This is a genomic window from Clavibacter michiganensis subsp. tessellarius, assembly GCF_021922985.1.
GTDB lineage: Bacteria > Actinomycetota > Actinomycetes > Actinomycetales > Microbacteriaceae > Clavibacter > Clavibacter tessellarius.
Genome location: NZ_CP040788.1, coordinates 1,586,800 through 2,482,480 on the forward strand (window position 1 = coordinate 1,586,800; position 895,681 = coordinate 2,482,480).

The following is an 895,681-nucleotide window of genomic DNA, read 5'->3' on the forward strand; positions in this document are numbered from 1 at the left end:
TGCTGCGCGGGAGCTACCACCTGTACCAGGGCTACGGGCCGTTCCTCGGGAACGTGGTGATGGGCGTCGTGTTCGGCTGGTGCTACGTGCGCTTCGGCCGGACGGCGCCGCTCGTGGTGGCCCACCTGATCCTCGACGTGGTCAGCTTCGTGGGCTACCCGGTCGCGCTGCAGCTGCTGCCGGGACTGTTCGGCTGACGGGTTTCCGGGCACGACCGGGGGCGCGACCCTGGCGCATCCGCCCGACCTGTGCCTAACCTGGGAACGCCGCACGACGAGGTGCGGCCTCATCTCGAGGAGATCCCATGGGCGACGCCGCTCATCCGACCGGGGACCCCCGGCCGGCCGTCGACTACCTGGAGGTCGAGGACTCGGCCCGGTTCCGGGAGCTGAAGCGGGCGCACCGCGGCTTCGTCTTCCCGCTCGCCGTCGCGTTCCTCGTCTGGTACTTCGCGTTCGTGCTGCTGTCGGACTACGCGCACGAGTTCATGTCCACGCCCGTCATCGGCAACGTGAACCTCGGGATCCTGCTGGGGCTCGCGCAGTTCGTGACGACCTTCGCGATCACCACCTGGTACGTGAGCCGGGCGAACGCGCGCTTCGACCCCGCGGCCGCGGAGATCCGGGCCGACCTGGAGGAGCGCGAGCGCGTCGCGCTGGAGGGGCCGCGTGGGTCCACTCCGCCCGAGCATCGGAAGGGCGGCCGGAGATGAGCGCCGCGACCTCGGCCGTCATGGCGACGACGCCCACGACCGACACGGGCGACCCCGTCCTCAACATCTCGATCTTCGGCGCCTTCGTGGTGATCACCCTCGTGATCGTGTTCCGGGCGAGCCGGAACAACTCGACCGCGGCGGACTACTACGCGGCCGGCCGCTCCTTCACCGGGCCGCAGAACGGCACCGCCATCGCGGGCGACTACCTCTCGGCGGCGTCGTTCCTCGGGATCGTCGGCGCCATCGCGATCAACGGGTACGACGGCTTCCTCTACTCGATCGGGTTCCTCGTCGCGTGGCTCGTGGCGCTGCTGCTCGTGGCCGAGCTGATGCGCAACACCGGCAAGTTCACGATGGCCGACGTGCTGAGCTTCCGGCTCAAGCAGCGGCCCGTGCGGCTGGCCGCGGCGACCACGACGCTCGCCGTCTGCTTCTTCTACCTGCTCGCGCAGATGGCGGGCGCGGGCGGGCTCGTCTCGCTGCTGCTCGGGATCGACGACCGGCTCGGGCAGTCGCTCGTGATCGCGGTGGTCGGCGCGCTCATGATCGTCTACGTGCTCGTCGGCGGGATGAAGGGCACGACCTGGGTGCAGATCATCAAGGCCTGCCTGCTCATCGCGGGCGCGGCCGTGATGACCGTGTGGGTGCTCGCGATCCACGGCTTCAACGTGTCGGACCTGCTGGGCGCGGCGGCCGCCGCGGCGGACAAGCCCGTGCTCGAGCCCGGCAACCAGTACGGGGCCACGGGGATCACGAAGCTCGACTTCCTGTCGCTCGCGCTCGCGCTGGTGCTCGGCACGGCGGGCCTCCCGCACGTGCTCATGCGCTTCTACACCGTGCCGACCGCGAAGGAGGCGCGTCGCAGCGTGGTCTGGGCGATCTGGCTCATCGGCATCTTCTACCTCTTCACCCTGGTGCTCGGGTACGGCGCGGGCGCGCTGCTCGGGAGCGAGCGGATCCTCGCGGCGCCCGGCGGCGTCAACTCGGCCGCTCCCCTACTGGCGCTCGAGCTCGGCGGGCCGATCCTGCTGGGGATCATCGCGGCGGTGGCGTTCGCCACGATCCTGGCGGTGGTCGCCGGACTCACCATCACGGCGGCGGCGTCCTTCGCGCACGACGTGTACGGCAGCGTCATCAAGAAGGGGCAGGTCTCGGCGAACGGCGAGGTGCGGGTCGCGCGGATCACGGTCGTCGTGATCGGCATCGTGTCGATCCTCGCGGGCATCGGCGCGAACGGGCAGAACGTGGCGTTCCTCGTGGCGCTGGCCTTCGCGGTGGCGGCGAGCGCGAACCTGCCGACGATCCTCTACTCCCTCTACTGGCGGCGCTTCTCCACGCGCGGCGCGGTGCTCAGCATGTACGGCGGGCTCGGGACGGCGCTCGTGCTGATCGCGTTCTCGCCCGTGGTGTCGGGCGCGGAGACGTCGATGATCCCGGGGGCCGACTTCTCGTGGTTCCCGCTGAGCAACCCGGGGATCGTGTCGATCCCCGTCGGGTTCCTGCTCGGCTGGATCGGGACCGTGACCTCCACGCGCAAGGAGGACCCGCTGGTGGCGGCCGAGATGGACGTGCGGTCGCTCACCGGGCACGGCGCCGAGAAGGCGACCGAGCACTAGGGGCGGATGCCCGGGCGCCGGGCGCCGGGCGCCGGCGCCCGGGCGGAGGCCGGGCGCCGGCCGGGCCGGCCTCAGTCGCTGAGGTTCTCGCTGAGGATGGTGAGGACGCCGGCGCGCGCGTCGGCGGCGGTCGTGCCCAGCCGGTCGGCCACGATCTCGACGAGCGACTCCAGCACGATGACGTGCGGGATGCGCGACGTGCGCTCGACCTCGTGCCGGAACCCGGCCTTGGCGGGCGCCACCACGAGGGCGACGTCGGCGAGCGCCCCGAGCGGGGACGTCGCGAACGAGGTGACGGCCACCACGGCGGCGCCGGCCGCGCGCGCCGACCGGGCGCCGCGGAGGCTCAGCTCGTTGGCGCCGCTGCCGCTGATGACGACCACGACGTCCTCGGGCGAGAGCCGGCTGACCGCGATCTGCTGGCCCACCGGATCCGCGACGAACTCGGCGGGACGGCCGACCGCGGTGAGGCGCATGGAGAGGTCGAGGGCGAGCGGGGACGACAGGCCGCTGGCGACGACCACCAGGCGGCGGGCGGCGACGACGCGCGCGACCGCGTCCTCCACCTCCGCCTCCCCGAGCACGCTAGCGACCCGCGGGAGGGCGGCGGCGAGCGCGTCGAGGTCGGAGCGGATCCGGCCGAGCGCGCTGGGGCCGTGCGCGCCCTCCCCCGCGGTCGCGGCCGCGCGGGCCGAGCTCCGCGCGAGCTCCCGGGTGAGGGCGACGCGCAGCTGCGGGTAGCCGCGGTAGCCGAGGCTCTGGCACGAGCGGACGACGGTGGAGCGGGCGACGCCCGCGCGGTCGGCGAGCTCCTGCGCGGTGATCTCCACCACGCCCTCGGTGTCGTCGAGGATCAGCTCGACCACGCGGCGCTCGCTCGGCTGCAGGGCGTTGACCACGGTCGCGATGCGCGTGGTGGGCCCCACGTCGTCACTCCACTGCACGGACCCTCGCCCCCTCGGTGATCCGGCGGCGGATCCGGCCGGAGACGGCGTCGATCGACATGGTGACCGCGACGACGACGATGAGGAGGACGCCCACCGTGGGCCACTCCCGGTACTGAGTGTAGGAGGTGAGCATGTCGCCGATCCCGCCGACGCCGATGAGGCCGAGCACCGCCGACGCGCGCACGTTGATCTCGAACCGGTACAGCCAGAAGGAGAGGAAGTCGGCGCTCGCCTGCGGCCAGACGCCCCAGCGGATCAGCGACCAGGCGCCGCCGCCGGCCGCCCGCACGGCCTCGAGCGGACCGCGGTCGACGCCCTCCACGGACTCGTAGCCCCACTTGCCGAGCGTGCCGACGCTCGAGACGCCGAGCGCCAGCGCGCCCGTGAGGGGCGTGAGGCCGGTGACCGAGAGGATCACGATGGCGGTGATGATCTCGGGCACGGCGCGGATGGCGGAGAAGAGGATCCGCAGCGGCCAGCGCACGGCCGCCGGCGCGAAGCCGCGCGCCGCGAGGAAGGCGAGCGGCACCGAGACGACGACGCCGATGACCGTGCCGACCCAGGCCATGAGCACCGAGGTCCACGTCTGGCGGAGCGCCTCGGGGAGCTTCGACCAGTCGGGGCTCGAGAACATCAGCCAGAGGTAGCGGACGAGCTCGGCGGGCAGGTCGGCGAGGCGGTCCCACGCGATGTCGGCCGACCAGCAGGCGACGACCACGACCGCGGTGACGGCCGCCACGGCGACGACCCGGGCCGGGCGGCGGGGGCGGGCGGGCACGGCGAGGCTCATGCGATCCTCTTCCTGATCTCGTTCGAGACGAGGTCGATCACGATGACGATCACGAGGATCTCCAGCACGATCAGCGCGAGCTGGTCGTAGCGGTAGAAGGTGCGCACGGCGTCGATGAGGAGGCCGATGCCGCCGGCGCCCACGAGGCCGAGGACGGTGGACGCGCGCACGTTGAGCTCGAGCACGTAGAGCGTCTGGCCGACGAAGCCGGGAAGCACGTCGGGCAGGGCGACCGCCCGGTCGACCTGCATCCGCGTGCCGCCCGCCGCGCGCCCCGCCTCGAGCGGGCCGGGGTCGTTCGACTCGATGGCCTCCGACACGAGCTTCACGATGATGCCCACGTTGAAGAGGACGAGCGCGAGGATGCCGGGCAGCGCCCCGACGCCCACCATCGCCACGAGCAGCGCGGCGTAGAGCAGCTCCGGCACCGCGCGCACCACGTTGAGGACCGCGCGGATGGCACCGCGGCTCACCGGGTGCGGATTGGTGAGGCGCGCGGCCCACAGGCTGAGCGGCAGCGCGACCGCGGCCCCGGCGACGGTCGCGATGACGGCCATGGCGAGGGTCTCGAGCATCGGCGCGACGGTGCGGGGGAAGAACGCCCAGTCGGGCTCGAACAGGCGCGCGAGCTTGTCGGCGCCGTTCCGCCAGTTGCGCGCGATGGCGTCGAACCCGAACGCCACACCCACCTGCGGGCTCATCGCGACGGCCGTGATGACGAGCACGACGGCGAGCGCGGCCCACGGCCGCCAGCGGCCCGCGGGGCGCGGCGGCAGCTCCCGGATGCTCATCCGAGGGTGTCCTCGGGGCGGATCGAGCGGCCGTAGATGGCCTCGAAGACGTCGTCGCCCGCGGTCGCGGCCGGGCCGTCGTAGACGACCTCGCCGGCGCGGAGGCCGATCATCCGGTCGCCGTAGCCGCGCGCGAGGTCGAGGAGGTGCAGGTTGGTGAGCACCGTGATCCCGAGCTCGCGGTTGATGCGGCGGAGGTCGCCCATGACGCCGTGCGCGGTCGGCGGGTCGAGGCTCGCGACCGGCTCGTCGGCGAGGACGAGGCGGGGGCGCTGCGCGAGCGCGCGGGCGATCGCGACGCGCTGCTGCTGGCCGCCGGACAGCGTGGACGCGCGGTCCCACACCTTGCCGAGGATCCCGACGCTCTCGAGCGCCTGGAACGCGATCTCGCGGTCGACCGCGCGCGGCAGCCCGAGGAACGTGCGCCACCCGGGCGTGTGCGCGAGCCGGCCGACGAGCACGTTGTCGAGGACGCTCGCGCGCTTCGCGAGGTTGAAGCCCTGGAAGACCATCCCGATGTCGCCGCGGAGGGCGCGGAGGCGGCGGTCGGCGAGGCCGTCGACGCGCGTGCCGCCGACCTCCACCTCGCCGGAGGTCACGGGGACGAGGCCGTTGATCGTGCGGATGAGGCTCGACTTGCCGGATCCGGACAGCCCGACGACCGAGACCATCTCGCCGCCGGCGATGTCGAGGGAGACGTCCTTCAGCGCGACGACGCCGTTGGGGTAGCGGACCGTGACGCCGGCGAGGCGGACGGCCCACGGCGTGGAGGCCGGCGCGAGCGCGGCGGCCTCCGACAGGGAGGTGGCGGCGGCCATGCGCTAGCGCAGACCGAGCGACTCGGCGGCGCGCGCCACGACGTCGAGCGACGACGGGTCGGCGGGCGCGAGCTTCGTGATGGAGTACACGGCGGTGAGGGCCGCGGAGCCCTCGGGCGTGGCCGAGTAGTCGAGCAGCGCCTTCGTGATCCGGTCCTGCAGCTCCGGCGACAGCGAGCCGGAGACCGCGACGCCGTCGTTGGGGATCTCGTCGGTCATCGCGAAGACGACGACCTTCTTCCCGACGTCCGGCTTGTCCTTGGCGACGATCGTGCGGGCGTCCCAGAAGCTGAAGCCGACCTCGGCGTCCCCGTCGTAGACCGCGAGCACGGAGGCGTCGTTGGCCGTGACGGGGATCCGCTGGATGTCGGAGTCGATGTCGAGCCCGGCGTCCTTCAGCGCGAGCATCGGGTAGATGTAGCCGGCGGGCGACCCCGGGCCGAGGACGGCGACCTTCGCGCCCTTCACCCGCGTGATGGAGTCGAGGCCCTGGGGACCGGTCAGCGCGTCCGCGCCGTTGCAGAACAGCATGCCGTCGCGCTCGACGGGGGCGTCGTCGCAGTACTTGTCGGGGTCGTTCGTCATGAACTGGGCGGGGTAGGTGATGTTGCCGTTCCGCTCCGTCTGCAGCACGACCTTCGCCTGGTACATGTCGCTCGCCTGCCAGAGCTGCAGGGAGGGGAGGAAGCCGATCTGCGCCTGGTCGGCGCCCATCGCCTCGACGGCGGCCTGGTAGTCCTTCGCCACCACGCCGGTGACGGGGATCCCGAGGGCCTTCGTGAGCATGTCGGTGAGGGGCGCGGCGGTCTGCACGAGGCCGTCCTGGTCCTGGGACGGGACGAGCGCGAGCGTGAGGGACGTCGGATCCGCGGAGCCGGACGCGGCCGCGCCGGACGCGTCGCCGGCCGACGAGCATCCGGTGAGCGCGAGGGCGGCGACGGCCCCGATGACGAGGAGCGGGAGGGCGGGCTTCTTCATGCGTGCATCTGCTTTCCGTGGGGAGCGGCGAGGGAGGAGGTGGCGGGCGAGGGGGCGCCGTCGAGCCAGGCGCGGATGTCCGCGTACAGCCCGGCGACGGTGGCGGCGCGGTACGTGGCCCGGTCGTCGGCCGACGCGGCAGGTCCCACGAGCGCGGTGCGGAAGCCGCGGGCGTGCGCCGGCTCCAGGTCGTTGACCCAGAGGTCGCCGACGCTCAGGAGCCGGGCGGCGGGCGGACCCGCGGCGGGGCCGGGATCGAGGCGGTCGAGGACGGCGCCCATCCCCGCGGGCTTGCCGGCGCCCGTCACGACCTCGTCGAACCCGCCGGCGATCCCGAGCGCGGCGAGGGCCTCCGGGATCCGGACGGCGGGCGAGTTCGTGACGAGCACGCGGATCGCCCGGCCCTCGAGCCCGCGGAGGAAGCAGCCGAGCCCGGCGGGCGCGACGACGGGCGCGTGCGGGCCGCCGAGCTCCGCGCGGCTCGCCAGGAAGGCCGCGGAGAGGAGCCGCTCGGGCACCTCGTGCCGGGCGGCGAGCCCCTGGACGAGCGCGTACCCGTCGATGGCGCCGTGGGGCCGGCCGATGTCGCGGAGGCCGGCGGCGACGGCGGCGGCGAACCGCGTGCGCGCGTCGTCGCCGGGCAGCGTCTCGGCCACGTGGTGCGCGTAGCGGAGCACCGGGCCGTCGCCGAGGGAGACGGTGCCGTCGAAGTCGAACACGAGGGTCCGGCCGGGGGTGGTCACGGGGGCGCTCGTCTCCGCGCCCGGGTCGTGGATCCCGTCGGGATCCTGTGGACGCATCGTCCACGATAGGTAGCCATCATCGACGCTTCGACCATCTCCGGTGGACGGGAGGTGAACGCGGACGGGCGAGCAGGGGCGGGACGCCGCGAGGGCGGCGGGACCGGGTGGTCCCGCCGCCCTCGGCGGTGGTGCGGTGCGGCGCGCGGGGCGCCGCGGATCAGGCGCGGATCAGGCGAACGCCTCCGGCGGCGGGCAGGCGCAGAACAGGTTGCGGTCGCCGTAGGCCTGGTCGATGCGGCGCACCGGCGGCCAGTACTTGTCGCGCACGAGCGTCGACACCGGGTAGACGGCGCGCTCGCGCGTGTACGCGTGCGTCCACTCCCCCGCGATGACCGACTCGGCCGTGTGCGGCGCGTTCCGGAGCGGGTTGTCGTCGGCCGGCCACTCGCCCGCGGCGACCGAGTCGGCCTCCTGCTTGATGCCGATCATCGCCGCGATGAAGCGCTCGACCTCGGCGAGGTCCTCGCTCTCCGTGGGCTCGACCATGAGCGTGCCCGGGACCGGGAAGCTCATGGTGGGCGCGTGGAAGCCGTAGTCGACGAGGCGCTTGGCCACGTCGTCCACCGTCACGCCGGTCGCGGCCGTGAGCGGGCGCAGGTCGAGGATGCACTCGTGCGCGACGAGGCCGTCCTCCCCCGCGTAGAGCACCGGGTAGTGGTCGCGGAGGCGCGCGGCGATGTAGTTCGCCGACAGCACCGCGGCGCCCGTCGCCTGCTTCAGGCCCTCGGCGCCCATCATGCGGACGTAGGCCCAGCTGATGGGGAGGATGCTCGGCGACCCGTACGGCGCGGCCGACACCGGGGCGCCGCCGTGCTCGATCGTGGAGACGACCCCGTCCTGCACGAGCGCGTGGACGTTGCGCTGCGCCTGCGGGTGGCCGGGCAGGAAGGGCGCGAGGTGCGCCTTCGCCGCGACCGGGCCGACGCCGGGTCCGCCGCCGCCGTGCGGGATGCAGAACGTCTTGTGCAGGTTGAGGTGCGAGACGTCGCCGCCGAAGTCGCCGAAGCGGGCGAAGCCGAGGAGCGCGTTGAGGTTCGCGCCGTCGACGTAGACCTGGCCGCCGGCCTCGTGCACGGCCGCGCAGATCGCGCCGACCTCGTGCTCGTAGACGCCGTGGGTGGAGGGGTACGTGATCATCAGCCCGGCGAGCTCGTCGCGGTGCGCGGCGATCTTCGCGCGCAGGTCGTCGAGGTCGACGTTGCCGAGCTCGTCGCACGCGACGACCACGACGCGCATGCCGGCGAGCACGGCGCTGGCCGCGTTCGTGCCGTGGGCGCTCTGCGGGATGAGGCAGACCGTGCGCGCGTCGTCGCCGTTCGCGAGGTGGTAGCCGCGGATCGCGAGGAGGCCCGCGAGCTCGCCCTGGCTGCCGGCGTTCGGCTGGAGGCTCACGGTGTCGTAGCCCGTGACGTCGGCGAGCCAGGTCTCCAGCTGGAGGACCAGCTCCAGGTAGCCCTCGACGTCGTCCGTGGGCGCGAAGGGGTGGATGGCCTGGAACTCGGGCCAGGTCACCGCCTCCATCTCGGTGGCCGCGTTGAGCTTCATGGTGCAGGAGCCGAGCGGGATCATGCCGCGGTCGAGCGCGTAGTCCTTGTCGGAGAGGCGCTTGAGGTACCGCATCATGCCGGTCTCGGAGCGGTGCGTGGAGAAGACGGCGTGCGTGAGGTACTCGCTCGTGCGGATCGACAGCTCGGGGATCGACGAGAGGTCGCCGGTCGCGCCCTCGTCCTCCGCGAGCTCGGCGCCGAACGCGCGCGCGACGACCGCGAGGTCCTCGGGGCGCGTGGCCTCGTCGACGCTGAAGCCGAGGGTGTCGGCGTCCACGCGGAGCAGGTTGACCCCGCCCTCGGCCGCGGCCGCGAGGATCGCGTCCGCACGGCCGGGCACGGAGACGCGCACGGTGTCGAAGAACGCGGCGTGCAGCGGCTCGACGCCGACGGTCGCCAGCGAGCGGACGAGGCGGCGGGCGCCCCGGTTGGCCTGGCGCGCGATGACGCGGAGGCCCTTCGGCCCGTGGTAGACCGCGTACATCGAGGCCATCACGGCGAGGAGCACCTGCGCGGTGCAGATGTTGCTGGTGGCCTTCTCGCGGCGGATGTGCTGCTCGCGCGTCTGGAGCGACAGGCGGTAGGCGGGATGGCCGGCCGCGTCCTGGCTGACGCCCACGAGGCGGCCGGGCATCTGGCGCTCGAGGCCGGCGCGCACGGCGAGGTAGCCCGCGTGCGGACCGCCGAAGCCCATGGGCACGCCGAAGCGCTGCGAGGTGCCGACCGCGATGTCCGCGCCCAGCTCGCCGGGCGACGTGATCACCGTGAGGGCGAGCAGGTCGGCCGCGACGACCGCGAGGCCGCCCGCCTCGTGCACGCGCGCGATGACGGCGCTGGGGTCCCAGATGCGGCCGGAGGCGCCGGGGTACTGGATGAAGGCGCCGAACGCGTCGGGCAGCTCGGCGGGATCCACCGTGGCGAGGTCGTGCGCGACCAGCTCGATGCCGAGCGCGGCGGCGCGGCTGTCGAGGAGCGCGCGCGTCTGCGGCAGGGCGTCGGCGTCGATGAGGAAGACGGGCGTCTTCGCCTTGGAGGCGCGGCGCGCGAGCAGCATGCCCTCCACCACGGCGGTGGACTCGTCGAGCATGGACGCGTTCGCGGTCGCGAGCCCGGAGAGCTCGGCGACCATCGTCTGGAAGTTGATGAGCGCCTCGAGGCGGCCCTGCGAGATCTCGGGCTGGTACGGCGTGTAGGCCGTGTACCAGCTCGGGTTCTCGAGCACGTTGCGGGTGATGACCGCGGGCGTGATCGTGTCGTGGTAGCCGAGGCCGATCATCGAGGTGCGCACGCGGTTGCGGCCCGCGATGCGGCGGAGCTCGGCGAGGGCGTCGCGCTCGGTGGCCGCCTCGGGCAGCACGGAGTCGCCCTCGGTGCGGAAGCGGTCGACCTGGATGGTCTCGGGCACGGCCTTCGCGAGGAGCGACGGGATGGAGTCGTGGCCGAGAAGCCTAAGCATGGTGGCGCGGGCCTCGGAGTCGATGCCGATGTGGCGGGCGCCGAACGCGCCGGGCGCGAAGGCCGAGGACTCCTCGGCCACGTCGGGCGCGGAGACGGGGGCGGGCGTGGCCGGGCGCGTGCCGGCGTCGACGGCGGTCACTCGCCCACCAGCGCGACGTACTCGTCGTGGCTGAGGAGCGTCGGGAGCGCCTCGAAGCGCACCTTGACGAGCCAGCCGGATCCGAACGGGTCGCTGTTCACGAGGTCGGGCGAGGCGACGACCTCCTCGTTGACCTCGGTGACCGTGCCGTCGATGGGCGCGAAGAGCTCGCCGACCGACTTGGTCGACTCGATCTCGCCCACGACCTCGCCGCCGGCGAGCTCGTCGCCCACCGCGGGCAGCTCGACGAAGACGACGTCGCCGAGCTTGTCGGCGGCGTAGGCCGTGATGCCGACGGTCGCGACGTCGCCGTCGACCTGCACCCACTCGTGCTCGGCGGTGTACTGGAGGCTGGTCTGGTCGGTCATGCGAGGGCCTTTCGCGAGTAGAAGGGGAGGGTCACGACGGTGGCGGGAACGCGCGTGCCGCGGACGTCGACGGTGAGGCGCGTGCCGGGGGCGGCGAGCGCGGGATCCACGTACGCCATGGCGACGGGGTGGCCGAGCGTGGGCGACAGGGCCCCGCTCGTGATGATTCCAACGGGCGCGACGGCGCCCTCGGTGGCCTCCATCACGGCCTCGAGGGCCTCGGCGGAGTCGCCCGCGACCTCCTCGGCGTAGACGGGGTAGTCGGCGCGAGGCGCGCGGCGGCCCTCGGTGACGAGGCCGACGAGCACGCGGGCGGCGGGATCCGGGCCCTTCTCCACGGCGGCGCGACCGCGGAAGTCGCCCTCCTTCGCGAGCGCGACCACCTTGCCGACGCCGGCCTGCACGGGCAGCGTGTGCAGGCCGAGCTCGTGGCCGTAGAGCGGCATGCCCGCCTCGAGGCGGAGCGTGTCGCGGCAGGCGAGGCCCGTGTTCAGCAGGCCGAGCGGCGTGCCGGCGGCGACGAGCGCCTCCCACAGGGCGACCGCGTCCTCGGTGGCGACGTACAGCTCGTAGCCGTCCTCGCCCGTGTAGCCGGTGCGGGCGACGAGCACGTCCTGGCCGGCGAAGCGGGCGGCCGTGGCGCGGTAGTAGCGGAGCGCCTCGAGCGGCGTCGCGGTCTCGAGCCCGGCGGTGGCCTCGAGGATCGCGCGGGACACGGGACCCTGCACGGCGATGAGGGCGACGTCGTCGCTCGCGTCGTCGACCTCCACGTCGTCGAGGCCCTCGGCCGCCTCGGCGAGCACGGCGAGGACGGGGTCGTGGTTGCCCGCGTTGGCGACGACGAGGAAGGACTCCTCGCCGGTGCGGTAGACGATGAGGTCGTCGACGATGCCGCCCGAGGGATCCAGCAGCAGCGTGTACTTCGCCTGCCACTCGGCGATGGCCGAGAGCTTGCCGGCGAGCACGGAGTCGAGGAAGCGGGCGGCGCCCTCGCCCTCCACGGCGATCTCGGCCATGTGCGAGATGTCGAAGATGCCGGCGGCCTCGCGCACGGCGCGGTGCTCGGCGAGGTCGCTCGTGTAGCGGACGGGCATGAGCCAGCCGGCGAAGTCGGTGAAGGAGGCGCCGGCGGCCTCGTGCACGGCGTGCAGCGGGGATCGGCGGGGCGGGGCCGGGGCCGCCGCGGCAGGCGCGGTGTCGGCGGGTGCGTCGGTCATGGAGTCCTCCGGTCGTGACCGGCGCGGGCGCCGGATGCGGGACTCCCCCTCTGTCATGTGCCTGAGAGCTTCGCGCCGTCCGAGGAGGGTGCTTTCACCGTGGGCGAGCCGTGCGGGACGACTGCTTTTCAGAGTGGCCAGTGCGTCGCGGTACGTGGACCTGAGAGATTGGCGGGGAGGCTTGCTCCTTCGGTGCTCCCGGAGGAGCTCTCCCGCGATGCGTGCGCGGCCGTGTTACGGGTCCCAGCATATCGAGCGGGACGTTTCGGGCGTGTGACGATCCCGCCCGCGCCCGGCGCGTCCGCCCGGACGCGACGACGCCGCCGCATCCTCGGGATGCGGCGGCGTCGGGCGGTCGGGTCGAGCGGTCGTCAGATCGCGTCGGGCGACGGCGCGGCGGGGGCCGTCGTGCCGGGCTGGACGTCGTCGTCCTGGTCGATGACGCGGCGCACGTCGTCGGCGAGCTGCGCGACGCCCTCGGGCATCATCTCGAAGCCGTCCGTGGTGCCGACGTTGATGACGAGGCCGGTGCCCTCGGGGATGGCCTGCACGAGCTCGGCGGCGGGGATCGTGGCGACGTGGTCGGCGACGCTCGTGACCTTCTCGTCGATGCGGTCCTCGTGCGTGAAGGCGGCGAGCATGGGCACGCCGTCGCGGTCGAAGAGGACCGGCTGGAGCTGGTCGGTCTCGGGGGTCAGGGGCGTGGCGGTGGGCACCACGACGACGGTGTTGATGAACTCCGTGAGGACGGCGGTCATGTCGGACTCGCCGGCCTGGCCGCGCGCGATGGCCTGCTCGAGGGGGGTGGGCTCTCGGTCCTGTGAATCGGTCATGCTCCCATCGTGCCCGATCGAGCGGCACGGCGCCTGACCGGGGCGGCACGGCGCCGAGCGGGGCGGCACCGAGCGGGGCGGCGTCCCGGGCGCGCGGCGGAGCTAGGATCGACACTTCCCGCCCACCACCCGACCCGAGGGGAGCCGCCGTGCCGATCGGACGCCAGCGCCCCCGCGGCGAGCTCGAGGCCGCCATCATGGACGCGCTCTGGGACGCCGACGAGCCGCTCACGGCCAAGGACGTCGTGGCCCGGATCCCGGATCCGCGCCCCGCCCTCACGACGGTGCTCACGGTGCTGGAGCGGCTCGGCCAGAAGGGCCTCGTCACGCGATCCGACGAGGCGCGCGCCCTCACGTTCGCGCCCGCGCGCTCCCGCACGGACCACGCGGCGTCCCTCATGTCGGGCGCGCTCGCAGCCACGAAGGACCGCGAGGCGGCGCTGCTGCGCTTCGCCGGCACGCTCGACGGCGACGACCTCACGGCGCTGCGCCGCGCGCTCGGCGCGGACGACCCGGCGTAGCGCGCCAGCGCTCGCGCGCTCCGGCGCCCCGGCTAGCGCGGGTCGTCGGCCCCGTCGGTCGGCCCGCCGACGCTCCGGCCGTCCTCGCCCGGGAAGCGTCGCGACGAGCGGCGCACGACGCCGAGGACCACGAGCACGGCCGCCCCGAGGATCAGGAGGCCGATGAGGAGGAACACCCACACGGGCGTCGTCTCCGCGGCGTCGGCGATCGGCACGGACTCGCCCGACTGCGCGTCGGCCGTGGGAGCGGGCGCCGCGGATCCGCCGCCCTGCGTGGTCATGGTGCCCTCGGGCTCGGGCGTCGCGGTGGGCGCGCTGCCCGCCCAGGCGTCGCCGCAGGCCGGGGCCTGGAGGATCGCCGGGCCGCCGACCGTGTCGCCCGCGGGCGCGTAGGTGAAGGAGTAGGTGCCGTCGATGGGGTGGCTGTCGCTCGAGACCGCGCGCCAGGTGACCTGGTAGGTGCCGGCGGTGCCGAGCGCGATGCGGCTCGTGGCGGTGGATCCGTCGATCGTGACGCAGCCGTCCTCGTGGAACGAGCCGTCGGAGGCGTTCACGACCTGGATCGCGAAGCCCGAGGCCTGCGCGTCGAGCGCGAGGAGGTCCTCGCTGAAGTCGAGCGCGATGCTGCCGGGCTCGGCCGTGACGGTGGCGTCGGCCGCGGGCGTGGATCCGACGAGCCGGTCGTGCGCCGACGCCGGGCCCGCCGGGATCAGCGCTCCCCCGACGACGAGCGCGGCGGCGGCCGCGGCGAGCGCGGCGCGTCGGAGGGCGGACGGGGTGCGGGGGTGGAGCGGAGACGCCATGGGTCCATCATCCCCCGCGGCGGGCGCGGGGAGGGCGTGCGGCGGGCACGGGGCGGGCACGGGGAGGGCCCGCGGCGGGCGAGGTCGGTCCGCGGAAGGCCCCTGCGCGCCCGATCCTCCTTCGCCGTCGATTCCTTCGCCCACGATGGGTAGCCTGGCGAGGACGATCGCTGCTGCCGGGGGGTGCTGCGGTGGCTCCGGCCTCGATGCTCCCGGGTGGACGCCCCGCTCGCGTGACCGGCCGGACGTGGTCCGGCCGCGCGCCCGGCCGACCGAAGGACCACGGACCGCACCTTGCTCGACTCGCTCACGCTCCGCGTCGCCTTCGGCGTCACCTCCCTGGTGCTGCTGCTGCTCTTCGCGCTCGTCACCTACCGCGGCACGCGCTCGTCCTTCAGCTTCTGGTGGTGCGCGGCGCTGGCGCTGTTCATGACGGGATCGCTCGCCTACCTCCTCGACGGCACCGCGAACCAGGTCTGGGGCAACCCGCTCGGGAACGCGCTCATCGTGGCGGGCGCCGCGTCCGTGTGGATGGGCAGCCGCTCCCTCCGCGACCGGCCGACGCCGTGGTGGCTCGTCGTGGGTCCGGCCGCGCTGATCACCGCGGTGTCGAGCGCCGACTCGCCCGCGACGAACGACTGGTCGGGCGGACCCCTCTTCCTCACGCTGATGACGACGCTGATCGGGCTGTCCTGCCGCGAGTTCGTGCTGCTCGACGCGCGGCGCTCGCGCACCCGGTGGCCGCTGCTGCTCGCGTCCGGCGCGCTCGCGCTGTACTACGGCGGCCGCCTCGTCGCCTTCCTCGCATCCGGACCCCGGAGCGACCTCTTCACGGGCTGGTTCGGCACGCCGTCGACTGCCCTGATCACGCTCGTGCTCCTCGTGGTGGTGTCGTTCAGCATGGCGTCGTTGAGCGGCGAGCAGGCCGCGAAGGCGCACGCGGCGCGCGCCGCCCGATCCCGGCAGGAGCTCGACGAGGGCGGCGGCGTGCAGCGCCGGCTCCTCCCCCGGTCGGTGCCGGACCTCCCGGGCTACGAGGTCGCGGGCGCGTGCGTGCCGAGCGGCGCCGTGAGCGGCGACTTCTTCGACTGGCAGCGGACGCCCGACGGCCTCGTCGTCACCCTGGCCGACGTGATGGGCAAGGGCGTGGGCGCCGCGGTGATCGCCGCGACCGTGCGGGCCTCGCTCCGGATCGCGCTGCCGAACGAGGATCCGGGACGCACGATGTCCGTCGTCGACCGGGCCGTCGAGCCCGACCTCGAGGCGAACGACGCCTTCGTCACGCTGCTGCACCTGCGGCTCGACGCCGCGACGGGCGACGTCACGGCCGTCGACGCCGGGCACGGCCTCGGGGTGGTCTGCCGCGCGGACGGCACCCGGGAGCCGATCCCCTCGCGCAACCTGCCGCTCGGGGCGCTGGGCACGCAGGAGTGGGCGACGAGCGCGGTGCGCCTCGATCCCGGCGACCTGCTGCTCGTCTGCAGCGACGGCGTCCTCGACCTCTTCGACGGCTCGGTCGAGTCGCTCGACCTCGCCGTCGACGCCGCGTCGTCCGCCGGGGGCTCCGCGGAGGACGCGGTCGCGGGCATCACGGGGCTCGCGGAAGGGCGGTCGCTGCCGGACGACGTGACGGTGGTGGCGGTCCGGCGCGTCGGCACCGAGGCACGGGAGGCCGCGCTCCGCTGACGCGGGCGCCGGCCCGTCCGGTGGGCCAGGGTGGAGGGACCGCGGGCGCGCGAGGACGCCCGCCCGAGCACCAGGAGGATCCGTGGCACCGGACGACGACATGCCGAGCACCATCCGCCGCTCCCCCGAGCACGCGCAGGCGACCTGGTCGGCGGCGCACGCCGCGGCCGAGGAGCGGTACGGATCCGGCGAGCGCGCCGAGCGCACCGCCTACGCCGCGCTCAAGCACGGCTTCGAGAAGGTCGGCGACCATTGGGAGCCGAAGGACGAAGCGGGCCCGTCGGACGACGGCGCCGAGCGGCGCGGCGCGGGCACGGCCGGCGGCGTCGACGCGAACGCCTCGAAGGCGCATCTGATGGAGGTCGCGCGTCGCCTCGACGTGGGCGGCCGCAGCCGCATGACGAAGGACGAGCTGGTCGAGGGGATCCGGAAGGCGAACGACCGGGAGACCCGGAGGGCGCGCGAGCGCGACAGCTGAGGTGGGCGCCTAGGGCAGGTCGATCCGGAACAGCTCGCACTCCGTGCCGTAGTAGGCGCGCGTGCGGCCGAGGTCGCGCATGCCGATGCGGCGGGCCACCGCCTGCGAGGCCGCGTTCGCCGGGTCCGTCACCGCGAGGACGCGCGCGAGGCCGCCGTCGGCCGCGTGGGCGAGCACCCGGCGGGCCGCCTCGGTCGCGATGCCGCGGCCCCAGGCGTCCGGGTGCAGGTGCCAGCCGATCTCGGTCTCGCCCTCCTCGGGGACGTCGCGCGGGGCGGGGTCGTCGGCGGCGACCGGATCGGGGGACGCCGGCAGGTCCTTGAGCAGCAGCGTGCCGAGGAGGGCGCCGCCGTCGCGGTCGGCGATCGCCCAGATGCCGCGCACGGGGTGGTCGAGCGCGGCGTAGCGGGCGGCGCGCGCGGCGGCCTGCGCGGGATCCGTCTGCACCTGGCCCGAGCCGAGCCAGCGCTGCACGTCGGGGCGCGAGTGCAGGTCGAGCAGGAAGGACGCGTCGGCCTCCGTGTAGGCGCGCAGGAGCAGGCGGTCGGTGGCGAGGTCGGGCATCGGACCAGGGTAGGGGCGGGACGCGGGCCGGCGCGCGCGGCGCCGGGCATCCGGCCGCCGAGGGCCGAGGTCGGTGGCTCCCCCTACCGTGACCGCATGCCCGAACCGGTGGATGCGTGGTGGGCGCGGCGCCGCTGGTCGCGCGGCCTCGACGTGCCGTACCCGGTGGGCACCTACCGGGAGGCGTGGGCGTCGTTCCCCGTGCTCATCCGGCAGTACCACCCCGAGTTCAACCGCGGCATCACGCTCACCCAGGTGCCGCCCGCGGCCGACGTCCTCCTCACCTGGCAGTGCGACGTCGGCCACGTCTTCGTCGCGACCCCCGAGGAGCAGCGGATGCGGCCGGGCCGCGAGCGCCGCCGCTCGTCCTGGTGCCCGGACTGCGCGGAGGCCGCCGCCCCGCGCACGCCCGTGCTGCCGATGGCCGACCGGGTGCGCTGGCCGGGGGCGTCGCCGCTCGTCGCGGGGCCCGTGGCGGGCGGATCCGCCGCGCCGACCGGCAGCGCGTCCGCGGGGTCGCGCCCCTCGCCCGCCGACTCCCCGCGGGTCCGGCGCGGATCGCGCGACGGCATGCCGTCCGCGCGCGGCACCGGACGCGACCGGCGGGGGAAGGACGGCACGCCGGGCGGCGCCGCGCGAGCCGGGGCGTCAGCTACCGCGCCGGCCGCCGCGCCCGCCCGCACAGCGTCAGCCGCTGCCGCTGCCGCTGCCGCACCCGGCCCCGCGGTCCGCCGGTCGGCTCCCGGATCCGCCGCGACCCCCGCCCGCGCGCGCCGCTCCCCCGGCGTCTGCGCGAAGACGCCCGACCTCCCCGTCGGCGAGCCGTTCGCGAGCGCGTGCGCGCCGCCGCCCGCGTCCGCCGTGGAGGAGCGCCTCCGCCAGGACCTCGCCGCGCGCCTGGAGCACACGCCGGGCCTCAACGCCGTGCGCCTCGCGCGGCCGTTCTTCGAGCACCTCGAGGCGTGGCCCGACATCCTGCTGCCGGAGCTGCGGGTCGCGATCGAGTACGACTCCACGGGTCGCCACGGCCTCGAGCACGTCGGCCGCCGCGAGGAGGCCGACCGGCGCAAGGACCGCGCGCTCCGGGCAGCCGGCTGGGAGGTGATCCGCATCCGCACGGGCAAGCTGCCACCCCTCGGCCCCTACGACCTGTGCGTCTCGGGCCTCACGCGCGGCACGGTGGACGCGCTCCTCGACCGCCTGCGCGAGATCCGCGGGCCGCTGTTCGTGGACGCCTACCTGCGCGAGGCGCCGCCGTCCGCCGCCGCCGGCTGATCCGCGCGCGCCCGGCCGTCGGCTCCCGCCCCCGGCTCCCGCCCGCCGACTCCGCGCACGTCAGCTGATCCGCAGCGCCAGCGCCTCGCTGCGCCAACGCGCGAGCAGCTCCCACGGATCCGGCTGCCCGGCCGCGAGCGCCGCCACGTGCGCGCGCAGCTCGGCGTCGAGCGCGAACCACTCGGTGCGGGCGTACCGCTGCCGCGCGAACCGCTCGTGTCGCGCCCGCTCCACCGCCCGGCCGCCGCGCTCGAAGGCCAGCAGCTCGTCGTGCCGGAGCGCGCCGAGCCGCTGCCTCGGGTTCGCGCTCGTGCCGATCTTCATCCGGTCGCCGAAGCGGATGTAGTACACGACGTCCACGCGAGGCGGCGCCAGCTCCCCGTCCGGGTGCTCGCCGTGCCGCCACTCGCACACCGCGCACAGCCACGCGGAGGGGAAGCGGACGCCGAGGCGGGATCCGCACGCCGGGCACGGCGACGGCAGCGCGTCCTCCACGCCCCGCTCGCGCTCCGCCCACTCGGCCGCGGCGACGAGGTGCGCCGCGCACAGCGGGACGGGGGCGCCGGACTCGGCCGGATCCCCGCAGTCGTCCGCCCGGCAGGCGACCGCGACGGCCCGGGATCCGATCTCGGCACCGCCGCGGGCGACCGCGCGCCGCCCCGGGGATCGTCTCGACGTCATGCCCCGACGCTAGGCGCGGGGTCCGACACCGGCGGCGCGCGGAGGGGCATCGGCCCGCCGCGGCCCCACCCTCACCGCCGCGCCCGCACCACCACCGGCGCCGCGTCGTCGAAGCCGCGGCGGAGCTCCACGGAGGTCCAGGCGACGGGCGCGTCCTGGAAGATCGGCTCGAGGACCTCCCACATGAGGCGGCTGTCGGATCCCGCGTAGTGCACGTCGTAGGAGTCGTCGCCGAACGCGTTGCCGTCGATCGCGCCCGCCTCGAGCAGCTGCAGCGCGTCGTCGCCCGCGGCCTCGGTCGCCGCCAGCGACGCGAACGCCTCGTACGCGGAGCCGTCCGCCCCCGCGGCGAAGCGCAGGACGACCCAGTCGTCGGGCTCGGGCAGGCGGGTCCAGGGACGCGCGGCGGCGACGATCGCGGCCGTCAGCCCCGTGATGATCCCTGTGAGGATCAGCGCGCGGATCCTCGGCGTCATGCCCGCACCCGGTCGTGCCCGGCAGCGGCATCCGGAGCAGCGCGCATGGGACCTCCTCGACCGTCCGGGCCCCGTGGCGGGCGTGGGCAGCCTTCTCATCGTCCCAGAAAGACACGCCGCCGGTGCATGTCGGCGTGATCGCGACGGGGTACGTTCCCGGAGCGTACGTTCCGGAGTACGAGCAGTCGTCCCATCCCGGGTCCCCGTGACACGCTCCACCAGAGGAGCAGCATGACGGACGACCACACGCACCGACGCCTCATCGTCTCGATGTCCGCGGTCTTCGACCGCATGGACGCCGCGACCCTCGACGCGTGGTCGGGGCTGACGGGCCTGCAGATCCAGCTGGTGCGGGTGGTCGCGACGGACACGCGCCTCGACCGCACCTCGCTCGCGTACTGGACCCGCACGTCGCGCGCGGCGCTCGTCCCGAGCCTGAGCGGCCTGCTGCAGCGGAGGATCCTCGCGGAGGAGTCGGACGACGACGGCTCCCGCCTGCTGGTCGCGCCCGCCGGCCGCCGCCTGCTCGAGGACGTGCTCGACGCGCGCGTGGCGTGGATCCGCGATGCGGCCAGCGCCGCCCGGCCGCCCATCGACGAGGACGACGTGCGCCGAGCGATCGAGTTCATGGAACGGCTCAGCGTCCCGGGCTGAGGCCGCGTGGCCGTCGCCGCCGCACTGACTGACACCTCTTCGTCCGCGCGCGCGATACCCGGATCCGAGCGCGGACGCACGCCCCTTCACCGCGGGACACCCCGCCCCTAGGGTGGGGAAATGGCGAATCCCATCGAGGCCGAGGCACCCCCGCGCAGCGAGCTGAAGCGCTCCATCACGGTCAAGCAGCTGTACTTCTACGTGGTCGGCGACGTGCTCGGCTCCGGCATCTACGTGCTCGTGGGCCTCGTGGCCGCGGCCGTGGGCGGCGCGTTCTGGATGGCGTTCCTCGTGGGCGTGTCCATCGCGACCATCACGGGCCTCGCCTACGCGGAGCTCGTCACGAAGTACCCGCAGGCCGCGGGCGCCTCGCTCTACATCAACAAGGCGTTCCGCAGCCCGGTGCTCACCTTCTTCATCACCATCTGCATGCTGAGCGCCAACATGGCCGCGGTCGGCTCCCTCGCCGCCGGCTTCGTCCGCTACCTCAGCGACCTCATCGGCCTGCCCGAGTCGGCGATCTGGGCGACCACCGGCATCGCCGTGGCGTTCGTGGCGGTCATCACGCTCATCAACCTCATCGGGATCACCGAGTCCGTCATCGCGAACGTGGTGATGACGTTCGTGGAGATCACCGGCCTCATCGTCGTCGTCGCCATCGGGGTCATCGCGCTCGTCGAGGGCGTCGGCGACCCGGGCGTGCTGCTCCAGTTCCAGGTCGAGGGCGGCGCCGGATCCGCGGTGCTGGCCGTGCTCGCCGGCGTCTCGCTCGCCTTCTTCGCCATGACCGGCTTCGAGAACGCGGCCAACGTCGCCGAGGAGACGGTGGACCCGTCGCGCGCGTTCCCCCGCGCCCTCATCGGCGGCATGATGACCGCCGGCGTCGTCTACGTGCTCGTCTCCATGGCCGCGGCCCTCGCCGTGCCCATCGGCGACCTCGCCGGCAACACGCTCCTCGAGGTGATCCGCGCCGACCTCTTCTTCATCCCCGCCGCGGTGATGCTCGTGATCTTCGCCGTGATCGCGATGGTCGCCATCAGCAACACGGCGCTCGTGACCGTGGTGGCCCAGTCGCGGATCCTGTTCGGCATGGCCCGCGAGAACGTCGTGCCCGCGGTCTTCGCCAAGGTGCACCCCGCCCGCCGCAGCCCCTACGTGGCCCTGATCTTCGGCGGCGCCGTGGTGGCGTCGCTGCTCATCATCGGCGCGGCGATCCGCTCCAGCCAGGCCGGCATCCCCGAGGACGAGCGGCTCGACATCGTCGACCGCCTCGCGACCATCACCGTGGTGTTCCTCCTCTTCATCTACGCGCTCGTGATCGTGGCGTGCCTGAAGCTCCGCGGCCACGACGAGACGGCGGACACGTACCGCGCGAACACCCCGCTGCTCATCGTCGGGATCCTCGGGAACGTCGCCGTCCTCATCTACACGCTCGTCGACGACCCGGCGGCCCTGTTCTGGGTCGGCGGGCTGCTCGCGCTCGGCCTCGTGCTGTACCTCGCGCAGCGCACCTTCGGGAAGACCCCGCCGGACCTCGAGGCGGCCGCCGACGTCGCCGCGGCCGGCCCGACCGACCGGGAGGTCTGAGCCGTGCACGTCATCGTCGCCACCGACGGATCCCGCGCCTCCCTCGAGGCCGCCCGCCAGTTCCAGGTGATCGCGGACTCCCGCGAGATCACCGAGGTCACCGTGCTCGCCGTCGTGAGCCCCTACGCGGCCGCGCCCTTCGCCAACGAGCTCGGCCCGCGGCGGGCGACCGGCCAGACCGAGCTCAGCTACCGCCGCGACGCCGAGGCCGCCGTCGACGCGGTCGCGTCGGTCTTCGACGGCTGGGGGCCCACGATCCACCGCGACGTCCGCAGCGGATCCCCCGCCACTGAGATCATCCGCGCCGCCGAGGAGCTCTCCGCGGGCCTGATCTCCATGGCCGCGGGCAGCCGCGGCCTCACCGCGACGATCCTTCTCGGCAGCACGGCGTCGCGCGTCCAGCACTCGGCGCCCTGCCCGGTGCTGATCTGCCGGCCGACGGTGCGCGGGCCGATCGCGGACTGAGGCGACGGACCCGGGGCCCGTCGCGGACGAGACCGTCGGCCTGGACCCGTCGCGGGCTAGGCCGACGGCGTCGCTGCGGCGGTCGCGATCAGCGTCGTGAGCGTGCTCGGATCCACCGGCCCGAGGATCCGCGAGCTGACGCGGCCCTCCGGATCCAGCACGAGCGTCGACGGCGTCGTGTTGGGGGCGGTGCGGGCCGCGAAGGCGAGCTGCACCGCGTTGTCCTCCACGTCGAGCACGTTGGCGTAGGGGATGTCGTAGGCGTCCACGAACGCGCGGACGCTGTCGGCCGAGTCGCGGGTGTCGACGCCGAGGAACGTCGCCGTGTCCGTCGTGGCCGCGCTGACCTCGCGGAGGTCCTTCGCCTCGAGCCGGCACGGGCCGCAGGCGGCGTACCAGAAGTTGACGACGAGGACCTTCCCGCGGAACTGCTCCGCGTTCACGTCGGCGCCGGACGTGTCCCGCGCGTGGAAGGAGACCGGGTCGCCGCGCTCGCCCGCCGGGAACTCGGTGACGCGGGCGTCGCCGGTCCCCGCGCCGTCGCCCGAGCGGAAGTCGCTCGCGAGCTGGTCCGTCCCGGTGCACCCGCCGAGCGCCAGCGCGATCGAGACCGCGAGGGCGGCTGCGGCGGCGGGACGGCGGCGGCGGATCACCCCGTCATGCTACGGCCCGCCGCCGGCCGCCCCGCCCGAACACCGGCGGATTGTAAAGCCCTTGTGAACACTTCCCGGCCGGGCCCCTCCCCTGCGTATCGTGCTCAGGACCTCCCGGCCCGACGCGTCGCCGGTGGAGCGGGAGGATCCCCCACCCGAGAACGCCGACACGCACGGAGGCTTTCATGGCACCCGCACCGCAGCTGCACAAGGGACTGACGCAGAGACAGCTCAGCATGATCGCGATCGGCGGGGTGATCGGCGCCGGGCTCTTCGTCGGCTCCGGCGTCGTGATCAACGGCGCCGGCCCCGGCGCGTTCCTCACCTACGCGATCTCGGGCGTCCTCATCATCCTGGTGATGCGGATGCTCGGCGAGATGGCCACCGCGAACCCCAGCACCGGCTCCTTCGCCGACTACGCCCGGCACGCCCTCGGCGGCTGGGCCGGCTTCTCGATGGGCTGGCTCTACTGGTACTTCTGGGTCATCGTCGTCGGCTTCGAGGCGGTCGCCGGCGCGAAGGCGCTCACCTACTGGTTCGACGCGCCGCTCTGGCTGCTGTCCCTCGGGCTCATGGCGCTGATGACCGCCACGAACCTCGTCTCCGTCGGCGCGTTCGGCGCCTTCGAGTACTGGTTCGCGGGGATCAAGGTGGCCGCCATCATCCTTTTCCTCGGCCTCGGCGGGCTCTACGTGCTCGGAATCTGGCCCGGCCGCTCCGCCGACTTCTCGAACCTCGTGGCGCACGGCGGCTTCTTCCCGAACGGCGTCGGCGCGATCTTCTCCTCGGTCGTCGTCGTGATCTTCTCCATGGTCGGCGCGGAGATCGCCACCATCGCCGCGGCCGAGTCGAAGGACCCGGCCACCGCGATCCGCAAGTCCACCAACTCGGTGATCCTCCGCATCTCGCTCTTCTTCGTCGGCTCCCTGTTCCTCCTCGCCGTGATCCTCCCGTGGGACTCCACGGAGCTCGGCGCCTCGCCCTTCGTGAGCGCGTTCGACCGGATGGGCATCCCGTTCGCCGGCGACGTGATGAACGCGGTCGTCCTCACGGCCGTGCTCTCCTGCCTGAACTCCGGCCTCTACACGGCGTCGCGCATGCTCTTCGTGCTGGCCGGGCGACGCGAGGCGCCGGCGCGACTGGTGCAGGTGACGTCCCGAGGCGTGCCGCGCGCGGCGATCCTGCTCTCGTCGGTGGTCGGCTTCCTCTGCGTGATCGCGGCGGCCGTCTCCCCCGACACCGTCTTCCTGTTCCTGCTCAACTCCTCCGGCGCGATCATCCTGTTCGTCTACCTGCTCATCGCGATCTCGCAGATCGTCCTCCGCCGCCGGAACGGATCGTCGGGTCTTGTAGTGCGGATGTGGCTGTTCCCCGGCCTCTCGATCCTCACGGTCGTCGGCATCGTCGCGGTGCTCGTGCAGATGGCGCTGGATCCCGAGATCCGCCCCCAGCTCGTGCTGAGCCTCGTCGCCTGGGCGGTCGTGCTCGGCCTGTACGCGGTGACGAAGGCGCGGGGCGGGTCAGTGGATCCGGTGGCGGCGCCGGAGACCGACGAGGCGGAGGCCGCCGTCCCCGTCGCGCGCGAGGCCTGATCCGCCCGCCGGGGCCCGCGTGCCCGCTGGTTAGGCTGGCCGCATGGCGACAGTGATCCTCGTGCGGCACGGACGCACCACAGCGAACGCGACCGGGATCCTGGCGGGGCGCACCCCCGGCGTCGACCTCGACGACACCGGGCGCGAGCAGGCGGACCGCACAGCCGAGCGGCTCGCCGCGCTGCCGCTGGCGGCCGTCGTGTCCAGCCCGCTGCAGCGCTGCTGGGAGACGGCGCAGCGGATCCTCGACCGGCAGACGGGTAAGCCCGCCCAGCCCGTCGACCCCGACCTCACCGAGTGCGACTACGGCGACTGGCAGGGCCGCTCCCTCGCCGACCTCGCGAAGGAGGACCTCTGGTCGCGCGTGCAGTCGCACCCGTCGTCGGTCGTCTTCCCGGGCGGCGAGTCGATGGCGGGGATGCAGACGCGCGCGGTCGCCGCGATCCGCCGTCACGACGCCGCGATCGAGGCCGAGCACGGGCCGGGCGCCGTGTGGGTCGCGGTCAGCCACGGCGACGTGATCAAGTCGATCCTCGCCGACGCGCTCGGCACGCACCTCGACCTCTTCCAGCGCATCGACGTGGGCCCGGCGTCCGTCTCGATCGTGCGCTACGGCGCGAGCCGGCCCACCGTCCACGCCACCAACAGCGACGCGGGCGACCTCTCCTGGCTGGCCGCGGCCGTCGGATCCGGTGACGCTCCCGTGGGCGGCGGCGCCGGGCACGCGACGCGGTGATCCACCGCGCCTAGAGTGGAGGCATGCCCACACGAGCCCTCGAATTCGACTGGCCCGACCGGGCCGTGGTCGGCACCATCGGCCTCCCGGGCGCCCGCACCTTCTACTTCCAGGTGCGCTCCGGTCCCCAGCTGGTGACCATCGCCCTCGAGAAGCAGCAGTCCTCCCTCCTCGCGGAGAAGATCGACGAGATCCTCGACCAGCTCGTCACCGTCGAGGGCAACCCCTTCAGCGTCCCCACGAGCACGCCCCCGGAGCTCGTCGACAACGACCCGCTCGAGGAGGTCGACGAGCGCTGGCGCACCGGCGCCATGGGCCTCGGCTGGGATCCGACGACGGCGCAGATCGTCATGGAGGCCTACCCCCTCGCGGAGGACGACGACAGCGACGACTTCGATCTGCCCACCGACGACGACTCGGACGCCACCGAGATGCTCGTGGTGCGGATGCCCGTGGGCGCGGCCCGCGCGTTCGCGAGGCGCACCCACGAGATCGTCGGCGCCGGCCGCCCCATCTGCGCTCTCTGCGGCTACCCCATCGACCCCGACGGGCACATCCACACCTTCCCCGACGAGTGATGTCCGAGACGGACCTCGCGAACGCCGAGCTCACGCTCACCGGCCGCATCCGCACCGCGTCGAACGCGACGTTCCTCGGCACCATCGGCGACGTCGAGGTCGTCTACAAGCCCATCCGCGGCGAGAACCCCCTGTGGGACTTCCCCAACGCGGTGCTCGCGCATCGCGAGGTCGCCGCCTACCTCGTCTCCGAGGCGCTCGGCTGGGGCATCGTCCCGCGCACGTGGCTCCGCGACGGCCCGGCGGGCGAGGGCATGGTGCAGCTCTGGCAGGACGAGGATCCGGACCAGGACGCCGTGGACCTGATCCCCGCGGCCGAGATCCCGGAGACCGGCTACCGGACGGTCCTCGGCGGCGAGGACGAGGAGGGCAACACGGTCGCCCTCATCCACGAGGACACCCCGGCGCTGCGCCGCATGGCCGTCTTCGACGTGATCGTCAACAACGCCGACCGCAAGGGCTTCCACGTGCTCGCCATGCCCGACGGCCACCGCTACGGCGTCGACCACGGCCTCACCTTCCACGAGGACCACAAGCTGCGCACCGTGCTGTGGGGGTGGGTCGGGGATCCGCTGACGGCCGAGGAGCTCTCCGGGATCGATCGGGTGCTCGCGGGGTTGGATGGGGAGCTCGGGCGGGAGCTGAAGGAGCTGCTGACGGCCGAGGAGATCGCAGCGTTTAGGGCTCGTTGCGCGCGCCTGCGTGTGGCGGCGAGGTTCCCGGCCCCGGCGGGTCAAGCGCCTGCCGCTCCCTGGCCCCTTTTTTGACGCAGTTCCAGGCGTCCATCGAGGCAGACGACGCGCCGCCACTCTCAATGCCCCCACGTCGACGAATTTAGTGACCTAAGACTTAGCGGAACGCGCCTAAAGGGGAGTGTCTTTCTAGTGCCCAATACTTTACCAGTGAGTCTTCATTGCGCGACGCCGAGCCTCGAATCGATGGCTTCAAGCCCTTCCCGTTAAGAGCGCGTCTGTTTCCATGGGGCAGCACTCAATGGCGTTTTTTTCTGCTCTCGCAGTTGCACGGCGTCGTCCGCTCTGACGATACCCACCATTGCCCTCAGAAGCCACAAAAGCCGAACTGACGCATGAAGCGCCAGCAATACTGCTGCCTCCAAGAGCCACGGAGCGACGTACAGCACTGGAGTGTAAGCGAAGATAGATGCCACTAAAGACAACCCGGCAGCATAAAGCCCGGACGACGTCGTGGAAGTCCAATTTCGAGCCAAGCTTTTTCCACCGCCAATACGGAATCGCCGAAATTTGTCGCCAGTCGCCGTGAGGCCGAATATCACAACCACGCCAGCCAAGCCAGAAACGATGGCTGCAGTACCCAGGAACCCAAGGTATACGCCCGCTTGATCCGAGGGATCCGCCGCCAGGAAGTCACCCCATACGTTCGGGACCCAAGTGGCCAGCGTCGCCAAGCCGTGGAGCGCGACGACCGTAAGCCCCAGAGCGTTGACGAGCCATGGGTGGTCCGCAACGTTCGGTCGCTTGCTCATCTCACCTGCCTTATTCCAGACGATCCCTGAATCGTCTTATAGCCTCCGCCACCGCATGCAGCACGGCCGTGGGAGTCGGCTCCTCGTCCTCAGAGTCGCCCACCTCCTCTTCAAGGGTCACTCTGTCAATATCGAAATCAACGTGATCCTTCACGACTCGTCCCTGCCCGTCAGGCACGAGCAATGTAGCAACAGCTTTCTGAAAGCCCCCCGCCCCGACGATGTCGCGCACTCCTGCCACGAGAGCCTCGGCGCCATCATCATCGGGCCTCGCGTTGCCAAAGCTGACGATGAGTTCGACAGACACGCCACCACTACCGATCTGCTGCACATCCTGTATGGCACGACCGACATCCGAAGAGGCATCCATGGAGCTGACAGTCGCGCTGTCAACTTTCAAGTGAATTCGGGACGCCCCCATCGCTTCCTGTAGGCGCTCTAGCTGGTCCCGCCGAGCATACGGCCGAAGGATGAGTCTATTTTCTGATAATTCGTACCCTGCCACTGAGGACAACCAAGCCTGTAATGCCTCTTTAGAGGGGCCGTTTGAGGACTTAAGCACCGCGACGTAGTTCTCGCCCTCCATATGAATGGGAACCACATAAGCAGGCTCAATGACTGCACCTACCGCGCCCGTCGAAGCTAGCGAGCCGTGCTGCCCAGTGAGGTTCCGAATGTCAGGCCAATCGGCTCCCGGGCGTAGCTTGCCGAGGTAGAGGTAGCGTACCGCCGGCGAGCGGTGGTCACGAATCTCACCCTCGTACTTTCGGCGCCGGAACTCGTTGCGCAAGTCCTCCGGTTCGCGCTCGGCAAGGAAGTCGAACAGGTCAAACCACCAACCCGCTGCCAGTTCCGTGATCTGGTTGTCTTGGTCCGCCGTCACGACGTCATAGAAATACACCGTGCGCGCCTTGCCGGCCACGTTGCCTCCCGCTGTGGTTACTGTTGTTAACAGTCATCGTGGCACAGCACGTGCTCGGGCGGTGCACTTGCGGCAAAATCTTGTTGCCCATTTGCGCGTGATAGTTGGTACCTACGGTCGATGCCCGCAGCTTTTCGGGGCGTTGGCAGTGCGACTTCCCCGCCCCGGACGCCCCCGATGGAACCCGCCTCGAGGCCAGAGACGCTTCAGCCGCTTCTAACGACAAGTGGGCAAACTTAGTTACAACCTATGCAGGGACAACACGAACGTACTGCCACCGCACGCACTGAAGCATGAGCGGTTGCCCAGATGTCACCGTTTTTGCGAAGCAACGTCAAGACACCAGACGAGGGGCTACCGACCAACAGGCCGGGCCAGTACGGCCCAAACAGCTTCGGCGTCCTGCGATCCCCTGACTTGGCGGGCCCCTCGCGGACAGTCGGTGTCGACTTTTTGACGGTTTGGGGCCAAGACGTCAGTTGTTGAACCGGAACTCCACCACGTCGCCGTCCTGCATGACGTACTCCTTGCCCTCGATGCGGGCCTTGCCCTTGGAGCGCGCCTCGGCGATGGAGCCGGTCTCGACCAGGTCGTCGTAGGAGATGACCTCGGCCTTGATGAAGCCCTTCTCGAAGTCGGTGTGGATCACGCCGGCCGCCTGCGGGGCCTTCCAGCCACGGCCGATGGTCCAGGCCCGCGTCTCCTTGGGGCCCGCCGTCAGGTAGGTCTGGAGGCCGAGGGTCTCGAAGCCGATGCGGGCGAGCTGGTCGAGGCCCGACTCCTCCTGGCCGGTGCTCGCGAGCATCTCGGCAGCGTCCTCGGGGTCGAGCTCGATGAGCTCCGACTCGATCTTCGCGTCGAGGAACACGGCCTGCGCGGGCGCCACGAGTGCGGCCAGCTCATCCAGACGACCCTTGTCGCCGAGCACCTGCTCGTCGACGTTGAACACGTAGATGAAGGGCTTGGCCGTCAGCAGGCCGAGCTCGCGCACCGGCTCAAGGTCGATGGACGACGCCGACAGCGGCTTGCCCGAGTCGAGCCACTCGCGCGCGGCCTTCGCGGTCTCGAGCACGATCGACTCGATGCGCTTCGTCTTCAGCTCCTTCTCGTAGCGCGGCTCGGCGCGCTCGAGGGTCTGCAGGTCGGCGAGGATCAGCTCGGTGTTGATGGTCTCCATGTCGCTCGCGGCGTCGACGCGACCGTCGACGTGCACGACGTCCTCGTCCTCGAAGCCGCGGACGACCTGCGCGATCGCGTCGGCCTCGCGGATGTTCGCGAGGAACTGGTTGCCGAGGCCCTCGCCCTCGCTCGCACCGCGGACGATGCCCGCGATGTCGACGAAGGAGACGGGAGCCGGGAGGATCCGCTCGGAGCCGAAGAGGCCGGCGAGCACCTCGAGGCGCGGGTCCGGCAGGTTCACCACGCCCACGTTCGGCTCGATCGTCGCGAACGGGTAGTTCGCGGCGAGCACCTGGTTCTTGGTCAGGGCGTTGAAGAGCGTCGACTTGCCGACGTTGGGGAGACCGACGATCGCGATAGTGAGTGCCACGGGAGTCCATCGTACGGGGCCCTCCGGCTCCTCCCCCGCCCGCGCCGGGCTGGGCTGTCCCGGGATCCGGCGTCGGTCGTGCGTGGAACACTCGAACCCATGCCGTTGGACTTCACCGCGATCGACTTCGAGACCGCCAACAACTCGTCGGCGAGCGCCTGCTCGGTGGGTCTCGTCAAGGTGCGCGACGGCGTCGTCGTCGAGACCGCGTCGTGGCTCATCCAGCCACCCGCGGGGCACGACTCCTTCTCGGTCTGGAACACGCGGATCCACGGCATCGTCGAAGACGACGTGGTTGGTGCCGACGGCTGGGCCGACCAGCTGCCGCGCCTCATGGCCTTCGCGGGCGACGACCACCTGGTGGCGCACAACGCGCGCTTCGACATGGGCGTCATCCAGGGCGCGTGCAAGGCGACGGCGCTCATCCCGCCGCCGTACTCCTACCTCTGCAGCCTCCAGGTCGCGCGCCGCACCTACGAGCTGGACTCCTACCGGCTGCCGGTCGCCGCGCGGGCCGCCGGGTTCGAGGACTTCTCGCACCACGAGGCGCTGGCGGATGCGCGGGCATGCGCCGCCATCGTCGTGCACGCCGCCGGCCGGCACGGAGCGGCGTCGCTGACGGGGCTCGCGGAAGCGGCCGGCGTCGGCATGGGCCGCATCGGCGCGCCGCGCACGCAGACCGTCACGCGCGCGTCGGCCGCCGCGACGCCGCCCATCGACTGGGCCTGATCCTCCCCAGGCGACCCCGGCCGGATCCGTCCCTCGGGCGCGCGTCCTGCGTCCCGGCCGTGTCGGGGGCCGCTGGCACACTGCACGCATGGATCCCGTCATCGCCCTCCTCGTCGGCCTCGTCATCGGCCTGGCCGTGGGTGCGGTGGTCGGGCTCGCCGTGTCCCGCGCCCGCTCGGGGGTGGATGCGCCGGGCTCCGCGGGCGAGGCCGCGCGCCTCGCCGCCGCGGAGGCCACGGTCCAGGCGCTGCGCGAGCAGCTGGATCGCACCGAACGGCTCGCCGAGGAGCAGGTCGCCCAGACCACGGCGCAGTACGCGGAGCGCGCGCAGGCGCAGGACGCGCTGCACCGCGAGCGGCTGGATGCGCAGGAGTCCCACCTCCGCGAGCAGATCGGCCAGCAGGAGGACCGCATCGCGGAGCTGCAGACCCGGCTGCGCGAGATCCAGCGCGCCGAGGTCGCCCGCACCGAGGAGGACGGCCGCGTGCTCACCGCGCTCAGCCCCGTCGCCGAGAGCCTCAAGCAGGTGCAGGCGAAGGTGCACGAGCTGGAGGAGCAGCGCCGGCAGCAGCACGGCGAGCTGAGCGAGCAGCTGCGGAGCGCCACCGAGGCGGAGGAGCGGCTGCGCGCCACGGCGGAGACGCTCGCCTCCGCGCTCCGCTCCAACAGCACGCGCGGCGTGTGGGGCGAGACGCAGCTGCGGAGCGTCGTGGAGGCGGCCGGCCTCATCCACCGGGTCGACTTCGACGTGCAGACCTCCGTGTCCACCGCCCAGGGCGTCGGCCGACCCGACATGGTGGTGCACCTGCCCGGCGGCAAGCACATCGCGGTGGATGCGAAGGCGCCCTTCACCGCGTACCTCGAGGCGAGCGCCATCCCCGCCTCCGCCACCGGGTCCGAGGGCGCCCGCCGCGACGCGCTCATGAAGCAGCACGTGCAGGCGGTGCGCGACCACATCACGGCGCTCGGCAGCCGCGCCTACTGGGAGGGGCTCGACGCGAGCCCGGAGATGGTCATCGCGTTCATCCCGAGCGAGTCGCTGGTCTCGTCGGCGCTGGAGGCGGATCCGAGCATCATGGAGTTCGCGTTCTCCCGCCGGGTCGCTCTCTCCTCGCCCGTCACGCTGTGGTCGGTGCTCAAGACCGTCGCGTTCAGCTGGCAGCAGGAGGTGCTCACGGAGGACGCGAAGCAGCTCTTCGACCTCAGCCGCGAGCTGCACGCGCGCCTCGCCACGAGCGGCGAGCACATCGCGAAGCTCGGCCGCTCGCTCACCGGCGCGGTGGGCGACTACAACCGCGTCGTCGGATCCCTGGAGCGCCAGGTGCTCCCCACCGCCCGCCGCCTCACCCGGCTCGACGAGTCCAAGGTCATCGGCACGCTCGAGCCGCTCGAGGCCACCGCACGCGAGCTCACGGCCGACGAGTTCACCCGTCCCGCGTCCCCGGTCGCGGACACCCCCGCTGGGTAGAGTGGCGACCACGCGGGGCCCGGCCGCGGGATGCGCTCCCACCGGCCCACGGGTCACCGCGACAGCCGCACGGCGCCGCCGTGGATCCGCCGAAGGAGATGCACCATGCCCGTAGCAACCCCCGAGCAGTACGCCGAGATGCTGGATCGCGCCAAGTCCGGTGCCTTCGCCTACCCGGCCGTCAACGTCTCGTCGTCGCAGACCATCAACGCGGTCCTCCAGGGGCTCACCGAGGCCGGCTCCGACGGCATCATCCAGGTCACCACGGGCGGCGCCGACTACTTCTCCGGCCACACCGTGAAGAACCGCGCGGCCGGCGCGCTCGCGTTCGCGCGCTTCGCCACCGAGGTCGCCAAGAACTACCCCATCACGGTGGCGCTGCACACCGACCACTGCCCGAAGGACGCCCTCGACGGCTTCGTCATCCCCATGATCGAGGCCAGCGAGGAGGAGGTCCGCGCGGGCCGCAACCCCATCTTCCAGTCGCACATGTGGGACGGCTCGGCCATCCCGCTGAACGAGAACCTCGACATCGCGACGGACCTGCTCCCCCGCATGAAGGCCATCAACGCGATCCTCGAGGTCGAGATCGGCGTCGTCGGCGGCGAGGAGGACGGGGTCAGCCACGACACCGGCTCGCACCTCTACACGACCCTCGAGGACGCCATCTCCACGGTCGAGGCGCTCGGCCTCGGCGACAAGGGCCGCTACATGGCCGCGCTCACCTTCGGCAACGTGCACGGCGTGTACAAGCCCGGCGGCGTGCAGCTGCGCCCGTCGCTGCTCAAGGAGATCCAGGACGGCATCCAGTCGAAGTACGGCACGGGCGAGAAGCCGTTCGACCTCGTCTTCCACGGCGGATCCGGCTCCTCCGACGACGAGATCTCCGAGGCCGTGCGCAACGGCGTCGTGAAGATGAACATCGACACCGACACGCAGTACGCGTTCAGCCGCTCCATCGCCGACTCGGTGCTCCGCAAGTACGACGGCTTCCTCAAGGTCGACGGCGAGGTCGGCGACAAGAAGACGTACGACCCCCGCGCCTGGGGCAAGACCGCGGAGTCGGCCATGGCCGCCCGCGTCGTCGAGGCCACGCGCCAGCTCGGCTCGCACGGCAAGTCGCAGAGCTAGCGCTCGCGGCGCGCGCCGCCGCGAGATGCGTCGCGTCGCGCACGACGGAGGGGCCGGTCCACCAGGACCGGCCCCTCCGTCGTTCGCGCTGGTGCGGCGGTCAGGGACCGCGGCTCGACATGATCTGCTGGAAGGCCGGGTCGGCCACGATCAGCGACAGCACCAGGAGGCTCGTGATCACGGTCGCGAGCACTGCACCCGCGATGGGCACCCAGAACGCGATGCGCTTGCGCTTCACGAGCTCGAGCGCGATCCACGCGGTGAGCACGAACACGACGATGTTCACCACGTTGACCGCGATGCCGATGACCGAGGTCTGCTCGGTCGCCGTGTACATGCCGCCGCCGAACAGCGCGTAGGACTGATTGATGGCCCGCGCCGGATCCGCGTTCGCGCCGATGCTGCCGACCACGTTCACGAGGCCCGCGGCGAGCAGGCCGATCGTGATGGCCGCGTCGAAGCGCCACGGCGCGCGGCGCGGCGCCTGTCCGGGGAGGTACCCGGGGCGGCCGGGCGCCTCACGGGGAGCGTCCGACGTCGGGGTGCCGTCCCGCTCGTCGCGGGCGGGTGCCGGTGCCTTCGCGGACGGCGTGCGCCGCGCCACGCGTCGTGCGGCCTCCGCGGCCTTCTCCGCCTCGCGGCGCTCGGCGAGCATCCGCTCGCGGGCGGCCTTGCGCTCCTCCGCCATCTGCTCGGCGAGGGTCTGCGGCGCGGACGCCTTGGCGCCCTTCTTCGCGCCGCGGCCGGCGGGGGCGGCGGGCGCGTCGCGCTCGGCCTGGGCACGCCGGTACTCCGCGGCCTCGGCGACGATGCGCGCATCCGCCTCCGACAGGCCCGAGGCGTCCGGGGACGACGACGACGGCGCCGCGTACTCGCCGAAGCGCGGAGCGGGTCGGCCGGGACGGCGCGTGCCGTCGTCGTCGCTCACGCGCGGGTGCGCCCGCCGATGGCGCGGGAGTCCGTGTTGCCGGACTGGTCCTTGCGCAGCTCCTTGGGGAGCGAGAAGACGAGGTCCTCCTCGGCCGTCACGACCGCGGTGACGTCGCCGTAGCCGGCGTCGGCCAGGTCGTCGAGCAGCTCCTGCACGAGGACCTCGGGCACGGACGCACCGCTCGTGACGCCGACCGTCTGCACGCCGTCGAGCCACTCCTGCTTGACCTCGGACGCGTAGTCGACGCGGTACGACGCCTTGGCGCCGTACTCGAGCGCGACCTCGACGAGTCGGACGGAGTTGGAGCTGTTCGCGGATCCGATGACGATCACCAGGTCGGCGTCGACCGCGACCTTCTTGATGGCGACCTGGCGGTTCTGCGTGGCGTAGCAGATGTCGTCGCTCGGCGGGTCCTGCAGGTTGGGGAAGCGGGCGCGGAGGCGGCGGACCGTCTCCATCGTCTCGTCGACCGAGAGCGTGGTCTGCGAGAGCCACACCAGGTTGTCGGGGTCCTTGACCTCGATGACGTCGGCGTGCTCCGGGGAGTTGACGACGATGGTCTGCTCGGGCGCCTCGCCCGCGGTGCCCTCGACCTCCTCGTGGCCCTCGTGGCCGATGAGGAGGATCTGCATGTCGGCCTTGGCGAAGCGCACGGCCTCGCGGTGCACCTTGGTGACGAGGGGGCAGGTCGCGTCGATGGCCTGGAGGCCGCGGTCCGCCGCGCCCTGCACGACGGCCGGCGAGACGCCGTGCGCGCTGAAGACGACGTGGGCGCCCTCGGGGACCTCGTCGACCTCCTCCACGAAGACCGCGCCCATGCGCTCGAGCGTCGAGACGACGTGCACGTTGTGGACGATCTGCTTCCGCACGTAGACGGGGGCGCCGTAGCGCTCCAGGGCCTTCTCGACGGCGACGACCGCGCGGTCGACGCCCGCGCAGTACCCGCGGGGAGCGGCGAGCAGGACCTTCTTGGGTCCTGCCACCGGGTTATCCTTGAGCCTGTTGCGGACGCCGGGCATCCGCGGCATCGACAGGCTGACGACGGGTGCTCCCACGAGTCGCTGGTCAGTGGTCGCTGTAGTCACGTGTCAATTGTATGCGCCCGATCTGGGCGTCGAGCGGGGTGGACGGATGAGCGAGACGCGCACGGTGTCGATGCCCGCGGCCGGTGCCCCCACGGTGGACGCGCCCTGGCCCGTCTCGGTGCTCTCCGGCAAGGTCAAGGGCTGGATCGACCGGCTCGGCACGGCCTGGGTCGAGGGCGAGATCACCCAGTGGGGCGGATCCGGCGGCAACGTCTACGGCAAGCTCAAGGACCTCGACGTCGACGCCACCATCAGCTTCACCGTCTGGTCGTCGGTGCGCGCGAAGATCCCCGCCGACCTCGGCCAGGGCGCCCGCGTCGTCGCGCTCGTGAAGCCCAACTACTGGGTCAAGGGCGGCACGCTCACGATGCAGGTGCTGGAGATGCGCCACGTCGGCCTCGGCGACCTGCTCGAGCGGCTCGAGCGCCTCCGCCAGACGCTGCGCGCGGAGGGCCTGTTCGACGCCGACCGCAAGCGCCGCCTCCCGTTCCTCCCCGGCTGCATCGGCCTCATCACCGGCAAGGACTCCGACGCGGAGAAGGACGTGCTCCGCAATGCGCAGCTGCGCTGGCCGAGCGTGCGCTTCCGCGTGGTCCACACCGCCGTGCAGGGCGACCGGGCCGCGGGCGAGGTCACGCGCGCCATCGGGGTGCTCGACGAGGATCCCGAGGTCGACGTCATCGTCGTCGCGCGCGGCGGCGGCGACTTCCAGAACCTCCTCGTCTTCAGCGACGAGCAGCTCGTGCGCACGGCGGCCGCGTGCCGCACGCCGCTCGTCAGCGCGATCGGGCACGAGGCCGACCGGCCGCTGCTCGACGACGTGTCGGACCTCCGCGCCTCCACCCCGACCGACGCCGCGAAGCGCGTCGTGCCCGACGTCTCCGAGGAGCTGTCGCGCGTGCAGCAGGCCCGGGCCCGCATCGGCATGCGGCTCACCAGCCAGGTGCGCGGCGAAATCGACCGGATCGAGCAGCTGCGGTCGCGCCCGGTGCTCACGAGCACGGCGTGGATCGTCGACTCGCGCGCCGAGGAGCTCGGCCGCTACATCGCCCGGTCCGCGGAGCTCGCCGGCCGCGTCGTCGAGCGCGGGATGCAGCAGACGAGCGAGCTGTCCCGGCAGCTCCGCACGCTCTCGCCGCAGCACGTGCTCGACCGCGGCTACGCCATCGTGCAGACGGCCGACGGATCCGCCCTTCGCGCCCCCGCCGACGCCCCCGACGGCACCGGCCTCGTGCTGCGCCTCGCGGCCGGCGCGCTCGGCGCCACCTCCACCGGCCCCACCGACGACATCCCGTCGTCGGCCGCGCGGCTGCCCGCCTCCCCCGCCGCGGGCGCCCGGCCGGCGTCCGGCGCCGAAAGCTAGGATCACCCCCATGCCCACCAGCCCCGCCGACACCGGCGCACGCCTGCCCGACGTCTCCGAGCTCAGCTACGAGGAGGCGCGCGACGCCCTGGTGCGCGTCGTCAACGACCTCGAGCAGGGCGCGTCCACGCTCGAGGAGTCGATCGCCCTGTGGGAGCGCGGCGAGGCCCTCGCGGCCCGCTGCGAGGAGTGGCTGCTCGGCGCCAAGGCGCGCCTCGACGCCGCCCGCACCACCGCGTCCGACGCCGGCTGACCGTGGCGAAGCCCCGCACGCCGAACGTCGTCGCCGAGCTCGGCCGCCCGGAGACGCCCGAGGAGACCGCCGCCCGCAAGGCCGCCGACTCCCGCCGCCACCGCGCGAAGCAGACGTTCCGCAACCTGCTCTACTCGCTCATCGTCACGGTCGCGACCGTCGCGGTCATCATCGCGCTGGTGCCGCGCTCGAACACCACGATCCTGCCCGACGTCGACTACGGCGCGGCGGCCGCCGAGGCGCAGGGCGGCTTCCCGACGCCGCTCGTCGTGCCCGACCTGCCGACCGCGTGGAAGAGCAACGACGCGGAGATCCGCCCGGCCGGCCGCGACGGCGTCGCCGTCTGGTACATCGGCCTCATCACGCCGAGCAACCGCTACATCGGGATCTCGCAGGGCATCGACGCGAACCCCACCTGGCTCGACGAGACGCTGCAGTCCGCGCCCGAGGTGAGCTCCGAGGAGATCGGCGGCCTCGAGTGGACGCTCTACGACAACGCGCAGGCGGAGGACCCGGGCAACGTCGTCCTGGCCGCGAGCGCGGTCGAGGGCGACAGCACCTACGCGATCTACGGCACGGCCGACGCCAACGAGCTGCGCACGGCGATCGAGGCGGTCGCCGCCGCGCGCGCCACCCCGGCCGGGTCGACGCCCGCGCCCACGGGCAGCGGCGGCACGAGCACCGACGAGACCACCACCAGCACCACCGCACCCGGGGAGGGGATCGAGGGATGACCGATCAGGACGAGACCGTGCAGGCGCCCGCCGAGGTGTGGGCCGAGATGGTCGAGGGCAACGCGCGCTTCGTCGCCGGCACGCCCGAGCACCCGCGGCAGGACGTCGAGCGCCGGGCCGCGCTCGCCCACGTGCAGCGCCCCGTCGCCGCGCTCTTCGGCTGCAGCGACTCGCGCCTCGCGGCCGAGATCATCTTCGACAAGGGGCTCGGCGACCTCTTCGTGATCCGCAACGCCGGCCAGATCATCTCGGACTCGGTGCTCGGCAGCCTCGAGTACGCCGTCGGCGTGCTGGGCGTGCCGCTCATCGTGGTGCTCGGCCACGACGAGTGCGGCGCCGTGCGCGCCGCCATCGAGAGCGCGGCGCCGGATGCGGAGGCGCTGCCGCCGCACATCGCGAACCTCATCTCCGCCATCGGGCCCGCCGTGCGCCGCGTGGCGGGCGACCCCGTCGTGCCCTCCGAGGTCGACGCCGGCGAGGTCGGCCGCGAGCACCTGCGCGGCACCGTGACCCGCATGCTGGAGGCGTCCGAGATGATCTCCGACCGGGTGGCGGCCGGTAGCCTGGCCATCGTCGGCGCCAACTACAAGCTCCTCGAGGGCACCGCGGTGCCCGACGTCATCGTGGGCGACATCCCTCGCTAGAGGGGCCGTCCGCACCGACCCCCTCACTCCGGGCCCCCGCGGTCCGGTGCATCACCCGTCCCGAAGGAGAGAGAAACAGCGTGGTCGACACTTCCCCCGGAACCGAGACGAACGGCGCGGACGCGTTCCGCGTCGAGCACGACACGATGGGCGAGGTGCGGGTCCCGAAGGACGCGCTGTACGCCGCCCAGACGCAGCGCGCCGTCGAGAACTTCCCCATCTCCGGCCGCGGGCTCGAGCCCGCGCAGATCCAGGCGCTCGCCCGCATCAAGCGCGCCGCCGCGATCGTGAACGGGGAGCTCGGCATCCTCGACGCCGACGTGGCCGAGGCGATCGTCGCGGCCGCCGACGAGGTGGCGGGCGGATCCCACCACGAGCACTTCCCCATCGACGTGTACCAGACGGGCTCCGGCACGAGCTCGAACATGAACATGAACGAGGTCCTCGCGGCCCTCGCCACCGCGTCGCTCGGGAAGCCCGTGCACCCGAACGACCACGTCAACGCGTCGCAGTCGTCGAACGACGTCTTCCCCACCTCGGTGCACGTCGCCGTCACGGGCGCGCTCCTCGCCGAGCTGATCCCCGCGCTCGAGCACCTCGCGGAGTCGCTGGAGACCAAGGCCGAGGCGTGGAAGGGGCTCGTCAAGGCCGGCCGCACGCACCTCATGGACGCGACCCCGGTCACGTTCGGCCAGGAGTTCGCCGGCTACGCGCGCCAGATCCGCCTCGGCATCGAGCGCGTCCGCACGGCCCTCCCCCGCGTCGCGGAGGTCCCGCTCGGCGGCACGGCCACCGGCACGGGCATCAACACGCCGCTCGGGTTCCCGCAGAAGGTCATCCAGGTGCTCGCGGACGACACGGGCCTGCCGGTCACCGAGGCGCTCGACCACTTCGAGGCGCAGGGCGCGCGCGACGGCCTCGTCGACGCGTCCGGCGCGCTGCGCACCCTCGCGGTGAGCCTCACCAAGATCTGCAACGACATCCGCTGGATGGGCTCGGGCCCGAACACCGGCCTCGGCGAGCTGCACATCCCCGACCTGCAGCCCGGGTCGTCCATCATGCCCGGCAAGGTCAACCCGGTCATCCCCGAGGCCGTGCTCATGGTGTGCGCGCGCGTCATCGGCAACGACGCCACCGTCGCGTGGGCGGGCGCCTCGGGCCTGTTCGAGCTCAACGTCGCGATCCCGGTCATGGGCTCGTCGCTGCTGGAGTCGATCCGCATCCTCGCCTCCTCCACGCGCCTGCTCGCCGACAAGACCGTCGACGGCCTGCGCGTCAACGAGGAGCACGCGCGGGCGCTCGCGGAGTCGTCGCCGTCGATCGTCACGCCGCTGAACCGCATCATCGGCTACGAGGCGGCGGCGAAGATCGCGAAGCACTCGGTCGCGCAGAAGATGACGGTGCGCGAGGCGGTCGTCGACCTCGGCTACGTCGAGCGCGGCGAGATCACCGAGGAGCAGCTCGACCAGGGCCTCGACGTGCTGCGGATGACGGCGCCCGGCCTGTAGCCACAGCCCCGCACGGACGCCGACGGGCGCCGATCCCCGCGGGGACCGGCGCCCGTCGTCATGCGCGGGGCGGGCGGATCACATCGGGTCGCCGTCGAGCAGCCCGGTGACGAGCGCCGCGATCGCGCTCCGCTCCGAGCGCGTGAGCGTGATGTGCCCGAACAGCTCGTGGCCCTTCAGCGTCTCGATCACGCTGGCGACGCCGTCGTGCCGGCCGACCCGCAGGTTGTCGCGCTGCGCCACGTCGTGCGTGAGCACCACGCGCGAGTTCTGGCCGATGCGGCTGAGCACCGTGAGCAGCACGTTCCGCTCCAGCGACTGCGCCTCGTCGACGATCACGAACGCGTCGTGCAGCGAGCGCCCGCGGATGTGGGTGAGCGGCAGCACCTCGAGGATCCCGCGCTCCACGACCTCGTCCATGACGTTCTGCGAGACGACCGAGCCGAGGGTGTCGAACACGGCCTGCGCCCACGGGTTCATCTTCTCGGTCGCGTCGCCCGGCAGGTAGCCGAGCTCCTGGCCGCCCACCGCGTACAGCGGCCGGAACACCATGATCTTGCGGTGCTGCTGCTTCTCCAGCACCGCCTCGAGCGCGGCGCAGAGGGCGAGCGCCGACTTGCCCGTGCCGGCGCTGCCGCCGAGGGATACGATCCCCACCTCGCGGTCGAGGAGCAGGTCGATCGCGAGCCGCTGCTCGGCCGAGCGGCCCTTCAGGCCGAAGACCTCGCGGTCGCCGCGGACGAGGTGCACGGTGCCGCGGCGCACGACGCGGCCGAGCGCGGGTCCGCGGTCGGAGCGGAGCACGACGCCCGTGTTGACGGGCAGGTCGCCGACGGCGCGGGTCTGCACCGTGCCGCTGTCGTAGAGGTCGGCCATCTGCTCCGCGGAGAGGGTGACGTCGGCCATGCCGGTCCAGCCGCTGTCCACGGCGAGCTCGGCGCGGTACTCCTCGGCCATGAGTCCGATGGAGGCGGCCTTCACGCGCAGCGGCATGTCCTTCGAGACGACCGTGACCGCGAGGCCCTCGGTCGAGAGGTTGAGGGCGACCGCGAGGATCCGGGAGTCGTTGTCGCCGAGCTGGAGGCCGTTGGGCAGGCCCGCCATGCTCGAGTGGTTGAGCTCGACCCGCAGCGTGCCGCCGGCGTCGCCCACCTCGATGGGGAAGTCGAGCCGCTCGTGCTCCTCGCGGAGCTGGTCGAGGTGGCGGAGGGCCTGGCGGGCGAAGTAGCCGATCTCCGGGTCGTTCCGCTTCGACTCCAGCTCGGTGATGACGATCACCGGGATGACGACCGCGTGCTCCGCGAAGCGGAAGAACGCGCGCGGGTCGGACAGGAGGACGGAGGTGTCGAGCACGTACGTGCGCTCGGCCTGCGGCGTCCCCTCCCCGGTCCTGTCACGTCGAGCGGTGCTGCTCTGGCTGTCCATCGGGGCCACGGGCCACTCCATCCCCGAGCGTTCGCGCTCGGATCCTGACGGCGATCGGGCCACGGTGGCGAGAAGAGATCCTGCGGCCCTCTCGATCGGGCGCCATGCCCGATGAGTGGAACCTACGTCGCGCACCGCTGCGGTGACCAGAGCGACGCGGGTCCGGATGTGTCGTGGACATTAACTCTTGCTCCGCGCGGGCCGTCGAGGCGGCGCCGGCGGCGCCGGCACAGCAGGGCGCCCGCCTCAGGAGCCGAAGCGGCGCTGGCGCGAGGAGTAGTCGCGGAGGGCGCGGAGGAAGTCGACCTCGCGGAGGTCCGGCCCCAGCGCCTCCATGAAGTAGAGCTCGCTGTGCGCCGACTGCCACAGCATGAAGTCGCTGATGCGCTGCTCGCCCGAGGTGCGGATCACGAGGTCCGGGTCCGGCTGGCCGCCCGTGTAGAGGTGCTCGCCGATGAGGTCGGGCGTGAGGAGCGCCGCGAGGTCCTCGAGCGTGCCGCCCGCGAGGTGGTGCGACTGCACGATGCTCCGCATGGCGTCCGCGATCTCGGTGCGCCCGCCGTAGCCGACCGCGAGGTTGATGTGCAAACCGGCGTTCCCCTTCGACCGCTCCTCGGAGGCGTCGAGCCGGGCGATGAGCTCCGGCGGCAGGCCCTCGTCGGATCCCACGTGCTTGACGCGCCAGTCGCGGTGCTCCGAGAGGTCCTCCGCGAGCTGGCCGATGATGTCGATCAGCGCCGTGAGCTCGTCGCTCCCGCGGCCCGTGAGGTTGTCGGTGGAGAGCAGGTAGAGCGTCGTGACCTTGATGTCGAGGTCGTCGCACCACTCCAGGAACTCGAGGAACTTGGCCGCGCCGGCGCGGTGCCCGTGGGCGGCGGACTCGAGGCCCAGCTGGCGGGCCCAGCGGCGGTTGCCGTCGAGGATCATCGCGATGTGGTGCGGCAGCGAGCTGCGGTCGAGGCCGCGACGGATGCGCTTCTGGTACGCCCGGTAGAGCAGACCGCGCCACGGTCGGATCGGCTTCTCTCGCACGGAGGCAACGCTATCCCACGCGCCCGGGAGCCCGGATCGCCCGCCCGGGTGACGTCCCCCGGGCTGTCCTACACTCGCAGGATGACGCGCGACGCCTCCTCCCCCTCGCCGCTCGGCGACACCCCGGAGGAGGACGCGTCGGTCGCCCACCTCCCGCTCGTGGAGGACGCGCAGGACGTCGGCCCGGAGCCGAAGCCCACCTGGCGCGGCTGGCTGCACGCGGGCATGACCCCGGTGGCGCTCGTGCTCGGGATCGTGCTCATCGCGGTGGCCGACGGCGCCGCGGCGCGCATCGCGTGCGCCGTGTTCGTCGCCTCGTCGCTGCTGCTGTTCGGCGTCTCCGCGGTCTACCACCGGTTCGACTGGTCGCCGCGGGCGAAGATCCTCCTCAAGCGGATGGACCACGCCAACATCTTCCTGCTCATCGCGGGCTCCTACACGCCCATCACGGTGCTGGCGCTGCCGCACGAGAAGTCGGTGCTGCTGCTCTGGCTGGTGTGGTCGGGCGCCGCGCTCGGCGTGCTCTTCCGCGTGTTCTGGATCCACGCCCCGCGCTGGCTCTACGTGCTGCTCTACCTGGTGCTCGGCTACGCGTCGCTGGTGTTCATCGTCGACTTCTTCCGCGCCGACGCGGCGATGATGACGCTGATCCTCGCGGGCGGCCTCGCCTACACGGTCGGCGCCGTCGCGTACGCGCTGAAGCGGCCGAACCCCTGGCCCGGCCGCTTCGGCTTCCACGAGATCTTCCACGCGTTCACCCTCATGGCGTTCCTCTGCCACTGGACGGGCATCCTGCTCGTGGCGACGCACCCGCCCGTCGTCTGACCGGGCGGGTGCGTCGGGCACCCGCTACAGGTACGGCTGCACGTTCTCCGTGTAGGCGCTCGTCAGCTGCGTGGCGGCGGCCGGGAACACGGCGGCGGGATCCGCGCCCTGCGTGAGGATCTGCGCCCACGGCTGCTGCAGGTACGTGTCGCCGTTGGGGATCAGCGTCCGCGCCCAGTCCTGCGAGCGGACGTGCTCGAGGCTGTCGTAGACCGTGCGGAACGCCGGGTTCGACGCCCAGAACCCCGTGAGGTCGGACGACTGGCCGGCCGAGGTGCGCACGGGGGCGTAGCCCGTCTTCTTGGCGAAGGCGACCTGCTGGTCGACCTCGGTGACGTGCTTGATGAACATGCCGGCGGCGAGCTGCTGCTCCTTGGTCTTGCTGCCGACCACCGCGAGGCCCGTGCCGCCCGTGGGGACGAACTGGCCCTGCGGTCCGCCGGGGAGCACGCCCGTGCCGATGGGGAACTTGGCGCTCGCGGTGACGATGCCGACGGCGCCCGCCGACGCGATGGTGCACGGCGCCAGGCCGCCCGCGAAGTCGACCGCGGTGTCGCCGCTGGCCGCCGCGACGTTCGCGATCTTGGAGTCGAAGACGAGGCCGCGGGCGTAGCCGGCCGCCTCGAGCGTCTCGGGCTGGTCGAGCTTGAGGTCCCAGCCGTCGGAGTACTGGCCGCCGCGGCCCCAGAGCACGTTGCTCATCGCCCAGGTGCCGATGGATCCCTGCGGCAGGCGGACGGCGGGCGCGCCGCCCGTCACCTTCATGATGGCCGGCGCCCACTCCTCGAGCTCCGCCCAGGTGTCGGGCGCGCGGTCGGGCAGGCCGGCCTTCGACCAGATCGACTTGTCGTAGTAGAAGATCGGCGTCGAACGCGCGTACGGCACGGCGAAGCGGCTGCCGTCGTACAGGTAGTCGTCCAGGAACACCTTGTTGTAGTCGTCGAGCTGGAAGTCGAGGTGCGCCATGAGGCCGTCCATCGCGATCGACTGCTTGTTCACCATGTAGCGGAACCACCAGGTGTCGCTGGCGTTCACCATGTCGGGCATGCTGTCGGTGCCCGCGGCGGCCTGCAGCTTCTGCGCGATCTCGTCGTAGCTCGCGCCGCCCGTCACGACGTTGACCGTGATGCCCGTCTTGGCGAGGAAGTCGGCGGCGAACTGCGCCTCGAGCTCGGAGGTCTGGCCGGGGTGCGTGGTCCACCAGGTGATGTCGGTCGCGGGCTGGACGCCCTCCCAGTCGGTGTCGGGCGCCGCGGTCGCGGCCGGGCCGCCGACCGAGGGGCCGGAGCAGGCGGCGAGGAACGCGGTGCCGCCGAGCACGGCGCCCATCTTCAGGACGTCGCGGCGGTCGAACGGGCGGGAGGCGGCGGCGCGGAAGGCCGAGCGCGGGTCGATGGGCATGCTTCTCCTGGGGATCGGGTCGGTGCGGGGGAAGAGGGAGAGGGAGGTAAGGGCGGGGCGGCGCGCGGGCTCAGCCCGTGACGGCGCCGGCGGTGAGGCCGCCGACGATGCGCCGCTGGAAGACCAGGAAGACGGCGAGCACGGGCAGCGTGACGATGACCGTCCCGGCCATGAGCACGCCCCAGTTCGTGATGCCCGTCGTGTCCTGCAGGAGGGTGAGGCCCACGGGGAGCGTCATCATGCGCGGGTCGGTCGTGACGAGCAGCGGCCAGAGGTAGTCGTTCCACTCGCCGACCACGGACACGAGCGCGACGGCGGCGATCGTGGGGCCCGACATGGGGATCACGAACGAGCGGAGGCGGCGCAGGTGCCCGGCGCCGTCCATCGCGGCGGCCTCGAGCACGGAGCCCGGCAGCGTGAGGAAGTGCTGGCGGAAGAGGAAGGTGCCGTAGGCGCTCGCGACGCCCGGGAGGATGAGGCCCGGGTAGGTGTTGATCCAGCCGAGGCCCGCGATGACCTGGTAGTTCGGGATCATCACGATCTGCTGCGGCACGAGGAGCGCGAGGATCACGACGCCGAACCACACGTTCTTGAACGGCACGCGGATGAACACGAGCGCGTACGCCGTCAGCAGCCCGAGCAGCACCTTGAGTCCGGAGCCCACCACCGTCTTGATGACGCTGTTGGTCGCGAGCGTAGAGAAGGAGACCGTGTCCGACGCCGTCTGGTAGTTCGTGGGCGCGAAGGACGACGGGAGGATCGTGAGCGGCAGCGAGTAGATCTCGCTGAACCCCTTGAAGCTCGTGAGCACCATCCAGATGAGCGGCAGCAGCATGACGACGACGGCGAGGGCCAGCGCGAGGTAGGTGCCGGCCAGGGGCGGGCGGGCGGATCCGGCGGGTCGGCGGACGCTGCGGCGGCGCGGGGCGTCGGGTGCGGCCGCGGGCTCCGGCCGGGTGAGGGTCGCGGTCACGAGTAGTGCACCTTCCGCTGGACGATGACGAGCTGGACGAGCGTGACGACGAGCAGGACGAGGAAGAGGATCGTGGCGACCGCCGACGAGTAGCCGGCCCGTCCGGCCACGAAGCCCTCGTGGTAGATCTGGTACATCATCGTGGTGGTGCCCTGCAGCGGGCCGCCCTTGGTCATGGCGCTGATGAGGTCGAAGGTCTGCAGCGAGCTGAGCAGGGTCGTCACGCTGAGGAAGAACGTGGTCGGGCTGAGCATCGGCAGCACGATGCGGACGAAGGTGCGCATCCGGCCGGCGCCGTCGAGGGACGCCGCGTCGAGCAGGTCCTTCGGCACGGCCTGGAGGCCCGCGAGGTAGATGAGCGCGCAGTAGCCGAGGTCGCGCCAGACCTGCACGGTCGTGACCATCGCGAGGGCGGCGCCCGGGTCGCTGTACCAGCCGGGCGACGGCAGGCCGAGGGCGGTGAGGCCCGCGGACACGAGGCCGAAGTTCGGGTCGAAGACGTACAGCCAGAGGAAGCCGACGGCCACGCCCGAGAGCACGTAGGGCGCGACGATGATGGTGCGGACGGGGCCGCGCAGGCGGATCCTCCGGTTCAGCAGGACGGCGACCCCGAGCCCCAGCACCATCGAGCCCACGACCGTGACGCCCGTGAACACCAGCGTGACGCCGACGACCGTGGGCGTCTGGGGATCCTGGAACCAGGCGACGTAGTTGGCGAGCCCGACCTCGCGCGCCACCTGCGAGCCGATGTTCCACTGCAGCGTGGAGTAGTAGAAGGACTCGAGCAGCGGCTTGTACGTGAAGACCGCGAGCAGCAGCACGTTGGGGCCGACGAAGGCGAGGAACAGGAGCCCGTCGCGGATCCGGCCCGGTCGGCGGCGACGCGGACCGGAGCCGGGGCGCGTGCCGGCCGGGCGGACGGTCGTCGGGCTCGGTGCCGTCACCGCCTCCGGCGTCGGCGCGACCCGGGTGGGCGCGGGGGCGTGCGTCACGTCGGACCTCCTCGTTCGGGATGAGGAGGGAACGTTCCCTCCGTGCCTGGCCAAGGTACGGAGGGCGGGTTAATGGCGGGAGTCGCGCAGGTGGCGAACGGGCGGACGAGCGACGGCCGGCGCCCCCTGGACGGGGGACGCTGGCCGGCGCGCCGATCAGCCGCGTGGAGTCGGCTGGTCGTCCGAGCTGACCATCCAGTTGCGGTAGTCCGTGTACATCAACCCGACGCCGCGCTTCGTCTTGAAGGCCTCGCCGCACCACGGGCCGGTGTAGCTGGTGATCTTGTACGGACCCTGGGGCACGTCGACCTTGATGTAGGGCCAGGCATCGATCCCGGGGACGTAGGCGCCCATCGAGTAGCACTGGTTGAAGGTCGAGTCGGGGAAGCCGGGGAGGCCATGGATCCTGATCGACCTGACGTTGGCGCCGCGCGGGGTCCAGTGCGTCTGGAGCTGGACTCGGACATACGGGACCGTCGCCGCCGATTGCTCGAGCGTCTGGGCGGATGCCGGCGCAGCACCGATACCGGCCGCGAGGGCGATCGCGAGCGAGGCGGCGAGGGCACCCGCCATGCGGAACCGTCGAGGCGAGGTGGTCGAGGGGGATTCGAGGGTCATGTGGGTGTGTCTCCTATGTCGTGCGGACGATGGGATGTGGGAACCAGGGGAGGTGACGGCCGGGGCGCCCGGGTGGCGAGCCAGCGCGCGAGCGACGGCCGGCGCCCCTCGGATGGGGACGCCGGCCGTGGGCGGGCGGCTCAGCCGCTGATCACCCGTGCCCGTGGTGGTTGCGGATCCAGCCCCCGACCGAGGGCAGTCCCGAGCCGTCGAAACCCGGGTCAGCCGGGCTGTGGTTGTGTCCCATGGCGATGACGCTGGCTCCGTCCGAGGCGGCGGTCGCGGAGGCGGTCGCGGAGGCGGACGCGGATGCGTGCGCGATGCCCAGGCCGACCGTTGCGGAGAACGCGATCGCGGCGAGGGCCGTGATGGATGCGGCGCGGACGGGACGCAGCGGGGATCGGCCCAGGGTCGTGGTGGATGACGTGTTCATGGAACTCCGTTCTCGTGGGGACCAGGAGACTACGGACCCGACGGGCCGCGGGTCGTCGAGCGTGCACAGCACGCGGACGGGTCTGTGCGCGAGGCGGGCGGACGAGCGACGGCCGGCGCCCCGCATGGGGACGCCGGCCGTCGGACGGGTGATCAGCCGGTCGCCATCAGCCGTGGAGGTCGCGGTGGCCCCAGGTGCTCCTCGGGGGCGCCCATTCGTACTCGGGATGCGGCTCGGGCTGGCTGTGGTTGTGGCCCATGGCGCTGACGTTGACCCCATCCGGAGCCGCGGACGCGGTCGCTGCGGCGGATGCGTGGGCGATGCCGAGGCCGACCGTGGCGGAGAGCGCGATCGCGGCGAGGGCCGTGACGGATGCGGCCCGGACGGGGCGAAGCGGGGATCGGCCCGAGGGCGTGGAGGATGTCGTGTCCATGGGACTCCGTTCTCGTGGGGGTCACGAGAATACGGGTCCGAGGCCCAGGCGGGCCGACGGGCGTCCACAGCGCGGGGGCGGACCCGCCACCCGGCAGGGGCGTCGTTCAGCCGCGCGGCGGACCCGCGGGAGCATCCGGATCCGCGGGGTCGTCGCCGTCGGGGTCCGTCGTCCGGAGGTCCCGCTCGGGCGCGGAGTCGCGGGCGAGGTCGGCCTCGAGCTTCTCCGCCTCGAGCCGACCGCGGATCTCCTCGCGGTAGCGCGTGCGGCGGATCCGACGGGTCATGTCGACCATGAGCAGCAGCACCATGACGGCCACGAAGAAGATCGCGATGAAGCCGACGGGGCCGGGCGAGACCGTGTCCGGGTTGAACTCGGCGGTTGGCGTGGGGCTCGGGGTCGTGGCGGCGACGGCCACGCGGAGGAGCAGGTCCCCGCCCATCAGGCGCGCGCCGTCCGGTCGGCGACGGCGGCCGCGTCGTCGTCCGCGATGCCGGCGAACAGGTCGTCCTCGGGCTCCGGCACCGGCACGCGCGACTCGACGAGCTGGAAGTCCTCGAAGGGCCAGGCGCGCTGCTGGAGGTCGCGCGGCCAGCGGAAGAACGTGCTGTCGGGGGCGACCTGGCTCGCGTGCGACAGGAGCGCGCGGTCGCGGGCCTCGAAGTGGTCGGCGACGTGCACGCGCGTGGTGGAGAGGTCGGGGCGGTCGCCCATCCAGCCGAGCATCTCGTCGACGGCCTCGAGCATCTCGGGGCCGGCGTCGGAGGCGACCAGGTGCTCGCGCACGGCGCGGATCTTGGTGCCGTTGAAGATCCGGTCGAAGTAGAGCTTCCGGACCTCCCACGGCTCGCCCGCGTCGGGGTACGAGCCCGCGACGCCCGACTCGCGCCAGGCCTCCATGGCCACGACGTGCGCCTGGATGTGGTCGGGGTGCGGGTAGCCGCCGTTCTCGTCGTACGCCACCAGCACGTGCGGGCGGAAGGCGCGGACCAGGCGGATGAGCGGCTCGGCGGAGACCTCCACCGGGATGCTCGCGAAGGACGCGGGCGGCAGGGAGCCGTCCTCGCGCGCCATGCCCGAGTCGACGTAGCCGAGCCAGCGGTGCTGCACGCCCATGACGGCCTGCGCGCGCGCCATCTCGATGCGGCGGAGGCCCGGCAGGTCGCGCTCGGCCATCGCGCGCTCCGCGAGCCCCTCGTTGAGGATGTCGCCCGCCTCGCCGCCCGTGCAGCTGACGACCATGACCTCGGCGCCCTCCTGCGTGTAGCGGGTGTAGGTGGCGGCGCCCTTGCTCGACTCGTCGTCGGGGTGGGCATGCACGGCCATGAGGCGCAGGGTCACGGGGCTCCAAGGGTGGGGAATGTAGTCTTGACCCCCAGAGTACAAGGTGCGTGTGGAGGAGATCGCCGTGACGACCGAGTCCCGCTCCCCCGCATCCACGGGCCCCCTGGCGGACGACGACGAGACCGTCGAGCACCGCGTGCCCGCCCCCGTCTCGACCGCCGCGCTCGACGAGCGGTACGGCCGCACGCGGCCCGCGCGCATCCGCCAGCGCTGGCTCTACGGCACGGCCGGCGGGCTCGTCGCGCTCGTGTTCGGCGCGTGGGTGCTGTGGGCCGGGCTCGACCAGGCGTCCGGATCCATCGACGCCACCGACCGCGCCTTCGACGTCGTCGACGCGCGCACCATCGACGTCACCTTCTCCGTCGTCATGCCCGCCGGCCAGGAGGCCTGGTGCGCGGTCCAGGCGCAGGACGAGCAGCGCTCCATCGTCGGCTGGAAGGTCGTCGAGCTGCCCGCGCAGGACGGCGTCGAGCGCACCGAGACGGTGCGACTGCGCACCACCGGCCAGGCCGTCACCGGGTTGATCCACAGCTGCTGGCCCGCCTAGAGTGGGGGATTCGCCTCGACGGATCCGTCGGGGCGTCCGTGCGAGTGCAAGGAGTCCATCGTGGCGCAGGAGCAGGCAGTCACCTGGCTGACCCAGGAGGCGTTCGACCGCCTCAGCAGGGAGCTCGACACCCTCAGCGTGCAGGGCCGCGAGGAGATCGCGAAGAAGATCGAGATCGCCCGCGAGGAGGGCGACCTCAAGGAGAACGGCGGCTACCACGCGGCCAAGGAGGAGCAGGGCAAGATCGAGGCCCGCATCCGCCAGCTCACGCAGCTGCTCCGCACGGCCGAGGTGGGCGACGCCCCGGAGAGCCACGGCGTCGTGGAGCCCGGCACGGTCGTCACCGCGCTCATCGCCGGCGATGAGACCAAGTTCCTGCTCGGCAACCGCGAGATCGCGGGCGACAGCGACCTCGACGTCTACAGCGAGCAGTCGCCGCTGGGCGCCGCCATCATCGGCTGGGAGGTCGGGCGGAAGGGCACGTACGTCGCGCCGAACGGCCGCGAGATCCCCGTCGAGATCCAGGCCGTGGAGAACTACACGCCGTAGCCCGGCGCGCACGACGACGAGAGGGGACGCGGACCGCACGGTCCGCGTCCCCTCTCCTCGTGCCGGGCTCCTCCGCCGGGCGCGCGCCCGGCGTCAGTCGCGCTGGAGGCGCGGGTCGTAGCCCGCGTCGCGGAGGCGCTGGACGACCTCGGCCGTGTGCTCGCGGCCGCGGGTCTCCACGCTCACCTCGAGCTCGACCTCGCTGATCTGCAGGCCCCGGCCGTGCCGCGTGTGCAGCACCTCGACGACGTTCGCGTTGGCCTCGGAGATGATCTGGGACGTGCGGGCGAGCTGACCCGGGCGGTCGGGCAGCATGATCCGCAGCTTCACGTAGCGGTCGGAGGCGGCGAGGCCGCGGCTGATGACGCGCTCCATCATGAGCGGGTCGATGTTGCCGCCGGAGAGGATGACGACGGTGCGGCCGGCGTCCTGCACGAGGCCCGCGAGGATCGCGGCGACGCCCACCGCGCCGGCGGGCTCGACCACGAGCTTCGCGCGCTCGAGCAGCAGCAGCAGGGCGCGGGCCGTGTCGTCGTCCTCGACCGTGACGACCTCGTCGACGCTCTCCCGGATGATGTCGAAGTTGAGCAGCCCCGGCTTCGCGACCGCGATGCCGTCGGCGATCGTGGGCGTGATCTCGATCTCGGTCGCGCGCCCGGCGGCGAGGGACGGCGGGTAGGCGGCGGCGTTGCGCGCCTGGACGCCGACCACGCGGATCGTGCGGCCCTCCTCGACGGCGCGCAGCTTGAGCGCGGTCGCGACGCCGGAGATGAGCCCGCCGCCGCCGATGGGCACGACGACCGTCTCGACGTCGGGGGTCTGGTCGAGGATCTCGAGGCCGAGCGTGGCCTGCCCGGTGATGACGTCTTCGTGGTCGAACGGCGGGATGAGCACCGCGCCCGTCTGCGCGGCGAACTCGGCGGCCGCGCGCAGGGGCTCGGCGACGCTGTGGCCGCGGAGCACCACCTCGGCCCCGTACTGCCGGGTCGCCTGGAGCTTCGGCAGCGCGACGCCGACGGGCATGAAGATCGTGGCCCGGATGCCGAGCTCGCGGGCCGCGAAGGCGACGCCCTGCGCGTGGTTGCCGGCCGACGCCGCCACGACGCCGCGCGCCTTCTCCTCGTCGGTGAGGCGCGAGATGCGGTTGTAGGCGCCGCGGATCTTGTACGACCCGGTGCGCTGGAGGTTCTCGCACTTGAGGTGCACGGGGCTGCCGAGGATCTCGGCGAGGAACCGCGACGACTCCATGGGCGTCACGTCCGCGACGCGGCTGACCACCTCGCGGGCCGCCTCGATGCGGGCGAGCGTGGGCGCGGATCCGCGGGGCAGCTCCCCGGCGAGCGCCGCCGTCTCCTCCCCCAGCTGCGACGGGTCGACCTCGTCGCCGACGGCGCGGAGCACCGGGCCGTCGGCGGGCACGGCGGCGGGACGGGCGTCGGATGCGGCGGTGGCGGCGTCGGTCATGAGGTGCGCTCCCTGGGGTTCGGACGGCGGGTGGCGTGCGAGGCGTCGGCGGGGACCGTGGGCGGCGGCGGCTCGGGGGTGCCGCGCCAGGCCCCGCTCGCGACGTGCTTGACCATCGAGTTGAGCGTGGCGACCAGCGGCACGGCGAAGAAGGTGCCGGCGATGCCGCCGACCATGCCGCCCGCGGCGACGGAGAGGACGACGGCGAGCGGGTGGACCTTGACGACCGAGCCCATGATGAGCGGCTGGAGGACGTGCCCCTCGACCTGCTGCACGATGAGCACGATGGCGATCATGATGAGCGCCTGCGTCAGCCCGTTGTAGACGAGCGCGACGAACACGGCGAGCGTGCCCGTGACGACCGCGCCGACGATGGGGATGAACGAGCCGAGGAACACCAGCACGCCGATGGGGATCGCGAGCGGCACCCCGATGATGGCGGCCCCGCCCGCGATGCCGACCGCGTCGATGAGCGCCACGAGCACCTGCACCTTCACGAAGTTCTGCAGCGTGGTCCAGCCCGCGCGACCGGCGCCGTCGACCGCGGGGCGCGCGAGCCGCGGGAACAGCCGCACGACCCAGCGCCACATGCCCGCGCCGTCGATGAGGATGAAGAGGGTGGAGAACAGCACGAGCAGCACGCCCGTGAGCACGTGCCCGAGCGACGACGTGACCGACAGCGCGCCGCTCACGAGCACGCCCGCGTCGCGCTGGATCGCGTCGACCGCCTGCTGGTAGGCGTCGGTGAGCTGCGCCTCGGAGAGCTGGAGCGGGCCGTCGGTGAGGAAGCCGCGCACGTCCGCGTAGCGCGTCAGCGTCTGGGCGCGGATGGAGTCGTACTGGCCGATGATCTGCGTGGTCACGAGGTACACGAGCGCCGCCACCGCGACGATGACCCCGATCTCGGAGATGGCGACGGCGAGCCACTTCGGGACGCGGTGGCGCTGCATCCAGTTCGAGATGGGCACGAGGAGGGCCGCGAGCACGATGGCGAGGAACAGCGGGATGACCACGTACTCGAGCTGGATCACGAGCCAGGCGACGACCCCGAGGACGCCGAGGATGAGCAGCAGGCGCCACGCCCACGCGCCGGCGATGACCATGCCGGGCGGGACGGTCTCGGCGACGGTGCGCGCGACGGGCTGGACGGTGTCGATGTCGGGCTCGACGCGGGGCTCGGCCGCGCGGGCGGCAGCCGCGGCGCGCGCGCGGGATCGCTGGCCGAAGATCATGCTGGGAGTCTAGGACGGGGCTCCGGTGCGGCCGTGCGGGGCGCGGCGCGCGGCCAGCCGCGCGGGTGCGGACGGCCTCCGTCGGGGGCCGCCGGTAGCGTCGGCGCATGCCCGACACCGTCTCCCCCGCGCTCGCCCGCCGCGTGGCCCTGGCCGCGCAGGGGCTCGGCCGGCCGCATCCGTCCGCCCCGGGCACGCGCCGCCTCGCCGCCGAGGTGCGGCGCCTGGAGCTGCTGCAGATCGACTCGGTCAACGTCTTCGAGCGCAGCCACCACCTGCCGATGCTCGCGCGCGTCGGCCCGTACGACCGGGCCGTGCTCGACCGGATGCTGTTCGGCGGCGGCGGGGCCTTGACGGAGTACTGGGCGCACCAGGCCGCTGTCCTCCCGGTGGGCGACCTGCCGCTGTACGGCTGGCGGATGGCGGCGGAGCGCGAGCGGCGGATGCGGCCAGGATCCTGGGCGCGCGAGCACGCGCCGCTGCTGGCCGAGGTGCGCGCCGAGCTCGGCCGCACCGGCCCGGTCCCCGCGAGCGCGATCGAGCACGAGGCCAACGTGCGGACCGGGCCCTGGTGGGGGTGGTCCGACGTGAAGCGCGCGCTGGAGGCCATGTTCGCGTGGGGCGAGATCGCGAGCGCCGGCCGACGCGGCTTCGAGCGCGTCTACGGCCTCGCGGAGGACGTGCTCCCCGCCGCCGTCCGCGAGCGGCACGTGCCGGAGGAGGACGCCGTGCGCGAGCTCGTCCGCCGGGCCGCCGTCGCGCACGGCATCGGCACGGCGGCCGACCTCGGCGACTACTTCCGGCTCTCGCGCGCGGCCACCGACCGCGCGCTCGTCGACCTCGCCGACGCGGGCGACGTGCTGCCCGTCACGGTGCCCGGCTGGGAGGGCCGCGGGAAGCCGCTGCCCGTGTGGCTGCACCGCGACGCGCGGCTGCCGCGGCGGATCCGCGCCGAGGCGCTGCTCTCGCCCTTCGACCCCGTCGTGTGGTTCCGCGAGCGGGCGCTCCGCCTCTTCGACCTGCACTACCGGATCGAGATCTACACGCCCCAGGCGCAGCGGGTGCACGGCTACTACGTGCTGCCGGTGCTGGTCGACGACGAGATCGTGGCCCGGGTCGACCTCAAGAGCGACCGGCAGGCGGGCGTGCTGCGCGTGCAGGCGTCGTGGATCGAGGGACGCCACGATCCCGGGGTCGTCGCCGAGCGGATCGCGCCCCTCCTGGAGCGCGCCGCCGCATGGCAGGGGCTCGGGGAGGTGGGCGTGGTCGACCGGGGCACGCTGGCGCCGGCTCTGCGGGCGCACCTGCCGGGCATCGCCGCGACGCCCGTCGGCTGAGACGGCGACGGACCCGACGGCCGGTCCGGCGCCGGGCGTCCGGCGTCGGTCGAGGTGAGGGTGCGGGCGCGGCCCGCTAGAACTGCACGCGCGGCGGCTCGGCGATGGACGCGAGGCTCGAGACCTCGTAGAAGTCCCGCTCGCCGAAGCCCAGCCCGCGCACGAAGAGCGTGTTGGGGAACTGCGTGATCTTGGTGTTGAGCTCCCGGACACCGCCGTTGTAGAAGCGGCGCGAGGCCTGGATCCGGTCCTCGGTGTCGACGAGCTCGCCCTGCAGCTGGAGGAACGTCTGGCTCGTCTGCAGCTGCGGGTACGCCTCGGCCACCGCGAAGAGCGACTTCATCGCGCCCTGCAGGTGCTCCTCCGCGAGGCTGGCCTCGCTCGGGTTGCCGGCGCTGATGGTCTCGGTGCGCGCGGACGCGACGGACTCGAACACCTGCCGCTCGTGCGTCGCGTAGCCCTTGACGGAGTCGATGATGGTGGGCAGCAGGTCGGCGCGCCTCTTGAGCTGGACGGTGATGTCGCTCCACGCCTCGTCGACCCGCACGTTCAGGGTCACGAGGGCGTTGTAGGTGGCCCAGAGGTAGATGCCGACGAGCACTGCCAGGAGCACGACGACTCCGAGCGCGATCCACAATTCCATGCTCGGGAGTCTACGCGCGGGGCTGTGCGCGACCTCCGTGGGAGCCGCCTGCGCACCCGTATTGGGGGCGTCGGCGGACCGGCCGTCAGCCGCGGGCGCGCAGGGTGTCCCGGAGGAAGAGGTACGAGGTGCGGGGCGTGCGGTCGGAGGTGCGCGGATCCACGCGCACGAGGCCGCGCGGCGCGGTGTGCCCGGCCTCCCACTCGAAGCCGTCGAGCAGGCTGCCGGCGATGACCGCCTCGAGCCGCACGCCCGCCGCGGGGCCGCCGGCGGCGACGGCGGCGAGCGCCTGCACGAGGTGGTCGGAGATCGCGTGCGCGCGCCGCGGGTCGCGCCGGGTGCCGTCGCGGTCGTCGACCTGCTCGGGGTGCGCGGCGTCGAGGCCGGACAGCACGACGGGCGGCAGGGCGTCGCCGTAGCGCGCGCGGAGGTCGGCGAGCACGACGGGGACGAGGTCGGGCGCGACCGGGTGCCCGTCGAGGGAGGCGGGGTGATCCGTCCACGGCAGCTCGACGAAGGGCAGGGCGGCGGATCCGGCGACGAGGCGCGGGACGGCGGCCACGCGGATCGGGTCGGCCAGCTCCACGCCGTAGAGGTCGAGCGGCTGCGCGATGGTACGGAGGTCGCCCGGGTCGACGCGCGTCAGGCGCGCGAAGGCCTCGGCGTGCGGGCCGTCGAGGTCGGGGTACCGGCCGAGGAGCACGGCGTCGGCGAAGAGGTCCTGGTGCAGGGCCCGGGCGGCGACCGCGGCCGCCTGGTCGTCGTCGTCCGCGGAGGCGGCCTCGACGACGCGGTGGGCGTCCACGATGCCGATGCGGGCCGAGGAGCGCGAGCCGCGGATCGCCTCCGCGGCGAGGCCGTGCGCGAGCAGCTGGTGGTGCACGGTCGGGAGGGCGTCGAGGCCGAGGCGGGATCCGGGCGCGTGCGTGCCCGTGACGTGGCCGCCCATCGTGGTGAGCGCGGGCGTGCGCAGGGTGGTCCAGTCGGGCACGCGGTCCGCGAGCGCCTCCGCCACCAGGTACGCGAGGTCGCCGAAGCGGAGGGCGGTGTCGCGGTGCAGCCAGCCGCCGCGGTCCTGCAGCTCGACGGGCAGGTCGTGGTCGTGCAGCGCGGCCTGGGGTCGGATCCCCGCGGCGAGCAGCGCGTCGACGAGCTCGTCGTAGAACGCGATGCCCTCGCGCCGGAGGCCGCCGCGCGCCTCGGGCTGGATGCGCGACCACGAGATCGAGAAGGAGAGCACGTCCACGCCGAGCTCGGCCGCGAGCGCCACGTCCTCGGGCATCCGGGCGACGTGGTCGGCGCCGCGCTCGGGATCGCCGCCGCCCGCGACGGCTCCGCTGCGCCGGGCGAACGCGTCCCAGACCGACTCGGTGCGGCCGCCCTCGTGCGCGCGGCCCTCGACCTTGGGCGCGCTCGTGGCGACGCCGATGCGCGGACCGCCCGCGAGGAGGCCGGCCAGCTCGTCGGGCGTGGGGCGGTCGGGGACGGCGTCGGGTCGGGGCACCCCGTCAGTATCGGGCACGCGGTCGGCCGCGCCCGACGGAGCCCGCGTCCACCCGGGGTCCGAGGCGCACGGACCGCGCGTCCAGCTTCGCGTACCACTTGCGTCACGGTCGGTGCGGGCGGTTGACACGGTCCCGCGATCCCGCGTGAATGGGTGCACGGTGCGGTATCGGGCGAGGATCGAGGGACGCCCCTCCACGGGAATGGACGGGGGCGGTGTCCGGCGATCCCGCGAGACCCCCGCAGCGACGCGTCCGGCCCTCGAGCCGCTGGCCCGCGTCGCCGCCCTGCTGGTCCTCGTCGCCGCGCTGGCCGCGGGCGGCGCGACCGCCGCCGCCGCCGTCACCGACGACACGACGCCGACCCCGAGCCCGGTCCCCTCCGGCGCGCCGCTCCCTGCGCCGACGGTCCAGACCCCCGCGTTCTCGACCGACGGCTCCATCGCGGTGACGGGCACGCGACCGTCCGGCCAGGACGTGCAGGTCACCATCGCGAGCGTGCCCGCCGCGGTCACGCTCCCCACCGCCACGACCTGGCGCGCCACCTCGACCGGCGTCCCCGACGGGCAGAGCCCCGTGCGCGTCACCTCGGGCGGGCAGGAGGCGACCACCACCGCGTCCGTGCTGCGCGCCCCCGGCGTGAACAGCTTCTCCGTGGTCACCACCGGGCTGGTCAGCGGCACCGGCTTCCCGGGCGCGACCGTCGACGCGCGCTCCGGATCCGCCGCCTGCCGCGCCACCGTCGGCTCCTCGAGCACGTGGGCCTGCCTCCTCGCGCCGCCCCCGCCCTCGGGCACCGGCATCCCCGTCACCGCCACCCAGAGCACGCCGTGGAGCACCGGCACCCCCGCGGTCGGCCGCGGCTCGGGCAGCTTCGACACGACCGCCCCCGGCGCCGCGGTGATCACGGCGCCCGCGGCCGGCGCGACCGTGGACGCCACGGGCATCACCATCTCCGGCACGGCCGACGAGGACGGCGCCACGGTGCGCGCCTACCTCAGCGGGTACGGAGACTCGGCGTGCGCGGCCCAGGTGGTCGGCGGCGCCTGGTCGTGCGCGACGGGGACGCTGCCGCCCGGGCCGCTCGGGATCACGGCGACCGTCACGGATCCGCTCGGCAACATCAGCACGCTGGCGTCCGAGGTGCGCGTCACCGTCGTCGCGCCGGCCGGCACGCCCTCCCCCAGCGCCTCGCCGACGCCCGGCGCCTCGCCGACCCCGCGTGCCACCGCATCGCCCGACGGCGCGGCCGCCTCCCCGACGCCCGGGACCGGCGGCGGCGCGGGCGGCGGATCCGCTCCCGGCGCCGACCCCTCCCCCGACGCCCAGCCCGGATCCGGCGGCCCGCCCGCCGCCGCGGCGCCCGGCACCTGGAACGCCCCCACGCGCTTCGGCACCTCCCTGCAGCCGCTCCCCTCCGCGTTCACCGACGGGCGCGGCCTCCTACCGCTCCTGCTCGCGCTCGGCGCCGTCCTGCTCGTCGCGCTGCCGGCGCTGCTGGTCCGCGGCGCGCTCATCTCGCGCTTCGGCGGGCGGCACCGCTCGGCCGAGGACGTGACGCCGCTGCGCATCGTGCCGCGGGGCGACGCCGGCACGCTCACGACGCGCGCGGCCGCCGCGGCCTTCACCGACTCCACCGCCACCACGGGTCAGCTGCTCGTGGTGGGCGGCCGACTCGACTCCGCGCCCATCCCGATCCCGGCCCGGCGCCTGCCCGAGCCCACGCTGCTCGGCGCCCGCCCGCCGCGCGAGCCCGGTCGCGCCGGACGCTGGGGCGCCGCGGCCGCCGCGCTCGTGCTCGCCGCCGCGCTGGCGTCGCTGTCGCTGCCCGTCGGATCCGACCCCAACGCGGTGCGCCTCTTCCTCGCCGCCCTGGTGGGCCTCGCCGTCGTCAACGGCGTGGGGGTGGTAGCGGTCGCGTCCGTCGCCGGTCGCGTCGGCGCCGCCCCCGCGCGGGTCCGCGCCGTGCCCGCGCTGCTCGTGCTCTCCGTCACGGCCGTGCTCCTCTCCCGCGTGCTCGGCCTCGCCCCGCCCGTCGTCCTCGGCCAGGTGCTCGGGCTCGTGGCCGACGACCGCGACGACCGGTCGCGCGCCCGCCTCGCGCTCGTGCAGTCGGGCTCGCTCGCGACCCTGGGGCTCGTGTCGTGGATCCTGTACGGGCTCGTGCCCGCCGGCGGCGGGATGTGGCCGCAGACCGCGAACGAGCTCCTCAGCGTCATGACGCTCGCCTCCCTCAGCTCGGCCGCCCTCGCCCTCGCGCCGGTGTCGCTGGTGCTCGGCCGGTCGCTGCTCCTGCGCTCCCTCCCCCTCTGGGCCGTCGTGAGCGTCGCCGTCCTCACGCTCGGGTTCGCGGCCGTCGCCACCACCGCGCGCGGTGTCGACGCCGGCCTCTGGATCACCGCCCTCGTCATCGCCGCCGCCTTCGCCGCGGTCAGCGTGGCGGTCTGGCTCTGGATCCGCGTGGTCGAGCCCTCCGTCCGCTCCTAGCAGCGCGCCGCCCCTCCCGTCCCGCTGCCACGCCGCGCCTGGTGCGGGCGCGGAGCCGGGTCCACACTGGGATGCGCCGTCACCGCCGACGGCGCGATCCCCCGGTGGGCGACCCGACAGGAGTGGAGCATGAGCGCAGCCAGCACGTCGTTCTGGACGGCCCTGACGAGACGGAAGCCGGTGGAGGCCATCGAGGCCGAGCCGGGCGCCGCCGAGGAGGGCGGCCTCACCCGCTCGCTCGGCCTGTGGCAGCTCACCGCCATCGGCGTGGGCGGCATCATCGGCACGGGCATCTTCACGCTCGCGGGCACGGTCGCCAACCAGACCGCGGGCCCCGCGGTCCTCATCTCGTTCCTCATCGCCGGCATCGCGAGCGCGGCCGCCGCGCTCTCGTACGCCGAGTTCGCCGGCATGATCCCCCGGGCCGGATCCGCGTACACCTACGGCTACGCGGCCCTCGGCGAGATCGTCGGCTGGTTCATCGGCTGGGACCTGCTGCTCGAGTACACCGCCATCGTGGGGGTGGTCGCCATCGGCGTCTCGGGGTACGCGGGCTTCCTGCTCGACCACGTGGGGGTCGACCTGCCCGCCTGGATGCTCGGCGCCGCCGGCACGGGCGAGGGCCACGTCGTCGACCTGTTCGCCGTGATCCTCTGCCTCGGCACCGCCTTCGTCCTCACGCGCGGCATGAAGAGCGTCGGCCGCTTCGAGCTGTACCTCGTGGGGCTCAAGGTGGCGCTCGTGCTGGTGATCGTGGTCATCGGCTTCACGCAGATCACCGGCGCGAACTACCAGCCGTACTTCCCGTTCGGCGCGGCCGGCGTCTTCACGGGCGCCGCGACCGTGTTCTTCGCGGTGTTCGGGTACGACGCCATGAGCACCGCGGCCGAGGAGTCGAAGGACGCGACCAAGCACATGCCGAAGGCGATCCTGCTGTCGCTCGGCATCGCGATGGTGCTCTACGTGCTCGCCACGATCGTGCTGACCGGCATGCAGCGCTACCGCGAGATCGACCCGAAGAGCGGCTTCGCGACGGCGTTCGAGTCGGTCGGCCTCCCCGCGGTGGCGAACGTGGTGGCGGTGGGCGCGATCGTCAGCGTCGTCACCGTGATGCTCACCTTCATGCTCGGCGCCAGCCGCGTGTGGTTCTCCATGAGCCGCGACGGGCTGCTGCCCAAGTGGTTCGCGGTCACCGACCGGAAGCGGAACGTGCCCACGCGCGTGACGTGGATCATCGGCATCGGCTCGGCCCTGTTCGCGGGCTTCCTGCCGATCACGGTGGTGGCGGAGCTCACGAACATCGGCATCCTGCTCGCGTTCGTGGTGGTGTGCGCGGCCGTGATCGTGCTCCGCTACAGGCGGCCGGAGATCCCGCGGACGTTCCGGCTGCCGCTGATGCCGGTGGTGCCGATCATCGGGATCGGCTTCTCGCTGTGGCTCGTCTCGTCGCTGCCGTGGGAGACGTGGGTGCGCTTCGCGGTGTGGCTCGTCATCGGGCTCGTGATCTACCTCACCTACTCGCGCCGCAACTCGGTGCTCGCGCCGGACAGCCCGCGCAACCGGCGCTGACGGCCGGCGCCCGCGGCGGCGCATCCGCCCGGACGACGACAGGGGCGCCGCCCACCTCGAGAGGTGGGCGGCGCCCCTGCTGTGTCTCGCCTGCGGGCTAGTTCGCGCCGCTGGTGTTGATCCCGCCGTTGACGCCGTTGGGGTAGAACCCGCCCTTCGTCACGGCCTTGTTGTTCAGGTACACGATGTTCAGGACCTGGCCGGTCGTGCGGCTGAACGCGATCGCGTTCGCGTCCGTCGGGACCAGGTTCGCGCCGCCGTTGATCGTGATGCCCTGGTCCAGGTCCGAGGACCCGTCCAGGGAGTCGCGGGCGTTGGAGATCGCGTTGGTCGGCGCGGCCAGGCCCCGCGCGTACAGCGAGGTGCGGATGATCCCGGCGTGGTACGCCTCGACCGCGAGGATGCCGGCGGCCGCCTCGAGGTACGTCTTGTTCGTGATCAGCGGGGCTGCGCCCTTGTAGGCGGTGACTCCGACGTCCTCGAACACGAACGACGCGAGCAGGAAGTTCTCGTCCGACGCGAACGCGTCGAACTTCTGCCCCGGCTGGATCAGGCCCGCCGCGGTCGCGGCGGCGGAGAACGCGGCGTCGAGGTCGATCGCGGGACGCGCGACCTTCGCCGACCCGAGCGCTGCGCGCAGGAACTTCACGTGCGCCTTCTCGTCCTGCGCGATCTCGCGCGCGTACTCGCGGATCGCCCGGTCCTTGAACTGCACCTGACGACCACCGGTCACGCCACCCGCCGTGCCGACGCCGGAGATGTCGTTCGGGACCAGCCCGTTGCCGGTCGACGCGCGGAGGTAGAACTCCGCCTCGAGGTACTCGAGGTTCAGCGCGAAGTTGAGGACTGCGGCGTCGGTGACGGCACCGGCGTCGGCCTCGGCCTGCGCGTCGGCCGCCTGGGCGCCGGTCGCGGGGATCAGGGCCGCGGCACCGACGCCGAGTCCCGCGACGCCCGCGGCGGTGAAGAAGCGGCGACGGTCCAGCGGCGACTGCGCGCTCTTGTCGATGGCCTGGGTGATGAACTTCTTGTCGAACATGGATGGAGCTCCCTTGATCGTCGCGTCCGTATCCCAGATACCGGCGCGTGGTGGTTCGAACGCTAAACGGGTGGTCGGCATCCGGGAAGGGGCGCGAGGCGTTGTTTCGCCGAATGTCACCCAACCTTCGGAACCGGGCTCGATGCGGTTTGGGTCGGATCCATGCGGATCCGACCCGCGCCGATCAGGTGGGGATGACCTTGAAGAGCACCTTCCGCGTGACCATGAACCAGATCGCCGCCAGCACGAGCGTGTGGACCACTGCCCCCTGCCAGGGATTCGACCTGTCGAGGAACGGCAGGCTGCCGACGATCAGCACGAAGAACACGTGGACGATGAACACGTAGAGGCTCGCGGATCCGAGCGGCGTGTAGAACCAGCCGAACGCGCGGTCGACGGGCTTCCACACCCGGGTGAGGAACGTGTACGCCACCACGAGCATCAGCCCGAGGTCGAGGAGCCGGCCCGGCTGGAGGAACGTGCGCTGGTACATGGACTCGTACAGCGACGAGTAGAGGCCGTCGGGGACGCCCGGGATGGTGACGCCGTACGTGTGCCCGGCCCACAGCACGGCGAGGGCGCCCACGTACGCCACCACGAGGATCGACACGAGGACGCGCCCCAGCCGTCCCGTGAGGGCGCGCGTGATCTGCCGGCGGTAGTAGCCGATCACCATGCCGTTGAGGAACGCCACCTGCCACGTGAGCAGGGGGAAGACGTCCTCGAACATCGACGGCAGCACGCGGATGTCGAACTGGGCGTTGAGCACGTACGCGGTCCAGCTGACGATGAGCACGACCCACCACATGCGGCGGCGGAGCAGCCACACGATCGCGGGGACGAGCAGGGTCAGCACCACGAACAGGCCCATGATGTTGAACACCCACGGGCCCATGCGCAGGAGCAGCAGGTCGCGGATCGCGTACCAGGGCGGCGGGTAGTCGAGCAGGCGCGCGCCGTTGGGGTAGAGGTCGTAGACCTGGCCCGTGGTGACCTTGCCGTCGGCGCCCGTGCCGCGGTCGGTGAAGGTCGTGATCACGTCGGTGTCGAGGAACGGCACGAACGTGAGCGCGAACACGATGACGACCACGGCGATCGCCACGATGTACTGCTTGAAGGCGCGCCGCAGGATCGAGACGAGCGCCTTCAGCTCGCCGAACCTCTTCACGGCCATCGGGTAGACCATGCCGAGCACGAGGCCGGAGAGCAGCACGAACATCTCGGCGCCCGTGATGGCGCCGATCGCGTTGATCGTCACGTACGAGTACGGGCTCGCGACCTCGATGTGGGTGATGACCACGGCCACGATGGTCCAGCCGCGGAAGAGGTCGAGGCGGCGGTCGCGGGGCGAGTTCTCGTCCGGGTAGCGCCAGCCGGGCTTGAGGCGGCCGATGGGACCCGAGATCACGAAGAGGAGGAGGAGCACGACCGCGCACAGCACGATCCAGCCCATCTGCTCGTCCTCGGGCGATCCCGGATCGCGGTACTGCGCGGTCGCGACGTTCGCGCGCTCCTGGTCGAAGACCTGCGTGACGGGGCCGAGCGTCGCGGTGGCGGGATCCAGGTGGGCGAGCAGGGCGGACGCGACCGTCGCGTCGCCGGTGGCCCGCCAGTCGATGACGACGCCCTGGGCCTCGGCCTCGGTGCGCTGCACCTCGCGCCAGACCACCATGCCGATGCCCGGGTGCGCGGCGCGGATGTCGGCGGAGAGCACCTGGTCCCACCAGGCGCTCTTGATGTCGATCTCGGAGGCCCCATCGGTGCGGGCCGGGTCGTAGAGGGCGCCCGTCTCGATGACGGCCGGCTTGCCGGTGCCCTCGATCCACTCGGCCGCGAAGTCGCGCCCGGCGCCGCTGTCGTCGGCGTACCCGTACCGCCCCGCGAGCTCGCGCGCGAACTTGCCCTCCTCGGGCACGACGTTCTTGCCGAACTCCTGCTGCGGGATCACCTGGCTGCCCAGGTAGTCCTCGGTGGGCTGCCCGACCGTGAAGTCCTGCTCCGATCCGAAGTGGGACGCGGAGAGGCCCACCCAGTCGACGGCCTCGTCGCCCGGGTAGTACGGGCGGTAGGCGTCGTCGTCCACGTCGACGCGGCCGTTCCCGTCGGTGTCGAGCTCGGCGATGGACCGGGTGCCGGAGGCGTCGGTGAGCCCGTCGGCGGATCCGAACGGGTAGCCGGCCGCGTACGCGGGCGACCACACGGTGACCGCGCCCGCGTCGGAGGCGTGGACGGCGTCGGCGACCTGGCGGAAGGCGGCGACGTACGCAGACGGCTGCTGGCCCCAGGGGGTCCACGAGCCGTTCATCTCGGGGGCGAACCGCACGAGCGCGCGGGAGTCGTACCGCTCGCGGAGCGCGTCGAGCCGGTCGGTGAGGGCGGTGGCGTCCGCCGCCGTGAGCTCGGCGAGCGGCACGGTCGGCTCGAGCGTGAGGAAGAGGAGCGAGCCCTGCTGGGCGGCCTGCTGGGCGAACTGGTCGAGGTAGGTGACGTCGTCGGATCCGAGCGGGTAGCGCACCGACTGGCCGAGCACCGCCGGGGTGGCGCCGAGGCGGTCGGCGTAGCTCTGCGCGTCGTCCGCCGTCCAGTCGATGATGCCGCCGAACCACGGCGCGGCCGGGCCGCGCGTGAGGTCGACGTCGTCGACCGGTGCGGCGGGCGCCGTCGCGGTAGGCTGCGGCGCGGCGAGCGCCGCCGTCGCGGGCACGACGGCGATCGCGAGCGCGACCATCGCCGCGGCCCAGCCGCGGATCCTGCCCCGGGCGGGCGCGCCCCCGCGCGCCCGGTCCCGTCCCCCGACGCCGCGCATCAGCCGCGGAGCCTGACCAGCCGCCAGCGGTTGCTGCCGTCCGTGCGCTCGTACGTGAGGTCGTCGAGGACCGCCTGCGCGAGCGCGAGGCCACGGCCGCTCTCGCTGAGGTCGTCGGGCATGGACACCTGCGTGAGGTCGACGACGGCGGGCTGGCCGTCGTCCTCGAAGAGCGCGACGATGCGGTCGTGCTGGCAGATCACCGTCATGGTGAAGGTCACGGGGTACCCCGCGCGCTCCCCCACCGCGACGCCGTGCTCCACCACGTTGCCCGCGATCTCGACCACGGCCGTCTCGAAGAGCATCCGCTCCATCTCGCTGACGTCGTACGCCTGGTCCCAGACCGCGGAGATCACGGCGTGCACCGCGGCGAGGCTCTCGTCCACCGCGGGGAGCGTGACGTTGGCGCGCACCGGCGGCGCGTGGTGGGTCATGTCGTCACCGGTCACCGAACACGCCCTCGGGGGCGTCGTGCACCGTCAGGACGCGGTTCAGGTTGGTCAGCTCGAGCACCGCCCTGACCTGCGCGTTCGGGCGCGCCAGCCGGAGGTCGCCGCCCGCCTGCCGGGCGCGCTTGAGGCCCGAGACGAGGGCGCCGAGCCCGGAGGAGTCCATGAACTCGGTGCTGCCGAGGTCGACCACGACGAAGGGGCGCCCGCCGTCGATGACCTCGGTCACGACGGTGGTGAGCTGACGGGCCGACACCATGTTGAGGCGCCCGGTGGGCGTCACGACGCTGACCTCCGTGCCCTGCTCTGCCACTGCGATGTCGATCATGCGTCCTCCTTGGCCGGCGTGAAGCCCCGGTAGCGGGCCGCACGGATGATGATGCTGAAGATCGCCAGGTCGAAGACGACCCAGGCGAGGTTGGTGAACGTGCCGAGCGGCGTCGCCTGCCCGATCGCGAGGCGCAGGATGCCGATCGCCGACGCGACGATGAGCGCGCCGATCACGTAGAGCTGCGGCTTCACGAGGTCCCACCGCGGCTTGCCGCTCTCGGCGCGCACCTTGGGCGTCACGGCGAAGTCGAGGGGCTTGCGGAAGAACACGTTGGCGACCGCGGTGGTGACCGAGGAGATCCACACCGGGAAGAGCGCGAGCGAGTACTGCTGCCCGCGCCAGGTGCGCTTGCCGCGGCCGACCACCGCGAACAGCAGCTGGTTCACGAGGAGGAACGGGATCAGCCGGCTGAAGAAGTCGGTCGACAGCGCCTGCACGGGGAGCACGCCGAAGACGAGGTAGATGATGGGCGCCGCCACGTAGACGAGCGCCGTGAATCCGGAGAAGTAGCTCCACATGGTGGCGAAGTACATGAGCCGCTGCGGGATGGAGAGCGCCTTCTGCAGCAGCGGGTTCTCGCGGAAGAACACCTGGATCGTGCCCTGCGCCCAGCGGAGCCGCTGCGTGAGCATGGTCGGCAGGTCCTCCGGCGCGAGTCCGTAGGCGAGGACCTCGTCGTGGTACGCCGACTTCCAGCCGAGGCCGTGCAGGCGCATGCAGGTGGCCATGTCCTCGGTGACGGAGATGGTGGCGAGCGGCATGATCGACTGCGCGTCGTCGTCGCGGTGCACGTCGATGTCGCGGATGATCGCGCGCACCGCGTCGAGCGCCCCGAGCGGCGACCAGTCGCGCTGCGCCAGGCGGGTCATCGCGCTGTCGTCGACGAGCGAGACGGCATCGCGGTCGGCCGAGTGCCGGCCGGCGAGCGCGGCGATCTCCGCCAGGTCGGCCTTGAGCGCTGACATGTCGTCCTGCACCATGCGCGCCGCGATCGAGTCGACGCGCTTCTGGAACCGGTACGTCACGTCGGCGAGGCGCTGGCCGCGGCGGAGCTCGGCACGCGCGCGGCGCACGTCGTAGGCCACGTCGTCGAGCGCCTTGCGGAGGTCGACCTGGTCGGGCTCGAGCTCGAGGCGCGCCTTGTCGAGCACGTCGCCCGCGGTGCGGAGCGCGCGGAACACGCTGATCTCGGTGTCGGTCACGTAGCGCGAGACGCCGAGGAGCATCAGGGCCTCGCGGCGGAGGATCGCGTTGGAGCCGCAGAAGAACGCGGCGTTCCAGCCGTCCTTGCCCTGCTGGATCGGGCCGTAGAACAGGGGCGCCTGGCTGCCGAGCGGATCCGAGTCCGGCACGTTCACGAACACCTGCGGCGTCTGCACGAGCGCCATCCGCCGGTCGTCGAAGTAGCCGAGCGTGCGGTCGAGGATCTCGGGCTCCGGCACCTGGTCGGCGTCGAGGATGAGCATGAACTCGCCCTCGGTGGTCAGCAGCGCGTTGTTGAGGTTGCCGGCCTTCGCGTGCCGGGCGCGACCCGACCAGTCGGCCGAGCGCGTGATCCAGCCGATGCCCTCGGCCTCCGCCAGGTCGCGCAGCTCCGTGCGGTTGCCGTCGTCGAGCACCCACGTCTTGTGCGGGTAGCGGATGCGCTGGGCGGCGCGCGCGGTCTCCATCACGAGGTCGAGCGGCTCGTTGTACGTCGCGATGAACACGTCGACGGTGAGGCCGGGCCCCGGCACGGGCGGCTTGGGGCGGTCGCGGGCGCGCCACATGGTGAGGCCGAACAGCAGCGAGTCGATGAGGCTGTAGGTCTCGGCCATCACGAGCGGGATGGCGATCCAGAGCGCCTCCGGGTTCACGGAGAACAGGAGCCGCCAGACGATGTAGTTGAGGCCGAGGATCGCGGTGACGACGGCGAGGATCCGGATGATGGCGAAGCGCACCGTCATGCGCTGCGTGCGCGGGCGACGCGTCGCCGTCGTGGTGCTCACGCCCGCCTCACCGCGAGGACGGTCACGTCGTCGAGCGGTGTGCCGGCCGAGGCGAGGATCCGCACCCGCTCGATGAGCGCGTCCACGCCGCCCGACTCGCGCACGAGCGCCCCGATCAGCTCGAAGGCGGGCGTGCTGCCGCCGAACATGTCGAACAGGCCGTCGCTGAAGGTCACGAACGTGTCGCCGTGGCCGAGCACCGCATGGCGCTCCTCCCACTGGTGCTCGGGCACGATCCCGACCGGCATGTCGGTCGTGCCGAGGTGCGTCACCGAGCCGTCCGGGTGCACGACGATCGTCAGGCCGTGCCCCGCGTCCGCGTAGCGGAGGAGGCCCGACGCCTGGTCGAGGTGCCCGTGCTGCAGGGTGACGAACGAGCTCGTGCGCTCGAGGTCGGCCTCGAGGGAGCGTGCCGCGTCGGTCACTATGAGGCCCGTGTCCTCCAGCACGCCGGCGCCGAAGCGGTCGGCGGTGGCGGCGATGCCGCGGAGGACGGCGCGCACGGTGGCGGTGAGGATGGCCGCGCCCGTGCCCTTGCCCATCACGTCGGCGATGGAGAAGCGCAGGCCCGACGGGGTGCGCTCGTAGTCGTAGAAGTCGCCGCCGACCACCTGGGCGGGCACGCACACCGCGGCGATCTCGTATCCGGGCAGCTGCACCTCGGCCTCGGGCAGCAGCGCGGACTGCACCGCGTGGGCGCGCTCCATCTCGGCGCTCGCGACCACCTCGCGCTGCGCCCACTCCGCGAGCTCGGCGAAGAGCACGAGCTGCGCGGCGTCGAACGGCCGCGGACGGACGTCGTAGATGCAGAACGTGCCGATGACGACGCCCTCGGAGTCCCGCAGCGGGTGCCCGGCGTAGAAGCGGATGTGCGGCTCCCCCGCGACGGTCGGCAGGTGGCGGAACACGGGGTGCTCCTGCGCGTCCTCGACCACGAGCACGCGCTCCTCGCGCACGGTCGTGTCGCAGAAGACGGTGCTGATGGGCGTCTCGGAGAGCTCGGCGCCCGCGCAGGACGCGAACCACATCCGGTCGTGGTCGGCGAGGCCGATGGTCGACAGCGGCACGTCGAACGCCGTGCGCGCGAGCCGCGTGACGCGGTCGAAGCGCTCCTCGGGCGGCCCGTCGAGCAGTCCGAGCGCCTCGACGGCACGCTGCGCGGCGAGTGCCCGCGCGTCCTCGATCAGAGTCATCCCCGCCCCTTCGCCGACATGGACCCCCGTCCACGGCACCCGACTCAGCGGGTTCCTCAACAATACGTGCACGGACGTATCGCGTACGACCTCAGTGGCCGCTCGGCGTCGAGATAGGTGGTCGTCCCAGTGGCGGGTCGACGTGCGAGGGGCCGACGCCGGCGGGTCGGATCGACCGCGCCCCCTCGGACGGAGGCCGACCGTGTGCGAGGCTGCACGGATGACGAGCACCGCGGGCATCGGATCGCGCCGCCAGGAGCTGACCGGGCTGACGGGGATCCGCGCCCTCGCGGCCGGGTGGGTGGTCGTGGAGCACTTCCGGCTCGTGCTCTACGGGCTCTTCCCCGCGACGGAGGACGCCATCGGCCCGTAGGTGCGCTCCGGGTTCCTCGGGGTCGAGGTCTTCTTCGTCCTGAGCGGCTTCATCATCGCCTACAACTACGCCGACCGGTTCGCGACGCCGTCCTGGTCCGGCTACCGCGCCTTCCTCGAGCTGCGCTTCGCCCGCATCTACCCCGTCCACCTCGTCACGCTGCTCGCCATGCTCGTGCTGGTCCTCGGAGCGCGCACGCTCGGCGTCGCGCTCTCCGCCGACGGGACGTACACGCCGCTCTCGTTCGCGGCCAACCTCCTGAACGCGCAGGCCGTGTTCGACCTGCCGGCGTGGAACGGCCCCGCGTGGTCGATCTCCGCGGAGTTCGCGGCCTACCTCGCGTTCCCGCTCGTCGCCGTGGGCCTCGTGCGGCTCCGCACGGCCACGGCGGGCTTCGTGGCGGCCGGGCTCCTGGTCGTGGTGGGCGCCGCGGCCATGCTCGCCGCGGGTGCGCTCGTCATCGACTCGCCGACGGGCTTCCTCCTCATCTGGCTCCGGATCGCGTTCGAGTTCACCGCGGGCTGCTGCCTCTACGCGGGCTGGCGCTGGCTCGGCGAGCGCCGGTCGGGGCGGGGCTGGGATGCGGTCGCCGTCGTCAGCGTCGTCGTGCTCGGCGTCGCGCTCGCCTTCGTCGGCGTCGAGGGCACGCAGCCCCTGGTGACGCTGCCCGTCATCGCCCTGTTCGTCCTCGCCTGCGCCGGCGCCACGGGCCCAGTCGGCCGTATCCTCGGCTCCCGCCTGCTCCTCTGGGGAGGCCGCGTCTCCTACTCCGTGTACATGACGCACTTCATCGTCCTGATGGTGCTCGGCGTGCTGCTGCCCGTCGGGCGGTTCGCGGACGCCGGGACCGGCGTCAAGCTGGCCGTCCTGGTCGGTCACTACGCGATCGTGGTGGTCGTCGGGGCGGCCTGCTACCACCTCGTCGAGGAGCCGGCGCGGAAGGCGGTGCGGTCGCTGATCGCGCGTCGTGCCCGGAGCGTGACGGCACGGCCGTAGCCCGCACGCGACGATAGCGTCGGGCTGGCCGGGTGCCGGGCTGCCGGGCTGCCGGCTGCCGGGTGCCGGCTCTGGAGTGCCCCCGCAGGGACTCGAACTCCACTCCCGCCCCCGCGAGTGCGTGCGTCGAGCCCTTCACCCGCGTCATCACAGCGAAGCACGGTCATCCCGATCGGGTCGAATCAGGGGCCGCTGCGGAGAAGTGTGGGCAAATCGTGGGCACGGGCGGATGCGATAACCAGAGCTCGCGCGGGGGTATTGCCCACTGGTTCAGAGCCCGGCTGCGCTGTGCGGGGTCTCCTCGAGGGGAACCGACACGTGCCGCCGAAACCAGACATCTGGCCTGTCACCCTGCAGCCACTCGATCATCACAATCGTGAATCGCGAGGAGCGATCGTTGATCTGCTGCGCATGTCGCGGCTGGTGGCCTACCCGGTCTCGAACCCCGCCAAGGACAGTGTTGATCTCCTCGGTGACATAGCCCCAAACGGCGGCGTGCTCCGCTTGCAGGCTGAGCGTGAGGGACGTAATCAGAGGACGACCGAGGATCAAGATCTCGTCTCTGCGACGATCATCGACCTCGAAGGCCGCACGGACGAGACCGTCCATGACCTGCATGGAGGACAGCGCGCCTGTCTCCCGTCGCCGCTCCGCCTCCTCCTGCTCGTCGCCGACCTTCTCGGCCAGGCGCGCCGATGCAGCCGCCTCTCGCTCCTCCCGCGCGATTCGGACAGCCAGACGCGTCGGAATCAAGATCGCGGCCACCGGGATCGCGACCTCCTTGATGAGGTCCCAGGCCAGAGGGATCCAGTCAGCGTTCATGGGTCGACGGTACTGGTGCCGCGACGGGCGCCTTCTACCGAGTGGCGGAGGGCGCCCTTCCTCGACTGGGGTTCGCGAGGAGGTTGCGCCGATAGTGCAGCAGGAGGTCGTCGAGGCGGATCATCTTCCGGCCGCCCTTCCAGATGAAGCGCATCCCGTCCTCGTTGATCCACCGCTGGATCGTCCGCTCGGTGCGATGCAGCCGCTGCGCCGCCTTCTTCATCGACAGCAGCTCCGACTTCTCCATACGCAGATTCTATGCGCCACTTGGCCTATTCACGCAACGATCGTGCGTCAGCACGTCGGTCGTCGTGGACGGAGCGGAGAGACGTTCTGCTTGTGGATGCAGGGGTCGCCATCCATCCACGCAAGGAGGCACTGTCGCTGGATCCTCCACGTGCCGCCCTTGGCCCGCTGCGTCCCATGGAGCTCCGCCCCTTCGAGCGCTCGGTGCAGGGTGATCCGAGATCGCTTCGCCTGTACTGCAGCTTCGGCAACGGTTAAACGCTCCTGGATCGAGTCACCGGTGGGCTGTCGATGAGCGCGCCGGTCCTCGTCGAGGGCCCGCGCGATGATGCCGGGCATCTGCTCCTGCAGCTCCTGGCGGACGAGCTTCTGGATGATGGTCTCGAGGTCGGACATCCCGCCAGAGTGCCCGAAACGGGGCGCACCATGTTGGTGCACATCTGCAGCACCCGTGGCGGTGTCGGCGCTCCTTCGTAGCCTCCTGGGATGACGAACAAGGTGCGCCGGGACTCCCCCGCCCCGATGCCTCCCGCGGCTCCTCAGGGGCCGGCGCTGTACCTGACCTCCCCGGGCGTCGCGGGCATCGAAGACCGGTCCACCGACTGGCCATCCCGCCGCTACCTCGCGACCCTCGTCCTCGACTGGGACGGGTGGATCCTCACCCCGCGCCTTGGTGACGGCTCGCACGGGCCCTTCAGCAGTGCCGAGGCCGCGTTCGGGTGGTGGCTGCAGCACCGCGACTCCCTGCCGCCTCCACGGCGCGTGTGGCGCAACGGAGACCCGTGGGAGCCGAGGGACAGCGGGGACTAGCAGTGCGCGCAGCGCCGGGTAGCAGCAACGTCGGCGGCCAGTCGTAGGGTCCCCAACATGAGCCGATCCATCAGCGCCCTACGCGCCATGACAGACGAACAGCTGATCAAGGAGCACGACGAGCACACGACGCACACGGTCGTGGGGACCGGGTACTACGTCGAGGAGCTCGATCGACGATCGCGAGAGAGAGCCACGGAGGCAAGCCAGCGCCTCGCTGACGAGGGCGTGAAGCTGTCACGGCGCACCCACGCCCTCACCTTGGTCAGCGCGGGGATGTCAGCGCTCGCCCTTGTGGCGGCTGTCCTGGCCCTCTTCCTGAGCTGAACCCCGATCTGGGGCGGTCTGCAGCCTCTCCGCCCACCTACGCTCCGAGCATGGGACTGTGGGCATGGCTAACGAAGCCGAGGACGACGAAGCTGATGGCGGATGCGCCTGCACCGCGCGTCGTGGTCAAGACCGTCGGCGTCCCCCGAGAGGCCACAGCCCGACGCCGCGCCGACCTGCACGTGAACAAGCTGCACATCGTGGACCTGCGTAGCCTCGAGGCCCGTCGCTTCCGCATCGTCGGCAGCACGTACGTCTGCTCCGAACGGGACCGGAAGGTCTACGGCGGCACCCAGTACCTCCTCGTCCGCGAGCCCGACAACCGCGTCGACGGCAATGCGGTCGCGGTCTACGGGAAGGGCCGGCACCTCGGCTACACCTCCACCACCAAGGCAGCCGGGCTGGCCCCCCTGCTCGATCGTCTAGGCGCCGACGCCTATCTCGTCAACGGGGCCGCGGCCACAGACGCGTCGATCAAGCTCTGGGCCGATCTCCCCACCCTGCCGGGACTGCGCGCGCACGTCGCCGCCACCAGCTGACAGGGACCCGAACAGGGGCCTGGGCGCCCTCCTCCCGACTCCGTACGCTCGACGGGACTCAGGAGGACCTATGACTCGAACAGCCCTCGCCCTGCCCGTCCTCGCGCTCCTGCTGGCCGCCGGCCTCAGCGGTTGCTCCACCGAGGCCACACAAGAACCCGCCGCCTCAGCCCCTGCCACGTCCGCGCCTGCAGCCGACTCCGAGATCGCCACCGCCGCCCAGGCACTCGTCGGCGGATCCGTCACCGCCGCCACCGAGACCGAGCCCGGCCGACTCCAGCTCGACACCACGATCGTCGACCCCCGCGGTGAGGACGGCAGCCCCGAAGCCCTCGAGGCGCTCGACCTGTGCGAGCAGGCGAAGGCCATCCCGGGCGTGACGCACGTGTCCGTCATGGAGGCGGACGGCACCAGCTTCGTGCTCGCCGGCCACCCGTCCTACGGCGAGAACTGCACCGAGGTCTGAGCAGATGGGTACAAGTGGCGCTCTCCACCTCCGAACTCCTGACGCATCCGGCCGCTGGTATTAAGCCGAGGGCGGACAACACACCTCCCCCTCCACGAGGAATGGAGAACCACATGCGCGACACCGAATGGGATGACTGAGTCATCGAAGCGAACAAAGACCTGTACGACCCCGAGGACACCGAAGTCGAGGACGCCGACGAGTAGGCGCCCAGAAACAGCAGAAGCCCCCGACGTCCCTCCTGAGAGGTGGCGCCGAGGGCGTCGCTCCTGGTGACTCGCCCTTGGCCCGCGGACGTACTAGTGGGGTCACGTGGATTTTGTGCGCGTAGGGCGACGCAAGGATCTAAGCGTCGACACAAGACCGCCGCATGGTCCACTTCCCCGTGTCCGTTGCTGCCGCTCATGAAGAGTGCCGGTCGCGAGCGCCAGGTGCACAGTGTCGGGATGATTACGCCCGAGGGCCACGACTTCGATCACAGTCAAGACGGCGGGAGCTCGTACGGAGACTGCCGATGGATCCCGCTCCGCGGCTGCCGCCCGATCAGCGGCCAGCGCTTCCGCGACGAGCGAGAGCAGCTGCTCACGCAGCTCCTATCGGATCATGCGCCGCATGAGTCATTCGTAGTCCGATACCTGCCCAGCACGGCCGAGTGCCGCCAGATCGAGTGTCGCCTAATCCCGGTCCTCCGGAGATCCAAGAGGTCGTGCGTTACGAGTCGCAGCCGCCCGAGATCGATGAGGGCTGGGCTACAGGTTTAAGAGCTGCTCGATCCATGGCAACACGTTCTCGTGCGCCCACTCCGCAGTACGAGCGAGGCCACGAAGGCTGTTGACGTAGTCAATGATCTTCCTCACTAGTGCGAGCTTTTCGACGCGAGGCTTGCCCTGGATCTTCTCCGCGATCGCTCCCGCCAGAGGGTCGTCTTGTGCGAGGAGCTTGCCCTCTGTCTCCAGCCCGAATTCCTCGGCGACCTCGTCGCGGATTCCGGGGTTGGCGAGCACCTTCTGTAGGTGGGCGAGGGTGGTCTGAACGGAGTCGAGAGCATCTCTGCTCCACTGGGGAGCGGTGATGGCTGTCGCTACGCCGTCGGCGTCGAACGAATAGGTGCCGTCCATCATCCGTCCAGTGCGGCCACAACCAGGGACAGGGCAGTCCTCTAGATTCTGCGACAGCTCGAGCGTGTGGGGCCCGTTAATTTGGAACGCGCGGGAGATGAATGGACCATGCACGGGGCAGACGGAGGCGACGGGGCTCATAACCCGAGACTAGGCTCCAAACGCCGATTGCCCCCCCGGCCGCCCCTGAGGTGGGGCCGCCCAGGGGGCATCAGTGTCGTGCGAAGCGCTCACTGTGTAAGACATGGGGAATCGCAAACGGCGGGTAGCCGCAGGGCATTGGACATCGGCGGGGTCGCCGTGGTCGGAGTGTTCGTGATGACGCTGCGCAGGGTTTCCCTGTCCGGACCCGCCACGAGGTCAACGACGACCTCGACGCCGTTTGAGCAGCCTTCGATCACGCCCGCACAGCGTCAGGAGTCCGCAAAGTGTGGACACGCGCCGACTCGGGCGTCTCCCCGATGCCCCTACTCCCCGGCATTTCGGGTCTGCAAGCGCCTCGCAGATGGTGCCCCCGCAGGGACTCGAACCCTGACCTGTAGCGATTTTAAGTCGCCCGTCTCTGCCAATTGGACTACGGGGGCATGGCGCCGAGGCGCTCCCGACAGCCTACGGTCGGCTGGCATCCGCGGTGCGCCCGGGCATGACGACGGCCCGCAGGCTGGTGCCTGCGGGCCGTAGTCGGTGGAGCTAAGGCGTCACGCGGATCAGGCCGTGCGGTCCTCGTCCTTGGTCTCCGCGCTGGGCGCGGAGCTGTAGCTGCCGGCGAGAGCCGGGGACTTCTCGCCCTCGCTGGGCGCATCGGCCTTGTCGTCGGCGGCCTTCTTGGCAGGCGCCTCCTCCTTCTTCGCGGGCGCGGCCGGAGCGGCGTCCGCGGCGGGGCGCGGGCGCGACGCGAACGTCTCGAACGCGGTGCGCGGGGTCTCGCGCGCCTCGAGGGAGACGATGTCGCGGCCCCAGACGAGGTTGTTCAGCCAGCCCGTGACGACGCGCGCCTTGCGCTCGAAGGACGGGATCGCGAGGCCGTGGTATCCGCGGTGCATGACCCACGCCGGGAAGCCGGTGATGCCGAGCTTGCCGGACTGGAACGCTCCCTGGTACAGACCGAGGCCCGCGACGGCGCCGAGGTTCTTGTGGAAGTAGTCGGTGATGCCCTCGCCGCGGAGGCTCGCGGTGAGGTTCCTCGCCATGAGCTTGCCCTGGCGGACGGCGTGCTGCGCGTTGGGCACGCAGAAGCCGCCGACGCCGCCGCCCGTGAGGTCGGGGGTGGCCGCCACGTCGCCGGCGCCCCAGGCGTCCGCGACGATGCCGTCGTCGCCCTCGACGCGACCGTCGGCGCGCACGCGCAGGCGCCCGCGCTCCTCGATCGGGAGGTCGGTGTTCTTGAGCATGGGGCTGGCCATGACGCCCGCGGTCCAGACGATGACGTCGGACTCGAAGGACTCGCCGGTCGACAGCTCGACGACGCCGCCGACGGCGGACTTGAGCTGCGTGTCGAGGTGCACGAGCGCGCCGCGCTCGGCGAGGTTCTTCAGCACCCAGTGGCTGGTCTCGAGCGACACCTCGGGCATGATGCGGCCCATCGCCTCGATGAGGTGGAAGTGCGTGTCCTCGAAGTCGATCTCCGGGTACTTCTTCACGAGGTCGGTCGCGATGCTGCGCATCTCGGCGAACACCTCGATGCCCGCGAAGCCGCCACCGACCACCACGAAGGTGAGGAGGCGGTCGCGCTCGGGGCCGGCCGGCAGCGTGGCCGCGCGGTCGAAGTTGGCGAAGATGCGGTCGCGGATGGCGACGGCCTCCTCGATGGTCTTGAGGCCGATGGCCTCGTCCGCGACGCCCGGGATCGGGAACGTGCGCGAGACGCTGCCCGCGGTGACGACGATGATGTCGTAGGAGAACTCGTACGGCTCGCCCACGGGCGGCGTGATGGTCGCCGTCTTCGACGCGTGGTCGATGCCCGTCACCTTGGCGGTGACGACGTTCGTGGTGCGCAGGTGGCGTCGCTGGGACACCACGGCGTGACGCGGCTCGATGGAGCCGGAGACGACCTCGGGCAGGAACGGCTGGTACGTCATGTACGGCAGCGGGTCGACCATGGTGACCTCGGCCTCGCCGGATCGGAGGTGCGACTCGAGCTTCCATGCCGTGTAGAAACCGGCGTAGCCGCCGCCGACGATCAGGATTTTGGGCACGATGGATGACTCCCTGCAGATTGTGGTCGGATTCAGGCTACTCCCTCCGGAGCAGCCGTCTGAAATGCCGGACCGCCAGCACGGACAGCGCCGCCGCCGCGCCCGCGAAGAGGGAGAGGACGAGGGCCGGGATACCCACCTGGCGGAGCGCGCCGACGGTCGGCAGCGCGTCGGCCGCGGGGTCGGCTGGCGCGGCGTCCGCGGGCACCGTGGGGGCGGGATCCGCCGTCGCGCCGGCCTCGGGCGTCGGCGTCGCGACGGGCGCGCGGCGGTACAGGCGCACCCACTCCTCGAGGTCGCCGAGCGGCTTCCCGCTGGCCGGCGCGACCTCGGCGGTCACGGCGGCGGCCGCGTCGACGAGCCCGCGGCCGTAGATCTCCGGCTGCCCCTTCTGCTGTGCGGTGGCGAGCACGCGCTCGACCACGTCGTCGGCCTTCAGCTCCGGATGCGCGGCCCGCACGAGCGCGACCACGCCGGAGACGAGCGGCGCCGCCCCGCTGGTGCCGCTCCACTGCACGTACCCGCCGCCGGGCGCGACGCCCACGAGCTGCTCGCTCGGCGCCGCGACCGCGATGGTGATGCCCTGCGACGACGCGTCGAAGCTGGCTGCGCCCGACCGGTCGACGCCCGCGACCGCGAGCACCCCGGGGATCGTCGCGGGCGCGCCGACCTCGGTCGTGCCGCTCCCCCGGTTGCCGGCCGCGGCGACCACCACGACGTCGTGCTCGTAGGCGTAGAGGAAGGCGCGGTCCCAGCTCTCCGGCCAGTCGAGCGAGTTGCGCGTGAGCGACATGTTGATGACGCTCGCGCCGTTGTCGACGGCCCAGCGCACGGCGTCGGCGATCTGCGCGTCCTCGTCGCGCGCGCCCGGGGTCGGGCCGCCGAGCGCGACCGAGACGCTGAGGATGCTCGCGGCCGGGGCCACGCCGATCACGCCGGAGCCGGTGCCCGTGCCGCGGCCGGCGAGGAGTGACGCGACCATGGTGCCGTGCTCGCTGGAGGCGCCGACCGGGCGTGTGCCGTCCGCGGATCCGACGCCCGAGACGTCCGTGCCGCCCACGACCGCGCCGCGCAGGTCCGCGACCGAGGCGTCGACGCCCGTGTCGATGACGGCGACCTTCACGCCCTCGCCGCGCGTCGTGCTCCAGGCGCGCTGGACGCCGTAGTCGGCGAGCCAGTACTCCCGCTCACGTACCGGATCCGCGACGGCGGGCGAGGCGGCGGCGAGCACGGAGGCCAGCGCGAGGGCGGCGACGACGACCCCGCGGGCGGCGCCGCGGATCATGCGGCGTCGTGGTCGGCGCACTCGCAGACGTCCGGCGACCAGGAGGCGCGGGCCAGCGCGATGTCGCCGATGGGGTTCACGCCCGGCCCGGCCGCCAGCGCGTGGCCGGCGAGCGCGTGCAGGCACTTGACGCGCACGGGCATGCCGCCGGCGGAGACGCCGGCGAGCTCGGGCACCACGAGGATCGACTCGCGGTCGGCGAGGTACGAGGCGTGGGCCGCGGCGTACGCGTCGCGCATCGCCTCGTCCTCGGCGAGGTCGTCCTGCAGCTCGGCCATGACGTGCTCGGCCTCGAGGTGCGAGATGGCCGCGGTGGCCGCGGGGTGGCACAGGTAGTAGAGCGTGGGGAACGGCGTGCCGTCGCTGAGGCGCGGGGCCGTGCTCACCACGGTGGGGTTGCCGCAGACGCAGCGCGCGGCGATGCCGACCACGTCGCGCGCGGGCCGCCCGAGCTGGGCGGAGACGACGCGCACGTCGCGCTCGGAGGGCGGGTCGAAGGGGGGTCGGGTCACTGGTCGCCTCCCTGGACGGATCCCTGGAGCTGGTCGGGCGGGGTGTCGCTGAGCCCGCTGGTGAGGGCGGAGCCGAGGAGGGCCTGGACCCAGTCCTGCTTCGTCTCCTGCAGGTCGTCGCTGATGGGGGCGCCGTCCGGCGTGGTGGCCGCCGCCTGGCCGCCCGTCGCGGGCAGGCCGCGCACGAGGTAGCTGGTCTCGCCGGGCATCACGTAGAAGAGGCGGTCGCGCACCTGCGCCTTGAGGAAGGCGGGGTCGTCGTAGCGGGCGCGCTGGTCTTGGAGCTGCGCGATGGTCTGCTTCTGCGCGTCGACCGCGCTCTGCAGGCTGCTCAGCTGCTGCCGCTGCTCGAGGTAGATGCGGAGGCCGGGCGCGAGGACCACGACGGTGAGGACGAGGAGCACGAGCACCATCGCGGAGAACCCGGAGAAGCGCATGCTGCGGAGCCAGTTGCCGGCGGGGGCGTCGCCGTCCGGCAGGGCGACGGGGACGCGCTCGGTGCGCGGGCGCTCGGACCGGCGGGACCGGAGGGCGTCGAGGCCGGGGAAGCGGGCCATCGGTCCTCCTTCGTTCATCGGTGGTGCGGTGTCGGTGGTGCGGGTGGTGCGGGACGGCGGCGGCGGGGCGTCGGGCCTCGTGGCCCGCCGCCCCGCCGCGTCGTCGGTGGTGCGCCGCCGGTCCGCCCGCCCCGGTGGGCGCGGGCGGACCAGGCGGATCAGCCCTGGAAGCGCGGGAAGGCGCCGCGACCGGCGTAGACCGCGGCGGCGCCGAGGTCCTGCTCGATGCGGAGGAGCTGGTTGTACTTCGCGACGCGCTCGCTGCGGGCGGGGGCGCCGGTCTTGATCTGGCCCGCCTCCACCGCGACCGCGAGGTCGGCGATGGTGGTGTCCTCGGTCTCGCCCGAACGGTGCGACAGCACGGTGGTGTAGCCGCTGCGCTGCGCGAGGGCGACCGCGTCGAGCGTCTCGGTGAGCGTGCCGATCTGGTTGACCTTGACGAGGATCGAGTTGGCGACGCCGCGCGTGATGCCGTCGGCGAGGCGCTTCGGGTTCGTGACGAAGAGGTCGTCTCCGACGATCTGCACCTTGGAGCCGAGCTCGGCGGTGAAGTGGTCGTAGCCGGCCCAGTCGTCCTCGTCCAGCGGGTCCTCGATGGTGATGAGGGGGTAGGACGCGACGAGGTCGGCGAAGTACGAGGTCATGTGCGCCGCGTCCACCTTCTGGCCCTCGAACGTGTACGCGCCGTCGGAGTAGAACTCGCTGGACGCGACGTCGAGGCCGAGCGCGATCTGCTTGCCGGGCGTGAAGCCGGCGGACTCGATGGCCTCCATGAGCAGGTCGAGCGCGGCGCGGTTGCTGTCGAGGTTCGGGGCGAAGCCGCCCTCGTCGCCGAGGCCGGTGGACAGGCCCTTCTTCTTCAGCAGGCTCTTGAGCGCGTGGTACGTCTCGACGCCCCAGCGCAGGCCCTCGGAGAAGGTGGACGCGCCGACGGGCAGGATCATGAACTCCTGGATGTCGACGTTGGTGTCGGCGTGCGAGCCGCCGTTGATGACGTTCAGCATGGGGACGGGCAGCGTGTGCGCGTTCGGGCCGCCGAGGTAGCGGTAGAGGGGCAGCTCGGCCGAGTCGGCCGCGGCCTTCGCCACCGCGAGGGAGACGCCGAGGAGCGCGTTCGCGCCGAGGCGGGACTTGTTCTCGGTGCCGTCGAGCTCGATCATCGTGGCGTCGATGATGCGCTGGTCGGCCGCGTCGAGGTCCTGGATGGCGGGGGCGATCTCGTCGCGCACCGCGGCCACGGCCTTCTGGACGCCCTTGCCCAGGTAGCGACCCGCGTCGCCGTCGCGCAGCTCGTACGCCTCGAACGCGCCGGTGGAGGCGCCGGACGGGACGGCGGCACGCGTGAACGTGCCGTCCTCGAGGAGCACCTCGACCTCGACGGTCGGGTTGCCCCGGGAGTCGAGGATCTCGCGTGCGTTGACTGCTTCGATGGCTGCCACGGAATGGTCTCCTTGCGTTGCGGTGGGGGGTGGGAAGTCGGGTCCATCCTAGCCGCGGGCCCCTCGCGGGCCGCGGGCGGCGGCGCCCCCGCGCAGGTGTCGCGCAGGTGACGGATCAGCCGCGCGGGCCGCCGTCGAGCGGGCGCTCCTGGAGGCTCGCGGCGTCGGCCGTGTCGGCGTCGACGGCCGCGAACGTGCGGAAGCCCTGCTGCTTGAGCGCCTCGAGGAGCGGCGCGACGTTCTTCGGCCGCGGCTCCAGCCGCACGCGTCGGCCGGAGGCGACGAGCTCGGCCTTGAGGCGCGCGAGCACGGCGACGGGGGTCCGCCGGTCGTGCACGAGCGCGATGGCGTCGGCCTCCTCCGCGGCGGGCAGGACGGCCAGGTCGACGATCCGCTCGAAGCCGATGGAGAAGCCGGCCGCCGGCACGTCCTGGCCGAGGAAGCGGCCGATCATCCCGTCGTAGCGGCCGCCGCCGCCCACCGAGCTGCCGGACGCGGGGTGCGCGATCTCGAAGATCGTGCCCGTGTAGTAGCCCATGCCGCGCACGAGCGTCGGGTCGAAGCGGAGGGTGACGCCCTCGGGCAGGCCGACGAGCGCCTCCGCGAGCGTCTCGAGGTCGGCGACCGCGTCGGGGTCGACGCCGGCGGGGAGGATCCCGGTGATCGCCGCGGTCGTGAGCGGCACGCCGCCGTCGGCGAGCGCGGGCTCGATGCGCTCGAGGATCCCGCCCAGCACCGCCGCCGCATCCGCCCCGCCCTCGGCGAGCTCCGCCACGACGCCGGCCGCGCCGATCTTGTCGAGCTTGTCGATGCTGATGAGCGCCTGCGCCTGGCGCTCCGCCGCGAACCCGCAGGAGTCGAGGATGCCCGCGAGGAGGCGCCGGTCGTTCACGCGGATCGTGCAGCCCGTGAGCCCGAGGGCCGCGAGCGTGGCCGCGGTGGCGGAGATCAGCTCGACCTCGGCCAGCTGCCCGGCCTCGCCGATGACGTCGATGTCGCACTGCATGAACTGGCGGTAGCGCCCCTTCTGCGGGCGCTCGGCGCGCCAGACGGGCGCGGCCTGGATCGACCGGAAGACGCCCGGCAGCTCCGCGCGGTGGGAGGCGTAGAACCGCGCGAGCGGCACGGTGAGGTCGAAGCGGAGCCCGAGGTCGGAGAGGGCGAGCACGTCGCCGGCGTCGGCGGCCGCGTGCAGGTCGTCGCCCGAGAGGCCGCGCTTCAGCACCGAGTAGGCGAGCTTCTCGTTGTCGCCGCCGAGGCCCGCGTGCAGCCGGCCCGACTCCTCGACCACGGGCGTCTCGATCTCGTCGAAGCCGTGCGCGCGGTAGGTGCGGCGGATGATGGCGAGCGCCTGCTCGCGGCGGGCCTTCTCGGCGGGCAGGAAGTCGCGCATGCCGCGGGGCGGCGTGATCTGCTGGGGCATCCCCCGATTCTGTCAGGCGGCGCGGTGCCGGTCAGTCGTCACGGTGCCGGTCTGGCGAGCCGGGCGCGCGCGGGCGGTCCGGCAGGTCGAGCCAGGGGCGGATCCGCGGGACGAACGCGTCGACGAGCGCCTCGAAGCCGCGCATGGCCCGGACGCGGTCGCCCGAGATCACGAAGTCGAACTGGAGGCCGTACGACCCGGCCTGCAGGAGGTCGGCCGTGTCGACCGCGACGTCCTCGGGCACGTCGTGCGCGACCATCCACTCGAGGCCGAACCGCCGCCACGCTGCGACGCTCGCGATGGCGTGCGGGCGCACCATGCCGTCCCGCGTGCGGAGGAGCGCGGCCTCGAACTCGAGCCGTTGGAAGTCGCGGTTGACGTCGGTGAGGCGCCACCGCCACGCCTGCGTCGCCCACGCGCGGAGCTCGGTCGCCGGGATCGTGCGGGGGTCGCCCTCCACCATCTCCGCCTGACGCGCGTCGATCGCCTCCATCGCCGCGTCCAGCAGCCGCTCCTTCGTGCCGAAGTGGTAGACGAGCACGAACGTGCTCTCGCCCAGCGCGTCCGCGAGGCCGCGGAAGGTCACCGACTGGAGCGGATGCGCGCGGAGGTGGTCGAGGATGTGGGCCAGCAGGTCCTGGCGGCGATGCGGATCCGGGGCTGCCACCGCCTCACCATAACGCTTGTGATGGACGCTCGGCGAAGACCCGTACGGTGTGGGTGCCTGGACTGTCCGCCGTCTCCTTCGGGTGGATGCGGTGGACGAGGCGCCCCGGGATCGGGTAAATCCCGGACGGCGCCCCCGCGGGCCGGACGACGCCTACGCGCTCCGGCCCGCGTCGGGGTCCGGATCGCCGACGGCCGCTGCGCCGTCCGCCGTCCCGTGCTCCCCCGCGTCGCCCGGGCGCTCCGGCTCGGCCGCGCGGATCTCGTCCGTCAGCGAGCGCAGCGTCGTCCGCAGCGCGCGCTCCGCGTCGAGCCCGCGCGACCGCGCCGACACGACGACGGCGAGCAGCAGCCGCCCGAGGTCGTCCTCGTCGTCCACCGGGATCGCGGCGGGCGCGCCCGCGTCGAGCAGGCCGATGCGCTCCGCCCGGCCGAGCAGCTTGTCGGCGAGCGCGAGCGACGGCAGCGCCCGCGGGATCCCGTCGAGCACGCTCGTGCGCGCCGACTTCTCGCGGTCCTTGGCGGCGCCCCAGACCCGCAGGACCTCCTCCACGGTGTCGGCGCGCTCGTCGCCGAACACGTGCGGGTGGCGGCGCACCATCTTCTCCGTCGCGATGCGGGCGACGTCAGCGAGGTCGAAGCCCTCCCCCTCGGTGCGGGCGATGTCGGCGTGGAAGACCACCTGCAGCAGCACGTCCGCGAGCTCCTCGCGCATGCCCGGCACGTCGTCGGTCTCGATCGCCTCGACCAGCTCGTGGCTCTCCTCGAGCAGGTACGGCACGAGGCTCCGGTGCGTCTGCTCCCGGTTCCAGACGCAGCCGTCGGGCGCGCGGAGCACGGCCATCGCGTCGGCGAGCGCGGCGACGGCGTCGGCGTCGGCCGGAGCGGAGGAGGCGGATGCATCGGAGGCGGATGCGGACGGGATCGCGGGCTCGCTCATCCCGCCAGTCTCGCACCGGCTGTTCGGCCTCCTCCCGGTCCGATCGCCGTGAGCTCCGCCGGCTGCTCGAGACCCTCGCCTCCGGACGTGTGCCTCCTGGCCCTGGTGGCACTCGACGGCCTGTCCCGACGAGACTCGTCGCGAGCCTCGTCGCGACCTGCCTCGACGCCGGGCACCAGACCCGCCCGTGGAGCCCGGAGCGGCCGGGATCACACCACGACTTCCGATCCGCATCAAGGTCCGAGGCTCACGCCGACGCGCCTCTCAGCAGTGGGTAGCCTTCCTCCTTACGAGCGACGGGACCACCGGGACAGATGGCTGAACGAAATGCACCGATACCGATACCGCGACTGCTGCTGCACCTGACGGCCGGAGCCTTCATCGCCGGGGTGTTCTGGGTCGGTAGCTCGATAGCGTCGTTTCCGACGAATCCAGGCAGCGATGGATCACCACGATTCGACTGGGTCGCGAACGGCGGGACAGCGCTCGGCGAAACGACCGTCACCGGGATCCTGGCCTACACGGCAGTGGCTCTCGTGTTGTACGGGATCTCATTGGGTGGGCAGTCGTCGTTCGACAATGCGGACCACCGGGCACGGGTCCGTCGCAGCATGGGTGTGGTCGGGCTGCTTGTAGCAATGGCCGCGATGGTGCTCGCTGTGTTCGCGATAGGCGCGGCCTGCGTGGATGCGATGGCCCGACCGTCGTTGGTGGTCGTGCTACCCATGACCGTGATCTGCTGGGCGTTGGGCATCGAGGTCGGTCGCTTCAACGTCGCCGACCGAGACACTCAGCTCCTGCGTGCGCGGTCCGACTTGGCGCGCATCCAGATCCAGCTGCGGGGACTTCTCCACCGGTCGAGACGGAGGGCCTTCGTGTACCTCGCGATAGCCGCTCACGTCGCACCTCTCGCGATCGCCTCCGCGGCGGTATTCGATGCCGCGCCATCGGTGAGGATGTTCAACTTCGCCTTCTCCTTTCTGGCGGCGTTCTTGAATCTCAGCTTCCTGGCGCACGCCAGCGCAGCCTCGCTCGTGGCGAGCCCCCGGATCCGGAGGGTGGGAGCGAGGGCGGGGTTCTACGGGATGTACGCCGTGCTGGCCGCGCTGTTCAGCCTGTGCCTGTTCGTGGCGCAGCCCGAGGCTCCGCCTGTCTGGACGTTGGCTTTCACCTCGGCTCTGGCACTCCTCCTGCCAACGCTGTTCCACAAGATCTTCATGCCGGAGTCGCGCCTGCGGGAGCTCTCCCTATCGACCGCCCTTGCCAGGATCTGCTTCAACGACCTGATGCAAGCTGAACGGAGAGCGGCGGAGCGCATCAGGGAGATCGAGGTGCGAGAGCGGGAGGAGCGGAGCACCATGCGCACGCTGCGGTTCAGAAGGTAGGACAAGGTCCACGCTCGGATGTCCGGGCGCGATTGACCCTGCCGGGACTCCGGCACGCCGGCTCCTCCGACGGCCAAGACCTCGTGATCGGCACGGGATGCGCAGCGGAGCGCACCGTCACCAGTGGCAGCCCCTGAGGCGATGCCCCGACCGACGCGTCGGCGGTCGGCGCGCGGCGGCCGCCGATCACGCCTTCGGCGCCGACTCCTTCGCGGCCGGCGCCGGCTCCACCGTGAAGACGGCGTCGAGCAGCTGCCGCACCCAGTCCACGAGCTCGGCGTCGGGCAGCGGCTCGCCGTCGCGCTTGGGCAGCGGGACCGTCACGGCGTTGGTCTGCGCGAACAGCCTGCTGCCCGGGTACATGCGCTGGAGGCGCACCTGCTTGCTGTCGGCGAGGTCCGCGGGCGCGATGCGGAGGTTCGGCCCCATCGCGACGACCTCGCTGAGGCCGGCCCGCTGCGCCACGCGACGCAGGCGCGAGACCCGCACCAGGTTGTCGACCTCGACGGGGGGCTCGCCGTAGCGGTCGGACAGCTCCTCGATGACCCGGTCGATCTGGTCGTCGGTCGCCGTGGGCGAGGCCGCCGTCGAGAGCTTCTGGTACGCCTCCAGGCGCAGCCGCTCGCTGTCCACGTACTCCTCGGGGATGTGCGCGTCGACCGGCAGCTCGAGCCGGAGCTCGGTCTGCCCCTCCGCGACGTCGCCGCGGAACGTGGAGACGGCCTCCCCGATCATCCGCAGGTAGAGGTCGAAGCCGACGCCCTGGATGTGGCCGGACTGCTCGCCGCCCAGCAGGTTGCCGGCGCCGCGGATCTCGAGGTCCTTGAGCGCGACCTGCATGCCCGAGCCCAGCTCGTTGTTCGCCGCGATGGTGGACAGCCGGTCGTGCGCCGTCTCGGACAGCGGCTTGTCGGCGTCGTAGAGGAAGTACGCGTACGCGCGCTCCCGCCCGCGGCCGACGCGCCCGCGCAGCTGGTGCAGCTGGCTGAGGCCGTACTTGTCGGCCCGGTCGATGATGAGCGTGTTCGCGTTCGCGATGTCGAGGCCGGTCTCGATGATGGTCGTCGACACGAGCACGTCGAACTTGCGCTCCCAGAAGTCGACGATGACCTGCTCCAGCATCGCCTCGCTCATCTTGCCGTGGGCCACGGCGACGCGCGCCTCGGGCACGAGCTCCGCGAGCTCGGACGCGACCCGGTTGATGCTCGACACGCGGTTGTGCACGAAGAACACCTGGCCCTCGCGCAGCAGCTCGCGGCGGATCGCGGCGGCGATCTGCTTCTCGCTGTTCGGGCCCACGAACGTGAGGATCGGGTGCCGGTCCTCCGGCGGCGTGGCGAGCGTCGACATCTCGCGGATGCCCGTGACCGCCATCTCGAGCGTGCGCGGGATCGGCGTGGCCGACATCGCGAGGATGTCGACGTTGGCCTTGAGCTTCTTCAGCGCGTCCTTGTGCTCCACGCCGAACCGCTGCTCCTCGTCGATGATGACGAGCCCCACGTCCTTGAACGCGATGCTGCCCGTGAGCAGGCGGTGCGTGCCGATGACCACGTCGACGGAGCCGTCCTCGAGCCCCTTGACGGTCTCGCGCGACTCCTTGTCGGTCTGGAAGCGGCTGAGCTGGCGCAGGTGGACGGGGAACCCGGCGAAGCGCTCGGAGAACGTCTCGAAGTGCTGCTTCACGAGGAGCGTCGTCGGCACGAGCATCACGACCTGCTTGCCGTCCTGCACGGCCTTGAACGCGGCCCGCACGGCGATCTCGGTCTTGCCGAAGCCGACGTCGCCCGAGACGAGGCGGTCCATGGGGATGGGGCTCTCCATGTCGCGCTTGACCTCGTCGATGACGGTGAGCTGGTCGGGCGTCTCCATGAAGGGGAACGCCTCCTCGAGCTCGCGCTGCCACGGGGTGTCCGGGGGGAAGGAGTGCCCGCGCGACGCCATGCGCGCGGAGTACAGCTTCACGAGCTCGACCGCGATGTCGCGGACGGCCCGGCGCGCCTTGCCCTTGGCCGCGGCCCAGTCGCTGCCGCCCATCTTGCTGAGGGCCGGCTCCTCGCCGCCGACGTAGCGGCTGAGGAGGTCGAGCTGGTCGGTGGGCACGAAGAGCTTGTCGCCCGGGTAGCCGCGCTTGGAGGGCGCGTACTCGATCACGAGGTACTCGCGCCGGGTCTTCACCGCGTTGCGGCCGCCCGAGGAGACCTCGCGCTGCGTCAGCTCCACGAACTTCCCGATGCCGTGGGTGGTGTGCACGACGTGGTCGCCGGTCTTGAGCTGCAGCGGATCCACCACGTTCTTGCGCCGGGTGGCGAGCTTCTTGACCTGGCGGCTGTCGTAGCCGGCGGCGCGCCCGTAGAACTCGCTCTCGGTGAGGAGCGCGAGCTTCACCTCGGGCATCTCGAAGCCCGCGTCGATGGCCGAGCGCAGCAGGTAGGCGATGCCGGGCTCGGGCGCGGCGGGGAACTCCTCGACCACGCGGGCCGGCACGCCCGCCTCGCGGAGCACGGTGTCGGCGCGCTCGACGAGGCCGGATCCCTGGGCCACGACGCCCACGCTCCACCCGGCCGCGAGGCGCTCGCGCACGTGCTCGATGGCGCCGTCGGCGTTGCCCGCGAAGCTCGGCACCGGATCCGCGTCGATGCGGACGGTCATGACCTCGTCGATGCCGAGGTCCTCCGGCAGAACGTCGGTGGCCTGGAACCCGGACAGGGTCCACCAGCGGCGCGGGCCGCGGGCATCGCGCAGGCGGCCGAGCGAGAGGAAGTCGCCGGACGCGAGGTCGATGGGCGCCTGCGCGCCCGCGGTGGCGGCGTTCCACGCGGCGTCGAGGAACTCGCGGTTCGTGTCGGCGAGGCTCTGCGCGCGCGTGGAGACGCGCTCGGGCGAGACCACGGCGATGGCCGCGTCCACCGGCAGGTAGTGCGTGACGGGGACGAGCCTGTCGACGAGCGCGGGCGCCAGCGACTCCATGCCCTCCACCGGGATGCCCTCGGCGATCTTGGCGAGCATCTGCTGCAGGTTGGGGAACTCGTGCTGCATCTCGCGGGCGCGCTGGCGCACGGGCGCGCTCAGCAGCAGCTCGCGGCTCGGCGGCAGCTCGACCGAGTCGACCGTCTCCTCGAGCGAGCGCTGGTCGGCGACCGCGAAGGGCCGCATCTGGTCGACCTCGTCGCCGAAGAACTCGACGCGGACGGGGTGGTCGGAGACGGGCGGGAAGACGTCGAGGATGCCGCCGCGCACCGCGAACTCGCCGCGGCGCGTGACCATGTCGACGCGCGAGTACGCGAGGTCGACGAGGCGCACGGCGAGCTCGGACAGGTCGTGGCCGCGGCTTCCGGTGGCGAGCTGCACGGGCGGCAGCTCGGTGAGGTTGTCGGCGACGGGCTGCAGGGCCGCCCGCACCGAGGCGACGATGACGAGCGGGCGCACCTGGTCGGCCGGCACCTCGCGGGCCCCCTGGCCGAGCGCGGCGTGCCACTGCTCCATGCGGCGGAGGGCGTGGATGCGCTTGCCGACGATCTCGGCGCTCGGGCTGAGGCGCTCGTGCGGCAGGGTCTCCCAGGCCGGGAACTCGAGGATCTCGGCGTCCGGCAGCACGGCGTCGAGGCTGCGGCGCATGCCCTCCGACTCCCGGCCGGTGGCGGTGACGACGAGCAGGCACCCCGGGATGCCACGCTGGATGCGCTGGCGCAGGAGCCCCGCGAGCAGCGGCCCCTGGAGCCCCTCTGTGAGGGAGAAGTCGGCGTCGCGGGAGGCCGATGCGAGGGCGTCGTCGAACGTGGAGGCGCGCGAGAGCGCCGGGATCAAGCCCTGGAGGATCACCCGACGATCGTACGCGCCGCCGCCGACACGACCGGCGTCGTCCGCCGAGGGCGGACGGACCCACATCGGGCGGACGCCGGCGCGCGGATCAGGACGCGGCGGTGTGGAAGCGCAGCTGCGCGGCGATGAGGCCGTCGGATGCGATCATCTCGATGGCGTCGGCCGCGTCCTCGAGCACGTTCGGCAGCACCTGCCGCTCGGTGGAGGAGAAGGGCTTGAGCACGAAGTCGGCGGCGTCCTGGCGGCCGGGCGGGCGGCCGATGCCGATGCGCACGCGCATGAAGTCCCCCGTCCCGGCGGAGGAGATGATGTCGCGGATCCCGTTGTGGCCGCCGTGCCCGCCACCCTGCTTGAGCTTCATCGCGTCGAACGGGATGTCGAGCTCGTCGTGCGCGACCACGAGCTGGGACGCCTCGAGAGAGAAGTACTTGAGGAGGTTCGCGACCGGGCCGCCGGACAGGTTCATGAAGGAGCTGGGCTTCGCGAGGATGAGCTTCGGCCCGCCGGGCACGGCACGTCCCTCCGCGACCTGCGCGTTGGCGCGGTGCGAGCGGAAGGTGGCGCGCATCCGGTCGGCGAGCACGTCGAGCGCCATCTGCCCGACGTTGTGCCGGGTGCCCGCGTACTCCGGCCCGGGGTTGCCGAGGCCGACCACGAGCAGGGTCCGGTCGTCCACGTGCGCTCTCCTCGGTTCGTCGTGCGCATCCCTCGGACGCGCTCTTCTCGGTTCGTCGTGCGCATCCCTCGGACGCGCTCTTCTCGGTTCGTCGTGCGCATCCCTCGGACGCGCACTCCTCGGTAGGTCGGTGCATCCGGGCGGATGCGCGGAGCCCGCCGGCCGCTGCCGGTGTCCCGGACGGCGGCCGACGGGCTCCGTGGTGCTGTCGTGCTGTCGTGCTGGTGATGCGTGCGCGGCCGGGGCCGCGGCGGGTGCTACTTGTCGTCGCCCGACTGGTCGCCCGTGGCGCCCTCGTCGGTGACGCCGACCTCGGCGTCGCCCTCGGCCACGACGTCCTCGTCGACCGCGTCGGTCGTGAGGTCGAGCTGGGGCACGGAGACCGCGAGGACGAGCGTCTCGGGGTCGGTGACGAGCTTCGCGCCGGCGGGCAGGGTGACCTGGCCGGCCAGGACCTGCGTGCCCTCCTCGAAGCCCTCGATGGAGACGACGAAGCTCTCGGGGATGTGCGTGGCCTCGACGTCGACCGTGATGGACGTGTACTCGAGGCTGTGGATCGTGCCGGGGTAGGACTCGCCCTCGACGTGGATCGGGACCTCGACCTCGACGCGCTCGCCCTGGCGGACGACGATGAGGTCGACGTGCTCGATGATCTGGCGCACGGGGTCCTTCTGGACGTCCTTCACGAGCGCGAGCTGCGGCGTGCCCTCGATGTCGAGCGTGATGATCTGGTTGGCCTTGCGGATGATGAGCATGAGCTCGTGGCCCGGCAGCGTGACGTGCTGCGGGTCGGTGCCGTGGCCGTAGATGACCGCGGGGATCTTGCCGATCGCGCGGATCTTGCGGGCCGCGCCCTTGCCGAACTGCGTGCGCAGCTCCGCGGTGAGGTTGTTGTCAACCATGGTGTCGCTCCTAGTGCGGCCCGTGAGGGCTCGCGTCGTGTGTGTGTCGTCTGCTCGAACGCTTGCGCGTGAGGAATGAGGTGCGAGCCCCGTCCACCGCGTCGATAACGGACCGCCGCCGTGCTCGCGCACGGCTCCCGCGATCCCTCGCCGAAGTTCAACCCCCGATGCTACCGGACGGACGCGTCCCCGGTCGACGGGTCGACGGCGGCGGCCGGCGCCGGGGATCCCGGCGCGGGCGGCGTGGACTGCCCCACGCGGAGGCGCAGCCCGTCGTGCACGCCGTCGACGACGTCCTCGAACGCGACCGGGCTGCCGAGCGTGGCCGAGACGTAGACGCTGACGACCGTCGCGAGCGACAGGAACGCGTCGTCGACCGTGACGCCCGCGGGCCGGCCGGTGCGCAGCGCGTCCGCGATGTCGTCGTACTGGCGGTAGTGGCCCTCGAGGTAGGTGTTGTCGAGGCGCGGCGAGCGCGGCAGGTCGGCGTCGTGCATCTCGAGCTCGGCGTCGTTGCGCACGTCCGCCTGCGCGGGCACGCCCGACTCGGGCGCCGCGTGGAAGTAGGTGAGGGATCCGGCCTCGATGACCGCGGATCCGCGGGTGCCCTGCACCTGCACGCGCGTGTCGAGCCCGGGGTAGCCGGCCGTCGTCGCCTGCAGCGTCGCGAGGGCGCCGGAGGCGAAGCGGATCACGGCGACCGCGACGTCCTCCACCTCGATGCCGTCGTGCGCGAGCAGCGCGGTCTGCGCGTACACCTCGACCGGCCGGCCGAGGTAGGAGACGAGCAGGTCGAGCGTGTGGACGCCCTGGTTCATGAGCGCGCCGCCGCCGTCGAGGTCCCACGTGCCGCGCCAGTGGCCGGAGTCGTAGAAGCCTTGGCTGCGCCACCACGGCGCGCTCGCGACCGCGGAGGTGAGGCGGCCGAGGCGGCCCGAGCGCACGGCCCGGTCGACCACGACGCTCGAGGGGTTGAAGCGGTGCTGGCTGATGACCGTGGAGAGGATCCCCCGCCCGGCGGCCTCGCGCGCCAGCTCGGCGATGCGGCGGCCGCGCGCCAGGTCGACGTCGAGCGGCTTCTCGATGACGACGTGCAGGCCCGCGGCGAGCGCCTCCTCGGCGAGGCCGATGTGCAGGCCGCTCGGCGTGCAGATCACGACGAGCTCGGCGGCGTCCTCGCGGATGAGGTCGCCGAGGCGCGCGAAGACCCGCGGACGCTCGGCGCGCAGCTCGTCGACGACCACGTCGGCGAGCTCCTGCGCGGTGGCGTCCGTGACGTCGACGAGGGCCGCGACCCGGAAGTCGGGGTGCTCGGCGAGGACGCGCGCGTGGTGCGTGCCGATCACGCCGCAGCCGACGATGGCGACGCGGATGGGCTCGTGCACGGCGGCGGCGGGCGCGCCGTCCCCGGTGGCCGCGCGTGCGACGTCGGCGCGCGGCACGTCCTCGTCGGAGCGCGCCTCCCGCACGAGGGCCGGGACGTCGGCCTCGGGCACCGCGGCGGCGGGCTCCGTCGAGGCGGCGGGCTCGTCGTCGAGGCGACCGGGCGACGCCGTGCGCCCGCCCGGGAGCAGCTCCCGCACGGCCGCGTCGGCCAGGGCGACGGGGTCGTCGGTGATGTCGAGGGTGATGCCCTGCTCGTCGTCGCCGAGCGGCTCGAGCGTGCGCAGCTGCGACGCGAGGAGGCTCGACGGCATGAAGTGGCCCTCGCGGCCACCGAGGCGCTCGGCGAGCAGGTCGTGGTCGCCGGCGAGGTGCACGAAGACGGCGTCGGGCGCGGCCGCGCGGAGGATGTCGCGGTAGTCCCGCTTGAGCGCGCTGCACGCGACGACGGGCCCGCCCTCGGGACGTCCGGCGAGCGCCCGGCCCACCTCCTCGAGCCAGGGGCGGCGGTCGTCGTCGTCGAGGGCGTGGCCCTCGGCCATCTTGCGGCGGTTCGACTCGGGGTGCAGGTCGTCGCCGTCGAGGAAGGGCACGCCGGCGTCCTGCGCGAGGATCTCGCCCACGGTCGACTTCCCGGAGCCGGAGACCCCCATCACGATCACGGGCGGGAACGGGCGGACGGCGTCGATGCGGATCACTCCCTGCGGTTCGGTGAGGAACTCGTGCGGCGCTCCGTGCGGGTGCGCTCATCCATCCTACGAGACGCTCCCCGACGCCCCGCTGACGGTCGGGGGCCCGGGCGTAGCCTGAGGACGACTGTCGACAAGGAGGCATCAGATGTCAGATGACCAGCAGGGCACGGCCAACATCGGCGTGGTGGGGCTCGCGGTGATGGGGTCGAACCTCGCCCGCAACCTCGCGAGCCGCGAGGGCAACACGGTCGCCGTGTACAACCGCACCACCCAGAAGACCACCGACCTCGTCGAGGAGCACCCCGAGGCGGGCTTCGTCGCCGCCACCTCGATCGAGGAGTTCGCGGCGTCGCTCCAGCGGCCCCGCACCGCGATCATCATGGTCAAGGCCGGGCGCGGCACCGACGCCGTCATCGAGCAGCTCACCGAGGCGTTCGAGGAGGGCGACATCATCGTCGACGGCGGCAACGCGCTGTTCACCGACACGATCCGCCGCGAGAAGGAGGTCCGCGCGAAGGGCCTCCACTTCGTCGGCGCCGGCATCTCCGGCGGCGAGGAGGGCGCGCTCAAGGGGCCGAGCATCATGCCCGGCGGCACCGCCGAGGCGTACGAGACTCTCGGCCCGATCCTCGAGTCGATCGCCGCGGTCGCGGAGGGCAAGCCCTGCGTCACCCACATCGGCACCGACGGCGCCGGCCACTTCGTGAAGATGATCCACAACGGCATCGAGTACGCCGACATGCAGCTCATCGCCGAGTCGTTCGACCTCCTCCGCCGCGTCGGCGGCCACGAGCCGGACGCCATCGCGGACGTGTTCGAGGAGTGGAACGGGGGCGACCTCGAGTCGTACCTCATCGAGATCACGGCCGAGGTGCTCCGGCAGAAGGACGCGTCGACCGGGAAGCCGCTCGTCGACGTCATCGTCGACCAGGCCGGATCCAAGGGCACGGGCGTCTGGACGGTGCAGAACTCGGTGGGCCTCGGCGTGCCGGTGGGCGGGATCGCGGAGGCCGTGTTCGCGCGCGCCGTGTCCTCGAAGCCCGAGCAGCGGAAGGCCGTGCAGGCCACCATCACGAGCCGTCCCGAGATCCAGTCGGGCGGCGACACCTTCGAGGACGACGTCCGCGCCGCGCTCTACGCGAGCAAGGTCGTCGCGTACGCGCAGGGCTTCGACGCGATCATCGCCGGCGCGAAGGAGTACGGCTGGGACATCGACAAGGGCAAGGTCGCGGAGATCTGGCGCGGCGGCTGCATCATCCGGGCCCAGTTCCTCAACCGCATCGTCGAGGCGTACGAGAAGGACTCCGGCCTCGCGACGCTGCTCGAGGACCCGTACTTCGCCAAGGCCGTCGCCGACGGCGAGCAGGCCTGGCGCCGGGTCGTCTCGGTCGCCGCGCTGTCCGGCATCCCGGTGCCCGGCTTCGCGTCGGCGCTGAGCTACTACGACTCGCTCGCCTCCGAGCGCCTGCCCGCCGCCCTGGTGCAGGGCCAGCGCGACTTCTTCGGCGCGCACACGTACCACCGCACCGACAAGGAGGGCACCTTCCACACGCTGTGGTCCGGCGACCGCTCCGAGGTCGAGGCGGAGGACACGCACTAGGCGCGTCTCCCCCGCACGACACGAGCCCGCCGGTCGAGGACCGGCGGGCTCGCGCACGTCAGGGGACGGTCACCTGTGCCAGAAGGAGATGCCGGCGTCGCCCGGGTACTTGGCGTCGTACTTCGACGTGTACTTGTAGATCAGGTTGACGTCCATGTCCCGGCAGAGGTCCGATCCCCCCTCCGCCCCGACCCGGGTGTCGAAGAGCTCGCACGTGACCATGACGAAGGAGAGGCGGCCGCTCGACGTGGGGTAGGCCTGGTCGTAGTACGCGCGCATGAAGTCAAGCTTCTGGGAGCACGTCTCGTTGTTCTCGTCGTCCTTGTAGATCTTCGCCACCAGACCGGTGCCGTAGTTACCGCCCGTCGCGGAGTTGTAGACCCCGCACACGCGGTAGTTGGGCTGTGCGTGCGCGGCGGTCGCCGGGCCCATCACCGCACCCGTCACCCCCAGCCCGATCGTGAGCAGCGCGGCCGGCATCATCGCCGCCGCGCGCGTGGCATTCCTCATCGCTCTCGTCCTTCCGTCGTCTTCCAGGGAGGCCGCGGACCGTGCGCCGCGGTCGCCGGCAGGGTAGGCGCGCCTCCGCCCTCCACGCGCGGATGCCTCACACGTGTGCACACGACGCGGCATCCGCTCGGCTGCGCTCCTCTGTCAGACTGGGGCGGATGGACGACGACGAGCACCCGGAGCTGGCCGGCTACGAGCCGCACCGCCCGCGGAGCCTGCGCAGCAGGCGCACGCTGCTCGTGATGCGGGTCGTCGTCGTGGTCGGGATCGTGAGCCTGCTGCTCCCCGGCGTCGTCACCATGGTGCGCGTCGGCGCGAACACGGCCGACATGGCGTGCGCCGACTTCGTCGCCTTCGAGCGCCCCGACTCCCCCTCCTACGAGGTGCGGTTCCAGCTGTTCGGGCCCGGCGTCGTGGGCTACGAGTGCTACACGAGGTACGCCTTCGGCGGCGACGAGCACATCACGTCGCTCGGGCTCATCCCCTCGGGCCGCGTCGCGCGCGAGGTCGTCGAGCGGAACTCGCGGGACTGATCCCGGGGCCGCCGGCCGCGCGGGACGCGGCGGCGGCGTGGGCGTGGGCGCTCGGGCCTAGGCCGCGCCGTCGAACATGCTCGTGACGGATCCGTCGTCGAAGACCTCGTGGATCGCGCGGGCGAGCAGCGGCGCGATGGGCAGCACCGTGAGCTTGTCCCAGCGCTTCTCCTCGGGGATCGGGAGCGAGTCCGTGACCACCACCGAGTCGATGTGCGGGCTGTTCAGGATCTGCGTCGCGGGGTCCGAGAAGACGGCGTGCGTCGCCGCGACCACGACGCCCGTCGCGCCGTTCTTCTTCAGCGCCTCGGCGGCCGAGACGATGGTGCGGCCGGTGTCGATGAGGTCGTCGACCAGCAGGCAGACGCGGCCCGAGACGTCGCCGACGATCTCGTGCACGGTGACCTGGTTGTGCACCTTCGGGTCGCGGCGCTTGTGGATGATGGCGAGCGGGGCGCCGAGCTTGTCGCTCCAGATGTCGGCGACGCGGACGCGGCCCATGTCGGGCGAGACGACCGTGAGGGTCTTGGAGTCGAGCACGGAGCGCATGTGCTCGAGGAGCACGGGCATCGCGAACAGGTGGTCGACGGGGCCGTCGAAGAAGCCCTGGATCTGCGCGGCGTGCAGGTCGACCGACATGATGCGGTCGGCGCCGGCGGCCTTGAAGAGGTCGGCGACGAGGCGGGCGGAGATCGGCTCGCGGCCGCGGCCCTTCTTGTCCTGGCGCGCGTAGGGGTAGAACGGCGCGACGACCGTGATGCGCTTGGCGGAGGCCCGCTTCATCGCGTCGACCATGATGAGCTGCTCCATGAGCCACTCGTTGATGGGCGCCGTGTGCGACTGGATGACGAAGGCGTCGCTGCCGCGCACGCTCTCGTCGTACCGGATGTAGAGCTCGCCGTTGGCGAAGGTCCGCGCGTCCGTGTGCACGAGGGTGGTCTCGAGCTCCTCCGCGATCTGCTCGGCGAGCTCGGGGTGGGCTCGACCGGAGACGATCACGAGCCGCTTCTCACCAGCAGTCTTGATTGCGGACACGGGACTCCGTTTCGTCAGTGCTGCTCGGTGTTGTCAGGCGTCGGACGCGTCGTCCGCCCGCCCGTCGGCGGCCTCGACGGCGGCCCGGGCCTCGGGGGTGCCCGGTCGCTTGGCCTCGGTCCAGCCGACCATGTTGCGTTGCGGCGCCACCGAGATGCCGAGTGCGCCGGGCGGGACGTCCTTGCGGATGACGGCACCGGCACCCGTGTAGGAGCCCGTACCGATCCTAACCGGTGCGACGAGGACGTTCCGCGAGCCGAGGTGCACGTGGTCGCCCACCTCCGTGTGGTGCTTGGCGTGCCCGTCGTAGTTGGCGAAGACGGCCCCCGCGCCGATGTTCGTGTGCGCGCCGATGGTCGCGTCGCCCACGTAGCTGAGGTGCGGGACCTTGCTGTGCTCGCCGATCTCGACGTTCTTCGTCTCGACGTACGCGCCGATCTTGCCGTCGTCGCCGAGGCGCGTGCCGGGGCGCAGGAAGGAGAAGGGGCCGACCGTGGCGCGGGCGCCGATGACGGCGAGCTGCGCGTCCGTGCGGCGGACCACCGCGTCCTCCCCCACCTCGGTGTCGCGGAGCGTGGTGTCGGGTCCGACGATCGCGCCCGCGGCGACCGTCGAGGCGCCGAGGATCTGCGTGCCGGGGAGGATCGTGACGTCGGCGGCGAGCGCGGCCTTCACGTCGATCCACGTGGTGCGGGGGTCCTCGATGGTCGCGCCCGCGAGCTGCCAGCGGCGGATGATGCGCGCGTTCAGCTCGGTGGCCGCGGCCGTGAGCTGCACGCGGTCGTTGATGCCGGCGACGAGCCAGCTGTCGCGCACGGGCAGGGCCTCGATGGCGCCGCCCGCGCGGCGGATCACGTCGGCCGCGTCGGTGAGGTACTTCTCGCGCTGCGCGTTCTCGGTGCCGATGGCGCCGAGGGTCTGTCGGAGCGCCTCGGCGTCGAACACGTAGACGCCCGCGTTGACCTCGTCGATGCGCAGCTGCTCGCCGGTGGCGTCCTTCTGCTCGACGATGGCCTCGAACGCGCCGTGCTCGCCGCGGATGATGCGGCCGTTGCCGGTGGGGTCCTGCAGGCGGGCGGTGAGGAGCGTGAGGTCGTTGCGCGCCTGGCGGTGCGCGGAGACGAGGGAGCGCAGCGTCGCGGCGTCGAGCAGGGGCACGTCGCCGGAGAGCACGACGACCTGGCCGGTGAAGCCGTCGGGCAGGGCGGTGATGCCCACCTCGACCGCGCGGCCCGTGCCGGGGATGTCGTCCTGGTCGACGACGAGCGCCTGCGGCGAGAGCTCGCGGACGACCTCGACCACCTGGTCGCGCTCGTGGCGGACCACCGTGACGATGTGGCGCGCGCCCAGCTCCTCGGCCGTCGCGAGCACGTGGCCGACGAGCGGCAGGCCGGCGAGGCGGTGCAGGACCTTCGGGAGGCGCGAGCGCATGCGGGTCCCCTGGCCGGCCGCGAGGATCACGACGGCGATGGAGGGGCTGCGCGGCTCGCCGTCGACGTCGAGCTCGCCGGTCACGATGGGGATCTCGCGGGTCCTCGGCGTGCTGTCTGAGTCGGTCATGCGATCTCCCTGATCTGCGTAGCGTCTGTCCGGCGCGGCCGGATGGCGTCGCTCCGCCCCCAGGATTCGAACCTGGACCTCACAGCTCCAAAGGCTGAAGTGCTGCCGTTACACCAAGGCGGACCGCTCACGGCCCGGCCGTGCGCAGGTCGAGTCTGCCAGAGGTGCCCGGGGCGGCCCGCACCGGCGACCGGGCCGGGGCCGCCGGACCGGCATGATGGGGGGATGCCCAGCCGCGACGAGGTCGACCGCATCGTCGACGCGTGGCGGCGCGAGCGGCCCGACCTCGACTTCTCCCCGCTCGAGGTGCTCTCGCGGGTCGGCCGGCTGTCGCGGCTGCTCGAGCGCGCGCGGCGCTCCGCGTTCCAGGAGTCGGAGCTCGAGTCGTGGGAGTTCGACGTGCTGTCGGCGCTCCGGCGGGCGGGCGATCCCTACCAGCTGAGCCCCAAGGCGCTCCTGCAGCAGACGCTCGTCTCCTCCGGCACCATGACGAACCGCATCGACCGGCTGGTGGCGCGCGGGCTCGTGGAGCGGCGGACGGATCCGCACGACGGGCGCGGGATCCTCGTCGTCATGTCGGCCGCGGGGCGCTCGCGGGTCGACACGGCGATCACGCGGCTCGTCGCCGAGGAGGCCGAGCTGCTGGAGACGATGGCGGCGGGCGACCGCGACGTGCTGGCGGGGCTGCTCAAGCAGCTCATCCTCGACTTCGACGACGACGGGGCCTGACCCGCGGGTCCCGTGGAAGGCCGCGCGCTCAGGCGTGCGCGACGCAGCGGCGCGCGGCCGGGCGGATCTCGAGCCGGCCCGCGGGGATCGGCTCGCCGCAGACCTCGCAGCGGCCGTAGGTCCCCGCGTCGAGGCGCGCGACCGCGGCGTCGACGTCCGCGAGGCGCACGCGGGCCTCGCGGATCATCGCGTCGGACTGCGAGCGCTCGAACGCGAGGGTCGCGCCCTCGGGGTCGTGCTCGTCGTCGGAGTTCGCGTCCTGGCGCGCCTCGACGATGGCCGCCACGTCCCGGTCGAGGCCGCGGATGAGCGCGAGCGTGTCGGCCCGGAGCGCGGCGAGGGCCGCGCGCGGGTCCGCCGGAGCGGACGCGGCGTCGTCGGCCACGGGCCGGCTACGCGGCGACGAGGGCGTGCGCGTCCGCGAGCAGCTCGACCGAGCGGAGCCGCTCGGGCGTGCGCTGCGACGCGTGCCCGACGATGACCTCGTCGACGCCCGCCTGCTCCGCGAACCGGTTCGCGTAGTCGGAGACCTCGGCGCCCGTGCCGATGCCCGTGTAGGTCATCATGCTGGCGACGTGGGCGCCGACCGGGGCCTCGAGGAGCCGGTCGAGCTCGTCGTCGGTGAAGGTCTGCGTGGCCGGGATCTGGCCGCTCTGGCGGAGCAGCATCATCAGGCGCGCACGGCGGACGGCGGCGAACTGGCGCTCGGCGTCGGCGCGGTCGTCGGCCGCGATGGCGTTGATGCCCGCGATCGCGTACGGCTCCTGCAGCTGCTCCGAGGGGCGGAAGTCGCGGCGGTAGATGCGGATCGCCTCGAGGAGCGCGTCGGGCGCGAAGTGCGAGGCGAAGGCGTACGGCAGCCCGAGGGCGGCGGCCAGCTGCGCGCCGAAGAGCGAGGAGCCGAGGATGTAGAGGGGCACGCGCGTGCCCGCGCCGGGCGTCGCGGAGACGCCGGGCACCTGGCTCTCGCCGGAGAGGAAGCCCTGCAGCTCGACGACGTCCTCGGGGAAGCGGTCGGACGATCCCGGGTCGCGGCGGAGCGCCCGGAACGTGGCCTGGTCGCTGCCCGGGGCGCGGCCCAGGCCGAGGTCGATGCGGCCCGGGTGCAGCGTCTCGAGCGTGCCGAACTGCTCCGCGATGGCGAGCGGCGAGTGGTTCGGCAGCATGACGCCGCCGGAGCCGAGCCGGATGGTCGACGTCTGGCTCGCGACGTGGGCGATGAGCACGCTCGTCGCGCTCGACGCGATGCTGGCCATGTTGTGGTGCTCCGCGTACCAGACGCGGCGGTACCCGCTCCGCTCGGCCTGCTGGGCGAGGGCGACGGAGGCGGCGAAGCTGTCGCGCGCCGTCTCCCCGGGGGCGATGGGGGCGAGGTCGAGGATGGAGAGCGGGACGGTCATGCAGGGGTCAACAGCGGGACGGCCGCGAGTGTTCCTGGCCGCGTGGGTCGCGCGGATCCGGGCGCGTCGCGGGCGGGCCGCGGTGTCGTCAGGCGGTGGGCGCGGGGGTGCGGAACGGCGCCGCGGCATCCGGAGCGGGGTCCGCGGCGGCGGCTCCGGCGGCACCGGCGTGCGCTTCGGCAGGACCGGCGGCACCGACGCCCGCATCCGTCCCGCCGGCGGACGCGCCCGCCGCCGTCCGCTTCCGCCGCGCGACCGACCACGCCGCGACGAGCCCCGCGAGCACCGCGCAGACGCCGGTCGCGAGCAGGATCCGCACGGCCTCCCCCGGCCCGGCGGGCACGAGCGGCAGCAGGATCTGCACGGCGAGCACGAGCATCACCCCGGCGATCACGGTGTCGAGCACGCGCCACGCGGCCGGCCGCGCGAGCACGGGCGCGAAGACGCGCGCGGCGGCCGCGAGGAGCGTGAACCAGACGCAGCTGGCGACCATCGCGCCCGCGCCGAAGGCCCAGCGCCCGTCGCCGTGGCCCGCGGCGACGGATCCGACGAGGAGCACCGTGTCGAGGTAGACGTGCGGGTTCAGCCAGGTGAGCGCGAGGCAGGCGGCGACGACCGCGCCGAGCGACCGGGGCGCGGAGGCGGCGACCGCGAGTCCCTGCGGAGCCGCGGCGCAGAGGAGCGAGAGCGCCGCGTAGCCGGCGAGGAAGCAGGCGCCGAGGATCCGGATCACGACGATCGCCACGGGCGCCGCCTCGATGACCGCGCCGATGCCGCTCACGCCGAGCGCGATGAGGACCACGTCGGAGACCGCGCAGATGAGCACCACCACGACCACGTGCTCGCGCCGCGTGCCCTGCCGGAGGAGGAAGGCGTTCTGCGCGCCGATGGCGGCGATGAGCGAGAAGCCGAGCCCGAAGCCGGACAGCGCATGCGCGAGGGGGTGCATGACGACCACGCTAGGCGCGCGCCGCGCATCAGACCAGCTCATGTTCCTGCGGCACCGTTAGCATCGCTGATGATGGACATCCGCACCGAGCACCTGCGCACACTGGCCGCCGTCATCGACACCGGCACGCTCGACGCGGCCGCCCGCGCGCTCCGGCTGACGCCCTCCGCGGTGAGCCAGCGGATCACGGCGCTGGAGCGCAGCGCCGGCCGCGTCCTCCTCCGCCGCACCCGCCCGGCGACCACCACGGAGGCGGGCGACGCCGTGCTCCGGCACGCGCGCCAGGTGCTCCTGCTCGAGCGCGACCTCGACGGGCTGCTCGGCGTGGGCGATGCCGACGCGCCGCGCGCCGGCACCGCGGCCGTGCCCGTGGTCGTTAACGGCGACTCGCTCGCGTCGTGGCTGCTGCCCGCCTTCGCGGCGCTCGCGGCCGAGACCGGCCAGGCCGTCGAGGTGCTGCGCGAGGACGAGCACCACTCCCTCGACCTCCTGCGCGACGGATCCGCGATGGCCGCCGTCACGAGCGTGCGCGAGGCGGTGCAGGGCTGCACCTCGGAGCGCCTCGGCCGGATGCGGTACCGCGCGCTCGCGACCCCCGCCTACGTCGCCGCGCACCTCCCCGACGGGCCCACGCCGAGCGCGCTGGCCGTGGCTCCGCTCGTCATGTTCGACCGCAAGGACGCGATGCAGGACCGCTGGCTCCGCGGCCGCCGCGCGCCCGCCGGCCAGCCGCGCCACTACGTGCCGTCGTCCGCGGAGTTCGTCACGGCCGTCACGCTCGGCATGGGCTGGGGCATGCTGCCGGACCTGCAGAGCGAGGACCTCGTCGCGTCGGGCGCGCTGGTGCCGCTCGACGCCGGATCGCACGTGGACGTGGCGCTGCACTGGCAGCGCTGGAGCGTCGACTCCCCCGTGCTCGCCGACCTCACGCGCCACGTGCGCGCCGCGGCCGCCTCGCTCCGGTAGGGAGCGGGCGGCCGCGGGTCGTGCCGTCGCGGCGCACGCGGCGGGCGCGGCGCCGGATCAGCGCCGGAGCGCCGCCCGGGCCAGCGTGTTGCCGAGGAGCTGCACCACCTGCACGAGCACGATGATGATCAGCACGGCCGCCCAGGTCACCACCGGCTCGAACTGCCGGTAGCCGTAGACGATGGCGAAGTCGCCGAGGCCGCCGCCGCCGACCGCGCCCGCCACCGCCGTCATGTCGACGATGCCGACGAAGACGAACGTGTAGCCGAGGATCAGCGGCCCGAGCGCCTCGGGGAGCAGCAGCGTGAAGATGATCCGCAGCGGGCTCGCGCCCACGGAGCGGGCCGCCTCGATCACGCCCGGCTGCACCGTCAGCAGGTTCTGCTCCACGATGCGGCTGATCGCGAAGGACGCCCCGAGCGACAGCGTGAAGATGACCGCCGGCTGCCCGATGCCGCTGCCGGTGACGGCGCGGGCGAGGGGCTGGGCGGCGACCAGGAAGATCACGAACGGGATGGGCCGGAACGTGTTCACCACGACGTTGAGCACCGCGAACACGGGCCGGTTCGCGAGCAGGCTGCCGGCGCGCGTGAGGTAGAGCCCGAGGCCCATGATCAGGCCGCCGAGCCCGCCGAACAGGAGCGTGAGCAGCACCATGGTGAGCGTCTCGACCGTGGAGCGGCCGAGGAGCGGCAGGAGCGGGGTCAGCGCGTCCATCTCAGACCACCTCCGTGACGGTGACGCCGGCGCGGTCGGCGGCGAGCACCTGGTCGATGCGCGGGGCGTCGCCCGTGAGCGCGAGGGTCAGGTTGCCGAACGTGCGGCCCTGGACGTCGGTGATGCCGCCGTGCACGACCTCGAACGCGACGCCCGCCTCGGCGAGCGCGCGGAACACCTCGGTCTGGGTGGCGCCGCCGTCGGCGAAGGACAGCGTGACGAGCCGGCCGGGGTGCCGCTCGCGGAGCCGGGCGACCTCGTCGGCCTCCGGCACGCCCGCGACGACCGTCGAGACGAAGCGGCGGGCCGCGTCGCTCGTGGGCCGCGAGAAGACGTCGAAGACCTCGCCCTGCTCGATGACGCGGCCGGAGTCCATGACGGCCACGCGGTCGGCGATGGACTTGATGACCTCCATCTCGTGCGTGATCACCACGATGGTGACGCCGAGCTCCTCGTTCACCCGGCGGAGCAGCGCGAGCACCTCGCCCGTGGTCTCCGGGTCCAGGGCGCTCGTGGCCTCGTCGGCGAGCAGGATCGCGGGGCTCGTCGCGAGCGCGCGGGCGATGCCCACGCGCTGCTTCTGGCCGCCGGAGAGCTCGTCGGTCCGCGCGTGCGCCTTGTCGGCGAGGCCGACGAAGTGCAGGAGGTCGCTGATCCGCCGCTGCTGCGCGTCGCGCGGCATGCCCGCGACCTGCAGCGGGTACGCCACGTTGCCCCACACCGTCTTCGACGTGAAGAGGTTGAACTGCTGGAAGACCATGCCGATGCCGAGGCGCAGCTTCCGCAGCTCGCGCTCGGGCAGGTCCTGGATCTCGCGACCGTCGACCGCGACCGTGCCGGACGTCGGCCGCTCGAGCGCGTTCACCAGCCGCACCAGCGTGCTCTTGCCCGCGCCGGAGTAGCCGATGATGCCGAACACCTCGCCGCGGCGGATGTCGAGGTCGACGTCCGCGAGGGCGGCGAGGCCCGGCTCGCCCTTCGCGCGCGGCGGGTAGGTCTTGCCGACGCCCCGCAGGGAGACGTGCGGGGCGTCCGTCATCGAACCGCCTTCTGATCGGCGACGGCCTTCTCGGTGGTGGTGAGGAGGTCCTGCAGCTCGGCCTGCGGCGTCTTCAGCGGCACGGCCGTGCCGCCCGAGTTCTCGACCAGCGCGTCGATGACCGCGGGGGTGTCCTCGAAGATCCGCGCCAGCTTCGCGTAGGTCTCGTTCGTGGCGTCGTCGGCGCGGCTGGCGAAGACGTTGACGTAGGCGAGGGCCTTGGGGTCGCTGGGGTCGTCCTGCGCGAGGGCGCTGTCGGCGGTGAGGCCGGCGTCGGTGATGAAGTCGTTGTTGATGATGACGGCGTCGGCGTCCGGCAGCGAGGTCGCGGTGAGCGCGGCGTCCACCGTCGTGACGGTGACCTTCGACGCGGCCTGGTCGACGTCGTCGAGGGTGGAGACGCTGGATCCGCCGCCCTTCAGCGTGAGCAGGCCCTCGCGCTGGAGCAGGAGGAGGCCGCGGGCGAGGTTCGACTCGTCGTTCGGCAGGATGACGGTGCCGCCCCGGGGGATCTCGTCGACCGAGCCGTGCTTCTGCGAGTAGAGCCCGAGCGGGTAGATCGCGGTGGCGCCGACGGGCGTGAGGTCGTCGCCCGCGCCCTCGTTGTACTGCGCGAGGTAGACGAGGTGCTGGAACTGGTTGAGGTCGATCTCGCCCTCGGACAGCGCGGGGTTCAGCTGCGGGTACTCGGAGAAGTTCACGATCTCCACGTCGATGCCCTGCTCCTTCGCCGCCTCGACGAAGACGGGCCACTGCGGGTCGCTCGCGCCGACGACGCCGATGCGGACGGCCTTGCCGCCGCCCGAGAAGGCGCCGGTCGCGAAGAGGACGGCGCCGACGACCGCCAGGACCACGACGATGCCCACGATCGCGATGACGAGCCGGTTGCGCCGCTTCGGGGCGTCGATCAGGGGGGCCGGGGTGGGCGATGCCGGGGTGGTCATGGGGGTCCTCTCGATGGTGCGCGGTGCGGGGCTGCGGTGCCGGTGCTGTCCGGCGGTGGTGCGGGTGGTGGTCGGTGTCGGTGCTGCTGGGGTGCCTGTCGTGCGGGTCGTGCCGGGGTGCGGGTGGTGCCGGGTGAGCGGCGGGCATGCGGACGCGCGGACGCGGACGCGGCCGGTCGAGGGCGTGCGGGAGCGGGACCCGCGCGGACGCGGGCCTCGACGACGCCGTGGCGGAGCGCGGCGGACGCGCGCCTCGCGGGAGCGGGGACGCCGCCCGTGGCCTGTGGCCGCGTCCCTGCAGCACCTCGACGGTAGGCCGCGCCGCCGCGGCCTGTCGAACCGAGCCGTAACACGGGGACACCGCGGGGGCCCGCCCGATGTGGCAGGGTCGGCCACGGAGGTGCCCATGCACGACGACGACGACGCCGTCACCGCGCTCCCCCTCGAGGAGCTGCGGCGCCGCGTGTACGCGCAGGGGGCCGACGAGCGCGACGAGCGGTGGATCCGCGCGGCCGCCGAGCTGGCCCGCCGCGAGCGCGCGTCCCGGCCCGCGGGGTCCGGGGACGAGGACGCGGACGCCGCGGACGCCTCCGACGCCTCCGACGGCTACGGCGACGCCGGCTCTCGCGCGGACGGCGACGGGTCCGGGTCCGACCCCGACTCCCCCGCCGGCCCCGCCGCGCCCGCCCCGCGCCGCGCGTCCCGCCGCGCCCTCGCCGGGGCGGCCGCCGCCGTGCTCGCGGTCGGGCTCCTCGCGGGCGGGGCCGTCGGCCGGGCCATGGGCGGCGGATCCTCCGACCCGGCCCCGGACGCGGCCGCCGGCGCGGCTCCCGTCCCCGGGGCCGACGCGCCCCCGTCCGCCACCGGATCCGCCGGCACCGGATCCGCCGCCGCGAGCCCCGGCGCGCCCGCCCTCCTCGGCCCCGACTCCACCTCCGACCAGCGCAGCCGCCCGGTCGGCGCGGTCTTCGACGGCCCGCAGGAGGACGCGGACCGTCCGCCGAAGGCCGTGCGCGCCGACGTCGACGCCACCTCCATCCGCGCGGTGCAGACGAGCGTCGGGCTCTACGCGGGGCTGTCGACCACGGGCGACCTCTGCCTCATCGTCTTCCCGAGCGGCGGCGCGGGCGTCGTCACGTGCGCGTCGCCCGACCGCGTCGCGTCCGACGGCCTGCGCGTCGCGTGGACCACGGAGTTCCCGTCGCGCAACCGGGACGGCTCGACGGGCATGATCACGGGCGACGTGGAGGCGACCTGGTCGGGCGACGACCTCATCACCCTGACGACGCCGGACCGCATCCTCGCGTACTGAGCGGACTCGCGCGGCCGCCTCGGGCGATGTGGGAGGGTCGGCGCGGGAAGGGGATCGCGCATGCACCCACGCACGTCCGGCCACGACGACGGGCTCCGCTCGCTGACGACCGACGAGCTCCGCCGGGCCGTCTACGCGCAGGGCGCCGACGCGGCCGACGAGCGGTGGATCCGCGCCGCCGCCGAGCTCACGCGCCGCGAGCGCGCGTCGCAGCCCGACGACCACGCCGACGCGGCGGACGACGCGGCCGACCCGGCGGCTCCGCCCGCCCGATCCCGCCGCGCGCTCGCGTGGGCCGGCGCCGCGCTGGTAGTCGGGCTGCTCGCGGGTGCGGGCGTCGCCGCGGCCGTGGGCGGATCCCCGGCGCCGTCCGCCGACGCCACCGCGACCCCGTCCTCGGACGCGACCGCCGACGCGGAGGACGCCCCGGACCCGGCGCGCATGCGCTCGCTCCTCGGCACCGACATCACCCGCACCTCGGGCGGCGTCGCGGTCGACGGGATCCTCGCCGCCCCGCAGGAGCAGGCCGACCGGCCGCTCCGGTCCCCCGGCGGCGACGTCGACCTCACCACCATCCGCGGCGTGCAGACGAGCGTCGGCCTCTACGTGGCGCGCACGATCTCCGGCGACGCGTGCCTGCTCGTGTACCCGTGGAGCGGATCCCGTCCCGACGCGGACGGCACGCCGGGCTCCGGCGTCGCCGCGTGCGCCCCGCCCGCGCAGCTCGCGGTCTCGGGCCTCGAGGTCACCTGGATCGCGGACATGCCGGTGCGCCAGTTCGACGGCGGCGTGCGGATGCGCGGCGGCGGCCTCACCGCCGTCTGGGCGCCCGACGGCAAGCTCACCCTGAGCTCGCCCGACGTGCCGCTGGCCTACTGACCGCCCGCGCGATCAGCCCTCGAGCAGCTCGCTGAGCTCCATCCAGCGCGACTCGAGCGCCTCGACGTCGGCCTCGATGGCGCGCACGCCCTCGTTGAGCTTCCCGAGGCCGTCGTAGTCGTCCGGATCGTGCTCGGCCATGGCGTCGAGCGCCTGGCGGCGGCGCAGGTCGGCCTTCTCGAGCTTGCGCGTGATGCTCGCGAGCTCCTTCTGCGCGTTCCGCAGCTCCGCGCCCTGCAGCTGCGAGCCGCCGGATCCGCCGAGCGTGGCCGTGGCCTGCCCGCCGACCTCGTCGGGGCGCGCGACCGTCGAGCGCTCGGCGTTCCCGGGCTGCGACCGCAGCTTCAGGTACTGCTCCACGCCGCCGGGGAGGTGGCGGAGGTTGCCGCCCATGACCGCGTACTGCTGGTCGGTGACGCGCTCGAGCAGGTACCGGTCGTGGCTCACGACGAGGAGCGTGCCCGGGAACGAGTCGAGCAGGTCCTCCATGGCCGCGAGCATGTCGGTGTCGAGGTCGTTGGTGGGCTCGTCGAGGATGAGCACGTTCGGCTCGTCGAGCACGATGAGGAGGAGCTGGAGGCGGCGCTTCTGGCCGCCCGACAGGTCCTTCACGGGCGTGGACAGCTGCGCGCTCGTGAAGCCGAGGCGCTCGAGCAGCTGGCCGGGCGTCATCTCCTTGCCGCCCGCGACGTACGTGGTGCGCTGGCGGCCGATGACGGTGGACACGCGGTCCTCCAGCACGTCCTTCAGCTCGTCGAGCTGCTGCGTGAGCACGGCGACCTTGATGGTCTTGCCGCGCTTCACCCTGCCGGTCGTGGGCTGGAGCGTGCCGGCGACGAGCGACAGGAGCGTCGACTTGCCGGCGCCGTTCACGCCGAGGATGCCCGTGCGCTCGCCGGGCGCGATGCGCCACTCGACGTCCTTCAGGATCTGCTTGTCGCCGTAGCTGACGGACACGTCGAGGAGGTCGACGACGTCCTTGCCGAGCCGCTGCATCGCCATCGACGCGAGCGAGACGGTGTCGCGCGCGGGCGGCTCGTCGGCGATGAGGGCGTTGGCCGCCTCGATCCGGAACTTCGGCTTGGCCGTGCGCGCGGGCGCCCCGCGGCGCAGCCACGCGAGCTCCTTCTTCATGAGGTTCTGGCGCTTGGCCTCGGAGACGGCGGCGCTCCGGTCGCGCTCGACGCGCTGCAGGATGTACGCCGCGTAGCCGCCCTCGAACGGCTCGATGAGGCGGTCGTGGACCTCCCACGTGGCGTTCGCGACCTCGTCGAGGAACCACCGGTCGTGGGTCACGACGATGAGGCCGCCCGAGCTCGGCGCCCAGCGGCGGCGGAGGTGGCCGGCGAGCCAGGCGATGCCCTCCACGTCGAGGTGGTTGGTGGGCTCGTCGAGGAAGAGGAGGTCGTGGTCGCCGATGAGGAGCTTCGCGAGCGCGACGCGGCGGCGCTGGCCGCCCGAGAGCTGGGCGACGTCGGCGTCCCACGGCACGTCGGAGGCGAGGCCGTCGATCACGTCGCGGACGAGCGGGTTGCCCGCCCACTCGTGCTCGTCGATGCCGCCCACGATCGTTTCGCCGACGGTCTGGCCGTCGGGCAGGGTGTCGCTCTGGTCGAGCACGCCGACCGTGACGCCGCGGCGGCGGGTGACGCGGCCGCGGTCGGGCTCGAGGCGCCCGGCGAGGAGGGAGAGGAGGGTCGACTTGCCGTCGCCGTTGCGTCCGACGATGCCGATGCGATCGCCCTCGTTCACCCCGATGGTCACGTCGTCGAAGATCACGCGCGTCGGGAACTCGAGGTGGAGCGCTTCGGCTCCCAGCAGATGGGCCACCGCACGAGCCTAGGTGACCCTCGCCCGGGGAATTCCCGCGAGCGGTCCGCCGTTGGCTCCCCTCGTGGCCCGCGAGGGCCGCGCGCTCGACGGGGAGCGGCCCGCCCGGCGGCTCGTCCCCGGGATCCGCCGACCGCGAGGAGCGCGCATGACCACCGACACCCGAGCCGTCCCCGCCCGCCGCGAGTCGGCCGCCGGCCTCCTCGTCTACGCGCTCACGCTGCTCGTCCTCGTCGCCTCGGGCGCCGCGCCCTCGCCCCTCTACCCCGTGTACCAGGCGGAGTGGGCGCTGCCGCCCGTCGTGCTCACGGCCGTGTTCGCCGTGTACGTCGCCGGCCTCCTCGCGACGCTGCTCACGGCCGGCCGGCTCTCCGACCACATCGGCCGGCGGCCCGTGATCCTCGGCGCCCTCGTCGTCTCCACGGTCGCGATGCTCGTGTTCGCCTTCGCGCACGACGGGCTCGCGCTCGTCGTCGCCCGCATCCTGCAGGGCCTCGCGATCGGCCTGGCCACGGGCGCGCTCGGCGCCGGCATGATCGACCACCAGCCGCGCCGCCGCTCCGGCCTCGCGGCGTTCCTCAACGGCGTCGTCCCGCCGGCGGCGCTCACGGTCGGCGCGCTCGGCAGCGGCTTCCTCGTGGCCTACGGCCCCGCGCCCGAGGAGACCGTGTTCGTCGTGCTGGCGGCGCTCATGGTCGCCGCCGGGATCGCCGTCGCGTTCGTGCCCGAGCGGCAGCCCCGCCGGGCCGGGGCGCTCCGGTCGCTGATCCCGTCCGTCGCCGTGCCGCGCGACGCCCGCGCCGTGTTCACCGCGGTCGTCGGCGGCATGATCGCGAGCTGGGCGCTCGGCGGCATGTTCCTGGCCTTCATCGGATCCGTGCTCGGCGAGACCTTCGGCCTGCACAGCGCGGCGCTCACGGGCGCGGCCATCGCGCTCTTCACCGGCACCGGCGCGATCACCGGCGTCGTGATCCGCACCCGCGACGCCCGCCGCAGCCTCGTCGTCGGCGTAGTCGCCCTGGTGCTCGGCCCGGTCGGCCTCGTCGCCGCCATCTGGACCGCGTCGCTCCCCCTCTTCGCGGTCGCCGCGGTGGTCGGCGGCGTCGGCTTCGGCGCCGGCTTCCAGGCGGGCCTCCGGCTCGTGCTCGCGGAGGCGCCCGTCGACCAGCGCGCGAGCCTGCTCTCCTCCGTCTACGTCGCGAGCTACCTCGCGTTCGGCGTCCCGAGCGTGGTCGCCGGGGTGTTCGTGCAGGCGGACGGACTGCCGATCGTCCTCAGCGTCTACGGCGCGTTCGTCGCGGCGAGCGCCCTGGTGGCGCTCGTCCTGCAGCTCACCGGCCGCCGCACGCGCCGGGCCGAGCGGATCGCCGACGCGCTGGACGCCGCCGCCGTCTCCTGATCACGCCGCGTCCGGAGGCCGGGGCCGACATGCGCCCCCCTCGAGCCGGTGCCGCGAGCGGGACGCTCCGGGGTACCATCGGGGCGCCGCGCGGCCCGCTGCACCTCCTGCGCCGCCCGTCCCCCGGCCGGCATCCCGTCCGGCCGCGCCCGAACCGAAGGAAGACCCCCGTGGCATTCATCGTCGTCCTGCTCGTCCTCTGGCTGATCCTCACGGTCGTCGGCTTCGCCATCAAGGGCCTCGTCTGGCTCGGGATCATCGGCATCATCCTGGTCATCGGCACCATCGTGCTCGGCGCCCTCCGCCGCCGCTACAACGCGGCGAAGACGCCCAAGGCCTAGGCGCCGCCTGTGGTGGCGCGGTGACCTCGCTCGAGCGACACCACCCGGCTGCAGGCCGCGGCCACCTCGGGATCGTGGGTGACGATCACGACGGCGGTCCCCCGGCGCCGCATGCCGTCGAGGAGGTCGAGCACGCGCGCGCGGTTCGCCGGATCCAGCGAACCGGTCGGCTCGTCGGCCAGCACGAGCGCCCGCGGCCGGAGCGCCAGCCGCGCCAGGGCCAGGCGCTGCTGCTCGCCGCCGGACAGCTCGTAGACGCGATCGCGGGCGTGATCGGCCAGCCCGACCGACGCCAGCGCCTCCTCCCGCATCTCGGCACGTGATCGGCGGGTGCCTCCCGTCCACGCCTGGGCGACGCGGAGGTTGCCCTCCGCGGTCTCCTCGTCCAGGAGCGCGAAGCTCTGGAAGAGGTACCCGATCCGTTCCGCGAGCAGACGACGCGCGCCCCGGGATCCGGGACGTGGGGCGGACCGGTCGAAGAGCCGCAGGTCCCCGGAGGTCGGGCGGTCGAGGAGGCCGATCATGTTCAGCACCGTGGACTTCCCGCACCCGCTCCGACCGGTCAGGGCCACCATCTCGCCCGCCTCGACGCGCAGCGAGAGCCCGCGCACCACCTCCCGTCCGCGGAACGAGCGGGTGACGTCGGTGAGCTCGCAGACCGCGGTCCCGGGAGCCGCGGAGGTGACGTGCGTGGATCCGGTCTCGTGCATCAGAAGGCTCCCTTGAGGATGTCGACGGTGCGCCGTCGCTCGAGGCGCACCGCCCAGGCCGCGGAGACGACCAGCTCGATGGCGAGCACGGCCGCCGTGGCGATCAGGACCCCGCCCACTCCCGAATCCGCGCTGCTCCCGTCCGCCGCCGTCGCGGTGCCGAGGCCCGCGTAGCCCGCGGCGTGCGCGGCGAGCGCGGCGCCGACTTGGACCGCCCAGACCGCGCCGAGCACGCCGAGGGACTCCGCGTAGCGCCGCACGAGCCCGTGGCCGAACATCTTGCGGATCACGATCCGGCGGGAGAACCGCTCGAACATCAGGCCGACGCTCTGCAGGGTCAGCACGAGGACGCCCACGAGCAGGAGCGCACCCACGAGGGCGAGGAGCCGCAGCTCGTCGTCGAGGCGCTGCACCTCCGCCGCCTGGTGGTCGTCGAGGGTGGTCAGGTGGGTGAGGTTGTCATCCAGGTGGAGCCGCCGGAGCGTCGGGGCGAGCTCGGCCAGCGTGGCCTCTGTCGAGCCGCCGTCGAGACGGACCTTGAGGGCATCGCCGATCCCGCCGCTCATCATGTTCGCGCGGTCGAACCCGACGCTGCCCGCCCGGGTCATGACCTGCACGACGGGGTCCGTCACGTTCCCGCCGTCATCCGCCCCCACCGACGGGTCGAAGGCGAAGAGGCGCTGGCCGGGTCGGGTCCAGATGATCCGCACCTGCTGCCTCGACGTGTCGAGCCCCCCGTCGCGATGGAAGAGGGATCGGTCCGCCTGCCCCATGCCGCGCCGCGCATCCTGGAAGGTGCGCCGCAGATCGTCCTCCCGTCCGTGCATCGTCGCCGGGACGAGCACGGTCCAGTCCGCGTCCCCCTCGTCGACGACCACGGGCTCCCCGCCCTCGTCGAGGATCGGGAACGCCGTCAGGTAGGCGGGGTTGACGACGAGGGAGGCGAGATGCGTCGATCCGCCGCGCGACCCGCCATCCGGACTCGGGAGATCAGGGATCCGCAGCCCCGACGCGTCGACGTACAGCGCGCCACGCGCATCGAGCTCGTCGTAGAGGTCGTACGCCTCGTTCGCGAGGCGGCCCAGGTCCGACCCGCCCCCGACCTCGCCGTCGTCGCCGATCGCCTGCGGATGGAACACCGCATAGCCCGAGGCCCGGCTCCAGCTGCCGACCAGCTCCTGCTGGTGCCGGATGACCTGGACCTGCGATGCCGTGGTCGCGCCCGTGATCACGAGCGCGACGGTCGCGGCGGCCTTCAGCGTCGTGCTGGTCCAGAAGAGCGCTCGCGTGTCCTTCCGGTCCTTCAGGGCATCCGCGATGCGCAGCCGTCGGATCGTGACGCAGGTGAGGGACGAGGCGACGAGGAGCGCGCCGAGGAGCCGGGCGATCGCGCCGCCCACGATGACCGCCAGCGCGACGGTGCTCCCGGGCACGAGCGGAGTGGCCGCCACCGCGAGCGCTCCGGTGGTCCCCACGGTGAGGAGCAGGAGCCGGCCCGTGGTGAGGAACCACACCTCGAACGTGCCGCGGCCGTGCAGCCGGAGCACGCCCGTGCGCCGTGCCTGCGCGAGCTGGCGGTAGAGGATGAGGATGACGACGAACAGGAACAGGATGACGACGACGGCGGTCACCGGCTCGACCCCGCCCGTGCTCGATCCTCCGCCGCTGTGCGGCGTCGCCAGGAGGTCGGCCGTGAGGTCCGCCTCGGGAGCGCGCTCGTCGACGAGCGCGGCGACTCGCTCCAGGAATGCGCGGCAGTCCTCCTGGGACCGGCACTCCATGCGGTACGCGCCGTCGGGCAGCAGGGTGTCGAACGCGGTGCGCAGGGGCCGGATGAGGAACCGGTCGTCCTCGCCGAGGTCCGCGATGGTGCCGACGGCCGAGGGGTCGCCGACCGCCGCCGTGGCGACGGAGCCGGTGCTGCCCCGGGACTCCTCCGGCGTGAGGAACCGCCCCGTCGACAGCGGGAAGGCGCCCGGCAGCTGCGATCCGTCAGTGAGGAGGACGTAGAGCGTCGTCCTCTCCTGCGCGCCCTCGACGCCCTCCGCCCGGCGGACGACCGAGACGCCGGTCTCCTGGGAAGCGGTGGCGAAGGCGTCCGCGACGATGTCCGGATCCGTCGTCTCGGGCAGGACCGGGACGACGAACGGCGAGCCCCACCCCGCGGCGACCGCGTCGCGTGCCGCGCGGTCCCGCATGTCGGCGTCGACGGCGGCGGCTCCCGCGACGACGAAGGTGAGCACCACGCAGAGGAGGACGAGGAGCCTCGAGATCATCGGCTCGTCGGCGAGGTCGAGTTCAGCACCGCGCGTCTCCCCTGCGGAGCGAGCGCGTCCGGCCGTTCGATTCGCGGGGGCTGATCACGATCAGTAGTTGTCCCAGTACGCGTATCCGTGCTGGAAGGGAGAGCAATGGACCTGGGCGTCGGCCCAGCTGCCCGCCTCCGCGTACTCCTTGTCGGCGTTGCTGTCATCCGGGCATCGGACGGTGGCCGAGTGCAGGTGGAGCGCGGTCCGATAATTGGAGTACACGCTCTTGTCGAACACGGAATGGACGTGCGTGCTGTAGTCCCAGTAGCACTGGCAGTTCACGGGCTTGTAGCTGTTCTCCGCGAGGGCCGGAGCCGCGGATGCTCCGATGATCCCCACGGAGATCAAAGCGGTCGCGAGAAGAGCGCGTCTATGCACGGGGTGTCCTTTGTCCGGGGGCGGCGAGCGCCGATGACCGGAACCTAGGACACGCGCTCCGCTCCGCGCGCGACTGTCCACATGCTCGGGCGGCGCTCGGCGACGCGGCCGAAGGGGCTACCCGAGCGACGCCACCCACTCGCTCGTGCCGTCGTCGAAGGCCTGCTGCTTCCAGATGGGGACGCGCTGCTTGACCTCGTCCACGAGCAGGCCGCACGCGGCGAACGCGTCCGCCCGATGCGCGGAGGAGACGGCGCACGTGAGCGCCACGTCGCCGATGCCGAGGCGGCCGATGCGGTGCTCGACGGCGATCCGCACGTCGGGGTAGCGGGCGGAGACGTCGAGCGCGACCTGCCGGATCGCCTGGCGGGCGGCCGGATGCGCGGAGTAGTCGAGCCAGAGGACGCCCCTGCCGTCGTCGTGGTCGCGCACGACGCCCTCGAACGTCACGACGGCGCCGGCGTCGTCGGCGCGGACGGCGTCGGCGCAGTCCTCGACGCGGATCGCGCCGCCCGCGATGCGCGCGAAGAGGACGCGGTCGGCGGTCACGAGGCGGCTCCCCGGTCGTCGACCGCGTCGTCGTCGGCGCCCGAGTCGAAGTCGGCGCCCGTGTCCGTGTCGGCCGCCGTGTCCGTCGCCGGGTGCACGGAGCCGCGGATCTGCGCGAGCACGTGGTCGAGGATCCGGTCGAGCAGCCCCAGCCCGTCGCGTACGCCGCCCGGCGAGCCGGGCAGGTTCATCACGAATGCGCCGCCCGCGACGCCCGCATGCCCGCGCGTGAGCACGGCCGTCGGCGTGTGGGCCGTGCCGAGGCGGCGGGCCTCCTCCATGATCCCGGGGATCTCGAGGTCGAGCAGCGGCGCCGTCGCCTCGGGGGTGCGGTCGGTGGGCGTGATGCCCGTGCCGCCCGTGGTGAGGATCACGCGCGCGCCGCCCGCGACCGCCTCGGCGAGCGCGGCAGCCACCCCGGGTCCGTCGGCGCGCACGTGCGGGCCGTCGACCGCGAAGCCGCGCTCGGCGAGCCAGGCGGCGATGACGGGACCCGTGCGGTCCTCGTACTCCCCGGCGGCGGCGCGCGTGGACGCGACGATCACGACCGCCACACCCCGCGCATCCGCGGCGGTCATGCCCGCTCCCAGTCGCCGGACTTGCCGCCCTGCTTCTCGCGCACGAGCACATCGGTGATCACGGCCCGCGCGTCGACGGCCTTGAGCATGTCGTAGAGCGTGAGCGCGGCGACCGAGGCCGCGGTGAGCGCCTCCATCTCCACGCCGGTGACGCCCGTGGTGCTCACCGACGCGACGACCGTGAGGCGGTCGTCGGCCCCCGTGATGTCGATCTCGATGCGCCCGATGGGCAGCGGGTGGCAGAGCGGGATGAGGCTGGATGTCTGCTTCGCCGCCATGATCCCCGCGATTCGCGCCGTGCCGACCGCCTCGCCCTTGGGGAGGTCGCCCGAGATCACGGCGGACACGACCTCCGGCCGGGTCACGAGCACGGCCTGCGCGACGGCGCGGCGCTTCGTCGTGGCCTTGTCGGTGACGTCGACCATGTGCGCGGATCCGTCCTGCCGCAGGTGGGTGAGGGACGGCGCGGCGGCGCTCGTCGCGGGATCAGTCATCGATGCTCCAGACGGTGACGGGGTCGCCGGCCTCGAGCCGGGCGGGACCTGCGGGGATGTGGACGAGATGGGTGGCGGTCGCGTACGCGTGCAGGAGGTGGGATCCGGGGCCGCCGACCGCGATCACCCGACCGTCGGCGTCGAGGCGCCCGCGTCGCACCTGGTGCTTCCCGACCGGCGAGTCGAGCGGCTCCGCCAGCGGCAGCTCGCGGGACGGGCGCTCCGGGTGCGCGTGCCCGGCGATCCGCCGGAGCACGGGACGGAGGAACAGCTCGAACGAGACGAGGGCGCTCACGGGGTTGCCGGGGAAGGCGACGACCGGGATCCGGGAGCCGCCGAGCTCGGCCGTCCCGAGCCCCTGCGGCCCACCCGGCTGCACGGCCACGGAGACGAACTCGACGCCGCCGCCGGCGAGCACGTCGCGGACGACCTCGTAGGCGCCCGCGCTCACGCCGCCCGTGGTGACGAGGAGGTCGACGCCCGTCGCGGCGTCGCGGAGGGCGTCGCGCACGCGGTCGGGGTCGTCGGAGGCGACCCGCATCGGGCGGACGACGGCGCCGGCCTCCTGCAGGGACGCGGCGAGCGCGACGGAGTTGGCGTCGTGGATCTGCCCGGGCGCGAGCTCCTCGCCGGGCCCGCGCAGCTCGAGGCCCGTGGAGAGGAGGAGGACGACGGGACGGCGGCGGACGGCGACGTGCACGACGCCGGCCGATGCCAGGACGCCGAGGTGCGCAGGCAGGAGGCGCGTGCCGGCGGCGACGAGCACGCCGCCCGCGGCGAGGTCGCTGCCCTGCGCGCGGACGAAGGCGCCCGGATCCACGGGGGCGACGAAGGAGACGGTCGCGTCGGTCGCCGTCTCGTCGACGAAGCGGTCGGGGATCGCGGCCTCGATGGGGACGATCGCGTCGGCGCCGGACGGGACGGGCGCGCCGGTCATGCAGGGGGCCGCGGTCCCGGGCGCGAGGGGCGCGGGCGCGACGCCCGCGGGGACGCGCGGCGCGATGCGGAGGACCGCGGGGCGCGCGTCTGTCGCGGTCGCGAGGTCGGCGACGCGCACCGCGTAGCCGTCCATCTGCGAGTTGCGGAAGGGCGGCAGGTCGATGCCGCTCCGCACGTCGTCGGCGAGGACGCGGCCGGCGTGCCGGTGCGGATCCGCCGCGAGGGCGTCGGCGTCGACCGCGAGCTCCTCGGAGGGCAGGTCGGCGAGCGGGGCGAGGAGGGCCGCGACCGCGGATCGGTGCTCGGCCACGCTGCGGCGCGCTCGGCCGGCGGAGCGGTCGGAGGTCATGCCCCCATCATCCCCCGGGGCAGGCGGGGCTCGGGGGCGGCGCTCGGGGGCGGCGTCGGCGGACCCATGCGCGCCCGGGCCCCGCGCACCGGCCCCGGCGGGCCTTGCCACCGTCGCCGAGCACGGGCGACCATGGGCCCATGGACCCGCACGAGCGCCGATCCGCCGTCATCCGCCGCGTGGCCGCCGGGGTCGGCGGCGTCCTCGTCGTCGCGGCCGTCGTGCTGGGCGTGGTCGGGGTCGTCGTCTCGACGGGCGGATCCGACCTGGGCCTCCTCGCGCTCGTCGCGGCCCTCGCCCTGGTCACCGCGGGGGCGGGGCTGATCGCCGCGGCCGTCCGCTCGGCGGCCGGTCGCCGGGGCTGAGCCCGCCGCGTCCCCGGACGGGCGCCGTCCGCTCCTCCCCAGGCGTCCGCGGCGGATGCGTGTCCGGGTCCCGAAGCCGCCCCTGCCCCCCGGCGCCCGGCCGTCCTAGGGTCGGACCATGACCATCGCCGCCCGCGGGCAGACCCTCGTCGACCTCCACACCGCACCCGAGCTCCTGAGGGTGGTGAACGTGTGGGACGCCATCACCGCCTCCGCCATCGGCTCGCTCCCCGAGACGAAGGCGCTCGCCACCGCGAGCCACTCCATCGCCGCGACCTTCGGCTACGAGGACGGCGAGAAGATCCCGCTCGACCTCCACCTCGACATGATCGGCCGCATCGTCACGGCCGTCGAGCAGCCGGTCTCGGCCGACCTCGAGTCGGGCTACGGGGACGCGGGCGAGACCGTGCGCCGCGCCATCGGCGTGGGCGTCGTCGGCGCGAACCTCGAGGACGGCATGCGCCCCCTCGACGAGTCGATCCGCGCGGTCGAGGCGGCCGTCGCCGCCGCGCAGGCCGAGGGCGTGCCGTTCGCGCTCAACGCCCGCACCGACGCCTACGTGCTGGGCGGCGACCGCGACCGGTCCGACATCCTCGCCGACGCCGTCGAGCGAAGCCGTGCCTACATGGCCGCGGGCGCCACCTCTATCTTCGTGCCCGGCCCGCTCACGGAGGACGAGGTCCGCACCCTCGTCGACGCGCTCGGCCCGCAGGTCCTCACGGTCATCGGCGTCCCCGGTTCCCTCTCCCCCGCCCGATTCGAGGAGCTCGGCGTCGCGCGCATCTCCTACGGCCCGTGGACCCAGCGCGTCGCGCTCACCGCGCTGCAGGACACGGCGAAGGACCTCTACGCGGGCGGCGCGCTCCCCGAGGGGACGCGCCCGCTCAACTGACGCCGTCACGCGGACCCGGGCTCGGCCGTCGCGGCGGAGCCCGCGTCCGGCGTGCACTGGTTGACTGCTGCCACCGCCCCCGAAGGAGCCCCCGTGACCGACACCCCCGCACCGGCGGACGCCGCCGCACCCGCATCCACCCCGCGCGCCGACATCGGCGTCATCGGCGGATCCGGCCTCTACGCCCTGCTCGACCCCGCGACCAGCACGTCCCATCGCATCGAGACGCCGTTCGGCCCCACCTCGAGCGAGGTGACCGTGGGCGAGCTGGCCGGGCGGCGCATCGCGTTCCTCACCCGCCACGGCGCCGACCACTCGGTCGCGCCGCACCTCATCGACTACCGGGCGAACGTCTGGGCGCTCGCCTCGCTCGGCGTCTCGGCCATCGTGTCGTCGTCGGCCGTAGGCGGCGTCTCGCCGGACTACCCGCCGGGATCGCTCGTGCTGACGGACCAGCTCCTCGACCGCACCTGGGGACGACCGGACACCTTCTTCGACCAGGGCGTCGTGCAGCACCTCTCCGCCGCGGATCCGTTCGACCCCGAGCTGCACGGCCTCGCCGCCGCCGCGCTCGTGGAGCTGGAGGGCGGCGACCGCGCCGATCCTGCCGGGCCGCTGCGCACCTCGGGCACGGTCGTCGTCGTCCAGGGACCGCGCTTCTCCACGCGCGCCGAGTCGCTGTGGTTCCGCCAGGCGGGCGCCCACATCGTCAACATGACGCAGTACCCGGAGGTGGTGCTCGCGTCCGAGCTGAACATCGGCACCGTGAACCTGTCGTTCGTCACCGACGCCGACGCCGGCCTCGCGCCGCTCCCCGGCGAACAGGGCGACGCCGTCACCGCGGAGCTCGTGTTCGCGCGGCTCCGGGACGCGCAGCCGCGCATCGTGCGCGCGATCGAGGCGGTCATCCGCGCGATCCCCGCCGACTACCGCGGCCGGCCCCTCATCGACCCGGATGCGGTCGCCTCCGTGCTCGCGCGGCCCGCCTCGGGCGCCGGCGACGCGACGGGCGCGCGCTCGTGAGCGACGGGATCCTCCTCGTCACGGGCGGAGCGGGCTTCATCGGCGGCACCGTCGTCGCGGCGGCGCTTGCGGAGGGCCGTCGCGTGCGGATCCTCGACTCGCTGCGGGCGGACGTGCACGGCGGCGCACCCGAGATCGACCCGCGGGCGGAGCTCGTGCACGGCGACGTCACGGATCCGGACCAGGTGGCCCGCGCGCTCGACGGCGTCGACGTCGTGTGCCACCAGGCCGCGAAGGTCGGCCTCGGCGTCGACTTCCTCGACGCCCCCGACTACGTGCACACGAACGACGGCGGGACCGCGGTGCTGCTCGCCGCCATGACGCGCGCCGGCGTCGACCGCCTCGTGCTCGCGAGCTCCATGGTCGTCTACGGCGAGGGGGCCTACGCGGGCGCCGCCGGCCCGGTGCGCCCGCCCGCGCGCCGCGTCGCCGACCTCGACGCCGGGATGTTCGACCCCGTCGATCCCGCCACGGGCGAGCCGCTCGTGCCCGCGCTCATCGGCGAGGACGTGCCGCTGGATCCGCGCAACGTCTACGCCACCACGAAGCTCGCGCAGGAGAACCTCGCGAGCTCGTGGACCCGCGCCACGGGCGGTCGCGCCGCGGCCCTCCGCTACCACAACGTCTACGGGCCCGGCATGCCGCAGAACACCCCCTACGCGGGCGTCGCGTCGCTGTTCCGGTCGGCGCTGGCCCGCGGCGAGGCGCCCCGCGTCTTCGAGGACGGCCGGCAGCGCCGCGACTTCGTGCACGTGCGCGACGTCGCCGGCGCGAACCTCGCCGCCCTCGCGTGGACCGCGGACCGCGACCCCGGGTCCTTCCGCGCCTTCAACGTGGGCAGCGGCACCGTGCACACCATCGGCGAGATGGCCGAGGCGCTCGCTCGCGAGGCGGGCGGATCCGCGCCCGTCACCACGGGCGAGTACCGGCTGGGCGACGTGCGGCACATCACGGCGTCGTCCGACAGGCTCCGCACGGAGCTCGGCTGGGAGCCGCAGGTGGGCTTCGAGGAGGGCATGCGCGAGTTCGCGACGGCGCCGCTGCGGAGCGCGGTCGGCTGAGGGGCGCTGGGTCGGGTCGGGTCGGGTCCGGGCGAGTCCGGGCGGGTCGGGTCCGGGCGGGTCGGGTCGAATTGCGCCACGGCGCGTCGTACCCGGGTGCCGCCCGGCCGTCGACCCCGGCACCTCCGGCCGACGACGCCCACGCGGCGTCGCACGAGACTGGGGGCATGACCCCCGCATCACGCCGCCGCATCGCCGCGCGCTCCGGGATCGCCCTCGCCGTCGGCGCCGCGTCCCTCGCGCTCGCCGGCTGCTCGGGCATCACCGACGACATCGCCGACATCTACTCGATCACCTACGAGGTCACGACCAGCGGACCCGCCGACGGCGGGCTGACCGACGTGTCGTACGCCGAGGCGTCGCACCGAGGACGACCGTCGATCGTCCAGGAGGTCGGGCAGGCGTCGCTCGCCCCCGGCGACGACTCGGCGAGCTCCATCTGGTCGGTCGAGTCGGTCGTCACCGCGGAGGACTGGGCCTTCGTGCAGGCGACGCCGGTGGACGGCGAGGCGCTCACCTGCCGGATCCTGGTCGACGGCGTGAAGGAGATCGCCTCGTCGACGGCCGCGGCAGGCCAGCCCGTGACGTGCCAGGTGCCGACCGCGCCGTTCAGCTGACGCGGCCGGCCGACCCGAGCGGCCGGCCGGTCCGCATCCCGCCGCTCAGTACTTCGCGGACTGCCCGCCGTCGATCGGCAGCACGGCCGCGTTCACGTACGCCGCGTCCGAGGACAGCAGGAACGCGACGACCGACGCGATCTCGTCCGCCTCGCCGTAGCGCTTCGTCGGGTTGCCCTGGATGAACTGCTCCGCGGCACCGCGCGGGTCGTCGGCGCTGATCTGCTTCATGGAGGCCTCGACCATCGGGGTCCAGATGGCCCCGGGCGCGATCGCGTTGACGCGGATGCCGAACTCGCCGTACTCGACGGCCGAGTTGCGGGTGAGGCCGACGACGCCGTGCTTCGCGGCCGCGTAGCCGGACTGGTTGCCGACGCCGCGGATCCCGCCGACGCTCGCGGTGTTCACGACCATGCCGGAGCCCTGCGCGCGCATGACGGCGAGGACCTTCTCGAGGCCGAGGAAGACCCCGCGCAGGTTGATGGCGACGACCTTGTCGAACTCCGCCGCGGTGAAGTCCTCGGTGAGGTTCTGGCGGCCCTCGATGCCGGCGTTGTTGAAGAAGCCGTCGATGCGGCCGAAGCGCTCAACGGTCTGCTGCACGTACGCATCGACGTCGGACTCCTGGGACACGTCGGCGATGACGGTGAGGACCTCGGCGTCGGACGCGGCGGCGGTGACGGCCTCGACGGTGGCCTGGAGGCCCTGCTCGGAGATGTCGACGAGCGCGAGCTTCGCGCCCTCCGAGGCGAGGCGGACGGCGGCGGCGCGGCCGAGGCCGGATCCGCCGCCGGTGATGAGGACGACCTGGTCGGTGAAACGGGTGGTGGTCATGGGGTCTCCTGACGAGTCGGGGACGGCGGCCCGCGTCTCGTGGGCGGAGCCACTGGTCCATGCGATCGCATGGACATCCCTACCGTAGGTCGGTTTCCTGGACGCGGCCTTCGCGCGCGGCGGGCCCCGCGCGCACCGCGCGCAGCCCGGGCGCCCGCCGCTCCCTCCGCCACCGGACGGCGACGAAGACGATCCCGGCGAGCACGATGTGCACGAGCACCAGCGCGATCGCGTCCGGCTCGACGAACGCGACGTCCCAGCCCGACGACGCCCAGTCCATGCCGCCCAGCAGCATGCGGGTGACCGTGAGCTGCGTCCAGTGGAACGCCATCGCGATGAGGAGCGCGCCCTCCATCGGGATCCGCCGCGCGGCGACGAGCGCGAGGCCGAACAGACCGAGCTGGAGCACGTAGACGATCGCGTCGTTCCCGTCGGGCACCGGCGTGAAGGCGCCGGTGTCGGATCCGGCGATGGTCCGTAGGATCCAGCGGCCGGACTCGATGACGACGCCGATCGCCGGGAAGAGGGCGGTGGTAAGGAGCGTGGCGACGACGAGGCCGGTGCCGTCTCGGAGGTTCGTCCACATGTACCCGCGGAGGGCGAGCTCCTCGGGGATCGCCTCGTAGAGCGCGAGGACGACGCCGTTGAGGAGGAGGAACCCGGCGAAGGCGGCGAGGTCGACGCCGTCGACGCGGATCCAGCCGAGGAGGGCGGCCGGGACCCAGACGGCGGCGCCCGTGACGGCTCCGACGCCGACGCCCAGCGCGATCGGCGGCCCGACGCGGCGGGACAGGCCCAGGCTCACGAGGCTGCGGCGGTCGACCTTCCGTCGCAGGAGGACCACGACGGGCACGACGAGCGCGGACATCAGCACGGCCTGCAGCACGACCTTCCCCAGCAGGCCGGCCCCGGTCGCCTTCGCGACCGCGTCCGCGATGCCGATGGCGACGCCGAGCCCCGCGCCGACCACGACCCAGGCGAGGAGCGCGACCGCGACGGCGCGGATCCACGACTGCGGGCGTCGCGTCTGCGCGTCGAGGCGCGGATCCGACGCCAGGGCGGCGGCCTCGTCCCGGTCCTCGGATGCGGACGGGGCGGAGGAGGAGGGGCGGGCGGATGCGGGCACGGGACTCGTCTCGTCGGCGGATCGTGGGCGGCGGTCGTCCCACCCATGCTGGCCGCGGCGTCCACGGCGCGCGGCCTCGACGGCGGCACGGCCCGCTTCTGGGGCGCGGGATCAGGCCGCGGACGCCCCCGCGGGGCCGTCGGCCGACACCGCCGGCTCCGTCGCCTGCTCCGGCTCCGGCTGCGGCTCCGTCGACGGCTCCGGCTGCGGCTCCGTCGACGGCTCCGTGAAGTCGAACACGAGCACCCCGTGCGGGTCCGGCGCCAGCAGCGGGCCGACGTGGTCCTTGAAGGCGGCGTGCTGCGGGTCGATGCGCGTCGGATCCGCGATGAGCGGCTCCCCGAGGTAGAGGTTGCGGTCGCCCTCCGAGGAGAAGGTGAGCACGAAGCCCAGCTCGAAGCCGCGGCCGACGCCCTCGGGGCTCGACTGCCGACCCGCGTGCAGGGACCGGATGTACGGGCCGGATCCGTCGGGGTGCGGGGAGTCGGCGAGCGCGCGGAAGCGGCGCTCGACCTCGTCGCGCTCGGCGTCCGTCGCGTCGTCGCGGAGGCGGAACAGCACGACGTGGTGCACGAGCCCGGGGACGTGGTCGCGGGCGGTGAGCTCGGCGTCGGTGAGGGAGGGGTAGGGGGTGACGGGGGTCATGGATCGAGCCTGGCCCGCCCGCCCGCGATCGGCACGGCCGCGGGGCGATGACCCCCGTCCGGGCCCTGTCGCCGGGGGCGCGCGGCACGTAGCCTCGGAGGATCCGGCGAGGCGACGAGGAGGCCGCATGCGCGCATCCGGCACCGACCGCGCGGCCGACGACGACGCGCTCGCCCGACGCCTCCGCGACGACGACGCCGCGACCCGCCGCCTCGACGACCTCCGCGGCGCCGCCTACGGCCGGGACGCGTCCGCGGCGCCGCTCGTCGCCGTGCCCGCCGTCCTCCGGGAGGCGACCGGCATCGAGGATGCCGCGCTCCCCGCCCCGCTGATCGCCCTGCTGACCGAGGAGGTGCGGCTCGTCGCCGAGGGCCGCGCGCTGCTCGACGGCGAGCGGCGGGCCTCGGCGTCCCCCGCGCGGGCCGCTGTCACCGCCGCCGCCGGATCCGCCGGTCCCGCGTCCGCCGACGCCGACGGAGACGGAGACGCCGATACCGACGCCGATACCGACTCCGACGCCGATGCCGATGCTTCCACCGCGGACGAGCCCCCGACGACCGCACCCGCGGCGCAGCCCGACGACGCGCCGCCCGCCCGCGCCGACCGCCGCATCCGGCCGGGCGTCCTGGTCGCCGCCGTCACGGCGGCCCTCGCGCTCGGCGGCCTCCTCGGCGCCTCCGGATCCGGCCTGCTCGACGACGCGGTCCCCGCCGCCGCCCCGACCGCGTCCTCCCCCGCCGACGGCCGCGGATCCCGCGTGGAGGCGATGGGCACGCCCGACGGCCGCCGCGCGTCCGCCGTCCCGCCGTTCACGGCCTCGCCGCCGCCGCACGTCAGCGCGACCGACGAGGAGATGGCGGCCGTCTACCGGCGCGAGGCCGACGCGAGCTGGGAGCTGCTCGCGTCCGGCGTCCCGGGCGCCGTGCGGCCCGAGGTGGCCCTCGAGCGCGTCGTGTCCGAGGAGGACTTCCCGGAGCAGCAGGTCGAGTGCCTCCGGGCCGCGGGCATCGAGGCGTCGGTCGTCGGCGGGGGCGGCATCACCTACCAGGACGCGGATCCGGTCGAGGTGTGGTCCTGCTACGCGCGCTTCCCGATGCAGCAGCCCGACCCGCGCACCGACGCCGAGCTCGCCTACGAGCACGACTACCTCGTCTCGTTCCTCCTGCCCTGCTACGCCGTCGCGGGCCGGCCGTACACGGATGCGGTGCCCGGCCGTGAGGAGTACGTGGCGCGCGCGAAGGCCGGGGACCCGTGGTCCCCGATCCCCGACGGCATGGACGGCGCGCTGTCGTCCCGCTGCCCGGCGCAGCCGCCGGCGTGGGGATGAGCGCCGACCCGGCTCCGGATGGCGCCCTCCGTCGGCGCCTCCGCGACGACCCGGACGCCGCGGCGCACCTGGCCGAGCTGCGGCGGGCCGTCTACGGACGCGACGGATCCGACGACGCGACCCGCGACGCGCTCCTCGACGCGGAGCGGCGGCTGACGACCGAGGGGCGGCGGATGCTCAAGCGGGACGCGGCGGCGGACGCGGTCACCCGAGGCCCAGCGCCGGGGTCCGGCACCGCGGACACCGCGGGCCCCGCGGACACGGCATCGGGGGCATCGGCCCGCCCGCACGGCTCGGCCGCGGCCTCCGCGACTCCGCCCGCCGACGCCGCCCCCGACGGCGCGGATGCCGTGGACGCCGCCGACGCAGCGGACGCCGCGCCCGCCCGCCGCCGCCTCCTCCGCCCCGGCCCGCTCACCGCCGCGATCGCCGCCGTCTGCCTGGTCGCGGGCCTCGCATCCGCCTCCGCCGCCGGCCTCCTCCCCGACGGCGACGGCGACGGCGACGGCGCACGCGACCGGGCGCCCACGTCCACGCCGGGCCCGCCGTCCGCCCCCGGTCCCCGGCTCGGCGTGCCCGCCCCCGACTTCACGCCCCAGCCGCCGACCGAGACGCGCGGGGAGCTCAGCGACGCGGAGACCGCCGTGGCCCTCCGGGATGCCGCGGACGCCGCCTGGGAGCAGGTCGTCCGGGAGCGGCCGGACGCGGTGCGCCCCGACGTGCCGGTCGAGCGGGTGCTCGCGGGCGAGGCGTGGGTGCGGCAGCAGGCGTCGTGCCTCGGCGAGTCCGGCGTGCGCGTGCAGGTTATCGGCACGGGCGACGACGCGCGCCTCGGCACCGACTCGGCGGATCCCATCGTGCGCTACGTCTGCCGGGTCCGCTTCCCGGTCGCGCCCGGAGGACCATGACGGACGCCGCCCGGGATCGGCTGCACGGCCGCTCCGCGGATCGCCCGCTCCCGCCGCGGCTCTCCCAGGGGAGCGTCGACGCCGCGGTTAGGGTGGTTCCCGTGCGACCGCCCCTCGGACCCCGGCCCCGCGCCACCGGTCCGCGATGACGGACCGGCACAGCCCCTTCGCCCCGGACGACGACGGCGCCTCGCCCTTCGACCGGCCCGCGCGGTCCGCCCGTCCGCGACGCGAGCGGATCCGCGACCGGCGCCCCCGCGACGTCGACGCGGCGGCCGGCACGACGCCCGGCACCGCGACCGCCGCCGCCACCGCCACCCTCACCGCACCGCCCCCGCCCGCCGCGCACGCCCACGCCCACGACCACGACGCCCCGCGCCCGTCCGCCTCCGGGATCCGCACCGGTCTCGTCACGGGCCTCGCCCTCGTCCTCCTGCTCCTCGCCCTCCGCGCCGCCTCCCCCGCGCTCGGCGACAGCGTCCTGCCCGACCGCCTGCAGGACCTCGTCACCCTCTCGGTCAGCGTCATCGTGGAGTCGCTGCCGTTCGTGATCCTCGGCATCGTCCTGTCGATCGTCGTGCAGGTGTGGGTGCCGCCCGGCGTCATCGAGCGCCGCCTGCCGCGGAACCCCTTCGCGCGCCGCGCCTGCATCTCGTTCCTCGGCATGGCGCTGCCGGTCTGCGAGTGCGGCAACGTGCCGCTCGCCCGCGGCCTGGTGGTGCGCGGGTTCACGGTGCCGGAGTCGATCACGTTCCTGCTGGCCGCGCCGATCCTCAACCCGATCACCATCATCACGACGCACGCGGCCTTCGGCTGGGACGGCTGGATCCTCGTGGCCCGCCTCGTCGGCGGCTTCCTCATCGCGAACGTGGTCGGCTGGCTGTTCAGCCTCCACCCCGATCCCGACCGCCTCCTCACCGACGAGTTCCGCGCCGAGTGCGCCCTGCCCGACCCGCACGCGCACGGCGGCGCCCGCGTCCGGAAGTCGATCTCGCTGTTCGGCCGCGAGGCGACCACGATCATGCCGGCGCTCGTCATCGGTTCCCTGCTGGCCGGCCTCATCCAGGTCGCGGTGCCGCGCGAGGTGCTCGTCACGCTCGGCGGCAGCCCGATCCTCTCGGTGCTCGCGCTGATGCTCCTGGCCTTCGTCGTCTCGGTCTGCTCCAACGTCGACGCGTTCTTCGTGCTCTCGTTCGGATCCGTGTTCCTGCCCGGCGGCATCGTCGCCTTCCTGGTGTTCGGCCCGGTCATCGACGTGAAGATGCTCGCGCTCATGCGCACCACCTACTCGACCCGCACGCTCGTGATGATCACCTCGGTCGTCGCGCTGATCAGCCTCGCGCTGGGATGGGGTGTCAATGCGATCGCCTGACGACCGGACGGACGACGACCGGACCGCCGACGAGCGGCCCGCCCCCGCCCTCCGCCGCGCGCGCCGCCGCCGCGCCGCGGGCGGCCGCGCCTCCTCCACCGTGGGCCTCGTGCTCCTCGCCGCGTGCATCGTCTCGACGCTGTGGCTCACGATCACCGGCCAGCTCGGCCTCTACATCCACCCGCGCTACTTCGTCTTCACGGCGATCATGGCGGTCATCGGCCTCGTCGCCACCGTCGCCGGCTTCGCCCTCCGCCCCGCCGAGGCGGCCGACGACCACGACCACGCGCACGACCACGACGGCGGCGGATCCGCGTCCCCCGCCGCCCGACGCACCCTCCGCGCCCGCGCCTCCCGCGTCGCCGTCGCGACGGTCGTCACGATCACGGTCGTCGCCGTCCTCGTGCTCCCGCCGCGCACGCTCACCCAGAGCACGGTGACCCAGCGGGCCCTCAACTCGAGCACGGTCGCCTCCGACGCCGCGCCCGACCAGGAGCTCCTCGGCACGAGCGACTTCTCGACCCTCGGCGTCAAGGACTGGTCGCAGCTCCTCGTGCAGACCACGGACCCCACCTTCTTCACCTCGAAGTCCGTCGACATCACGGGATTCGTCAGCGCCGACCCCGACGACCCGGACGACGTCTTCTACGTGACCCGCTTCGTCGTCACCTGCTGCGCGGTCGACGCGCAGCCGGTCGGCGTGCCCGTCTACCAGCCGGGCTGGAAGTCGACGCTCCAGACCGACGAGTGGGTCGAGGTGAAGGGTCCGTTCGCCTCGAACCCGAGCGCGAAGAGCCGGCAGCCGCTCGCCGTGATGCCGCAGGGCGTGACGAAGGTCGACCAGCCCGCCGACCCCTACGTCTACTGAGCCGCCCGTGACCGACGCCGCCCGATCCCCGCGCGCCTTCCGCCGGGCGTTCACCGCCGTGATCCTCGTGCTCGTGCTCGTCGCCGGCGGCCTGCTCGCGGTCGCCGGCAGCCAGGGGCCGCGGCTCGTGCGCACCGACGTGGATCCGCTCGCCGTCGTGCAGCAGTCGCGCCAGCGGCTCGTGCTCGCGGCGAACCGGCCGGTCGAGCCGATCGACGCGTCCCGCGTGCGGATGGAGCCCGGCGCCGACTTCACCGTGGACACGCAGGCCGACCGCATCATCCTCGACTTCACGCGCCCGCTCGCCTACGACGCCGACTACACCGTCTCGATCGACGGCGTGCGGGGCGTCGGCGGCGGCCCCGCGTCGGACCTCGCGACGTCGTTCCGCACGGGCGACCCCGGCATGTACGTGCTCGTGCGGGGCGGCGAGCAGCAGGCCGACCGGATCCTCCGCCAGAGCGTCGCCGGCAGCGGCGGCGAGGGCACGAGCGACGTGGTATTCCAGGCCACGAAGATCCAGGAGTACGCGGTCGTCGGGAAGTCGCTCGTGGTCGCGACCCTCCAGGACGACGGCACGAACGGCCTCGTCATCGCGGCGCTCGACGGATCCGGCCAGGCCGACCTCCCGCTCCCCGGCCGCGGCACGCTCGACGACCTGCACGCGGAGGACGCCGGCACGACGGTCGGCTTCCGCTTCACGAGCGCCGACGGCGGCGCCTACGACGACACCCTCATGGTCGACGACGTGGGCGCCGGCGCCGCCCCCACCCCGGTGACGGGCCTCGACGGGCGGGAGCTCAGCGTGCAGGCGTGGGGCTTCGTGCCCGGCCGCCCGCAGCTCGTGGCGCACGGGCAGGACGGCGACATGTACCTGGTGACGGTCGACGGATCCGCGCCCATCGTGCCGCTCGGCCGCCACGGGACGCTCGGCCCGTTCTCCGCGGACGGCACCCGGCTCGCGGTCACGGATCCGGGCTCGACGACCGAGATCGACCTCCGGACCGCGCAGCAGACGCAGCTGCCCACCGAGACGGGCGGGGCCGACCTGCAGTACGACGGCGCGATCTCGTTCGTCCCGGGCGACGACGCCGCGGTCCTCCGCGTGCGCACGTCCCTCGACGCGGCGACCGGCACCGCCACGCAGCGGCTCGTGGTCGTGCGCGACGGGACGGCGAGCGACGTGTACGTGCCCGCGGATCCCGCGACCCGCATCACGGGCCTGAAGGTGACGCCCAACGGCCGCTTCGCGCTGCTCGAGACGGTGCCGGATCCGGCCCGCGGCGCGAGCGACGACTACCCGCGGAACCCCCGCGACTCGACCGTCACCACGCTGTTCGTCGAGCTGGCCACCGGCACGGTGACCCGCAGCGTCGCGGGCTTCGCGGTCACGATCGGCTGACGCCCGGGGTACCGCCACGTGGGCGGAGAGCCCGCCGACTGTTCGAGCATTCTTACGTCTGGCTCCTGCATGCAATCCGGTTGATTCGGACTTGGCACGCCATCACTGCTTACGCCACGTGCCGCACCTGGTGGAGCTGAAGGAGTAATCACCCGGTCGGATGATCACCTCTGCGCGCAGACCGTCGTTGATGAAGTTGTTGTCGATGATCTCGCCAGCCGCATCCGTCCGCTCCCAGTAGCAGCCGTCGAGTTCCCCCTCCGTGACATAAGTGCCCGGCTGGATGACTTCGCCGATGCGCTTCACACCTTCGCCGAACGCGCGCCCCTCCGCGATGGCAGCGTCCTCCGCGATGGAGTTGTCCACGCGCGCTCGCACGTCAGCCGCCTTGGGATGCTCCGGGCAGACGGTGAGAGCACCGGCGAGCTCCTTGGCCTGACTCGTGCTGTAGCTCTCCATGCCGGCGTAGCTGCCGAATCCCAGCTCGGCACAGATGCTCTGCAAGGTGCCGTTGCCTTCGAGGCTGCTGATCGCGCCGGACGCCAGCGCAGCCCTCTGCGTCTCGGTGTAGAACGTGCCGCTCTTGGTGCCGGACTCACAACGACTGAGTGGCAGCGTCGACGCCCACACGGAACGGAAGTCGGGAAATTGATGGGTCTGATGAGCGGTGTCCATGCAGGACATGGACCATGTGTATGGCTTTCCCACGGTCGTCATGCCGTTCTTCACGCGGGAGACCGCGGAATTGATGGCACTCGTGTCAGTGACCGAGACGCTCTCCAAATCCTTGGTCGCATCGGCCAGATCAGCGACGATGTCCTCCGGCGCGTAGCTGAGGTCCGTGAGCAGGAACTCACGGACGTCATCGAGGGTCTCTTCGCGAGACACGAGTGCATCCGACCGGGCGTCGTTGGCCAGACGGTCAGCACGCACTTGCGCCTCTCGGGCTGTCGCCTGCTCCCTCTGTTGTGTCTCGATGCCGCCGATGGTGACGGGGACGACGACCGCCACGAGGAGAAGCAAGAAGACGAGGCCGCCGACGATCCACCGCCCTCGAACTGAGCTAACGAAAGCCAGACCAGGGCCGACGAGTTCGCGGACGCTGCGAAACGGAGCAGCCGATGGACGACGATGCCCAGGGTTTCGCGGCCCGGCTGACGGCATCGAATCGGCGTAGGCATCCGGCTCGACGCTCGGATCCCCCTGGCCCTGAGCGCTTCGCCGTTCCCCCGTCCACGCGGAGCCGTCCCAGAACACCTCGATGTCAGGATCGGTTTGATGGGGAAACCAACCGGGCGGAGTCGCTGTCACCTCGTCAGCCTGGACGTGAGGCGCTCCGACGGACAGACCCCTTCCGGGGGCACTTCTTGTGCATGTGCTGCCTACGACGGCGAAGTCGTTGTCAGTGGAGAGCCCGAGGACGCGACTCCGACCGCCCCCGCACGCGCCGACGGCCCCGGCTCCCGGTGAGGGAGACGAGGCCGTCGATGCGTTCTGCTGTGAGCGCAGGTGGTGCGTCCCGGCGGAGCCGGGTGGGTGCTACTTGGTGTTGACGGTGATCTTGGCGATGCCGACGACGAGCTGGTCGGTGACGGCGGTGGTGCCGAAGGTGCTGTTCAGCAGCGACGCGGCGTCGGGGCTGACCTTGACCGTGGTGCCCTCGAGGACGGCGTTGTCGCCCTCCATGGCGAGGGGCTTCAGGGTCGTGCCGTCGAGGTTGAAGATGTAGACGTCCTTCATGACCTCGCCGTCGCCGACCTGGACCGACCCGGTGAGGCGGCTGGTGCCGGGGTCGATGACGAAGTCGGTGAGCTTCACGACGGTGGAGCCGGCGGTGAGGCTGATGCCGGAGCCGGAGTGGTCGATCTCGCCCTGGACGTAGGGGCGGTAGGACTGCTGGGGGTCGAAGTACTTCACGTTGCCGCCGGTGATGGGGAACGCGAGGGTGCCGGTGGCGCCGTCGAGGGTCGCGGTGCCGATGACGCCGGGGGTCAGGCCCAGTGTCGTGAGGGCGCCGGTGAAGCCGGAGTCGAGCGTGACCTTGGTGTCGACGCCGGTCAGGGTCGGGATCGACGCGAGCGGCGTGGGGTTCGCCTCGGTCGTCGCGGTCGCGGCGGGCTTCGACGAGGACGAGGAGGACGAGCCGGAGTCGGAGGGGGTCGAGCAGGCGGCGAGGCCGACGACGAGGAAGCCGGCGGTGGCGAGGCCGAAGACGGACTTGGTGAGGTTGCGCATGATGTTTCCTTCGCTGTGTGGGCTGGGATCCACCCGGATCCCCCGGGCGACACAGGGACTTCGGCGCCGCGGCGGAACGGGTTGGGACGGGTTCTCCTTTCCCAGGTGAAGGCCAGGTTCGCGGTGCGCTCCCCCGGGATCACGGGGAAGCGCCGCCACCGTCGGATACGCGCCTGTTGACTTCCGACTGTCGGCGACATATCGTCGATGCATCGCGACAGCACGTCGCGATCCCCTGACATCCCGACCGGAAGGAGCGCGACATGCGCACCCACGACCAGCACGCGGACCACGACCCGCGCCACGACCACCACCACGACCACCACGACCGCTCCCGCGACGGCGTCCCCGCCGACCGCCACGAGCCCCGCATGCAGCACCACCGCGGCGGCCGCCCGCGCATCATGCCCGGCCACCCGCTCGCCCGCGGCTTCCACCCGGGCGAGGGCGGATCCGGGTTCCCGGGCTTCCCCGGCGCCGGCGGCTTCCCCGGCATGGGCGGCTTCCCGGGCATGGGCGGCTTCGGCGGCCCCGGCTTCGGCCCGGGACGCGGACGCGGCGGACGCGGTCGCGCCCGCCGCGGCGACGTCCGCCTCGCGATCCTCTCCCTCCTCGCGGAGGAGCCCTCGAACGGCTACGGCCTCATCACCGGCATCGCCGCGAAGAGCGAGGGCGCCTGGCGGCCGAGCCCCGGATCCGTCTACCCCACGCTCCAGCAGCTCGTCGACGAGGACCTCATCGTCGCCGACGAGACCGGATCCAAGAGCGTCTACTCCCTCACCGACGCGGGCCGCGCCCACGTCGAGGAGAACCGCGCGGGCATCGACGCCGCCTGGGCCGCGACCACCGACCGCTCCGAGGGCGAGGACGCGTTCCAGACGAGCCTCATGAAGCTCGCCGGCGTGATCAAGCCGCTCATGCACGACGCGACCGACGCCCAGCGCCAGGCTGCGGCGGCGAAGCTCGACGAGACGCGGCGCGCGCTGTACGCGATCCTCGCCGACTGATCCCGGGCATCACCCGGAGACGACGGCGGCCCCCGCTGGTGCGGGGGCCGTCGTCGTGCGCGGGGCGGGTCAGCGCGCGGCCGCTCCGGTGTCGAGGTCGTCGCCGGCCTCGAGGTCGGGGCCGTCGGACTCGGTGATGTCGATGCCGAGGCCGCCGTTCTCGTCGTCGCCCGCGTCCACGGCGTCGTCGTCGAGCGGCACGACGCGCTCGGCGTCGATGGCCTCCTCGGCGTCGCGGGCGTCGGTGCCGACGAGCTCCTCCTCGTCGACGCCGGTGTCGTCCAGGTCGCGGTCGGCGGGGTCGCGGGGGTTCTCGATGTCGCTCACGGTGCTCTCCTCTTCTGGTCGATGCGGCGCGGTGGCGCCGTGCATCGACCGTACGCGTCCCCGCTCCGCGCGTCCGGGGAGCGGCGCCCGGCACGAGGACGGCGGCGCGAGGGCGGACGGGTCAGGAGACGCCGACGGTGATCCGGTGCCAGCCCGTCGCGCCGTCGGGGGCGGGCGGCGCCTCGTCGGAGGTCTGCGTGGCGCCCGTGGTGTCGGTCGCGCGCACCTCCACGCTGTGGGATCCGCTCGCCGCGTCCCAGGCATACGACCACTGCCGCCAGGTGTCCGTGCCCACGCCGTCGCCCAACGTCGCCTCGACCCAGTCGCCCTCGTCGACGCGCACCTCCACCTTCTCGATGCCGGTGTGCTGCGCCCAGGCCATGCCGGCGATCGCCGTGCGGCCCGCGTCGACGCGCGCGCCGGAGCGCGGGGTGTCGATGCGGGAGCCGGTCTTGATCGGGCCGCGCTCGGTCCAGCCGCGGGTCGACCAGTACGCGACGTCCTCGGCGAAGGTCGTGACCTTCAGCTCGGTGACCCACTTCGTGGCGGAGACGTAGCCGTACAGGCCGGGCACCACCATCCGCACCGGGAAGCCGTGCTCCTGCGGGAGCGGCTCGCCGTTCATGCCGACCGCGAGGATCGCCGCGCGGTCGGGATCCGTGAGCGCCTCGAGCGGCGTGCTGGCGGTCCAGCCGTCCTGGCTCGTGGAGAGCACCATGTCGGCACCCGCGGTGGGGCGGGCGCGCTCGAGCAGCAGCCGGATGGGGTACCCGAGCCACAGCGCGTTGCCGATGAGGTCGCCGCCGACCTCGTTCGAGACGCAGGTGAGGGTCGTCACGTGCTCCTCGAGCGGGAGGGCGAGCAGCTCGGCGAAGGTGATCTCGACCTCCTGCTCGACCATGCCGGTGATCCGCAGCGTCCAGGAGGCCGCGTCGACCGACGGCACCTGCAGCGCGGTGTCGATCCGGTAGAAGTCGGCCGCGGGCGTGAGGAAGGGGGCGAGCCCGGGGACGCCGAGCTCGGCGGACGCGGGGATCGCGGCGGCGGGCGTCGCCGCGCGCGGGAGCACGAGGGTGCGGCGGAAGTCGTCCACGCGGGCCGCGGCGGCGTTGACCCCGCGGGCCACGGATCCGGCGACCACGGAGGCGGCGCCGGCCACGACCGTCATGAGGAGGAAGGTGCGCCGCTCGACGCGCGCGCCGGATCCCGCGGTGAGCGGCGCGCGGGCGGCCGGGCGGGCGATGCCGCGCACGGGCTCCGCGGTCTGCGCGGCGTAGGAGGACGCGCGGGCGGAGGCGTCGCGCCAGTCGCGGAGGCGGTCGGCGCCGCGGTGGAGGACGAAGACGCCCGCGATCATGCCGACGATGGTGGGGATCGCCGCGGCGCCCGTGGCCCCGGCGCGCGTGGTGGCGGCGAGCACGGCGACGCCGGCGAACAGCGCGAGCACGACCACGCCGAGCGGCGGGCGGCGCACCTGGAGGATGCCGGCGAGCGCGGCCGCGGCGAGCACCACGACGCCGAGCACCACGATGAGGGCGACCTTGTCGCCCGTGCCGAACAGGGCGATCACCGCGTCCTTGACGCCCGCGGGCACGAGGTCGATGACGAGCGCGCCGACCGCGAGCACCGGGCTGGCCGCGGGCGCGACGAAGGCCGCCGCGATCTCGGCGACGGCCAGCACGGCGAGCGCCGCGACGACCCCCAGGAACGCCGACCACGCGCGGAGGGCCGCGCGGGTCACGGGGCGACCGGCTTGCTGTACGGCAGGATCACGTCGAAGCGGCAGCCGCCGTCGATGTTCTGGACGGTCACGTCGCCGTCGTGCGCGCGGACGATGCCGCGCACGATCGCGAGGCCCAGGCCCGCGCCGCCGCCGCCCGACGCGTAGCCGCCGTCGTGCGAGCCCTCCGCCTGCACGGCGGGATCCGGCGCCGCGGCCTCCGCGGACGGGGCCGGGAAGTCGGGTCCGAGCGCGGCCTTCGCGGCGGCGCTCGCGCCGTACGCGCGCGGGGTGCGGGATCCGGTGCTGCGCCAGCCGGCGTCGAACACGCGCGGGAGGTCGGCCTCGGGGATGCCGCCCGCGGTGTCCTCGACCGAGAGCACGGCGAGGTTGCCGGAGTCGCGGTGCGCGGAGATGACGATGCGGCCGCCCGGCAGCGACTGCTGGATGGCGTTCATGACGAGGTTGCCGACCACGCGCGACAGCTCGCGGGGATCGCCCTGCACCACGAGGTCGTCGTGCGCGGTCACGCCGCGGAGGTCGACCTGGCGCGCCTGGGCGACCGGGCCGAGCTCGGCGACGGTGTCGCTCACGACGTCGTAGAGGGAGACGCGCTCGACGGCGAGCTCGAGGCTGCCGGAGTTGATCCGGGACAGCTCGAACAGGTCGTCGACCATGCCGTTGAGGCGGTTCGCCTGCACGCGGATCTGGCGGAAGTAGCGGTGCTCGTCGTCGACCATGCCGTCCTCGAGCGACTCGGCCATGGCGCGGATCCCGGCGAGCGGCGTGCGCAGGTCGTGCGACATCCACGCGATGAGCTCGCGGCGGCTGCGCTCCTGCGCCTCCATGCGGTCGCGGGCGTCGGCGAGGCGGCGGTTGGCCGCGCTCAGCTCGCGGGCCAGCTGCGCGAACTCGGTGCTCGTGGGGCGGCCGGGCTCGACCGCGGCCTCCTCGCCCATCGACGCGGCGTAGCGGCCGAGCTCGCGGCTGCCGCGCACGAGGGTCATGCCGAGCATCGCGGCCATCACGAGGGAGACGAGGGCGGAGACCGCGGCGACGGAGAGGAACGCGGTGAGGCCGGCGTCGTCGACGAGCATGCCGGCGGTGACGGCGACCATGCCGCCCACGACCGAGAGCACGGCGGCGAGCGCGACGACGCAGATCTGGAGCACGAGCGACCGGCGACGGAGCAGGCGCAGCAGGACGCTCGCGCCGAGGCCGACGATGGCGGCGCAGACGAGCGCCGTCAGGACGACGATGAGGAAGGAGTCGGGGGTCACGCGTCGTCCCCGGGGGCGGGGGCGGACGCGTCGGCCGGCTCGGCGGCAGCGGCGGGCGAGGCGGCAGCGGGCGCTGCGGGCGCTGCGGGAGCCGCGGGCGCCGCCGCGTCCGGGTCGAACCGGTACCCCACGCCCCAGACGGTGCCGAGGAGCACGGGGTGCGCGGGATCCGCCTCGATCTTCTCCCGCAGGCGCCGCACGTGGACGGTGACGGTGGAGAGGTCGCCGATCTCCCAGCCCCACACGGAGCGGAGGAGGTCGTCGCGGCCGAAGACGCGGCGGGGGTTCCGCAGCAGGAAGGCGAGCAGGTCGAACTCGCGGGAGGTGAGGGAGAGCATCGCGCCGGCCTGGTGGATCTCGCGCGCGCCCAGGTCGAGCACGAATGGGCCCGCCACGAACGGCGGCTCCGGCACGGCCTCGGGCACGGTGCGGCGCAGCACGGCGCGCACGCGCAGCACGAGCTCGCGCGGGGAGAAGGGCTTGGCGAGGTAGTCGTCGGCGCCGGCGTCGAGGCCGTTGACGCGGTCCTCGCCCTGGCCGAGCGCGGTGAGCATCACGACGGGGACGGGCGAGTCGGGGTTCTCGGCGCGGATCCGGCGGCACACCTCGAGGCCGTCGAGCCCGGGGAGCATGCGGTCGAGCACGACGAGGTCGGGCATCCGCTCGGTCGCGACGCGCACGGCCTCGAGGCCGTCGGCCACGGTCTCCACCTGGAAGCCGGAGGCCTTGAGGTAGCGGCACACCACCTCGTTGACGGTCGGGTCGTCCTCCACCACGAGGATGCGGCGGCCGCGGAGCGGATCCTGCCGCGAGGGATCGGGCCGCGCGGCGTCGGGGCGGGCGGCGTCGGCGCGCGCGGGGTCGTAGGTGGGGCTCACCCGGCCAGACTATGCGCGCTCCCTGGGGCCGGACCCGCGCGGTGTCCGGCTTGCGAGCGAGCCGTCACCCCTGCGCGGACGCCCACCCGCGTGCTCCTAGGCTCGACGGATGACGGAAGCGCTCGTGGACGTGGTCCTCCCCTGCCTCGACGAGGAGGAGGCCCTGCCCTGGGTGCTCTCGCGCCTGCCCGAGGGGTACCGCGGGATCGTCGTCGACAACGGCTCCACCGACCGGTCCGCCGAGGTCGCGCGGGAGCACGGCGCGCTCGTCGTCGCCGAGTCGCGCCGCGGGTTCGGGGCGGCGGCGCACGCCGGGCTCGAGGCGGCGACCGCGCCGCTGGTCGCGTTCTGCGACGCCGACGCGTCGATGGATCCCGCCCTCCTCCCCCGCGTCGTCGACCCCGTCCGCCACGGCGAGCGCGACCTCGTGCTCGGCCGCCGCGTGCCGTCGGCGCGCGGCGCCTGGCCGCTGCACGCGCGCATCGCGAACCTGGAGCTCGCGCGGCGGCTGCGGCGGATCACGGGCGTGCCGCTGCACGACCTCGGCCCGATGCGCTGCGGGCGGCGCGAGGAGCTGCTGGCCCTCGGGATCCTCGACCGGCGCAGCGGCTATCCGCTGGAGATGCTGCTGCGCGCGTCGGCGGCCGGGTGGAGCATCCTGGAGGTGGACATGCCGTACGCGCCGCGCGTGGGGCGGTCCAAGGTCACCGGCACCGTGCGCGGGACCGTCACGGCCGTCCGCGACATGTCGCGCGTGCTCGCGGAGGCGCGGGCCGCCGCGGCCGACGCCGACCACGCACCGGGAGGATCCGCATGACCGCCGTCGTCGTCATCGCCAAGGAGTGCATCCCGGGCCGCGTGAAGACGCGCCTGCACCCGCCGTTCACGCTCGAGCAGGCCGCGGAGCTCGCCTCCGCCGCCCTCGCGGACACGCTCGCCGCCGTGGACGCCGCCGCCCCCGAGCGCCGCGTCCTCCTCTTCGACGGCACGACGCCGCCCGCCGAGGCCGCGGGATACGACGTGATCCCGCAGGTCGCCGGCGACCTCGACGAGCGCCTCGCCGCCATGTTCGACGCGCTCGACGGGCCCGTCCTCCTCGTGGGGATGGACACGCCGCAGCTCACCGCCGACCTCCTCCGTCCCGTGCTCGACTCGTGGGCCGACGGCGGGCGCGGACCCGACGCCTGGTTCGGACCGGCGAACGACGGCGGCTTCTGGGCGCTCGGCCTCCGCGACCCGGACGGCGCGCTCGTGCGCGGCGTGCCCATGTCGCGCGACGACACCGGCGCCGTGCAGCTGTCGCGCCTCATCGACGCCGGGCTCGACGTCGCGATGCTGCCCGAGCTCACCGACGTGGACACCGTGGACGACGCCCGCGAGGCGGCCGACGCGGCCCCCGCCCATCGCTTCGCCGCCGCGCTCCGAATCCTGATGACCGGCGCGGGCACCCCCGCTGCCGCCGCCCCGCACGTCGCATCGCAGAGGGACCCCGCATGAGCCTGGCCGTCGACCACCCCGAGGACCGCGCGCCCGCGCGCGACCGCACCTTCGGATCCGGTGGCGGCGAGCCGTACGCCCGGGCGCTCCGCGACTCCGGCGAGGTGCTGTTCCTCTCCCTCACGGCGGACGACGACAGCGCCGAGGTCATCGACATCAGCCGGTGGAGCGCCGACGCCGACGAGGTGGACGCGAGCCTGCTCGCCGACGCCTGCGGCCCCGTGCTCGACATCGGCTGCGGCCCGGGCCGCATGGTCCGCGCCGCGATGGACGCCGGGCTCGGCGCCCTCGGCATCGACGTCTCGCCCACCGTGGTCGAGATGGCCGTCGGACAGGGCCTCCCCGTCCTGCACCGCTCGGTCTTCGAGCGCCTCCCCCGCGAGGGCGGCTGGGGCACGCTCCTCCTCCTCGACGGCAACATCGGCATCGGCGGCGACGCGGGCGCCCTGCTCGCCCGCTGCGGCGAGTTGCTCGACGACGACGGCGCGCTCGTGGTGGAGACCCACCCGGATCCCACGCGCGACCGCACCTTCGAGTGCACGGTCGAGGACGGTCAGGGCCGCGCCAGCGACCCCTTCCCCTGGGCGCAGGTCGGCCGTGACGCCGTCGCGCGCCTCGCCGAGGGCGCCGGGCTCGCGCCCGCTCAGTCCTGGGTGACCGGCGGCCGGTCCTTCTCGCGCCTCGTCCGCGCGTAGAGCGCCGCGATCACGGCCGTCGCCACCGCGGTGGCGACCCACATGAGGGCGAGCCGCGGCGCGTAGTCGGCGATGAGGATCGTCGGGTTGTCGTTGCCGATCGCCCGCGCGCGGATCTCCGGGACGACCACGAGGGTCATCAGGGCCATCACGACCACACCCGCCTGCACGATGACGACGGCGCCGGGCGGCACCCTTCGGCCCGCGCGGCGGATCAGGAGGCCCGCGACGAACACGACGGGCGACAGGATCGCGTCGTGCACGAGGATCGCGACGAGCAGGAACACCGCCACGCCCACGACCTGGTCGACGCGCTGCGTGTCGAGCAGGGTGCGCGCGCCGAGGACGAGGCCGGCGACGCCGACCGCGATGAGCGCGACGCGGATCGCGAGGACGCCACGGGTGCCGCTCATCACATCGCCTCCAGGGTCGAGAGCCACTTGGTCTGCAGCACGCCGGGACGCCCGGGCGCGATCATGCGCGCCGGGTAGCCGTGCTGGATGTCGAGGGGAGCGCCGTCGAGCTCGAGCGCCACGAGGGTGAGCGGGTCGCGCACGTACTCGGGTCCCATCTCGGTGCGCCGGAAGCCGCCGCGCTCCTCGAGGCTCGTGACCCGGAGGCGCGCGCCCGGGTCGGCGCCGACCGCGTCCATCAGGTCCTTCAGGCGCACGCCGCGCCAGGTCGCCGACTGGCTCCAGCCCTCGACGCAGGCGATGGGGAGCGTGGCGGTGACGAGCTCCATCGCGCGCAGGTCGTCCATCGTGAAGGCGCGCGAGGAGGATCCGGTCGAGACCGTGAGCGTCCACCCGGGGTCGACGGCCGTCTCGGTGACGCCCGCGGCCTCGGCCGTGCGGTTGACGGGGAGCGCCTGCGGGCCCGTGCCCATGACGCGGGGGCCGAAGGCGTTGAACGGGGCGAGGATCCGGAAGGACTGGCCCGCGGTGAGCGCCACGACGGCGGCCACCGACGCGCCCACCGTCACGAGGAAGCCGCGGCGGGCGACCGGCGTCGGCGGGACGGGCGTGCCGTCGATCCACGCGGTGACGCGGCCGGTGATGCCGCGCGGGGCGTGCCCGGCGGGCGCGGCGGCGTCCGGCGCGGCGGCATCCGGCGCGTCGGCGACGATGGGCGACTCGTCGGCCTGCCCGCGCCGCCAGTGGCCGGCGATGGCGGGCAGCTTCACGCCGATGTGGATCGCGAGCGACCCGATCACCACGAACGCCAGCGCGTAGTGCGTCTGCCGGAAGTAGAAGGGGAACGGCACCCACTGGAAGGTGTTGAGGAGGCCCATCGTCACCTCGAGGAGCGAGGCGCCCACGAACACCGCGATGGACGCGCGCTCGAGGAACGAGACGACCCCGGTGACCGGCGGGTACGTGAGCAGCTCGGGGAACACGATCCAGAGCTTGGCGAGCAGCAGCGGCACGCAGGCGATGCCCGCGGTGATGTGGATGCCCTGCGTCACCCGGTACAGCGAGACGGGCGCCGTGGGGAAGCGCATCCACGGCAGCGGGTCCTGGAGGAAGTGGCTGTAGAGGCCCGTGCCGAAGCAGACCAGGAAGGCGAGGCCGAGCAGGCGGCCGATGACGACCGCCATCCGGGTCGTGCGGGCGGGCGACGCGAGCCGGCGCCGTGCCTCGTGCATCAGCGTCCGCATGGGGGCCTTCCTTCGCCTGCCGGACGACGGGCGGCGCCCGGTCGGCGGTCGTCGAGCCGCGCGACGACACAATGGGGTGTGCGCACCGCCCTCACCGCCTTCGTCCTGCTCGTGATGTCCGTGCTCACCGGGTGGTCGGTGGTCGCGTTCGATCTGTTCGGCGACGCCGACGACGAGGCCTTCTTCCGTCGCGAGGGTGCCGCGCCGTTCTTCTGGCTCGTGGTCGTCATCTGGGTGGTGTTCGGAGCGGCGGTCCTCCTGGTGCGGAAGCTGCCGGCGCGATCCGCCGCTGCGCTCATCATCCTCGGATCGGTGGCGATCGGCGGCGCCGCGCTGGTGGGACCGCCGAACACCAGCACCGACTCCGCGCGCTATGCGTGGGACGGCATCGTGCAGAACGCGGGCGAGTCGCCGTACCGGTACACCCCCGCCGACCCCGAGCTCCGCGACCTCCGGCCCGAGTGGTTGTACCCCGAGACGGTCGTCGGGTCCGACGGAGCGGCGACCTGCGAGGGGAAGCGGATCATGGGCGTGCGCGAGGAGGAGACGCACGAGCCCATGTGCACGGCCCTCAACCGCCCGAAGGTGCCCACCATCTACCCGCCGATGGCCGAGCTGTTCTTCGCCGGCGTGCGCGCGGTCGTGCCCACGGGCGTCGAGTACGGGGCGTTCCAGGTCGCGGGCCTCCTGATGATGACGGCCGTGACGCTCCTGCTCCTGCGCGCGCTGCGGAAGCGCGGCAGGCCGCTCTGGTGGGCCGCGCTCTGGGCGTGGTGCCCGCTCGTGGCGAGCGAGGTCGTGACGAACTCGCACGTCGACGCGCTGGGGGCGCTGCTCGCGCTCGCGGCGTCGCTGCTCGTCGCGGGCGGGATGCGCTGGCGCGGCGGCATCGCGCTCGGGGCGGCGATCGCCACCAAGCTCATCCCGGTGATCGCGGCCCCGGCGCTGCTGCGGAAGCAGCCGTGGAAGGTGATCACCGCCGCGGTCGTGACGTTCGCCCTGCTCTACGTGCCGTACGTCATCAGCACCGGGATCGCGGTGCTCGGCTACCTACCTGGCTACCTCCAGGAGGAGGGCTACGACGACGGCGGGCGCTTCCCCCTCATCGAGCTCGTGGTGCCGGGGCGGTTCGGGCTCATAGCGGTCGCGGTGATCCTCGCGGTGACCGCCGGGCTCGTCTGGTGGCGCACCGACCCGGCGGATCCGTGGCTCGGCCAGCTCGTGATGATCGGCGTCACCCTGCTCGCCGTGAGCCCGCGCTACCCCTGGTACGCGCTGCTGCTCATCCCGTTCATCGCCATGACGGGCCGCGGCGAGTGGTTCGCGGTGGTGGCGGCGCTCGCGCTGCGGCTGTTCGCGCCGGACGAGTGGGCGTGGCAGATCGCGCTCGCGGCGGCGGTGGTGGTCGTCGTGGTCGGCTCGCTGGTGCGCCTCGGGCCGGACGGGCGGCGGCGGCTCGTGCCGGCGGCCGTGCGGCGACGGCTCGGGCGGGATCGCGACCGGGACGGCGACCGCGTGGCGGTGGACGGGCCCGGCGCGGGCTGATCCGGCGCGGCGCGGGGCTGATCCGGCGCCGCCTGCGCTGGTCTGGCCCCGCGCGGGTCAGGCCCTGCCGGGGTCAGGCCCCGCACGGGACCCGCACGCGCAGCAGCTCGCCGGTCGCGGGACGCAGCGCCGCGAAGGCCGCGGCGTCGAGCTCGGCGGTGACCTCGGCGCCCGCGACGGGCACCGGGCCGGGAGATGCGCCGGGCGACGTGCCGGGCATCACCTCGGGCACCGCGTCCGAGCCGACCGGCGCCGGCGCGACCAGGCGCAGGGTGACCCGGATCCGCCCCGCCGCGGCCTCCACGCGCCGGACGGCGCCGGTCGCGCGCACGTGCCCGGGATCGCCCTGCCCCTGCTCGCCCGGGCCCGAGTCCGCGCCCGAGTCCCCGTCCCCGTCCCCGGGAGGGCCGACGCGGGACAGCTCGACGTCGGCGGGCGCGGCGAAGAGCACGCCGGGGCGACCCGCCGCATCCCGCACCGCGACGCGGTTCATGCCGAGGAGGCGCGCGACGTAGCCGGTGGCCGGGCGCGCGGCCACCTCGGCGGCGGCGCCCTCCTGCACGGCGCGGCCGTCCTCCAGCACGAGGATCCGGTCGGCGAGCGCGAGCGCGTCCACCGGGTCGTGCGTCACGAGGACGGCCGCGCCGCCGAACCGGCGGAGCTCGTCGGCGAGGAGGTCGCGCACGTCGAGGCGCGTGCCCGCGTCGAGCGCCGCCATGGGCTCGTCGAGGAGCAGGAGCGGCGGCTCGAGCACGAGCGCGCGGGCGAGCGCGACGCGCTGGGACTGGCCGCCGGAGAGCGCGGCCGGGCGCCGGTCGGCGAGGTGGGCGATCCCGAGCCGGTCGAGGAGGGCCCGGGCGCGGCCCTCGGCATCCGCCCGCGGGACGCCGTGCGCGCGCGGCCCGAACGCGACGTTCCCGAGCGCGGAGAGGTGCGGGAAGAGGAGGTGGTCCTGGAAGACGACGCCGATCCCGCGGCCCTCGGCGGGGATCCGCACGGCCGGATCCCCGTCCCCCGCGCGCTCCAGCTCGCGCCCGTCGAGCGCGACGCGTCCCGCCGTGAGCGGCGCGAGGCCGGCGAGCGCGCGCAGCAGCGTGGACTTCCCGGCGCCGTTCGGCCCGACGACCGCGGTCGTGGATCCGGCCGGCACCCGCAGGGCGACGTCGAGGCGGAAGGCGGCGCGCTCCACGACGACGCGGGCGTCCAGGCCGTCCGGCCGTTCCCGTCCGTCCGGGCCGCCCGGGCTCGGCGCGGCGGCCGGGCTCACGCGTGCACCCCCGAGGCCCACCGGTCGCGCAGGCTCACGAGCACGACCACCGACACCGCGAGGAGCACGAGGCTGAGGACGACCGCCGCGTCCGGATCTGTCTGCAGCGCCAGGTAGGCCGACAGCGGCACCGTCTGCGTCACCCCCGGGAAGCTGCCCGCGAACGTGAGCGTCGCGCCGAACTCGCCCAGCGCGCGGGCGAAGCAGAGCACCGCGCCCGCGCCGATCCCGGGCGCGACGAGCGGCAGGGTCACGCGGCGGAGCACGGTCCAGCGGCTCGCGCCGAGCGTCGCGGCGGCGTCCTCGAAGCGGCGGTCGGCGCCGCGCAGCGCCCCCTCCACCGCGAGCACGAGGAACGGCATGGCCACGAAGGTCTCGGCGATCACCACGGCCGGCGTCGTGAACGGGATCGTGATCCCCGTCAGCGCCTCCAGCGGCCCGCCCACCAGCCCGCGCCGCCCCAGCAGGAGCAGCAGCGCCACCCCGCCGATCACGGGCGGCAGCACGAGCGGCACGGTCACGAGCGCCCGGAGCATCCGCTGCACCACGGGCGGCCGGCCCGCCGAGCGCGAGAGCACGAACGCGAGCGGCACCCCGAGCACGAGGCTCAGCGCCGTCGCGCCGAGGGCGCTGCCGAGCGAGAGGCCGAGGGCGCGTGCGATGCCGGGATCCGCCAGCCGCTCCCCCAGCGTCGCCCACGGCGCGCGCACCACGAGCGCGGCGAGCGGCAGCACCAGGAACGCGAGCGCGACGCCCGCGGGGATCCAGAGGAGGGCGGGCACGCGGTCGGCCCGCGCGTCACGGGGCACGGAACCCCGCGGCGTCGAAGCGGGCGCGGGCGGCGTCGCCGGCCACGAAGTCGGCGAAGGCCGCCGCGGCGGCGGGGGACGCGGATCCGGCGAGCGGCGCGACGACGCAGTCGGTGGTCACGTTCGCGTCGTCCGGCAGCGGCACGCCCTGGACGCGGTCGCCGGCGGCGCGCACGTCGGTCTCGTAGACCACCGCGGCGTCCACCTCGCCGAGCTCGACGCGCGTGAGGGCGGCGCGCACGTCCTGCTCGAGCGAGTCCGGCCGCGGCGTGACGCCCGCCTGCCGGAACGCCTGCGCGGCCGCGGCGCCGCACGGCACCTCCGGCGCGCAGAGCGCGAGCGTGCGGCCGGCCTCGGCGAAGTCGGCGAGGCCCCGGACGCCGCCCGGGTTCCCCGGCGGCACCGCGATCTCGAGGGCGTTGCGGGCGAACACGCGCGGATCCGCGGCCGTCTCCCCCGCGTCGACCACCGTCGTCATCGTGGCGGTGGAGGCGGACGCGAACACGTCGGCGGGCGCGCCCTGCACGATCTGCTGCGCGAGCGTCGAGCTGCCGCCGTAGGAGACCGTGACGGTCAGGCCCGGGTGCTGGGCCTCGAAGTCGGCCGCGACCTCGTCCATGCTGCCGGTGAGGGAGGCGGCGGCCTGCACGACGAGGGTGCCGGAGAGGGAGTCGGGGGCGGGATCGGGGACGCCGGCGGGCGCGGATCCGCCCGCGGAGCATCCGGCCAGGAGCGACGCCGCGAGCGCGCCGACGGCGACCGCGCGCAGCCCGCGCGTCACGCCCGCCCGCCCGTCAGCGACTCGGGCGCGAGCGCCTCGACGCCGACGTTGGTGGCCTTCACGGTCGCGACCGCGGGCGAGCCGACCTCGAGTCCGAGCTCGTCGGCGGCCTCGCGGCTGATGAGCGACACCACCCGGAACGGCCCCGCCTGGATCTCGACCTGCGCCATCACCCCGTCGCGCACGACGCGCGTGACGATGCCGGGCATCCGGTTGCGCGCCGAGGCGAGCGGCCGACGGGAGCCGGATGCGGCGAGCGCCCCGTCCGCCGCGAGCTCGGTCGCGAGGTGGGCGAGCTGCACGCCGTCGACGAGGATCAGCCGCCCCTCGCCGCGCACGAGGTCGAGCCGGCCGGCGTCGGCCCAGCGGCGGAGGGTGTCGTCGCTCACGCCGATGAGCGCGGCGGCCTCGCTCACGCGGTACCGGGTGGGCGCGGCGGCGGCGCGCCCACGGTCGGCGGCCTCATCGGCATCCGCGGCTCGACGGGGCGTCCGGTCCCTGTTCTGCGTCATGCAGCGATCCTAGGCACCGCGCACGCGGCGCGCGGCGAGTCGACGGATCCGCTCGGCGTCGGACCCGCCGCGGGGCGCGCGTAGCCTGGACGCATGAGCACCTCGCTGGGGATGCCGGCGATGCCGCGTCCCGCCGCCGCGCCGGGCCCCGCCCGTCCCGACGACCCGGCGCTCCTCGACACGCACGGCCGCCGCGCGACCGACCTCCGGATCTCGCTCACCGACCGCTGCAACCTGCGCTGCACGTACTGCATGCCGGCGGAGGGACTCCCCTTCACGCCCGACCGGCAGGCGCTCCAGCTCGCCGAGATCGAGCGGCTCGTGCGCATCGGCACGCGCGACCTCGGCGTGCGTCAGGTGCGCTTCACGGGCGGCGAGCCGCTGCTCCGCCGCGACCTCCTCGAGATCATCGCCGCGTGCGCCGCCCTCCCCGACCGGCCCGAGATCTCGCTCACCACCAACGCCATCGGCCTCGCCTCGCGCGCGCAGGCCCTCAAGGACGCGGGGCTCGACCGGATCAACGTCTCGCTCGACTCCGTGCACGCCGAGACCTTCCGCCTGATCACGCGCCGGCCGTTCCTCGACCGCGTGCTCGAGGGCATCGACGCCGCGGCGGCCGTGGGGCTCGCGCCCATCAAGATCAACGCGGTGCTCGTGCGCGGCGTCAACGACGACCAGGCCGCCGACCTCCTGGAGTGGGCGGTCGCCGGCGGCCACCAGCTGCGCTTCATCGAGCAGATGCCGCTCGACGCCGACCATGCATGGGACCGCGACGAGATGATCACGGCGGCCGAGATCCGCGGCCGGCTGTCGGAGCGCTTCACGCTCGTACCCGACGAGGATCCGCGGGACGGCGCCCCCGCGGAGCTGTGGCGCGTGCACTCCCACGAGGGCGGCGCCGGCACCGCGATGCTCGGCCGCGTGGGCGTCATCGCGAGCGTCACCGAGCCGTTCTGCGCCGACTGCCGCCGCACCCGCCTCACCGCGACGGGCGGCGTGCGCAGCTGCCTCTTCTCGCACACCGAGACCGACCTGCTCGCGCCTCTCCGGTCCGGCGCCTCCGACGCCGAGATCGCCGACCTCTGGCGCGGCGCGATGTGGGCGAAGCCGAAGGGCCACGGCATGGACCAGGCCGACTTCATCCAGCCGGCCCGCTCCATGAGCGCGATCGGGGGCTGACGTGATCGTGCCCGTGGAGCTCTTCGCCGCCGCGTCCGCCGCGCTCGGCCGCACGACCGACGAGCTCGACCTGCCCGACGGCGCCGTGCTCGGCGACCTGATGGACGCGCTCGGCGCCCGTGCCGCGGCGAGCCCGGATCCGGCGAACGCGTCCGCCGTCCTCGCCCGCTGCACCTACCTCGTCGAGGGCGTCGCCACGACCGACCGCGACGCGCCCCTCACGGCGGGCAGCGCGGTGGACGTGCTGCCGCCGTTCTCGGGGGGCTGACGCTAGGAGACGGGCATGTCAGAGCTATATCACTACACAAACGCAGCTGCACTTATAGGAATCGTCGAGAATCGCGAGCTATGGGCTACGCAATCCAATTATCTCAACGACCCTACGGAAGTCACGTACGGAGCACGTGCACTCGCTTCGCGCTTGGCGGAGACGGCCGCGTCGTTCGGGAGAGACGAGGACTTGCTGGTCCAAGCCGAAACTCTTCTACGCCAGCAGTACTTTGACTCGCACTCTGCAGATCTTGTAGTAGAAGAACGATCTTTTGTGACCAGCTTCTCACGATCTGACGAAAGCCTCACCCTGTGGCGCCTATATGCGGGTCGCAATGGATTTGCTGTTGGCTTCGATCAAGTCGCGCTACTCACTTGGCTCAACAGATCACAGTACTTCTCAAGCGACAAAGACCCGGAAGAGGATGAAGGCCTAAAGAACAATTTTCAGCTGGCTGGATCCATCCAGGATGTAGCTTATGGAGAAGGCGGATTAGACAAATTGGTCGCGGATATTAGGGACATCGGTCTCGACAAAGCGGAACGCGAGCAAGTCGACGCCGAGCTCAGGACTATATTTAAGAGCCTTTCGTACCGCAAGCATGACGCATTTGCCGATGAAAGAGAAGCTCGACTAGTCGTCAGAACAGTTGGCCACCATGCACTCGACGCGCGCGTTCGCGTATCGGCAAGTGGCTCCCTGGTCTCCTACCGCACATTCTACTTTCCGCGCGAAGCGATCCGTAGCATCACAATTGCCCCTAGCGCCAATGCCTCACAGCAGCGACGCGCGCTCGAAAGCCTGATGACCGACGGCGATAGGGGATCGTACAACCATGTCTCGATTCGGGAATCGGAGCTCCCCTTCAACTGGTAATAGAAGGCAAGCCGCCGCCACCGTGGCGTCATCGCACCGGGCCCGGAACGCGGCGCTCGCGTGGCTCATGATCCTCATCGCGGTCGTGGCGCTCGGCTCGCTCCTGCTGCTGCTGCTCGGCGTGGCGCGCGCGGCCGCGTCGTGACCGCGGGCTCGGGGACGGAACCGGTCAGGCCGCACCCCTCCCCGCGAGCAGGGCGCCGAGGACGGCCGCGCCCTGGTGCGCGTCCGCCACCGTCACCAGCCGCGCCCGGCCGCCGCGCAGCCGCACGACGAGGCCCGGGCCGGATCGCGTGACGTACGCGACGCCGCGCCCCGAGAGCCGCAGGCCCCAGCCGCCCCACTGGCCGGGCGACACGTCCTCCCAGCCGCCGGACTCGATCCGGTCGAGGGGCGCGCGCATGACGGGGATCCGCGTCCACGACGACGTGACCCGGAAGCCGCGGGCGTCCACGGTGACGTCGACGCGCGCCAGGACGAGGATCGCGAGGCCCGCCACGATCGGCGGGATGGAGGAGAGCGCGGCGGTCCCGGCGTCCAGGCCGGACGTGGTCGCGGCGACCACGACGCCGAGCGCCACGACGGCCGCGCCGATGCCGGCGAACCACGCGCTCCCCGCGCGGGCGCGCCAGGCGACCCGGGCCGTCGCGGTCACCGGGAGCGCCGGCACGTCGTGCGCGGGGACGGGCGACGCGTGCCGCACGAGCGCGACCAGCGGGATCGCGGCCGCCAGCGCCCCGACCCCGAGGAGCACCACGCTCCACGCGACCGGGAGCGTGCCGTCGCCGGCCGCGGCGCTGACGGCGATCGCGATCCACCCGGCGGCGAGGAGGCCCGCGACGAGGTTCGCGACGGCCACCCACGTGGCCGCGGTGCGCCGGTCGGTCGCGCGCAGGGACAGCACGGCGATCACGACGGCGACGGCCGTCACGCCGACGGCCGCCGCGAGCAGCCCCCACGGCGAGCCCCAGCCGTCGGGCGTGCCGTCGGCGGCGAAGTGGACGGCGACCCGCGCGGGCAGCGTCGGCGCGAGCGCGACGGCCGCGGCGGCGAGGGCCGCGAGGAGCACGATCCCGGGGGCGACGACCGCCGCGCGGACCCCGGTCGGCAGCGGTCGCGTGTCGGTCATCGTGCTCCCTTGATCATGGTGAGGAGGTCGTCGAGCGGCACCTCGAGGGTGTCCGCCTGCGTGCGCAGCTCCTCGACGAGCGTCCGCAGGCGGTCGAACGAGGCGTTGCCGGAGCGGATCACGGTGGCCCCGCGACCGCGCCGCAGCTCGATGAGGCCGTCCTCCTGGAGGGCGGCGTAGGCACGGAGGACCGTGTGCATGTTCACGTCGATCGAAGCTGCGAGGTCGCGCGCCGACGGCAACCGCTCGCCGCTCGCGAGCTCGCCGCGGGCGATGGCGTAGCGGATCTGCGTGGCCACCTGGTCGGCGAGCGAGGCCTTCGCCGCGGGATCCACCGTGATGAGCATATTCGCATTCTATGCGAACAATGCTCCTCAGGACCAGACGTCGGCCGGCCGCCTCGTCCGGTCAGCGCCCGTCGTACGCGGCCTGCAGCTCGGCGACCACGAGCCGGCCCATGCCCATCATCGCGGCCATGGCGCGCGCGGCGCCCGCGGGATCCGGGCCGCCGATCGTCGTCGCCATCGCCTCCGGGACGACCTGCCACCAGAAGCCCCAGCGGTCGCGCACCCAGCCGCACCGGCCCTCGGTGCCGCCGTCGGCGAAGGCGTCCCAGTACCGGTCGACCTCCTCCTGGCCGCCGGCCGAGATCGACAGAGACACAGCCTCGGTCGCCTGCATCCCGGGGCCGCCGTTGAGCAGGCGGATGCCCTGGCCGTCGAGCTCGACGTCCATCACGAGGGCGGTGCCGCGCAGGGCCGGATCCGGGAAGTCGTCGGGGTAGCGCGACACGTCGGTGATCCGCGACCCGGGGAACAGGTCGACGTAGAACCGAGCCGCCTCCTCGATGTCCTCGCCGAACCACAGGGTGGGGGTGATGCGCGGCATGGCTGCTCCTCGTGTTCGACGGCGGCCTCGTCGCGCGCCGTCGGGGCCACGCTAGCCAGCGGGGGGCGCGGGGGCCAGGCCCGGCCGCCCGGCCCGAGAGCCCGGCCCGGCCCGACCTACGCCGACTCGCGCACCACCAGCTGATGCCGCACCGTGCGGACCACCTCGGGGCCGGATCGCGGCAGCTCGCCCGCGATCATGGCGACCGCGAGGTCGAGCGCGTGCCGGGCGAGCTCGTCGAGGTCCACCGCGAGCGTCGTGAGCGTGGGCGCGAGCAGGCGGCCGAGCGACAGGCCGTCGATGCCGACCACGCGCACGTCGCCCGGCACGTCGACGCCCGCGCGGCGGCAGGCGGAGAGCACGCCGAGCGCGCACACGTCGTTGAACGCGACGATCGCGTCGGCCGTGCGCGGCCGGGCCACGATCCGCTCGGTCGCCTCCGCCGCCGCCTCCGCGGTGGGCGCGGACGCGCGCACGACGGACACGTCCATCCCCCGGGCCTCGAACGCGCGCACGAGCGACGTGGCACGCGCGCTGGGACCCGCGGCGACCGCGGCGTCGAGCACGACCGGATGCGTGACGCCGGCCGCCCGCAGGTGGTCGGCGAGCGCGTCGATCGCGTCGGAGGGATCGAGGAGGACGGCGGCGCGCACGGGCTCGCCGTGCGGATCCAGCTCCACGACCGGCACGGAGCCGAGCCGCGCGATCCACTCGCCGGCGCGCGAGCCGAGCGTGCCGATGACCGCGTCGGTCTGGGCGCCGAGCGCCTGGACCATGCGGTCGGAGTCGGCGGCGAGGCCCACGTCCGCGAGCGACACGTTCCAGCCGCGCGCCGCCGCGACGCGCACGACCGCGGAGGCGAGCTCCGGCGACCACGGGTTCCGGAGGTCGTCGACCACGAGGCCGAGCTGGTGGTCGCCGCCCGTCACGAGCCCGCGGCCGAAGCGCGACGGCCGGTAGGCGAGCTGATCCGCGGCGTCGAGCACGCGCCGCTTCGTCTCCTCGCTGATGCCCGGCATGCCGTTCATCGCGCGCGTCACGGTCTGGCGGGAGACCCCGGCGGCGGACGCGACGTCGTGGATCGTGGCGCGGCCGGCCGGCTCCCGGCCAGCGGCGCCCTGGCCGGCGGCGCTCCGCCCAGCGTGGCCGTCCGACCCGCTCAGCCGCGCAGGTCCAGCCACGCCACCTGCTCCGGGGTGAGCTCGACGGAGAGGCCCCGCATCGAGGAGCGCACCTCCGAGATGGTGCGCGGGCCGAACAGCGGGAAGGTCGGGAACGGCTGCGCCAGCACGTAGGCCAGCGCGATCGCCGTGGCCTGCACGCCGTGCTCCGCGCCCAGCTGCTCGGCGCGGCGGAGGCGCTCGAAGTTGTCGTCGCCGTAGTAGCAGCGCACGAGCTCCGGGTCGCTCAGGTCGTCGGGTCGGGCGCGGCCGGTGAAGAAGCCGCGGGCCTGCGACGACCACGGCAGCAGCGGGATCTGCCTCTCCTCCAGCCAGGCCTTGGACGCCGGGTCCGTCACGTGCACGCACCCGGCCCAGGGCACGTCGTACGCCTCGGCCAGGCCGAAGTGGTCGCTCAGCGCCTGGAATCCCGCGCGGCCGTTGGCCTGCGCGTACGCCTGCGCCTCGTCGAAGCGCTCGGGCGTCCAGTTGGAGACGCCGTAGGAGCGGATCCGCCCGGCGCGCTGGTGCTCGTCCATCACGTCGACGAACTCCCCCACCGGCACGTCGAGGTTGTCGCGGTGCATGAGGTAGATGTCGGCGTAGTCGGTGCCCTGGCGCTCGAGGCTCTCGAGCAGCTGGCGGGTGAGCGACTCGGGGTCGCAGTGCGGGGTGTGGGCGCCCTTGGTGATGACGACGACGTCCTCGCGGACGCCGCGGTTCCGGATCCACCTCCCCAGGCGCCCCTCGAGCACGCCGCCGCCGTAGATGTAGCCGGTGTCGAAGGCGTTGCCGCCCTGCTCGACGAAGTGGTCGAAGATCGCGGACGCGTGCGCCAGGTCGGGCTGGTTGTCGACGCCCATGACGAGCCGCGACATGCGCTTGCCGACGCCGGGGATCTCGCCGTAGAGCATCGGGCTGTCGTCGCGGACGCTCACGGGGCGGCCGGAGACCGTGGGGATGTCGGCGTCCTCGGCCTCGAACGGGTAGCGCAGGTCGAGCGCGGCGCGCCAGCGGTCGAGGGTGCGGGCGGTGGCGAGCGTCTCGTCGAGCGTCATCTGCGCGGCCTCGCCGAGGCCGGCCGCGAGGGCGTCGGTCGTGGCGTCGGCCTCGATGGCGTACGGCTTCGCGCCGGTGAAGGTGAGCGTGCGCGACTCCTCGCCGACGATCGAGACCTCGATGGCCGGGGCGTCGCCGAGGGTCCACGGGTCGCTGAGGTGGATGCGGCCCTTCGAGCCCAGGATCGTGAGCGCCTGCGGCTCGTCGAGCGCGACGCCCGTACGGAGGGTCGCGGTGATGCCCGGCTTCCCGGCCACGCCGCGGTAGGCCACCCGCGCGACCGACCACTCGTCGACGCCGGTCGGCCCGACGGTGCCGTCGACCTCGAGAGTGAGCGGCTCGGCGACGGCGATCCCGGTCGCGGCCTGCACGACGGCGGCCGCGGCGGTGACCGTGTAGCCGCCGACGTCGAGGATCCCGCCGCCCGCGGTCGCGGTGTCGTAGAGGCGGCCGGTGCGGGATCCGGTGCGGAAGGAGAAGGAGGCGTCGACGTGCGCGACCTCGCCGATCACGCCGTCGCGGATCAGCTCGAGGAGCGCCGGGGTCTGCGGGTGGAAGCGGTACATGTACGCCTCGACGAGCGGGAGGCCGGCCGCGCGCGCCGCGTCGACGAGCGCCATCGCGGTGCCGTGGTTGACGGCGAGCGGCTTCTCGCAGAGGACGGCCTTGCCGGCCTCGAGCGCGCGGACGACGAGGTCGGCGTGGCCGGTGTGCACGGTCGAGATGTAGACGGCGTCGACGGCCGGATCCGCGAAGACGGCGTCGTAGTCGCCTCCCGTGACGTCGGCGAAGCCGTGGTCGGCGGCCTCGGCGGCGAAGGCCCCGGCGCGCTCGGCGCTCGAGCTGCCGGCGGCGACGAGGCGCGCGTCGCGCGTGCTCGCGGGGAGCTGGGAGAGGAAGCGGCGGGCGATGCTGCCCGGGCCGAGGACCGCCCAGCCGGGTGCGGTCGGGGTGGTCGTGGTGGGGTCGGTCATGGGTGAGCCCTTCGCGGCGTCGTCGGCGTGAACGTTCACGACGACGCTACGGGCGGGCATCCGGTCGCGTCAAGGGGCGGCGGGCGGGCGGCGCGTGAACGTTCACGGCGGCGCCGTCGCCGGATCCCGGACGGGAGGCCGGCCGCCGCCGCGTCACGTTCCGTCACGCGGGCCCGGATCGCCGCGGGCCTGCCTATCGTCGAGCGCACCACGGCCGACCGGCCGTCCCCGACCCGCACGACGAAGGAGCGCACCATGCCGCAGCACCCCACGGGATCCGTCCTCGAGTTCGACCTCCGCGGATCGGGCTCCGGCGTCCTCCAGGAGATCTCCATCGCGGGGAGCCCGCACACCGTCCGCGCCGAGGGCCACCCCGCGTTCGGCGGCACGGACAGCGCGCCCAGCCCGCTCGACCTCGTGCTCTCCGCGTACGTCTCGTGCAACCAGGTGACGGCGACGATCGTCGCGCTCGGCCAGGGGATCACCCTCGGCGCGTTCGAGGGCCGCGTGCAGGCCGAGCTCGACAACTCCGTGCTCGTCTTCGGCGCCGAGGGCGACGGCACGTTCCAGCGCCTGACCCTCACGGTCGACCTCGAGACCGAGCTCGACGACGCCGCATTCGACGCGTTCGTCGCCGAGGTCGCCCGCCGCTGCCCGCTGACGCAGCTCTTCGAGCGCGCCGGGGTGGAGATCACGAACGTCTGGACGAACCGGGCGCTCGCGCGGGTGTGATCCCGGAGGCGGGGCCGGGGGCCGGGCCGGCTTGCGCAGTCAGCCGTCCGCGGGCTCGGGCTCGGGCCCGGGCTCGCCGGCGGCCTCGGGCGCCCGCAGCGTGAGCCACTCCTCGTCGATGCGGTAGCCGAGCGCGGTGCCGGCCGCGATGATCGCCGCGTTCTCGCTCGATCCGCCGGTGCGGAACGACGTGACGCCCGCCTCGAGGAGCCCCCGCACGGAGGCCGCCTTCACGGCCGTGCCGAGGCCGCGCCCGCGGTGGGCGGCGTCGACGACCGTCACGTCGGTCTCGGCGGCGCTGCCCGCGGGATCCAGGTCGACGAACGTCATCGCGAGGAGCGCGCCCACGGCGTCGAACGCGCCGTAGCCGCGGCGGCCGGGTGCCGGGACGCGGGCGGAATCGGCCGTGAGTCCCGCGTGCCGGGTGGCCGGGCTGCCCGGGTAGTCGTCGAGCGTGGCGGCGTCGAGCGCGAGGATCGCACCGACGTCGGCCGGGCCCAGCTCGCGGAGCACCGCGTACCCGGCGACCCGGTCGACCAGCGTGCGCAGGCGGACGGGATCCACGTCCGCCGCGTCGAGCTGCGCGCCCCACGACCGGGCGGTCACTACCCAGCCGGCGGCGAGCGGCTCCGCTACCCGCGGATCGTCGGATCGGGCGATGGCGGGATCGGCGCTCATCCCGCGAGCCTGGCACGGCGCGAGCGCCCAGGACAGGCAGCCGACCCGCGCCGCCGACCGCAGCACGGAGAGCCACGGGATGCTGCGGCTGTTCGCGGTGGTCGGGCGCAGCGGCTGGGGTGCGGCGCCCCGCGATCTCCCGTCGTCAGCCGAGGAAGTAGTCGCGGACCTTCTCGTCGGAGTCCAAGATCCGCTCCGTCTCGACCCCGACCGAGCGCGCGAGGTCGACCGACCCCAGGAGGGCCGCCTCGACGTCCGGCGAGAAGGCCCTCTCGAGCACCTCGAGGCAGGTGGCCATGCTCGCGTCGAGCTCGTCGATCAGCGCCTGGTGCTCGGCGGCGAGCTTCTCGTCCAGCTCGCGCTGGTCGCGCAGGTAGCCCTCGACGAGGGCTGCCTCCCGCCGGGAGAGCGCGTCCGAGACGGCCGAGTGCATGATCATGCCCACCGTGTTCCCGATGACCGCCCCGAGCACCGGCACCGGGATGAGCGCCTGGCCCACGAAGGACGACAGCGCGCCGACGGCCGCCTCCAGGCAGACCAGCTCGGCGTTCTCGAGGAACTCCGCCTCGGCGATCTCGCCCGTCCGGAGCCGGTGCGCCTGCTCAGCGACGCCGAACGCCGCGGTCACCATGGCGCTGGCCACGGCTGCGGACGTGGTGGTGAAGTTGGTGAGCGCGTAGATGCTGAGGCCGCGGATCCCGCCCCTGAGGAAGCCCCTGCCGGAGTCGCCCGCGATCTCGGTCCAGTCCTCCTCGGTGAAGTCCTGGAGCCGCGTGCCGGCACGGCGCTTCCGCACCACGGCGAGCACGAACGCCGTCGCCCCCTCGACCCCCGCGGCGACCAGGGTCGCCTTCGCGCCCTCCTGGGCGGTCGGCCTGCTCGCGCGGTGGGCATCGTCCCGTCGGCCCTGGTCGGTCGCGCGCAGCGAGTCCTTCTCCCCCTCCAGCGTCGCGTCGTACACGCCGCGCTGCACCTCGTCGTAGCGGAGGTGCGAGGCCTCGAGCGACTCGATTCCCAGGTCGCGGGTCGCGAAGAAGGTCTGGACGGCCTTCCAGTCGCGGAAGGACGGGCCATCGCCCCCGCGAGCGAGCAGACGGCCCGCCTCCTCGCGACTCATGCCGTGCAGCGCCTGGATCACCTCGAAGTGGTCGCTCGGGATCTGGTACCTGCCGCCGCCGCTCACGAAGTCGGGGTACCTCTCGAGGTGCTCGGCGATGGCGCCGAGCCCGAATCGACCGCCCGCCGCGACGAACTTCTGCTGGATCTCGACGCCGCCGCGCATCAGGTCGACCGGTCCGTTGTCGTTCACCCACTCGTAGACCCGCCCCTCGCCCAGGATCTGGCTCCTGGCGTCCCCGATCCCGCTCTCGGCCGCCTCGGCGATGAAGCCGTGCATCCCCTTCGTCCCGCCCCGGTTGCGCCCGACCACCTCGAGGTCGATGGTGCGGATGGCCGCGTCGACCCGTGCCAATGCGTCGCGGAGGTTCCCGTCCTGGCGCCGGAGCGCGGCGAGCAGCCCGTCGAGGCGCACCTGGTTGAGGTGGTTCACCCATGCCGCGACCGCCTGCTCCTGGTTGCGCTCGGCGAGGTCCGGCACGTCAACCACGGTCGGCGTCCCCCTCGACCCGCTCGCTCAGCAGCGCCGCGCAGGCCTGCGTGCTGTTGACCAGAGCGGCCAGGCGCGACCGGTCGCTCGCAGGGAGAGCCGCGAAGTCGGCACCGAAGGAGCGCATCGCCTCGCGGTAGCTCGTCGTGAGCGACGTCCGGAGCTCGTCGGTGCGTCGGAGGAGGGCGTCGACCCTGGTGGCCAGCTCCTCCACGCGGGCGGTGTTGCGCATGACCGCGCCGAGAGCCTCCTGCTTCTCCTCGCGGGTCTCGCCCTTCTTCCACGCGAACAGGGCGACCGAGGTGAGGATCGCCGCTCCCGCGACGCTCCAGCCCACCGGACCGGACAGGGCGAGGATGGCCCCGCCCATGGCCGTCCCGCCGCCGCCGGCCGCCAGAGCGCCGCCGCCGAGCCAGGCGAGGGCCGCGTTCGTGGCCGCAGCGCCGGACAGGGCGGAGATCGCCGTGCCGGTCGACGCGGCGCCGAAGGTGGTCGCGACCCACATGGCCGCGCTCGGCGCCACGCTCGCGACCGCGGCCCCGGCGGCGAACCCGGCACCGCCTCCGGCCGCGGACCGCCGGGCGGCCTCGAGGTCCCGCCGTGCGAACTCCTCGACGTCCAGGAACTCCGCCTTGTCGACGTCGATCCGGCCGATGGCCGCATCGAAGGACTTCGGGGTGTTGGCGATGCTGTTGACCAGCGCCTCCACGTGCTCGATCAGGTCGGTCGACCGCTCGCGCTGACGCAGCAGCGCGAGTCCCGTGTCGTTCATCCCCGTGTACGCGATGTTGTACGCGGCGACGGCGTCCTCGTAGGGATCCGGCTTCCTCGCGGCGAGCTTCTCGACGGTCTCCTTCGTCGTGTCCCGGATGTCTCCCACCCGCTCGCCCACCTGCGTGGACGCGGCGCGCGCCCTCCGGGCGGCCTCGTCCATCGCCTTCGCGATGCCGTCCCTGGCCTTGCCCAACCCGCGCTGCTCGTCCATCGCACGCCACCGATCCCCGTCGAAGTCATTTCCTCACTGGAGGATATAGACGACCGGCGACACCTTCGCGGGAGGCGCGAGACGGATGAATCGCGTCGATCAGCCCCGAGCGCGATCCCGTCCCGCCGCAGCGCCTCGACGAGAAGGAGCTCCGCCGCGTCGACCGCGCGGAGCAGCTCCGCGGGCTCGGTGCCGATGCGCCCGACGACCGCGTCGATCCCGCGGAGCCCCGCCCGCGTCAGCAGCTGCTTCTCGTTGGTGATCCACTCGCCGCGGTGGGCGAGGATCGCGTGCGCCGCGGAGCACGCCGCCACCGAGAGGAGACCGGCGCACTGCGCGACCCGACCGTGGCGGGCGTGGCCCTCGCGGGCGTAGTGCAGCGTGAGCTCGGCGCGCTGCCACCAGATCTCGGGCGCGGACGCGCGCAGGGCCGGCGGGTACGGGAACGCCGGCACCTCGCCGCGGAGGGGACGGTTCACGCCGACCTCGGCCAGCAGGATCGTGCTCGGCAGGCCCGCCTGGTGGAACAGCACCTGCACGTTGACGAAGCGGCCCGCGAGCGCCTCCCCCGTACTCGATTAGGTCGGTCGGTCGCTCGGACGGACGGCGACAGTAAGCAATCATCGCCGTCCATGGTTGTGCAGGCGGCGACACCTCGTCATGTGAATGCCGCTTCCTCACGGCAAGATTCTCGACAACCTCCTTCGCGGCTCTCTTGAGATACCCGCGCCCACCCAGCGACGCTAATGGCGCGTACACCGGTAGGGATGACCTAGCCCACGTCCAGCGCCATCCAGCCCCTGCGACGCCCCGACCGCTCTGCGCGTCCATCACGCCCCTCCGGTCTCAGTGACTGTCATGTCATGCCGTGCGGCACGGGCACGGCCCACGCCGGACGTCCGGATAGCAGGACGGACGGACGGACGGTGGATCATGCGTCTCCGTAACCCCTCAGACCTACGGCGTACGGGCGATGCCCACCGCAGACCACAGGTACGTTGTCGGCTGCCTTACCCAGATCGCGGTGACGGTGTTCCCGCTCTCCAAAGGCCTACACGAGTCACCGAAGGTCTCTTCCTCGATTTGGGGGCATTGCCCCAGTCTCGTGAAGTGAGAAGCTCGCTGCTAGCGCATCGGGCTACAAGCCCGCACGAACAGGAGACCCTATGCCTGCCGACGATCGGCCACAAGACGCTTCAAAGTACCGCGAGCAGAGGCGCCCGCCTTTAACAGCAAATGAGACCAGTCTGATTCACCACGTGTTGCACGGGCTTGTTTTTGACCTTGACAGTGCTCATTCAACCGGCCGTGCCAGCGAAGCCGGAATGCGATCTTGGTCTTCAAGTCGCGACGTCAGGGCAAGCGTAGTCAGGGATATACTGCGCGGTCAAAACAGCAAGACCGCGACGCCAGACCCACACGGCATACGCATGAAGGGTGTGCGCTTAGTCGGTCAGCTAGACCTCGACCTCGTTGATTCACATATTGCACTGGATTTAACTAACTGCTTCCTACCGAGTGGCTTAAGAGGCCAGGGGCTCACCATGCCCTCCATAACGCTTCAACGATGCCTTGTCCTAGAGGGTGAATTCCGTGACAACCGTGCGGCTGTGGACCTCAGCGAATCAAAATTGGGCACACTCAACCTCGCAGAGACTACTATCTCCACCCTTCAGACTGGCGCGCTAAACATTACAAATGCTGTCATCGCGAGTGATGTCACCCTTACAAAAGCGAGATTCATCTCCATCAGCAAGGGCACAACATTCGAACTTCAGCGAGCGCGCATCTCAGGCCACCTAAGAATGCCTGGAGCGCTCCTCGAAAATGACATCGCCTCCGCTATGGACTGCAGCGGCGCCGTCTTTAGCAACAACGTTCTATTGAACGGGGGCTTTAAAGCCAGAGGGGCCGGAGCAGGAGGCACCCTCCGGATGATCAGAACGAATATAAACGGTCAACTCGCCATGAAAAGTGCTCACCTTTTAAATGAATCAGGACCTGCATTCATCGGAGACGGACTGGTCTCCGCAGGGGGAATATTCATGTCTAACGGATTTAAGGCGATAGGTCATTCGAGCCTGGGTGCCATAAGGCTTTTACATGCTGAAATTGGAAACACCCTGGCATTTGGTTCCGCTCGACTTGTGAACCAGGCAGGGCCGGCGTTTCTTGCGGAGGGTCTGACCGTGTCGGGAACGGTCTTTTTCAATAGGGGTTTCCGTGCGGTTTCTCGCAGCAAGCGAGCCGGGTTGGGATTGTACGGTAGCAAAATAAAAGGTCAGTTGATTATGCGCGACTCCCTTCACGAAAACCACGAGGGCCCGGCTATAAATATAACGCGGTCTCAGATTGACGGTGATGCCATATTTGCCTCCTTGTTCGCTGCTTTTGGCGAGGGAGAACTGGGCGCAGTCCGCTTAGCATCCTCAACTGTTGGAGGCGCCGTGAGTTTCCGGGGGGCAAAGGTGGCGAATATGACAGGGCCAGCGCTGGTAGTGATTGAGGGCTCCATTGGAGGCAATTTGCAAATAGACGGCGAATTGGAGACATTGGGCGCAGCCGGCTACAGCGTCGTTAACCTTCAACGGACGGAAGTCAGGGGCACCATTGCGCTGGAGGAAGGAAGTATTAAGAAGGCTCTAGATGGTGCGCAATGGGCAGTTGACGGGTTGACTTTCACAAGCTACCCAACCGTCGGCTTTGATGCATGGCTTTTCTTACTCAAGAATGGCACCCCCAACTACCGCCCACAGCCCTACCAGATATTGGCGTCAGTAAGCCGGGCACTGGGCCATGACGCGGATGCAAAGAAAGCAGTTATCACGCAGCTAGACGACCGGGTTGTCCGTGGCCACTTGCCGGCACCAACACGCGCATGGAACATTTTTACGAAAGCCAGCCTAAGATACGGATATCAGCCATGGCGCGCCCTTATTGGCGTCCTCGGCGTCTTCCTTGCCGCGCTCATGCTCCTCGTGGTCAATCCCGACGCCACACAAACCTTAGAAAACAAAGGCCCCTGCAACTTCACACAACAATTCAAGATCGCGGTAGATATGGTAATTCCTCTAGTTCGGACCAACACAGGTGCGCGATGCCTGCTGGTAGATAGTGGAGCGGGTGAGCTTTTGTCACTTGTAGGCGTCGTTCTAACACTTCTAGGCTGGGCACTTACAGCCCTTTTTGCGGCAGGCTTCACTCGGGCTGTGAGACAGATTTGATATGTCGTCGCGTGTTTCTTATGGGGCCGACTCAAGTGTGGACACAACCACTCACGCCCGCCCCGCCACGCTCCGCCACGACTGGATGCCGCCGCGCAGGCTCACCGCATCGCGCCCGGCTTCGCGGAGCGCGGCCGCGGCCGCCCGCGAACGCACGCCCGACGCGCAGTAGACGATGACCCGGTCGGTGATCGCGCCGGGCACCGCACCCGGATCCACCGTGACGATGCGCACCGGCACCGCGACGTGGCCGGGGATGGAGTCGACGAGGCGCTCGTCGGGCTCGCGCACGTCGAGGAGCACGACCTGCTCGTCGGAGGCGAGGATCCGCTCCACCTCCTCCGCGTCGAGCTCGGTGCCGTCGGTGGCCGCGCCCACGCCGCAGAACAGGTCGTAGTCGGCGAGCGCCGTGACCCGCTGGCGGCCCTTCGCGCGCTTCACGCCGATGGTGCGGCTGGTGCCGGCGAGCGCGTCGAGCACGACCACCCGGCCGATCAGCGGCGTCCCCGCACCCGTGACGAGCTTGATGACCTCGGTCGCCATGAGCGCACCGACCGTGCCGCACACCGCGCCGAACACGCCCGCCTCCTCGCAGGAGAGCACGGCGCCGTCGGCCGGCGGCTCCGGGAACACGTCGCGGTAGTCGATACCGCGGCCGTCGGGCGCGGCATCCCAGAAGACGGTGACCTGCGCGTCCCAGCGGTACACGGATCCCCACACGCACGGGACGCCGACGAGCGCGGCGGCGTCGCTGATGAGGTACCGCGTGGCGAAGTTGTCGGTGGCGTCGACGACCACGTCGTATCCGCCGAGGATCCGGAGGGCGTTGTCGTTCGTGAGCCGCTCGGCGTGCTCCACGACCTCGATGCCGGGGTCGGTGCGGTGCACGGAATCCGCCGCTGACGAGGTCTTCGGCCGGCCGACGTCGGGCGTGCCGTGGATGGTCTGGCGCTGGAGGTTGGAGAGGTCCACAGCATCGTCGTCTACGATTCCCAGGGTCCCGATCCCCGCTGCGGCCAAGTACTGCAGCACCGGGGAGCCCAGTCCGCCCGCGCCGATCACGAGCACGCGCGCCTGGTCGATGCGGGACTGACCCCCCATCCCGATGCCGGGAAGGGCGAGGTGCCGGGAGTGCCGTTCGCGCCGCTCGTGCGCATCCTGCCCGGAGCCATGACCACCCAGGCCCCGCCCTCCGGGGTGCGTGCCGTCCAGATCGACGAGCGGCAGAGACGACCCCATGACAGACCTCCGTACGGACGGCGGACGCGGACCCGCGTCGACCGGACCCAGCGTACGACGGCCCGCCGACGGTCCCCGCGGCGGGCGTCCCTCGGGCCCCCTCGGCCGCTTCCACCACCGCCGCTGGGGCGACGCCTGGCTCATCGGGCTCCTCGGCTTCCTGCTCGCGCTCCCCCTCGCCGGCGCGCCCTCGGTCTGGTACGACGAGGCCGCCACCGTGATCTCCGCCACCCGCGGCTGGGACGACCTCCTCCGCGAGCTCAGCACGGTCGACGCCGTCCACGGCCTCTACTACGCGGGCATGAAGGTGTGGTTCGAGCTGGTCGGCTACTCCCCCACCTCGCTCCGGTTCCCGAGCGCCGTCTTCATCGGCCTCGCCGCCGCCGGGGTCGTGCTCCTCACCCGCACCGTCTCGACGCGCGCCACGGGCATCGTCGCCGGGCTGGCCTTCGTCGTGATCCCGCGCTCGGCCTGGATGGGCACGGAAGGCCGGTCCTTCGCGCTCGGCACCCTGATCGCCGTCGCGCTCACCATCACGCTGGTGCTCGCGGCCCGCCGGGCCGGCGCGCGCTGGCAGGTGCAGGCCAGGTGGTGGGCGCTCTACGGGCTGCTCGCGTGGCTCGGCGCGTCCACGTTCGTGTACCTGGCGCTGCTCGTCGGCGCGCACGGCGTCGTGATCCTCTGGGCCATCGCCTCCGCGCGCGCCGGCCGCCGCAGCCGGCGCCCCATGGTCGTGTCGCTGCTCGGCTGGGCGCTCGCCTCGATCACCGCCGGGCTGCTGTCGCTGCCGCTCGTGCGCGTGGTGACGGAGCAGTCGGGCCAGGTCGGCTGGATCAAGCCCATCGGCCCGAACACGATCACGCAGGTGATCTCGACGCAGCTCTTCTACCAGAACGACGTCTTCGGCTTCCTCGCCTGGGCGCTGGCGCTCGTGGGCCTCGCGCTGCTGGTGCGGCGCGGGATCCGCCTGGTGCGCGCCCGCCTGGCCTCGCGCGTGGAGCCGGAGGGCGCCCTCGCCGAGTACGAGTCGGCGTACCTCCACGCCGGGTGGTCGCCGACGATCCTGCAGCTCGCGGTCGTCTGGTTCGTCGTGCCGACGCTGCTGCTCATCGGCGCGTCCACGCTCATGTCGCCGCTGTACTCGCCGCGCTACATGGCATACACGGCGCCCGCGTTCGCGATGCTCATGGCCGTCGGGATCCTCGCACTCCGGTGGAAGCCGCTCGTCGCCGCCGTCACGGCCGTGCTCGTGGCGCTCTCGGTGATGCAGCTCGTGCACGACCGCACCACCACCCGGAAGGCCGACTCCGACTGGGCCGCCATCGCGCGGATCGTGTCCGAGGAGCGCGCGCAGGAGGCGCCCGGCACGAGCGAGGCCGTGATCTTCGGGCCCGTGCGCCGGCACCCCAAGGCGACCTCGCGCATCGTCGGGTACTCCTACCCCGACGCGTTCCGCGGCATGGACGACATCCTCCTGCGCACGCCGCCCGGCGACACCGACGGCCTCTGGGAGGAGACGTACCCGCTGGCCGACCGCGTCGACGAGGTCGACGGCGCCGACGTCGTGTGGCTCGTCACGAGCGACAAGCAGGACATCCGAGACGACGTGGCTGAGGCCCTCACCCCGCGCGGCTTCGCCAAGACCGACGACTGGCACGTGATGAACGCGAGCGTCGAGCGGTACGAGCGGGTCGCGGCGGGCTGATCCGGGCGGGTCTCACACGGCGTCCTGCCACTCGCCGATCGTCCGGACCACGAGGTCGAGGTGCGACTCGAGCAGGAAGTGCCCGCCGTCGACCAGCTCGATCCGCGCGTGCGGCGCATCCCGACGGAACGCCTCCGCTCCCGCCGCCGCGAAGATCTCGTCGTTCCGTCCCCAGATCACGAGCAGCGGCACCCGGGACTCCCGGAGCCACGCGTGCACCGCGGGGTACAGCTCGCGGTTCGTGGCGTAGTCGCGGAAGAGCGCGAGCTGCACGTCGTCCTGGCCCGGCCGGGCGAGGAGCGCGAGGTCGTGCTCCCAGGCGTCCGGATCCACCACCGACGGGTCCGGCACGCCGTGCGTGTACTGCCACTCGACGGCCGCGCGACCGAGGGCCGGGCGGAGGGCGTCGCGCGTGGCGTCGGTGCGCTCGGCGGCGTCGGCCCAGATCGGATCCCAGAACGACGGCACGAAGCCCTCCTCGTAGGCGTTCCCGTTCTGCGTGATGACGCCCGTGACCGCGGCCGGATCGGCGAGCGCCAGGCGCCAGCCGACGGGGGCGCCGTAGTCCTGCACGTAGATCGCGTACCGGGAGACCCCGATGGCGGCGAGGAAGCGGCCGGTCATGTCGGCGAGCGCGGCGAACGTGCACCCGACGTCGTCGACGGACGGCGCGGACGAGCGCCCGAACCCGAGGTGATCCGGCGCGATGACACGGAAGCGGCCCGCGAGCGCGGGGATCAGGTGCCGGAACATGTGCGAGCTCGACGGGTAGCCGTGGAGGAGCAGGAGCACGGGTGCGTCCGCGGGTCCGGCCTCGCGCCAGAAGACGTCGAGCCCGTCGATCGAGACGGTGCGGTGGTGGACGGTGGCCATGGCTAACCCCTTCGAGTTGTTTTGGTGGTTAGCGAGACGGTAGCATGGATCCATCGCGCCGCCCGTGCGCGGAGGATCGAGGAGCCGGTGGACCGGGACGAGGAGTTGCTGCTGGCCGTGCTGAACAGCGCGCCGGTGGTCGACGGGCGGCGCGAGGACCGGCTGGCCGGCGCATCCGGCCGCCAGCTCGCGCGCACCTGGGGCGGCACCGGCACCGCCGCCGAGCTCGAGCGCCTCCGCCGGGCCCGCGATGCGATCCAGGCCGTCGTCCGCGGGGGCGGCGCGGCACCCCCCGCCGTCGAGGAGCTCGCGGCCGTCGTCGACGGTGCCGTGCGCACGCCGCGCGTGTCCGCCGACGGCGTGGCCTGGGAGCTCTCCGCGCCCCGCGACGACCGGCTCCCGGTGGAGGCCGTGCTCGCCTGGTCCAGCGTCGCCGCCCGGCTGCCCGGCCGCCTCCGCCCGTGCGCGAACGACGAGTGCGAGCTGTTCCTCGTCGACCACAGCCGCCCGGGCACGGCGAGGTGGTGCTCCATGTCCACGTGCGGCAACCGGATGAAGGCGCGCGCGCACGCCCAGCGGACGCGCTGACCCGGGCACCGGCCGGGCGCCGGCCCGGCGTCGGCCTCGCGGCGGGCATCGGCCGCGCACGCACGAGGGGCCCGGCGCTCTGGCGTCGGGCCCCTCGTGGTGGAGCGGGCGGATCATGTGCGGTCCCCGACCGGACCGACGGTGACGTCAGCCCGCTCGGGCGCCGCGGGGACGATCAGCGGAGCGGGATGCTGCCCGCGAACCGCGCGGTGGCCTGCAGCGTGGTGACGTCCTTCGACTGGACCACGTGGTAGTCGAGCTCCCGGTGACCGGCGGCGTCCTTCGTGATGACGGGGTTCGAGAAGTCGGTCGTCAGCGACCAGTCGCCCGTGCCGTCCACGTGCACGCGCTTGGAGACGGTGGCGAAGCCGGCCGCCCCGCGGTTGGAGTACAGCGGGTCCTTGGTGACCTGGTACGTGACGACCACGGTCTGGTCGGGGACGCCGGTGCCGCGGAAGGCGACGCACTTGGTCGTGCCGACGCAGGTCGCCCGCTGCGACACCTGGACGGTGAGCTGGTCCGTTCCGTCGTCGGGTCCCGTGAGGCGGACGGGTGCCGGCAACGCGACGCGGGCGTTCGGATCCGCGGACGCTGCCGGAGCGCGGTGGGCGACGGACGTGGCCGCGTGCGGGGCGGCGTGGGCGGTGGTGGGCGCGGCGAGTCCGAGGGACAGGCCGCCGGTGAGGGCGATGGCGGCCGCGGCCGCGGTGCGGATGACGATGTGCATGGATCCTCCAGGGTGTGCGGATGGGGGGACGAGCGGATGCGCACGGGGAGGTTAGGCGAGGCGTGGATCCGGGCGTCCGGTGCGCTCACAGGCACGCCCTCGTCCCGGTGGCCCGGTGGTCGACGGGAGACGGACCGCTCGTCGCGCAGGCCGCGACACGGGGCCCCGGCCACCGCGACCGCCCGACGACCCCGTACCGTCGCCTGCGTGAGCACCTTCTTCGTCGCCGGCAGCTGGCGGAACCGGGATGCCGTCGCGGAGGTCGTCACCGCACTCGACGGCGTCGGCGCGCGGTCGTACTGCTTCGTCCACGCCGCCTACGACGGGGAGGCGGCCGCCTTCGCGGTTCCGGGCGGGGCCGACGACGCCGACCTCGACGCCCCGGGGATCCTCCGCCTGTTCGAGCAGGACCTCGCCGCGCTGCGGGCCGCCGACCGGTTCGTGCTCGTGCTGCCCGCCGGCGCCGCCGCGCACATGGAGGCCGGCATCGCGTACGGCCTCGGGAAGCCGTGCGTCGCGGTCGGCGCGGCGGAGCGATCCGAGACCCTCCACCTCGCGTTCGAGGTGATGTGCGCCGGGCCGGAGGACCTGATCCGCCACCTCCGCGCGACGGGGGCCGTGGGCTAGCCGGGCTCCCGCGCCACCCGCGGCCGCAGCTCGCTGACCAGCGTGCCGGCGACGATGAGCGCCGCGCCGAGGATCGCCAGCGCGGGCAGCCGCTCACCCGCCACGCGACCGACGACGCCCGCCCAGACCGGCTCGCCCGCGTAGATGATCGTCGCGCGCGTGGGCGAGACGGAGCGCTGCGCCCAGTTCATCGTGAGCTGGATGAGGCAGCTGCTCGCCCCCAGCGCCAGCGCCGCCACGAGCCACACCCACGAGAACGCCGGGATCGCCTCGCCCGCCACGGGCATGCACACGAGGGCGAGGGCGCCGGCCACGAGGAGCTGCACCACGGTCACCCGCCCCACGTCGACGCGACCCGCGAACAGGCCGATGAGGATGATCTCCGCGGCGATCGGGAGCGTGCTGACGAGCGTCGCCAGCTCCCCCGTCCCCAATGCCACGCCCTCCTGCGGACCCGCGACGAGCAGCAGCCCGACGAACGCGAGCGCCACCCCGACCAGGGCGAGAGCGCTCGGCCGCCTCCGGAACGCGGCCCACTGGAGCAGCGGCACGAGCGGCACGTAGAGCGCGGTGATGAAGGCCGACGTGCTGCTCGGGATGGTCTGCAGGCCGTACGTCTGGAGGCCGTAGCCGAGGAAGATCATGGCGCCGATGGCCGCGCCCGCGCCGAGGTCGACCCGGCGCATGCCGCCGAGCGCCCGCCGGAAGACGATGGCGCTGATCAGCCCGGCCGCGAGGAAGCGCAGCCCCACGAAGAAGAGCGGCCCGCTGTGCTCCATCGCCACGTGCACGGCGAGGAACGTGCCGCCCCAGATCGCCGTGATGCCGATGAGCGCCCACTCGGGGCGCGTCGGCCGGACGGCGCGGGGCAGCATCGTGCGCATGGGGTGGAGCGGGCCGGCTCAGCCGGTGATGATGCGGGCGCCGTGCACGGGCCCCGTGGCGCGGATGACCGTGAGGCGGGCGGCGCTCAGCGCGATCTGCAGCTCGAGCGCGCCGTCGAGGTCCGCCGCGAGGAACGCGACCGTGGGGCCGGATCCCGAGACGATGCCCGCGAGCGCGCCGTTCTCCTCGCCGAGCTGCAGCACCTCGCCGAGGCCGGGCGCGAGGTGGAGCGCGGGCGCCTGGAGGTCGTTGTGCAGGACCTCGGCGAGCATGTGCGGATCCCCCGCCCGCAGCGCCTGCAGCACGCCCGAGTCGACCTGCGGGATCTGCTGCGCCGGGAAGATGTCCTGCGCGTGCCGCTCGCGGTGCTTGTCGAGCTCGCCGTAGACGTCGGGCGTGGAGACGCCGAACTCGGCGATGGCGAGCACCCACTGGAAGGTGCCCTTGGCGAGCGCGGGGCTGAGGCGGTCGCCGCGGCCCGTGCCGATGGCGGTGCCGCCGGCGAGCGCGAACGGCACGTCCGCGCCGAGCTCGGCGCCGAGGGCGAGCAGCTGGTCCCGCGTGCGCTCGGTGCCCCAGAGGGTGTCGCAGGCGAGGAGGGTGGCCGCGGCGTCCGCGGATCCGCCGCCCATGCCGCCCGCGATGGGCACGTTCTTCTCGATGCGCAGGTGCACCCCGCCGCGGTACCCGGTGCTCCGGGCGAGCAGGCGCGCGGCGCGGATGGCGAGGTTGTCGGCGCCGACCGTGAGGTGCGACGTGTCGATGGACCCGCCGAACTCCACCGAGAAGCCGTCGGACCGGGTGGCGTACACGTCCTCGTAGAGGCTCACGGCCTGGTACGCGGTGGCGACGTCGTGGTAGCCGTCCTCCTGCAGGGCGCCGACCGTGAGGGACACGTTGATCTTGCCCGGGGCCCGCGCGTGCACCACATCTGAGGTGCTGGCCGCGGAGGTCATGTGCTCCAACCTAGCGGAGGCTGAGAGGCACTCCGACCCCGTCCCGATCGGCCCAGGCACGGGCCACGCGGAGGTAGTCGTGGACGCTCAGCTGCTCGCCCCGCGAAGTGGGGGCGACCCCGCCGGCCTCGAGGAGCGCGGATGCCGCCTCGCTCCCGCCGAGCAGCTCGGCGAGGGCCTGGCGCAGCATCTTGCGGCGCTGCTGGAACGCGGCGTCCACGATCCGGAAGGTGCGCTTCCGCAGCTCCTCCGAGGCGAAGGGCTCGGCATGCCGCTCGAACGCGACGAGCACGGAGTCGACGTTCGGCACCGGCCAGAACACCTGGCGGCTGACCTGCCCGGCGGTGCGCCAGGCGCCGTACCAGGCGGCCTTGACGCTGGGCGATCCGTAGACCTTGGATCCGGGTGCCGCGGCGATGCGGTGCCCGACCTCGGCCTGCACCATGACGACGCCCGTGCGGATCGCCGGGAAGTGCTCGAGCAGGTGCAGCAGCACCGGCACCGAGACGTTGTACGGGAGGTTGGCGACGAGCGCGGTGGGGTCCCCGGGCAGCTCGGTGACGCGGAGCGCGTCCTCGTGCACGACGGTGAGGTCGGCGTCCGGCTGGTAGAGGCCCACCGTGATCGGCAGCTGCTCGGCGAGGCGGCCGTCGATCTCGACCGCCACGACGCTCGCGCCCGTCTCGAGGAGCCCGAGGGTGAGGGATCCGAGGCCGGGGCCGACCTCGACCACATGCGTGCCGGACTCGACGCGGGCGACGCGCACGATGCGACGGACGGTGTTCGCGTCGATGACGAAGTTCTGGCCGAGCTTCTTGGTGGGCGCGACGCCGAGCAGCTCGGCGAGGTCGCGGATCTCGGCGGGGCCGAGGAGCGTGGGAGCGGGCGCGGCGGGTGCCGTCTCGTCGCTCACGCGCGGCCCGCCGGGTCGAGCTCGGCGGGGTCCTTCGCGGGCGACGTCACGGGCTCGTCGTCCCAGCGTCCGTAGACGAGCTCGGTGTTGGAGGAGATCTGCGCGGCGAGCATCGACACGTCGGTGCCGAGGTGCGCGGCCATGGCGCGGAGCGTGTTCGGGATCAGGTACGGCGCGTTCGGCCGGCCGCGGAACGGCACGGGCGTGAGGAACGGCGCGTCCGTCTCCACGAGAAGCAGCGAGCGCGGCGCGAAGGCCAGCGCCTCGCGGAGGTCGTGCGAGTTCTTGAAGGTGACCGTGCCGGAGAACGACATGTACCAGCCGTTCTCGGCGCAGATCCGGGCGAGGTCCTCGTCGCCGGAGAAGCAGTGGAAGACGGTGCGCTCGGGGGCGCCGACGCGCAGCAGGGTGGCGACGACCTCGTCGTGCGCGTCGCGGTCGTGGATCTGGAGGGCGATGCCGCGCTCCTTGGCGATGCGGATGTGCTCCTCGAACGAGCGCTGCTGGGCCGCACGGCCGTCCTCGCCCGTGCGGAAGAAGTCGAGCCCGGTCTCGCCGACGGCGCGCACGCGCGGGCGTCCGGCCAGCTCGTGGATCTCGGCCAGCGCGTCGTCGAGCGTGCCCGCCTCCTCGTAGGCCGGGGCCTCGTTCGGGTGGATCGCGACGGCCGCGAGCATGCGCGGCTCGTGCGCGGCGGTCTCCGCCGACCAGCGCGAGGTCTCGAGGTCGCCGCCCACCTGGATCACGCCGCGGACGCCGACCGAGCTCGCCCGGTCGAGGTGCTCGGTGAAGTCGATGGGCGACTCGCCGTCCGCGATCTCGAGGTGCGTGTGGTTGTCGTAGACGGGGACCGTGAGCGCCTCGGGCAGCGGCGGGTACGTGAGATCGCGCGTCTGGCCGTGGGCCGAGGAGGTGTCGCGCTGGCGCACGTAGTTCGATTCGGACATCGCGCTCACTCTACCGACGGGAGGGTGCGTCGCCCGGCGGGGCGCGGCCCCCGGACGACGGGCGACGGGTCAGGCGGCGGGCGTCGCCGGCTCCTGCTCGATGCGCGGGAACAGCGGCGCCTCGAGCGGGGTGACGGTGCCGGATCCGGTCCACTCGTCGGCGAGGTCGATGCGCTGCTGGCCGACCGTGCCGGTGCCGCCGAGCGCGGTCCAGAGCTTCGCGGTGGCGCCGGGCAGCACGGGCGCGAGCAGCACGGCGAGCGTGCCGAGGCCGCGGACCGCGGTGTGCAGCACGGTCTCGAGGCGCGCGCGGCCGTCCTCCTTCTTGGCGAGGGCCCACGGCTCCTGGCTCGTGATGTAGCCGTTGAGCTCGTCGACCAGCGTCCACACGGCGGCGAGCGCCTCGTGGATGGCGAGCCGCTCGATGGCCTCGTCGGCGGTCTCCGCCGCGGAGCGCGCGACCGAGAGCACGCGCTCGTCGGCCTCGGTGAGCGCGTTCGCCTCCGGGATCCGGCCGTCGAAGTAGCGGCCGACCATGGCGATCACGCGGGAGGACAGGTTGCCGAAGCCGTTGGCGAGCTCGGCCTGGTAGCGGGCCGACAGGTCCTCCCAGCTGAACGAGCCGTCCTGCCCGAAGGCGAAGGCGCGCATGAAGTGGTAGCGGAACGCGTCGATGCCGAAGGTGTCGGTGATGGTCTGCGGCACGATGCCCGTGAGCTTCGACTTCGACATCTTCTCGCCGCCGACGAGCAGCCAGCCGTGGCCGAAGACGCGGCGCGGCGGCTCCTCGCCGAGCGCCATGAGCATGGCCGGCCAGATGACCGCGTGGAAGCGGAGGATGTCCTTGCCGACGAGGTGCGTGGCGGGCCAGCGGCGGCGGAACTCCTCGTCGTCCACGCCGTAGCCGATGGCCGTGACGTAGTTCATCAGCGCCTCGAACCACACGTAGACGACGTGGCTCTCGTCCCACGGGATCGGGATGCCCCAGTCGAAGCTGGAGCGCGAGATCGACAGGTCTTCCAGGCCGCGGCGGACGAACGACAGGATCTCGTTGCGCGCGCTCTCGGGCTGGATGAAGTCGGGGCGCTCCTCGTAGAACGCGAGGAGCCGCTCGCCGAAGTCGCTCATGCGGAAGAAGTAGTTCTTCTCCTCCAGCAGCTCGACGGGCTTCGAGTGGATGGCGCACACCAGCTGGCCCTCGAACGGACCGGTGCCCTCGAGGAGGTCGGAGGGCTGCTTGTACTCCTCGCAGCCGACGCAGTAGTAGCCCTTGTACTCGCCCGTGTAGATGTACCCGGCGTCGTGGAGGCGCTGCAGGAACACCTTCACCGACTCCTCGTGGCGGGCGTCGGTGGTGCGGATGAAGTCGTCGTTGGAGATGTCGACGGCCGCGAGCAGCGGCTGCCAGCTCTCGGTGACGAGGCGGTCGGCCCAGGCCTGCGGGGTCGTGTCGTTCGCGGTGGCGGTGCGGAGGATCTTCTGCCCGTGCTCGTCGGTGCCCGTGAGGAACCAGGTGTCGTCGCCGCGCTGGCGGTGCCAGCGGGCGAGGACGTCGGCGGCGACCTCCGTGTACGCGTGCCCGATGTGCGGGACGTCGTTCACGTAGAAGATCGGCGTGGTGATGTAGAAGGGCTCGCCGCGGGACATGGGCTCCATCCTAACGATCGGCGGGAGCGCTCCCGGCCGTGTGACCGGGGCCCGCGGGGCGGCTCCTGCGGTGGATCCGACGGGGTCGTCGGCGGTCAGGACAGGTGGCGCTCGGCCGGCCCGTCGTACTCGGAGAGCGGCCGGATGAGCGAGTTCGACGCCCGCTGCTCCACGACGTGGGCGGTCCAGCCGACGACGCGCGCGGCCACGAACAGCGGCGTGAAGGCGCGGGTCTCGAAGCCGAGGAGCGCGTAGGCGGGGCCCGACGGGTAGTCGAGGTTCGGCAGGATCCCCGTGCGCTCGGCCATGCCGCGCTCGAGCGCGTCGTACAGCTCCATGGTGCGGGTGGCCGACTCCCCCGCCGTTCCGCCGTCGGCGACGCGGGCCGCCACGAGGTCGTCGAGCGCCGCCTTCATGGTGGGCACGCGCGAGTCGCCCGCGCGGTAGACGCGGTGGCCGAAGCCCATGACCTTGCGCTTGGCGGCGAGCGCCTCGTCGAGCCAGGCCTCCACGCGGGACGCGTCGCCGATCTCGTCGAGCGTCTCGAGCACCGCCTCGTTGGCGCCGCCGTGCAGCGGGCCCTTGAGCGCGCCGATCGCGCCCGTGACGGCGGAGTGCAGGTCGGCGAGGGTGGAGGTGATGACGCGGGCCGTGAACGTGGAGGCGTTGAAGGAGTGCTCGGCGTAGAGGATGAGCGACACCTCGAGCGCCTTCGCGTCGGCCTCGGTGGGCCGGTCGCCGTGCACCATGAGGAGCAGGTTCTCGGCGAGGCCGAGGTCGTCGCGCGGCTCGACCGGCGGGAGGCCCTGGCGGCGGCGCTGGTCGTAGGCGATGAGCACGGGGATCTGCGCGAGGAGGCGCACGGACCGCTCGAGGTCGGCGTCCGCGGAGTGGTCGTCGGGGGCGGGATCCGCGGCGCCGATCGCGCTGACCGCGGTGCGCAGCACGTCCATGGGGTGCGCGTCGACGGGCAGCGCGTCGATGATCCGCAGCACGGCCGCGGAAGGCTGCCGCTCCGCGCGCTCCTGGTTCTCGAAGTGCGCGAGCTCCTCGTCGGTCGGCAGCTCGCCGTGCCAGAGGAGGTACGCGACCTGCTCGAAGGAGCACGCGGCGGCGAGCTCCTGCACGGGGTACCCGCGGTAGAGGAGGGAGTTGGTGGCCGGCTCGACCTTGCTGATCGCGGTCGTGTCGACGACGACCCCGGCGAGGCCCTTGCGGATGTCGGCCATGGTGCTCCTTCGCGTCATGCCGCACCCGCGTCGGTCGGGCGGATCGGGTCGCCTCGGGGTGCGCTCGTCACTGTATCGGGGCGGGTGGTGCGGGGGCGAGGGGCGCCGACGACGAGGCGGTGGACGCACGACGGCGGTCTGGGGAGGCGCCGCGGGATCCGCCCGCCGATGACGGCCTCCTCCGCACACGGGTCGCCGCCGGATCCCCTCGGTAGCCTCACGAGCAGGCGCACCCGAGGCGCCGCCCGCGCAGCAGCGCCGACCCGGAGGACGCCATGCCCGAGAGCACCGACCACGCCGATCCCGACGCCGAGGCCGAGGCCGCCGAGCGCGCGGCCGACGCGCAGCCCGACGACGCGACCGAGCCCGACGGCTACGACGTCGCCGTCATCGGCGCCGGGCCCGCGGGCACCGCCGCCGCCCTCCGCGCCGCCGAGCTGGGCGCGTCCGTCGTCGTGCTGGAGGCCGGCCGCGTCGGCGGCACGTGCGTCAACACCGGGTGCGTGCCCACGCGCGTGCTCGCGAAGACCGCGCGGCTCGTGCGCGAGGTGCGCTCCGCGGGCGAGAACGGGATCGGGGTGGGCGAGCCTGCGCCGCATTGGCCGTCGATCGTCGCGCGCGTGCACGAGCAGGTCGACCGCGTGCGCTCGCTCAAGGACGAGGCCGCGCGGTTCGCGGCGGCGGGCGTCACGCTGGTCCACGAGGGCCGCGCGCGCTTCGTCGACGACCGCACGCTCGAGCTCGACAGCGGCCGGCGCATCACCGCGGGCTCGATCATCGTGTGCGTCGGCGGCCACTCGAAGCGCCTGCCCGTGCCCGGCGCCGAGCTCGCGACCGTGCCCGAGGACGTGCTCGCGCTGCCGGGGATCCCCCGCCGCCTCGCCGTCATCGGCGCGGGCAACACGGGCGCGCAGCTCGTCACGGTCTTCCGCTCGTTCGGCTCCGAGGTCACGCTGCTCGACGTCGCGCCGCGCGTGCTCACGGCGTCCGACGAGGCGATCTCGGAGGCCGTCGCCGACGCCTTCACCGCGCAGGGCGTGCGCGTGCGCACCGGCATCGACACGGTGACGGGCCTCACCCGGACGGGCGACGGATCCCTCACGCTGCTCTGGCGCGAGGGCGACCGTCCGCAGTCCTCCAGCTTCGACGCCGTGATCATGGCCACCGGTTGGCCGGCCGACGTGGAGGACCTCGGGCTCGAGCACGCCGGGGTCGAGGTGACGAGGTCGGCGATCCCCGTCGATCGGTACCTCCGCACGCGCGTGCCGCACGTCCTCGCGGTGGGCGACGCGAACGGCAAGGACATGCTCGTGCAGGCCGCGCAGTCGGAGGGCGAGGCCGCGGCGGAGAACGCGGTGCTCGGGGTCAACCGGCGGATCCCGCTGCAGCTCCTCCCGGCCGGCGGCTTCACCGACCCCGACTACGCCGGCGTCGGCCTCACCCAGGCGGAGGCGCGCGAGCGCGACGGCGCGTGCGTCGTGGCGCGCGTGCCGTTCGCCGAGGTCGACCGCGCCGTGATCGACGACCGCGAGGCCGGCTTCCTGCTGCTCATCGCCGACCGCCGCCGCGAGCTGATCCTCGGCGCGCACGCGGTGGGCGAGAACGCGGTCGAGGTGATCCAGTCGGTCACCACCGCGATGGCCGCGGGCGTCGACGTGTCCACCCTCGCGCACGTGCGGTTCGCGTACCCCACCTACAGCGCGATCATCGGGATCGCGGCGCGGCGCCTGCTGCAGGAGGACGAGCGGGCGGGCGAGCTCGACTGAGGCGCGGTCGGGCGGCCCGGCGGCGCGTGGTCGGATGGACGCATGACCGCGCTCATCGTCACGGCCCACCCCGATCCCGACTCCCTGACCCACGAGGTCGCCCGCCGGCTGGAGGCGGCGCTCGGCTCGGCGGACGGGCCCGGCGGAGCAGACGGCCACGGCGCATCCGGCGTCACGACCGCGCACCTCGCGCAGGAGGGCTTCGACCCGGTGTTCGGCATGGCCGACCGGAGCGCGTACGCGGGCGCCTCCCCCGCGCCCGCGGACGTCCTCGCCGAGCAGGCGCGCCTCGACGCGGTGGACCACGTCGCGCTCGTCTTCCCCGTGTGGTGGTGGTCGATGCCGGCGCTGCTCAAGGGCTGGATCGACCGCACCTTCATCGCCGGCTGGGCGTTCGGCATCGACGACGACGGCCGCATCGAGAAGCGGCTGCAGCGCCTCACCGTGCACCTCGTGCCCGTCTCCGGCACGAGCCGGGAGTCGTTCGCCCGGCACGGGTACCTCGCGGCGTTCGAGACGCAGATCGGGCACGGGATCCTCGACTACTGCGGCGCGCGGCGGGGCGCGACCGCGTTCGTGCACGACTCCGAGTCGGGCGACCGGGACACCGTGGGCGCCGAGGTGGAGCAGGCCGTGGCCGAGGTCGTCGCGGCGGTCGGCTGATCCCGCGGGCCCTCGGCGGGAGCCGCCCCGTGTCGCCTAGCGTCGGAGCATGACCGCCGACGATCCGCGTCCCGACCGACCCGATGCCGCCGCCCCGCCCCGTCCCGGCACCGGCGCTGGCGCCGGCGAGGTCACGATCCGCGCCGCCGTCCCCGCGGACGTGCCGGCGGTCGCCGGACTCCGCTGGCGGTGGTCCCTCGACGAGGGCGGCGTGACGCCCGTCACCGACGAGGCGGGGTACGTCGCCGCGACCGCCGCCTTCGCCGCGGCGCATCCGCAGTCGCACCGCTGCACCGTCGCCGAGCTCGACGGCGTGGTCGTGGGCCTGGCCTGGCTGGCCCTGACCGACCGGCCGCCGACGCCGGACGACCTGAGCCGGGTGTCCGGCGACGTCCAGTCCGTCTACGTCGTCCCCGAGCTGCGCGGATCCGGGACAGGCTCCCGGCTCGTGGCGGCGCTGCTCGCGGACGCACGCGCCGCGGGCTGCCGGTACGTCCGCGTGCACTCGAGCCCGCGGGCGATCCCGCTCTACGCGCGCGCCGGGTTCGCCGTGGACGAGACGTACCGCGTCGTCCGCCTCTGAGGATCCGGCGCCGGATCAGGCCGAGGCGCGGGCAGTCCGCCGCCGCTCGACCGCCGTCATCACGAGGTACAGCGTCGTCCAGAGCACGAGGCCCGCGGCGAGGAAGATCCCGACGACGGTGAGCACGCCGCCCGCGGTGTCCACCGGGAACCAGCCGCTGAGGAGGAGCGCCGGGAGGACGGTCACGAGCATCAGCGCGAAGTGGGCGACCGACTGCCGCGGGAGGCTGCAGCCGGGCACCTGGTAGAGGAGCGAGCCGGCGGCGGTCGCGGCGACGATGACGCCCACCGCGAGGGTCGAGCGGCCGTCCGCCGTCCGGCCGTCGAGGAGCAGGTAGGCGCCGATCGCGGACATGACCGCGAGCGGGATCCCGCCGAGGAGCACGGCGCGGAGGAGCAGGCGCGGGTTGCGCGGGGCGCTCGCGTCGCGGACGGCGCCGCGGGTATCCGCCGTGCCGGGATGTGCCGCGTCGTCCGCTCGCCGCATCGGGCCTCCTCATCCCGGCCAGTCGACCACGGACGCCCAGCGCGACGGAACCCCCGGTCCGGGTGGGTGCGCGCCTCCCGCGGCGTCGCCCCGCTCGCTACGGTGGGTCTCGGCCTCCGCACCGGGTCGCATCCGCCCACCAGGGAGTCCGCCGTGCTCATCACCCTCACCTCCACGGCGCCCTCGGCGTCGGACCTCAGCCACCTGCTCCGGAAGCACCCGGGCCGCGCCCAGTCCTTCGATCTCGCGGTCGGCACCGCGCACGTCGTCTACCCCGAGGCGACGGACGAGCGCTGCACGGTGGCGCTGCTGCTCGAGGTGGACCCGATCGCGCTGGTCCGCGACAAGCGCTTCCGGAGCGCGGGCGCGTCGAGCATCGCCCACTACGTGAACGACCGGCCCTACGCCTCGTCGTCGATGCTCGCCGTCGCGCTCGGGCACGTCTTCCGCACGGCCATGGGCGGCCGGAGCGAGTCCCTCCCCGAGCTCGCCGCGGGGACCCTGCCGCTCCGCATCACGGTCGCCGCCCTGCCCGCGCGCGGCGGCGCCGACCTCGTGCACGCGCTGTTCGCGCCGCTCGGCTGGCACGTCGAGGCGACGCCCGTGCCCCTCGACCCCGAGCGCCCGGAGTGGGGCGCCTCCGCGTACGTCGACCTCGTGCTCACGGGCGACGTGCGGCTCGCCGACGCCCTCCGCCACCTCTACGTGCTGCTGCCGGTGCTCGACGACGGCAAGCACTACTGGGTGTCCGACGACGAGGTCGGCAAGCTGCTGCGCGCGGGCGACGGCTGGCTCGCCGGGCACCCGGCGCGCGACCTCATCACCCGCCGGTACCTCGCGCATCAGCGGGACCTCGTGGGCGACGCGGACGAGCGGCTCGACGCCTCGACCGCGGACCCGAACGAGCGGCTCGATGCCTCGACCGCGGACGCGCGCGACACCGGATCCGCAGACGCCGCCGCGGACGCCGCCGCGCACGCCGACGCCCCGTCCGACGCCGGCCCCCGCTCCCCCTCCCTCGCGCGCCTCCGCGCCGAGACCGTGCACGCCGTGCTCACGGAGGTCGGCGCCCGCACGGTCGCCGACGTCGGCTGCGGGTCGGGCGCGCTGCTCGCGCACCTGATGGCCGACCCCGCCCTCACGACGATCATCGGCACGGACGTCTCCGCCCGCGACCTCGAGGCCGCCGCCCGCCGCCTCGGCCTCCGCGACGCGAGCGACCGGGTGCGGGAGCGGATCCGGCTGCTGCAGTCGTCCGCGACCTACGAGGACCCGCGCATCGCCGGCCTCGACGCCGTCGTGCTGATGGAGGTCGTCGAGCACGTGGACCCCGACCGGCACGCCGCCCTCGAGGCCTCCGTGCTCGGATCCGCCGCGCCGCGCGTCGTGGTCGTCACCACCCCGAACGCCGAGCACAACGCGCTCTACCCGGGCCTCGCTGCGGGCGCGATGCGCCACCCCGACCACCGCTTCGAGTGGACCCGCGCCGAGTTCGCCGCGTGGGCCCAGGGCGCGGCCGGCCGCCACGGATACCTCGTCGAGATCCGGCCCGTCGGCGACGAGCACCCCGTCCACGGCTCCCCCACCCAGCTCGCCCTCTTCCGGAAGGCCACGCGATGACCGACGCCCCCGCCCCCGCTCCCGCTCCCGCCGCGCTGCCGATCCCCCGCATGTCGCTCGTGCTCCTCGTGGGCGCGAGCGGATCCGGCAAGTCCACCTTCGCCCGCACGCACTTCGGCCCCTACGAGGTGCTGTCGAGCGACGCCTTCCGCGGCCTCGTCTCCAACGACGAGAACGACCAGAGCGCGACCTCCGCCGCCTTCGAGGCGCTCCGGCACGTCGCCGCGCACCGCCTCCGCCGGGGCCTGATGACCGTGATCGACGCGACGAACGTCCAGCCCGAGTCGCGCCGCTCCCTCGTGCAGCTCGCCCGCGACCACGACGTGCTGCCCGTCGCGATCGTGCTCGACGTGCCGGTGGGCGTGTGCGTGGAGCGGAACGCCGCGCGCACCGACCGGTCGTTCGGCGCCTCCGTCGTGAAGCGCCAGCACGACCAGCTGCAGCGCTCGCTGAAGGGCCTCGGCCGCGAGGGCTTCCGCAAGGTGCACGTGCTCCGCGGCGTGGAGGAGATCGCCGCCGCGCGCTTCACGGTCGAGCCGCTCCTCAACGACCTCCGCCACGAGCGCGGGCCCTTCGACGCGATCGGCGACGTGCACGGCTGCCGATCCGAGCTCGAGACGCTGCTCGGCGAGCTGGGCTACGAGATCGAGCGCGACGAGCGGGGCCGACCCGTCGACGCCGCGCACCCCGAGGGCCGCCGCGTCGTGTTCCTCGGCGACCTCGTGGATCGCGGACCCGACACCCCCGGCGTCCTCCGCCTGGCGATGGGCATGGTGCGCGCCGGCCACGCGTTCGCCGTGCCGGGCAACCACGAGGACAAGCTCGTGAAGGCGCTGCAGGGGAAGAAGGTGCGGGTCGCCTACGGCCTCGCGGAGTCGCTGGCGCAGCTCGCCGAGGAGGACGACGCGTTCCGCGTGGACGTCGAGCGGTTCTGCCGCGAGCTCGTCTCGCACCTGGTGCTCGACGGCGGCGACCTCGTGGTGGCGCACGCGGGCCTCATCGAGGCGTACCAGGGCCGCGCATCGGGCCGCGTGCGCGCCTTCGCGCTCTGGGGCGACGCCACCATCGGGGAGGCGGACGAGAACGGCCTGCCGGTGCGGCGCGACTGGGGCCGCGACTACCGCGGATCCGCGACAGTGCTCTACGGGCACGTCGCCGGCGTCGGCACCGAGTGGGTCAACGGCACCATGTGCCTCGACACCGGATGCGTGTTCGGCGGCGAGCTCAGCGCCCTCCGCTGGCCCGAGCGCGAGGTCGTCGCCGTGCCCGCCGAGCGGGTCTGGTCGGAGCCGGCCGTACCGCTCGGGCGCCGGTACGCATCGGCCGACCGCGGCGCCGGCGCGGCTGCCGGCGCGGCTGCCGGCGCGGCTGCCGGCGCGGACGGGCCGCGCGACGCCGGTCTCCTCCGCATCGACGACGTGCTCGGGAAGCAGGTCGTGGAGACGCGCGCCTTCGGCCGGGTCGGGATCCGCGAGGACGCCGCCGCCGGCGCCCTCGAGACCATGAGCCGCTTCGCCGTCGAACCGCGGCACCTCCTGTACCTGCCGCCCACGATGAGCCCGCCCGCGACCTCGTCCCGCGACGACGTGCTCGAGCACCCGGCCGAGGCCTTCGAGGCGTACCGGCGCGACGGCCTGGAGCGGGTGATCTGCGAGGAGAAGCACATGGGATCCCGCGCGGTCGTGCTCCTCACCCGCGACCCGGCCCGCTTCGACGCGCCCGCGGGCTGGCGCGGCGTCGTGCACACCCGCACGGGCCGCCCGTTCTTCGACGCCGCGGAGACGGACGCGCTGCTCGCGCGGCTCGACGCCGCGGTGGAGTCGGCCGGCCTCTGGGCGGAGCTCGACACGTCGTGGCTGCTCCTCGACGCGGAGCTGCTGCCGTGGTCCGTGAAGGCCGGGCCGCTGATCTGCGACCAGTACGCGTCCGTCGGCGCCGCCGCGACGGCCGCGCTGCCCGCCGCCGCCCGCACGCTCGAGCAGGCGGCCGCCTCGGGCATCGACGTCGCCGACCTCCTCGACCGCACGCGCGCCCGGGCTGCCGACGCGGAGGCGTACGTCGCCGCGTACCGGCGCCACGCCGCGCCCTCCGCCGGCCTCGACGACGTGCGCCTCGCGCCGTTCCAGCTCCTCGCCACCGAGGGCGCGACCCACCTGGCGCGCGAGCACGCGTGGCACCTGGCGCTCGCGGACCGGCTGGCGGTCGCGGATCCGGGCCTCGTGATCCCCACCCGCTCCATCGAGGTCGACCTCGCGTCGCCGGAGTCGGAGGAGGCCGCCACGCGCTGGTGGCAGGAGCTCACGGACGCGGGCGGCGAGGGCATGGTCGTGAAGCCCGTCGCGGGTCTCGTCCGGGGGCGGAAGTCGCTCGCGCAGCCGGGCATCAAGGTGCGCGGCCGCGAGTACCTGCGCATCGTCTACGGCCCCGACTACACGGAGCCCGCGAACCTCCGCCGCCTCCGCGACCGCGACGTCGGCCACAAGCGCTCGATGGCCCTCCGCGAGTACGCGCTCGGCGTCGAGGCGGTCGAGCGCTTCGTCGCGGGCGAGCCGACGTGGCGCGTCCACCAGGCGGTCTTCGGCGTGCTCGCGATGGAGTCCGAGGCGGTGGATCCGCGGCTGTGAGGCCGGGCGCATGTGGACGCGCCCGCTCCCTGCTGCGCGCCCGCGGCTAGCCTCGCCGGGTGCCCGCCGCCCCCGCCGCCCGATCCGGCGGGGTGCGTGCGGTCACGCGCGCGGGGCACGTCCTCGCATCGCTCGCGATGGGGTTCCTGCTGGCCGTGCTCGCGCTCGGCCTCGCGCTCGACGGGTCGCTCCACGGGCTCGACGAGCGGGACGCCTGACGGCTGCGCCGACGTCGGCCACGGCGACGCGGCATCAGGCGGGAGGTGCGACGCCCCACGTGGTCGTGGTGTCGCACGCGTCCGGGATCCCCGGACGGTCGCTCAGGTCGCGCGGCGACGTGGGCTCCGAGACCGACCCGCCGCCGAACTGGACGCGTTCGCCCAGCGCGTGCACCTCGTCCCCGGTGGTGAGCGTGGCGCCGTCCCAGGAGGTGGTCTGCTCCGGGAAGAGCGGCAGGACGAGGTCGGCGCCCTCGACCCCCGGCGTCCCCCTCTCGAGGTAGACGCACCCGTCGCGCACGACGAGCACCCCGGACACCAGGGCTGCGTCCGAGAAGCCGTTCGACACGTAGGTCGCGATCCGGGCGGGGGCCACGTCGTCGTCGTGGGGCGCGAGCACGAGGTCGAGAGAGGGCTCGTCCTCGCGGTCGAGGACCACGTCGAGGCGCTCGACGGCCGTCCGCCCCTCGGGCACGGCGACCGCGTACGTGGTGGGGCCGAGGTCCTCGGTGCATGCCGGGCCGCCCGTGACCTCCATGCCGACGCGCAGGCCGCCTCCCTCGATGCGCACCGACGTGGGGGCCTCCGGACAGCTCGACGAGCCGTAGGTGGTGACGAGGAACCGCTGGCCGACCTCGAGCCAGCGCACCTCCGGCTCCGTGTGCGCGGGTCCCTCGAACGTGATGAGCCCCGCGCCGACGGCGTCGAAGCGCTGACCCACGACGGTCGGCTGGGGCGGATGCGTCGCCACGAGCACGACCGCGGCCAGCGCGGCGGCCCCGACCGCCACCGCCGCCACGGCGATGCGCGTCATCGTCCGTGTGAAGACGGGATCCGTCCCGTGGTGGTCCTCGCGTCGCCGCATGCGCGCTCCCTCCGCTGCCCTGAGTCGACCACACAGCGTGCGTGACGACCACCCTCCCGATCGGGTGGGTGGCCGGGGGCGGCCCGCATCACGCCCCGCCGCGGTTCCCCTCCAGCGTGAACGTGAAGACGTCCTCGTCGAACGCGCTGTAGCCCGCGTAGTCGAGGAGCTCGTAGAGGCGGGCACGGGTCTGCATCTCGGGCACCTTCGACGCGAGCGTGCCCTCCTCCAGGATCGCGTCGAGGCCGCGCTCCGCGGCGCCCATCGCGAGGCGCAGGAGCGACACCGGGTAGATGACGATGTCGACGCCGACGTCGCGGAGCTGCGACGTGGTGAACAGCTCGCTCTTCCCGAACTCGGTCATGTTGGCGAGGATCGGCACGTCGACCGCGGCGCGCATCGCCTCGAACTCGGCGAGGTCGGCCATCGCCTCGGGGAAGATCGCGTCGGCACCCGCGTCCACGAGCGCGCGCGCCCGGTCGACCGCCGCGGCCATGCCGTCCACGCCGCGCACGTCGGTGCGGGCCATGATCAGCAGGTCGGGATCGCGGCGGGCGTCGACGGCCGCGCGGATCCGCTTCAGCGCCGTCGACTCGTCCACGACCTGCTTGCCGTCGAGGTGGCCGCAGCGCTTGGGGTTCACCTGGTCCTCGATGTGGAGGCCCGCGACGCCGGCGTCCTCCAGCATCTGCACGGTGCGGGCGACGTTCATCGGCTCGCCGAAGCCCGTGTCCGCGTCCACGAGGCACGGCAGGTCAGTGACGCGCGCGATCTGCTGCGAGCGCCCGGCCACCTCGGTGAGCGTGGTGAGGCCGATGTCCGGCAGGCCGAGGTCCGCCGAGAGCACGGCGCCGGAGATGTAGACGCCGTCCATCCCCTTGTCCTGGATGAGGCGGGCCGAGAGCGGGTTGAACGCGCCGGGCATCCGGAGCAGCTCGCCGCTCGCGAGACGCTCGCGGAACGCGCGGCGCTTGGCGGCGGAGGTGAGGGTGGAGTGCAGCACTAGAGGAGTCCCTTCGGGGAGCCGGCGCCGTCGAGGAGGCCCGGCCGGGCGGTCACGGTGAGGCCGGCGAGCTCGTCGGCGGTGAGCTCGGGCAGGCGCTCGACGAGGGCGAGGAAGCGGTCGACCTCGGCATCCTCGAGCACGCCGTCGGCGAGCGTGCGGAGCTTGCCCACGTAGTCGGCGCGCGCGAACGGGCGGGCGCCGAGCGGGTGCGCGTCGGCGACGGCGATCTCGTCGACGATGGTCGAGCCGTCGGTCAGGCGGATCTCCACCCGGCCGCCGAACGCCTTCTCGGCCGGGTCCATGGAGTGGTACCGGCGGGTCCACTCCGGGTCCTCGGTCGTGGTGACGCGGCGCCAGAGGTCGACCGTGTCGGGGCGGCCGGCGCGCTCGGGCGCGTACGAGTCGACGTGGTGCCAGGCGCCGTCCTGGAGCGCGACGGTGAAGATGTACGGGATCGAGTGGTCGAGCGTCTCGCGGCTGGCGCGAGGGTCGTACTTCTGCGGGTCGTTCGCGCCGGATCCGATGACCACGTGCGTGTGGTGCGACGAGTGGATGAGGACCCGGTCGATGGCGTCCGCGTCCGCGAGCACCGGGTGCGTCGCGTGCAGCCGGCGGGCGAGGTCGATCCACGCCTGCGCCTGGTACTCGGCCGAATGCTCCTTCGTGTACGTGTCGAGGATCGCCCGCTTGGCCTCGCCGGGCGCGGGCAGCGGCACGTCGTAGGAGGCCGCCGGGCCGTCGAGCAGCCACGCGATGACGCCGTCCTCGCCCTCGTAGATGGGGGTGGGGCTGGTCTGGCCGCGCATCGCCCGGTCGATCGCCTCGACGGCCATCTTCCCGGCGAACGCGGGCGCGTGCGCCTTCCACGTGCTGATCGCGCCCTTGCGCGACTGGCGCGTGGCGGTCGTGGTGTGCAGGGCCTGGCCGATCGCCTGGAACACCGTCTCCTCGTCGAGGCCGAGGAGCGTGCCGATGCCGGCGGCGGCCGACGGGCCGAGGTGCGCGACGTGGTCGATCTTGTGCGCGTGCAGGCTGATGGCCTTCACGAGGTCGACCTGGATCTCGTAGCCCGTGGCGATGCCGCGGATCACGTCGGCGCCCGTGAGCGCGCGGCCGTCGGGCCGGCCTCCAGCGGCGGCGTGCTGCGCGGCGGCGAGGATCGGCGGGATGTTGTCGCCCGGGTGCGAGTACTCCGCGGCGAGGAAGGTGTCGTGGTAGTCGAGCTCGCGCACGGCCACGCCGTTCGCCCAGGCCGCCCACTCGGCGCTGACGCGGGTGCCCGGATCCGCGCCCACTACGGTCGCGCCCGCGCCGCCCGTGGACGGCCCGTGCGCGAGGGCCTGCGCGCGCGCCGCGACGACGGGAGCCCGCGTGAGCGAGGCGGTGGCGACCGCCGCGTTGTCGATGATGCGGTTGACGACCATCTCGGTGACGTCGGCGTCGACCTCGACCGGATCCGCGGCGACGGCGGCGATGCGCCCCGCCAGCTGCTCCCCGGGAGGCAGGGCCTCGTCGCTGCGGTGGACGCGGACGCGGTGGATCTGCATGCTCTTCCTCACGGTCGGGCGCCTGTCGCGGAGGGCTCATGGCCCCGTCCGCGCGGCACCGGTCCAGCGTATCCACCGCCGAGCACGTCCTACGCTGGGGCGTGCTCACCGTCGACCCGGAGTCCCCCCGCACCGCCGACGTGCTGCCGCTCCTGCGGCAGGCCGACGAGTTCGCGCTCGCCCTCTACCCGGCCGAGAACTACCACGCGCTCGACGTCGGCGACCTCGAGCGGCCCGGCGTCACGTTCCTCGTGGCCCGCGACGACGGCCGGGCTCTCGGCACGGCGGCGGTCGTGGACGGGGGCGACGGATCCGCGGAGCTGAAGCGCGTGTTCGTGACCGACGCCGCGCGCGGCCTCGGCGTCGGGCGCGCGCTGCTGGTCGCCGCGGAGGAGCGGGCGCGCGAGCTCGGCGCCGACGTCATGCGGCTCGAGACGGGCCTGCCGCAGACCGCGGCCATCGCGATGTACGAGCGCGGCGGCTACCGGCACGTGCCGCGCTTCGGGCCGTACGCCGCGGATCCGACGAGCGTCTGCATGGAGCGCGACCTGCGGGAGGCGCCCGCGCCGCTCCCCCGCTGGATCCTCCGCCCCGCACTCCCCGACGACGCGACCTGGATGGCCGAGCTCCGCGCCGTCGCGCTGCGGCCCGACCTCGAGCGGCTCGGCCGATGGGATCCGGTGCGGGTCCGCCGCCGCTTCCTCGACGGCTGGGCGCCCGAGCGCACCTCGGTGATCCGGGTCGCCGGCCGCGACGCGGGCCTCATCGCCCGCCGCGACGAGCCCGACGCCCACTGGATCGAGCACTTCTACCTGGACCCCGCGGTGCAGGGCCGCGGCATCGGCGCCGAGGTGCTGCGCGATCTGATGGCCCGGTTCGACGACGGCCGCCCGTACCGCCTCGACGTGCTCCAGGGCAGCGCGGCCCGGCGCCTCTACGAGCGGGCCGGCTTCCGGGTGGAGCGGGAGGACGCGGTGGATGCGTGGCTGGTGGCGTTGCGATCCTGTGGGTGACTGCCCGCGTTCGTCTGAAAGCCGCCCGAGCGCAGACGCCTCGTCTCGACGGGAGATCCGAGACGCGACGGCGGCGATGCTGCGGCGCCCCCTCCGCTGACACCATCCATTCCTCGAGTGGATCGCGCGATCGCGCGGTCGCGTGATGTGCCCGTACCACACGAGAACGCCATCATCACGTCTGCGCGAGAAGCCGCTGCGGACGCCACAAGGCTGCTACCGTCCGGCGCTATGGACGGCTTGGGGCCGCTCTTCAGCAGGCCTTCTCGCACTGCTGACATCGGGGATCACGACGAATGGAAGAGCTACGACATGGACGCATCGGCAGAGGTGGTCGGCATCGCATCCGAGAGCGCCGCACGGGTGAAGCGGAGGCGGTCTCGTGCACTGGCCGCCCTCTCCGTCACAGCAGGGGTGGCCCTCGCCTCCGTGACGGGTGCATCGTCGGCGCAAGCGGTGGGACCGGCGTTCGAGATCTTCTACGGACCGGACTGCAGCGGAGGCGGAACGGCCTCGCGCGTCTACACGGGCATCAATCAGGGCGAGGCCTGGATCGACGACACCTTCGACAAGACGACCTGGGGTTCCACCGGCAGCGGCCAGCTGATCCGGAACAACGCCGCGTCCATCTACGTCAGTCACGCCAACGTCGCGCTCTATCTCGACGGCAGCTCCTACATCGGGTGGGACGCCCAGGCGAGCGGGGCCTGCTTCAATCTGACGGACGGCATCCGCAACCACAACACCAGGTGGAAGACCGCCAGCTACTACGGATCCTGAACGGGCCTCGAGCGCTTCGGCGACACGAGCGACTCGCACGGAACCGCCGGCCGCGAGGCAGTCAGAGGGGCCGCGCGTGACGCTCGCGCGCGAGGAGGGCGTACCCGTCGAGGGTGATCCACTCGCCCTTGGACCGGTCGGCCTCGACCTGCCTCGATTCCCGCCGGAAGCCGATCCGCGTCAGCAGCCGCGCCACGGCGTCGTTGCGGGAGTCGCAGGAGGCCACGACCCTGTGGGCGCGCTCCTGGCCGAAGACGAGGTCCAGCACTGCCCCCAGCGCTTCGGAGGCGATGCCACGACCCTGTGACGAGCGCGCCAGTGTGACGCCGACCTCGAACGTGTCGGGCTGCGCGTCGAGGAGGTGCAGCGCGACGTCCCCGAGGAGCCCGCCCGACCCGGCGTCGCGGACGGCCAGCTGCAGCCAGCCGCCGGGCGAGGGGAGCCGACCTCCCGGCTGGGCCGCGACCAGGCGCTCGGCATCCGCTCGGGAGTAGTCGATCCCCCACGACTGGTACCGGGCGACGTCCGGATCCCGGCGGTACCGGACGAAGTCGTCGACGTCGCGCGGCTCGAGCGGCTCGATCAGCAGGCGGCAGGTCGTCAGGGCGATGCGGTCGTACGACGAGGGCATGCTCCGAAGCTAGCGGGCGTGCCGGTAGCCGATGCGACGGGCTGCTCCGCGTGACCTGCGACGCCAGCAGGGCGGGAGCAGCGTCCACCACGTGACCGGCCGGGCGTCCCCCGCCGGATCGCTGCCGTCGCATCGCCGAGCCGGCCCACGGCATCACCGTTCGAGGACTCCCACACCGTCCAGGGGGGTGATCGTGGCCCGACGCCCCCATGTCGCGGAGGTACGACCGTCGATGAGGAGTGGTACCGCTAGGGATTCCCTCCCCGTCCGCTCGCTAGGCGGCGACGAGCAGCAGCGCGAGCTGCCCCGGTGCCGTCCCCGGGCCCTCTAGCCGTCGGGGTGCAGACCCGCGTCCGCCGGCCCGGTCCGCCACGCGGTGAACAGGACCTCGAAACCCGCCCGCGTCGGCGCGCAGCACATGGGGCCCGCGGTGACGGCCGCATCGGGATCCAAGGGCGACACCCGCACGAGGCGCCACGGCTCGTCGTCGACCCGGGCGCGGACCGTCAGCGCGTCGCCGGAGCGGCTCGCGCGGATCGTGACGAGCCGGCCGTGCCAGTCGGGGACGGGCGCCAGCGACCAGTCGGACATGCCGCGGGTGACGACGGCGCCGAGGCCGTCCTGGCCGTCGCTGCGCTCGACGCCGGCCTTGGTCCACGTGCTGTCGTCGACCTTCACGAAGACGCCGGCCTGGTCGAACTGCGCGGAGAGGTCGAGGCGGAACGACACCTCCACGGCCGTGTCCTGGTCGAGCGGGGCGAGGAGGGCGTGCTCCGTGTCGTGGACGAAGCCGTAGGAGGTGGTGCGCCAGGCGTCGCTGCCCTCGACTGCCGTGACGCGCATGCCGTCGTCGGCGACCTCGACGTGGGCGGGCGCGGTGGTCCAGGAGCCGGAGGTCCAGTCGATGTCGGTCATGGGGCGAGCGTACGCATGCGGCGATCGCCGCGGCTCGACGACCGGCCGCGCTCGGACGGCGCGCGAGGAGGGCGATCCGCCCCCATCCCGCCTGTTCACGGAAGCAGAACATCGCGTTCATGCACGGGGTCGGGCCGCGCCCGATGATCCTGATGCCGAGTTCCCGCGCGCCTGCGCGGCCGGCCTGCGCGACCCCGCGCGCATCCCCATCACAGAAGGACGAACGTGACGATCCCCCCTGCCCGCCGTGCCGCCCCCGCGCGCATCGGCGCCCTCACCGCGGCGGCCGCCGCGGTCGTGCTCTCCGTCGGCATCGGCGCGCCCGCGCACGCCGCCGCCGACCCCGCGCTCCAGCCGGCCCCCACGGCGAGCGACCACCTCATCACCGACGTGCCCGGCCTCGTCAACGGCCGCGAGCTCGGCGCCTTCACCGGCGTCGGCGGGCGCACGGTCGACGCGAGCCGCCTGATCCGCACCGAGTCGCTCGACAAGATCACCGCGGCGGGCGCCGCGACCCTCGCGACCGCGCACCACGTCGACCTCGTGATCGACCTCCGCACGCCCGGCCAGATCCAGAAGAAGCCCGACGTGCCGATCCCCGGCGCGAAGACCGTGGCCGTCTCGCTCTTCGGCGCGGATGGCGACTACCCCGACGACACCGTGATGTACCAGGACCTCATCGACAAGGGCCACGTCGACGCCGCGAACCCGGGCGTGATGATCAGCGCGTACCGCCAGGTGCTGCAGGCCATCGCGTCGCACACGGGCGACGGCACGATCCTCATCCACTGCTCGCACGGCATGGACCGCACGGGCACCGTGGTCGACCTGCTCGACCGGATCCTCGGCGTCGGCAGCTCCGACATCCTCCACGACTACCTGCTCTCCAACACGCAGCTCGGCGTCGACTGGGCGAAGCCCGCGCTCCTCCAGGGCACCTTCGAGGCCGGCATCGCGTCGCGCTACGCGGGGATGGACTCCTACATCCGCACGACGCTCGGCGTCGACGACCAGGAGATCCGCGCCCTCCGCGCGGAGTTCCTCGTCTCCGATGACGCGGCCGCGACGTCCATCACCGTGGGCGGCGTGACCGTGCCGCTCGACGGCGCGGCCGCCGCCGCGGGCGCGACCGTGCCCGTCGGCCTCGCGTCGATCGCCCCCGCCGACGTGCACGTGGCCCTCGCCGACGCCGGCAGCCGCGCGTCCGTCACCGTCGCCGGCCGCGTCGTCACGGTCGTCGTCACCGCCGCGGACGGGCGCAGCACGCGCACGTACCGCGTCACCGCCGGGCTCGCGCGGATCGAGCTGCCGGGCGGATCCTCGCCCGTCGCGGGCGGGACGGTCGCGGTCCGCGCGTCCGGCCTCACCCCGGGCGCGGCCTACCGGGTCGAGCTCCACTCGACGCCGACCGACGTGGGCACCCTCACCGCCGCCTCCGACGGCACGGTCGCGGGCACCGTCACGATCCCCGCGGGCACCGAGGCGGGCGCGCACACGCTGACGCTCCTCGACGCGTCGGGCGCCGCCGTCACGGATCCGGCCGCGCTCACCGTGGGCGCCGCGCAGGTCGCCGGCACGACGACGACGGGCACCACGGGCACGACGACGGCCGCGCACCACGCCGGCCCCGCGGTCGCGACCGGCGGCACGCCCGTCGCCGCCACCCCGTGGCCCGGGCTGGCGCTCGCGGGCCTCGGCCTCGGCGCGCTCGCGGCCCTGGCCGTGACGCGTCGCCGCCGGGCGTCGACGCAGCGGTGACGAGGGATCCGCGGACGACGCGGCGGCGGGCGCTCACCGCCGCCGCGGTCGTCGCGGCGTCCGCGGCCGTGGTCGTCGGCACCCTGTCGGCCGTGGGCGCGCTGCCCGCGGCCGACGCCCCGCGCGACCTCACGGGCGCACCGGTGCAGGCCGACGTGCCCGTCCCCGCCGACGGAGACGCCGACGGATCCGCGCAGCCGGCCGTCGACTCCGGCCTCGGCCGCCTCCGGGCGCCGTCGGTCGGGCTCGACGTGCCGCTCGGCGCGGTCGACGTGGTCGACGGCGTCGTGGATCCGCCGGGCTTCACCTCCGCCTACCGCGTGCGCGACCTCGGGGTCGCCCCCGAGGACGCGGCCGCCGGCACCGTGTTCGTCGTCATGCACTCGGTGCGCGGCGGCGGCATGGGCCCGGGCGACCTCCTCATCGACGACCGGGCCGGCAGCGCGCGCATCGCGCCCGGCGCGGTCATCGAGGTGGCGGGCGTCGACTATGCGGTCGGATCCAGCCGGGCGGTCGCCAAGGGCGCGCTGCCCGACGACGCCGCGGTCTGGGCGGACACCCCGGGCCGGCTCGTCGTCATCACATGCCTCCAGCGCGCCGACGGCACCCCGTCGCGCGACGACATGGTGATCGAGGCGACCCGGGCCTGACCGCACCTCCGCTCGGGACGAGGGCGCGCGACCCGACCCGGTCGCGCGCCCTCGTCGCCGCTAGGTTCGGGTGGTGAGCATCACCCGCGTCCGAGACGCCGTCGTCCGCGCGTGGCGCGCCGCGACGTCCCCGGGCCGGCTCATCCTCGCCGCCAAGACCGCGCTCGCGGTGGGCATCGCGTGGGCCGTCGCCCCCTACGTGCCGGGCGTCGCCAACGAGTACCCCTACTACGCGCCGCTCGGCGCGCTCGTGAGCATGTACCCGACGCTCATGGGCTCCGCGCGCACGGGCCTCCAGACGCTGCTCGGCCTCGGCGCGGGCATCCTGCTCGCGACCGCGGTGATCATGACCACGGGCCCCTCGTGGTGGTCGATCCCCGTCATCGTGGGGATCGGCGTGATCCTCTCCGGCTCCGGCTGGTTCGGCGCCGGCCGCGAGTACGTGCCGATGGCGGCGCTGTTCGTGCTCATCATCGGCGGGCAGGACGCCGACCAGTACTCGCTCGGCTACCTCGTGCAGATGGCGGTCGGGGTGGTGACGGGGCTCCTCGTCAACGTGCTCATCGCGCCGACGCTGTCGAGCGGGCGCGCGGCGGCCCGGATCAGCGCGTTCCAGCGCGAGGTCGCCCAGCGGCTGCGCGAGGTGGGCGACGCGGTCGAGTCCGACTCCCCGCCCGCGCACGCCGACTGGATCCGCGCCAGCGAGGACCTCGCCGGCACCGCGCGGGCCGTGCGCGCCGACCTCCGGGAGGCCGACGAGAGCCGCAAGGGCAACCCGCGCGCGCTCGTGAACAAGCGCGACATCCGCATCGACCACGCCCGGCTCGAGGCGATGGACCAGATCGTCTTCCACGTCCGGGACGTCTCCGCCGCGCTCGCCGACACCATCTGGGAGCAGCGCGGATCCATCGGCCTCGACCACGGGATCGGCGCGCCCATCCGCGACGCCTGCCACGCGGTGGCCGACGTGCTCGACCTCGACGACCCGGACTCCCCCGAGCGCCACCGCGCCATGGGCGAGGCCGCCCGGCAGGTGCGGCTGCTCGTGGAGGCGGTGGACCGGCAGTCGCAGGAGCTCGGCCGCGCGATGGGCCCGGGCGTCCTCACGGCGATGCACTTGAAGCGCGTGCTGCGGCACCTCGAGCCCGTGGACGCGGCGGAGTCACCGGCCCCGTAGCGCCGCGTCGGGCCCGGGGCCGGCCTCCGTGGGGGCCTCGGACCCGAGCTCCCCCGCACCCGGCAGCGCATCCGCCCGCGCGTCGAACCGCACCGCGACGATACCCGCGACGATGAGCGCGCCGCCCACGAGCTGGAGCGCCGTCAGCTCCTCGCCGAGCAGCAGCCACGCCCAGGCGCCGGCGGCCGCGACCTCGAGCAGGCCCGTGAAGGACGCGAGGCGGGATCCGAGCATCGCGCCCGCCGTGATCCCCGCGCCGTACGCGAGCGCCGTCGCGACCACGCCCACCACGAGCATGGGCACCCACCACGGCACCACGCTCCCGAGCAGCACGACGTCGGCGACGGATCCGGTGAACGGCAGGATCCCCGTCACGCCGACGAGCGCGAGCAGCACGGCCGCGACGAGCAGCCCTGCGGCCGCGAGCGCCACCGGCGGCAGCCCGTCCGCACCCCGGGCCGCGATGGCGAAGTAGCCGGCGCAGCCGATCATCGCGCCCAGCGCGAGGAGGAGGCCGACGGGATCCAGCGCCCCGCCGCCCGACGGCGACACCACGAGCGCGAGTCCGCCGGCCGCCGCGACGGATCCGAGGAGCACCGGCACCGCGGGCCGCCGCCGGGTCATCGCCCACGCCACCCCCACGAGCAGCAGCGGCGCCATGAACTCGATGAGGATCGCCGTGCCCACCGGGATCCGCTCGATGGCCGCGAAGTACATGACCTGCGCGCCGGCGACGCCCACGAGCGCCATCCCGAGCACCCGGCGCCACGCCCGCAGCACGGGCCGCAGGTCGCCGCGCAGCTGCACGAGCGCGATCGGCGCCAGCAGCAGCCCGCCCACGAGCGCGCGCAGGGTGACGGCCGCGACCGGGCTCCAGCCCGACGACAGGAGCGGCTTCACGAACGCGCCCGAGAGCCCGAAGGACGCGGCGGCGACGATCGCGAGCACGAGTCCGGTGGTGAGGTGGCGTCGGGGCATGGTGCTCTCGTCTCGTCAGGGGCCAAGCGGCCTACGGTCCTGACGCTAGACTGGTCGTGGATAAGGAGTCAACTTGCATTTCACCCCTGACACCGAGGACGTGCTCGCGTTCGACGCCGTCGTGCTCAACACGGCGCCCCGGGCGACCCGCAGCGGCGAGGACCTGCTCGCGACGCCCGAGCAGCTCGCCGACCTGATGACCCGCAGCGGCTTCTCCGGCCGCTTCGACCGCGACGACCGCGAGCTGCAGGAGGTGCGCCGCGCCCGCACGCGGCTCCGCGAGATCTGGACCCTCGACCGCGACGACATGGTCGACGCCGTCAACGGCCTGCTCGCCCGGCACCGCGCATCGCCCCGGCTCGTGCGGCACGACGCGCTCGACTGGCACCTGCACGCGACGCCCGACGACGCGCCGCTCGCCGACCGGATCCTCGTGGAGGCCGCGATGGCGCTGGTCGACGTGATCCGGTCCGACGCGACCGACCGCCTGCGCGAGTGCGCCGCCGACGACTGCGACGGCGTGCTCGTCGACCTCTCGCGCAACGGGTCCAAGCGCTTCTGCAGCGTGCGCTGCGGCAACCGGATGAACATGGTCGCGTTCCGCGAGCGGCGCGGGTCCACGCCTCCCGCGTGACGGCCGGCGACGCGTGCGGGCGCGTGGAGGAAGCGCACGCGCCGAGGCGCCCCATCCCTACGCTCGGGTCGCACGCGGGATCGGGACGCGGATGCCCTCGATCCTCCCGACCGCGCCGCAGCACCTTCCTCCCGTCGAAAGGCTGTCATGACGCTTCGCCCGCTTCCCCTCCCCCCTCGGGGAGCCGCCCGCTCCCGCCGCCGCGGAACGCTCCGGACGACCCCCGGCATCGCCGTCGTCGCGCTCGCCGCCGTCGTCGGCTCCCTCCTCACGGCGGTCGCACCCGCCCACGCCTCGGAGTCGACCCTCGCCGAGGCCCGGACCGCGATCTCCTCGTCCGTGAACCACGGCACCTACACGGAGGACCTCCTCTCCGGGAAGGTCACCGTCGACCAGCTCGTGGACGTCACCATGGATCTCCGATCCACGGGGCGCATCCCGAGCGCCGGGCCGGTCCTGAGCCGCGCGGAGGTCACCCAGCAGGCCGTCTCGGCCATCGCCAGCCTCCGCGCCGTGGCCGCCGCTCCGGCCGCACCCACCCTGACCGGCTCCTCGCGCTCCCACGCGTCCACCGATCCGCTCGTCGAGGACAAGCACTGGTGGAACCACCTGACGCACTGGTTCGGCTTCAAGGCGGACGCCCTGACGCTCGTCGGCGCCGGCGCCGCGAGTGCCGCCGTCGGCGGCATCCTCGCAGGCGCCTGCTTCGCCAGCGGCAACGTGATCTGCGGAGGCCTCGCCTTCCTGGCCACCGCCGCCGTCGCCTTCATGGTCGCTGCAGCCGGGAACTGCCTCGCCCAGCACCATGCATTCCTCTACGTCAGCGTCCCGAACTTCAAGGCCAGCGGATGCCGCGACTGATGGCGTGACGCACGACCCCACGGGATGACCTCGCCGAGACGGGCCCCACACGGGCGCGCCCGTGCGGATGCCCGGATCAGCCCCAGCCCACCGCCCCGGTCGCCGCCTCACGAGGAGGCGACCGGGGCGGTGTCGCGTCCGGGCGGGCCGTTCGCACGGCGCCCCTCTGTGCAGGGCGTGCATGCGTGCTGTCCGCCCGTGCCTACGCTCTCCGATCGCGGGGGCGCGGCCCCCGCGTCTGCGCCGGGTCGCCCGCCCGGCACCCCCATGAGAGGACGTCATGACGCACCGCCCTGCCCCGCATGCTCCCCGCACCTCACGGCGCCACCGGACCCGGATGGGACGCGCCACCACCGGGGTCGCCATCGCCGGACTCGTCGCCATCGCCGGCTCCTTGCTCACCGCTCCCACCCCCGCCCACGCCTCCGAGGCCGCCCTCGACGGCGCTCGCGCCGCGATCTCCGCCTCCATGAGCCGGGGCACCTACTCGGAGGACGTCCTCTCCGGGAAGATCACCGTCGAGCAGATCGTCGACGTCGACCTCGCCGCCCGCGCAGCGATCCACGCGGACGCGACACGGATCCCCACCCGCGCGGCGCTCATCCGGCAGACCACCGAGGAGATCGCCGACGTCCGCATCCACGGGGCCGAGCCGACCACCCCGGAGCTCAGCCCCTCCACCGGATCACGCCCCGCCTCCGACCCCCTGGCCGAGGACAAGCACTGGTGGAACAAGGTCACCCACTGGGCCACCATCTCGGTGAACGCGCGCAAGGCGTGGCGGGCGGGGGCCGGCGCCGCCGGGATCTCCGCCGTCATCTTGGGCGCCTGCCTCTTCGAGGGCGTCGTCGTCTGCACAGCGGTCGCGGCGATCGGCGTCGCGGTCGCGGCCTCCCTGGCGTCGACTGCCGCGTGGTGCGTCGCGCACGATCAGCCCGTCCTGTACGTCAAGGTCCCGGACTTCACGAACAGCCACTGCGGCGACTGACCGGGCAGCCGGTCCCGCGCCGTCGTCACCGCGCCTGCAGCGCCGCCTGGTACAGGTCGCGCTTGCCGAGGCCGGTCGCCTCGGCGATGGTGCCGGCCGCGTCCTTGAGGCGCGCGCCGTCGGACACCAGCTCGAGCACCTGCATCACGCCCGTCGCGAGGTCGACCTCGAGCGCCGCGGCGCCCTCCGCGACCACGACGATCTCGCCGCGCACGCCCTCGGCGGCCCAGGCGGCGAGCTCGGCGGCGGATCCGCGGCGCACCTCCTCGTACAGCTTCGTGAGCTCCCGGCACACGACGAGCCGGCGGTCCGGTCCCCACTCGGCGACGACGTCCTCGAGCGACGCCTGCAGCCGGTTCGGCGACTCGAAGAAGACCATGGTGCGGCGCTCGCGCACGAGCTCCCGGAGCACGCGGCGCCGGTCGCCGCCCTTGCGCGGCAGGAAGCCCTCGAACGTGAAGCGGTCCGTGGGGAGGCCGGACACGGCGAGCGCGCTGAGCACGGCGCTCGGGCCGGGGATCACCGTGACGCGGACGCACGCCGCGGCCGCCGCCTCCACCAGGTGGAAGCCGGGGTCGGAGATCGCGGGCATGCCGGCGTCGGAGAGCACCAGCACGTCGGTCTCGCGCGCGAGCTCGACGAGGTCGGCCGAGCGCTCCTGCTCGTTGTGGTCGTGCAGCGCGATGAGGCGCGGCCGGTTCTCGACGCCGAGCGCCGTGAGCAGGCGGATGGTCGTGCGGGTGTCCTCGGCGGCCACGACCGTGGCGGAGGACAGCGCCTCCACGAGCCGCCGCGACGCGTCGCCCAGGTTGCCGATGGGGGTCGCGCCGAGGATGATCACCGGTCGATCATCCCATCCGGCGTCGGGCGGTCCCGGACGCGCCCGTCGGCGTCCGCCGGATCCGCGTCGGGGAGGCCGGCGCGATCGCCGACGTGCTCGGGGTCGTCGACCTCCTCGTCGCCCGGGTCGCTCCAGCCGCGGATCCAGTTGGCGATCCCGCATCCGATCGAGAAGAGCCCGAGGGGCACGCCGAACAGGACGATGGTGTCGAAGCGTCCGGCGCTGCTGATCTCCCCGAAGGCGCCCGTGAGCCCGAGGACCGAGATCACGCACAGGGCGATCCCCAGGATCCACAACCCCAGCGTCGCGCGCCACCGGGCCCGGCTCCGCAGGAACACGCGTCAGCCCGCGTCGGGCGCGTCCACGCCCGCATCGGGATCGGTGTCGGCGTCGCCCGCACCCACCGCCGCGAGCACCACCGGGTCCGCGCAGCCGCGCGCGTAGCCGTCGATGCGCCGGTCCATGTCGCGCTGCAGGATCCACGCCCCGATGCGCTCGGCGACGGGCGCCAGCCACGCGGGCCGGCACGCGAAGTTGTAGCGCCAGATCGCGAGCGTCTGCCGCGGCTCGCCCTCGACGGGCGCGAACCGCCAGCCGCCGCCCATGCGGGCGAAGAACCACGAGCCCTGCGTCATCCTCATGCCCACGTTCGACGGCGGCTGGTGCGAGACGTACTCGCTCACCATGCTGAGGCCGAGGCGCGAGACGGTGAACGTGCGGACGCCCTTGGCGGGTTCGGTCGCGCCGCCCATGAGGTGCTGGTGCGCGATGAAGGGATCCCACCGCTTCCGGATCTCCCCCTGGGTCTGCGAGATCGCGAACGCCACGGCGGGCTCCACGGGGACGATGTGGCGGGACTCGACGACGGGCACGGATCCATGCTGGCACGGCGCGCGCGGGCGACGGCGGGCGGGCGCCCCCGTCGACGGGCGGCCGACTTGACGGCGCGGGACGATGGCACGTACGTTCGTTGAGCGTTCAACAATGAGCGCGAGGGGCTGGGGGCACCGGGGACCGCGCCGATCGCGCGGCGGTCCCGCCGCGGCATCCGCCTGATGCCGCCCTGGGCCTCGATCGTCCCGGCCCGATCGTCGGGTGTCCGCCAGGGCACGACCGACGGGGTCGCGCGGCCTCCGCACGGCGTGATCGCCGTGCACGGCGTGATCGTCGTGCCCGAGGAGACCGCCGCGGACCGCTCCGCCCCCCGTCGGCGGACCCCCGCGGCCGCCGGCCCACCACCAGGAACCACCGAACGAAGGAGAACCCCGCATGCGCACGCTGCTCCACCCCGCCCGCACGTCGCCCGTCCTCCAGGACGCCGCCCTGCTCCTCGCCCGCGTGGCGATCGGCTTCATCCTCATGGCCCACGGGCTGCAGAAGTTCCTCGACTACACGCTCGACGGCACCGCCGCCTCCTTCACGAAGATGGGCATCCCGGTGCCGGCCGCGGCGGCGGTCTTCGCCGCGACGGTCGAGACCGTCGGCGGGGCCGCGCTGATCCTCGGCCTCCTCACGCCCCTGGTCGCGGCGCTGAACGTCCTCAACCTGCTCGGCGCCTTCGTCGTCGTGCACGCCGACAAGGGCGTCTTCGTCGACGGCGGGGGCTACGAGCTCGTGCTCGCCCTGATCGCGGGCCTCGTCGTCGTCGCGCTGCTCGGCGCGGGCCGCTTCAGCGTCGACGGGCTGCTCAGCCGCCGCCGCCGCACCGCCTGATCCGACGGGCCGCTACAGCCCCCGCCGCGCCATCCACCGGTACACGAAGACCCCGATGACGCCGAGCGCCATGAGGGCGGGCCCGACGACGAGGAAGATCGAGCCCAGCTCCCCGGTCGCGCCGCGGTAGGTCGCGATCGCGCCGCCGATCACCGCGGCCCAGGCCGCCACGCGCCGCGGGAAGTCGAAGCGCTTCGGGCGTCCCGGGCGGCGGTCGCCCGCGTCGTCGCTCACGATCCGTCCGCGATCCGGGGCATCAGCTCGACGAGGGCCGGGTGCGGCCGGGCGCCGTCCGGCATCAGCGCCGCGAGCGGCTCGTAGGTCATCAGGTACGCCTGGAAGTTGGCGACGCCCAGCACGGCGAGGTCGCGGTCGTCCAGCGTCTCGCCGCGGTGGAGCCGCCCCAGCGCCGGGCGCGCGCCCGTCGCGTCCACGATGACGGACAGGTCCACCGCCCCGTCCTCGTCGCCCGCGACCCAGGGGCGCAGCGGGTGGTCCGCCGGCCCCGGGTCGACGATGATGCGTCCTGCGCCGTCCATGCCGTCCCCCTCGGCGGGACCCGCGGCCCCGGTGTCCAGCATGCCCGGACCCGTGACCGGCGACGACCGCGGACGCATCCGCCCGCGGCGCGCCCGGCCGCCCCGCCGCCCCGCACGGCGCCGCCGCATCCTGCGTACGCTCGGGGCAGCGGCCCCGCGGGCCGACGGCGCCCGGATCGGGCACGACGCACCACCACCCCGAGGAGCACCAGTGGACGACGCCACCGAGCAGAACGCGATCCCCGAGCCGGAGCCCACCGAGATCACCTACGACGAGGACCGCTTCCCCGCGCGTCCCGCCCGGCTCCGCTCCCGCCCCCAGATGCGCGCGAGCGGGATCCGCCGGTCGTCGTCCGACCCGCGCGCCGCCGACGCGTCGAACCCGTCCTACGTGGAGTGGCTCCGCCGCCAGTCGATGCTCGGCGACGCCGACGTGCTGAGCCGCGGCCTCTCCGGCTCGCCCAGCATGTGGTCGAACCCGTACGCGCGCCCCGACGCCCGCCGCGCCATCGACACCGCGTCGGTCTGGTTCACCGCCTACCCGATCTCGCTCATCACCAAGCCCGGCGAGACCTACCTCAGCGCGCTCGGCGACCCCGAGCTGTGGGCGATCTTCCAGTCCATCGGCATCGAGGCCGTGCACACCGGGCCCGTGAAGCTCGCCGGCGGCATCACCGAGTGGTCGCAGACCGCGAGCGTCGACGGCCACTTCGACCGCATCAGCACCCAGATCGACGCGGCCTTCGGCACGGAGGACGAGTTCCGCCGCCTCACCGAGGTCGCCGACCAGCACGGCGGCAGCGTCATCGACGACATCGTGCCCGGCCACACCGGCAAGGGCGCCGACTTCCGCCTGGCCGAGATGGGCTACAAGGACTTCCCCGGGATCTACCACATGGTCGAGATCCCCGAGGAGGACTGGCACCTGCTGCCCGACGTGCTCCCGGGCCGCGACGCCGTGAACCTCGACGTGGCCGCCGAGCAGGCGCTGGCGGATCAGGGCTACATCATCGGCCGACTGCAGCGCGTGATCTTCTACGCGCCCGGCGTGAAGGAGACCAACTGGAGCGCCACCGCGCCCGTGCTCGGCGTCGACGGCCGCACGCGCCGCTGGGTGTACCTGCACTACTTCAAGCAGGGCCAGCCCTCCATCAACTGGCTCGACCCCACGTTCGCCGGCATGCGCATGGTCATCGGCGATGCGCTGCACTCGCTGGGCGACCTCGGCGCGAGCGCGCTGCGGCTCGACGCGAACGGCTTCCTCGGCGTGGAGAAGAGCGTCGAGGGACCGGCGTGGTCCGAGGGCCACCCGCTCTCGGAGGCCGCGAACCACCTCATCGCGAGCATGGTGCGCAAGGTCGGCGGGTTCTCCTTCCAGGAGCTGAACCTCACGATGGAGGACATCCGCGACACCGGCCGCGTCGGCGCCGACCTCTCCTACGACTTCATCAACCGGCCCGCGTACCAGCACGCGCTCGCGACCGGCGACACCGAGTTCCTGCGGCTCACGCTCCGCACCTCGCTCGAGGTCGGCGTCGAGCCCGTCACGCTCGTGCACGCCCTGCAGAACCACGACGAGCTCACCTACGAGCTCGTGCACTGGGCGACCGAGCACTGCGCGGACGTCTTCCCGTTCCGCGGCGACGAGATGACGGGCGCCGACCTCGCGGAGACCATCCGCGGCGACCTCCTCGAGGAGCTCACGGGCGAGAGCGCCGACTACAACCACGTGTTCACGACGAACGGCATCGCCTGCACCACGGCGTCCGTCATCGCGGCGGCACAGGGCTTCACGACGCTCGACGCGATCGGCGAGGACGACGTGGCCGGGATCCGCGCCGCGCACCTGCTGCTCGCCAAGTTCAACGCGTGGCAGCCGGGCGTCTTCGCGCTCTCCGCCTGGGACCTGCTCGGCGTGCTGCCGCTGCAGGCGTCGCAGGTCGCCGACCTCATCGAGGGCGGCGACACCCGCTGGGTCCACCGCGGCGGGCACGACCTGCTCGACGGGGCGCCCGAGGCGACCGGATCCGCGTCCGGCATGCCGCGCGGCCGCTCGCTCTACGGGTCCCTCCCCGCGCAGGTCGACGACCCGGAGTCGTTCGCCTCGGGCCTCCGCAGCGTGCTGGAGGTGCGCGAGCGCTTCGACGTGGCCGTCGGCACGCAGGTCGACGTCCCCGACGTCGGCCACCACGGCATGCTCGTGATGGTGCACCGCCTCGACAACGGCGACGCGGCGGGCGACGCGCGTCTCCAGCTCACGGTGCTGAACTTCACGGGCGAGCCGATCCTCGCGACCGTGCGCTCCGAGGAGCTGCCCCCGCGTCGCACCGTCCGCGACGCCACGACGGGCGAGGAGATCGGCACGGTCGACGACCTGTCCAGCTTCCCCGTGCAGCTCGAGCCCTACGCGGGCCTGTTCCTGCTGCTCGACGAGGCGCCCGAGGTCGAGGGCGACGACGAGGACGACGCCGACAGCTAGCCGTCGGGAGCCGCGACCCGGCGGATCAGCAGCGCGCCTCGAGGGCGACGTCGCGGATCCGCCGGTCGCGGATGTCCGCCCACTCCACCGCGAGGCGGGGCGCGGCGACCGGGTGCCGCACGAGGTCGACGACCCGGTTCGCGAGCAGCCGAGGCGCCGGGCAGCCGGACGCGAGGATCCCCGTCACGGCGACGTCGGCCGCGCGCGTGCGCTCGAGCTCGGCGTGCATCCGCAGCACCCACGCGTCGAGCGCCCGGATGTCGCGCCCGATGGCGCCCTCCCGACCGCCCACCACGACGACCAGGTGCCGCAGCCCCGGCAGGTGGTCGGGCACCTCCACCGCGCGCAGGCGGCGCGTCGAGGCCCGCACGCCGCGGAGGCCCGGCGCCGCCGCGTCGACGCCGACCACGAGCGCGCGGACGGGACGCGGATCCGCCTCCGCCCGCTGCTCGGCGAGCGCGGCGGCGAGGTCGGCCAGCACCGGCAGCGCGTCGCCGGCGAGCGCCATGCGGGGCGTGCGCGGCCGGTCGCGGCTCGCGAGCGGATCGACCAGCGCGGTCCGCACGTCAGGGCCTCCGCCGGCGACGCGGCGGGACGCGGCGCTCCCCCGCGCCGCGCCCGCCCGGGAGGCGCTCGGTACCGACGGGCCGCCCGCTCAGCCGCACGTCGTGCAGCGCCGGCGCGCCCCCGCAGGGGACGACCACGAGGTCGCCCACCGCGAGGTCGGCCGGGAGCGGGACGACGTCCGCGTCGGCCGACGGCCGGCCCGCGACGACGCGCGCCGGGGTGAGCGCGGATGCGGCCGTCGACCTCCCGAGGACGCGCGCCCCCTTCCAGCGGGCGTCCACCCCGTCGAGGTGCCCGTCGACGCACACGACGCGCTCCCCGGCGATCCCCGCCAGGACCGCCGTGACCGCGACGACCACCAGGGCGCCGCATCCCGCGGCCGGCCCCGGGAGCTCCCCCGGCTCCCCGGAGTGCACGCACGGCGTGCCGCACACCTCCACGAGCCGCCGCACGGAGACCCCGGCGACCACGACGTCGTCGGGGACGACGGGCGACGGGGCGGGCGGGGCGGCGGGAGGCAGGGTGAGGGTCGCGGTCATGGATCCACTCCAGCGCCCGGCGGGCCCGTCGCGCGAGCGCGCTCACGACACCCGTACGCCTCCCGGGCGGAACCTCACGGGCTCCCGACGGGACCGGCCTCGCCGTCGCCACGCAAGGCGCCCGCCATGCCCCGCAGGAGGCGCCGCGCGGTCCGCTGCTCGGACTCGGTCATGCCGCCGAGCATCCGCCGCTCGACCGAGCGCACGGCCGCCGAGGCCGCCGCGAGGTCGCGCCGCCCCTTCGCGGTGAGGCGGACCGGGATGGCGCGGCCGACGGCGCCCTCGGGCGGCCGGGTCACGGATCCGTCGCGCTCCAGGGACTGCAGCAGCACGTTCATGGACTGCCGGGTCACGAAGGCGCCGCGGGCGAGGTCCGAGTTCGACGAGCCGGGTCGCTGGGCGAGGATCTCGAGGCACGAGTAGTGCGTGACCGTCATGCCGAGCGGCCGCAGCACCTCCTCCATCGCCAGCCGCAGCGCGGTCGCGGTCTCCTTCAGCAGGTAGCCGAGGGAGGTCTCGAGGTCGATGCCGTCGTCGCCTTGACTCATGTCAGCATTCTGACATACGCTCCTCCATGTCAGGCATCTGACATTGACATCAGGAGGATCCATGCCCGTCACCGGCCCCGACTTCGTCTCGCTCCAGGTCCGCGACCTCGCCGCCTCGCAGGCGTTCTACGAGCGCCATCTCGGCCTCGTCCGCTCCCCCGCGGGCCCGCCGCACGCGGTCGTCTTCACGACGACGCCCGTCGCGTTCGCGCTCCGCGACCTCGCCCCCGGCACCGACCTCGACGCCGTCGCCCAGCCCGGCGTGGGCGTAGCCCTCTGGCTGCACGCGACGGACGTGCAGGCGATCCACGACGGGCTCGTCGCCGACGGCCGCACGATCGTCCAGCCGCCCGTCGACGGGCCCTTCGGCCGCACCTTCACGTTCCAGGACCCCGACGGCTACCACGTGACGCTGCACGACCGGGCCTGAGGGGGGGGTGCCGCCGAGTCGGGCCGCCGGCGAGTCGGGCCGCCGGCGAGTCGGGCCGCCGGCGAGTCGGCCCGCCGGACCCGGCCGCCGGGCGGGTCGCCGCCGAGCGTCCGCGGCCCGGGCGCCCCGGCTCGTGCATGCGATGATGAGCCGTGCCCGACATGCCCCACCGCCCCGCCGAGCCCGGGGGCGCCGGCACCGGCATCGAGGGCGCGGCGGACGACCGCGGCACGCACGGCGGCACGCCCACGCGCGTCGGTCGGCGCTCGGACGAGCGCGCCGTCGCCGCCCGCGGATCCCGCCTCGACGACCTGCTGGCCCGCCTCGTCACGACGCCCGGCCGCCGGCGCGCGCTCGAGTGGGGCACGGTCGTCGCGATCGCGCTGCTCGCCGCGGTGCTCCGCATCCAGTCGCTCGGCCACCCCGACACGCTCGTCTTCGACGAGACCTTCTACGTGAAGGACGCGTGGACCCTCCTCCACCTCGGCTACGAGGGGTCGTGGCCCACGGATCCGAACCCCGCCTTCATCGCCGGGCAGACCGACGGGTACCTGCAGGCGCCCGGCTTCGTGGCGCATCCGCCGCTCGGCAAGTGGGTCATCGCGCTCGGGCTCGCGGTCTTCGGCGCGGCGGATCCGGTGGGCTGGCGCATCGCGACGGCCGTCGTCGGCACCCTGGCCGTCGTGCTCCTCACGCTCATCGCCCGCCGGCTCACCGGATCCGCGGTGGTCGCCGCCATCGCCGGCCTCCTGTTCGCGATCGACGGCCACGCCATCGTCATGAGCCGCATCGCGCTCCTCGACACGCACGTCATGTTCTTCGGCCTCCTCGGCGTCGGCGCGATCCTCCTCGACCGCACCTGGCACGAGCGCCGGTTCGCGCGCCTCCTCGCCCTCCGCCGCGACGCGCGCCCCGAGAGCGCGCACCCGCTCGAGTTCGGCCCCGTGATCCTGTGGCGCCCGTGGCTGATCGCCGCCGGCGTCGCGTTCGGCGCGACCTCGTCGGTCAAGTGGTCGGGCGTCTTCTTCCTCGCGGGCTTCGGCCTCTACGTGGTGCTCAGCGACATGCTGCTGCGCCGCCGCCACGGGCTCGCCGCGTGGTTCACGGCCGGCGCCGTCGTGCAGGGCCCCGTCTCCTTCCTCCTCCTCGTGCCGCCTGCGATCGCCGCGTTCCTCGCCTCGTACGCGGGCTGGTTCGCCACCTCGAACGGCTACTTCCGCGGCTGGGCCGCGGAGGGCGCGAACGCGTGGCAGGGCGGGCTCGCGTGGGTGCCGCTCTCGATCCAGAGCCTGTGGCACTACCTCTCGCAGCAGTACGCGTTCAACGTCGGGCTCGACGTGACGCACCCGTACCGGGCGGATCCGCGGCTCTGGCTGCTCCTGTACCGGCCGACGCAGTTCTACTACGAGGCGTACGGCTACGGGCAGGCCGGCTGCACGGTCGACGCGTGCTCGGCCTCGATCACCTCGATCGCGAACCCGATCATCTGGTGGCTCTCCGTCGCGGCGATGCTCTACCTCGTCTACCGCCTGGCCGCGCGCCGCGAGTGGCAGGTGGGCCTCGTGCTCATGGGCATCGCGGTGGGGTACCTGCCGTGGCTGCTCTACGTGAACCGCACGGTCTTCCAGTTCTACTCGATCGCCTTCGAGCCGTACCTGCTGCTGTGCCTCGCGATGGTCCTGGGGCTGGTCCTCGGCGACCGGCGCGACGCGCGTCCGCGGCGGACGCGCGGCATCGTCGTGGTCGTCACGGTGCTCGTCGTGTGCGCGCTCGTGAGCGCCTTCTTCTACCCGATCTGGGTGGGGCAGCTCGTGCCGACCTGGTTCTGGCGGCTGCACGCCTGGATCCCTTCGGGCTGGATCTGATGCCCGCCACCGCCGCCCGCCTCCACCCCGCGCTCCCCGGCCTCGCCGCCGCGGCGGCCGCCGCCCTCGTGGCGTGGGCCGTGCACGCGCTCGTCCCGGCGATCCCGCTGCTCACGGTCGCGGTCGCCCTCGGCATCGTCGCCGCGCAGATCCCGGCCGCCCGGCCCGCGCTCACCGGGCCGCTGAAGCCCGGCCTCACGCTCGCGTCGAAGCGGCTGATGCGGATCGGCGTGGTGCTCCTCGGCCTGCAGCTCGGGCTCTCCGACATCGTCGGCCTCGGCTGGCGCGCCGTGCTGCTCGTGGTCGCGGTCGTGGTGCTCGCGTTCGCGGGCACGTACGCGATCGCCCGCGCCCTCCGCATGCCCGGCCAGCAGCCGCTCCTCCTCGCGACCGGCTTCTCCATCTGCGGCGCGAGCGCGATCGGCGCGATGGCGGGCGTCACGCGCGCCAAGCCCGCCGACCAGGGCGCGCCCGTCGCGCTCGTCACGCTCTGCGGCACGCTCGCGATCGCCGTGCTGCCCCCGCTCGCCGGGCCGCTCGGCCTCGACGACGTCGCCTTCGGGCACTGGGTCGGCGCGGGCGTGCACGACGTGGGGCAGGTGGTCGCGACCGCGCAGATCGCCGGATCCGCCGCCCTCACCATCGCCATCGCCGTGAAGCTCACGCGCGTGCTCCTGCTCGCGCCCGTGGTCGCCGTCGCGGGCGTCGTGATGCGCCGCCGCGAGGGCCGGGTGGAGGGCGCCGCGCGTCCGCCGATCGTGCCGCTGTTCGTGCTCGGGTTCCTCGCGGCCGTGCTCGTGCGCACCTTCGTGCCGCTGCCGGACGGCGTGCTCGACGCCGCGCAGGTCGCGCAGACGGCGCTCCTCGCGATCGCGCTCGTGGCGCTCGGATCCGCGGTGCGCCTCCGCGAGCTCGTCGGCCAGGGCGGATCCGCGCTCGCCGCGGGCCTCCTCTCCTGGGCGCTCATCGCGGGCCTCGCGCTCGCGGCCGTGCGCCTGTCCTGATCCGCCGCGGCCCGCCGCCGCCCGCCCGCCGCGGCCCGCCGTCGCCGATCGGCCCGGTCGCGCCGCCCTGCGTGTCGCCCCGTTACGCCGCGGCCAGGGCGGCTGCGGGAGCGCGGGCTAGCGTGACCCCATGGTCGATCGCGAGTACGGGTTCAAGACGAGGGCGATCCACGCGGGCAACATCCCCGACGCCACCACGGGTGCGCGCGCCCTCCCCATCTACCAGTCGAGCGCGTTCGTCTTCGACGACACCGCCGACGCCGCCGCGCGCTTCGCGCTGCAGAAGTACGGCAACGTCTACTCGCGCCTGTCGAACCCCACGGTCGCGTCGTTCGAGGAGCGCGTCGCGAGCCTCGAGGGCGGCCTCGGCGCGGTCGCCACGGCGAGCGGGCTGAGCGCGCAGTACATCACCTTCGCCTCGCTCGCGGGCGCCGGCGACCACATCGTCGCCTCCGCCAACCTCTACGGCGGATCCATCACGCAGCTCGACGTGACCCTCCGCCGCTTCGGCGTGGAGACCACGTTCGTGCAGTCGAGCGACCCGGCCGACTACGCCGCCGCCATCACCGACCGCACCAAGCTCGTATTCGCGGAGACGGTCGCGAACCCGTCGGGCGAGATCGCCGACATCGAGGGCCTCGCGGCCGTGGCGCACGCGGCCGGCGTCCCGCTCGTCATCGACTCCACCATCGCGACCCCGTACCTCAACCGGCCCATCGAGTGGGGCGCCGACATCGTCATCCACTCGGCCACCAAGTTCCTCGGCGGGCACGGCACGACGCTCGGCGGCGTGGTCGTCGAGTCCGGCCTCTTCGACTGGGAGAGCGCCCGCTTCCCCCTGCTCGACCAGCCCGTGCCGAGCTACGGCGGCCTCAACTGGACCGGCAACTTCGGCGAGTACGCGTTCCTCACCCGCCTCCGCGCCGAGCAGCTCCGCGACATCGGCCCCGCGCTCGCCCCGCACTCCGCGTTCCTGCTCGCGCAGGGCGTCGAGACGCTGCCGTACCGGATGCAGGCGCACATCGACAACGCGCGGGCCGTCGCCGAGTGGCTGGATCAGGATCCACGCATCACCGCCGTCAACTGGGCCGGCCTCCCCGCGCACCCGCACCACGAGCGCGCGCGCAAGTACCTGCCGACGGGACCCGGATCCGTGTTCACGTTCGAGGTCGCGGGCGGCCGCGCGGTCGGCCAGCGCTTCATCGAGTCGGTCGAGCTCGCGAGCCACCTCGCCAACATCGGCGACGCCAAGACCCTCGTCATCCACCCGGCCTCCACGACCCACGCGCAGCTGAGCGAGTCGCAGCTGGTGGACGCGGGCGTGCTGCCCGGCATCGTCCGCATCAGCGTGGGCATCGAGGACGTCGCCGACATCATCCACGACCTGGACCAGGCGCTCGCCGCCGCCACGGAGGGAGCGAAGTGAGCTTCGACACCGGCGGGGTACCGCCCGAGCGCACCGGATCCACGCCCCACCCGGCCGCCGACGCCGCGGACCTCGCGCCGCTCGACCCCGCCGAGGAGGCCGCCGACCGCGCGGCGGGCGACGCGGCGGAGGCACAGGCCGACACCGAGCACGCCGACGCGTCCGCACCCGTCGAGCCCGTCGCGACAGTGCCGACTGGAGGGGGCGACGCCGACGGCACCCAGACGACGCAGCTCCAGAACGGCCTGACCTGCGCGATCCCCCGCTCCAGCCCGCTCGCCGCCCTGCTCCGCTCCGAGCGCACGTGGACCGGCCCGAGCGCCAAGGAGCGCCAGGCGATCCTCCGCCGCGCGAAGAGCGTCGCGATCGTCGGCGCCTCGCCGAACCCGGCGCGCTCCAGCTACTTCGTCGGCACGTACCTCCAGCAGTCGAGCGACTACCGCGTCTACTTCGTGAACCCGAACGCCACCGAGATCCTCGGTGAGAAGGCGTACCCCGACCTCGCGTCGCTGCCCGAGGTGCCCGACATCGTCGACGTGTTCCGCAAGGCGAGCGACATCCCGTCCGTCGTGGACGACGTGGTCGCCGTCGGCGCGCCCGTCATCTGGGTGCAGCTCGGCATCTGGAACCAGGAGGCGGCGGAGGACGCCGAGGCCCGCGGCCTCACGGTGGTGATGGACCGCTGCGTCAAGGTCGAGCACGCGCGCTTCCACGGAGGCCTGCACCTGCTCGGCTTCGACACCGGCGTGATCAGCTCGCGGAAGGCCGCGGTCTAGCGGACGGGTCCCGGACGCGCATCCGGAGGGGGCGCGGCGCGCCCCGCCCGCGTCACCAGCCGAGCGTGCCCGGCGCGCCCTTGAAGGGACCGACGACGCGCGGCGTGATCCAGCCGCCGTAGAAGTCGCCCTCCTGCGCCTCGACCACGACGCCGTCGACCGTGATGCGGTCCATCGCCGACGGGTACACGGCGACCATGTCGGCGAGCACCTCGAAGCCGCGCGTGGGCGACGGGTACCACCAGGCGGAGCGCTCGGCCGTGACGGGTCCGGCGGAGAGGGAGAGGTACGACGCCTCGCCCTTGTACTCGCACCACGACCGGCCCGCGGCGGAGGAGAGCACGCCTGCCGCGAAGTCGGCGGAGGGGATGTAGTAGACCGGCGGATGGCTCGTCTCGAGCACCCGGACGGCGGCGCGGGTGTCGGCGACGACGCGGCCGCCCAGCTGGATCACCACGTGCTCGGCGCTCGGATCGACGCGCGGCGGACGCGGGTAGTCCCAGACGGATTCCTGCCCCTCGCCGGGGATCTCGCGGGGACGACGGGCCGGGGGGATGCGCATGCGCCGACGGTACCGCGGGCTCCTGAGCGCCCCGGATCCCGCGGGAGCGGGCCTGCTGCACCCCCGTCCCGTAAAGGCGTATCCACTAAACGTTTTTGCACGAATGGTCCTCAGGGTGCTTGACTGGGGCACGTCCACCCGCATTCGGGTGTCACACAGCACGAAATCTTCGAGGAGTAACGCACATGGGCATCATCGGTTTTCTGGTTCTGGGTCTGATCGCCGGAGCGCTCGCCAAGCTGATCCTCCCGGGCAAGCAGGGTGGCGGAATCATCGTCACGCTGATCCTGGGCGTCGTCGGGGCCTTCCTCGGCGGCTTCATCGGCAGCGCGCTCTTCAACAAGCCGGTCGACGGCTTCGACCTCGGCTCGCTCGCGCTCGCCATCGTCGGCGCGATCATCGTCCTGCTGGTCTACGGCGCGATCGTGGGCCGCAAGAAGGCCTAGTCCTTCTGCACCGCGGAGCCCCCGTCGCCTGATCCGGACCGGATCGGCGGCGGGGGCTCTCGTCATGTCGGGCTCCTGATCCCGGCGGGTCGCGACGCGGGGCCTGCCTACGATGACCGCATGCCCGACGCCGTCTCCCCCGCCCGCTCCCGATCCCGCACCGCCGCCGTCCTCGTGGCCGTCGCCCTCCCGCCGCTCGCCCTCGCCGCCGCCGGGCTCAGCCACCCGAGCCAGCTGACCGACGCGACCGCGATGCACTGGCGCGACATGCACATCGCGCTGCTGCCCGTCTTCCCGCTGCTGGCGATCGCGCCGATCCTGCTCACGCGCCGCCACGACCGCCGCCTCGGGATCCTCGCGGTCGTCCTCGGCTTCGCCTACGCCGTCTGCTACCAGGCGCTCGACATCCTCGCGGGCATCGCGGCCGGCGCCCTCAAGATGGAGGGCGGCCAGGGCGTCACGACGATGTACGCGCTCGCCGACGGCATCGTCGTCACGGGCGTGTGGGCCTACGTCGCCGCGACCGTGCTCGCGAGCGCGCTCGTGATCCGGCACGCGGGCCTCCGCGCGCTGCCGGGCGCGGCGATCGCGGTGATCGCGGCCGTCTCGTTCGTCGACAGCCACATCTTCTTCCCGCGCGGGGTGGTCACCATGCTCGGCCTCGCGGTCGGCTGGACCTGGCTGGCGCTGGCCTCGTCCGGCCCCGCCCGTCGCGCCGCCCGCGGATCCGGCGCCTCGGCGGACGCCCCCGTCGCCGACCGCGCGGAGGCGGCGGCATAGTCTGACGGGATGACAGCGTACGTCTCGGCACTCGACCTCTTCTCCATCGGGATCGGGCCGTCGAGCTCGCACACCGTCGGACCCATGCGCGCGGCCCTGCTCTTCGCCGAGGAGTGCCGGGCGTCGCCGCGGTTCACGGAGATCGCGCGGGTGACGGTGCGGCTGTACGGCTCGCTCGGCGCGACCGGGCTCGGCCACGGGACGCCCGACGCGGTCGTCGCCGGTCTCGCGGGCCTCGCGCCCGAGACGTGCGACCCGGACGAGGTGCGCGGCCGCTGGTCCGGGCTCGGCGAGGGCGTCGACGTGCCGCTCGCCGGCGTCCACCCGGTCCGCATGGTCGGGCGCGACCTCACGTTCGAGCCGTTCACGCGCCTCCCCCGGCACCCCAACGCGATGCACCTCGCCGCCCTCGACGCCGATGGCGGCACGGTGCTCGAGAGCACCTGGTTCTCGGTCGGCGGCGGGTTCGTGCTGCGCGAGGACCAGGCGCCGTCGGCCGTGCTGCCCACGGGCCTGCCGCATTCGTTCTCCAACGCCGACGAGCTGATCGCGCTGGCCGAGTCGACCGGGCGCTCCATCGCCGACGTCGCGCGCGACACCGAGGAGTCGATCCACGGATCCCGCCGCGCGGTCGCCGGGCTCGACGCGATCTGGGACGCCATGGCCGCGTGCGTGACCGCGGGCCTCGGCGGCCAGGGCACGCTGCCGGGCGGGCTCAACGTGCGACGCCGGGCGGCGCGCGTCGCCTCGCAGCTGGCGACCATCGACGCGGAGGGCCAGCGCGACACGTCGCACGAGTGGCTGCACGCGTTCGCGCTCGCGGTGAACGAGGAGAACGCGTCCGGCGGGCGCGTCGTCACGGCGCCGACGAACGGCGCGGCCGGCATCATCCCCGCCGTCGGCTCCTACTACCTGCGATTCGTGCCCGGCGCCGACCGCGACGGGATCCGCGACTTCCTGCTCACCGCCACCGCGATCGGCTCGCTCGTCAAGGCCAACGCGTCCATCTCGGGCGCGGAGGCCGGCTGCCAGGGCGAGGTCGGCACGGCGTGCGCGATGGCGGCCGGCGCGCTCTGCGCGGTGCTCGGCGGATCCCCGCGCCAGGTCGAGAACGCCGCCGAGATCGCGATGGAGCACCACCTCGGCCTCACGTGCGATCCCGTGGGCGGGCTCGTGCAGATCCCGTGCATCGAGCGGAACGCCATCGCCGCGTCCACCGCCGTCAACGCCGCCCGCATGGCGCTGCACGGCGACGGCACGCACCTCGTCTCGCTCGACACCGTGATCGAGACGATGCGGCAGACGGGCCTCGACATGTCCACCAAGTACAAGGAGACGTCCACGGGCGGCCTCGCGGTGAACGTCATCGAGTGCTGAGGGCGGCGGGCGCGCCCCGCCGTGACAGGCTGTCCGCATGGGCGCTCCCGCACTGCTCCTCGCCGTCGCGGCGCTGCTCATCCTCGGCACCACGCAGGTCGCCGCGTGGGGCGGCCTCAAGCGCAACGGCTGGATCGGGATCCGCACGCGCCCCCTCATGACGAGCGACGAGGCCTGGCGCGCCGGCCACCGCGCGGCCCTGCCCGCCCTCCGCGGCACCTGCATCCCCGTCGCGATCGGCGGCGTGATCGGCGCGGCCGCGAGCGGCGTGGGGATGAACAGCGTCGCGACCTGGGGCGCGCTGCTGCTCGTCGCGGGGATCGCGTGGGGCACCTTCCGGGCGGGGCGCGCGGCGAGGGCCGTCACCCGGACGCGCGATCCCGGACGCTGAACGGCCCCGCCCACGTGGGACGGGGCCGCCCGGCTCACCTCGGGATCAGCGGTGCCACCAGGAGAAGCCGCCGGTCCTCACGGGGTGGATCTTGTCGAAGGGCGACGTGTACTTGTAGATGGCGTTGACGTCGAGTCCGGGGCAGGGGTCGGTCCCGGTGTCGCTGCGCTGCCCGAACTCCTCGCACGTCATCATGTCGAACCTCTGCTCCGCCGAGGAGCCCTGCCACGCGAGGCCGTAGTACTGGAACATGAACTTGAGCTTCTGGTGGCAGGTGTCAGGGCCGCCCTTGTAGACCTTGACGATGAGGCCCGACCCGATCTCCCCGTCGGACTGCGACGAGTTCCAGGCACCGCACACGCGGTAGTTGGACTGCGCCTGGGCAGCCGGTGCGGGGCCGGCCGCGAGGCCTGCCGAGACGAGGGCGAAGGCGGCGAGGCCGCCGGCGAGGAGGCGCGGGAGGGTGCGGGGGAGCTTCATGGATCATCCGTCCTGTCGGGGAGCCACGGGATCGTGGCTTCCGGAGCATAGGGCCGGGCCGCACCAGACCCGGGGAACGTTCCCCACGAGCTGAGGAGCCTCAACCGGTCGGCGTCACGGTGGCGGCCGACGCGACGCGCGGATCCGACCTCGCCGCGGCCTCACGGGATCCTTCACGTTCGGCGCCGCGCACTTCCGCACGAAGCCCGGCCTGGTGCTCGTGCCCGCGGAGGGCGCCCTCGAGCGCGCGCTGCCGACGCTCGTGCCCGGCAGATCAGCGCGCATGCTCACCGACGGCATCGACCGGAGTCGCCGTCACGTCGGCGCAGCACCACGGCGGCCCATGGCCCGCCACCACCTCGCAGCACACGTCCGTCGGCGTGACCGCGCTGCGCCGGTTCCAGCGCCCGATCGCGTACCAGGACGCCCCCGAGGCGCTGCTGCCGCCGGCGCTCCGAGACGGGTGGACGGATCCGCGGCGCGTCGACGGCGTGCTGCGCGCACGACCGCCTCAGACGGACGTGCGGCCCCGCCCAGAGGGACGGGGCCGCACGGCGTCCGGGAGTGCGTCCGGCTCAGGACCTCCAATACGAGAATCCGGGGCTCGTGACACGGTGGACCTGGTCGTACACCGAGCTGTACTGGTAGATGGCGTTCTGCGTGAGTCCGTAGCAGGGGTCGCCCATGTATCCGATGCGCCCCGCGAATTCCTCGCACGTCATGAGGCGCGTCGAGTACTGGACGGAGGATCCCTGGTAGGCCTCGCCGTAGTGGTCGTACATGTACTCGAGCTTCTGGTCGCACGTGAACGAGCCGTTCTTGTAGACCTTGACGACGAGGCCCGTGCCGAGCCCGCCGGACACCGCCGAGTTCCACGCGGCGCAGATGCGCACGTTCGACTGCGCTTCGGCGGCGGGAGCGGGACCTGCGGCGACGATGGCGAGGACGAGACCGGCGGCGGCGGACGCGCCGACGAGGAGGCGCGTGAGCTGTCGGGTGGGGCGCATGGAGTGCTCCTTCGGGCGGGGGATCGCGCACGGGATCCCGCGGCCGACGGAGGCTAACGGTTCCTCTCCCCGGCGCTCGCGGTTCCTCCCCGGGCACGCGAGGCGCGACATGGGACGGAGCGTCCGCACGACGACGACCTCAGGGGACCGCGACCAGCTGGTCGCTGAGCGCGTCCGCCGTCGTCGCCGGGAGGCGGCACGAGAACGCGCGGCAGACGTAGGCCGTCCCCGTGCATCCCGCCTCCCGGTCGGCGAGCAGCTCGAAGCCCGCGTCGGCCCACGCGCGCGCGGCCGTCTCCGTGACGACGATCGAGACGTCGGGCGGGCGGATGCGGCCGCGCGCGATCAGGGCGAGCGACTCGGCGGCGTCGGAGTCCGCGTCCGGCACGACCACGACCAGCTGCCGCGCCGCCGCGTCCATCGCCGCCGCCTGCTCGAGCGCGCCGCCGAACGCGATCGGCCGCGTCGCCCCTCCGGCCGCCACCGTCGCGAGCGCGGCGCGCGCGGCCCGGTCGTAGCGCGGATCCGCCGTCAGCTGCCCGAGCACGCGCGCCGCCGAGGCCGCCGCCGTGAGGCCCGACGGGTACGCGCCCTCGGACGGGTCGCTCGCGAGGTCGAGCCCGAAGCCGGCGAGCACCGGATCCGCGCCCGTGGGCACCCGGAACCCGGCCGCGCCCGGCTGCGCGCCCGCCGAGGCGATGCCCGCGGCATCCGCGCCACCAGCAGCGCCCGCAGCGCCCGCATCCGCCCCCGCGATCAGCGCGTCCACGATCCCCCGCGCCCGCACCGCGTACGCGACCTCGCCCGTCGCCAGCGCGAGCGCGAGGAGCCCGTCGGCGAGCATCCCGTGGTCCTCGAGGGTCGCGACCGCGGGCGAGACCCGGCCGTCGATCGACGCCCGCACGAGCGACCCGTCGGCGCGCACGTGCTCGGCGAGCAGCATGTCGGCGGCGGCGCGGGCGGCGTCGATCCACGCCACGCGACCGAACGCGCGCCCCGCCCGGGCGAGCGCGCCGATCGCGAGCCCGTTCCAGCCCGTGAGCACCTTCCCGTCGACCGCGGGCGGATCCTCGGCCGCGCGCCCCGCGGCGTCCAGCGCGTAGTACCCGCCCTCCACGCGGCGCCCGCCGACCGTGCTCTCCGAGTCCTGCGCGGACGCGAACCCGCCCGACGCGCGCCGCAGCGTCCCCGTGAGGAACGCGACGATCCCCGCGGCGACGTCCTCGTCGCCCGCCCGCGCGTACGCGTCGAGCAGCAGCGCGTTGTCGTAGAGCATCCGCTCGTAGTGCGGCTCGGACCAGTCGCGGCGCGTGGAGTAGCGGAAGAAGCCGCCCTCGACCGGGTCGCGCAGGTCGGATCCGGCCATCGCGTCGAGGGTGCGGCGCACGAGCGCGCGCGTCGCCTCCGCCCGCGGCGGCGCGAGCACGCCGGACTCGGCGAGCGTGTCGAGCAGCAGCACGACGGGCGCGACGGGGAACTTGGGCGCGGATCCGAACCCGCCGTGCTCGGCGTCCTCGAAGCCCGCGAGCTCGGCGGCCACGCGGTCGAGGGCGGCGGCGTCGGGCAGCGGGGAGGCGGCGGATCCGCGCGCCGAGGCCTCGCGGATCGCCGCGCTCAGCTGCCCCGCGCCCTGCTCGACCTGGTCGCGGCGCGTGGTCCACGCGTCGGCGACGGCATCGAGCACCTGCCGGAACGACGGGTGCCCGGCGCGCGGCTCGGGCGGCGAGTACGTGCCCGCGTGGAACGTGCGGCCCTCGGGCGTCGTGAACACGTTGAGCGGCCAGCCGAGCTGGTCGGTGAAGGCGCCGGCCGCGGTGATCAGGGCCGCGTCCACCTCCGGGTGCTCCTCGCGGTCGACCTTGATCGCGACGAACCCGTCGTTGAGCCGCGACGCGAGCGCGGGATCCGAGAACGTCTCGCGCGCCATGACGTGGCACCAGTGGCAGGTCGAGTAGCCGACCGAGACGAGCACCGGCACGTCGCGGCGACGGGCCTCGGCGAACGCCTCCTCGCCCCACGGCCGCCAGTCGACCGGGTTGTCCGCGTGGCTGAGGAGGTACGGGCTGACGGCGTCGGCGAGGCGGTTGGGCATGCGTCCACGCTACGCGCGGGGCGCGCGACGGGACCAGGCGGACGAGACCAGGCGGACGGGGTCAGATCCAGTCGCGCTTGCGGAAGATGCCGTAGAGCACGCCGCTCACGCCGAGCATGAGCACGATCGAGAACGGGTAGCCCCAGTCCCAGTGCAGCTCCGGCATGATGTCGAAGTTCATGCCGTAGACGCTCGAGACGAGCGTGGGCGCGAAGAGGATGGCCGCCCAGCCGGAGATCTTGCGGGTCTCCACGCTCTGCCGGTTGCTCGACTCGCTGAGCTCGCGCATCTCCTCGTTCTGGCGCTGGCCGACGAGCGTCGAGTTCACCGTGAGGATGTCGCGGAGCAGCACGCGGAACTCCTCCACGCGCTCGTTCACGACGATGACGTGGTCGGCCACGTCGCGGAGCGCCTGCTGGAGGTCCTCGCTCACCTCGTACTTGCCGGATCCCGCCTGCAGCTGCTGCAGCATGCCGCCGAGCGGACGCACCGCGCGCTGGAAGTCGATGACCTCGCGGCTGAGCTCGTAGATGCGGCGGGACACGGCCGGGTCCCCGTCGAACACCTGGTCCTCGATCTCGTCGATGTCGTTGGCGAGGCCCGTGACGACGGGCGCGTACCCGTCGACGACCGCGTCGAGGATCGCGTACAGCACCGACTGCGGCCCGTGCGAGAGGAGCTCGGGCCGCTCCTGCATGCGCGTGCGGATGGCCGAGAGGTCGGGCGACTCGGCGTGCCGCACGGTGATGACGAAGTTGCGGCCGAGGAACACGTGCAGCTCGCCGAACTCCACCTCCTCGCGGTCGTCCACGTAGCGGGCCGCGCGCAGCACGGTGAAGAGGGTGGAGCTGTAGCGCTCGGTCTTGGGGCGCTGGTGGGCCTGCACCGCGTCCTCCACCGCCAGCTCGTGCAGGTCGAACTCCTCGGCGAGCGCCTGCAGCTCCTCGACGGTGGGGCGATAGAGGCCGATCCACGCCATGGCCTCGGGCCGCTCGTCGAGCTCGCGGAAGGTGTCGGCGAGCGTGGCGGGCGAGGCGACGCGGCAGCCGTCCACGTACACGCCGTTGTCGACGAGGCTGGGGCGGCGCCCGCCCGCCTGCTCCGTCGGATGCTCCCGTTCCGACCGCGCCCGCGACGCCCCGCCCGCGTGCCCGCCGCCGAGGGGCGCGACGCCCCGGGAGACCACGGACTTGAGGCGCGTGCGGATGCGGTGCTGGGACATGAGCCACACCGTACCCGGCGGACATGTCGCCTCCGCGCCGCCCGAGGGCGTCTGGGGAGCGGCCGGGTCAGACCACCTGGTCGGGGTGGCTGCCGACGCGTCCGGCGGTCTCGAGCGCGGTGATCCCGGCCATCTCGTCGTCGGTCAGCGCGAAGTCGAACACGTCCGCGTTCTCGACGAGCCGCGCGCGGCGCGTCGTCTTCGGGAAGACGACCGTGCCGCGCTGCACGTGCCAGCGGAGCACGACCTGCGCGTCCGTCCTCCCGTGCGCACGGGCGGCGTCGCGCACGACGTCCGCGTCGGCGACGGCCCCGCGCGCGAGCGGGCTCCACGCCTGCACCGTGATCCCGTGCTCGGCCAGATACGCGGTGGTCTCCCGCTGCTGGTGCCGCGGGTGCAGCTCGATCTGGTCGACCGCGGGCGCGGGCAGGCCGGCCGCATCCAGCGCCTCGAGGTGCGGCACGAGGAAGTTGGAGACGCCGATCGAGCGGGTCAGCCCCTCCTCGCGCGCGGCGGCGAGCGCCTCCCACGTCTCGACGTAGAGGCCGCGCTCGGCCGCCGGCCAGTGGATGAGGTGCAGGTCGACCGCGGGCAGGCCGAGCCGGTCGAGGCTCCGGCGGATCGCGTCGCGGGCGCGCGCGCGTCCGTGGTCGTCGTTCCAGACCTTGGTGGTGACGAACAGCTGGTCGCGCGGGATGCCGGACGCGCGGATCGCGCGCCCGACGCCCTCCTCGTTGCCGTACATGGCGGCGGTGTCGATGTGCCGGTAGCCGACCTCGAGGGCCTCGGCGACGATCCGCTCGGCGTCGGCGTCCGACACCTTGTAGGTGCCCACGCCGAACTGCGGGATGGGGACGCCGTCGCCCATCGGCACCGACGGGATGGGCGTGCGGATGACGTCGTCGCTCACGCGCCGAACCGCTCGACGAGCTCGCGCTTCAGCACCTTCCCGCTGGGCCCGAGCGGCAGCGCGTCCACGATCTCCACGCGTCGAGGGTACTTGTACGAGGCGATGCGCTCGCGGAGGAACGCGATGACCTCGTCCGGATCCACCTCGGCGTCGGCGCGCACCACGATCGCCGCCGCCACCTCCTGGCCGTGCAGCTCGTGCGCGACGCCGAAGACCGCGCACTGCGCCACGCCGGGATGCCGGGCGAGCACCTCCTCGACCTCGCGCGGGTACACGTTGTAGCCGTTGCGCAGGATCATGTCCTTCGTCCGGTCGACCACGCGGATGTAGCCCTCGTCGTCGATCGTGCCGAGGTCGCCCGTGCGGAACCAGCCGTCCACGATCGCGCGGGCGGTGTCCTCCGGGCGGTGCAGGTAGCCGTTCATGAGGTTGTGGCCGCGGATCACGATCTCGCCCAGCACGTCGCGCTCGAGCAGCTCCACCCGGTCCTCGTGCTCGGGGTCGGCGATCTCGATCTGCACTCCCCAGATGGCCTTGCCCACCGTGCCGGGGCGGGCCGTGACCCCCACGTGGTTGAACGAGGCCACGGGCGAGGTCTCCGTGAGGCCGTAGCCCTCGTGGATCTCGGCGTCGAACGCCTCCCGGAACGCCTCGATGACGGCCACCGGGAGCGCGGCGCCGCCCGAGATGGCGTAGCGCAGGTGCGGCCGGGCCGGGTTCCGCCCGGCGGCGGCCAGCAGCGCGAAGTACATGGTCGGCACGCCCATGAACACCTGCGTGTCGTGCTCGACCATGAGCGCGAGCGCGGCGTCGCCGTCGAAGCGCGGCACCATCACGATCGTCGCCCCCGCCCGGAACGACGCGTTCATGGTGCAGGTCTGGCCGAAGGTGTGGAACAGCGGGAGGCAGCCGAGGATCCGGTCGCCCGCGCGCAGGTCGAAGGTGTCGAGCAGCAGCACGTCGACCTGCATCACGAGCGCGAGGTGGCAGCCCTCGGCGCCCTTGGGCTGGCCGGTGGTGCCGGACGTGTAGAGGATCGTCGCGGTGTCGGACGGACGGCGCGGCACGTAGGTGCGGACGGGCGTCGCGGCCTGCGCGAGCTCCTCCAGCCGGTCGGGTCCGCCCTCGGTCGCGGCGGGCACGAGGACGCTGATCACGGGCACCTCGGCGAGCGCCGCGCCCTTCCCGCCCTGCTCGAGCAGCGGGCCGGCGCAGACCAGCAGCGCGGATCCGGAGTCGCGCAGCACGTACGCGATCTCCTCGCTCTTCAGGAGCGCGTGCACGGGCACGACGACCCCGCCGAGCGCGAGCACCGCGTAGTACACGCGCGGGAAGTCGGCGACGTTCGGGATGAGCATCGCGACGCGCGTGCCCTCGCCCACGCCGCGGTCACGGAGGGCGCCCGCGTACGCGCGGGTCTCGTCCCACAGCTGGCGGTAGGTGGTGGAGACGTCGCCGACGACCACGGCCACCCGGTCGGCGTGGCGGTCGGCCGACTCGGCGAGGATCGCGGCGACCGAGACCGAGGCGAACCCGGTGCCCGCCTGCTCGCGGTCGTGCTCGGGCAGGAGGGGCGTGTCGGAGGTCATGGGCGGATCCCGTCGGTCGTCGTCGACTCGGGAGGCGGTGCCGCCCGCGCGCCGGTGAGGCCGGCGCCTTCTCCCGAACATATCCACCGCGACCCCCGCCGGGGAGGGTCGACGGCCCGCGGATAGACTGACCCCAGCATGGAATTCAGCATCGCGTACCCGCCGGAGCTCCCCGTCAGCCGGATGCGCGACGAGATCGCCGACGCCATCCGCGACAACCAGGTCGTCATCGTGGCGGGCGCCACGGGCTCGGGCAAGACCACGCAGCTGCCGAAGATCTGCCTCGAGCTCGGCCGCGAGAGCATCGGCCACACGCAGCCCCGCAGGCTCGCCGCGCGCACCATCTCGGAGCGCATCGCGGAGGAGCTCGGCGGCGAGGTCGGCCAGCTCGTCGGCTACCAGGTGCGCTTCACCGACAAGGTCTCCGCCGACACCCGCATCAAGCTGATGACCGACGGCATCCTCCTGAACGAGCTGCAGCGCGACCGGCTGCTCAGGAAGTACGACACGATCATCATCGACGAGGCCCACGAGCGCAGCCTCAACATCGACTTCCTGCTCGGCTACCTCAAGCAGCTGCTGCCGCGCCGGCCCGACCTCAAGCTCATCATCACGTCGGCGACCATCGACCCGCAGAGCTTCTCGCGGCACTTCGGCGACGCGCCCATCGTCGAGGTCTCGGGGCGCACGTACCCGGTGGAGATCCGCTACCGGCCGCTCGTCGCGGAGGCCGCGGTCGCGGGCGAGGACGACGACCTCGCCGACGCCCCGATGGAGCGCCCGGCCGACGACCGCGACTACCTCGAGGGCATCAACGCCGCGCTCGACGAGCTGGCCGCCGAGTCCTCGGGCGACGTGCTCGTGTTCCTCAGCGGCGAGAACGAGATCCGCGACGCCGAGGACGCGATCCGCAGCCGGAACCTCCCGCACACCGAGGTGCTGCCGCTCTACGGCCGGCTCTCCTCCGCCGACCAGCACCGCGTCTTCCAGCCGTCGACGCAGGCGGGCGTGCGCCGCCGCATCGTGCTCGCCACCAACGTCGCCGAGACGAGCCTCACGGTGCCCGGCATCAAGTACGTGATCGACGCCGGCACCGCGCGCATCTCCCGGTACTCCGTGCGCTCCAAGGTGCAGCGGCTCCCCATCGAGGCCGTCTCGCAGGCGTCGGCCAACCAGCGCTCGGGCCGCTCCGGCCGCACGAGCGACGGCATCGCGATCCGCCTCTACTCGGAGGAGGACTTCCTCCGCCGACCCGAGTTCACCGAGCCCGAGATCCTCCGCACGAACCTCGCGGCCGTGATCCTGCAGATGGTGTCGCTCGGCCTCGGCGACATCGCCGCGTTCCCGTTCCTCCAGCCGCCGGACTCCCGCGGCATCAAGGACGGCGTCGACCTGCTCACGGAGCTCGGCGCGGTCGTCCGCTCCCCCGACGGCACGCCGGCGCTCACCAAGGTGGGCCGCGACCTGTCGCGCCTGCCCATCGACCCGCGGTTCGCGCGCATGGTCGTCGAGTCGCGCAAGCACGGCGTGAGCCGCGAGGTCATGATCATCGTGGCCGGCCTCACCATCCAGGACGTCCGCGAGCGCCCGCTCGAGAAGCGCCCGCAGGCCGACCAGCAGCACGCGCGATTCGTGGATCCGTCGAGCGACTTCATCACCCTCCTCAACCTCTGGAACCACCTGGAGGAGAAGGAGGCCGAGCTCTCCTCGAGCGCGTTCCGCCGCATGTGCAAGGCGGAGTTCCTCAACTACGTGCGGGTGCGCGAGTGGAAGGACGTGTTCCGGCAGCTGCGCCAGCTCGCCCGCCCGCTCGACCTCCAGATGAACGAGCCGAAGGCCGACCCGGACGGGATCCACAAGTCGCTCCTCGCGGGCCTCCTCTCCCACATCGGGCTGAAGGACGCGCAGAAGAAGGACTACGTGGGCGCCCGGCAGGCCCGGTTCGTGGTGTTCCCCGGATCCGCGCTCGCGAAGAAGCAGCCCGACGCGATCATGAGCGCCGAGCTCGTGGAGACCAGCCGCCTGTTCGCGCGCACCAACGCGGCCATCGACCCGGCGTGGGCCGAGCCCATCGCGGGCGGGCTCGTCAAGCGCACCCACAGCGAGCCGCACTGGGAGAAGAAGCAGGGCGCGACCGTGGCGTGGGAGCGGGTGACGCTGTACGGCGTGCCGATCGTGCTCAAGCGCCGCGTGCAGTTCTCCCGCATCGACCCCGCGTACGCGCGCGAGCTCTTCATCCGGCACGCGCTCGTCGAGGGCGACTGGGAGTCGCAGCAGGCGTTCGACCGCGCCAACCGGAAGCTCCGCGAGGAGCTCGCGGAGGTGGAGGAGCGCACGCGCCGCCGCGACATCCTCAACGACGACGAGGCCGTCTTCGAGTTCTACGACAAGCGCATCCCGCGCGACGTCGCCTCCACGCGCGCCTTCGAGGGCTGGTGGAAGAAGCAGCGCCAGGAGACGCCCGAGCTCCTCACCATGACCGCCGAGGAGCTCCTCGCGGAGGACGCGGTGGACGTCGACGAGGCCGCCTTCCCGCCCACCTGGCAGCAGGGCGACCAGCGCCTCTCCCTCACCTACCGCTTCGAGCCGGGCGCGCCCGACGACGGCGTGACCGTGCAGGTGCCGCTCGCGCTCCTCGCGCGCCTCAGCCCCGCCGGGTTCGACTGGCAGGTGCCCGGCATGCGGCACGACCTCGTCACCGCGATGATCAAGGCGCTGCCCAAGGCGCTCCGGAAGAACGTGGTGCCGGCGGCCGACTGGGCCGCGCGCCTCATCGAGGGGCTGCCCGACCCGGATCCGCAGCACCCCGTGGCCTTCACCACCACCATCGCGGGGCTCATCATGCGGAAGGCGCACGTGCGCGTCGCGGACGACGACTTCGACCTCGACCGGATCCCCGCGCACCTGCGCATGGCGTTCCGCGTGGTCGACGAGCGGGGCCGCGAGGTGGCCGCAGGACGCGACCTCACGGAGCTGCAGGCGCGGCTCTCCAGCCGCGCGCGCGACAGCGTGGCCCGCGCCACCGCCCGCCCGGTCGAGCGCGTCGCCGGGGCATCCGGACCCGCGACGCGCGGCATGGAGCGCACCGGCCTCACCACGTGGGACCTCGACGAGCTGCCCCGCTTCGTCGACACCGCGCAGGGCGGCACGGGCGACAGCCGGCACGTCATCCGCGCCTACCCCGCGCTCGTCGACGAGGGATCCACCGTCGCGATCCGCCTCATGGCGACCGCCGAGGACCAGGCGCGCGCGATGCCCGGCGGCGTCCGGCGCCTGCTCGTGCTCGCCATCGCGAACCCCTCGGCCTACGTGAAGCAGCACCTCACGAGCCAGGAGAAGCTGATGCTCGCGACGAGCCCGTACCCGAACGTGCAGGCGCTCTTCGACGACTGCCTGCTCGCCTGCATCGACCAGGTCCTCGAGCGCGTGGCCCCCGGCGGCGCGATCTACTCCAAGGAGCTGTTCGAGACGGCGCGCGACCGCGTCTCGGGCGTCGTCATGGACTCCATGTTCGACACCGTGGCGCTCGTCAACCGGATCCTCACGGGGTACCGCGACGCCGAGCGCGCCATCAAGCAGGCCACGAGCATGCAGCTCATCGGCGCCCTCACCGACGCGCGCGAGCAGCTCGCGGGCCTCGTGCACCCCGGCTTCGTCTCGGCGACCGGGCTCGCGCGGCTGCAGCGCCTGCCCGCCTACCTCTCCGGCCTCACCCACCGCGTGCAGCGCCTCCCCGACCAGCCCGCGCGCGACCGCGCCTGGATGACCGAGGTGCAGAAGGCGACCGACCTCTACCGCGAGGCCGGCGGCGTCATCCCGTCCGCGCCGCACGCCCCCGAGTCGCTCGTGCACGCCCGCTGGATGCTGGAGGAGCTGCGCCTCAGCCTCTTCGCCCAGCACCTGCCGACGGCCGAGCCGGTCTCGCTGCAGCGGATCCGCAAGGTGCTCGCGGGCTGAGGCGGCGCGTCCGTTTCCCCACGCGCGTAGACTCTGGGCATCCCGCACGACCGGCCGGACAGGCGGCGTGCGCGATGCGCGGATCGGGGGATCCACGGTCGACGGCACAGGGGGGACCGCATGGACACCGACCTCCGGGAGCGCCAGCGGCTCGAGTCGCTGGAGGCGCTGCACATCTTCGGCACGGCTCCCGAGACGCGCTTCGACCGCATCACGGTGATGATCGCCGAGTTCTACCGCGTGCCGATGGCGGCCGTCGGCATGGTCGGCGCCGACGCCATCTGGATGAAGTCGGCCACCGGTCTGCCCAGCCCGCGCTGGGCCCGGAACGGCACGTTCACCGAGGCGGCCCTCGACGCGGACGGCATGCTCGTCGTCGAGGACGCCCTGCTCGACCCGCGCCTCGCCTCCTCGCCCAGCGTCACGGGTCCGCTCGGCATCCGCTTCTACGCGGCGCAGCAGCTGCGCGCGCCCGACGGCAACGTGGTCGGCGTCTTCCTCATCGCCGACACCGTGCCGCGCTCCTTCGGCCCGACCGACCGCGCCCGCCTGTCCCTCATCGGCGACTTCTTCTCCGAGGAGCTCGCCCGCGAGACCGACAGCCACCGCGCCGCGGAGGTCGCCCGCGCGCTCTCGCCGCGGCCGGCCCCGCACCTCGACGGCTACGAGGTCGCGGGCACGAGCATCCCCGCGCAGACGGTCGGCGGCGACGTGCACGACTGGTTCCTCGAGGGCGGCGACCTCCGCCTGACGCTCGCCGACGTGATGGGCAAGGGCGTGGGCGCCGCGATCCTCGCCGCGGGCGTCCGCGCGACCATCCGCCTGGCGGCCCGCACGGACGGCGTCCGCAGCACGATGGTGCGCACCGCCACCGCGCTCGTCGACGACCTGGCGTCCGCGGGATCCTTCAGCACGCTCTTCCACGCCCGGCTGGAGCTCACGACGGGCATCCTCACCTACGTCGACGCCGGGCACGGCCTCACCCTCGTGATCCGCGCGGACGGCAGCACCGTGCGCCTGCGCGGCCGCCATCTGCCGCTCGGGCTCGAGGCGCCGGATGCGTGGCAGGAGGAGTCGATCCGGCTGGAACCCGGCGACACCCTCCTCGTCTTCAGCGACGGCCTCCTCGACTTCTTCGACGACGAGGTGGCCGCCCAGGCGTACCTGGCGGAGTTCCTGCGGCTCCACGGCTCGCCGCGCCGGTTCATCGACGCGCTCAACGCGCGCACGCCGGTCAGCCAGGCCGACGACTGCACGATCATCGCCGTGCAGCGCCTGCCCCTCTGATCAGCGGTCCCCGTCCGGCGCGGCGCCCGTCGCGGCCGGCAGCTCCGGGCGGTTGGCCCAGGCGGACCAGGATCCCGGGTACAGCGCCGCGTCGATCCCCGCGATCCGGAGCGCCGCCACCTCGAGGGCCGCGCTGACGCCCGATCCGCAGTACACCGCGACCTCGCCCGCGTCGGGCACGCCGAGCCCGGCGTACCGCGCGCGCAGCTCCTCCGGCCGCCGGAACGCGCCGTCGGCGGCGAGGGCGTCCGAGGAGGGTGCGCTGCGGGCACCGGGGATGTGGCCGGCGCGCGGATCCCACGGCTCGACCTCCCCGCGGTACCGCTCCCCCGCGCGCGCGTCGAGCAGGACGCCGTCGTGCGCGACGCGCGCGGCGCCCGCCTCGTCGACCACCGCGAGGAGCCCGCTCGTGAGCGTGACGTCGCCGGGCGTCGGCGCCACCGGGCCGGTCGCGAGCGGCAGGCCGGCCGCGATCCAGGCGGGCAGCGCGCCGTCGAGGATCCGGACGTCCGCGATCCCGGCGTCGCGCAGCACCCACCACGCGCGCGCCGCCGCGATGCTGCCACCGCCGTCGTACGCGACGACGACGTCGCCCATCCGGATGCCCCAGCCCCGAGCCGCCTCCTGCAGCGCCGCGGCGTCGGGCAGCGGATGCCGCCCCTCCTCGGGCGAGCCGTGGCGCGACAGCTCTGTGTCGAGGTCCACGTAGACGGCCCCGGGGACGTGGCCGGCCTCGTGCAGCGGCCGGCCGGGAGGACCGCCGAGCGACCAGCGCACGTCGAGCACGCGCACGTCGTCGCGGGTGCGCAGGGCATGGTCGAGCTCGGTCGGCGTGATGAGGATGTCCATCACCCCATCCTCCCCGCGTCGGCCGCCGTCAGCCCAGCGGCTTCTCGAAGCAGACGGAGTTCGTGACCGGGATGTACGGCGGGTACACGTCGATGGGCAGCCATCCCGCGGTCGCGTAGAGCTGGATCGCGTCGGGCTGCCGGTCGCCCGTCTGCAGGATCAGCCGTCGCGCGCCGCGCTCCTGCGCCACGCGCTCCAGCTCCGCCATGAGCACGCGGGAGAGGCCGGTGCCGCGGTGCGCGGGATCCACGACGACCTTCTTCAGCTCGAGCTCGTCGCCGAGGTGCCGGATGACGCCGTGCGCGGCCGCGTCCCGGTCGTCCCCGTCGAGGACGAGCAGCACGATCGCCTCCACGTCGGCCGGGTCGAACGCGAACGCCACCGCGGCCTTCGCGGGCCAGTCGGGGTCGTCGGCGTGCCGCCCCTCGTACCGCACGTCCATCTCGGCCTCCATGGCGGCACGGATCCGCGCCCCGCGCGGGTCGTCCCAGCCGACCACCTCGGTGCGGTACGCCCGCCCGTCGCGCGCGACGTGCCGGGGCCCGGGCTCCTGCTCGGTCATGCTCCCTCTCCCTGTCCGTCCCGGCCGGTGCCGGCGCGGGCATGACGACGCCCGCACCGGCATCCGGGAGGATGCGCGGCGCGGGCGGCGTCGGGTCGTGCGATGCGGCGCGGGCGCGCCGGTCGGTCCTACTTGGCGCCGACGGTGGCCGACGCGTTCGACTCGTACGACGTGTTCGTCGACTCGAAGAAGTTGACGAGCTGCAGCGTGTCGTTCGCCGTCGCCATCCACTTCGCCGGGTTGGAGACCTTGTACTCGGCCTCGAAGCCGAGCTCCTCCAGGCGGCGGTCGGCCAGGTACTTCACGTACTGGTTGATGTAGTTCGCGTTGAGGCCGAGGATGCCGTTCGGCAGGAGGTCGCGGTTGTACTGCTCCTCCATCTCGACGGCGTCGAGGATCATCTGCTTGATCTCGGCGGCGAACTCCTCCGTCTGCAGGTCGGGGTTCTCCTCGAGCACCGTGAGGATGAGGTTGATCCCGAACTTGAGGTGCAGCGACTCGTCGCGCACGATCCAGTCCATGAGCGAGCCGAAGTTGCGCAGCAGGTTCCGCTGGCGGAACGACAGCGACACCATGAAGCCCGAGTAGAACCAGATGCCCTCGAGGATCACGTTGTACGCGACGAGGTTCCGGACGAAGTCCTTCTTGCCCTCGGTGGTGGTGATGTCGAGGGTCTGCTCGGTCATGCGCTTGATGAACTTGACCTCGAACTCCTCCTTGCGGGCCATCGACGGGATGTCGACGTGGGAGTTGTACGCGGCCTCGCGGTCGATCGGGAACGTCTCCAGGACGTACTCGAACGACATGCAGTGGTTCGCCTCCTCCCACATCTGCTTCGCCAGGTAGAGGTGGCACTCCGGCGCGTTGATGTAGGGGTAGACGCCGAAGGCGAGCGCCTTGTTCACGAGGAGCTCGTTCGGGTTGAAGTAGCTCATGAGGAACGTGATCGCGTGGCGCTCCTCGTCCGTCATCTTCTTGAAGTCCGCGATGTCCTCGCCGAGCTGGATCTCGTTGGGGAACCACGTGTTGGCGACGGCCTGGTCGTACAGGTCCATGGCCCACTGGTAGTTGACGGGCTTGAGGAGGAGGCCCTCCTGGATTCCCGTGCCGAGGATCTTCGACATGTGCTTCTTCTCTCCGAATGCGTCGTGCGGGGTGATGCGGTGGGGCGGCCGTGCGGCCGGGAGGGCTCTAGGAGCGGCGCCTGCCTACTGGCAGGAGTCGCACTGGAGCTCGTCCATGGGGTCCATGGGGACGACGTAGTCGCCGAACGTGTCGTCGTTCATCAGCGTGCACCTCCCACTCCGCCGAAGCCGAAGCCCTTGCGGGGCGCGGGAGCGGACTGCGGGGCCGGGGCCTCCGCGGTCGCGGTGGACGCGGGGGCCGATGCGGGCGCGGCCGCGGGAGCGCCGCCACCGAATCCGCCGAAGCCCTTGCGCTTGGTGCCGTCGGCGTCCTGCGACTTGTCGACCTTGACGGTCGACTGCTCGGCCGTGTGACGCGGCTTCATGTGCAGGTAGTACGTGGTCTTGACCCCGCGCTCCCAGCCGGCGAAGTAGATGTCCATCATGTCGCCGAGGTCGCGCGTCTCGAGGTACATGTTGCGGCTGATGGCCTGGTCGATCCACTTCTGCGCGCGCGCCGCGACCTCGAGGAACGCGTACGGCGAGAGCTGGAAGCTCGTGCGGTACGTGGCCTTGACCGAGTCCGGGATCGCCGCGATGTTCTGGATGTCGCCCTGGCTGCGGAGGATGCTCTCGCGCACCGTCTCCCAGAGGCCGAGCTCCTGCAGGTCCTTCACCAGGTTCCGGTTGACCTCGAGGAACTTGCCCGAGGAGGTGGAGCGGCTGAAGATCTGCGAGAACTGCGGGTCGAGGCCGGGCGTGGTGCCGGCGACGAGGCCGATGGACGCGGTGGGCGCGATCGCCATGAGCGTCGCGTTGCGCATGCCGCCCTTGACCTTGGCGCGCAGCGCGTCCCAGTCGAGGCGCGTGGTGCGGTTCACCTTGACGGGCACGCCGCGGTCGGCCTCCATCAGCGCGATCGAGTCGAGCGGCACGAGGCCCTCCGACCAGCGCGAGCCCTCGAAGTTCGGGTACGCGCCGCGCTCCTTCGCGAGGTCCGCCGACTCGTCGATGGCCGCGTAGGAGACGTGCTCCATGATCTCGTCGATCAGGTCGTACGACTCCTCGGACTCGTACGAGAAGCCGAGCTTCTCGACGACGTCGGTGAAGCCCATGACGCCGAGGCCCACCGCGCGGTTCTGCTGGTTGGAGAAGTCCGCCTCCTTCACGCTGGAGCGCGTGATGTCGATGAGGTTGTCGAGCTGGCGCACCGCGAGGCGGGCGCTCTGCTCGATCTTCGCGAAGTCGATCTTCCCGTCGGAGAAGTGCTGCGACAGGTTGATGGACGCCAGGTTGCAGACGGAGACGTTGTCCTCGTCCTGCGGCAGCGTGATCTCGGTGCAGAGGTTCGAGAGGTGGATCGTGCCCGTGTTGTTGTTGAGGGCGCGGTTGTTGATCGTGTCCTTCCAGGTCAGCCACGGGTGGCTGGTGGTCTGGAGCGAGATGAGGATCGACTTGAACTGCTCGCGCGCCTTGATTCGCTTGAACATCCGGATGCGCCCGGCCTCAGCCTCGCCGACGTAGAACGCGTAGCGCTCCGAGAACGCCTTGCCGTACAGCTCGTTGAGGTCGGAGACCTCCAGCGGGTCGAAGAGGTACCAGTCCTCGTCGTTCTGGACGCGCTTCATGAACTCGTCGCTGATCCACACGGCCGTGTTGGCGGTGCGGGTGCGGCGGTACGGGTCGCCCGAGTTCTGGCGGAGGTCGAGGAACTCGGGGAAGTCGAGGTGCCAGTTCTCCATGTAGAAGCACAGGGCGCCGAACTTCTTGCCGCCGCGGCTGACGGCCCGGAGCACCGAGTCGATGGTGTGCATGAACGGGATCGGGCCCGTGGAGGTGGTGTTGTTCGAGCGGATGGGCGAGCCCTGCGCGCGCAGCTTCGAGACGGAGAGGCCGATGCCACCCGTGCCCTTGGTGAGCCACATGACGTCGCGCGTGGTCTTCGCGATGTGCTCGATGTCGTCCTGCATCTCCATGACGAAGCAGTTCGCGAGCTGCGGGTAGATGGTGCCCGCGTTGACGAGGGTGGAGCCGGCCGCGAGGTACTCGAGCTTCGACATCTTCTCGTAGAAGGCGATGGCCGTCTCGGTGGGGTTCTGCTCGTTGAGCGTGAGGCCCATCGCGATGCGCATCCAGAAGTACTGGGGCACCTCGAGGGCGTCGCCGTTGCGGCCCTTGATGCCGTAGCGGTTGTTCAGCGTGACGACGCCGATGTACTTGAGCAGCTCGTCGTGCGCGGGCTCGAGGGCCTGGGCGAGGCGCTCCAGGTCGAACAGCTGCACCAGGCGGGAGTCGAGGAGCATCTCGTCGACGCCGCGCTGGATGTTGCGGGCGAAGTGCTCCGCGTGGAGGCGCTTGAGCTCCTCGGGCGACGAGTAGTCGCCGAGGACGCGCTTGTAGATGGTCTTGAGGAGGAGGCGCGCGGCGACGGTGTCGAACGCCGGGTCGTCCTTGACGTTCTGGAGCGCGACCTGGATGACGGCCTCATCCAGCTGCTGCGTGGTGATCCCGTCGAAGAGGGTGATCTCCAGCTCGGACGCGATCTGCGTGACCCAGCCGATGTTCTCGTCGAGGCCCTGCGTGGCATCCTCGATCGCCAGGTTGATGCGGTTCGCGTCGTACGGCTCCCGCGTGCCGTCGCGCTTCACTACGGTGATGGACACTCTGCTCCTCGTCGTCTTCGTCGTCCGCCCTGATCGGCTGCGGACCGTCCTGCTGTCGGCGGCGACGCGGTGCGGGTCGTGCCCGCCGCGCCATGTGCCTCACCAGCCCTGGTCCTCACCAGGGGAAATGCTCGGCGGGCCCTCATCCGCCCGGCTCCAGGGAGCCAAGGCGGCGGGGTGTCCCGCGGTCCCATCACTATATATGCGGGCCCCCGGCCGAGCCCAACCCCATATGTAGTGGGCGTGTCGTCCACAGGTGTGGACAACTCCGCGGACTTGTCCACAGGTTCCACAGGCTACGGAGCGCCGCCGACATCCCTGTCCGGTGGCGCCCGGGGCTGCGGGCGGATGCCTGCCGGACGGTAGGATCTGACCCTCGTGAGCACGTACGGAAGCCTCCTCAAGACCCGCGGCGTGGGCCGGATCATCGCCGCCCAGCTCGTGGCGCGCTTCCCCGGCGGCATGCTCTCGCTCGCGTTCCTCATGCACGTCGAGCGGATCCACGACTCGTACGGCGCCGCCGGCCTCGTGCTCGCCGCGACGAGCATCGGCCAGGCCGTGGCCGGCCCCCTCACCAGCAGGTGGATGGGCGTCTGGGGCATGAGGCCCGTCCTCATCCTCACGTCCCTCGTGTGCACCGTGGCCGTCGTCGCGGTCGCGCTCGGCGACGCGGGCACCTCGGTGCCGGTCTTCATGGTGCTCGGCCTCGTCGCCGGCCTCGCCAACCCGCCCGTGCAGCCCGCCGTCCGCACCATCTACCCGAAGATGGTCAACTCCAAGCAGCTCACGCCCCTGTTCTCGCTCGACGCCTCGGCGCAGGAGATCATCTGGGTGCTCGGGCCCGTCATCGCGACGTTCCTCGCCATCCAGGTCGACACGAGCGCGGGGATCCTCGTCGCGGCCGCCTTCCTCGTCGGCGGCGGCGCGTGGTTCATCTCCTCCCCCGAGCTCGGCCGGGTGCGCATCCCGCGCAGCAAGCGCCGCTTCGGCGTCGTGCTCGGGCGTCCTCCTGTGCTGCTCAGCACGGTGGTCGGCTTCCTGCTCATCGCCGCGTGCTCGGCCATCGAGGCCGGCGTCGTGGCGGTGTACGGGCACGGCGGGCCGGAGGCCGGCTTCGTCCTCGCGATCTTCGCGGTCGGCTCGCTCATCGGCGGCCTGTCGCTCGGGCACATCCCCATCAGCCCGTGGGCCATGGCCCGACGCCTCACGATCATCCTGGTCGGCACGGCCCTCGCCGCCGTCTGGATGCAGTTCGCCTGGCTCTCCGTGTTCCTCTTCCTCGCGGGCGTCGGCATCGCGCCGGCACTCGCGGTGCTGTTCGCCGTCGTCTCCTCGTCGGTGCGGTTCAGCGACACCGCCGAGGCGTACGGCTGGGTCGGCACCGGCCAGCTGATCGGGGCCGCGCTCGGCTCGGCGGCCGCCGGCTTCGTGATCGACGCGCAGGGGGCCCAGGGCGCCTTCGTCGTGGCGGCTGTGCTGCTCGCAGCGGGCACCGCGATCGCGGCCGTCTTCCACCGGCACAGCCCCGATCTGCGGGGGCGCGATGCCGGCCCCATCCCGGACACGGAGCCGGTCGCCATCGTCACCTGACGCGCCGCTCCCCTTCCGCACGACAGGCCCGGCCGCACGCCGCGGGCCGCGCCCCAAAGTTCCCGCCCCCGCGGAAAACGACGTCGTCCGGCTGGATAGTGTGAGGGCATGACCTCTCAGCAGACCCCTCTGACCACGCGACGCCTGCGGGCCGGGATCGCCGGGCTGGGGCTCGTCCTCGGCCTGACGCTCGCCGGCTGCAGCTCGCCTGCCGCCGACGACGCCGCGACGCCCACGCCCTCCGCCTCCGCGAGCGCATCCGCCGAGGCCGCGACGCCCACGCCCGACGCGAGCGCCGACGCCGGTTCCGGTGACGCCGCCGCGACCGGATCCCGCGAGGCCATCGCCGCGAAGACCCGCGACATCGCCTGCGGCCTCAAGGACAAGTCGACGCTCGAGGAGTCCGACGTCCAGGCGTTCCGCGACCTCGGCACCGAGATCTCCGCCTCGCCTGAGAGCGGCGCCGCCGCGGCCGGCCAGCAGATCACGGCCCTCGCCGACCAGATCGCGCCCGGCGTCGGACAGCCCATCAGCGCCGACCTGAAGACGCAGATGTCGAGCGCCTGCGACTCGCTCCAGTAGGTCCCGCACGCCAGACGGCCCCGACCCGCGCAGAGCGGGTCGGGGCCGTCGTACGTCCGGCGCGACTACCAGCGGGGGTGCACGGCCTCGCGGAAGTACCGGTCGTAGACGTCGGCGACCTGACGCTCGAACACCTCACCGAGCGCGGGGGCGTCGCCGGCGCGGGCGTTGGCCTGCGCCTGCTCCGCGTTGCGCGCGCCGGGGATCACCGTGGAGACGCCCTCGCGCTGCACGATCCAGGCCAGCGCGACCTGCGCCGGCGTGAGGTCGGGCGCGGCCTCGTGGGCGGCGGAGGCGAACTCGCGCGCCGCGGCGACGCCCTGCTCGTAGTCGACGCCGGAGAAGGTCTCGCCGACGTCGAACGCCTCGCCCTTCCGGTTGAAGTTCCGGTGGTCGGTCTCGGCGAAGGTCGTGTCCGCCGAGTAGCGGCCGCTGAGGAGGCCCGAGGCGAGCGGGACGCGCGCGATGATGCCGACGCCCGCCTCCACAGCGGCGGGCAGCACGCGGTCGAGCGGCTTGAGGCGGAACGCGTTGAGGATGATCTGCACGCTCGCGACGCCGGGGCGGGCGATGGCGAGGAGGGCCTCGTCGGTCGTCTCGACGCTGACGCCGTAGGACGCGATCGCGCCGTCGGCGACGAGCTCGTCGAGGGCGTCGTAGACGCGGTCGCTCGAGAAGACGGGCGTGGGCGGGCAGTGCAGCTGGACGAGGTCGAGCGTGTCGACCCCGAGGTTGCGGCGCGAGCGGTCGGTCCACTCGCGGAAGCGGTCGAGGGTGAAGTTCGCGGGGTCCTGCGCGTCGCGGCGGCCCATCTTCGTGGCGACCGTGACGCCCGAGTCCGGGTGCGCGCGGAGCCAGGATCCGATGATCGTCTCGCTGCGGCCGTCGCCGTAGACGTCGGCCGTGTCGAAGAAGGTGATGCCCGCGTCGGCCGCCGCGTCGAGCACGGCGAGCGCGTCGTCCTCGGCGACGTCACCCCAGTCCCCGCCGAGCTGCCAGGTCCCGAGTCCGATGACCGAGACGTTCCGATGGGTCCTGCCGAGGCTTCTCTGCTCCATGCGTCGAGCCTACGCGCGGGGCGGGCGGCGATCGGCGGGCGGCGGCGGCTCGGATCCATGGCCGACGCTCGTGCTCGTCATGGGGTGCTCATAGGGACGGGCGGTGTGATCTCCTCATCGCCCCCATCGGGCCACCCCAGACACGAAGGACCGTCATGAACGAGACACCGCAGGAGCCGACCGGACGCCCGGACGAGGCCCCGGCCGGCGACGCCGGCACGACCACCCCCGCGCCCTCCGCCGACGCGACTCCCACACCCTCCGTCACGCCCGACTCCGACGCGACCCCCACCGCCGCCACCGCGCCTCGCGCCGACGTGACTCCCACCGCCGCCGCCGGCACCTGGGCCGCCCCGAGCGGCCCCGCCGTCGGAGGCCCCGCCGCCCCGACCGCCGCCTACGCCACCGCGTCGCCGTCCGTCGGCCACGGCGCCCCCGCCGGATCGCCCTGGCCCGCTCCCGCCACCGACGCGTTCGGCCGGCCCGTGCACGTGGACGGCGCGGGCCACCCGGTCCCGCAGAAGCGCATGGGCCGCGGCCTCCGCACGGGCCTCATCGCCGGCGCATCCGCCCTCGCCCTCCTCCTCGCCTTCGGCAGCGGCACCGCGGTCGGCTTCATGGCCGACCTCGGGCGCCACTCCTCCGCGGCGGGCGAGTCGCGCGTCCAGGACCCCGGCTCCTTCGTCCCCGGCCAGGGCCACGGCCGAGGCATGGGCGGCACCGGGCAGGGCTCCGGCGACGGGTCCGGCACGCAGCGCGGCTCGGGATCCGGCACCGGCACCTCGGCGACCTCCCCCGAGGCCTCGGCCGAGCAGATCGCCGGGGTCGTCACCGTCGACTCCGCCCTCACCTACGAGAACGCGGCGGGGGCCGGCACGGGCATCATCTTGTCCTCCGACGGCACCATCCTCACCAACAACCACGTCGTCAGCGGCGCCACGAGCATCCGCGTCACGGTGGAGTCCACCGGCAAGGCGTACGTCGGGAAGGTCGTCGGCACCGACGCCACGAACGACGTCGCGGTGCTCAAGCTCGAGGGCGCGTCGGGCCTCACCCCGGCGAAGATCGACACGGACGGCGTCCAGGTCGGCGAGGCCGTCACCGGCGTCGGCAACGCCGGCGGCACGGGCACGCTCACGGCGGCGTCGGGCTCGGTCACGGCGCTCGGCCAGTCGGTCACGACGCAGTCCGAGGGCACGGCGGCGGGCGAGACGCTCACCGACCTGATCCAGACGGACGCGCCCATCGTCTCCGGCGACTCCGGCGGCCCCCTCCAGGACGCGGACGGCGAGGTCGTCGGCATCGACACGGCCGCCTCGAGCGGATCCGCCGACATCACGGGCTTCGCCATCCCGATCGACCGCGCGATGTCCATCGCGAAGCAGATCGAGAGCGGCGTCGAGTCCGGCACCGTGAAGATCGGCTACCCCGCCTTCCTCGGCGTCCTGCTCGCGAACCAGCCGGGCGCCGTCGCGGGCGCGCCGCTCTCCGGCGTCGTCGACGGCTCCGGCGCGGCGAAGGCCGGGCTCGCCCAGGGCGACGTCGTCACCTCGGTCGACGGCAAGCCCGTCGCCTCCGCATCCGAGCTCAGCACCGCGGTCTCCGGCCACAAGCCGGGCGACCGCGTGAAGCTCGGCTGGACCACCGCGGCCGGCGCGCAGAAGACGGCCGAGGTCACCCTCACGGAGGGCCCCGTCAGCTGACCGACGCACCCCACCACCACGACGGCCCGTCCCGCATCGCGCGGGGCGGGCCGTCGTCGTGCGCCGGGCGTCAGCTCCGCGGAGCGCGGGTCACTGCCCGCCGAACCCGGTCGTCGAGATGCCCTTGATGATCTGCCGCTGGAAGAACAGGAACACCACGATGAGCGGCAGCGCGGCGAGCACGGCCGAGGCCATGTTCTGCGCGTACTGGATCCCGTAGGCGCTCTTCACCGTCTGCAGCCCGACCGGCAGGGTCATGAGGCTCGAGTCGTTGGTCGCGATGAACGGCCAGAGGAAGTTGTTCCACGCGCCGATGAAGATGAAGATCGCCACCGCCGACAGGATGGGGCGCGACAGCGGCATCACGATCTGCAGGAACACGCGCACGCGCCCGGCGCCGTCCACGCGCGCCGCGTCCTCGAGCTCGATGGGGATCTGGTCGAAGAACGCCTTCAGGATGAAGACCATGGCGGGGTGCACGAGCTGCGGCAGGATCACCGCCCAGAGGGTGTCGATGAGGTCGAACGAGAGCATCTGGTAGAAGAGCGGGACGATCAGGATCTGCGGCGGCACGATGATCGCCGCCACGATCGCCCCCATCAGCACCTTGCGCCCGCGGAAGTCGATGCGGCTGAGCGCGTAGCCGGCGAGCGCGGAGAACACGACGGCCACCACCGTGATCACGCTGCTCGTGAGGAGGCTGTTCCAGGTCCACAGCGGGATGGTCCCGCCGTTCAGCACCGAGGCGTAGGCGTCGAGCGTGAAGCCGCCCGCCGGGAAGAGCGTCACGGGGAAGGCGGCCGCGTCGGTCTCGGACTTGAACGACGTGAGCACCGCCCAGAGGAACGGCAGCAGCCAGGCGGCCGCGAGCACGATCAGGATCAGGAGGGCCGCGATGCGGGAGGGCGCGAACCGCGGCGTCCCCGTGCGCCCGGCGCGCGCGGCGGAGGTGACGGACGGCTTGCGGGCGAGCGTGCCGGCGGAGAAGGCGGGTCGGGTGGCGGTGGTCATGGCTTCCTCCGGGTGGCGGTGAGCTGCACGATCGAGATGACCACGATCAGGGCGAAGAAGATGTACGAGATGGCGGCCGAGTAGCCGAAGCGGAAGCCGGTGAACCCGGTCTCGAAGACGTACTGGACGATGGGCCGGGTCGCGCCGCCGGGGCCGCCCGCGGTCATCTGGTAGATCTGGTCGAAGACCTTGAGCGACGCGAGCACCTGCAGGATCGCGAGGAGCGCGGTCGTCGGCGCCAGCTGCGGGATCGTGATGGAGAACAGCTGCCGCCACCTCCCGGCGCCGTCGAGGGCCGCGGCCTCGTACTGCTGGTCGGGGATGTTCTGCAGCGCCGCCAGGTAGATGAGGAAGTTGAACCCGACGGTCCACCACACGGTGGTGATCACGACGCTCGCCATCGCCAGCGACGAGTCCTGCAGCCAGGCCGGTTGCGGGAGGCCGAGCGACCCGGCGATCGCGTTCACGACGCCGAGCTGCGGGTTGTACATCCACAGCCAGAAGAGCGACACCACGGTGGAGGCCAGCAGGAACGGCAGGAAGAACGACAGCCGCCACAGCCACTGGCCCGGCAGCCCGAGGTTCACGAGCAGCGCGAGGACCAGGCCGACCACGAGGAGGGGCACGGTGCTCGCGACCGTGAACACCACGGTGTTGCCGAGCGAGCGCCACATCTGGGAGTCGCCGAACGCCTCCGCGTAGTTGGCGAACCCGATGAAACCGCCGTTCGCGCCTGTCAGGCTCTGGCCCGTGAGGCTCTGGTAGAAGCCGTAGAGCACGGGCCACACGAGGAAGAGCAGGAAGGTGACGAGGAAGGGGGCGATGAAGAGCATCCCCTGCATCTGCTCCTTCGCGCGCGGACGGGGACGGCCGGCGGCGGGGCTCGGGGAGGCGGGACCGGTCGCGGGCGCGACCGGGGCGGGTGGTGCTGCTGTCGTCACGAGAGGACTCCTTCGTCGTTTCGCTGGGAGGATGCGCCGGGCCGCGGAGGCGGCCGCCGGCCGCTACAGGGGGTTGGGCTTGGCGAGCAGCGCGTCGATCTGCGCGATGAAGGCGTCGAGGCCGGCCGCCGGATCCAGACGGCCGAGGAACACGTTCTGCATGTTCTCGGCGAAGAACGTCTGGAAGTCCGAGCCGGACCCGGTGAAGTACGCGACCGGGTCGTACTCGATCTGCTCGGCCGCGTACGCGTAGTGCGCCTGCGGCAGGAGCTCGGCGTACTCGGGGCTGTCGATCACGGGCTTGTACGCCGGGATGTGCCCGGCGCCCGCCCACTGCAGCGAGTTCTTGAGGAGGTCGGTGACGAACTCGTAGCTCTTGCGGCGCTTCTCCGGGTCCGGCGCGTTCTGGTGCGGCAGCACGAACGCGTGCGAGTCGGCGAAGGACGCGGGCGTGCCGTAGAGGGTCGGGATCGGCATCGCGTCGAACGGCAGCTTCGCGGTCTGGAACGTCGGCAGCTCCCACACGCCCGTGAAGATGGCGCCGCTCTTGCCGCCCGCGAACTCGGCGATGGCGGTGCCGGCGTCGCCGCTCGGGGTGGCGATGGTGCCGTCGAGGAGCGTGCGGATGAAGTCCACCGCGGCGAGCGCCTTCTCGCGGTCGTAGACCACCTGGCCGCCGGTGGGCAGCTCCATCTGGCCGCCCATCTGCTTGTAGAGCGTGTAGAAGAGCCGCCACATCTGCGTACCGTCGCCGAGGTAGCCGTAGCTGAGCCCGTGCACGCCCGTGACGCGCTGCATGGCGCGCATCGCGTCGGCGAACGCCTCCGGCGAGCTGAGGGGGGCGAGCTGGCCGTCGTCGCCGAGGAGGCCGGCCTGGCCCGCGATGTCGGTGTTGTACATCATCACGAACGGGTGGCTGTCGAGCGCGATCGAGTACAGCTTCCCGTCCACCACGCCCTTGTCCCAGACGCGCGGCTCGAAGTCGGCCTGCGTGACGCCGAGCTCGGCGAGCACGTCGAGGTCCCACGGGTCGAGGAGGCCGCCGGGCGCGAAGCCGGGCACGCGGGCCGCGTGCATCACGGCGACGTCGGGTGCGCGACCGCCGACCGAGGCCATGGCGAGCTTCGTGTAGTACGGCTGGCCCCAGGCGAGGACCGTGGCGGTGACGTCGAACCCGTCGCCCGTCTCCTCCGCCTCGCGCACCATCTCCGTCATGCGGATGCCGTCGCCGCCCGACAGCAGGTGCCAGTACTTCAGGTCGACGATGCCGCCGGCGGATGCCACCTGGGGCGCGCAGCCGGAGAGACCCCCGACCAGGAACGCGCCGCCCAGGGCGGCCGCGCCGCCCATGATCAGCTGACGCCTCGACCATGCCGTGGGACGTGCCCCGGCCTCTCCTGCAACAGGATCCATTGACCACTCCTTCGTGATGCGATGATCATTACATCGTTGTAATGCCGAGCGCAACGTTTCGCGGGGCCGATCTCAGGAGTCGGCGGACAGCGGTGAGATCAGAAGGCGGGCGCCGAGCGCGTGCTCCCGCGCGCGACGATGCGGTGCGGGATGACGACGTGCACGGGCGGGCCCTCGCGCTCCTCGATGCGCCGCACGAGCTGGGCGACCGCCGCCTCCGCGTAGGCGCGGATGTCGAAGTGCACGGTCGTGAGCGTGGGGATCGAGAAGCGGGACTGGTCGACGTCGTCGAAGCCCGCGACCTGGACGTCCTCGGGCACGCGGACGCCGTGGTCGGCGAGCGCGCGCAGGGCGCCGAACGCGAGGCCGTCCGTGAAGCAGAACAGCGCGTCCGGCGGGGCGTTGCCGCCGGAGAGCCACGCGTCGACGGCCTCGGCGCCGGACGCGCTGTTCCAGCCGGTGCGATCGATCTCGATCGGCGCCTCGCCCGCCTCCTCCATCGCGCGCCGGTAGCCGATGCGGCGGAGGTCGCCCGCCGCCGACTCCTCGCGCGTGGCCGTGCCGACGGCGGCGATGCGCCGGGCGCCGGTGCCGAGCAGGAACCGGGTCATGTCGTAGGCGGCCTGGACGCTGTCGACGCCCACCCGGTCGGCGATCTCCTGCTCGACCTCGCCGATCACCACGACGGGCGGCAGCGACTCGGCGCGCACGATGGCGCTCTTCGACAGCAGCACCGGGTTGAGGATCAGGCCGTCGACCAGGTGCTCCCGGGCGCGCGACATGAGGTCGCGCTCCCGGTCCGGCCGCGACCCGGTCTCCTCCATCTGGATGCTGTAGCCGGCCTCGTGCGCCACCTCCACCAGGTGGTGGGCGAGCTCCGCGGAGTACGCCGTGCCGAGGTCCGGTAGCGCCACCGCGATGACGCCCGTGCGGCCGTTGCGGAGGCCGCGGGCGGAGAGGTTGGGCACGTAGTCGAGCGCGGCCACCGCCTGCTCGACGCGCTCGCGGGTGGCCGGGCTCACGGCGACGCGGCCGGTGATCACGTTGGAGACGGTCTTCGGGGAGACGCCGGCGCGCGCGGCCACGTCCTTCACTGTCGCGCGCATGGTCCTCCCGGGCCCGGACGGCGGCGATCGGCGGCCGCGGTCGGTGCCCCGAATCTAATGCACCCACATTCCCCCACCTGCGGAGGCGACGCCCGGGAGCGGCGGGCATACTGCACGGATGATCTCCACCGCGCACGCGACGACCCTCCTGGAGCTCGGCCTCGAGTGGAGCCCCGAGCCCGGCGACCGGTTCCGGATCCGCGGCCAGGGCTTCGAGTCGGACGTCTTCACCATCAGCGAGCTCACCATCGAGGCCCACGAGCACGCGACCGGCACGGTGCTCGGCTTCAACGGCACGACCGAGTGGGCGCTCGACTCCGTCGCGCTCGAGGACAGCCTGTGGCTGCCCCGGGAGGACCAGCTGCGGTCGCTGCTCGGCGGCGCCTTCCGGTCGCTGCGCCGCGAGATCGGCGGGGCCGAGGACGGCGCCCACGTGGTGCTCGTCGTGATCGACGGCGAGGAGGCCGAGCACCGCGACCTCGAGGCGGAGGAGGCCTACGCGAAGGCGCTCATCGCCGTGCTGGAGGCGGCGGCCGCCTAGCCGCCGACCCGACGGAGCCGGGGACGGCGACGGGTGCGGGTCAGGCCCGCGCCCGGCGGCGGCTCGCGACGGCGGCGATCCCCCGCCAGCCGAGGAGCAGGATCCCCAGGATGATCGCGGTCGTGATCACGAACGGCACCACCACGCCCTCACCGGTGAGCGCGCGCAGCACCATGCCCACGACGATCGTGACGCCCCACACCAGGAGGCCCGTGGGCACCACGCGGGACGGCGCCCGCCAGGCGCGCGCCACGATCCAGCCGACGACGCCGGCCGCGAGGAACGGCCACGCGGTGCCGAGCACGCCCGACGGCGCGAGGTCCTCGCCGTGGCTGGCGCGTCCGATGAGGACGAAGACGACGACGAGGGCGGCGTCGAGCACGACGGCGCGGAGGATCTCGGGACGGGCGGCGGGGCGGGCGGTTCGGCGGGTCACCCGGAGATCCTAGGCGTCGTCGCCTGGGCGGGCGGCGCCCTGTCCCGCATCCGCGTCCGCCGTCGCGTCCGGCAGCAGCAGGAAGCCGTCGGCGACGAGCCCGCGGATCCGCGGCAGCAGCTCCGCGCGCAGGGCCGCGGCGTCGACGGAGGTCAGCTGCGCCACGGCGTCCGCGATGGCGCCCACGGTGAGCTCGCCGTCGCAGGCGCCCACGAGCGCCGCCAGCCCGGTGTCGAGCGGCACCTCGCGGCCGAAGCCGGCGCCCTGGCGGAGGATCATCACGGTGGGGTCCTCGGCGCCCGGCCAGTGGTGCCGCTCCTCGGTGACGTCGCCCGCCAGCACGAGCGCGGCCGCGGCCAGCGCGTCGTCGTCGAGGAGCGCCAGGGCGTCGTGCGCGGAGAACGACGCGGCGAGGTGCTCGCCCAGGCCGGTCGGGTTGTGGCCGAGGCCCCCGGGCAGGCGCTCGAGGCGGCGGAGCGTCGGCGCGGCCGCGGCGGGCCGGCGCAGGGTCAGGTAGCCGAAGCCGACGGCGTCCACCCCGCGGGCGGCGAAGTCGTCGAGCCACGCGCCCATGAGCGACTCGGACTCCGGCGTGCCGGCGCGGGTGCCGCCGTCGCGGATCCACGTCTCGGCGTAGAGGGCCGCGTCCTGCACCTCGCGCTCCACGACCCACGCGTCGAGGCCGGACCCCGTGCGCGCCGCCGCGCGGTCGAGCCAGCCCGCGACCCGCCCGAGGCCCGGCTCCCCCGCCCGGTGCTCCCAGTTGCCGAGGAGCTGCGCGACGCCGCCGGGCGTCAGGTGGTCGGCGAGGTCCGCGATCACGCCCTCCACGAGCGCGTCGCCGACGAGCCCGGCGTCGCGGTACTCGTACGCCGGGACGCCCTCCGCCCTCGGCGTGATCACGAACGGCGGGTTCGAGACGATGTGGTCGAAGCGCTCCCCCGCGACCGGCTCGAACAGGCTGCCGAGCCGGAGCTCGATGGTCGTGATGCCGTTGAGCGCCGCGTTGAGGGCGGCGAAGGCGAGCGCACGGGCGGAGATGTCGGTGGCGACCACGCGGTCGGCGTGGCGGGAGGCGTGCAGGGCCTGGATGCCGCAGCCGGTCCCGAGGTCGAGCGCGCTCGCGACGGGGGTGGAGATCATCAGGCCGCTGAGGGTGGCCGACGCCCCGCCGACGCCGAGCACGTGGTCCTCGTCCAGCGCGCCGCCGGTGGCGAGCTCGCCGAGGTCGGAGGCGATCCACCACTCGCCGACCCCGTGCGCGTCGATGAAGCCGTAGGGCCGCAGGTCGACCGCCGGCCGCACGCGCTCGCCGTCGACCTCGACCAGCCCGAGGCGCACGGCGCCGTCCACTCCGAGGGACGGCAGGGCGGCGCGGAGGTCGACGGCGTCGACCGGGTCGCCGAGCACGAAGAGGGCCGCGAGGGCGGCGGGAGCCGGGAGGCCCGCCGCGGTGCGCGCGGCGGCGACGGCGCGGCGGGCGGGGATCCGGTTGCCGCGGTGAAGCGCCTGGCCCGCCGCGTCGCCCCAGACGTCGAGCGCCGAGGCCAGGGTGAAGGGCGCCGCCTCGAGGTCGGCGCGCAGCGCCCGCACCTCCGGGGTCGCGACGGTCACGGACGGGATCGCGGGGCGGGGCACCGGTCGAGCTTAACGAGCGGAGGCGCCGGCCGCCGGGCGGATGCCCGACGACCGGCGCCGTGGAGGGATGGGTCAGTGACTCGTGACGGTGAGCGTCGGCGCGCTCGGCGCCTGCGTCCCCTGCACGTTGAGGCCGACGTGCATGGTCTGGCCAGCGGAGATCCGCGCCGCCCAGTCCGCTCCGGTGCACGTGATGCGGCTGGAGGCGACGCTGCAGGTCATCCCCCAGCTGTTCGGCACGGCCGTGACGCCGGGGCTGTCCCAGGAGACCGCCCAGCCGGAGACCGCGGAGCCCGCGGTGATGGAGAGCTCAGACGAGTACCCCGTGCCCCACGATCCGTTCAGCTTGTAGCTGGCGGTCGCGCCACCCGAGGGAGCTGGCTGCGGCTGCGGCGCGGGCTGCGGCTGCGGCTGCGGCGCGGGCTGCGTGCCGGAGCCCGAACCGGAGCCCGAGCCCGAGCCCGAGCCCGAGCCCGAGCCCGAGCCCGCGCCCGCGCCCGCGCCCGCGCCCGACGATGCCGCCGGGTGCAGGATCGGCGCCATCGCGTCGAGCTTCGCCTGCTCCGGGGTCACCCAGTCGCTCTTCAGGAGCCCGCCCGTGTCGTTGCTGTCGGGGTTGAACGACCAGAACGACGAGCTGATGCCGGTGGTCTGCAGGTAGGACACGAGGGTGGACAGCCACTGCTTGTCGCTCGTGGTCTCCAGCCGGGTGCCGAACTCGCCGAGCAGCACGGGGGCGACGCCGTTCTTCGCGAGGTAGCCCCAGTGGGTGTCCCACACGCTCGTGAGGTTCTTCGGGTAGTCCGGCGAGCTGAACCACGACTGCGCGTAGATGCTCGACGGGTAGTCGTGCGGGGAGTAGACGACACGGTTGGGCACGCTCAGCTCCACCGGCTTGTCGCCCGCGGCGCCGAGCGCCCCGCCCCACCAGGTGCCCGACCCGTCGGGCTGCTTGTCGGTGCCCTCGACGATGACGAGCAGCTTCGGGTTCACGGACAGCACCGCGTTCCCGCCGCGCTCGGCGGCGAGCCGCCAGTCGGTGGCCGTGTCGCCCGTGCCCCAGGAGGCCTGGCCGTGCGGCTCGTTGTGCAGGTCGACGCCGATGACCGTCGGGTCGTCCTTGTAGCGGTCCGCGAGCATCTTCCAGTCGGAGATCCACTGCGACTCGGGGAGGGTCGAGGAGTACCAGACCTCGGACTGACCGTTGACGTCGGGGCGGTGCTGGTCGAGGAACACGTTGAGGCCGTTGGCCTTGGCGGAGGCGATGGCGCGGTCCATGAGCTGCAGCGGGGTGATGCCCTTCAGATCCGGGTTGGCGGTGGTCCCCCAGTCGGCGACGCTCGACGTCCGGAGGCACTCGTTCGCGTACGGCATGCGCACCGTCGTGAAGCCCATGTCGTGGAGGTGCTTCATGCCGCTGTCGAGCGTGATCTTGTCGAGCCCGTGGAGGACGCAGCCCGACGACTCGAGCCCGAACCAGGCGGCGCCGCGGATCGTGTAGGTGGAACCGGTGGAGTCGACGATCTTCCCGCCGTCGGTGTGCAGCCACCCGGAGGCGGTCGTGGCGGTGGTCGTCGCGGCGGTGCGAGCCGACGTGGTGCCCGGATCGGCTGCGGAGGCCGAGGCAGCCGATGCTCCCGCCGCCGCGAGAGCGACCGGGAGGAGGAGTCCGAGCAGAGCTGTGGTGAGGCCTCTTCGTGTCTTCATGGCGGAAGGCTAGGAGCCTCGGAGGATCCGCGAGGACATCCCTCACAGGGCGTGAGGGTGAAAAGTCGGTGACGCGGGAAAGCAAAAACCCCGCCGGAGCGGGGTTCTTGTGGACCTAAGGAGATTCGAACTCCTGACCTCCTCGATGCGAACGAGGCGCGCTACCAACTGCGCCATAGGCCCTGACAACTCCACGAGACTACCACGTCGCGGGGAGCCCTCCGAACCGCTGGGCCCGGAGGAACGGGGTCAGCCGACGGCGCGGCGACGTCGCAGGACCTCGTCGAGGTCGCCCATGCCGGGCTCCGCGTCGTCGACGATGCCCATGCGGGAGAAGCGGCTGACCGGAGCGGTGCGCGCGGCGGGCGCGACCGGAGCGGCGGATGCGGCGGGCGCGGCCTCCTCCTCGGCGGCCAGGCGGGCGACCTCGGGCTCCATGTGCGCGCGGCGGAGCGTCTCCTCGGACGCGGCAGCGGCGCGGCGCATCTCCTCGACGGGCGACAGCGGCGTGCGCGGCGCGTTGCCGGCGCCGGGTCGCGGGCCGGGCGCCTGGGAGCGCGAGAGGTAGAGCGGCTTCGGGACGGGGACGGGGGTCCACGACTCGCCCTCCTCGCGCTCGGCCACGGGGGCCGCGGGCTGCTCGGTCGACTCGTGGAAGTCGGTGAAGCCCGTCTGCGGTCGCGGACGCGCCTCGGGCGCCTGGAGGCGGCGGGCGGCGGCGACCTGGGACATGCGCTGCAGGATCGCGAGCGAGCCCATCGTGGCGAGGGACGAGATCACGAGCAGCGTCCACGCGGCACCGCCGGCGACCTGGGCGAGCCCGGCGACGACGCCCACGAGGGCGAGCGCGAGGATCGCGGTGGCGACGAGCCGGGTGCGGCGGAGGCGCGTGGCGGCGGAGGGCGACGTTGCGGACACGGGGGCCACTTTCGGTAGGGCGCGCTGGGCGGCGGCGTCTCGCGCGCGCGCGGCGGCTTCGGCTTCTTCGGCGGCGCGGCGGAGCGCGCGCTGCTGCTCGACGACGCTGCGGGCGCTGGTCTCGGCCCGCACCGCGTCGGGGACCTCGGCCGTCTCGGCCAGGATCCGCAGGGTCTGCTGCAGCCGCACGGCGTTGCGCTCGGTCGCCATGTACTGGCGGCGGTGCAGCCACGTGGGCAGGAGGTAGGCGAGCCAGAGCACCGCGGAGAGCGCGATGATGATGCCGCCGGATTGCATGTCCCGAGGCTAGGAGGTCGGGGGCGCACCGCGCGGGAAGCGCGCCGCGTGTCCACCGCCGGACCGGCGCATCCGCAGGCGGGGACTGCGCGTAGCGTGGCGCCCGCGGATCAGATGCGGCGCTGCACGGCGAGCGGTGCCGCGGCCGCCTGGACGTCGGCCTCGGGCACGCGCGACCACTCCGGATCCACGCCGCCCTGCTTCCACCGGTCGAGCACGCTGGTGGACAGCTCCTCCACGACGAGACCGAAGCAGAAGTGGTCGCGCCAGTCGCCGTTGATGTGGATGTAGCGGCGGCGCAGCCCCTCGTACCGGAAGCCGAGCTTCTGCACGACGCGGAGGCTGGGGGCGTTCTCGGGGCGGATGCAGATCTCCATCCGGTGGAGCCCCAGCGTGGTGAAGCAGTGGTCGGTGGCGAGCGCGACGGCCGTGGGCGTCACGTTCCGGCCGGCGAAGTCCTGGCCGACCCAGTAGCCGATGGTCGCGCTGGACAGCGAGCCGTACGCGATGGACGACACGTTGAGCTGCCCGGCGAACTCGTCGTCGTACTCGATCACGAGGGGCACGCCGAGCCCGGCGCGCGCGTTGGCCTGGAGCGACCGGATGCTCGCGCGGGTGTCGAACGCCATGGGCGCGTACGGGCTGGTCGCCTCCCACTTGCGGAGCCACGATCGGTTGTCGAGCAGCGAGCGCTCGAGGGCCCGCGAGTCGCGGAGCCGGATGGGGCGGACGGAGATGCGCCCGTCCCGCATGGTGGGTACGGTCTGCGGCACGTCCATGAGCCTAGGCCCGACCGGGACGGGCGGGGATCCGCCCCGACGAAGCCGCGCGGAGCGGATCGAGGGAGGCGGGCCGACCGCCGGACGCGCGGATCAGCGCTCGAGCGTCTTGACGAACTCGGGCAGCCACTCGCGCAGGCCCTCGCCGAGGTCCTCGTGGTCGACGCCGAGCTGCACGATGGCCTTCAGGTAGTCGAGCCGATCGCCCGTGTCGTAGCGGCGGCCGCGGAAGACGACGCCGTAGACGCCGCCGGTCCACTCGGGCGCGGCGGCCATCTTCTCGAGCGCGTCGGTGAGCTGGATCTCGCCGCCCTTGCCGGGCTCGGTCTTGTGCAGCACGTCGAAGACCTCGGGGCGCAGCACGTAGCGGCCGATGATGGCGAGGTTGGAGGGGGCGGTGCCGGCGGCCGGCTTCTCGACCATGCCGGTGATGCGCACGACGTCGTCGTCGTCCGTCTCCTCGACCGTGGCGACGCCGTAGAGGTGCGTCTGCGAGGGATCCACCTCGAGGAGCGCGACGACGGAGCAGCCGCGCTGGAGCTGGACCTCGATCATGCGGGAGAGGAGCACGTCGCGCTTGTCGATGATGTCGTCGCCGAGGAGCACGGCGAACGGCTCGCGGCCCACGTGCATCTCCGCGCGGAGCACCGCGTGGCCGAGGCCCTTGGGGTCGCCCTGGCGGACGTAGTGCATGTCGGCGAGGTCGGTGGACTCGTTGACCTTGCGGAGCTTCGCGTCGTCGCCCTTGAGCTGCAGGGTGGCCTCGAGCTCGGCGTTGCGGTCGAAGTGGTTCTCGAGGGCCGTCTTGTTGCGGCCCGTGATCATGAGGACGTCGTGGAGGCCCGCGCCCACGGCCTCCTCCACCACGTACTGGATGGCCGGGCGGTCGACGACCGGCAGCATCTCCTTCGGCATCGCTTTCGTGGCGGGCAGGAATCGCGTCCCGAGCCCCGCCGCGGGGATGACAGCCTTCGTGATGTGGGTGACCATGCGATCGAGCGTATCGAGAAAAGCTACCTAGACTCGACCCATGCCGAGCGATGTCCCCACCGAGAAGAGGGCCCTGCGCGCCCAGCTGCGGGAGCGTCGTCGCCAGATGACCTCGACGGAGCGGGACGACGCGGCCCACGGCCTCACCAGCAGGCTGACGGAGCTCGTGGGGAACCACGACGCGCGACGCGTCGCCTGCTACCTCTCCACCGTCGACGAGCCGACCACGCGCCCGTTCCTGCAGTGGCTGCACGCGGACGGCCGCCGGGTGCTCCTGCCGGTGTCGCGCGACGACGGCCTGCTCGACTGGGTCGTCAGCGACGGCACCGAGACCGAGGGCCTGTTCGGCCTGCCGGAGCCGGTGGGCGAGCTGCTCGGGCCGATCGCCATCAACGACGTCGACCTGATCATCGTGCCGGCCGCCGCGGTCGACCAGGGCGGCATGCGCATGGGCTGGGGCCGCGGCTACTTCGACAAGACCCTCGGATCGATGGAGGCCTGCCCCCCGGTCTACGCTGTGGTGTTCGACGCCGAGTTCGTCGACGAGCTCCCGCGGGAGAAGCACGACATGCCGGTCGACGGCATCGTGACCCCGACCCTCATCCACTCCTTCTAGGGACCCATGCCCACGTACTCCTACCGCTGCACGGTGTGCGGCAACGCCTTCGACATCGTCCAGGCGTTCACCGACGACTCCCTCACCGAGTGCCCCGTGTGCGGCGGCAAGCTCCGCAAGCTCTTCGCGGCGGTCGGCGTGAGCTTCACGGGCAGCGGCTTCTACCGCAACGACTCGCGCACCGAGGACGCGGCCAAGCGGTCGCGGTCGTCGTCCGGGTCGTCCTCGGCGAAGTCGGGCGACGCGTCGTCGTCGTCCTCCGACTCCTCGTCGTCCTCGTCGTCGTCGTCCGGATCCTCGGACTCCTCGGGCTCGTCCGGATCCGGCACGACCGGCCAGGGGTCCGGTACCGTGACCCCCAGCACCCCCTCCGGTCCCGCGTCCTCGGGCTCCGGTCCGTCCTCGCCGTCCACCTGATCGGGCGGCCCGCACGACAGGAGCACCCGTGAAGGGCTTCAAGGAGTTCATCCTCCGCGGCAACGTCATCGACCTCGCGGTCGCCGTCGTCATCGGCGCCGCGTTCACCGCGATCGTGACGGCCATCGTCACCAACCTCATCAACCCGGTCATCGCGGCGGTCGTGAACTCGTCGTCCCTCGAGACCGCGCTGCGCGTCGACCTGCCGACCGCGTCCGGCGAGCCGTCGCCCATCTTCTTCGGCGCGATCATCGCGGCCGTCATCAACTTCCTCATCGTCGCCGCGGTCGTCTACTTCGGCCTCGTGCTCCCGGTCAACCACCTCAAGAAGGTGGCGTTCGCCAAGCAGAAGGCCGAGGAGGAGGCGACCCCGAAGGACGTGCCGCCGACCGAGGCCGAGCTGCTCATCGAGATCCGCGACCTGCTCGCCGGCCGCCCGTCGCCCGAGGGCGCGCACACGATCCCGTCGACCGCCGGCCAGCACGCGGCCGAGCCCGGCAAGCCGGCCTAGCCCGCCCTTCGCACGACCGACCGCCTCCGGCGTCGACCCGTCAGCCCCAGTGGGGCGGGCGGTCGAGCCGGAGGCGGTCGTCGTTGGCGTCGGATGCGGCGGGCGCGTCGCCCCAGCCCTGCGGCGCGTCCTCGGCGGCGCGCACCGCCGGTGCGTGCGCGTCGGCCTGCGGCGTGGGGTCGGATCCGGGCACGGGCGGCGTCGACGCGCGACGCGACCGGCGGGCCGGGCGGCGCTCCCCCGACGCGTCGCGCTCCGGCATCAATCCGCCCGGTGCGCGCCGGCCTGCACCTGCACGGGCGCGGTGACCGGGTGCGCGTCCGAGATGGCGCCGAGGGCGGTGGCGATGCGGCGGGCGACGGCGTCCGGATCCGCGAACAGCTCGAAGGAGTGCACGCGCAGGTAGTGCCAGCCGAGGCGCTTGAGCATCTCGGGGCGCAGGCGCAGCGACTCGCGGAGGCTCGTCTGGTTGACGACCGGATCCGTCTCGATCGCGATCGCCCGGCCGCCATAGGAGGCGACGAGGCCGAGCTTGTCGCGGTGGCCGAGGGCGGGCGCGAGGCCGAGGCCCTCGAGGCGGCGGGCGAGGTCGACGAGCATGGCGTCGCCGTCGTCCGGGATCGGGTCCTCGCGGAAGCGCGCCTCCGCCTCGGACAGGATCTGCGCGAGCGCGACGATGCCGTGCTTCATCCGGTCCTGGTCGATGTCCGACGGCTGGAAGCAGGAGACGACCACCATCGAGCGGCGGGCGCGCGTCATGGCGACGGCGAGCAGCCGCTCCCCGCCGGGCGCCGCGAGCGAGCCGAAGTTCGACAACACGCGGCCGTGCGGGGTGCGGCCGTAGCCGACCGAGAAGATCACGCGGTCGCGGCTCTGCGCGACGCACTGCTCGAGGGTCGCGACCATGAACGGCTCGGCGCGGTCGCCGATGAAGAACTCGGTGACGTCGCTGCGCTTGGCCGCCGCGTGGAGCACGGCCTGCTGCACGCGCACGGCGTGCCGGGCGCTCGCGGTGATGACCATGAGGGACTCGCGCGGGCGGTGGCTCGCGTGGTCGAGCACCAGCTCCACGACGCGGATCACCTCGGCGTCGACGCTCTCGACCGCGCCGGTGTCCTCGTCGGGCATGCCGTGTCCGTCGGCGACGAAGTCGAGCGACAGGCTGCCGTGGCCGAGGAACGTGCCGGCCCACGGGAGGGACTGGATGCGGCCGCCATAGAACCGGCGGTTGACGAGCTCGGCCAGGTCCTCGCCGCCGGCGCGGTAGCTGCGGGTGAGCGCGAGGGACGGCAGGAGCTCGCCGAGGCGCGCGAGGGCGGAGTCGGCGTGGCGCTCCTCGAGCGTCGAGTCGTCGTCCGCGAGCTGGGGCGTCGAGCGCTCCGGCTGCGGCACGACCGCGATCGTGAAGGGCGACGGGGTCTGGGTGACGGGATCGCCGAAGACCACGGTCTGCTTGCCGCGCCGGATGCCGCCGAGGGCCTCCGCGAGCGTCATCGCGCCGGCGTCCACGAGGAACACGGCGTCGAACGGCATCTCGTCGGTGATCGCGGGCACCTCGTAGGGCGACGCGAGCCAGACCGGCGCGATGGTGCGGGAGAGGTGGGGCGCGGAGTGGTGGAGGGCCGCGGCGTCGACGGGGGCGGATCCGCCGAGCAGCTGACGCAGGTGGTGCGCCTCCTCGGGCCAGTCGACCACGCCGATCTTCCACGTCTCCGCGAGCTGCCAGGCCAGGAGGCCCGCGCTCGCGGTCGCGTGCGCCTCGTCGACGAGGCGGAAGTCGGACTCGAGCCGGTCGAGCACGCTCGTGTTCGCGTTGAGGAGCGCCTTGTCGCCCGCGAGCATCTGCTCGAGCACGGACTGCCACCAGGCGAGCTCGAGCTCGGCGGCGACGGCCTCCTGCGGCACGTGCCGGTCGGAGAGGTCGCGCAGCAGCGGGTCGAGGTCGAGGCGGCGGAGCTCGGCCAGCAGGGAGGTGCGCTCCTGCAGGTTCTGGAGCACCTCGCTGTCCTCGGCGAGCTGGGCGACCTTCTCGCGCAGCTCGTCGACGGGCAGCTCGGCGAGCGGGGTGGGGCGCGTGAGCATGCTCAGCGGCTCGTCGAGCACGCGGAGGTCGGCGGCGACCTCCTGGTAGCGGACGTGCACGTCGGAGATGCCGCGCGGGACCTCGGGGGTCGAGCCGACCGCGACGTAGCGCTGCCACAGGATCCGCTGCTTCTGGATGGCCTTGAGGCTCTCGTGCATGTCGGAGATGTGGACGCCTGGGCGCACGTACTCGCGGGCGAGCTTGCGGAGGCGACGGCGGGTGATGCTCGTCATCTCGGGGGCGTCGCGGCGGGATCCGGTGGCCGCGATGATCTCGCTGAGCGACCGGTCGAACACCACGGGCTGGAACTTGTCGAGCGTCTCGCGCACGTCGAGCAGGAGGCGGAGGTACACGCCGAGCTCGTCGATGGAGCGGTAGGCGCGCATCCGAGTCTGGCCGATGAGCTCGTCGGCGCGCTCGAGGAGGCGCGGGAGGCCATCGGCGGAGAGGGACTTCGCGAGCTCGTGCGCGTGCGTCGCGGCGGCGCTCGTGGGGAAGGTCGCGCCGTACCAGGGCGAGTCGCCCGGGCCGTAGCGGAACTCGCCGAGGCTCGCGGCCTTGACGAGGGAGGCGGCGGCGCTCGCGCGGTCGTGCGCGATGGCCTTCACGGCGTCGCGGGTGAGGCGCGCGGTGGTGGCCGGTGGGCTGGGGAGGAGCGCGAGGCGCGAGAGCTCGCCGAGCGCGTCGAGCACGGAGACGCCGAGGTCCGCGTCCGGGCGGCCGAGCGCGAAGCGGTAGTCGAGCAGCACGTGCCGCAGGCGCACGAGCGCGTCGTCGACCTCGGCGGTCTGCGCGGGCGCGGCCTTCTCGTTGCGGACGATGGACTGCACCACGTCGCGCTTCAGCGACTTCGGCGCGACCGCGAGGCCCGGCAGGCCCACGTCGGCGAGGCGCTGGCCGATGCCCTTGAGGGAGGAGGCGCGCGGGCTGACCACGAGCACGCGCTTGTTCTGCGCGACGAGGCAGCCGATGGAGTTGACGATGGTCTGCGTGCCGCCCGTGCCGGGCAGCGTCGTCACCACGAGCGAGTTGCCCGCGTTGATCTGCGCGATGACGTACTCCTGCTCCGGATCCGCGTCGAGCAGCAGCGTGTCGGTGACGGGCGGGCGCTGGTCCTGCGGGATCGGGTCGACCGGCGCGTAGGCCTCGCCCACTCCCCACTTGGCGGTGGGATTGCCGGCGATGGCGTCGATGACGAGGTGCTCGAGGTGCTCGGCGTCCTCGGCGAGCGACCGGCCCACCTCGGCGAAGGAGGAGACGACGAGGCGCGGCTGCACGGCGAACGCCGGCAGGTGCGACGTGAGGCCGCGCAGGCGGTCGATGACCGGCTGCGGCTTGAAGGCGCCGTTCTGCACGGCGAGCGCGACGAACGACTCGGCGTCGAGCGTGATCTGGAACTGCTCCTCGAGCGCCCGGGCGAGCGCCGGGTTGAGGAACGGCTGGCCCTTGAGGCGCACCTCGTAGTCGCTGCCGTGGCGGCGGATCGCGAGCGGGCGCAGCAGCACCGGCGCGCGGAACTGCTCGTCGGCGAAGCGCCACTCGGCGAGGCCGATGGCCAGGTGGATCGACTCGATGCCCCGGGCCGAGACCAGCTCGATGCCCTTCTGGGTGATCCGGTTGGCGGCCTTGCGGGCGCTGCGGAGCGCGAGCTCGTCGCGGATGAGGGACGACAGCAGCGTCGTCTTGCCCGTGATGAACTGCGCGAGCCCGCCCGGGTGCGTGGTGCTCAGCTCGATGCGGGAGCCCGGGTTGTCCACGAAGTGGAGGAGGGGCGAGGGCCCGCCGATGCCGGCCAGCTGCTCGCGCCACTCGCGCCAGCGGGGCTCGGCCACGTTGCCGCTGCCCAGCTGCACGTCGCCGACGCGGAGGTCGTGGGGGCTGGTGCTGTTGTGGGAAGCATTCACGTGGGGGTCCTCTAGAGGCTCGGCGGCGAACCCGGAGAGCAGGTCGTCGTCGTCGTCGGATCGTTCATTGGCACGCCACACCCGGCAACAGTACGACGCGGCAGGTGGGGAAACCGGCAGGCGACGCCGTGCGGGGGCGGATCCGGGAGCCGTGTCGGCTACTGGTTCGCGGGCGGGGCCGCGCCCGCCGGCCAGCCGGCCGCCCGACCCCGCGGGCCTCGGCCGGGCCGCCTCCCCTCCGCTACCATGGGCCCGTCAGCCTCTGTAGCTCAATGGAAGAGCAGTTCCGTCCTAAGGAAAGGGTTGGGGGTTCGAGTCCCTCCAGGGGCACCTTCCGCTTCTCGCGTTCTCCCGTCGCGGACCTCTCGGCTCGGCCCGACCGCGTCGCCGATCCCCGCCGTGGAGAACGCCGGTGGCCGGCCGTCGGCTGCCGCTACTTTCAGCGCATGATCAGGTCAGCCGCCCCGTGCACCGCGTGACGAGGCGCCGACCGACCCGGGACATTCCGGGGGCGCGCGGGCGCCGACGCCTCGCCGCCACCGTGCTGGGCATCGTCATCGCCCTCGCCCTCAGCGCCTGCGGCGCGGTGATCGACACCACGATGACCGTGGACGGCGGCGGATCCGGCTCCCGCCAGATGACCGTCACGCTGAGCCAGCAGGACCTCGCCAAGGTCCCGGGCGGCCCGGCCGCCATCGACGCGTCCATCCGTCGGCACCTGCCGTCCCCGCTGGCGTACTCGGGCATCAGCGGCACGGCCGACGGCGGCGTCACCGCGACCTTCACGCTCGCGTTCTCCTCCCCCGCGGACTACTCGGGCGAGGTCGCCGCGCTCCTCTCCTCGCGCACGGGCTCGTCCGCGCCCCGGTTCGCGGTCACCGACTCCGCGCTCGTGCGGGGCATCGACCTGCAGGAGTCGTTCACGAGCAGCGACCTGCTGGGGTGGATGTTCTCCGGCCTGATCGCGGACGGCGTCGTGGACGGCAGCGAGGGCGTCGGATCGCTGCGCGAGGAGGGCCGCGCGGCCGTCGTGTTCGCGGGACAGCGGCACACAGACGTCGGGGATCCGCTCTCCTACTCGCACGAGGAGAACCACGGCTTCGACGGCGTCTCGATGGCGACCGACGCATCCGACCCGGGGCGCATCACGCGGACCATCACGTACCGCGCCGAGCAGGGACGGGACCAGGCCGACCTGGCGCGCCTCGACGCGTTCGTCCAGGGCGCCATGCCTGCGGGAGGCGAGGTCGCCGCGCCCGAGCCGGGCACGTGGACGACGGCCTTCACCGGCGACGCGGGGGCGATCCAGGCGGACACCACGACCGCGCTCGGCGGCGGCGCCACGAGCTTCGCGGTCGACGTCTCCCCGCGGGCGGACGACCCGTCGCAGGAGGTCCTGCAGCTCACCGACACGGCATCGTGCGCGGCAGTGTGCGCCGTCGACGCCATCGGGCGCAGCGGGGTGCCCGATCACTTCACCGCAGGCGCCGGCTACTCCCCGGAGTCGATGGACGTGGGGTCGGCCGCCGCCGGCCCCGTGAGCTTCGTGCTCAGCCCGCCCGTCTCGTCGGTCGCGTCGCACCTCTCCATCGGCTCCGGCGGGGACGTCACCGGCACGACCACCATCGTCGTCCCGAGGTCCAGCGTCGACGCCGTCGGGGACGGATTCCTGCAGCGCTACCGGCCGGATCCGGACGTCGGCACGATCGCCTCCGACGCGGGTCCGGACAGCACGACCTACACCGTGACCATCGCGGGCACGAGCGTCGAGGACTTCGCGGACCGCTACGCGAGGTGGGCCCCGGGAGCATCCGTCGGAGCGCGGGTGGTGGACGACGGGTTCCTCGTCCGGCGCTCGGAGTACGCGATCGACCCCGGCTTCGACGCCCTCGCGTCCGGGCACCGCGTCCTCGACGGCACCGACGTGACGCTGGACCTCCCGCTCGGCTCCTGGGTCGACGGGGCGCAGGGCGGCTCGGGCGCAGACGGCGCCCGGATCACCGTCGTCCGAACGAGCAGCCTGACGCCGGCGGGCGTCGCCGCCGCGGCCGTCCTGGCACTCGGGCTCGCCGTCGGGCTCGTGCTCCTGCTCCGCCGTCGACGGGCGGTGGCGGCGCGGTTCGGGGCGGCACGGGCGCAACTGGACGCAGCGCTGGCCGCGCGACGCCGGACCCGGCTCGACGAGCGGCTCGCGATCGAGCCCGCCCTCGGCGCCGACGCGGAGGAGCGCGGCTCGCTGCTCGCGATCCCGGCACCGGCCCCGTCCACCATGGCCGGCGGTCGCACGGGTGCGCTCGACATGGATCCGCCGCGCGATGTAGCCGGCGGACCGCCCCACCACGGGGCGCTGTCCATGACCCCGCCGCGCCGCAGCACGGGCACGCGACCGACCCTGCTCGGCGCCCGCCCCACCTCGGCCACGACGTCCAACACCGCACGCACCACCGACCGCACCGACCCCTGGGGAGCCTGACCGCATGTTCGAACCGCAGATGGATGACGACGCCGCGACGAAGCCGATCGTCGAGGACGCCGGCGGGGGCGGTGCCGTCACCCCCGCACCGACCTACCCCTTCCGCCTCCTGCCCGACGAGACCGTCCTCGGCACCTACCCCGTGGCGCGCCGCACCCGCCCCCTCGGCCGCCTGGTGAGCTACCTCTTCGTCACCGACTCCCGCGTCATCTACTCGGCCGAGGCGAAGACGGTCTCGTCCTCGTCCACCTACTCGCGCGAGTACAAGATCGACAAGGTCGACGGCATCGAGGTGGGCCGCGACACCGGCTACGACGCGCTCGGCGTGGCGGCGCTCGCCGGCACCGCGATCAACTTCCTCTTCAGCCTCATCGCCTGGCTGGTGCTCGTGGGCGCCGACTCCTCCAACCTCGACGGCCTCGCGTGGCTGTTCGGCGTGGGCACCTTCTTCGCCCTCGTCCTCGGGGTGATCGGGTTCTTCGTGCTCCGCAGCAGGGCCGCGGTGCTCAGCGTGATCACCGGCAGCCAGCGGCAGGAGATCACCACGCGGCACGACGTGGCGAAGATCCTCTTCGTGCTCGTCCTCTTCGTCGCGCTGGGGGTCATCGCGCTCCTCGGCGCGGCGCTCTGGGTGCTGCTGCGGGAGCTGGGCATCGTCAGCGCATCGGACGCGGGCCTCTACATCCGCACGGACGACCTCGACCGCGTCTCGTTCGAGGCCGGCGCGCTGATCCTCGACGCCCAGGCGCGCGGCAAGCTCGCGGGTACGTGGGACTGACCGGCCGCACGATCACGGATCACGCAGCAGACAGGGAGACACATGCACGTCGTACAGCTGGGCCAGCTCCGGGACTCTGGACCGACGCCGGACATCACCATCCAGGACCCCGTGACGAACGAAGCCCGGAGCTACACCCTCACGCCGCGGCTCCTCGACCTGATCCGACGCGTCGACCCCGTCGCCGCCGACCAGCCCTTCACGGCGGATGAACGCCGGATCCTCCGCAACATGGCCGGGATCGGCGTCATCGCGCTCGTCCCCGATGACGCGCCGTTCGCACGCTTCGACTTCCTCCCCGTCACCCGGACCGACATCCTCTTCGACCAGGCGCTCGAGGAGGGGTACCGCCTCACCTCGGAGCAGGGGGGTCCGTTCGAGCTGAGCGAGTACGGCGCGAGGTTCCTGCACGAGGCCGACGGCCGGCGCACCCTCGGCGAGATCATGCGGAGCGTCCGGGACCGCGCGCTCGACGACGACGAGCGCCGGGAGATCGAGGAGGACGAGCGGCGCGGCATCCCGTTCGACGATCTGCTCCGGGATGAGGCCTTCCAGTTCGCGAAGGCCTGCGCCGCGAATCCCGCCCTCAGCCTCGAGCCGCGTCACACCCGCCCGGCGGACACGCTCCTCGCGTAGGTCCCCTCGTCCGCAGCCCGCGATCCCCACGGAGGAACACCACCATGCACGTCGTACCTCTTGGTCACGTCAGCGAGTCAGCAGGCGCCCCCACCGTCACCGTCCAGGATCCGCTCACCGAGGAGGCGAGGAGCTACACGCTCAGCCCTCCTCTCGCGAATCTGATCCCGTCGCTCGACCCTCGGGAGACCAACAGGGCGTTCAGCGATGAGGAATCCCGCCTGCTGGAGGGGATGGCCCGGCTGGGCGTCGTCGCCCTGGTCGATGACGACGCTCCGCTCACGGCTCTCCGCTTCATCCCCGTCACCCGCGCCGACGTCAGGTTCGACGCGGCGCTAGACGATGGCTTCCGCTTCGACTCCGACCTCCATCGGCCGTTCGAGCTGAGCGAGTACGGGACGCGGCTGCTGGAGAAGGTCGACGGCCGCACAGACATGGGCGCGATCGCGGAAGCGGTTCGGCAGGAGGCGCTAACCGACGAGGGCGACCGGGCGGAGATCGAGGCGCACCAGCGCACCCGTGGGCAGGACTTCGAGGCCTTCCTCGTCGCCGAGTCATATCGCTTCGTGGACGCCCTGCGCGGGAACCCGACGGTGACCTTCGAGCCGGCGCCCGCGGCGTCGGTCATCGGCGAGTCCCCCGCCAGCGCTCCTCCGGCGACAGCCATCACGACGACGGATAAGAGGGCGGCATGCACGTCATAGGTCTCGGATATCTGAGCGAGGTGGACGGCGAACCCAATGTCACCATCCAGGACCCGCGTACGGAGGAGAGGAAGGGATATCGGCTCGACCCGTCCATGTACGCGTTGCTGCACGAGCTCGACCCGACAGAGACTGTCCACGACTTCACGCCGGAGGAATGGCGATGTCTCCGCGGCTTCGCGCGGCTCGGCATCGTGGCCATCACGAGCGACCGCGACTCCGTCGACGAGCTGACGTTCATCCCGGTCCCGCGTGCCGACATCCGCTTCGTCGGGATGACCGATCGCGGCTATCAGCTGACGTCGATGCTCAGCCGGACATTCGAGCTGAGCGAGCACAGCACCCGCTTCCTCGGGATGGCCGACAGCAGGCGGAGTCTCGCGGAGATCGTCACGTCCGTCCAGCAGGAGGCCCTCGCGCGCGCGGAGGAGCAGCCCGCCATCGAGGAGATCGAACGGGAGTCGGGCGCGTCCTTCGGCGAGTTCCTCGAAGCCGAGGCGTACCGGTTCATCCGAGCACTCCGCGGGAACCAGGCCGTCTCGTTCGAACCGCACGCGATCCCCCTGGCCGTGGATGAGCCGATCGCGGGTCAGGCGGAGCCCAGCAGACTCCCTCCGACGGGCGAGTCCGGCGAGTGAGCGCGCAGGACGCCTCACCCACAGCACCCTCGAGAGGATGAATGACATGCACGTCGTGCAACTCGGTCACATCGCTGAGATCGACGGCCGCCACAACATGGCCGTCCAGGATCCCCTCACGCGCAAGTCTGCGAGCTACGACCTCACCCCGGAGGCGCTCGAGCTCCTCCTCTCCCTCGACCCCACCGAGACCGGCCGCGTCTTCACCCCGGAAGAGCATCGCCTCCTCGAGATCTGCGCCGCGCTCCGAATGGTCGCGCTCGTCGAGGATGGGGCGCCTCTGTCCGAGCTGTCGTTCATCCCGGCCCCTCGGTACGACGTGATCCTCGACGCCATCCTCGATGACGGCTACCGCTTTACCTCGGAGGTGGACGACCCCTTCGAGCTCAGCGAGTACGGGGGACGATTCCTGCTCCGGGTCGACGGCGAACGCACCCTCGGGGAGATCGCTCTCGCAGTGAAGGAGGACGCGCTCGCGAACGAGGAGGACCGCGCCGCGATCCGCGTCGGCGAGGTGGAGCTGCAGCAGACGTTCGACGAGTACATCGAGGCCGAGGTCTTCCGCTTCGTCGCCGCCCTGCGCGGGCGGGAAGCGATCACGTTCGAGGCGACTGCCGGGGCATGAGAGGCAGGACGTTCATCGGCGGGGGCCTCCTGGGAGGAACCGTCGTCATCGCGTCGCTAGGTGGGGCACCGCACCTTGCGGACTCCGACCCCGAGGCACTCCTCGACGGCATCGAGGCGGTCGCCGTGACACCCACCGAGAGGAGAGAGGAGCTGCAAGCGCGCCTCGACGAGGCGAGCATCTCGTCTGACGACGAGACTCCATCGCTCCGGGACGACCTCCCGGAGCCCGACGCCGTGGAGACGAGCGGCACGACGTTGGTCGACGTCGATCCCGTCGACTCCGAGCCGGGAGCCAGCGAGGGTGCGCCGGCGCCGGCCGATGGATCCGCGGATCCGGCGACCGGAGCGGAGCCCGAGCCCGAGCCCGAGCCCGAGGATGCAGGTTCCGCGCTCCCCCAGGGAGCCGACGCGCCCCAGGGCGGCGCGGAGGAGACGGTGACGGATGCGACCGCGAGCGGCCCGCCTGTCGGACCGGACCGCGCTGCCGCGGAACTCGACGCCTCGGGCGACCACGAAGCAGCGGAAGAGGCAGCGCCCGATGCAGGCGGAGAGCAGCACCTGGATGCTGCTGCGCCCGAGCCCTCGACGCCATCGGAGGCCTCCGCGGAGACCGGTCCGGACCCCGACATCCACGACCCCGAACCGGAGTGGTGATGCCCTACTCGGAGGAGGTCGTCAGCGGCACCGCGCTGCGGGACTGCGCGGGGCACCTCGGTCCGCGGCCGGCGGAGTTCGGCGTGCACGGCGTCGCCGGTACGAGCATCGGGTTCGACGACGCGATGCTCGGCCGCCACGTGCTCTACCTCGGCGGCATCGGCACGGGCAAGACCGTCGGCATCTCCGCGCTCGTCGCCTCGGTGCGCGCGAGCATGACCGCCGACGACGTGATGGTCGTGTTCGACACCAAGGGCGACTACCACGAGACGTTCCACCGGCCGGGCGACGCGGTGCTCGCCGCGACGCTCGCCGACGAGTTCGCGGGGCAGGTCTCCTGGAACCTGTTCGAGGAATTCCGCGCGCTGCCCCCGGGCCGCCTGCCCGAGGACGAGATCTTCGAGATGTGCAGCGGCCTGTTCTCCCGCCTCATCGCCGACGCCGGCGACAACGCCTACTTCGCCCGCGCCGCGCGCGACGTGTTCACCGCCCTCGTCACCGCGATGTACCGGGAATCCGAGGAGCGGTCGAACCGCGACATCCGCATGATCGTCGGCGGCATGGGCATCGGCGAGATGCACGCGCTGCTGGACCGACCGGGGAACGCCGACCTGCGCGGCGCCCGCCACTACATCGCCAAGGAGGGGTCGAACTCGACCATGGCGACGATGGCGTTCACGCAGCAGGTGATCCAGGAGTCGTTCCGCTCCTCGTTCGGGCGCCCGGGGGACTTCTCCATCCGCGCCTTCCTCCGCGCGAAGGGCGCGCGGGCGCTCTTCCTCGAGTACGACATCGCCTCCGGCAGCACGCTCGCGCCGGTCTTCACGGCCATGCTCGACGTCGCGATGAAGGAGGCCATGTCCCGTCGCCGCGCGGCCGGGCGCGTCTTCTTCGTGCTCGACGAGTTCGCGCTCCTGCCCGAGCTCACGCACCTCTCCGACGGCGTGAACTTCGGCCGCTCGCTCGGGCTGCGGTTCATCGTCGGCACGCAGAACGTCAAGCAGGTGCAGGAGATGTACGGGCCCGAGATGGCCGCGTCCGTGCTGTCGGCGTTCGGATCCGTGTTCGCGTTCCGCCTCTACGACGGGGACTCCCGCCGCTTCGTGGGCGACCGGTTCGGCGCGAACCGCAAGCTGACGCGGTTCGACTCCTCCGTGCGCGGCTCCGGCCTCCGCGAGGAGGTCATCACGGGCGCGGTGGTCGAGGATTGGGACCTCTCGAGCCTCGGCGTCGGGACCTGCATCGCGGCGCTGCCCGACGGCCCGCCGGTGCGGTTCACGTTCGCGGCGCCGGCGGTGTCGCCGTCGCGGTAGGACCACGACGCAGGGCTCCGGCGCGTCGCCCGCGCCGTCGCTACCATCGCCGGACGGGGTGCGCGCCTGAGCACGAGCGACGCATCGAAGCCGTCCATCGACAGGAAGAAGAGGACCCATGCACGTCGTCCCGCTCGGGTACATCGGCGAGTTCGAGGGCAAGCCGAACCTCGCGCTGCTGGATCCCCTCACGACGGAGACCAGGAACCACACGCTCGCGCCGGAGACGGCCCGGTTGCTGCGGTCGATCGACCCGACCCTGTCCGACCAGGATCTCGACGAGCAGGAGCGCCGTCTCCTCGTGGGATACGCGACGCTCGGCATCGTCGCCCTGATCGGCGACGACGCACCCCTCTCGGCCCTGGACGTCATACCCGTGCCCCGCGTGGACATCATCCTCGAGGAGGTGATCGACGACGGATACCGCTTCAGCTCGGGATCCGACGAGCCGTTCGAGCTGACCGAGTACGGCGCCCGGTTCCTCACCAAGGCCGACGGCCGACGCACGCTCGGGGAGATCGTCGAGGCGACGCGCGACGAGGCCCTCGCGGACGACGCCGACCGTGCCGCGATCGAGGAGGGCGTGACGCGCACCGGGCAGTCGTTCGACCGCTTCCTGATGGACGAGGCGTACCGCCTCATCTCCGCCCTCCAGGGTCGCGTCGCCGTGACGTTCGAGGCGACCGGGCGACCGTGAAGGGGCACCGGGTACTGGGCGGCGTCCTGGTCGGAGGAGTCGCCTTCATCGGCGCCGCGGGCATGCCCCCTCAGGTCGACGGCCCGGATCCGAACGCGCTGCTGGACAGCGTCGAGGCAGCAGCGGTGACACCCGGCGAGAGACGTGAGGAGCAGGAGGAGCGGATCCGAGCCGCGCACGATTCCTCCCGGAGCGACGCGCCCGCCCTCCGAGACGACCTGCCTCATCCGCACGATCTCCCCGTGGTCGGAACGAGATCCCTTCCCGTGGCGTCCGCCGGCGAGCGCGAGGGACGCCCCGGAGGATCAGCCGAAGACGCTGACCCCGCGACGGCGAGCGCCGGGGCGCCTCCCGCTCCGCGGACACGCCCCAGCGGATCCCCGGCGGCGATCGTCCGACGTCCGACGCCCGCCGCGGGACGGCTCGGGAGGGGCGTCGGTCGACGTGATCCGCCCGGAGGACGCGGACGGTGACCGGGCAGGGTGGACGGGCCCGCAGCGCGCGCAGCCCGTCCGTCCCGCTCGGCGCCTCGGGCTACGTGCCGACCGACTCCCCCGCGTGCACCCGGATCGCCTCCCGGATCGCATCCGCGTGCGCGTAGATCTCGTCGAGCGATCCGATGGGGTGGCGCGTCTCGACCTTGTGCGCGTCGAAGAGGCCGAGGTACTTCTGCTTCTTGCCGTTGAAGTGCAGGCGCGCGATGGGCTTGCGGTTGTTGTCGTCGAGGAGGATCGCCAGGTAAGACTTCGCGTCGCGGTGCACCACGCGCTGCGGCTTCACCTCGCTGCAGGCGATGGCCTTGACGATCTGGTAGCCCTCGAGCTCCTCGAGCGTCGTCTCGATCTCCGTGTCGCGGTCGAGGTCCGCCTCCACGACCTCCTCGCTGGTGATCACGTCGGCTGATGCGGCGGTCGGCGCCGAGGGGAACGCGGGAGCCCCGAGCGCGGTCTTGAGCCGGTCGTTCACCTGCTCGTTCAGGTACTGCTTCGACGCCTTGCCCACGAGCGTCGTGAACTGCTCACGCACCTTCTCGGTGAACATGCCGTCGTACACGCGACGGGTGAGGAGCTTCACCCAATCCGTGGTCGGCTCGCGGAACTCGGCGGCGATCGCGCGCTTCAGCGCACCGACGTACTTGAGCTCGCCGGCGGCGCTGATGATCGAGTCGAGGTCGAACACGTCCTTCGTGAGCTTCATCAGCTCGGGCAGGAGGGTCTCGTCGATGTCGGCGAGGTCGAGCACGAGGAACGGCTTCTCGTCCATGCGGTTCGGCGCGTCGAGGTCCGTGTAGAAGTGGTACGTCTCGCCGTTCGTCAGCACCGCGATGCGCGCGTTCGTCACCGCGAAGTAGCGGAACAGCTGCGACGCGTGCTCGATCTTGAGCGGCTCCGTCGACTTCTTGCACTCGATGAGGATCTGCACCTCGCCGTCGCGCATGATCGCGTAGTCGATCTTCTCGCCCTTCTTGAGGCCGAGGTCCGCCGTGAACTCGGGGACCACCTCGAGCGGGTTGAACACGTCGTATCCGAGGATCGTGGAGATGAACGGCATGATGAACGCGTTCTTCGTCGCCTCCTCCGTCTGGATGGCCTCGCGCTGGTTGCGCACCTTCAGGGCCAGGGCGGCCAGTCGTTCGGCGAATTCCATGGGGACTCCCTCGTCTCGGTGATCCCGACGATACGGAGGTCCATGCGCGTTCATGGAAGGGCGGGTGCCCCCATTTCGGGATATATGCCCTCCGAGCCACATCGGCCGGATGCTCGCGCACCCGGTCCGGTGGACAACCGGATCGACCCCCGTCCCCCTCCGCGCACACTGGGGCGGTCCCGAGCGCGCCGCGACGATGCGCCCCACGGATCGCCTCGACGGCGCGGCTCGGGGCAGCAGCCATCGGCTCGGCGGGCGTCGCCGGGCAGGCCCGCACCGCCGATCCGAGGAGCCCCGCCCATGACCCCTGCGAGCGACCGGGTCGACTCCCGCACGCGCGTCCCGCTCTCCGTGCTCGACCTCGTCCCCGTCTCCGCCGGGTCGTCGTCCGCCGCCGCGCTGCGCGACAGCGTCGACCTGTCCTTGCGCGCGGAGGCCGCCGGGTACGCGCGGTACTGGCTCGCCGAGCACCACATGAACCCCGGCCTCGCGGGATCCAGCCCGCACGCCATGCTCGCCGCCGTCGCCGCGGCGACCCGCTCCATCCGCGTCGGCTCGGCCGCGACCCTCATCGGGAACCACAGCGCCCTGCAGGTGGCCGAGGCGTTCGGCACCGTCACGGGGCTGTACGGGCCGCGGTTCGACCTCGGGCTCGGTCGCAGCCCGATGCCGCCGAAGCGACCGGCGGGGACGGGAGCCGCCGCCGACGCCGAGGCCCGCGTCGTCGACGGCCTCCTCGTCCCCGCGCGCGCCGTGATGTTCCGGGACCGGTCGCGGGCCCAGCTGCAGGCGCGGCTCCTCCGCCGCGGTGACGCCGACGTCGCGCCGTTCGGCGAGACCGTGGACGACCTCCTCGCGTTCCTCGACGGGACGTACGCGGATCCCGCGGTCGGGCCGGTCGCGGTCCCGCCGGCGGACGGGTCCGCGGTGGAGGTCTGGGTCCACGGATCCTCGGCAGGCGAGAGCGCCCGTGTCGCCGGCATCCGCGGCCTCCCCTTCGGCGCCAACTACCACTCGACCCCGTGGGGCGTGCTCGACGCCGTGGCGGCCTACCGGGAGGACTTCGTGCCGGGCGTGCTCGCGGCCCCGCACGTGATCGTCTCGGCCGACGTGCTCGTGGCCGACACGGACGCGGAGGCCCGCCGCCTCGCCTCCGGCTTCGCGCGCTGGGTGCTCTCGATCCGCTCGGGTCGCGGGGCGATCCCCTACCCGGCCCCCGACGACGAGGGCGCCGCGCCGCTCGACGCCGCGGAGCTGGCACAGGTGCAGGACCGCCTCGACACGCGCATCGTCGGGGATCCCGCGAGCGTCGTCCGACAGCTGGAGACCCTCCGCCGCGTCACGGACGCCGACGAGCTGCTCATCACGACGACGACCCACGAGCACGCCGCGAGGGTGCGGTCCTACGAGCTGCTCGCGGAGGCGTGGGGGCCGCGCGGCCGCTGAGCGGTCCACCGCCGCCGCGACGGATCAGCGCGGGTCCCCGTCCCCTCCCGCCTCCCGGCGCTTCCGCTCGATCGCGTCGCGGTACCTCTGCATGCTCCGTTCCCCGGCACGACGGCGGATCTCCTCCACGTCGGGTGCGAAGGTCTCCTTCGTCATCTCCTTCAACTCGACCCACTTGGCATCGTGCTCAGCCTGCGTCATGCCGGGCTCCCACGGGCGGCCGAGGGCGATCCCGACCGCGGATGCCAGCCCCCAGGCGGCTCCCACCGCCGTGCCCATCTCGAGCGAGCCGCTCATGAGCCAGCCGAGGGCCACCACCGCGATCAGCGCGACGAGCGGGGGCACGAGCGCGAAGTCCCAGCCGCCCGGCGACGAGAGCTTCCGCCGCCGGGCGAAGGGGTCCTCGACCAGGACCTCGATCAGCGCGCCGATGCCGATGGCCACGGCGACGAACGCCACCAGGTCACCGGCTCCCCGCGAGGGGACGGCGGGCAGGAGGGTCGCGAGCCACAGGAGCACCAGCACGACCGGCGCCTTGACCAGCCCGAGGACGAGATGTCCCGACAGGGGCGCCCACAGCCCAGGCGGCTCCCAGGAGTCGGGGTTCCGAGGTCGCGCGTCGTCCATGAGGCTCCCGATGCTCGCAGGCTCGGAGCCGGCCCGCCCGCGCTCTCCCCCAGCACTCCGCCCCGCTCCCCGCCCCCGACGGGGCACTCTGCACATGGCGCCCTCCGCGAGCGGATCCCTACGCTGTGGCAACCCGTCGTGACACCCGAGGAGCATCCATGGCATCCACCGCACCCGACGACTACGCGCTCGCGCGGGTCCCGCAGGAGGCGCGCTACCACTGGTTCCCCATCGCGACCCAGCGCGTCGGCCAGCTGTCCGCGCTGAGCGCGTTCGTCGTCGCCGCCACGCTCGGCTTCAGCATGTCGTTCTGGGATGCCTTCTGGGCGATCACCATCGGCGCCGTGATCCTCGAGGTCGTGTGCGTCTTCACCGGCCTCATCGGGCAACGCGAGGGGCTCAACACCTCGATCCTGTCGCGGTGGACGGGATTCGGGCACGCGGGCTCCGCCGTCATCGGCCTGGCCATCGGCGTCAGCCTCATCGGCTGGTTCGGCATCCAGTCGGGCGTCTCCGCCTCCGGGCTGCACTCGATCATGCCGTGGCTCCCGGTGTGGGCCTGGTCGCTCGCGTTCGGCCTGATCATCACGGCCGTCGTGATGCTCGGCTTCCACGGCATGCAGTGGGTCGCGAACGTCGCCGTGCCCCTCTTCCTGCTGCTCGTCGGCTGGGCCGTCGTCATCGAGCTGCAGAAGCACGACATCTCGGAGCTCGTGACGCAGCCGGCACCGGGCCCGCCCATGTCGATCCTCGCGGGCGCGTCGATCGTGGCCGGCGGCTTCATCGTGGGCGCGCTCATCTCGCCGGACCAGACGCGCTACAACCGGTCGGCCATCGACGTGGTGAAGCAGACGGTCGTGAGCATCACGGTCGGCGAGTACCTCACGGGCCTCTCGGGCGTGCTGCTCGCGCACGCGGTGCGCACGGCGGACGTGTCGGCGATCATCCTGTCGTCGGTGGGCTGGGTGGGCGTGCTCGTGATCCTGCTCGGCACGATCAAGATCAACGACTGGAACCTGTACTCGTCGGGCCTCGGCATCGTGAACTTCATCGACACCGTGTTCGGGCGGCGGGTGAACCGGGCGCTCGTCACCGTGGTGGTGGGCGTGATCGGGTCGGCGCTCGCGGCCGCGGGGATCCTCGGCCAGTTCACCGCGTTCCTCACCCTGCTGGGCGTGGCGTTCCCGCCCATCGTCGGGATCATGATCGCCGAGTACTTCGTCGTGAGGAACTGGCGGCCGGCGCTCGACGCGTCCCGCACGACCGGCGCGCTCCCGGCGAGCGCGCCGCGCTGGGTGCCGGTGAGCCTCGGCATCTGGCTGGTCTCGGCCCTCGTCGGCTACTACGCGACCTTCGGGCTCGGCAGCCTCAACGCCGTCATCACGGCATTCGTGCTCTACGCGGTGCTCGGCAAGGCCGGCCTGATCCGCGGGTTCGGCGAGGTCGTCACCGAGGCCGCCGCGCAGCCGGCGCCGGGAGCCGCGACGCCGGTCGCCGCCACGGCCGGGACGGGGGCGACGCGATGAGGATCGGCATCGACGTCGGCGGCACCAACACGGACGCCGTGCTCATGGACGGCGACCGCGTGGTCGTCGGCATCAAGTCCTCCACCTCCGAGGACGTCACCTCCGGGATCGTCGGCGCGCTCGCGGAGCTCGACCGGCAGCACCCCTTCGACCCGGCCGCGATCGACGCGGTCATGATCGGCACGACCCACTTCATCAACGCGCTCGTCGAGGCGCGGCGGCTCGCGCCCACCGCGGCCGTGCGCCTCGCCCTGCCGGCGACCGCCTCGCTGCCGCCCTTCGTGGACTGGCCGCGGGAGCTGGTCGACGCGGTCCGCGGCACCGGGTACCTCGCGCACGGCGGCCACGAGTTCGACGGCCGGGTCATCGCGCCCCTCGACCACGACGAGCTCAAGCGGCACGCGGCCGACATCGCCCGGCGGGGCCTCCGCTCCGTCGCGATCTCGTCGGTGTTCGCGCCCGTCAACAGCGAGTTCGAGGTGGAGGCCGCGGCCGTCCTCGCGGCGGAGCTCGGACCGGACGTCGCCATCTCTCTCTCGCACGAGATCGGCCGCATCGGCCTGCTGGAGCGCGAGAACGCGACCATCATCAACGCGTCGCTGCGGGAGCTGGCCGACGGCATCGTCGGCGGGCTCGAGCAGGCCGTGCGCGGCCACGGGATCACCGCTCCCCTCTACCTCTCGCAGAACGACGGCACGCTCATGGGCGCCGACTTCGCGCGCCGCTACCCCGTGGCGACCTTCGCGTCCGGACCCACCAACTCGATGCGCGGCGCGGCCCTCCTCTCCGGCCTCGATACGTGCGCGGTCGTCGACATCGGCGGCACCACGAGCGACGTCGGCGTGCTGGCGGGCGGGTTCCCGCGGGAGGCGACGACCGAGATCAGCGTGGCGGGCATCCGCACGAACTTCCGCATGCCGGACGTGCTCTCCATCGGCATCGGCGGCGGATCCCGGGTGCGCGGCGACGGCGACCTGGTCGGCCCCGACTCGGTCGGCTACGAGCTCGGCCGACGCGCGCTCGTCTTCGGCGGCGACACCCTCACGACCACGGACGTCGCGGTCGCGGCCGGCATGGTCGACGTGGGCGATCCCGCGTGCGTGGCGCACCTGTCGCCCCAGCTCGTGCGGCGGACGCTCGACACCATCGCGGTGCGCGTCGCCGACGTCGTGGAGCGCATGCGCACCTCGTCGGCGCCGCTGCCCGTGGTCGCCGTGGGCGGCGGCTCGATCCTGCTGCCCGACGAGCTGGAGGGCCTCGGCCGCATCACCCGGCCGGCCGACTTCGCCGTCGCCAACGCCGTGGGCGCGGCCATCGCCCAGGTCTCCGGCGAGCTCGACCGCGTCTACAGCGTCACCGAGGGGTCGCGCCAGCAGGCCCTCGACGACGCCCGGCAGGAGGCCGTGGAGCGCGCGGTCGCCGCGGGCGCCTCCCCGGCGAGCGTCGAGATCGTGGACTTCGACGAGCTCGTCATCCCCTACCTGCCCGGCAACGCGATCCGCATCCGCGCCAAGGCCGTCGGCGACCTCGACATCAGGAAGGCCGCGCATGTCTGACACGACCGTGCCCCGCACCCGCCTCACCGAGATCCGGCTGGAGCACCTTCCCGCCATCGCGCGCGGCGCCGCCATCCTCGGCACGGGCGGCGGCGGCGATCCCTACATCGGGCGCCTGCTCGCGGCCGAGGCGATCAGGGAGCTCGGCCCCATCCCGCTCGCCGACCCCTTCGACCTGCCGGACGACGCGGTCGTGATCCCCGTCGCGATGATGGGCGCGCCGACCGTGATGGTGGAGAAGCTGCCGACCGTCGAGCAGCTGCAGGGCGCGATCCTCTCCCTCGCCCGCTACCTCGGGGTGACGCCCACGCACGTCGCCTGCATCGAGGTGGGCGGCGCGAACTCCACCATCCCGATGGTCGCGGCGGCGCGCATGGGCCTGCCGCTCGTGGACGGCGACGGGATGGGACGCGCGTTCCCCGAGATCCAGATGGTGATCCCCACGATCGACGGCATCCGCGCCACGCCCATGTCCTTCGCCGACGAGAAGGGCAACACGGGCGTCGTCGACACCATCGACAACGCCTGGGCCGAGCGCCTCACCCGGCCGGTGGCGGTGCAGATGGGCAGCTCGATGATCATGTCGAACTACGCGATGACGGGCGCCCAGATCAAGACGTCCTTCGTGCCGCGCACGCTCTCGCTGTGCCACGAGCTCGGCACGCTGGTGGAGGAGGCGCGCGACGCGCTCGTCGACCCGGTGGAGGCGGTGGCCGGGCGACTCGGCGGCGCGGTGCTCCTCGGCGGCAAGGTCGTGGACGTGGCCCGGCGCACGGTCGCGGGCTTCGCGAAGGGCGAGGCCAGGATCCAGGGCACGGGCGCCGATGAGGGCCGCGAGATCGTGCTCGGCTTCCAGAACGAGATGCTGCTCGCCTCGATCGACGGGGTCCCCGTGGCCTCGACGCCCGACCTGATCATGGTGCTCGACAGCGAGACGGGCGAGCCGATCACGACGGAGACGCTCCGCTTCGGCCAGCGCGTGCGCGTGGTCTCCGCGCCGGCCGACGAGCGCTGGCACAGCCCGCGCGGCATCGAGCTCGCGGGGCCGCGGTACTTCGGCTACGACATCGATCCCGTCCGCTCCCCCGTCGACGTCTTCCCGCGGTAGGCGGGCGACGGTCGCGGGCGGGCGGGTCTGGGTGGCGCCCGGGGAGGGCGGACGACCGGGTGCTACCGTGACGCCGGTGAGCCGGGACCTGGGAGCGGACGACCTCCCCGACCTCGTCGCCGGGCTGATGCTGCTGGGCTCCGGCGGCGGCGGCGACCCGCGGATCCTGGCGGCGGCCACCGCGCGGCAGCTCGCCACGGCCCCGGTGCGCGGCATCGGGCTCGACGACCTCGACCCGGACGACCTCGTGGTGCCGGTGGGCTACATCGGATCCACGTCGGTGCTCCGCGAGAAGCTGCCGTCCGGCACCGAGCTGCCCGAGGCGGTGCAGGCGCTCACCCGCTGGACGGGCACCCCGCCCGCGGCGCTCATGCCGCTCGAGATGGCGGGCGTCAACGGGCTCGCGCCGCTCGCGGCGGCGTCGATGACCGGCCTCCCGCTCCTCGACGCCGACCTCATGGGGCGCGCGTTCCCCCGCATCGACCAGTCGAGCCTCGTCGTCTCCGGCCGCGCCATCTCGCCGTGCGCCGCCGCCGAGCCGGGCGGACGCACCCTGCTGCTCGACGGCGTCAGCCCCTCGGAGGTGGAGAGCCTGCTGCGGCTCGCGATCGCGCACTCCTCCGGCTGGGCCGCGCTCGCCCTGCCGCCGCAGCGCGCCGCCGACCTCCGCGCGACGGCGATCCCGGGCACCGCCGAGCGGGCCCTGCGGCTCGGGCGTGCCCTGCGCGCGGCGGACGACGCCGCCACGCCTGCCGGCCTCGCCCAGTCGCTGGGCGGCACGCTCCTCGGGCACGGCCGCGTCGCCGACGTCGTCACCTCGCCGCGCCGCGGCCGCTTCGACGTCACGACCGTGAGCGTCGTGGACGAGCGGAGCGGCGCGATCCTCCGGCTCGAGGCCGAGAACGAGTTCGTCGTCGCGCTCGCGGACGGCGTCCCCGTGGCGGCGGCGCCCGACCTCATCGCCGTCATCGCCGTTCCGGGCCTCTCCATGGCGGGCGCCCACGCGCTCCTCGTCGACGCCGTGCGGCCGGGCGCGAAGGTCGCCGTCGTCGCGCTGGAGGCCCCCGCCTGGTGGACGGCCACGGACGCGCGCCGGGCCGCGGTCTCCCCCGCCTCCTTCGGCTTCGACGCCCCCGAGGTGCCCGCGTGATCCGCCCGGTCGCGCTCTCCGCGCTGCTCGACCACGCGTCGCTCGCCGACGTGCGCCGCCTGGCCGGATCCGCGGACCCGGCCGTGACGCGCGTCCAGGGCGCGCTGATGGACGCCCCCGCCGACGAGCCGCTCCCCGACGGCACGGATGTGCTCGTCGTCCTCGACCGCGCCCCGCGCACCACCTGGCGCTTCGACGCCCGGCTGCGGCGCCTCGCCGACCGCGGCGTGTCCGTCGTCGTGCTCGACGCCGCCGTCGCCGTGGATCCCGCTACGGCCCTCCTCGCGGCACGGCTCGGCGTCGTCGTCCTGGCCTGCGACGACGCGTGGGCCACCTCGCTCGCCCTGCACGACCGGCTCGGCGACGCCCGCTCCGCCGCGGGCCGGGCCGCGCTCGACGCCGTCTCGGCGCTCGCGGACACCGACCGGGATCCCGCCGACGCCCTCGCCGCCGCCGCCGCGCTCCTCGGCCGCCCGGCGCTCCTCGTCGACTCCTCCGGCCGCGTCCTCGCACCCGAGGGCGCCGTGTCCTCCCCGGATGCGCGGGCCGCCGTCGCCGCGGGGCTCCCCGGGCACGTCGACGCGCGTCCCGTCGGCGAGCGCGGCACCCTGGTCAGCGCCCGCGTCGACTCGGGGCTGGTCGCGCCCAGCTGGCTGGTGGTGGAGGTGCCCGGGTCCGTGCCCGCGGAGGTGGACGCCGTGGCCGGCGCCCTGCCCGTCGTCGCGCTCGCGCTCGGTCACCGGCTGTCGCTGCGGCGCGTGGTCGACGAGCGCGAGGCCCGCTGGCGCATCGCGCTGCTCGGCGAGCTGCTGGAGGCGGGGGACGCGCCCGGCGCCGGGCTCCTGCGCCGCGCCCTCGAGCTGGGCTGGCGCGTCGAGGGCTGGCACATGGGGATCCGCGTCGTCGCGCGCCAGGACCCGGACACCGTCGGCCGCCGCTACGAGGTCATCGAGGCGCTCGCGGCGGAGGGCCTCGACGTGGGCGTGGTCGAGCAGGGCGACGGCTGGGCGGCGTGGATCACGTTCGACCTCGAACCCGACGTCCCCGCGGCGCAGGAGGCCGCGCGCGCGGTGCGGCGGGCGCAGCAGCGGTGGGACGACGACCTGCCGAGCGCGGTCGGCGTCGGCCGCGTGCACCACGGCCCGGCGGGGATCGCGCGCTCGCTCACGGAGGCCGCGGACGCGGCGCGCCTCGCCGCCTCCCGGCCGCAGTCCGGCCGCTTCCTCCACGTCGACCGCCTGGGCCTCGCGCAGCTGCTCCTCGCCTGGACCCAGACGGACACCTTCCAGCCGGCCGCGCTCGAGCTGCTCGCCCCGCTGCGCCCCCCGACCGCGGGCGACCTCCTCGCCACCCTCGCCACCTACCTCGACGCCGAGTCCTCGGTCGCCGAGACCGCCTCGATCCTGGCGGTGCACCGCAACACCGTGGCCGAGCGGATCCAGCGCGTGCAGCGCATCCTCCAGGTCGACCTCGCCGACGCCGAGACGCGCCTCGCCCTCCACCTCGCCTGCCGCACGGTGCTCGCGGCGGAGGGCTAGGGTCGATTCCCTGTGGATGCTCACCAGCTCCGCCCAGCCACCGCGCCTACCGTCGATCGCACCGCCTGATCGCCGCACGCGCGGCGCGGCGCACCCCGGCCCGACGCAGGTGCGCCAGGGCTCCTCCATCCCCCGACATGCACGAGAGGCACGCGCCCATGACCGACACCACCCGCACGATCCCCTGGGACGGCAGCCTCGACGAGCGCGCCGCCGCCGCGATCGAGGCCCCCGGCGGGCTCGTCGTCGCCGCCACCAAGGTCGGCTACATCCTCATGACCACCGACGGCGCCGGCCTCGAGCGCAAGTTCGACGCGAAGCAGCGCAACCGCGACAAGCCGGGCGTGGTCCTCTGCACGAGCATCGAGCAGCTGCAGCAGCTCGCCGTGCTCAACGACGAGATCCTCGCCTTCTACCAGGAGCACTGGGACGCCGACGTGCTCCTCGGCTGCATCCTCCCCTGGCGCGAGGACGCGAAGCACCTGCTGCCCGACGAGACGGCGGCCCAGCTCGCCATGGACCGCCGCGGCACGAGCTGCTTCGTGATCCGCTTCGGCCGTCCCGCGGAGCAGCTCGCCGAGCACCTGTGGGCGAGCGGGCGCCTCGCGTTCGCCAGCTCTGCCAACCCGTCCGGCAAGGGCAACCGCGGTCGCGTCGAGGGCATCGGCGAGCGCATCGAGCAGCAGGCCGACGTCATCGTCGCGGCCGACGAGTACGTCGCCTCCATCCAGCCGGGTCTCGACGAGACGAGCCGGCACGAGCAGGGCGTCATGGTCTCGATGGTCGACGCGTCCGGCGCGCTCGTCCCCGAGCAGCGCGGCGAGCGGTCCGTCACGCCGAGCCCCACGCTCATCCGCCGCGGGCTCGCGGTCGACGTCATCATGTCGGCGCTCGCCCGGTCGTTCCCGTCGTGGGACTACCGCCACGGCGAGTACTACTGATCCCGCATCGCCGTCGGATCGGCGTCGAGGGCCCGCGGAGCGCGTCTCCGCGGGCCCTCGCGCGTCCGGCCGGCCGCGTGGGACCCGGAGCGACGGGACCGCGGATCCGTTGCGGGACGCATCAAATTCCTCACATTCCGAAAATAAGCGGCGAGAACGCGGGAGCGGTCGTCCGCGGCGTCCCGGAAACGGCCGGGTCGCGCAGACCGGACGGGTCCGGAATGCGAATGCGGGGGCCGGCAGCCGCGCATATCACGTAATCGGGGAGCGGATCGCCCGTCACGTTTCGGAATTCCCGTCGTGAACGGGTATCGTGTGGAACTCAGGCATCGTGAGGATGCATCATCCGCAAGGAAAGGAATGGACGTGGCTCGCAAGGTTGTCACCACGCTCGTCGACGACATCGACGGCGTCGTCATCGATGAGGGAAAGGGCGAGACCGTCCCCTTCGCACTCGACGGCGTGAACTACGAGATCGATCTGAGCGACGCGAACGCCGCGAAGCTCCGTGAGGCGCTGGACACATACGTCGACCGCGCACGCCGCGTCGGCCGCGCCTCCTCCGGGCGCTCCTCCAGCCCGCGTCGCTCGTCCTCGAGCGCGCCCAAGGAGGACCTCGGCGCCGCCCGCGAATGGCTGCGCGCGCACGGCCACAAGGTCTCCGAGCGCGGCCGCATCTCGGCCGATCTGCTCGAGGAGTACCGCTCCAACAAGTAGTCGCACCGCTTCCCGCGCCCGGCGCGGAATGCATCCGAGAGGGCCGATCCGCATGCGGATCGGCCCTCTCCGCGTTCACGCCGGACTCATGTAATGAATGGCCCCCGCGCCGCGCCCGTGGGCATCCGGCGCCGCGGCGCGCCGGGTGTCACGCGCCGGTCACGCCGATGTCGCGGCCATGTCGCGCACCTGCGAGCACGCTCGCTCCCGAACAAGGAGCACCGTGCCGAATCACCTCGCATCACCCGGGTCCGCCGTACCCGCCACCCGAACCACCCGCCCCCGACGCCCGCTGCGCGCGCGTCTCGTCGCCGCCGGCGGAGCCGCCCTCATCGCCCTCGTGGCCGTGGTCGGCATCGGAGTCGGCGTCGGCAGCTCCCTCGACTCCGCGTCGGCCGCCACCGCGACCGCGGTCCAGCAGTGCGACGGGCTCTCCAACGTGGGCGGCCAGCAGGTCACCTGCTCGGTCACCGTCGTGAACAACCTGAACGTGGCCACCGGCAACGGCTCGTCCACCGTCACCACCGTCATCTGCGTCGGCGCCGCGAACACCGCCGGCACCTGCACCACGGACGTGCAGCGCGCGCAGACGATCGTCACCTCGGTCGACCAGTGCAACGGATCCGGGAACGGCGGCGGCGGCGAGGTCGACTGCACCGTGAACGTCACGAACAACATCACCGGCACGAGCACCACCACGCCGGCGACGGTCAACCAGTGCATCGGCGCGGGACAGGGCGGCGGCGCGAACGCCGTCAACTGCTCCCCGGTCGCCAGCACCACGAACGCCGACATCACCCAGTGCAACCAGTCCGGCAACGGCGGCGGCGGGGCCGGTCGCGTGACCTGCACCGTGCCGACCTCCACGACCAGCACCGCCCTCGTGGTGCAGGTCGACCAGTGCATCGGCTCCGGCAACGGCGGCGGCGCGACCGTCACCTGCTCGGCCCGCATCCGCAACTTCGTGACCGCCGTCGTCACGCCGACCGTGACGCCCACCGTGGCGCCTACGGTCGCGCCGACCACATCGCCCACCGTGGCCCCGACGACGTCGCCCACCGTGGCGCCGACCGTCGCTCCCACCCCGACGCCGACCCCGACGCCGACGGCCACCGCGCCCACCCCGACGCCCACGGCCACCGCGCCCACCCCGACGCCGACCGCCACCGCACCGACGCCGACGCCCACCGCACCCACGCCCACCGCGACCGCACCGACCCCGACCGCGACGGCCCCCACGCCGACCGCGACCGCACCGACGCCCACCGCGACGGCCCCGACCCCGACGGCGACGGCTCCCACGCCCACCGCCACGACGGGCACCCCGACGCCGACGGCCGGCACCCCGACCGCGACGCCGAGCGCCACGCGCACGCCGGTCACGCCGATCGTCCCGGGCGGCACCACGCCGGGCGGGAACCTCCCCGTCACCGGCTACGACCCGACGCCCACCATCGGCTGGGGCCTCGCCGCCCTGGTCCTCGGCGCCATGGGCCTCGGCATCCACGCACGACGGAGGACCGCGAAGGCCTAGCCCCTCGCGCTCACCCGTCGCCCCGCCCGTCGATCCCTCGACGGGCGGGGCGACGCTCCTAGCCCCAAAAGCACCTACATATTCGGCTTTCGTCGTCGAACGGATACGTTGACGACGACGGAGGTTCCCGATGCACCATCACGCGCACGACGGACGCACCCTCGTCGAGCGCCCTGATCCCCTGGCACCGACCGGGCCCGCCGCTCCCGTCGCCTCTCCCCCCGAGGCCGGAGCCGTCCGGTGATCCGCGTGGACCTGCTCGGCGGGTTCCACGTCTCCGGCCTCGCCGCGCCGTCATCCGAGATGCAGGGCACGGCCGCCGTCGTCCCGCCGGCCACCGCGATGTCCGACGGCACGCAGCGCCTCATCGCCGCCCTCGCGCTCCGCACGCGCCCCGCCGACCGCGGCGCGCTCGCGGCCGAGCTGTGGCCGGAGGCCCGCGACGGCCGCGCCGCCTCCAGCCTCCGCTCCGCCGTCGCGCGCCTCGGCGACGCCGGCCGTGAGATCGTGGAGACGACGCCCGGCGGGCTCCTCCTCCGCGACGACGTCCGGGTCGACCTGCGCGTCGCGCGCGTCACCGCGGCCCGGCTCCTCGAGCCCCGGATCGTCGACCCGGACGACGCGGACCTCGCCCCGGACGCCGTCGCGCTCTTCGGCGCGCCCCTCCTGCCCGACTGGTTCGACGGCTGGCTGGAGACCGCGGCCGACGAGTGGCGGCACCTCCGCGTCAACGCCCTGGAGGCGCAGTCCGACGCCCTCCGCGCGCGCGGCCGGCTCCACGAGGCGGCCCAGGCGGCCCGCCGGGCGATCGAGGTGGATCCGCTCCGCGAGACCGCCCAGCGCTGCCTCATCTCCGTGCACCTCGCCGCCGGCAACCAGTCGGATGCGCTGCAGGCCTACGGCGCGTACCGGACCCGGCTCGAGCGCGAGGTGGGGCTCGCGCCGACGGCGATGCTCTCCGACCTCATCTCCGGGATGCACCAGCGCTCGCGGGCCCTCGACCGCACCGGCTGATCCGGACCAGACGGACGCCGGGGCGCGAGGAACGCGGCCTGACGACGCCGCCGGGTCAGCCGCGCGCGCCGAGCCGCTCCCACAGGAAGCCGTGGATCAGCGACTGCAGCCGCGCCGTCGCGGGGTTGTCCGCGGATCCGCCGTGCCCGCCCGCGGTGTTCTCGAAGTACCAGGCGTCCTCGACGCCGGTCTCGTGCAGCAGCGCGACCATCTTGCGCGCCTGCACGGGCCCGACGCGGTCGTCGCTCGTCGCCGCGTAGACGAGCGTCGGCGGGTACGCGACCCCCTCCCGCACGTTGTGGTACGGCGAGAACGTGCGGATGAACTCCCAATCCGCGGGCACGTCCGGGTCCCCGTACTCGGCGATCCACGACGCCCCCGCCGACAGCCGCGTGTACCGCCGCATGTCGAGGAGCGGGACCCCGCAGACCACGGCGCCGAACAGCTCCGGGTAGGCGGTGAGCATGTTGCCCACGAGCAGGCCGCCGTTGCTCCGCCCCTCGCAGCCGAGGCGCGCCGGCACGGTGACGCCGCGGGTCACGAGGTCGCGCGCGACGGCCGCGAAGTCCTCGTAGGCGCGGTGGCGGTCCTGCCGGAGCGCGGCCCGGTGCCACGCCGGCCCGTACTCGCCGCCGCCGCGGATGTTGGCGAGCACGTAGACGCCGCCGCGCGCGAGCCAGCCGCGCCCCCGGACGCCGCTGTACGACGGCAGCAGGCTGTTCTCGAAGCCGCCGTAGCCCGAGAGCAGCGTGGGGGCAGATCCGTCGAGCGGCAGGTCCCGCGGCCCCACCTGGAAGTAGGGCACGCGCGTGCCGTCGTCCGAGACGGCGAAGTGCTGCGCGACCTCGAGCCCCGCGGCGTCGAAGGACGCGGGCTGATCCTTGACGGCCCGCGGCGGGCCCTCGCCCACCACGCCGCGCAGGAGCGTGGGCGGCGTGAGGAAGCCCGTCACCGCGAGCCAGTACTCGTCGGTCTCGCGGTCGGTGGCCACGACGGAGACGGAGGCGAGCGGCGTCCCGACGGGCACGTCCTCCTCGGTCCAGCCGCCGGATCCGCCCGCCGTCGGCGGCGTGAGCACGCGGATCCGGCTCGCCACGTCCTCCAGAAGCGTCACCACGAGGTGCCCCGCCGTCCACGCCCAGTCCTCGAGGCTCCGCGACGAGGTCGGGGCGACCAGCACCGCGAGGGCCCGGGATCCGGCGAGGAAGTCGTCGAGGCGCGCCGCGAGCAGCGACCCGCCAGCGTGCACGACGCCGCCGATCTCCGTGTCGCGCCGCGGCCGCAGCAGGAGCCACTCGCGGTGCAGGTCCACGTCGACGTCGTCGGGCACGTCGATCGGCACGGTCCCCGCGTCGGTGAGCAGCAGCGTGCGCGACGTGAAGAAGTCGGGCACCTCGCGGACCACGTCCCGCTCGAAGCCCGGCGTGGGGTCGTGCGTCACGTGGACGAGCATGTCGCCCGCCGCGACGGCGTGGACCTCGGCGGCGTCGGCGAGCGCCTGGCCGCGGCTCCAGCGCCGTGCCGTGCGCGCGTAGGAGCTCTCGGTGAGGCTGCCCGGTCCGAAGTCGGTGCCGACGAAGACGGTGTCCCGGTCGATCCACGAAACCATCGTCTTCGCGACCGGCACCGCGAAGCCGTCCTCGACGAAGCGGCCGGTGGCGAGGTCGAGCTCGCGGACCGCGACGGCGTCCCCGCCGTCGGGCGAGAGCGACACGAGGGCGCGGTCGCGCGTCGGCGACAGCAGCTGCGCCCGGGAGAACTGCCACGGGATCCCCTCGGCCGCGCCCAGCGCGTCGAGGTCGAGCAGGACCTCCCACTCGGGCGACGGGGCCTCGTACTCGTCGAGCGTCGTGCGCCGCCAGAGTCCCTGCACGTGCTCGGCGTCGCGCCAGAGGTTGTACAGGTGGTCGCCGTGCCGGGTCACGTACGGGATGCGCTCGTCCGACTCGAGCACCTCGAGCAGCTCGGAGGTGAGCCCGGCGCGCGCGTCCTCGGGAGAGCGCGCGAGCGTCCGGTCGTTCTCGGCGCGCACCCACGCCAGGGCGCGGTCGCCGTGGATGTCCTCCAGCCACAGGAACGGATCGTCGGGGGTCGCGGGGCCATGGGCGTCGTCGGTCATCCCGTCAGCCTACGGACGCGCGCTCGGCGCGGCCGCGGGGCGCACGCCGCCCGCGTCGCCCCGGGTCAGGCGGCGGGTGCCAGGAACTCGTCCCAGCCGGGCGCCGGACGCTCCATGCCGCTGACGACCCAGCCGCTCCCCTGCGGGGCGCGCGGCGCGGTGCGCAGCGTCCACCCCATCTCCTCCGGCGTGCGGTCGCTCTTGCGGTTGTTGCACGACAGGCAGCAGGCGACGAGGTTCTCCCACGTGTCCTTCCCGCCGCGCGAGCGGGGCAGGACGTGGTCGATGGTGGTCGCGTTCCGTGCGCAGTACGCGCAGCGGCCGCCGTCGCGCCGCAGGACCCCGCGGCGCGAGACGGGCACGCGGCGCGCGTGCGGGATCCGCACGTACCGCGTCAGGAGGATGACCGACGGGCGGCCCCACGCCCCTCCGCTCCCGAGGATGGGGTTCTCCTCGTCCTGGGCGAGCATGGTGGCCTTGCCGCTCAGCACGAGCACCAGGGCCCGCTTGAACGACACGACGGCGAGCGGCTCGAAGCCCGCGTTGAGTACCAGTGTGCGCACGACATCCCTCTCAGACCGGCCTGGACGGCTTCCAGGAATCCGAATGAGGCGTCCCCGCCCCCGGGAACACGCGAAGGCACCGCCGAGTGCTCGGCGATGCCTTCAGGAGAGCGGGTGACCGCTCGGGTGGACCAGGTGGATGCCCACCCGGGGATGGTGCCGATGACCGTGGCGCACGTGCGCATCCATGGTGCGGATGTCGCGTGCGGTGGTCATCGGGGCTCCCGGGCGGGTCGAGGGACGTCTCACCGCACAGGGTAGCCCAGCGATCCCCGTTTGTCCCGGGTGGACGACGGAGGCCGGCGGCGCATCGGGTGGATGCGTGCCGCCGGCCTCCGGAGGTCGGTGCGCGGGTCAGCCGAGGAGGCGGACGTAGTGCACGTTGGAGCTCCACACCGGGCGCTCCTTGACGTGGTCGCCGGGCTTGGGCGCGTCGATCATGATGCCGTTGCCCGTGTAGATGCCGTCGTGGCTGCCGTCGTTCCAGACGACGATGTCGCCGGCGCGCGCCTCGGAGGCGGGGACCGTGACGCCGGCCGCGCCCTGCGCCCGCACGGAGTGCGGCAGGTTCAGGCCGAACTGCGCGAACACGTACTGGACGAGGCCGGAGCAGTCGAAGCCGGCGGGGGTGTTGCCGCCGAAGACGTAGGGCACGCCGAGGTACTGGCGGGCGACCGCCGCGACGCCGGTGGCCGACGTGCCGGGGTAGATCGGGTTCTGCGCGATCTGCGACGCGGAGGCGCCCGTGTAGCTCGTGGCCGACGAGGCGAGCTGCGTGCGGCGCTGCTCGGCGAGCGCGGCGCGGGCGGCGTCGGCCTTCTGCGCGTTGAGCTCCGCGACCGTGGTGGCGGTGAAGCCCTCCTCGACCGGGGCGGACGACGCGTTGTCGGCGGTGACGACCTGCGCGTTGGCGGCCGTGTAGTCCTGGAGGGAGGTGCCCTTGACGTTCGCGGTGTGCTCGATGGAGGCGCCGGTGGCGTAGGCGGGGAGCGCGAGCGCCCCGATGACGCCGGTGACCACGGTCATGACGAAGACGTTGGCCGTCTTCGTGCGACGGGAGCGGGGCGCGGGCGCCGGGCTCAGGCGGGGTGCGGGTGCCTGGAGCGTGCGGGCAGCGGAGTCGCGACGGGGCCGGACGGCCTTCGCGGTCTCCGCGGCGCGGAGCTCGCGGCGGGTGGGGAGGCGATCCATCCCGGGTGCGGGCGGTCGGGTCGGGTCGGACGGGTTCCCGACGGAACCGCTGATGTCACCATGGGCCAAGTTGTCAACCTCCTGCGTCTCGACGCCGGGCATGCTGGCGCCCCGTCCCTCCAAGGTCGTCGAGGGGTACACGCGCAGGGGACGGGTGTCGAGACGCCCTGCACCGGGCCCGGGACCTCTGTGGTGGTCGGTCGGGCCTGTTCGAGAGTAAGGGACAGGCCCCCGTTTGTCATCCTGAGGGACCATCTTTCTAACGAATCCATAACGGGAGACGTCATCCTCGCGAGGGATGCGGAGCAGAACCCCCGGTGAGCACGGTGTGCCGTGCGCGTGTGCCCAGTCCGGGGGTGGTCCTGTGGATCCGCCGACCGCAACCGGCCCCGCGGGGCGCCGGTCAGCGCTCGATGAAGATGTGCCCGGCGACCTCGAGCGGCAGCTCGAGCCCGGACTCCGCGTCGTCCACGCGGACGAGCACGTAGGCGCCGTCACGGGAGAACGAGCCGGATGCGCCGGGCAGCACGCCGGCCTGCTTGAGCTGAGAGAGCAGCTCGGGGTCGAACTGCACGGGCTCGCCGAGGCGGCGGACGACGCCGCGCGCCGGGGCGTCCGCGGTGACCCCGAGGGTCGCCTCGACGATGCTGACCACGCCGGCCATGAACGCGACGGCCGGGGAGTCGCCCAGCTCGTCGAGGCCCGGGATGGGGTTGCCGTACGGCGACTCGGTGGGGTGCCCGAGGAGGTCGAGGATCTTGCGCTCCACCTGCTCGCTCATCACGTGCTCCCAGCGGCAGGCCTCGTCGTGGACGAACTCCCACTCGAGCCCGATGACGTCGCTGAGCAGGCGCTCCGCGAGGCGGTGCTTGCGCATCACGTGGACGGCCTTGCTGCGGCCCTCCGGCGTGAGCTCGAGGTGCCGGTCGCCGCTGACGACCACGAGGCCGTCGCGCTCCATGCGGGCGACGGTCTGCGAGACGGTGGGGCCGGAGTGCCCGAGGCGCTCGGAGATGCGCGCCCGCAGGGGCACGATGGCCTCCTCCTCGAGGTCGAGGATGGTGCGGAGGTACATCTCCGTCGTGTCCACGAGATCAGTCATCGGGGCCTCCCTTGCGCCAGCGACCAGCCTACTTCCCCGGGTGCCGGATGACCGGCGCGGGGGCGGCCGCGGCGCCGGACGGACTCCGGGGCGCGCGCAGGCGTTCCCCTAGCATTGCCGCATGCCGACCACGACGATCCCCACCGAACTGCTGCCCCTCGACGGACGATTCGGCTGCGGCCCGTCCAAGGTCCGCCAGGCGCAGCTCGACCACCTCGCGCTCGCGGGCGCGCAGATCCTCGGCACCTCCCACCGGCAGGCGCCGGTCAAGGACATGGTCGGGCGCGTGCGCGCCGGGCTCTCCCGCCTGTTCCGCCTGCCCGACGGCTACGAGGTGGTGCTGGGCAACGGCGGGTCCACCGCGTTCTGGGACGCCGCGGCCTTCTCCCTCATCGAGCGCCGCAGCCAGAACCTCGTCTTCGGGGAGTTCGGCGGGAAGTTCGCCAAGGCCGCGGCCGCGCCCTTCCTCGAGGCGCCCGACGTGATCACGGCCGATCCCGGCAGCCGCGCGTCCGCGAACCCGGTCGAGGGCGTGGACGTCTACGCCTGGCCGCACAACGAGACCTCGACGGGCGTCATGGCGCCCGTCACCCGCGTGCACGGCGACGACGGCGCGCTCACGGTCGTCGACGCCACCAGCGCCGCCGGCGGCATCGACTTCGAGGCCGCGCAGGCCGACGTCTACTACTTCGCCCCGCAGAAGAACCTCGCGAGCGACGGCGGCGTGTGGCTCGCGCTCTTCTCCCCCGCGGCCCTCGAGCGCGTCGAGCGCATCGCGGCGTCCGGGCGGTGGATCCCCGAGTTCCTCAGCCTCAAGAACGCGGTCGACAACTCGCGCCTCGACCAGACGCTCAACACCCCGGCCCTCGCCACCCTCCTCATGCTCGAGGACCAGCTCGACTGGATCGAGCGCGCCGGCGGGCTCGCCTGGGCCGACGCGCGCACGCGCGAGTCCTCGGCCGTGCTCTACGACTGGGCCGAGCGGATCGACTACGCACGGCCGTTCGTGACGGATCCCGCGCACCGCTCGCAGGTGGTCGTCACGATGGACTTCGACGACGCCGTGGACGCGGCCGCCGTCGCGAAGACGCTCCGCGCCAACGGCGTGGTCGACACCGAGCCCTACCGGAAGCTCGGGCGCAACCAGCTGCGCGTCGCGACCTTCACGGCCATCGAGCCCGACGACGTGCGGGCGCTCGTGCGCTGCATCGAGTTCGTGGTGGAGCAGGGCGCGGGCTGATCCCGACCCTCCCGTGCACGACGACGGCGGCGGTCCCCTCGGGGGCCGCCGCCGTCGTCGTCATGCGGGACTCGGGTCAGCGATCGGCGCCGTCGAAGCTCGTGTCGTCGTCGTCGTCGTCGTCGTCGTCGTCGTCATCGTCATCGTCATCGTCATCGTCATCGTCGTCGTCGGGTGCCGGGGCGCCCTCGAAGTCGACGCCGTCGAGGACGTCGTCGGCGTCCTCCGCGTCGTCGTCGGAGGCGTCGTCCGAGTCCTCGTCGTCGTCCGACTCGTCGTCGTAGTCGTCGTCGGATCCGGACTCGGCCGCGAGGCGCTCCGCCTCCTCGTCCGCCTCGATCCCCGCCAGCCGGTCGGACCAGGGCAGCCACTCGGGCGAGAGCAGCGCGCCCTCGCCGGGCATGAGCTCGGCCTCGAGGACCGTCGGCGCCGCGTCGTCCACCCGGGCGAGGGTCACGGTCCAGTACCAGCCGGGGTAGCCCGCCATGGTGTTCGCGAAGAGCAGGGAGAGCACGCGATCGCCCTCGACCGTGGAGCCGGCCGGGTCGCCGACGGTGTCCGCGGGCGTGATCTCGAGCAGCGCGGCGCGCGCGAGGTCGACGGCGGCGAGCAGCTCGGCGTCGGGGACGGCCGGTGCGGCCGGCTCGTCGGCGGCCGCGTCCGGGGCGCCTCCGGCATCAGCAGCGTCACCGGCGTCCGCGGGCGCGGGCGCCAGCGGCGTCTCCTCGGGCACGTCACCCGTCGTCGTCTCCTCGACGGTCTCGTCCTCCACGCGATCAGGCATCGAGCTCCTCCGCGACCCGGCGCAGCAGCGCCGCGATCTTCCGGCTGTGGGCGTCGTCCGGGTACCGGCCGCGCTTGAGGTTGGTGCCGATGCCGTCGAGCACCTTCACGAGGTCCTCCACGATGACGGCCATGTCGTCGGCGGGCTTGCGGGACATGCGGACGAGCGAGGGCGGGGCGTCGAGGATCCGCGCGGACAGCGCCTGCGCACCGCGCTTGCCGTCGGCGATGCCGAACTCGAGCCGGGTGCCGGCCTTCACGCCGGCGACGCCCGAGGGCAGGGCCGACGCGTGCAGGAATACCTCCTGGCCGTCGTCCGAGCTGATGAACCCGAACCCCTTGTCCTCGTCGTAGAACTTCACCTTGCCGGTGGGCATGCGATCCTCTTCCCTCGCCCCTGCCAGGGGCTCCGCGCCCCGGTCGGGGCTCGATGTGCTGGTGGGCGGTCCAGTCTATTCGCCCGTGCCCCGCGCGGCCCGGGTACGGACGCCACCCTCGACGGCGACCTGCCGGGGCCGACGCGATCCCGATCCCCATGCCGACGCGCCCGGGCGGGCACCACGGCGTAGTCTGAGCGGATGGCATCCGAGACCGCACCGAGCGAGGGACGGGCCGAGCGCATCCTCGCGTACATGCTCGCCGGGATCCTGCTGGTCGCCGTGCTGAGCATCCTCGCGATCCTCCTGGCCCCGCTGATCGCGGTCGACGCGTCGCAGTACAGCACCCCCGTCTGGCAGGTGATCCTCCTGCTCCCGGCGGTCGGCATCCCGATCGCGGCGCTCCTCTTCATCGCCATCCTCGTCATCAGCGTCCGTCGGCGGCGTCGCATGGACGGCACGTCCCGCTAGCGGGACGACCATGACCGACGCCCTCGTGCTCGCGTCCCGCCTGCGTGCGCTGGACGACGATGCGCTGGCCGACCTCGTCCGCGACCGCGGCGTCGACGCCGCGCGCGTCGACGACCTCTTCGACCTCGCCGACGCGCTCCTCGCCCCGGATGCCGTCGCGCGGGCCCTCGAGCAGCTGGACCGCACCTCCCTCGCCGTCCTCGCCGTCGCCTGCGCCGAGGGCGCGGCCTCCCGGCGCGTCCCCCTGTCCGTCGTCCGCGACGCGATCGCGCGGCGGTCGGGCGAGGACCCGGTCGACGCGGAGGTCGTCGCCGACGCCGCCCGACGCGCATCCGCGACCCTCCTCGCGGGCCTCGACGAGGACGGGATCACGACGCATCCCGAGGTGCAGGCGGAGCTCGCATCCTGGCCGGACGCGGGCCGCCCCGGCACCGACGAGCTCGCCCGCCTCTCCCCTCCCGCCCCGCTCGCCGCCGTGCCGAGCGGCGACCCGGACGAGGTGGACCGCCGTGCCGGCGAGAGCGCCTTCGCCTCGGTCGTCGCCGTCGCCGCCCTCGTGGACGAGCTGGCGCGGGAGCCCGCCCGCGAGCTGAGCCGCGGCGGCATGTCGCTGCCGGACGCGCGGCGCCTGTCGGCCGCGCTCGCGGTCGACCTCGACGGCGTCCCCGTGCTCCTCTCCATCGCCGCCCGCGCCGGCCTGGTCGCCCGGGCCGGCCGCGCCTGGTCCGCCACGGGCGCCGCGGCCGAGTGGTCGGCGCTCCCGACCGCCGAGCGCTGGCGCGCGCTCGCGTCCTCCTGGCTGGATGCGCTGGCCCCGACGACGCGCGAGATCCTGGCCGAGCGGGCCGACGCCGAGTGGGGGCCCGGCCTCGTCGACGGCGTGCTCTGGCGCTTCCCCGGCGGATCCGCGTGGATCGCCGATCGCATCACCGCGTTCACCCGGGACGCGGGCCTCCTCGGCATCACGACGGGCGACGTGCCCAGCTCGGCCGGCCGCGCCCTCCTCACCACGGGCGCGGACTCCGCGGCCGCGGAGCTCGCCGCGCACCTGCCTGCGGAGGTGGACCGGGTCTACCTGCAGCACGACCTCACCGTGGTCTCCCCCGGCCCGCTGGATCCGCGCGTCGAGTCGCGCCTGCTCGCGGTCGCCGACGTGGAGGGCCGCGGGCTCGCCGCCAGCTACCGCATCTCGGCCGGATCCGTCGCCCGCGCCCTCGCCGCCGGCGACTCCGGCGACGACATCCGCGCGTTCCTGGCCGGCGTCTCGCTGACCGGGATCCCGCAGCCGCTCGACTACCTCATCGACGAGGCCGTCGCGCGCTTCGGCCGCCTCCGGATCCGGCCCGCCGACCTCCCCGGGGCCCCGGACGCCCGGACGTCCGTGCTCTCCGACGACGCTGCCCTCCTCGCGACCCTGCTCGTCGACCGCGACCTCTCCTCCCTGCGCCTCGTCCGCCTCGACGACGCGACCCTCGCCTCCGCCGCGACGCCCGACGCGGTCGAGCGGGCCCTCGTCGCCGCCCGCCTGGGCCCCGTCCGCGAGGACGCCGAGGGCCGGCCGGTGGCGCCCGTCGTCCGCGCGACGACCGGGCGGTCGCCCGCCGCGGATCCCGGACCCGACCCCGCCGACGCCCTGGTGGCCCGCGTCCGCGCCGCCGACGGCCCGGACGACGGCACCGCCTGGACGACGCGGCAGCTCGAGGTCGCGATCCGCGCGAAGGCGGCCCTCTCCGTGCGGGTCCGCCTGCCCGACGGCCGCGAGGTCGACCACGTCCTCGAGCCCGCGAGCGTCGCCGGCGGGCGCCTGCGCGCCCGAGACCGGGTCGCCGACGTCGAGCGCACTCTGCCGCTCTCGAGCATCGTCTCCCTCTCCCCCCGGCCGATCCCCTCGTGAGCGCGCCTAAGCTGGCGAACGTGTCCGACGGCCCCCTGATCGTCCAGAGCGACCGCACCGTCCTCCTCGAGGTCGCCCACGCGGACGCCGAGGACGCGCGCCACGACCTCGCCGTCTTCGCCGAGCTGGAGCGGGCGCCGGAGCACATCCACACGTACCGGATCACGCGGCTCGGCCTCTGGAACGCCCGCGCCGCCGGCCACACCGCGGAGGACATGCTCGCCACGCTCGAGCGCTACTCCCGCTTCCCCGTCCCACAGTCCGTCACGGTCGACGTGACCGACACCGTGGGGCGCTACGGCCGCCTCGTCATCGGCCGCGACGCCGACGGCGGCCTGCAGGTGTCGAGCACGGAGAGCGCGGTGCTGTCCGAGATCGCGAGCGCCCGCCGCATCGCCCCGCTGCTCACCGAGCGCGTCGACGCGATGACGTACCGCGTGCAGGACTGGGCGCGCGGCCAGCTCAAGCAGGAGCTCGTGAAGATCGGCTGGCCCGCCGAGGACCAGGCGGGCTACACGCCGGGGACGCCCCACGACATGGCGCTGGTCGAGGACGGCTGGACCCTGCGCGGCTACCAGACGGACGCGGTCGACCACTTCCTCGACGGCGGATCCGGCGTGGTCGTCCTCCCCTGCGGCGCCGGCAAGACGCTCGTGGGCGCGGCGGCGATGGCGCGGGCCAAGACGACGACCCTGATCCTCGTCACGAACACCGTCTCCGCCCGCCAGTGGCGCACCGAGCTCCTGAAGCGCACGACGCTCACCGAGGACGAGATCGGCGAGTACTCGGGCCAGTCGCGCGAGGTCAAGCCGGTCACCATCGCGACGTACCAGATCCTCACCGCCAAGAGGAAGGGCGAGTACGCGCACCTGGCGCTCCTCGACGCGCTCGACTGGGGGCTCGTCGTCTACGACGAGGTGCACCTCCTGCCGGCGCCCGTCTTCAAGCTCACCGCCGACCTGCAGGCCCGCCGCCGCCTCGGGCTCACGGCCACGCTCGTCCGCGAGGACGGCCGCGAGGGCGACGTGTTCAGCCTCATCGGCCCGAAGCGGTTCGACGCCCCGTGGAAGGAGATCGAGGCGCAGGGCTTCATCTCCCCCGCGGAGTGCTTCGAGGTGCGCATCGACCTGCCCGACGACGCCCGGCTCGCGTACGCCGCGGCCGCGGACGACGAGCGCTACCGCCTCGCCGCGACCGCGCCGGCGAAGCTCGACGTGACGCGCGCGCTGGTCGAGCGGCACCGCGGCGAGAGCATCCTCGTCATCGGGCAGTACCTCGACCAGATCGACGAGCTCTCCGAGGCCCTCGGCGCGCCGAAGCTCACGGGCGCGACCCCCGTCGCCGAGCGCGAGCGGCTCTACCAGGCCTTCCGCGACGGCACCGAGAAGGTGCTCGTCGTGAGCAAGGTCGCGAACTTCTCGGTCGACCTCCCCGACGCGACGGTCGCGATCCAGGTGTCCGGCTCCTTCGGCTCGCGGCAGGAGGAGGCGCAGCGCCTCGGCCGCCTGCTGCGCCCCGAGGCGTCCGGCCTGTCCGCCAGCTTCTACACGCTGGTGTCCCGGGACACGGTCGACCAGGACTTCGCGCAGAACCGGCAGCGCTTCCTGGCCGAGCAGGGCTACGGCTACACGATCCTCGACGCGGCCGGCATCGCCGCCTGAGCGCTCGGACGCGTCCTCGCCACAGGCTGTTAGCCGCGTCCAGGCAGCTCCCAGCGAGCGCGCAGATACTTCATCCCATGAGCGATGGCCCGAAGATCCTTATCGTCGATGACGAGCCCAACATCCGCGACCTGCTGACCACGAGCCTCCGGTTCGCCGGGTTCGCGGTCCGCGCCGTCGGCAACGGCGCCCAGGCCATCTCGGCCGTCCTCGAGGAGGAGCCCGACCTGATCATCCTCGACGTGATGCTGCCGGACATGAACGGCTTCGGCGTCACCAAGCGCCTCCGCGCCGCCGGCTACACCGCGCCGATCCTCTTCCTCACGGCGAAGGACGACACCGAGGACAAGATCACGGGCCTCACGGTCGGCGGCGACGACTACGTCACCAAGCCGTTCAGCCTCGACGAGATCGTGGCCCGCATCAAGGCCATCCTTCGCCGCACCATGCACGCGGACGAGGACGCCATCATCCGCGCGGGCGAGCTCACCATGGACCAGGACACCCACGAGGTCCTCGTCGGCGAGGAGCCCATCGAGCTGAGCCCCACCGAGTTCAAGCTGCTCCGCTACCTCATGCTCAACCCGAACCGCGTGCTCTCGAAGGCGCAGATCCTCGACCACGTGTGGGAGTACGACTTCAACGGCGACGCCGGCATCGTCGAGTCCTACATCTCCTACCTGCGCCGCAAGCTCGACCAGCACTCCTCGGAGCCGGTCATCCAGACCAAGCGCGGCTTCGGCTACATGCTGAAGGCCGCCAAGTCCTGACCCGCCCGACCCCCGCCGGGTCGCGCACCTCCTGATCGGCCGGACGCCCGCTGGGCGCCCGGCCGATCCCACATCCGGCGTCGCCTATCCTCATGGGACACGGTCACCATGACGGAACACGAGGTGCGGCCAGTGCACGACTACGTCTCGGAGAAGTGGAACAACGTCTCCCTGCGCACCAAGATCACGGGCGTCACGGTGCTCCTGCTCCTGCTCGGCCTCCTCGTCTCCGGCGCAGGAACCATGTACCTGCTCCGGCAGCAGATGGTGATCCAGCTCGACGCGCAGCTCCGCATCGCCGCGACGCAGCTCCCGAAGATCCTCGGCACCGACCAGGCGACGCCCGAGACCTTCACCCAGGACGACGTGGAGACGGCGGACTCCACCTACTTCGTGCTGCTGCTCGACGCCCAGGGCGACGTCATCGCCGACAACTGGGCCGGGGGCTCCGCGTCCCACCCGCGCGTCTTCGACCTCGACCTCGCGCGCGCCTCCGAGCGCAACGAGCAGATCGTCCAGTTCTCCGACAACGCCGGGAAGGCCACCTGGCACGGCATCGTGCGGGTGTCCCAGAACGCCGGGCCGAACACCACCGCGTACTCGACGCTCATCGTCGCCAAGCCGCTCAGCGAGGTCGACGACCTCGTGGCGACCTACATCGTGATCTTCGCGAGCTTCGGCCTCGCCGTCGTCGTGCTCGGGGCGGCGGTCACGCGCATGCTCGTCACGAGCACGTTCGGCCCGCTGCGCCAGGTGGAGCGCACCGCCGCGGCCATCGCCGAGGGCGACTTCGGCCAGCGCCTCGGCGGCGCCACGCCGAACACCGAGGTGGGGCGCCTCAACCGCTCGCTGAACACCATGCTCAGCCGCATCGACCGCGCCTTCGCCGACCGCGCCAAGACGATCGACCAGATGCGGCGGTTCGTGGGCGACGCGAGCCACGAGCTGCGCACCCCCCTCGTGTCCGTGCGCGGCTACGCGGAGCTCTACCGGATGGGCGCGCTGCAGACGCCCGAGGATGTGTCGCAGGCCATGGAGCGCATCGAGAAGGAGGCGATCCGCATGGGCGGGCTCGTCGAGGACCTCCTCGAGCTGGCGCGCCTCGACGAGACGAAGCCGCTGCAGCTCGCCCCCGTGGACCTCTACCCCATCGCCCGCGACGCCGCGCTCGACGCGATGGCCTCATCCCAGACGCGCACGGTCACCGCGCTCCCGCCCGTGCTCGTGAACCCGGTCGGTCCGATCCTCGACGCCGACGGCCTCGAGCCCACGCAGGAGATGTCGCCCGACGCCCTCCGCGGCGCCGCGGCCGGGAACGACGTCACCGGCCCGATCGCCTTCGCGGGCGCCACGCTGTCCCGGCTGCGGGCACGACGCACGCGCCGCCCGGGCGAGACGGCGACCGACGCGCTCGCCGCCGTCTCCCCCGACGCCGGTGGCGCCCCCGCCGCCGAGGGCTTCGCCATGGTCTCGGCCGAGGAGAACAAGATCCGCCAGGTGGTCACGAACCTCATCGGCAACGCCGTCCGGTTCACGCCCGCCGGCAGCCCGATCGAGCTCGCGACCGTCGTGGACGAGCGAGCTCGTGAGGCGCGCATCGAGGTGCGCGACCACGGCGACGGGGTCCCGCCGCAGATCCGGGAGAAGATCTTCCAGCGGTTCTGGCGCGCCGACACCTCGCGCACCCGGGAGACCGGCGGAAGCGGCCTCGGCCTGGCCATCGTGTCCGCCATCGTCGCGGCGCACCGCGGCCGGGTCGACGTCGTGGAGACCGAGGGCGGCGGCGCCACCTTCCGCGTCATCCTCCCGCTCCTCCCCAGCTCGGACGCCCCTTCGCCCTCCACCACGACGCCGCAGACCGACCCCGCCGACTGAAGCGCCCCTAGCCTCCGGTCGTCCGTCGACCAGGAGGAGGAGCACATGACGAGGTACCAGGTGGACAGCGAGGCTGTCCTCAGCGCGACCGCGGCGGTCCAGGGCAGCATCGGCCGCATCCAGGCGGAGGTGTCCGGCCTGCACGGCCAGCTGGCGGATCTGCAGGGCTCGTGGTCCGGGAGCGCCGCCACCGCCTTCCAGGGCGTCGTGGCGGAGTGGAAGGGCACCCAGCAGCGGGTGGAGGAGGCTCTCGCGAGCATCAACCAGGCGCTGAGCTCGGCCGCCCGGCAGTACGCCGAGGTGGAGGAGGGGAACGCGCGCATGTTCGCGCACTAGGGCTCCCCACCACCCGGATCGGTCGCGCGGCCGGCTCCGGGAGGGGAGCACGACGAAGCGGGCGGCCCCGGAGGGACCGCCCGCTTCGTCGTGCTGGTGGTGATGCGGGGCGGGAGCGTCGCCGCTCCCGCCCGGGGGACTAGAAGTCCATGCCGCCCGTGGGGTCGCCGGCCGGAGCCGGGTTCTTCTCGGGCTTGTCGGCGACGACGGCCTCGGTCGTGAGGAACAGACCGGCGATGGACGCCGCGTTCAGCAGGGCCGAGCGCGTGACCTTCACCGGGTCGTTGATGCCCGCGGCGAGCATGTCGACGTACTCGCCCGTGGCGGCGTTGAGGCCGTGACCCGAAGGGAGGTTGCGGACGCGCTCGGCGACGACGCCGGGCTCGAGGCCCGCGTTGATCGCGATCTGCTTGAGCGGAGCGTCGACCGCGACGCGGACGATGTTCGCGCCGGTGGCCTCGTCGCCCTCGAGCTGGAGCTTCTCGAACGCGAGCTTGCCGGCCTGGATCAGCGCGACGCCACCACCGGCGACGATGCCCTCCTCGACGGCGGCCTTCGCGTTGCGGACGGCGTCCTCGATGCGGTGCTTGCGCTCCTTGAGCTCGACCTCGGTCGCCGCGCCGGCCTTAATGACCGCCACGCCGCCCGCGAGCTTCGCGAGGCGCTCCTGGAGCTTCTCGCGGTCGTAGTCGCTGTCGGTGTTGCCGATCTCGTTGCGGATCTGCTGCACGCGGGCCGCGATCTCGGTGGCGTCTCCGCCGCCCTCGACGATCGTGGTCTCGTCCTTGGTGATGACGACCTTGCGGGCCGTGCCGAGCAGGTCGAGGGTGACGTTCTCGAGCTTGAGGCCGACCTCCTCCGCGATGACCTGGCCGCCGGTGAGGATCGCGATGTCCTGCAGCTGCGCCTTGCGACGGTCGCCGAAGCCGGGGGCCTTGACGGCGACCGACTTGAAGATGCCCCGGATCTTGTTCACGACGAGCGTGGCCAGGGCCTCGCCGTCGACGTCCTCGGCGATGATGAGGAGCTGCTTGCCCGACTGGATGACCTTGTCGACGATCGGCAGCAGGTCCTTGATGTTCGAGATCTTCGAGTTGACGATCAGGATGTACGCGTCCTCGAACACGGCCTCCTGGCGCTCGGGGTCGGTCACGAAGTACTGCGACAGGTAGCCCTTGTCGAAGCGCATGCCCTCGGTGAGCTCGAGCTCGGTGCCGAAGGTGTTCGACTCCTCGACGGTGACGACGCCCTCCTTGCCGACCTTGTCGATCGCCTCGGCGATGATCGCGCCGATGGTGGAGTCGCCGGCGGAGATGGACGCGGTGGCGGCGATCTCCTCCTTGGTCTCGATCTCCTTCGCGGCGGCCTTGAGCTCCTCCGTGACGGCCGCGACGGCCTTCTCGATGCCGCGCTTGAGGCTGATGGGGTCGGCGCCCGCGGCGACGTTGCGGAGGCCCTCGCGGACCAGGGCCTGCGCGAGGACGGTCGCGGTGGTGGTGCCGTCGCCGGCGACGTCGTCGGTCTTCTTGGCGACCTCCTTGACGAGCTCCGCGCCGATCTTCTCGAACGGGTCGTCGAGCTCGATCTCCTTGGCGATGGAGACGCCGTCGTTCGTGATGGTGGGGGCGCCCCACTTCTTCTCGAGGACGACGTTGCGGCCGCGCGGGCCGAGGGTCACGCGGACCGCGTCGGCCAGGATGTTCAGGCCGCGCTCGAGGCCGCGGCGGGCTTCTTCGTCAAAAGCGATGATCTTAGCCATGTGTATCTCTCGTCCCTCCCGGACGTCAGGAAAAAGGCAGTCGTCTAGCACTCCCCGTGAGGGAGTGCCAGAGACGATTCTGGCACTCGCCCTACGGGAGTGCAAGCGAGCCGCTCACAGGCGCGGGCGCGGGGAAGGGGACGCGGGAGGCATGCGCGACGCCGCCGTCCGGGGACGGCGGCGGCGCGGGAGAGCGGAGTCAGCCCAGGGTGACCTTCTCGGCCTGCAGGCCCTTGGACCCCTGGCCGATCTCGAAGACGACCCGCTGCCCCTCCTCGAGGACCTTGTAGCCCGCCATCTCTATCGCCGAGTAGTGGACGAACACGTCCTGCTGGGCGGCGCCGCCCTCGACCGGGTCCACGGTGATGAATCCGAACCCCTTCTCCCCGTTGAACCACTTCACGGTTCCGTTGGCCATGTGCTTCTCCCAGTGCGACTGCGCGATGACGGGGGCGCGGTGCCGCCACCCCCGGGTCGACCGCGGAGCCCGGCATCGGCCCCGCGACACGCCCTCGGACGGCGGCGTGCGGAGCCGGGCGCGAGGGGCATGCGACCAGGCAGCACGATAGCCAGGCCGGCGGATCCGGGGCCCGGTTTCCCCACGGGTGCCCGACCCGGACGACGCCTAGCCGCGGGCCGCGTAGTCCGCGCCGAGGACCGCGGTGAGGCGCGCCGCCTGCGCGGCCGGCGTGCCCTGCGCCGGGCGGAACTGCTCCGACTGCTGCACGTCGCCGACGCCGAGCTGCGCCACGAGCCCCCGCGCCGCGCCCTCGTCCGCGGCGTCGTAGTAGTAGACGGTCGTCGTGGCGATGTCGTTCGTGCTCGCGTTGAGGCGGGATCCGATCTTCCAGCCGCTGGCCTGGATCGACGTGGCCGCCTTCGCCGAGAGGCCCGAGGTCCGGGTGCCGTTGAGCACGGTCACGACCATGCCGGGGACGGTGGTGGGCGCGACGGTCGGCGCCTCCGTCGGAGCCGCGGCCTCCTCGGAGGCGCTGTCGTTCGGGATGATGTCGGTGAAGGACACGCGGTCGTCGATGACGAACAGGCCGACGACCCCGAGACCCACGAGGAGCCCCGTGGCGAGCGCCGCCCAGGCGAAGGCCCGGAAGCGGTGGTGGCGAGGACGCGGGGCGCGGTGCGCGCCGACGCGGCTGAGGTCGCCGGGGACGTCGTCGAACCGGTCGGGAGCGTGGGAGGGCATGGCGGTCTCGAGTCTCCTCGGTAGGGCGCGGGTCAGCGCGCGGTCGGGCGGTTCGGGAGACCGGCGGGGAGGGCGCGCGCGGCGCGGGCCGCAGCACGCGTCTCGCGCAGTCGGAGCAGCCGGCCGACGAGGAGCGGGTCGTAGGCGAGCGCCGGACGCGTCTCGATGAGGGCGCCCAGCAGCTGGTAGTAGCGGGTGGCCGAGAGGCCGAAGGCCTGGCGGATGGCCTCCTCCTTCGCCCCCGCGTGCCGCGTCCAGTCGCGCTCGAAGTCGAGGACCGCGCGGGCCCGGTCGTCGAGCTCGGCGGCGGCCGACTGCTCGGGCGCGGGAGCGGTGGCGGAGCGGGCTTCGCGGTGGTCCACGGCATGCTCCTTCCCCGACATCCCCCACATACTAGGTGCGGGATCCTGGGCGCCTCGCGAACGCGCACGGGGTGTCCCGCCGGGTGGCCGACGTCGCGATCCATTCGCGCTGCGCGGGGGACGCATCCCCCCGCCCGAGGAATCCTCCGGACGTCGCGACGGTTGACCAGGGAGGCGCGCTGGGACGCCGCCCCTAGGATCGACCAGCGAGAAAGGACCCGCACCATGGCCTACGAGATCGAGAAGACCGACGACCAGTGGCGTCAGGAGCTCTCCCCCGAGGAGTACGCGGTGCTGCGCCAGCAGGCCACCGAGCGTCCCTGGACGGGCGAGCTGCTGGATGAGGACCGCACGGGCGTCTACGGCTGCAAGGCCTGCGGCGCCGAGCTCTTCACGAGCGACACGAAGTTCGACTCCCACTGCGGGTGGCCGAGCTTCTACGCGCCCAAGGAGAGCGACGCGGTCAAGCTCTACACCGACACCAGCCTCGGCATGAAGCGCGTCGAGGTCGTCTGCGCACGGTGCGGATCGCACCTCGGGCACGTCTTCGACGACGCGCCGCAGACCCCCACCGGCGACCGGTTCTGCATGAACTCGGTCTCCATGTCGTTCCGCACCGCGGAGTGACCGCCATGCCGCGGCACCGGGCGGGCGGCGACGCCGACCCGACCGGGCCCGGCACCCCCGTCCTCGACGCGCTGCGCGGGCGACGCTCCCGCTCCTCCCTGGGCGGGGCATCGCCGTCGCACGAGGACCTCGTCCCGCTCGTCGAGGCCGCGTCCCGGCTGGCCGACCACGGGGGCCTGCGGCCGTGGCGGGTCATCGAGATCCGCGGGGCCGCACGCGATCGCCTCGGTGCCGCGATGGACGACGCCGCGGGAGACCCCGGATCCGGCAAGCACGGCAAGAAGGTCCACCGCGCGAGCCTGCTCGTCGCCGTGGTCGTCCGCCGCACGCCCAGCCGGAAGGTCCCGGACTGGGAGCAGGAGGCCGTCGCCGCCGGCGTGGCCCACGCGCTCACGCTGCTGCTCGAGGAGCAGGGCTGGGGCGTCTTCTGGCGCACCGGGGGCCTGACGCGCAGCGACGCGCTCCGGCACGTGCACGGGCTCGTCGACGGGGAGGACCTGCTCGGCTGGCTCTACGTCGGCGACGTGGAGCCGGAGGGCAAGGGGCCGCGCTCCGTCGTCGACGGCGATCGGATGATCACCGTCCTCGACTGAGGGGCCGCCTCGAGCCGGCCACGGGACTCGAACCCGTAACCGCCGCATTACAAGTGCGGTGCGCTACCAATTGCGCCAGGCCGGCCGACCGCCCTCGCGGGCCGTCGATCCATCATAGGAGCCGGTCGGGGCCTAGGGCGCGGTGGTGGGGGTGGCCTCGGGTGCGGGCGTCGGCGTGGACGTGGCGTCCTGACCCGCGGCCTGCAGCACGAAGGCCGCGAACGCCTTGGCGTCGTCCGGCTGTCCCGTGTACTGGCGCTCGCCGACGACGATGACCGGGGCGCCGACGACCTTCTCGACGTTGGAGTCGGGGATGTCGCCGTCGAGGACGCGGTCGGTGGCCGCGTTGACCCACGACTGGAAGCGCTGCTCCGAGATGCACTTCGCCACGTCGTCCGACGAGGCGCCGGCCTGACCCGCGAGCTCCGTGATCCGCTCGTCGCTGAGGCCGGTGCTCTGCTCCGCCGGCTGCTCCGCGAACAGGGACCGGTTGAACGCCCAGAAGTCGTCGGGCGAGGTGTCCGCGACGCAGGCGGCCGCGTTGGCGGCGCGCTGCGAGTAGCCCTGCGACTTGCTCGTGAGGATGGCGACGGGGTGGACCTCGACGGTGGCGGCGCCGGACTGCAGCCAGCCCTCCATCTGCGCGCCGTTGGTGTCCTGGAACTCCTTGCACGCGGTGCAGAGGTAGTCGACGTAGACGCGGATGTGGGCGACGCCGGCGGCCTCGGACTCGGTGGGGACCGGATCCTGCTGCGGGTCGAGCGCCTGGGTCGGGACGGCCGCGAGGTCCTTGCCGATGAGGATGCCGTCGCTCGCCATGTTCTGGGGACCGGGGCCCGCCGGACGCGCGCCCTGCACGACGATGAGGCCGACCACGACCACGACGGCCACGAGCGCCACCGCGATGCCGCCGCGGACGAGGCCGCGCGTCGCGACGTCGCGACGGCGCTGCTTCCTGCGGTTGAGCCGGGCCTTCTCGCGCGCCGCCTCCCGGCGTCGACGATGACCGCCGTGCGGTTCGTGCGCGGGCGGCGTGCTGCTCATGGATCCTCGCTCAGGGGAATGGGGACGTCGGGCGCGGGCGGGCTCCCGCACGACCTCAGGACTCTAGGCGGACAGCCTGGGAAAGCGATGACGTGGCAGCGCGAGGAGGTCGTCCGTCCGACGATACAGGCTCGGCGGCGGCGGTCCCCAGGTGGGGAATAGCCGCCGATCCGCACCATGGCGCGCTTCCCGGTCCCCTGGCCTCGTGCAATACTCATCGGGTGGTCGTCGTCGCCCACAGCGATGAGCCATGAGCATCACATCCATCACCACGGATCGTCGGGCACGTACCTGCCCGTGAAGGAGAACACCGAAATGGCATCTGTAACTTTCGACAAGGCCACGCGCCTGTACCCGGGCTCCACGCGCCCCGCGGTCGACCAGATCGACCTGGAGGTCGCCGACGGCGAGTTCCTCGTCCTCGTCGGGCCCTCCGGCTGCGGCAAGTCGACCACCCTCCGCATGCTCGCGGGCCTCGAGGAGGTCAACGACGGCAACATCTTCATCGGCGACCGCAACGTCACGGACGTCCCGCCGAAGGACCGCGACATCGCGATGGTGTTCCAGAACTACGCGCTGTACCCCCACATGACCGTCGCCGAGAACATGGGCTTCGCGCTCAAGATCGCGGGCGTCGGCAAGGACGAGCGGGCCACCCGCGTCCTCGAGGCCGCCAAGCTCCTCGACCTCGAGCCCTACCTCAGCCGCAAGCCCAAGGCGCTCTCCGGCGGCCAGCGCCAGCGCGTCGCCATGGGCCGGGCCATCGTGCGCCAGCCGCAGGTGTTCCTCATGGACGAGCCGCTGTCGAACCTCGACGCCAAGCTCCGCGTCCAGACCCGCACGCAGATCGCGTCGCTCCAGCGCCGCCTCGGCGTCACCACGGTCTACGTCACCCACGACCAGACCGAGGCGCTCACCATGGGCGACCGCATCGCGGTCCTCAAGGACGGCGTCCTGCAGCAGGTCGGCACCCCGCGCGACCTCTACGAGAAGCCCCAGAACGTCTTCGTGGCCGGCTTCATCGGCTCGCCCGCGATGAACCTCTTCACCGCGAACGTCGTCGACGGCGGCGTGCAGTTCGGCTCGGCCGTGGTGCCCGTCGAGCGCGACGTGCTCACGAACGCGACCGGCAACGCCGTCACCATCGGCGTGCGCCCCGAGGACGTCGTCGTCTCCACGACGCAGGGCCAGGGCCTCTCGGTCACGGTCGACCTCGTCGAGGAGCTCGGCGCGGACGGCTACCTCTACGGCCACACCGACATCGAGGGCAAGCGCACCGACCTCGTCGCGCGCGTCGACGGCCGCCTGCACCCGAACGCCGGCGACACCGTGTTCATCACGCCGCAGCCGGGCCACCTGCACGCCTTCGACGCCGAGAGCGGCCTCCGCCTCAACGCGCCGGTCGCCGCGAGCTGACCCCGCCCCACCGCACATCCGCTGCCGCGGTCCCCTCGCTCCCCCGGGAGCGCCGGGGCCGCGGCAGCGGCGTTTCCGCGGTCGGGTAGGGTCGCACCATGGCCGGATCCCTCAACATCACCGCGGCGACGGTCGACCCCGCGCTCCTCGACCTGCCGTGGCAGCTGCCGCTCGACGAGTGGCCGTCCTCGGCCATCGCGACCCTGCCGAAGGGCATCTCGCGGCACCTCGTGCGGTTCGCCAACCTGTCCGGCTACGTCATCGCCATCAAGGAGACGACGGACGAGATGGCGCGCGGCGAGTACGACATGCTGCGCACGCTGCAGCGCCTCGAGATCCCGTGCGTGGAGCCGGTCGCGGTCATCACCAACCGCACGGACGAGGACGGCGACCCGCTGAAGTCGGTGCTCGTCACCCGCCACCTCAAGTTCTCGCTGCCGTACCGGGCCCTCTTCTCCCAGCAGCTCCGGCCCGACACCGCGACGCGCCTCGTCGACGCCCTCGCCGTGCTCCTGGTGCGGCTGCACATGATCGGCTTCTTCTGGGGCGACGTGTCGCTCTCGAACACCCTCTTCCGCCGGGACGCCGGCGCCTTCGCGGCCTACCTGGTGGACGCCGAGACGGGCAAGCTCTTCAACGGCGGCCTGTCCAACGGGCAGCGCGAGAACGACCTCGAGATCGCGCGGGTCAACATCGCGGGCGAGCTCATGGACCTCGAGGCCGGCGGCCGCATCGAGGAGGGGCTCGACCCGCTCGAGACCAGCACGCGCATCGTGGCGCAGTACCGCATGCTCTGGAAGGAGCTCACGGGACGCGAGGAGTTCCCCACGTCGGAGCGGTGGCGCATCAACGAGCGCGTCGACCGGCTCAACGACCTGGGCTTCGACATCGAGGAGCTCGCGATCCGCACGACCGCGGAGGGCTCGCAGGTGCGGATCCAGCCCAAGGTCGTCGACGCCGGGCACCACCAGCGGCGCCTGTTGCGCCTCACCGGCGTGGACGCGCAGGAGAACCAGGCCAGGCGCCTCCTCAACGACCTCGACTCGTACACCGCGGCGTCCGACAAGCAGGACCTCGACGAGGAGATGGTGGCCCACGAGTGGCTCGCCCGCGTCTTCGAACCCGTCGTGCGCGCCATCCCCCGCGACCTCCGCGGCAAGCTGGAGCCCGCCGAGGTGTTCCACCAGCTGCTGGAGCACCGCTGGTACATGTCGCAGAAGATGAACCGGGACATCCCGCTCGCGGAGGCCGTGACCGCGTACGTGCAGGACATCCTCCGCCACCGCCGCGACGAGGCGACGGTCATCGACCCGCCCACGGAGTCGATCGGCGTGATCGAGGACGAGTCCGAGGTGCCCATCACCGAGGCCGAGGCCGCCGAGGACTGGCGCGCGAAGGTGTGACGCCCCGCGGCGCAGGCCGCGGGACGACGACGAGCCGGGACCCCAGGGTCCCGGCTCGTCGTCGCGGTGGGGCTACTTCCGGCCGGCCGCCGCGCGCAGCTTGCCGATCTCGTAGAGCGTGACGCTCGCCGCGATGCCCGCGTTGAGCGACTCCGTGGAGGCGCCGATGGGGATGGAGACGACGGTGTCGCAGGTCTCGGTGACGAGGCGCGACAGGCCCTTGCCCTCGGATCCGACGACGACCACGATCGGCCGGTCAGCGAGCGTGAACTCGTGCAGCGACATGTCGCCGCCGCCGTCGAGGCCGACCACGAAGACGCCGCGCTGCTTGAGCGCCTTCAGCGTCTGCGTGAGGTTCGACGCCATGGCGACGGGCGTGCGCGCCGCAGCTCCGGCCGAGGTCTTCCAGGCGCTGGCGGTGAGGCCGACCGAGCGGCGCTGCGGCACGATCACGCCGTGGCCGCCGAACGCGGCGACCGAGCGGATGATGGCGCCGAGGTTCCGCGGGTCGGTGATGCCGTCGAGCGCGACCATGAGCGGCAGCTGGCCGCGCGAGATCGTCTTGTCGAGCAGCTCGATCGCGTCCGCGTACTCGTACGGCGGCACCTTGAGCGCGAGGCCCTGGTGCACGGCGTCGTGGCCGGCGATGCGGTCGAGCTCGGGGCGCATGACCTCGAGCACGGGGATCCCGCGCCCGGTGGCGAGCGACAGCACCTCCTTGACCCGGTCGTCGTACTCGATGCGCGAGGCGATGTAGAGCGCGGTCGCCGGGATCTTGGCGCGGAGCGCCTCGACGACCGAGTTGCGGCCGGTGACGACCTCGGACTCGTCCTGCTGCTTCGCGCGGCGGGCGCGCGGGGCGTCCGCGCCGGCGGGCCGGTCCGTCGCGCGGGCGCGCGGCGGGGCCTGGCGCTCGGAGCGCTCGTCGCGGCCGCGGTTGGCGCCCGCGGACGCCGCCTCGTAGCGGTCCTTCGCGAGCTTCCGCTTGCCGGCGGGGTGGTAAGGCCGGTCCTCGGCCTTGGGCGTGGGCTTCTTGCCCTCGAGGGCCTGCCTGCCCTGTCCCCCCGACCCCTTGAGCGGGCCCTTCTTGGTCTTGCGTACCGCGCCTGATCGGCTGGGCTTATTCGCCATCGATGCTCCAATGCGACCCGCCGGGCGAGTCCTCTATCGTGATGCCGGCCTCGGCCAGCTCCTGTCTGATGCGGTCGGCGAGGGCGAAGTCCCTGGCCTCCCGCGCGGTCTGTCGCTCGGCGATCCGGTGCTCGACCAGCGCCTGAAGCGCACGGCGCGCGGGCTGGTCGGACGCGGTGCGCCACTCGTCGGCGAGGGGGTCGATGCCGAGCACCGCCACCATCGCGGAGACGTCGGCGCGCTGGGAGGCGGCCTCCTGGAGGTCGCCGGCGTCGAGGGCGGCGTTGCCCGCGCGGACGGCGTCGTGCAGCACGGCGAGCGCCTGCGGGACGCTGAGGTCGTCGTCCATCGCCTCGGCGAAGGCGGCGGGCACGACGGCGGACGCGCCATCCTCCGCGGCGGCGGCCTGGAAGCGCGTGCCCGCGAGGCGGCGGGCGCTGCGATCGAGGAAGGTCTCGATGCGGTCGAGGGCGGCCTCGGCCTCGGCGAGCGCCCCGTCGTGGAACTCGAGGGTCGACCGGTAGTGCGCGGATCCGAGGAAGTAGCGCACGACGACCGGACGGGCCGCGGCCAGCAGGTCGGCCGCGAACAGCGAGTTGCCGAGCGACTTGCTCATCTTCTGGCCGGCGACGGCGACGAGCCCGTTGTGCAGCCAGTACCGGGCGAACGGGTCCCCCGCGGCGCGCGACTGCGCCAGCTCGTTCTCGTGGTGCGGGAAGCGGAGGTCGAGGCCGCCGCCGTGGATGTCGAACTCGGCGCCGAGGTAGCGCGTGGACATGGCGGAGCACTCGATGTGCCAGCCGGGCCGGCCGGCGCCCCACGGGGAGGGCCACGACGCGCTCGCCGGCTCGCCCTGCTTGGCGCCCTTCCAGAGCGCGAAGTCGCGGACGTCGCGCTTGGCGCGCGGGTCCGCGTCGGTCGCGGCCTCCATGTCGTCCGCGCGCTGGCGGGTGAGGGCGCCGTACTCGGGCCAGGAGGCGGTGTCGAAGTACACGTCGCCGGATCCGTCGTCGGCCGGGTAGGCGTGGCCGCGCTCGACCAGGCGCGCGATGAGCGCCTGCATCTCGCCGATGCTCGCCGTGGCGCGCGGCTCGTAGCTGGGCGGGAGGATGCCGAGGGCCCCGTAGGCGCGCGAGAACTCGAGCTCGACGCGGTAGGCGAGCGCCCACCACTCCTCCGTGCCCCCGGCCTCCTGGCCGCGGCGGGCGTTGTCGATGACCTTGTCGTCGATGTCGGTGACGTTGCGCACGAGCGTGACGTCGAGGCCGCGGTACGTGAGCCAGCGGCGCAGCTGGTCGTAGGCGAGAGCGGAGCGCAGGTGGCCGATGTGGGGCGCGGACTGGACCGTCGGGCCGCACACGTAGATGCCGACCCTGCCGTCGACGAGGGGGACGAAGTCCCGGAGGGACTGCGTCTGGGAGTCGTGGAGGCGCAGGGTCACACACAGATCCTAGTCAGCGCACCTCCGCGCCCCCGCCGGGCGACGGCCGGTGCGACGGGCGCGGCCGCCGCGGAGGAGCCGGGTCAGACGCGCTCGACGAGCGCCGTCGCGACCGCGGCGACGCCGTCGCCGCGACCCGTGAAGCCGAGGCCGTCCGTGGTGGTGCCCGCGAGCGAGACGGGCGCGCCGACGGCCGCCGCGAGGATCCGCTCGGCCTCGGCCCGCCGCGGCGACAGCTTGGGGCGGACGGCCATGACCTGCACGGCCACGTTGACGATGCGGTACCCGGCGCCGCGCACGAGCTCCGCGGTGCGCCGGAGGAACACCTCGCCGTGCGCGCCGTCGAGCTCCGGGTCGTCGGTGCCGAAGATCCCGCCGATGTCGCCGAGCCCCGCCGCGGAGAGGAGCGCGTCGCACATCGCGTGGCTCACGGCGTCGCCGTCGCTGTGCCCGGCGAGTCCGGCCTCGCCCGGCCAGTGCAGGCCGGCCAGCCAGAGCGGCTGGGACGCGTCGACCGCGTGCACGTCGGTGCCGATGCCGGAGCGGAGGCGCGAGGCGGCGGAACCGCCCCCCGCTGCGCGCGCGACGAGCTCCTCCGCGCGGCGCAGGTCCCACGCCGTGGTGACCTTGAACGCGAGCGCGTCGCCCGGGATCACCCGGACCGCGCCGCCCGCGGCCTGGAAGAGCGCCGCGTCGTCGGTGTGCTCGGCGTCGGCCGACGCGTACGCGGCGGCGAGGGCGGCGCGCGGGAAGCCCTGCGGGGTCTGGACGCCCACGAGGTCGCTGCGGTCGACGGTGCCGAGGCACTCCCCCGCGCCGCCGACGCGCTTCACGGTGTCGGTGACCGGGAGGCCGGGGACGACGCCGGCGTCGTCGTCGCGGACCGCCCGCGCCACCGCGGCGAAGAGGGAGGTGGGCGTGAGCGCGCGGGCCGCGTCGTGGACGAGGACGGTGTCGACGGACGCGGCGAGCGCGTCGAGGCCGGCGCGCACCGATCCCTGCCGGGTCGCCCCGCCCACCACGACGTCGAGGGATGCCCGGGCCGTGCCCGCGACGGCGTCGACGACGGCGGCCGTCTCCTCGAGGTGCGACGCGGGCGCGACGACGACGACGCGCGCCTCCTCCTCGAGGCCGAGGATCGCGGACAGGGAGCGCGCGAGCAGCGTCGCGCCGCCGACCTCGACGAGGGCCTTCGGGATCCCCGCGCCGAGGCGGGTGCCGCTGCCCGCCGCCACGACCACCACGCCGAGGCGGGGTCCGTGCGGCTCCCCGTCGACGGTCGCGCGGTCGGAGGGGGCGACGGGGTCGTGGCTCATGCGGTCAGGCTACCGGCGGGCCGCCGCACGACGACCGCGGCGGGGGTCCGCCGAGCGCGCCGACCGTCGACCCACGACCGGGCCGGTCAGGACGCGAGGACCTCGTCGAGCAGCGTGGACGCGTGCTCCTCGTCGGTCTTCTCGGCGAGGGCCAGCTCGCCGACGAGGATGCCGCGCGCCTTCTGCAGCATGCTCTTCTCGCCCGCGGACAGGCCGCGGTCCTGGTTGCGGCGCCACAGGTCGCGCACGACCTCCGCCACCTTGAGCACGTCGCCCGACGCGAGCTTCTCGAGGTTCGCCTTGTAGCGCCTCGACCAGTTGGTGGGCTCCTCGGTGAACTCCGCCCGCAGCACCGCGAACACGCTCTCCACGCCCTCGCGCCCGATGACGTCGCGCACGCCGACCATGTCGACGTTCTCGGCGGGGACCTCGATCTGCAGGCCGCCCTGGTTGACGTCGAGCTTGAGGTACAGCTTCTCCTCGCCGCGGATGACGCGCTTCTTGACCTCGATGATGGTCGCCGCCCCGTGGTGCGGGTACACGACGGTCTCGCCGACCTCGAAGATCATGGGTTCCCCGTTCTGTGGACTGCCGATCAGGATACCAGCCGGGTCGGCCGCGCCCGCGGGCCGCCGGCCGGCAGCGCATCCCGTAGGCTGGGCGGGTCAGCTGATACACGCGCGGACGCCCCCGGACGCCCCGGCGCCGGCCCCGTGCGACAACCGGAGGGTCCCGTGAGAGCGCGTACCGCATCGTCCATCGTCCTCGCGGCCCTGATCGCGGTCGGCACGTCGTCCTGCACCTTCATCACGCCCCAGGCCACGCAGATCTCCTACTTCCCGAGCGACGGCTTCGACGCCACGGTCGGCGACATCGAGGTGCGGAACGCGATCCTCCTCACCGAGGGCGGCAGCGCCACGGGCGCGAGCCTCGTCGTCACGCTGGTGAACAACTCGGGCGACAGCCAGCGCGTGTCGTTCCAGCACGAGGTGTCCGAGGGCAGCGCCGACCGCGAGACCCGCACGGTCACGGCGGCGCCCGGGCTCACGAAGTTCGGCGCGGAGGACTCGCAGCGCATCACGTTCGACACGGTCGAGCCCACGCCCGGGTCGCTCACCAAGATCTACATCCAGTACGGCGACGCCGAGGGCGTCGAGATGGACGTGCCCGTGCTCAACGGCGACCAGGAGACCTACACGAACCTGGTGCCCGGCGAGAACGGCTCCACGCCCGACACGACCGTCACCACGACCCCCGTCTCCCCCGAGGGCGACGAGGGCCTCGGCGACTCCACGAACTAGGCGCCGGGCCGCACCTGCGGCAGGGCGCACGACGGGAGGCCCCGTCCCGCGAGGGACGGGGCCTCCCGTCGTCTGCGGCGTCCCCGCCGCGGCGGCCTACGCCTCGAAGCGGTAGCCGAGGCCACGCACGGTGACGAGCAGCACGGGGTCGGACGGCTCGCGCTCGATCTTGGAGCGGATCCGCTTGATGTGCACGTCGAGCGTCTTGGTGTCGCCGAAGTAGTCGGACCCCCACACCCGGTCGATGAGCTGGCCGCGCGTGAGCACCCGGCCGGCGTTGCGGAGCAGCAGCTCGAGGAGCTCGAACTCCTTCAGCGGCATGGCGATCTCGCGGCCGTCGACCTCGACCGTGTGGCGCTCCACGTCCATGCGCACGAGCCCGACCTCGAGGACGTTGAGCGGCTCGTCGTCCACCTCCACGCGGCGGCGGAGCACGGCGCGGATCCGCGCGAGCAGCTCCCGCGTGGAGTACGGCTTGGTGACGTAGTCGTCCGCGCCGAGCTCGAGGCCCACGACGATGTCCACCTCGGAGTCCTTCGCGGTGAGCATGATGATCGGCACCGCCGAGCGCGTGCGGATCTCGCGGCAGACCTCGGTGCCCGGGAGTCCCGGGAGCATGAGGTCGAGCAGGATCAGGTCGGCGCCGTCCTTGTCGAACGCCGCCACGGCCGCGGGGCCGTCCTCGACGACGTCGACCTCGTAGCCCTCGCGCTGGAGCAGGAAGGCGAGCGGCTCGCTGAGCGACGCCTCGTCCTCGACGAGCATGATGCGTGTCACGTGGGTTCTCCGATGTCCGTACCGGCGAGCGCCGGGGTCTGCGATGCCTCGGGGAGGCGGATGGTGAAGGTCGAGCCGCGGCCGGGACGGGACCAGACCCGCACGTCGCCGCCATGATTCTGCACGACGTGCTTGACGATGCTGAGCCCGAGCCCCGTGCCCCCGGTGTCGCGGGCGCGGGCCTGGTCGACGCGGAAGAAGCGCTCGAAGATCCGGCCCTGCTCGTCCTCCGGGATGCCGATGCCCTGGTCGGTGACCACGACCTCGACGGCGCCGTCCTCGTGCATCACGCCGATGCCGACGCGGGATCCGTCCGGCGAGTAGTTGACGGCGTTGCTCAGGAGGTTCGCGACCGCCACCACGAGGAGGGCCTCGTCGCCGTAGACGGTGGTGCGCGAGCGCTTGCCGCGGGCGAGCTCGATGCCGCGGAGCTCCGCGCCGAGCCGCACCTGGTCGAGCGCCACGCTGATCACGTGGTCGACGTCGACGGGCTCCGCCTTCTCCAGCGCGTTGGCCGCCTCGAGCCGCGACAGCTCGATGATCTCCTGCGTGATCCGCGCGAGCCGGGCCGACTCCGTGGTGAGCCGGGCCGCGAAGCGCCGCACCTGCACCGCGTCGTCGGCGCACGAGTCGAGCGCCTCCGCGAGCAGCCCGACCGCGCCGATGGGCGTCTTCAGCTCGTGGCTGATGTTCGCCACGAAGTCGCGGCGCACCTGGTCGAGGCGGTGGGACTCGGTGCGGTCCTGCGCGAGGAGCAGCACGTAGCGGGTGCCGAGGCGGGCGACCCGCACGTGCATCTGGAACTCGGCCGCGCCGAACGGGCCGCGCGCGAGCGACACCTCCTCGGCCATCGGCTCGCCGGATCGCCGGACGCGGTCGACCATGGCGACGAGCTCCGGGTGCACGAGCGCCTGGTGGAAGACGAGGCCGGAGGAGATCGCGCCGGGCGACGCCTTCATCACGTTGTTGGACGGGTCGAGCACGATGCCGGCGGACTCCAGCGCCTCGAGCACCTGGTCGACGCCGTCCGGGACGACCGGGTTGGTGATCTCGACGGCACGGTCGCCGCGGTCCGCCGCGTGGTGCAGCAGCCACACGAATCCCGCGCCGACCGCCAGTCCGATGAGGAGGCAGACGAGCACCAACGCACCGGTGTCCATGCGCCCACACTAGGAGACGGCGTCGGGCGGTCCCGGCCCTCCGCCCGTCGCATCGGGGCCGCAAGTCCGCGAATTCAGCTCGACGGCACCGTGCGTTAACCTCGCATGACCAGAGTCGACTGGACGTGGACCCGGCCCGGGGTCCGCCATGCCCGAGAACCACCCCGCCCCTCCTGCAGCGGGGCGGACTGAGAGGACGTCCCCCATGCGCGAAGTGTTCCAGCAGGAGCTCCACGAGGTGCAGGAGCGTCTCATCGAGATCTCCGCGCTCGTCGCCATCTCCATCGAGAACGCGACGCGCGCGTTCAACGAGTCGAACGTCAGCCTCGCCGAGACGGTCATCGAGCAGGACCGCCGCATCGACGAGCTCGCCACGAGCCTCGACGAGCTGGCCATCAACATCCTCGCGCGCCAGCAGCCGGTGGCCCGCGACCTCCGCATCGTCGTGAGCGCGCTGCGCATCAGCGCGTCGCTCGAGCGGATGGGCGACCTGGCCGAGCACATCGCGCAGCTCTCGCGCTACCGCTTCCCGGACAAGGTGGTGCCGAAGTCGCTCCGCCCCACGTTCCTCGAGCTCGGCCAGCTCGACGTCGCCATCGCCCGCAAGCTCACGGACCTCCTCACCACCGAGGACCCGAAGCTCGCCGAGGAGATCCGCAACGACGACGACCGCATCGACGAGCTGCACCTCAGCGTCTTCGACAAGGTGCTCGGAGAGACCTGGAAGGGCGCGGCCGTCGACACGGTCGACTCCACCCTCGCCAGCCGCTACCACGAGCGCTTCGCCGACCACGCGGTGTCCATCGCGAAGACCGTGCAGTACCTCGCGACCGGCGACTGGGTGCAGGCCGACGCCTGATCCGCGTCCGCCGGCCGCGCGCCGGCCCGCCGCCTCCGCGGAGACATGACGAGAGCCCGACCGGATGATCCGGTCGGGCTCTCGTCGTGCGTGCGGGTGGGCCTACTTCGTGCTGCCCTGCGCGGCGACGGCCGCGGCGCCCGCTGCGGCGGCCTCCGGGTCGAGGTACTCGCCGCCGGGGACGATCGGGCGGAAGCCCTCGTCGAGGCGGTACACCAGCGGGATGCCGGTGGGGATGTTGAGCTCGGCGATGTCCGCGTCCGAGATGCCGTCGAGGTGCTTCACGAGCGCGCGCAGCGAGTTGCCGTGCGCCGTGACGAGCACCGTGCGGCCGGAGGCGAGGTCGGGCTGGATGTCCGACTCCCAGTAGGGCAGCATCCGCTCGATGACGTCCTTGAGGCACTCCGTGCGGGGCAGGTCGTCGCCGAGGTCGGCGTAGCGGGGGTCGGCCGACTGCGAGTACTCGTCGTCGTCGGCGATGGGGGGCGGCGGCACGTCGAACGAGCGGCGCCAGGTGGCGAACTGCTCGGGGCCGTACTCGGCGAGGGTCTGCGCCTTGTCCTTGCCCTGGAGCGCGCCGTAGTGGCGCTCGTTGAGGCGCCAGGTGCGCTGGACGGGGATCCACGAGCGGCCGGCGCGCTTGAGCGCGATGTTGGCGGTGTCGATGGCGCGGATGAGGACGGAGGTGTGCAGCACGTCGGGGAGGATGCCGGACTCGGCGAGGAGCTCGCCGGCGCGCCGGCCCTCCGCGACGCCCTGCTCGCTCAGCTCGACGTCCACCCATCCGGTGAACAGGTTCTTCTGGTTCCAGTCGCTGTTGCCGTGACGCAGCAGCACGAGGGTGCGGGGTTCAGCCATGCCGCCAGCCTACCGAGCGATGGGAGACTGGTCCCATGCCGGGCGCCGCCTCCCCCGTCGGCTCCGTGACCCGCGGGACGACCAACACGAACCGCCTCCGGCGCGTCGACAGGTGGATCGCGACCCTCGACGCGCTGCGCACGGCGGCCGACCCGCTCGTGGTCGACCTCGGCTACGGCGCGAGCGGGATCACGGCCCTCGAGATGCACCGGCGGCTGCGCGCGACGCGGCCGGACGTGCGCGTCGTGGGCATCGAGATCGAGCCGGGGCGGGTGGCGCGGGCGCGCGAGCAGCTCGCCGCGTGGCCCGACGCGGACGCCCGCGAGCGCGTGTCCTTCGTGCGCGGCGGCTTCGAGGTGCCGCTGCCGGGCGGCGAGCGGCCGACCGCGATCCGCGCGTTCAACGTCCTGCGGCAGTACGACGAGGCGGAGGTGCCGGCCGCCTGGGCGCGGATGACGGCACGGCTCGCGCCCGGCGGATCCGTGGTGGAGGGCACCTGCGACGAGATCGGCCGGGTCGCCAGCTGGGTCGACGTGCGCGCCGACGGGCCGCGCAGCCTGACGATCTCGCTGCGGCTCGCGGGGCTCGAGCTGCCGTCGATCGTGGCCGAGCGCCTGCCGAAGGCGCTCATCCACCGCAACGTCCCCGGCGAGCGGGTGCACGGGGTGCTCGCCTTGCTCGACCGGAGCTGGATCCTCAGCGCGCCGCTCGGCGTCTACGGACCCCGCCAGCAGTGGCTCGGCGCGGTGCGGCGGATGCGCGACGCCGGCGTGCCCGTCGAGGGCGGCCACGCGCGCTGGCGGCTCGGCGAGCTGACCGTGCCGTGGTCCGCGGTGGCGCCGAGCGCCTCCTGACCCCCGGGGCGACCGACGCCGGATGTTCAGGACGGCAGCCGGAGGATGCGCGCGACATTCCATCGTGGGCCGGGGAAGTCGGCATCCGATCTCGCGGCGGCCCCGGGCATCGCCGTCATGCCGGACATCCCCGCCATCCCCGCCATGCTCGGCATGATGTCCGACGCATCCGCCGAGTCCGCGCCCCACATCGGGGGCATGCCCGTGGCACGCTGCATGATCGCGCCGGAGGGCACCGATGGGTCCGTGCTCCGTGCGGGCTCCACGGTGGTCCCGTGCGCGCCGCAGGGGACGGTCACGTCCACGGTCGCCCGATGGGCGTCCTCGTCCATGCCCACGACGCGGACCGACATCCCGTGCCGGAGGTCCGCCTCGTCGCCCGGCAGCAGGCGCTGGGCCATGACGGAGGTGTCACCGGGTCGCACCGCGATCGACGTGGCCTCCGGGTGCAGGGGATCCGTCCGCGACAGCTGGACGCCGGAGGGGCGGATGTCGGTGGGGGCCCACGGGGAGTCGTAGACCTGCGCGTACTCCTGCCCGTCGACGACGTCGCGGTACTGCACGAACCAGCTCACCGCCGGATCTCCCGGATCCGCCCACGAGATGATCCTCTGCGCGTCGAAGCCGCTCGACATGGTGCTGATGGTGATGCGGCGCGCGCTCCCGCACGTGGGCACGACGCGGTGCGAGATGAGCCCCAGGCGATCGAGAGCCCCCGCGGTGAACGGCAGGAGCGTGTTCGCCTTGCCCATCAGGTCGGCGTCGTTCCCGTACTCGTCACGTGCGCACGACGCGGGCATGGCCTGCTCGTCGTAGTCCCACGTCTGGGAGCACTGGACCGACGACGCGTGGAACAGCGACATGTTGTGGCCGAGCTCGTGGGAGAGGACGCCCGGGAGGTTGTCGTCGATGAAGGCGAACCCCCCGTCGTTCACGCCCTCGCCCTCCGAAGCGTTCGAGAACCGCTCGCACGATGGGCTGTTCGGCACCATCGCCATGAGGTGCTTGTCCGGCCCCGGCGTGAACCCCGAGTACTGGAGCGCGAAGGCGTTGATGGACGCGAAGTCGTCGCAGCGGACGCTCGGGTCGTCCGGCACCTGCCAGTCGCTGATCGAGGCGGCCTGGATGTGCACGCGGCCGTCGGTCTCGTTGGCGTAGTACGCGTCCACCTGGCTGAGGCGCGTCGCGACGTCCTCGGGCGTGTAATCCGGCTCGATCCCCGGCGGCGCGACGAGGACGGCCGTCACCTCCTCGACCGCGGGCTCGCCCTTCGGGGCCGCGGCCTCGATGCGGTAGGGCGCGGCCGTCGTCCCCCTGCTCGCCGCGGCGGCGGGGGACGCGATGGTCGCGGCGAGCGCGAGCACCGCCAGCGCGCAGGAGGTGGTCGATCTCGTGATGCGCATGATGTCCTGTCGTGTGCGCTGGTGGAGGGAGGAGATCGACGAGCTGCCGGAGGATCACGACGGCGCGACGTCGTCACGCGAGCGCATCCGCGCGGACGGATGCAGCGCGGACGTCCTCGCTGCGATCGAGCAGACCGTAGCTCCAGTCAGACGTCCGTCGGGGGGACACCGCACACCCTGCCTGCGCCCCTCACACCTCCGGGAGGGCTCCTCGCGCCGTCTCCGCGTCGACGCCCGCCGCGACCTGCAGGTCGACGAGCAGCGGGCGCAGCAGCATCACGAGCATGACCTCGCCGACGGGCGCGCCGGGGATGAGCTCGCGCGGGTCGAGCCGCACGGCCACGAGCACGAGGTTCTGCTGCGCCAGCGGCGCGGCCGACGGGTCCGACAGGCTCTGGCCGAGCAGGTTCACGCCGTTCGAGACGGTCGCGAGCAGCTCGGCGAGCACCGGCCGCCGCACCCCGTCGACCACGAGGAAGTCGATGCGCCGCGAGATCACCCGGAGGTTGCGCACCGCGAGGTCCATGCCGTCGAGCACGCGCCGCTGCGCCCGCAGCTCCGCGAGGTGCCGGCGCAGGAACGGCGAGATGCGGGCGATCGAGAGGGCCGAGTCCGCGGCGGCGCTCCACGCGTCGATGAGCGGCTGCGTGCGGCGGAGGCGGTCGAGCGCGCGGTCGGCCGCGGTCGCGTCGCCCAGCCGCAGCGCGGTGACGAGCGACGTGAGCGCGTAGGAGCACTCGGAGAAGACGCGGCGGGCCTCGCGGACGGCCTGCCGGCGCGGGTCCCGCGGGATGAGCGCCGTCGCGAGCAGCGCGACCGCGCCGCCTACGAGCCCGTCGACGCTGCGGACGAAGACGCCGCCGGGCGGCGCGGGCAGGAGCGCCACCAGCACGGCCTGCACCCCCGCGGCGACCGCGAACGCCGCGTTCGACGACAGCAGCCGCGCGACCAGCAGCGTCGCCAGGATGATGACGAACAGCTGCCACGCGCCGCGCCCGATGCCGAGGAGCAGCACCTCGCTGAGCGTGATGCCCACGGTCATGCCGATCGCCGTCTCGAGCACGCGCACGGGCCGCGCGTCGCGCACGAAGCCGAGGCTCGTGATGGTGACGGTGGTCGCGAGCAGCGGGGTGTCGTGGCCGAGCACGTGGTGCGCGAAGGCCCAGCCGCCGGTGGCCGCGATGGCGATCTGGAGGGCGGCGGGCGCGGATCCCCACAGGCGCAGGAGCGCGGCGCGGGGATCCGCCCGGTGCCTCAGGGTGCGGGCGGCACGGCGCGACCGCTCCCGCGCGCGCTCAGCGGCGGACCGCACCGAGCCGCGGCAGGCGGGGGACGTCGGCGGAGCGGCCGGCGTCGGTGGGCACGATGACGTCCTGCGCGGCCTGCACGCGCACGTCGTCGGCGACGACCTCGAGCTGCGCGGCGGGATCCACGTTGCGGCGGACGACGGCGAGCGCGACCGGTCCGAGCTCGTGGTGCAGGGCGCTCGAGGTGACGGCGCCGACGACCTCGCCTGCCGTCCCGTCGGCGGCGGCGGGGAGACGCACGTCGGATCCGCCGCCGGGGAGGACCGCGTCCGACCCGTCGAGGTGCAGCAACACGAGGCGGCGCGGCGGCCGGCCGAGGTTGTGCACCTTGGCGACCGTCTCCTGGCCGCGGTAGCAGCCCTTGCTGAGGTGGACGGCGCTGCGCAGCCAATCGAGCTCGTGCGGGATGGTGCGGTCGTCGACCTCGGTCGCGAAGCGCGGGCGCCACGCGGCGATGCGGAGGGCCTCGGCGGCGAGCATGCCGGCGACCGGCAGCTCCCCGGCGGCGGCTCGGGCGACGAGCGCCGGCAGCTCCTCGCGCGGCACGAGCCGCTCGCTCCAGGTCCAGCCGGCGGCCGGATGCGCGGACGCCGTCGCGTACTGGTGCCCGCCGGGAGCGACGTGCGTCCAGGGGTCGCGCCACACGAGCGGCACGCCGGCGGGCGCGGCGACGGGCAGGTCGGGCTCGCCGAGCGTGCCGATCACTGCGAGCTCCGCCGTGCGGTCGGCGGGCTCGACGCGCAGCATGAAGCGCATCCGCTGCAGGTAGGCGAGGAGGGCCGCGGCGTCGCCCGCGCCCAGCAGGAGCCACGTGCTGACGCCGTCGTCGAGCACGCCCACCGCGTGCTCGAGCCGACCGTTCTGGTCGAGGAAGAGCGTCTCGGCGGAGTCGCCCGGGGCGAGGCCGCGGAGCGACTGGCTGGTGATGGAGTCGAGCCAGGTGAGGCGGTCCTCGCCGGTGACGGAGAGCACGGCGCGATGCGAGAGGTCGACGACCGCGGTGCCCGCGGCGAGCGCGCGCTGCTCCGCGACGAGGGACCCCAGGTGCGCGGGCACGCCCGCGTCGGGGCCCTCGGACGCGACGGCGCCGGGGAGGTCGAGGAACGGGGAGCGGGGGACGGCGGGATCCGGGTCAGTCGACATGCGCCACCCGCCCGGAGGCGTGCGTGCGCAACGGCTGGCCGAGGGCCGCGATGTCCCACGCCCACAGGAGGTCGCGCTCGACGAGGCCGTAGAGCCGGGTGGCGCCCGTGTACTCCTTCGCCCCCTCGGTGCGCAGGACCGCGTCCGTGGCGAGGTCGATGCGCGCGCTCTTCACCTGCCCGACGTAGAGCTCGCTCACGCCGCCGGGGTGCACGAGCGCGACCTCGACGTCGAAGCCGCCTTCGGCGTTCCGGAGCGTCTCGACCTCGTCGGCCGTGGTGAAGGGGCGCTCACCCGTGGGCGGCAGCATGGCCGGCCCCGGGTCGCCGTCGGTGACCCGGCGACGGAGGCGCCAGTACCCGGTCTCGGTGACGAAGGGCACCGGGCCGTCGTCGCCCTCGAGCCAGGCGTAGGAGGAGTAGTTGAGGTGCGGCAGGCCGTCGTGGCTGAAGCTGATGCGCTGCCCGAACTCGCGGCGGACGACATCGTCGCCGACGGCGTACTCGATGACCCCGGACCCCTCCCAGACGCCGAGGAGCCAGGAGAGCGGGACGAGCTCGGCGGGGAGGCCGGTGGGGATCTCGATCATGCGGCGCGCGGTCAGCGCTGGCCGCGGAAGAGGTTGTAGACCACGACGAGCGACACCCAGCCGATGGAGAGGCTCGCCAGGACCAGCAGTCCGGTGAAGAAGAGTTCCAGAGCAAGCAGCGACGACATGACCTCAATCTACCCCACGGGCGGCCGCTCCGGACCGGCCGGACCGGCCGGATCAGCTCGCGGCGGCGAGCAGGAGCACGACCGCCGTGGCGGCCGCGAGCACGACCACGGCGCCGACGACGCTGCCGGTGGCCCGGTCGACGAAGCCGGTCTTGCGGGGCAGCGCGAGCTGGATCACGAACGTCGCCACCACGCACGTCGCGAGCACGAGCGGGAACCAGCGCGGCGACTCCGCCGGGCCGACCGCGACGGCCACGACGACCGCGCCGACGACGGCGGCGAGCCAGACGGGGACGATGCTGCGCAGGGGGGAGGTCACCCCGCAATCCTGCCCCACGTATCATGGGGTCAATTCATCCATGGAGGATCCCTGTGGCCCAGCTGTTGATCCTGACCTCGTCCGCGGACACCGACGTGCTCCCGGCGCTCGGGCTCCTCAGCCACCGGACGCGGCACATCCAGGCGGATGCCGCGAGCCTCGTCAACGCCCCCGCGGCCGACCTGGTGCTCGTCGACGCCCGCCGCGACCTCGCCAGCGCGAAGTCGCTCTGCAAGATCCTCACCACCACGGGCGGCGGCACGCCCCTCATCCTCGTGCTCACCGAGGGCGGCCTCACGGCGGTCAGCGCCGACTGGGGCGCCACCGACGTGATCCTCGACTCCGCCGGCCCCGCCGAGGTCGACGCGCGCGTGCGCCTCGTCATCGGCCGCGCCGCGCAGGAGCACACGGGCAGCCGGATCCAGGCGTCCGGCGTGATCATCGACGAGGCCAGCTACTCCGCGAAGGTGCACGGCAAGCCCCTCGACCTCACGTTCAAGGAGTTCGAGCTGCTCCGCTTCTTCGCGAGCCACCCCTCGCGCGTCTTCACGCGCGAGCAGCTGCTCAGCGAGGTGTGGGGCTACGACTACTTCGGCGGCACGCGCACGGTCGACGTGCACGTGCGGCGCCTCCGGGCGAAGCTCGGCGACCTCGAGTCGCTCATCGGCACGGTGCGCAACGTCGGCTACCGCTTCAACGTGTACGAGGAGGACAGTGAGCGCGTTCCCGCCCCCGTCGGCAGCTGACGTCCCGCGCGTCGCCGCCGTCGACACATCGCCCGAGGCCGCCCGGCGCGTGCTCGCGCTGGCCGACCGCGCCCGCGCGGCCGACGGGCCCGCCGCCTTCAACGAGCAGACCCGCCTGACGCTCGGCGCCGAGGGCGGACCGCGCGCTCTCGTCGCGCACGGTCCGGACGGCGGGCTCGTCGGGGCCGCGGTCGTCGCCCGCGGGGACGAGGGCGTCGAGGCGGAGCTGGTCGTGGATCCGGAGCACCGGCGCCTGGGCGTCGGCCGCGCGCTGCTGGACGCCGTCCTCGCCGAGGCCGCCGGCTCCCCCGTCTCGGTGTGGGCGCACGGCGACCACCCGGGCGCGCGCGCCCTGGCCGCGGCGACCGGCCTCGACCGCGCGCGCGAGCTGCTGCAGCTGCGCGCGTCGGTGTCCGAGGCGCGCGCCGGGCTCGGCGAGCGCCCGATGCCCGCCGGCCTCGCCCTCTCCTCCTCCACGCCCGACGACGCGGACGACTGGGTCGCGCTCAACGCGCGCGCCTTCGCCAGCCACCCGGAGCAGGGCCGCATGACGCGGCGCGACCTCGACGACCGCATGGCCGAGCCGTGGGGCGACCCGACGACGCTGCTCCTCGCCCGCGACGAGGGCGGACGGCTCGTCGGATTCCACTGGCTCAAGGTGGACGGCGGCCAGGCGGAGGTCTACGTGCTGGGCGTGGATCCCGACCGCGCCTCCCGCGGCCTCGGATCCGCCCTGCTCGCCGCCGGCCTCGACCTGCTCGCCGACCGCGGACACGACGAGGTCGACCTCTACGTCGAGGCGGACAACGCGCCCGCCCTCGCGCTGTACCGGCGGGCCGCCTTCCGCGACGCCGCGGTCGACGTGCAGTACCGCCGGGCCTGATCCGCCCTCCCCAGGACCCTCCCGGAGGCGGTTCACCGTGCGTTCACCTGCCGGAGGGTCGAGCGCGCACCGCGATGCCATGATGGGCGGATGGACAGCGAGACGTACATCGGCGACGCGAAGGCGGTCGCCGAATCCCTGGACGACTTCGACGAGGACGAGATCCTGGAGGACGACGGGACCCTCCCCGAGGGGCGCTTCCTCGACCGGGAGCTGAGCTGGCTGGCCTTCAACCGCCGCGTGCTCGAGCTCGCCGAGGACCCGCACCTGCCGGTCCTCGAGCGCGCGAACTTCCTCGCCATCTTCGCGAGCAACCTCGACGAGTTCTTCATGGTCCGCGTGGCCGGCCTCAAGCGCCGCATCGCCACCGGGCTCGCCGTCCCAACCAACATCGGCCGCACGCCCGCGGAGGTGCTCTCGGCCATCAACGAGACCGCGTACCGCCTGCAGGTCCGCCACGCGGCGGCCTTCAACGACAGCGTCCGCCCGGCGCTCGAGGAGCAGGGCATCCGCATCGTCCGGTGGGATTCGCTCGACGAGGCCCAGCAGGACCGCCTGCACGAGCTGTTCTCCGAGCAGGTCTTCCCCGTCCTCATGCCCCTCGCGGTGGATCCCGCGCACCCGTTCCCCTACATCTCAGGCCTGTCGCTCAACCTCTCGGTGCGCATCCGCAACCCGAAGACGAACCGGCAGGAGTTCGCGCGCATCAAGGTGCCGCAGATGCTGCCGCGCTTCATGCCGCTCACGCCGGACACGCGCTCCGGCCCCATCGACTTCATAGCGCTCGAGGACCTCATCGCGAACCAGCTCGAGACGCTGTTCCCGGGCATGGAGATCGTCGAGCACCACGTCTTCCGCGTCACGCGCAACGAGGACGTGCAGATCGAGGAGGACGAGACCGAGAACCTCATCCAGGCCCTCGAGAAGGAGCTGCTGCGTCGCCGCTTCGGCCCGCCCATCCGCCTCGAGATCTCGGACGACATGGACGCGGTCACGCTCGACCTCCTCATGCGCGAGCTCGACATCACCGAGCAGGAGGTGTTCACGCTCCCGTCCCCGCTCGACCTCGGCGGCCTGTTCGACCTCGCCAAGCTCGACCGTCCGGCGCTGCACTACCCGAACAACGTGCCCACGACCGCGGTGGCCCTCAAGCCCGCCGAGGACAACTCGCGCGCCGACATCTTCCGCTCCATCGCGCAGCAGGACATCCTGCTGCACCACCCGTACGAGTCGTTCACCACGAGCGTGCAGGCGTTCCTGGAGCAGGCCGCCGCGGATCCGCACGTGCTCGCCATCAAGCAGACGCTCTACCGCACGAGCGGCGACAGCCCCATCGTCGAGGCGCTCATCGACGCGGCCGAGGCGGGCAAGCAGGTGCTCGCGCTCGTGGAGATCAAGGCGCGCTTCGACGAGCAGGCCAACATCACGTGGGCGCGCAAGCTCGAGAAGGCCGGCGTGCACGTGGTCTACGGCGTAGCGGGGCTCAAGACGCACTGCAAGCTCGCGCTCGTCATCCGCCAGGAGAAGGGCGGGGTGCTCCGGCACTACAGCCACATCGGCACGGGCAACTACAACCCCAAGACGAGCCGCATCTACGAGGACCTCGGGCTGCTCACGGCGGACGACGTGGTGGGCAAGGACCTCACCCGCCTGTTCAACGAGCTCTCCGGCTACGGCATCGAGAAGAAGTTCAAGCGCCTCCTCGTGGCGCCGCTGCACCTGCGCAAGGGGCTGCTCAAGCGCATCGCCGTGGAGACGCAGAACGCGCTCGAGGGCAAGCCGAGCGGCATCCGCATCAAGGTCAACTCCATCGTCGACGAGGCCATCATCGACGCGCTCTACCGGGCGAGCAACGCGGGCGTCCGGGTGCAGGTCTGGGTGCGCGGCATCTGCTCGCTCACGCCCGGGCAGCCGGGCCTCAGCGAGAACATCGAGGTGCGGTCGATCCTCGGCCGGTACCTCGAGCACTCGCGCGTCTTCTCGTTCTTCAACGACGGCGACCAGGCCACGTACATCGGCAGCGCCGACATGATGCACCGCAACCTCGACCGCCGCGTCGAGGCGCTCGTCCGCCTCGTGGCCCCCGCGCACCTGCAGGAGATCGAGGACCTCTTCGACCGCGCCATGGCCGACACCACGTCGGCGTGGGTCCTCGACTCCGACGGCGAGTGGACGCGCCGCAACGAGGACGCCGACGGCAACACGCTGGAGGACCTGCAGACCGCGGTCATGGGCATCGTCTCGAAGCGCAAGCGCCGCGTGCTCCGCTGAGCGCGTCCGCGCACCGGCCGTCCGCGGTCGGCGCCTCCGGGCCGTCCGGGGGCGCCGACCACGTCGCCGATCCGGCTAACGTGGCAGGGATGACGCCCCGCCCCACCGTGTTCGCCGCCGGCGCCGTCGTCTGGCGCGTGGTCGACGGCCGGATCCGGGTGCTCATCATCCACCGCACGCGGCGCCGCGACACCTCCCTGCCGAAGGGCAAGGTCGATTCCGGGGAGACCCTCCCCCAGACCGCCGTCCGCGAGGTGCACGAGGAGACCGGCTACCGGGTCGCGCTCGGCGTGCCCCTGGGCGCCATCGAGTACGGCATCTCGGGCGGCCGTCGCAAGGCCGTGCACTACTGGGTCGCCGAGGCGACCGACGCGATCCTCGAGGCCGGCCGCTTCGAACCCGACGACGAGGTCGAGAGCATCGAGTGGGTGTCGGTCCCCAACGCCCGCAAGCGACTCGACTACCCGGGCGAGATCGACATGCTCGACCTGTTCGCGGGACTCGTGGAGACCGGATCGCACCGCTCGTTCGCGCTCATCGCGCTGCGCCACGGCCACGCCGTCCAGCCGTACGAGTGGGACGGCCGCGACGCCGGCCGGCCGCTGAGCGCGCGGGGGCGCGCGGAGGCCGCGTCCATCGTGCCGACCCTCGCCGCCTTCGGGCCCCGCGTCATCACGAGCAGCACCGCCGAGCGGTGCCTGCAGACGGTCGCGCCGCTCGCGGAGGCGCTCGGCCGCCGCGTCAAGGAGGACGCGGGCATCAGCCAGGACGCGTACGAGTCCGACGGCGGATCCGTGCGGGCGACCGTCGCCAAGCGCGTGCGCAAGGCCCGGAGCGCCGTGCTCTGCAGCCACAGCCCCGTGCTGCCGGAGATCCTGCACGAGATCGCGCTCGCGACCTCCACCCCTGCCGCGAGCCGGATGCCGCGGGCCGGCATGCTGTCGCCCGCCGAGTTCTCCGTGGTGCACCTGTCGGCGTCCGACCCGGAGGCCGGGATCCTCGCGGTGGAGACGTACGGGCCGGTCGCCTGAGCCGTCGACCGGCCCCGCCGGCATCGGCCCGACCGACCACTGTGCGCCCGCGCGGCTGAGCCCGTGCCGATCCGCGCGGTCTGTTCACCTCCCGTTCACCGGAATCCGCCGAGCCGGTCAAGAGCCCGACATAGCGTCTCGGAGGAGCCCGCACCGGCTCCGTCACAGCACGAATCACCCGGAAGGCTCTCCCCACGTGAAGATCTCGCGTCTCGGCAGCGCAGCAGCGCTCGCCGCCGTCACCGCCCTCGCCCTCTCGTCCTGCGCCGCCAACGAGGCCCCCGCCGAGGGAGGCGCCTCCGCGTCGACCCTCGAGGGCACGCTCAACGGCATCGGCTCGTCCGCCCAGGGCTCCGCGCAGGAGGCCTGGACCAAGGCCTTCCAGACGGCCAACACCGGCGTCACGATCAACTACTCGCCCGACGGATCCGGCGCCGGACGCGAGGCCTTCATGGCCGGCGGCCAGAACGCCAACTTCGCCGGCTCCGACCGCGCGCTCAAGACCGACGAGCTCACCGGCACCTTCGGCCAGTGCGCCGACGGCACCTCGGCCATCGACCTGCCGAACTACATCTCCCCCATCGCCATGGTCTTCAAGATCGACGGCGTGACGGAGCTCAACCTCGACGCCGCCACGGCCGCGGGCATCTTCAAGGGCACCATCACGAAGTGGGACGACCCGGCCATCACGGCCCTCAACCCCGACGCGAAGATGCCCGACGCCGCCATCACGGCCGTGCACCGCTCGGACGACTCGGGCACCACGCAGAACTTCGGCGACTACCTCAAGGCCGTCGCCCCCACCGTGTGGGACGCCGACTCCAGCGGCAAGTGGCCCTACGAGGGCGGTGAGGCGGCCCAGGGCACGTCCGGCATCATCGACGCCGTCAACGGTGGCACCAACGTCATCGGCTACGCCGACGCGTCGCGCGCCGGATCGCTCGGCACCGCCAAGATCAAGGTCGGCGAGGACTTCGTGGCGTACTCGCCCGAGGCCGCGTCCGCGATCGTCGAGGCCTCCCCGGAGGAGACCGGCCGCGCGGAGAACGACATCGCGATCAAGATCGACCACACATCCACCCAGGCGGGCGTGTACCCGATCGTCCTGGTCAGCTACCTCATCGGCTGCCAGCAGTACAAGGACGCCGCCGTGGGCGAGCTCGTCCGCTCGTACTTCGAGTACGTGACCGGCGCCGAGGGCCAGAAGCTCGCCGCCGAGAAGGCCGGCGCCGCGCCGCTGTCCGACACGGTCGCCGCGCAGGTCAAGACCGCGGTCGAGTCCATCAAGTAGCACCCGCCGTCCGCCCCCTGGTCCGCTCCCGCGGGCCAGGGGGCGCTCCCACGGGCGGCCCGCCGCCCACTGCCCCACCATCACGACCGTAGGGAACCCGACCCATGACGACCGCCGCCCCGCAGCCTCCCCAGGCCCCCGAGTCCGATCGGCCGCGCGACGTCGCCGCCGCCCCCCGCAGCACCCAGGGCGTGAAGGCCAAGGCCCGCCTGGCCGACCGCGTGTTCTCCGGCCTCGCCTCCGGATCCGGCGCCCTGATCCTGGGGATCCTCGCCGCCGTCGCCCTCTTCCTCGTCGTGCAGAGCCTCCCCGCCCTCACCGCGCCGCCCGCCGAGGTCTCCGGCGGCGGCGGGTTCTGGGCGTTCGTCGGCCCGCTGATGTTCGGCACCGTCTACGCCGCCGCGCTCGCCATGCTCATGGCCGTGCCCGTGGCCGTCGGCATCGCGCTGTTCATCTCGCACTACGCGCCCCGCCGCCTCGCGCAGGGCCTCGGCTACGTCATCGACCTGCTGGCCGCCGTGCCCTCGGTGGTCTTCGGCCTCTGGGGCATCACGGTGCTCGCCCGCTTCCTCCAGCCGTTCTACGCGTTCCTCACGGACTCGTTCGGCTGGTTCCCGCTCTTCGCCGGCCCCGTCTCGGGCACCGGCCGCACGATCTTCACGGTCGCGGTCGTCCTCGCCGTGATGATCCTGCCCATCGTCACGGCGCTGTGCCGCGAGGTGTTCCTCCAGACGCCGAAGCTGCACGAGGAGGCGGCGCTCGCCCTCGGCGCCACGCGCTGGGAGATGATCCAGACGGCGGTGCTCCCCTTCGGCCGCCCCGGCATCATCTCGGCCTCCATGCTCGGCCTCGGCCGGGCGCTCGGCGAGACCATGGCCGTCGCCATCGTGCTCTCCCCCGCCGCGGTCGTGAACTTCGCGTGGTTCCAGTCGACGAACTCGAACACCGTCGCCGCGAACATCGCGCTGAGCTTCCCCGAGGCGTACGGCCTCAAGATCAACGAGCTGATCGCCTCCGGCCTCATGCTCTTCATCATCACGCTGGCCGTGAACATGCTGGCCCGCTACATCATCAGCCGCCGCAAGGCCTTCTCCGGAGCGAACTAATGGCGACGACAGCCCCCTCCCGCACGCGGCCCGTCGCGAGCACGCTGCCCAACTCCCTCACCGCCGGCAAGCTGCACCGCTTCACGGCGCCCGCGATCTTCCTCGCGTCCTGGCTCGTCATGGCCGTCATCTTCCTGGTGCTCCGCGTCTCGGGCGCCGCCGAGGACTTCAACTACGTCGGCACCGCCGTCTTCGGCACGCTGCTCTTCGGCGTCGCGCTGTTCGCCATCTCGCTCGCCGTGGAGGGCGAGCGGAAGGCGAAGGACCGGGTCATCACGATCCTCGTCACGGTCGCCTTCGTGCTCGCGCTCATCCCGCTGGTCTCGCTCGTGTTCACCGCCGTGACGAACGGCTCCGGCCGCTTCGACCCGCTGTTCTTCAACTCGAGCCTCCGCAACGTGGTGGGCGCGGGCGGCGGCGGGCTGCACGCCATCATGGGCACGCTGATCATCACGGCCATCGCCGCGGTCATCTCCATCCCCGTGGGGCTCATGTCGGCCATCTACCTCGTCGAGTACGGCCGCGGCCGCCTGGCGCGGGCCATCACCTTCTTCGTCGACGTCATGACGGGCATCCCGTCCATCGTCGCCGGCCTCTTCGCCTACGCGCTGCTCGTGCTGTTCCTCGGCCCGGGCGTCCGCATGGGCTTCGGCGGCGCGCTGGCGCTGTCCGTGCTGATGATCCCCGTGGTCGTCCGCAGCGCCGAGGAGATGCTGAAGCTCGTCCCCAACGAGCTCCGCGAGGCGTCCTACGCGCTGGGCGTGCCGAAGTGGCTGACGGTCGTGAAGATCGTGCTGCCGACGTCGCTCGCCGGCATCGTCACGGGCGTCATGCTCGCGATCGCCCGCGTCATCGGCGAGACGGCGCCGCTGCTCATCGTCGCGGGCTTCACGCAGGGCATGAACTACAACCCCTTCAAGGACCAGATGATGACCCTGCCGGTGTTCGTCTTCCGGCAGTACGCGGACCAGGGCGCGGACGCGGCGGCCTACGTCGACCGCGCGTGGACGGGCGCGCTCGTGCTCATCCTCATCGTCATGGCGCTGAACATCATCGCCCGCCTCATCGCCCGCATCTTCGCCCCCAAGCTCGGCCGCTAGCGCCCGCTCCCCCGGCCACGAACCCGAACGGTTAGGAACACCCCTTGTCCAAGAGCATCGAAGTCAACGACCTGAACGTCTACTACGGCAAGTTCAAGGCGGTCGAGGACGTCAACCTGCGCATCGAGCCGCGCACCGTCACCGCCTTCATCGGCCCGTCCGGCTGCGGCAAGTCCACGTTCCTCCGCACGCTCAACCGCATGCACGAGGTCATCCCCGGCGCGTACGTGGAGGGCGAGGTCCTCGTCGACGGCAACGACCTCTACGGCCCGGGCGTCGACCCGGTGCTTGTGCGCCGCCAGGTCGGCATGGTCTTCCAGCGGCCGAACCCGTTCCCCACCATGTCGATCCGCGACAACGTGCTCGCGGGCGTCAAGCTCAACAACCGCAAGATCTCGAAGTCGGACGCCGACGCGCTCGTCGAGCAGTCCCTCATGGGCGCCAACCTCTGGAACGAGGTGAAGGACCGCCTCGCGCTCCCCGGATCCGGCCTCTCGGGCGGCCAGCAGCAGCGCCTCTGCATCGCGCGCGCCATCGCCGTGCAGCCCGACGTGGTCCTCATGGACGAGCCGTGCTCCGCGCTCGACCCGATCTCCACGCTCGCCATCGAGGACCTCATCGAGGAGCTCAAGACGCAGTACACGATCGTGATCGTCACGCACAACATGCAGCAGGCCAGCCGGGTCTCCGACCGCACCGCGTTCTTCAACATCGCGGGCACCGGCAAGCCGGGCAAGCTCATCGAGTACGACGACACCACCACGATGTTCTCGAAGCCGAGCGTGCAGGCGACCGAGGACTACGTCAGCGGCCGCTTCGGCTGATCCGCCGCCGCACGGACGACGGCCCCGCATCCTCTGGAGGATGCGGGGCCTTCGTGTCGTGCGGCAGCGGCGGATCAGGTGACGGTGACCGCCACGATGGGCTCGCTCGTCGGCTGCTCGGAGCCCCCCTCGGGCTCGACGGTGATGGCCACCGTGTCGCCCGGCGTGTACGTGCCGTCGAGCACCGCGTGGCCCGCGCCGTCCGTGGACGGCATGACGCCGGCGGACACGGGGCCGGACTGGCCGACGTACCACATCTGCAGCACGCGGCCCTCGGGGAGCGGAGCGGCGTCGTTGAGCACGACCGCGGTCTTGGCCTCGGAGGCGGAGAAGTAGACCGTGGCGGTGCCGCCGCCGACCACGTCGCGCTTGTCGATCACGACGTCGGACGCCGTGGTGACCCGCTCGTACGCGGAGGCGACGGGCGTCTGCGAGGAGCCAGGCCCGCCGGGGTTCGTGCCGACGACCACGCCGCCGACCACGAGGACCACGGCCGCGGCCGCCACGCCGATGAGGGCGCCCGGCTTGCGGAACCAGCGCTCGGACGCGCGGGACGACGCCGAGCCGAGCCGGCCGCGCGGAGCGGTCGGAGCGGCGGACGCCGACGCGGAGGCCGAGCCCGGACGCAGCTCGGTGACGGGAGCGGCACGACGGTCGTCGACGGGAGCTTCCGCGGGCGCCTCGAGCGGAGGCAGCTGCGGCGTGGCGTCGAGCATGGCCATGAGGTCGGACTTGAGGCGCGGGGACGGATCCACGGGCTCGGTGGTGAAGGCGAGGACGGCCGCGGTGGCACGGATCTCCTCCACCTCCGCGCGGAGCACGGGGTCGCCCTCGAGGATCGCCTCGAACTCGGCCGCCTCGTCGGCGTCGACCGCGCCGAGCGCGTACGCCGCGGTGAGCGAGCGCAGGTCGTCGTCGGTGGTCATCATGCGACTCCCATCTCATCGCGCAGGCGGATCATGCCGTCGCGCAGACGCGTCTTGACGGTGCCGATGGGCACGTCGAGCATCGACGCGACCTCGCTGTGGCTGTAGCCGCCGTAGTAGGCGAGGGAGACGGCCTGGCGCTGGATCTCTGTGAGCTTCGTCATGGCCTTCTTCACCCTCTCGTGCTCGATGCTGATCTCGACGGTCTCCGACACCTGGTCGTAGCCGTGCTCGTGGTCGCGGATGCCGATGCGCACGTCGCGATCACGGCTGGACTGGGAGGCGCGCACGCGGTCCACCGCGCGCCGGTGGGCCATGGTGAGGACCCACGTGGTCGCGGCGCCCTTGGCCGGGTCGAACCGCGATGCGGACTGCCAGATCTCGAGGAAGATCTCCTGGGTGACCTCCTCGGACTGCGCGTGGTCGACGAGGAGCCGGCGCACGAGTCCGAGGACGCGCGGCGCGAGCTGGTCGTAGAGCTCCGAGAAGGCCCGCTTGTCGCCCTGGGCGACGCGACCGAGGAGGGACTCCTTCGACTCGGGGTCCGCCGACCCGGGCAGGTCGGGACGCTCGATCGATGAAGGCACGAGCCCCAGCATCCCAGACCCGACCGGGTTCCGCATGCAGGCGCATCGACGCCCGTGGGGCCGAGGTGGATCTGCGGGGAGGTCATGTGGGGCTTCCGGGTGGTGGGGCGGATGGTGCGGAGGATGCGGGGAGCCCCGCACCGGCCGGATCCCGCGGGAACGCGGCATCTGGGATGGCCGGGCGGCCTGCCGCGCAGCAGGACACGACCGATGCGGGTCGCACCCTCGCGGGTGACGGATGCGAGGCGGGTGAGCGCCTCACGATGACTATTCGGGGCGGGGCGCGTCACGGATTGGTCACAGGACGGCCGGGGCACGATGCCGGGGCGCGGGCGGCGCTCGGCTCCGGTCGGAGGGGACGGGGGTGGCGTCCGGTCGGGTGGGGACCCGGCCTCGAGGTCATCTGTCGGGATGAGAGGAGCCGGACCGCAGGAACGCCTCTCGGCGCGAGGCCGCTCGGAGCGGCGAATATTGGAGCCCGGGGTTACTGCGGCCCGACCCCATCCACTGTAACCGAGTCGGCCGGAGCTGTCGCCCGGGGTCCGGCGCTCACAGCGAACGCGGCGGATGCGACGCGCGCGGCAGCGCAGGAGGACCCGCCCACGCCCGGTCCCGCGTCAGTCGAGCCGGTCGCCCCGCCACAGACGGGCGCACTGCGCGAGATCCGCCGCCATCTGCGACAGACGGAGGGCACGCGTCGTGAGGTCGCCGGCGCGCTCCGGGGAGGCCGTCGCATCGAGGTCGTCGGCGACGCTCGTGGCGCCGAGCGCGGCGAGCCGGCTGAACGCGCCGGCCCGGTCGAGCGCCACGGCGAAGTCGCCCGTGAAGAGGCCGCGCAGGATGCTGTCCGCGAGCTCGACGATCTCCGCCGGTCCCGTCGGCGCCGTCGCGCCCGCGACGACCGGGTCGATGGTCGTCGCGACCTCGGTGCCGCGCTGGTAGAGGAGGCTGATGCCGTCCGGATCCTGCCGGATGAGCGCGCGCATGAGGTACAGCCGCCAGAGCGCGCCGGGCAGGCTGCGCGGGCTCGCGCGCGACCACAGCTCCGCCACCGCGTCGATGCCGTGCTCGTCGGTGTACGCGATGAGGCGCTCGACGACCGCGGGGTCGGGATCCGCCCGCACGCGCGCCAGCAGCGCCGACGCGGTCTCATGGGCCACGCGGCTGATCGTGGCGGGGTCCTCGCCGCCGAGCATGCTCTCGAACTTGGACCCGGAGAACTTGGTGGGCTTGTGGTAGTCGCCGGACATCCCCGTCAGCGTACGCCGCGGTCGGCTCCCGTCGCCCGGCCGGCGCCCGGGACGCCCCCGTAGGCTGGGGGCATGAGATTCGTCGCCGCCCTGGTGGTCCTGTGGCTCGTCCTGGTCGTCGTCGGCTTCGTCGTGAAGGCGCTCGCGTGGCTGGTGGGCGTCGGGATCTTCCTCGTGGTGGTCACGGTCGTGGCCGGTGCCGTGGTGCGCCGCGGCTCCTCGCGCGACGTCGACCGCCTCTGATCGGCCGCTCCCCATCCCGTAGAGTCGGGCGCACGGGCCTCTAGCTCAGTTGGTAGAGCAAGGGACTTTTAATCCCTGGGTCGTCGGTTCGAGCCCGACGGGGCCCACCGGATACGGTCGTGTCGCGGAGGGGAAGCGCCATCGCCCCCTCGGAGGAGCCAGGCATCCTGGCCCGAGCCCCCATCTATGGGGCCACCCGATGGTCCCGACGCGCTCTCACCGGCCCATACGATTTATTGCATGGGGAAAAGGCGTCGTAGCGGCAACAGGGTCTGGGCCATCGGCGGCGTGGCGTTGTTCGCCGCCGGGGTCGTGACGCTCGCCGCGATGGCGCTCCGACAGGGCCGGGACGAAGCCTCCTCTGAGGCCGGGTCCGTGCCCTCCCTGCCGGAGAGCTCGCCCACCGCGATCGCGGAGCCCATCCGAGTCGCTGCCGTGGGCGACTCGATCACGGCGGCGAACAGCCGCGATTTCGCCCGGGGCGATCTCGGAGACGGCTCGTGGCTGTCCTATGTCATCGGCGATGGTGTCGTGTTCTCTGGCGGATGGGCGCTCGGCGGCGTCCAGACGCGATCGATGGTGGAGAACGTCACCCCGTATCCCGACACCGATGTGCTGGTCCTCCTCGCAGGGGTCAACGACTACGGGAACGACGTGCCGTTCTCGACCACTGCCGCGAACTACGACGCCATCGTGAAGACCGTGGCTCCCAGTCGGGTCCTCATCTCCACCGTGCCGCCCAGGGATGAGGACCCGGATGCGTCCCGCGCCTACAACGAGGATCTCGAGGAGCTCGCGTCGATGCGAGGCTGGTCGTTCGTCGATGCCGCTTCGGGGACCGAGGACGTCGACGGGACCTACATCGAGGGCTTCACCTCCGACGGCACGCATCCGACGGCTGCTGCGGCGAAGGTCATGGGCGAAGCCGTGCGCGAGGCCGTCCTCGCCCGACCCTAGGGGCCCGCGCGGAGGACGGGCCCGCGGATCCGGGCGTCCCTCGCTCTAGAGCCCTCGGATGAGCTTCGCGGGGAGGCCGCCGTGGATCGCGTCCTCGGGGACGTCCTTCGTGACGACGGCGCCCGCGGCGACGACCGCTCCGCGACCGATCGTGACGCCCTGCAGGATGACGACGCCGCTCCCGATCCACGCGCCGTCCCCGATCGTGATGGGCGCGTAGCGCATCTTGCCGGCGCGGACGGACGGGTTCGTCATCTCGTGGGAGCTCGTGATCATCTGCACGCCCACGCCGACGCCGACTCGCTCACCGAGGACGACCGGCACCCAGTTGTCGATGACGCAGCGGAAGTTGATGGTGGAGGAGGCGCCCATGGTCAGCTGCGCCGACTGGAACAGCGCACCGGGGAACACGCGCGCACCCGGAGCGATGCGCGCCCCGCAGGCGCGGTAGACGCGCATCCGCACGGGCATGGGGACGAGGAGCGACCCCGCCAGGTTCATGAGAAGGGCGCTGCCGCGCCGTCTGATGCCTGCGATGTTCGTGACGTCCCCCGATGGTCAGGGGGACACTAGCGCTCATCCGGCTCCGGCGCGGACGACTGTCCTCAGGCGATGAACGCCACCTTCGGCAGCGCGCGTCCGAAGTGGTCGACGCTGCGCAGGCCGCTGTTGCTGACGACCGCGTCGTACTTGGCGTCCGGGTTGTTCGGCGTCGACGGCTTCTCGACCCGGGTGTCCCGTCCGTCCGGGCCCACGACCACGACCTTCTGCTTCGGGTACTTGGTGGGAGTCATGAACATGGTGCCGCGGCCGACGAGCGTGTCCATGGCGAGCCGCGTGCCCGTGTTCGTGAGCCCGACGCCGATGCCGTGCGCGCCCCCGTCGCCGCCGGTGACGATGTTGTAGCCGTGGATCGTGGCGCCCACGCCCGCGCCGATCTCCATCTGGTAGCCGCCCTGGCCCGAGTTGCCCTCGAGGCGGATCCCGTCGATGCCGAGCTCCGAGATCATCGACGACGCGTTGGTCGTGGCGATGGCCACGAAGCCGCGGGCCGCCTTCACGCCCGCCCCGCAGCCGATGATGCGGGTGTTGCCGAAGCGCGAGTTCGTGGGCGCCATGCGGATGCCGCCCGCGACGCAGTTCACGATCTCGGTGTCGCGCATGACGATGTCGATCGCGTTCACGCCGTCGCAGTCGACGCCCCAGGTGCCCGCGGTGATGACGCGGAGGCCCTCGATGACGTTCGCGTACGAGTACTCGTCGTTCGCGGCGGTGAAGTTCGGCCGCGCGAAGTAGACGCCCGCGGCACCCGTGGCGTTGAGCTCGAGGTCGGTGATGCGGCTGTGCAGCAGCGAGCGCAGGTAGAGGCCGTGGCGCCCCGTGCGCGTGCCGACCAGGCTGAAGCCGCTGAGCGTGACCGTGGCCTTGTTGTTCGCGGCGGGCCCCGCGTCGGCGCCGAGCTTGCCCTGCACGGTGAAGATGTCGCCCGTGGCGCCGGCGATCTGGCGGATGGTGGTCACGCGACGGCCGTAGCCGTGGACCTCGACGGCCGGGAAGCCGTAGGGCGCGCCGGACAGGGCCTGCTTGGGCCACTGCGCGCCGGAGTAGTCGATGCCGGTGGAGGTGACGCGGATCTCGCCGGGCGGCAGGATGCCCGTGCCGCCGGTGCGCATGAGCGCGGCGAAGAAGGCCGACATGGCTGCCGTGTGGTCGGCATCGGAGGCGACGAAGCCGTACTGCTCCGGGTAGTAGACGCGGCTCGTGTCGCCGACGACCACGGTGGCCGCGGGCGTCTCGGCGGCGGCGGCGGCGGTGCCGGCGGCGGTGCCGGCGGCGGGCGCGGGCGTGGCCTGCTCGGCCGGTGCCGCGACGGCCCGCGCGGCGGGCGCGGCGACGAGCGCGGCGCCCGCGGTCGCGCCGACGGCGGCCAGGAAGACCGCGCGGCGGCCGAGGAGCGGCGGTCGCTCGTCGGGCGCCGGGGCGGTCTCGACGAGGGCGCCCGAGGGCGGGTCGGAGACAGGAGCGTGCGCGTCGGCGCGAGGGTGGGACACGAGGAGCCTTCCGGGTGGGCCGTGCTGTCGGGCGCAGTCGGGCCGCGCCGAGCCGCTCCCCCTGAGCTGCGGACGCTTCACGCTGGATGCGACAAGGCTGGTGCCTGTCGCCGCGCGCATCGTATCCCCAGTTCGGGGAAGCAGGGCCGGGAGTGTCCCCTGGCGATCCGATCCGGGCGCCGCCGGCCCCGCCGCCGCGTCGCGCCGGTGCGATGCTGGGGCGCATGAGCATGCAGGCCGACGAACTCGTGATCGCGATGCTGACCGCCGAGGAGACCTCCGAGCGCTACGACCTGCTCAAGGCCGCGCTCGAGGAGCACGACGATCGGGGCGTGCAGTACCTCTCCGGCGTCGTCGGACGGCTGCTCGCCTACATCGACGGCCTGCGCGAGCCCGAGGAGAACCGGATCGCGCTGGAGCAGTACACGCGCCGGGTCGCGCTGCAATGGGCGCAGGAGGACGCGGGCTGATCCTCGGACGGAGCGAGGGAGCCCCGCCCCACCATCCGGTGGGGCGGGGCTCCTGTCCTAGCTCGGCTCGATCACCTCTCGCAGGCGACGCCGTCACCATCGCGGTCGAGGTCACGGCTGTAGCCCGGCTGTCCCCGGTAGAGCGGGGCGGCGCCGGCCGCGCGGACGGCGGCGCAGTTGGCGTAGAAGGCGCTTCCGCCACCACCGCCACCACCACCGCTGGACGGCGGCGGCGTCGGCTGGCCGGCGACCTGGATCACGCGCGGCGACGGCGAGCCCGCGGCGCGGAACTCGTTGATGTTCACGACGCGGTTCATGCCGGGCCCGGCGTACCAGACCTGGTTGCTGTTGGAGTAGCGGTAGAACTGGTCGCCGTTGATGCGCTGCACGACCTGCGGGGTCGGGAACGCCTCCTCCTGCCACTCGCCATAGCCGATGGCGCGGCCCTGTCCGTTGCGCACGTCCGTCATGCGGACGATGTCGCTGGTCCAGGAGAGCTTCATGAAGCCCTCGTTGGCGCGGTCGTCGTATCCGCGGAAGTTCATGTCGCGCCACTCGGCACCGGTCAGCTTGTGGTTGACGCCGTCCTCGCCCTCGACGAGGAGCTCGGCGGACGTGCCCCACTTGTAGATGTAGGTGTTGACGATCCAGCCCGCGTTGCGGACCGACGGGGAGCCCGCCTTCACGAACTGGCTGTAGCCGAGGCGGGTCCACTGCCAGGCGTCCTGACCGCCGGGCCAGAAGGTGACCGCGTAGACGGTCGACGACCAGGGGTACTTCACGTAGTCGGTCGAGGACATGAACGGCGTGCGGAGGTCGTAGACGTCCCGCCAGCGCTCGTAGCTGAGGGCGCGCGGGCTCTGTCCGCCGACGAGCTCGTAGATCGTGCCGTCGAAGGGCGTCACGTAGATCTGGTACGGACCCTGGTCGCGCGGCGGGACCGGCGTGGGCGCGGGCTCGGCGGTGGGGGTCGGCGACGGGATCGGGTCGACCGAGGCGGTCGCCGCCTGGGCCGGGAGGAGCAGCGCGACGGCCAGCAGGGCCGCCGTCACGAGGGGAAGAGGTCGCATCATTTCCTTCGGTTGGGTAATTACCCTCACCGTAGGGTCACGACGCCCGCGCTCCCCCACCCAATTCGGGGGTGCGCCTGCCGACCCCCGATGCTCGTCGCGCGGATCCGCCAGCTCAGAGTCCACTCCTCGTGAGGCACGAGCCGGCGCACGCCGACGACCGACTCGAAGGCGTCCACGGGGCGCTCATCGGCTCGAGGGCGACGGCCTGGCGGCCGTGGGTCGGCAACTCGTGCGTCGTGCAGACCTGCAGGAAACGGGAAGAAGCGTCGGCCCAGAGCTCGACGCCGCAGGAAGAGAGACCGCCGCATCGTCCGACCACCCGAGGGAAGGGCGGACAGCGCGGCAGGTCCTGACGAGTCAGCGCTCTCGAGCCATCCGCCGACGTTCGCGCACGATGAGGAGGATGGCCGCTAGCGGAAGCGCGGCACCCACTGCCCAGAATGCGATGGCGAAGGCCGGCGCCAGATGCGCGGCGGGGATCGCGATCATCGCGAGGACCAGGAGGATGACCACCTTGAGCTTCGTCACGCGGGCCTCCTGGGACTGCAGCACTCGGAACGCGACGTGGAGGATCCGCATCACGTGCCGCATTCTAGGAAGGGACGCCCTTCCTCGCGATGAGTTGTGCGCTCATGCCGTAGGCGCTAGAAGCCCGTCGCGCGGATCCCCCAGCTCAGGGTCCACTCCTCGCCCGGCGCGAGGAGGCGGACGCCGCGACCGGAGTTGAAGGCGTCGGCCGGCGCCGTCATCGGCTCGATGGCGACGGCCTGCGACCCGTGGGTCGGGAACGCGTGCGGCGTGTAGACCTGCAGGAAGCGGAAGGACGCGTCGGCCCACAGCTCGACGCCGCGGCCGTCGGGCGCGGTGAGGCCGTGGCGGCTGGTGCCGCCCTCCACGTGGACGTCGCCGTAGCCCGTGTTGAGGTCGAGGTCGCCGACGACGCGGCCCTGGCGGAGATCCTCGTCGGCGCCGTCGACGGGGTGGTCGGCGACCGGGATCAGCGCGTCGTCGACCTCGGACCACGTGTCCGCGCGGACCGTGAGCGTGAGCTCGGAGGAGGGGACGCCGCCGACGGCGAGGTAGGGGTGCGCGCCGACCGCGACGGGCGCGGGGCGATCGGAGTCGTTGCGGATCCGGTGGGTGACGACGAGGCCGTCGTCCGTGAGCCGGTACGTGACGGAGGTGTCGAGGAGGAACGGGTAGCCATGCTGCGGGAAGACGGTCGCGGAGAGGGTGACGCGGTCGTCGGCGCGGTCGGATGCGGCGTAGCCGGTGTTGCGGAGGAGGCCGTGGGACGCGTTGCCGAGCGAGGGCTCGGTGACGTCGAGCGCCTGCGCCTTCCCGTCGAGCTCGTAGCGGGCGCCGCGGATCCGGTTGGGCCACGGCACGAGCACCATGCCGGCGCCCATCGGGGCGACCACGTCCTCGCCGTAGGGCTCGACGAGGTCGACGCCGTCGAGGGTCAGTCCGCGGATCGCCGCCGCGAGCTGCACGACGGTGGCGCGGAGCTCGCCGGACGGGCCGGCGTGGACGAGGTGGTGCTGCTCTCCGGTGACGGGTCTCATGGGATCCACGTTACGGCCGCGCGACCGCGGACGACCCTGCGGCCTCGACGACCCGGAGGCCCGCGTCGCGGAGGCGGGCCACCTCGTGCGGATCCGCGTCGGCGTCCGTGAGCAACGTGTCGACGAGGTCGAGCGGGGCGACGGATCCGAGGTGCGTGCGCCCGAGCTTCGCCCCGTCGGCGACGACCACGGTGCGGGCGCTCGCGGCGACCATCCGCCGCTTCACCTCGGCCTCCGGCAGGTTGACGTTGGTGACGCCGCGGTCGACGTCGATGCCGTTGCAGCCGATGAACGCGACGTCGGGGTGGAGGCGGTCGAGCACGACGGTGGCGAGCGGATCCACGAGGCTGTGCTGGAGCGCCCGGAGCGTGCCGCCGGTGACGACGACGGTGAAGCGCGGCATGGCGCGCTCGAGCTCCAGGGCGAGGGTGAGCCCGTTCGTGATGACGGTGACGTCGACGAGGTCCTCGCGCGCCACGAGCGCCCGCGCCACCTGGAGGGTCGTGCTGCCGACGTCGAGGAGCACGCTCTGGCCGCTCTCGACCATGTCGGCGGCCGCGCGGCCGATGGCGCGCTTGGCGTCGGCCGCGGACTCGAGCGTCACCTCGAGGCTCTGCTCGCGGGCGGCGAGGCCCGAGCGGAGGACGGCGCCGCCGTGCACGCGCTGGAGGGCGCCGGAGTCGGCGAGCGCGTCGAGGTCGCCGCGGATCGTGACGGCGGAGACGCCCGCGTCGGCCGCGAGCTCGGCGACGGTCGCGAAGCCGCGGTCGCCGAGCCGCTCGAGGATGCGCGACCGGCGGGTCGCCGCGGGGACGGGAGCGGAGTCGTCGGCCATGCCGCGAGCCTCCCGCACGCGGTTGCCGGAACGCAAGCCCGGCCTTTCGCCGACGCAGATCGGCACGCTCGGAGCCCGTAGGATCGGGGGATCATGCATGCCGACCAGACCGTCACGACGTCGCCGTCCGGGATCACGCAGCGCCGCACGCTGCTGTCCGACGGCCGCGAGCTCGTCTACTTCGACGACGCCGACACGACCCTCCCGCCCGAGCGCGCCGTCGACGCGCGCCCCGCGGCCCCTCGACCGCCCACCGCGACGATGCGGCAGGACGTCCTCACGGGCGAGTGGGTCTCGATCGCGGCCGCCCGCCAGAACCGCGCGCACCTGCCGCCGGCGGAGCTGGATCCCCTCGCCCCCGCGAGCCCCACGAACCCGTCCGAGATCCCGAGCATGTACGACGTCGCGGTCTTCGAGAACAAGTCGCCGTCCTTCGGACCCGCCCTCGCCGACGCGGAGGGCGTGGACGCGCCCGTCGACGACGACGACCTCACCGCCATCGGCCTGGAGCGCACCCGCACCTCGGTCGGCCGCTGCGAGGTCGTCTGCTTCAGCCCCGCGCACACCGGCTCGTTCAGCGGCCTCACGCCGTCGCGCGCCCGCACCGTGGTGGAGGCGTGGGCCGAGCGCACGCGCGCCCTCTCCGCGATGCCCGGGATCCGCCAGGTGTTCCCGTTCGAGAACCGCGGCGAGGCCATCGGCGTCACGCTGCACCACCCGCACGGGCAGATCTACTCGTACCCCTACATCACGCCGCGCACGCGCCGGCTCGTGGAGTCCATCGAGCGGTTCGGGCCGGGCCTGTTCCAGCGGATCCTCGAGACCGAGCAGGCGTCCGAGCGCGTCGTGCTCCGCGGCGAGCACTTCACGGCGTTCGTGCCGTTCGCGGCGCGCTGGCCCGTGGAGATCCACCTGCTCCCCCACCGCCACGTGCCCGACCTCGCGGAGACGACCGAGGCCGAGCGCGACGAGCTCGCGAGCATGTACCTGAAGCTGCTGCAGGGGATGGACCGGCTGTACGACACCCCGACGCCGTACATCGCCGCCTGGCACCAGGCGCCCGTGGGCGCGCACCGCGACGAGATCCGGCTGATGCTGCAGATCACGTCGCCGCGCCGGGCCGCCGACAAGCTCAAGTTCCTGGCCGGATCCGAGGCGGCCATGGGCGCCTGGATCGGCGACGTGCCGCCGGAGAAGGCGGCCGAGATGATCCGGAAGGCAGTGGAGGACGCATGACCGACATCCGAGACGACGTGCGCGAGGGATTCCGCGCCCGCTTCGAGCGCGAGCCGCACGGCGTGTGGTCCTCGCCCGGGCGCGTGAACCTCATCGGCGAGCACACCGACTACAACGCCGGGTTCGTGTTCCCGTTCGCCATCGACCGCCGCACGGTCATCGCGCTCGCGCCGCGGGACGACGACCGGATCCGCCTGGCCAGCTCCTTCTCGGAGGAGGTCGTGGAGGCGCGCCTCGCCGACCTCACCGGCGAGCGCATCGCGGGCTGGCAGGCGTACCCGCTGGGCGTCGCGTGGGCCCTCGGCCAGCGCGGGGCCGACCTCGCCGCCGTGCCCGGGTTCGACGTGTTCATCGACAGCGACGTGCCCGTGGGCGCGGGGCTGTCCTCGTCGGCGGCGCTCGAGGGATCCATCGCCCTCGCGCTCGACGACATCTGGCGCCTCGGCCTCGACCGGCCGACGCTCGCCGCGGCGGGGCAGCTCGCCGAGAACGAGATCGTGGGCGCGCCGACGGGGATCATGGACCAGTCCGCGAGCCTCCTGGGCCGGCAGGACGCGGGCGTGTTCCTCGACTGCCGGTCGTTCGAGGCGGAGGTCATCCCGCTCGGGCTCGAGGCGGCCGGCCTCACCATCGCCGTGATCGACACGCACGTCGCCCACGCGCACGCCGACGGCGGCTACCGCGCCCGCCGCGAGTCGTGCGAGCAGGGCGCGCGCCTGATGGGCGTGGAGACCCTCCGCGACCTCTCGGTCGACGACCTCGTCCGCGCCCGCGAGGTGCTCGACGACGAGACGTTCCGCCGCGTGCGCCACATCGTCACCGAGAACCAGCGCGTGCTCGACACCGTGCGCGCGCTCCGCGAGGAGGGCCCGCGCGCGATCGGCGAGCTGCTCGACGCGAGCCACCGCTCGATGCGCGACGACTTCGAGATCAGCGTCCCGGAGCTCGACCTCGCGGTCGAGGTCGCGCAGAACGAGGGCGCGATCGGCGCGCGCATGACGGGCGGCGGCTTCGGCGGATCGGCCATCGCGCTCATCGACGTCGACTCCCTCTCGCGCCTCCAGGTCGCGATCGACGGCGCCTTCGCGGAGCACGGCTACACGGGCCCGACCGTCTTCACGGTCACGCCGTCGGACGGGGCGAAGGCGGAGCAGTAGGAGCCCGGCCGCCGCGTCGCCCCCCTAGGCTCGGCGGCATGCGACCACCCGAGGGCCTGACCGAGATCGCCGACGACCGGGACGAGGCGGTGCGCGACATCGCGCCTGCGCTGTCCGCCTGGTTCCCCGCCTCCACGCACCCCGGCGGGTTCGCGTGGGAGGCGTCCACCGGGCAGCTGCCCGAGCGGATGGCCGTGGTGCGCGACGCGGCCGGCGCCCTGATCGGCTGGGCCGGCTTCTCCACGGACGACGCGCGCGTCGAGTGCGCGCCCGGCGACGAGGCCACCACCGACCTGCTGGCCGCGTGGGTCCTCGACGCGGCCGGCGACGGAGGCGTGAGCGTCGCCGTGCACCGCCGGCAGGACCGGCTGCGCGGGATCCTCGCCGCCCGCGGCTTCGTCGACGAGGCCGTCCCGCTCGCCGGGCTCCGCCACCCCGCCCGGGACACGGGCGCGCGGCCGCCCGCGGGGTACCGCATCCGCCCGGTCGGCGAGGGCGAGGAGCAGGCCAAGGTGGACACCCACCGCCGCGCCTGGAAGCCGGTCGAGCTGCCCTTCACCGACCGATCCGGCGACGGCATCGACCCGGATGCCGAGAGCCGCTTCGACGCGGACGGCTACGCGACCATGCAGACCGCGGCCGTCTACCGGCGCGAGCTCGACCTCGTGATCGAGGCCCCCGACGGCTCGCTCGCCGGCACGTGCACCGCCTGGCTCGACCCCGCGAGCGGCTGGGCGGAGCTCGAGCCGCTCGGCATCGTGCCCGCGCACCGCCGCCGCGGCCTCGCGCAGACGCTCGCGCTCGACGTCTGCCGCCGGGTCGGCGAGCTGGGCGGGCGAGACGTGTTCATCAACGCCTCCCCGCTCCCCTACTACCGCGCGCCGTGGGACGCGTACGTCGCCGCGGGCTTCGCGCCGATGGAGCGCGGCACGCGGATGCGCCCGCGCGCCTGACCCCGCGGCCTACCCTGTCGGCATGACCGTCGATCCCCAGGCCACCGTCCGCGCGCTCCCCGGATCGCCCGCCCCCGTCATCGCCGACGACGCCCTCGTGGCCGCCGGCGCGCGCGTGGTCGGGCGGGTGACGCTCGGCGCCGGATCCAGCGTGTGGTTCAACGCCGTGCTGCGGGCCGAGGCCGCGGACATCCGGATCGGCGCGGGCTCCAACCTGCAGGACAACGTGAGCTGCCACGTCGACGCGGGCTTCCCGCTCACGGTCGGCCGGGGCGTGAGCGTCGGCCACAACGCGGTGCTGCACGGCTGCACGGTCGAAGACGACTGCATCGTCGGCATGTCGGCCACCGTGATGAACGGCGCCGTCGTCGGCCGGGAGTCGCTGCTCGCCGGCGGCACGGTCGTGCTCGAGGGGCAGGTGATCCCGCCGCGCTCGCTCGTCGCGGGCGTGCCCGGCAGGGTGCGGCGCGAGCTCACGGACGAGGAGGTCGCCGGGCTCCGCGCGAACGCCGCGCATTACGTGGAGAACGCCAGGATCCACGCGGGCGCGATCCCGACGCCCGCGGTCCTGCTCGCCGCGTCGACCGACCCCGGACGCGCGGAGGGGACGGCCTGACCGGCCGTCCCCTCCTGCATCGCCGCCGCCCGGTCGAGTCGGGCGCTGTCGCGGCGAGCGCCGTCAGCCGCGCAGCTCGGCGGCCAGGCGCGCGTCGCGCTCGGCGGCCAGCACCACGTTCACCAGCAGCATCGCGCGGGTCATCGGCCCGACGCCGCGCGGGTTCGGCGACAGGTGGCCGGCGACCTCGGCGACGGCCGGGTCGACGTCGCCCGTGAGGCGCGCCTTCCCGGTCTCGGGATCCACGACGCGCGTGATGCCGACGTCGAGCACCGCGGCGCCCGGCTTGACCCACTCCGGCCGGATGAGGTGCGCGACGCCCACGGCGGCGACCACGATGTCCGCCCGGCGGACCTCCTGCTCGAGGTCGCGCGTGCGCGAGTGCGTGAGCGTGACGGTGGCGTCGAGTCCCTTGCGCGTGAGCAGCAGGCCGAGCGGGCGCCCGACCGTGAGGCCGCGGCCGACGACGACCACGTGCTGGCCGGCGATCGGCACCTCGTAGCGCTCGAGCATCTCGACGATGCCGGCGGGCGTGCACGGCAGCGGCGAGGTGAGCTCGCCCTGCACGCCGAGCACGAGGCGCCCGAGGTTGGTCGGGTGGAGGCCGTCCGCGTCCTTCGACGGGTCGATGAGCTCGAGCATCGCGTTCTCGTCGATGCCCGCCGGCAGCGGCAGCTGCACGATGTAGCCGGTGACGGCCGGGTCGGAGTTGAGGCGCTCGATCGCCTGGCGCACGTCGTCCTCGGAGGCGTCGGCCGGGAGGTCGACGCGGATGGACTCGATGCCCACCTCGGCGCAGTCCCGGTGCTTGCCGGCGACGTAGGAGCGCGATCCCGGGTCGTCGCCCACGAGGAGCGTGCCGAGGCCGGGCACGAGGCCCTGCTCGCGGAGGGCGCGGATCCGGACGGCGAGCTCCGACTTGACGGCCGACGCGGTGGCGACGCCGTCGAGCACGACCGCGGTCACTGGGTGAGGCCCTCGTAGAGCGGGAAGCCGTCCGTGAGCGTGAGCACGCGCGCGCGGAGGGCGGCGAGGTCGCTGCCCGGCTTCAGGGTCTCGGCGATGATGTCCGCGACCTCGGTGAACTCCGTCTCGCCGAAGCCGCGGGTGGCGAGCGCCGACGTGCCGATGCGGACGCCGGACGTGACCATCGGCGGGCGCGGGTCGAACGGCACCGAGTTGCGGTTGACCGTGATGCCGACCTCGTGCAGCGCGTCCTCCGCCTGCTTGCCGTCGATGGGCGAGTCCCGCAGGTCGGCGAGCACGAGGTGCACGTCGGTGCCGCCCGTGAGGACGGAGACGCCGGCCTCGGTGGAGTCTGCCGCTACGAGGCGCTCGGCGAGGATCTGCGCGCCCTGGATGGTGCGGCGCTGGCGGTCGGCGAACTCCTCGGTGGCCGCGATCTTGAACGCCGTGGCCTTGGCCGCGATGACGTGCATGAGCGGCCCGCCCTGCTGGCCCGGGAAGACGGCCGAGTTGAGCTTCTTGGCGAGCGCGGTGTCGCGGCTGAGGATCACGCCGGACCGGGGACCCGCGAGGGTCTTGTGCACGGTGGAGGAGACGACGTCCGCGTACGGGACGGGAGACGGGTGCACGCCCGCGGCCACGAGGCCCGCGAAGTGCGCCATGTCGACCCAGAGCTTGGCGCCGACCTCGTCGGCGATCGCGCGGAACGCGGCGAAGTCGAGGTGGCGGGGGTACGCCGACCAGCCGGCGATGATCACCTGCGGGCGGTGCTCGAGCGCCTTCTCGCGCACGACGTCCATGTCGATGAGGAAGGTGTCGGGGTCCACGCCGTAGGCCGCGGCGTCGTAGAGCTTGCCGGAGAAGTTGAGCTTCATGCCGTGCGTGAGGTGGCCGCCGTGCGCGAGCTCGAGGCCGAGGATCGTGTCGCCCGGCTGCGCGATGGCGGCGAGGACGGCCGCGTTGGCGGTGGCGCCCGAGTGCGGCTGGACGTTGGCGAACTCCGCGCCGAAGAGGCTCTTGGCGCGGTCGATGGCGAGCTGCTCGGCGACGTCGACGAACTCGCAGCCGCCGTAGTAGCGGCGGCCCGGGTAGCCCTCCGCGTACTTGTTGGTGAGCACGGATCCCTGGGACTGCAGCACCGCGCGCGGCACGAAGTTCTCGCTGGCGATCATCTCGAGGGTGCCGCGCTGGCGGCCGAGCTCCTGCTCGAGGACGGCCGCGATCTCCGGGTCGACCTCGGAGAGGGGGGCGTTGAAGGACTGGTCGACGGGCATGGGACTCCTTGTGCACGGTGGACGAGAGGATGCGTCGTGGCCCAGGCGTACGGCCACCAACCGTGTGAGTCGCTCCCCGATGGTGACCCATCCGAACGCCAGTCGCGACGCCTGCGAGCCTACCCGGGCGGGGGCGCCCGCGCGAGGCGAGGAGGCGGGCTCGCAGGCGGTCGGGAGGCTGCGGCACACGCTCCGGTGGATGCGACGGGGGCCGCGCGCCTGGCCGCCCAGCGCCGCATCCGCGCGGGCGCCCGCGCCCGGCCGGACGACGGCGCCCCCTCGCCCGTAGGATCAGGGGGTCGGGCGACGCTGCCCGCCGGATGCGGAGGAAGGACCGAGCATGAGGAGCACCGAGCTCACGACCGATCCCGCAGCAGGCGGATCCGGTCGCGACGACGACCGCGCGCACGACGCGCGCCCCGCCGCCGACGACGCCCCCGTCGTCGCCGCTCCCGCGCCCCCGCTCGACCGCGCGGCCCTCGTCGCCGACCTGGCCCTGCTCGCGGGCGATCAGGCCGGCGCCCTCGCCGACGCTCTCGCCGCCGACGCGGCCGATGCCGACGCGCTCGGCGTGCCCGCCGCCCAGCGCGGATCCACCGACGCGGACCTCGACCGCCGCACCGGCGGCTCCTGCTACGTCGACCGCTACGCCGGCGACCTCGCGGGCCTCACCGCGCGGATCCCCTACCTCGTCGAGCTCGGCCTCTCGCACCTCGAGGTGACGCCCGTCGCCGAGCCCGCGGCCGACGACGCCCCGGCGGACGCGCTGCTGGCGCCCGGCCTGCGCGTGCGCTCCGGGCTCGGATCCGCGCGCGACCTCGCCGGCCTCGCCGACGCCCTCCACGATGCCGGACTCACGCTCGCCGTGGAGCTCTCGGCGACGGACGCCGCCGACGCCCTCCCCGACCGGATCCGCGCCGTCGCCCGCGAGGCCGCCGCGCTCGCCTCCGCCGGCGCCGACCTGCTGCGCGTCGACCCGCGCGCGATCCTCGCCGACGCCGCCGACGACGACACCGACGACACCGATCCCGCCCGCGCGTCCGCCCTCCTCCGCGTGCTCGCCGCCGTCGGCCGCCGCGTCGCCCCCGGGGTCGCCCTGGCCGTCACAGCAGACGCGCGCGGGGCGTCCGCCGTCCTCGACGCCGATGCCGCCGTGCGCCTCGTCGACGACCCCGAGCGCACCGCCCTCGTCTGGGAGGCCCTCGCCACCCGCTCCCCCGCGCTCCTCTCCCGCTCGCTCGAGCGCCGCGGCGAGGCGCCCGCCGGCACCGCGTGGACCACGCGCGTCCGCGACCACGACGCGCTGCGCTGGGCCTTCGACGACGACGACGCGCGCGCCCTCGGCATCGACCCGGACGAGCACCGCCGCTTCCTCACCGACTTCCACCTCGGCCGCTTCGCCGGCAGTCACGCGCGCGGCGTCGCGCACCCCGCCGGCGTCGCCGGCACCACCGCCTCCCTCGCGGGCCTGGAGCAGGACGACCCGGGGGCGGTCGAGCGGATCCTCCTCGCCCACTCCATCGCGCTCAGCACGGGCGGCCTCCCCGTCCTCGTCCTCGGCGACGAGGTGGGCCAGCTCAACGACTACGGCTACGACGACGTGCCCGCGCACGCCGACGACAGCCGCTGGATCAACCGCCCGCTGCACCCCTTCGAGCGCTACGACCAGCGCGAGGACCGCACCACCAGCACGGGCGTGGTGCACGCCGGGATGCGCCGCCTCGTCGCCGTCCGCGGCGCCACGCCGGCGCTCGGCGGCACGCGCGTCGTCGGCTTCGACGCGCATCACCCGCACGTGCTCGGCTACCAGCGGCCCCACGCCGACGGCACGGTCCTCGTGCTCGCGAACCTCGGCGACGAGGCCGCGACCGTGGAGGCGGAGACCCTCGGCGGGTTCGCCGAGCACGCCGTCGACCTCGTGCGCGACGAGCGCCTGCGCCTCACCAAGGGCATCGTGCTCAGCCCGCGCACCTTCGTCTGGCTCCAGGCGGCTCCCGACCTCGCGTGACACACTCGCAGGCACAGGCGGGTCGGCACGGAGGAACGGCATGAGCGACGAGGGACGCGGCACGGGTCGGCCTCCGGGGAGCCCGGGCGGCGCCTCGGGGTTTGCCTGGCCCATGTGGGTCAACATCGGCTGGATCGCGCTCGGCGCCTGGCACGTGCTGGCGCCCGTCAACGACGCGTCCGGCTGGCTGGGCCTCTTCCAGATCGCCGTCGGCGCCTTCGGGATCCTCGCCTCGCGCCGCCGCGCCCGCCGCCTCGCGGAGGCCCGGGCCGACGCGATGCCGCTCGAGGAGGCCACGCGGATCCCCGCCGAGGTCGACGACGAGCGCGCCCGGCTCGACGAGGCGGCCGCCGCGCACGCCGAGCTCGACGCCCGACTCCGCGCCCTGGCCATGCAGCTCGAGCAGCCGGGCACCCCCGGCGCCGACCCCGACAAGCCCGAGCCGCCGCACCAGCCCGGCGCACGCGGACGGGGCCGCTGGCCGCGCGCGCGCGACCGGAGCCGCGACGGCGGGCTCGCGGACGACGGCCTGCCGCCGGTCGCCCGCTGGTAGCGACGCCCGCTCGCTCCCGCGCGACGCCCGCACCGCTCCGCGCGACGCCTACTCCCTTCCGCGCGACGCCCGCCCTCAGCTCGCCCGCGCCACCCCGCGCGACATGATCGCCGACGTCAGCGCCTCGATCGACTCCCGCGGCCCCGCCGGGTTCGCCATCAGCACGTAGTCCACCTCGTCGAGCTCGGGGAGGGCGAGGCGCGTGGTGACCTTCACGAGGTCGGTCGGGATCAGCGCCTGCGGGAGCACCGCCACGCCCATGCCCGCGCGCACCGCGGCGAGCACGCCGTTCACGTCGCGCGTGCTGCAGGTGACCCGCCAGGTGCGGCCGGCCCGCTCGAGCGCGTCGATCGCCATCTGCCGGCTGATGCTCGGCGCCCGGTACGCGATGAGCGGCACCGTGGCACCGGGCTCCACGAGCGTGCGCTCGAGGCCCACCCACACCATCCGGTCGCGGCCGACGCGGCGCTCGGCCGGCTGCTCGTCCACGGTCGTCTTGGTGAGGATCAGGTCGAGCTGCCCCGCGAGCAGCCGCCGGTGCAGCGGCCCGCTCTGCGTGACCGTGAGCTCCAGCTCGATCTGCGGGTGCAGCTGGCGGAAGTGGCGGAGGATCCGCGGCAGCTGCGTGATGGCGAGGTCGTCCGCGGTGCCGAAGCGGAGGCGGCCGCTCACCTGGGATCCGCCGAAGTAGCTCTCGGCCGCCCGGTGCGCGGCGAGGATCGTGCGCGCGAAGCCGGCCATCGCGTCGCCCGCGTCGGTGAGCTGCATGTCGCGGGTGTCGCGCGCGATGAGCGTGCGGTCGACCGCGCGCTCCAGCCGCCGCACCTGCTGGCTCACGGTCGGCTGGCTGATGCCGAGGCGCGCGGCCGCCTGCGTGAAGCTGCGGGTGTCGGCCACCTGCAGGAAGGTGGCGAGCAGGGTCGGGTCGAGCATCGGCGCTCCATTCGAGATCGTGATGCCACTCATCATGTCGAGACGGGATCCGAATGGGAAGTCCGGCGGTAGCTTCGGTGACGGCCCCACGAGGGCCGCACCCATACGGAACCGATCCGCCGATACGCAACGCACACCGCAGGACAGATGACACCCCCGCCGAACGCCTTCCCCCCGACCGCCCCGCTCCCGATCCAGACCCGCCGCCCGCCGTGGCGCCACACGCTCATCGCCCTGAGCGTGCCGAACTTCCGCCGGTTCACGGCCTCCAACGTCATCGCCATGACCTCGGGCTGGATGCAGCGCATCGCCCAGGACTGGCTCGTGCTCGAGCTCACCGGAAGCGTCACCGCGGTCGGCATCACGGTCGCGATGCAGTTCGCGCCCATGCTGTTCTTCGGGCTGCTCGGCGGCGTCATCGTCGACCGCTGCTCGAAGCGGATGCTGATGATGATCACGCAGGGCACCTACGCCCTCCTCAGCGCGCTGCTCGCCGTGCTCACGCTCTCGGGCGCGGTCGAGGCGTGGCACATCTTCGCCATCGCGTTCGCGACGGGGCTCGTCACGGTGATCGACAACCCGGCCCGTCAGGTGTTCGTCACCGAGATCGTCGGGCAGGAGCACCTGCGGAACGCGATCAGCGTCAACTCCTCGGTGTTCCAGCTCGGCGGCATGGTGGGGCCCGCGCTCAGCGGGATCCTGCTGCTCGCGGTCGGCGCCGGCTGGTCGTTCGCGATCAACGCGCTCGCCTGCGTGGTCGTGGTGCTCACCCTGTGGAGCCTGAAGACCCGCGACCTGATCCGCATCCCGCCCGCCCCGCGCCGCCGCGGCCAGCTCGCGGAGGGCCTCCGCTACGCGCGGTCGAAGCCGACCATCCTCTGGCCCGTCGTGCTCGTGGCCGTGTTCAGCGTCTTCGGCCTCACGATGCCCGTGCTGCTCGCGGCGTTCGCGAGCGACGTCTACGACGTGGGCGCGGGCGGCTACGGCTTCTTCAACTCGATGGTCGCGATCGGCGCGCTCACCGGCGCCCTGCTCTCGACCCGGCGCGCGACGGTGCGGCTCCGGACGATCGTGGTGGGCGTCGGCATCACCGGCCTGCTGCAGGCGGCCGCCGGGGTGATGCCCGGCATCGCGCCGTTCGCCGCCGTGCTCGTGACGGTCGGCATGGCGTCGCTCCTCTTCCAGACCGCCGCGAACTCGCTCGTGCAGCTCTCCAGCAACGTCGCCATCCGCGGCCGGGTGATGAGCGTCTACGTGCTCGTGCTCCTCGGCGGCCAGGCCATCGGCGGACCGCTCATGGGCGGGATCGTCGAGGCGTGGGGCGTGCACGTCGGCATGGTCGTCTCGGGCGGCGTGCCCGCGCTGGCCGCGATGGTCGTCGCCGTGGTGCTCGCGCGCCGCGGGCAGCTGACCCTCGAGGTCGTGGTGCGCCGGCACGTGCCGCGGGTGCGGATCACGCCGCGGGCCGAGCGCCCGGGGCCGGACCGCGCCGCGGGACGCCCGGACAGGCGACCGGAGCCGGCACCGGCCCCCGCCACGGCGCCGATCCCGTCGCCCGCGGCGACGGCGACCGGCGCCGTCCCGGTCAGCCGCGCACGTCGATCACGCGGTGGCGCTGCTGCACGCCGGCCGGGCCGTACGGGTAGTCGGACACCACGGGCGCGCTCACCGCGCTGAGCGACGCGATCTCGTCGGCCGTGAGCTCCAGGTCGGCGGAGGCCATGTTGTCCTCGAGCTGCTCCACGGTGCGGGCACCGAGGATCACGCTGGTCACCGCCGGCTGCGCCTCGAGCCAGGCGAGCGAGACGCGCGCGGACGTGGATCCGTGGGCGTCGGCGATCCGGCGCACCTCGTCGAGGATCGCCCACGTGCGCTCCTGGCCGTTCCGCGGCGTGAACGCCTCCATGCCGCGCTCCGGGTCCTCGCCGAGCCGGGTGGCGCCGGTGGGCGTCTCGTCGCGGCGGTACTTGCCCGTGAGCCAGCCGCCCGCGAGCGGCGACCAGGGCAGCAGGCCGATGCCGGCGTCCAGCGACGCCGGCACGATCTCCGACTCGATCTCGCGCACGAGCAGCGAGTACTGCGGCTGCAGCGTCACGGGCGGCGTGTATCCCAGGGCTTTCGCGAGGCCCACGGCCTTCGTGAGCTGCCAGCCGAGGTAGTTCGAGAAGCCGTAGTACGAGATCTTGCCGGCGCGCACGGCGTCGTCGAGGAAGCGCAGGGTCTCCTCGAGCGGGGTCACGGCGTCCCAGGCATGCATCTGGTACAGGTCGATCGTGTCGACGCCGAGGCGGCGCAGCGAGTCGTCGAGCGCGCGGGTGAGGTGGCGGCGCGAGGTGCCGACGTCGTTGTTCCCCTCCCCCATCGGGAAGCGGCCCTTCGTGGCGACGACGAGCTGGTCGGCCTCGGTCGGATGCGCGGCGAGCCAGCGGCCGACGATCTCCTCCGAGACGCCCGACGTGTAGACGTCCGCGGTGTCGATGAACGTGCCGCCGCCGGCGACGTACGCCTCGAGGATGCGCCCCGAGGTCTCCTCGTCCGCCTCCGCGCCGAAGGTCATGGTGCCGAGCGCGTAGGTCGAGACGACCGCGCCGCTGTTCCCGAGATTCCGGTACTGCATGTGGTTCCTCCATCGGATCCGCCGCGGGCGTCCCTGCCCGCGGTCCCGTCCAGCATGCACCGCCCGGGCGGCCGGGGGCCGGGCGCGGGCGCTCGGTACCATGGCGGCATGTCCGTCGACGAGCTCTCCAGCGCCGCGCAGGACTACCTCAAGCTCATCTGGTCGGCGACCGAGTGGACCGACCAGCCCATGACCGTGTCGCGGCTGGCGGAGCGGCTCGGGATCCGGCCCGCCACCGCGTCCGACGGGATCCGCCGCCTCACGTCTCAGGGCCTCGTGGAGCACCGGCCGTACGGCAGCATCGAGCTCACGGAGGAGGGGCGCCGGCACGCGATCCAGATGGTGCGCCGCCATCGCCTGCTCGAGACGTTCCTCGTGGACGTGCTCGGCTACGGCTGGGACGAGGTGCACGACGAGGCCGAGGTGCTCGAGCACGCGGTCTCCGACGACTTCGTGGCGCGCATCGACGCGCACCTCGGGCACCCGTCGCGGGATCCGCACGGCGACCCGATCCCCTCGGCCGACGGCGAGCCGCACCTCCCCGACGCGACCGTGCTCGCCCTCGCCACCGCCGACCGGCCCCTGCGCGTGCGCCGCATCTCCGACGAGGACCCGCGCCTGCTGCGCGAGCTCGCCGAGCACGGCATCGGGCTCGACGCGACGCTCGTGCGAGCCGCCGCGTCGGGCGACCCGCACGCCGTGCTCGTGACGGTCGACGGATCCGCGGCACGTCCCCTCACGCCCGCAGCGGCCTCCGCGGTGTGGGTCTCCGCGGCCGACTGACCCGCGGCCGGCCCGCGCGCCGCGACGCGCTCAGCCCGTGAAGGTCAGCACCACGAGCGCGACGTTCAGCACCACCACGAGCGACACCGCGACCCACGCCGCGATCCGCGTGAGCGGCCGGTCGACGTGGTCGCCCATCACGCGGCGGTCGCCCGTGAGGCGGATGAGCGGCACGAGCGCGAACGGGATCCCGAGGCTCAGCACGACCTGGCTCACGACGAGGGCGGTGGTCGGGTCGACCCCGATCGCGAGGATCGCGAGCGCCGGGATCAGCGTCACCACGCGCCGCGCGAGCAGCGGCACCTTCACGTGCAGCAGGCCGCCCATGATCGCCGCGCCCGCGTAGGCGCCGACCGACGTCGACGCGAGGCCGGAGGCGAGCAGCCCGACCGCGAAGACGACGCCCACGACCGGCCCGAGCGACGCCGTGATGGCCGCGTGCGCGCCCTCGATCGAGTCGGTGCCGGGCACGCCGCCGAGGCTCGCGGCCGCGATGAGGAGCATGGAGATGTTGACGGCGCCGGCCACGGCGAGCGCCGTGATCACGTCCCAGCGCGTCGCGCGGAGCAGCCGCCGCAGCACGCCGTCGTCCGTCTGGACGCCGTGCCGGTCGCGGCTCAGCGACGAGTGCAGGTACACGGCGTGCGGCATCACGGTCGCGCCGAGCATGCTCGCGGCGAGCAGCACGCTGTCCGGCCCGTCGAAGCGCGGCACGAGGCCGCCCGCGATGCCGGATGCGGAGAGCGGGCTCACGACGAGGCCCGTGAGGAAGCCGATCGTGATCACGACGAGGAGCGCCCCGATCACGAGCTCGAACGGCCGCTGCCCGTGGCGCGACTGCACGGCGAGGAGGCCGATGGAGACGAGCCCCACGATCACGCCGCCCGCCAGCAGCGGGATCCCGAACAGCAGGTGCAGCGCGATGGCCCCGCCGATGACCTCCGCGAGGTCGGTGGCCGCGGCGATCAGCTCGGCCTGCACCCAGAACGCGCGGCGTCGGGTGGTGGGCAGCCGGCGGCCGAGGAGCTCCGGCAGGCTGCTCCCCGTGACGAGCCCGAGCTTCGCTGACTGGTACTGCACGAGCACGGCGATGAGGTTCGCGGCGACGAGCACCCACACGAGCAGGTAGCCGTAGCGCGCGCCCGCGGTGAGGTTCGCGGCGACGTTGCCCGGATCCACGTAGGCGATGGCCGCGACGAACGCCGGCCCGAGCAGGAGGACGAGCCGCGGACCCGAGACGGGCCGGCGCGCGCGGCGCTCGGGGGCGGTGCGGGTCATGGCGGCCTCTCCGTCGAAGTGTTAGCCGAGGCTAACATCCGTTCGCGCACACGCGGAAGGGCCCGTCCGGATCGGACGGGCCCTGGGGTCGTACGGCGAGCGCGGCGAGCGGCCTCGCGGATCCGCCCGGATCAGCTCGCGGAGCGCCCCGGCGCCAGGAACGCGGAGTCGTCCGCCGCCTCGCCGCGGACGATCCGCACCCAGTGCGCGAGGAACGCGGCGCCCGCGTGGTCGTGCACGAGGTCGCCCGCGGTGAGCACCGGGTACGGCGTCGCGGGGATGCCGTCGGCGGGCCGCACGTCGACGTGCGCGACCTCGTGGCCATGCTCGTGCAGCCAGCCGGCCATCGCGTAGTCGGTGCGCGAGTCGCCGACCGTGCGCCAGCGCAGCGGCAGCGGGCCGCTGTCGGCGAGGAGCTCCAGCGCGCGGGCGGCGCCGAGGTCCTTGCCGAGGCGGATCGACTCGATGTCGGTCGAGATGATCGTGGGGTCGACGCGCACCTGCACGCGCCCCTCGGCGTCGGGCACCTCGACGCCCTCGAGCACCGAGCCGAGCCCGTGAGCGGTGAGCATCTCGACCGCGCGCGCGTCGAGGTCGGGCTGCACGGCGAGGTAGTCGGCGGACGACACGCTCGTGAGCTGCTCGAGCGAGACCATGGCGTGCTTGGTGGCGTCGAAGAACATCCAGTCGGCGAAGCGCTCGGCGACGAGCCGCTCCATGTCGCGCATGTAGGCCTCGGGCAGCGCGAGCGACCGGTCGACGTGCACCTCCCCCGCGCCCGCGGGCGTGATGGAGAACCACGAGGCGCCCTTCTCGCAGACGGCGTGCACGCGCGCGCCCTCGGGCAGGCCGGCCGCGAGGAGCGGCCCGACGACCTGCTCGCGGATGAAGGCGTCCGAGCGGCCGGTGTTGAAGACGATGGGCACGCCCGCGGCGGCGAGCTCCACGAGGTCGGTGGCGATGCTCGGGATGGCGAGGGTGCGGGTGATCGGGCTGGCGATGGGGCCGTCGACGTCGAGGAGGAGGCCGAGGGGCGCGGGGGTCGTGGTCACGGCTCCCATCCTCCCGCAGGCCGACGGCGCTCCGCGGCGGCTGGGGAACCCCGACGGCCTCCCGCAGGCCGACGGCACTCCGCGGCGGCTGGGGAACCCCGACGGCCTCCCGCAGGCCGACGGCACTCCGCGGCGGCTGGGGAACCCCGACGGCCTCCCGCAGGCCGACGGCACTCCGCGGCGGCTGGGGAACCCCGACGGCCTCCCGCAGGCGTCCGCCGCCCCGGGACGACGGGGGATCGCCGACGGCCTCGCGGGTCCGGCGGCGTCAGGCCTCCGCGCGCGCGGCGGCCGAGCGACCCCGGGCGGCCCGCCCCGCGGATCCGACCACGAGCACCACCGACACCGCCATGACCACGAGGTACGCGACCGGCAGCGCCGGGATCCCCAGCCCGTCGAGCAGCGCGCCCCCGGCGAGCGCCCCGCCGCCGATGCCCACGTTGAACGCGGTCGTGTAGAACGAGCTCGCCGTGTCGCGGAAGGACGGGTGCGCCGCGTGCAGCATGCGCGTCTGGAGGAGGGACGGGATCGCGCCGAACGCGAGGCCCCAGAGGAGGAAGCCGGGGATCGCGACGGCCCACATGCCCGGTGCGAACGCCAGCGCGCTGACGCCCAGGGCCGCGGCCACGAGCCCCGAGACCACGCCGAGCTGCGGCCGGCGGGAGAAGAGCGTGCCGGCGAGGAGCAGCCCCACGGCCCCGGCGATCCCGTAGCCGAACAGCATCGCGCTCAGCTGCTCCTCGGGGATGCCCATGACGCGCGTGACGAACGGGTCGACGTACGTGTAGAAGCCGTACTGGCCGATCATGATCACCATCGCCGTGACGCAGACGAGCAGCACGCCGCCCACGCCCTGCCCGGCCATGCGCGCGCGGAGGGGCACGCGGCCCGCGCCCGACGCGGCCGCGGGGGCCTCGCGCTCGGGCCGGCCCACCGCCGGCAGGAAGCGCCAGGTCAGCAGGATCCCCAGCACCGTGAGCACGCCGATCCCCGCGAACGCCGCGCGCCAGCCGAACGCCTGCCCGGCCGCGGTGCCGAGCGGCACGCCGAGCACGAACGCGAGGCTGCCGCCGCCGACCGTGAGCGCGACCGCCCGGCCGATGAGCGCGGGCGGCACGAGGTGCGCCGAGTACGCGCCCACGACCGCCCAGAACAGGCCGTGCGCGAGCCCGCCGAGCACGCGCGTCGCGACGACGAGCTCGAACGTGGGCGCGAGCGCCGTGAGGAGGTTGCTCGTCGCGAAGACCGCGAGCACCGCGAGGAGCAGCGCGTGCCGCGGGACCCGCCGGGTGAGGGCCGCGAGCGGCGCGCTCGAGACCACCACGGCGATCGCGAACACCGAGACGAGGAGGCCGACGCGCGACTCCTCCACCCCGAGGTCGCCGCTCATCTCGCTGAGGAGGCCGGTGGGCAGCGTCTCGCTCGTGACGCTGAGGAACACGCACGCGGCGAGGGTGAGGATGCCGACCCAGGGGAAGCGGAAGGCCGGATCCGACGGGTCGTGCGGCGGCACGGGCGTGCGCCGGCCGGCGTGCGCGACGCGGTCGGGATCGGGCAGGAAGATGGGGGAGGTGTTCGTCATGGAGACCCACGGGACGTCGACGGCGGGAGAGCTCCCGGGGCCGGCGGGATCCGCCCGGCCAGTCGCTAGCCTAGACGGATGACCGACCAGGCCACCCCGGCGCGTGCCCCGCACCGCGTCCTCAGCTTCTCCTGCGACGACCGGCCGGGCATCGTCCACGCCATCGCCGGGGCCATCGTCGAGGCCGGCGGCGACATCACCGAGTCGCAGCAGTTCTCGAGCGCCGACACGGGCCGGTTCTTCATGCGCCTGCAGATCCAGAGCGCGGCCGACGACGACCGGCTGGCCGACGCGCTCGCCGCCGTGGTCGAGCGCTACGACGCGACGTGGCACCTCGACGAGGTGGGTCGGCCGCTGCGCACGCTCGTGCTGGGATCCACCGCCGAGCACTGCGTGAACGACCTCCTGTTCCGGCAGCGCGCGGGCCAGCTGCCCGTCGAGATCCCGCTCGTGCTCAGCAACCACGGGAAGCTCGCCGACCTCGCGGGCTTCTACGGCGTGCCGTTCGAGCACGTACCGGTCACCGACGACGCGTCGAAGCGGGCGTTCGAGGAGCGCGTGATCCGCGCGGTCGAGGAGCACGACGTCGAGCTGGTGGTGCTCGCGCGCTACATGCAGATCCTCTCCCCCGAGCTGTGCGCGCGGCTCAGCGGCCGGATCATCAACATCCACCACTCCTTCCTCCCCGGCTTCAAGGGCGCGAACCCCTACAAGCAGGCGCACGCGCGCGGCGTGAAGCTCATCGGCGCGACCGCCCACTTCGTCACGAGCGACCTCGACGAGGGGCCGATCGTGGAGCAGAACGTCGTGCGGGTCGACCACTCGCGCAGCGCCCGCGAGCTCATGGCCATCGGCCAGGACGAGGAGTCGCGCACCCTCACGCAGGCCGTGCGCTGGTTCGCGGAGCACCGCGTGCTGATGGACGGGGCGCGCACGATCATCTTCCGCTGACGCCGACGCCGGAGCCCGACGTCCGACGTCGGGTTCCGGCGCGCGCGTCGGCCGCGCGCACCGCCTGGCCCACCCCGCGCACGCCACGAGGGGGCGGGCGCCTCACGGCACCCGCCCCCTCGGCGGTCACTCCCGGTCAGTCGCGGATCAGCGGCTCACGGAGAGGTACTTCGGCGCGCTGGTCTTCGGCGCGTTCGCGTCGTCGCCCGCGTAGGCGGCGGTCACGGCGTACCGGCCCTTCGCGTACGCCGGCAGCTCGACGCGGCCGGTGCCCGACGCGTCGAGGGTGACCTCGTACGCGTCCGTGCCGACCGTCACGGTGACGGTGCCCGTGGGCGCCGCCTTCGCCGCGCTGTCGACCTTGACCGTGACGACGGCCTTCTGGGCGCTGGTCAGGACGGACGGCTTGATGCCCACCGTGACCGTGCTGGCCAGCTTGATCACGACGGGCTCGCTGGTCGCGGTGCCCGTGGGACCCGTGGCCGGCTTCGCCGTGACGACGACCGTGATCGCCTTGCCCGCGACCGACTGCGAGACCCGGTAGGTCGCGCGCGTCTGGCCGGCGAGCGGCGTGCCGTCCGCGTACCACTGGTACGAGAACGCCAGGCCCTCGGCGTCCCACGTGCCGGGCGACGCGGTGAGCGTCTGGCCGACGGTGGGCGTGCCGGTGATCACGGGGGGCGCGGTCGCGACGGGGGCCGGGATCGCGCCCGACTCGACGCGCACGTAGGTCGTCGACGCGGAGCCCGAGTAGGCGACGCGACCGAGGTACGCGGTCTCGGGAGCGAGGTCGCTCCACGACGCCGTGTAGGTGGCCGGCCGGCTCTGCGTCGCGTCGATCGGGTTCGGGGACACCTGGAAGGCGCCCTCGTCCGTCGTCGTGGACAGGTCGAACTTCGTGACCGTGTACTCCTCCGTCGTCTCGCCCTCGGGGATCGAGAAGACGTCGACCTTCACCACGTAGTCGCCGGCGGTCGGCGTCTCGATGGTGACGGACTCGTCGGCGGACTCGGTGGCCGACGTGTACGTCGCCACCACCTTCCCGTCGACGACCCGGGTGACCGTGAGGTCGAGGTCGGCCGCGTCGTCCGCGGAGTCGAGGTCGATCCGGGTGGCCAGCTGGCCCGCGGGGACGGTCACCGGGTAGGTGGCGGACGTCTTGGCGGGGCCGGATCCGGTGAAGGGCGACGAGGCGTCCTTCGGGTTCGGGATCACGACGCCGGCGGCGAGGCCCTCGGCGGTCAGCGCGATCGGTCCGGTGGTGCCGGGCGTCACCGTCACGTCGACGGATCCGTCGATGCCGGTCCCCTGCACCTCGGCCGGGGCCGCGATGGTGACGGGGTTCACGGCGACGGGGCTGCGCACGACGTGGTCGGCGCTCGTCCAGGTGAGCGATCCGGTGGCGTAGCGGTCGACGGCCGCCGTGGTGCGCGTGAACGACACCTCGAACGACTTCGTCTGGCCCGCCTCGGTGAACTCGAGCGTGGACGGGGTGACGTCCGCCGTGACGCCCGCGAGGCCCTGCACGCTGGCCGTGTAGGTGCCGGGACCGGTGGAGGTGACCTCGCGCGTCACGGTCTCGGAGCCCGTGAGGGTGCCGATCGCGATGCTCGCCAGGTTGAGCTCCGACGGGTCGACGGGGTCGATGCCGGTGGCGTAGCCGAGGGCCGCGAGGTACGCGACCCAGTCGCTGCGGTCGTTGAGGTACAGCAGGCCCGCGTCGAGGTAGCGGCGCGGGTCCACGTGCCCGGCGCCCTGGGTGAAGGGATCCGTGACCGTCTCGCCGTCCGCGTCCTTCGTGTCGTACGCGGTGGTCATGAGGGCCGACTTGATCTCGGAGACGGGCGCGTTCGGGCGCTCGCCCAGGTACAGCAGCGCGAGGCCGGCCACGTGCGGGGCGGCCATCGACGTGCCGGACAGCAGCGCGTAGGTCGGGTCCTCCCCCTCCGCGTTGGCCGTCGCCGCGATGATCGAGACACCGGGCGCCGTCACGTCGGGCTTGAGGATGTCGCTGCCGTCCGCGAGGACCGGGCCGCGCGAGCTGAAGCCGGCGACCTGCGGGGTCGGGGCGGAGACGCCGGTCGTGTTGTCGGGCACCAGGGTGACGGTCGCGCCGGGCGTCGCCGCGTAGGCGGAGACGGCCGCGTAGACGTCCGCGTCGAGGTGCACCGTCGGCACGGCGTGCGTGTCGGCGTCGACGGAGTTGGGCGTCGGGTTCACGAGCACCATGCCGATGCCGCCGGCCCGCTCGACCTCGGCCGACTTGGCGACGCGGTCGAAGGTGCCGCGCTCGCACAGGACGATCTTGCCGGCCGCCGTGGCCGGATCGAGGGATCCGGGTCCGCACAGGTTCGGGGTGGTCGCGCCGGCCGCGGCGACGGAGGCCGCCGTGACGAACGCGCCGGTCACCGGCTCGGTGACCGTGATGGACGAGCCCGCGTACTGCTGCCCGTCGCCGAGCTTCGCGGTGGCCTCGAAGTTGCCCGCGACCGTGCTCGCGGCGACCGTGGTGATCCAGGGCGACGCGTTGTCGAGGGTGGAGGCGCCAGGGCCGGAGTTGCCCGCGGAGGCGGACACGAAGATGCCCGCGCTGGCCGCGCCGAGGAACGCCGCGTCGGTCGCGGAGAACGTCGTCTGCGCGGAGCCGCCGCCGATGGAGTAGTTGATGACGTCGACGCCGTCCTTCGTCGCCTGCTCGATGGCGGCGACGAGGTCCGCGCCGGCGCAGCCGTCGTCGGTCTGCACGGCCGGGTCGGGCCCGGACCAGCAGACCTTGTACGCCGAGATCTTCGACGCCGGGGCGACGCCCGAGATGTCGCCGAGCGGGTTGCCGTCGATGGTGGCCTCCACGCCGGCGTTGCCCGCCGCGGTGGATCCGGTGTGCGAGCCGTGCCCGTCGCCGTCGCGCGGGGAGACGTACTCGCCCGTCGCCGCGGTGCCGATGTTGGCCTTGCCGAAGCCGTTCACGTAGTAGCGCGCGCCCACGATCTTGGTGCTGCAGTCGGCGGCGGTGAACTGCTCGCCGGTCTGGCACAGGCCCGTGAACTGCTTGCCGTCGCCCTTGTCGAAGCGGATCGTGGATCCGTCGAGGTAGGGCTCGTCGCCCTTCGCGGTGCCGAGCGGCTCGCCCGCGAACGACGGGTTCTCGGGGGCGATGCCGGTGTCGATGACGCCGATCACCGCGCCCTCGCCCGCGCTCTCCTGGCCGCCGGTCTTCGCCCAGACCCCGTCGGGGCCCGTGAGGCCGAGGAAGTCGGCGGCCGGGGTAGAGGTGGGGTGGTAGATGCGGTCGATCTCGACGCTCTGGACCTTCCGGTCGCTCGAGAGCTCCGCGGCCTGCTCGGCGGTGAGGTCGGCCGAGAACCCGTTGACCGTCAGGGAGTACGAGTAGTCGATGTCGGCGCCGACGCTGGCCGCGACATCCTGCTGCTGCTCCTCGAGGTGGTCGGTGTACTCCACGACGGGAGCGGACCGGGCGTCGAGCTGCGTGCCCGAGCGGGCCTGCGTCGCGGGGAGACCCGCGATGCCGCCCTGGTAGGTCGCGGCGGCCTGGTCGACGAGGGTGACGATGTAGCGGCCGTCCTCGAGGTCGGACGCCTGCTTCGCGACGGACGGCGCGGGCGCGGCCATCGCGCCCCCTGCTCCGAACGTGACGAGGCCGGCGGCGATGAGGGCGGTGGCGGCGACGGAGGCCGTCGCCCTGCGCAGGGAGGATGCGCGGTCGGACTCCGGACGGAGCCGAGGGGAGCGTGGGATCACGAACACGTCCTTCAGATGGGGATCGGTGGCCCGAACGCGCCCCTTGCGACGCGCACGAAACCTCAACATACCCCGGGTATTCACCCTGAGAAAGGATCGGTGTTACCGCTGTGTAACAGTTCCGGATCGGGCGCGATCACCGCCATCTCGGGCATCTGGACCGGTTCGCACGCCGCCCGCCCCTGAGCGCCGACCCCTCTCACGGGGACGCCTTTCAGGCTCGGCCCCTCCCTCCTGTGTAGGTGCGCATCGCGCACGCGCGACGAAGGGCGGGTGCCCTGCGGCACCCGCCCTCCGTCGTCAGCTCGCGACGATCAGCGCACGACGATCCTCTGCGCGCGGCTCGTGCCCGCGCCGACGAGGTGGTCGCCCGCGTAGGCGGCCTGCACCGTGTGCGTCCCGGGCGCGATGCCCGTGAGATCCGCGCAGCCGTTCCCGGAGCCGTCGAGGGGCACGTCGTGCTCCGCCCCGTCCACGGTCACCCGCACCACCCCGGTGGCCGCCTGCGCCGCGGCCGACGTCACCGACACCTGCACGTGCACGCCGCCGCTCGGCGTGCCCTGCGGTCGCGTCGCCTGCAGGTGCACCGTCGCCACGGCCCGTGCGGTGACGGTCGGGCTCGTGGCGACAGCCGTCTGACCGTCGGGCGCGGTGGCCGTCACCTGCACGGCGAGCGACGTGCCCGCGACCGCGGGGGTCACGCGGAACGTGGATCCCGTCGCCCCGGCGATCGGCGTGCCGCCCGACAGCCACTGCGTGGCGAGCTTCACGCCCTGCGGCGTCCACGTGCCCGTCGACGCCGTGAGCGTCTGCCCGACGTCCGGCGTGCCGGTGATGGCGGGAGCCGTGGTCGCGGCGGGCGCGGCCGAGGCGGCGGGCGTGGTGACGTCCACGATCGTGCTGGCGGTGCTCCCGCCGTAGCCCACGACGCCGACGTAGGACGCGCCGGCGGCGAGACCCGACCACGAGGCCGTGTAGGTGGCCTTCTTCCCCGTGGTGACGGGGAGCGAGGCCGGTGAGACCGCGAACGCCCCCTCCCCTCCCGTGCCCTGCACGTCGTACGCCGTGAGGTCGTAGTCGACGCTCTTCGCCGAGCCCGCGAGGTTCGCGGCCTCCACGGTGACGACGTAGTCGCCGGCCGCCGGCGCCGGCACGACGATGCGCTCCGACAGCGACGACGTGTTCTGCAGCGTCACCAACGTGCGGTCGTCGTCGGTCTTGCCCGCCTTCTCCAGCTGCATCACGAGATCGGAGGCCCCGTCGACCGGCACCGCGTCGAGGACGAGCGCCTTCTCGCCCGCCTTCACCGTGATCTTGTTCTCGTCGCCCTCGGTGGTGCTGACGGTGCCCGTGTGACCGGTCTTCCCGTCGCCCAGCAGCTGGCCGCGCGCGAGCCCGGCGGTCGTCAGCGGGATCTTGCCCGTGATGCCGGCGTCGACGGACACGTCGACCTTCCCGCTCGTGCCGGTGCCGCCGACCGTCGCCGGGGCGGAGACCGCGGTCGGCCGCACCGCGATGGGGCTGCGGACGGTGCCGGCGGATCCGCTCCAGGTGAGCGAGCCGGTCGACCACGTGTCGGACGGCGCCCCGCGCTTCGCGGTGATGCGCACCTGGAAGGACTTCGTCTGGCCCGGAGCCGTGAACGTCAGCCGCGCGGGCGTGACCTTCACGTCCGCCTGGGACACCCCCTGGACGGATGCCGTCCAGGTGCCCGCGGTCAGCGACGTCACGGTGCGCGTGACGGTCGTGGATCCCAGGAGCTTCCCCACGCCGATGCTCGGCAGGTTCAGCTGGGACGGGGCGACCGGCGCCACCGGGTGCGGCAGCGCGAGCCCCGTGGCCGCGGCGTAGGCGGCCCAGTCCTTCGCGCCGCTCGGGTAGAAGAGGCCGGGCTGCAGGAACCGGTCCGGGGCGATCTGCCCCGCTCCCTGGGCGAAGGGATCGGTGACGGGCTTGCCGTCCGCGCCGACCGTGTCGGTCGCGGTCGTCATGATCGCCGACTTGACCTCCGCCGGCGAGGCCTTCGGGTGGACGCCGAGGTAGACGAGCCCGAATCCGGCGATGTGCGGCGAGGACATGGACGTGCCCGAGTACGCGGCGAAGGCGGGCTTGCCGCCGTCGTCGCTGATCGCGGCCAGGACGCCCACGCCCGGAGCCGTGACGTCCGGCTTGATGGTGTCCCCGCCGTCGACCACCTCCGAGGGGCCGCGGGAGCTGAAGCCCGCGACCTGCGGCGCGGGCCGCTCGACGCCCGTCGTGTTCCCCTTCGTCAGGGTCGCCGTGGCACCCGCCTTCGCCGCGTACGCGTCGATCGCGGCGTGCGAGTCGGCGTCGAGGTGCACCGTGGGGACGCTGTGGAGGTCGAGGTCCTCGGAGTCGGACTTCACGTTGCTGAGCACCATGCCGATGCCGCCCGCGCGCTTCACCTCCGCGCTCTTGTCGACGCGGGCGACCACGCCCCGGTCGCACAGCACGATGCGGCCGCGCACCTTGGCGGGGTCCAGCGTGCCGTCACCGCACAGCTCGGGGGACGTGGCGCCCTTCACCCCGGAGTCCGCCGCCCGCACGAGGGGTCCCTTCACCGGGGACCCCACGCTGACGGAGGCGCCGCTGAAGGCCGCCCCGCTGCCGAGGGTGACCGTCCCGGAGTAGTTGTCCGGCACGCTGCTGGCGGCGACGGTGGTGATCCACGGCTCCGGGTTGGAGAGCGTCCCGGCGTCGGGGCCGCTGTTGCCCGCCGACGCCGCGACGAAGACGCCGGCGTTCGCGGCGCCGAGCAGAGCGCGCTGGAACGTGTCCTCTGGCCTCCCCGCACCGCCGAGCGACATGTTGATCACGTCGACGCCGTCCGTCGTGGCCTGCTCGATCCCGGCGACGATGTCCGAGGTCGCGCAGCCGTCGTCGGTCTCCTTCTTGAGGTCGGGCCCACCCCAGCACACCTTGTAGGCCGCGATCTTCGCCGCGGGGGCGATGCCGGCGATGGTCTCCTGGACGGCGCCCGTGGTCGCCGTCACGCCCGCGTCGCCCGCGGCCGTGCTCGTGGTGTGGCTCCCGTGCCCGGCGGTGTCGAGCGGGGACACCTTCTCCTGCGGCCCGATCGGGCTGCCGCCCGCGGCCCAGCCGGCCTCGAACGCCCGTGCGCCGACGATCTTGGTGGAGCAGTCGTCGGCGGTGAACCCGTCGCCCGTCTGGCACGTCCCGTGGAAGACGGTGCCGTCGCCCTTGCGGAAGTCGATGCGGGATCCGTCGCGATACGGATCCGCCCCGGGCGTGGTCCCGAGGGGCGTACCCGCGAAGGAGGGGTTGTCGGGGGCGATGCCGGTGTCGAGCACGCCGATCACCGTGCCCTTGCCCGCCTCCCCGACGCCGCCCACCTTCGACCAGAGGCCCTTGTCGCCCTCGAGCCCGAGGAAGCGGGAGTCCGGCGTGGACATGGGGTGCATGATCCGGTCGGGCTCCACGCTCAGCACGCGGCTGTCGTGCGCGAGCGCCTGGACCTGGGCCGCCGTGAGCTTGGCCGAGAACCCGTCGACGGTGAGGGAGTACCGGTCGGTCGGGGTGACGCCCGCCGCGGTCGCCGCGGAGTCCTGGAGGTGCGTGAGGTGGTCGGAGTAGCGCTGGACGGCGTCCGACTGCGCGTCGAGCCGGGCGCCCGGGTCGACCTTCGTGCGCGCGAGCCCGTCGAGGGTGCCGTCGTACGCCGCGGCGGGCTGGTCCCGCAGGGTCACGAGGTAGCTGCCGTCCTTCGCGCCGACGGGGACGGACGCGGTCGGCGCGTCGTCCGCCGTGGCGGTCGTCGTGCCGGCGGCGACGAGCGCGAAGGCCAGGGCGCACGCGGCGAGGGGCCGGGTCGCGTGCAGCACGCGCCTCCTGCCGGGCGCGAGCGGGTCTCGATGGATGGGCATGGCTGTTCCCTCCTGTCGCCGGCGCACCGGCATCCGGATCCGCGGCGCACCTCGTGCGCTGCACGGCGGTCGCCGCCGTCGCGGACTCGCGTCGTCGACGCGATGGGGAGAACCGTAGGGAGGAATTCACAGCCCCCGTCGGCCCTCTGCACACGCGATGCGCACCCGGGCATGCGAGAGGCCCCGCCCCCGTATCGGGGGCGGGGCCTCTCGGCGTGCGGCGGCGTCGCGAGGACGTCCGCGGGATCAGGCCAGGCGCGCCTGCAGGTTGTCCGCGAGCGACGCGAGGAACTCCTCGGTCGTCTGGTACGGCTGGTCGGGCCCGACGAGGAGCGCGAGGTCCTTCGTCATCTTGCCGCTCTCGACCGTCGTGATGACGACGTCCTCGAGCGTGTCCGCGAACGTCTTGAGCGCGTCGTTGCCGTCGAGCTTGGCGCGGTGCGCGAGGCCCCGGGTCCAGGCGTAGATGGACGCGATCGGGTTCGTCGAGGTGGGCTTGCCCTGCTGGTGCTGGCGATAGTGGCGCGTGACCGTGCCGTGCGCGGCCTCCGCCTCGACGACCTTGCCGTCGGGCGTGGTGAGCACGCTCGTCATGAGGCCGAGCGAGCCGAAGCCCTGGGCCACGGTGTCGGACTGCACGTCGCCGTCGTAGTTCTTGCAGGCCCAGACGTAGCCGCCCTCCCACTTGAGCGAGGCGGCGACCATGTCGTCGATGAGGCGGTGCTCGTACGTGAGGCCGGCGGCCGCGAACTGCTCGGCGTACTCGGCCTCGAAGACCTCCTGGAACAGGTCCTTGAAGCGGCCGTCGTAGGCCTTGAGGATCGTGTTCTTCGTGGAGAGGTACACGGGGTAGTTGCGGGCGAGGCCGTAGGACAGCGAGGCGCGCGCGAAGTCGCGGATCGAGTCGTCGAGGTTGTACATGCCCATCGCGACGCCGGATCCGGGGCTCTGGAACACCTCGAACTGCTGCGGCTCGGAGCCGTCCTTCGGGGTGAACGTCATCGTGAGCGTGCCCTCGCCCTCGAAGCGGAAGTCGGTGGCGCGGTACTGGTCGCCGAACGCGTGGCGGCCGACGATGATCGGCTTGTTCCAGCCGGGCACGAGGCGCGGGATGTTGCTGATGATGATGGGCTCGCGGAAGATCGTGCCGCCCAGGATGTTGCGGATGGTGCCGTTCGGCGAGCGCCACATCTTCTTGAGGCCGAACTCCTCGACGCGCGCCTCGTCGGGCGTGATCGTCGCGCACTTGACGCCGACGCCGTGCTTCTTGATGGCGTTCGCCGCGTCGATCGTGATCTGGTCGTCGGTCTCGTCGCGCTTCTCGATGCCCAGGTCGTAGTACTCGAGGTCGATGTCGAGGTACGGGTGGATGAGCGTGTCCTTGATGGACTGCCAGATGATGCGCGTCATCTCGTCGCCGTCGAGCTCGACGACGGTCCCCTCTACCTTGATCTTCTCCACGAAGTCCTCCTCATGCTCGTCGGTGCCCTCCGTCCGCGCGTCTCCGTCGGCGCGCGGCGGGTCCGGCTCGTCGCCGGTGGATCCGTCGGCCAGCCTACCCGGCGAGGTGGTTGTCTCGACATCGAGACATCCCGGATCCCGTGATCCGGCGGGGCCCGCGGCGTCCTGGCCCGGCCGGGCGCCGGACGATACTGTGTGCGCATGAGCGACATGACACTCGAAGAGCTGAGCGCCCGCACGATCGTGGCGGCCAACACGCTGACGCTCAAGCCGGGGCAGGAGAACTACGTCGCCCCCGTGTCGCACTCCATCGCCGAGGCGTACGTGAACCCCACCACCGCCTGGCCGCGCGTGGTCGTGGAGGACGGCGAGGTCGTCGGCTTCATCATGGGCAACTTCGACCCCGAGGCGCACGAGGAGATCTTCCGCAGCTGCATCTGGCGCATCAACGTCGATGCGGACGCGCAGGGCCACGGCGTCGGCCGCTTCGCCGTGCTCTCGCTCGCCGACGAGGCGCGCTCGCGTGGCTTCGACCGCCTCACCGTCGTGTGGGAGCCGGGCGAGGACGGGCCGGAGGAGTTCTTCACGCACGTGGGCTTCGAGGTCATCGGCGAGACCCAGTACGGCGAGGCCATCGGCGCGCTGGCGCTCTAGCGCGTGGCCGTCTTCACGACGCCGGGCGAGTACACCGACCGCGTCCTCGAGGTCGTGGCGGAGATCCCGGCCGGCCGGGTCATGACCTACGGCGACGTCGCCGCCGTCTTCGGCCGTCGCGGCGCCCGCGCCGTCGGCATGGTGATGCGGTACCACGGCTCGGGGCTCCCCTGGTGGCGCGTGCTCCGGGCGGGCGGGCACCCGCCGACCGGCCTCGCGGACGAGGCGCGGCCCCGGTACGAGGCGGAGGGCACCCCGCTCCTCGACGCTCCTACGGACGCGGGCTACCGGGTGGACCTGGAGGCGGCGCGCTGGTTCCCGTGACGGGCTGAGGGGCGGCGCCGCCTCGTCGCCGGCGCTGCCGCCGGGTCGTCGCCTCGTGCCGCGCTCCGTCCGGCGCGCTGCGTCCGCCGCACGGCCGAGCCCGGATCATGCTCCGGGACCACCGCCGGGGCCTCGCGGCCGATGCGCCGATCCCGCTCGTCCGCTGGACTGGGAGCATGCCCCGACGCCCGTCCGCCCGCTCCCTCGCCGCCCTCCCGTTCGCCGGCGCCCTCGTCCTGGCCCTCGGCGGCTGCGGCGCCGCGAGCACGGTCGGCGGCATGACCAGCCCGGCCGACGCGCGCATCTACGCCACGACGGCGGACGCCGACGGACGCATCCCGGCGTGGATCCCCGCCGACGCGACCGACATCCGCATCAAGACCTCGCTGCGCGGCGAGGGCGCGATCCTCGGGTTCCGCTCCGGGACGCCGTCCGACCGGCTGGGCTGCGCCGCCGCGCCCGCCGACGCTCCCGCGCCCGCCGTGCAGGACACCTGGTGGCCGGATCCGTCGCCCGCCGCCGCCATGACGTGCGGCGACGGCTGGCTGGCCGCCGCCGACGGCGACGCCGTGCATGCATGGCTGCCGACCGGGTCCCCTGCGCTCGACCTCTGAGGCCGGGGCCGGACGCCACCCGCGCGGGAGGCGTCCGGCACCGACGTGGCTAGACCAGCGACTCCCGCCAGGCCGCGTGCAGCTGCGAGAACCGACCCGTGCCCTGGATGAGCGACTCGGGCGTCCCGTCCTCGACGATCCGGCCCTGCTCCATCACGAGCACGCGGTCGGCGATCGCGACCGTCGAGAGCCGGTGGGCGATGATGATGGCCGTCCGGTCCGCGAGCAGCGTCGTGAGGCCCTGCTGCACGAGCCGCTCGCTGGGGATGTCGAGCGAGCTCGTCGCCTCGTCGAGGATCAGCACCGCCGGGTCCGCGAGGAACGCGCGCGCGAACGAGACCAGCTGCCGCTGCCCCGCCGAGACGCGCCCGCCGCGCTTGTTCACGTCGGTGTCGTAGCCGTCGGGCAGGCTCGCGATGAACTCGTGCGCGCCCACCGCGCGCGCCGCCTCCTCGATCTCGCCGCGCGTCGCGTCGGGCTTCCCGATCGCGATGTTGTCCGCGACCGAGCCGGAGAAGAGGTACGCCTCCTGCGTCACCATGACGATGGCTCGGCGGAGGTCCTTCGGGTGCAGGTCGCGGAGGTCCACGCCGTCGAGCGCGACGCGGCCGGCGGACGGGTCGTAGAACCGGGAGATGAGCTTCGCGAGCGTCGTCTTGCCCGCCCCCGTGGATCCGACGAGCGCGATGGTCTGCCCCGCCGGCATGTCGAGGTCGAAGGTCGGGAGGATCGTCTTCCCCGTCCCGTAGCCGAACGCGACGCCCTCGAACGAGACGTGGCCCGTGGAGTGCCACAGGTCGACGGGCTGCACCGGGTCCGGCACGCTCGGCTCCTCCTCGAGCACGCCCGAGATCTTCTCGAGCGCGGCCGAGGCCGACTGGTAGCTGTTGTAGAACATGGCCATGTCCTGCGCGGGGCCGAAGAACTGGCGCGTGTAGAGCACGACCGCGAGCAGCGCGCCGATGCCGAGCTGGCCGTCCGCCACCCGCAGGCCGCCGACGAGCAGCACCACGGCCACCGTGATGTTGCCGATGAGGATGAGGCCCGGGTCGAAGACGCCGAACACCTGGATCACGCGCATGTTCGTGTCGCGGTACCCCTCGACGTGCTCGGAGAACTCGTCGGCGTTGCGCTTCTCCTTGCGGAACGCCTTCACCGCGCGGATGCCGGTCATGGTCTCCACGAAGTGCACGATGAGCCGCGCCGACTTCACGCGCGTCTGCCGGAACAGCGCCTGCGACTTGAGCGCGAACCAGAGGCTGAGGAAGAACAGCGGCACGAGCGCCGCGAGCAGCACGAGGCCGGAGACCCAGTCGAAGGAGAACAGCGCGATCGCGGTGAACGCCATGTACAGCGCGCCCTGCACGAGCTGGTTGATGCCGCCGTTGAGCAGCTCGCGGATGGAGTCGAGGTCGCTCGTCTGCCGGGAGATGATGCGGCCCGACGTGTAGGTCTCGTGGAACTCGAGGCTCAGCTTCTGGGTGTGCAGGAACATGCGCTTGCGGAGGTCGATGAGGATCTCCTGCGCGATGCGCGCCGACATCACCTGGTACTTCGCCACCAGCACGGCGCCCGTCACCGCGACGAGGACGTACGCCCCGATGACGAGCGCGAGCAGCGTGAAGTCGCCCGTGTCGAGCAGCGACGGCAGCGCGCGGTCGAGGCCCACGCCGATGAGCGCGGGGCCGGCCACGTTCGCGGCGGTCGCCACGAGGATCGTGGCGGCCGTGAGGATCAGCGTCCGCTTGACGGGCTGGACGGCGCTGACGAGCAGCCGCGTCGAGCGGCGGCGGATCTGCCTGCTCTCGGCGCGGGAGAAGTCGTCCCTCTCCTCGCCGGTGACTCCGGTGACGCTCATGCTGAGGCCTCCTCGCGCACGGTGTTCCCTTCCACGTCCAGGCTCGAGATGACGAACCGGTAGTGCTCGCTGGTGGCGAGCAGGTCGGAGTGCCGACCGACCGCGGTGATGCGGCCGTCCTGCATGAGCGCCACCCGGTCCGCGAGCATCACGGTCGAGGGGCGGTGCGCCACGATGAGCGCGGTGGTGGAGGCGAGCACGCGACGCAGCGCCGCCTCGACGAGCGCCTCCGTGTCGACGTCGAGCGCCGAGAGCGGGTCGTCGAGGACGAGCACCGAGGGCGCCGCGGCCACGGCGCGGGCGAGCGCGAGGCGCTGCCGCTGGCCGCCGGAGAGGCTGAGCCCCTCCTCGCCGACCGTCGTCTCGATGCCGTCCGGAAGGTCGCGCACGAAGCCCGCCTGCGCGATGTCGAGCGCCTCCTGCAGCACGCGCTCCGCCTCGGGACCGCCGTCGGCGAGGTCCGGTCGCCCGAGCAGCACGTTGTCGCGCACGCTCGAGGAGAACAGCGTCGCGTCCTCGAAGGCCATGGCGATCCGGCTGCGGAGCTCCTCGAGACGCAGGTCGCGGATGTCCACGCCGTCGAGCTCGATGCGGCCGCCCGTCACGTCGTAGAGCCGGGTGGTCAGGGCCGTGAGCGTCGACTTGCCGCAGCCCGTGACGCCCACGAGCGCCATGGTCTCGCCGGGCAGCAGCTCGAGGTCGATGCCGTCGACGAGGTCCGCCTGCCCCGCGGGAGCGTCCTGGTAGCGGAAGTGCGCGTCGCGGAAGACCAGGTGCCCGCAGGGACGGGCGATGGTCGCCGGCGCGTCGGGGTCCGTGATCGCGTCCTCCTCGTCCATCACCTCGAAGTAGCGGTCGATGGCCGTGCGCGCGTCGAAGGTCATCGACAGCAGGAAGCCGACGGACTCGATGGGCCAGCGCAGCACCGCGGCGGTCGCGAAGAAGGCCACGAGGTCGCCCACCGAGATCTGGCCGGCGGACGCGAGCAGCACGCCGCCGAGCAGCGCCAGGGCGAAGGTGATGTCCGGCACCAGCAGCAGCCACAGCCAGATGCCGGCGATGGCCTTCGCCTTCTTGATCTCGGTGCCGCGCAGCTCCTCCGCCTGCTCGGCGAACGCGTCGTGCATGTGCTTGCCGCGGCCGAACGCCTTGAGGACGCGGATCCCGTGCACCGACTGCTCGACGCTCGTCGCGAGGTCGCCGGACTGGTCCTGGCTGAGGCGGGCCACGGACGAGTACTTCTGCTCGAAGAGGTAGCCGTAGACCCAGAGGGGGATGGAGCAGACGAGGAAGCCGATGCCGAGACGCCAGTCGATGGAGACCAGGAACCCGATGCCCACCAGGATCGTGAGGATGTTCACGACGAACAGCACGAGCCCGAACGCCATCCACCGGCGGATGAGGTTGAGGTCGCTGACCATGCGGGACAGCAGCTGGCCGCTCTGCCACCGGTCGTGGAAGGCCACGGGCAGCCGCTGCAGCTTGCGGTAGAAGGCGTTGCGCATGTCCGCCTCCATCAGGGTGCCGGGCTTCAGCACGAACCAGCGGCGGAGCGCGATCATGGCGGCCTCGAGGATGCCGAGGCCCAGGATCAGGAGCACCGCGGGCACCACGGCCGCGCCGTCCCCGTCGCCGAGGGGTCCGTCGACGAGGCCGCGCAGGATCTGCGGGATGATCAGCGCCAGCAGCGAGCCGACGAGGGCGACCACCATGCCGGCGACGATGCTCGGCATGGCCGGGCGCGCGAACGGCAGGAGGCGCATCAGCACCGCGATGGTGCCGGGCCGGGGGCCGTGGCGATCGGAGGGGGGCGCGGCCTGGTCGGCGGGCGGTGTGCTGGGCACGAGGCGTTCCTTCGGTAGGCCCGATCCATGGCGGTCGGGCGGTGGTGCGGCGGCGGTCGGCGTCAGGACGCCGACGGCGAGGTCGTGGTGGAGCGGCGCGGTCATCCGGAGACGGCCTCGAGGGGAGCCGGCGGCGGGTGACGACGGCAGGCGGTGAGCACGACGGCGGGCACGAGACGCGCATGTCGGGACGGAGGGAGGCGGGTGGACCCGCGGCACGGATCCGGCGGGAGGTCGAGGCGTGGGCGGCGCCCTCCCGGCAACGTCTAGCGGGCGGTGCCCGGGCGGAGGCCGTGGAGGCGCACGCGGAGTGCGCCAGCGGAGGTCGAGTGCGTGCGTGCGTCTGTCGTCGATGTCGTGGTCATGACACCCTCCCTGGCTGCGTATGCGATTCACGTGTGGGCCGCACCGACCGGACCATGTGGATGTCCGCTCTAGGCAGCCTTTCAGGATACGCAGCGGGGTCGAGACGCACAAGAGCCCGCCGCGCATCTGAGGATGCGGGGCGGGCTCTCGTGCGAGGAGCGCACGGCGCGGGACGCGCGGCTCCGGTGGCCGGGATCAGCCGATGCGCACCGAGAGGCAGGTGACGCAGCCCTCGAGCTTCTCGAACTCGCTGATGTCGACGGTCACCACCTCGTATCCGAGGCTGCGGAGCAGATCCGCGGTCCGCGGGGCCGCCGCGGAGAGGAGCAGCGTGTGCTCGTCCAGCGCGACGACCGCGGTGCCCGCGGCCTCCGGCACCGGGAGGAACGAGGGGAAGAGGCGGGCGGCGTCGACCAGGGGCTCGTGGCCGATGACGGTCCCGTCCGGAAGCGCGGTCACCTGCGACTTGAGGTGCAGCGTCGAGGACACGGGGACCGCGACGACGGCGTAGCCGAGCGGACCCGCGATCTCCCGGAGGCGGCGGATGCCCGCGGCGTTCGTACGGGAGCTGCTGCCGACGTAGAGGGTGCTGCCGACCTCGAGCACGTCTCCCCCGTCAACCGTGGCGGGGAGGTCGATGGAGACGACGTCGAGACCGAGGTCGCCGAGGGCCTGCTCCACCCCCGGCCGCTCCCCGCGACGCGAGTCCGCCCCGGAGGTGAGCACGACCGCGGTGCCGCCCAGCACGACCACGGCGTCCTCGACGAAGACCGAGTCGGGGTTGGCGTCGGCCGGCGGGACCTCGCGCGTGGCCCATCCGTGCTCCTCCAGGGCGAGGACGTAGCGCTCCCACTGCTGGTCGGCGAGCTCCGCGTCGATGGGCTGCCGGTCCAGGTGCGTGAGCTCGCCATCGGCCAGATGCGAGGAGGGGATGCGCACCAGCGCCACCCGCTCGCGCGGGCGCTCCTCCGCGTCGCCGGACAGGCGCAGCCACAGTCGACGTCCGAGGAGCACCGACGCGAGGCTCACGCCGAGGACGAACATGAGGTTGAGACCGAGGATGGTCTCGAGGAGCGGGCCGACGATGTCACCCGTGAGCGGGGCTCCCTGTCCCATCGCGCCGACGAGGCTCCCCAGGACAGCGGCGACGACGGCGGCGAGCACGGAGCCGACGATCGCGCTCCACACGCGCCGGTAGGCGCCGACGCCCGCGAGCGCCGCCAAGAGGACGAAGGCGATGAGCGTGTGCACGGTCCAGTAGTCGAGGAGCGTGACCAGGACGGCGGCACCCGGCTGGTTGGCGCTGAAGAGCGTGAGCACGCTGAAGAGCAGGCCGAGGATGGCGGACACCCCCGCGGAGACCAGGGCAGCGGAAAGGGCGCGTCCAAGGGAGGTTCCCCCGCTGCGCGTCGTCAAAGCGGTGCGGGCCGACGGAGCGGTCGCGGCGGCGGATCCGGCGGATCGCCCCGAGCCGGCGGTCGGCGTGGTGGACGCCGAGGCGGGTGCGGCCGAGGTGCCCGCCTCGCTCGTCGGCTCCTGTGCATCGGGGACGGAGGAGCGGTGGTCGTCTGGGTCGTTCTCACGGGGATCGGTCACGACCCACGACCCTAATCCCCGGGCGCATGGCCTCGATGGGAACGACCTGGACGAAGGGACTGCATGAGGCGGTCCTCTGGCACGAGCCGCTCACACCTCTATACAGAGCCCGTTAACGCAGGAAGGCCCGTCGCACGAATGCGACGGGCCTTCCCGTTTACCCAAGTTAAGTCCGGCGGTGTCCTACTCTCCCACAGGGTCCCCCCTGCAGTACCATCGGCGCTGAGAGTCTTAGCTTCCGGGTTCGGAATGTGACCGGGCGTTTCCCTCTCGCTATGGCCGCCGAAACACCTCATACACACCCAAAAGGGCATGAAATCTGTGATGAATCGACCAGTCAAGCTGGTTGTTCAATTGATACCCGACCGTATATCGGGAACCACATAGTGGACGCAAGCAAAGTGTTTTCAAGATATCGGCTTATTAGTACAGGTCAGCTCCACGAGTCTTTAGTCCTCGCTTCCACATCCTGCCTATCAACCCGGTAGTCTAGCCGGGAGCCTTCACCCTAAAAGGGATGGAAATCTCATCTCGAAGCCGGCTTCCCGCTTAGATGCTTTCAGCGGTTATCCGTTCCGAACGTAGCTAATCAGCGGTGCTCCTGGCGGAACAACTGACACACCAGAGGTTCGTCCATCCCGGTCCTCTCGTACTAGGGATAGATCTTCTCAAATTTCCTACGCGCGCAGCGGATAGGGACCGAACTGTCTCACGACGTTCTAAACCCAGCTCGCGTACCGCTTTAATGGGCGAACAGCCCAACCCTTGGGACCTACTCCAGCCCCAGGATGCGACGAGCCGACATCGAGGTGCCAAACCATGCCGTCGATATGGACTCTTGGGCAAGATCAGCCTGTTATCCCCGAGGTACCTTTTATCCGTTGAGCGACAGCGCTTCCACAAGCCACTGCCGGATCACTAGTCCCGACTTTCGTCCCTGCTCGACTTGTCAGTCTCACAGTCAAGCTCCCTTGTGCACTTACACTCGACACCTGATTACCAACCAGGTTGAGGGAACCTTTGGGCGCCTCCGTTACTCTTTAGGAGGCAACCGCCCCAGTTAAACTACCCACCAGGCACTGTCCCTGAACCGGATTACGGTTCGAAGTTAGATATCCAGAGTGACCAGAGTGGTATTTCAACAATGACTCCACCCGAACTAGCGTCCGAGCTTCACAGTCTCCCACCTATCCTACACAAGCCACACCGAACACCAATACCAAGCTGTAGTAAAGGTCACGGGGTCTTTCCGTCCTGCTGCGCGTAACGAGCATCTTTACTCGTAGTGCAATTTCGCCGAGTTCGCGGTTGAGACAGCTGGGAAGTCGTTACGCCATTCGTGCAGGTCGGAACTTACCCGACAAGGAATTTCGCTACCTTAGGATGGTTATAGTTACCACCGCCGTTTACTGGGGCTTAAATTCTCAGCTTCGCACTTGCGTGCTAACCGTTCCTCTTAACCTTCCAGCACCGGGCAGGCGTCAGTCCGTATACATCGTCTTGCGACTTAGCACGGACCTGTGTTTTTAGTAAACAGTCGCTTCCCACTGGTCTCTGCGGCCTTCAAACGCTTCAGGAGTAAATCCCTACACGCCTCAGGCCCCCCTTCTCCCGAAGTTACGGGGGCATTTTGCCGAGTTCCTTAACCACGATTCTCTCGATCTCCTTAGTATTCTCTACCTGACCACCTGAGTCGGTTTGGGGTACGGGCGATTGGAACCTCGCGTCGATGCTTTTCTCGGCAGCATAGGATCACTGATTTCGTCCGTGAGGACTACCCATCGGGTCTCAGGCTACATAGAAGACGGATTTGCCTATCTTCTGCCCTACATCCTTAGACCGGGACAACCATCGCCCGGCTCAGCTACCTTCCTGCGTCACACCTGTTAATACGCTAAACGCCCCAGCGTAGGGTCGTGTGCTAGGCCAAGACCGTCACCCCGAAGGGATCGAATCAAGGATTCAGACACTTAGCATTACTGGATTGTCTTGGGCGGTTCTTCATCGGTACGGGAATATCAACCCGTTGTCCATCGACTACGCCTGTCGGCCTCGCCTTAGGTCCCGACTTACCCAGGGCGGATTAGCCTGGCCCTGGAACCCTTGGTCTTTCGGAGGACGGGTTTCTCACCCGTCTTTCGCTACTCATGCCTGCATTCTCACTCGTGTGGCCTCCACGGCTGGTTCACACCGCCGCTTCGCTGGCCACACGACGCTCTCCTACCCATCCATACGGCTGGACCACGAAGGCCTGCCTGTAATATAAATGCCACAACTTCGGTGGCGTGCTTGAGCCCCGTTACATTGTCGGCGCGGAATCACTTGACCAGTGAGCTATTACGCACTCTTTCAAGGGTGGCTGCTTCTAAGCCAACCTCCTGGTTGTCTATGCAACTCCACATCCTTTCCCACTTAGCACGCGCTTAGGGACCTTAGATGGTGGTCTGGGTTGTTTCCCTCTCGACGATGAAGCTTATCCCCCACCGTCTCACTGCTGCGCTCTCACTTACCGGCATTCGGAGTTTGGCTGAAGTCAGTAACCTTTTGGGGCCCATCGTCCATCCAGTAGCTCTACCTCCGGCAAGAAACACGCAACGCTGCACCTAAATGCATTTCGGAGAGAACCAGCTATCACGAAGTTTGATTGGCCTTTCACCCCTATCCACAGCTCATCCCCTCCATTTTCAACTGAAGTGGGTTCGGTCCTCCACGACGTCTTACCGTCGCTTCAACCTGGCCATGGATAGATCACTTCGCTTCGGGTCTAGAACATGCGACTCATACGCCCTATTAAGACTCGCTTTCGCTACGGCTGCCCCTCACGGGTTAACCTCGCCACATATCACTAACTCGCAGGCTCATTCTTCAAAAGGCACGCTGTCACACCAACAAGGGTGCTCCAACGGTTTGTAAGCAAACGGTTTCAGGTACTATTTCACTCCCCTCCCGGGGTACTTTTCACCTTTCCCTCACGGTACTTGTCCGCTATCGGTCATCTGGGAGTATTTAGGCTTATCAGGTGGTCCTGACAGATTCACACGGGATTTCACGGGCCCCGTGCTACTTGGGATACTCTCCGGACAGGCGACGACATTTCGACTACGGGGTTCGCACCCTCTATGACTGGCCTTTCAAGACCATTCGTCTATATCGCGCTCATTGCCCTCACAGCTCGGTAGAACTGTACGGAAAGTCCCGCAACCCCGACCATGCAACTCCTACCGGATATCACACATGATCGGTTTGGCCTCTTCCGGTTTCGCTCGCCACTACTAACGGAATCGCTTTTGCTTTCTCTTCCTGTGGGTACTGAGATGTTTCACTTCCCCACGTTCCCTCTACCCGCCCTATATATTCAGGCGGGAGTCACCAGGTCACCCAAAGGGCCTGGCGGGGTTTCCCCATTCGGAGATCCTCGGATCAAAGCTCTATTATCAGCTCCCCGAGGCTTATCGCAGATTTATACGTCCTTCTTCGGCTCCAGATGCCAAGGCATCCACCGTTTGCTCTTAGAATCTTGAAATCACATGAGATTGAATCGTTTCGCCTCCCCTAGAGGAGACAGAATTGACCAATGATCTATAAATAGATCTTTGTGATCCACCGGAAAACCGGTGAATCTAAGATGCTCGCGTCCACTGTGTAGTTCTCAATATACGGGCGGTACCCCACCACCATCCACTCAGGGACGACGGAAAGGGTCCGACAAGAAACCAGACACACCCGAAGGTGCGGCCCGGTCCCTCAGGACCCAACAGCGTGCAACATGCCCTCGACACCCCGCACCACGTTCCCACCCCACAAGGAGGCGTACTAGCAGCACGACGAATCAGCCGGCATCAATGTCAATGTTCCACCCATGAGCGCCACCGCCAGGACGAACGCCTGACGCGTGACTTGGCACCCTTGATCTCCCTGTATACAGAGGAGAGGTGCACATGCTCCTTAGAAAGGAGGTGATCCAGCCGCACCTTCCGGTACGGCTACCTTGTTACGACTTAGTCCTAATCACCGATCCCACCTTCGACAGCTCCTCCCTTGCGGTTAGGCCACTGGCTTCGGGTGTTACCGACTTTCATGACTTGACGGGCGGTGTGTACAAGGCCCGGGAACGTATTCACCGCAGCGTTGCTGATCTGCGATTACTAGCGACTCCGACTTCATGAGGTCGAGTTGCAGACCTCAATCCGAACTGAGACCGGCTTTTTGGGATTCGCTCCACCTTGCGGTATCGCAGCCCTTTGTACCGGCCATTGTAGCATGCGTGAAGCCCAAGACATAAGGGGCATGATGATTTGACGTCATCCCCACCTTCCTCCGAGTTGACCCCGGCAGTCTCCTATGAGTTCCCACCATTACGTGCTGGCAACATAGAACGAGGGTTGCGCTCGTTGCGGGACTTAACCCAACATCTCACGACACGAGCTGACGACAACCATGCACCACCTGTATACCGACCTTGCGGGGCACACATCTCTGCATGTTTCCGGTATATGTCAAGCCTTGGTAAGGTTCTTCGCGTTGCATCGAATTAATCCGCATGCTCCGCCGCTTGTGCGGGCCCCCGTCAATTCCTTTGAGTTTTAGCCTTGCGGCCGTACTCCCCAGGCGGGGAACTTAATGCGTTAGCTGCGACACGGAGACCGTGGAATGGTCCCCACATCTAGTTCCCAACGTTTACGGCATGGACTACCAGGGTATCTAATCCTGTTCGCTCCCCATGCTTTCGCTCCTCAGCGTCAGTTACGGCCCAGAGATCTGCCTTCGCCATCGGTGTTCCTCCTGATATCTGCGCATTCCACCGCTACACCAGGAATTCCAATCTCCCCTACCGCACTCTAGTCTGCCCGTACCCACTGCAGACCCGAGGTTGAGCCTCGGGATTTCACAGCAGACGCGACAAACCGCCTACGAGCTCTTTACGCCCAATAATTCCGGACAACGCTTGCACCCTACGTATTACCGCGGCTGCTGGCACGTAGTTAGCCGGTGCTTTTTCTGCAGGTACCGTCACTTTCGCTTCTTCCCTACTAAAAGAGGTTTACAACCCGAAGGCCGTCATCCCTCACGCGGCGTTGCTGCATCAGGCTTTCGCCCATTGTGCAATATTCCCCACTGCTGCCTCCCGTAGGAGTCTGGGCCGTGTCTCAGTCCCAGTGTGGCCGGTCACCCTCTCAGGCCGGCTACCCGTCGTAGGCTTGGTGAGCCATTACCTCACCAACAACCTGATAGGCCGCGAGTCCATCCCCAACCGAAATTCTTTCCACGACCAGACCATGCGGCCAGTCGTCATATCCGGTATTAGCTACCATTTCTAGCAGTTATCCCAGAGTCGGGGGCAGGTTACTCACGTGTTACTCACCCGTTCGCCACTGATCCGCCAGAGCAAGCTCTGACATCACCGTTCGACTTGCATGTGTTAAGCACGCCGCCAGCGTTCGTCCTGAGCCAGGATCAAACTCTCCATAAATGCTTAAACGCACGACCACCCGAAAGCAGCCGGCACATCTAAAGCCAGACGTGAACGGGAATCGAACACGAACCAGCAAGTTTGAAACCGACAGAACAAATCATTACTGACTTGCTTGTTTGTTTAAATGTTTTCCAAAGGAATCCGGACACCATCCCAAAGGGACGATGCCACGGGTATTTGGCATTTGACATTGTGCACGCTGTTGAGTTCTCAAGGAACGGACGCTCCCGACACCGACCATCACAGCCAGCCATCGGAGCTCACACTCCACCGCTCCCCGTGGGAGTGATCCAGACCAAACAGCCCAGCACTCACGTCGGAAGCAGAATCAGACCCTAGCTCAGTTGGTGGTACACACGCAACCCGTAAGCCGCGGCAACTTCTGTTTCACCAGGATCATCACCCGCCAGAACAGCTCCGGAAGCTTTTCGCTTCCCGCCCGTTCCGGCGACAAGAGGAGACATTACGCGGACCACCCCACCCCCGCAAAACAACCCGCATCCCGGGCGTGTCGCGACGGTCGCGGTCGGCGGCCCCGGAGGACCGCCGGCCGTGGGGCGTCAGTGGAAGAAGTGGCGCTCGCCCGTGAAGTACATGGAGACGCCGGCGGCCCGGGCGGCCTCGACGACCTCCTCGTCGCGGACCGATCCCCCGGGCTGGACGACGGCGCGGACCCCGGCGTCGAGCAGGACCTGCAGCCCGTCGGCGAAGGGGAAGAACGCGTCGGACGCCGCGACCGATCCGGCGGCGCGGTCACCTGCGCGCTGCACCGCGAGGTGGCAGGAGTCCACCCGGTTGACCTGGCCCATGCCCACTCCCACGGATGCCCCGTGCTGGGCGAGCAGGATCGCGTTCGACTTCACCGCCCGGCAGGCCTTCCACGCGAACTCGAGGTCCGCGAGCGTCTGGTCGTCCACGGGCTCGCCCGTCGCGAGGGTCCACCCCTCCGAGAGGCGCCGCCCGTCGGTCGGGAACGCGTCGCTCGACTGGACCAGGTAGCCGCCCGAGATCTGGCGCGCCTCCAGCCGCTCGCGGTGGTACCCCTCGGGGAGCGTCAGCAGGCGGAGGTTCTTCTTCGACTTCAGCAGCGTGAGCGCGTCGTCGTCGAAGCCGGGCGCCACGAGCACCTCGGTGAAGATCTCCTTCACCGTCTCCGCCATCCCGAGCGTGATGGTGCGGTTCGCGGCGATCACTCCCCCGAACGCGGACACCGGATCGCAGTCGTGCGCGCTCCGGTGGGCGGCGGCGATCGCGTCGACCGCCCTCGGGGGCGCCACCGCGATGCCGCACGGGTTCGCGTGCTTGATGATCGCGACGGCCGGCTCGACGAAGTCGTACGCAGCCCGCACGGCGGCGTCCGCGTCGACGAAGTTGTTGTAGGACATCTCCTTGCCGTGCAGCTGGGTGGCCTGGGCGATGCCCGCCCCGTCGGCGCTGCGGTAGAGGGCGGCGTCCTGGTGGGAGTTCTCCCCGTACCGGAGCACCTGCGCGAGGTCGCCCGCGACGCCGAAGGACGCCGGCCAGGTGGGCGCCGCGTCGTCGGAGCCCACGACGGACTCCCGGAAGTAGTCCGCCACCGCCCGGTCGTAGTCGGCGGTGTGGGCGAAGGCGGCGGAGGCGAGCCGGCGCCGCTGGGCGAGCGTGGTTCCCCCCGCCCGGACGGCCGCGATCACCTCGTCGTAGCTGCGGGGCGAGACGACGATGGCGACGTTCGCGTGGTTCTTGGCGGACGCCCTCACCATCGCCGGGCCGCCGATGTCGATCTGCTCGATGACATCCGACACGGGAGCGCCCGACGCCACCGTCTCCACGAACGGGTACAGGTTCACGACCACCAGCTCGAACGGCGAGATGCCGAGCTCGGCGAGCTGGGCCTCGTGCGACTCCAGCCGCAGGTCGGCGAGCAGGCCCGCGTGCACCGAGGGGTGCAGGGTCTTGACCCGCCCGTCGAGCACCTCCGGGAAGCCCGTCACGTCCTGGACGGGGGTGACGGGGAAGCCCGCGTCGGCGATCGTGCTGGCCGTGGATCCTGTCGAGACGATCTCGACGCCGGCCTCGGCGAGGGCGGACGCCAGCTCGAGGAGCCCGGTCTTGTCGCTCACGGAGACGAGGGCGCGCGTCACGGCGATGCCGTCGCGGTCGCGGAACAGGGACGGGTCGTGACGGGGTCCGCTCATGCGGTGGTCAGCTCCTTGAGGTCGATGGTGCCGAGGGCGATGGCGCGCACCGTGTCGACGAGGAGCCTGCGCTCCACGACCTTGATGCGCTCGTGCAGGGTGTGCTCGGTGTCGTCGGGCTCCACCGCGACGCGCTCCTGCGCGAGGACGGGCCCGGTGTCGACGCCTGCGTCGACGACGATGAGTGAGGCGCCGGAGGCGGGCACCCCGGCGGCGATGGCGTCGCGCACCGCGTGGGCGCCGGGGAACTCGGGCAGGTACGCGGGGTGCGTGTTCACGAGGCGCGGCGCGAACGCCTCGACCGCGCGTGGAGGGAGGAGCCGCATGAAGCCGCTGAGGACGACGAGGTCCGGGTCCCACCCCGAGACGGCGGCCATTAGCTCGTCCCCCCAGGCCGCGCGATCCGGGAAGCTCGCGAACGGCACCGTGAAGGTGGGGATGCCGCGCTCCTCGGCGAACCGCAGCCCGTCGGCGTCGCGATCCGCTCCGACCGCGACCACGCGCGCCGGGTACTCCGCGTGATCCGCCGCCTGGAGGAGGGCGAGGAGGTTGGTCCCGCTGCCGGAGATGAGGACCACCACGTTGAACACGGCCACAGCCTATCCGCGTCCTTCCGGGCTCCGCCGGACCAGCGGGGCCATGAGGCCGGAGACGAACATGCCCGCCACGGACGCGACGCCGATCTCGAGGAACGCGGCCAGGAGGATCCAGCCCGCGGCCGGACCGACGTCGGCCAGGCGACCGGGGCCGGCCGCCCCGCCCGACAGGGCCGCGAGCAGGCAGAGCACCAGGGCGCCGACGACGCCCATGCCGAGCCCCGCCGCGAGGAACCACGGCCAGCGCCTGGCCTCGGGCTCGGGGATGCGCGCGACGCGCGGCGACAGCGCCACCGCGGCGACGAACGCCACCACCACCGGGACGAGGATCCCGAGGTAGCCCAGGTCGAGGGTGCCCTGCGGCAGGATGCCGAGCACCGGGACGGACGGGATCGGGCCGACGGTCGTGCCGAGCGGCGAGACGGAGGACCCGGTCCCGAGGGCGAAGCCGGGGCCGATGAGCCAGGACGAGGCCCACATCACCAGGTTCGGCAGCAGCGCGATCTGCCCGAGCGTGAGGGCCACTCCCCCGACGATCCCCGTCTGCAGGGTCTCGTAGAGCGTGATGACGGTCGCGTACCGCAGGCCGAGGAGGACGGCGACGACGACCGACGAGACCGCGACGACGGCGAACGCGGCCGCCGCACCGCCCCGGACGGCCGTGGCCGCGACGGATGCGGCGCCCTCGGGGAGGCGGTCGAGCGCCTCCCGGCCCGCGCGGATGAGCCCCGCCGCGCGACCGGATGACAGCGAGCCCCACCACCGGCCCGCCCGGGCGCGATCGACGCGCGTGACGACCCCGATCAGCAGGCCGAGCGCGAGGACCAGCGTCGGGAGCACCGCGCCGCGGACCACGGCGGGGGCGACGCCCTCGTGCTGCGCCGCGAGCGCGAGCCCCAGGGAGAGGACCGCGGTCGTGGCGACGGCCGAGGCGGCACCGGCTCCGGGGTGGTCCGTCTCGACGATGCGGCGTCCGGCCCGGATGCCCAGGAGCAGCGTGAGCAACGCGAAGCCGAGGGGGGCGAGCGACAGCGCGAACGGCGCATCCACGACGGGGAGCCCGAGGGCCGTCGCGAGCGACGGATCGAGCGATGCCGTGAGCGGGACGCCGTGGCCGAGCAGCCACAGGTCGACGGCCGTCCGCGCGAACACGCCCCAGTCGATCTGCAGGTCGTACTGCCCGGCCCAGAGGACGGTGAGCGGCACGAGGGGCAGGGCGACGCCGACCCCCACCACCAGGAGCGCTTCGAGTGCCGCGAACAAGGCGGTTGCGTGTCGGTTCATGCCTCGACGACCCTACCGGCCGGCCCCTGCGCGGCCCGTCGGCGGACGGGCGCGCCGGGGAAGGCGCGCTCCGTCCGGGTGGGGAGGAGCGGCCCGCGACCTGCGGCGGACGACGACGGCCCGCATCCGGGTGGATGCGGGCCATCGTCGTCGCCCTCGCGGGCGGATCCTGCTCTACAGCGCGGCGAAGACCTCGCGCAGGAGGTTGGCCGTCTCGGTCGGCGTCTTGCCGACCTTCACGCCGGATGCCTCCAGGGCCTCCTTCTTGCCCTGCGCCGTGCCGCTGCCGCCGGAGACGATGGCGCCGGCGTGGCCCATGGTCTTGCCCTCGGGGGCCGTGAAGCCCGCGACGTACGCGACGACCGGCTTGGTGACGTGCGCCTTGATGTACTCGGCCGCGCGCTCCTCGGCGTCGCCGCCGATCTCGCCGATCATGACGATGGCGCGCGTCTCCGGGTCGGCCTCGAACGCCTCGAGCGCGTCGATGTGCGTGGTGCCGATGATGGGGTCGCCGCCGATGCCGATGGCGGTCGAGATGCCGAGGTCGCGCAGCTCGAACATCATCTGGTACGTGAGCGTGCCCGACTTGGAGACGAGGCCGATGGGGCCGGCCTCCGTGATGGTGGCGGGGATGATGCCGGCGTTCGACTTGCCGGGGCTGATGATGCCGGGGCAGTTCGGACCGACGATGCGCGTCTTGCCGCCCGTGCTCTTGGCGTGCGACCAGAACTCCGCGGAGTCCTTGACGGGGATGCCCTCGGTGATGACGACCGCGAGCGGGATGGCCGCGTCGATGGCCTCCACCACGGCGCCCTTGGCGAACGCCGGCGGGACGAAGATGACCGACACGTCGGCGCCCGTCTCCGCCATGGCCTCGGCGACCGAGCCGAAGATCGGGAGCTCGACGCCCTCGATCGTGACGGTGCTGCCGGCCTTGCGCGGGTTGACGCCGCCGACGACCTTGCTGCCGGACGCGAGCATGCGGCCCGCGTGCTTGGTGCCCTCGGAGCCCGTGAGGCCCTGGACGATGATCCTGCTGTTCTCGTCGAGAAGAATCGACATCTATCTGTTCCTGTTCTCTCTCGGGAGTTAAGCGGCGGCCAGCTCGGCGGCCTTGTCGGCCGCCTCGTCCATGGTGCCGACGACGGTGACGAGGGGGTGGGCGCGCTCCTCGAGGATGCGACGGCCCTCCTCGACGTTGTTGCCGTCGAGGCGGACGACGAGCGGCTTGGTGGCGGCGTCGCCCAGCTTGTCGAGCGCGCCGACGATGCCGTTCGCGACCGCGTCGCACGACGTGATGCCGCCGAAGACGTTGACGAAGACGCTCGTGACCTGCTCGTCGCCGAGGATCACGTCGAGGCCGGCCGCCATGACCTCGGCCGACGCTCCGCCGCCGATGTCGAGGAAGTTCGCGGGGCGCACGCCGCCGTGCTGCTCGCCGGCGTAGCTGACGACGTCGAGCGTGGACATGACGAGGCCCGCGCCGTTGCCGATGATGCCGACCTGGCCGTCGAGCTTGACGTAGTTGAGGTCGGACTCCTTGGCCTTCGCCTCGAGCGGGTCGGCGGCGGCCGCGTCCTCGAGCGCCGCGTGGCCCTCGTGGCGGAAGCCGGCGTTCTCGTCGAGGGTGACCTTGCCGTCGAGGGCGATGATGTCGCCCGACTCCGTGAGGACGAGCGGGTTGACCTCGACGAGCGTCGCGTCCTCGTCGCGGTAGACCCACCAGAGGCGCTCGAAGACGGGCGCGACCTTGGCGATGAGCTCGTCGGGGAAGGACGCCGCGCGGGCGATCTCCTCGGCCTTGGCGGCGTCGATGCCGGCGACCGGGTCGATCTCGATGCGGGCGAGGGCCTCGGGCCGGGTGACCGCGAGCTCCTCGATCTCCATGCCGCCCTCGTAGCTGGCGAGGCAGAGGTAGGAGCGCTCGGCGCGGTCGAGGAGGATCGAGAAGTAGAACTCCTGCGAGATGCGGGCACCGGCCGCCACCATCACGCGGTGCACGGTGTGGCCCTTGATGTCGAGCCCGAGGATGGACTGCGCCGCCTCGTACGCCGCGTCGGCGCTCTGGGCGACCTTGACGCCGCCGGCCTTGCCGCGGCCGCCGGTCTTCACCTGCGCCTTCACGACCACGGTGCCGCCCAGCTTCTCCGCCGCGGCGCGCACCTCCTCGGCGGTGTCGGCGACGATCCCCGGGAGGACCGGGACGCCGTAGGACTCGAAGAGGTCCCTGGCCTGGTATTCGAAAAGATCCACGCGTGTCATCCCATCCGCACCCGCGCCAGGCGGTACGTGCGTCGTTCGAGGCTGCGGTGCCACGACCGTCTGGTGGCGGCACCCGGTGTGTTGCGGCTGGTCGGCCCGCGTGCTGCCCGCCCGGAGGGGCCGGCCCGCCGCGTCGACGACCGTGGAGAGCCTATCGGTTCGCGCGTCGGCCGACCCGGGCCGGCGGATCCCGTGCGCCGACGCCGCCTGGGGAGGGAGACTGGGGGGATGAGCCCGAGGACGCACCCGGCCCGGCGACGAGGCGGGTCGATCCGCGACGTCGCGGGCGAGGGGATCCTGCTCGCCGCGGGGGGCCGCGCGATCCTCCTGCAGGTCGCCGACCCGGCTGTCGCCCGCGGCGTCGCGGAGCACAGCGACTTCGCGTCCCGGCCGCTCGATCGGCTCGAGGGCACGCTCGGCTACATCTACGCGGTCGTCTTCGGCTCGCCCGCGGAGGTCGCGCGCGCCCGGCGCATCGTCGGTCGCGCGCACGCGCCCGTGCGGTCGGACGCGCCCGCCGCCGACGGATCCGCACCGGCCTACTCCGCCTACGACCCCGACCTGCAGCTGTGGGTCGCGGCGACCGTCTACGACAGCGCGGTGCTGATGTTCGAGACCGCCTTCGGTCCGCTGCCGGAGGAGGAGGCCGATCGCGTCCACCGCCAGTACGCCGTGCTGGGCACGGCGCTGCAGGTGCCCGAGGGACGGTGGCCGGCGGATCGCGTGGCGTTCCGCGCCTACTGGGAGGAGCGGATCGCGACGCTCGAGCCCACCGCCGACGCCCGTCGCATCGCGCGCGCCCTCCTCCGCCCGGACGGCGGCCCGATCCGGCTCCGTGTCTTCATGCCGCTGGCGGCGCTCGTGACCGCGTCGCTGCTGCCGCCGCGGATCCGCGCGGGCTTCGGCCTGCGGTGGGACGCCCGCCTCGAGCGTCGCGCGACGCGGGCGATCGGCGCGATCCTCGTGGTGTACCGGCGCCTGCCGCGACGGCTGCGGGAGTCGCCGCGCACGCTGATCTCCCGGCGGTACGCACGCCGGGACGCCGGGTAGCCGGACGCGCCTCGGGTCCACCCCGCGCCTCCTGCACAGGCACCGGCCGTCCCCCGGCCTCCCCGAGGCGGGTCCCCCGCCCGGCAACGGGAGGTCTGCCGGGGCACCCTCCGGCCATGACCCGCTTCCGCGCCCCGTCCCCCGCCCGCCGTCACGCGAGGATCCGCCCACCGGGCCGCCCGCGATCGCGCCTCCTCGCCGTGGCCGTCGGCATCGGTCTCGCCCTCGGTATCGCGGCGAGCGCCGTCCCACCCGCGCAGGCGCTCACGGCCGTCGCGCACGGCATCGGGTACTCGTCCCACGGGGACGGCAGGTGGTTGGGGTCCTACCGGCTCGACGACGGGCGCCTGGGCTTCTGCATCGACGTCGGGCTCGCCGCGCCGCCCGGCCACGACTACGCACCCGTCGACGATGCGGGCCGCTCGCCGGACGATCGTGCCCGGCTCGCGTACATCGCCCGCGAGTGGGCCGGGTCCGACGATCCGGACACCGCGGCCGCCGGCCAGCTCGCCACCTGGAGCATCACCGGCCTGGGCGGGCACGACCTCGGGTGGTACGCGGCCCGCGCGGGCGATCGAGCCGGAGTCGTGGAGTCGCGCGCCCGCGACATGCTCGCCGAGGCCGAGTCGGCCTCGGGGGCGTCGCGCTCGGTCGCCGCGTCGGCGAGCGCCGTGCTCGGCGACGACGGTCGCGGGACCGTCCGCGTCGACCTGCGCGCCGACTTCCTGGCGACGGGTCCGACGGCCGTCCCCCCGGGTAAGCGGACCGGGACGGTCCAGCTCGACGGCGCGACCTTCGCCGATGGGAGCACGACGGCGCAGATCGCGGACGGGGTGGACACGGCCATCCGCGCCACCGGGACGGATCCGACGATGCACGTGCGCGTCCGCGCCGCCTTCACCGCGCTCCCGTACGGGGACGCCCTCGACGTCGTCGGCGACGGCGGCGCCTCCCAGGGGCTCGTGCTGGCCCGCCCGGCGGACGCGCGGGCGGAGGCGGAGGCGGACGCCGCGGCCCCGAGCCCGCTGCCCTTCGCCCCTCGCGTCGAGACCCGCACGTCCCGAGCCGTCGCCCACGCGGGCGACGTCGTCACGGACGCCCTCCACGTCACGGCGGACTCCGCAACGGGCTCGACGCCCGTCTCCGCCGGCTGGGGCATGACCCGGCGACCCGACGGCGGCCTCCGCCCGGTGCCGGTCACCGTCCGCAGTCGACTGCTCGGCCCGTTCCCCGAGCAGGTGGGGCCCGAACGCGACGAGGTCCCCGCCGACGCGCCGGAGGTCTGCCGGGTCGCGACCCTCGTCGACCACGGACCCGGCGACTACGTCGCACCTCCGTGCACGCTGCCGTCGGGCGGCTACTACACGTGGGTGACGTCCGTCTCCCCCGAGGACACGTCGGTGGCGGACGGCCGGTCGCGCGTCCTCCCGTGGCGCTCGACGTTCGCGTCGGCGTTGGAGACGACGCAGGTCCCGCACGCACCGACCATCGGCACCACCGTGGCGGCGAAGGAGGTCACCGCGGGCGACTGCCAGGAGGACACCCTTCACGTCGCGTCGTTCTCGGGGACCGGACCGGTCCCGGTGAGGGTGCACCTCGTCGGGCCCTACGCCTCCGCGCCGACCGACGGGGCGCCCGTCTCCCCGAGCGACCTCGACGGGGCGGCAGCTCGATGGGCCGAGGTGACGCTCACCGACGACGGCGACGTCACGACGCCGTGCATCCGGGTCGACGCTCCGGGCTGGTACGTCGCGGTGCTGGACAGCCCGGGACGACCCGCCTCGGACGCGGACGGAGCGGCCGTCGCGCCGTTCTCCGACACCGTCGCCCACGCGAGCGAGACGTTCCACGCGAGTCCGCCGCCCACGGCGACAGGATCAGCTCCGCCGGCGCGCCACGAGCTCGCCATGACGGGTGGCGGTCCCGGCATCACGGCGCCGGTCCGATGGTCGGCGCCCCAGCTCGCGGTCGTCGCGTCGCTCGTCGGCCTGCTCGGCGCCGTCGGGGTCGGTTTGGGACGCACCGGCCGACGACGCGCGTCGGCTAGAGCTTCTCGATGGGCGCGATCTTGATGAGCAGGCGCTTCCGGCCGGCCGGGCCGTCGAACTGCACCTCCGCGATCCGCTTCCGCCCCTCGCCGGTCACGGCCGTGACGCGTCCGTCGCCGAAGTCGGTGTGGCGGATCCGGTCGCCGAACGCGAGCTCGAGGTCGCCGTTGTCGCGGACCTGCCCCGTGACCGTGTTGGCCCACTGCGTCTTCGGCCGGGGCGGCGGCGGCAGGGCGGGATCCTCGAAGCCGCTGGAGGATCGGGACCGCCCGCCGTACCCGCCGCCCTCGCGGCGTGCGTTGAGCGCCCGGGGCTGCGTGCCGCCTCGCGAGGTCGCCATCCCCGGGGACTGCTTCCAGTCGATGAGCTCGGCGGGGATCTCCTGCAGGTACCGGCTCGGCATGGCCACGTTGACCTCGCCGAACTGGGCGCGGGTCATGGCCAGGGAGATGAAGAGCCGGCGCCGGGCGCGCGTGATGCCCACGTAGAACAGCCGGCGCTCCTCGGCGGGGCCGCCCGGCTCGTTGGCGGACATGCGGTGCGGGAGCAGGTCCTCCTCGACACCGGTGAGGAACACCGAGTCGTACTCGAGGCCCTTCGCGGTGTGCAGCGTCATCAGCGACACCGTGCCGCTCGAGTCGTCGAGCTCGTCGGCGGCGGCCACGAGGGAGACCTCCGTGAGGAAGTCGACCAGCTGGCCCTCCGGGTTGTTCCGCGAGAACTCCTTCGTGACGGCGACGAGCTCCTCGACGTTCTCCGCGCGCGCCTCGTCCTGCGCGTCCTTGCTCGCACGCAGGGCCTGCACCAGCCCGCTCTTCTCGAGGAGCGTCGTCACGAGGTCGCCGACGGAGGTGCGCCCCTCCGGCCGGTCCGGATCGAGGAGGACGGCGACCTCGTCGAGCATGCGGGAGAGCGTGAGGATGGCCTGCGTCACCTTCGGACCGAGCCCCAGCTCGGACGCGCGGCGCATGGCCTCGCGGAAGGTCACGCCGTGCGCCTCGGCGAAGTTCGCGAGGGCCGTCTCCGTCGCCGGGCCGATGCCGCGCTTGGGGGTGTTGAGGATGCGGCGGAGGGCCAGCACGTCGGCGGGGTTGGCCACCGCGATCAGGTACGCCATGGCGTCCTTGATCTCGGCCCGCTCGTAGAACTTCGTGCCGCCCATGATCCGGTACGGCACCGCCGAGCGGATCAGGATCTCCTCCAGGGCCCGGGTCTGCGCGTTCGTGCGGTAGAACACCGCGATCTCGGAGTAGGCGGTGCCCTCCTCGTGCAGCTTCTGGATCTCGTCCGCCACGAACTGCGCCTCGTCGTGGCCCGAGTACCCGGTGAAGCCGATGATCTTGTCGCCGTCGCCGATGGACGTCCACAGCTTCTTGTCCTTGCGGTCGAAGTTGTTCGAGATGACGGCGTTGGCGGCGGTGAGGATGTTCTGGGTCGAGCGGTAGTTCTGCTCGAGGAGCACGACCTTCGACTGCGGGAAGTCGCGCTCGAACTCGGTGATGTTGCGGATGTCCGCGCCGCGGAAGGCGTAGATCGACTGGTCGCTGTCGCCCACCACCGTGAGCGACGCGCCGTCGATCCCGCCCATGCCGTTCGTGGACATGCGCGTGTCGACCGGCACGTCCTCCGGGGCGACGGCGCGCGTCAGCTCGCGGATGAGCGAGTACTGCGCGTGGTTGGTGTCCTGGTACTCGTCCACCAGCACGTGGCGGAAGCGCCGCTGGTAGAGCGCGGCCACCTTCGGGAACGCGCGGAAGAGGAAGACGGTCTGGCCGATGAGGTCGTCGAAGTCGAAGGCGTTGGCGGCCGCGAGCGAACGCGTGTACTGCCGGAAGATCTCCACGAACATCGCCTCGGCGGGGTCGTTGAAGTTCGCCGTGCGCGCGAACGTGTCCGCGTCCGAGAGCTCGTTCTTGAGCTTCGAGATGCGGCCGGAGACGGACGAGACCGTGAAGCCGAGCGTGTCCGCGTCGAGCTGCTTGATGATCCGCTTGATGAGCACGCGGCTGTCGGCGGAGTCGTAAATGGTGAAGTTCTGGGTGAAGCCGAACGCCTCGGCCTCGCGGCGCAGGATCCGGACGCACGCGGAGTGGAACGTGGAGATCCACATGCCCTCGGACGCCTGTCCCAGGAGCGACTCGACTCGCTCGCGCATCTCGGCGGCGGCCTTGTTCGTGAACGTGATGGCGAGGATCTGGCTGGGCCACGCCTCCCGGGACTCGATGAGGCTCGCGATGCGGTGGGTGAGCACGCGCGTCTTGCCTGACCCGGCGCCCGCGACGATGAGGAGCGCCGGACCGCGGTACACGACGGCCTCGCGCTGCTCGGGGTTCAGCCCCTCCAGGAGCGGATCCGACGGGGCTCCCGCGCCTCCTGCGGTGCCCGACCGGCCGTCGAGGATGATCGGCGTGCTGGAGGGGGGAACGGCGGCGGAATCGGCACTCATGTCGGCTTCGATCCTAGGCGCTGCCCCCGACGGACCCCGGGGCGGGACCGACTGCCGGCTGCAAGCACGAGCACCAGCACCAGCACCAGCACCAGCACCAGCACCAGCACCAGCACCAGCACATGATGCGGAGCGGCGAGCCGGCGCCCTGCGCACTGCGCACGGCGCACGACCGCGGCCGGGCGCGCCGTGCGCTCCGCCGGCCGGCACTCCGCGCGTGACCGCGGCGCCCCCCTCCTACCGGGCGACCCCGTCCGCCCCGTCCGCCGCGTCGGCCGCATCCGCCGCATCCGCCGCGTCCGCACGGTCGGCCACGAGCCGCACCGCGAGATCGGGGTGGTCGGCGAAGACGCCGTCGACGCCCGCGTCCAGGAGGCGCCCCCAGTGGGCGCGGTGGTCGCCGTGGTCGGACTGCGCGCCGGGGCCGCGCAGGGGCCGGGGCAGGAACGCGTTCTCCGGGCGGAGGGTCCAGGTGAAGACGGAGAGGCCCACGCGGTGCGCCCGCTCGACCAGGTCCGAGACGGGGGCGTCGCCCGCGTGCGCGACCCCGCGGAAGCCGGCCGCAGCGCAGATCCGCTCGACCCCGACGCTGATCCCGTCGACGTCCGCGGCGAGCGCCGCCAGCCCCGCGTCGGTCAGCTGCTCGTCGAACGTGATCGCGCCGTCGCCGTGGCGCGCGACCTCGTCGATCGCGGCGCCCCGGCCCTCGAGCAGGTAGACGAGCCGAGCCTGGACCCCCCGCTCGCGGACGCGCAGCAGCACGTCGCGCTCGAACGACTCGATGGTCAGCCGCGACGCGTCCGACGCCCATCCGTGCGCCTCGAGGTCGCGGGCGAGCAGCTCGTCGAGCGGCATGCCGAGGCCGGCGAAGTGCGTCGCGTGCTTGATCTCGGCGACCATGCCGAACGGGCGGCCGAGGCGCGTGGACTCCTGGTCGATGATCCGCAGGAGGTCCGGCAGCGAGAGCACCGTCTCCTCGTCGTCGTGCGCGGCGCTCGCGGGTCGGGCCGCCGGGATCCGCTCGCGGCAGCGCAGCGTGCGGATCTCGGCCCACGTCATGTCCTCGGTGAACCAGCCGGTGCGCTCGACGCCGTCGACGACGCGCGTGGCCCGACGGTCGGCGAACTCGGGCCGGTGGGCGACGTCGGTGGTGCCGGACAGCTCGTTCTCGTGCCGGATGACGAGCACGCCGTCCGACGAGGCGACGAGGTCGGGCTCGACGGCGTCGGCGCCCTGGGCGAAGCCGAGGCGGACGGCGGAGGCGGAGTGCTCGGGGCGGTAGCCGCTGGCTCCGCGGTGGGCGATGACGAGGGGGCGGGGGCGGGAGGCGTGATGCACGCCGCGCACGCTACAGGCGCCGGGTGGACGGCGAGCGCGTACTCATCTGGGGAAATACACGGCTCGGACGAGTGGTCTCCCAGCCTGGCCAGCTAAATTGATCGCGATCACGTTCATCCACCATCGAGAGTAGAAGGATCATGGCCAACCCCACGTTCTCCAACAACCCGGTCTTCAACGGCCGAGGTGCGACGCCCACGAGGGATGTGACCCCGGAGAGCCTCGACGAGCTGTACGCCCGCCCGTCCGCGACGGCCTCCGAGACCGACCGCATGACCTTCGAGGACACGACCGTCAAGACGGTCAGCCTGCTCGCGATCGTCGTCGTGCTCGGCGCGGTCGCCTGGTTCTCGGGCCCACTCGCGCTCCCCCTCGCCATGCTCGGCGCCATCGGCGGCCTCGTGCTCGGCCTCGTCAACTCCTTCAAGAAGGAGCCGTCCGTCCCGCTCATCGTCGCGTACGCGGCGTTCGAGGGACTGCTGGTCGGCGGCATCTCGCGCGTCTTCGAGGGCATCGCCCCCGGTGTCGCGACCCAGGCACTGCTCGGCACCGCCGCGGTCTTCGCCACCGTGCTGATCCTGTTCCGCAGCGGCAAGATCCGGGCGTCCGCGAGGGCCACCAAGATCTTCATGATCGCGATGATCGGCTACGCGCTGTTCTCGCTGGTGAACTTCGCCCTCATCGCGTTCGGCGCCATCCAGAGCCCGTATGGCGTGCGCGACGTCGTGATCTTCGGCATCCCGCTCGGCGTCGTCCTGGGCCTGCTCGCGGTCGTCCTGGCCTCGTACTCCCTGGTCCTCGACTTCGACTTCATCCAGCGCGGCGTCCGCTCGGGCGCCCCGCGCCGCTACGGCTGGACCGCGGCGTTCGGCCTCGTGGTCACCATCGTGTGGCTGTACGTCGAGCTGCTCCGCCTGTTCGCCATCCTGCGCGGCAACAACTAGCGCCAGCGCCGGTCCGCGGCACAGCACCGCGGACCGGCAGGACGACGAAGGCCGCTCCCCTCGGGGAGCGGCCTTCGTCGTTCACGGCGTGCGCGGGAGGATCACTCCCACTCGATGGTGCCCGGCGGCTTCGACGTGACGTCGAGCACGACGCGGTTCACGCCGTCGACCTCGTTCGTGATGCGGTTCGAGATGCGCGCGAGCACGTCGTACGGGAGGCGCGTCCAATCGGCGGTCATCGCGTCCTCGCTGGAGACGGGGCGCAGCACGATGGGGTGGCCGTAGGTGCGGCCGTCGCCCTGCACGCCGACCGAGCGGACGTCCGCCAGGAGCACGACGGGGCACTGCCAGATCTCACTGTCGAGGCCCGCGGCCGTGAGCTCGGCGCGCGCGATCGCGTCCGCCTTGCGCAGCAACTCCAGGCGCTCGGCCGTCACCTCGCCGACGATGCGGATGCCGAGGCCGGGCCCGGGGAACGGCTGGCGGCCCACGATGACCTCGGGGAGGCCCAGCTCGCGGCCGATCGCCCGCACCTCGTCCTTGAACAGGGTGCGGAGAGGCTCGACGAGCTCGAACTTGAGGTCCTCGGGGAGGCCGCCCACGTTGTGGTGGCTCTTGATGTTCGCGGTGCCCGTGCCGCCGCCGGACTCCACCACGTCCGGGTAGAGCGTGCCCTGCACGAGGAAGCGGATGGGCTCGCCGTCGGCCTTCGCCTCGAGCACGAGCGCCTCGGCGGCGCCCTCGAACGACCGGATGAACTCGCGGCCGATGATCTTGCGCTTGGCCTCGGGATCCGTGACGCCCGCGAGGCCGTCGAGGAACTGCTCGGCCGCGTCGACCGTGACGAGGCGGACGCCCGTGGCGGCCACGTAGTCCTCCTCGACCTGGCGGCGCTCGTCGTGGCGGAGGAGGCCGTGGTCGACGAAGACGCAGGTGAGCTGGTCGCCGACCGCGCGGTGCACGATCGCCGCCGCGACCGCGGAGTCGACGCCGCCGGACAGTCCGCAGATGACCTTCGCGTCGCCGACCTGGGCCCGGATGCGCTCGACCTGCTCGGCGATGACGTTGCCGCTGTTCCAGTCGCCGGGGATGCCGGCGGCGCGGTGCAGGAAGTTCTCGAGCACGGCCTGGCCGTGCGCGGAGTGCTTGACCTCGGGGTGCCACTGCACGCCGTACAGGCGGCGCTCGTCGCTCGCGAAGGCGGCGACGGGCGTGGACGCGCTGGAGGCGAGGACCTCGAAGCCCTCGGGCGCCTTCGACACGGAGTCGCCGTGGCTCATCCACACGGTCTGGTCGTCGGGCTGGCCGTCGAGCAGGGTGCTGCCGGGCGTGAGCGTGACGGCGGTGGATCCGTACTCGCGCTGCCCGGTGTGGGCGACCTCGCCGCCGAGCGCGCGGGCCATGACCTGGAAGCCGTAGCAGATGCCGAGCACGGGGACGCCGAGGTCGAGGATCCCCTCGTCGAGGCCGGGCGAGCCCTCCTCGTAGACGCTCGACGGGCCGCCGCTGAGGACGATGCCGGACGGGTCCTTCGCGCGGATCTCCTCGGCCGTGATCGTGGACGGCACGATCTCCGAGTACACGTTGGCCTCGCGGACGCGGCGGGCGATCAGCTGCGCGTACTGGGCGCCGAAGTCGACGACGAGGACGGGGCGCTGGTTCGTGGGGTTGTCGACGCTCAAGTGGTGGCCTCCGTGGTGGTGGTCGGGTCGATGGGTCGGGGATCCGCGTCATCTCGGTCGTGGGCGTCGTCGCGGGCGGCGGCGGACGCGCGGCGGGGTGCCTCGAGCTTCGCGATGACCTCCCGCACCTGGCGGGCGATGCGCGACTCGACGACGAAGGAGAGGAACGGCACGACGCCGCCCGCGGCGATGAGGATGAAGCGGGTGAACGACCAGCGCATCTTCTGCCAGAGCAGGAAGTCGCTGATGAGGTAGACGACGTAGATGTTGCCGTGGACGATCTGGATGATGAGGCTGAGGTTCGTGCCCGTGAGGGTGTCGGCCGGCGACAGCGCCAGGAAGCCCGACGGGCCGTTCAGCTCCAGCTCGTAGCCGGCGCCGGCGAGGTACTGCAGGGATCCGTCGACGAACTGGAAGCCCGGCAGGTACTTGAAGCCCATCTCCACGACGAGGAGCAGGAGGAACGCGCCGGTGATGAACGCCATGACGCGGTAGAAGCCGAGGACCCTCCGGATCTGCGGGACGTCGGAGCGCTTGAGTCCGTAGGCCATGCGTGGATCCTACCGGTCGGCGTCTGCGCGGCTCCCGCGTCCGGGAGCGCCGACGGCGTCGTCGCGGTCGCCCTCGGGGAGCGGACCGTCGTCGACCTCGTCGTCGTCCTCCTCGTCCTCGTCCCGGTATCCCGGCTGCTCGCGCGTCCACGCGTCGCGGACGGTGCGGTACCAGATCACGATGGCGAAGATCGCGAAGACGGCCCACTCGGCCGCGTAGAAGATGTTGAGCCAGTTGAGCTGCACGGCCTCGCTCGGCGGCGGCGAGTCGATGGCCTGGAGGCCGGCGACGGGCGTCGACGCGACGATGAAGCCGTTGTAGACGTCGCCCACGTCGCCCGGCCAGAGGTTGACGAGGGCGGAGGTGGCGAGGCGCGTCATGCGCGTCGGGTCCTGGCCGGATCCGGGCGGCTCGGGCGACTCGCTCGGCAGGAAGCGGCCGACGATCTGCGCGTCGCCGGTCGGGGCGCCGACGCCCGCGTTCAGCGCCGCCGCGACGTCCGCGGCGTCGGCGTCCGTGGCGGCCCAGCCGAGGGCGACGGGCACGCTGTCGGGCAGGCCGCCGTCCGCGTCGCCGCCGGGCGCGCCCGCGTCCGAGATGGCGAGGTGGCCGACGACCCACGCCCCGGTGCGGCCGTCGTTGAGGCGGTCGGACACCACGACGTAGTCGCCGGGCACCAGGGATCCGGACACCGTGACCATGTGGCCCGCCGAGCGGTCGGTCACGTAGCCCTGCGGCTCGACGAGCGTGCCGAGCGGGAGCGCGGTCTCGGTGTCGCGCTCGATGACGACGCCGGACTCGACCGCGCGCGCCAGCTGCCACTGGCCGAGGGCGGCGAAGCCCGCCGCGATGAGGAGCGCGAGCGCGAGGAGGGCGATGAAGCGCGGGCGACGGGCCACCTGGCCGACGGTGGGTCCGACGGTGGCCGGGTCGTCGCCGGCGGGGCGGGCGGATCCGGCGGCGCGGCCGGAGCGGGGATCGGGTGCGGAGGTCATCAGTAGTCGGGTTCCCGTTCGCGGGTGGGCGGTGTCCAGGTGTCGTGGTCGGACTGCTGGCCGGCCTGCTCGGCGCGGCGCCGGTCGGGGGCGGGATGCGCGTCGGCGTCGGCGTCGGCCGGGCCGGCGTCGTCCGCGGCGGCCCCCGCGCCCCGGGCCGCGGGCGGGCGGCGGGCGACGTCGGCCTCGGGGCCGGTGCCCGGCGTCGTGCCGCGCGCGGCCGTGCCGGCGCGGGAGGGCGCGACCGCAAGGCCGTCGTCGTCGGCCGGGGAGACCGCGTCCCCGCGCTCCGCCGCCTCGAAGAGCGCCAGCGCGCCCGCCCGCTCGGCGTCGCGCTCGGCCTTGGCGGCGGCGCGCTTGGTGGCGGAGCGGTAGCGCGTGGGGAGCACGGCCGTGCCGATGCGCACGGAGTTCGCGGCGAGGAGCGGCCCCATGATCGCCATCACCAGCACGTAGAGGCCCGCGAACGGCTGGATCCGCTCGTCGAGGCCCGCCGACAGCGAGAGCGTCGCGAGGATGAGAGCGAACTCGCCCCGGTTCTGCAGGATGAACGCCGTGTTGATCCCGGCCTGCGCGCCGTGCCCGTTCAGCCAGGCGACGAACTGGCCGGCGATGAGGTTGAGCGTGACGGTCATCACCACGGCGACGAGCACGGGGATCACGACGGTGGGGAACTCGCGCGGGTCGAGCGCCAGGCCGAAGTTGAGGAAGAAGAACGCGCCGAAGACGTCGCGCAGCGGGATGGCGATCTGCTCGATGCGGTTGCGCATGCGCGTCGCCCCGAGCACGAGGCCGATGAGGAACGCGCCGATCGCGTCCGTGACGCCGAGGACCTCGCCGATGCCGCCGAACAGGATCGCGAGGCCGAAGAACAGGACGGTGAACAGCTCCACGTCGCGCGTGCGCATGAAGCGCGACAGGAACGCGCCGCCCTTCCGCGCCGCCGTGAACATCACCACGAGGAACGCGAACGAGATCGCCAGCTGGCCGACCACCGCCCACGGCTCCGTCTGGCCGCTCAGCACGACCGAGACGATGGCGAGGTACACGGCGATGAAGATGTCCTCGACCACCGTGACGCCGAGGATCATGGGCGTCTCGTCGTTCGCCAGGCGGTTCAGCTCGATGAGGAGCTTCGTGACGATGGCGCTCGACGACGTCGCCGTCATGCCCGCGATGACGAGCGCCTCCCGCGTGCCCCAGCCGAGCGCGAAGCCGAAGGCGAACCCGACGCCCATGTTGATGAGCACGTACGAGCCGCCGGAGACGATGAGCTTGCCGGCGTTGCCGAAGAACTCGTCCTGGTCGAACTCGAGCCCCAGGTTGAACAGCAGCAGGATCAGGCCGAAGACGGCGATGAGCTCGATGTCGCCCGAGGCGAAGTCCAGCGGGAACCACTCGACGCTCGGGCTCGCGAGGAGGCCGACGAGCATGTAGATGGGGATCGCGGGCAGGCCGATGCGCTTGCCGAGCTGGCCGAACGCGTAGGCGAGGACGAACAGCAGGCCGAGGACGATGAGGTCGAGGCCGTGGTGCACCCGCTACCCTCCGTCCGGCGCGGAGCCGGAGGCGGGGCGGTGCGGGAACTCGCCCGTCCGGTAGAACGCGAAGGCCTTGGCGACCTTCTCGGGGGACCCGGCGACCACGAGCGTGTCGCCCGGGTAGACGGTGAAGTCGTCCGACGGCGCCGGGTTCGCGGACTCGCCGCGCACGACCGCGACCACCGTGAGGCCGACGACGCCGCGGGACGCGAGGTTGCCGAGCGCCTGGCCGGCGATGTGGTCGTCGTAGTCGACCGTGAACCAGTCGATGCTGAGGCCGGGGATCTGGTCGAGCTTGTCGAGCGACTCCGTGATGCGCGTGCCGCCGAGGAGCTCGGCCAGCGTGTGCGCCTCGTCTTCGCTGAGCCGGAGCGACACCTTCTGCGTGTCCGGCCCGTCCTGCTCCTCGGAGAAGGTGATCAGGTCGCTGTGGCCGGAGCGGTGGGCGATGACGCCGACCTTGCCCCCGTCGTCGGTGATGAAGGTGTGCAGCACGCCGACACCCGGCAGCTTGACGCGACGGACCTCCGCCATGCGCGCACCTCCCTCTTCCTGTGGATCACAACGCGGGCCGCGCCCCGCATGTTCCCGCGCCGCCGGGGCGACCGGGCCGGCCGGGCGGCCGGACGCGGACTACTTGCCGTACGGCGCGACGACGACCTCGACGCGCTGGAACTCCTTGAGGTCGGAGTAGCCGGTGGTGGCCATGGCGCGGCGCAGGGCGCCGACCAGGTTGGCGCTGCCGTCGGCCGTGGTGGACGGGCCGTAGAGGATCTGCTCGAGCGGCGCCACCTGGTCGACCCGCACGCGGTGGCCGCGCGGCAGCTCGGAGTGGTGCGCCTCGGCGCCCCAGTGGTAGCCCTGGCCAGGCGCGTCCGTCGCGCGGGCGAGCGTGGAGCCGAGCATGACCGCGTCGGCGCCGACCGCGATGGCCTTGACGATGTCGCCCGAGCTGCCGAGCCCGCCGTCCGCGATGACGTGCACGTAGCGGCCGCCGGACTCGTCCATGTAGTCCCGGCGGGCGCCGGCGACGTCGGAGAGGGCGGTGGCCATGGGCGCGTGGATCCCGAGGGTGGAGCGCGTGGTGGACGCCGCTCCCCCGCCGAACCCGACGAGCACGCCCGCCGCGCCCGTGCGCATGAGGTGCAGGGCCGCCGTGTAGGTGGCCGCGCCGCCGACGATGACGGGGACGTCGAGCTCGTAGATGAACTTCTTGAGGTTGAGCGGCGCCGCGCCCTTCGAGACGTGCTCGGCGGAGACGGTGGTGCCGCGGATGACGAAGAGGTCGACGCCGGCCGCGACGACGGTCTCGTAGTGGTCGGCGGTGCGCTGGGGCGAGAGCGCCGCGGCGACGACGACGCCGGCCGCCCGGATCTCGGCGATGCGCGCCGTGATGAGCTCGGGCTTGATGGGCTCCGCGTAGATCTGCTGCATTCGCGCGGTGGCCGACTCGGGCGGGAGCGAGCGGATCTCCTCGAGCAGCCGCTCGGGGTTCTCGTACCGGGTCCAGAGGCCCTCGAGGTCGAGCACGCCGACGCCCCCGAAGCGGCCCATCGCGATGGCCGTGGCCGGCGAGACCACGGAGTCCATGGGCGCCGCGAGGAACGGGATCTCGAACTGGTACGCGTCGATGGACCACGAGACCGACACGTCCTGCGGGTCGCGCGTGCGCCTCGACGGGACGATGGCGATGTCGTCGAACGCGTACACGCGGCGGGCGCGCTTGGCGCGGCCGATCTCTACATCACTCACCCCCACAGCCTAGCGGCGGCCTCCTGCGCGGCCGGTCGCCCGAGGGCGGGTGCGCACCCGGAGCGGCGGCGTGCGCCGATCGCCGCTCGGGCTCGAGGCCCGCGTGGAGGAGGAGGGCGCGCAGGCGCCCGGCACCCAGGACGTCGCGCTCGGCGACCTCGACGACGCGCCAGCGGCCATCCGCTCCCTCCGCGTCGCCCCGGGGCTCGGTGCCCGCGCCAACGGGCGGAGCGGCGCGGCAGGACGGCGCGAGGATCCGCAGCGCCACCCGCTCGCGGGGCCAGCCCAGGGAGACCCGCCCGCGCCCGGGCACGTGCGGCGCGATCACGGGGGCGGGGAGCCCGGCCTCGTGGGCGACGCCGCGGGCGACGGACTCGACCGCGGAGGCGGCGGCCCCGTCGGCCGCCGCGACGAGCGCCTCGGACCGTCGGCTCCAGGGGCCGGGCCCGCGCAGCGCGCGCTCCGCCTCGAGCTCGGATCGGGTGGCGCGCACGGGACACCCCGCGGCGAGCGCGGCATCGAGCGCGACGATGCCGTGGGCGAACCACCCGGGACCGCGCGGAGCCGCGGACCGGACGGCCTCCATCGCCGCGTCGTGGGAGGCGGCGAGCGCGGAGGCGGCGAGGCCCGGCGCGCGGATCCCGTCGGCCACCGGGACCAGCGCCGACCGCCCCTGCGCGGGATCCCGCACGATGCGCGTCCCCGCCCGTCGCCCCGGCGGCGCGTCCGGCAGGTCGAGCAGCGTGACGAGCGTCGGCCAGGGCGCGATCCGCGGCAGGCCGTGCACGGCGGCCGCCGACGCCCCGCCCAGCACGAGCGGGGTCGCCGAGGTGCGGGCGAGCGCGCGGATCCGCAGCAGGTGCCGCTCCCGCGCCGACACCGCCTCCCAGGCGCGCCGATCCACGTGGACGCCGGCCCGCAGCCGCACGAGCTCGCCGCGCGCCTCGGCACGCGCGACCGCGGCGGCGTCGGCACGCTCCTCCGGCCCGCCCGACGCGGGGACGGTCGGCGCGGGAGCGTCCGGCACGGACCCCGAGAGGATCAGCACGACGCCGGGCGGCCCGAGTCCCCGGGAGCGGGGATCGTCGGACGGCGGGGAGGGCGGGCAGGTGGGCGGATGCGACGGCATGCGGGCAGTGTCGCCGCCGCGCCGGCCCGGGCATCCGCGCGCCGGCGACGCGCCGGAAGCGCGCGCCCTCCCCGCGCCTGTGGGGGAGGCCCGGAGACGCGAGGAGGGGCCGGTGCGCGATGCACCGGCCCCTCTACTCCCCCGCGCGGGATCCGCGCGGCACCGAACTCAGCGCCGGTAGTTGGGCGCCTCGACGACCATCTGCACGTCGTGCGGGTGGGACTCCTTGAGCCCGGCCGCGGTGATCCGCACGAAGCGGCCGCGGTCCTTCAGCTCGCCGACCGTGCGCGCGCCGACGTAGAACATCGACTGCCGGAGGCCGCCGGTGAGCTGGTACACGACGTTCGCGAGGGATCCGCGGTAGGGCACCTGGCCCTCGATGCCCTCGGGGATGAGCTTGTCGTCGCTCGGGACGTCCGCCTGGTAGTAGCGGTCCTTCGAGTACGAGGTCTTCGTGCCGCGCGTCTGCAGGGCGCCGAGCGATCCCATGCCGCGGTAGCTCTTGAACTGCTTGCCGCCCACGAACATGAGGTCGCCGGGGCTCTCGTCGCAGCCGGCGAGGAGGCTGCCGAGCATGACGGTGTCGGCGCCGGCGACGAGCGCCTTCGCGATGTCGCCCGAGTACTGGAGGCCGCCGTCCGCGATGACGGGGATGCCCGCCGCGCGCGCCGCGAGCGACGCCTCGTAGACCGCGGTGACCTGCGGCACGCCGACGCCGGCGACGACGCGCGTGGTGCAGATGGATCCGGGGCCGACCCCGACCTTGATCGCGTCCGCGCCGGCGTCGATGAGCGCCTGCGCGCCCGATCGGGTGGCGACGTTGCCGCCGATGACGTCGACGTGCGAGGTGGCCGGGTCGGTCTTGAGGCGGCGGATGATGTCGAGCACGCCCTTGCTGTCGCCGTTGGCGGTGTCGACCACGAGCACGTCGACGCCCGCCTCGACGAGCGCGAGCGCCCGCTGCCAGGCGTCGCCGAAGAAGCCGATGGCCGCGCCGACGCGGAGGCGCCCCTCGGCGTCCTTCGTGGCGTCCGGGTACTGCTCCGACTTGTCGAAGTCCTTGACCGTGATGAGGCCGCGCAGCTTGCCCGCGTCGTCCACCAGCGGCAGCTTCTCGATCTTGTGCTCCGCGAAGATCGCGATGGCGTGGTCCGGGTCGATGCCGACGCGGCCGGTGATGAGCGGGGTGCGCGTCATGACGTCGCGCACGAGAGTGGTCGCCGCCTGCACGGGCGAGACGAAGCGCATGTCGCGGTTCGTGATGATGCCGACGAGCGTGCCGTCCGACTCGACGACCGGGAGGCCGGAGACGCGGAACTGGCCGCAGAGCGCGTCGACCTCGGCGACCGTCGCGTCGGGGCGCGTGGTGACCGGGTTCGTGATCATGCCGGACTCGCTGCGCTTCACCTTGTCGACGAAGGCGGCCTGGTCCTCGATGGAGAGGTTGCGGTGGATCACGCCGAGCCCGCCCTGGCGGGCCATCGCGATGGCCATGCGCGCCTCGGTGACGGTGTCCATCGCGGAGGAGAGGAGCGGAGCGGCGACGCTGATGTTGCGCGTGAGGCGGGAGGTGGTGTCCGCCTCGCTCGGGATGACGTCGGTGTGCCCCGGCAGGAGCATCACGTCGTCGTAGGTGAGGCCGATGACGCCGAACGGGTCGGACTGATCCAATTTCCCTCCAGGGGATAGAGATGCGGATGGTGGGGCCGGGGGACCGCGTCGGCGACCGGTGTCTCGATGTTAACGGCCACGGACGTGCGCTATTCCCGCGATAGCACGCCACCACGCGGTACAGGCGCGAAACATCCAGGACATAATCAGCACGTACTGTCAACCAACGTCGTCCTGACGGTAGTCGCGGCGCCTGCGCGGATCTCACCATCCGCCGGCTCCCCCCATGGAGGTCTAGTGATAGCCACTGGTTCGGCCGGAGCGCGCGCGCAGCGCGTCTGGGCCCTGATTCTCGCGGTGGCGTTCGCCTGCGCCGCGCTCGTCCTCTCGGCCCCGGCCGGCGCCCACGCGGAGTCCCGCGCGGCACCGCAGGCGGTCGACCCGGCCACCGCCGAGCAGTCGCTGCTCGTGTGGGTGCGCGCCGACGCCGACAAGACCGGCATCGCCGGCGTCACCGTGAAGGTGTCGGGCGGCGGCGTCGAGGCGACGGGCGTCACCGGAGCCGACGGCAAGGCCGAGGTCGGCCTCGCGGCGCCGGGCTCCTTCACCGTCGAGGTCGACGAGTCGACCCTGCCCGAGGGCGCCGGCGTGCCCCGCGCGGGCTCGAGCCCGCGCGAGATCGACGTCGCGCCCGGCAACACGGGCGTCCCGGCCTTCTTCTTCGTCTCCCCCGACGCGGCGGCGGGCGGATCCGGCGCCTCGACCCCCGCCCCGAGCGCCAGCACCGGGGCCGGCACGTCCACCGGCGGCGAGACGGCGGCGCCCGACACCGAGACCGGCGCGGTCTCCGGCACCGCGGAGCCCGTCACGCAGAACAACTTCTGGAAGATCTTCTGGCCCAAGGTGGTGACGGGCCTCATCTTCGGCCTCCTCCTCGCCCTCGCCGCGATCGGCCTCTCCCTCATCTACGGCACGACGGGGCTCAACAACTTCGCGCACGGCGAGCTGGTCACCTTCGGCGCGCTGATGGCGTACCTGTTCAGCAACCTGCTCGGCCTCAACCCGGTGCTCGCGATCGCCATCACGGTGGTCCTCGGAGGCGCGTTCGGGTACGTGCAGGACGCGGCCATCTGGAAGCCCCTGCGGAAGCGCAGCCTCGGGCTCGTGCCGCTGATGATCGTCACCATCGGCCTCTCGCTCGCGCTCCGCTACCTCTTCCAGTTCCTCTTCGGCGCCGACCGCCTGACGCTCCCCAACAGCCCGGCGCCCTTCCTGGTGGTCGGCCCGGTGAGCCTCAAGTTCACCGACGTCGCCGGCGCGGTCGTCTCGATCGTGCTGCTGCTGGCCGTCGCGTACGTGCTGCTCTACACGAAGATCGGCAAGGCCACCCGCGCCGTCTCCGACAACCGCTCGCTCGCGGCCGCCTCCGGCATCGACGTGGAGGGCGTCATCCGCGTGGTCTGGGTCGGCGGCGCCGCCCTCGCCGCGCTGTCCGGCGTCTTCATCGCCTACTACCAGTCGCTGCGCTGGGACACGGGCGCGTCCATCCTGCTGCTCGTCTTCTCGGCCGTCGTCCTCGGCGGCCTCGGCACGGCGTTCGGCGCCCTCATCGGCTCGATCGTGATCGGCGTCTTCATCAACGTCAGCACCATGGTCCTGCCCGAGAACATGAAGTACGTGGCCGCGCTCGTGGTCATGATCGTCATCCTGCTCATCAGGCCCCAGGGCATCCTGGGCCGGAAAGATCGGATCGGTTAGCCGCGCATGAACACCAACTTCATCTTCCTGGCGATCGGCGAGATCTTCTCGCCCACCACCGCGGCGTACGCGCTCGCGACGGTCGGCCTCGTGGTGCACTTCGGCTTCACGGGCCTGCTCAACTTCGGCCAGGCCGGATTCATGGCCATCGGCGGATACGCGTTCGCCGTCACGGCGGTCATGTACGACTGGCCCGTGTGGGCGTCCCTGCTCGCGGCCATCGTCGCCTCGACGGTCTTCGCGCTCATCCTCGGCATCCCCACGCTCCGGCTGCGGGCGGACTACCTGAGCATCGTGACCATCGCGGCCGCGGAGATCATCCGGCTGAGCGTCAAGACACCCGAGTTCTCGGACGTCACGGGCGGCTCCGAGGGCATCAACGGCGCGGCTGTCGGCTTCAACGAGCTGAACCCGCTGCCCGAGGGCCGCTTCGGCGCCGGCGTCCTCACCTACTCCTCCGACCAGTGGTGGATCCGCATCGTCGGCTGGGGCCTCGTCGGCATCGCCTGCCTCCTCGTGTACCTCCTCATGCGCAGCCCCTGGGGCCGCGTGCTGAAGGGCGTGCGCGAGGACGAGGACGCGGTCCGCGCGCTCGGCAAGAACGTCTACTCCTACAAGATGCAGGCGCTCGTGCTCGGCGGCGTGTTCGGCGGGCTCGCGGGCGTGGTCTTCATTCTCCCGAGGTCGCTGCAGCCCGACAACTACGGCACGCAGCTCACGTTCTTCCTCTACACGATCATGCTGCTGGGCGGTGCCGCGACGATCTTCGGCCCGGTCGCCGGCTCGATCATCTTCTGGGTCACGCTGTCGCTCTCCGACGGCCTGCTCAGCCTCGCGGTCTCGAACGACTGGCTGCCCATCTCGAGCACCCAGCAGGGCCCGATCCGCTTCATCATCGTGGGCGTCGCGCTCATGCTGCTCGTGATCTTCCGACCACAGGGCATCTTCGGGAAGAAGAAGGAGACGCACTTTGCCTGACAAGACCCCGGTCTCGGCCATCCTCGACGGCGACGCCGGGCCCGGCTGCGCCAAGAAGGACCCGATCATCGTCGCGCACGGCGTCAGCCGCCAGTTCGGCGGCCTCACGGCGGTCGACGTGGAGCACCTCGAGATCCCGCGCGGATCCATCACCGCGCTCATCGGCCCGAACGGCGCCGGCAAGACCACGTTCTTCAACCTGCTGACCGGCTTCGACAAGCCGAACACCGGCCGGTGGGAGTTCTCCGGGCGCGACCTCGCCGGGATGAGCGCGTTCCGCGTCGCCCGCCTCGGCATGGTGCGCACCTTCCAGCTCACCAAGGCGCTCGGCGGCATGACGGTGCTGGAGAACATGCGCCTCGGCGCCACCGGCCAGGGCGGCGAGAACTTCTTCTCCGCGCTGATCCGTCCGGTGTGGCGCAAGAAGGAGGACGCCATCACGGAGCGCGCCCGCGGGCTCCTGAGGAAGTTCAAGCTCGACGCCAAGGAGGAGGACTACGCGGCCAGCCTCTCCGGCGGCCAGCGGAAGCTCCTCGAGATGGCCCGCGCCCTCATGACCGAGCCCGAGCTCGTCATGCTCGACGAGCCCATGGCCGGCGTGAACCCCGCGCTCACGCAGTCGCTGCTCCACCACATCCTCGACCTCAAGACCGAGGGCATGACCGTGCTGTTCGTGGAGCACGACATGCACATGGTCAACGAGATCGCCGACTGGGTGGTCGTCATGGCCGAGGGCCGCATCGTCGCCGAGGGCCCGCCCTCGACGGTGATGAGCGACCCGGCCGTCATCGACGCCTACCTCGGCGCCCACCACGACACCGACCTCGGCACCCTCACGGGCCAGCGCGAGGTGGCGAAGGACATGGACTCCGACCTCGTCAAGGACGAGATCGAGAAGGAAGCGGCAGACAAGTGACGACAGAGCGGGTCCTCCAGACCACCGACCTCCACGCGGGCTACCTGCCCGGGGTCAACATCCTCAACGGGTGCAACGTGCACGTCGACAAGGGCGAGCTCGTCGGCATCATCGGCCCGAACGGCGCGGGCAAGTCCACGCTCCTGAAGGCGATCTTCGGGCAGGTGCAGGTGCGCGGCGGCAGCATCGAGCTGAACGGCCAGGACATCACCGGCCTCAAGGCCGACAAGCTCGTGTCGCGCGGCGTCGGCATGGTGCCGCAGAACAACAACGTGTTCCCCACGCTCACCATCGACGAGAACCTGCAGATGGGCGTCTACCAGAAGCCGAGGATGTACAAGGAGCGGCTGGCGTTCGTCACCGACCTGTTCCCGGAGCTCGGCAAGCGGCTGAAGCAGCGCGCCGGATCCCTGTCGGGCGGCGAGCGCCAGATGGTCGCCATGTCGCGCGCGCTGATGATGGACCCCACCGTCCTGCTGCTCGACGAGCCGTCGGCGGGCCTGTCCCCCGTGCGCCAGGACGAGACGTTCATCAACGTGGCGCAGATCAACCGCGCGGGCGTCTCCGTGATGATCGTCGAGCAGAACGCCCGACGCGCGCTGCAGATCTGCGACCGCGGCTACGTGCTCGACCAGGGCAAGGACGCGTACGAGGGCCGCGGGCGCGAGCTCATGAACGACCCGAAGGTCATCGAGCTGTACCTCGGCACGCTCGCGGCCGACCAGGAGAAGGCCAAGGCGGCGCCCCAGCCCTGATCCGCCCTCCCGTACGACACGACGCGGCATCCCTCCGGGGGTGCCGCGTCGTCGTGTGCGGGGCGCGAGGGGGGGTGGGCCGCGTCGTCGTGTCCGGCACGACGAGGGGGCCGCCGTCGAGCCGGCGTCCCGCGTGAGGACCGGCAGGGCCGCGGGCGGCGGGCGGCGGGCGGCGACGATGCGAGGAGACGCGAGCGGCGAGCGGGGAGCCGCGAGCGGGGAGCCGCGAGCCGCGAGCCGCGAGCCGATCCTCCCGTCCGTCCACGCACGCGCCTCCGCCGGCCCGGCCGTCGCGACGACGGACGCCCGCCCCCTCTCCCCGGGTACGGCGAAGGGCCCGGTCCATGCGGACCGGGCCCTCAGCCGTGCGTGGTGCGGGTGCTAGTCGAGCTTCCCGTAGACCTGCTCGGAGAAGGTGCGCGTGTTGCCCTCGCCGTACTTGTAGACGGAGACGTACGCCTCGGTCGGGTCGCCGTTGTCATCGAAGCTGATCGGGCCGGAGAGGCCGTCGTAGTCGATGTCGGTGCCGTCCGCGATCAGCTTCGCGCAGTCGGCAAAGGTCTCGCACTTGGTGCCCCCCTCGGAGACCGACTTGAGGTTGGCCTTCAGCGTCGCGCCGTCGGTGGCCTTGCCCTGGAGCGCGGCGAGCGCGAGGAGCACGGTGCCGTCGTACGACTCGGCCGAGTAGCTGAAGACCGTGAGGGCGGGGTCGCCGTCGGCCTTCACCATCGCCTGGAGGCGGTCCTGGAAGTCCGACTTCGCCTCGACGCCGGGGTTCGTGAACTGCGCGCCCGCGATGTCGACGTTGGTGTCGGCCTCGGTGATGACGCCGTAGTTGCCGTCCGTGCCGTAGAGGTTGTTGAAGTCGAAGCCCTTCGACGCGAGCTGGTCGGCGATGGTCTTGATCTCGTCGAACGAGATGACGACGAGCGCGTCGGGGTTCGGCGCGAGCACCGAGGTGATGGCGCTGTTGAAGTCCGTCGCGGACGGCTCGAAGACCTGCTCGGCCGCGATGGTGGCGCCGTTGTCCTCGAGCGTCTTCTTGATGTTCTCCTCGAGCCCGGTGCCGTAGGCGTCGTTCATGTAGAGGATCGAGACGTTGGTCTTGCCGTCCTTCAGGATCTTGTTCCCGAGGATCCGGCCCTGCAGCACGTCCGACGGGGCGGTGCGCCAGTAGTAGCCGTCGTCCTTGTAGGTCGAGAAGTCGGGCGAGGTGTTCGCCGGCGAGAGCTGGATGACGCCGGCCTGGGTGACCTGGTCGATGAACGTCTTCGAGACGCCGGAGGACGCGGCGCCGATGATGGCGCTGTTGCCGTCCGCGATGAGCGACGTGGCCGACTGGCTGGCGATGTCGGTCGTGGTGTCGCCCGAGTCCTTGTCCGTCGCGGTCACCGTGATGCCGGCCTTGGCGTCGTTGATGTCCTGCTCGGCGAGGTGGACGCCCGCGAACTCGGGCGGGCCGAGGACGGCCAGGGTGCCCGTCTGCGGCAGGATCGTGCCGATCTTGAGGTCGAGGCCGCCGTCGGCGGTGGTGCCGCCGCTGCCGCCGCTGCCGCCGGAGCAGCCGGCGAGGACGAGGGCGCCGGCGACCGCGATGGTCACCGCGCTGAGGGCTGTGCGGGCAGATCGTGAGCGGGAGGACGTGACCCTGCCGAATGCGCTCATGGTGCTCCTTATTGATGTGTGTGGTGATGCTCGGGAATGTGGTGCATGAGGCACGCGAATGCGCGCCCCGCCTGGTGCGACCCTATGGCGCGGATGAGACGGGCACAATGCATCGGCATTTCCGTCGTGTAACGCGACCGGATCGTTACCTTTCGCGGAAAGCGCGACGGGATCCGTGTCAGATGCCGTCGGCGACAGCCGGTTCCCGCGGTGCGCGGGTCGTCGGCATTCCCGGCCGTCGGGACGCGCGGAGCATGTCGACGGTGAGCAGGACGAGCGCCGCCCACACGATCGCGAACCCGGCCCAGCGCTCCGGCGGCATCGCCTCGTGCATCACGAACACGCCGAACGCGAACTGCAGCAGCGGCGCGAGGTACTGCGTGAGGCCGATGACGGAGAGCGGGAGGCGCCCGGCGGCGAAGCCGAACAGGAGGAGCGGCCCGGCGGTGACCACGCCCGTGCTGACGAGCAGCAGCGTGTGCCCGAGCGACACCGTGCCGATGGTGAGGCCCGCGCCGGCACCCGTGATCACGAGCATGGTCGTGGCGGCGGGGACGAGCCAGGCGGTCTCGAGCGCCAGCCCGGAGAGCGCGTCCGCTCCCCCGCTCACGCGCTTCTTCACGAGGCCGTAGAGGCCGAAGGACCCGGCGAGCGCGAGCGACACCCACGGCAGCTGGCCGTAGCCGATCGCGATGACGGCCACGGCGAGCGCGGACAGGCCGACGGCCGTCCACTGCAGGGGGCGGAGCCGCTCGCGGAGCAGGAGCACGCCGAGCAGCACGGTGACGATCGGGTTGATGAAGTAGCCGAGGGCGGTCTCGACGACGTGGCCGGACAGCGTGCCGTAGACGTAGACGGTCCAGTTGACGAGGATCAGGTGCCCCGCGAGCGCCAGGCCGAACAGGAGCCGGGGCTGCCGGGCGATGGCGACCAGCTGCGGCCAGCGCCGGGCGCCCGTGATGACGAGGGCGCAGACGACGAGCGAGAAGAGGATCCGCCAGCCGACGATCTCGAAGGCCCCGGCGGGCACGAGCAGCAGGAAGAAGACGGGGAGGACGCCCCAGAGCCCGTAGGCGCCGACGGCGGCGAGGAGTCCGGTGCGGGTCGAGGACTCCGAGGCGGTGCGCGTCACCTCATGAGGCTAGCCCCGCCCGGACGCACGGGAGCCCGGCCGAACGCGTCGGCCGGGCTCTCGGGTGGTGCGGTGTCGCTGGTGCGGAGCGTCAGCGCTCGATGACGGCGAGCACGTCGCGCGCGGAGAGGACGAGGAGGTCCTGGCCGTCGTACTTGACCTCGGTTCCGCCGTACTTGGAGTAGATGACCTTGTCGCCGACGGCGACGTCGAGGGGGACGCGGTTGCCGTTGTCGTCAATGCGGCCGGGGCCCACGGCCACGACCTCGCCCTCCTGGGGCTTCTCCTTGGCGGTGTCGGGGATGACCAGACCAGACGCGGTGGTCTGCTCGGCTTCGACCTGCTGGATGACGATGCGATCCTCGAGCGGCTTGATGGAGACCGACACGGTTGACCTCTTCCTTCGTGACTAAGGGACAAGACTTCATTGGCAATCCCCGGGGGAGAGTGCCAGGTGCGATTCTACGGGCTGGGCTTGCACTCGTGCAACGCGAGTGCCAATCCGTGGGGAGCCGCCCCGGTACGGTGGGCGGATGGATCAGTCCGACCTCCGCGAGGTCCTCTCCCTCGAGGGGCTCCGGCTGCTCGACTCCCTGCCCGAGCCCGCGCCGGGCGACGACATGGTGCGGATCGTGAGCGCGCTCCGCGCCGAGGGCCACTCCCCCGCGCTCGTCAGCGCCGTGCTCACGCAGTCGCGGCTGCGCGCCCGCGCGCGGGTCAAGTTCGGCGACTTCGCCGAGCGCATGCTCTTCACCGAGGCCGGCCTCGAGCAGGCGACGCGCCTGCCGGTCGCGGCCCAGCACGCCGGCCGCTTCCAGCAGGCGGGCGTCGCGCACGTCGCGGACCTGGGCTGCGGGATCGGCGGCGACGCCATGGCGATGGCGGCCATCGGGATCCGCGTCACGGCCGTGGAGCGCGACGAGGTGACCGCCGCGGTCGCCGGCTGGAACCTGGCGCCGTTCCCCGAGGCGGTCGTCGAGCAGGGCACGGCCGAGGCGTTCGACGCGGGCCGCGTCGACGGCGTCTACCTCGATCCCGCCCGGCGCACCGAGGGGCACTCGTCGACGCGGCGGATCTCGGACCCGGACGCCTACTCCCCCACCCTCACCGCGGCGTTCGAGCTCGCGGCGGGGCGCGCGGCCGGCATCAAGCTCGGGCCGGGCCTCGACCGGGACCTCATCCCCGCCGAGGCGGAGGCGCAGTGGGTGTCCGTCGACGGGCAGGCCGTGGAGATGGGCCTGTGGTTCGGGCCGACGCGGCGCGAGGGCGTGCGGCGGGCGGCGCTCGTGATCGGCGGCGGATCCTCCGCGGAGCTCACCTCGGCGGCCGACAGCGCGGACGCCGAGCTCGGCGAGCTGGGCGCGCACGTCTACGAGCCGGACGGCGCCGTGATCCGCGCGCGCCTCATCGGCGACCTGGCGCGCTCGCTCGACGGGCGGATGGTCGGCGAGGGCATCGCCTGGATCACCGCCGACCGGGAGCGGGCGACGCCGTTCGCGCGCGGCTTCCGCGTGCGCGAGGTGCTGCCGCTCGACGAGCAGCGGCTGAAGCGCGAGCTGCGGGCCCGCGGGATCGGCACGCTCGAGATCAAGAAGCGCGGCGTGGACGTGGATCCGGCGCGGCTGCGCACGCGGTTGCAGCTGAAGGGCGACGCGTCGGCGACGCTCATCGCGACGCGGGTGGGCGGCCGGCGGGTCGCCATCCTCGCGGACCGGCACGGGGTCGACGCGGGCTGACGTCCGACGGCCGGGCCCATGCCCGGACGCGACGACGCGGCCGCCCCCGAGGGGACGGCCGCGTCGTGGTGGTGCGGGTGGTGCGTGCTACGGCGCGACGGGGATCGGGGTGCCGTTGATCTCGCCCGTGTTCACGGCCGACGTGATGACCGCGATGACGCCGATCGCGATGATCGCGCTCAGGATGATGCCGACGATGGAGGTGATGATGCCGGTGATCCAGAAGCCCTTCGACTCCGGGTTGCGCTTGCGCGCGAGGATGCCGGTGATGAGGCCCGCGAGTCCGACGAAGAACGTCAGGAACCACAGCGGCAGGCAGAGCACGACCGAGACGATGCCGAGCACCATCGACGTGATGGCGAGGCCCTTCTTCGGCGCACCGCCCTGGCCGGGCTGGTAGGGCGCCGCGTAGGGCGAGTCGGAGCCGGCGGCGGGAGCGGCCGGGTAGGCGGGCTGGCTCGGCGCGGGCGGGAAGCCGTCGTTGGAGCGGTCCGGGTTCTGCGGATCGGTCATTGTCGTTCCTTTCGTCCCTGGGAACATACCGTGATGCGTGCCCCGGGATTCTCCTGTTCGGGAAATAGCCGCGAAAGGTCCCCGTAATGGGGGCACGGGCGGATCAGCCGACCTGGACGACCGTGACCGGCAGCGTGGAGTCGGCGCCGAACGCGAGCCCGGACGGGGCCCGGCCCGACTCGATCAGGCGCGCGCCGAGCGCCGCGATCATGGCGCCGTTGTCGGTGCAGAGCGACAGGGGCGGGATCCGCAGCTCGATGCCCGCGGCCGCGCAGCGCTCGGCCGCCAGCTCCCGCACGCGCGCGTTGGCGACCACGCCGCCGCCGAGGAGGAGGCGCGGGATCCCGTGGTCGACGCACGCGGCGACGGCCTTCGTGAGCAGCACGTCGACGACGGCCTCGCGGAAGCTCGCGGCGACGTCGGCGACCGGCACGGGCTCGCCCGCGTCCTGGCGCTTCTCGACCCAGCGGGCGACCGCGGTCTTGAGGCCGGAGAAGGAGAAGTCGTAGCGGTGGCGCTCCATGTCCTTCGGGAGGGAGAGCCCGCGGGGGAAGCGGATCGCCTTCGGGTCGCCGTCGGCCGCGACCCGGTCGATGTGCGGGCCGCCCGGGTACGGCAGGCCGAGCACGCGGGCGACCTTGTCGAAGGCCTCGCCCGCGGCGTCGTCGATGGTCTCGCCGAGGAGCTCGACGTCGTCGACCAGGTCGCGCACGAGCAGCAGCGAGGTGTGGCCGCCGGAGACGAGCAGCGCGATGGAGGGCGTCTCGAGCGGGCGGCCGGATCCGCCGTCGACGCTGAGCAGGTCGGCGCCGACGTGGCCGACGAGGTGGTTGACGCCGTGCAGCGGGATGTCGAGGGCCACGGCGAGCGCCTTCGCCGCGCCGACGCCCACCATGAGCGCGCCGGAGAGGCCGGGGCCCGCGGTGACGGCGATCGCGTCGAGCTCGGCGAGCGTGACGCCCGCCTCCTCGAGGGCCGCGTCGATGGCCGGGGTCAGCGCCTCGAGGTGCGCGCGGGCGGCGACCTCGGGCACCACGCCGCCGTAGCGCGCGTGCTCGTCCATGGAGCTGGAGATGACGTTGGCGAGGAGGGTCTGGCCGCGGACGATCCCGATGCCGGTCTCGTCGCAGGAGGTCTCGATGCCGAGCACCAGGGGGCCCGCGGTCGCGTCGCACTCGTCCTCGTCGGCGCAGGCGGCGTCGCCGGCCTCGGCGGCATCGGCGGCCTCGGCGACCGGCGCGGCGGCGTCGCGCGGGTCGGCCACGGACGGCGGGGTCGCGCCGAGGGCGACGCGCATCACGACCGCGTCGACGTCGTCCGGCTGGTAGTAGTGCGGGCGGACGGCGATCGCCTCGAAGCCGAGCGAGGAGTACAGCGCCTGGGCGACGGGGTTGTCGGCGCGCACCTCCAGCAGCACCTCGCGCGCGCCCCGGGCGTGCGCCTCGGCGACGAGGCGGGTGAGCAGCGCGCGTCCGATGCCGCGACCGCGGGCGGGCTCGGCGACGGCGATGGTCTGCACGTCGGCGGCCTGCGCCCCGCGCGGGCAGGAGAGGCCGGCGTAGCCGAGGATCGCGTCGGTCCCCTCGTCGACGGCGACCGCGTACCAGCCGTGACGGGACGCGAGCTCGCCGCGCATCGCGTCGGACGACCACGCGTCGGTGACGAACGTGGTCGTCTCCAGGTGCATGAGCGCCCCGAGGTCGTCGAGCGTCGCCGGGCGGAAGAGCACGCTCACGACGTGACCCGCTTCGGGCCGGCCGAGACGGTGACGTCGGGCGAGCGCAGGTAGAGGGCCTCGTCGGGGGCGAAGGGGAGGTCGAGCGCGTCCATCCGGCGGGCGACCTGCGCGAGCGAGGCCGCGCGGATCCCGGCGGCGTCGATGCGGTGGTCGGCGGCCGGCACGTCGTCGGGCTTGCTGAGGCCGGGGCCCGCGGTGCGCTCGGCGACGCCGCCGTCGACGGGGGCGCGGTAGACGGACCAGTACAGCTCGCGGCGGCGCGCGTCGGTGACGACCACCAGGGATCCGGTGCCGCCCGCCGCGTAGTGGTCGTGGGCGACGGCGTCGTGGCTGACCACGGGGATCACGCGGACGTCGAGGCCCGTGGCGAGCACGCGGGCCGCGGCGATGCCGACGCGGAGGCCGGTGAAGGGGCCGGGTCCCATGCCGGCGACGACGGCCCGGATGTCGCAGCGCTCCACGCCCGAGGCGGAGAGGCACTCGTCGAGGAGGGTGCCGATGACCTCGGCGTGCCGCATCGTGTCTTCCTCCTGGCGCTCGGCGAGCACGCGGCCGTCGGGGTCGATCACGGCGACGCCCGTTCCGGCGGAGGTGTCGATCGCGAGGAGCACTGGACGAGTCTAGGCGCGGGGGCGCGCGCGCAGGCGGCGGACCCGGACCGTGCGGGGCTCCTCGGGGGCCTCGTCGGGGTCGGCGGCGTCCGCGTCATCCGCGTCCGCGGAGTCCGGATCCCGGTCGCCGGCGCCCGTGGGCCGCGCGATCCGGAGGTCCCACCACTCCTCGGCGACTCCGTCGAGCTTGCCCTCGCCCCACTCGACGACCACGACCGAGCGCGCGAAGTCGACGTCGAGGTCGTCGAGCTCGCGGGCGTCGGCCAGCCGGTAGGCGTCGACGTGCACGAGCGGCGGCCCGTCGACGAGGCTCGGGTGGGTGCGGGCGAGCACGAACGTGGGGCTCGTGACCGGGCCGCGGACGCCGAGGCCCGCGCCGAGGCCGCGGGTGAACGTGGTCTTGCCCGCGCCGAGCGGGCCGGAGAGGACGACGAGGTCGCCCGCGCCGAGCTCGCGGGCGAAGGCGCGGCCGAGCTCCTCCATGGCGTCGGGGGTGGGGACGGGGACGAGCTCGTCGGAGACGGTCTCGGCGGCGGGCGCGTCCGCGTCCTCGGTGCCGGCCGCGGCCCCGGCATCGCGCTCGTGCAGGTGGACCCGGTCCACGCGCGGCCCGACGCGCGTGACGATCTCGTCGCCGATGGTCTCGGCCCAGCCGGCCCACTCCTCGGCGGTGGGCTCGCCGCGGTCGCCGGTGCCGAGGATCACGGCGGTGTCGCCGACCTCGACGGGCAGGTCGCCGACGTCGAGCACGAGCTGGTCCATGGCGATGCGGCCGGCGACCGGGAAGCGGCGCCCGTTCAGCAGCACCGACGCGCGGGGGCCGGCGATGCGCGGGATCCCGTCGCCGTAGCCGAGCGGCACGAGCGCGAGGGTGGAGGGGCCGGTCGTGCGGTGGTCGAGCCCGTAGGACACGCCCTGGCCCGCCTCGACGCGCTTCACGGAGACGACGTCCGCCTCGAGCGTCATGGCCGGGATGAGGCCGAGGTCGCGGCCGGAGCGGTCGTCGAAGGGCGAGATGCCGTAGACGGCGATGCCGAACCGCACCATGTCGAAGCGGGCGGCGGGCAGGCGGATCCCGGCGGAGCTGGCCGCGAGGTGCTTCTCGACCGGCCGCGCGCCCAGCTCCTCGGCGACGCGGACGGCCTCGTGGAAGCGGGCGAGCGCGGCGTCGTCGTCCTCGGGCGAGGCGTCGGCGAGGTGCGACCAGAGCGCGTGCAGCGTGAGCTCGCCCGCGGCGTCGGCGGCGACGGCCGCGCGCACGAGGTCGGGCCACATCTCGGGGGTGGCGCCGTTGCGGCTGAGCCCGGTGTCGGCCTTGAGGTGCACGCGGGCGCGGATCCCCGTGGCGCGGCCGGCCGCGGCGATGCGCTCCAGCTCCCACAGCGCCGAGACGCCCAGGTCGATCCCCTCCTCGACCGCCACGCGGAAGTCGGTGTCGACCCCGTGCAGCCAGGCGAGGAGGCGGGCCGTGATCCCGGCGCGGCGCAGCTCAACGGCGGACGCGACGTCGAGCACCGCGAGGCTCTCCGCCCCGGACTCGAGGGCCGCGCGCGCGACCTGCAGGGCGCCGTGGCCGTACGCGTCGGCCTTCACGGCGACCATCGTGCGGGCGGGGGCGGCGAGCGCCGCGAGCGTGCGGACGTTGTGGCGGATCGCGTCGAGGTCGACCACGGCGCGGCGGCCGGGCGCCTGCGGAGCGGGAGCCGTCGGAGCGGGGACGGTCGCGTCCGCGGCGTGCGCGGGTCCGGTCATGGGACGTGCCTCCGCGTCACGCGGCCGGCGACGCGCGTGACGATCTCGTAGCCGATGGTGCCGGTCGCCTCGGCCCACTCCTCCACCGAGGGGGCGCCGACGGCCGGATCCCCGAACAGCACGGCGTCGTCGCCCACCGCCACCGGCCGGCCGTCGACGACGCCGTCGCCCACGTCGACCACGAACTGGTCCATGGCGATCCGGCCGCTCACCCGGAAGCGCGCGCCGTGGATCGCGACGGGCGCGCGGTTGCTCGCGAGCCGCGGCACGCCGTCGGCGAAGCCGAGCGAGACGAGCGCGAGGGTCGTGGCGCGGGTCGTGCGGTAGGTGTAGCCGTAGGAGACGCCGGTGTCGGCGGGCACGGCCTTCACCGCGACGACGCTGCCGACGAGGGTCATGGCGGGCACGAGGCCGAGTTCGGCCGAGGTGACGCCGTCGAGCGGCGAGATGCCGTAGATCCCGATGCCGAGCCGCACCATGTCGAAGCGCGCCTCGGGCACGCGCAGCGCCCCCGCGGTGGCGGCGAGGTGGCGGATCCCGGGCTCGAGCCCCGCGGCCCGTACCGCGTCCACGGCCGCCTCGAACGCGCGCACCTGCGCGAGGTCCTCCTCGGCGCCGGCGTTGGCGAGGTGGCTGAACACGCCGCCCAGCCGCAGCGCGCCCTCCGCGACGAGCCGCGCGACCTCGGCGACGACGCCCGGCCACTCCGCCGCGGTGACGCCGTTGCGGCCGAGGCCCGTGTCGACCTTGAGGTGGACCTCGGCGGGCCGGCCGATCGCGCGCGCGGCCGCGGCGGCCTCGCGCACCTGGCGGAGGCTGTTGAGGCCGAGGTCGACGTGGGCGGCGATCGCGGCGGCGAAGTCGGCGCCGGGCGCGTGCATCCAGGTGAGGATGGGCGCCTCGATGCCGGCGGCCCGCAGCGCGAGGGCCTCGCGGATGTCGACCACGCCCAGCCGGTCGGCCCCTCCGGCCAGCGCAGCGCGCGCGGACGCGACCGCCCCGTGCCCGTAGCCGTCGGCCTTGACCACGGCCATCACGAGCGGAGCGCCCGTGGCGGCGCGCAGGGTGCGGACGTTCGCGGAGATGGCGCCGGCGTCGATGCGCGCCTCGCGCCGGAGGGCGGCCGGGAGCTGGACGGTGGCCTCGTCGGTCATCGGCCCTCCCCCTCGGTCACCACGAACGCGGTCGCGAGGCCGGCGTCGTGGCTCATGCTCAGGTGGATCCGCGTCACGCCGCGCTCCGCCGCCACCTCGGCGACGGCCCCGCGCACCCGGAACGACGGGTCGCCGTGGTCGTCGCGCACGACCTCCATGTCCTGCCAGCTGATGCCGCCCGGGCCGCCGAGCGCCTTGATCAGCGCCTCCTTGGCCGCGAACCGCGCCGCCAGCGAGCGCGCGGGCAGGGGCCGCTCGGCCGGCGCGAACAGGCGCGGCACGAGGCCCGGCGTGCGCTCGGCGCTCCGGGCGAAGCGCGCCACGTCGACCACGTCGACGCCGATGCCCCTGATCACGCGCGGCCGGTCACTCGACGGTGACGGACTTCGCGAGGTTGCGCGGCTGGTCGACGTCGAGGCCCTTGGCCGCCGCGAGCTCCATCGCGAAGATCTGGAGCGGCGTGACGGCGAGGAGCGGCTCGAACAGCGGCGCGGCGAGCGGGATCGGGATGACCTCGTCGGCGTGCGGCAGGACGAACGCGTCGCCCTGCTCGGCGATCGCGATGACGCGGGCCCCGCGCGCGCGGATCTCCTCGATGTTGGAGATGACCTTCTTGTGCAGCGCGAGCTGGTGCGTCGGGCTCGGCACGATCACGAACACGGGCTGGCCCGGCTCGATCAGCGCGATGGGCCCGTGCTTGAGCTCGCCCGCGGCGAACCCCTCGGCGTGGATGTAGGCGAGCTCCTTGAGCTTCAGCGCGCCCTCGAGCGCGACGGGGAAGCCGACGTTGCGGCCGAGGAAGAGCACGGCGCGGGTGTCCGCCATCCACTTCGCGAGCTGGCTGATCTTCTCGCCCTGCTCCACGACGGTCGCGAGCTTCTCGGGGACCGCGAGCAGCTCCTCGGTGTTCTCCACGATCTCGTCGGCCGAGAGCGTGCCGCGGATGCGCGCCAGGTGCAGGCCGAAGAGGTAGAGCGCGGCGACCTGCGCGACGAACGCCTTGGTCGACGCGACCGCCACCTCGGGGCCGGCGTGCGTGTAGACGACCGCCTCGGACTCGCGCGGGATCGTGGCGCCCTGGGTGTTGCAGATGGACAGCACGCGCGCGCCCGCCTCGCGGGCGTAGCGGACGGCGAGCAGGGTGTCCATCGTCTCGCCCGACTGGCTGATGGAGATGACGAGCGTCGTCGCGTCGAGCACCGGGTCGCGGTAGCGGAACTCGTGCGCGAGCTCCACCTCGACGGGCACGCGGGCCCACTTCTCGATGGCGTACTTGCCGAGGATGCCGGAGTAGGCGGCCGTGCCGCACGCGACGATGACGACGCGCGAGATGTCCGCGAGGTCGACCTCGCCGATGGCGTCGAGGTCGGGCAGTACGACGACGCCGTCGACGATGCGGCCGCGCAGCGTGTTCGCCACGGCGTCCGGGCCCTCGCTGATCTCCTTCGCCATGAAGCTCGACCAGCCGCCCTTCTCGCTGGCGGAGGCGTCCCAGGCGATCTCGAACTCGTGCGTCTCGACGGGCGCGCCGTGGAAGTCGGTGACCGTGACGGAGTCGGGGCGGATGGCGACCATCTGGTCCTGCCCGATGGCGACCGCGCGGCGCGTGAACTCCACGAACGCGGCGACGTCGGATCCGAGGAAGTTCTCCCCCTCGCCGAGCCCGATGACGAGCGGCGAGTTGCGGCGGGCGCCGACCACGAGGCCGGGCTGGTCGCGGTGCACGGCGAGGAGCGTGAACGCGCCCTCGAGCCGGCTCACGGTGTTGCGGAACGCCTGCTCGAGGTCGTGCGTGATCCCGTACTCGCGGCCGAGCAGCTGCGCCGCGACCTCGGTGTCGGTGTCGCTGTGGAACTCGTAGCCGTCCGCGAGGAGGTCGTCCTTGAGCTCCGCGAAGTTCTCGATGATGCCGTTGTGGATGAGGGCGAGCTTGCCGTCGTCGCCCAGGTGCGGGTGCGCGTTGCGGTCCGTGGGTCCGCCGTGGGTCGCCCAGCGCGTGTGGCCGATGCCGGTGGATCCGTTCGGGAGCGGCGACGCCTCGAGGTCCTCCAGGAGGCGGTCGAGCTTGCCGGCGCGCTTGCGGACGCCGAGCGTGCCGTCGGCGTCCAGCACCGCGACGCCCGCGGAGTCGTATCCGCGGTACTCCAGCCTCCGCAGTCCCCCGAGGAGGACCTCGAGGCTCCTGGCCTCACCGACGTAACCCACGATTCCGCACATGGGAGCCGAGTTTACCGTCGGGGATCGCGGATCCCCTGCGCGTGCCGCGCGCCGGGCGCGCCCCCGCGGCTCGGTCACGGCTCGCGCCCCGCCATAGGATGAACGAGCCATGCCAGACACCGCGACGGGACACCCGACGAGCCATGGCAACGTCTCCCCGTTCGTGGAGATCGCCCGGGCCGACTGGGCCGCTCTCGCGCCCGCCACGCACCTCCCGCTCCGCGAGACCGAGGTCGTGCAGCTCCGCGGCATCGGCGACCGGCTCGACATGCGCGAGGTCGGCGACGTCTACCTCCCGCTCAGCCGGCTGCTCAACCTCTACGTCTCCGGCACGAAGAAGCTGCACCGCGAGACGAGCGCGTTCCTCGGCGAGCGCGCCAAGAGCACGCCGTTCGTCATCGGCGTCGCGGGATCCGTGGCCGTCGGCAAGTCGACCGTCGCCCGCCTGCTCCGCGAGATGCTGGCCCGCTGGGACGACACCCCGCGCGTCGAGCTCGTCACCACCGATGGCTTCCTGCACCCGAACGCCGAGCTCGAGCGCCGCGGCCTCATGGAGCGCAAGGGCTTCCCCGAGTCGTACGACCGGCGCGCGCTGCTGCGGTTCGTCACGCAGGTGAAGAGCGGCGTCCCCGAGGTGCGCGCGCCGTTCTACTCGCACCTCGCGTACGACATCGTGCCGGGCGCCGAGGTCGTCGTGCGGCAGCCGGACGTGCTCATCATCGAGGGCCTCAACGTGCTGCAGCCGTCGGCCTCGGGGGCGAAGCTCGCGGTCAGCGACCTCTTCGACTTCTCGATCTACGTGGACGCCCGCACGCACGACATCGCGCAGTGGTACGAGGAGCGCTTCCTCAGCCTCCAGCGCGGCGCCTTCAGCAACCCGCGCTCGTACTTCCACCGCTACGCCGGCCTCAGCGCCGACGAGGCGGTGGCGCACGCGCGGCGCATCTGGTCGAGCATCAACGAGCCGAACCTCGAGCAGAACATCCGGCCGACCCGGTCGCGCGCGACGCTCGTGCTGCGCAAGGGCCCGGACCACTCGGTCACGAGCGTGGCGCTCCGCAAGCTCTGACGCAGCCGCCGCCCGCGAGGGCGACGGAGCCTGCGGACGCGGCTAGATGGCGAGGCGCTCCGTGACGAGCGCAGCGAGCTCCTGGGCGTGGCGCTCGGCGGTCGCCTGGTCGGCGGCCTCCACCATCACGCGGATCATCGGCTCGGTGCCCGAGGCGCGCAGGAGGATGCGGCCGGTGTCGCCCAGCTCGGCCTCGGCGCGCGCGACGGCGGCGGCGAGCTCGGCGTCGTCGCCCACGCGATCGCGGTCGACGCCGCGGACGTTGATCATGACCTGCGGGTAGACGGTCATGACGGACGCGAGCTCGCGGAGGCTCTTGCCCGTGGCCGCCATCTCGCCGAGCAGCTGGATGCCCGTGAGGATCCCGTCGCCGGTCGTCGCGTGCTCCGCGATGACGAGGTGGCCGGACTGCTCGCCGCCGAGCGAGTAGCCGCCCTCGTTCATGGCCTCGAGCACGTAGCGGTCGCCCACCCGCGTCTGCAGCACGGTGACGTCGTTCTCGGCCATGGCGATGCGCAAGCCCAGGTTGCTCATCACCGTCGCCACGAGCGTGCGCTCGGCGAGCAGGCCGCGGCGGGCCATGGAGAGCGCGAGCACCGCCATGATCTGGTCGCCGTCGATGATCTGGCCGGTGTGGTCGACCGCGAGGCAGCGGTCGGCGTCGCCGTCGTGCGCGATGCCCACGTCGGCGCCGTGCTGGAGGACGGCCTCCGCGAGCAGGTCGAGGTGCGTGGACCCGACCCGGTCGTTGATGTTCATGCCGTCGGGGTCGTTGCCGATGACGGTGACGCGCGCGCCCGCGTCCGTGAAGACCTCGGGGCTGATGCCGGCGGCGGCCCCGTGCGCGCAGTCGAGGACCACGTGGATCCCGTCGAGCCGGTGCTGCAGCGTGCCGAGCAGGTGGAGGACGTAGCGGTCCTCGGCGTCCGCGAAGCGGCGGATGCGGCCGACGTCGGCTCCCGTGGGGAGCAGGACGGGCTGGCTCAGCTGCGCCTCGACGCGGTCCTCGAGCTCGTCGGCGAGCTTCCGTCCGCCGGCGGCGAAGATCTTGATCCCGTTGTCGGGAGCGGGGTTGTGCGACGCGGAGATCATCACGCCGAAGTCGGCGTGGACGTCCGCGATGAGGTAGGCCGCTGCCGGCGTCGGGATGACCCCGGCGTCGAACACGTCGACGCCGGAGCTCGCGAGGCCGGCGGCCACGGCCGCCGCGATGAACTCGCCGGAGACGCGGGGATCCCGGGCGACGACCGCGGTGGGTCGTCGTCCGGAATCCCGGGCGTCCTGGCCGAGCACGTGCGCGGCGGCCTGGGCCAGGCGCAGGGCGAGGTCCGCGGTGATGGTCTCGCCGTTGGCGAGGCCGCGAACGCCGTCCGTGCCGAAGAGCCGGGGCATGGCTGCCGGGGTGCCCGAGCGCCTTAGCGCTTCGAGAACTGGGGCGCCTTGCGGGCCTTCTTGAGTCCGGCCTTCTTGCGCTCCTTGACGCGCGCGTCGCGGCTGAGGAAGCCGTTCTTCTTCAGCGTGGCGCGGTTGTTCTCCTCGTCGATCTCGTTGAGGGCGCGGGCGATGCCGAGGCGCAGCGCGCCTGCCTGGCCGGAGGGGCCACCGCCGGAGATGCGCGCGACGACGTCGTAGCTGCCGAGGAGGTCGAGGACCTTGAACGGGTCGTTGACGAGCTGCTGGTGCAGCTTGTTGGGGAAGTAGTCCGCGAACTCACGGCCGTTGACCGTGATCGAGCCGGAGCCGGGGACGAGGCGCACGCGGGCGATGGCCTGCTTGCGTCGTCCGACGGCGCCGCCGGACACGTTGAGGACCGCGCGGGGGGCCTTGGGGGCCTCCTCGTTCGGGGTCTCGGTCGAGAAGCTCTCGGGAGCCACGTCGAGGGAGTCTGAGATCTGAGCCACTGGGTTCGATTCCTTCTGAGGTCTTTGGTCGTCGCTGTCGGCAGCCGGAGCTACTGAGCGACCTGGCCGAGGGTGTACGGGGTGGGCTGCTGAGCAGCGTGGGGGTGCTCGGGGCCCGCGTAGACCTTGAGCTTCTTCAGCTGCGCCGCACCCAGCGAGTTCTTCGGCAGCATGCCGCGGATGGCCTTCTCGACCGCGCGCGTGGGGTGCTTCTCGAGCATCTCGACGTAGGTGGTGGCCGTGAGGCCGCCCGGGTAGCCGGAGTGGCGGTAGGCCAGCTTCTTCTCGAGCTTCTGGCCCGTGAGCGCCACCTTCTCGGCGTTGACGATGATCACGAAGTCGCCCATGTCCATGTGGGGGGCGAACGTGGCCTTGTGCTTGCCGCGCAGGAGCGCGGCGGCGTGGCTGGCGAGACGGCCGAGGACGATGTCCGTGGCGTCGATGACGACCCAGTCGTGCTGGACCTCACTGGCCTTGGGGGAATAGGTGCGCGTCATTGATCTGACTGCCTTCTTTTCGAGGTGAGATGGTCGTGGATCCCGCTCCGTGGGCGTTCTGACGAGAACGCATCCGGTGGAGGGCTCAACCTTGTACGTGCCGCACGCAGGCGTGCAGACAACCGGTTCAGAGTACGCGATCGGAGCGGATCAGGCAATCCCGGGCGTGTCGGCGAGCCGGGCGAGGGCGCGCGCGGCCCCCGCCGCGCCCTCCGCGGCCGGATCCACCTCGTGCGCGCCGCGCCTGTTCCGGGTGATGGCGTTGCGCGCCTCCAGCCCGTCGTCGGCCGGGTAGCCCACCCGCTCGAGCACGAGGCCGCGCGCCGGCATGACGCTGAACTCGCTGGTCCGCTCGCGGACCTCCAGCAGCTCGCGCAGCCGGGCGACCGTCGCGCGGCCGGATGCGGCGGCGACGCACGCGCCGACGAGCGCGCGCACCATGCTGTGGCAGAAGGCGTCCGCCCGCACGACGGCCTCGAGCGCGCCGTCGTGAGCGCGCGTCCAGGTCAGCTCCTGCAGCGTGCGGATGGTGGACGCCCCCTCCCGCGGCTTGCAGTAGGCGGCGAAGTCGTGCAGGCCGAGCAGCGCGTCGGCCGCCTGCTGGAGCACGGCGGCGTCGAGCTCGACCGGGACCTCGACCGTGCGGTGCCGCTGCAGCGGGTCGCGGGGGCCCGCGGCGTCGGCGATCCGGTACCGGTAGGCGCGCCAGGTGGCGGAGAAGCGCGCGTCGAACCCGGCCGGCGCCGGGGTGCAGGCCGTGACGACCACGTCGGAGCGCGCGCCGAGCACGCCGTTCATCCGCCGGGCCAGCGCGGCCGCCGCCCGCTCGACGGACGGGACGTGATCCGCTCCCCCCGCGGCGTCGGCGGCCCTCCCCCGCGGCGGGCGGTCGAGGGACGCGACCTGCGCGTCCGTCAGGTCGAGGTGCGCGACCTGCCCGGTCGCGTGCACCCCCGCGTCGGTCCGGCCCGCGACGACGAGCCCCGGCGCGGGCGGCGTGCGCGCGAGGAGCTGCGCGATGGCCTCCTCGAGCGCGCCCTGCACCGTGCGGAGGCCGGGCTGCTTCGCCCAGCCGGCGAAGCCCGTGCCGTCGTAGGCCACGTCGAGGCGGACGCGCGCGCCGCCCGGGGCCGCCTCGTCCGCGGTCATCGCGCGGCGGATCCCCGCGGCCGGGTCATGCCGACCTCCCGCTCGTGCACCACGGTGCGGCTGGACTGCGTGAAGCCCAGGTGCTCGTAGAGGTCGAGCGCGCCCGTGGGGCTGTCGGAGTCGACGTCGAGGACCGCGCGCTGGAGCCCCTCGGCGCGGAACCCCGCGAAGGCCGCGGACAGGAGCGCCTGCGCGAGGCGCCGGCCGCGGAACTCGCGGCGCACGCCGACGAGGGCGACGTACGCGGACGTGTAGCCGGCCGCCTCCCAGTCGTGCGGCGAGACCTCCGTCATCGCGAAGCCGGCGACCACCGCGTCGTCGCCGTCGCCCGTGACGGCGATCACGGACAGGTCGTCGCGCGCGGTCGGCAGCGACAGGAACGCCTCCCACCGCTCGACGCTGATGGGCTCGGATCCCCAGTGGTCGCGGAACACCTCGTTCTTGGCGAGGCGGGTGCGCTCCCACCACTCGCGCGTGACCGGGATCAGCCGGAGGCCCTCGGGCGCGGGCACGTCGGGGAGCTCCTCGGACAGGTCGCGGTGCATCTCGATGAAGTACCGGTTCGGCGTGAAGCCGCGCGACTCGGCGAGGGCCGTCGCGCCGGCCGAGTCGGCCGGGGACTCGAGCCCCATGCGCGTGGGGACGGGGCCTTCCACGTGGTCGGCGGGCTGCGCGACCGCGAGCGCCTGCGTGGCCCGGGCGACCTGCCAGTCGAGCAGGCGCGCGCCGATGCCCCGTCGGCGGAGGTCGGGCCGGACGCCGCCCGAGAGGTGCCCGCGCACGACGGCCTCGTCGTCCGGCTTGACGATCGCGGAGCCCTCCGCGGCGAGGCGGCCGTCGGCGTCGACGGCGACGATCGCGTCCCGGGAGAGGTCCACGTACGAGAAGCCCAGCGACATCGCGACCTCGTCGTGCGTGGGGCGGTGCTCGGGGTGGTCGGCGTCGGCGATCAGGCCGTGCAGCTCGACGAGCGCGTCCCGGTCGTCGGGTGTCACCGCGCGCCAGGTGATCCCCTCGGGACCCTCGGGGAGCGGGATGGGTGCGGTGGAGGAGGGGTCGTCCGGCATGGTGGTGCTGCTGTCGGTCATGCTCCCAGGGTACCGGGGCCGGATCCGCCACCCCCGGCCGCAGCCGCCGCCCCCGCGCCCGGGACGGCCCATCCGTCCCCGGACGCACGAGAGCCCCCGTCGCGCGGGGCGACGGGGGCTCTCGGGATGGTGCGGTGCGGACCTACTTGTCGGACTTCTCCGCGGCGTCGGCCTCGACCTCGGCGGCGGCCGCGTCGGTGGACTCCGCGGGCGTCTCGTCCGTGTGCTCGACGGCGTCGGTCTCCTCGACGGGGACCTCGGTCTCCTCGGCGACCGGCGCCGCGGCGGCCGGAGCCGACGCGGTCGCGGTGCGCGAGGAGCGGACCTTCGGGGTCACGGGCTCGAGCACGAGCTCGATCTGCACCATGGGGGCGTTGTCGCCCTTGCGGAAGCCGAGCTTCGTGATGCGGGTGTAGCCGCCGTCGCGCTCGGCGACGAGGGGCGCGATCTCCGTGAAGAGCTCGTGGACGACGCTCTTGTCGGGGATGATCCCCATGACGCGGCGGCGGGCGTGCAGGTCGCCGCGCTTGGCGAACGTCACCAGGCGCTCGGCGACGGGACGCAGGCGCTTGGCCTTCGTCTCGGTCGTCTTGATGGACTTGTGCTCGAAGAGGCTCTGGGCCAGGTTCGCGAGCATGAGGCGCTCGTGCGCCGGGCCGCCTCCGAGGCGGGGACCCTTGGTGGGCTTGGGCATGGTCTATGTCTCCGTAAAAGGTGGTCGAAGGGAAGTCGGGCCGAGGCCGGACGGTCAGTTGGTGGTGGTCTCGTCCTCGTCGTAGCTGTAGTAGTGCGCGCCGTCGAAGCCGGGGACGGCGTCCTTCAGCGACAGACCCAGCTCGACCAGCTTGTCCTTGACCTCATCCACGGACTTCTGACCGAAGTTGCGGATGTTCATGAGCTGCGTCTCCGACAGGGCGACGAGCTCGCTCACGTTGTTGATGCCCTCGCGCTTGAGGCAGTTGTACGACCGGACCGAGAGGTCGAGGTCCTCGATGGGCATCGACAGCTCGGAGCTGAGGACGGCGTCGACCGGCGCGGGGCCGATCTCGATGCCCTCGGCGGCCGAGTTGAGCTCGCGCGCCAGGCCGAACAGCTCGGTGAGCGTGCGACCGGCCGACGCGATGGCGTCGCGCGGCGTGATGGCGGACTTCGTCTCGACGTCGACCACGAGGCGGTCGAAGTCGGTGCGCTCGCCGGCGCGGGTGGCCTCGACGCGGTAGGTGACCTTGAGCACGGGCGAGTAGATCGAGTCGACCGGGATCTGGCCGGCCTCGCTGAACTCGCTGCGGTTCTGGGTCGCCGAGACGTAGCCGCGGCCGCGCTCGATCGTCAGCTCCAGCTCGAACTTCGCCTTCTCGTTGAGCGTGGCGATGACGAGCTCGGGGTTGTGGATCTCGACGCCCGCGGGAGCGGAGATGTCGGCGGCCGTGACCTGGCCCGCGCCCTGCTTGCGCAGGTAGGCGGTGATCGGCTCGTCGTGCTCGCTGGAGACGACGAGGCCCTTGATGTTGAGGATGATCTCGGTCACGTCCTCCTTCACGCCGGGGACGGTGCTGAACTCGTGCAGCACCCCGTCGATCCGGATGCTGGTGACGGCCGCGCCGGGGATGGACGACAGGAGGGTGCGGCGGAGGGAGTTGCCGAGCGTGTAGCCGAAGCCGGGCTCCAGCGGCTCGATGACGAACCGCGAGCGGAACTCCGAGATGGTCTCCTCGGTGAGCGTGGGGCGCTGTGCAATGAGCACTGTGTTGTTTCCTTTCGGCGAGGCGTCCGCTATATGACGTCTGCGATGCCCCCCGGGTGGCGGCCCGGGCGGGTGGTGGAGGTGGTCGAACGGACACACGGCGGATCGGCCGACGCCGTCCCCTCCTGGCGGAGCGGGACGGCAGCGGCCGATCAGCGCGAGCTAGACGCGGCGGCGCTTGGGGGGACGGCAGCCGTTGTGCGCCTGCGGGGTGACGTCGTTGATCGAGCCCACCTCGAGGCCGGCGGCCTGGAGCGAGCGGATCGCGGTCTCGCGGCCGGAGCCCGGTCCCTTGACGAACACGTCGACCTTCTTCATGCCGTGCTCCTGCGCCTGGCGGGCGGCCGACTCGGCGGCGAGCTGCGCGGCGAACGGCGTGGACTTGCGCGAGCCGTTGTAGCCGACGACGCCCGAGGACGCCCAGCTGATGACGGCGCCGGTCGGGTCCGTGATCGAGACGATGGTGTTGTTGAAGGTGCTCTTGATGTGGGCCTGGCCCACGGCGATGTTCTTCTTGTCCTTGCGGCGCGGCTTGCGAACGGCCGACTTGGGTGCTGCCATGGAATTCTCCTGAATCTACGGGTGGCGAGGCGCGGGCCGGAGGCCTAGCGCGCCTTCTTCTTGCCGGCTACGGTGCGCTTCGGGCCCTTGCGGGTGCGAGCGTTGGTCTTCGTGCGCTGCCCGTGGACAGGGAGGCCGCGGCGGTGGCGGATGCCCTCGTAGCTGCCGATCTCGACCTTGCGGCGGATGTCGGCGGCGACCTCGCGGCGGAGGTCTCCCTCCACCTTGAAGTTGCCCTCGATGTAGTCGCGGAGCGCGATGAGCTGGTCGTCGCTGAGGTCCTTGACGCGGATGTTCTTGTCGATGCCGGTGTCCGCGAGCGTCTTGACGCTCGAGGTGCGGCCGACGCCGTAGATGTACGTGAGTGCGATCTCGACGCGCTTGTCGCGCGGGAGGTCGACGCCTGCTAGACGTGCCATTGAGGCTTCTCCTGGTGGTGGATGGAGGTCTGCAGCAGAGCCTGTGCATCGGCCTCCGACCGATGGTGTCCCCCGGACCCTCGCGGGTCCCGGCTTCCGGCGCTGCTGTCGTGCTTCTTATGGGTGGTGCGGGTGGTGCCGTGCGATGGGTCTGATCAGCCCTGGCGCTGCTTGTGGCGCGGGTTCTCGCAGATGACCATCACGTTGCCGCTGCGTCGGATGACCTTGCACTTCTCGCAGATCGGCTTGACGCTCGGGTTGACCTTCATGACGCTTCCTTATGTGTTCTTCGCTGGCCTCGTACCCCGCGGGTGCGGGGCCGTTCCTTGTGCAGCAGGCCTACTTGTAGCGGTAGACGATCCGGCCGCGCGTGAGGTCGTACGGGCTCAGCTCCACGATCACGCGGTCCTCGGGGAGGATGCGGATGTAGTGCTGACGCATCTTGCCCGAGATGTGGGCGAGGACCTTGTGCCCGTTGCTCAGCTCAACGCGGAACATCGCGTTCGGCAGAGCTTCGACAACTCCGCCTTCGATCTCGATGACGCCGTCTTTCTTGGCCATATACTCACTGTCGCTAGAGGTGGTGTCTGCTGGTCGTGCGGATGCGCATCAGGTGGAGCGCGCATGGTGGGGACGGCTCGCCGGGAGGCGGCCGCGCACCAAGGGTCGAGAGTACGGCATCCCCGGGCGTGTCGCAATTCTCCCCGCGTGTCGCGGTCGGATCCGCCCGTCCTGCGCTAACGGGAGCGCCGCGCCCCCGGAGCGCACGACGGGCCGGGCGGTCGCCCGCCCGGCCCGTGCACGATGCGTCGCGTCGCCTGCCGCCTACTCCGCGCGGTGACGCGGCGCGCTGCGGCGGTCGGCCTGGGCCGCGTCCACCACGGCGACGAGGTCGGCGGTGAGGGGGTGCCCGTCGTCGAGCCCGGTGACCCGACGGACGAGGTCCGCGGCGGTGTCGGTCTGCAGCAGCTCCTGGAGCTCGAGCGCCTGCGGGTCGCCCGCGGGGTCGAAGCGGAGCGCCTGGCCCATCGCGCGGACGAGCGCGTCGTGCGGCAGGCCGCGCTCGGCGAGCTGGGATGCGGGTCCCACGAAGCGCTCCTCGCGGGAGAGCTTGCGCAGCGGCTGGCGGCCGACGCGCTCGACGGTGTCCGCGAGGGCCGCGTTGGCGAAGCGCGCGAGGTTCTTCTCGCGGTACGCCGCCTGCTCGGCCTCGTCGAGCCCGTGCTTGGCGACGAGCAGCGCGCTCGTCTCCTCGAGCACGAGGCGGACCTCGTCGGCGACCTCGGGGATCGCCATCGCGTCCGACTGGCTCACGGCACCGCGCGCGTAGCCGTGGTACGCGACGGTCGCGTGGCCGGTGTTGACCGTGAAGAGCTTGCGCTCGATGTAGGGCGCGAGGTCGTCGACGAACGTGGCGCCGGGGATCTCGGGCACGGCGTCGCCGAACGGACCGCGCTCCACGACCCACTCCGAGAAGTCCTCGACGGTCACGTCGAGGCCCGCGGCGGGGTCCTGGTTCGGGACGATGCGGTCGACGGCCGTGTTGGCGAAGACCGCGCGCCCCAGGGCGTCCGCGTCGTCGCCGAGCGCCGTCGCGATCTCGGCGCGCAGCGTGTCCGTGGCGTTGATCGCGTTCTCGCACGCCATGACGGCGACCGGCGCGAGGTCGGCCGAGCGCGCGCGCAGGCCCGACGCGATGGCGGGCGCCACGAAGCGGAGGATGTTCGGGCCCACGGCCGTGGTGACGACGTCGGCGGTCGCGATCTCGCGGATCAGCGCCTCGCCGTCGGCCGCGCTGTCGATCGCGCGGAAGCCCGTGACGGTCCACTCGCGCGCGTGCGGGCCGACCTCGGTGACGCGGTACGAGTCGGCGGCGTCGAGGTGCTCGATGAGCTCGGCGTTGACGTCGGCGAAGACGACCTCGTACCCGGCCTCGTGCAGGATCAGCCCGACGAAGCCGCGGCCGATGTTGCCGGCGCCGAAGTGGACGGCCTTCACGCCTCGTTCACCTCCGCCAGGAGCGCGTACAGCGCCTCGGCGTCGGGGGCGTCGAGGAGCTTCTGCACCTCGTCGTCGTCGCTGAAGATGATGGCGATCTTGCTGAGGATGTCGAGGTGCCCGTTGTCCTTGCCGGCGATGCCGACGACGAAGCGGACCTCGTTGCCCGCCCAGTCGATCGGGGCGTCGTAGCGGACGAAGGAGAGGGCGGAGTCGAGGATCGTGTCCTTGCCCTCGTTGGTGCCGTGCGGGATGGCGAGCAGGTTGCCCATGTAGGTCGAGACGCTCTTCTCGCGCTCGAGCATGAACCCCTGGTACTCGGGGGTGACGGCGCCCGCGGCGACGAGGATGCCCGCCGCCTCGGCGATGGCCTCCTCCACGCTCGCGGCGGTGCCGCCGACGCGGATCTGGGCGGGTTCGAGGACGTTCGACATGGTGCTCCTGACGTGGTTCTGCCTGATGCGAGGCTACCGGGGCCCGGTCGGTGTCGACCGGGCCCCGGAGCCCGCGCGTGCGGTGGTGCGGGTCCGCCGCGGGGGGCGGACCGGGATCAGCTGTCCGAGCGCTGCTTCCGGACCAGCTCCACGATCTCGTCGTAGCGCGGCGAGTTCATGAAGTTGTCGACCGAGACGTGCTCGCTCGCCGGGCTCTTCTCGCGGGCGCGGTCGGTGAGCTCGCGCTGCGTGATCACGAGGTCGGCCTGGCCGTCGAGGGCCGCGATGGCCTTGTTGACGACCGTGACGTCGGTGACGCCGGCCTTCTTCATCTTGTTGCGGAGGACCGAGGCGCCCATGGCGGACGAGCCCATGCCGGCGTCGCAGGCGAAGACGATGTCCTGGATGCGGGTGGCCGTGGCCGTGCCGCCGTCCGTGCCCGTGCCCGTGGCCGCCTGGCCGTCGGCGAGGCCGCCGACCGTGCCCGCGGTGCCGGTCTCGGCGCCGAGGCCCGTGAGGACCGACGACTCCTTGCCCTTGTTGGCCTGGGTCGCGGCGACCGCGGCGCCGAAGTCGCCCGAGCCCTTCTTGCCGGTGCGGAGGATGACCGCCGCGACGACGAAGGTGACGGCGGCCGAGATGATGACCGAGAGGATCACGCCGGGGAAGCTGTCGCTGGCGGTCTGGCCGAGCACGGCGATGATGCTGCCGGGCGAGGCCGGGGCACGGAGGCCGGAGCCGAAGGCGACGTTGGTCGCGACGCCCGAGGCGCCACCCGCGATGACCGCGAGGAACAGGAGCGGCTTGGACAGCACGTACGGGAAGTAGATCTCGTGGATGCCGCCGACGAACTGGATGAGGATCGCGCCGGGGGCGGTGGAGCGGGCCGCGCCCGCGCCGAAGATCGCGAACGCGAGGAGCACGCCGAGGCCGGGGCCGGGGTTCGCCTCGAGCAGGAACAGGATGCTCTTGCCGTTCTGCAGCGCCTCGGTCGTGCCGAGCGGGGTGAGGATGCCCTGGTTGATGGCGTTGTTGAGGAACAGGACCTTCGCCGGCTCGATCACGATGCTCGTGAGGGGCAGCAGGCCGTTGTCGACGAGGAAGCCGACGCCGCCGCCGAGGCGGGCGGTGATCCAGCCGATGACGGGCGTGAGGGCGAAGAACGCGCCGATCGCGAAGATCGCGCCGAGGATGCCGGCGGAGAAGTTGTTGACCAGCATCTCGAAGCCGGGGCGGATCCGGTCGATCCAGAGCCGCTCGATGACCTTCAGCAGGTAGGCCGCGAGCGGGCCCGTGATCATCGCGCCGAGGAACATCGGGCTGCCGCCGTCGTAGTACGGCTCGCCGATGGTGCCGACGATGACGCCCATGGTGGCGATGGTCGCGACCACGCCGCCTCGGGTGTCGTAGACCATGCGGCCGCCGGTGTTCGCGATGAGCAGCGGCAGCATGAAGAACAGGATCGGGTTGATCAGCTGCGCGATGTCCGCGTTGGGCAGGTAGCCCGTGGGGATGAACAGGGCCGTGAGGAGGCCCCAGGCGATGAACGCCGCGATGTTCGGCATGATCATGCCGCTGAGGAACGTGCCGAACTTCTGCACGCCGAGCCGCACGGACTGTCCCGTGCTGCGGGTGGGTGACGTCGTCGTCATGGGGGTGGTGCTCCTGTCGTGGTGGGGCGGGCCTGCTGCGGCCCGCCTGCTGCGGTGGTGAGGGTGTGGTGCGGTGGAGGGGGCGGGTCAGACGGTGGCGGGCGCCGACGCCGCGGTGACCGCGGCGCGCGCCTCGACGGCGCTGTCGGCGGCGAGGGCGACGGCGGCCAGGGCCTCCGCCTCCTCGCGCGAGTGGAGGGCGAGCTCGGCGCGCACGTCGGCGAGGGCCGCGGGCGACATCGAGAGGCTGGTGGCGCCGAGGCCCACGAGCACGACGGCGAGCAGCGGGTCGGCCGCGGCCTCGCCGCAGATGCCCACGGGCTTGCCGAGAGCGCGTCCCGCGGCGCCGACCTCCTGCACGAGGCGGAGGACGGCGGGGTGCCACGGGTCCTGGAACGCGGCCACGGATCCCAGCAGCCGGTCGGCCGCGAGCGTGTACTGCGTGAGGTCGTTGGTGCCGATGCTCGCGAAGTCGGCGACACCGAGGATCCGGTCGGCCAGCAGCGCGGAGGACGGGACCTCCACCATCACGCCGACGGTCTTCAGGCCCAGCTCGCGGCCGAGGGCCGAGAAGTAGCGCGCCTCCTCCACGGTCGAGACCATGGGCGCCATGACCCACAGGTCGGCGTCGGTGGCGGCGTCGGCCTGCGCGAGCGCGGTGAGCTGGTCGCGGAGGATCTGCTCGTTGGCGCGGAGCGCGCGGAGGCCGCGGAGGCCGAGGGCCGGGTTCTCCTCGTCGGCGTCGTTGAGGAAGGCGAGCGGCTTGTCGGCGCCGGCGTCGAGCGCGCGGACGACGACCTTCTGGCCGGGGAACGCCTCGAGCAGGCGCGTGTAGTGCGCCTGCTGCTCGGCGACGGTCGGCGCGCTCGTGGCGTCGAGGAAGAGGAACTCGGTGCGGAAGAGGCCGACGCCCTCGGCGCCCTTGGCCACCGCGTCCGCGGCGCCGTCGGCGGATCCGAGGTTCGCGAGCAGCGGGATCGTCGTGCCGTCGGACAGCGCGCCGGGGCCGGTGGGCACGGCGACGCGGGCGCTCCGGGCGGCGATGGCGTCGCGCGCGGCGGACTCCTCCTCCGGGGTCGGGCCCACGGTGACGGCGCCGGTCAGCGCGTCGACCACCACGGTCTCGCCGTCGGCGAGGTCGGCCGCGGCCGCGACGCCGACGACCGCGACGATCGCCTTCTCGCGGGCGAGGATCGCCGTGTGCGAGGTGGGGCCGCCGTCGGTCGTGACGAGGGCGAGCACCTTGTCGAGGTCGAGGAGGGCCGTGTCGGCGGGCGCGAGGTCGCGGGCGACGAGCACGAAGGCGTGGTCGGGGTCCGGCACGCCCGGGGCGGCGACACCCTGCAGGTGCGCGACGACGCGCTGCGAGACGTCGTCGAGGTCGGTGGCGCGCTCGCCCATGTAGCCGCCCATGCTGAGGAGCAGGTCGCGGAAGCCCGCGAACGCCTCGTGCACGGCGCGCTCGGCGGTGCGGCCCGTCGCGAGGCGGGCGGTGATGTCGTCGACGAGCGTCGGGTCCTCGGCCATGAACGCCTGCGCCTCGAGGACGTCCTTGGCGGCGCCGCCGGCCTTCTCCCCGCGGATGCGGATGTCGGCGGCGACCGCCGCGAGCGACGCGCTCACGCGGATGCGCTCCTCGTCGGCGGTCAGGGTGCTGGCGGTGTCGGCGGGCTCGGGGAGCGGGTCGGGCATCCGGATCACGGGGCCGACGGCGGAGCCCCGGCCGATGCCGATGCCCTGCAGGGTGCGGGAGCTCATGCGGCGTCCAGGTCGGACTCGAGGAGCGTGGCGAGGTCGGTGACGACCTGCTCGGCGTTCTCGCCCTCGGCGGAGACGACGACCTCGTCGCCCGTGTCGACGCCCAGCGAGATCACGCCGAGGATGCTGGCGGCGTTCACGCTGCGGTCGCCCTTGGCGAGCTGCACGGGGATCCCGGCCTTCGCGGCCGCCTGCGTGAAGAGCGAGGCGGGGCGGGCGTGCAGCCCGTGCGACGAGGCGATGGTGACGGTGCGTTCTGCCATGGTGGCTCCTTCGATCGGCCCCGTCGTCGGGGCCCTGGTGGGCGGTGGTCGTGCGGTGTCGCGGTCGTGCCGGTGATGCGGGTCGTGCCGGTCGTGCCGGTCGTGCGGTGTCGGCGCGGGGCCGGTGGTCTCGGGGCGGGGGCGGGCGGAGGCGGTCAGGCGGGGTGCGGCGCTCCCCCGGCGGGTCGGCCGGGCGCGGCGCCCATCCCGAGCGCGCGGCCGCCGGCGCGCATCGCGGCGAGGGCCCGGTCGAGCGCGGCGCGGGCGCCCTCGGGACGCGAGGCGTCCGCGTCGAGGAGCACGGCGGTCGCGCCCTCGTCGGCGGCGGCCCGGCGCACGAGGTCGATGCGGTCGGCGAGGTGGGCGCCGAGGAGGACGACGTCCATGCCCGCGGCGTCGAGGCGGACGTCGGCGACGGAGCCGGCGACGGCCTCGATCTCGAGCCCGTCGGCCTCGGCGAGGGAGCGGAGGCGGTGGGCGAGGAAGGTGCTGGATGCGCCGGAGCCGCAGACGACGAGGATCCTCCCGGTCATGCTGTGCCTCCTCGCGTCGTCGCTGGTCGTCCCATGGTGCTCCGCCCGGGGGCGGCGGCACCAGCAGATCCGCTTCCGCACGGTAGGAAGACCCGTCGTGCGCGGCCGCCGCCGGGCGTCCTGCCCGCCCCGGGATGGTTGACTCGACAGTGCACGCGCGCCGCGCCCGTCCCGCCGACCCGGGATCCGCCGGCCGCGGGGAGGACGCGCATGCTCAGCGACAACCAGGAGAGGCTGCTGGACTACCTGTCCTCGGCGGATCGCTGGGTCGAGGCCGGGGAGCTCGCCGACCGGCTGGGCGTCACCACCCGCAGCGTCCGGAGCTACGTCGCCGCGGTCCGCGAGCGGTCGGACGTGGCGATCGCCTCCTCCCCCGACGGCTACCGCATCGACGCCGGCAGCTACGCCCGGCACCGCGGCGGTCGCGGCTCGGGCGACGCCCAGGGCACGCCGCGCGACCGGCTGCACGCGCTCGTCCGCCGCCTGGGCGACGCCCCCGCCGGGCTCGACGTCTTCGCGCTGGCCGACGAGCTGCACGTGAGCGAGTCCACCATCGAGGCGGACCTCCGCAAGGTGCGCGCCCTGGTGGAGGACGCGGGGCTCGCGCTCCGCCGCAGCGGATCCCAGGTCGTGCTCGCGGGGTCCGAGCGCGACTTCCGCCGCCTCCTGTCGCGCATGTTCCGCGACGAGAGCGCGCAGGGGTTCCTGCCGCTCGAGTCCGTGCAGCGGGAGTTCGCGTCCGACTCGCTGCGCGCCTTCAAGACCGACCTCGTCCGCGAGCTCACCGAGCGCGGGTTCTTCGTCAACGAGTACGGCGTCGACAACGTGCTGCTGCACGTGGCGATCGCGGTGGACCGGCTCGCGCGGGCGCCGCGACGGGAGGACGCGGATGCGTCGGCGGGCGCGGCCGAGGCGGCCGCCGGCTCCCCCGCCGCCGATCCCACCGCCCTCGCGATCCGCGACGTGCTCGCCCGGCTCCTCGCCGCCCACTTCGACGCGCCCGTGCCCGCGGGCGACGTCGCCTACCTCGCGCTCCTCGTCCGCACGCGGGTCGTCACGCCCGGCAACGAGCAGTCGCTCGCCACCGTGATGCGGGACCACGTCGTCGAGAGCGACCTCGACGTGGTGCGCGCCATCGTCCGCCGGGTGAAGCAGGAGTACCTGGTCGACCTCGAGGACGAGGACTTCACGGTCCGCTTCTCGCTGCACCTCGGCAACCTCGTCGCGCGCGCCGCCGACCGCTCGTTCTCGCGCAACCCGCTCGCCCGCTCCATCAAGACCTCGTATCCGATGACGTACGAGATCGCGGTCTTCATCGCGAGCGAGGTGCAGCGGCGGCGGGGCATCGCGATCAACGACGACGAGATCGCGTACATCGCGCTGCACGTCGGCTCCCACCGGGAGCGCGTCGCCCGGCGCGACGACCGGGTCGCGTGCGCGCTGGTCTGCCCGAACTACTACGACCTGCACCAGATCATGCGCAGCCGCATCGAGCAGGCGCTCGGCGCGGACATCAGCGTCGACGCCGTGATCACGCGCACCGACGCGGACGCCGACGCGCTCGGGGTCGACCTCGTCATCGACGCCACCGGGTCCCGCCCGCCCGGCGACGCCGTCGTGGTGGTGCAGCCGCTGCCGACGCCCGACGACATCGAGGCGATCCGCCGGGCCGTGGCCCGCGTCCGTCGGCACGCCCGCCGCAGCGCGATGAAGCACGACCTGCTGCGCTTCCTCGACGAGTCGCTCTTCTTCCGCGACCTGCACGCGCCCGACGAGGAGGCCATGATCCGGCTGCTCGGCGGGCGGATGGTCGAGCAGGGCATCATCGAGCCCGAGTACATCGAGGGCGCCATCGAGCGCGAGCGGCTCTCCTCCACGGCGTTCACCGACACGCTCGCCGTGCCGCACTCGCTCGCCATGACCGCGCACCGCACGGCCATCGCCATCGTGGTCAACGACGAGGCGATGCAGTGGGGCGGCAACCGCGTGCATGTGGTGGCGCTCGTCGCGTTCAGCGCGAGCGGCCGCTCGAGCTTCCAGCACGTCTTCGACCAGTTCGTCGAGGTGTTCTCCGACCACCGCGACGTGCAGGCGATCATGCGGGCGTCCGGGTCGCACGGCTCCTTCATCGAGGAGCTCGTGCACGTCATGGACACCTGACCGGCGTCTCCGCCGCGCGCGCCGGACGGCGCCGATCGGTCCGGCCGGTCAGGACGCCACGGCGCTCGGGCGGCCGACGTCGCGGGGGTCGCGCGCGCTCAGGGCGCGACGGGCGTGACGCCCAGCGGCACGAGGCGCGAGGCGCCGCCGTCGGCGAGCGTGAGCACCCAGATGCCGCGCGCGTGCACCGCGACCGAGTGCTCCCAGTGCGACGCCATGCTGCCGTCGACGGTCGCGACGGTCCAGTCGTCGTCGAGGACGCGCGTCTCCGCCTCGCCGTCGGTGATCATCGGCTCGATGGCGACGACCAGCCCGGGCTTCACCGCGGGGCCCTTGCCGCGCACGCGGTAGTTGAACACCGGCGGATCCTCGTGCATGCTCCGGCCGATGCCGTGCCCCGTGTAGTCCATGACGATGCCGAAGGACCCGGCCGCCTCGACGCTCTCCTCGACGGCCTCGCCCACCTCGTTGAGGTGCGACGCGGTCGCGAGCCGGGCGATGCCCGCCCAGAGGGAGTCCTCGGTGACGCGGGACAGGCGCTCGCGCGCCTCCACGACGTCGGGGCTCGCGGGATCCGGCACGACCACGGTCATGGCGGAGTCGCCGTTCCAGCCGTCGATCTCCGCGCCGCTGTCGACGGAGACGATGTCTCCCGGCTGCAGCACGCGGTCGCCGGGGATGCCGTGCACGACCTCGTCGTTGACCGAGACGCACACCGTGTGGCGGTACCCCGGCACGAGCTGGAAGTTCGAGCGCCCGCCGAGCGCGCGGATCGCGGCGTCGGCGGCCGCGTCGAGCTCGCCGGTGGTGACGCCCGGCGCGATGAGCTCGCGCACGGCGTCGAGCGACGCGGCGGTGGCGAGGCCGGGCGCGACCATGCGGCGGATCTCGTCCGGCGTCTTGTAGATGCCGGGCGTGCGGCGGAGCGCTCCCACGGGCTAGGCGCGGCCCGCGTCGGAGACGGGTCGGACGCCGCGCTCGGCGAGGGCCGTGCGGATGCGCTCGGCCACCTCGTCGACCTCGCCGAGGCCGTTGACCTCCACGAGGAGGCCGCTGTCGCGGTAGACGTCGATGAGCGGGCTGGTCTCGCGGACGTAGACCTCCTGGCGGTGCCGGATCTCGTCCTCGCCGTCGTCGGCGCGGCCCTGCTCGGCCGCGCGGCGGGTGAGCCGGGCCACGACCTCCTCCTCGTCGGCGACGAGCTGGATCACGGCGTCGAGCCGCTGTCCCCACCCCTCGAGCAGCTCCTCAAGGTACGCGACCTGCGCCAGCGTGCGCGGGTAGCCGTCGAGCAGGAAGCCCGCGCGGGCGTCCTCCTCCTCGAGGCGGGCCGTGACGAGGCTGTTGGTGAGCTCGTCCGGCACGTAGTTGCCCGCGTCGACGAGCGCCTGGACCTGCTGGCCGAGCTCGGTGCGGTCCTTGATGTTCTGGCGGAAGATGTCGCCGGTGGAGACGTCGGGGATGCCGTGCTCCGCCGCGATGCGCTTCGCCTGCGTGCCCTTGCCCGCGCCGGGAGGGCCGACGATGAGGAGCCGGGTCACTTGAGCAGCCCCTCGTAGTGCCGCTGCTGCAGCTGCGAGTCGATCTGCTTCACCGTCTCGAGGCCGACGCCGACGACGATGAGGATGCTCGCGCCGCCGAACGGGAAGTTCTGGTTGGCGCCGACGAGCGACAGGGCGATGAGCGGCAGGAGCGCGATGAGGCCGAGGTACAGCGAGCCCGGCAGCGTGATGCGCGTGAGCACGTAGTCGAGGTACTCGGCCGTGGGGCGTCCCGCGCGGATGCCCGGGATGAAGCCGCCGTACTTCTTCATGTTGTCGGCGACCTCCTCCGGGTTGAAGGTGATGGCCACGTAGAAGTACGTGAAGCCGACGATGAGCAGGAAGTACATCGCCATGTAGAGCGGGTGGTCGCCCGTGGTGAGGTTGTCGGTGATCCACTGCACCCACGGTGCCGGCGGCTGGCCGACGGGCGGCTGGTTGAACTGCGCGACGAGCGCGGGCAGGTACAGCAGCGACGACGCGAAGATGACGGGCACGACGCCGGCCATGTTCACCTTGATGGGGATGTACGTGTTGTTGCCGCCGTAGGTGCGGCGCCCGACCATGCGCTTGGCGTACTGGACCGGGATGCGGCGCTGCGACTGCTCGACGTAGACGACCGCGGCGACGACCAGGAGGCCGACCGCGATCACCAGGAGGAAGACCTCCCAGCCGCGGCTCTGCTGGATCGCGATGAGCGAGGTCGGGAACGCGGCGGCGACCGACGTGAAGATGAGTAGCGACATGCCGTTGCCGATGCCGCGCTCGGTGATGAGCTCGCCCATCCACATGATGAGGCCGGTGCCGGCGGTCATCGTGATGACCATGAGCATGATCGCGTACCAGGCGTCGTTCGTGACGAGCTGCGTGCAGGCGCTCACGTTGGTCTGGCCGAAGAGGGCGCCGCTGCGCGCGACCGTGATGAGCGTCGTGGACTGGAGCACCGCGAGGGCGATCGTGAGGTAGCGCGTGTACTGCGTGAGCTTGGCCTGGCCGGACTGGCCCTCCTTGTAGAGGGTGTCGAAGTGCGGGATGACCACGCGGAGCAGCTGGACGATGATCGACGCCGTGATGTACGGCATGATGCCCAGCGCGAAGATGGAGAGCTTCAGCAGCGCGCCGCCGCTGAAGAGGTTGACGAGCTCGTAGAGGCCCGAGGTGCCCTGGTTGGCGGCGAGGCACGACTGCACGTTGGCGAAGTCGACGAACGGCGCGGGGATGAAGGAGCCCAGGCGGAAGAGGGCGATGATGCCCAGCGTGAACCCGATCTTGCGACGCAGGTCGGGGGTGCGGAAGATCCTGACGACGGCGCTCAACACGGAGGGTGTCCTGCTTTCTGTGGAGGGTCCGCCGGGAGGCGGGGGTCGGGCCGACCCGATGCGGCCCCAGGTGACAGGAGGGGCGGCCGGTTCCCCGACCGCCCCTCCTGAGCGTCCTGCAGTGCTACTTGACGGAGCCGCCTGCTGCGACGATCTTCTCCGCAGCGGAGCCGGAGACCTTGTCGACAGCAACCGTCAGCTTAACCGAGATGTCGCCGTCCCCGAGGACCTTGACCTTCTCGTTCTTGCGGACGGCACCCTTGGCGACCAGGTCGCTCGTGGTGACGTCGCCGCCGTCGGGGTAGAGCGCGGCGAGCTTCTCCAGGTTCACGACCTGGTACTCGACGCGGAACGGGTTCTTGAACCCGCGGAGCTTCGGGGTGCGCATGTGCAGCGGCATCTGCCCACCCTCGAAGCCGACGCGCACCGTGTAGCGGGCCTTCGTGCCCTTGGTGCCGCGACCCGCGGTCTTGCCCTTCGAGCCCTCACCGCGGCCGACACGCTGGCGTGCCTTCTTGGCCCCGGCGGCGGGACGGAGGTGGTGGACCTTGAGGACCTGGTCGCGCTTGACCGTCTCCGTCGAGCCGACCGTGGTCGTCTCGGCGGAAGCGGCGGCGGCCGGGGCCTTCGCGGTCTTCTTCGGTGCGGCCTTGGACGCCTTCACGGGCGTCTCGGCCGACTCGTTCTTCTCAGCCATCAGTCGATCTCCTCCACCTTCACCAGGTGCGCGACGGTGTTGACGTAGCCGCGGTTCTGGGCGTTGTCCTCTCGGACCACCACGGCACCGATGCGACGGAGCCCGAGGCTCCGCAGGGTGTCGCGCTGGTTCTGCTTCTCGCTGATCTTGGACTTGATCTGCGTCACTCGGAGCTGAGCCATCAGACACCTGCCTTCGCGTCGGCCTCGGCACGCTGGGCGCGGAGGATGCGGGCCGGGACGACCTGCTCGAGCTCGAGCCCACGACGGGCGGCGACCGCGCGCGGCTCCTCGAGCTGCTGCAGCGCCTCCACCGTGGCGTGCACGATGTTGATCGTGTTGGACGAGCCGAGCGACTTGCTCAGCACGTCGTGGATGCCGGCGCACTCGAGCACCGCGCGGACGGGGCCACCGGCGATGACGCCGGTACCCGCGGACGCGGGGCGCAGGAGGACGACTCCGGCGGAGGCCTCACCCTGCACGGCGTGCGGGATGGTCAGGCCGATGCGGGGGACGCGGAAGAAGTTCTTCTTCGCCTCCTCGACGCCCTTGGAGATGGCGGTCGGGACCTCGCGGGCCTTGCCGTAGCCGACGCCCACCAGCCCGTTGCCGTCTCCGACGATCACGAGCGCGGTGAAGCTGAAGCGACGACCGCCCTTGACGACCTTGGACACGCGGTTGATGGTGACGACGCGCTCCAGGAACTGGCTCTTGTCGGCATCACGGCCACCGCGGCTGTCGCGGCCGCCCTGGTTCCGGTCGCGTCCGCCACGACGGCCCTCGCGGCCCTCGTTCTGCGCGGGTGCGGTGGACGCCGCGGTCTCGACGGGCGTCTCCGCCACTGCCACGACCTCGGGCTCCTTGTTGTTGTTCTCGGCTGCGCTCACAGGCTCAGACCACCCTCTCGAGCTCCTTCGGCGATGGCCGCGACGCGTCCTGCGTAGCGGTTGCCACCACGATCGAATACGACGCTCTCCACGCCGGCCGCCTTGGCGCGCTCGGCGACGAGCTCGCCGACCTTGCGCGACTTGGCGGTCTTGTCGCCGTCGAACGTGCGCATGTCGGCCTCGAGGGTCGACGCGGACGCGACGGTGTGACCACGGCTGTCATCGACGACCTGCACGAAGACGTGGCGGGCCGAACGGGTGACGACCAGGCGCGGACGCAGCTCGGTGCCCTCGACCTTCTTGCGCAGGCGTGCGTGCCTGCGGCCGCGGGCGGCGGACTTGCTTTTTCCTCTAACTCCGAGAGCCATGATCACTTACCACTCTTTCCGGCCTTGCGGCGAACGTTCTCGCCGGCGTAGCGGACGCCCTTGCCCTTGTAGGGCTCGGGCTTGCGAATCTTGCGGATGTTGGCGGCCGTCTCGCCGACGAGCTGCTTGTCGATGCCGACGACGGTCATCTTGTTGACGCCCTCGACGGTGAAGCTGATGCCCGCGGGCGCCTCGACGTACACGGGGTGGGAGAAGCCGAGCGCGAACTCGACGCCCTTGTCCTTGACCGCGACGCGGTAACCCGTGCCGACGATCTCGAGGCCCTTGGTGTAGCCGGTGGTGACGCCGACGATCTGGTTGGCGATGAGGCTGCGCGTGAGGCCGTGGAGCGAACGCGACTCGCGCTCGTCGTCCGGACGGGTGACGAGCACCTGCCCGTCCTGGACCTCGGCGCGGATGGGCTGGGCCACGGTGAGGCTCAGCTCGCCCTTGGGGCCCTTGACCGTGACGAGCTGGCCGTCGACGGTGACGTCGACCCCTGCGGGGACGTCGATGGGGAGTCTTCCGATGCGGGACATGTCGTTACCACACGTAGGCGAGGACTTCCCCACCCACGCCCTTCTTCGCAGCCTGGCGGTCCGTGAGGAGCCCCGAGGAGGTGGACAGGATGGCGACCCCGAGGCCCCCGAGGACCTGGGGGATCTCCGCGGACTTCGCGTACACGCGCAGTCCGGGCTTCGACACGCGCTTGATGCCCCGGATGGAGCGCTGGCGGTCGGGTCCGAACTTGAGGCTGAGCGTCAGCGTCTGGCCGACGCGGGCGTCCGCGACGTCCCAGCCGGCGATGAAGCCCTCGGACTTGAGGATGTCGGCGATGTGCGACTTGAGCTTGGAGTGCGGCATGGAGACCGTGTCGTGGTGCGCGGAGTTCGCGTTCCGGAGTCGGGTCAGCATGTCAGCGACCGGGTCGGTCATTGTCATATCTGGTGGTGCCTCTCTCGCCTGGTTTCGTTCATCCGGACACGGATGACGACCTGTGGTGGTGGCGGCGCCGGGCGGAGGTGCCCGGCGCCGATCGTGCGGTGGTGCTGGTCGTGCGGGTGGAGCTGGTGGTGCGTGCTACGGCGTGTTCTCGGGCGTCTGGAACGGGAAGCCGAGCGCCTTGAGCAGCGCGCGTCCCTCGTCGTCCGTCCGAGCGGTCGTGACGACCGTGATGTCCATGCCGCGGACCCGGTCGATGCGGTCCTGGTCGATCTCGTGGAACATGGACTGCTCGTTGAGGCCGAACGTGTAGTTGCCGTTGCCGTCGAACTGCTTCGGGCTGAGCCCGCGGAAGTCGCGGATGCGGGGCAGGGCGAGGGACAGCAGGCGGTCGAGGAACTCCCACATGCGGTCGCCGCGCAGCGTCACGTGGGTGCCGATGGCCTGGCCCTCACGCAGCTTGAACTGGGCGATCGACTTGCGGGCCTTCGTGACCTGCGGCTTCTGGCCGGTGATCTTGGTGAGGTCGGCGACCGCGCCGTCGATGATCTTGCCGTCACGGGCCGCGTCGCCGACGCCCATGTTCACGACGATCTTCGTGAGGCCGGGCACCTGGTGCACGTTCGTGAAGCCGAGATCAGCGGTCAGCTGGCTGACGATCTCGGAGCGGTACTTCTGCTTGAGGCGCGGGAGCGGCGTGCTCTCGGCCGTGCCAGCGGTGGCGGTGTCGGTCATTGCTAGAGGTCCTTACCTGACTTCTTGGCGTAGCGCACGCGGACGGTCTTGGAGACCCCGTCCTTCTCGACCGTCTCGGTCCGGAAGCCGACTCGCGTGGGCTTCTTGGACTCGGGGTCGACGAGCGCGACGTTGGAGATGTGGATGGGCGCCTCGACGGTCTCGATGCCGCCGGTCTTGGAGCCGCGCTGCGTCTGGCCGACGCGGACGTGCTTCGTGACGAAGTTCACGCCCTCGACGACGACGCGGTTGCGCTCGACGAGGACGGACAGGACCTTGCCCTGCTTGCCCCGGTCGCCGCCCTTGGCCTGCGTGCGCCCCGTGATGACCTGCACGAGGTCACCCTTCTTGATGTTCGCCATGACTAAATGACCTCCGGTGCCAGCGAGATGATCTTCATGAACTTCTTGTCCCGGAGCTCGCGGCCCACCGGTCCGAAGATGCGGGTGCCGCGGGGCTCCCCGTTGCTGTTCAGGATGACGGCGGCGTTCTCGTCGAACTTGATGTACGAGCCGTCGGGACGGCGCGTCTCCTTCTTGGTGCGGACGATGACGGCCTTGACGACCTCGCCCTTCTTCACGTTGCCGCCGGGGATCGCGTCCTTGACGGTCGCGACGATGACGTCCCCGAGTCCGGCGTAGCGACGACCCGAGCCACCGAGCACGCGGATGGTCAAGATCTCCTTGGCACCGGTGTTGTCGGCGATCTTCAGGCGGGATTCCTGCTGAATCACTGTTGCTCCTTCATCCAAGCAGCCGGGGCTACTTGGCCTTCTCGAGGATCTCGACCAGGCGCCAGCGCTTGGAGGCGCTGAGGGGACGGGTCTCGTTGATCAGGACCAGGTCGCCGATGCCGGCGCTGTTGGACTCGTCGTGCGCCTTGACCTTGGAGGTGCGGCGGATGACCTTGCCGTACAGCGGGTGCTTCACGCGGTCCTCGACCTCGACGACGATGGTCTTCTCCATCTTGTCGCTGGTCACGTAGCCACGACGGGACTTGCGGTAGCCGCGGTCGGCCGTCGCGGTGTCAGCCGTGTTCTTCTCTTCGGCGTTCGCCATGATCAAGCCTCCTCAGCCTTCTCGGTGACGGCGGCGTCGTCGGCCTTCGCGGCCTTCTTCGTCGCCTTCTTCTTCTCGGGCTTCTCGGGGACCTCGACGGGGGCGGGCGTGGCACGGATGCCCAGCTCGCGCTCGCGGATGACCGTGTAGATCCGAGCGATGTCGCGCTTGACGGCGCGCAGGCGGCCGTGGCTGTCGAGCTGACCGGTGGCCGACTGGAAGCGCAGGTTGAACAGCTCCTCCTTGGCCTTCTTCAGCTCTTCGACGAGTCGCTCGTCCTCGAAAGTGTCCAGCTCGACGGGGGCGAGCTCCTTGGAACCGATCGCCATTATGCGTCGCCTTCCTCGCGCTTGATGATGCGTGCCTTGAGGGGCAGCTTGTGGATGGCCCGGGTGAGCGCCTCGCGCGCCGTGACCTCGTCGACTCCGGAGAGCTCGAAGAGCACGCGGCCCGGCTTGACGTTCGCGACCCACCACTCGACCGAGCCCTTTCCGGAACCCATGCGGGTCTCGGCGGGCTTCTTGGTGAGCGGGCGGTCGGGGAAGATGTTGATGTACACCTTGCCGCCGCGCTTGACGTGACGCGTCATGGCGATACGAGCGGACTCGATCTGCCGGTTCGTGACGTACGCGGGCGTGAGGGCCTGGATGCCGTACTCGCCGAACGACACCACGGTGCCGCCCGTCGCGTGGCCGGACCGACCCGGGTGGTGCTGCTTGCGGTGCTTGAGCTTGCGGGGGATCAACATGGTTACGCCTCAACTCCTGCTGCGGCGACCGGCGCTGCCTCGGCGGCCGGCGCGGTGCGCGGCGCATTGGTGCGGCGATCCCCGGTTCGACCGTCGGAACGGTCGTTACGGCGCTCGGGGCGGGACGACTTCTGGTTCGCCTGCTCGCGAGCGAGATCCTTGTTCGTGATGTCGCCCTTGTAGACCCAGACCTTCACGCCGATGCGGCCGAAGGAGGTGCGGGCCTCGTAGAAGCCGTAGTCGATGTTCGCGCGGAGGGTGTGCAGCGGCACGCGGCCCTCGCGGTAGAACTCCGACCGGCTCATCTCGGCGCCGCCGAGGCGGCCCGAGACCTGGATGCGGACGCCCTTGGCGCCGGCGCGCTGGGCGCCCTGGAGGCCCTTGCGCATCGCGCGGCGGAACGCCACGCGACCCGCGAGCTGCTCGGCGATGCCCTGGGCGACCAGCTGCGCCTCGGCCTCGGGGTTCTTCACCTCGAGGATGTTCAGCTGGATCTGCTTGCCCGTGAGCTTCTCGAGGTCGGCGCGGATGCGCTCGGCCTCGACGCCGCGGCGTCCGATGACGATGCCCGGGCGCGCCGTGTAGATGTCCACGCGGACGCGGTCACGGGTGCGCTCGATCTCGATGCGCGCCACTCCGGCGCGGTCGAGGCTCGTCTTGAGCATGGTGCGGATGCGCACGTCCTCGGCGACGTAGTCGCTGTAACGCTGCCCCTTCTTCGTGCTGTCCGAGAACCAGCGCGACACGTGGTCGGTGGTGATCCCGAGACGGAACCCGTACGGGTTGACCTTCTGTCCCATTACTTGCTCGCCTTCTTCGTGGTCGTCGCCACGTCCGCCTCATCCGGCGTCGCGAGGACGACCGTGATGTGGCTGGTGCGCTTGTTGATACGGAATGCGCGACCCTGTGCGCGCGGCTGGAACCGCTTGAGGGTGGTGCCCTCGTCCACGAACGCCTTGGCGATGTAGAGGTCCTGCTCGGCCAGGAAGCTGTTGGACGCGTCGGCCTTGACCCGCGCGTTCGCCATGGCCGAGGCCACCAGCTTGTAGACCGGCTCGCTCGCGCCCTGCGGCGCGAACTTCAGGATGGCCAGGGCCTCCTCGGCCTGCTTCCCGCGGATCATGTCCACGACACGACGGGCCTTCTGGGGGGTGACGCGGATGTGACGCACGCGTGCGATCGACTCCACCATTTCTCTCCTCCTTCTCGTCGCCGCGTTAGCGACGACGACCCTTCTTGTCGTCCTTCACGTGGCCGCGGAAGGTGCGCGTGAGAGCGAACTCGCCGAGCTTGTGGCCCACCATCGACTCGGTGATGAACACCGGCGTGTGCTTGCGACCGTCGTGCACCGCGATGGTGTGACCCAGCATCGCCGGGATGATCATCGATCGGCGCGACCAGGTCTTGATCACGTTCTTGCTGCTGGCCTCGTTCGCCGAGATCACCTTGCGGAGCAGGTGGTCGTCGACGAAGGGGCCCTTCTTCAGACTGCGTGGCATCTTCTACAACTCCTACTTGCGCTTCTTGCCGGCGTTGCGGCGGCGAACGATGAGCTTGTCGCTGGGCTTGTTGATGTGGCGCGTGCGGCCTTCCTTCTGGCCCCACGGGCTGACCGGGTGGCGACCACCGGAGGTCTTGCCCTCACCACCACCGTGCGGGTGGTCGACCGGGTTCATGGCGACACCGCGGACGGTCGGGCGGACGCCCTTCCAGCGCATGCGGCCGGCCTTGCCCCAGTTGATGTTCGACTGCTCGGCGTTGCCGACCTCGCCGATGGTCGCGCGGCAGCGCGCATCGACGTTGCGGATCTCGCCGGAGGGCAGGCGCAGCTGGGCGTAGGGGCCGTCCTTCGCCACGAGGCGCACGGAGGCGCCGGCGGAGCGGGCCATCTTCGCGCCGCCGCCGGGGCGGAGCTCGATGGCGTGGATGACGGTACCCGTCGGGATGTTGCGCAGCGGCAGGTTGTTGCCCGGCTTGATGTCGGCCTGGGCGCCCGACTCGATCTTGTCGCCCTGGCTCAGCTTGTTCGGCGCCAGGATGTAGCGCTTGGTGCCGTCGACGAAGTGCAGGAGCGCGATGCGCGCCGTGCGGTTGGGGTCGTACTCGATGTGCGCGACGGTGGCGAGGACGCCGTCCTTGTCATTGCGCTTGAAGTCGATGACGCGGTACTGGCGCTTGTGGCCGCCACCGATGTGACGCGTGGTGATGCGGCCCTGGTTGTTGCGTCCACCGGTCTTGGAGAGCGGGCGGAGCAGCGACTTCTCGGGCGTCGAGCGCGTGATCTCCACGAAGTCGGCGACGGACGAACCGCGACGACCCGGGGTCGTGGGCTTGTACTTGCGAATGGCCATTGGTGTTTTCCTAGTCCCGGTCTCAGCCGACGGTCGTGAAGATGTCGATGGAGCCCGACTTGAGGGAGACGATGGCGCGCTTGGTGTCCTTGCGCTTGCCCATCCCGAACTTGGTCCGGCGGGTCTTGCCCTGCTTGTTGAGCGTGTTGACCGACGCCACCTGCACGCCGAAGATCTTCTCGATCGCGAGCTTGATCTCCGTCTTGTTCGAACGGGGGTCCACGATGAACGTGTACTTGCCCTGGTCGATCAGGCCGTAGCTCTTCTCGGAGACGACCGGCGCGATGATGATGTCGCGGGGGTCCTTCTGGGTGGCGCTCATGCGGCAACCTCTTCCTTGGCCGTCTTCGACTCGACGAACGCGTCGAACGCGCCCTTCGTGAAGACGATGTCGTCGCTCACGAGCACGTCGTACGCGTTGAGCTGGTCGTAGGACAGCACGTGGACCGTCGGGATGTTGCGCACGCTGCGGAGGCTGACCTCGTCGGTGCGCTCCAGGACGATGAGGACGTGCTTGCTCGTGGCGATGCCCTCGAGCAGCGCGACCACGGTCTTCGTCGAGGGGACGTCTCCGGCGGAGAGGCTCTCGATGACGTGGAGGCGGGCGCCGCGCGCGCGGTCGGAGAGGGCGCCGAGCAGAGCTGCGGCGATCATCTTCTTGGGGGTGCGCTGCGCGTAGTTGCGGGGCGTCGGGCCGTGGACGATGCCACCGCCGGTCATCTGGGGCGCGCGGATGGAGCCCTGACGAGCGCGGCCGGTGCCCTTCTGCTTGAACGGCTTGCGGCCGGCGCCGGAGACCTCGCCGCGGCCCTTGGTCTTGTGCGTTCCCTGGCGCGCCGCGGCGAGCTGGGCGACGACGACCTGGTGGATGAGCGGGACGTTGGTCTGCACGTCGAAGAGCGACGCGGGCAGGTCGACGGAGCCGGTGACTGCACCGGTCGCGTCGAGGACGTCGAGCTGGGTGTCGGTAGCCATGACTACTTCCCCTTCACTGCGTTGCGGACGAAGACGATGCGGCCACGCGCGCCGGGCACTGCGCCCTTGACGAGCAGGAGGCCCTTCTCGGCGTCCACGCTGTGGACGACGAGGTTCAGCACGGTGACGCGCTCGCCGCCCATGCGACCGGCCATGCGCATGCCCTTGAAGACACGGCTGGGGGTCGAGGAGGCGCCGATGGAACCGGGCTTGCGGTGGTTGCGGTGCGAACCGTGCGAGGCGGAGACGCCCTTGAAGTTGTGGCGCTTCATGACGCCGGCGAAGCCCTTGCCCTTGCTGGTGCCGACGACGTCGACCTTGGTGCCGGGCTCGAAGGCGCCGACCGTGATCTCCTGGCCGAGCGTGTACTCGGCGAAGTCGGCGGTGCGGACCTCGGTGAGGTGGCGGCGCGGCGTGACGCCGGCCTTGTCGAAGTGGCCGGTGCTCGGCTTGTCGGCCTTGCGCGGGTCGATCTGCCCGTAGGCGATCTGGATCGCGCCGTAGCCGTCGACCTCGGGCGTGCGCACCTGGGTGACGACGTTCGGGGTGATCTGGACGACGGTCACGGGGATGAGCTTGTTGTTCTCGTCCCACACCTGCGTCATGCCCAGCTTCGTGCCGAGGAGACCGGTGAAAGTCCTGTTAGCGGTAGACATGGGTTCCCTTAGAGCTTGATCTCGATGTTGACGTCGGCCGGGAGGTCGAGTCGCATGAGCGAGTCGACCGCCTTCGGCGTCGGGTCGACGATGTCGATCAGACGCTTGTGCGTGCGCATCTCGAAGTGCTCGCGGCTGTCCTTGTACTTGTGGGGGGAACGGATCACGCAGATCACGTTCTTCTCCGTGGGCAGCGGCACCGGGCCGACGACCGTGGCGCCCGCGCGGGTCACCGTGTCGACGATCTTCCGGGCCGAGGAGTCGATGACCGAGTGGTCGTACGACTTAAGTCGGATGCGGATCTTCTGTCCCGCCATGTGTGACTCTCTCTCTTTCGTGCGTCATGCGGCCTCGGACCGTATTGGACGCGTGTGTCCCTCGCTCGGGTCGCTGCGCCTCGTGGCGCGCCGATCCGTGGTGCACCCGGGCGCGCATCGTGGGACGCGGCCTCGGGCAGCTCGTGCACCCGCCCGCATGCGGGCGCGGACGAGCGGTGCTCATCCGGTGGGTGTCGTGTGCTTCTGCTCTGCTGCCCGCGGCCTAACCTGCCCAGGGAGCGACGTGCGCTCCGGGCGGCTATGCACTGCCTGGCAGTGATCCGGTGTCTCGCGCGCAGGGCGGCGTGCACCGGAATGTTGAACTAGACGAGTTTGTCATAGTCCGGCCATGCGTGCAACCCGGGCGTGTCGCGCCCGCTCCCCCGTGATTCCGGGCCTCTCGGCGCCTCCGGCGGGTCGCCCGCCGACCCCTCGCGGGGTCACCGGAACAGCAGCACCCGGAGCTCCGTCTCACCGGACGCGGTGCGCTGCGGGTCGATGGTCCGGCCGTGCACGTACTCGTCGACGAGGCGCGGATCCACGTAGCTGTTCTTCGCGATCGTCGGGGTGTTGCTCAGCACCTCCGCCGCGTCGCGGTACGCCTGCGCGAGCGCCCGCTGCCGCTTGCCCTTGGTCGCCTCGGGCCCGTGCTTCGCCAGGCTGACGGCCGCCGCGACCGTGCCGTGCAGCGTGCGGAAGTCCTTCGCCGTGAACTCGCCGCCGGTGCGCTCGCGCACGTAGTCGTTGATGTCCGCGGCGCCCAGCGGGTGCCACGTGCGGCCGTCCTTGTAGGCCAGGAGCCGCGCGTTCGGGCCGCGGCGCTTGAGGCCCTGGATGGCCTTCACGAGGTCGGCGTCCCGGATGTCGCTCGACCACTCCTGCCCGCTCTTCGCGGGGAACTCGAGGTGGACGGTGTCGCCGTGGATCGTCACGTGCGAGCACAGGAGCGTCGACAGCCCGTGGCTGCCGTTCGACTCCGTGTAGCGCTCGCTCCCCACGCGGAGGCTGCCCGTGTCGAGCATCCGGAACCCGGCGGCCAGCGCGCGCTCGCGCGTGAACCCGTCCTGGCGGAGGTGCATGGTGACCTGGCGCCGGGCGGCGGGCAGCGACTCGGCCAGCTGCAGGGAGCGGTCGAACTTGATCCGGTCCTTCTGCTCGCGCCAGGTCGGGTGGTAGATGTACTGCCGGCGGCCGGCGCTGTCCATGCCCGTGGCCTGCACGTGGCCGTTCTCGTAGGGCGCGATCCACACGTCGGTCCAGGCGGGCGGGATGCCGAGGTGGTCCATCCGCGCGCGGAGGGCCTTGTCGGTGACGCGCTCCCCGTCGGAGTCGAGGTACGTCCAGCCCTTGCCGGAGCGCTTGCGCGTGTAGCCCTTGCCGGTGGCGTCGCTGCGCCGGAGTCTGACCATCCCTCGAACCTACGCGCCACGGCCGCGTTCGTTAGGGCACTCGCGACCACGGGACCGCTTCCGCAGGATCCCGACATCTCCGGCGGTGCCCCGTCGACGAGTGCCCGTTAACGGCCGACAGGGCCGGGCCATGACGGCCCGACCCTGTCGGAGGTGGTGCGGGTGGTGCGGGGTGCTACTTGATGATCTTCGTGACCGTGCCGGCGCCGACGGTGCGGCCACCCTCGCGGATGGCGAAGCCGAGGCCCTCCTCCATGGCGATGGGCTGGATCAGCGCGACGTTCATGTCGGTGGTGTCGCCGGGCATGACCATCTCGGTGCCCTCGGGCAGCGTGATGACGCCGGTGACGTCGGTGGTGCGGAAGTAGAACTGCGGGCGGTAGTTCGCGTAGAACGGGTTGTGACGCCCGCCCTCCTCCTTGGAGAGGATGTACGCGGTGCCCTCGAAGTCGGTGTGCGGCGTGACCGAACCCGGCTTGACGATGACCTGGCCGCGCTCGACGTCCTCGCGCTTGGTGCCGCGGAGCAGGAGACCGCAGTTCTCGCCGGCCCAGGCCTCGTCGAGCTGCTTGTGGAACATCTCGATGCCCGTGACGGTGGTCTTGACGGTGGGACGGATGCCCACGATCTCGACGTCCGAGTTGATGGCGAGGGTTCCGCGCTCGGCGCGACCCGTGACGACGGTTCCACGACCGGTGATCGTGAAGACGTCCTCGACGGGCATGAGGAACGGCTTGTCCTTGTCGCGGACGGGCTCCGGGATGGACTCGTCGACCGCGTCCATGAGCTTGACGATCTGCTCGACCCACTTCTCGTCGCCCTCGAGCGCCTTGAGGCCGGAGACCTGGACGACGGGGGCGTTGTCGCCGTCGAAGTCCTGGCTGGAGAGCAGCTCGCGGACCTCGAGCTCGACGAGCTCGAGGATCTCCTCGTCGTCGACCATGTCGGACTTGTTGAGCGCGACGAGCAGGTAGGGCACGCCGACCTGCTTCGCGAGCAGCACGTGCTCGCGCGTCTGGGCCATGGGGCCGTCGGTGGCGGCGACCACGAGGATCGCGCCGTCCATCTGCGCCGCGCCGGTGATCATGTTCTTGATGTAGTCAGCGTGACCCGGGGCGTCGACGTGAGCGTAGTGACGCTTGGGCGTCTCGTACTCGACGTGCGAGATGTTGATCGTGATGCCGCGCTGGCGCTCCTCGGGAGCGGAGTCGATGGACGCGAAGTCGCGCTGCACGTTGGTCGCCGACGGGTACTTGTCCGCCAGGACCTTGGAGATCGCTGCCGTCAGCGTCGTCTTGCCGTGGTCGACGTGACCGATCGTTCCGATGTTGACGTGCGGCTTGGTCCGCTCGAACTTGGCCTTACCCACTGTGGGTCCTCCTCAGGACTCGGTTGCGGGGCGTCCGGTGTTCCCGGACGCCCTGCGTGTTGGAGATCTTGCTTATGGTACTGAAACGGCGGATGCCGCTCGAACTGGAGGGCTACTCGCCCTTGTTCTTCTGGACGATCTCGTCGGCGACAGCCTTCGGGACCTCGGCGTAGCTGCCGAAGCTCATCGAGTACACCGCGCGGCCCGAGGTCTTGCTCCTCAGGTCGCCGACGTAGCCGAACATCTCCGACAGGGGGACGTTCGCGGTGATGACCTTCACACCGCTGGCGTCCTCCATCGCCTGGATCTGCCCGCGCCGGGAGTTCAGATCGCCGATCACGTCGCCCATGTACTCCTCGGGCGTGCGGACCTCGACGGCCATGAGCGGCTCGAGCAGCACGGGCTTCGCCTTGCGCGCGGCCTCCTTGAAGGCCATCGAGCCGGCGATCTTGAACGCCATCTCCGAGGAGTCGACGTCGTGCGCGGCGCCGTCGAGCAGCGTCGCCTTCACGCCGACCATCGGGTAGCCGGCGAGGACGCCGACCTGGAGCGCGTCCTGGATGCCCGCGTCGACCGAGGGGATGTACTCCCGCGGGACGCGACCGCCGGTGACCTTGTTGTCGAACTCGTAGGTCTTCTCCGCGGTCACCTCCATGGGCTCGATCTTGATCTGAATCTTGGCGAACTGGCCGGAACCACCCGTCTGCTTCTTGTGCGTGAAGTCGTGCTTGTCGACCGTGCCGCGGATGGTCTCGCGGTACGCGACCTGCGGCTTGCCGACGTTCGCCTCGACGTTGAACTCGCGCTTCATGCGGTCGACCAGGATGTCGAGGTGGAGCTCGCCCATGCCCTTGATGACCGTCTGACCGGTCTCCTGGTTCTGCTCCGTGCGGAAGGTCGGGTCCTCCTCGGCGAGCTTCTGGATGGCGACACCCAGCTTCTCCTGGTCGGCCTTCGTCTTCGGCTCGATCGCGACCTCGATGACGGGCTCGGGGAACGTCATGGACTCGAGCACGATCTGCTCGCTCGGGTCGCAGAGCGTGTCGCCCGTGGTCGTGTCCTTGAGGCCGATGACCGCGTAGATGTGACCGGCGGTGACCGAGTCGACCGGGTTCTCCTTGTTGGAGTGCATCTGGAAGATCTTGCCGATGCGCTCCTTCTTGCCCTTGGTCGAGTTGATGACCTGCGAGCCGCCCGCGATGGTGCCCGAGTAGACCCGGACGTACGTGAGGCGACCGAAGAACGGGTGCACCGCGACCTTGAACGCGAGAGCCGAGAACGGCTCGGTCGCGTCGGGCTTGCGGATGATGATCTTCTCCTCGTCGCGCACGTCGTGGCCCTCCATGGGGGGCACGTCGAGCGGGCTGGGGAGGTAGTCGATCACCGCGTCGAGCATCGGCTGGACGCCGCGGTTCTTGAACGCGGAGCCGCACAGCACGGGGTAGATCTCGCTGTTGACGGTGAGCTTGCGGATGGCGGCCTTGATCTCCGCCACCGTCAGCTCCTCGCCGCCGAAGTACTTCTCGAGCAGCGCGTCGTCGGTCTCGGCGACGGTCTCGAGCAGCTTGGCCCGGTACTCGTCCGCCTTGTCCTGGAGGTCCGCGGGGATCTCCTCGATCTCGTACTTCGCACCGAGCTCGACGTCTCCCTTGGAGTCGCCGCGCCACGTGAGCGCGCGCATCTCGACCAGGTCGATGACGCCCTCGAAGCCGCTCTCCGCGCCGATGGGCAGCTGGATGACCAGCGGCTTGGCGCCGAGGCGGTTCACGATGGTGTCGACCGTGAAGTAGAAGTCCGCGCCGAGCTTGTCCATCTTGTTGACGAAGCAGATGCGCGGCACGTCGTACTTGTCGGCCTGGCGCCACACCGTCTCGGACTGGGGCTCGACGCCCTCCTTGCCGTCGAACACGGCGACCGCGCCGTCGAGGACGCGGAGCGAACGCTCCACCTCGACGGTGAAGTCGACGTGCCCGGGGGTGTCGATGATGTTGATCTGGTTCTTGTTCCAGAAGCACGTCGTCGCGGCGGACGTGATCGTGATGCCGCGCTCCTGCTCCTGGGCCATCCAGTCCATCGTGGCGGCGCCGTCGTGGACCTCGCCGATCTTGTGAGTGATGCCCGTGTAGAACAGGATGCGCTCGGTGGTGGTGGTCTTGCCGGCATCGATGTGAGCCATGATGCCGATGTTGCGGACCTTGTTCAGGTCGGTGAGCACGTCCTGTGCCACAGGTTCCTCCGAAAGGGGTTGGTGGTGCTGTCGAACGAGGTGGTCGACTACCAGCGGTAGTGCGCGAACGCCTTGTTCGACTCGGCCATCTTGTGGGTGTCCTCGCGGCGCTTGACCGCGGCACCGAGGCCGTTGGACGCGTCGAGGATCTCGTTGGTGAGACGCTCGGTCATCGTCTTCTCGCGACGCGACTTGGCGTACGTCGTGAGCCAGCGGAGCGCGAGGGTGTTCGCGCGGTGCGGCTTGACCTCGATCGGCACCTGGTAGGTGGAGCCACCCACGCGGCGCGAGCGGACCTCGAGGGCCGGGCGGACGTTGTCGAGCGCCTTCTTCAGCGTGACGACGGCGTCCTGGCCGTTCTTCGCGGCGACGCCGGCGAGGGCGTCGTAGACGATCTTCTCGGCGAGGCCCTTCTTGCCGTCGAGCAGGATCTTGTTGACGAGCTGGCTGACGATCGGCGCACCGTAGACGGGATCTGCGACGACAGGGCGCTTGGGGGCGGGACCCTTGCGAGGCATTACTTCTTCTCCATCTTCGCGCCGTACCGGCTGCGAGCCTGCTTGCGGTTCTTCACGGCCTGGGTGTCGAGCGCGCCGCGGACGATCTTGTAGCGCACGCCGGGGAGGTCCTTCACGCGACCGCCGCGGACGAGCACCATGGAGTGCTCCTGGAGGTTGTGGCCCTCACCGGGGATGTAGGCCGTGACCTCCTGGCCGTTGCTGAGCTTGACGCGCGCGACCTTGCGGAGGGCCGAGTTCGGCTTCTTCGGCGTGGTCGTGTAGACGCGGGTGCAGACGCCGCGCTGCTGGGGGTTGGCCTTCAGGGCGGGCGCCTTGGTCTTGACGACCTTGGGCGTGCGGCCCTTGCGGACCAGCTGCTGGATGGTTGGCACTACGGGACTCCTCGATGCTGCACGGTGACAGCGGGTTGATGGTCAGCATTCGACGCCCGCGGACGGGATCGAGTTCAACTGGACCCGCGCGTCCGCCGACCACGGGAGTGGGAGGCGCCGGCGGGTATGCCGTGGGGGCCGGCCGGAATGGCCGAACCCTGGTCGGTGCGCTGGTGGCCCGCCCGGGCGTCCCGACTTCACGGCACGACACGAGCGCACGCCTGAGCGCACACCCCCGCAACGATACAGTTCCGCGACTCGCCGGTCAAACGGTGGACGAGGGGCCGCGAGCCGCCAGCGCGACGGCCCCGAGGCCGAGGAGCGCGGACACCCCGAGCACGGCGATGCCGAACGGATCCACGAGGTGCCGACCGGCGAACGCGAGGCTCGCGAAGACGTCGGCCCCGCCGAGGAGGTAGAGCGCGCCGCCGAGTATCCCGTAGGCGAGCCACGCGGCGACGCCCCAGCCGAGGACGGCGACCACGGGGATCCGGCGCTCGCGGTCCGCCTCCCGCGTGGTGCGGATCAGGCCGCCGGCGAAGACGAGGGTGGCCGCGACCACCATGACCGGGCCCAGCAGCACGCCGGCGTCGCGCTCGGGGATCACGTCGTCACCGCCGAAGAGGGCGACGAAGCCGAAGAGGCACACGACGAGGGCGACGTGCATCACGGCGGCCAGGAGGGGGATCACTCCCCCAGCCTGACACGCCTCAGCGGTGGTCCGGCTGCTCCTGCAGCTTGCGGTCGTACTCGGCGCGGGCCTCGGCGTTCTTCGCCTTCACCCGACGGCCGCGGGCGCTGATGCCGGCGCCGAACCACGTGATGAGCTCGCGGGCGAGGAGGCCGGCGAGGATCCCGTCGGGGAAGGTGACGATGCGCTGCAGCATGAGCGCCTGCTCGGACGGCGCCAGGTCGAGCACGTCGTTCTGCAGGAGCCGCGTCGCCACGTACGCGACGTAGACGAGGATCGCCACCGGCAGGCCGCCGAGGACGAACGCCCACCAGCCGGCGCGGTTGACGACGAGCGCCAGCAGGACGAAGAGGACGGCGAACGCGATCGCCGGCACGTAGAAGACGGGCGACGAGATGTAGCGGGTGAAGGAGTCGCCGAACGCGTTCGGGTCCCGGACCGAGCCGAGGAGGGCGGCGCCGAGCGAGAAGAGCAGGGCGAAGAGGATGGCGGCGACGATCGCGATGAGCACACCGAAGCCGCGGTTGCCGCGCTTCTCCGGCGGGGTGGGCGCCTGGACGTAGATGGGCTGCGACTGGCGCGCCGTCTCCTCGTCGCGGGCGCGGCGGTCGCGCTCGTCGCGCTCGCGGGCGTCGGCCTCGCGCGCCTCTCGCTCGCGGCGCTCCCGGTCCTCGACGTCGCGCTGGCGGGCCTCCGCCTCGCGGGCCTCGACGTCGCGCGCCTCCGCCTCCCGGGCCTCGCGCTCGCGGGCGTCGCGCTCGCGGGCCTCGGCGATGCGGGCCTCGGCCTCGCGGGACTCGCGCTCGCGGGCCTCGCGCGCCTCGTGGTCGTCGTCGACCGGGGCGGCGAAGGCCGTCTCGTCGAAGGTCGAGGTGTCGTCCGCGCGCGCGTCGTCGGCGCGGTCGGCGGGGCCGTCGTCGAAGGCGGCGGCCGTCGTCTCGTCGGCGCGGCGGGGATCCCGCGGCTGGTCGGCCTCGTCGGGCTGTCGGTGCGGGGCGGGCCTGTCGTCGGTCATGGCACGAACCTACCTCGGGGCGTGCCGCGCGCCCGGGCGGCGTGCCGGGGATCGGCCAGAACGGACAGGGGCCTAGAAGGGCTCGAGGAGGCGCTGGAGGAAGCGGCGCGTGCGCTCCTCGGCCGGATGCTGGAGCAGCTGCGACGGGTGGCCGCGCTCCACCACGACCCCGCCGTCCATGAAGACGACCTCGTCCGCGACCTGGCGCGCGAACGCGAGCTCGTGCGTCACGATCACCATGGTCCAGGACTCGTCGGCGAGCTCCTTGATGACGCTCAGCACCTCGCCCACGAGCTCCGGGTCGAGCGCGGACGTCGGCTCGTCGAAGAGCAGGATCTGCGGCCGCAGCGCGAGCGCGCGCACGATGCCCACGCGCTGCTGCTGGCCGCCGGAGAGCTGGAACGGGTGCTGGTCGCGCTTGTCGGCGAGGCCGACCCGGGCGAGCAGCTCCTCCGCCTCGCGCGTCGCCTCCGCGACGGGCCGGCGCTGCACCTGGACCGGGCCCTCGATGACGTTCTCCAGCACGGTGCGGTGCGGGAACAGGTTGTACTGCTGGAAGACCATGGCGGAGCGGTCGCGGAGGGCGAGGAGCTCGCGGGGGCGCGGCTTCGCGCCGAAGTCCACGCGGAGCGGGCCGGTGGTGCCGGCGCGAGAGTCCGCGTCGGCGGCGGCCACCTCCACGACGCCCGCCTCGGGCACCTCGAGGCCGTTGAGGGACCGGAGCACCGTCGTCTTGCCGGAGCCGCTCGGGCCGATGAGCGCGGTCACGCCGCCGCGGCGCACCTCGAGGTCGATGGAGCGGAGCACCTCGTTGTCGCCGAACGACTTGCGGAGGCCCCGCACGGTGAGCACGGGCTCGCCGGGCGCACGCGGCGCGGCGGGCGCGGGATCAGTGGGCGACATACCGGTCGAGCCTCCTCTCGAGGCGGGTCTGCGCGAACGACAGGACGAGGCAGACCAGCCAGTAGATCAGCGCCGCCTCGAGGTACAGGATCATGAACTCGCCCGTGACGGCCGCGATCTGCTGCGACTGCCGGAAGAGCTCGGTGACCAGGATGGTCGAGGTGAGCGACGTGTCCTTCACGAGGCTGATGAAGGTGTTCGACAGCGGGGGCACTGACACGCGCGCCGCCTGCGGCACGATGACGCGGCGCAGCGTCATGGCGCGCGACATGCCGATGGTGTGGCCGGCCTCCCACTGCCCGCGGGGCACCGACAGGATCGACGCCCGGATGATCTCGGCCGCGTACCCGCCGACGTTCACCGAGAGGGCGATCACCGCGCTCGGCCACGGCGGCAGCACGACGCCGATCGCCGGCAGGCCGTAGAAGATCACGAACAGCTGCACCAGCAGGGGCGTGCCGCGGACGACCGAGATGTAGAACCGGGCGATCGCGGACACCAGGCGGTTGCCGTAGAGGCGCATCAGCGCGATGCCCAGGGCGATCACGAGCCCGAGGACGAACGTGACGAGCGCCAGGGGGATGGTGCCCCGGATCGTCTCGAGCGCGAGCGGCCCGAAGGACGACAGGATCAGGTCCCATTCCCTCGACATGCGTCCCCCTCGTCCCGTCCTCGACCGTCAGCGTACGCGGCGGGCTACTGGGAGACGTCCGCGCCGAAGTACTTCTCGGAGATCTGCGCGAGCGTGCCGTCCGCGCGCAGGTCCACCAGGGCCTGGTCGACGGCGGTGACGAGGTCGTCGCTGCCCTTGCGGAAGACGAGGGCGCTGAGCGACGGGTCGTCGGTCTCGGCGGCCACCTGCAGGTCGGAGGCGCCCTGCTGCTTCTGGTAGTCGAGGAGCGTCAGGCGGTCGTTGATGGTCGCGTCGACGCGGCCCTGCTGGAGGAGCGCGACGGCCTGCGCGAAGCCCTCGACGGCCTCGACCTTGGCGCCGCTCTGCGTGGCGAGCTCGTTCCAGTTGCTCGTGAGCGACTGCGCCGTGGTCTTGCCGGCGAGGTCGGCGAACGAGGAGATGCCCGAGTCGGAGCCCTTGACGATGATGACGCCGGGCGAGACCGTGTACGGCTCGGAGAAGTCGTAGGCCTGCTTCCGGTCGTCGGTGATCGAGATCTGGTTGGCGATGACGTCCCAGCGGCCGGACTCGAGTCCCGCGAAGATCCCGTCGAACTGGGTCTCCTCGAAGACGGGCTTCACGCCGAGCTTCCCGGCGACCGCCGTGGCGACCTCGACGTCGTAGCCGGTGAGCGCGCCGGAGCCGGATCCCTCGTGGAAGGAGAAGGGCGAGTAGGTGCCCTCGGTGCCGATGACCAGCTCGCCCGCGGCCTGCACGTCGGAGAGGCTCGAGGCGGCGGCCGGCGTGCCGGCGGCGCCCGTCCCGGATCCGGTGCCCGCGTCGCCCGACGCGCAGCCGGCGAGGCCGAGGGCGGCGACGGCGACGAGGCCCGTGAGGGCGAGGGCGGGACGGAGGCGGGTGCGGAGGGTCATGGGGGTCCTTGCGGGTCTCGGCGGATCCTCGTGGGATCGGCGCGTGCGGGATGCGGGAGCGGCGACGGAGGCCCGGTCCTGCCCGGGAGCGCCGTCCGCCATGGTCTCAACGCCGTCGCCTCGTCGGTATTCCCATGTCGCCGCATGACGCGCGGCGGCGCGGGGCCGCCTGCGGGCCTCGCCCACGCGCGCGGCCGCCGCCTAGAAGAGCGGCTCGGGATCGGTGCCGTCGCCCGCGTCGACGGGCCCGATCTCGCCCTCGAGCTCCTCGAGGCGCAGGTTGACGATGCGGTCGAGGGCCTGGCGGATGACGGGCGCGAGCGGCGCGAGCTCGCGCGCGAGGGCCGCGTCGACCGCCTGCTGGATCTCGGCGCTCCGCTCGCCGTAGTCGACGAAGGCGGGCATGCCGAAGGGGTGGTCGCGGTACACGGGGCCGCGGGAGTCGAGGTAGAGGCGCTCGCGCGCGTCCTGCGCGGCCTCCGCCCGCGCGGCCTCGAGCGCGGCGAGCAGCGGGTGCATGGCGGAGTGCGGGGCGTCGCGCGGGATCGCGTCGTGGTGGGCGAACGCGGACGCGTCGCACGCGGCGCAGGATCCGCACGGGCCGGTCGCCGAGGGCGCGGACTCCGTCGCGTGGCGGAGGGCGTGCGCGCGCCAGGCCAGGACCACGTCCTCGAGCATCCGCACGACGCCTCCTCGGGTCCCGGCGCGGGGCCGCCGGTACGCGCCCCACTGTATCGCCGGCCGGGAGAGGGGCAGGGAGGTGCGGCGCGACCGGTCGCCGTCCCCGGGCGGATCGCCCCGGGGACGAGGAAGGGCCCCGCCGGAGCGGGGCCCTTCTCATCGTGCGCTCACGCGCCTCCGGTCCTAGTTGTAGGTGCCGGGCGTGTAGTCGTCCGAGCTGAAGCTGTCGAAGTCGACGAAGCTCAGGTCGGACTCGTTGAACACCGACTCATCCGTGAAGATGCGGTTCGGGTAGCGCTCGGCCTTCGCCTCCTCCGTCGCGGTGACGGTGACGTCGCGGTACTTCGCGAGCCCCGTCCCGGCCGGGATCAGCTTGCCGATGATGACGTTCTCCTTGAGGCCCATCAGCGGGTCGGACTTGCCCTCCATGGCGGCCTGCGTGAGCACGCGGGTCGTCTCCTGGAAGGACGCGGCCGACAGCCACGACTCGGTCGCGAGCGAGGCCTTGGTGATGCCCATGACCTCCTGGCGGGCGGAGGCGGTCTTCTTGCCCTCCGTCAGCGTGGCGCGGTTGACCTCGTTGTAGCGGGCCCGGTCGACCAGCTCACCGGGGAGGAGGTCCGTGTCGCCGTGCTCGACGACCGTGACCTTGCGCAGCATCTGCCGCACGATGACCTCGATGTGCTTGTCGTGGATCGGGACGCCCTGCGAGCGGTAGACGCCCTGGACACCGCCCACGAGGTGCTTCTGCACCTCGCGAACGCCCTTGACCCGGAGGACCTCCTTCGGGTCGATGGCGCCGACGTGCAGCTGCTGCCCGAGCTCGACGTGCTGGCCGTCCTCGACGAGGAGGGTCGCGCGCTTGAGCACCGGGTAGATGTGCGGCTCGTCGCCGTTGTCCGGGGTCAGGATCACCTTGCGGCTGCGATCCGTGTCCTCGATCGTGATGCGACCGGCGGCCTCCGCGATGGGCGACGCGCCCTTGGGGGTGCGGGCCTCGAAGAGCTCCTGCACGCGGGGCAGACCCTGCGTGATGTCGTCCGCCGATGCCACGCCACCGGTGTGGAAGGTGCGCATCGTGAGCTGCGTGCCGGGCTCGCCGATCGACTGGGCCGCGATGATTCCGACGGCCTCGCCGATGTCGACGAGCTTGCCCGTGGCGAGCGAGCGGCCGTAGCAGGCCGCGCACACGCCGACGGCGGACTCGCAGGTCAGGACCGAGCGCACCTTGATCTCGTGCACGCCGGCCGCGATCAGGTGGTCGATCATGACGTCGCCGACGTCGCTGCCCGCGGGGGCGACGACCTCGCCGGCCTCGTTGACCGCGTCGGCGGCCAGCGAGCGGGCGTACACGGAGTTCTCCACGTTGGAGTCGCGGACCGACGTGCCGTCCGCCGCCTGGGTGGCGATCGGCAGGTCGAGGCCGCGGCCGGTGCCGCAGTCGTCCTCGCGGATGATGACGTCCTGCGACACGTCCACCAGACGACGGGTGAGGTACCCGGAGTCGGCGGTGCGCAGCGCGGTGTCGGCCAGTCCCTTGCGGGCGCCGTGGGTGGAGATGAAGTACTCCGCCACCGTCAGGCCCTCGCGGTACGAGTGGACGATCGGGCGGGGGATGATCTCGCCCTTCGGGTTCGACACGAGGCCGCGCATGCCGGCGATCTGGCGGACCTGCATCCAGTTGCCTCGTGCCCCGGAGGACACCATGCGGTTGATGTTGTTGTCGGCGGGGAGGTTGTCCTCCATCGCCTTCGCGACCTCGGCCGTGGCCTTGTTCCAGATCTCGATGAGCTCCTGACGACGCTCGGCGTTCGTCGTGAGGCCCTTCTCGAACTGGCCCTGGACCTTGGCGGCCTGCTTCTCGTAGCCCGACAGGATGGCCGCCTTGGTGGGCGGGGTCAGCACGTCGGAGAGGGCGACCGTGACGCCGGAGCGCGTGGCCCAGTAGAAGCCCGCGTCCTTGATCCGGTCGAGCGCCGCGGCGACCTCCACCTTGGGGTAGCGCTCGGCGAGGTCGTTGACGATCTCGGAGAGCTTGCCCTTGTCGGCGACGGCCTCGATGTAGGGGTAGTCGACCGGCAGGGTCTCGTTGAACAGCGCGCGACCGAGGGTGGTCTCGAGCAGCACGGGGCCGACGGTCTTGCCCTTCTCGTCGAGCTCGACGCCCTCGGGCGCCTCGCCCTCGCCGAAGTAGATGTCGTGCAGGCGGATGCGCACCTTGGCGTTGAGGTCCAGCGAGAGCTGGTCCTTCGCCAGGATGGCCTCGGCCACCGAGCTGAACGCGCGACCCTCACCGGCGACGCCCTCCTTGAGGGTGGTCAGGTGGTGGAGGCCGATGATCATGTCCTGCGTGGGCAGGGTGACCGGGCGTCCGTCCGACGGCTTGAGGATGTTGTTCGAGGCGAGCATCAGGATGCGCGCCTCGGCCTGGGCCTCGACCGACAGGGGAAGGTGGACGGCCATCTGGTCGCCGTCGAAGTCCGCGTTGAACGCGGCGCAGACGAGCGGGTGCAGCTGGATGGCCTTGCCCTCCACGAGCTGGGGCTCGAACGCCTGGATGCCCAGGCGGTGGAGCGTGGGTGCGCGGTTGAGCAGCACGGGGCGCTCGCGGATGATCTCCTCGAGCACGTCCCACACCTGTCCGCGGCTGCGCTCGACCATGCGCTTGGCGGCCTTGATGTTCTGGGCGTGGCTCAGGTCGATCAGGCGCTTGATGACGAACGGCTTGAACAGCTCGAGCGCCATCTGCTTGGGCAGACCGCACTGGTGCAGCTTGAGCTGCGGTCCGACGATGATGACCGAGCGGCCCGAGTAGTCCACGCGCTTGCCGAGCAGGTTCTGGCGGAACCGGCCCTGCTTGCCCTTCAGCATGTCGCTGAGGGACTTGAGCGCGCGGTTGCCGGTGCCCGTGACGGGACGACCGCGGCGGCCGTTGTCGAACAGCGCGTCGACGGCCTCCTGCAGCATGCGCTTCTCGTTGTTCACGATGATCTCGGGGGCACCGAGATCCAGCAGACGACGGAGGCGGTTGTTGCGGTTGATCACGCGGCGGTACAGGTCGTTCAGGTCGCTGGTCGCGAAGCGGCCGCCGTCGAGCTGCACCATCGGGCGCAGCTCCGGTGGGATGACCGGGACGACCTGCAGCACCATCGCGGCCGGCGAGTTGCCGGTGGCGAGGAAGGAGCTGACGACGCGCAGGCGCTTGATGGCGCGGATCTTCTTCTGGCCCTTGCCGGTGGCGATCTGCTCGCGGAGCAGCTCCCCCTCGGCCTCGAGGTCGAAGGCCTCCAGGCGCTTCTGGATCGCCTCGGCGCCCATGTGGGCCTCGAAGTAGATGCCGAAGCGGTCCTGCAGCTCGTGGAAGACGGCGTCCTCGGGCTTGAGCTCGCCGACCTTGAGGCTGCGGAACTCCTCCCAGACGCGCTCGAGGCGGGAGATGTCCTCGTCGAACGCCTTGCGCGTCTGACCCATCTCCTTCTCGGCGCCGTCCTTCGCGCGGCGCTTCTGGTCGCTCTTGGCGCCCTCGGCCTCCAGCGCGGCCAGGTCGGTCTCGAGGCGCCCGAGGCGCTCCGCGATCTGGCTGTCGCGCTGGTCCTGCAGGGTCTTGATCTCGAGCCGGAGCTCGTTCTCGAGGCCCGGCATGTCCTCGTGACGGGCGTCCTCGTCCACGCTGATCACCATGTAGGCGGCGAAGTAGATGACCTTCTCGAGGTCCTTCGGCGCCATGTCGAGCAGGTAGCCGAGGCGCGAGGGCACGCCCTTGAAGTACCAGATGTGCGTGACGGGCGCGGCGAGCTCGATGTGGCCCATGCGCTCGCGGCGGACCGCGGACTTGGTGACCTCGACGCCGCAGCGCTCGCAGACGATGCCCTTGAAGCGCACCCGCTTGTACTTGCCGCAGGAGCACTCCCAGTCGCGGCTCGGTCCGAAGATCTGCTCTCCGAAGAGGCCGTCCTTCTCGGGCTTGAGCGTGCGGTAGTTGATGGTCTCGGGCTTCTTGACCTCACCGTGCGACCAGCGGCGGATGTCGTCGGCCGTCGCGAGGCCGATCCGCAGCTCATCGAAAGTTGTTACGTCGAGCAATTTTCCTTCTCTCCTTGGAAAGCTTCGAGTCGAAAGTCGTGTCGGGCTTAGATGTCGTCGATGCTGGACGACTCGAAGCGGGTGGAGATGTTGATGCCGAGCTCCTCCGCCGCGCGGAAGACCTCGTCATCCGTGTCGCGCAGGCTGACCGCCTGGCCGTCCGCCGAGAGGACCTCGACGTTCAGGCAGAGGGACTGCATCTCCTTGATCAGGACCTTGAAGGACTCGGGGATACCCGGTTCCTGGATGTTCTCGCCCTTGACGATGGCCTCGTACACCTTCACGCGGCCGAGGATGTCGTCCGACTTGATGGTGAGGAGCTCCTGGAGCGCGTAGGCCGCTCCGTATGCCTCGAGCGCCCACACCTCCATCTCGCCGAAGCGCTGGCCGCCGAACTGGGCCTTACCGCCCAGGGGCTGCTGCGTGATCATCGAGTAGGGCCCCGTCGAACGCGCGTGGATCTTGTCGTCCACCAGGTGGTGCAGCTTCAGGATGTACATGTAGCCGACCGAGACGGGCTCGGGGAACGGCTCGCCGGAGCGGCCGTCGAACAGGCGCGTCTTGCCGCTGGACCCGATGAGGCGGTCGCCGTCGCGGGTGACCGTCGTCGAGTCGAGCAGGCCGGCGATCTCCTCCTCGAGCGCTCCGTCGAACACCGGGGTGGCGACCTTCGTGCCGGCCGGAGCCTGGCGCGCGTGGTCCGGGAGACGCTCGGCCCACTTCGGCTGGCCCTCGACCTCCCAGCCCTGCTTGGCGATCCACCCGAGGTGGGTCTCCAGGACCTGGCCGAAGTTCATGCGGCCGGGGATGCCGAGCGGGTTGAGGATGACGTCGACCGGGGTCCCGTCGGCGAGGAACGGCATGTCCTCGACCGGCAGGATCTTGGAGATGACGCCCTTGTTGCCGTGACGGCCGGCCAGCTTGTCGCCCTCGGTGATCTTGCGCTTCTGCGCGATGAACACCACGACGCGCTGGTTGACGCCCGAGCCGAGCTCGTCGTCGCCGTCCTGCGAGTCGAAGACCTTGACGCCGATGATCGTGCCCTGCTCGCCGTGGGGCACCTTCAGGGACGTGTCGCGGACCTCGCGGCTCTTCTCGTTGAAGATCGCGCGCAGCAGGCGCTCCTCGGCGCTGAGCTCGGTCTCGCCCTTCGGCGTGACCTTGCCCACGAGGATGTCGCCGGGGCGGACCTCGGCGCCGATGCGGATGATGCCGCGCTCGTCGAGGTCGGCGAGCAGCTCCGGGCTGACGTTGGGGAGGTCGCGGGTGATCTCCTCCTTGCCGAGCTTGGTGTCGCGCGCGTCGACCTCGTACTCCTCGATGTGGATGGAGGAGAGGGTGTCGTCCTTGACCAGGTTCTGGCTCAGGATGATGGCGTCCTCGAAGTTGTGGCCCTCCCACGGCATGAACGCGACGAGCAGGTTCTTGCCGAGCGCGAGCTCGCCGTTCTCCGTGGCGGGGCCGTCGGCGATGACCTCGCCGGCCTCGATGCGGTCGCCGGCCGAGACCAGGACGCGGTGGTTGTAGCTCGTGCCCTGGTTGGAGCGGTCGAACTTGCGCAGGTAGTAGGTCTGCGTGCCGCCCTCGTCGAGCTGGATGGTGACGACCTCGGCCGACACCTCCTGCACGACGCCCGAGGCGTCAGCCGTGAGGACGTCGCCGGCGTCGACCGCCGCGTAGCCCTCCATGCCGGTGCCGACGAGCGGGCTCTCGCTGCGCAGCAGCGGGACGGCCTGACGCTGCATGTTCGCGCCCATGAGGGCCCGGTTCGCGTCGTCGTGCTCGAGGAACGGGATGAGCGAGGTCGCGACCGACACCATCTGGCGCGGCGACACGTCCATGTAGTGGACGTTCTCCTTCGCGACGAGCTCCACCTCACCGCCCTTGGGGCGGACGAGGACGCGGTCCTCCGCGAAGCGGAAGTCCTTCGTGAGGGGCGCGTTGGCCTGGGCGACGAGGAACTCGTCCTCCTCGCTGGCCGTGAGGTAGTCGATCGTGTCGGTGACCACGCCGTCGACGACGCGACGGTACGGGGTCTCGATGAAGCCGAACGAGTTGATGCGGGCGAACGACGCCAGCGAGCCGATCAGGCCGATGTTCGGGCCTTCCGGGGTCTCGATGGGGCACATGCGGCCGTAGTGCGACGGGTGGACGTCGCGGACCTCGACGCCGGCGCGCTCACGGGACAGACCACCCGGGCCGAGGGCCGAGAGGCGGCGCTTGTGGGTGAGGCCCGCGAGCGGGTTGTTCTGGTCCATGAACTGCGACAGCTGGCTCGTGCCGAAGAACTCCTTGATCGCGGCGACGACGGGGCGCACGTTGATCAGGGTCTGCGGCGTGATGGCCTCGATGTCCTGCGTGGTCATGCGCTCGCGGACGACGCGCTCCATGCGGGACAGGCCGGTGCGCACCTGGTTCTGGATGAGCTCGCCGACCGCGCGGATGCGGCGGTTGCCGAAGTGGTCGATGTCGTCCACGTCGAGGCGGAGCTCGACGGGCTTGCCGTCGCGCGTGCCGTTCATCTTCGTCTCGTTCGCGTGCAGCGAGACGAGGTACTTGATGGTCGCGAGGATGTCCTCGACCGTGAGCACCGAGTCGGTGAGCTGCTTGTCGATGCCGAGCTTGCGGTTGATCTTGTAGCGACCCACCTTCGCCAGGTCGTAGCGCTTCGGGTTGAAGTAGAAGTTGTCGAGCAGCGCGCGGGCGGCCTCGGCGGCGACCTGCTCGCCGGGACGGAGCTTGCGGTAGATGTCCTTGAGGGCCTCCTCCTTGGTGAGGATGGAGTCCTTCTCGAGCGTGAGCTCGATGGACGCGACGCCCTTGAACTCCTCGAGGATCTGCTCGCTGGTGAGGCCGAGGGCCTTGAGGAACACGGTGACCGACTGCTTGCGCTTGCGGTCGATGCGGACGCCGACCTGGTCGCGCTTGTCGATCTCGAACTCGAGCCAGGCGCCGCGCGAGGGGATGACGCGGGCGGAGTAGATGTCCTTGTCGGAGGTCTTCTCCTGCTGGCGCTCGAAGTACACGCCGGGCGAGCGGACGAGCTGGGACACGACGACACGCTCGGTGCCGTTGATGATGAACGTGCCCTTCTCCGTCATGAGGGGGAAGTCGCCCATGAAGACCGTCTGGGTCTTGATCTCACCCGTGAGGTGGTTCATGAACTCGGCCTCGACGTAGAGGGGGGCGGAGTAGGTCTTGCCCCGCTCCTTGCACTCGTCGATGGAGTACTTCTGCTCCTCGAGGTACGGGTTCGTGAACCCGAGCTGCATGGTCTCGCCCAGGTCCTCGATGGGGGAGATCTCCTCGAAGATCTCCTCGAGGCCGGAGTTGAGGGCCAGGTCGGTGCGACCCTGCGCGGTGCCCTCCTCGACCCGGCGCTTCCACGCGTCCGAGCCGACGAGCCAGTCGAAGCTCTCGGTCTGCAGCGCGAGCAGGTCGGGGACGGTGAGGGTGTCAGTGATCTTCGCGAACGAGAGCCGCGATGCGTCGCGACCGTTCTTGGGAGTGGGAGTTGCGTTGCGCGCAGCAGCCAAGGAAATTACCTCCGTGGGCCCCGTCGGGCTCCGATGTCGTCGATACGCCGAGACCGACCCGGGTGGTGACCCGTGCCGATCCTGATGGAGTTGCTCGCCACACCTCGCGGGTGGGGCTCGGGATGGACCCGAGCGCACACGATGACCGACCGCAATATGAAGGCAAAAGGGAGTGGGAGCGCAAAGGATCACCATACGGGTCGCGACGCGCCATGTCCAGCGGAATCTTGCATCCTCGGCGTGTCTCGGTGTATAACGTCCGGTCGCCCTCCCGCCGGGCGTCCCGGCACGCGTAGCGTCGGGGCATGAGCTCCCCCTGGCACGTGACCCCCGGCGGCCCCTCGCACGTGCACCGGGCGGGCGACGTGGAGATCCGGAAGGCCTCCGTCGGGCCCATGGACAACGACGCGTACCTCCTCACCGACCTCGACTCCGGCGAGCGCCTGCTCGTCGACGCGGCGGCCGACGTCGACCGGCTGCTGGCGCTCGTGGCGGAGCCGGATCCCGTCGGCCGGCTCGCGGTCGTCGTCACGACCCACGGCCACGCGGATCACCACGGCGCGCTGGCGGCCGTGCTCGACGCGACCGACGCGACCAGCGCCGTGGGCGCGGCGGACGCCGGCGACCTGCCGGTCGACGCGGACCGGCGCCTCGCGCACGGCGACGCGGTGACGTTCGGCGGCGTGACGCTCGAGGTCGTCGCGCTCCGCGGCCACACGCCGGGGAGCGTCGCGCTCGTGCTCCAGCCGGGCGACGGCAGCACGCACCTCTTCACGGGCGATTCGCTCTTCCCGGGCGGGGTCGGGAACACGCAGGGCGACGCCGCCCGGTTCGCGCAGCTCATGGACGACGTGGAGGAGCGCCTGTTCGCCCGCTTCCCCGACGACGCGGTCGTGCACCCGGGCCACGGGGACGCGACGACGCTCGGCGCCGAGCGCGGATCCCTCGCCGCGTGGCGCGCGCGCGGCTGGTGACGGGTCGCCCGGCGGCCGGGACCAGGGCCGGGACGGGCGCCTAGGCTGAGGAGATGCCCGAGCACCCGTCGACCGTCCTGTCCCTGAGCGGGCACCGGGCCGTCATCGAGCCCGACCGGTTCGTGCCGGGCGCCCACCAGCTCGTGGTCGACGGGACGCCCCAGTCGCACGTCAACATGGACGACCCGGGCGAGCTGTTCTTCGAGTACGTGCAGCGCATGGGCCACGTCATCGACCTGCTCGGCGACCCCGGGCAGCCCATCACCGCGCTGCACCTCGGCGCCGGCGCGCTGACCATCCCGCGGTACGTCGAGGCGACGCGGCCCGGATCCCGCCAGCAGGTCATCGAGCTGGAGCAGGACCTCGTCGACCTGGTGCGCGAGCACCTGCCGTGGTCGCGGAAGGCCTCCATCCGGCTCCGCTACGGCGACGCGCGCGACGTGCTGGGGCGGCTGCCGCAGGGGCTCCGCGGATCCGTCGACCTCGTCGTGACGGACGTCTTCAGCGGCGCCCGCACCCCCGCCCACATCACGAGCCGCGAGTTCCACGCGGAGGCGGCCTCGTTCCTCGCGCCCGGCGGGATCATGACCGTCAACGTCGCCGACGGGCACGGGCTCGCGTTCGCGCGCGGCCAGGCCGCGACCATCCGGGACGTCCTGCCGCACGTCGCCGCGCTGGCCGAGACGCAGGTCCTCAAGGGCCGCCGCTTCGGCAACGTGGTGTTCGCGGCGTCGGCCACGCCGCTCCCGTTCGACTTCGTGCCGCGCCTGCTCGCGGGCGGCCCGCACCCCGCCAAGGTCGTCGAGGGCCGCGAGCTCGCCGACTTCATCGCGGGCGCGTCCGTCGTCACCGACGCCACGGCCGTGCCGTCCCCCTCCCCCGCCCGCAGCGTCTTCCAGACGAGGCCCTGACCGGGCACCCCCGGGCGACGTCGCCCGCCGATCCACCGGAGTCCCCATGAACCGCCGCTCCCGCACCCGCCCGGCGCGCGTCGCCGCGCTCGGGTTCGCCGCCCTCGTCGCGCTGACGGGCTGCACGAACGACGACGGGTCGCCCGTGGACGTGCGCGCGACGGAGCCGCCCGCGCCCGCCCCCACCAGCACCGACGCCGCACCGGCGGGCGTCGCGCCGTCGGGCACCCCGTCCGCGATCACGACGGGCCTCGTGTCGCCGTGGTCGACCGCCGAGCTGCCGTCGGGCGCGCTGCTCATCAGCGAGCGCGACACGGCGCGCATCGTCGAGGTGCTCGGCGACGGGACGACGCGCACGGCCGGCACGGTCGCGGGCGTCGGACCGCTCGGCGAGGGCGGGCTGCTCGGGATCGCGGTGCGCGAGGCCGAGGGCGCCACGCAGCTGTACGCGTACCTGACGAGCCCCACCGACAACCGCATCGTCCGCATGGACGTCACGGGCGAGCCGGGATCGCTCGGGCTCGGCCCGGCGGAGGACGTCGTGACGGGGATCCCGCGCGACGCGAACCACAACGGCGGCCGCATCGCGTTCGGCCCCGACGGCATGCTCTACGCGACCACGGGCGACGCGGACCTCCGCGATGCGGCGCAGGACCCGATCTCGCTCGCCGGCAAGATCCTCCGCCTCACGCCCGACGGGCAGGGCGCCCCCGACAACCCGACGCCCGGCTCGCCCGTCTACTCGCTCGGGCACCGGAACCCGCAGGGCATCGCGTGGGACGCCGAGGGCAACCTCTGGTCCGCCGAGTTCGGGCAGGACACCTGGGACGAGCTGAACCTCATCGTGCCCGGCGGCAACTACGGCTGGCCGGTCGTGGAGGGCGCGACCGACGACCCCGCCGACGACGGCTACGTCGACCCCGTGCGGCAGTGGGCCACCGACGACGCGAGCCCGAGCGGCATCGCGGTCGCGGGCGACACGATCTTCATGGCGGGCCTCGGCGGCCAGCGCCTGTGGGTCATCCGGCCGGGCGCCGTGGTCACCGACCCTATCCCCGACGACCGCGTGACCGAGTTCTACACGCGCGAGTTCGGCCGGATCCGCGACGTGCAGGCCGCGCCCGACGGCTCGCTGCGCATGCTCACGAACAACACCGACGGACGCGGCACGCCGCGGGACGGCGACGACAAGCTGCTCCGGGTCGAGCTCATGCCGATCCAGGCGGGATAATCTCTTCCTCGTGACAGGCACCGCGATCATCATCGGCTACGACAGGGACACCCTCCGGGAGAAGGTGGACCTGCGGGCGGCCGGCGAGCGCCTGGACGAGCTCGAGAACCTCCGCAGCCTCTCCGCCATCACCGAGAAGGTGGCGCTCCTGCGCATGCTCGGCCGGCTCGACGAGGCGTGGGACATGGCGAACGCCGCGGTCCGCCAGGCGCGCTTCACGGGCGACCGGGAGACGCTGCTCGCGTGCCGCATCCGCCGCGCCCAGGTGCAGCAGTACCAGGGCAAGCTCGACATCGCGCTCCAGGACCTCGGCGGCTGCGTCGACGAGGCCCGCGCGCACGAGTGGTACGCGCTGGAGGCCTTCGCGCTGCAGCACCGCGGCAAGGTGCACTTCGACCGCGGCGACTACCGCCACGCCCTCTCCGACTTCGAGGACGCGTACACGCTCCGCACCCGCGAGGGCCTGCCCAGCGACCAGCTCGAGAGCTCGGCGCTCGCGATCGACGTCGCCAAGGAGCGCATCGCCGCCCAGCCCGCGTGATGGGCCCCCTCCTCCCCCGGCCGTCGGCGGCCGGCCGTGGCTGACCTCGCCCGGGTGCGGATCTGGGCCGAGGCCTTGATCGCGCTGCACCTCGACCCGTCGTGGACCTTCGCGTTCGACCACGCCCGCACGCGCGCGGGCGCCTGCCACTACGGCGAGAAGCGCATCACGGTGTCGCGGCACCTGGCGGGGCGGTTCGAGGACGACGAGATCCACCAGGTTCTGCTGCACGAGGTCGCGCACGCGCTCGCCGGATCCGGCGCGGGCCACGGCCCGAGGTGGAAGGTCACGGCCGCCGAGCTCGGCTACGAGGGGTCGCGGCTGCACTCGGGCGCCGTCGCCGAGGAGCTCGCGCCCTGGGTGGGCGCGTGCCCGGCGGGCCACGCGCACTTCCGCTACCGGAAGCCGACCCGGCCGCTCGCCTGCGGGCTGTGCTCGAAGCGGTTCGACCGGGCGCACCTCATCGCGTGGACGAAGCGCGAGGTGCCGTCGGGCGCCGCGGCCTCGGCGTCCGCCCGCTCCGCCGCCGGGCGCGAGGGCGCCGCATGAGCCGGGCGCCGGGATCCGAGCGGCCGACGGGCCAGTGGATCGACGACCCGGACGGCCTGCGCTGGTTCCTCGACACGGGCGCCGTGAGCCTCGACCTCGCCTACACGGGCGCGCTCGGGGATCCGGAGCCGCGCGAGACGCTGCCCGACGCGGCCGCGCTCGGCGCATGGCTGAGCGAGCACCTCGCGCCCGTCTCGGAGCCGGGCGAGCGCGACGTCGCGGACGCCCGGACGCTCCGGCAGGCCATCGGCGACATCGCGGCGGCCATCGCCGACGGCCGGGACCCCGCGCCGCGCGACGTCGACGTGCTCAACCTCTACGCCGCGACGCCGGACCTCCCGCCCGCGCTCGACGGCGGATCCCGCCAGGCCGGCCGCGCGCTCGCCCGGCCCGCGCAGGCGCTCGCGTCGGCGGCGCGCGACGCGGTGGCGGTGTTCGGGGCGGGATCCGAGCGGATCCACCGCTGCTCGGCCGACGACTGCACCGTGCTCTACCTGGACACGACGCGCTCGGGCACCCGCCGGTGGTGCTCGATGCGACGCTGCGGCAACCGCGCCAAGGTGCGCGCCCACCGCGCGCGGCAGCTCCGGGAGCGGCGGACCGGGGTCCCGGCCCGCGTGGCTCCCGTCCGGCCGGCGACCCCGGCGGAGGCCGCACCCGTCCCCGTCCCCGGGGACGACGACGGCCCGGGAGCCGGAGCCCCCGAGCCGTCGTGACGGGTCCGCGTCACTCGCTGACGCGGACCTCCTTCCAGAACGCGACGTAGCCGCTGTAGTCGCGGCCGACGCGGTCGAACGACGACGGGATGGGCGTCGGGTACGACCACGCGCGGTCCTGCAGCACGGTGTCGCCGTCCTTGACGGAGTAGTACTGCGTGTCGCCCTTCCACGGGCAGTGGTACGGGGTGGCGGTCTCCGCGAGGAGCGACATGTCGACGCTCTGGGGCGGGAAGTACCAGTTGCCCTCGATCTCGATGAGGTCGTCCTTGGGAGCCTCGGCGACGGTGACGCCGTTCAGCAGTGCCTTCATGGGGTGCCTTTCCTGACGATGCGTGCGTCGCGCGGGCGGCGGCGCCTGGAACAGGGGAACACGCGCGACCGGGAGCCTGTTCCCGCGGCGGCCGACGGCGTCGCGATCCGGCCAGGGCGGGCCGGGCGTCGCGGCGGCCCGGCGGAGCGGGCGTCGCGGGCCGACGTCGCGGCGGCCCGGCGGACCAGGCAACCCGGCGGATCAGACGGCCCGGCGGATCAGGCGTCGCGGTGGAGGCGGTGCACGACCACGTCGGCGGGACCCGCGGCGAGCGCCCCGGCGACGAGCCCGTCGTGCCCCGCGGCGTCGAGCCGGCGGGCGGAGACGCTCGCGGTCACGAGGTGCCCCACGGCCGGCCGGAGCTGCTGGTAGGCGGCGCAGGCGACGGCGGCCTCGGGCGACGTGGCGTCGATCCCCAGGGCGGCGAGCGCGTCGACCACGGCACCCGCGGCGAGCTGGTCCTCGGCGCACGCGCGCCAGGATCCGTCGGCCTCGACCGCGCCCGCGGCCACGACGGCCACGTATGCCCGGCGGCCGAGCGCGGTCTGGAGGGCGAGGATCCAGTCGGCGACGGCCGGGGCGTCCGCGAGGCCGGCGCTCACGACGGCCGGGCGCGCGGGCATGGTCGCGAGGACCTCCTCGCGGCGGGCGACGGTGGGCGGCGGCACGGACGGCAGCGCGTCCACCCAGACGATGACGTCGGCACCGGTCGCGATGCGCCGGGCCCCGGCCACGCCGCCGTCCAACCGGACCTGGTAGCGGGCCTGCGTCGACGGGTCGGGGTGCGCGGCGTCAGCGGAGGAGGTCACGATCCGATGCTACGGGCGTCCACGGACCGGATCCTCCGCGGATGACGCGGCGCGACGGCTCGGGCGCCCCGCGGCGCATCGCCTGCCGGATCACCTCGAAGTCGTCGCGCGTGATCTCGAGGAGCCCCGGCGCGAGCTTCCGGCCCCACTCGAGGGAGTCGCGCGTGAAGTCGAGCACGGGGACGAGCGGGCGGATGGGCGCGTCGACCGCGCCGAGGTCCCAGTCCATCCGGCGGCGCCACGGCCGCCACTCGCCCACGCGGCCCTGGTACGGCGCGGCGTCGGCGACCCGGCCGATCGCGGTGAAGGAGCGGAGGAGCTGCCCGTCGGGGTACGACTCGCGCGGCGAGTAGTAGACGAAGCCGTCGGCCTCGCCGAGCCGCTCGACGGGCTCGCGGGCGCCGCGGTTGACCTGCGCGATGCCGAGGTCCAGGCCGTCGAGCACGCGGTCGCGGGAGACGACGCCCACCCAGTACCTGATCATGTCCGTCCCATCCTGTCCCACCGCGGACGGGCGGCGGGCACGCCCAGCCGCGCGGAGCACACTGGGGGCATGCGCGTGCTGCTGAAGACCATCCTCGACTGCGATCCCGACGCCGCCTGGCGCGCGCTCCACTCGCCCACCGTGATGCGGGAGGTCGCGGGCCCGCTCGTCGACTTCGTGCCGCTGGAGGACGGCGGCTTCCCCACCAGCTGGGACGGCCGCGAGCACGTCGCCGCGATGCAGACCGGGCCGTTCACGGCCGGCCGCCAGAGCATCCGCCTCCGCGACATGAAGCCGCGCGTCGAGGGCGTGCGCATCGTGCGCGACGACGGCCACGGGCTCTCCGGCCTCATGTCCATCCCCACGAGCATGCGGCACAGCATGGCCGTCTCCGCGGATCCCGCCGGCCCCGACGCCGACGGCCGCGTCAAGACGCTCTTCCGCGACCAGCTCGAGTTCGAGGCCGGGCTCCTCGGCCCCGCGATGTGGCCGACCTTCTGGGCCTTCTGGCAGTGGCGCGCGTTCCGGCTGCGCCAGCTCGCGCCGACGTGGGCGTACGACTGGGAGCCGGACACCGAGGACGACGCGGAAGCTACCGCCGACGGCGCGGGCGTGTCCGCCGCCTGACGACCGCCTCGTCGGCCGGGCGCCGCGCGCGGCCCGACGCGTACGGTGTCCCCATGCCCTCCGCCGAGACCGCCCTCCACGTCGCCGACTGGCGCCGCCGCACGCACGAGATGTACGCGGAGGTGCGCTGGGTCGCGCAGACGGATCCCGCGGCCGCGCACGCGCTCTGGCGCCGGACCCGCGACGACATGTTCCGCAGCCACCCGGCCACGCCCCTCCTGCCCGAGCACCGCGCGGACTTCGACCGGCTCGACGTGGCCGACTACGACCCGGCCTGGCGGTTCGAGTTGGAGATCCACGACGACCGCGGCGAGGAGCGCCACGAGGTCGAGACGGGCACCGACGGCGTCGTCCCGTTCGAGCTGCTCGGATCCGTGCACCTCCCCGCCGCCGAGGGCCGCGACGCCGGCAGCCTCGACGTCTGGCGCCTCGCCAGCTACGGCGGCGGCCTGCACCTGCCCGTGAAGGACGCGTCGCACCGGCGCGCGGGCGGCACCTACGGGGGCGGCCGCTACCTGCTCGACACGGTGAAGGGATCCGACCTCGGCCCGGGCGCCCCGGGCTCGATCGTGGTCGACCTCAACTTCGCCTACAACCCCTCCTGCGCCTACGACCCGGAGTGGGCGTGCCCCCTCGCGCCTGCCGGGAACGTGCTCGGCTTCGAGGTGCCCGTGGGCGAGATGGGCTACCTCCCGAGCTGACCTGCTACGGTGGGGGCACTTGCGAGCACATCACCGTGCTCCCTGCGTCGAGAGAACGCGTTCCCTCCTCGCCCCGATCAGATCGCCGCACAGGCCGACGGGGTCGAGTGACATCTTTCTTACGGCGAACGGATGCGCCCATCGGCGCCTTCGCCATCCTCCGCTTCCGTGCGTCGTCGCACCTCCCGAGAACGCACGTCGGGGCGGACACCTGCCTGGAAAGGCGAACCCCCCTATGTCCACTGACACCTTCGGCGCGCTCGGCGTGCCCGCCCCCCTCGTCTCCGCCTTGACGGCAAACGGCATCACGACGCCGTTCCCCATCCAGGTCGACACGCTCCCCGACACGCTGAACGGCCGCGACGTCCTCGGCCGCGGCAAGACGGGCTCCGGCAAGACGCTCGCGTTCGCCATCCCGATGATCGCGCGCCTCGGCGGCGGCCTCGCCGGCGGCCGTCGTCGCCCGGGCCGCCCGCTCGGCCTCATCCTCGCGCCGACCCGCGAGCTCGCCACGCAGATCACGGCCGCCATGGCGCCGCTGGCCGAGGCCTACAACCTCACCACCACGACGATCTTCGGCGGCGTCTCGCAGCAGCGCCAGGTCGCGGCCCTCAAGGCCGGCGTCGACGTGGTCGTCGCGTGCCCCGGCCGCCTCGAGGACCTCATGAAGCAGGGCTTCGTGAACCTCGACGCCGTGGAGATCACCGTCCTCGACGAGGCCGACCACATGGCCGACCTGGGCTTCCTGCCCGTCGTCACGCGGATCCTCGACAAGACCCCGAACACCGGCCAGCGCATGCTGTTCTCCGCCACGCTCGACAACGGCGTGGACAAGCTCGTGCGCCGCTACCTGCACGACCAGGTGCTGCACTCCGTCGACGAGGCGAACTCGCCCGTCGCGGCCATGACGCACCACGTGTTCGAGGCGACCGACGTCGAGGCCAAGCGCCTCCTCGTGCAGAAGCTCGCGTCCGGCTCCGGCCGCCGCATCCTCTTCATGCGCACCAAGCACCACGCGAAGAAGCTCGCGAAGCAGCTCACCGACTCGGGCATCCCGTCGGTGGACCTGCACGGCAACCTCTCGCAGGTCGCCCGCGACCGCAACCTCGCGGCCTTCGCGGCCGGCGACGTCAAGGTCCTCGTGGCCACCGACGTCGCGGCGCGCGGCGTGCACGTCGACGACATCGAGCTCGTGATCCACGTCGACCCGCCGGCCGAGCACAAGGCGTACCTGCACCGCTCGGGCCGCACGGCGCGCGCCGGCTCCGCGGGCGACGTCGTCACGATCATGCTGCCGGCGCAGCGCAAGGACGTGCAGCTCCTGATGCGCAAGGCCGACATCCACGTCACGCCGCAGCAGGTCACCGAGTCCTCCCACGCCGTGGCCGAGCTGACGGGCGCCGTCGCGGCGTACGTGAAGCCCGCGCCCCGCGAGACGAAGTCGGTCCGCGAGACCACCCAGCGCCAGTCGCAGGGCGGCCGCGCGAACGGCGGCGGACGCTCGCAGGGCGCCAACGCGCAGCGCAAGCGCGCGGCCCGCGACGGCGCGCCCGTCGGCGGCGGTCGCCGCGAGGGCGCGGCATCGGGTCGCCGCGACGGCGCCGCATCGGGCGGACAGCGCGGCGGCACGCCCCGCACGTTCAGCACCTCCTCCGAGGGCTTCGGCGGCGGCTCGTCCGCCGCTCCCTCGCGTCCCCGCCAGGACCGCCCCGCGGCCTCCGGCGGCGCCGCGGCCGGCGGTCGTGCGCGCACGCACCGCCGCGTCTCCAGCGGACGCTAGACCGCACGGCGCGCCGCGCGCGCCGGCATGGCATCGAGGGCCCCCGTCGACGACGGGGGCCCTCCGTCGTCCCCGCGCGCGGCGATCCGGAGCCGTCCCGGGAGCGCGCCGACTGCCCCGCGCGAGCGCCCGCGTCGCGCGTCGACGACGCGTCCGTGCCCCGATCCTCCACAGCCGAGGCACGACCTGGGGACGGTCGCGCGGGATCCCAGGCGCATCCGGCTACGTTGTGCCAATGACTCGCGCCGCCCTCGCCACCCGTGGCCCCTACCGCAAGGGCCTGGAGCGCAGGGAGCTCCTCATCCGCACGGCCATCGAGGTCTTCGCCGAGCAGGGGTACCGCGGTAGCTCGCTGCGCGAGATCGCGTCCCGCGCCGAGATCACGCCCGCCGGCCTGCTGCACCACTTCACCGGCAAGGAGGAGCTGCTGCTCGCCGTGCTGGAGCGCCGCGAGGAGCGCCTCGCCGCGGCCATCGAGCTGCACCGCCCGCGCAGCGTCGCGGAGCACGCGGCCGTCGTCATCGCCGACGGCGAGCAGAGCGCGTGCCTCACGCGCGTCATCGCCGTCGTGTCGTCGGAGGCGTCCGCCGCCGGCCACCCGCTGCACCTGCTCTTCCGCGAGCGCCGCGCCCGCGAGCTCGAGCGCATCACGGCCGGCGTCGTCGTCGACCAGGCACGCGGCCTCATCGACCCCGGGCTCGACCCGGAGGCCGCGGCCGCCGTCGTGCTCTCCGCCATGGACGGGCTGCACGTGCAGCGCTGCTACGGCGTCGGCGCGGGCGCGAGCGAGGCCTTCGAGGACCTGCGCCGCCACTACCTCGAGCCGCCGGCCTTCGCGGAGCGCGCGGCTGCGGTCTGAGCCCGCTCCTCGGCATCACCATCGGCCCGCGCCCTCGGCGCGGGCCGATCGTCGTCCGGGCGGAGCGCGCGCTCGGGCGGCGCATCCGGACGGGCAGCAGGTCGGTTCGGACCGCTGGCCCGCCGTCGCGCTAGGGCAGCACGCCCACCGAGGCCAGCGCCGCGCGGAGCAGCGCGCCGCGGCCGCCCTCCATGTCGGCGGAGACCGCATCGGACGCCGCCTCCTCGGGTGTCATCCACGTGATCTCGAGGGCGTCCTGGCGCGGATCGCACGTGCCGGTCACGGGCACCACGTACGCGAGCGACACGGCGTGCTGCCGGTCGTCCGTGTAGGGGCTCGCGCCGGGGAAGGGGAAGTACTCGGCGACCGAGAACGGCGTCGGGTTCGCGGGGAGCTGCGGGAACGCCATCGGCCCGAGGTCCTTCTCGAGGTGGCGGAAGAGCGCGTCGCGCAGGGTCTCGCCGTACATCACGCGGCCGGAGACGAGCATCCGGGTCATCTGGCCGGTGACCGTCGCGCGCAGCAGCACGCCGATGTCCTTCACCCGGCCCATGCCGTCGACCCGCACGGGCACGGCCTCCACGTAGAGGAGGGGCAGCCGCTGCCGGATCTGCGCGAGCTCCACGTCCGACAGCCAGCCGGAGTTCGGGTCGGGGATGTTCGGGTCCGGGGTGCGAACGGTCATGGTCCATTGTGACCCACGGCCGGAGCCCGGCGGCCACCCGGCGCGCGGACCGGCTGCCAGCCGCGGATGCGAGGATGGCGGCGCCGGCCGATCCCCGCGTCCGCGCATCCGCCGCCGCCCGGCCCGTCGACGAGGACCCCGTGACCGCTCTCCCCCTGGACCCCGACGCCGTCCTCTGGTCGGCCTCCGCCGCCGAGCTCGCCGACCGACCGCTGCTCGTGCTGCTGCACGGGTTCGGCTCGCACGAGGGCGACCTCTTCGGGCTGTCGCCGTACCTGCCGCTCGGGCCGGTGGTCGCGTCGCTGCGGGCGCCGATCGCGCTGGACGGCGGGCACGCGTGGTTCCCGATCGTGCCGGGGACGCGCGGCGACCCGGATCCGGACGCCGCCGACGCCGCGGCCCAGGGCGTGCTCGACTGGCTCGACGCCATGCCCGTGCGGCCGCGATCCGTGGGCCTCCTCGGCTTCAGCCAGGGCGGCGCGACCGCGCTCCAGCTGCTGCGGCTCGCGCCCGGCCGGTTCTCGTACGCGGTGCAGCTCAGCGGGTTCTCGGTGCGGGGCGAGCACGCGGGCGACGCCGCCAACGCGGCCGCGCCGACGCCGGTCTTCTGGGGCCGCGGCACGGCCGACCAGGTGATCCCGGACGAGGCCGTCGCGCGCACGAGCGCGTGGATCGGCGCCCACACCGACCTCACCGAGCGCATCTACGAGGACCTCCCGCACTCGGTCTCGGCGCCGGAGCTGCGGGACGTGTCGGCGTTCATCCGCGAGCACGCGGGCTGACGCGGGAACGCCCGACGCCGGGCCGTCGCGGCGGTCGTCCGGCGAGCGTCGGGCCGGGCGCGGATGTCGGTGGTGCGGAGGAGGATGAGCAGATGGATCCCGTCCTCGCGCGCTTCTCCCCGGCCACCCGGGAGTGGTTCCAGGGCGCCTTCCCCGGCCCCACGGCCGCGCAGACCGGCGCGTGGGAGGCCGTGCAGAAGGGGTCGCACGCGCTCGTCGTGGCGCCCACCGGATCCGGCAAGACGCTCGCGGCGTTCCTCTGGTCCATCGACCGGCTGGCCTCGCGGCCCGCGCCGGAGGATCCGATGCGGCGCACGCGCGTCCTCTACATCTCGCCGCTCAAGGCCCTCGCGGTCGACGTGGAGCGCAACCTCCGCTCGCCGCTCGTGGGCATCGTGCAGACGGCCAAGCGGCTGGGGGCCGAGCCGCCCGAGGTCACGGTGGGCGTGCGCTCCGGCGACACCCCGGCGGCCGACCGGCGATCGCTCGCGAAGACGCCGCCGGACATCCTCATCACCACGCCCGAGTCGCTGTTCCTCATGCTCACGTCGGCCGCGCGGGAGACGCTCGCAGGGGTCGAGACGGTCATCGTCGACGAGGTGCACGCGGTCGCGGCCACCAAGCGCGGCAGCCACCTCGCGCTCTCGCTCGAGCGGCTCGACGCGCTGCTCGAGAAGCCGGCGCAGCGCATCGGCCTGTCGGCCACCGTGCGGCCGCCCGAGGAGGTGGCGCGGTTCCTCGGCGGGCGCTCGCCCGTGAGCATCGTGTCGCCGAAGAACACCAAGGAGTTCGACCTCCGCGTCATCGTGCCGGTCGACGACATGACGGAGCTGGGCACCACGGCGCCGCTCGAGGGGTCGGCGGCGCAGGGCGACCAGCCGCAGCAGGGGTCCATCTGGCCGCACGTGGAGGAGGGCATCGTCGACCTCGTGCTCCAGCACAGGTCGTCCATCGTGTTCACGAACAGCAGGCGGCTGGCGGAGCGGCTCACGGCGCGGCTCAACGAGATCTACACCGGGCGCATCGAGGAGGGGCGGATCGACGCCGAGGGGCGGGCGATCGCGGGCGGATCCGCCGAGGCGTCGGCGGACGCCGTGCCGGTGCTCGCGGGGGCCGGTGCGCTCACGTCGGCGACGTCGACCTCGTCGGGCGGCGGCGCGGACGCCACCGCGTTCTCCGCCACGCGCCGCACCGCCGCGCGCCCGCCCGCCGAGGTCATGGCGCAGGCCGGGAGCACCGAGGGCGCGGATCCGGTGCTCGCCAAGGCGCACCACGGATCCGTCTCCAAGGAGCAGCGGGCCCTCATCGAGGACGACCTGAAGTCGGGGCGCCTGCGCTGCGTGGTCGCCACCTCGAGCCTCGAGCTCGGCATCGACATGGGCGACGTCGACCTGGTCGTGCAGGTCGAGGCGCCGCCGTCGGTCGCCAGCGGCCTGCAGCGCGTCGGCCGCGCGGGGCACCAGGTGGGCGAGGTCTCGCGCGGCGTCATCTTCCCCAAGCACCGGGCCGACCTCATCCACTCGGCCGTCGCCGCCGAGCGCATGGCGAGCGGCCAGATCGAATCGCTGCGCGTGCCCGCGAACCCGCTCGACGTGCTCGCCCAGCAGACCGTCGCGGCCGTCGCGCTCGAGTCCGTGGGCGTCGAGGAGTGGTTCGACATCGTGCGGCGGAGCGCGCCCTTCGCGACCCTGCCGCGCTCCGCGTACGAGGCCACGCTCGACCTGCTGAGCGGCCGCTACCCGTCCGACGAGTTCGCGGAGCTCCGGCCCCGCATCGTGTGGGACCGCGACGAGGGCACCATCGAGGGGCGTCCCGGCGCGCAGCGGCTCGCGGTCACCTCCGGCGGCACCATCCCCGACCGCGGCCTGTTCGGCGTCTTCATGGTGGGCGAGAAGGCGTCGCGCGTGGGCGAGCTCGACGAGGAGATGGTCTACGAGTCGCGCGTCGGCGACGTGTTCGCGCTGGGGGCCACGAGCTGGCGGATCCAGGAGATCACGCACGACCGCGTGCTCGTGAGCCCTGCGTTCGGCGAGCCCGGCAAGCTGCCGTTCTGGAAGGGCGACGGGCTCGGCCGGCCGCTGGAGCTCGGCCGCGCCATCGGGGCGTTCGTACGCGAGCTGTCCGGATCCGCGGTGGACGACGCCCGAGCCCGGGCCGGCCGCGTGGGCCTCGACGACCGCGCCGTCAACAACCTCCTCGCGTTCCTCGACGACCAGAAGAAGGCCACGGGCCACGTGCCGAACGACCGCACCCTCGTGGTCGAGCGGTTCCGCGACGAGCTCGGCGACTGGCGCGTGGTGCTGCACTCCCCCTACGGGATGCAGGTGCACGCGCCGTGGGCGCTGGCGGTCGGGGCGCGGGTCACCGAGCTGTACGGCATCGACGGCGCGACCATGGCCAACGACGACGGCATCGTCGTGCGCATCCCCGAGACCGACGGCGAGCCGCCGGGAGCCGACCTGTTCGTGTTCGAGCCGGACGAGCTCGACGCCATCGTCACGCGCGAGGTCGGCGGATCCGCCCTCTTCGCGTCGCGCTTCCGCGAGTGCGCCGCCCGCGCGCTGCTCCTGCCGCGCTACAACCCGGGCCGCCGCTCGCCGCTCTGGCAGCAGCGCCAGCGCGCGTCGCAGCTGCTCGACGTCGCGCGCAAGTTCCCGGCGTTCCCCATCGTGCTGGAGACGGTGCGCGAGGTGCTGCAGGACGTCTACGACCTGCCCGCTCTCACGTCGCTCGCGAAGGACATCGAGGCCAGGCGCATCAAGATCGTCGAGACCACCACGGAGGACGCGTCGCCGTTCGCGCGCAGCCTCCTCTTCAGCTACGTCGGCGCGTTCATGTACGAGGGCGACAGCCCGCTCGCCGAGCGCCGGGCCGCGGCGCTCTCGCTCGACGCCGGTCTGCTCTCGGAGCTGCTCGGCCGGGCGGAGCTGCGCGAGCTGCTGGATCCGGCGGTCATCGCGCGCACGGAGCTGGAGCTGCAGCGGCTCGCGCCCGACCGCCGCGCGAAGGGACTGGAGGGCGTGGCCGACCTGCTGCGGATCCTCGGGCCGCTCGACGCCGAGGAGGTCGCGGCGCGCCTCGAGCCCGAGGAGGCCGGATCCGCCGCCGACCACCTCGACGCACTCGTCGCCGGCAAGCGCGCGCTCCGCGTCTCGTTCGGCGGGCAGCCGCGCGTCGCCGCCATCGAGGACGCGAGCCGCCTGCGCGACGCCCTCGGGGTGCCGCTGCCCATCGGCACGCCGCTCGCGTTCGTCGAGCCCGTGACCGATCCGCTCGGCGACCTCGTCGGCCGGTACGCGCGCACGCACGGCCCCTTCACCATCGCGGATGCCGCCACCGGCATCGGCCTCGGAGCCGCCGTCATCGCCGACACGCTCGCCCGGCTCGGCGCCCAGCGGCGCGTGGTCGAGGGCGAGTTCCGGCCGGGCGCCTCCGGCAGCGAGTGGTGCGACGTCGAGGTGCTGCGGCGCCTCCGCAGCCGCTCGCTCGCGGCGCTCCGCAGCGAGGTCGAGCCGGTCGAGCGGGCCGCGTACGCCAGGTTCCTCCCGGCGTGGCAGCACGTCGCGGGAGCCGACCGCGAGCGCGGGCTCCGCGGCGTCGACGGCGTGCTGCAGGTCATCGAGCAGCTCGCGGGCGCGCCCGTCCCCGCCTCCGCGTGGGAGACGCTCGTGCTGCCCGCGCGCGTGCGCGACTACACGCCCGCCTTCCTCGACGAGCTCACGTCCACGGGCGAGGTCATCTGGTCCGGCGCCGGCACGCTCGCGGGCGCCGACGGATGGGTCAGCCTGCACCTCGCCGACCAGGTCGCGCTCACCCTGCCCGAGCCCGACGCGCACGACACCGACGAGCTGCAGCGGGAGGTCCTCACCACGCTCGGCACGGGCGGCGGCTACTTCTTCCGGCAGCTGAGCGACGCCGTCGGATCCACCGACGACAAGGCGCTCGTCACGGCGCTGTGGGACCTCGTGTGGGCGGGGCTCGTCACCAACGACACGCTCTCGCCGCTGCGGGCGCTGCTCGCGGGCGGATCCACCGCGCACAAGACGCCGCAGCGGGCGCCGCGCGGGCGCATGTACCGGGGCGGGCGGATGCCGCGGCCCGACATGCCCACGCGCACCGGACCGTCGACGGCGGCCGGGCGGTGGTCGATCGTGCCGCTGGCCGAGACCGACGCCACCGTGCGCGCGGCGGGCACGGCCGAGCTGCTGCTCGAGCGGTACGGCGTGGTCACGCGGGGGTCGGTCATGACCGAGCGCGTGCCCGGCGGCTTCGCGCTCACCTACAAGGTGCTCGCGGGCTTCGAGGACACGGGGCGCGCGCGCCGCGGGTACTTCATCGAGACGCTGGGGGCGGCGCAGTTCTCCACGGGCGGCACGGTCGACCGGCTGCGCGGGTTCACGCGGGACCCGGATGCGGGCGAGCGGCCGCTCGTCGCGCTGACGCTGGCGGCCACGGACCCGGCCAACGCGTACGGGGCGGCGCTGCCGTGGCCGCGGCTCGACGGGTCGGCGGACGGAGACGAGGGGGCGGGCGCGGATCCGACGGCGGAGGCGGGCGGCGTCGGCGGCGGCCCCGGCGCCTCGGCGACGGTCGCGGTGTCCGGCAGCGTCGACGCGCGCGGCGAGCGGCCCACGGGGCACCGGGCCGGCCGCAAGGCGGGCGCGCTCGTGGTGCTGGTCGACGGCGAGCTCGTGCTCTACGTGGAGCGCGGCGGCAAGACCGTGCTGCAGTTCGACGACGACGAGGCCGTGCTGCGCGCGGCGGCGGAGTCGCTCGGCCAGGTCGTGCGACGCGGCGGGGTCGCGAAGCTGGCGATCGAGAAGGTCAACGGCGCGTTCATCCTGGGCACGCCGCTCGGGTCGGCGCTGCAGGAGCACGGCTTCTCGGCGACGCCGCGCGGGCTGCGGATGCGGTCGTGAGCGGGCACGGGCACGGGCACGGGCACGGGCACGGGCACGGGAGCACCCGCGCGGCCGCGGGCGCACGACCGGCTGCGAGCGCCAACGCGAGCGCCGGCGCCACCCCGACCACGACCGCGACCGCGAGCGCCACCCCGACCGCCATCACGGGATCCGCCCGTGCCTGAGGGCGACACCGTCTACCGCACCGCCGCGCACCTGCACGAGGCGATCGGCGGTCAGGTCCTCACGCGAAGCGACTTCCGCGTGCCGCAGTACGCGACGCTCGACCTCGCGGGCGAGGAGGTCGACGAGGTGGTGAGCGTGGGGAAGCACATCCTCCACCGGATCGGCGACGTCACGATCCACAGCCACCTCAAGATGGAGGGCTCCTGGCACATCTACCAGCACGGCACCGCGTGGCGGCGGCCGGCGTTCGAGGCGCGCGTCGTGCTCGAGACGGCCGCGCGCGTCACGGTGGGGTTCTCGCTGGGCGTGCTGGAGGTGATCCCGCGCGACCAGGAGCACACGGTCGTCGGGCACCTCGGGCCGGACATCCTCGGGCCGGACTGGGGCGAGGAGGCGGCCGCCGAGGTCGTGCGGCGCATCGCGGCGCAGCCCGACCGGCCCATCGGCCTGGCGCTCCTCGACCAGCGCAACGCCGCGGGCATCGGCAACGTCTACCGGGCCGAGCTCTGCTTCCTCCGCGGCGTGCTGCCCACGCGGCCGGTGCGCGAGGTCGCCGACCTGCCCGCGATGATCGCCCTCGCCCGCCGCACCATGCGCGCCAACCGCGACCGCATCGAGCGCACCACCACGGGCGACCTCCGCCGCGGTCGCACCGACTGGGTCTACGGACGCAAGGGCAAGCCGTGCCTGCGCTGCGGCACCAGGATCCAGCAGGGCCAGCTCGGCGACCCCGTGCGTCCCGGCATGGGCTCGCAGGACCGGGTCACCTACTGGTGCCCGCGCTGCCAGACCTGACGCGCGATCCCGACGCCGCACCACGCACGACACCCGCGCAAGCCCGGCGTACGCACCAGGCCGTCGCACCACGCCCACGGTGCGCACCGCCCGCGCACACGCACGGCGCCCGCCGCGTCCGGGTGGACACGACGGGCGCGAGAGGCGCCGCGGCCGCGGCAGCGGCGCGCGCGGATCAGTCCCGCGGCGTCGACGCCGACGGCAGCTCGGGCGCCGGCTCCCCGCCCGCCGCGATCCGCGCCTCCTCCTTGCCGACGAGCGAGTTGCGGCGTCCGTAGAGGAAGTAGACGGCGAAGCCGAGCGCGAGCCAGACGAGGAAGCGCACCCAGGTGAGGGTCGTGAGGTTGAGCATCAGCCACACGCAGAGGACGGCCGAGAGGATCGGCAGCCACGGCATGAAGGGCACGCGGAACGACGCGCGGATGTCGGGCCGCTTCTTGCGCAGCACGATCACGCCGATGCTCACGAGCACGAACGCGGACAGCGTGCCGATGTTGATCATCTCCTCGAGCACGCCCACGTCGGTGAACCCGGCGAGGGCCGCGACCACGACGCCCGCGATGATCTGCACCCGCACCGGCGTGCGGCGCTTCGCCGACGTGCGGCTGAGCCCGCGCGGCAGCAGGCCGTCGCGGCTCATCGCGAACACCACGCGCGCGAGGCCGAGCAGCAGCACCATGAGGACGGTGGTGAGGCCGAGCAGCGTGCCGATCGAGATGACCTGCGCCGCCCATCCGGCGCCGACCGCGGTGAACGCGGTCGTGAGCGAGGGCTCCTTCGCATCCGCGAGCACCGTGTACGGGACCATGCCCGTGAGCACGAGGGTCACGAGCACGTAGAGCACGGTGACGACCGCGAGGCCGGCGAAGATGCCGCGCGGCAGGGTGCGCTGCGGGTCCTTGACCTCCTCGGCGCTCGTGGCGACGACGTCGAAGCCGATGAACGCGAAGAACACGAGCGAGGCGCCCGCGAGCAGGCCGTAGAGGCCGTACTGCGTGGGCTCCTGGCCGCTCGCCCAGGAGAAGAGGGACTGGGTCCAGACGTCGGCGGATCCGCCCTCGGCCGGGCGCTGCGGCGGGATGAACGGCGAGTAGTTCTCCGCCTTCACGTAGAAGGCGCCGACCACGATCACGAACAGGACGACCGCGACCTTGAGCACGGTGAAGACGCTCGAGACGCGGCTGGAGAGCTTGGTGCCGAGCACGAGCAGCACGGTGAAGATCGCGGTGATGAGCACGGCGCCCCAGCTGATCCCGAGGCCGGCGACCGTGATGGTGGACGGGATGTCGAGCCCCGCGAGCTTCAGCGCCGACTCCAGGTAGATGCCCCAGTACTTCGCGATGACCGCGGCCGCCGTGAGCATCTCGAGGATGAGGTCCCACCCGATGATCCACGCGAGCAGCTCGCCCATGGTCGCGTAGGTGAACGTGTACGCGCTGCCCGCGACCGGCACGGCGGAGGCGAACTCGGCGTAGCACATGATCGCCAGGCCGCACGTGACGGCGGCGAGCACGAACGCCAGCGTGACCGACGGACCCGCGTAGTTCCCGGCCGCCTTCGCGCCGACGGAGAAGATGCCGGCGCCGACCGCGACGGCGACGCCCATCAGCATGAGGTCCCACGTGCCGAGGGAGCGGGTGAGGCTGCGCTCGCCTCCCGCGGCGTCGGCGAGCGACGACTCGATGCTCTTGGTGCGGAACAGGCTCATGGGGCGTCCGTTCGGTCGGGCGGCGGGGAACGGGGATCGAGCCTACCGGCGGGCGGGTCGAGCCCCCGTCCGGGGGCGCTGCTCCGGACTGGTGCGGATCCGCGGCCGGTCGACACGCCCGGCGTCCGGAGAAGCGGGAGAAGCGCCGAGGAGAAGTGCTCGGCCGACCTAGGCGCGCCCGAGGAGCAGTGCTTCTCTGGAGGAGCGGTCAAGCAGCGTGCCGCGTCCGACACCCGTCCGGAAGGTCCCGAGAGTGACCATCACGCTGCGCTCGCGCGCCCCCGTCGCCGCACCGCCCGCCCCGCCGCGGCCGGCGGAGCCCGTGTCGGCGACCGTGCCGCGGACGGCCGCGCCGTCCCGCCTGCCGGCCGCGCTGCCCCGCACGGCCGCGCTGCCCCGCACGGCCGCGCTGCCCCGCACGGCCGCCGTGCCCGCCGGACTCGCTGCAGCACGCGAGGAGAAGCGCCGGGTGACGCACGACCGGTTCGTGCGCGCCGCCGCCGCGGGCGAGGATCCGACGGGCGAGGCCGAGCGCCGCCGCCTCCACGACCAGATCGTGCTCGACCACCTCGAGCTCGCCGACCAGCTCGCCCGCCAGCACTCGGGCCGCGCCCACGACTGGAGCGACCTCCGCCAGGTCGGCTACCTCGGCCTCGTGAAGGCCGCCCGCCGCTACGACCCCGGCTTCGGCGCGCCGTTCGTCTCGTTCGCGATCCCGACCATCTCCGGCGAGATCAAGCGCCACCTGCGCGACAACGGCTGGGTCGTGCGTCCGCCCCGGCAGGTCCAGGAGCTGCGGCACGCGCTCGTCGCGGTCGTGCCGGCGCTCGCGCAGCGGCTCGGCCGCACCCCGACCGACGCCGAGCTCGCCGCGCACACCGGGCACTCCCGCGAGGAGATCGCCGAGGCGCTGGCCGCGCACTCGAGCCTCCGGCCCGCGTCCCTGGACTTCACGGTGCACGAGGAGGAGGGCACGTCGCTCGCCGAGACCCTCGGCGCCGAGGACCCCGGCTACGCCCGCGCCGAGCGCAGCGTGCTGCTCGACGGCGCGCGCGGGGTGCTCAGCGAGCGCGACCGGCGGATCCTGCACCTCCGCTTCGTCGACGAGTGCAGCCAGAGCGAGATCGCCGCGGAGCTCGGCGTGACGCAGATGCAGGTGTCGCGGCTGCTCGCGCGGATCCTCGGCCGGCTGCGCGCGGAGCTCACGCGCGGCGAGCCGGAGGCGCTGCCCGAGGCCGAGCCGCTCGCGGAGGTGTCGCCGATCCGGCCGCGGGGGGCGGACCGGCGCTCGGCGTGAGGCGCGGCTCGGCGTGAGGCGCGGCTCGGCGCGGCGTGAGGCGGGGCTCGGCGCGGGACGGGGCGCGGCGTGGCGTGAGGCGGGGCTCGGCGTGAGGCGCGGCGCGGCGTGAGGGGCAGCGAGGTCCGCGCCGGCGCGGCCCGACGGTAGCGCCCGCCCGCCGGCCAGCACGCGGCGCCGCGGCGACCGGATCCGGTCAGGCCGTCGGCAGCACGCCCGTCTCGACCACGCGGCGGGCGACCTCGACGAGCTTGACGTTGCCGTCCTGCGAGTAGCGGCGGAGGACCTGGAAGGCGCGGTCGGCGTCGAGCGAGAAGCGCTCCATGAGGATCCCCTGCGCCTGCCCGATGACGGAGCGCGAGGCGAGGCCGCGCGCGAGGTCGTCGGCGGAGTCCCACGCGGCGAGCGCGATGCGCGCGTGCACGGCGACCTCCTCGGCGACGGCGCGGTCGGCCTCGCCGAGCGGGCCCGACGCGCGGTGCAGCGCGACGGCGCCGACGGCGCTGCCGACGCCCGGCGTCGCGGACGGATCCTCGTCCATCGCGACGACGACGAGCCCGGATCCCGCGACCGGCCCGGGAGCGGACAGCAGGGCGCGCAGGTCCGCGCCGGTCTCCCCCGCGACGGCGACCTCGGGCTCCCGCTGCAGTACGACGGCGGCGCCCGTGGCGGACGAGGCGTCGAGGAGGGCGGCGAGCAGGAGGTCCACGCCGGCGGCGCGGCTCGGGGCGGAGTGGAACGCGGCGACGACGCGCGCCGGCAGGGCCGACCGGTGCTGCTCCATCCGACTCCTCCCGCTGATCGGGGGCGTCGGCGCTCGTCGGGCGATCTCCGCCCGGACCCGCCGCGTCGCGAGGAGACGCCGAGCCCCGGCTCGACCGTTCGATTATCGCACCATGGGTTTGCACCCAAAGCGAGTCGCGGGAGAACTCACGGGGAGACGTTCGCTGCCGCGACGGCGCCGGCGACGGCGCCTGCGCCCGTGACCGCGACGCCGTGACCGCGACGCCGCATCCCGCCCCGTCTCAGACCGCGACGGTCGTGCTGCGCCAGGCGAGGGAGCCGCCGCCCACCTGCCAGACGACGGTCACGGCGTCGGGGGTGCCGTCGTCGTCCGTCCAGGCCGAGGTGTCGAGCGCGAGCTGCCGTCCGGATCCGGCGGCCGCCAGGTCCACGGGCACCTCCACGCCGTCGATCCACGCCCAGCCGGTCTCGGGGTAGCCGACGAGCCCGCCGTCCTCGGAACCGTCCTCGGGCGCGGGGAACGCGACCGCGAGGGGACGCGACGTGTCGACGGCCGGCGGCGGCTCCGCGGCGTCGTCCGGGCCCGCGGCGGGGTTCGCCCACTCGTACGGCGTGGGGCCGGTCGACGGCACGACGGCGTCGTCGATGCGGAGGCCCTGGTCGGTGCCGCGCACGATCCACGCGTCGGCGAGGTCGCCGTCCACCGCCGAGACGAGCGTGAACGCGCCCTCCGGCCCCTCGGCCACGACGGGCTCGACGCCGCGGAGGCGCTCGGCCTCCTCGGGCGACACCGTGCCCTGCCGACCGAAGGACGCGGAGTACGACGCGAACGCGGCGGCCGCCTCCTGCGCCTCGGGAGTGAGCATCGACCAGGCGGTGGCCGCGTCGCCCGCCGCGACCGCGTCGAGGTAGTCGGCGACGAGCGCGGTCTCGGCGGCGGACGGAGCGGCGGCCGGGTCCGTCGCGGGATCCGTGGTCACCTCCGTCGGCTCCGGCAGGGGCACGGGCGGCGCCTCGGCGGGGCCGGTGCAGGACGTGAGCACGATCGCCGACGAGGCGACCAGGACCAGGGGCAGCGTGCGGATCCTCATCCCCCGACGCTAATTCCGGCACCCGGAGGAATGTGGCGATTCCCACGACCCGCCCAGGGTCGGGCCCCCGCTAGCGTCGAAGGATGACCGACGCCCCCGCCCCGCGCACGCTGATCAGCAAGGCCGCGAACCTCCTCATCGACCGCGCCGACTTCGGGCTCGGCGAGCTGCGCCTCGGCGCGTTCCCCGTGAGCGTCGAGCCCGGCATGCGCGCCGCGGGCCTCGCCGGCAAGGAGGGGATCGGCGGCCGCCTGACCGTGACGACGGCGGGCCTCGCGTTCCGCGCCCACTCCGTGAACCGCGTGCGCGGCACCCTGGAGGTGCCGATCGCCGAGGTCGTCGACGCCCGCGACGTCTCGCGGCTGCTCAGCCGCCGGCTCGAGGTGACCCTGCGCGACGGGCGGAAGCTCCTGTTCGTGGTGTGGGGCGGCCCGCGGATCATCGCGGCGCTCGAGGAGGCGCGCGGCGCGGCCTGATCCCGCCGTCCGATCCGCGTCCCCGCCGGGCTCCCGCCCACCCGCGCCTGCCATGCTCGGTGCATGGCCACCCTCATGCGTCCCCGTCGCGGGAAGATCATCGCCGGCGTCTGCGCCGCCCTCGCGAACCGCTTCGGCATCAGCGCGTTCCTCGTGCGGCTGATCTTCGTCGTCTCCATCGTGCTGCCCGGTCCGCAGGTGCTGCTGTACCTGATCCTGTGGATCGTGTTCCCCAAGCAGCGCTGACCCGGCCGGTGGGCACCCCGCCCGCGCGCCGGCCGAACGGCGGCGACCCCGGATCGTCCCGCGCCCGAAACGCGGTCGCAACACCCGGTTCCCAGACTGGGGGAACGCCCCTCCCCCGTCCGGATGGATCCGCATGCCCGCTCGCCGCCGCCCCCTCGCGCCGATCCGCGGCGCGTCCCGTCGCGCGGCCCGCGCCCTCACGACGGGCGCGCTCGCGACCGCGCTCGCGCTCGGCGGCGTCGGGATCGACGTCGGCTCGCCGCATGCCGTCGCCGCGACGGACGCGTCCGTGAGCGCCCCGGCCGTCGTCGGGCTGACCCTCGCCGACGCCGCCGCGCTCCTCGCGTCCGGCGGCACCACGTCGGTCGAGCTGACCCGCGCCTACCTCGCGCGCATCGCGGCGTACGACGACGCGCAGGGCGACCGGAAGGGCCTCCAGGCGGTCATCACGACGAACGACCAGGCGCTCGCGACCGCGGCCGAGCGCGACGCGGAGCGGGCCGCCGGCACCGTCCGCGGGCCGCTCCACGGCGTGCCCGTGGTCGTCAAGGACAACCTCGCCACCGCCGACATGCCCACCACCGCGGGCAGCGCCGCGCTCCGCGACTACCGCACGGCCGACGACGCCACCGTGGTGGCCCGCCTGCGGGAGGCCGGGGCGATCATCCTCGCGAAGACGAACATGTCGGAGTTCGCGTGGCACGGCACCTACACGCTGAGCTCCGCGCGCGGCCGCACCGCGAACCCGTACGACCTGTCGTGGAGCGCGAGCGGATCCAGCGGCGGCACGGGCGCGGCGGTCGCGGCCGCGTACGCGCCGGCGGGCCTCGGCACCGACTCGTGCGGATCCGTGCTCGGCCCGGCCGCGCACCAGAGCCTCGTGGGGTTCCGGCCCACGATGGGCCTCACGAGCACGGCGGGCGTCGTGCCGCTCTCGCCACGGCAGGACACCGTGGGGCCGATGACCACCACGGTCGCCGACGCCGCGCTCCTCATGGAGGTGCTCGCGGGGCGCGACCCGGCGGATCCGCTCACCGAGGTCGCCGACCCGCAGCGCACCGACGCCTACGTCGCGGGACTCCGCCCGGACGCGCTCGCGGGGAAGCGGATCGGCGTCGTGCGCTGGTCGTTCGAGGAGGACCCGGAGAAGCCCGGCCTCGCGGAGACGACCGCGCTGATCGAGCAGGCCGTGCGCGACCTCCAGGCCCAGGGCGCCGAGGTGGTGGAGGTGCCGCTCACGCGCGAGTTCGTGGAGGGGACGCTGCAGAGCGGCGGCTGGATGGACATGCGCCCGTCCATCGACCGCTTCCTCCGCGAGACGCCCGCCACCTGGCCGGCGCGCGTCGCCGCCCGCACGGAGCCGGCCGACGTGCTGTCGTTCGCCGACGTGATGGCCGACCGGCCGAGCGCGCTCACCGACGGCGACATCGCCTACTTCCTCAGCCACCGCGACATCCCGAACCCCGACTACGAGAAGGCGATCGCCGAGCAGGACGCGGGCAAGGCCGCGATGGACGCGTTCTTCGTCGAGCACGGGGTCGACGCGCTCGCGATGCCGACGAGCGCCACCAGCGCCACGCCGACCTGGGCCGGCACGACCTTCTGCGACATCGGCGCGAACACGGGCATCCCGTCGATCTCGGTGCCCGCCGGCTTCACGTCGACCGGCGCGCCCGTGGGCCTCGAGCTCGCGGCCCCGCGCAGCCGCGACGGCGACCTGCTCGCCATGGCGTACGCGTACGAGCAGGCGACGCGGCACCGGGTCGCCCCCGCCTCGACGCCGGAGCTCACGGCCGCCGAGGACGAGGATCCCGCGGCGGCGGCGCCTGCGGCCTCGGCCGCGGACGACGCGACGACGACGACGGACGCCGGGACCGGATCGCCGGGATCCGCCCCGCAGGCCGCCGGCGCCGCGCGCATCGCCGGCGTCGGGATCAACACGCTCGCGCAGAACGCCGTGATCGCCGGAGCGCTCGCCCTCGTCGGCGCCGCGGTCGTGGCCGTCGGCGTCCTGCGCCGCCGCCGGTCCCCCGGGAGCCGCGCCGGCTGATCCCGCGGGCAGCGCGCCGGCAGCCCGCGAGCAGCCCGCAGTCAGCCGGCCGGGCGCCGTCCGCATGGGCTGGGAGTCGTCGAACCGCCCCTGGGCGTGTCGCCCCCCGCTCGGCAGGCTGGAGGGACGACGACGAAAGGACTCCCCATGACCGACGTCTCCTCCCAGGGCCCCGCCGACGGCGACGACCGCGAGGTCCTCACCAACCGCCAGGGCCATCCCGTCTACGACAACCAGAACCAGCGCACCGTGGGCGCCCGCGGCCCCGCGACGCTGGAGAACTACCAGTTCCTCGAGAAGATCAGCCACTTCGACCGCGAGCGGATCCCGGAGCGCGTCGTGCACGCGCGCGGCGCCGTCGCGTTCGGCTACTTCGAGGCCACCGGGAAGTGGGGCGACGAGCCCGTCTCGAGGTTCACGCGCGCCAAGCTCTTCCAGGAGGCCGGCAAGCGCACCGACGTCGCGATCCGGTTCTCCACCGTGATCGGCGGCCGCGACTCCTCCGAGGCCGCCCGCGACCCGCGCGGGTTCGCCGTGAAGTTCTACACGGAGGACGGCAACTGGGACCTGGTCGGCAACAACATGGGCGTGTTCTTCATCCGCGACGCCATCAAGTTCCCCGACGTGATCCACTCGCTGAAGCCCGACCCCGTCACGTTCCGCCAGGAGCCGGCCCGCATCTTCGACTTCATGTCGCAGACGCCCGAGTCGATGCACATGCTGATGAACCTGTTCAGCCCGCGCGGCATCCCCGCCGACTACCGCCACATGCAGGGCTTCGGCGTGAACACCTACAAGTGGGTGGACGCCGACTGCGGCACGAAGCTCGTGAAGTACCACTGGATCCCGAAGGTCGGCGTCAGCAGCATGACCGAGGCCGACGCGGCCGTCGTGCAGGGCGGCGACCTCGGCCACGCGTCGAAGGACCTCTACGAGGCCATCGAGCGCGGCGACTTCCCCGAGTGGGAGCTCCGCGTGCAGCTCATGGACGACGGCGACCACCCCGAGCTCGACTTCGACCCGCTCGACGACACGAAGGTGCGGCCCGAGAACGACTTCCCGCCGAAGGCCGTGGGGAGGATGGTGCTCGACCGGAACGTGACCAACCACTTCGCCGAGAACGAGCAGCTCTCGTTCGGCACCGGCGTGCTCGTGGACGGCCTCGACTTCTCCGACGACAAGATGCTCGTCGGCCGCACCTTCTCCTACTCGGACGCGCAGCGCTACCGCGTGGGCCCGAACTACCTGCAGCTGCCAGTGAACGCGCCGCAGCACGCGAAGGTGGCCACGAACCAGCGCGACGGGCAGATGACGTTCCACCAGGATCACGGCGGCCAGAGCCCGCACGTCAACTACGAGCCGTCGATCACGGGCGGGCTCCGCGAGGGGCAGTACCCGACGCACGACGACCAGGGCCCGGAGATCACGGGCCGGCTGACGCGCAAGCGGATCCCGCTCACCGCCGACTACCTGCAGGCCGGCCAGCGCTACCTGCTCATGGAGGGCTGGGAGCGCGACGACCTCGTCGCGAACCTCGTCGACCTCATCTCGCAGGCCGCGCGCGAGGTGCAGGAGCGGATGCTCTGGCACTTCTACCTCGTGGAGGACGACCTGGGCCGCCGCGTGGGCGAGGGCCTCGGGATCGCGCTCGACGAGGTGAAGGACCTGCCGCCGCTGCGGTCGCAGACGCTCTCCGACGAGGAGCGGGCGCGCCTCGCGAACCTCGGTCGCAACGGCACGCGCGACGTCACGGGCCTCGTGATGACGCACTGCGTGCCGGACGCGCGGCGGAACCTGGTCGACGCGGCGTAGGCGCGGCCCCGCGGATCACGCGGGACGACGGGAGGGGCGGGTGGCATCGGCCACCCGCCCCTCCTGCGCGTCCGGATCCGGTCGGGTCAGCCGCGCGCGGACCGGCGGCGGCGCACGAGCACCAGCCCGCCGCCCACGACCAGCAGGCCGAGGGCCGCGGCGAGGGCGCCGGGGGCGAGGTCGGATCCGGTGCGGGCGAGCGTCGCGGCGTGCGCGGCGCCGCGGCCGGCGGGGTGCGCCGTCGCGGTGGCGGATCCGGCCGTCGTCGCGCCGGGGTCCGAGGGGGCGGATGAGGCGGCCGGCGCGGGCGACGGATCCACGGTCGCGGCGCCCGCGAGGGAGACCGTGCCGTCGGCCGCGATCGTGATCTTCGCGGTCATCGCGGCCGCGAGGTCGATGCGCTCCCAGCTGCCGGCCGCGCCGAGGTCGAGCGGCTCGCCGGAGTCGATCGCCGTGAGGGCGAGCACCTGGCGGCGCTGGGCGTCGGTGAGGTCGGGGCGGCTCGAGCGGAGGAGCGACTCGGCGCCGTCGGGCACGGTCATCGGCTGGCCGGCCTGGCCCACGAGCGGGAAGCCGTACGTCAGCCGCTGCCGGTAGACCGCGAGCGCCTGGTCGGTCGGGAGGTACGGGGTGTCCGCGGCGACGCAGACCGCGAGCGTCGCGCCGCATCCGGCCTCGAGCACCTGCCGCAGCTCCGTCGCGGCCTGGGCGTAGAGGTCGCGGAACTCGGGGTCGGCCCAGCGGCGCTGGACGATCTCCTGCCCCATCATGTGCCCGGCCATCACGTCGATCGGGTAGTGCGCGCCCATCACGATGCGGTTGTTGCCGGCGTCGGACGCGCGGGCGAGGATCTGCGGGGCGAGCTCCGGCAGCATCGTCGCGAGCGAGACGCCCTGCCAGAACGCCTGCGACGTGTGGCCGCTCGGGTAGGAGCCGTCGTGGCCCGCCCAGGCGTTCCCGCCGGGCTTGTCGCGGTACTGGAGGCGCTCGGGGAAGGCGACGTAGGGCCGCGGGTTGGCGTAGTGGTTCTTGGCCGGGCCCGTCGACCCGCCGCGGCCGACGAGGCCGTTCTCCTTGTTGAGGAGCGCCGCGGTCTTCGGCAGCTGCCCGGCGTCGCGCGCCGCCTTGTAGATCGCGCCGAGGCGGGCGCCCAGGCCGTCGGACATCGACACGGACATGTCGGCGTACTGGTCGACGATCGCGCGGTCCGACTGCGCCTTCGGGGCGGTCTGGTTGATGCGCACGGTCATGTCGTCGTTCAGCTGCATGATGTCCGGCCGGCCGCTCTTCAGCGCCGGGAACGCGTCGAGCATGGGGACGAAGTCGTAGGTCGCGTCGGACGCGTAGACGTGGTCGATCGTGGCCTGGTCGAACGGCGCGGGCACGGTCGCGGCCTGCGCGGCGGAGACGCCTGGGCCGGCGAGGACGACCCCGAGGATCGCGGTGGCGGAGAGGAGCGCGGCGACGCGGGCGCGCGGTCGGACGGTCGTGATGGCGGGGATGAGCGTGCCTTCCATGGGGTGGTCGGCCGATCGGCCTCCCGCACCGTAGGGACCGACCGTGGCCGCGCGGCGCCCGCCGGGTGAACCGCGCGTGGCCGGCTGGCGAGGAGGCGGGATCGTTCCCGCGGCGCGTCAGCCGCGCGAGCGCGGGACCCACTCGCGCGCGAGCGGCTCCAGCGTCATGCCGCCGCCCCCGCGGATCCGGTCGACGCTGCCGTCGGGTGCGCGATGGGCCGTGATCTCCTCGCCGACGGAGCCGAACCCCTCGCCCTCGACGATGCGCGCCGAGGAGTCGCCCGTGCGCTCGAGCACGTCGACCGACTCGAGCGGGTGCTCCGCGGTCGGGTCGATGCGGAGGAAGCGGTCGCCGACGACCTGGAAGTCCTGCAGGCCCCACACGTTGGCGAAGCGGCCGGTGAAGGGCGCGTCGACGGCGGCGCGCTCGGCGTCGGTCGCGGCGGAGTCGGCGAGCAGCAGCTCGAGCACGCCCGTGCTGAGCGCGGCCGCCGGGCCGTCGATCGCGTTGGTGAGGACGGTGACCGCCCAGCCGCTCGCGGGATCCACCGCCGTGCGCGTGATGTGGCCGGGGTACCCGCCGGAGTGGCCGAGCACGGTGGCCTCGGCGTCGCCGGATCCGACGCGCTCGACGATGAGGCCGTAGCCGTAGCGGCGGGTGCCGGCCGGATCCGCGCTCGTGTCGTACCGGGGCCGCTGCTGCACGCGCTTCGACGCGGCCGTGAGGAGCCGGTCGTCGTCGGGCAGCACGAGCGCGGAGAAGAAGGAGACGAGCTCGGACGCGGTGCTCGTGACCCCCGTGGCGGCGGCCATCGCGCGGGTGTCGACGTGCGGGAGGACGGTGCGCTCGCGGGAGGTGCGGAGCGAGGTGGAGGCGGCCGCGTACTCGTCCGCGCGCGCGGGGTCGTACTCGGCGGTGGTGTCGCGGAGGCCGAGCGGGGCGGCGATCCGCGTGGCCAGGTACTCGGCGAAGGAGAGGCCGGATGCCGCCTCGACGACGAGGCCGAGCAGGGAGTACCCGATGTTGGAGTAGTTGAACGCGGTGTCGGGCGCGACCTTGGCGACGCCGGGCGCGTTCGCGATCGCGAGGAGGTGCGCGCGGTCGGGGAACGGGCCGGCGTGCTGCCAGTGGTCGCCGTCGAACCCGTCGCGGAGGACGCCCGCGCCGTGCTCGAGGAGGGCGGCGACCGTGACGTCGGCGAGCTCGGATCCGGAGTCGACGAGCTCGGGCACGTGCTGGCCGAGCCGGTCGTCGAGGCGCAGGGCGCCCTGCTCGGCGAGCTGCAGGATCGCGGTCGCCGTGAAGCTCTTCGAGTGCGACGCGACCCGGAACAGGTGCGCGGGGGTGAGCGGCGCGCCGGTCGTGGGGTTCGCGACGCCGAACGCCTCGGACAGCACGACCTCGCCGTGCCGGGCGACGGCGACCTGGGCGCCGGGGACGCGGGTCTGCCAGACGCGGTGGTCGAGCCAGGTGCGGACGTACTCGAGGATCTCGGTCATGGGGGTGCTCCGGGGATCGGGGACGGCGGGCGTGCCGGACTCTACGCGAACGGGGCGGGGCGGGGCGCGGGGCCGGCGGGCGCGCGCCCCATCCGCCGGGCGAAGGTCGGGCGGCGCGGCACATCCGCCGAGCGAACGTCTCGCGCTCCCCGCTGGGCGCCTCCTGGGCGGGCAGGACGAGGCCGGGGCCCGTCCCGTCTCCTGGGTGACGCACCACCCGACAGGAGCAGCCATGATCGACCCGAGCCGCGGATCCCGACCCGCGCGGTCCGCATCCGCGGACGCCCGCACGCGCCCCCGCACCGTCACCACGACCGCGACCGCGACCGCCGTCCGCCCGCCCGCGTGCGCCCGCGCGACGGGAGCCGCCGTCCGAGGATCGGCCCGATGAGCGCCCGCATGGCCGGTGCCGTCCCGCGCCGCCGCCCTCGGGCCGCGCGCGCCGCCGCCGTGACCGGGCTCGTCGTGGGGATCGTGGTCGTGGTCGTCGTGCTGCTGCCCGTGCTCGGCTTCCTCGGCGCGGCCGACGCGGCCACCGCCGGCCAGCTCGACGTGCCCGTGACGCTCATCGCGCTCGGCGTCGGGGTGTCGCTGGTCGTCGCGCTCGTGATGCTCGGCATCGCCGCCCGCACCCGAGACGGCCGCGTCGCGTGGGTCGCGGCGGTCTCGGCCGTGGTGGCGACGCTCGTCGGATCCGCGTGGCCGCTCGTCGCGACCGTGATCGCGAGCGTCGGCCAGGTGCAGGACGCGATCCCGTTCCTCCGCGACCTCGTGGGGCGCGTGCTCGGCGGCTGAGTCCGCCGGATCCGCATCGGCCGACGCGCCTGCCCGTCCTCGCCGCCCGGCCCGACCCGCCGCCCGCGCACGGCAGCGGCCGCCGACCCGGAGGTCGACGGCCGCGTGCGCGCGGCATCCGCTACTCGCGGACGAGCACCAGCTCGGACAGCGGCAGGCGCGTGCGCGGCGCGGTCTCGCGCTCGGCGAGCGGGCCCTCGAGCGCGTCGGCCGGCGCGACGGTGCCGACGGCCGTGACGGTGAGCGGCTGCAGGTTCTCGGGCAGGTCGAACGCGGCGCTGAGCTTGTCGAACTCGACGCCGGCCATCTGGTGCGTGTGGAGGCCCTCGGCCTGCGCCTGCACGGAGAGGTGGGCGACGGCCTGGCCGAGGTCGTACGCGGCGTAGGGGCGCTTCTCGCCCTCGACCGTCGAGGTCTCGGCGATCGCGACGACGAGCGCGGAGGCGTTCACGGCCCACGCGGCGTTGAATCCGACCAGGGAGTCGACGATCGTGTCGAAGGAGTGGGTGCCGCGGCGGGCGACGATGAAGCGGCGCGGCTGCTGGTTGCTGCCGGACGGAGCCCAGCGCGCGGCCTCGAGGAGGGCGTCGAGCTGCGCGTCGGAGACGGTGGCGTCCTTGTCGAAGGAGCGCGGGCTCCAGCGGGCGTCGAGCTCGCGCACGATCGGCACGACGGTGTCGGCGGTGCGGGCGGTGGATGCGGGGGTGGTGCTCTCGGTGAGGGTCATGCGAGGGTCCTTCGGTCGGTGGTCGGGGTCGGCACGCCGTCGGGCCTCGCGGATCACAAGGCGGGATGCGGCCCGGCTATTCCTGGGTGACGCGGGGACGGCCGGGCCCCGCCTAGCCGGCGAGCGGGTCGCGCACGTCCTCCACCTGGCCGGACTCCGCGGAGCGGCCCGCGGCCTCCATCAGCGCGAGGCTGCCGAGGTTGTCGCGGCCGCTCGTCTCCGGCGGCGGGCCGCCGAGGATCGAGAGGGCGAAGGCGCGGAGGCCCGCGGCGCGGCCCTTCAGCGGCAGCGTCTCGAGGTCGAGCTCGCGCTCGGCGCCGTCGGCGTCGCGGATCCCGACCCGGTCGGCCGAGACGCCCTCGCCGCGGCTCGTGAACGTCAGCTCGCCGTCGGCGCCGGAGATGCGCCACTCGCCGGCCCACGGCGTCGCGGGTCCGCGGTGCAGCCAGCTGCCGCGGTAGTCGACGATCAGGCCGCCCTCCAGCTCGATGACCATGGAGGCGACCGCGGGGTCGCGGTAGTGGCTGAACGACGGGCGGCTGGTGCGGGCGAACACGCGCACGGCCTCGCGGCCCGTGATCATGCGGATCAGGTCGAAGTGGTGGATCGCCATGTCGTTGATGATCGGCTGCGGGAACCGGTAGTGCGGGTAGTCGTCGGGCTCGTCGTTGTCCCACTGGCGGAAGTCGATCTCGATGGTCGCGACCTCGCCCAGCGCGTCGGCCGCGAGCAGCTCGCGCACGCGCCGCGGCGCCGGGTACCAGCGGTAGTTCTGGCTGACCTGCACGATGAGGCCCAGCTCCTCGCCCCGGCGGACCACGGCGGCGGCCTCCGCGGTGGAGTTCGCGAACGGCTTCTCGACGATCACGTGCTTGCCGGCCTCCAGCGCCTCCAGCGCGAGGGGCGCGTGCGTGACGGCCGGCGCGGTGACGATGACGGCGTCCGCCTCCACCGCGGCGAGCGCGTCGGCGAGCGACGCGAACGCGGCCTCCGCGGGCAGGCCGAGGATCGCGCGCACCTTCTCGCGGGTGGGCTCGCTCGGATCCACGATCGCGACGACCTCGACCTCGGCGACCCGGGGCACGGCGTTGCGCGCCCAGTCGCCGCCCCAGCCGCCGAGGCCGACGTGGATCACGCGGACGCGCGGGCCGGAGGAGGCGGAGGCGGCGGGCCCCTTCGCGGCGCTCATCGGGCGAGGAACCAGTCGCGCGGGTGCTGGTCGGCCGTGAGGTCGGCGCGGCCCTGGGTGGGCGCGACCCAGCGGGCGGCGTTCGCGAGCACGCGGCGGATGTCGGGGTGGTGGTACACGGGGTACTCCTGGTCGCCCGGCGAGAAGTAGAAGACCCGGCCGCGGCCGCGGTGGTACGCGACGCCCGAGCGGAAGACCTCGCCGCCGGCGAAGGTGGAGAGGAACACCTCCTCGTCGGGGCGCGGGATGTCGAACTGCTCGCCGTACATCTCCTGCCGGTCGATGACGATCGGATGCGGGATCCCCTCCGCGATCGGGTGCTGCGGCGCGATGGTCCAGACGAGCTCGCGCTCGCCGTCGTTGCGCCACTTCAGCGAGCACGTCGTGCCCATGAGGCGCGTGAAGACCTTGGAGTAGTGGCCGGAATGCAGGACGACGAGGCCCATGCCGGCGTGGACGTGGCGGATCACCCGCTCGACGACCTCGTCGGACACCTCGCCGTGGGCGACGTGGCCCCACCAGTACAGGACGTCGGTGGCGGCGAGGCGCTCCTCGGTGAGGCCGTGCTCCGGATCCTGCAGCGTCGCGGTGCTCACGGACGCGTCGTCGCCGAGCAGCTCGCGGAGGCCATCGGCGACGACGGCGTGGATCCCGTCCGGGTAGTGCGACAGGACGGTCGCGTCCCCCCGGCTCTCGTGCACGTTCTCGTTCCAGACGACGATGTCCATGGGCGCTCCTCGTTCGGCGGTGATCGGGGGAGCGGGCGTCGTGCGGCCGGGTCGGCCCGGGATCCACCCGGACGCGGCGGCGTGCCCGCGCCTACGATCGTACGCATGCCCCGCGCCGATGCGGGCGACCCGGGAGGCCGCATGAACGCCATCGCCATCGACCCGACCGGAGCCGTCCGATGACGCGCCGGACGGACGCCGTCGGCCCGACCGACAAGGCCGTCCACGCCTGGTCCCTGGACGGGACGCTCGGGCATCCGCGGGTCCCGGGCCCGGACGGATCCGGCGCCGTCACCCGCGCCGCCGGCGCCCTCGACCTCCTCGACCTGCCCGCCGAGCTGGCCCGCCGCGGCTACCGGGCCGTGCAGCTCGCCCACTTCCAGCTGCCCACGCGCGACGCCTCCTACCTGGAGGAGCTGCGGGCCTCGCTCGAGTCGTCGGGCATCGTGCTCGACGCGTTCCTCGTCGACGACGGCGACCTCACCCACCCCACCGACGCCGACCTGCACGAGCGGTGGATCTCCGGCCTCCTCGACGACGCCCTCACCCTCGGCGCGCACCACGCCCGCGTCGGCGCCGGCCGCAGCGCGCCCACCCCGGAGCTGATCGCCTCCAGCGCCCGGCGCATGTCGCGGCTCGCCGACGACCACCCGGGCGTGCAGGTGGTCGTCGAGAACTGGCGCGAGATGATGCCCGACGCGGACGCCGTGCTCGCCCTCCTGGCCGATGCCGGCGACATCCGCGTGCTCATCGACCTCGGCAACTGGACGATGCCCGACAAGCACGAGCAGCTCGCCCGCATCGCCCCGCACGCGGTCACCTGCCATGCCAAGGCCCACCGCCACGACGACGGCCGCCTCGACGACGTCGACTACGCCCGCTCCCTCCGCGTGCTCCAGGACGCCGGCTTCGCGGGCGCGCTCGCGATGGTGGACGAGTCGAGCCGGCCCGACGGATCCGACGAGTGGGACGGCCTGGAGCAGGAGTTCGAGGTGGTGCGGCGGGTGTTCGGGTGATCCGGTTCGGGGTGCGCGTCCGGCGCTAGACCGCGGAGGTGCGCGCGCGTCCGCCCACCGCGCCGTGCGCGCGCAGGAGGAGCGCCGCGGATCCTCCCGCGAGGACGACCGCGCCGGCGACGGACACCGGCCGCACGTCCATCACCGAGAGGATGCCCGCCCCGACGATCGCGGCCTCGGCGACGGCGCAGAGGCCGATCCCGACGAGCGCGGCGACCCGGCTGAGGCGCGCCAGCCGGACCGCCGCCGAGGCGAACAGCCAGACCACGAGCGTGAGGGCGCCCGCGAGGGGCGGCACGAGGACGAGCCCGAACCCGAAGCCGGAGCCGAAGCCGGGGATCAGCGGATCGGTGAGGGACGAGTCCCCCGTGACGGCCACGGTGAGGTACGCGAGGCCGAGCGTCGCTCCGAGGAGCAGGGCGCGCGAGGTGACGAACGCGATGATCCGGTCGGCGGGATCCCACGCCGCGGCGCGGGGGTCGGCCGGTGCGCTCATCCCGCCACCGTATCGGCGCCCGGGGCAGCGCCTCAGGGCCGGGCGCCCGGGGCGCCGCGTCAGCGGCCGGGCTCGGCGAGCGCCACGCCGTCGTCCGCCGCCGCGCCCTCGTCCGCCACCGCGTCCACGTCCGCCGCCACCGTCTTCCGCACCGCGAACTGCGTCCGGTGCAGCTCCTCGTACCGGCCCGCGGCGGCCAGCAGCTCGTCGTGCGTGCCGCGCTCGACGATGGCACCGTCCTCGACCACGAGGATCATGTCGGCGCTGCGGATGGTGGAGAGGCGGTGGGCGATGACGAGGGCCGTCCGCCCCTCGAGCGCCTCGCTCAGCGCGGCCTGCACCGCGGCCTCGGAGGTCGAGTCGAGCGCGGCCGTCGCCTCGTCGAGGATGACGACGCGCGGCTGCGCGAGCAGCAGCCGCGCGATGGTCATGCGCTGGCGCTCGCCGCCGGAGAGCCGGTAGCCGCGCTCCCCCACCATGGTGTCGAGCTGGTCGGGCAGGGAGCGGACGAGCGGCTCGAGCCGGGCGCGACGCACGGCGTCCCACACCTCCTCGTCGGTCGCCTCGGGCCGGGCCAGGCGCAGGTTGGACAGGATCGTCTCGTGGAACAGGTGGCCGTCCTGCGTCACCATGCCGAGGGTGTGCCGCATGGAGGCGAAGGTCACGTCGCGCACGTCCGTCCCCGCGAGGCGCACGGCGCCGCTGTCGACGTCGTAGAGGCGCGAGAGCAGCTGCGCGATGGTCGACTTGCCGGCGCCGGACGTGCCGACGAGCGCCACGGTCTGCCCCGCCTCGATCCGGAAGGACACGCCGTGCAACACCTCCTCGCCGCCGCGGGTGTCGAGCGTGGAGACCTCCTCGAGGGAGGCCAGCGACACCTTGTCGGCGGACGGGTAGGCGAACCGCACGTCGTCGAACTCGACGGACACGGGACCCGCGGGCACGCTGCCGGCGTCCGGCTTCTCCTGGATGAGCGGCTCGAGGTCGAGCACCTCGAAGACGCGCTCGAAGCTGACGACCGCGCTCATGATCTCGACCCGCGCGTTCGCCAGGCTGGTCAGCGGCGCGTAGAGGCGCGTGAGGAGGAGCGCGAGCGTGACGACCTCGCCGGTGTCGAGCTGGTCGGACAGCGCGAGGAAGCCGCCGAGCCCGTAGACGAGCGCGAGGGCGAGCGCGGAGACGAGCATCAGCGCGGTGACGAAGACGAACTGGAGCATCGCGGTGCGCACGCCGATGTCGCGGACGCGGGCGGCGCGCACGCGGAACTCCGCGGACTCCTCGCCGGGCCGGCCGAACAGCTTCACGAGGGTGGCGCCGGGCGCCGAGAAGCGCTCGGTCATCTGCGTGCTCATGGCGGAGTTGTGGTCGGCGGCCTCGCGGCGGAGCGCAGCGAGGCGACCGCCCATGCGGCGCGCGGGCACGAGGAAGACGGGGAGCATGATCACCGCGAGCACGGTCACGAGCCACGACGTGCTGAGCATGACGGCCAGGGTGAGGATCAGCGCCACGAGGTTCGTGACCACGCCGGAGAGGGTGCCGCTGAAGGCCTGCTGCGCGCCGATCACGTCGTTGTTGAGGCGGCTCACGAGGGCGCCCGTGCGCGTGCGGGTGAAGAACGCGATGGGCATCCTCTGCACGTGGTCGAACACGGCGGTGCGGAGGTCGAGGATCACGCCCTCGCCGATGCGCGCCGAGAACCAGCGGGTGACGAGCGAGACGCCGGCGTCGGCCACGGCCACGAGGGCGATGACGACGGCGAGCCGGATGATCGTGCCCACCTCGCCGCGGGCCACGATCACGTCGACCACCTGGCCCGCGAGCACCGGCGTCGCGACCGCGAGGAACGCGCCGACGACGGACAGCCCGATGAAGACGAGCAGCTTCGCCCGGTACGGCACCGCGAACGTCAGGATCCGCTTCACGGACTCGCGGGAGATGCCGCGCGACCCGTCCCGCGCGCTCGAGATCTTGTAGAGCGAGCTCCAGGCGACGCCTTCCATGCTCATGCTGGTTCCTCTCGTGGGCGCTGCGCTCCGCTCGGGCGAGCGGCGGTCCGCCCGGGGTCGGACGTGCCTGCGGGCCGGGCGGCGTCCGCGTCGATGTCCCGGCCGGCGACGTCGTCGTCGCGACCGGATCCGCGGACGGGGCGTGGACGGGTCGTCCTGCCGGTGGGCGCATGCCCATCATGAGCCACGGACGGCGCGATCACGTCCTCGGACAGGGAGCCGACACCGGATGCGCCCGGGCGACCCGCGCATTGGACGGATGCCGCCCTGGCCCGGCTGCGTCAGATGATCGGACCGCGCACGCCGGAGGGGCGGGCCGCCTCCTCGGCGACCCGCCCCTCCTCTGCTCCCGCTACCGGCGGTCGTCCGGGGCGCGCCAGCGCGTCCAGGGCTCGCCCGGCCGTGTTCAGCGGCGAACGGACTTGCGGCCGCCGACCTTCACGTAGACGAGCAGCACGATGATGGCGCCGATGATCGAGCCGATGATGCCGGCGGGCTGGAAGAAGCCCTCCATGGCGTCGTGCTGGAAGAGCAGGAAGCCGAGGAAGCCGCCGACGAACGAGCCGATGATCCCGAGCAGGATCGTCATGGGGATCGACAGGTTCTGGCGTCCGGGGACGACCGCGCGGGCGATGAAGCCCGCGATGAGTCCGACGACGATGAGGCTGATGATGAGTCCGAGCATGGTGATCTCTCTTCTGTGCGAGCACGTCAGGAAGACGCGCGGTGGTGCCCGTTCGGGGCGATGACCTCAATCAACCACCCTCCGGGGTGTGGGTGCACACCCCTGGGGGTGGGATCCTGGATCCATGCCCGCCACCCGCACCCGCCCCGTCACGATCGCGCTCGTCGACGACTACGACGTGGTGCTGACGGGCCTCGCCCACATGTTCGACGACTACCGCGACCGCGTGCTGGTCGCCGAGATCGACGCGAACGCGGCCCTCTCCGACGACATCGACATCGTGCTCTACGACTCGTTCGCGCAGCCGGAGTCCGACCACCACGAGATCGCCGAGCTGGTGCGGAACCCGCGGGCCCGCCGCGTGGTCGTCTACACCTGGAACTTCCAGCCCGAGCTGATCGCCGACGCCCGCCGGCAGGGCGTGCAGGGCTACCTCTCCAAGGCGCTGCCGGCGCGGGAGCTCGTGGAGGCGCTCGAGCGGATCCACGCGGGCGAGGAGCTCTTCAACGACGCGCCGCTGCGGGCCGCGAGCGCGCCGTCGCTCGACTGGCCGGGCAAGCGCGAGGGGATCACGGACCGCGAGTCGGAGATCCTCGCGCTCATCACGCAGGGCAAGAGCAACCAGGAGGTCGCGGCGCTCACGTACCTCTCCCCCAACACGGTGAAGAGCTACATCCGCTCGATCTACCGGAAGATCCAGGTGCAGAGCCGCACCCAGGCGGTCATCTGGGGCGTGGGGCACGGGTTCAGCCCGGACCACCATCGGATCGACCATTGGTTGGGTGGGCCGTAGGGAGAGCGAGCGATAGGACGCTCAGCCGAGCACGTGCCGCCGGATCTCGGCGACCGCCTCCTCCGAGGTGATCTCCTCCCGCGCGGCCCGCTCGGTGATCTCGAGCAGGACCGGGTCGGTCACCTCGCCGCCGGCCAGCGCGAGCGCCGCATCCGCGAAGGCCAGGCTCTCGGCCGCGCGTGCCTCGACATCGTCGGCCTCGTCGAATCCGAGCCCCGCGTGCGTCTCCGTCATCTCGGCAGGTCCCCGTCACCCGAAGCGACGTTCGACGACGGAACATCGCCCTGGATGTGCCGACGGATTTCCGCGATGGCCTCGTCCCCGGTGATCTCCTGCCGCGCGGCACGCTCGAGGATGGTGCGGAGCACCGGATCGGTCACCTCGTGCCCGGCCAGCGCGAGCGCGGCGTCGGCGAATGCGAGATGCTCGCGGACTCGTGCGTCCTCGGCGGCGGCGGCGTTCTCTGCGTGCGACATGACGGGGCCCTTCCGTTCGGTCGCATGAGAGTACCGAGCGGAGCGGGTCGGAGTCCGCGCACTCCCGGCCGCCTCTGGGAGCATGACCCGCATGATCCCCTCCACCTCCTCCCGCTTCCGCAAGTCCGTGCCCAAGGCGAAGGCGGGAGACCGGGTGGCGGTGCTGAGCCCCGCATTCGCGGCCCCCGGGATCGCGCCCGAGGTGCACGAGCAGGCGATGCGGCGGCTGCAGGAGGCGACCGGGCTGATCCCCGTCGAGTACCGGACCACCCGGCGGCTCGGCGCCAGCGCCCGCGACCGCGCCGCCGACATCACGGCCGCGTTCGCCGACGACTCCATCCGCGCCATCGTCTCGACCATCGGCGGGGACGACCAGGTCACCGTGGTGCCGCACGTCGACATCGAGGAGCTGGCCCGGAACCCCAAGCCGTTCCTCGGCTACAGCGACAACACGAACCTGCACAACCTGCTCGCGGGGCTCGGCATCCCGAGCTTCTACGGCGGATCCACCCAGGTGCACCTGGGCGCCGGGCCCGCCATCGACGACGTGCACCTGCGCTCGCTGCGGGCCGCGCTGATCGAGGGCGGCGAGCTCGAGATCACCGAGCCCGGGGAGTCGGAGGACTTCGGGATCGACTGGACGGATCCTCGCGCCCTCACCGAGCACGGCGAGCGCCACGCGACGGAACCGTGGAAGTGGGCCGGCCCGGCGAAGACGGTGGAGGGGCCGACGTGGGGCGGCTGCATCGAGGTGATCGACCAGATCGCCATGGCCGACCGCATGCCCGAGGTCGCGAAGCTCGAGGGCGGGATCCTGCTGCTCGAGACGAGCGAGGAGGTGCCGTCGGCCGACAGCGTGCGCCGCTGGGTGCGCGGGCTCGGCGAGCGCGGGATCCTCGACGTCGTGGCGGGCGTGCTCGTCGCCCGGCCGCCGACCATCCTGATGGGCGCGCCGGTGCCGTCGGCCGAGGAGCGCGCGCGGCTGCGGGCCGAGCAGCGCGACACGGTCATCGAGCAGGTCGCCCGGTACAACCCGCGCGCGGTCGTGTGCGTGGGCGTGCCGTTCGGGCACACGCGGCCGCAGTGGATCCTGCCCCACGGCGGCACGGTGCGACTCGACGGGGCGGCGAAGACGGTGTTCGCGGACTACAGCTGACGCGTGGACGCCCGGACGGCGGTGCCGATCCGGTCGCTGGATAGGCTTCGCGCGTGACGCTGCAGAACCACCCCGGCGAGGTCGAGTTCCCCGTGCGCGCCCGGCTGCGCCACGCCCGGATGCTCGACGCCCAGCGGTTGCGGCCCGGCGGCGGCAAGGGGACGCGCGCGCTGCTCGTCACCGCCCTGGCGCTGCCGTTCGGAGCGGCCGGCGTGGCGCTCGGGATCCTCGTGGCGACGTCCGGCGAGCCGGAGGGCGGCCCGGCCATGCCCATCGTGCTGTTCGCGCTCGGGATGGGCGTGGGCCTGCTCGTCGCGTCGCTCGTCTTCCAGCAGATCGACGCGCGGGCTCCTCGGCGGGATCAGCTCGACTACGTGGCCCAGGCGCGGATCCGGCCGGTGCTCCTCGAGGAGCAGCAGCTGCTCGCGCTGGACGCCGTGAGCGACTTCTCGTTCGGCGGCTGGAACTCGTCGCTCGCGTTCCAGCCCACGTGGGCCGAGATGCCCGCGGAGCTGCGTGCGGAGCACGCCGACGGCGCGACCGGGCACGAGTGGGCGGGCCTCCCGATGGCGCCCCTCGCGCAGCACCGCGCCGCCCTCGACACGCAGTTCCGCATCGCGTCGCGCGACGACATCGAGCTGTTCGTGGCGGATGCGCTGACCCAGGGGCCGCAGTCGGCGCGCTTCGCGGAGGTGGCCGCGTCCGACGAGGCGGAGCGCATGGTGTCGCGGATGGCGGCGCTCACCGGGCGGAGCGAGTTCGAGATCATCGACCTGACCAGGGCGCACGGCGGCCGGCCTCCCGTGCTCCTGCTCGCTGGCGACAGCGAGCGCACGATCGGCGCGATCCGCTACGCCTACGTCGCCGGATACCTGCCCGCGGACGACGCATGGGCGCTGATCCGGCAGATCGGCGCGCGGGTCGTCGCGACCTACGCCGGCTGGGACGCGTACTGGGCGGACGTGTCGCTCGCGCTCGCCTTCCGCACCGACAGCCTCGACGCGGTGATGTCGCAGCGGCGGGTGCGGGACGCGCTCTTGTCGTCCGCATGGCCGGCGGCGACGGTGCCGTGGCCGGGGGTTACGGCACAGACGCCGCGGAGCTGACCCGGCGGATCAGTCGCGCGGCTCGCCCGTGAGCGGGCGGATCACGCGGTGGCCGTCGAGGGAGCGGGCCGCCTCGAGGACGTGGGCCGGCGTGATCGCGAGGAGCGCCGGATCCGGGATCGCGGAGAACGTGTCGCCGAGGCGCTGGGACGCGTCGGTCAGCACGATGTGCGGGCCGGACGCGGGCGGGCCCCACTCCTCGGGCGGGGCCGGGCCGAAGATCACGACCGAGGGGATGCCGTAGGCGGTCGCGAGGTGGGCGGCGCCGGTGTCGGCGGAGATCACGAGGTCGGCGGCCGCGATGATGCCGGCGAAGGCATCGAGGGCCAGCTCGCCCGCGAGCACCGTCGAGGTGGGCATGCCGGCCAGGGCGGCGACCTCGAGGGCGCGCTCGCGCTCCTTGTCGGATCCGGTGAAGACGACCGTGCGGCCCTCGTCGGCGAGCGCGCGGGCGACCTCGGCGAAGCGGTCGACGGGCCACTGGCGGGATCCGTAGGCGGCGCCCACGTGGATCACGACGGCGTGCTCCGCGACGGGCGGCTCGGCGGGGACGAGGATGCCGACGTCGTCCGGATCCGCGGGCATGCCGTGCCAGGACACGAGCCGGGCCCAGCGGTAGCGCTCGAGGACGTGGTCCTCCCAGGCGGGGCCGTCGGCGGCGGGCATCCCGTCGAGCTCGGGAGCGGCGTGGCCGAGGGTGCGGTGCGCGCGCAGCTCGTGGAGGAGGGTGCGGCTCTCGATGCCGGCGCCGTGCAGGTTGATCGCGAGGTCGACCGTGCCGGGCTCGCGCGCGATCGGGTGGTCGAAGCCCTGCTGCGGGAGGTGCTCGTCGACCATGCCGAGGAGCCGGACGACCGGCGCGAGCCAGCCGGTGGTGGCGAGCGAGATGCGGGCGTCGGGGTGCGCGCGGCGGATGGCGCGGAGCGCGGGGACGGCCACGAGGATGTCGCCGAGCTTGATGGCGCGGAGGACGAGGATCTCGGCGGGGCGGTCGGCGGATGCGGTCACGGCGTCGGGAGCGGCACTGGCGCCGGGGGTCTGCATGGGTTCCAGCCTGGCAGAGGAGCGCGGCGGCGGTCGGGCCGCGGGCCGTCAGGCCGTCCGCACCCGCCGGATCAGCCGCGACACCACGAACCACAGCACCAGCAGCGCGATGACGCCGACGGCCGCGTACGAGATCAGCCCGCTCCACTCCTCGAGCACCGGGCGGATCGCCGGGCCGAACGCGAAGCCGAGGCCCACCCAGATGCCGTTCCAGGCGCCGGATCCGAGGACCGTGTAGAGCGAGAACCGCGCGAGCGGCATGCGCTCGATGCCCGCCGGGATGGAGATGAAGGAGCGCACGAGCGGCACGCACCGGCCGAGCAGCACGGCGGTGCCGCCCCACCGCACGAAGAAGGCCTCGGCCTTGTCGAAGTCGGCGTGGTCGAGCAGCGGGATCCGGCCGACGAGGCGGCAGGTGCGATCGCGGCCGAGCGCGGCGCCGATCGCGTACCAGATGAGCGCGCCCACGAGCGCGCCGATGGTGGCCGCGGCCCAGGCGCCCCACGCGCTCATGCGGCCCTCGTAGGAGAGGAATCCGGCGACGGGGAGGATCGCCTCGGACGGGATCGGCGGCACGAACGTCTCGATCAGCACGGCGAGGCCCACGCCCACCTCCCCCAGCGTCTCGATGAGGGAGAGGACCCAGCCGACGAAGCCGTCGTACCCCTCGCTCGGATGGATCTCGCCGGGGGTCACTGCGGTGATGGCGCTCATGCGGCCTCTCGTCTCTCGGGGGGTCGGGCGTCGATGCGGTCGGGCGTCGGGTCGTCCTCGGGATCCGCGGGGCGGGCGCGGCGGCGCGCGCTGCGGTCCCGATCCGCGAGCCTAGGGAACTCATTTCCACAACCGCTGAATCGAGGCGTGGTCCGCGCGGGGGACGCCCGTCGACCCCGCGGGGGACGCCGGATCCGCGCCGTCGCGCGAGGCTGGATCCGGGGCAGTGCGACACGCACCTCCCCGCACCCGCACGTCCCCGCACCCGCACCCGCACCCGCACCCGCCCATCCCGCACCCGCCCGACGCCTCCCGAGGAGCCCCGCCGTGATCCATCCCGCCCGCCGCACCGCCCGCACCGGCATCGGCACTGCCCTCGCCGCCGCCCTCCTCGCCGGATGCGCCGCCGCCCCCGCGGAAGCCCCGACCACGACCGCGCCCGCGACCGCCGCGCCGTCCGCATCCGCCGCCCCCGCGGTCGACCAGGCCGCCGCCGACGCCGCCTTCGCCGCGCTCGAGGAGCGCTTCGGCGCGCGCCTCGGCGTGCACGCGGTCGACACCGGCACGGGTGCCGAGGTCTCCTGGCGCGCGGACGAGCGCTTCGCGTACGCCTCCACGATCAAGGCCCCGCTCGCGGCCGCGCTCCTCGACCGCGTCGGGATCGCCGGGATGGAGCGCGCCGTGCCGATCGAGGCGGCCGACGTCCTCGCCTACGCGCCCGTCACCGAGACCCGCGTCGGCGGCACGATGACCCTCCGCGAGCTGGCGGAGGCGGCCATGACGCGGAGCGACAACACGGCCGCGAACCTGATGTTCCGGGCGCTCGGCGGCCCGTCCGAGCTGGATGCCGCGCTCACCGCCCTCGGGGACGACACCACGGTCGTCGCGCGCGACGAGCCCACGCTCAACGAGGCGACCCCCGGCGACGACCGCGACACGACGACCCCGCGCGCCACGGCCGCGCTCCTGCGGGCGTACGCGCTCGGCGACGCGGGAGCCCTCGCGGATCCGCTCGACGACGACGAGCGCGCCCTCTTCACCGGCTGGCTGAAGGCGACGCAGACGGGCGCCACGCTCGTGCGCGCCGAGCTGCCGACGGAGTGGACGGTCGGCGACAAGTCGGGCAGCGGCGCCTACGCGAGCCGCGGCGACGTCGCGGTGATCTGGCGCCCGGACGCCGCGCCGATCGCGGCGCACTCCTCGAAGGACCGGCAGGACGCGGTCGCCGACGACGCCCTGATCTCGGGCGCCGCGAAGGCCGCGGCGCAGGCGCTGGGCGCGCTCGGCTGAGCCGCGGGACCCGCGCGCGTCACCGTCAGCGCCCCGGCGCCGTCGACGACGACGAGGGCACGCCCGGGTCAGCGCCCGCCGTCCCCCGCGAGCAGCGCCAGCGCCCGGGCGAGGTCCGCGACGGCCCGCTCGGCCACCGCATCCGCATTCGCGTCCGCGCCCGCGTCCCGATGCGCCAGCCACGCGCCCACGATCCCCGTCATGCCCGCCACCGCGAGCACGGCCGACCGCTCGGCGCGGTCGCCGTCGATCCCCGCCGCGGCGAACCTGCGCCGCGTCTCCTCCACGTACCTCCCGTGCTCCCAGCGCGGCAGGTCGGCGAGCGCGGGGATCCGCTGCACGGTCGCGGCGAGGTCGACGAGCACGCGCTGGCGGTCGGGCTCGCGGCGCACGCGGTCGAGCTCGGCGCGGAGCACGGCGGCGACGGCGTCCTCGAGCGGCAGGCCGGCCGGATCCTCGGCGGACGCCAGCTGCGCCACGACCGCGTCGACCTCCTGCCGCAGCAGCGCGCCGAGCAGCTCCTCCTTCACGCCGAAGCAGTAGTGGAAGGCACCGTGCGCGAGGCCGGCCTCCGCGGTGATCGCCCGCGTGCTCGCGCCGGCGACCCCCGTCACCGCCATCACGCGCACGGCGGCGTCGAGCAGCTCGGCCCGCCGTGCGTCCCGTGATCCGTAGGCGCGGGTGGTCTCGGGGGCGGCCGGCATGGGAGCGACGCTACCAAGCGGCTTCGGTCATGAAGCGGCCGGCGGGCGCATGATGCGCTCCGCCGGCCGGGGACGGACCCGCGCGGGGTCCGGTGGTGCGTGTCGAGCTAGTCCGCGTCGACCACCACGGCCGTGATGACCGGCTGGCGACGGTGCTGGCGCTGCAGCCAGCGGGACAGGCCCTCGCTCATCGCGCGCTCGGCGGCCGGGCCGTCGAGGCGGCGGCGACCGGCGGCGGCCTGGAGGGCCTTGGTGACCGCGGCCTCCGCCTCCTTCTTCCAGCCGTCGTGCGCGACGAAGCCGCGCGTGAGGAACTCGGCCGGGTCGAGGAGCTTCTGGCTCGGCTCGTCGAAGATCCCGAGCACGGTGATGTGCCCCTCCTCGGCGAGCGTGCGGCGGTCCTCGAGGGCCTTCTCCGTGGCGACGCCGATGGTGGCGCCGTCGACGAAGACGTAGGGCGCGGGGATCCGGCCGGAGACGGTGGCGCGGCCCTTGACGAGGTCGACGCTCACGCCGTCCTCGATGATGTGGACGTTGCTCTCGGGCACGCCCGTCTTCACCGCGAGCGCGGCGTTGGCGACGAGGTGGCGCCACTCGCCGTGCACCGGCAGGACGCCCTTCGGCTTGACGAGGTTGTAGCAGTAGACGAGCTCGCCGGCGCTGGCGTGGCCGGAGACGTGCACCTTGGCGTTGCCCTTGTGCACGACGTCGGCGCCCCAGCGGATGAGGCCGTTGATCACGCCGTAGATGGCGTTCTCGTTGCCGGGGATGAGCGAGCTGGCCAGGAGGATCGTGTCGCCCTCGCCCACCTCGATGATGTGCTCGCGGCGCGCCATGCGGCTGAGCGCGGCCATCGGCTCGCCCTGCGAGCCGGTGCAGACGAGGACGACCTTGGCGTCGGGCATCTTCTCGAGCTGCTTGAGGTCGACGATGAGCCCCTTCGGCACCTTGAGGTACCCGAGGTCGGCGGCGATCTTCATGTTGCGCACCATCGAGCGGCCGACGAACGCGACCTTGCGGCCGTGCTTGTCGGCGGCGTCGAGCACCTGCTGGATGCGGTGCACGTGACTCGCGAAGCTGGAGACGACGATGCGCTTGGGCGCCTTGCGGAACACCTGCTCGATGGCCGGCGCGATGTCCTGCTCGGCGGTCGTGAAGCCGGGGACCTCCGCGTTGGTGGAGTCGGTGAGGAACAGGTCGACGCCCTCCTCGCCGAGGCGCGCGAACGCGCCCAGGTCGGTGAGGCGGCGGTCGAGCGGGAACTGGTCCATCTTGAAGTCGCCCGTGTGCAGGATCAGGCCGGCCTGCGTGCGGATGGCGACGGCGAGGCCGTCCGGGATGGAGTGGTTCACGGCGATGAACTCGAGGTTGAAGACGCCGGCGTCGATGCGGTCGCCCTCCTTCACCTCGCGCGTGACGGGCTTGATCTTGTGCTCCTCGAGCTTCGCGGTGATGAACGCGAGCGTGAGGCGCGAGCCGATGATCGGGATGTCCGGCCGCTCCTTGAGCAGGTACGGGACGCCGCCGATGTGGTCCTCGTGGCCGTGCGTGAGGACGATGCCCTTGACCTTGTCGAGGCGGCCGCGGAGGGCGCTGAAGTCGGGGAGGATCACGTCGATGCCGGGCTGCGTCTCCTCGGGGAAGAGCACGCCGCAGTCGACGACGAGCAGCTCGCCGTCCTGCTCGAAGATCGTCATGTTGCGGCCGACGTCGCCGAGGCCGCCGAGCGGGGTGATCCGCATGCCGCCGCGGGGCAGGCGCCCGGGCTTGGCGAGGTCGAGGGAGTGCGCGGTGGTGGGAGGCATGGTGCCTTTCTGGTGGTGTCGTGCTGGTGTGTCGTGCAGGTGATGTCAGGGGGCGGGACGCGCGATGCGCGCCACGCGGGTGCTGCCGGATGCGGCGGCGGCGGTGCCGGTGCGTCCGTCTGGTCGTGCGGGTGGTGCCGCACCGGATCGCGGACGACGAGCGCATGCGCCGCACGCGGACCGGCGATGGTGCCGGAGCGGGCGCGGTGGGACGGGAGCGATCGAGGCCCCAGGGCCCGTCTCGCGGTCGTGCGGGTCGGTGCGCGATGCGCCGCGACGAGCGCGTCCCCGGGCCGATCGTGCCGAGCCCGTCGACAGCACTGTACCGCGCCGCCCCGACCGGCGCCCCGACCGGCGCCCCGCGCGAGGGCGGCGAGGTCGTCGCGTCGTGCCCGGATCCGGCCCGGCGTGACAGCAACCCTACCCTCACGTTAGGGTAGGGTTCCGGAGCCCCGCTCCGATCCCCTCCGCTCCCGCTGACGCCCCGCGCGGCAGCCGCAGCACCGCGCGACGACGCGCCCCAGTCCTCATCAGAGCGGGCGCGACGCCCGCGACAGAACGGAGCACCGCCATGCCCACCCGCACCCCGACCCGGACCCCCGCCCCGGTCCGCCACCGACCGCCGTCCGGCCCGACCGTCCTCCAGGCGCTGAAGGACCCGCGCATGCTCAGCCGCGAGGTCCTCGCGGGCCTGGTCGTGGCGCTCGCGCTCATCCCCGAGGCGATCTCGTTCTCGATCATCGCGGGCGTGGATCCGCGCGTCGGCCTCTTCTCCTCGTTCGTGATGGCCGTCTCCATCGCGTTCCTCGGCGGGCGCCCCGCCATGATCACCGCGGCCACGGGCGCCATCGCGCTCGTCATCGCGCCGGTCGCCCGCGACCACGGGCTCGACTACTTCATCGCCACGGTGATCCTCGCGGGCGTCTTCCAGGTGCTCTTCGCCGCGATCGGCGTCGCCAAGCTCATGCGCTTCATCCCGCGGTCGGTGATGGTCGGGTTCGTCAACGCGCTCGCGATCCTCATCTTCACGTCGCAGCTGCCGCAGCTGATCGGCGTGCCGTGGGCGGTGTACCCGCTCGTCGCGGTGGGGCTGCTGATCATCGTGCTCCTGCCCCGGCTCACGAAGGTCGTGCCGGCGCCGCTGGTCGCGATCGTGCTGCTGACCGCCGCGGTGGTCGTGATGGGCATCGGCGTGCCGCGCGTCGGCGACGAGGGCGAGCTGCCCCGCAGCCTGCCGTCGCTGTTCCTCCCCGACGTGCCGCTCACGTTCGAGACGCTCCAGATCATCGCGCCGTACGCGGCCGCGATGGCCGTGGTCGGGATCCTCGAGTCGCTGATGACCGCGAAGCTCGTCGACGACATCACCGACTCCCCGAGCCACAAGACCCGCGAGGCCTGGGGCCAGGGCGCGGCGAACGTGCTCTCCGGGTTCCTCGGCGGGATGGGCGGCTGCGCGATGATCGGCCAGACCCTCATCAACGTGAAGGCCTCGGGCGCGCGCACCCGCATCTCGACCTTCCTCGCCGGCGTCTTCGTGCTGGTGCTCGTGGTCGGCCTCGGCGACGTGGTCGCGATCATCCCGATGGCGGCGCTCGTGGCCGTGATGGTGATCGTCTCCGTGGGCACGTTCGACTGGCACAGCATCCGCCCGTCGACGCTGAGGCGCATGCCGCTCGGCGAGACGGCGGTCATGGTGCTCACGGTCGTGATCGTCGTGGCCACCCACAACCTGGCCATCGGCGTCGTCGCGGGCGTGGTCGTCGCGATGATCGTGTTCGCCCGCCGGGTCGCGCACTTCGCGACCGTCGACCGCCGCGTCAGCGTCGACCCCACCGGGCGCGAGACCGCGCGCTACGAGGTGGAGGGCGAGCTGTTCTTCGCGTCCAGCAACGACCTCACGACGCAGTTCGACTACGCGGGCGACCCGGAGCGCGTGCTCATCGACATGAGCGGATCCCACGTCTGGGACGCCTCGACCGTCGCGGCGCTCGACGCGATCACCAGGAAGTACCGCCAGCACGGCAAGGACGTGGAGATCGTCGGGATGAACGCCGCCTCCACCGCGATGCACACGCGGCTCGCGGGGAACCTCGGCGCTGGGCACTGACCGGCGCGGACCGGTCGCCGACCGGGCGCGGCCGCGGACCCTACCCTCACGTTACGATAGGGACGCGGCCCGACCGATCGTCGACGCCGCCACCCGCCTGCCGCACCGGGACGCCACCGCGTCCGCCTCCGGGCCGCCGGCGCCCTCCCGCCCTCACCTCCCGGAGTCGTCATGCCCGCTTTCCCCGCCCCCGCCGTCCGTACGCCCGCGGCGCGCCACGGCAGCCCGACCGTCCTCGAGGCGCTCCGGAACCCGCGCCTCCTCAGCCGCGAGGTGCTCGCCGGCCTCGTCGTCGCGCTCGCGCTGATCCCCGAGGCCATCTCCTTCTCGATCATCGCCGGGGTGGATCCGCGCGTCGGCCTGTTCTCGTCGTTCGTCATGGCCGTCGCCATCGCGTTCCTCGGCGGCCGGCCCGCCATGATCACCGCGGCCACCGGCGCCGTCGCGCTCGTCGTGGCGCCGCTCGTGCGCGACCACGGCCTCGACTACCTCATCGCCACGGTCATCCTCGGCGGCCTGTTCCAGGTGGTCCTCGGCCTCCTCGGCGTCGCGAAGCTCATGCGCTTCGTGCCCCGCAGCGTGATGGTCGGGTTCGTCAACGCGCTCGCCATCCTCATCTTCTCCGCGCAGATCCCGAACCTCGTCGGCGTCCCGTGGCTCGTGTACCCGCTGGTCGCCGTCGGCATCGTGATCATGGTCGTGATGCCGCGCTTCACGAAGGCCGTGCCCGCGCCGCTCGTCGCGATCGTCGTGGTCACCGTCGCGACGGTCGCCACCGCGCTCGCCGTGCCGACCGTGGGCGACGAGGGCGCCCTGCCCGACAGCCTGCCGACGCTCTTCATCCCGGACGTCCCGCTCACGCTGGAGACGCTGCGGATCATCGCGCCGTACGCGCTCGCCGTCGCGCTGGTCGGCATCCTCGAGTCGCTGATGACCGCCAAGCTCGTCGACGACATCACCGACACCCCGTCGCGCAAGACCCGCGAGACGCTCGGCCAGGGCGGCGCGAACATCCTCTCGGGCCTCTTCGGCGGCATGGGCGGCTGCGCGATGATCGGCCAGACGATGATCAACGTGAAGGCCTCCGGCGCCCGCACCCGCATCTCCACGTTCCTCGCGGGCGTGTTCCTGCTGATCCTCGTGGTGGGCCTCGGCGACGTCGTCGCGATCATCCCGATGGCCGCGCTCGTGGCCGTGATGATCATGGTCTCGGTCGGCACGTTCGACTGGCACAGCATCCGTCCCTCGACCCTCCAGCGGATGCCGATCGGCGAGACGCTCGTCATGGTGCTCACCGTCGTGATCGTCGTGATCACCGACAACCTCGCCATCGGCGTCATCGTGGGCGTCATCGCCGCGATGATCGTGTTCGCCCGCCGCGTCGCCCACTTCGCGACCGTCGAGCGCACGCTCCGCACCGACGACGAGGGCGCGGAGACCGCGCACTACGCCGTGATCGGCGAGCTGTTCTTCGCCTCCAGCAACGACCTCACGACGCAGTTCGACTACGCCGACGACCCCCAGCGCGTGGTCATCGACATGTCCGGCTCGCACGTGTGGGACGCCTCCACGGTCGCGGCGCTCGACGCGATCACCACGAAGTACGAGCGCCACGGCAAGCGCGCGGAGATCACCGGCATGAACGACTCCTCCGCCGCCATGCACGGGCGCCTCGCCGGCAACCTCGGGGCCGGGCACTGACCTGGGCCCGCGCCCACCCGCCGGTTACGCTGGATCCGTGCCCCACCTCCTCGCCGCCGCGACCCGACGCACCCGCGTCGGCCGCCAGGCGTACCCGAACCGGCTGCTGCTGACCAAGCGCACCTCGGGCACGAACGGGTGGATGAGCCTCTGGGGCAGCAACGCGCACGGCGAGATCGCCGGCTGCCCGCCGCCAGCCGCGTAGGCCGCTCCCGTCGATCCGGCGCCGGAGCGGAGACGCCCTGCTCGCGCTCGTCGACGGAAGACGCTCATGACCTCCTCTGCACCCCTGCCCACCCCTCCCCACGCGCCGGCCGCCCCCGGGCGCGGCGCCCGGCTCGCCCGGTTCCTCAGCCGCGACACGACCGGCGGGATCCTCCTGCTGATCGCGACCGTGCTCGCCCTCGTCGTGGCGAACAGCCCGGCCGTCGACCTCTACGAGCGCGTCCGCGGGTTCGAGTTCGGACCCGAGGCGCTGCACCTCCACCTCAGCGTCGGCACGTGGGCCGCCGACGGCCTGCTCGCGATCTTCTTCTTCGTCGTCGGCCTCGAGCTCAAGCAGGAGTTCGTGGCGGGGTCGCTGCGGGATCCGCGCGTCGCGACCCTGCCCATCGCGGCGGCGGTCGGCGGCGTGATCCTGCCCGCGGCGATCTTCACGCTGATCAACCTCGGCGCCGGGCCCGAGGCTCTGCAGGGCTGGGCGATCCCCGCCGCGACCGACATCGCGTTCGCGGTCGCCGTGGTCGCGGTGGTCGGCAAGCGCCTGCCGCCCGCGCTCCGCACCTTCCTCCTCACGCTCGCGGTGGTGGACGACCTGCTCGCGATCACGATCATCGCCGTCTTCTACACGGCGGGCATCGCGTTCGTGCCGCTGCTGCTGGCGCTCGTGCCGCTGGCCGCGTTCGGGATCCTCGTGCGCCGCGGCGTGCGCGCCTGGTACGTGCTCATCCCCCTCGGCGTCGCCGCGTGGGCGCTCGTGCACGCGTCCGGGATCCACGCGACCATCGCCGGCGTCGTGCTCGGGATCCTGGTGCCCGCCGTCGCGACCGCCCGCGCGGGCGTGACGCACCGCGGCGCCGACGGGCACGAGGAGCGGCACGCGCTCACGCACCACTTCGCCGAGCGCTGGTCGCCGGTCTCCTCCGGCGTCGCGGTGCCGGTATTCGCGTTCTTCTCCGCCGGGGTCGCGGTCGGCGGCCTCGACGGGCTGCGGGAGTCGCTGTCCGACAGCGTGGCCATCGGGATCGTCGTGGCGCTCGTCGTGGGCAAGGCCGCGGGGATCACGGGCGCGTCGCTGCTCGTGACGCGCCTGCCCGGCATCCGCCTCGACCCGACCCTCCGCTGGCCGGACGTCATCGGCCTCTCCTTCGTCGCGGGCATCGGCTTCACGGTCTCGCTCCTCGTGGGCGAGCTCGCGTACGGCACCGGCAGCGCGCAGGACGACGTCGTGAAGGTCGGCGTGCTCGTCGGGTCGCTGATCTCGGCGGTCGTCGGCGGCACGATCCTCAGCGTGCGCGGGCGGCGGCTGCCGGCGGAGGCGCGGGGCGACGCGGGCGGGACCCCCGCTCCGTAGATCCCTCCGGTGGCGCTGACGGCGCATGTGCAAGAATCTGCGCATGGATGCAGATAGCAGGTGCGGCCGCCACCCCGACAGCCAGCACGTCGAGCTCGCGGTCGAGGTGTTCGCGATGCTCGCCGACGCCACGCGCGTGCGGATCGTGCTCGCGCTCCGCGACGGCGAGCTGCCCGTCAACGACCTCGCCGAGCGCGTGGGCAAGTCGCCCGCCGCGGTCTCGCAGCACCTCGCGAAGCTGCGGCTGTCGCGCGTCGTCGCGACGAGGCAGGAGGGCACGCGCGTGTTCTACCGGCTCGTCGACGAGCACGCGCGCCAGCTCGTGACCGACGCGATCTTCCAGGCCGAGCACCAGCTCGACGGATCCGGCGCCCACCACCACGAGGAGTCCGCGCGTGCGGACGGCGCTCGCTAGCCGCGGCGTCCAGGCGGCGCTGCTCTCCGCGGTGCTCTTCGGCGCGGGCACACCAGCGGCGAAGCTGCTCCTCGACTCGGTGAGCCCGTGGCTGCTCGCGGGCCTCCTCTACACGGGCTCCGGCATCGGGCTGGGGCTGATCCGGGTGGTCCGCCGGTCACCGCGCGTGCGCCTCGCCCGCGGCGAGCGCCTCCCGCTCGCCGGCGCGATCCTCTTCGGCGGGATCCTCGGCCCCCTGCTCCTGCTCGTCGGCCTCGTGGGCATGCCCGCCTCGGGCGCCTCGCTGCTCCTCAACGCGGAGGGCGTCGCGACGGCCGTGCTCGCCTGGGTGGTGTTCCGCGAGAACGCCGACCGGCGGATCGTGCTCGGCATGCTCGCGATCGTCGCGGGCGCCGTGCTGATCACCGTGCCGCAGGGCGTCGAGCTCGGCAGCCCGTGGCCCGCCCTCGCGATCCTCGGCGCCTGCCTCTCCTGGGGCATCGACAACAACCTCACGCGCAAGGTCGCCCTCGCCGACGCGACGTGGCTCGCCGCCGTGAAGGGCGGCGTCGCCGGACCCGTGAACCTCGCGCTCGCGTTCCTCGTGGGCGCGCAGCTGCCGGCGCCGGGCGCCGTCGCCGCGGCCATGGCCGTCGGGTTCCTCGCCTACGGGGTGAGCCTCGTGCTCTTCATCGTCGCGCTCCGGCACGTGGGCACGGCGCGGGCCGGGGCCTACTACTCGGTCGCGCCGTTCTTCGGGGCGCTCCTCGCGATCGCGCTCGGCGAGCCCGTGACGTGGCCGCTGGTGCTCGCCGGGATCCTCATGGCCGTCGGCATCGTGCTGCACCTCACCGAGCGCCACGAGCACGAGCACACACACGAGGCCGTGACGCACGACCACTGGCACACGCACGACGCGCACCACCAGCACGACCACTGGCACACCCACGACGCGCACCACCAGCACGACCATCCGGAGCCGGTCGCGGCGGGCACGCGGCACCGCCACGAGCACACGCACGAGCCCATCACCCACACGCACGAGCACTACCCGGACAGCCACCACCGGCACGCGCACTGACCGCGTCCGCGCCGGTGACGGTTCCCCGCCAGCCGCGGACGCCGTCGCCGCGCTGGGGGACGATGGAGGCATGATCCCGAGCGCCGACGGCACCCTCACGGACGGGCGGGCGCTGATCGGCCCGGTCGAGGCACCCGCGCTGCACGTGATGACGTACAACATCCGGCGCCTGTTCCGCCGTTATCGCCCGGGCAGCCCCGACCGCTGGGCCGACCGCGAGCCGCTCCTCGCCGAGCTGCTCCAGCGCGAGCAGCCCGCGCTCCTCGGCACGCAGGAGGCCATGCCCACGCAGGGCCGCGCCCTGTCGCACGCGCTCGGCCGGCACTACCGGCGGATCGGGCACGGCCGCAACGCCGACGGCCACGGCGAGGGCTGCCCCACCTTCTACGACACGCGCCGCCTCGAGCTCACGAGCTGGCGGCAGGTCGCCCTCTCGGACACGCCCGCGGTCGCCGGGTCCCGCAGCTGGGGCAACATGGTGCCGCGGATCGCCGTCGTCGCCGACTTCGTCGACCGCGCGACGGGCCTGCCGCTCCGGCACGTGAACACCCACTTCGACCACCTCTCGCGCCGCTCGCGCGAGGAGTCCGCGCGGATGATGCTCGAGATCGTCGCCGAGGCGCAGGTGCCCGCGATCGTCTCGGGCGACACCAACGCGGGCGTCGACACGGAGCCGCACCGGCTGCTGGTCGAGTCGGGCGCGCTGGTGGACGCGTGGGACGGCGCGCGCGAGCGGCTGACGCCCGAGTGGGGCACCTGGTCCAACTACAAGGCACCGAAGCGCACCACACGGCGGATCGACTGGATGCTCGTCACGCCCGACGTCGAGGTGGAGCGGGTCGGCATCAACACGACGCGCGTCGCGGGGCGCGCGCCGAGCGACCACGAGGCGCTGCAGGCGGTGGTGCGGTGCTGACGGACCCCGCCTCGCCCACCCCGCCGGACGCACCGGCCCCGCCCGAGGACGTCGCGGCCTTCGCCGGGCTGGCCGGCCTCACCTTCCTGCAACCGCCGCGCGGGATCACGGCGATCCTCGCCGACGCCGTGCGCGTGATCGGGTTGCTCACGTTCCTCTTCTCCGTGTTCGCGTGGACGGGCGTCACCTCCGCGATGTTCGCGCTCGCGCTGCTCGGGCTCGTGGCGCCGCGGGGCCTCGGGGCGCGGCCCGGGCTGGATCTCGCCATCGGGATCACGACGCTCGTCTCCGCCGCGAGCAACCGGCTGGACCTCTACGAGCGGCTGCCGTGGTGGGACATCCCCGCGCACCTCGTCACGACGGCGGCCCTCGCCGCGCTCGTGATCCTGCTCGCCGACCGCGCCGGCGTGGTGGTCGACCGGCGGCCGCTGCCCCTCGGGTTCCTCAGCCTCACGGTCGGCCTCGCGCTCTCGGCGCTGTGGGAGCTCGGCGAGTGGGCGGGGCAGACCTGGCTCGACCCGGCGATCCTCACGGGCTACGCCGACACGATCGGCGACATGGCGGTCGGCGGGCTGGGCGCGCTGCTCGTCGCGCCGCTCATGCCGATGCTGCTGGCGCGGTCGCGGTGGATCGCGGGGGCGCCCGCGCGCTGATCCGCGGCGCCGCGGTCGGGCCGCACCGATCCGCGGCGCCTCGGCCGTCGGCCCGGCCCACGCCGCGCCGCGCCCCCATCCCCGCGCCCCCGTCCGCGGGCGCTGCTGCTCCTCGCGCGGGGGCGCTGCTCCTGCCCGCGCGGGCCACCCGTGTCCGCCGGAGGAGAAGTGCTCCGGGCGGGGTTTGGGAGGAGGAGCAGTCGGGTACGAGCCGACCATGCGCTCGCCCGGGAACCACCTCGAGGCCGTCCTGTTCGACCGGGACGGCACACTCGTCGTGGACGTGCCGTACAACGGCGACCCGGACCTCGTCACCCTCATGCCCGGCGCCCGCGAGGCCGTCGACGCCGTGCGCGCGGCGGGCCTCCGCGTCGGCATGGTGACCAACCAGTCCGGGATCGCGCGCGGCCTCATCACCCGCGACCAGGCCGACGCCGTCAACGCGCGCGTGCAGGAGCTGCTCGGCGCGTTCGACCTCGTGCTGCTGTGCCCGCACGGATCCGACGACGGCTGCGACTGCCGGAAGCCGCGGCCCGGCATGGTGCTCGAGGCGTGCCGGACGTGGGGCGTGGATCCGTCGACCGTCGCGGTCGTGGGCGACATCGCCGCCGACATGGGCGCCGCCCGGAACGCCGGCGCGCGCGGCGTGCTCGTGCCGACGCCCGTCACGCGCGAGGAGGAGGTGGCCGAGGCGGAGCTGGTGGCCCCGACGATCCTCGACGCGGTGCACCTCCTCATCCACGACCCCGCGCCCCGCCGCGTGCTCGTCGTGCGCCTCGACTCCGTCGGCGACGTGCTCATCTCCGGACCCGCGGTGCGTGCGGTCGCCGCCGACCCGCGCGTCGAGGTGCACCTGCTCTGCGGTCCGCGCGGCGCGTCCGCCGGCCGGCTGCTGCCCGGCGTCCACGCGGTGCACGTGTGGGACTCCCCGTGGATCTCCTCCCCCGCGCCCGCCGCCGACGCCGCGTCCGTCGACGCCCTGCACGCGATCCTCGCCGAGGTCGACGCCGACGAGGCCGTCGTCCTCACGTCCTTCCACCAGTCGCCGCTCCCGCTCGCGCTGCTGCTGCGGCTCGCCGGCGTGCGGCGGATCACGGGCGCCAGCGTCGACTACGCCGGCTCCCTCCTCGACGTGCGCCTCAAGCCCGGCGAGGACCTCGACGAGGACCAGCCCGAGCCCGAGCGCGCCCTCGCGATCGCCGCCGCGGCCGGGCACGCGCTGCCCGCGGACGACGACGGCCGCCTCGCCGTCCTCGAGGCCGAGCTCCCCGCCGACGTCGCGGCGCTCCTCCCCGACGGCCCGTTCGCGCTCGTGCACCCGGGCGCCGCGGTCGGCGCGCGCTCCTACCCGGCCGACCAGCACCGCGACGCCGTGGCGCTGCTCGCCGCGCGCGGGATCCCCGTGGTCGTCACGGGCGGGCCCGACGAGCGGGACCTCACGGCGCACGTGGCCGGATCCGCCGCCCTCGACCTCGGCGGCCGCACCGACCTCGCCGGCCTCGGCGCGCTGATGCGCCGCGCGGCCGTGCTCGTGAGCGGCAACACCGGGCCCGCGCACCTCGCCGCCGCCGTGGGCCTCCCGGTCGTCAGCCTGTTCTCGCCCGTCGTGCCGCCGATCCGCTGGGCGCCGTACCGCGTGCCCGTGATCCTGCTCGGCGACCAGGACGCGCCCTGCAAGCTCAGCCGCGCGCGCGACTGCCCCGTGCCCGGCCATCCGTGCCTCGCCGGCGTCTCGCCCGCGGAGGTCGCGGACGCCGTCGAGCGCCTGCTCGCGACCACCGGCGGCACGGGCGGCACCGGCGCGCGCGCCACCGCGGAGGTGCCCGCATGAGGATCCTGATGTGGCACGTCCACGGCGGCTGGACCGACTCGTTCGTGCGCGGATCCCACGAGATCCTGTTCCCGACGACGCCCGCCCGCGACGCGTGGGGCCTCGGCCGCGGCGGCCGCGACTGGCCGGCGAGCGCTCGCGAGGTGGATCCGTCGTCCCTGCACGACGCCGACGTCGACCTCGTGCTGCTCCAGCGGGTCGCCGAGGTCGAGGAAGCGGAGCGCCTGCTCGGCCGCCGCCTCGGATCCGACGTGCCCGCGGTCTTCCTCGAGCACAACACCCCGCGCGGCGCCCCGACCGAGACCGTCCACGCGCTGGCCGACCGCGACGACATCCCGGTGGTCCACGTCACGCGCTTCAACGCGCTCATGTGGGACACCGGATCCGCGCCCGCCACGGTCGTCGAGCACGGCGTGCCCGACCCCGGCGCGCTGTACACGGGCGCCTCGCGGTCGTTCGGCGCGGTGATCAACGAGCCCGTGCGCCGCGGCCGCATCACCGGCACCGACCTGCTGCCCGCGTTCGCGGAGGTCGCGCCCGTCGAGGTGTTCGGCATGGGGACGGACCTGCTCCCCGGCGCCTTCCCGTCGCTCGGCGCGCGCATCGTCCCGCGCGGCGACCTGCCGACGGCCCGCATGCACCCCGAGCTCGCGCAGCTGCGCGCCTACGTCCACCCCCACCGCTGGACCTCGCTCGGCCTGTCGCTGCTCGAGGCGATGCACATGGCGATGCCGGTGCTCGTGCTCGACGCGACCGAGGCGTCGCGCGCGGTGCCGCCGGACGCGGGCGCGATCTCGTCCGACCCGGCCGACCTCGTGCGCGCCGCCCGCCTGCTGCTCGCGGATCCCGACGAGGCCGCCCGCCGCGGCCGCGTCGCCCGCGAGGCCGCGCTCGCCCGCTACTCGCTCGGCCGGTTCCTCCGCGACATGGACGCCGTGCTGCACGACGCGGTGGACGCCGCCGCCGCACGCCGCTCCCGCCGCGCGCCCGCCGGATCCGGCTCCCCGACTCCCCCGCACCACCCGCTCGACGAGAGGACGACACGATGAGGATCGCGATGATCTCCGAGCACGCCAGCCCGCTGGCCACCCTCGGCGGGGTCGACGCCGGCGGCCAGAACGTGCACGTCGCGGCGCTGTCCGCGGCGCTCGCCGACGAGGGCCACACCGTCACCGTCTACACGCGCCGCGACGACGAGGCGCTGCCCGCCCGCGTCGCCTTCGCGCCCGGCGTGGAGGTCGTGCACCTCGACGCCGGACCCGCGCGCGCCGTCCCCAAGGACGAGCTGCTGCCGCACATGGGCGAGCTCGCCGACGGGCTGCTCGCCGACTGGCGCACCAACCGGCCTGACGTGGTGCACAGCCACTTCTGGATGTCCGGGGTCGCGGCCCTCGACGCGGCCGCGCGCCTCGCGTCGTCGCCCGTCGGCGCCGCATCCGCCCCGCCCGTGCTGCACACCTTCCACGCGCTCGGATCCGTGAAGCGCCGCCACCTCGGCGCCGAGGACACGAGCCCCGCCGAGCGCACGCACCTCGAGCCCGGCGTCGGCCGCCGCGCCGATGCCGTGATCGCCACCTGCTCCGACGAGGCCGCCGAGCTCGTGCGCGCCGGCGTCGACGCGGCCCGCATCACCGTGATCCCGTGCGGCGTCGACATCGGGCACTTCACGCCCCGCGCCGACGACGCCGCGGGCGACGACCACGCCCTCATGCGCGTCATGGTCGTCGGCCGCCTGGTGCCGCGCAAGGGCGTCGACCTCGCCATCACGGCCCTCGGGATCCTCGCCGACCGCGGCCACCGGGACGTCGAGCTCGTGATCGTCGGCGGATCCGGCGACGCCGCGAGCGCCACCGAGGACGCCGAGGCCCGCCGCCTGATGGACGCCGCCCGCGCCGCCGGCGTCGCCGACCGCGTGCGCCTGCACGGCCGCGTCTCCCAGGCCGACATGCCCGCCGTGATGCGCACCGCCGACGTCGTCGTGTGCGCGCCCTGGTACGAGCCGTTCGGCATCGTGCCGCTCGAGGCGATGGCCTCCGGCGTGCCCGTCGTCGCCTCGGCCGTGGGCGGGCTCACCGACAGCGTCGTGGACGGCGTGACCGGGATCCTCGTCCCGCCGCGCGACCCCGCCGCCATCGCGGACGCGCTCGGGGAGCTGCGCGCCGACCCCGCCCGCCGCCGCGCGCTCGGCCGCGCCGGACGCGACCGCATGGAGCACGGCTACTCCTGGGCGACCGTCGCCGCCCGCACCGCGGACGCGTACCGCGCCATGATCCAGGACGCCGCTGTCGACGAGCTCCCCGCCGACCCGACCGTGGTCGACGCCCACCTCGACGCGCTCGCCCCCGTCCTCCAGGCGCTCCGCGCGCACGCACCGCGCCTCACCGCGTGGGGCAGCGAGATGGCCGACCGCCTCAGCCACGGCGCGCGCCTCATCGCGGCCGGCAACGGCGGATCCGCGGCCGAGGCCCAGCACCTCACGAGCGAGCTGGTGGGCCGGTTCGACGGCGACCGCCGCCCGTTCTCCGCGATCGCGCTGCACGCGGAGTCGTCGGCCGTCACCGCGATCGGCAACGACTACGGCTTCGACGAGGTGTTCGCCCGGCAGGTGCACGCGCACGCGCGATCCGGCGACATCGTGGTGCTGCTCTCCACGAGCGGCCGCAGCGTCAACCTGCTGAAGGCCGCGGCCGCCGCGCGCGCCGCGGGAGCGACGACCTGGGCGATGACGGGCCCGGGCCCCAATCCGCTCGTGGAGGCGTGCGACGAGTCCCTCGCGCTCGACGGCCCGTCGGCCAACGTGCAGGAGGCGCAGCTCGTCGCCGTGCACGCGATCTGCCGCTCGTTCGAGAGCCGCCTGAAGGCGAACGACCGGGCCGCCGCGCGCGCCTCGGCCGCCGCGGACGCCGCCCCGGCCGCACCCGCCGCCGTCACCAGCGCCGCTCCCGCTCCCGCGCCCGCCGCCGCGGAGGTGTCGGCATGAGGATCGTCGTGGTCGGCGACGTGCTGCTCGACGTCGACATGACCGGCGCCGCGCACCGGCTCAGCCCGGACGCGCCCGTGCCCGTCATCGAGGTCGAGGAGTCGCTGCCGCGGGCCGGCGGCGCGGGCCTCGTCGCCACGATGCTCGCGCGCGACGGCCACGACGTGCGCCTCGTCACCGTGCTCTCCGACGACCCCCGCGCCGCGACGCTGCGCGCCTGCCTCGACCGGATCGAGGTGGTCGCCGGCCCGTCCGGCGCGCCGACGCCCGTGAAGACCCGCGTCCGCGCCGACGGCCACGCCATCGCCCGCATCGACGAGGGCTGCGCGCCGCCGCCCACGCCGGAGGCGACCGACGCGATGCTCGACGCGATCGCCACCGCCGACGCCATCGTCGTGGCCGACTACGGCCGCGGCGTCACGCGCGACCCGCGCCTCCGCGCCGCCCTCGACACGCGCGCCGCCGAGGTGCCGCTCGTGTGGGATCCGCACCCTGCGGGCGAGCCGCCCGTCCCGAACACCGCGCTCGCCACCCCGAACCTCGCGGAGGCGCGCGCGTTCTCCGGCATCGCCGGGCGCGACGTGTCCGCGGCCGCCGACGCCGCCCGGATCCTGCAGGAGCGCTGGGGCGTCGGCACGGTCGCCGTGACCATGAGCGAGCGCGGCGCGCTGCTCGTGTCGGCGCCCGCGTCGGGCGCGGCCGGCGCATCCATGCCCGTCGTCGTCCCTGCCCCGCTCGTCGCGACCGGTGACCCGTGCGGCGCCGGCGACCGCCTGGCGGCCACGGCCCTCGCGGCGCTGGCCGGCGGATCCGCGGTGGAGGACGCCGTGCGCGACGCCGTCGCCTCGGCCGCCGAGTACGTGGACGCGGGCGGCGTCGCGACCCTCGTGGGCCCGCCCGCCGCGCGCCCCATCGGCGGCCACGCGGCGAGCGCCCTCCAGGTCGTGCGCGCGACCCGCGCCGCCGGCGGCACCGTCGTCGCGACCGGCGGATGCTTCGACCTCGTGCACGCCGGCCACGCCCGCACGCTGGCCGCGGCCCGCGCGCTCGGCGACTGCCTGGTCGTGCTCCTCAACTCGGACGACTCGGTGCGCCGCCTCAAGGGACCCGAGCGCCCGATCATGACCGAGGAGGACCGCGTCGACCTCCTCATGTCGCTCGGCGTGGTGGACGCGGTCGTGCTCTTCTCGGAGGACACCCCCGAGGAGGCGCTCCGCTCCCTCCAGCCCGACCTCTGGGTCAAGGGCGGCGACTACCGCGCCGAGGACCTCCCCGAGTCGGCGGTCATCGCCGAGTGGGGCGGCCAGGCCGTGACCGTCCCGTACCACCCCGGCCGCTCGACCACGAAGCTCGCGGGCGCGCTCGCCCGCGTCGGCTGAGCCCTGCTCCGCTGATCCCCTGATCCGCACGACTCCCCCGAACCTCCGCGCCGAACGGGCGCGATCCGCATCACGGAAGGAACACCCATGACCGACTCCCCCCGCCCCAGCACCGGCCGCGTCCTCATCACCGGAGGCGCGTCCGGGCTCGGCGCCGCGGTCGCGCAGGCGGTCCTCGCGGCCGGCGGCGAGCCCATCGTGCTCGACCTCGACACCTCGAGCGTCACCGGCATGGAGGCGCACCGCATCGACGTCTCCGACACCCGCGCCACCGAGGCGCTCGTCACCGAGATCGCGCAGAAGCACGGCGGGCTGGATGCCGTCGTCACCGCGGCGGGCATCGACCGCTGCGGCCGCCTCGTCGACGTCGCCCCCACCGAGTGGGAGAAGGTCATCGGCGTGAACCTGATGGGCACGGTCGCCGTCGTCCGCGCGGCGCTGCCGTTCCTCACCGTGTCGCACGGCCGCGTCGTCACCGTCGCGTCGTCGCTCGCCATCAAGGCCGTCTCCGACGCGACCGCCTACTGCGCCTCGAAGTTCGGCGTGCTCGGCTTCACGCGCGCGCTGGCTGCCGAGACGAAGGGCGAGGTCGGCGTGACCACGCTGATCCCCTCCGGCATGAAGACCCACTTCTTCGACGACCGCGACCCGAAGTACAAGCCCGGCTCCGACGCGAACCTCAACGACCCGGCGGCCGTCGCCGACTCGGTGATGTTCATCCTCGGCCAGCCCCGCGGCTGCGAGATCCGCGAGCTCGTCATCACCCACGAGCTCGAGGACAGCTGGCCGTGAGTCGCGGCTGATCCACGCCCCGCGCGCATGAGACGAGTCCGGCCCCGCATCGCGCGGGGCCGGGCTCGTCTCGTCCGTCGGGATCCGTCAGTGCATCGTCGCGAACCGCGTCATGATCTGCGCCGCCACGTTGAACCCGACGATCAGCACGATGCCCGTCGCCGGCGCCCACCACGCGTTCACGCGGCGCGTGCGGCAGACGACCGTCGCGACGAGGGAGAGCACGAGCACGGCGATGGTGCCCACCACCCAGAGCCGCGACGCCAGCTCGCCGAGGGGGTAGTCGCAGCCGGGCGTGGCGCAGACGACCGGGGTCCAGCTCGCGACCACCATCGCGATGAGGCCGGCGAACGCGAGCGCCCCCTCGGTCACGAGCAGGATCATCGCCAGACGGGCGTCGTACGGCGGCCGGATCGGCTCCGGCCCGGCGAGGCTCGGGCGCTGCATGGTCTGCTGCTGGCTCATCGTGTCCTCCGTCGGAGTCGGGCCCGCGCATCGGCGGGTGTGCGTGACGCTAACGGTGCGGAGTCCGGCGCGGAAGGGCCTTGCGGGATGGGATCCGGACTCAGCCCGGCCGCACCAGCGTCACCCCGCGGTCCGCCGAGAACCGCGCGAAGTCCGCCACCCCGAGCCGCGCATCCGCCGCTGTTGATCCCACGCCCGACGGGTTGTGGAACGTCGCCGTCTCGCCGTCGAACGCGTGCACCAGCACGAGGTGCCCGCCGCGCCGGGTCGCCGGCCGCTCCGGGTACCGGATCTCCGACGACACCGACGCGAGCACCACCCGCCCCGCGCCCACCTCGGCGAGCAGCGCGGGCACGGCGATCCGCGGGTGAACGACCGCCTCGATCCCGAAGTCGTCGCGCACCCACTCCGCGAACGGCCGGTAGTACAGCCCGCCGACCTCGTCGCCGTCGCGGGTGAGGGCACCGCGGGCGACGGCTCGCGTGATCAGCTCGTGCATGCCGAGCGCGCCGGCCGCCGGGATCCACGCCCGCAGCACCGACCGCAGCCCCGCGAGCCCGCACACATGCCGCGACCAGAAGAGGTACTCGTCTTCCGACGGGTAGCCCTCGGTGCGCCAGTCGAAGGACCCGGCCGGGCTCTCGCCGCGCTCGATGAGCGGCGCGTTGCAGGCGAGGTCGCCCCACTGCGACTCGTACGGGTACGTGGTCATGCGCGCTCCTCGGGTCGGATGCGTCCCACGGTCCCACGTCGCAGGCCGGCGGGCGGCACGGCACAGCACCACGGGTCCCCGTCGGCCCCACCCGCCCATCACCTGACCGTCCGGCCGTGAGCGGACATCGGCCGCGGATCCCTGGGGAGCGCGGGATAGCTTCCTGGGAGCGGACATCCGCAGAAAATTGGACACCATGAAGCACGACCCCCGCACCATCCGCACCGCGACCACCCTCCTCCTGGGTCTCGCCCTCACCGCCGGGATCCTCACCGCGGCATCTCCCGCCAGCGCCGCGACCAGCGGCGCCGCGAGCACCGCGCCCACGGCCGTCACCGCCGCCCCCACCGTCTCCGACGCGCGGCTCCGCTTCGGTGTCGCGACCCCCGGCGGGCCGACCGCCGGCGGCGAGCTCGACCAGGTCGCCGCGCAGGTCGGCGAGGACCCGAGCATCGTGCTCTCGTACGCCGACTTCACGCAGGCGCCGCCCATCCAGGCCCTCGACGAGGTCCGCGCACGGGGCGCGGAGAGCCTCCTCACGTGGGAGCCGTGGAAGGCGGGAGCTGGCGTGGACCAGCCCGGCTTCTCGAACGCGAGCATCCTCGCGGGCGACCACGATGCGTACCTCCGCGAGTGGGGCACCCAGCTGGCCGCCTGGGGCGGTCCCGTCTCCCTCCGCTACGCGCACGAGATGAACGGCGACTGGTACCCGTGGGCCGAGGGCGTCAACGGCAACGCGGCGGGCTCCTACGCCGCCGCGTGGAAGCACGTGCACGACGTCGTCGTGGGCCAGGGCGCCACCAACGTCCGCTGGGTGTGGACGCCGAACGTGCCGTACACCGGATCCACCCTCCTCGCCGGCCTCTACCCGGGCGCCGGGTACGTCGACGTCGTCGGGCTCGACGGCTACAACTGGGGCACCGGCGTCGCCGGCCGCGCCTGGGTCTCGCCGTCCGACCTCTTCGGCTTCGGCCTCGAGCGGCTGCGCGCCGTCGCGGCGGGCAAGCCGATCATCATCGCGGAGACCGCGTCGTCCGAGGTCGGCGGATCGAAGGCCGCCTGGGACACCGACCTCGTCGCGTTCCTGCAGGCCCAGCCCGACGTCGTCGCCTTCGTCTGGTTCGACATGGACAAGGAGGCGGACTGGCGCATCGGCAGCTCCGCGTCCTCCACCACGGCCATCCGCGACGCGCTCGCCGCCCGCCGCGTCTGATGGCCGCTCAGCCCCCGTCATCGGATCCCGTCGCCAGACGGACATCCGATGGACGGCGGGCACCGAAGAACATACGATCGCATACATCCATCGGGGGAAGGACCCTATCGCCATGCCCACTCGCCGCCGCCTCAAATGCGCTGTCGTCACCGCCGTCGCACCCGCGGTCGTGACGGCGACCGTCCTCGTCGCTCCCGCGGCCGCCACCCGCGCCGCCGCGGCGGAGACCGTGCCCACCGCGCCCGCCGCGATCGTCCTCTCCGTCGCCTCCGGTCCCGTCGGGACGCCCGTGACCGTCACCGGCACGGGCTTCGCCGCCAAGAAGGCCGCGGTCGTCGCCGTCGGGTCGACCACGAAGCGCATCACGACCACCGCCGCCGGCCGCTTCACGACCGCCGTCGCGATCCCCCGCACCTCGCTCTCGACCATCAGGATCACCGCGACCGCGGGCACGCGCTCGGCCGCGTCCACGTTCACGGTCACGCCGGCGAAGTCGAGCGGATCCGCCCGCCTCGGCGCCCCGGCGCCCGCGCCCACGACGACCCCCGCCCCGGCCGCGACGCCCGTTCCCGCAGCGACCCCCGCGCCCGCTCCCGCGACGACGCCGGCCACGCCCGCCGCCTCCGCGCCCGCCGCCTCCTCCGCCCCCGCCATCAGCTCCGCGCGCCTGCGCCTCGGCCTCTCGACCCCCGGCGGGCCCACCGCGAACGGCGAGCTCGATGCGGCATCCGCGGAGCTCGGCGAGAGCCCGTCCATCGTGATGAGCCACGTCGACTTCACGAACCCCGCCCCGATCGCGGGCCTGACGAGCGTCGCCGCGCGCGGCGCCGACAGCCTCCTCACCTGGGAGCCGTGGAAGGGCGGCGCGGGCACGAGCCAGCCCGCGTACTCCAACGCGCGCATCATCGCCGGCGACCAGGACGCCTACATCCGCTCCTGGGGCGCCGACCTCGCGAAGTACGGCAAGACCGTCTACCTCCGCTACGGCCACGAGATGAACGGCAACTGGTACCCCTGGTCGGACGGCGTCAACGGCAACGCGCCCGGCTCCTACGTCCAGGCGTGGAAGCACGTGCACGACCTCGTCGTCGCGCAGGGCGCCACCAACGTGAAGTGGGTGTGGAGCCCGAACGTGCCCTACCCGGGATCCACCGACCTCGCCTCGCTCTACCCGGGCAGCGACCAGGTCGACGTCGTCGCGCTCGACGGCTACAACTGGGGATCCGCGCCCGGCCAGCGCTGGACGGATCCGGCCGCGCTGTTCGGCCCCGGCATCGACCGCCTCCGCGCGGTCGCGCCCGGCAAGCCGCTCGTCATCGGCGAGGTGGCGTCGAGCGAGGTCGGCGGATCCAAGGCCGCGTGGAACCGCGACCTCGTCGCCTACCTGCAGGCGCAGCCCGACGTGCTCGGCTTCGTGTGGTTCGACTTCAAGAAGGAGGAGGACTGGCGGATCGACAGCTCGGCCGCCTCCGCCACCGCCCTCCGCGACGCGCTCGCCCTCCGGCGCGGCTGATCGCGCGCATCCGGGTCCCGCACAGTCACCGTCCAGCTCGCGCAGGGGCGTCACGAGGAGAGCGCGGCCTACGATCTGACCTGCGCGCCTCCGACCCGACGGTGGCGCGCGTGATGAGGAGGCGGTGGTGACCCGAGCGCACCGGCGGCGCGAGACCGCGCTCGCCCTCGCCGCCGTGCTCGTCGGCCTCGTGATCCTGCCGGCCCCGCCCGGATCCGGCGTCGAGGGGGGCTTCGCGCAGCTCGACCGCTACGCCGCCCTCACCGCGGTGCAGGCCCAGCGGATGATCCAGGCGCACCCGGCCCTCGAGCTGCAGGTGATGGACGCGTCGCCCGAGCGCGTCGTCTCCTGGTGGGCCGCCAAGGACCGGAAGCACCAGCGCGCGCTCATCCGCAGCTCGCCCCAGCTCGTCGGCAACCTCGACGGGATCGACTACGCCTCGCGCGACGCCGCCAACCGGCGCCAGCTCCGCGCCGAGCTGCGCACGGAGCGGGAGGCGGTCGCCGCACACCCCGACGACGCCGACGCGCGGGACAGCCTCACCGCCCTCACGGCGATCCGCGACGCGCTCAAGCCGGCGGCCCGCGCGGGCGGGCACGCCGAGCCGCGGCGCTGGCTCGTGTCGCTGAGCCATCGGGATCCGCCGCTCGCCGCCATCGCGGTCGGCGACCTCGACACCGCCCGCCAGGTCACCTTCACGGTGCCGGGCATGGGCACCTACACCGACGACATGCAGCTCTGGACCGAGACCGCGCAGAACGTGTTCGACGCGCAGGCGTCGGTCGGCGCCCCGGCCGCGCACGCCGTGGTCGCGTGGATCGGCTACCGCACCCCGCCGCCCGGCGTCGACGCGACGCTCGGCGACTACGCGGAGCGCGGCGCCCCGCTGCTCGCGAGCGAGATCGCCGGGCTGCATGCGGCACGGCACGGCGGCGACCTGGCGAGCGTGAACGTCATCGCGCACTCGTACGGATCCACCATGGCCGCTGACGCCCTCGCCGCCCGCGACCTCGGCGTCGACTCCTTCGTCATGCTCGGCTCGGCCGGCGTCGAGGACGGCATCGCGGACGCGCGCCAGCTGCACGCCCGCCACGTCTACGCGGGCGAGGCGGCGGACGACGACGAGGCCGAGTGGGGCCGGCTCTCCCGGCAGGATCCGCGTGCTCCCGGCTTCGGCGCCACCGTCATCTCCGTCGACGGGGATCCCGCCCGCGGACTCCTGCCCGTCACCACGCACGCGCCCGTCCTGCACTCGCGGTGGAACGACGACCCGGACTCCCGCGCCTGGTCGACCATCCGCGATCCGGCCGAGCGCGCCGCCGAGTTCGCCGCGCACGAGAAGACGTACGGCTACCTCGACGCGGGGACGGAGTCGCTGCGGAACGCGGCGATCGCGACGACGCCGCACGCGAGAGAGCGGCTCGACGCGGCGGGCTGAGCGCAACCGCCGGCACGCCTGCCGCATGTCGAACCGCCGATGCCTCATCTTGATCATCGCCGAAGCCGCCTCGATCGCGTTCGCGGTCACCGGGTCACGGGTGCGCTCGGGCTGCTTCTCGACGCCTGAGAGGTCGCCGCCTCAGACCGACACGCGCTCCCCGAGCGACGCCTGCCGCGACTGCTCCACGTCGACGTGCATGTCGTCCGCCGCGCGTCGACCACGTGCGACGGGTCGCCTAACAGCGCTCCGCCGCCCGGCCGACTTGTGTCACGCCGACGCCGCAAACAATTAGGCGTGACCTGATCCCCAGCGCGAAGGCGCCCGCCCTGAAGCGGTGGCAAGCTTTCGCTTCACGGCCAGACAACGCGAAAGTCAAAGAGTGCGCCATAATAAGTTATGGACTTCCTCGACGGCTTCGCGTTCTCCGGTTACAGAAGTTTTGCTTCAGAGGGACTCGCAGTACTGCATCCTCTTCGCAAAGTTAATTTGATTGCCGGACAGAATAATGTAGGCAAATCTAATGTAATGAGAGTCTTGAAGTCCGCATTCGGGGTAGAACGAGGTGCCGTGGGTCCATTCGATAGACCCCATGGAGACGCAGAGCAGACCATTAGGAAACTGCAATATTTCACCTTCGAATCCATCATCGCATGGCCCGGATCTGCGCACCTTCTGCCTCATCTGAAGCAATATCTTCTAGACTTACTGACTAAGTTTGCCGCACAAACCGAACTGAGTCACGATGGTGGTCTTTGGCTGCAGATAAATGATAGCGGATCCATCGATTCGGACGCGCTCCGGGCGGTCTCGCAGAAAGTTGGCGACTCAATACAAACGCGCGAGCTTGCTCTCGCAATCTCCGGCCAAAGCAGTAGCCGTAGAGGTGAGGATGGACATTTTGTGCTTGAACGAATATTTGCTCACATGCCACCCACCCCAACCTCACACATTATTGACGGCGTCCGCGCCATTTCGGACGACAACGAGGAGGCGCCGGACCTAAATGGTCGAAGTATCAAAGGTAGGCTACTGCGGCTTCAAAACCCGCCGACGAGCCGACTAGAAGATAAGCATCTCTTCAACGCTATCCAAGATTTCGTTCGAGCAGTTCTGGACGACAGTAGTATCACAATAAATATTCCCTATGATTTATCGACCATTCACATAACACAAGATGGCCACACGTTGCCGATCGAGAATCTGGGGACGGGCATTCACGAGGTGGTTATAATTGCCGCGGCATCTACTATTCTCGGAGATTCCATCGTCTGCATAGAAGAGCCTGAAGTGCATTTGCACCCAGTACTACAGAGGAAGCTGCTCAGGTATCTAGCCGAGCACACATCGAACCAGTACTTCATCGCGACACACTCGGCTCATATTTTAGATTCAGGCATAGGGTCTATTTTTCACGTTACTCGGACAGCAGGCGCCTCGGCCGTGACGTACGCGGGCTCCGCCAACGGACGAGCGGCGTTATGCGCGGATCTTGGATATCGCCCCTCGGACCTAGTTCAAACCAATGCGGTACTATGGGTAGAGGGTCCATCCGATCGTATTTATTTGAAACATTGGATTGACTCTTTTGCACCAGGGCGGTTCATCGAGGGCATACACTACTCGATCATGTTCTACGGTGGCGCGCTACTCAAAATGCTATCTCCACTAGATATTGAAGAAATCGACGAGTTTATTTCACTCCGAAGCCTGAACAGATATATGCTTGTCATGATGGACTCTGACAAGAAGCTCGAGAGCGCGGAGCTGAATGACAGCAAAAAGAGAGTAATCAATGGGCTGGAAGGCGACCCCGAGTGCAGCCTAAGCTGGGTGACGGCCGGATACACGGTAGAGAACTACATTCCACAAGTCGCACTTGATGCCGCCGTACGTATAGCTCACCCATCCACAAATGGCAGAACCTTCACTTCTCAACGTCGATATACCAATCCTCTGTCGGGGCGGCGACTCGGGGTTAGTCAGCCGAGTAAAGTGGCGATCGCGAAACAAGTTGTGGCAGCAGGATCCCCCACTTGGACCTTGGACCTCGAGTCGCAAATTCGGGCGACTATTGCCCTAATAGAGCGAGCTAATATTCAAGCGTAGGCGAAGTGTAGTAGTCAATATTTCCCAAAGGACTCTACTGAAAACCGGGTGTCTCGCATATCAAAGTAGAATCGAGATCTGAGACAGCGACGCCCGCCGCAGCTGCTCCACGTCCGCGTGCACGTCGTCCACGCGCACATCGGCGACGTGCGACGGGTCGTGCGCGCAGCGCTCGGCGGTCCAGCCGACCTGGGTGACGTCGACGCCGCAGACCGGGCAGCGCGTGGTCCAGCCGATGTGGATCCGGTGCCGCGTGCGCCCGAACGCCGCCGCGTTCACGACGTTGCCGAACCAGAACACCCCGACCGTGCGCGCACCGACGGCCTGCGCGAGGTGGCGCGGGCCGCTGTCGTTGCCGAGCACGACGTCGGCGTGCGTGAAGAGGCCGGCGAGCTCGCCGAGGGTCAGGGAGTCGGCGAGCGAGGTGATCCGCGCGGCCTGCTCCGCGGGCAGGCCCTCCCGGCCGAGCGCGACGATCCGGTCGGCGTCCGCGGCGTCGGTCGCGTCGCCCACGACGACCACCTGCGCGTCGTCGGCGGCGGCCCGCCGCGCGACCTCCGCGAACGACTCGACCGGCCATCGGCGGCGCGGGTCGGTGGCGCCCGGGTGGATCACGACGAGCCCGCCCGGCGCGCCCGTCACGTGCTCGGCCGCCGCGGCGCGCTCGGCGTCGGTCACCTCGACGACCGGCTCCAGGTCGGCGACGGGCGCGCCCGCGAGCCCCGCGACCTCGAGCCCGCGCAGCACCTCGTGCTGGTAGTAGACGTACGGGATCACGCGCTCGAGCCGCTCGGCGTCGTCGGTCGCCGTGCCCACGGTGTGCCGCGCGCCGAGCCGCAGCAGGAACGGGTTGGAGTTGCGTCCGCCGCCGTGCACCTGCACGGCGAGGTCGAAGCGGCGCTCGCGCATCCGGGCCGCGAACGCCTCGACCTCCGCGGGGTCCGGATCCGTGCCCGGCACGTCCCGCACCCCGTGCGCGACCGGCAGCACCTCGATCTCCTCGGGCGCTCCCGGGCGACCGGCCAGCAGCGCGCGGTGCAGCGGCGTGCCGAGCAGCGTGATCCGCGCGCCCGGGTACGCGGCCCGCAGCGCCGCGATCGCGGGCAGCGCGAAGATCAGGTCGCCGAGCCCGCCGCCGCGCAGCACGGCGATGGAGCGGACGCGAGGGAAGGTCTCGTGGAGCGGGGCGACGACGGGCACGGGCGGGCCTCCTGGTCGGGCGGGCGGGTCCCCCTCCCCGTTCCCCGCGGCGGGCGGGTCGAAACGGGGGCGCCCGTCAGGTCGCTTCGGCGGGCCGGGCGTCCGCCCGCGGCGCCGCCGCGCTCTCGCGCACCACGAGCCGCGTCGGCACGATGCGCTCGCCCGAGGGCTCGCGGCCGTCGAGCATCTCCAGCAGGACCTGCATCGAGCGGCGGCCGATCTCGGTGAAGTCCTGGTGCACGGTGGTGAGCGGCGGCCAGAACGAGCTCGACTCCTCGGTGTCGTCGAAGCCGACCACGCTGATGTCGCCCGGCACGTCGCGCCCGAGCTCGTGCAGCGCGTGCATGATCCCGAGCGCCATCTGGTCGTTCGCGGCCACGATCCCGGTGATGTCGGCGCGCTGCCCGAGCTCCTTGCCGATGCGGTAGCCGGACGCGGTGGTCCAGTCGCCCTGCGCGGGATCCTCCGGGGAGAGCCCGGCGTCGACCATCGTCGCCCGCCACTCCGCCGCGCGCCGGGCCGCCGAGTACGAGGTGGACGGGCCGGCGACGTGCACGATCGCGGTGTGCCCGAGGTCCAGCAGGTGCTGGGTCACGAGGCGCGTGCCCTGCTCCTGGTCGGTGTCGACGACCACGAACGGGTCGCCCGCGTCGGAGTCGATGATCACGACGGGCAGACCCACGGGGATGATGACGTCGGCCCGGTCGAGCATGTGCGCCTCGATGATGATGACGACCCCGTCGACCGCCTCCTCCTGCAGCCGGCTGAACGCACCGGCCACCTCGCCCTCGGTGGGGTGCGGCACGGGCATCAGCGTGATCGTGTAGCCGGCGTCGGACGCGGCCGTGACGATCGCGTCGAGCGTGCGCATGTTCCCGAGGGTCGAGAGCGTGAACATGATGATGCCGATGCTGCGGAAGCGGCCCGTCTTCAGCGCCCGGGCCGCGCTGTTCGGCCGGTAGCCGAGCTCGGCCATCGCGTCGACCACGCGCTGGCGGGTCGAGGCCTCCACGTTCTGCGCGCCGTTGGACACGCGGGAGACGGTCTGCGCGGAGACCCCGGCGTGCGCCGCGACGTCCGCCATCGACACGGTGCGGCCGCCGGGCGTGCGCCGGCCACCCGACTTGACGGCCGACGGTGGAGATGTCATGGTTGCGAGCATCACAGATGTTTGCGCAAACACCCAATCCTCCCGAGGTGGGTGACAGCCCACCCCCCATGGGCTAGGAGCGCCGCGATCCCCCGACGAAGTGGAAGCACATGACGACGATGTCGACCTCGGCCGCCCGGCCGAAGGCGCCCGACGCGGCCCGCCCCAGCGGTCCCCCGATGCGACGCGACAAGCGACGCTGGACCGGTCTGGGCTTCGTGGCCCCGTTCCTCGTGGTCTTCCTCGTCGTGCTCATCGCGCCCGTCGGCTACTCGATCTACCTCAGCCTGTTCCAGGAGCGGATGATCGGCGGCAACTCGTTCGTCGGCATCGACAACTACGCGCGCGCCTTCCAGGACGCGAAGTTCTGGGAGGCCCTCGGCCGCGTCGCGCTGTTCCTCGTGGTGCAGGTGCCGATCATGCTGTTCGTCGCCCTCTTCGCGGCGCTCGCGCTCGACTCGGCCCGCCTCCACCTCACGGCGTTCTTCCGCATCTCGATCTTCCTGCCCTACGCCGTCCCCGCGGTCGTCGCCGCGCTCATGTGGGGCTTCATCTACGGCAACCGCTTCGGCCTCGTCGGCAACCTCGAGCAGGCCACCGGCTGGGACCTGCCCGACCTGCTCTCGCAGAGCTGGATCCTCGCGTCGATCGGCAACATCGTCACGTGGGAGTTCGTCGGCTACAACATGCTGCTGTTCTACGCGGCCCTCCGCGTCATCTCGCCCGACCTCTACGAGGCCGCCGAGCTCGACGGCGCCGGCCCCTTCCGCATCGTCACCGGCATCAAGCTGCCCGCCATCCGCGGCGCGCTCGTCATCGGCGTGATCTTCTCCATCATCGGCAGCTTCCAGCTCTTCAACGAGCCGAACATCCTGCAGACGCTGGCGCCGAACGGGATCAGCTCGTTCTTCACGCCGAACATGTACGCCTACAACCTGTCCTTCGCGGGACAGGAGTTCAACTACTCCGCCGCCATCGCGATCATCATGGGCGTCCTGACGATGGTGGTCGCCTACGTGGTGCAGCTCGTCGGCACCCGGAAGGACAGCTGACCGTGTCGACCCTCACCGGAACCCCCCTCGCCGCGCCCGACGCCGGCACGCCCGTCCGCGACGCCCCCGCGGAGCGCTCCCCCAAGCGCCGCAAGAGCGCCGGCGCCCCGCGCGAGCGCCGCAGCATCGTGCTCACCATCGTGATGTCGCTGCTGCTGATCTACTCCGTGCTCCCGCTCTTCTGGCTCCTGGTCAACTCGACCAAGACGCAGGACGCGCTGTTCAGCTCGTTCGGCCTCTGGTTCTCGGGCGACTTCGCGCTGTGGGACAACATCCAGGGCGTGCTCACGTACGGCAACGGCGAGTTCGTCCGCTGGCTCGGCAACACGTTGATCTACGTGGTGGTCGGCGCGGGCGGCGCCACGCTGCTCGCCACCCTCGCGGGCTACGGCCTGGCGAAGTTCGACTTCCCGGGCAAGAAGATCGTGTTCGCGGTGGTGCTCGGCGCCGTCGCGATCCCGGGCACCGCCCTCGCGGTGCCGACCTTCCTGCTCTTCAGCCAGATGGGCCTCACGAACACCCCGTGGGCGATCATCCTCCCGTCGCTCATCAGCCCCTTCGGCCTGTACCTCATCTGGACCTACGCGGTCGACTCGGTGCCCACCGAGATCCTCGAGGCGGCCCGCATGGACGGCTCGAGCGAGCTCCGCACCTTCTTCACGATCAGCCTGCGGCTCCTCAGCCCCGGCCTCATCACGGTGCTGCTGTTCTCGATCGTCGCGACCTGGAACAACTACTTCCTGCCCCTGATCATGCTGAGCGACTCCCGCTGGTACCCCCTCACGGTGGGCCTCAACCAGTGGAACGCGCAGTCCACCACCGTGGGCGGCCAGCCGATCTACAACCTCGTCATCACGGGCTCTTTCCTCGCGATCATCCCCATCGTGATCGCGTTCCTCTTCCTCCAGCGCTACTGGCAGTCCGGCCTCTCGGCCGGCGGCGTCAAGGCGTAGCGCCCTCCGACAGCTCCACCGCACCTCCCCTCACCACCACGAAGAAGTGAAAGGCACCACCATGTCCATCTCGTTCCCCCGCAGGGCGAAGCGCGCCATCGCGCTCGGCCTCGGCATCGTCCTCGCGGGCTCGCTCGCGGCGTGCTCCTCCGGATCCGGCGGCGCCAGCGCCGACTCCGCCTCGGCCGACGACCTCGCCAAGGCCCTCGACACGCAGTCCTCCATCACCGTCTGGGGCTGGGCCCCGGCCATCAAGCCGATCGCCGAGGCGTTCGAGAAGGAGCACCCGAAGGTCACGGTCGACGTGCAGAACGTCGGCACCGGCGCCGACCAGTACACGAAGCTCCAGAACGCCATCAAGGCGGGCAAGGGCGCTCCCGACGTGGCGCAGATCGAGTACTTCGCGATCCCGCAGTTCGCGCTCGGCAAGTCCCTCGCCGACCTCTCGGGCTACGGCTACACGGACCTCAAGGACCAGTTCACGGCGTCGACCTGGAACGCGGTCACCGAGGGCGACGCCCTCTACGCGCTACCGCAGGACTCGGGCCCCATGGCGATGTTCTACCGCCAGGACGTCTTCGACAAGTACCAGATCGCCGTCCCCACCACGTGGGACGAGTACGTGGCCGCCGCGGAGAAGATGCACGCCGCCGACCCGAACCAGTACATCACCAGCGACTCCGGCGACGCCGGCTTCACCACGAGCATGATCTGGCAGGCCGGCGGCAAGCCCTACAAGGTCGACGGCGACAAGGTCACCATCGACATGCAGGACGCGGGCGCCAAGAAGTACACGGCCATGTGGAACCAGCTCGTCGCCAACGGCTCGCTCGCCCAGACCCCCGGCTGGACCGACGAGTGGTTCCGCGGACTCGGCGACGGATCCATCGCCACGCTGATCACCGGCGCCTGGATGCCCGGCAACCTCGAGGCGCAGGCCACCGCGGGCTCCGGCCAGTGGCGCGTCGCCCCGATGCCGCAGTACACCGCGGGCGACACCGCGACCGCGGAGAGCGGCGGATCCTCCATCGCCGTCATGCAGCAGTCGGCCAACAAGCTCGTCGCGGCGGAGTTCGCGAAGTTCACCACCGCGAACGAGGAGGGTCGCAAGATCTCCTTCGACGCCGGCGGATTCCCCTCCACCACGGCGGACCTGAACAGCCCCGAGTTCCTGTCCGAGGCGCCCGAGTACTTCGGCGGCCAGAAGATCAACGAGGTGCTCAGCGCGGCCTCGAAGGAGGTCGTCCCGGACTGGCAGTACCTGCCCTTCCAGGTCTACGCGAACAGCATCTTCAGCGACTCGGCCTCGTCGGCGTACTCCGCCGGCACCTCGCTCGACCCCGTCCTCGAGGCGTGGGGCAAGGCGGCTGCCGAGTACGGCCAGCAGCAGGGCTTCTCCGTCGACGTGAAGTAGCGACCCGCACGACCTGCACGACCCGAGGGGAGGTGCGACGCGAGTCGCGCCTCCCCTCTCCCATGCCCCGCCTCACCCAAGGACACGACATGCCCGGCCTCCCCGCCACCAGCGCCCGCTTCCGCATCGGCGCCGACGACTTCGAGCTCGACGGCCGCCCCCACCGCGTCATCGCGGGCGCGCTCCACTACTTCCGCGTGCACCCCGACCACTGGGCCGACCGGATCCGCAAGGCGCGCCTCATGGGCCTCGACACCATCGAGACGTACGTCGCCTGGAACGCGCACTCCCCCGAGCGCGGCGCCTTCGACACGAGCGCCGGGCTCGACCTCGGCCGGTTCCTCGACCTGGTGCACGCGGAGGGCATGCACGCGATCGTGCGCCCGGGGCCCTACATCTGCGCGGAGTGGGACGGCGGCGGGCTCCCCGGCTGGCTGTTCGAGGATCCCGCGGTGGGCGTCCGCCGCAGCGAGCCCCTCTACCTCGCGGCCGTCGACGAGTTCCTCCGCCGCGTGTACGAGATCGTCGCGCCGCGGCAGATCGACCACGGCGGGCCCGTGGTCCTGGTGCAGATCGAGAACGAGTACGGCGCGTACGGCGACGACGCCGAGTACCTCCGCCACCTCGTCGACCTCACGCGGGAGTCGGGCATCATCGTGCCGCTGACGACCGTCGACCAGCCGACCGATGAGATGCTCGCGCGCGGCAGCCTCGACGAGCTGCACCGCACCGGGTCCTTCGGCTCGCGCGCCACCGAGCGCCTCGCGACCCTGCGCCGCCACCAGCCGACCGGGCCGCTCATGTGCAGCGAGTTCTGGGACGGCTGGTTCGACCACTGGGGCGAGCACCACCACACGACCTCGGCCGCGGACGCCGCCGCCGAGCTGGACGCGCTCCTCGCCGCGGGCGCGTCGGTGAACATCTACATGTTCCACGGCGGCACGAACTTCGGCTTCACGAACGGCGCCAATCACAAGGGCACGTACCAGTCGCACGTCACCTCGTACGACTACGACGCCCCGCTGGACGAGACCGGATCCCCGACGGCCAAGTTCTTCGCGTTCCGCGACGTGATCGCCCGCTACCGGTCGGTGCCCGACGAGGTGCCCGCGCAGCGCGGCGACGCACCCGCCTTCGCGACGGCGTTCGACGCGGTCGTGCCGCTCGAGGACCTCGTGACGGATCCCGCCGCCTGGCGCGCGACGCCCGCCGTGCCCTCGATGGACGCGCTGGGCGTCTTCCGCGGCTTCGCGCTGCACCGGGTGGCGCTGCCCGCGTCCGAGCGGACGCGCGTGCTCGCGTTCGGCGAGGTGCGCGACCGGGCCGTCGTGTCGGTCGACGGCGTGCGGATCGGCGTGATCCAGCGCGACCAGCACGAGACGGCGATCGCGGTGCCGCCCGGCCGGATCCTCGAGGTGCTCGTGGAGGACCAGGGGCGCGTGAACTACGGCGTGCGGATCGGCGAGGCGAAGGGCCTCATCGGTCCGGCGACGCTCGACGGCGAGGAGCTCACGGGTTGGGAGAGCCAGCCGCTCGACCTCGGCGCGATGGCCGCGGCGGTGGCCTCGGCGTCCGCCATCGCGGCCGCGCCCGGGGAGCCGGATGCGCCGGTCCGCTTCCTCGACGGGCCCGTGCTCGCGCACGCGTCGTTCGAGATGGCGGAGCCCGCCGACCTGTTCCTCGACACGCGCTCGTGGGGCAAGGGCGTCGCCTTCGTCAACGGCTTCGCGCTCGGCCGCTACTGGACCCGCGGGCCCCAGCACACGCTCTACGTTCCCGGCGCGCAGCTCCGCGCGGGCCGGAACGACCTCGTCGTCTTCGAGACGGGCGCGGCGGCGGATCCCGTCGTGGCGTTCCTGGCGCAGCCGGAGCTGGGGCACCTGGAGTCGTAGCGTCGGCGCGGTCGGCGCCACCGCCATCGTCACCTCGATGGGGTCACGCCGAGCCGTCGTCCTCCGCCCATCCGAGTGCCGCGATGATCTGCTCGGCCGCGGGCAGCGCATGCTGCTCGGCCGCCGGCAGGCTCTCGTACGTGTAGGTCGACACGGCCATCGGCGCCGACGCCTGCCCGAGCGCGTACCGGACCGTGCGCTGGTTGCGGCTGCCGCAGATCAGGATGCCGACAGTGGGACGGTGGAACTCACGGCGCATCTCGTCGTCGACCACGGCGACGTAGAAGCCGAGCTGCCCGGCGAAGGCCGGTTCGAACTTCCCGGTCTTGAGCTCGATGACGACGTAACGGAGCTGCTCGGTGTGGAAGAACAGGAGGTCGACGTAGAAGTCGTCGCCATCGACATCGAAGTGCACCTGGCGGCCGACGAACGCGAAACCGGCGCCGAGCTCGCGGAGGGTGTCGACGATCCGGTCCATGAGCGCCTGCTCGAGCTCGCGCTCGGAGACCGCGTCGGTGAGGTCGAGGAAGTCGAAGACGTACGGGTCCTTGCCGAGTTCCCGGGCCAGGTCGGAGTCGGCAGGGGCGAGCTGGCCGACGAAGTTCGTCGGCGGGGCGCCGATCCGCTCGAGGGTCCGGTTCATGATCTGGTTCGTGAGCACGTTGCGCGACCAGCCGTGCTCGGCGGCGCGCGCGGCATACCAGTCGCGTGCTGCCCGGTCGTCGAGCTTGCCGAGGAGGACGGTGATGTGCCCCCACGGAAGGCGTCCAACAGCTTGTTGGACTACTTCGGCACGGTCGGGCCACGCCCCGGCGAAGGCTCGCATGTGGAAGAGGTTCGAGCGGGAGAAGCCCTTCATCGCGGGGAACTCGGCGCGAAGGTCATCGGCGAGGCGCGCGACGACGGCACCACCCCAGCCCTCGTCTGCCTGGCGCTCCAGGATGACGTGGCCGATGGACCAGTACAGCTCGACCAGCTGCGTGTTCACGCGACGCTGGGCGGTGAGCTGGGCTGTCCGGACAGGCTGCTTCAGCGCCGTGAGGACGCTCGCGTAGTCGGTGGGCAGCGGCAGCACGTCGGTCACCGGGTGAGGGTAGCCGCGGCGGCCCGAGACGAGGGACAGACGCGACGCCCCGTGTGAGGAACAGGGGAAGTGGGTACGGGACGGGTGGCGCGCGAGCGCCCCCGCCCGCGCCGCACCGCGCGGGCCGCCGACCCGCACGAGGAGACCTGTGACCACGGACACCGCACTCGACCTGGATGCCCTGATCGACCCCGAGGAGCCCGAGGCCGGACCCGGGACGCTGCGGATCACGGATCCGCGCGACGGCTCGCCCGTGGGCGACATCGACGCGTCGACCCCCGACGAGGTCGACGCCGCGGTGCGCCGCGCGGTCGCCGCATCCGCCGCGTGGGCCGGCATGCCGCCCGCCCAGCGCGGCCAGGCCGTGCGCCGCGCCGCCCACGCGCTGGCCGAGCACGCCGAGGAGCTGGCCGAGCTCAACGCGCGCGAGACCGGCAAGCCCCTGGGCGACGCGCAGGGCGGCGTCGGCGCGGGCGTCGACACGCTGCTGCAGTACTCCGAGCTCGGGCCGGTGCACCGCGGGAAGAGCCTGCTCGGCACGCTCCCGAACGTCGACTTCTCCGTGCCGCGGCCGCGCGGCGTCACGGTCGCGCTCACGCCGTGGAACGATCCGGTGGCGGTGGCCGCGGGCATCATCGGGGCGGCGCTCGTGATGGGCAACACCGTGGTCCACAAGCCGAGCGAGCGCTGCCCGCACACGGGCGAGCTGCTCGGGAAGGTCCTCGCCGACGCGCTGCCCGAGGGTGTCCTCGTCTCCGTGGTCGGCGGCGGCGACGTCGGCGACCGGCTCGTCGCGCACGAGGACACGCGCGTGGTCGCGCACGTCGGATCCACCGCCGCGGGCGAGGCCATCGCCCGCCGCGCCGCCGGCACGCCCACGCACGTGATCCGCGAGAACGGCGGCAACGACCCGCTCCTCGTCGACGCGGGCGTGGACCCCGCGTGGGCCGCCGCGCAGGCCGCCCTCGGGTCCTTCGCCAACGCCGGCCAGATCTGCACCTCGGTCGAGCGGATCTACGTGCACCGCGACATCGCCGACCGCTTCACCGCCGCGCTCGTCGCGGAGGCCGAGCGCTGGAACTCCTCCGGCGACCTCGGGCCGCTGGTCGACGGGCGGATGCGCGACGCCGTGCACGAGCAGGTCGCGGAGGCGCTCACCGAGGGCGCCCGCGCGCTCGTCGGCGGGCACGTGCCGGACGGCCCCGGATCCCGTTACCCCGCCACCGTGCTCGTGGACTGCACCGACGACATGACCGTGATGACGGCGGAGACGTTCGGCCCGGTCGCGGCCGTCCGCGTGGTCGCGGACTTCGACGAGGCGCTCCAGCGCGCGTCCGACGACCGGTACGGGCTCGCCGCGAGCGTGCTGACCGCGTCGATGGAGCACGCGCAGCGCGCCGCGGCCGAGCTGCCCGTCGGCACGATCAAGGTCAACGGCGTCTTCGGCGGCGCGCCCGGCGGCGCCGCGCAGCCCCGCGGCCGCAGCGGATCCGGCTTCGGCTACGGCCCCGAGCTCCTCGACGAGATGAGCACCACGACGGTCGTGCACCTCGGGCTGCCGGTGCTCGACGCGGGCGACGCGCGATGACCAGCGAGCTGCGCGGGATCATCGGCCTCCTCGCGGAGCGCCGGCCGACCGTCACGGTCATCGGCGACGTGATCCTCGACGAGTGGTGGCGCGGCCACAGCGACCGGATGACCCGCGAGGCGCCGGCGCCCGTCGTGGACGTGACCGAGCGGATCCAGTCGCTCGGCGGCGCCGCGAACACCGCCGTCAACCTCGCGAGCCTCGGCGGCACCGTGCGGATGGTCGGCCTCGTCGGCCAGGACGCCGCGGGCGACCGCGTGCGCGACCTGCTCGTCGCGGCCGGCGTCGACGTCACCGGCCTCGTCCACTCGCCGCGGCTACGCACCACCACCAAGACCCGCATCGTGGGCGACGACCAGGTGATCGTGCGGGTCGACGACGTGCACCGCGGATCCGTGCACCGCGACGACGCGCGCGCCCTCGCCCGCGCCGCCCTCGAGGCCACGGCCGACGCGGACGCCGAGATCGTCTCCGACTACGGCACCGGCACGCTGCACGGCGTGGTGCTCGAGTCGCTCGCCGCCCGGTCGAGCCGCCCCGGCCTCACGGTGGTCGACGCGCACGATCCCGCCATCTGGGCGCCGCTCCGCCCCGACCTCATCACGCCGAACGCGGGCGAGGCGAGCCGCCTCATCGACCGGCCGCTCGCGCGCGACGAGGACCGGGCCGCCGTCATCGCGGGGCTCGCCGACGCCGTGCTCGCCGCATCCGGATCCGCGACCGCCGTCGTCACGCTCGACCGCGACGGCACCGTGGTGCTCGGCGCGGGCGAGCCGTACCGCACGCGCGCGCACCCGGTGCCGGAGAAGCAGGCGTCCGGCGCGGGCGACACGTTCGTCGCCGCCCTCACGCTCGCGCGCGCCGTGGGCCTGCCGCTCGCCGTGAGCGCCGACTTCGCGCAGGCCGCGGCCGACGTCGTCGTGCGCCTCCCCGGCACCTCCGTCTGCTCCGCCGCGACCCTCGCCGACCACCTCGGCGAGACGCGCTCGCGCACCGTCAGCCAGGGCGAGCTCGTCGACCTCGTGGCCGCCGAGCGCGCCGCGGGCCGCCGCATCGTCTTCACCAACGGCTGCTTCGACGTGCTGCACCGCGGCCACACGACCTACCTCCGCCAGGCCAAGCGCCTCGGCGACGTGCTCGTGGTCGCGCTCAACAGCGACGACTCCGTGCGGCGGCTGAAGGGATCCGACCGGCCGGTGAATACGGCCGAGGACCGCGCGGGCGTGCTCGCCGAGCTGTCGTGCGTCGACGTGATCACCGTGTTCGACACCGACACCCCGATCCCGCTGCTCGAGGCGGTGCAGCCCGACGTGTACGCGAAGGGCGGCGACTACACGCCGGAGATGCTCGACGAGACCGCGGTCGTGCGCGGATACGGCGGCGAGGTGTCGATCCTCGGCTACGTGCCGTCGCAGTCGACGAGCTCGATGGTGGACCGGATCCGCGCGTCGGCGCCCGACCCCGGATTCACGCGGCCCGCGGGCACGGCGACGTCGGCATCCGCGGCCGCGCCGGCTCCCGACCCCACGGCCCCCGAGACGGAACCGGAGCCCGCTCCGGGCGGCCCCTGATGCCCGCCGGTGTAGGCGCGGGCGCGATCCCGGGCTCGGGCTCGGGCGCGGGCGCGGGCGCGGGCGCGAACGCGAGCCCGGGCACGGGCGCCGGCCGTCGCAGCCGCCGCTGGTCCGGCGAGTGGGGAGCCCGCCGCGCCCCGGACGCCCCGCGGATCGACGTGCTGATCCCGAGCGCCGGCCGCGCGGCCGAGCTCGCCGTCACGCTCTCGGGCCTCGCCGGGCAGGACGACCCGCCGTTCCGCGTGGTCGTGAGCGACCAGTCCGACGGCTTCCGCGCGTCCGTCGAGCCCAGCGTTCAGGGCATGGTCCGCGTGCTCCGGGCGCAGGGCCGCGAGGTCGAGGTGGTGGCGCACCTGCCGCGCCGCGGGATCGCGGAGCACCGGGCGTCGCTGCTCGCGCGCGCCACCGCCGACGCCGTGCTGTTCCTCGACGACGACGTGTGGCTCGAGCCCGGCATGCTGCGCCGTATGCACGACGCCCTCGACGCGCTCGGCATCGGCTTCGTGGGCGCCGCCGTGCAGGGCCTCAGCTACCTCGACGACCGCCGGGCCCACGAGGCCGCCGACTTCACGCCGTGGGGCGACGCGGTCGAACCGGAGCGCATCCGCCGCGGCACCCCGGCCTTCGACCGCTGGCCGCTGCACAACGCCGCGAACCTCGCCCACATCGCCGCCGACCTCGACCTCGAGGTCGACACCTGGCTCGCCTACCGGATCGCGTGGGTCGGCGGCTGCGTGCTCTACCGCCGGAGCGCGCTCGTGGAGACCGGCGGCTTCGACTTCTGGGAGCGGCTGCCCGAGCGGCACTCCGGGGAGGACGTCGCCGCGCAGTGGCGGGTGATGGAGCGCTTCGGCGGCGCGGGCATCGTCCCGAGCGGCGCCGTGCACCTCGAGGCGCCGACCACGCTGCCCGTCCGCGAGGTGGACGCGTTCGACGTGGTGTTCGCGGAGGAGCAGGTGGAGCAGCCGGATCCGCCCGGGTCGCCGGAGCAGCCGGCGGTGCAGGAGTCGCCGGATCCCCAGGAAGAGCACCTAGGCGACGTGCCGCCGGAGGAGTCGACTCGATCCGTGGGCGGTGCGGATCCCCGCGCCGACCGCTCCTGATCACCGACGAGAGGACACCCCATGGCCATCAACCCCATCGAGCTCCAGAAGCACCTCAGCGGCCTCGACTACCCGGCGTCGAAGGACGCGATCGTGAAGAAGGCGGAGGAGTCGGGCGCCGACTCCGACGCGCTCGACGCGCTCAAGAAGATCGAGGACAAGGAGTACGACGCTCCCACCGCGATCAACTCCGCGGTCTCCGACGCGAGCTGATCCGCACCCGCACGACGCGACGGCTCCCGTCCTCCAGGTGAGGACGGGAGCCGTCGTGCGTGGAGCGCAGGCGTCAGGGCCGGTACTCCTGCGGCCTGTCGAACCCCATCGGATCGCCGTTCGACGGGTTCTGGCCGTCTCCGGTCATGCGGACCTTGCCGAGCACGTAGATCGCGCGCGTGAGGATGCGGCCGATCAGACGGAGGACGGTCATATCCCGACCGTATCGATGAGGTCGGCGGGCCGGAAGGCGCCGGGCAGGATGGGGGCATGGACCACATCGACCCGCGCCGCATCGCCGCCGTGCTCGCCGACGCGGAGATGCGCGCGGCCTACGCGCGCGTCGTGCTCGGATCCTCGCTCGACGACGCCCTCGCGCACCTGTCCCCGGCGCGTCGGCGGAAGGCCGCGACCGCGCTCACCGGATCCGGCCTCGTGGCCCTCGACCCCGAGGGCACCGCGACCGCGCCCGACGCCGTCTTCCGCGCGATCCTCGCCCAGCAGCCCGCGACGCCGCCCGCCCAGGGCGTCGAGCGCTTCCTCCGCGAGGGCCGCATCGCGCAGTGGCCGGCCTCCCCGGCCGACCTCGACGACCTGCTCCGGCACGTCGTCACCCAGGTGCTGGACACGCACGAGGTCCTCGACGAGAGGGCCCTCACCGCGCGCCTGGTCCGCCTCACCGACGACCACGCCCTGCTCCGCCGCCACCTCGTGGACGCGGGCCTCGTGCTGCGGACGCGCTCGGGATCGGAGTACGCGCGGGCGATGAACGAGCCGGCCTAGCGCCCGCGGTCGGCGCGCGCTGGTCCGGGTCGGCCCGGGGCCGTCCGGCCTGCACGTGTGATCCCCGGGAGAGGTCTCGCGCGCGGGGCCTCGGTCGTCGGTCCTGATCGCGTCGGCACCAGCGGCCCGCCCCGCGATGCCCGCGACATGTCCGTCACCAGGGTCGCCGGCGCACGCGGATCCTCCCGCTCCTGCTCCGCCGTCTTCCAATACACGCGGTACCGCGACACCGCCGGCGACTCCTCCGCCACCATCCGCGCGTTCGCCTCCGGCCGCGACCGACCATCCGGCTCCCCGTAGACCCACGCGCCGAACTCGCTCGGCACCCACCGGCCCCCGAGCCCGTCACCCTTCTCCGCGCGCTCGTTGCCCTCGCGCCACCGCGTCCGGATCCGCTCGTCCGACACCTCCCGCGGCACCTCGACGTCCATCACCTGGACGTCGTAGCCGGCCCGCTCCAGCTCGCCCATGATCTGGCGCGCCTTCGTGTCCGAGCTCAGGACCGTGTCGATGACGATGTCATCACCCCGTTCGATCGACTCCACTCGCAGTCGTTCGGCAAGGAACGCGGACTCCTCATGGACGAGCGACGAGAGTTCCATGGGATGGAACCGCTCCCCGGCTTGCTCCCGCTCACGCACGGCCGCGGGCTTGATCCAGGAGTCATAGCTCTTGTCGGCCAATGCACGACGCAGCAATCGCTCCTTCATGTCATCAGCGTCGATCTGCAGGAACTCGTCCTGTCCCGCGCCCGTCACCATCTCACGGACAGTGCTCTTGCCCGCCCCCGGCGGGCCCGCGAGCAAGATGGCACGATACGTGCTGCGGACGCCGGGCTTCTCGGTGCGCACCTCATCGAGGACGCTGTCGTGGAGATCCGAACGGTCCCCAGTCGGGCGGCTACCGCGCCACCAATCGGGGTTGTTCACGCTCGCCGTCGGCGCCCCGGAGGAGAGGGGACCATCGGCAGTCGACAACGCACGGATCGTGCGCAAGTGGTCCTCGGAGCTCGATCCGCTCACGGCTCAGTCGCCCTCGGCGGGCGCCAGATCGAAGACCTCCCTGTAGATCTGAGAATCGATGAGGCCCGCTCGGCGAGCCGACCCGAGGTCCGCCCATGTGCCGGGTGGATTGACCACCAGGTCGTCCCAGCCGTCGGTCTTGTCGAGCGGCGCATACGGATACCGCGCCAGCTCATCCACCAGCCGCTCCCGATCCAGCTGCCCCACCGCGTACCGCTCGCAGATCTCCATCGGCAACGCGCCCGAGAACCCCTCCAGCGGCATGCTCACCTCCCGCGCCGCACGCAGCCGCGCGAGGTCCTCCGGTCGGAACACCCGCAGCCGCCGCGCCAGCTCCTCCTCGGAGCGGCCGGCATCCAGCAGACGCCGCACCTCCCGCAGGTAGTCCAGCTCGGCCAGACGGAGACGCAGCAGCGCCAGCGCCGCCGGCGCGACCTCCTTGGGAACATCGCGTGCGGTCATGCGGCAGCCTCCTCGTGCGGGTGATCGGGTACGTGGTCGGGCAGGGGTCGCGCGCACGGCCGAGCGGCCGTCGAGCGGATCCGGGTGCCGGAAGCAGCCAGGCTAGGGCACCCGCCGACGCCGAGGTCGCCGGGTCCGCCGACCCGCACCGCGCGCGTCAGCTCGCGGCGCGGTCGCCCTTCGGCACGAAGCCGGACCGCTGGTTGCTCGTCTCGTCGAGGAGCCGCCGGACGGCCGCCTTCTCGATCAGCCAGCGTCCGCCCGGCCGCATCGCCGGGATCACGCCGTCGCGCAGCCAGCCGAGGATCGCCGGCCGGCTCTTCTGGAACAGCTCCATGAGGTGGCGGTGGGTGAGGTGGTCGGGGTAGGCGTCGAGCGGATGCGGGTACGGCTCGTGCGGCGGCACCGGCACGGTCGACGTCGACTCGAGCCACTCGCGCACCTCGGACCGGAACGCGATCCAGGAGTGGGAGATGCGGTGCCCGGGGATCGTCCCCTTCGCGAACCAGAGGCTCACGGTCGTCTGGCCGATGCCGAGCAGCCGCTGCAGGTCGGCCGAGCGCAGCGTCGCCGGGAGGTCGTCCCAGGGGTCTCGGTCTGCCATGCGCGCGTGCTGCTCCGGTCGGGTGCGGCGCGGGATGCTCGGATTTACCCGCCTGCGCAATTATCGCCGGACGCCCGGGGGCCACCGCAACCCGCCTGTCCCTACTCGGTCGCATGCCGGCACTCCCCGCCGCAGAGCGTCACGCCGAACACGCCGAAGAACGCCTCCGGATCCACGTAGCCGCTCACCGGCGCCCCCTGCGTCTGCGACTGCGGCAGCGCGCTCACCCGGGCGTCGGTGGACCCGCGCGCGTCGATCCGGATGTCGAGGTGGCACCCCGTGGACGGCCCGTTCGACCCCACCTTGCCGATCTCCTGGCCGGCGGTCACCGTGTCGCCGACGTGCACCTCCATGTCCTGCTCGTACATGTGCAGGTAGCTGATGGTGTAGCCCGCCGCCGAGCGGACGGACACCGTGTAGCCGCCCGCCGTGGTCACGCTGCCGGCCTGCGCGGCGAGCACGGGCGAGCCGCAGGAGTAGCCGGAGCGGCCCGACGCGGATCCGCTCTCCCGGGTCTGGTAGTCGTTCGCCGGGTGCCACGAGGAGGCGCCCGCCGTCGGGCTGACGCGCGGGCCGTAGCCGGAGGTCTGGTCGAAGGGCGCCTTCAGCGGCAGCACGGTGCCGCCGGCCGAGCAGCCGCCGGAGGGCGCGGCGGGCGTGGACGTGGCGGAGGGATCCGGCGTCCCGGTCGCGGCGGGGGTCGCGGCCGGAGCAGCCGTCGCGCCCGACAGCTGCGCGACCACGTCCTCGGCCGGCTGCTGGAACCGCCGGTAGTGGTACGGGTCCTTGTTGATCTGCACCTCGTGGATCGCGAGGGTCGGCTCGAGCGAGTCCCACCCCTTCACGGTCTGCAGCCGCTGGAGGAAGAGCTTCGCGCTCGACGTCGGGTCCATGCGCTCCTGCACCGAGCCCCACGACGACTGCTGCTGGAAGAGGCCGATGGAGTCGGCGATGGAGCCGTCCGGGTTCACCGCGTCGTCCCCGTAGTCGATGGCGCGCAGCGACGACTCCCCCATCGCCGCCATGACCCCGAGCACCTGCGCCTGCCGGGACAGCCCGATCCCGGCGGCGGCGTCCATGATCGCGGCGGCGTTGTCGAGCTGATCCCCCGCGTAGCCGTCGACGGGCGTGCGCGGGCCGGTCGACGAGGACGCCGCGCCCTGCGTCGTGCAGGCGGACGCGTCGTCGCCGCCGAAGCCGAACAGCACCAGGAAGACGATCATCCCCATCAGCGCGGCGGGCGTGCCGATGAGGATCAGGACCCCCTTGCCGCCGCCGTTCACTTGTCGCGGACGGCCTGGATCTCGTCCGCCAGCCACGGGGCCGTGGTCGAGGAGCGGACGAGCGCGACGTCGTAGTCGCCGTCGTCGGTGGGCACGCGCACGATGAGCGCGTACGCGGTGGGCGCGGGCATCACCGTGCCGGTGCCGGTGACCGCGTGGGCCGTGAGGCGCGACGGGATGGTGGGCACGAACGCGACCGCGCCCTGCTGCGACAGGAGCGGCGTCATCTGCCGCTCCCACTCGGCCTCGGCGATGCCCGGCTGCGCGTAGGTGCGCATGACCTCGTCGGCCGCCGCGAGCGCGGACGCCTGCGCGGCGGCGTCGGCGGTGGGCTCGGGCTCGGCCGCGGCGCCGTCGTCCGTCGCGCCCGGGGAGGAGGTGCCGACGGCCGCGCCGTCGCCGGTCGTGCCCGCGGCGCCGGCGGCGCCCGGCGAGGCGAGCGGATCCGCGGCGGCGCCCGACGGGCTCCCGTCGTCGTGCACGGTGACGTTCGCGCATCCGGCGGCCCCGAGGGCGAGGGCGGCCGCGAGCGCGACGGCACCCGCCCCGCGGACGGCGGACGAGCGCGCGGCGGGGACGCGCCGGGCGACGCCGCGCGCGACGCCCGCCCGCATCAGAGGCCCCGCGCCACGGCCGCCCCCGCGCGGAGCCAGGCCCGCTGCGTGGACGCCCGGAGCGCGCCGTAGTTGAGGACGTCGGCGCCGAGCGCCGGGTCGTAGGGCACCGTGACCACGTCGCGGGCGAGCGGCGCGAAGCCGTCGGAGATCTTGGCGAGCTCGGCGGGGGCGAGGTCGTGCTTGTGCGCGCTGACCACCACGACCGCGCGCTCCGCGAGGTCGGCGAAGTGCCCGCCGCGCTCCGCGAGGCCCTCGATGAGGAGGGCCGCCGACTCCGCGGCCTTGGCCTCGCCGATGGTGGGCACCACGATCTGGTCGGCCCGCTCGATGGCGCGCAGCCACATCGGGTCGGTCTCGTCGTTGCCCGAGTCGATGAGCACGAGCCGGTAGAACTTGGCGGCGACCGCGTGGATCAGGTCGACCGTGGTGTCGTCGAACCGCTGCTGGGTGGCGAGCACCTCGGGCTTCGAGCGGAGCACGTCGTAGCGGTCGCGGGTCTGGTGGTGCACGAAGTGCGCGAGGTCGGCGGACTGCGCGCCCGTGCCGAGGAGCCGGTCGACCTGCGGCAGGAGGTCGAGGATGCTCGCGTCGTGCGGCCCCTGCTCCGTGCTCCAGCCGAGGGTGCCGCGCGTCTGGTTGTTGTCCCACGCGAGGACGCCCGCGCCGCCGTGCCGCGCGAAGACGGAGGCGAGGCAGATGGTGGACATGGTCTTGCCGACCCCGCCCTTGCCGTTGACGACCGCGACGGTGCGGGGGCCGGGCCAGTGCTGGCTGACGAGGCGGGTCCACTCGCGCTCGCGGCGCTCGGCCTCGGACGGCGACATGCGGATCCCGAGCCGCGTGAGGGTGCCGCGCATGCCCTGCGTGGCCGGCTCCTCCACCTCCTCGCGCGTGAGGAAGGACTGGCGGGCGGCGCGGCGGGTGAGCGGCGGATCCGCGGGGGCGGCGGGGGCGGGCGCGGAGGCGGATCCCACGGCGGGCGGCGCGGCAGGGGCGAGCGCGTGCGCGCCCGAGGCGACGGACGCGGACGCGGACGCCGTGACGGGCGGCGCCGCGGCGACCGACGACGCGGCCACCGGAGCGGCGGCGGATCCCGCGGGCACGGCGGCGCCGACCGGCGCCGGCTCCCCCGCCGGCTCCGCGATCGCGTCCGTGCGGTCGAGCTCGCTGAGCGCCTCGATCGTCCCGTCGGGCCCGACCGCGAGGGCCTGCGACCCGTAGCGGTCGCGCGTCGTGAGCCGGACCGCCCGCTGCATCTGCTCCGCGGTGCCGCGCACGCTGAGGAGGATGCCGCGCCGGATCTCGTCCTCCTCCGCCTCCGCGAACGGCGTCGCGACGCCGTTGACGGTGAGGACCCCGGTGGCCCTGCCGCCGGCGGTGGGCGTGATGATGGCGTCGATGCGGGGGAACGCGGGGACGGGCGGGGCGTCGGTCATCTGCGGCTCTCGTGAGGGGGGCGTCGTGCGGATCGTGCGTGCGGGACGCCGCCCGCCCATGTGGAGAGGAGCCGCGCGGACGCGGCGGGGTCGGCCAGGGTCGATGGCGGCGAGACAGTCTCGTGGAAAATGCGAGCAGGAGCAAGCACTTGCGCCCGCGCAAGCACTTTGACAGCATCACCCCTGCACCGTCCTGTCGACATCCCCCACCCGGTGGATCACGCGTGAGGCGAGCACGAGACCCGGCGGGTGGGATGGGCGAGGCATGAGCGACAGCGGCAATCCGTGGGTCATCGGCGCGCCCGCCGCGACCGAGCCCGCCCCCGCCGCCGAGGCCCCGCCGCTCACGCGACGCGAGCGCCTCCGCGGTCCCCGCGCCCCGCAGCCCGCCACCGTCGCCGCCCCCGCGACCTCCGACCGGCTGCCCGTGCGAGCCCAGGCCGCGCCCGCCGCGCTGTGGTGGGTCGGCGCCCACGGCGGCGCCGGGGAGACGACGCTCGCGCGCCTCGCCGCCGGATCCCGCGCCGCCGGCCACGCCTGGCCCGCCCCTGCCGCCGGATCCCCCGCCTCCCGCGTGGTCGTGGTCGCCCGCACCGACCACTCCGGCCTCCTCGCGGCGCAGCGCGTCGCCCGCGAGTGGGCATCGGGCCAGGTCGCCGGCCTCGTCGAGCTGGTCGGCCTCGTGCTCGTGGCGGATGCGCCCGGCCGCCGCCCCAAGGAGCTCCGCCAGCTCGAGCAGCTCGTCGCCGGCGGCTACCCGCGCTCGTGGACCCTGCCGTGGATCGACGCGTGGCGCCTCGGCCCCGCGGATCCCGCCGACATGGGCCGCGAGCACCAGCGGCTCCTCGCCGACCTGCAGCTCACCGCCTCCCCCCGCTAGCCCCCCCCTTCCACGAGAGGTCCCCCGCATGTCCCCCACGCTCCTCGCGCTCGACGCCGTCCACCAGGCGTCCGCGCACCTCCACCACGCCATGGACGCCGTCGCCATTGACGTGCCCAACGGCGACGCCCAGGCCCCCGCCGACTGGACCGAGAAGTTCGGCCGCATCATCGGCATCGCCAAGTGGGTGCTCCTCCCCCTCGCGGTGCTCTCGCTCATCGCCACCGGCGCGATGCTCTTCCGCAACAACCGGCACGAGGGCGGCGAGATCCAGGAGCGCCTCATCAAGATCGGCTTCGGCCTCTTCCTCGGGCTGGGCGCCGCGTCGCTCGTGAGCTTCGTCATCGCGTAGCGACCTCCCGCTTCCCCGCCCGCACCGCCCGCTCCCCCGAGAGGATCCTCATGAGCACCCCCGCCACGCCCTTCCACAAGCGCCCGCTCTGGATCGCCATCGCGGCCTTCCTCGCCCTCGTCCTCGTGGGCGGCGGCATCGCGGCGGCGACGGGCGCGTTCTCGGGCGGCGGGACGCCCGTGGCGGCGCCGACGAGCGACACCACGTCAGCTTCGGAGGCTGCCCCTTCGCCGAGCGCGTCGACGCTCCCCGATGGCGCCGCCTCGGTGTGCGGCCTTCCGGGGTACGAGGAGACGAGCTCGCTCGACACCGCCCCTACGGCACGGTGGGAGATCATCGGGACGATGGCCGCCCCTCGGGACACGACCGCGACCGGACCGGGGAAGACCGAAGACGACGGTAGATTCACGACCTGCTTCGCGCACACGGCGGCCGGTGCCCTCTTCGCGAGCATCAACTTCACGGCCGTGAGCACGGACGCCCGCAACTTCCCGCGCCTGTACGAGCTGCTCGCGGACGGGGCCGCGAAGGACCAGGCGAAGGCCGCAGGTCCGACCGCCAAGTCACAGGGCACTGCAAGCGGTTCTCGTGCGCAGGTGTCCGGGTTCAAGATCGACCGGTATTCAGGGGACGAGGCCACGGTCGACCTCGCGCTCTCCTACTCGGGCAATGATCCTCAGCTGATCAGCATGCCGGTGGTCGTCCGATGGGAGCAGGGCGATTGGAAGGTCGTCTTCGCGCAGGACGGTCCACCCATCAAGCCGTCCGCGCTGACGAGCCTCGGGGGCTACATCCCGTTCTCGGGGGTCTGATCGCGGATGGCAGCGAACTGCGGAGCGATATCCGACTGGGTGTTCAACGGTGGTGAGTGCACCAAGCAGTCGGTGTCCGACGTGGTCGTGAGCGCGGCCGGAGACACTCTCCGACAGCTCGTGCACGATGCGGTCGAGGCATACGGCCGCGTCATCGCCTCGCTCGGCACGATGTGGGTGCACGTGCCGAGCCCGCAGTTCTCGAAAGGCGACTCCTCGACCGTCGGCTACACGCCGAACTCGACCGTCACGAGCGACTTCGACACGCTGCTCGGGTACATCGCGTGGATCGGGCTCATCGTGGCCGTCCTCTCGATCATCGGATTCGCGATGCTCTACATGCGCGCCCGGTCGGAGGACACCGGGATGGACAGCCTGGGCCGGCTCGGCGTCGTGCTCGCGGGTGTCTTCCTGATCACCAGCGCCTCCTCGCTCGTCGCGTGGGTCATCCCGAACTCCGCTCCGGACGGGTCGAGCTCGACCGTGGGGTTCCTGCAGAACTCGACCTGGTACATCGTGCTCGCCATGGCGGTGGGATCCGTCGTGCTCGCCGGGATCCGCCTCGCGTGGACGCAGCGCACGCAGCCGATCGGCGAGCTGGTCCGCTCGCTGGTCACGCTCGTGATGGTCTCGACCATCGGGCTCACGGTGATCCAGCTCGCGGTCCAGATCGGCGACGTCTTCTCGGTCGGCGTGCTCAACGCCGCCACGAACTGCGACGTCAGCGTCGTCGAGGGCAACTGCTTCGGCCGCAACATCGGGGCGCTCATCTTCCTCACGGACCAGTCGCCGCTCGGCGCCATCGGGATCCTCATCCTCGCGCTCATCGCCGTCCTGATCACGTACGTGCAGATCGCGATGATGGTGGTCCGCTCCGCGATGCTCGTGCTGCTCGCGGGGATCCTGCCGCTCACCGCCAGCTTCACGAACACGCCCACCGGGAACCAGTGGTTCCGCAAGTCGCTCGGGTGGCTCACCGCGTTCATCCTCTACAAGCCCGCAGCCGCCCTCGTCTACGCCGCCGCGTTCCGGCTCATCGGCACCGACCTGTTCGCCAAGGACGACCAGGGGCCATGGTCGATCCTCACCGGCATGGCGCTCATGCTCATCGCGCTCGTCGCGCTGCCCGCGCTGATGCGGTTCATCGCGCCGATGGTCGCGCCGGCCGGCGGGGTGTCGGGCGCTGCGGTCGCGGGCGCCGTGATGGGCGGGGCCGGCGAGGCCGCCTCCGGGGCGATCAAGCAGGCCGGATCCATGGCGAGCCGCTCGAACAGCGGAGGTGGAGGAGGCGGCGGCGGCGCTGGCGGCGGACCCTCCGGTGCCGCCAACGCGAGCGCCGGCGCACGCAGCGGCACCGCCGCCAAGGGCGCGGCCGCCGGGGCCAAGGCCGGCGCCGGCGCGAGCGGCGCGGCGGCGGGCGGAGCGGCCGGCGGAGCTGCTGCCGCGGGCGCCGCGGTCGCCGGACCCGTCGGGCTCGCCGCGCTCGGCGTCGCGAAGCTCGCCGAGGGCGCCAAGAAGGCCGCGCACGCCACCAAGGGCGCCGTCGAGGACGCCGCGGGAGAGGGCCCCTCGGGGGCCAGGTAGGGACACGGATCCATGAGCGCCATCGAGGGCCGCGCCACCGCGCGCACGTACGGCAACTGGCGGAAGCCGCGCACCCGCGGCGTCGGCGGGCTCGGCATGTTCCCGACGATGTTCGGGTTCGCCGGGGCCGTGATGGTCATCATCGTCGCCACCAACAAGGGACTCGTCGCCGGGGTGATCACGGCGGCGGTGTTCGCCGGCGTGCTCGCCGCGGTCGCGGTCAAGGACAAGCACGGGGAGTCGGGGATGATCCGGATCATGAACCGCGCGGGCTGGCTGTTCGCCCGCAACCGCGGCGCGCACCTCTACCGCTCGGGGCCGCTGGGCTTCGCGGAGTGGGGCACGGCGCAGCTGCCGGGCCTCGCCGCGGGATCCCGCCTCACCGAGTGGAAGGACTCCTACGGGCGGCCGTTCGCGCTCATCGAGGTGCCGTCGACGAACGACTTCACCGTCGTGCTGGGGGCGGAGCCCGACGGATCCGCGCTCGTGGACCAGGAGCAGGTCGACATCTGGGTGGCCGAGTGGGGCTCCTGGCTCGAGGCGCTCGCCGACGAGCCCGGCCTCGTCGCCGCGTCCGTCACGCTCGAGACCGCGCCGGACACCGGCACGCGGCTCGCCTCCGAGGTGCTCGGCCGCATCGACGACCGCGGATCCGAGTTCTCCAAGAGCGTGCTGCGGAAGATCGTGGCCACCTACCCGGCGGGCGCCGCGACCATCAAGGCGTACGTCGCCATCACCTTCGCGGGCGCCGCGCGCTCCGGCGCCGCCCGCCGCAGCCCCGAGGAGATGGGCCGCGAGCTCGCCTACCGGCTGCCCGGCCTCACCTCCGGCCTCTCCTCCACGGGCGCGGGAGCCGCCCGGCCGCTCACGGCGCAGGACCTGTGCGAGGTGGTGCGGATCGCCTACGACCCCGCCGCCGCGATCCTCATCGACCAGGCCAACTCCGCCGGCCAGGCCACCGAGCTGTACTGGCCGGAGGTCGGGCCGACCGCGCACCAGGCCGCGTGGGACTCCTACCGGCACGACTCGGCGCTCTCCGTGTCGTGGATGATGTCGCAGGCGCCGCGCGGGAACGTGGGCGAGTCGATCCTGTCCCGCCTGCTCGCGCCGCACCGGCACATCGCCCGCAAGCGCGTCACGATGCTCTACCGCCCCATCGACCCGGCGCGCGCCGCCGCCATCGTCGAGGCCGACAAGCGCGACGCCGAGTTCCTCGTCGGCTCGACGAAGAACCCCACCGGCCGGTCGCGCAAGGACGTGATCGCGGCCTTCGCCAACGAGTCGGAGGAGTCGGGCGGCGCGGGGCTCGTCAACTTCGGGATGGTCGTGACGGCCACGGTGCAGGATCCGGCCACCATCGAGGACGCGCGCGCCGCCGTCGACAGCCTCTCCGCGCAGGCCCGCATCCGCCTGCGCCTGGTGCACGGCTCGCAGGACTCCGCGTTCGCCGCGGGCCTGCCGCTCGGCCTGGTGCTGCCGCGGCACCTGGCCATCCCGCACGACATCCGGGACCAGCTGTGATCCGCCGCCCGCGCGGGCCGCGGCGCACCGCATCCGGCGGCGGCGCCGCGGCAGCAGCCCGCCCGGCCGCGTCCCCGGTCGCCGCCCGCCACGAGAGGAGTCGCCGTGCCCGCGCTTGACCAGGGATCCCGCAAGGTCGCCACCCGCCGCACCCGGAAGCTCGCCGCCGAGGCGGCCCGCGCGGCGTCCGAGGCCGAGGCCCGTCCCGAGGCGCCGCGGCCGACCCGGGCGGAGCGCCGCGCCCTCCGCACCGCCGCCCGCTCGCACCGCCGCCCGTCCCCGCGCGGCTGGCTCGGCCGCGCCCGCGGCGAGACCGTGCTCGTGCAGCCCGCCCCGGAATGGCGCGGCACGACCGTGCAGGTGTGCGGCCTGTGGCCGTACGCCGTGGGATCCAGCAGCCCCATCAGCGGCGTGCCGCTCGGCCTGCACCTCGACACGGGCGCGACCGTGTGCGCCGACCCGATCTCGTGGTTCCAGTCCGGGATCATCTCGAACCCGTCGATCTTCGCCCTCGGCCTGCCCGGCCTCGGCAAGTCCACCCTCATCCGCCGCATGTGCGTGGGCGGCGACGGCATGGGCTACCTGCCGCTCGTGCTCGGCGACCTCAAGCCCGACTACGTCGACATGGTGCACGCGCTCGACGGCCAGGTCATCACGCTCGGGCGCGGCCGCGGGCACCTCAACGTGCTGGATCCGGGCGGCGCGATCGAGGCGGCCGAGCAGCTGCGGGCCGCCGGCTTCGAGCAGGAGCGCCAGCGCCTCATCGCCGACGCGCACGGGCGCCGCAACACGATGGTCTCGGCGCTGCTGACGATCCTCCGGAAGCAGGCGCCCGACGACGTGGAGGAGTCGATCATCGACGCCGCCCTCCGCGTGCTCGACGCGGAGTTCCCGGGCGTGCCCGTGCTCGCCGACCTGCTGCGCGTGATCCAGGACGCCCACCCCGCCGTGCGCGACGTGGCCGTCGACCGCGGCGACCTCGAGCGCTACCAGGAGATCACCCGCGGGCTCGAGGCGAGCCTCATCAGCCTCACGCGGGGCGGCCGGCTCGGCGAGATCTTCGCGCAGCAGACCGACGTGGCCATGCGGCACGACCGGCCGGTGGTCTACGACGTGTCGTCCATCGACGAGTCGGACACCGACCTCCAGGCCGCCGTGCTCCTCGCGTGCTGGTCGCAGGGCTTCGGCACGGTGAACGTCGCGACCGCCCTCGCCGACGCGGGCCTCCAGCCCCGCCGGCACTACCTCATCGTGATGGACGAGCTGTGGCGCGCGCTCCGCGTGGGCAAGGGCATCGTCGACCGCATCGACTCGCTCACGCGCCTCAACCGGCAGCGGGGCGTGGGCCTCGCGATGATCACTCACACGATGTCCGACCTCCTCGCGCTCGCCGACGAGCAGGACCGGATGAAGGCGCGCGGCTTCGTCGAGCGCGCCGGCATGGTCGTCGCGGGCGGGCTGCCGCGCGCGGAGATGTCGATGCTCACGCAGGCGGTGGCGCTGTCGCGCTCCGAGCAGGACCTGGTGATGTCGTGGCAGAACCCGCCCGGCTGGTCGCCCGACCAGGAGCCGCCGGGACGCGGGCGGTTCCTCATCAAGGTCGGCGGGCACCCGGGGATCCCGGTGCACGTGGAGCTCACGGAGGAGGAGCGGCACATCAACGACACGAACAAGGCCTGGCACGCGACCGAGTCGTTCCCGGAGCCGGACGAGACCTCGGGCCGGCCGCCCGAGCAGGCCGGGCCGGTCGATCCCCCGGCCGCCGCCGCCGGCTTCGCGCCGGACCTCGAGCCCGCCGAGGTCGGGGCCGCATGAGCTCCGAGCGCACCAACCGCCGCGCCGAGCCCGGGCGCGCGAACCCGGGCACCGTCATCGCGACGTGGGCGATCGGCATCGCCGCGGGGATCCTCGCCTCCGCGTGGGCGGGGCTCGCGGCCGCGCACGCGCTCACGGGAGAGGGGGCGGCGCTGCCCGCGGATCCGCTCGCCGTCGCCATCGCGCTCAAGAAGGGCGAGGTCGCCTGGACCCCGCTCGCCGTCGTCGTCGCCGCGGTCGTCGCGGCTGCGCTCACGGCGCTCACGGTCGTCGTCGCCCGCTCTCTGCGCCGCCTCGGCCGGGGCCGGACGCGCGTCGACCGCAGCGCCCGCTACCTCGCCTCCACCTCCGACCTCGACGAGCTGCGCGAGCGCGCGTCCCTCGCCAAGGCCGCGCGGCTGGGCGTCCCCGGGCGCCCGGGCCTGCCGCTCGGCCGCGACCTGCGCTCCGGCGGCATGCTCTACGCGTCGTGGGAGGACGTGTCGGTCTGCATCGCCGGGCCGCGCGTCGGCAAGACCACCTCGCTCGTGGTGCCCGCGATCCTCGCGGCGCCCGGCGCGCTCATCACCACGTCGAACAAGCCCGACGTCGTGCACGCCACCCGCGACCTCCGCGCCCGCGCCGGCACCGCGTGGGTCTTCGACCCGCAGCAGGTCGTGGGCGAGGAGCCGACCTGGTGGTGGGATCCGCTGTCCTCCGTCGTCGACGACACCTCGGCCGCCAAGCTCGCCGGCCACTTCGCCTCCGGATCCCGGGAGCCCGACGACCGCGGTGACGCGTTCTTCGACGCGGCCGGCAAGGACCTGCTCGCGGGCCTGCTCCTCGCCGCCGCGCTCGACCGCCGCCCCATCACCGACGTGCTCCGCTGGCTCACGGACCCGGACGAGCGCGAGATGGTGGCCGTGCTCCGCCGCGGCGGCTACCCGCTCATCGCCGACGACGTCGAGAGCGCCTCGCGCACCTCGCCCCGGCAGCGCGACGGCGTGTACGCGACCGCCCGCAAGATGGCGTCGTGCGTGCGCAGCAGCCGCGTGAGCCGGTGGGTCACGCCCGCGGGCGGCGACGCGGCGGCGGACCCCCGGCCCCGGCTCGACCCCGACGCCTTCGTCCGCGGATCCGACACGCTCTACTCCCTCTCGGTGGAGGGCGAGGGCACGGCCGCGCCCCTGGTCACGGCGCTGACGGTCGCGATCGTCGAGGCCGCCGAGCGCCTCGCCCGCACGCAGCCGGGCGGGCGCCTGGCCACGCCGCTCGTGTGCGTGCTCGACGAGGCCGCGAACGTGTGCCGGTGGAAGGACCTGCCCGACCTCTACTCGCACCTCGGCTCCCGCGGGATCCCCGTGCTGTCGGTCTTCCAGTCGTACGCGCAGGGCGTCGACGTCTTCGGCCGCGAGGGCATGCGCAAGCTGTTCAGCGCCGCGAACGAGGTCGTGTACCTCGGCGGCGTGAAGGAGGCCGAGTGGCTGCGGGAGCTGTCGGAGCTCATCGGCGACTACGACCACGAGACGGTCTCGAGCTCCACCACCCGCGGCGTCCGGTCCACGAGCGTGCAGAACGACCGGCGGCGGATCCTCGACACCTCCGAGCTCGCGGAGCTGCCCCGCGGCCGCGGCGTGCTCCTCGCGTCCGGCGTGCGGGCCTCCATGATCGCGACCGTGCCGTGGATGGACGGGCCCGAGGCCGGCGTCATCCGGGCGTCGCTCGCCGCGGCGGATGCGCGGGCGGCGGCGTCCGCACCCGCCGGGCCCGCGGCCGGGTCCGCTGCCGGGCCCGCGGCCGGGTCCGCCGCGCCGACCGGGGCCGCGTCGTGACCGACGCGTTCGGCTGGGGCGCCGATCCCGTGGAGCAGGCGGGGACGGTGCACGCCGACGTCGACGCGTTCGTCCGCGGCGTCCTCGCGCCGACCTACCGCCGCGAGGTGAGCCCGCGCGGCGAGAACCGCTGGGATCCGGAGTGGTGGCGCCACCCGGAGGCCGTCGCCCGGCTCGAGGCGCTCTGGCTCGCCTGGGAGGCGCTCCGCCTCGAGGGCGCGACGGGCATGAGCGTGTGGTGGCGGGATCACGCCGACCACCACCTCGCCGTCCTGATGTCGCCCGTCGGCCCGTTCGCGCGCACGTCCGCCACGACGGAGGCGGGTGAGCCGCTGCCGTGCGTGCCGATGCCGGGCGGCGCACCGGATCCCGCCGCCGCGCCCCGCGACGGGAGCCGGCCGTGAAGCGCGAGGTGCCCGGCTGGTTCCGGCTGCTGCTCTGCTGGCCGGCGCTGCTCATGCTCGGGATGGGCCTGCTCGCGCTCCTGACCGCGGTGGCCGACCCGGCGGTGCTCACGCGCCCCGAGACGCTCATCCCCGGGCTCGTGCTCCTCCTCCTCTGCGTCGCCGCGGTGCGCACCCTGGTGCGTGGCGCGCGCGTGCTCGCCGGCATGATGCGCGGGGTCCGCCACGAGATCGCCCGCCCCGCCCGCGAGGCCGCGGCCGCGCAGGACCTCGCCGCCCGGAGCGCGGCGGGCTGGGCCGAGGCGTGCCGGCTGCGCGCGGCGATCCTGCGCGGCGAGGCGCCGCCCGCGATCACCGTGTGGGACGTCGTCCTCGAGCCCGGCGAGGTGCTCCTCTACGACGTGCAGGCCGACTACGAGCGCTACTACGGCCGCGACGTCACGTACACGCGCTCGAGCGGCCTCTTCGTCGGGAGCCCCGCGTTCGTGCTCGGCGGCATGGCGGCCACGATGATCGGCAACGCCTCGCGCCGGAACGCCGCCGAGGCGGAGGCCGCCGAGCAGTGGCGCGAACTGCAGCCCGTGCGGCTCGTGATCTCCGACCGCCGCCTCCTCTGCCAGGTCGGCGGACGGTGGCTCGCGTTCTGGTACGCCGGGATGACGGCGGTCTACCCCGAGGTGCGCGAGTGGGCGCTCGTCTGCCAGTTCCCGGACGCCGAGCCGCTGCGCCTCCGCGGCGTCGACGCGCCGATCGCGGCCGTGATCACGGTGCTCGGCACGCAAGGCATCGCCGCGGTGCGGGACCACCCGAGCCTGCAGGCGCTGGCGCCGGTCGAGCGGCGGGATCCGCTCGCCTGACGCTCCCGCGCCCGCGCCCGCGCCCGCGCAGGCGGCGGCGCGCTCAGCCCGCGGCCGCGTTCCGCACGCAGATCGCGGTGACGTCGTCGCCCACGCGCGTGGCCGCCGCAGCGTCCGCGATGCGGCGCACCGTCTCCGCGGCGTCGGCGGCGTCGCGCACGAGCTCCACGAGCGGCGCGACCGAGTCGAGCGTGCCGTCGAAGAGGTCGAGCGCGCCGTCGGTGAACGCGAGGAGGCGGTCGCCCGGGCGGAGCTCGCCCGCGGCCGTCGTCCAGGTGGCGTCCGGCACCACGCCGAGCGGCAAGCCGAGCGCCGGCAGCGTCTCGTGCGAGCCGTCCGCGCGGAGCACCAGGGTCAGGCCGTGGCCGCCGTCGGCGTACGCGAACCGGCCGGTGGATCCGTCGACCCGGCAGTGCAGGAACGTCGCGAACGTCTCGGTCGCGTCGAGGTCGGTCTGCAGCTGGGACTGCACGCCGCGCACCGTGCGCCCGACGTCGGGCCCGCGGTGCGCCTGGAAGCCGGAGCGGACGGCCGAGGCGAGGATCGCGGCACCCGCGCCCTTGCCCATCACGTCGGCGAGGGTCACGTGCAGCCCGTCGGCGTCCTCGCCCCAGGAGTAGAAGTCGCCCCCGACGCCGCGCGACGGGATGCTGATGCCGGCCAGGTCGTAGTCGGGCCAGAGCGGCCGGTCGACGGGCAGGAGCCGGCGCTGGATCTCGCCGGCCGCCTCCTCGTCCGCGCTGTCGCGGAGCTCGCGCTCGACCCACGCGCCCATCTCGTCGAGCAGCTTCTCCTGCGCGGCGTCGAGGTCGCGCGGCTCGGTGTCGACGAGGCAGAGCGTGCCCACGGTCTGGCCGCCGGCGCGCAGCGGCCGCCCGGCGTAGAAGCGGATATGGCGCGGCCCGGTGACGGTCGTGCGCTCCGCGAAGCGGGCGTCCTGCGTGGCGTCCGGCACGACGAGGAGGTCGGGCGAGCGGATGGTCACGTCGCAGAACGACTGCGTGCGGTCCGACAGCAGCGAGACGCCGTGCGGCTGCGGCGACTTCGTGAACTGGTCGGTGTCGGCCAGGAGGTTGATCTCGGCCACGGGCACGTCGAACATCTCGCGCGCGATGCGGGTCACGCGGTCGAAGCGCTCCTCCGCGGCGGATCCGACGAGCCGCAGGTCGTGCACGGCCCGCAGCCGCGCCAGCTCGGCGTCGCCGCTCAGCGCGTCCGGCATCGCCGTCGACCGGGCGACCGACCGGGCGGCCGGCTCCGCGCCGCCCGAGCGCGCGACGGATTCCTGGATGGCCATGTCGTCCCCCTGCGTGTCGCGGCGCCGGCCGCACCGGACGGGAAACCCGACCGGCGCACGATCCCCCCGGATCCGGGCGCCTGGGGCGAGTGTACGTGCGGGTCCTGGGCGTCGACCGCGCCCGGGCGCCCCGTCTCCGGGGGGGGTCTCACGCCTCCCGGCGGAGCACCAGCACGGTCACGTCGTCCGGGTTCGACTGGCCCGCGGCGAGCGCCGTGATCCGCTCCACGAGCTCCTCCGCGGACGTCGACTCGCGCGCCATGTCGGCCACCCGGTCGACCGCGGCGAGGGTGCCGTCGTAGAGGTCGAGCACGCCGTCGCTGAAGGTGACGATGAGGTCGCCCGGGTCGAGCCGCAGCGCGTGCGACGTCCAGCCCGAGGCGCCCGGCACGCCCACCGGCAGGTCGGCCGACTCGAGGCGCTCGTACGATCCGTCGGCGCGGACCAGGGCGGAGAGCCCGTGGCCCGCGTCGGCGTAGAGCACGGTGTGGTCCTCGGCGCGCACGCGGGCGTGGAAGACGGTCGCGAACGTCGAGGTCTCGCCGAGCTCGGCGGTGAAGCAGTCGGCGGTGCGCACGATGGCGTCGACCGGATCCGGCACGTTCTTCGCGCTGCGGACGACGGCGCGCGCGGTGGCCGCGATGATCCCCGCGCCCATGCCCTTGCCCATCACGTCGCCGAGCGTGAACGCCAGCCCCTCCCGCACGGGGTACCAGTCGAAGAAGTCCCCGCCCACGGCCTTCGACGGCAGGCACGCACCCGCGACCTGGTATCCCGGCAGCGGCACGAGCGACTTGGGCAGGAGGGCCTGCTGCACGACGGAGGCGCGCTTCATCTCCTCCTGGCTCGCGCGCTCGCGGGCGCGCGACGCCTCGAGGCTCAGCCGCGTGAGCCGCGACAGCTCGTTGACCACGAAGGCGGCGAGCGCGAACGCCACGGCGCTGTAGAACCCGCGCCAGAGCTCGTTCGCGTTCTGCTCGCCGAGCTCGAGGAGGAGCGGGAGGCCGAAGGTCACGTAGACGCCCACGAACGCGACGAGCACGTTCCAGCGGCCGGGGTTCAGGCCGAACCAGACCACGGGGAGGATCACGAGGGTCCCGTAGATGGAGGCGTTCTCGCCTGTCGCGATGCGCAGCACGCCGATGGCGACCATGTCGAGCGCGGGCACGAGGTTCGTGAGGCGCGCGCGTTCGCGGCGCAGCGCGACGGCGGCGGCCAGCAGGGTCGCGAGCGCGACGAGCACCACGGAGATCAGGAGGGCGCGCGGCGAGGTGAACGTGAGGGTCGGCACGACGAGGGTCATCAGCACCGCGAGCGCGAACAGCGCCACCATCGGGAGCTGCTTCACGAGCGCGGTCGGGCCGGCCGGGCCGATCGCCCGCGGACCCGTCTGCGGCACCCAGGCGATGCGCTCGACCCAGGCGGGCGCCGGCCGCGAGGAGAAGACCCGCGGCAGCTTGAAGGGGGTGCTCACGCCGGCGACCCGGCGGCGCCGTCGGCCTCGGGCTCGGCGCGCGTGCGCCGGACGCTCCACACGTTCTCGGCGCCGACGCGCTCGTAGGAGAGGTCGTCGCAGAGCAGCTGGACCATCGCGAGGCCGCGGCCGGACTCGGCGTCCTCGCCGGGCATCTCGCGGGGGGTGAGGCGGAAGTCGCCGGGCTCGGATCCGTCGCGCAGCCGCGCGCTCATCGTGCCGGCGTCGACGGTGACGCTCACCTCGCAGGTGACGCCCTGGCCGTGGTCGGCGTGCTCGATCACGTTGGAGGCGAGCTCGATGAGGGCCGTCTCGAACGCCATGCGGTCGAGGGCGCCGATGTCGGGGCGCTCGTCCCAGAGGCGGGCGATGAAGCCGTGCACGGCGTCGACGTCCTCGCCGGGCGAGCGGAGGGTCAGCGACCGCGTGGTCTCAGTCACGGTAGGCCGCTTCGGCGGTGGGCGACGAGACCAGCACGCGGTCGAGGTTGGACAGCTGCAGCACCATCGCGACCTGGGGGCCGGGGGCGGAGAGGCGGAGGTCGCCGCCGGCGTCGCGCGCGGACTTGAGGCCCGCGATGAGCGCGCCCAGCCCGGACGAGTCGATGAAGTCGACCTCGGCGAGGTCCACCACGATCCGCGAGGCCCCGTCGGCGATCGCGTCGTGGACGGCCTCCCGGAGCTCCGGGGCCGAGGCCATGTTGAGCATGCCCGTCGCGGCGACGACGGTGACGTCGTCCTCCCGGCGTGCGGTGGCGGTCGTGAACGCCATGGATCCCCCTCGCTTCGGACGCTGCGCCGTCGACCGCATCCCCCCGGATCCGGCGACGGACCGTGCCCGGTCCGCGCAGTCCCCTGCGCTGATCCCCGGCACCCGCCCGGCCACATCATCCCACAATCGAGGAAATACGATGAGGGGACGAAGGGCTCCCGTTCCTGTCCGCGGAGCGCATCCGGCTGGCGACGGCAGGACGCGCGCGGCAGGATCGCGACGGGATCCCCACCCGCCGAGCACGGCCATCCGGCCGCCCGAGGAGACGACCGTGTCGACCGCACCCGAGCACGTCCCGACCGAGCGCCGCATCACGCGGCAGGCGATCGAGACCTCCATCGCGATGGCGTGGAACGCCGAGGGCGAGATGCGCGGCCTGCCGCCGCTCGCCTGGCAGCTCGGCGGCCCGTGGGAGGGCATCCACTTCGCGGGCGACGCCGACGCGTACGCGCCGGAGCTGCGGCGCGAGATCGTCGAGTCGTGGATCGCGGGCCTCGGCCTCGCGGACGCCATCGACCTCACCGACGGCCCGCTCGCGCGCTGCGGCGACGACATGGTGTGGACGGGCGCGCTCGACGACGTCGTGTTCCAGCTCCGCTATCCGGCCACCGACGCGGATCCCGCGGCCTGAGCCGCCGGAGGCGCCGGAGCCGCGCTGCCGGAGCGCCGCCCCTAGCTCCCGGCGGCCCCGCTCTCGCGCCACCCGGATCCGTCGCGCTCCAGCTCGATCAGCTGCCCGTTCGCCCACACCAGCGACCGGGTGAGCGCGGGCGAGCGCCCGAGCGCGGAGAGGTAGAGCACGCGGAGCAGGTAGCCGTGGGCGACCACGAGCGTGGTGCGCGGATCCGCCGCCACGTCGTCGAGGATCGCGCGCGCCCGCACGGCCGCGGCCGCCCACGTCTCGCCGCCGCCGGGCGCCGCGGGCTCGCCGTCCTCGCCCGTGAGCCAGGCCGCGAAGGCCGCGCCGTGGACGGGACCGCGCAGCTCGTCGCGCGTGATCCCCTCGAAGCCGCCGAAGTCAAGCTCCACCAGCTCGGGCCGCGGCTCGGGCACGACGCCCGGCGCGACGCCCTGCTCCTGGAGGATCCGCGCGGTGCTGCGGGCGCGCGACAGCGTGCTCACGAGGATCCGCTCCACGCCCTCCCCGCGCAGCCGCGCCGCGAGGGGCGCGAGCTGCTCGGCCGCGTCGTGGTCGACGTCGATGTCCGTGCGCGAGTCGTACCGGTACTCCCGGTTCCAGGACGTGGGCGCGTGCCGGGTGAGGAGCAGGCGCGCGGGCTGCGCCGGGGGTGTCTGCATGGGTCCATCCAACCGGGATCTCACCCCCGGCTGTGCGCTCCGGCCGCGGCCCGGCCGTCCTCGGCGACGCCGGACTAGCGTCGCAGGGGATGACCAGGAGCCGAGCCCGCACCGCCTCGCCCGCGGTCCGCGCCGCGTTCACCGCGGCGAGCGCCGCCTACCTCGTGAGCTGCGCCGTCGGGATCGCGGCGGCCACCCGGATCCTGCCGCCGCGCCCCGAGCTCCGCCTCCACCACCGCGCGTACCTCCTCACGAGCGCGCTCACCGCCCTCGCGCTGTCGACGCCGCTGTGGCCGGGATCCGCCGCGCCCCGCGCCGCCGCCCGCGGACGCCGCCCGGCCACCGTCCACCCCGCCCGCGCGCTCGCCCCCGCCCTGATCACGCTCGTCGCGCTCCCCCTCGCGGGCACGCGCACGCGCCGCCACCCCGCCGTCGCCCTGACCGCCGCTCCCTGGTACGCCTGGGGCACCCTCACCGCCTGGAGATGAACGTGGAGTTCCTCGACGTCCTGCGCGCCCGGAAGACCACCAACGGCGCCTTCCTGCCCGACCCCGTGAGCGAGGAGCACCAGCGGCTCCTCATGGAGGTCGCCGGCCGCGCGCCCTCGCAGCTCAACAGCCAGCCGTGGCGCTTCGTGCTCGTCGAGGAGCGCGCGACGATCGAGCGGATCGCCGACATCAGCGGCGAGAGCATGACCGAGACGATGTCGAACGGCACCTTCTTCGAGCGCTACAAGCACCACTTCCGCTTCTCGCAGGAGGAGATGGACCGGCGGCGCGACGGCATGCTCTTCGACCGGCTCCCGGCACCGCTGCGCCCCTTCACGAAGCAGGCGTTCACGCCGCGCGGGCAGGGCCTCATGAACGCGCTCCGGGTGCCGCAGACCCTCGGCCGCGAGAACCGCCGGCTGGTCGCGGGCAGCCCGCTGCTGATCGGCGTGATGCTCGACCGCGCCGAGGACCGCCCCGAGTCCCTCGCGTCCTTCTACTCGACGTTCTCGATGGGCGCCGCGATGGAGAACGTCTGGCTGACCACGGCGGCGATCGGCATGGGCATCCAGTTCATCTCGTTCCCGATGGAGATCCGCGCGCAGTGGTCCCGGGTCGAGGAGCTGCTGCGCGTGCCGCCGGAGCTGCGGCTCATGGCCGTCTACCGGCTCGGCTACCTGCCGCCCGAGGCGCGCCGCCCCGCGATCGACTGGTCGAGCCGCGAGCGCAAGCGCCCCTCCCAGTACGTGTTCCGCGGCACGTGCGACACCCCGCAGGAGGGCTGGGACGAGCCCGCCGCGGGCTGAGCGCGCGCCTCGTTCTGGGGGCGCGACGGGGCCCGCGACCGGCCTCCGCCGTGCGCCCGCCGCCCTAGGGTCGAGGGGTGGCGGACGACGGGTGGGTGCGGATCCCGCCGCCGACCACCCGCCAGCGACTGCTGCTCGCGGCGGGCGTCGCCTCCGGCCTGACGCTCTTCGGCGGCAGCGCGCTGCTCCACGGCGCGCCCGACCTCGCCGCCCGCTGGCTCGGCGACTCCGCGTTCGTGCGGATCCTCGCGATCGTCACGGCCTTCGCCCTCGTCTTCGCGGTCTGCTACGTCATCGTCGGCGTCCGCACGCAGCCGCCCGCCGTGCACGTCGAGCGGCGGATGTTCCGCATCGGGAAGGACGAGGTCCCGTTCTCCGACCTCACGGGCGCGAAGCCCGAGTCCGGCGACGACCGGAAGCCGTCGCTGCGCGTGCTGCGCCTGCTCACCCGCGGCGGCGACAGCTGCAGCATCGTCGTCGCCACCCAGAAGGGCATGGCGCTGACGCCCGAGCAGAGCGCGGCGCTCGTCGAGGCGGTGCGCGGATCCGCCATCGCGCCCCCGTACACGTCCGACGACCCCACCGGCCGGTTCTCGCACGTCAACTTCCCGATGGACCTCGACATCCCGCGCACCCTCGCCTACATCGAGTCGCCGCCGCCCGCCCCGACGCCCCGCCGCCGGCGCGGAGCCGCCGCGTGAGCGCGGGCGACGACGGCTGGGTGGTGATCCCGGCGCCCACCTCGCGGCAGCGGATCGCGGTCGGGCTGTTCTGGATGGCCCTGGCCGGCGGCGTCTTCCTCAACCTCTGGCTCGGCCTCGGGCGCCTCCTGGAGGAGGCCGTCGGCGGCGGCTGGCTCACCGTCGTCGGCACGATCCTCGCGATCGAGGCGGTGGTGATCGGGTCCATCTACGCGCTCATGGTCCGGCGCACGCCCGCCCTCGAGATCGACGTCGCCCGCGGCCTGCTGCGCCTCCGCGGCGAGGAGCTGCCGCTCGCCGACCTCACCGGCGCGCGCGTCGAGGCGCTGCAGTCGTCGCCGATGTCGTGGCCCCGGCAGAAGGGCGCGCCGCCGCTGCCCGAGAGCGTCGTGCTCGCGCTCAGCACGCGGCAGGGGAAGAGGTGCCGGATCGTGCTGCTGGTCGGCGAGCGCCGGATCCAGTCGGCCGAGGCCACCGCCGCCCTCGTCGCCGCCGTGCGCGCCTCCGCCATCACGCCGCCGACGACGCCCGACGACCCGGACGGCCGCTTCACCCGCGTCAACTTCCCGGACGCGCTCGACGTCGACGACGCCGTGGAGCTGATCGAGGCCCCCGAGCGCCGCCGCCACGCCGGCTTCTGACGCCCGATCGCGGGACCCCGCGACCGGCCCGCCGGCTCAGGCCCGCCGTCTCAGGGCCGCCGCGCGAACGCCGCGAGCCCCTGCTCCCCGTGCGGCACGTACCCGAGCGAGCGGTAGAAGGGGTGCGAGCGCTCGGCGTCCTCGGTGCCGCCCGCGTCCGTGGTGAGCACGAGGAGCGCGCAGTCCCGGTACCGCTCGCGCACGTGCTCGAGCAGGGCGCGGCCCACGCCGCCGCGCTGCCGGTCGGGCCGCACGAGGAGGTCCTGCACGTAGCAGATCGACACCCCGTCGCTCACGGTGCGGACGAGGCCGACGAGCGCGCCGTCGTCGTCGCGCGCGGTGGCGACGAGGTCGGATCCGGCGAGCGCCCGCTCGAGCCGCTCCGGGTCGCGGGCGTAGACGGTCCAGCCGACGGATCCGTAGAGGTCGAGCAGCTCGTCGCGGGCCGGGGTCTCGTCGGCGAGGAGGGTCACCCCCACACCGTAACCGCCTGTGGACGACGCGCCCGCGGGCCGCGGCTCCCTCGATACGGTCGCGGTTCCGTCCGCCATACCCGGACGGCCCCACCCCGGACGAGAGAGCCCCATGCCCCAGTCGCGCCATGCCCGCACGCCCTCGTCCTCGTCCCGGAGGCGCTGCGGATCCGTCGCGCTGACCGCGGCCGTCGTCGCCGCCACCGCCGCCGGCGGTCTCGGGGCCGCGCTCCTCGCCCCCGCGAGCGCGTTCGCCGCCACGGCCACCGTCGGCCTCGGCACCGCCGCCTCCTACTCGGTACTCGCGGGCCAGGGCGTCACCAACACCGGCCTCACCACGCTCGCGGCGGACCTCGGCACCAGCCCGAACGCGGCCGTCACGGGCTTCCCGCCCGGCGTCGTCGGCGGCGCCACGCACGCGGCCGACGCCGCGGCCGGCCAGGCCCAGTCCGACCTCACCGCCGCGTACGTCGACGCCGCCGGCCGCCCCTCCACCGCGGCCGTCCCCGCCGACCTGGTCGGGGCCACGCTCACGCCCGGCGTCTACACGGCCGGCGGCCCGCTCGGCCTCACGGGCACGGTCACGCTCGACGCGCAGGGCGACCCCGCCGCGGTCTTCGTCATCCAGGCCCCCTCCACGCTCACCACCGGCTCGAGCAGCCGGGTGTCGCTCGTCAACGGCGCCCAGGCCTGCAACGTGTTCTGGCAGGTGTCGAGCTCGGCCAGCCTCGGCACGAACTCGGGCTTCGCCGGGTCGATCCTCGCGCTCACCTCCATCTCCGTCGGCACCGGCGCCACGGTCGACGGCCGCGCGCTCGCCCGCAACGGCGCCGTCACCCTCGACGACGACGCGTTCGTCGCCTCCACCTGCGGCAGCACCACCTCGCCCATCGGCTCGGGCACCACGCCCGTGGTCACGCCCACCCCGGCGCCCTCGGCCTCGCCGGCCCCGACGCCGACGCCCGGCGGCGGCACGGGCGGCGGCACCGGCGGAGGTGGCGGCACCGGCGGCGGCACGGGCGGCACGACCGGCGGATCCACGCCCACCCCGTCCCCCACGCCCACCTCCGGCGTCCCGTCGTCCACCCCTCCCGGCGACGTGCCGCCCCCGAGCGGCCACCTCCCCCGCACGGGCGGCGACGGCGCGCGCCTCATCCTCGAGCTGGGGCTCGGCGCCGCGGCCGTCGCGGCCGGCATCGTCGCGGTGCTCGCCGTGCGCGCCCGCCGCCGCCGGGGCTAGCCGCACCGCAGCGGCACCACCGCACCACCCGACGCCCGTCCCCGCCTCGCGCGGGGGCGGGCGTCCGTCATGCGCACGGCCGGGACGCCGAGGAGGAGCCGGGCTAGGGTCGGCAGCAGGAGCGACGACGCCCCGATCCACCAGTCGACGAGGACCACCATGACGACGACGAGCCGCCCGCCGATGAGCGCCCCCGCCTCCGCCTCCGCCGACCGGCCACCGCGTCCCCGCCGCTCCCGCATGGCCCGCCGCGAGGCCGTGGCCGGCTACCTCTTCATCAGCCCGTGGATCGTCGGGTTCCTCGTGTTCACGCTGGGCGCGATGGTCTACAGCCTCGTGGTGTCGTTCAGCGACTACAACCTCGCCACCGACGTGGCCACCCCGGTCGGCACCGAGAACTACGAGCGGCTGTTCTCGGATCCGCGCGTGGCCCTGAGCCTCGGCAACACGCTCTTCTACACGATCCTCGCGGTGCCGTTCGAGGTCTGCCTCGCGCTCCTGCTCGCGATCCTGCTGGCCCGCCTCGGCCGCGGCGCCGGCCTCTTCCGCACCCTCTACTACCTGCCGAAGATGACCCCGACGGTCGCCACCGCGAGCGTCTTCCTGCTGCTGCTCAACGGCAACACGGGCGCGGTCAACAAGGGGCTCGAGGCGATCGGGATCGACGGCCCGCAGTGGCTCATCGACCCCGCCTGGGTGAAGCCGTCCATCGTCCTGATGACGCTGTGGGGCGTGAGCGGCACCATGGTGATCTTCCTCGCGGCCCTCAAGGACGTGCCGCGCGAGCTCTACGAGGTCTCGTCGCTCGACGGCGCCGGCCCCGTGCGGCAGTTCTTCGCCATCACCGTGCCGATGATCTCCGGCGCCATCTTCTTCAACGTCGTCGTGCTCACCATCGCGGCGCTGCAGGTCTTCGACCAGGCCTACCTGCTGTTCTGGCGCGACCAGACGAACGCCTCCCCCGACTCGTCGCTCTTCTACGGCGTGTACCTGTTCCAGCAGGCGTTCCGCTCGTTCGACTTCGGGTTCGCGGCCGCGATGGCCTGGCTGCTGTTCGTGATCGTGCTGGTCATCACGCTCGTGCAGGTGAAGCTGAGCCGACGGTTCGTCTACTACGAGGGGGACCGCTGATGGCCGTCACCGACCGCACGCCGGCCACGCCCGCGACCCCGCCTGCCGGCGCGACCGGCGACCCGCGCCTCGCCGCCGCCCTCACTCCGCTGCCCCGCCGGGATCCGGTGCCCGCGCGCCGCGACCCCGACCGCGGCCGCCGCGTGCGCTCCCGCATCGGCCGCGCCCTCATCGCCGCGGTGCTCGTGGGCTTCGCGCTCCTGTTCCTCTACCCGTTCGCGTGGCTGCTCGCCGCGAGCCTCAAGCCGCGCGGCGAGGTCTTCGACAACTCGCTCTGGCCGCGCACCTTCACGCCGCAGAACTACGTCGAGGTGTGGGAGCAGCTGCCGCTCCTCGGCTGGATGGGCAACAGCCTGGCGATCGCGCTGCTCTCGGCGGCGCTCGTGTCCATCTCGAGCGCGCTCGTGGCGTTCGGCTTCGCGTACTTCCGGTTCCCGGGCCGGAGGATCCTGTTCGGCCTGGTGCTCGCGACGATGATGCTGCCGGGCGCGGTGACGATGGTGCCGCAGTTCCTCATCTGGAAGAACCTGGGGCTCATCGGCACGTGGGTGCCGCTGTTCGGCATGAACCTGTTCGGCTCGGCCTTCTACATCTTCCTGCAGCGCCAGTTCTTCCTCGGGCTGCCGCGAGAGCTGTTCGAGGCGGCCCGGCTCGACGGCGCCAGCTACTTCGGGATGTTCCGGCGGATCGCGCTGCCGCTGTCGATCCCGTCGTTCGTCATCATCTTCATCTTCGAGTTCCAGGCCAGCTGGAACAACCTGCAGGCGTCGCTCATCTACCTCAACGCCGGCAGCGTCGAGGGCTTCACGGTGCCGCTCGGCCTCTCCTACGCGATGACCGCGTTCAGCCCCACCAACGGCGGGCAGGGCGACTACCAGCTCGTGATGGTCGCGGCGCTCCTCGTGACCCTGCCGATGCTCGTGCTGTTCGCGTTCGGCCAGCGCTACTTCGTGGAGGGCATCGCGACGCAGGGGCGGAAGGGCTGATCCGTCCGGCCCGCGCCGCGCGGGTCAGTGCCCGGTGTCGACCAGCTTGAGGCCGACCACGCAGCCGACGAGGCCGAGCAGCAGCAGCACCTTCACGACGCTCGCGGGCTCCTCGCCCGTGACGATCGCGTAGGTCACGGTGAGCGCCGCGCCGATGCCGACCCACACGGCGTACGCGGTGCCCGTGCTGATCTCGCGCATCGCGTAGGCGAGCCCGGCCATGCTCGCGACGACGGTCACGGCGAAGACGACGGTCGGCACGACCTTCGTGAACCCGGCCGACCTCCCGAGGGCGGTGGCCCACACGGCCTCGAGCACCCCGGACACGATGAGGACGATCCACGACATGACGGCTCCTTGTCGGCCAGTCTTGTCGCGTTCCGGGTACTGATCCCTCGTCCGGGGGCGCGGGAGGGCGCCCGGATCCGACGTTACCCGGGCGCCCTGGTCACGGCGTGTGCAGATGGATCAGCGGGCTGCCTGCTCGTAGGCCCGCATCGCCGCGGTCTGCGCGTCGCCGAGCGCCTGCTCGGGCGTCTTGTCGCCGAGGAGCGTCGAGGCCACCGCGTTCTGGAGCTCGCCCTGGATCTGCTGCCCCGCCGGCGACCCGCCGATCGACCGGCCCTCCGCCACCACGTCGTAGAACGTCGCGATGGCCTGGTCGATCCCGTCGTCGCCGCTCGGGACGACGTGGGCGTCGCGGATCGCCTGGTCGGCGGCCGGGGATCCCGTGAACAGGCCCGTGTAGATGCCGCCGTTCTCGGCGACCGTGTCGGCGCGCACGTCGCCCGCGGCCTCCCACGCCTCCTGGCTGGTGAGGTCGAGCATCCACGCGCACGCGGCGTCCTTGTTCGCGGCGCCCGCGGGGATCACGAACGCGGATCCGCCGGCCACCGCGAAGGGCTCGCCGTCGCGGTCGCGGAAGGGCACGGCCGAGATGTCGATGGCGTCGCGGTAGGGCGCGACCACGTTGAGGTACCACTGGGCGTCGACCTGCGCGCCCACCTGGTCCTTCACGAACTGGTTGCCGTCGCCGAAGGTGTCGAACGCGTCGGTGAAGCTCTTGCCCTTCGCGTAGCCGCCCTGCGCGTCGGACAGCCGCTGGAGGAACTCGAGGCCGGGGAGGTTGGACGCGTCGTCGAGCGTGGGCTTCCCCTCGTCGTCGACGAGCTGGCCGCCGAAGCCGAGCATCCACAGCGCGGCCTGGCTGGTGGGCACGGCGTCGAGGCCGAGCACCGCGGGGTCGCCGCCGGACTCCCGGTAGACCTTCCCGACGGCCTCGAGCAGCTGGTCGGGCTTCGACGTGTCGAACTGGTCGGCCGTCACGCCGGCTGCGGAGAGCACGCGCTCGTTGAGCAGGATCGCCGGCGGCTGGAAGAACTGCGGCACGGCCCAGATCGCGTCGTCGTAGCGGATGTCGTTCGTGACGGACTCGTAGAAGCGCTCCTCGGGATCCACGCCGTTCACGGAGTAGCACTCGTCCAGCGGGAGGATCAGGTCCTGGGCCGCGTAGGTCGCCACGAACTGGCGGTCCATCTGCACGACGTCGGGCGTCTGGCCGCTCGCGACGCGGGTCGTGAACTTCTGCGCGTCGAACGCGGTGGAGTCGAGGTCGATGGTCACGTCGGAGAGCGCGTCGGCCGCGTGCTGCATGCGGGCCTTCCCCACGTCGTCCGCGCCGTCGAAGGCCCAGGCCTTCAGGGTGCCGGAGGCCTCCTTAGTGAAGGAGGCGTCGGCCGCGCCGGTGCCGCCGGATCCGCATCCCGCGAGCAGCGTCGCCGTGGCCGCCGCCGCGATCACCGCGAGCGTCCTGTGTGTCCTGGTCATGGGGATCCCTCCGCGCACCGGGCCTCGTCGCCCGCTCCTCGAACGTACGCCGCTTCCCGCCCGGCGATCCGGGCCGCGAGCGCAGGCGCGCGTCAGGCGCGGAGCAGCTCCACCATCGCGTCGCGCGCGCGGGCGCCCTCCGGGATCGGCATGAGCGCGTACACGTGCAGGAGGTTCGGCTCCACGTGGATCCGCACCGGGTGCCCGACCGCGGCCGCCTTCCGCTCGAGGGCGCGCGCGTCGGCGAAGAGGATGTCGTGCGTGCCCGTGAACACCGTGATGCGGCCGACGCCGGCGAGCGACCCGTGCAGCGGGCTGACCCGCGGGTCCTCCACCGGCAGCTCCCCGCGCCACGACTCCACGGCGGCGCGCAGGCCGTCGACCGCGAGCCACGGGTCGGTGGGCTGGATGCGGGCGATGAGCGGATCCGTGAACGACAGGTCGAGCGCGGGCGAGAGCAGGACGACGTCGCGCGGCGCGTGCACGCCCCGGTCGCGCAGCGCCAGGGCCGCGGACAGGGCGATCTGGCCGCCCGCCGAGTCGCCCATGAGCGTCACGCGGTCGGCACCCGCCTCGGCGACGAGCGCCTCGGCGAGGTCGGCCGTGCGCTCGACGACCTCCGCGGCCGTGCCCGAGGGGACGAGCGGGTAGATCGGCACGGTGAACGTCGTGCCGGTGCGGCGCGCGAGGCCGGCGACCAGCCACCAGTGGAACGGGGAGATCTCGTGGGTCCAGCCGCCGCCGTGCGCGTAGAGGGCGAGGCGGCGATCCCCGGCGGCGCGGGCGGGCGCGACCTCGTAGACGTGCCATCCGCGCTCCACCCGCGCGGTGACGCGCACCCCGCGGAGGAGCGGCGGCGGGGCGAAGCCGCCGGGCCGCAGCACGCGGCGGCCGGCCCGGCGCATCGTGCGGTCGGGCGACGCGAACTCGCCCTGCCCGCCGACCATCGCGATGACCGGCGGCGCGAGCCGCGACAGCAGGCTGCGGGGCGTGCGCGTCACGGCCGGGACCGGGTCGTCGGGGTGGTCGGGATCGTCATGGTCGGGTCCGCGTGCCGTCGATCAGGCCGCGGGGCTGTACCACTTGGAGACCAGGTGGTCGGCCTCCACGCGGCGGATGGTGCCCGAGTGCGAGCGGAGCACGATGCTCGAGGTGCGGATCATGCCGCGGTGGCGGGTGACGCCCGCGACGAGCGCGCCGTCGGTGACGCCGGTGGCGACGAAGTACGCGTTGTCGCCCGTGACGAGGTCGTCCTGGTCGAGGATGCGCTCGAGGTCGTGGCCCGCGTCGATCGCCCGCTGCCGCTCCGCGTCGTCCTTGGGCGCGAGGCGGGAGAGGAGCACGCCGCCGAGCGCCTTGATCGCGCACGCCGTGATGATGCCCTCGGGCGTGCCGCCGATGCCGACGCACATGTCGATGCGGGAGTCGGGGCGGGCCGCGTTGATGCCGCCCGCGACGTCGCCGTCGAGCAGGAGGCGGGTGGAGGCGCCGGCCGCGCGGATCTGCGCGATGAGGTCGGCGTGACGCGGCCGGTCGAGCACGGCCACCTGCATGTCCTCGACCGCGAGGCCCTTCGCCGCGGCGAGCGCGCGGATGTTGTCGCCGATGGGGCGGTCGAGGTCGACGACGCCGCGGCCCTCGGGGCCGGTGACGAGCTTGTCCATGTAGAAGACGGCCGACGGGTCGAACATGCTGCCGCGGTCGCTCACCGCGATGACGGACAGGGCGTTCATGCGGCCGGCGGCGGTGAGGCTCGTGCCGTCGATGGGATCCACCGCGATGTCGCACGCGGGGCCGAAGCCGTTGCCGACGTGCTCGCCGTTGAAGAGCATCGGCGCCTCGTCCTTCTCGCCCTCGCCGATGACGACGAGGCCGTCGAAGGCGACGGTGCCGAGGAACTTGCGCATCGCGTCGACCGCGGCGCCGTCGGCGGCGTTCTTGTCGCCCTTGCCGATGAAGGGGGCGGAGCGGATGGCCGCGGCCTCGGTGGCTCGCACGAGCTCCATCCCGAGGTTGCGATCCGGATTCGAGTAGTTCTCCTCGGTCATGTGGGGTCCTCCCGTAGAGACGTGCGCGGGCGGCTCCGTCGACTCCGCAAGTGCGTCCCTACGATCCTACGGCGGGGGTGGGCGCCCTCCAGCTGCCGCCGGCGATGTACCGCACCATCACGTTGAGGGTGGCGACGAACGGCACCGCGAACAGGGCGCCGGCGACCCCGCCGACGTAGGACCCCGCGGCCACGGCGAGCACCACGGCGAGCGGATGCACGTGCACGGCCCCGCCCATCACGAGCGGCTGCAGCACGTGCGACTCGAGCAGGTGCACGCCGATGACGGCCGCCAGCATGATGACCGCCTGGAGCGGCCCCACGAACACCAGCGCGATGACGACGGCGAACGCGCCCGACACGATGGCGCCGACGACCGGGATGAAGGACGCGAGGAACACGACGACCGCGATGGGGACGGCGAGCGGGAGCCCGAGGAGCCACGCGGCGATGCCGATGCCGACCGCGTTGCCCGCGGCCACGAAGATCTGCACGCGCGTGAACGCGGAGAGCGTGCCCCAGCCCGCGCGGCCGGCGCCGTCGATGGCGGGACGCGCGCGGCGCGGGAACATGCGGACGACGAAGCCCCAGATGCCGCGCCCGTCGATGAGCACGATGACGATGGTGAAGAAGGCGAGCAGCGCGCCCGTGACGAGGTGGCCGACGCCGAGCCCCGCGTCGAGCGCGCCGGTGAGCAGCGCCTCGCGGCTGTTCTCGAGCGCCTTGCCCGCGGAGGCGAGCAGCGCGTCGTAGTCGGACGGCACCACGTTGAACGGCGGCTGCGCGAGGAGGTCGCGCACGGACTCGAACCGGTCCATCGCCTCGCGCTGGAGGGTGGGGATGCCGGTGCGGATCTGCGTGACGAGCAGCAGCACGAGCCCCGCGATGACGACGGCCGTGGCGAGCAGCGTGGACGTGATGGCGACCCACGCCGGCCAGCGCCGCCTCCGCAGCGCGGCGACGACCGGCTGCAGCAGGGCGCAGACGAGGAGGCCGATGAGGAACGGGACGACCACCTCCTTGAGGGAGACGAGGATCCACACGGCCGCGGCCACCGCGACGCCGATGACGAGCAGGCGCCACGACCACTCGGCCGCGAGCAGGACGCCCGGGGTGACGCCGCGCTCGGCGGCGCGGCCGGCGTGCGGGGCGTCGGCGGGTGTGGCGTCCGGGTGCGCGGCGTCCGGGTGCGCGGCGTCCGCGCCCGTGGCGGACGTGACGGGCGGCTCGGACGCGCCCGGCGAGGGCTCGACGTCGTGGGACATGGCGGTGCTCCGATCTCGATGCGCAAGGAGGAGGATCCCTCGGTCGGAGGAGAGCCTGCGCGCCCATCTTGGCGGGGCCCGACGGGAGCGCGGGCGACGGCGCCGGATGCGTGTGCACGAGGATCCTCCGCGTCGCTGTGGGGGATCCGTGCGGCGCCGCGGATCCACCCTGGCCGGATGGCCGGCCGGCCGGCGCCGGCCGACGCCCGCACTACCCCGCCGTCGCGACGCTGTGCGCCGTGCGCGGCATCGGCCGGCCGAGCCCCGTCGCGTCGATGCCCACGATCCGCCCGTCCACCACCGTGACGAGCCGGTCGAGCGCGGCGCGGTGCACGAGGTCGTGGGTCACGAGCAGGGTCGCCGTGCCCTGCTCGTGGCTGAGCTGGGCGATGAGCTCCATGATCTCGGCGCCGCGCTCCTGGTCGAGCGCGCTCGTGGGCTCGTCGACGAGGAGCACGGACGGGCCGTGCACGAGCGCGCGGGCGATGGCGACGCGCTGGCGCTGACCGCCGGAGAGCTGCGCGGGGCGCTTGCCCGCGTGGGCGGCGAGGCCCACCGCGTCGAGGAGCTCGTCGGCGCGGACGCGGACGGCGCGGCGCCGCGCGGATCCGCCGCCGCCGAGCTCCGCCATCACGAGGAGCTGCTCGCGCGCGGTGAGCGACGGGATCAGGTTCGACTGCTGGAACACGATCCCGATGCCGTCCCGGCGGAGCGCGGTCGCCTCCGTCCGGCTGAGGGTCGCGGCGTCGACGTCGCCGATGACCACGCGGCCGGAGTCGGGGCGGATCAGCGTCGCCGCGACCGCGAGGATCGAGGACTTGCCGGAGCCGGACGGCCCGGTGATGCCGGTGACGACCCCCGCGGGCGCCTCGAGCGAGACGTGGTCGACCGCGGTGAGGCGGGAGTCCCCGTCGGGGAAGGTGAGGGTGACGTCGTCGAGGAAGATCATCGGTTGCTCCCGAGTGCGGTGAGGGGGTCGGCGTGGGTGACGGTGCGGAGCGCGACGGCGGCGCCGGCGAGCCCGAGGACGGCCATGACGGCGGCCGGGAGGACGGTGGTGAGCGGGCTGAGCAGGAACGGGATCGTGCCGCTCGCGAGGGCGCCGAGGCCGGCGACCACGGCGATGCCGACGCCGATCCCGAGCACCAGCACCACGAGGGCCTGCCCGAGCGCGTCCCGGATGAGCGACGCGTCGGACGCGCCGAGCGCCTTCAGCACGGCGATGTCGCCGGCGCGCTGCATGGTCCAGACGGTGAAGAAGGCGCCGACCACGAGCGCGGAGACGCCGAACAGCATCGCGATCATCAAGCCGAGCGACCCGACCTCCGACTTGAAGGTGTCGAGCGCGCCGAGGCTGGTGAGCGCCGGCTGGGCGACGGTGCGGGTGGCGGCCTGGGCGACGTCCCAGTCGGGGGATCCGGAGACGGCGAGCACGGTCGCGTCGCCGTCGCCGCCGAGCCGCTGGTCGGCCGCGGCCCACGCGGCCGGGGTCAGCGCGACGACGGGCGTGTGGCTGTAGGAGGCGTCGCCGCCGATCGACGCGACGCGGTAGTCGGTGCCGGCCACGGTGATCCGGTCGCCGACGGCCGCGTGCAGCGAATGCGCGGCGGCCGAGGAGAGGCCGACGGCGTCGTCCGCGGCGGGCGCGAGGTCGGTGACCGTCGACCCCGGGGCGCCGTGCGGCACCCCGAACAGCGCGACCGCGACGGCGGATGCCGCGTCGCCGTCAGCCGTGGCCCGGCCCTGGACGATGCCGACGGGCGTCACGGCCGTGACGCCCGCGGTGCCCCGCCACGCGGCGACCGCCTGGTCGTCGAGCGACGACTGCGCGAACGACGGCTGGCCGGAGTCCGGCTGCGCGAGCACGAGCCGGTCGCCGGGGAGTCCGAGGACGGCGGAGACGTCCTGCTCCGCGAGGCCGCCGGTGAGCCCGGCGAGGAACCCCACGAGCAGGGTGATGAGCGCGACGACCGCCCCGATGAGCGCGAACCGGCCCATGGCGAATCGGAGGTCTCGACGGGCGACGAACACGGGGGATCCTTCCGGCGCCGGGACCCTCCCTGCCACCGAGACGAGCCTCGCCGTCGGGCCCCGCGCATCCATCGGGGAGGAGTTCGGTCCTCCGATCGAACTTCCGATTGATCCGCTCCCCGCCTCCCGCCCGTAGCCTTCAGGGAAATGGCCGCCCACAGCACCCTCACCCCCGTCTTCGTCGGACTCCGCACGGGGTTGCACGTGCTCTCCGCGACGCTGCTCACCCTCGTGGTGGTGCGCGTGCTCGTCGTCGAGGGTCCGCGCACGCCGGCCGCGCTCGCGCTCTCCGCCGCCTTCGCCGTGCTCTACCTGCTCGGCGCGCGTGTGCAGGCCGCGCGCCCGTCGCGCCGGGTCGCCGCGGGGGCCGGGTGGATCACCGCGCTCACCGCCGCCTGGATCGCGCTCCTCGTGCTGGAGCCGGATGCGGCCTACCTCGTCTTCCCCCTCTTCTTCCTCTACCTGCACGTGCTGCCGCGCGTGGTCGGGCCGGTGGCCGTCGTCGTCGCGACCCTCGTCGCGGTGGTGGCGCTGGGGCTGCACGGCGGGTTCACGGTCGGCGGCGTGATCGGGCCGCTCGTCGGCGCGGGCGTCGCGCTCCTCATCGGCCTCGGCTACCGGGCGCTCGCGCGGGAGTCCGCCGAGCGGGAGGAGCTCGTCGCCGAGCTGATCGCGACGCGCGGCCTCCTCGCCGCCACGGAGCGGGAGCAGGGCGTGCTGACGGAGCGCGCGCGGCTCGCCCGGGAGATCCACGACACGGTCGCGCAGGGGCTCACGAGCATCCAGATGCTGCTGCACGCGGCGGAGGCGGCGGACGGCGACCGGCCGGGCCTCGAGCACATCCGCCTGGCGCGCGCGACCGCGGCCGACGGCCTCGCCGACACGCGCCGCTTCATCCGCGAGCTCGCGCCGCCGTCGCTCGACGCCGGGCTGGGCGCCGCGCTCGGCCGCCTCGGCGCGCAGTGGCGCCGGGAGGGGCTGCGGATCGACGTGTCGGTGCCCGCGTCCGACCCGCCGCTGCCGATGGCCGTGCAGACCGCGCTGCTCCGGATCGCGCAGGGCGCCGTCGCGAACGTCGCCCAGCACGCCGACGCGCGGTCCGTCGAGATCGGCGTCGCCGTCACGGACGCGCACGCCACGCTCATCGTGCGCGACGACGGCGCGGGCTTCGACCCGGCGCGCGTCGGCGACGGCACCGGCACGACCGACTCGTTCGGCCTGCGGGCCATGGCGCAGCGGGTGGAGCAGCTCGGCGGGACCCTCGACGTCGACAGCGCGCCCGGCCGGGGCACCACCATCACCGCGATCCTGGAGGTCGAGCCGTCGTGATCCGCATCGTCATCGCCGACGACCACCCCGTCGTCCGCGCCGGCCTCCACGCCGTGCTCGACGTCGTCGACGACATCGACGTGGTCGGCGAGGCGGCCACGCCCGACGAGGCCGTGGAGCTCGCCGCGTCGCTCGTGCCCGACCTCGTGCTGATGGACCTCCGCTTCGGCCAGGAGCGCACGGGCGCCGACGCGACCCGGCAGATCCGCGCGGTCGAGGCGGCCCCCTACGTGCTCGTGCTCACCAACTACGACAGCGACGGCGACATCCTCGGCGCGGTCGAGGCGGGCGCCAGCGGCTACCTCCTCAAGGACGCGCCGCCGGCCGAGCTGCTCGCCGCAGTGCGCGCGGCCGCGGCCGGCGAGAGCGCCCTGGCGCCCGCGGTCGCGAGCCGCCTCCTCGCCCGGATGCGCGCCCCGCGCGTGAGCCTGTCGTCGCGCGAGATCGAGGTGCTCCGGCTGGTCGCCGACGGTGCCTCCAACACCGAGGTGGGCGCGCGCCTGCACATCACCGACGCCACTGTGAAGTCGCACCTCGTGCACGTGTTCTCGAAGCTCGGCGTGAGCTCGCGGACGGCGGCGGTCGCGGCGGCGCGGGAGATCGGGATCCTGCGCTGAGGGCGGATCCGCGGGGCCGGCCGGCGGATCGGGGACGCGCACCCGAGATGCACGCCCGGGATGCCCCCGATGGGACGCCCCGGGAACGACGAAGGGCCCCGGTCTCCCGGGGCCCTTCGCGCGGATCGGGCTGCGCGCGAGGCGCGGTGCCGGATCCATCTGGCGGTGGCGGTGGGATTTGAACCCACGGTGGAGTCTCCCCCACACACGCTTTCGAGGCGTGCTCCTTAGGCCGCTCGGACACGCCACCGGGATCGAGTGTAGTACAGGGCCGGGCGGGAGCCGCACGGGTGGCGGCGGGCGGATCGGCGACGGCCGGCGAGGAGCCGGGCACCCGGCACCCGCGCCACCCGCCCCGGCGGATCAGCGCGCGACCGTCAGCGCGCGACCGACAGCGCCCGCACCGACACGGGCACCTCGACGCGCACCGGCGCCGCCGCGAGCCGGGCCGCCGCGCACGGCACGACCACCGGCGCCGCCGCGTCGACCACGCGGATCCCGCGCACCTCGACCGCGCCGGGCACGGGGACGACGACCAGGTCGCCCGCGACCACGTCGGCGGGCAGGCGCACGGCCGCGCCGCCGATCTCCGCGGGGCGGGCAGCGGCGGTCGACGCCCGGCCGATCAGCCGCGCCTCCTCCCACGTGCAGGCGAGGCCGGCGATGTCCGCGTCGACGAGCATCGCGCGCGGGGCGTCGTCGGTGGCGGGCGCGACCGCGAGGATCCGCAGCACGAGCGCCGAGGTGCGCGCGGTCGCGGAGGCGCGCCGGCTGCTGCCCGGCTCGACCGCGGCGGCGGTCACCGTGCAGGCGGTCCCCCGCTCCGCGGCGAGCGCGACGAGGGAGACGTCGCCGACCCGCAGGTCGGTCGTGGTGGCGCTGGTGCCGACGGGCCAGAGGGCGGCGGCGAGCGGATCCGGGATGCTGCGGCGGAGCGACGGGAGGATCGCGGTGAGGGTCATGGCAGCAGGTCTACCCCCGCCGTCGGCGGCGCGAGCCCGCCCTCACGGAAGCCGTGCGCCGGGAGCCCCGACCCTCACGGGATCCGCACGACGCGGGCGGCCGCGCGCCGCGACCCGCGAGCGGGCATGCTCGAGGGGACCCGTCCGCCCCGCCTGCCCCGTCCGCCCCGTCCGAAGGAGACCCGTGCCCGAGAACCGCGACCCCGCCATTCACTGGCTCCTCTTCGACATCGGCGGCGTGCTCATCACGCGGCCGGACGACATCGGGGCCATCAGCCGCGCGCTCGATCCCGATGCGCCCGGTGGCGAGGAGGCCGAAGCCCGCGTCCGCGACGCGTTCGACGCGCACCGCGAGCAGTACGACCGCGGCGGCAGCGCGCGGGAGTTCTGGGAGGCCGTCGCCCGCGACCTCGACCTGCCCACGCCCGGCGAGGACGACCTCGCGGAGCTCGTCGCGATCGAGCAGCGCCGCTGGGGAGCGCCGGACGACGAGACGCTCGCCGCCCTGGACCGCGCCGTCGCTGCCGGCTACCGTCTCGCCGTGCTGAGCAACGCGCCGCACGAGCTCGCCGACGTGCTCGAGGACCGCGACGGCTGGGGCGCGCGCTTCGACCACGTCATGACGAGCGCCCGGATCGGCATGGCCAAGCCCGACGCGGACGTGTGGCCGCTCGCCGCGGAGCGCCTCGGGAGCCCGGCCGAGCGGATCCTCTTCGTCGACGACAAGCCCGACAACGTGGAGGCCGCCCGCCGCGCGGGATTCCACGCGCACGTGTGGGAGGGGCTGGGCACGCTCGACCGGATCCTCGCCGGCGAGCTCGCCTGACGCCCGGGCTTCCGAGGACGCTGCCCGAGCCCGAGCCCGAGCCCGACGGCCGCGCGGCCGGACGCCCGACGGACCGCTAGCGCGCGCTCGCCCGGAGCGTCACGCGCCCCTCCACGATGCCCGCCGCGACCGCCGGCATCGCCGTGCTCGTGCTGCGGGCCTCGTTGCGGATCAGCCGGAACGCCTCATCCATGTCCACGCCGAGCGTGTGGGAGATGACGCCCTTGGCCTGCTCGATGAGCACCCGGCTGTCGAGCGCGTGGCGGAGCTGGTCGTGCACGACGCTGCTGTCGCGGATCGTCCGCTCCTGCAGCACGCTGATGGTCGCGACGTCGGCGAGCGCCTGCGCGGCCGTCGCGTCGGCCTCGTTGAGCACGCCCTCGTGCTCGCGGAAGAGGTTGAGCGAGCCGATGATCTGCCCGCGCAGCCGCAGCGGGATCGCGTGCACCGACACGTACCCGGCACCCGCGGCCTGCGCCGAGAAGGCCGGCCAGCGATCGGCGATCTCGCGCACGTCGGACACGGACACGACCCGGCCGGTGCTCACGGCCTCGACGCACGGGCCCTCGCCGACCTCGAGCTGCATCAGGCCGACCAGCCGGCTCTTCTCGCTGGTGGACGCGACGACCTCGAGGTGCTCCGCGTCCGGCCCGATGATGATGCCGGCGGCGCCGGCGTCGAACAGGAGCGTCACCTGGTCGACGAGCGTCTGCAGCAGGTCGAGGACGTCGAAGTCGCCGACGAGCGAGTCGGCGAGGCTTACGAAGGTGTGGACGAGCTGCGCTTCCCGGGTATCCGGCATCGTCGTGGTTCCTCTGGGTCGATCGGGCGGTCGGTGGTGGTGGTGCGGGTCAGCGGTCGGGGCTGAAGTCGAGCGTCCGGCCCACGACGTCCTCGGCGACGTCGCGGAGGGAGCGGCCGGTGGCGAAGGCATGGCCGCGGAGGACGAGGAGCGCGTCGGTCGGCCGGATCCCCATCTGCGCGACCACCATCCCGGTGGCCTGGTGCACCTCGCGGCGCGAGTACCGGCCTCCCCAGGTTCCAGTGTCCTCCTGCGAGCCCTCGACGGCCAGGAGAGCGCGGCGGAGGACCTGGCGGGCGACGATCCGGGACAGGGTCGTGGCGTCGGCCACCTCCCGGTCGGAGATGTCGCGTGCGGTGCGGGAGTAGAGGTCCACCGCGCCGAGGCGGAGGCCCGCGACCGTGAGCGGGAAGGCGAAGACGGCTCCGAGCCCGGTCTCGTGCATGGCCTGGCGGGCGAGCGGCCAGGTCACGTCGCCGGAGCCCTGCAGGTCGGGCTCGAGCACGGGACGGCGCGTGCTCAGCGCCTCCCAGCAGGGTCCCTCGCCCAGGTCGAGCTGGATCTCGTCGAGCCGGGCGGCGCGCTCGTCGGACGCGCAGACGGTCTCGCTGCCGAGCGGGTCGCCGAGGGTGGAGACGGCGGCGCCGCTCACCCCGAGGGCGGCGACGAGGGGCGCGCAGAGATCCGCACCCGCGGCCGTCGCCTGCTCGAGCGCCTGGGCCGCGTCGGCCACGAGCGCGCGACTAGGCACGAGCCGCCGCACGAGGGGGGATGACAGTGATCACGATTGCCTCCAAGGCCCGTCGGGTCCGCGTGGTGGGACGCGGGGCGCAGGGACTGGGTACCGACCGCAGGGGGAGCATACCGTCGCGGGCGTCCCCGCCGGGGGCCGGGCGGGGGCCGGGCCGGGCCGGTGGTCGCCGCCCGTGGTCGCCTGCGGCGCGGGGGCCGCGGAGAATGGATCCCATGACGCGTCCCGACGAGCCCTCCGCCCCTGCCGACGTCGACGGGTCGGAGGCGGCGCGAGCCGTCACCGTCGGGATCCTCGGCGCCGGCAAGGTCGGCACCGTGCTCGCCCGCCGCGCGATCGCCGCCGGGCACCCCGTGCTCATCTCCGGATCCGGCGACCCGTCGCGCATCGCCCTCATCGTCGACGTGCTCGCGCCCGGCGCCGTCGCCACCACCTCGGCCGACGCGGCCGCGCGCGCCGACGTCGTGATCCTCGCGCTCCCCCTCGGCAAGCTGCCCTCGGTGCCCGCCGCCGAGCTCCGCGGGAAGCTCGTGGTCGACGCCATGAACTACTGGTGGGAGGTCGACGGCCACCGCGACGACCTCGCGAACCCGGCCTCCTCCACGAGCGAGCTGGTGCGGGACCACCTCCCCGACTCGACGATCGTCAAGGCCTTCAACCACATGGGGTACCACGACCTCGACGAGGGGCCCCGACCCGCGGGCGCTCCCGGCCGCAAGGGCATCGCGGTCGCGGGCGACGACGACCGGGCGCGCGCCACGGTCGCGGCCCTCGTGGACGCGTTCGGCTTCGACCCCGTGGACATCGGCCCCCTCAGCGCCGGCCGCGTGCTCGAGCCCGGCCGCTCGCTCTTCGGCGTGAACGTCGAGGCGGACGAGATCCGCCGCCTGGTCGCGCTCGAGTCGGCGGACGCGCGCGCCGACACCGCCTCCGAGTAGCCGGCGCCCGGTGGACATCGGCGGCTCCCTCGGCGAGATCACCCTCCAGGTCGCGCTGCTCATGCTGCTCGCGGCGCTCGCGGCCGGCTGGATCGACGCGGTCGTGGGCGGCGGCGGCCTGCTGCAGCTGCCGGCGCTGCTGCTCGTGCCGGGGATCACGCCGGTGGAGGCGCTCGCGACCAACAAGCTCGCGTCGCTCTTCGGCACGACGACGAGCGCGGTCACCTGGTACCGGCGGACGCATCCGGACCTCCGCACCGCGCTGCCGATGGCGGCCGTCGCGCTGGCCGGCTCCTACGGGGGCGCGAGCCTCGCGGCGCTGCTGCCCGCGTCGGTGTTCAAGCCGCTCGTGGTGGTGGCGCTGGTCATCGTGGCCGTCGTGACGATCGCCCGCCCGCGGCTCGGCGACGTCGCGGCCCTCCGCCACACCGGCCGGAAGCACCACGGGATCGCGGCGCTGCTCGGCGTCGTGATCGGCTTCTACGACGGCCTCATCGGGCCCGGCACGGGCACGTTCCTGATCATCGCGCTCATCACCGCCCTCGGCTACGACTTCGTGCTCGCGAGCGCCAAGGCGAAGATCGTCAACGTCGCGACGAACCTCGGCGCCCTCGCCTTCTTCATCCCGCAGGGCCACGTGCTCTGGGCGCTCGCGCTCGGCATGGGCGTGGCGAACATGCTCGGCGGCTACGCGGGATCCCGGATGGCGGTCGCGCGCGGCAGCCGCTTCATCCGCGTCGCGTTCATCGTGGTGGTCGCGGTGCTCATCGTGAAGGTGGGGTCGGACGTGGTGGCGGAGTGGGGCGCGTGATCGATCGATCGCCTCCGCGTCGACCCTGGTGCCACGGTCCGGCCGCTGCCAGGCTCCCCGCATGCCCATCCTCCCGAAGGACCGCGACCCCGCCCTCATCACCGTGCGCCGCGGCGGCACGCTGACCGACGACGACCACCGGCTGCTCGCGACGTGGGCCATCGCGTGCGCGGAGCACGTGCTGCCGCTGTTCGAGGCGGAGCGGCCGGGCGACCCGATCCTCCGCGCGACGCTCGAGGTCGCGCGCGGCTGGGTGCGCGGCGAGGTGCCCATGAAGGAGGCGCACCAGCAGTCGTTCCGCGCGAACGCGGCCGCGAAGGGGCTGCCGGATCCGGCCCGCTTCGCCGCGCTCGCGGCCGGCCAGGCCGTCGCGGTCGCGCACGTCGCGGCGCACGACCTGGGTGCGGCCGCCTACGCGATCCGCGCGGCGAGCGCCGCCGTTGCACCGGCCGAGCAGGACACCGCCCGCGACGCCGAGCGCACCTGGCAGCGCGAGCGGATCCCGGCCCACCTCCGCGACGCCGTCCTCGCCGACCAGCGCGGCCGCAGCTCGATCTGCTGGGGCGCGTTCGACGACCTCGTCTGACGCCGGATCCGTCCGCGCAGGTGGACTCCGTCCGCGGCGGGCATACAGGATCGGAACACGACGAGGCGATCCGGGGCCGCCGGATGTCGAGGTGATGAACATGACGGCCGAGCCGGGAGGCGCCGGGCGCCCGGGGTAGATTCCGGGACCAGCTGGACGCCCCCGTTTCGGGGGCGTCCCCTCGTCGGCACAGTCGTGCCCGCGCTCGCTCGAACAGAGGAGAAGACCATCAGCGACGATGAAGGACAGGATCCACCAGGAGGAGAACGCCTCCCCGGGCGGGTCGGCCGGAGGGGCGTCGTCCTCGGCATGGCCGGGGTGGCCGCGGCGCTCGCCATCGCCCCGTCGTTCACCCGCGCGGACCTGGCCGTGGCGGCGACCGCCATCACGTACACCTGGCCGTTCGCCAACGTGGTGCTGCCGGACCGTCGGTACGGACAGCAGTGGGACGCCTACAGGCCGGACGGCAGGAAGCACGCAGGCGCCGACTTCAACGTCGGTGTCGCGTACCGGGGCACGCCGGTCCTGTCGATCGCGGACGGCACGGTCGTCCGAGGCCGGTACACGGCGGAGGCGAGCGGGACGCAGACCTACACGTTCGGGAACTTCGTCACCATCCGCAACGGTGACGGGATCTACGCGACGTACGCCCACATGGACGGCGCGCCTCTGGTCAACCCGGGCGACCGGGTGTCCCGCGGGCAGACCGTCGGGCGCCTCGGCAGCACCGGCACGAACGTGTTCCACCTCCACCTCGAGATGCGCACCGGCGATCACGCCGGCGACTTCACCACCCAGGACGACTTCGATCCCGTGCCCTTCATCCAGGCACGGCTCGACGTCCCCATCCCCCCCGCGATCGAAGACCTACCGGAAAGGCAAGAGATGTACTTGACCCGCAACAGCACAGGAGAGGTCGCGGTCTTCGGAGCCGACTACCGCAACGTCGCCGGAGGAGCATCCGGCCGGCACAGCTTCACGAGCTTCCAGGAGTACCAGGACTGGCGCGAGCTGGTGCGCTTCTACAACCAGCAGATCGACGTGCAGGGCCTGGACACGCGCGGGAAGCTCTTCCTGCCCCCGGCCGACATCACGAAGATCACGGGCGTCACCGAGGCGAACTGGGCCGTGGTGAACAGCGTCCACGGCAGCTGACCCACCTGCAGCACCGACCCCGTGCGGAGAGCCCCGGCTCTCCGCACGGGGTCTTCTCGTCTCCGGGGCGTGGCGCCGCGTCGCGCCCCGCCGACCCCCGCGTAGGAGTGTCGTGAGGTTCCCCGCCGCCCCGTGAGGGAACCGTATGGATGCGTGAGGACGCCCGATCGCGAGGTGTCTACTCGTCCTCCGTGCCCCCGACGGGCACCCGCGTCCGACCGGCCGCGGCATCCCTCAACGGAGGATCCCCCAGTGCTCGACCTCGTGTACATCGCAGGCGCCATCGTCCTGTTCGCCCTCGTCGCCCTCGTCGGCCGAGGAGTGGAGAAGCTGTGATCACCTCGTTCGCCGACGCCGCCGGCCTCGCCGCCGCCGTGCTCGGCATCGCCTCCGTCGTGTACCTCGTGTACGCCCTCGTCCGGCCCGAGAGGTTCTGATGGACACGCTCGCCGGGATCCTCCAGGTCGCGTCCGTCGTCCTGGTCCTCGTCCTCATCCACCGCCCGCTGGGCGACCTCATGGCGCGCATGTACGAGTCGCGCCACGACTCCCGCGTGGAGCGCGGCATCTACCGCCTCATCGGCGTGGACCCGCGCTCCGAGCAGACCTGGCCCGCCTACCTCCGCGCGGTGCTCGCGTTCTCGCTCGTCGGCGTCCTCGTCGTCTACGGGATGCAGCGCCTCCAGGGGTTCCTCCCCTACGCGCTCGGCCTCCCCGCCGTGCCCGAGGGCCTCTCCTTCAACACGGCCGTCTCGTTCGTCACCAACACGAACTGGCAGTCGTACTCGCCCGAGGCGGTGATGGGCTACACGGTCCAGCTCGCCGGCCTCGCCGTGCAGAACTTCGTCTCCGCGGCGGTCGGCATCGCGGTCGCGATCACGCTCGTCCGCGGCTTCGCCCGCACGCGCAGCGGCACGATCGGCAACATGTGGGTCGACCTGATCCGCGGCTCGCTCCGCCTGCTGCTCCCCCTCTCGCTCGTCACGGCCGTGGTCCTCATCGCCGGCGGCGTCATCCAGAACTTCGCCGGGTTCCAGGACGTGGCGACCATCACGGGCGGCACGCAGACGATCCCGGGCGGTCCGGTGGCCTCGCAGGAGGCCATCAAGATGGTCGGCACGAACGGCGGCGGGTTCTTCAACGCGAACTCCGCGCACCCGTTCGAGAACCCCACGGCCTGGACGAGCGCCTTCCAGGTGATCCTGATGCTCGCCATCCCGTTCTCGCTCCCCCGCACCTTCGGCAAGATGGTCGGCGACACCCGCCAGGGCACCGCGATCGTGGCCGTCATGGCGACGATCTTCGTGGCCTCCTTCACCGCCCTCACGATCTTCGAGCTGCAGGGCGCCGGCACGGCCCCGGTGGCGGCAGGCGGCGCGATGGAGGGCAAGGAGCAGCGCTTCGGCGTCATCGCCTCGACGCTGTTCGGCTCCGCGTCCACGCTCACGTCCACGGGCGCGGTCAACTCGATGCACGACTCGTACACGGCGCTCGGCGGCATGATGCCGATGCTCAACATGATGCTCGGCGAGGTCGCCCCCGGCGGCACCGGCTCGGGCCTCTACGGCATGCTCATCCTCGCCGTCATCTCCGTGTTCGTGGCGGGCCTGCTCGTCGGCCGCACGCCCGAGTACCTCGGCAAGAAGATCGGGCCGCGCGAGATCAAGCTCGCGAGCCTCTACATCCTCATCACGCCGACGCTCGTGCTCCTCGGCACGGCGCTGAGCTTCGCGATCCCCGCCGTCCGCGAGGACGTCGAGGGCACCTCGATCCTCAACAGCGGCCTGCATGGCCTCTCCGAGGTCGTCTACGCGTTCACCTCGGCGTCGAACAACAACGGATCCGCGTTCGCCGGCCTCACCGCGAACACGCCGTGGTTCAACACGGCGCTCGGCGTCGCGATGCTGCTCGGGCGGTTCCTCCCGATCGTGTTCGTGCTGGCGCTCGCCGGATCCCTCGCGGCGCAGGACCGCATCCCCACCACCTCGGGGACCCTGCCCACCCACCGGCCGCAGTTCATCGGCCTCCTCATCGGGGTGACGGTCATCGTGACCGCTCTCACCTACTTCCCCGTTCTCGCGCTGGGTCCCCTGGCGGAAGGGCTCGCATCATGACCACCATCACCCCCGAGACCGGCACCGCACCCGCGGCCGGCTCCGAGCAGCGGGCGTCGCGCGCCCGGGCCATCGACGCCCGGCAGCTCGCCGAGGCGCTCCCGGGCGCGTTCCGCAAGCTCGACCCGCGCCTGATGTGGAAGAACCCGGTGATGCTGATCGTCGAGGTCGGCGCCGCGTTCACCACGATCCTCGCGATCGCCGAGCCGTTCACGGGCGGCGCCGGCACCTCCGGCGGCAGCTCCGTGCCGACCACGTTCACCGCGGGGATCGCCCTGTGGCTCTGGCTCACCGTCGTGTTCGCGAACCTCGCGGAGTCGGTGGCCGAGGGCCGCGGCAAGGCGCAGGCCGACAGCCTGCGGAAGACCCGCACCAGCACCATGGCGCACGTCGTCGCCTCCTACGACGCCTCCGGGGACCCCGGCGCCCAGCGCGCCGAGCTCCGCGAGGTCTCGAGCGCCGACCTCACCCTCGGCGACATGGTCGTCGTGGTCGCCGGGGAGTCGATCCCGGGCGACGGCGACGTCGTGTGGGGCATCGCCTCCATCGACGAGTCGGCCATCACGGGCGAGTCCGCCCCCGTCGTCCGCGAGTCGGGCGGCGACCGCAGCGCCGTCACGGGCGGCACGCGGGTGCTGAGCGACCGGATCGTCGTGCGCATCACCTCGAAGCCCGGCGAGACCTTCGTCGACCGGATGATCGGCCTCGTCGAGGGCGCGTCGCGCCAGCGCACGCCGAACGAGATCGCGCTGAACATCCTGCTCGCGAGCCTCACCATCGTGTTCGTGATCGTGGCGCTCACGCTCAACCCGATCGCCTCGTACGCCGCGGCGACCGTGAGCGTGCCCGTGCTCATCGCGCTGCTCGTCTGCCTCATCCCGACCACCATCGGCGCGCTGCTGTCCGCCATCGGCATCGCCGGCATGGACCGCCTCGTGCAGCGCAACGTGCTCGCCATGTCGGGCCGCGCGGTCGAGGCCGCCGGCGACGTCACCACGCTGCTGCTCGACAAGACCGGCACCATCACCTACGGCAACCGCCGCGCCAGCGAGCTGATCCCGGTGGGCGGCGTGACGGGCGAGGAGCTCGCCCGCGCCGCGGCCATGTCGTCGCTCGCGGACCCGACGCCGGAGGGATCCAGCGTCGTCGACCTCGCGGTCGCCCAGGGCGTGGACACCGCGACGCTGCCCCGCGGCGTCGACGTGCCCTTCACCGCCCAGACCCGCATGTCGGGCGTCGACCTGCCCGACGGCCGCATCGTCCGCAAGGGCGCCTCGTCCGCCGTGTTCGCCTGGATCGAGGAGGGCGGCCGCGCGCTGCCGAAGCTCGTCCGCGACGAGCTCACGGCGACCGTCGAGGCCGTCTCGAACGGCGGCGGCACCCCGCTCGTCGTCGCGACCAAGGACGCCGACGGATCCGGCCGCGTGCTGGGCGTCGTGCACCTCAAGGACGTCGTGAAGGACGGCCTCAAGGAGCGGTTCGCGGAGCTGCGCGCCATGGGCATCCGCACGGTGATGATCACGGGCGACAACCCGCTCACCGCCCGCGCCATCGCCGCCGAGGCCGGGGTGGACGACCACCTCGCCGAGGCGACGCCCGAGGACAAGCTCGCGCTCATCCGCAAGGAGCAGGAGGGCGGCCGCCTGGTCGCCATGACCGGCGACGGCACCAACGACGCCCCCGCGCTCGCGCAGGCCGACGTCGGCGTCGCGATGAACACGGGCACGTCGGCCGCGAAGGAGGCCGGCAACATGGTCGACCTCGACTCGGACCCGACCAAGCTCATCGACATCGTCCGGATCGGCAAGCAGCTGCTCATCACCCGCGGCGCGCTCACCACGTTCTCCATCGCGAACGACGTGGCGAAGTACTTCGCGATCATCCCCGCGATGTTCACGGGCGTCTTCCCGCAGCTCGCGGTGCTCAACGTGATGCAGCTGCACTCGCCGGCGTCCGCGATCCTCTCGGCGATCGTCTTCAACGCGCTGATCATCGTGGCGCTCATCCCGCTGGCCCTGAAGGGCGTGGCCTACCGGCCGCTGAGCGCCTCCAAGGTGCTCAGCCGGAACCTGCTCGTCTACGGGGTCGGCGGCGTGATCGCGCCGTTCATCGGCATCAAGCTCGTCGACCTCGTCGTCAGCCTGATCCCCGGCTTCTGATCCCCTCACCGATCACCTCACGTCACCGATAGAAGGAAGCGCATGTCCTCCCCCCGCCAGTCCCTCCGCACCGCCGGCGTCGCCGTCCGCGCGATGGCCGTCCTCACCGTCGTCCTCGGCGTCGGCTACACGGCCGTCGTCACCGGCATCGGCCAGCTCGCGCTCCCCGCGCAGGCGGACGGCTCGCTCGTCTCCGCCGACGGCCAGGTCGTCGGATCGTCGCTGATCGGCCAGTCCTTCCAGGACTCCGACGGCGCGGCCCTCCCCGAGTGGTTCCAGTCCCGGCCGTCGGCCGCGGGCGACGGCTACGACGGCACCTCCTCCAGCGGCAGCAACCTCGGCCCGGAGAGCGACGACCTCGTGTCCTCCATCGAGGACCGCAAGGCCGCCATCGCGGAGTCCGACGGCGTGGATCCGAGCGCCATCCCGGCCGACGCGCTCACCGCGTCCGCGTCGGGGCTCGATCCTCACATCAGCCCGGAATACGCTCGGGAGCAGGTGGCCCGCGTGGCCGACGCCCGGGGCATCCCCGAGCAGGAGGTCGCGCGCCTCGTCGACCAGCACGTGCAGGGACGCGACCTCGGCTACCTCGGGGAGCCGACCGTGAACGTGCTCGAGCTGAACATCGCGCTCGCCGGCCTCGGCGGCTGACGCCCGCACGACGCGGGCAAGGAAGAGGAGACATGAAGCGCGGTCGACTGCGGGTGCTGCTGGGAGCGGCGCCCGGCGTGGGCAAGACCTACGCGATGCTCGAGGAGGGCAAGCGACTGCGCGACGAGGGCGCCGACGTGGTGGTCGCGGTCGTGGAGACCCACGGCCGCGCCGCCACGGCGGCGATGCTCGAGGGGCTGGAGATCCTGCCCCGGCGCGAGGTGTCGCACCGCGGGGTGGAGATCACGGACCTCGACGTGGACGCGGTCATCGCCCGCCGCCCGACCATCGCGCTGGTCGACGAGCTCGCCCACACGAACGCCCCCGGCGGCCGGAGCGAGAAGCGCTGGCAGGACGTGGACCTGATCCGCGACGCCGGCATCGACGTGATCTCCACCGTCAACATCCAGCACATCGCCTCCCTCAACGACGTGGTCGAGAAGATCACGGGCGTGCCGCAGCGCGAGACGATCCCCGACCGCGTGCTCCGCGAGGCGCACCAGATCGAGGTCATCGACCTGGCACCGGAGGCCCTGCGCGACCGGCTCGCCGGCGGGCGCGTGTACCCGGCCGAGCGCATCGACGCGGCCCTCTCCCACTACTTCCGGCTCGGCAACCTCACCGCGCTCCGCGAGCTCGCGCTCCTCTGGCTCGCCGACGAGGTCGACACCGCGCTCGCCGCGTACCGCGACGAGAAGGGGATCGACGCCCGGTGGGAGGCCCGCGAGCGCGTGGTCGTGGCGCTCACCGGCGGATCCGAGGGCGAGACCCTCCTCCGCCGCGGCGCCCGCATCGCCGCCCGCTCGGCCGGCGGCGAGCTCATGGCCGTGCACGTCTCCAGCCAGGACGGCCTCCGCTCCGGCAGCCCGGAGGCGCTCGCCAGCCAGCGGGCGCTCGTCGACTCGCTCGGCGGCAGCTACCACCAGGTCGTCGGCGACGACATCCCGCGCGCGCTCGTGGAGTTCGCCCGGGCCTCCAACGCGACCCAGCTCGTGCTCGGCGTGAGCCGCCGCAGCCGCCTCGCGGCCGCGACCACCGGGCCCGGCATCGGCGCCACCGTGATCCGCGAGTCCGGCGACATCGACGTGCACATCGTCACGCACGCGGCGGCCGGCGGGCGCTTCCGGCTCCCGCGGATCCGCGGCGGCGCCCTCAGCATGCGGCGCCGGGTGATGGGCGCGCTGCTCGCCCTCGTCGGCGGGCCGCTGCTCACCTGGTTCCTCTCGGCCACGCGCTCGGACGACTCCATCACGAGCGACGTGCTCTCGTACCAGCTGCTCGTGGTGCTCGTGGCGCTCGTCGGCGGCATCTGGCCGGCCCTGTTCGCGGCCGTGCTCTCGGGCTTCACGCTCGACTACTTCTTCATCGACCCGCTGTACACGATCACGGTCGACGAGCCCATGCACATGCTCGCGCTCGTGCTCTACGTGGTCATCGCGCTGCTCGTCAGCTGGATCGTCGACCAGGCCGCCCGCCGCGCCCGCGTCGCCCGCCGCGCGGCCGCCGAGGCCGAGCTGCTGGCGACCGTGTCGGGATCCGTGCTCCGCGGCGAGGGCGCCGTGCACGCGCTCGTCAGCCGCACCCGCGAGGCCTTCGGCCTGCAGGGCGTGAAGCTCGTCGACCGCGACGAGACCATCGCGTGGGACGGCGTCGTCACGGGCGCCGCCGCGACCGACGTGGCCGTGGGATCCCGCGGCGTGCTCACCCTCTACGGCGACGACCTCGAGGCATCCGGCCGCCGCCTCCTCCGCGTCATCGCCGCGCAGCTCGACGCCGCGCTCGAGCACCGCGACCTCTCCGACACAGCCCGCGAGGTCGGCCCGCTCGCCCAGACCGACCGGGTGCGCACGGCGCTCCTCTCCGCCGTCAGCCACGACCTGCGCCGCCCGCTCAGCGCCGCGACCGCCGCCGTCACCGCCCTCCGCTCCCCCGGCATGACCTGGGCCGACGGCGACCGCGAGGAGCTCCTCGCCACCGCGGAGGAGAGCCTCGGCACGCTCGCCGACCTCGTCACCGACCTCCTCGACGTGAGCCGCGTGCAGGCCGGCGTGCTGGGCGTGCGGCTCATGGACGTCGACCTCGACGACGTCGTGCTCGCCGCCCTCGACGAGCTCGACCTCGGCCCCGCCGACGCCGTGCTCGACCTCGCGCCCGACCTGCCCGGCGCCGTCGCGGATCCGGGCCTCCTCCAGCGCGTCGTCGTCAACCTGCTGAGCAACGCCGTGCGCCACGCGCCCGAGGGCGTCCCCGTGCGGCTCAGCACGAGCGCGTTCGCGGAGGCGGTCGAGATCCGCGTGGTGGACCACGGACCGGGCGTCGCGCCCGAGCGCCGCGACGACATGTTCGTGCCGTTCCAGCGCCTCGGCGACACCGACAACGCATCCGGCCTCGGCCTCGGCCTCGCGCTCTCGAAGGGCTTCACCGAGGGCATGGGCGGCACGCTCACCGCGGAGGACACCCCGGGCGGCGGGCTCACGATGGTGGTCGCGCTGCCGGTGTGCCGCGCGGGCGCGGAGCCGGCGGTGGATGCGGTGGCCGCGGATGCGGATCCGGGCGCCGACGCCCCCGCCGCTCCCCCGGCACCCGCCGCCGCGTCCTCGGAGGTGTCCGCGTGAAGATCCTCATCGCCGACGACGACCAGCAGATCCTCCGGGCCCTGCGCATCACCCTCACGAGCCTCGGCTACGACATCGTCACCGCGGACGACGGCGCCGCCGCCATCCGCGCGGCCGTCGCCGAGAAGCCCGACCTGTACATGATCGACCTCGGCATGCCGCGGCTCGACGGCGTCGAGGTGATCCAGGCGCTCCGGCTCTGGTCGACCGCGCCGATCCTCGTGGTCTCCGGCCGCTCCGGCGCCGCCGACAAGGTCGAGGCGCTCGACGCGGGCGCCGACGACTACGTGACCAAGCCGTTCTCCATCGACGAGCTGCTCGCCCGGATCCGCGCCCTCGGCCGCCGCGCCGCCGCCGACGAGGACCGCTCGGCCGCCGTGTCGTTCGCCGACGTCACGGTCGACCTCGCCGCCCGGGTCGTCACCCGCGGCGACGCGCGCGTGCGCCTCACCCCCACCGAGTGGCAGGTGCTCGAGCTGCTCGTGCGGAACCCCGACCGGCTCGTCTCCCGCCAGACGCTCCTCACCGAGATCTGGGGCCCGACCCACGTGAACGACAGCGGCTACCTCCGCCTCTACGTGGCGCAGCTGCGCAAGAAGCTCGAGCCGGATCCCTCGCACCCGCGGCACCTGCTCACGGATCCCGGCATGGGGTACCGGTTCGTGCCGGCGGGGGCGGGGCGGGCGCCCGAGGAGGCGTAGCCGATCCCGTCGACCCGGCGCCGCGCGGCACGACGCACGACGCACGACGCCCATCGACGGACGGGTCAGCGGTCGCTTCGCGCGAGCCGCGGCGTCGGGATGCCGAGCTGCCGGGCCGTGCTCCGCGCATCCTCGAGGACGGCCCGGTGCTCGGCGGCGTCCGGATCGGTGTGCGCGGCGAGGCTCACCCGCGCGATGGGCACGAGGACCGTCGCGGCCGCCAGCATCCAGGCGGTCAGCCCGGGCAGCCGCCAGGGGAGCGTGGCAGCGACGTGCCGGCGGAGGTCCACGCCGCGTGCCTCGAGGACGGGGAGCAGCTCGCGGCTCGCCAGGAAGGCGTCCCGGAGCGCTCGCGGGTCCCCGACCATGCGCGCGAGACCTCCCGCGGCCCGCGCCCGGGAGAACATGCCGGCGTCCATGGCGAAGTGCAGCAGCAGCCATCCCCGCATGTCCTCCTCCTCCCGTGCGCCGATCCCCGCCTGCCGGAACGCCGCGCGCACCAGCTGTCCGCGACGACCGGCCGCTCGCCCAGATGCCTCCAGGACGATCGATCGGAACAGGGCGCCGTGGAGGACCCCGTCCGGCCCGAAGCCCCCGCCGGCCTGGGGGAACCCGAACACCACCTGGTCGCCGGGGAGGGGCGCGGTCGCCGCGAGCGGCTCGCCCCAGACGTTGCCGAAGACCAGCACGGTCGCATCGCCGATGCGGGGCGCGAGGTACGCGGCGGCCTCCTCGAGGCGGTGGTGCCCCACGCTGAGCACGACGAGGTCGAACCCGTCCGCGGATCCGAGGTCCTCCCGCAGCCGCGTGGCGACGGAGCCGCGGACGCGACGCCCGAGGGGCGACCGGCGCGCGTCCATGACGTCCGTCCGCACCTCGTCGCCGTACTCGGCGGCACGGCCCGGGCGCACGAGGAACTCGACCTGGTGCCCGCCCTCCTGGAGCACCCGGCCGTAGATGGTCGCGATGACCCCGCGTCCGAACATGAGGATCTTCATGGCGCTCTTCCCGTTAAAGTGGAGATCGTCTCCACACCTGATTATGTGGAGATGATCTCCGGATGTCAACGGGAGGGTGCATGGCCGACGAGAAGCCGCTGAGGACCGACGCGCGGCGCAACCGCGAGGCGATCATCGCCGCGGCGCGCTCGGTGTTCGAGCACGACGAGCAGCTGAGGTTCGACGACTTCGCCGCGCGCGCGGGGGTGGGCGTCGGGACGCTGTACCGCCACTTCCCGACCCGCGAGGCGCTGGCCGCGGCGGTCTACCGGGGCGAGGTGGTCGCGCTCTGCGAGCGCGGCCGCGCCTCCTCGCTCCCGCCCGCGGAGGCCCTGGAGACGTTCTTGCGCGCGTTCGTGGACTACGTCCTCGAGCACGCCCCGCTCGCGCGCACGCTGGCCGGCATCGTCGACGACGACGCCCGCGCCGACGGCGGCAGCGAGCTCGAACGCACCCTCACCGACCTGATGTCCCGAGGGGTCGCCGACGGCACCATCCGCGACGACGTGAGCGCGCGGGCCGTGATGATGGCGCTCCACGGGATCGGAGCCGCGGCCGACGGGCCACGTCGGGCACCGGACGCCCGGGAGGTCGCGTCGCTCCTCGCACGCGGCCTCCGCGTCGCCTGATCCCGCGACGTGCCGGCCAGCAGGCACCCGGATCCACGAGCGTAGGCTCCCGTGGTGCCCCAGAGATCCACCCGCTCCGCCCGTCCCGCCGCCCTCCTCGCCTCCGCCGCCGCCGCGCTCGGCGGCCTCACCGCCGCAGCCCTCGTCGTGCCGCGCCGGTTCGAGGCCGGCCGTCGGGCGCGCGCGGTCGTCCTCAACGAGACGCTCCCCGTGAACTCGGCCTGGTGGCGCGAGCACGCGCAGCTCGAGGGCGACCTCCTCTACGTCGCGCTCGGCGACTCCACCGCGCAGGGCATCGGGGCGAGCCGTCCAGTGAACGGCTACGTCGGGATCCTCGCCGACCGGGTCCGCGCCCTGAGCGGCCGCTCGGTCCGCACCGTCAACCTCAGCGTCTCGGGCGCCCGCGTCGCCGACCTCGTCGAGTACCAGCTCCCCCGCCTCGCGAAGCTGCGGCCCGACGTCGTGACCCTCGCGATCGGCGCCAACGACATCGCCGGATTCGAGCCGGTCGCGTTCGAGCGCGACCTGGGCCGGATCCTCGACGCCGTCCCGCCCACCACCGTCGTCGCCGACCTGCCGTGCTTCCACTTCCCCGCGAGCGAGCGGAAGGTGCGGGTCGCGAACGAGATCGTCCGCCGCCTCGTCGCCGACCGCGGCCTGCGCCTGGCGCCCCTCCACGCCATCACCCGCCGCCAGACCCCGATCCTCGCGATCACCCAGGCCGCCGGCGACCTCTTCCACCCGAATGACCGCGGCTACCGCGTCTGGGCGAGCGCGTTCCTGCCGTTCCTCCCGGCGACGGTGCGGGCGCTGGAGGTGGCGGGGCGCTGACGCGCGCGCGTCGTCGGGTCCCCCATCCCGAGCGGGGGCCGCACGGTCGATAGGGTCGCGACCATGACCCGGCACCCCGGCGACCGCGTCCTCGCCGTCCTCATCGACTGGCTGTTCATGTGCGTGTGGATCGCGCTGGTGGCGGCCGTCACGGTGCCCCTCCTCCTCGTCGGGGCCGCGACGCATCTCCCGCCCGTCGCGGAGAACGCCGTGGCGACGCTGGTGCTGGTCGTGCCGATCACGATCGCGCTGGCCGTGCTGGAGTCCGGACCGCGCCAGGCGACGCCCGGCAAGCGCGCGCGGAGGCTCATCGTGCAGGACGCCCGCACCGGCGAGGCGCTCCCGTTCCGCCGCGCGCTGATCCGCAACGCCCTGAAGGTCGCGCTGCCCTGGATCGTCGGGCACGCGACCGTGTACACGATCGTCGGCGCGAGCACCGGAAGCGGCTCCGTCCCGCCGGCCGTGCAGGCGGTGACCGCGATCGCGTACGCGCTCCCGGCGCTCTGGCTCGCGACGCTCCTCCTCGGCTCGGGGCGCACGCCCTACGACCGAGTCGCGGGGAGCGTCGTCGCGCGGGCGTCCGACTCCTGACTGGTGTCCCCAAGGTGCCGCGCGCAATGCAATCCTCGCGTGTCTGAGACTGCTCGACCACCGGCCGAGCTCAGGACCGTGATTCACGAATGCCCCGGGCGCATATGCCGTGTCGGCTTGGGAATCACGAGCAAACCGGGTCCCAAGCAATTCGAGGCGGCTGGGAATAGCGCTGCCGGCTATTCAGTTATCCCTAGCCTGGCGCTTCTGCCATATAACCGAAAGGCTGTCATGACTAACGCAGAGATCATGGAACTGTTTTTAAAAACGTTTGCTAGCCCCGATGATGCTGGGCTTTTCCTCGACTTCGAAGGGGTCGACAACTACAACTGGACGGTCCCTCGAGTGGAGACGGAAGATGCACTGGAAGAGGTGTCACCGGACCTAGAGGACAGCCAGCGCGATCGCCTAGTCGCGGAATTGAACGACATCAACCCCGCGTGGGCTCGAAAGTCCGATCTGTAAACGCTCATCACAGGCGGTACGCGCAGGAGTACAAGCCATGTCGGTGCCCGCCGGTAGAGTCCCCCGCATGGCCCGCATCCACTCCACGTACCGCTGCTCGGAGTGCGGGTGGACGACCCCGAAGTGGGTCGGCCGGTGCGCCGAGTGCCAGAGCTGGAACACCGTCGCCGAGGTGTCGCAGACGCCCGCGGCGGCCGGTCGCGTCACCACGCTCACGCCGGCCGGGTCCAGCCAGGCGCGGTCGATCATGCACGTCGGCACCGCGTCCGCCAGCCACATGCCGAGCGGCGTCGGCGAGCTCGACCGCGTGCTCGGCGGCGGCATCGTGCCCGGCGCGGCCATCCTCATGAGCGGCGAGCCCGGCGTCGGCAAGTCCACGCTGCTGCTCGAGGTCGCGGCGCGCGCAGCGGCGAAGGGCGCGAAGGTCCTCTACGTCACGGCCGAGGAGTCGGTCGCGCAGGTGCGCATGCGCGCCGAGCGCACCGGCGGGCTGCAGGAGTCCCTCATGATCGCGGCCGAGACCGACCTCGGCACGATCCTCGGCCACATCGAGCAGGTCGCGCCCGACCTCCTCATCGTCGACTCCGTGCAGACCGTCTCCAGCAGCACGTCCGATGGCCTGCCCGGCCACCCCGGCCAGGTGCGCGAGGTCGCCGTCACGCTCATCCGCGTCTGCAAGGAGCGCGACCTGCCGCTGCTGCTCGTCGGCCACGTCACGAAGGACGGATCCATCGCCGGCCCGCGGCTCCTCGAGCACCTGGTCGACGTGGTCTGCCAGTTCGAGGGCGACCGGCAGACGTCGCTGCGCTTCATCCGCGCGCTCAAGAACCGCTTCGGCCCCACCGACGAGGTCGGCTGCTTCGAGATGGCGGGCGACGGCATCGTCGAGGTGCCGGATCCGAGCGGCATGTTCCTCTCGCGCGGCGTCCACTCGGTCTCGGGCACGTGCGTCACCGTCGCGATGGAGGGCCGGCGCGCCCTGCCCGTGGAGGTGCAGGCGCTCGTCGTCGACACCAAGGCCCCGCAGCCGCGCCGGGTCGTCAACGGGGTCGACGCGTCACGCGTCGCGATGCTGCTCGCCGTGCTCGAGAAGCGCGCCAACGTGCGGCTCTCGGATCGCGACGTCTACGTGTCCACGGTCGGCGGCGTGCGGCTCACCGAGCCCGCGGCGGATCTCGCCATCGCCGTCGCGCTCGTGTCGGCCGTCAACGGCAAGGCCATGCCGCACGACCTCGCGGCGTTCGGCGAGATCAGCCTCGCCGGCGAGATCCGCGGCGTCACGTCGGCGCCGCAGCGCGCGGCGGAGGCCAGGCGGCTCGGCTTCACGCAGATCGTCGACGCCGAGTGGGGCCCGCTGTTCTCCGCGCTCGGCCGCGCGTTCTCCCTCGCGAAGAGCGAGCGGGAGAAGGAGCTCGACGAGGCGTTCTGATCAGCCCGCGTCGACGGATCCGGCCGCGTGCTCCCGCACGTGCGCCACGGCGTCGTCCACCACGTGCGTCACGTGCGTGTCCGCCACCTCGTAGCGGGCGATGCGGCCCTCGCGCTCCACGCTCACGAGCCCCGACGCCCGCAGCACGCGCAGGTGCTGGGAGACGAGCGGCTGCGACATCCCCGACTCCTCGACGAGCTCGGACACGCTCATCCTCCGCGACGCCAGCAGCCCGATGAGCCCCAGGCGCGACGACGACGACAGCACCTTGAAGAGCTCGGCGGCCTGCTCGAAGCCGGTGGGTGGGTAGGTCACCTGGACGATCCTACGGGCGGGCCTCCCCGCGGACGACGACGGGGACCGGGCCGCATGGCCGGGTCCCCGTGTCGATCCTCGCGCGTCACCGCGCTCGGGATCAGTGCTCGTCGTAGTGGTCGCCGTGCTCGGCGTGCTTGTGGCCGTCGTGGACGAAGTCGACGTGGTCGTCGTGCGTGACGGTCTCGTGGCCGCAGTCGGTGCCGTGCTGGTGCTCGGCGACGGTGTGCTCGGCGTGGGTCTCGGTGGTGTCGGTCATGATGCGTCCTAACGTCGGTGGAGCACCAGGATGACAGACGCATGCACGGATGGCAATGGATGCATCCAATCAGGAACCGTACTCATGTGCGCACATGGGCGGACAGCGCCGCGTGGGTCAGTAGAGCAGGAACGACTTCGACTGCGCGCTCTTCACGCCCGCCACCTCGACCGAGAGCGTGTACGTCGCACCTCCCGCGGGCACCGCCGGGCGCTCCTTCTCCTGGCACGTCGTGGTGGACGAGCGCTGGCGCGACCACTCGAACGGCGACGACGTCTGCGGCGTACGGGCGGCGAGCTCGACCTGCGCGTCCTCGGCGCCCGTCTGGCAGTCGGTGGACTTCCAGTACACGTCGGATCCGCTCGAGATGGTGAACACCTGCGTGGTCGTGCCGAGGTTCGCGGTGCAGGGCTCCATGCCCGTGTTCGTCACGGTGAAGGAGAGCTTCGGGAGCACGCCCGCCTTGTAGGAGGCGGCGTCGGTGACCGGCGTGACCGTCAGCTGGCCGACGGCGCAGGATCCGTCGGCGTTCGTCGCCGTGCCGGCGCTCGCGCTCGGGCTGGGCTCCGCGGCGGGCTCCGCAGCGGCGTCGTCCGTGCCGGCCGCCGCGTCCGACGTCGGCGTGGCAGCGGGATCCGCGGTCGGCGCGGAGCCGCGGCCGAGGTTCGCGACGATGATCACGACGACCGCGATCACCGCCACCACCACGAGCAGCGCGAGCAGACGGCGACGGCGGTACACGGCTGCGGACGGGCGGCCTTCGGGCGAGGTCGAGGACATGTGGCCAGGGTACGGTCGGGCGGCCGCCCGGGCGGGTCGGCGCGCCCGTCGGTCACACGCCTCGCGGCGGCGGCGGTCAGAGCGCCTTGAGCATGCGCGTGTTGCCGAGGGTGTTCGGCTTCACGCGCGAGAGGTCGAGGAACTCGGCGATGCCCTCGTCGTGCGAGCGCAGCATCTCGTAGTAGATCTCCTGCGCGATGATCGACTCCGCCACCTCGTGGTACCCGTGGCGCGAGAAGAAGCCGACCTCGAAGGTCAGGCAGAACAGGCGGCTGAGGCCGAGCTCGCGGGCGTCGTCCTCGAGGCGCTCGAGGAGCGCGTGGCCGACGCCGGTGCCGCGGGTGTGCGCGGCGGCGGCGAGGGTGCGGATCTCGCCGAGGTCCTCCCACATCACGTGCAGCGCGCCGCAGCCGACGACCTCGCCGGACGCGTCGACCGCGACCCGGAACTCCTGCACGTTCTCGTAGAGCACGACGAGGTCCTTGCCGAGGAGGATGCCCTCCATCACGAGCGGCTCGACGAGCTGCTGGATCCGCGGCACGTCGCCGGTGCGCGCGCGTCGCACGGTGACGCCGCCCGCGGGCTCCGCTGGCTCGACGACGACTGGCTCTGCGCTCACGATGACGACCCTCTCGGTCCGCGGCTCGGGGGCGCGGATCCGGTGTCCAGCCTAGCGACGGGCGTCCCCCGCGTCCGGGGTGGGCGGCTCGGCGCCGGGGCCGAGCCGCGCGATCATCCGCGGCGCGATCCACACGATCGCCACCACGCCCACCACCGCGCGCAGCCCCGCGAACACGAGCACCCACCAGCCGACCCCGTCGCCGCCGACGAGCAGCGCGATCCCGATGACGACGAGCGCGGCATCCGCGACGAACGGCACGCGCAGCCAGAACATGAGGCGGCGGACGGGATCCATGCCCCGATCATGCGCCGCCGACCTGCATGGGCGTCCGTCGCGCGGGCCACGCGGCGTCATCACGACGGGCGACCCGGGTGGTCCGCACGGGGCTCGGCCACGGCGAGCGCCGTCCGTACGGTCGAGGGGAGGCGCGCACCGGCGGGTCACGGAGGAGCGCGATCGCATGAGCACCGAACACGATGGTCCCGGGTACGGGGACCCGAGCGCGGTCCACCCGATCCTCCCCGCGCGGACGCGCTGGCCCGCGCGCGAGCAGCCGGCTCCGCCACGGCTGCCGGTGTGGACGCCACCCGACTACCGCATAGCCCACGTCGCGATCGCGATGGGAGCGCTCCTGCTGGGCGTCTCCGCGTGGACGAACGGGCTCCTCGTGCTCAGCAGCCTCGCCGCCACCTTGCCGCCGCGGTTCGACGAAGGAGGAGGCGTGGTGTACGACGACGTGCAGAATGCGGAGACGATCCGCCTCTTCGCGTGCTCGATGTCCGCGCACGGGGCGACGCTCGTCTTCCTGGTGCTCGCGAGCATCACCGGAGGACGCGGTCACCGGACCGCGTCCGTGTTCCTGTTCCTGTCGGTCGTCTTCGGGGTCCTGTTCGCGCTGCCCGCGGTGACGGACGCGTGGCAGTACGCGGGACGCTGAGGCCTCTGCCTCAGCCGGCCACGTGAGGGCCCGGCCGGTCCGCGACGGGCGCGCCCGACGGCGGCGCCCAGTGGTCGGACGCGGCGCCGACCGGCGCATCCGCCGTCGCCCGCGCCTCCGCCGCCCGCCGCCCCAGCGGCAGCCGGACCCCGAAGACCGTGCGGCCCGGCTCCGACTCCACCCACACCGCGCCGTCGTGCGCCGCGACGATCGCCTGCGCGATCGCGAGGCCGAGGCCCGTGCCGCCGGTGGAGCGGGCGCGGGATCCGTCGCCGCGCACGAAGCGCTCGAACAGCGAGGCCTGCAGCTCGGGCGGGATGCCGGGGCCGTCGTCCGTGACGCGGATGACCGCGTGCCCCTCGGATCCGGCGCCCTCCACCGCGAGCGACGCGACGACGCGCGTGCCCGCGGGCGTGTGCGTGCGGGCGTTCGCGAGCAGGTTGACGAGCACCTGGCGGAGCCGCGCGTCGTCGCCGGGGACGCTCACGGAGTCCTCGGGCAGCTCGAGGTCCCAGTCGTGGTCGGGGCCGGCCGCGCTCGCGTCGCCGACCGTGTCGAGCAGGATGCGCGTGACGTCGACCGGATCCGACTCCAGCTCGCGCCCCTCGTCGAGGCGCGCGAGGAGGAGCAGGTCCTCGACGATCGTGGTCATGCGCACCGACTCCGACTCGATGCGCGACAGCGAGTGCGTCACGTCCTCCGGCAGCGCGTGCGGGCCGCGGCGGGTGAGCTCGGCGTAGCCGCGGATGGAGGCGAGCGGCGTGCGCAGCTCGTGGCTCGCGTCCGACACGAACCGCCGGACCTTGGCCTCGCTGGCCTGCCGCGACGACAGCGCGTCCGCGACGTGCCCGAGCAGGCCGTTCAGCGCGGCACCGACGCGGCCCACCTCGGTGCGCTCGTCGGTGTCGGATGCGGGCACGCGCGCCTCGAGCGCGACGTCGCCGCGGTCGAGCTCCAGCGCCGCGACGTGGGTCGCCGTGTCGACGACCCGGTCGAGCGGACGCAGCGCGCGGCGGACGATGGCGGTGCCGAGGAGCGCGGCGAGCGCGAGCGTGAGGGCGGCGACCACGGTGATCACGAGCACGAGCTGCTCGACCACGTCGTCGGCGGGCTTCGTCGGCAGGCCCGTGACGATGGTCGCGCCGGAGGAGGAGGTGCCGCCCACGAGCCGGTAGCTGCCGAGCGCGCCGCCGAGGTCGACCGTGCGGGGGACGCCGTCGGTCGGCACGCTCTGCAGCTGCTGGCTCTGGCGTTCCGTGAGCTCGACCGCGCCGGCGCCCCCGGGCTCGCCCGCGGCGGCGCTGCGGTCGGCGATGTAGCCGCCCGAGACGACGCCGTCGATGATGGTCGCGCTGATCGTGCCCACCTGCTGCCCGAACGCGCCGAGCCCGCCGGGAGGCGCCCCGGGGAAGCTGCCGTAGCCGCCCGGATCCCGGTCGACGTAGCTCTCCGACCGGGCGGCCGTGGCCTGCAGCTGCTGGTCGACCTGCTGCACGAGCGACGCCCGGAGCGCGAGGATGCTGACCGCCCCGATCAGGATGCTCGCGAGCGCCAGCAACCCCACGACGCTGAGCACGAGGCGGCGGCGGAGCGTCATCCCACGGGCGGCGGCGACGAGCCGGGACCGCAGGGACGCGGCCCGCGCGGCGGCGGAGGCGAAGGCGGGGGCGACGCGCGACGGCTCGGCCGGCGTCGTCACTCCGCGGCCTTGAGCATGTAGCCGCTGCCGCGCACCGTGTGGATCATCGGGTTCCGCCCGGCGTCGATCTTGCGGCGGAGGTAGGAGATGTAGATCTCGACCACGCTCGACTTGCCGCCGAAGTCGTAGCTCCAGACCCGGTCGAGGATCTGCAGCTTGCTGAGCACGCGGCGCGGGTTGCGCATCAGGTAGCGCAGCAGCTCGAACTCGGTGGCGGTGAGCTCGATGGGGTCGCCGGCGCGGGCGACCTCGTGGCTGTCCTCGTCGAGCGTGAGGTCGCCGACGCGGATCACGGGGTCGACGCTGTCGCTGACCACGAGGGTCGAGCGGCGGATGAGGCCGCGCAGCCGGGCCACGACCTCCTCGAGGCTGAACGGCTTGGTGACGTAGTCGTCGCCGCCCGCGGTGAGGCCGGCGAGCCGGTCGTCGAGGGAGTCCTTCGCCGTGAGGAAGAGCACGGGGATGTCCTCGGCGTCGGCCCGCAGGCGCGACAGCACCTGGAGGCCGTCGAGGTCCGGCAGCATGATGTCGAGCACCACGGCGTCGGGCTTGAACTCGCGCGCGGCGGCGAGCGCCTGGTGCCCGTTCTCGGCCGTGCGGATCTGCCAGCCCTCGTAGCGGAGCGCCATCTGGAGCAGGTCGGTGAGGGACGCCTCGTCGTCGACGACGAGCACCCGGATGGGCGACCCGTCCGCACGGGTGAGGCGGGGCTGCGGGGCGGCGGCGGGCTGGAAGCCGGAGGGCGTTGCGGTGGTCACGGGATCCATCATGCGGATGTTCCTATGAACGGGCCATGAGGCGGCCATGCGCGGCATTCGACGGCGGATCGGAGCACCGCGTCAGAAGGGCAGCGGGCCGCCGCTCCGCACGCCCTCGCCGACGAGCGCGGCCACGACGAGCCCGAGCAGGATCCCGCCGCTGACCCACGGGAGCACGTCGACGTCGATGGGAGCGGTGTCCGGGTATCGCCTGCGCCGGGCCCGCTCGTCCGTGCGCATCGTGTAGGCGCGCGCGAGGCAGACGAACGCCGTCGTCGCGAGCGTGGCGGTGCCCGTCCAGCGGGCGAGCGCCGTGACCGGCTGACCGCACAGCGCGGCCACCCACACGAGCAGGGAGCCCAGGGCGAAGACGACCCCGATGATCCACCACGCGAGGTCTGCCGCGACATCCGCCACCTCGTAGGCGAAGGAGGACGGGGTGCTCGCGTAGCGCGCCGCCTTCCGCTCGCGCTTGGTCATGCGCGCCGGATCGGCGAACTCCGCGCGGTGCCGCTCGATCGCGGGCATCAGCGCCGCCACCTCCGCGTGCAGATCTGCATCCGTGGGCAGCGCCAGGAACCCGGGGATCTCGTGGTCGGCGATCCCGGAGTGCGCGATCATCCGGGCCAGCCGGTCGCGCTCGACCTCCGTCGTCCAGCCCGGCGACGCGATGCCCCAGCGGCCGGCCTGGTCGGGCGCGATGAGCTCGCGGTACAGCTCGGCGAGGGCGAGCCGGGCGTCGCCGTCGCGGGGTTCCTCGCGCAGGTGCTCCTTGAGGAGGGCGAGCGCCGCGGCCCGGTCATGCTCGTCCCAGAGGAGGCGGGCGCGGGTCGGGGCATCGGGATCGTCGGGCACCGGCCGATGCTGCCAGGCCGGCGCGCGCAGCGAGCGGGCAGCGCACGGGCAGCGCACCTGCGCCCGCGGACGACGACGGGCCCGGCGCGTGGTGCGCCGGGCCCGGGTCGTGCGGAGGTGCGGGGAGCTAGCGCCCCTCGTCCGTCGCGCGCGTGACGGGCTCGCCGTCGACGCTCGCGCGGTCCTCCTTCTGCTTGTCGCCGCGGGTCTTCGCGAGGCTCGCGACGGTGGCGACCGTGATGGTCGCGCCGATGAAAAGCAGCGAGAACCAGATCGGGATCTCGGGCGCCCAGAGCATCGGCTCGCCGCCGTTGATGAAGGGCAGCTCGTTGACGTGCATCGCGTGCAGCACGAGCTTCGCGCCGATGAACGCGAGGATCACCGCGAGGCCCTGCGACAGGTACACGAGGCGCTCGAGCAGGCCGCCGATGAGGAAGTAGAGCTGGCGGAGCCCCATCAGCGCGAAGGCGTTCGCGGTGAACACGATGTACGCCTCGTTCGTCAGGCCGTAGATGGCGGGGATCGAGTCGAGCGCGAACACCAGGTCGACGAAGCCGATCGCGATGACGCAGAGAAGGAGCGGCGTCACGAAGCGCTTGCCGTCGATCTTCGTGGTGAAGCGGTCGCCGACGAAGTCGTCGTGCACGGGGAGGATCCGGCGGGCGATGCGCACGAACATGTTGTCCGCCGCGTTGCCGCCGTGGTCGCCCTTGATCTGCTGGTACGCGAGCACGAACAGCAGCGCGCCGAAGATGTAGAAGACCCAGGAGAAGTTCTCGATGAGGGCGGCGCCGAGGGCGATGAAGCCGGCGCGCATGATCAGCGCGATGACGATGCCGATCATCAGCACCTTCTGCTGGTACTTCCGGGGCACGGCGAACCCGGTCATGATCAGGAGGAAGACGAACAGGTTGTCGATCGACAGGGCCTTCTCGGTGAGGTAGCCGGCGAAGTACTCGCCGCCGTAGCCCCAGTCGCTGGTGAACCCGATGCCGACGCCGAACGCCAGCGCGAGGCCGATGTAGAAGGCCGACCAGCGGGCGGACTCGCCGATGGTGGGCTCGTGCGGCTTCCGCACGTGGGTGAAGAACTCGTAGACGAAGAACGCGATGGTGACCGCGATCGTGATGAGCCAGGTGGTCGTGGTGATGTTCACGGGGGTCTCCGGAGTGAGGCCGACGGGATATCGGGACGAGAGGTGGCGTGCGGACCCGCCCATCGTCCCATGCGGGGTCTCCGCATCCGGGGAAAAGCAGCTGGGTCGACGCTGCGTGGCTGGCCCGTGCGTCCGGGCTGATCCCCCCGGATCAGGTGAGGCTGGGCGCCTGGAACGGGTAGGCGACGTACGCGAACCGCCGGGAGTCCGGTGCCCAGCTGGTGACGTTGATGGTGCCCTGGCCGCCGGGGAAGGACGCGAGGTCGCGCGTGCGGTGGCTCTGCCGGTCGATGACGCGGAGGATCACGTCGCGGTCGGCGGGGTGGCCGAGCGTGCCGGGCGGGAAGGAGAGGTAGACGATGTGCTCGCCGTCCGGCGACGGGTGCGGGAACCAGTTGACGCGCTCGTCGGAGGTGAACTGGTGCGTGTCGGTGCCGTCGATGCGCATCGTGAACAGCTGCGCGTGGCCCGGCAGGTCGGATCCGCGCTCCGAGTTGTAGTACAGCCAGCCGCCGTCGGGCGAGAACTCGGCGCCGTCGTCGGGGAAGCCGTCGTCGGTGAGCTGCGTGGTGGGGCCGCCGTCGACGGGCACGAGGTGGATGTTCGTGGTCCACTCGCCGCGCGCGTCGAGCTGGCCGCCGATGACGCTGAGCGTCGTGCCGTCGGGCGAGACGCCGTGCAGGTAGTTCTTGAAGCCGAGCGCCGGATCCCGGTCCGCCGTGATCCGCCGCCCCGGCCCGCCCGCGCCGTCGTTCCAGAGCACGCTGTAGAGGTGTCCATCGCGGCCGGAGACGTACACGTGCGCGCCGTCGGGCGACATGACGTGGTCGTTGTTGATGGGCGGGACGCCGCCGAGGTCGACGGCCTGGAAGTCGACCGCGGGCTCGGGCAGGTCCGGATCCGGCTCCTCCGCCTCGGGCGCGCGCAGCCGCCAGAGGCCGCCCTCCGCGTTCACGACGAGCCAGCGGCCGTCGGGCGTCCAGTTCGGCGCCTCGATGTGCAGCACGGCCGACTCGGCGACCATGCGCTCGGCGCCCGTCTCCACGTCGACGACGAGGAGACGGGCCAGCTGGCCGTCGCGCAGGGTCACGCGGCCGATCCGGTGGAGCCCGTGGAGCCCGCCGCGGGCGCGTCGTCCCGGTTGTTCGCGAACGCCGAGTCGAAGAGGCTGTCCGGCGTCGGCCAGAGGAGGGAGCGCACCTGGGCGAGGGCGTCGGGGGCTCCGTGCAGGCGGTCCATCCCCGCATCCTCCCACTCGACGGAGACGGGGCCGTCGTAGCCGATGCTGCGGAGCGCGCGGAAGGCGCGCTCGAACGGGACGTCGCCGTGGCCGACCGAGACGAAGTCCCAGCCGCGGCGCGGGTTGCCCCACGGGAGGTGCGAGCCGAGGCGGCCGCCGCGGCCGTCGGAGGTCACCCGCGTGTCCTTGGCGTGCACGTGGTAGATCCGGTCGGCGAAGTCGAGGAGGAAGCCGACGGGGTCGATGCCCTGCCACATCATGTGGCTCGGGTCCCAGTTGAGGCCGAAGCCGGGGCGGTGGCCGATCGCCTCGAGCGTGCGGCGGGTGGTCCAGTAGTCGTAGGCGATCTCGCTCGGGTGCACCTCGAGCGCGTACCGCACGCCCGCGTCGTCGAACACGTCGATGATCGGGTTCCAGCGGTCGGCGAAGTCCTGGTACCCGGCGTCGATGACCGACTCCGGCACGGGCGGGAACATCGCGACGTACGGCCAGATGCGGGATCCGGTGAAGCCCGTCACGCGCGTGACCCCGAGGCCGGCGGCCGCCTTCGCCGTGAGCTTCAGCTCCTCGGCCGCGCGCTGGCGGACGCCCTCCGCCTGGCCGTCGCCCCACACCTTGGAGCGGAGGATGGCCTGGTGCCGGAAGTCGATGGGGTCGTCGCACACGGCCTGGCCGGTGAGGTGCTGCGAGAGCGCGTGCACCTGGAGGCCGTGCCGCTCGAGGATCTCGAGGCGGCCTCGGAGGTACGCCGGGTCCTCGGCCGCGCGCCACACGTCGAGGTGCTCGGCGGAGCACGCGATCTCGAGGGCGTCGAACCCCCAGCCGCTCGCGAGCCGGGCCACCTCCTCCAGGGGCAGGTCGGCCCACTGGCCGGTGAACAGGGCTACGGGGGTGGTGCTCTCGGGCATGGTTCCCTCTCGTCGACGGTGACGGTGCGGTGCGGTGGCGCGGCCCGGTGACGGCGCGCGGGATCCACGCTACACACCGGGCCGCGCCCGCTCCCGGGTGGCCGTCAGCGAAAGTTCGCCGACTGGGTGCGCTGGTAGCCGGCGAGCGTGACGCCGCCGAGCAGCACGGCCCAGGCCGCGAGGATCACCAGAGGCGGGCCGACCACCGCGAGGTCCTGCCGGGCGACCGCGCTCGTGAGCGTGCTCCACGCGCCGGTGGGCAGCAGCACCGTGAGCGGGTCCCAGGGCGTGCCGCTCGTGTCGCCGCCCGTGAACAGGCCGCCCGCGAACGAGAGCGGCAGGTAGACGAGGTTCGCGAGGCCGAGCGCGCCGCGGGCGGGGAACCAGTAGCCCATCGCCAGGCCGAGCAGCGCCATCGGGACGGCGCCGGCCAGCACGGCGAGCGCGACGGCGGCGAGCGTGGCCGGATCGCCGCGCACGCCGCCGGCGAGGACGCCGACCGCGATCACCGGGATCACGAAGACGACGCCGAAGACGCACGCGACCGTGAGCTTGGCGGCCAGGCGGATCCACGCTGGCACGGGCGCCGTGAACAGCCACCGCTCCCACGGCGACTCCCGGGCCGACGCGACGCCGACGCCGAACTGGAACGTCACCGTGCCGAGGACGGAGAAGAGCACGTAGCCGAGGAGCACGCTGAGCCGTGCGCTCGGCGGGCCGCCCTGCGGGAGCCCGACGACGACGTAGATGAGGACGGGGTAGGCGAGCAGCGGCAGCACGAAGGCCGGCATGCGGGCGTTCTGCGCCAGCTCGCTGACGACGTGGGCGCGGTAGATCGCGGCCCGGCGTCGGGCCGTGGGGCGGGGCGGGAGCGGGGCGGGGGTCGGCGCGGGGCCCTGCCGGGATGGGCCGGACGCGACGGACGCGCCTGGTGCGCTTGGTGCGCCTGGCGTGCCGACCGTCGGGGCGGCGTGCGGATCGGTGCCGGTCATGCGCGGGGCTCCTCGTGTGCGGTGCGGCGGGCGGGGTCGGCGCGGGGCGCAGGCGGGGCGGCGGATCCGTGATCCGGGACCGGGCTCCCCGGGGCGCTGGCGTCCGAGGCGTCGCCGCCCGGCGCCCCGCCACTCGGCGACCCGCCGCCCGGCCCTCCGCCGCCCGGCCCTCCGCCCTCGAGCACGCGCGCGAAGATCTCGCCGAGGCCCGGCTCCGTCACGGTGAGCTCCGGATCCTCGATCACGGCGAGGACGAGTCCCGCGACCGCGTCGGAGCGGTCGGTGTCGATGCTCCAGCGCACCCGCTCGCCGGGGAGCGGCTCGGCGACCTGCTCGGGCCGGGCGCCGCAGGGCACGAACGCGCGCGCCTCGTGCGGCGTCGCCCGGAAGCCGACGCGGCGCACCCCCGCGAGACCGCGGAAGTCGGACGCCGTCCAGTGGCCGAGGACGCGTCCGTGGTCGAGGCACACGACGGTGTCGGCGAGCGCGGCGACCTCCTCCATGTCGTGCGAGGCGAGGAGCACGGTGCGGCCGGAGTCGCGCACCGCCGTGATGGCGTCGCGCACGGCCGCCCGCCCCGGGATGTCGAGCGCGGCCGAGGGCTCGTCGAGCACCACGACGGGCGTGCCCGCGCCCACCACGCAGGCGAGCGCGACCCGACGCCGCTCGCCGCCGCTCAGCCCGCCGGTCTGGCGCGCGGCGAGCCGGTCGAGGTCGAAGCGGTCGATCGCCGCGGCCGGCGTCAGCGCGCCCGCGTGCGGCACGAGCGCCAGGGCGAGCACCTCGCGCACCGTGAGGTACTCGGGGAACGCGAGCGCCTGCGGCATCACCGCGACGAGCGAGGCCGTCGGGCCGCCGCGACGCACGTCGTGGCCGAGCACGCGGGCCCGGCCCGCATCCGGCCGGCGCGTCGCCGTGAGCACGTCGATGGCCGTGGTCTTGCCGGATCCGTTCGGCCCGAGCAGCGCGTGCACGAGCCCCGGTGCGAGCGCGAAGGACGCCGCATCGAGGGCGCGCGTGCGGCCGAAGGCGCGGGTGATCCCGTCGAGCTCCACCGCGTCAGTCATGGGATGCCTCCTCCTCGGCGAAGTGCCGCGCGCCGGTGGCGGCCGCGTGCGGGTCGGGGGGACGCCGCGCGGCGGGTGCGGGTGCGGGTGCGGGCGCGGCTGCGGCTGCGGGCCCGGATCCGGTGCCGCCCGGATCCGGACGCCCGCCCAGCGAGACCGCGTAGAGCGACGACTGCGTCACCCCGTCGAGCCCGAGCACGGCGTCGAGCTCGTGGTCGACGAAGCCGACCCAGCCGATCGACGGCAGCCCGAGCGCCGTCGCCACGAGCAGCGCGTTCTGCGCCACGTGCCCCGCCTCGAGCAGCGTGAGCCGGTACCCGCGCAGCCCGTACTTCGTGCGGGAGCGCTCGAAGCTGCCGGTGATCACGATCGTCACGGCCGCCTGCTCCGCGAGAGGCGCCATGGCCGTCGGCGCCGCACGTCGGAAGCGGGCGAGCCGGCCGGCGCGGTCGAGGCCGGACACGTCGACGAGCGCCTCATCGAGCGGGTCGAGCTGGTGGATACCCGCCGCGACGCCCTCGGCCGCCCGCACCACGACGTGCAGGTCGAGCGGGTAGAGCCCGCCGGCCGAGGGCACGAAGCGGCCGGTGCCGCCTCCGCCCCGCGGGCCGTAGGCGAGCCGGAGCACGGTCGCGAGCTCCGGGAGCGCGAGGGGCGCCGCGAGCTCGTCCGGATCCGCCGACCGCCGGGCCGCCATCGTCGCCCCGAGCCCGTGCGGGAGCGGCAGCGCCGGCGGCAGGGCGAGCGCCGGGAGCAGGCGCGGGGCGCTCGTGGCGCCGCCCGGTCCCGCGTCCGCGACGCCCTGCGCCTCCTGTGCCAGCTGCTGCGCGTACCGCACGTCGGTCCAGCCCGGGTGGGTGATGCGGGTGATCTTGGACGCCTCGTGGAAGTCCTCGGCGAGGTCGCCCGCCGCGCGCTCGACCGCGCCGCCGACGCTGAAGATCGGGCCGACGCTGCCGGCGGGCGCCGGGGCGGGTCGCGACTCCGCGCCCGTCCCGGCGGGGCCGTCCTCCGCCGTGCGCGCGGGCGCCGTGCCGATGTCGGTGATGCTCATGGGGTCCTCCTGGTGGTGCGGGCGCGACGGGCGATGCGGGCGCGGTGGTCGGTGCGGGCGGTGGTCGGTGCGGGCGCGCCGGGTCGCGCCGGCTCGCGATGACGGGGACGCGGGGCGGCGGGCCGCCCTCACGGGAACGGGTGCGGGATGCCGACGAGGTCGGCCGGCCCGTGGATCGCCGGCCCGTCCCGCCAGCGCCGGTACAGCCGCGGATGCCCGAGGAACCGGGCGTCGTGCCGCACGTCGAGCGCGACGAGGTCGGGGCTCAGCGCGCGCACCACGTGGAAGCCCGCGGCGCGCACCTCCGGCGAGGTGATCCCGGCCAGCAGCACCTCGATCCCCTCCCGGTGCAGCCCCTCCACGACCTCTCCCCAGCTCGACGGCCCGCCCACGGAGGCCACGCGCTCGTCCGACGCGTCGAGGGCGGCCGACAGCGGGCGGGCGGACGGCGGGCAGTGCAGCCGCACGTGGTCCTCGAACTCGACCACCGCGGACGGCTCGACGGGCGGCCGGGGCAGCAGCCGCAGGCACCAGTTGTGGGTGTGCACCGCCTCGCGCACGGCGTTGAGCACGGCCCGGTCCAGGCGGAAGTCGGCCGCGCAGCCCACCGCGACGCCGATCCGGTCGCTCCGCAGGACGGCGAGCAGCACGGGCACGTCCGCCGCGGCGTCGAGCACGCGCAGCGAGAAGGCGGCGCCGAACCGCCCGCAGAGCTCCTCCAGCCGCGCGAGCTCCCTCCGGGTCGCCTCGGCGAGCCGCGGGCTGGCGCGCCAGTCGAAGGCCGGCGGCGTGGATCCGCGCAGCCACGCCCGCTGGAACGCGTCGCGCTCGATGAGCTCGAGGATCGCCCGCCCCGCGGCGAAGCCGAACGTGGGCCCGGCCGCGACGCCGGACGAGGTGGCCGGCTCCAGGTGCCGCTCGCGGTGCCCGTCGGACGCGTGCGGGTCGTCGAAGACCACCATCTGCGCGGGGACGTGCACCGGCCTCCCGCCGTGCAGCGAGCGCGCGGCGAGCCAGGTGAGGAGGTCGCCGCGCTCGGCGCGCTCGAACGGGAACGCCGGATCCTCGCGTTGCGCAGGATGGAAGCGCCGGAACGCGTCCGGCTCGACCTGGCGGGCGTCGGAGCCCAGCGGCGCGCGGAACGCCCCGCGGGCACCGGCCAGGGAGAGGCGCTCCACCGCCTCGCCCACGCACGACCTCCGGGCCGCGGCGCCGTCGCCGCCCGGCCCCATGCTGAACCCCTCGGTGGGGATGCCCGCGAGGAAGCCCGTGTCGGCCGTGCGGGCGGAGTGCAGGGCGTCGGGGATGGCGTCCGGCGTGAAGGCCATGGGGTGCGAGTACGCGACGAGCCCGGTGTACGGGCTCACCACGTCGGCGCCCGCCGTCCTCAGGCGCGCCACGGCGACACCACCCCCGCGTAGGGACGCGGCCCGCACGTGCCGCAGCGCGCGACGCGGAAGACCGGATGCGCCTCCGCCGACAGCACCTTCGGCTCGACCACGAGGACGGTGCTCGCGACCAGCCAGTCGCGCGCGAAGACCCAGCGGGCCGCGTAGCGCGCGGCGAAGCCCGCCGCGATGGCGTCGAGCCCGGGATCCCGGGCGATGGGCGCGACCGCGTCGGCCGCGGCCGCGTGGTCCGCGGCGAACGGCGTGGTCGAGGCCCAGCGCAGGGCGACGCACTCGAGGCACGGCCCCTCGTCCGGCACGACCACGGGGCCGACGAGCTGGAAGCGGCCGTCGAACGGGTGGATGGGGAGCCAGTCGCGACCGGCCGCGTGCATCCGGGCGCCCACCTCCCGGAGGACCCGCCGGCTGCCGGCCGCGATGACCAGGTCGGCGTCGGCCTCGTCCGTGAGCTCCGCCGAGGGCAGCGCCTCGGCCAGGGCGGCGAGCAGGGTCGGGATGGCGTCGCCGACCAGGGCGACCCGCGCGGGGGTGCGCGGATCCCGGGGGCGGCCGAGGCCCGTGCGGTCGCCGCCGTTGCGCCGCGCCTCGTCGAGCACGTGCGCGAGCTCGGCCTGGTCGGGGTCGTCGAGGCGGCCCACGGGATCGGGCGCGGCGTCGGCGGCGGGCCGCGTGGGCGCGCCCACGACGACGTCGCGCACGACGAGCTCGTCGACGAGGTCGGCCACGACCGGGGCGTGCATGCCGAACGCCTCGTCGACGTCCGCGCGCGTGAAGGGTCGGGAGAGGAGCCGCGACACCGCGGAGACGGCGTCGCCGGAGGGCAGCTGCAGGGAGACCAGCTCGCGACCGCCGAGGAGGTGGAGGGTGTCCTCCACCTCCCCGACGGCGTAGCGGGGACTCACCGAGTAGGTCGTCGACGGGTCCATGGCGGATGCGTCAGCGAGGCTGCTGCTTGCTGCTGCACGAGCAGCACGTGCTGCAGCAGAGGGTGACGTCGGCCATCACGACCTCCGCCTCCCGCCCGCGGTGCGTGATGGTGAAGCCGAACGCCTCGGCGAGCAGCGCGTCGGCGCGCGCGGCGTCGACCTCCTCGACGCGCGTGGGCTCCTCCGCGAGCGCCGACGCTCCCGTGCGGGCCGGTCCTTCCATGAGCAGGGTCATGCCGTTTCCTCTCTCCGTGCTGGTGTGGGTGGGTGGGACGACGCCTTTCTAGCACGATCCTCCGTGCCCTGGTCGGAAACGCATTGCCTGTTGACAAGCCCGTCGCCGGGCAGCAGGATCCGCCCGCGCGAGGTCCCCGGGGCGACGGATCCGCGGCGTACCCTGGAGCCCGTGACGGACGAGATGCTGGCCTTCCCGTGGGAGGACGACCTGGCACCCGCCACACCCGCGCCGCCTCCTCCCCCGCCGCACCTCACGCGCATCGTCGCCCACTCGTCGGACCGGGTCGCGTGGCTCCGCGCGCGCAGCTTCGGCATCACCGCGACCGACGTGGCCCGCCTCGCGACCGACGCCTCGCTGCAGGCGGTCGCGCTCGAGAAGCTCTACGGATCCGGCTTCGGCGGCAACCGCTACACCGACCACGGGCGCGAGCGCGAGCCCGAGATCGCCCGCTGGGTCGAGGCGGAGCACGGCATCGTCCCGAGCGCCCACCTCTTCCACGCGGAGGGGCAGCGCCGGCACCTGGCGACCCCCGACGGCGTGGGCCTGCGGGCCGACGGCCGGCTCGAGCTCGCCGAGATCAAGACCACCGCGAAGCCGTGGCGGAGCATCCCGCGCAACTACCTGCGGCAGATCTGGTGGCAGCAGTACGTGCTCGGCGCCGAGCGCTCGCTCATCGTCTGGGAGCAGCACGTGGACTTCGTGCCCGTGCACGACATCCCGAAGTGGAAGTGGATCGACCGGGACGAGGCCGAGATCGCCGCGCTCGTGGCGCGCGCGAACGACCTCATCGCGCTCATCGTGCGCATGGCGAACGCGCCGGCGGGAGCCCGCGGCCTGGCCTGACCCGCCCCGGACGGGCCGTCGACCGATCCCGCCCGCGCATTCTTCTCGCCCGGGGAACACCGCGGAAACACGCCTGACTCATCGGGCGTCTTCACTGGTGATGCGGGGGCGCGGTGGGATCCACCGCACCGTCACGTACGAGGAGGGGTCGCACGATGAGCCAGGTCGTCCAGTCGAGAGCCGGCGTCGCCGCCCGGGCCCAGGAGGACCGCGCGGCCGCGTCCCTCGCCCTCGCCCCGCACGGCGCCACGATGCGCGCCGCCGTCGTCGCCGAGACGGGCGGGCCGGACGTGCTCCGCATGGCCGACGTGCCGATCCCGCACCGGCTCGACTCGGAGGTGCTCGTGAAGGTCGTCGCCGCGGGCGTGAACCCCGTGGACCTGCGGCTGCGCGCCGGCGAGCCGGGCGGTCCGACGCTCGGCGCCCTGCCGGCGGTGCTCGGGCGCGACTTCAGCGGCGTCGTCGTCGAGTCGCCCTACGAGGACCACGCGCTGCACCCGGGCGACGAGGTGTTCGGCCTGGCCATGGCGCCGCGGATGCCCGGCAGCTACGCCCCCTACGTCGCCGTCCCCAGCGTCAGCCTCGCCCGGAAGCCCGCGCGCCTGTCCCACGTGGAGGCGGCGGCGACGCCCGTCAGCGCGCTCACCGCGTGGGGCATGGTCGTCGACATCGGCAAGGCCCACGAGGGCCAGGTCGTGCTGGTGCACGCGGGGGCCGGCGGCGTCGGCCACTTCGCGGTGCAGTTCGCGCGGCACTTCGGCGCCCGCGTGATCGCGACCGGCTCGCCCCGCAACGTCGACTGGCTGGCGGAGCTCGGCGCCGACGAGGTCATCGACCGCACGCAGGTGCGCTTCGAGGACGTGCTCGCCGACGTCGACGTGGTGATCGACCTGGTCGGCAACTGCACAGACGACACCGGCTCGCGCTCGCTCCCGGTGCTGCGCCGCGGCGGCCTGATCGTCAGCGCCCCGATGCAGGGCTGGCCGACGCTCGTGCAGGACGCCGCCGCCGTGGGCGTCCGCGCCACGCACTACGAGGTCGCTCCCGACGGGCAGACGCTCGCGGTCATCGCGCGGCTGCTCGAGTCGGGCGACATCAAGGTCTATGTGGACGAGGTCTTCGACCTGGCGGACGCGGCCGAGGCGCACCGCCACGTCGAGAGCGGGCACGCGCGCGGCAAGGTCGTGCTGAACGTGTCGCGCGGCTGATCTGGCGGCTGATCCCCGGGCGGGTCAGGAGACCGGATCCACCAGCGGCCGCTCCATCACGTGGTCGGTCTCGACGGAGTCCGCGAGCCGGAACGACCGCGTGCCGACGATGCGGAAGCCCCGGCTCCCGTAGAAGCGGATCGCGCGGGCGTTGTGCTCGTTGACCCCGAGCCAGATCCCGGCGTCGGCGTCCCGGCCGCGCTCCCCCGCGAGCTCCCGCGCGACCCGCAGCGTCTCGGCCAGGAGCGGGCGCGCGACGCCGGCCCCGTGGGATCCGCGCTCGACGTAGACCTTGCTCAGCTCGACCTCGGGACGCAGCCGCAGCGCGCCCGCGACGTCGGGATCCGCGGGCGGCGCCGCCACGACCATCGTGTAGCCGACCGCCCGGCCGTCGACCTCCGCGAGCAGCACGCGGTGCGACGGGCTGGCCAGGTGCGCGGCGAAGCGCGCGGGAGAGAGGACCGTGCGGATGTGCTCCGCGATCGCCTCCGCCGTCGTGCTCGGCGGGCAGGCGAGGGCGAACGTGCGGGCGGCGAGGGCGGCCACCGCGTCGGCGTCCGCGGGGGTCGCGACGCGGAGGGACGGGACGACGGGATCCGGGATGCTCACCCCCCGAGCCTAGGCAGCGCGGAGCACCGTGGACGACGCACGGGCCCGGGGACGACGGGAGCCCCCAGGACGACGGAAGGGCCCGCCGAGGCGGGCCCTTCCTGTGCTGCGGGTCGTGCGTGCGCTCGCGCGCGGCGGTGCTAGATGGAGTTGACGTCCACCGGGATGCCGGGGCCGAAGGTCGTGGAGACCGTGGCCTTCTGCACGTAGCGGCCCTTCGAGGAGGACGGCTTGAGGCGGACGATCTCCTCGAGCGCGGCGCCGACGTTCTCCGAGAGCTGCTCGGGCGAGAAGCTCGCCTTGCCGACCACGAAGTGGACGTTCGCGTGCTTGTCGACGCGGAACTCGATCTTGCCGCCCTTGATGTCGGACACCGCGCGCGCGACGTCCGGGGTGACCGTGCCGGTCTTCGGGTTGGGCATGAGGCCACGCGGGCCGAGCACCTTGCCGAGACGACCGACCTTGCCCATGAGCTCGGGCGTCGAGACGGCGGAGTCGAACGACGTGTAGCCGCCCGCCACCTTCTCGATGAGCTCGTCGCCGCCGACCTCGTCGGCGCCGGCGGCGATGGCCGCCTCGGCCGCGGGGCCCGTCGCGAAGACGATGACGCGGGCGGTCTTGCCGGTACCGTGGGGAAGGATGACGGTGCCGCGGACCATCTGGTCTGCCTTGCGGGGGTCGACGCCGAGCTTGAGCGCGACCTCGACGGTGCTGTCGAACTTGCTGGAACCGGTCTCGCGCGCGAGCTCGACGGCCTCCGAGGCGGTGTACGCCTTCGTCGGGTCGATCTTCTCGGCTGCGGCCCGGTAGGCCTTTGACTTCGCCATTCGTGTCTCCTGTTTCGAGAGTGCGGTTGATGTGAGCCTGGCCGGCTCTCCCGCGTGATGCTGGAGCGGATCCCGGACGGGACCCGCGGGGTGGTGGAGGCTAGGCCTCGACCGTGATGCCCATGGAGCGGGCGGTGCCGGCGATGATCTTCGCCGCGGCGTCGATGTCGTTGGCGTTGAGGTCGGCCTGCTTCTGCTCGGCGATCTCGCGGACCTGGTCCATCGTGAGCTTCGCGACCTTGACCGTGTGCGGCGTGCCCGAGCCCTTGGCGACTCCGGCGGCCTTCTTGATGAGCTCCGCGGCCGGGGGCGTCTTGAGGATGAACGTGAACGTCCGGTCCTCGTAGACGGTGATCTCGACGGGGATGACGTTCCCGCGCTGAGCCTCGGTCTGGGCGTTGTACGCCTTGCAGAACTCCATGATGTTGACGCCGTGCTGTCCCAGCGCCGGCCCGATGGGCGGTGCGGGGTTGGCGGCGCCGGCCTTGATCTGCAGCTTGATCAGACCCGTGACCTTCTTCTTCGGTGCCATTTCTCTTCCTTCTCCTTGATTGCTAGATCGAGCGGGCCGCGCGGCCCGACCGCCTAGAGCTTGGTGACCTGGTCGAAGCTGAGCTCGACCGGGGTCTCGCGCTCGAACAGGGAGACGAGGACCGTGAGCTTGCCGCTCTCGGGCTTGATCTCGCTGATGGAGCCGGGGAGGCCCGCGAACGAGCCCTCCTTGATCGTGATGGTCTCGCCGATCTCGAAGTCGACCTCGGCCGCGACGACGCGCTGGGCCTGGCCGCCCTTGGTGGGCTGGCCCTTGACCTGCGCCACCTCCTTGATCTCGACGAGGCTCTTGAGCATGGAGAAGGCCTCCTCGAAGCGCAGCGGCGTCGGGTTGTGGGCGTTGCCCACGAAGCCCGTGACGCCGGGCGTGTGACGCACGACCGACCAGCTGTCCTCGTTGAGGCTCATGCGCACCAGCACGTAGCCGGGGATGCGCACGCGGTTGACCATCTTGCGCTGGCCGTTCTTGATCTCGACGACGTCCTCCATCGGGACCTCGATCTGGTAGATGTCGTCCTCCATGTTGAGCGACACCATGCGGTTCTCGATGTTGCTCTTCACGCGGCGCTCGAAGCCCGCGTAGGAGTGGATGACGTACCACTTGCCCGGCTTGGAGCGGAGCTCCTTGCGGAAGTCCTCGTAGGGGTCGACGTCCGACTCCTCCTCGGCGGGGGCATCCTCGTCGGGGACCAGGTCGGCCTCGGCCTCCGCGATGTCCTCGGCGGTGGCGGGGGTGACGTCGGCCGGCTCGAGCGCCTCCTCGGCTGCCTCCTCCTCGGCCTCGTCGTCGGTCGCCTCGACGGCGGCCTCGGCCTCGTCGGCGGAGTCCACGTCGAGCGCGTCCTCCACGATCGCGTCGGCCTCGGGGTCGTCGACCGACTCCATCGCGTCGAGCGCCGCCGTCAGGTCGGTCTCGACCGAGTCGCCCTCGACGTGCAGGGCGGTGTGCTCGGCCGCGTCCGAGCTGCCCTCGGATGCGGTGGTGACGGAACCCTCCTGGGCCTCGTCCACCTCGGAGGACTGCTCCGCCGCGGGGGCGAGGTCGACGTCGTCGCGCTTGCTCTCAGCCAATGGATCTACTTCCCTCGTTCTTCGTCGTGCGTTGCCGTTCCGTGCCGTGCTGGTGCCGCGCCGGGCCGCGCGGATGCGGGACCCGTGGGGATCCCGGCCGCCGTCGTGCCCTCGCGCTCAGGGGCCCGATCCGCCCGCTGTCCGCGTGCGTCCCGTGCCTCGCCGCCCTCGCGGGCGGTCCCGGTGCTAGGCGCCGTTGCCGAACACCACGATGGCGAGGTACCCGAACAGCTGGTCGAGGAGGGAGACGATCACCATCATCACGATGACGAAGGCCAGGACCACTCCCGTGAACGTGAGCAGCTCCTTGCGGGTGGGGGTGACCACCTTCTTGAGCTCCTGCACGACCTGCTTGATGAAGAGCACCAGCCGGGCGAAGGGGTTGCGTCGCGCATCCCGCTGCTCGCGAGCCTGCGCGACGATCTCCTCGCTCGGCTCGTCGACGATCTTCCGCGCCACGCGTGGGTCCCTTCCTGCATTGCTCGGCTCGACCCGGAGTTCGGATGAGCCGCGATGTCACGCGCCCGGGGACCCGTTCCATCTAGCAGGGCGGACAGGACTCGAACCTGCAACCTGCGGTTTTGGAGACCGCTGCTCTACCAATTGAGCCACCACCCTCTGCGTCGACACCCGCCTGCCCCTGCGCCTCGTGACCGTGCGAGCACGGACGGAAGAGGGCGCGGAAGAGCATGGCGGAGATACCGACCCGGACGAGTGTACCAGCATCCGCGCCCGACCTGTCCGGGCGTTCGTCCGGCGACCGCGGCACCCGCGTGGCGCCCGTGCCCGGTCCCTATGCTCATGGGCATGGCCGAACCGCAGAGCACCGTCCCCCTCAGCCGCGTCTCCACCCGCATCGGATCCATCGCCGAGTCCGCGACCCTCAAGGTCGACGGCAAGGCCAAGGCCCTGCAGGCCGCCGGACGCCCCGTCATCAGCTTCGCGGCGGGCGAGCCCGACTTCCCCACGCCCGACTACGTGGTCGAGGCCGCGGTCGAGGCCGCGCGGGATCCCCGCAACCACCGCTACACCGCCGCGGCCGGACTCCCCGACCTCCGCGAGGCCATCGCCGAGAAGACGCGCGCGTCGTCGGGCCTCGACGTGGGCATCGACCGGATCATCGTCACCAACGGCGGCAAGCAGGCGGTCTACCAGGCCTTCCAGACGCTGCTCGACCAGGGCGACGAGGTCCTCGTGCCCACGCCCTACTGGACCACCTACCCCGAGGCCATCCGGCTGGCGGGCGGCGTGCCCGTCGACGTCTTCGCGGGCGCCGACCAGGGCTACCTCGTCACCGTCGAGCAGCTCGAGGCCGCGTGGACGCCGCGCACCAAGGTGCTGCTGTTCGTCTCGCCCTCGAACCCCACGGGCGCCGTCTACTCGCGGGAGCAGACCCGCGAGATCGGCGAGTGGGCGGAGTCGAAGGGCCTCTGGGTCATCAGCGACGAGATCTACCAGGACCTCGTCTACGACGGGGCCGAGGCCGCGAGCATCGTCGACGTGGTGCCGGCGCTGGCCGACCGCACGATCCTCGTCAACGGCGTCGCCAAGACCTACGCCATGACGGGCTGGCGCGTCGGGTGGATGGTCGGCCCGGCCGACGCCATCAAGGCCGCCGGCAACCTGCAGTCGCACCTCTCCTCCAACGTCTCGAACGTCTCGCAGCGCGCGGCCATCGCGGCGCTGCGCGGCCCGCGCGACACCGTCGACCGGATGCGCGAGGCCTTCGACCGCCGCCGCCGCACGATCGTCGCCGAGCTCGACGCGATCCCCGGCTTCGTCACGCCCACGCCCCAGGGCGCCTTCTACGTCTACCCCGACGTGACGGGCCTCTTCGGCCGCGACATCGACGGCGTCACGCCGACCACCTCGCTCGAGGTGGCGGACGTGCTGCTCGAGAAGGCGGAGGTCGCGGCGGTCCCCGGCGAGGCGTTCGGCCCGAGCGGGTTCCTGCGCTTCAGCTACGCGCTGGGCGACGAGGCGCTGCTCGAAGGCGTGCGCCGGATCCGCGACCTCCTGGCCTGATCCGCCGCCCGGCCCGTGCGGGTCGGCCCGCCCCTAGAGGGAGAGGCCGACCAGCACGGGCTCGGGCTGCAGGATCACGCCGTGCTCGCTCATGACGCGGCCCTGCACGTAGCGCGCGAGGGCGGCGACGTCCTCCGCGGTCGCGGTGCCGCGGTTGGTGAGCGCGAGCGTGTGCTTCGAGGAGACGGCGGCGCCGGATCCCGGCAGCCGGAACCCGCGGCCGACGCCCGAGTGCTCGATGAGCCACGCGGCGCTGAGCTTCACACCCGCGGGCTCGCGCCGCCGGCGCTCGACGGCCTGGCGCTCGATGGCCTCCGCCACCTCCCACTCGTCGCCGAGCGGCACCACGAGGTCCTCGGGCGGGGCCTCCTGCGGCCAGCGCGGGGCGTCGGCCGGGAGCGTGCGCGCGAAGGCGGCGCTCACGATCGGGTTGGTGAAGAAGGACCCGGCGCTCCAGGTGTCGTGGTCCGCGTCGTCGAGCACCATGCCCTTGGATCCGCGGAGGGCCAGCACGGTCTCGCGCACGCGCGCGACCGGCACGCGGTCGCCGAGCTCCACGCCGAGCGCGGCGGCGAGCTGCGGGTACGCGATCGGCAGGCCGAGCGCGTCGAGGCCCTCGCCGCGGGTGAGCGCGAAGTCGACGGAGAGCACGACGCCCACGCGGCCGCGCTTGAGCGACGACGTGCGGTAGCCGAGCCCGAGGTCCGCGGCGGTCAGCCGCTCGACCTCGCCCGTCTCGTAGTCGAGGAGGTCGACGGCCTCGAGGACGTCGGCGACCTCCTGGCCGTACGCGCCGATGTTCTGCACCGGGGAGGCGCCGGTGGACCCGGGGATCCCCGAGAGCGCCTCGAGCCCCGCGAGCCCCTCGGCCACGGTGCGCGCGACGAGCGCGTCCCACGGCTCGCCGGCCTGCACGCGCACGAGGACGGTGCCGTCGGCCCGCTCCTCGACGATCTCGACGCCGCGCGTGGCGATGCGGATCACGGTGCCCTCCACGCCCTCGTCGGAGATGAGGGAGTTGGACCCGCCGCCGATCACGTGCCAGTCCTCGCCCACGGCCCAGAGGCCGGTGAGGGTGTCGACGAGCTCGTCGCGCTCGCTCACGGTGACGAGCTCCTCGGCCGGGCCGCCGACGCGCAGCGTCGTGAGGTCGGCGAGCGGGGCGTCGCGGTGGGTCTGGATCGTCACGGGGGCCCTACGCCAGCCGGACCTGCGCCTGCGCGCGGCCGAGGACGGTCTTCCCGTCGACGGACGCGGCCACGTCGATGCGGACCGTGCCCGCCTCCGCGTCGATGGCGCCGACCTTGGCGACGATCGTCAGGTCCTGGCCGTCGGCCGGATCCACGACCACGGGCCGCGTGAACCGCACGCCGTAGGAGACGATGCGCGACGGGTCGCCCGCCCAGTCGGCCACGGGCTGCACGGCCTGGCCCATGGTGAGCATGCCGTGGGCGAGCACGCCGGGCAGCCCGACCGACGCGGCCACGTCGTCGCGGTAGTGGATGGGGTTGAAGTCGCCCGAGGCGCCGGCGTAGCGCACGAGGGAGTCGCGCGTGAGGTGCACGGAGCGCTCCGCCACGACGTCGCCCACGGAGAGGTCGGCGAGGACGGGCACGGCGGATGCGGCGCTCACGCGTCGTCCCCGCGGACCACGAGGGTGGAGACGGCCGTGACGACGTGGGCGCCCGTCGCGTCCGTCATCGCGGACTCGGCGGTCACCATCGCGTTGCCGCCGAGGGTGGCGACCTTCGTCACCGTGAGGGTCGCGGTGAGCTCGTCGCCCGCGACCACGGGCCGGGAGTAGGCGAACGCCTGCTCGCCGTGGACCACGCGGCTGAAGTCGATGCCGGCGTCGGGCTCGGCGAGCAGCTGCGCGAGCGTCGCCTCCTGCACCACGACGGGGAACGTGCTGGGCGCGACCACGTCGGCGTGGCCGGCGGCGCGCGCCGCCTCGGGGTCGAGGTGGACGGGGTGGGTGGCGCCGACGGCGCGGGCGAACTCGCGCACCTTCTCGCGTCCCACCAGGTACGGGGCGGCGGCGGGGAGCACGCGGCCCTGGAGCTCTGGATTCACTGGCACCGGACGATCCTACGCGGCGGCTCCGCGAGCTCCCGGGCGCCCGCCGATCCAGGCGGCCGAGGACGCCTCCCGGACATGCGAGGGCCCCGGCCCCCACTTCTCGTGGGGACCGGGGCCCGGGTTCGCGATGCCGCTCGTGCGGCGTCAGCTGCCTACTGGCAGGAGTCGCACTGCAGGAGCTCCATGGGGTCGACGGGGATCGCGTAGCCGCCGACGGTGTCGTTGTTGTCGTAGTCCATGGGTGCCTCCCGTTGTGTCGTGTCGGGAGCCGCCGGTGCGGCTCCTCAGGTCTCGTGGCTCTCGCCCCGATGGCCTCCGGATCCGCGTCTCCGCGACGATCCGGTGTGCTCGGCCACCCGGTGGGGCGGTGAGGTTCTCCACTATATAACCCGAACTACAGACCTGTCATTCCACTACATCTAGTGTTTCGGCGTGTCGCGGCGCCTCCCGCGCCGTCATGCGGATCCGGGCCTCGAGCCGGTCGCGCCGCTCCGTGACGGGCGGGCGTGTCGCGCTCGCGGCGGCCGGTCCCGCCCTCCCGGCGGGGACCCGCACGAGGTGGGCGGGACGCGCGGAGGGCCGCCGCGAACGCGTCACGGAGGCCCTCGTGCGCTCGGGGCGCGGGATGCGGATCAGGCGCCGCCCTCGCGCGCCTCCTTCTCCTCCTCGGACTCGCTGGCGGTGTAGTCGCCGCCCGCGGGCGCCTCGCGGCGCTCCTCGTCGTGCGCGTCGGGGACGGGGTTGCCCTGGGTCTTGTAGAGCACGTCGTCGTGCTCGGCGCCCGAGGCGTGGTCGGGGTGGTCGGGGGATTCGTGGTGGGTCATGCCCGGAGGCTACGCCGCGGAGGCGGACGCCGGAAGGGCGCCGGCCGCGGCGGGACAGGGCGACCGGGTCGGGCGGGCCGCGCATCGCGGGCATGGGCACCGGGCAGAGGAAAGGCCCCGGAACCTGGCGAGAGGTGTCCGGGGCCTATCGAGGAGGACGGACCCGAGGGATCCGCGCTTCCGTAGCGGGAGCGGGACTTGAACCCGCGACACCACGATTATGAGCCGTGTGCTCTAACCACCTGAGCTACCCCGCCATGACCCCTGATGCCGGCCGCAGCCGGACCCGAGGGGATCGAGCCCCCAGTGAGGATTGAACTCACTACCTCTTCCTTACCAAGGAAGTGCTCTACCAATGAGCTATGGGGGCGTGCCCGGGCGCGTCGGAGACGCGCTGGAACCCTACGACGATAGCAGGTCCGGGACCGCCCCCGGGACGCGGGGCGGCCCCGGACCGGGGCACGTCGGCCGGGCGGATCAGACCGCGGAGAGCTCGCGGACCTCGTCGGCCGTCAGCTCGAGGTCCATGGACGCGAGCAGGTCGGGCAGCTGCGTCAGGTCGCGCGCGCTGGCGATGGGCGCGGTGACCGACGGCTGGGCTCGGAGCCAGGCGAGCGAGACCGTGGTGACGGAGGCGCCGTGCGCCTCGGCGACGCGGTCGAGCACCTCGAGGAGGGCGCGGCCGTGGTCGTCGTAGTACTTCGAGGCGCCGCCGGCGCGGGGGCTGTCGACCTCGCCGCCGCGGTACTTGCCGGTGAGGAAGCCGCTCGCGAGGGCCGAGTAGGGCGCGGAGGCGATGCCCTCGCGGATCAGGAGGTCGGCGAGCTCTCCCTCGTAGGCGCCGCGCTCGACGAGGTTGTAGCGGTTCTGCAGCACCTCGAAGCGGGCGACGCCCTCGCGGGCGGAGACGTCGAGCGCGGCCTGCAGGCGCTCGGCCGTGAAGTTGGAGGCGCCGATCGCGCGGACCTTGCCCTCGGCGACGAGCTCGGCGAGCGCCGTGACGGTCTCCTCGATCGGGGTGTCCTGGTCGTCGACGTGCGCGTAGTAGAGGTCGATCACGTCGACGCCCAGGCGGCGGAGGCTGGCCTCGACGCCGCGGCGCACGCTGTCGCGCGACGTGCCCTTCGCGGACTCGAGCGAGCCGACCTTGGTGGCGATCACGAGGTCGTCGGGGCGCCCGCGGGCCGCGAGCCAGCGGCCGATGATCTCCTCGGACTCGCCGCCGGAGTTGCCGGGCTTCCACGCGGAGTAGACGTCGGCGGTGTCGACGAAGTTGCCGCCCGCCTCGACGTACGCGTCGAGCAGCTGGAAGGAGGTCGCCTCGTCGGCGGTCCAGCCGAAGACGTTGCCGCCGAAGGACAGGGGGCTCACCTCCATGCCGCTGGATCCGAGGGGCACGCGCGCGGGGTTCGTCATTGCTGATCTCCTTCGTCCGGTGATGACGGCGGGCGGCCGCCTCCAGGGTCAAGCCACGGCGGGCGCCCGGCTATTCCGCGGCTCCCCAGGCCGCGGGCGGCGGCGAGGGCGGCCGGGAGCCGTCGCCTAGGCTCGATCCATGACCCCACCCTCCCCCACAGCCCCCTCCCCGGCTGCCCGGGACGACCTCCTGACCCGCCCCGACGGAGACGACGCGCCCGGCGACGACGCGCGCGGCACCGGATCCGAGTGGTGGCGCACGGCCGTCATCTACCAGATCTACCCCCGCTCCTTCGCGGACTCGGACGGCGACGGCATCGGCGACCTCCCCGGCATCACCGAGCGCCTCCCCGCGCTCCGCGAGCTCGGCGTCGACGCGATCTGGCTCTCCCCCTTCTTCCTCTCGCCGCAGAACGACGCCGGCTACGACGTCGCCGACTACTGCGCGGTGGACCCGCTGTTCGGCACGCTCGACGACTTCGACCGGATGCAGCGCCGGGCGCACGAGCTCGGCCTCCGCGTGATCGTCGACATCGTCCCGAACCACACCTCCTCGGAGCACCGCTGGTTCCAGGAGGCCATCGCCACCCCCGCCGGCAGCGAGGAGCGCGCGCGCTACATGCTCCGCGACGGGAAGGGCGCCGACGGCGAGCTCCCGCCGAACAACTGGGAGTCGATCTTCGGCGGCCCGGCCTGGTCGCGCCTCACCGAGCCCGACGGCACGCCCGGCCAGTGGTACCTGCACCTGTTCGACTCCTCGCAGCCCGACCTCGACTGGACGAACCCGTGGGTGCGCGAGCGCTTCCGCGAGATCCTCCGCTTCTGGCTCGACCGCGGCGTCGACGGCTTCCGCGTGGACGTCGCCCACGGCATGGTCAAGGCGCCCGGCCTCCCGGATTACACGCCGCCCGAGGGCCAGGGCAGCATGGGCGGCGCCGGCGGCGTCGACGACCAGCCCGCTCCCCCGCCGCCGTACTTCGCGCAGGAGGGCGTGCACGAGATCTACCGCGAGTGGCGCGAGATCTTCGACTCCTACGACGGCGACCGCGCCATGGTCGCCGAGGCGTGGGTCGAGCCGCTCGCGAAGCTCGCCGACTGGGTGCGCCCGGACGAGATGCACCAGGCCTTCAACTTCAGCTACCTCGAGACGCCGTGGGACGCGACCGCGCTCCGCCGCACGATCGACGCGTCGCTCGCGACCTTCGGGTCGGTGGGCGCGCCCAGCACGTGGGTGCTGTCGAACCACGACGTGGTGCGCCACGCGAGCCGCCTCGCGCTCTCGGGCGAGAACCCGCAGGGCGTGGGCATCGGGCCGGAGTCGACCGTGACGGTCGACGAGGTGCTCGGCCTCCGCCGGGCCCGCGCCGCGAGCGCGCTCATGCTCGCGCTCCCCGGCAGCGCGTACGTCTACCAGGGAGAGGAGCTCGGGCTGCCCGAGGACACCCGCCTGCCGGACGCCGCGCGCCAGGATCCGACCTTCCACCGCACCGCGGGCGAGCGCTACGGCCGCGACGGCTGCCGCGTGCCGATCCCGTGGGAGGCCGGGACGCCCTCGTACGGCTTCAGCACGGGCGACGCCAGCTGGCTGCCCCAGCCCGACGACTGGGACCGGTTCGCGCGCGACACCGAGCAGGCGGATCCCGCCTCCACCCTGTCGCTCTACACGGAGGCGCTGCTGCTGCGCCGCGAGCACGGCCTCGCGCTGGGGGCGCTCGAGTGGCTCACGCCGGAGGGCGACGACGTCATCGCGTTCCGGAGCGCGGGCGTCACCGTCATCGCGAACCTCGGATCCGCGTCGGTGCCGCTGCCCGAGGGCCGCGTGCTGCTCGCCAGCCAGCCGCTCGACGGCGACGCGGTGCCGTCGGACACGACCGTGTGGATGATCGCCGACTGACCCGTCCCCGACACCACGACGCCCCCTCCGCCTTCGGGCGGAGGGGGCGTCGTCGTGCGACGGGCGCGGCGGTCGGCCGCGCCGGATGCGTCAGTTCGCGTGCTCCTGGAGCCAGGCGAAGGGGTCCACCGCGGTGCCGTCCGCCATGCGGATCTCGAGGTGGAGGTGCGGGCCGGTGGACGCGCCCGTGTTGCCGACCTGGCCGATCTGCTGGCCGACCTTGACGGGGTCGCCCGCCTGCACGCGCATGGAGCCCGGCAGCATGTGGCCGTAGACGCTCGTGACGAGCTGGCCGTCGATGACGTGGTCGATGACGAGGTGCACGCCGAGGCCGGTGTCGCTGTTGACGGACTCGCGCACGACGCCGTCGGTGATCGCCTGGATGGGCGCGCCCATGCCGGGGGCGAAGTCGACGCCCTGGTGGTTGCTCGAGCAGCCGTTGGAGCAGGGGGCGATGCGCTTGCCGAAGACGCCGCTGATGGGGACGCCCGAGGCGAAGGGCCACTGGATCGTGCCGTTGATGTCGTTCGTGAAGGCCCCGGCGCCCTTGGACGTCTGCGCGAGCATGATCTGCTGCGGCGTCGTGGCCGTGAACGCGTCGTCGGTGCCGCCGACGACGACCGCCTCGGGGGCGGCGGAGAGCGCGATGCTCTGGCTGGGGATCGACGTGGCGGGCGCGTCCGTGACGACGTTCGCCTGCGCCATGTCCTGGCCGGTGAGGAACGCGGACGACGGCAGCGACGTGGCGATGGTGACCGTGGCGACGAACGCCATGGTGAGGAGCGTGAGGCCGCGCGAGGCGTTCGACCGGCGGCGACCCGCGGCGGCCTCGGGCGACGGCGCCGCGAGGGCGGGGCGCGAGGAGGCGGGGACGCGGCGGCCGCGGACCCGCACGTGCGGGGCGGCGGAGGGGACGCTCGCGCGCTTCGCGTGCACGAAGGAGGAGCGGCGCATCTCGGGCGCCGCGGCGGCGGCGCTGCGGATGCGGCGGGCGCGGGTCGCGAGCGGCACGTCGTCGGCGGTGGCGGGCTCGGCGTCCGCGGGGAGGTGCGTGGTCGGCGCGGCGGGGGCCTCGACGGCGACGTGGGCGATGCGGGGAGCGGCGGGGGCCTCCTGCGCGACGGGCGCGGGCGCGGGGGTCGACTCGGGCTCGGCGTCCGCGACGGGCTCAGCGGTGACGACGGGCTCCGCGGCGACGACGGCCTCGGCCGCCTCCGCCGCCCGGCGCTCGGCCTCGCGTCGCTCGCGTCGCGTCGAGAAGACGACCCCTGCGGTCGCGTCGGGGGTCAGCACGAGGGCCGCCGGACGGAGGACTGGGGGGCACGCGAGGCGCGGAGGACGGACAGGATCGTGGAGCTCCTAGTGCGAGGGACAGGGTGCTGCGCGGGCCGGCCGACGGGGGTCGGGGCGTGCGCGTGCGACCGGATCGAACCCGGACGCGATGTAACGGATCGGTAAAGGCTAACCGCTGGGAGGGATTCACGCCACCCGGGGGATGCGCGCGAGGGGCCGGAGGGGCTAGGCGTCCGGCCGGTCCAGCCGCTCCTCGAGGGCGCGCGCGAGGTCCGGATCGGCCGCGATCAGCAGCTCGGCCGAGGCCGGTCCGCCGCCGATCCCGGTCACCCGTGCACCCGCCTCCGCCGCGATCAGCGCGCCCGCGGCGTGGTCCCACGGCTTGAGCCCGCGCTCGAAGTACGCGTCCGTGCGGCCCGCGGCCACGTTGCAGAGGTCGAGCGACGCGGCGCCGATCCGACGGATGTCGCGCACCTCGCCGAGGAGGTCGGTGACCACGCGGCCCTGCCGGATCCGCGTCGAGGCGCCGTAGGAGAAGCCCGTGCCGACGAGCGCCAGCGACAGCGGCACGCCCGCGTTGACCGCGATGGCGCGCCCGTCGAGCTCGGCGCCGCCGCCGGCCGTCGCGGTGTAGACCTCGCCGAGGGTGGGGTTCACGACGCAGCCGGCGCGCGCGGTCCAGGTGAGCGGATCCGCCTCGCCCTCGACCACGGCGATGCTCACGGCCCACGCGGGGATGCCGTAGAGGAAGTTGACGGTGCCGTCGATGGGGTCCACGACCCAGGTGAGGCCCGACGTGCCGGACGTGCCCTCGGACTCCTCGCCGAGGAAGCCGTCGTCGGGGCGCACGTCCCGGAGCGCCTGCCGGATGAGGTCCTCGGTCTCGCGGTCCGTGTGCGTGACGATGTCCTCGGGGCTCGACTTCGACGCGGCCACCTCGACGCCCTCGCGCCGACGGCGGAGCGCGAGCTCCCCGGCGCGGACGGCGACGTCGCGGGCGATGGACAGGAGCGCGGCGTCGCCGGGGGAGGTCATGCGTCCACCCTGCCAGAGGGCCGCACCCGCCCGCCCCGAGCGCTCAGGTCGCGGGCCCGCGGGCGACGGCAGGACGGGTCAGGCCGGCGCGGCGCCCGTGCGCTCATCGACCGCGGGGGTCGCCGCGGCGCCCTCGCGCAGCCGCTTCCGCTCCACGCGGCGCGCGTTCCAGAGCAGCGCGACGCCCAGCACCATCAGGCCGCCCGCCGCCAGCAGCGCCCACGCACCGCCGACGTGCGTGGTGATGAGCGCGGCCACGAGCGCGCCGAGCCCCATGCAGACGATGGCGCCGATGCGGCGGGCCCACGCGGCGCCCGTGCCGCCCGCGACGCGGCTGTCGGAGGAGAGGTTCACCATCGTCATGGTCACGACGACGGTGGAGAGGTCGCGCAGGCCGATGCTCTTCACGGCCGCCGCCTGCGCGCCGAGCAGCAGCGCGAGGAAGCCGGTGATGGCGATCATCACGCCCGTGTCGAGCGCGCCGACCGCGAGCCAGACCACCGCGAGGGCGAGGGTCAGCAGGGTGCCGGTGACGAGGATCCAGACGGAGGAGCGCGGCAGGTGCACGTCGGTGGGCGCGCGGCGCGTGATGCGGGACGCGATCACCGCGCCGAGCATGAAGGCCACGAGCGCGACGAGGTTGTTGAGCACGGGGATGTCGGCGACGCCCACCAGGCCGAAGCCGATGAAGAGCACGTTGCCGGTCATGTTGCCGGTGAAGACGCGGTCGAGGGCGAGGTAGCTCACGCCGTCGATGGCGCCCGTCGCGGTGGTCATCACGAGCAGGGCGGCGATGTAGGACCCCTCGGGCCAGGGACGGGACACGGGTGCTCCTCGGCGGTCAGGCGGCGGTCATCCCACCCTAGAGCCGGCGGGTCCCCGTGACGGCCAGGCGCCGAGCCCGCGGAGCCCGCCGGATCAGCCGGCCGCGGCCGCGGGCGCGGCCTCCCCCGCGCGCCGCCGCTCGATGCGGCGCGCGTTCGCCAGCAGGCCGACGCCGACGGCCATGAGCGTGCCCGCCACGAGCAGCGCGGTCGGGGCGCCGATGCGCGTCGTGATGACCGCGGAGACCAGCGCGCCGACCGCCATGCACGCGATCGCGCCGAACCGGCGGCCCCACGCGGCCCCCGTGCCGCCGGCGATGCGGCTGTCCGAGGAGAGGTTCACCGCGGTCATCGTCACGACCACGGTGGAGAGGTCGGACAGGCCGATGCTCCGCACGGCGGCCGCCTGCGCGCCGAGCAGCAGCGAGAAGAGCCCGGTGACGACGATCATCACGCCCTTCTCGAGCGTGCCCACGGCGGACCAGAGCCCCGCGAGCGCGAAGGTCAGCACGGTGTTCACCACGAGGATCCACACGGCCGACCGCGGCAGGTGCAGGTCCGTGGGCGCGCGGCACGTGATGCGGGACGCGATGACCGCGCCGGCCATGAAGGCCAGCAGCGCGACGAGGTTGTTGAGCACGGGGACGCCGTCGACGCCCACCAGGCCGAACCCGATGAAGATGACGTTGCCGGTCATGTTGCCGGTGAACACGCGGTCGAGCGCGAGGTAGCTGACGCCGTCGACGGCGCCGGTCGCGGCGGTCAGGATGAGCAGGGCGGCGACGTACGCGCCCTCGGGCCAGCGTCGGGGCATGGGGAGGCTCCTCGATGTCGGGACGATTGGCGCCCCAAAATAGGGGGCGCTCCTCCGTGCCCCCTGGGATCAGGCGATCCCCTCCCGAGCCGCCCGCGCCGCGGCGGACGCGAGCCGCGACACCTCCTCGTCGTCGAGCTCGAGCTGCCCGGCGGGCATCAGCTGCCGGATCTGCCGGACGGTGCGCGCGCCGACGAGCGCGCTCGCGACGCCGCGTCGCCCGAGCACCCACGCGATGGCGACCTCGGCGACCGTGACGCCGCGCATCCGCGCGACCTCCTCGGCGGCGCGCACCGTGGCGTGCCCGCCCGGCGTCATGTACTGCTCGGCGTCGAGCGCCCGGGCGGACGGCACCGCGGGCGCCCCGGGCAGGTACTTGCCCGTCAGGAATCCCTTGGCGAGCACGCTGTGCGCGACGAGGCCGACGCCCTCCTGCCGCACGAGGGCCTGCATCCGCCCCTCGGCGCGGTCGCGGGCGAGGAGGCTGTACTCCTCCTGCACCACGCCGACGGGCACGGCGCCGGATCCGTGCGCCAGCGCGAGCGCCTGCTCCAGCCGCTCGGGGGTGAAGCCCGAGACGCCGACGAGCCGGGCCTTGCCGTCCTTCACCAGGTCGGACAGCGCGGCGACGGTCTCCTCGAGCGGCGTGCGGGTGTCGTCGAGGTGCGCGTGCACGACGTCGACGTGATCCGTCCGGAGGCGCCGCAGCGACGCGTCGACCCCGCGGCGCACGGACGCGGCGGACGTGCCCGGCGCGTCCCGGCTCTTGCCGACCTTGGTGCCGACGACGACCTGGTCGCGGCAGCCGCGCGCGGCGAGCCAGCCGCCGATGATCGCCTCCGACTCCCCGCCCGCGTGGCCGGACACCCACTGCGAGTAGGAGGAGGCGGTGTCGACGAAGGTGCCGCCCTCCTCGCGGTAGGCGTCGAGGATCGCCCACGCCTCCTCGCGGTCGGCGGTCCAGCCGAAGCCGCTCGTGCCGAGGCCGAGGGTGGAGACGACGACGCCGGAGGTGCCGAGGGCACGCGTCGAGGGGCCGGGGGCGGCGGGGAACATCGGTGGTGGATCCAGGTCGTCGGGCGCGCGGGCGACACTGCCGGCGCGGGCGGGCCCCGACGGATGCGGCGGGGCAGACGAACGGCCCCGCGCGAGCGGGGCCGTTCCGTGCGGTGGCGAGTGAGGGATTCGAACCCCCGAAGGCTGAGCCGTCTGATTTACAGTCAGATCCCTTTGGCCGCTAGGGTAACTCGCCATGCGCACCCGACCTGTGTGATCACGGACCGGAGACGCTCGTCGATGATAGCGGGCGCCGGCCCGGGAACCGAAATCCCGGCCCGGGCCGCCGCCGCCTCGCCGAGCTAGGCGGACGGCGGACGACGGCGGTGGGGTGGGGTGGACCCGGCCGCGACGGGCGCGACCGGGGCTGACGACGGACGCCTAGCGGTTCCCCGGCGTCACCGGCGTCGCCGAGCGGCGATCCGCACCGTCGCCGACCGTCACGACGAAGGGGCCAATGCGTACGTGTACTGCATCTCCGAGATGAATCCCGTCAGAGGCACGTAGTACATGACCCTCGAGTCGTAATGGGGCTGGGATTGCACCATCCCGCCGTGGAGGATCCCGTAGATCGTGACGCCTGCGGTGTCCGCGCCGTCGGCGTTCGGGTCGCTGAAGATGGGAGCGCCGGAGTCGCCGGGGGCAGCGCCGCTGAGGGAGTTCCGCAGCGTCCTCAAGTACGCCCCGGGATTCCCGTACTTCGACCAGAGACAGCTGTAGTCCGTGGTCGCCCCGCTGTGACAGGCCCAGTTCACGCTCGCGGGCATCTCCTCCGCCAACTGCAGGACGGGGACGGCGCCGACGGCGCGGAGGCGCTGCGAATAGGTGAGCACGGCGCTGAAGGCACGCGGCACGTAGTGGTAGTTGATGTAGTACACGGTGTGGGACCCCGACCCGGTGTGATGCCGCATGGGCACGGCCTTGGGGGGCACGGTGACGATCATCATGTCGTAGGCGTTCGACACCCACGAGACCTCCCCGACCATGTGGCCGTTGACGTCGACCCGGTCATAGCGATCGCCGCAGTGCGCGGTGGTGGTGACATACCGCGTGGCCCGTTCGTAGGGGGTGGCGTTCGCCCGGAGCCCCCGCTTCGTCAGGACGAACCCCGCCGTGCAGCTCTTCGTCTGTCGAGAGCTCGCGTTGAGGACCTGCAGCTGCGTGCCGCCGACGATGCGGTCGCCGTTCAGACGCTCCGGCTCGGTCGCCGAGGCTCGATCCGCGCCCACCATGCCGAGCCCCGAGACCAGCGCCAGGATGACCAGGGCGGAGGACAACCGGCCCCAGAGGCCGAGGCGTCTCATAGGTCGGCTCCCGTGATGAGGGCGCCAGCGGCACCTGCGCTGGTCGTCGTCGCGATCGATGGTCGTGGCATGGGGGACTCCTGTCTGGGCGTGGTCGTGCGATGGATGCGCGTTTCGTGTGGCAGGGAGGTCGCCGAGGGACCGCGGGTGTGCCGGATGGGCACCCGCTGCGTCGGGCTGGCATGCGCCCGGAGACCCCTCTCGGCCATCACGAACCCCGCCGTGCGGAACCCGGCTCCGTGGTGGTCCGTCCGGCGGACGAGCGACCGGGTGCTCCCGAACACGTGATCGCTGTCCGGCCGCTGCGGATCGGTCGCGGAGGCGGACGCGACGGTCACGGGATCGAGCGTGTCCACGAGGCGGATCACCGTCGGCACCCTCACCGACCACCGCCGCGCACCGGAGCCGAACCCGAGGATCCGCCCTGTCGCCGCTCTATTCGGCATCGCCGTCCATCGACTGCTCGAGGCTGGAGACGACGGGGAAAGCAGCATCCGGCGCCGGAGCCACGGACTCGATGATGTCGGAACCGTCCACGCGGAGGACCGCGTCGACCGCCGCACCGTTCGCATCCACGGCCTCCGGAGCGAGGAACCGGGTCCCCACCTGGGCGTCCGCGTCCTCCACCGCGACGGAGCCGTCGTCGCGGACGACCGCATGGAAGCCGTCCGGGATGGTGACGGAGAAGCGGTACTCCATCGCCGAATCCGCCGACGGCACACGCGTCAGCACCTGCATGCCCGTGTCCTCGCTGAAGCCGGAGAGCACGGTGTCGTCGACACGGGTGGAGACCACCGCAGCCCCGGAGCCGTGGAAGAGGCCCCCGGGGACCGTGGCCGGATCGACGGCATCGTCCGTCCCGTCTCCGGGCAGCGAGAGGGCGAACGCGTCGGGCGACGCCGTCCCGTCGTCCGGGGGCGTGTCCGACGAGGATGGATCCGGCTGCTCCGGGACGAGCTCCGCGGACTGATCACCGGCGGGCGTCGACCCCGGCCCCTCATCGCCGGTGGACGGACCCTTCTCCTCAGCGGCATGCGCCACCCCCACCGAGAGGGCGCCCACGACGATGACGCCCGCGGCGCCTGCGAGGGTCCACTTCCCGACTGTTCGACTTCTCATGTGAGACTCCTTGTCATGTGAAACTCCTTTTTCCTGTGCGTGATCGCGCGTGATGCGCGGGTTCTCTTCGAGGTGGGACGCATTGGTGCGGCATTACCGTGCCGTGCCGTGCCGGACACGGGCGGATCCGCGATATGACGACGTGGTGGAGCTTGTGGAGGTCGTCCATTTCTCGGGCCGAGATGATTCCGTACGCAGCGACTCCGTTCGGATTCGCCCCGTCAGCGTCCGGGTCGCTCAACACCGGCCCACCGGAATCGCCGGACATCGACCCGCTGGCGCCGGTTAGGGCCCCGTCCGGTGGTCCGACACGGGAACGATCCCGGCGGACTCCCCCATATCCGGATGCTCCACTTCGAGCGGTGGACGCGATGGCCTCCATGGCCATCACCCCGCAGCTCCCCCGATGCCCCGCCCCCTGATCGCAATTCCCAATGTGAACCCCTCCTGATGCGTCCTGTGTGCACGGTAAAGGCGGCGGTGGGGCGTGGGGGCGAGATATCCACACGCGGCACGGATGTCCGGATGCACGCACCTGAATACCTCGCACCCCATTTTCCTTGGGGCCCGGAATTCCCGGATGGGACGGCTTCCCGAGGCGCGGGAACAGCCGTTCCCGCATCGGCATCACGCAGTCGGTCCGAATCCGATGCCTCCGCCGGGCCGGGTATCCACGTTCCGCGAGCCCGGCGATTCACGCCGCGGAGCCGCTCGACGCTCCGCGTCGCGACTCCGGCCTCCTGCCGTTACCCTCGACACAGCCAACGGAAGGAGTCCATCGTGGACAGCTCGTTCGACGTCGTCAGCAAGGTCGACCGCATGGAGGCGGACAACGCCGTCCACCAGACCCAGAAGGAGGTTGAGCAGCGCTACGACTTCAAGAACGTGGGCGCCTCCATCGAGTGGAGCGGCGACACCATCCTCATGAAGGCCTCCAGCGAGGAGCGCGTGAAGGCGATCCTCGACGTGCTGCAGTCGAAGATGATCAAGCGCGGCATCGGCCTCAAGAGCCTCGAGGAGGGCGAGCCCTTCGCCTCCGGCAAGGAGTACCGCATCGAAGTCACCCTGAAGCAGGGCATCGACCAGGCGAACGCGAAGAAGCTCGGCAAGATCATCCGCGACGAGGGCCCCAAGGGCATCAAGAGCCGCGTCGAGGGCGACGAGCTCCGCGTCTCGAGCAAGAGCCGCGACGAGCTGCAGCAGACCATCGCGCTGCTCAAGGGCGCGGACGTCGACCTCGACCTGCAGTTCGTCAACTTCCGCTGATCCGCCTGCCCGCCGGGGGCCGCCCGGCGCCCGCGGCGGCCGTGTCCGCCCGGCGCCTGACCCGTCGGCGGAGGGGCGCCGCCGGATAGACTCCGGCTGATGGACCCTTCGATGACCACCCTCGTCCTCGCGGGGCTCGCGGTCGTCGTCGACTTCATCGTGCGCGTCACCGCGCTGCTCGTCATCCCGCGGAACCGCCGACCGTCCACCGCGATGGCGTGGCTCATGGCCATCTTCTTCCTGCCGTACCTCGGCATCTTCCTCTTCCTGCTCATCGGATCCACGCGGCTGCCCAAGCGCCGCCGGGAGAAGCAGCAGGAGATCAACCGGTTCATCGTCGAGTCGACCGAGGGCATCGAGCGGGTCACCCGCGAGCACTCCTGGCCGTCGTGGCTCGACTCCGTGGTGGAGCTCAACCGCACCCTCGGGTCGATGCCGCTCGTCGGCGGCAACCGGGCGAAGCTCTACAGCCACTACGACGAGTCCATCCAGGCCATGACCGACGAGGTCGAGAAGGCCACGCGGTACGTGCACGTCGAGTTCTACATCCTCGCCTGGGACGTGACGAGCGCCCCGTTCTTCGACGCGCTCGAGCGCGCGGTGCAGCGCGGCGTGACCGTGCGCGTGCTGCTCGACCACATCGCGTCGCTGCGCTCGCCCGGCTACCGGCGCACCACCCGCAAGCTCACCGAGATCGGCGCGCTCTGGCATCTGATGCTGCCCGTGCAGCCGCTGCGCGGGCGGTACCAGCGGCCCGACCTCCGCAACCACCGCAAGGTGCTCGTCGTCGACGGCCGCGTGGGCTTCATGGGCTCGCAGAACATGGTGCACCGCAGCTACAACAAGGTCGTCAACCGCAAGCGCGGCCTCAAGTGGCAGGACCTCATGACCCGGCTCGAGGGTCCCATCGTCAGCGGCCTCAACGCGATCTTCATCACCGACTGGTACGCGGAGACCGACCAGCTGCTGGTGCGCGAGACCGAGCCGATCGAGATCGCCGCGACGGGCGACGACGAGGCGCTCGACTGCCAGGTCGTCCCGTCCGGCCCCGGGTTCCCCGGCGAGAACAACCTGCGGCTGTTCAACGCGCTGCTCTACTACGCGCAGGAGCGCATCGTCATCACGTCGCCGTACTTCGTGCCGGACGACTCGATGCGGTACGCCATCACGACCGCCGTGCAACGCGGGCTCTCGGTGGAGCTGTTCGTGAGCGAGATCGGCGACCAGCCCGTCGTCTACCACGCGCAGCGCTCGTACTACGAGGAGCTGCTCAACGCGGGCGTGCGCATCTGGATGTACCGGGCGCCGTACATCCTGCACAGCAAGCACTTCACGATCGACGACGACGTGGCCGTCATCGGCTCCAGCAACATGGACATGCGGTCGTTCAGCCTCAACATGGAGGTCTCGCTGATGGTGCGCGGCCCCGGCTTCGTACGCGAGATGCGCCGCGTCGAGGACGGCTACCGGGCGCGCAGCCGCGAGCTGACCCTCGACGAGTGGAGCCGGCGCACGCGCTTCAGCACCGTGCTCGACAACCTCGCGCGACTGACCTCGGGCGTGCAGTAGCGGCCCGGACCGGGTGCCGTTCGCGGCGCCCGGGGACCGCCGGGATCAGTCCTCGTCGTCGGCGTCGCGCGCGTCGGAGCGGGGATCGGCTTCGTCGCGTGCGGTCGCGCGGTCGAGCACGCCGTGGAGCAGCTCGCGCAGGGCGGATCCGCACGGCTCCTCGCCCGCGATGTCGTGCCGCACCTGGTCGCCCACGCGCCAGATGACGGGCAGCATGTCGCGGCCCGCGTCGGTGAGGCCCACGGAGAGGCGGCGCTCGTCGGTGGTGTCGCGGAAGCGCGTGACGTAGCCGAAGACCTCGAGGCGCTTGAGCAGCGGCGACAGCGTGCCGGGCGTGAGGTGCAGCTTCTCGGCCAGGTCGACCACGGCCTGCGGCTCCTCCTCGTCGAGCGCGAGGAGCACGAGGTACTGCGGATGCGTGAGGTTCAGCGGCTGCAGCAGCGGCCGGTAGAGCGAGACCACCGCCCGCGAGGCGGCGGCGAGCAGCACGCCGGTCTCGTCCTGCAGCAATGTGAGCGATCTCTGTGCCATGTCATTTCCTCTGGCTCGTCAGTACGTCGATGCCGGGGTCCTGGACACTTCCTCCACCGTACGCCCGTGGGCGCGCGGCCGTGCTCACGCACAGGCAACCGTCGGCCGCGGTCATCCGTGCGCACCGGAGAGCGTAGCGGGCGAGGCGGCCACGACGAGCGCGCCGAGCAGGAGCCACGGCCCGAAGGGCACCGCCGAGGTGGCGCGCGCGCCGCCCGCGACGAGGAGCACGACGGCCGCGACGCCGCCGAGGAGGGTGCCCGCCGCGAGGCCCAGCGCGACCTGCGCCGGGCCGAGCTGCCCCAGCGCGAGGCCGAGGGCGCCGGCGAGCTTCACGTCGCCGGAGCCGAGGCCGCCGCGGGTCGCCGCCTGCAGGAGGGCGAGGAGGAGGAAGGCGCCGATGCCGCAGGCCGCCGCGCCGAGCAGCAGCCCGGCTCCGCCCGTGACGAGCGCGAGGGCCGCGGCCGCCAGGGCCAGCGCGCCCGTCGCGCGGTCGGGCAGGCGGTGGGCGGCCAGGTCGCCGAGGGCGAGCGCGGGTGCGCATGCGACGAGGAGCAGGGCCAGCGGGAGGCGGGCCGGCGGCGTCTCGGCGACCACGACGGCCGCGAGGACGCCCGTGACGACCGCGGCGACGACCGCGGCGCGCGCGCCCAGGCCGGGGAGCGGATCCGCCGGACGGGGACCGCCGCCGCGCAGGTCGAGGCCGTCGGACCGGCGGCCCCCGGCGAGGGCGACGCGGGCCAGTCGCGGGGACGCGGCACCGACGAGCGCCCCGCCCAGCGATGCCAGCGCGACGGCGACGGGGGCGACGACGGGCGCGACGACGACCGGGGCCGCGCCGGATCCGAGGGCGGAGGCGGGGAGGGCGACGGGGATCACGCGGCGACCCTAGGGGGCGCGTCGCCACCGCCGCGGCCGCCGGGCGGCGCCTGGGGACGGATGCGCCGACGGGCGCCCGCGGGAGGACCGCGGGCGCCCGTCGGCGTCGATCAGGGGAGGCGGATCAGACGGACCGCGGCGACCGAGACGCCTCGAGCATCTCCTCGCGCTCGACCACCTTGATGCGCGCGCGCCCGTGCGGAGCGCCCAGCGCGATCTCGTGCTCGTCGAGCGCGTGCCAGCCGGAGAGGTCGGTGTACTCGATGCCGCGCTCCGCGAGGAGGTCGACGATCGCCTGCTCCTCGGGAGCCTCCGGGGTCCACCAGTCGCCCTGGTCGTTGAGGACGTGCGAGACGGTCTCCATGGCGTCGGACTTGGTGTGCCCGATGAGGCCGATGGGGCCGCGCTTGATCCAGCCCGTGGCGTAGACACCCGGGATGCGCGCGTTGTCCAGGTCGAGCACCTGGCCCTCGTGGTTCGGGATGACGCCGCGGCGCTCGTCGAACGGGATCCCGTCGACGGGCGAGCCGAAGTAGCCGACCGCGCGGTAGACCGCCTGGACGGGCACGTCGCGGAACTCGCCCGTGCCCTCGACGCCGCCCGTGCCGTCGGGCCGCGTGCGCTCGATGCGCAAGGCCGCGACGCGGGGCTCGGCGTCGTCCGACGCGAGCACCTCGGCGGGGCGCGAGTAGAAGTGCAGGTGCAGGCGGCGGGACGCGGATCCGGTCTCGCGCGTGCGCCAGGAGTTGAGCACGCGGCTGATGACCATGACCTGCTTGTTGGTCTTCGCGGCCTCCTCGGCGGCGGGGTCGACGCCGAAGTCCTCGTCGTAGACCACGACGTCGACGTCCGGCACCTCGCCGAGCTCGCGGAGCTCCAGCGGCGTGAACTTGACCTGCGCGGGTCCGCGGCGACCGAAGACGTGCACGTCGGTGACGGGCGAGTGCTTGAGACCCGCGTACACGTTGTCCGGGATCTCGGTGGGCAGCAGGTCGTCGGCGTGCTTCGAGAGCATGCGCGCGACGTCGAGCGCCACGTTGCCGTTGCCGATGACGGCGACCTCGCGCGCCTCGAGCGGCCAGTCGCGCGGGAAGTCGGGGTGCCCGTCGAACCAGTTGACGAAGTCGGCCGCGCCGTAGGAGCCCGGCAGGTCGATGCCGGGGATGTCGAGGTCGGCGTCGCGGATCGCGCCCGTGGAGAAGATGACGGCGTTGTAGTGCTTCTGCAGGTCGGCCAGGGTGATGTCGCGGCCGTAGTCGACGTTGCCGAAGATGCGGATGTCGCCGCGGTCGAGCACGTCGCGGAGGGCGCCGATGATGCCCTTGATGCGCGGGTGGTCGGGCGCGACGCCGTAGCGGACGAGGCCGTAGGGCGCGGGGAGCCGCTCGAAGAGGTCGATGGAGACGTCGAACTCCTTCTGGGCCTTCAGGATGATGTCGGCCGCGTAGATGCCCGCGGGCCCTGCGCCCACGATGGCCAGCCTGAGCTTGGTCACTGGTGTCCTCTTGTTCGTCGTCGTCCCGTGCCGGCCGTCGGGGCGTGGTGGTGCGGATCCCCGCGAGAGCCGGCGGGGACGAGCGGCAGCTAGCGCGTGCGCTCGACGATGGTGTCGGCGAAGCGCGTGAGCGCCTTCTTGACCGGGCCCTCGGGGAGCGGCGCCAGCGCGTCGACCGCCTCGGCGGCCCAGCGGTGGGCCTCCGCGATGGTGCGCGCGGTGACCTCGTGGTCGCGGAGCTCGGCGATGGCCGCGGTGAGGTCGGCCTCGGTCTCGGGCGTCTCCTCCTGCTCGACGTCGCGCTGGATGCGGGCGAGCAGCGCCGCCGCGTCCGGGTCGGTGGCCGCGAGGCGGGTCAGGTAGAGCAGCGGCAGCGTCGAGACGCCGGCGCGCAGGTCGGTGCCGGCGAGCTTGCCGGTCTCCTCGGGCTGGTCGGCGAGGTCGAGCACGTCGTCGACGAGCTGGAACGCCACGCCCGTACGCTCGCCGAAGGCGACGACGGCGGACTCGAGCTCGGGATCCGCGCCCGAGTAGATGACCCCCATCTGCGCGGCGCAGGCGATGAGGGAGCCGGTCTTGTCGGCGAGGACGTCGAGGTAGTGCTCGATGGGGTCCTGGCCGTCGCGCGGGCCGATGGTCTCGTGCAGCTGGCCGAGCACGAGGCGCTCGAAGGTGGCGGCCTGGAGGCGGATGGCCCGCGGGCCGAGGTCGGCGACGATCTTGCTGGCGCGCGCGAAGAGCAGGTCGCCCGCGAGGATCGCGATGGAGTTGCCCCAGACGGCCTGCGCGCTGGGGACGCCGCGGCGCATGTCCGCCTCGTCCATGACGTCGTCGTGGTACAGCGACGCGAGGTGCGTGATCTCGATGGCGACCGCCGCGTCGACCACGCGCTCCGTGTTGCCGTCGCCGAGCTGGGCGATGAGGAGCGCGAGCATCGGGCGCACGCGCTTGCCGCCCGCGTCGAGCAGGTAGCGCGTGGTGACGTCGGCCACGTCGTCGGCGAAGCGGACCTCCTGGAGCAGCTGCTCCTCCACGAGGGCGAGGCCGTCGTCGATGCTGCGGGCCATGCGCCGGTCGCCCGAGGACGCGAAGAGGCGCTCGGTGAGGCTGGCGTGGGCGGCGACGGAGGTGCCGCGCCGGGCGAGCGGGATGCTCGGACTCATGATGGGCGACCTTGTCTGTGGTGGGTCACGCGCCGGTCAGGACGCGGCGGGCCGGGGAGCAGCGGCGTGGCGGCCGACGGGCTTGACGCCGCGGTGCAGCGCGACGATCCCCGCAGTGAGGTTACGGTGCTCGACCGACGCGAATCCAGCCGAGCGCAGCCACGACGACAGCGTCTCCTGGTCGGGCCAGGCCTGGATCGACTCGTTGAGGTACTCGTACGCGCTGGCGTTCGAGCTCACGAGCTTCACGAGCGACGGCGCGACCGCCCTCATGTAGAGGTCGTACCCGCGGCGCACCAGCGGCACGGGCGGGGTGCTGAACTCGCAGATGACGATGCGGCCGCCGGGCTTGAGCACGCGGAGCAGCTCGTCGAGGCCCTTCTTCGGCTCGACGACGTTGCGCAGCCCGAAGGAGATGGTGACGGCGTCGAACGAGTCGTCGTCGAAGGGGAGGTCGGTGGCGTCCGCGTGGACGAACTCGATGCGCGGGTTGCCCGCGTGGCGGCGGCGGCCGACCTCGAGCATGCCCTCGGAGAAGTCGGCGGCGACGACGTGCGCCCCGGAGGCGGCGAGCGCCGCGCTCGAGGTGCCCGTGCCGGCGGCGAGGTCGAGGATCCGCTCGCCCGCGACCGGCGCGACGGCGCGCGTGGTGGCGACCCGCCAGAGCTGGTCGTTGCCGACCGAGAGGAGGGTGTTCGTGCGGTCGTACGCGCTCGACACCTCGTCGAACATCGCCGACACCTGGCCGGGCTTCTTGCTGAGGTCTGCGCGCATCACCTCGCCAGTCTATTCGGGCGCGCTGGGCACGCGGTGGGCGGCGGCCGGATGCCCAGGGGCCGAACAGGGGTCGGGGGCGGCGGGGGTCGCGGGCGGGCGCCGACGGGGGCGCCCGGCTCCCGGGGAGGCCCGGATCCCCGGCGGTAGGCTGGGATCCGTGACCGCCACCCGCGTCCGAGCGCTGCTCGTCGACACCACCCCCGTCGACTCCATCGCGCGGCTCGTCCCCCTCCTCGACGCCCGGCACCCGCTCCTGTGGCTGCGGCACGGATCCGGGATGGGCGGCATCGGCGAGGCGCTCCGGCTCGAGTTCACGGGCCCCGACCGCGTGCGCGACGCCGCCGCCGCGTGGCGCGAGGTGGCCGCGGCCGCGACCGTGACGGATCCGCTCGGCATCCCCGGCACCGGCCTCATCGCGTTCGGCGCCTTCGCGTTCGCGGACGACTCCGCGGCGACGAGCGTGCTCGTGGTGCCGCGCGTGGTCGTCGGGCGTCGCGACGGGGTGTCGTGGGTCACGCGGATCCGGCTGGCCGAGCAGGAGGACGACGACGTCGCCTCCCCCCTCGACGACCTGGCGGCGGGATCCGTCCCCGTGCCCGAGCGCTCCGGCGCCGAGTACCGCCTGCACCTGCGCCCCGGATCCATGGGCCCCGACGACTACGAGGCCGCCGTCGCGAGCGCCGTCGCGACCATCGGGACGGGCGCGGTGCAGAAGGTCGTGCTCGCGCGCGACCTCGTCGGCCGGCTCCCCCTCGGCGGCGACCTCCGCCTCGCGCTCAGCCGCTTCGCGCTCGGCTACCCCGACTGCTGGACCTACGCGGTCGACGGCCTCATCGGCGCGAGCCCCGAGACGCTCGTGCGCGTCGGTGGCGGCACGGTCGGCGCGCGCGTCCTCGCCGGCACCGTCTCGCGCGGCGCGGATGCCCGGGCCGACGCCGCCGCGGCCGCGGGCCTCGCCGCATCCCCCAAGGACAACGAGGAGCACGCCTTCGCGCGCGACAGCGTCCTCGACGCGCTGCGGCCGCACAGCCGCGACCTCTCCACCACCGACGCGCCGTTCACGCTCAAGCTGCCGAACCTGTGGCACCTGGCGAGCGACGTCACGGGCACGCTGGGCGACGGATCCTCCTCGCTCGACCTCGTGGGCGCGCTGCACCCGACGGCCGCGGTCGCCGGGCACCCCACGGCTGCCGCCCTGTCGCTCATCGCCGAGCTCGAGCCCTTCGACCGCGGGCGCTACGCCGGCCCGGTGGGCTGGGTCGCGGCCGACGGCGACGGCGAGTGGGCCATCGCGCTGCGCGGCGCCCAGGTGGATCCCTCGGGCGCCATCGTCGCGCACGCCGGCGCCGGCATCGTCGCGGGATCGGACCCCGAGCGCGAGCGCGCCGAGACCGCGATGAAGTTCCGGCCGGTCGTGGAGGCGCTGGGCTAGGAGGGGTCCGCCTGATCGACGAGGATCACTCGCTCGTCCGACGCGACGCGGCCGGTCCCCGTGGTCGACTCGGGCGATGACCGCATCCGACCGCGCCCTCGCCATCGACGGCCTCGTGAACGCCCGGGACCTCGGCGGCATCCGCCTCCGCTCCGGCGGCACGACCCCCACGGATCTCCTCGCCCGCTGCGAGGACGCCGACCTCATCACCGACGAAGGGTGGGAGCGGCTCCGCGGGCTCGGCTTCCGCACGGTGCTCGACCTCCGTCAGCCCGGCGAGCGCGCCCGGGACAGGCACCCGCGACCCGACTGGATCCACGTGGCGCACGTCGACCTCGACGGCCTCGACGACCACCCGGACTTCTGGGTGCCCTTCTGGGACACGGGCCTCCACGGCACGCCCGTCTACTACCTGCCGCACCTCGCCGAGCTGCCGGACCGGGCCGGCGCCGCGCTGCGGACGATCGCGCACGCGCCCGCCGGCGGCGTCCTCTTCCACTGCGGCGCCGGGCGCGACCGCACGGGCCTGGTCGCGCTGCTCCTCCTCCTCGCGGTGGGCGCCGAGCCGGATGACATCGTCGACGACTACCTGGAGACGATCCGGCTCGGCCCGGAGCGCTCGGCGAACCAGGGCCAGCCCGACATGGAGCCGGCCATCGCGGCCCTCCTCGCCGAGCGCGGCACCACGAGCGAGGCGGCGTTCCGGGACGCGATGGCGGGCATCGACCTCCACGCGCTCTTCGACGCGGCCGGCCTCACGGAGTCCGAGCGGGACACCCTGCGGACGTGGCGGGGCGCCATCCCCGCCTGATGCCAGCGCCGTCCGAGCGTGACGCCGGGCGGCGGATCCGAGCGCTACCGGACCAGCGGCACCTCGATGAGCAGCGGCGCCTCGGACGCGGTCGTGAGCGCCGCCTCGAGCTCGCCGTGCGTCGCGGCGCGCAGGTGCGTCCAGCCGTAGGCGCGGGCGAGGGCCGCGAGGTCCACCCGCTGCGGCGTGAACATGACGCGGTCGATGGCGTCGGGCGCGGCCGTGCGCGACACCTCGAGGCCGTCGAAGATGGTGCCGCCGCCGTCGTTGCCGACGATGACCTGGATCCGGGGCACCCGCTCGCCCGTGCCGAGCAGCAGCGAGCCGACGTCGTGCAGGAGCGTGAGGTCGCCGACGAGGACGCGCGTGACGCCCGCGGCGGCCGTGCCGGATCCGGCCTGCGAGGCGAGCGCGACGCCGAGGCCCGTGGAGATGGTGCCGTCGATGCCGGCGAGCCCGCGGTTGGCGTGCACGCGCACGCGCTTGCCGGGGAGCGCGCGGTCGGCCTCGCGGATGAGGCGCGACGCCCCGAGCACGAGACGGTCGTGCGGCCAGGTGGCCTGCCAGACGGCCCGCACCAGGCTGCGGCGGGTGACGTCGGCGCGCACGGCGGCGAGCTCGGCCTTCGCGAAGTCGCGGCGCTCTGCGGGCGTGGTGCCGGAGGGGACGCGCGGCGCGGACTCCGCGGCGGTGGCCGCGTCGAGGATCGCGCGGCTCTCGTGCACCCAGGTGCCGAGCCAGCGGCGGGCGTCGGCCGGATCCGCGGGCTCGCCGACCACGCGCACGGCGGCCGGGTGGGCGGTGACGCGATGGCGCGGGTCGTAGTCCTCGCCGCCGGTGGATCCGACGACGATCGCCTCCACGTCCTCGCGCCCCACGAGCAGCGGCACCTCGCGCGTGAGCGTGGGGTGGCCGAACACGATGACGCGCTCGACCAGGTCGCCGAAGCCGGGGCGCGCGAGCAGCTCGCGGAAGGAGACGACGAGGTTCGGGCCGAAGTGGGATCCGCTGGAGATCTCGGCGGCGAGCGGCCAGCCGCCGGCGCGCGCGAGCTCCTCGGCGGCCTCGCCCGCGGCGTGCCCGGCGACCACGAGCGTGCGCGGGCCGTGCGGGAGGTCGAGGACGTCGGCGGCGGGTGCGGGCGCGGGCGCGGCGGCGGTGGCGTCGTCGGCGGCGCGCGCCTCCGCGACGATCTCCGTCAGGTCCGGCACCGCGACGGACAGCGGATCCCGGAACGCCGCGTTCACGTGCACGGGCGTCCGCTCGTCGCGGGCGCGCCGGTACGCGTCGCGGGCGATCTCCGCATCGCGCGCCACGTCGGCGTCGGTCCCCTCGGGCGCCGGCACGTCGACGCACGCGACCCGCTCGCCGAACATGCCCGGCTGGTGCGTGGTCTGGTTGCTCGCGATGCCGCGGAGCTCCGCGGGCCGGTCGGCCGTGAGCAGGAGCATCGGGACGCCCGAGTGCCACGCCTCGAGGACGGCCGGGTGCAGGTTCGCCACGGCGGTGCCGGACGTGGTGATGACGGGCGCGGGCCGCCCGGACTCCACGCCGAGGCCGAGCGCGAGGAACGCGGCGGCGCGCTCGTCGATGCGCACGTGCAGGCGCACGCCGTCGACGCGCTCCAGCTCGGCGGCGACGAGCGCGAGGGCCTGGGAGCGGGATCCGGGGCAGAGCACCACGTCGGTGACGCCCGCGCGGACGAGCGCCAGCAGCATCGCGAGCGCGCGGTCGGTGGAGGGGTTGCCGGTGCGGGGCGGGGCGACGGCGGACGGGACGGGGAGGGGGCCGGCGGCGGTCACCGGGTCAGGAATCCCGGCGACCCGGGGTACCGGGCGCGTCGTCGGCGTCGGGGCGGGGACGCGGGGCGGTGCCCGTGCCGCCCGGCGCCGCGGGGCCGTCGGAGTCGGGAGCGGGCCCGTCGCTGTCGAGGTCGGCGAGCTCCTGCTCGAGGCGGCGGATGCGCTCCTGCTCCGAGCGCGCGCGGCCGAGGTTCGAGAGGAAGTCGGGGTCGTCGTCCGGACCGAGGCGACGGCCGGAGGAGCGGGCGAGGTCGGTGCGGTCCTTGCCGACGGTGAGCCAGAGGATGCCGCCGATGACGGGCACGAGGACGACCACGGCGATCCACGCGGGCTTCGGGAGGCCGCGCATGCGGGTCCGCGGCGTCATCGCGGTGTCCACGATGACGAAGACCGTGAAGAACACGATCACGACGGCGAGACCGATCAGCAGGCGGGGCATCTGTCGATGGTAGCTCCGCAACCGGGGAGGACGCCGGGCGTCCAGCGGGCGGGAAGGGCACGGGGGCTGTGCGCTCGGCGGGGGCCGTCCAGGCGCCCGACCTATGCTGGCCCGGTGAGTTCCCGTCGCTACTGGCTCGTCTACACCGTCGTCCGCGTCCTCCTGTTCGCCGTCCCGTTCGGCCTCGTGGTCGCGGTCAACGCCGACCTGTGGCCGCTGGCCGCGGTCATCGGCGCGGTGGTGTCGTTCTGCGGCTCCTACATCTTCCTACGCACGCAGCGCGAGGCCATGGCGGCGGATCTCGCGGCCGTCGCCGCCGGGCGCCGCCGCCCCGTCGAGGACGACGACTCCGAGGACGCCGCCCTCGACGCCGCCGAGCGCCGCGCGACCGGATCCGCCTCCCCCGCCGCGTCCGTGGACGCCGCGAAGCCGCGCGCCGACGGCGAGGCCGAGCGCAGCTGACGCGTCCGCAGGATCAGCCCGGATCGAGCGGCAGGTACGGGATCCAGGCGCCGCCGCTCGTGGGCGGGGAGTCGTCGCGGAGCGCGAGGCGCCGTGACCGCAGGGACGGCACGAGCCGGTCGGCCTCGAGCAGTCGGTAGCGCTCGGACGGCCGCGCGTCGGCGGCGGCGTCGGCGAGGGCCGCGAGGATCCGGGCGGGTGCGGCGCGCGCATCCGTCGCGGTGAGCGCCTCCCACCACGCGGTGAGCTCCTCGTCCAGCACGAGCACCGCGCGCGCGACGGCGGTCGTGCGGGAGCGGAGCATCAGCCCGATGCCCTCGACGATCCCCGTGTCGTAGGCGGGCTCGAGCGCCTGCGCCAGCCCTGCCGGGACGGCGGGACCGGGCATCGGCGCCTCCGGGCTCAGAACGCGAACGCCGCGCCGAGCCCCAGGCCGAACGTGAGGGCGGCCATGCTCGTGAGCTGCAGCGAGAGGATCAGCTCCTTCGGGGTGCGGCCGGTGCACGCGATGATCGCGGCCGGCAGCGCCAGCACGAGCGTGAACAGCACCAGCAGCGCCTTCGGGTAGAAGAGGGAGAAGAAGACCACGACCGAGTAGGCGATCGCGATCTCGATGCAGTAGACGATGCGCGAGCCGCGCGGGCCGAGCCGCACCGCGAGCGTGCGCTTGCCGACCTTGCCGTCCTGCTCGATGTCGCGGATGTTGTTGACCATGAGCACGGCGCACGCGAAGCCGCCGGCCGCGACGCCGCCCAGCCAGCCCTCGCCCGTGATCATGCCGATGAGGATGAACTGCGTGCCGGCCGTCGCGACCAGCCCGAAGAACACGAAGACGACGACGTCGCCGAGGCCCGCGTAGCCGTAGGGCCGCTTGCCTCCCGTGTAGAAGTACGCCGCGACGATGGCGACGGCGCCGACCGCGAGCAGCCACCAGTGGCCGGTGATCAGCACGATCGCGAGGCCGGCGACCGCGGCGAGGCCGAAGAACGCGAGCGCCACGGTGAGCACGGTGCGGGGCTTCGCGGCGCCGGATCCGGTGAGGCGGGCGGGGCCGACGCGCACGTCGTCGGTGCCGCGGACGCCGTCGGAGTAGTCGTTGGCGTAGTTGACGCCGATCTGCAGCAGCACCGCGACGGCGAGGCAGAGGAGCGCGAGGCCGAGGTCGACGCCCTCGTCGGGGCCGAGCGCGCGGGCCGCTCCCGCGCCGATCGCGACCGGGGCGACGGCGAGCGGGAGGGTGCGGATGCGGGCGCCGGAGATCCAGTCGCGCGCGGTGGCCTTCGGGGCCTTCGCCGGGTTCCCCGAGCGCGCCGTCGCGGGCGATCCCGGACGGGTCCGGGCGGGGTTCGAGGGTGCCGGGCGGGTGCGCTTCTTCTTCTGTGCCACGAGGGGCGATCCTACGCGTCGGCCGCCCGCGGGCGCTTCCGGGCGGTGCGGAGCCCGTGCGCGCGGGAGACCGCGCGGCGGGCAGCGGCCGCCCGCACGCGGCGCCGGCTAGCGGCTGCCGCCCACCGGCGACGGCGCCCAGCCGTCCGCCGGGCAGTTCCAGCGCATGATCGCGTGGCGGCCGTGCTCGAAGCCGAGCTCGCTGAGCGTGGAGGTCGAGAGCGTGAGGATCCCGCCGGCCTCCGCGGGCAGGCCGACCCACGCGACGGCGAGCGCGCGGATCACGTGGGCGTGCGCGACGAGGAGCACGTCCTGGCCGGACTCGAGCACGGGCAGCACGCGCTCGAGCACCTTGAGCACGCGCGCGCGGACCTGGCCCGACGTCTCGCCCGGGGTGTCGCCCGCGGGCACGCCGTCGGTCCAGAGGTCCCAGTGGCCGCGCTCGGACTGGATGTCGGCCGTGGTGCGGCCCTCGTACGCGCCGTAGTCGAACTCGACGAGCCGGTCGTCGACCTCGGCCTGGTCGCCATAGCCGATGAGCTCCGCGGTGCGCTGCGCGCGGGAGCGGGGGCTCGCGAGCACGAGGCCGAACTCCGTGCCCCCGAGCACGGCGCCGACCGCGCGCGCCTGCTCCTCGCCGGTCTCGGTGAGCGGGATGTCGGTCGTTCCGGTGTGGCGCCCGTTGACGCTCCACTCGGTCTGCCCGTGGCGCACCATGACGATGCGTCCGCGGACCTTCTCCTGCCACTCCGGGGTGCCGGGGATCTCGGCGCGCGCGATGGCGGCGTCCACCTCCGCGTACACGGGCGCGACGTCGTCGCGGGCGAGGCGCTTGGCGGTGGCGGGGTTCATGCCGGTCATGCGGGGGTCTCCTCCGTCGTCCGGGCGGGTGGCGGGCGACATCCGACTCTACGCCCGGGCGGATCCGCGGCCGGGCTCAGTGCACGTGCTCCAGGAGGTCGAGCCCGACGATCCCGAGGGCGTCGCGCACCGCGAGCCGGGCCGGGAGGTCGGCGTCGTCGAAGTGCACCATGACGGCGTACGCGACCGCGCCGCGCGGCCCGCGGAGCACGCCCGCCTCGGCGCGCACGCCCGCGTCCACCCCGGTGCAGTCGACCACCACGATGCCGTGCTCGCCGCCGCGCTCGACCAGCGGGTCGAGCCCGAAGGACGCCGCCACGAGCGAGCGGTCGGTGTTGAGCGCGAGCCAGCCGACCACTCGCGTGCTCGTCTCCTCGTCCACGACCTCGCCGTGCACGAGGGAGGAGAAGAGCGAGGCGAGCTCGCGGGCGGATCCGACGGACAGCTGCGGGGCGTCGTCCGGCCCCCGGGATCCGCGCGCCAGGTCGAGCAGGGCCGTGCGGCGGAGGCCGAGCGACTCCGCCCGGGCGCGCACGGCGCCGAGGCCCACGATCCGGAGCAGGGCGTTGGTGGCCGCGGCGTCGCCGGTGGCGCCGACGAGGGATCCGAGGTCGGTCGCGGGCAGCGACGGGACGACGAGGTGCCGCCAGAGGCCCGCGCTGCCGCCCTCGTCCTCGGGCCGGCGGTCGACGAGGTGCAGCGGCGAGAGGTCGCCCGAGGTCATGCGCGCCGACAGCTCGATGAGGAGGAGCACGCGCCCGAGGCCGGCGGCGGGCAGCGCGACGTGGTCGTCGACCGCGAGCACGACCTCGCCCGTGTCGAGGTCGGTCGCGCGGGCGGCGACGCGCATCCCGTCGAGGGCGAGGCCGCCGAGCGCGCGGAAGGCGCTGCGGAACGCGGCCGCCGGCTCGTCGCCGCGATGCCGGGCCGGGCCCCCGCCGGCGTGGCGGGGGCCCGGGGCGTCGTCGCCCGGCACGTGCGTCGGATCCGTCATCGCCGGACGCGCGTCACCAGATGGTGACGCGGGCCTCCTCGTCGAGCCAGAGGCCGTCGCCCGGCTTCACGTCGAACGTCGCGTAGAAGGCGTCGATGTTGCGGACGATCTGGTTGCAGCGGAACTCGTTCGGCGCGTGCGGGTCGATGGCGAGCAGGCGCATGACCTCGGCGTCGCGGCCCTTCTGCTGCCAGGCCTGCGCCCAGGAGAGGAAGAAGCGCTCGGCGCCCGTGAGCCCGTCGATGACCGGCGGCTCGGCGCCCTCGAGGGAGAGGAGGTACGCCTTCCACGCGATGGAGAGGCCGCCGAGGTCGCCGATGTTCTCGCCGATGGTGAGCGCGCCGTTCACGTGCGGGGCGTCGTCGGCCGTGAGCTGCGCGGGCACGAGCGCGTCGTACTGCTGGATGAGGGATGCGGTGCGCTCCTCGAACGCCGCGCGGTCGGCCGGGGTCCACCAGTCGGTGAGGCGGCCGTCGCCGTCGTAGCGCGAGCCCTGGTCGTCGAAGCCGTGGCCGATCTCGTGGCCGATGACCGCGCCGATCGCGCCGTAGTTCGCGGCCGGGTCGCGCGCCTCGTCGAAGAACGGGAACTGGAGGATCGCGGCCGGGAACACGATCTCGTTGAAGCCGGGGTTGTAGTACGCGTTGATGGTCTGCGGCGTCATGAACCACTCGTCGCGGTCGAGCGGGGCGCCGATCTTCGCGAGCTCGCGACGCGTCTCGAAGCGGGCGGTCGCGCGCACGTTGCCCAGGAGGTCCGTCGGGTCGATCTCGAGCGCGGAGTAGTCGCGCCAGCGGTCCGGGAAGCCGATCTTCGGGGTGAACTTCTCGAGCTTCTCGAGCGCCCGGCCGCGGGTCTCCGCGGTCATCCACTCGAGGCCGGAGATGGAGTCGCGGTACGCCTCCACGAGGTGGCCGACGAGCACGTCCATCTCGGCCTTGGCGGTGCGGGAGAAGTGGCGGTCGACGTAGATGCGGCCGATGGCCTCGCCCATGGCGCCCTCGACGAGCGAGACGCCGCGCTTCCAGCGCACGCGCTGCTCGGGCGCGCCCGTGAGCGTGCGGCCGTAGAAGTCGAAGGACGCCTCGGAGAACGCCTTCGGGAGCAGCGCCGCGTTCGAGCGGATGACCTGCCAGGCGAGCCAGTCGCGGAGCGCGGGGACCTCGGCGTCGGTCAGGAGCGCGCCTAGGCCCTCGGCGAAGGACGGCTCGCGGAGCACGAGCTCGTCGAGCGCGGCGGCGGGCGCCGCGAAGGCGTCGCGCCAGACGTCCAGGTCGGCGCCGGCGGCCTTCGCCACGAGGTCGCGGAGCTCCGCCCAGGTGACGAGGTTGTAGGTGGCCTGGCTGTCGCGGGTGCGGACGTTGTCCCAGTGGACGGCGGCGACGCGGGTCTCCAGGTCGAGGATCCGGTCGGCGCGGCCCGCGGGGTCGTCGAGCTGCGCGAGGCCGAGCATCCGCTCGACGAAGGCGCGGTAGGCGTCGCGGACGGCCGCGTGGCCCTCCTCGCGGTAGTAGCTCTCGTCGGGGAGGCCGATGCCGCCCTGCTCGACCTGCACGACGTAGCGCTCGGGGTCGCCCGGGTCGTTGTCGACGAAGAGGCCGAGGAGGCCGCTCACGTTCGTCTGCTCGAGGCGGCCCAGGGTCGCGAGGAAGGACGGGACGTCGGTGACGGCGGCGGCCTGGTCGAGCTGGTCGCGGATCGGCTCGGTGCCGAGCGCCTCCACCCGCTCCTCGTCCATGAAGCTCGTGAAGAGGTCGCCGAAGCGGCGCTCCTCGGTGCCGGGCTCGGCGTCGACGGCCTCCTCGATGATCACCCGCACGGCCTCCTCGGCCGCCTCGGCGAGCTGGTGGAACGAGCCCCAGCGGGCCTTGTCGTCCGGGATCGCGGTGCGCTCGAGCCAGCGGCCGTTCACGTGGAGGTAGAGGTCGTCCTGCGGGCGCACCCCCTGGTCCAGCTCGTCGGTGCGGATCCCGGTCGGAGGTGTCTCGGCGCTCATGGGCACGAGCCTAGGGGCGTCTCCCGCGCGCGTCCCGGGAGCGGCGGAGCGGGACCGGCGGTCGAGGCGGTCCGCCGGAGCCCGGACCGGATCCGCCGCGCGAAACGCCACCGCAACACGGCGTCGGTACGCTCGCCGATCGGGGCGTCTCCCCACACACCCGCGCGAGAGCAGGCGATCATGGCCCGACAGATCTGGACCCTCCACGGCGACGGCAAGGCGGTCGAGACCTCCGCGGTCGTCGGCCCCGGCGAGCGCCTCACCTGGCCGCGCACCATCGGGCTCGGGCTGCAGCACGTCGTCGCGATGTTCGGCGCGACCTTCCTCGTGCCCGCGCTCACGGGGTTCCCGCCCACGACGACGCTGTTCTTCTCCGGGCTCGGCACGATCCTGTTCTTGGCTCTCACGAAGAACCGGCTGCCCAGCTACCTCGGCTCGTCGTTCGCGTTCATCGCACCCATCGGCGCGGCCAACGCGGCCACGGCGGCCGGCGGCGGCGGGATCGGGGCGGCGCTCGCGGGCATCGTCGCGGTCGGCGTGATGCTCGCGATCGTCGGCGGCATCGTGCAGCTCACCGGCACCGGCTGGATCGACGCGCTGCTGCCGCCCGTGGTGGCCGGCGCGATCGTCGCGCTCATCGGCTTTAACCTGGCGTCGGCCGCGCGCGACAACTTCGTGGTGGCGCCCGTGACGGCGACCATCACGCTCGCCGCCGTGATCCTCTCGACCGTGCTGTTCCGCGGGATCCTCGGCCGCCTGTCGATCGTGCTCGGCGTGGTCGTCGGGTACGCGGTGGCGGCGATCCGCGGCGAGATCACGTTCGACGCGGTCGGGTCGGCCGCGTGGATCGGCCTGCCCGAGTTCCACGCGCCCGAGATCACGCCGCAGTTCTGGTCGCTGCTGCCCGCGTTCCTGCCCGTCGTGCTCGTGCTCGTCGCGGAGAACGTGGGCCACATCCGGGGCGTCGCGCAGATGACCGACGGGTCGGTGAACAAGCTGACCGGCCGGGCGCTCCTGGCCGACGGCCTGGCGACCGTGCTCGCGGGCCTCGGCGGCGGATCCGGCACCACGACCTACGGCGAGAACATCGGCGTGATGGCCGCCACGCGCGTCTACTCGACCGCCGCCTACTGGGTCGCCGGCGGGTTCGCCGTGCTGCTCGGCCTCTCGCCCAAGGTCGGCGCGGTGATCAACACGATCCCGGCGGGCGTGCTCGGCGGCGTGACGACGGCGCTGTACGGCCTCATCGGGATCATCGGCGTGAAGATCTGGATGGACAACCGGGTGGACTTCTCCAAGCCCGTCAACCAGCTCACGGCGGCGACCGCGCTCATCGTCGCGATCGCGCCCTTCACCTTCACGCTCGGCAGCGTCTCGTTCAACGGCATCGCGCTCGGGACGGTCGCGGCGATCGTCGTCTACCACGTGATGAGCACGGTCGCGCGGCTGCGCGGCACCGACTGACCGCACGGGCGGCCCGCCCGCTCACGGCGGGGCGCCGACCGCGTGTCCTACCATCGCGGGAGCGCCGCCCGCCGGCCGGGCGTCCGCGCGCCGGGCTCCGGCCCCCGCGGGCCGCGTCCCCGTCCGCACCGACCGCAGGAGAACCACCCGACATGCACCCGCCTGCGCGCCGAGAGGGCGCCGCCCGGTGACCGCCGACGAGTCGCTCGCCGCGCACGCCGTGCGCCCGCCGGCCCGCGGCATCATGGCGCGCCCGTGGCTGGCGTTCGCGCTCTGCCACCTCTGGCTCGTCGCGCTCAACCTGATCGGCCCCACCTCCGCGCTCACCGACGTGACGAACGTCTACCGCGTCTGGATGCAGGAGGGGATGGCGGGCGGCGGCTGGGTCGGGATCGACCTGCCGTGGGTGTACCCGATCCTCGCGGCCGTGCCCATGATCATCTCCCTCGTCGGCGGCACCGCGTTCTACGGCACGGTGTGGCTCGCGCTGGTCACGCTGCTCGACGCCGCCGCGTTCGCGCTGCTCCTCCGCATCCGCCGCGGCCGCGGCCTCGCGCCCGCCGCGTGGTGGCTCGGCTTCCTGGTGGCGCTCGGGCCGATCTCGCTCGGCCGGATCGACGCGGTCACCGTGCCCCTCGCCCTCGCCGGCCTGCTCGTGCTCGCGACCCGGCCGGCCCTCGCCTCCGCGCTCCTCACGATCGGCGCCTGGGTGAAGGTGTGGCCGGCCGCCCTGCTGCTCACCGCCGTCATCGCCCGCCGCGGGCTCGCGCGCGGCACGGTCGTCGTCACGGCGCTCGGCACGACGGCCGTGGTCGTGGCCGGATCCCTCGCTATCGGCAGCGGCGCGAACGTCCTCGGCTTCGTGGGCCAGCAGACCGGCCGCGGGCTCCAGGTCGAGTCGACCGCCGCGCTGTACCACCTGTGGCGCATCGTCGCGGGCGACGACCGGTACCGCGTGTACGACGACCTGGGCATCATCACGTTCCAGGTCGCGGGCCCGGGCGTGGACGCCGTCGCTGCCGCGCTCACGCCGATCATGGTGGGCGTCGTGCTCGTCGTGACGCTGCTCGGGATCCGCGCGCACCACCGCGGCGCCTCCCCCGCCGCGCTGATGGGGCCGCTGTCGCTCGCGCTCGTCGCCGCCCTCATCGTGACGAACAAGGTCGGCTCGCCGCAGTACGTGTCGTGGTTCGCCGTGCCGATCATCGTGATGCTCGTGCACGACCGCCACTCCCGCGGCACGGCCCTGGCGGCGCGCCTCGGGCTCGTCGTCGCCGCGCTCACGCAGCTCGTCTTCCCGTACGCCTACATGCTGCTCATCTACGTGGTGCCGGTGATGGTCGGGGTGATCACGCTGCGCGACCTCGGCGAGATTGCGCTGCTCGGCGTCGCCGTGATGCAGCTCGTGCGGCTGCGCGGCACGGCCGAGGACGGGCCGGCGCGGGTGCGGGCGGGACGCGCGGCGCGGGGGCGCGCATCGCACGGGCAGCCCGTCGCCGGTGCCCCCGCACCCGTGGCCGCCGCACCCGCACCCGCCGCCGCGCACGAGCTCAGCCCATGGGGGCCGGCGCCCGCGGATCAGGAGACCGGGACCGCCTGACCGCCCGACGCCAGGTAGCGCAGCCACCCGCCGTGCGCGCTGATGTCCGGCGCGCCCGCCGTGTCGGTGCAGAGGAACCCGATCGCCTGCGTGCCGTCCTCGAGCTCCACCGGGCCGAGGGCCATGGGCCGGACCATGCCGGCGAGGAACGCGGCGAGGCCGGCGCGCGTGAGGGTCCACGCCTCGCCCGCGAGCGGCACGCCGTCGCCGTCGGGCGCCGGGGTCACGCCGGGTCGCGCGGGCTCGCCCGGGAGGTGCGCCATGCGGTACGCCGCGCTCGTGCGGACGTCGCGGGAGAAGCGCGCGCCGAGCTCGCCGAGCTGGCGGTGCAGCGGCTGGCCGCCGAGGTGCGCGCCGAACACGACCACGTCGACCGCGTCGGTCGGCAGGAGCGCGGGCCGCACGGGGTCGCCCGTGATCCAGCCGGCGAGGTCGAGCACGACCTGGTCGGCGAACCCGGGGGCGACGAGGCTCACGCCGAACGGGGATCCGTCCGCCTCGCCCGCGGGCACGGCGACGGCGCACAGGTCGAAGAGGTTCACGAAGTTCGTGTACGTGCCGAGCCGGGCGTTCACGGCGACGGGCTCGGCGGCGACCTCGGCGAGCGTGGGGTGCTCGGTGGTCGTCGGCATCAGCAGCGCGTCGATCCCGCGGCGGGCGTCGCCCGGGGCGTCGAACACGACGCACGCGGCGACGCGCAGGCGCTCGAGGAGCGCGCGGTCCTCCACGAGCCGGTGCGCGGGGATCCCGAGCGCGGCGCGCACGATGCCGGCGACGGTCGGATCGAGGTCCGGCGCGTCCGCGAGCACCGACGGCCCCGCCGCCTCGCAGCGCTCGGCCACGAGCGCGCCCTCGTAGAGGAGGAGCGCGGCGCGGAGGAACGGCCCGAGCTCGACCGTCTCGACGACGGCGCCGGAGTCGCGCATCCGCTCGACCGCCCCATGGAACGCCGCGCGGGCGTCGGGCGAGAGCGGCGCGAGGTCGTGCTCGGCCGGCACGCCGACGACGGGGACGCCGCGCGGCGCGAGCCGGGTGGTCGACGGCCAGTCGCGGCTCGCCGGATCCGCCGGATCGGGCCCGACCATCTCGGCGAGCGCGCGCTGGGCCGTCGCGAGGTCGGCGGCGAGCACGCTCACGGTGTCGTAGGAGCGGCAGGCGGGGACGACGCCCGTGGTGGGCACGAGGCCGAGGGTCGGCTTGATCCCGACGAGGCCGTGCAGGGCCGCGGGCACGCGTCCGGATCCGGCGGTGTCCGTGCCGAGCGCCACGTCGACGAGGCCCAGCGCGACGGCGACCGCGGAGCCCGAGCTGGATCCGCCCGAGATGCGGTTGGGCCGCGTCGCGTGCCGCACGGCGCCGTAGGGGCTGCGCGTGCCGACGAGGCCGGTGGCGAACTGGTCGAGGTTGGTCTTGCCGATCACGAGCGCGCCGGCCTCCCGGAGCCGGGCGACGGCGGGCGCGTCGACCTCGGGCGCGGTGGCGGCGGACGGGCACGCGGCGGTCGTCGGCATCCCGGCGACGTCGATGTTGTCCTTGACGGCGACGAGCCAGCCCGCGAGCGGCAGCGATCCCGCCGGCGCGCGGGCGATGCGCGCGTCGAGCTCGGCGGCGCGGGCGAGGGCGTCCGCGGGGTCGAGCAGCGTGATCCACACCTCGGGCCGGTCGACCTCCGCGATGCGCGCGTAGGCGGCGCGCACGCGGTCGACGACGGAGGCGGATCCGACGGGCGGCAGCGCGGTCGTGGCGCCGGCGACGCCGATCCCGCGGCTCACGCGCGGACCTCCGCCGCGGTCGCGGTCGCAGCCGCGGAGCCGGCCTCGGCACCGACGCCGGCATCGGCCCCGGCGAGCGCCGCGAGCACGTCGTCCGACGACGCGACCGCGCCGAACACGCCGCCCTGCATCGTGACCATCCGGAGCGCCGCGTCGTGGTTCGCCGGATCCGTGGCCCCCGTGCAGTCGGAGAGCACCAGGCACTCGTAGCCGCGGTCGTTCGCCTCGCGCATGGTCGTGGAGACGCAGACGTCGGTGGTGATGCCCGTGAGGATCAGCCGGTCGATGCCGCGCGCCCGGAGCACGAGGTCGAGGTCGGTGGCGTAGAACGCGCCCTTGCCGGGCTTGTCGATGACGGGCTCGCCGGGGAGCGGGGCCACCTCGGGGACGATCTCCCAGCCGGGTTCGCCGCGCACGAGGATCCGCCCGCACGGGCCCACGCTGCCGATCTCGGCGCCCGCGCGCTCGGAGCGCCAGCGCTTGTTCGCGGGCAGGTCGGAGAGGTCGGGCCGGTGGCCCTCGCGGGTGTGGATCACGGTCATGCCGAGCGCGCGCACGCGCTCCAGCAGGCGGGCGGTGGGCGCGAGGCCGGCCCGGGTGAGGGCGAGGTCGTAGCCCATGCGGTCGACGTAGCCGCCGACGCCGCAGAAGTCGACCTGCCAGTCGATGCAGACCACGGCGGTGCGCGCGACGTCGACGGCGCCGTCGTAGGGCCAGGCGTACGGATCCGCCGCCACGGCCGTGGTGCCGCCGACCGGCGCGGTGCCGATGACGGAGGCGGCGTCGGCGACCGGCGTGGTGCCGATGACCGCCGTGGTGCGGGGCGCGATGCTCACGAGCGCGCCTCCCCCGCCTCGACGGCCGCGCCGAGCGGGGCGCGCACGCGCCCCAGCGCGTCGGCGGCGACGAGCGCCACCGCGGCGACCACCAGGCCGACGACGGCCGTGGACAGGAAGTCGGCGTAGGCGTGGGCCGCGAGCGCGGCACCGGCGCCGACGACCCAGGCGACGAACGCGGGCGCCCGCCACGGGCCGCGCGCGGCACCGGATGCGCTGACGGATGCGGACGCGGATGCCGCCGCCCGCCGCGGCGCGAGCAGCAGCTGGTCGACGATGAGCACCGCGCCGATGGGCGGCACGATCACCCCGAGCAGGTTCAGCCACACCTCGAAGTAGGTCCAGATGCCGGCGACGGCGAGCACCACGCCGACCGCGCCGAGCACGAGCGTCGTGCGGCGCATCCGCATGCCGGTGAGCTGGCTCCAGCCGACCGCGCCGTTGTAGAGGCAGTGGGCGCACACGGATCCGAGGTTCACGACCACGAAGAGCACGGCGAGCGGCACGAGCGCGCCCCCCTGCGCCACGAGGATGCCGAGGAAGTCGCCGCCCGCGGTGCCCGGGTCGGTCGCGCCGCCGAGGGCGACGATGAGGCCGCCGACCACGAGCGCGATCGCGTTGCCGAACGGGAACGCCGCGAGCGACGCGAGCACGGCCTGCCGGCCCGAGCGCGCCCAGCGGGTGAAGTCGGCGGTCATGGTGCCGGAGTCGGCGAACAGCGCGACGACGAGCGTGACGGCCGCGCCGAAGCTCAGCGCGCCCGCCCCGCCGGCCGGCGCCGACTGCAGCTCCGCGCCCGGCCGGGTCGCGACGATCGCGATGGCGACCGCCCCGAGCACGAGGTAGAGGGGAGCGGCGATGACGCCGATCCAGGACAGCGCGCGGATGCCGAGCAGCGTCACCGCGACGAACAGGATCCCGGCGACGAGCGTCGTCGCCGTCTGGTCCCAGCCGAGGGAGCCGTGCAGCGTGGATCCGGTGAGCCCGGTCTGGAACGCGAACCAGCCGATGACGACCGTGGCGAGGAACGCCGCCGGGACGACGTAGCCCTTCGCGCCGAACGTGCGCATCGCCATGAGCGCGAAGCTCTCGCCGCTGCGGCCCGCGAGGTAGCTCAGCGCGCCGACGTAGACCATGAGCACGAGCGTGCCGACCGCGATGGCGCCCATGCCCGCCCAGAACCCGAGCGAGTGCACGACGAGGCCGCCGAAGACCGCGCAGGTGAGGATCATGGGGAAGCCCAGCCAGACGGCCGCGACCGACGACGTGCGGCGACGCGCGTGCGGGGGCACGGGCTCCGACTCGTACTCCGAGAAGACGGGGCGGTCGGCGGGATCCGGGGCGGCGGGGTCGGCGTGGCGCGCGACCGGCGGGGCGGCGGGGAGCGACATGGGTTCTCCTGGGATCGGGTGGCGCCGGCGGGGGATCCGGCTGCGTCCTATAGGAACAGCCCGGCCGCACACGCGCGTTTCGCCCGTGTTTCCGGGATGTGAAACACGTCTGGGTGGAGGCGTGGCGGCGGATCCTATAATCGAGCGCATGCCCGCTCCCGCCCCGGTCCCCTCCCGCGTCGGCGCCGCGGAGCGCGTGCGGGTGCTGCTGGAGGAGGAGATCCTCGGCGGCGTGCTCGCCCCCGGCTCCCGCGTCAAGGCCGACGACATCGCCCGCCGCACGGGCACCAGCCACATCCCGGTGCGCGAGGCGCTCCGGGCGCTCGAGGCCGACGGCTGGGTCGTGCACCGGCCGCACGAGGGCGCGTCGGTGCGGCCGCGCGTGCTGTCCGAGCTGGTCGACCTGTTCGAGGCGCGCGCGCTCGTGGAGCCGCAGGCCGTGGAGCTCGCCGCCCAGCGCCGCACGGCCGACGACCTCCGCGAGCTCGAGCGCGTGCTCCGCCTGCAGGAGCGCACCTCGGATCCGGCCGACCTCGCCCGCCTCAACCACGACTTCCACGTCGCCCTCGCGCGGGCCTCGCAGAACAGCACGCTCGCCTCCGTCGTCGAGTCGATGTCGAAGCGCGTGCGCTTCCACTACCTGCCCACGGCGAGCGCGCGTCGACCGGACTCGCTGGCCGACCACCGCGAGCTCGTCGCCCTCCTCGAGCGGCGCGAGGGCGCCCGGGCGGCGGATCTCGCGCGCCGCCACATCAATGCCACGCGCGTCGACGCGTGCGCGGCCCTCGAGGCGCTCACGCGCGCGGAGGCAGAGGCGGGCTAGGGATCAGAGCCCGAGCAGCCGCTCCAGCGCCGGGTCCTCGAGGGAGTCGAGCACGAGGTCGGCGCCCGCGTCGCGCAGCTCGTCCGCGGAGTAGTGCCCGCTCGCGACGCCCACGGCGGTCGCCCCCGCGTCGTGCGCGGACGTGATGTCGTTCGGGGTGTCGCCGACGACGAGCACCTCCTCGCGCCGGGGCTCGGCGCCGCGGAGCGTGCCGGCGGTCGCGATGGCGCGGCGCACGACGTCGACGCGGTCGGGCGAGTCGGATCCGTACGCGCCGAACACGAAGAACCGGCCCAGCCGGGCGGGCTCCATCTTCGTGCGGGCGGCGCCCTCCATCGCGCCCGAGACGACGCCGAGCACGACGCCCGCGTCGGCGAGTCGGTCGAGCAGCGCCTCCGCGCCGTCGAGCACGCGGTAGCCCTCGGAGACGCGGATGTCGTCGGCGAGGTGCCGCAGGTACGACGCGTAGAGGCGCGCGAGCTCGGCGGGCTCGGGATCCCGGCCCATCACGCCGCGGAACGTCGCGGCGCCGACCTGCGGATCCGTCTCCCCCGCCGACGAGTGCTCGCCGATGTCGGCCTCCACGTCGTGCAGGTCGCGGAACGCCATGGCCCAGCTGCGGGCGCCGGAGCCGCCCGTGTGGATCAGGGTCTCGTCGATGTCGAAGAGCACGGCGGGCGGGATGGAGGAGGTGTCGGCCATGGATCCATCGTGCTCCGGCCCGCCTCCGAGCGAGCGGTGCGGGACGGGCGGCGGCGCGGGGCGGCGACCGCGGCGGCGCGCACCGGGCCCGGGGCGCCCGTCAGGACGAGCGGCGCGTGCGCATCCGCTCGGTCGTCCGCGCGATGACCCGCAGGCTGTCGATGAGGGTCGCGATCTGGGCGCGGCTGAGGTCGGCCAGCACCTCGTCCTCGTCGGCGACGAGGCGGCGCATCGCCCGGTCGACGCGCTCGATGCCGAACGGCGTGAGCACGACCAGCCGACTGCGGCCGCCCGATGGATCCTCCTCGCGCGTGATGAAGGAGCGCGCGGTCAGCCGGTTGACCCGGTGCACGAGGCTGCCCGTGTCGGTGCCGAGCCGCTCGGCGAGCGCGGCGCGCGTGAGGCCCGCGTCGCCCTGCTGGCGGAGGATGGAGAGGAACTCGAACTCGCTCGTCGTGAGGCCCTCGGCGGCGAACGCGCCCTCGCGGATCCGCTGCATCTGCGGGAGCAGGCGCCGGAGCCGCGACACCACGTCGAGCGGCGCGAAGTCGACGTCGGGCAGGGCGGCACCCCACGCGTCGATCACCAGGTCGACGTCGTCGTCATCCTTCATCGGGACTCCCACCGTCGCGTCCACGGTACCCGGCGCGGGCCCGTGCGACGGCGCATGACCCCCGGCTCGGATCCGGCCGCCCGCTCCGGCAGGATGTGCGCATGCAGCTCCCCCACCGCCCGCTCCTGATCGACGGCGGCCTCGGCACGCTGCTGGAGGCGCGCGGGCACGACCTGTCGGATCCGCTGTGGAGCGCGCGCGTGCTCGCCGACGAGCCCGGGGCGATCCGCGCGGCGCACGCCGAGTTCTTCCGCGCGGGGGCGGACGTGGCGATCACGGCGTCGTACCAGGTGGGATTCGCGGCGTTCGCGGCGCGCGGGCTGTCGCACGCCGACACCGAGGCGCTGCTGCGCGCGAGCGTGACGCTCGCGGCCGAGGCCCGCGACGAGGCGGCGCGCGAGGATCCGCCGGGTGCCGAACGCGAGCGGTGGGTCGCCGCGTCCGTCGGCCCGCTCGGCGCGACGCTCGGCGACGGCTCCGAGTACCGCGGATCCACCGGCCTCACCCGCGCGGAGCTCCGCCGCTGGCACGCGCCGCGCTTCGCCGTGCTCGCCGACGCGGGCGCCGACCTGCTCGCGTGCGAGACCGTCCCCAGCCTCGACGAGGGCCGCGCGCTGGTGGACCTCGCGCGCGGCTCGGGCGCGTCCGCGTGGCTCGCGTTCACGGTCCAGGGCGGTCGGCTCCGCTCGGGCGAGCCGATGGCCGACGGGTTCCGACTCGCGGAGGAGGCCGACGAGATCGTGGCCGTGGGGATCAACTGCGCGCACCCCGAGGAGGTGCCGGCCGCCATCGCCGCGGCCCGGAGCGTCACCGACCGGCCGGTGGTCGTCTACCCGAACTCCGGGGAGCGCTGGGACGCGGTCGCGCGTGGCTGGCGCGGCGACCCGGGCGTGCCGGATGCGCGCGCCTGGATCGACGCGGGCGCGACCCTCGTCGGCGGCTGCTGCCGGGTGGGCCCCGACGCGATCCGATCGATGCGGGACGCGCTCGGCTGAGGGTCCCGGCGCACGAGCGCCTCCGCACCCGCGCACGACGACGGCCCGCCCCCGGCAGGGGACGGGCCGTCGTCGCATGCGGAGCCGTGCGGATCCGCCTCGGGCGCGGATCCGGGCGGGTCAGGCGCCCGCGACCGCCTGGCGGAGGCCGTCGGCGAGCGACGTGGTGGGGCGGCCGAGGAGGCGCGCCATGTCGCCCGTCTCGTCGTCGAGCTGGCCGGCGGCCGTGGCCGCGTCGAGGCCCACGAGGAAGCCGATCGTGCCCTCGTCGAGGCCGGCCTCGCCCAGGATCCGCGCGTGCTCCTCGGAGGAGACGCGGGAGACGGGGACGGGCTGGCCCGTGATGCCGGAGATGGCCTCGGCGAGCTCGTCCTGTGTCCAGCGCTCGTCGCCCGCGAGCTCGAGGGTCTGCCCGGCGAGCGAGTCGTCGAGGGCCGCGACCGCGGTGGCCTCGGCGAAGTCGGCGATGGTGGCGCTCGCGACGCGGCCGTCGCCGGCGCTCGTGAGGAGCCCGCCGGACTGCGTCACGGAGTCGACCGTGCCGGCGTAGTTCTCGGTGTACCAGCCGTTGCGGAGGAGCGTGACGGGCACGCCGGACGCGGCGAGCACCTCCTCGGTGGCCTTGTGCTCGCCCGCGATGAACAGCTCGGTCGTGCTCGCGCGGAGGACGCTCGTGTAGAGGATCCGGCCGACGCCCGCGGCCTTCGCGGCCTCGATGACGGTGGTGTGCTGCGGCACGCGCTGGCCGACCTCGCTGCCGGAGACGAGCACGAGGGTGTCGCCGGGCTGGATCGCGGCCTTCACGCTCTCGGCGTCCGTGTACTCGAGGCGCGCGGTGCGGACGCCCTGCGCGGCGAGGTCGGCGAGGGCCTCGGGGCGGCGCGCGGTGGCGAGCACGTCGGAGGCGGCGGCGCCGCGGGCGAGGAGGGACGCGACGATGCGCGATCCGAGGCGGCCGGTGGTGGCGGTGACGACGATGGTCATGGGGTGCCTTTCGAGTCAGGGGACGAGCGATACGTCGGGGTCAACGACTCCGTCGCCGAGTACCTTCCCACAGGGAGGTACCCACCTCCAGGTAAGTTGGTGTGCATGACGCAGATGAGCTTCCGGGTGACCCGCGACCGACCCGGCGTGGCCGAGGGCCGCTACCCCGCGAACTGCCCGTCGCGCACCCTGCTCGACCACATCACGAGCAAGTGGGGCGTGCTCGTCCTCCTCGCGCTCGGGGAGCGGTCGCGCCGCTGGGGCGAGCTGCGCCGCGAGGTCGAGGGCATCAGCGAGAAGATGCTGGCCTCCACGCTGCGCACGCTCGCCGACGACGGGCTCGTGATCCGCGAGGCCCAGCCCACCATCCCGCCGCGCGTCGACTACCGGCTCACGGAGCTCGGCCACGAGGTGAGCGCCCGGCTCGTGCCGCTCATGGACCTGGTGATGGACGTCACCGAGGACACGTCGCCGCTGGCGTCCCGCCGACCCTAGGCTGGATCCGGCAGCCGAGGGATCGGCGCCGACCCGCCCGCGCCACGGTGCCACCGCCGCCCGCGCCACCCGGCCAGAGAGAGACCGACGATGCCCTCCCCGTCCGCGCCGACGACGTCGCGCACGTCCACCCCGAGCCGCGAGGTCCGCCGCGCGCGCGTCGCGGTCGCCGTCCTCTTCTTCACCAACGGCGCGATCTTCGCGAACCTGCTGCCCCGCTACCCGTCGATCAAGGCGGAGCTCGGGCTGACCAACGTGGAGTTCGGCGCCGCGGTCGCCGCGTCCCCGCTCGGCGCGCTCATCGCCGGGCTCGCCGCGGGCGTCCTCATCCGCCGGTACCGGTCGGCGCGGGTCGCGGTCGCCGCGACCGTGGTGGCCTCGGTCGGGATCCTGCTGGCCGGCCTCGCGCCCGGCTGGCTCGTGCTCGCGATGGCGCTGTTCCTCGCCGGTGCCATGGACGCGATCACCGACGTCGCCCAGAACTCGCACGCGCTGCGCGTGCAGCGGCTCTACGGCCGGTCGATCAACAACTCCTTCCACGCCGTCTGGTCCGTCGGCGCGGTGGCGGGCGGGATCATGGGCGCCGCGGCCGCGCAGGCGGGGCTGCCGCTGATCGTGCACCTCTCGATCTCGGCCGTCGTCTTCAGCGCGCTGGCCGTGCTGTCCCTCCTGTGGCTGCTGAAGGGACCGGAGCCGGAGCCCGGCGAGGGCGGCGCGGCGCACGCGCACGCGCCCGCCCCCGTCGTGGACGCCGAGGACGGCGTCGTGCGCGGCGCCTCCCCGCGCGCGCTCGGCCTCGTCGCCCGGTACGGCGTGCTGCTCGCGCTCGTGGTCATCGCGTCCGGCGGCGCCATCGTCGAGGACTCCGGCAGCACCTGGTCGGCCATCTACCTCTCCCGCGACCTCGGCGCCTCCGCCTTCGTCGCGGGCCTCGGCTTCATCTCCCTGCAGGGCATGCAGTTCGTCGGCCGGATGCTCGGCGACCGCATGGTCGACCGCTTCGGCCAGCGCGCCATCGCCCGGCTCGGCGGCGTCCTCGTGCTCGCGGGCATGGGCGGCGCGCTCGCGTTCCCGGGCGTCGTCGGCACGATCGTCGGCTTCGGCGTGGCCGGCTTCGGCGTCGCGACCCTGATCCCCGCGGCCATGCAGGCCGCCGACGAGCTGCCCGGCTTCAAGCCCGGCACCGGCCTCACGATCGTCGGCTGGCTCCTGCGCGTCGGCTTCCTCGTGTCGCCGCCCATCGTCGGCGCCATCGCGGACGCGTCGTCGCTCCGCTTCGGGCTGATCTTCGTGCCGGCGGCCGGGCTCCTCGTGCTCGTCTTCTCCCGCGTGCTCGCGACGCGGCGGCCGCACCCGCCGGCGCAGGCGGCGCCGGGGGCCGTCGCCTCCTCCTAGGGCGCGGGCGGGCGGATCCGCTCACGGGCTCCTGCGAGTGCGGGCGCGCCGCCCGGGCGCCGCGGGAGAGTGGGCGCACACCCGCCACCCGAGAGGATCGCCATGTCCACCGACCTGCCCGGAGGGCTCTTCCCCCTCGCCCACGACCTCACCGTCACGCGCTTCGGCTACGGCGCCATGCAGCTCGCAGGGCCGAAGGTGTTCGGCCCGCCCGCGGATCCCGACGCGGCCCGCGCCGTGCTGCGCGAGGCCGTCGCGCTCGGCATCACGCACATCGACACGGCCGACTTCTACGGCCCCGGCCACACGAACGCGCTCATCGAGGAGGCGCTGTTCCCGTACCCGGAGCGCCTCCACATCGTCACGAAGGTCGGATCCCTGCGCGACGAGAAGGGCCGCTGGCCGCAGGCGCTCTCCCCCGCCGAGCTCCGCCAGGCCGTCTACGACAACCTCACGCACCTCACGCTCGACGTGCTCGACCTCGTGAACCTCCGCGTCGGCGCGTTCGACAGCCCGACCGACGGATCCCTCGAGGAGCCGTTCACGGCGCTGGCCGAGCTGCAGCGGGAGGGCCTCATCCGGCACCTCGGCGTGAGCAACGTCAGCCCCGCGCAGGTGGCCGAGGCCCGCGGGATCGCGCCGATCGTGAGCGTGCAGAACCACTACAACCTCGCGCGCCGCGACGACGACGCGCTCATCGACGAGCTGGCCGCCGACGGCATCGCCTACGTGCCGTACTTCACGCTCGGCGGGTTCTCGCCGCTGCAGTCGGAGACGCTGTCGCGCGTCGCCGCCTCGCTCGGATCCGCGCCGCTGCCCGTCGCGCTCGCCTGGCTCCTGCAGCGGTCGCCGAACGTGCTCGTCATCGCGGGCACGTCGTCGGTGGCGCACCTGCGCGAGAACGTGGCGGGCGCCCGGATCCGTCTGCCGGAGGAGGCGCTCGCGGAGCTGGAGGGGATCGGCGGCTGACGGGCGGCGGTTGCCCGGCGGGACGCAGCGCTCGGCCGGCGGTCGTCGACCGAGGGCGGTCGGCCGGCGGTGGTCGGCGAGGCCGCCGCGTCAGCTCGCGGCGGCCCGCTCCGCCGCCTCGGCCGCGGCGTCCGCCACCCGCCGCAGCACCGCCAGCACCACGCGGACCGGCGCCTGCGCGAGCGCGTCCGGCCGGGCGAGCACGTCGACGTGGCGCACGAGGGTGGCGCCGACGACCGGCCGCAGCACCATCCCGTCGACCGCGAGCGGGGCCGCGGTCGTGCGCGGCATCACGGCGATGGCGTCGCCCGTCCGCACGATCTGCGCCGCCACCGAGAACTCGTTGACGCGGTGGACGATGCGCGGCGCCTGCCCGATCAGCGCGCCGAGGTGGTCGAGCACGCCCGCGAGCGGGAACCCGGCGTGGGTGGAGATCCACCGCTCGTCGCGCAGCATCTCCGGCGTGATGCCCGCGGACGACGCGAGCGGATGCCCGGCGTGCAGCGCGACGTCGAGCGGCTCCACGAGGAGCGGCACGACCACGAGCCGGGCGGTCGGCCACGGCGGATCGTGCGGGAGGCGGTGCGCGACGACGAGGTCGTGATCCGCGGTGAGGCCCGCGAAGTCCCCCTGCGCCACGTCGGCGTCCGCGAGCGCGACGCGCGTGCCCGATCCCCCGGCACCGGCCAGCTCGGCGAGCAGCGGCCCGAAGAGCGCGAGGCCGGCGCTGTGGAACGCGGACACGCGGACGGCCCGGTCGTCCTGCGCGAGGAAGGACCCGACGGCGTCGCGGGCGGCGGCGAGCGCCTCGTCCACGCGCGTCGACGCCGCGGCGAGCGCCTCCCCCGCTTCCGTGAGCACCAGGCGCCGTCCGCGCTTGACGGTCAGCGGCACGGGCACGCCGGCCTGCAGCGCGGCGAGCTGCTGCGAGACGGCGGATGCGCTCACGTGCATCGCGACCGCCACGGCCGCGACGCTGCCCCGGTCGCCGAGCTCGCGGAGGAGGCGGAGGCGAGCGGGATCCATGCTGCACTGTCTCACGCATGAGCCGCGGCTAACGCATCGATGAAGACGATGCCCGTCGATCTTCCGGGTCGCCTGCCGGACAGTGAGGGCATGCCCTCCCCCACCCGCTCGGCGCCCGTCGTCGACCTGCTGCTCCTGGCCGTCGCGGCCGTGTGGGGCGCGAGCTTCCTCGCGGCCAAGGACCTCGCGGCGGAGACGGGCGTGCCGGCGGCGGTCGCGCTGCGCTTCCTCGTCGCCGCGGTCGCGACCGGGATCGTCTGCCTGGCCCGGCGCGAACGGCTGCCCCGCGGGCGCGGCCTCCTGATCGCGGCGGCGCTCGGCTGCTCGCAGGCGGCGGTCATCGGGCTGGAGACGTGGGGCGTGCACCTGACGAGCGCGACCAACGCGGGCCTCCTCATCAGCCTGGCGCTGGTGATGACGCCCGTGCTCGAGGGCGCCACGTCGCGCGCGTGGCTGCCGCGGTCGTACTTCGTCGCGGCGGTCGCGGCCGTGGTGGGGGTCGCGCTGCTCGTCTCCGAGGGCGGCCTGCGCGCGCCCACGCTGGGCGACGGGCTGGTGATCGCGGCGGCCGTCGTGCGGGCCGTGCACGTCACCGCGAGCGGGCACCTCACGCGGGGGCGGAGCGAGGGATCGCTCGGCGTGGTCCTCGTGCAGATGGCCGTGTGCGCGGCCCTCTTCTCCGCGCTGGCGGGGCGCGACCTGCCCGCGGCGGCCGCGGCGCTCGACGCCGGGGGCTGGGCGGGCGTCCTCTTCCTCGGCGTGCTGTGCTCGCTGTTCGCGTTCGTCGTGCAGCTCTGGGCGGTGCGGCGCACGTCGGCGTCGCGGGCGAGCATCCTCATGGGCACCGAGCCGGTGTGGGCGCTGCTCGTCGGCGTGGTCGTGGCGGGCGAGGCCATCGGGCCGGTCGGCGCGGGCGGCGCGGCGCTCATCGTCGCGGCATCGTACGCGGGCCAGGCGATCGAGCGGCGGCACCGTGCGTCCGTCCACGCCGCCCGCGCCGGAACCCGCGAGGATGGGCCCATGCCCCCGACCGACGCGGTGCCGCGCCTGCCCCACCCCGCCGCATGACCGCCCCCGACCGCCGCTTCCCGCGCAGCGTCTACCGCGAGGGCGCCGAGCCCGACGTGCGGTTCAGCCTCGCCAACGAGCGCACGTTCCTCGCCTGGATCCGCACCTCGCTCGCCCTCCTCGCGGGCGGCGTCGCGCTCGAGGCGCTCGCGCTCGGGCTGCAGCCGGGGTTCCGGCTCGCGGCCTCGCTCGTGCTGATCGTCGCCGGGATCGCGGCGCCCGCGCAGGCGTGGATCGGCTGGATGCGCACCGAGCGCGCCCTCCGCCGCGACCGGCCGCTGCCGTCGGCCGCGCTGTCGCTGCCCCTCGGGATCGCGGTCGTCGCCGCGGGCGCGCTCGTGCTGCTCGGCGTGCTGACCGCGTGAGCGCGGACGCCCCCGCCGCCGATCCCGGCGCGCATCCGTCCGACCCCGGCCTCCAGCCCGAGCGGACCGCGCTCGCCTGGCGCCGCACGGCCCTCGCGCTCGTCGTCGGATCCCTGTTCGACCTCCGCGCGCTCCCGCAGCTCCTCGGCGCGGCCGGCCTCGCGGTCGCCGCGGCGGGCGTTGCCGTCGCGCTCGGCGTGCTCGCGGCCGCGCACCTGCGCTACCGGCGGGTGCATCGGATCCTCACCGCGGGATCCGCCGGCCCCGGCACCACCGCGCTCCCCGGCGGCGCCCTCCCGGCGCTGGTCGCGGGGCTCACGGCGTGCGCGGGCCTCGCCGCGCTCGCCCTGGCGCTCGCCCGCTGAGCCGGCGGCAGATCCGGACGCGCCTCGCCCTACAGGGCGGGCACCAGCACCTCGCGCACGAAGTCCTCGTAGGAGCGGGGCGCGTGCCCGAGGAGGGCGGTGAGACGGGCGAGGGCCTCCGGGCTCGCGACGAGCCCGTCCCGCTGGAAGCCGGAGTACATGCGCTCGTAGTCGAACACGAGCCACGAGGGCATGGAGGCCAGGGACGCCTCGCGCCAGGCCGCCAGGTCGTCGCCCGCGTACGTCACCGTCTTCTCGAGGGCCTCGGACAGGACCGCGGCCGTCGCCTCGCCGGTCCACGGGGTCGGGCCGGCCACGTCGATCGGGCCGGCGACACCCGACCCGGGGGTCAGGGCGGTCACGGCGACGTCGGCGATGTCGCGCACGTCGACCCGGGAGACGCCCGACCCGCCGAGGGGCTGCGGGTACACGCCGTCGCGGATCGCGTCGAGGTACCAGACGTCGTTCTGGAAGAAGTTGTTGACCCGGAGGAAGCAGGCCTCGACGCCGCTGCGCTCGACGAGGGACTCCACCGCGAGCTTCGCGGAGTTGTGCGGCACCTGCGGCGCCCGGTCGAGGTCCTGCACGGACAGGTAGACGATCCGCCGGACCCCGGCCGCCACGGCGTGGTCCACCGCGACGGTCGTCTCGTACAGCTCGGTGGGCGTCCCCGTCAGGGAGAGGAACACCTGCTCGACGCCGTCGAAGGCCGGCCTCGCGGCGAAGGGATCGCCGAGGTCGCCGACCACGCCCTCGACGCCGTCGGGGAGATCCGTCAGCCGGCGCGCGTCGCGGCTCATGACCCTCAGCCCGGTCATGCCGCGACGGAGGGCCTCGGCGATGACGGCCGAGCCGACCGTGCCGGTGCCGCCGATGATCAGGGTGCGTGGATCGCCCATGGTGATTCTCCTCGTCTGCTCCATCGGTGCGCGGCGCAGGGCCCGCGGTCGTCCGGCGTCCGCCGAGGGACGGTGTGGCCGGCAGACGCATCACGGGAGGACCGCGCCGACCTGCTCGAGCACCGCCGCCGAGGGACTGTCCGCCCGGCGGTTCCATCGATTCGTCCGCGTCGACGCTACGCCGCACGCGGGGCCCGGATCGCACGGCCCCGCGCAGCGGTACCCTGCGCCCTGCCCCGCGTCAGGCCATCGGCATCCGCAGCAGCGCGCCGTGCTCGCGGCACGCTGAGCCAGCGTCTCAGTTAGCTAGGAAGTACCGCTTGCTTACGCATCCGGAGCGTTGTCGTGAAACTCTAAGCGCGTTTGATCATCGGACATCTGTTCACCCAGTTCGAATTCCCCACGCCGCACTATGGCTAACACTGGAGCCGGTACACCCATTCTTGAAGCCGTCATCTGGAGAGATGCCCGCAGATAGGGATACACAGCGTAAAACGCAACCTCCTGCGCGAATTCCGATTTAATGTCATCGCTGATTTGACAATTGTGAGGCAATCCGTAGCGAGCTTGCACGTCCGCTATAAATTCGTTCCCCGCGCGGTCGTCGAACACGATTCGAAATCGAAAGGCAATCCCGTAGTGATCAGGACCTGAAAGCTCCGTGACGCCCATAAGATTGCGAATTCTCGGCTTTGACTCCCCCGACGGCGCAGCCTCACTGTCAGTGTCGTCAAACTCATTCGAATCTCGCGCAATGCGACGGCCTCGCTCCTCGTAGACATACATATCGTCGAGCTCGACAAGGTTGACTAGTTCAACGACATCACTCACTACGTGAGGCGTGGGGTCACTATCCGGCAAGAGCAAAATCCGACTTCTTGCTGTTTGCCGCGGAGTAAGTGCCCACTCGGTTACTCGTAGAACGAGGATTGGTAATAAAACCGGACACTGTAGTCCACGTAAACAAAGAAGACAGAGAGGCATCTAGCGGTCGCACGGAATGCTCGACTATGACATTAAGGGCGTGAGCGTACCGCCTAATGGTGGCAAGCTTCGGCTCAGACGCCCCGCTCTCAAAACTCGACACAGTGGCTTGGCTGACGCCCATAAGTGCCCCTAGCTGCTCCTGGCTCAAGGACCGGTGCTCACGTACACGACGGAGAGTGTCGATCAGATCGATGTCCGCCTCGGCGAGTAGGCGCGCAAGACGCTCAGAGTCGGTCTCGGTACCAGTGTCGAACTCGTCAGTCGGCGAGTCGCGAGTAGTTTCGGGCTCGAAGTCATGGTATGCCGGGGACATAGACTGCACTCTATACCGAGTTGGTCAATGGTTGACAAGACTCGCGCCACCCCAGGAGCCGGTCCGGCCGGAATGATACCTTGATCGGGCAATTTGTAGCTCCAAGTCCTGACGTACTCGGACTGTCGCGGGATCGGAGAGGTCCTTCAGGTGAACATGCAGACCAACGACCGTCGTACCCCCTGGTTGCCGCAGGCGCACGGGTTCGACGTGGTAGACCCGTACGTGCGCTTCGAGATCCTCGCCGTACTCCACCATGGCCCGAAGCTCGAAGACATCCAGGTCAGTGACGGACTGCATCGGACCCTTGACATGGCGTACAGGAACAAGTCGACCTTGCACCAGCGCGCGACCACGGGCGCGAAATTCACCCACTAATCGGTCAATATCGCCGGACGGAAGCCCTTCCGCGGCTGCAAGCTCTCGAATTTCGGTCACGAGGTTCCGGCCCTCGCGAAGCGGATACCAATGGTAGTGGATCGGCGCGAGGGCAGGATTAGTGCAAGCAGACGAAGATCCGTCGTTGGTCGAAGTCTGGGGCACAGATGTACCCTAGCCTCCACCTCCGACTCCGACCAGCGGCATAGGGCAACGAGGTTCCCCATCGCCCCCGGATCAGAGCATGAAAACCGCATTGACGCTCGCGGAGGCTTCTGGTGATCTCCGCGCCGATACCGCCAGCGGGCATGTAAGCCTTGTCGCCGCGTACCCCCGCAACGCTGCCTTACAGGCGCGCCGTCAGCAGAAGGACATGAAGGTTCGAGTACGTGCGAGGCATGAGGCGTTAGCCCGGCCAGGTCGCCATCGCGACTGGTCCTGCCTCGCCGCCAGGCTGCGCCCGCCTCAGGCCGTCGGCATCCGCAGCAGCGCGCCCGGCTGGCGGCAGGTGGCGGCGGCGATCGCCATGCAGGTGCGCAGCATCGCCTCGCCCTCCGCGGCCGTGCGCGGCGCACCCCGACGGGCGATCGCGTCGGCGGCGGCCGCGAGGCACGCGTCCCCGGCGCCCATGGTGTCGACGATCGGCCGCGGATCCGCCGCGATGCCCGCCGCCACCACCTCGCCGCCCTCGAGCTGCACGGACGCGCCGCGCGGGCCGTCGGTGGCGAGCACGAGGCGGCTGCCGGTCGCGTGCAGGGCGGCGCGGGCGTCCGCGAGCGCGCCCAGCTCGAGGAGTGCTGTGTCGTCGTCGCCGACCTTCACGAGCAGGGCCTCGGCGGCCGCGCGCGCGAAGCCGTCCCGGAAGCGGGACGCGTCGTGTAGCATGCCGGCGCGCGGGTTCGGGTCGACCAGCAGGCGCTCGCGCGGATCCCGCACGGCCGCCAGGAGCTCGTCGGCCTGCGCGTGGTCGTCGTACGGGAAGCAGCTGACGACGACGAGCGACGCCGCGTCGAGGGCCGCCCGCTCCGCGGATCCGATGCGCACGCGGCGGTTCCACGCGGCCTCGTTGAACGAGTAGCGCGGCTCGCCGTCCTCGCGCTCGCTCACCGCGACGGAGGTGCCGGACGGGCCGATGGTGGGGATCAGCTCGACCCCGTGCGCGTCGAGCTCGGCGCGGATGCGGCGCCCGTGCTCGTCGTCGCCGACCATCGCGATGAGCTGCACGCGGTGGCCGAGGATCGCGAGCCCGACCGCGACGTTGAGGGCGGCGCCGCCGACGAAGGCGGTCTCCTCGCCGTCCTCGCGGAGCAGGTCGATGAGGGCGTCGCCGACGACGACGATGGGCTGGTCATGCATGGCGGGGGACCTCTCCGGAGCCTCGGACGATGAGCGTGGTGGGGACGACGACGGTCTGCGCGGGGCCCTCGTCGCCGCCGAGCCGGGCGAAGACGCGCTCGGCGGCGGCGTGGCCGATGCGCGACGGATCCTGCGCGACGACCGTGACGGCGGGCTCCAGGAGCGCGGCCATCGGCAGGTCGTCGAAGCCCACGAGCGCGATGCGGCGCTGGGCCCCGTGGCGCCGGAGCGCCGAGATGACGCCGATGGTGATGAGGTTCTGCCCGCTCACGATGGCGGTCGGCGGCTCGGGCAGCGCGAGCAGGCGCTCGGCGAGCGCGTCCGCCACGACCTCGTCGGTCGCGCCCTCGAGCACGAGCCCGGGCGCCACGGGGATCCCGCGCCGCCGCATCTCCTCGAGGAAGCCGCGCTCGCGCTCGCGGGCCGTGAAGATCTCCGGCCGGTCGCCGAGGAACGCGATGCGCCGGTGGCCCTGGTCGGCCAGGTGCGCCACGGCCCGGGAGACCCCGGCGGCGTTGTCGACGATGACCGAGTCGGCCTCGAGGCCCGTCGGCACGCGGTCGACGAACACCAGCGGGGTGCCGCGCGACGCCGCGACGCCGAGGTACGCCTGGCTGGGCGCGATGGTGGTGAGGATCAGCCCGTCGACCCGACGGGCGAGGAACGCGTCGACGGCGGAGCGCTCCCGGTCGGCGTCGTCGTCGAGGCTCGAGGCGAACACGGCGACGCGGCGCTCGCCGGCCGCCTCCTCCACGGCACGGTGCAGCGCGCCCGAGAACGGGTTCGCGACGCTGCCGACGAGGAGGCCGAGCGTGTTGGTGCGGCGGTCGGCGCGGCGCAGGTTGCCGGCGTGCAGATCCGGCTGGTACTGGAGCTGCTCCACCGCGGCCTGCACGCGCGCGGTCATCTCGGGCGAGACGTTGGCCTCGCCGTTGACCACGCGCGACACGGTCTTGATGCCCACGCCCGCGAGCCGCGCGACGTGCTTCATGGTGGGGCGGCGCGCGCCGGACGGGGCTCCGGTCGGGGATGACAACGGTGTCACGGATCGGTCTCGCTCTCTGCGCAATGGGTTGACCATACCGGGTCGCACCCGATAGACCTCTCCTTGACAACGTTGTCGGGAGCGCGCTCCCACCCGAAGGACAGGATCCATCAATGACGAACCGATCCCCGCGCCTCGTGCGCACCATCGCCCTCGGCTCGGCGGCCCTCATCGCCGCGGGCGGGCTCGCCGGCTGCTCCAGCTCCAGCGGAGGCTCCGGATCCGGCGGCAGCGGCTCCGGCGACGTCGGCGTCTCGCTCATCGTGAAGACCACCACCAACCCCTTCTTCGTCGCCATGCAGGACGGCGCGAAGGAGGCCGCGTCGAAGGACGGCATCGACCTCACGCTCGCGGCCGGCAAGGCGGACGGCGACGAGGACACCCAGATCCAGGCCATCGAGAACGCCATCTCCAAGGGCGACAAGGGCATCCTCATCACGATCAACGGCCCGTCGGTCCTCGACGCGATCCAGAAGGCCCGCGACGCCGGCCTCTACGTCATCGCGCTCGACACGGCGCCCGACCCGGCCGACTCCGTCGACATCACGTTCGCCACCGACAACTTCGCCGCGGGCGAGTCCATCGGCAAGTGGGCCGCCGCGCAGCTCGGCGGGAAGAAGGCGACCATCGGCCTCCTCGACCTGTACGACGACAAGGCCATCACGGTCGACTACGACCGCGACCAGGGCTTCCTCACGGGCATGGGCATCGACGTCGGCGACAAGGCCAAGAACGGCGACGAGGCGAAGACCGGCGACTACAGCGGCGGCGACTACGAGATCGTCGGCAACGAGGCCACGCAGGGCGCCGAGGACGGCGGCCGCACGGCGATGGAGACGCTGCTGTCGAAGGACCCGGACATCAACGTCGTCTACACGATCAACGAGCCCGCCGCGTTCGGCGCGTACCAGGCGCTGCAGGCGGCCGGCAAGGAGAAGGACGTGATCCTCGTCTCGGTCGACGGCGGCTGCGCGGGCGTGAAGAACGTGAAGGAGGGCGTCATCGGCGCCACGGCCCAGCAGTACCCGGTGAAGATGGCGCAGCTCGGCGTCGAGGCCATCGCGCAGCTCGCGAAGGACGGCACCAAGCCCGCCACGAGCGCCGGCCTCGACTTCTTCGACACCGGATCCGCGCTCGTCACCGACACCCCCGTCGACGGCCTCGAGAGCATCACGGCCGACGACGCCGCGACGAAGTGCTGGGGCGAGTGAACGTGAGCCAGCGGACCACCGACCCGAACCCGCCGACCTCGGCGCTCGACCTCGCCAACGAGTTCCTCGACCGGCGCACGCCCCTCGACCGGATCCGCGGGGTGCTGCACCGCTACCCCGCCGTCAGCCCGGCCGTCGTCCTCGTCCTCGCGGTCGTCGTGTTCGGCCTGCTCAACGACCGCTTCCTCGATCCGGCGAACCTGTCGCTCGTCACGCAGCAGGTGGCCGTGGTCGGCACGCTCGCGGTGGCGCAGACGCTCATCATCCTGACCGCGGGCATCGACCTCTCGGTCGGCGCGGTCATGGTGCTCACGTCGATGGTGATCGCGCAGACCGCCAGCCAGAACGGCCTGCCGGCGCCCGCCGCGCTGGCCGCCGGGCTCCTCGTCGGCCTCGCCGCCGGCGCGTTCAACGGGCTGCTCGTCACGCGGCTGCGACTCCCCCCGTTCATCGTGACCCTGGGGACGCTCAACATCTTCGTGGCGCTCACGCTCCTCTACTCCAACGGCACGACCGTCCGCGGCGTGGACATGCCGCAGGCGCTCTCCTGGACGGGGCGCACGTTCGACCTCGCGGGCGTGAAGATCAGCTTCGGCGTGGTGCTGATGCTCGTGCTGTACGTCGTGGTGGCGTTCATCCTCGGCAAGACCGCCTGGGGCCGGCACGTGTACGCGGTCGGCGACGACAAGGAGGCCGCGCGCCTCGCGGGCATCAGCGTCAACCGGGTCCTCATGAGCGTGTACCTCGCGGCGGGGGCGATCCTCGCGGTGGGCGCGTGGATCCAGATCGGCCGCAGCAACGCGGCCAGCCCCAACGCGGGCGCCGACCTCAACCTCGACTCCATCACCGCGGTCGTGATCGGCGGCACGAGCCTCTTCGGCGGCCGCGGCACGGTCTGGGGCACGCTCCTCGGCGCGCTCATCGTGGGCGTGTTCCGCAACGGGCTCTCGCTCGCCGGGCTCGACGTGCTCTACCAGACGCTCGCGGTGGGCGTCCTCATCATCGTCGCGGTCTCCGTCGACCAGTGGATCCGAAAGGTGCGCAAGTGACCCTCACCGACCCCGCGGGGAGCGCCCCCGCGTCGACCCGCACGCCCGTCCTCGAGGCGAAGCGGCTCGTGAAGACCTTCGGCCGCGTCGTCGGCCTCGACGGCGTGAGCCTCGAGCTGTTCCCCGGCGAGGTGCTCGCGATCATCGGCGACAACGGCGCCGGCAAGTCGACCCTCATCAAGTGCCTCACGGGAGCGGAGACGCCCGACGAGGGCGAGCTGTTCCTCGACGGCAAGCCGGTCTCGTTCAAGCGGCCGCAGGATGCCCGGGCCGCGGGCATCGAGACGGTGTACCAGAACCTCGCCGTCTCGCCCGCGCTCGACGTGGCCTCGAACCTCTACCTCGGGCGGGAGAAGCGGAAGAAGGGGATCCTCGGATCCGTGTTCCGCATGCTCGACACGGCCGGCATGCGCCGCGAGGCCAAGGCGGAGCTGACGGAGCTCGGCATCTCGACGCTGCAGGACGTGACCGTGCCCGTCGAGAACCTGTCCGGCGGGCAGCGGCAGGCCGTGGCCGTGGCGCGCGCGGCCGCCTTCGGGTCGAAGGTCGTGGTGCTCGACGAGCCCACCGCGGCGCTCGGGGTGCGGGAGTCGAACCAGGTGCTGGAGCTCGTGCGGAACCTGCGCGACCGCGGCATCCCGGTGATCCTCATCAGCCACAACATGCCGCAGGTGTTCGAGGTGGCCGACCGGATCCACATCCAGCGCCTCGGCAAGAAGGCGGCGACCATCACGCCGCAGTCCCACTCGATGACCGACGCGGTCGCGATCATGACGGGCGCGGCCACCGCATGACGGCGACGGTGCTGTACGCGGAGTTCACGGCGCTGCCGGGGCGCGAGGAGGAGGTCGCGCGGATGATCGCCGACCTCGCGGAGCGGGTGCGGGCCGAGCCGGGCAACGTCGTGTTCGAGCCGTACCGGCGGGTCGAGGATCCGGCGCGCTTCGTCGTGCACGAGGTCTACCTCGACGAGGCCGCGTTCCAGGCGCACATCGGGGCGTCGTACGGGGCCGAGTTCAACGCGGCGCTCGGGCCGCTCATCGTGGAGGACGGATCGCAGCTCACCTTCCTCGCGCCCGTCTGACGGGTGCGACACCGGATCCGCGGCCGCCCGGCGTCTCGACGCGCCGGGCGGCCGCGGTCGTGCGCGGCTGGATGGCGTGCCGGTGCGGGCGCCGACGACCGGGGCGGCCGCCGGCGGCCGCGGATCAGCGGATCAGCCGATCAGCGGATCAGCGGATCACCGCGCCGAGTACCCGCCGTCCACCAGGTGGTAGCTGCCCGAGATGAAGGACGCCTCGTCGCTGAGGAGGAAGAGCACGAGGGCCGCGACCTCCTGGTCGGTGCCGAGGCGGCCCGTCGCGTGCTGGCTCTCGAGGTAGGCGAGCGCGTCGGGCGAGAGGGAGGCGCGCACGAGCGGGGTGTCGATGAAGCCGGGGCCGACCGCGTTGGTGCGCACGCCGCGCGCCGTGTACTCGAGCGCCGCGACCTTGGTGAGGCCGACGAGGGCGTGCTTGCTCGCGACGTAGGCCGCGTTCTGCGCGAAGCCCACGGATCCGAGCACCGAGCTCATGTTGACGACCGCGCCGCCGCCCGCCTCCACCATCGCGGGGAGCTCGTAGCGGAGGCCGTAGAAGACGCCGTCGAGGTCGACCGCGCGCGTGCGGTCCCAGGCCGCGACGTCGTACTCGCCGATGTCGGCGGCGGGCGCGCTGATGCCCGCGTTGTTCACGGCGAGGTGCAGCGCGCCGTACGTGGAGACCGCGTGCGCGACGGCGGCCTCCGAGTCCTCCGCCTTCGACGTGTCCTGGCGGAACGCGGTGGCGGTGCCGCCCGCGCCCTCGATCTCGGCGACGACCCGCTCGGCCGCCTCCAGCTGGATGTCGGTGACGACGACCGACGCGCCCTCCGCGGCGAGCGCGCGGGAGATGGCGGCGCCGATGCCGCTGCCTCCGCCGGTGACGAGAGCGGTCTTCGTGTCGAACCTGGCCATGGGGATCCTCCTCCGGGTGTGGCGACGCGGGGCGGCGTCGCCCCTCGACGGTACGCCCGCACGATCCGGTCACCCGGGGTTCACCCCGCGTCCACCGTGCGGTCGGGGGCGCGCTCGGGGGCGTGAATACCTTTCGAGTGTGATGCGTCCGCCGGTACCCGGCAGCAGGCGCCCGAGATCGATGGAGACCCCACATGACCCTCACCCGTGAGACCCACCACCGGCTCCTGCCGGTCCTGTCGCGCGATCCCCACGCCCGCGGCAAGCGCAGCACCGTCACCTGCCACCTCAAGTGCGACGACGCGTGCACCAAGCCCGTCCCGAACGTGACCGACAACTCCTACTTCCGCGACATCGCGGGCCGCGCCCTCTCGCGCCGCACGCTGCTCGGCGGCGCGGGCGCGGGGGCTCTCGCGATCCTCGTGGCGCAGAACGCCGCGGCTCCCGGCGCCGAGGCCGCCGCCGCGCAGGCCGCGTCGAACCTGCCCTTCACCGCGATCACGCCCGTCGACGCCGCCGTCGACCAGTTCACCGTGCCGACCGGGTACCGCTGGCAGCCGATCATCCGCTGGGGCGACCCGCTCTTCAGCTACGCCGACGACTTCGACGCCGACAACCAGACGGCCAAGCTCGCCGCCCGCCAGTTCGGCTACAACAACGACTACCTCGACATCATCCCGGTCAACTCGCGGAACAAGGAGGCGCTCCTCGTCGCCAACCACGAGTACACCAACGAGAACATCATGTTCCCGCCGGCCGCGGACGCCGCCGAGCTCGACGAGCAGCGCCGCATCGGCAAGGCCTCGCACGGCATGTCCGTCGTCGCGCTCCGCCGCAAGACGGTCGGCCAGCCGTGGACCTACACGATCGGCCACCACCGCAACCGCCGCATCACCGCGGACACGCCCTTCACCGTGTCGGGCCCGGCCGCCGGATCCGCGTCGCTGCGCACCAAGGACGACCCGAAGGGCACGCGCATCCTCGGCACGCTCGGCAACTGCGCCGGCGGCACCACCCCGTGGGGCACCGTGCTCTCCGGCGAGGAGAACTTCAACGGCTACTTCCGCACCGCCGGCACCTCCGCCGCCGACAAGCGCTACGGCCTCGCCGACAAGGCGACGACCCGCGGCTGGGAGGCCATCGATCCCCGCTTCGACGCGCGCACGGCCGGCTACGAGAACGAGCCGAACCGCTTCGGCTGGATCGTCGAGGTCGACCCGTTCGAGCCCGGCGAGGCGCCCGTCAAGCACACCGCGCTCGGCCGCTTCAAGCACGAGGGCGCGAACGTCATCCTCGGGAAGAGCGGCCACGTCGCCGCGTACATGGGCGACGACGAGCGCTTCGACTACCTCTACAAGTTCGTGTCGCACGACACGATGGTCGTCGGCACCTCGCGCCAGGACCGCCGCAAGAACAAGCAGCTGCTCACCCGCGGCGCGCTCTACGTGGCGCGCTTCACGGGCGACTCGCCCGTCGCGGAGATCACCGGCACCGGCCAGCTCCCGTCCGACGGCTCGTTCGACGGCATCGGCCAGTGGATCCCGCTGGTGATCGACGGCGTCTGCCAGGTGCCCGGCTTCACCACCGAGGAGGCGCTCGTGCACACGCGCCTCGTCGCCGACGCCGCGGGCGCCACGAAGATGGACCGCTGCGAGGACGTCCAGCCGAGCCCCGTCACCGGCAAGATCTACGTCGCCTGCACCAACAACACCGACCGCGGCAAGGCCGGCAAGGAGGGCGCCACGGAGATGAACCCGAGGACGACCAACCGCGACGGACACATCGTGGAGATCACCGAGGACGGCGGCGACGCCCGCTCCACGACCTTCACGTGGAACCTGCTGCTCGTCGCGGGCGACCCGGCGAAGAACGAGTCGACGTACTTCGCGGGCTTCCCGAAGGACAAGGTCTCGCCCATCAGCTGCCCGGACAACGTCGCGTTCGACTCCGAGGGCAATCTCTGGATCTCCACCGACGGCGCCCCGAGCACCATCGGCCTCAACGACGGCCTGTTCAAGGTCCCCGTCGAGGGCGCCGAGCGCGGCCACGTGCAGCAGTTCCTCTCCGTGCCCACCGAGGCGGAGACCTGCGGCCCGGTCGTGCACGACACCGAGGGCATGGTGTTCGTCGCGGTGCAGCACCCGGGCGAGGACGGCTCATTCGCCGAGCAGCACTCGTTCTTCCCGGACTACGTGCCGGCCGGCGTCACCCCGCCGAAGGGCGCCTGGCGCGGACCGCGCCCGTCGGTGATCCAGGTGTTCCGCGGCTGATCCGCGGAGAAGCCGCTCGCGGGGTGACCCGCTGAGCTGATCGGGGGGCCGATCGGAGGGCCGGGGCGTGCGTGCGCCCCGGCCCTCGTGCGTGCGCTGGGCCGGTCCTCGGGACCTGGCGGGGCTAGCGTCGGGGGATGAGCGAGCGCGCGGATCCCGGCGACGCGGGACGCGGATCCGGCGACGGCTCGACCGACGACGAGCGCTGGCTGGTCGTGGGCGGGCGGCGGTGGCCGCGCACGGATCCGTCGCTGCCGGCCGACGTCGTGGAGGCGCTCAAGTCGCACCTGGGGCGCGGCCGCTCCGGGGTGGGGACGGCGAAGCGCCGGGGCGACGACGACGCGGTCGCCGCCGCCCGCGAGCGGGTCGGCCTCGCGAAGCGCGGCCTCGGCGAGCGCGGCCCGCGCTGGTGGGACGAGCCGGAGGACGCGCGGCTGGAGCGGGCGCGGGAGGCGCTCCGGTCCCTGGATGCGCTCGACGCGTCCGGCTGAGGGGCTCACCGGCTGACGGCGCCTCGCGACGCCCCGCGCGGGTCCAGGCTGGACCCATGCAGCTCTACTCCGCGCTCCCCCTCGTCCGCGCCCGGCAGATCGCGGCCGACACCGCGGCGCTCGCGGGCATCGTCGTGTCGGTGCTGCTGGGGATCGCGGTGGCCGCGCTCATCCGCCCGCTCGGCGACCTCGGCCGCAGCATGGAGCAGGCCGGCACGCGCCTCGGCACGGCGATGTCCGACGCGGCCGACTCCCTCGGCGGCCTGCCGCTCGTGGGCGACGCCGCGCGCGGGCCCTTCGAGGACGCGAGCGGGATCGGCGCGGGGCTCGAGCAGGCCGGGCGCGACCAGCAGTCGCTCGTCGGCACGATCGCGCTGGTGCTGGGCCTCCTCGTCGCGCTCGTGCCCATCGCGTTCATCGTGCGGCACTGGCTGCTGCGCCGGATCTCGTTCGTGCGGCGCGCGTCCGCGGCCCGCTCGCTCGCCTCGACGCCCGGCGGCACCGAGCTGCTCGCGCTGCGGGCGCTCTCCTCGCGGAAGCCGGCGTCGCTGCTGAAGGCGCACCCGGATCCGGTCGCCGCCTGGCGCGCGGGCGACCCGCGCGTGGTGCGCCAGCTCGCCGACCTGGCGCTCCGCGACGCGGGGGTGTCGGCGGGGCGGTGATCCCGTGGAGCGGCTCGACGTGACGCGGGACCCGTGCGAGGAGCATCCTCGGAGGCATGTCGCCTCTCCTCCTCGCCGGGCTCGCCGGCCTGCTGTCCGGGCTGTCGCTCGTCGTCGGATCCCTCGTCGCCTGGTTCGTGAAGGTGCCGCGGGAGGTCGTCGCGCTCGTGATGGCGTTCGGCGCGGGCGTGCTCATCTCGGCGCTGTCGTTCGACCTGGTCGACGAGGCGGCGGCCAGCGGTGGCGTGATCCCGACGCTCGGCGGGTTCGTCGCGGGCGCGGTCGTGTACGTGGTGCTCGACCAGATCCTCGAGCACGGCGGGTTCCGGCGGAAGCACCACGGGAAGTCGGGCGGCGGGGGCGGCACCGGCGTGGGGATCGCGCTCGGCGCCCTGCTCGACGGCGTGCCCGAGACGGCCGTGCAGGGCCTCAGCCTCACGGGCGGCGGGGCGCTCAGCATCGGCGTGCTGGTCGCCGTCGTCATCTCGAACTTCCCCGAGGGCATGTCGAGCACGGCCGACCTCAAGGAGAGCGGCCGGAGCGCGCGGTACGTGTTCGGGCTGTGGACCTCCATCGCCGTCGTCTGCGCGCTCTCCTCGCTCGGCGGGTACGCGCTTCTCGGAGGCCTGCCGGAGAGCGGGCAGTCGGTCGTGATGGCGTTCGCGGCCGGCGCGATCCTCGCGATGATCTGCGACACGATGATCCCCGAGGCGTTCCGCAAGGCCCAGGCGCTCACCGGGCTCGTGACGGTGCTCGGGTTCGTGGCGAGCTACGCGGTGCACCAGGCGGGCTGATCCGGGCGCGGCCACGGAGGGCGGATCCGTCGGGCGGGGTGCTCCCGCTCAGTCCTCCGCGGGCCGGTCGCGGGGCGACTGGTTGAAGCGCCGCAGCGCCTGGGCGAGCCGCTCGACGTCGTCGGTGTCCCACGCGTGGAGGCGGTTCTGGAGCCGGCCGCGCGTGCTGGCTCGCACCGCCTCGAGGCGCTCCTCGGCGCGCGGCGTGAGGCTGAGGGTGGTGGAGCGGCGGTCCTCGGGATCCGGCTCGTCCTGCACGAAGCCCTCCTCGCGCAGCACGCGGAGGTGCCGGCTGACGGAGCTCTTGTCCATGAGGAGGCCGGTCGCGACGGCGCCCGCGGAGGCCGGCCCGTCCGTGCGCAGCCACCGGGCGACCGCGAAGGCGCCGGGCTGGAGGCCGGGGTGGAACAGGGCCGCCTCCTCGACGCGGAGGGAGCGGATGGACATGAGGAGGCCGCTGAGCTCGGCGGCGACGGCCGACACCGCGGCCTCCCGCTCGTCCGCGGCGGGAGCGCTGTCGGCGCCGGAGGACGGGGGGTTCACGAAGGGAACCCTAACCGAACCGGATCAGGGGGTCCGGTACGCATTGCGTCCGGCCGTGGAGGTGGCGATCTCCGTGACCGAGAACGGCGTCCCCGTCACCGCGTCGGCGACCCGCAGGCCGAGCCGCAGCGCCGTCACGGTGTACTCCGCGCTCGTGCTCCGGCCGATGGCGGGGAGGTACGTGGATCCGGCGGGCGCCCCGGCCTGGTCCGGCTGCACGTTGACCTGCAGCGAGAGGACGCGCGGCAGGGCGTTGACGAGCGATCCGACGCCCGTGACGGCGCCCGCGGAGACGGCGGCGAGGTTCGTGCCGAGGTTCGTGACCGGCACCGCGAGGCCCGTGGTGACGGCCTGGCGCACGGGCGCGACGAGCCCGGTGGTCAGCGAGGCCACCAGGCGATCGCCGAGCGCCGAGACGGATCCCAAGCCGAGCGCCGAGAGCAGCCCCGCCACGACCGAGCCCAGGGTCCCGAGGCTGAGGGCCGTCGCCGTGACCGTGAACTGCTTGCCCGCGACGAGGTCGGCGAGGGTGCCCGAGAACTGCGACCGCAGCGCGAGGACCGGGATCGGGCTGCCGACGAGCGGCTGCAGGGTCACGTTCGCGGTCACGTCGACGACGACCGTGACCTTCTGGAGCGCGGCCGTCATGGCATCCCGGATGGCGAGGCTGCGCTGGTCGATCAGCGCGCCGACGCTCGCGGCCACCGTGCTGAGCGTCGCCGCGTCGACGAGGATCTCCGTGTTCGGCGCCTTCCCGTTGAGCCCGTTCGCGCCCCTGCCGAGGAAGTAGGCCAGGTCGACGGTCACGGTGCCGGTCGCGAGGTCCACCGCCACGCTGCCGTCGGCGCTCCGCAGCGGCGCCGTGAGCAGGGGCGCGACCGCCGTGGCGGCCGCGTCGACGCCCGTCACGCTGACCGTGCCCGTCAGCGCCGTGAGGCCGAGGGTGCTGCCGATGCTGCCCAGCGTGGAGAGGATCGTGCCGCGGATGGCGTCCGCGACCGCGCCCGTGGGCGTCGTGGTCGAGGATCCGCTGGTGAGCAGCGCGGCCGCGGCGGCGACGCCGGTGGTCGCGGCGGTGGTCGTCGTGGCGCTGATGCCGCGCACGGCCGGGCTCACGGCCGTGAGCTCGAGGCCCGCGATGCCGTACTGGCGCGTCGAGCCGGGCAGGGATCCGTTCCCCCACACCGCGTTCCTGCGTCCGCTGCACCAGTCGAGGACCGAGCTGGAGGCGACCGCGCCGAGCGCGAGCCGCGTGGTGGTGAGGGCCGACGTGCCGGTCGTCGCGTTGACGCTCGCGAGCACCCGGTCGAGGTCGATCGTCGCGCGGCCCGGCAGGGCGCCGGAGGCGGGCGTCGCGGTGACCCCGACGGCGCCCGAGTTCGAGACGAGGCCGCTCGCGGCGGCGGACGTGCCCGTCTCGGTGACCCGGACGTACTGGTTGAGCGCGCCCGCGGATCCGGCGGGGAGGCCCGCGGACAGGCCCGTGAGATCGAGCGTCGCGGTGGTGCCGAGGGCCTGCGCGACGAGCGGGTTGACGTACACGCCGGTGGCCGGGCTCGGCGCGCTCGCGGGCGTGGGCTGCGATCCCGGGCGCGCGTCGTCGACGGCGGAGAGGCCGGCGAGGCTCCCGAGCGCGTCGAGGTTGGTGCCGATCACGCTGCCGCGGAGGAAGCGCGAGGACGCCGTGGTCGTGAAGCCGGTGCTGGTGCCGCAGGTGAGGTTCTCCGTCGCGATGCGCGACTTCATCCACTCGGCGTCGCCCCAGGCGGCCTCGGACGGGACGACCGGCGGGGTGACCGCGCCCGCGACGAGCGCGACGGCGACCGCCGCGGCGACGAGCGCGGGGCGGCGGAGGCCGGGGAGGCCCGGGAGGCCGTCCGCGAGGAGGCGGCGGAGGAGCGGCGTGCGCGGGGCGCGGCGGCGCGCGTCCCGGCGGCGCGGCGCGGCGGTCATGCGGCCACCTCGCCGGGGGCGACGTCGGCGTGACGCGCGTCGGCGCGACGACGGGCCGCGCCGCCGCGCGCCAGCAGGCCGAGGCCGAGCGCGCCGACCGCCACGAGGGCGAGGGCCAGCACGTCGAGCGCGTTGCCCGTGCGCGGCAGGATCCCCGCGAAGCCCTCGGTGCCGCTCGCGGACGGACCCGCGACGGGCACGGCCACCGGTGCGGCGCCGGGGTCGCCGCTCTGGGCGTGCAGGCCGACGGCGACCGTGCCGGAGCGGCCCATGATCCGCTCGTCGCCGCTGTCGGCCGGATCCACCGAGGCCGTGAGCATGAGGTGCTCGCCCGCGGCGGCCGTGATGTCCGGCAGGTCCATGCGATCCGTCGACCCGCGGAACGCGCGGAGCGGCGTGGGCGCGAGGACGGACGCGGGACCGCTCGCGCAGGTGGGCGCGGTGCGCGGCGGGGCGGTCGGGGAGCGGACCCACTCGTCGTCGCAGCGGTCGACCTGGAGGAGCACGCCGCGGTCGAGGTCGGCGAGCTCGCCGCCGGAGCGGATCTCCACGGCGAGCGTCGCGGTCTCGGCGTCCGCGATGTCGGCCTGGATGATCCAGTGGCCGGGCTCGCCGGGCGCGACGTCGAGGAAGGCGGCGCTCCACTCCGAGGAGAGCGAGAGACGGCCGGGCATGCCGGTGTCGGGCGCGTCGATGACGGCCGCGGTCGCGCGGGCGCCGATCAGGGAGAGCCCGCCGACGAGGGCGAGCACGGCGGCGGCGGCGAGCATCCCGCGGAGGGGCGCCCGCGCCGCGTCAGCGCGCACGGCGGCCGGACGCGCGATGCCCGCGATCGCGCGGACGCAGCGCGTCGGCGGCGAGGGGCGGGGTGGCGAGAGGGGTGGTGGGGGCGGCGGATGCGGCGGGCGCGGCGGACATCGGCGCGGCGGCGGGTGCGGGAGCGGGCGCGGGCGCGGGTGCGGGCGCGGGCGCGGGCGCGGCGGACGCGATCGGCGGCACGGCCTGGGCGGCAGCCGCGGTGTCCGACGAGGCGGCGACCGCGGAGCCGGTCACGACGGTCGGCGCGCTCGCCGCATCCGCCGAGGGCAGCGGGACGAAGGACGACCGGCGGGTCGGCCGGGTGTCGGCCGTGCGCGACGGGCGCGGCGCGTCGGCGGTGCGCGCGGAGTGCGCGGCCCGCGGCGCCGGCGCGTTCCGCGGCGTCGCGGCGGACCGGCTCGAGCGCGCGGCGCGACGGGAGTCGGCGGCGGCCGGAGCGTCCACGGCCGGGCGGGCACCCACGGCGGGCGCCGCATCCGCGACCGGTCGGGCGTCCACGGCGGGCGCGGCATCCACGACCGGCGGCATCTCGGCGGTCCGGCCGGCGCGCGTCGTGCGGGGCGCATCCGCGGAACGGGCGGGACGGGCGGCACGCGCGGAGTGGGCGGCGCGCGGCGCGTCGGCCGCGCGCTCCGCACGCTCCGGACGCGCGCCACGGGACGGGCGGGACGCGCGGGCCGCATGGGCCGCATGGGCCGCGTGCGACTCCCGGGCCGTCTGCGCGGCGCGCTCCGCGTGGCCCGAGCGGCGCGAGCGGGCGCGACCGGCCGTGGCGGCGGCACGCGCCTCGCGGCGGCTCAGCGGAGCGGGCGCGGCGGCGGGGTCGCCGCCCGCCGACGCGTCGAGGGCCGACGCGTCGAGGGCCGTCGCGGTGACGGCCGGTGCCACGTCCGGCGTCGGCGCAGCCGCCGTCGTCAGCGCGGAGCGACGGGCGCGGGCCGGCGCGGACATGGCGGCCGCGGTCGCGACGTGCCGGTCGTCCGCGGGACCGTCCTCCGGCTCGGCGTCCGCTCCGGCGACCCGGCGGCCGCGGCTCCGTCCGGACGGCAGCGACGTCCCGATGAACAGCAGCAGCAGCGCGCCCACGATCCCGACGAGCACGAGCGGCGTGTGCAGGATCCGGTTGGCGTAGCCGAGGTACGGCACGCCGAACACGACGCGGTCGGCCGACGCGATGACGTACGGCGCCGGATCGGCGGTCTCGTTCGCGTCGCCCTGGAGGACGACCTGGCGGGCGGCCGGATCCTGCGGATCCACCCCCGCCGACGGCTGCTCGACCTCGCCCGTGACCGCGCCGATCGAGATGATGCGGTGCGTGACCGGCAGGTCGTACCCCGGCCGCTGCACCTTGATGACGTCGCCCACGTGCAGGTCGGCGGCGGGCACGGCGTCGACCATGATCGCGACGGACCCGGTCGGCAGCGTCGGCGCCATCGACCCGGTGAGCAGCACCACGAGCGAGAGCCCGAGCATCCGCGACAGCACGGTCCACGCGATGACGACCACGCCCGCGAGCCCCAGCAGGGTGATGACGGCGTCGCGCACGACGACGCCGACCGAGCGCCGGGGCCGCGACCGCGCGCGGGCGGCCTCGACGGCGTCACGGCGGGCGGCCGCGAGCGCGTCGCGGTCCCCTCTCCGTGTCGCCGTCACGGCGCCCTCGGCGGTCATGGCCCCGGTCCGATCCGGCTAGTTGACCGACGCGACGGACGTGCCGACGAACTCCCACGCCGGCGTGACCGCGCGGCCCTGGAGCGCGTCGACCGTGGTGCCGGTCGGCAGGGTCGGGGCCGTGGGCAGCGTGATCTCGAAGCAGTAGTACTGGACGGAGGTGCTGTTCGCGGCGAGCGCCTGCACCTGCGCCGCGGTCGGCTCGGCGGTGGCGAGGGGCCCGGTGGCGATGACGTTGGCCGCGGTGGCGAAGGTCGTCGCGTCGCAGGTGGCCGACGTCGCCGAGGTCGCGACCCGGAGGGTCAGCGCGTTGAGGAGGAGGTTGTTCGCGTCCACCGCGGCGTTCGCGGTGCCCGCGGCGGGCTCCGAGTCCTGCAGGAGGAGCGTGCCGGCGACGGATCCCGCGACGGTGCGGAGCGCGACGGGCGCGTAGACCGTGTTGCCGGGGATGAGCGCGAGGGCTCCGGGCGAGAACGTGAGGTCCTGGCCGGGGTTGGTCTCGCTCTGCGTGAATCCGGTGCCGGCGAACGGCGCGACGACGTTCTGCTCGACCTCGAAGGTCGAGGTGCCGAGGCCGGGGCCGCTGCCGTTGCCGCCACCGAAGACCCACTCGGAGTCGGTCCATGCGGCGAGGGTGGCCGTGACGCCGAGGCCGAGGACGAGGCCCCCGGACAGGAACGCCATGGTCTTGGTGCGACGCGACATGCGCGGACGCTCTGCGTGAAGTGCCATGAAGGTGATCCCCCTGATAGTGCGGGCACCGCATCCGGCTCGCGGATCGTCCTGCCCCCTGCGCCGCCTCGATTCGGGCGACATCGTGAAGGTAGGTCCGCGATCGGCCGCCGCCGAGGCCCGGAGGGGACAACCGGTACCCGCCCGGTCGTTCCCCAGTGGCGCGGGGGATCCGCGGGGCCGACTACCGAGGCGGGGTCTGTGCCCCGTGCGAGGGTCCGCAGGTCCCTCCCCCGCGATTCCGGGCCGGAACGGCTCCCCTGGTAGCCTCGTCCGCGCAGGCGGGGACGACGAAGGCGAGCCACATGACCGACGACACGCAGGACCCGGGCCCCCGCGACGGCGCAGCGCGCGACGCGAGCGCATCCGAGCCCCCCATCCTGAGCCGACGCGAGCTGCGTCGCCGCCAGCAGGAGATGGAGCAGAACCGCTCCTCCGGCGGCTCGGGCGACGCGCACCGCTGGGTGGATCCGTTCCCCGCGGTCCCCCGCACCTCCGAGGGCGGGCTGTTCGGTCCCGACCGCGTGCGTCCCGGATCCCCGGCCCCCGTCGCGGTGGACGACCCCACCTCCGGCGACGACGAGTCCGACGGCATCGACGACCTGGCGCCCGGCGCCGAGCCCGTCGACGCGCGGGACGACGCGGCCGACCTCCCCGTCGGCGCGGTCGGCGCCCGCACCGACGACGACGCGGACACCGGCGACGTCGAGGTCGTGGGCACGCGCGCGTTCGACGAGCTGTTCGTCGACGACGAGCGCGAGGCCGAGGTCGACGCCGCCGAGGACGCCGACGACGCGGCCGAGGAGCTCCCCGCCGGCGCCACCGCGCCGGGCGACGCCCCCTCCCCCTTCGACGCGGTCGTCGCGCCGGCGGTCGGATCCGCGTGGGCCGTCCCCGCGCCCCACGTCGTGAACGCGCACCCGTTCCGGATGCCGCTGCGCCCGTCGGCCGAGGTCGACGGCGAGGTCGACGGCGACGCGTCGGGCGACGCGAGCGCCGAGACCGCGTCGGCCGCCGCCGCCGAGCAGGCGGACACGCGCCAGGTGCCGATCACCCCGGCGATGCCCGAGCGCACCGCGGCGGCCGCGCCGGCCTCCGCGCCCGAGCCGCACCCCGTCTCCTCCCTCCCCCCGGCTCCCGTGGACGTCGAGGAGCCCGACGACGACCGCCGCCCCGGCAGCGACCTCACGGCGTTCCCCGACGCGGATCCGCAGCGCTACGTCATGCGCACCCCGCGCGCCGACGCCGCCACGAGCGCCCTCACCCTCTTCCCCGAGCAGACCGGCCAGCGCCCGCCGCGCGGCCCCGTCGTCGCGCGCACCGGGTTCCGCGGCTTCCTCAACAGCGTCACGGGCGGGGTCTTCAAGATCGCGCCGGGCGCCGAGGAGGCCGCCGCCAACGCGGAGGTCTCCCGCCGCGAGGGCGACGAGCGCGTGATCCGCCAGGCCACGTGGTCGCGCGCGGTCAGCGTGCTGGTCGCGAACCGCAAGGGCGGCGTGGGCAAGACGCCCACCTCCCTCATCCTGGGCGGGGTGCTCGGCTCCATCCGCGGCGGATCCGTCGCCGTGGTCGAGGTCACCGACGATCCCGGAGCGCTCGGCTACCGCGCCGAGGGCCAGCCGACCCGGGGACTGGGCGAGCTCGTGCGCGACCGCGACGAGATCCACAGCGCGGGCCAGCTCGCCGGCTACACGGCGCCGCAGACGAGCTTCGCCTCCGTCGTCGCGTCCGTCGGTCCGCGCCGCGAGCTCACCGGCGACGACGTGATCGGCGTCTCCCGCCTCATCGACGAGTACTACGCGATGCGCGTGATGGACTCCGGCAACCAGCCGTCGTCGTCCGCCTTCCGCGGCGCGATCGAGGTCACCGACGTGCTCGTCGTCCCCGTGCTCAACGCGGGCGACGCGGTGCTCGAGGCCGTCGCGCTGCTCGACTTCCTGCGCGAGCTCGGCGGCCACGCGGCGATGCTGGCCGACAACGCCGTGATCATCCGCCTGCACGACGGACGCCCGGAGGACCCGGCGGTCGTCGCGCGCATCGACCGCATCCTCGAGGACGCCCGCCCGGCCCAGATCTTCACGGTGCCGTACGACGCGCACATCGCCGAGCGCGGACCGATCTCGCTCGCGTCGCTCGACCCCGAGGTGGCGCGCGCCTTCACGGCCGCGACCGCGGGCGTCGTGCAGCGCCTGGCGCACGCGGTCCGCTGACGGGCGCGACCGGGGGCGGATCCGGGCCGGCCGGGGGCGAGGCCGGTTCCGCCGGGCGCGGCCCGCGGATCCGTCGCCCGCTCGACCGGGAGATCCTCGCGCTGGCGGTGCCCGCGCTCGGCGCGCTCGTGGCCGAGCCGCTGTTCCTCCTCACCGACACGGCGCTCGTCGGCCACCTCGGAAGCGCGCCGCTCGCGGGCCTCGGCATCGCCAGCGTGATCCTGCAGACGATCGTCGGCCTCCTCGTCTTCCTGGCCTACGCGACGACGCCCACCGTGGCGCGGCGGCTCGGCGCGGGCGACCGGCCGGGCGCGATCCGCGCGGGCATCGACAGCCTGTGGCTGGCGCTCGCGCTCGGCGCGGTGGTGCTGGTCGTGGGGCTCGTGGTCGCGGATCCGCTCGTGCGCACCCTCGCCGACACCGGCGGCGCGGACGCGGACCCGGCCGCGACCGCCGCCGTGGTCGACGCCGCGCGCACCTACCTCGGCATCTCGCTCGCCGGGATGCCCGCGATGCTCCTCGTCATCGCCGCGACCGGCCTCCTCCGCGGCCTCCAGGACACGCGCACCCCGCTCGTCGTCGCCGTCTCCGGCTTCGCGGCGAACGCGGCCCTCAACGCGTTCCTCATCTACGGGCTCGGGTTCGGCATCGCCGGATCCGCGTGGGGCACCGTCATCGCGCAGTGGGGCATGGCCGCCGTCTTCGTCCTGATCGCCGTGCACGCCGCCCGCGAGACCGGCACGACCCTGCGGCCCGGCCTCCGCGGCGTCGCGCGCTCGGCGGCCTCCGGCGGCTGGCTGCTGGTGCGCACGGCGTCGCTCCGGGCGGCGATCCTCGCCACGGTGGCGGTGGGCGCGGGGCTCGGGGTCACGGGGCTCGCGACCCTGCAGATCGCGCTCACCCTCTTCTCGACCGTCGCGTTCGTGCTCGACGCCCTCGCCATCGCGGGCCAAGCGCTCGTCGGCCACGGCCTCGGCTCCGACGACGTGCCGCGCGTCCGCGCGGTATCCCGCCGCCTCGTGCAGTGGGGCGTCGGCCTCGGCGCGGTCCTCGGCCTCGTGCTCGCCGCGCTCTCCCCGCTGCTCGGGCCGGTCTTCACGGGCGACGCGGACATCCACCGCATGCTCACCGCCGTGACCCTCGTGCTCGCGGTGGGCCTGCCCGTCGCCGGCTACGTGTTCGTGCTCGACGGCGTGCTGATCGGCGCCGGCGACGCCCGCTACCTCGCCCTCGCGGGCCTCGTGAACCTCGCGATCTACGCGCCTGCGCTGATCCTCGTGGCCTGGCTCACCGAGACCGGCCGCGTCGCGGGCACCCCCGCCCTCCTCGCGCTCTGGGCGGCCTTCGGCCTCGTCTACATCGGCGCGCGGGCGCTCACGCTGGGCCTGCGGGCGCGCGGCGACCGGTGGATCGTGACGGGGGTCGCGCGGGCCTGACCCGCGCCGACCGCGCGTGCGCGGATCAGCGGCGCCGTCGCCCCCAGCGGGACACGCGTGGCGGGTGGGACGGGCCGACGCGGATCCACCTCGCATCCGCCGCGCCCCCGGGCTCGACGACGACGTACCGGCCGACCTCCGAGTCGTAGTACACGGACTTGCCGGACCGCGCGAGGTTCTCCGCGGCGCGGGCGACGAGCTCGTGCGCGAGGCGTTGGGACTCGGCGCTGTAGGTGCTCATGCGAGCGACCACCTCCTGAGGATCCGTCGCGCGCGACCGCCGTCTCCGGACCGTGTCGCGCGCACGCGGGTCACGATAGCGTTCCCGACCGCGACCGCCATCTCGCTGTCGTCATCCGAGGCCCAGGGGACGCTGATCAGGGCGGTGAGGACCGAGATGCCCACCTCCGACTGCCCCGGATCCGGATTGGTGGACCTCTCGCACGCCCAGGCGAAGCGCTGCCACCACTGCTCGCGCTGCGTCCACCGGCCGGAGCGGTGGGCGGCGATCGCGGAGAGCACGGCCGAGAGGATGGCGGCGCCTCCGGCGATGACCGCCGCCCAGAGCGTGGCGGCGCCTTGCACCGACGCCGTCACCGCCTCGGCATGGATCACGTGCGCCTCGTCTCCTCGCGAGCGGACGGGCATCCGCCCGCGTCGGCGGCGGAACAGCCAGCCGACGGCGCACTGTGGCACGCGGGAGCGGCATCCCCACCTCGGCGGCCGAGGAGGGGGGCGGCCGGCATCAGGACGCCCTGGGGAGGGCCGAGGCCGCGGCGCCGCTCAGTACATCGCGAGCGGACCCGCGCCCGCGGGCGCCGGGAACGCGCGGTCGAGCGCCTCCAGCGTCTCGTCCGGGATCGCGAGGTCGAGCGCCGCGCGGTTCTCGGCGACGTGCGCGGCCGTCGCGGCCTTGGCGGTGGCGAAGACGTGCGGCGCCTGGCGGACAACCCACGCGAGGGCGAGCTGGCCCGCGCTGACGCCGAGCGGCTCCGCGAGGGCGGCGAGCGTCGGATCCGTCGCGAGCCGGCCCTGGTCGAGCGGCGAGTACGCCATGACGGGCATGCGGCGGTCGCGGGCCCACGGGATCACGTCGGCCTCGGGCCCGCGCTGGGCGAGGTTGTAGAGCACCTGGTCGGTCTGCACGGCGTCGCCGCCGGGGATCGCGGCCAGCTCATCGAGGGCGCGGGCGTCGAGGTTGCTGACGCCCCACGCGCGGATCAGGCCCTCCTCGACGAGCTCCTGCATCGCGGCGACCGTGTCGGCCAGCGGGTGGGATCCGCGCCAGTGCAGCAGGTAGAGGTCGAGCCGGTCGGTGCCGAGGCGCGCGAGGCTGCGGCGGGCGGCCTCGCCCGTGCCGCGGCGGGACGCGTTCGAGGGGAGCACCTTGCTGATGAGGAACACCTCGTCGCGGCGACCGGAGATGGCCTCGCCGACGAGCTCCTCGGATCGCCCGCTGCCGTACATCTCGGCGGTGTCGATCGCGGTGAGGCCCGCGTCGAGGCCGGCGCGCAGGGCGTCGAGCTCGGTGGACCGGGCGGCGCGGTCGTCGCCCATGTTCCAGGTGCCCTGCGCGAGGGCGACGGCGGTGCGGCCGTCGGGGAAGGTGGTCGTGGGGATATCGGTGTCAGGCATCGCGTCCATCCTCGTCCGATCGCGGGCCGGGGTCACGGGAGCGCCCCCACCGTGATCCCCACCTGGTACGCCGCGCACGACCCCTCTCCGTCGTCGCAGTCGTCGATCGCGCTGCCCCGGACGCTGACGCTCGCCGGACCCGCGGGCAGGCCATCGGGCACGACGACCTCGCGGACGAAGGCGCCGTCCGCACCCACGCGGGACTGCTCGCCCTCCCGGAAGGCGCTGCCGCCGCCGGTCGCGGGCGCCTCCGACACGATGCGGATCGTGTGCGTCCGGCCGGATCCGTAGCCCAGGTCGCAGTCGACGGCCGGGCTCGAGACGGTCATCGTGCCGCCGGGGGCGACCGTCGCAGGGGACGCGGTGAGCGGCGCGGGCAGGCAGCGCTCCGAGCGCAGCGCGCCGCAGCCCGAGAGACCACCGGCCAGCACGATCGCCACGGCCGAGCCGGCCGCGAGCGCCGCCGCCTTCCGCGTCCACCTCACCGAGGGTCCGCATGCTCCGGCGGCCACACCACGGCGAAGCGCTCGAAGACGATCTCGTCGTCCTCCGACCACGCGGCGCCGCGGGCCGCGCTCACGCGCTCCCAGTAGATGCGGTGCTGCGTGCGCCAGCTCTCGAGGGAGAGGTCGTCCTCGCCCTCGTCGCGCGCGAAGTCGGCGTCGGCGCTGGGGAAGGGCCCGACGCGGAGCTCGGTGCTGCGGATCACGATGCGCGGCGCCCCGGTGCTGTCGCAGGCGATCCAGTGCGAGCCGATGCGCGGCACCTCGTCGCCGCGCGCGAGGAAGTCGGCGACCAGCTCGGCGGTCGCGCGCTTGCGGCGCGCGAGCACGATGCCGAGCAGCTCGTCGGCGAGCCGCGCGTGATCGCCGAAGTGCTCGACCGTGCGCTCGGGCCCGGCGGCGACGGCCTGCGGGTGCGCCTCGGCGTACGCGGCCCACATGCGCGCGGCCGCCTCGAGGTCGGGCGGGGAGACGGGCGCGGTCGCATCGCTCATGGGTCCGATGCTCCCACGCGGCCCGGCCGCGGCGGCGGCGCGGCGGGATCCGTCAGCGCGCCCGAGCCACGAACACCATCACGCGCGACGCCTCCGTCAGCGGGCCGCGCGCAGTCGCCGTGCCCCGACGTCACCCAGCGCACGGCGCGCCCCTAGCCTGATCCCGTGACCGACGATCCCCACCAGCCGCCCGCCCGGAACGGCCACGGCCGCCGCCTCCCCGACGCCGAGCAGCGGTCCGAGGCGCTCAAGGAGCGGATCTACGTGACGTTCACCGCGCTCGCGGTGACCATCGCGATCGGGCGCGACGCGGATCACGCGACCGTCGGCGGCGCCGCCACGACGCTCCTGCTCACGGTCGTCGGCACGCTGCTCGCGGTGTCGGTCGCCGAGTACATCGCGCAGATGGTGCGCGACGGCGAGGTGCCGGACCGGCGCGACGTGGGCCACATCCTCTACGTCTGCGCCAGCTCGCTCGGGGTGCTGCCCGTGCCGATGGCGGTCCTCGGCCTGTGCGCGCTCGGGGCGCTCGATCTCGCGGCGGCCCTCCGGATCATCTCGATCGCGCTCGTGGCGACGCTCGTGCTCGTGACGCTCATCGCCGTCCGCCGCCTCCGGGTGGGCCTCGGCGTCAAGCTGCTCGTGCTCGCGGGCGTCGCGGTGCTCGGTGCGGCGGTGCTCGCGGTGGAGCTGGCCGTCCACTGATCCGCTCGGCGTCGCTGCCGGGACGCCGGGATCCGACCGACGTAGCGTGAGGCCATGGCCGCGTCCCCGCTCCCCGTGCACCTCGAGACCGCCCGCCTCCGGCTGCGACCGCTGGGACCCGCGGACGCCGACCTCGTCCACCGGCTCTGGGTCGAGCGCGACCCGCGCCATCCGCCGCACCGCCGTCTCGACGAGGCGGGGCACCCGTCGCTCGCGGAGGTGCGCGACCGCCTCGTGGTGCAGGAGGAGGAGTCGCTCCGCACGGGGATCGGGCTGCTCGCCGTCGAGCGCCGCGACGCGCCAGATGCCGTGGGGTACTGCGGGCTCGTCGTCGGCAGCGCCTCGGTGGAGGAGCCCGAGATGGCCTTCGAGCTGCTGCGCGACGCGCACGGGCAGGGCATCGCGACGGAGGCGGCGCGCGCGCTCGTCGACGCCGCCCGCGGGACCGGCCGCACCCGCCTCTGGTCCACGGTGCGCCGCTGGAACGCCGCGTCCCTCCGCGTGCTGGAGAAGGCGGGCTTCGCGGAGAGCGGGCGGGTGACGGCGGATCCCGAGCACGGCGACACCGTGTGGATGACGTTCGACCTCGCCCCGGCGGCGACCCGCGACTAGCCCGCGCGCCGCTCGTCCGCCGGCGCCGCACCCGCATCCACCGCCGACTAGCCCGCCTCCGAGTCCCCCGCCCCCGAGTCGTCCGCCCGCGACTCCCAGCGCACCTCGCCGTCGACGCGCGCGTCCGTGGGCGCGAGCCCGAGCCGCCGCGCCACGGCCTCGCTCGCCGCGTGATCCGGGTGGATGTTCGCCCGCACCACCCCGACGCCCTGCTCCCGCAGCCACGCCACCATCGCCGCCGCGCACTCGGCCGCCGCGCCGGATCCCTGCGTCGCGGTCCCGACGAGCCACGCGACCTCCGCGACGCGCGTCGGCCCCTCGTCGGTCACGGTCGCCTGCACGAAGCCGGCCGCGCGGCCCGTCGCGCGCTCGCGGAGGATCCACACCAGCCACCGCGCGGACCCGTCCGGCGAGCGCCCCGCCGCCTGCCGCGCGAAGCGCACCTCGAGCGCGGCGGGCGACGGCGGCTCGCCCCCGGTGAAGCGGTACAGCGCCGGATCCGCCAGCACCCCGACCATCTCCCGCGCGTGCGCGACCACCAGCGGCTCGAGCGCGAACCGCGCCGTGGCGAGCACGGGGGCCGGCGTCGTCGTCATCGCCCGAGCCTCCCACGCATGTGCGCCGGCGACCCGTGCAGCGGGGATCGGCTGCCGTCCGCCGGGATCCGGCCCGACGCGCGGCCCGCCGCCGCCGCACCCCGCCGATACGCTGACGACGTGACCCCCCGCGGCGCCCCGACGCCCTCCGCATCCGCGTTCCCCGCCTCCCCGCCAGCCGTCCCCGGCGGCCGCCGCATCGCCGTCCAGTTCGCCGCGATGGGCACGGTCTGGGGCGCGAGCTTCCTCTTCATGAAGATCGCGCTCGAGGGCGTGTCGTTCGGCCAGGTGTCGTGGACCCGGCTCGTCCTCGGCGCGATCGCGCTGGGCCTCATCGTCGCCGCCCGCCGCCTGCCGCTGCCGAAGGAGCGCGTCGTCTGGCTGCACTTCGCGGTGGTGGGCGTCGTCGGATCCGCCATCCCCTACTCGCTGTTCGCGTGGGCCGAGCAGCACGTCACGTCGGGCGTCGCGAGCATCTACAACGCGACCACGCCGATCATGACCGCCCTCCTCGCGACCCTCGCCTTCCGCGTCGAGAGGCTCGGCCGCCGGCAGCTCGCGGGCATCGCGCTCGGCATCGCGGGCGTCGTCGTGATCATCGGCCCGTGGCGCCTCACCCCGAGCGCCGAGGCCGCTGCGTCCGGCCAGCCGCTCCTCGAGCTCGCGGGCCAGCTCGCGTGCCTCGGCGCGGCCCTCTGCTACGGGATCACCTTCGGCTACCTCCGCCGCTTCCTCACCCACCGCGGCATCCCGGGCGTCGTGACGGCCTTCATGCAGATCGGCATGGGCGCCTCCGCGATGCTCGTCGCGACCCCGTTCCTCGCGACCGGACCCGTGGCGCTCGACCTCCCCGTCGTGCTCAGCCTCGTGGTGCTCGGCGTCGTCGGCACGGGCCTCGCGTACCTCTGGAACATGAACGTGCTGCTCGCCTGGGGCCCCACCGCCACCTCGACCGTCACGTACATCACGCCGGTCGTGGGCGTCGCGCTCGGGATCCTCGTGCTCGGCGAGACCCTGCACTGGAACGAGCCCGCCGGCGCCGCCCTCGTGCTCCTCGGCGTGCTCCTCTCGCAGGGGCGCCGCCGTGCCGCGCGCGGATCCGTCGCCTGACCATGGATCGACGACCGCTTCCGTAATACGATGAGCGCATGGCGCGCATCATCAACGGCAGGGAAGTCGACGAGTCCCAGGTCGACGAGTGGGTCGACGAGGCGGAGGCGGGATACGACGTCGGCGCGCTCCGCTCCCGCTGGGGTCGCGCTCCCCGTGGGGAGTCAGCCGCGAAGGTCATCCCCGTGCGCCTCACCGACGCCGAGCTCGAGGCCGTCATGGCGCGCGCGCAGCGCGAGGGGCTGAACCGCTCCGAGGCCATCCGCGCGGCGCTGGACGCCTGGTCCCACGCCGCGTGATCGTCCGTCCGTCCGCGCGGAAGCACGACATCGCGGACGAGGACGCGATCGCGGCGGCGTCGACCGCGCTCGTCACGGGGCCCCTCGACGACGAGGAACCGCAGCGTCAGCTCCGCCTGGGATTCGACACCGCAGCCCGTCTCCTCGAGATCGTCGTGCTCGTGTGGGACGACGGCACGGAGGAGGTCATCCATGCGATGAGGTGCCGGCCGCAGTACCTCGAGCTCCTGGCATGAGGCGCGCACCCACCGCGACGCGCACCCCTCCGACGCCCGGCTAGGCTCGCCGGGTGCGTCTCGTCATCGCCCGCTGCTCCGTCGACTACGCCGGCCGCCTCAGCGCGCATCTCCCCCTCGCCACCCGCCTCCTCATGGTCAAGGCCGACGGGAGCCTCCTCGTCCACTCGGACGGCGGCTCCTACAAGCCGCTGAACTGGATGAGCCCGCCCTGCTCGATCGTCGAGGTCGAGCCCGACGACGACCAGGCGCTCGCGGGCGTCCGCGAGATCTGGCGCGTCGTGCAGCCGAAGACGGCGGACATGCTCGTCGTCTCGATCCACGAGGTGCTGCACGACTCCGCGCACGACCTCGGCGTCGACCCGGGCCTCGTGAAGGACGGCGTGGAGGCGCACCTGCAGAAGCTGCTTGCCGAGCAGATCCACCTGCTGGGCGACGGCCACGAGCTCGTGCGCCGCGAGTACATGACGGCGATCGGGCCGGTCGACATCCTCGCGCGCGACGCGTCCGGCAAGTCGGTCGCGGTGGAGCTCAAGCGCCGCGGCGACATCGACGGCGTCGAGCAGCTCACCCGCTACCTCGAGCTGATGAACCGGGATCCGCACCTCGCGCCGGTCACGGGCGTCTACGCCGCGCAGGAGATCAAGCCGCAGGCCCGCACGCTCGCCGAGGACCGCGGCATCCGCTGCCTCCTGCTCGACTACGACGCGATGCGCGGGATGGACGACGGGCACTCGCGCCTCTTCTGATCCACCGCGGCCGCCGCGGCCGCCGCCTCGGCCGCGCCCTCCTGCGGCCCGACGCACCCGGCCGCGACGCCCGCCGCCACCCCGCCTATCCGCTCACGATCCGGGGACCGTCCGGGCGCCTCCCGCCGCCGGTGACCCGCCCATACTGACGAGGAGCGGCACTTCGCCGCCGTGTCCTCGGGGGTGGATGTGAGGGAGTCGGGTGCGGCCCGCGGCCGCGCGCTCCGCCTCGCCCCGGCGCGCCCGGGCGCAGGAGCAGCGTCGCCCGCATCCATCGGCGTGCGCCCATGACGACCATGACCACGACGGACGTCGCCGCGTCCCGCGCCGCCGCGAAGGCCGCCGGCGCCGGCACGGGAGCTCCCGCCGCCCGCGTCCGCATCGATCCGTACCCCCTCCGTCCCCGGAACCGCTGGCTCCTCCGCCTGCTGTTCTCCCTCCCCTTCGTCGTGATCGCGCTCCTCGCCGACCGGTCGCCCGCCGGCACGGTCGGGGGCCCCGCCTCGACCACGGTCAACGCCGACCTCCTCGCCCGCGTCGCGCGGATCGACTGGACCCGCGCCGACGCCGCCTGGGTCGGCAGCCTCTACCCGCCCGTCGGGACGGTCCTCGCCGCGCTCACGCCCGGCGGCACGCTCGGCATGGGCATCCTCGGCGCCCTCATCGCCGGCCCGTTCCTCCAGCAGATGCTGCAGGCGATGCAGCAGCGCCGCTTCCCGCGCGTGCAGTCCGCCATGTTCATGGTCGCCCTCGGCGCCAACCCCCTGTTCGCCCACATGGTCACCACGAACCTCGAGGCGTTCCTCGGGGTCGCGGCCTTCGGCGTCGGGGCGACGAACATGGTCCGCTTCGTCGCCTACCGGAACACCCAGGCCGGCTTCCGCGCCGGGCTGCTGTTCGCGTTCTCCGCCCTCTCCAGCGCGAGCGGGATCGTCTACATCGTGGTCGTCGGCCTGGCCGCGCCGCTCATCTCGCTCGCCCGCCACGGCCAGCGCGGCGCCCGGGCCTCGAACGTGCTCGTGCTGCTGTTCCCCACGCTCTCGGCCTTCGTTACCGTCGCGTTCCTCCAGCTCGTCTTCCTCGGCGCCCCCTTGGCGTTCCTCACGGCGCAGTTCCACTACGACCCGGCGCTCTGGGACACGGTGCCGCAGCTCGTGACGACCCTCAACGGGTTCCTGCTGCTCGCGCCGATGGTGTCCGGCTGGGCGCTCGCGCTCCTCGTGCGGCGGCCGGGCGCCGTGCTCATCTCGACGCTGCTGTTCCTCGGGCTGCTGACCGGCTACATCCTCGGCCTCATCCCCGCCAACTCGGCGGGCAACACCTTCTTCATCATGACGATGATGGGCATGGCGATCCTCCCGGCGGCCACGACGCGTCGCGCCGACGTGCTGATCACCGCCGTCGCGGCCGTCCAGATCGCCATCGCCTGGGCCGCCGCCTACAACCGGCCCGTCGTCCTCGACTGGATGGGCGCCCTCGCCCGCGTCCTCGGCTGGGCCTGAGATGACCACGACGCAGCCCGCGCCCTCGGACGGACGCGACATGACCACGGCGCCGCCGACATGGCAGGACGACATCGACCCGGGTCCGGTGCGCCAGGGCCCCCGCCAGCGCTACCTCGCCGAGGGGTGGATCCCCGTCCGCCTCCTCGCCGACGGCCGGCAGCTCGTCGCCGCCGACGGACGGCACCGGGATCCCGGCTTCGAGGCCGCGCTGGCCGCGGAGCTCGGCGCGCCCATCGCGCTCATCCACGTGGACCCGTGGGAGCTCAAGGACGCCGTCCTCCGCATCTGCGGCGAGGCCGTGGCCGACGACGCCGCCAACCGGCTCTTCCGCGCGAACCCGGAGCTGTCCGGGCGCCTCGTCTTCTCGCGCGGCCAGAAGGCGGGCGCGCTGGTGGCCGCCGTCGTGCTCGTCGCGCTGGCCGTCGTCTGGCCGCGGCAGACCGCGGTCGGCGCGCTCTCGGTCGTGAGCATCGCGTTCCTCGCGGCGACCGCGTTCAAGTTCGTGGTGGCGCTGCAGGGCGCGCGCTACGACGTGGTCGACCGCGTCACCGACGCGGAGGTCGCGCGGCTCGACGACGCCGACCTGCCGGTCTACACGGTGCTCGTGCCGGTGTTCCGGGAGGCGAACATCGTCGCCCAGCTCATCGAGAACCTCGGCGGCCTCGACTACCCGGCCCACAAGCTCGAGGTCCTCATCCTCATCGAGGAGGAGGACGCTGAGACGCGCGAGGCGATCGTGGACGCGGATCCGCCCGCCCACTTCCACATCGTCACGATCCCCGCGGGCCAGCCGCAGACCAAGCCGCGCGCCTGCAACGTGGGCCTCACGCTCGCGTCCGGCGAGTACCTCGTCATCTACGACGCCGAGGACACCCCGGATCCCGACCAGCTGAAGAAGGCGCTCGTCGCCTTCGACCGCGGCGGCCCCCTGATGGTGTGCGTGCAGGCCGCCCTCAACTACTTCAACGCGAGCGAGAACGCCCTCACCCGCATGTTCACGCTCGAGTACTCGTACTGGTTCGACTACATGCTCGCGGGCCTCGACCACTCGAACCTGCCGATCCCGCTCGGCGGCACCTCGAACCACTTCCGCACGGCCGCGCTCGTCGAGCTCGGCGGCTGGGACCCGTACAACGTCACCGAGGACGCCGACCTCGGCATCCGCGCCTCGGCCGTCGGCTACCGCGTGGGCGTCATCAACTCCACGACCATGGAGGAGGCCAACACCTCCATCCCGAACTTCATCCGCCAGCGCTCCCGGTGGATCAAGGGCTACATGCAGACGACGCTCGTGCACGCCCGCCGGCCGCTCGCGCTGATCCGCGAGGTCGGCATCGTGCGCTTCGTCGCGTTCGCGCTCCTCATCGGCGGCACCCCGGCGACGTTCCTCGGGGTCATCCCCTTCTACCTCGTGACGATCGCGTCGCTGGCGATCCCGAACGAGGTCCTCGCCTCCGTCTTCCCGGCCTGGGCGCTCTGGACGAGCCTGTTCAACTTCCTCATCGGCAACGGGGTGATGGTCTACGTCTCGATGATGGGGCCGTTCAAGCGCGGCACGTTCCACCTCATCCTGTGGTCGCTGCTGAACCCCGTCTACTGGATCCTGCACTCGATCGCCGCGTACAAGGGCCTCTGGCAGCTGCTCACCCGGCCGCACTACTGGGAGAAGACGGAGCACGGCCTCACCCAGCAGTGAGGGAGGCTCCCGGCGGGCGCCCGCGCGAGGCTCGTAGGGTGGGCGGGTGACCGCACCCGACACGTCCGCGCCCGACACGACAGCCGGATCCGCCTCCGCCCCCTGGAGCTGCATCCTGTTCGACCTCGACGGCACCATCACCGACTCGGCCCCCGGGATCACGGCGCAGCTCGCGAAGACGCTCGTCTTCATGGGCCTGCCCGTGCCCGGCCCGGCCCAGCTCCTCGAGTACGTGGGCCCGCCGATCCTCGACTCCTTCCGCGACCTCGCGGGCATGGACGACGCGGCCCAGCAGCGCGCGCTCGCCCACTACCGCGAGGGCTACGCGGGCGGCGGCGTCTTCGACAGCTCGGTCTACCCGGGCGTGCCCGACGTGCTCCGCGCGATCCACGCGGCCGGCATCCCGCTCTCGCTCGCCACGAGCAAGCCCGAGTCGCAGGCCCGGCGCGTGCTCGACCACTACGGCATCGCCGACCTGTTCACCGAGGTCTGCGGCGCCAGCGAGGACGAGGTGCGGTCGGCGAAGGCCGACGTCATCGAGGAGGCGCTCCTCCGGCTGCGCCGCGCGGGGGTGGACCTCGACCACGTCGTGATGGTCGGCGACCGCGAGCACGACGTGCTCGGCGCGGCCGCCCACGGCATCCCGACGGTCATGGTCGGCTGGGGCTACGGCAGCCCGGCGGAGGCCGCCGGCACCATCGCGGTGGTCGACACGGCCGCCGAGCTCGAGGCGATCCTGGTGCCCGAGGCCGCGCGTCCCGCCGCCTGAGGCGTCCGCTCCGAATCCCTCACAAGCAGGAGCCTTTCCACAGATCCGGCCGCTACCCCCCGTTCGCCCGGGGGTTAGCAACACGGAGTGACAGAATGACCGGCGGAGGAACCATGTCAACACCGCAGGACCTGCAGGACCCGCTCGCGCTCGACAGGCAGGTCAGCTACGCGCTCGTCGTCGCCGCGCGCAGCGTGACCGCCCTCTACCGACCCATCCTCGATCCGCTGGGCCTCACCCACCCCCAGTACCTCGTGCTCCTCGCCCTCTGGGCCAGCGGCCCGCGCTCGGTGAAGGACCTGAGCCACGAGCTCCAGCTCGACAGCGCCACGCTGTCGCCGCTGCTCAAGCGGCTCGAGGCCATGGGCCACGTGTGGCGCGTGCGCCGGGCCACGGACGAGCGCGTCCTCGAGATCGGCCTCACCGACCAGGGCCGCGAGCTCCGCGAGAAGGCCGTCGCCATCCCGCAGCGCATCCGCGACCGCCTCTCCATGACGGAGGAGCAGCTCGAGGGCCTGAAGACCGTGCTCAGCCAGGTCATCGACAATGCGAAGGGCCTGCCCGAGACCATCTGACGGGCCCGCCGGCCACCCGACCGGCGCACGTCCCCGGCTCCGCCCACCGGCGCCCGACCACCCGATCGGAGCGCGACGAGTGAGCGACACGGTCCGCGCGGTGCTCCTGCTCGAGTGCTACGTCACCGTCACGCTGCTGGCGCCGCTGCTCCTCGGCCGGCTGCCGCTCGTCGCGCAGCGGCCCGTCGCGATGCTGGCCGCCTGGCACGGGTTCCTCGTCACGGCCGTGCTGAGCCTCGGATCCGGGCTCGGCCTCCTCATCCACCAGGGCGTGGCGATGCAGGCGGGCGCCGACGCGGAGCGCGTCGCGGTCGTCGTGCCGCTCGCCTACGCCGCCGCGGGCGTGCTCGGGATCCTGCTGTTCCGCATCGTGGAGGAGGGCGGCCGCGTCGTGCGCGACGCCCGGCATCGCGCGGGCGAGGTGGCGACGCTGCTGCTCGCCTCCCGCCCGTACCGCGTGGCCGGGCGGGACGCGCGCCTCGTCGAGTCCGACGTGCCGCTCGCGGCGCTCTCCCCCGCGACCGGAGTGATCCTCCTCACCACCGAGGCGCGCGCCCGCCTCGACGACGACGAGCTCGCCGCGGTCATCGAGCACGAGACCGCGCACCTGGAGCAGCGGCACGCGCTGGCCGTGCGGCTCGCCCAGGTGTCCCGCGCGATCCTCCCGGCGCTGCCCGCGAGCCAGCGCCTCGCGCTGTCCACCACCATCGCCATCGAGTTCATCGCCGACGACCACGCCGCCCGGGTCGCCGGGCCCGCCACCGTCGCGGACGCCCTCGCGAAGCTGGATCCCGAGGGCGGCCTCTCGGGCCTCCGCGCCGACCGCATGCGCCACCCCCGCGGCGGGCACCGGGTCGCGCTGCGGACGCTGTGCGCGGTCGCGTGCGCGCTCCCGGCGCTGCCGCTGCTGATCGTGCTGCTGCCGGTCCGCTGACCCCGTCGGCTGATCCCGTCCGCTGACCCGACGCGCTGACGCAGCCCGCTGATCCCGCGCGGCCGCCGCGCATGCCGGCCCGGTCCCCGTCCGCGCCGGTCGTCCGCCCGGCACCCGCCGCGGAGGCCGCCCCGACCCGTGCGCTAGGGTCTCCTCTCGAAGGGGAGTAGTCCCCCCGGCCCGCGGGCCGGACGGCGATGCGTCGACATGCTGGCCCCTGGGCCCGGTGCATCACCCGCCACGCGCACGTGCACGGCGGGCGGACGAGACCTTCGGCCAGACGAACGACAGGCGCACGCGCGCCGTCGCGCCGGCCGGAGCGCCCCCGGGTCCCGGTCGTCGCCCGACCGGAGGACCCATGACATCCATGCCCCCTGCCCGCACGCCCGATCCGACGCCCGCCCAGGTGCGCCGCTGGCGGCAGTACCTCGCCGACGAGCGCGCCGAGGCCGCCGTCTACCGCGACCTCGCCGGCCGCCGCACGGGCGAGGAGCGCGAGATCCTGCTCGCCCTCGCTGAGGCCGAGGGCCGCCACGCCGACCACTGGATCGAGCTGCTCGGCGACCGCGTCGGCAAGCCCGTCCGCGGCGACATCCGCACGCGGGTCCTCGGCCTCCTGGCCCGCCGCTTCGGCTCCGTCTTCGTGCTCGCCCTCGCGCAGCGCGCCGAGAGCCGCTCGCCGTACGCGGACGACGCCGACGCGACCGACGCGATGGCCGCCGACGAGCGCGTGCACGAGGAGGTCGTGCGCGGCCTCGCCACCCGCGGCCGGATGCGCCTCTCGGGCACCTTCCGCGCGGCCGTCTTCGGCGCGAACGACGGCCTCGTCAGCAACCTCGCGCTCGTGCTGGGCATCACGGCCACGGGCGTGCCGAACGCCGTGATCCTCGCCACCGGCCTCGCGGGCCTCCTCGCCGGCGCGCTCTCGATGGGCGCGGGCGAGTTCGTGTCCGTGCGCTCCCAGCGCGAGCTGCTCGAGGCGTCCGCCCCGGATCCGGCCACGCGCGACGCCCTCCCCCACCTCGACGTCGACGCCAACGAGCTCGCCCTCGTCTACCGCGCCCGCGGCATGACGGAGGAGGAGGCGCTCGCGCACGCCGACGAGGTGCTGCGCGACCTCGCGGCCGAGACCCGGCCGATCCCCGTGAGCATCGCGGGCGTCGCCGCGTCCGACGACGAGCACGAGAGCGTGGGCACGGCCTGGGGCGCGGCGCTGTCGAGCTTCTGCTTCTTCGCGTCCGGCGCCGTGATCCCGGTGCTGCCGTACCTGTTCGGCCTGCAGGGCCTCGCCGCGCTCGTGATCGCGTGCGTGCTGGTCGCGATCGCGCTGTCCATCACGGGCGCGGTCACGGGCCTCCTCTCGGGCGGCCCGCCGTTGCGCCGCGCCGGCCGCCAGCTGCTCATCGGCTTCGGCGCGGCCGGGGCCACCTACCTGCTGGGGCTGCTCTTCAACACGCAGGCGGGCTGATCCGCGGGTCCCGCCGCCCGCGTCGCCTCCCGCGCGCGGCGGGGCCGGCCTGCCGCAGCCGATACGGTTGTCCGCATGGCTGACGGAGATGACCCCCGCCGTCGCGAGGACTCCCTCGCGACGCGCATGAGCGACGCGGTGTCGCGCACGAGCGAGCGGGAGGTCGCCCTGCGGGCGATGGGCCTGCTCGACGGCCTGTACGAGGGCGACGACTTCCTGCTGCTGGTCGGCGGACGGCACGCCCGCGGGATCCTCAACGGCGCCCCTCCCCTGTACTGGCCCGAGGCCTGGGGCGCCCGCGCGCTCCTCTACGCCTGGACCCCCGAGGCCGCGAAGGTCGTCGAGAAGAACCTCACGAACCGCGCCTGGCGCGTGCGCGAGGCGTGCGCGAAGGTCGTCGCGACCCGGCAGCTGCCGCTCGTGCGCGCGCTGACCGTGCTCGTCACCGACGAGAACGCCCGCGTCCGCGGCGCCGCCCTCCGCGCGCTCGGCGCCGTCGGCTCCCCCGCCGACGAGGACGTCATCCGCCGCGCGCTCACGGATCCCGACACGTCCGTCCGCGTCGCCGCGCACGACGGCCTCGAGGCCCTCGCCGCGCGCCACGACCAGGTGCTGTCCGCCGCCGGGCGCCATGCGGCGGCCGCCGCCGCAGCCGCCGAAGCGGGCGGTCCCGTCGTCGCCGACGACGACGAGGACACCGAGGACTGACGCCCGGCGGTTCCCCGGCGCCCCCCGTCAGAGGTCGGGGAACGCCGGGAACGCGCAGGTCGGCGGATCCCCGGCATCCGGCCCCGCGGTCACCCGCACGTCCGACGCGGTGGATGCGAGCGGCACGCCCCCGAAGGTCGCCCCAGCGGTCGTGATGTCGGCCGCGGCCATGTCGACTCGCGCCGCGTCGACCGCGGTGCGGCGGAGCGCGAGGCCCAGCGGGTGCGCCGCGTCGTAGCCGTCGAGCTCGGACGACGCCAGGTGCAGCGACCGGGTCGCCCGGAACCCGTCCACCACGATCCCCGTCATCGTCGGGATCGCGCTGCCCGTCGCCGTCGAGTAGCGGGGGTCGAACGCCAGGGGGTTCTTCACCTCGTCGACGCACACGTCGCGGTACTCGACGTCCCGCACGGGGCCGCCGCTCGCGGAGGAGCCCTTGATGCGGATGCCTCCGGCCGCGACGCTCAGCGTCCCGAAGGCGTCCCGGCCGCTGACGGTGACGCGGGCGACGAGCACGTCGCTCACCCCGGCCTGCGTCTCGCTGCCGATCGCGACGCCATGCGTGCCGAACAGGTGGTCGTCGAGGACGCTGATGTGGGCCGACGCCGCGGTGCCCGCCTTGACGGCGATGCCGTCGTCGCCCGCGCTGATCCACGACCGGGCGATCGTCACGTCGGTGGCGCCGGCCGGGTCGATGCCGTCCGTGTTCCGGGCGCCGGCCGGCGTCCGGATCCGCACGCCCCAGACGGTCAGGCCGTCGCCGTGGTCGAAGGACACGTGCGTGCCGGGCGAGTCCACGAGGTCGACGTCGTGCAGCGTCACGTCGTCCGCCCGCGTGGCCGCGACGAGCCGGGGCACGTTCTGGTGGCCGCCCTGCTTGGCGCTCGCCGCGACCTGCCACCAGCTCGCGGTCCCGCCGAGGATCGGGAGGTCGCCCCGGCCGTCGACCCGCCCCTGGCCGGAGCCGGTCGCCGTGCTCGACGCGAGCCCGGAGCGCGACGACAGGGTGATGAAGGGCCGACAGCCGTCGCCCGCGCCGCCGACGGTGCCGCACGTCGCGCGGCCCGCCACCTGGTAGTCCGCGGCCGCCCGGGAGGCGTGCAGCACAACCGAGGGATCGAGGACCAGCACCTCGCCGGCGCGCACGGTGATCGGCGCGCTGAGGAACGCGGCCGTGGTGCTCGACGCCGCGAGGACGACGGCGCCGCCGGATCCCGCGCACCCGTCGAGGGCGGCCTGGATGCGCGCGGTGTCCGGGGCGTGCGCCTCGTCGGCCGCGGACCCCTGCCGCTCGGCCATCGCGACCGCGGCCGGGACGGTGGCGCACGTGGTCGCCGGCGCGACCGGCTCCGCGACGGCCCTCCGGTCGCCGTGCACGACGGATCCCACGTCGCCCGCCGACGACACGGACGCGACACCCGGCGCCGCCGCGGCGAGGGCGACGACCGAGGCGAGGACCGCCACCACGAGCAGCCCGTCGACGAGCAGCGTGCGGATGCGGCGGGGAGCGAGGCCCATGGGACGCCCTTCCGAGGATCGGGGCGAGGAGGTCCCGCGCGATGGGGCCACGGTAGGTCGCCCGGGGGCGGCCCGCGCGGACCCTCCCCAGCGCGGCCCGGCCGGATCAGAGGCCCGCGAGGAAGTCCTCGACCAGCGCCGCGAAGAGGTCGGGCCGCTCGATCTGCGGCATGTGGCCGCAGTCCGGGATGAGGCGCGTGCGCGCGTCGGGCAGCTCGCGCGCGACGGCCGCGAGGTGCGCGGGCGGGAGGATCCGGTCGCGGTCGCCCCACACCGCGAGCACCGGCAGGCCCGACGCCCGCACGCTCTCGACCAGCGGCCGCCGCCAGCGCGAGCTCACGCCGCGGACCGTGCCGAGGTCGCGCGCGATGCCGAGCATCGTGGCCGCGTGCACCGGGCGGGCCGAGAGCTCCTGCGCGTGCCGCATCCGCGCGGGGGTGGTGAGCGCCGGGTCGTGGAAGATCGTGCGGGTCGAGCGCCGGGAGTTTGCGGGCGTGGGGCGCAGCAGCAGGGTGGCGAGCGGGTCGAAGGCGAGCACCCGGAGGCCGACCGTGACCTGCCGGCCGAAGCCCGCGCTGTCGGCGAGCACGAGCGCCCGCACGCGATCCGGGTGCCGCACCGCGAGCGTCATCGCGACGGCGCCGCCGAGCGAGTTGCCGACCACGGTCACGGGTCCGCGCATGCCCGTCGCGTCGAGGTAGGCGGGCAGGGCGTCGGCCAGCGCCTCGAGCGTCGTGGGGCCAGCGACCGGATCCGACCAGCCGAAGCCCGGCAGGTCGAGGCTGTGCAGCGCGTGCCCGGCGGAGAGGCGCGCGTGCTGCTCGTCCCAGTCCTCGAGGCTGCGGCCGATGCCGTGCAGGAGGAGGAGCGGATCCCCGGTGCCCGTCACGCGGTGCCGCACGGCCCGGCCGTCGACGTCGATCAGCGCGGTGCCCGGGGCCCGGAGCGGGTCGACGTCCCCGGGTGCGGCCATGTCGCGACCCTATCGAGATCCTCACGCCGTGGATTCCTGCGATGTCGGGAGGAGGTGCGACGATGGAGGGGCTGCGCATCGCAGCGTCTTCCCCGTCGCCCGGAGCCACGAGCCCGCCCGACGTGCGGCGATCCACCGGGGTCGCCGATGAGCATCAAGGAGCGACACGGCATGACGATCTTCGAGCAGATGGAGTCCGAGGTCCGGAGCTACAGCCGCGGCTGGCCGGTCGTGTTCGACCGCGCGGTGGGCAGCGAGATGTTCACGGCCGACGGCGACCGCTACCTCGACTTCTTCGCGGGCGCCGGCGCGCTCAACTACGGGCACAACAACCCCGCGCTCAAGCAGAAGCTCGTCGACTACATCCTCCGTGACGGCGTCACGCACTCCCTCGACATGTTCACGGAGGCCCGCCGCGACTTCCTGCAGACCTTCCAGGACGTCATCCTGCAGCCCCGCGGGCTCGACTACCGCATCATGTTCCCCGGCCCGGGCGGCGCCAACGCGGTCGAGGCAGCGATGAAGCTCGCGCGCAAGGTCACCGGCCGCACCACCATCGTGCACTTCACGAACTCGTTCCACGGCATGACCGAGGGCGCGCTCTCGGTCACGGGCAACGCGCTCAAGCGCGGCGGCGCCGGCCACCCCCTGCACCACGCGGTCGCGGTGCCGTTCGACGGCTACCTCGGCGCCGAGACCGACACCCTCGCGTACTTCGAGAAGCTGCTCGACGACTCGGGGTCGGGCGTCGACACGCCCGCCGGCGTCATCGTCGAGACCGTGCAGGGCGAGGGCGGCATCAACGTCGCCACGCCCGAGTGGCTGCGCAAGCTGCGCGAGCTGACCGCGCGCCACGGCATCGTGCTCATCGTCGACGACGTGCAGATGGGCTGCGGCCGCACGGGCGGGTTCTTCAGCTTCGAGGAGTCCGGCATCGTCCCCGACATCGTCACGCTCTCCAAGTCCATCGGCGGCTACGGCCTGCCCATGGCCCTCACGCTCCTCAAGCCCGAGCTCGACCAGTGGAAGCCGGGCGAGCACAACGGCACGTTCCGCGGCATCGCGCCCGCGTTCCTCACGGGCGCCGAGGCCCTGCGCCTGTACTGGGCCGACGGCGAGCTCGAGGCGTCCACGCTCCGCAAGGGCGAGCGGATCCACGAGGTCTTCACCGAGATCGCCGCCTCCGCCGCGCCGGGGATGACGCTCAAGGTGCGCGGCCGCGGCCTCGCGCGCGGCATCGAGTTCCCCTCGGGCGAGCTCGCCGGCGCGGTCTGCCGGGCGGCGTTCGAGCGCGGCATGCTCATGGAGACGAGCGGCGCCGGCGGCACGGTCATGAAGGTGCTGCCCGCGCTCACCATCACCGACGAGCAGGTCGAGGAGGGTCTCGCGATCATCCGCGCGTCCGTCCGCGAGGTCCTCGGATCCACGAGCGAGGAGCTCGCCGCCGACGAGGTGCCGCTGCCGGTGGCCGTCGGGAGCTGATCCGCTCTCCGTCCCGACCCTCGCTGTCACTTCGACGGCTGCTAGTGTCACTTGTGCGCCACAAGTGTCAACGTGCTGCGTCGTAGCGACAGGAGCGAGCCGATGTCCGAGTGGCCTCAGCACGAGCACCGCACGGTCCCCTGGCAGAGCACGGGCCGACATGGCCCTCGAGAGGACCGGGTCTTCTCGGAGGTCGTCGTCTCGCTCCCGCCCCGACTCGGCGACGTCACCGTCCCCTCGACGCCTCCCCGCGACCTGTTGCGCGCGCGGTACGAGACGGAGGAGCTCGAGCGGATCGCCGGTGATCTCCTGCAGCCGCTGGCGGGCTTCCTCATCCGCATGGAATCCGTCGCGTCATCGCGCATCGAGCAGGTCGAGGCGAGCACCACCGCCTTCGCCCGTGCCCTCGGCGGCGTGAAGGAGAATCCGTCGGCGATGTCGATGGTGTCCGCCGGCCGTGCCATCACCGCGCTGATCGACGCATCCACGACGTCGATCGAGCTCGACGCGATCCTGCGGGCGCATGAGCTGCTGATGCGGGACGAGCCCGGGGAGCGCGAGCATGCCGGTCGCCTCCGTGACGTGCAGAACTGGATCGGCGGATCGCAGTACACCCCCCGCGGGGCGCTCTACGTGCCTCCCCCATCGGAGGAGGTACCGGCCTGCCTCGCCGACCTGCTGGCGTTCGCGAACCGGGACGACGTGGATCCGATCGCCCAGGCCGCGATCGTGCACGCGCAGTTCGAGAGCATCCACCCGTTCACCGACGGGAACGGCCGGATCGGCCGCGCCCTCATCGGCGCGGTCCTCCGTCGGCGGGGCATGACGCCGACCACGGTGCTGCCGGTCGCGTCAGCGCTGGCCGCCGACACCGACCACTACTTCGGCCTCCTCACCGCCTATCGGTCCGGCGACGTCGAGGCGATCATCACCGATGTGGCGCTGTGCGTCGAGGTCGCCGCACGCGAGGCCCGCGGGACGGCCCGGTCGTTCATCTTGTACGCCGACGCGTGGCGGCGCGAGGTCGGGATGCGCGCCGGCAGCGCGACGGATCAGGTGCTCGACCTGCTGGTCGGCCTGCCGGTGTTCACTGCCGAGCAGCTGTCCACGCGCGCCGGCCTCCGGGACCGGGCGGCGTACCGGGCGATCGACCAGCTCGAGGAGGCCCGGATCATCACCGAGGTCACCGAGCGCAAGCGCGATCGCGTCTACGCCGTCACGGACGTGCTGGACGAGTTCGAGGATCTCGACGACCGCATCCGGTCCCGCATCACCCGACTCCGTACGGCTGGGTGACCCTGGCTCGATCCCGCCGTCCATCGCGCGCCTACCGCGGCCGCAGGATCCGGTACCGGTGCTCCGGGCGACCGGTGGATCCGTAGTTGAGCTGCACGTTGACCACGCGGTCGCGGGCGAGGGCGCCGAGGTAGCGCTGCGCGGTGGCGCGGGAGACGCCCACGCGCTCGGCGATCTCGGGGGCGCTCAGCTCCGCATCCGACGCGGAGAGGGCATCGAGCACGGCCTGCTCGGTCGCCGGGCGCTCGCGCGCGGAGACCCGGCCGGGCCGCAGGGCGTGGATGGCGCGGTCGATGCCGGCCTGGTCGAGCGGCCGGTCGCTCGCGAGGCCGGCGCGGAAGGCGGCGTAGGCCGCGAGGCGCGCGGTGAGCAGCTCGGGCGCGAACGGCTTCACGAGGTAGGAGACGGCGCCGCCGCGGAGGGCGCGGCGGACGGTGGCGGGGTCGTCGGCGGCCGTGACGAGGATCACGTCGGGCTCGATGCGCCGCACCAGGTCGATGCCGCTGCCGTCGGGCAGGTAGGCGTCGAGGAGCACGAGGTCGGGGCGGGACGTGTCGAGCACGGCGAGCGCCGCCCGCACGCTGCCCGCGGTGCCGACGGCGCGGAAGCCCGGCGCCTGCTCGACGATGCCCTCGTGCAGGCGGGCGATGCGGAAGTCGTCGTCGACGACGAGGACGGTGAGGTCGTCGGTCATGCGCGGGCTCCGTCGGGGTCGGGGGCGGGATCGGGATCGTCGGGGTGATGTGCGCCGACGGCGGGCGGATCGTCGGCCCGCGGATCCGCGGCGGCCGGCGGATCCGCGTCGGGCGGCTCCACCACGCCCGCGAGCCGCGCGCAGAAGACGGCGCCGGCCTCAGCACGAGGCGGCGGGCCGCCGGGATCGGCGACCCACACGTCGCCGCCGTCGCGTCGGGCGATGTCGCGCACGAGCGGCAGGCCGAAGCCGAGGCCGTGCGCGGGATCCGCTCCGCCCGCCGCCGCGAGCCCCTCCGCGGCGCCGTCCACGTCGTCGGGTCGACGCCGGAAGATGCCCGCGGCGTCCGCCGACCCGAGCCCGTCGCCGGAGTCGGAGACCGCGAGGTGCAGGTCGACCCCGTCGTCGAGCGCCTCCACCTCCACCCACCTGTCGGCGCGGGATCCGCGGACGGCCGCGTGCATCGCGTTGTCGACGAGGTTGCCGAGCACGGTCGTGACCTCCTCGGGCCGCACGAGGATCCCGCGCACGAGCGTGCCGGGCCCGACCCGGAGCGCCACGCCCCGCTCCTCCGCCTCCATCGCCTTCGCGCCGAGGAACGCCTGCAGGTAGGGCTCGTCGACGAGCCCGGCGTCGACCGTCGGGAACGCCACCGGCCCCTGCTCGAGCACGCCCGCGAGGTAGCCGTCGGCCTCGTCCACCCGGCCGGTCGCGACGAGGCCGCGCACGACGTGCAGGCGGTTCGCGAACTCGTGCCGCTGCACGCGGAGCGCCGTGGACATCGCGGTGACGGCGGTGAGGCGACGGCTCATCGCCTCGATGTCCGTCTCGTCGCGCAGCACCATCACGGTGCCGAGGTCGCGTCCGTCGCGGTCGACCCGGGCGACGTCGACGAAGAGGAGCCGGTCGTCGACCACCGCGCGCAGCGACGCGGATCCGGCGGCCGGCGCCCCGGGCGGCGCGGACGCGGCTCCCGCGCCCGCCCGCGCCGCGGCGACCGCGTCCCGCAGCACGGGCGCGACGCCGAGGTCCGCGAGCGTGCGGCCGACCGGATCCACGAGCCCGAGCAGCTCCGCGGCCCGCGGGTTGCAGACGGTGACGCGGCCGTCGGTGCCGAGGCCGAGCACGCCCTCGCCGACGCCGGACAGGACGGCCGCCTGGTCCTGCACGAGTCCCGCGAGCTCGGACGGCTGGAGGCCGAGGGTGAGGCGCGCGAGCCGTCGCGAGAGGATGCCGCTGGCCGCCGCCCCGACGCCGAGCGCGAGCAGTGCCACGACCGCGATCGCGGCCACGTCGACGCCGATGGAGTCGCGCACGGTGGCGGCCGCGAAGCCCACGCTGACCTCGCCGACCACGCGGCCGGATCCGCTGCCCGTCGAGCCCGCGCCGCCCGCGGACCCGTCCGCGTCCGCCAGCGCCCGAACCGGCACCTTCGCCCGCGCCGACTCCCCGAGCGTGCCGGTGGCCCACGTGACCTCCTCGCGCCCCGCGAGCGCGACGGCCGGATCCGTGCTCACGAGCTGCCCGAGCTCGGCGGCGTCGGGGTGGGCGAGCCGAAGCCCGCGGTCGTCGGTCACGACGACGAAGAGCGCGCCGGTCCGCTCGCGCACGGCCTCGGCGGTCCGCTGGACGGGCCCGTCGGCGAGGTCCGCGGCGGAGGCGGGCGCGGGATCCGCGGTCTCGTCGGTCACGGCGGCCCGGAGCGCGGGATCCTCCGCGGCCGTCCGCGCGATCGCGAGCGCCGTCGCCTGCGCCTCGTCCCGGTTCTCCGACGAGCTGAGCAGGCCGTAGGCGATCGTCGCGATCCCCACCACCACGAGCACGACGAGCAGCTGGAGGACGAGCGTGCGGCGCGCGAAGTCGAGCCCCGCCCGTCGCCGCCCCGTCGCTCGATCCACCTGGTGAGCATAATGCGCAGAACGTCGTCTACGTGCACTATCGCGATGAAGCGGCACAAGCGCGACGCGACGCGGACGCCGACCTAGCGTGTGGTGTTCAGCCGGGCGTCCCGCCCACCGACGAAGGAGTCACGCGTGCTGGTATTCCTGGGCTTCGCCATGGTCCTCACCTTCATGGCGCTCATCATGACCAAGCGGCTGACGCCCATGGTCGCCCTCATCCTCGTGCCGACGATCTTCGGCCTCTTCGCGGGCGCCGGTCTCGGCATCGGCGACATGGTGATCGAGGCGCTCGGCGACCTGGCCCCCACGGCCGCGCTGCTGATGTTCGCCATCATCTACTTCGGCATCATGATCGACGTCGGCCTGTTCGACCCGCTGGTGCGCCTCATCCTCCGCGTCGCGGGCGGCGACCCGGCCAAGATCGTGCTCGGCACGGCCATCCTCGCGGCGGCGGTCTCCCTCGACGGCGACGGATCCACAACCTTCATCGTCACCACCGCGGCCATGCTGCCCATCTACCGCAAGCTCGGGATGAGCCCGGTCGTCCTCACCTGCACGGCCGGCCTCGCGAACGGCACGCTCAACATCGTCCCGTGGGGCGGCCCGACCGTCCGCGCGGCGGCGGCCCTCAAGGTCTCGCCGACCGACATCTTCGTGCCGATGATCCCGTCGCTCCTCGTGGGCCTCGCGCTCGTCATGGTCTTCGCCTGGACGATGGGCGTCCGCGAGCGCAACCGCCTGGCGGCGCTCGGCGAGGCCCGGGCCGAGGGCGGCCTCGACGACGGCGGCGCGGCTTCCGGCTCCGGCGGATCCACGGGTGGCTCCGGCTGGTGGCGCGCCGGTCGCGGCGCCCCCGCGACCCCGCGCGGTGGCCTCATCACCCTCGCCCCATCGCTCGTGCGCGCCGAGACGGCCGCGGTCTCCACGGTCGGCTCGACGATGCTCGACCCCGACCGCGAGACGCTCCGCCCGCGCCTCATCTGGTTCAACCTGGGGCTCACCGTCGCGGTGCTCGTGCTGCTGATCATGGACCAGCTACCCCTCGCCTACGTCTTCATGGTCGGCGCGGCCATCGCCCTCATCGTCAACTTCCGGGTGCTCAAGGACCAGGGCGAGCGCATCGCGGCGCACGCGCCCAGCGTGGTCGGCGTGGTGTCGATGGTGCTCGCGGCCGGCGTCCTGATCGGCGTGCTCAACGGCACGGGCATGGTGTCGGCGATGTCGGCGTGGCTCGTCACGATCATCCCGGACGCGCTCGGCCCGGGCCTCGCGGTCATCACGGGCGTGCTCAGCATCCCGATGACCTTCTTCATGAGCAACGACGCCTTCTACTACGGCATGCTCCCGGTGCTCGCGGAGAGCGCGGCGAACTACGGCATCGACCCCGTGGAGATGGCGCGCGCGTCCATCACCGGGCAGCCCGTGCACCTCCAGAGCCCGCTCGTGCCGGCGATCCTGCTGCTCGTGTCCCTGGCCGACGTGAACCTCGGCGACCACCACCGCAAGGTGCTGTGGCGCGCCGTCCTGGTGTCGCTCGTGATGCTCGCGGTGGGCGTGCTCACGGCGGCGATCCCGATCTGATCGGGCGCGTCCGGTCCCACCGGATCGGGCGCGACAGCATGCGGAGGCCGGGCGGCTCGGGGGAGCGCCCGGCCTCCGCGCGTGCGGGGCGTGCGTGTGCGTGTGCGTGGCGCGCGTGCCCGGTGCAGGACCGTCCGGGGCGGGCGGATCCGTCTAGGAGACCCGCTCCGCGACCTGGTACCCGGCCTGGGAGTAGACGATCTGGTAGACCGCGCCCGGCTGCGTGGCCGCGCCGTACTGGTCCGCCGAGAGGGCGCCGGCGCCGAGGCCGCCGCCGAGCGTGTCGATGACGACGTACTGCGGCGCCGGGTTCCCGGGGTTGCCGAGCCAGTAGACCTCGTGGTCGTCGACGAGGTACGACATGAGGCCGATGTCGCTGAGGACGCTCGCCCCGGCCGGCACGTGGTCGAGCGCGGCCTGGGCCTGCGCGGCGCGCGGCGACGGCTCCCAGGCGGTCGGCTTGCCGAGCTCCATCAGCGGCGAGCGGAGGAACAGCAGCACCGCGGCCACGGCGAGCAGGGGCACGGTCGCGCGCGACGCGTTCGCGAGCCAGCGCTGCCCGCCGCCGCGCGCCCGGACGACGCCGTCGATGGCGGCCGCGAAGACGATGGGCATGAGCACCGCGTCGTAGTGGTAGCCGGGCGCCCAGTACGCCTCGGTGGGCGAGAGGAAGCGCCAGGCGAGCGTCGGCACCACGAGGAGGAGCAGCGGCGAGCGCACGGCGATGAGCGCGCCCGCGAGCAGGAGGAAGGCCACGGTCTCGAGCTTGGGCGCCGCGAGGAGCCCCGCGAGCGTGCCGAGCGGATCCGCGAGCGCGCCGCCGGCGTCGAGCTTCGACGCGTAGTCCCACCGGGCGTCGCGGTTGAAGGCGGGGAGGATCACCGTGGTGGCGAGTACGAACCAGGCCACGCCCCAGCCCGCGAGCGCGATGCCGACGCGGCGGTCCATCGTGAGGGCGATGATCGCGCCGAGGACGGCGACCGTGAGGCCGAGGTCCTCCTTCACGAACACGAGCGGCACGGCCCACGCGGCGGCGGCGAGCGCGCGGCGGGCGATCACCGCGTCGAGCGCGAAGGCCAGCAGCGGCAGGGCGAACGCGATCTCGTGGAACTGGAACGCGACCGCGCCCTGGATCCCCCAGCTCAGCCCGTACGCGGCGGCCACCGTGATCGCGCCCCACCGCCCGGTCACGCGGCCGGCGAGGCGCCCGACGCCGACCACCGAGACGCCGATGAGCACCGCCTGCACCACGAGCAGCGCGAACGCGTGCGGGAAGACGGCGTAGACCGGGCCGAGCAGCACGAGGATCGGGTGGAAGTGGTCGCCCATGAGGTTGAAGCCGTCGCCCTTGATGGAGACGAGCGGCGCCTGGAGGCGGGAGTAGTCCTGCGCGAGCTGGGTGAAGATGCCCGTGTCCCACGACTTGACGGTGAAGCGGCGCCACTGGAGCGCGGAGTACAGGACGTAGACGGCGGTCACGAGCGCGGCCACGACGACGACCCCGACGGTCCCGGGGACGCGGGATCCGGTGATCGGCGCGGGGATGCCGGGCGACGCCGAGGCGGCATCCGGCTCGGCGGCGGGGCGGCGAGGGGCCGTGTCGTTCGGACGGGTCACGGACGCAAGGGTCTCACGCGGGCCCGGTCGCGCGGGCTGCGGGATCCCCGGCTCGTCCGCTCAGCGACGGCGGATGCCGCGGCAGAGGTGGGGGTCGGGTCGGCCCGCCAGCGGCTCGGCTCAGCGGCTCGGCTCAGCGACGCGAGCCGCCCGCACCCTCCTGGCGCTCGCGCTCGGCGGCCATGGCGGCGCGGCCGGCGTCGCGGTTCTTCACGCGGATCTGCTCCTCGCGCACCTCGGCCTGCGTCGCGCGCTCCTGCACGAGCCACTGCGGCGGAGCCTGCAGCAGCTCCTTGATCTGGGCCGTGGTGAGCGCCTCGTCGACGCCGCCGCGGGCGAGGCCGGCGATGGAGACGCCGAGCTTGCCGGCGATGACCTGGCGCGGGTGCGGGCCGTCGCGCAGCAGCGTGGCCAGCCACTCGGGCGGGTTCTCGTGCATCTCGGCGAGCTCCGCGCGGGACGGGGTCGACTCCTGGAACTCCACGGGGGTCGCCGGGAGGTGCACGCCCAGCTTCTTCGCCGCGGTCGCGGCCTTCATCGTCTGGCTGGATCCGGGGCTCGTCATGTGCCCAGGGTACCGTCGGGGCCCCGCGCGCCCTGCACTAGCCTGGATCGGACCCGCCGCCGCTCACGCGCCACCACCGAGCGGGCCATCGAGGGGACTCCCGTGGACGCCGACCCGACCGCCCTCCGGCGCTTCGCCGCCGTGGCCGACGAGCTGCACTTCGCCCGCGCCGCCAAGGCCCTCAACGTCTCGCGCATCGCCGTGAGCCGCTCGATCCTCGACCTCGAGGCGCTCTGGGGCGTCGAGCTGTTCGTGCGCGACGACGGGCCCACGCGCCTGAGCCCCGACGGCGAGGCGCGCCTCGTCGAGGCCCGCGCCGCGATCGCCGCGGACGACGCCCGCCTCGCCGCCGAGGCCGCCGCCCCGCCGCGCGGGCTGGTCGTCGCGATCGTGCCGGGCGTCACCGTCGCCAAGTGGACCCGCGCCTGGGACGAGCGCGTGCCGGACGTGCCGCTGCGGGTCGTGCCGCTCGCCGAGCCGGACGCGGCCCCCGGGCTCGTGGACGGATCCGTCGACGTCGCGTTCCTCCGCCTCCCGGTCGACGGGCGCGGCCTCACGGTCGTCCCCCTCTACGGCGAGGTGCAGGTCGCGATCCTGCCCAAGGAGCACGCGCACGCCACCGCCGACGCCGTGTCCCTCACCGACCTCGCGGAGGACCTGCTGCTGCAGCCGGCCGACGAGGTGCCGGGCTGGCCGGGGCGCACGGCGGGCGCGGATCCGGTGCCGATGCCGGCCGACGTGGCGGCCGCCGTCGAGCTGGTCGCCGCGGGCGTCGGCTTCGTCGTCGTGCCGCACGCGCTCGGCCGGCTGCACGCGCGCAAGGACGTCGTCGCGGTGCCCGTGCACGACCTGCCGGAGACGCGGATCGCCGTGGCCTGGCGCGAGGGCGACGCCTCCCCGCACATCGAGGAGCTCGTGGGCATCGTCCGCGGGCGCACCGCCGCCAGCTCCCGGTCGGCGCGCGAGGACGACGAGCGCGACCGCCGCAAGCCCACCGCCGCGCAGAAGACGGCGCGCAAGGCCGCCGGCAAGCCGGGCAGCGCGGGCGCGAAGGGCGGCGGGAAGCCGACGCCCAAGGGCGGATCCGGCGGCGGACGCACTCCCCCGCGCGGCGGTCGCCGCGGGCGCTAGGCCCCGCCGGCGCTCGACCCCGCCGGCGCCGGATGCCGCCAGCGCTGGCGCCGCGCGCGATGGTCGCCGCGCGCGCTAGATCCCGCCGCGCGCGGCCTGCAGGTCGGCGATGACGCCGGCCACGTGCTCGCCCCAGCGCCGGTACATGGACGAGTAGCGGAACTCGCCGCCCTCGAAGTCGACCGGGCCGGCATCCGGCAGCTTCACCGAGACGGCCTGCGGGAAGCGCGCGCAGACCTCGGCCTTGCGGGCGGACAGGTACGCGGCGTGGTCGCGGAAGAGACCCCGCACGAAGGTGCCGGCCTCCACGTACTGCGACACCTGCGGCACGTCGGACACGAGCACGATCGAGTTGTCCGCGGTCTGCTCCACGAGGTGGTCGAGCAGGTCCTCGAGGCGGTGGACCCAGGGCGTGATGCGGGCGAGCTCGAGCGCGTCGGCGACCCCGGGCATCACGAGCACGACGTCGTAGCGGTGCAGCTCGGTGACCTGCCGCACGGCCTCCTGCGTGGCCGTGAGGTGCTGGTCGGCGAGCGGCACGGTGCGCCACTCGACGCCGCGGCCCGTGCGCGCCGCGAGCGCCCGCGCCGACTGCGCGGCGACGCCGTCGGCGTGCGTGCGGAGGCCCACGCCGGATCCGCCGATGCCGCCGAGCGCGAGGATCCGGTCCGGGTCCGGACCCGCCACCACGCCGACGGGCGCGTCGGTGGGCACGGTCGCCGTGAGCGGGGTGGGGATGCCGCCGCGCAGGCTCGCCGCCACGAAGGGGCGGACGGCCTGGTGGAGGATGCGGATCGGCGGGGTCATGGGCTCCTGGGGATGGAAGGGGCGTCCGTCCATCATGCGCCGACGCCCCCGTGTCGGAGGCCGAGCCTATCGTCGTCCACGAGCACGGCCGGGTGCTCGCGCCCCCGTCCTCACACCTGGAGCACCGATGACCCGCGAGCCCGAGCCCCTCATCCACCACCCGCACGCCCGCTACCACCAGGGCGCCTGGCGCGTGCAGGTCGCGTCGCAGCCCGTGCTCGGCTACGTCGTGCCCACGGTGCGCGCCGCCGGATCCGCCCCCGTCTACGAGGTCTACGCCGACGCGGTCGACGCGTCGGGCCGCCGCGTGTGGGTCTCCACCGCGGTCTCGCTGGAGGCGGCCGTCGACTGGATGCGCGAGCACGACATGGAGCTGCTCTCGTTCGCGGGCGAGCACGCCCGGCGGCACCGCGAGCTCGCCACGGGCATGATGCCCACGCACTACTGAGCGGGGCCGCGGGCCGCCGCGCCCGGATCAGGGCGTGGCGAGCCAGTACGCGATGAGCAGCATCGTCACCACGAAGCCGGAGAGGAAGTTGAGGCCGAGGAAGCGGCGCCAGCCGCGGTTGGCGGCCTCCGCGTCCTCGTCGCGGATCGACCAGAACGGCGCGGTGCTGAGGACGTACGGGATCACGAGCGCGGCCGCGACGATGCCGGGGAAGCCCGTGAACAGCATCGCGACGCCGGCCGCGACGTAGGCGAGCACCGCGATCCGCACGGTGGCGGCTCCGCCGAGCACGGTCGCGATGGAGGAGAGGCCGCCCTCGCGGTCGGCCACGATGTCCTGCACGGCGCCGAACGCGTGCGACGCGACGCCCCACAGGAAGAACGCCGCGAGGATCGCCCCCAGCGCCGGCGTGAACGCGCCGCCGGCGAGCACGATGCCGTAGACCGCGGGCGACGTGAAGTGCGTGCTGGAGGTGAGCGAGTCGAGGATCGGCCGCTCCTTGAAGCGCAGGCCCTTGAGCGAGTACGCGACCACCGCGAAGACGCTCACGGCGAGCACGGCCACGCTGGCGGCGGATCCCACGGCCACGAGGTACGCGAGGAACGGCACGTTCGTCACGAGCACGGCGACGAGCACCGGCCGGTGCATCGCGCGGGCGAGCACCGCGCCCTCCACGCCGCCCTTCCGCGGGTTCCGCATGTCGGACTCGTAGTCGAAGACGTCGTTGATGCCGTACATCGCGAGGTTGTACGGGATGAGGAAGTAGAGCGTGCCGAGCACGGCCGTGAGGTCGAGCTCGCGCGTGACCGTGAGGTACGCGGCCGCGAAGGGGAACGCCGTGTTCACCCAGGAGAGCGGGCGGGACGAGAGCGCGATGGTGCGGAGCACCTCCGCGGCGCCCGGCCGGGCCCGCACGTCACTCATGCGCTTCGATGCCGGACACGCTGCGGCGGCGACGCAGCAGGTACCAGACGGCGGGCAGCAGCACGAGGGCGGCGATCGCGTAGGCGAAGTCCTCGACGGGCGCGTAGCCGAGCATCAGGCCGACGAGCTTGTCGGGGTCGTAGCCGACGAGGCCCACCTTGATCATGATGTTGTCGAAGATGAGCGTCATCACGAGCAGGATCGCGACGGGCATCCGGCGGTACCAGTAGTACTCGGGGTAGTCGAAGCGGCTCGATCCGTACGGCACGGCGTTCGCCTCGCGCAGCAGCAGGCGGCGGAACAGGAACCCGACGACCGCGACGGGCGCGAGGAACAGCAGGTCGAGCACGAGGTAGCTCATCGGTTCGCGCGCTCCCTGGCCCGGGCGACGTGGTGGTCGGCGAGGCGGCTGAACCCGTTGACGAGGTTCATCGTGAGGTAGCAGAGCAGCGTGAGGAAGAAGACCTCCTCCAGCGGGAGCTCGTGGCCGACGAGGATCCCCGTCATGAACGCCGTCTCGCCGCGGAAGAAGATGCCCTGCGAGATGCCGGCCACGTCCCAGGCGAGGAAGAACGCGACGCCGACGAGCGTGGTGACGGCCGCGGCCGTGCGGTCGCGCCAGAAGAACAGGCGCCAACGGCGGTCGACGAGCATCATGCAGCCGAGGGTGAGGAGGAGGGCCGCGAGGTAGAGGACACCCATCAGACGACCGGGCGGCCGACCGTGCGCACGAGCGGCTCGGCGCCGGGGCCGGTCGACGTGTCGCCGCGGAGGCGCTTCACGAGGATCTCTGCGCTGATGAGGCACATGGGCAGGCCGATGCCGGGGATGGTGGATCCGCCGGCGTAGTGCAGCCCGTCGACCCGCTTGCTCGTGTTGCCCGCGCGGAACATGGCCGACTGCGAGAGCGTGTGCGCGGGCCCGAGGATGGTGCCCTTCCAGGAGTGCAGGTCGGCGGCGAAGTCGCCGGGGCCCGAGGTGCGGCGGAGGACGATGCGGTCGGCGAGGTCGGGGATGCCGGCCCAGTCGCTGATCTGCTGGATCGCCCGGTCGGCGATCTCCTCGACCCGCGCGTCCCCGGCTCCGTCGATCCCGCCGCGGCCGATGGTCGGGTCGGCGGGGATCGGCACGAGGATGAAGACGTTCTCGTGGCCCTCCGGGGCGACCGAGCCGTCGGTGGCGCTGGGCTTGCAGACGTAGATGCTCGCGGGATCCGGCACGGAGGTCGTGCCGCCCTTGGGCGGGAAGATGCGGGAGAAGTTCTCGTCCCAGTCCTCCGTGAACAGCAGCGTGTGGTGGTGCAGCTCGGGCAGCTCGCCGCGCACCCCGAGGTAGACGAGCACGGCGCCGGGGCCCGCGGTGGCCTTGTCCCAGTACGCCTGCGGGTACGTGCGGAACGCCTCGGGGAGCAGCTCGGTCTCGGTGTGGTGCAGGTCGGCGGTGGAGACGACCACGTCGGCGTCGAGCGTCTCGGTGCCGGCCTCGGTGGTGATCTGCGCGCCCCGCGCCCGCGCCTTCCCGGCCTTCGTGGGCTCGGTGAGGATCCGCGCGACGGGAGCACCGGTGCGGATCTCGACGCCCTCGGCGCGCGCCACCCGCTCGATCGCGTCGATGACGGTGATGAGGCCGCCCTGCGGGTACAGCACGCCGTCCTCGAGGTCGAGGTGGCTCATCAGGTGGTACATGCTCGGCGCGAGCTTCGGCGAGGAGCCGAGGAAGACGGCCGGGTAGCCGAGGATCTGGCGGAGGCGGCGGTCCTTCACGTAGCGGGCCACGTGGGTCTCGAGCGGCGTGAGCAGGAGCTTGCCGAGCGTGCCCGTGCGGGTGACGACGTCGCGCTTCAGCAGCGGCCGGTAGTCGGCGAAGGTCGTGTAGAGGAACCGCCTCTTGGCGACCTCGTAGACGTCCTTCGCGGAGTCGAGGTAGCGGGCCATCGCGGGGCGGGATCCGGGCTCGACGCTCTCGAAGAGGTCGAGGTTCGCCTCGCGGGAGTCGCGGATGTCGATGGGCTCGGGATCGCCCTCGAAGAGCACGCGGTAGCCGGGCAGGCGCACGAGGTCGAGCTCGGCGGCGGCGCTCGTGCCCATCAGCTTGAAGAAGTGGTCGAACACCTCGGGCATGAGGTACCAGCTGGGGCCGAGGTCGAAGCGGAAGCCGTCCTTCTCCCAGGAGCCGGCGCGGCCGCCGACCTGGTCGCGGCCCTCGACGACGGTGACGCGGTAGCCGTCGCGGGCGAGGAGCGCGGCGGAGGCGAGGCCGGCGATCCCGCCGCCGATCACGATGGCGGTGGGTGCGGTCATGGCGCTCTCCTGCTGCTCGGGGTCGGACGGGACGGGCTCGTGCGGGGTGGGACGGGCGGAGGGCGCGGGCGCGGGGCGGGCGCCGTGGACGCGGGGCGCGCGGGAGCGGCGGACGAGGCGGCCGTCGACGCCGGACGGCTCGGCGCCCGTGGCGGCGGCGAGCGCGATGCGGGCCTTGACCGGATCCGGCACCCGCACGCGCGTGCGCGCCAGCTCGGACGCCGGGGTGTCGCGGAGCCGCACGGCGAGCTCGGCGAACAGGCCCTGCGCGAGCGCCACGGCGCGGCGGCTGGAGGCGGGGAGGTCGGGGATCACGGCGCCGGACATGCGGAGGTCGGCGTCGATGTCGTCGAGGATGCGCTCCTTGTCGGCCTCCGAGAAGGTCGCGACGTCGACGCCGGGGAAGTAGCTGCGGCCGAGCGCGTCGTGGTCGGCGGCGAGGTCGCGGAGGAAGTTGACCTTCTGGAACGCGGCGCCCAGGCGCTTGGCGCCCTCCTCGAACCGGATCCGCTCGGGCCGCGTGGTGGCGTGGCCGACGAGGAACGCGCGCAGGCACATCAGGCCGACGACCTCGGCGGATCCGTACACGTACTCCGTGAACGACGCGGGCGTGTGCTCCATGCGCCGCAGGTCCATCCGCATGGAGGCGAAGAACGGCGCGGTGAGCTCGGCGCCGAAGCCGGCGCGGCGGGCCGTGATCGCGAACGCGTGCACGACGAGGTTGGTGCTGTAGCCGCGCAGCATCGCGTCCTCGGTCTCCTGCTCGAGGGCGTCGAGCAGGTCCTCGACGTGCGCGGGATCCACGCCGGCGCCGGCGGCCGCGCCGTCGACGATCTCGTCGGCGATGCGCACGAGCGCGTACACGTTCTCGATGTGCTGGCGCACGTCCGCGCCGAGGAGGCGCGAGGCGAGGCCGAAGGAGGTGGAGTAGCGGCGGATCACGACGGAGGCGGTGTCCTGCGCGACGCGGTCGTACTTCTCGAGTCCCGTGGGCGCCTCGGGGGCGGCGGGCCGGCGGCCGGGCAGGCGACGCGTCATCGGATGCGCCCGAGCACGGACTCCGCGACGGGCGCGAGCTCGAGGCGGAGCGCCTCCGGCACGACCGGGTCGTCGAGGCGCGCGCACGCGGCGACGGCGAGGTCGCGCGCCACGCCCTCGGCGTACGCGCGGGCGCCGGAGCTCTCCAGCACCGAGCGCACGAGGGCCGCCTCGCCGCGGGAGAGGTCGTCCTTGCCGACGAGCGCGCTGATCTCCTTCCACTCCGAGGAGCGGACGGCGTGGGCGATGAGCACGGTGCGCTTGCCCTCGCGGAGGTCGCCGAGGTTGGTCTTGCCGGTCTCCTCCTCGTCGCCGAAGACGCCGAGCACGTCGTCGACCACCTGGTAGGCGATGCCGATGTCGCGGCCGAAGTCGCCGAGCGCGGCGACGATCGCGGGGCTCGCGCCGGCGAGCACGGCCCCCGCCTGCAGCGGCGCCTCGAACGAGTAGACGGCGGTCTTGAGGCGCTCCATGCGGAGGATCTCCTCGACGCTCGGCACGTCCGCCGTGAGCGAGAACTCCACGTCGATGAGCTCGCCCGCCGCCGAGGCGAACACGGCGTCGTCGAGGATCTCGAGCAGATGCGACCGCGTGAGGTCGCGCACGCCGCTCGCGTCGATGAGGCGGTACGCGTTGACGAGCGCCAGATCCCCCGCGATGACGGCGGCCGACATGCCGCGGTGCTCGGCGAGCGGCTGGGGCAGGCCCTGCGTGGTCGCGATGTCGCGGTAGGAGCCGGAGACGTTGGGGCCGCCGCGCCTGGTGAAGTCGCGGTCGATGACGTCGTCGTGGACGATGAGCGCCGTGTGGAGCATCTCGAAGGCGGCGCCGACGTGGGCCGCGGCCTGCACGTCCTGGCCGCCGAGGCCGTCGTACGCGGCCATGACCATGCGGGGCCGGAAGCGCTTGCCGCCCGCCGTGTTGGACTCCAGCGTGCGCCACAGCTTCACGTACTCGTCGCCCATGGCCTCGGCGCGCACGAGCGAGCGGGCGAAGAACGCATCCAGCACGCCGTTCACGTGGGCCTGCCTCGATGTGGAGACGGCAGCGAGGTTGGTGGCGTCCACGGATGAAACCTAACATCGTGGGGGTAACGGAAAGCAGGGAGCGCATGCCACAGCACACCGAGCTCGTCGTCCTCCTGGACGACGACGGCGAGACCATCGGGACGGCGCCCAAGGCGACGGTCCACACCCGCGACACCGCGCTGCACCTCGCGTTCTCGTGCCACGTGTTCGACGCGGAGGGGCGGATCCTCGTCACGCGCCGCGCCATCGGCAAGCTCACCTGGCCCGGCGTCTGGACCAACTCGTTCTGCGGTCACCCCGCGCCCGACGAGGACATGGTCGAGGCCGTGCACCGCCGCGCCGAGCAGGAGCTGGGGCTGACCCTCGCGTCGGTCGAGCTCGTGCTGCCGGACTTCCGCTACCGCGCGACCGACGCCGCGGGTGTCGTCGAGAACGAGATCTGCCCGGTGTTCCGCGCCGTGGCGGCCACGCCGGTGGATCCGCGGCCCGAGGAGGTCGGCGAGTACCAGTGGGTGGACCCCGAGGAGCTCATCCCCGCCGTCGCCCACACGCCGTGGGCCTTCAGCCCGTGGCTCACGCTGCAGCTGCCGCTGCTCTACCCGGAGCACGCGGCGCACGCGGGGCTCGCGGACGCGGCGGCCGTGCCGGCCGTCTGAGATATGCTGCACGCTGTGCATCCCGTCGAGACGAGCGGACAGCGATGACTAGGTTGCGCGCATGACAGAGATGTTCATCAAGCCGAAGCTGCTCCCCTTCCGCGTCTCCTCGTACTCCGCAGCAGCCCCCGTCCCCGATCGTCGAGTCGGCCACCTGGACGAGTGGACCGCGTTGGATGCATTCGCGCGAGAAGAGGGCATCGATCTGGACATGGGCGACGCGAGCGTCGAGTCCCTCGATGTGCGACTCTCGTCGCTGCCTCCGGCGCAAGCGTCCGAGCTGCTCAAGGACATAGCCGTCTACCTGGGCGAGACAGTCATATCGAGAGCACCGAAATGCAGCTGGTTGCTTGACGGAAACGGATATCCCACGCTGGATATACCGAATGGTGACCGATGGGACGTCATCAAGTTCTGTCATTGGCGAGAGCAGGGAGCTCCATCGCGCCTTCTCGATGGCGTCCTGGAGATCGCGACGAGAGGCGAGGGCGGAGCCTGAGCGTGCTGCGGCGCTCGCCCGCCCCCGCCTGGAGAAGGACAGCTACCCGCAGTTGTACCGGTAGAAGCCGCCGCCCTCGGTGCCGTCGTACGCACTCGCCTTGTACTCCTGACCACCTATGGTGATCTCCGAGTAAGTGCGACCCTGGAATCCGCTGATGTTGCCTGTGGGGCAGAAGTACGCAACCTCCGCGCTGAAGTCTCCGCCTCCCAAGAAGGACTTATCCGCAACGGTCCTCGTCGTTCCGAAGACGGTGTCCTCCTTCACGATGGTCAGCTCCATGTAGGTCTTCGCCCCTGGGCAGTACGTCGTCGACTCGTTGTACACGCTGCTTCGGGATTTCGTGCGATAGGTGATGTAGACCGTGACCGTCAAGCTGCACCCAGACGGTGCCCCCGAGCCCGTTGCGTCAGCACGCGGTCCTGGTGTCCCGACCTCTGCGGAGTAGGGCACCGTCGTGGAGCCGAGTACTGCGCCTCCACCCTGCTCGGCTATGTCTTTCTGAACCGCCGCGATGTTCGGGTCGTAGCTCAGCCGGCTGACACTCGAGGGCAGGCTGGTCACGTCATCGGGAACCGGCGCTGCGTTCTGTTGGGATGCCAACGCCGGATCAGCGCTGATCACCATCACCAGGCTGAGGACGATCGCAGTCGCTGCCGTTGCGCGACGGAGCATGCGTCCACGCGCAGAGTTCGTCGTCATGTGCTTCTCCTTGATTCGATGAGGCTCTCTGCCCCGTCGAGACCCTCCTCTCACGCCTTCGAGACTCGCGCTGTCGATGCACAGCCTGGCGCGAGTTGCGTTCAGACCGCGGGATGGAAGGGGGCCCGGCCGCATGACGCGGCCGGGCCCCTCGTCGTGCACCCGTCGGGCGGGTGCGGGCGGGATCAGCCCCAGAACGCGCGGACCTCGTCGGCGACGCGCTCGGCCTGGCGGCGGCCCGCCTCGGCGGAGGCCTTCCGGGTGGAGAGCAGGAGCGAGTTCTCGCCGAAGGCGGCGGTGCTCTCGGCGTCGGCCTGGATCACGAGCACCTCGGCCCGGCCGCGCAGCTGCTGCACGACGGTCGAGAGCGTCGGGCCCATGCCGGAGGCGGGGGCCTCGGGGCCGCACGCGATGACGAGGATCCGCTCGTGCTCGGCGACGACGTCGGCGTTCGTGCTGGAGCGCATGCCGCCGTCCATGTAGGGGCGGCCGTCGATGGTGACGGGCGGGAACACGCCGGGGACGGCGCAGCTCGCGGCGGACGCGCGCACGAGGTCGGCGCCGGAGTCCTTGTCGAAGACGGTGAAGCGGCCGGTGCCGGCGTCGACCGCGGTGATGCGCAGGTCCTGCTCGGGCCAGTCGCGGATGGGGAGGAGCTGGCCGATGCGCTCGACGCTCGCCGCGTCGTCGACCTCGGGGTCGTACTCCTCGAGCGCGAACTCGCCGATCCTCTGCCGGGTCGGGATCTCGCCCGCCGTGCTCACGACGCCCTCGCCGAGCACCTCGATCGTGCGGGAGAGGTCGCGGCTGCCGGTGGGCTCGGCCATGCCGGCCACGTCGACGAAGTGCTCGTCGTAGGCGGCGTCGATGGCGCCCGCGCGCAGGTTGATCGCGACGACGGATCCGGCCGACGTGCCGACGACCGCGTCGGCCGCCGCGAGGTCGACGCCCGCGGCGATGAGGCCCGACAGGAGCCCGGTCTCCCACGCGATGCCGGCGACGCCCCCGCCGCCGAGGACCAGTCCCCGCGTGGTGCCCTGCTGCTCCGATGCCTGCGCTCTGCTCACGGTCGCTCCTGTTCCCGGCCCGCCCGATGCGGGTCCTCGACCATCATCCACGAGCGCGGTGACCGCGAGGCCGACGGGGGCTGGACGCGGGCGGCGCGCATCCTCCCGCACATATGGCACCGCGTGCCATAATGAGGGTGCCGGCGACGAGGCCGGCCCGACAGCGAGGAACGACATGAGCCAGGACCAGCAGTTCGGCGGACGCACCGCCATCGTCACGGGAGCGGGCAGCGGCATCGGCCGCGCGTCGGCGCTCCGCTTCGCCCGGGAGGGCGCGCGCGTGATCGCCGCCGACGTCTCCGGCGAGCGCCTCGACGCGCTCGTGGCCGAGAACCCGGGCCTCGACCTCGTGCCCGTCACGGGCGACATCACGACGGAGGACGGCGTGCAGGCGATCGTCGCCGCGGCCGACGGGCGCGTCGACGTGCTCGCGAACGTCGCCGGGATCATGGACGGCTTCCTGCCCGCCGCCGAGGTCGACGACCGCACGTGGGACCTCGTGTTCGCGGTGAACGTGACCGCCGTGATGCGCCTCACGCGCGCCGTGCTGCCGCTCATGGTCGAGGCCGGGAAGGGCGCGATCGTCAACATCGCCTCCGAGGCCGCGCTCCGCGGATCCGCCGCCGGGCTCGCGTACACCGCCTCGAAGCACGCGGTCGCCGGCATGACGAAGAACACGGCCGTGCTCTACGCCGGGCAGGGCATCCGCGCGAACGCGGTCGCGCCCGGCGCCACGAACACGGCGATCGAGGCGCCGATGCGCTCGGAGCACGCCGGCCGCGTCATGGGGCCGATCATGCAGACGATCGTGCCGGCGCCGGTCGAGGCCGACGAGATGGCCAACTCGGTGATCTGGCTCGCGAGCGACCAGAGCAGCAACGTGAACGGCGTGATCCTCGCGTCGGACGGCGGCTGGTCCGCGATCTAGCGGATCCCCGACCCCGGCGCGGCCCCGGTCGCGCTCCCGGACGCTCCCCTCAGCGGGCGTCGCCGGGGAGCGCGAGCGCGCGGACGGCCCGCCGGATGGACGCGTCGGGCCGTTCGTCGTCGGATCGCGTCGCCCACCAACGGAGCGCGGTGTGGCTGGCGGCGGCGAGCGCCTCGGCGACGGCGGCCGCCTCGAGCGTGCCGGCGAGCTCCGGCAGGCCGCGGTCCACGAACGCGGCGAGCGCGGGCGACGCGGCGGTGATGCGCGGCGACGAGCGGCCGTGCAGGTCGGGGTGCGCGTCGATGATCCGGAGCCGCACCCGGGTCATGCCGAGGTCGAGGAAGCGCGGGCCGAGCGCGCCGACGAACGCGTCGGAGTAGGCCTCGCCCAGCGGCCGGTCGCCCGGGCCCTCGCCGAGGAGGCGCTCGAGCTCGGCGCCGACGACGTCCGCGCCGCCCCACACGAGGTCGGCCTTCGACGGGAAGTAGCGGAAGAGGCTGCGGCGGCCGACGCCCGCGGCCTCCGCGATGTCGGCCATGCTGACCGCCTCGTAGCCGCGCTCGGCGAACAGGCCGATGGCCACGCGGGCGAGGTCCTGCGCGTCGATCGCGGCGGGCCGGCCAAGGGCGGGCCGGTCGCTCGGCGGGGTCGACGGCATGTCGGGAATCGTATCCCGCGGCCCGTCGACCGGTCCCGGGCGGTGTGGCACGGTGGGTGCATGAGACTCGCCGAGGCGCTGATGGAACGGTCCGACCTGCAGAGGCGCGTCGAGTCGCTGCGGAGCAGGATCCAGGCGACCGCCCGCTACCAGGAGGGCGAGGATCCCGCGGAGGACGCGGCCGCGCTGCTCGCGGAGGCGGTCGAGGCGGTCGAGGCGGTCGACCTGCTGGCGGCGCTCGTGACCCGGATCAACGTCACCAACACGGCCGCCCCCCTCGACGACGGCACGCCCCTCACGGCGGCGCTCGCCCGGCGCGATGCCCTGCGGACGCGGCACGGGATCCTCACCTCGGCCGCCGACGCCGCCTCCGGCCGTGCGGGCGGGGGCATGGCCGCCGGCTACGCGCCGCGGCAGATGCGGAGCGAGCTGCGGCAGATCGCGGCGCTGCCCATCCGCGAGGTGCGCGAGCGGGCCGACGACGCGGCGCGCGAGCTGCGGGAGCTGGACGCGCGGATCCAGCGCGCGAACTGGGAGGTCGAGCTGGTCGAGGAGGCAGGCGGGCAGGAGGCGTAGGGGCGAGTCGGTAGTCGTCCGGAGCGGGCACACCCCGATGGATCAGCGGGCAACCTGATCCCCTGTGGCGCGGAGGGCAGCGCACCCGGCGAGAGCCGAGCACACGTCAGCCCCGCACCTCGCACCGGGAACGGTGCACGGGTACACCTCACCACCATGTGCCGGTCGGACGACGAGGGAGGGTTCGGGGACCTCGCCCCCTTCGATGCGGGCCCGGCGCGATGCGCGCCGGGCCCGTAGTCGTAGTCGTGGGCGGCGGGCGGCTGCCCGCGTGCGCTGCACGCTCAGCCCGCGGCGGCCGCGCGGATCTCGTCCACGTCGGCGAGGCAGACGACCGACGCCTGGGGACCCGTGGCCGTCCGCTCCTCGACGACCACGCCGCGCACGCTGATGCGGCACGTCAGGTCGCCGTCGGCCGCGTCGGCCATCCCGCTCAGGGTGAGGCCGCCGTCGCGCGGCGTCACGTCGTCGGGCAGCACCGTGCCGCGCGTGAACGGCAGGCCCTGGGCGGTGGCGGACTCGTAGCCGATGTCGTCCGTGGACACGCTGCTCCAGGTGGCCAGCGCGCTCGGCACGGTCCCCGTCAGCTCGTAGTCGACGGTGATGCCGCCCGTCGCGCCGGGGGCCGGCGTCGCGGGATCGGCGGGCTCGGCCGTGCGCGCCTGCTCCCGCGAGTCCTCGACGGCGTCGCCGATGACCGTGGCGATGCCGACCGTGTAGACGATCGCGAGCACGATCGAGAGGATCAGCGCGATCGCGCTCAGGACGAGCCCGCCGAGCGCCATGCCCCGGGGCCGGTCCCGGAGGATCAGTCCGATGATCCCGAGCACGATGCCCACGACCGCGAGGAAGCCCGACACGTAGTTGAGGATCGGGATGACCGAGCCGACGAGCGACACGACGCCCACGATGAGCGCCGCGAGCCCGACGCCGTTGGACGTCTTCCGCTCGCGGGGTGCGGTCGGCTCGGGCTCGGGCGCGTAGCGGAAGGTCATGCATCGACCCTGCCAGGGTCGGCGGCGGATCCGGCGGCCGCGGGATCACATCCCGCGACGGCCGGATGCGCCCCTCAGTCCGCGAGCGCCTCCGCGACCGGCGTCAGCGGCATGTCCAGCGCGGCCGCCACGTGCGAGTTCGTCACGTGCCCGTCGTGCACGTTCAGCCCGAGGGCGAGCGCGGGATCCTCCGCGAGGGCCCGCTTCCAGCCCTTCTCGGCGAGCGCGATCACGTACGGCAACGTCGCGTTCGTGAGCGCGCGCGTCGAGGTCTCCGGCACCGCGCCCGGCATGTTGGCGACGCAGTAGTAGACGCTGTCGTGCACGGCGAAGGTCGGGTCGTCGTGCGTGGTGGGGCGCGATCCCTCGAAGCAGCCGCCCTGGTCGATGGCGATGTCGACGAGCACGGAGCCCTTCTTCATCGTGGCGACCATCGCGTCGGTCACGAGCTTCGGCGCCTGCGCGCCGGGGATGAGGACCGAGCCGATCACGAGATCCGCGTCCTTGAGCTGCGCCGCGATCTCGTACGCGGACGAGACGCGCGTCTGCACCTGCCCGCCGAAGCGGTTCTCGAGCTCGCGGAGGCGCGGGATGGAGAGGTCGATGATCGTGACGTCGGCGCCCATGCCGAGCGCGTTCGCCGCCGCGTGCTCGCCCGCGACGCCGCCGCCGATCACGACGACGCGCGCCTTCGGGGTGCCGGGGACGCCGCCGAGGAGGATCCCGCGCCCGCCGGCCGCGCGCATCAGGTGGTACGCGCCGACCTGGGTGGAGAGCCGGCCGGCGACCTCGCTCATCGGCTGGAGGAGCGGCAGCTGGCGGTTGGGGAGCTGCACGGTCTCGTAGGCGATGGCCGTGGTGCCGGAGGCGACGAGCGCGTCCGTGCAGGGCCGCGACGCCGCGAGGTGCAGGTAGGTGAAGAGGGTCTGGCCGGCGCGCATGCGCGGGTACTCCTCGAGGATCGGCTCCTTGACCTTGAGCAGCAGGTCCGCGGCGCCCCACACCTCGTCGGCCGTGGCGACGACGGTCGCGCCCGCCTCGAGGTAGTCGGCGTCGGTGATGCTGGATCCGAGTCCCGCGCCCTCCTGCACGAGCACCTCGTGGCCGCGGCGCACGAGCTCGTGCACGCCCGCGGGCGTGGCGGCGACCCGGTTCTCGTTGTTCTTGATCTCGGTGGGGATCCCGACCTTCATGCGTGCTCCGTCTCGTCTCCCCGCGAGGTGCGGCCGGCGGCAGCGATGCGGGAGGGCGAGTCCCAATATGGCCATCGTGCGTTTCGGGCTGGTGAAGTCCGTAGGATCTCCGGCGGATGCGCTCCTTCCGGCGTGATCCTGCGCCACGAGAGGACGGACGCCCCATGCCGACGAAGGAACTGCGGACCCCTGAGCCCCTCGACGCCGTCGACCGGAAGCTCGTCGCGCTGCTCCGCGCCGACGCGCGCACCCCCAACAGCCGCCTCGCCGAGCAGGCGGGCATCGCGCCGTCGACGTGCGTGACCCGGGTGCGCGGCCTCGTGGAGCGCGGCGTGATCACGGGCTTCACCGCCACCATCGACGCGGATGCGGTGGGCGTGGGCCTGCAGGCGCTCATCAGCATCGCGATCCGCGCGGGCGCCCGCCACGAGATGGCCGCCTTCGCGTCCGAGATGCGCGAGCTCGCCGACGTGGTGCAGCTCTTCTTCCTCGGCGGATCCGAGGACTTCATCGTCCACATCGCCGTCCGCGACAGCGACCACCTCCGCGACTTCGTGCTGCAGCACCTCTCGGCGCACCCGGCCGTGGCGTCGACCCGCACGAGCGTGGTGTTCGACCACCACCACTCGGGGCCGGCTGTCGCGGATCCGGACGCTTAGTCGCCCTCGTCGCTCAGCGGATCGCGTGCCCCGGGTGCTCCGCGTCGTAGCGCTCGCGCGACTCCGCGATGCCCGCGCGCTCCGCGAGCGCCCAGTCGGCGAGGGCCTTCACGAGGTGCGTGAGCCGGCTGCCCGACGGCGTGAGCGCGTACGAGACCTGCGCCGGCACCGTCGGGAAGACCGTGCGCGTGACCAGGCCGTCGCGCTCCAGCCGCCGCAGCGTGAGCGTCAGCATGCGCTGCGAGATCCCCTCGACGGCACGCTGGAGCTCGCGGAACCGTCGCTCCCCCGACGCCAGCTCGACGACGACGAGCACCGACCAGGTGTCGCCGACGCGGTCGAGCACGTCGCGGATCCCGCAGTCGGGGTGGTCCGCGCGGCCGCAGGGCTCGAGGTCGGCGGTCACCGCGGTGTGCGTGGGTGACACGGAAGTGCCTCCTTGTGAGGGGTCGGGTGTCGCAGCACGCTCGGTGACGTCACCGAATCCGAACCACGAGAGGTGGATCCATGATCCTCGTCACCGGCGCCACGGGCCAGCTCTGCTCCGCCATCGTCCAGCTCCTCCGCGCGATGGGGGCCGACGCGATCGGCAGCAGCCGCTCCGGCGCCGACGGGATGCGGCGCATCGACCTCGACGATCCGGCGACGATCTCCTTCGCCGGCGTCGACACCCTGGTCCTCGTCTCGGCGGGCGAGGCCGAGGACGACGTGGTGACCGCGCGGCACGATGCCGCGATCACGGCGGCCGAGCGCGACGGCGTCGGGCACGTGATCTACACGAGCGTCGCGACGGACGGGGATCACCTCGCCTTCGCACTGGCGCACCGTTGGACCGAGCGGCGCCTGGCCCGCAGCAGCGTGCCGTCGACCGTGCTGCGGAACGGCCTGTACGCGGAGCTGTTCGGTGCGCTGCTGACCTGGCGGGGATTGCGCCTGGAGTCGGCGTTCGGCGACGGCGCCCTCGCAGCGGTCGCGCGCGCCGATCTCGCAGAGGCGGCGGCCGTGGTCGCCCATTCGCCGCAGGCGCACGCGGGTCGCAGCTACGACCTCGTGGGAGAGCCCATCACCGCGGCCTCGGTGGCGGAGCGCGTGGGTGCGCCGCTCGACCGTCTCGACCTCGCCACCCGCCGCGCGTCCTACGACGGCGCCGGACTCAAGCCGTTCCAGCCGGCGATGCTCATGTCGATCCACACGGCCGTACGGCACGGGTTCCTCGCGGAGACGACCGGGGATCTGGCGATGCTGCTCGGACGCGAGCCGGTGGATGCGGTGCAGGTGGCGGCGGATGCTGCGTCGGCCGCGCGACCGCCGTCCGATCGACCAGCCAGCTAGTCGGTGGGGCTACTCCCCCGACTGCCCCGCGTCCGTCACCGTCACGTCGGTGTGCACGAAGTTGAGGTGCGAGCGGGAGGCTGTGGGCCCGCGCTGGCCCTGGTAGCGGGAGGCGTACTCGCCGGATCCGTAGGGCTTCTCGGCGGGCGACGACAGGCGGAAGAAGCAGAGCTGGCCGATCTTCATCCCGGGCCAGAGCTTGATGGGCAGCGTCGCGACGTTCGACAGCTCCAACGTGACGTGGCCGGAGAACCCGGGGTCGATGAAGCCGGCGGTGGAGTGCGTGAGCAGGCCGAGGCGGCCGAGCGAGCTCTTGCCCTCGAGGCGCGCGGCGACGTCGTCCGGCAGCGTGACCAGCTCGAACGTCGACCCCAGGACGAACTCGCCCGGGTGCAGGATGAACGGCTCCCCCGGCTTCGACTCGATGAGGCGCGTCAGCTCGGGCTGATCCTCGGCGGGGTCGATGTAGGGGTACTTGTGGTTGTCGAACAGCCGGAAGAAGCGGTCGATGCGCACGTCGATGCTCGCGGGCTGCAGCATCCCGGGGTCGTAGGGGTCGAGGGCCACTCGTCCGGCGTCGAGCTCGGCGGTGATGTCACGGTCGGAGAGGAGCACGGCAGGAGCCTACCGGCGCGGGGTGGCGCCCGGCCGGACTCTTGCTAGGCTGTGGTCTCGAACCGGCCCCAGGCCGGTCGCGCGAGTGTAGTTCAATGGTAGAACTTCAGCTTCCCAAGCTGATAGCGCGGGTTCGATTCCCGTCACTCGCTCCACATCTAATACTGGGCCACCAAGAGGCGGTCGCCGATCTACACCATCAAAGTCCTCATGCGCCGTGTACCAAATCTAGTACGCGCTGTCCATAAGTCGCGATCTCCTGCGCATTTGCAGGAGCCGTAGATGCATCAGGGTTGGTGTCGTGATGAAATTGGCTAGCAAAATCATTTAACTCACGTAGCTCGACTACATCACTTTTTGCATGCACGAGCACGCTTGGGGTCTGAGCTATGTCTATTTGATGAATGACACCACCGAGTGTGCCCCCATGTACCAAGGCACCGGGATATCGACGATGCAGAAACCCCTCGACAACGGGCCTTAAAGCCGTCGCGGCCGAACGAGGGTCAGTGCTGCGCCCAGCAACAAAATCGTTGACCGATCGGTAATTTGTATAATATTCCGACTCGCACTCGCGTTCCAGATCTACGGGCGCAAATTCCGAATAGTCATCCGCTACTCGCTGAATTTGGACAGACTTCATTGCCCGATTCCGTATATCACTCTCGAGAGCCCGCTGTAAGTCGCGAAGGAACTCAGCATCATGCGCCAAAACAATTAGCTGATTACAAGCCGCGGCAATTTTAACAAGAATATTGATTGTATATTGGCGACGACTACGATCGAGGCTACTCATAGGATCGTCGACTACAACAATATTGTCCGCAATGCCCGGATCGGCCAGCATGGAGCTAACGAAGAAGGCGAAGGCCATTGTGCGCTTGTCTCCCTCACTCAGCGCAGTCGCAAATGAAGGCAATCCACCGGCCGCCTTGATAGCTTCACCCCGCAAGGTGATTCCGTAGTCCGTGCGAGCTTTGCCGCCGAGGTAGTTTGTCTTAAACTCATCAATTGCAAACGCTGCACCCAGCCGCCCAAGGTGGCCGTTTATTGCGACACGATAGCTTGCGAGGGTCGTCGCCATCAGCTGACTGAGAGTCGCTCGTGCATCTTTTCGCTCACGCTCAGCTTCTGTCAGATTAACTTCCGCTTGAGCCAAGCTCGTAAAAAGCGTCTTGATGTCCTGAGAGTGGCGCAGCTTTGCCCTCTCCATCTGCGACAGCTCCTCCCGGACTCTAGTGACATCCTCTTTGCCGAGCGTCTCCAAGTAAGTGGTGATGGATGCCACATGGGCAATAGTCATTTCGTTCATGTCTGAAACAACCTTGAGTACCTGGCTCCAAAGACGATTCGCTTCCTCTTTATCTCCTTGCGTACCAACGCGATCGGAAGGAGCGAGGGCCTTCCTGCTTAGCAAGCTGAGAATCAGTTCGCGCAAATTTTCCAGGGAAGTCGATGCAAGCTCATCTAGGTCAGCGCCCACCCTTGAAAGCTGAACCAGGGGCGACCAGAGATCTATCCGTTCATTTACTAAAATTCTGTGTCGCTGAATATTCTCGAGCGTTGTTGGTGCAGTTATGTCAACAAAGCTGGTGGTCTTACGATCAATTTCTGCACGGAGCGCTTTAAAGGCTTGATTGAAGTGGCTTTTGTACATCGCTATGAGCGACACATGCTCCGTCGACTGGCCGCAAAAAGGGCAAAATTCATCTGCTGGATATGCCTGACCACGCGCAATCCAGTCGATGGCGCTGGTATCGTCAAGCCTCTCCACGTGCGCAGCCACAGCGGTCTCCGCCTCCGCGTGGACTTCATCCAGAGTGGTAAATAGTGTCTCAAAAACGCCATCAATATCAACCTTGGGCTCAGTCAGGGCGGCCGGTAAGGGCTGACTTCTAATGACCTCCAGACGACTAGCTTCGTCCAAGCGCTTCTGCAACATCTTGGCTTTTACATCAAAGTCCTGAACTTCCGGAAGTGCCCGAAATACAGCTAAAGGCATTGGCGTGGAGCGCGCCTGAAGTTCTGTGCTCAGTTCTCGAATAGCTGCCGTTGCTTCCTGCTGCTTTTTTGCTGCATCAGCTTCGACTTCGCGTGCCGCCACCGCGGAGTCACCAAGAGCGAAGTCTAGGAGGTTTTTTCTGTGCTCCGCGGTGATCTCAGTGCCCGAATGTATATTTCGCGTTACGAAGGTCGAGTCGTAAACTTTAACTTCCGGGCGCCTTTGCGACCAAACTCCTTGCACATACTCGACTCGCAAGTTCGAACCAAATTGAAGCGACACGGCCGGCTGCACAGAGGCGTCAATAGTCACCCGCTCCTCTATATCCACTGCAATACCAGAAGATACCGAGCGAAGTATGCTGGCGAGCGTGGACTTACCCCGCCCGTTCTCTGCATAGACAAGCGAACATTGCGCAAACTTGTGCGCCCCAGCTCTTGACCGGTGGAATAATCCTACGCCGTCGATGCTATGGATTCGCTCTAGCATGTGACCTCCCCGCCTACCTACTCAGAAGTGCCTTAAATAGTGTAAATCGATTTTACGATACCGTGGTACGAAGTCGCTTAGTACCCCGCATTTTGGGTACTTGACAAAAATGGCGCACTCTGTGGCATAAGTATGGGTCGTTTTGAGTGCGCACTAGCTGCGCCCATGATCGCCGAGCCGCTAGAGGAGGATTGACGTGGCCGCGTCACCGAAGATTCAAAGCCGCGCGCAACGCGTTTGCTCACAGCTCAATAGATGGCGATCAGCGTGGAGACCATGCGAAGTGAGGGAGCTCGTTCTTGTCGCTTACGTGCGAGAATTCGGCGTCGACGTATAAAAGGACTGGCGCCTGCCACAAGCGACTCGGCGACGCAAGTCGCCTCCTACTGCGATCAGAGGATCGCACTGCTGACCTCCGCCAAAAGCGACGCCATCCCCGCCTCCGCCGTCGCCGCATCGCCATCGCGGATCGCATGCGCCACCTGCTCGTGGGTGTCGAGCGCATGCGGCCGGGGCGTGCGCGGCATCAGCCCCTGGTGCGTGCGACCGCTGAGGACCTCTGTGATCACCTCGCGGAGGGCGCTGAACATGTCGTTGCCGCTGGCCTCGAGGATCAGGTGGTGGAACTCGATGTCGGCGGCGAGGAAGTCGACGAGGGCGCCGGCCTCGCCGAGGCGGCGGAGATCCACCGCGAGCTCGGCGATGCGCGTGCGCTGAGCAGCAGTCGCATTGCGCGCAGCGAGTGACGCCGCGACCGGCTCGACCGCGCGGCGCAGCTGAGTGAGGGAGCGGAACTGGTCCGAGCGGCCGGGGCCGGTGAGGCGCCAGCGGATGATGCGCGGGTCGTAGACGTTCCAGCGGCCTGGGCCCTGCACCACGAGGCCCACGCGGCGCTTCGGCACGAGGAGGGCCATGGCGCCGAGTACGCGCAGCCGGGCCGGGGTGTTGTGTAGAAGGACCGCGAGCGGCCCCACCGCCGCCCGCCTAACGCAGGCACCGACGCCCCCCTCCCCGGCCGGGCGCCGCCGCACGCGACGCGATCCACGGATCCGCCCAGCCGAACGGAGCCCCATGACCATCGAAGACTGGACGCAGACCCTCACCGCGGGTCCGCTCCTCCTGATCGCCGCGGGCGCCATCGTCGTGCTGCTGATCCTGATCATCGCGTTGCGCATCCACGCGTTCGTCGCCCTGATCCTCGTGAGCCTCGTCACCGCGTTCGCCACCGGGATCCCGACCTCGCAGATCGTGACCGTGCTCGTCGGCAGCTTCGGATCCACGCTCGGCGCCGTCGCGCTGCTCGTGGGGCTCGGGGCGATGCTCGGGCGCCTGGTCGAGACCAGCGGCGGAGCGAAGGCGCTGGCCGACACCCTGATCCGCGTCTTCGGCGAGAAGCGCGCCCCGTTCGCGCTCGGGGTCGCGTCGCTGCTCTTCGGCTTCCCGATCTTCTTCGACGCCGGCCTCGTCGTGATGCTGCCCATCGTGTTCTCGGTGGCCCGGCGCCTCGGCGGCGGCGTGCTCCGCTACGGCCTCCCCGCGGCCGGAGCCTTCTCGGTGATGCACGTCTTCGTGCCGCCGCACCCCGGCCCCGTCGCGGCCAGCGAGTTCTTCGGCGCGAACGTCGGCATCGTGATCCTCGTGGGCCTCCTCGCCGCGATCCCCACCTGGTACGTCACCGCCTACCTCTTCGGCCTGTGGGTGGGGAAGAGGTTCGTGCTGCCGATCCCGACGCTGCTCGGCGAGGCCGACGAGCACGCCGAGTCGAACCCGCCGCGGTTCGGCACCGTGATCGCCGTGCTGCTGCTGCCGCTCGTCCTGATCTTCCTCAACACCGGCCTCAACGCCGCCTCCACCGGCGGGATCCTCCCCGAGGGCACGAGCGACCAGACCTGGTACCAGGTGCTCCGCACGCTCGGCGAGACGCCCGTCGCGCTCCTCATCTCGCTGCTCGTCGCCGCGTTCGTGCTCGGCCGGCGCCGCGGGATCGACAAGGGCGCGCTCGAGAAGACGCTCGAGTCGGCGCTCGACCCGGTCTGCTCGGTGATCCTCATCACCGGCGCGGGCGGCATGTTCGGCGGCGTCCTCCGCACCAGCGGCATCGGCGACGCCCTCGCCGACGTGCTCGGCGACCTCGGCATCCCGATCATCGTGGCCGGGTTCCTCATCGCGGCGATCCTCCGTATCGCGCAGGGCTCCGCGACCGTCGCGCTCACCACGGCCGCGGGCCTCGTCTCCCCGGCGATCCTCGCGGGCGACTACAACGCGTTCCAGGTGGCGGCGCTCGTCGTGGCGGTCGCGGGCGGATCCGTGGTCGCGAGCCACGTGAACGACTCCGGCTTCTGGCTCGTCGGCCGCTTCTTCGAGATGGACGTGAAGACGACCCTCAAGACCTGGACCGTGATGGAGACCGCGATCGGCGTGATGGGGTTCGCGATCGCGACGGCGGTGTTCGGGGTGGCGTCGGTGGTCTAGACGCGGCCCTCGCCGCCGGCCCCGCGGCGCGTCCACGCGTCGCCCACACGGTCGAACAGGATCCGCGTGTGCCGCCGGTCGGGCGACCCCTGCCAGAACTCCACGTGCACTGGGCGGATGCGCCACAGCACCCAGTCGCCCGGATCCACGTCGGCGCGGGCCGCGGCCGAGCGCGCAGCCAGGTCGGCGGCGCTCTCCTCCGCGCTGGCCTCCTCGACGGATCCGCGCACCCGCGCCGCGCGCACGATCGGCTGCCACCAGAACGCAAGCGCCGCCATCGGGGACGCCGCGAGCTGCGCGCCCTTGGCCGAGGAGCGCGTGCCCGCGAACGCCCAGCCGCGCGGGCCCACGTCCTTGAGGATCAGCGTGCGCGCGTCCGGCAGGCCGTCCGCGTCGACCGTCGCGAGCGTCGCGGCGTGCGGCTCGGGGACGCCCGCGTCGGCGGCGGCGGCGATCCAGGCGCGGAAGAGGTCGTCCGGGTCGTCGGGGATGGCGTCGAGGTCGAGCGGAGGGGCGGATCCGGTCAGCGAGGGCTGGGCGCGGAGCCAGCGGGCGAAGTCGTCGGAGGTCATGGATCCAGTCTCGCGGGAGGTCGCGCGATGCTCCGGCTCGCGTCCTCGCGCTCCGGCGTCAGAGGCGGCGGCGGTCGTCCGCCGAGGCCGTCTCCGCGGCCGCCCGCTCCCGCGCCGCACGCGCGGCACGCACGCCCGTGAGCGTCGTCGCGACGGCGAAGGCGAGCCCGAGGACGAGCGCCAGCACGACCGCGACCGAGTCCGTGAGCATCTCCTGCCGACGCAGGCCCAGGACCACGAGGAGGAGCACGATGCTCGCCACCGCCGTCACGGACGAGCGCTTGGTCGTGGTCATCCCGATCATCGGATCATCCCCTGTTCATCGACGTTCCGGGCCATCATAGCGGCCATTTCCACGCCTTGACTCCACGCCGACGATCATGGAATGCTGACGCCGATCCGAATGGACGGGAATGCGCAGGGGCGTATTCGGCACCGACATTCATGACGACGGGGGAAGCATGGAAGAGAATTCGAAGAGCCGTGGCATGCGTTTCTTCACGGGTGCCGCGGCAGCCGCGCTCGCGCTCACGGGACTGGCCGTCCTGCACACCGCGACCGCCGCTCCGGCGAGCGCGTACGTGTGCGGATACAGCGTCGAGAACGAGGACTACAAGTCGCTCTGGTCGGTCGACCTGCCGATCGTCGGCACGGTGGATCCGTTCGGCGGCACACGCCAGGTGGGGCACTACGGCAACTGCAGCAAGGGCAAGCAGCGCATCTCCGTGAGCACCGCATCCGGCAAGAAGTCGTACTGCGTGAAGCCCGGGGACACGCGGCTCGGCTTCACCCAGAACGGCAGCAAGGTGTCCGGCGCGGTCAAGACCGGGACCTGCTGAGACCCATGGGCACCATGAGGAAGCTCGCGGCTTCGACCCTGCTGGCCTGCATGCTGGTCGGCGGATCGCTGGTCGCCGCGGCTCCCGCGCAGGCGGCGACGCCGTGCGGGTTCTACCCGATCACCACCGGCAGCCTCGGTGGCGGCGAGGACGGCCGCTACGAGAAGGCGACGTACAACAACTGCAAGTCCAAGCCGGCGAAGATCACCGTCCGGTACTACTACGCGAATCGCACCATGTGCGTCTCACCCGGCGAGACGACCCTCTACGCGAATCCTGCCCTCGGGGCTCTCGTGGGCGCGTCATGGACGAAGAAGTACTGCTGATCGGAAGATGAGGGGCGATATCTCCCGACAGTGAGGAAATAGGGCCGTGGTGGGATTCCGATCCCGCTGCGGCCCTATTCTCGTGGGCTCGCGGATATCGCATCGGCGCCCGCCGGCTGGCACCGCGGGCACCACCACGCCCGCCGCCCGCGCTCGCTCGTGCTCCCCGGATCGTCGACGCCGATCACGGTCCTGCCGCAGCGCAGGCACGGCCGACCCGCGCGGCCGACCACCCAGTGCGTGCGACCGCGGCGGGGATCGCCCGTCGTGATCTGGTACGCCGCCGGCACCGTCGCCGAGTGCCGCAGCGAGCGGGCGGCGAGGGCGACGAGGGGCGGGAGGTCGACATCGCGGACGCGGGTCGCCGGGTGCACGCCGCGCAGGAAGCCGACCTCGTTGACCCACAGGTTGCCGAGGCCCGCCATCGGGCGCTGGTCGAGGAGGGCGGCGCGGATCGCGTCGTCGGGACGCGCAGCGAGGCGGGAGACGGCGAGCGCCGGATCCCAGTCGTCGCGCAGCGGGTCCGGCCCGAGGTGGCCGACGGCCGCGCGCTCGTCGCGGGTGGGGATCAGCTCGACGACGGGCAGGTCGATGCCCCAGAGGGTGCGGCCGTCGTCGAGGCGGAGGCGCACGCGCACCTGGTGCTGGATCCGCATGGGCACCCGCTTGCCCGGCCTGGTGACCGTCCACGATCCCTGCATCCGCAGGTGCGTGTGGAGGGTGGACGCGTCGTCGAGCCGCATGAGCAGGTGCTTGCCGTGCGTGTCGAAGCCGGTGATCCGCCGTCCGACGAGCCGCGCTCCCGCCCGCGCACCGGACCGCAGCTCGCCATCCGCGATGAGCGCCCCGCCGACCTGCGCGCGGAGGCGTGCCGCGAGGACGAAGACGGAATCACCCTCGGGCATGGGTCGACGGTAGCGGGGGCCGCCGACAGGGGGTCAGGCGGGCCGGGCCGTGCGGGTCGGCTGGAGCCGGTCGGGCCAGGCGGGTCAGCGCAGGCGAGTCGGCTCAGGCGGCCGCAGGCGCGTGCATGCGCGGCAGATCGCCGACCGATGCGGCGTACCGCGACATGCGGCGGTGCTGAACGACCGCGAACGGCAGCGTGCCGACGAGGAGGACGAAGCCGGCGAGGAGGAGGACGAGGAGCCAGCCGTCGCCGTCGCCGCGGAGGAGGGTGGGCACGAGGATCGAGACCACCAGCAGCAGCGACTGCCCCAGCTGGAAGGGCTGCAGCGTGCGGCTGTAGACGGCGAGGCGGGCGGCGCGCCACTCGAGCTCCGGCTCGAGCTCCTCGCCCTTGCCCTGGGCGCGCTGCGCCACCGCCTTGCGATGCTCCTTCGCCAGGGCCCCGGTGATCGCGGATCCCGACAGCTGCGCGCCGATCGAGACGAACAGGCACGTGAGCGCCGGCGCGAGCAGCGAGAACTGGAGCACGAGGGAGGCCGCCTGGGCGGTGTCCTGCGGCTCGAACCGGTCGAGGATCAGCGTCCCGCCGAGGCTGACCACGAGCGCGACCACGAACACCAGGCCGATGAGGCGCCACTTGCGCCGGGCCGTGTCCTCGGTCCAGTCGAGGTCGATCGAGAGGGTCGGGGTGTCGTCGGCGAGGCGCGCGCCGAGCCGGCGGACGGCGGCGGCCTGGGCGCGGACCACGAGGATCCAGCTGGTGGCGGCCGTCGCGACCGCGGCCACCGCGAACCCCAGCACCACGAGCGGGGAGACGCCGCCGACCAGCGAGGCGACCGCGTGCACGACCACGGCGAGCGCGGTGATGCCGACCCACACGATCACCCGCACCGGGCGCCGTCCCGTCCCGGCCGTGCGCTCGGGATCGCGCCACGACTGCAGCTCCAGCAGGCCGAGGCACGGGGGGAACGTGAACGCGAGCAGACCCGCGATCAGCTGCGGGAGCACCGCGGCCGCGTCCACGTCGTCGGGCACGACGGCCGCCTGGTAGAGGCCGACGCCGTAGAGGGTGCCGAGGCCGAGGATCAGCGCGACCAGGACGATCAGCAGGGCGATCCGGCCGCCGGGGCCGCCGGGCTGCGCGGCGTCGGTCGTCGGTGTGGATCTCCGGTCCGTGCCGCGTCCGCTCATGCCTCGACCGTATCGGCCCGACTCCCGCCCGACCGACCCGCAGCTGGCCCCCGTTCGCGCCCCGCCGCCCCTCCCCACGTGAACGCCCGCTGGATCCTCCCCCTGTCCCCCGCGCGCCCGCCCCGTCCGCCCGCGCGACGGGCCACACTCGACCCACGCAGCTGCACCGCGCAGCGCACGCACCGATCCCGAACCCGCCAGCCGCGCATCGCGCGAAGGAGCACCATGAAGATCACCGGCCGCACCGTCCTCATCACCGGAAGCACCTCGGGCATCGGCCTCGGGCTCGCCGAGCGCTTCCACGCCGCGGGCAACCGCGTGGTCGTCGCGGGGCGTCGCGCGGAGCTGCTAGACGAGATCACCGCCCGGCACGAGGGCATGGCGTCGGTCGTGCTCGACGTGGCCGACCCCGCCTCCATCACCGCGGCCCGCGACGAGCTCGCGCGCAGCCACCCCGACCTCGACGTCGTCATCACCATGGCGGGCATCATGCAGCCGGAGGACCTCCGCGATCCCGCGCACCAGGCCACCGCCGAGGCCATCGTCACCACGAACCTCCTCGGCACCATCCGCACGGTCGACGCCTTCCTGCCGGGCCTCCTCGCGAACGACGAGGCCACGCTCATGACCGTCTCCTCCGGCCTCGCGTTCGTGCCCCTGGCCGTCACGCCCACGTACAGCGCCACGAAGGCGGCGGTGCACTCGTACACGCAGAGCCTGCGGGCGCAGCTGGCCGGATCCTCGGTCGAGGTCGTCGAGCTCGTGCCGCCCAAGGTGCAGACCGCGCTCATGCCCGGGCAGGCGGAGGCGGCCGACGCGATGCCGCTCGAGGACTTCCTCGACGAGGTCATGGGCATCCTGCAGGCGCGCCCGGAGGACGAGGAGGTCCTCGTGCAGGACGTGCACGGCCTCCGCTTCGCCGAGCGCGACGGCCGCCACGACGAGATGCTCGCGCTGCTCAGCGGGCACTAGGCGACGCCATAAAGCACGGCAAGCAATTGCGCCATTAGGGGTCCACATGGGAGCATGCCCATGTGTCGCCACTTGACAGAACGGCAAATAGCGAAAAGCCGGTGCAATAATGGAGATTTATGTTTGGAATGGGAACGAGCTCATCCCAGCTGCGCGCGACCGCGACAGCCCATATGTGACAGAAATCGTCAACAAAGATTGGCGACCGAAAATAGGGGCATTGTTGGTCGGCCTAGTAGACGATGACACCGATGATGAAGGATCGGTAATTCAAGCGCTCGGTATAGTGCGGACTGTTAGCCGTGTCGCCTCCGAGCGTCGTCGACTGAAGATCGAACCGCTACTTTTTGTCGACTCGCTCATGTGGAGCGAATTTCTTGACTCGCTTACTCGCGGGGAAATGTCGCGTGCGCCGACGTCAATGCCAGATGAGCTGCGCCCGCTAAAGCTGGCTCCCACCGTGGCCGCGGCTCTGCTCACGTATCTGAGGCAACAAAGCGAGATAGCGACATGGCTAGATGAGCTCCAGCCCCAAGCCGACCTCAGCGACGAGGAGAGGCTGATTTTTAGTGAAACCCGTGATGCAGTAAGCTTGGCCATAGACATAGCTGCAGTAGCAGGAGTCGAGACCTCACCGCTTAATAATAGCCCGCGCGGCGTCGATGCCCAAGACTTACTCGCCTCTATTTTAAAGACGGCTCACCTGGCAGACTCGGAAGAGGATCTCATTCCGCTCGATTTAACTCGCCTAGACAAAGATACAGAGGCAGTCCGGGTTTCGGGACATGTGGGGCAACTAAAGGGAATCGATTATAATCTCGTAGTATTTAATGTTAATAAGAAGCCTCTTGAGGTCGCCCTCGGTGTAGATTTAGTGTATTGGGATGTAGAAAATAACGTTTTCACTCTCGTGCAGTATAAAAGGCTTGATCCGGAAATAGGTGAGGCGGGCATAAAAGATTGGCTCTACAAGGGTAAATCTGAAATCGAGCGCCAGCTAGAACTCATGGTTGAACCCATCGAAGATATGACCAAGTCCGTCAATTGGCGCATTGGCTCGCCGTATTGGTTCAAGTTTGTGCGAAAAGATGCCGCAATCTTCAATGAGATGAAGTTACTTAAGGGCATGTATGTTCCCGCCGACTACTTGCGGCTTGCATTGAAGGACGGCACCTTCGAAACCGGACCGAATGGCGGATTTCGTATCGGGTACCAAAACTGCCGAAGAGTCACAAGGGCCACTTTTGTTGATTTGGTACAAAGAGGCTTAATAGGCACACGAGAAACTCAATCAGCTGACATGCGCAAAATCATTGGTGACCTTACGGCAGGTGGCAGGAGCGCCATAGTAGCGATGAAAACAAGGTGGATTGCAAGCGCTGACGACGAAACCCTTGACATTGACGATCTCTTCGCGACCGACCCTTCAGCGAGTGAGAATTCATTCGTCTATGGCGTCGACGACCTACTGGATGGTATACAAGACTGACGCTGGGGGTCCTAAGCGAGGCCCCTGACCATAGGATGCTCTGCGTAAGTCATTTCTTACCCATATTTACCTAGGCTTTACCGCCTAGTACATTCAGCTGCTCTGCCGCACCACGAGGGTCGTCGGCACGAGCGTCAGCGGATCCACGGCCTCGCCCGCCACCAGCCGCAGCAGCACCTCGGCCATCGCCCGCCCGAACTCCTGGTTGGGCTGGCGCACGGTGGTCAGCGGCGGCACGGCGGACTCCGCGAGGTAGTCGTCGTCGAAGCCCACGACGCCCACGTCCTCGGGCACGCGCAGGCCGCGCTCGCGCAGCGCCGTGTAGACGCCGGCCGCCATCCGGTCGCTCGCGGCGAACACCCCGTCGATCGGCTCGCCGCGCACGAGCAGGGCGCGCATCGCGTCGGCGCCGGATGCGGGCGAGAAGTCGCCGACCTCGACGAGCGTCGGATCCAGGCCCGCCGCCGTCATCGCCTCCCGGAAGCCGCGCAGCCGGTCGATGCCCGCGGGCATGTCCTGCCGCCCGGCGACCGTGGCGATCCGCGTGCGGCCGCGCGCGATCAGGTGCTCGGTCGCGACGCGCGCGGCCCCCACGTTGTCGACGTCGACGGTGGGCGCGTCTCGGTCGTCCTCGCGCAACGGCCGCCCGGCGAACACCACGGGCAGCCGGTCGCGCAGGCCGCTGAAGGTCGCGTCCCCGGAATGGTGCGAGACGACGAGCACCCCGTCGACGTTGCCGCCGAGCAGGAAGCGCCGCGTCTTCTCCGCCTGCGCCGGCGACGAGATGAGGAGCGTGAGCGTGTGCTCGGTGGCGGCGAGGTGGGCCATGGCGCCCTGGATGAGCGACGCGAAGAACGGATCCGCGAACACGCGCGCCGTCTGCTCCGGCATCAGGAGCGCGAGGGCGTTGGTGCGGCGCCCGGCGAGGGAGCGCGCCGCGCGGTTGGGCACGTAGTCGAGCTGCGCGATGGCCGCCTCGACTGCTGCGACGGCCCCGGGCGCGACCTTGCCGGATCCGTTCACCACCCGCGACACGGTGGCCCGGCTGACCCCGGCGAGCGCGCCGACCATCTCGAGCGTGGGCTGCTGCTCGGCGTCGGCGACCACGGTCCCCCTCGGGTGCTGCTCGGATCAGGCGCGGCGTGGGTCAGGTCGAGTGTACGTCCGGGCCCCTCCGCGCCCGCGTCCTGGTGCGGGGATCGGACGGGCCCGCCCCTCACCCGCGCGACCCCCGGCCTAGGCTCGACGCATGTCGACGACGATGCCGCCCTCGCCCGCCCCCACCCCCGCCGGCGACGGACACGGCGACAGAGACGGCACGCCCGACCACGCCGCCCGCCCCACCCGCTGGGGCGTCGTCGGGGCCGCCGGCATCGCGCGCTCGGTCGTGCCCGACATGCTGCTCGTACCCGGGATCGAGGTCGTGGCCGTGCACTCGCGCACCCGCGCGAGCTCCGAGGAGCTGGCGGCCGCGTGCGGCATCGCGCGGATCCACGACACCCTCGAGGCGCTCCTCGCGGACGACGAGGTGGACGCCGTCTACGTCGCCACCCCGCACACCCTCCACCGCGCGCAGGCCGAGGCCGCCCTCCGCGCCGGCAAGCACGTCGTCTGCGAGAAGCCCACGACCACGACGGCCGCCGACACCTGCGCCCTCGTCGACCTCGCGCGGACCGAGGGCCTGCTCCTCCTCGAAGCGCTCTGGATGGCGTTCTCCCCCGGCTACCTCGCCGTGCGCGCGGGGCTGGACGCGGGTCGCATCGGCGATCCTCGCGCCATCGCCGTGTCCTTCGGCTTCGTCACCGAGGAGGGCGAGGGCCGCCTCTGGGACCCCGAGGTCGGCGGCGGGACGCTGCTCGACATGGGCGTGTACCCGCTCGCCTTCGCGCACGGCCTGTTCGGCGCGCCCTCCTCGGTCGCCGCGGTCGGCACCGTGCTCCCGAGCGGCGTCGACACCGAGGTCGCGATCCTGCTCGGCTGGCCCGACGGCCGCCAGGCGACGCTCGCCTGCTCGCTCGTCGCGGCGCTGCCCCTGGGCGCGACCGTCAGCGGCACGGCCGGCCGCATCGAGGTGGATCCGCTGTTCCTCGCCTCCTCCGGCCTCACGATCGTGCCCGCCGACGGCGATCCCGAGCGCCAGGAGCACGAGATCGAGGGCCGCGGCTACGTGCCCATGTTCCGCGCGGCCCAGGAGGCGATCCGCGCGGGCCGCGTCGAGTGCGCCGAGATGCCGCACGCGGAGTCGATCGCCCTCGCCGAGCTGATGGACGGGATCCTGGAGCGCATCGGCGCGCGCTGACGGGCAGCGCCGACGACCGGACATCCGCGCAGCCGCACGACCAGGCGCCGGGCACGCGGGCATCCGGGCACCGGGCACCGCGCACCGCCCATCCGGAGGAACCGTCCGAGGACGCCGCATAGGGTCGAGGAGAGGCACGCGCCTCACACCCTGCGGCACGTCGACGGAGACGATCCGACCGGAACGACCCCGAAGGAGAACACCATGACGCACGTCCTCGTGCTCGTCGGGAGCCTGCGCACCGGCTCCACCAACCAGCAGATCGCCGAGGCGGCCCAGCGCCACGCCCCCGACGGCGTCGCGCTCGACATCCACGACGGCCTCGACCGGCTGCCCTTCTACAACGAGGACGTCGACGTCGAGGGGTCCGTCCCCGACGAGGCCGTCCGCTTCCGCGACGCGATCGCCGCCGCGGACGCGCTCCTCGTGGTCACGCCCGAGTACAACGGCACGATGCCCGCGGTGCTGAAGAACGCGATCGACTGGGCCTCGCGCCCGTTCGGCGCCTCCGCCCTGGCGGGCAAGCCCACCGCGGTGATCGGCAGCGCCTTCGGCCAGTACGGCGGCGTCTGGGCGCAGGACGAGGCCCGCAAGGCGCTCGGCATCGCCGGCGCGCACGTGCTCGAGGACGTCAAGATGGCCGTCCCCGAGTCGGTGGTCCGGTTCGCCGAGCGCCACCCGGCCGACGACGCCGAGGTCGTGGAGCAGCTCCGCGAGGTGCTCGACGCGGTGCGCGCCTCGGCAGCAGCCGCCTGATCCGCGCCGTCGACCCCGGTCGGCAGCGCCCCGCGCACGACGACGGCCGCGCCCCCTCTCAGGACGCGGCCGTCGTCATGCGAGCCGGGAGGCTACGGCTTGAGCACCACCTTGATGCAGCCGTCCTCCTTCTTCTGGAAGATCTCGTACATGTGCGCGGCCTCGCTGAGCGGCACCGAGTGCGTGACGAGGTCCATGACGCCGAGCGGGTCGGACGGGTCCTCGACGAGGGGCAGCAGGTCCTCGATCCAGTACTGCACGTTGCACTGGCCCATGCGGATCGCGATCTGCTTGTCGAAGAGCGACTTCATGGGCAGCGGGTCGGCCTCGCCGCCGTAGACGCCGGAGATGGAGACGGTGCCGCCGCGGCGGACCGCGTCGAACGCCGTGTGCAGGGCCGCGAGGCGGTCGACGCTCGCGACGTCCATGACCTTCTTCGCGATGCCGTCGGGCAGCAGGCCCGCGGCCTTCTGCGCGAACGAGGCGGCGGGGCTGCCGTGCGCCTCCATGCCGACGGCCTCGACCATGGCGTCGGGCCCGCGGCCGTCGACCATCTCGCGCAGCTTGTCGGCCACGTCGTCGGTGAGGTCGAGGGTCTCGACGCCGTGGCGCTCGGCCATGGCGCGGCGCTCGGGGACCGGGTCGACCGCGATCACGCGGTAGCCGAGGTGCTTGCCGATGCGGGCCGCGAACTGGCCGACGGGGCCGAGGCCCATGACGCCGAGCGTGCCGCCCTCGGGCACGTTCGCGTACTGCACGCCCTGCCAGGCGGTGGGGAGGATGTCGCTGAGGAAGAGGTAGCGCTCGTCCGGGAGCTCGCTGTTCACGACGATCGCGTTGACGTCGGCGAGCGGCATGCGGAGGCGCTCGGCCTGGCCGCCGGGGATGGATCCGTACATCTCGCTGAAGCCGTAGAGCGCGGCGCCGCTGCCCTGCGCCCTCACCTGCGTGGTCTCGCACTGCGTGAAGAGGCCGCGGTCGCACATGAAGCAGTCGTGGCACGCGATGACGAAGGGGACGACGACGCGGTCGCCGACCTTCAGCTTCGTGACGGCGCTGCCGACCTGCTCGACGACGCCCATGTTCTCGTGGCCGAGCACGTCGTCCTTGTCGAGGAACGGGCCGAAGACCTCGTAGAGGTGGAGGTCGGATCCGCAGATCGCGGTCGACGTGATGCGGATCACCGCGTCGGTGTCCTGCTCGATCACGGGGTCGGCGACGTCCTTGACCTCGACGTCGTGGATGCCCTGCCAGGTGAGTGCCTTCATCGTGCTCCTTCGTGCTCGGGCGCCGGACCCTCGTGGGGCGGCGCTCATCCACACAACGCCCTCCGGGGCCGTCCGCCAAGGGACAGCCAGGCCGCATCCAGGCAACGGCGACGGCCGGGCGCGGCGCGCGAGGGGTCGCCGGCAGCCGGCGACGGGGGTCGCGGGCCGGGCGCACGAGCGACAGAAGGGGGCGCGCAGCGATCCGCCCCGGCCGTCGGTCGTCCACGACACGACCGCTCCGGGGCGGATCCGGAGACCATCGATCGACGGTCCGGACTGCATAGGAGGACTCTCGACAACCCTCAAGCGCCCGAGCCCGTCAGGCCTCGTGCTGAGAGTGTGCTCCGCAGGTGGGGAAATGCCCAGGGGGTTGACTCCGTTCCCGGCGGATGCACGGGAGAGCGGTCGGGTCAGACGTCCCAGCCATGTGCGCGCTGCACCGCGCGGAGGGCGTCGGCGGCGTCGTCCTCGCCGAAGGGCAGGCGGTCCCAGCGGATGCCGTCCGGCGCGATCCAGCCGAGCTCTCCGAGGGCGGCGGCGAGGTCCTCGATGTAGAGCGCGACCGCGTCGTCGGCGCCGCGGATCGTGTCGCCGGTGATGGACCAGCCGAAGTACCCGGCGACGAAGCGCGCCTGCTCGGTGGAGCTGCGCATCGGGCCGCGGGGGCGGGCGGGGAGGGCCTCGCTCGCGGAGGACTGGACCAGATCGCCCATGTCGTCGGCGCTCGTGTCCTGCATGCGTCCCTCTCCTGGGCGACGCGCCCGCGTGACCCGACACCACGATGCCAGGCGGCGCGCGTGGGCCCCCAATGCCCCGTCGGGGGTTGACACGGGACAGCCGGCCCGAGTATCCGCAGGTGGGGACGGTGTTCGGGCGGGATGCGGGAGCGGCCCGTGCGCGACCGGAGACGGTACGAGCGGCCCTGGTGCGAGCGGCCCCCGCGCGAGCGGACGGTCTAGCGCGCGTCGTCCCGGGGCTCGTCCTCCGGGGGCTCGCGCATGATGAGGAGGCCGCCGGGGCTGTTGGCCGTGGTCATCAGCGCGTCCACCCACTTGCGGTTGATGGGCGGGACGCGGCTGCCGTGGTACTTGAAGACCAGGGGCAGCGAGTTGTGCATCCAGATGGTGGTGCGCCCGTCCCCGACCTCCACGTCGTCGCGCCAGGAGAAGTAGAAGTTCTCCCCGCGGCGCAGCTTCGCGCCGATGACGAGCTGGAGGTGAGCGAGCAGACGGTCGTCGAACTCCGCCGTGAGCGTCGAGTCGTACTTGAAGGTGCCCATGATCGATCCCGTTGTCCCCCTCGTGAGCTCTCGTGCCCCGCGCCGACGATAGAGGGGGCCAGAGTGCGGCGCTGAGCTTCGGCCGTGCCCACCCACTATGCCAGCCCTGCCGTCGCGTGAGGCATCGTCCGGGAGGGCGATCCGCGTGTGGTAATGAGCCGGTCCTGGGGAGGGGGCGCGGGCGCCGCGACGCGCGAGGCGGCGCGAGCGGATCCGCCGCGCCCGGGACGACCGGCCGGCGACCTGTCAAGGGGGTAGGCGGCCCCCGCGGCGGCGGCGAACGCTCGACGGGAGAAGAGCCGCGGCCGGATCCGGCGCGGCGCCGTCCACCAGGAGAGGTCCTCCATGTTCTTCCACAAGCAGGAGCTGCAGCACAGCGCCACCCCCGACAAGCCCGACCCCATCTACGCGCGCCACCTCCAGGAGGTGCTCGGCGGCCAGTACGGCGAGATCTCCGTCGCCATGCAGTACGGCTTCCAGTCCTGGAACTCGAAGCTCCCCGGCAAGTACCGCGACATGCTCTACGGCATCGGCGCGGAGGAGTTCGGCCACGTCGAGATGCTCGCCATCATGATCGCGAAGCTGCTCGAGACCGCGCCCGTCGAGGCGACCGAGGACGCGATGAAGGACCCGACCCTCGCGGCGGTCATCGGCGGCGGCGACATCCAGCACGCCATCGTCGCGGGCGCCGGCGCGCGCCCCGTGGACAGCAACGGGAACCCGTGGCAGGGCTCCTTCATCACCGCGAGCGGCAACCTGCTCGCCGACTTCCACGCCAACGCGAACGCCGAGATGCAGGGCCGCCTGCAGGTGGCACGGCTGTACCACATGACCGACGACCACGGCGTGAAGGACCTCCTGGCCTTCCTGCTCGCGCGCGACACGATGCACCAGAACCAGTGGGTCGCGGCGATCGCCGAGCTCCAGGCCGAGGGCACCGAGAACCTGCCCGTGCCGAGCGACTTCCCGGTCGAGCTCGAGGACCGGGACGTCTCGTACCAGTACCTCAACTTCTCGGACGGCCCCGCGGCATCCGAGGGCTCGTGGGCGTCCGGCCCGACGCCCGACGGCAAGGGCACCTTCACGTACCACGACGGGCCCACGTCGTCGGTGCCGATGCCGCCGCCGCCCGTCGGCGACCCGCTGCTCCACGGCACCATCCCGCCGAAGGACCCGGGGCTGCTGAAGAAGGCCGCGAGCGCCGTGAAGGACGCCGTCACCCCCGAGTGATCCGCGACGCGCGGCGGTGCGGTCGGTCCCTCCCGGGGTCGGCCGCATCGCCGCGTCCCGAGCCCCGCGTCCGTCCGGACACGGGCCGACCCCGCGAGAGGACCGCATGATCCGCACCGGCACCCCGCCCCACCCCGCCTCCCCCGTGCTCGCGCGCGACGTGGCGCCGGGCGTCCACCTGCTCTCCCACGCGCACGTGAACCTGGTCCTGATCGAGGACGACGACGGCGTCACCCTCGTCGACACCGCGTTCCCGGACACCTGGCCGCACCTGCTGCGCGCCCTCCGCGCGATCGGCCGGACGCCCGACGACGTGCGCGCCGTGGTGCTCACGCACGGGCACTTCGACCACGTCGGATCCGCCGCCCGGGCCGCCCGCGAGCTCGGCGTTCCGGTGCACGTGCACCCGGGCGACGCGCGCATCGCCCGGCACCCGTACTCCTACCGCCGCGAGCGCACGCCGTTCGCGTACCCGCTCCGGTACGGCCGGGCGATCCCCGTCGTCGCGGCGATGGCCGCCGCGGGCGCGCTGCGCGTCGAGGGCGTGGACGCCGTCGCCGACCTCGCGGCCGGGCCCCTCGACGTGCCCGGCCGGCCCGTCGTGATCCCGACCCCCGGCCACACCGACGGCCACGTCGCGCTGCACCTGCCGGACCGGGACGCGCTGATCACGGGCGACGCGCTCGTGACGCTCGACCCGTACACGGGACGCACCGGCTGCCGCATCGTCGCGGGCGCCGCCACCGCCGACAGCGGGCGGGCGCTGCGCTCGCTCGCGGCGCTCGAGGACACGGACGCGCGCATCGTGCTGCCGGGGCACGGCGCGCCCTGGCGGAACGGGATCCGCGCCGCCGTGTCCGCCGCGCGCTCGGCGGGCCCGGCGTGACGGGCCTCACGGAGCTGTGGCTCGTCCGGCACGGCGAGAGCACCGCGAACGTCGCCGCGAGCCGGGCCGACCGGGACGGCGCCGAGGTGATCCACGTCGACCACCGGGATCCGGACGTCCCACTCTCCGACGTCGGGAAGGCGCAGGCCCGCGCGCTGGGCCGGTGGTTCGCGAGCCGGTCCGACGTGCCGACGGCCGTGTGGTCGTCGCACTACCTGCGGGCGCGGACGACCGCGGAGGTCGCGCTGGCCGAGGCGGGGATCGCCGCGGAGGTGCGGCCGGACGAGCGGCTGCGCGACCGCGAGCTAGGGATCCTCGACCTCCTCACCTCCCGCGGCGTCGCCGCCCGCCACCCCGACGAGGACACCCGGCGGCGCTGGCTCGGCAAGCTGTCCTACCGGCCGCCGGGCGGCGAGTCGTGGGCGGACGTCGCGCTCCGCGTGCGCTCGTTCCTGCAGGATCCCGAGGTCGAGGCCGCCGACGGCCGCGCCCTGATCACGACGCACGACGCCGTGGTGATGCTCTTCCTCTACGTCGGCCTCGGGCTCTCCGAGGCCGAGCTGCTCGCCTTCCAGTCGCAGCACACCGTGGCGAACGCGTCCGTCACGGTGCTCGAGCGGTCCGCCCCGCGCGACCCGTGGACCCTCCGCACCTTCTCGGCCACGGAGCACCTCGACGGGCAGGGCGCGCCCGTCACCCAGCACGGAGGGGAACCCGATGTCCGACGACGATGACGACCGCACCCGCGCCGACGCGCCCGCGGAGGTGGTGACGCCGGCCGCGCTGCGCGACTGGGCGCTGCCCGCGGCGACCGGATCCAAGTACGGGCGCGGCCAGGTCGTGGTCGTCGGCGGGGCCCTCCGCTCCCCCGGCGCGGCCATGATCGCGGGGCTCGCGGCCCTGCGCGTGGGCGCCGGCCGGCTCACGCTCGCGGTGGGCGCGTCGGTCGCGACCGAGGTCGCCGTCGCGGTGCCGGAGAGCGGCGTCGTGCCGCTCGAGGAGACGGACGCCGGGCACGTGCGGGGCGCCGGGATCCGCGCGGCGGAGGACGACATCGCGTCCGCCGACGCCGTGCTCGTCGGCCCCGGCCTCGACGACGCGGACGAGGCCGAGCGGATGCTGCGCCTCCTCGCGACCCTCGTGCCCGACGACGCCGTCGTGGTGCTCGACGCCTACGCGCTCGGCGTGCTCCCCGCGTGCCGCGAATCCGCCGCGCACCTCGTCGGGCGGCTCGTGCTCACGCCCAACTCCTCCGAGGCCGAGCGCCTGCTCGGGCGCGACGCGGGCGACGACGCCGTGGCGGACGCGCGCGAGATCGCGCGCCGATACGGCGCGGTCGTGTCGATGGGCGGCGTGGTCGCGGCGTCGGACGGGCGGGCCTGGACGGTCGGCGCGGGCGGCAGCGGCCTCGGCACGTCCGGATCCGGGGACGTGCTCGGCGGCGCGGTCGCGGGGCTGTGCGCCCGGGGCGCGGATCCGGCCCAGGCGGCGGTCTGGGCGACGCACGCGCACGCCGCGGCGGGCGACCGGCTGGCCGTGCAGGTCGGGCCGCTCGGCTACCTGGCGAGCGAGCTGCTCCTGGAGCTACCGCGCGTCCTGGTCGAGCTGGAGGCCTGAGCCGGCTCCTCCCCAGGCGGACGCGGACGGGCGTCGCCTGGGGATCCCCGCCGGGCCCGGTCGCCGCGCGCGGACGGTCGTAGGGTCGGACCATGACTGATTCCACGTACACCGCACAGCTGGTCGGCCCCGAGGGCACGGAGGAGACCGAGGTCGAGTTCCTCAACGGCGAGCCCGTGAAGAGCTTCACGCGCGCCACCTCGCTCAGCGAGCAGGAGGTCGTGTGGGAGCTCGACGCGGACGAGGACGGCTACGTCTACCGTCCCGCCGGCATCCCGGGTGCCGACTACTCCTGAGTCGCCTGGCCCCCTAGAGGGTGAGGAACGCCACGCAGCACAGCACGCTGACGCTCAGGGCGCCGAGCGACGCGAGCGTCCACGGCCGGATGGTCGGGTGGAACAGCCCGACCTTCCCGACGCCGTGCTGGCGGATGCCCTTCCACACGCCGATGCATTGCAGCGCTCCGCCGAGCAGCATCGTGGCGAGGGCGGTGTAGACGAGCGCGTCGAAGGAGTCCACCGCTCGGACGCTACCGGCGGCGCAGGTGGCCGTCGTCCCCCCTGTTCGGGCGCGGACCTCCGCGAGCGGGCACCATCCGGGCCGTCGGCCGCCCGGTCCCCCGCCGTAGGATCGAGGTCCCGCACGACGTGAGGAAACCCGCATGAGCACCAGCCCGTCCACGCCCGCGACCGACACCGCCGCGATCGCCCGCATCATCGACCACACGCTCCTGAAGCCCGAGGCCACGCGCGACGAGGTCGCTGCGCTCGTCGCCGAGGCCGTGGAGCTCGGCACCTACTCGGTGTGCGTCTCCCCGTCGATGCTCCCGCTCGAGCTGCCCGCCGGATCCGACCTCAAGGTCGCAGTCGTCTGCGGCTTCCCCAGCGGCAAGCACCACAGCGAGGTCAAGGCCGCCGAGGCCGCCCTCTCCGTCCGCCAGGGCGCGGACGAGGTCGACATGGTCATCGACGTCGGCGCCGCCCGCGAGGGCCGCTTCGCCGACGTCGAGGCCGACATCCGCGCCGTCCGCGAGGCCGTGCCCGCGCCCGCCGTGCTCAAGGTCATCATCGAGTCGGCCGCGCTCGACGACGACCAGATCGTCGCCGTCTGCCGGGCCGCCGTCGCCGCGGGCGCCGACTTCGTCAAGACCTCCACGGGGTTCCACCCCACCGGCGGCGCCACTGTGCACGCGGTCGAGCTCATGAGCCGCACGGTCGACGGCAAGGCGGGCGTCAAGGCGTCCGGCGGCATCCGCACGTACGAGACCGCCGTGCAGATGATCGAGGCCGGCGCCACCCGCCTCGGCGTCTCGGGCAGCGCGGTCGTGCTCGCGGGCCCCGTGCAGACGCCCGAGAACGGCGCGCTCGGATCGAGCGGCTACTGATGCCCGCGGACCGCCGCGCGCACCTCGCCGACCTCGGTCACTACATCCAGGCCTCCCCCTCCTCGTTCCACGCGGTCGCGGAGGCCGCCCGCCGCCTCGACGCCGCGGGCTTCACCGGGCTCGACGAGCGCGACGCCTGGCCGACCGGCGCCGGGAAGAGGTACGTCGTCCGCGACGGCGCGCTCCTCGCGTGGATCCAGCCCGCCGGCGCGCACGCCACCACGCCCTTCCGCGTGCTCGGCGCCCACACCGACTCCCCCGGCTTCAAGCTGAAGCCGAAGCCCACCGTGGGATCCGACGGCTGGGTGCAGGCGGGCGTCGAGGTCTACGGCGGGCCGCTCCTCAACTCCTGGCTCGACCGCGACCTCGAGCTCGCCGGCCGCCTCGTCACGCGCGACGGCGTCCGCCACCTCGTCCGCACCGGCCCGCTGCTGCGCTTCCCGCAGCTCGCCGTGCACCTCGACCGCGGCGTCAACACGGAGGGCCTGCGGCTGGATCCGCAGCGCCACATGTCGCCGATCCTCGGCACGGGCTCCCCCGCCGACGCCGACGTGCTCGGCCACCTGGCCGGCATCGCGGGCGTCCGCGCCGACGACGTGCTCGGCTACGACGTGGGCGTCGCCGACACGCAGGCGCCGGGATCCCTCGGCCTCGACGGCGAGCTCTTCGCCGCCGGCCGCATGGACAACCTCAGCTCCGTGCACGCCGGCCTCGCCGCCCTGCTCGAGCTCGCGGCCGCGGCCGACGACGACGCGGACGCGCCCGTCGCGGTGCTCGCCGCCTTCGACCACGAGGAGGTCGGATCCGCCACGCCCTCGGGTGCCGCCGGCCCGATCCTCGAGGACGTGCTCGGCCGCATCTCCGCGGGCCTCGGCGCCGGATCCGAGGAGCGCCGCCGCGCGTTCGCCGCGTCCTGGTGCCTCTCGGCCGACGCCGGCCACGCCGTGCACCCGAACTATCCGGACCGCCACGACCCGGCCAACCGGCCGGTGCCGAACGGCGGCCCGCTGCTGAAGATCAACGCGAACCAGCGCTACGCGACCGACGGCGTCGGCGCCCGCGAGTGGGCGCTCGCCTGCGAGCGCGCGGGCGTGCCCACCCAGGAGTTCGTCTCCAGCAACGCGGTGCCCTGCGGCTCCACCATCGGCCCGATCACGGCGACGCGGCTCGGGATCCGCACGGTCGACGTCGGCATCCCCCTGCTCTCGATGCACTCGGCCCGCGAGCTGTGCGGCGCCGACGACCCGGGGCACCTCGCGGCCGCGGCCGCCGCGTTCCTCCGCTCGGCGGTCTGACGGACGACGGTCTGAAGGACGGCTCGAACCGCGCGGCGTCCGAGCCGCCGCCACCGCACGAGAGAGGGCCCGACGCGCATCGCGTCGGGCCCTCTCCTCGTCCCCGGCGGGATCAGCCGCCGTACGACGCCAGCAGGGCCCGCATCTTCGTGAGCTGCTCCTCCTGCGACGAGCGCATGGCGCCCGCGATGTCGAGCGCGTCGGTGGACGTGCCGAGCTGCGCCTCCCCGTCGGCCATCGCGATCGCGGCCTCGTGCTGGGCGATCATCCCCTGCAGGAACAGGCGCCCGGCGTCCGCGCCGCTCGCGGACCGCACGGCCTGCAGCTGCGCGTCGGACGCGGCGGCGCCCGCCTCGGCGGACCCCGCGGCGCCCTCGCTCCCGGAGGCGCTCCCGGACGCGCTGCCGCTGCCGCTCGCCGCGCCCTCCTCGGATCCCGCGCCGCCCGCGACTCCGCCGGCCTCCTCGCGGTCCTCGGTGCCGTTCGACCCGGACGCGCCGTCCTCCCCGGCCCACTCCTCCGCGAGGCGGCCGAGCTCCTGGGCCTGCGGACCCTGCTGGTCGCGGATCTGCACGGCGAGCTCCTCCGCTCCCGGCGGCAGGTCGTCGGCCTGGAGGGCGGCCTCGGCGAGCGCCACGGATCGCGCGGCGTGGTCGCCCATGTCCTGCGCGAACACCAGGTCGGCGCGGTTCCAGCCCTCGGAGCCCGTCTCGACGGGCGCCGCGGCGTCGGCGCTCGGCGATGCCGCGTCCTCGGGCGTGCGCGGCGGCGTCGAGCATCCGGCGAGCCCGGCGGCGAGGACGAGGGCGGTCGTGGCGGCGGCGAGGCGGTGTCGGTATCCCATGCGACGATCCTCCTCCACGGCGCGGATCGGCGTGCCCGCGAAGGTAGGTTCTCCCCATGCCCGAGATCGTCGACCTGCCGCATCCCGGCACGACCCTCGAGTTCGGCGAGCCGGGCAGCCCCGTCGTCGTGCTCGTCCACGACGACCACGGCCGCCTCCCCTGGCTCGACCAGTACGCGCTCGCCCTGGCCCGCGCCGGCTTCCACGTGCTCGTGCCCGACCTCTACGACGGCCGCGCCACCCTCGACGACTCCCTCGCCGCCGGCCTCGCGGCGGAGCTCGACGTGGGCTTCGCGCTCGGCACCATCCGCGACGGCATCGACTCGGCGCGCGCCCGCGGATCCGCCCGCGTCGGCCTCGTCGGCTTCGCCCCCGGCGGCTGGCTCGCCCTCCTCGAGGCGCAGGACGGCGGCGCGGACGCCGTGGTCGCCTACTGCGCGAGCCTCGGCCCCGAGGAGCACGGCGTCATCCCGTGCGCGGTGCTGCTGCACCTGGCCGAGCACGACGAGTGGATCGACGACCAGCGGCCCGAGGCGTTCATCGGCCGGCTCCGCGAGCACGGCACGCCCATCACGGCGCACACCTACCCCGGCACCACCCCGGCGTTCCCGAACGCGAGCCTCCGCGACCGGCTGGATCCGGACGCCGCGGCCCTCGCGTACCGCCGCACGGAGGCCTTCCTGGCCGACCACCTGGGAAACGGGTCCTGATCCAGTAGCGCGATCCCACCAAACCGGTCGGGTACGCGGTACGAATGTAAGGAGCCTGGGAATGCCCCGGCTCTTCCCTACCAGTGGAGGCACCATCATGAGCTCGTCCCCGAACCGCCTGCTCGGCACCGTCTTCGGCGCCGTCTACGTCCTCGTCGGCCTTCTCGGCTTCCTGTTCCCGCCGAACAGCGGGGGCTTCTTCTCGTCCGACGGCGGCCTGCTGCTCGGCATCTTCATGGTGAACCCGTTCCACAACGTGGCCCACCTCCTCATCGGCGCGGCCCTCCTCATCGGCGGCCTCTCCAGCGTCGCGGCGGCCAAGGCCGTGAACTCGACCATCGGCTTCGCGTACCTCGCGCTCGGCGTCGTCGGCTTCTTCCTCGTGAACACCGACTTCAACGTGCTCGCGCTCAACACCGCGGACCACTTCCTGCACCTCGGCAGCGCCGTCGTGCTGCTGATCGTGGGCCTCGGCGCCGAGAAGGGCGTCCGCAACCGCGCCGCCCGCGCCGCCTAGGCGACACCGCACCACCACCGCCGCGCCGCTGCACCGGGCGCGTCACGCATCACCGCACGACAGCACGCAGCACCGCACCACCGCGGCGCCCGGGACGACGAAGGGACCAGCACGTGTCACTGCTCATCCGCCACTGGCTGGCCCTCGCCGCCCTGGGCGCCGCGCTCATCCACCTGGCCGTCGGCGCGGGATCCTCGCCGGCGTCCATGGTGGCCCTCCTCGTCATCGGCGTCGCCGAGCTGGCCTGGGCCGTCGCGGTCCTCCGCTCGGACCGCCTGCCCGCCGCCACCTGGGCCGTCGTCGGCGCGCTCGTACCGGTCGCCGGCTGGGCGCTCCTCGTCTCCGCCGCCGTGGTCCTCGACGCCCCGGGCATCACCAGCGGCGTCCCCGCGATGCCCATGCTCGCCGCGACCCTGCTCGACCTCGCGATCGCCGCCGTCGTCGGCCGCCATCTGCGCTCGCGCGCGGAGTCGGAGGCCGAGGCCACGTGCACCGCGGTCGAGTCGCGGCTCCCCGCCGACATCGCGCTCGTCGGATCCGGCGCGGCGCTCCCGTCCGCGTCGCCCTCCGCATCCGCCCCCGCCGCGGGCCCCACTGCCGACGTGCCCGCCGCCGCCGCTACCGCGACCGCCGAGCCCGAGCCCACCGGCCGCCGCTACCTCGTGGGCGTCCTCGCCGGAGCGTTCCTCGTGGCCGGCCTCGTCACGCCCGCGCTCTCGCTCACCAACGCGGGCGAGCACGCCGTGCCGCACGGGCAGCACGGCTCCATCGACCTCACGGGCATCCAGGACGAGCACGCGGGCCACTGAGCCCACGCCCGCAGCCTCGCAGCCCGCGTAGCCGCGAGATCGACGGATGCCGGGACGTTCCTAGGGCGCCGGCGCCGGGGCCACGGCGGGCGTCACGCGGATCCGCGTCGCCTCGCTCATGAACCGCCGCACGTTCTCGTCGACGATGATGTCGCCCGGCCGCAGCGGCCGCGTGAGGTACAGGCCGCCGATGTCGGTGATCCGGCTGAGCGCCACGTACGTCTGCCCCGGGCTGAACACGCGCGCCCCCAGGTCGACGATGGCGCGGTCGTAGGTCTTGCCCTGCGACTTGTGGATGGTGACCGCCCACGCGAGCCGCAGCGGGAACTGCGTGAAGTCGGCCACCACGTCGCGCCGCAGCTGCTTCGTGGTGGGCGAGTACGAGTACTTGTGCTTCTCCCACGTGACCGGCTCGACCTCGTGCACGACGCCGTCGAGCTCCACGTACACGTTCGTGTCGATGCGCGTGACGACCCCGACGGATCCGTTCACCCAGCGCTGGTCCACGTCGTTGCGGAGGAACATCACCTGCGCGCCGATCTTGAGGTCGAGCTTCTCGTCGGCCGGGTAGGTGCGGCCGCCGAAGTCGCCCGTGACGTCGGCGGTGGCGGTGAGCGAGCGGCCGGGCAGGCGCTTGAGGGCCTCCGCGTTGATCCGGTTGACGGTGTCGTTGCGCGTGGCGAGCGTGATGGCGCCGTCGGTCGGAGCCGGCCGCGCGCCCGCCGCGTTCAGCACGCCGGCGATCTCGGCCGTGACGCGTCCGTGGCGCACGGCGTTGAGCATCTCCTTGAACGCCTCCTCGTGCTGCCGGTGGATCTCGGTGAGCTCGTAGATCCGCAGCTGCGCCTCCTCCCACACCTTCGCGTCGAAGAACCACATGGAGCGGTAGCGGTCGGCGAAGTAGGCGCGCTCGTCGCCGTCGCCGGGCACGGGGGCCAGCTGGTACGGATCCCCGAACAGCACGACCTGCACGCCGCCGAACGGCACGTCCTTCTTGTGGCGCGCCTGGCGGAGGCTGCGGTCGATGGCGTCGACGAGGTCGGCGTTGACCATGGAGACCTCGTCGATGACGAGCGTGTCGATGGTGTTGAGGAGCTTCCGCAGCTCGCCCGTCTGCTCGATCTCCTCGTCGGCGATGACGCCGATGGGCAGCTTGAACAGCGAGTGGATGGTCTGCCCGCCCACGTTCAGCGCCGCCACCCCGGTGGGCGCGCAGATGACGATCTGCTTCTCCGTGTTCCACGACAGGTGCGTGAGGAGGGTCGACTTGCCCGTGCCGGCGCGACCCGTGACGAAGATGTGGTCGCGCGTGCCCTCGATGGCCTGGAAGACGGCGGCCTGCTCCGGGGAGAGGGGGACCGTGCTCACGCGGGGCTCCTGGCGGTTCGGGGGTGGATGCGGCGCGGACCGACGGCGGCGGCGCGGCGCGGATGCGCACTCGAATCTACCCCGGGCCCGCCCCGGCCGGTCGCGGATCCGCCGCCCGTAGGATGATCCGCATGCCGAGCCCCGCCGTCGACGCGCGCGGGGAGCTGCGTCGGGCCGTGGTCCTCTGGTCGGTGCTCGCGGCCCTGCTCCTCGGGGCGTTCGCCGGCACCGTCGCGACGCTCGACCGCACCGTCTTCAGCGCCCACGGGTTCGTGCGCTCCTACCTCGACGCGCTCGCCCGCGAGGACAGCCGCGACGCCCTCGCCACCCCCGGCGTGGTGCTGCCGGACGACGGGAGCCGCGCGCTCCTCGACGACCGCGCCCTGCCCGGCCTCGCCGACGTCGAGCTCGTCTCCGACGAGCGGGCGCCCGACGGCGCCGACGGCGAGCGCGTGGTCACGTACTCCTACACGCTGCCGTCCGGCCCCGGATCCACGGCCTTCCGCGTGCGGGAGACGCCGGCCGCGCTCGGCCTCTTCGACCGCTGGGAGTTCGCGACCAGCCCGGTGGCCGCCGTCGACCTCGAGCTCCGGCACGCCGCGACCTTCACCGCGAACGGGCTCGCGGTCTCCGCGACGGCGGGCGGCGACGCGGCCGCGGGCGCTGGATCCACGTACCTCGTGCTCGCGCCCGCCGACCTCGCGCTCGACCACGCGTCGTCGTTCCTCCAGGCCGAGCAGACCGACGTCGCCGTCACCGACCCCGGCAGCGTCGTGCCCGCGCGCGTCGACGCCGAACCCACCCCGGAGCTCATCGACTCCGTGCAGGCCGAGGTCGAGTCGTACCTCACGGCGTGCACCACGCAGGCCGTGCTGTTCCCGTCGGGCTGCCCGTTCGGGAAGTCGATCCGCGACCGGATCACCTCGCCGCCGGTGTGGACGATGACGGCCATGCCCGAGATCACGCTGCGCCCCGCGAGCGACGACCCGGCCGACCTCGACTGGGTCGTGCCCTCCACGGTCGGCACCGCGCACATCCAGGTGCCCGTCCGCTCCCTCTACGACGGCACCGTGAAGGACCTCGACGAGGACGTGCCGTTCAGCGTGAGCTGGCGCGTGACGCTCGACGAGGACGCGGGCGTGCGGATCCAGGGCCTCTAGCCGATCGCGACCCTCTCGCGCGGGCATGGTGCGCACCGGCCGCGGGAGGAGCAGGATCGGGAGCCACAGGGTCCCCGCGGCCGCGGGGTCCGCCATCCGAGGAGCGTCCATGTCCGCGATCATGACCCCGTACCTGTCCTTCCGCGACCAGGCGGCAGACGCGCTGCGCTTCTACCAGGGGGTCTTCGGCGGCGAGCTCACGACGACCACGTTCGGCGAGCAGGGCATGAGCCCGGATCCCGCGGAGGCCGACAAGGTCATGCACGGCCGGCTGGACTCCGGCGCGGGCTTCGTGCTGATGGCCTCGGACACCCCGGCGTCGATGGGCGTGCCGAGCGGATCCGCCATCACGCTCTCGCTCTCGGGCGACGACGCGGAGGTGCTCGGCGGCTGGTGGGACGCGCTGACGGCGGACGGCACCATCGTCCTGCCGCTCGAGGTGGCGCCGTGGGGCGAGCGGTTCGGCATGTGCACCGACCGGTACGGGATCGACTGGATGGTGTCGATCGCGACGGCGGCGGCCGGCGCCTGACCCGCAGCCCCCGGGCCCGGGCTCGCGCCGGCCTGAGGCATCAGGCCTCAGGCCCAGCGGCCCCCGCGCGGCACGATGAGCGGCGTGTGCGAGACGGGGTCGTCGATCACGAGGCAGGGCAGCCCGAAGACCTCCTCGACGAGCTCCGCGGTGACGATCTCGCGCGGGGCGCCGGACGCGACGACGCGGCCGTCGCCCATCACGATGAGGTGGTCGGCGTAGCGCGCGGCGTGGTTGAGGTCGTGCAGCACCGCGACGATGGTGCTGCCGCCGCGGTGCAGGTCGGCGAGGAGGTCGAGCAGCTCGATCTGGTGCGCGATGTCGAGGAACGTCGTCGGCTCGTCGAGCAGCAGCACGGGCGTCTGCTGCGCGAGCGCCATCGCGACCCACACGCGCTGGCGCTGGCCGCCGGAGAGCTCGTCGACGTGGCGGTCCGCGAGGTCGGCGACGCCCGTGTCATCCATCGCCCGCTGCACGGCGTCCTCGTCGCTCGCCGTCCACTGGCGGATGAGGTTCTGGTGCGGGAAGCGGCCGCGCGCCACCAGGTCGGCGACCGTGATGCCGTCGGGCGCGATCGCGCTCTGCGGGAGGAGGCCGATGATCCGCGCCGCCTCCTTCGCCCGGTACGACGCGAGCGGCCGGTCGTCGAGGAGCACGCTGCCGGCCGTCGGCGCGAGCAGGCGCGAGAGCGCACGCAGCAGGGTCGACTTGCCGCACGCGTTCGGGCCGACGATGACCGTGAACGACCCGTCGGGCACGTCGACGTCGAGCGCCTCGGAGATCACGCGGCGGTCGTACGCGAGCGTGACGCCCTCGGCGCGGAGGCGCGGCGCGGCGGTGGCGGGTGCGGCAGGCGGCGTCGCGGCGGGTGCGGCCGGCGCGGGCCCAGGTGCGGCGGTGCGAGCGGCGGCGGCGCCCGGCAGGGCGGATGCGGTGTCGTCCACGACGGGACCTCCAACGGGATCGGGTGCGGAAGCGGGATCGGGTGCGGGATCGGGATCGGGGCGGGGCGCGTCAAGCACGTCGGGCCGCCTCGCGGATCAGGAGCGCGATGAGGTAGACCCCGCCGACCACGACCGTGACGATGCCGACGGGCACCGTCCCGGGCAGCGCGTGCTGGGCCACGGAGTCGGCGGCGAGCAGGAGCAGCCCGCCGGTGAGCGCGGCCGGCACGAGCGGCAGGCCGGCGCTGCGCGTGAGGCGCCGGGCGATCTGCGGCGCGGCGAGCGCGACGAACGCGATCGGCCCGGCCGCCGCGGTCACGACCGCCGTGAGGGCGACGCCGAGGACCAGCAGCACCAGCCGCGTGGGCTCGGCCCGCACGCCGTGGGCGCGGGCCGCGTCGTCGCCGAGCTCGAGCTGCCGCAGCGGCCCGGAGAGCAGCAGGATCGCCGGCGCGAGCACGAGGAGGGCGACGAACGCGGGGAGCGCGCGGTCCCAGCCGACGAGCGCGAGGGATCCGGCGCCCCAGATCGACGCGGCCATCGCGACCTCGGTGCCCGCCTTCAGCAGCAGGAACGTGTTGACGCCGTGGAGCACGGCCGTGACCGCGATGCCCGTGATGATCAGCCGGAACCCCTGCACCCCGCCGCGGTACGCGAGCAGGTACACGACGAGCGCCGTGCCGAGCCCGCCCGCCAGCGCGCCGACCGCCGTGGGCAGGAACGTCGCGCCGGCGAGCGTCGTGACGATCAGCGCGCCCGTGTAGGAGCCGGTGGAGAAGCCGATGACGTCGGGCGACCCGAGCGGGTTGCGCGTGAGCGACTGGAAGACGGCGCCGGCCACCCCGAGCGCGGCGCCGAACGCGATCCCGGCGAGCACGCGCGGGAGGCGCCACTCGGTGACGATGGTGGTCGCGAACGAGCCGTCGGGCAGCACGAGGGCGCGGATCACCTCGGGCACCGTCAGCGGGTAGTCGCCCGTGCCGAGCGCCACGAGCGCGACGCCGACGATGACGACGGCGAGCGCCGCGCCCACGAGCGCCTCGCGCAGGCGGAGCCGCGTGCCGATGAGGGGCAGGCGCACGCTGCCGGCGACCCGGACGGCGGATCGGCCGGAGGGACGGCGCGCGGCGGACCGGCGCCCCGCGCGGGCGGGCGCGCTCACAGCCCCGACGCCCTCTGCCGGCGCACGAGCAGGATCAGCACGGGCGCGCCCAGCACGGCCGTCACGATCCCGGCGGGCAGCTCCGCCGGCCGCAGCACGACGCGCCCGACGATGTCCGCGGCGAGCAGCAGCACCGGCGCCAGCACGATCGTGTACGCGAGGATCCAGCGCTGGTCGGGCCCCACGATCCAGCGCGCGATGTGCGGGATCATCAGCCCGACGAAGGCGATCGGCCCGGCCATGGCGGTCGCGCCGCCCGCGAGCAGCGTCACGGCCACGACGGCCACCGTCCGCACCACGACCACGTTCGCCCCGAGGGAGCGCGCGAGGTCGTCGCCGAGCGCGACGGCGTCGAGACTGCGGGCGATGAGCGCGGCGAGCAGCACGCCCGCCGCGAGGAACGGCGCGACCGGCACGAGGGCGTCCCAGCCGCGGTCCTGCAGCGAGCCCGACTCCCACGCGCGCATGGCGTTGAAGCCCTGCGGATCCGCGAGCAGGAGGCCCGAGGTGATGCCCGCGAGCACCGCACCGAGGGCGACCCCGGCGAGCGTCAGGCGCACCGGATCGCCGCCGCCGCGCCCCGCGGAGCCCACCACGTACACGACGACGGCCGCCACGAGCGCCCCGCCGAAGGCGAACCAGAGGTAACCGCTCACGGCGGTCACACCGAGCACGCCCGTCGCGATCGCCACCGCGAACGCCGAGCCGGCGGTGACGCCGAGGATGCCGGGATCCGCCAGCGGGTTGCGCGTGACGGCCTGGATGAGCGCGCCCGCGACCCCGAGCGCGAGGCCCGCGGCGAGGCCGACGAGGGTGCGCGGCACGCGGAGGTCGGTGATCACGACGAGCTCGGCCGGGTCGCGCGGCCGTCCGGCGAGCGCGTCGACGACGGCGCCGAGCGGGATGTCGCGGGACCCGATGGCGATGCTCGCGAGGCACGCCAGCACGAGCACGCCGAGCGCCAGCAGGAGGCCCGCCGAGCGCGAGAGGCCGCTCCGCGCCCGGCCCGCGGGGGCGTCGGTGGCGGAGGCGCGCGCGAGGACCCGGAGCGACATGGCCCGGACAGCCTACCCCGCCCTTAGGTTAGGCTCCCCTTGCCTGATGGGATCCGCACCGGCCCGTCATCTACCCCGAGAGGCCCCGCACCATGAGGTTCCCCACCACCGGCTCCGCCCTCGTCGCGCTCGCCGTCGCGTCGCTCGCCCTGACCGGATGCTCGAGCTCCTCCGACCCGGCGGCCTCCGCTCCCCCCGCGTCCGGATCCGCGACCGGCGCCTTCCCCGCCACCGTCGACACGAAGTTCGGCGAGGTCACCGTGCCGAGCGAGCCGAAGCGCGTCGTCGCCCTCGGCTGGGGCGACGCGGAGACCGCGCTCGCCCTCGGCGTGCAGCCCGTGGGCGCCTCCGACTGGCTCGGCTTCGGCGCGGACGCGGACGGCGTCGGCCCGTGGGCGCAGGGCCTCTACACGGAGAAGCCGCAGATCATCGAGACGCTCGAGCCCTCCTACGAGGCCATCGCGGCGCTCAAGCCCGACCTGATCCTCGACACCAAGGGCTCGGGCGACCAGGCCCGCTACGACCGCCTCTCGCAGATCGCGCCCACCATCGGCGTGCCCGAGGGCGCCGACAGCTACCTCACCGACATGGAGGACCAGGTGGACATGGTCGCCGAGGCCCTCGGCCGGGAGGACCAGGGCGACGCCCTCCTCGAGGCGGTCGACCAGCGCTTCGACGAGGTCGCCGCCGCGCACCCCGACTGGAAGGGCAAGACGGTCACCGCGGCGACCAAGACCAGCGAGGGCTGGGGCGCCTACGTCGAGGGCAGCGAGCGCGTCGCGTTCCTCGAGAAGCTCGGCTTCGTGCAGAGCCCCACCATCGCGGGGATCCCCGCCAACGCCGGCGGCTTCTCCGTCGACGTCTCCTCCGAGCAGCTCGACCTGCTCGACGCCGACGCGATCGTGGCGTTCCCGATCTTCATCGACAAGGCCGTCATCACCGACGACCCGCTGTGGCAGGCGATCCCCGCGGTCGCCGCCGGGCACTCCATCGTCCTCGACGGCGACGTGTCGTCGGCCTACTCGATCGGCACCACGCTCTCCACGGGCTACGCGCTCGACCGGCTCGTGCCGCTGCTGGAGACCGCCACGTCCTGATCCGGATCCGCACCACCGGGGCCCGCCGCGCGCATCGCGTGGCGGGCCCCGTCACGTCCGGCGGCTACGCGTCGAGCATCTCCGTGAGCGCCCGGCGGTAGTCCTCGAACGCGCGGCGGCCGACGGTCGTGAGCGCGAGGTAGGTCACCGGCTGCCGCCCCTCGTGCGTCTTCCGCACCTCCACGTAGCCGGGATCCTCGAGCTTCCGCAGGTGCGTCGACAGGTTGCCGGCCGTCATGTCGAGGATCTCCTGGAGCCGCGGGAAGGACAGCGCCTCCCCCGCGTCGAGCGTCGCGAGCGACGCGACGATCCGCAGACGGGCCTGGGCGTGGATCACCGGATCGAGGTCAGCCAAGGCGGGCTCGCAGCGAACGGCGGGCGCGGGCCCCGCGCACGGCGACGGCGATCCCCGTGACGAGGTACGCGCCGCCGCCGACGACCGCCATCACCAGGTAGTTGCCCGGGTAGCCCGCGAAGGGGGCGGCGAGCGCGGCGACCACGAGGATCGACCCGAGGAGCAGCGACGTCCGCGAGTGGAAGAGCGCGGCGGTCGACAGCAGCATCATCCCGGCCACGAAGGAGAAGCCCGATGTGTAGAAGATCGAGAGCAGGCGGCTCGGGGCGTCGTTGAGCGCGAGCCCGATGCCGAGCACGTAGACCGAGACCATGGCCACCGACCAGCTGATCCCGTAGACGCGCCCCTGCCAGCGCGCCTCGCCCGTGGTCTCCAGGCCGGCAGAACCGCGGATCCCGAGCACCACGCTGACGACCACGCCCACGCCGATGAGCCCGGCGAAGATCCCGACGGCCGCGGGGAGCGGCAGGCTCACGGCGTCCGACCCGTCGATGAGCCACAGGGCCGTGTAGCCGAGGATCCACGCGACGCCCCAGACCACCTCCATGATCCAGACGAACGAGGTCTGCGCGTCGACCGCGACCCGCCGCTGGTCCTCCATGAGCGCGTGCATCGTCCGCGGGTCGGGCGCGGGCCCGTCATCGTCGACCTCGTCCGTGCGCATCGTGGTGTCCATCTCCGCCTCTCCGCGGGCGACCCTCGCCCGCCGGGCTCCCGCCCTCGCTACTTTGTAACGCAAAGTGCTTTGCCGTGTCAATGGCATGTCGCAGGATGATGCGCCGGGCGACCCCCTCGGCCATGATCGACACCACGGCGCCGCGACCGGCGCCCGTGATGGAGGACCGTGATCCGCGTGCGCCCGACCCGCCCCCCGCTCGCCCCCGACCGCCGAGACGAAGACGACGTCGCCCGCCGCCCGCTGATCCCCGTGGCCGCAGGCCTGGCCTGGGTCGCCGCCGCCGTCGTCTACGTCGGCACCGAGGCCGTCGCCGCGTCCGCCTTCCCCGGTTACAGCTACTCCGCCAACTACATCAGCGACCTCGGCATCCCCGAGGTCGCCGAGTACCAGGGCCGCGCGATCGACTCGCCGCTCGCGGCGGTGATGAACGCGGGCTTCATCCTCCAGGGCGTCCTCTACCTCGCGGCCGCCGTGATCGCGACCCGCGCCCTCCGCGCCGGCCCCCGCCGCGCCTTCCTCGTCCTCGCCGCCGTGCACGCGGTCGGGATCACGGTGGTCGGCCTCATCCACGGCAGCGCGTCGAGCGCGGCCAGCGGCATCGGCTGGATGCACGTGGTCGGCGCCGGCATGGCGATCATCGCGGGCAACGCGGCGTCGATCGTGGCGGGCCTCGGCTCGGGTCGCGCTGGAGCCGCCCGCGCGTATCGCGTCGCGAGCGTCGCGCTGGGCGTCGTCGGCCTCGTCGCGCTCGCCCTGCTCCAGACCCTCGGCGGGTCGGGCATCGACGGGATCTGGGAGCGCGGATCCGTCTACACGGTCACCGCGTGGGAGCTGATGACCGGCGTCGCCGTCCTCGTCGCCGCGCGACGGACGCGCACGCACTGAGACGGGTCGGCGCACCGAGCGGACCGGCGCACCGACGGCCCCGGATCAGCGCCGCTCGGTCGCCTGCAGCGCCTCGAGGTTGCGGTTGTACGCCTCGAGCTCCGCGTCCCCGTCGCGGTCGGCCTTGCGGTCGTACCGGACGGAGTCGCGGGTGTCGCTCTTGCTCCACATGATCGCCGTGACGATCGCGAGGATCACCGTGGGGATCTCGCCGATGCTCCACGCGATCCCGCCGCCCGCCTGCTGGTCGGCCAGCGCGGTCTCGCCCCACGGCCGGCCCATCGCGCCGAACCAGTCCGCGAGCAGCAGGCCGGTGCCCGTCATGAGCGACAGGCCGAAGAACGCGTGGAACGCCATGGTGGCGAGCAGGAGCAGCAGGCGCATCGGGTACGCGAGGCGCACGGGCATCGGGTCGACGCCGATGAGGTTCTGCGTGAACAGGTACCCGACGATGAGGAAGTGCACGATCATCCACTGGTGCCCGATGTGGTCGGTCGTGGCCCAGCTGAACAGCGGCGAGTAGTAGAAGACGAGCAGCGATCCGGCGAAGAGCACGGCGGCCACGATCGGGTGGCCCACGAAGCCCGCGAACCTCGAGTGCACGGCCAGGAGGATCCACTCGCGTCCGCCGCGGCTGCCGTCCTGCCGCTTGCGGATGGCCCGCATCGCGAGCGTGACCGGGGCGCCCGGCACGAGCAGCAGCGGGATGACCATGGCGAGCACCATGTGCGCCAGCATGTGCGAGCTGAAGAGGTACTTCTGGTAGACGTTCACGCCGCCGTTGGTGATGTAGAAGAGGCCCACCATGCCGGCGACCCAGAGGATCGAGCGGTGCACGGGCCACGCGTCGCCGCGCTTCCGCAGGCGGTGCACGCCCGCCAGGTAGAAGAAGACGCCGAAGGCGCACAGCAGGATCCAGAGCAGGTCGAAGTTCCACTCGGTGAGGTAGCGCATCGGCGTCAGCTCGGGCGGCAGGGGCTCGCCGGTGAGGATCTGCGCGGGCGTCGGATCCGGCAGCTGCGTCGCGACGACCTGGCTCACGGGCGGCGCGGTTCGGGCGAGCGCCGCGGCCACGCCGGACGCGACGCCCATGAACGCGAGCTCGGCCGTGACGAGCCACCAGAACGGCCCGCGCGCGGACGCGCCGCGCTCCTCGAGCCGGCCGATGAGCACGCGCCGGTACGCGGCGCCGAACAGGCCGAGCGCCAGGAGCGCCGCCACCTTCACCAGCACCAGCAGCCCGTACGCCGTCAGCAGCCGGTCGAGCGAGCCCACGCGGATCTCCGCGCTCACGTACCCGGACGCCGCGACGACCACGAAGCACACGAGCGCCACGGAGGAATAGCGCCGCAGCACCGGCACGAGCCGGTCGCCGTCGAGCTTCGACCGCAGCAGCACCATCGTCAGGAGCCCGCCGAGCCACACGGCCGCGAACACGAGGTGGAGGCCGAGCGCGTTGACTGCGGCGTCGTGGCCCTCGGTGCCGCCCGCGTGACCCTGCTGCGCCATGGGCACGAGGCCGCCGACCGCGATCACGAGCACGATCGCGATGGCGGTGTGGTTGCGCACCGCGAAGCACAGCACCGTGACGGTCGCGGCGATCAGCGTGGTCGCGAGCCACGCCTGGCCCACGGAGATCTGCGTCAGCACGAGCCCGAGGCTCGACCCGAACTCCGGGCTGAGGGAGAACGGCGTGCCGGAGACGCTGAGGAAGGTGAAGAAGGCGGTGATCGCGGAGGCGACCGTCCAGAGGGCCGCTCCCGCGGCGGCGATGTCCAGCGCGCGCCCGTACTCCGGGCGCTTCCGCGACAGCGCGAACACGGCGAGCAGGAGCGCGCCGATGGCGGTGGCGGCCGTGATGTTCACCATCATCTTCGCGGCGGGCAGCCCGTAGCGGACCACGGGACCCGCGTCCTCGAGCAGCTGCGGGGCGGCTCCTCCGCCGATGGCGAGCGCGGCCAGGAGGGAGAGGAACGCGACGATGAGGAGGGCGGCGGGCCCCGCGACGCGGAGGAGTCTGGGCATGAGGGGATCAGCCTAACCGGCGACCGCTGACGGCCGGCTGGCCGCGCGTCGGCGCATGACGGGCCCGACGACGGTGATCGCGCACGCGACCGGGAACGCGACAGCGGGGGCGCCGACCGGAGTCGGCGCCCCCGCTGGGCGTGTGGTGAGGAGGACTACTTGACGGCGGCCTTGAGCTTGCTGCCGGCGGAGACCTTGACGCCCTTGGACGCCTTGATCTCGAGGGGCTCGCCCGTCTGCGGGTTGCGGCCCGTGCGCGCGGCGCGAGCCGTCTGCTCGAACGCGACCCAGCCCGGGATCGTGACCTTGACGCCGTCGGCGACGTTGGTCGCGACGGTGGAGAAGAGCGCGTCCAGCACGCCGTTGACGGCGGCCTGGCTCTGGCCCGACTCCGCGGCGACGGCGGCAACGAGCTCGGTGCGGTTGAGTGACTTGTCAGCCATGGGTGTCCTCCTCGGACCTGGTGCCGTTCTCGTCGAGCGGCCGTGTGGTGGATGGTGTCTGTCTACGTCAGCGGACCGTGGGAGCCGAAGAGGCCATCAGCGGTCCGTTCGGCCGTACGGCCGCTTGGAACCTACCAGCTGGACTTCGTGATGCCCGGAAGCTCGCCGCGGTGGGCCATGTCACGGAACCGCACGCGGGAGATGCCGAACTTCGACAGGTTGCCGCGGGGGCGACCGTCGATGCCGTCGCGCTGGCGGACGCGGACGGGCGAGGCGTCGCGCGGGAGGCGCTGGATGCCGGCGCGGGCCGCCTCGCGGCTCTCGTCGGTGCCGTTCGGGTCCACGAGGGCCTTCTTCAGCTCGAGGCGCTTCGCGGCGTACCGCTCGACGATGACCTTGCGCTGCTCGTTGCGGGCGATCTTGCTCTTCTTGGCCATGGTTAGCGCTCCTCGCGGAAGTCGACGTGCTTGCGGACGACCGGGTCGTACTTCTTCAGCACGAGGCGGTCGGGGTTGTTGCGGCGGTTCTTGCGGGTCACGTAGGTGTACCCGGTGCCGGCCGTCGAACGGAGCTTGATGATGGGACGGACGTCCTGCTGCTTGGCCATTAGATCTTCACCCCACGACCGAGGAGGTCCTTGACGACGGACTCGATGCCGCGGGCGTCGATGACCTTGATGCCCTTCGCGGAGAGCGTGAGCTTGACGTTGCGACGCAGCGAGGGGACGTAGTACGTCTTCTTCTGCACGTTCGGGTCGAAGCGGCGCTTGGTGCGCCGGTTCGAGTGCGAGATGTTGTGTCCGAAGCCGGGGACGGCGCCGGTCACCTGGCAGGTTGCTGCCATGGTTTCCTCCGTAGGTACCGTAGGGCGAGACCGCCCTACCCAAGATGACTTGTCGGCACGCCGGGTCCCCGGATCTCGGTGAGGAGGGGGATCGGCGCACATGCGAGCGGATGAGCCGCTCGGCCAAGGATCGAGGCTACGCGACGACACGCCCGGACGCAAGCCGGGGGCCCGGGATCATGCGGATGCGGGGGCCTCCGCGGTGCCGTCGGCGGGCACCTCGGCGGCGGCGGCCTCGGCCGCGCGACGCGTGCACTCCGCGCAGAGCCCGAAGACGTCGACCACGTGGCTCGGCGCCGTGAAGCCGTTCTGCGCCGCGACGTCGTGCGCCCACGACTCGACCGCGTCCGCCGCGATCTCCACGGTCTTGCCGCACACGCGGCAGATGAGGTGGTGGTGGTGGCCGCCCGTGGCGCACGTGCGGTAGAGCGCCTCGCCGTCGGGCGACTGCAGCGAGTCCGCGTCGCCCTCCGCCGCGAGGTCGCCGAGCGCGCGGTACACGGTGGCCAGGCCGATCGGGGATCCCGCGTCGTGCAGGCGCGCGTGGAGCCGCTGCGCGCTCACGAAGTCCGACGACGCGTCGAGCGCCTGGCGCACGGCCTCCCGCTGCCACGTGTTCCGCTTCATGCCCGTGCCCTCCCGGCGGGCGATCCTCCCCGCCCCGACAGGGTACGCGTCCCGCCCGACGTCCCGGTGCGCGCCTGGAGGGCGTCGACCCCGCGGCAGACCAGGTAGATCGCGAACGAGATGGTGGTGACGTACGGGCTGATGGGGATGCTGCTGCCGAGCGCGAGGAGGATCCCGCCCACGATGCTCGTCAGCGCGAACAGCACGCTGAGCGAGACGACCACCCGCGGGGTCGAGGAGACGCGCATGGCGGCGGCCGCCGGCGTGACCAGCAACGAGAGCACGAGCAGCGCGCCGACGATCTGGATGGAGACCGCGGTGCCGAGCCCGAGCAGCACCATGAACACGATCGAGAGCAGGCGCACGGGGATGCCGCGCGCGGCCGCCACGTCGGGGTCGACGCTCGCGAACATCAGCGGCCGCCAGACGACGGCGAGCCCCAGGATGACGACGGCGCTGATCGCGACGAGGTAGCCCAGCTGCGGGTTGTCGACGGAGACGATCTGGCCCGTGAGCAGGCCGAACTTGTTGCTCGCGCGCCCGTCGTAGAGCGCGAGGAAGAGGATCCCGAGGCCCAGGCCGAACGGCATGATCACCGCGATGATCGAGTTGCGGTCCTTCGCGCGGGTGCCGAGCACGCCGATGGCGACGGCCGCCACGAGCGAGCCGACGAGGGATCCGCCGACCACGTTCACGCCGAGCAGCAGGGCGGCCGCGGCGCCGGCGAACGAGAGCTCGCTCACGCCGTGGACCGCGAACGCGAGGTCGCGCGTCATCACGAAGACGCCGATGAGGCCGCCGACGACGCCGAGCACGGCGCCCGCGATGATGCTGTTCCGCAGCAGCGCGACGAGCGCGCCGTAGTCGGAGAAGTCGAACAGACGCGACCAGACGTCGCCCGCGTCGGCGAGGAGGTGGATCACGCGGCCCTCCCGTCGGCGGCGGGCTCGCCCGCGGAGCCGTCGGCGTGCACGCCGTGCGACCCGTGGTCGCCGTGCTCGTCGTGCGCGTGGTCGTCGTGCGAGTGGTGGTCGTGCGGGTCGTCGGGCGAGCCGACCACCACGATGCGGCCGCGCACGCGCACCACGTCGACCGGGGTGCCGTAGAGCGAGCTGAGCACCTCGGAGTCGAGCACCTCGTCGGGCGTGCCGATGCGAAAGCGCCCGCCCACGAGGTAGAGGACGCGGTCGACCATGTCGAGCACGGGGTTGACGTCGTGCGTGACGAAGACGACCGCGGCGTCGGTGTCGCGGCGATGCCGGTCGATCAGCTCGCTGACCACCCGCTGGTGGGCGAGGTCGAGGCTGAGGAGCGGCTCGTCGCAGAGGAGGAGCCGCGGATCCGACGCGAGCGCCTGGGCCACGCGCAGCCGCTGCTGCTCGCCGCCCGAGAGGGCCGCGACCGGCGCGTCCGCGTACGCCGTGGCCCCGACGGCCTTGAGCAGCTCGTCCACGCGGGCGCGCTCGGCCCGGCGGCTGAGCGGCAGCCCCCACCGGTGGCCCGTGACGCCGAAGCCCACGAGGTCCCGCGCGCGCACCGGGGTCGACGCGGTGATGAGCTTCTGCTGCGGGATGTAGCCGATGCGCCGCGCTCCGCGGCGCACCGGCTCGTCGAGGAACCGCATCTCCCCCGACGTGAGGCGCTGGGCGCCGAGGACGGACTTGAGGAAGCTGGTCTTGCCGGATCCGTTCGGGCCCAGCACCGCGACGAACTCGCCGGGCGCCACGTCGAGGTCGAGTCCGCTCCAGAGGGTGCGCGCGCCGAACGACAGCGTCGCGTCCCGGAGGCTCAGGACGGCTGGGCCGGTCACGATCCCTTGATGGCGGAGGCCACGGCGTCGACGTTGGCGGTCATCCACTCAACGTACCCGCTGCCCGCGGGCAGGTCGGCGGGCAGCGTCTCGGTGACCGGCACGACCGGGACGCCGGCGGCCTTCGCGGCGGCAACGACCTGGTCGGTCGTGGCGCCCGTGGTCTGCGCGTTGTAGACGAGCGCGGCGACCTTCTTCTCCGCGAAGAGCGCGAGCGTCTCCTTCAGCACGTCGGCGGGGACGTCGGTGCCCTCCTCGATGGCCTCGCTGAACTCGTCCGGCGTGCGGTTCTCGAGGCCCATGGCGCTCGTCAGGTACAGCGGCACGGGCTCGGTGATGGCGACGCCCTTGCCGGTGCCGGCGGGCTTCGCGGCGGCCTCGGCGGAGGCGATGCCGTCGAGCTTCGCGGTGAACGCCTGCTCGTTGGCCTCGAAGGTGGACGCGCCGGACGCGTCGGCCTTCGAGAACGCCTGCTCGATCTCCTCGGCGAGCTTCTTCATCGTGGGCACGTCGTACCAGACGTGCTCGTTCAGCTCGCCCTCGGCGGGCTTCTGGTCGAAGCCCGAGATGTCGACCGCGTTGAGGAGGACGGGGCTCTTGCCGCCGGGGAGGGCCTGGATCATCGTGTCGACGAAGTCGTCGTAGCCGCCGCCGTTCTGGATCACGACGTCGGCGGTCGAGAGCGTGAGCTGGTCGCGCGACGTGGCCTGGTACTCGTGCGGGTCCTTGTCGGGGCTGTCGATGATCGACGTCACCTTCACGTCGTCGCCGCCGATCTGCTTCGCGATGTCGCCGTAGACGTCGGTCGAGGCCACGACCTCGAGCGTGCCGCCGGACGCGGACGCCGTCGCGTCCCCGGAGGAGGAGGCGGATCCGGATGCGCAACCCGCGAGCGGGACGGCGAGGAGCGAGGCGGCGAGCAGGGCGGTGAGGGGGCGTCGGTTCATGGATCCGAGATTACGGTATCGATAACGGGTATCAGTACCACGGTGCCCCCGCTGTGGAGTCGCGGCCGCGCCTCACTCCAGGAGCAGCGCGGGCTCTTCGATGATGCTCGCGACGTCCGCCAGGAAGCGGCTCGCCACGTCGCCGTCGACCACGCGGTGGTCGAAGCTCGCGCCGATGGTCGTGACGAAGCGCGGACGCACCTCGCCGTCGACGACCCACGGCTTCTGCTTGATCGTGCCGAGCGCGACGATCGCGACCTCGCCCGGGTTGAGGATCGGCGTGCCCGTGTCCATCCCGAAGACGCCGATGTTCGTCAGCGTGATGGTGCCCTGGCTCATGTCCGCCGGGCTCGTCTTCCCGTCGCGGGCCGTGAGCGTGAGCTGCTCGAGCGCGCGGGCGAGCTCCAGCAGCGACATGGCCTGCGACTCCTTCACGTTCGGCACGACGAGGCCCCGTGGCGTCGCGGCGGCGACCCCGAGGTTCACGTAGTGGCGGACGATGATCTCCTGGTCGGTCCAGGAGGAGTTGACCGTGGGGTTGCGGCGGACGGCCCAGATCATGGCCTTCGCCATGATGAGGAGCGGCGAGACCTTCACGCCCGCGAAGTCGGGGGACGCCTTGAGGCGCTTGACGAACTCCATGGTGCGGGTGGCGTCGACGTCGACGAACAGGCTCACGTGCGGCGCCTGGAACGCGCTCTGCACCATGGCCGCGGCGATGACCTTGCGGACGCCCTTGACCGGGATCCGGTCCTCGCGCGCGTCCGGCCACTCGGGCGTCTCGATGTTCTTGAAGACGCTCGCCTGCTGGGCGGTGCGGATGACGTCCTCGCGCGTGATCTCGCCGACGAGGCCGGTGGCCTCGACCTCCGCCAGGTCGACCTCGAGGTCCTTGGCGAGCTTCCGGATCGGGGGCTTCGCGATGATCGGCACGGCCGACGCGGCGGGCACCGAGGCGGGGCGCGGAGCGCGGGCCGCCGGGGCGGCGGGCGAGGAGGCGCCGGGACGCGCGGGGGCCGCGGCGGGCTCGGCGCGGCGACGGCGGCTCGCGACCTTGCCGACCGTGCCGTAGCCCACGAGCACGGCACCCGAGGTCTCCTCGGCGGCGGGCGCGGGCGGCGCCACGGGCTCGCGGTCCTCGATGGCCGTGTCGTCCTCGATCACCGTCTCGTTCGGCAGCGCCATCTGCGCGGGCGTCTCCGCCGGACCGGAGACGCCGGGCGAGCCCTGCGCGATCGCGATGATGGGCGTGCCCACCTCGACCGTCTGACCCTCCTGCACGAGCAGCCCGGAGACCGTGCCCTCGAACGGGCTCGGCAGCTCCACGAGCGACTTCGCGGTCTCGATCTCGACGATCACCTGGTTGAGCGCCACGCGGTCGCCCGGCTGCACGCGCCACGAGACGATCTCGGCGTCGATGAGGCCCTCGCCCACGTCGGGCAGGGTGAACTGGGAGTCGGCCATCGTGCGGGTCCTCTTCTCACGTGCCGCGCGGGCGGCGGGCGGCGTCTTAGTAGGCGAGCGAGCGGTCGACGGCCTCGAGGATGCGGTCGGCATCCGGGAGGTACAGCGTCTCGAGCTTCGCGGGCGGGAACGGGGCGTCGAAGCCGGAGACGCGGATCACCGGCGCCTCGAGCGAGTAGAAGGCGCGCTCGGTGACGGTGGCCGCGATCTCGGAGCCGACGGACACGTGGCCCGGCGCCTCCTGCGCGACGACGAGGCGGCCCGTGCGCTGCACGGACTCGAGGATGGGGCCGTAGTCGACGGGCGACAGCGAGCGCAGGTCGACGACCTCGACGCTCGTGCCCTCCTCGGCCGCGAGCTCGGCGGCCTGCAGCAGCATCGACACCATGGCGCCGTGGCCGACGAGCGTGACGTCGGTGCCGGAGCGGACGACGCGGCTCTCGTGCAGGCCGATGCCGGGGGCCGAGAAGTCGACCTCGCCCTTCGGCCGGTAGCGCGCCTTGGGCTCGAAGAACATGACCGGGTCGTCGCTCTGGATGGCCTCCTGGATCATCCAGTAGGCGTCGTGCGGCGTGCTCGGGCTGACCACGCGGAGGCCGGGGGTGTGCGCGAAGTACGCCTCGGGGCTCTCCTGGTGGTGCTCGATCGCGCCGATGTGGCCGCCGTAGGGCACGCGGATGACGACGGGCATGCGCATCGCGCCCTCGTGCCGGTTCGTGATCTTGGCGAGCTGGCTCGTGATCTGGTCGAAGGCCGGGTAGATGAAGCCGTCGAACTGGATCTCGCACACGGGCCGGTAGCCGCGCATCGCGAGGCCGATGGCCGTGCCGACGATGCCGGACTCCGCGAGCGGGGTGTCGATGACGCGGCGCGCGCCGAAGTCGCGCTGCAGGTGCTCGGTGATGCGGAAGACGCCGCCGAGCGGGCCGATGTCCTCGCCCATGAGCAGGACCCTGTCGTCCTCCTCGAGCGCGCGGCGGAGGCCGGCGTTGAGCGCCTTCGCCATGGGCATGCTCTCGATGCCGGCGGGGGCGCCGTCGCCGCCCGCGGATCCGGCGGCGCCGGCGCTCGCCTCGGCGCGGTCGATGGTGTCGGTCATCGGGTCCCTCCCAGCGAGGCCTCGTAGCGCTCGAGCCACTCGCGCTGCTCCGCGGTGACGGGGTGCGGATCCGAGTAGACGTGGTCGAAGATGCCCGTGAGCGGCGGGCCGGTGAGCTCGATGGTGCGGCGGCGGACGTCGGCGGCGAGGTCCTTGGCCTCCTCGTCGATCCCGTCGAAGAGCGACTGCGGCGCTCCCTGGTTCCGCAGGTAGGCCTCGAGGCGGGCGATCGGGTCCTTCGCGACCCAGCCCTGCAGCTCCTCGTCGGTGCGGTACTTCGTGGGGTCGTCGCTCGAGGTGTGCGCGCCGACGCGGTACGTGAGCGCCTCGATGAAGGACGGGCCGCCGCCGTTGCGCGCATCGTCCAGGTGCTTGGCCGTGACCGCGTAGCTCGCGAACACGTCGTTGCCGTCGACCTGCGTGCTGGGCACGCCGAAGCCGCGCGAGCGGAGGTAGAGGGGCGTGCGCGACTGCGTGGCGACCGGGACCGAGATCGCCCAGTGGTTGTTCTGGAGGAAGAAGACCTGCGGGGTCTGGAAGCTCGCGGCGAAGACGAACGCCTCGCTCACGTCGCCCTGGCTGGTGGCGCCGTCGCCGTAGTACGCGATGACCGCGGTGTCGCGATCCGGGTCGCCGGTCGCGACGTCGCCGTCGAACGCGACGCCCATCGCGTAGCCCGTGGCGTGCAGCGCCTGCGAGCCGATGACCAGCGTGTAGAGGTGGAAGTTCCCGACCGCCGGATCCCAGCCGCCGTGCGTGACGCCGCGCATGAGGCGCACGATGTCGACCGGATCGATGCCGCGGATGAGCGCGACGCCGTGCTCGCGGTACGCGGGGAACACGTGGTCCTGCGGGCGGGTGGCGCGACCGGATCCGACCTGCGCCGCCTCCTGGCCGGTGCTCGGCGCCCAGAGGCCGAGGTGGCCCTGGCGCTGGAGGTTGGTGGCCTCGAGGTCGAACGCCCGCGTGAGGCGCATGTCGCGGAGGAAGCCGCGATGGTCGTCCTCCGTGAGTCGCTCGAAGTACGGGAGGAACTCCTCGGCGGAGTCGCTCGGTGCGAGCTCGCCCGCGGGGGTCAGGAGCTGGACCGTCACATCGCTTTCCGGCATCGTCCCAACCTACCGGCGCGCCGGGTGGCCCTCCGGCAGCCCCCGGACAATTCCCGCCGACGCGTTCAGTAGCTTCCGGACAGAGGCGGGCTCGCCGATCGTGACGCGGATGCCCTCGTCGGCGAAGGCGCGCACCACGAGTCCGGCGGCGGCCAGCTGCGACTCGACCTCCGCGGTGTCGGCGCCGGTCGCCAGCCACACGAAGTTGCCGTGAGGGCGCGGGACCTCCCAGCCCTGCTCGGTGAGCGCGCGCCAGGCCTCGTCGCGGTCGCGCGCGAGCACGGCCACGCGCTCCAGGAGCTCGTCCTCGTGCTCGAGCGATGCCAGCGCCGCGTGCTGCGCGTGGCCGGTGACCGAGAGCGGGATGGCGGCCGAGCGCGCCGCGTCGAGGATCCGCGGATGCCCCACCGCGTAGCCGATGCGCAGGCCCGCGAGCCCGTACGCCTTGGAGAAGGTGCGGAGCACGACGAGGTTCGGGTGGTCGGCGAGCAGGGACATGCCGTCGAGGGCATGCTCGGGCGCGACGAACTCCCCGTAGGCCTCGTCGAGGAGCACGAGCACGTCGCGCGGGACCGCGGCCAGCAGGCGCTCGAGGTCCTCCTGCGTCACGAGCGTGCCCGTGGGGTTGTTCGGCGTGCAGACGATGACGACGCGCGTCCGGTCGGTGAGCGCCTGGATCATGCCGTCGACGTCGTGCGAGTGGTCCGGCAGGTTCGGGACGGGGACGCCCGTCGCGCCGGCGACCGTGATGAGCGTGGGGTACGCCTCGAAGGAGCGCCACGCGTGCACGACCTCGTCGCCCGGGCCCGCGGCCGCCGTGATGAGCTGGGAGAGGATCGCCACGGACCCGGCACCCGCGTGCACGTGGTCGACCGTGACGCCGAAGCGCTCGGCGAGCGCGGTGCGCAGCAGGGTGGCGCCCGCATCCGGGTAGCGGTTCACGTCCCGCACCCGGTCGATGCGCGCGAGCACCGAGGGCAGCGGGTCGAACGGGTTCTCGTTGCTCGAGAGCTTGAAGTCGTCCTCGCCGGCGGGCTTGCCCTGGCGGTAGGCGACCATGGCGGCGATGGCCGGCCGGAGCCGGACGGGCGCCGCGTCGTCCGCGGACAGGTCGGGGACTGCGGGGTCGGAGGTCACCGGTCGATCCTACGGTCGCGTCGGGTGCCGGTTCACGGCCCCTCCCGGCGCCGTCTGACAGGATCGGGGCATGACCCGATTCCTCGTGCGCGTGGTCGTCAACGCGGTCGCGCTCTGGCTCACCACGCTCCTCGTCTCCGGCACGACCGTGACCGCCTACGAGCCGGGCGACGCGACGGCCACCGTGCTGACGTACCTGCTGCTCGGCGCGATCTTCGGCGTCGTGAACGGCGTGATCGGGACCGCCATCCGCATCGTGGCCTTCCCGCTCTACATCCTGACGCTCGGGCTCATCGCGCTCGTCGTGAACGGTCTGCTCTTCCTCCTCGTGGGGGCGATCTCGGGCGGTCTCGGCTTCGGCCTCACCGTCGACGGCTTCTGGTGGGGCGTGCTCGGCGCCCTGCTGATGGCGTTCTTCAGCTGGCTGGTGGGCCTCGTGCTGCGCCCGGTGACCGCGAGGGCCTGACCCGCGCGTCACATCCCACCGCCCGATCCGCGGGGCGGGGTGAGCGGGGCCCGCTCCGCCCGGTAGAGGTGGGACGCGACCGGCGTCGCCCCGTCGAGGAACCCGTGGAGCTCGTCGCGCGCCCGCTCCAGGAGCGGCGAGCGGGAGGCCTCCATCTCGGTCGCCGTCGCCCGATAGGTGCCCAGATCGTGCGCGTCCAGGACGCCCGCAGGCACCGTCGGCGCGAAGGCCGGCGTGCGCACCACGACGTCGTCGCCCGCGTCGCCGTCGGACGGGCGCACGCCGCCGAGCGCCGGGACGGGGTCGTCCGCGTGCTCCACCGCCACGCCGTCGATCCCCTGGCGGATCGGCAGCTGCCCGACCGGGGAGCCGAACGTGAGCTCGTGGGTCACGTGGAAGCCCGGGTCGTCGCCCACGGATCGCGCGAGGATCCCGCCCATCGAGTAGCCGACGACGTAGACCTCGTCCTCCGCGGTCGCGCCGGCCTCGCGGAGCGCCGTCTCAGCGGCGTGCACCGCGGATCCGCCCTCCGTCGCGAGCGCGGCCGCCGCCGAGGCCGGTCCGAAGTCCTCGCGGCCGGTGCCCGGATCCATGGTGACCATGCCGCCGAAGTACGCGACGAAGCGGCGGCGTCCGTCCGGCACCCGGTACTCCTCGACGCGCATCTGCGGGGTGCCGGGAACCGGGTCGGGGATCCGGTCGGCGAGGTCCTGCAGGCTCGTCGGCGCCGGACGGACGGCGTCACGGCGGACGTGGACCATCGCGGGCGCGTCGCGCAGGACGCCGAAGGCCCCCAGCGCGGCCAGGAGGCCAGCGGTCGTCTCCCGCACGCCGTCGTCGCCGGCAGGGCGAGCCGGGAGGAAGCGCGTGGCCGCGGCCGCGATGTCCGAGACCACGTCCCGGACGACGGCGGGCAGCAGGATCCGGAGGGGCCCGCCTGGGGAGGAGGGAGCCGCATCCGCCGCACCGTCGCCCGCGGCGGAGCGCACGCAGCGGTCGACGTCCCGCTCGCCGTCCGCGTACTCGGCGGCGACCCGGCGCAGGTCGGCGGCGAGCGCCCGCGCGTCGTGGGCGGCGGACGACAGGAGACCGCGCGGGGCGTCGAGGCTCGCATCGTGGTCGCCCGTGATCGTGGCGACCAGCGGCGGCAGGGCCAGCGCCCGCGCGTGGTCGTCGAGCCGACCTGCCTCGTCGTCGAGCCGCGCGGCGATGCGCGTGAGGTCGTCCGTCTCGACCGCGGTGCCGCCTCCCTCGGTGACGGTGAGCCCCTCGACCGCCGCGGTCACAGGCGCGCCCCGGGGCAGCCGGAGGGAGCGTGAGCATCGTGGAGGAGGGTGCCGGCGAGCGCCACCCGGCCGGCGAGGTCGTCGAGGGCGCCGATGAACGCGTCGTGCGCGCGTCCGGACCACGACGGGTCGTCCCGGCAGGAGGCGATGCCGCGGTGCGTCTCCGCCACCGCGTCGGCGAGCACGGCGAGCGCGTGCGCGCGCGTCTGTGCCTCGGCGCGGAGCTGGCCGGGCGTGCTGCCGCCCTCCCTCCCCATGCCTCCGAGCGGCTCGCCCCCACCCGCACTGCATCCGCCCGGCTGTTCCCGCATCGCGTCCCGTCCTCTCCCGTCGGCACGCATCGTGCGCCACGGCCGACACGGCAGGCAGCCGGACGCCGCATCCGGGGGACGGCGAAGGGATCCGAGGATGTGGGGAGGGGGCGCAGCCGACAGAATGGCCGCATGGGAGCCCCCGACTCTCCGGATCCGACGGCACCACCCGTCTTCCGGATCGCCTTCGTCTGCACCGGCAACATCTGCCGCTCCCCGATGGCGGAGGTCGTCTTCCGCGACCTCGTCCAGCGGGCCGGGTGCGCCGACCTCGTCTCGGTCACCAGCGCGGGCACGGGCGACTGGCACGTGGGCGAGCAGGCCGATGCCCGCACCCTCGCGGCGCTGGAGCGGAAGGGGCTGTCGGGATCCGCGCACCGGGCCAAGCAGTTCGACCCCGGATCGCTGCCGGAGCTCGACCTCGTGGTGGTCTTCGACCGCGGCCAGGAGCGGATCCTCCGCCAGTGGGCGCGCACGGAGGCGGACCGCGCGAAGGTGCACCTGCTGCTGTCCTTCGATCCTCCACAGGCCCACCTGCGGGACGTCCCGGACCCCTACTACTCCGACGCCGCGAGGTTCGACCAGGTCCTTGACATGATAGGTCGTGCCTCCCGGGCCCTCCTCGCGCAGGTGGAGCCCGGCATCCGTCCCCCCAGCTAGGAGATCGTCCGCATGAGCCCGTTGCCCCCGCAGGTGCTGAGCCCCCTCGACGGCCGCTACGCCCCCGTCGTCACCGAGCTCGGCGAGCACCTCTCGGAGGCGGGCCTCAACCGGGCGCGCGTCCACGTCGAGATCGAGTGGCTCATCCACCTCACCGATCGCTCCCTCCTCTCCCCCTCCCCGTTCACGGACGAGCAGAAGGCGGCGCTGCGCCGGGTCGTCGCGGAGTTCGGGCAGGAGCAGATCGACGCGCTCGCCCGCGTCGAGGCCGTCACGCGCCACGACGTGAAGGCCGTCGAGTACTTCGTGCGCGACCGCCTCGCGGAGCTCGGCCTCGGCCACGTCGCGGAGCTCACCCACTTCGCCTGCACGAGCGAGGACATCAACAACCTCTCCTACGCGCTCGTCATCGACCGCGCCGTGCGCGAGGTGTGGCTGCCGAAGCTCGTCTCCGTCGTCGGCGCCCTCCGCGAGCGGGCCCTCCTCTTCCGCGACGACGCGATGCTCTCCCGCACGCACGGCCAGCCCGCCACGCCCACGACGCTCGGCAAGGAGCTCGCGGTGTTCGTGCACCGGCTGGAGCGCCTGCGCGCCGACGTCGAGGACGTCGAGGTGCTCGGCAAGTTCAGCGGCGCCACGGGCACTTTCGCCGCGCACCTCGCGGCCGACGCCGACGTCGACTGGCCCGCCGAGTCGCGGGCGTTCGTCACGTCCCTGGGGCTCGTGTGGAACCCGCTCACCACGCAGATCGAGTCGCACGACTGGCAGGCGGAGCTCTACACGCGCATCGCGCACGTGAACCGGGTGCTGCACAACCTCTGCACCGACGTGTGGACCTACATCTCCATGGGCTACTTCCGGCAGATCCCGCAGGCGGGCGCCACCGGGTCGTCGACCATGCCGCACAAGATCAACCCGATCCGGTTCGAGAACGCCGAGGCGAACCTCGAGCTGTCGGACGCGCTGCTCGACTCGCTGGCGTCCACCCTCGTCACCTCGCGGCTGCAGCGCGACCTCACCGACTCCACCACGCAGCGCAACGTCGGCGTCGCGCTCGGGCACTCGCTGCTGGCGCTCGACAACATCGGACGCGGCCTCCTCGAGATCGACGTCGACCGGGCGCTGCTCGCGGCCGACCTCGACGCGAACTGGGAGATCCTTGGCGAGGCGATCCAGACGGTCATCCGCGCGGAGATCGTCGCGGGCCGCAGCTCCATCAGCGACCCGTACGCGGTGCTCAAGGAGCTCACGCGCGGCAAGCGCGTCGGCCGCGACGAGATGCGCGCGTTCGTGTCCGGGCTCGACATCGGCGACGCCGCCAAGGCGCGTCTCCTCGAGCTGACGCCCGCGGGCTACGCGGGGCTGGCGTCGCAGCTGGTCGACCACATCCTCTGATCCGGGCCGTCGGGACCCTCGTCGCGGGGTCCCGACGCGCGTCCGCGGCTCGGGGCGGTGCGGAGCCGATCCGAGCGGCTCAGTGCCGGGTCGGGCGGTCCGGGTGGTCCTGGTCGTCCATGTCCTGGAGCTCGTCGCGGTTCGGCTTGAACGACAGGGCGAGCATGGCGAGCATCACGAGGGCGCCGATGAAGGCCACGCCCGTGAACACGACCACGACCGTCCAGCCCTGGCCGTCGGCGGGCCGGGTGCTGAGCGCCACGATCAGCCCGACGAACGCGGCGAGCGCCGCCGCGATGCCGAGCAGCTCGGCGGGGCGCATGCGGTCCTTGCGGATGTTGGAAGTCACGGTCAGCTCGCGCTCTCGGTGGTCCGGGGGGCGTCCGCCGCGGAGGTCGCGGCGGGCGTGGAGGTGCCCCATTTCATGCTCAGGGCGGCGATGACCAGGAAGACCCCGACGATCGCCGCGTACGCGCCCAGCAGGCCGACGGCCACGACGGGAGCGGTGAGCTGGCCCTCGCGCTGCTCGACGCCGCCGTACTGGACGACGAGGTCCGGCGGGACGAGGAGGAAGGCCACGGCGAGGACGACGGTGAGCGCGCCGGTGGTGACCGCGTCGCTCGCACCCGGCACGCGACCGCGCGAGCGCAGGCCGGCGACGAGCTCCAGGAAGCCGGTGACGACGGCCCAGACGCTGACGACGTAGAGGAGCACGAGCACGCCGCCGTCGCGCGCGAGCAGCGCGGCGACGCCGGCGACGACGGTGAGGGAGCCCTGGACGAGGGCGCTCGTGCGGAGGCGCGCGGCCGGACCGCGGAGCACGCGGGCACCGAGACCCGCGGTGATCAGGCCGGAGAGGATCGCGAAGGCGCCGAACGCCGCGAGGCCGAGGGCCGGCGAGTGGTCGCTGGAGAAGGTGATGAACGCGGCGAGCGCGAGGGCGGGCAGTGCTCGGAGGAGCAGCACGGGCCAGTACGCCGCCCGGAACGTCAGCTCGTCCTCGGACACGGCAGCCTCTCTCTCCATCCGGGCCAGCCTACCCGGTGGGTTCCTGGGCGGATGCTCGCCGCGGGCCCGCGGCGACGCGCCCGCCGGGCTGGCCTAGGCTCGGTGGGTGACGAGTCCCCTGCCCCGTCTGGCCGCCGTGGCGGTCGGCGCGGTCGTCGGGCTCGCGGTCGTGTGCGCCGTGGGCGTGGCCAGCGGGATCGTCTACGCCAACCGCGCGTTCTGAGCCGCGGCGGCCCGTGCGCCGTCGGCCCGGATCCACGGCGCGGCTCCGCCCGGACGCCGCGCCGCCGGACGCGCGGCCCCCACCGGGCGCGGCCGGTAGCACGACCCGCCACCGCACCACGCAGAACGCAGAACGCAGAACGCACCACGCAACCGAGAGGCCCCGCCGTGCCCCAGCCCGAGACCGCGCCGCGGCCCGCCTCCGACGGCGGCCGCGCCACCGCGGGCTTCATCCCCGTCGACCGCGCCCTCGTCGCCGCACCGGAGGGGGCCGCCGCCGCGCTCGCCCGGCGCGACCGCCTGGCGCTCGGCATCGACATCGGCGGCACCACCCTCAAGGCGGGCATCGTCGACGTCACCACCGGGATCCGCCTCACGGAGCGCATGACGGTCGGCAAGCCCGTCGGCGGCGAGCCCGAGGACATCGCGGACGTGATCGCCGAGATCGTGCTGGAGCTCACGCCCGACGAGGACCTGCCGGTCGGCGTCGGCGTCCCCGGGATCGTGCGGGACGGCATCGTCCGCTCCTCGGCCCACATCTCCGACCGCTGGCTCGGCATGGACGCGCGCACCGCGATCCGCGAGCGCAGCGGCATCGACGTCCTCACGGTGAACGACGCCGACGCGGCCGGCGTCGCCGAGCTCGAGTACGGCGTGCTGCAGGGGCGCGGCGGCCTCGTGATCCTCACGACGCTCGGCACCGGGATCGGCACGGCGCTGCTGCACGACGGGAAGCTGATCCCGAACAGCGAGCTCGGGCACGTGCACATCGACGGCGGCGACTACGAGATGCAGGCCGCGTTCTCCGCCGTGCGGCGCGAGGGCATCACCTTCGAGGCGTGGGCGGCGCGGCTCGAGCGGTACTACCGGCACATCGAGTCGATCATGTCGCCCGACCTCATCGTGGTGGGCGGCGCGGCCGCGCACGAGTTCGCGCGGTTCGAGGGCTTCCTGCACCTCGACACCGAGGTGATCGCCGCGAGCCGCGGCAACGACGCGGGTCTCGTGGGCGCCGCGCTCCTCGCGCACCGGGCGGGTGTCGCGCCGAGCTGATCCGCGCGCGTCGGAGGCGGCCGGCCGGCCGGCGGTCGTCTCGCGCGCCGATCCGAGCTGTCGCGCCGCACGGGAGCCGCACGACCGGGCGCCGCACGACCGGGCGCCGCAAGGCCGGGCGCCGCGCCACCGGGCGCCGCAAGGCCGGGCGCCGCGCCACCGGGCAGACTGGCCCCATGAGCACCGCCGCTCCCCGCCCGCTGCGCGTCGTCATGGCGCCCGACTCGCTCACCGGATCCGCCACCGCCGTCGAGGCCGCCGAGGCGCTCCGCCGCGGCTGGCTCCGCGCGCGTCCCGGCGACGACGTGACGCTCGCGCCCATGGCGGACGGCGGCCAGGGCACCCTCGACGTGCTCGCCTCCGCCGTCCCCGGCGCGCGTCGCGTGCCGGTGCGCGTCACGGGCCCCGACGACCGTCCCGTCGACGCGCACTGGCTGCGGCTGCCCGACGGCACCGGCGTCGTCGAGGTCGCGTCGACGAGCGGCATCACGCTGCTGGACCCGCTCCGCCCGCTGGCCGCGCACACCCGCGGCTTCGGCCAGGCGATCCGCGCGGCCCTCGACGCGGGAGTCCCCCGCCTGCTGCTCGCGCTCGGCGGCAGCTCGTCGACGGACGGCGGCGTGGGCGCGCTCCGGGAGCTGGGCGCGCGCTTCCGGAGCGTCGACGGGTCGGCGGCGGGCGACGGCGGCGGGGCCCTCGCCGGCATCGCGTCGGCGGACCTGGCGGGGCTCCGTGCCCTCCCGGCCGGCGGAGCGCGGATCCTCGCCGACGTCCGCGCGCCGCTCACCGGACCCGCGGGCGCGGCCGCCGTCTACGGCCCGCAGAAGGGCGCGACCCCGGACGACGTCCGCCTCCTCGACGCCGGGCTCGCGCACCTCGCCCGGCTCCTGGGCGTGGATCCCGCGACGCCCGGTTCCGGCGCGGCCGGCGGCACCGCGGCCGGCCTCCTGGCCTGGGGCGCGGAGGCCGCCTCGGGGTCCGCGGGCGTGGCCGACGCGATCGGGCTGGCCGCGCTCGTCGCCGACGCCGACGTGGTGATCACGGGCGAGGGCCGGTTCGACGCGCAGTCCCGCACCGGCAAGGTGCCGTCCCGGGTCCTCGACCTCGCGGCGGCGCACAGCACGGCGGCGGTCCTCGTCGCGGGATCGGTCGGGGCCCCGACCGACGGGTTCCGCGCGGTCCGCTCGCTCACCGACCTGGCCGGATCCGCCGCCGACGCCCGCGCGCACGCCGCCCGCTGGCTGGAGCGCGCCGCCGAGGACGTGGCGCGAGACGCGGAGGCCCTGCTGCCGCGCGGGGACGGCTGAGCCCGGCCGGAGGGATCGGACGGATCCGCGCGCTCCCCCCCCCCGCCTCAGCCCGCGCGCACCGCCCGCCCCGCGACGAGCGCCCGGTACTCCCCCGCCACGTCCGCCGCGGCCACGTCCCAGGTCCGCCCGGCCGCGTGCGCGCGTGCCGACGCGGACAGCCGCAGGAGCCCCGCCCGATCCGCGAGGAGCGCCTCGACCGCACGAGCCCAGTCGGCCGGATCCCGCGTGTCCACGAAGACGCCGCTCACGCCCTCGCGCACGGAGTCCACGAGCCCCTCGGTGCGCGAGGCGACGACGGGCGTGCCGCACGCGGCCGCCTCGAGCGCGACCAGCCCGAAGGTCTCGGCGGCCGACGGCATCAGCGCGAGCTGCGCGCTCGCGAGCGTGCGGGCGGTCGCGGCGCGGTCGAGCGGCCCCGCGAACACGACGTCGCCGGCGAGCCCCAGCGACCCCACGAGCGCGTGCAGGCTCGCCGCGTACGCGTCCCGACCGGGCGAGACGCCGCCCGCGAGCACGAGGAGCGGACGCGTCGCCGGGTCCATCAGGGCGAGCGCCCGGAGCGCCACGTCCTGCCCCTTGAGCGGCTGGATCCGCCCGAGCAGCACGATGCGCGCCCGCCCGTCGTCGTCGCGTCCCGACGGCTCGCGCAGGAACGCCTCCTCCACACCCGGCGCGACGACGTGCACGGCGGACGGATCCGCCCCGTACGCCTCCACGAGCAGCCGCCTCTCCGAATCCGCCGACGCGACCACCAGGTCGGACGCGCGCACCAGCCGCGCCTCCTCCGCGAGTCGCGAGGCCGGCTCGGGGGTGTCGCCGGCCACCAGGCGTCGGTTCTTGCCGGCGGACACCGAGTGCAGCGTGATCGCATGCGGGACGCCCCATGCCCGCGCGACCGGCAGCGCCGCGACGGCCGACAGCCAGTAGTGGGAGTGCACGACGTCCGCGGGTGGCAGCGCCGCCAGCTCGTCGGCGAAGGCGGCCGTGATCCCCGGCAGGTCCTCCTTCGCGAGCGGCCCCGCGGGTCCGGCCGCGAGCGACAGCAGCTCGACGCCCGGCGCGACGGGGACGGGAGCGGAAGGTCCGGGACCGGTCGCGCGCGTGATCAGCCGGACCTCGTGCCCCTGCCGCCCGAGGCTGCGCGCGAGTTCGAGGAGGTACACGTTGAGCCCGCCGGCGTCGCCCGTGCTGGGGGTCTGGATCGGCGACGTGTGCAGCGAGACGAACGCGATCCTCATGCGCCCGATCCTACGAGCGGCGGACGGCGGCACTCCGCCCGGGGCGCGGGCCCGCGTCGGGCTGCCGGGCGGGCAGCGCCGCGGGCGACGCCGCGAGCACCCCGGCGAGCCGCCCCGGCAGCAGCCCCGGACGGGGGCGGCGATCCGCAGCCGGGATCGGGGAGAATGGATGGATGCGGTCGCCCGGCCGCACCACATCCATCCGTCCCCCCGAGGGCGGATTCCGTCTGGAGGCCCGCATGGCGCGCACCGCCGGCCCCGCGACGATGCAGATCGGCGAGCTCGCCGAGCGCACCGGCCTGTCGCACCGCACGCTCCGCCACTACGACGAGACCGGTCTGCTGCGCCCGTCCGGCCGATCCGACGGCGGCTTCCGCCTCTACACGGCCGACGACCTCGAGCGCCTCCTCCTCATCCGCCGGATGAAGCCGCTCGGCTTCTCGCTGGAGGAGATGATGCGCCTCCTCGAGGTCACCGACGCCCTCGACGCCGCCGGCCCCGACGACGACACCGCGACCCTCCGCGCCGACCTCGCCGCCTTCATCGCCGACGCCGAGGAGCGCCGCCGCCGCCTCGCCGAGCACCTCGCGATGGCCGACGAGTTCCTCGACCGCCTCCGGGCGCGCTGAGGCCGCTCCTCGCACCCGCCGCGTCCGCCGCTCCTTCGGACGCTGCCGGCCGTCGCCCGCGCCTCCCCCGGCCGCTGCTGGCCGCTGCCGGCCGCCCGGAGCCCCTCCCCGCCGCGACGCCCGCGACGGCCCCGGACGACGACCCTCCCGTCACGGCCTCGTACCATGGGGAGGTGTCGACCATCACCCCTCCCCGCGCAGCCGCCCCGGCCTCCGCCTCCCCCGTGCTGCGCGAGGCGTCCCGCCGTCGCACCTTCGCCGTCATCTCCCACCCCGACGCGGGCAAGTCCACGCTCACCGAGGCGCTGCTGCTGCACGCGCACGCCATCGGGTCCGCGGGCGCCGTGCACGGCAAGCAGGGGCGCAAGTCCACGGTCTCCGACTGGATGGACATGGAGAAGGAGCGCGGCATCTCCGTGAGCTCCGCGGCGATCCAGTTCACCCACCGCGACACCGTCATGAACGTCGTCGACACCCCCGGCCACGCCGACTTCTCCGAGGACACCTACCGCGTCCTCTCCGCGGTCGACGCCGCGATCATGCTCGTCGACGCCTCGCGCGGCCTCGAGACGCAGACCATGAAGCTGTTCGAGGTGTGCCGCCAGCGCCGCATCCCGATCATCACCGTCATCAACAAGTGGGATCGCCCGGGCCGCGAGCCGCTCGACCTCATGGACGAGATCAAGGAGCGCACGGGCCTCCTCCCCACCCCGCTCACCTGGCCGGTCGGCGAGTCCGGCGCGTTCTTCGGCGTCGTCGACCGCTCCACCGGCGAGTGCGTGCACTTCACCCGCACGGCCGGCGGCGCGAGCATCGCCCCCGAGACGCGCATGTCGCCCGACGAGGCGCTGGCCGCGGCCGGATCCGCGTGGACGGACGCCGTCGAGGAGAGCGAGCTGCTGCACGAGGAGGGCCAGGACCACGACGAGGAGTCGTTCCTCGCCCGCCGCACCACGCCCGTGCTCTTCGCGGCCGCCGTCCTGAACTTCGGCGTGACCCACATCCTCGACGCGCTCGACGCCATCGCCCCCGCCGCCCAGCCGCGGCCCGACGAGAAGGACCGCACGCGTCCCGTCGAGGAGGACTTCTCCGGATTCGTCTTCAAGGTGCAGTCGGGCATGAACACGGCGCACCGTGACCGCCTGGCCTTCATGCGGATCTGCTCGGGCGTCTTCCACCGCGGCATGACCGTCACGCACGCCCAGACCGGCCGCCCCTTCGTCACGAAGTACGCGCAGCAGCTCTTCGGCCGCGAGCGCTCCACGGTCGACGACGCGTACCCGGGCGACGTGGTCGGCCTCGTCAACGCGTCCAACATCCGCGTGGGCGACACGCTCTTCGACGGCGCCCCCGTCACGTTCCCGCGCCTGCCGCAGTTCGCGCCCGAGCTCTTCCGCGTCGTCCGCTCCAAGGACACGAGCACGCACAAGCAGTTCCGCAAGGGCATCGAGCAGCTCGACCACGAGGGCGTCATCCAGGTGATGCGCTCCGACCTCCGCGGCGACCAGGCCCCCGTCCTCGGCGCCGTCGGCCCCATGCAGTTCGAGGTCGTCGTCGAGCGCATGACGAACGAGTTCCGCGCGCCGCTGCGCATGGAGCCGCTCGAGTACCAGGTGGCGCGGATCACCGACGCGGCCTCCGCGCCGGCCCTCGCCAAGACCATCGGCGTCGAGGTGCTGGTCCGCTCCGACGGCACGCACATCGCCCTCATCACGACCCCGTGGCGCCTCAAGGCCATCGAGCGCGACAGCCCCGAGCTCACCCTCGTCGACGCCGCGACGGCCCTGCCGGACGCGTGATGCGACGGCCGCCGGCATGACCGGGCCCGGCCCGGGAGACCCCGCCGCCGCGCCCCTCCCCGCTGACGGCGAAGGCGTGACCCCCTCGGCAGGTCACGCCCGCATCTCGCTATCGATGTGGGACGCGCGCGTGACCAGCTCAGCCGGTCACGTCCCGGTGCCGACCACTGTCGAGGTCCGTGGGCCGGCCGTCGACCCCCAGACGCGCTGCATCCACTACGGATCGCCCCTCGACGTCGTCGCCCTCCGCGCGCCCTGCTGCGACGCCTGGCACCCCTGCCACCTGTGCCACGCGGCGGTCGCCGACCACCCGCTCGAGGTGATCCCCCGCTCCGAGCACCACCTGCCGGCCGCCCTGTGCGGCGTCTGCCGCGCGACCATGACCGTCCCGGAGTACCTGGCGGCGGACGCCTGCCCGACCTGCGGCGCCGCCTTCAACCCCGGCTGCGCGGCGCACGCCCACCTCTACTTCGCGCCCTGAGCGTGGAACGCGCGGCGTGGTGACCGTCACCGCAGCCGTAGCCGTAGCCGTAGCCGCAGCCGCAGCCGCAGCCGCAGCCGCAGCGACCGCTACCCGCCCGCGGGCATGTCCGCGAAGCGCGAGAAGTGCCCGTGGAAGCCGACGGTGATGGTGCCCGTCGGCCCGTTGCGGTGCTTGGCGACGATGAAGTCGGCCTCGCCCGCGCGCGGGTTGTCCTTCTCGTAGGCGCTCTCGCGGTGCAGCAGGATGACCATGTCGGCGTCCTGCTCGAGCGAGCCGGACTCGCGGAGGTCGGAGATGGCCGGCATCTTGTCGGCACGCTGCTCCGGGCCACGGTTCAGCTGCGACAGCGCGATGACCGGGACCTGCAGCTCCTTCGCCATGAGCTTGAGGGCACGCGAGAACTCCGAGACCTCCTGCTGCCGCGACTCGACCTTCTTGCCGCTCGTCATGAGCTGCAGGTAGTCGATGACGACGAGCTTCAGCCCGACCTTCTGCTTGAGGCGACGGCACTTGGCGCGGATCTCGACGAGCGTCATGTTGGGGCTGTCGTCGATGTAGAGGGGAGCGTCGTTGATGCGGCCGCGGGTCTGCGCGATGGTCGTCCAGTCGCGCGCGTCCACGGTGCCCTTGCGCATGCTCTGCAGCGGCACCGACGCCTCGGCGGAGAGGAGGCGCATGGCGATCTCGCTGCGCCCCATCTCGAGGCTGAAGAAGATGGACGGCATGTCGTACTTGATGCTGGCGGCCCGCGCGAAGTCGAGCGCCAGCGTCGACTTGCCGAGCGCGGGGCGCGCGGCGACGATGATGAGCTGGCCCGGGTGCAGGCCGTTGGTGAGCGCGTCGAGGTCAGCGAAGCCGGTGGGCACGCCGGTCATCTGGCCGTCCTTGCCCTTGGCCGCCTCGATCTCGTCGATGGCGACCGTGACCGCGTCCGTGAGCGGCACGTAGTCCTCCGCCTCGACGCCGCCCGTGACGCCGTAGATCTCCGCCTGGGCGTTGTTCACGAGGTCGACGACCTCGCCCTCGCTGGCGTAGCCCATCTGCACGATGCGGGTGCCCGCCTCCACGAGGCGCCGCAGCACCGCCTTCTCGGCGACGATGGACGCGTAGAAGCCGGCGTTGGCGGCCGTGGGCACCACGCTCGTGAGCGTGTGCAGGTAGTCCGCCCCGCCGGCGCGGCTCAGCTCGCCGAGCTTCGTGAGCTCGTCCGTGACGGCGATGACGTCCGTCGGCTCCCCGTGCGAGTACAGCGACAGGATCGCGTCGAAGATGATCTCGTGCTTGGGGATGTAGAAGTCGATCGCCCGCACCTGCTCGACCGCGTCGGCCACGGCGTCCTTGCTGAGGAGCATGCCGCCGATGGCGCTCTGCTCGGCGAGGAGGTCGTGCGGCGGCGTGCGCTCGTGGCCGGCGCGCTTGTCGCGCTCGTCCCGTTCGCCTGCGAGACCCAGATGGGCGATGGACACGTGCGGCTCCCCTCGGTCGGCTGGGCGGATGCACCCGCACGACCGTTCTAGCTCGGACCACCGACACCGCTCGGAGGGCGTCGGCCGGGCCTCCTGGAGGGCCCGTGGCGGCCCGTTCGACGGGCGCTGCCCCACGATATGGATCGCCGCCCCGCGGCACCAAATGCGCCTGTGGACGGAGTTGTGGACAAAGTGGGCGAAACGCCGGGCATCGTGTGGACTACCTGGGGACAAGCCTGTGCACTCAGGACGGATTTTGCAACGGAATCCACCGCTGACCTGGTGCTGGGAGTTCCACACCCGATGTGGGAAAACTAGTCTGCACCAGGGCTTGAGAGTTCTTCTGCTAGTGCCGGGCCTGTGGATGGGGCTGGGGAACGAGGGCCCTCTGACCGGCCGGTTAACCGCCGATGGCGGTGGGCATGATGCCCACCGCCATCGAACTCGTGCTGCGTTACTTCGCGGCGACGACCTGCAGGCTGATCGTGGCGACGATGTCGTCACGGAGCCGGATCGTGGCCTCGTGGTTCCCCGTGGCCTTGATGGCGTTGGGGATCTCGATCTTGCGCTTGTCGACCTGGCCGATGCCGGACTCCTCGACCGCCTTGGCGATGTCGGACGTCTTGACGGAGCCGAAGAGGCGCCCGCCCTGGCCGGCCTTGACGGTGAGCTTGACGACCTTGGCCTCGAGGCGGCTCTTGAGGTCCTGAGCCTCCTCGATGGTCGCGTGCTCGCGAGCGGCACGCGCGGCCTTGATCTGCTCGATCTGCTTCTCGCCGCCACGGCTCCAGATGACCGCGAAGCCCTGGGGGACGAGGTAGTTGCGGGAGAACCCGTTCTTGACCTCGACGACGTCGCCGGGGGAACCGAGGCCGGAGACCTCGGTCGTGAGGATCACTTTCGACATTCCATTACCCCTTAACGGCCGGAGCCGGCGTAGGGGAGAAGTGCCATCTCACGCGCGTTCTTGACTGCGCGCGCGATGAGGCGCTGCTCCTGCACCGAGACACCGGTGATGCGACGAGCGCGGATCTTTCCCCGCTCGGAGATGAACTTGCGGAGGGTGGCGACATCCTTGTAGTCGATGACGCCGACGCGGATGGACTTCGCCGGGGCGGCGTTCTTGCCGCCCTTGGCTCCGCGGAGAGGCTTGCGGCGGTCGCCGCTGCTCTTTCCAGCCATGATTCTTCCTGTCTTTCGTACGTAGTGCGACGAGCCCTAGAAGGGCGTCTCGTCGTTGAAGTTGCCGGGGTTGGACCAGCCGCCGTCGCCGCCGGAGTTGCCTCCGCCGGAGCTCGCGGGGGTTCCCCACGGCTCCTCGGCCACCTGCTGCTGGGGCTGCCCGCCGCCGAACTGGCCGCGACCGCCACCGCCGGAGTTGCCTCCGCCGTTGCCGTTGCCGCCGCCCGACGCGCGGGTGACCTGCGCCGTGGCGTAGCGGAGCGAGGGGCCGATCTCGTCGACCTCGAGCTCGATGGAGGTGCGCTTCTCGCCCTCCTTCGTCTCGTACGACCGCTGCTTGAGGCGGCCGGTCGCGACGACACGCGAGCCCTTGGTGAGCGAGGACGCCACGTGCTCGGCGAACTCGCGCCACACGCTCGCACGGAGGAAGAGGGCGTCGCCGTCCTTCCAGTCGTTGCTCGCGCGGTCGAAGGACCTCGGCGTGGAGGCGATGGTGAAGTTGGCTACCGCCAGCCCGTTCTGCGTGTACCGCAGCTCCGGATCACTGGTGAGGTTGCCCACGACCGTGATGATGGTTTCGCCGGCCATCGACTACTCCCCGGTCTTCTCGCTGGAAGCGGCCTGCGCCGCCGGCTTGCCGGGCGTCGCCGGAGCGGCGTCCGTGGCGGGCGCCTGGGGCGCGGCGTCTGCGGCCTTGGACGTGGCGGCGGCCTTGCGGGCGGCCTTCTCGTCGGCGAGCTTCGCAGCGGAGGCGACCATGGCCATGGCCTCCTCGGCACGCAGCACCTTGGTGCGCATGACGGCCTCGGACAGGCCCAGCTGGCGGTCGAGCTCCTGCGTGGCCTCGCTGGTCGCGGTGAGCTGGACGACGGCGTAGATGCCCTCGTTCTTCTTGTTGATCTCGTACGCCAGTCGACGACGGCCCCAGACGTCGACATTGTCGACGGTGCCACCGCTGGTGCGGATGACGTTGAGGAACTTGTCGAGACTGGGAGCGACGGTGCGCTCATCGATCTCGGGATCGAGGATCACCATGAGTTCGTACTGATGCGTCACTAACCCACCTCCTTCGGACTTGAACGGTCGCAGACGATCTGCGACAGGAGGGTATGTGCATCTGTCCGCGCGGAGGAGGGGAATCCCGCCGCCGGGCGGACAACCTCGCAAGACTACCGGATGGGGAGGAGGCACACCAGCCGGATCCGCGTGGGGATGCGGGAGAAGCGGATCAGCCCTGCTCGGCCGCCCACCACGCGACGAGCCGGCGCCTGGCCTCGTCCTCGTCGAGCGGGCCCTCGTCGAGCCGCAGCTCGAGGAGGAAGCGGTAGGCGCGGCCCACCACCGGGCCGGGCGGCACGTCGAGGATCCGCATGATGGCCTCGCCGTCGAGGTCCGGGCGCACCGCCGCCATCTCCTCCTGCTCGGCGAGCTCGGCGATGCGGGTCTCCAGGTCGTCGTACGCGAATCCGAGGCGGTCGGCCTTGCGGCGGTTCTGCGTCGTGACGTCGGCGCGGGTCAGCATGTGGAGGCGCTCGAGCTCGGGACCGGCGTCGCGCACGTACCGGCGCACGGCGGAGTCGGTCCAGCCGCCCTCCGTGTAGCCGAAGAAGCGGAGGTGGAGCTCGACGAGGCGGGACACCGAGGCGATGGTGTCGTTGTCGAAGCGGAGGGCGCGCAGGCGGCGCTTCGCCATCTTCGCGCCGACCACGTCGTGGTGGTGGAAGGTGACGACCCCGCCCGGCTCCAGGCGCCGCGTCGACGGCTTGCCGATGTCGTGGAGGAGCGCCGCCAGGCGGAGCACGAGGTCCGGCGCCTCGCCCGGGTGACGGCTGCGCTCGTGGTCGATGGCCTGGTCGAGCACCTGGAGGGAGTGCTGGTAGACGTCCTTGTGGCGGTGGTGCTCGTCGGCCTCCAGCTTCATCGCGGGGAGCTCGGGCAGCACGTGCTCCGCGAGGCCGCCCTCCACGAGGAGGTCGAGGCCGGCGCGCGGCTCGGGCGTGCGCAGCAGCTTGCTGAGCTCGTCGCTCACGCGCTCGACGGAGATGTCGAGGATCCGCGGGGCCATGTCGCGGATGGCCGCGAACGCAGCGTCGTCGAGCCGGAACCCGAGCTGGGAGGCGAAGCGCACGGCGCGCATCATGCGGAGCGGGTCGTCGCCGAAGGAGACCTCGGGGGCGACGGGCGTGCGGAGCACCTGGGCGAGGAGGTCGTCGATGCCGCCGGACGGATCCACCAGCACGACCTGCGGCAGGCGCACGGCGAGCGCGTTCACCGTGAAGTCGCGGCGCACCAGGTCCTCCTCGAGGGAGGAGCCGAACTCGACCTCGGGCTTGCGGGAGACGCCGTCGTACTGGTCGGTGCGGTACGTCGTGATCTCGACCTGCTCGCCCTTCACGCGCGCGCCGATCGTGCCGAAGGCGCGGCCGATGTCCCAGTGGGCGTCCGCGACGGGCTTCACGATCTCGAGGATGCGGTCGGGCCGCGCGTCCGTGGTGAGGTCGAGGTCCGTGGCGTCGCGGCCGAGGAACGCGTCGCGCACCGGTCCGCCGACGAGGGCGAGCTCGTGGCCCGCCTCGTGGAAGGCGCGCGCGAGCACGGCGACCGGGGGCGATGCGGCCAGCTCGCGGAGACGCTCGAGGGCCTGTGCGACGCTGTGCATGGTCGGACAGTCTACGGCCGCGGCGTGACGGGCTTCCGCGACCACGGCGAGCGCTCACGGGGCGTCCGGGGCCAGCGCTTTAGAATCGCCAGATGCACGCCGCGCCTCGACACGACGCCGGCCCCACCCGCACGGACAGAGCCCTCCGGCTGATCCGGCGATCCGCCCGACGCACGATCTCCACCCTCGTGTGCGTCACGGTCGCCGCCGGGACGCTCGCCGCCGGGACGGTCGCGGGTCCGGCGACCCCGGCTCACGCGGCGACCGAGGGCGTGAGCCTCTCGGTCACCCCCGCCGCCGAGGGCATCCTGCGACCCGGCGAGGACCTGCAGGTCACGGTCACGGTCGTCAACGCGACGGACGCCGCGGTGCCGGCCGGCGAGATCGACCTCGACCTCAACCGCACCGTGCTCGACAGGCGCACGGAGATCGACGGCTGGCTGGACGTCGCGGGCACCGAGGCCAACGCGCGCACGGGTCCCCGCATCGGCCGGACCGGGTCGCCGGAGGTCGCCGCGGGCGGCACCGTCGACGTGCCCGTCACCGTGCCGGCCGCCACCGTCGGCCTCCAGGGCAACCGCGGCGGGTTCGGCCCCCGGGGCCTCACGGCCGTGCTCGCGGCGGGCGGGACCACCGTCAGCACCGGCCGAGGCGCCGTCGTGTGGAGCCCCGGGACGGATCCCGCGGCGACGCCCGTCGCCGCCGTGATGCCCCTGACGGTGCCGCCCAGTGCATCCGACCTGATCGACGCGGAGGCGCTCGCCACCTACACGAGCCCGACGGGCACGCTCACGCGCCAGCTGGAGGCCGTGGCGGGCCGTCCGGTCGCGGTGGGCATCGACCCGCGCATCCTCGCCTCCATCCGCATCCTCGGCACCGACGCGCCCGCGTCCGCCGTGGAATGGCTCGAGCGCCTGAGGACCATCCCCAACGAGACCTTCGCCCTGGCCTGGGCCGACGCGGACGTGGCCGTGCAGGCGCAGGCGGGAGGCGCCGCCCTCCTCGCGCCGACGGACGTCACCTACGCCGTGCGGGCGAGCCGCTTCGCCGCTCCCGGATCCAGCCCGTCGCCCTCCCCCACCCGGGCGCCGGACGAGTCGCCCGCGCCCTCGCAGAGCCCCGCCGCCGCGGGGGACGCCGGCCGTGGATCCGCGACCGCCGGCCTCGCGACGACCGCGCCCGAGGAGAGCGGCAGCCCCGAGCCGACCCCGACGCCGACGGCTCCCGCCGCGTCCCCCGTGCCGAGCCTCGCGGACCTCACGGCGTGGGACTACACCATGTCCGGATTCGCGTGGCCGCTCGCCGGCACCGCCGTCGCGTCCGACCTCGGCGTCTTCGCGGCGAGCGGCACGACGACCACCGTCCTCTCGAGCGACGACGTCCGATCCACCGGCACGGCCCGCGTCGGCGCCGTCGGCGACGCGGGCGACGCGACCGTGCTCGTCACCGACGCCGACGTCTCCGCCCTCGTCGACCAGGCCCTGTCGGCCGAGACCGACCAGGGCTTCGGCATCGCGCTCGCCCGGCTCTCGGCCACCCTCGCCGCCGACGCCCGCGAGGCCGACGGCCACGTCGTCGTCGCGGCGCTGGAGCGCGGCTGGGCCGCGTCGAACGGACGCCTCGGGCAGCTGCTCGACGCCATCGGCGCGCTGCCCTACAGCGACACGGCTCCCCTCACCACGGCGCTCGGCAGCCCGGCCGTCGACGTCCAGGTCGTCGACCACCCGGAGGACGCCGACCGCGTCCGGCGCGTCGCCGACACCATGTCGCTGGAGGCGCAGGTCGACGCGTTCGCCAAGGCGGTCGAGAAGCCGGAGCTGATCACGGGCCAGCAGCGCCTGCTCCTCCTCGCGACCCTGTCCACGCGCTGGCGCGGCGAGGCGGATGGAGCCGTGACCGCCCAGGACGGTTACGTCGCCCAGGCCGATGCCCTGCTGTCCTCGGTCGCCATCACCACGCGCCAGAACACCGTCATCAGCGACACGACGAGCCTCCTCATCAACGTCAGCAACGCGCTCGACCAGCCCGTCACCGTGCGGCTGTCCATCACCGCGGGCAGCGGCCGGATCCGCGTCGACGACTCCGCCGTGGTCACCGTCCCCGCGCACGGCAGCGCGTCCGCCCGTCCGCCCATCACCTCCATCTCCAACGGCGACGTCGTGGTCACGGCCCGCCTCACCACCGAGGACGGCAGCGTGCAGGTCGGGGAGAGCGCCCCCGTGGAGCTCTTCATCCGCGCCGGGTTCGAGGCCGTGGTGACGACCCTGTTCGTCGCGGCGGTGGCCCTCCTGTTCGGCTTCGGCCTCTACCGCAGCATCCGCAAGCGCCGCCGCGCCCGAGCCCGGCAGCTCGCCGGCCTGCCCGAGGAGACCGATGACTGACCGGACCGCGACGATCCCCGCAGAGGCCACCCCATGACCGCGGCGACGTCCCGTGGCGGCGGCATCGGCCGCGCCTCCGCCCTGCTCGCGTCGGGCACGTTCGTCTCCCGCATCCTCGGCTTCGTCAAGGCGATCGTCCTGCTGCAGACCATCGGCGCGACCCTCGGCAGCTCCAACGCCTTCTCCAACGCGAACCAGCTCCCGAACAACATCTACGTGATCATCGCCGGCGGCGTCCTCAACGCCGTCCTCGTGCCGCAGGTCGTGCGCGCCGCCAAGCACGCGGACGGCGGCGCCGGCTACATCAACAAGCTCGTGACCATCGCGATCGTCGTGCTCGGCGGCGTCACCGTCCTCGCGACCGTGGGCGCCCCGGTCGTCTCGGGCATCTACGCCGCCACGCTGCCGCCGGACGTCTTCGCGCTCGTGGTCGCGTTCGCGTACTGGTGCCTGCCGCAGATCTTCTTCTACGGCCTCTACGCCGTGCTCGGGGAGGTGCTCAACGCCCGCGGGTCCTTCGGCCCCTTCACGTGGGCGCCCGTGCTCAACAACGTGATCGCCATCGCGGGCCTCCTCCTCTTCCAGGGGATGTTCGGATCGGGGAGCCGCCCGGTCGACGACTGGAGCCTCGACAAGATCGTCGTGCTGGCGGGATCCGCGACCCTGGGCGTCGTCGCGCAGGCGCTCATCCTCTTCGTCTTCTGGCGCCGCGTCGGCCTCCGCTTCCGCTTCGACTTCGCCTGGCGCGGCGTCGGCCTCGGCACGGCCGGCCGGCTCGCGGGCTGGACCTTCGGCATGCTCGTCGTCACGCAGCTCGCCGGCATCGCGCAGTCGAACGTCGCCAACATCGCGGCCACGTCGGACAGCCCGTCGAGCACGATCCTGCTCAACGCGTGGCTGTTCTTCATGCTCCCGCACTCGATCTTCGCGGTCTCCATCGCCACGGCCTACTTCACGCGCATGAGCACCCACGCGGGCGAGGGCGACCACGACAGCATGCGCGTCGACCTCTCCTCCGCGGTCCGCACGGTGGCGCTGATGACCGTCCTGTCGACCGCGCTCATCGCCGTCCTCGCGGGTCCGGTCGCGCGCGTCATGGTCTCGGGCGACATCGGCGAGGTCCGCGGCTACGGGATGGTGCTCATCGCCTTCATCCTGGGGCTGCCGGCGTTCAGCACGCTCTTCGTCCTGCAGCGCGCGTTCTACGCCCTGTCGGACACGCGGACGCCGTTCGTGATCCAGAGCGCCCAGGTCGTGGTGTTCATCGCCGGCGCCCTCGTCATCGCGCAGCAGCCGGTGGAGCTGATCGGCGTGGGCCTCGCGGTGCTGCAGACCGTCACCGTCACCGGGCAGGCCGTGCTCGCCGCCGTGCTCCTCCGTCGCCGCATCGGGCGCATCGACGGACGCCGGATCCTCCGCAGCTCCGTGCGCTTCGTCGTGGCGGCGGTGCCGACCGCGCTCGTCGGACTCGCCCTCCTGCTGCTGGTCTCCGACGGCGCGTTCGCCGGCGTGGGCGTCGCGTCCAAGGGTCAGGCGCTCCTCGTGGGCATCCCGCTCGCCGCGGTCATGACGGCCGTGTACCTCGCCGCCCTGGCCGCCATGCGCTCGTCCGAGCTGCAGCAGCTCGCGGGGCCCGTGATGCGCCGCATCCGCCGCCGCTGACGCCGCCGCCGACCCCATCCGCCGCGCCCGTGGCCGCTGCCGAACGGGACGCCGATCCGCCCGGGGGAGGCGGAGGAATAGCCGCTACCGTGGGTCTGTTGCAGAGGTGAGCGGGCGCCGGGACGGTGCCCCGCCGAGCAGTGGAGGAGAAGCCGTCGTGCGTCAGATCATCATCATCGGTTCGGGACCGGCCGGGTACACCGCCGCCATCTACGCCGCGCGCGCCAACCTCACCCCCCTCCTCATCGCGAGCTCGGTCGAGGCCGGCGGCGAGCTGATGAACACCACCGAGGTGGAGAACTACCCGGGCTTCCCCGAGGGCATCCAGGGCCCCGACCTGATGATGGCGATGCAGGCGCAGGCCGAGCGCTTCGGCACGGAGGTCGTCCTCGACGACGTCACGTCCGTGGAGCTGGAGGGCGACGTCAAGCGCGTCACCCTCGGCAACGGCGACGTGCACGAGGGCCTCGCGGTCATCGCCGCCACCGGATCCGCGTACCGCAAGCTCGGCCTCCCCGCCGAGGACCGCCTGAGCGGCCACGGAGTCTCCTGGTGCGCGACCTGCGACGGGTTCTTCTTCCGCCAGAAGACCATCGCGGTCGTCGGCGGCGGCGACAGCGCCATGGAGGAGGCCACCTTCCTCACGCGCTTCGCGGAGAAGGTCTACGTCATCCACCGCAAGGACTCGCTGCGCGCGTCGAAGATCATGCAGGAGCGGGCGTTCGAGAACCCGAAGATCGAGTTCGTCTGGAACGCGCAGGTGGTCGACATCACGGGCGACGAGAAGGTCGACGGCGTCGTCCTCGAGGACACCGTGACCGGCGAGCAGCGCCCGCTCGCGCTCGACGGCCTGTTCATCGCCATCGGCAACGACCCCCGCACGCACCTCTTCCACCAGCAGCTCGAGCTCACCACCGAGGGCACCATCGCCGTCGACGGCCGCTCCTCCCGCACGAACCTGCCGGGCGTCTTCGCCGCCGGCGACGTCATCGACCCCACCTACCGCCAGGCCATCACGGCCGCCGCCTCCGGCACCATCGCCGCGCTCGACGCCGAGCACTTCCTCGCGTCCCTGCCCGACACGCTGCTCGACGCGGCGTCCGACGGCCCGGACGGACCCGCCGGACACGGCGCCCCCGCAGCCGGCAGCGCGGTGGACCCCGACGGCGAGCTCGTCGGCGCCGAGCACGCGTAGCACCGGGGCCGCCGGCCCCGCCACCGCCTCGGGACCCGGGAACCGCCCGGATCCGCACGAACTACACGAACCGCACGAAGGAGCACACATGTCCCACGCACGCGACGTCACCGACGCCAGCTTCCAGTCCGACGTCCTCGATGCCGAGAAGACCGTCATCGTCGACTTCTGGGCCCCCTGGTGCGGCCCGTGCAAGGCCGTCTCCCCGATCCTCGACCAGATCGCCGCCGAGAACCCCGGCATCGAGCTCGTCAAGATCGACGTGGACGACAACCCCGAGGTCGCCATGAAGTACAAGATCACGTCGATCCCCGCCATGAAGGTCTTCCAGGCCGGCGAGGTCGTCAAGACGGTCATCGGCGCCAAGCCGAAGCCGGCCCTCGAGCAGGAGTTCGCCGACTTCCTCAAGTGATCCCGCGTCGCGGTCCCTCGAGGATCGCGACACCCCGCACGGAGGGCCCGGCACCGCACAGGTGCCGGGCCCTCCGTCGTCCGCGGTCGCGGACCGTGTCCGGCCAGCCCGGGCATGCCCTCCGCGACCGCCCGTTAGGCTGATCGGCAATCGGACAGTGAGAGACGTGACGTGACTTCTGCAGGCAGCCCCCGCGATCCCGCGGGCACCACCCTCGACCCCTGGTTCCCCCACTACGCGGAGAGGACCTCGGGCCTCAGCGCCTCCGAGGTCCGCGCCCTCTTCGCCGTGGCCTCCCGACCCGAGGTCGTCTCGCTCGCCGGCGGCATGCCGTTCGTCTCCGCCCTCCCGCAGGAGCTCATCGTCTCGGCGATGGAGAAGGTCATGCGCGAGCGCGGCCCCGTCGCCCTGCAGTACGGCGGCGGCCAGGGCACGCCGGAGCTCCGCGAGGACATCCTCGAGATCATGGCGCTCGAGGGCATCCGTGGCAGCGTCGACGACATCGTCACGACCACGGGCTCGCAGCAGGCGCTCGACCTCGTCACCAAGCTGTTCATCGACCCGGGCGACGTGATCCTCGCCGAGGCCCCCAGCTACGTCGGGGCCATCGGCGTCTTCCGCAGCTACCAGGCCGTGGTGGAGCACGTGGTCATGGACGACGACGGCCTCGTCCCCGAGGCGTTGCGCGAGGCCATCGCGCGGATCCGCGGCGAGGGCCGCGCCATCAAGTTCCTCTACACGGTCCCCAACTTCCACAACCCCGCCGGTGTCACCATGTCCGCCGCGCGGCGCCCCGAGATCCTCGAGATCTGCCGGTCGAACGACATCCTCGTGCTCGAGGACAACCCCTACGGCCTCCTCTGGTTCGACCGGCCCGCCCCGGACGCGATGCGCAGCCTGGACGACGAGGGCGTCATCTACCTCGGCTCGTTCTCCAAGACGCTCGCCCCCGGCTTCCGCGTGGGCTGGGCCCTCGCACCGCACGCCATCCGCGAGAAGCTGATCCTCGCCCAGGAGTCCGCGGTCCTCTCCCCCAGCTCCTTCAGCCAGCTGATCATCTCGGAGTACCTGCACGCGTCCGACTGGAAGGGCCAGATCGACACCTTCCGCGGCGTGTACCGCGAGCGGCGCGACGCGACGCTCTCCGCCCTCCAGGAGCATCTCCCGGGCCTCAGCTGGACCGTCCCGAACGGCGGCTTCTACGTCTGGCTGAAGCTGCCGGAGCAGCTCGACTCGAAGCAGATGCTGCCCCGCGCCGTCACGGCGCTGGTGGCCTACACGCCCGGGACGGCGTTCTACGCGGACGGCCGCGGTCGCGATGCCATCCGCCTGTCGTTCTGCTACCCGACACCGGAGCGCATCCGCGAGGGCGTGCGGCGCATGGCCGGGGTGATCGACGACGAGCTCGACCTGCTCACGACCTTCTCCGGCACCGGGGCGCTGTCGTCCCGGTCCACCACGAGCGTCTCCGCGCCGCCGCCGGACCTCGACTGACCACCTCTCCCCCGCACGCCCTCGGACTCCGAACACGACTGGATCGAGCATCATGACCGCACACGACCCCCTCTCCGTCGTCGTCCTGGCCGGCGGGATCTCCCACGAGCGCGACGTCTCCCTGCGCAGCGGCCGCCGGGTGGCGGACGCGCTGCGGAGCGTGGGCGTGGACGCCACCATGCGCGACCCGGACGCGACCCTGCTCGACTTCCTCCGCGACACCCCTCCCGCGGTCGTCTGGCCGGTCCTGCACGGCGCCAGCGGCGAGGATGGAGCCCTGCTCGGCCTCCTCGAGCTCGCCGGGGTGCCCTACGTCGGGTCGTCGGCGCGTGCTGCGCGCCTCGCATGGGACAAGCCGACCGCCAAGGCAATGGCCGAGGCCGCCGGGATCCGCACCCCGCGCTCGGTGACCCTCCCGAAGGACACCTTCCGCGAGCTCGGGGCAGCGGCCGTCCTCCGACTCGTCTCCGAGGCGATGCCGGCCCCCTACGCCGTCAAGCCGGCCCGGGGCGGATCCGCCCAGGGCGTCACGATCGTCCGGGATGCCGAGGCCCTCCCCCGCGCCATGGTGGACGCGTACACCTACGGCGACGTCGCCATCATCGAGCAGCTCGTGGAGGGCACGGAGATCGCGATCGGCGTCCTCGACACCGGGGACGGACCCGAGGCGCTGCCGGCCACCGAGATCGTCCCCACGTCCGGCGTGTACGGCTACGAGGCGCGCTACAACGCGGGCCTGACCCGCTTCTACACGCCGGCCCGGCTGGCGGACGCCGAGGGCGCCGCGGTGGCTGACGCCGCCGTCCGGATCCATCGGGCGCTCGGCATCGGGCAGATGTCGCGCGTGGACCTCATCGTGGACGCGGACGGCCTGCCGTGGTTCCTCGAGGTCAACGTCATCCCGGGTCTCACCGAGACGTCGCTGCTGCCCCAGGGGCTCGGCGCCGCGGGCATCGAGGTCGGTGCCCTCTACCGCCGGCTCGTCGAGGCCGTCGCCCGCTCCTGACGCGCTGGCGGCTCCGTGCCCGCAGGGCACTCGCAACCCACTCACGAGTCGTGATGCTCTGACGCAGCGCACGTCTGCGACACGCCATCGGCCGCTGGGCTGATCACCGTCGCCGAGTTCGGATCGCGACGGGCTACGGCTCTCAGGCGTCCGGCGTCTCGGCGGGCACGCCCATCTCGTCGGCGATGCGAGCGAGGTCCCCCACGGTCGCGAAGTCGATGACGATCTGCCCCTTCTGCGCCGACATCGTCACCCGGACGCTCGTGTTGAGGTGGTCGCCGATCCGCTGCGCCGTCTCGTCCAGATGCGCGGTGCGGGGCGAGGCCGTGACCTTGCGCGGCTTCGTCGTCTTCTGACCGCGTTGCGCCGCCGCCTCCGCCGCGCGGACAGACAGGTCCTCGTTGACAATCTTGTCGGCCAGCAGCCGCATGGCGTCGTCATCGCCGGACGAGAGGATGGCCCGAGCGTGGCCGGCGGAGAGCACTCCTGCCGCTACGCGGTGCTGCACGTCCTCGGGGAGTCGCAGGAGCCGGATGGTGTTGGTGATCTGCGGCCGCGACCGCCCCAGTCGCTGCGCCAGCTCATCCTGGGTGATGGCGAAGTCCGCGAGCAGCTGCTGGTAGGCGCTCGCTTCTTCGAGGGGGTTCAGCTCCGACCGGTGCAGGTTTTCCAGGAGCGCGTCCCGCAGCATCGACTCGTCGGCGGTGTCCTTGATGACGGCCGGGATCGTGTCGAGCCCCAGCTCCTTCGTGGCCCGGAGACGCCGCTCCCCCATCACGAGCTCGTACCGCGCCCGTCCGGTGCCGTCCACTCCCAACGGACGCACCACGATCGGCTGCAGCACGCCGTACTCACGGATGGAGACCACGAGCTCCTGCAGCTCGTCGGGACGGAAGTCGGTGCGCGGCTGCTGCGCGTTGGGTGTGATGTCCGCAGGATCGAGGTTCGCGAGTCGCGCTCCGGGGACGGCGACCAGCTCTGGCTCGCTGCCGGCGGCCACATCACGACTTCCCTTCGCGACGCCGGACGGTGCTCCCGCCGCGGCGGAATCAGGGAAGAACACGTCAACGGGACGGCTGCGCTCGTCGGAGGTGGGGATGAGGGCGCCGATGCCGCGCCCCAGGCCGGTTCTCTTCGTTGCCATTATCTGGACGCTCCTCGGTGTGCGATCTCGGCGGCGGCCTCCAGGTAAGAGAGCGCGCCGGGTGAGTTGGGGTCGTAGCTGATGACGCTCTGGCCGTAGCTGGGGGCCTCGCTGATCCGCACGGAGCGCGGGATGAGCGTCCGGAGGGTCTGATCCGGGAAGTGCTCGCGGACCTCGGCCGCCACCTGCTGAGCGAGGTTGGTCCTGCCGTCGTACATCGTCAGCAGGATCGTGGAGAGGGCCAGCTCGGGGTTGAGGTGCTGCGAGATGAGCTGGATGTTGGACAGCAGCTGGCTCAGGCCCTCCAACGCGTAGTACTCGCACTGGATGGGGATCAGCACCTCCCGCGCTGCCGCGAAGGCGTTGATGGTCAGCAGGCCGAGCGACGGCGGGCAGTCGATCAGGACGTAGTCGTACCCATGTCCTTCGTCGGATTCGAGGAAGGCATCCAACGCGATGCGGAGGCGACGCTCGCGATGGGGTAGAGCGACGAGCTCGATCTCCGCCCCCGCGAGATGGATCGTCGCCGGAACGCAAGACAGGGTCTCGAACTCCGGACTGCGTTGGATCGCGTCCGCGATGGGTGCCTCTTCCACGAGCACGTCGTACACGCTCGTGATCTCACCCTGCCGGTCGACTCCCAAGGCCGTGGATGCGTTGCCCTGGGGGTCGAGATCGATGACGAGAGTGCGGGCCCCGGACTTCGCGAGCGCTGCGGCGAGGTTGACCGTCGAGGTCGTCTTTCCCACCCCGCCCTTCTGGTTGGCGATGGTAAAGACACGTGTGGCGGCCGGTCGTGGGAGCACCTGACCGGCAAGCGCCTTGCGTCGTCGGCTCGTCTCCGAGAGCTCCCTCATGATGGGACTCAGTTCGTCGTCCATGCGGGCCCTTCGGATCGGTTCGGGATGGGCCTGTCGGCGGCCACGTAGGTAGGGTGCGTTTCACGTGAAACATGGGAGCGGGTCGCCGGAATCACCGGCTGGTCAGGCTGTTTTTATTAGAATCACTCTACGCGTGCACGGATCACTCGAGTCGTCTCTGTCACGACGTCCTCACCCAACGTGATCACCTCGACGTCTTCGAGGTGGTACTTGCGGATCGCCTTGCTCGCGGCCTCCACCTCGCGCTCAGCGTTGGCCCCCTTCATGAGGACCATCTCCCCGCCGGTTCGCACCATGGGAGCCGCGAGGGGGATCAGCTTGGCGAACGCGCTCACCGCACGGGCGGTGACCTGGTCGAGTACGTACTTCGTCGCCACATCCTCCGCTCGCGCTCGTTCGACCACGACGTTCCTCAGGTCGAGAAGACCAACCTGCTCCTCCAGCCATGCGACCCGACGCTCCATTGGCTCGATCAGCACGAATTGCACGTCGGGTCGAGCGATGGCCAGCACCAAGCCGGGGAGACCAGCCCCGGTTCCGATGTCACCCACGAGTCCAGGCCGAAGAAGTGGTGCGACGAGGACCGAATTGAGGATGTGTCGAGTCCAGATGCGTGCCGGCTCCAGCGGACCGATGAGCCCCAGCTCCTCGCCACGCCTCCCCAGATCAGCCGCAAAACTCCGTGCGACATCCATCTGCGAACCGAACAGCTGAGCGGCGACTGCCGGCTCCGCCTCAATGGTCAGCGCGTCACTCATCCTGACCTCACATCACGTACATCATCTGCTTCTGGCGGTCTATACAAGAAGACCAACCCCTACCGACGACGTGGTCGCCTCGGCCTGGATGAGTTTAGCTGATGGCGACGTACTCCTCCGGTACCGTCGATTGATGACTGGTTTCACGTGAAACCCGCTGTCGCGAGCGAGAGGAACGAACCCCTCCTTCGACGAGCCGAAGGGAGCGATAATGAGGTCGACATCGGGGTGACCCGAGGACCTGCCCGGGGAGAGGGCCCGACGCTATCGCCACTCCCCCCACTCACTCCCATACACGCGCTCGTCCCCGGGTACTCCCAAATTGAACATTGTGTGACCGAGACCCCGCAGGCGAGCGGCTTTCGTGCTGACGTTTCACGTGAAACACCTCCGCTCTGCACCATCGCTCTGTACCTCCTTTTTGCACCACCGTCCGCGCCGCCGGTCCACGCTGCCAGTCCGCGCCGTGCGTCCGCGCCGCCGATTCGCGAATTTGATAGCACAGCCGTGCTACCACAGGTGACCGTGACATGAGGAAGGGGCAGGACCCCAACGGGTCCTGCCCCTTCCGGCGGCTGTGCCGGCAGTCACGCCTTGGTGATCACCGTATGCCGATCGCGCCCTTCGCCTTCGGACTCCGACGTGTAGCCGCGCTCCGCGACGATGTCGTGGACGAGCTTCCGCTCGTACGACGACATCGGCGGCAGCGCCGCCGACGAGGAACCCGCCGAGATGCGCTCGATGGCACGATCGACGAGTCGACCGAGCTCCGCCTGTCGCGCGTCGCGCGATCCCCCCACGTCCAGGATGAGTCGCGAGAACGCACCCGTCTTGTTCTGCACCGCCAGGCGCGTGAGCTCCTGCAGCGCCGTCACGGTCTCTGGGTCGGATAACAGCCGGAGGTCCTGCGAGTCCGCGGCGTCGACAGACACGTAAGCGCGACCTCCACGCTGGTCGATGTCGATGTCCCCGTCGAGGTCGCAGATGTCGAGGAGCTCCTCGATGTAGTCCGCGGCGATGTCACCCTCGTCGACGCCGGTCACGGGCGCGACGTCGCCACCACCACCACCGCCCTCCATTGCCTCAGGCGCCGTGGGGCCTGGCGCGAGCTCATCCGGGGAGACGGAGATCGGATCGCTCATCGGTTCTTGGATCCCGCCTGCTTCTTGGCGCGGTTCTTGCCCACCGGCTGCTGGCGCTGGACGGGCTTCCGCTCCTCCACCACGACGGTGCCGGCGTCCGCTGACGTCTCCGGAGCCACGAGCTTGCCCTTGCGGGCTAGACGCGCCTCACGGGCCCTCGCGGCCTCGCTGCCGGGCGTCGGCATGTTGCGGATCACGAGGAACTGCTGGCCCATCGTCCAGAAGTTGGAGACGAGCCAGTAGAACATCACGCCGAGGGGGAAGGCGATGCCGGAGACGGCGAAGACGAGCGGGAGGATGTACAGCAGGATGCGCTGCTGCTTGAACATCGGGCTGGCCTTGGTCTCCTCCGACATGTTCTTGGCCATGATCTGGAGCTGCGTGATGAACTGCGACGCGCTCATGAGGATGACCATCGTGGTCGCGATGACGATGACCGTGATGTTGCCGTTGGCCGTCGAGATGGCGGACTGCAGGGGAGCACCGAGGAAGGACGACTCGCCGAACGACCGGGACAGGTCCGCGTTGAGGAGACCGATCCCGGGGAGTTCCTCGACCGCAGCGCGGTGCAGCACGGAGTAGAGCGAGAAGAAGATCGGCATCTGCAGGAGCAGCGGGAGGCAGCTACTCAGCGGGTTGGTGCCCGTGTCCTTGTACAGCGCCATGGTCTCGCGGGACATCGCCTCGCGGGAGAACTGGTCGCGCTTGCCCTTGTACTTGTCCTGGATCTTCTTCAGCTGCGGAGCGACCTCCATCATGCGGCGCTGGTTCTTGATCTGGCGCACGAAGATGGGGATGAGCGCGGCACGGACCACGAGCACCAGGCCGACGATCGAGAGCACCCACGTGGCGCCGTTGTCCGGATCCATGCCGATGCTGGTCCAGAGGGTGTGGAAGCCGACCAGGATGAGTTCGATGACCCACTTGATCGGCCACAGGATCGTTCCGAGGAAGTCCATGAGTGGTCGTTAGCCCTTTCCGTGGCTGGGTGCGACGACGAATCCGAGCCGCGTGCGTCGGTAGTGCTGGTCCCGCCGAGCGGGGACGTCGTCGATGCCGCCCTGCGCCCACGGGTGGCAACGGCACACGCGCCACGCTGCGAGAGCGCCGCCGCGGACGAGCCCGTGCTCCTGGACCGCCTCGAGCCCGTACGCCGAACAGGAGGGGTAGTAGCGGCAGACGTCCCCGTAGAGAGGGGAGACGATGCGTCGGTAGAGCGAGATCACGGCGATGGCCGCGTTCCGAGGCGCGAGGACGACGGAGGTCAGTGCCCTCATCATGACGTCCTCACGGCGCGCGTCACGGCTGACGCGATCTCCCCCTGCAGGGTATCCCACGCTGTCTGCTCCATGCCTGGCAGGACGCGGATGACGACGGAGCTGCCTGTCGGCACCGTCGGCAGGAGACCGGCGGAGACCGCCTTCAGACGACGACGCACGGTGTTGCGGATGACGGCGTTGCCGACCTTCTTCGACACGATGAACCCGAAGCGGGTGGGGCTGTCGACGGGAGCGGTCGTCGCATACACGACCGCGGTCCCCGTGGTGGCTCGGCGCCCGCGACGCACGATGGTGCGGTAGTCCGCACCGCTCGTCACGCGGTTCCGCCGAGCGAGCACGTGCTACGCGGAGAGCTCGGTGCGTCCCTTGCCACGACGGGCGGCGAGGATGGCACGGCCGGCACGGGTGCGCATGCGGAGGCGGAAGCCGTGCTTCTTGGCCTTCTTGCGGTTGTTCGGCTGGAAGGTGCGCTTGCTCACGGTGAGTCTCCACTCAGGTTGGTCCACGGGGCCGACGAGTGCGGCTGGGAAGATGGGGCAGCCTCGACAGGCTGGGTCAACTGCCTAAATCTACGGGTCGAGGGCCCTCCGGTCAAACCCGGGAGCGGAAGCGCGATTATCCACACGGGGAGCCGGATGGCCGGTATTGACATGCCGGCGTCGATAGGGTCGATTTGTCCTGATCCTCGGCGGTGGCTAGCGTGTGGCGTGGCCGCGACGCGTCGAGGATCGCTCGCGCGGTGCAGGCGGCCCGTTCGCACACAGGGTGGATAACCCTGTGAGTAACTATGCTGTCCGCGGTCGCGGTACCGGACGGTCCGCACCCTCGGAGTCTCCGGGGACGGACGCCGCACGCACGACGCGACGCTCGTCCAGCGTCGACAGCAGGCCGCAGCATCGCGTGCAGGCCCGGCGCGAGCCGTCGGATCCGAGCACCGTGACGGCAGATGGGGAAACATGTCCGACCGCTCCGACCCGACGCACGCGATCTGGCAGAACGTGCTGGCCGCGCTCACCGCGGACGACCGCATCACCCCGCAGCTCCATGGCTTCATCAGCCTGGTCGAGCCCAAGGGCGTGATGACCGGCACCCTCTACCTCGAGGTGCCCAACGACCTCACCCGCGGGATGCTCGAGCAGCGCATCCGCGTCCCCCTCCTCAACGCCATCGGCTCCCTCGACGAGACGGCCGGGGTGAGCAACTTCGCGATCGTGGTCAACCCGGAGATCGCGCAGGACGCGTTCGCGCAGCATCCCGAGCCGGCGACCGAGCAGCCGTACATCGAGACGCCCACCATCACGGCGCCCGCCGACAACCCGGGCCTGCCCGCCTCGCCCTCGCGAGGGGACTCGAGGCTCAACCCGAAGTACGGCTTCGACACCTTCGTCATCGGCGGATCCAACCGCTTCGCGCACGCCGCCGCGGTCGCCGTCGCCGAAGCGCCGGCCAAGGCCTACAACCCCCTCTTCATCTACGGGGACTCCGGCCTCGGCAAGACGCACCTCCTCCACGCCATCGGCCACTACGCCATCAGCCTCTACCCGGGCATCCGCGTGCGGTACGTGAGCTCGGAGGAGTTCACGAACGACTTCATCAACTCGATCGCCAACAACCGGTCATCGCTGTTCCAGTCGCGCTACCGCGACAACGACATCCTCCTGATCGACGACATCCAGTTCCTCCAGGGCAAGGACTCCACCCAGGAGGCCTTCTTCCACACCTTCAACACGCTGCACGACCACAACAAGCAGGTGGTCATCACCAGCGACCTGCCGCCGAAGCACCTCACCGGCTTCGAGGACCGCATGCGGTCGCGCTTCGAGTGGGGCCTGATCACGGACGTGCAGGCACCCGACCTCGAGACCCGCATCGCCATCCTGCGCAAGAAGGCGCAGAGCGAGAAGCTGCAGGTGCCGGACGACATCCTCGAGTACATGGCCACCAAGGTCACCTCGAACATCCGGGAGCTCGAGGGGACGCTCATCCGCGTCACCGCCTTCGCGAGCCTGAACAAGACCCCCGTCGACCTGTCGCTGGTGCAGACGGTGCTCAAGGACCTGATCACGCTGGACGAGGACAACGTCATCGCGCCGGTCGACATCATCAACCACACCGCGGCCTACTTCAAGCTCACGGTCGACGACCTGTACGGGTCGTCCCGGTCCCAGGCCGTGGCAACCGCCCGCCAGATCGCCATGTACCTGTGCAGGGAGCTCACGAACCTCTCGCTGCCCAAGATCGGCCAGCTGTTCGGGAACCGCGACCACACGACCGTCATGTACGCGAACAAGAAGATCACCGAGCTCATGAAGGAGCGCCGGTCCATCTACAACCAGGTCACCGAGCTCACGAGCCGCATCAAGCAGAACCACCGCTACGGCAAGATGTGACGCCGTCCGGCCGCCTCCTCGTCGAGGTCGCGAGCTGACGACCACATGCGAAGGGGTCGGACCACGAGGTCCGACCCCTTCTTCGTGCGCCCGGCCACGAGCGCTCCAGGGCCCGTACGCGCATCACGACGACGGCGAAGCCCTCCGCCGGGGGAGCCGACGACGCTCCTGGCTCCCGATCGAGGCGCTCCGGAGCTCCGGCCGCGGTCGGATGGCCGTTCCCCACAGTGTGTACAGGGTGTGGATAACTGTGGAGAACCGCCGTCCGCGATGTGGGTTCGAACCTCCGGCCTGTGGAACCGACGATCGCGTCACGTCGGCGATCCGCCGAGTCCCCAGGCGGCTCCACACCCGTCCCACAACTTCCAGACGTGTAGTTCCCCCTGAACCGCGGCGATCCCGGGAGTTGTCCACAGATTCCACAGCGGTTAAGACTATTGATCCTTAAACCCTTCATTGGATGTCGCCCAAGAACCTCAGGGTGTGGATGGACCACGGGGCGCTGGCCCCCTCGTCGGCACGGCTAGCATTGACCGACAAATCTTCCGCTCATCGAGGGGTCCACAACGTGAAGTTCCAAGTCAACAGGGACGTCTTCAGCGAGGCGGTGTCCTTCGCCGTCAAGCTGCTGCCGCAGCGCACGACCCTCCCGATCCTGAGCGGTGTGCTGATCGAGGCGACCGAGGACGGGCTGACGCTGTCGTCGTTCGACTACGAGGTCTCGGCGCGGACGCAGATCCAGGCCGACATCGAGGAGTCGGGTCGTGTCCTCGTCTCCGGCCGCCTGCTCGCGGACATCGCGAACCGTCTCCCGAACGCGCCGGTGCGCTTCACGACCGACGAGTCGAAGATCACCGTCTCGTGCGGGTCGGCGCACTTCACCCTGCTGAGCATGCCCGTCGAGGAGTACCCGACGCTGCCGCAGATCTCCGAGCAGTCCGGGCTCCTGCCGGCCGAGCAGTTCGCCGCCGCCGTGTCCCAGGTCGCCGTCGCCGCCTCGCGCGACGACGTGACCCCGGTCATCACGGGCGTCCAGCTCGAGGTGGGGGAGACGAGCCTCGGCCTCATCGCCACCGACCGCTACCGCGTGGCGGTGCGCGAGATCGACTGGGACGGCGGCGACTCGTCGGGCGACGGCACCAGCCGCACCGCGCTCGTGCCGGCGCGCACGCTGCAGGAGATCGGCAAGACCTTCGGCCACAGCGGCACGATCTCCGTCGCCATCACCGACACGGACGACCGCCAGCTGATCGCGTTCAGCGCCGACAAGAAGACCGTGACGTCGCTCCTCATCCGCGGCAACTTCCCGCCCGTCAAGCGGCTGTTCCCCGAGACGGTCGACAACTACGCGGTCATCAACACGGCGGACCTGATCGAGGCCACGCGACGCGTCCAGCTCGTCCTCGAGCGCGAGGCCGCGCTGCGCTTCACCTTCACCATCGACGGCCTCACCCTGGAGGCCATCGGCTCCGAGCACGCGCAGGCATCGGAGAGCATCGACGCCCTCCTCACCGGCGTGGACACCGTCGTCTCGCTCAAGCCGCAGTTCCTGCTGGACGGCCTCGGCGCCGTCCACTCCGAGTTCGTCCGCCTCTCGTTCACGAAGACGGACAACCCCAACAAGCCCGGCCCCGTGCTCATCACGAGCCAGTCCTCCAAGGACCAGGCCGGCGCCGACAACTACCGGTACCTGCTGCAGCCGAACCTGCTGCTGCGCTAGACCGCGATCAAGGAGAGAACATGCACATCGGACTCGTCGGACTCGGCAAGATGGGCGCCCGCATGCGCGCGCGCCTCGAGGCGAACGGCATCGAGGTGACCGGCTACGACACCAACCCCGACGTCTCCGACGTGGCCACCCTCGACGACCTCGCCGCCGCGCTGCCCACCCCGCGCCTCGTCTGGGTCATGGTCCCGGCCGGGAAGGTCACGCAGAACGTCGTGGGCGACCTCGCCCGCATCCTCGAGCCCGGCGACCTGGTGATCGACGGCGGCAACTCCAAGTTCACCGACGACTTCGCGCACGCGGGCCTGCTCAAGGACAAGGGCATCGACTTCGTCGACGCCGGCGTCTCCGGCGGCGTCTGGGGCCTCGAGAACGGCTACGGCCTGATGGTCGGCGGCCCGGTCGAGCAGGTCCAGCGCGCCATGCCCGTCTTCGACGCGCTGCGCCCCGAGGGTCCTCGCGAGGAGGGCTTCGTGCACGTGGGTGACTCCGGCGCGGGCCACTACGCGAAGATGGTCCACAACGGCATCGAGTACGCGATGATGCAGTCGTTCGCCGAGGGCTACGAACTCCTCGCGGCGCGCAAGGACATCATCAAGGACGTCACGGGCACGTTCGAGGCGTGGCAGCGCGGCACGGTCGTGCGCTCCTGGCTGCTCGAGCTCCTGGTCAAGGCGCTCAAGGAGGACCCGGGCTTCGAGGACATCGAGGGCTTCGTGCAGGACTCCGGCGAGGGCCGCTGGACCATCGAGGAGGCCCTCGACAACGCCGTGCCCATGCCCGCCATCAGCGCGTCGATCTTCGCGCGCTTCTCCTCCCGCCAGGAGGACTCCCCGGCCATGAAGGCCGTCGCGGCGCTGCGCAACCAGTTCGGCGGCCACTCGGTGCAGAAGAAGTCCTGACCACCGGATGATCGTCCGTCACCTCTCCCTGGGTGACTTCCGCAACTACACCCGCGCGGACGTCGCGCTCCTGCCCGGTGCCACCCTCTTCGTGGGCAGCAACGGGCAGGGCAAGACGAACCTGGTGGAGGCGCTGGGCTTCCTGAGCACGCTCGGGTCGCACCGCGTCTCCACCGACCAGGCGCTCATCCGCCAGGGTGCCGACTCGGCCGTGATCCGGGCCCTCCTCCAGCACGCGGGGCGCGAGCTCCGGGTCGAGGTGCAGATCAACCGCTCGGCGGCCAACCGGGCGCAGGTGAACAGCACGCCCACGAAGCCCCGGGAGCTGCCGCGGTACTTCTCGAGCGTTCTGTTCGCGCCGGAGGACCTGGCGCTCGTGCGCGGGGATCCGTCCGGGCGCCGTCGCCTCCTCGACCAGCTCCTCGTGCTGCGGACGCCCCGGCTCGCTGGGGTGATGTCCGACTACGAGCGCGCGCTCAAGCAGCGCAACACCCTGCTCAAGTCGGCGCGGGCCCGGGGCATGAAGGCCGACCAGCTCGGCACCCTCGACATCTGGGACGAGCGGCTCGTGTCCATCGGCTCGCAGATCATCGCCGCCCGCGGTGCCCTCGTGCAGGACCTCCAACCGGAGCTCGCGCGGGCCTACCTCGCGGTGGCGGGATCCGACCACGGGCCGTCGGCGCGTCCGGAGCTGAGCATCCTGGCCGACGACCCCGGCGAGGACGACGCCGCGGACGAGTCGGGCTCACGGGACGGCGCGCGGTTCACGCGCACGGAGGACGTCGTCCCGGTGTTCACCGCCGCCATCGCCCGGATGCGTCCGCGTGAGCTCGAGCGGGGCCTCACCCTGGTGGGACCGCATCGCGACGACGTGCTGTTCCGCCTCAACGGGTTACCGGCGAAGGGCTACGCCAGCCACGGGGAGTCGTGGTCGTTCGCGCTGGCGATCAAGCTGGCGTCGGCGGAGCTGCTGCGCCGGGACTCGCAGACGGGCGACCCCGTCCTGATCCTCGACGACGTGTTCGCGGAGCTCGACCAGGCCCGCCGCGGGCGCCTCGCGGAGGCCGTGACCGGCTTCGAGCAGGTCCTCATCACGGCGGCCGTGTTCGAGGACGTGCCGGCGCACCTCGCCGCGAACGCCGTGCACATACGCGCCGGTGAGATCGTCGACGCACCCGGATCCGCGTCGACGGAGACGGACCCGGCCGGGGGAGCGGCGTGATCCCCCGCGCTCCCGACGGTGGCCCGATGCCGGAGTCGGAGGCGGTCGCCGTCTACCGCCGCTTCCGCCGCGTCTTCGGCGACGCGTCCGTCCGCTCGCCCTCGGCGCGGAAGCGCCGGGAGCAGAAGGCCGGCAGCTCGCCGTTCCAGCCGGGACGCGATCCCGACTCGCTCGGCAACGTCATGGACTCGCTCACCTCGCGCATGGGCTGGACCTCCTCCCTCTCGCAGGCCGAGCTCATGGCGGCGTGGACGACCATCGCCGGCGAGGAGACCGCGGTTCACTCCTCTCCGGTCGGCATCGAGGACGGCCTCCTCACCGTGGAATGCGAGTCCACCGCCTGGGCGACGCAGCTGCGGCTCATGCGCGTGGAGATCACGACGCGCATCGCCGAGCGCTTCCCGGACGCGGGCATCCGGTCGATCCGCTTCCAGGGCCCGAACGCCCCGTCGTGGAAACGTGGCCCCAGGTCGATCCCAGGGCGGGGCCCGCGCGATACCTACGGCTAGGGAGGCGAATCACCCCACCCCCGCCACGAAAGCGCGCCAGACGGGCGGATAGGCGGTGCGGAGGGTACTCCTGCGATAGAATGAGGGGTCGCCCGCAGTCCAGGTCGACGGTCCCCGGATCACCTCGTGATCCGCGCGCGTCCGTCGCCGGGCAGGGGCGCGTCGACGCGGCAGGAGCCACCACTTCATGACATCGGATGCCTCACAGGACCTCCCCGACGACTCCACCCCGGACGAGGTGGAGGTCGAGGAGACGCACAACGACTCCGACCACATCACCCGCCAGCAGGTGAGCAACGACTACGGCGCCAACGAGATCCAGGTGCTCGAGGGCCTCGAGGCCGTGCGCAAGCGCCCCGGCATGTACATCGGCTCCACGGGACCGCGCGGACTCCACCACCTCGTGAGCGAGATCGTCGACAACTCGGTCGACGAGGCGCTCGCGGGCTTCGCCAGCGACATCCAGATCACCATGCGGAAGGACGGCGGCATCCGCGTCGTCGACGACGGCCGCGGCATCCCCGTGGACATCCACCCCGTCGAGGGCATCTCCACCGTCGAGCTCGTCCTCACGAAGCTCCACGCCGGCGGCAAGTTCGGCGGCGGCGGATACGCGGTCTCCGGCGGCCTGCACGGCGTCGGCAGCTCCGTGGTGAACGCTCTGTCGGAGCGCCTCGACGTCGAGGTCCGTCGCCAGGGCGCCGTCTGGCGCCAGAGCTTCACCATCGGCGTGCCGGACGCGCCCCTCCAGAAGGGCGAGGGATCCACCGAGACCGGCACGACGATCACCTTCTGGCCGAGCCGCGAGATCTTCGAGACCGTCGAGTTCGACTACGACACCCTCCGCGCGCGCTTCCAGCAGATGGCGTTCCTCAACAAGGGGCTCGCCCTGACGTTGCACGACGAGCGCGAGGTCGACGGCGCCGAGCACCGCACCGAGAAGTTCCTCTACGAGCGCGGTCTCGTCGACTACGTCGAGCACCTCGTGAAGGCGAAGAAGACCGAGGTCGTCAACGCGGACGTCATCGCCTTCGAGTCCGAGGACACGGTCAAGAAGATCAGCCTCGAGGTCGCGATGCAGTGGACGACCTCCTACACGGAGAGCGTCCACACGTACGCCAACACCATCAACACGCACGAGGGCGGCACGCACGAGGAGGGGTTCCGCGCGGCGCTCACCACGCTCGTGAACCGCTACGCGCGCGAGAACAAGCTGCTCCGCGAGAAGGACGAGAACCTCACGGGCGACGACGTCCGCGAGGGTCTCACCGCCGTCATCTCCGTGAAGCTCGGCGAGCCGCAGTTCGAGGGCCAGACGAAGACGAAGCTCGGCAACACGGAGGCGAAGGCCTACGTGCAGCGCATCGTCGGCCAGCAGCTCGGCGACTGGCTCGAGAAGAACCCGGCGCAGGCGAAGGACATCATCCGGAAGGGCATGCAGGCGTCGCAGGCGCGCCTCGCCGCCCGCAAGGCGCGCGAGCAGACCCGGCGCAAGGGCCTGCTCGAGTCCGGCGGCATGCCCGGCAAGCTCAAGGACTGCCAGAGCAAGGACCCGTCGCTGTCCGAGGTGTTCCTCGTCGAGGGCGACTCGGCCGGCGGATCCGCCGTCCAGGGCCGCAACCCCACGACGCAGGCGATCCTGCCGCTGCGGGGGAAGATCCTCAACGTGGAGAAGGCGCGGCTCGACCGGGCGCTCCAGAACAACGAGGTGCAGTCCATGATCACCGCGTTCGGGGCGGGCATCGGCGAGGACTTCGACGCCGAGAAGGTCAGGTACCACAAGATCGTGCTGATGGCCGACGCCGACGTCGACGGCCAGCACATCACGACCCTGCTGCTCACGCTGCTGTTCCGCTACATGCGGCCGCTCATCGAGCTCGGCTACGTGTACCTCGCGCAGCCGCCGCTGTATCGGCTGAAGTGGTCGAACGCCGAGCACCAGTACGTCTACACGGACGCGGAGCGCGACGCGCTGCTCGCGCACGGGCAGGCGAACGGCAAGCGGATCCCGAAGGACAACGGCATCCAGCGCTACAAGGGCCTCGGCGAGATGGACTACAAGGAGCTGTGGGAGACCACCATGGACCCGGCCACGCGCACGCTCATGCAGGTCACGCTCGACGACGCCGCCGGTGCCGACGAGGTCTTCTCGACGCTGATGGGCGAGGACGTCGAGTCCCGCCGCAGCTTCATCCAGCGCAACGCCAAGGACGTCAGGTTCCTCGACATCTGATCGACGCGGCGGCGGTGGGGCTGAGTGCCCGCCGCCGCCCGGCACCGACTCCACGATCCACTGACATCTGAACGGGACCTCCATGGCCGACGACACCACTCCGGACGACGAGCAGGGCACGGGCGCGACCCCGGACGACGGGCAGGCCGCGTCCACGGACGACGCGCTGCCCCAGGAGGGCGTGACGCCGGCGTCCTCGGCCGCCGCCGCGTCCGACTCGCTGCCCGGCGCCATCATCGACCCCGACGCCACCGTGGTCGTCACGCACGACCGCATCGAGCAGGTCGACCTCCAGCTCGAGATGCAGCGCTCGTTCCTCGACTACGCGATGAGCGTCATCGTGCAGCGCGCCCTCCCCGAGGTGCGCGACGGCCTGAAGCCCGTGCACCGTCGCGTGATCTACGCCATGTACGACGGCGGGTACCGCCCCGACCGCTCGTTCTTCAAGTCGGCCCGCGTGGTCGGCGAGGTCATGGGCCAGTTCCACCCGCACGGCGACTCCTCCATCTACGACGCGCTCGTGCGCCTCGTGCAGCCGTGGAGCCTCCGCTACCCGCTGGCGCTCGGCCAGGGCAACTTCGGCTCGGCCGGCAACGACGGCGCCGCGGCGCCGCGGTACACCGAGACCAAGATGGCGCCGCTCGCCATGGAGATGGTCCGGGACATCACCGAGGACACGGTCGACTTCCAGGACAACTACGACGGCCGCACGCTCGAGCCGAAGATCCTGCCGTCGCGCTTCCCGAACCTGCTGGTCAACGGCTCCGTCGGCATCGCGGTCGGCATGGCCACCAACATCCCGCCGCACAACCTCCGCGAGGTCGCCTCCGGTGCCCAGTGGCTGCTCGCCAACCCGGACGCGAACCGGGAGGAGCTGCTCGAGGCGCTCCTCGAGCGGATCAAGGGCCCGGACTTCCCGACGGGCGCCCAGGTGCTCGGCACCAAGGGCATCATCGACGCGTACCGCACGGGTCGCGGATCCATCACGATGCGCGCGGTCGTCGCGGTCGAGGAGATCCAGGGCCGCGTGTGCCTCGTGGTCACCGAGCTGCCGTACCAGGTGAACCCCGACAACCTCGCGATCAAGATCGCCGAGCTCGTGAAGGACGGCAAGCTCGGCGGCGTCGCCGACATCCGGGACGAGACCTCGGGCCGCACCGGCCAGCGCCTCGTCATCGTGCTGAAGCGCGACGCGGTCGCGAAGGTCGTGCTGAACAACCTCTACAAGCACACGCAGCTGCAGGAGAACTTCGGCGCGAACATGCTCGCGATCGTCGACGGGATCCCGCGCACGCTCGCGCTCGACGGCTTCATCTCCGCCTGGGTCGACCACCAGGTAGACGTCATCGTCCGCCGCACGCAGTTCCGCCTCAACGAGGCCGAGGCGCGCGCGCACATCCTCCGCGGCTACCTCAAGGCGCTCGACGCGCTCGACGAGGTCATCGCCCTCATCCGCCGTTCCGAGACGGTCGAGGTCGCCCGCAGCGGCCTGATGAAGCTGCTCGACATCGACGAGCTGCAGGCCAACGCCATCCTCGAGATGCAGCTGCGCCGGCTCGCCGCGCTCGAGCGCCAGAAGATCCAGGACCAGGCGGCCGAGCTCGAGGAGCGCATCGCCGAGTACAAGCACATCCTCGCGACGCCGTACGTCCAGCGCGAGATCATCAGCACCGAGCTGCAGGAGATCACCGACAAGTACGGGGACGACCGGCGCACGGAGATCATGCTCGGCTTCGACGGCGACATGAGCATGGAGGACCTCATCCCCGAGGAGGAGATGGTGGTCACCGTCACGCGCGGCGGGTACATCAAGCGCACGCGCATCGACAACTACCGCAGCCAGCACCGCGGCGGCAAGGGCGTCCGCGGCGCCCAGCTCCGGGCCGACGACGTGGTCGAGCACTTCTTCGTCACCACCACGCACCACTGGCTGCTCTTCCTCACGGACAAGGGGCGGGTCTACCGCGCCAAGGCGTACGAGCTCCAGGAGGCCGGCCGCGACGCGAAGGGCCAGCACGTCGCCAACCTGCTCGCGATGCAGCCGGACGAGGAGATCCAGCAGGTCCTCGACATCCGCGACTACCAGGTGGCGCAGTACCTCGTGCTCGCCACGCGCGACGGCCTGATGAAGAAGACCGCGCTCACGGAGTACGACACGAACCGCACGGGCGGCATCATCGCGATCAACCTCCGCGACGGCGACGCGCTCGTGTCGGCGCTGCTCGTGGACGAGGACGACGACCTGCTGCTCGTCTCGCGCAAGGGCATGTCGCTGCGGTTCTCCGCCGACAACTCCGCGCTCCGGCCGATGGGCCGCTCGACCTCCGGCGTGAAGGGCATGACCTTCCGCGGGGACGACACGCTGCTCAGCGCATCGGTCGTCGGGCACCAGGGCTTCGTGTTCGTGGTCACCGAGGGCGGGTTCGCGAAGCGCACCGCCGCGGACCAGTACCGCGTGCAGAATCGCGGCGGAATGGGCATCAAGGTGGCCAAGCTGCAGGATGCCCGCGGCGACCTCGCGGGGGCCCTGATCGTGGGCGAGGAGGACGAGATCCTCGTCGTGCTCGCCAGCGGCAAGGTGGTACGCTCTGCCGTGGCCGAGGTCCCGGCGAAGGGCAGAGACACCATGGGTGTCGTGTTCGCCCGTTTCGCGGACGACGACAGGATCATCTCACTGGCCAAGAACTCCGAACGCAACCTGGTGGTCCCCGAAGCTGCGCCCGACGCGTCCGACGGTACCGCTGCTGGGAAGGAAACCCCCGATGAGTAGTGTCGCCGAGAAGCTCGCGAAGAAGTCCTCGCGAGCCACCACCACCAAGCAGGTGCGTCTCAAGCTCGTGTACGTCGACTTCTGGTCGGCGCTGAAGCTGGCGTTCCTCTTCTCCGTGGTGCTCGGCGTCATCACGGTCGTGGCCACGTTCCTCATCTACGTCGTGCTGCAGACCACGAACGTCTTCGGTACGGTCGACCAGCTGTTCCAGGAGGTCTCCGGATCCGCGGACTTCTCCCTCCAGGACGTGTTCGGCCTCGGCCAGGTGCTCGGCTTCGCCATCGTGGTTGCCGTGCTCAACATCGTCGTCGGCACCGTCCTCGGTGCCGTCGCCGCGCTGCTGTACAACCTCAGCGTGCGCATCACCGGCGGTGTCCTCGTCGGCTTCACCAACGCGTAGCCGATTGGGAGAAACGGGCAGGCGTACGGTAACGTAGTCCTGCCCGATGGGGATATAGCTCAGTTGGTTAGAGCGCTTCACTGATAATGAAGAGGTCCCAGGTTCAAATCCTGGTATCCCCACCAACACCCCCGGATCCGCGTGATCCGGGGGCATGGCGGGAATCGAGCCGGTAGGTCGCGAGGCGATCCGAGGCTCACCGATCGGGGTCATAGCTCAATTGGTAGAGCGCCTGCTTTGCAAGCAGGAGGTCCGGGGTTCGATTCCCCGTGACTCCACACCACGATCCCTCGAGTCGAACCGAGGATGATCACCTCCCATCGGGCCGGGCCGCACTCTGCACTTCGCCCGCCCGCGAATCGTCCGCGGACGGATGCGCTCTCCTCCGCCGACCCGCCGCACGACGAAGGCCCGGTCACCGCGAGGTGACCGGGCCTTCGTCGAACTGCTGCAGCGGGATCAGCTCGCGGACTGGTCCTGGGCGGTCGTGGCGACGGCCTCGGGCTCGTCGTCGGCGATCCACAGGTCGTCGTCGGCGCGGAACGTCTGGTACAGCGCGTAGCCGACGCCGCCGACCAGGACGACGCCCAATGCGATGAGGGCGACTCCGCCGAAGCCGAGGCCCTTCTTCGCGGGGGCGACCTGGGGCACGTAGCGGCCCACGTACGAGCGGCCGTTGTCGACGTAGTGCTTGCCGAACTCCTGCGCCTTGGAGGAGACCTTGCCGGCCTTCTTGACGGCGTCTTTCACCTGCTTGCTGTTGCGGATGCCCTCGGTCGCGGCGACCGCGGAGCCCGCGGCACCGGCGACGGCCGGCAGGACCGTGTGCGTGAAGCCCTTGTAGGCGGAGTCGGCCGCGGCGCGTGCGCGCTCGGCGCCCGCCTCGTAGCCGGGACGGATGTGGTCGTCGACGCCGCGCTTGACGGCGGGGACGACGTGCTGGTCGGAGAGCTTGCGGGCCGTGTGCGCGGCCTCCGCCACGACGACGCTGGCCCGGTCGAGGACCTCGCGCTGCTCCTTGAGGACGGCGGCCGCGTGGGTGCGGAGCTTCGCCAACTCCTTCTTGTTCTTGCGTGACAGACCCAAGGGGACCTCCATCGGTGTGATATCGCCAGGAATCCCCAGTCTGGCACGGGTGCCTCTGCGGGCAAACACGACGGACCCTGTGCGTCCGCCGAGTCCCAGCTCCGCCGTGAGACCATTGCTCCATGTCTGCGCACACTCACGTCGCCACCATGACGACCAACCACGGCACCATCGTCCTCAACCTCTTCGGGTCGCACGCGCCCCAGACCGTCGAGAACTTCGTCGGCCTCGCCACCGGCGAGAAGGAGTGGACCCACCCCCAGACGGGCAAGAAGTCGAACGACCCGCTCTACGACGGCGTCGTCTTCCACCGCATCATCAAGGACTTCATGCTCCAGGGCGGCGACCCGCTCGGCCAGGGCACCGGAGGCCCCGGCTACCAGTTCGACGACGAGATCAGCCGCGACCTCGACTTCTCGAAGCCGTACATCCTCGCCATGGCGAACGCCGGCACCCAGGGCGGCCGCGGCACGAACGGCTCGCAGTTCTTCATCACCACGGCGCCCACCACGTGGCTCCAGGGCAAGCACACGATCTTCGGCGAGGTCGCCGACGACGCGTCCAAGAAGGTCGTCGACGCCCTCAACGCCGTCGCGACCGACGGCCGCGACCGTCCCCGCGAGGACGTCGTGATCGAGAGCGTCACCGTCGAGAAGGTCTGATGACCGATTCACCCCGTACGGCGGCCGACCGCTGCTACCGGCACCCCGACCGGCAGAGCTTCGTGCTGTGCCAGCGATGCGGGCGGACCATCTGCCCGGAGTGCCAGACGCCGGCCGCCGTCGGGGTGATCTGCCCGGAGGACATGAAGGAGCAGCGTCGCACCGCTCCTCGCTCCCGGGCGTCGTTCGTCACGCGGATGACCCGGAGCTCGGGGCCCGTCGTGACCTACGCGATCATGGCGGTCTGCGCCGTGGTCTGGATCCTCCAGGTGCTGCCGATCGTCGGCGACCGCGTCACCACGTCGCTGTGGTTCGCGCCCGTCTACGGCAGCCTCGCCGCGAACGACTACGAGCCCTGGCGCATGCTCACCAGCGCGTTCACGCACTCCCCGTCGAGCATCTTCCACATCCTGCTGAACATGCTGTCGGTCTTCGTCTTCGGCCGCGTCCTCGAGCCCATGCTCGGCCGCGCCCGCTTCCTGGCCCTCTTCCTCATCTCCGCTCTGGGCGGATCCCTCGGCGTCGAGGTGATCGGCGGCGCGATGGGCGAGCCCCTCCAGGCGGTCGTCGGCGCCTCGGGGGCGATCTTCGGCCTGATGGGCGGCTACTTCGTGCTGGCGCGCAAGCTCGGCGGCAACGTCGGACCGCTCCTCGGCATCATCGTGCTCAACCTCCTGCTCGGCTTCGTCGTCCAGGGCGTCTCGTGGCAGGCGCACGTCGGCGGTCTGGTGACCGGCGCGGTGGTCGCGCTCGTGCTCCTGCGCACGCGCGACGCCCGTCGCCTGCAGGTCGGATCGCTCGCCGGACTGGCCGTGGCGATCCTCGCCGCCGCCGCGCTCTTCCCCGTCACCTTCTGAGCCCTCGCGTAGCACCGCATCCGCGCCGAAGGGTTTCGGAGCAGGTGCTCGCGAGGGCGCCGGGCACGGCTGGACATCTGCTGACCCTGCGCGGCAGAGGGTTATCCACAGGCCCGTCCACAGTGGGGATAGTTACACGCGTGTCATTTCCGCCGCGAGGGGCGGGATGCAGACGGCTCGGGGGAGCCGCGCGACGGACCCCGACGCCGGATCCATCGGCGCCCGCCGGTAACCGCCACCGCCGGTGCCACCGCACGGCGTGATGCGGCCGGTTCTCCACATGTGGGGATGGTTGTCCACATGCGTTCTGTGGAGAACCGCTCCCAGGAGGGCGAGAAGCAGAAGAGCCCGCCGCCATCCGGAGATGGCGACGGGCTCGACGTGCGGGTGGCTGCGGTCAGCGCCACCTGGTGGTCATGAGGAAGCCGACCAGGATGAGGCCGAAGCCGATGAGGATGTTGCCGACGCCCAGGTCCGGGATGGGGAACGCGTTGAGGCTCACGTAGTAGACGATGAGCCAGGCCAGGCCCACGAGCATGAAGCCGAACATGATGGGCTTGAACCACACCGGGTTCGGGGCGTCCTCGTCCCGCACGCGTTCCTGGCGGGAGGGTCTCGTCGTCTTGTCGCGGGCCATGCGGTGATTCTAGCGGGACGCTCCTCCACCGGCCCCGGATGACCCCCGGGTCCACGGGAGCGAGCACGGGGGGATCCGCGCATCTCGGCCACCTACAATCGGCACATGAGCGCTCCGCACCCCGTCCCGTCCCGTCGCGCGTCGCGGCACCGGGCGCGTCGCGGAGACGTCATCCTCGGCACCGTCGGGGTGTTCGGCGAGCTGCTCCTCACGGCGGGCGTCCTCATCATGCTGTTCCTCGGCTGGCAGCTGTGGTTCAACGACATCGTCGTGAGCAGCGGCCAGCGCGACCAGGCGCTCGAGAACAGCCGCTCCTGGGCCACGGCGGCGCCGGCTCCGGAGACGACCCCCGACCCGACCGCCTCTCCCGCTGCACCCGGTGATCCCGTCATCACGGCGGCCCCCGCGTCGAACGCCACCGACTTCGGCAACATCTACATCCCGCGCTTCGGTCCGGACTACGTCGTGCCGGTCGCCACGGGGGTGGGGCTGGGCGACGTCCTGAACCTCGGCAAGATCGGCCACTACCGGGAGACGCAGATGCCCGGGCAGGTGGGCAACTTCGCGGTGGCCGCCCACCGCACCACCTACGGCAAGCCCTTCAACCAGATCACCGACCTGCGCGTCGGCGACGCCATCGTGGTCGAGACCCAGGACGGCTGGTACACCTACCGCTTCCGTACACTCGAGTACGTGAAGCCCACCGGAGTCGACGTGCTCAACGAGGTGCCCCAGGCTCCCGACGCCCAACCGGGTGACCGCATCCTCACGATGACGAGCTGCAACCCCCTCTTCTCCGCGGCCGAGCGCGTCGTGGCCTACAGCGTCTTCGAGTCGTGGCAGCCGCGGTCGGACGCGTCGACGCCCGCAGCCCTCGCCGGCACGTCGTTCGCGAAGGCGGGCTGAGCGTGTACGCGGCTCTCTGGCGCATCCTGCCCGGACCGGTCTGGGTCCGGCTCCTGATCCTGCTCATCGCGATCGCCGCGATCCTCTACTGCCTCGTCACCTGGGTCTTCCCCTGGGTCGACTCCATCGTCAACACCCAGGAAGTGACGGTGCACCAGTGACGCGCGTCCTCGTGATCGACAACTACGACAGCTTCGTCTACACGCTCAACGGCTACCTGCAGCAGCTCGGTGCGGAGACCGTCGTCATGCGCAACGACGACCACGCCGACGCCGACATGGCCGGCGTCATCTCGGAGTACGACGCCGTGCTGGTGTCGCCCGGACCGGGCAAGCCCTCGGAGGCGGGGGTCTCCATCCCCACGGTGCGCGCGGCCCTCGGATCCGGCACGCCCCTGCTCGGCGTGTGCCTCGGGCACCAGGCGATCGCCGAGGCGTTCGGCGCGACCGTGACGAACGCCGAGGAGCTCATGCACGGCAAGACGTCCCTCGTCACGCACGACGACGGCGACTTCTACCTCGGCGTGCCGCAGCCCTTCACTGCCACGAGGTACCACTCGCTCGCCGTGGTCGACGGCACCGTCCCCTCGGACCTCGTCGTCACGTCGCGCACGGACGGCGGCGTCATCATGGGGCTGCGGCACGAGGCCGCGCCAATCGTGGGGGTGCAGTTCCACCCGGAGTCGGTGCTCACCGAGGGCGGCTACTGGATGCTCGGCAACTGGCTCGAGGGCGCGGGGCTGGGCGGGGCCCGAGAGACGTCGTCGCGGCTGTCTCCGCTGGTCCGCGTGAGCTGAACCGGCTGCGGATCGAGCCCGAGGGCACGCGCCCCATCCCGGATCAGCCGCGCGGGGGTGCCTGCGTCGGCGCGGATTCCGTGGGCGAGGGCGCGGGGGTGCTGCGCCCGGTGCCCGTGCAGTAGGTGAGCGCCACGGTGGAGCGCTGGGCGACGTCGCCCGGAGGCACGGACTGCTGGCTCACCGGGGAACCGTCTGCGCGCACGCAGGAGGGATCCCTCCGCGTCGTGACCGTGAGCTCGGAGGCCTCGAGCAGGGACTGCGCCTCGACCAGGGGCTGACCCAGCACGTCGGGCATGGAGACCTTGCCGTTCGAGAGCACGAGCTTCACCGAGGAACCCTGATCCACCTGAGCGGATGACGCCGGGTCGGTCTGCATGACCACGCCGTCGGAGACGGTGGGCGAGGACTGGCGCACGACCTCGCCGACCTTGAGGCCGGCGGACTGGAGGCTCGCGGTGGCGGTGGCCTCGTCCATGTTGGTGACGTTGGGCACCTGCACCACCGGCGGCCCGGAGGAGACGAACACGTCGATCTCGGTCTTCGACGCAACGTTCTCCCCGGCATCCGGGTTCGTGCGGAGCACCGTGCCCTCGGCGACCGTCGTGCTCGCCTCCTCGCGTTCGAGCGGGACGAGTCCCGCCTCCTCGAGGGCGGCCGCGGCGCTCGAGTACGTGGATCCCGCGACGTCGGGCACCGTAGGGCTGATGTCGGGCGGCGCGATGGAGCTGAGGCTGGTGACCCAGATGACGACGGCGATGAGGATGACGACGACGACGGTGACGCCGGCCCAGATCCAGGGCACGGGCGGACGGCTCTGGGTGCGGACGGTGCGGTCGTCGTCGACGCCGAGCTGACGGAGCGCCTGCTGGGAGGAGGACGGGCCCGAGGGGGCGCCGAAGAGCGTGGCGCCCACGTCGGTGGTGGGTGCCTCGCGCTCCGGCAGGGTGCCGCCTGCGGCGCGGTCGAGGTCGGCACGGAAGTCGGAGGCGGTCTGGAAGCGCGCGTAACGGTCCTTCGCCATGGCGTGCAGGACCACCTGATCGAGCTGCGTGGAGACGTGCTCCTGGACGCTGCTCGGCGCGACGGGCGTCTCGCTGACGTGCTGGTAGGCGACGGCGACGGCGGTGTCCGCCCGGAAGGGCGCCTGGCCGGTGAGCATCTCGAAGAGGACGACGCCGGCGGAGTAGAGGTCGGTGCGCGCGTCCACGGACTCGCCCTTGGCCTGCTCGGGCGAGAAGTAGCGGGCCGTGCCGAGGATCGCCGTGGTCTGGGCGATGGTGGCCGAGGTGTCCGAGACCGCGCGCGCGATGCCGAAGTCCATGACCTTCACCTGGCCGGTGGGCGTGACCATGATGTTGCCGGGCTTGATGTCACGGTGGACGACGCCCGCGCGGTGCGAGTACTCGAGGGCGGTGAGGACGCCGCCCATGACGCGGACGGCCTCGTCGGGCTCGAGCGGGCCGTCGGTGATGACGTCCTTGAGGAGGCGGCCCTCGACCCGCTCCATGACGATGAAGGGGACCGTGTGCGACGCGCCGTCCTGGTCGGTGACCACGTCCTCGCCGGCGTCGAACACGCGGACGATCGTGGGGTGCGACATGCGCGCGGCTGCCTGAGCCTCCTGGCGGAAGCGGCTCCGGAACGCCGGATCCTCCGCGAGACCGCGGCGCAGGATCTTGACGGCGACGCGTCGGCCGAGGCGCGCGTCGACGCCCTCGTAGACGTCGGCCATGCCGCCGCGGCCCAGGAGCGCCCCGATCTCGTATCGTCCGCCGAGGACACGCGTGTCGGTCACGGGCTGCCTCTCGTCGGGTTCGGGATCAGGACGGGGATGAGCTTACCCGGGCTCCGCTGGGGATCCGGGGCGGAGCACGGAGGGCGGGGGAGCGCTCGCGCGGCGCATGCCGATCAGGGCATGCGGTGCGTGCTGGAGACCAGCGAGCGCTGGTCCTCGCGGCCCGGGGCGGGTGTGGGCGCCATGCCCGTCGTGCCCCCGTTGCCGCCGCCCGTGCCCCCGGTGCCGCCCGTTCCGCCGCCTCCGGTGCCCCCGCCGGTCCCGCCGCCGGTGCCCGTGCCGCCCGGGGCGGCGTCGACCGCGACCGTGACCGTGCTGCTGTAGGGCGACTCGTTCGTGCCGCAGATGGCGAGGTACTTGACCGTGAACGAGCCGGGGCTGGTGCCGGCCTTGATCTCGCCCGAGGTCGTCTGCGCGTTGGTGGGGTTGGTGCTCCCGGCCCACGTGCCGGTGGCGCCGCCGGACACCGAGTCGGCCTGGATCTGGTAGCCGTTGAGCGTCTGGCCCGCCGGGCAGGAGTACGCGGGCCAGGAGATGTCGACCGACTGGCCGGCTCGGACGGTCGTCGGGTTCACCGTGGGGGTGACGGGCGCCGCGGTCGGCAGCGTCTGCGCCCCGTAGGCCGTGATCTGGATGGTGGCGCCCTTCGCGACGCTGCCGGTGGGGGTGATCGCGGTGACGCGGCCCTCCTCCTCGCCGGACGGCGCGGCGCTGCCCGTGATGACGGTGACCTTGAGGCCGAGGGCCGTGAGCTCGTCCGAGACCGTCTTCTGGTCGCGGCCGATGTAGTCCTCGCGCTTGATCTCGACGGTGGTCGGGGTGGGCGTCGGGGTGGGCGTGGGCGACGCGCTGGGCGTCGGGCTCGGCGCTGCGCTGGTCTCGGTGGGCGCCGGGGCCGGCGTGTCCGCCTCCCTGTTCGCGGACGCGGCGATGAGGCCGGCCACGATGGCGGCGACGACCAGGACGGCGACGACCACGAAGATCCAGATGGCGCGCTTGCGGGCGCGCGGCTGCTCGGGCTCCTCGTCACCCGCGTCGGGCTCGTCGAAGTCGAACGGCGACGGCGCGCCGGCGCGCGGCGCGGAGGCGAGGACGGTGGTGGCACCCGTGTCGACGCGGCGGCCGGACGGCATGAGCTGGGTGGCCTGGGTGGGCGTGCCCGGATCCGCGGCGGCGGCACCGGCGACGGCCGCGACGGCCATGGTGGCGGTCGCGACGTCGCCGCGGCGCAGCGCCTGCGCGGCGCGCGCCAGGTGGGCGGCGCTCTGCGGGCGGTCCGCCGGCTTCTTCGCGATGCAGGACATGACGAGGTTGCGGACGGGCTCCGCCACCGTGACGGGGAGCTCGGGCGGCTGCTCGTTGATCTGCGCCATGGCGATGGCGACCTGCGACTCGCCCGTGAAGGGGCGGCGGCCGGCCAGGCACTCGTACGCGACGATGCCCATCGAGTACACGTCGGTGGACGGCGACGCGGGGTGGCCGCTCGCCTGCTCGGGCGACAGGTACTGGACCGTCCCCATGACCTGGCCCGTGGCCGTGAGCGGCACCTGGTCGGCGATGCGGGCGATGCCGAAGTCGGTGATCTTGACGCGTCCGTCGGGCGTGATCAGCAGGTTGCCCGGCTTGATGTCGCGGTGCACGAGACCGGCCTGGTGCGCGGCGTGGAGCGCGAGCGCGGTCTGGGAGATGATGTCGAGCACCTTGTCGCTCGAGAGCACGCGCTCCCGCTCGAGGATGGTCGACAGGGCCTCGCCGGGGACGAGCTCCATCACGAGGAAGGCGCTGCCGTCCTCCTCGCCGTAGTCGAAGACGTTGGCGATGCCCTCGTGGTTGACGAGCGCCGCGTGGCGCGCCTCGGCCCGGAAGCGCTCGAGGAACCCGGGGTCGCCCAGGTACTCGTCCTTGAGGATCTTGATGGCGACCTTGCGTCCGATGACGAGGTCGGTCGCCTCCCACACCTCGCCCATGCCGCCGATGGCGATGCGATCGCCCAGCTGGTAACGCCCTCCGAAGGTCAGTCCGCTCGTGGGTCTCATCTGTCCAGCACCGCCTCAATCACTTTCTTCGCCACGGGGGCGGCGAGGGTGTTCCCCGAGCCCGATCGTCCTCGTCCGCCGCCGTCCTCGACCAGGACCGCGACCGCCACCTTCGGGGACTCCGCCGGCGCGAAGCCGGTGAACCAGAGGGTGTACGGGTCGTCGGCACCGTTCTGCGCGGTGCCGGTCTTGCCCGCCACATCGACACCGGAGATTCTCGCATTGGTGGCGACGCCGCTCTGGACGTTGTCGATCATCATCCGCGTCATGGTGGCGGCGGTCTCCTTCGAGATGGGGTCGGCGAAGCGGCTGGGGGAGAATCCGGACAGCTCGCTGAGGTCCGGGTTGAGGACGCTGTCGACGACGCTGGGCTTCATCACCTCGCCCCCGTTCGCGATCCCGGCCGTGACCATGGCGGTCTGCAGCGGGGTGGCGCGGACGTCGAGCTGACCGAAGGCGGACTGGGCCGTCTGGGCGTCGTCGAGGTCGGGGGAGAAGACGCTCTTGGCGCTCGCCATGGGGACGTCGATCGACTTCCCGTAACCGAACGCCTCCGCCATCTTCGCTATCCGCTCGGAGCCGAGCGCGATGCCGAGCTGGGCGAACGGGATGTTGCAGCTGAGGCGGAGCGCGGTGGCGATCGACACCTCGGGCTCGTTGCCGCACGCGCCCTCGCCGGCGTTCGTGATGACCGTGGAGGTGCCCGGGAGCGTGAAGGTGGCGGGGTTCGGCAGGAGCGAGTCGGGCGTGTACTGGCCGGACTCGAGGGCCGCCGCCGTCGTGATGAGCTTGAACGTGGATCCGGGCGGGTTGAGGCTGTTGACGGCCCGGTCGATGAGCGGGTTCGCGGGATCGGCGAGGAGCGAGGCGTAGCTCTGCTTCACGGCGGCGCGGTCGTGCGAGGCCAGCGCGTTGGGGTCGTAGCCGGGCTTGGAGACCATCGCGAGGATCTTGCCGGTGGCCGGCTCGACGGCGACGACGGACCCCTGCAGCGACCCGAGCGCGTCGTAGGCCGCCTGCTGCACCTTCGGGTCGATGGTGAGCTCGACCGACGCGCCCTTCGGGTCCTGCCCGGTGAAGGTGCGCGTGAGGCTGTCGAAGAACTGCGTGCCGCTCGTGCCGCTGAGGACGTCGTTCATGGAGGACTCGAGGCCCGTGGATCCCTGGCCGAGCGTGTAGTAGCCGGTGACCGCGCTGTAGAGGTCGGGCTGCGCGTACGTGCGGAGGAACTTGTAGCGGTCCTCCACCGGGACCGAGGAGGCGATGGGGGTGCCGTCGACGAGGATCGCGCCGCGCTCGGCGGAGTAGCTGGCGATGATGGTGCGGGAGTTCCGAGGATCCGCCTGCAGGGTCGGCGCCGCGATCACCTGGATGACCGAGGCCGCGACGAACAGGGCCACGAACATGGCCAGGACGAACACGGAGACGCGCTTCAGCTCGCGGTTCACGACTCGACCACCAATCGGGGCTGGTTGCGGACGGTGTCGGACAGGCGCAGCAGCAGGGCCGCGATGATCCAGTTGGCGAGGAGCGAGGATCCGCCCGCCGCCATGAACGGCGTCGTGAGGCCCGTGAGCGGGATGACGCGGGTGACGCCGCCGATGACGATGAAGACCTGCAGCGCGATGACGAACGAGAGCCCGATGCCGAGCAGCTTGCCGAAGTCGTCCTGGCCCGCGAAGCCGATGCGGAAGCCGCGGGAGACGAGCAGGAGGTAGAGGGCCAGGATCGCGAAGACGCCCGTGAGGCCGAGCTCCTCGCCGAGGCTCGCGAGGATGAAGTCGCTGTTGGCGAGCGGGGTGAGGTTGGGCATGCCGCTGCCGAGCCCCCGCCCGAACAGGCCGCCGTCGGCCATGCCGAACAGGCCCGTGACGAGCTGGTAGCTGCCGCCGTTCGCGTCGTAGACGGCCGGGTCGAAGGGCTTCAGCCAGGCGTCGACGCGGCCCCCGACGTAGCCCAGCGTGCTCGCGCCGTACGCGCCGCCGAGGAACAGCACGGCGCCGAGCACGACCCAGCCGATGCGGCCGGTGCTCACGTAGGTCATGACGATGAAGAGGCCGAAGTACAGCAGCGACGTGCCGAGGTCGCGCTGGAACACGAGGACGCTCATCGAGGCGGCCCAGACCAGGAGGATCGGGCCGAGGTCGCGGACGCGCGGGAAGCGCATCCCCAGGACCTTGACGCCCACCATCGAGAGGCTGTCGCGCGCCGTGACGAGGTAGCCGGCGAAGAACACCGCGAGGCAGATCTTCGCGATCTCGCCGGGCTGGAAGGAGAAGCCGCCGATGTGGATCCAGACGCGCGCGCCGTTGATGTTCTGCCCGATGAACGGGAGCATCGGGAGGAGCAGCAGGATGAGGCCCACGAACATCGCGATGTAGCGGTAGCGCTGCAGCACGCGGTGGTTCTTCAGCAGCACGATGACCGCGAGCGCGCACACGATGGCGAGGCCCGACCACACGATCTGCCGCACGGCCACGCTCTCCCAGCCGGAGTAGCCGCCGGCGAGGTCGAGGCGGTAGATGGCCGCGATCCCCAGGCCGTTGAGCACCGTGGCGATGGGGAGGATGAACGGATCCGCGTCGGGCGCGAGCCAGCGCAGCGCCACGTGCATGCCGAGGACCAGCACGGCGAGGCCCGTGGCGGGCAGGAAGAAGCTCTGGTCGAACGCGCCGAGCGCGCCGAGCTGCACGAGGTAGAGGGCGCCGCCGTTGATGACGGACGCCAGCACGACCAGCGCGAGCTCGAGGTTCCTGAGGCGGCGGGGCACGCGGATCCGCGGGACCTTGGGCGCGCGCTCGCGGCCGCGCGCGGGGGCGTCCGCCACGCCGGCGCTAGCCACCCGCGGCCTCCTGGAGCCGGTTGACGATCTCCTCGGCGCCCGAGAGCGAGTCCGCGTTGATGGTCTGCTCGACCTGCTGGCGGTAGAAGGGCTGGAGGTCGTCGACGCGCACCTCGGTGCGGGCGTAGACGTGGGACAGCTGGATCGGCCCGATGGTCTGCTGCACGCCGTTGTAGACGGCGACCGAGCCCTCGGACTCGCCCACGTAGTAGCGCGACTGGGTCCAGCGGTAGCCGAGCACGCACGCGAGCACGAGGCCCGCGAGGATCAGGGCGACGCCGACCAGCCAGGTGATGCGGCGCCGGAGCGCGCGCCGCCGGTCCTCGGCGATGAGCGCCTCGAGGTACTGGTCGGACTCGGGCTCGAACTGGGCGTCGCGCGACGCGGTGCTCGCGCGCAGCGGGTGGAGGAGGAGCGACGGGATCCGGACGGCGCGCTTCGAGGGCTCGTCGCCGAAGGCGAGCGGCTGCGCGGCGGATCCGACGAGCACGGGCTCCGGGTCGGGGCGGGCGGCCGCGGTCTCGTCGTCCTCGTCGAGCACGTCGACGACCACGACGGTGACGTTGTCGGGGGCGCCGTGGTCGAGCGACTCCTTCACGAGCGCGTCGGCGATGGACTCCGGGGTGCCCGCGGTCGCGAGGATCTCGGTGATCCGCTCCTCGGACACGTAGCTGCTGAGCCCGTCCGAGCAGAGGAGCCAGCGGTCGCCCGTGTGGGTGTCGAGCACCTGGGTGTCGACCTCGGGGGCCGCGTCGACGTCGCCGAGCACGCGCATCAGCACGGAGCGGCGGGGGTGGACGAGCGCCTCCTCCGGCGTGATGCGGCCGCTGTCGACCAGGCGCTGCACGAACGTGTGGTCGGCCGAGATCTGGCTGAGCTCGCCGCGGCGGAAGAGGTAGATGCGCGAGTCGCCGATGTGGGCGATGGCGACGTGGCGGTCGACGCGGGCCAGCGCGCTGACGGTCGTGCCCATCCCGGTGAGCTCGGAGTGCTCGAACACGGTCTCGGCGAGGAGCTGGTTGGCGGCGACGAGGCCGGCCTGGAGCGCGAACTCCGCGTCGTGCGCGGAGGCGTAGGGCTTGTCGGTCTCGATGATGCGCTTGGTGGCGACCGCGGACGCGACGTCGCCGCCCGCGTGCCCGCCCATGCCGTCGGCGACGACGAACAGGTGCCGCCCCGCGTAGCCGGAGTCCTGGTTGTTCGACCGGACCTTGCCCACGTGGGAGACGGCAGCGGCCTGCGTCACTGTCGCCATGCCGCTACCGCCTGAGCTCGAAGCTGGTCGCGCCGATGCGGATCGGCGTGTCGAGCGGCACCTGCGTCGGCACGCTCACGCGCTTGCCGTCGAGGAAGGTGCCGTTGGTCGAGTCGAGGTCCTGGATCATCCACTCGTCGTTCCAGAGCAGCAGGCGCGCGTGGTGCGTGGAGGTGTAGTCGTCGCGGATCACGAGGCCCGACTCGCTCGAGCGGCCGATGGTGAGCGGCTCCGTGCCGAGCGGGATCTCGGTGCCGGCCTTGGCGCCCGACGTGATGACGAGGTGGCGGGCCGTGGACGTCGTGGCCTTGGCGCGCGAGGGGACGGCACCCGAGTTGGCGCCGGACGGCATCGTCGAGATGGGCGGCGGCTGCACGGCCGCGGCGCGGGGTGCGGCAGCGGCGGACGCGGCGTACGGGGAGGAGGGGAACGGGGATCCGCTGCCGGAGCCCGTCTCCTCGCGGAGCTTGCGGACCCGTTGGCCGAAGAGGTCGGAGCGGAGCGCGTAGACGATGCCGAAGACGAACAGCCACAGCACCGCGAGGAACGCGAGGCGGAGGACGAGGAGGGTCAGCTCGGTCATGACGCTCCCCAGAACCCGTCGTCGCTGCGCGAGCGCTGCGGCTCGCGTCCGCCGCGCTCCTCGGTGGCCTGCGGGACGACCCGGAAGGTGATGGCGGTGCGGCCGATGCGGATGACGGACTCGGGCGGCAGCGGCGCCTTGGTGACCGGCGCGCCGTTGAGCTCGGAGCCGTTCGTGGAGCCGAGGTCGCGGACCTGGGCGCGGGATCCGTCCCACGCGATCTCCACGTGGCGGCGCGAGGTGCCCGGGTCGTCGACCGTGATGTCGGCGTCGCTGCCGCGGCCGATGACCGTGCGGCCCACGGCGAGCGGGTGGCGCGTGCCGGCGACGTCGACGACGGGCATCCACGTGACGCTGCCCTCGACCGTGCGGCTGTCGATGCCGAGGACGCCCTCGGACAGCTGGTCGTCGCGGCGGAAGGTGACCTGCACGACGCCGGCGAACTGGTAGCCCTGCGTGGACGCGTGGCGCTCGACGGCCTGGCGCAGCTCGTCGGTGAGCGTGGAGCCGAGGGACGCGATGCGCTCGTGGTCGGCGCGGGAGACGCGGAGCGTGAAGGAGTTGGGGACGAGGATGAGGTCGCGGTCGACGATGGCGGCATGCGTGTCGAGCTCGCGTCGCAGCTGCGCGACGATCTCCACGGGCTGCAGGCCGGACTTGAAGGTCTTCACGAAGGCGCCGTTGACGGCGCGCTCGAGGCCCTTCTCGAAGTTGTCCAGGATTCCCACGTGTGATCCGTCCTCGCGCGGTCCTTCCGCGGATGAATAGTGCGATGTTAGCCAACTCGCGGGGCGGCGCCCTGGACACGGGCCTCGGGGTGGGTGCGGATCATCCTCGCGGACGGCCGGATGCGGGCCGCCGGGGCGCGGTGGCGGCGCGGGATCGGCTCCGCGGCGTGATAATGTCGTCCGGTTGGCGCGAGTGGCGGAATTGGTAGACGCGCACGGTTCAGGTCCGTGTGTCCGTGAGGACGTGGGGGTTCAAGTCCCCCCTCGCGCACCAGCAGGGAAGAAGGCCCCCGGGGAACCGGGGGCCTTCTCGCGTCTCCGGGGCGCGCGTCTCGGGGGCGTGCGCCTCCTGGGCGGGCGTCTCCGGGGCGCGCCGCCGCGGCGGCAGGACCTCCGACCCGGTCGCCGCCGAGACCAGCCGATCGGCGGCGCGGGTCAGCCGATGGGCGGAGGGATCGGATCCCGCGGCCGACGCGGCGGGGTGCCCTCCCTCCGCACACTGGGGACGTGACGCCCCCGACGCTCGCCCCCGCCGCCCGATCGCTGCCCGCCGACCCCGCGGACCGGCCGCCCACCGCGCCCGCGTCCGCGCCCGCCGTCGCCCGTCCGACCGGCGCCGCGCGGACGCTCCTCCGGACGCTCGCCCGCCACCCGCTCGCCGCGCTCGCCGTCCCCGCCGGCAGCGCGTGGATGGGCGTGATGGCCGGGCTGGGCGAGCTCGCGCATCCCGCCGCGACCGCCATCGCGCTCGCCGTCGTCGTGGCCGTGCTGGCCTGGTCGGAGAGCCGCATCGGGATCGTGCGCACCGCGCTCGTCGCCGGGCTCGGCTCGCTCGCGCCGGTCGCCGTCGCCTCCCTCCTCATCGCCGTGGGCCTCGCGCTCGGCGACCTCTACTCCCAGCTCGACGCGGCCGACCGGCTGTGGGCGCCGTCCGTCGTGATCGTCGCGGTCGCCGCCGCCGCCAGCCGCGGCCTCGCGCCGGCCCACCGCGACGGGCTCCGCGCCGCCGTGCTCGCGGCGGTGCTCGCCGGCCTCCTCGCCGGCGGCCACGGCGTCGACCTCACGCGCGGCGTCGCGCTGCTCATCGGGATGGGCCTCGGCCGGGTCCTCGTGCCGCTCTCCACCCGCCCCGCCTGGCACGACGCCGCCACGTCCCACGCCCGGGTGGTCGCCGCCACGATGCTCGGCACGGTCACCCTCAGCTGGTGGATCGCCGCGGTGTCCGGCGACGCGATCGGCGTGCTCAGCACCATGGGCTCCCTGCTCGACCCCGGCAGCACCGTGGTCGTGCTGTGCGTCCTGATCCTCGCGGTCGCGCTGCTGCTCCGCGGACGGCGCCTCGGGCTCGTGATGGGCATCACGGCCCTCCTGCTCGTCACCGGCCTCCTCGCCTGGTACTACACGGTCATCCCGCTCGCCGAGGACTGGTTCACCTTCTCCGTCGCGTCGTGGACCGACCTCGAGGTGCCCGCGCTCGTGCTCACCACCTGGCTCGTTCCGGCGGCCGCGCTGGTCGTGCTCGTCGTCCGCCGCCGGTCCTTCACGATGCGCGCCGCCGCCGGGGAGCGCTCCGCCGGGCGCGAGCGCGTGCTCGCGCAGCTGGCGCGGGCGGACGCCGGATCCCTCGGGTTCATGGGCACGTGGGCCGGCAGCAGCCACTGGTTCGCGGCCGACGACGTCGCATCCTCGGACGGCGCGTCCTCCGACGGCGCGGTCGCGCACGGGGCCGTCGCGTACCGGGCCGCGCACGGCGTCGCCCTCACGGTGTCGGACCCGATCGCGACCACCGCCGACGCACCCGCGACGATCCGCGCCTTCGCCCGGCACTGCTCCGCGCGCGGCCTCGTGCCGGCGTTCTACAGCATCCACTCGCAGCACCTGCCGGTCTTCGCGGAGCTCGGCTGGAGCGTCACGCCGGTGGCCGAGGAGGCCGTGATCGACCTCGCGGGCTTCTCGACCTCGGGCAAGCGCCGCCAGGACCTGCGCACGGCCACGAACCGCGCCGCGCGCGACGGCGTCGACGCGCTGTGGGGCACCTACCGCACGCTGCCCGAGCCCCTCCGCCGCGCGGTCGACGCGCTGAGCGGCGACTGGGTCGACGCGAAGGCGCTGCCCGAGATGGGCTTCACGCTCGGCGGCCTGCGCGAGCTCGACGACCCCGAGGTGCGGATGCTGCTCGCCGTCGACGCCGCCGGCCGGGTGCACGGCGTCACCAGCTGGCTGCCCGTGTTCCGCGACGGCCGCCTCGTGGGCCGCACGCTCGACGTCATGCGCCGCGGCGCGGATCCGATGCCGGGCGTGATGGAGTTCCTCATCGCGACCGCCGCCCGCGCCTTCCAGGGGGAGGGCCTCGAGACGCTGAGCCTGTCGGGCACGCCGCTCGCGGGCGTCGGCCGGGGCCTCGCCGGGGGACCCGTCGACCGGGTGGTCGCGCGCCTGCTGGCCGCGACCGGACGCGCGCTCGAGCCGTCCTACGGCTTCACCTCGCTGCTGCGCTTCAAGGCCAAGTTCGACCCGCGGTACGAGACCCTCTGGCTCGCCTGCCCGACCGCGGCCGACCTCGCGCCGATCGGGCGCGCCCTCACCTCCGCCTACGTGCCGACGCTGCGGATCCGGCAGCTCGTGGGCGCGCTGCGGGCGGCGGGCGTCGCGCGGCGGGAGGCGCGGCGCGCGAACCGGGCGGCGAGGCGCGCGGCGCGGGGCGCTAGCCTCGGCCACGCGGGGGACCGCGACGGCGCGACGGGCGTCGGCGGCGGATCCGCCACGGGGAGGCGGGACGCGTGAGCCACGCATCCGGGGCGCGCGACGACGCGGCCGTCCCCACCGAGCCGACCGGGCCCGTCGTGACGGTCGTCGTGGTCGACGACGAGTCGCTCGTGCGCTCGGGCATCGCGATGGTGCTGGGCGCCTCGCCGCGGATCGCCGTGCGGGCCGCCGTCTCGAGCGACACCGCGGTGGCGACCGTGCGCGAGCACGCGCCCGACGTGGTGCTCCTCGACATCCGGATGCCCGCGCCCGACGGCCTCATGATCCTCGCCGAGCTGATGGCGGAGCCCCGGCCGCCCGCCGTCGCCATGCTCACCACGTTCGACACCGACGACCAGGTGCTGGAGGCGCTGCACCGCGGCGCGTCGGGCTTCCTGCTCAAGGACACGGATCCGGAGCAGCTCGCTCGGCACGTGCTCACGCTCGCGTCCGGCGGCATCGTGCTGGCGCCCGGCCTCCGGCCCGGCCGGCTCTTCCGCTCGCTCGAGGACGACGCCGAGCGGGCCCGCGTCGCGCGGCTCGGCGACCGAGAGACCATCGTGCTCACGGCGCTCGCCCGCGGGCTCTCGAACGCGGAGATCGTGGCCGAGTGCGGGCTGACGCTCGGGACGGTCAAGGAGACGGTGAGCTCCATCGTGCAGGCGCTCGGCGTCGGCTCGCGCGTGGAGGCGGCCGTCGTCGCCGACCGCGCGGGGCTCGTGCCGCGGCGGTGATCCGATGATGCGGCTGACGAGGCGGGCGCTCGCCGCGGGCGGCGCGGCCGACGCCGACCGGGGCGCGGACGCGGACGCGGACGCGGACGCGCTCGACGCCGCCGCCGATCCCGCGGGCCGCCCGACCGCCGCCGACCGCGTGCGCGCCGCGCTCGTCGACCTGCTCGTGGCCGGCGTCGCCACGGCCCTGTCCTACGGGTTCCTCTCCGCCGCGCAGTCGTCGGGGGAGGTCGCCGCGGGGATCGCCGCCTGCCTCGGCCTCGTGCTCCGCCGCCGCTGGCCGTGGCTGAGCGTGCTGGCCGCGCTGCCGGCCTTCTACCTGAGCATCGCGTACGTCCCGCTCGTGATCGCCCTCTTCGACCTCGGCCTCTCGCGCGCGCCGCGATGGCAGGTCGCGGTGGCGGCGGTCGGATCCGTGGTCGCGTACATGGCGCCGCTCTGGCCGCCGGAGGACGTGCCCTTCCTGGTCGAGCCGCTCGTGGACGCGACCATCTACACGGTCGGGCCGGCGCTGCTCGGCGCGTTCCTCCGCGAGCGGCGGACGGCCCGGGCGCAGCTCGTGGAGCTCCGGGCCGCGCAGTCGCTCGGGCAGCGGCAGGCCGCCGAGGTGGCGCTCTCGCGGGAGCGGGCGGTGCTCGCGCGCGAGATGCACGACGTGGTCTCGCACCAGGTCAGCCTCATCGCCGTGCAGGCCGGGGCGATGCAGGTGGGCGCGGCCGACGAGCGCTCCCGGGAGGCCGCGCGCACGATCCGCGGGCTCAGCACGGTGACGCTCGAGGAGCTGCGCGGCATGGTCGAGGTGCTGCGCGCCGCGGGCGGGGAGCGGCGCGAGCTCGCGCCGCAGCCGACCCTGGAGGACGTGCCGGCGCTCGTGGCGGCCAGCGGGATCCGCGTGGAGACCGCCCTCGACCTCCCCGGCGACCTGCCCGCGGCCGCCCAGCGCGCCGTCTACCGGACGGTGCAGGAGGGCCTGACGAACGCGCGCAAGCACGCGACCGGCGCGGCCGTGCGGATCACCGGCCGGCTCGACGCGGGCCACGTGGTGCTCGAGGTGGACGCGGGCGCGCCGACGCTCCCGCTGCTCGACCTGCCGAGCGGACGCCACGGGCTCACCGGCCTCCGCGAGCGGGCCCAGCTGCTCGGCGGCACCCTGACGGCCGAGACGCGGGCCGACGGATCCCACCTTCTGCGGCTGCGCTTCCCGCTCTGAGGCGGACCGGCGCCCCGCGGCTCAGCGGCCGGATGCGGAGGCGGGGACCGCGGCCGGCTCGACGTCGGTCGTGGGCTCCGGGCCGGGCCAGATGGTCCAGCAGACGGCCCAGATGGTGCAGATGCCGAGGAGCGCCGTGAGGCGGACGATCCAGTCCTCGAGCGCCCGGGTCCGCGCGGCGTCGCCGACGAACGCGATGGCGGCGAGCAGCAGGGCGCAGGCGATCGCGTAGGCGACCACCGTGAGGATCCACATCCGCCACTCGTAGCGCACCCTGGCGCGACCGGACCGGGCGGGGCGCGCCGGCGCCGGGCCGCCGGCGAAGCGGTGGGCGAAGCGGGCGTCGAGCCAGCGCACCATCGAGTGGCCGAAGGCGACGGATCCGCCGAGGTACGCGGCGGCGAGGCCGTGGGTCCAGTCGGCGGTCGCCCCGCCGCGGAGGTCGACGGCGGCGGCGACGAGCAGCACGAGGTCCACGACGGGCACGCACGCGAGGAGCACGGCGCCGAGGCGCGGGCGACGGAGGGCGTAGCGGACGGCGAGCCCGGCGGCCAGCACGACCCAGAAGCCGATCTCGCAGGCGATGATGACGACGACGATCATGCGCGGACCCCCCGTGGTTCGGCTGGTCCCCACCGTATCGGCGCGGGGTCCGGCGGCGACGCCCCAGATCGGGGGCGCCCGCCCGACGTGGGATCAGCCCTGGCGGACCTTGTTCCGCGGGTTCTTCTTGTTGATGACGAAGACGCGGCCGCGGCGGCGCACGACCTGCGCGCCGGGGAGCTTCTTCAGGGCCTTGATCGAGTTGCGCACCTTCATGGTGGTCCTTTCGTGAGAACAGTTCTCAATAGACTAGCGCCATGCCCGCTCGCGATCGATCGACCTCCGTGCACCCGCAGCCCCAGCCGCCGTCCGGCGTCGTGCTCGTCGTGGGGGAGGGATCCGCGCTCCGCGCCGTCCTCCGCGACGCCGTCGCCGAGCGCGCGGCCTCGCTCCTCGTGCTGCCGCCGGACGAGGCGGACCCGGTCGAGCCCATCGCGCGCTTCCTCGACGACCTCGCCGAGCTCGGGCCGGGCGCCGAGGCCGTGGTCGGGATCCCCGCCACGGCCGACGCCCGCGCGACCGGCATGGGCCTCGACCTGCTGCTGCGGCAGGAGCGCCGGCTGCAGCGCGCGCTCGGCGGGGTCGGATCCGGCTTCGGGCTCCGCCACGTCGTCTCGGTCGTGCCCGCCGACCGCCTGCACGCCGTCTCCTTCGGCCGCGTCGAGGACGCGTTCACGGAGGCGGAGACGCTCGTCGACCTCGTGGAGTACGCGACCGTCGTGGTCCTCACCGGCATGGCGCGCGTGCCGCAGGAGGCGCGCGGCCTGGTCGTCGCGCTCGTGCGCCGGCTCGCGCCGCGGGCGACCGTGCTCGACGCGCGGCGCCCGCTGGCGCTCGACCGGCTGCCGCGCTGGGGCGACGTGGCCGGCCTCGCCGCCTCCGCCGGCTGGATGCGCGAGCTCACCGCCGCGGGCGTGGCCGCGCGTCCGGCGGACCTCGACCGGCTGACGGGACCCGTGGGATCCGTCGTGGTGGGCGACCCGCGGCCCCTGCACCCGCAGCGCCTCGCCGACGCCGTGGAGGAGGAGCTGCGGCCCGACCGCGCCGGGCTGGTGCTGCGCTCGAAGGGCTTCGTGTCGCTCGCGTCGCGGCCGGGCGAGGTGGGCGGGTGGTCGAGCGTCGGGCCGATGCTCACGCTGCAGCCGACCGGGATCGACCCGTGGACGGAGGAGGCGCCGCACGGGACGGAGATCGCGTTCTTCGGGATCGGGCTGCGGCCGGCCGTCCTGCGGCGCGCGATCGGGCGGGCCGTGCTGACGCCGGCGGAGCTCGCGGCCGGGCCCGACGCGTGGGCGGGGTACGCGGATCCGTTCCCGCGGGTCGACGCCGGCTGAGGGACGGGCCGGGCGATCCCGACGGCTCGCGGCGCGCTCGGGATGCGTCGCGGCGCGCCCGGACGCCGGGGAGGGTGACGGTCCGCCGAGAGCGGATGCGCGCACCTGGGCACTGCTCGACCTCCGGCGTTCAGTGGGGAGGTGAAGCAGAACCGCGCCGCAGAGGGCGCCACCCGCACGACCGACGACCGCACCGACGACCGCACCGAGGCCGCCGAGGGCCGGCCCGCCGACGCGCAGGACCCCGCCGCGGATCCGGCCCTCGTCCCGGAGCCCGCGCCGGGCCCCGAGCCGGAGGACGCCCTGCGCGTCGCCCGCGAGTCCTTCGGCTGGGACGAGCTGCACGACGGCCAGGTGCGCACCATCGGCCCGCTCGTGCGCGGCCGCGACGCGCTCGTCGTGATGCCCACGGGCTACGGCAAGTCCGCGATCTACCAGGTCGCCACCGTGCTCATGGAGGGCCTGACCGTCGTCGTCTCGCCGCTCATCGCGCTGCAGGCCGACCAGGTGCAGAACCTCGAGGACGCGCCGGCCGCGCCGCCCGCGCGCGTGATCAACAGCACCATCCGCGGGAAGGCGCTCGACGAGGCATGGGCGACCGTGGAGGAGCCGGGCGCGCGGATCGTGTTCCTCACGCCCGAGCAGCTCGCGCGCGACGAGGTCGTCGCGCGGCTCGTGGCGCGGGGGGTGTCGCTCGTGGTGATCGACGAGGCGCACTGCGTCGCGTCGTGGGGCCACGACTTCCGGCCCGACTACCTGGGGCTCGGCGGCGTGGTCGACGCGCTCGGGCACCCGCCGACCGTCGCGATGACGGCGACCGGGTCCACGCCCATCCGCGTCGAGATCGAGGAGCGCCTCGGCCTCCGCGACCCGTTCGTGCTCTCGAGCGGCTTCGACCGGCCGAACATCCGGCTCGAGGTGCGGCGGCACACCGAGGAGGCGGAGAAGCGGCGCGCGATCGTCGCGCACGTGATGGAGCAGACCCAGCCGGGCCTCGTCTACGTCGCGACGCGCAAGGACGCCGAGGACTACGCCGACGAGATCCGCGCGGCCGGCCTCCGCGTCGACGCGTACCACGCGGGCCTCCCGGCGGCCGAGCGCGAGCGCGTGCAGACGGCGTTCCACGAGGACGACGTGGACGTGGTGGTCGCCACGAGCGCGTTCGGCATGGGGATCGACAAGCCGACCGTGCGGTACGTGATCCACGCGGCGCCGCCCGAGTCGGTCGACGCGTACTACCAGGAGGTCGGGCGCGCGGGGCGCGACGGGGAGCCGGCGGTCGGGATCCTGCACTACCGGGCCGAGGACCTCGGCCTCCGCCGGTTCTTCGCGGCGCGCACGCCCCGGCCCGCGAGCCTCCGCGACGTGTACGCGGCGGTCGCGGTGGCGGGCGTCGACGGGCCCGTGCGCCCGGCGGCCGTCGCCGAGCGGGCCGGGATGTCGCCGCGCACGGTCGGCGGTGTCCTCAACCTGCTCGTGGACGCGGGCGTGCTCGGGTCCGACCGCGACGGCGCCTTCGTGCGCGAGGAGCTGGATCCGCGCGAGGCCGCGTCCCGCGCCAAGGAGGTGGCGCAGGAGCGCGAGCGCATCGAGGTCTCGCGCCTGGAGATGATGCGCGGCTACGCCGAGACGCAGCAGTGCCGCCGCCAGTTCCTGCTCGGCTACTTCGGCGAGGAGTCGCCGGAGCGCTGCGGGAACTGCGACGCGTGCGACCGGCTCGAGGCGGACGACGCGCACGAGGAGGCGATGGGGACGGGGGCCGCGGACGTCGACGCTCCCGCGGCATCCTCCGCCGCCGACCCGTTCTCGCCGCAGTCCGCCGTCACCCACGCGGAGTGGGGGCCGGGCACCGTGATGAGCGCTGAGGACGACCGCATCACCGTGTTCTTCGAGAAGGAGGGGTACCGCGTGCTGTCGCGGAAGCTCGTGGCGGAGGGGGAGCTGCTGCAGCCGGCGTGATCCGCGGAGGTCAGGCGGCGGCGTCGGCGACCGTCGCGTCCGGGTCCGGGGCGCCGAGCCCAGCCGGGTGGCCGTCCAGCCGCACCTCGCGCCCGCTCGCGGCCGACGCGTAGACGGCCTCGAGGATCCGGGCGAGGTGCAGCCCGTGCGCGGCCGGCGCGACGGACGGGATCTCGCCGCGCACCGTGCGCACGAACGTGTCGATCTCCACCTGGAAGCCCTCGTCGAGGTCGAAGGACAGCGCGTCGATGTTCGGCGCGATCTCCACCACGGTGTCGTGCAGCTCCGTCGTGATCCGCAGCTCCGGCTCGAGCGTCGCCCCGCCGCGCTCGCCGAACACCTCGAACGACTGGCTGTCGCGGCCGTGCAGCGAGTACGAGGTCTCGATGGAGAGCACGGCGCCGTCCGCGAAGCGCACGAGCGCGCCCGCGAGGTCCTCCACGGGGTCGTCGGAGGGCGTCTGGTCGGCGCTGAGGTAGCGCGTGAGCCCGCGGATGTTGCCGCGGCTGCCGAGCCGGTGGAACGCGTACCCGGTCACGGCGACGGGCTCGGGGAAGCCCATGAGCCAGAGCGCCATGTCGAGGAAGTGCACGCCGAGGTCGATGAGCGGGCCGCCGCCGGAGACGGAGCGGTTCGAGAACCAGCCGCCCGGATCGCCGGCCTGCCGGAGGAACACGGCCTTCGCGTAGTAGAGGGGACCGAGGTCGCCCGCGTCCACGAAGCGCTTGAGGGTGACCGCGTTGGAGGAGTGGCGGCGCACGTAGCCGACCTGCACGGATCCGGCGCTCGCCGCCTCCGCCGCCACGATGGCCTCGGCCTGTGCGACCGTGACGGCCATCGGCTTCTCCAGCAGGACGCTCTTGCCGGCCTCGAGCGCGGCGATCGCGACCTCGGCGTGGGTGTCGTTGCGCGTGCAGACGCTGACGGCGTCGATCGAGGGATCGGCGACGAACGCGCGGAAGTCGGTGGAGACGAGCGCGGCCCCGTGCTCGGATGCGCGGGCCGCCGCGCGCTCGCCGTCGATGTCGCAGATCCCCGCGACCACCACGTCCGGGTTCCGGGCGTAGGCCGCGAGGTGCAGGCCCGCGATCGTGCCGGCGCCCACGACGCCGACGCGCACGGGCGCGGTCGCGGGAGCGAGGCCGGATGCGTCGGTCGCGCTCATCGGACGGCCTCCGCCGCGAGGCGCTGCGCGGCGGCGAGGCCCTGGGTGAAGCCCGTCATCGGATCCTCGAGCCCCTCGAACTCGATCGACACCGGCCCGTCGAAGCCGGACGCGGCGACGAGCCCGAGCAGCTCGCGGAGCGGCAGGTCGCCCGAGCCGACGACGGCGCCGCGGATCCCGCGCCCGCCGAGCGTCGTCATCCACGTGTCGTCCGGCGGCACGTCGCGCACGTCGAAGTCCTTGAGGTGCACGACCGCGGCGTGCGGGAGGAGGCGGGGCACGGCGTCGAGCGGGTCCTCGTCGACGCAGAGCGAGTTGCCGACGTCGAGCGTGACGCGGAAGGCTGGGCGGTCGACGGCCTCGACGAGGCGCAGGATCCGGTCGCTCGCGTTCATGCTCATGCCGTGGTTCTCGACGGTGGTGGCGATGCCGAGGGTCGCGGCGTGGTCGGCGAGGGCGCGGCACACGGGCACGATCGTCGCCAGCGCGCGCTCGAACTCCGCGTCGTCGGCCTCGCGCCAGCCCCACGCGAAGACGTCGTGGCGGAGCAGCGGGATCCCGAGCTCGTGTGCCACGCGGAGGTGCTCGTGCAGGCGGGCGACCTCGCCGTCGAGGTCGGGGCCCCGGAGGTCGGCGCCGACCGCGTAGTTCGCGAGCACGACGCCGCGCGCGTCGGCCCGGGCGCGGATCGCGGCGACCAGCTCCGGGTCGTCGACGAGCTCGCTGCCGAGCCCGGCGATCGAGATCTCCAGGTGGGCGGCGTCGGAGTCGGCCACGAGGTCGACGACGTCGGGCACGGTCAGGGTGCCGGCCTCGAGGGCCGGGGCGAACGTGTAGGAGCTGACGCCGAAGCGCATGGGCGGCCTTCCTTCCGCGGCCGCCGGGCGGTCGACCGTGCCCCCACGGTAGGGAGGCCCGGGGGTCGCGGCGTTCCTGCACGACCGGTTTAACGGAGCCGTAACCGCGGGCCCGCCGGCGGCCGCGCGCGGGTCCATATGGTGAGGGGGACCCGGCGGGAGGGCGGCGCCCGCGGCCCGCGCCGGAGGAGGAGGACCCATGCCGCACCGTCCCCGGATCGTCTCGCTCGGCATGTCGCTGGAGGCCAGCGTGTACTCGCCGGCCGTGACGCGCGTCGACCAGTTCGTGCGCACCGAGGGCGACTCCTACCTCGCGGGACGCCCGTTCCTCGCGCCCGGCACGCCGCTGCGCGAGCGCGCGGACTGGACGGCGCTGCCGCACTTCCGGGCCATCCCGGGCGGGCCGGTGCCGGCGGAGGACCACCGCGCGATCCTCGACGACATGCTGGGCGCGCTCGAGCGCTCGCTCGCGGACGACGGCCCCGTCGACGGCGTCCTCTACGACGTGCACGGCGCCATGAGCGTGATCGGGACCGACGACCCCGAGGGCGCGCTCGCCGCCCGCATCCGCGAGATGGTGGGCCCCGACGCGCTCATCTCGGCGACCATGGACCTGCACGGCAACGTGACGCCGCTGCTCGCGGGCGCCGTCGACCTCATCACCTGCTACCGCCTGGCGCCGCACGAGGACGCCCTCGAGACGGTCGAGCGGGCCGTGCGGAACCTCGTCGACCGGCTCACGGGGCCGCGGCGCGACGAGCCGGTCGCGACCGCGTGGGTGCCCGTGCCGATCCTGCTGCCGGGGGAGAGGACGAGCACGCGCGACGAGCCCGCCAAGGGGCTGTACGGGCGGATCCCCGGCATCACGGCACGCGAGGGCGTCATCGACGCGGGGATCTGGATCGGCTACGCCTGGGCGGACGAGCCGCGCAACCACGCGGCCGTGGTCGTGACCGGCGACGACGCCGCGGTCGTGGCGGCGTCCGCGGAGGAGCTCGCCGCGGAGCTCTGGCGCGTGCGGGACGACTTCGCGTTCGTCGCGCCCGTCGGCACGCTCGACGCGTGCCTCGACGCGGCCGTCGCGAGCGACGCCCGGCCGTTCCTCATCAGCGACTCGGGCGACAACCCCACCGCGGGCGGCGCGGGCGACGCCACGGGCACGCTCCGGGCGCTCGTCGCGCGGCCCGAGATCGCGTCCGGCGAGGTGGAGGCGGTCTACGCGTCGATCCCGGATCCCGGGGCCGTCGCGGCGTGCGTCGCGGCCGGCGTCGGCGGCGCCGTCGACCTCCGCGCGGGCGCGCTCGTCGACGACACGGTCGCGCCGCCGGCAGAGCTCCGCGGCACGGTCGAGCACATCGCGCACGGGGATCCGGCCGCCGACGTCGAGGTCGTGGTGCGCGTGGGCGGCCTGCGCGTGATCCTCACGGCCCGCCGGAAGCCGTACCACCTGGAGGGCGACTTCACGCGGAACGGCATCGACGCGCGCGCGGCCGACGTGGTGGTGGTGAAGATCGGCTACCTCGAGCCCGAGCTGCACGCGATGGCGGCCGACTGGATGATGGCGCTCACGCCGGGCGGGGTCGACCAGGACATCGCGCGGCTGCCGCACCGACGGATCATCCGGCCGATGGTGCCGTTCGACGAGGTGACGGAGACGCCCGACCTCTCGGCGCGGATGCTGACGCGCGTGCGCTGAGGCGGGGCGCCCGCCCGCCCGCTCAGTACAGCCGCGCCAGCGCCTTCCGGAGGCAGAGCTGGCCGATGCCGAGCACGCCCGCGTCCACCCCGGCCTCGCTCTGCTGGATGCGGATGGCCGTCGTCGCGAGCGGATGGCAGCTCTCGTAGAGCTGCGAGCGGACCGCCGCGACGAACGGCTCGACCGTGGAGAGCATCCCGCCGATCACGACCACCTCGGGGTTGAAGAAGTTGACGACGGCCGCGAGGGTGTCGCCCACCGTGCGGCCGGCCTGGCGCAGCCGCGTGGTGGCGCGCGGATCGCCGTCGTGCGCGAGCCGCACCACCTCCGGGAGGTCGCGCACGGGAGCGCCCGAGGACCGGAGCCCCGCGACGATGCCGTTGGCGCCCACGATCGTCTCGAGGCAGCCGGTGTTGCCGCAGTTGCACGGCATCTGGGCGGCCGCCGCGACCCGCACGTGCGCGATGTCGCCGGCCAGCGCGGTCGCGCCGCGGTACACGTGCCCGTTGATGACGATCCCGCAGCCGACCGACGCGCCCGCCTTGAGGAACAGCAGGCTGCCGACCCGCACGCGGGATCCCGCCGCCCGCCGGTCGAGGGTGGCGTGCTCGCCGAGGCCCATCATGTTGGCGTCGTTGTCGACCACCGCGACGGCGTCGAACTCCTCCTCCAGCCAGCCGACCACGTCGAACCGGTGCCAGCCCGGCATCGACGCGGGCGACTCGACCATGCCGCGCGCGGTGTCGACCGGCCCGGGCAGGCACATGCCGACGCCGCGGACCACCGGGTCCCCGTGGGCGGCGACGAGCGCGCGCAGCGCCTCCGCGACCAGCGCGAGCACGCCGTCGGGGCCCGCGCCGATGTCGATCGGGATGGTGCGCGCGTCGACGATCGTGCCGGACATGCTGAGCAGCGCCAGGCGGGCGTGGCTGCGGCCGAGGTCGGCGGCGAGCATCACGCCGGCGTCGTCGCGGAGGTGCAGCACGCGGGGGCGGCGGCCGCCCGTGGGGTCGCCGGATCCGCGCTCCTCGACGAGGCCGGCGCGCAGCAGCTGCGTGATCTTGCCGGTGATGGTCGAGGGCGGCAGGCCGAGCGTGCGGGCGAGGTCGGCGCGGTTCGTGGCCGAGCCGGTGGCGATCATGTACAGCAGCGCCGACGCCGTCTCCCCCGCGATCTCGCTGTCGGGGGTCGCGCGCCGGATCCGCGGGGGCGGCGGCAGCCGGGATCCGCCGAGGAGGCGCTCGGGGACGCGTCCGCCGGGCGTGCCGAGCGCGCCGAGCGGGCCGAGCGCGCCGGGCGGGCCCTTCGGCGGGGCGGTCACGCGGGCGCGTCCCGGCCGGCCGCGGCGCCCGTGAGGTCCCCGACGCGGGCGTCGGCCGGCAGCCGCCCTGCGATGAGGGCCGATGCGATGACGCCGGCCTGCCCGCCGAAGCGCGCGGCGACCACGAGCGGCCGGCGCTGGAAGGTGAGGAGCCCGTCGAGCCGCTCGCGCAGCGGCCCGAGCAGCTGCTCGCCCGCCCGCGACAGGCCGCCGGCCACGACCACGACCTCGGGGGAGAGGATCGCCGTCAGCTGCGCGAAGGCGAGCGCGAGCGCGTCGATGCACGCGTCCACCACCTGCCGCGCGACCGGGTCCCCGTCGGCCGCCGCCGCGAACACGCGCGCCGCGCCGCCCTCGGTCGTCGTGCCGCCGGTGGCGCGCGCGTAGGCGTCGGCGACGCCCTTCGCGGAGGCCACGGTCTCGAGGCACCCGGATCCGCCGCACGCGCAGCGGATCCCCGCGGTGGACCCGACGGGCGTCGTGCGCATGTGCCCGATCTCCGCGCCCCGGCCGCCCGCGGTGTAGAGGCGGCCGTCGACGAAGACGGCCGCGCCGATCCCCGTGCCGATGCTCACCACGACCGCGTCGCGGGCCCCGCGCGCGGCGCCCATCTCGAACTCGGCCACGCCGGCGCCGCGCGCGTCGTTGCCGAACGCGACCGGGAGCCCGGTGGCCGCGGCGAGCAGGTCGCGCATGGGCACGTCGCGGAGCCCCACGTGCTCGGCGAGCACGACCACGCCGCGGTCGTCGTCGACCACGCCGGCCACGTGCACGCCCACCGCCGCGGGGGCGGCGTGCGGGTGGTCGCGCGCGGCCTCCGCGACGACGGCGGCGAGGGCGGCGACGAGCGCCGCCGCGTCGTGCCGGGGCGTGGGCACGGAACGGGCCTCGACGACCTCGCCCCGGGCGTCCACCACCGCGATCTTGACGTCGGTGCCGCCGATGTCGAACGCGATGACGGGCCGCGGCACCCGCAGCTCCAGCCGCGGGTGGGCCGTCACTTGACCGCGCCCGCGGTGAGGCCCGTCGCCATGCGCTTCTGCACGATGAGGAAGAGGATCACGACGGGGAGCGCCATGAGCGTCGATCCTGCCATGATGCCGCCCCAGTCGGTCTCCTGCATCTGGCCGCGGAAGCCCTGCAGCCAGAGCGGGAGCGTGCGGCTGTCGTCGGCGGAGAGCGTCACGAGCGCGAGCGTGTACTCGTTCCACGCGGCCAGGAAGCCGAAGATGCTGGAGGCGACGAGGCCGGATCCGAGCAGCGGCAGCGTCACCCGGCGGAACGCGCCGACGCGGCTGCAGCCGTCGAGCATGGCGGCCTCCTCGAGCTCCACGGGGATGCCGTCGACGAAGCCCTTGAGCACCCAGATGGTGAACGGGACGTTGGCGGCGAGGTACAGGATGCTCAGGCCGAGCACGGAGTTGAGCAGGCCCCAGCCGTCGAGCATGCGGTACTGCGAGATGAAGAGCGCCTCGGCGGGGATCATCTGGATCACGAGCACCGCCACGATCATCGACGTGCGCCCGCGGAAGCGGAACCGGCTGAGCGCGAAGGCCGCGACCACGCCGAACGCGAGCGACCCGGCGACCACGACGAGCGCGATGAGCGTGCTCATCCGCAGCGCCGACCAGAACCGGGCGTCGCCCAGCACGCGCGCGAAGTGCTCGCCCGTGCCGCCGATCGGCAGCCAGGTGGGCGTGCGGGACGACAGCTGCTCGGGGGTGAGGAAGGCCGCGTCGACCATCCAGTAGACGGGGAAGAGCCAGACCAGGCCGAACGCGACGGCGACGACGTCGAGCGCGATGCGGGCGGGCGAGCGGCGGCGGCGGGCGCGGGGCGCGCGGGCGGCGGGAGCGGCGGGCGGCGCGGCGCTCGACGACCCCGCGGGCGCGGTGGCGGCCCCGGTCGACGTGCGGGCGATGGTGGCGGTCATCGGGCGTCCCCCTCGGTCAGCAGCGCGCGGATGTAGCGCCAGGTGAGCAGCAGGCTCACGGCGAGCATGACCATGGCGGCCGCCGAGGCGACGCCGTAGTTCCCGCCGGAGAGCCCGATCTGGTAGACGAACGTGCCCAGCACGTTGGTCTGGTCGGTGATGCCGCTGCTCTGCTGCAGGATGTGGATCTGCGTGAACACCCGCAGGTCCCAGATCACCTGCAGCAGGCTCACGAGCAGGAGCACCGGCGCCACGGACGGCGCCACGATGTGCACGAAGCGCTGGCGGCCGTCGGCGCCGTCGAGCTGGGCGGCCTCCATCATCGACTCGTCGAGCTGGGTCGCCGAGGCGTAGACCATGAAGACCACGAGCGGCACGCTCATCCACGTGATGAGGAGGCCCGCGACCACGAAGAAGGTCACCGGGTCCGAGAGCCAGTTGTAGCCGACCATGCCCTCGGCGCCGAGCTTCCCGAGGGTCCAGCCGACGACGCCGCTGCGCGGGTCGAACAGCAGCTGGAACACCTGCAGCGAGCTGAGCACGGGCATCGCCCACGCCACGAGCATCACGATCTGCACGCCCACGGCGATGGACCGGCGCACCTGCGTGAGCAGCATCGCGCCGGCCGTGCCGATGACCACGGTCGCCGCGGCGCACGCCAGGCAGAAGCCCACCGAGCGGCCGAGCGACGCCCAGAAGGCCGGGTCGCCGAGCACCTGCGCGTAGTTCGCGAAGCCCACCATCTCCGGCGCCTGGCCGAACTGCTGGGCCAGGCCGAAGCGCTGGAACGACATGATGACCTGGCGCGCGAGGGGATAGCCCAGGCCGACCGCGACGATCGCCATGGCCGGCAGGACGAGCGCCCACGCGAGCCGGCGCTCGGCCCGCGGGCTGCGCGGCGCCTCGAGGGCCGGCGCGGGCGACGGCGTGGACGTGGACGTGCTGAGGACGGCGCTCACGGGCGGATCACGCCGATCCGAGCAGGCTCGTGAGCTTGGCGTCGGCGGCGGACGCGAGCGCGACGGGGTCGCCGCCGGCCGCGATCGCGACGTAGAAGTCGTCGATGACGCGCGCGCCCTCCACGAGCGCCCAGTTCTGCGCCGCGGGCGTGCCGACCGAGTTGCGCACGGCCTCGGTGGTGAGGGTGGCGAGCTCGTCGCTGCCGAGCGCGCCGGCGTAGTCGAGGTTGCCGGGGACCCAGCCGCCGACGCTGGCGAAGTACTCCTGGAAGGGCTGGGAGAAGATCAGCCTCATGACCTCCTTGGCGAGGTCCTGGTTCTTCGAGCGGCCCGAGATGGCGACGTTGGACCCGCCCGCGAACGGGTGGCCGGCATCGCCGCCCGCCGCGGCCGGGAAGCCGAAGTAGCCCACGTTCCCGGCGTCCACGAGCGCCTGGTCGATGTTGGCCAGGTGCCAGTTGAAGCCGAAGAACATCGCGGTCTCGCCCGCGTTGAACGGCACCCACGGCTTCTCGGAGACCTCGCTGTCGGTCACGCCGCCCGCGGTGGATCCCGTCTTCCAGATCTCCTGCAGCGCCTGGAACGCCTTCTGGCTCTCGGGGCTGGAGAGCGAGCCCTTCCAGGTGTCGCCGTCCTGCTCGGCGAGGCGACCGCCCTCGGTGAACTGCCACGCGAGCGCCGACTGCCACGAGATGCCGGGCAGGTACAGGCCCGAGAACGACGGGTCGCCCGCGTGCGCGGCCTGGAGCTCCGCGGCGGCGGCGGTGAGCTCCTCGATGCTCGTGGGGACGGCGACGCCCGCCTCCTCGAACATGTCCTTGCGGTAGAAGAACAGGCGGCTGCCCGCGTAGAACGGCGCCGCGTACATCTGGCCGTCGTGCGAGCCGAGCTCCACGAGCGACTGCGTGAGGCTCGCGCCGCCCAGCTCCTCCTTCATGTCCTCGAGGCTGGTGAGGGCCCCGACCGCGCAGAACGTGGGGGCCTGCGTGTTGCCGAGCTCGATGATGTCGGGGGTCGAGTCGGCGCTCGCGAGCGAGGTCTGGAGCTTGGAGACGATGCCGTCCCACACCTGCAGCTCGATCGTGAGCGTGGATCCGGGGTGCTGCTCCTCGAACGCCTTCTTCAGCCAGTCGCGCGCCTCCTGGGAGACCGAGTCGGTCATCATCCAGACACGGAGGTCGGCCGTGGCGGGGCCGCCCCCGCCGCCGGATCCGGAGGCGCAGGCGGCGAGGAGGGCGGTGAGCCCGAAGGCGCCTCCCAGCCCGATGGCGGTACGGCGGGTGATGTCGGCCATGACGTGTCTCCTGGGGGTCGCGATGCGGGCTCGGGTGGACCCCATGGTGCGAGCGCCGGGCCCCGCGCAGGCACGCGCCGTGTTAAATCGCGCCTGCATAAACATGTTCTTCATCTGCGGCGCGGGCGGATCCGCATGCCCGTGCTTCCATGGGCCCATGACGCGACCGGCCGACCCGTCCCGAGATCGACGCGTGGCGGTCGAGATCGCCGTGCAGGACGCGGCCTCCGCGCGCACCGCCCGCGGCGCCGGCGCCGACCGGGTCGAGCTGTGCTCCGCGCTCGCCGCGACGGGCGGCGTGACCCCGAGCATCGGGCTAGTGGAGGCCGTGGTCGCCGTGGGGCTGCCGGTGCACGTGCTGATCCGGCCGCGGCCGGGCGGGTTCGTGCACGACGCCGACGAGCGCGCCGTCATGCTGCGCGACGTGCGGGCGGCGCTCGCCGCGGGGGCCGCGGGCATCGTCTCCGGCGGGCTCACCGCGGACGGGCGGGTGGACCGGGACCTCCTCGCCCGGCTCGTCGACGCGACGGGCGACGCCGTCTTCACGTTCCACCGGGCGATCGACGCCGTCGACGACCGGGAGGCCGCGCTCGACGCCCTCCTCGCCGCCGGGGTCGGCCGCGTGCTCACGTCGGGCGGCGCCGCGCGGGCGGGCGACGCGGTGCCGGCGCTCGCGGAGCTGGTGGCGCGCGCCGACGGGCGGATCGAGATCCAGGCCGGCGGGGGAGTGACGGTCGACGCGATCCCGGGGCTCGTGCGGGCGGGCGTCGACGCGATCCACCTCTCGGCCCGGCGGCGCGTGAGCGCCACGCGCGTGGGCCCGAGCGGCGGCGAGGCGGCGCACGACGTGGCCGACGGGGGGATCGTGGCGGCGGCGGTCGCGGCGGCGCGGGAGGGGGCGAGGGCCCGGTCGTAGCGCGGCGGGCTCCGCGCACGTCGAGCAGCCCCGGGGGACACTGCCGACGGGGGAGGGCGGGGCGCCGCCCTCCCCCGACGGGCGCTAGCGCAGGACGCGCAGGTCGGTCGCGGCCTCGATCGCCGTGATCGAGGTGAAGGCGCTGCGGTCCGCGCCGCCGCGGGGGATGTTGCCGTAGTGGATCCCGTACGCGGTGTTGCCGTAGAACCAGGGGCCGCCGCTGTCGCCCTCCTGGGTGATGTAGCCGTCGACCTGCCAGAGGTTCGCGTAGGTGACGCCGTTCGCGTTGACCGTGGTGGTCGGGCCGTTGATGACCTGCGAGCAGCCGTAGGCCGTGACGGTGCCGTACTTGCAGACGTTCATGCCGACGAAGGGCGCGGCGACGGCGGTGGCCTTGCGGCGGATCAGCGTGGATCCGGCCTTCTGGCTGATGAACTCGTTGTGCACGGACTCCGAGGAGCTGAACCACTGCTCGTCGAGCTGGCCGCTGTCGCCGTGGCCCTCGAAGGTGAGGATCTGGCGGGACTCGTAGTTCAGGTCGTCCGGGCAGTGCGATGCGGTGATCAGGCCGGTGGCGCCGGTGCGCGCGTTGCGGACCGTGAAGCCGGCCGTGCAGGCGAGCTGCTGCGTGTTCCCGATGCCGAGCGCGGTGCCGCCGGAGAGGACCTCCTGGCTCGGGTCCTCGTCGGTGAGGGCGACCTCGACGGGGACCGTCGCGGCCTGGGCGACGGCGGCCTCGGCCCGGTCGGTCCCGGCCTGCGCCGCGGCGGTGACATCCACGGAAGCGGAGGCGGACGCGGATGCGTCGGGCAGCACGGCGGCCGCGGTGACGGTCGTGCCGTCCTCGCTCATGCTCGCCTCGACGCTCTCGGCGCCGAGCTCGGCCTGCACGGCCTGCGCGGCGGCGGCCACGGCCGTGCTGCGCTCCTCGGCGGTGAGGGGCGCGTCGGTCGTGGTGCGGACGTCGGGGGCGAGCTCGCCGAGCGGCGCGAGCGCGGCGGCGGCGACCGGCTCGGTGAAGGCGACCCAGTACCCGGGACCCGTGGCGTCCTTGCCGGCGTTCGCGAAGCCGTCCACGCCCTGCAGGGTGGCGAGGGCCTGGCCGAAGAGCACGTCGCGGTGCTGCTCGGCGCGCACCTCCTCGACGGGCCGCCCGGTCTGCTCGGCGATGTGCGCCGCATCGATCGCCTCGGCGGCGGCGTCGGAGAGGGGAGCCGCGACAGGCTGCTCGACATCGACCTGCGGGCGCAGGGCGCCGAATGCCGGGCTCAGGGACGTCACTCCCAATATCACGGCCGTGGCCGCCGTGATCGTTATCCTCTTGTGACGCATTCGCGAACTCCTTCATTCGTGTGGAAATGGTCGCGCGAAATGCGCCCCTCGTTCATCGTGCACCTCCGGAGAGCCGGTCGGTGACGCGCTCGGAGGCGCTCTCCCGAGTACAGGCAATGCACGCCCGCGTGTGTCCTCGCTTATGAGGACTTGCGTGGTGCGGAGGGCCCGGAATGCATGCGGAAACGACCGGACCCCCAATTCGGGGCGATCCGGGGGAGGCCGCGACGGCATTCGCCCGCACCCCTAACTTGAGACCGGGCGATGCTGCCCGCTTTTCCAGGAATAAGGGAGCAACATGCGCGGTCGACGCGTTTTCAGCTGGCGTTCCGCCGGCAAGGTGAGGTGCACGATCGCGGTCATCGCGACGAGCGCCGTGATGATCACCGGACTCGGCACCATGCCGGCGTCCGCCGAGACGGCCGCGGGGCCGGTGCAGTTCGAGGACCAGACGCAGGACCCTGCGCAGGTCAACAAGCAGATGCAGGACGAGGCCCAGAAGGCCGCGAAGGCCGCCGTGTGGACGCCGGGGACGATCCCGGCCGAGCCCGCCGACGTCTCCACGCCCGCTCCGGAGCTGCCCGTGTGGGAGATCCCGGACGCGGACCGCAAGCTCGGCCAGCCCGTGTCCACCCAGCGCGTCCCCGCCGGCACGCCGGTCGGCGCACCCGGCCTCGGCGCGCTTCCCTACATGTCCTTCGAGGACATCTCGCTCTCGGACGACACCGTCGCCCGCGTGAACCTCGCGAACGGCAACCTGCTGCTCACCGCGAACGACGGCACGAGCTCCGCCGCCGGCATCGGCGTCCGCGCCGACCGCTACTACAACGGCCTCTCGAGCTCCGCCGGCGCCCTCGGCGGCGGCTGGTCCTCCGTCATGAGCAACGTCGACTTCGGCCTCTCCGTGAACAGCGGCGAGACCGAGGCCACGTTCGTCGGCCCGACCGGCTTCTCCGCGAAGTTCACCAAGAACAGCGCCGGCGCGTGGGTCGCTCCGGCCGGCTTCAACGCGTCCCTGAGCAAGGGCCAGTTCACCTGGAAGCTCAAGTACAACAAGACCGGCGAGGCCTTCGATTTCGACGTCACCACGAAGCAGCTGACCTACCACACCGACCGCAACGGCATCGGCCTCACCAACGACTGGACCACGTCCGCCACGACCTACACGGTCAAGGACACCTCCGGCCGCTTCACGCGCGTGAACCACACCACCGGCTCCGACCCGAAGATCACCTCGATCGTCGACTCGGCCAACCGCACCACCACGTACACGCGGAACGGCTCCGGCCAGCTGACGAAGATCGACAAGCCCGGCGGCGCTGTCACCACCATGACGTACGACACCACGGGCCGTCTCTCGACGATGACCGTCCCGTCCGCACCCGGCACGACGACGATCACGTTCGCCTACAACACCGCGCACAAGGTCACCAAGATCACGCAGAAGTCCACGTCCCCCACCTACGGGAACAAGGCCGACGTCGTGACGGCCTTCGCCTACAACAGCGGCAACACCGTCGTCACCAACCCGAACGGCAAGGCGTCGACCTACGCGTACGACAACCAAGGCCGCGTCACCTCGACCAAGGACCCGCTGAACCGCACCCGCTCGCAGACCTGGACCGCGAACAGCGACGTCCAGACCTCGACCGACGCTCTCGGCTCCGGCAGCACGCCCGGCAACGAGACCAAGTTCCAGTACGACGGCCTCAACAACGCGACGAAGACCGAGCTGCCGACCGGCGCCGCAGCCTCGGCCGTGTACGCGGCGGGTGCCGGTTGCGCTTCGAGCGGTGGCGACTCCTTCCAGGTGAAGTGCTCCACCGATGCCAGCGGGAACACCGCCAGCTACGAATACGACACCAACGGCAACCCGACGAAGAAGAAGGACACCACCGCCGGCGGGACCGGCGCGGTCGAGTTCGAGCGCGTCTACGACAACTGGGACCACAGCATCTGCGGTGGCGCTCCCGGTCAGGTCTGCTCTGCGAAGGACGGCAACGGGAACGTCACCCGCTACGCCTACGACGGCATGTTCAACGTGATCAAGGTGACCCCGCCCGCGCCCCAGGGCGTGACGACGTACACGTACGACGCGCTCTCCCGCGTGACCAGCGTCACCGACCCGCGCGGCAAGGTGACCAAGTACGCGTACGACGTCCGCGACCGCCAGACGGTCATCACGTTCGCCAACGGCAGCACGCTCGCCAAGACGTACTACCCGAACGGGCTCGTCCAGTACGACTCCGACAGCTTCGCCGGGACCAAGCAGTTCGAATACGACACCCTCGGCCGCACCACCAGCCAGATCGGTGCACTCGCCGGCCTCAACCAGAAGTACACCTACGACGCAGCCGGCAACATCCTCACCTTCGAGGACACCAGCGGCATCACGACCAACACCTACAACGCAGCAAATGAGCTGACCAGCCAGCGCGAGCCCGGAGGCGTGTGCCCCACCAGTGGCACCCCCGCCGCCAATAGCGGATGCACGCTGTTCGAGTACGACGCCAACGGCGCCGAGACCCGACGCGTGTTCCCTGCCGGCGCGCAGATGGTGACCACCATCGACAAGTCCGGCCGCACCACCCAGGTGCAGGCCAAGAACGCCGCCGGCAACGTGACCGCCGACGTCGCCTACTCGTATGCGAAGGACGGCAAAGACACCACCACCATCCAGGCCCGCACCAGCGGCAAGGAAGAGGGCATCCCAGCCGGCGCAGTTACGGCCTACCAGTACGACTCGCTGAAGCGCCTCACGGTCGCCGAGGAGAAGGTGGGCGGCAACACCAACGCGATGTGGGCCTACGACTACGACGCCGCGGGTAACCGCACCTCGCAGACCCGCTCAGGCAACACCGGCGGCACGCAGAACACCTCGATCAGCTACGGCTATAACGCCGCGAACCAGCTCACCAGCACCAGCGCCGACACGACCCAGTGGGTGTACGACGCCGCCGGCAACCAGGTCAAGAACGGCATGACCGGAGTCGTCGCGACCTACGGCGACCGCGGCCAGGTGCAGAGCATCGGAGCGACGAACTTCGCCGCGTTCGGTGAGGGCAACACGGACACCCAGAGCGCCACGGGGGGCCGGTCCTTCTCCAACTCGATCCTCGGGCTCTCACGACAGACCAACACGTCCACCAGCCTGGTGCAGAACTACAGCCGCACGCCTTCGGGTGAAGCGGTCGGATTCCGGATCTCGTCCAGCCACTACTACGTGACCGACCTTCTCGGCTCTGTCATCGGCATGTTCTCCGGCGCGGGAATTTGGGAGGGCGGATATTCCTACAGCCCGTACGGCGAGGAGCGAGTCACGTCGACTAATAACGCGGTCGCCTTGAACTCGCTGCGCTACATCGGTGGATACCAGGAGTCGACCAACCTGTACAAGCTGGGCGCGCGCTACTACGACGCCACACTTGGACGCTTTACGCAGATGGATCCCAGCGGTCAAGAATCGCAGCCTTACGCATACGCAGGTTGCAACCCAATCAATTCCAAGGATCCGTCCGGACTCGCGCCTACAGATTGTGATAATGCAAAGTTTGGATTAGCCCTTGCCGTTGGTGGCGGACTCAGCTCTCTAGGTGTGGCAATCCTTGGTGCAGGGCTATCCGTGGAAACCGGCCCTGTCGGTCTTGCAATCGCAATCCTAGGAACAGTCGGATTTATTATCGGTGGAGTGTCCACCGTTCTTGCGGCAGGTAATGTCTTGAACGAGTGCTAGCGTTTACAGACTAATCACGGCGCGCTATGCGAGATGAATACAATCTCGCATAGCGCGTTGTGTCGTATATACGTCGTGTTCATGTATCTCAGTCCACCCAACCACAAACCGGCCGTGTCCATACTGAGTTCGGGTGTTAGTCTTTCTGCTTTTGGCCACGAGCCAGCTTGCGCATCGTGAGCAACACCCCTGCGCCCGCCAATCCAAATACTATTCCCCCAATAATAAAGATGGCTACCAAGGATCCTGCATCCGCGTAGCTGTCTTGGTGTGCCAAGATATTAACCCCCAAGCCCACTCCCCCAATCATCAGCAAAAAGCTAATAACAGCACATATTAGTAGCATAATTAACGAGGCCTTGGTTTTCTTACTTATATTCATTGCTCCAGTATGCCGCAACAAACCCCCGTTGGTACCGCCGAGTGGAGGCCCCAATCCCGGTGCCAGTGCCCTCTCGTACGCTCGTCGACGAGCGCGGCCGGGCGCTCCGACATCGACCTGATCGACGAAGGGGACCACCCGGTGAACAAGGTGAAGGGCAACGTGACGCGCCTGGTGCACGACGTCGAGACGCACCCCTGGGCGCACCAGGAGGCCGGCTACTGGCGCGTCCAGGTCGAGGACTCCCCCGTGCTCGGGTACGTGTTGCGGGTCCGTGCGGAGCTCGGGGACCCGTTCACGTACGAGGTCTACGTCGACGCCCGGAACGATCGGGGGCAGCGGATCTGGGTCCACCGGGAGGCGTCCTTGAACGCGGCCGTGGCCTGGATGATGCAGCGCGCGGGCGAGCTGGTCGCCTTCGCGCGAGAGCGGGACGTCGACGGCCGGCCAACACCAGAGGTGGACGGTCGTTAGCGCTAGCGGCCGTAACGCTAACGAGGCGCGTCGGGTTGCACGTCTAGTCGAGGGGTTGGACGTAGAGGATGACGTGCCCGTCCGGGATCCCCTGGCGGAGCTGCTCGACGGCCGCCCAGCTCGAGGGGGCGTCGACGGTGACGAGCTCGGCGCTGCTCTCCGTGCGGGGCCGGTGCGCGAGCTCGTAGGTCATCTACCCAGGCTGGCCATTGGGCACCACGGCGCTGATCAGCTGCGGAATAGCTTCAGGCATTTGGCGGGCAAGCAAGTTAAAGCCGCCGGAGGGCCCTAAGGTAAAGCCTCGCTCGGGGCGTAAATAATTAACAGCAAAGCAGGCCTAGGTTGCCCATGTGTGGCGAAACCAGGCCTGCTTTGCCGTACAGGCATCAGTAGCGGAACGTTGATGATGACCGTGATGACCTGCAGCGTCACATTCGCTGATCTGGACGTCATGGAAGAGGGCATCCCGGCCGGTGCGGTCACCGCGTACCAGTACGACTCGATGAAGCGCCTCACGGTCGCCGAGGAGAAGGCTGGCGGCAGCACCAACGCGATGTGGGCGTACGCCTACGACGCCGCGGGCAACCGCACCTCGCAGACCCGGTCCGGGAACACCGGCGGCACGCAGGACACCTCGATCGACTACGGCTACAACGCGGCGAACCAGCTCACCAGCACCAGTGCGGACACGACCCAGTGGGTCTACGACGCTGCCGGCAACCAGGTCAAGAACGGCATCACCGGTGTCGTCGCGACCTACGGTGACCGCGGACAGGTGCAGAGCATCGGTGCGACGAACTTCGCCGCCTTCGGTGAGGGCAACACGGACACGCAGAGCGCCACGGGTGGACGATCCTTCTCCAACTCGATCCTTGGTCTCTCGCGCCAGACGAACACGTCTGCCAGCCTGGTGCAGAACTACAGCCGCACGCCTTCAGGTGAGGCGGTCGGATTCCGGATCTCGTCCAGCCACTACTACGTGACCGATCTCCTCGGCTCCATCATCGGCATGTTCTCGGGAGCGGGCATCTGGGAAGGCGGCTACTCCTACAGCCCCTACGGCGAGGAGCGGGCGACATCGACCAACAGCCCGGTCGCCTTGAACTCGCTGCGCTACATCGGCGGCTACCAGGAGTCGACCAACCTTTACAAGATGGGCGCACGCTACTACGACGCCTCCCTGGGACGCTTCACGCAGATGGACCCTAGTGGCCAGGAGAAGCAGCCCTACGCCTACGCCGCGTGCAACCCGATCAACAACTCCGATCCCACCGGCCTCAGCTGTGGCGGGGCCATCGCATTCGGTATCCTTGCGGCTATCGGTGTTCTTACTTCCGGGGTCGGAGTGGTTGTCGGCGCTCCGACCGTGTTCGCAGGAGCAGCCGCAGCAATCGGTTTCATTGCCGCTGCCGGCAGCCTGGGATACGCAATTGCCGACATCAAGGCACAATGCTATTAAGAGAAGAGCTCTCATGAAACGCCCCACGCTAATTCTTTACCTTGTCATGCTCGCGGTAGAAGTGATCCTTGCCGTCTTGGGCCTTAACTACATGGAAGATGGTGCCCTGAAAATCATCATTCTCGGCCTCCTCGTCGTGGCTATAGTGATGACAGCAATCGTGGTCGTCCGTGGCTCAGTTCAGGTAGGCAAGACACGCAAGTAGAACAAGCGATGAGTTAAACGCTAAATCGGCTCCAGCATGAGAATGCTAGGGCCGATTGCGTTGTAGTCGTCTCTTTACAGATGAGGCTTCGGCATCAAACTGACGCCTCAACGTCGGCCGGTACCCCTAGCGTGATCGCAGAGCGGGGCCGGACGCCGAGTTGGAACTTTGCCTCGACGAAGTGCGCGGTCGGGGTCTCGTGCTTGACCCACTCGCCCTTCCGGTACTCGCCCGTGTTCTCCATCACGCGGAACTTGGTGATCGTGACCTGGTCGGCGGCGACGGCCTCGGGGTCGGCTGCGAGGTTCCCGACGATGACGCGTGTGCTCATGATGCTTCTCCTGTTCGTGTAGGTGGTGCGGGATGGTGCGGTCTGCGGGGGCTCCGGCGGCCGCTGGCTCTCGGGGAGGGGCTCGACGTCGAGTCCCCATGAGGCGAGCGCCTGCTCGGGCGTAATCTGTGGCGGAATCGGCACCCATCGGCGCCGCTCTTCCAGCGTTGGTGGCGACTGCGATAGCTCAGTGGTCGTGGTCGTGGTCGTGGTCGTGGTCGCCGACGATGAGATGTCCCTTGGGTGCCGCCGCGCCCCCGAGCGTCTGCGAGGGTGGCCCCATGCACCTCTCCTTCCTGCACCGCAGCCGCTGGATCACGTACGGCGCCGCGATCGCCATCGGGCTCGCGGGCGTTGCCGGGTTGGTGGTCGGGAACCCGCGGGGGTGGATCCCGATCGGGATCGCCATGCTCGCCGTCCTGTTCCAGTGGCTCGTCTCCCGGGACGCCCGGCGGGTGCAGGACGCCGGCACGGATCCGCGGGACACCGTCGGCTGACCGGTCGGACTAGCCGCAATGCGTCGATGCAGATGCATGGATCTCCGGATTGGCCTACGTTGTCAATCAGCGGGACATGCCCTTCGGGTGGGCGGTCCTCGCATCGGGTCGGCGTCTCGGGGGAGACGTTCCGACCGCCCGGTCCTCCGTGCACGGAGGCCGGGCCACACCCTCTTCCGCGTCGTCGCGGGATCGCTGCAACGCGGCGGCCGCCGGGGCCCGCTCGGGTCGCCCGCCGCCCGCGCTGGCAGGCTCAGAGCATGACGCCTCCCGGATCCGCCCCGCACGATCCCGCGCACGACGACGCCCAGGCGCTCGACCTCGACCGGCTGCTCGCGTCGGTCGCCGACGAGGACGGCGGCCAGGTCGACGACAGCATCCCGCAGCTCGCGGAGACGGATCCGTCGCTCGCCGGCATCGCGCTCGTCACGCCCGACGGCCGCACGCACGCGGCGGGGGACAGCGCGCACCCCTTCTCCATCCAGTCGGCGGTCAAGCCGTTCCTGTTCGCGCTGGCGCTCGCCGACACCGACGGCGCCGCGCTCGACGCGGTCGGCATCGAGCCGACGGGCGAGGCCTTCGACGCGATCAAGCTCGAGAGCGGCACCGGCCGGCCGCCGAACCCGATGGTCAACGCGGGGGCGATCCTCACGGCGAGCCTGGTGCGCGGATCCTCCCTCGAGGAGCGCACCGAGCGGATCCTCCGGGGCCTCAGCGCCTTCGCCGGACGCGACCTCGAGGTCGACGAGGACGTCGCCGAGTGCGAGCAGCTCCTCGGTGACCGGAACCACGCGCTCGCCCACCTCATGCGCTCGGAGGGCACGCTGCACGTCTCCGCCGACGACGCGGTGGCCGCCTACGCGCGGGCGTGCGCGGTGCTGGTGAGCGCGGAGACGCTCGCCGCGATGGGCGCGACGCTCGCCTGCGGGGGACGTAACCCCATGACGGGGTCACGCGTCGTGTCCCCGCAGGTCGCGCGCGACGTCGTCTCGGTCATGGCGACGTGCGGCGTCTACGACGGCTCCGGCCGGTGGATGCGGCGGGTCGGCGTGCCCGCGAAGTCGAGCGTCTCCGGCGCCATCGTCCTGTCCGCGCCCGGTCGCCTCGGCGCCGCCGTCTTCAGCCCGCCGCTCGACGACCAGGGCACGAGCGTGCGCGGCGCGGTGCTGGCGCGGCAGCTCGCGGGCCAGCTGGGGCTGCACGCGTTCGGCGGGGCGGGGGAGTGACGCGGATCCGGACGTGCCGCGACGTCGGATCGGCCTAGCTGGCGCGACTCCGACTCCGCCGCCGCGCCCGCTCCGCCGCATCCGCCATCGCCTCCGCGTGCGCGGTCTTGGCGCGGCCGATCGCGGCGTCGTCGCCCCGGAGGATCGCGACGCCCTCGGCCACCTGCGCACGGATGCCGTGGATCGAGTCGCCGAGCGTCGGCGCGAAGTCGGCGTGCTCCTCGTCCGGCTGCTCCTCGGCCTCCGGGTAGCGGCGCAGCTCGGCGGACGCGTCCTCGGTGGAGGAGCCGTCGCCCGGACGCCGCTCGAGGTGGGCGAGGCAGAGGCGGGCGACCTCGTCGGCGTGGTCGTGCATCACCGAGTGCGCGGCGCCGGGGATCTCCCACAGCCGCGCGCGCGGCAGCCGCCGGCCCATCTCCTCGACCCAGGCGCGCGGGGCGACGGCGTCGTGCTCGCCGCGGATCACGAGCGTGCTCGCGCGGATCTCCGGCAGGCGCGCCTCGATCGGGTACGACATCATCCCCGGCAGCACGCGGAGGAACCAGCGCACGCCGCAGACGAGGTACGCGCGGACGGCGAGCACCTGGATCCGGCTCGGCTCGCGGACGGAGGAGCGCAGGAAGCGGAGGGCGGCGCGCGGCACCGAGCGCGCGGCGGGGTCGACCACCGGGCTGATGAGCACCACCGTGCTGATCCCCGGGCGCCGGGCGGCGAGGTCGGCCACCACCTGCGTGCCCATCGAGTGGCCGACGAGTACGGGGTCGTCGAGGCCGAGCGCGTCGATCGCGGCGCCCACGAGGTCGGCGTACTCGCGGATCTCGAGCGACCGCCCGGGGTGGCGCACGCCCGCGAATCCCGGCAGGTCGAGCGCGTGCACGGTGCCGCGCGCGTCGAGTCGCGGCGCGAGGCGCTCGAAGTAGTCGGAGGAGACGCCGATGCCGGGGACGAGCACGAAGGCGCGGCCGTCGGGGCTGCCGAGGGTGCTGATCCGCACGGTGAGCCCGCGGTGCACGATGCGCGTCACGCGGACCGTGGTGGCGGGGCGGCCGTGCTCGGTCATGCGGTGCCTCCTCGGCCGACGGGCGGGTCGTCGGGTGCGGTCCGCGCGGCGTCCACGCTAGGGCACCGTCACCGGGGATCCGACGAGCGGCGTCGCGGCGCATCGACGCACGGACGCCCGACGCCCGACGCCCGACGCCCGACGCCCGACGCCCGCCGCGCCCGGGTCAGGCTCCGGCGTCCCCGCTCGACACGCACAGGCAGAACGGGTGCCCCGCCGGATCCGCGTACACGTCGAAGCGGTCGGGCGCCGCCGGGTCCGGGGCCGGCTGGAGGAGGCGACCGCCGAGGGCGAGCACGCGCTCGCGGCCCGCCTCGAGGTCGTCGACGTACAGATCGAGGTGCATCTGCATCTGCTGGCGCGGACCCTCGCCCGGCCACTCCGGCGCGACGAAGTCGGGCGCGAGCTGGAAGCCGAGGCGCCACTCGCCGTCGACGCGCACGCTGTGCCAGTCGTCCTCCGCGGCCACCTCGCCGCCGAGGAGGCCCGCCCAGAAGGCGCTCTCCGCGGCCAGGTCGGGGGCGTCGAACACCGTGATCGTGCGGTGGATCCTCATGGGCGCGTCCTTGCCTCGTCGTCGAGCGGGTGCTGCCAGCCTGGCACCGGGCCGCGGCCGCGGCCAGGATCCGCCGCCCGCGCCCCTGGGATCCGGACCCCGACCGACGGTAGGTTTGACGACACGGCGCGTCTCCCGCGCCGGACATCCCAGCGGGCATCGTGGCTCAGCCGTCCAGACGACGGCAGGAGCGTGCGACGGCCGTCGGGCCACCAGTCACCCTCCTGAAAGGAGCGACCATGTCCGCCCCCTCCGTCCAGCTCTACACGGTCCGCGACGCCGTCTCCGCCGACCTGCAGGGCGCCGTCGCCCGCGTCGCCGAGATCGGCTACACGCAGGTCGAGCCGTACGCGTTCGTCGAGCGCGCCGACGAGTTCGCCGCCGCCTTCGCCGCATCCGGCGTCACCGCGCCCTCGGGCCACGCGCCCGTCATCGACGGCGACGACGACCAGGCCGCCCGCACCTTCGACGCCGCCGCGAAGCTCGGGATCCAGACGGTCATCGATCCGTTCATCCCCTCCGAGCGCTGGCAGACCGCCGACGACGCGCACCGGATCGCCGACCGCGTCAACGAGCTGCAGGTCCAGGCCGCCGCGCGCGGGCTCGCCTTCGGGTACCACAACCACCAGTGGGAGTTCGCGAACACGGTCGACGGTCGCCCGATCTACGAGCTCTTCGTGGAGCGCCTCAACGCGGATGTCGTGCTCGAGCTCGACGCGTTCTGGTCGACCGTCGGCGGCATGGACACGCCCGCCCTGCTGGAGAAGCTCGGCGACCGCGTGCAGTTCCTGCACGTGAAGGACGGCAAGATCTCCGACGCGATCGCCAAGGTTCTGCCGAGCGCCGAGTCCGCGCTCGTCGTGCCGCCGGAGCTCGCGCAGGCCTTCAAGATGCAGGAGCCCGCGGGCCAGGGCGACGTCGACGTCGCCGCCGTGCTCGCGGCCGCCCCGCACGCGCTGCGCGTCGTCGAGTTCGACGACTACGCGGGTGACGTGTTCGATGGCATCACGGCGTCGCTCGCCTGGCTGCAGGAGAACGACAAGTGACCGGCGGCACCGGCCGCGTCGGCGTCGGCGTCATCGGCGCGGGCGTCATCTCGGGCACCTACCTGGAGAACATGACGGCGATGCCGGACCTCGAGGTCCTGTTCGTCGCCGACATCGACCTCGACCGCGCCCGCGCGCGCGCCGAGGAGCACGGCGTGCCGCATCACGGCACCGTCGACGAGCTCCTGGCCATGGACGAGATCGAGATCGTCGTGAACCTCACGCTGCCGGCCACGCACGCGGAGGTCGGCCGGCGGATCGTCGCCGCCGGCAAGCACGTGTGGAGCGAGAAGCCGCTGGCGCTGGACCACGCATCCGGCCAGGACCTGCTCGAGGCGGCCCGCGCCGCCGGCGTGCAGGTCGCGTGCGCGCCCGACACCGTGCTCGGCGCCGGGATCCAGTCGGCCATGCGCGCCATCGCCCGCGGCGACATCGGCGAGCCGCTCACCGCGACGACGCTCTTCCACGTGCCCGGTCCCGACGCCTGGCACCCGAACCCCGAGTTCCTGTTCGCGAAGGGCGCCGGACCCCTCTTCGACATGGGCCCGTACTACGTCACCACGCTCGTGCACGCGTTCGGCGCGGCCGAGACGGTGAGCGCGGTCTCCTCGACCTCGCGCACCACGCGCACCATCGGCAGCGGACCTCGCGCGGGCACCGACTTCCCGGTGGAGGTGCCGACGCACCACGCGGCGCTCATCTCGTTCGCGGGCGGGCAGTCGGCGCAGTCGACCTTCAGCTTCCAGAACGCGCTGCCGCGCATGGGCTTCGTCGAGATCTCGGGCAGCGAGGGCACCATCGTGCTCCCCGACCCGAACACGTTCGAGGGCGACAGCCAGCTGTGGCGCTTCGGGCAGCAGGAGCCGGAGACGCTGACGGCGGCCGGATCCACGTACGGCCGGGGCTCCGGCGTGCTCGACCTCGCGCGCAGCATCCGCGGCGGGGCCCCGGTGCGCGCGTCCGGCGAGGTCGCGGCGCACGTGCTCGACGTGCTGCTCGCGATCCGCGACGCAGCCGACAGCCGCGAGGTCGTCACGGTCGCGTCGACGGTCGAGAAGCCGACCCCGCTCGCGGAGGACTGGGACCCGGCGGCGGCGACGCTGTAGAGGGCGACCCGCACTGCGGCTCGACCGACGGCCCCGCATCCGGAGACGGACGCGGGGCCGTCGGGCGTCCGGCGACCGGCCGCGGGGGCGCGGGGGCCGCCCGCCCGGAGGAGACTGGACCCATGCAGCTGCACCGCGTCACCACCGGGACCGGACCCCGCCACGTCGGCCTGGTGCACGGGCTCGGCGCGGACGGCGCGACCTGGGCGCCCGTCGTCGAGCGGCTCGTCGCCTCCGGCCGCTGCACCGTCACGACCGTCGACCTCCGCGGGCACGGGGAGAGCGACCGGGCCGGCTCGTACGGCATCGAGGAGATGGCCGACGACGTCGCGGAGGCGCTGCCGCGCGGCCTCGACGCGGTCGTCGGGCACTCGCTCGGCGGATCCGTGCTGGTGCGCGCCGTCGCCCGCCTCGAGCCCGCGCACGCGGTGTACCTCGACCCCGGGTTCCGGCTCGCGCTGCCGACCACGGGGATCCGCGGCCGCCTGTTCTGGACCGCCCCGCTCGTGGGCCTCGCCGTCGCGCAGCTGCCGCGCGCCCGGGCCGCCGCCCGGATCCGCGCCGCCTACGCCCCCGCGGTGCGGGCGTCGCTCGACGCCGCCCAGGCCCGCTTCGACCGCGGCATGGCGATCGGCGTCTTCCGCGACGTGGCCTTCCATCCGCTCGCGGTGAGCGCGCCGGCCGTGCCGTCGACGATCGTGCTCTCCGACGAGTCGCCGTCCGTGCTGCCCGACGCGTACGCGGCCGAGCTGGAGCGCGCGGGCTGGGACGTCCGGCGGCTGCCGGGCATCCACCACGACATGCAGCTCGAGGATCCGGACCGGGTGCTCGCCGCGATCGGGGACGTGCTGTGAGCGACGCCGCCCGGGACGAGCCGGCCGGCCCGGATCGGGACCGCTCCGACCGCCTCGACGACGACGCCATCGCCGCCCGCCTCGCCGCCGCCCTCCGCGCGCCCGACGCCTCCGCCCGCCTCCAGGCCGCGCTCACCGCGGGCACGCGGCCGCATCCGGCGCTCGTCGAGGGGCTGATCCACCGCTGCCGCGTCGAGCCCGACCTCAACGTGCGCGAGATGCTCACGTGGGCGCTCATCCGGCACGACCGCGAGCTCACGATCCCGCCGCTGGTCGCCGAGCTCGCGTCGCCCGTGCCGCAGGCGCGCAGCCAGGCGCTGCACACGCTCTCCAAGATCGGCGACCGGCGCGCGCTGCCGGCGATCGGGCGCGAGCTGCTGCGGGATCCGGACGAGCACGTCGCCCGCACCGCGTGGCGGACGGCGTCGGGCCTGATCGACGCCGACCGCGATCCGACCGGCGCCGGGCTCCTCCTCCGCGAGCTGGCGTCGCAGCTCGGCCGCGGGCCCGCCGAGATGCAGCACAGCCTCACGCGCGCCTTCGTCGCGGTCGGCCGGCTGGCGCAGCCCGTGGTCGAGCGGTCGCGGCAGGCGGCCGACGGGCGGGTGCGGATCCACGCGCTCGCCACCCTCGCGATGCTCCGCGACCCGGCCCTCCGCTTCGAGGACGCGGTGGACGACGCGCGCCGCCTGTCCTTCGGCGGCCACCTCGCGGCGGAGACGGACGGCCGGCGCCCTTCCCCGCGCTGATCCCGGTCCCTATCGTGGGCAGCGACGGCCCGCGACGTCCGCGCGCCGACGGATCCGCGTCCGCGCGGCGGGCGGGAGGCTCCCTTGGCCGAGATCGTGCTGTTCCACCACGTGCAGGGCGCGACGCCCGGCGTCCACGCGCTCGCCGACGCCCTGCGCGACGGCGGCCACGTCGTGCACGTGCCCGACCTGCTCGACGGCGCGCTGCCCGAGACGGTCGAGGCGGGCCTCGCGCTCATGGCCGGCCTCGACGACGGCGTGGTCGCCGCCCGCACCGAGCGCGCGCTCGAGGGGCTGCCGGCCGGGCTGGTGTACGCGGGCGTCTCGTGGGGCGGATCCATCGCCCAGCGCCTCGCGCAGACCCGCCCGGGCGCCCGGGGCGCGCTCCTCTACGAGTCGTTCGTGTCGCTCTCGGCGGAGTGGGCGTTCGGGCCGTGGCCCGCGGGCGTTCCGGTGCAGGTGCACGGCATGGCGCGGGATCCGTACTTCGCGGGCGAGGGCGACCTCGAGGCCGCGCGCGAGCTGGTCGCGCTCGTCGGCCCCGAGCTCGCCGAGGTCTTCGTCTACGACGGCGACGCGCACCTGTTCACGGACGCGTCGCTGCCGTCCGCGGATCCGGTCGCCACCGCCCTCGTGGTGGAGCGGTCGCTCGAGCTGCTGGCACGCATCGGCTGAGGCGGCCGCGGCGACGCGTCCGCGAGGGGACGCGCCCACCTCGCGCGCCCGCGCCCGCGCCCCCGCCCCCGCTCACGCCGCGGTGCGCTCGGCGCCGGTCGCCGCGGGCTCGCCGCTCGCGGTGCGGGCCGCGCTCGGAGCAGCCGCCTCGTCCGCGGCAGCATCCTCGTCCGCCCCCGGCTCCTCCGTCGTGCGGGAGTCCGTGAGCGACAGCGCGCCGACCGTCGCGATCACGCCCACCAGCACGGCGACGGCCGCGTAGGCGATCCGCTCGCCCGTGAAGAACGTCTGCACGAGCTCCGCGCTCCACGCGCCGACCGGCAGGGCGTTCGTGACCAGCGCGGCGATGAGCGTGCCGACGACCGCCGTGCCGAGGCTGGTGCCGAGCTCCTGGGCCGTGTCGTTCAGCGCGGCGCCCATCGAGGTGCGGTTGGCGGGCATCGCCTCGACGAGGGCGACCGCGCAGATGGTCATGATCGTCCGCAGCCCGATGGTGAGCAGCACCATCATCGCGGCGATGGCGAGGTAGCCGTGCTCGACGGCCCAGGCCATGCCGCCGAGCCCCGCCACCAGGAGGCCGGTGCCCACGAGGCAGGCCAGGCGGTGGCCGAGGCGGGCGGCGAGGCGCTCGGTGATCGGGGTGGCGGCGATCATCGTCACGATGACGGGCAGGTTCGCGAGGCCGGCGCGCACCGGGCTCCAGCCGTAGGCGTACTGGAAGTGCAGGATCAGCCCGAACAGGATGCTGGCGAACCCGACCGCGGCGCCGAGCTGCGTGAGGGCGGCGCCGCGGACGGGCCCCGCGCGGAAGATCGCGAGGTCGATCATGGGCGAGGCCGCCCGGCGCTCGCGGAGGACGAAGCCCGCGACCGCGGCGACGGCGCCGGCCGCGCAGGCGAGCGTGACGGGCGCGAGCCACCCGTGCTGCACGCCGCTCGTGAGCGTGTAGCAGCCGAGCCCGATCGCGGCGATGGTGAGCACCGTGCCGGGCAGGTCGAGGCGCTCGGAGGTGAGGTCGGCGCGGCGGTCGGCCGGGACGCCCACGCGGACGCCGATCCAGACCAGCAGGGCGATGGGGGCGTTGACGACGAGCAGCCACTGCCAGCTGACGGCGGCGAGGACGGATCCGCCGAGGAGCGGCCCGAGGACCATGCCGGACATGCCCACGATCATCACGATCGTGATCGACCGCATCCGCAGCCGCTCGTCGTCGAAGAGGCGGAAGACCAGCGACATCGTCACGGGCGCCATGGCCGCGGCGGCGGCGCCGAGGGCGGCGCGCAGGGCGATGAGCTGGCCGATGTCGGTGACGAGCACGACGGCGAGGCTGATCACGCCGAAGGCCGCGAGGCCCGTGAGCAGCACGCGGCGTCGTCCGAACCGGTCGGCGGCGGATCCGGCGGTCAGCAGCAGGCCGCCGAAGGTGAGCGAGTAGGCGCCCGTCACCCACTGCAGGCCCGTCGTCCCGCTCTCGAGCGAGCGACCGATGGTCGGTAGGGCGACGGAGAGCAGCGTGTTGTCGACCATCTCGACGAAGAAGGCCAGGCAGAGGGCGGCCAGCGGGAGGGCCGCGGAGCGCAGCGAGGCGTGCGCGCGGGATGGGGCGGTGTCGATCGTCGTCGTGCTCATGGGCGGGCCTCTTCTCATCGAACGCCGTACGAGTATCGGACGACGTTCGATAGTATGGAACGTCGTTCGGTAGGATGCAAGGCATGGCGGCAGACGGATCCACGGAGAAGCGCGGCACGGGCACGGCGCCTGCCCGCGCACGGGGACGCCAGCGGGCGTCGCACTCGCTCGACACGGTGCTCGCGGAGGCGATCGCGATCCTCGACGAGTCGGGGGAGCCGGCGCTCACCTTCCGGGCGCTCGCGGCGCGGCTCGGCGGGGGAGTGGCGAGCATCTACTGGTACGTCGCGAGCCGCGACGAGCTCGTCGCGCGCGCGACCGAGGAGGTGATGGGCCGGGTCCTCGTCGATTCTGAGCCGCTCATCCACGGTCCCGATCCCCTGGAGAACGTGCGCGCCGTCGCCCTGGCGCTCTTCGACGAGTTCGTGCGCCGGCCCTGGTTCGGGCAGTACATGCTCCGCAACAACGGGCTGCGGCCCAACACGATGGCGATGTACGAGCGCCTCGGCCAGCAGCTCCTGCAGCTCGACCTCACGCCGCGCCAGCGCTTCCACGCGGTGTCGTCCATCGTCAGCTACGTCGTCGGGGTCGCGGCCGACCTCGCGGAGCCGCCGCCGAAGGAGTTCTTCGAGAGCGGGCTGGACCGGGCGGGCTTCCTCGCCGCGTTCGCCGACCGCTGGCGCGCCCTCGACCCCGAGGAGTTCCCCTTCGCCCACGACGCGGCCGACGAGCTGGCCACGCACGACGACCTCGACGTCTTCCGCTCCGGCCTCGACCTGCTGCTCGCGGGGCTGCGGCAGCAGGCCGGGCTGCCGCCGGCGAGGTGAGGTCCAGCGGCGGGAGCGTTCGCGCCGGCGGCGCGAGCGAGCGCGGCTAGAGCGCGGGCACCGTCGCGAGCAGCCGCTCGGCGTCGCGTCGCGCCTCCGCGATCTCCGCCGTCCCCAGCCCGCACGCGCGCAGGCACGTGGCGGCGATGGCGTCGCGGTCGGCGTCGTCGGGCTCGCCGCGGCGGCGGAGCTGGATCACGAGCTCGGCCAGCTGGATCAGCACGGCCCCCAGCGCCTCCGGCCCGATGGTGCGGCGCACGTCGGCGCTCGCCGCGGCCGTGCCGATCCGCCCGTACGCCTCCTGCAGCTCGCGCCGCTGCGTGCGGAAGCCGTCGTACCGCTCGCCCTGCACCTCGGGCAGCAGGTAGAGCGTGCCGATGTTGTGCGGGGTGTCGGCGAGCGTGCGGAAGTCCGCCATCACGAGCGCGTGCAGTGCGCCGGCCGCCGACGCGCGGTCGGGGACGGCCTCCTCGATGCCGCGGACGACGTCGAGGCTGGGCCGCACGGAGCGCGTGAGCAGCTCGACGAGCAGGTCGTCCTTGCCGGCGAAGTGGTAGTAGAGGGAGGCCTGGCGGATGCCCACCCGCTCGGCGATGAGGCGCGTGGACGTGCCGCTCAGCCCGTGCTCCGCGAAGAGCGCCGCCGCCGCGTCGAGGATCTGCTCGCGCGGGCTCAGCGTCGAGCCGGCGTCGGGCATCGCGCGGGGGCGGCCGACGCGGGCCGGCTTGTCGTCCTTGGCCATCCCGCCATCCTCGCAGGTGGGGATCACGCGGCGGCCGGGATCACGCGCGGCGCGCACCCGGCCGCCCCCCGCGGCGACGGGGATCAGGACGCCGCGCCGATCACCGCGAGCACCTGCCCGGGCGCGACCTGCTCGCCGGGCGCGATGCGGATCTCCAGCACGCGGCCCGCCACCGGCGCGCCCACCACGGACTCCATCTTCATCGCCTCGACCGCGAGCACGGCGTCGCCGGCCGTCACGTCGTCGCCGGGGCGCACGTCCACCCGCCACACGGTCGAGGTGAACGGCGCCGTCACGGCGGTCGCGCCCGGCGGCACGGGCACCTCGTCGGGGACCACGACGGCCGGCTCGTCGCGCACGTCGAACTCGCCCGAGAGGCGCCAGCGGGCCTTCTCCTCCTCGAACGCGCGCGTCTGCGTCTCGCGGAAGGAGCGGATCGAGGCGTCGTTCGCGGCGAGGAACGCGTGGTGGTCGGCGATGGAGAACTCCCCGTCCTCCGTGGCGAAGTCGCCGCGGCCCGCGTCCGTCTCGGCCCGGAGCTCGAGCAGCTCCTCGGCGCCCACGGGGTACCACTCGATCCGGTCGAAGAACCGGAGCGCCCACGGGTGCTCCTGGAAGAGCCCGCCGCGGCGGAAGCGGTTCCAGATCTGCACGGTGCGGCCGACGAACTGGTACCCGCCCGGCCCCTCCATCCCGTAGACGCAGAGGTAGGCGCCGCCGATGCCCACGGAGTTCTCCGCCGTCCAGGTGCGCGCGGGGTTGTACTTCGTGGTCACCAGGCGGTGGCGCGGATCCAGCGGCGTGGCCACGGGCGCGCCCAGGTACACGTCGCCGAGGCCGAGCACCAGGTAGCTCGCGTCGAAGACCGTGCGGTAGACGTCGTCGACCGACTCGAGCCCGTTGATCCGGCGGATGAACTCGATGTTCCACGGCGTCCAGGGCGCGTCGTCGCGGACGCCCGCCATGTAGCGCTCGATGGCGAGGCGCGTCGCCGGGTCGTCCCAGGAGAGCGGCAGCCGCACCGTGCGCGACGGCACGACGAGCTGGTCCGTGGGCGGGATCTCGTCCTCCAGCTCCCGGAGCAGGCCCGCGACGGCCGTGGCCTTCAGAACGCGCGGATCCGTGCGCACCTGCAGCGAGCGGATCCCGGGCGTCAGCTCCAGCAGACCCGCCGGCCGCTCCTCCTGCAGCCGGGTCATGAGCGCGTGCACGCGCATCCGGAGCGCGATGTCGAGGGTCATGTCGCCGTACTCGACGAGCACGTCGTCGTCGCCGTCGCGCCGGTACGCGACCGACGGCCGCGCGTCGGTGGCCTCGAGCCGGCCGATCACGCCGTCGTCGCCGTCGCCGCCCGTGCGCATCACCGTGAGCGAGGCGCGCGCGTCGACGAGCGCCGCGGCGGCCGCCTCCTTCACGGGCACGAAGCGCACGGTGTCGCCGGGCCGCAGCTGGCCGAGCTTCCACAGCTCGCCGCTCGCGACGACCGCCGGGCACACGAAGCCGCCGAGGGACGGGCCGTCGGGGCCGAGGATGATCGGGGTGTCGCCCGTGAAGTCGATCGCGCCCACCGCGTAGGGGGTGTCGTGGATGTTCGACGGGTGCAGCCCCGCCTCGCCGCCGTCCTCGCGCGCCCAGCCGGGCCGCGGGCCGATGAGGCGGATCCCGGTGCGCGCCGAGTTGTGGTGCACGCCGTAGTCGGTGGCGTAGAGCACGTCGATGTCGTCACGGGTGAAGAAGTCGGGCGCCGCGTGCGGGCCCTCCGTGACGGCGATCTCCCACGTCGAGGTGAGCGCCGGGCGCCGGTGCGCGGGGGTCGGGCCGCCGATCAGACCGAGGCGCGCGCCCGCGGGGAACGCGGGGTGCTCGGCGTCGGAGTCGGGGGATCCGGGCCGCAGCACGTCGCCCGCGAGCAGCGCCCGGCCCGCGTGCCCGCCGAAGCGGCCGAGCGTGAAGGTGGACGCGGATCCGAGGTAGGAGGGCACGTCGATGCCGCCGCGCACGGCGAGGAACAGGCGGAGCCCGGGCCCGTCGGCGCGGCCGATCGCGAGGGTCTGCCCGGCGGCGACCTCGATCGGCTCCCACATCCGGGCGGGCTCGCCGTCGAGCGTGACCGGCGCCGGCGCGCCCGTGACGGCGACCACCGAGGCGGTCGAGAAGCGCAGCACGGGTCCGTCGGCCGTGATCTCGAGCCCCGGCGCGCCCTCCGGGTTGCCGACCGCGATGTTCGCCTCCGCGAGCGAGACGGGATCGAACGGGCCGCTCGGCGGAACGCCCACCTGCCAGTGGCCGAGCCGGCCGGGCAGGTCCTGCACGGTCGTCATGGTGCCGGGGGAGACGACGTCGATGCGCGGCGCGGGGTCGTCCGTCACGTCGAGGGTCGACGTGGAGTGCGTGGCCGTGCGGAGCTCGAGGTCGTCGACGAGCGCGCGCAGGAGGCCGGCGTTCGTGACGATGCCGTCGATCCGCGTGCCGTCGAGCGCCTCGCCGAGGAGGTCGAGCGCGTCGTCGCGGGTCTCGCCCGTCGCGATGACCTTGGCGAGCAGCGGGTCGTAGGAGGCGGAGACCTCGAGGCCCGTCTCGATCCAGCCGTCGACGCGGATCCCGGGCCCGACCGGCAGCACGGCCTGCGTCACGAGGCCGCTCGACGGCAGCGATCCCTTGGCCGGGTCCTCGGCGTAGAGGCGGGCCTCGACGGCGTGGCCCTCCGGGATCCACTCGCGCGTGAAGAGGTCGTCGGGGAGGCCCGCGGCGCCGTCGCGGGCGAGCCGCAGCATCAGCTCCACGAGGTCGACGCCGTGCACCTCCTCGGTGACGGGGTGCTCGACCTGCAGGCGCGTGTTCACCTCGAGGAACGCGGCCTCCTCGCGCACCGGGTCGTAGACGAACTCGACCGTGCCGGCGCTGCGGTAGGAGACGGACTCCGCGAGCGCGCGGGCGGAGGCGTGCAGCTGCGCGCGCACGCGGTCGGGCAGCGCGGGCGCGGGCGCCTCCTCGATCACCTTCTGGTTGCGGCGCTGGAGCGAGCAGTCGCGGTCGCCGATCACGGCCACGCGGCCGGTGCCGTCGCCCACGAGCTGCACCTCCACGTGCCGGGCCGGGCGCACGAGGCGCTCGAGGAAGATGCCGGTGGATCCGAACGCCGACTCCGCGAGCCGCGTCACCCGGCCGTACGCCTCGCGCACCTCCTCGGGCGTCGCGCAGGCCTGCATGCCGATGCCGCCTCCGCCGCCCGTGGCCTTGAGCATCACGGGCAGGCCGACGCGCGCCGCCTCGCGCACGGCCTCGTCGGCGTCGGCGAGGAGGCCGGTGCCCGCGAGCATGGGCACGCCGGCGGCCTCGGCCAGCTCGCGCGCGGTGTGCTTGGCGCCGAACGCGAGGATCTGGTCGGCGGTCGGCCCGACGAAGCGGATGCCCGCCTCCTCGCAGGCCGACGCGAACTCCAGGTTCTCGCTGAGGAACCCGTAGCCGGGGTGGATGAGGCCCGCGCCCGTCGCGCGCGCCGCCTCGATGATCGCGTCGATGCGCAGGTACGACTCGCGCGGTGCGGCCGGCCCCAGCCGCACGGCCTCGTCGGCCTCGCGCACGTGGGGAGCCGCCCGGTCGGCGTCGGAGAAGACCGCGACCGTGCGCATCCCCATGGCCTTCGCGGTGCGGATCACGCGGCACGCGATCTCGCCGCGGTTCGCGACGAGCACGGTGTCGAGGTCGAGCGCCCGGCGCTCGGCGGCGCTGCGCTCGGCGGCGCTCACGGCTCCACCACGATCATCCGCAGCGGCGTGCAGCTGAAGTCGTTGCACGGGTTGTTCATCTGCGGGCAGTTGGAGACGATCACCAGCACGTCCCGCTCGGCCCGCACGGCCACCCGCTTCCCGGGCGCGCTCATCCCGTCGACGATCCCGAGGGCGCCGTCGGCCTCGACCGGCACGTTCATGAACCAGTTGACGTTCGAGACGATGTCGCGCGCCCCGAGCCCGTGCCGCGCGCCCTCCGTGAGGAAGTTCTCCCGGCAGGCGTGCTGGTGCGCGGTGTGGTGCCCGTAGCGGAGCGTGTTCGACTCCTTGGAGCAGGCGCCGCCGAGGGTGTCCTGGCGGTCGATCTCGTTGCCGACCACCGTCATCAGGGGCCGGCCCTCGCTCGACATGAGCACGGATCCGGTGCCGAGGTACGCGTTGCCCTGCGCCACGATCGTGTCGGGCACGCTGTACCGCTCCTCCGGGTCGTCGGCGTCGTAGACGAGGAAGTCGGCGGACTGGTTGCCGCCCACGTCGACGATCGTGAGCACCTGGCGCGCGCGCACGACGGCCGACCAGGGCGCGAGCGGCGCCACGCGGTCGTCGCGCACGACCCGGCCCGCGACGAGCGACGCACCCCAGTCGAGCACGGCGTCGGGCGCGTGCACGGCGCCGGTGGGGACGGTGGAGGTGACGGTGGGGGTCATCGGTTCCCTCTCGCTTCGCAGCGGTCGATCGAGTTCAGGTAGGCGCGCGTCAGCTCCGGGCTGGCGTGGAAGCGCGCGTCGGCGGGTCCGGTGGGGGAGCCGCGCCAGGCGTGGATCCGCAGCGGCCCCACGACGTGGTCGGGCCGCGGGTCGAGCGGATGCGGCACGTCCGCGACGAGCACGAGCAGCGGCATCTCGGCCACGAGGGTCACGTGCGTGCCGGGCCCGGCGGATCCGGTGGGCCGCAGCCCGCCGTCCTCCTCCACGCGCACGCCCTGGAAGAGGGAGACGCTCGGCGGCAGGTCGCGGCGCGTGAGCCCGTGCTTCGCGGCGGCCTTCACGAGGAGCGACCGGCCGCTGGGCGTCGGGCCCTCGGGCGCGCCGGATCCGTAGCGCCGCTCGTTGAGCGCGTCGGTCGAGGTGCCGCAGAGGGCGTCGTGGTGGCCGGAGGTGTCCTCCACGATGCTCGCGAGGATCCGCCCGTCGCCGCTCAGCAGCGGCGAGCCCTCGCCGAGGTACGCCTGCCACGGGATCTTCACGGTGTCGGCCACGTTCAGCCGTTCGCCCGGCGCCTCCGCGTCGTAGAGCAGCAGGTGCGCGCAGGCGTCGCCCGTGGGGTCGTCGAGGCGGAGGCGGGATCCGCGCGCGAGCACCCGATGCGCGTACCCGCCGGGCGCGACGGTCTCGGCCCAGGTGAGGTCGGCCGGATCCACGCCCGCGGGCGCGAACGGCGACGAGGAGGCGGGGACGTACGGCATCCAATCGCTCCGGAGGGCGGCCTGCGCGCGGGCGTCGTCGCGGGAGGCGGTGACGCTGTCGGTCGTGTGCAGGTCCCTCATCGGATCGTCGCCCCCGCCGCCTCGACGACCGGGATGGCGGCCGTGGTCGGCACGTCCCGCAGCTCGAGGGGCCCGTGCGAGCGGTGCCGCCACGCGTGGTAGCCCCCGCCGACCAGCAGCGTGGCACCGATGAAGAGGAGCGCGCTGTACTGCAGCCACCACGACCCGCCCGTGAGGTCGTAGATCTCGGCGCGCGGCCAGATCAGGTTCACGGCCATGCCCGCCTGGAAGAGCACGGCCACGACGTTGAGCGGGATGCCCCAGCGGCCGAGCGTGAAGAGCGGCGCGCCGTCCTCGTCCACGCCGCCCTGCGGGAAGCGCCCGCGGATCCGGGCGACCAGCAGCGGGCCGGTTACGCCGAGGTACGCGAGGTAGAACATCGCGATGCAGAGGCTCGAGAGCGCCGTGAAGATCGCCGACTGGCCGATGTTGACCGCCAGGGCGAGGGCCGCGCCGACGCCGACGACCACCGAGGTGAGCACGGGCGTCCCGGTGCGGGGCGACACCCGGGCGAGCTGGCGGTGGAACGGGAGGGCCCGCTCGCGCGCCATGGAGTACATCATCCGCGTGCCCGAGGTCTGTACCGCGAGCGTGCAGGCGAACACCGCGACCGCGACCGCGCAGAGGAGGAAGCGGCCGCCCACGTCGCCGACGACCGACGTGATGACCCAGGCGATGCCCTTCGTGGCGAGCTGGCCGTCGGTGACGCTCGGCGCCGCGACCAGCGTGCCCACGATGAGCAGCGCCCCGCCGAGGCCGGAGACGACGAGCGCGCGGATGATCGTCTTCGGGGTGGTCTTGCGCGGGCTGTGCGTCTCCTCGGCGAGCTCGCCCGCGGAGTCGAAGCCGACCATCACGTACGCCGCCATGAGGGACGACGCGAGCCAGGCGAAGACGTACGGCTCGTCGCCCGTGCGGCCGGCGGTCGTCAGCACCACCTCGGGTCCGCGCTGCGGGAGGAGGAAGAGCACCGCGACGAGCACGACCACGCCGACGATCTCGATCAGGACGCCCGCCGTGGTCACGCGCGCCATGAGCCGCACGCTGAGGATGTTGACGACCGTGGTGACGACGAGCAGGAGGATCCCGAGCAGCACCGCGTTCGCCGCGCCCGTGGGGGAGGCGACCGACGGATCCGCGTCGGGGCCCCCGACGATCTGGAACCCGGCCCAGATGGCGGGCAGCACGGCCTGCACCGCGATGGCGGCGACCGCGACCGTGAGGATCTGGCCGACGATCATGGTCCAGCCGGTGAACCACCCGATCGTGGTGCCGGCGAGGCGGCTCGACCACTGGAAGATCGCGCCGGAGATGGGCCACGAGGCCGCGAGCTGCGCGAAGTTGAGGGCCACCAGCAGCTGCCCGACGAAGACGACCGGCCACGCCCAGAAGAACGCGGCGCCGCCGAGCCCGAAGCCGAGCCCGAAGAGCTGGAACACGGTCGTGAGGATCGACACGAACGAGAACCCGGCCGCGAACGAGGAGAACTGGCCGACGCCCCGGTGGAGCTCCTGCGCGTAGCCGGACGGGAGGTGGGCGGCGGGGGCGGCGGTGCCGGACGGGAGGCGACCGACGGGTCCCGCGGTGTCCTGCGCGGAGCCGGGCGGGACGACGGGGGCGGGGGCCGAGGTGCGGGCCGCGGCCGGCGAGGGGGTGTGCGGGGTGCTCAATCTTCTGGCCTCTCACGAGGGCGCGGTGCTGCGGATGCGCCGGGGATCCGGTTGCCCGGTCGGAGTATCTATCGAGCGATAGGTATTTCCGTCCAGTGTGGTTCTGCCCCGTATCGCGGCCGTCTTCCTCGTGTTACCGGCGTGTATCTTCTCCGGCGCGACGGATCCGGTCACCGTCGCGCGCCGCCCACACGTGCGGAGGGGCCGGCAGCTGATGGCTGCCGGCCCCTCGATCTCAGTCCTCGCGCGGGGGCGTCACGCAGCCGCCGCCCGCGCCGGCGCGAGCAGTCCGAGGAAGGCGAGGTCGTCCGCCACCTTGGTGATGAGCGCGCGGTCGAGCGACGGGATCTCCGGTGACCCGAGCGGGCGCACCTCGCGGACCGCCTCGGCGAACGCGTCGGCGGGGATCGCCGAGCCGGCGTGCGGCTCCTCCGGCGCGGCGAACGCGTGCATCAGCGGGAGGACGGACCGGGCGCGGTCCGCGTCCGGGAGCGATGCCAGCGCGTCGCGGAACCGCTCGACCCACTCCGCGTGGTCCGCGACGCGCTCGATGTCGTGGCCGTCCTCGCGGAGCCAGTCGACGAAGGTGTCGAGCGAGACGCCGTCGTCGTGGGGGTTCACGACGTTGAACGTGCGGTGCCCCTCGGTGAGCGCCGCGCCGATCGCGTCGATCGCCGCGGCCGTGAAGTCGGCCGGCAGCCCGTCGTAGTGGGAGCGCTGCCGCTCGCCGTCGGGGCCGCGCCGCACGAACGAGGCCGGGGCGAGCCCGGTGGTGAGCACGCTCCACATCAGCCGGGTGAAGACGTCGGGGAGGTTCACCTGCCCGCGCCAGCGGGGGTGCGCCAGGATCATGTCGGAGCGGAACACGGCCACGGGGACGCCGTGGTGCTCGTGCGCCTCGCGGAGCAGCACCTCGCTCGCCCACTTGCTCGCCCCGTACCCGTTGGCGTACTCGTCGCCGACGGCCCACTCGGGGATCATCACGCGGATGTCGGCGTGCTCGTCGAGCGCGGCGGGCGCGGACGGCTCCGCGTCCGCGGTCGCGCCCGGCTGCGCGCCGCCCGCGACGGCGACGCTCGACACGAAGGTGACGGGCACGCTGCCGGCGGCGATCGCCAGGCGGATCGCCTCGGCGGTGCCGACGACGTTCGGGCCGAACAGCGCCGGGTACGGGAGCACGTGGTTCACGAGGGCCGCGGCGTGCGCGACGAGGTCGACCCGGCCGGCCAGGGCCTCCCACCGCGCGTCGTCGAGGCCGAGGCGGTGCTCGCTGACGTCGCCGGCCATCACCTCGAGCGCGCCCGCCAGCTCGGCGAAGCGCCGGGCGAACGCGGGGTCGGCGGCGAAGGCGGCGTCGAGGCGGCGCCGGGCGTCCGCGTCGTCGGCGCCGCGCACGACGCACACCAGCGTGCCGCCCTCCGGGGCGAGGCGCTCGAGCCAGTCGATGGCGAGGAACCGGCCGAGGTAGCCGTTGGCGCCGGTGAGCAGCACGGTCCGGGATCCGGGGCGGGCGGACGCACGGGGGACCGGCGTCGGGATGCCGCCGAGCATCCGGTCGAGGCGGAGGTCGCCCACGCGGAGGGTGGATGCCCCGGCGCCGTGCACGCGCGTCACGGTCGGCCGGTCGTCGGAGGCGGAGCGCTCCACGAACGCGGCGACGGCGGCGAGGTCGTTGGTCGGGTCGGTGATGACGCCGACGGGCACCTCGGCGTCGAACACGTCCTCGAGGATCCCGGAGAACGTCAGCGCCGACAGCGAGTCCCCGCCGAGGTCCGAGAACCGGGCCGCGGCGGCGGTCGCGGGGGACACCTCGGCCCCGAGGAGCAGGAGGGCGGCGCGCACCACCGTGTCGACCGTCGGCTCGTCGTCGGCGCGTTCGCGGAGCGCGGCCACGAGGGTGCCGCTCTGCTGCGACTCGAGCGCGTCGTACAGGGCGGCGAAGCGCTCGCCGTACCGCTGCGTGAGGCGCAGGCGCAGGAGCTTGCCGGCGTCGGAGAGCATGCCGCCCTCGACCGTGAACGGCTGCGGCTCGACGATCACGCCGCGGGGCACCTCGTAGGGGGCGAGGCCGTGCTCCCGGGCGGTGCGCTGGAGCGCGGCGAGGACGTCGCGCTCCGACGCCCCGGCCTCCGTCGGCACGACGACCGCGACGAGGAACGCGTGCCGGCTGTCGCCGTGCAGCGCGACCTGGTGCACCTCGGGCGTCCCGCCGTAAGTGGCCTCGAGCGATGCGACCGCCACGAACTCGCCCTGCGACAGCTTGAGCACGTTGTTCCGGCGGTCGAGGTACTCGTACGTGTCGGGTCCGGTCTGCGCCATGACGTCGCCGGTCCGGTAGAAGCCGTCCTCGTCGAACACGGCGGCGGTGGCGTCCGGCCGGCGGAAGTACCCCGCGATCACGGCATCGCTCTTGATGAGCAGCTCGCCCCGCGGGTGCGGGAGGTCGGTGGTGCGGTATCCGAGCTCGGGGACGTCGACGAGCTTGTGCTCGGTGACGGGAGGCTGCTGGACGACCCCGTCGTGGAGGATGCCGCCCGCCTCGGTCGACCCGTACTTGTCGTGCAGCGAGATCCCGAGGCACTCCTCGACGTACGCGCGGAGCTCGGGCGTGAGCGGGGCGCTGGTGCAGATCGCCTGGGCGATGCGCCCGCCGAACGCCCGGACGCGCAGGTCGGCCTGGACCTCGGCGCGGACCGCGTCCACGGCGGCGCCGCCGGCGGCGAGCCGACGCTGCTCCTCGCGGTCGCCCTCCTGCCGCAGCATCTCCGCGACGCGCGGCACGAACACGAACTCGGTCGGGGTGAAGGCCCGGAGGTCGTCGAAGAGCGCCGACAGGTCGTTCGAGGTCGCGAGCGCGACCGTGCCGCCGCGGCCGAGCGTGGCGAACAGGGCGGAGCGGCCGGTGAGGTGGCTCATCGGGAGGTAGGCGTACCCGACGATGGCGGCGGCGGCGTCCGCTGCGCCGGCCTCCGCAGCGGGGTCGGGCCGCATGGCGTGCCACATCCGCTCGACCATGGAGCGCGTGTACATCGCGCCCTTCGGCGTGCCGGTGCTGCCCGACGTGTAGAGCAGGAGCGCGAGCGGGTCCTCGCCGGGTGCGGGATACCACGGGCTGATGCGCGGCAGGCCGGACCCGCGGGCGACGAGCCCGTCGAGCGTCAGGTCGGCGTCGGCGTCGGCGTCGGTGCCGGCGGCGACGTCGATCAGCATCGTCCGGATGCCGTCGCCCGAGGCCTCGGCGACCGCCCGGGCCACCGCGGCCTGCTCGGCCGTGACCGCGATCCAGACCGGCGTGGTCTCCTCGACGATGCCCTGCAGGGCCGGGAGGGGCGCGCTCGCCTGCAGCGGGACGCTCACCGCGCCGAGGATCCAGGTGGCGAGGTCGAGGGTGACGGCGTCCGCGGTCGCGGTGCCGAGCACCGCGATCCGGTCGCCGGCGGACACCGTCTCCCCGAGCGCCGCGGCCAGCGCGCTCGCCCGGTCCCACAGCTCCCCGAAGCCGATGTCCGAGATGTCCGCCCCGGCCCGCTGCCGCAGCGCCGGACGGTCCGCGTGCTGCGCGAAGAGCGCCTCGATCGACGTGTCGTCGTGCTCGTTCTGGTGCTCGTTCTCGTGTTCGTTCCCCATGTGCTGGTCCTCTCCTCGTTCGTCCCGGCGCGCGCGTGCGCACCGGCTTCAGTGCGCGTCGAGCGCGATCCCCGCCAGCGCCAGCCCCCCGGCCACCGCCCACCGACCGGTCCCGGCGAACGCCGGTCCCCGTCGTGCCCGGGCGGCGAAGGAGCCGTCCGGATGGAGCGCGACGTCCGCGCCGTCGATGCCGTGCCACCCGCCGTGCGCCGACGTCCGGGCCTTCGCGACGGCCTCGGCGGCGGCGAAGAGCACGCTGTCCGGACTCCCGACCCCGGATGCCCGGAGCGCGTCGAGGCCCGCGGCGACGCGTGCGCTGCCGAGGTCCGCCACGCGCGCCAGCACGCCTCCGGGCAGGGGGCGGGCGGGCGTCGCGTCGATGCCGATCCCGGCGTGCGCGTCGCGTCGTCCCACGGCGCAGGCGCGGAGCCCGACGCAGTGCGTGATGCTGCCGACCGCCCCGGTCGGCCACACGGGCGCCCCGCTGCGGGCGACGGGGATCGACGCGGAGCGGATGCCCAGGGCGCCGAGCGCCTGCCGGGCGAGCACGCGACCGGTCACGAACTCCGCGCGACGGCCCGGCAGGGCGGTCGCGACGGCGTCGAGCTCGTCGTCCGCGAGGATCCCCTCCACGTCGTGCTCCGCCGTCGCCACGACCACGGATCCGGGGAGGAGGGCCTCCCAGGGGGTCCGCGACATTAGTTGCACTGACACAACTAAACCGGCGGTTCCTCCGAGGTTCCCGGGTCCCTGTCGGCGCGCTACACTGCGCCGTCGGTCGGGCGCAGGGCGGCGCTCGGGCCGTGGATCCCCGCCCCTCGCCCCCTCCGAATCGCCTCCCCGGCCCTTGACGATCGCGGCCGCGGGGAGTCGGCTGGATGCTCCCGACGGCGGTCCGCGCGCCTCGCGGCGACGGCGCCCGCCGTCCCCGCGAACCCAGGAGGATCAGCATGGCTGGACGCTTCGACGGCAAGGTCGTCATCATCACCGGCGCAGGATCGGGCATCGGCGAGGCCACGGCCCGCCGCTTCGTCGCGGAGGGCGCGAAGGTCGTCATCACCGACAGCGTGGAGGACAAGATCCGCGCGGTCGCCGACTCGCTCCCCGCGGGCAGCGCCACCGCGCTCGTCGCGGACGCCGCCGTCTCGGCCGACGCCGACCGCGCCGTCGCCACCGCGCTCGAGGCGCACGGTCGCCTCGACGTGCTCGTCAACAACGCCGGCACCTTCCAGGCCGGCCCCATCGCGGACATCACCGACGACGAGTGGCGCCGCGTCATCGACACCGACCTCTCGGGCGTCTTCTACGGCACGCGCGCGGCGCTCCCCCACCTGGTCGAGACGCGCGGATCCATCGTCAACGTCTCGTCGGTGTCGGGCATGGCGGCGGACCACCACATGAGCGCGTACAACGCGGCGAAGGGCGGCGTGAGCAACTTCACGCGCGCCACCGCGCTCGACCACGGCGTCGACGGCGTGCGCGTGAACGCGGTCGCGCCCGGCCTCATCTGGACCGAGCTGGTCGCCGGCAAGGAGGACGACGAGGAGCTGAAGGCGGAGTTCGCCAAGCGCATCTCGCTCGGCCGCGGCGGCGAGGCCGACGAGGTGGCGGCCGCGATCGCGTTCCTCGCGAGCGACGACGCCTCGTTCATCACGGGCGCGATCCTGCCGGTCGACGGCGGCACCACGGCGAGCAACGGGCAGCCCTCGCAGGCGTGAGGGCGCGCTCGTGCGGCGCGGCGGGGTCGATCAGGCGCTGACCGGCGGCAGCTCCGCCACGGCGACGCGATCCCCCGCGGCGTCGCGGATCTCCACGGCCGCCGCGTCCTCGCGCAGCACGTCGGCGTTGAGGCGACAGTCGATGCGGACCGCGGATCCGAGCATCGTGCCGGACGCGTGCTCCCCGCCCGCCGCGTCGACGATCACGACGGAGTAGCTGTCGCCCACCGTGAGGCCGTCAACCGCGAGGAGCGTCTCGGTGCCCCACGTGTGCGCCACGACCTCGCCCTGCACGTCGACGCCCGCGGGCGCGCCGGCGAAGGTCACGTCCTCGAGCGCGCCGAGGGTGCCGGCCGGGCCGGCCGCGACGTCGGCGCGCGGGGTCGCGAGGAGCGCGCCGCCGGCCGCGCCGATCGCGAGGCAGGCGGCGGCGCCGGCGATCGCGAGGGCGGTGCGCCGGGTGCGCGATCCGCGGCGTGCGCGTCGCGCGTCGAGGTCGGCGGGTCCGTCCGTCATCCTGCGCTCCGCGTCGCCGTCCGAGATCAGCCCGATCCGCCGCGCCAGCTCCGCGCTCGGCTCCGCGTCCTCCCACGCTCCGACGCCGCGGATCGCCGACGGCAGGCCGCCGAGGAGCGCGATCTCCGCGTCGATCGTCGGGTCGGCCGCGCGCATCGCCTCCAGCTCCGCGGTCTCGGCGGGCGAGAGGTCGTCGGCGAGGACGGCGGCGATCAGCTCGGCGCGGCGGTCGTCGGGCTCCGCGGCGTCCGGCCGGGGTGTGCGGTCATCGGTCATGCGGGATCCCCTTCGTCGAGGTGCGTGCGGAGGGCGCGGAGCGCGTGGAAGACGCGCGTGCGCAGGGTGGGGACGGGCACGCCCGTGGCGGTGGAGAGCTCCTGGTAGCTGAGCCCGGTGAGGTGCACGGCGACGACGGCCTCGCGATGCGCGTCGCTGAGGCGCGCGAGGCCCTCGACGATCCCGAGCCGGTCGAGCGGATCCGCCTCCGTCGTCGCTTGCTCGGGCGCCTCCTCCTCGGCCACGACCCGCGGGGTGCGGGCCCGCGCGCGGTGCACGTCGAGGATCACCCGCCGCTCGATCGCGAACAGCCAGGTGCGCGCGCTGCCGCGCTCGCCGTCGAAGGAGTCGCGGGCGCGCCAGGCGCGGAGGAAGGTCTCCTGCACGCAGTCCTCCGCGAGCTGGCGGTCCTGCAAGGCGTTGACCGCGAAGCCGAGCAGCGCGCCGCCGTGCTCCGCGAACGCCCAGCGCACGTCGAAGCCGGGCGTGGACGCGCTCATCGTGCTCCGCTCGGAGGAAGGTGCCGGACGCGTCAGGACGAGCGCCATCGTGATCTCCAGCCTAGGCGGCGGGTGCGCGCCCTCACCGGGGGATACGTCGGCGGAGGCGCCGGCGTTCATCGCGGGGCCGGGAGGGGACGCCGACCGCACGAGATCGCCCGGATGGATTCCGGCACCCGATGAACGCCCGCCGCCCGCCGTGCGTATGCCCTGTCAGAAGCGGTGCCCGCTCGGGCGCCCCACCACGAGAGGCTGCACGCGATGACGCACACGAGACTCGTCCGGAACACGACCATCGGGGGCGCCGCCGCGGCCGCCCTCACCCTCCTCGCCGCGATGCCCGCGTCCGCCGAGACCACCGTCCCCGAGCCGGAGCGCTTCACGAGCGCCTTCACCGTGATGGCGACGCCCGACCAGGTGCTGAACGCCGACGGCGTCGCGACCCCCGGCGAGCCCGGCGCCACCGGCCGCTTCGACCTGCGCCTCGACTCGACGTCGAACACGATCTGCTACGACATCACCCTCACGGGCGTCACCGGCGAGTACAAGAGCCCCGCGAAGACGGCCACGCACATCCACCAGGCCGCCGTCGGCAAGGCCGGCCCGCCGCGCATCGCCTTCCCGAACCCTGCCGACGCCGGGAACGGCACGCGCACCAGCTCCGGCTGCATGCAGGGGCCGTTCACCACCGGGATCATGAGCGCGCAGAACGCCGACACCGGCGAGGGCTTCACGGTCGCGCAGATCGAGGCCGACCCGTCCGCGTTCGCGGCCGACAGCCACACCGCGTCGTTCGCCGCGGGCGCCGTGCGCGGCCAGCTGACCCAGGTGCCGGTCGGCGGCGTCGACACGGGTGCCGGCGGATCCGCCGCCTCCCCCTCGGCCGCCCTCCCGCTCGTCGCGGGCGGCGGTGCCGTCGCGCTCGCCGCGGCGGGCGTCGTGCTGATGCGCCGCCACCGCGCCCAGGAGTCCTGATCCCCGTGCACCGCGACCCGGTCGGCGCCCCCACGCGGCGCACCCGTCGGGCCGCGGTGCTCGCGGGCGCGCTGATCCCGCTGGCCGTGCTGGCCGGATGCGCGCCCGCTCCCGCCGCCGCTCCGCCGGAAGCCCTCGCGACCGCCCCGGCGGACGCGCCCCCGAACGCCGCGTCGAGCGTCCCGCCCACGACCGACCCCCAGGTCGTGCAGGGCCTCGGCGCGGTCCCGACCCGCGTCGCGATCCCCGCCATCGAGCTGGACCAGCCGCTCATCGACCTCGGGATCGCGCCCGACGGCCGGATGGAGGTGCCCGTCGACTTCGACGACGTCGGCTGGTTCACCGGAGGCGGCCGCCCCGGCGGACGCGGCCCCACCGTGATCGCCGCGCACGTCGACTCCCGCGTCGGCCCCGCCGCGTTCGCCCGGCTCGCCGAGCTCGGCGTGGGCGACGAGGTGTCCGTGCAGGACGTCGACGGCGGCACCACGCGCTACTCCGTGACCGAGGTCGCCGACTTCGCCAAGGCCGACTTCCCGACCGCGCGCGTGTTCGGCGCGCAGCCCACCGACCAGCTCCGCCTCATCACCTGCGGCGGCGTCTTCGACCGCAGCGTCGGCCACTACGAGGACAACCTCGTCGTGTTCGCGGAGCCCGTGAGCTGATCCGCAACCGTGACGTGCGCCGCGCGCCGGCGTCAGGAGTCCGGATCCGCCTCGCCGGCATCCGGCCATCCCGCGCGCAGCCGCGCCGCCCGCTCACGCGCCAGCTCGAGGCGGGCCTCGCCGAGCGCGGCCGTCGCGGCGAGGGTGCGGCGGCCGGCCAGCGCGACCCGGATGAGCACGACGAGCGCCACCGCGCCGAGCGCCAGCAGCGCGACGACCACGAGCAGCGACAGCGACCAGACGACGTCGTAGCCGCTCGGCAGCAGGATGCTGTCGTACCTGCCGTCCACGATCAGGCGGCCGGGCCGGAGGGACCGGATCCGGGAGCGTACGGGCCGCCCGCGTCCCCGTCGTCCGCCTGCAGCCGCGCTGTCTGCTCGCGGATCAGCTCGAGCCGCGCCTCCTGCAGCGAGGTCGTGACGAGGAGCGTCCGCCGCGCGACGAGCGCGAGCCGGATGAGCACGACGGTCGCGACGATCGACAGCACCACGAGCGCGAGGACGACGAGGACGTACAGGACGATGCCGATGCCGGCGCCCGGGGAGGAGATCATGCCCCGAAGCTAGCGGTCGGGATCGCTCCCGCGGCGGATCGGCCTCCGGTGGGCGCGGGGCGTACCGTGGATCCCGCCCCTCCTCCCCGATCCGTCAGGAGCCCCCGCATGCCCACCGTCCTCCTCACCGGATTCGAGCCCTTCGACGGCGACACCAGCAACCCGTCGTGGACGGCCGTGCAGGAGGTGCGCGACCGCTGGGACGGCGACGCGGAGATCCAGGTGCGCCAGCTGCCCGTCGACTTCGCGAAGGTCGACGACGCGCTGCGGGCGGCGCTCGCCGAGGTGGATCCGGACGTCGTCATCTCCGTGGGCCTCGCGGGCGGCATCGAGACGCTCGAGGTGGAGCGCGTCGCGATCAACGTCGACGACGCCCGCATCCCCGACAACACGGGCTTCCAGCCCATCGACGAGCCGGTCGTCGACGGCGGCCCGGCGGCGTACTTCAGCACCCTGCCGATCAAGGCGGCGGTCGCGGCCGTGCGCACGAAGGGCATCCCCGCGGTCGTCTCGCAGACCGCGGGCACCTACACCTGCAACCACGTCTTCTACCTGCTGATGCACGAGCTGCGCGACCGCCCCGGCACCCGCGGCGGCTTCGTCCACATCCCGTACTCGACGGAGGAGGCGATCGGCACCGACCGCCCCTACATGCGCATGGACCAGCTCGCGACGGCCCTCACCGCCGTCGTGAAGGCGACCCTCGCGAACGCGACCGATGTGAAGGTGGGCGGCGGGTCGCTCGACTGATCGGTCGGTCCTCAGCCCCGGTCGGCCGGACCGGCGGCGATCGCCCACGTGGATCCGGCCGGGGCGCTCTCGACGCCGACCGTGAGCCGTGCGCCGGTCAGGGCGACGTCGGCATCCAGCACCTGCAGCTCGCCGCCATCGGCGCAGGACAGCGTCGCGGGCGGTTCGTCGGCGATCCGGACGGTCGCCTCGCCCTCCTCCGCATCGGCGGAGCAGAGGGCGTAGACGGCGAGCCCGTCGCGCTCGCCCGTGATCTGGATCGAGGAGCGCTGCGGCTCGTCGCCCGAGCCGGCGAGTCCGCCGTACACGTCCCGGCCGTCCTGCTGCATCGCGGTCCGGAGGTCGTCCATGAGGGGCCCGGTGGGGGTCGACGCATCCCGCGTCCCGTCCTCGGGGGAGCCGCACGCCGTCAACGCGAACGCGGAGAACGCCGCGACCGCGACGACCGCGGGGGCGAGAGCGCGGCGATCCACGGTGATCCCCTTCCTCGCCGGTCGTCGTCCGTCCACGCTACGACACGGACGGGAGTCGCCTCCGGCGCACGGGCTCAGGACGCGGACGCCGCCCCCACCCGCGCATCCGCCCCGCGCACCCGCAGCATCAGCAGCAGCCCCGCGAGCAGCACGATCACGATGCCGATGATGCCGAAGCGGGTGTCGCCCGTGATCGCCACCGCGATGCCGAACAGGCCGGGCGCGAGGAACGAGACCGCGCGGCCGGTGGTCGTGTAGAGGCCGAACATCTCGCCCTCGCGGCCGGCGGGGGAGATCCGCGCGAGGAACGTGCGGCTCGACGACTGCACCGGCCCCACGAAGAGGCAGAGGAACAGGCCCGTCGCCCAGAAGCCGGCCTTGGCGTCGCCGACCGCGAGCACCGCGGACCCGCCGACGATGAGGCACGCGAGCGACACGAGGATGACGGGCTTCGCGCCGAACCGGTCGTCGAACCAGCCGGCCGCGAACGTGCCGATGCCGGCCACGATGTTGGCCGCGACGCCGAACAGCAGCACCTCGGTGGTCGTGAACCCGAAGACCTGGGCGGCGATGATCGCCCCGAACGTGAACACCGCCGCGAGCCCGTCGCGGAACACGGCGCTCGCGAGCAGGAACACGAGCACGCGCGGCGACTCCCGGTACAGCTCGGCGATCCGGCGGAACAGCGTGCCGTACGACGCGAGGATCCCTTGCCGCGCGCGACCCGGCGCTGCGGCGATCTCGGGCACGCCCACCAGCACGGGGATCGAGAACACGGCGCACCAGATCGCGGCGACGAGGATCGCGATGCGCACGTCGAGCGCGCCGCCCGCCTCGCCCGACGGCAGGCCGAGGAGCCCGGATGCGCCGGGCGTCCCGAAGTCGAAGAGGAAGAGGCCGAGCAGCAGCGCGAGCAGCACGATGCCGCCCACGTAGCCCATGCCCCAACCGAGGCCGGACACGCGCCCGACCGTGCGCGGCGTGCTCACCTGCACGAGCATCGCGTTGTAGTTCACGCTCGCGAACTCGAAGAACACGTTGCCGGTCGCGAGCAGCACGGCGCCGAGCCACAGGTACGACGGCACGGGCTCCACGAAGACCATGCCGAGCATCGCGAGCACCACGATCCCGGTGTTGATCCCGAGCCAGAGCCGTCGCCGCCCGGATCCGTCGGAGCGCTGCCCGAGCACGGGCGCGAGCACCGCGATGAGGAGGCCCGCGAGGGTGAGCGCGAGCGAGATGACGCCGGACGTGTCGGCCTTCGCGGCCACGAGCGCCGGGTTCCGGGCGTCGTCCCCGGCGGCGGCGACGATGGCCGGATCCACGAACAGGCTGCTGGCGAGGTACGTGCTGAAGACGAAGGTGGTGACCACCGCGTTGAAGGCCGCGGACCCCCAGTCCCACAGCGCCCACGCGGCGACGCGTCGGCGGGGCGGGGCGGCGGGCTCGTCGATGCGTCCGGGCGCGGTGGTGCTCATGCTCGCAACCTAGTCGGTGGACGTGTCGCGGCAGGGTCGCCGGGCGAACGGACCCGCCCCTACGCTGGCCCGATGGACGGACCCCTCGACGGCGGGAACATGAACCGCGTCGAGCGCGAGGGCGACACCGTCCTCCGCGACGCCGGCCCCTGGACCCCGACCGTGCACCGCTACCTGCGGCACCTGGCGCTCGCGGGCGTCGACGGGATCCCCGAGCCGCTCGGCGTCGAGGGCGGCCGCGAGCGGCTCACGTTCCTCGACGGCACCGTGCCCGTCTACCCGCTGCCCGACTGGATCTGGGCCGACGACGTGCTCGTCCAGGCCGGCCGGCGCCTCCGCGAGCTGCACGACGCCAGCGTCGGCTTCATGCTCGGTGGCGCCGTGTGGCAGTCGGAGGTCAAGGTGCCCGCCGAGGTGATCTGCCACAACGACTTCGCGCCGCACAACCTCGTCTTCGCCGACGGCCGCCTCACCGGCGTGATCGACGTGGACATGTGCTCGCCCGGCCCGCGCATCTGGGACATCGCGTACCTCGCCACGCGCGCGGTGCCGCTCACGGGATCGACGCCGGAGGGCGCGCCCGGCATGGACGACGCCCGCCGCCGGGTGGCCCTGCTCCTCGACGCGTACGGATCCGACGCGACCTGGACCGACGTGATCCGCGTCGCCATGCTGCGCCTCCACGACCTCGCCGAGATGTCCGACGCCAAGGCCGACGAGCTCGGCAGGCCGCACCTCCGCGACGAGGCCGTGCTCTACCGGGCCGACGCCGCGCATCTCCGCCAGATCCTCGCCGCGGACCGCGCACCCGGAGGCTGAACGCCGACCCGGCGACCCGCCGACCCCTCGGGTCAGCGCCGGGGCCGCGGCCGGGGCCGGCCGACCGCCGCCCTCACCCGCGCGGCAGCAGCCCCGCGACCTCCCGCA

The 895,681-nt window shown here is 73.0% G+C and carries 875 protein-coding genes, 15 tRNA genes, 3 rRNA genes, 3 pseudogenes and 4 riboswitches (2 of these 900 running past the window's edge); of the genes and pseudogenes, 388 read left to right on the plus strand and 508 right to left on the minus strand.

Annotated features, from left to right (window positions below; translation table 11 throughout):
• The 3 genes from FGG90_RS07205 to FGG90_RS07215 all read left to right on the plus strand — a co-directional run.
• A protein-coding gene (locus FGG90_RS07205) for a CPBP family intramembrane glutamic endopeptidase (protein ID WP_094128671.1) crosses the window boundary here: on the plus strand, positions 1-197 show its 3' end. Its footprint begins 628 nt before the window's first position; 197 of the gene's 825 nt are visible here — the last part of the coding sequence; the start codon falls outside the window, past its left edge; its stop codon occupies positions 195-197.
• Between the two features lie 107 nt (positions 198-304).
• On the plus strand, positions 305-712 hold the full coding sequence (locus FGG90_RS07210; protein ID WP_094128669.1) for a DUF485 domain-containing protein: 408 nt from the start codon (positions 305-307) through the stop codon (positions 710-712).
• Positions 709-2,331 carry a solute symporter family protein gene (locus FGG90_RS07215; protein ID WP_094128666.1) on the plus strand — a complete coding sequence of 541 codons (1,623 nt, stop codon included), beginning with the start codon at positions 709-711 and terminating at the stop codon, positions 2,329-2,331. The genes FGG90_RS07210 and FGG90_RS07215 overlap by 4 nt, the downstream gene beginning before the upstream one ends.
• A 71-nt stretch (positions 2,332-2,402) precedes the next feature.
• Here the strand turns inward: FGG90_RS07215 and FGG90_RS07220 are convergent, their stop codons facing one another.
• From FGG90_RS07220 to FGG90_RS07265, 10 genes are all read right to left on the minus strand, one after another.
• Positions 2,403-3,275, minus strand: coding sequence for a MurR/RpiR family transcriptional regulator (locus FGG90_RS07220; RefSeq protein ID WP_094128663.1), 873 nt, complete (start codon positions 3,273-3,275; stop codon positions 2,403-2,405).
• Positions 3,262-4,068, minus strand: coding sequence for a phosphonate ABC transporter, permease protein PhnE (phnE, locus tag FGG90_RS07225; RefSeq protein WP_094128660.1), 807 nt, complete (start codon positions 4,066-4,068; stop codon positions 3,262-3,264). Before phnE (FGG90_RS07225) ends, FGG90_RS07220 begins: the two co-directional genes overlap by 14 nt.
• The gene (phnE, locus tag FGG90_RS07230) at positions 4,065-4,859 is read right to left on the minus strand and encodes a phosphonate ABC transporter, permease protein PhnE (RefSeq protein WP_094128657.1); all 795 of its coding nucleotides are present in this window, start codon (positions 4,857-4,859) and stop codon (positions 4,065-4,067) included. Before phnE (FGG90_RS07230) ends, phnE (FGG90_RS07225) begins: the two co-directional genes overlap by 4 nt.
• Positions 4,856-5,677, minus strand: a complete 822-nt coding sequence (phnC, locus tag FGG90_RS07235; protein WP_094128654.1) for a phosphonate ABC transporter ATP-binding protein — start codon at positions 5,675-5,677, stop codon at positions 4,856-4,858. Before phnC ends, phnE (FGG90_RS07230) begins: the two co-directional genes overlap by 4 nt.
• Positions 5,678-5,680: 3 nt before the next feature.
• The gene (phnD, locus tag FGG90_RS07240; RefSeq protein WP_094128651.1) at positions 5,681-6,655 is read right to left on the minus strand and encodes a phosphate/phosphite/phosphonate ABC transporter substrate-binding protein; all 975 of its coding nucleotides are present in this window, start codon (positions 6,653-6,655) and stop codon (positions 5,681-5,683) included.
• Positions 6,652-7,398: an HAD family hydrolase gene (locus tag FGG90_RS07245; protein ID WP_133065154.1), complete on the minus strand. Its 747-nt coding sequence runs from the start codon at positions 7,396-7,398 to the stop codon at positions 6,652-6,654. The genes phnD and FGG90_RS07245 overlap by 4 nt, the downstream gene beginning before the upstream one ends.
• 228 nt (positions 7,399-7,626) lie before the next feature.
• Positions 7,627-10,602 carry an aminomethyl-transferring glycine dehydrogenase gene (gene gcvP, locus FGG90_RS07250; RefSeq protein ID WP_094128645.1) on the minus strand — a complete coding sequence of 992 codons (2,976 nt, stop codon included), beginning with the start codon at positions 10,600-10,602 and terminating at the stop codon, positions 7,627-7,629.
• Positions 10,599-10,970, minus strand: coding sequence for a glycine cleavage system protein GcvH (gene gcvH, locus FGG90_RS07255; RefSeq protein ID WP_063072618.1), 372 nt, complete (start codon positions 10,968-10,970; stop codon positions 10,599-10,601). Before gcvH ends, gcvP begins: the two co-directional genes overlap by 4 nt.
• Positions 10,967-12,187, minus strand: a complete 1,221-nt coding sequence (gene gcvT / locus FGG90_RS07260) for a glycine cleavage system aminomethyltransferase GcvT (RefSeq protein WP_094128642.1) — start codon at positions 12,185-12,187, stop codon at positions 10,967-10,969. The genes gcvH and gcvT overlap by 4 nt, the downstream gene beginning before the upstream one ends.
• Positions 12,188-12,230: 43 nt before the next feature.
• Positions 12,231-12,324: riboswitch (glycine riboswitch) on the minus strand.
• A gap of 1 nt (position 12,325) precedes the next feature.
• A riboswitch (glycine riboswitch) is annotated at positions 12,326-12,412 on the minus strand.
• A gap of 146 nt (positions 12,413-12,558) precedes the next feature.
• Positions 12,559-13,020 (minus strand): SseB family protein, encoded by a 462-nt coding sequence (locus FGG90_RS07265; protein ID WP_094128639.1) that lies wholly within the window; start codon positions 13,018-13,020, stop codon positions 12,559-12,561.
• Between the two features lie 149 nt (positions 13,021-13,169).
• Between FGG90_RS07265 and FGG90_RS07270 the strand changes: the two genes are divergently transcribed.
• Positions 13,170-13,541, plus strand: coding sequence for a BlaI/MecI/CopY family transcriptional regulator (locus tag FGG90_RS07270; RefSeq protein WP_094128636.1), 372 nt, complete (start codon positions 13,170-13,172; stop codon positions 13,539-13,541).
• Positions 13,542-13,573: 32 nt separating this feature from the next.
• On the opposite strand, the gene FGG90_RS07275 is transcribed toward FGG90_RS07270, so the two are convergent.
• On the minus strand, positions 13,574-14,344 hold the full coding sequence (locus FGG90_RS07275; RefSeq protein WP_094128633.1) for a copper resistance CopC family protein: 771 nt from the start codon (positions 14,342-14,344) through the stop codon (positions 13,574-13,576).
• 294 nt (positions 14,345-14,638) lie between these two features.
• Here FGG90_RS07275 and FGG90_RS07280 point away from each other — a divergent pair, with 294 nt between their 5' ends.
• Positions 14,639-16,030: a PP2C family protein-serine/threonine phosphatase gene (locus tag FGG90_RS07280; protein WP_094128630.1), complete on the plus strand. Its 1,392-nt coding sequence runs from the start codon at positions 14,639-14,641 to the stop codon at positions 16,028-16,030.
• Between the two features lie 82 nt (positions 16,031-16,112).
• Positions 16,113-16,508 (plus strand): ChaB family protein, encoded by a 396-nt coding sequence (locus FGG90_RS07285; protein WP_094128627.1) that lies wholly within the window; start codon positions 16,113-16,115, stop codon positions 16,506-16,508.
• Between the two features lie 9 nt (positions 16,509-16,517).
• On the opposite strand, the gene FGG90_RS07290 is transcribed toward FGG90_RS07285, so the two are convergent.
• Positions 16,518-17,072 carry a GNAT family N-acetyltransferase gene (locus FGG90_RS07290; protein WP_094128624.1) on the minus strand — a complete coding sequence of 185 codons (555 nt, stop codon included), beginning with the start codon at positions 17,070-17,072 and terminating at the stop codon, positions 16,518-16,520.
• A 96-nt stretch (positions 17,073-17,168) separates the two neighbouring features.
• Between FGG90_RS07290 and FGG90_RS07295 the strand changes: the two genes are divergently transcribed.
• Positions 17,169-18,347: a zinc-ribbon domain-containing protein gene (locus FGG90_RS07295; RefSeq protein WP_094128621.1), complete on the plus strand. Its 1,179-nt coding sequence runs from the start codon at positions 17,169-17,171 to the stop codon at positions 18,345-18,347.
• 60 nt (positions 18,348-18,407) lie between these two features.
• Here FGG90_RS07295 and FGG90_RS07300 read toward each other — a convergent pair whose 3' ends face one another.
• Together FGG90_RS07300 and FGG90_RS07305 are read right to left on the minus strand one after the other, a co-directional pair.
• Complete coding sequence (locus tag FGG90_RS07300) at positions 18,408-19,028, minus strand: GIY-YIG nuclease family protein (RefSeq protein WP_094128618.1); 621 nt, start codon at positions 19,026-19,028, stop codon at positions 18,408-18,410.
• A gap of 71 nt (positions 19,029-19,099) precedes the next feature.
• Entirely contained in the window at positions 19,100-19,504 is a 405-nt protein-coding gene (locus FGG90_RS07305) for a hypothetical protein (protein WP_094128615.1), read from the minus strand.
• Positions 19,505-19,735: 231 nt separating this feature from the next.
• Here FGG90_RS07305 and FGG90_RS07310 point away from each other — a divergent pair, with 231 nt between their 5' ends.
• The 3 genes from FGG90_RS07310 (at position 19,736) to FGG90_RS07320 (ending at position 22,210) form a co-directional block, all read left to right on the plus strand.
• Positions 19,736-20,158: a MarR family transcriptional regulator gene (locus FGG90_RS07310; protein ID WP_094128612.1), complete on the plus strand. Its 423-nt coding sequence runs from the start codon at positions 19,736-19,738 to the stop codon at positions 20,156-20,158.
• A gap of 120 nt (positions 20,159-20,278) precedes the next feature.
• Positions 20,279-21,745, plus strand: coding sequence for an APC family permease (locus tag FGG90_RS07315; RefSeq protein WP_094128609.1), 1,467 nt, complete (start codon positions 20,279-20,281; stop codon positions 21,743-21,745).
• Positions 21,746-21,748: 3 nt separating this feature from the next.
• Positions 21,749-22,210 (plus strand): universal stress protein, encoded by a 462-nt coding sequence (locus tag FGG90_RS07320; protein WP_094128606.1) that lies wholly within the window; start codon positions 21,749-21,751, stop codon positions 22,208-22,210.
• A 56-nt stretch (positions 22,211-22,266) separates the two neighbouring features.
• Here FGG90_RS07320 and FGG90_RS07325 read toward each other — a convergent pair whose 3' ends face one another.
• A complete protein-coding gene (locus FGG90_RS07325; RefSeq protein ID WP_094128603.1) occupies positions 22,267-22,863 on the minus strand; it encodes a TlpA family protein disulfide reductase in 597 nt (198 codons plus the stop codon).
• Positions 22,864-23,048: 185 nt separating this feature from the next.
• Between FGG90_RS07325 and FGG90_RS07330 the strand changes: the two genes are divergently transcribed.
• From FGG90_RS07330 to FGG90_RS07345, 4 genes are read left to right on the plus strand one after another with little or no spacing between them, the layout of a single operon-like run.
• The gene (locus FGG90_RS07330) at positions 23,049-24,455 is read left to right on the plus strand and encodes an amino acid permease (RefSeq protein ID WP_094128600.1); all 1,407 of its coding nucleotides are present in this window, start codon (positions 23,049-23,051) and stop codon (positions 24,453-24,455) included.
• A 43-nt stretch (positions 24,456-24,498) separates the two neighbouring features.
• Positions 24,499-25,191 (plus strand): histidine phosphatase family protein, encoded by a 693-nt coding sequence (locus tag FGG90_RS07335; RefSeq protein WP_094128597.1) that lies wholly within the window; start codon positions 24,499-24,501, stop codon positions 25,189-25,191.
• A gap of 23 nt (positions 25,192-25,214) precedes the next feature.
• The gene (locus tag FGG90_RS07340; RefSeq protein ID WP_094128594.1) at positions 25,215-25,769 is read left to right on the plus strand and encodes a DUF3090 domain-containing protein; all 555 of its coding nucleotides are present in this window, start codon (positions 25,215-25,217) and stop codon (positions 25,767-25,769) included.
• Positions 25,769-26,536, plus strand: coding sequence for an SCO1664 family protein (locus FGG90_RS07345; protein ID WP_094128591.1), 768 nt, complete (start codon positions 25,769-25,771; stop codon positions 26,534-26,536). Before FGG90_RS07340 ends, FGG90_RS07345 begins: the two co-directional genes overlap by 1 nt.
• Before the next feature lie 191 nt (positions 26,537-26,727).
• Here FGG90_RS07345 and FGG90_RS07350 read toward each other — a convergent pair whose 3' ends face one another.
• The 3 genes from FGG90_RS07350 to ychF all read right to left on the minus strand — a co-directional run bounded on the left by FGG90_RS07350 (position 26,728) and on the right by ychF (position 29,744).
• Positions 26,728-27,273, minus strand: coding sequence for a hypothetical protein (locus FGG90_RS07350; protein WP_133065153.1), 546 nt, complete (start codon positions 27,271-27,273; stop codon positions 26,728-26,730).
• A 10-nt stretch (positions 27,274-27,283) separates the two neighbouring features.
• Positions 27,284-28,195, minus strand: coding sequence for a hypothetical protein (locus tag FGG90_RS07355; protein ID WP_094128588.1), 912 nt, complete (start codon positions 28,193-28,195; stop codon positions 27,284-27,286).
• Positions 28,196-28,670: 475 nt separating this feature from the next.
• Positions 28,671-29,744 (minus strand): redox-regulated ATPase YchF, encoded by a 1,074-nt coding sequence (ychF, locus tag FGG90_RS07360; protein WP_094128585.1) that lies wholly within the window; start codon positions 29,742-29,744, stop codon positions 28,671-28,673.
• Positions 29,745-29,843: 99 nt separating this feature from the next.
• Here ychF and FGG90_RS07365 point away from each other — a divergent pair, with 99 nt between their 5' ends.
• The 3 genes from FGG90_RS07365 to fbaA all read left to right on the plus strand — a co-directional run bounded on the left by FGG90_RS07365 (position 29,844) and on the right by fbaA (position 33,072).
• On the plus strand, positions 29,844-30,473 hold the full coding sequence (locus tag FGG90_RS07365; protein WP_094128582.1) for a 3'-5' exonuclease: 630 nt from the start codon (positions 29,844-29,846) through the stop codon (positions 30,471-30,473).
• Between the two features lie 88 nt (positions 30,474-30,561).
• On the plus strand, positions 30,562-31,941 hold the full coding sequence (locus FGG90_RS07370; RefSeq protein ID WP_094128579.1) for a DNA recombination protein RmuC: 1,380 nt from the start codon (positions 30,562-30,564) through the stop codon (positions 31,939-31,941).
• Positions 31,942-32,046: 105 nt separating this feature from the next.
• A complete protein-coding gene (gene fbaA / locus FGG90_RS07375; protein ID WP_094128576.1) occupies positions 32,047-33,072 on the plus strand; it encodes a class II fructose-bisphosphate aldolase in 1,026 nt (341 codons plus the stop codon).
• 100 nt (positions 33,073-33,172) lie between these two features.
• On the opposite strand, the gene FGG90_RS07380 is transcribed toward fbaA, so the two are convergent.
• The gene (locus FGG90_RS07380; protein ID WP_094128573.1) at positions 33,173-34,000 is read right to left on the minus strand and encodes a DUF6264 family protein; all 828 of its coding nucleotides are present in this window, start codon (positions 33,998-34,000) and stop codon (positions 33,173-33,175) included.
• Complete coding sequence (locus tag FGG90_RS07385) at positions 33,997-35,031, minus strand: 4-hydroxy-3-methylbut-2-enyl diphosphate reductase (RefSeq protein ID WP_043560941.1); 1,035 nt, start codon at positions 35,029-35,031, stop codon at positions 33,997-33,999. Before FGG90_RS07385 ends, FGG90_RS07380 begins: the two co-directional genes overlap by 4 nt.
• Before the next feature lie 103 nt (positions 35,032-35,134).
• On the opposite strand from FGG90_RS07385, the gene xseA reads away from it, so the two are divergent.
• The 5 genes from xseA to FGG90_RS07410 all read left to right on the plus strand — a co-directional run bounded on the left by xseA (position 35,135) and on the right by FGG90_RS07410 (position 39,590).
• Positions 35,135-36,451, plus strand: a complete 1,317-nt coding sequence (gene xseA, locus FGG90_RS07390) for an exodeoxyribonuclease VII large subunit (RefSeq protein ID WP_094128570.1) — start codon at positions 35,135-35,137, stop codon at positions 36,449-36,451.
• Positions 36,452-36,461: 10 nt separating this feature from the next.
• Positions 36,462-36,704, plus strand: a complete 243-nt coding sequence (locus FGG90_RS07395) for an exodeoxyribonuclease VII small subunit (protein ID WP_012038920.1) — start codon at positions 36,462-36,464, stop codon at positions 36,702-36,704.
• Between the two features lie 2 nt (positions 36,705-36,706).
• On the plus strand, positions 36,707-37,438 hold the full coding sequence (locus FGG90_RS07400; protein WP_094128567.1) for a DUF4245 domain-containing protein: 732 nt from the start codon (positions 36,707-36,709) through the stop codon (positions 37,436-37,438).
• Complete coding sequence (locus FGG90_RS07405; protein WP_094128564.1) at positions 37,435-38,082, plus strand: carbonic anhydrase; 648 nt, start codon at positions 37,435-37,437, stop codon at positions 38,080-38,082. The genes FGG90_RS07400 and FGG90_RS07405 overlap by 4 nt, the downstream gene beginning before the upstream one ends.
• Before the next feature lie 80 nt (positions 38,083-38,162).
• Entirely contained in the window at positions 38,163-39,590 is a 1,428-nt protein-coding gene (locus FGG90_RS07410; RefSeq protein ID WP_094128561.1) for a class II fumarate hydratase, read from the plus strand.
• Between the two features lie 78 nt (positions 39,591-39,668).
• Here FGG90_RS07410 and FGG90_RS07415 read toward each other — a convergent pair whose 3' ends face one another.
• A complete protein-coding gene (locus FGG90_RS07415; protein WP_237583568.1) occupies positions 39,669-41,015 on the minus strand; it encodes a PhoH family protein in 1,347 nt (448 codons plus the stop codon).
• Between the two features lie 246 nt (positions 41,016-41,261).
• On the minus strand, positions 41,262-42,047 hold the full coding sequence (locus tag FGG90_RS07420) for an isoprenyl transferase (protein WP_094128558.1): 786 nt from the start codon (positions 42,045-42,047) through the stop codon (positions 41,262-41,264).
• A gap of 81 nt (positions 42,048-42,128) precedes the next feature.
• Here FGG90_RS07420 and trhA point away from each other — a divergent pair, with 81 nt between their 5' ends.
• Positions 42,129-42,872, plus strand: a complete 744-nt coding sequence (gene trhA / locus FGG90_RS07425; protein WP_094128555.1) for a PAQR family membrane homeostasis protein TrhA — start codon at positions 42,129-42,131, stop codon at positions 42,870-42,872.
• A 24-nt stretch (positions 42,873-42,896) separates the two neighbouring features.
• Here the strand turns inward: trhA and FGG90_RS07430 are convergent, their stop codons facing one another.
• The 8 genes from FGG90_RS07430 to mca form a co-directional block, all read right to left on the minus strand.
• Positions 42,897-44,273 (minus strand): extracellular solute-binding protein, encoded by a 1,377-nt coding sequence (locus FGG90_RS07430; RefSeq protein WP_094128552.1) that lies wholly within the window; start codon positions 44,271-44,273, stop codon positions 42,897-42,899.
• 70 nt (positions 44,274-44,343) lie between these two features.
• Positions 44,344-45,246, minus strand: a complete 903-nt coding sequence (locus FGG90_RS07435) for a carbohydrate ABC transporter permease (RefSeq protein ID WP_094128549.1) — start codon at positions 45,244-45,246, stop codon at positions 44,344-44,346.
• The gene (locus FGG90_RS07440) at positions 45,243-46,238 is read right to left on the minus strand and encodes a carbohydrate ABC transporter permease (protein ID WP_094128546.1); all 996 of its coding nucleotides are present in this window, start codon (positions 46,236-46,238) and stop codon (positions 45,243-45,245) included. Before FGG90_RS07440 ends, FGG90_RS07435 begins: the two co-directional genes overlap by 4 nt.
• 156 nt (positions 46,239-46,394) lie before the next feature.
• Complete coding sequence (locus FGG90_RS07445; RefSeq protein WP_094128543.1) at positions 46,395-46,856, minus strand: hypothetical protein; 462 nt, start codon at positions 46,854-46,856, stop codon at positions 46,395-46,397.
• A gap of 151 nt (positions 46,857-47,007) precedes the next feature.
• Positions 47,008-47,289, minus strand: a complete 282-nt coding sequence (locus FGG90_RS07450) for a hypothetical protein (RefSeq protein WP_094128541.1) — start codon at positions 47,287-47,289, stop codon at positions 47,008-47,010.
• A gap of 166 nt (positions 47,290-47,455) precedes the next feature.
• Entirely contained in the window at positions 47,456-47,722 is a 267-nt protein-coding gene (locus tag FGG90_RS07455) for a hypothetical protein (protein WP_063072572.1), read from the minus strand.
• A 106-nt stretch (positions 47,723-47,828) separates the two neighbouring features.
• The gene (locus FGG90_RS07460) at positions 47,829-48,164 is read right to left on the minus strand and encodes a hypothetical protein (RefSeq protein WP_094128538.1); all 336 of its coding nucleotides are present in this window, start codon (positions 48,162-48,164) and stop codon (positions 47,829-47,831) included.
• Positions 48,164-49,063, minus strand: a complete 900-nt coding sequence (gene mca, locus FGG90_RS07465; protein WP_237583244.1) for a mycothiol conjugate amidase Mca — start codon at positions 49,061-49,063, stop codon at positions 48,164-48,166. Before mca ends, FGG90_RS07460 begins: the two co-directional genes overlap by 1 nt.
• A 67-nt stretch (positions 49,064-49,130) precedes the next feature.
• Here mca and FGG90_RS07470 point away from each other — a divergent pair, with 67 nt between their 5' ends.
• Positions 49,131-49,613, plus strand: coding sequence for a DUF4307 domain-containing protein (locus tag FGG90_RS07470; protein ID WP_094131456.1), 483 nt, complete (start codon positions 49,131-49,133; stop codon positions 49,611-49,613).
• A gap of 60 nt (positions 49,614-49,673) precedes the next feature.
• Positions 49,674-50,162, plus strand: coding sequence for a transcription elongation factor GreA (gene greA / locus FGG90_RS07475; RefSeq protein WP_094128535.1), 489 nt, complete (start codon positions 49,674-49,676; stop codon positions 50,160-50,162).
• A gap of 93 nt (positions 50,163-50,255) precedes the next feature.
• On the opposite strand, the gene ilvA is transcribed toward greA, so the two are convergent.
• Together ilvA and FGG90_RS07485 are read right to left on the minus strand one after the other, a co-directional pair.
• The gene (ilvA, locus tag FGG90_RS07480; protein WP_094128532.1) at positions 50,256-51,626 is read right to left on the minus strand and encodes a threonine ammonia-lyase; all 1,371 of its coding nucleotides are present in this window, start codon (positions 51,624-51,626) and stop codon (positions 50,256-50,258) included.
• Positions 51,623-52,858 (minus strand): AI-2E family transporter, encoded by a 1,236-nt coding sequence (locus tag FGG90_RS07485; protein ID WP_094128529.1) that lies wholly within the window; start codon positions 52,856-52,858, stop codon positions 51,623-51,625. Before FGG90_RS07485 ends, ilvA begins: the two co-directional genes overlap by 4 nt.
• Positions 52,859-52,965: 107 nt before the next feature.
• Here FGG90_RS07485 and FGG90_RS07490 point away from each other — a divergent pair, with 107 nt between their 5' ends.
• The gene (locus tag FGG90_RS07490) at positions 52,966-54,195 is read left to right on the plus strand and encodes a winged helix-turn-helix domain-containing protein (RefSeq protein ID WP_094128526.1); all 1,230 of its coding nucleotides are present in this window, start codon (positions 52,966-52,968) and stop codon (positions 54,193-54,195) included.
• Between the two features lie 76 nt (positions 54,196-54,271).
• On the opposite strand, the gene FGG90_RS07495 is transcribed toward FGG90_RS07490, so the two are convergent.
• Positions 54,272-54,838 (minus strand): LemA family protein, encoded by a 567-nt coding sequence (locus FGG90_RS07495; RefSeq protein ID WP_086516286.1) that lies wholly within the window; start codon positions 54,836-54,838, stop codon positions 54,272-54,274.
• 85 nt (positions 54,839-54,923) lie between these two features.
• Entirely contained in the window at positions 54,924-56,342 is a 1,419-nt protein-coding gene (locus FGG90_RS07500; RefSeq protein ID WP_094128523.1) for a glycoside hydrolase family 1 protein, read from the minus strand.
• A 202-nt stretch (positions 56,343-56,544) separates the two neighbouring features.
• On the opposite strand from FGG90_RS07500, the gene FGG90_RS07505 reads away from it, so the two are divergent.
• A complete protein-coding gene (locus tag FGG90_RS07505; RefSeq protein WP_237583246.1) occupies positions 56,545-58,827 on the plus strand; it encodes a hypothetical protein in 2,283 nt (760 codons plus the stop codon).
• 129 nt (positions 58,828-58,956) lie between these two features.
• The gene (locus FGG90_RS07510) at positions 58,957-60,396 is read left to right on the plus strand and encodes an amino acid permease (protein ID WP_094128517.1); all 1,440 of its coding nucleotides are present in this window, start codon (positions 58,957-58,959) and stop codon (positions 60,394-60,396) included.
• Positions 60,397-60,493: 97 nt separating this feature from the next.
• Here FGG90_RS07510 and FGG90_RS07515 read toward each other — a convergent pair whose 3' ends face one another.
• From FGG90_RS07515 to FGG90_RS07540, 6 genes are all read right to left on the minus strand, one after another.
• Positions 60,494-61,435, minus strand: coding sequence for a ferritin-like domain-containing protein (locus FGG90_RS07515; RefSeq protein WP_094126622.1), 942 nt, complete (start codon positions 61,433-61,435; stop codon positions 60,494-60,496).
• A gap of 184 nt (positions 61,436-61,619) precedes the next feature.
• Positions 61,620-64,241 carry an OpgC domain-containing protein gene (opgC, locus tag FGG90_RS07520; protein ID WP_237583247.1) on the minus strand — a complete coding sequence of 874 codons (2,622 nt, stop codon included), beginning with the start codon at positions 64,239-64,241 and terminating at the stop codon, positions 61,620-61,622.
• Positions 64,241-64,675, minus strand: coding sequence for an ATP-binding protein (locus FGG90_RS07525; protein ID WP_094131455.1), 435 nt, complete (start codon positions 64,673-64,675; stop codon positions 64,241-64,243). The genes opgC and FGG90_RS07525 overlap by 1 nt, the downstream gene beginning before the upstream one ends.
• A gap of 4 nt (positions 64,676-64,679) precedes the next feature.
• Positions 64,680-65,018 (minus strand): STAS domain-containing protein, encoded by a 339-nt coding sequence (locus FGG90_RS07530; RefSeq protein WP_063072562.1) that lies wholly within the window; start codon positions 65,016-65,018, stop codon positions 64,680-64,682.
• Entirely contained in the window at positions 65,015-66,967 is a 1,953-nt protein-coding gene (locus tag FGG90_RS07535; RefSeq protein ID WP_094131454.1) for a glycosyltransferase family 2 protein, read from the minus strand. The genes FGG90_RS07530 and FGG90_RS07535 overlap by 4 nt, the downstream gene beginning before the upstream one ends.
• Positions 66,968-67,005: 38 nt before the next feature.
• Positions 67,006-68,202: a PP2C family protein-serine/threonine phosphatase gene (locus FGG90_RS07540; protein WP_094128511.1), complete on the minus strand. Its 1,197-nt coding sequence runs from the start codon at positions 68,200-68,202 to the stop codon at positions 67,006-67,008.
• Positions 68,203-68,422: 220 nt separating this feature from the next.
• Between FGG90_RS07540 and FGG90_RS07545 the strand changes: the two genes are divergently transcribed.
• On the plus strand, positions 68,423-68,575 hold the full coding sequence (locus tag FGG90_RS07545) for a hypothetical protein (protein ID WP_165771388.1): 153 nt from the start codon (positions 68,423-68,425) through the stop codon (positions 68,573-68,575).
• A complete protein-coding gene (locus FGG90_RS07550; protein WP_094128508.1) occupies positions 68,576-69,571 on the plus strand; it encodes an acyltransferase family protein in 996 nt (331 codons plus the stop codon).
• A gap of 270 nt (positions 69,572-69,841) precedes the next feature.
• Here the strand turns inward: FGG90_RS07550 and FGG90_RS07555 are convergent, their stop codons facing one another.
• From FGG90_RS07555 to FGG90_RS07565, 3 genes are read right to left on the minus strand one after another with little or no spacing between them, the layout of a single operon-like run.
• Entirely contained in the window at positions 69,842-70,393 is a 552-nt protein-coding gene (locus FGG90_RS07555) for a hypothetical protein (RefSeq protein ID WP_094128505.1), read from the minus strand.
• Between the two features lie 34 nt (positions 70,394-70,427).
• Positions 70,428-70,640 (minus strand): helix-turn-helix domain-containing protein, encoded by a 213-nt coding sequence (locus tag FGG90_RS07560; protein ID WP_094128502.1) that lies wholly within the window; start codon positions 70,638-70,640, stop codon positions 70,428-70,430.
• A 47-nt stretch (positions 70,641-70,687) separates the two neighbouring features.
• Positions 70,688-71,035 carry a MerR family transcriptional regulator gene (locus tag FGG90_RS07565; RefSeq protein ID WP_133065152.1) on the minus strand — a complete coding sequence of 116 codons (348 nt, stop codon included), beginning with the start codon at positions 71,033-71,035 and terminating at the stop codon, positions 70,688-70,690.
• A gap of 90 nt (positions 71,036-71,125) precedes the next feature.
• Between FGG90_RS07565 and FGG90_RS07570 the strand changes: the two genes are divergently transcribed.
• The 4 genes from FGG90_RS07570 (at position 71,126) to FGG90_RS07585 (ending at position 72,781) form a co-directional block, all read left to right on the plus strand.
• Positions 71,126-71,449 (plus strand): hypothetical protein, encoded by a 324-nt coding sequence (locus tag FGG90_RS07570; RefSeq protein WP_133065151.1) that lies wholly within the window; start codon positions 71,126-71,128, stop codon positions 71,447-71,449.
• 57 nt (positions 71,450-71,506) lie between these two features.
• Positions 71,507-71,776: a hypothetical protein gene (locus FGG90_RS07575; protein ID WP_094128493.1), complete on the plus strand. Its 270-nt coding sequence runs from the start codon at positions 71,507-71,509 to the stop codon at positions 71,774-71,776.
• 50 nt (positions 71,777-71,826) lie between these two features.
• A complete protein-coding gene (locus tag FGG90_RS07580; protein WP_094128490.1) occupies positions 71,827-72,315 on the plus strand; it encodes an HIRAN domain-containing protein in 489 nt (162 codons plus the stop codon).
• 70 nt (positions 72,316-72,385) lie between these two features.
• Positions 72,386-72,781 (plus strand): hypothetical protein, encoded by a 396-nt coding sequence (locus tag FGG90_RS07585; RefSeq protein WP_094128487.1) that lies wholly within the window; start codon positions 72,386-72,388, stop codon positions 72,779-72,781.
• A 749-nt stretch (positions 72,782-73,530) separates the two neighbouring features.
• Here the strand turns inward: FGG90_RS07585 and FGG90_RS07590 are convergent.
• From FGG90_RS07590 to FGG90_RS07635, 10 genes are all read right to left on the minus strand, one after another.
• Positions 73,531-73,902 carry a hypothetical protein gene (locus FGG90_RS07590; protein WP_094128484.1) on the minus strand — a complete coding sequence of 124 codons (372 nt, stop codon included), beginning with the start codon at positions 73,900-73,902 and terminating at the stop codon, positions 73,531-73,533.
• A gap of 503 nt (positions 73,903-74,405) precedes the next feature.
• Positions 74,406-74,483 (minus strand) — tRNA-Leu (locus tag FGG90_RS07595).
• Between the two features lie 123 nt (positions 74,484-74,606).
• A complete protein-coding gene (locus FGG90_RS07600; RefSeq protein WP_094128481.1) occupies positions 74,607-76,094 on the minus strand; it encodes an NAD(P)/FAD-dependent oxidoreductase in 1,488 nt (495 codons plus the stop codon).
• Positions 76,095-76,131: 37 nt separating this feature from the next.
• On the minus strand, positions 76,132-77,379 hold the full coding sequence (locus FGG90_RS07605) for a S8 family peptidase (protein ID WP_094128478.1): 1,248 nt from the start codon (positions 77,377-77,379) through the stop codon (positions 76,132-76,134).
• Positions 77,376-77,891 (minus strand): DUF501 domain-containing protein, encoded by a 516-nt coding sequence (locus tag FGG90_RS07610; protein WP_063072557.1) that lies wholly within the window; start codon positions 77,889-77,891, stop codon positions 77,376-77,378. Before FGG90_RS07610 ends, FGG90_RS07605 begins: the two co-directional genes overlap by 4 nt.
• Positions 77,888-78,448, minus strand: a complete 561-nt coding sequence (locus FGG90_RS07615; RefSeq protein WP_086516331.1) for an FtsB family cell division protein — start codon at positions 78,446-78,448, stop codon at positions 77,888-77,890. Before FGG90_RS07615 ends, FGG90_RS07610 begins: the two co-directional genes overlap by 4 nt.
• Before the next feature lie 158 nt (positions 78,449-78,606).
• Positions 78,607-79,887, minus strand: a complete 1,281-nt coding sequence (gene eno, locus FGG90_RS07620) for a phosphopyruvate hydratase (protein WP_094128475.1) — start codon at positions 79,885-79,887, stop codon at positions 78,607-78,609.
• A gap of 115 nt (positions 79,888-80,002) precedes the next feature.
• Positions 80,003-81,310, minus strand: coding sequence for a histidine--tRNA ligase (gene hisS, locus FGG90_RS07625; RefSeq protein ID WP_094128472.1), 1,308 nt, complete (start codon positions 81,308-81,310; stop codon positions 80,003-80,005).
• Between the two features lie 31 nt (positions 81,311-81,341).
• Positions 81,342-81,977 carry a TetR/AcrR family transcriptional regulator gene (locus tag FGG90_RS07630; protein ID WP_094128469.1) on the minus strand — a complete coding sequence of 212 codons (636 nt, stop codon included), beginning with the start codon at positions 81,975-81,977 and terminating at the stop codon, positions 81,342-81,344.
• 153 nt (positions 81,978-82,130) lie between these two features.
• Positions 82,131-82,916 carry a nucleoside triphosphate pyrophosphohydrolase gene (locus tag FGG90_RS07635; protein ID WP_094128466.1) on the minus strand — a complete coding sequence of 262 codons (786 nt, stop codon included), beginning with the start codon at positions 82,914-82,916 and terminating at the stop codon, positions 82,131-82,133.
• 314 nt (positions 82,917-83,230) lie between these two features.
• Here FGG90_RS07635 and FGG90_RS07640 point away from each other — a divergent pair, with 314 nt between their 5' ends.
• Positions 83,231-84,301: a hypothetical protein gene (locus FGG90_RS07640; protein WP_133065150.1), complete on the plus strand. Its 1,071-nt coding sequence runs from the start codon at positions 83,231-83,233 to the stop codon at positions 84,299-84,301.
• Between the two features lie 186 nt (positions 84,302-84,487).
• Here FGG90_RS07640 and mfd read toward each other — a convergent pair whose 3' ends face one another.
• The 4 genes from mfd to FGG90_RS07660 form a co-directional block, all read right to left on the minus strand.
• Positions 84,488-88,120 carry a transcription-repair coupling factor gene (mfd, locus tag FGG90_RS07645; protein ID WP_094128460.1) on the minus strand — a complete coding sequence of 1,211 codons (3,633 nt, stop codon included), beginning with the start codon at positions 88,118-88,120 and terminating at the stop codon, positions 84,488-84,490.
• An 88-nt stretch (positions 88,121-88,208) separates the two neighbouring features.
• Positions 88,209-88,796 carry an aminoacyl-tRNA hydrolase gene (gene pth / locus FGG90_RS07650; RefSeq protein ID WP_094128457.1) on the minus strand — a complete coding sequence of 196 codons (588 nt, stop codon included), beginning with the start codon at positions 88,794-88,796 and terminating at the stop codon, positions 88,209-88,211.
• A 257-nt stretch (positions 88,797-89,053) separates the two neighbouring features.
• Positions 89,054-89,698, minus strand: coding sequence for a 50S ribosomal protein L25/general stress protein Ctc (locus FGG90_RS07655; protein ID WP_094128454.1), 645 nt, complete (start codon positions 89,696-89,698; stop codon positions 89,054-89,056).
• A 170-nt stretch (positions 89,699-89,868) separates the two neighbouring features.
• On the minus strand, positions 89,869-91,779 hold the full coding sequence (locus FGG90_RS07660; RefSeq protein ID WP_094128451.1) for a gluconokinase, GntK/IdnK-type: 1,911 nt from the start codon (positions 91,777-91,779) through the stop codon (positions 89,869-89,871).
• A 139-nt stretch (positions 91,780-91,918) separates the two neighbouring features.
• Here FGG90_RS07660 and gndA point away from each other — a divergent pair, with 139 nt between their 5' ends.
• The gene (gene gndA / locus FGG90_RS07665) at positions 91,919-93,373 is read left to right on the plus strand and encodes an NADP-dependent phosphogluconate dehydrogenase (RefSeq protein WP_094128448.1); all 1,455 of its coding nucleotides are present in this window, start codon (positions 91,919-91,921) and stop codon (positions 93,371-93,373) included.
• Between the two features lie 69 nt (positions 93,374-93,442).
• Here the strand turns inward: gndA and FGG90_RS07670 are convergent, their stop codons facing one another.
• The gene (locus FGG90_RS07670; RefSeq protein ID WP_133065149.1) at positions 93,443-93,883 is read right to left on the minus strand and encodes a hypothetical protein; all 441 of its coding nucleotides are present in this window, start codon (positions 93,881-93,883) and stop codon (positions 93,443-93,445) included.
• Positions 93,884-94,041: 158 nt separating this feature from the next.
• On the opposite strand from FGG90_RS07670, the gene FGG90_RS07675 reads away from it, so the two are divergent.
• Positions 94,042-94,416 (plus strand): hypothetical protein, encoded by a 375-nt coding sequence (locus FGG90_RS07675; protein ID WP_094128442.1) that lies wholly within the window; start codon positions 94,042-94,044, stop codon positions 94,414-94,416.
• Positions 94,417-94,473: 57 nt separating this feature from the next.
• Here the strand turns inward: FGG90_RS07675 and FGG90_RS07680 are convergent, their stop codons facing one another.
• The 3 genes from FGG90_RS07680 to FGG90_RS07690 all read right to left on the minus strand — a co-directional run bounded on the left by FGG90_RS07680 (position 94,474) and on the right by FGG90_RS07690 (position 97,134).
• Positions 94,474-95,451 (minus strand): ribose-phosphate diphosphokinase, encoded by a 978-nt coding sequence (locus FGG90_RS07680; RefSeq protein ID WP_094128439.1) that lies wholly within the window; start codon positions 95,449-95,451, stop codon positions 94,474-94,476.
• Positions 95,452-95,484: 33 nt separating this feature from the next.
• Positions 95,485-97,011, minus strand: coding sequence for a bifunctional UDP-N-acetylglucosamine diphosphorylase/glucosamine-1-phosphate N-acetyltransferase GlmU (glmU, locus tag FGG90_RS07685; RefSeq protein WP_094128436.1), 1,527 nt, complete (start codon positions 97,009-97,011; stop codon positions 95,485-95,487).
• 51 nt (positions 97,012-97,062) lie between these two features.
• A tRNA-Gln gene (locus FGG90_RS07690) sits at positions 97,063-97,134 on the minus strand.
• A 102-nt stretch (positions 97,135-97,236) separates the two neighbouring features.
• On the opposite strand from FGG90_RS07690, the gene FGG90_RS07695 reads away from it, so the two are divergent.
• A complete protein-coding gene (locus FGG90_RS07695; RefSeq protein ID WP_086517658.1) occupies positions 97,237-97,740 on the plus strand; it encodes a MarR family winged helix-turn-helix transcriptional regulator in 504 nt (167 codons plus the stop codon).
• Between the two features lie 28 nt (positions 97,741-97,768).
• Here the strand turns inward: FGG90_RS07695 and FGG90_RS07700 are convergent, their stop codons facing one another.
• From FGG90_RS07700 to FGG90_RS07710, 3 genes are all read right to left on the minus strand, one after another.
• Positions 97,769-98,125, minus strand: a complete 357-nt coding sequence (locus FGG90_RS07700; protein WP_094128433.1) for a TraR/DksA family transcriptional regulator — start codon at positions 98,123-98,125, stop codon at positions 97,769-97,771.
• A gap of 7 nt (positions 98,126-98,132) precedes the next feature.
• Positions 98,133-99,140, minus strand: a complete 1,008-nt coding sequence (locus FGG90_RS07705; RefSeq protein ID WP_094128431.1) for an LLM class flavin-dependent oxidoreductase — start codon at positions 99,138-99,140, stop codon at positions 98,133-98,135.
• An 88-nt stretch (positions 99,141-99,228) separates the two neighbouring features.
• A complete protein-coding gene (locus FGG90_RS07710; RefSeq protein ID WP_094131453.1) occupies positions 99,229-100,089 on the minus strand; it encodes a LysE/ArgO family amino acid transporter in 861 nt (286 codons plus the stop codon).
• 69 nt (positions 100,090-100,158) lie between these two features.
• On the opposite strand from FGG90_RS07710, the gene FGG90_RS07715 reads away from it, so the two are divergent.
• Positions 100,159-101,055 carry a LysR family transcriptional regulator ArgP gene (locus FGG90_RS07715; RefSeq protein WP_094128428.1) on the plus strand — a complete coding sequence of 299 codons (897 nt, stop codon included), beginning with the start codon at positions 100,159-100,161 and terminating at the stop codon, positions 101,053-101,055.
• Between the two features lie 57 nt (positions 101,056-101,112).
• Here the strand turns inward: FGG90_RS07715 and FGG90_RS07720 are convergent, their stop codons facing one another.
• From FGG90_RS07720 to FGG90_RS07730, 3 genes are read right to left on the minus strand one after another with little or no spacing between them, the layout of a single operon-like run.
• On the minus strand, positions 101,113-101,772 hold the full coding sequence (locus FGG90_RS07720; protein ID WP_094128425.1) for a methionine ABC transporter permease: 660 nt from the start codon (positions 101,770-101,772) through the stop codon (positions 101,113-101,115).
• Position 101,773: 1 nt separating this feature from the next.
• Positions 101,774-102,811, minus strand: coding sequence for a methionine ABC transporter ATP-binding protein (locus tag FGG90_RS07725; RefSeq protein WP_094128422.1), 1,038 nt, complete (start codon positions 102,809-102,811; stop codon positions 101,774-101,776).
• Positions 102,808-103,755: a MetQ/NlpA family ABC transporter substrate-binding protein gene (locus tag FGG90_RS07730; RefSeq protein WP_094128419.1), complete on the minus strand. Its 948-nt coding sequence runs from the start codon at positions 103,753-103,755 to the stop codon at positions 102,808-102,810. The genes FGG90_RS07725 and FGG90_RS07730 overlap by 4 nt, the downstream gene beginning before the upstream one ends.
• Before the next feature lie 406 nt (positions 103,756-104,161).
• Between FGG90_RS07730 and FGG90_RS07735 the strand changes: the two genes are divergently transcribed.
• Together FGG90_RS07735 and FGG90_RS07740 are read left to right on the plus strand one after the other, a co-directional pair.
• On the plus strand, positions 104,162-105,067 hold the full coding sequence (locus tag FGG90_RS07735) for a hypothetical protein (RefSeq protein WP_094128416.1): 906 nt from the start codon (positions 104,162-104,164) through the stop codon (positions 105,065-105,067).
• A gap of 60 nt (positions 105,068-105,127) precedes the next feature.
• A complete protein-coding gene (locus FGG90_RS07740; protein WP_094128413.1) occupies positions 105,128-105,946 on the plus strand; it encodes a hypothetical protein in 819 nt (272 codons plus the stop codon).
• Positions 105,947-105,958: 12 nt separating this feature from the next.
• On the opposite strand, the gene FGG90_RS07745 is transcribed toward FGG90_RS07740, so the two are convergent.
• Complete coding sequence (locus FGG90_RS07745; protein WP_094128410.1) at positions 105,959-107,776, minus strand: ABC-F family ATP-binding cassette domain-containing protein; 1,818 nt, start codon at positions 107,774-107,776, stop codon at positions 105,959-105,961.
• A 148-nt stretch (positions 107,777-107,924) separates the two neighbouring features.
• On the opposite strand from FGG90_RS07745, the gene FGG90_RS07750 reads away from it, so the two are divergent.
• Both FGG90_RS07750 and FGG90_RS07755 read left to right on the plus strand, forming a co-directional pair.
• Positions 107,925-109,175 (plus strand): MFS transporter, encoded by a 1,251-nt coding sequence (locus FGG90_RS07750; RefSeq protein ID WP_237583249.1) that lies wholly within the window; start codon positions 107,925-107,927, stop codon positions 109,173-109,175.
• A gap of 170 nt (positions 109,176-109,345) precedes the next feature.
• Positions 109,346-109,516 carry a hypothetical protein gene (locus tag FGG90_RS07755; RefSeq protein WP_165771387.1) on the plus strand — a complete coding sequence of 57 codons (171 nt, stop codon included), beginning with the start codon at positions 109,346-109,348 and terminating at the stop codon, positions 109,514-109,516.
• Here the strand turns inward: FGG90_RS07755 and FGG90_RS07760 are convergent.
• The 7 genes from FGG90_RS07760 to FGG90_RS07790 all read right to left on the minus strand — a co-directional run bounded on the left by FGG90_RS07760 (position 109,513) and on the right by FGG90_RS07790 (position 115,822).
• Positions 109,513-110,226 carry an ATP-binding cassette domain-containing protein gene (locus FGG90_RS07760; RefSeq protein ID WP_094128407.1) on the minus strand — a complete coding sequence of 238 codons (714 nt, stop codon included), beginning with the start codon at positions 110,224-110,226 and terminating at the stop codon, positions 109,513-109,515. The genes FGG90_RS07755 and FGG90_RS07760 overlap by 4 nt on opposite strands.
• Positions 110,226-112,502: a bacteriocin-associated integral membrane family protein gene (locus FGG90_RS07765; protein ID WP_094128404.1), complete on the minus strand. Its 2,277-nt coding sequence runs from the start codon at positions 112,500-112,502 to the stop codon at positions 110,226-110,228. The genes FGG90_RS07760 and FGG90_RS07765 overlap by 1 nt, the downstream gene beginning before the upstream one ends.
• 90 nt (positions 112,503-112,592) lie before the next feature.
• Positions 112,593-112,874, minus strand: coding sequence for a lactococcin 972 family bacteriocin (locus FGG90_RS07770; protein WP_165771386.1), 282 nt, complete (start codon positions 112,872-112,874; stop codon positions 112,593-112,595).
• Positions 112,875-113,030: 156 nt separating this feature from the next.
• The gene (locus FGG90_RS07775; RefSeq protein ID WP_043675319.1) at positions 113,031-113,462 is read right to left on the minus strand and encodes a molybdenum cofactor biosynthesis protein MoaE; all 432 of its coding nucleotides are present in this window, start codon (positions 113,460-113,462) and stop codon (positions 113,031-113,033) included.
• The gene (locus FGG90_RS07780) at positions 113,459-114,040 is read right to left on the minus strand and encodes a molybdenum cofactor synthesis domain-containing protein (RefSeq protein WP_237583251.1); all 582 of its coding nucleotides are present in this window, start codon (positions 114,038-114,040) and stop codon (positions 113,459-113,461) included. The genes FGG90_RS07775 and FGG90_RS07780 overlap by 4 nt, the downstream gene beginning before the upstream one ends.
• Positions 114,037-114,534, minus strand: coding sequence for a cyclic pyranopterin monophosphate synthase MoaC (gene moaC / locus FGG90_RS07785; RefSeq protein WP_094128398.1), 498 nt, complete (start codon positions 114,532-114,534; stop codon positions 114,037-114,039). Before moaC ends, FGG90_RS07780 begins: the two co-directional genes overlap by 4 nt.
• Positions 114,527-115,822, minus strand: coding sequence for a molybdopterin molybdotransferase MoeA (locus FGG90_RS07790; protein ID WP_094128394.1), 1,296 nt, complete (start codon positions 115,820-115,822; stop codon positions 114,527-114,529). The genes moaC and FGG90_RS07790 overlap by 8 nt, the downstream gene beginning before the upstream one ends.
• Positions 115,823-115,962: 140 nt before the next feature.
• Here FGG90_RS07790 and FGG90_RS07795 point away from each other — a divergent pair, with 140 nt between their 5' ends.
• The 5 genes from FGG90_RS07795 to FGG90_RS07815 all read left to right on the plus strand — a co-directional run bounded on the left by FGG90_RS07795 (position 115,963) and on the right by FGG90_RS07815 (position 119,780).
• Positions 115,963-116,187, plus strand: a complete 225-nt coding sequence (locus FGG90_RS07795; protein ID WP_094128391.1) for a hypothetical protein — start codon at positions 115,963-115,965, stop codon at positions 116,185-116,187.
• Between the two features lie 118 nt (positions 116,188-116,305).
• Positions 116,306-117,079 carry an isocitrate lyase/PEP mutase family protein gene (locus FGG90_RS07800; RefSeq protein ID WP_094128388.1) on the plus strand — a complete coding sequence of 258 codons (774 nt, stop codon included), beginning with the start codon at positions 116,306-116,308 and terminating at the stop codon, positions 117,077-117,079.
• A gap of 93 nt (positions 117,080-117,172) precedes the next feature.
• Positions 117,173-118,102 (plus strand): MTAP family purine nucleoside phosphorylase, encoded by a 930-nt coding sequence (locus tag FGG90_RS07805; RefSeq protein ID WP_094128385.1) that lies wholly within the window; start codon positions 117,173-117,175, stop codon positions 118,100-118,102.
• A complete protein-coding gene (locus FGG90_RS07810; protein WP_094128382.1) occupies positions 118,099-119,163 on the plus strand; it encodes an NAD-dependent epimerase/dehydratase family protein in 1,065 nt (354 codons plus the stop codon). The genes FGG90_RS07805 and FGG90_RS07810 overlap by 4 nt, the downstream gene beginning before the upstream one ends.
• A 167-nt stretch (positions 119,164-119,330) precedes the next feature.
• A complete protein-coding gene (locus tag FGG90_RS07815) occupies positions 119,331-119,780 on the plus strand; it encodes a hypothetical protein (RefSeq protein ID WP_094128379.1) in 450 nt (149 codons plus the stop codon).
• Between the two features lie 45 nt (positions 119,781-119,825).
• Here the strand turns inward: FGG90_RS07815 and FGG90_RS07820 are convergent, their stop codons facing one another.
• From FGG90_RS07820 to FGG90_RS07830, 3 genes are all read right to left on the minus strand, one after another.
• Positions 119,826-120,614 (minus strand): glucose 1-dehydrogenase, encoded by a 789-nt coding sequence (locus FGG90_RS07820; protein WP_094128376.1) that lies wholly within the window; start codon positions 120,612-120,614, stop codon positions 119,826-119,828.
• A gap of 79 nt (positions 120,615-120,693) precedes the next feature.
• Positions 120,694-121,740 (minus strand): CPBP family glutamic-type intramembrane protease, encoded by a 1,047-nt coding sequence (locus FGG90_RS07825; protein ID WP_094128373.1) that lies wholly within the window; start codon positions 121,738-121,740, stop codon positions 120,694-120,696.
• 111 nt (positions 121,741-121,851) lie between these two features.
• Positions 121,852-122,385 carry a Dabb family protein gene (locus tag FGG90_RS07830; RefSeq protein WP_237583253.1) on the minus strand — a complete coding sequence of 178 codons (534 nt, stop codon included), beginning with the start codon at positions 122,383-122,385 and terminating at the stop codon, positions 121,852-121,854.
• A 127-nt stretch (positions 122,386-122,512) separates the two neighbouring features.
• Here FGG90_RS07830 and FGG90_RS07835 point away from each other — a divergent pair, with 127 nt between their 5' ends.
• The 5 genes from FGG90_RS07835 to FGG90_RS07855 all read left to right on the plus strand — a co-directional run bounded on the left by FGG90_RS07835 (position 122,513) and on the right by FGG90_RS07855 (position 128,262).
• Positions 122,513-123,712, plus strand: coding sequence for a hypothetical protein (locus tag FGG90_RS07835; protein ID WP_094128370.1), 1,200 nt, complete (start codon positions 122,513-122,515; stop codon positions 123,710-123,712).
• Positions 123,709-124,620: a hypothetical protein gene (locus tag FGG90_RS07840; protein ID WP_165771385.1), complete on the plus strand. Its 912-nt coding sequence runs from the start codon at positions 123,709-123,711 to the stop codon at positions 124,618-124,620. Before FGG90_RS07835 ends, FGG90_RS07840 begins: the two co-directional genes overlap by 4 nt.
• Before the next feature lie 394 nt (positions 124,621-125,014).
• Positions 125,015-125,992, plus strand: coding sequence for a permease (locus FGG90_RS07845; protein ID WP_378143602.1), 978 nt, complete (start codon positions 125,015-125,017; stop codon positions 125,990-125,992).
• Positions 125,979-126,860 (plus strand): TIGR03943 family putative permease subunit, encoded by an 882-nt coding sequence (locus tag FGG90_RS07850; RefSeq protein ID WP_237583256.1) that lies wholly within the window; start codon positions 125,979-125,981, stop codon positions 126,858-126,860. The genes FGG90_RS07845 and FGG90_RS07850 overlap by 14 nt, the downstream gene beginning before the upstream one ends.
• A gap of 7 nt (positions 126,861-126,867) precedes the next feature.
• On the plus strand, positions 126,868-128,262 hold the full coding sequence (locus FGG90_RS07855) for a hypothetical protein (RefSeq protein WP_094128364.1): 1,395 nt from the start codon (positions 126,868-126,870) through the stop codon (positions 128,260-128,262).
• A 102-nt stretch (positions 128,263-128,364) separates the two neighbouring features.
• Here FGG90_RS07855 and FGG90_RS07860 read toward each other — a convergent pair whose 3' ends face one another.
• Entirely contained in the window at positions 128,365-129,573 is a 1,209-nt protein-coding gene (locus FGG90_RS07860) for a DUF2510 domain-containing protein (protein ID WP_133065148.1), read from the minus strand.
• A gap of 228 nt (positions 129,574-129,801) precedes the next feature.
• Complete coding sequence (locus FGG90_RS07865; RefSeq protein WP_094128358.1) at positions 129,802-130,497, minus strand: hypothetical protein; 696 nt, start codon at positions 130,495-130,497, stop codon at positions 129,802-129,804.
• A gap of 263 nt (positions 130,498-130,760) precedes the next feature.
• Between FGG90_RS07865 and FGG90_RS07870 the strand changes: the two genes are divergently transcribed.
• Entirely contained in the window at positions 130,761-131,504 is a 744-nt protein-coding gene (locus tag FGG90_RS07870; RefSeq protein WP_378143528.1) for a PadR family transcriptional regulator, read from the plus strand.
• A gap of 69 nt (positions 131,505-131,573) precedes the next feature.
• On the opposite strand, the gene FGG90_RS07875 is transcribed toward FGG90_RS07870, so the two are convergent.
• The 4 genes from FGG90_RS07875 to FGG90_RS07890 all read right to left on the minus strand — a co-directional run bounded on the left by FGG90_RS07875 (position 131,574) and on the right by FGG90_RS07890 (position 135,709).
• On the minus strand, positions 131,574-131,831 hold the full coding sequence (locus FGG90_RS07875) for a hypothetical protein (protein ID WP_165771384.1): 258 nt from the start codon (positions 131,829-131,831) through the stop codon (positions 131,574-131,576).
• 121 nt (positions 131,832-131,952) lie between these two features.
• Positions 131,953-133,572, minus strand: coding sequence for a molybdopterin-dependent oxidoreductase (locus FGG90_RS07880; RefSeq protein WP_094128352.1), 1,620 nt, complete (start codon positions 133,570-133,572; stop codon positions 131,953-131,955).
• A complete protein-coding gene (locus FGG90_RS07885; RefSeq protein ID WP_094128349.1) occupies positions 133,569-134,831 on the minus strand; it encodes a sensor histidine kinase in 1,263 nt (420 codons plus the stop codon). The genes FGG90_RS07880 and FGG90_RS07885 overlap by 4 nt, the downstream gene beginning before the upstream one ends.
• A complete protein-coding gene (locus FGG90_RS07890) occupies positions 134,828-135,709 on the minus strand; it encodes a response regulator transcription factor (protein WP_094128346.1) in 882 nt (293 codons plus the stop codon). Before FGG90_RS07890 ends, FGG90_RS07885 begins: the two co-directional genes overlap by 4 nt.
• 109 nt (positions 135,710-135,818) lie before the next feature.
• Between FGG90_RS07890 and FGG90_RS07895 the strand changes: the two genes are divergently transcribed.
• From FGG90_RS07895 to FGG90_RS07905, 3 genes are read left to right on the plus strand one after another with little or no spacing between them, the layout of a single operon-like run.
• Positions 135,819-136,526 (plus strand): glycosyltransferase family 2 protein, encoded by a 708-nt coding sequence (locus tag FGG90_RS07895; RefSeq protein ID WP_094128343.1) that lies wholly within the window; start codon positions 135,819-135,821, stop codon positions 136,524-136,526.
• The gene (locus FGG90_RS07900; RefSeq protein WP_094128340.1) at positions 136,523-137,206 is read left to right on the plus strand and encodes a TIGR04282 family arsenosugar biosynthesis glycosyltransferase; all 684 of its coding nucleotides are present in this window, start codon (positions 136,523-136,525) and stop codon (positions 137,204-137,206) included. The genes FGG90_RS07895 and FGG90_RS07900 overlap by 4 nt, the downstream gene beginning before the upstream one ends.
• Positions 137,203-137,901, plus strand: a complete 699-nt coding sequence (locus FGG90_RS07905; RefSeq protein WP_094128337.1) for a class I SAM-dependent methyltransferase — start codon at positions 137,203-137,205, stop codon at positions 137,899-137,901. The genes FGG90_RS07900 and FGG90_RS07905 overlap by 4 nt, the downstream gene beginning before the upstream one ends.
• On the opposite strand, the gene FGG90_RS07910 is transcribed toward FGG90_RS07905, so the two are convergent.
• Complete coding sequence (locus FGG90_RS07910; RefSeq protein ID WP_094128334.1) at positions 137,850-138,314, minus strand: hypothetical protein; 465 nt, start codon at positions 138,312-138,314, stop codon at positions 137,850-137,852. The genes FGG90_RS07905 and FGG90_RS07910 overlap by 52 nt on opposite strands.
• Positions 138,314-139,558 carry a molybdopterin-dependent oxidoreductase gene (locus FGG90_RS07915; protein ID WP_094128331.1) on the minus strand — a complete coding sequence of 415 codons (1,245 nt, stop codon included), beginning with the start codon at positions 139,556-139,558 and terminating at the stop codon, positions 138,314-138,316. The genes FGG90_RS07910 and FGG90_RS07915 overlap by 1 nt, the downstream gene beginning before the upstream one ends.
• A gap of 78 nt (positions 139,559-139,636) precedes the next feature.
• Here FGG90_RS07915 and FGG90_RS07920 point away from each other — a divergent pair, with 78 nt between their 5' ends.
• Positions 139,637-141,103, plus strand: a complete 1,467-nt coding sequence (locus FGG90_RS07920; RefSeq protein WP_094128328.1) for a glycosyltransferase family 87 protein — start codon at positions 139,637-139,639, stop codon at positions 141,101-141,103.
• 73 nt (positions 141,104-141,176) lie between these two features.
• Here FGG90_RS07920 and FGG90_RS07925 read toward each other — a convergent pair whose 3' ends face one another.
• Genes FGG90_RS07925 through FGG90_RS07940 form a run of 4 tightly spaced genes read right to left on the minus strand, consistent with a single transcriptional unit; the run spans position 141,177 to position 144,472 of the window.
• Positions 141,177-142,370, minus strand: coding sequence for an ABC transporter ATP-binding protein (locus FGG90_RS07925; RefSeq protein WP_094131447.1), 1,194 nt, complete (start codon positions 142,368-142,370; stop codon positions 141,177-141,179).
• Complete coding sequence (locus FGG90_RS07930) at positions 142,367-143,179, minus strand: ABC transporter permease (RefSeq protein ID WP_094128325.1); 813 nt, start codon at positions 143,177-143,179, stop codon at positions 142,367-142,369. Before FGG90_RS07930 ends, FGG90_RS07925 begins: the two co-directional genes overlap by 4 nt.
• Positions 143,169-143,960 carry a molybdate ABC transporter substrate-binding protein gene (gene modA / locus FGG90_RS07935; RefSeq protein ID WP_094128322.1) on the minus strand — a complete coding sequence of 264 codons (792 nt, stop codon included), beginning with the start codon at positions 143,958-143,960 and terminating at the stop codon, positions 143,169-143,171. Before modA ends, FGG90_RS07930 begins: the two co-directional genes overlap by 11 nt.
• Positions 143,957-144,472, minus strand: coding sequence for a TOBE domain-containing protein (locus FGG90_RS07940; protein WP_094128319.1), 516 nt, complete (start codon positions 144,470-144,472; stop codon positions 143,957-143,959). The genes modA and FGG90_RS07940 overlap by 4 nt, the downstream gene beginning before the upstream one ends.
• Before the next feature lie 93 nt (positions 144,473-144,565).
• On the opposite strand from FGG90_RS07940, the gene moaA reads away from it, so the two are divergent.
• From moaA to FGG90_RS16130, 4 genes are all read left to right on the plus strand, one after another.
• On the plus strand, positions 144,566-145,651 hold the full coding sequence (gene moaA, locus FGG90_RS07945) for a GTP 3',8-cyclase MoaA (RefSeq protein ID WP_378143527.1): 1,086 nt from the start codon (positions 144,566-144,568) through the stop codon (positions 145,649-145,651).
• Between the two features lies 1 nt (position 145,652).
• Positions 145,653-145,919 carry a MoaD/ThiS family protein gene (locus FGG90_RS07950; RefSeq protein ID WP_094128316.1) on the plus strand — a complete coding sequence of 89 codons (267 nt, stop codon included), beginning with the start codon at positions 145,653-145,655 and terminating at the stop codon, positions 145,917-145,919.
• Between the two features lie 276 nt (positions 145,920-146,195).
• A complete protein-coding gene (locus tag FGG90_RS07955; RefSeq protein WP_165771383.1) occupies positions 146,196-146,798 on the plus strand; it encodes a DUF2971 domain-containing protein in 603 nt (200 codons plus the stop codon).
• 22 nt (positions 146,799-146,820) lie between these two features.
• Positions 146,821-146,943, plus strand: a complete 123-nt coding sequence (locus FGG90_RS16130; protein WP_272930221.1) for a hypothetical protein — start codon at positions 146,821-146,823, stop codon at positions 146,941-146,943.
• 24 nt (positions 146,944-146,967) lie between these two features.
• On the opposite strand, the gene FGG90_RS07960 is transcribed toward FGG90_RS16130, so the two are convergent.
• From FGG90_RS07960 to FGG90_RS07980, 5 genes are all read right to left on the minus strand, one after another.
• Positions 146,968-147,927, minus strand: a complete 960-nt coding sequence (locus tag FGG90_RS07960) for a DUF1648 domain-containing protein (RefSeq protein WP_094128313.1) — start codon at positions 147,925-147,927, stop codon at positions 146,968-146,970.
• A complete protein-coding gene (locus tag FGG90_RS07965) occupies positions 147,924-148,274 on the minus strand; it encodes a GntR family transcriptional regulator (RefSeq protein WP_094128310.1) in 351 nt (116 codons plus the stop codon). The genes FGG90_RS07960 and FGG90_RS07965 overlap by 4 nt, the downstream gene beginning before the upstream one ends.
• A 61-nt stretch (positions 148,275-148,335) precedes the next feature.
• Complete coding sequence (locus tag FGG90_RS07970; RefSeq protein WP_094128307.1) at positions 148,336-148,815, minus strand: VOC family protein; 480 nt, start codon at positions 148,813-148,815, stop codon at positions 148,336-148,338.
• 116 nt (positions 148,816-148,931) lie between these two features.
• Positions 148,932-149,996 (minus strand): LacI family DNA-binding transcriptional regulator, encoded by a 1,065-nt coding sequence (locus FGG90_RS07975; RefSeq protein WP_094128304.1) that lies wholly within the window; start codon positions 149,994-149,996, stop codon positions 148,932-148,934.
• Positions 149,975-152,008, minus strand: a complete 2,034-nt coding sequence (locus FGG90_RS07980; protein ID WP_094128301.1) for an aldo/keto reductase — start codon at positions 152,006-152,008, stop codon at positions 149,975-149,977. Before FGG90_RS07980 ends, FGG90_RS07975 begins: the two co-directional genes overlap by 22 nt.
• Before the next feature lie 255 nt (positions 152,009-152,263).
• On the opposite strand from FGG90_RS07980, the gene FGG90_RS07985 reads away from it, so the two are divergent.
• Entirely contained in the window at positions 152,264-152,740 is a 477-nt protein-coding gene (locus FGG90_RS07985; RefSeq protein ID WP_094128298.1) for an OsmC family protein, read from the plus strand.
• 39 nt (positions 152,741-152,779) lie between these two features.
• Here the strand turns inward: FGG90_RS07985 and FGG90_RS07990 are convergent, their stop codons facing one another.
• From FGG90_RS07990 to FGG90_RS08000, 3 genes are all read right to left on the minus strand, one after another.
• Positions 152,780-153,418, minus strand: a complete 639-nt coding sequence (locus tag FGG90_RS07990; RefSeq protein ID WP_094128295.1) for a GNAT family N-acetyltransferase — start codon at positions 153,416-153,418, stop codon at positions 152,780-152,782.
• A gap of 145 nt (positions 153,419-153,563) precedes the next feature.
• Positions 153,564-155,024 (minus strand): hypothetical protein, encoded by a 1,461-nt coding sequence (locus tag FGG90_RS07995; RefSeq protein ID WP_210433051.1) that lies wholly within the window; start codon positions 155,022-155,024, stop codon positions 153,564-153,566.
• A complete protein-coding gene (locus tag FGG90_RS08000; RefSeq protein WP_210433050.1) occupies positions 155,017-155,991 on the minus strand; it encodes a hypothetical protein in 975 nt (324 codons plus the stop codon). The genes FGG90_RS07995 and FGG90_RS08000 overlap by 8 nt, the downstream gene beginning before the upstream one ends.
• A gap of 1,562 nt (positions 155,992-157,553) precedes the next feature.
• Here FGG90_RS08000 and FGG90_RS08005 point away from each other — a divergent pair.
• Positions 157,554-159,233 (plus strand): hypothetical protein, encoded by a 1,680-nt coding sequence (locus FGG90_RS08005; protein WP_133065146.1) that lies wholly within the window; start codon positions 157,554-157,556, stop codon positions 159,231-159,233.
• Between the two features lie 51 nt (positions 159,234-159,284).
• On the opposite strand, the gene FGG90_RS08010 is transcribed toward FGG90_RS08005, so the two are convergent.
• Entirely contained in the window at positions 159,285-160,334 is a 1,050-nt protein-coding gene (locus FGG90_RS08010; protein ID WP_237583257.1) for a ThiF family adenylyltransferase, read from the minus strand.
• Between the two features lie 136 nt (positions 160,335-160,470).
• On the opposite strand from FGG90_RS08010, the gene FGG90_RS08015 reads away from it, so the two are divergent.
• Positions 160,471-162,177, plus strand: a complete 1,707-nt coding sequence (locus tag FGG90_RS08015) for a glycosyltransferase family 39 protein (RefSeq protein ID WP_094128286.1) — start codon at positions 160,471-160,473, stop codon at positions 162,175-162,177.
• Between the two features lie 12 nt (positions 162,178-162,189).
• Here FGG90_RS08015 and FGG90_RS08020 read toward each other — a convergent pair whose 3' ends face one another.
• On the minus strand, positions 162,190-163,050 hold the full coding sequence (locus tag FGG90_RS08020) for an alpha/beta fold hydrolase (RefSeq protein WP_094128284.1): 861 nt from the start codon (positions 163,048-163,050) through the stop codon (positions 162,190-162,192).
• An 87-nt stretch (positions 163,051-163,137) separates the two neighbouring features.
• On the opposite strand from FGG90_RS08020, the gene FGG90_RS08025 reads away from it, so the two are divergent.
• Positions 163,138-163,638: a CGNR zinc finger domain-containing protein gene (locus FGG90_RS08025; protein WP_094128281.1), complete on the plus strand. Its 501-nt coding sequence runs from the start codon at positions 163,138-163,140 to the stop codon at positions 163,636-163,638.
• A gap of 175 nt (positions 163,639-163,813) precedes the next feature.
• Here FGG90_RS08025 and FGG90_RS08030 read toward each other — a convergent pair whose 3' ends face one another.
• Positions 163,814-164,365, minus strand: a complete 552-nt coding sequence (locus tag FGG90_RS08030) for a hypothetical protein (RefSeq protein WP_053775086.1) — start codon at positions 164,363-164,365, stop codon at positions 163,814-163,816.
• A 207-nt stretch (positions 164,366-164,572) separates the two neighbouring features.
• On the opposite strand from FGG90_RS08030, the gene FGG90_RS08035 reads away from it, so the two are divergent.
• A complete protein-coding gene (locus tag FGG90_RS08035; protein ID WP_094128278.1) occupies positions 164,573-164,992 on the plus strand; it encodes a hypothetical protein in 420 nt (139 codons plus the stop codon).
• Here FGG90_RS08035 and FGG90_RS08040 read toward each other — a convergent pair.
• The 6 genes from FGG90_RS08040 to FGG90_RS08065 all read right to left on the minus strand — a co-directional run bounded on the left by FGG90_RS08040 (position 164,989) and on the right by FGG90_RS08065 (position 171,587).
• Positions 164,989-165,876, minus strand: coding sequence for a DMT family transporter (locus FGG90_RS08040; protein ID WP_094128275.1), 888 nt, complete (start codon positions 165,874-165,876; stop codon positions 164,989-164,991). The two genes, FGG90_RS08035 and FGG90_RS08040, sit on opposite strands and share 4 nt — an antisense overlap.
• A gap of 18 nt (positions 165,877-165,894) precedes the next feature.
• Positions 165,895-166,833, minus strand: a complete 939-nt coding sequence (locus tag FGG90_RS08045) for a 4-(cytidine 5'-diphospho)-2-C-methyl-D-erythritol kinase (RefSeq protein WP_094128272.1) — start codon at positions 166,831-166,833, stop codon at positions 165,895-165,897.
• Positions 166,834-166,843: 10 nt separating this feature from the next.
• Positions 166,844-167,746, minus strand: coding sequence for a 16S rRNA (adenine(1518)-N(6)/adenine(1519)-N(6))-dimethyltransferase RsmA (gene rsmA, locus FGG90_RS08050; RefSeq protein WP_094128269.1), 903 nt, complete (start codon positions 167,744-167,746; stop codon positions 166,844-166,846).
• Positions 167,743-168,693: a TatD family hydrolase gene (locus tag FGG90_RS08055; RefSeq protein ID WP_094128266.1), complete on the minus strand. Its 951-nt coding sequence runs from the start codon at positions 168,691-168,693 to the stop codon at positions 167,743-167,745. The genes rsmA and FGG90_RS08055 overlap by 4 nt, the downstream gene beginning before the upstream one ends.
• Before the next feature lie 69 nt (positions 168,694-168,762).
• Positions 168,763-170,340, minus strand: coding sequence for a methionine--tRNA ligase (gene metG / locus FGG90_RS08060; protein ID WP_094128263.1), 1,578 nt, complete (start codon positions 170,338-170,340; stop codon positions 168,763-168,765).
• A gap of 95 nt (positions 170,341-170,435) precedes the next feature.
• Positions 170,436-171,587 carry a bifunctional 2-methylcitrate synthase/citrate synthase gene (locus tag FGG90_RS08065; protein ID WP_094128260.1) on the minus strand — a complete coding sequence of 384 codons (1,152 nt, stop codon included), beginning with the start codon at positions 171,585-171,587 and terminating at the stop codon, positions 170,436-170,438.
• Positions 171,588-171,844: 257 nt separating this feature from the next.
• Between FGG90_RS08065 and FGG90_RS08070 the strand changes: the two genes are divergently transcribed.
• The 3 genes from FGG90_RS08070 to FGG90_RS08080 are packed head-to-tail and all read left to right on the plus strand — an operon-like array spanning position 171,845 to position 174,581.
• A complete protein-coding gene (locus FGG90_RS08070; protein ID WP_094128257.1) occupies positions 171,845-173,335 on the plus strand; it encodes a dihydrolipoyl dehydrogenase family protein in 1,491 nt (496 codons plus the stop codon).
• Positions 173,336-173,377: 42 nt separating this feature from the next.
• Positions 173,378-173,998, plus strand: coding sequence for an NAD(P)H-dependent oxidoreductase (locus tag FGG90_RS08075; RefSeq protein WP_094128254.1), 621 nt, complete (start codon positions 173,378-173,380; stop codon positions 173,996-173,998).
• A gap of 49 nt (positions 173,999-174,047) precedes the next feature.
• Positions 174,048-174,581, plus strand: a complete 534-nt coding sequence (locus FGG90_RS08080) for a GNAT family N-acetyltransferase (RefSeq protein ID WP_094128252.1) — start codon at positions 174,048-174,050, stop codon at positions 174,579-174,581.
• Between the two features lie 15 nt (positions 174,582-174,596).
• Here FGG90_RS08080 and FGG90_RS08085 read toward each other — a convergent pair whose 3' ends face one another.
• The gene (locus FGG90_RS08085; protein WP_094128250.1) at positions 174,597-175,067 is read right to left on the minus strand and encodes a DUF3021 domain-containing protein; all 471 of its coding nucleotides are present in this window, start codon (positions 175,065-175,067) and stop codon (positions 174,597-174,599) included.
• 153 nt (positions 175,068-175,220) lie between these two features.
• On the opposite strand from FGG90_RS08085, the gene FGG90_RS08090 reads away from it, so the two are divergent.
• Genes FGG90_RS08090 through FGG90_RS08100 form a run of 3 tightly spaced genes read left to right on the plus strand, consistent with a single transcriptional unit; the run spans position 175,221 to position 179,529 of the window.
• Entirely contained in the window at positions 175,221-176,687 is a 1,467-nt protein-coding gene (locus FGG90_RS08090) for a 3' terminal RNA ribose 2'-O-methyltransferase Hen1 (RefSeq protein ID WP_094128248.1), read from the plus strand.
• A complete protein-coding gene (locus FGG90_RS08095) occupies positions 176,684-179,311 on the plus strand; it encodes a polynucleotide kinase-phosphatase (protein ID WP_094128246.1) in 2,628 nt (875 codons plus the stop codon). Before FGG90_RS08090 ends, FGG90_RS08095 begins: the two co-directional genes overlap by 4 nt.
• Before the next feature lie 59 nt (positions 179,312-179,370).
• Positions 179,371-179,529 carry a hypothetical protein gene (locus FGG90_RS08100; RefSeq protein ID WP_165771382.1) on the plus strand — a complete coding sequence of 53 codons (159 nt, stop codon included), beginning with the start codon at positions 179,371-179,373 and terminating at the stop codon, positions 179,527-179,529.
• A 34-nt stretch (positions 179,530-179,563) separates the two neighbouring features.
• On the opposite strand, the gene FGG90_RS08105 is transcribed toward FGG90_RS08100, so the two are convergent.
• The 3 genes from FGG90_RS08105 to FGG90_RS08115 all read right to left on the minus strand — a co-directional run bounded on the left by FGG90_RS08105 (position 179,564) and on the right by FGG90_RS08115 (position 182,947).
• The gene (locus FGG90_RS08105) at positions 179,564-180,394 is read right to left on the minus strand and encodes a hypothetical protein (RefSeq protein WP_094128244.1); all 831 of its coding nucleotides are present in this window, start codon (positions 180,392-180,394) and stop codon (positions 179,564-179,566) included.
• An 88-nt stretch (positions 180,395-180,482) separates the two neighbouring features.
• Entirely contained in the window at positions 180,483-181,397 is a 915-nt protein-coding gene (gene prpB, locus FGG90_RS08110) for a methylisocitrate lyase (RefSeq protein ID WP_094128242.1), read from the minus strand.
• Positions 181,397-182,947 (minus strand): MmgE/PrpD family protein, encoded by a 1,551-nt coding sequence (locus FGG90_RS08115; protein ID WP_094128240.1) that lies wholly within the window; start codon positions 182,945-182,947, stop codon positions 181,397-181,399. Before FGG90_RS08115 ends, prpB begins: the two co-directional genes overlap by 1 nt.
• Positions 182,948-183,048: 101 nt before the next feature.
• On the opposite strand from FGG90_RS08115, the gene FGG90_RS16175 reads away from it, so the two are divergent.
• Positions 183,049-183,960, plus strand: a complete 912-nt coding sequence (locus tag FGG90_RS16175) for a GNAT family N-acetyltransferase (protein WP_094131441.1) — start codon at positions 183,049-183,051, stop codon at positions 183,958-183,960.
• Between the two features lie 117 nt (positions 183,961-184,077).
• Positions 184,078-184,740: a hypothetical protein gene (locus tag FGG90_RS08130; RefSeq protein WP_237583261.1), complete on the plus strand. Its 663-nt coding sequence runs from the start codon at positions 184,078-184,080 to the stop codon at positions 184,738-184,740.
• Positions 184,741-184,801: 61 nt separating this feature from the next.
• Here FGG90_RS08130 and FGG90_RS08135 read toward each other — a convergent pair whose 3' ends face one another.
• Together FGG90_RS08135 and FGG90_RS08140 are read right to left on the minus strand one after the other, a co-directional pair.
• Positions 184,802-185,371, minus strand: coding sequence for a GNAT family N-acetyltransferase (locus FGG90_RS08135; protein WP_094128234.1), 570 nt, complete (start codon positions 185,369-185,371; stop codon positions 184,802-184,804).
• A gap of 327 nt (positions 185,372-185,698) precedes the next feature.
• Complete coding sequence (locus FGG90_RS08140; protein ID WP_094128231.1) at positions 185,699-186,286, minus strand: DUF1349 domain-containing protein; 588 nt, start codon at positions 186,284-186,286, stop codon at positions 185,699-185,701.
• 225 nt (positions 186,287-186,511) lie between these two features.
• On the opposite strand from FGG90_RS08140, the gene FGG90_RS08145 reads away from it, so the two are divergent.
• The 3 genes from FGG90_RS08145 to FGG90_RS08155 all read left to right on the plus strand — a co-directional run bounded on the left by FGG90_RS08145 (position 186,512) and on the right by FGG90_RS08155 (position 189,871).
• Positions 186,512-188,044, plus strand: coding sequence for a tyrosine-protein phosphatase (locus FGG90_RS08145; protein WP_094128228.1), 1,533 nt, complete (start codon positions 186,512-186,514; stop codon positions 188,042-188,044).
• The gene (locus FGG90_RS08150; RefSeq protein WP_094128225.1) at positions 188,041-188,694 is read left to right on the plus strand and encodes a sortase family protein; all 654 of its coding nucleotides are present in this window, start codon (positions 188,041-188,043) and stop codon (positions 188,692-188,694) included. Before FGG90_RS08145 ends, FGG90_RS08150 begins: the two co-directional genes overlap by 4 nt.
• A 73-nt stretch (positions 188,695-188,767) precedes the next feature.
• Positions 188,768-189,871, plus strand: a complete 1,104-nt coding sequence (locus tag FGG90_RS08155; RefSeq protein ID WP_237583262.1) for an FUSC family protein — start codon at positions 188,768-188,770, stop codon at positions 189,869-189,871.
• Here the strand turns inward: FGG90_RS08155 and FGG90_RS08160 are convergent.
• Positions 189,857-190,849, minus strand: coding sequence for an EamA family transporter (locus FGG90_RS08160; RefSeq protein WP_094128222.1), 993 nt, complete (start codon positions 190,847-190,849; stop codon positions 189,857-189,859). The genes FGG90_RS08155 and FGG90_RS08160 overlap by 15 nt on opposite strands.
• 73 nt (positions 190,850-190,922) lie before the next feature.
• Between FGG90_RS08160 and FGG90_RS08165 the strand changes: the two genes are divergently transcribed.
• From FGG90_RS08165 to FGG90_RS08175, 3 genes are all read left to right on the plus strand, one after another.
• Positions 190,923-191,483 (plus strand): CGNR zinc finger domain-containing protein, encoded by a 561-nt coding sequence (locus FGG90_RS08165; RefSeq protein WP_210433049.1) that lies wholly within the window; start codon positions 190,923-190,925, stop codon positions 191,481-191,483.
• Between the two features lie 147 nt (positions 191,484-191,630).
• The gene (locus FGG90_RS08170; protein ID WP_063071461.1) at positions 191,631-192,344 is read left to right on the plus strand and encodes a hypothetical protein; all 714 of its coding nucleotides are present in this window, start codon (positions 191,631-191,633) and stop codon (positions 192,342-192,344) included.
• A 337-nt stretch (positions 192,345-192,681) separates the two neighbouring features.
• A complete protein-coding gene (locus tag FGG90_RS08175) occupies positions 192,682-193,332 on the plus strand; it encodes a hypothetical protein (protein ID WP_063071462.1) in 651 nt (216 codons plus the stop codon).
• Positions 193,333-193,357: 25 nt separating this feature from the next.
• Here FGG90_RS08175 and rsmI read toward each other — a convergent pair whose 3' ends face one another.
• The 3 genes from rsmI to FGG90_RS08190 all read right to left on the minus strand — a co-directional run bounded on the left by rsmI (position 193,358) and on the right by FGG90_RS08190 (position 195,045).
• Positions 193,358-194,173: a 16S rRNA (cytidine(1402)-2'-O)-methyltransferase gene (gene rsmI / locus FGG90_RS08180; protein WP_094128216.1), complete on the minus strand. Its 816-nt coding sequence runs from the start codon at positions 194,171-194,173 to the stop codon at positions 193,358-193,360.
• Positions 194,170-194,442 (minus strand): hypothetical protein, encoded by a 273-nt coding sequence (locus FGG90_RS08185; protein WP_237583264.1) that lies wholly within the window; start codon positions 194,440-194,442, stop codon positions 194,170-194,172. The genes rsmI and FGG90_RS08185 overlap by 4 nt, the downstream gene beginning before the upstream one ends.
• Positions 194,443-194,514: 72 nt before the next feature.
• On the minus strand, positions 194,515-195,045 hold the full coding sequence (locus FGG90_RS08190; RefSeq protein WP_094128213.1) for an SRPBCC family protein: 531 nt from the start codon (positions 195,043-195,045) through the stop codon (positions 194,515-194,517).
• A 397-nt stretch (positions 195,046-195,442) separates the two neighbouring features.
• Between FGG90_RS08190 and FGG90_RS08195 the strand changes: the two genes are divergently transcribed.
• Positions 195,443-195,886 (plus strand): DoxX family protein, encoded by a 444-nt coding sequence (locus FGG90_RS08195; protein WP_094128210.1) that lies wholly within the window; start codon positions 195,443-195,445, stop codon positions 195,884-195,886.
• A 12-nt stretch (positions 195,887-195,898) separates the two neighbouring features.
• Here FGG90_RS08195 and FGG90_RS08200 read toward each other — a convergent pair whose 3' ends face one another.
• Both FGG90_RS08200 and FGG90_RS08205 read right to left on the minus strand, forming a co-directional pair.
• Entirely contained in the window at positions 195,899-196,120 is a 222-nt protein-coding gene (locus FGG90_RS08200; RefSeq protein WP_094128207.1) for a hypothetical protein, read from the minus strand.
• Positions 196,117-196,467 (minus strand): hypothetical protein, encoded by a 351-nt coding sequence (locus tag FGG90_RS08205; protein WP_094128205.1) that lies wholly within the window; start codon positions 196,465-196,467, stop codon positions 196,117-196,119. Before FGG90_RS08205 ends, FGG90_RS08200 begins: the two co-directional genes overlap by 4 nt.
• Positions 196,468-196,636: 169 nt before the next feature.
• On the opposite strand from FGG90_RS08205, the gene treS reads away from it, so the two are divergent.
• Positions 196,637-198,904 carry a maltose alpha-D-glucosyltransferase gene (gene treS, locus FGG90_RS08210; RefSeq protein ID WP_094128202.1) on the plus strand — a complete coding sequence of 756 codons (2,268 nt, stop codon included), beginning with the start codon at positions 196,637-196,639 and terminating at the stop codon, positions 198,902-198,904.
• Between the two features lie 25 nt (positions 198,905-198,929).
• Here treS and FGG90_RS08215 read toward each other — a convergent pair whose 3' ends face one another.
• The 3 genes from FGG90_RS08215 to FGG90_RS08225 all read right to left on the minus strand — a co-directional run bounded on the left by FGG90_RS08215 (position 198,930) and on the right by FGG90_RS08225 (position 200,558).
• A complete protein-coding gene (locus tag FGG90_RS08215) occupies positions 198,930-199,469 on the minus strand; it encodes a hypothetical protein (RefSeq protein WP_094128200.1) in 540 nt (179 codons plus the stop codon).
• A 1-nt stretch (position 199,470) separates the two neighbouring features.
• Entirely contained in the window at positions 199,471-200,010 is a 540-nt protein-coding gene (locus FGG90_RS08220; protein WP_094128197.1) for a hypothetical protein, read from the minus strand.
• A gap of 74 nt (positions 200,011-200,084) precedes the next feature.
• Positions 200,085-200,558 (minus strand): MarR family winged helix-turn-helix transcriptional regulator, encoded by a 474-nt coding sequence (locus tag FGG90_RS08225; protein ID WP_094128194.1) that lies wholly within the window; start codon positions 200,556-200,558, stop codon positions 200,085-200,087.
• A 61-nt stretch (positions 200,559-200,619) separates the two neighbouring features.
• Between FGG90_RS08225 and FGG90_RS08230 the strand changes: the two genes are divergently transcribed.
• The 5 genes from FGG90_RS08230 (at position 200,620) to FGG90_RS08250 (ending at position 206,059) form a co-directional block, all read left to right on the plus strand.
• Positions 200,620-200,988, plus strand: a complete 369-nt coding sequence (locus FGG90_RS08230; RefSeq protein WP_094128191.1) for a VOC family protein — start codon at positions 200,620-200,622, stop codon at positions 200,986-200,988.
• Positions 200,989-201,149: 161 nt separating this feature from the next.
• Positions 201,150-202,853: a dolichyl-phosphate-mannose--protein mannosyltransferase gene (locus tag FGG90_RS08235; protein ID WP_237583572.1), complete on the plus strand. Its 1,704-nt coding sequence runs from the start codon at positions 201,150-201,152 to the stop codon at positions 202,851-202,853.
• On the plus strand, positions 202,853-203,857 hold the full coding sequence (locus FGG90_RS08240) for a YeiH family protein (RefSeq protein ID WP_094128185.1): 1,005 nt from the start codon (positions 202,853-202,855) through the stop codon (positions 203,855-203,857). Before FGG90_RS08235 ends, FGG90_RS08240 begins: the two co-directional genes overlap by 1 nt.
• A 130-nt stretch (positions 203,858-203,987) precedes the next feature.
• Positions 203,988-205,283, plus strand: a complete 1,296-nt coding sequence (locus FGG90_RS08245) for an O-acetylhomoserine aminocarboxypropyltransferase/cysteine synthase family protein (protein WP_094128182.1) — start codon at positions 203,988-203,990, stop codon at positions 205,281-205,283.
• Positions 205,284-205,528: 245 nt separating this feature from the next.
• Positions 205,529-206,059, plus strand: a complete 531-nt coding sequence (locus FGG90_RS08250) for a CoA-binding protein (RefSeq protein WP_210433095.1) — start codon at positions 205,529-205,531, stop codon at positions 206,057-206,059.
• 52 nt (positions 206,060-206,111) lie between these two features.
• Here the strand turns inward: FGG90_RS08250 and FGG90_RS08255 are convergent, their stop codons facing one another.
• On the minus strand, positions 206,112-206,621 hold the full coding sequence (locus FGG90_RS08255) for a DUF427 domain-containing protein (RefSeq protein WP_094128179.1): 510 nt from the start codon (positions 206,619-206,621) through the stop codon (positions 206,112-206,114).
• Between the two features lie 185 nt (positions 206,622-206,806).
• Between FGG90_RS08255 and FGG90_RS08260 the strand changes: the two genes are divergently transcribed.
• The 4 genes from FGG90_RS08260 (at position 206,807) to FGG90_RS08275 (ending at position 209,615) form a co-directional block, all read left to right on the plus strand.
• The gene (locus tag FGG90_RS08260; RefSeq protein WP_043583378.1) at positions 206,807-207,067 is read left to right on the plus strand and encodes a GlsB/YeaQ/YmgE family stress response membrane protein; all 261 of its coding nucleotides are present in this window, start codon (positions 206,807-206,809) and stop codon (positions 207,065-207,067) included.
• 120 nt (positions 207,068-207,187) lie between these two features.
• The gene (locus FGG90_RS08265; RefSeq protein ID WP_094128176.1) at positions 207,188-207,847 is read left to right on the plus strand and encodes a hypothetical protein; all 660 of its coding nucleotides are present in this window, start codon (positions 207,188-207,190) and stop codon (positions 207,845-207,847) included.
• Positions 207,848-207,856: 9 nt separating this feature from the next.
• Entirely contained in the window at positions 207,857-209,224 is a 1,368-nt protein-coding gene (locus tag FGG90_RS08270; RefSeq protein WP_094128173.1) for an L-serine ammonia-lyase, read from the plus strand.
• Positions 209,225-209,261: 37 nt separating this feature from the next.
• On the plus strand, positions 209,262-209,615 hold the full coding sequence (locus tag FGG90_RS08275) for an SdpI family protein (RefSeq protein ID WP_094128170.1): 354 nt from the start codon (positions 209,262-209,264) through the stop codon (positions 209,613-209,615).
• Positions 209,616-209,660: 45 nt separating this feature from the next.
• Here FGG90_RS08275 and FGG90_RS08280 read toward each other — a convergent pair whose 3' ends face one another.
• A complete protein-coding gene (locus FGG90_RS08280; protein ID WP_094128168.1) occupies positions 209,661-210,095 on the minus strand; it encodes a hypothetical protein in 435 nt (144 codons plus the stop codon).
• 280 nt (positions 210,096-210,375) lie between these two features.
• On the opposite strand from FGG90_RS08280, the pseudogene FGG90_RS08285 reads away from it, so the two are divergent.
• Positions 210,376-210,592, plus strand: a pseudogene (locus tag FGG90_RS08285) (aldehyde dehydrogenase (NADP(+))); the annotation flags it as partial.
• Between the two features lie 78 nt (positions 210,593-210,670).
• On the opposite strand, the gene FGG90_RS08290 reads toward FGG90_RS08285, so the two are convergent.
• From FGG90_RS08290 to FGG90_RS08310, 5 genes are all read right to left on the minus strand, one after another.
• Entirely contained in the window at positions 210,671-211,102 is a 432-nt protein-coding gene (locus tag FGG90_RS08290) for a hypothetical protein (RefSeq protein ID WP_133065144.1), read from the minus strand.
• Positions 211,103-211,241: 139 nt separating this feature from the next.
• Positions 211,242-213,194 carry a thioredoxin domain-containing protein gene (locus FGG90_RS08295; protein WP_094128165.1) on the minus strand — a complete coding sequence of 651 codons (1,953 nt, stop codon included), beginning with the start codon at positions 213,192-213,194 and terminating at the stop codon, positions 211,242-211,244.
• Between the two features lie 61 nt (positions 213,195-213,255).
• Positions 213,256-214,425 (minus strand): magnesium and cobalt transport protein CorA, encoded by a 1,170-nt coding sequence (locus FGG90_RS08300; protein WP_094128162.1) that lies wholly within the window; start codon positions 214,423-214,425, stop codon positions 213,256-213,258.
• 58 nt (positions 214,426-214,483) lie between these two features.
• Positions 214,484-215,326, minus strand: coding sequence for an aldo/keto reductase (locus tag FGG90_RS08305; RefSeq protein WP_094128159.1), 843 nt, complete (start codon positions 215,324-215,326; stop codon positions 214,484-214,486).
• Positions 215,323-216,915 (minus strand): long-chain-fatty-acid--CoA ligase, encoded by a 1,593-nt coding sequence (locus FGG90_RS08310; RefSeq protein WP_094128156.1) that lies wholly within the window; start codon positions 216,913-216,915, stop codon positions 215,323-215,325. The genes FGG90_RS08305 and FGG90_RS08310 overlap by 4 nt, the downstream gene beginning before the upstream one ends.
• A 138-nt stretch (positions 216,916-217,053) precedes the next feature.
• On the opposite strand from FGG90_RS08310, the gene hrpA reads away from it, so the two are divergent.
• Together hrpA and FGG90_RS08320 are read left to right on the plus strand one after the other, a co-directional pair.
• Positions 217,054-220,872, plus strand: a complete 3,819-nt coding sequence (gene hrpA / locus FGG90_RS08315; protein ID WP_094128153.1) for an ATP-dependent RNA helicase HrpA — start codon at positions 217,054-217,056, stop codon at positions 220,870-220,872.
• A 120-nt stretch (positions 220,873-220,992) separates the two neighbouring features.
• Positions 220,993-222,159: a PP2C family protein-serine/threonine phosphatase gene (locus FGG90_RS08320; RefSeq protein ID WP_094128150.1), complete on the plus strand. Its 1,167-nt coding sequence runs from the start codon at positions 220,993-220,995 to the stop codon at positions 222,157-222,159.
• On the opposite strand, the gene FGG90_RS08325 is transcribed toward FGG90_RS08320, so the two are convergent.
• The 4 genes from FGG90_RS08325 to FGG90_RS08340 form a co-directional block, all read right to left on the minus strand.
• Positions 222,160-223,008, minus strand: a complete 849-nt coding sequence (locus FGG90_RS08325) for a sulfurtransferase (protein ID WP_094128147.1) — start codon at positions 223,006-223,008, stop codon at positions 222,160-222,162.
• A gap of 28 nt (positions 223,009-223,036) precedes the next feature.
• Positions 223,037-223,570, minus strand: coding sequence for a GNAT family N-acetyltransferase (locus tag FGG90_RS08330; RefSeq protein ID WP_094128144.1), 534 nt, complete (start codon positions 223,568-223,570; stop codon positions 223,037-223,039).
• 128 nt (positions 223,571-223,698) lie between these two features.
• Positions 223,699-224,694 (minus strand): ribonucleotide-diphosphate reductase subunit beta, encoded by a 996-nt coding sequence (locus tag FGG90_RS08335; RefSeq protein ID WP_012039117.1) that lies wholly within the window; start codon positions 224,692-224,694, stop codon positions 223,699-223,701.
• A gap of 161 nt (positions 224,695-224,855) precedes the next feature.
• Positions 224,856-227,357, minus strand: a complete 2,502-nt coding sequence (locus FGG90_RS08340; RefSeq protein ID WP_094128141.1) for a ribonucleoside-diphosphate reductase subunit alpha — start codon at positions 227,355-227,357, stop codon at positions 224,856-224,858.
• A 378-nt stretch (positions 227,358-227,735) separates the two neighbouring features.
• On the opposite strand from FGG90_RS08340, the gene FGG90_RS08345 reads away from it, so the two are divergent.
• Both FGG90_RS08345 and FGG90_RS08350 read left to right on the plus strand, forming a co-directional pair.
• A complete protein-coding gene (locus FGG90_RS08345; RefSeq protein ID WP_094128138.1) occupies positions 227,736-228,947 on the plus strand; it encodes an MFS transporter in 1,212 nt (403 codons plus the stop codon).
• A 108-nt stretch (positions 228,948-229,055) separates the two neighbouring features.
• Complete coding sequence (locus FGG90_RS08350) at positions 229,056-229,529, plus strand: hypothetical protein (protein WP_094128135.1); 474 nt, start codon at positions 229,056-229,058, stop codon at positions 229,527-229,529.
• Positions 229,530-229,594: 65 nt separating this feature from the next.
• Here the strand turns inward: FGG90_RS08350 and FGG90_RS08355 are convergent, their stop codons facing one another.
• Entirely contained in the window at positions 229,595-230,587 is a 993-nt protein-coding gene (locus tag FGG90_RS08355; RefSeq protein ID WP_094128132.1) for an aldo/keto reductase, read from the minus strand.
• A gap of 155 nt (positions 230,588-230,742) precedes the next feature.
• On the opposite strand from FGG90_RS08355, the gene FGG90_RS08360 reads away from it, so the two are divergent.
• Positions 230,743-232,290 (plus strand): S1C family serine protease, encoded by a 1,548-nt coding sequence (locus FGG90_RS08360; RefSeq protein ID WP_237583266.1) that lies wholly within the window; start codon positions 230,743-230,745, stop codon positions 232,288-232,290.
• Between the two features lie 90 nt (positions 232,291-232,380).
• Here the strand turns inward: FGG90_RS08360 and FGG90_RS08365 are convergent, their stop codons facing one another.
• The 4 genes from FGG90_RS08365 to FGG90_RS08380 all read right to left on the minus strand — a co-directional run bounded on the left by FGG90_RS08365 (position 232,381) and on the right by FGG90_RS08380 (position 236,761).
• Positions 232,381-233,301 (minus strand): carbohydrate ABC transporter permease, encoded by a 921-nt coding sequence (locus FGG90_RS08365; protein ID WP_094128129.1) that lies wholly within the window; start codon positions 233,299-233,301, stop codon positions 232,381-232,383.
• The gene (locus FGG90_RS08370; protein ID WP_094128126.1) at positions 233,298-234,242 is read right to left on the minus strand and encodes a carbohydrate ABC transporter permease; all 945 of its coding nucleotides are present in this window, start codon (positions 234,240-234,242) and stop codon (positions 233,298-233,300) included. Before FGG90_RS08370 ends, FGG90_RS08365 begins: the two co-directional genes overlap by 4 nt.
• 63 nt (positions 234,243-234,305) lie before the next feature.
• Entirely contained in the window at positions 234,306-235,655 is a 1,350-nt protein-coding gene (locus tag FGG90_RS08375) for an extracellular solute-binding protein (RefSeq protein ID WP_094128123.1), read from the minus strand.
• Between the two features lie 98 nt (positions 235,656-235,753).
• Positions 235,754-236,761 (minus strand): LacI family DNA-binding transcriptional regulator, encoded by a 1,008-nt coding sequence (locus tag FGG90_RS08380; protein WP_094128120.1) that lies wholly within the window; start codon positions 236,759-236,761, stop codon positions 235,754-235,756.
• Positions 236,762-236,879: 118 nt separating this feature from the next.
• On the opposite strand from FGG90_RS08380, the gene FGG90_RS08385 reads away from it, so the two are divergent.
• On the plus strand, positions 236,880-237,302 hold the full coding sequence (locus FGG90_RS08385) for a pilus assembly protein CpaE (RefSeq protein ID WP_094128117.1): 423 nt from the start codon (positions 236,880-236,882) through the stop codon (positions 237,300-237,302).
• A 40-nt stretch (positions 237,303-237,342) separates the two neighbouring features.
• Here FGG90_RS08385 and FGG90_RS08390 read toward each other — a convergent pair whose 3' ends face one another.
• The 7 genes from FGG90_RS08390 to galU form a co-directional block, all read right to left on the minus strand.
• Positions 237,343-237,738 carry a DUF3054 domain-containing protein gene (locus FGG90_RS08390; protein WP_094128114.1) on the minus strand — a complete coding sequence of 132 codons (396 nt, stop codon included), beginning with the start codon at positions 237,736-237,738 and terminating at the stop codon, positions 237,343-237,345.
• A 9-nt stretch (positions 237,739-237,747) separates the two neighbouring features.
• Entirely contained in the window at positions 237,748-239,376 is a 1,629-nt protein-coding gene (locus FGG90_RS08395; protein ID WP_094128111.1) for a DUF7059 domain-containing protein, read from the minus strand.
• Between the two features lie 72 nt (positions 239,377-239,448).
• Positions 239,449-241,083: a cellulase family glycosylhydrolase gene (locus tag FGG90_RS08400; RefSeq protein ID WP_094128109.1), complete on the minus strand. Its 1,635-nt coding sequence runs from the start codon at positions 241,081-241,083 to the stop codon at positions 239,449-239,451.
• 110 nt (positions 241,084-241,193) lie between these two features.
• A tRNA-Ala gene (locus tag FGG90_RS08405) sits at positions 241,194-241,266 on the minus strand.
• Between the two features lie 66 nt (positions 241,267-241,332).
• Positions 241,333-242,298: a hypothetical protein gene (locus tag FGG90_RS08410; protein WP_094128107.1), complete on the minus strand. Its 966-nt coding sequence runs from the start codon at positions 242,296-242,298 to the stop codon at positions 241,333-241,335.
• A 110-nt stretch (positions 242,299-242,408) separates the two neighbouring features.
• The gene (locus FGG90_RS08415; RefSeq protein WP_094128104.1) at positions 242,409-243,077 is read right to left on the minus strand and encodes a GNAT family N-acetyltransferase; all 669 of its coding nucleotides are present in this window, start codon (positions 243,075-243,077) and stop codon (positions 242,409-242,411) included.
• Positions 243,078-243,170: 93 nt separating this feature from the next.
• Positions 243,171-244,067 carry a UTP--glucose-1-phosphate uridylyltransferase GalU gene (galU, locus tag FGG90_RS08420; RefSeq protein WP_012039135.1) on the minus strand — a complete coding sequence of 299 codons (897 nt, stop codon included), beginning with the start codon at positions 244,065-244,067 and terminating at the stop codon, positions 243,171-243,173.
• A gap of 40 nt (positions 244,068-244,107) precedes the next feature.
• Here galU and FGG90_RS08425 point away from each other — a divergent pair, with 40 nt between their 5' ends.
• The 3 genes from FGG90_RS08425 to mscL are packed head-to-tail and all read left to right on the plus strand — an operon-like array spanning position 244,108 to position 245,611.
• Positions 244,108-244,683 (plus strand): 5-formyltetrahydrofolate cyclo-ligase, encoded by a 576-nt coding sequence (locus FGG90_RS08425; RefSeq protein WP_094128101.1) that lies wholly within the window; start codon positions 244,108-244,110, stop codon positions 244,681-244,683.
• Between the two features lie 6 nt (positions 244,684-244,689).
• Positions 244,690-245,100, plus strand: a complete 411-nt coding sequence (locus tag FGG90_RS08430; protein WP_094128098.1) for an FmdB family zinc ribbon protein — start codon at positions 244,690-244,692, stop codon at positions 245,098-245,100.
• Positions 245,101-245,128: 28 nt separating this feature from the next.
• Positions 245,129-245,611 (plus strand): large conductance mechanosensitive channel protein MscL, encoded by a 483-nt coding sequence (gene mscL, locus FGG90_RS08435; RefSeq protein ID WP_094128095.1) that lies wholly within the window; start codon positions 245,129-245,131, stop codon positions 245,609-245,611.
• A gap of 40 nt (positions 245,612-245,651) precedes the next feature.
• On the opposite strand, the gene FGG90_RS08440 is transcribed toward mscL, so the two are convergent.
• Together FGG90_RS08440 and FGG90_RS08445 are read right to left on the minus strand one after the other, a co-directional pair.
• Positions 245,652-245,873: a hypothetical protein gene (locus FGG90_RS08440; RefSeq protein WP_094128092.1), complete on the minus strand. Its 222-nt coding sequence runs from the start codon at positions 245,871-245,873 to the stop codon at positions 245,652-245,654.
• Positions 245,873-249,679, minus strand: a complete 3,807-nt coding sequence (locus FGG90_RS08445; protein ID WP_378143503.1) for a DUF4011 domain-containing protein — start codon at positions 249,677-249,679, stop codon at positions 245,873-245,875. Before FGG90_RS08445 ends, FGG90_RS08440 begins: the two co-directional genes overlap by 1 nt.
• Positions 249,680-249,856: 177 nt before the next feature.
• Between FGG90_RS08445 and FGG90_RS08450 the strand changes: the two genes are divergently transcribed.
• The 10 genes from FGG90_RS08450 to FGG90_RS08495 all read left to right on the plus strand — a co-directional run bounded on the left by FGG90_RS08450 (position 249,857) and on the right by FGG90_RS08495 (position 258,118).
• Positions 249,857-249,928 (plus strand) — tRNA-Arg (locus FGG90_RS08450).
• A gap of 211 nt (positions 249,929-250,139) precedes the next feature.
• Positions 250,140-252,071, plus strand: a complete 1,932-nt coding sequence (locus FGG90_RS08455) for a hypothetical protein (RefSeq protein WP_094128086.1) — start codon at positions 250,140-250,142, stop codon at positions 252,069-252,071.
• Positions 252,072-252,075: 4 nt separating this feature from the next.
• Entirely contained in the window at positions 252,076-252,849 is a 774-nt protein-coding gene (locus FGG90_RS08460; RefSeq protein ID WP_094128083.1) for a hypothetical protein, read from the plus strand.
• A 111-nt stretch (positions 252,850-252,960) separates the two neighbouring features.
• A complete protein-coding gene (locus tag FGG90_RS08465; RefSeq protein WP_237583267.1) occupies positions 252,961-253,485 on the plus strand; it encodes a hypothetical protein in 525 nt (174 codons plus the stop codon).
• 44 nt (positions 253,486-253,529) lie between these two features.
• Complete coding sequence (locus FGG90_RS08470) at positions 253,530-254,189, plus strand: PqqD family protein (RefSeq protein WP_210433048.1); 660 nt, start codon at positions 253,530-253,532, stop codon at positions 254,187-254,189.
• Complete coding sequence (locus FGG90_RS08475; RefSeq protein ID WP_210433047.1) at positions 254,177-254,827, plus strand: hypothetical protein; 651 nt, start codon at positions 254,177-254,179, stop codon at positions 254,825-254,827. Before FGG90_RS08470 ends, FGG90_RS08475 begins: the two co-directional genes overlap by 13 nt.
• A 46-nt stretch (positions 254,828-254,873) precedes the next feature.
• Positions 254,874-255,452: a hypothetical protein gene (locus tag FGG90_RS08480; RefSeq protein WP_094128077.1), complete on the plus strand. Its 579-nt coding sequence runs from the start codon at positions 254,874-254,876 to the stop codon at positions 255,450-255,452.
• Entirely contained in the window at positions 255,449-256,108 is a 660-nt protein-coding gene (locus FGG90_RS08485; RefSeq protein WP_094128074.1) for a hypothetical protein, read from the plus strand. Before FGG90_RS08480 ends, FGG90_RS08485 begins: the two co-directional genes overlap by 4 nt.
• Positions 256,108-257,421, plus strand: a complete 1,314-nt coding sequence (locus FGG90_RS08490) for a type IV secretory system conjugative DNA transfer family protein (RefSeq protein ID WP_094128071.1) — start codon at positions 256,108-256,110, stop codon at positions 257,419-257,421. Before FGG90_RS08485 ends, FGG90_RS08490 begins: the two co-directional genes overlap by 1 nt.
• A gap of 118 nt (positions 257,422-257,539) precedes the next feature.
• Positions 257,540-258,118 (plus strand): hypothetical protein, encoded by a 579-nt coding sequence (locus FGG90_RS08495; RefSeq protein ID WP_094128068.1) that lies wholly within the window; start codon positions 257,540-257,542, stop codon positions 258,116-258,118.
• A gap of 534 nt (positions 258,119-258,652) precedes the next feature.
• Here the strand turns inward: FGG90_RS08495 and FGG90_RS08500 are convergent.
• On the minus strand, positions 258,653-259,765 hold the full coding sequence (locus tag FGG90_RS08500; protein ID WP_094128064.1) for a type I restriction endonuclease: 1,113 nt from the start codon (positions 259,763-259,765) through the stop codon (positions 258,653-258,655).
• A gap of 300 nt (positions 259,766-260,065) precedes the next feature.
• Between FGG90_RS08500 and FGG90_RS08505 the strand changes: the two genes are divergently transcribed.
• On the plus strand, positions 260,066-261,211 hold the full coding sequence (locus tag FGG90_RS08505) for an LLM class flavin-dependent oxidoreductase (RefSeq protein ID WP_094128061.1): 1,146 nt from the start codon (positions 260,066-260,068) through the stop codon (positions 261,209-261,211).
• A gap of 24 nt (positions 261,212-261,235) precedes the next feature.
• On the opposite strand, the gene FGG90_RS08510 is transcribed toward FGG90_RS08505, so the two are convergent.
• Entirely contained in the window at positions 261,236-261,838 is a 603-nt protein-coding gene (locus FGG90_RS08510) for a hypothetical protein (RefSeq protein ID WP_094131433.1), read from the minus strand.
• A gap of 158 nt (positions 261,839-261,996) precedes the next feature.
• On the opposite strand from FGG90_RS08510, the gene FGG90_RS08515 reads away from it, so the two are divergent.
• The 9 genes from FGG90_RS08515 to FGG90_RS16135 all read left to right on the plus strand — a co-directional run bounded on the left by FGG90_RS08515 (position 261,997) and on the right by FGG90_RS16135 (position 272,922).
• Positions 261,997-263,364: a purine-cytosine permease family protein gene (locus FGG90_RS08515; RefSeq protein ID WP_094128058.1), complete on the plus strand. Its 1,368-nt coding sequence runs from the start codon at positions 261,997-261,999 to the stop codon at positions 263,362-263,364.
• The gene (locus FGG90_RS08520; protein WP_094128055.1) at positions 263,361-264,920 is read left to right on the plus strand and encodes a hydantoinase/oxoprolinase N-terminal domain-containing protein; all 1,560 of its coding nucleotides are present in this window, start codon (positions 263,361-263,363) and stop codon (positions 264,918-264,920) included. The genes FGG90_RS08515 and FGG90_RS08520 overlap by 4 nt, the downstream gene beginning before the upstream one ends.
• On the plus strand, positions 264,913-266,028 hold the full coding sequence (locus tag FGG90_RS08525; protein ID WP_094128053.1) for a DUF917 domain-containing protein: 1,116 nt from the start codon (positions 264,913-264,915) through the stop codon (positions 266,026-266,028). The genes FGG90_RS08520 and FGG90_RS08525 overlap by 8 nt, the downstream gene beginning before the upstream one ends.
• Positions 266,029-266,104: 76 nt before the next feature.
• Positions 266,105-267,178: a DUF917 domain-containing protein gene (locus FGG90_RS08530; protein ID WP_237583269.1), complete on the plus strand. Its 1,074-nt coding sequence runs from the start codon at positions 266,105-266,107 to the stop codon at positions 267,176-267,178.
• Positions 267,175-268,716, plus strand: coding sequence for a PucR family transcriptional regulator (locus tag FGG90_RS08535; protein WP_094128047.1), 1,542 nt, complete (start codon positions 267,175-267,177; stop codon positions 268,714-268,716). The genes FGG90_RS08530 and FGG90_RS08535 overlap by 4 nt, the downstream gene beginning before the upstream one ends.
• A gap of 158 nt (positions 268,717-268,874) precedes the next feature.
• Positions 268,875-269,657, plus strand: coding sequence for an L-threonylcarbamoyladenylate synthase (locus FGG90_RS08540; protein WP_094128044.1), 783 nt, complete (start codon positions 268,875-268,877; stop codon positions 269,655-269,657).
• Between the two features lie 366 nt (positions 269,658-270,023).
• A complete protein-coding gene (locus FGG90_RS08545) occupies positions 270,024-270,374 on the plus strand; it encodes a histone-like nucleoid-structuring protein Lsr2 (protein ID WP_063071452.1) in 351 nt (116 codons plus the stop codon).
• Positions 270,375-270,597: 223 nt separating this feature from the next.
• Entirely contained in the window at positions 270,598-271,908 is a 1,311-nt protein-coding gene (locus FGG90_RS08550) for a hypothetical protein (RefSeq protein ID WP_210433046.1), read from the plus strand.
• Between the two features lie 249 nt (positions 271,909-272,157).
• Positions 272,158-272,922: an AfsR/SARP family transcriptional regulator gene (locus FGG90_RS16135; RefSeq protein ID WP_272930222.1), complete on the plus strand. Its 765-nt coding sequence runs from the start codon at positions 272,158-272,160 to the stop codon at positions 272,920-272,922.
• 55 nt (positions 272,923-272,977) lie between these two features.
• Here FGG90_RS16135 and FGG90_RS08560 read toward each other — a convergent pair whose 3' ends face one another.
• From FGG90_RS08560 to FGG90_RS08575, 4 genes are all read right to left on the minus strand, one after another.
• The gene (locus FGG90_RS08560) at positions 272,978-275,041 is read right to left on the minus strand and encodes a prolyl oligopeptidase family serine peptidase (protein WP_094128040.1); all 2,064 of its coding nucleotides are present in this window, start codon (positions 275,039-275,041) and stop codon (positions 272,978-272,980) included.
• A 65-nt stretch (positions 275,042-275,106) separates the two neighbouring features.
• Positions 275,107-275,604 carry an HNH endonuclease gene (locus FGG90_RS08565; protein ID WP_094128038.1) on the minus strand — a complete coding sequence of 166 codons (498 nt, stop codon included), beginning with the start codon at positions 275,602-275,604 and terminating at the stop codon, positions 275,107-275,109.
• Positions 275,605-275,958: 354 nt separating this feature from the next.
• Positions 275,959-276,795 carry a C40 family peptidase gene (locus FGG90_RS16140; RefSeq protein ID WP_272930223.1) on the minus strand — a complete coding sequence of 279 codons (837 nt, stop codon included), beginning with the start codon at positions 276,793-276,795 and terminating at the stop codon, positions 275,959-275,961.
• 403 nt (positions 276,796-277,198) lie between these two features.
• Positions 277,199-277,897, minus strand: a complete 699-nt coding sequence (locus FGG90_RS08575; protein ID WP_094128034.1) for a metal-dependent transcriptional regulator — start codon at positions 277,895-277,897, stop codon at positions 277,199-277,201.
• A gap of 121 nt (positions 277,898-278,018) precedes the next feature.
• Between FGG90_RS08575 and serC the strand changes: the two genes are divergently transcribed.
• Positions 278,019-279,137 (plus strand): phosphoserine transaminase, encoded by a 1,119-nt coding sequence (gene serC, locus FGG90_RS08580; RefSeq protein WP_094128032.1) that lies wholly within the window; start codon positions 278,019-278,021, stop codon positions 279,135-279,137.
• 76 nt (positions 279,138-279,213) lie between these two features.
• Here the strand turns inward: serC and FGG90_RS08585 are convergent, their stop codons facing one another.
• Positions 279,214-279,921: a DUF3027 domain-containing protein gene (locus FGG90_RS08585; RefSeq protein ID WP_237583270.1), complete on the minus strand. Its 708-nt coding sequence runs from the start codon at positions 279,919-279,921 to the stop codon at positions 279,214-279,216.
• Entirely contained in the window at positions 279,914-280,297 is a 384-nt protein-coding gene (locus tag FGG90_RS08590; protein ID WP_086517722.1) for a cold-shock protein, read from the minus strand. The genes FGG90_RS08585 and FGG90_RS08590 overlap by 8 nt, the downstream gene beginning before the upstream one ends.
• A 201-nt stretch (positions 280,298-280,498) precedes the next feature.
• Here FGG90_RS08590 and FGG90_RS08595 point away from each other — a divergent pair, with 201 nt between their 5' ends.
• From FGG90_RS08595 to FGG90_RS08620, 6 genes are all read left to right on the plus strand, one after another.
• On the plus strand, positions 280,499-280,768 hold the full coding sequence (locus FGG90_RS08595) for a hypothetical protein (protein ID WP_094128026.1): 270 nt from the start codon (positions 280,499-280,501) through the stop codon (positions 280,766-280,768).
• A 10-nt stretch (positions 280,769-280,778) separates the two neighbouring features.
• Positions 280,779-282,662 carry a helicase-associated domain-containing protein gene (locus FGG90_RS08600; protein WP_094128023.1) on the plus strand — a complete coding sequence of 628 codons (1,884 nt, stop codon included), beginning with the start codon at positions 280,779-280,781 and terminating at the stop codon, positions 282,660-282,662.
• 20 nt (positions 282,663-282,682) lie between these two features.
• On the plus strand, positions 282,683-284,323 hold the full coding sequence (locus tag FGG90_RS08605) for a DNA repair helicase XPB (RefSeq protein WP_094131431.1): 1,641 nt from the start codon (positions 282,683-282,685) through the stop codon (positions 284,321-284,323).
• Between the two features lie 77 nt (positions 284,324-284,400).
• Positions 284,401-285,093 (plus strand): response regulator transcription factor, encoded by a 693-nt coding sequence (locus FGG90_RS08610; RefSeq protein ID WP_012039163.1) that lies wholly within the window; start codon positions 284,401-284,403, stop codon positions 285,091-285,093.
• A gap of 108 nt (positions 285,094-285,201) precedes the next feature.
• Positions 285,202-286,968, plus strand: a complete 1,767-nt coding sequence (locus FGG90_RS08615; RefSeq protein ID WP_237583272.1) for a sensor histidine kinase — start codon at positions 285,202-285,204, stop codon at positions 286,966-286,968.
• A 45-nt stretch (positions 286,969-287,013) separates the two neighbouring features.
• The gene (locus FGG90_RS08620) at positions 287,014-287,304 is read left to right on the plus strand and encodes a WXG100 family type VII secretion target (RefSeq protein ID WP_063071387.1); all 291 of its coding nucleotides are present in this window, start codon (positions 287,014-287,016) and stop codon (positions 287,302-287,304) included.
• A 139-nt stretch (positions 287,305-287,443) separates the two neighbouring features.
• Here FGG90_RS08620 and groL read toward each other — a convergent pair whose 3' ends face one another.
• From groL to FGG90_RS08640, 4 genes are all read right to left on the minus strand, one after another.
• A complete protein-coding gene (groL, locus tag FGG90_RS08625; RefSeq protein ID WP_043673543.1) occupies positions 287,444-289,063 on the minus strand; it encodes a chaperonin GroEL in 1,620 nt (539 codons plus the stop codon).
• 199 nt (positions 289,064-289,262) lie between these two features.
• The gene (locus tag FGG90_RS08630; protein ID WP_094128018.1) at positions 289,263-289,481 is read right to left on the minus strand and encodes a cold-shock protein; all 219 of its coding nucleotides are present in this window, start codon (positions 289,479-289,481) and stop codon (positions 289,263-289,265) included.
• 207 nt (positions 289,482-289,688) lie between these two features.
• Positions 289,689-290,264 (minus strand): LytR C-terminal domain-containing protein, encoded by a 576-nt coding sequence (locus tag FGG90_RS08635; RefSeq protein ID WP_094128015.1) that lies wholly within the window; start codon positions 290,262-290,264, stop codon positions 289,689-289,691.
• Positions 290,265-290,296: 32 nt separating this feature from the next.
• Positions 290,297-290,626, minus strand: a complete 330-nt coding sequence (locus FGG90_RS08640; protein ID WP_237583273.1) for a DUF3263 domain-containing protein — start codon at positions 290,624-290,626, stop codon at positions 290,297-290,299.
• Positions 290,627-290,851: 225 nt separating this feature from the next.
• Between FGG90_RS08640 and msrB the strand changes: the two genes are divergently transcribed.
• Together msrB and FGG90_RS08650 are read left to right on the plus strand one after the other, a co-directional pair.
• The gene (gene msrB / locus FGG90_RS08645; protein WP_043673531.1) at positions 290,852-291,253 is read left to right on the plus strand and encodes a peptide-methionine (R)-S-oxide reductase MsrB; all 402 of its coding nucleotides are present in this window, start codon (positions 290,852-290,854) and stop codon (positions 291,251-291,253) included.
• Positions 291,254-291,258: 5 nt separating this feature from the next.
• On the plus strand, positions 291,259-291,846 hold the full coding sequence (locus FGG90_RS08650; RefSeq protein WP_094131429.1) for a nitroreductase family protein: 588 nt from the start codon (positions 291,259-291,261) through the stop codon (positions 291,844-291,846).
• Positions 291,847-291,858: 12 nt separating this feature from the next.
• On the opposite strand, the gene FGG90_RS08655 is transcribed toward FGG90_RS08650, so the two are convergent.
• A tRNA-Thr gene (locus FGG90_RS08655) sits at positions 291,859-291,931 on the minus strand.
• 47 nt (positions 291,932-291,978) lie between these two features.
• On the minus strand, positions 291,979-292,890 hold the full coding sequence (locus tag FGG90_RS08660; RefSeq protein WP_094128011.1) for a DsbA family protein: 912 nt from the start codon (positions 292,888-292,890) through the stop codon (positions 291,979-291,981).
• A 315-nt stretch (positions 292,891-293,205) separates the two neighbouring features.
• On the opposite strand from FGG90_RS08660, the gene FGG90_RS08665 reads away from it, so the two are divergent.
• Together FGG90_RS08665 and FGG90_RS08670 are read left to right on the plus strand one after the other, a co-directional pair.
• Positions 293,206-294,306 carry an ABC transporter ATP-binding protein gene (locus tag FGG90_RS08665; RefSeq protein ID WP_086517714.1) on the plus strand — a complete coding sequence of 367 codons (1,101 nt, stop codon included), beginning with the start codon at positions 293,206-293,208 and terminating at the stop codon, positions 294,304-294,306.
• Positions 294,307-294,404: 98 nt separating this feature from the next.
• Positions 294,405-295,709 (plus strand): DUF4032 domain-containing protein, encoded by a 1,305-nt coding sequence (locus FGG90_RS08670; protein WP_094128009.1) that lies wholly within the window; start codon positions 294,405-294,407, stop codon positions 295,707-295,709.
• A gap of 72 nt (positions 295,710-295,781) precedes the next feature.
• On the opposite strand, the gene rlmB is transcribed toward FGG90_RS08670, so the two are convergent.
• From rlmB to FGG90_RS08690, 4 genes are all read right to left on the minus strand, one after another.
• On the minus strand, positions 295,782-296,840 hold the full coding sequence (gene rlmB / locus FGG90_RS08675; RefSeq protein WP_094128003.1) for a 23S rRNA (guanosine(2251)-2'-O)-methyltransferase RlmB: 1,059 nt from the start codon (positions 296,838-296,840) through the stop codon (positions 295,782-295,784).
• Positions 296,830-298,281: a cysteine--tRNA ligase gene (cysS, locus tag FGG90_RS08680; protein ID WP_094128001.1), complete on the minus strand. Its 1,452-nt coding sequence runs from the start codon at positions 298,279-298,281 to the stop codon at positions 296,830-296,832. Before cysS ends, rlmB begins: the two co-directional genes overlap by 11 nt.
• An 83-nt stretch (positions 298,282-298,364) precedes the next feature.
• Positions 298,365-299,597, minus strand: a complete 1,233-nt coding sequence (ispD, locus tag FGG90_RS08685) for a 2-C-methyl-D-erythritol 4-phosphate cytidylyltransferase (RefSeq protein WP_094127991.1) — start codon at positions 299,595-299,597, stop codon at positions 298,365-298,367.
• An 86-nt stretch (positions 299,598-299,683) separates the two neighbouring features.
• Entirely contained in the window at positions 299,684-300,166 is a 483-nt protein-coding gene (locus FGG90_RS08690) for a CarD family transcriptional regulator (protein WP_045529466.1), read from the minus strand.
• A gap of 165 nt (positions 300,167-300,331) precedes the next feature.
• Here FGG90_RS08690 and FGG90_RS08695 point away from each other — a divergent pair, with 165 nt between their 5' ends.
• Entirely contained in the window at positions 300,332-300,898 is a 567-nt protein-coding gene (locus FGG90_RS08695; protein WP_094127989.1) for a hypothetical protein, read from the plus strand.
• Positions 300,899-300,994: 96 nt separating this feature from the next.
• Here FGG90_RS08695 and FGG90_RS08700 read toward each other — a convergent pair whose 3' ends face one another.
• Both FGG90_RS08700 and FGG90_RS08705 read right to left on the minus strand, forming a co-directional pair.
• Positions 300,995-301,675, minus strand: a complete 681-nt coding sequence (locus FGG90_RS08700; RefSeq protein ID WP_063071375.1) for a response regulator transcription factor — start codon at positions 301,673-301,675, stop codon at positions 300,995-300,997.
• Positions 301,672-302,835 carry a sensor histidine kinase gene (locus FGG90_RS08705; protein ID WP_094127987.1) on the minus strand — a complete coding sequence of 388 codons (1,164 nt, stop codon included), beginning with the start codon at positions 302,833-302,835 and terminating at the stop codon, positions 301,672-301,674. The genes FGG90_RS08700 and FGG90_RS08705 overlap by 4 nt, the downstream gene beginning before the upstream one ends.
• 205 nt (positions 302,836-303,040) lie before the next feature.
• On the opposite strand from FGG90_RS08705, the gene phoU reads away from it, so the two are divergent.
• Positions 303,041-303,694, plus strand: coding sequence for a phosphate signaling complex protein PhoU (phoU, locus tag FGG90_RS08710; RefSeq protein WP_012039182.1), 654 nt, complete (start codon positions 303,041-303,043; stop codon positions 303,692-303,694).
• Positions 303,695-303,796: 102 nt separating this feature from the next.
• Here the strand turns inward: phoU and FGG90_RS08715 are convergent, their stop codons facing one another.
• The gene (locus FGG90_RS08715; protein ID WP_094127984.1) at positions 303,797-304,552 is read right to left on the minus strand and encodes a phosphoglyceromutase; all 756 of its coding nucleotides are present in this window, start codon (positions 304,550-304,552) and stop codon (positions 303,797-303,799) included.
• Between the two features lie 35 nt (positions 304,553-304,587).
• On the opposite strand from FGG90_RS08715, the gene FGG90_RS08720 reads away from it, so the two are divergent.
• Positions 304,588-305,406: a class I SAM-dependent methyltransferase gene (locus FGG90_RS08720; RefSeq protein WP_094127983.1), complete on the plus strand. Its 819-nt coding sequence runs from the start codon at positions 304,588-304,590 to the stop codon at positions 305,404-305,406.
• 26 nt (positions 305,407-305,432) lie between these two features.
• Here the strand turns inward: FGG90_RS08720 and FGG90_RS08725 are convergent, their stop codons facing one another.
• From FGG90_RS08725 to FGG90_RS08745, 5 genes are all read right to left on the minus strand, one after another.
• Positions 305,433-306,809 (minus strand): zinc metalloprotease, encoded by a 1,377-nt coding sequence (locus FGG90_RS08725; protein WP_094127981.1) that lies wholly within the window; start codon positions 306,807-306,809, stop codon positions 305,433-305,435.
• 190 nt (positions 306,810-306,999) lie between these two features.
• The gene (locus FGG90_RS08730) at positions 307,000-308,121 is read right to left on the minus strand and encodes an FUSC family protein (RefSeq protein ID WP_094127979.1); all 1,122 of its coding nucleotides are present in this window, start codon (positions 308,119-308,121) and stop codon (positions 307,000-307,002) included.
• Positions 308,105-309,259, minus strand: coding sequence for a CAF17-like 4Fe-4S cluster assembly/insertion protein YgfZ (gene ygfZ / locus FGG90_RS08735; RefSeq protein WP_094127976.1), 1,155 nt, complete (start codon positions 309,257-309,259; stop codon positions 308,105-308,107). Before ygfZ ends, FGG90_RS08730 begins: the two co-directional genes overlap by 17 nt.
• Positions 309,249-309,848, minus strand: coding sequence for a heme-binding beta-barrel domain-containing protein (locus FGG90_RS08740; protein WP_094127972.1), 600 nt, complete (start codon positions 309,846-309,848; stop codon positions 309,249-309,251). The genes ygfZ and FGG90_RS08740 overlap by 11 nt, the downstream gene beginning before the upstream one ends.
• Before the next feature lie 180 nt (positions 309,849-310,028).
• Positions 310,029-310,295 carry a hypothetical protein gene (locus FGG90_RS08745; RefSeq protein WP_094127970.1) on the minus strand — a complete coding sequence of 89 codons (267 nt, stop codon included), beginning with the start codon at positions 310,293-310,295 and terminating at the stop codon, positions 310,029-310,031.
• Between the two features lie 53 nt (positions 310,296-310,348).
• On the opposite strand from FGG90_RS08745, the gene FGG90_RS08750 reads away from it, so the two are divergent.
• The 8 genes from FGG90_RS08750 (at position 310,349) to pstB (ending at position 319,547) form a co-directional block, all read left to right on the plus strand.
• A complete protein-coding gene (locus FGG90_RS08750) occupies positions 310,349-311,041 on the plus strand; it encodes a winged helix-turn-helix domain-containing protein (protein ID WP_094127968.1) in 693 nt (230 codons plus the stop codon).
• On the plus strand, positions 311,010-311,924 hold the full coding sequence (gene mshD, locus FGG90_RS08755; RefSeq protein WP_094127966.1) for a mycothiol synthase: 915 nt from the start codon (positions 311,010-311,012) through the stop codon (positions 311,922-311,924). The genes FGG90_RS08750 and mshD overlap by 32 nt, the downstream gene beginning before the upstream one ends.
• Positions 311,925-312,014: 90 nt before the next feature.
• On the plus strand, positions 312,015-314,195 hold the full coding sequence (locus tag FGG90_RS08760; protein ID WP_094127964.1) for an RNA degradosome polyphosphate kinase: 2,181 nt from the start codon (positions 312,015-312,017) through the stop codon (positions 314,193-314,195).
• An 89-nt stretch (positions 314,196-314,284) separates the two neighbouring features.
• Positions 314,285-315,226 carry an NUDIX hydrolase gene (locus tag FGG90_RS08765; RefSeq protein ID WP_094127962.1) on the plus strand — a complete coding sequence of 314 codons (942 nt, stop codon included), beginning with the start codon at positions 314,285-314,287 and terminating at the stop codon, positions 315,224-315,226.
• Positions 315,227-315,422: 196 nt separating this feature from the next.
• Positions 315,423-316,517 (plus strand): phosphate ABC transporter substrate-binding protein PstS, encoded by a 1,095-nt coding sequence (locus FGG90_RS08770; RefSeq protein WP_094127960.1) that lies wholly within the window; start codon positions 315,423-315,425, stop codon positions 316,515-316,517.
• 104 nt (positions 316,518-316,621) lie between these two features.
• Complete coding sequence (pstC, locus tag FGG90_RS08775) at positions 316,622-317,623, plus strand: phosphate ABC transporter permease subunit PstC (RefSeq protein ID WP_210433045.1); 1,002 nt, start codon at positions 316,622-316,624, stop codon at positions 317,621-317,623.
• Positions 317,623-318,723, plus strand: coding sequence for a phosphate ABC transporter permease PstA (gene pstA, locus FGG90_RS08780; RefSeq protein ID WP_094127958.1), 1,101 nt, complete (start codon positions 317,623-317,625; stop codon positions 318,721-318,723). The genes pstC and pstA overlap by 1 nt, the downstream gene beginning before the upstream one ends.
• Before the next feature lie 44 nt (positions 318,724-318,767).
• Complete coding sequence (gene pstB / locus FGG90_RS08785; RefSeq protein ID WP_094127956.1) at positions 318,768-319,547, plus strand: phosphate ABC transporter ATP-binding protein PstB; 780 nt, start codon at positions 318,768-318,770, stop codon at positions 319,545-319,547.
• A 74-nt stretch (positions 319,548-319,621) separates the two neighbouring features.
• Here the strand turns inward: pstB and FGG90_RS08790 are convergent, their stop codons facing one another.
• From FGG90_RS08790 to FGG90_RS08800, 3 genes are all read right to left on the minus strand, one after another.
• The gene (locus FGG90_RS08790) at positions 319,622-320,476 is read right to left on the minus strand and encodes an anti-sigma factor (protein WP_237583275.1); all 855 of its coding nucleotides are present in this window, start codon (positions 320,474-320,476) and stop codon (positions 319,622-319,624) included.
• Positions 320,473-321,072 (minus strand): sigma-70 family RNA polymerase sigma factor, encoded by a 600-nt coding sequence (locus tag FGG90_RS08795; protein ID WP_094127952.1) that lies wholly within the window; start codon positions 321,070-321,072, stop codon positions 320,473-320,475. The genes FGG90_RS08790 and FGG90_RS08795 overlap by 4 nt, the downstream gene beginning before the upstream one ends.
• Positions 321,073-321,677: 605 nt before the next feature.
• Positions 321,678-322,310: a DNA-directed RNA polymerase subunit beta gene (locus tag FGG90_RS08800; RefSeq protein WP_086517692.1), complete on the minus strand. Its 633-nt coding sequence runs from the start codon at positions 322,308-322,310 to the stop codon at positions 321,678-321,680.
• Positions 322,311-322,382: 72 nt separating this feature from the next.
• Between FGG90_RS08800 and FGG90_RS08805 the strand changes: the two genes are divergently transcribed.
• From FGG90_RS08805 to FGG90_RS08815, 3 genes are all read left to right on the plus strand, one after another.
• Positions 322,383-322,553 carry a hypothetical protein gene (locus tag FGG90_RS08805; protein ID WP_165771381.1) on the plus strand — a complete coding sequence of 57 codons (171 nt, stop codon included), beginning with the start codon at positions 322,383-322,385 and terminating at the stop codon, positions 322,551-322,553.
• Between the two features lie 34 nt (positions 322,554-322,587).
• A tRNA-Lys gene (locus FGG90_RS08810) sits at positions 322,588-322,660 on the plus strand.
• A gap of 133 nt (positions 322,661-322,793) precedes the next feature.
• Complete coding sequence (locus tag FGG90_RS08815; protein WP_165771380.1) at positions 322,794-323,510, plus strand: SGNH/GDSL hydrolase family protein; 717 nt, start codon at positions 322,794-322,796, stop codon at positions 323,508-323,510.
• A gap of 45 nt (positions 323,511-323,555) precedes the next feature.
• On the opposite strand, the gene FGG90_RS08820 is transcribed toward FGG90_RS08815, so the two are convergent.
• Positions 323,556-324,011: an acyltransferase gene (locus FGG90_RS08820; RefSeq protein ID WP_094127948.1), complete on the minus strand. Its 456-nt coding sequence runs from the start codon at positions 324,009-324,011 to the stop codon at positions 323,556-323,558.
• Positions 324,012-324,115: 104 nt separating this feature from the next.
• Positions 324,116-325,561 (minus strand): hypothetical protein, encoded by a 1,446-nt coding sequence (locus tag FGG90_RS08825; RefSeq protein WP_094127946.1) that lies wholly within the window; start codon positions 325,559-325,561, stop codon positions 324,116-324,118.
• Between the two features lie 224 nt (positions 325,562-325,785).
• On the opposite strand from FGG90_RS08825, the gene FGG90_RS08830 reads away from it, so the two are divergent.
• Positions 325,786-326,031, plus strand: a complete 246-nt coding sequence (locus FGG90_RS08830; RefSeq protein ID WP_237583276.1) for a hypothetical protein — start codon at positions 325,786-325,788, stop codon at positions 326,029-326,031.
• 71 nt (positions 326,032-326,102) lie between these two features.
• On the opposite strand, the gene FGG90_RS08835 is transcribed toward FGG90_RS08830, so the two are convergent.
• From FGG90_RS08835 to FGG90_RS08850, 4 genes are all read right to left on the minus strand, one after another.
• Positions 326,103-327,101, minus strand: coding sequence for an excalibur calcium-binding domain-containing protein (locus tag FGG90_RS08835; RefSeq protein ID WP_237583278.1), 999 nt, complete (start codon positions 327,099-327,101; stop codon positions 326,103-326,105).
• A 360-nt stretch (positions 327,102-327,461) separates the two neighbouring features.
• A complete protein-coding gene (locus tag FGG90_RS08840; protein ID WP_165771379.1) occupies positions 327,462-327,632 on the minus strand; it encodes a hypothetical protein in 171 nt (56 codons plus the stop codon).
• Positions 327,633-327,748: 116 nt separating this feature from the next.
• Positions 327,749-328,669, minus strand: coding sequence for an aldose 1-epimerase family protein (locus FGG90_RS08845; protein ID WP_094127942.1), 921 nt, complete (start codon positions 328,667-328,669; stop codon positions 327,749-327,751).
• Positions 328,670-328,679: 10 nt separating this feature from the next.
• Positions 328,680-329,504, minus strand: coding sequence for a DeoR/GlpR family DNA-binding transcription regulator (locus tag FGG90_RS08850; protein ID WP_094127940.1), 825 nt, complete (start codon positions 329,502-329,504; stop codon positions 328,680-328,682).
• Positions 329,505-329,597: 93 nt separating this feature from the next.
• Here FGG90_RS08850 and galT point away from each other — a divergent pair, with 93 nt between their 5' ends.
• From galT to FGG90_RS08870, 4 genes are read left to right on the plus strand one after another with little or no spacing between them, the layout of a single operon-like run.
• On the plus strand, positions 329,598-330,740 hold the full coding sequence (galT, locus tag FGG90_RS08855; protein WP_094127937.1) for a galactose-1-phosphate uridylyltransferase: 1,143 nt from the start codon (positions 329,598-329,600) through the stop codon (positions 330,738-330,740).
• A complete protein-coding gene (gene galK / locus FGG90_RS08860) occupies positions 330,737-331,897 on the plus strand; it encodes a galactokinase (protein ID WP_094127935.1) in 1,161 nt (386 codons plus the stop codon). Before galT ends, galK begins: the two co-directional genes overlap by 4 nt.
• Positions 331,898-331,935: 38 nt before the next feature.
• Entirely contained in the window at positions 331,936-332,850 is a 915-nt protein-coding gene (locus FGG90_RS08865) for a GNAT family N-acetyltransferase (protein WP_094127932.1), read from the plus strand.
• Positions 332,851-332,872: 22 nt separating this feature from the next.
• Positions 332,873-333,466: a gamma carbonic anhydrase family protein gene (locus FGG90_RS08870; RefSeq protein ID WP_094127929.1), complete on the plus strand. Its 594-nt coding sequence runs from the start codon at positions 332,873-332,875 to the stop codon at positions 333,464-333,466.
• A gap of 63 nt (positions 333,467-333,529) precedes the next feature.
• Here FGG90_RS08870 and FGG90_RS08875 read toward each other — a convergent pair whose 3' ends face one another.
• Together FGG90_RS08875 and glyA are read right to left on the minus strand one after the other, a co-directional pair.
• Entirely contained in the window at positions 333,530-334,432 is a 903-nt protein-coding gene (locus FGG90_RS08875; RefSeq protein ID WP_094127926.1) for a bifunctional methylenetetrahydrofolate dehydrogenase/methenyltetrahydrofolate cyclohydrolase, read from the minus strand.
• Positions 334,429-335,706 (minus strand): serine hydroxymethyltransferase, encoded by a 1,278-nt coding sequence (glyA, locus tag FGG90_RS08880; RefSeq protein WP_094127923.1) that lies wholly within the window; start codon positions 335,704-335,706, stop codon positions 334,429-334,431. The genes FGG90_RS08875 and glyA overlap by 4 nt, the downstream gene beginning before the upstream one ends.
• 32 nt (positions 335,707-335,738) lie before the next feature.
• Positions 335,739-335,822, minus strand: a riboswitch (ZMP/ZTP riboswitch).
• A 224-nt stretch (positions 335,823-336,046) separates the two neighbouring features.
• Here glyA and FGG90_RS08885 point away from each other — a divergent pair.
• Positions 336,047-337,714 (plus strand): DUF3459 domain-containing protein, encoded by a 1,668-nt coding sequence (locus tag FGG90_RS08885; RefSeq protein WP_094127920.1) that lies wholly within the window; start codon positions 336,047-336,049, stop codon positions 337,712-337,714.
• Between the two features lie 112 nt (positions 337,715-337,826).
• Complete coding sequence (locus FGG90_RS08890; protein WP_237583279.1) at positions 337,827-338,267, plus strand: hypothetical protein; 441 nt, start codon at positions 337,827-337,829, stop codon at positions 338,265-338,267.
• 75 nt (positions 338,268-338,342) lie between these two features.
• On the opposite strand, the gene FGG90_RS08895 is transcribed toward FGG90_RS08890, so the two are convergent.
• Positions 338,343-339,200 carry a LysR substrate-binding domain-containing protein gene (locus tag FGG90_RS08895; RefSeq protein ID WP_094127914.1) on the minus strand — a complete coding sequence of 286 codons (858 nt, stop codon included), beginning with the start codon at positions 339,198-339,200 and terminating at the stop codon, positions 338,343-338,345.
• Positions 339,201-339,347: 147 nt separating this feature from the next.
• On the opposite strand from FGG90_RS08895, the gene FGG90_RS08900 reads away from it, so the two are divergent.
• Positions 339,348-340,877: an MFS transporter gene (locus FGG90_RS08900; RefSeq protein WP_094127911.1), complete on the plus strand. Its 1,530-nt coding sequence runs from the start codon at positions 339,348-339,350 to the stop codon at positions 340,875-340,877.
• On the opposite strand, the gene FGG90_RS08905 is transcribed toward FGG90_RS08900, so the two are convergent.
• Positions 340,786-341,817 carry an aldo/keto reductase gene (locus tag FGG90_RS08905; RefSeq protein WP_094127908.1) on the minus strand — a complete coding sequence of 344 codons (1,032 nt, stop codon included), beginning with the start codon at positions 341,815-341,817 and terminating at the stop codon, positions 340,786-340,788. The genes FGG90_RS08900 and FGG90_RS08905 overlap by 92 nt on opposite strands.
• 108 nt (positions 341,818-341,925) lie before the next feature.
• On the opposite strand from FGG90_RS08905, the gene FGG90_RS08910 reads away from it, so the two are divergent.
• The gene (locus FGG90_RS08910) at positions 341,926-342,600 is read left to right on the plus strand and encodes a metal-dependent transcriptional regulator (protein ID WP_094127905.1); all 675 of its coding nucleotides are present in this window, start codon (positions 341,926-341,928) and stop codon (positions 342,598-342,600) included.
• Positions 342,601-342,630: 30 nt separating this feature from the next.
• Here FGG90_RS08910 and FGG90_RS08915 read toward each other — a convergent pair whose 3' ends face one another.
• The 3 genes from FGG90_RS08915 to FGG90_RS08925 all read right to left on the minus strand — a co-directional run bounded on the left by FGG90_RS08915 (position 342,631) and on the right by FGG90_RS08925 (position 346,512).
• Positions 342,631-343,878, minus strand: a complete 1,248-nt coding sequence (locus FGG90_RS08915) for an Nramp family divalent metal transporter (protein ID WP_094127902.1) — start codon at positions 343,876-343,878, stop codon at positions 342,631-342,633.
• Positions 343,879-344,009: 131 nt separating this feature from the next.
• The gene (locus tag FGG90_RS08920) at positions 344,010-344,939 is read right to left on the minus strand and encodes a Cof-type HAD-IIB family hydrolase (protein WP_094127899.1); all 930 of its coding nucleotides are present in this window, start codon (positions 344,937-344,939) and stop codon (positions 344,010-344,012) included.
• Between the two features lie 259 nt (positions 344,940-345,198).
• Positions 345,199-346,512 (minus strand): MFS transporter, encoded by a 1,314-nt coding sequence (locus tag FGG90_RS08925; protein WP_094127896.1) that lies wholly within the window; start codon positions 346,510-346,512, stop codon positions 345,199-345,201.
• 78 nt (positions 346,513-346,590) lie between these two features.
• On the opposite strand from FGG90_RS08925, the gene purU reads away from it, so the two are divergent.
• Positions 346,591-347,463 (plus strand): formyltetrahydrofolate deformylase, encoded by an 873-nt coding sequence (purU, locus tag FGG90_RS08930; protein WP_094127893.1) that lies wholly within the window; start codon positions 346,591-346,593, stop codon positions 347,461-347,463.
• Positions 347,464-347,610: 147 nt separating this feature from the next.
• Here purU and FGG90_RS08935 read toward each other — a convergent pair whose 3' ends face one another.
• From FGG90_RS08935 to FGG90_RS08945, 3 genes are all read right to left on the minus strand, one after another.
• Entirely contained in the window at positions 347,611-351,228 is a 3,618-nt protein-coding gene (locus tag FGG90_RS08935; RefSeq protein WP_094127890.1) for a S8 family serine peptidase, read from the minus strand.
• Between the two features lie 308 nt (positions 351,229-351,536).
• Entirely contained in the window at positions 351,537-355,127 is a 3,591-nt protein-coding gene (locus FGG90_RS08940; protein WP_094127887.1) for a S8 family serine peptidase, read from the minus strand.
• Positions 355,128-355,373: 246 nt separating this feature from the next.
• Complete coding sequence (locus tag FGG90_RS08945; RefSeq protein ID WP_094127884.1) at positions 355,374-356,588, minus strand: NADP-dependent isocitrate dehydrogenase; 1,215 nt, start codon at positions 356,586-356,588, stop codon at positions 355,374-355,376.
• A 201-nt stretch (positions 356,589-356,789) separates the two neighbouring features.
• Between FGG90_RS08945 and FGG90_RS08950 the strand changes: the two genes are divergently transcribed.
• The 3 genes from FGG90_RS08950 (at position 356,790) to FGG90_RS08960 (ending at position 358,180) form a co-directional block, all read left to right on the plus strand.
• Positions 356,790-357,242, plus strand: coding sequence for a GNAT family N-acetyltransferase (locus tag FGG90_RS08950; protein WP_086517744.1), 453 nt, complete (start codon positions 356,790-356,792; stop codon positions 357,240-357,242).
• Between the two features lie 3 nt (positions 357,243-357,245).
• On the plus strand, positions 357,246-357,566 hold the full coding sequence (locus FGG90_RS08955; RefSeq protein ID WP_094127881.1) for an MGMT family protein: 321 nt from the start codon (positions 357,246-357,248) through the stop codon (positions 357,564-357,566).
• Positions 357,567-357,742: 176 nt separating this feature from the next.
• A complete protein-coding gene (locus FGG90_RS08960; RefSeq protein WP_237583283.1) occupies positions 357,743-358,180 on the plus strand; it encodes a hypothetical protein in 438 nt (145 codons plus the stop codon).
• A gap of 49 nt (positions 358,181-358,229) precedes the next feature.
• Here the strand turns inward: FGG90_RS08960 and FGG90_RS08965 are convergent, their stop codons facing one another.
• From FGG90_RS08965 to sucC, 11 genes are all read right to left on the minus strand, one after another.
• Complete coding sequence (locus FGG90_RS08965) at positions 358,230-360,038, minus strand: ABC transporter ATP-binding protein (RefSeq protein ID WP_094127875.1); 1,809 nt, start codon at positions 360,036-360,038, stop codon at positions 358,230-358,232.
• Positions 360,035-361,882 (minus strand): ABC transporter ATP-binding protein, encoded by a 1,848-nt coding sequence (locus FGG90_RS08970; RefSeq protein ID WP_210433044.1) that lies wholly within the window; start codon positions 361,880-361,882, stop codon positions 360,035-360,037. The genes FGG90_RS08965 and FGG90_RS08970 overlap by 4 nt, the downstream gene beginning before the upstream one ends.
• A gap of 561 nt (positions 361,883-362,443) precedes the next feature.
• Positions 362,444-363,598 carry a dimethylargininase gene (ddaH, locus tag FGG90_RS08975; protein WP_272930224.1) on the minus strand — a complete coding sequence of 385 codons (1,155 nt, stop codon included), beginning with the start codon at positions 363,596-363,598 and terminating at the stop codon, positions 362,444-362,446.
• Positions 363,599-364,014: 416 nt separating this feature from the next.
• Positions 364,015-364,131 (minus strand): 5S ribosomal RNA (gene rrf / locus FGG90_RS08980).
• Positions 364,132-364,247: 116 nt separating this feature from the next.
• Positions 364,248-367,367, minus strand: a 23S ribosomal RNA gene (locus FGG90_RS08985).
• 426 nt (positions 367,368-367,793) lie between these two features.
• Positions 367,794-369,314: ribosomal RNA gene (locus FGG90_RS08990) — 16S ribosomal RNA — on the minus strand.
• Together the 16S, 23S and 5S rRNA genes form the textbook arrangement of a ribosomal RNA operon.
• A gap of 563 nt (positions 369,315-369,877) precedes the next feature.
• Positions 369,878-371,494 carry a bifunctional phosphoribosylaminoimidazolecarboxamide formyltransferase/IMP cyclohydrolase gene (gene purH / locus FGG90_RS08995; protein WP_094127872.1) on the minus strand — a complete coding sequence of 539 codons (1,617 nt, stop codon included), beginning with the start codon at positions 371,492-371,494 and terminating at the stop codon, positions 369,878-369,880.
• Entirely contained in the window at positions 371,491-372,084 is a 594-nt protein-coding gene (purN, locus tag FGG90_RS09000) for a phosphoribosylglycinamide formyltransferase (RefSeq protein ID WP_165771377.1), read from the minus strand. The genes purH and purN overlap by 4 nt, the downstream gene beginning before the upstream one ends.
• Before the next feature lie 9 nt (positions 372,085-372,093).
• Positions 372,094-373,374: a cell division protein PerM gene (locus FGG90_RS09005; RefSeq protein WP_094127866.1), complete on the minus strand. Its 1,281-nt coding sequence runs from the start codon at positions 373,372-373,374 to the stop codon at positions 372,094-372,096.
• A 174-nt stretch (positions 373,375-373,548) separates the two neighbouring features.
• Positions 373,549-374,436, minus strand: coding sequence for a succinate--CoA ligase subunit alpha (sucD, locus tag FGG90_RS09010; RefSeq protein ID WP_094127863.1), 888 nt, complete (start codon positions 374,434-374,436; stop codon positions 373,549-373,551).
• A gap of 27 nt (positions 374,437-374,463) precedes the next feature.
• Positions 374,464-375,627 (minus strand): ADP-forming succinate--CoA ligase subunit beta, encoded by a 1,164-nt coding sequence (gene sucC / locus FGG90_RS09015; protein ID WP_094127860.1) that lies wholly within the window; start codon positions 375,625-375,627, stop codon positions 374,464-374,466.
• 237 nt (positions 375,628-375,864) lie between these two features.
• Here sucC and FGG90_RS09020 point away from each other — a divergent pair, with 237 nt between their 5' ends.
• Both FGG90_RS09020 and FGG90_RS09025 read left to right on the plus strand, forming a co-directional pair.
• The gene (locus FGG90_RS09020) at positions 375,865-376,686 is read left to right on the plus strand and encodes an oxygenase MpaB family protein (protein ID WP_094127857.1); all 822 of its coding nucleotides are present in this window, start codon (positions 375,865-375,867) and stop codon (positions 376,684-376,686) included.
• A gap of 200 nt (positions 376,687-376,886) precedes the next feature.
• Positions 376,887-378,758 carry a hypothetical protein gene (locus FGG90_RS09025; RefSeq protein WP_165771376.1) on the plus strand — a complete coding sequence of 624 codons (1,872 nt, stop codon included), beginning with the start codon at positions 376,887-376,889 and terminating at the stop codon, positions 378,756-378,758.
• Here FGG90_RS09025 and FGG90_RS09030 read toward each other — a convergent pair.
• A complete protein-coding gene (locus FGG90_RS09030; RefSeq protein ID WP_094127851.1) occupies positions 378,730-381,180 on the minus strand; it encodes an ATP-dependent helicase in 2,451 nt (816 codons plus the stop codon). The genes FGG90_RS09025 and FGG90_RS09030 overlap by 29 nt on opposite strands.
• Before the next feature lie 237 nt (positions 381,181-381,417).
• Complete coding sequence (locus tag FGG90_RS09035; RefSeq protein ID WP_094127848.1) at positions 381,418-382,527, minus strand: glycerophosphodiester phosphodiesterase family protein; 1,110 nt, start codon at positions 382,525-382,527, stop codon at positions 381,418-381,420.
• Between the two features lie 131 nt (positions 382,528-382,658).
• Here FGG90_RS09035 and FGG90_RS09040 point away from each other — a divergent pair, with 131 nt between their 5' ends.
• The gene (locus FGG90_RS09040; protein WP_094127845.1) at positions 382,659-383,462 is read left to right on the plus strand and encodes a Bax inhibitor-1/YccA family protein; all 804 of its coding nucleotides are present in this window, start codon (positions 382,659-382,661) and stop codon (positions 383,460-383,462) included.
• A gap of 101 nt (positions 383,463-383,563) precedes the next feature.
• Here the strand turns inward: FGG90_RS09040 and guaA are convergent, their stop codons facing one another.
• The 8 genes from guaA to guaB form a co-directional block, all read right to left on the minus strand.
• Positions 383,564-385,144 (minus strand): glutamine-hydrolyzing GMP synthase, encoded by a 1,581-nt coding sequence (guaA, locus tag FGG90_RS09045; protein WP_094127842.1) that lies wholly within the window; start codon positions 385,142-385,144, stop codon positions 383,564-383,566.
• Positions 385,141-385,695 carry a DUF3817 domain-containing protein gene (locus FGG90_RS09050; protein ID WP_094127839.1) on the minus strand — a complete coding sequence of 185 codons (555 nt, stop codon included), beginning with the start codon at positions 385,693-385,695 and terminating at the stop codon, positions 385,141-385,143. Before FGG90_RS09050 ends, guaA begins: the two co-directional genes overlap by 4 nt.
• Positions 385,696-385,704: 9 nt before the next feature.
• A complete protein-coding gene (locus FGG90_RS09055; RefSeq protein ID WP_094127836.1) occupies positions 385,705-386,691 on the minus strand; it encodes an SURF1 family cytochrome oxidase biogenesis protein in 987 nt (328 codons plus the stop codon).
• On the minus strand, positions 386,691-388,229 hold the full coding sequence (locus FGG90_RS09060; RefSeq protein ID WP_094127833.1) for a cation:proton antiporter: 1,539 nt from the start codon (positions 388,227-388,229) through the stop codon (positions 386,691-386,693). Before FGG90_RS09060 ends, FGG90_RS09055 begins: the two co-directional genes overlap by 1 nt.
• 3 nt (positions 388,230-388,232) lie before the next feature.
• Positions 388,233-388,766 (minus strand): cation:proton antiporter regulatory subunit, encoded by a 534-nt coding sequence (locus tag FGG90_RS09065; protein ID WP_043668926.1) that lies wholly within the window; start codon positions 388,764-388,766, stop codon positions 388,233-388,235.
• 99 nt (positions 388,767-388,865) lie between these two features.
• Complete coding sequence (locus FGG90_RS09070) at positions 388,866-389,984, minus strand: GuaB3 family IMP dehydrogenase-related protein (protein ID WP_094127830.1); 1,119 nt, start codon at positions 389,982-389,984, stop codon at positions 388,866-388,868.
• A complete protein-coding gene (locus FGG90_RS09075; RefSeq protein ID WP_210433043.1) occupies positions 389,977-391,011 on the minus strand; it encodes a hypothetical protein in 1,035 nt (344 codons plus the stop codon). The genes FGG90_RS09070 and FGG90_RS09075 overlap by 8 nt, the downstream gene beginning before the upstream one ends.
• A gap of 270 nt (positions 391,012-391,281) precedes the next feature.
• Entirely contained in the window at positions 391,282-392,784 is a 1,503-nt protein-coding gene (gene guaB, locus FGG90_RS09080; protein ID WP_094127827.1) for an IMP dehydrogenase, read from the minus strand.
• Between the two features lie 237 nt (positions 392,785-393,021).
• Here guaB and FGG90_RS09085 point away from each other — a divergent pair, with 237 nt between their 5' ends.
• The 4 genes from FGG90_RS09085 to FGG90_RS09100 are packed head-to-tail and all read left to right on the plus strand — an operon-like array spanning position 393,022 to position 397,131.
• Entirely contained in the window at positions 393,022-394,482 is a 1,461-nt protein-coding gene (locus tag FGG90_RS09085; RefSeq protein WP_094127825.1) for a branched-chain amino acid ABC transporter permease, read from the plus strand.
• Between the two features lie 6 nt (positions 394,483-394,488).
• Complete coding sequence (locus FGG90_RS09090) at positions 394,489-395,460, plus strand: branched-chain amino acid ABC transporter permease (RefSeq protein ID WP_094127822.1); 972 nt, start codon at positions 394,489-394,491, stop codon at positions 395,458-395,460.
• Positions 395,453-396,376, plus strand: coding sequence for an ABC transporter ATP-binding protein (locus FGG90_RS09095; protein ID WP_094127819.1), 924 nt, complete (start codon positions 395,453-395,455; stop codon positions 396,374-396,376). Before FGG90_RS09090 ends, FGG90_RS09095 begins: the two co-directional genes overlap by 8 nt.
• Entirely contained in the window at positions 396,373-397,131 is a 759-nt protein-coding gene (locus FGG90_RS09100) for an ABC transporter ATP-binding protein (RefSeq protein WP_094127817.1), read from the plus strand. Before FGG90_RS09095 ends, FGG90_RS09100 begins: the two co-directional genes overlap by 4 nt.
• Positions 397,132-397,512: 381 nt before the next feature.
• Here the strand turns inward: FGG90_RS09100 and FGG90_RS09105 are convergent, their stop codons facing one another.
• The 3 genes from FGG90_RS09105 to groES all read right to left on the minus strand — a co-directional run bounded on the left by FGG90_RS09105 (position 397,513) and on the right by groES (position 400,316).
• Positions 397,513-398,733, minus strand: coding sequence for an ABC transporter substrate-binding protein (locus tag FGG90_RS09105; protein ID WP_237583284.1), 1,221 nt, complete (start codon positions 398,731-398,733; stop codon positions 397,513-397,515).
• Between the two features lie 241 nt (positions 398,734-398,974).
• Entirely contained in the window at positions 398,975-399,928 is a 954-nt protein-coding gene (rarD, locus tag FGG90_RS09110) for an EamA family transporter RarD (protein ID WP_094127811.1), read from the minus strand.
• Positions 399,929-400,019: 91 nt separating this feature from the next.
• Positions 400,020-400,316 carry a co-chaperone GroES gene (groES, locus tag FGG90_RS09115; protein ID WP_012039257.1) on the minus strand — a complete coding sequence of 99 codons (297 nt, stop codon included), beginning with the start codon at positions 400,314-400,316 and terminating at the stop codon, positions 400,020-400,022.
• A gap of 145 nt (positions 400,317-400,461) precedes the next feature.
• Between groES and FGG90_RS09120 the strand changes: the two genes are divergently transcribed.
• A complete protein-coding gene (locus FGG90_RS09120; protein ID WP_094127808.1) occupies positions 400,462-401,664 on the plus strand; it encodes a class I SAM-dependent methyltransferase in 1,203 nt (400 codons plus the stop codon).
• An 87-nt stretch (positions 401,665-401,751) separates the two neighbouring features.
• Here the strand turns inward: FGG90_RS09120 and FGG90_RS09125 are convergent, their stop codons facing one another.
• The 7 genes from FGG90_RS09125 to glmS all read right to left on the minus strand — a co-directional run bounded on the left by FGG90_RS09125 (position 401,752) and on the right by glmS (position 409,649).
• Positions 401,752-402,177, minus strand: a complete 426-nt coding sequence (locus FGG90_RS09125) for a DUF4190 domain-containing protein (RefSeq protein ID WP_094127805.1) — start codon at positions 402,175-402,177, stop codon at positions 401,752-401,754.
• A 103-nt stretch (positions 402,178-402,280) separates the two neighbouring features.
• Positions 402,281-403,912 carry a tRNA (adenosine(37)-N6)-threonylcarbamoyltransferase complex transferase subunit TsaD gene (tsaD, locus tag FGG90_RS09130; protein WP_094127802.1) on the minus strand — a complete coding sequence of 544 codons (1,632 nt, stop codon included), beginning with the start codon at positions 403,910-403,912 and terminating at the stop codon, positions 402,281-402,283.
• The gene (gene tsaB, locus FGG90_RS09135) at positions 403,909-404,526 is read right to left on the minus strand and encodes a tRNA (adenosine(37)-N6)-threonylcarbamoyltransferase complex dimerization subunit type 1 TsaB (protein ID WP_094127799.1); all 618 of its coding nucleotides are present in this window, start codon (positions 404,524-404,526) and stop codon (positions 403,909-403,911) included. The genes tsaD and tsaB overlap by 4 nt, the downstream gene beginning before the upstream one ends.
• Before the next feature lie 9 nt (positions 404,527-404,535).
• The gene (gene alr / locus FGG90_RS09140) at positions 404,536-406,278 is read right to left on the minus strand and encodes an alanine racemase (RefSeq protein ID WP_237583286.1); all 1,743 of its coding nucleotides are present in this window, start codon (positions 406,276-406,278) and stop codon (positions 404,536-404,538) included.
• Entirely contained in the window at positions 406,275-407,432 is a 1,158-nt protein-coding gene (gene alr, locus FGG90_RS09145) for an alanine racemase (protein ID WP_094127796.1), read from the minus strand. Before alr (FGG90_RS09145) ends, alr (FGG90_RS09140) begins: the two co-directional genes overlap by 4 nt.
• Positions 407,429-407,788 carry a holo-ACP synthase gene (locus FGG90_RS09150; protein WP_094127793.1) on the minus strand — a complete coding sequence of 120 codons (360 nt, stop codon included), beginning with the start codon at positions 407,786-407,788 and terminating at the stop codon, positions 407,429-407,431. The genes alr (FGG90_RS09145) and FGG90_RS09150 overlap by 4 nt, the downstream gene beginning before the upstream one ends.
• A gap of 10 nt (positions 407,789-407,798) precedes the next feature.
• Positions 407,799-409,649, minus strand: a complete 1,851-nt coding sequence (gene glmS, locus FGG90_RS09155; protein WP_094127790.1) for a glutamine--fructose-6-phosphate transaminase (isomerizing) — start codon at positions 409,647-409,649, stop codon at positions 407,799-407,801.
• Positions 409,650-409,758: 109 nt separating this feature from the next.
• Between glmS and coaA the strand changes: the two genes are divergently transcribed.
• Positions 409,759-410,718, plus strand: coding sequence for a type I pantothenate kinase (gene coaA, locus FGG90_RS09160; protein ID WP_094127787.1), 960 nt, complete (start codon positions 409,759-409,761; stop codon positions 410,716-410,718).
• Between the two features lie 42 nt (positions 410,719-410,760).
• Here coaA and glmM read toward each other — a convergent pair whose 3' ends face one another.
• The 17 genes from glmM to FGG90_RS09245 all read right to left on the minus strand — a co-directional run bounded on the left by glmM (position 410,761) and on the right by FGG90_RS09245 (position 424,715).
• Positions 410,761-412,110 (minus strand): phosphoglucosamine mutase, encoded by a 1,350-nt coding sequence (gene glmM / locus FGG90_RS09165; RefSeq protein WP_094127784.1) that lies wholly within the window; start codon positions 412,108-412,110, stop codon positions 410,761-410,763.
• A 23-nt stretch (positions 412,111-412,133) separates the two neighbouring features.
• On the minus strand, positions 412,134-412,619 hold the full coding sequence (gene rpsI, locus FGG90_RS09170; RefSeq protein WP_043668864.1) for a 30S ribosomal protein S9: 486 nt from the start codon (positions 412,617-412,619) through the stop codon (positions 412,134-412,136).
• 50 nt (positions 412,620-412,669) lie between these two features.
• Entirely contained in the window at positions 412,670-413,116 is a 447-nt protein-coding gene (rplM, locus tag FGG90_RS09175; RefSeq protein ID WP_012039269.1) for a 50S ribosomal protein L13, read from the minus strand.
• 150 nt (positions 413,117-413,266) lie between these two features.
• Positions 413,267-414,265, minus strand: coding sequence for a tRNA pseudouridine(38-40) synthase TruA (truA, locus tag FGG90_RS09180; protein ID WP_094127781.1), 999 nt, complete (start codon positions 414,263-414,265; stop codon positions 413,267-413,269).
• Positions 414,262-415,353 (minus strand): GNAT family N-acetyltransferase, encoded by a 1,092-nt coding sequence (locus FGG90_RS09185; protein WP_237583288.1) that lies wholly within the window; start codon positions 415,351-415,353, stop codon positions 414,262-414,264. Before FGG90_RS09185 ends, truA begins: the two co-directional genes overlap by 4 nt.
• A 142-nt stretch (positions 415,354-415,495) precedes the next feature.
• Positions 415,496-416,047 (minus strand): 50S ribosomal protein L17, encoded by a 552-nt coding sequence (gene rplQ, locus FGG90_RS09190; protein ID WP_094127778.1) that lies wholly within the window; start codon positions 416,045-416,047, stop codon positions 415,496-415,498.
• A 54-nt stretch (positions 416,048-416,101) separates the two neighbouring features.
• A complete protein-coding gene (locus FGG90_RS09195; protein ID WP_086517187.1) occupies positions 416,102-417,097 on the minus strand; it encodes a DNA-directed RNA polymerase subunit alpha in 996 nt (331 codons plus the stop codon).
• Positions 417,098-417,259: 162 nt separating this feature from the next.
• Positions 417,260-417,658: a 30S ribosomal protein S11 gene (rpsK, locus tag FGG90_RS09200; protein ID WP_012039274.1), complete on the minus strand. Its 399-nt coding sequence runs from the start codon at positions 417,656-417,658 to the stop codon at positions 417,260-417,262.
• Between the two features lie 44 nt (positions 417,659-417,702).
• Positions 417,703-418,077, minus strand: coding sequence for a 30S ribosomal protein S13 (gene rpsM, locus FGG90_RS09205; protein ID WP_063070813.1), 375 nt, complete (start codon positions 418,075-418,077; stop codon positions 417,703-417,705).
• 155 nt (positions 418,078-418,232) lie between these two features.
• Positions 418,233-418,346 (minus strand): 50S ribosomal protein L36, encoded by a 114-nt coding sequence (gene rpmJ, locus FGG90_RS09210; RefSeq protein ID WP_043668846.1) that lies wholly within the window; start codon positions 418,344-418,346, stop codon positions 418,233-418,235.
• Positions 418,347-418,416: 70 nt separating this feature from the next.
• Complete coding sequence (gene infA / locus FGG90_RS09215; RefSeq protein WP_012039277.1) at positions 418,417-418,638, minus strand: translation initiation factor IF-1; 222 nt, start codon at positions 418,636-418,638, stop codon at positions 418,417-418,419.
• A 264-nt stretch (positions 418,639-418,902) separates the two neighbouring features.
• The gene (locus FGG90_RS09220; RefSeq protein ID WP_094127775.1) at positions 418,903-420,075 is read right to left on the minus strand and encodes a mannitol-1-phosphate 5-dehydrogenase; all 1,173 of its coding nucleotides are present in this window, start codon (positions 420,073-420,075) and stop codon (positions 418,903-418,905) included.
• On the minus strand, positions 420,072-420,509 hold the full coding sequence (locus tag FGG90_RS09225; protein ID WP_094127772.1) for a PTS sugar transporter subunit IIA: 438 nt from the start codon (positions 420,507-420,509) through the stop codon (positions 420,072-420,074). Before FGG90_RS09225 ends, FGG90_RS09220 begins: the two co-directional genes overlap by 4 nt.
• A gap of 116 nt (positions 420,510-420,625) precedes the next feature.
• On the minus strand, positions 420,626-422,161 hold the full coding sequence (locus FGG90_RS09230; RefSeq protein WP_094127769.1) for a PTS mannitol transporter subunit IICB: 1,536 nt from the start codon (positions 422,159-422,161) through the stop codon (positions 420,626-420,628).
• Positions 422,162-422,248: 87 nt separating this feature from the next.
• Positions 422,249-423,919, minus strand: a complete 1,671-nt coding sequence (ptsP, locus tag FGG90_RS09235) for a phosphoenolpyruvate--protein phosphotransferase (RefSeq protein WP_094127766.1) — start codon at positions 423,917-423,919, stop codon at positions 422,249-422,251.
• Positions 423,916-424,182, minus strand: a complete 267-nt coding sequence (locus FGG90_RS09240) for an HPr family phosphocarrier protein (RefSeq protein ID WP_012039282.1) — start codon at positions 424,180-424,182, stop codon at positions 423,916-423,918. Before FGG90_RS09240 ends, ptsP begins: the two co-directional genes overlap by 4 nt.
• 155 nt (positions 424,183-424,337) lie before the next feature.
• Complete coding sequence (locus tag FGG90_RS09245) at positions 424,338-424,715, minus strand: PTS sugar transporter subunit IIB (RefSeq protein WP_094127763.1); 378 nt, start codon at positions 424,713-424,715, stop codon at positions 424,338-424,340.
• Between the two features lie 210 nt (positions 424,716-424,925).
• Between FGG90_RS09245 and FGG90_RS09250 the strand changes: the two genes are divergently transcribed.
• Positions 424,926-426,875, plus strand: coding sequence for a BglG family transcription antiterminator (locus tag FGG90_RS09250; protein WP_094127760.1), 1,950 nt, complete (start codon positions 424,926-424,928; stop codon positions 426,873-426,875).
• Positions 426,876-426,973: 98 nt separating this feature from the next.
• Here FGG90_RS09250 and map read toward each other — a convergent pair whose 3' ends face one another.
• The 36 genes from map to rpoB form a co-directional block, all read right to left on the minus strand.
• On the minus strand, positions 426,974-427,810 hold the full coding sequence (gene map, locus FGG90_RS09255) for a type I methionyl aminopeptidase (protein ID WP_094127757.1): 837 nt from the start codon (positions 427,808-427,810) through the stop codon (positions 426,974-426,976).
• A 3-nt stretch (positions 427,811-427,813) separates the two neighbouring features.
• Complete coding sequence (locus FGG90_RS09260) at positions 427,814-428,416, minus strand: adenylate kinase (protein WP_094127754.1); 603 nt, start codon at positions 428,414-428,416, stop codon at positions 427,814-427,816.
• A complete protein-coding gene (secY, locus tag FGG90_RS09265) occupies positions 428,413-429,735 on the minus strand; it encodes a preprotein translocase subunit SecY (protein WP_012039287.1) in 1,323 nt (440 codons plus the stop codon). The genes FGG90_RS09260 and secY overlap by 4 nt, the downstream gene beginning before the upstream one ends.
• Positions 429,736-429,859: 124 nt before the next feature.
• Positions 429,860-430,432 carry a 50S ribosomal protein L15 gene (rplO, locus tag FGG90_RS09270; protein WP_063070800.1) on the minus strand — a complete coding sequence of 191 codons (573 nt, stop codon included), beginning with the start codon at positions 430,430-430,432 and terminating at the stop codon, positions 429,860-429,862.
• Positions 430,432-430,614 carry a 50S ribosomal protein L30 gene (rpmD, locus tag FGG90_RS09275; protein WP_012039289.1) on the minus strand — a complete coding sequence of 61 codons (183 nt, stop codon included), beginning with the start codon at positions 430,612-430,614 and terminating at the stop codon, positions 430,432-430,434. Before rpmD ends, rplO begins: the two co-directional genes overlap by 1 nt.
• A complete protein-coding gene (gene rpsE, locus FGG90_RS09280) occupies positions 430,614-431,279 on the minus strand; it encodes a 30S ribosomal protein S5 (RefSeq protein ID WP_063070807.1) in 666 nt (221 codons plus the stop codon). Before rpsE ends, rpmD begins: the two co-directional genes overlap by 1 nt.
• Positions 431,280-431,314: 35 nt before the next feature.
• The gene (gene rplR, locus FGG90_RS09285; RefSeq protein WP_012039291.1) at positions 431,315-431,686 is read right to left on the minus strand and encodes a 50S ribosomal protein L18; all 372 of its coding nucleotides are present in this window, start codon (positions 431,684-431,686) and stop codon (positions 431,315-431,317) included.
• Positions 431,687-431,688: 2 nt separating this feature from the next.
• Positions 431,689-432,225: a 50S ribosomal protein L6 gene (gene rplF / locus FGG90_RS09290; RefSeq protein ID WP_086517197.1), complete on the minus strand. Its 537-nt coding sequence runs from the start codon at positions 432,223-432,225 to the stop codon at positions 431,689-431,691.
• 4 nt (positions 432,226-432,229) lie between these two features.
• Entirely contained in the window at positions 432,230-432,628 is a 399-nt protein-coding gene (gene rpsH / locus FGG90_RS09295; RefSeq protein ID WP_063070798.1) for a 30S ribosomal protein S8, read from the minus strand.
• Between the two features lie 138 nt (positions 432,629-432,766).
• On the minus strand, positions 432,767-433,363 hold the full coding sequence (gene rplE, locus FGG90_RS09300) for a 50S ribosomal protein L5 (protein WP_063070797.1): 597 nt from the start codon (positions 433,361-433,363) through the stop codon (positions 432,767-432,769).
• Positions 433,364-433,365: 2 nt separating this feature from the next.
• Positions 433,366-433,725 (minus strand): 50S ribosomal protein L24, encoded by a 360-nt coding sequence (gene rplX, locus FGG90_RS09305; protein WP_063070796.1) that lies wholly within the window; start codon positions 433,723-433,725, stop codon positions 433,366-433,368.
• Positions 433,726-433,727: 2 nt separating this feature from the next.
• Positions 433,728-434,096: a 50S ribosomal protein L14 gene (rplN, locus tag FGG90_RS09310; protein ID WP_012039296.1), complete on the minus strand. Its 369-nt coding sequence runs from the start codon at positions 434,094-434,096 to the stop codon at positions 433,728-433,730.
• 28 nt (positions 434,097-434,124) lie between these two features.
• Positions 434,125-434,421: a 30S ribosomal protein S17 gene (gene rpsQ, locus FGG90_RS09315; protein ID WP_094127752.1), complete on the minus strand. Its 297-nt coding sequence runs from the start codon at positions 434,419-434,421 to the stop codon at positions 434,125-434,127.
• Positions 434,422-434,423: 2 nt separating this feature from the next.
• Positions 434,424-434,750 carry a 50S ribosomal protein L29 gene (gene rpmC / locus FGG90_RS09320; RefSeq protein ID WP_012039298.1) on the minus strand — a complete coding sequence of 109 codons (327 nt, stop codon included), beginning with the start codon at positions 434,748-434,750 and terminating at the stop codon, positions 434,424-434,426.
• On the minus strand, positions 434,750-435,169 hold the full coding sequence (gene rplP / locus FGG90_RS09325) for a 50S ribosomal protein L16 (RefSeq protein WP_086517199.1): 420 nt from the start codon (positions 435,167-435,169) through the stop codon (positions 434,750-434,752). Before rplP ends, rpmC begins: the two co-directional genes overlap by 1 nt.
• 2 nt (positions 435,170-435,171) lie before the next feature.
• Complete coding sequence (gene rpsC / locus FGG90_RS09330) at positions 435,172-435,969, minus strand: 30S ribosomal protein S3 (protein ID WP_012039300.1); 798 nt, start codon at positions 435,967-435,969, stop codon at positions 435,172-435,174.
• Positions 435,969-436,361: a 50S ribosomal protein L22 gene (rplV, locus tag FGG90_RS09335; RefSeq protein WP_063070792.1), complete on the minus strand. Its 393-nt coding sequence runs from the start codon at positions 436,359-436,361 to the stop codon at positions 435,969-435,971. The genes rpsC and rplV overlap by 1 nt, the downstream gene beginning before the upstream one ends.
• Positions 436,362-436,386: 25 nt before the next feature.
• Entirely contained in the window at positions 436,387-436,668 is a 282-nt protein-coding gene (rpsS, locus tag FGG90_RS09340) for a 30S ribosomal protein S19 (protein ID WP_063070791.1), read from the minus strand.
• A gap of 12 nt (positions 436,669-436,680) precedes the next feature.
• A complete protein-coding gene (gene rplB, locus FGG90_RS09345) occupies positions 436,681-437,520 on the minus strand; it encodes a 50S ribosomal protein L2 (RefSeq protein WP_086517201.1) in 840 nt (279 codons plus the stop codon).
• 22 nt (positions 437,521-437,542) lie between these two features.
• A complete protein-coding gene (rplW, locus tag FGG90_RS09350) occupies positions 437,543-437,842 on the minus strand; it encodes a 50S ribosomal protein L23 (protein WP_012039304.1) in 300 nt (99 codons plus the stop codon).
• Positions 437,839-438,495, minus strand: coding sequence for a 50S ribosomal protein L4 (gene rplD, locus FGG90_RS09355; protein ID WP_086517202.1), 657 nt, complete (start codon positions 438,493-438,495; stop codon positions 437,839-437,841). Before rplD ends, rplW begins: the two co-directional genes overlap by 4 nt.
• A 2-nt stretch (positions 438,496-438,497) precedes the next feature.
• The gene (gene rplC / locus FGG90_RS09360; protein WP_012297754.1) at positions 438,498-439,151 is read right to left on the minus strand and encodes a 50S ribosomal protein L3; all 654 of its coding nucleotides are present in this window, start codon (positions 439,149-439,151) and stop codon (positions 438,498-438,500) included.
• Positions 439,152-439,159: 8 nt separating this feature from the next.
• On the minus strand, positions 439,160-439,468 hold the full coding sequence (rpsJ, locus tag FGG90_RS09365; protein ID WP_012039307.1) for a 30S ribosomal protein S10: 309 nt from the start codon (positions 439,466-439,468) through the stop codon (positions 439,160-439,162).
• A gap of 440 nt (positions 439,469-439,908) precedes the next feature.
• Positions 439,909-440,877 (minus strand): DNA topoisomerase IB, encoded by a 969-nt coding sequence (locus tag FGG90_RS09370; RefSeq protein WP_094127748.1) that lies wholly within the window; start codon positions 440,875-440,877, stop codon positions 439,909-439,911.
• Positions 440,878-441,052: 175 nt separating this feature from the next.
• Positions 441,053-442,246: an elongation factor Tu gene (tuf, locus tag FGG90_RS09375; RefSeq protein ID WP_063070786.1), complete on the minus strand. Its 1,194-nt coding sequence runs from the start codon at positions 442,244-442,246 to the stop codon at positions 441,053-441,055.
• A 112-nt stretch (positions 442,247-442,358) separates the two neighbouring features.
• Positions 442,359-444,473 carry an elongation factor G gene (fusA, locus tag FGG90_RS09380; RefSeq protein WP_094127745.1) on the minus strand — a complete coding sequence of 705 codons (2,115 nt, stop codon included), beginning with the start codon at positions 444,471-444,473 and terminating at the stop codon, positions 442,359-442,361.
• A 47-nt stretch (positions 444,474-444,520) separates the two neighbouring features.
• Positions 444,521-444,991 carry a 30S ribosomal protein S7 gene (gene rpsG / locus FGG90_RS09385; RefSeq protein ID WP_012039311.1) on the minus strand — a complete coding sequence of 157 codons (471 nt, stop codon included), beginning with the start codon at positions 444,989-444,991 and terminating at the stop codon, positions 444,521-444,523.
• Positions 444,991-445,365, minus strand: coding sequence for a 30S ribosomal protein S12 (gene rpsL / locus FGG90_RS09390; protein ID WP_012039312.1), 375 nt, complete (start codon positions 445,363-445,365; stop codon positions 444,991-444,993). Before rpsL ends, rpsG begins: the two co-directional genes overlap by 1 nt.
• A 265-nt stretch (positions 445,366-445,630) precedes the next feature.
• The gene (locus tag FGG90_RS09395) at positions 445,631-446,056 is read right to left on the minus strand and encodes a DUF6121 family protein (protein ID WP_237583289.1); all 426 of its coding nucleotides are present in this window, start codon (positions 446,054-446,056) and stop codon (positions 445,631-445,633) included.
• A gap of 19 nt (positions 446,057-446,075) precedes the next feature.
• Positions 446,076-447,071, minus strand: a complete 996-nt coding sequence (locus FGG90_RS09400; protein WP_094127742.1) for a hypothetical protein — start codon at positions 447,069-447,071, stop codon at positions 446,076-446,078.
• Between the two features lie 72 nt (positions 447,072-447,143).
• Positions 447,144-447,974: an amino acid ABC transporter ATP-binding protein gene (locus FGG90_RS09405; protein ID WP_094127739.1), complete on the minus strand. Its 831-nt coding sequence runs from the start codon at positions 447,972-447,974 to the stop codon at positions 447,144-447,146.
• Positions 447,961-448,626, minus strand: a complete 666-nt coding sequence (locus FGG90_RS09410; protein ID WP_086517208.1) for an amino acid ABC transporter permease — start codon at positions 448,624-448,626, stop codon at positions 447,961-447,963. The genes FGG90_RS09405 and FGG90_RS09410 overlap by 14 nt, the downstream gene beginning before the upstream one ends.
• Positions 448,627-448,670: 44 nt before the next feature.
• The gene (locus FGG90_RS09415) at positions 448,671-449,519 is read right to left on the minus strand and encodes an amino acid ABC transporter substrate-binding protein (RefSeq protein WP_094127736.1); all 849 of its coding nucleotides are present in this window, start codon (positions 449,517-449,519) and stop codon (positions 448,671-448,673) included.
• Between the two features lie 201 nt (positions 449,520-449,720).
• On the minus strand, positions 449,721-450,197 hold the full coding sequence (locus tag FGG90_RS09420) for a hypothetical protein (protein WP_237583575.1): 477 nt from the start codon (positions 450,195-450,197) through the stop codon (positions 449,721-449,723).
• A gap of 186 nt (positions 450,198-450,383) precedes the next feature.
• On the minus strand, positions 450,384-454,283 hold the full coding sequence (locus FGG90_RS09425) for a DNA-directed RNA polymerase subunit beta' (RefSeq protein ID WP_086517211.1): 3,900 nt from the start codon (positions 454,281-454,283) through the stop codon (positions 450,384-450,386).
• Positions 454,284-454,330: 47 nt separating this feature from the next.
• Positions 454,331-457,819 (minus strand): DNA-directed RNA polymerase subunit beta, encoded by a 3,489-nt coding sequence (gene rpoB / locus FGG90_RS09430; protein WP_094127730.1) that lies wholly within the window; start codon positions 457,817-457,819, stop codon positions 454,331-454,333.
• 305 nt (positions 457,820-458,124) lie between these two features.
• Between rpoB and FGG90_RS09435 the strand changes: the two genes are divergently transcribed.
• The 6 genes from FGG90_RS09435 to FGG90_RS09460 are packed head-to-tail and all read left to right on the plus strand — an operon-like array spanning position 458,125 to position 462,741.
• The gene (locus FGG90_RS09435) at positions 458,125-458,793 is read left to right on the plus strand and encodes an MBL fold metallo-hydrolase (protein ID WP_094127727.1); all 669 of its coding nucleotides are present in this window, start codon (positions 458,125-458,127) and stop codon (positions 458,791-458,793) included.
• Positions 458,794-458,846: 53 nt separating this feature from the next.
• Positions 458,847-459,704 (plus strand): spermidine synthase, encoded by an 858-nt coding sequence (locus FGG90_RS09440; protein WP_094127724.1) that lies wholly within the window; start codon positions 458,847-458,849, stop codon positions 459,702-459,704.
• Between the two features lie 46 nt (positions 459,705-459,750).
• A complete protein-coding gene (locus tag FGG90_RS09445; protein ID WP_094127721.1) occupies positions 459,751-460,935 on the plus strand; it encodes a PQQ-dependent sugar dehydrogenase in 1,185 nt (394 codons plus the stop codon).
• A 10-nt stretch (positions 460,936-460,945) separates the two neighbouring features.
• Positions 460,946-461,476, plus strand: coding sequence for a hypothetical protein (locus FGG90_RS09450; RefSeq protein ID WP_094127718.1), 531 nt, complete (start codon positions 460,946-460,948; stop codon positions 461,474-461,476).
• 36 nt (positions 461,477-461,512) lie between these two features.
• Complete coding sequence (locus tag FGG90_RS09455; RefSeq protein ID WP_094127715.1) at positions 461,513-462,025, plus strand: SprT-like domain-containing protein; 513 nt, start codon at positions 461,513-461,515, stop codon at positions 462,023-462,025.
• Positions 462,022-462,741 carry a CGNR zinc finger domain-containing protein gene (locus FGG90_RS09460; protein ID WP_094127712.1) on the plus strand — a complete coding sequence of 240 codons (720 nt, stop codon included), beginning with the start codon at positions 462,022-462,024 and terminating at the stop codon, positions 462,739-462,741. The genes FGG90_RS09455 and FGG90_RS09460 overlap by 4 nt, the downstream gene beginning before the upstream one ends.
• A 10-nt stretch (positions 462,742-462,751) precedes the next feature.
• Here the strand turns inward: FGG90_RS09460 and FGG90_RS09465 are convergent, their stop codons facing one another.
• The 3 genes from FGG90_RS09465 to FGG90_RS09475 all read right to left on the minus strand — a co-directional run bounded on the left by FGG90_RS09465 (position 462,752) and on the right by FGG90_RS09475 (position 464,347).
• A complete protein-coding gene (locus FGG90_RS09465) occupies positions 462,752-463,054 on the minus strand; it encodes a DUF427 domain-containing protein (RefSeq protein ID WP_086517219.1) in 303 nt (100 codons plus the stop codon).
• A 218-nt stretch (positions 463,055-463,272) separates the two neighbouring features.
• Positions 463,273-463,863: a 2-phosphosulfolactate phosphatase gene (locus FGG90_RS09470; RefSeq protein WP_094127709.1), complete on the minus strand. Its 591-nt coding sequence runs from the start codon at positions 463,861-463,863 to the stop codon at positions 463,273-463,275.
• Entirely contained in the window at positions 463,847-464,347 is a 501-nt protein-coding gene (locus FGG90_RS09475) for an EVE domain-containing protein (protein WP_094127706.1), read from the minus strand. The genes FGG90_RS09470 and FGG90_RS09475 overlap by 17 nt, the downstream gene beginning before the upstream one ends.
• A 69-nt stretch (positions 464,348-464,416) precedes the next feature.
• Between FGG90_RS09475 and FGG90_RS09480 the strand changes: the two genes are divergently transcribed.
• From FGG90_RS09480 to FGG90_RS09495, 4 genes are all read left to right on the plus strand, one after another.
• Positions 464,417-464,974, plus strand: a complete 558-nt coding sequence (locus tag FGG90_RS09480) for a hypothetical protein (RefSeq protein WP_094127703.1) — start codon at positions 464,417-464,419, stop codon at positions 464,972-464,974.
• Between the two features lie 53 nt (positions 464,975-465,027).
• The gene (locus FGG90_RS09485; RefSeq protein WP_094127700.1) at positions 465,028-465,675 is read left to right on the plus strand and encodes a DUF1684 domain-containing protein; all 648 of its coding nucleotides are present in this window, start codon (positions 465,028-465,030) and stop codon (positions 465,673-465,675) included.
• Positions 465,676-465,910: 235 nt separating this feature from the next.
• Positions 465,911-467,455 (plus strand): DEAD/DEAH box helicase, encoded by a 1,545-nt coding sequence (locus tag FGG90_RS09490; RefSeq protein WP_094127697.1) that lies wholly within the window; start codon positions 465,911-465,913, stop codon positions 467,453-467,455.
• A 235-nt stretch (positions 467,456-467,690) separates the two neighbouring features.
• Entirely contained in the window at positions 467,691-468,314 is a 624-nt protein-coding gene (locus FGG90_RS09495) for a TetR/AcrR family transcriptional regulator (RefSeq protein ID WP_086517224.1), read from the plus strand.
• Between the two features lie 130 nt (positions 468,315-468,444).
• Here FGG90_RS09495 and FGG90_RS09500 read toward each other — a convergent pair whose 3' ends face one another.
• Positions 468,445-468,999: an NUDIX hydrolase family protein gene (locus tag FGG90_RS09500; RefSeq protein WP_043668722.1), complete on the minus strand. Its 555-nt coding sequence runs from the start codon at positions 468,997-468,999 to the stop codon at positions 468,445-468,447.
• Positions 469,000-469,139: 140 nt separating this feature from the next.
• On the opposite strand from FGG90_RS09500, the gene FGG90_RS09505 reads away from it, so the two are divergent.
• From FGG90_RS09505 to FGG90_RS09520, 4 genes are all read left to right on the plus strand, one after another.
• Positions 469,140-469,781, plus strand: a complete 642-nt coding sequence (locus FGG90_RS09505; protein WP_094131415.1) for an alpha/beta hydrolase — start codon at positions 469,140-469,142, stop codon at positions 469,779-469,781.
• 92 nt (positions 469,782-469,873) lie between these two features.
• Positions 469,874-474,700 carry a DNA glycosylase AlkZ-like family protein gene (locus FGG90_RS09510; RefSeq protein ID WP_094127694.1) on the plus strand — a complete coding sequence of 1,609 codons (4,827 nt, stop codon included), beginning with the start codon at positions 469,874-469,876 and terminating at the stop codon, positions 474,698-474,700.
• The gene (locus tag FGG90_RS09515) at positions 474,697-474,867 is read left to right on the plus strand and encodes a hypothetical protein (RefSeq protein WP_165771375.1); all 171 of its coding nucleotides are present in this window, start codon (positions 474,697-474,699) and stop codon (positions 474,865-474,867) included. Before FGG90_RS09510 ends, FGG90_RS09515 begins: the two co-directional genes overlap by 4 nt.
• Positions 474,860-475,663, plus strand: coding sequence for a DNA-formamidopyrimidine glycosylase family protein (locus FGG90_RS09520; protein ID WP_094127691.1), 804 nt, complete (start codon positions 474,860-474,862; stop codon positions 475,661-475,663). Before FGG90_RS09515 ends, FGG90_RS09520 begins: the two co-directional genes overlap by 8 nt.
• A 175-nt stretch (positions 475,664-475,838) precedes the next feature.
• Here FGG90_RS09520 and FGG90_RS09525 read toward each other — a convergent pair whose 3' ends face one another.
• Complete coding sequence (locus tag FGG90_RS09525; RefSeq protein ID WP_094127688.1) at positions 475,839-477,371, minus strand: amino acid permease; 1,533 nt, start codon at positions 477,369-477,371, stop codon at positions 475,839-475,841.
• Between the two features lie 253 nt (positions 477,372-477,624).
• On the opposite strand from FGG90_RS09525, the gene FGG90_RS09530 reads away from it, so the two are divergent.
• Entirely contained in the window at positions 477,625-478,668 is a 1,044-nt protein-coding gene (locus FGG90_RS09530) for a sigma-70 family RNA polymerase sigma factor (RefSeq protein WP_094127685.1), read from the plus strand.
• 196 nt (positions 478,669-478,864) lie between these two features.
• On the opposite strand, the gene FGG90_RS09535 is transcribed toward FGG90_RS09530, so the two are convergent.
• The gene (locus FGG90_RS09535) at positions 478,865-479,452 is read right to left on the minus strand and encodes an ANTAR domain-containing protein (protein ID WP_094127682.1); all 588 of its coding nucleotides are present in this window, start codon (positions 479,450-479,452) and stop codon (positions 478,865-478,867) included.
• Between the two features lie 241 nt (positions 479,453-479,693).
• Entirely contained in the window at positions 479,694-480,503 is an 810-nt protein-coding gene (locus FGG90_RS09540; RefSeq protein WP_094127679.1) for a hypothetical protein, read from the minus strand.
• 83 nt (positions 480,504-480,586) lie between these two features.
• On the opposite strand from FGG90_RS09540, the gene FGG90_RS09545 reads away from it, so the two are divergent.
• The 4 genes from FGG90_RS09545 to FGG90_RS09560 all read left to right on the plus strand — a co-directional run bounded on the left by FGG90_RS09545 (position 480,587) and on the right by FGG90_RS09560 (position 485,087).
• Complete coding sequence (locus FGG90_RS09545; protein ID WP_094127676.1) at positions 480,587-480,979, plus strand: hypothetical protein; 393 nt, start codon at positions 480,587-480,589, stop codon at positions 480,977-480,979.
• 63 nt (positions 480,980-481,042) lie between these two features.
• A complete protein-coding gene (locus FGG90_RS09550) occupies positions 481,043-481,225 on the plus strand; it encodes a PspC domain-containing protein (protein ID WP_094127673.1) in 183 nt (60 codons plus the stop codon).
• Positions 481,226-481,358: 133 nt separating this feature from the next.
• Entirely contained in the window at positions 481,359-483,275 is a 1,917-nt protein-coding gene (locus tag FGG90_RS09555; RefSeq protein WP_094127670.1) for an amidase, read from the plus strand.
• 147 nt (positions 483,276-483,422) lie between these two features.
• On the plus strand, positions 483,423-485,087 hold the full coding sequence (locus tag FGG90_RS09560; RefSeq protein ID WP_094127667.1) for a catalase: 1,665 nt from the start codon (positions 483,423-483,425) through the stop codon (positions 485,085-485,087).
• An 86-nt stretch (positions 485,088-485,173) separates the two neighbouring features.
• On the opposite strand, the gene FGG90_RS09565 is transcribed toward FGG90_RS09560, so the two are convergent.
• Positions 485,174-486,604, minus strand: a complete 1,431-nt coding sequence (locus tag FGG90_RS09565) for an acid phosphatase (protein ID WP_237583290.1) — start codon at positions 486,602-486,604, stop codon at positions 485,174-485,176.
• 117 nt (positions 486,605-486,721) lie between these two features.
• Positions 486,722-488,104 (minus strand): serine hydrolase domain-containing protein, encoded by a 1,383-nt coding sequence (locus tag FGG90_RS09570; RefSeq protein ID WP_094127662.1) that lies wholly within the window; start codon positions 488,102-488,104, stop codon positions 486,722-486,724.
• A gap of 387 nt (positions 488,105-488,491) precedes the next feature.
• Here FGG90_RS09570 and FGG90_RS09575 point away from each other — a divergent pair, with 387 nt between their 5' ends.
• Positions 488,492-488,899: a hypothetical protein gene (locus FGG90_RS09575; RefSeq protein WP_094127659.1), complete on the plus strand. Its 408-nt coding sequence runs from the start codon at positions 488,492-488,494 to the stop codon at positions 488,897-488,899.
• Positions 488,900-489,020: 121 nt separating this feature from the next.
• On the opposite strand, the gene FGG90_RS09580 is transcribed toward FGG90_RS09575, so the two are convergent.
• From FGG90_RS09580 to FGG90_RS09590, 3 genes are all read right to left on the minus strand, one after another.
• A complete protein-coding gene (locus tag FGG90_RS09580) occupies positions 489,021-489,626 on the minus strand; it encodes a nitroreductase family protein (RefSeq protein ID WP_094127656.1) in 606 nt (201 codons plus the stop codon).
• 112 nt (positions 489,627-489,738) lie between these two features.
• Positions 489,739-490,815, minus strand: a complete 1,077-nt coding sequence (locus FGG90_RS09585; RefSeq protein ID WP_237583291.1) for a Gfo/Idh/MocA family protein — start codon at positions 490,813-490,815, stop codon at positions 489,739-489,741.
• Complete coding sequence (locus FGG90_RS09590) at positions 490,812-491,543, minus strand: ThuA domain-containing protein (protein WP_094127654.1); 732 nt, start codon at positions 491,541-491,543, stop codon at positions 490,812-490,814. Before FGG90_RS09590 ends, FGG90_RS09585 begins: the two co-directional genes overlap by 4 nt.
• Positions 491,544-491,722: 179 nt before the next feature.
• Here FGG90_RS09590 and FGG90_RS09595 point away from each other — a divergent pair, with 179 nt between their 5' ends.
• Positions 491,723-492,559, plus strand: a complete 837-nt coding sequence (locus FGG90_RS09595) for a sugar phosphate isomerase/epimerase family protein (RefSeq protein ID WP_094127651.1) — start codon at positions 491,723-491,725, stop codon at positions 492,557-492,559.
• A 25-nt stretch (positions 492,560-492,584) separates the two neighbouring features.
• Here the strand turns inward: FGG90_RS09595 and FGG90_RS09600 are convergent, their stop codons facing one another.
• From FGG90_RS09600 to FGG90_RS09610, 3 genes are all read right to left on the minus strand, one after another.
• Positions 492,585-493,055 (minus strand): hypothetical protein, encoded by a 471-nt coding sequence (locus FGG90_RS09600; protein ID WP_094127648.1) that lies wholly within the window; start codon positions 493,053-493,055, stop codon positions 492,585-492,587.
• Positions 493,056-493,114: 59 nt separating this feature from the next.
• Entirely contained in the window at positions 493,115-495,061 is a 1,947-nt protein-coding gene (locus FGG90_RS09605) for an ABC transporter ATP-binding protein (RefSeq protein WP_094127644.1), read from the minus strand.
• A gap of 406 nt (positions 495,062-495,467) precedes the next feature.
• Positions 495,468-495,746: a GlsB/YeaQ/YmgE family stress response membrane protein gene (locus tag FGG90_RS09610; protein ID WP_094127641.1), complete on the minus strand. Its 279-nt coding sequence runs from the start codon at positions 495,744-495,746 to the stop codon at positions 495,468-495,470.
• Between the two features lie 124 nt (positions 495,747-495,870).
• On the opposite strand from FGG90_RS09610, the gene FGG90_RS09615 reads away from it, so the two are divergent.
• Positions 495,871-496,539: a response regulator transcription factor gene (locus FGG90_RS09615; protein WP_094127638.1), complete on the plus strand. Its 669-nt coding sequence runs from the start codon at positions 495,871-495,873 to the stop codon at positions 496,537-496,539.
• Positions 496,540-496,560: 21 nt separating this feature from the next.
• Here FGG90_RS09615 and FGG90_RS09620 read toward each other — a convergent pair whose 3' ends face one another.
• A complete protein-coding gene (locus FGG90_RS09620; RefSeq protein WP_094127635.1) occupies positions 496,561-496,773 on the minus strand; it encodes a hypothetical protein in 213 nt (70 codons plus the stop codon).
• On the minus strand, positions 496,770-497,015 hold the full coding sequence (locus FGG90_RS09625; RefSeq protein ID WP_094131411.1) for an antitoxin VbhA family protein: 246 nt from the start codon (positions 497,013-497,015) through the stop codon (positions 496,770-496,772). The genes FGG90_RS09620 and FGG90_RS09625 overlap by 4 nt, the downstream gene beginning before the upstream one ends.
• 91 nt (positions 497,016-497,106) lie before the next feature.
• Between FGG90_RS09625 and FGG90_RS09630 the strand changes: the two genes are divergently transcribed.
• Both FGG90_RS09630 and FGG90_RS09635 read left to right on the plus strand, forming a co-directional pair.
• Positions 497,107-498,171: a S66 family peptidase gene (locus tag FGG90_RS09630; RefSeq protein ID WP_094127632.1), complete on the plus strand. Its 1,065-nt coding sequence runs from the start codon at positions 497,107-497,109 to the stop codon at positions 498,169-498,171.
• Positions 498,172-498,224: 53 nt separating this feature from the next.
• The gene (locus FGG90_RS09635) at positions 498,225-499,277 is read left to right on the plus strand and encodes a DUF1266 domain-containing protein (RefSeq protein ID WP_094127629.1); all 1,053 of its coding nucleotides are present in this window, start codon (positions 498,225-498,227) and stop codon (positions 499,275-499,277) included.
• Between the two features lie 9 nt (positions 499,278-499,286).
• Here the strand turns inward: FGG90_RS09635 and FGG90_RS09640 are convergent, their stop codons facing one another.
• Together FGG90_RS09640 and FGG90_RS09645 are read right to left on the minus strand one after the other, a co-directional pair.
• The gene (locus FGG90_RS09640; protein WP_094127626.1) at positions 499,287-500,321 is read right to left on the minus strand and encodes a glycosyltransferase family 9 protein; all 1,035 of its coding nucleotides are present in this window, start codon (positions 500,319-500,321) and stop codon (positions 499,287-499,289) included.
• 48 nt (positions 500,322-500,369) lie between these two features.
• The gene (locus FGG90_RS09645) at positions 500,370-501,035 is read right to left on the minus strand and encodes a DedA family protein (RefSeq protein ID WP_094127623.1); all 666 of its coding nucleotides are present in this window, start codon (positions 501,033-501,035) and stop codon (positions 500,370-500,372) included.
• A 327-nt stretch (positions 501,036-501,362) separates the two neighbouring features.
• Here FGG90_RS09645 and bla point away from each other — a divergent pair, with 327 nt between their 5' ends.
• The gene (gene bla, locus FGG90_RS09650; RefSeq protein WP_094127621.1) at positions 501,363-502,325 is read left to right on the plus strand and encodes a class A beta-lactamase; all 963 of its coding nucleotides are present in this window, start codon (positions 501,363-501,365) and stop codon (positions 502,323-502,325) included.
• A 68-nt stretch (positions 502,326-502,393) separates the two neighbouring features.
• Here bla and FGG90_RS09655 read toward each other — a convergent pair whose 3' ends face one another.
• Positions 502,394-503,029, minus strand: a complete 636-nt coding sequence (locus FGG90_RS09655) for a TetR/AcrR family transcriptional regulator (protein WP_094127618.1) — start codon at positions 503,027-503,029, stop codon at positions 502,394-502,396.
• Positions 503,030-503,136: 107 nt separating this feature from the next.
• Positions 503,137-504,834, minus strand: a complete 1,698-nt coding sequence (locus tag FGG90_RS09660; protein ID WP_094127614.1) for a ribonuclease J — start codon at positions 504,832-504,834, stop codon at positions 503,137-503,139.
• Positions 504,835-505,405: 571 nt separating this feature from the next.
• On the opposite strand from FGG90_RS09660, the gene FGG90_RS09665 reads away from it, so the two are divergent.
• The 14 genes and pseudogenes from FGG90_RS09665 to FGG90_RS09735 all read left to right on the plus strand — a co-directional run bounded on the left by FGG90_RS09665 (position 505,406) and on the right by FGG90_RS09735 (position 520,241).
• Complete coding sequence (locus FGG90_RS09665) at positions 505,406-506,941, plus strand: SulP family inorganic anion transporter (RefSeq protein WP_094127611.1); 1,536 nt, start codon at positions 505,406-505,408, stop codon at positions 506,939-506,941.
• A gap of 171 nt (positions 506,942-507,112) precedes the next feature.
• Complete coding sequence (locus FGG90_RS09670) at positions 507,113-508,642, plus strand: SulP family inorganic anion transporter (RefSeq protein ID WP_094127608.1); 1,530 nt, start codon at positions 507,113-507,115, stop codon at positions 508,640-508,642.
• Between the two features lie 37 nt (positions 508,643-508,679).
• Positions 508,680-508,847, plus strand: a complete 168-nt coding sequence (locus FGG90_RS09675; RefSeq protein ID WP_165771341.1) for a hypothetical protein — start codon at positions 508,680-508,682, stop codon at positions 508,845-508,847.
• A gap of 66 nt (positions 508,848-508,913) precedes the next feature.
• Positions 508,914-510,215 carry a Na+/H+ antiporter NhaA gene (nhaA, locus tag FGG90_RS09680; protein WP_094127605.1) on the plus strand — a complete coding sequence of 434 codons (1,302 nt, stop codon included), beginning with the start codon at positions 508,914-508,916 and terminating at the stop codon, positions 510,213-510,215.
• 43 nt (positions 510,216-510,258) lie between these two features.
• A complete protein-coding gene (locus tag FGG90_RS09685; RefSeq protein ID WP_094127602.1) occupies positions 510,259-510,630 on the plus strand; it encodes an ArsR/SmtB family transcription factor in 372 nt (123 codons plus the stop codon).
• Positions 510,611-511,690, plus strand: a complete 1,080-nt coding sequence (locus FGG90_RS09690) for a DMT family transporter (RefSeq protein WP_094127599.1) — start codon at positions 510,611-510,613, stop codon at positions 511,688-511,690. The genes FGG90_RS09685 and FGG90_RS09690 overlap by 20 nt, the downstream gene beginning before the upstream one ends.
• Before the next feature lie 70 nt (positions 511,691-511,760).
• Complete coding sequence (locus tag FGG90_RS09695) at positions 511,761-512,606, plus strand: endonuclease/exonuclease/phosphatase family protein (RefSeq protein ID WP_094127596.1); 846 nt, start codon at positions 511,761-511,763, stop codon at positions 512,604-512,606.
• The gene (locus tag FGG90_RS09700) at positions 512,600-513,259 is read left to right on the plus strand and encodes a hypothetical protein (RefSeq protein ID WP_094127593.1); all 660 of its coding nucleotides are present in this window, start codon (positions 512,600-512,602) and stop codon (positions 513,257-513,259) included. Before FGG90_RS09695 ends, FGG90_RS09700 begins: the two co-directional genes overlap by 7 nt.
• A 217-nt stretch (positions 513,260-513,476) precedes the next feature.
• Positions 513,477-513,920 (plus strand): annotated as a pseudogene (locus FGG90_RS09705) (D-glycero-alpha-D-manno-heptose-1,7-bisphosphate 7-phosphatase); the annotation flags it as partial.
• Between the two features lie 75 nt (positions 513,921-513,995).
• Positions 513,996-515,090 (plus strand): glycosyltransferase family 9 protein, encoded by a 1,095-nt coding sequence (locus tag FGG90_RS09710; RefSeq protein WP_237583576.1) that lies wholly within the window; start codon positions 513,996-513,998, stop codon positions 515,088-515,090.
• Entirely contained in the window at positions 515,087-516,139 is a 1,053-nt protein-coding gene (locus tag FGG90_RS09715; protein WP_094127587.1) for a glycosyltransferase, read from the plus strand. Before FGG90_RS09710 ends, FGG90_RS09715 begins: the two co-directional genes overlap by 4 nt.
• Positions 516,136-518,070: a glycosyltransferase gene (locus FGG90_RS16180; RefSeq protein WP_094127584.1), complete on the plus strand. Its 1,935-nt coding sequence runs from the start codon at positions 516,136-516,138 to the stop codon at positions 518,068-518,070. The genes FGG90_RS09715 and FGG90_RS16180 overlap by 4 nt, the downstream gene beginning before the upstream one ends.
• The gene (locus FGG90_RS09730) at positions 518,067-519,449 is read left to right on the plus strand and encodes a PfkB family carbohydrate kinase (protein ID WP_094127581.1); all 1,383 of its coding nucleotides are present in this window, start codon (positions 518,067-518,069) and stop codon (positions 519,447-519,449) included. Before FGG90_RS16180 ends, FGG90_RS09730 begins: the two co-directional genes overlap by 4 nt.
• A gap of 87 nt (positions 519,450-519,536) precedes the next feature.
• On the plus strand, positions 519,537-520,241 hold the full coding sequence (locus tag FGG90_RS09735; protein WP_094127578.1) for an SDR family oxidoreductase: 705 nt from the start codon (positions 519,537-519,539) through the stop codon (positions 520,239-520,241).
• A gap of 87 nt (positions 520,242-520,328) precedes the next feature.
• On the opposite strand, the gene FGG90_RS09740 is transcribed toward FGG90_RS09735, so the two are convergent.
• Both FGG90_RS09740 and FGG90_RS09745 read right to left on the minus strand, forming a co-directional pair.
• Positions 520,329-520,706 (minus strand): hypothetical protein, encoded by a 378-nt coding sequence (locus FGG90_RS09740; RefSeq protein ID WP_094127574.1) that lies wholly within the window; start codon positions 520,704-520,706, stop codon positions 520,329-520,331.
• Between the two features lie 100 nt (positions 520,707-520,806).
• Positions 520,807-521,418 carry a hypothetical protein gene (locus tag FGG90_RS09745; RefSeq protein ID WP_094127571.1) on the minus strand — a complete coding sequence of 204 codons (612 nt, stop codon included), beginning with the start codon at positions 521,416-521,418 and terminating at the stop codon, positions 520,807-520,809.
• 196 nt (positions 521,419-521,614) lie between these two features.
• Between FGG90_RS09745 and FGG90_RS09750 the strand changes: the two genes are divergently transcribed.
• The 4 genes from FGG90_RS09750 (at position 521,615) to FGG90_RS09765 (ending at position 527,691) form a co-directional block, all read left to right on the plus strand.
• A complete protein-coding gene (locus FGG90_RS09750) occupies positions 521,615-522,631 on the plus strand; it encodes a glycoside hydrolase family 26 protein (RefSeq protein WP_094127568.1) in 1,017 nt (338 codons plus the stop codon).
• 112 nt (positions 522,632-522,743) lie between these two features.
• Positions 522,744-524,144, plus strand: a complete 1,401-nt coding sequence (locus tag FGG90_RS09755; RefSeq protein ID WP_094127565.1) for a glycoside hydrolase family 26 protein — start codon at positions 522,744-522,746, stop codon at positions 524,142-524,144.
• 127 nt (positions 524,145-524,271) lie between these two features.
• Positions 524,272-525,582, plus strand: a complete 1,311-nt coding sequence (locus FGG90_RS09760; protein ID WP_094127562.1) for an alpha/beta hydrolase — start codon at positions 524,272-524,274, stop codon at positions 525,580-525,582.
• Between the two features lie 399 nt (positions 525,583-525,981).
• Complete coding sequence (locus tag FGG90_RS09765) at positions 525,982-527,691, plus strand: ATP-dependent nuclease (protein WP_094127559.1); 1,710 nt, start codon at positions 525,982-525,984, stop codon at positions 527,689-527,691.
• 60 nt (positions 527,692-527,751) lie between these two features.
• Here FGG90_RS09765 and FGG90_RS09770 read toward each other — a convergent pair whose 3' ends face one another.
• Positions 527,752-528,891 carry a glycosyltransferase family 9 protein gene (locus FGG90_RS09770; RefSeq protein ID WP_094127556.1) on the minus strand — a complete coding sequence of 380 codons (1,140 nt, stop codon included), beginning with the start codon at positions 528,889-528,891 and terminating at the stop codon, positions 527,752-527,754.
• Positions 528,892-528,967: 76 nt separating this feature from the next.
• Positions 528,968-530,041: a LacI family DNA-binding transcriptional regulator gene (locus FGG90_RS09775; protein WP_237583293.1), complete on the minus strand. Its 1,074-nt coding sequence runs from the start codon at positions 530,039-530,041 to the stop codon at positions 528,968-528,970.
• A gap of 110 nt (positions 530,042-530,151) precedes the next feature.
• Here FGG90_RS09775 and FGG90_RS09780 point away from each other — a divergent pair, with 110 nt between their 5' ends.
• From FGG90_RS09780 to FGG90_RS09795, 4 genes are all read left to right on the plus strand, one after another.
• The gene (locus tag FGG90_RS09780; RefSeq protein WP_094127551.1) at positions 530,152-531,093 is read left to right on the plus strand and encodes a carbohydrate ABC transporter permease; all 942 of its coding nucleotides are present in this window, start codon (positions 530,152-530,154) and stop codon (positions 531,091-531,093) included.
• A gap of 2 nt (positions 531,094-531,095) precedes the next feature.
• Complete coding sequence (locus tag FGG90_RS09785; protein WP_094127549.1) at positions 531,096-532,046, plus strand: carbohydrate ABC transporter permease; 951 nt, start codon at positions 531,096-531,098, stop codon at positions 532,044-532,046.
• A gap of 61 nt (positions 532,047-532,107) precedes the next feature.
• Complete coding sequence (locus FGG90_RS09790; protein ID WP_094127546.1) at positions 532,108-533,460, plus strand: ABC transporter substrate-binding protein; 1,353 nt, start codon at positions 532,108-532,110, stop codon at positions 533,458-533,460.
• 89 nt (positions 533,461-533,549) lie between these two features.
• Positions 533,550-535,352, plus strand: a complete 1,803-nt coding sequence (locus tag FGG90_RS09795; RefSeq protein WP_094127543.1) for a glycoside hydrolase family 35 protein — start codon at positions 533,550-533,552, stop codon at positions 535,350-535,352.
• Positions 535,353-535,395: 43 nt separating this feature from the next.
• Here the strand turns inward: FGG90_RS09795 and FGG90_RS09800 are convergent, their stop codons facing one another.
• Complete coding sequence (locus tag FGG90_RS09800) at positions 535,396-536,436, minus strand: PDDEXK nuclease domain-containing protein (protein ID WP_165771374.1); 1,041 nt, start codon at positions 536,434-536,436, stop codon at positions 535,396-535,398.
• A gap of 148 nt (positions 536,437-536,584) precedes the next feature.
• On the opposite strand from FGG90_RS09800, the gene FGG90_RS09805 reads away from it, so the two are divergent.
• Genes FGG90_RS09805 through FGG90_RS09820 form a run of 4 tightly spaced genes read left to right on the plus strand, consistent with a single transcriptional unit; the run spans position 536,585 to position 540,914 of the window.
• On the plus strand, positions 536,585-538,024 hold the full coding sequence (locus FGG90_RS09805) for an aldehyde dehydrogenase family protein (RefSeq protein ID WP_210433042.1): 1,440 nt from the start codon (positions 536,585-536,587) through the stop codon (positions 538,022-538,024).
• A complete protein-coding gene (gene rfaE2 / locus FGG90_RS09810; RefSeq protein WP_094127540.1) occupies positions 538,021-539,595 on the plus strand; it encodes a D-glycero-beta-D-manno-heptose 1-phosphate adenylyltransferase in 1,575 nt (524 codons plus the stop codon). The genes FGG90_RS09805 and rfaE2 overlap by 4 nt, the downstream gene beginning before the upstream one ends.
• A complete protein-coding gene (locus FGG90_RS09815) occupies positions 539,595-540,701 on the plus strand; it encodes a glycosyltransferase family 2 protein (RefSeq protein ID WP_094127537.1) in 1,107 nt (368 codons plus the stop codon). Before rfaE2 ends, FGG90_RS09815 begins: the two co-directional genes overlap by 1 nt.
• Before the next feature lie 21 nt (positions 540,702-540,722).
• Positions 540,723-540,914: a DUF2795 domain-containing protein gene (locus FGG90_RS09820; protein WP_094127534.1), complete on the plus strand. Its 192-nt coding sequence runs from the start codon at positions 540,723-540,725 to the stop codon at positions 540,912-540,914.
• A 73-nt stretch (positions 540,915-540,987) separates the two neighbouring features.
• Here the strand turns inward: FGG90_RS09820 and FGG90_RS09825 are convergent, their stop codons facing one another.
• Entirely contained in the window at positions 540,988-541,128 is a 141-nt protein-coding gene (locus tag FGG90_RS09825) for a hypothetical protein (RefSeq protein WP_165771373.1), read from the minus strand.
• 56 nt (positions 541,129-541,184) lie between these two features.
• Here FGG90_RS09825 and FGG90_RS09830 point away from each other — a divergent pair, with 56 nt between their 5' ends.
• Entirely contained in the window at positions 541,185-541,697 is a 513-nt protein-coding gene (locus FGG90_RS09830) for a DUF2087 domain-containing protein (RefSeq protein ID WP_094127531.1), read from the plus strand.
• On the opposite strand, the gene FGG90_RS09835 is transcribed toward FGG90_RS09830, so the two are convergent.
• The 6 genes from FGG90_RS09835 to FGG90_RS09860 form a co-directional block, all read right to left on the minus strand.
• Complete coding sequence (locus FGG90_RS09835; RefSeq protein ID WP_094131405.1) at positions 541,694-542,548, minus strand: zeta toxin family protein; 855 nt, start codon at positions 542,546-542,548, stop codon at positions 541,694-541,696. The genes FGG90_RS09830 and FGG90_RS09835 overlap by 4 nt on opposite strands.
• 174 nt (positions 542,549-542,722) lie before the next feature.
• Entirely contained in the window at positions 542,723-543,181 is a 459-nt protein-coding gene (locus FGG90_RS09840; RefSeq protein WP_094127528.1) for a hypothetical protein, read from the minus strand.
• 157 nt (positions 543,182-543,338) lie between these two features.
• On the minus strand, positions 543,339-543,785 hold the full coding sequence (locus FGG90_RS09845; RefSeq protein WP_237583295.1) for a helix-turn-helix domain-containing protein: 447 nt from the start codon (positions 543,783-543,785) through the stop codon (positions 543,339-543,341).
• Between the two features lie 101 nt (positions 543,786-543,886).
• The gene (locus tag FGG90_RS09850) at positions 543,887-545,068 is read right to left on the minus strand and encodes a M23 family metallopeptidase (protein ID WP_094127522.1); all 1,182 of its coding nucleotides are present in this window, start codon (positions 545,066-545,068) and stop codon (positions 543,887-543,889) included.
• Positions 545,065-545,682 (minus strand): hypothetical protein, encoded by a 618-nt coding sequence (locus FGG90_RS09855; protein ID WP_237583297.1) that lies wholly within the window; start codon positions 545,680-545,682, stop codon positions 545,065-545,067. Before FGG90_RS09855 ends, FGG90_RS09850 begins: the two co-directional genes overlap by 4 nt.
• Positions 545,682-547,121: a MinD/ParA family ATP-binding protein gene (locus tag FGG90_RS09860; RefSeq protein ID WP_094127519.1), complete on the minus strand. Its 1,440-nt coding sequence runs from the start codon at positions 547,119-547,121 to the stop codon at positions 545,682-545,684. Before FGG90_RS09860 ends, FGG90_RS09855 begins: the two co-directional genes overlap by 1 nt.
• 265 nt (positions 547,122-547,386) lie before the next feature.
• Between FGG90_RS09860 and FGG90_RS09865 the strand changes: the two genes are divergently transcribed.
• From FGG90_RS09865 to FGG90_RS09905, 9 genes are all read left to right on the plus strand, one after another.
• Complete coding sequence (locus tag FGG90_RS09865) at positions 547,387-548,001, plus strand: DUF6668 family protein (RefSeq protein ID WP_094127516.1); 615 nt, start codon at positions 547,387-547,389, stop codon at positions 547,999-548,001.
• Between the two features lie 28 nt (positions 548,002-548,029).
• Positions 548,030-548,353: a hypothetical protein gene (locus FGG90_RS09870; protein WP_094127513.1), complete on the plus strand. Its 324-nt coding sequence runs from the start codon at positions 548,030-548,032 to the stop codon at positions 548,351-548,353.
• A gap of 50 nt (positions 548,354-548,403) precedes the next feature.
• Positions 548,404-549,165: a hypothetical protein gene (locus tag FGG90_RS09875; protein WP_094127510.1), complete on the plus strand. Its 762-nt coding sequence runs from the start codon at positions 548,404-548,406 to the stop codon at positions 549,163-549,165.
• A gap of 6 nt (positions 549,166-549,171) precedes the next feature.
• A complete protein-coding gene (locus FGG90_RS09880) occupies positions 549,172-550,749 on the plus strand; it encodes a type IV secretion system protein (RefSeq protein ID WP_237583299.1) in 1,578 nt (525 codons plus the stop codon).
• A 12-nt stretch (positions 550,750-550,761) separates the two neighbouring features.
• Complete coding sequence (locus FGG90_RS09885; protein WP_094127507.1) at positions 550,762-552,270, plus strand: SCO6880 family protein; 1,509 nt, start codon at positions 550,762-550,764, stop codon at positions 552,268-552,270.
• A 105-nt stretch (positions 552,271-552,375) separates the two neighbouring features.
• Positions 552,376-554,085, plus strand: coding sequence for a type IV secretory system conjugative DNA transfer family protein (locus FGG90_RS09890; RefSeq protein ID WP_237583300.1), 1,710 nt, complete (start codon positions 552,376-552,378; stop codon positions 554,083-554,085).
• The gene (locus FGG90_RS09895; protein ID WP_094127504.1) at positions 554,082-555,896 is read left to right on the plus strand and encodes a type IV secretory system conjugative DNA transfer family protein; all 1,815 of its coding nucleotides are present in this window, start codon (positions 554,082-554,084) and stop codon (positions 555,894-555,896) included. The genes FGG90_RS09890 and FGG90_RS09895 overlap by 4 nt, the downstream gene beginning before the upstream one ends.
• Positions 555,893-556,300, plus strand: a complete 408-nt coding sequence (locus FGG90_RS09900) for a DUF4913 domain-containing protein (RefSeq protein ID WP_094127501.1) — start codon at positions 555,893-555,895, stop codon at positions 556,298-556,300. The genes FGG90_RS09895 and FGG90_RS09900 overlap by 4 nt, the downstream gene beginning before the upstream one ends.
• Positions 556,297-557,157: a hypothetical protein gene (locus FGG90_RS09905; protein ID WP_094131401.1), complete on the plus strand. Its 861-nt coding sequence runs from the start codon at positions 556,297-556,299 to the stop codon at positions 557,155-557,157. Before FGG90_RS09900 ends, FGG90_RS09905 begins: the two co-directional genes overlap by 4 nt.
• Positions 557,158-557,200: 43 nt before the next feature.
• Here the strand turns inward: FGG90_RS09905 and FGG90_RS09910 are convergent, their stop codons facing one another.
• The 4 genes from FGG90_RS09910 to FGG90_RS09925 all read right to left on the minus strand — a co-directional run bounded on the left by FGG90_RS09910 (position 557,201) and on the right by FGG90_RS09925 (position 560,699).
• Positions 557,201-558,454, minus strand: coding sequence for a PP2C family protein-serine/threonine phosphatase (locus tag FGG90_RS09910; protein ID WP_094127498.1), 1,254 nt, complete (start codon positions 558,452-558,454; stop codon positions 557,201-557,203).
• Between the two features lie 148 nt (positions 558,455-558,602).
• Positions 558,603-559,928, minus strand: a complete 1,326-nt coding sequence (locus FGG90_RS09915) for a PP2C family protein-serine/threonine phosphatase (protein WP_094131399.1) — start codon at positions 559,926-559,928, stop codon at positions 558,603-558,605.
• On the minus strand, positions 559,925-560,368 hold the full coding sequence (locus FGG90_RS09920) for an ATP-binding protein (protein ID WP_094127495.1): 444 nt from the start codon (positions 560,366-560,368) through the stop codon (positions 559,925-559,927). The genes FGG90_RS09915 and FGG90_RS09920 overlap by 4 nt, the downstream gene beginning before the upstream one ends.
• On the minus strand, positions 560,361-560,699 hold the full coding sequence (locus FGG90_RS09925; protein WP_094127492.1) for an STAS domain-containing protein: 339 nt from the start codon (positions 560,697-560,699) through the stop codon (positions 560,361-560,363). The genes FGG90_RS09920 and FGG90_RS09925 overlap by 8 nt, the downstream gene beginning before the upstream one ends.
• A gap of 271 nt (positions 560,700-560,970) precedes the next feature.
• Between FGG90_RS09925 and FGG90_RS09930 the strand changes: the two genes are divergently transcribed.
• Entirely contained in the window at positions 560,971-561,330 is a 360-nt protein-coding gene (locus FGG90_RS09930) for a hypothetical protein (RefSeq protein ID WP_094127489.1), read from the plus strand.
• A gap of 41 nt (positions 561,331-561,371) precedes the next feature.
• Here FGG90_RS09930 and FGG90_RS09935 read toward each other — a convergent pair whose 3' ends face one another.
• Positions 561,372-561,998 carry a histidine phosphatase family protein gene (locus FGG90_RS09935; RefSeq protein WP_094127486.1) on the minus strand — a complete coding sequence of 209 codons (627 nt, stop codon included), beginning with the start codon at positions 561,996-561,998 and terminating at the stop codon, positions 561,372-561,374.
• Positions 561,999-562,087: 89 nt separating this feature from the next.
• Between FGG90_RS09935 and FGG90_RS09940 the strand changes: the two genes are divergently transcribed.
• The 4 genes from FGG90_RS09940 (at position 562,088) to FGG90_RS09955 (ending at position 564,634) form a co-directional block, all read left to right on the plus strand.
• Complete coding sequence (locus FGG90_RS09940; protein ID WP_094131397.1) at positions 562,088-562,486, plus strand: hypothetical protein; 399 nt, start codon at positions 562,088-562,090, stop codon at positions 562,484-562,486.
• Positions 562,487-562,488: 2 nt separating this feature from the next.
• Positions 562,489-563,292: a nitroreductase family protein gene (locus FGG90_RS09945; RefSeq protein WP_094127483.1), complete on the plus strand. Its 804-nt coding sequence runs from the start codon at positions 562,489-562,491 to the stop codon at positions 563,290-563,292.
• A gap of 77 nt (positions 563,293-563,369) precedes the next feature.
• Positions 563,370-563,993 carry a hypothetical protein gene (locus tag FGG90_RS09950; protein ID WP_094127481.1) on the plus strand — a complete coding sequence of 208 codons (624 nt, stop codon included), beginning with the start codon at positions 563,370-563,372 and terminating at the stop codon, positions 563,991-563,993.
• Positions 563,990-564,634 (plus strand): hypothetical protein, encoded by a 645-nt coding sequence (locus FGG90_RS09955; RefSeq protein WP_094127478.1) that lies wholly within the window; start codon positions 563,990-563,992, stop codon positions 564,632-564,634. Before FGG90_RS09950 ends, FGG90_RS09955 begins: the two co-directional genes overlap by 4 nt.
• A gap of 50 nt (positions 564,635-564,684) precedes the next feature.
• Here FGG90_RS09955 and FGG90_RS09960 read toward each other — a convergent pair whose 3' ends face one another.
• A complete protein-coding gene (locus FGG90_RS09960) occupies positions 564,685-565,107 on the minus strand; it encodes a GNAT family N-acetyltransferase (RefSeq protein WP_094127475.1) in 423 nt (140 codons plus the stop codon).
• A 112-nt stretch (positions 565,108-565,219) separates the two neighbouring features.
• Between FGG90_RS09960 and FGG90_RS09965 the strand changes: the two genes are divergently transcribed.
• From FGG90_RS09965 to FGG90_RS09975, 3 genes are all read left to right on the plus strand, one after another.
• The gene (locus FGG90_RS09965) at positions 565,220-566,347 is read left to right on the plus strand and encodes an ice-binding family protein (protein WP_094127472.1); all 1,128 of its coding nucleotides are present in this window, start codon (positions 565,220-565,222) and stop codon (positions 566,345-566,347) included.
• A gap of 159 nt (positions 566,348-566,506) precedes the next feature.
• Positions 566,507-567,478, plus strand: a complete 972-nt coding sequence (locus FGG90_RS09970) for a carbohydrate ABC transporter permease (RefSeq protein ID WP_094127468.1) — start codon at positions 566,507-566,509, stop codon at positions 567,476-567,478.
• A complete protein-coding gene (locus FGG90_RS09975; RefSeq protein ID WP_094127466.1) occupies positions 567,478-568,464 on the plus strand; it encodes a carbohydrate ABC transporter permease in 987 nt (328 codons plus the stop codon). Before FGG90_RS09970 ends, FGG90_RS09975 begins: the two co-directional genes overlap by 1 nt.
• Before the next feature lie 24 nt (positions 568,465-568,488).
• On the opposite strand, the gene FGG90_RS09980 is transcribed toward FGG90_RS09975, so the two are convergent.
• The 7 genes from FGG90_RS09980 to FGG90_RS10010 all read right to left on the minus strand — a co-directional run bounded on the left by FGG90_RS09980 (position 568,489) and on the right by FGG90_RS10010 (position 575,634).
• Entirely contained in the window at positions 568,489-568,812 is a 324-nt protein-coding gene (locus FGG90_RS09980) for a DMT family transporter (RefSeq protein ID WP_094127464.1), read from the minus strand.
• A gap of 11 nt (positions 568,813-568,823) precedes the next feature.
• A riboswitch (guanidine-III (ykkC-III) riboswitch) is annotated at positions 568,824-568,888 on the minus strand.
• A 44-nt stretch (positions 568,889-568,932) separates the two neighbouring features.
• Complete coding sequence (locus tag FGG90_RS09985; RefSeq protein WP_094127462.1) at positions 568,933-570,291, minus strand: ABC transporter substrate-binding protein; 1,359 nt, start codon at positions 570,289-570,291, stop codon at positions 568,933-568,935.
• Between the two features lie 92 nt (positions 570,292-570,383).
• Positions 570,384-571,292 (minus strand): alpha/beta hydrolase, encoded by a 909-nt coding sequence (locus FGG90_RS09990; RefSeq protein ID WP_237583302.1) that lies wholly within the window; start codon positions 571,290-571,292, stop codon positions 570,384-570,386.
• A gap of 60 nt (positions 571,293-571,352) precedes the next feature.
• Positions 571,353-572,339: a class II fructose-bisphosphatase gene (glpX, locus tag FGG90_RS09995; RefSeq protein WP_094127460.1), complete on the minus strand. Its 987-nt coding sequence runs from the start codon at positions 572,337-572,339 to the stop codon at positions 571,353-571,355.
• Between the two features lie 58 nt (positions 572,340-572,397).
• Positions 572,398-573,603, minus strand: coding sequence for an AI-2E family transporter (locus FGG90_RS10000; protein ID WP_094127458.1), 1,206 nt, complete (start codon positions 573,601-573,603; stop codon positions 572,398-572,400).
• Positions 573,604-573,814: 211 nt separating this feature from the next.
• A complete protein-coding gene (locus FGG90_RS10005; protein ID WP_094127456.1) occupies positions 573,815-574,552 on the minus strand; it encodes an ABC transporter ATP-binding protein in 738 nt (245 codons plus the stop codon).
• Positions 574,549-575,634 (minus strand): ABC transporter permease, encoded by a 1,086-nt coding sequence (locus tag FGG90_RS10010; RefSeq protein ID WP_094127454.1) that lies wholly within the window; start codon positions 575,632-575,634, stop codon positions 574,549-574,551. Before FGG90_RS10010 ends, FGG90_RS10005 begins: the two co-directional genes overlap by 4 nt.
• A gap of 147 nt (positions 575,635-575,781) precedes the next feature.
• On the opposite strand from FGG90_RS10010, the gene FGG90_RS10015 reads away from it, so the two are divergent.
• Both FGG90_RS10015 and FGG90_RS10020 read left to right on the plus strand, forming a co-directional pair.
• The gene (locus FGG90_RS10015) at positions 575,782-576,963 is read left to right on the plus strand and encodes a sensor histidine kinase (RefSeq protein ID WP_094127452.1); all 1,182 of its coding nucleotides are present in this window, start codon (positions 575,782-575,784) and stop codon (positions 576,961-576,963) included.
• Positions 576,960-577,580 (plus strand): response regulator, encoded by a 621-nt coding sequence (locus FGG90_RS10020; RefSeq protein ID WP_094127450.1) that lies wholly within the window; start codon positions 576,960-576,962, stop codon positions 577,578-577,580. The genes FGG90_RS10015 and FGG90_RS10020 overlap by 4 nt, the downstream gene beginning before the upstream one ends.
• A gap of 160 nt (positions 577,581-577,740) precedes the next feature.
• Here FGG90_RS10020 and FGG90_RS10025 read toward each other — a convergent pair.
• Both FGG90_RS10025 and FGG90_RS10030 read right to left on the minus strand, forming a co-directional pair.
• Positions 577,741-577,830, minus strand: a tRNA-Ser gene (locus FGG90_RS10025).
• A gap of 127 nt (positions 577,831-577,957) precedes the next feature.
• Positions 577,958-578,542, minus strand: a complete 585-nt coding sequence (locus tag FGG90_RS10030) for a hypothetical protein (RefSeq protein WP_094127448.1) — start codon at positions 578,540-578,542, stop codon at positions 577,958-577,960.
• A gap of 184 nt (positions 578,543-578,726) precedes the next feature.
• On the opposite strand from FGG90_RS10030, the gene FGG90_RS10035 reads away from it, so the two are divergent.
• Complete coding sequence (locus tag FGG90_RS10035; protein ID WP_094127446.1) at positions 578,727-579,368, plus strand: HAD family hydrolase; 642 nt, start codon at positions 578,727-578,729, stop codon at positions 579,366-579,368.
• Between the two features lie 76 nt (positions 579,369-579,444).
• On the opposite strand, the gene FGG90_RS10040 is transcribed toward FGG90_RS10035, so the two are convergent.
• Together FGG90_RS10040 and FGG90_RS10045 are read right to left on the minus strand one after the other, a co-directional pair.
• Positions 579,445-580,170 (minus strand): GAF and ANTAR domain-containing protein, encoded by a 726-nt coding sequence (locus FGG90_RS10040; protein ID WP_094127444.1) that lies wholly within the window; start codon positions 580,168-580,170, stop codon positions 579,445-579,447.
• A 49-nt stretch (positions 580,171-580,219) separates the two neighbouring features.
• The gene (locus FGG90_RS10045) at positions 580,220-580,903 is read right to left on the minus strand and encodes a GAF and ANTAR domain-containing protein (protein ID WP_237583303.1); all 684 of its coding nucleotides are present in this window, start codon (positions 580,901-580,903) and stop codon (positions 580,220-580,222) included.
• 233 nt (positions 580,904-581,136) lie between these two features.
• Between FGG90_RS10045 and FGG90_RS10050 the strand changes: the two genes are divergently transcribed.
• The 10 genes from FGG90_RS10050 (at position 581,137) to FGG90_RS10095 (ending at position 592,650) form a co-directional block, all read left to right on the plus strand.
• Entirely contained in the window at positions 581,137-581,859 is a 723-nt protein-coding gene (locus FGG90_RS10050; protein WP_094127442.1) for an NADPH-dependent F420 reductase, read from the plus strand.
• A 10-nt stretch (positions 581,860-581,869) separates the two neighbouring features.
• The gene (locus FGG90_RS10055; RefSeq protein WP_094127440.1) at positions 581,870-582,670 is read left to right on the plus strand and encodes a sulfite exporter TauE/SafE family protein; all 801 of its coding nucleotides are present in this window, start codon (positions 581,870-581,872) and stop codon (positions 582,668-582,670) included.
• A 61-nt stretch (positions 582,671-582,731) separates the two neighbouring features.
• Positions 582,732-583,256, plus strand: coding sequence for a putative immunity protein (locus FGG90_RS10060; protein WP_094127438.1), 525 nt, complete (start codon positions 582,732-582,734; stop codon positions 583,254-583,256).
• A 309-nt stretch (positions 583,257-583,565) separates the two neighbouring features.
• Positions 583,566-584,411, plus strand: coding sequence for a M23 family metallopeptidase (locus FGG90_RS10065; protein ID WP_214582751.1), 846 nt, complete (start codon positions 583,566-583,568; stop codon positions 584,409-584,411).
• Positions 584,412-584,743: 332 nt separating this feature from the next.
• Entirely contained in the window at positions 584,744-584,848 is a 105-nt protein-coding gene (gene kdpF / locus FGG90_RS10070; protein WP_063071552.1) for a K(+)-transporting ATPase subunit F, read from the plus strand.
• Positions 584,848-586,524, plus strand: coding sequence for a potassium-transporting ATPase subunit KdpA (kdpA, locus tag FGG90_RS10075; RefSeq protein WP_094127432.1), 1,677 nt, complete (start codon positions 584,848-584,850; stop codon positions 586,522-586,524). The genes kdpF and kdpA overlap by 1 nt, the downstream gene beginning before the upstream one ends.
• Positions 586,521-588,683 carry a potassium-transporting ATPase subunit KdpB gene (gene kdpB / locus FGG90_RS10080; protein ID WP_094127430.1) on the plus strand — a complete coding sequence of 721 codons (2,163 nt, stop codon included), beginning with the start codon at positions 586,521-586,523 and terminating at the stop codon, positions 588,681-588,683. The genes kdpA and kdpB overlap by 4 nt, the downstream gene beginning before the upstream one ends.
• A gap of 42 nt (positions 588,684-588,725) precedes the next feature.
• Positions 588,726-589,334, plus strand: a complete 609-nt coding sequence (kdpC, locus tag FGG90_RS10085; RefSeq protein WP_094127428.1) for a potassium-transporting ATPase subunit KdpC — start codon at positions 588,726-588,728, stop codon at positions 589,332-589,334.
• Positions 589,335-589,366: 32 nt separating this feature from the next.
• Entirely contained in the window at positions 589,367-591,949 is a 2,583-nt protein-coding gene (locus FGG90_RS10090) for a DUF4118 domain-containing protein (RefSeq protein WP_094127426.1), read from the plus strand.
• Complete coding sequence (locus tag FGG90_RS10095; protein ID WP_063071640.1) at positions 591,946-592,650, plus strand: response regulator; 705 nt, start codon at positions 591,946-591,948, stop codon at positions 592,648-592,650. Before FGG90_RS10090 ends, FGG90_RS10095 begins: the two co-directional genes overlap by 4 nt.
• A gap of 65 nt (positions 592,651-592,715) precedes the next feature.
• Here the strand turns inward: FGG90_RS10095 and FGG90_RS10100 are convergent, their stop codons facing one another.
• Positions 592,716-593,648 (minus strand): ketopantoate reductase family protein, encoded by a 933-nt coding sequence (locus tag FGG90_RS10100; RefSeq protein WP_094127424.1) that lies wholly within the window; start codon positions 593,646-593,648, stop codon positions 592,716-592,718.
• An 80-nt stretch (positions 593,649-593,728) separates the two neighbouring features.
• On the opposite strand from FGG90_RS10100, the gene FGG90_RS10105 reads away from it, so the two are divergent.
• The 5 genes from FGG90_RS10105 (at position 593,729) to radA (ending at position 597,593) form a co-directional block, all read left to right on the plus strand.
• The gene (locus FGG90_RS10105; RefSeq protein WP_094127422.1) at positions 593,729-594,277 is read left to right on the plus strand and encodes a TetR/AcrR family transcriptional regulator; all 549 of its coding nucleotides are present in this window, start codon (positions 593,729-593,731) and stop codon (positions 594,275-594,277) included.
• Positions 594,278-594,331: 54 nt separating this feature from the next.
• Entirely contained in the window at positions 594,332-595,108 is a 777-nt protein-coding gene (locus FGG90_RS10110; protein WP_237583305.1) for an SGNH/GDSL hydrolase family protein, read from the plus strand.
• Positions 595,109-595,171: 63 nt separating this feature from the next.
• Positions 595,172-595,699 (plus strand): RDD family protein, encoded by a 528-nt coding sequence (locus tag FGG90_RS10115; RefSeq protein ID WP_094127418.1) that lies wholly within the window; start codon positions 595,172-595,174, stop codon positions 595,697-595,699.
• Between the two features lie 231 nt (positions 595,700-595,930).
• Positions 595,931-596,164 (plus strand): hypothetical protein, encoded by a 234-nt coding sequence (locus FGG90_RS10120; RefSeq protein WP_094127416.1) that lies wholly within the window; start codon positions 595,931-595,933, stop codon positions 596,162-596,164.
• Positions 596,165-596,231: 67 nt separating this feature from the next.
• Complete coding sequence (gene radA, locus FGG90_RS10125; RefSeq protein ID WP_041464337.1) at positions 596,232-597,593, plus strand: DNA repair protein RadA; 1,362 nt, start codon at positions 596,232-596,234, stop codon at positions 597,591-597,593.
• On the opposite strand, the gene FGG90_RS10130 is transcribed toward radA, so the two are convergent.
• From FGG90_RS10130 to FGG90_RS10150, 5 genes are all read right to left on the minus strand, one after another.
• A complete protein-coding gene (locus tag FGG90_RS10130) occupies positions 597,594-597,908 on the minus strand; it encodes an ArsR/SmtB family transcription factor (protein ID WP_094127414.1) in 315 nt (104 codons plus the stop codon).
• A 100-nt stretch (positions 597,909-598,008) separates the two neighbouring features.
• A complete protein-coding gene (locus tag FGG90_RS10135) occupies positions 598,009-598,167 on the minus strand; it encodes a zinc transporter permease (protein ID WP_094127412.1) in 159 nt (52 codons plus the stop codon).
• A 117-nt stretch (positions 598,168-598,284) separates the two neighbouring features.
• Positions 598,285-598,947: a hypothetical protein gene (locus tag FGG90_RS10140; protein ID WP_094127410.1), complete on the minus strand. Its 663-nt coding sequence runs from the start codon at positions 598,945-598,947 to the stop codon at positions 598,285-598,287.
• A gap of 76 nt (positions 598,948-599,023) precedes the next feature.
• Entirely contained in the window at positions 599,024-599,566 is a 543-nt protein-coding gene (locus FGG90_RS10145; RefSeq protein WP_094127408.1) for an amino-acid N-acetyltransferase, read from the minus strand.
• 51 nt (positions 599,567-599,617) lie between these two features.
• On the minus strand, positions 599,618-599,863 hold the full coding sequence (locus tag FGG90_RS10150) for a hypothetical protein (RefSeq protein ID WP_094127406.1): 246 nt from the start codon (positions 599,861-599,863) through the stop codon (positions 599,618-599,620).
• A 166-nt stretch (positions 599,864-600,029) separates the two neighbouring features.
• Between FGG90_RS10150 and FGG90_RS10155 the strand changes: the two genes are divergently transcribed.
• Positions 600,030-600,506: a hypothetical protein gene (locus FGG90_RS10155; protein ID WP_094127404.1), complete on the plus strand. Its 477-nt coding sequence runs from the start codon at positions 600,030-600,032 to the stop codon at positions 600,504-600,506.
• Between the two features lie 10 nt (positions 600,507-600,516).
• On the opposite strand, the gene FGG90_RS10160 is transcribed toward FGG90_RS10155, so the two are convergent.
• The 12 genes from FGG90_RS10160 to FGG90_RS10215 all read right to left on the minus strand — a co-directional run bounded on the left by FGG90_RS10160 (position 600,517) and on the right by FGG90_RS10215 (position 612,805).
• The gene (locus FGG90_RS10160; protein WP_094131391.1) at positions 600,517-602,103 is read right to left on the minus strand and encodes a sensor histidine kinase; all 1,587 of its coding nucleotides are present in this window, start codon (positions 602,101-602,103) and stop codon (positions 600,517-600,519) included.
• Between the two features lie 98 nt (positions 602,104-602,201).
• Positions 602,202-602,975, minus strand: a complete 774-nt coding sequence (locus FGG90_RS10165; RefSeq protein WP_086521790.1) for a response regulator transcription factor — start codon at positions 602,973-602,975, stop codon at positions 602,202-602,204.
• Positions 602,976-603,044: 69 nt separating this feature from the next.
• Positions 603,045-603,818, minus strand: coding sequence for a tetratricopeptide repeat protein (locus FGG90_RS10170; RefSeq protein ID WP_237583307.1), 774 nt, complete (start codon positions 603,816-603,818; stop codon positions 603,045-603,047).
• 127 nt (positions 603,819-603,945) lie between these two features.
• Complete coding sequence (locus FGG90_RS10175; RefSeq protein ID WP_094127400.1) at positions 603,946-604,974, minus strand: TerC family protein; 1,029 nt, start codon at positions 604,972-604,974, stop codon at positions 603,946-603,948.
• A 151-nt stretch (positions 604,975-605,125) separates the two neighbouring features.
• Positions 605,126-606,064 (minus strand): TolB-like translocation protein, encoded by a 939-nt coding sequence (locus FGG90_RS10180; RefSeq protein ID WP_094127398.1) that lies wholly within the window; start codon positions 606,062-606,064, stop codon positions 605,126-605,128.
• A complete protein-coding gene (locus FGG90_RS10185; RefSeq protein ID WP_094127395.1) occupies positions 606,061-607,122 on the minus strand; it encodes a sugar phosphate isomerase/epimerase family protein in 1,062 nt (353 codons plus the stop codon). The genes FGG90_RS10180 and FGG90_RS10185 overlap by 4 nt, the downstream gene beginning before the upstream one ends.
• A gap of 104 nt (positions 607,123-607,226) precedes the next feature.
• The gene (locus FGG90_RS10190) at positions 607,227-608,114 is read right to left on the minus strand and encodes an ABC transporter permease (RefSeq protein WP_237583308.1); all 888 of its coding nucleotides are present in this window, start codon (positions 608,112-608,114) and stop codon (positions 607,227-607,229) included.
• Positions 608,111-609,181 (minus strand): ABC transporter ATP-binding protein, encoded by a 1,071-nt coding sequence (locus FGG90_RS10195; protein WP_237583311.1) that lies wholly within the window; start codon positions 609,179-609,181, stop codon positions 608,111-608,113. Before FGG90_RS10195 ends, FGG90_RS10190 begins: the two co-directional genes overlap by 4 nt.
• Positions 609,174-610,235, minus strand: coding sequence for a SagB/ThcOx family dehydrogenase (locus FGG90_RS10200; protein WP_094127393.1), 1,062 nt, complete (start codon positions 610,233-610,235; stop codon positions 609,174-609,176). The genes FGG90_RS10195 and FGG90_RS10200 overlap by 8 nt, the downstream gene beginning before the upstream one ends.
• Positions 610,236-610,363: 128 nt before the next feature.
• Positions 610,364-611,635, minus strand: coding sequence for a YcaO-like family protein (locus FGG90_RS10205; RefSeq protein WP_237583313.1), 1,272 nt, complete (start codon positions 611,633-611,635; stop codon positions 610,364-610,366).
• The gene (locus tag FGG90_RS10210; RefSeq protein WP_094127392.1) at positions 611,623-612,570 is read right to left on the minus strand and encodes a TOMM precursor leader peptide-binding protein; all 948 of its coding nucleotides are present in this window, start codon (positions 612,568-612,570) and stop codon (positions 611,623-611,625) included. The genes FGG90_RS10205 and FGG90_RS10210 overlap by 13 nt, the downstream gene beginning before the upstream one ends.
• 10 nt (positions 612,571-612,580) lie before the next feature.
• Positions 612,581-612,805 (minus strand): hypothetical protein, encoded by a 225-nt coding sequence (locus FGG90_RS10215; RefSeq protein ID WP_094127390.1) that lies wholly within the window; start codon positions 612,803-612,805, stop codon positions 612,581-612,583.
• Between the two features lie 183 nt (positions 612,806-612,988).
• On the opposite strand from FGG90_RS10215, the gene FGG90_RS10220 reads away from it, so the two are divergent.
• The gene (locus FGG90_RS10220; RefSeq protein WP_094131385.1) at positions 612,989-613,651 is read left to right on the plus strand and encodes a YqaJ viral recombinase family protein; all 663 of its coding nucleotides are present in this window, start codon (positions 612,989-612,991) and stop codon (positions 613,649-613,651) included.
• A 155-nt stretch (positions 613,652-613,806) separates the two neighbouring features.
• Positions 613,807-614,859, plus strand: coding sequence for an NADP-dependent oxidoreductase (locus tag FGG90_RS10225; RefSeq protein ID WP_378143460.1), 1,053 nt, complete (start codon positions 613,807-613,809; stop codon positions 614,857-614,859).
• A 24-nt stretch (positions 614,860-614,883) separates the two neighbouring features.
• Here the strand turns inward: FGG90_RS10225 and FGG90_RS10230 are convergent, their stop codons facing one another.
• From FGG90_RS10230 to FGG90_RS10255, 6 genes are all read right to left on the minus strand, one after another.
• The gene (locus tag FGG90_RS10230) at positions 614,884-615,468 is read right to left on the minus strand and encodes a GNAT family N-acetyltransferase (RefSeq protein ID WP_237583316.1); all 585 of its coding nucleotides are present in this window, start codon (positions 615,466-615,468) and stop codon (positions 614,884-614,886) included.
• Between the two features lie 140 nt (positions 615,469-615,608).
• Positions 615,609-616,295, minus strand: a complete 687-nt coding sequence (gene rplA / locus FGG90_RS10235) for a 50S ribosomal protein L1 (protein WP_063071529.1) — start codon at positions 616,293-616,295, stop codon at positions 615,609-615,611.
• 100 nt (positions 616,296-616,395) lie between these two features.
• Positions 616,396-616,827, minus strand: a complete 432-nt coding sequence (gene rplK / locus FGG90_RS10240) for a 50S ribosomal protein L11 (protein ID WP_012039476.1) — start codon at positions 616,825-616,827, stop codon at positions 616,396-616,398.
• 53 nt (positions 616,828-616,880) lie between these two features.
• On the minus strand, positions 616,881-617,918 hold the full coding sequence (gene nusG / locus FGG90_RS10245; RefSeq protein WP_094127388.1) for a transcription termination/antitermination protein NusG: 1,038 nt from the start codon (positions 617,916-617,918) through the stop codon (positions 616,881-616,883).
• Between the two features lie 186 nt (positions 617,919-618,104).
• Positions 618,105-618,377, minus strand: a complete 273-nt coding sequence (secE, locus tag FGG90_RS10250) for a preprotein translocase subunit SecE (protein WP_012039478.1) — start codon at positions 618,375-618,377, stop codon at positions 618,105-618,107.
• Between the two features lie 86 nt (positions 618,378-618,463).
• Positions 618,464-618,536: transfer RNA gene (locus FGG90_RS10255), tRNA-Trp, on the minus strand.
• 189 nt (positions 618,537-618,725) lie between these two features.
• Here FGG90_RS10255 and FGG90_RS10260 point away from each other — a divergent pair.
• A complete protein-coding gene (locus FGG90_RS10260) occupies positions 618,726-619,943 on the plus strand; it encodes a pyridoxal phosphate-dependent aminotransferase (protein ID WP_165771371.1) in 1,218 nt (405 codons plus the stop codon).
• A gap of 33 nt (positions 619,944-619,976) precedes the next feature.
• On the opposite strand, the gene FGG90_RS10265 is transcribed toward FGG90_RS10260, so the two are convergent.
• From FGG90_RS10265 to FGG90_RS10295, 7 genes are all read right to left on the minus strand, one after another.
• Positions 619,977-621,131 (minus strand): UDP-N-acetylmuramate dehydrogenase, encoded by a 1,155-nt coding sequence (locus FGG90_RS10265; RefSeq protein ID WP_094127384.1) that lies wholly within the window; start codon positions 621,129-621,131, stop codon positions 619,977-619,979.
• A 7-nt stretch (positions 621,132-621,138) separates the two neighbouring features.
• Entirely contained in the window at positions 621,139-621,576 is a 438-nt protein-coding gene (locus FGG90_RS10270; RefSeq protein WP_094127382.1) for a MaoC/PaaZ C-terminal domain-containing protein, read from the minus strand.
• Positions 621,573-622,022, minus strand: a complete 450-nt coding sequence (locus FGG90_RS10275; protein WP_094127380.1) for an FAS1-like dehydratase domain-containing protein — start codon at positions 622,020-622,022, stop codon at positions 621,573-621,575. The genes FGG90_RS10270 and FGG90_RS10275 overlap by 4 nt, the downstream gene beginning before the upstream one ends.
• 632 nt (positions 622,023-622,654) lie before the next feature.
• A complete protein-coding gene (locus tag FGG90_RS10280) occupies positions 622,655-622,846 on the minus strand; it encodes a hypothetical protein (protein ID WP_012299872.1) in 192 nt (63 codons plus the stop codon).
• Between the two features lie 183 nt (positions 622,847-623,029).
• Positions 623,030-623,103: transfer RNA gene (locus FGG90_RS10285), tRNA-Met, on the minus strand.
• 41 nt (positions 623,104-623,144) lie between these two features.
• Positions 623,145-623,216, minus strand: a tRNA-Thr gene (locus tag FGG90_RS10290).
• Positions 623,217-623,323: 107 nt separating this feature from the next.
• A complete protein-coding gene (locus FGG90_RS10295; protein WP_094127378.1) occupies positions 623,324-624,262 on the minus strand; it encodes an aldo/keto reductase in 939 nt (312 codons plus the stop codon).
• A 139-nt stretch (positions 624,263-624,401) separates the two neighbouring features.
• Here FGG90_RS10295 and FGG90_RS10300 point away from each other — a divergent pair, with 139 nt between their 5' ends.
• Complete coding sequence (locus tag FGG90_RS10300) at positions 624,402-626,156, plus strand: glycoside hydrolase family 13 protein (protein ID WP_094127376.1); 1,755 nt, start codon at positions 624,402-624,404, stop codon at positions 626,154-626,156.
• Positions 626,157-626,246: 90 nt separating this feature from the next.
• Here FGG90_RS10300 and FGG90_RS16145 read toward each other — a convergent pair whose 3' ends face one another.
• From FGG90_RS16145 to FGG90_RS10340, 8 genes are all read right to left on the minus strand, one after another.
• Positions 626,247-627,449, minus strand: a complete 1,203-nt coding sequence (locus FGG90_RS16145) for a peptidoglycan DD-metalloendopeptidase family protein (protein WP_094127374.1) — start codon at positions 627,447-627,449, stop codon at positions 626,247-626,249.
• A gap of 225 nt (positions 627,450-627,674) precedes the next feature.
• Entirely contained in the window at positions 627,675-628,484 is an 810-nt protein-coding gene (locus tag FGG90_RS10310; RefSeq protein ID WP_094127372.1) for an inositol monophosphatase family protein, read from the minus strand.
• Between the two features lie 78 nt (positions 628,485-628,562).
• Positions 628,563-629,309, minus strand: a complete 747-nt coding sequence (locus tag FGG90_RS10315) for a YoaK family protein (RefSeq protein WP_094127370.1) — start codon at positions 629,307-629,309, stop codon at positions 628,563-628,565.
• A 93-nt stretch (positions 629,310-629,402) separates the two neighbouring features.
• On the minus strand, positions 629,403-630,122 hold the full coding sequence (locus tag FGG90_RS10320) for a YoaK family protein (protein ID WP_094127368.1): 720 nt from the start codon (positions 630,120-630,122) through the stop codon (positions 629,403-629,405).
• 69 nt (positions 630,123-630,191) lie between these two features.
• Positions 630,192-631,178, minus strand: coding sequence for an aldo/keto reductase (locus tag FGG90_RS10325; protein ID WP_094127366.1), 987 nt, complete (start codon positions 631,176-631,178; stop codon positions 630,192-630,194).
• A gap of 114 nt (positions 631,179-631,292) precedes the next feature.
• Positions 631,293-631,374: transfer RNA gene (locus FGG90_RS10330), tRNA-Tyr, on the minus strand.
• Between the two features lie 244 nt (positions 631,375-631,618).
• The gene (locus FGG90_RS10335; RefSeq protein WP_094127364.1) at positions 631,619-632,482 is read right to left on the minus strand and encodes a chymotrypsin family serine protease; all 864 of its coding nucleotides are present in this window, start codon (positions 632,480-632,482) and stop codon (positions 631,619-631,621) included.
• Positions 632,483-632,917: 435 nt separating this feature from the next.
• The gene (locus FGG90_RS10340) at positions 632,918-633,601 is read right to left on the minus strand and encodes a hypothetical protein (protein WP_094127360.1); all 684 of its coding nucleotides are present in this window, start codon (positions 633,599-633,601) and stop codon (positions 632,918-632,920) included.
• 777 nt (positions 633,602-634,378) lie between these two features.
• Here FGG90_RS10340 and FGG90_RS10345 point away from each other — a divergent pair.
• Both FGG90_RS10345 and cls read left to right on the plus strand, forming a co-directional pair.
• Positions 634,379-634,867 carry a YajQ family cyclic di-GMP-binding protein gene (locus tag FGG90_RS10345; protein ID WP_063071513.1) on the plus strand — a complete coding sequence of 163 codons (489 nt, stop codon included), beginning with the start codon at positions 634,379-634,381 and terminating at the stop codon, positions 634,865-634,867.
• Between the two features lie 99 nt (positions 634,868-634,966).
• Positions 634,967-636,436, plus strand: a complete 1,470-nt coding sequence (gene cls / locus FGG90_RS10350; protein WP_094127358.1) for a cardiolipin synthase — start codon at positions 634,967-634,969, stop codon at positions 636,434-636,436.
• Positions 636,437-636,481: 45 nt separating this feature from the next.
• On the opposite strand, the gene FGG90_RS10355 is transcribed toward cls, so the two are convergent.
• The 5 genes from FGG90_RS10355 to ubiE all read right to left on the minus strand — a co-directional run bounded on the left by FGG90_RS10355 (position 636,482) and on the right by ubiE (position 641,278).
• Positions 636,482-636,967: a MarR family winged helix-turn-helix transcriptional regulator gene (locus FGG90_RS10355; protein WP_094127356.1), complete on the minus strand. Its 486-nt coding sequence runs from the start codon at positions 636,965-636,967 to the stop codon at positions 636,482-636,484.
• Positions 636,968-637,078: 111 nt separating this feature from the next.
• Positions 637,079-637,846 carry a prepilin peptidase gene (locus FGG90_RS10360; protein ID WP_237583318.1) on the minus strand — a complete coding sequence of 256 codons (768 nt, stop codon included), beginning with the start codon at positions 637,844-637,846 and terminating at the stop codon, positions 637,079-637,081.
• A gap of 124 nt (positions 637,847-637,970) precedes the next feature.
• Positions 637,971-639,341, minus strand: coding sequence for an FAD-dependent oxidoreductase (locus FGG90_RS10365; RefSeq protein ID WP_094127355.1), 1,371 nt, complete (start codon positions 639,339-639,341; stop codon positions 637,971-637,973).
• Between the two features lie 89 nt (positions 639,342-639,430).
• A complete protein-coding gene (locus tag FGG90_RS10370) occupies positions 639,431-640,504 on the minus strand; it encodes a polyprenyl synthetase family protein (protein WP_094127353.1) in 1,074 nt (357 codons plus the stop codon).
• Positions 640,505-640,540: 36 nt separating this feature from the next.
• Positions 640,541-641,278 carry a bifunctional demethylmenaquinone methyltransferase/2-methoxy-6-polyprenyl-1,4-benzoquinol methylase UbiE gene (ubiE, locus tag FGG90_RS10375; protein ID WP_094127351.1) on the minus strand — a complete coding sequence of 246 codons (738 nt, stop codon included), beginning with the start codon at positions 641,276-641,278 and terminating at the stop codon, positions 640,541-640,543.
• 160 nt (positions 641,279-641,438) lie between these two features.
• Here ubiE and FGG90_RS10380 point away from each other — a divergent pair, with 160 nt between their 5' ends.
• Complete coding sequence (locus FGG90_RS10380; RefSeq protein WP_094127349.1) at positions 641,439-642,713, plus strand: isochorismate synthase; 1,275 nt, start codon at positions 641,439-641,441, stop codon at positions 642,711-642,713.
• A 76-nt stretch (positions 642,714-642,789) separates the two neighbouring features.
• Positions 642,790-643,524, plus strand: a complete 735-nt coding sequence (locus FGG90_RS10385) for a tyrosine-protein phosphatase (RefSeq protein WP_094127347.1) — start codon at positions 642,790-642,792, stop codon at positions 643,522-643,524.
• A gap of 44 nt (positions 643,525-643,568) precedes the next feature.
• Here FGG90_RS10385 and menD read toward each other — a convergent pair whose 3' ends face one another.
• Entirely contained in the window at positions 643,569-645,326 is a 1,758-nt protein-coding gene (gene menD / locus FGG90_RS10390; RefSeq protein ID WP_094127345.1) for a 2-succinyl-5-enolpyruvyl-6-hydroxy-3-cyclohexene-1-carboxylic-acid synthase, read from the minus strand.
• Between the two features lie 4 nt (positions 645,327-645,330).
• Positions 645,331-645,765: a PLD nuclease N-terminal domain-containing protein gene (locus FGG90_RS10395; RefSeq protein ID WP_094127343.1), complete on the minus strand. Its 435-nt coding sequence runs from the start codon at positions 645,763-645,765 to the stop codon at positions 645,331-645,333.
• A gap of 114 nt (positions 645,766-645,879) precedes the next feature.
• Between FGG90_RS10395 and FGG90_RS10400 the strand changes: the two genes are divergently transcribed.
• A complete protein-coding gene (locus tag FGG90_RS10400) occupies positions 645,880-646,227 on the plus strand; it encodes a DUF4229 domain-containing protein (protein ID WP_094127341.1) in 348 nt (115 codons plus the stop codon).
• Between the two features lie 13 nt (positions 646,228-646,240).
• Here FGG90_RS10400 and FGG90_RS10405 read toward each other — a convergent pair whose 3' ends face one another.
• The 5 genes from FGG90_RS10405 to FGG90_RS10425 form a co-directional block, all read right to left on the minus strand.
• A complete protein-coding gene (locus FGG90_RS10405) occupies positions 646,241-646,615 on the minus strand; it encodes a hypothetical protein (protein WP_094127339.1) in 375 nt (124 codons plus the stop codon).
• Positions 646,616-646,629: 14 nt separating this feature from the next.
• Positions 646,630-647,613, minus strand: a complete 984-nt coding sequence (locus tag FGG90_RS10410) for a 1,4-dihydroxy-2-naphthoate polyprenyltransferase (RefSeq protein ID WP_094127337.1) — start codon at positions 647,611-647,613, stop codon at positions 646,630-646,632.
• 108 nt (positions 647,614-647,721) lie between these two features.
• Positions 647,722-648,474: a histidine phosphatase family protein gene (locus tag FGG90_RS10415; RefSeq protein WP_094127335.1), complete on the minus strand. Its 753-nt coding sequence runs from the start codon at positions 648,472-648,474 to the stop codon at positions 647,722-647,724.
• Positions 648,475-648,550: 76 nt separating this feature from the next.
• A complete protein-coding gene (locus FGG90_RS10420; RefSeq protein ID WP_094127333.1) occupies positions 648,551-649,468 on the minus strand; it encodes a serine hydrolase in 918 nt (305 codons plus the stop codon).
• A 13-nt stretch (positions 649,469-649,481) separates the two neighbouring features.
• Positions 649,482-651,464 (minus strand): M13 family metallopeptidase, encoded by a 1,983-nt coding sequence (locus FGG90_RS10425; protein WP_094127331.1) that lies wholly within the window; start codon positions 651,462-651,464, stop codon positions 649,482-649,484.
• Positions 651,465-651,644: 180 nt separating this feature from the next.
• Here FGG90_RS10425 and FGG90_RS10430 point away from each other — a divergent pair, with 180 nt between their 5' ends.
• Together FGG90_RS10430 and FGG90_RS10435 are read left to right on the plus strand one after the other, a co-directional pair.
• Positions 651,645-652,928, plus strand: a complete 1,284-nt coding sequence (locus tag FGG90_RS10430) for a uracil-xanthine permease family protein (protein ID WP_094127329.1) — start codon at positions 651,645-651,647, stop codon at positions 652,926-652,928.
• A gap of 187 nt (positions 652,929-653,115) precedes the next feature.
• The gene (locus FGG90_RS10435; protein ID WP_094127327.1) at positions 653,116-654,528 is read left to right on the plus strand and encodes a glycosyltransferase 87 family protein; all 1,413 of its coding nucleotides are present in this window, start codon (positions 653,116-653,118) and stop codon (positions 654,526-654,528) included.
• Here FGG90_RS10435 and atzF read toward each other — a convergent pair.
• From atzF to FGG90_RS10450, 3 genes are read right to left on the minus strand one after another with little or no spacing between them, the layout of a single operon-like run.
• Positions 654,507-656,300, minus strand: coding sequence for an allophanate hydrolase (gene atzF / locus FGG90_RS10440; RefSeq protein ID WP_210433040.1), 1,794 nt, complete (start codon positions 656,298-656,300; stop codon positions 654,507-654,509). The two genes, FGG90_RS10435 and atzF, sit on opposite strands and share 22 nt — an antisense overlap.
• Positions 656,297-657,136, minus strand: coding sequence for a biuret amidohydrolase (gene biuH, locus FGG90_RS10445; protein WP_237583320.1), 840 nt, complete (start codon positions 657,134-657,136; stop codon positions 656,297-656,299). The genes atzF and biuH overlap by 4 nt, the downstream gene beginning before the upstream one ends.
• The gene (locus FGG90_RS10450) at positions 657,133-658,527 is read right to left on the minus strand and encodes a purine-cytosine permease family protein (RefSeq protein ID WP_094127325.1); all 1,395 of its coding nucleotides are present in this window, start codon (positions 658,525-658,527) and stop codon (positions 657,133-657,135) included. The genes biuH and FGG90_RS10450 overlap by 4 nt, the downstream gene beginning before the upstream one ends.
• A 148-nt stretch (positions 658,528-658,675) precedes the next feature.
• On the opposite strand from FGG90_RS10450, the gene FGG90_RS10455 reads away from it, so the two are divergent.
• Entirely contained in the window at positions 658,676-659,350 is a 675-nt protein-coding gene (locus FGG90_RS10455; protein ID WP_094127323.1) for a GntR family transcriptional regulator, read from the plus strand.
• 3 nt (positions 659,351-659,353) lie between these two features.
• Here the strand turns inward: FGG90_RS10455 and FGG90_RS10460 are convergent, their stop codons facing one another.
• Positions 659,354-660,052, minus strand: coding sequence for an HAD family hydrolase (locus tag FGG90_RS10460; RefSeq protein ID WP_094127321.1), 699 nt, complete (start codon positions 660,050-660,052; stop codon positions 659,354-659,356).
• Positions 660,053-660,152: 100 nt separating this feature from the next.
• Positions 660,153-660,665 (minus strand): MarR family winged helix-turn-helix transcriptional regulator, encoded by a 513-nt coding sequence (locus FGG90_RS10465; protein ID WP_094127319.1) that lies wholly within the window; start codon positions 660,663-660,665, stop codon positions 660,153-660,155.
• A gap of 101 nt (positions 660,666-660,766) precedes the next feature.
• Here FGG90_RS10465 and mmuM point away from each other — a divergent pair, with 101 nt between their 5' ends.
• Positions 660,767-661,660, plus strand: a complete 894-nt coding sequence (gene mmuM / locus FGG90_RS10470) for a homocysteine S-methyltransferase (protein ID WP_094127317.1) — start codon at positions 660,767-660,769, stop codon at positions 661,658-661,660.
• 120 nt (positions 661,661-661,780) lie between these two features.
• On the opposite strand, the gene FGG90_RS10475 is transcribed toward mmuM, so the two are convergent.
• The gene (locus tag FGG90_RS10475) at positions 661,781-662,644 is read right to left on the minus strand and encodes an NAD(P)H-binding protein (RefSeq protein WP_094127315.1); all 864 of its coding nucleotides are present in this window, start codon (positions 662,642-662,644) and stop codon (positions 661,781-661,783) included.
• 105 nt (positions 662,645-662,749) lie between these two features.
• Between FGG90_RS10475 and FGG90_RS10480 the strand changes: the two genes are divergently transcribed.
• The 3 genes from FGG90_RS10480 (at position 662,750) to FGG90_RS10490 (ending at position 665,503) form a co-directional block, all read left to right on the plus strand.
• A complete protein-coding gene (locus tag FGG90_RS10480; protein WP_094127313.1) occupies positions 662,750-663,139 on the plus strand; it encodes a winged helix-turn-helix transcriptional regulator in 390 nt (129 codons plus the stop codon).
• A gap of 90 nt (positions 663,140-663,229) precedes the next feature.
• Positions 663,230-664,534, plus strand: a complete 1,305-nt coding sequence (locus FGG90_RS10485) for an MFS transporter (protein WP_094127311.1) — start codon at positions 663,230-663,232, stop codon at positions 664,532-664,534.
• 102 nt (positions 664,535-664,636) lie between these two features.
• Positions 664,637-665,503: an aldo/keto reductase family oxidoreductase gene (locus tag FGG90_RS10490; RefSeq protein WP_094127309.1), complete on the plus strand. Its 867-nt coding sequence runs from the start codon at positions 664,637-664,639 to the stop codon at positions 665,501-665,503.
• Positions 665,504-665,593: 90 nt separating this feature from the next.
• On the opposite strand, the gene FGG90_RS10495 is transcribed toward FGG90_RS10490, so the two are convergent.
• A complete protein-coding gene (locus FGG90_RS10495; RefSeq protein ID WP_094127307.1) occupies positions 665,594-666,529 on the minus strand; it encodes a LysR family transcriptional regulator in 936 nt (311 codons plus the stop codon).
• Between the two features lie 90 nt (positions 666,530-666,619).
• On the opposite strand from FGG90_RS10495, the gene FGG90_RS10500 reads away from it, so the two are divergent.
• Genes FGG90_RS10500 through FGG90_RS10510 form a run of 3 tightly spaced genes read left to right on the plus strand, consistent with a single transcriptional unit; the run spans position 666,620 to position 668,327 of the window.
• On the plus strand, positions 666,620-667,597 hold the full coding sequence (locus tag FGG90_RS10500) for a DMT family transporter (RefSeq protein ID WP_094127305.1): 978 nt from the start codon (positions 666,620-666,622) through the stop codon (positions 667,595-667,597).
• A complete protein-coding gene (locus tag FGG90_RS10505) occupies positions 667,594-667,962 on the plus strand; it encodes a YidH family protein (protein ID WP_094127303.1) in 369 nt (122 codons plus the stop codon). The genes FGG90_RS10500 and FGG90_RS10505 overlap by 4 nt, the downstream gene beginning before the upstream one ends.
• On the plus strand, positions 667,959-668,327 hold the full coding sequence (locus FGG90_RS10510; protein ID WP_094127301.1) for a DUF202 domain-containing protein: 369 nt from the start codon (positions 667,959-667,961) through the stop codon (positions 668,325-668,327). Before FGG90_RS10505 ends, FGG90_RS10510 begins: the two co-directional genes overlap by 4 nt.
• Positions 668,328-668,356: 29 nt before the next feature.
• Here the strand turns inward: FGG90_RS10510 and FGG90_RS10515 are convergent, their stop codons facing one another.
• From FGG90_RS10515 to FGG90_RS16210, 3 genes are all read right to left on the minus strand, one after another.
• A complete protein-coding gene (locus FGG90_RS10515) occupies positions 668,357-669,226 on the minus strand; it encodes an SDR family oxidoreductase (protein ID WP_094127299.1) in 870 nt (289 codons plus the stop codon).
• 324 nt (positions 669,227-669,550) lie between these two features.
• The gene (locus tag FGG90_RS10520; RefSeq protein WP_133065142.1) at positions 669,551-670,057 is read right to left on the minus strand and encodes a hypothetical protein; all 507 of its coding nucleotides are present in this window, start codon (positions 670,055-670,057) and stop codon (positions 669,551-669,553) included.
• Between the two features lie 19 nt (positions 670,058-670,076).
• Positions 670,077-670,526: a helix-turn-helix domain-containing protein gene (locus FGG90_RS16210; RefSeq protein WP_094127297.1), complete on the minus strand. Its 450-nt coding sequence runs from the start codon at positions 670,524-670,526 to the stop codon at positions 670,077-670,079.
• 150 nt (positions 670,527-670,676) lie between these two features.
• Here FGG90_RS16210 and FGG90_RS10525 point away from each other — a divergent pair, with 150 nt between their 5' ends.
• Positions 670,677-670,904 carry a hypothetical protein gene (locus tag FGG90_RS10525; protein WP_094127295.1) on the plus strand — a complete coding sequence of 76 codons (228 nt, stop codon included), beginning with the start codon at positions 670,677-670,679 and terminating at the stop codon, positions 670,902-670,904.
• Between the two features lie 465 nt (positions 670,905-671,369).
• Here the strand turns inward: FGG90_RS10525 and FGG90_RS10530 are convergent, their stop codons facing one another.
• Both FGG90_RS10530 and FGG90_RS10535 read right to left on the minus strand, forming a co-directional pair.
• Positions 671,370-672,260 (minus strand): carbohydrate kinase family protein, encoded by an 891-nt coding sequence (locus tag FGG90_RS10530; protein ID WP_094127293.1) that lies wholly within the window; start codon positions 672,258-672,260, stop codon positions 671,370-671,372.
• Positions 672,253-673,251: a LacI family DNA-binding transcriptional regulator gene (locus tag FGG90_RS10535; RefSeq protein ID WP_237583322.1), complete on the minus strand. Its 999-nt coding sequence runs from the start codon at positions 673,249-673,251 to the stop codon at positions 672,253-672,255. The genes FGG90_RS10530 and FGG90_RS10535 overlap by 8 nt, the downstream gene beginning before the upstream one ends.
• A gap of 167 nt (positions 673,252-673,418) precedes the next feature.
• Between FGG90_RS10535 and FGG90_RS10540 the strand changes: the two genes are divergently transcribed.
• The 4 genes from FGG90_RS10540 to FGG90_RS10555 are packed head-to-tail and all read left to right on the plus strand — an operon-like array spanning position 673,419 to position 676,649.
• The gene (locus tag FGG90_RS10540; RefSeq protein ID WP_094127289.1) at positions 673,419-674,516 is read left to right on the plus strand and encodes a substrate-binding domain-containing protein; all 1,098 of its coding nucleotides are present in this window, start codon (positions 673,419-673,421) and stop codon (positions 674,514-674,516) included.
• Positions 674,517-674,518: 2 nt separating this feature from the next.
• Positions 674,519-675,565, plus strand: a complete 1,047-nt coding sequence (locus tag FGG90_RS10545) for an ABC transporter permease (protein WP_094131374.1) — start codon at positions 674,519-674,521, stop codon at positions 675,563-675,565.
• Positions 675,562-676,359, plus strand: coding sequence for an ATP-binding cassette domain-containing protein (locus FGG90_RS10550; protein ID WP_094127287.1), 798 nt, complete (start codon positions 675,562-675,564; stop codon positions 676,357-676,359). The genes FGG90_RS10545 and FGG90_RS10550 overlap by 4 nt, the downstream gene beginning before the upstream one ends.
• Entirely contained in the window at positions 676,356-676,649 is a 294-nt protein-coding gene (locus tag FGG90_RS10555) for a putative quinol monooxygenase (RefSeq protein WP_094127285.1), read from the plus strand. Before FGG90_RS10550 ends, FGG90_RS10555 begins: the two co-directional genes overlap by 4 nt.
• Before the next feature lie 156 nt (positions 676,650-676,805).
• On the opposite strand, the gene FGG90_RS10560 is transcribed toward FGG90_RS10555, so the two are convergent.
• Positions 676,806-677,558, minus strand: a complete 753-nt coding sequence (locus FGG90_RS10560; RefSeq protein WP_094127283.1) for an SDR family NAD(P)-dependent oxidoreductase — start codon at positions 677,556-677,558, stop codon at positions 676,806-676,808.
• 194 nt (positions 677,559-677,752) lie between these two features.
• On the opposite strand from FGG90_RS10560, the gene FGG90_RS10565 reads away from it, so the two are divergent.
• The 4 genes from FGG90_RS10565 (at position 677,753) to FGG90_RS10580 (ending at position 681,775) form a co-directional block, all read left to right on the plus strand.
• On the plus strand, positions 677,753-679,828 hold the full coding sequence (locus FGG90_RS10565; RefSeq protein WP_094127281.1) for a PhoX family protein: 2,076 nt from the start codon (positions 677,753-677,755) through the stop codon (positions 679,826-679,828).
• A 137-nt stretch (positions 679,829-679,965) separates the two neighbouring features.
• On the plus strand, positions 679,966-680,319 hold the full coding sequence (locus FGG90_RS10570; protein ID WP_094127279.1) for a biopolymer transporter Tol: 354 nt from the start codon (positions 679,966-679,968) through the stop codon (positions 680,317-680,319).
• Between the two features lie 56 nt (positions 680,320-680,375).
• Positions 680,376-680,981, plus strand: coding sequence for a hypothetical protein (locus FGG90_RS10575; protein WP_094127277.1), 606 nt, complete (start codon positions 680,376-680,378; stop codon positions 680,979-680,981).
• 56 nt (positions 680,982-681,037) lie between these two features.
• Positions 681,038-681,775, plus strand: coding sequence for a ZIP family metal transporter (locus FGG90_RS10580; protein WP_094127275.1), 738 nt, complete (start codon positions 681,038-681,040; stop codon positions 681,773-681,775).
• Positions 681,776-681,823: 48 nt separating this feature from the next.
• Here the strand turns inward: FGG90_RS10580 and FGG90_RS10585 are convergent, their stop codons facing one another.
• The 5 genes from FGG90_RS10585 to FGG90_RS10605 are packed head-to-tail and all read right to left on the minus strand — an operon-like array spanning position 681,824 to position 687,466.
• The gene (locus tag FGG90_RS10585; protein WP_094127273.1) at positions 681,824-682,318 is read right to left on the minus strand and encodes a MarR family winged helix-turn-helix transcriptional regulator; all 495 of its coding nucleotides are present in this window, start codon (positions 682,316-682,318) and stop codon (positions 681,824-681,826) included.
• Between the two features lie 24 nt (positions 682,319-682,342).
• On the minus strand, positions 682,343-684,271 hold the full coding sequence (locus tag FGG90_RS10590; RefSeq protein ID WP_094127271.1) for a choice-of-anchor G family protein: 1,929 nt from the start codon (positions 684,269-684,271) through the stop codon (positions 682,343-682,345).
• Positions 684,268-685,041 carry a hypothetical protein gene (locus FGG90_RS10595; RefSeq protein ID WP_133065141.1) on the minus strand — a complete coding sequence of 258 codons (774 nt, stop codon included), beginning with the start codon at positions 685,039-685,041 and terminating at the stop codon, positions 684,268-684,270. The genes FGG90_RS10590 and FGG90_RS10595 overlap by 4 nt, the downstream gene beginning before the upstream one ends.
• 25 nt (positions 685,042-685,066) lie before the next feature.
• Positions 685,067-686,761, minus strand: a complete 1,695-nt coding sequence (locus FGG90_RS10600) for a signal peptidase I (protein WP_094127267.1) — start codon at positions 686,759-686,761, stop codon at positions 685,067-685,069.
• 18 nt (positions 686,762-686,779) lie between these two features.
• Positions 686,780-687,466: a SipW-dependent-type signal peptide-containing protein gene (locus FGG90_RS10605; protein WP_237583324.1), complete on the minus strand. Its 687-nt coding sequence runs from the start codon at positions 687,464-687,466 to the stop codon at positions 686,780-686,782.
• 332 nt (positions 687,467-687,798) lie between these two features.
• On the opposite strand from FGG90_RS10605, the gene FGG90_RS10610 reads away from it, so the two are divergent.
• The gene (locus tag FGG90_RS10610) at positions 687,799-689,703 is read left to right on the plus strand and encodes a MinD/ParA family ATP-binding protein (RefSeq protein WP_094127263.1); all 1,905 of its coding nucleotides are present in this window, start codon (positions 687,799-687,801) and stop codon (positions 689,701-689,703) included.
• Positions 689,704-689,810: 107 nt separating this feature from the next.
• On the plus strand, positions 689,811-691,139 hold the full coding sequence (locus FGG90_RS10615; RefSeq protein ID WP_378143452.1) for an MATE family efflux transporter: 1,329 nt from the start codon (positions 689,811-689,813) through the stop codon (positions 691,137-691,139).
• Positions 691,140-691,164: 25 nt separating this feature from the next.
• On the opposite strand, the gene FGG90_RS10620 is transcribed toward FGG90_RS10615, so the two are convergent.
• The 5 genes from FGG90_RS10620 to FGG90_RS10640 form a co-directional block, all read right to left on the minus strand.
• Positions 691,165-691,380, minus strand: coding sequence for a hypothetical protein (locus FGG90_RS10620; RefSeq protein WP_094127261.1), 216 nt, complete (start codon positions 691,378-691,380; stop codon positions 691,165-691,167).
• Positions 691,377-691,754 (minus strand): hypothetical protein, encoded by a 378-nt coding sequence (locus FGG90_RS10625; protein ID WP_094127259.1) that lies wholly within the window; start codon positions 691,752-691,754, stop codon positions 691,377-691,379. Before FGG90_RS10625 ends, FGG90_RS10620 begins: the two co-directional genes overlap by 4 nt.
• A gap of 168 nt (positions 691,755-691,922) precedes the next feature.
• A complete protein-coding gene (locus FGG90_RS10630) occupies positions 691,923-692,783 on the minus strand; it encodes an aldo/keto reductase (RefSeq protein ID WP_094127257.1) in 861 nt (286 codons plus the stop codon).
• A gap of 23 nt (positions 692,784-692,806) precedes the next feature.
• On the minus strand, positions 692,807-693,259 hold the full coding sequence (locus tag FGG90_RS10635; protein ID WP_094127255.1) for a hypothetical protein: 453 nt from the start codon (positions 693,257-693,259) through the stop codon (positions 692,807-692,809).
• The gene (locus FGG90_RS10640; RefSeq protein WP_094127253.1) at positions 693,256-693,771 is read right to left on the minus strand and encodes an ASCH domain-containing protein; all 516 of its coding nucleotides are present in this window, start codon (positions 693,769-693,771) and stop codon (positions 693,256-693,258) included. Before FGG90_RS10640 ends, FGG90_RS10635 begins: the two co-directional genes overlap by 4 nt.
• A 165-nt stretch (positions 693,772-693,936) precedes the next feature.
• On the opposite strand from FGG90_RS10640, the gene FGG90_RS10645 reads away from it, so the two are divergent.
• Both FGG90_RS10645 and FGG90_RS10650 read left to right on the plus strand, forming a co-directional pair.
• Complete coding sequence (locus FGG90_RS10645) at positions 693,937-694,476, plus strand: hypothetical protein (protein ID WP_094127251.1); 540 nt, start codon at positions 693,937-693,939, stop codon at positions 694,474-694,476.
• A 54-nt stretch (positions 694,477-694,530) separates the two neighbouring features.
• Entirely contained in the window at positions 694,531-695,088 is a 558-nt protein-coding gene (locus tag FGG90_RS10650; RefSeq protein ID WP_094127249.1) for a GNAT family N-acetyltransferase, read from the plus strand.
• A 47-nt stretch (positions 695,089-695,135) separates the two neighbouring features.
• Here FGG90_RS10650 and FGG90_RS10655 read toward each other — a convergent pair whose 3' ends face one another.
• A complete protein-coding gene (locus FGG90_RS10655) occupies positions 695,136-695,684 on the minus strand; it encodes a GNAT family N-acetyltransferase (RefSeq protein WP_094127247.1) in 549 nt (182 codons plus the stop codon).
• Between the two features lie 120 nt (positions 695,685-695,804).
• On the opposite strand from FGG90_RS10655, the gene FGG90_RS10660 reads away from it, so the two are divergent.
• The 11 genes from FGG90_RS10660 to FGG90_RS10710 all read left to right on the plus strand — a co-directional run bounded on the left by FGG90_RS10660 (position 695,805) and on the right by FGG90_RS10710 (position 705,733).
• The gene (locus FGG90_RS10660; protein ID WP_337249878.1) at positions 695,805-696,794 is read left to right on the plus strand and encodes a DMT family transporter; all 990 of its coding nucleotides are present in this window, start codon (positions 695,805-695,807) and stop codon (positions 696,792-696,794) included.
• 38 nt (positions 696,795-696,832) lie between these two features.
• Positions 696,833-697,093 (plus strand): ribbon-helix-helix protein, CopG family, encoded by a 261-nt coding sequence (locus FGG90_RS10665; protein ID WP_094127245.1) that lies wholly within the window; start codon positions 696,833-696,835, stop codon positions 697,091-697,093.
• Entirely contained in the window at positions 697,090-697,329 is a 240-nt protein-coding gene (locus FGG90_RS10670) for a hypothetical protein (RefSeq protein ID WP_210433038.1), read from the plus strand. The genes FGG90_RS10665 and FGG90_RS10670 overlap by 4 nt, the downstream gene beginning before the upstream one ends.
• 53 nt (positions 697,330-697,382) lie before the next feature.
• Entirely contained in the window at positions 697,383-698,078 is a 696-nt protein-coding gene (nucS, locus tag FGG90_RS10675; protein ID WP_012039553.1) for an endonuclease NucS, read from the plus strand.
• A gap of 296 nt (positions 698,079-698,374) precedes the next feature.
• The gene (locus tag FGG90_RS10680; protein WP_094131366.1) at positions 698,375-699,580 is read left to right on the plus strand and encodes a hypothetical protein; all 1,206 of its coding nucleotides are present in this window, start codon (positions 698,375-698,377) and stop codon (positions 699,578-699,580) included.
• A gap of 1 nt (position 699,581) precedes the next feature.
• A complete protein-coding gene (locus FGG90_RS10685) occupies positions 699,582-701,279 on the plus strand; it encodes a glycosyltransferase family 2 protein (protein ID WP_237583325.1) in 1,698 nt (565 codons plus the stop codon).
• Between the two features lie 46 nt (positions 701,280-701,325).
• Positions 701,326-702,048, plus strand: a complete 723-nt coding sequence (locus FGG90_RS10690) for an HAD family hydrolase (protein WP_094127243.1) — start codon at positions 701,326-701,328, stop codon at positions 702,046-702,048.
• 113 nt (positions 702,049-702,161) lie between these two features.
• On the plus strand, positions 702,162-702,623 hold the full coding sequence (locus FGG90_RS10695) for a MarR family winged helix-turn-helix transcriptional regulator (RefSeq protein ID WP_094127241.1): 462 nt from the start codon (positions 702,162-702,164) through the stop codon (positions 702,621-702,623).
• A 79-nt stretch (positions 702,624-702,702) separates the two neighbouring features.
• Positions 702,703-703,557 carry a M56 family metallopeptidase gene (locus tag FGG90_RS10700; protein WP_094127239.1) on the plus strand — a complete coding sequence of 285 codons (855 nt, stop codon included), beginning with the start codon at positions 702,703-702,705 and terminating at the stop codon, positions 703,555-703,557.
• A gap of 358 nt (positions 703,558-703,915) precedes the next feature.
• The gene (locus FGG90_RS10705) at positions 703,916-705,025 is read left to right on the plus strand and encodes a VIT1/CCC1 transporter family protein (RefSeq protein ID WP_094127237.1); all 1,110 of its coding nucleotides are present in this window, start codon (positions 703,916-703,918) and stop codon (positions 705,023-705,025) included.
• A 75-nt stretch (positions 705,026-705,100) separates the two neighbouring features.
• Complete coding sequence (locus FGG90_RS10710) at positions 705,101-705,733, plus strand: HEAT repeat domain-containing protein (protein WP_094127235.1); 633 nt, start codon at positions 705,101-705,103, stop codon at positions 705,731-705,733.
• Positions 705,734-705,760: 27 nt separating this feature from the next.
• Here FGG90_RS10710 and FGG90_RS10715 read toward each other — a convergent pair whose 3' ends face one another.
• The gene (locus FGG90_RS10715; protein ID WP_094127233.1) at positions 705,761-707,251 is read right to left on the minus strand and encodes a glycoside hydrolase family 28 protein; all 1,491 of its coding nucleotides are present in this window, start codon (positions 707,249-707,251) and stop codon (positions 705,761-705,763) included.
• Positions 707,252-707,357: 106 nt separating this feature from the next.
• Complete coding sequence (locus tag FGG90_RS10720) at positions 707,358-708,224, minus strand: alpha/beta fold hydrolase (protein ID WP_094127231.1); 867 nt, start codon at positions 708,222-708,224, stop codon at positions 707,358-707,360.
• A gap of 147 nt (positions 708,225-708,371) precedes the next feature.
• Here FGG90_RS10720 and ectB point away from each other — a divergent pair, with 147 nt between their 5' ends.
• Entirely contained in the window at positions 708,372-709,706 is a 1,335-nt protein-coding gene (gene ectB, locus FGG90_RS10725) for a diaminobutyrate--2-oxoglutarate transaminase (RefSeq protein WP_210433037.1), read from the plus strand.
• Positions 709,707-709,808: 102 nt separating this feature from the next.
• A complete protein-coding gene (locus FGG90_RS10730; RefSeq protein WP_094127227.1) occupies positions 709,809-711,002 on the plus strand; it encodes a Fic family protein in 1,194 nt (397 codons plus the stop codon).
• A gap of 31 nt (positions 711,003-711,033) precedes the next feature.
• Here the strand turns inward: FGG90_RS10730 and FGG90_RS10735 are convergent, their stop codons facing one another.
• Entirely contained in the window at positions 711,034-711,696 is a 663-nt protein-coding gene (locus FGG90_RS10735; RefSeq protein WP_094127225.1) for a response regulator transcription factor, read from the minus strand.
• Entirely contained in the window at positions 711,693-713,594 is a 1,902-nt protein-coding gene (locus tag FGG90_RS10740; RefSeq protein ID WP_094127223.1) for a sensor histidine kinase, read from the minus strand. Before FGG90_RS10740 ends, FGG90_RS10735 begins: the two co-directional genes overlap by 4 nt.
• A gap of 159 nt (positions 713,595-713,753) precedes the next feature.
• Between FGG90_RS10740 and FGG90_RS10745 the strand changes: the two genes are divergently transcribed.
• A complete protein-coding gene (locus FGG90_RS10745) occupies positions 713,754-715,178 on the plus strand; it encodes a CitMHS family transporter (RefSeq protein WP_237583578.1) in 1,425 nt (474 codons plus the stop codon).
• A gap of 153 nt (positions 715,179-715,331) precedes the next feature.
• Here the strand turns inward: FGG90_RS10745 and FGG90_RS10750 are convergent, their stop codons facing one another.
• Positions 715,332-716,795 (minus strand): DUF2079 domain-containing protein, encoded by a 1,464-nt coding sequence (locus FGG90_RS10750; protein ID WP_094127219.1) that lies wholly within the window; start codon positions 716,793-716,795, stop codon positions 715,332-715,334.
• A gap of 133 nt (positions 716,796-716,928) precedes the next feature.
• Positions 716,929-717,360: a DUF5997 family protein gene (locus tag FGG90_RS10755; RefSeq protein WP_094127217.1), complete on the minus strand. Its 432-nt coding sequence runs from the start codon at positions 717,358-717,360 to the stop codon at positions 716,929-716,931.
• A 102-nt stretch (positions 717,361-717,462) separates the two neighbouring features.
• Here FGG90_RS10755 and FGG90_RS10760 point away from each other — a divergent pair, with 102 nt between their 5' ends.
• Positions 717,463-718,491 (plus strand): LysR family transcriptional regulator, encoded by a 1,029-nt coding sequence (locus tag FGG90_RS10760; protein ID WP_094127215.1) that lies wholly within the window; start codon positions 717,463-717,465, stop codon positions 718,489-718,491.
• Positions 718,492-718,566: 75 nt separating this feature from the next.
• On the opposite strand, the gene FGG90_RS10765 is transcribed toward FGG90_RS10760, so the two are convergent.
• Positions 718,567-719,298: an SGNH/GDSL hydrolase family protein gene (locus tag FGG90_RS10765; RefSeq protein ID WP_094131362.1), complete on the minus strand. Its 732-nt coding sequence runs from the start codon at positions 719,296-719,298 to the stop codon at positions 718,567-718,569.
• A gap of 127 nt (positions 719,299-719,425) precedes the next feature.
• Here FGG90_RS10765 and FGG90_RS10770 point away from each other — a divergent pair, with 127 nt between their 5' ends.
• Positions 719,426-719,746 (plus strand): hypothetical protein, encoded by a 321-nt coding sequence (locus tag FGG90_RS10770; RefSeq protein ID WP_094127213.1) that lies wholly within the window; start codon positions 719,426-719,428, stop codon positions 719,744-719,746.
• A gap of 27 nt (positions 719,747-719,773) precedes the next feature.
• On the opposite strand, the gene FGG90_RS10775 is transcribed toward FGG90_RS10770, so the two are convergent.
• From FGG90_RS10775 to FGG90_RS10795, 5 genes are read right to left on the minus strand one after another with little or no spacing between them, the layout of a single operon-like run.
• Positions 719,774-720,670, minus strand: coding sequence for a prenyltransferase (locus FGG90_RS10775; RefSeq protein ID WP_094127211.1), 897 nt, complete (start codon positions 720,668-720,670; stop codon positions 719,774-719,776).
• On the minus strand, positions 720,663-721,031 hold the full coding sequence (locus tag FGG90_RS10780) for a lycopene cyclase domain-containing protein (RefSeq protein ID WP_094127209.1): 369 nt from the start codon (positions 721,029-721,031) through the stop codon (positions 720,663-720,665). The genes FGG90_RS10775 and FGG90_RS10780 overlap by 8 nt, the downstream gene beginning before the upstream one ends.
• The gene (locus FGG90_RS10785) at positions 721,028-721,372 is read right to left on the minus strand and encodes a lycopene cyclase domain-containing protein (RefSeq protein ID WP_094127207.1); all 345 of its coding nucleotides are present in this window, start codon (positions 721,370-721,372) and stop codon (positions 721,028-721,030) included. Before FGG90_RS10785 ends, FGG90_RS10780 begins: the two co-directional genes overlap by 4 nt.
• The gene (gene crtI, locus FGG90_RS10790) at positions 721,372-724,008 is read right to left on the minus strand and encodes a phytoene desaturase family protein (protein ID WP_094127205.1); all 2,637 of its coding nucleotides are present in this window, start codon (positions 724,006-724,008) and stop codon (positions 721,372-721,374) included. Before crtI ends, FGG90_RS10785 begins: the two co-directional genes overlap by 1 nt.
• Positions 724,005-725,075, minus strand: a complete 1,071-nt coding sequence (locus FGG90_RS10795) for a polyprenyl synthetase family protein (protein ID WP_237583327.1) — start codon at positions 725,073-725,075, stop codon at positions 724,005-724,007. The genes crtI and FGG90_RS10795 overlap by 4 nt, the downstream gene beginning before the upstream one ends.
• A 44-nt stretch (positions 725,076-725,119) precedes the next feature.
• Between FGG90_RS10795 and idi the strand changes: the two genes are divergently transcribed.
• Both idi and FGG90_RS10805 read left to right on the plus strand, forming a co-directional pair.
• Entirely contained in the window at positions 725,120-725,692 is a 573-nt protein-coding gene (gene idi / locus FGG90_RS10800) for an isopentenyl-diphosphate Delta-isomerase (protein ID WP_094127203.1), read from the plus strand.
• 61 nt (positions 725,693-725,753) lie between these two features.
• Entirely contained in the window at positions 725,754-726,191 is a 438-nt protein-coding gene (locus FGG90_RS10805) for a DUF6278 family protein (protein WP_094127201.1), read from the plus strand.
• Positions 726,192-726,233: 42 nt separating this feature from the next.
• Here the strand turns inward: FGG90_RS10805 and FGG90_RS10810 are convergent, their stop codons facing one another.
• The gene (locus FGG90_RS10810) at positions 726,234-726,893 is read right to left on the minus strand and encodes a hypothetical protein (RefSeq protein ID WP_133065140.1); all 660 of its coding nucleotides are present in this window, start codon (positions 726,891-726,893) and stop codon (positions 726,234-726,236) included.
• 185 nt (positions 726,894-727,078) lie between these two features.
• On the minus strand, positions 727,079-727,960 hold the full coding sequence (locus FGG90_RS10815) for a patatin-like phospholipase family protein (protein WP_094127197.1): 882 nt from the start codon (positions 727,958-727,960) through the stop codon (positions 727,079-727,081).
• A 175-nt stretch (positions 727,961-728,135) separates the two neighbouring features.
• On the opposite strand from FGG90_RS10815, the gene FGG90_RS10820 reads away from it, so the two are divergent.
• Positions 728,136-728,888: an SDR family NAD(P)-dependent oxidoreductase gene (locus FGG90_RS10820; RefSeq protein WP_094127195.1), complete on the plus strand. Its 753-nt coding sequence runs from the start codon at positions 728,136-728,138 to the stop codon at positions 728,886-728,888.
• Positions 728,889-728,937: 49 nt separating this feature from the next.
• Here the strand turns inward: FGG90_RS10820 and FGG90_RS10825 are convergent, their stop codons facing one another.
• Positions 728,938-729,546, minus strand: a complete 609-nt coding sequence (locus FGG90_RS10825; RefSeq protein ID WP_094127193.1) for a TetR family transcriptional regulator — start codon at positions 729,544-729,546, stop codon at positions 728,938-728,940.
• Positions 729,547-729,606: 60 nt separating this feature from the next.
• On the opposite strand from FGG90_RS10825, the gene FGG90_RS10830 reads away from it, so the two are divergent.
• On the plus strand, positions 729,607-730,122 hold the full coding sequence (locus tag FGG90_RS10830; RefSeq protein WP_094127191.1) for a DIP1984 family protein: 516 nt from the start codon (positions 729,607-729,609) through the stop codon (positions 730,120-730,122).
• A 284-nt stretch (positions 730,123-730,406) separates the two neighbouring features.
• Here the strand turns inward: FGG90_RS10830 and FGG90_RS10835 are convergent, their stop codons facing one another.
• Together FGG90_RS10835 and ald are read right to left on the minus strand one after the other, a co-directional pair.
• Entirely contained in the window at positions 730,407-731,117 is a 711-nt protein-coding gene (locus FGG90_RS10835) for a DUF4190 domain-containing protein (RefSeq protein WP_094127189.1), read from the minus strand.
• Between the two features lie 74 nt (positions 731,118-731,191).
• On the minus strand, positions 731,192-732,310 hold the full coding sequence (gene ald / locus FGG90_RS10840) for an alanine dehydrogenase (protein WP_094127187.1): 1,119 nt from the start codon (positions 732,308-732,310) through the stop codon (positions 731,192-731,194).
• Between the two features lie 164 nt (positions 732,311-732,474).
• Here ald and FGG90_RS10845 point away from each other — a divergent pair, with 164 nt between their 5' ends.
• Positions 732,475-732,969: an Lrp/AsnC family transcriptional regulator gene (locus tag FGG90_RS10845; RefSeq protein WP_094127185.1), complete on the plus strand. Its 495-nt coding sequence runs from the start codon at positions 732,475-732,477 to the stop codon at positions 732,967-732,969.
• 13 nt (positions 732,970-732,982) lie between these two features.
• On the opposite strand, the gene FGG90_RS10850 is transcribed toward FGG90_RS10845, so the two are convergent.
• A complete protein-coding gene (locus FGG90_RS10850; RefSeq protein WP_094127183.1) occupies positions 732,983-733,396 on the minus strand; it encodes a winged helix-turn-helix transcriptional regulator in 414 nt (137 codons plus the stop codon).
• 80 nt (positions 733,397-733,476) lie between these two features.
• Here FGG90_RS10850 and FGG90_RS10855 point away from each other — a divergent pair, with 80 nt between their 5' ends.
• Positions 733,477-734,301 (plus strand): Rossmann-fold NAD(P)-binding domain-containing protein, encoded by an 825-nt coding sequence (locus FGG90_RS10855; protein WP_094127181.1) that lies wholly within the window; start codon positions 733,477-733,479, stop codon positions 734,299-734,301.
• 9 nt (positions 734,302-734,310) lie between these two features.
• Here FGG90_RS10855 and dcd read toward each other — a convergent pair whose 3' ends face one another.
• Positions 734,311-734,916: a dCTP deaminase gene (dcd, locus tag FGG90_RS10860; protein WP_043583745.1), complete on the minus strand. Its 606-nt coding sequence runs from the start codon at positions 734,914-734,916 to the stop codon at positions 734,311-734,313.
• Between the two features lie 81 nt (positions 734,917-734,997).
• On the opposite strand from dcd, the gene FGG90_RS10865 reads away from it, so the two are divergent.
• Positions 734,998-735,071, plus strand: a tRNA-Gly gene (locus FGG90_RS10865).
• Between the two features lie 53 nt (positions 735,072-735,124).
• Here the strand turns inward: FGG90_RS10865 and FGG90_RS10870 are convergent.
• Together FGG90_RS10870 and FGG90_RS10875 are read right to left on the minus strand one after the other, a co-directional pair.
• Positions 735,125-737,248 carry an AAA family ATPase gene (locus tag FGG90_RS10870; protein WP_237583329.1) on the minus strand — a complete coding sequence of 708 codons (2,124 nt, stop codon included), beginning with the start codon at positions 737,246-737,248 and terminating at the stop codon, positions 735,125-735,127.
• Positions 737,249-737,799: 551 nt separating this feature from the next.
• Positions 737,800-738,381, minus strand: coding sequence for a FadR/GntR family transcriptional regulator (locus FGG90_RS10875; protein ID WP_237583330.1), 582 nt, complete (start codon positions 738,379-738,381; stop codon positions 737,800-737,802).
• Between the two features lie 97 nt (positions 738,382-738,478).
• On the opposite strand from FGG90_RS10875, the gene FGG90_RS10880 reads away from it, so the two are divergent.
• Positions 738,479-739,879, plus strand: coding sequence for a GntP family permease (locus tag FGG90_RS10880; RefSeq protein WP_094127177.1), 1,401 nt, complete (start codon positions 738,479-738,481; stop codon positions 739,877-739,879).
• On the opposite strand, the gene FGG90_RS10885 is transcribed toward FGG90_RS10880, so the two are convergent.
• Complete coding sequence (locus tag FGG90_RS10885; RefSeq protein ID WP_094127175.1) at positions 739,876-740,451, minus strand: pyridoxamine 5'-phosphate oxidase family protein; 576 nt, start codon at positions 740,449-740,451, stop codon at positions 739,876-739,878. The genes FGG90_RS10880 and FGG90_RS10885 overlap by 4 nt on opposite strands.
• A 58-nt stretch (positions 740,452-740,509) precedes the next feature.
• Positions 740,510-740,746 (minus strand): hypothetical protein, encoded by a 237-nt coding sequence (locus FGG90_RS10890; RefSeq protein ID WP_133065139.1) that lies wholly within the window; start codon positions 740,744-740,746, stop codon positions 740,510-740,512.
• Positions 740,747-740,939: 193 nt separating this feature from the next.
• On the opposite strand from FGG90_RS10890, the gene FGG90_RS10895 reads away from it, so the two are divergent.
• Both FGG90_RS10895 and FGG90_RS10900 read left to right on the plus strand, forming a co-directional pair.
• Positions 740,940-741,290: a DUF6355 family natural product biosynthesis protein gene (locus tag FGG90_RS10895; RefSeq protein ID WP_086521670.1), complete on the plus strand. Its 351-nt coding sequence runs from the start codon at positions 740,940-740,942 to the stop codon at positions 741,288-741,290.
• A gap of 14 nt (positions 741,291-741,304) precedes the next feature.
• Complete coding sequence (locus FGG90_RS10900; protein ID WP_133065138.1) at positions 741,305-741,616, plus strand: DUF6355 family natural product biosynthesis protein; 312 nt, start codon at positions 741,305-741,307, stop codon at positions 741,614-741,616.
• A gap of 74 nt (positions 741,617-741,690) precedes the next feature.
• Here the strand turns inward: FGG90_RS10900 and FGG90_RS10905 are convergent, their stop codons facing one another.
• Together FGG90_RS10905 and FGG90_RS10910 are read right to left on the minus strand one after the other, a co-directional pair.
• Positions 741,691-742,521, minus strand: coding sequence for a DNA-formamidopyrimidine glycosylase family protein (locus FGG90_RS10905; protein ID WP_094127169.1), 831 nt, complete (start codon positions 742,519-742,521; stop codon positions 741,691-741,693).
• A gap of 103 nt (positions 742,522-742,624) precedes the next feature.
• Positions 742,625-743,713, minus strand: coding sequence for a hypothetical protein (locus tag FGG90_RS10910; RefSeq protein WP_094127167.1), 1,089 nt, complete (start codon positions 743,711-743,713; stop codon positions 742,625-742,627).
• Positions 743,714-743,938: 225 nt separating this feature from the next.
• Between FGG90_RS10910 and FGG90_RS10915 the strand changes: the two genes are divergently transcribed.
• Positions 743,939-744,685 (plus strand): SDR family oxidoreductase, encoded by a 747-nt coding sequence (locus FGG90_RS10915; protein WP_094127165.1) that lies wholly within the window; start codon positions 743,939-743,941, stop codon positions 744,683-744,685.
• A 175-nt stretch (positions 744,686-744,860) separates the two neighbouring features.
• Entirely contained in the window at positions 744,861-746,174 is a 1,314-nt protein-coding gene (locus FGG90_RS10920) for a hypothetical protein (RefSeq protein WP_133065137.1), read from the plus strand.
• A 93-nt stretch (positions 746,175-746,267) separates the two neighbouring features.
• On the opposite strand, the gene FGG90_RS10925 is transcribed toward FGG90_RS10920, so the two are convergent.
• Positions 746,268-747,245 carry a LacI family DNA-binding transcriptional regulator gene (locus FGG90_RS10925; RefSeq protein ID WP_094131358.1) on the minus strand — a complete coding sequence of 326 codons (978 nt, stop codon included), beginning with the start codon at positions 747,243-747,245 and terminating at the stop codon, positions 746,268-746,270.
• A gap of 178 nt (positions 747,246-747,423) precedes the next feature.
• Between FGG90_RS10925 and FGG90_RS10930 the strand changes: the two genes are divergently transcribed.
• On the plus strand, positions 747,424-748,473 hold the full coding sequence (locus FGG90_RS10930; RefSeq protein ID WP_094127163.1) for a Gfo/Idh/MocA family protein: 1,050 nt from the start codon (positions 747,424-747,426) through the stop codon (positions 748,471-748,473).
• A 204-nt stretch (positions 748,474-748,677) separates the two neighbouring features.
• The gene (locus FGG90_RS10935) at positions 748,678-749,229 is read left to right on the plus strand and encodes an NAD(P)H-dependent oxidoreductase (protein ID WP_094127161.1); all 552 of its coding nucleotides are present in this window, start codon (positions 748,678-748,680) and stop codon (positions 749,227-749,229) included.
• A gap of 92 nt (positions 749,230-749,321) precedes the next feature.
• On the opposite strand, the gene FGG90_RS10940 is transcribed toward FGG90_RS10935, so the two are convergent.
• The 3 genes from FGG90_RS10940 to FGG90_RS10950 form a co-directional block, all read right to left on the minus strand.
• Complete coding sequence (locus FGG90_RS10940; protein WP_094127159.1) at positions 749,322-750,497, minus strand: zinc-dependent alcohol dehydrogenase; 1,176 nt, start codon at positions 750,495-750,497, stop codon at positions 749,322-749,324.
• 410 nt (positions 750,498-750,907) lie between these two features.
• Complete coding sequence (locus FGG90_RS10945) at positions 750,908-751,234, minus strand: hypothetical protein (RefSeq protein ID WP_094127157.1); 327 nt, start codon at positions 751,232-751,234, stop codon at positions 750,908-750,910.
• A 218-nt stretch (positions 751,235-751,452) separates the two neighbouring features.
• Entirely contained in the window at positions 751,453-751,776 is a 324-nt protein-coding gene (locus FGG90_RS10950; protein WP_012039605.1) for a DUF7882 family protein, read from the minus strand.
• 345 nt (positions 751,777-752,121) lie between these two features.
• Here FGG90_RS10950 and FGG90_RS10955 point away from each other — a divergent pair, with 345 nt between their 5' ends.
• From FGG90_RS10955 to FGG90_RS10975, 5 genes are all read left to right on the plus strand, one after another.
• Positions 752,122-753,006, plus strand: a complete 885-nt coding sequence (locus FGG90_RS10955; RefSeq protein ID WP_094127155.1) for a manganese catalase — start codon at positions 752,122-752,124, stop codon at positions 753,004-753,006.
• A 106-nt stretch (positions 753,007-753,112) separates the two neighbouring features.
• On the plus strand, positions 753,113-753,892 hold the full coding sequence (locus FGG90_RS10960; RefSeq protein ID WP_210433036.1) for an MBL fold metallo-hydrolase: 780 nt from the start codon (positions 753,113-753,115) through the stop codon (positions 753,890-753,892).
• Positions 753,889-754,626 (plus strand): histidine phosphatase family protein, encoded by a 738-nt coding sequence (locus tag FGG90_RS10965; RefSeq protein ID WP_094127153.1) that lies wholly within the window; start codon positions 753,889-753,891, stop codon positions 754,624-754,626. The genes FGG90_RS10960 and FGG90_RS10965 overlap by 4 nt, the downstream gene beginning before the upstream one ends.
• Positions 754,610-755,509 (plus strand): NAD(P)H-hydrate dehydratase, encoded by a 900-nt coding sequence (locus tag FGG90_RS10970; RefSeq protein ID WP_094127151.1) that lies wholly within the window; start codon positions 754,610-754,612, stop codon positions 755,507-755,509. The genes FGG90_RS10965 and FGG90_RS10970 overlap by 17 nt, the downstream gene beginning before the upstream one ends.
• Before the next feature lie 92 nt (positions 755,510-755,601).
• Positions 755,602-755,805, plus strand: coding sequence for a hypothetical protein (locus tag FGG90_RS10975; protein WP_094127149.1), 204 nt, complete (start codon positions 755,602-755,604; stop codon positions 755,803-755,805).
• Positions 755,806-755,818: 13 nt separating this feature from the next.
• On the opposite strand, the gene FGG90_RS10980 is transcribed toward FGG90_RS10975, so the two are convergent.
• Positions 755,819-756,028: a hypothetical protein gene (locus tag FGG90_RS10980; protein WP_094127147.1), complete on the minus strand. Its 210-nt coding sequence runs from the start codon at positions 756,026-756,028 to the stop codon at positions 755,819-755,821.
• Positions 756,029-756,170: 142 nt separating this feature from the next.
• Here FGG90_RS10980 and deoC point away from each other — a divergent pair, with 142 nt between their 5' ends.
• The gene (gene deoC, locus FGG90_RS10985) at positions 756,171-756,893 is read left to right on the plus strand and encodes a deoxyribose-phosphate aldolase (protein ID WP_094127145.1); all 723 of its coding nucleotides are present in this window, start codon (positions 756,171-756,173) and stop codon (positions 756,891-756,893) included.
• The gene (locus FGG90_RS10990; protein ID WP_094127143.1) at positions 756,893-758,188 is read left to right on the plus strand and encodes a M18 family aminopeptidase; all 1,296 of its coding nucleotides are present in this window, start codon (positions 756,893-756,895) and stop codon (positions 758,186-758,188) included. Before deoC ends, FGG90_RS10990 begins: the two co-directional genes overlap by 1 nt.
• 112 nt (positions 758,189-758,300) lie before the next feature.
• On the opposite strand, the gene FGG90_RS10995 is transcribed toward FGG90_RS10990, so the two are convergent.
• Complete coding sequence (locus tag FGG90_RS10995; protein ID WP_094127141.1) at positions 758,301-759,032, minus strand: DUF305 domain-containing protein; 732 nt, start codon at positions 759,030-759,032, stop codon at positions 758,301-758,303.
• Between the two features lie 56 nt (positions 759,033-759,088).
• Here FGG90_RS10995 and FGG90_RS11000 point away from each other — a divergent pair, with 56 nt between their 5' ends.
• From FGG90_RS11000 to FGG90_RS11010, 3 genes are all read left to right on the plus strand, one after another.
• A complete protein-coding gene (locus FGG90_RS11000) occupies positions 759,089-759,742 on the plus strand; it encodes a dienelactone hydrolase family protein (protein ID WP_094127139.1) in 654 nt (217 codons plus the stop codon).
• A 97-nt stretch (positions 759,743-759,839) separates the two neighbouring features.
• On the plus strand, positions 759,840-760,259 hold the full coding sequence (locus tag FGG90_RS11005; protein WP_086518463.1) for a DUF4383 domain-containing protein: 420 nt from the start codon (positions 759,840-759,842) through the stop codon (positions 760,257-760,259).
• A 113-nt stretch (positions 760,260-760,372) separates the two neighbouring features.
• On the plus strand, positions 760,373-761,068 hold the full coding sequence (locus tag FGG90_RS11010) for a hypothetical protein (RefSeq protein ID WP_094127137.1): 696 nt from the start codon (positions 760,373-760,375) through the stop codon (positions 761,066-761,068).
• A gap of 60 nt (positions 761,069-761,128) precedes the next feature.
• On the opposite strand, the gene FGG90_RS11015 is transcribed toward FGG90_RS11010, so the two are convergent.
• Positions 761,129-762,436, minus strand: a complete 1,308-nt coding sequence (locus tag FGG90_RS11015; protein ID WP_094127135.1) for an ATP-dependent DNA helicase — start codon at positions 762,434-762,436, stop codon at positions 761,129-761,131.
• Positions 762,437-762,567: 131 nt separating this feature from the next.
• On the opposite strand from FGG90_RS11015, the gene FGG90_RS11020 reads away from it, so the two are divergent.
• Positions 762,568-763,596: a hypothetical protein gene (locus tag FGG90_RS11020; protein WP_094127133.1), complete on the plus strand. Its 1,029-nt coding sequence runs from the start codon at positions 762,568-762,570 to the stop codon at positions 763,594-763,596.
• 109 nt (positions 763,597-763,705) lie between these two features.
• Positions 763,706-764,128 (plus strand): VOC family protein, encoded by a 423-nt coding sequence (locus tag FGG90_RS11025; RefSeq protein ID WP_094127131.1) that lies wholly within the window; start codon positions 763,706-763,708, stop codon positions 764,126-764,128.
• A gap of 47 nt (positions 764,129-764,175) precedes the next feature.
• Here the strand turns inward: FGG90_RS11025 and FGG90_RS11030 are convergent, their stop codons facing one another.
• The 3 genes from FGG90_RS11030 to FGG90_RS11040 all read right to left on the minus strand — a co-directional run bounded on the left by FGG90_RS11030 (position 764,176) and on the right by FGG90_RS11040 (position 767,289).
• Complete coding sequence (locus FGG90_RS11030) at positions 764,176-765,072, minus strand: ABC transporter ATP-binding protein (protein ID WP_210433035.1); 897 nt, start codon at positions 765,070-765,072, stop codon at positions 764,176-764,178.
• A gap of 70 nt (positions 765,073-765,142) precedes the next feature.
• The gene (locus FGG90_RS11035; protein WP_094127129.1) at positions 765,143-766,234 is read right to left on the minus strand and encodes a FecCD family ABC transporter permease; all 1,092 of its coding nucleotides are present in this window, start codon (positions 766,232-766,234) and stop codon (positions 765,143-765,145) included.
• Positions 766,231-767,289, minus strand: coding sequence for a FecCD family ABC transporter permease (locus FGG90_RS11040; protein WP_094127127.1), 1,059 nt, complete (start codon positions 767,287-767,289; stop codon positions 766,231-766,233). The genes FGG90_RS11035 and FGG90_RS11040 overlap by 4 nt, the downstream gene beginning before the upstream one ends.
• Before the next feature lie 92 nt (positions 767,290-767,381).
• Here FGG90_RS11040 and FGG90_RS11045 point away from each other — a divergent pair, with 92 nt between their 5' ends.
• Positions 767,382-768,386, plus strand: a complete 1,005-nt coding sequence (locus FGG90_RS11045; RefSeq protein ID WP_094127125.1) for an iron-siderophore ABC transporter substrate-binding protein — start codon at positions 767,382-767,384, stop codon at positions 768,384-768,386.
• Positions 768,387-768,450: 64 nt separating this feature from the next.
• On the opposite strand, the gene FGG90_RS11050 is transcribed toward FGG90_RS11045, so the two are convergent.
• Both FGG90_RS11050 and FGG90_RS11055 read right to left on the minus strand, forming a co-directional pair.
• Positions 768,451-768,741 carry a transcriptional regulator gene (locus tag FGG90_RS11050; protein WP_086518456.1) on the minus strand — a complete coding sequence of 97 codons (291 nt, stop codon included), beginning with the start codon at positions 768,739-768,741 and terminating at the stop codon, positions 768,451-768,453.
• The gene (locus FGG90_RS11055; protein WP_094127123.1) at positions 768,734-769,417 is read right to left on the minus strand and encodes a hypothetical protein; all 684 of its coding nucleotides are present in this window, start codon (positions 769,415-769,417) and stop codon (positions 768,734-768,736) included. The genes FGG90_RS11050 and FGG90_RS11055 overlap by 8 nt, the downstream gene beginning before the upstream one ends.
• Before the next feature lie 252 nt (positions 769,418-769,669).
• Between FGG90_RS11055 and FGG90_RS11060 the strand changes: the two genes are divergently transcribed.
• Positions 769,670-770,305, plus strand: a complete 636-nt coding sequence (locus tag FGG90_RS11060) for a DUF998 domain-containing protein (protein ID WP_237583332.1) — start codon at positions 769,670-769,672, stop codon at positions 770,303-770,305.
• Positions 770,306-770,350: 45 nt separating this feature from the next.
• Here the strand turns inward: FGG90_RS11060 and FGG90_RS11065 are convergent, their stop codons facing one another.
• The 13 genes from FGG90_RS11065 to FGG90_RS11125 form a co-directional block, all read right to left on the minus strand.
• The gene (locus tag FGG90_RS11065; protein WP_094127121.1) at positions 770,351-772,330 is read right to left on the minus strand and encodes a cytochrome c oxidase assembly protein; all 1,980 of its coding nucleotides are present in this window, start codon (positions 772,328-772,330) and stop codon (positions 770,351-770,353) included.
• Between the two features lie 155 nt (positions 772,331-772,485).
• Positions 772,486-772,773, minus strand: coding sequence for an HU family DNA-binding protein (locus FGG90_RS11070; protein ID WP_012039622.1), 288 nt, complete (start codon positions 772,771-772,773; stop codon positions 772,486-772,488).
• 131 nt (positions 772,774-772,904) lie between these two features.
• Complete coding sequence (rpsN, locus tag FGG90_RS11075) at positions 772,905-773,210, minus strand: 30S ribosomal protein S14 (RefSeq protein WP_015491493.1); 306 nt, start codon at positions 773,208-773,210, stop codon at positions 772,905-772,907.
• 2 nt (positions 773,211-773,212) lie between these two features.
• Positions 773,213-773,380 (minus strand): 50S ribosomal protein L33, encoded by a 168-nt coding sequence (gene rpmG, locus FGG90_RS11080; RefSeq protein ID WP_011187086.1) that lies wholly within the window; start codon positions 773,378-773,380, stop codon positions 773,213-773,215.
• Complete coding sequence (rpmB, locus tag FGG90_RS11085; protein ID WP_063070952.1) at positions 773,380-773,616, minus strand: 50S ribosomal protein L28; 237 nt, start codon at positions 773,614-773,616, stop codon at positions 773,380-773,382. Before rpmB ends, rpmG begins: the two co-directional genes overlap by 1 nt.
• A 177-nt stretch (positions 773,617-773,793) precedes the next feature.
• Positions 773,794-774,243: a Fur family transcriptional regulator gene (locus FGG90_RS11090; RefSeq protein WP_094127119.1), complete on the minus strand. Its 450-nt coding sequence runs from the start codon at positions 774,241-774,243 to the stop codon at positions 773,794-773,796.
• Positions 774,240-775,166: a metal ABC transporter permease gene (locus FGG90_RS11095; RefSeq protein ID WP_094127116.1), complete on the minus strand. Its 927-nt coding sequence runs from the start codon at positions 775,164-775,166 to the stop codon at positions 774,240-774,242. Before FGG90_RS11095 ends, FGG90_RS11090 begins: the two co-directional genes overlap by 4 nt.
• Positions 775,163-776,053 carry a metal ABC transporter ATP-binding protein gene (locus FGG90_RS11100; RefSeq protein ID WP_094127114.1) on the minus strand — a complete coding sequence of 297 codons (891 nt, stop codon included), beginning with the start codon at positions 776,051-776,053 and terminating at the stop codon, positions 775,163-775,165. The genes FGG90_RS11095 and FGG90_RS11100 overlap by 4 nt, the downstream gene beginning before the upstream one ends.
• Positions 776,050-777,000, minus strand: a complete 951-nt coding sequence (locus tag FGG90_RS11105) for a metal ABC transporter solute-binding protein, Zn/Mn family (protein ID WP_094127112.1) — start codon at positions 776,998-777,000, stop codon at positions 776,050-776,052. The genes FGG90_RS11100 and FGG90_RS11105 overlap by 4 nt, the downstream gene beginning before the upstream one ends.
• A gap of 72 nt (positions 777,001-777,072) precedes the next feature.
• Positions 777,073-778,464 carry a dihydrolipoamide acetyltransferase family protein gene (locus FGG90_RS11110; protein WP_094127110.1) on the minus strand — a complete coding sequence of 464 codons (1,392 nt, stop codon included), beginning with the start codon at positions 778,462-778,464 and terminating at the stop codon, positions 777,073-777,075.
• A gap of 46 nt (positions 778,465-778,510) precedes the next feature.
• Positions 778,511-779,476: an alpha-ketoacid dehydrogenase subunit beta gene (locus FGG90_RS11115; protein ID WP_094131350.1), complete on the minus strand. Its 966-nt coding sequence runs from the start codon at positions 779,474-779,476 to the stop codon at positions 778,511-778,513.
• An 83-nt stretch (positions 779,477-779,559) separates the two neighbouring features.
• Complete coding sequence (locus FGG90_RS11120; RefSeq protein WP_094127108.1) at positions 779,560-780,672, minus strand: thiamine pyrophosphate-dependent dehydrogenase E1 component subunit alpha; 1,113 nt, start codon at positions 780,670-780,672, stop codon at positions 779,560-779,562.
• A gap of 9 nt (positions 780,673-780,681) precedes the next feature.
• Entirely contained in the window at positions 780,682-781,731 is a 1,050-nt protein-coding gene (locus tag FGG90_RS11125) for a histidinol-phosphate transaminase (protein WP_237583580.1), read from the minus strand.
• Between the two features lie 148 nt (positions 781,732-781,879).
• Here FGG90_RS11125 and FGG90_RS11130 point away from each other — a divergent pair, with 148 nt between their 5' ends.
• Positions 781,880-782,275: a phage holin family protein gene (locus FGG90_RS11130; RefSeq protein WP_094127106.1), complete on the plus strand. Its 396-nt coding sequence runs from the start codon at positions 781,880-781,882 to the stop codon at positions 782,273-782,275.
• Positions 782,276-782,283: 8 nt separating this feature from the next.
• On the opposite strand, the gene FGG90_RS11135 is transcribed toward FGG90_RS11130, so the two are convergent.
• Complete coding sequence (locus FGG90_RS11135; protein ID WP_094127104.1) at positions 782,284-783,561, minus strand: hypothetical protein; 1,278 nt, start codon at positions 783,559-783,561, stop codon at positions 782,284-782,286.
• The gene (locus tag FGG90_RS11140) at positions 783,558-783,818 is read right to left on the minus strand and encodes a hypothetical protein (protein WP_237583334.1); all 261 of its coding nucleotides are present in this window, start codon (positions 783,816-783,818) and stop codon (positions 783,558-783,560) included. Before FGG90_RS11140 ends, FGG90_RS11135 begins: the two co-directional genes overlap by 4 nt.
• 186 nt (positions 783,819-784,004) lie before the next feature.
• Here FGG90_RS11140 and FGG90_RS11145 point away from each other — a divergent pair, with 186 nt between their 5' ends.
• Positions 784,005-784,532 carry a low molecular weight protein-tyrosine-phosphatase gene (locus tag FGG90_RS11145; RefSeq protein WP_094127100.1) on the plus strand — a complete coding sequence of 176 codons (528 nt, stop codon included), beginning with the start codon at positions 784,005-784,007 and terminating at the stop codon, positions 784,530-784,532.
• A 12-nt stretch (positions 784,533-784,544) separates the two neighbouring features.
• Positions 784,545-785,927 (plus strand): adenylosuccinate lyase, encoded by a 1,383-nt coding sequence (purB, locus tag FGG90_RS11150; RefSeq protein ID WP_094127097.1) that lies wholly within the window; start codon positions 784,545-784,547, stop codon positions 785,925-785,927.
• 79 nt (positions 785,928-786,006) lie between these two features.
• On the opposite strand, the gene FGG90_RS11155 is transcribed toward purB, so the two are convergent.
• A complete protein-coding gene (locus FGG90_RS11155; protein ID WP_094131346.1) occupies positions 786,007-786,276 on the minus strand; it encodes a hypothetical protein in 270 nt (89 codons plus the stop codon).
• A gap of 2 nt (positions 786,277-786,278) precedes the next feature.
• Entirely contained in the window at positions 786,279-786,953 is a 675-nt protein-coding gene (locus tag FGG90_RS11160) for a DUF308 domain-containing protein (RefSeq protein ID WP_237583335.1), read from the minus strand.
• 372 nt (positions 786,954-787,325) lie between these two features.
• Here FGG90_RS11160 and ppgK point away from each other — a divergent pair, with 372 nt between their 5' ends.
• Together ppgK and FGG90_RS11170 are read left to right on the plus strand one after the other, a co-directional pair.
• Positions 787,326-788,210 carry a polyphosphate--glucose phosphotransferase gene (ppgK, locus tag FGG90_RS11165; RefSeq protein WP_094127093.1) on the plus strand — a complete coding sequence of 295 codons (885 nt, stop codon included), beginning with the start codon at positions 787,326-787,328 and terminating at the stop codon, positions 788,208-788,210.
• A 176-nt stretch (positions 788,211-788,386) separates the two neighbouring features.
• The gene (locus FGG90_RS11170) at positions 788,387-789,517 is read left to right on the plus strand and encodes a glycerate kinase (protein WP_094127091.1); all 1,131 of its coding nucleotides are present in this window, start codon (positions 788,387-788,389) and stop codon (positions 789,515-789,517) included.
• Between the two features lie 47 nt (positions 789,518-789,564).
• On the opposite strand, the gene FGG90_RS11175 is transcribed toward FGG90_RS11170, so the two are convergent.
• Entirely contained in the window at positions 789,565-790,758 is a 1,194-nt protein-coding gene (locus FGG90_RS11175) for a glycosyltransferase (protein WP_094127089.1), read from the minus strand.
• Positions 790,759-790,997: 239 nt separating this feature from the next.
• On the opposite strand from FGG90_RS11175, the gene FGG90_RS11180 reads away from it, so the two are divergent.
• From FGG90_RS11180 to FGG90_RS11190, 3 genes are all read left to right on the plus strand, one after another.
• A complete protein-coding gene (locus FGG90_RS11180; RefSeq protein ID WP_063070937.1) occupies positions 790,998-791,387 on the plus strand; it encodes a MerR family transcriptional regulator in 390 nt (129 codons plus the stop codon).
• A gap of 173 nt (positions 791,388-791,560) precedes the next feature.
• On the plus strand, positions 791,561-793,186 hold the full coding sequence (locus FGG90_RS11185) for a peptide chain release factor 3 (RefSeq protein ID WP_094127087.1): 1,626 nt from the start codon (positions 791,561-791,563) through the stop codon (positions 793,184-793,186).
• A gap of 130 nt (positions 793,187-793,316) precedes the next feature.
• The gene (locus FGG90_RS11190) at positions 793,317-793,667 is read left to right on the plus strand and encodes a CHY zinc finger protein (protein WP_237583337.1); all 351 of its coding nucleotides are present in this window, start codon (positions 793,317-793,319) and stop codon (positions 793,665-793,667) included.
• A gap of 89 nt (positions 793,668-793,756) precedes the next feature.
• Here the strand turns inward: FGG90_RS11190 and dnaB are convergent, their stop codons facing one another.
• The 6 genes and pseudogenes from dnaB to FGG90_RS11220 all read right to left on the minus strand — a co-directional run bounded on the left by dnaB (position 793,757) and on the right by FGG90_RS11220 (position 798,977).
• Complete coding sequence (gene dnaB, locus FGG90_RS11195) at positions 793,757-795,136, minus strand: replicative DNA helicase (protein WP_012039646.1); 1,380 nt, start codon at positions 795,134-795,136, stop codon at positions 793,757-793,759.
• A gap of 454 nt (positions 795,137-795,590) precedes the next feature.
• On the minus strand, positions 795,591-796,043 hold the full coding sequence (gene rplI, locus FGG90_RS11200) for a 50S ribosomal protein L9 (RefSeq protein ID WP_063070935.1): 453 nt from the start codon (positions 796,041-796,043) through the stop codon (positions 795,591-795,593).
• A gap of 11 nt (positions 796,044-796,054) precedes the next feature.
• The gene (gene rpsR / locus FGG90_RS11205; RefSeq protein WP_012039648.1) at positions 796,055-796,318 is read right to left on the minus strand and encodes a 30S ribosomal protein S18; all 264 of its coding nucleotides are present in this window, start codon (positions 796,316-796,318) and stop codon (positions 796,055-796,057) included.
• Positions 796,319-796,354: 36 nt separating this feature from the next.
• On the minus strand, positions 796,355-796,906 hold the full coding sequence (locus tag FGG90_RS11210; RefSeq protein ID WP_086518434.1) for a single-stranded DNA-binding protein: 552 nt from the start codon (positions 796,904-796,906) through the stop codon (positions 796,355-796,357).
• Between the two features lie 102 nt (positions 796,907-797,008).
• Positions 797,009-797,353 (minus strand): annotated as a pseudogene (gene rpsF, locus FGG90_RS11215) (30S ribosomal protein S6); the annotation flags it as partial.
• Positions 797,354-797,546: 193 nt separating this feature from the next.
• Positions 797,547-798,977 (minus strand): CCA tRNA nucleotidyltransferase, encoded by a 1,431-nt coding sequence (locus tag FGG90_RS11220; protein ID WP_094127085.1) that lies wholly within the window; start codon positions 798,975-798,977, stop codon positions 797,547-797,549.
• 92 nt (positions 798,978-799,069) lie between these two features.
• Between FGG90_RS11220 and FGG90_RS11225 the strand changes: the two genes are divergently transcribed.
• The 6 genes from FGG90_RS11225 to FGG90_RS11250 all read left to right on the plus strand — a co-directional run bounded on the left by FGG90_RS11225 (position 799,070) and on the right by FGG90_RS11250 (position 807,127).
• Positions 799,070-801,358, plus strand: coding sequence for a DUF6049 family protein (locus FGG90_RS11225; RefSeq protein WP_094127083.1), 2,289 nt, complete (start codon positions 799,070-799,072; stop codon positions 801,356-801,358).
• 33 nt (positions 801,359-801,391) lie between these two features.
• Positions 801,392-803,020 (plus strand): murein biosynthesis integral membrane protein MurJ, encoded by a 1,629-nt coding sequence (gene murJ / locus FGG90_RS11230; protein ID WP_094127081.1) that lies wholly within the window; start codon positions 801,392-801,394, stop codon positions 803,018-803,020.
• Between the two features lie 157 nt (positions 803,021-803,177).
• Complete coding sequence (trxB, locus tag FGG90_RS11235) at positions 803,178-804,215, plus strand: thioredoxin-disulfide reductase (RefSeq protein ID WP_094127079.1); 1,038 nt, start codon at positions 803,178-803,180, stop codon at positions 804,213-804,215.
• Positions 804,216-804,303: 88 nt separating this feature from the next.
• Entirely contained in the window at positions 804,304-804,627 is a 324-nt protein-coding gene (gene trxA, locus FGG90_RS11240) for a thioredoxin (RefSeq protein WP_086518429.1), read from the plus strand.
• 171 nt (positions 804,628-804,798) lie between these two features.
• Complete coding sequence (locus tag FGG90_RS11245; protein ID WP_094127077.1) at positions 804,799-806,121, plus strand: aminotransferase-like domain-containing protein; 1,323 nt, start codon at positions 804,799-804,801, stop codon at positions 806,119-806,121.
• Between the two features lie 52 nt (positions 806,122-806,173).
• Complete coding sequence (locus FGG90_RS11250) at positions 806,174-807,127, plus strand: D-alanine--D-alanine ligase family protein (RefSeq protein WP_094127075.1); 954 nt, start codon at positions 806,174-806,176, stop codon at positions 807,125-807,127.
• 142 nt (positions 807,128-807,269) lie between these two features.
• On the opposite strand, the gene FGG90_RS11255 is transcribed toward FGG90_RS11250, so the two are convergent.
• The 8 genes from FGG90_RS11255 to rpmH form a co-directional block, all read right to left on the minus strand.
• A complete protein-coding gene (locus tag FGG90_RS11255) occupies positions 807,270-808,271 on the minus strand; it encodes a ParB/RepB/Spo0J family partition protein (protein ID WP_094127073.1) in 1,002 nt (333 codons plus the stop codon).
• Positions 808,271-809,152 carry a ParA family protein gene (locus FGG90_RS11260; protein WP_094127071.1) on the minus strand — a complete coding sequence of 294 codons (882 nt, stop codon included), beginning with the start codon at positions 809,150-809,152 and terminating at the stop codon, positions 808,271-808,273. Before FGG90_RS11260 ends, FGG90_RS11255 begins: the two co-directional genes overlap by 1 nt.
• Before the next feature lie 122 nt (positions 809,153-809,274).
• Positions 809,275-809,910 carry a 16S rRNA (guanine(527)-N(7))-methyltransferase RsmG gene (gene rsmG / locus FGG90_RS11265; protein WP_094127069.1) on the minus strand — a complete coding sequence of 212 codons (636 nt, stop codon included), beginning with the start codon at positions 809,908-809,910 and terminating at the stop codon, positions 809,275-809,277.
• A 587-nt stretch (positions 809,911-810,497) separates the two neighbouring features.
• Positions 810,498-810,989 carry a Jag family protein gene (locus FGG90_RS11270; RefSeq protein ID WP_237583581.1) on the minus strand — a complete coding sequence of 164 codons (492 nt, stop codon included), beginning with the start codon at positions 810,987-810,989 and terminating at the stop codon, positions 810,498-810,500.
• Positions 810,990-811,048: 59 nt separating this feature from the next.
• Positions 811,049-812,011, minus strand: a complete 963-nt coding sequence (gene yidC, locus FGG90_RS11275; protein ID WP_094127065.1) for a membrane protein insertase YidC — start codon at positions 812,009-812,011, stop codon at positions 811,049-811,051.
• Between the two features lie 9 nt (positions 812,012-812,020).
• The gene (yidD, locus tag FGG90_RS11280; protein ID WP_094127063.1) at positions 812,021-812,332 is read right to left on the minus strand and encodes a membrane protein insertion efficiency factor YidD; all 312 of its coding nucleotides are present in this window, start codon (positions 812,330-812,332) and stop codon (positions 812,021-812,023) included.
• Positions 812,329-812,670 carry a ribonuclease P protein component gene (gene rnpA / locus FGG90_RS11285; RefSeq protein WP_094127061.1) on the minus strand — a complete coding sequence of 114 codons (342 nt, stop codon included), beginning with the start codon at positions 812,668-812,670 and terminating at the stop codon, positions 812,329-812,331. The genes yidD and rnpA overlap by 4 nt, the downstream gene beginning before the upstream one ends.
• Before the next feature lie 3 nt (positions 812,671-812,673).
• Positions 812,674-812,811, minus strand: coding sequence for a 50S ribosomal protein L34 (rpmH, locus tag FGG90_RS11290; RefSeq protein WP_012039665.1), 138 nt, complete (start codon positions 812,809-812,811; stop codon positions 812,674-812,676).
• Between the two features lie 477 nt (positions 812,812-813,288).
• Here rpmH and dnaA point away from each other — a divergent pair, with 477 nt between their 5' ends.
• From dnaA to FGG90_RS11340, 10 genes are all read left to right on the plus strand, one after another.
• A complete protein-coding gene (dnaA, locus tag FGG90_RS11295) occupies positions 813,289-814,722 on the plus strand; it encodes a chromosomal replication initiator protein DnaA (protein WP_063070919.1) in 1,434 nt (477 codons plus the stop codon).
• Between the two features lie 568 nt (positions 814,723-815,290).
• Entirely contained in the window at positions 815,291-816,442 is a 1,152-nt protein-coding gene (gene dnaN / locus FGG90_RS11300; RefSeq protein WP_094127059.1) for a DNA polymerase III subunit beta, read from the plus strand.
• Between the two features lie 20 nt (positions 816,443-816,462).
• Entirely contained in the window at positions 816,463-817,350 is an 888-nt protein-coding gene (gene gnd / locus FGG90_RS11305; RefSeq protein WP_012297499.1) for a phosphogluconate dehydrogenase (NAD(+)-dependent, decarboxylating), read from the plus strand.
• Between the two features lie 7 nt (positions 817,351-817,357).
• The gene (gene recF / locus FGG90_RS11310; protein ID WP_094127057.1) at positions 817,358-818,572 is read left to right on the plus strand and encodes a DNA replication/repair protein RecF; all 1,215 of its coding nucleotides are present in this window, start codon (positions 817,358-817,360) and stop codon (positions 818,570-818,572) included.
• The gene (locus FGG90_RS11315; RefSeq protein ID WP_094127055.1) at positions 818,569-819,081 is read left to right on the plus strand and encodes a DciA family protein; all 513 of its coding nucleotides are present in this window, start codon (positions 818,569-818,571) and stop codon (positions 819,079-819,081) included. Before recF ends, FGG90_RS11315 begins: the two co-directional genes overlap by 4 nt.
• Positions 819,082-819,268: 187 nt before the next feature.
• The gene (gyrB, locus tag FGG90_RS11320) at positions 819,269-821,314 is read left to right on the plus strand and encodes a DNA topoisomerase (ATP-hydrolyzing) subunit B (RefSeq protein WP_237583340.1); all 2,046 of its coding nucleotides are present in this window, start codon (positions 819,269-819,271) and stop codon (positions 821,312-821,314) included.
• A gap of 82 nt (positions 821,315-821,396) precedes the next feature.
• Positions 821,397-824,084, plus strand: a complete 2,688-nt coding sequence (gene gyrA, locus FGG90_RS11325) for a DNA gyrase subunit A (protein WP_237583341.1) — start codon at positions 821,397-821,399, stop codon at positions 824,082-824,084.
• Positions 824,077-824,484, plus strand: coding sequence for a DUF3566 domain-containing protein (locus tag FGG90_RS11330; protein ID WP_094127053.1), 408 nt, complete (start codon positions 824,077-824,079; stop codon positions 824,482-824,484). Before gyrA ends, FGG90_RS11330 begins: the two co-directional genes overlap by 8 nt.
• A 48-nt stretch (positions 824,485-824,532) precedes the next feature.
• Positions 824,533-824,609: transfer RNA gene (locus FGG90_RS11335), tRNA-Ile, on the plus strand.
• An 80-nt stretch (positions 824,610-824,689) separates the two neighbouring features.
• Positions 824,690-824,762 (plus strand) — tRNA-Ala (locus FGG90_RS11340).
• A gap of 181 nt (positions 824,763-824,943) precedes the next feature.
• Here the strand turns inward: FGG90_RS11340 and FGG90_RS11345 are convergent.
• The gene (locus tag FGG90_RS11345; RefSeq protein WP_237583343.1) at positions 824,944-825,570 is read right to left on the minus strand and encodes a hypothetical protein; all 627 of its coding nucleotides are present in this window, start codon (positions 825,568-825,570) and stop codon (positions 824,944-824,946) included.
• A 122-nt stretch (positions 825,571-825,692) separates the two neighbouring features.
• On the opposite strand from FGG90_RS11345, the gene FGG90_RS11350 reads away from it, so the two are divergent.
• Positions 825,693-826,232 carry a peptidylprolyl isomerase gene (locus FGG90_RS11350; RefSeq protein WP_053773249.1) on the plus strand — a complete coding sequence of 180 codons (540 nt, stop codon included), beginning with the start codon at positions 825,693-825,695 and terminating at the stop codon, positions 826,230-826,232.
• The gene (locus tag FGG90_RS11355) at positions 826,232-827,089 is read left to right on the plus strand and encodes a rhomboid family intramembrane serine protease (RefSeq protein WP_094127049.1); all 858 of its coding nucleotides are present in this window, start codon (positions 826,232-826,234) and stop codon (positions 827,087-827,089) included. The genes FGG90_RS11350 and FGG90_RS11355 overlap by 1 nt, the downstream gene beginning before the upstream one ends.
• A 397-nt stretch (positions 827,090-827,486) precedes the next feature.
• Here the strand turns inward: FGG90_RS11355 and FGG90_RS11360 are convergent, their stop codons facing one another.
• Complete coding sequence (locus tag FGG90_RS11360) at positions 827,487-827,726, minus strand: cell division protein CrgA (protein WP_015488825.1); 240 nt, start codon at positions 827,724-827,726, stop codon at positions 827,487-827,489.
• A 105-nt stretch (positions 827,727-827,831) separates the two neighbouring features.
• On the opposite strand from FGG90_RS11360, the gene FGG90_RS11365 reads away from it, so the two are divergent.
• The 3 genes from FGG90_RS11365 to FGG90_RS11375 are packed head-to-tail and all read left to right on the plus strand — an operon-like array spanning position 827,832 to position 829,428.
• Positions 827,832-828,632, plus strand: coding sequence for a class E sortase (locus FGG90_RS11365; RefSeq protein WP_094127047.1), 801 nt, complete (start codon positions 827,832-827,834; stop codon positions 828,630-828,632).
• A gap of 2 nt (positions 828,633-828,634) precedes the next feature.
• Positions 828,635-828,793, plus strand: coding sequence for a hypothetical protein (locus FGG90_RS11370; protein WP_165771370.1), 159 nt, complete (start codon positions 828,635-828,637; stop codon positions 828,791-828,793).
• On the plus strand, positions 828,790-829,428 hold the full coding sequence (locus tag FGG90_RS11375; protein ID WP_094127045.1) for an anthranilate synthase component II: 639 nt from the start codon (positions 828,790-828,792) through the stop codon (positions 829,426-829,428). The genes FGG90_RS11370 and FGG90_RS11375 overlap by 4 nt, the downstream gene beginning before the upstream one ends.
• Positions 829,429-829,471: 43 nt before the next feature.
• Here FGG90_RS11375 and pknB read toward each other — a convergent pair whose 3' ends face one another.
• The 7 genes from pknB to FGG90_RS11410 form a co-directional block, all read right to left on the minus strand.
• Positions 829,472-831,226 carry a Stk1 family PASTA domain-containing Ser/Thr kinase gene (pknB, locus tag FGG90_RS11380; protein ID WP_094127044.1) on the minus strand — a complete coding sequence of 585 codons (1,755 nt, stop codon included), beginning with the start codon at positions 831,224-831,226 and terminating at the stop codon, positions 829,472-829,474.
• Between the two features lie 113 nt (positions 831,227-831,339).
• Positions 831,340-833,262 carry a serine/threonine-protein kinase gene (locus FGG90_RS11385; protein ID WP_094127042.1) on the minus strand — a complete coding sequence of 641 codons (1,923 nt, stop codon included), beginning with the start codon at positions 833,260-833,262 and terminating at the stop codon, positions 831,340-831,342.
• On the minus strand, positions 833,259-834,710 hold the full coding sequence (locus FGG90_RS11390; protein ID WP_094127040.1) for a peptidoglycan D,D-transpeptidase FtsI family protein: 1,452 nt from the start codon (positions 834,708-834,710) through the stop codon (positions 833,259-833,261). Before FGG90_RS11390 ends, FGG90_RS11385 begins: the two co-directional genes overlap by 4 nt.
• Positions 834,707-836,104, minus strand: a complete 1,398-nt coding sequence (locus tag FGG90_RS11395; protein WP_106408879.1) for an FtsW/RodA/SpoVE family cell cycle protein — start codon at positions 836,102-836,104, stop codon at positions 834,707-834,709. The genes FGG90_RS11390 and FGG90_RS11395 overlap by 4 nt, the downstream gene beginning before the upstream one ends.
• Positions 836,097-837,359 (minus strand): PP2C family protein-serine/threonine phosphatase, encoded by a 1,263-nt coding sequence (locus tag FGG90_RS11400; RefSeq protein WP_094127038.1) that lies wholly within the window; start codon positions 837,357-837,359, stop codon positions 836,097-836,099. The genes FGG90_RS11395 and FGG90_RS11400 overlap by 8 nt, the downstream gene beginning before the upstream one ends.
• A gap of 4 nt (positions 837,360-837,363) precedes the next feature.
• Entirely contained in the window at positions 837,364-837,942 is a 579-nt protein-coding gene (locus FGG90_RS11405; RefSeq protein WP_094127036.1) for an FHA domain-containing protein FhaB/FipA, read from the minus strand.
• A complete protein-coding gene (locus tag FGG90_RS11410; RefSeq protein ID WP_094127034.1) occupies positions 837,939-838,670 on the minus strand; it encodes an FhaA domain-containing protein in 732 nt (243 codons plus the stop codon). Before FGG90_RS11410 ends, FGG90_RS11405 begins: the two co-directional genes overlap by 4 nt.
• Positions 838,671-838,857: 187 nt before the next feature.
• Here FGG90_RS11410 and FGG90_RS11415 point away from each other — a divergent pair.
• From FGG90_RS11415 to FGG90_RS11430, 4 genes are all read left to right on the plus strand, one after another.
• Positions 838,858-838,944, plus strand: a tRNA-Leu gene (locus FGG90_RS11415).
• Positions 838,945-839,177: 233 nt separating this feature from the next.
• A complete protein-coding gene (locus FGG90_RS11420) occupies positions 839,178-841,454 on the plus strand; it encodes a bifunctional lysylphosphatidylglycerol flippase/synthetase MprF (protein ID WP_094127032.1) in 2,277 nt (758 codons plus the stop codon).
• Complete coding sequence (locus tag FGG90_RS11425) at positions 841,451-842,149, plus strand: response regulator (RefSeq protein WP_094127030.1); 699 nt, start codon at positions 841,451-841,453, stop codon at positions 842,147-842,149. The genes FGG90_RS11420 and FGG90_RS11425 overlap by 4 nt, the downstream gene beginning before the upstream one ends.
• A gap of 7 nt (positions 842,150-842,156) precedes the next feature.
• On the plus strand, positions 842,157-843,359 hold the full coding sequence (locus FGG90_RS11430) for a sensor histidine kinase (RefSeq protein WP_094127028.1): 1,203 nt from the start codon (positions 842,157-842,159) through the stop codon (positions 843,357-843,359).
• Positions 843,360-843,380: 21 nt separating this feature from the next.
• Here the strand turns inward: FGG90_RS11430 and FGG90_RS11435 are convergent, their stop codons facing one another.
• On the minus strand, positions 843,381-843,962 hold the full coding sequence (locus tag FGG90_RS11435) for a hypothetical protein (RefSeq protein WP_094127026.1): 582 nt from the start codon (positions 843,960-843,962) through the stop codon (positions 843,381-843,383).
• Between the two features lie 93 nt (positions 843,963-844,055).
• Entirely contained in the window at positions 844,056-844,178 is a 123-nt protein-coding gene (gene ykgO / locus FGG90_RS11440) for a type B 50S ribosomal protein L36 (RefSeq protein WP_086518400.1), read from the minus strand.
• Between the two features lie 41 nt (positions 844,179-844,219).
• On the opposite strand from ykgO, the gene FGG90_RS11445 reads away from it, so the two are divergent.
• Entirely contained in the window at positions 844,220-845,296 is a 1,077-nt protein-coding gene (locus FGG90_RS11445; RefSeq protein ID WP_094127024.1) for a GTP-binding protein, read from the plus strand.
• Positions 845,297-845,437: 141 nt separating this feature from the next.
• Positions 845,438-847,255: a RecQ family ATP-dependent DNA helicase gene (locus FGG90_RS11450; protein WP_094127022.1), complete on the plus strand. Its 1,818-nt coding sequence runs from the start codon at positions 845,438-845,440 to the stop codon at positions 847,253-847,255.
• 10 nt (positions 847,256-847,265) lie between these two features.
• Here FGG90_RS11450 and FGG90_RS11455 read toward each other — a convergent pair whose 3' ends face one another.
• Both FGG90_RS11455 and FGG90_RS11460 read right to left on the minus strand, forming a co-directional pair.
• On the minus strand, positions 847,266-848,420 hold the full coding sequence (locus tag FGG90_RS11455) for a Gfo/Idh/MocA family protein (protein WP_094127020.1): 1,155 nt from the start codon (positions 848,418-848,420) through the stop codon (positions 847,266-847,268).
• Complete coding sequence (locus FGG90_RS11460) at positions 848,417-849,277, minus strand: sugar phosphate isomerase/epimerase family protein (RefSeq protein WP_165771369.1); 861 nt, start codon at positions 849,275-849,277, stop codon at positions 848,417-848,419. Before FGG90_RS11460 ends, FGG90_RS11455 begins: the two co-directional genes overlap by 4 nt.
• 199 nt (positions 849,278-849,476) lie before the next feature.
• On the opposite strand from FGG90_RS11460, the gene FGG90_RS11465 reads away from it, so the two are divergent.
• Positions 849,477-850,973, plus strand: coding sequence for a M81 family metallopeptidase (locus tag FGG90_RS11465; protein WP_094127016.1), 1,497 nt, complete (start codon positions 849,477-849,479; stop codon positions 850,971-850,973).
• A gap of 22 nt (positions 850,974-850,995) precedes the next feature.
• On the opposite strand, the gene FGG90_RS11470 is transcribed toward FGG90_RS11465, so the two are convergent.
• Genes FGG90_RS11470 through FGG90_RS11490 form a run of 5 tightly spaced genes read right to left on the minus strand, consistent with a single transcriptional unit; the run spans position 850,996 to position 856,480 of the window.
• Positions 850,996-852,294 carry an ROK family transcriptional regulator gene (locus tag FGG90_RS11470; protein ID WP_210433034.1) on the minus strand — a complete coding sequence of 433 codons (1,299 nt, stop codon included), beginning with the start codon at positions 852,292-852,294 and terminating at the stop codon, positions 850,996-850,998.
• Positions 852,291-853,295, minus strand: a complete 1,005-nt coding sequence (locus FGG90_RS11475; protein ID WP_210433033.1) for an ROK family protein — start codon at positions 853,293-853,295, stop codon at positions 852,291-852,293. Before FGG90_RS11475 ends, FGG90_RS11470 begins: the two co-directional genes overlap by 4 nt.
• Entirely contained in the window at positions 853,292-854,227 is a 936-nt protein-coding gene (locus tag FGG90_RS11480) for a carbohydrate ABC transporter permease (protein WP_094127012.1), read from the minus strand. The genes FGG90_RS11475 and FGG90_RS11480 overlap by 4 nt, the downstream gene beginning before the upstream one ends.
• Positions 854,224-855,186 carry a carbohydrate ABC transporter permease gene (locus FGG90_RS11485; RefSeq protein WP_237583346.1) on the minus strand — a complete coding sequence of 321 codons (963 nt, stop codon included), beginning with the start codon at positions 855,184-855,186 and terminating at the stop codon, positions 854,224-854,226. Before FGG90_RS11485 ends, FGG90_RS11480 begins: the two co-directional genes overlap by 4 nt.
• Before the next feature lie 7 nt (positions 855,187-855,193).
• On the minus strand, positions 855,194-856,480 hold the full coding sequence (locus FGG90_RS11490) for an extracellular solute-binding protein (protein ID WP_165771368.1): 1,287 nt from the start codon (positions 856,478-856,480) through the stop codon (positions 855,194-855,196).
• A gap of 157 nt (positions 856,481-856,637) precedes the next feature.
• Here FGG90_RS11490 and FGG90_RS11495 point away from each other — a divergent pair, with 157 nt between their 5' ends.
• Positions 856,638-857,396, plus strand: a complete 759-nt coding sequence (locus FGG90_RS11495; RefSeq protein ID WP_094127008.1) for a copper homeostasis protein CutC — start codon at positions 856,638-856,640, stop codon at positions 857,394-857,396.
• An 84-nt stretch (positions 857,397-857,480) separates the two neighbouring features.
• Here the strand turns inward: FGG90_RS11495 and FGG90_RS11500 are convergent, their stop codons facing one another.
• Positions 857,481-858,728, minus strand: a complete 1,248-nt coding sequence (locus tag FGG90_RS11500; RefSeq protein WP_133065135.1) for a chymotrypsin family serine protease — start codon at positions 858,726-858,728, stop codon at positions 857,481-857,483.
• A gap of 340 nt (positions 858,729-859,068) precedes the next feature.
• Here FGG90_RS11500 and FGG90_RS11505 point away from each other — a divergent pair, with 340 nt between their 5' ends.
• Positions 859,069-862,461 (plus strand): RHS repeat-associated core domain-containing protein, encoded by a 3,393-nt coding sequence (locus FGG90_RS11505; RefSeq protein ID WP_237583348.1) that lies wholly within the window; start codon positions 859,069-859,071, stop codon positions 862,459-862,461.
• 523 nt (positions 862,462-862,984) lie between these two features.
• The gene (locus FGG90_RS11510) at positions 862,985-863,317 is read left to right on the plus strand and encodes a hypothetical protein (protein ID WP_210433032.1); all 333 of its coding nucleotides are present in this window, start codon (positions 862,985-862,987) and stop codon (positions 863,315-863,317) included.
• Positions 863,318-863,360: 43 nt separating this feature from the next.
• Here FGG90_RS11510 and FGG90_RS11515 read toward each other — a convergent pair whose 3' ends face one another.
• Entirely contained in the window at positions 863,361-863,510 is a 150-nt protein-coding gene (locus tag FGG90_RS11515) for a hypothetical protein (RefSeq protein ID WP_165771367.1), read from the minus strand.
• A 210-nt stretch (positions 863,511-863,720) separates the two neighbouring features.
• Between FGG90_RS11515 and FGG90_RS11520 the strand changes: the two genes are divergently transcribed.
• On the plus strand, positions 863,721-864,776 hold the full coding sequence (locus FGG90_RS11520) for an RHS repeat-associated core domain-containing protein (RefSeq protein WP_237583350.1): 1,056 nt from the start codon (positions 863,721-863,723) through the stop codon (positions 864,774-864,776).
• Positions 864,777-864,789: 13 nt separating this feature from the next.
• Positions 864,790-864,981 carry a hypothetical protein gene (locus FGG90_RS11525; protein ID WP_094127004.1) on the plus strand — a complete coding sequence of 64 codons (192 nt, stop codon included), beginning with the start codon at positions 864,790-864,792 and terminating at the stop codon, positions 864,979-864,981.
• A 94-nt stretch (positions 864,982-865,075) separates the two neighbouring features.
• On the opposite strand, the gene FGG90_RS11530 is transcribed toward FGG90_RS11525, so the two are convergent.
• Positions 865,076-865,312 carry a hypothetical protein gene (locus FGG90_RS11530; protein ID WP_094127002.1) on the minus strand — a complete coding sequence of 79 codons (237 nt, stop codon included), beginning with the start codon at positions 865,310-865,312 and terminating at the stop codon, positions 865,076-865,078.
• 281 nt (positions 865,313-865,593) lie between these two features.
• Here FGG90_RS11530 and FGG90_RS11535 point away from each other — a divergent pair, with 281 nt between their 5' ends.
• The gene (locus FGG90_RS11535; RefSeq protein ID WP_094127000.1) at positions 865,594-865,809 is read left to right on the plus strand and encodes a hypothetical protein; all 216 of its coding nucleotides are present in this window, start codon (positions 865,594-865,596) and stop codon (positions 865,807-865,809) included.
• Between the two features lie 260 nt (positions 865,810-866,069).
• On the plus strand, positions 866,070-867,035 hold the full coding sequence (gene glsA / locus FGG90_RS11540; protein WP_094126998.1) for a glutaminase A: 966 nt from the start codon (positions 866,070-866,072) through the stop codon (positions 867,033-867,035).
• A gap of 34 nt (positions 867,036-867,069) precedes the next feature.
• Here the strand turns inward: glsA and FGG90_RS11545 are convergent, their stop codons facing one another.
• Together FGG90_RS11545 and FGG90_RS11550 are read right to left on the minus strand one after the other, a co-directional pair.
• Positions 867,070-868,095 (minus strand): alpha/beta fold hydrolase, encoded by a 1,026-nt coding sequence (locus tag FGG90_RS11545; protein WP_094126996.1) that lies wholly within the window; start codon positions 868,093-868,095, stop codon positions 867,070-867,072.
• A 166-nt stretch (positions 868,096-868,261) separates the two neighbouring features.
• Entirely contained in the window at positions 868,262-868,651 is a 390-nt protein-coding gene (locus FGG90_RS11550; protein ID WP_094126994.1) for a VOC family protein, read from the minus strand.
• A 239-nt stretch (positions 868,652-868,890) separates the two neighbouring features.
• Between FGG90_RS11550 and FGG90_RS11555 the strand changes: the two genes are divergently transcribed.
• The 5 genes from FGG90_RS11555 to FGG90_RS11575 all read left to right on the plus strand — a co-directional run bounded on the left by FGG90_RS11555 (position 868,891) and on the right by FGG90_RS11575 (position 873,081).
• The gene (locus FGG90_RS11555; protein ID WP_094126992.1) at positions 868,891-869,697 is read left to right on the plus strand and encodes a sugar phosphate isomerase/epimerase family protein; all 807 of its coding nucleotides are present in this window, start codon (positions 868,891-868,893) and stop codon (positions 869,695-869,697) included.
• The gene (locus FGG90_RS11560) at positions 869,694-870,803 is read left to right on the plus strand and encodes a Gfo/Idh/MocA family protein (protein ID WP_094126990.1); all 1,110 of its coding nucleotides are present in this window, start codon (positions 869,694-869,696) and stop codon (positions 870,801-870,803) included. The genes FGG90_RS11555 and FGG90_RS11560 overlap by 4 nt, the downstream gene beginning before the upstream one ends.
• Before the next feature lie 122 nt (positions 870,804-870,925).
• A complete protein-coding gene (locus FGG90_RS11565; protein ID WP_094126988.1) occupies positions 870,926-871,657 on the plus strand; it encodes an alpha/beta fold hydrolase in 732 nt (243 codons plus the stop codon).
• Positions 871,654-872,406 carry a HEAT repeat domain-containing protein gene (locus FGG90_RS11570; protein ID WP_237583352.1) on the plus strand — a complete coding sequence of 251 codons (753 nt, stop codon included), beginning with the start codon at positions 871,654-871,656 and terminating at the stop codon, positions 872,404-872,406. The genes FGG90_RS11565 and FGG90_RS11570 overlap by 4 nt, the downstream gene beginning before the upstream one ends.
• 84 nt (positions 872,407-872,490) lie before the next feature.
• Entirely contained in the window at positions 872,491-873,081 is a 591-nt protein-coding gene (locus FGG90_RS11575) for a dienelactone hydrolase family protein (RefSeq protein WP_094126986.1), read from the plus strand.
• Positions 873,082-873,153: 72 nt separating this feature from the next.
• Here FGG90_RS11575 and FGG90_RS11580 read toward each other — a convergent pair whose 3' ends face one another.
• On the minus strand, positions 873,154-874,710 hold the full coding sequence (locus tag FGG90_RS11580) for an MFS transporter (protein ID WP_094126984.1): 1,557 nt from the start codon (positions 874,708-874,710) through the stop codon (positions 873,154-873,156).
• Between the two features lie 83 nt (positions 874,711-874,793).
• On the opposite strand from FGG90_RS11580, the gene FGG90_RS11585 reads away from it, so the two are divergent.
• Entirely contained in the window at positions 874,794-875,537 is a 744-nt protein-coding gene (locus FGG90_RS11585; RefSeq protein WP_094126982.1) for a TetR/AcrR family transcriptional regulator, read from the plus strand.
• A gap of 46 nt (positions 875,538-875,583) precedes the next feature.
• Here the strand turns inward: FGG90_RS11585 and FGG90_RS11590 are convergent, their stop codons facing one another.
• The 7 genes from FGG90_RS11590 to FGG90_RS11620 all read right to left on the minus strand — a co-directional run bounded on the left by FGG90_RS11590 (position 875,584) and on the right by FGG90_RS11620 (position 887,552).
• Positions 875,584-876,279, minus strand: coding sequence for a TetR/AcrR family transcriptional regulator (locus FGG90_RS11590; RefSeq protein ID WP_094126980.1), 696 nt, complete (start codon positions 876,277-876,279; stop codon positions 875,584-875,586).
• A gap of 83 nt (positions 876,280-876,362) precedes the next feature.
• Positions 876,363-880,028 (minus strand): urea carboxylase, encoded by a 3,666-nt coding sequence (uca, locus tag FGG90_RS11595; protein WP_210433031.1) that lies wholly within the window; start codon positions 880,026-880,028, stop codon positions 876,363-876,365.
• Complete coding sequence (locus FGG90_RS11600; RefSeq protein WP_094126978.1) at positions 880,025-880,717, minus strand: urea amidolyase associated protein UAAP2; 693 nt, start codon at positions 880,715-880,717, stop codon at positions 880,025-880,027. The genes uca and FGG90_RS11600 overlap by 4 nt, the downstream gene beginning before the upstream one ends.
• Positions 880,714-881,556 carry an urea amidolyase associated protein UAAP1 gene (locus FGG90_RS11605; RefSeq protein ID WP_094126976.1) on the minus strand — a complete coding sequence of 281 codons (843 nt, stop codon included), beginning with the start codon at positions 881,554-881,556 and terminating at the stop codon, positions 880,714-880,716. The genes FGG90_RS11600 and FGG90_RS11605 overlap by 4 nt, the downstream gene beginning before the upstream one ends.
• The gene (locus FGG90_RS11610; protein WP_094126974.1) at positions 881,553-883,226 is read right to left on the minus strand and encodes an APC family permease; all 1,674 of its coding nucleotides are present in this window, start codon (positions 883,224-883,226) and stop codon (positions 881,553-881,555) included. The genes FGG90_RS11605 and FGG90_RS11610 overlap by 4 nt, the downstream gene beginning before the upstream one ends.
• A 255-nt stretch (positions 883,227-883,481) precedes the next feature.
• Entirely contained in the window at positions 883,482-886,853 is a 3,372-nt protein-coding gene (locus tag FGG90_RS11615) for a thioester reductase domain-containing protein (protein WP_094126972.1), read from the minus strand.
• 48 nt (positions 886,854-886,901) lie between these two features.
• Positions 886,902-887,552 (minus strand): 4'-phosphopantetheinyl transferase family protein, encoded by a 651-nt coding sequence (locus FGG90_RS11620; protein ID WP_237583354.1) that lies wholly within the window; start codon positions 887,550-887,552, stop codon positions 886,902-886,904.
• 251 nt (positions 887,553-887,803) lie between these two features.
• On the opposite strand from FGG90_RS11620, the gene budC reads away from it, so the two are divergent.
• A complete protein-coding gene (gene budC, locus FGG90_RS11625; protein ID WP_094126970.1) occupies positions 887,804-888,571 on the plus strand; it encodes a meso-2,3-butanediol dehydrogenase in 768 nt (255 codons plus the stop codon).
• A 30-nt stretch (positions 888,572-888,601) separates the two neighbouring features.
• Here the strand turns inward: budC and FGG90_RS11630 are convergent, their stop codons facing one another.
• Both FGG90_RS11630 and FGG90_RS11635 read right to left on the minus strand, forming a co-directional pair.
• Complete coding sequence (locus FGG90_RS11630) at positions 888,602-889,363, minus strand: hypothetical protein (protein WP_094126968.1); 762 nt, start codon at positions 889,361-889,363, stop codon at positions 888,602-888,604.
• Positions 889,360-889,863, minus strand: coding sequence for an RNA polymerase sigma factor (locus FGG90_RS11635; protein ID WP_237583356.1), 504 nt, complete (start codon positions 889,861-889,863; stop codon positions 889,360-889,362). The genes FGG90_RS11630 and FGG90_RS11635 overlap by 4 nt, the downstream gene beginning before the upstream one ends.
• A gap of 261 nt (positions 889,864-890,124) precedes the next feature.
• Between FGG90_RS11635 and FGG90_RS11640 the strand changes: the two genes are divergently transcribed.
• A complete protein-coding gene (locus tag FGG90_RS11640) occupies positions 890,125-890,838 on the plus strand; it encodes a CHRD domain-containing protein (RefSeq protein ID WP_094126964.1) in 714 nt (237 codons plus the stop codon).
• Positions 890,839-890,843: 5 nt separating this feature from the next.
• Positions 890,844-891,500: a class F sortase gene (locus tag FGG90_RS11645; RefSeq protein ID WP_237583358.1), complete on the plus strand. Its 657-nt coding sequence runs from the start codon at positions 890,844-890,846 to the stop codon at positions 891,498-891,500.
• A 32-nt stretch (positions 891,501-891,532) separates the two neighbouring features.
• On the opposite strand, the gene FGG90_RS11650 is transcribed toward FGG90_RS11645, so the two are convergent.
• Positions 891,533-891,790, minus strand: coding sequence for a hypothetical protein (locus FGG90_RS11650; RefSeq protein ID WP_237583359.1), 258 nt, complete (start codon positions 891,788-891,790; stop codon positions 891,533-891,535).
• 2 nt (positions 891,791-891,792) lie between these two features.
• Entirely contained in the window at positions 891,793-892,053 is a 261-nt protein-coding gene (locus FGG90_RS11655) for a hypothetical protein (protein ID WP_094126962.1), read from the minus strand.
• Positions 892,054-892,161: 108 nt separating this feature from the next.
• On the opposite strand from FGG90_RS11655, the gene pcp reads away from it, so the two are divergent.
• A complete protein-coding gene (pcp, locus tag FGG90_RS11660; protein ID WP_094126960.1) occupies positions 892,162-892,803 on the plus strand; it encodes a pyroglutamyl-peptidase I in 642 nt (213 codons plus the stop codon).
• Between the two features lie 11 nt (positions 892,804-892,814).
• Here the strand turns inward: pcp and FGG90_RS11665 are convergent, their stop codons facing one another.
• Both FGG90_RS11665 and FGG90_RS11670 read right to left on the minus strand, forming a co-directional pair.
• Complete coding sequence (locus tag FGG90_RS11665; RefSeq protein WP_094126958.1) at positions 892,815-893,276, minus strand: hypothetical protein; 462 nt, start codon at positions 893,274-893,276, stop codon at positions 892,815-892,817.
• Positions 893,277-893,350: 74 nt separating this feature from the next.
• Positions 893,351-894,754, minus strand: a complete 1,404-nt coding sequence (locus tag FGG90_RS11670) for an MFS transporter (RefSeq protein ID WP_094126956.1) — start codon at positions 894,752-894,754, stop codon at positions 893,351-893,353.
• A 72-nt stretch (positions 894,755-894,826) separates the two neighbouring features.
• Between FGG90_RS11670 and FGG90_RS11675 the strand changes: the two genes are divergently transcribed.
• The gene (locus FGG90_RS11675) at positions 894,827-895,573 is read left to right on the plus strand and encodes a phosphotransferase (RefSeq protein ID WP_094126954.1); all 747 of its coding nucleotides are present in this window, start codon (positions 894,827-894,829) and stop codon (positions 895,571-895,573) included.
• A gap of 73 nt (positions 895,574-895,646) precedes the next feature.
• On the opposite strand, the gene FGG90_RS11680 is transcribed toward FGG90_RS11675, so the two are convergent.
• On the minus strand, positions 895,647-895,681 hold the final stretch of the coding sequence (locus FGG90_RS11680) for an NUDIX hydrolase (protein ID WP_237583360.1). 385 nt of this gene lie beyond the right edge of the window; the window shows 35 of its 420 coding nt (coding positions 386-420); its start codon lies beyond the right edge, outside the window; the stop codon is at positions 895,647-895,649.

Excerpts from the sequence above, each read along its gene's own strand:
- FGG90_RS07210 (WP_094128669.1), top strand. The coding sequence starts at position 305 with ATGGGCGACGCCGCTCATCCGACCGGGGACCCCCGGCCGGCCGTCGAC.
- FGG90_RS07215 (WP_094128666.1), top strand. The coding sequence starts at position 709 with ATGAGCGCCGCGACCTCGGCCGTCATGGCGACGACGCCCACGACCGAC.
- phnE (WP_094128660.1), bottom strand. The coding sequence starts at position 4,068 with ATGAGCCTCGCCGTGCCCGCCCGCCCCCGCCGCCCGGCCCGGGTCGTC.
- phnE (WP_094128657.1), bottom strand. The coding sequence starts at position 4,859 with ATGAGCATCCGGGAGCTGCCGCCGCGCCCCGCGGGCCGCTGGCGGCCG.
- phnC (WP_094128654.1), bottom strand. The coding sequence starts at position 5,677 with ATGGCCGCCGCCACCTCCCTGTCGGAGGCCGCCGCGCTCGCGCCGGCC.
- phnD (WP_094128651.1), bottom strand. The coding sequence starts at position 6,655 with ATGAAGAAGCCCGCCCTCCCGCTCCTCGTCATCGGGGCCGTCGCCGCC.
- gcvH (WP_063072618.1), bottom strand. The coding sequence starts at position 10,970 with ATGACCGACCAGACCAGCCTCCAGTACACCGCCGAGCACGAGTGGGTG.
- gcvT (WP_094128642.1), bottom strand. The coding sequence starts at position 12,187 with ATGACCGACGCACCCGCCGACACCGCGCCTGCCGCGGCGGCCCCGGCC.
- FGG90_RS07265 (WP_094128639.1), bottom strand. The coding sequence starts at position 13,020 with ATGACCGATTCACAGGACCGAGAGCCCACCCCCCTCGAGCAGGCCATC.
- FGG90_RS07275 (WP_094128633.1), bottom strand. The coding sequence starts at position 14,344 with ATGGCGTCTCCGCTCCACCCCCGCACCCCGTCCGCCCTCCGACGCGCC.
- FGG90_RS07290 (WP_094128624.1), bottom strand. The coding sequence starts at position 17,072 with ATGCCCGACCTCGCCACCGACCGCCTGCTCCTGCGCGCCTACACGGAG.
- FGG90_RS07295 (WP_094128621.1), top strand. The coding sequence starts at position 17,169 with ATGCCCGAACCGGTGGATGCGTGGTGGGCGCGGCGCCGCTGGTCGCGC.
- FGG90_RS07300 (WP_094128618.1), bottom strand. The coding sequence starts at position 19,028 with ATGACGTCGAGACGATCCCCGGGGCGGCGCGCGGTCGCCCGCGGCGGT.
- FGG90_RS07305 (WP_094128615.1), bottom strand. The coding sequence starts at position 19,504 with ATGACGCCGAGGATCCGCGCGCTGATCCTCACAGGGATCATCACGGGG.
- FGG90_RS07310 (WP_094128612.1), top strand. The coding sequence starts at position 19,736 with ATGACGGACGACCACACGCACCGACGCCTCATCGTCTCGATGTCCGCG.
- FGG90_RS07315 (WP_094128609.1), top strand. The coding sequence starts at position 20,279 with ATGGCGAATCCCATCGAGGCCGAGGCACCCCCGCGCAGCGAGCTGAAG.
- FGG90_RS07330 (WP_094128600.1), top strand. The coding sequence starts at position 23,049 with ATGGCACCCGCACCGCAGCTGCACAAGGGACTGACGCAGAGACAGCTC.
- FGG90_RS07335 (WP_094128597.1), top strand. The coding sequence starts at position 24,499 with ATGGCGACAGTGATCCTCGTGCGGCACGGACGCACCACAGCGAACGCG.
- FGG90_RS07340 (WP_094128594.1), top strand. The coding sequence starts at position 25,215 with ATGCCCACACGAGCCCTCGAATTCGACTGGCCCGACCGGGCCGTGGTC.
- FGG90_RS07345 (WP_094128591.1), top strand. The coding sequence starts at position 25,769 with ATGTCCGAGACGGACCTCGCGAACGCCGAGCTCACGCTCACCGGCCGC.
- FGG90_RS07350 (WP_133065153.1), bottom strand. The coding sequence starts at position 27,273 with ATGAGCAAGCGACCGAACGTTGCGGACCACCCATGGCTCGTCAACGCT.
- FGG90_RS07365 (WP_094128582.1), top strand. The coding sequence starts at position 29,844 with ATGCCGTTGGACTTCACCGCGATCGACTTCGAGACCGCCAACAACTCG.
- FGG90_RS07370 (WP_094128579.1), top strand. The coding sequence starts at position 30,562 with ATGGATCCCGTCATCGCCCTCCTCGTCGGCCTCGTCATCGGCCTGGCC.
- fbaA (WP_094128576.1), top strand. The coding sequence starts at position 32,047 with ATGCCCGTAGCAACCCCCGAGCAGTACGCCGAGATGCTGGATCGCGCC.
- FGG90_RS07385 (WP_043560941.1), bottom strand. The coding sequence starts at position 35,031 with ATGCCGCGGATGCCCGGCGTCCGCAACAGGCTCAAGGATAACCCGGTG.
- xseA (WP_094128570.1), top strand. The coding sequence starts at position 35,135 with ATGAGCGAGACGCGCACGGTGTCGATGCCCGCGGCCGGTGCCCCCACG.
- FGG90_RS07395 (WP_012038920.1), top strand. The coding sequence starts at position 36,462 with ATGCCCACCAGCCCCGCCGACACCGGCGCACGCCTGCCCGACGTCTCC.
- FGG90_RS07405 (WP_094128564.1), top strand. The coding sequence starts at position 37,435 with ATGACCGATCAGGACGAGACCGTGCAGGCGCCCGCCGAGGTGTGGGCC.
- FGG90_RS07415 (WP_237583568.1), bottom strand. The coding sequence starts at position 41,015 with ATGGACAGCCAGAGCAGCACCGCTCGACGTGACAGGACCGGGGAGGGG.
- trhA (WP_094128555.1), top strand. The coding sequence starts at position 42,129 with ATGACGCGCGACGCCTCCTCCCCCTCGCCGCTCGGCGACACCCCGGAG.
- FGG90_RS07430 (WP_094128552.1), bottom strand. The coding sequence starts at position 44,273 with ATGCCCATCGACCCGCGCTCGGCCTTCCGCGCCGCCGCCTCCCGCCCG.
- FGG90_RS07445 (WP_094128543.1), bottom strand. The coding sequence starts at position 46,856 with ATGACCCTCGAATCCCCCTCGACCACCTCGCCTCGACGGTTCCGCATG.
- FGG90_RS07450 (WP_094128541.1), bottom strand. The coding sequence starts at position 47,289 with ATGAACACGTCATCCACCACGACCCTGGGCCGATCCCCGCTGCGTCCC.
- FGG90_RS07455 (WP_063072572.1), bottom strand. The coding sequence starts at position 47,722 with ATGGACACGACATCCTCCACGCCCTCGGGCCGATCCCCGCTTCGCCCC.
- FGG90_RS07460 (WP_094128538.1), bottom strand. The coding sequence starts at position 48,164 with ATGGGCGGGGACCTGCTCCTCCGCGTGGCCGTCGCCGCCACGACCCCG.
- ilvA (WP_094128532.1), bottom strand. The coding sequence starts at position 51,626 with ATGACCGACGCCGCCACCGCCGCATCCGACGCCCGTCCCGCCGCCGTG.
- FGG90_RS07485 (WP_094128529.1), bottom strand. The coding sequence starts at position 52,858 with ATGATCTTCGGCCAGCGATCCCGCGCGCGCGCCGCGGCTGCCGCCCGC.
- FGG90_RS07490 (WP_094128526.1), top strand. The coding sequence starts at position 52,966 with ATGCCCGACACCGTCTCCCCCGCGCTCGCCCGCCGCGTGGCCCTGGCC.
- FGG90_RS07495 (WP_086516286.1), bottom strand. The coding sequence starts at position 54,838 with ATGGAATTGTGGATCGCGCTCGGAGTCGTCGTGCTCCTGGCAGTGCTC.
- FGG90_RS07505 (WP_237583246.1), top strand. The coding sequence starts at position 56,545 with ATGGACGGGGGCGGTGTCCGGCGATCCCGCGAGACCCCCGCAGCGACG.
- FGG90_RS07510 (WP_094128517.1), top strand. The coding sequence starts at position 58,957 with ATGAGCGCAGCCAGCACGTCGTTCTGGACGGCCCTGACGAGACGGAAG.
- FGG90_RS07515 (WP_094126622.1), bottom strand. The coding sequence starts at position 61,435 with ATGTTCGACAAGAAGTTCATCACCCAGGCCATCGACAAGAGCGCGCAG.
- opgC (WP_237583247.1), bottom strand. The coding sequence starts at position 64,241 with ATGCGCGGCGTCGGGGGACGGGACCGGGCGCGCGGGGGCGCGCCCGCC.
- FGG90_RS07525 (WP_094131455.1), bottom strand. The coding sequence starts at position 64,675 with ATGACCCACCACGCGCCGCCGGTGCGCGCCAACGTCACGCTCCCCGCG.
- FGG90_RS07530 (WP_063072562.1), bottom strand. The coding sequence starts at position 65,018 with ATGATCGACATCGCAGTGGCAGAGCAGGGCACGGAGGTCAGCGTCGTG.
- FGG90_RS07535 (WP_094131454.1), bottom strand. The coding sequence starts at position 66,967 with ATGACGGTGCGCTTCGCCATCATCCGGATCCTCGCCGTCGTCACCGCG.
- FGG90_RS07540 (WP_094128511.1), bottom strand. The coding sequence starts at position 68,202 with ATGACTCTGATCGAGGACGCGCGGGCACTCGCCGCGCAGCGTGCCGTC.
- FGG90_RS07545 (WP_165771388.1), top strand. The coding sequence starts at position 68,423 with ATGACGAGCACCGCGGGCATCGGATCGCGCCGCCAGGAGCTGACCGGG.
- FGG90_RS07555 (WP_094128505.1), bottom strand. The coding sequence starts at position 70,393 with ATGAACGCTGACTGGATCCCTCTGGCCTGGGACCTCATCAAGGAGGTC.
- FGG90_RS07560 (WP_094128502.1), bottom strand. The coding sequence starts at position 70,640 with ATGGAGAAGTCGGAGCTGCTGTCGATGAAGAAGGCGGCGCAGCGGCTG.
- FGG90_RS07565 (WP_133065152.1), bottom strand. The coding sequence starts at position 71,035 with ATGTCCGACCTCGAGACCATCATCCAGAAGCTCGTCCGCCAGGAGCTG.
- FGG90_RS07570 (WP_133065151.1), top strand. The coding sequence starts at position 71,126 with ATGACGAACAAGGTGCGCCGGGACTCCCCCGCCCCGATGCCTCCCGCG.
- FGG90_RS07575 (WP_094128493.1), top strand. The coding sequence starts at position 71,507 with ATGAGCCGATCCATCAGCGCCCTACGCGCCATGACAGACGAACAGCTG.
- FGG90_RS07580 (WP_094128490.1), top strand. The coding sequence starts at position 71,827 with ATGGGACTGTGGGCATGGCTAACGAAGCCGAGGACGACGAAGCTGATG.
- FGG90_RS07585 (WP_094128487.1), top strand. The coding sequence starts at position 72,386 with ATGACTCGAACAGCCCTCGCCCTGCCCGTCCTCGCGCTCCTGCTGGCC.
- FGG90_RS07590 (WP_094128484.1), bottom strand. The coding sequence starts at position 73,902 with ATGATGGACGGCACCTATTCGTTCGACGCCGACGGCGTAGCGACAGCC.
- FGG90_RS07605 (WP_094128478.1), bottom strand. The coding sequence starts at position 77,379 with ATGATCCGCGGCGCCGCCCGCGGGGTCGTCGTCGCCGCCCTCGCGCTG.
- FGG90_RS07615 (WP_086516331.1), bottom strand. The coding sequence starts at position 78,448 with ATGGCCCGCTTCCCCGGCCTCGACGCCCTCCGGTCCCGCCGGTCCGAG.
- hisS (WP_094128472.1), bottom strand. The coding sequence starts at position 81,310 with ATGCCCCAGCAGATCACGCCGCCCCGCGGCATGCGCGACTTCCTGCCC.
- FGG90_RS07635 (WP_094128466.1), bottom strand. The coding sequence starts at position 82,916 with ATGAGCGAGCCCGCGATCCCGTCCGCATCCGCCTCCGATGCATCCGCC.
- FGG90_RS07640 (WP_133065150.1), top strand. The coding sequence starts at position 83,231 with ATGGCTGAACGAAATGCACCGATACCGATACCGCGACTGCTGCTGCAC.
- FGG90_RS07655 (WP_094128454.1), bottom strand. The coding sequence starts at position 89,698 with ATGGTTGACAACAACCTCACCGCGGAGCTGCGCACGCAGTTCGGCAAG.
- gndA (WP_094128448.1), top strand. The coding sequence starts at position 91,919 with ATGTCAGATGACCAGCAGGGCACGGCCAACATCGGCGTGGTGGGGCTC.
- FGG90_RS07670 (WP_133065149.1), bottom strand. The coding sequence starts at position 93,883 with ATGAGGAATGCCACGCGCGCGGCGGCGATGATGCCGGCCGCGCTGCTC.
- FGG90_RS07675 (WP_094128442.1), top strand. The coding sequence starts at position 94,042 with ATGGACGACGACGAGCACCCGGAGCTGGCCGGCTACGAGCCGCACCGC.
- glmU (WP_094128436.1), bottom strand. The coding sequence starts at position 97,011 with ATGACCGACTCAGACAGCACGCCGAGGACCCGCGAGATCCCCATCGTG.
- FGG90_RS07695 (WP_086517658.1), top strand. The coding sequence starts at position 97,237 with ATGCCCAGCCGCGACGAGGTCGACCGCATCGTCGACGCGTGGCGGCGC.
- FGG90_RS07705 (WP_094128431.1), bottom strand. The coding sequence starts at position 99,140 with ATGACCGTCCCGCTCTCCATCCTCGACCTCGCCCCCATCGCCCCCGGG.
- FGG90_RS07710 (WP_094131453.1), bottom strand. The coding sequence starts at position 100,089 with ATGCACCCCCTCGCGCATGCGCTGTCCGGCTTCGGGCTCGGCTTCTCG.
- FGG90_RS07715 (WP_094128428.1), top strand. The coding sequence starts at position 100,159 with ATGATGGACATCCGCACCGAGCACCTGCGCACACTGGCCGCCGTCATC.
- FGG90_RS07720 (WP_094128425.1), bottom strand. The coding sequence starts at position 101,772 with ATGGACGCGCTGACCCCGCTCCTGCCGCTCCTCGGCCGCTCCACGGTC.
- FGG90_RS07725 (WP_094128422.1), bottom strand. The coding sequence starts at position 102,811 with ATGACGGACGCCCCGCACGTCTCCCTGCGGGGCGTCGGCAAGACCTAC.
- FGG90_RS07730 (WP_094128419.1), bottom strand. The coding sequence starts at position 103,755 with ATGACCACCCCGGCATCGCCCACCCCGGCCCCCCTGATCGACGCCCCG.
- FGG90_RS07735 (WP_094128416.1), top strand. The coding sequence starts at position 104,162 with ATGCACGACGACGACGACGCCGTCACCGCGCTCCCCCTCGAGGAGCTG.
- FGG90_RS07740 (WP_094128413.1), top strand. The coding sequence starts at position 105,128 with ATGCACCCACGCACGTCCGGCCACGACGACGGGCTCCGCTCGCTGACG.
- FGG90_RS07750 (WP_237583249.1), top strand. The coding sequence starts at position 107,925 with ATGACCACCGACACCCGAGCCGTCCCCGCCCGCCGCGAGTCGGCCGCC.
- FGG90_RS07760 (WP_094128407.1), bottom strand. The coding sequence starts at position 110,226 with ATGCACGAGACCGGATCCACGCACGTCACCTCCGCGGCTCCCGGGACC.
- FGG90_RS07765 (WP_094128404.1), bottom strand. The coding sequence starts at position 112,502 with ATGATCTCGAGGCTCCTCGTCCTCCTCTGCGTGGTGCTCACCTTCGTC.
- FGG90_RS07780 (WP_237583251.1), bottom strand. The coding sequence starts at position 114,040 with ATGACCGCCGCGGATGCGCGGGGTGTGGCGGTCGTGATCGTCGCGTCC.
- moaC (WP_094128398.1), bottom strand. The coding sequence starts at position 114,534 with ATGACTGATCCCGCGACGAGCGCCGCCGCGCCGTCCCTCACCCACCTG.
- FGG90_RS07790 (WP_094128394.1), bottom strand. The coding sequence starts at position 115,822 with ATGACCTCCGACCGCTCCGCCGGCCGAGCGCGCCGCAGCGTGGCCGAG.
- FGG90_RS07795 (WP_094128391.1), top strand. The coding sequence starts at position 115,963 with ATGGACCCGCACGAGCGCCGATCCGCCGTCATCCGCCGCGTGGCCGCC.
- FGG90_RS07800 (WP_094128388.1), top strand. The coding sequence starts at position 116,306 with ATGACCATCGCCGCCCGCGGGCAGACCCTCGTCGACCTCCACACCGCA.
- FGG90_RS07815 (WP_094128379.1), top strand. The coding sequence starts at position 119,331 with ATGACCCCCGCATCACGCCGCCGCATCGCCGCGCGCTCCGGGATCGCC.
- FGG90_RS07820 (WP_094128376.1), bottom strand. The coding sequence starts at position 120,614 with ATGACCACCACCCGTTTCACCGACCAGGTCGTCCTCATCACCGGCGGC.
- FGG90_RS07830 (WP_237583253.1), bottom strand. The coding sequence starts at position 122,385 with ATGACCCCCGTCACCCCCTACCCCTCCCTCACCGACGCCGAGCTCACC.
- FGG90_RS07835 (WP_094128370.1), top strand. The coding sequence starts at position 122,513 with ATGCGCGCATCCGGCACCGACCGCGCGGCCGACGACGACGCGCTCGCC.
- FGG90_RS07840 (WP_165771385.1), top strand. The coding sequence starts at position 123,709 with ATGAGCGCCGACCCGGCTCCGGATGGCGCCCTCCGTCGGCGCCTCCGC.
- FGG90_RS07850 (WP_237583256.1), top strand. The coding sequence starts at position 125,979 with ATGCGATCGCCTGACGACCGGACGGACGACGACCGGACCGCCGACGAG.
- FGG90_RS07865 (WP_094128358.1), bottom strand. The coding sequence starts at position 130,497 with ATGCGCAACCTCACCAAGTCCGTCTTCGGCCTCGCCACCGCCGGCTTC.
- FGG90_RS07870 (WP_378143528.1), top strand. The coding sequence starts at position 130,761 with ATGCGCACCCACGACCAGCACGCGGACCACGACCCGCGCCACGACCAC.
- FGG90_RS07895 (WP_094128343.1), top strand. The coding sequence starts at position 135,819 with ATGACGGAAGCGCTCGTGGACGTGGTCCTCCCCTGCCTCGACGAGGAG.
- FGG90_RS07900 (WP_094128340.1), top strand. The coding sequence starts at position 136,523 with ATGACCGCCGTCGTCGTCATCGCCAAGGAGTGCATCCCGGGCCGCGTG.
- FGG90_RS07905 (WP_094128337.1), top strand. The coding sequence starts at position 137,203 with ATGAGCCTGGCCGTCGACCACCCCGAGGACCGCGCGCCCGCGCGCGAC.
- FGG90_RS07910 (WP_094128334.1), bottom strand. The coding sequence starts at position 138,314 with ATGAGCGGCACCCGTGGCGTCCTCGCGATCCGCGTCGCGCTCATCGCG.
- FGG90_RS07915 (WP_094128331.1), bottom strand. The coding sequence starts at position 139,558 with ATGCGGACGCTGATGCACGAGGCACGGCGCCGGCTCGCGTCGCCCGCC.
- FGG90_RS07940 (WP_094128319.1), bottom strand. The coding sequence starts at position 144,472 with ATGACGCAGAACAGGGACCGGACGCCCCGTCGAGCCGCGGATGCCGAT.
- moaA (WP_378143527.1), top strand. The coding sequence starts at position 144,566 with ATGAGCACCTCGCTGGGGATGCCGGCGATGCCGCGTCCCGCCGCCGCG.
- FGG90_RS07960 (WP_094128313.1), bottom strand. The coding sequence starts at position 147,927 with ATGACCGACACGCGACCGCTGCCGACCGGGGTCCGCGCGGCGGTCGTC.
- FGG90_RS07965 (WP_094128310.1), bottom strand. The coding sequence starts at position 148,274 with ATGCTCATCACGGTGGATCCCGCGGCGAAGGCCTCGCTCGCCGACCAG.
- FGG90_RS07970 (WP_094128307.1), bottom strand. The coding sequence starts at position 148,815 with ATGCCGCGCATCACCCCCACCCTGTGGTTCGGCGAGGACATCGAGGAG.
- FGG90_RS07980 (WP_094128301.1), bottom strand. The coding sequence starts at position 152,008 with ATGACCGACCCCACCACGACCACCCCGACCGCACCCGGCTGGGCGGTC.
- FGG90_RS07985 (WP_094128298.1), top strand. The coding sequence starts at position 152,264 with ATGCCGCAGCACCCCACGGGATCCGTCCTCGAGTTCGACCTCCGCGGA.
- FGG90_RS07990 (WP_094128295.1), bottom strand. The coding sequence starts at position 153,418 with ATGAGCGCCGATCCCGCCATCGCCCGATCCGACGATCCGCGGGTAGCG.
- FGG90_RS08005 (WP_133065146.1), top strand. The coding sequence starts at position 157,554 with ATGCCCTCCATAACGCTTCAACGATGCCTTGTCCTAGAGGGTGAATTC.
- FGG90_RS08010 (WP_237583257.1), bottom strand. The coding sequence starts at position 160,334 with ATGGGGGGTCAGTCCCGCATCGACCAGGCGCGCGTGCTCGTGATCGGC.
- FGG90_RS08015 (WP_094128286.1), top strand. The coding sequence starts at position 160,471 with ATGACAGACCTCCGTACGGACGGCGGACGCGGACCCGCGTCGACCGGA.
- FGG90_RS08020 (WP_094128284.1), bottom strand. The coding sequence starts at position 163,050 with ATGGCCACCGTCCACCACCGCACCGTCTCGATCGACGGGCTCGACGTC.
- FGG90_RS08030 (WP_053775086.1), bottom strand. The coding sequence starts at position 164,365 with ATGCACATCGTCATCCGCACCGCGGCCGCGGCCGCCATCGCCCTCACC.
- FGG90_RS08040 (WP_094128275.1), bottom strand. The coding sequence starts at position 165,876 with ATGCGCACGATGCTGCCCCGCGCCGTCCGGCCGACGCGCCCCGAGTGG.
- FGG90_RS08045 (WP_094128272.1), bottom strand. The coding sequence starts at position 166,833 with ATGACCTCCGCGGCCAGCACCTCAGATGTGGTGCACGCGCGGGCCCCG.
- FGG90_RS08055 (WP_094128266.1), bottom strand. The coding sequence starts at position 168,693 with ATGTCCGAATCGAACTACGTGCGCCAGCGCGACACCTCCTCGGCCCAC.
- metG (WP_094128263.1), bottom strand. The coding sequence starts at position 170,340 with ATGTCCCGCGGCGAGCCCTTCTACATCACCACGCCGATCTTCTACGTG.
- FGG90_RS08065 (WP_094128260.1), bottom strand. The coding sequence starts at position 171,587 with ATGACGCGAAGGAGCACCATGGCCGACATCCGCAAGGGCCTCGCCGGG.
- FGG90_RS08070 (WP_094128257.1), top strand. The coding sequence starts at position 171,845 with ATGCCCGAGAGCACCGACCACGCCGATCCCGACGCCGAGGCCGAGGCC.
- FGG90_RS08075 (WP_094128254.1), top strand. The coding sequence starts at position 173,378 with ATGACCGCGCTCATCGTCACGGCCCACCCCGATCCCGACTCCCTGACC.
- FGG90_RS08080 (WP_094128252.1), top strand. The coding sequence starts at position 174,048 with ATGACCGCCGACGATCCGCGTCCCGACCGACCCGATGCCGCCGCCCCG.
- FGG90_RS08085 (WP_094128250.1), bottom strand. The coding sequence starts at position 175,067 with ATGCGGCGAGCGGACGACGCGGCACATCCCGGCACGGCGGATACCCGC.
- FGG90_RS08095 (WP_094128246.1), top strand. The coding sequence starts at position 176,684 with ATGACCGACGCCCCCGCCCCCGCTCCCGCTCCCGCCGCGCTGCCGATC.
- FGG90_RS08105 (WP_094128244.1), bottom strand. The coding sequence starts at position 180,394 with ATGCGGCGACGCGAGGACCACCACGGGACGGATCCCGTCTTCACACGG.
- FGG90_RS08115 (WP_094128240.1), bottom strand. The coding sequence starts at position 182,947 with ATGCAGATCCACCGCGTCCGCGTCCACCGCAGCGACGAGGCCCTGCCT.
- FGG90_RS08135 (WP_094128234.1), bottom strand. The coding sequence starts at position 185,371 with ATGCCCTCGTCGTACGACCGCATCGCCCTGACGACCTGCCGCCTGCTG.
- FGG90_RS08140 (WP_094128231.1), bottom strand. The coding sequence starts at position 186,286 with ATGACCGACATCGACTGGACCTCCGGCTCCTGGACCACCGCGCCCGCC.
- FGG90_RS08160 (WP_094128222.1), bottom strand. The coding sequence starts at position 190,849 with ATGCCCCGACGCCACCTCACCACCGGACTCGTGCTCGCGATCGTCGCC.
- FGG90_RS08170 (WP_063071461.1), top strand. The coding sequence starts at position 191,631 with ATGACGCTTCGCCCGCTTCCCCTCCCCCCTCGGGGAGCCGCCCGCTCC.
- FGG90_RS08175 (WP_063071462.1), top strand. The coding sequence starts at position 192,682 with ATGGGACGCGCCACCACCGGGGTCGCCATCGCCGGACTCGTCGCCATC.
- FGG90_RS08195 (WP_094128210.1), top strand. The coding sequence starts at position 195,443 with ATGCGCACGCTGCTCCACCCCGCCCGCACGTCGCCCGTCCTCCAGGAC.
- FGG90_RS08205 (WP_094128205.1), bottom strand. The coding sequence starts at position 196,467 with ATGCTGGACACCGGGGCCGCGGGTCCCGCCGAGGGGGACGGCATGGAC.
- FGG90_RS08220 (WP_094128197.1), bottom strand. The coding sequence starts at position 200,010 with ATGACCGCGACCCTCACCCTGCCTCCCGCCGCCCCGCCCGCCCCGTCG.
- FGG90_RS08225 (WP_094128194.1), bottom strand. The coding sequence starts at position 200,558 with ATGAGTCAAGGCGACGACGGCATCGACCTCGAGACCTCCCTCGGCTAC.
- FGG90_RS08230 (WP_094128191.1), top strand. The coding sequence starts at position 200,620 with ATGCCCGTCACCGGCCCCGACTTCGTCTCGCTCCAGGTCCGCGACCTC.
- FGG90_RS08235 (WP_237583572.1), top strand. The coding sequence starts at position 201,150 with ATGCCCCACCGCCCCGCCGAGCCCGGGGGCGCCGGCACCGGCATCGAG.
- FGG90_RS08240 (WP_094128185.1), top strand. The coding sequence starts at position 202,853 with ATGCCCGCCACCGCCGCCCGCCTCCACCCCGCGCTCCCCGGCCTCGCC.
- FGG90_RS08245 (WP_094128182.1), top strand. The coding sequence starts at position 203,988 with ATGGTCGATCGCGAGTACGGGTTCAAGACGAGGGCGATCCACGCGGGC.
- FGG90_RS08255 (WP_094128179.1), bottom strand. The coding sequence starts at position 206,621 with ATGCGCATCCCCCCGGCCCGTCGTCCCCGCGAGATCCCCGGCGAGGGG.
- FGG90_RS08260 (WP_043583378.1), top strand. The coding sequence starts at position 206,807 with ATGGGCATCATCGGTTTTCTGGTTCTGGGTCTGATCGCCGGAGCGCTC.
- FGG90_RS08265 (WP_094128176.1), top strand. The coding sequence starts at position 207,188 with ATGCCCGACGCCGTCTCCCCCGCCCGCTCCCGATCCCGCACCGCCGCC.
- FGG90_RS08270 (WP_094128173.1), top strand. The coding sequence starts at position 207,857 with ATGACAGCGTACGTCTCGGCACTCGACCTCTTCTCCATCGGGATCGGG.
- FGG90_RS08275 (WP_094128170.1), top strand. The coding sequence starts at position 209,262 with ATGGGCGCTCCCGCACTGCTCCTCGCCGTCGCGGCGCTGCTCATCCTC.
- FGG90_RS08280 (WP_094128168.1), bottom strand. The coding sequence starts at position 210,095 with ATGAAGCTCCCCCGCACCCTCCCGCGCCTCCTCGCCGGCGGCCTCGCC.
- FGG90_RS08290 (WP_133065144.1), bottom strand. The coding sequence starts at position 211,102 with ATGCGCCCCACCCGACAGCTCACGCGCCTCCTCGTCGGCGCGTCCGCC.
- FGG90_RS08295 (WP_094128165.1), bottom strand. The coding sequence starts at position 213,194 with ATGCCCAACCGCCTCGCCGACGCCGTCAGCCCGTACCTCCTCAGCCAC.
- FGG90_RS08310 (WP_094128156.1), bottom strand. The coding sequence starts at position 216,915 with ATGACCTCCGACACGCCCCTCCTGCCCGAGCACGACCGCGAGCAGGCG.
- hrpA (WP_094128153.1), top strand. The coding sequence starts at position 217,054 with ATGGAATTCAGCATCGCGTACCCGCCGGAGCTCCCCGTCAGCCGGATG.
- FGG90_RS08320 (WP_094128150.1), top strand. The coding sequence starts at position 220,993 with ATGGACACCGACCTCCGGGAGCGCCAGCGGCTCGAGTCGCTGGAGGCG.
- FGG90_RS08325 (WP_094128147.1), bottom strand. The coding sequence starts at position 223,008 with ATGGACATCCTCATCACGCCGACCGAGCTCGACCATGCCCTGCGCACC.
- FGG90_RS08330 (WP_094128144.1), bottom strand. The coding sequence starts at position 223,570 with ATGACCGAGCAGGAGCCCGGGCCCCGGCACGTCGCGCGCGACGGGCGG.
- FGG90_RS08335 (WP_012039117.1), bottom strand. The coding sequence starts at position 224,694 with ATGTCGAAGATCCTCGGCACGGGAATCCAGGAGGGCCTCCTCCTCAAG.
- FGG90_RS08350 (WP_094128135.1), top strand. The coding sequence starts at position 229,056 with ATGACCTCTCAGCAGACCCCTCTGACCACGCGACGCCTGCGGGCCGGG.
- FGG90_RS08355 (WP_094128132.1), bottom strand. The coding sequence starts at position 230,587 with ATGGAGCAGAGAAGCCTCGGCAGGACCCATCGGAACGTCTCGGTCATC.
- FGG90_RS08360 (WP_237583266.1), top strand. The coding sequence starts at position 230,743 with ATGAACGAGACACCGCAGGAGCCGACCGGACGCCCGGACGAGGCCCCG.
- FGG90_RS08365 (WP_094128129.1), bottom strand. The coding sequence starts at position 233,301 with ATGACCACCGCCACCCGACCCGCCTTCTCCGCCGGCACGCTCGCCCGC.
- FGG90_RS08375 (WP_094128123.1), bottom strand. The coding sequence starts at position 235,655 with ATGGATCCTGTTGCAGGAGAGGCCGGGGCACGTCCCACGGCATGGTCG.
- FGG90_RS08380 (WP_094128120.1), bottom strand. The coding sequence starts at position 236,761 with ATGCGCGCGACAGTGAAGGACGTGGCCGCGCGCGCCGGCGTCTCCCCG.
- FGG90_RS08385 (WP_094128117.1), top strand. The coding sequence starts at position 236,880 with ATGATCTCCACCGCGCACGCGACGACCCTCCTGGAGCTCGGCCTCGAG.
- FGG90_RS08400 (WP_094128109.1), bottom strand. The coding sequence starts at position 241,083 with ATGAAGACACGAAGAGGCCTCACCACAGCTCTGCTCGGACTCCTCCTC.
- FGG90_RS08410 (WP_094128107.1), bottom strand. The coding sequence starts at position 242,298 with ATGCAATCCGGCGGCATCATCATCGCGCTCTCCGCGGTGCTCTGGCTC.
- FGG90_RS08415 (WP_094128104.1), bottom strand. The coding sequence starts at position 243,077 with ATGGACGTGCCGCAGACCGTACCCACCATGCGGGACGGGCGCATCTCC.
- galU (WP_012039135.1), bottom strand. The coding sequence starts at position 244,067 with ATGGTCACCCACATCACGAAGGCTGTCATCCCCGCGGCGGGGCTCGGG.
- FGG90_RS08425 (WP_094128101.1), top strand. The coding sequence starts at position 244,108 with ATGCCGAGCGATGTCCCCACCGAGAAGAGGGCCCTGCGCGCCCAGCTG.
- FGG90_RS08430 (WP_094128098.1), top strand. The coding sequence starts at position 244,690 with ATGCCCACGTACTCCTACCGCTGCACGGTGTGCGGCAACGCCTTCGAC.
- FGG90_RS08440 (WP_094128092.1), bottom strand. The coding sequence starts at position 245,873 with ATGCCGGAGCGCGACGCGTCGGGGGAGCGCCGCCCGGCCCGCCGGTCG.
- FGG90_RS08460 (WP_094128083.1), top strand. The coding sequence starts at position 252,076 with ATGTTCGAACCGCAGATGGATGACGACGCCGCGACGAAGCCGATCGTC.
- FGG90_RS08470 (WP_210433048.1), top strand. The coding sequence starts at position 253,530 with ATGCACGTCGTACCTCTTGGTCACGTCAGCGAGTCAGCAGGCGCCCCC.
- FGG90_RS08475 (WP_210433047.1), top strand. The coding sequence starts at position 254,177 with ATGCACGTCATAGGTCTCGGATATCTGAGCGAGGTGGACGGCGAACCC.
- FGG90_RS08480 (WP_094128077.1), top strand. The coding sequence starts at position 254,874 with ATGCACGTCGTGCAACTCGGTCACATCGCTGAGATCGACGGCCGCCAC.
- FGG90_RS08485 (WP_094128074.1), top strand. The coding sequence starts at position 255,449 with ATGAGAGGCAGGACGTTCATCGGCGGGGGCCTCCTGGGAGGAACCGTC.
- FGG90_RS08490 (WP_094128071.1), top strand. The coding sequence starts at position 256,108 with ATGCCCTACTCGGAGGAGGTCGTCAGCGGCACCGCGCTGCGGGACTGC.
- FGG90_RS08495 (WP_094128068.1), top strand. The coding sequence starts at position 257,540 with ATGCACGTCGTCCCGCTCGGGTACATCGGCGAGTTCGAGGGCAAGCCG.
- FGG90_RS08500 (WP_094128064.1), bottom strand. The coding sequence starts at position 259,765 with ATGGAATTCGCCGAACGACTGGCCGCCCTGGCCCTGAAGGTGCGCAAC.
- FGG90_RS08505 (WP_094128061.1), top strand. The coding sequence starts at position 260,066 with ATGACCCCTGCGAGCGACCGGGTCGACTCCCGCACGCGCGTCCCGCTC.
- FGG90_RS08510 (WP_094131433.1), bottom strand. The coding sequence starts at position 261,838 with ATGGACGACGCGCGACCTCGGAACCCCGACTCCTGGGAGCCGCCTGGG.
- FGG90_RS08515 (WP_094128058.1), top strand. The coding sequence starts at position 261,997 with ATGGCATCCACCGCACCCGACGACTACGCGCTCGCGCGGGTCCCGCAG.
- FGG90_RS08520 (WP_094128055.1), top strand. The coding sequence starts at position 263,361 with ATGAGGATCGGCATCGACGTCGGCGGCACCAACACGGACGCCGTGCTC.
- FGG90_RS08525 (WP_094128053.1), top strand. The coding sequence starts at position 264,913 with ATGTCTGACACGACCGTGCCCCGCACCCGCCTCACCGAGATCCGGCTG.
- FGG90_RS08540 (WP_094128044.1), top strand. The coding sequence starts at position 268,875 with ATGACCGACACCACCCGCACGATCCCCTGGGACGGCAGCCTCGACGAG.
- FGG90_RS08560 (WP_094128040.1), bottom strand. The coding sequence starts at position 275,041 with ATGACCGACGACGCCCATGGCCCCGCGACCCCCGACGATCCGTTCCTG.
- FGG90_RS16140 (WP_272930223.1), bottom strand. The coding sequence starts at position 276,795 with ATGGATCGCCTCCCCACCCGCCGCGAGCTCCGCGCCGCGGAGACCGCG.
- FGG90_RS08575 (WP_094128034.1), bottom strand. The coding sequence starts at position 277,897 with ATGACTGATCTCGTGGACACGACGGAGATGTACCTCCGCACCATCCTC.
- serC (WP_094128032.1), top strand. The coding sequence starts at position 278,019 with ATGCCGACCACGACGATCCCCACCGAACTGCTGCCCCTCGACGGACGA.
- FGG90_RS08585 (WP_237583270.1), bottom strand. The coding sequence starts at position 279,921 with ATGCCTGATCGCGTGGAGGACGAGACCGTCGAGGAGACGACGACGGGT.
- FGG90_RS08590 (WP_086517722.1), bottom strand. The coding sequence starts at position 280,297 with ATGCCCACCGGCAAGGTGAAGTTCTACGACGAGGACAAGGGGTTCGGG.
- FGG90_RS08595 (WP_094128026.1), top strand. The coding sequence starts at position 280,499 with ATGGCATCCGAGACCGCACCGAGCGAGGGACGGGCCGAGCGCATCCTC.
- FGG90_RS08600 (WP_094128023.1), top strand. The coding sequence starts at position 280,779 with ATGACCGACGCCCTCGTGCTCGCGTCCCGCCTGCGTGCGCTGGACGAC.
- FGG90_RS08610 (WP_012039163.1), top strand. The coding sequence starts at position 284,401 with ATGAGCGATGGCCCGAAGATCCTTATCGTCGATGACGAGCCCAACATC.
- FGG90_RS08615 (WP_237583272.1), top strand. The coding sequence starts at position 285,202 with ATGACGGAACACGAGGTGCGGCCAGTGCACGACTACGTCTCGGAGAAG.
- FGG90_RS08620 (WP_063071387.1), top strand. The coding sequence starts at position 287,014 with ATGACGAGGTACCAGGTGGACAGCGAGGCTGTCCTCAGCGCGACCGCG.
- groL (WP_043673543.1), bottom strand. The coding sequence starts at position 289,063 with ATGGCTAAGATCATCGCTTTTGACGAAGAAGCCCGCCGCGGCCTCGAG.
- FGG90_RS08630 (WP_094128018.1), bottom strand. The coding sequence starts at position 289,481 with ATGGCCAACGGAACCGTGAAGTGGTTCAACGGGGAGAAGGGGTTCGGA.
- FGG90_RS08635 (WP_094128015.1), bottom strand. The coding sequence starts at position 290,264 with ATGCCCTCCCACGCTCCCGACCGGTTCGACGACGTCCCCGGCGACCTC.
- msrB (WP_043673531.1), top strand. The coding sequence starts at position 290,852 with ATGGCCTACGAGATCGAGAAGACCGACGACCAGTGGCGTCAGGAGCTC.
- FGG90_RS08650 (WP_094131429.1), top strand. The coding sequence starts at position 291,259 with ATGCCGCGGCACCGGGCGGGCGGCGACGCCGACCCGACCGGGCCCGGC.
- FGG90_RS08660 (WP_094128011.1), bottom strand. The coding sequence starts at position 292,890 with ATGAGCAGCACGCCGCCCGCGCACGAACCGCACGGCGGTCATCGTCGA.
- FGG90_RS08665 (WP_086517714.1), top strand. The coding sequence starts at position 293,206 with ATGGCATCTGTAACTTTCGACAAGGCCACGCGCCTGTACCCGGGCTCC.
- FGG90_RS08670 (WP_094128009.1), top strand. The coding sequence starts at position 294,405 with ATGGCCGGATCCCTCAACATCACCGCGGCGACGGTCGACCCCGCGCTC.
- rlmB (WP_094128003.1), bottom strand. The coding sequence starts at position 296,840 with ATGGCGAATAAGCCCAGCCGATCAGGCGCGGTACGCAAGACCAAGAAG.
- ispD (WP_094127991.1), bottom strand. The coding sequence starts at position 299,597 with ATGAGCCACGACCCCGTCGCCCCCTCCGACCGCGCGACCGTCGACGGG.
- FGG90_RS08690 (WP_045529466.1), bottom strand. The coding sequence starts at position 300,166 with ATGATCTTCGAGGTCGGCGAGACCGTCGTGTACCCGCACCACGGGGCG.
- FGG90_RS08705 (WP_094127987.1), bottom strand. The coding sequence starts at position 302,835 with ATGGACACCGGTGCGTTGGTGCTCGTCTGCCTCCTCATCGGACTGGCG.
- phoU (WP_012039182.1), top strand. The coding sequence starts at position 303,041 with ATGCGCGAAGTGTTCCAGCAGGAGCTCCACGAGGTGCAGGAGCGTCTC.
- FGG90_RS08715 (WP_094127984.1), bottom strand. The coding sequence starts at position 304,552 with ATGGCTGAACCCCGCACCCTCGTGCTGCTGCGTCACGGCAACAGCGAC.
- FGG90_RS08720 (WP_094127983.1), top strand. The coding sequence starts at position 304,588 with ATGCCGGGCGCCGCCTCCCCCGTCGGCTCCGTGACCCGCGGGACGACC.
- FGG90_RS08725 (WP_094127981.1), bottom strand. The coding sequence starts at position 306,809 with ATGCGCATCACGAGATCGACCACCTCCTGCGCGCTGGCGGTGCTCGCG.
- ygfZ (WP_094127976.1), bottom strand. The coding sequence starts at position 309,259 with ATGTCGACTGACCCGGATCCCGCCGTCCCCCGCTCCCCGTTCCTCGAC.
- FGG90_RS08740 (WP_094127972.1), bottom strand. The coding sequence starts at position 309,848 with ATGATCGAGATCCCCACCGGCCTCCCCGCCGAGCTCGTCCCGCTCTCC.
- FGG90_RS08760 (WP_094127964.1), top strand. The coding sequence starts at position 312,015 with ATGGACAGCGAGACGTACATCGGCGACGCGAAGGCGGTCGCCGAATCC.
- FGG90_RS08765 (WP_094127962.1), top strand. The coding sequence starts at position 314,285 with ATGACGCCCCGCCCCACCGTGTTCGCCGCCGGCGCCGTCGTCTGGCGC.
- pstC (WP_210433045.1), top strand. The coding sequence starts at position 316,622 with ATGACGACCGCCGCCCCGCAGCCTCCCCAGGCCCCCGAGTCCGATCGG.
- pstA (WP_094127958.1), top strand. The coding sequence starts at position 317,623 with ATGGCGACGACAGCCCCCTCCCGCACGCGGCCCGTCGCGAGCACGCTG.
- FGG90_RS08790 (WP_237583275.1), bottom strand. The coding sequence starts at position 320,476 with ATGATGACCACCGACGACGACCTGCGCTCGCTCACCGCGGCGTACGCG.
- FGG90_RS08795 (WP_094127952.1), bottom strand. The coding sequence starts at position 321,072 with ATGCTGGGGCTCGTGCCTTCATCGATCGAGCGTCCCGACCTGCCCGGG.
- FGG90_RS08800 (WP_086517692.1), bottom strand. The coding sequence starts at position 322,310 with ATGTCCGGCGACTACCACAAGCCCACCAAGTTCTCCGGGTCCAAGTTC.
- FGG90_RS08805 (WP_165771381.1), top strand. The coding sequence starts at position 322,383 with ATGAGATTCGTCGCCGCCCTGGTGGTCCTGTGGCTCGTCCTGGTCGTC.
- FGG90_RS08815 (WP_165771380.1), top strand. The coding sequence starts at position 322,794 with ATGGGGAAAAGGCGTCGTAGCGGCAACAGGGTCTGGGCCATCGGCGGC.
- FGG90_RS08820 (WP_094127948.1), bottom strand. The coding sequence starts at position 324,011 with ATGAACCTGGCGGGGTCGCTCCTCGTCCCCATGCCCGTGCGGATGCGC.
- FGG90_RS08830 (WP_237583276.1), top strand. The coding sequence starts at position 325,786 with ATGAGCATGCAGGCCGACGAACTCGTGATCGCGATGCTGACCGCCGAG.
- FGG90_RS08835 (WP_237583278.1), bottom strand. The coding sequence starts at position 327,101 with ATGCGACCTCTTCCCCTCGTGACGGCGGCCCTGCTGGCCGTCGCGCTG.
- FGG90_RS08845 (WP_094127942.1), bottom strand. The coding sequence starts at position 328,669 with ATGAGACCCGTCACCGGAGAGCAGCACCACCTCGTCCACGCCGGCCCG.
- FGG90_RS08850 (WP_094127940.1), bottom strand. The coding sequence starts at position 329,504 with ATGGCCGACGACTCCGCTCCCGTCCCCGCGGCGACCCGCCGGTCGCGC.
- galT (WP_094127937.1), top strand. The coding sequence starts at position 329,598 with ATGCATGCCGACCAGACCGTCACGACGTCGCCGTCCGGGATCACGCAG.
- galK (WP_094127935.1), top strand. The coding sequence starts at position 330,737 with ATGACCGACATCCGAGACGACGTGCGCGAGGGATTCCGCGCCCGCTTC.
- FGG90_RS08865 (WP_094127932.1), top strand. The coding sequence starts at position 331,936 with ATGCGACCACCCGAGGGCCTGACCGAGATCGCCGACGACCGGGACGAG.
- FGG90_RS08870 (WP_094127929.1), top strand. The coding sequence starts at position 332,873 with ATGACCGTCGATCCCCAGGCCACCGTCCGCGCGCTCCCCGGATCGCCC.
- glyA (WP_094127923.1), bottom strand. The coding sequence starts at position 335,706 with ATGCCCGTCGACCAGTCCTTCAACGCCCCCCTCTCCGAGGTCGACCCG.
- FGG90_RS08885 (WP_094127920.1), top strand. The coding sequence starts at position 336,047 with ATGAGGAGCACCGAGCTCACGACCGATCCCGCAGCAGGCGGATCCGGT.
- FGG90_RS08890 (WP_237583279.1), top strand. The coding sequence starts at position 337,827 with ATGTGGGTCAACATCGGCTGGATCGCGCTCGGCGCCTGGCACGTGCTG.
- FGG90_RS08895 (WP_094127914.1), bottom strand. The coding sequence starts at position 339,200 with ATGCTCGACCCGACCCTGCTCGCCACCTTCCTGCAGGTGGCCGACACC.
- FGG90_RS08900 (WP_094127911.1), top strand. The coding sequence starts at position 339,348 with ATGACACCCCCGCCGAACGCCTTCCCCCCGACCGCCCCGCTCCCGATC.
- FGG90_RS08905 (WP_094127908.1), bottom strand. The coding sequence starts at position 341,817 with ATGCAGTACCGGAATCTCGGGAACAGCGGCGCGGTCGTCTCGACCTAC.
- FGG90_RS08910 (WP_094127905.1), top strand. The coding sequence starts at position 341,926 with ATGTCCGTCGACGAGCTCTCCAGCGCCGCGCAGGACTACCTCAAGCTC.
- FGG90_RS08915 (WP_094127902.1), bottom strand. The coding sequence starts at position 343,878 with ATGACCCGCACCGCCCCCGAGCGCCGCGCGCGCCGGCCCGTCTCGGGT.
- FGG90_RS08920 (WP_094127899.1), bottom strand. The coding sequence starts at position 344,939 with ATGGGAGCCGTGACCACGACCCCCGCGCCCCTCGGCCTCCTCCTCGAC.
- FGG90_RS08925 (WP_094127896.1), bottom strand. The coding sequence starts at position 346,512 with ATGACGAACACCTCCCCCATCTTCCTGCCCGATCCCGACCGCGTCGCG.
- purU (WP_094127893.1), top strand. The coding sequence starts at position 346,591 with ATGACCGACCAGGCCACCCCGGCGCGTGCCCCGCACCGCGTCCTCAGC.
- FGG90_RS08940 (WP_094127887.1), bottom strand. The coding sequence starts at position 355,127 with ATGCCCATCCATCGAGACCCGCTCGCGCCCGGCAGGAGGCGCGTGCTG.
- FGG90_RS08950 (WP_086517744.1), top strand. The coding sequence starts at position 356,790 with ATGAGCGACATGACACTCGAAGAGCTGAGCGCCCGCACGATCGTGGCG.
- FGG90_RS08960 (WP_237583283.1), top strand. The coding sequence starts at position 357,743 with ATGCCCCGACGCCCGTCCGCCCGCTCCCTCGCCGCCCTCCCGTTCGCC.
- FGG90_RS08965 (WP_094127875.1), bottom strand. The coding sequence starts at position 360,038 with ATGAGCGTCACCGGAGTCACCGGCGAGGAGAGGGACGACTTCTCCCGC.
- purH (WP_094127872.1), bottom strand. The coding sequence starts at position 371,494 with ATGAGCGGACCCCGTCACGACCCGTCCCTGTTCCGCGACCGCGACGGC.
- FGG90_RS09005 (WP_094127866.1), bottom strand. The coding sequence starts at position 373,374 with ATGAACCGACACGCAACCGCCTTGTTCGCGGCACTCGAAGCGCTCCTG.
- sucD (WP_094127863.1), bottom strand. The coding sequence starts at position 374,436 with ATGTCGATTCTTCTCGACGAGAACAGCAGGATCATCGTCCAGGGCCTC.
- FGG90_RS09020 (WP_094127857.1), top strand. The coding sequence starts at position 375,865 with ATGAGCCCGAGGACGCACCCGGCCCGGCGACGAGGCGGGTCGATCCGC.
- FGG90_RS09030 (WP_094127851.1), bottom strand. The coding sequence starts at position 381,180 with ATGAGTGCCGATTCCGCCGCCGTTCCCCCCTCCAGCACGCCGATCATC.
- FGG90_RS09040 (WP_094127845.1), top strand. The coding sequence starts at position 382,659 with ATGGCCAACCCCACGTTCTCCAACAACCCGGTCTTCAACGGCCGAGGT.
- FGG90_RS09050 (WP_094127839.1), bottom strand. The coding sequence starts at position 385,695 with ATGGCCTACGGACTCAAGCGCTCCGACGTCCCGCAGATCCGGAGGGTC.
- FGG90_RS09055 (WP_094127836.1), bottom strand. The coding sequence starts at position 386,691 with ATGACCTCCGCACCCGATCCCCGCTCCGGCCGCGCCGCCGGATCCGCC.
- FGG90_RS09065 (WP_043668926.1), bottom strand. The coding sequence starts at position 388,766 with ATGGCGGAGGTCCGTCGCGTCAAGCTGCCGGGTGTCGGCGTGCTGCAC.
- FGG90_RS09090 (WP_094127822.1), top strand. The coding sequence starts at position 394,489 with ATGAACACCAACTTCATCTTCCTGGCGATCGGCGAGATCTTCTCGCCC.
- FGG90_RS09120 (WP_094127808.1), top strand. The coding sequence starts at position 400,462 with ATGGATCAGTCCGACCTCCGCGAGGTCCTCTCCCTCGAGGGGCTCCGG.
- FGG90_RS09125 (WP_094127805.1), bottom strand. The coding sequence starts at position 402,177 with ATGACCGATCCGCAGAACCCGGACCGCTCCAACGACGGCTTCCCGCCC.
- alr (WP_237583286.1), bottom strand. The coding sequence starts at position 406,278 with ATGACCGGACCCGCGCACGCCGCGGACGCGACCGTCCCCGCTCCGACG.
- alr (WP_094127796.1), bottom strand. The coding sequence starts at position 407,432 with ATGACCGACGAGGCCACCGTCCAGCTCCCGGCCGCCCTCCGGCGCGAG.
- glmS (WP_094127790.1), bottom strand. The coding sequence starts at position 409,649 with ATGTGCGGAATCGTGGGTTACGTCGGTGAGGCCAGGAGCCTCGAGGTC.
- coaA (WP_094127787.1), top strand. The coding sequence starts at position 409,759 with ATGCCAGACACCGCGACGGGACACCCGACGAGCCATGGCAACGTCTCC.
- glmM (WP_094127784.1), bottom strand. The coding sequence starts at position 412,110 with ATGCCCCGGCTCTTCGGCACGGACGGCGTTCGCGGCCTCGCCAACGGC.
- rplM (WP_012039269.1), bottom strand. The coding sequence starts at position 413,116 with ATGACGCGCACCTATTCCCCCAAGGCCAGTGAGGTCCAGCACGACTGG.
- truA (WP_094127781.1), bottom strand. The coding sequence starts at position 414,265 with ATGACCGCGGACGAGGCGGCCCCGGGCGGCGCGCGCGTCCGCCTCGAC.
- FGG90_RS09185 (WP_237583288.1), bottom strand. The coding sequence starts at position 415,353 with ATGACCGACAGCAGCACCACCATGCCGGACGACCCCTCCTCCACCGCA.
- rplQ (WP_094127778.1), bottom strand. The coding sequence starts at position 416,047 with ATGCCCAAGCCCACCAAGGGTCCCCGCCTCGGAGGCGGCCCGGCGCAC.
- rpsK (WP_012039274.1), bottom strand. The coding sequence starts at position 417,658 with ATGGCAGCACCCAAGTCGGCCGTTCGCAAGCCGCGCCGCAAGGACAAG.
- rpsM (WP_063070813.1), bottom strand. The coding sequence starts at position 418,077 with ATGGCACGTCTAGCAGGCGTCGACCTCCCGCGCGACAAGCGCGTCGAG.
- rpmJ (WP_043668846.1), bottom strand. The coding sequence starts at position 418,346 with ATGAAGGTCAACCCGAGCGTCAAGCCGATCTGCGAGAAGTGCAAGGTC.
- infA (WP_012039277.1), bottom strand. The coding sequence starts at position 418,638 with ATGGCCAAGAAAGACGGCGTCATCGAGATCGAAGGCGGAGTTGTCGAA.
- FGG90_RS09225 (WP_094127772.1), bottom strand. The coding sequence starts at position 420,509 with ATGTCGAACGTCCTCGAACCCGCCCAGATCCGCGTCGGCGGCACCGCC.
- FGG90_RS09230 (WP_094127769.1), bottom strand. The coding sequence starts at position 422,161 with ATGACGACGACGTCACCCACCCGCAGCACGGGACAGTCCGTGCGGCTC.
- ptsP (WP_094127766.1), bottom strand. The coding sequence starts at position 423,919 with ATGAGCTCCCGCACCCTGCAGGGCATCGGCATCGGCCGGGGCTCCGCC.
- FGG90_RS09240 (WP_012039282.1), bottom strand. The coding sequence starts at position 424,182 with ATGGCAGAACGCACCGTCACCATCGCCTCGTCGCACGGGCTGCACGCC.
- FGG90_RS09245 (WP_094127763.1), bottom strand. The coding sequence starts at position 424,715 with ATGACCGGGAGGATCCTCGTCGTCTGCGGCTCCGGCGCATCCAGCACC.
- FGG90_RS09250 (WP_094127760.1), top strand. The coding sequence starts at position 424,926 with ATGCTCAGCGACAACCAGGAGAGGCTGCTGGACTACCTGTCCTCGGCG.
- rplO (WP_063070800.1), bottom strand. The coding sequence starts at position 430,432 with ATGGCTGAGAAGAACGAGTCGGCCGAGACGCCCGTGAAGGCGTCCAAG.
- rpmD (WP_012039289.1), bottom strand. The coding sequence starts at position 430,614 with ATGGCTCAGCTCCGAGTGACGCAGATCAAGTCCAAGATCAGCGAGAAG.
- rplR (WP_012039291.1), bottom strand. The coding sequence starts at position 431,686 with ATGGCTCTCGGAGTTAGAGGAAAAAGCAAGTCCGCCGCCCGCGGCCGC.
- rplF (WP_086517197.1), bottom strand. The coding sequence starts at position 432,225 with ATGTCCCGCATCGGAAGACTCCCCATCGACGTCCCCGCAGGGGTCGAC.
- rpsH (WP_063070798.1), bottom strand. The coding sequence starts at position 432,628 with ATGACAATGACCGACCCGGTCGCTGACATGCTGACCCGACTCCGGAAC.
- rplE (WP_063070797.1), bottom strand. The coding sequence starts at position 433,363 with ATGACCGACACCGCCACCGCTGGCACGGCCGAGAGCACGCCGCTCCCG.
- rplX (WP_063070796.1), bottom strand. The coding sequence starts at position 433,725 with ATGGCGAACATCAAGAAGGGTGACCTCGTGCAGGTCATCACGGGGCGC.
- rpsQ (WP_094127752.1), bottom strand. The coding sequence starts at position 434,421 with ATGGCGAACGCCGAAGAGAAGAACACGGCTGACACCGCGACGGCCGAC.
- rpmC (WP_012039298.1), bottom strand. The coding sequence starts at position 434,750 with ATGGCGATCGGTTCCAAGGAGCTCGCCCCCGTCGAGCTGGACACTTTC.
- rplP (WP_086517199.1), bottom strand. The coding sequence starts at position 435,169 with ATGTTGATCCCCCGCAAGCTCAAGCACCGCAAGCAGCACCACCCGGGT.
- rpsC (WP_012039300.1), bottom strand. The coding sequence starts at position 435,969 with ATGGGACAGAAGGTCAACCCGTACGGGTTCCGTCTCGGGATCACCACC.
- rplV (WP_063070792.1), bottom strand. The coding sequence starts at position 436,361 with ATGGTGGAGTCGATCGCACGCGTGCGTCACATCCGCGTCACCCCCCAG.
- rpsS (WP_063070791.1), bottom strand. The coding sequence starts at position 436,668 with ATGCCACGCAGTCTGAAGAAGGGCCCCTTCGTCGACGACCACCTGCTC.
- rplB (WP_086517201.1), bottom strand. The coding sequence starts at position 437,520 with ATGGCCATTCGCAAGTACAAGCCCACGACCCCGGGTCGTCGCGGTTCG.
- rplW (WP_012039304.1), bottom strand. The coding sequence starts at position 437,842 with ATGAGCGCCACCCAGAAGGACCCCCGCGACATCATCATCGCGCCGGTC.
- rplD (WP_086517202.1), bottom strand. The coding sequence starts at position 438,495 with ATGGCTACCGACACCCAGCTCGACGTCCTCGACGCGACCGGTGCAGTC.
- rplC (WP_012297754.1), bottom strand. The coding sequence starts at position 439,151 with ATGTCTACCGCTAACAGGACTTTCACCGGTCTCCTCGGCACGAAGCTG.
- rpsJ (WP_012039307.1), bottom strand. The coding sequence starts at position 439,468 with ATGGCGGGACAGAAGATCCGCATCCGACTTAAGTCGTACGACCACTCG.
- FGG90_RS09370 (WP_094127748.1), bottom strand. The coding sequence starts at position 440,877 with ATGGTCAGACTCCGGCGCAGCGACGCCACCGGCAAGGGCTACACGCGC.
- rpsG (WP_012039311.1), bottom strand. The coding sequence starts at position 444,991 with ATGCCTCGCAAGGGTCCCGCCCCCAAGCGCCCTGTCGTCGCAGATCCC.
- FGG90_RS09400 (WP_094127742.1), bottom strand. The coding sequence starts at position 447,071 with ATGACCGACGACAGGCCCGCCCCGCACCGACAGCCCGACGAGGCCGAC.
- FGG90_RS09405 (WP_094127739.1), bottom strand. The coding sequence starts at position 447,974 with ATGTCGCCCACTGATCCCGCGCCCGCCGCGCCGCGTGCGCCCGGCGAG.
- FGG90_RS09410 (WP_086517208.1), bottom strand. The coding sequence starts at position 448,626 with ATGTCGAGGGAATGGGACCTGATCCTGTCGTCCTTCGGGCCGCTCGCG.
- FGG90_RS09415 (WP_094127736.1), bottom strand. The coding sequence starts at position 449,519 with ATGACCCTCCGCACCCGCCTCCGTCCCGCCCTCGCCCTCACGGGCCTC.
- FGG90_RS09420 (WP_237583575.1), bottom strand. The coding sequence starts at position 450,197 with ATGCTCGAGGACGTGGTCCTGGCCTGGCGCGCGCACGCCCTCCGCCAC.
- FGG90_RS09435 (WP_094127727.1), top strand. The coding sequence starts at position 458,125 with ATGAGCTCCCCCTGGCACGTGACCCCCGGCGGCCCCTCGCACGTGCAC.
- FGG90_RS09440 (WP_094127724.1), top strand. The coding sequence starts at position 458,847 with ATGCCCGAGCACCCGTCGACCGTCCTGTCCCTGAGCGGGCACCGGGCC.
- FGG90_RS09445 (WP_094127721.1), top strand. The coding sequence starts at position 459,751 with ATGAACCGCCGCTCCCGCACCCGCCCGGCGCGCGTCGCCGCGCTCGGG.
- FGG90_RS09460 (WP_094127712.1), top strand. The coding sequence starts at position 462,022 with ATGAGCCGGGCGCCGGGATCCGAGCGGCCGACGGGCCAGTGGATCGAC.
- FGG90_RS09465 (WP_086517219.1), bottom strand. The coding sequence starts at position 463,054 with ATGAAGGCACTGCTGAACGGCGTCACCGTCGCCGAGGCTCCCAAGGAC.
- FGG90_RS09475 (WP_094127706.1), bottom strand. The coding sequence starts at position 464,347 with ATGATCAGGTACTGGGTGGGCGTCGTCTCCCGCGACCGCGTGCTCGAC.
- FGG90_RS09480 (WP_094127703.1), top strand. The coding sequence starts at position 464,417 with ATGCGCGTGCTGCTGAAGACCATCCTCGACTGCGATCCCGACGCCGCC.
- FGG90_RS09485 (WP_094127700.1), top strand. The coding sequence starts at position 465,028 with ATGCCCTCCGCCGAGACCGCCCTCCACGTCGCCGACTGGCGCCGCCGC.
- FGG90_RS09490 (WP_094127697.1), top strand. The coding sequence starts at position 465,911 with ATGTCCACTGACACCTTCGGCGCGCTCGGCGTGCCCGCCCCCCTCGTC.
- FGG90_RS09495 (WP_086517224.1), top strand. The coding sequence starts at position 467,691 with ATGACTCGCGCCGCCCTCGCCACCCGTGGCCCCTACCGCAAGGGCCTG.
- FGG90_RS09500 (WP_043668722.1), bottom strand. The coding sequence starts at position 468,999 with ATGACCGTTCGCACCCCGGACCCGAACATCCCCGACCCGAACTCCGGC.
- FGG90_RS09510 (WP_094127694.1), top strand. The coding sequence starts at position 469,874 with ATGGATCCCGTCCTCGCGCGCTTCTCCCCGGCCACCCGGGAGTGGTTC.
- FGG90_RS09525 (WP_094127688.1), bottom strand. The coding sequence starts at position 477,371 with ATGAGCCTGTTCCGCACCAAGAGCATCGAGTCGTCGCTCGCCGACGCC.
- FGG90_RS09535 (WP_094127682.1), bottom strand. The coding sequence starts at position 479,452 with ATGGAGCAGCACCGGTCGGCCCTGCCGGCGCGCGTCGTCGCCGCGTTC.
- FGG90_RS09540 (WP_094127679.1), bottom strand. The coding sequence starts at position 480,503 with ATGAGGATCCGCACGCTGCCCCTGGTCCTGGTCGCCTCGTCGGCGATC.
- FGG90_RS09545 (WP_094127676.1), top strand. The coding sequence starts at position 480,587 with ATGACCGACGCCCCCGCCCCGCGCACGCTGATCAGCAAGGCCGCGAAC.
- FGG90_RS09550 (WP_094127673.1), top strand. The coding sequence starts at position 481,043 with ATGGCCACCCTCATGCGTCCCCGTCGCGGGAAGATCATCGCCGGCGTC.
- FGG90_RS09555 (WP_094127670.1), top strand. The coding sequence starts at position 481,359 with ATGCCCGCTCGCCGCCGCCCCCTCGCGCCGATCCGCGGCGCGTCCCGT.
- FGG90_RS09560 (WP_094127667.1), top strand. The coding sequence starts at position 483,423 with ATGACCGACGTCTCCTCCCAGGGCCCCGCCGACGGCGACGACCGCGAG.
- FGG90_RS09565 (WP_237583290.1), bottom strand. The coding sequence starts at position 486,604 with ATGGAAGGCACGCTCATCCCCGCCATCACGACCGTCCGACCGCGCGCC.
- FGG90_RS09570 (WP_094127662.1), bottom strand. The coding sequence starts at position 488,104 with ATGACCGAGATCCTCGAGTACGTCCGCACCTGGCTCGACCACCGCGTC.
- FGG90_RS09575 (WP_094127659.1), top strand. The coding sequence starts at position 488,492 with ATGAGCGCCCGCATGGCCGGTGCCGTCCCGCGCCGCCGCCCTCGGGCC.
- FGG90_RS09580 (WP_094127656.1), bottom strand. The coding sequence starts at position 489,626 with ATGACCCTCACCGAGAGCACCACCCCCGCATCCACCGCCCGCACCGCC.
- FGG90_RS09585 (WP_237583291.1), bottom strand. The coding sequence starts at position 490,815 with ATGAGCGCCGCGAAGGGGCCCGCCGCCTCCGCCTCCTCCGGCCCGCGC.
- FGG90_RS09590 (WP_094127654.1), bottom strand. The coding sequence starts at position 491,543 with ATGGACATCGTCGTCTGGAACGAGAACGTGCACGAGAGCCGGGGGGAC.
- FGG90_RS09595 (WP_094127651.1), top strand. The coding sequence starts at position 491,723 with ATGACGCGCCGGACGGACGCCGTCGGCCCGACCGACAAGGCCGTCCAC.
- FGG90_RS09600 (WP_094127648.1), bottom strand. The coding sequence starts at position 493,055 with ATGAGCGCACCGGCCGACCCCCGCGCCGCGGCGTGGGATCCCGCCGAC.
- FGG90_RS09605 (WP_094127644.1), bottom strand. The coding sequence starts at position 495,061 with ATGAGCATGGAAGGCGTCGCCTGGAGCTCGCTCTACAAGATCTCGAGC.
- FGG90_RS09610 (WP_094127641.1), bottom strand. The coding sequence starts at position 495,746 with ATGCTCGGACTCATCATCAGCCTCATCGTCGTCGGACTCATCGCGGGC.
- FGG90_RS09615 (WP_094127638.1), top strand. The coding sequence starts at position 495,871 with ATGCCCGCCACCCGCACCCGCCCCGTCACGATCGCGCTCGTCGACGAC.
- FGG90_RS09620 (WP_094127635.1), bottom strand. The coding sequence starts at position 496,773 with ATGACGGAGACGCACGCGGGGCTCGGATTCGACGAGGCCGACGATGTC.
- FGG90_RS09625 (WP_094131411.1), bottom strand. The coding sequence starts at position 497,015 with ATGTCGCACGCAGAGAACGCCGCCGCCGCCGAGGACGCACGAGTCCGC.
- FGG90_RS09630 (WP_094127632.1), top strand. The coding sequence starts at position 497,107 with ATGATCCCCTCCACCTCCTCCCGCTTCCGCAAGTCCGTGCCCAAGGCG.
- FGG90_RS09640 (WP_094127626.1), bottom strand. The coding sequence starts at position 500,321 with ATGCAGACCCCCGGCGCCAGTGCCGCTCCCGACGCCGTGACCGCATCC.
- FGG90_RS09645 (WP_094127623.1), bottom strand. The coding sequence starts at position 501,035 with ATGAGCGCCATCACCGCAGTGACCCCCGGCGAGATCCATCCGAGCGAG.
- FGG90_RS09655 (WP_094127618.1), bottom strand. The coding sequence starts at position 503,029 with ATGCCGGCCGCCCCCGAGACCACCCGCGCCTACGGATCACGGGACGCA.
- FGG90_RS09660 (WP_094127614.1), bottom strand. The coding sequence starts at position 504,834 with ATGCCTCCCACCACCGCGCACTCCCTCGACCTCGCCAAGCCCGGGCGC.
- FGG90_RS09665 (WP_094127611.1), top strand. The coding sequence starts at position 505,406 with ATGCCCACCCGCACCCCGACCCGGACCCCCGCCCCGGTCCGCCACCGA.
- FGG90_RS09670 (WP_094127608.1), top strand. The coding sequence starts at position 507,113 with ATGCCCGCTTTCCCCGCCCCCGCCGTCCGTACGCCCGCGGCGCGCCAC.
- nhaA (WP_094127605.1), top strand. The coding sequence starts at position 508,914 with ATGACCTCCTCTGCACCCCTGCCCACCCCTCCCCACGCGCCGGCCGCC.
- FGG90_RS09685 (WP_094127602.1), top strand. The coding sequence starts at position 510,259 with ATGGATGCAGATAGCAGGTGCGGCCGCCACCCCGACAGCCAGCACGTC.
- FGG90_RS09695 (WP_094127596.1), top strand. The coding sequence starts at position 511,761 with ATGATCCCGAGCGCCGACGGCACCCTCACGGACGGGCGGGCGCTGATC.
- FGG90_RS09715 (WP_094127587.1), top strand. The coding sequence starts at position 515,087 with ATGAGGATCCTGATGTGGCACGTCCACGGCGGCTGGACCGACTCGTTC.
- FGG90_RS16180 (WP_094127584.1), top strand. The coding sequence starts at position 516,136 with ATGAGGATCGCGATGATCTCCGAGCACGCCAGCCCGCTGGCCACCCTC.
- FGG90_RS09730 (WP_094127581.1), top strand. The coding sequence starts at position 518,067 with ATGAGGATCGTCGTGGTCGGCGACGTGCTGCTCGACGTCGACATGACC.
- FGG90_RS09735 (WP_094127578.1), top strand. The coding sequence starts at position 519,537 with ATGACCGACTCCCCCCGCCCCAGCACCGGCCGCGTCCTCATCACCGGA.
- FGG90_RS09740 (WP_094127574.1), bottom strand. The coding sequence starts at position 520,706 with ATGAGCCAGCAGCAGACCATGCAGCGCCCGAGCCTCGCCGGGCCGGAG.
- FGG90_RS09745 (WP_094127571.1), bottom strand. The coding sequence starts at position 521,418 with ATGACCACGTACCCGTACGAGTCGCAGTGGGGCGACCTCGCCTGCAAC.
- FGG90_RS09750 (WP_094127568.1), top strand. The coding sequence starts at position 521,615 with ATGAAGCACGACCCCCGCACCATCCGCACCGCGACCACCCTCCTCCTG.
- FGG90_RS09755 (WP_094127565.1), top strand. The coding sequence starts at position 522,744 with ATGCCCACTCGCCGCCGCCTCAAATGCGCTGTCGTCACCGCCGTCGCA.
- FGG90_RS09765 (WP_094127559.1), top strand. The coding sequence starts at position 525,982 with ATGGACTTCCTCGACGGCTTCGCGTTCTCCGGTTACAGAAGTTTTGCT.
- FGG90_RS09775 (WP_237583293.1), bottom strand. The coding sequence starts at position 530,041 with ATGACATCTCCACCGTCGGCCGTCAAGTCGGGTGGCCGGCGCACGCCC.
- FGG90_RS09780 (WP_094127551.1), top strand. The coding sequence starts at position 530,152 with ATGACGACGATGTCGACCTCGGCCGCCCGGCCGAAGGCGCCCGACGCG.
- FGG90_RS09790 (WP_094127546.1), top strand. The coding sequence starts at position 532,108 with ATGTCCATCTCGTTCCCCCGCAGGGCGAAGCGCGCCATCGCGCTCGGC.
- FGG90_RS09795 (WP_094127543.1), top strand. The coding sequence starts at position 533,550 with ATGCCCGGCCTCCCCGCCACCAGCGCCCGCTTCCGCATCGGCGCCGAC.
- rfaE2 (WP_094127540.1), top strand. The coding sequence starts at position 538,021 with ATGACCAGCGAGCTGCGCGGGATCATCGGCCTCCTCGCGGAGCGCCGG.
- FGG90_RS09815 (WP_094127537.1), top strand. The coding sequence starts at position 539,595 with ATGCCCGCCGGTGTAGGCGCGGGCGCGATCCCGGGCTCGGGCTCGGGC.
- FGG90_RS09820 (WP_094127534.1), top strand. The coding sequence starts at position 540,723 with ATGGCCATCAACCCCATCGAGCTCCAGAAGCACCTCAGCGGCCTCGAC.
- FGG90_RS09825 (WP_165771373.1), bottom strand. The coding sequence starts at position 541,128 with ATGACCGTCCTCCGTCTGATCGGCCGCATCCTCACGCGCGCGATCTAC.
- FGG90_RS09830 (WP_094127531.1), top strand. The coding sequence starts at position 541,185 with ATGGACCACATCGACCCGCGCCGCATCGCCGCCGTGCTCGCCGACGCG.
- FGG90_RS09840 (WP_094127528.1), bottom strand. The coding sequence starts at position 543,181 with ATGACCGCACGCGATGTTCCCAAGGAGGTCGCGCCGGCGGCGCTGGCG.
- FGG90_RS09845 (WP_237583295.1), bottom strand. The coding sequence starts at position 543,785 with ATGGCAGACCGAGACCCCTGGGACGACCTCCCGGCGACGCTGCGCTCG.
- FGG90_RS09855 (WP_237583297.1), bottom strand. The coding sequence starts at position 545,682 with ATGCGGGCGGGCGTCGCGCGCGGCGTCGCCCGGCGCGTCCCCGCCGCG.
- FGG90_RS09860 (WP_094127519.1), bottom strand. The coding sequence starts at position 547,121 with ATGACCGACGCCCCGCCCGTCCCCGCGTTCCCCCGCATCGACGCCATC.
- FGG90_RS09865 (WP_094127516.1), top strand. The coding sequence starts at position 547,387 with ATGAGCGACAGCGGCAATCCGTGGGTCATCGGCGCGCCCGCCGCGACC.
- FGG90_RS09870 (WP_094127513.1), top strand. The coding sequence starts at position 548,030 with ATGTCCCCCACGCTCCTCGCGCTCGACGCCGTCCACCAGGCGTCCGCG.
- FGG90_RS09875 (WP_094127510.1), top strand. The coding sequence starts at position 548,404 with ATGAGCACCCCCGCCACGCCCTTCCACAAGCGCCCGCTCTGGATCGCC.
- FGG90_RS09880 (WP_237583299.1), top strand. The coding sequence starts at position 549,172 with ATGGCAGCGAACTGCGGAGCGATATCCGACTGGGTGTTCAACGGTGGT.
- FGG90_RS09885 (WP_094127507.1), top strand. The coding sequence starts at position 550,762 with ATGAGCGCCATCGAGGGCCGCGCCACCGCGCGCACGTACGGCAACTGG.
- FGG90_RS09895 (WP_094127504.1), top strand. The coding sequence starts at position 554,082 with ATGAGCTCCGAGCGCACCAACCGCCGCGCCGAGCCCGGGCGCGCGAAC.
- FGG90_RS09910 (WP_094127498.1), bottom strand. The coding sequence starts at position 558,454 with ATGGCCATCCAGGAATCCGTCGCGCGCTCGGGCGGCGCGGAGCCGGCC.
- FGG90_RS09925 (WP_094127492.1), bottom strand. The coding sequence starts at position 560,699 with ATGGCGTTCACGACCGCCACCGCACGCCGGGAGGACGACGTCACCGTC.
- FGG90_RS09935 (WP_094127486.1), bottom strand. The coding sequence starts at position 561,998 with ATGCAGACACCCCCGGCGCAGCCCGCGCGCCTGCTCCTCACCCGGCAC.
- FGG90_RS09940 (WP_094131397.1), top strand. The coding sequence starts at position 562,088 with ATGACCAGGAGCCGAGCCCGCACCGCCTCGCCCGCGGTCCGCGCCGCG.
- FGG90_RS09965 (WP_094127472.1), top strand. The coding sequence starts at position 565,220 with ATGCCCCAGTCGCGCCATGCCCGCACGCCCTCGTCCTCGTCCCGGAGG.
- FGG90_RS09970 (WP_094127468.1), top strand. The coding sequence starts at position 566,507 with ATGACGACGACGAGCCGCCCGCCGATGAGCGCCCCCGCCTCCGCCTCC.
- FGG90_RS09975 (WP_094127466.1), top strand. The coding sequence starts at position 567,478 with ATGGCCGTCACCGACCGCACGCCGGCCACGCCCGCGACCCCGCCTGCC.
- FGG90_RS09980 (WP_094127464.1), bottom strand. The coding sequence starts at position 568,812 with ATGTCGTGGATCGTCCTCATCGTGTCCGGGGTGCTCGAGGCCGTGTGG.
- FGG90_RS09985 (WP_094127462.1), bottom strand. The coding sequence starts at position 570,291 with ATGACCAGGACACACAGGACGCTCGCGGTGATCGCGGCGGCGGCCACG.
- glpX (WP_094127460.1), bottom strand. The coding sequence starts at position 572,339 with ATGACCGAGGAGAACTACTCGAATCCGGATCGCAACCTCGGGATGGAG.
- FGG90_RS10000 (WP_094127458.1), bottom strand. The coding sequence starts at position 573,603 with ATGTCCCACGACGTCGAGCCCTCGCCGGGCGCGTCCGAGCCGCCCGTC.
- FGG90_RS10005 (WP_094127456.1), bottom strand. The coding sequence starts at position 574,552 with ATGATCTTCCTCGACGACGTCACCCTCACCTTCCCCGACGGGGACTCC.
- FGG90_RS10015 (WP_094127452.1), top strand. The coding sequence starts at position 575,782 with ATGGCCGCCCACAGCACCCTCACCCCCGTCTTCGTCGGACTCCGCACG.
- FGG90_RS10030 (WP_094127448.1), bottom strand. The coding sequence starts at position 578,542 with ATGACCCTCACCGCGATCCTCCCGTCGCTCCGCCGCAGCATCCCGGAT.
- FGG90_RS10040 (WP_094127444.1), bottom strand. The coding sequence starts at position 580,170 with ATGCCGGATACCCGGGAAGCGCAGCTCGTCCACACCTTCGTAAGCCTC.
- FGG90_RS10050 (WP_094127442.1), top strand. The coding sequence starts at position 581,137 with ATGACGCGTCCCGACGAGCCCTCCGCCCCTGCCGACGTCGACGGGTCG.
- FGG90_RS10060 (WP_094127438.1), top strand. The coding sequence starts at position 582,732 with ATGCCCATCCTCCCGAAGGACCGCGACCCCGCCCTCATCACCGTGCGC.
- FGG90_RS10065 (WP_214582751.1), top strand. The coding sequence starts at position 583,566 with ATGGCCGGGGTGGCCGCGGCGCTCGCCATCGCCCCGTCGTTCACCCGC.
- kdpA (WP_094127432.1), top strand. The coding sequence starts at position 584,848 with ATGGACACGCTCGCCGGGATCCTCCAGGTCGCGTCCGTCGTCCTGGTC.
- kdpB (WP_094127430.1), top strand. The coding sequence starts at position 586,521 with ATGACCACCATCACCCCCGAGACCGGCACCGCACCCGCGGCCGGCTCC.
- kdpC (WP_094127428.1), top strand. The coding sequence starts at position 588,726 with ATGTCCTCCCCCCGCCAGTCCCTCCGCACCGCCGGCGTCGCCGTCCGC.
- FGG90_RS10090 (WP_094127426.1), top strand. The coding sequence starts at position 589,367 with ATGAAGCGCGGTCGACTGCGGGTGCTGCTGGGAGCGGCGCCCGGCGTG.
- FGG90_RS10100 (WP_094127424.1), bottom strand. The coding sequence starts at position 593,648 with ATGAAGATCCTCATGTTCGGACGCGGGGTCATCGCGACCATCTACGGC.
- FGG90_RS10105 (WP_094127422.1), top strand. The coding sequence starts at position 593,729 with ATGGCCGACGAGAAGCCGCTGAGGACCGACGCGCGGCGCAACCGCGAG.
- FGG90_RS10115 (WP_094127418.1), top strand. The coding sequence starts at position 595,172 with ATGACCCGGCACCCCGGCGACCGCGTCCTCGCCGTCCTCATCGACTGG.
- FGG90_RS10120 (WP_094127416.1), top strand. The coding sequence starts at position 595,931 with ATGACTAACGCAGAGATCATGGAACTGTTTTTAAAAACGTTTGCTAGC.
- radA (WP_041464337.1), top strand. The coding sequence starts at position 596,232 with ATGGCCCGCATCCACTCCACGTACCGCTGCTCGGAGTGCGGGTGGACG.
- FGG90_RS10135 (WP_094127412.1), bottom strand. The coding sequence starts at position 598,167 with ATGACCGACACCACCGAGACCCACGCCGAGCACACCGTCGCCGAGCAC.
- FGG90_RS10140 (WP_094127410.1), bottom strand. The coding sequence starts at position 598,947 with ATGTCCTCGACCTCGCCCGAAGGCCGCCCGTCCGCAGCCGTGTACCGC.
- FGG90_RS10150 (WP_094127406.1), bottom strand. The coding sequence starts at position 599,863 with ATGGATCCCGTCCGCCGCCTCATGTTCTGGCTGCGCGTGCCGTTCGTC.
- FGG90_RS10155 (WP_094127404.1), top strand. The coding sequence starts at position 600,030 with ATGAGCACCGAACACGATGGTCCCGGGTACGGGGACCCGAGCGCGGTC.
- FGG90_RS10160 (WP_094131391.1), bottom strand. The coding sequence starts at position 602,103 with ATGACGCTCCGCCGCCGCCTCGTGCTCAGCGTCGTGGGGTTGCTGGCG.
- FGG90_RS10165 (WP_086521790.1), bottom strand. The coding sequence starts at position 602,975 with ATGATGGATCCCGTGACCACCGCAACGCCCTCCGGCTTCCAGCCCGCC.
- FGG90_RS10185 (WP_094127395.1), bottom strand. The coding sequence starts at position 607,122 with ATGCCCGAGAGCACCACCCCCGTAGCCCTGTTCACCGGCCAGTGGGCC.
- FGG90_RS10190 (WP_237583308.1), bottom strand. The coding sequence starts at position 608,114 with ATGACCGGCACCGATCCGCACGCCGCCCCGACGGTCGGCACGCCAGGC.
- FGG90_RS10195 (WP_237583311.1), bottom strand. The coding sequence starts at position 609,181 with ATGACTGACGCGGTGGAGCTCGACGGGATCACCCGCGCCTTCGGCCGC.
- FGG90_RS10200 (WP_094127393.1), bottom strand. The coding sequence starts at position 610,235 with ATGAGCATCACCGACATCGGCACGGCGCCCGCGCGCACGGCGGAGGAC.
- FGG90_RS10210 (WP_094127392.1), bottom strand. The coding sequence starts at position 612,570 with ATGGACCCGTCGACGACCTACTCGGTGAGTCCCCGCTACGCCGTCGGG.
- FGG90_RS10215 (WP_094127390.1), bottom strand. The coding sequence starts at position 612,805 with ATGACCCTGCTCATGGAAGGACCGGCCCGCACGGGAGCGTCGGCGCTC.
- FGG90_RS10220 (WP_094131385.1), top strand. The coding sequence starts at position 612,989 with ATGCTGGCCTTCCCGTGGGAGGACGACCTGGCACCCGCCACACCCGCG.
- FGG90_RS10225 (WP_378143460.1), top strand. The coding sequence starts at position 613,807 with ATGAGCCAGGTCGTCCAGTCGAGAGCCGGCGTCGCCGCCCGGGCCCAG.
- rplA (WP_063071529.1), bottom strand. The coding sequence starts at position 616,295 with ATGGCGAAGTCAAAGGCCTACCGGGCCGCAGCCGAGAAGATCGACCCG.
- rplK (WP_012039476.1), bottom strand. The coding sequence starts at position 616,827 with ATGGCACCGAAGAAGAAGGTCACGGGTCTGATCAAGCTGCAGATCAAG.
- FGG90_RS10260 (WP_165771371.1), top strand. The coding sequence starts at position 618,726 with ATGGCCGAACCGCAGAGCACCGTCCCCCTCAGCCGCGTCTCCACCCGC.
- FGG90_RS10280 (WP_012299872.1), bottom strand. The coding sequence starts at position 622,846 with ATGACCCACCACGAATCCCCCGACCACCCCGACCACGCCTCGGGCGCC.
- FGG90_RS10295 (WP_094127378.1), bottom strand. The coding sequence starts at position 624,262 with ATGACGAACCCCGCGCGCGTGCCCCTCGGATCCAGCGGCATGGAGGTG.
- FGG90_RS10300 (WP_094127376.1), top strand. The coding sequence starts at position 624,402 with ATGACCCCACCCTCCCCCACAGCCCCCTCCCCGGCTGCCCGGGACGAC.
- FGG90_RS10310 (WP_094127372.1), bottom strand. The coding sequence starts at position 628,484 with ATGACCTCCCCCGGCGACGCCGCGCTCCTGTCCATCGCCCGCGACGTC.
- FGG90_RS10320 (WP_094127368.1), bottom strand. The coding sequence starts at position 630,122 with ATGCCCCGACGCTGGCCCGAGGGCGCGTACGTCGCCGCCCTGCTCATC.
- FGG90_RS10325 (WP_094127366.1), bottom strand. The coding sequence starts at position 631,178 with ATGTTCCCCGCCGCCCCCGGCCCCTCGACGCGTGCCCTCGGCACCTCC.
- FGG90_RS10335 (WP_094127364.1), bottom strand. The coding sequence starts at position 632,482 with ATGAGACGCCTCGGCCTCTGGGGCCGGTTGTCCTCCGCCCTGGTCATC.
- FGG90_RS10340 (WP_094127360.1), bottom strand. The coding sequence starts at position 633,601 with ATGAGAAGTCGAACAGTCGGGAAGTGGACCCTCGCAGGCGCCGCGGGC.
- cls (WP_094127358.1), top strand. The coding sequence starts at position 634,967 with ATGGACCCTTCGATGACCACCCTCGTCCTCGCGGGGCTCGCGGTCGTC.
- FGG90_RS10355 (WP_094127356.1), bottom strand. The coding sequence starts at position 636,967 with ATGGCACAGAGATCGCTCACATTGCTGCAGGACGAGACCGGCGTGCTG.
- FGG90_RS10370 (WP_094127353.1), bottom strand. The coding sequence starts at position 640,504 with ATGAGTCCGAGCATCCCGCTCGCCCGGCGCGGCACCTCCGTCGCCGCC.
- ubiE (WP_094127351.1), bottom strand. The coding sequence starts at position 641,278 with ATGCGCGCAGACCTCAGCAAGAAGCCCGGCCAGGTGTCGGCGATGTTC.
- FGG90_RS10385 (WP_094127347.1), top strand. The coding sequence starts at position 642,790 with ATGACCGCATCCGACCGCGCCCTCGCCATCGACGGCCTCGTGAACGCC.
- FGG90_RS10395 (WP_094127343.1), bottom strand. The coding sequence starts at position 645,765 with ATGCCCCGCCTGCTGATCGGTCTCGCCGTCGTGATCGTGTTCTTCACG.
- FGG90_RS10405 (WP_094127339.1), bottom strand. The coding sequence starts at position 646,615 with ATGCCCGGTCCCGCCGTCCCGGCAGGGCTGGCGCAGGCGCTCGAGCCC.
- FGG90_RS10415 (WP_094127335.1), bottom strand. The coding sequence starts at position 648,474 with ATGACCGGCATGAACCCCGCCACCGCCAAGCGCCTCGCCCGCGACGAC.
- FGG90_RS10420 (WP_094127333.1), bottom strand. The coding sequence starts at position 649,468 with ATGACGGATCCGACGCACGTGCCGGGCGACGACGCCCCGGGCCCCCGC.
- FGG90_RS10425 (WP_094127331.1), bottom strand. The coding sequence starts at position 651,464 with ATGAGCGCCGAGACACCTCCGACCGGGATCCGCACCGACGAGCTGGAC.
- FGG90_RS10430 (WP_094127329.1), top strand. The coding sequence starts at position 651,645 with ATGGCCCGACAGATCTGGACCCTCCACGGCGACGGCAAGGCGGTCGAG.
- FGG90_RS10450 (WP_094127325.1), bottom strand. The coding sequence starts at position 658,527 with ATGTCGCTCCCCGCCGCCCCGCCGGTCGCGCGCCACGCCGACCCCGCC.
- FGG90_RS10455 (WP_094127323.1), top strand. The coding sequence starts at position 658,676 with ATGCCCGCTCCCGCCCCGGTCCCCTCCCGCGTCGGCGCCGCGGAGCGC.
- FGG90_RS10460 (WP_094127321.1), bottom strand. The coding sequence starts at position 660,052 with ATGGCCGACACCTCCTCCATCCCGCCCGCCGTGCTCTTCGACATCGAC.
- FGG90_RS10465 (WP_094127319.1), bottom strand. The coding sequence starts at position 660,665 with ATGAAGGATGACGACGACGTCGACCTGGTGATCGACGCGTGGGGTGCC.
- mmuM (WP_094127317.1), top strand. The coding sequence starts at position 660,767 with ATGCAGCTCCCCCACCGCCCGCTCCTGATCGACGGCGGCCTCGGCACG.
- FGG90_RS10475 (WP_094127315.1), bottom strand. The coding sequence starts at position 662,644 with ATGACCATCGTCGTCACCGCCACCACCGGCCGCCTCGGATCGCGCATC.
- FGG90_RS10480 (WP_094127313.1), top strand. The coding sequence starts at position 662,750 with ATGACGCAGATGAGCTTCCGGGTGACCCGCGACCGACCCGGCGTGGCC.
- FGG90_RS10485 (WP_094127311.1), top strand. The coding sequence starts at position 663,230 with ATGCCCTCCCCGTCCGCGCCGACGACGTCGCGCACGTCCACCCCGAGC.
- FGG90_RS10490 (WP_094127309.1), top strand. The coding sequence starts at position 664,637 with ATGTCCACCGACCTGCCCGGAGGGCTCTTCCCCCTCGCCCACGACCTC.
- FGG90_RS10495 (WP_094127307.1), bottom strand. The coding sequence starts at position 666,529 with ATGGATCCCGCTCGCCTCCGCCTCCTCCGCGAGCTCGGCGACCGGGGC.
- FGG90_RS10500 (WP_094127305.1), top strand. The coding sequence starts at position 666,620 with ATGCCCTCCCCCACCCGCTCGGCGCCCGTCGTCGACCTGCTGCTCCTG.
- FGG90_RS10505 (WP_094127303.1), top strand. The coding sequence starts at position 667,594 with ATGACCGCCCCCGACCGCCGCTTCCCGCGCAGCGTCTACCGCGAGGGC.
- FGG90_RS10515 (WP_094127299.1), bottom strand. The coding sequence starts at position 669,226 with ATGGGCGATCCACGCACCCTGATCATCGGCGGCACCGGCACGGTCGGC.
- FGG90_RS16210 (WP_094127297.1), bottom strand. The coding sequence starts at position 670,526 with ATGTCCCCGGCATACCATGACTTCGAGCCCGAAACTACTCGCGACTCG.
- FGG90_RS10530 (WP_094127293.1), bottom strand. The coding sequence starts at position 672,260 with ATGCATGACCAGCCCATCGTCGTCGTCGGCGACGCCCTCATCGACCTG.
- FGG90_RS10535 (WP_237583322.1), bottom strand. The coding sequence starts at position 673,251 with ATGAAGCACGTCGCGCGGCTCGCGGGCGTGGGCATCAAGACCGTGTCG.
- FGG90_RS10540 (WP_094127289.1), top strand. The coding sequence starts at position 673,419 with ATGACGAACCGATCCCCGCGCCTCGTGCGCACCATCGCCCTCGGCTCG.
- FGG90_RS10555 (WP_094127285.1), top strand. The coding sequence starts at position 676,356 with ATGACGGCGACGGTGCTGTACGCGGAGTTCACGGCGCTGCCGGGGCGC.
- FGG90_RS10560 (WP_094127283.1), bottom strand. The coding sequence starts at position 677,558 with ATGGCCAGGTTCGACACGAAGACCGCTCTCGTCACCGGCGGAGGCAGC.
- FGG90_RS10565 (WP_094127281.1), top strand. The coding sequence starts at position 677,753 with ATGACCCTCACCCGTGAGACCCACCACCGGCTCCTGCCGGTCCTGTCG.
- FGG90_RS10570 (WP_094127279.1), top strand. The coding sequence starts at position 679,966 with ATGAGCGAGCGCGCGGATCCCGGCGACGCGGGACGCGGATCCGGCGAC.
- FGG90_RS10575 (WP_094127277.1), top strand. The coding sequence starts at position 680,376 with ATGCAGCTCTACTCCGCGCTCCCCCTCGTCCGCGCCCGGCAGATCGCG.
- FGG90_RS10580 (WP_094127275.1), top strand. The coding sequence starts at position 681,038 with ATGTCGCCTCTCCTCCTCGCCGGGCTCGCCGGCCTGCTGTCCGGGCTG.
- FGG90_RS10590 (WP_094127271.1), bottom strand. The coding sequence starts at position 684,271 with ATGACCGCCGCGCCGCGCCGCCGGGACGCGCGCCGCCGCGCCCCGCGC.
- FGG90_RS10595 (WP_133065141.1), bottom strand. The coding sequence starts at position 685,041 with ATGCTCGCCGCCGCCGCCGTGCTCGCCCTCGTCGGCGGGCTCTCCCTG.
- FGG90_RS10600 (WP_094127267.1), bottom strand. The coding sequence starts at position 686,761 with ATGACCGCCGAGGGCGCCGTGACGGCGACACGGAGAGGGGACCGCGAC.
- FGG90_RS10605 (WP_237583324.1), bottom strand. The coding sequence starts at position 687,466 with ATGTCGCGTCGCACCAAGACCATGGCGTTCCTGTCCGGGGGCCTCGTC.
- FGG90_RS10610 (WP_094127263.1), top strand. The coding sequence starts at position 687,799 with ATGACCGACGACACGCAGGACCCGGGCCCCCGCGACGGCGCAGCGCGC.
- FGG90_RS10620 (WP_094127261.1), bottom strand. The coding sequence starts at position 691,380 with ATGAGCACCTACAGCGCCGAGTCCCAACGCCTCGCGCACGAGCTCGTC.
- FGG90_RS10630 (WP_094127257.1), bottom strand. The coding sequence starts at position 692,783 with ATGGACGCGATGCCTGACACCGATATCCCCACGACCACCTTCCCCGAC.
- FGG90_RS10640 (WP_094127253.1), bottom strand. The coding sequence starts at position 693,771 with ATGAGCGATGCGACCGCGCCCGTCTCCCCGCCCGACCTCGAGGCGGCC.
- FGG90_RS10650 (WP_094127249.1), top strand. The coding sequence starts at position 694,531 with ATGGCCGCGTCCCCGCTCCCCGTGCACCTCGAGACCGCCCGCCTCCGG.
- FGG90_RS10655 (WP_094127247.1), bottom strand. The coding sequence starts at position 695,684 with ATGACGACGACGCCGGCCCCCGTGCTCGCCACGGCGCGGTTCGCGCTC.
- FGG90_RS10665 (WP_094127245.1), top strand. The coding sequence starts at position 696,833 with ATGGCGCGCATCATCAACGGCAGGGAAGTCGACGAGTCCCAGGTCGAC.
- FGG90_RS10680 (WP_094131366.1), top strand. The coding sequence starts at position 698,375 with ATGACCACGACGGACGTCGCCGCGTCCCGCGCCGCCGCGAAGGCCGCC.
- FGG90_RS10685 (WP_237583325.1), top strand. The coding sequence starts at position 699,582 with ATGACCACGACGCAGCCCGCGCCCTCGGACGGACGCGACATGACCACG.
- FGG90_RS10695 (WP_094127241.1), top strand. The coding sequence starts at position 702,162 with ATGTCAACACCGCAGGACCTGCAGGACCCGCTCGCGCTCGACAGGCAG.
- FGG90_RS10705 (WP_094127237.1), top strand. The coding sequence starts at position 703,916 with ATGACATCCATGCCCCCTGCCCGCACGCCCGATCCGACGCCCGCCCAG.
- FGG90_RS10710 (WP_094127235.1), top strand. The coding sequence starts at position 705,101 with ATGGCTGACGGAGATGACCCCCGCCGTCGCGAGGACTCCCTCGCGACG.
- FGG90_RS10715 (WP_094127233.1), bottom strand. The coding sequence starts at position 707,251 with ATGGGCCTCGCTCCCCGCCGCATCCGCACGCTGCTCGTCGACGGGCTG.
- FGG90_RS10720 (WP_094127231.1), bottom strand. The coding sequence starts at position 708,224 with ATGGCCGCACCCGGGGACGTCGACCCGCTCCGGGCCCCGGGCACCGCG.
- ectB (WP_210433037.1), top strand. The coding sequence starts at position 708,372 with ATGAGCATCAAGGAGCGACACGGCATGACGATCTTCGAGCAGATGGAG.
- FGG90_RS10730 (WP_094127227.1), top strand. The coding sequence starts at position 709,809 with ATGTCCGAGTGGCCTCAGCACGAGCACCGCACGGTCCCCTGGCAGAGC.
- FGG90_RS10735 (WP_094127225.1), bottom strand. The coding sequence starts at position 711,696 with ATGACCGACGACCTCACCGTCCTCGTCGTCGACGACGACTTCCGCATC.
- FGG90_RS10745 (WP_237583578.1), top strand. The coding sequence starts at position 713,754 with ATGGTCCTCACCTTCATGGCGCTCATCATGACCAAGCGGCTGACGCCC.
- FGG90_RS10755 (WP_094127217.1), bottom strand. The coding sequence starts at position 717,360 with ATGACGAGCCCCGGATCCAGCCAGACGATGAAGGCCGCGACCGCGGCG.
- FGG90_RS10765 (WP_094131362.1), bottom strand. The coding sequence starts at position 719,298 with ATGACCCCGCCGATCCGCATCCTCCACCAGGCCGTCCGCCCCTTCGTG.
- FGG90_RS10770 (WP_094127213.1), top strand. The coding sequence starts at position 719,426 with ATGACCCGCGAGCCCGAGCCCCTCATCCACCACCCGCACGCCCGCTAC.
- FGG90_RS10775 (WP_094127211.1), bottom strand. The coding sequence starts at position 720,670 with ATGAGTGACGTGCGGGCCCGGCCGGGCGCCGCGGAGGTGCTCCGCACC.
- FGG90_RS10780 (WP_094127209.1), bottom strand. The coding sequence starts at position 721,031 with ATGAGCTACCTCGTGCTCGACCTGCTGTTCCTCGCGCCCGTCGCGGTC.
- FGG90_RS10785 (WP_094127207.1), bottom strand. The coding sequence starts at position 721,372 with ATGGGTGTCCTCTACCTCGCGGCCCTCCTCCTCACCCTCGGCTGCATG.
- crtI (WP_094127205.1), bottom strand. The coding sequence starts at position 724,008 with ATGACGCGTCGCCTGCCCGGCCGCCGGCCCGCCGCCCCCGAGGCGCCC.
- idi (WP_094127203.1), top strand. The coding sequence starts at position 725,120 with ATGCCACAGCACACCGAGCTCGTCGTCCTCCTGGACGACGACGGCGAG.
- FGG90_RS10805 (WP_094127201.1), top strand. The coding sequence starts at position 725,754 with ATGACAGAGATGTTCATCAAGCCGAAGCTGCTCCCCTTCCGCGTCTCC.
- FGG90_RS10810 (WP_133065140.1), bottom strand. The coding sequence starts at position 726,893 with ATGACGACGAACTCTGCGCGTGGACGCATGCTCCGTCGCGCAACGGCA.
- FGG90_RS10820 (WP_094127195.1), top strand. The coding sequence starts at position 728,136 with ATGAGCCAGGACCAGCAGTTCGGCGGACGCACCGCCATCGTCACGGGA.
- FGG90_RS10825 (WP_094127193.1), bottom strand. The coding sequence starts at position 729,546 with ATGCCGTCGACCCCGCCGAGCGACCGGCCCGCCCTTGGCCGGCCCGCC.
- FGG90_RS10830 (WP_094127191.1), top strand. The coding sequence starts at position 729,607 with ATGAGACTCGCCGAGGCGCTGATGGAACGGTCCGACCTGCAGAGGCGC.
- FGG90_RS10835 (WP_094127189.1), bottom strand. The coding sequence starts at position 731,117 with ATGACCTTCCGCTACGCGCCCGAGCCCGAGCCGACCGCACCCCGCGAG.
- ald (WP_094127187.1), bottom strand. The coding sequence starts at position 732,310 with ATGAAGGTCGGGATCCCCACCGAGATCAAGAACAACGAGAACCGGGTC.
- FGG90_RS10845 (WP_094127185.1), top strand. The coding sequence starts at position 732,475 with ATGCCGACGAAGGAACTGCGGACCCCTGAGCCCCTCGACGCCGTCGAC.
- FGG90_RS10855 (WP_094127181.1), top strand. The coding sequence starts at position 733,477 with ATGATCCTCGTCACCGGCGCCACGGGCCAGCTCTGCTCCGCCATCGTC.
- FGG90_RS10880 (WP_094127177.1), top strand. The coding sequence starts at position 738,479 with ATGACCATCGAAGACTGGACGCAGACCCTCACCGCGGGTCCGCTCCTC.
- FGG90_RS10885 (WP_094127175.1), bottom strand. The coding sequence starts at position 740,451 with ATGACCTCCGACGACTTCGCCCGCTGGCTCCGCGCCCAGCCCTCGCTG.
- FGG90_RS10890 (WP_133065139.1), bottom strand. The coding sequence starts at position 740,746 with ATGACCACGACCAAGCGCTCGTCCGTGACGGCGGTGGCGAGCATCGTG.
- FGG90_RS10895 (WP_086521670.1), top strand. The coding sequence starts at position 740,940 with ATGCGTTTCTTCACGGGTGCCGCGGCAGCCGCGCTCGCGCTCACGGGA.
- FGG90_RS10900 (WP_133065138.1), top strand. The coding sequence starts at position 741,305 with ATGAGGAAGCTCGCGGCTTCGACCCTGCTGGCCTGCATGCTGGTCGGC.
- FGG90_RS10905 (WP_094127169.1), bottom strand. The coding sequence starts at position 742,521 with ATGCCCGAGGGTGATTCCGTCTTCGTCCTCGCGGCACGCCTCCGCGCG.
- FGG90_RS10910 (WP_094127167.1), bottom strand. The coding sequence starts at position 743,713 with ATGAGCGGACGCGGCACGGACCGGAGATCCACACCGACGACCGACGCC.
- FGG90_RS10915 (WP_094127165.1), top strand. The coding sequence starts at position 743,939 with ATGAAGATCACCGGCCGCACCGTCCTCATCACCGGAAGCACCTCGGGC.
- FGG90_RS10925 (WP_094131358.1), bottom strand. The coding sequence starts at position 747,245 with ATGGTCGGCGCGCTCGCCGGGGTCAGCCGGGCCACCGTGTCGCGGGTG.
- FGG90_RS10930 (WP_094127163.1), top strand. The coding sequence starts at position 747,424 with ATGTCGACGACGATGCCGCCCTCGCCCGCCCCCACCCCCGCCGGCGAC.
- FGG90_RS10935 (WP_094127161.1), top strand. The coding sequence starts at position 748,678 with ATGACGCACGTCCTCGTGCTCGTCGGGAGCCTGCGCACCGGCTCCACC.
- FGG90_RS10940 (WP_094127159.1), bottom strand. The coding sequence starts at position 750,497 with ATGAAGGCACTCACCTGGCAGGGCATCCACGACGTCGAGGTCAAGGAC.
- FGG90_RS10945 (WP_094127157.1), bottom strand. The coding sequence starts at position 751,234 with ATGCAGGACACGAGCGCCGACGACATGGGCGATCTGGTCCAGTCCTCC.
- FGG90_RS10950 (WP_012039605.1), bottom strand. The coding sequence starts at position 751,776 with ATGGGCACCTTCAAGTACGACTCGACGCTCACGGCGGAGTTCGACGAC.
- FGG90_RS10955 (WP_094127155.1), top strand. The coding sequence starts at position 752,122 with ATGTTCTTCCACAAGCAGGAGCTGCAGCACAGCGCCACCCCCGACAAG.
- FGG90_RS10960 (WP_210433036.1), top strand. The coding sequence starts at position 753,113 with ATGATCCGCACCGGCACCCCGCCCCACCCCGCCTCCCCCGTGCTCGCG.
- FGG90_RS10970 (WP_094127151.1), top strand. The coding sequence starts at position 754,610 with ATGTCCGACGACGATGACGACCGCACCCGCGCCGACGCGCCCGCGGAG.
- FGG90_RS10975 (WP_094127149.1), top strand. The coding sequence starts at position 755,602 with ATGACTGATTCCACGTACACCGCACAGCTGGTCGGCCCCGAGGGCACG.
- deoC (WP_094127145.1), top strand. The coding sequence starts at position 756,171 with ATGAGCACCAGCCCGTCCACGCCCGCGACCGACACCGCCGCGATCGCC.
- FGG90_RS10990 (WP_094127143.1), top strand. The coding sequence starts at position 756,893 with ATGCCCGCGGACCGCCGCGCGCACCTCGCCGACCTCGGTCACTACATC.
- FGG90_RS10995 (WP_094127141.1), bottom strand. The coding sequence starts at position 759,032 with ATGGGATACCGACACCGCCTCGCCGCCGCCACGACCGCCCTCGTCCTC.
- FGG90_RS11000 (WP_094127139.1), top strand. The coding sequence starts at position 759,089 with ATGCCCGAGATCGTCGACCTGCCGCATCCCGGCACGACCCTCGAGTTC.
- FGG90_RS11005 (WP_086518463.1), top strand. The coding sequence starts at position 759,840 with ATGAGCTCGTCCCCGAACCGCCTGCTCGGCACCGTCTTCGGCGCCGTC.
- FGG90_RS11020 (WP_094127133.1), top strand. The coding sequence starts at position 762,568 with ATGCCGAGCCCCGCCGTCGACGCGCGCGGGGAGCTGCGTCGGGCCGTG.
- FGG90_RS11025 (WP_094127131.1), top strand. The coding sequence starts at position 763,706 with ATGTCCGCGATCATGACCCCGTACCTGTCCTTCCGCGACCAGGCGGCA.
- FGG90_RS11040 (WP_094127127.1), bottom strand. The coding sequence starts at position 767,289 with ATGTCGCTCCGGGTCCTCGCGCGCGCCTCCGCCACCGACGCCCCCGCG.
- FGG90_RS11045 (WP_094127125.1), top strand. The coding sequence starts at position 767,382 with ATGAGGTTCCCCACCACCGGCTCCGCCCTCGTCGCGCTCGCCGTCGCG.
- FGG90_RS11055 (WP_094127123.1), bottom strand. The coding sequence starts at position 769,417 with ATGGACACCACGATGCGCACGGACGAGGTCGACGATGACGGGCCCGCG.
- FGG90_RS11065 (WP_094127121.1), bottom strand. The coding sequence starts at position 772,330 with ATGCCCAGACTCCTCCGCGTCGCGGGGCCCGCCGCCCTCCTCATCGTC.
- FGG90_RS11070 (WP_012039622.1), bottom strand. The coding sequence starts at position 772,773 with ATGGCTGACAAGTCACTCAACCGCACCGAGCTCGTTGCCGCCGTCGCC.
- rpsN (WP_015491493.1), bottom strand. The coding sequence starts at position 773,210 with ATGGCCAAGAAGAGCAAGATCGCCCGCAACGAGCAGCGCAAGGTCATC.
- rpmG (WP_011187086.1), bottom strand. The coding sequence starts at position 773,380 with ATGGCCAAGCAGCAGGACGTCCGTCCCATCATCAAGCTCCGTTCGACG.
- rpmB (WP_063070952.1), bottom strand. The coding sequence starts at position 773,616 with ATGGCAGCAACCTGCCAGGTGACCGGCGCCGTCCCCGGCTTCGGACAC.
- FGG90_RS11090 (WP_094127119.1), bottom strand. The coding sequence starts at position 774,243 with ATGAAGCGGAACACGTGGCAGCGGGAGGCCGTGCGCCAGGCGCTCGAC.
- FGG90_RS11105 (WP_094127112.1), bottom strand. The coding sequence starts at position 777,000 with ATGAACCGACGCCCCCTCACCGCCCTGCTCGCCGCCTCGCTCCTCGCC.
- FGG90_RS11110 (WP_094127110.1), bottom strand. The coding sequence starts at position 778,464 with ATGGCCGACTCCCAGTTCACCCTGCCCGACGTGGGCGAGGGCCTCATC.
- FGG90_RS11115 (WP_094131350.1), bottom strand. The coding sequence starts at position 779,476 with ATGCCCATGGCGAAGGCGCTCAACGCCGGCCTCCGCCGCGCGCTCGAG.
- FGG90_RS11120 (WP_094127108.1), bottom strand. The coding sequence starts at position 780,672 with ATGCCGGAAAGCGATGTGACGGTCCAGCTCCTGACCCCCGCGGGCGAG.
- FGG90_RS11125 (WP_237583580.1), bottom strand. The coding sequence starts at position 781,731 with ATGGTCGCCTACCGCCAGGGCAAGCCCGCCGGCGAGGACGACTTCAAG.
- FGG90_RS11130 (WP_094127106.1), top strand. The coding sequence starts at position 781,880 with ATGACCCGATTCCTCGTGCGCGTGGTCGTCAACGCGGTCGCGCTCTGG.
- FGG90_RS11140 (WP_237583334.1), bottom strand. The coding sequence starts at position 783,818 with ATGGGGAGGGAGGGCGGCAGCACGCCCGGCCAGCTCCGCGCCGAGGCA.
- FGG90_RS11145 (WP_094127100.1), top strand. The coding sequence starts at position 784,005 with ATGGGAGCCCCCGACTCTCCGGATCCGACGGCACCACCCGTCTTCCGG.
- purB (WP_094127097.1), top strand. The coding sequence starts at position 784,545 with ATGAGCCCGTTGCCCCCGCAGGTGCTGAGCCCCCTCGACGGCCGCTAC.
- FGG90_RS11160 (WP_237583335.1), bottom strand. The coding sequence starts at position 786,953 with ATGGAGAGAGAGGCTGCCGTGTCCGAGGACGAGCTGACGTTCCGGGCG.
- FGG90_RS11170 (WP_094127091.1), top strand. The coding sequence starts at position 788,387 with ATGAGCACCGCCGCTCCCCGCCCGCTGCGCGTCGTCATGGCGCCCGAC.
- FGG90_RS11175 (WP_094127089.1), bottom strand. The coding sequence starts at position 790,758 with ATGAGGATCGCGTTCGTCTCGCTGCACACGTCGCCGATCCAGACCCCC.
- FGG90_RS11180 (WP_063070937.1), top strand. The coding sequence starts at position 790,998 with ATGGCGCGCACCGCCGGCCCCGCGACGATGCAGATCGGCGAGCTCGCC.
- rplI (WP_063070935.1), bottom strand. The coding sequence starts at position 796,043 with ATGTCGAAAGTGATCCTCACGACCGAGGTCTCCGGCCTCGGTTCCCCC.
- rpsR (WP_012039648.1), bottom strand. The coding sequence starts at position 796,318 with ATGGCTGGAAAGAGCAGCGGCGACCGCCGCAAGCCTCTCCGCGGAGCC.
- FGG90_RS11210 (WP_086518434.1), bottom strand. The coding sequence starts at position 796,906 with ATGGCCGGCGAAACCATCATCACGGTCGTGGGCAACCTCACCAGTGAT.
- FGG90_RS11220 (WP_094127085.1), bottom strand. The coding sequence starts at position 798,977 with ATGCACAGCGTCGCACAGGCCCTCGAGCGTCTCCGCGAGCTGGCCGCA.
- FGG90_RS11225 (WP_094127083.1), top strand. The coding sequence starts at position 799,070 with ATGCACGCCGCGCCTCGACACGACGCCGGCCCCACCCGCACGGACAGA.
- murJ (WP_094127081.1), top strand. The coding sequence starts at position 801,392 with ATGACCGCGGCGACGTCCCGTGGCGGCGGCATCGGCCGCGCCTCCGCC.
- trxA (WP_086518429.1), top strand. The coding sequence starts at position 804,304 with ATGTCCCACGCACGCGACGTCACCGACGCCAGCTTCCAGTCCGACGTC.
- FGG90_RS11250 (WP_094127075.1), top strand. The coding sequence starts at position 806,174 with ATGACCGCACACGACCCCCTCTCCGTCGTCGTCCTGGCCGGCGGGATC.
- FGG90_RS11255 (WP_094127073.1), bottom strand. The coding sequence starts at position 808,271 with ATGGCAACGAAGAGAACCGGCCTGGGGCGCGGCATCGGCGCCCTCATC.
- FGG90_RS11260 (WP_094127071.1), bottom strand. The coding sequence starts at position 809,152 with ATGGACGACGAACTGAGTCCCATCATGAGGGAGCTCTCGGAGACGAGC.
- rsmG (WP_094127069.1), bottom strand. The coding sequence starts at position 809,910 with ATGAGTGACGCGCTGACCATTGAGGCGGAGCCGGCAGTCGCCGCTCAG.
- FGG90_RS11270 (WP_237583581.1), bottom strand. The coding sequence starts at position 810,989 with ATGGAGGGCGGTGGTGGTGGTGGCGACGTCGCGCCCGTGACCGGCGTC.
- yidC (WP_094127065.1), bottom strand. The coding sequence starts at position 812,011 with ATGGACTTCCTCGGAACGATCCTGTGGCCGATCAAGTGGGTCATCGAA.
- yidD (WP_094127063.1), bottom strand. The coding sequence starts at position 812,332 with ATGATGAGGGCACTGACCTCCGTCGTCCTCGCGCCTCGGAACGCGGCC.
- dnaA (WP_063070919.1), top strand. The coding sequence starts at position 813,289 with ATGTCCGACCGCTCCGACCCGACGCACGCGATCTGGCAGAACGTGCTG.
- gnd (WP_012297499.1), top strand. The coding sequence starts at position 816,463 with ATGCACATCGGACTCGTCGGACTCGGCAAGATGGGCGCCCGCATGCGC.
- recF (WP_094127057.1), top strand. The coding sequence starts at position 817,358 with ATGATCGTCCGTCACCTCTCCCTGGGTGACTTCCGCAACTACACCCGC.
- gyrB (WP_237583340.1), top strand. The coding sequence starts at position 819,269 with ATGACATCGGATGCCTCACAGGACCTCCCCGACGACTCCACCCCGGAC.
- gyrA (WP_237583341.1), top strand. The coding sequence starts at position 821,397 with ATGGCCGACGACACCACTCCGGACGACGAGCAGGGCACGGGCGCGACC.
- FGG90_RS11330 (WP_094127053.1), top strand. The coding sequence starts at position 824,077 with ATGAGTAGTGTCGCCGAGAAGCTCGCGAAGAAGTCCTCGCGAGCCACC.
- FGG90_RS11350 (WP_053773249.1), top strand. The coding sequence starts at position 825,693 with ATGTCTGCGCACACTCACGTCGCCACCATGACGACCAACCACGGCACC.
- FGG90_RS11355 (WP_094127049.1), top strand. The coding sequence starts at position 826,232 with ATGACCGATTCACCCCGTACGGCGGCCGACCGCTGCTACCGGCACCCC.
- FGG90_RS11360 (WP_015488825.1), bottom strand. The coding sequence starts at position 827,726 with ATGGCCCGCGACAAGACGACGAGACCCTCCCGCCAGGAACGCGTGCGG.
- FGG90_RS11365 (WP_094127047.1), top strand. The coding sequence starts at position 827,832 with ATGAGCGCTCCGCACCCCGTCCCGTCCCGTCGCGCGTCGCGGCACCGG.
- FGG90_RS11385 (WP_094127042.1), bottom strand. The coding sequence starts at position 833,262 with ATGAGACCCACGAGCGGACTGACCTTCGGAGGGCGTTACCAGCTGGGC.
- FGG90_RS11400 (WP_094127038.1), bottom strand. The coding sequence starts at position 837,359 with ATGGCGACAGTGACGCAGGCCGCTGCCGTCTCCCACGTGGGCAAGGTC.
- FGG90_RS11405 (WP_094127036.1), bottom strand. The coding sequence starts at position 837,942 with ATGACCGAGCTGACCCTCCTCGTCCTCCGCCTCGCGTTCCTCGCGGTG.
- FGG90_RS11430 (WP_094127028.1), top strand. The coding sequence starts at position 842,157 with ATGCGGCTGACGAGGCGGGCGCTCGCCGCGGGCGGCGCGGCCGACGCC.
- FGG90_RS11435 (WP_094127026.1), bottom strand. The coding sequence starts at position 843,962 with ATGATCGTCGTCGTCATCATCGCCTGCGAGATCGGCTTCTGGGTCGTG.
- ykgO (WP_086518400.1), bottom strand. The coding sequence starts at position 844,178 with ATGAAGGTGCGCAACTCGATCAAGGCCCTGAAGAAGCTCCCCGGCGCG.
- FGG90_RS11445 (WP_094127024.1), top strand. The coding sequence starts at position 844,220 with ATGCCCGCTCGCGATCGATCGACCTCCGTGCACCCGCAGCCCCAGCCG.
- FGG90_RS11455 (WP_094127020.1), bottom strand. The coding sequence starts at position 848,420 with ATGAGCGCGACCGACGCATCCGGCCTCGCTCCCGCGACCGCGCCCGTG.
- FGG90_RS11460 (WP_165771369.1), bottom strand. The coding sequence starts at position 849,277 with ATGCGCTTCGGCGTCAGCTCCTACACGTTCGCCCCGGCCCTCGAGGCC.
- FGG90_RS11465 (WP_094127016.1), top strand. The coding sequence starts at position 849,477 with ATGCCGCACCGTCCCCGGATCGTCTCGCTCGGCATGTCGCTGGAGGCC.
- FGG90_RS11480 (WP_094127012.1), bottom strand. The coding sequence starts at position 854,227 with ATGACCGCCACCATCGCCCGCACGTCGACCGGGGCCGCCACCGCGCCC.
- FGG90_RS11490 (WP_165771368.1), bottom strand. The coding sequence starts at position 856,480 with ATGGCCGACATCACCCGCCGTACCGCCATCGGGCTGGGAGGCGCCTTC.
- FGG90_RS11495 (WP_094127008.1), top strand. The coding sequence starts at position 856,638 with ATGACGCGACCGGCCGACCCGTCCCGAGATCGACGCGTGGCGGTCGAG.
- FGG90_RS11500 (WP_133065135.1), bottom strand. The coding sequence starts at position 858,728 with ATGCGTCACAAGAGGATAACGATCACGGCGGCCACGGCCGTGATATTG.
- FGG90_RS11515 (WP_165771367.1), bottom strand. The coding sequence starts at position 863,510 with ATGACCTACGAGCTCGCGCACCGGCCCCGCACGGAGAGCAGCGCCGAG.
- FGG90_RS11520 (WP_237583350.1), top strand. The coding sequence starts at position 863,721 with ATGATGACCGTGATGACCTGCAGCGTCACATTCGCTGATCTGGACGTC.
- FGG90_RS11525 (WP_094127004.1), top strand. The coding sequence starts at position 864,790 with ATGAAACGCCCCACGCTAATTCTTTACCTTGTCATGCTCGCGGTAGAA.
- FGG90_RS11530 (WP_094127002.1), bottom strand. The coding sequence starts at position 865,312 with ATGAGCACACGCGTCATCGTCGGGAACCTCGCAGCCGACCCCGAGGCC.
- FGG90_RS11535 (WP_094127000.1), top strand. The coding sequence starts at position 865,594 with ATGCACCTCTCCTTCCTGCACCGCAGCCGCTGGATCACGTACGGCGCC.
- glsA (WP_094126998.1), top strand. The coding sequence starts at position 866,070 with ATGACGCCTCCCGGATCCGCCCCGCACGATCCCGCGCACGACGACGCC.
- FGG90_RS11545 (WP_094126996.1), bottom strand. The coding sequence starts at position 868,095 with ATGACCGAGCACGGCCGCCCCGCCACCACGGTCCGCGTGACGCGCATC.
- FGG90_RS11550 (WP_094126994.1), bottom strand. The coding sequence starts at position 868,651 with ATGAGGATCCACCGCACGATCACGGTGTTCGACGCCCCCGACCTGGCC.
- FGG90_RS11555 (WP_094126992.1), top strand. The coding sequence starts at position 868,891 with ATGTCCGCCCCCTCCGTCCAGCTCTACACGGTCCGCGACGCCGTCTCC.
- FGG90_RS11565 (WP_094126988.1), top strand. The coding sequence starts at position 870,926 with ATGCAGCTGCACCGCGTCACCACCGGGACCGGACCCCGCCACGTCGGC.
- FGG90_RS11580 (WP_094126984.1), bottom strand. The coding sequence starts at position 874,710 with ATGAGCACGACGACGATCGACACCGCCCCATCCCGCGCGCACGCCTCG.
- FGG90_RS11585 (WP_094126982.1), top strand. The coding sequence starts at position 874,794 with ATGGCGGCAGACGGATCCACGGAGAAGCGCGGCACGGGCACGGCGCCT.
- FGG90_RS11590 (WP_094126980.1), bottom strand. The coding sequence starts at position 876,279 with ATGGCCAAGGACGACAAGCCGGCCCGCGTCGGCCGCCCCCGCGCGATG.
- FGG90_RS11600 (WP_094126978.1), bottom strand. The coding sequence starts at position 880,717 with ATGACCCCCACCGTCACCTCCACCGTCCCCACCGGCGCCGTGCACGCG.
- FGG90_RS11605 (WP_094126976.1), bottom strand. The coding sequence starts at position 881,556 with ATGAGGGACCTGCACACGACCGACAGCGTCACCGCCTCCCGCGACGAC.
- FGG90_RS11615 (WP_094126972.1), bottom strand. The coding sequence starts at position 886,853 with ATGGGGAACGAACACGAGAACGAGCACCAGAACGAGCACGACGACACG.
- FGG90_RS11620 (WP_237583354.1), bottom strand. The coding sequence starts at position 887,552 with ATGTCGCGGACCCCCTGGGAGGCCCTCCTCCCCGGATCCGTGGTCGTG.
- budC (WP_094126970.1), top strand. The coding sequence starts at position 887,804 with ATGGCTGGACGCTTCGACGGCAAGGTCGTCATCATCACCGGCGCAGGA.
- FGG90_RS11630 (WP_094126968.1), bottom strand. The coding sequence starts at position 889,363 with ATGACCGATGACCGCACACCCCGGCCGGACGCCGCGGAGCCCGACGAC.
- FGG90_RS11635 (WP_237583356.1), bottom strand. The coding sequence starts at position 889,863 with ATGAGCGCGTCCACGCCCGGCTTCGACGTGCGCTGGGCGTTCGCGGAG.
- FGG90_RS11640 (WP_094126964.1), top strand. The coding sequence starts at position 890,125 with ATGACGCACACGAGACTCGTCCGGAACACGACCATCGGGGGCGCCGCC.
- FGG90_RS11655 (WP_094126962.1), bottom strand. The coding sequence starts at position 892,053 with ATGATCTCCTCCCCGGGCGCCGGCATCGGCATCGTCCTGTACGTCCTC.
- pcp (WP_094126960.1), top strand. The coding sequence starts at position 892,162 with ATGCCCACCGTCCTCCTCACCGGATTCGAGCCCTTCGACGGCGACACC.
- FGG90_RS11670 (WP_094126956.1), bottom strand. The coding sequence starts at position 894,754 with ATGAGCACCACCGCGCCCGGACGCATCGACGAGCCCGCCGCCCCGCCC.
- FGG90_RS11675 (WP_094126954.1), top strand. The coding sequence starts at position 894,827 with ATGGACGGACCCCTCGACGGCGGGAACATGAACCGCGTCGAGCGCGAG.